The sequence below is a fragment of the Noviherbaspirillum saxi genome (assembly GCF_003591035.1).
GTDB lineage: Bacteria > Pseudomonadota > Gammaproteobacteria > Burkholderiales > Burkholderiaceae_D > Noviherbaspirillum > Noviherbaspirillum saxi.
This window is the reverse complement of sequence record NZ_QYUO01000002.1, coordinates 748,661-1,671,406: the sequence shown is the minus strand read 5'-3', so window position 1 is coordinate 1,671,406 and position 922,746 is coordinate 748,661. Positions and strand designations below refer to the sequence as shown.

Below are 922,746 nucleotides of genomic sequence, written 5' to 3'. Positions count from 1 at the left end.
CCTTGGCGCGTTCGCCGACCTCGGTCAGCATGCTGTTGAATGCATCGACCAGGATGCCGATTTCGTCGTCGGTGGACTTCTTGACCCGCATTGAAAAGTCGCGCCGGCTGATCACCTGGTTCGCTGCCTCGGTAACGGCCAGAATCGGCTTGGTGATCGCGGCCTGCAGCCGGGTCGATACCAGCAAGGCAATGAACAGGCTGACCGCCATCACCAGCACGAGGACGGTGAGGTAGCGTTTAACCTGTTGAGCCAGCGGATAGTCGGCGCCGAGATAGACAGCGCCTACGATTTCACCGTTGCGGACAATGGTGGAAAATGCCGAAACCCGGCCGAGGTCTGTCGTGTATCCGCTCGCTGCCGGAAATTTGGGAAATTCAGCAGCACGCTGCGCATTTTTCGAATAGGAAGCGAATACCGAACCATCCGGCAAATAAATGGCCGCGGCAAATATCCGCGGTCGCGCTTTCATTTGTTCAAGATTTTCCCTGGCCACCTTCAGATCGTTGAACTCAAGCGCAGGCAGGCTGACCTTTGCCAGGATATCGGACTGCGCCATGAGATCGTTGGCCCAGGCGGTCTGATAATTGCGGACATCGAGGGTCAGCATTGCCAGCGCGGATACCAGTAGCGCAGCACAGGTGGTTGCCAGAACCGCGAGCATGTATTTGCGGGAGATGGATCTCCTGATGGCATTACGAATCATTTTTGGGAACCCTTGACGACGGAAATGGCAATCGCCAGCAACCTGGAACTTAGTTTTAGGCCTGCCTTTTCAGCTGCAACCAACGATGCTTCAAAACGAACACGGTCATCCGCAATGCGGAAATTGATCATGCTTCCCTGCGCAAGCGCGCCTTCGGTTTCCGTGACCAGCAGAATCGGCAGCATATTCGCCTGTGTGAGCACCTGTGCCTGTCTGCCACGGTCGTTAGCGCCAATAAATAATACATGGATGCCGGTCAACGACTCTCCAGGCTGCAGTTTTTTTATCGTGACGGCACGGTTGTTGATGCTGCGGCCGGCCGAAATTCGGCGCAGCTCTTCAAGGATTGCTTCCTCGCCGATCACCCCGATCACGTAAGGCGAGTCGGTTTGCGCAAAGGCGGCGGCGGGCCATTCCACATAATTGGGAAACTTGAACAGAAAGGCGGCCTTCACGCGCTCTTCGGTGGCGCTTGCAGTGCTGTTGCCGCTTGACGCCTGGCCTGCCGACGGCAGCGGCAGGGACCATAAAGCCAGTGCCAGCACGAGTGCCGGCCCGAGGACGAGCACACGCGCCAGCAGGCCGTAACGGCGCTCCCGTTTAGTAGTCGGGCGCGGCGGCGGCATAGCCCCGAAAAAATACTTCAGCATATTCATCTCAGCGCCATGTCGTCTCGTCCTCTTGCCTTATTGCTTCCACAAGATTTTGACGAAGACCGCGCGCTCGTATTCGCTTCGGCCGGGCGCTGCGCCGAACTCGGCATGGGTCCGGTCGAACAGGTTCTGGCCGACGACGGACAGCTCGAGGCCGCGCCGGATCTTCCAGCCGTAGCGCATATCGACAGCGGTGTAGGCCGGTACCGTAGGGCGGCTCAAGGCGCCGACATGCCGCAGCGTGACATCGAACTCCTGACCCTGTGCCATATCATATGAAGAACGCAGCATCCAGTAATGCGTGGGATCGCTGGTCGCCAATCCTGTCGTGCCGCTCGCATCGCGACTTCCCGGATTCAGCGTGGTGTTCACGCGTTGCGCTACCAGACCCGCGGCGAGGCGCCATTCAGGCATCGCTTGCCAGTTACCCCACATTTCTATACCGCGGGCATCGCCTTCGGCCATATTGCTGAAGACCGAGCCGAAACCGTTCGGATTGGGCTCCAGCGTGCGCAGCTTGTCATACTTGCTGTAAAACGCGGTTGCCGTGTAGGACAGCGTGGGAAGCGGCTGAATGCGATAGCCGATCTCGACGACGTTGGCGACTTCCGATTCGAAGCCCGGACCGCCCGCTATCGCGAAGCGTGGTAAGCCGTTGACGATGGGCGGACTTGTCGGACTGAAAAAATCCCGGTCGATGCGCGAGGGCGCGCGTATCGAGCGCGAAGCGGATCCCCAGATCAGCTCGTTGGCTGCGGGTTTCCACGACATGCGCAAGGTCGGCAGGAATTCAACCCCGGTGTAATTATTGTTTTCCAGCTTCGCGCCCAGCGTCAGGCGCACATCGTCATGCAGCGTGATTTCATCCTGCACGAACAGATTGCCCCAATACATGTTGAGCGAGCCCGGCAGGAAGGCGAATGCGCGATCGTTCTGCACACGGTCCAGCGCCAGGCGATACCCTGCGCCCCAGACTACATCATGTGTGTCGGCCAACTTGAGCGAGTGCTGCAGTTGAATGTCGAAGGTATGCAAGTGCTCGATGAAGGCATTGGGCTGATTTCGTTCGGTATAGTCCCAGTAGGCTTGCAAGCCGAGGCTGGAGCCATCATCCAGCCTGGTATTCATGCGTCCAACCAGGTTGGCGCCGCTGATACCGATGTCGCGCGTTCCCAACTGGTGCAGCGAGCCATCATAGGTATCGCCCTGCACGGTGAAGCTCTGGGCGGAATTGCCCCAGTCCGCACGGAATCCGGCCTGCTTGCGATGCCATCCTGTGAGCACAGGTGCGCCGTCGGCACGGCGCGTGTCGTCGTTGTCCGCGTATTTGGCATAGATGCGGTAGTGGCCGCCGTTATCCAGCGCGCCGCCATATCTGACCGCACCGTTTTTTTCATTCTTGCTGGCGCCTGCTTCTGCAAGCGCACCTTGGGTATCCGCCGCGCGCTTGGTGATGATGTTGATCACGCCGTTGACGGCGTTGGCGCCCCACAGTGTTGCACCTGGACCGCTGATGACTTCGATGCGTTCGACGTCTTCCAGCACGACATCCTGGGCATCCCAGAATACGCCGGAGAACAATGGTGAATACACCGTGCGTCCATCGATCAGCACCAGCAACTTGTTTTCAAAAGCACTGTTGAAGCCGCGCGCCGTGATCGCATAGTTTCTCGCATCGACACGGGCGACCTGCAGGTTGGGGGCCAGTCGCATCGCCTCGGTCAGCGTCGTCGCGCCGGAACGGTGGATATCGTTGGCGGTGATGACGTAGATCGAGGAGGGCGCATCGGCCAGTGACTCCGAGCGCTTCGATACCGAGGTTACCCGTATCGTTGCCAGCTCTTCCAGGCTCAATTCCGCCACGTCCCGTGCATCCATTATCGCAGCACTGACCGGAAGAGCCGCCGTCAGTATTGCACCGGCCAGCAATCCGATCGGCCAGGTATTTTTCGGATGAAAGGATCTTCGGTCTGCAAGCGGAGCCTGTAGGTCGAAGCGATTCAAATGGGCAGGGTTGAACATAACAATATCGTTGGCGTTCTTGTACGCAAGACAAGGATCGGTCGGGTTGCCCGCTTCGGACTGGCTGCGAAGAGAGAGGTGCCCGATGCTACCCGAATAATTGACCATGCGGCAAGGAAGCCGGCGCGCAAGCAGGCGATTTCTTGACGTGATAATCACGAAGACGACGCTATCGGCCTTCAAGGGAAGACAACGGCGTTGCATTTGCATTGCGTGACACTGATGTAGGGTGTCATTGCTCGAGGATCCTGTTCATGTCAACATGACTACCTTGCAACTTTTTGCAGTCCTTAGGTGACTATCATGCTGAAAAGCCTTATCCCCATCCTTCGCATCTTTGACGAGGCGAAAGCCAAAGCCTTCTACGTGGATTTCCTGGGCTTTGCAGTGGATTGGGAACACCGGTTCGAAGCGGATCTGCCTTTGTATTTGCAGATTTCAAAAGACAGCTGCCTGCTGCATTTGTCAGAACATCATGGCGATGGATGTCCGGGTGCGGCACTGCGGATAGAAACGGAACACCTTGCGGCGTATCAGCAGCAACTCATCGGCAAGCAATACCGCTATGCCCGTCCCGCGATACAGGATACGCCGTGGGGCAGCAAGGACATGACGATCTGCGACCCGTTCGGCAATCGCCTGATTTTTACCGAGCAAGACCAGTCCCAACCCATAACGTGACATAACATCGCGTCCTTTTCTGGGGGCGCCGAGCCGCCTGCCCGTGTTGCACTCGTCATTCCGTTCTGAACGGGCGATGATGAGGCGAATCCAGCCCAACCACCGCCGCTGCCGACTATATGCATCGCGAACACATGCGGATCGGTCGGCCCGCTAGATTACGCCTTGTGCCAACATGGCGTCGGCCACCTTGACGAATCCTGCAATGTTCGCCCCATCTACATAGCTCAGGCTGCCGTCCGCACGCTTGCCGTATTGCTGGCAAGCCGCGTGGATGCCCTTCATGATTTGCAGCAGACGAGCATCTACTTCCTCGCGCGGCCAGGACATGCGCTCGGCGTTCTGGCTCATCTCCAGACCTGACGTGGCGACACCACCGGCATTGCTGGCCTTGCCGGGAGCGTACAGCACGCCGGCCGCCTCGAATGCCTTCGCGGCTTCGATGGTGGAGGGCATGTTGGCACCTTCGGCCACGCACAATACGCCATTCTTGATCAAGGTAGTGGCGTCTTTGATATCCAGTTCGTTTTGTGTGGCACACGGCAAAGCCACTTCTACCGGAACGTGCCAGGGACGAACGCCGGCTTCAAAGCGGACACCGGTGCGCTTGGCGTAGTCGTTCACGCGGCCGTAGTGATGGTTTTTCACGTCCATCAAAATGGCGAGCTTCTCGGGCGTGAAGCCATCTTCGTCGATGATGGTGCCGCTGGAATCGGACACCGTAACGACCTTCGCACCCAGGCTCATCGCTTTTTCCACCGCATACTGCGCCACATTGCCAGAGCCGGAGACACTGACGCGCAGTCCATCGAACGAGCGTCCGCGAGTTTTGAGCATTTCGTCCGCAAAATATACCGTGCCATATCCGGTCGCTTCAGGACGAATCAGGGAGCCGCCGAAACTCAGACCCTTGCCGGTGAACACGCAATCGGCGCGATTGCTGAGCTTTTTCATCATGCCGGCCATGTAGCCGACTTCGCGGCCGCCGACGCCAATATCGCCGGCAGGGACGTCGGTGTCGGCGCCGACGTGGCGGAACAGTTCGCACACAAAGGCTTGGCAGAAGCGCATCACCTCGCCAGGGCTCCTGCCCTTGGGGTCGAAATCGGAACCTCCCTTGCCGCCGCCCATGGGCAGGGTAGTGAGCGCGTTCTTGAAAGTTTGCTCGAAGGCCAGAAACTTCAGCACCGACAAGTTAACCGAAGGGTGGAAGCGGATGCCTCCCTTGTAAGGGCCGATCGCCATGCTGTGCTGAATGCGGTAGCCACGATTAACCTGCACCTGACCATGGTCGTCGACCCACGAGACGCGGAACATGACCACGCGTTCAGGTTCGACCAAGCGGTCAAGCAAGCCCTGCTCGGCATACTTGGGGTGCTTTTCAATGTAAGGCCATAGGCTCTCCATCACTTCGGTGACAGCTTGTAGAAATTCCGGTTGGCCCAGATTGCGTTCGGCAACATGCTGCAGGAACTGATCGACGGAGGTGTATTTCATAATGAATCCTCAAAATAGTGCAAGCTTTTAACGAATCGTATTTTCGCATGATTCATGCACCAAAATGGGATGGCGTGGCGACGCGACTGCTGCGCCGCTGACGATGTCAACGGTAAATACCCGGTTGCCGCGAAAGCTCAGGCTGTAATTACATGGTTATAACGTAAGCGACATCGCATTGGAGCGATAAAGCGCGCAGGGGTGCTAAGCCACCTTCCGTTGCGCCAAACCCTGTTCGACCAGCGACAGCGTCTGCTTGACCAGATCGTGAAAGCGCGAAAGCTGTTCCGGACGGGCTTCGCGTCTGGCGAGAATTTCCTCTAGTTCGCTTGCATATTCGGCAAGCTCGATAGCGCCGACATTGGCAGCCATTCCGTGTACGGTATGCACTACCGATCTTGCTGCCGCGTGGTCTCCTGCTGCGGCCGCCGAGGAAAATTGGCCCAGACTGGCTGACAAACTGGGTATTAGCATTTCCAGCACGCGATGGTAAAGATCGACATCGTTCGATAGCCGGTGCAGGGTGTCGACTGTGTCGAAGCCGGGTATGTCGACAGGTATGTCGGGGTCCAATCCGGCAGCGGCGGACCGCACCGTGGCATCAAGCGGTTCGATCGCCGTTGCAACGCTGCTCGAGTCGGATGCGAGCACATCGGGCGGTGTTAGCCAATGCATGAGCGTCTGGTAGAAGTGGTCCGGGTTGATCGGCTTGGTGATGTGGTCTTGCATGCCGCTTCGCACGCATTCGGCGCGCTCTTCCGCCGTCGCATGGGCGGTCATTGCCAGCACCGGCAGGCCGGCGTAACGCGGATCCATGCGAATGCGGCGGGTAGCGGCATGTCCACCTATCTCCGGCATCTGAATATCCATCAGTACCAGGTCGTAGGCATGCGGTCCGCCGGCAAACAGCTTTTCAAGCGCGATACGGCCGTTATTCGCGACGTCGACCTGGAGGCCGGTCGCGGCCAGCATTTCGCGTGCGATCTGCTGGTTGACTTCGTTGTCCTCGACCAGCAGCACGCGTGATCCATCAAAGCGCGGCAGCGTACGGCGTACCGTTTGAGACGACTGCGCCGCGCCGTCCTGCGCAAGCGCCGTGACAAAGGTATCGTACAGCCGGGACTGGTCGATCGGTTTGAACAGTACCGCCGCCACCGGAACGTTCTCCGCCTGTCGGATCACATCGTCTCGGCCGAATGCGGTAACAAGAATGATTTTCGGCTGATGCGCAAGCTCGCTGTCTGCAATTGCCGAGGCAAGCTCCAGTCCGTTCATGCCGGGCATGCCGACATCCGCCAGCACGAGATCGTAGGGCTGGCTGCCGTCACTGCGGCGGATCGCGGTCAAGGCATGCGCCGCGCTTTCGACCGCGTCGACATGCAGATGAAATCCTTGCACTAGGTCGCTCAGGATTTCGCGCGCGGCCGGATTGTCGTCGACGACCAGCACGCGGCAGCCCAGCAGCCGCTCGGGCAAGCCGGGCAGGGTGGCGACCGTCAATGAGCCAAGGCCAAAGCGCAGACAAAAGCCAAAGGTGGATCCGGCTCCCGCTTCGCTGTGCAAGCTCATGCTGCCACCCATCATTTCGACCAGCCGGCGGCTGATCGCCAGCCCGAGGCCGGTGCCGCCATATTTGCGCGTCGTCGAATCGTCGGCCTGACTGAACGCATGGAACAAGCGCCCCTGCTGCTCGATGGTCATACCTATGCCGGTATCCTCGACTTCAAAGCGCAATTCCACCGCGTCGGCGCTGCTGCTCACCACGCGGCAGCGCAACTGCACCTGGCCTACGGGCGTGAATTTGATGGCGTTGCTCATCAGGTTGATCAACACCTGCCCCAGTCGCAACGGGTCGCCGTTCAAATGCACGGGCACGTCTTCCGCCACGTCGAACAGATAACGCAAGCCTTTTTCGCTGGCGCGCTGGCTGGTCACGGTAGTCACATTGCCGAGCACTTCATGCAGCGAGAAATCAGTGTTTTCTATCGTCAGCTTGCCGGCTTCGATCTTTGAAAAATCCAGGATGTCGTTAATGATGCCGAGCAGCGATACCGCCGCGCGATGAATCTTTTCCACATAGTCGCGCTGCTTGCCGTTCAGCTCGGTGCGCAAGGCAAGGTAGGCCATGCCGATCACTGCATTCATCGGCGTGCGGATTTCATGGCTCATGTTGGCAAGAAATGCCGATTTCATGCGCGAGGCTTCTTCGGCGCCTTCCTTGGCGATTTTCAGCGCGCGTTCATGCTCGCGCAGATCCTGATTGATGCGCGAGAGTTCGGCGGTGCGCTCCGTCACGCGTTGTTCCAGGATGCGCTCAGAACGTTTGAGACTGTCCACCAGCTGCTGCTGGGCACTTTCCTTTTCGCGCTTGACCTGGTTGAAGCGGTCGGCCAGCGCCAGCGACAACAGCAGCATTTCGAGTGCCGAGCCGATCTGCATGCCGTACACCGCCAGGAAATTCGGAATGCCCTTGACGCCATAACTGCGCAATGCGGTCAGCACCGCAGTAACGACCAGGCAGCTGAACGCCAGCAGGAAAAAACGCGCACTGCGCTGGCCGCGCAGCTTGCTGACCACGCCAACGATCAGGGCCAGCAACATGTTGGCTGCATCCAGCGTAATGCCGACGCCGATGATCTTGTGGTAAGGCAGCACCCAGAAACCGATCATCTGCAGGATATTCAGCACCAGGAATGCACGCATTACCCGGTCCAGCCAGGGCACGGTGTCGTAGGTGGACAGCAATCGGCGCTGGAATAGCAGCAAGGTGAACCCGGTCGAGGCAAACCCGATCATGGAAGAGATCATCGACCAACCGGGCGACTCCGGCCAGATGAACTGGAAGCCGATACCGCTGAACGCGACGATGGACAGTGCATTGGCCGCGACAAACAGCACGTAATACAGGTAAGTGCGGTCGCGCAGCGAGGTAAACAACAGGAAGTTGTACAAGCCGAGCGCGAGCAGCATGCCGAAATACAGCGATTGGCCTATGTATTCATGCAGGCTTTGTTGATTGAAGATCGGCGCTTCCCACAGTTTGGTCGGAATATCGAGCGACGTTTCCGACGCAACGCGCAGGTAATACGTTGACGAGGATCCGGACGGCAGATGCAGCGGAAACACAAAGTTGCGGTGATTGACCGGGCGCTGGGCAAACGGCAGCGAGTGTCCAGTTGCGATGCGGTCATACCCGCGTTCGGTGGGCACATACAGTTCGACCGAATGCAGATGGGTGAACGGTACTTCCAGCAGGCGCTCGATGTGGCCTTCGGAGCGATTGGAAAGCGTGATGCGCAGCCAGATCGCCGAGCGCCTCAGACCGAAACTGAGCGAGTCCGTCGATTGCCGGGATCGGCGGAAGCCTTGGCTCACTTCAGGTCCGATGACCTCGTTGATGGTCCACCGCCGTTCCACGTCTTCAAGCACGTCCCAGTGCGGCGTCAGGTTCAGCGGCTTGCCTATGCCTTTGTCATCGACCCGCAACTCGGACGCGTGCCCGAGCATGGCAAATACCGCAAGCAGCAGTAAAACGCTCCAATTCCGTAGCCGGCGAGACCCCAAATTCATCCCGATTCACCCGAGAGTTAAAAGTTACACAGTAGAAACAATTCAAGCTTAGCAGCATACCTAACAATCGTGACGGCTTGAACCCGCGCCAATCGGTATATGCAAAAAAATTACCATTTCTTATTGGAAATAAAATAACATTCAGAAACATTTGGAAACGTTTGGAAACAATTCAGTCCGATTCTGATGACTGTACCGGACGCTTCCCTGCGGCGTTGCGCGGGGTTTCTTCCTGGCAATAGCATGCATGGAAGACACGCGCGCCAGCCTTGACTGGCACGGTCAGGTCGGAGCGCAAAGCTTGAACATTTGGGGAGCGCAGTATGCACACCGAACTGCAACATGAAGCTGTGATCATCGGCAGCGGTTTTGGCGGTGCCGTCATGGCGGCGCGCCTGTCCAGGCGCTGGCCGGGCCAGGTCTTGCTGCTGGAACGCGGAAAAGAGTATCCGCTGGGCGCCTTTCCGCGCAGTCCGCATGACATGGCAGACAACCTCTGGTGTCCGGACGGCGATACGGTGCGCAGGCCGCGCGCGGTCAAGCGCCGCAAGGCACAGCGTGGCCATCTTGCCGGCATGTTCGACATCCGGCATTTCGACAAGATCGATACCGTGACGTCGGCGATCTATGGCGGCGGTTCACATATCTACGCCAACGTTTTTCTGCGTCCGCCCGAAGCAGTATTCGAACAAGGCTGGCCGGGCGGCCTGCGGCGGGAGCACCTGATGCCGTATTACGAGGTTGCCCAGCAGGTCCTGGGTGCGCGTCCGGTACCGCCGGCAAGCGGGCCCGACGACCGCCGCTACATCAAGCGCACCGAACAGTTCCAGGCTTTCGCCCACAGCGCCGGACTGCCGACCCGACTGGCCGACATCTGCGTTTATTTCGGCAACGACTATACCTACAAGCGCAGCGGCGAAGCGCTGCCGCTGGGAGTGCAGCAAGCCAACCGCTATGGCGCCCTCCAGACTTCCTGCACCTATTGCGGCGAATGCGATATCGGCTGCAATGTGCAGGCGAAAAATTCGGTCGATCACAATTATCTGCATGTGGCCCGGCATCGTTACGCCATGGGCGTGCGCACGCAATCGGTGGTGGAGCGCATCGTCCCGCTCGATGCGCTACAGTCCGACGACCCACAAGCCGACGGTCAGTTCGGGTTCCGCGTGTATTACCGCGATCTCGCGCGGGGGGAACTGCAGTCGGTGACCGCGCGGCGCGTGGTCATGTCGGCCGGCACATTGGGAACCACCGAGCTTTTGCTTCGCAATCGCGACATTCACCGCACGCTGCCGCGCTTGTCGTCGCGCCTCGGCCAGCGGTTTTCCGGCAATGGTGACTTCCTCGCGTTTGCGATAGACGGCAAGAAAGAAGTCAATTCCACTTATGGTCCGGTAATCACCCAGTACACCGATCACAAGCTGTTCGACAACCTCGATCGCAAGCAAGCGTTTCTGCTCGAAGATGCCAGCTATCCAAGCCAGGTCGGCTGGGCGGCCGCGGCGATTGGCCCGATGATGAATCCGATTCAGAAGCTGTGGCAAAGCTGCACGCAGCTGCTGGCGTATGCGTTCGATCGGTACTATCCGGGACGCAAGCACAGCAGCGTCGGTTTTTTGATCCAAAAACTGTTTTCCCATGACCTGTCCCAGTACAGCGCGGTGCTGTTGTGCATGGGCCTGGACAACGCAAAAGGCGTGCTCAGCCTGAACAAGGCAGGCTATCTCGATATCGACTGGCCGCAGGAGAGCAACCGTCCGCTGTACGACGCGATCCTGCGGCTGGGCGAGCGCTTCACGCGCTTCATCGGCGGCACGCATTTTCTTCCGATGCCGACCTGGTTGTGGCCGGTGAAGAATAACGTGACCGTGCATCCGCTGGGCGGCTGCGCGCTGGCCGATACGCCGGAACAAGGCGTGGTCAGCGCGGCGGCCGGCAGCCGGGGGCAGGTATTCGGTTACACCAACCTGTATGTGGCGGATGGTTCGCTGGTGCCGACCGCGCTCGGCGCCAACCCGGTAGCCACCATTACCGCCCTGTCCGAATGGATTGCCGAGGGAATCACCGGCCATGCGCCGGATGCCGGACTGTAAATCTGTCTGCAAAAACACACTAACCGGGGAGCGGATGTCGATGTCGAGCGAGTTGCAGGGTGTACAAATCCATTTTGCCGAAGTCATGAAAGGCTATGTCAGCGCCGAAGCCACCACGTTTGAAGACGGCTACAGCGACGGCCAAGCGGCCGGACATGCTCTGGCGCTGCATGTGTCGGTGGGTATCGGCGATCTCGGCGCATTCCTGGATAAACCGGAGCATGCGGGAACCCTGAGCGGGCATGTCGATTGTCCATTGTTCGGCGGCGTGTGCCCGGTGCAGTCTGGCACTTTCCGTCTGATGCCGGATACTGCCGACCGCGACCGCAAGGTCATGTATTACCAGGTGTATTGCACGACACCGCGGGGCGAAGCCATCACCTTCGTCGGCAACAAGCAGGTACAGCACGATGCGCCGCTCGATGCATGGAAAGACACCACGACACTGTTCGTTAATATCTATCGCGGTCATGTCGATCCCGCACAGCCTGCGCAGGGCAGCGTCTGGGCGACCGGCATCGTCAGCCTCGGCCTGCTGGATTTCATGCAGGTACTACGCGGATTGCGCGCCACCGATCGCGACGGCAGCACCAGTGCACACGGTTTGCTGGCGTTCGGCCGCTTCTTTGCCGGAAAGCTGTGGGATGTCTATGGCCCGCACCTTCCTCCTGCACCCCGCCAGCCATCACGGGTCTATGCAAAATTCACGACGGAAGGCGTCAGCGGAGCCGATATCAGCGTGCATCCATTTCTGACGGCGGATGGCTTGCGGCTGGAGTTGACCCGCTTTGCGCGCAAGCCTTGCGACGATGTGGTGCTGGTCGTGCACGGGCTGACCAGTTCGTCAGACATGTTCATCATGCCGGAGCATCGCAACCTGGTGCAGACGCTGCTCGATGAAGGTTACGGCGAGGTCTGGACGCTTGATTATCGTGGCAGCTGCCGCTTTCCCTACAATCTTGCGCGCAGCTCTTATACCTTCGATGACATTGCGCTGTTCGATCATCCGGCGGCGCTGCATGAGCTGCGTCGCCACATCGGCCCGCAGCGCCGCATCCATGTCATCGCGCATTGCGTCGGTGCGCTGACGATGGCGATGAGCCTGTTCGGCAAAACGATAGAGGGAATAACCAGCGTCATCCTCAACAGTGTGGCCTTGACGCTGTATGTGCCGAAATGGTCGCAATACAAGCTGGGCTTGGGGCCATGGGCTTCCGATTACCTGCTCGGCATTGAATACTACAATCCGGGCTGGCGCCGCGAACGCGGCCTGTCCATCGGCAAGCTGCTGGCGCTCGGCGCCGGCCTGGTGCACCAGGAATGCGATTCACCCGAATGCCATATGCTGAGCTTCATGTGGGGCAGCGGCCGGCCGGCGCTGTTCAACCATGCCAATCTGCTGCCGGTCACGCACGACCGGCTTGGCGATCTGTTCGGCGGCGTCAGCGTGCATTACTACCGGCATGTGCACAAGATGGTGACCAGTGGGCATCGGGCGGTGAAGTTCGATCCCGGCAATCCAAGGTATGCGGTGCTGCCCGATGATTACACCGCCAGCGCGGCAGAGATCGATACGCCGATTCTCTTCGTGCAGGGGCAGGATAACCGCGTATTCGCCGATTCCAATATCCATTGCCACGAAATGCTGGAAAAGATCGTACCCGGAAGGCACAGGCTGCATGTCGTGCCCGGCTATGGCCATCAGGATATTTTCATGGGCAAGGATGTCGCCACGGATGTGTTTCCGCATCTGCTGTCCTTCCTGCGGGAGCACAGCCATGACTGAGATGGACAAAGCCGGTCTGCCTCCTGGGCTGGTCCTGTGGCCGTCGACGTCGACTCGCACCAACCGCCTGTGCGTGCTGATCAGCGACATCCATTGCACCGATTGCACGGTGGGCAACCAGACCGCATCGGAAACCGACTGGCAACTGTTTTTCGAACAACTGGAATTCGCCGTCTGCAATCCCGGCGACAAGGCGCAGACGCCGTCTTCGCATCGTATCGAGGAGCTACTGCTGATTCTCAACGGCGATATCGTCGACCTGATCCGCAGCAGCAAATGGGCGCAGGCCAAGGTCTATCCTTGGCAGCGCGAGCATGAAGACTTTGCCGGCATCGTGATGGATATCATGGCCGATATCGTGCGCATCCATGCACGCAAGCGACCGGACGACAGCCGTCAGCCGTATTCCGGCTTTTTTTACTGGATGCGCCAGAGCGTGACGATGTTGCGCAAGAGCGGTGTCCGGGTCAGCATCATTCCTATCGTTGGCAACCATGACAAGGAATTGCAGGTGGTGTCGGATGCGCGCCAACTGTTTTACGAAGAATGCCTGGGATTGAATGGCATCGACATCCCTGACAGCTACCGCAGCTGGGTTGCCGCACAGATGGGTGGCAAGCCGGACGAGATGTATCCCTTGCTGCCTTTTTACGTCGCCGATACCGGCTTGCGGATGCTCGCCACGCACGGCCAATGGCGTGATGCCGACAACGCCCGGGCAACGCCCGGGTGGCGCCCCGACCGGGGCTGGACACCCGAAGCCTGGCGCCGTGAAAAATATCTCCCGTTCAGCGAGCCCTGTTTCGGCGATACGGTGGCTGCCGGTATGCTGTCGCACTTTATCTGGTGTACCGCTGAACGTATCGACAAATCCATGCCGGGCGCGGATCGTTTGTGCAAACTCCTGGACGAAATGGATTTATACCGGCCATCGGTCTCCGCCGTTGTTCGCCTGTTGAGCGAATCGCGCCGCCTGGCACGCCGCGATCCACGCGCCAAGGGCTTGCATGACCAGGTCTTGCAATGTTTTCGCGAAAGCCTGGTCGGCTGGCTCGCGCACGACGCGACCTGGGACAGCGCATGGAAATCGACGCGCCTTGGCCTGCATGTATTGTCCTTGCTGACCAAACCCAAATGGTATTGGCTGGATATTTCGCTGATGCGCCTGATGGCAAAAGTGCAAGAGCCGGAAAGGGATATCACGGACAAGCGTTTGCTGGAGTTGCCCGCGTTCGCCGAGGCCTATCGCAAGCTGGGCTTGCGGCTGCATGTGGAAGGGCATACGCATGTCGCGCTGGAGGCCGATGTGCAATTCCGTCAATTGCCTCAAGGCCGTAACAATTACACCTATGTCAACCTCGGGGCATGGCGCGATGCGATCGTCCGCAAACGCAATCAAGGGTTCCGCCGCCGCGGCATCGGACGCGCGCTGTTCATTTTCGACCTCGCGCGACTGGGCGACAATGAAGATGCCTATCGTTTCTATGCGCGCGACATGACCAGCTGGGGTGATCGGCTCGATAGCTGGTAAGGGGCAAGCAGGGCGTGACGCATCGCACCATTCAAGTTGCATGCTTTACGAGCCGTTAATCCTTTCAGGTGCGTCAGCAGTTGATGCCGGTCATGCAGGCTCATGGGAAAAAGGTGAAATGATGAGCATCAGTGTCACGTTCAGTAGTTCGCATCGGGTATTGCTCGCATCGGACTTCTTCATGGCCCGTCGTCCGATCGTGGATCGCCATAAGCAACTGGCAGCCTATGAACTGCTGTTTTGCCAAGCGCACGAACAAGCCGATGCGGCCGTGGCGCTCGACGGCGAGCAACCCGCAAACGCCTCGGTGCTGGAGGATGTCTGTCAGCATGGACTCGGACGCATACTCGGCGATACCATCGGCGTGCTGTACATCGATGCGCAGGCGCTGATGAGCGACATATTCCACTTTCTGCCGGCAAAGCAAATCATTCTCGAACTTGCCCCTGGTCCGAAAGTCACGCCGGCATTGATCGAACGAATAAGCGCGCTCCATCAGCAAGGTTTCCGGTTTGCCCTCGCGATTGATGCCGACGCCGACGCGGGCGAAAGCCCGCAGCTTCTTCCCTATATCGATGGCATTCGTATCGATGTCACTTTTCGCAAAAGGGAAGAATTGAGCCACTTTTCCAGCATGTTCAAGACGCATGGAAAAATGCTGCTCGCCGAACGGGTCGATACCATGGACCAGTATCAGGAGTGCCTGGAACTGGGATTCGACTATTTCCAGGGCTATCATTTTGCCGAGCCGCACATCCTCGAAGGAAAGAAGCTCTCGCCATCGCAACTGGCTGTTATCGATTTGATGGCGATGCTGGCATCGGACGCCGACGACTCGGTCATTGAGCACGCGATCAAGGGCGACGTTACGCTGGGGTTGAACCTGCTCAGGCTGGTCAATACACCTGCAATCAGTACGCACCGGATCGAATCCCTACGTCAGGCGCTGATCGCAATCGGCCGCAACCAGCTTCAACGCTGGCTCCACATCATGCTGTATGCGGAACGGGATGCATCGGGCAAAGCAGTCATTCCCTTGATGATGCAGGCCACGACACGCGGTCGCCTGATGGAACTTGTCGCGCAACGAATGCGACCCGGCAATCGTGGGCTTGCCGATACGGCTTTTACGGTGGGGATCATGTCGCTGATGGACAGCCTGTTTTCGATGCCGATGGCCGATATCGTTCAACAGATTCCCGTGATCGATGAAGTCGCTGATGCTTTGCTTCAGCGCGAAGGCTACTTCGGCAAACTATTACGCCTTGCTGAGCAGACCGAGTGGCATGAAGGCACTGGCAGCAAGCTGGCGCAATCTCTCGCTGAGCTGAATCTCTCATGCAAGGATCTGTATCTGTTGCAGTTGTCTGCCTTCGAGTGGAGCGACCAGGTCACACGTGGCATGCATTGATCCGCTGCCGTCGATGTAGAGCAGGCCGACAAAAAACTTAGCTTGGGTTGCGACCGCAATAGTCCCGGGCGAATTGCAATGCCACACGACCGCTTCGTGAGCCGCGCTGGAGTGCCCAGCCAAGCGATTCGTCTTCGATGCTTTTTGTGAACTCAAGATTCGGATTGAATCGCAATAGCCAGTGCTCGACGATTGCCAGATATTCATTCTGCTCAAATGGATAAAAATGCACCCAGATGCCGAAGCGCTCGGACAAGGAAATTTTCTCGTCGACGGAATCGCTTTGATGTATCTCGCCGTTTCGTACAGCCACTTCGGTATTTTCACGCATATATTCCGGCACCAGGTGGCGCCGGTTGGATGTCGCGTAAATGAGCACCTTTTCGGAAGGGGCGGTGATCGACCCATCCAGCATGACCTTAAGCGCCTTGTAGCCGGGTTCTTCGGCATCGAATGACAGATCGTCGCAAAAGATGATGAATCGTTCCGGCCGCGTGCGGATCGCGGCAACAATCGCGGGCAGATCCGTCAACAATTCCTTTTCCACTTCAATCAGGCGAAGGCCCTGATCGGCATATTTTTTAAGCAGTGCCTTAACGATGGACGATTTGCCCGTGCCACGGGCTCCGGTAAGCAATGCGTTATTGGCAGGCCGTCCAGAAACGAATTGTCGTGTGTTCTGTTCAATCCGTTCGAACTTGTCTTGATTGCCCTGCAGATCGTCAATATCAATCAGCTGCGGATGAAGCACCGGTTCCAGATGACCCGGACCGGCGCCTTGGCTACCGTGTCGTCGCCACACAAATCCAATGGTATTTTCCCAATCGATCTCCGGTGGCGGAGGCGGTAACAGCCGGCGTATTTCATTCATCAACGCGGTTGCATTGTTTAAAAACTGATTAAAACTATTCATCCCGGATTTCTGCTCTTAAAGGAATGGCGATTTTTTATTAAAGCTCCGCCCATGGCAGGATCCAAAAGGACTCTTGCCATTGTGCGTATGCGGATTGTTTTCTAGTTCGGTCTCAACCGGAAACTGTTAATTACTTTCGTTTAACCGCACGTTTAGGCGTGGCCTGATCGTCGGCCATCAACCCCGGAATGCGGGCAAGTAATTCCAGGAAATCTTTGCTGGAGCCGGAGATATGTTCATGCATATGGCGGTACGCCTCTTCGGCATTGCCGGCAAGAATGGCTTCCACGATTTTCCCATGGTCGCTATAAGACGTTTTGATTCGCCCTTGTTCCTGAAAGACGCTGCGACGATACACCTTGGTACGGCGACGGATCGACAAGATCTGTTCCGTCAAATAAGCGTTGAGAGAAGCGGCATAGATCATCCCGTGCCATTCGGCGTTATAGCGCTCATAGGCTGCCGAATCTTCGCTCACGGCGATTGCTTCCGCTTCGGCATGAAGTGCTTTCAGTTTCTGGCGATCCTCTGTGCGCATCCGGCGTGTTGCAAGTTTGGCACTCGCTGCTTCCATTTCAGCCAGGACTTCCAGCATCGACAACAGTTCCTGCGGTGACATGCGCGCCACATACGTTCCCGAGCGGGGAATGATGGCGATGAGTCCATGCGAGGCCAGCTGAAGAATGGCGGTCCGGACCGGCGTACGGGACACCTTGAAGCGTTCCATCAGTTCGGTTTCGTCCAGCGGCTCACCGGGGGGGCGTATCCCATTGTTGATCTCGTATTCGAGTTCACGTCGGACTCTTTCGACGGCGCTTTCCCTGGCCAACTGCATCGCTTTTTCCTCTCAGGTTCGTCGGTATTTTCAGTGCTGATTCTACCCGATCTTTGAAATAAAGAATTTGATTCATCCAATTAAGAATACAAAAATAGCTTATAAAAATATTTTATTTACAAACTGAAGTTTCAGAATATACTTTGAAAATAATTGGCCGCGTAATAGATTTGCGTAAGACTCGGCTGTCGATTGGAGCGATAAGGAGACTAACTTGGCCTTGCCACTAGCAGGAATCAGGGTTCTTGATCTGACCCGTGCGTTATCCGGCCCATTCTGTTCAATGATCCTTGCGGATCTCGGGGCGGATGTCATCAAGGTGGAGCCCATGGCTTCGGGCGACATGATTCGCACCTGGGGGCCATTCGACCGGGGTCAAAGCGCATACTATTTATCCACGAACCGCAATAAGCGCGGCATCGCGGTGAATTTTCGCGACGCCCATGGGCTTGAGCTGATTCGTCAAATAGCCCGTGGCGCGGATGTCGTGGTGGAAAATTTCAGGTCGGGCGTGATGGAGGACATGGGGCTGGGCTATGACCAATTGGCAGCGGTGAACCCCAAGCTCATTTTTGGCAGCATTACCGGATTCGGCCGTGACGGTCCGATGGGCAACTGGCCCGGATTCGACCAGATTGCTCAGGGTTATTCCGGACTCATGAGCCTGACGGGGCAAGCGGAAACGGGGCCGACCCGCGCAGGGATCGCGATCGGCGATCTGACCTCGGGAATGTGGACCGCGATGGGCATTCTCGCCGCACTGTTGAGCCGACAGCACTCCGGACGCGGTCAGCGTGTCGAAACTTCTCTGCTTGCGAGTCTTGTTAGCTTGCTCGGGGTTCAGGGACAGCGTTTTCTCAGTTTGAACGAGGTGCCTGAGCTGACTGGCAATGTTCATCCCGTCATCGCTCCCTATGGAGTCTTTCAGACGAAGGACGGCCCGCTAAATCTTGCTCCTGCGACGCCGGATATGTGGATCAAGCTTTGCAAGCTTCTGCAATTGGAAAAGCTGATCCGGGATCCTCGCTTTGTCGATAACGCCGCACGCATGCAGCATCGCGACGAACTACGTCTGATCATTGAAGCGCGACTGAAGCTGCGTACGAAAATGGACTGGACGAAAGAAATGATAGAGCTCGGCATTCCGGCGGGACCTATCAACAATTTGTCCGATGTCTTCAAGGACCCGCAGGTCCAGCACAGTCGTTTGGTCGAAGAAGTACAGCATCCGCTGCTAGGCGCGCTCAAGCAGGTCGCCAATCCGATCAAGCTTGCCGCCTTCGCCGAGGGTAGCGTGCGCATGCCGCCGCCGATGTTTGGCGAACATACTTTCGAAGTGCTGGCCGAACTCGGCTATTCCGACCATGAATTGCAACAACTCTCGCTTGACGGCGTCATCGCCCAGTACCAGGACGCTGCAGCAAGCGTCGGCGTTTCGGCGTAATGCCGTTTCCTGCAATCGTGATGCCGTTCATCGCGCGCGGTTCGCTTCGCGACGATCGCCGCATGGTTGCCAAACCTTCTAACGGGGCCTGCAAAAATGGCAGGCAGAAAAAATGAGACTGATAAACAACATGTCTGACGAGAGCCCGAGCCTGGAGTGTGTCGGCGCGACCGCGACGATACTGCTTCAGCGTCCACGGGAACACAATCGGATCGATCCCGATGATATCGCTGTAATCCGCTCGCATCTCGACAACATTCAACAGCGCAGCGACATCCGCGTGGTGGTCTTCAGTGGGCGTGGGGACAAGACCTTCAGCTCCGGATACACCATTCAGGCGCTCGTCGAAAAACTGGATCGCAATTTCGAAGAATTGCTCGACGCCGTGGAGAACTACCCACTGCCGACCATTTGCGCACTGAATGGCAGTGTGTATGGCGGTGCTACCGACCTGGCTCTGTGCTGCGATGTTCGGATTGGCGTACGGAATTCGCGCATGTTCATGCCGGCCGCGAAATTCGGCCTGCATTACTACCCGGGGGGACTACGGCGCTATGTTGCCCAATTGGGGCCGAGCGAAACAAAGCGGCTTTTTCTGACCGCCGCGGCGATCGATGACGAAGAGATGCTGCGCATCGGCTTTTTGAACGAACTGGTCGAGCGCGAGCAGTTGCCGGCCAAGGTTCGCGAATATGCAGACGCTATCGCAGCCTGTGAACCGCATACGGTTATCTCGTTGAAACGACAGATCAATGCGATTGCCGCAGCCGAGCCGAGCGCTGCCACCTTCCGCGATGACTATGAGCGTTCGCTGCGCTCAGAAGCATTCAGGCTTCGTGTCAACGCCGTTGCCAAGCGCGAGTAATTCAGTTTATCGACTGTTGGACTGCAGGAATTTGGATGCTTGCGTCGCAAGCAGCGGTATCGCTTTGCCTTGCAGTTTGCAGCACGAGTGACGCGATCGCAAAGCGCAGGAACATGAACGAGCGTTCAGAAAATAGCATCGCGCGCGAGACATCATTGTCTCCCCCTACGCGGTGATCGTTAAAACACAAGCTTTACAAGCCAGTTATTTATAACAAAGGAGATGGTATGTCTGCAATAAAGCGTAGGTCCTTTCTCGGTGCGATCGCACTCACGCCGCTGATGTCCTTTCAGTCGGTATGGGCACAGGGTACGACCTTGAAAATATCCCACCAATTCCCCGGTGGCACGATAAAGGAAGGCGACTTCCGGGATCGGCTGTGCCATATGTTTGCGGCGGAAGTCGACAGGCGCACTAAAGGGGGGCTCAAGTTCAAGATCTATCCCGGTTCATCATTGATGAAAACGAACGCGCAGTTTTCCGCGATGCGAAAGGGCGCCCTGGACATGTCATTGCTGGCGCTGTCTTATGCGGGGGGCGAGGTGCCCGAGGCGAACATCGGCTTGATGCCCGGCCTGGTGACCTCCTATGAGCAAGGCTACAGCTGGAAGAATGCGGAGGTCGGCAAGGAGCTCTCAAGAATTTTGCTGGACAAGGGCATCGTGGTGGTCAGCTGGATTTGGCAGGCAGGAGGCGTTGCGTCCAGAACCAAGGCGATCATTGATCCCGCCGATGCAAAGGGCATGAAGATCCGCGGAGGTTCGCGCGAGATGGATCTGATCCTGAAGGAAGCCGGCGCAGCGGTGGTGACCCTGCCATCAAACGAAATTTACGCGGCCATGCAAACGGGTGCAGTGGACGCAGCATTGACATCGTCCACCTCCCTGATTTCATTCCGCCTCGAAGAAGTCTCGAAGAGTGTAACGACAGGCCGCAGCAAGGCTTATTGGTTCATGTTCGAGCCACTGCTGATATCCAGGGCCATCTTCGACAATCTCAGCAAGGAGCATCAGGCGGCAATCATGGCGGCCGGCGCCGATCTGGAGCAGTTTGCCCGCCAGGCGGCACAACAGGATGACGTGGCGGTGGCGGAAATCTACAAGAAGGCCGGAGCCAACGTGGTCGACCTGGATGATGCCTCGGTCAAGAAGTGGCAGACCATCGCACGCGCAACGGCATGGAAGGATTACGCCGCTAAAAATGCCAATTGCGCCAACCTGTTGAAACTGGCGGAGAAACTGCTATGAGCCACGGCTTTGAAATGAAACCGCAGGCCGCGATCGCGGTACCGGGCAATTCGATGCTGGCGGCCTTCGCTGCAGCGCTCAATCAATTCAATAAGGCAGCACTGTTCCTGTCGATGGCGGCGCTGATTCTCACTTCAGCGATTCTGACCTATTCGGTGGTGGCGCGTTATTTCTTCCACGTCCCGACCGATTGGCAAGATGAAGCTTCGGTGTTCGTGCTGGTGGGGGTGATTTTTCTGTGCGCGGCGTATGTGCAATCGCTTCGTGGCCATATCGGAATCGAAGCGCTGGCCTCGATCCTGCCGGCCCGTGTCAACAAGATCCGTCTGTTCGTGGTGGATCTGGTGTCGCTGTTGTTCTGCACCTTCTTTTCCTGGAAGTCCTGGACCCTGCTTCATGAGGCCTGGGTCGAAGGACAAACCACTTCGTCGACGTTCGCCCCGCCGCTGTGGATTCCCTATTCGATGCTGGCGCTTGGCATGACCATGCTGACGCTGCAATTGCTGGTGCAAGTGCTGACCCATATTAACGGTAACAAGGAGGCCGTATGAGCCCACTCGTATTAGGTACCCTCTATGGCGTCGTGACGCTGGTTGTGATGTGTTCCGGCATGCCGATCGCGTTTGCGCTCGGCGTCGTGGCGACCAGTTTCATGTATTTTTTCATGCCTGCCTCTTCGCTCGATACCGTGACGCAAAACGTGTACGAAGAAATCGCGTCGATTACCCTGTTGTCGATTCCGCTGTTCATATTGAAGGGGGCTGCAATCGGAAAGTCACCGGCCGGCAAGGACTTGTATTCCGCAATCCACGCCTGGCTCAACCGCGTACCCGGCGGCCTGGGCATTGCCAATGTATTCGCCTGTGCGCTGTTTGCGGCCATGGCGGGTTCCTCGCCGGCGACCTGTTCGGCGATCGGTTCGGCCGGCATCCCGGAGATGCGCCGACGCGGATATTCGCCGGGCTTTGCGGCCGGGATCATCGCAGCCGGCGGCACGCTCGGGATTTTGCTGCCGCCGTCGATCACGATGATCCTGTATGCAGTCGCCGCCGAGCAGTCGCTAGGCCGTCTGTTCCTGGCCGGCATCGGGCCAGGCGTGTTGCTGGTGACCCTGTTCGCCGGCTATGCGGTGTACCGTGCCCGCAAGGAATACCGCATCGCCTACGACATCTATCAAAACGGCGGCGCCAAATCGTCGTACCTGGACGACGAACGTTTTAGCTTTGCGCAGAAGGTCGAGATGCTGCCGCGCGTGCTGCCTTTCCTTGTGTTGCTGATCGGCGTGATGATCGCGCTGTACGGCGGCCTGGCAACGCCGTCCGAAACCGCGGGTCTGGGCGCCTTGCTTGCGATCGTACTGATCGCCATCGTCTACGGAATCTGGAAACCGAAGGATCTGGTGCCGTTCCTGAGTTCGACCGTCAAGGAGTCGGGCATGCTGCTGCTCATCATCGGCATGTCGCTGCTGTATTCGTATGTGATGAGCTATCTGCACATCAGTCAGTCCGCGGCGCAATGGGTGGTCGACCTGCACCTGTCGAAATGGCTGTTGCTGGCGGTGATACTGATGCTGGTGATGGCGCTGGGATTTTTTCTGCCGCCAGTGTCGATCATTCTGATGACCGCGCCCATCATCCTGCCGCCATTGCGCGAAGCCGGCTTTGACCTGATCTGGTTCGGGGTGGTAATGACAGTGGTGATGGAAATGGGTCTGATTCACCCCCCGGTCGGCCTGAATATCTTTGTCATCAAGAATATTGCGCCGGATATCCCGCTGGGAGATGTGGTCAAGGGCACCCTGCCATTCCTTGCGTTGATGTTTGTCGCGATCCTGTTGCTATGCGTGTTCCCTGGAATTGCAACGGCGCTGCCAGACATGTTAATGGGAGCTAAATGAATGCGTACCTGCGGACATCACTGGAATGCGCCGCGCAGACGGCACCCCACGACATAGAAAGAGCAGTCAAGCCATGCAAAACATACTTCCTTCCTCCACCGATCCGGTCGCCTGGATCGATCGCGCGGTCAAGCTTCATCCTGACCGCGCATTCATCCTGACCGCTGCTGGCCGGACCTATACCTATGAAGACATGCACGTCCTGTCCGGCCGTTTCGCGACTGCGCTGGCCGAACGTGGCGTCGAAGCCGGCGACCGCGTCGCGGCCCAGGTCGACAAGTCGCCCGAAGCATTGATGCTGTATCTCGGTTGTCTGCGCCTGGGTGCGGTTTTCCTGCCGTTGAACACAGCCTACACGGTGGCCGAGCTGAAGTATTTCATCGGCGACGCAGAACCGCAGGTGGTGGTCATGCGTCCCGATGACCGCGCGGCGATCCGGGCAATCGCGAAACAGTTGCTGGTTCCGCATATGGAGACGTTGGGTACCGATGGCGACGGCTCGCTGATGGCACTAGCCAAAAGCTGCAATCCCTCCGGATTCGTCCGTTTTGACGGCGATACCGATGCGCTCGCCGCACTGCTGTATACCTCGGGGACCACCGGGCGCTCGAAGGGCGCGATGCTGACGCGCGCGAACCTGGCATCGAATGCCGCAGCGCTGGTGGATGCATGGCGCTTTACCTCGTCGGACGTGTTGCTGCACGCATTGCCGATCTTCCATGCGCACGGGCTTTTCATCGCCGCCAACACCATGCTTGCATGCGGCGGATCGATGCTGTTCCTGGAGAAATTCGATGCCGACGAAGTCATGCGCCTATTGCCTCTAGCGACCGCGATGATGGGCATTCCCACCTTTTACACACGACTGCTCAAGCACACGGGGCTAACGCGCGAGGCTACCGCTCACATGCGCCTGTTCGTGTCGGGTTCGGCACCGCTGCTGGCGGACACGTACCGGGAGTTCGAAGCCCGTACCGGTCATGCGATCCTGGAACGCTATGCAACGACAGAAACTCTGGTCAACACCTCGAATCCATACGACGGTCCGCGTTTGCCCGGTGCGGTCGGCACGGCTCTGCCCGGAACCGAGATACGCATCACCGCCACCGAAAATCCTGCATTGCTGAACGGGCCCGACAGTGTCGGCATGATCGAGGTCCGTGGTCCGAATGTGTTCAAGGGATACTGGAAGATGCTGGAAAAAACCAGGGAAGAGTTCCGCGAAGACAACTTCTTTATCACCGGAGATCTTGGCAAGATCGACCAGCGCGGCTATGTACACATCGTCGGCCGGGACAAAGACTTGATCATTACCGGCGGCTACAACGTGTATCCGAAGGAAGTTGAAGGCGAGCTCGATGCTTTGCAGGGCGTGGTCGAGAGCGCGGTGTTCGGCCTGCCGCACAAGGACTTCGGCGAAGGCGTAACGGCGGTCGTGGTGATGGCCGAGAATGCGCCGGTCGACGAAGTCGGCATGCTCAAGGCGATGGAGGGACGGCTGGCCAAGTACAAATTACCCAAGCGCGTGCTGATCGTGCCCGAGCTGCCGCGCAATACGATGGGCAAGGTGCAGAAAAATGTGTTGCGCGACCTCTACGCCGATCTGTACAACTAGGATTCGTTCATGACTTCTACTCCGCTTCAATCGTATCCCGACTACCGTTCCGCCTCGCTGGAAGAATGGAAAAATGCCGCCGCCCGCTCCGCCGCCGGCGGTACGCTGGACAATCTGGTGTGGCGCACGCCGGAAGGCATCGAGGTCAAGCCGCTATACACGGCGGCCGATGTCGCGGATCTGCAGTTCGCCGACACGCTGCCCGGCTTCGAACCCTATCTGCGCGGGCCGCAGGCCACGATGTACGCCGTGCGGCCGTGGACCATCCGGCAGTACGCCGGTTTTTCTACTGCCGAAGAATCCAATGCCTTCTATCGGAAGGCGCTCGCGGCGGGCGGGCAGGGTGTGTCGGTGGCGTTCGACCTTGCCACGCATCGCGGTTACGATTCCGATCATCCACGCGTGGCCGGTGATGTCGGCAAGGCCGGCGTCGCGATCGATTCGGTGGAAGACATGAAAATCCTGTTCAACGATATTCCGCTCGACAAGGTATCGGTGTCGATGACGATGAACGGCGCGGTGTTGCCGGTGCTGGCCGGTTACATCGTTGCGGCCGAGGAGCAGGGTGTGGCGCAGGAGAAGCTGGCGGGCACCATACAGAACGACATCCTCAAGGAGTTCATGGTCCGCAACACCTACATCTATCCACCGGAACCGTCGATGCGCATCATTGCCGACATCATCGGCTACACGGCGCAACACATGCCGAAGTTCAACTCGATTTCGATTTCCGGCTACCACTTGCAGGAAGCTGGGGCGAATCAGGCGCTGGAACTCGCGTTCACGCTCGCTGACGGCAAGGAATACGTGAAGACGACGCTGGCGAGCGGACTCGACGTGGATGTGTTTGCCGGACGCCTCAGCTTTTTCTTCGCCATCGGCATGAACTTTTACCTGGAAGTGGCGAAGCTGCGTGCGGCGCGCCTGCTGTGGTGGCGCATCATGAAGGAGTTCTCGCCGAAGAGCGCGAAATCGCTGATGCTGCGTACGCATTGCCAGACCTCCGGCTGGTCGCTGACCGAGCAGGACCCGTATAACAATGCGGTCCGCACCACCATCGAGGCGATGGCGGCGGTGTTCGGCGGCACGCAATCGCTGCATACCAATTCCTTCGACGAGGCGATTGCGCTGCCTACCGATTTTTCGGCACGCATCGCGCGCAACACGCAGTTGATCATCCAGGAAGAGACGCATATCACCAAGGTCGTCGATCCCTGGGCTGGTTCCTACATGATGGAAAAGCTGACGCAGGACATGGCCGACAAGGCCTGGGCGCTGATCGACGAAGTGGACCGGATGGGTGGCATGACCAAGGCGGTGGAATCCGGCTGGGCCAAGCTCAAGATCGAGGCATCTGCCGCCGTAAAACAAGCGCGCATCGATGCCGGCCGCGACGTGATCGTCGGCGTCAACAAGTACCGGCTGGATAAGGAAGACCCGGTCGAGATCCGCGAAATCGACAATGTGGCGGTGCGCGAATCGCAGGTGGCGCGACTCAAGAAATTGAAGGCGACACGCAATGCCAGCGAAGTCGAATTCGCGCTGGCGGCCCTGACCGAAGCCGCGCGCAGCGGTGACGGTAATCTGCTTGACCTGAGCGTCAAGGCGATCCGCGCACGAGCCACTGTGGGAGAAGTCTCGGATGCGCTGGAAAAGGTATTCGGCCGCTACCGCGCGACGATACAGAGCGTTTCGGGCGTGTACGGTGCGCAGTTCGACACCGACGAGGGCTGGGCAGCGATGAAGAAGGACATCAACGTCTTCGCGGCCGCGGAAGGGCGGCGGCCGCGCATCATGATCGCCAAGCTCGGCCAGGACGGTCATGACCGTGGCGCCAAGGTGGTGGCGACTGCGTTCGCCGACCTCGGCTTCGACGTCGACCTCGGCCCGCTGTTCCAGACGCCGGAAGAAGCGGCGCGGCAGGCGATCGAGAACGACGTGCATGCGCTCGGCATTTCGACGCTGGCCGCTGGGCACAAGACGCTGGTGCCGGCCATCGTCCGCGCGCTGAAGGAGCAGGGTGCGGACGATATCGTGGTGTTCGTCGGCGGCGTCATCCCGGCGCAGGATTACGACTTCCTGTATAGCGCTGGCGTACAAGGTATCTACGGCCCGGGCACGCCGATTCCGGCTTGCGCCGGCGACGTGCTGGCGAAAATCCGCGCCGCGCTGCGCGTGACGGCATAAGACCGCGTTTCCTGTCCGGACGCATTTAAACATGTCGAGCCGCGCTTTTCTATCCGCTACCGAGGATGCATCGGTCGCCGCGCTGGTTGCCGGCGTGCGTGCAAGCGAGCCGCGCGCACTGGCGAAGACGATCACTCTGGCAGAGTCGACGCGCGCCGATCATCGGGCGCGCGCTCAGCGGGTGCTGGGCGACCTGCTGCCACACACCGGTCGTTCGATTCGAGTCGGCATTACCGGCGTCCCCGGCGTGGGCAAATCCACGTTCATCGAAGCATTAGGACTTCATTTACTGGAGCAGGGCACGGGAGCGGCGAGCTGGATAGGAAACGCCGGAGTCAGGCGCTGGACTGGATGTGGGAGTTGATCGATGCCGGTATGCATGCGCGCTTCGAGAGCAATCCGACAGTACGTGCCGCCTTGCCGCGACAGATTGGCGCGGTGCTCGCCGGCACAGTCACACCGACGGCGGCGGCATCGGCATTACTCAATGGCGCGATATGAGCTAATTGCGTCCGTGCTTCACGGGAAGCAGCAAAGCTCACCGGGTTTCATGATGAATTGCTCCACCCTAGCCACCGTATCGCGTCGAAAAATTTGCGGTTATCCGGTTCGACCTACTTACGCGATACGTATGAATTTCCTTCAATATAAAAGCGCAGGTCCGCTGCCGCCCATTCGCCCGCGTAGGCAACACCGATGCGTGGCCGGGCCACGATATTGAACCGTGCTTGGGATGACGGTTCTGCGATATACAGGGTATCGCCCAACATGTCCATGCCGTTGATGCTTTTGTCTATACCCATCGCACGACAAAGCAGGCCCGGGCCTTTCGTGCTGCCTTCAAGCGGGCCGACAGGCTCCAGCGCGCGCAGCAAAACGGCTGCACCATGTCCCTCGGTTTCCGTTACTACATTCATGCAGTGATGCATTCCATAGATCAGATAGACATAGGCATGCCCCGGCGGGCCGTACATGATGCTGGTGCGCGGAGTGATGCCTTTCGAAGAATGGGAAGCCAGATCATGCGCGCCGATATAGGCTTCGGTCTCGACGATGCGCCCGCAACGTTCCACGCCATCGCAGACGTGGACCAGATGCTTGCCAAGCAGGTCGCGCGCCACTTCGATGGTATCGCGGGCATAGAATGCGCGCGGTAGTTTTTCGTTGCGTTTCATGAAGGCGCTTCGATACGGAATGTCCTTACCATGTGTCGACAAAGGGACGCTTCTTGCCTTCGCGCGGTACAGGGCGTGGCGCGGAACGCAGCCCGCGCATCACCCAGCGCCTGCTTTCGGCAGGATCGATGACATCGTCGATTTCCAGGAACGACGCCATGTTGATCGCTTTCCCGCTCTCGTAGGATGCGGCAACCATTTTGTCAAACAAGGCCTTGCGCTCGACCGGGTCGGACACGGCTTCCAGTTCCTTGCGATAGCCCAGTCGCACTGCACCTTCCAGACCCATTGCGCCGAACTCGCCGCTTGGCCAGGCGACGGTAAAGAACGGCGCATGAAAACTGCCGCCGGCCATCGCCTGGGCACCGAGTCCGTATCCCTTGCGCAGCACAATCGTAAAAAATGGCACATCGATGCTGCCAGCGGTGACGAACATGCGCGACACATGACGGACCATCGCCGTCTTTTCCGCCTCGGGGCCGACCATGAAGCCGGGTGTGTCGCAAAGCGATACGATAGGCAGGTCGAAGGCGTCGCATAACTGCATGAAGCGCGCGGCCTTGTCCGCGGCATCGGCATCTATCGCACCACCGAGATGAGCAGGATTGTTGGCAATCAGTCCGAACGGGCGGCCTTCGATGCGCACCAGCGCGGTGACGATGCCGGTGCCGAACTGATGTCGCAGTTCCAGCACGGAACCGGTGTCGGCCAGCGTGTCGATCACCGTGCGGATGTCGTAGACGCGCAAGCGGTTCTCCGGAATCAGCTGACGCAGACGGCGCTGGTCTGCGCAATCCCAATTGGCGACCGTGCCCTGGAAGTAAGACAGGTATTGCTTTGTTACTTGCACCGCCTGCTCTTCATCATCGACCACGATATCGATCACGCCATTCGGTGCCTGCATGGTCACCGGTCCGACTTGTTCCGGCTGATAGACGCCGAGACCACCGCCTTCGATCATGGCGGGTCCGCCCATGCCTATCGTGGCGTTGCGCGTCGCAATGATGACGTCGCAGCAGCCGAGGAACGCGGCATTGCCCGCAAAGCAGCGGCCCGATACGATGCCCACGCGCGGCACCAGTCCGCTCAGCCGTGCGAAGTTAATGAAGGACATTACATCAAGTCCTGCAACCAGCATCGCATCGGTATCGCCCGGTCGTCCGCCGCCACCTTCCGCAAACAGCACGACCGGCAGCTTCCATTCTTGTGCCAGCTGGAACATGCGGTCGGTCTTCTTATGATTCATCATGCCTTGCGTGCCCGCGAATACCGTGTAGTCGTACGACATCACCATGCAACGCGACTTCTGCTCATCGAACATCGCACCGTTGACGCTGCCAATGCCGGCGACCAGGCCGTCGGCGGGACTGATGGCGATCAATTCTTCCAGCGAACGCCGCCGCCGCTGGGCGGCGATCGCTAATGCGCCATATTCGATGAAGCTGTCTTCATCGCACAGGTCCGCAATATTCTCGCGGGCAGTACGCTGACCGGTCTTGCGTCGTCGCGCGACGGCGTCGGGTCGGCGTGCGTCCAGGCCTATTGCATGCCTTTCCTTTGCCTCGGCAAGATCGGCGCGCAGATGATCGAGATCCATGTCGACATCGTCCGCCGCCTGCGCATTATCGATGTCTGCCGGCTCGATATAGAGCATGGGTTGCTTGTGGAACAGGACGTCGCCTTTTTTCACAGCAATCTTTCGGACGAATCCGCTGATATCCGCCGTTGCGATGTGTTCCATCTTCATTGCTTCCAGTACGGCGATCTGCTGGCCTGCGTGGACGGTGTCCCCTTCGGCGACGTCGACCGCGACGACGGAGCCCTGCATTGGTGCGGCGACTGCCACCGTGCCGCTCGGCGCATTCACATTTGCAAGCCTATCCTGTTCAGCATGAACCTCGCTGTTCGCGCTATCGAAGTAAAGCTTTCGGTGATCCGTCGGATCGATAGCCAGCAATGCCGCCATCTGCTCTTCGACAAAGCGGGTGTATACCCGGTTGGCTTTCACGTCGGGATGGCTCAACAGATTTTGCAGGAAAGCGATGTTGGTGGTTACGCCGTCTATCCTGAACTCCGACAGGGCGTGATAGGCTTTGTTTAATGCATCTTCAAAGCGTGTCGTGCCGCTGCTGGTGATCTGTTTCGCCAGCAGTGAATCGAAATTCGGGCTCGTCACATAGCCGGTATAGCCAAACGTATCGATACGTATTCCCGGCCCCGATGGTGGCTCGAACGCGGTAATCCGGCCGCCGGACGGTATCGCATTGCCTTGTACATCCATGCTCTCCATGTTGATGCGCAACTGGATCGCGATGCCGCGCGGTGGAGGCACGTCTTTCTGGTTCAATCCCAGCATTGCCAGCGACTCGCCGCCGGCAATGCGCAGCTGGGTCTTGACCAGATCGATGCCGGTGACTTCTTCGGTGACGGTATGCTCGACCTGCAGGCGCGGGTTGGCTTCCATGAAAGTGAAACGCGCATCGTCGCCATCTTCCTGTGCATCCACCAGGAATTCAAACGTGCCAATGCCGCGATAGGCCACTGCACTTGCCAATCTGACGGCAGCATCGAGTATTCGTTGTCGCACGCCAGCCGATAGCGACGGGCTCGGCGCCATTTCGACCAGTTTCTGATGCCGCCTTTGCAGCGTGCATTCCCGTTCCCAGAGATGGCTGACCTGTCCGCTGCCGTCGCCGATGATCTGGACCTCTATGTGACGGGCTTTGCCAACCAGCTCTTCCGCATACAGTTTGCCATTGCCGAATGCAGCCAGCGCTTCGGACCGGCAACGCTCATACGCAGCTGCAAGATCGTCAGGATCGTAGACCGCACGCATGCCGCGTCCACCGCCGCCGGCAAGCGCCTTGATCATGATTGCGCCGCTGCTGCCGAGCGAAGCCATGAATGTCCGTATCTCGTCAAGCGAAGCCGCACCCTGCGTGCCGGCGACCACAGGTACCGATTCGCGCCGCGCCAGTTCACGCGCCTTGGCCTTATCGCCAAACAATTCCAGCACTTCGACGGAAGGGCCGACAAACAGCACGCCATGCTCGGCGCAGCGCCGCGCGAGTTCTGCGTTCTCGCTCAGGAAACCATACCCGGGATGGATGGCGTCGCAGTCATTGGCGCGTGCGGCCTCCACGATTTGCACAATATCGAGATAGACGCTTGCACCTTTTCCGCGCAAAGGATGGATCGCATCCGTCTTGCGCAAGTGAAGGGAATGCGCGTCGTCTTCGGAATAGACGGCGACGGTGCGAATGCCTGATTCGGCGGCGGCGCGTGCGATGCGAATGGCGATTTCGCCTCGGTTGGCGATAAGCAGGGAACGTATGGTCATCGGAAATTCACTTGAAAATTCAGGCGCCGGCCGGACGGCGCATCTTGCATTCGGTCGGCAGCGCGAGGTCTTTGCCATCCAGCACGGCCTCGGTCCGGAAACCATAGTTGGTTCCTTCGACCCCGAACTTGACTGTCTTGCCGTCTGCCGGAACTACCGTGGACACCGTTTGCGGCAAGAGCAGTTGATGGTCATCCTTGCGCATGGTGACGTCGCCGATGATCGAGGGATAAGTCATGCCTTCCAGTGCCAACGCGATCTTGAGCGGCGAAGTGGAGTTCGCCTTGTTGATCGCCGCGGCGACGATGCGCGGCGTCAGGTCCATGCGCGGCGCGAGAAAGGGCTTGTTGAAACGTTGCTTGTATGCCGCCGCGATAGGCGCGACCTTGGGACTGTCGACATTCTGATGCCATTCGCCAACCCAGGTCAGCTGCCCCAGTTTTGCCTGCGACACGGCGAACACCGAACCGGGCAGCGCGCCCGCACTGTGATTGACATACCGCAGGTTCATTCCGGCATCGGCAGCCGCCTTGATGAACAGATTGAGGTCGCCGCCCCAGTTTCCGGTAATGATCGTATCGGCGCCAGTGGCCTTGATCTTGGCGACATACGGCGAAAAATCCTTGACCTTGCCGATAGGATGAAAATCCTCGCCGACAAACTGCACGTCGGAGCGCGCGCCGGCCAACATTTCCTTGCCGAGTTTTGCCCAGACCCGGCCATGCGCATAATCCTGATTGAGCAGATAGACCTTCTTGATGTCCTGCTTTTCTTTCATGAAGCTGGTGAGCGCCTTCATCTTCATGGCGGTACTGGCTTCCGTCGTGAAATGCCAGAAGCTGCAGTTCTTCCCTGTCAGGTCGGGATCGATGGACGAATGGTTGACGATCAGGATCGCCTTATCGGGATTGCGGTCGTTATGCTTGTTCGCTGCCTCGACCATGGCGCCGACTGCCGATGATCCCGATCCGCCGGTGAACACCACGCGTGCACCGGCATCGATCGCGGCCTGCAACGCCGTCAGACTTTCCTGTGCTGATAGTTTGTTATCCAGCGTCATCAGGTCGAGCTTGACGCCATTCAGCACGCCGCCCTTGGCGTTGATGTCCTCCACCGCGAAGCGTATGTGCGACAGCATGAGTTCGCCGACATCGGCAAAGGGACCGCTTAGCGGATCGATGAACGCGACCTTGAGGGTTTCCTGCGCCGATGCGATCGGGCTGGTCAACGCACTGAATGCACCCAGTACGGCGATTGATATTCCCGCGATTGCCTTTCTCATGCCTGTCTCCTTGTCATTGTCATATGGATGGATTGCGGATGGCTCGGCCCGCATTGCGGCCACGACCGATCTTGCTTGCGGCGGATGCCGGCTGAGAATACGCGCCGGCGATTTTCATCAGAATGCGTGTGAGTTCTTTCACCATGTCTTCGGGACCGATGCGTCCGCCCGGCTTGTACCAGGTGTACATGAATCCCGCGATACTGCCTATGGAAAGGGCAGTCAGCTTGGCATCGTCGAAATCAAGCTCGCCGTCGTTGCGCGCCTGCTCCAGCAGCGCGCATAGCTCCTTGTAGAAACGGCGCGCCATGGTGCGCAGTTTTTTCATGAATGCCGGATCGAGTGCGCCGCCTTCGCGATAGGCAAATGTTCCGGATTTGAAATAGCTCACATTGGCGGCGGCAAACCGGTGCAAGCCTTCGCGAAGTTTATCGATAGCCGCGCGTTCGTCATCCGGTTTGAAATGCATCGCAGTCAGGCAGGCATGCGAAGCGCGCCAGCACAGGGTTTCGAAAATATCGCTCTTGCTCGAAAAATAGTAGTAAAGAAACGGCTTGGTCACGCCGAGTTCGCGGACAATGTCGGCTATCGTCGTGCCCGCATAGCCATTGCGGTAAAACAAATCTTCGGCTACCGCGAGGATATGCTCGCGCTTCTGGTCGTGCACGCTGATGGACCCTGATGACTCCGCACCTCTCGTCCGTATGCTTTCCGTCTTCATGATGATCTTGGATTACGCTCTATTTTTTGGTGTCGCCTGCAAGAATATACCAGCCGGTATAAAGTTTATACCGGCTGGTATATTATTTTTCGAGACGCAACTTCGGTTTGCGCGAAGTCAAAGTGCGCGGATAGCACCGGTTTCATGCTGATGCTCTGCAAAAGCACCACCCGAGGAGACAAGGAAGTGAATAGCATCCCCTACCTGCAAGAAGAAAAACCTTTGCATGAGTACCTGCGCCAGCATGCGCGCACCCAGCCGGACAAGCCCGCTTACATCTGGTACGGAAATACCTTGAGCTATGCGGAACTGGACCGGCTGAGCGACCGCTTCGCTGCCAGACTGCACGGACTCGGCGTGAAGCAGGGCGACCGCGTGGTGCTGTTCCTGCAGAACTGTCCGCAATATGCGATCGCACATTTCGGCATTCAAAAGCTCGGCGCCATCGTCAGCCCCTGCAGTCCGCTGTTCAAGAAACACGAGCTTGAATACCAGGTGGGCGACCTCGGCGCGGAAGTGATTGTCGCAGCCGACAATCTTTATCCCGTCGTGCAGGAAGTTCTGGATCGTACGCAGTTGCGGCATGTGTTTCTCACCAGTTATGGCGACTTTCTTCCGACCGAACCGACTATCGACGTGCCGTCCGAGATCAGGATTCCGAAGCAGCGTGTCGATGGCACGCTGGACCTGCTCGACGCCTTGCGGGAAGCAGTCGGAGAAGCGCCGAGCCCGGTGCTGGCAATGGACGATGTCGTGCTGATGACCTATACGTCGGGTACAACCGGCATGCCGAAGGGCGCGATGCTTACTTACCGCAACGCCTTGTTCAAGACCGCCGGCGCGACATATGCAGCCGGCGTCGACAGCAGCACGGTCACACTCGCGATTGCCCCGCTATATCACATTGCCGGGATGCTGATGGGCCTGAATGTGACGATCTATACCGGTGCTACTGCGGTGCTCATGTACCGTTTCGATCCCGCACCGGTGCTGCAGGCCATCGACCGCTATCAGATCAGCCACTGGTATAGCATCGCGCCGATGAATGTGGCGGTCATGCAGGTACCAGGCGCGGACAAATACAATCTGCGCTCGCTCAAGGTCAATCCCTGCACCAGTTTCGGCATTACATTGACTCAGGTGCTGGCCGACCAGTGGCGCGACTTTACTGGTGGCTGCCAGACATTTGAGGCCGCCTACGGATTGTCCGAAACCCATACCTGCGATACCTGCACGCCGCGTGACGCGATCAAATGGGGCACGCAGGGCAAACTGCTGCCGGGCGTCGAATGCCGTATCGTCGACCAGCAGAGCGGTGCGGCGCTGCCGTTCGGAGAGATGGGAGAAATTACGCTGCGCAGCGCGGGTAACTTCAAAGGCTACTGGAACAAGCCCGACGCAACCGCGGCAAGCTTGCGCGACGGCTGGGTGTACACCGGCGATATGGGGACGCTCGATGCCGATGGTTACCTGACATTCAGCGGCCGCTTCAAGGAAATGATCAAGGTCTCGGGCTACAGCGTGTTTCCCGAAGAAGTCGAGACTATTTTGATCAAGCATCCGGCTGTCAGACAGGCAGCGGTGATCGGCATTCCCGATCCGAACAAGGGAGAGGTGATCAAGGCTGTCATTGTGCGCAAGCCGGAAGCGTCAGCGACAACGGTGGAAGACATCATTGCCTGGAGCCGTGAACAGATGTCGGCATACAAAGTGCCGAAAACTGTCGAGTTTCGCGAAGAGTTGCCTGCGACAGGGACGGGTAAGGTGCTGCGCAGGTTGTTGAAGGATGGATAAGAGGCCATCGGGATAATTAGTGATTCACTTGGCCTCGCCGGCGTCGAGGGTGGATGGATCCTCGACTACTTCTGTCCGGGACGGCTGGTATCGTTGATGCAGTGGCGCGGTCATCAGGATTGGAGTACATAGGTCCCCGGCGCGTCGCACAGCGCCTTACCCATGCGGGGCGGCATGACCAGGTCCCCCGATCGCGCGGCCATCCAGTTTTCCCATTCCGGCCACCACGAATCCTCGTTGGACGGCGTGTTCGCATGCCAGATCTCCGGGTCGATATATGGCGCGTGATGCGCGCTGGTGCCGACCTGATAGCGGCGGTTGGGGTGTCCGGGCGGCGATACCACGCCGGCATTGTGCCCGCCGCTGGTCAGCAGGAAAGTGACGTCGGTATCGGTCAGCAGATGGATCTTGTACGCCGATCGCCAGGGTGCGACGTGATCGGTCAGCGTACCGACCGAAAAGATCGGCACTCGGATGTCGGTCAGTGCGATCGGCTGTCCGCTGACTTCATAACGGCCTTCAGCCAGCTTGTTTTCCAGGAAAAGATCGCGCAGATACTCGGTATGCATGCGATAGGGCATGCGTGTGGTATCGGTATTCCATGCCATCAGGTCGTTCACCGTTTCGGTCCGGCCGAGCAGGTACTGGTTCAGGCGTCGCGACCAGATCAGGTCATTGGACCGAAGAATGTGGAAGGCACCCGCCATCTGCTTACTGTCGAGGTAGCCTTTCTCCCACATGATCGATTCCAGCAGCGCGACCTGGCTTTCGTCGATGAACAGCGAAAGCTCGCCCGGCTCCTTGAAATCGACCTGCGAGGCAAACAGCGTCATGTTTGCGAGCCGCTGATCGCCATCGCGGGCCATCGTGGCCGCAGCAATCGACAGCAGCGTACCGCCAAGGCAGTAGCCGACCGCGCTGACGCGGGGCGCACCGGTGATGCTGCAGATCGCATTGACGGCGGCCATGACGCCGAGTTCGCGGTAGTCGTTCATGGAAAAGTCCCGGTCGTTCGCATGCGGGTTCTTCCATGAAATCATGAATACGGTGTAACCCTTGCCAACCAGATAGCGCACCAGCGAGTTATGCGGCGACAGGTCGAGGATGTAGTACTTCATGATCCATGCCGGTATGAACAGCACGGGAACCGCATGTACGGTCGGCGTGGTCGGCGTGTACTGGATCAGTTCAATGAGCCGGTTGCGGAACACCACGTTGCCCGGCGTAACCGCGAGCGTTTCTCCGACCTTGTATGGCTGCTCGGATGGTTTTCCGGTGATCTCTTCCTTCCAGTCGTTGATGGCATTGACGGCGCCGCGCCAGAAATTGAGGCCGCCGCTGCGTATGGTTTCATGCAGCACCACGGGATTGGTGATGGGAAAGTTGGATGGCGACAGCATGTCTAGCAGTTGCCGTGCGCCAAATGTAACTACATCTTCATGGTGACGCGACACGCCGCTGATATCCGTCGTGGCACGGTGCCACCATTGCTGCGTCATCAGAAACCCCTGATACGCAACATTGAACGGCCATTGTTGCCAAGTCGGATCGATAAAACGCTTGTCCTGAGGCAGCGGCCTGACGCCGGTGTCGTGCGCTTGACCGGCATGGCGCGCCAGATCCCAGCCGTATTCATTCCAGCGTCCGAGCTTGTTCCAGGCATCCAGCAGCAATTCTTCCTGCTTGGCAGGAGACAGATGCAAATGAATGATCCAGTCGACATAGGCCATCCAGATTGCGGCCGGCGAAATGCCGCCGGTGAATCGGCCTATCCCCGCCTGCAATACGCGGTCAAGATTCTTTCCGGCGTCCTCATGCCGTGGATGCGGGGAAGCTGGGATGCCGAGCCATCCACTGGCAAGTCTTTCCGGCGCCATCGACGCCGACTGTGTGGGATTGTCCATTGCATGCTTTTCGGAAGGAGAATGAACAAAGAATAGGCATGGGCTTGCCGGAAAAAACTGATCTGGATCAAGTGTGCCCGGAACTATCGAAATTAAGCGGTCGCTTTGACTGCCTTAATGAAAAGGAAGATGCATGCAGGCACCGCAAAAGTGGCTAGCCGCTATCGAGGATGTCGGCGTGGGGGGGGATTCTTCAGTGCGACATCAGCACCGGGACCGTCATCGACTTGAGCATGGTGCGCGTCGTCCCGCCCAGCAAAATTTCGCTGAAGCGGGAATGACCATAACCGCCCATTACAATCATGTCGACATCGACATCGGCCGCGAGCGATAGTAAGGCATTGCCGATATCGTCCTTCGTCGTTTCACGGGTGACCTCGACCTTGACGTCATGCCGCGCGAGAAAGAGCGCGATGTCATCGCCGGGCTGATCGCCATGCGTTTCGTCGTCGGGCTCTTGATCGAAAACCGCAATGTACACAATGTCGGCCTGCTGCAGTAGCGGAAGCGCATCGTTGACCGCGCGGGTGGCCGCCACGCTGCCGTCCCAGGCAATCATTATCTTGCGTCCCACGGTATTGAACTGTCCGGCAAAGGGAACAATCAGAACCGGCCTGCCGGAATTCATGACGACATACTCGGGAAAGTTCGGCAGTATCAGGGACGACCTGCCGTCCGGATCGAACTGACCGATCACCGTAAGGTCGCTGTAGCGTGCGCGCAGACTGATACCCATGTTGGGGGCATCATCGATCAGCGGCGATTCGTACGAGCGTACCTGAGCGTTGCGGGCGATGCGTTCAAAATTCTGCAAGCCCTCGCGAGCCCGTTCGCGCAGCAGATCCAGATGCACCATCAGATGGTCTGTAAGGTGAGGGTCTGCTTGGGTAAGGGCTCCGGATTGGTAAGCATACCGAGATATCCCAGTCATTGCGGCGCCAATCAGGTGGGCATTCTGCCGGGCCGCAATGCTTGCCGCGAGTTCCATGCGCTGCTCGGCCCGGCGTGATTTGTCGACATGCACGAGAATGGTTTTGTAAGCCATTTGAATGTCCTTTCAAGGATAAGCCGGCGTGCCGGTGGCGCGAAATCGGGCAGGGCACCGGTGCCATACAGGGGCCGTGGCAGCTGCGGTCTCCCGGTCTTGTTGTTGTGGTTCCTTGCAAGTTACCCATGCGGAAAAGGAAGGCATGAAATGCCTTCCCCAAGTACTCATCAGGCCAGTTGCGCCGCGTACTGTTCGAGATGCTGGTCCGTGCTGCCGAACTGCAGTTCGATGGCCATCAACCGCTTGAAGTAATGGCTGACATCGAGTTCATCGGTGACACCCATGCCGCCATGCAGTTGCACCGCCTGCTGGCCGACGAACCGGCACGCCTGTCCGATCACGACCTTGGCCGCCGACATCGCGCGCGCACGTGTGGCTGCATCGGTGTCGGTGCAACGCACCGCCGCCAGGTAACTCATGGAGCGCGCCTGTTCGATATGCAGCACCATGTCAGCCATTCTGTGCTGCAGGGCCTGGAACTTGCCGATGGGCTGGCCGAACTGCTTGCGGTTGCGTGCGTATTCGACTGTCGCCGCCAGCAGCTTGTCGAGTGCGCCGACCGCTTCGGCGCAGACGGCCGCCAGGCCGAAGTCCAATACCTCGGCAATCTTTGCTTCGCTATCCGCACCGCCGTCAAGCAGGGCGGTGGCGGGAACGAATACCTGATTGAGCCGCACATCGCTGGCACGCACGCCGTCGACAGTGTTGTAGGTGGTCTTGTCGAGACCGGGCGCATCGACAGGGACGCAGAAGACCGCGAGCGGACCGGTTTCATCGGCCTTGCCGATGCGGGCCGTGATCAGCAGCATATCGGCCGAACCGGCATGCGTGACGACGCACTTGTGGCCGGTCAGCAGATAGCCGTTGCCTACCGGCCAGGAACGCGTATCGATGGCAAGGCGGTCGAAACGTGTTTTGGGTTCATCGTGGGCAAGTACCACGATTTTTTCGCCGGCCGCCAATGCCGGCAGCCATTCCGCACGCTGCGCATCGTTGCCCAGCAGTGCCAGGGTTTTGGTAGCGAGTACCGCACAGGCGAGATAGGGTTCCAGCAGCAAGCCTTCGCCCACCGCATTCATCGCCAGCATATTGTCGATCGCGCTGCCGCCAAGGCCGCCGTCGGCTTCAGGCACATTCAACGACAGCAGGCCGATATCGGCCAGGCCTTGCCAGATCTCGCGGCTGAAACCGTCCGCCGATTTTTCCTTGATCTGGCGGCGCGCTTCGAATCCATAATCCTTGGCCACGAAACGTCGCGTGGTGTCGAGCAGCATCTGCTGTTCTTCGGTGAAGGTAAAGTCCATTTCTGCTCCTACAGGCCAAGGATCATCTGCGAGATGATGTTCTTTTGAATTTCATTCGAGCCGCCGTAGATCGACAGCTTGCGCATGTTCAGGTAGTTGGCCGCCAGCGGCGTCGCATAGAAGGGTCCGACTGCATCGCCCTGGTAACCGGCCGCCATCGCTTCCCGGCGCAGCGGCAAGGCATAGGTGCCGACCGCTTGCACCAGCGCTTCGGTGATCGCTTGCTGGATTTCCGTGCCCTTGATCTTGAGAATCGACGCTTCCGGACCCGGTGCGCGGCGTTCGGCTTCGGCCGAGAGGACGCGCAGGTTCGTGATTTCGAGCGCGGTCAAGTCGATTTCGATTTGCGCGATGCGTGACGCGAACATCGGATCTTCGATCAGCGGCTTGCGGTTCTTGGTTTCGAGCGAAGCAATGCGCTTCAGGCGCGCGATCTCGCGCTTGGCGATGCCGATGCCTGCGATATTGGTGCGCTCATGGCCGAGAAGGAATTTCGCATAGGTCCATCCGGCGTTTTCTTCGCCGACGAGGTTCTCGACTGGAACCCGTACATCTTCAAACCATACTTCGTTGACTTCATGCGCGCCATCCATCGTGATGATCGGGCGCACGGTAATGCCGGGCGTCTTCATGTCGATCAGGATGAAAGAAATGCCGCGCTGCGACTTGGCTTCGGTATCGGTGCGCACCAGGCAGAAAATCCAGTCCGCGTATTGACCTTGCGTGGTCCAGGTCTTTTGACCATTGACGACATAGTGATCGCCTTCGCGTACCGCGCGTGTCTTGACGGATGCAAGGTCGGAGCCGGCACCCGGTTCGGAATAACCTTGGCACCACCATTCTTCCGCAGCCAGAATCTTCGGCAGAAAACGTTCCTGCTGTGCCGGCGAGCCATATTGCATGATGACCGGCGCCACCATCTTCAGGCCGAATGGAATGGTGCGCGGAGCGCCTGCGGCAGCGCATTCTTCTTCAAAAATATACTGTTGCGTCGCGCTCCATCCGGGACCGCCGAAGTCCTTACGCCAGGAAGCGCCGCCCCAGCCTTTGGCGTGCAGGATCTTTTGCCAGCGTATGTAATCGTCGCTTTGCAGGATCAGGCCGTTCAGCACCTTGTGCTGGATATCCGGCGGAAGAGAGCTGGCGACAAACTCGCGCACTTCCTGGCGGAAGGCTAATTCTTCCGGAGTGAAATTCAGGTCCATTTGTTCCTCTTGTTACGGTTGGTGCGCTTGAGGGTGTAGGGGCAAGGGGCTCGCCGATTAAGGATTGACAAGGATTGACGTTTTTTGGCTTCTTGTTAAAACGCCGCAATGCCAGTCTGTTCGCGGCCCAGGATCAACGCATGAATGTCATGCGTACCTTCATAGGTGTTCACCACTTCCAGGTTCACCATGTGACGGATCACACCGAACTCGTCCGAGATCCCGTTCCCGCCCAGCATGTCGCGCGCCATCCGCGCCACGTCCAAGGCCTTGCCGCAGGAATTGCGCTTCATCATCGACGTGATCGCGACTGCCGCCGTGCCTTCATCCTTCATCCGCCCCAGCCGCAGACAACCCTGCAAACCCATCGTGATTTCGGTTTGCATGTCGGCCAGCTTTTTCTGGATCAGCTGGTTGGCTGCCAGCGGCTTGCCGAACTGCTTGCGGTCCAGCACGTACTGGCGTGCGGTATGCCAGCAGGCTTCGGCTGCACCCAAGGCACCCCAGGCAATGCCGTAACGGGCAGAATTGAGGCAGGTGAACGGTCCCTTTAGTCCACGCACTTCCGGAAACGCGTTTTCTTCCGGACAGAACACGTCATCCATCACGATTTCGCCAGTGATCGACGCACGCAAGCCAAACTTGCCTTCGATCTTGGGCGCCGACAATCCCTTCCAGCCTTTTTCCAATACGAAGCCGCGAATCGCACCTTCATCATCCTTGGCCCAGACCACGAACACATCGGCGATCGGGGAATTGGAAATCCACATCTTGCTGCCGGACAGGCTGTAACCGCCATTGACCTTCTTCGCCCGCGTGACCATGGAACCCGGATCGGAGCCATGATCGGGTTCGGTCAGGCCGAAGCAGCCTATCCATTCGCCGGTCGCCAGCTTGGGCAGGTATTTCTCCTTGGTCTGCTCATTGCCGAATTCAAAGATCGGCACCATCACCAGCGAGCTTTGCACGCTCATCATCGAGCGGTAGCCGGAATCGACGCGTTCGACTTCGCGCGCGATCAAGCCGTAGGACACATAGTTCAGGCCGGGACCGCCGTATTGCTCGGGAATGGTGGGGCCAAGCAAGCCGAGTTCGCCCATTTCGCGAAAGATCGCCGGATCGGTTTTTTCATGGCGGAAGGCTTCGAGCACGCGCGGCTGCAGCTTGTCCTGGCAGTAGGCTGCGGCGGCATCGCGCACCATGCGCTCGTCATTGTTCAACTGCTGGTCCAGCAGCAACGGATCGTCCCAATGGAATTGCACTTTGCTAGTCATGTCTGTCTCCGGATTTAAACTTTTTCAATGACGACGGCCAGGCCTTGACCAACGCCGATACACAGGCTGACCACGGCGTAGCGGCCATTGCGGCGCGCCAGTTCGCGGCTGGCGCTCAAGGCCAGACGCGCGCCCGATGCGCCTAGCGGGTGGCCGATCGCGATCGCGCCGCCGTTCGGATTGACGCGGCTATCGTTGAAGTCGATGTCCAGCATCTTCAGGCAACCGAGCACCTGGCTGGCGAAGGCTTCGTTGATTTCGATGATGTCCATGTCGGCCAGCGTCAGCTTGGCGCGCTCCAGCGCCTTGCGAATCGCGAACACGGGACCGATGCCCATTACGCGTGGCTCCACTCCAGCGACAGCGGCCGACAGGATGCGCACCATCGGCGCCTTGCCGGCCTTTTCTCCGATTGCGCGGCTGCCGATCAGCAATGCGGCCGCGCCGTCATTGATGCCCGATGCATTACCCGCGGTGACCACGCCGCCTTCGAACAGCGGTTTGAGCTTTTCGAGCGTGGCGCCAGTGGTTTCGGGACGCGGATGCTCATCCTTGTCGACTATTACCGGCGGGGTCTTGCGGCCGGTCGGTACGCTGATCGGATGAATTTCGCCGGCATAGAAACCGTCTTGCAATGCGGCGTGATATTTCATCTGCGAGGCGAGGGCGAAAGCATCGGCCTGTTCACGCGTGATGCCGCAATCGCGGGCGACGTTGTCGCCGGTTTCCGGCATCGTGTGTCCACCATACTCCTTGGTGACTTTCGGATTGGGAAAGCGAGCGCCTATCGTGGTGTCGAATACCTTGAAGTCGCGGCTGAAGGCAGACTCGGATTTGGCGACGACGAAAGGCGCGCGGCTCATGCTTTCAACGCCGCCGGCCAGATAGAGTTCGCCTTCGCCGCAGGTGACCGCGCGTGCTGCGTCCATGATCGCGGCCAGGCCGCTGGCGCACAGGCGGTTCACGGTCTGGCCGCCTATCGTTACCGGCAGGCCCGCTGCCAGCAATGCATTGCGCGCCACATTGCGCGAGTCTTCGCCGGCCTGATTGGTATCGCCGAGGATTACATCTTCGATCTGTTCCGGCTGCCAAGGATTGCGTGCGACGACTGCGCGCATGATTTCGGCAACCAGGTCGTCCGGGCGGACAGCGGCCAGTGCGCCGCCGTGGCGGCCGATGGGCGAACGCAGCCCGTCATAGATATACGCGTCGAGCATGGATCAGATCTCCTTGTGATGTAGTGAAAGGCCGAGCAGCGCGCGACGCTGCAGCCAGGGGCTGGGCCGATAACGGCTGTCGCCGGTCTGCTGTTCAAGATTTTTCAGGATGGTGAGTACGGTTTTCGGGCCGATCTGGTCGCCCCAGGCCAGCGGCCCCAATGGATAACCGAGCCCCAGCGTGACGGCCCGGTCGATGTCTTGCGGATCGGCGATGCCGTGCTGCGCGATTTCGCAGGCAATGTTGACGATATGTGCGACTACGCGCTGCGTCACCAGGCCGGCGCTGTCGCGGATCACGCTGACCGGCGTGCCGGTTGCGCCAAACAGGCCGCAAGCCTTTGCCAGCGCGTCGGCACTGGTTGCCGGTGTCGTCATTACCACGCGGCGGCGGCTCAGATCGAGCAGGCTTTCGACGCCGACGGTGCGGCTGGCGTCGAGGTTTTCGCGGATGCAGCAGATGGTCGCGTCTTCGCCTAGTGGAGTGACGATGCATAGCGCCGTATCGCCGGGGCGTGCACCCGATTCCATCGGCACGCCGGCGGCTGCAACCAGGACTGCGATGCGTTCGGCGAGTTCGGGACGTTCCTGGCTCAGCCATACGCTCGATGGCATCGCAGTCGGCTGCACTGCTTCGGCGATTGCTTCCTTCTTGCCATCGACGCCATAACGATAGAAGCCATGGCCGACTTTCTTGCCGAGTGCGCCGGCGGTCAGCATCTGGCGCGTATGCACCTGGGGGCGGAAACGCGGCTCTTCGTAGTACTGGTGGTAAATCGACTCCATCACCGGGTGTGACACGTCCAGCCCGGTCAGGTCAAGCAATTCGCAGGGCCCGAGACGGAAGCCGGCGGTGTCGCGCAGGATATTGTCGAGCGTCGGGACCGAAGCCACCCCCTCGGCCAGCAAGCGCAGGCCTTCGGTGCTGTAACCGCGGCCGGCATGGTTCACGATGAAACCCGGCGTATCCTTGGCGCGTACGGCGGCATGGCCCCAGCGCTTGCCAAGTGCGAGCAGGTAATCGACAACCACCGCGTCGGTCAGAAAACCGCCGATCACTTCGACGATCTTCATCAGCGGTACAGGATTAAAGAAATGAAACCCGGCCACGCGTTCAGGCCGCTTCAGCCCCGCTGCGATGGCTGTGACCGGCAACGAAGAGGTGTTTGTCGCAAGGATCGCATCGTCGGCAACGATGCCTTCCAAGATGCCGAACAGCGATTTCTTTGCGGTCAGATCTTCAACGATAGCCTCGACCACGACATGACAGCCAGCCAGGCCTTCGAGCGAGGTGCAAGCCTGGAGGCGGTCTGCGGCCGCCGCTGCCGCATCGGCGGCAAGCTTTCCTTTTTCGACCAGCTTGTTGAAGGTGCCGATCAGTTCGTCGCGCGCAACGCTTGACGCACCTTCGCGGCTATCGGTAAGGCGCACCTGGGCGCCGGATAGCACGGCGATTTGTGCGATACCGCGTCCCATTACACCGCATCCGACCAGACCGATTATCAGATCAGAGGAAGTCGGTTCGGGGCGCATTCCAGTTTGCATGCCAGGCTCCTGATGATGGTGCTGCAATGATTTTTGATCAAGGTTCTGCAGTGCAGAAGAATAATACTTAAAATGGAACTGTATTGCTTTGCTTTTACCATGTCAAGACGTCGATCTTTGAATTGGTAGGCATCATTCTCTTTAACAAAGTACGTACTTCTTTTGTATTAGCCTTATTTATGCGACGATAGATACTATATAAACTGCATAGCGGAATATTATTCTGCATAATGGGCGCCAGAATCGATGGCGGATCATCGAGACAATGAACACTTAAGTAAGGAGACTTCATGGATCACCTGCTGAATCTGGCACAGGGAAGTTGCCGTATTCATAAGGTCTTCGAAACTTGGACAGCGAAACATGGCAGTAAGCTCGCGCTGGTCGATGACAAGTTCTCGATTAAATACGGAGACCTGGGCGCGTCCGTCGAAGCGGTTGCACATGAGCTGGAGCAGTCGGGCGTGCGCGCCGGCGACCGCGTATTACTGGTCAGCGAGAACTGCGTCGTGCTCGCGGTAAGCATATTGGCGGTTAGCCTGCTGGACGCATGGTCTGCCACCGTCAATGCCCGTCTTTCCCCGCGCGAGATCGAGAATTTCCTTACGCATTCCGGTGCGCGCCGGGCGCTTTACTTCAGCGATGTATCGCCGCAGGCGAAAGCACACGGCATACAGCAGGGCGCTGTAAACGTCGACTGGCCGGGCGTAGGCGAACTGATGATCGGTCCGCTGAATGAAGCGGCCGTGCCGGAGCCGGTGGAAACCGACGGCAGCAGGCAGGTGGCGGCGATGGTCTATACATCCGGTACCACCGGTGCACCGAAAGCGGTGATGTTGACTCACGCCAATCTCCTCTTTATAGGGGCCAATGGCTGTCGCATGAGAAAAATCGCGCCCGAGGATGTGGTGTACGGCGTGCTGCCGCTTTCCCATGTGTATGGCTTGTCGTCCTTGCTGATGGCCTCGCTGCTGGGGGGAGCGGCATTGCATCTGGTGCCGCGCTACCAGCCGGATGTATTGGCGCATGCCCTTGAAAACGACGGGATCACAATCCTGCATGGCGCTCCCGCCATGTACGCCAAGCTGCTGGAATGGAGCGAGCGCGAGGGCAAGTTGCTGAGAGCACCTGCGCTTCGGGTTGCACAATCCGGCGGGGCGCCGCTGACCTTGCCGCTCAAGCAGGTATTTGAATCTACATTCGGCTTGAGCTTGCAGAATGGATATGGCATGACGGAAGCGTCTCCTTCAATTTGCCAGACCAGACTGGACTTGCCCCGCAAGGATTGTTCGGTCGGACCGCCGATTCCAGGAATTGAAATCCGGGTGCAGGGCGCAGAAGATAGTGCAGAAGGCGTCGGCGAGCTGTGGGTACGCGGTCCGAACGTGATGAAGGGTTATTACCGCGCGCCGGAACTGACGGCGGAAGCAATCACCAGTGATGGCTGGCTGCGTACCGGCGATCTGGCCCGGCTCGAACCGGACGGCACGGTCTCCATCGTCGGCCGCAGCAAGGAATTGATCATACGGTCGGGCTTCAATGTGTACCCGATTGAAGTCGAGCAGGTATTGAATGCCTTTCCGGAAGTCGTGCAATCGGCGGTGGTTGGCCGGCAGGTCGAAGGCAACGAGGAAGTGGTTGCCTTCATTGAATGTACAAAGGGAATGGGGATTGACCTGCAGGCTTTGCGCGTGCATCTTCAGGCCAACCTTTCACCCTACAAGATGCCTTCCGAGATCGTGGTGCTGGACCAGTTGCCGGCTGCAGCCACCGGCAAGATCCTAAAAAAGGAGTTGCAGGACCGCGCAGCACGCAAAGTGATTTGAAGAGATGGAAAAGTGGGAGCGAATTTTGCGTTCGCTGCAAAAGTTGTCGGATAATGCCGGCATACAACGACGACGGTGGCCCTAGCCCGTTGGAGCGGCAGGCCCGGATCTCGGCGCTGCCCGCAGCAACGGCATTCAGCCACTGTCCTGCCTGTCGCCGGCCGGCGCAGGTGTGCTTAAACGGAAATGCAGCTCATGACGGATGACATCGGCGAAAACGACGCCCCGGCAACCAAACAATCCAAACAATCGAATGCCAAGGAGGACAGGCATTTCGTGACCGCCCTGGCGCGCGGCCTTGAACTTCTTTCCTGCTTCCGCTCGGGCGAAAAAATGCTCGGCAACCAGGAACTCGCGGATCGTGCGCGGCTGCCGAAGTCGACCGTATCTCGCCTTACCTATACGCTGACCAAGCTCGGCTACCTGCAGTACGACGACGAAGTCGGCAAATACCGCCTTGGCACGGCCAGTCTTGCGCTCGGCAGCGCAATGCTGTCGAAGCTCGATATCAGGCAGCATGCGCGGCCGTACATGCAGGAACTGGCCGAATTTTCCCATGCGACCGTATCGCTGGGAATGCGTGATCGCCTCAGTATGATTTACATCGAGAACTGCCGTAGCCAGGCGGCACTGACCTTGCGGCTGGACGTCGGAGCACGCATTCCCATCGCGCTGACTGCGATGGGACGCGCGTATCTTGCGGAAACGTCCAATACCGAGCGTAACGATATCCTGGAGCGTGTGCGTGAACTGGATGAAACGAAGTGGCCGACGATCCACGACGGCGTCATGAAGTCGGTCGAGGAATATCACCGTCTCGGCTGTTGCACCTCGTTCGGCGACTGGCAGCGCGATGTCAACGCGATTGCGGTCGCGTTTCAGCCCACTAATGGTTCCTCCATTCTTAGTATCAATTGCGGCGGACCGGCATTCACGCTGTCTCCTGAATTTTTGCTCAATGAGGTCAAGCCGCGCCTGCTTGACATGGTCGAACGTTTACGTCGTCTGTAAAACGACCTATCGACATGTCGAGCAGCAAGTTCCATGTCTCTGTGCGAGGCGGCTCTTAATCTACAGATACGCTTGCAGTGAATCTTTTCATTCACGGCCTTTCCTCGCCTCACACCTGAATTTTATTTGTCCTAAGTTGTTTCTTTCCCGGCTTTCTCTGGCGTAACCGTTGCTATAGTGAAATTTCGAATGTGCGCTTGTGCGGATTCGACATCAATGCGACTGTCTGGTCGGAGAAAAAAGCATGAACTTGCATACCCTGCGCACGCTGCGCATAGGCACACGACTCGCTGCCGGTTTCGGTATCATCCTCACCATGTTGATGGCGGTATTGATTGCGGATACCGCCATCAGCGGTAACAACCGTGCCGCCATGATTGCCAGTCTTGAAATCAGCAATCAGAAGAGCACACTGGCCAATACTGTGAAGAGCAACTTGCTGGAGGGCGGCATCGCCATGCGCAACATCGGCTTGCAAACCGAACTGGCGGCAATGAAAAAAGAAGAAGAAAAGGTCAGGGCGCTACGTCGGCAATTCATCGAAGCGCGCGACCTGCTGGCCCAGCTCGGGCTCACGGAAGCCGAGAAAAAAATTCTTGGCGATATCACTGCACTGGAGCAGCAGACCGATGCACCCTTCAAGGAAGCGATCCGTCTGATCGCGGCGTTCAACAGCGAAGACGCAATCAAGCTGATTGCTACCCAGATCGACCCGCTCAATCAAAAAGCCTTGGTTGAAATCAACAAGCTGGTCGCAATTCAGCAGGTGGAAACCGGCCACGTGCTGCAGTCCGCTGTCGATGCCGGCCGTCAATTGACATTTATCCTGTTCATCATCGGCGCGATTGCCGTCGCTGTCGGTAGCCTGCTTGCATGGACGCTGACCAGAAGCATTACCCATCCATTGCGCGAAGCGGTAGGAGTGGCCAGGCGGGTTGCTGCGGGCGAACTCGCCTCGCGGGTGACGGTAAGCGGCAAGGATGAGGTCGGGGAACTGCTCGAAGCACTGCGCGATATGAACGATGGCTTGCAGCGTATTGTTGGCGAGGTGCGTCTGGGGACGGATTCGATCACGGTGGCATCGCAGGAAATCGCAGTCGGAAACAGCGACTTGTCCTCACGCACCGAGATTCAGGCCGGCGCCCTGCAGGAGACGGCAGGCTCGATGGAGCAGCTGACCTCGGCCGTTAAGCAGAATGCCGAACATGCTCAGGAAGCCAACCGCCTGGTTACATCGGCATCGGAAGTCGCCGTCAAGGGCGGCGGCATCGTCAGCGGCGTAGTCGACACCATGGGTTCGATCAAGGAGAGTTCGCGCCGGATCGTCGACATTATCGGCGTAATCGACGGTATCGCTTTTCAGACCAATATCCTGGCGCTCAATGCTGCCGTGGAAGCGGCGCGCGCCGGCGAGCAGGGACGAGGCTTTGCGGTGGTTGCCGCCGAAGTGCGCAGCCTGGCACAGCGATCCGCTGACGCGGCGAAGGAAATCAAATCCCTGATCGGCGATTCGGTGGAAAAAGTGGATGCCGGCGGGAAGCTGGTTGATCAGGCTGGGCGTACCATGGAGGAGATTGTCGCCGCCGTCATGCATGTCGCCAACATCATGCAGCAAATCACTTCCGCAAGTACCGAACAGAGCCGGGACATCGAAGAAGTCAACCGCGCAATCAGCCAGATGGATGAAATGACCCAGCAAAATGCAGCGCTGGTCGAGGAAGCCGCAGCAGCTGCGCAAAGTATGCAGGACCAGGCGTCCAGCCTTGCGCGCGCCGTGTCGGTTTTCAAGACGAAGGGCATGGATGAACCTGATATCGCTGCACTTGACACCGACATCCATACCGCTTTGCCGGGCGCAGCAACAGCCACCTCGATGTTTCAAATTGGTGCATGAACCAATTCGGCGCATGATTCGCATGCCTCATTAACGTAATTCCAGCTACAGCCCATGCCATCGGCATGGGCTGTATTTTTTTGGCAAGGACGGCCCGAAAATTGCTATATTGGAAAACTTCATGACAAGGTGTTTGTTGACGTTCGGAAACTTGCGGTGTTGCCGAAGACGGAATTCACTTGAGCCAGATCAATCAACATGATGTATCTCAAGGATAAGATGACATCGTGAATCTTTTAGCAATTCGCATGCCGTGCCACGTCATGAAATCAGGCCGGGCATTTTTTAGAAACGTTAGTCTATTGAGGAGTTGCAATGAGTGAGGTCGTCATCGTCGCTGCGGGGCGCACAGCCGTAGGTAAATTCGGTGGATCGCTGGCAAAAGTCGCCGCAGCCGATCTGGGTGCGCATGTCATCAAGAATCTGCTCGCCAAAAGCGGCATCGCCCCCGAGATGATTAGTGAAGTGATCATGGGCCAGGTACTGACCGCCGGTGTCGGCCAGAATCCAGCGCGCCAGGCGGTTATCAAGGCCGGTTTGCCAGACATGGTGCCGGGCATGACGATCAACAAGGTATGCGGCAGCGGCCTGAAGGCTACCCATCTGGCGGCGCAAGCCATCATGTGCGGCGACTCGGAAATCGTAATCGCCGGCGGCCAGGAAAACATGAGCGCTTCGCCTCACGTGCTGAACAATTCCCGTGACGGCTTCCGCATGGGCGACGCCAAGCTGATCGATACCATGATCGTCGACGGTCTGTGGGATGTCTATAACCAGTACCACATGGGTATTACCGCGGAAAACGTCGCCAAGAAATATGGCGTGTCGCGTCAGGAGCAGGACGAGTTTGCGGTCGCTTCGCAAAACAAGGCGGAAGCGGCGCAAAAGGCCGGCAAATTCAAAGATGAAATCATTCCGCTGGAAATCCCGTCGAAAAAGGGCGCCGTCGTTTTCGATACGGACGAATTCATCAAGGCTGGCGTCACGCTGGATGCATTGGGCAGCCTGCGTCCTGCTTTTGCCAAGGATGGCACCGTCACCGCCGGCAATGCTTCGGGCCTCAATGACGGCGCTGCGGCCGTGATCATGATGTCGGCGCAGAAAGCCGATCAGCTTGGGCTCAAGCCTCTTGCGCGCATCAAGGCATATGCTTCCGCCGGCGTCGATCCGACCATCATGGGCATGGGCCCGGTACCGGCTTCGCAGCTCTGCCTCCGGAAGGCCGGCTGGACACATGAAGACCTGGACCTGATGGAAATCAACGAAGCTTTTGCCGCGCAAGCCATTGGCGTCAACAAGGAAATGGGCTGGGATACCAGCAAGATCAACGTCAACGGCGGCGCCATCGCAATCGGCCATCCGATCGGTGCATCCGGCTGCCGCATTCTGGTCAGCCTTATTCATGAAATGATTCGACGCGATGCGCGGCGCGGTCTGGCCAGTCTGTGTATCGGCGGCGGCATGGGTGTGGCCTTGGCCATAGAGCGTTAAAGCGTTCGGTCTGGCCGCTTAGTCGAAGCCGAGTTTGATTGCGGCGCTCGACAAAAGGAGCTGCAACGCGGTGCCGGAGTTAAGGCGGCCGGCATCGCCGAAGCATATGTAGGTAGGTAAAACAGGCATTGCTGTTGGGTAGTACTTCACTGACATACAACGAAGAGAGAGAACACATGGCACGAGTTGCATTGGTTACAGGTGGTATGGGCGGACTGGGAGAGGCAATCTGCATTAAGATGGCCGCGCTCGGTTACCAGGTTGTCACAACTTATTCTCCAGGCAATACGAAGGCTGCCGACTGGCTGGCCTCGATGGAATCGCATGGCTACAAGTTCCGCGCCTATCCTTGCGATGTATCGGACTATGATTCGGCAGTTACCTGCATAGCAACGATCACCGAAGAAATCGGTCCAGTCGATGTGCTGGTGAACAATGCCGGCATCACGCGCGACATGACGTTCAAGAAAATGGATAAGGTCAATTGGGATGCGGTGATGAAGACCAACCTTGATTCCGTCTTCAACATGACCAAGCCGGTGTGCGATGGCATGCTCGATCGCGGCTGGGGCCGGGTCATCAATATTTCATCGGTCAACGGACAAAAAGGCGCGTTCGGACAGACCAACTATTCCGCTGCCAAGGCCGGCATGCACGGTTTCACCAAGGCACTGGCGCTTGAAGTGGCCCGTAAAGGTGTCACCGTCAATACGATTTCCCCCGGCTATATCGGGACCAAGATGGTAATGGCAATTCCGTCGGAAGTGCTTGAAAGCAAAATCATCCCGCAGATTCCGATGGGCCGCCTTGGCAAACCGGAAGAAGTGGCCGGATTGGTCGCTTATCTGGCTTCCGATGAGGCAGCTTTCCTGACAGGCGCCAATATCGCCATCAACGGCGGGCAACATATGTCCTGATTGTTCAAGCCTGTCGACGTACCGGGCAGTACGCGTCGACAGGTTTTCAGGTCTTGAAGAACGGATCGTCTCTTGCGAGCGATCCGTTTTTTTATGACTCTTCGGGAATAGCTTCCTTGTCAACCAGTGCCTGCAGCAATTCGATCAAGGTCGGCATGGCGACATAGCCAGCGGTTACCATGTCCAGCTTTCCGTCGCGTTCCAGCACCAGGGTGGGAAAGCCTGTGATACCCCAGCGCTTGGTTTGCTCAAAGTCCTGATAGGTCGCCATCACCGCCGCTTCCGATTTCAAGGTCACGAGAAACGACGCTTCGTTGGTCGGCACGCCCGCTTGAGTGAGCACCGCTGAAGCGACCGATGCCAGCACTGCATCCTGGGTGACATCCTTGCCTTCGGCATAAAACGCATGCTGGATCGCATGAAACACTGCAAGGGCGGCTTGCGGGGCAAGCATGCGTGCCGCCACGACCGCCCGGCATGCCGGCTCGGTGTTGTAGACAAAGCTTTTTTCATCCAGCGCGGCAGTATCGGCAAAGGGAAGGCCGGTACGTTCGCCGATCTGTTTCCAGTGTCCGCGCACGCTGGTCCTGAGCGCGTCATCCATCGTTTCGGTGGTATAGGCCCGCAAACCGCCAACCACGATATTGACTGGCAGGCCGGGCAAGCCCTCCAGCAACGCGGTCAGTTCAGGTCCGAATCCATAGCACCAGGAGCACATCGGATCCGCGATATAAAGGAGGCTTGGCATGGAAGGCTTTCTTGATCTGAGTCAGTCGGTTTTATGGGGATGGTCCGATACTAGCCGATGCCTGTCGCGCTGCTTACCGCGAGCATCGCCGGATTTCCCGGCCTTTTCTGGAAATAAATGCCGACAATTCTCACGGCCTGAACTTACGCGACGGATAAGGCTCTATCGACGAGGATAGTTTGTAAAGCGTCAAGGCCTGCAGGCCGGTTGCCTGGCATTCCCTGTTTATTTGCATATTCGGTTCTAAACTGGGTTATTCAGAGGTACTTTCTCGGAGAGGTTTATGCGTAGCGATTACATCCGGCGGTTCGATCCTGAAATTGATGAGGGGCATGAAAAATTGCGCAGGGACATCATGCGAACAATTGAAGCTCACGGCGCCAAGACGATTTCGGATTTGCCGGACATGACGGAAGGTGAACGCGCAAAATGGGTCTTCTGGAACCTGCATGAGAACCTTGATGAATTTCGCAAGCTCGAACCGACGCTGATCGGACAGGTGATGTGCACCCAGCTTACTGTCACCGATGGCCTGTCGATGGCAAGCGAAAAAATGAGCATGGAAAAAAGGATTGCACTGACCTGTCGCTGGCATGTGCGGCTGGCCTATACCTCGTATCAGAACGAAGAAGCCTATCAGATCGGCGAAGGTTCCGTCGACCTGACGGTTGCCAACACCATACCGACCGATCCGCCGCTGCAGAAGAATCAGAAGGCCTACATGGATTCGGATAATTCGCTTTACCCGAATCAGCTTTACCTTTATGGCTGGGTCACGGAACCGATCTGGAACGAGATCAAGAACCACCTGTATTCTCCAACGCCTAACTGCCATACCGACCTGATCTTGCGCGATAACTGCCTGTTCCCGGTGAAGGCCGGCTTCGGCTTCGTGGCCGGACCGCCCGGATCGATCGGCATCACGAATCTTGAATTTTGCGTATCGTCGCATTCGGCGGAACGCCGCTCCAATCGGCGCACCGAAACCCTTCAGCGTTAAGGCGCCAAGCGACCTTTCACCAGCAGCGCCAACGTGCGTACGGCCAGCCAGACTATGACTGCCGTTGCGAAGGCCAGGGAAAGCGCCCCGATCCATTGGGGCAGGGCGCTGCGCTGCACCACTTCGAGCACCGTACTTGCCAGCGCGGCAAGCGGAAATGAAAACGACCAGAATCCGATTGAAAAGGGCGCGCCGCTCCACCAGCGAAAGCGCGCCATCACAGTCGCGAACGGCATCACGGCAACGCCCAGGCCAACGATAAGCACATCGCCCGGTAGCGAAGGCCATACCATCGATGCCGCCAGCGTCGCGATGACCGGCGGTGCAAGCTCGATACCGATTGTGGGCCGCACCGCTTCCGGCATGCGTCCCTCGAACAGCTGGGTCAAAACCCGCGCTTCAAGCACGCTCCAGCCGGACAAGCCTATCCCGAACAGTATGACTGCCCAGCCATGCAGACGCAGGCTTGCCAAAGCCATGCTGCCGACCAGTGCGCCGCCGACGATCGGTAGATACAGTGCCGGAGTAATGGCGTTGCGCGGCAGCTGCCCGGTAGCCAGAACCGAAATCACACGCCATCCGATCAACGCGTCGAGCGCCAGTGCGGCGAGCACGAGCACGAGCCAGACGCCTTGATCCGGGCGACTGAACAGAACGACAGCAAGCAGTATGGAAATTGGAATCAGGGCCTGCAGAGAACCTTGCACGGGATGTCTTGCTTCCTGCAGAACTGCCTGCGGATAGCGCTTGCATTTGCAGGCATAGAGCAGCAGCGAAAGTATCCATGTCGCGGCCGCAACCCAGAGCAGCAGTTCACTTGCTTTGGCCGCGATTTCCCAACCCGATGCCGCCGCTCTCTGCCAGGCTCCCGTAAGGCCGAACAGTCCGACCGAAATTCCAAACAGGCCGGCTGGCAGCCGTTCAAGCCATGATCTGCTCTGCGGTTGCTGCCCGGTGCCAAACAGGTAGTACAGTCGTGCGCGCGGTGGGTCTTTGTCCATGGTGTGTTGAAATGACAGGCATCATTGTTGCTGTATCTGCGCACGCGACAAGTCATCGCCTTACCTCTTAACTGCGGCGCGGTCTACTTCATATTAGCGGATTTGGGCTCGATATGACTGAGCGCTGCTGCCATCATTAATGGGCAAAGGACGACAGCATGGCGACTTCATAGTTCCTTGTTCAGTCGTTAAATTTCACGAAAATGCTTGTATTTACCGGCTTTCCTGCGTTGCACAAAAACATGCTTGTACTTCGTCCCAAGCACCTCTAGAATAGCCCGTGTTGCTGCGCAACATAGCGTGGGCACCCGCCTACTTTGCTGCTTCTGCAGCCCACTCAATGGAGTTGCCATGTTTCCGATGCAAGACACCTTTGCCCAAGCCGCCAAGACCGCTCTCGAAAATAATATGAATCTGTATCTGACGCTGACCGGCAAAACGCTGGAAAGCGTTGAAAAGCTCGTCACGCTGAACATGACCGCGGTCAAGGCATCGATGGAAGAATCGTCGGCTGCTGCACGTCAGGTCCTGACGGCCCAAAACCCGCAAGAATTCATGGCGCTGGTCGGCGCTCAGGCCAAACCAACCCTTGCCAAGGCAATGGCGTATAACGGCCACCTCGCAAACATCGCCAGTAGCACCCAGGCGGAATTTGCCAAGGCTACGGAAGAGCAGTTCGCACAGGCAAGCCGTCGCATGACAGAACTGGTCGACGAAGCCGCAAAGAATGCGCCTCCGGGATCGGAGAATGTCGTCGCTTTGGTCAAGACCGCATTCGGCAATGCCAGCGCGGGCTATGAACAGATCAACAAGACGGCCAAGCAGGCGGTACAGGCATTCGAGACCAATCTTACAAGCGTTACCAATCAGTTCAACCCCGCCGGCACGCAGGCTGCGGGCTAAACGCGCGGATTTGCAAGTTGCATTTGCGGACGTGAGTCCGATGAAAAGCCAGCGAAGCGCCATGCGCCGCGCTGGCTTTTTTTACTTCGGCAGACCGTGGAAGCGCGGCGCATAATTTTCCGGCTCTATGCGAAGCGCATTCGTCAGGAACGAGATCGTATGGTAATAACCAGTCAGGCAGATCAGCTCGAGCAATTGTTCCGTCGTGTAGCTGTCTTCCAGCGCTTGCCATAATTCATCCGGTACATTTGCAGCATCGTGCAGGGCATCGACCAGACGTATCAACAACTCCTCGTTCGTCGACCATCCCGCTGTCCTGATATCGCCTTCCACCCGCGTGGCGGCAATTTCCTGTTCGGTCAGGCCGACCGCGCTCGCAAAGAATGCGACATGCACACCCCATTCATATTCCGACTGACAACGCGCGCAACTGCGCAGGATCACCAATTCGCGCTGGCGCAGTGTGAGGGAACCGGCATCGAGCAGGCTGCCTGCAAACATCCGTTGCAGGATGCGGGGAGAGCGCGCCATGGTGCGAAACAGATTTAACGGTTGCTTGCCGGGCGGAGTAATGCGAGCGAAGGCTTCGGAAACGGCTTGCTCGTAAGGCGCCACTGCCGGCGCAACGCGCTGGGTTGCTGCAATTGATTCCATCAGGTTCTCCATTAGTAGTAGATGCGATGCATTCCACTCGACGGAATGCTACGTTTACTGTAGCATATTGCTACGTAAAGTGTAGTGAGGGGAGAATGTCGTTGCCAGTATCAGGAAAGCCGGTTCGCGGCTCACGGACGGGAAGGCCGGTCATGGCCTTGCTCGATATGCTAGGTCGTCGTTGGGTGCTGCGGATACTGTGGGAACTCAGGGAAGACTCGCTGACTTTCCGCGAGTTGCGGGAACATTGCGACGCAATGTCGCCAACCGTGCTTAATCAGCGTTTGCGCGAGTTGCGCGATGCGGGAATCGTTGTGCTCAATGAGCCAGCGGGTTATGCCTTGGCTTCGTCCGGCAGGCAATTGCTGGAAGCCCTTATGCCATTGCAGCGTTGGGCAGAGCAATGGCAGGGAACGATTGCCGCACAGGAACAGACCAAAGTTCTGGTGGAGGAAAACGATGCGTCAACCGCAGTCAAAACACCGGGCAAGGCAAAGCCCGGTGCCAAAGCTAAGCGGCGACTACCTTGATCCTTACGTTGCCCAGCGTGACGACTTGACCGGGGCGTATCTTGCAGGTCTTGCGGGATTCGACTTTGCCGTCGACCGACACTTCGCCGCTGGCAACGAGCGCTTTGCCGGCGCCGCCGCTATCGACGATGCCGACCAGTTTCAGCAATTGATTAAGTTCGACGTATTCGCCATCGACCGCAAACTCAAGCGACTGAACCCGGCTCATTGCTGCACCGCCAGAGTCTGTGCCGCCTTATCGAGCCACACTGACAGATTCGCCTGCAAATCTTCCTGACTGAAAGAACAGCTTTCTTCAGTAAACAAGCTACCGGCTTCCAGGCGGCCGAGCAGATCCTCCATCACTTGTCCATACCGCGTCGGCAAGGCGGCAAGCAGGTCGGGCTGCGCACGCCAGGCTTGGCAAAACTGAGTCGTCGTAATGCGCTTGTGCTGCAAATCGTCAAGCGCGTTTCGTAAGGCGGCTAAAGTTGCGTCGTAGGACATGACAAGGTTTTCTTCAACAAAAGCGGCATTGTATAGGAGCCGGACCGCGCGGATGCTCACAACTGCTTTGCCTCGAAGGTATTGCATGTTGTCAGCTGGCCATTCTCGATGCCGCGACGGAACCAGCGTATGCGCTGGGCCGAGGTGCCGTGCGTAAACGAGTCCGGGACGACATGGCCTTGTGCCTGGCGCTGCAATGCATCGTCGCCGATCGCGCTGGCTGCATTCAGTGCGGCTTCCACATCGCCTGTTTCAAGGATGCTGCGCGCGCGGTCGGCGTGATGGGCCCAGACTCCGGCAAAGCAATCGGCCTGCAGTTCGAGCCGTACCGACAGTGCATTCGCCTGTGCCTCCGAGGTGCGGCGACGCGCATTATCGACCTTGTCCGAGATACCCATCAAATGTTGCACATGATGCCCGACCTCATGGGCAATCACATAGGCCTGTGCAAACTCGCCGGACACATTGAAGCGCTGCTGCATCAGGCGATAAAAGCTCAAGTCGATGTAGATTTTCTGATCCCCCGGGCAATAGAAGGGGCCGGCTGCGGACTGACCGGTTCCGCAGGCGGTCGGCGTGCTACCGGAAAACAGCACCAGTCGTGGCTTCTCGTAGTTTTCGCCTTGGGCACGAAAAATTTCGGTCCAGGTATCTTCAGTGTCGGCGAGAACAGTCGACACGAACTTAGTCATCTGGTCCGATGCCGGGGGGCTTGCAGCCGGCCCTTGCTGTACTTGAACGGCACTGGGAGCGCCTCCCGTTAATACGTTCAACACCGTCATCGGACTGACACCCAGGAAGTAGGATGCGACGAGCGCAACGACTATTGTTCCCAGGCCTATGGAACGCCCGCCGAAACCAAAGCCCCCACCGCCACCGTCGCCACGTCGGTCTTCCACATTTTCGCTCTCGCGATTGCCGTCCCATCTCATTTGCGTTCTCCAATAAAACCATCCCGGATGGTTCAATGACAACATGATAAGCAAGAACCGCGCAGGCAGGCGCATTACTCTGCAACTGCTTGTAAGCGCCAATGGATGGGAAAAAATTTGGCCAACTTGTAAAAAATACTCGCACGTTTCGTGATTTTGCTTTGACTCCTTTTTTGAACGGTATGTGATGTTTTAAAGACGAATCCCGCCTGAATTCAATGTGCATACTGCTCCACTCCGAGCATCATGGATACGAACTAACGGCGAAGAAAAGTTCATTTTGAGGAATACATGCTTTCTCCGAACGATGAAAGCTGTTTCGCAACCACTCAGTCTATAGAGGAGGGGAAGGTAGCTCTGGGAGGATGAGTAAATCTTTGTGGGATTACGTCACGGTGCGTGCATTGCGAAAACCGGCCATGAGTCACTGCTGCGGATCGCGTAGTTTCAATCCCAGCCGTCAGGCGGAATTCGTTCCGGCGCGCCGTCAGATAACACGTTCTCCAAAATAGCCAAGCTGCAGACTGGTTGCGATGCGATCCGCGATTTCCATCGCGGCATCCGCGTCGTGGATTCCAAAGACTTCCACTGCGGCCGTCCTGAAAAGCGCAAGCCATCGAATGAAATGCTCGCGTTCTATGCCTTCAAGTGCCATGTGCTTGCTAAATACATTGCCCTGAAACTCGCCCGTGCCGAGCAACACCTTGGTCCAGAACGCATACATGCGCGGCATATGCGTATGCCATTTACCAGTCAACATGCGTTCGAAAACAGGCGAAAGAACGGCGTCCTCTCGTACCCTTGCATAAAAGCTGTCGACCAGTTCCCGGATGGACGCCTCTGTGATCGCGTTGTAAAGCATCTGCTGTCCCCATGCAGTAAAAGAGAAAAGATAAAGATGCGCCACTCTCGACAAGTGGCGCGATGCCCTCATCAGCTCAAATAGTTCAACAACTCAGGGCCGAATACCTCACGGTGCAGACGGACGGCCGGCACGCCGGCGTCGAGAAGCGCTCGCCATTGCGCCTGCATGAATTCAACCGGACCGCAGAGATAGACGTCGGCATCAGTGTAAGACCATGCTGGAAGCTTGGCCACATTCATTCGTCCTGCAAAGGTGTTGGGTAAGCTGCAATCGTCTGCGTTCGCTTGTTCATAAAAGGCGACGGTTTGCAGATTGGGCATGATCTTCATTGCTGAAGCGACATCCGCACGATGCGCATGCCATGCAAGCCCCTGAGCGGCATGCGCGAATATGACTTCGCGCGACGGATTTGTCTGCGCGATCAGGTTAAGGATCGATATCATCGGCGTGATGCCGACACCTGCCGATAGAAGGACGTTAGGGTTCGCCGAAGCGATATCCGGCGTGAAGTCTCCGAACGGATGTGTCACCTTGAGAACGCTGCCGATGCGGACGTGATTATGCAGCCAGTTCGATACGCGTCCGGCGGGGCCGGCCTGATCCTCGCGTTCGCGTTTGACTGAAATCCGCAAGCGCCGGGATTCGGGCGCGTCCGACAAGCTGTACTGGCGAAGTTGTGTCGTACCATCCTCGAAATTTACGGAAACACTCAGGTATTGCCCCGGCTTGAACGCGGGTGCTGCAAGGCCGTCGGCGGGTTCAAGCACGAATGCCTTGATATCTTCGCTTTCATTACGAATATCGACCACACGCATCTCGCGCAACTGACCCGGCTCCGTTCTGGCTTGTGCATACAAGGCTTTTTCGGCGTCGATCAAAGCGGCGGCAAGTTCGGAATAAGCTTCATCCCAGGCGGAGATGAGTGCTGGCGTGGCGGCCTCGCCTAGTACTTCCTGAATCGCGCCCAGCAGATGCCGCCCGACGATGGGATAGTGCTCGGACTTGATGCCGACCGATGCATGCTTGTGCACGATACGGCTGACCACCGGGCCGAGCGCCGAGGCATTGTCGATATTGGCCGCATAGGCAAATACCGCCGACGCAAGCGATTGCTGCTGAACGCCATTTGCCTGATTTCCCATGTTGAACAAATTGGTCAGTTCAGGATGCGCTGCAAACATGTTCTTGTAAAAAGTGCGCGTGATGGCAAGTCCGTGCTCGCGCAATACCGGAACGCTGGCGTCGATATACGGACGTGCTGCTGCTGAAATCATTCTTTCCCCCTTAAATATGCATTAAAAATGCATAATAAAAATCAAAAAAATGCTCACACAAAGTGAGCGTGGATTTAATTACTCTTAACTACTCTTGCTATTTTGTTCCTGCGGACGCAAAAAATTCCGGTGCATGACGATGATTTGCTCACCAACCGATCCACCTATCAGATCGGCAAGGGTATAGCGGTCCATCGCGTCGTAAAAGGCTCGCAGACCTGCTGCCAGTGCGCCGCGCAAAATGCAGTTCTGGCTCAGACAGCATTGCTGCCCTTCGCAGTCGACAAGTTCCGCATCACCTTCGAGTTCGCGCAGAACGGCACCGATACGAAGCGCCGCCGCATCTGCATTCAAGCGCAAGCCGCCATGTCGTCCACGCAAGGCTTGTATCCATCCGACGCGCGCGAGTTGTCCAACGACTTTGACCAGATGATTTACCGGCACATCGAATTGCTTGGCGATTTCACCAACGGTAGCGGGAGAGCGCTGCTGATCGGCTCCGGCAAGATAAATCAGCACACGCAATCCGATGTCGGAAAAGCGGGTAATGCGCATTGTTCAACACGATTTTTTCTTCAACGACACTATTCTACCAAAACAAGTATTTGGGATGCATATTATTTGAGGCGAATTTTCGAAGTGAATCTCGGCACGTTGAATTTGAAAGCAAACAGCGGAGTGCGCCGTCGGCCACAGCTCGAAGCACTCTGTGCCATTTCCGGCAATATGGACAAGGAGCGGGCAATGAAGCACTCGCAAGCATGGACTAGATTCTGAAGACCTGCTCAATCGGCTCGACGGCGTGCTGCTGTCCGAGCCCGGACGTGACTTTTCCATGATGCCGCTTGATGATTCAGGGAGCGATCAGAAAATGTAAGGATGCTCTGGCACATCCAATGAAAAAAAAGCCCGCTACGAGAGCGGGCTTAAATCCAATTCAAGAAGAGTTGGAGGAGACAGTTCCCATCATAGTGCAGTGCATCATAAATGTCTGCTTTAGTATTGTGATAGCAGATATTCAGAGATCGAATATGTTGGAAAAAGAAAACCCGCGCGGCACCGCCTTGCGGGTTTCTGTCTCTCTCGTCGTCCTGGCTTGGATTTTTTGGTACAGCGGGCAGATACTACACCGAAAATTCCAAAAAGCTGAAAAAGATTCTTTGGTGAATTGAAAAATCACATGGTTTTCAACCAGCCGAAACGACTTTTTCCATACATCATTCAATTAATCGCCATGCGCTGCATGCGATGTACGTTTTAGTTGCAAGAGCGTAAAAAAGTCTATACACAAGCAAGTGCCAAAAAACCACATATTTGCAATAACAATCGTTGCGCCAAGGCATGGTCTTTTATAAAGTGCAAGCTATCTTCTCCAAGCTGTATTGCGTGACCTGCCATCCTGAATGATTAAATTCATGTACGTACGATTGTCTTTTCTTACCGTCACGGTATCTGCAACCCTGCTTAGCTTTTCCGGGATGGCACATGCCGGAAAAGTCATCGGCATTGTCGATGGAAATACGCTCACCATGCTTGTGGACAAGGTGCCTACTAATGTGCGGCTTGCCTATATAGATGCCCCGGAAAAGGGCCAGGCATTTGCACAGGCTGCCAAACAGTCATTGTCTGAACTCTGTATGGGTAAGGACGCTACTTACAAGGAAGCTGGGGAGTCTTCCCCTGCGGGTGATGTAATGGCAATAGTTACTTGCGGCCGAACTGAAGCAAATAAGGCGCAGGTCGAACGCGGTATGGCATGGGCGGCCAAAAATCATGGCAGTGATAAGCAGGACCGGCAATCACCGCTTGCAAACGCTGAAGCAGCTGCTCGTGGCGAGCGAAAAGGTCTTTGGGCAGATGAAAAGCCGGTTCCTCCGTGGGAATATCGACGCCCGCTGCGGCGCACGAAGGCATCAATGGCAAGCAGATCGGATGATGCAATTTGCTTCGTTGATCGGCGCGGCGAATATCGGGTTATCGATGGCAGCAGGCGCTATGGTTGCTAAGTCGTTATGACAATATGCCTGAACATAGGATGGCTGTGATTGCCAACAACTCCTGAGGATTGCAATCTGCCGTCTAGGACAGACGGCTAACGATTTGTTCTGTCCTTCTATTGGCGGGTAAGCGCGCTTGTAAAACCTCGCTTACTTATGCACAGCTTGCAGACTCTTAATGCTTAAGCGACGCCCTATATGGGACAAAATAAAAATTTTTCATTAGGCAGTGAAGATTTCCTAAGGCCTTGATTTTAAAAAGAACTGTTGCCGCCAATAAATTCAGCAATATGTCGCCAAGGCGCACCGTTATTGGCGTTGATAATTGTCAAGTCCCCTTTTTCCACAAAGATATCCACAGCTTCTGTGGAAAGCTTAGAAAATCCGTTTATGGACAGGGGGTTAGGCAATAAACTGAAAAATTATATTAACTTTCAAGTTTTATCGAAAATGCTGCCAGTCGATCAATGCATTCCAGGGTAGTTATGTTGCCCGAAACATAAGAGGAGTCGAACTTATGGCTTTGGAATGCGCAAGGTCTTGCTAATCATCATGCTGCCGGATAACACAAACAGCAATACCAATGGATGAAAAGTCCAGGGGCCGATTTCCCAAGCGCCGCCATAAAGGCGGTCATCAAGACGATCCTGCCATGCGGCAAAGGCCAGAATGGCCGTCAGAACAACGCTGGTAGGAATCGGCGTACCTTCGAAATAGGCAACCTTCGTGCTCCCCTGCGACAAATCTTCAGCCGTCACATTGAAGCGTGCCAAGCGGCTTACACCACAGCAGACGAAAAAGACCAACGCGATCCAGTCCCAACCACCGCGTATGCCGGCGGCGAATGCAAGGGTTGCCGGAGCCATGCCGAAAGAAATGACGTCAGCCAGAGAATCGAGCTCGCGGCCTAGCGGTGAATGTTCATGTCGCCAGCGTGCGATCATGCCGTCCAGCACGTCGAAAAAGAATGCAGCGGGTGCCATGGCAGCCGCTGCAAAAAAATATTCTTTCTCCCGCGTGCCTATAAACAGCATTGCAAAAAACACGGCAGCCACTCCGCATGCGGCATTTGCAAGCGTGAAAAAGTCCGCGAGATGGAATCCACGGATCATTGAAAAATGCCGTGCAGGTTTGATGCCTTGATTCATGAGCAAGTCCGGAGAAATGCCGCCAACATGGCGGAGTCATCCTTCTGATTGTAAATCCGGCAAGAAGGTTTCTGCGCTTGCTATGTAATAAGCCGTCGCTGGATTGATGCGAACGCGATAGTGGCATTGAAGATGATGGACTAATGCATGTTTCTTATCGGTGGCTTGGCTAATATTTCGGCAATGACTCGCAGTACTTCGGGGTGATGCACCATCCCGAAATGACTGACGCCTAGCACTTCTATACTTTGGTGCAGTGAGGTATCCGGACCGATGCAACGAACCCAGTCCACGACACCGTCCGTCTGGGAATAAATCGATGCACTCGGTACGGGCGGAACTTCACCAAGGCGTCGCAAGAGCTCAGCGTCCGGTAACGGTATTGAAGCGTTGGCAGTATCGGAATTCATGGCCTCGTTCGGCATTCCTATAGAGCTGCCAAATGGTGTACCTAGCGTAATCACTTGCCGTACGTGTTCGGGGTGAAGTTTCGCCAATTCACGGGCATAGATGCCGCCCAGACTCCAGCCGACGATCGATACCTGTTTGCGATGCGCAGCGTGAATCTTTCGCAGGTGTTCTGCAAGTTGAGTCAACCAGGGATCCAGACCCATGAGCGGCCAGACGCCCACACCCATTTCCCAGTCGTACACCTGATATCCGAGCCGCAGCAGTCGCACTCGCAGATCGGTCGTCGCTGCACCGCTAACACCAAGACCGGGATAGACCAGTACCGGATGCCCATCGCCTCTCGGCAAGGGCGTTGCGCGCCATGCGTGACCAGCAAAAAAATCCAGCATCGCGTGGTAGGGCTCAAGTGCCAGCATCAGGGGTGGGTAGGTCGGGGTTTCAAATGCATTCATTGTCGTTGCCGCAGTGAGAAGAAGCAAAGCACGGTAGTGCTGCGCAACGCTTGTGAAGGTTCGGAACTGTCATGCGGTTGCCCTGTATGCCTGGGCAACCGCATGCCATAAGCGGTTAGTGGACGTTGGCGCCAACTCCCTTGCCGCCTTCCGGTTTGCCGATCGGTGTAGCGAGCTTATCCAACGTGGCTTTTTGGCGCTGGGTCGCTTTTTGGGTTTCTTCGTTGGCGCGGCGTGCGACTTCATCGGCAAGTGCGGATGCGGTGCGCGCCGTCGCCGGTACGTGGGTCTCCGCAGTCTTGGCCAGATCAACCTGCGTGCGCGCGGCAATGTCAGTCAATTGCTGCTGATAGGCACGCAGTTTCTCCGCTGCAGGCGGCACTTGGCTTGCGGCGATCGAGAGCGCTTCATACGGATTCTGTGCACTGAAAACTTCACGTGTGCTCGACAGGGTTTCATTCATCACCGTTTGCGCAACTTGGATGTTGAGCTCGTTGATCTTTTGGGCGGTATTGAACAACTGCTTGGATAGTTCGGAAATGAACGTGAACTGCGCTTCCAGATGCGCTTTCGCAGACGGTGGTAGTGGCTGAGAAAAAATGAACATATTAACTCCATGAATTTTAAAGATTGATTGCTAGGCAGGCCGCCCCTCGATACGGTTCGATGCAAAGAGCAAATGGCAGCGAGCGGCCAAAACCCGCAAGAAAAAGCTGCGGGCTCAGGGGAGCGTGGGCTTAGGCGCTGGGACGTGGTGCCTGCCCCTTGACATCGTCGGGACGCTCAATCGGTGAGGTGAACTTTTCCATCGCAGCCTTCTGACGCGATGTTGCCTTCTCGGTTTCTTCCGTTGCCTTGCGAGCGACTTCATCGGCGACAGCTGCAGCCGTACGGCTCGTGTTCGGAAAATGCGACTCCGCAGTTTTTGCCAGGTCGACCTGGGTGCGGGCCGCGATGTTGTTCAGGTTTTGCTGATATTCGCGAATACGTTCCGCCTGCGGTTGTGCATTGGCTGCGGCAATTGATAGGGCTTCGTAAGGATCGCGTGCAACGATGACCTGCTGCGCGCTGGAAAAGGATTCCTCCAGCGCTGACTTGATGACTTGCATGTTAAGGTCATTGATTCTTTGCGCGGTCTCAAACACCTTTTGCGACATGTCTGCTATCAGCGAATACTGAGCATCGAGATGAGCCTTGATGGCAGGTGTGATCGGTTGGGAAAATGACAGCATGCGTTAACTCCTTAAAGGAAATTCATCAAAATTATTGCTCGCGCACTGGTGAGCACACTCTCGTGTGCGCTCACCAAGGCCTCAGTAGAGCATGATTCAAATGCCAAGTTCCTATGCTTTGCAAATTAATATTCTGCGTTGCACAAGCTAATTTTTCATAGAAGGAATTAGATTTTTCTGTCTATTTATGCTGCAGTTGCTTTTTGCGTGATGAGCCAATGCTTGGCTTGAGCAAATCGACGGCATTTGCCGAAACGAGAGTAACAATGGGTGACTCCATGCTTGCACTGGCTCAGCACGTAAGCCCGTTGCTAACGCTCAATGCATGAAAGCAGCAAACCGCTATCGTTGTGCCATCGACTTTTTCTTTCACGGACATGTGGCATATCATCGCTGGACGTTGCGGAACCTGCGGCGCAAAAAAAGAATGGGATGAATCGGAATGCCATGGCTGTCATACACCCCGGAATCGTTATGGCCGCTACCTGCTGGGCTTTGGCTTGACGCTCGGCGTGCTCGGTGTGCTTATTCTTGGTCTGCAGGCATGATCCAGCTGCTCGGAGTCCGAGGTAAAGCGCGTCGACGATGACAGCTCCAGCGGATGGCAGGACCAGATAGCAAGGCAAAATCCTCCGGCCTTGTCACGCCGGACAGATCGAAACTGCTCTAGTGTCCTGAGTTAGAAGTTCGTTGAATTATTCTGCGTATCAGTTGTCCGACGCCTATTGGTTTTCATGGCGAGGACGGCATGGCAGGCAGACCGAAAGCGGAACTGGTGTTGAGCGCGGCGGAAAAAGAGCAATTGCATGCCTGGGCGAGACGGCGTAAGACGGCGCAAGCACTGGCTTTGCGTTCGCGCATCGTCCTGGAATGTGCCGGCGGAGCGGAAAACAAGGCGGTGGCGGTCAAGCTGGCGGTGACGCGCCAAACGGTATCGAAATGGCGCGCCCGCTTTGTTCACATGCGCCTGGATGGTTTGCTCGATGCCCCGCGCTCGGGAGCGCCGCGCACGATTGATGATGCGCGTGTTGATGTTGTGATTGCCAAGACGCTGGAGGAACAACCGTCGAATGCCACACACTGGAGCACGCGGGCTATGGCGCGCGAAGCGAAGCTGTCGCAAACGGCGGTCAGCCGCATCTGGCGCGCCTTCGGTTTGCAACCGCATCGTCAGGAAACGTTCAAGCTGTCCACCGACCCGCTGTTTGTCGAGAAGACCCGCGACATCGTCGGGCTTTATCTCGATCCGCCGCTCAAGGCCATGGTGCTGTGCGTTGACGAGAAGAGCCAGATTCAGGCGCTGGACCGGACCCAGCCTATCTTGCCGCTGGCACCCGGTGTTCCCGAACGGCGCACGCATGACTACCAGCGCCATGGCACGACGACCTTGTTTGCTGCACTCGACATTGCCACCGGTGAAGTCATTGGGCAACTGCATCGACGTCATCGCAGCAGCGAGTTTCTGAAATTCTTGCGTACGATCGAGGCGTCGGTGCCGAATGACCTGGACATTCATCTGGTGATGGATAACTATGGCACGCACAAGACCCCCACCATCCGCAATTGGTTCGCCCGCCACCCGCGTTTCCACGTGCATTTCACACCAACTTCGGCTTCGTGGCTCAACCAGGTCGAGCGCTGGTTCGCCACGCTGACTGAAAAACAAATTCGCCGTGGAACCCATCGTTCGACCCGTCAATTGGAGGACGCCATTCGGCATTACCTGAAACTCAATAACGCCGATCCCAAACCGTTTGTCTGGACCAAATCGGCCGACGACATCTTGGCCAGCATCGAACGCTTTTGTCTGCGAATTTCTAACTCAGGACACTAGCGTGACAACACTCGTCGGATAGTCGACGCAAGATCTTCGGCAGCGAACTTGGCGACGTAGGCATCAGCGCCTGCCGCTGTCACAAGGTCTTCGTTCGCCGAACCGGATAGAGAGGAATGAATGACGACGGGCATGGAACTTAGTCGTGAGGAATTTTTAATATTGCGCGTCAAGGTGAACCCATCCATTTCGGGCATTTCCAGGTCGCTCAACACCATTGCAACCTTGTCGCGGATCTGAAGCCCTTCAGCTTCCGCTTGAGTTGCTATCGCATTCAGCTGATCCCAGGCTTCCTTGCCCGTCTTGGTCATGATGTAGGGTGCGCCAATTGCAGCGAGACCTTGTTCTATAAGCTTTCTGGCGACCACCGAGTCGTCGGCTGCAAGAATTACCGTTCCCGGTTTCATCGCCAGATTGGGGCCGACCGTTGCGGGGTCGACGTCCGGCTTGTCCGAGGGCGTCATCTGACGAACGATACTCTCCACATCAAGAACTTGTGCCAGACGCGTATCCGGCACATTGCCGTCAAGGCGAGCGATACTCGTGACCGCCGTGCCGGCGGCATGGCCTTCTGCCGATAGCACTTCGTTCCATTCCAAACGCACAATATCGTCAACGGCCTCTACTGCAAACGCTTGCGTGGTACGCGCGAATTCGGTAACCAGAATGATGTTCAAGCCTGTCGTCGGCGTGCATCCCACGACGCCCGGCAAATCGATCACCGGAATAATTTCGCCGCGCAAATTGACGACGCCGAGCATATGCGGTACTGCTCCGGCAATTGCCGTAATCGGCGGCATTGCCACGATCTCCCGGATCTTGAAAACGTTAATGCCATACAGTTCCGAGCGGTCAGCGCCCATACACTGTCCAAGGCGGAACAACAGCAGTTCGAATTTGTTCGAGCCTGTCAGATTGCTTCTTTCGTCAATATCTTTTTGAACACTTTCCATTTAAGCAATTCTCCATTCGCCGAATGTGCAAATTACATACTACCCAGCAAATTGATGCATGCGGGAAATTCAAAAAAATATAGTTGAAGTATTTTGGCTTCTTGTAAATCCAGTGCCTTTAAATCCAGTGCCTTAAATGCACCAAATCTCGTTGTTACAGCCCAACTTATCCCACCAAGGCGGTACGGGCATAGTGCAAACTTCCCGTGCGGCGCGTCCCTATGCTAGGCATGCCTGATGGCATGTTGATGAACGCCTGCAGCAGCGATCAAAAGGCTTGAAGTCATTTTTCGACTGGTTTCAGGATCAACAAACTTGAAATTGCACCCCCGGATAAATAGGAAGGTGGTGCGATTCACCCGCTAGCTGGATGCGCGTAACGGCTCGTTTGCCGGTGTGGTGTCGATCATTGTCGAGCCGCGTTATCTCGCGTCGTTTACCGGTCTGGAAAGTTTGCATCAAAAAGATTTCATTTCGATTTATCGAAACGATGGCGAAATACTTGCATCCAAAAGAGGCAAGGGAGGTGCCGTTTCGGAGCTCATGCCGGGTGCGCTTCCTAAGTTTGACCAGCCGACAGGGACGATGGTCTTGTCAGGCACATGGTTTCCCGATAACAAACCGAGCGTTATCGCCTGGTACGCGGTAGGCGGATATCCGTTGCTATCCATCGTAGGACTATCAAAACGTGCGTTCTTGGCGCCATTCGATGCCATGGCAAGAATTACCTTCGTTTTGCAGTAACCGCGACGGACTTCCTATGTTTTGCCGCAATATTGGGGATGGTCTTTTCAGTCGGACTGGCATGGCGAAAGAAGCAAGCCGAAGAACTTAGAAAAGCGTATCACCTCGCCATCGACGGCGCGCGTGAGGGCTTCTACATGGTGCGAGCCATTTACGACGGACGGGGAAGCCCGATCGATTTCGTTCTTGTCGATTGCAATGAAAGAGGCGCAAGCCTGATCGGCTCGACGAAAGAACACCTGATCGATATGCGGTTCTCGGCAAAGCTGCTCAACAGGATGCGGAACGAACAGGCGCTGCAGCGGGCAATCAAGGACGCTCAATTCGAGCTTTATTACCAGCCGCGCGTTGACACTTTCAGCGGCGAGCTGCGCAGCATGGAAGCGCTGGTGCGCTGGCGGCATCCGGAGCGCGGCATGGTGCCTCCCGTCGAATTCATACCGCTGGCGGAGGAAACCGGTCTGATTGTCGGACTCGGAGAGCTGGTTGCACGCAACGTCTGCAGACAGCTTGCAGCATGGCGAAACGCAGGTTTAAGCGTAGTTCCCGTTTCGATTAATGTATCGCCACGCCAGTTCAGTCAGGGCGGTTTGAGCACATTGTTCACTTCCTGCCTTGTGGAGTACGGTCTCGATTCTTCGCTGGTGGACGACTTCGGCACCGGCTAGACATGGATGTCCTCAAGATCGACAAGGCCTTCACTGCGCAACTCGATGACGGCAAGGAGGGCGAAGCACTTGTCATGGCCGTCATCTCCATGGCGCATGTGCTTGGCATGAGCGTGGTGGCCGAAGGCGTAGACACCTGGCAGCAGCTGCAGGTGTTGCGGGCACTGTCGTGCAACGAAGTGCAAGGCTAACTTATTGCGCGCCCGCTACCGGCGGTCGATGTCCCGGGGGTCCTGCGCCAGCGCTTTCTTTTGTCCGAAACCGGACTCTCCAACGACGAAACCGTCACAAGCTGAGTTCCCGCGATCCGCTGCAAAGTCTCGACGGATGCACGCTTCGCCTTCCCATTGGACGTAGTACGGCATGGCAGAAACATCGCTATCATTGTGGCGCGCACCGATGTCGCAGTGAAGACAATGACTAATCAGCCTGAATCAAAGAACCCGAACGCCAACGGCACAGTGTCCGGCGTGGAAAAAAAATCAACTCCTATGCGTCCAGAACGCGACTGGCGAACCATGGCTGGCATTACCGCGGTGGTGGCGCTGATCATCAGCACGCTTGCCAGGGCATTCGGTGGACCCGGATGGCTCTATCTCCCGACGGCCGGTGCCGCAGCACTGCTTATCGTCGCCGGCTACCCGCGCATCAATCAAAAGCTGCGTACCAGCTCGACCATACTGCTTGCGGCCGGCATTTTCCTTGTGCCGTTTGCCCGTGACCCGGTCGCGGCAGTGCAGCGCGGCGTATTCGTGGCGGGCCTGCTGTTGTCGCTGACATCCTGCGTCATGCTGATCGCGCGCTGTGCCGTGCAAAGCACCAGGATCCAGCAGATCGGTGCCGGCTTGCGGGAAAGGCAGGGCAGTAGTCGCTATCTGTCCTTTGCGCTCACCAGTCAATTCTTTTCGGGCATTCTCGGCCTTGCCGGCGCAAACCTGACGTTTGTCATGGCCGCACCGGCTGCCGAGCAGCCTAACGCCGAACGTACCGATACGATAGTGGCAGTATCACGCGGCTTTACTGCGGCAAGTTGCTGGAGTCCGGTATTCGGAAACATGGCTGTGCTGCTGGCGCTCTATCCGACGCTGCACTGGATCGAGGTCTTTCCGGTCGGGTTGGGAGTCGGCCAATTAACACTGATCGTTGGCGCCGTGCTGTTTCATATGGCGAACAAGCCAGCGGCTGCGCATGCGCGCCCGCCGACCTCGGTGTCCGAATTGTTTGTGACCGCTTTTCCATTATTGGTATCGCTGATCGGTTTTCTTGTATTGATTATGACCATGAGCAAATCGCTGCACATCGTCGTGTCTGCTGCAATCATCCTGCTCGCGCCGCTGGTGTCGCTGATGTTCAATGCCGCCATGGGTCGTCCGGGGCAGAGATGGGGGGACGGGATACGCGGGCTGGGCCAGGGCATGCTTCTGTTTCCCGCCATGGCCAGCGAAGCCGCGCTGTTTCTTTCAGCCGGATGTGCGGGCAGCATCATGGCGGACGCATTCCCCGTGAGCTGGGCGGTTGCAACCGGTGAAGTGTTAAGCATCCATCCCGTATTGGGCATCAGCTTTCTGCTCCTTGCAATCATGGTGATCGCGCTTGTCGGAATTCATCCGATTCTGACCTCGGTTTTTCTTGCATCAACCATGACGCCGCAGGTGCTGGGACTGCCGCCTATTGCGCACATGGCAGCTATTCTCGCTGGCTGGGGCTTGTCGGCGAGCGTGACGCCGTTTTCGGTATTGTCATTAACTGCAAGCCGGTATTCCGGCGAGGGCTTGTATCAGATCAGCCTTGGCAAGAATGCGGTGTTTGCGTTGACGACGTCCGGCGTGGTCTGTGTTTTGCTGACTGCTTATGTACTGCTCTAGCGCCCTGTTTCCTCAATTCGTTAAATAAACGCGACGACAATTGCGCCGACACCGTGTCAAAAATGCGCGCAGGGCCTCGGCCTTGCGCGCATTTTTCCTTGTCTCAGATCCGTCCTGAAATAGGTTGACAACATTATCCGGGCCTACATCAACTATGAATTGGAAGCCCGTTGCCGATCGCGTAAAAATTAACGTAGAACAGTGCCCGAGCGTTTTTAGTGGTCGATTGAAAATTTTTGCGGCTTGTTGAACCAAAGGTGGACAGATATAGGGCATGGCTATGGCGTCGATGCAGACTATTAATTTTACGCCATCATTGATTGCGGCTATCATTCCTCCGTCGCGAACTTTTTCAACCAAGGAGGATAATTCATGTCTTTAATTAATACACAAGTCAAGCCCTTTAACGCCACCGCTTATCACAACGGCAAGTTCGTCCAGGTTTCCGACGCAGACCTGAAAGGCAAATGGTCTGTCGTGGTTTTCTATCCTGCCGATTTCACTTTTGTTTGCCCGACCGAACTGGGCGACCTGGCCGATAACTACGATACCTTCAAGTCCATCGGCGTCGAAGTCTACGGCATCTCGACCGATACGCATTTCACCCACAAGGCCTGGCACGACACATCGGAAACCATCGCCAAGATCCGCTATCCGCTGATCGGCGACCCGACCGGTGCAATCACACGCAATTTCGACGTGATGATCGAAGAAGAAGGTCTCGCACTGCGCGGTACTTTCGTCATCAATCCGGAAGGCCAGATCAAGCTGTGCGAAATCCACGACAACGGTATCGGCCGTGACGCCAAGGAACTGCTGCGCAAGGTGCAGGCTGCTCAGTACGTAGCATCGCATCCGGGCGAAGTATGCCCAGCCAAGTGGACTCCGGGTGCAGAAACGCTGGCACCGTCGCTGGACCTCGTCGGCAAGATTTAATTTTTCATCGGCTGCGTCAGTGCTGACGCAGCTTCTTCCGGGGCGCAAGGCATCGCGTCCCGTAGCAGTACCACTCCCCGATCAGCCTGAATGATCCGGCAGCTTCTGGCTGACCCGGCGGTGGCACTGCACCCTGAAAAACGTACGCATTCACGAATTTTAAAAAAGCGAGCCTATCATGTTAGACATCAATCTCAAGAATCAATTGAAAGCCTACCTCGAGAAGGTCACGCAACCTATCGAGATTACCGCTTCTCTGGACGACAGCGACAAGTCCCGCGAATTGCTCGAACTGCTCAAGGAAATTAAAGAGCTGTCCAACCGTATTTCGTTGACTGAACGTCGCGGCGACGGCGAGCGCGCACCGTCGTTCGCACTCAACCGTGCCGGCAGCAATATGGGGATCCGTTTCGCCGGTATCCCGATGGGACATGAATTCACTTCGCTGGTGCTGGCATTGCTGCAGGTCGGCGGCCATCCGCCCAAGGCCGAGGCCGATGTGCTTGAGCAGGTTCGCAATCTCGATGGCGAATACCTGTTCGAGACCTATATCTCTCTGTCTTGCCAGAACTGCCCGGAAGTAGTGCAAGCCTTGAATCTGATGGCAGTACTTAACCCGAACATCCGTCACGTAATGATCGATGGCGCGCTGTTCCAGGATGAGGTCAACTCTCGCCAGATCATGGCGGTGCCGACCGTCTTCCTGAACGGGCAAACCTTCGGCCAGGGCCGCATGGGACTGGAAGAAATCCTCGCGAAGCTCGATACCGGTGCGGCCGATCGCGAAGCCGCGAAGATCGCAACGAAAGACGTCTTCGACTTGCTGGTGGTGGGCGGTGGTCCAGCCGGTGCATCGGCTGCCATTTATTCGGCTCGCAAGGGTATTCGTACCGGCGTGGTCGCCGAGCGTTTCGGCGGACAGGTGCTCGATACGATGGGCATCGAAAACTTTATATCTGTAAAGGAAACCGAGGGACCTAAACTCGCGGCAGCGCTTGAACAGCATGTAAAAACTTATGAGGTCGATGTGATGAACCTGCAGCGTGCAGCCGCACTCGTGCCGGGCGACATTATCGAAATCAAGCTTGCGAGCGGCGCGAGCCTGAAGGCAAAAAGCGTCGTCCTGGCAACCGGTGCGCGCTGGCGCGAAATGAATGTGCCTGGCGAAAAGGAGTATCGCAATCGCGGCGTGGCCTATTGCCCGCACTGCGACGGCCCGCTGTTCAAGGGTAAGCGCGTGGCAGTCATCGGCGGCGGCAATTCCGGCGTGGAAGCAGCGATTGATCTCGCCGGTATTGTGGCGCATGTCACGCTTCTGGAGTTCGACACTCAATTGCGTGCCGATGCAGTGTTGCAGCGCAAGCTGCACAGTCTGCCAAATGTTACTGTCATCACCCAGGCGCAGACTACGGAAGTGACCGGCGACGGCACCAAGGTCAATGGCTTGCGCTACACCGATCGCAAGAGCGGCGAATCGCGGCATGTCGAACTGGAAGGCATCTTCGTGCAGATCGGCCTCTTGCCGAACACCGACTGGCTCAAGGGCACGGTGGCGCTGAGCAACCGTGGCGAGATTGAAGTCGATGCGCGTGGCCAGACATCGGTGCCGGGCGTCTTTGCGGCAGGTGACGTGACCACGGTGCCCTACAAGCAAATCGTGATTGCGATGGGCGAAGGTTCAAAGGCAGCGTTAAGCGCGTTCGATCATCTGATCCGTACGTCTGCACCGGAGGAAACTCAGGAAGCCGTTGCCGCCTGAGGAGGCATTTCCTTTCTCACTGTATAGGCATTTCAAGGCGATTCCGGATTCCCGGAGTCGCCTTTTTCGTCTTTCAGGCCTTGCCCATCGACTTCTGGCGCCAACGCAAATATGATGGCGCTTGCCAAGGTCAATATTCCAGCTTAGTCGACTTCCTGATATCCAAGATGCTACGTTCTTCCAGTCTGATCGCTCCTGTTATGCTCATGACGGCGCTGTGTGGCTGTGCAAACATGAAACCTGCGGCATTGCAGTCCGAGCAATTCTTGTCGTCCGGATCGCACGTGCAAAGTTTTCCCGGTACACCGGAACGTACTTGCGAGGCTGCGCGCCGCGCACTTCTCAGCCAAGGCTATGTCATTGGGGATTCGACTGAATCCCTCGTCAAGGGCCGCAAATATTTTCAACCCGAGACCGATACCCATACCCAGATCGAATTCCATGTGGTCTGCGCGCCGAATAGCGAAGGCAGCAATAGCACCACGGTATTCGCCAATGCAGTACGTGACCGGTATTCGCTACGCAAAAGCAGCAATTCGGCCAGCCTGGGTGTGGGCGCAATCGGCTCGATCTCCCTGCCGTTCGGATCCAGTGACGATGCATTGGTCAAGGTCGGAACCGAGACGATTCCAAGTAAGCAGTTTTACAGCCAATTTTTTGAATTGGTCGAGCGCTATCTGGACCCTGTTACATCAATCCCCGCTCAATCTTGATAATCCGATTCTGATATTCGTTTGCCGGATTCTTCCGACGCAGGAAACCTTTGGCCGATGATACTCAACCGGCCGGCTTGGTAGTCCTATTCGATCCAGCTGAACCCTTCCCTTGCCAGCAGGGCAGCCGATGCATCCGGTCCCCAGCTGCCAGCGGAATAATGCAATGGGCGCTCGCCCAGTTCCTGCCATCCCTCAAGAATCGGATCTGCCCAGGACCAGGCTGCCTCCAGTTCGTCACGCCGCATGAAATGCGTAAGTCTGCCGCGGACGACATCGATCAACAAGCGCTCATAAGCTTCCGCGCGCCGCTGTGCAAATGCCGATTGCAAGTCGAGATTGAGGCTGACCGGAAGCATATGCATGCCGCTGCCGGGCTGCTTGGCCATCAACTGCAATTGTATCGACTCTTCGGGTTGCAGACGAATGAGCAGGCGATTTGCCGAACTGCGAGGCGCATCGGGAAAGATGGAAAAGGGCGGATCCGCGAATTCGATCACGATCTGTGACAGGCGTTTCTGCATACGTTTGCCCGTACGCAGGAAAAACGGCACATTCGCCCAGCGCCAGGTATCGACATACGTACGCAATGCGACAAAAGTTTCGGTACGGCTGTCCGCCGGCACACCGGTTTCGTCACGATAAGCCTTGACGGCTTCGCCATTGACCGCACCCGCAAGATATTGACCGCGTATCGTATCGCGCGCGATATCGCCAAGCCGCATCCTACGCAGCGATCGCAATACCTTAAGCTTTTCATCACGTACTGCATCGGGATCCAGCGATACCGGCGGCTCCATCGCAATGATGCACAACAATTGCAACAGGTGGTTCTGGACCATGTCACGCAACGCACCGGTACCGTCGTAAAAACCGGCGCGGCTGCCGACGCCGACGGTTTCCGCTACGGTAATCTGAACGCTGCGGATATTGGGTGCACGCCATAACGGTTCCAGGATGCCATTGCCGAAGCGAAGCACCATCAGGTTCTGTACCGTCTCTTTACCGAGATAATGGTCGATGCGGTAAATCTGTGATTCGCTGAAATGACGACCCACATCAACATTGATTTCACGGGCTGATGCGAGATCCTGTCCGAGCGGCTTCTCAAGCACTACCCGGCTGTTGCTGTCGACCAGTCCGCAGGCAGCAAGATTGTCGCAAATGGCTGTGAACAGGGTAGGGGCGGTGGCAAGATAAAAAGCGCGTTCGACGCCTGGCCGCGATTTCTTGGCCAGTTGGGCGTAGCCTGACGCGTCGGTGACATCCAGCGCGATATAGTCGAGCAGGCCAAGGAAGGCTTGCCATGCCGCCGGTTCAAGATTTTTTGCTTCAATGAAAGGCTGCGATTGTTCCTGCACAAACTCGATGTAGCCGCTACGATCATAGGCATGGCGACCAATCGCGATGATGCGTGTCGATGCCGGCAGATTTCCATGCAAATGCGCCATATACAGTGCAGGCAATAATTTGCGTATGGACAGGTCGCCGGCGCCGCCGAAGATGATCATGTCCAGCGGAAGCGAAGAGTCGGACGCGGAAGTTGATGTAGGCATGGTAAGAGCAGGAAACGTTGTTTGTACCGCAATGGTTGATCGACAAGCCATCATTCTAAAGGCAAGCGATATGAAAAATGCGATTGGCTGCGTTTGGTTGGTGTAAATTTTAGTCTGGTGTAAATAAAACTCTTGCATGCAAATCTTCTACCGACGCCATGCATGCTGGAACTGTAGCGCGGAAGCGATCACTCTAATGGCACCCGACAAGCCCGCATGCCTGAAAAATCATGTGCTTTCGCATTCGCTCCGTCTTCGCATGGCTCTTTCCCCTTCTGTGCCTGGGATCCATAAATACAGTCGCCACAGCTACGGACACCGTGGAGCCTGTTACTCAGGAGACCGTCGAACAAGTCAACACGTTCCTGCAGAGGTTCATTGATCCGGCAAAGACACCGACAGAGCAGGCCGAGTTTTTCGCGCCGGGTGTGGATTACTATGATCACGGTATCGTCGACAAGGCGCACATCGTCAAGGATGTCGAACGATATGTCCGTCGCTGGCCGACACGCACATATCGACTGGCAATCGTGGAATACATCAATCCCGATCCGCAGTCGAATCGGGTATTTGTCAGCTATGTCATTGACTACGAAGTGGCCAACGATAGCAACGCCGTGCATGGTCAAGCGAACTATGGCGCCGTGATTGCTGATATCGCCACGAGTCCGAAGATAGAATGGATCAGGGAACGGGTCACACAACGAAGATCGCCGTTCAAGGATCAGGAATAGAGAAAGAGAAACAAATCAGGCTCAGATAGAGTGAAGTAGATACGCTCCCAATTCTTCAAGCGTTCATGACAGATTCAGAGATGCATTCAATGTCTACCGCGTGCAACAGACCCATTAGCACGCTGTCATCGCTTGGCTGAAATCAGCCTGCCGTATGCTAAGTTACGCTCAGGGAAATCACCGGATCCGGTTCAGCCGACTTCTGGTGATCAGACAGATATACAAGAATGATATTCAGGCCATGCTTCCATCTTCTGAACTGTACAGCGATCCGAACGGGGTAATCGAAGTCCTTATCAATGAAATGGGATTCGATGATGATGAAAAGTTTGCCAGTGCGCTTGGACTTCCCGTCACGACAGTCGGTCAATTGCGTCGCAAGGCAATCAAACTGGAACCGCGCTTGTTGCTACAGATGCTGGAGATTTCAGACTTCAGCACATGGGAACTAAGAAACCTCGTTGTCGCAAGACGTATCCGTCTTCACTAAAAACAACGATGGCTTACTTTAGCGAACAAATTTGGACGCGTTTTAGATTGTCTGGATGTAAATATTGCGGACAATCAATATGCCTCCTGGCGGGCGGTAAAGTCACGATAGTGCGGTAGTAAAAATACCGGTTCACATACCGGTTCACCGAAAATCCCATCTCTATGGGATTTTTTTTCTGTGTCCTCGCAGTAGTATTGGGTGCATCGTTGATGCATAGAAAACTGCCATGTCCCGATCAACCCGCCGTTGCCCCAATCAACTCTGCGGCAGGCCATTTCAAGTGAATTGCTTTAGTGCAGATCTCGACACTCTTGCGGAACGAGGGCGCGTTACGTGTCCGCATTGCGGCCTGGTCGCCATTGGTGACGGCAATTCCATTTTTCTGACTCACGCGTTGTCCGATGAAGAAGAGCTCCGCTTTCACGCACAAATTGCACGCGAAGGCATGCGCTACTGATCACATTGCTTGATCGGTCGTGGGCCTTCATTGCCCGTCCGTATATCGGGTTTAAACACCTGTTCATCGCTCCTGCACGGCGCCTTAGTCCTCCTCCATCCACAATTCCAATGGATCGCCTTGATCCGGTCGTCGTTTCGTCGATACTTCTGCTTTGCTCGTGGGATGCATTGACGCTGCTCAACGCCAACGGTTTCAACAATCGTAGAGTCGTAGATCATGGATTTGCCTTCACGGCAGAATCGGCTTCGTGTCCATGGTAGACATGGTGGAGGAAGGCTGTATGGCGCGTTAACCTGTTGCGCAATATACAGCCTGACGAATCAACTGGAGAAAGCTTATGGAGCGCCGTGTCCGAACACTACTGAAGTCCACAGGTATCGCCATGTTATCCGTCTGGCTTGCGGCTTGTGCCTCCGGGCCTTCCGGGGCAAGATTCAGCAACGACCGCGGCGGCGCAGGAAGCATGGCACATGCTGCAACATCCAGCGGGCGGGACGAGATAGATACCGAACTCAAGACCATTACACCGCAATTAGTGAAGGCCGAACTTGAACGGCGCGAACAGCAAAGATCGCAGGATATCTCCCGTCTCCTTGGCAAACCCTCTGCCTACACGATCGATAGCGGAGACGTACTCTCGATCGTGGTATGGGATCATCCCGAACTGTCAAATGCTGCAACGACATCCTATGGAGGCGCAACGGGTAGCGGAGCCGATGCAGCCACATTGGCAACAGCGATGCCCCCGCCCGGATTCATTGTCGATCATGAAGGCCTGGTCCAGTTTCCCTATGCAGGACCGCTTAAGGTCGCCGGCCTGACACAGGACCAGGCTACCAGCCTGCTGGTCACCAAGCTATCGAAATATCTTCGGCATCCGAAGGTGACGCTGCGAGTTTTGTCTTTCCGCAGCAAGCGGGTCTATATTGACGGTGCGGTACGCAATCCCGGTCTGCAGTCGATCAACGACATACCGATGACACTGATTGAAGCGATTAATCGAGCCGGTGGGGTCATGAGCGACGGAGATCAAAGTCAGGTACTGGTCAATCGCGGCGGCATCATCTATCAGATCAATCTTCCCGAACTTGTACAACGCGGGGTCAACCCGAACAGCATCCTGCTTGCCGATGGTGACGTGGTGCGCATACGCTCACGCGAGGAAAGCAAGGTGTTTGTTGCCGGCGAGGTCGTGCGCCCCCGTGCGCTCGCCATGTATAACGGTCGACTGACACTGAATGAAGCATTGGGAGAGGCGGGTGGAGTCAATCCTCTGAGTGGCGATGGAAGTCAGATATACGTGATCAGAAAGGACGCTACGGGACAAATCGTCTATCAACTGGATGGACGTAGTCCTGGTGCGATGGCAATGGCCGAGGGATTCGAATTGTCACCGAAAGATGTCGTGTACGTGGCCGCAACGCCGCTCGCCAACTGGAATCGCACGATATCGTTGATTCTGCCGAGTGCCTTGTCGTCTGCAGTCGGCGTACTTAATCCGCTCAAGTAAATCCTAGTCATCCCGGTGAAACCAGTCCTATGCGCCAGGATTGCAGGCGTGTTTCGCTGAATCGTATCGAAGGACCGCGATGCCCTTCGATACCAAGGCTCAAGGCTTATTGCAGGTAATTGACGAGCACGAACAGTTCGTCATGAAGTTGTACAAGGGCCTTTCTCGTGTCCTTGTGTTGCAGGCGCTCTGAAGTGCGCATAAGGAACTCGCCGGTGGTGCGCAAGTGATCAATATGATCCCGTACGACTGCATCATGTCTTTCATCGCCGAGACTGTATTTCAATTCCGTGGAATCATGATTAAGCGCTGTCAGCGAGGCATATACCTGTTTTTGCGTATTGCGTTCGCACATTTCCCGGGCTGCCTCTATAGATTGCTCAACGCGCGCAAGCTGTTCCCTGATTCGACTGATTTCCATCATTTCTCCATTTATTATTCCGAAGGCATGGACTATGGGACCAACTGTATATTTTCAAATCGACAATCAATTTGTTTGGTCTACGTTGGGTGCCGGTAAGTCCTTTGTCCCGTCTTGTCAAAACGAACGGTCTTTGGAAATCGTTGACCAATCGAGTGTTACATGATGTAACGGCGCATTAGTCACAGACTATTCTTTTGTTTACTTCAGCAACACAAAAATAATGATAAAAAGACAATGTGCAGTTTTGAATCTTAAATTCGACCGAAGTAAAATTGTCGTTTATGCATTAATTGTTGCTAATGCATCTGCGGCAACTTCAAGCAATACCTGAACTTTTTGATTGGGTGTTTATCAACAAGCTATGTAGTGGATTACGCTGCGAGGTACGTTTTCGTAGGTAGTAAAACCCATATGTATGGGCACCATAGCTTTCAATCTTAAGCGCTCACCCAAAGGAGATTCCTATGTTAAACAGAATAGTAACGGTCGCCGCGCTTGCAGTAGGTGGCGTGCTGTTATCAAAACAGATGAAGAAGTCGCGCGGATCCGGACTGACATCGTCGACCACGGTCTCAATTGACGTCAATGTCCCGGTCAGCACTGCTTATAATCAGTGGACCCAATTCGAGCAATTCCCACGGTTCATGGACAGCGTGCGTGAAGTCCGGCAACTCGATGACACGCATGTGCATTGGCGTGCCGATGTCGCAGGCAAGGAAGAGGAATGGGACGCCGAAATCACTGAACAGATTCCGGACAAACGCATTGCATGGCGTAGTATCAGCGGGGCCAGAAATGCAGGTGTGGTGACCTTCCACAAGATTTCCGACTCGACCACACGCATCATGCTGCAGATGGATTATGAGCCTCAGGGCATGGATGAACAGATCGGCGATACCTTGGGAATGGTGAAGTTGCAGGCGCAAGGTAATTTGAAGCGTTTCAAACAGCTCCTGGAAAGTCAAGGTACGGAAACCGGTGCCTGGCGCGGCTCTGTAGCTCCACATTGAGACAAAAGACATGTGATGCTGGAATCAACAAGGGGTTACAAGCCCCTTGTTTCTTTTAATGCAAGGCATTTTGGCGGTGAGAAGAAATGTCCCATGCGCATGGTATGGTAAATTTTCTCCGCATGGCAGACAATGGATGCAGAGTCCAGTTCGGCCTCGGCTGACGCGTTCAGGCCGAATTGGCTCTAACTGCGGTTATTGCGCCACAGGTATTCGACTGCAAAAAACAGGAGTTGAGAGAGTGACCATGCATACCAAACCGTTTGTTAAACCTTCTCAAGGTAATGATTCGCCCGCGACCCTGAAGGAAATCATGACCGAACCTCCCATGGATGCTCAACAGCATCAGCACTTGATGTATGCCAGGGTATTACGCCGTCGGGTAATTGAGGACCGTGCGGCGGAAAGAAAACTGGCCGAATCCGATCTCTGGTGACAAGCAATATCGAGTATCGGCAACATGGACGACGCTCGTTCATGTGCCGCGCACATAGTCGTATCGACGCTCAATCCTGCAAAGTGCTTCTGGCATAAAAAGCACGCAGAGTCATATCGCAACTGGCAAACTTTTCGTATACCAATATCATGGATCGGGGCAAAATTTCCGCCATCGCTTGCATGCAGGACACAAGCGCTTGCTCATCATTTCCGGCGGTTTATACCTTATGACAATGCGCCTTCTTCGCGCAACCAGCGAACCAGCTGTTCAAGGCCGTGTGGATTGATCGCGATTGAACTTGAGGTCGGAGTGCCGCCATTGGTGTCCTGCCGGATTTGAATCTGAATAGCCGCCTTATTTTCCGGATGCAGGGTAACCACCAATTGTTCGGTTCCCAAATCGGTGGCGTTCTGTATGACTGCTTTTCCAAGCTCCACTTCGTGAAAAGTCGTTTTCATGGTTCGCTCCGCGCCTGACACATCCCTTATTTATAGCGCATTAGCCAAGGAAAGGAAGGTAGGCGCAGCATGTTCCACATGCATGCTTGGTTACATTTTTTCTCCTATCTGGCATATGTGGAAGCAAGCGGTTGCGGCATGGCATACTTCCGATCTTTATCCAGTTCAGGTTTTTGTTATGAAATGCGCGATTGTTCCCGTCACCCCCTACCAGCAAAACTGTAGCATTCTGGTTTGTGAAAGTACGGGTCGTGCCGCAATTGTCGATCCTGGCGGTGAAGTCCCTCGACTCTGCGCGGCTCTCAAAGAACTCGGGGTTGTCCTCGAAAAGGTATTGCTGACTCATGCGCATCTGGACCACTGCGCCGGTGCTGGTCTTGTCCGGCAAGAGTTCGGTGTACCTATAGAGGGCCCGCACAAGGAAGATAAATTCTGGCTCGACCAGCTTGACGAGGCTACGCGACGAATGGGTTTCCCGCCGGCGGAAGTCTTCGAGCCTGATCGCTGGCTGGTGGATGGCGATACGATACAGTTTGGCGATCAGACACTGGAGGTATTGCATTGCCCAGGTCACACGCCTGGTCACGTGGTCTATTTCCATCGCGGTGTACGCCTTGCGCTGGTCGGCGACGTGCTGTTTCAAGGCTCAATCGGGCGTACCGACTTTCCGCGTGGCGATCACCAAACCCTGATCGATTCGATACGCAACAAGCTTTGGCCACTTGGCGATGATGTTGTTTTCATACCAGGCCATGGACCCACGTCTTCGTTCGGGCATGAGCGGTTGAACAATCCCTTCGTGGCCGACATGCGATTTGGATAATTCCATGACGCTACTGTCGAGACCTGATGCGTATCATCCGAGCGATATTGCTGCATGAACAAGTACTATTGCTAAACCTCAATTGATTCCTAAGCCTGGCTTAAGAATCACATGCGACACTTCCACTGCGCAATGCATGTGAACTGCGACGTTCGCAACTCGGGCATGCGTCGTTTTGACTGGGAATTACATTGGGGGGGCGTATGGCACAAAACTTTTTCGTACAGAACATTGTTGAGAAGTCTGCACAAGTAAGCGGCAAAACGGGAATGACTGGAATCGAGGTCAAGTGTGTTCCTGTTGTTACAAGTCCGCGGGTACAACGTATCGAATTGGAGCGCCGTGATCGCTTTGGACGATTCGGGCGCAGATAATTTTTCTGAAATTTCTGTGTGTGACGTGAGCCTCCAGGCCGCATCATGCATGTGTAATCCTCCTTCAAATTGCCAGCTCCGGCTGAGCGTCGCGTAGACTTCTTTGTCTGTTCAAATACGTCTATGGTTAGCCATAGACGTATTCCTACATCGCAGTATTCGAGCGTTCCAAGAAGGCCGTTCCGTGTAGAACGGCAATACTCCGCTTGCCGCGCGCCTGCGACCGCCACTACAATCTGCCGGGTTGTTGCTACAGACGCGACGAGGCTGAATTGATGGCATTATGAAAATCCTGCTGGTGGAAGACGATGTAATGATCGGTGAAAACATCCAGATTGCACTGGATGGAGAGGGTATTGCCATTGATTGGGTAAGGGACGGAAATGCAGCCGACGCTGCGCTTGCCACACAAACCTACGATGCAGTTCTGCTCGACCTTGGATTGCCTGGAAAAGATGGCATCGAGCTGTTACGCGCGATGCGGACCCGGTCCGACAGCACTCCGGTCATGGCAGTAACTGCGCGCGACACGGTACCCGAGCGGGTGCTTGGCCTCAAGGCTGGTGCCGATGATTACCTGATCAAACCGTTCGATCTCGAAGAACTGATTGCGCGTCTGCATGCGCTGGTGCGGCGCGCGCGAGGCAATACGGATTCGGTGTATCGCAATGGTGAAGTGCTGGTTAATGCAGCAACGCGTCAAGTGATGATTGCAGATCGCCAGGTCATGCTTTCCTCGCGCGAATGGGCGATTCTCGATGCGCTGGTCGCAAGGCCAGGCGCCATTCTTTCACGCACTCAGTTGGAAGAGCGCTTATACGGTTGGGCCGGAGACGTAGAGAGTAATGCCATTGAAGTGTACATACATGGCTTGCGAAAAAAGCTGGGGCAACAGTTCGTCATCAATGTCCGCGGCCTGGGCTACATGGTAGAGAAAAACTGATGCGGTCTTTGCGTATAAGGCTCATCCTGCTGCTGGGCGTGGCGATTATGGGGTCCGCCGCGCTCCAGTTTGCCGTCTCTCTGCGCGAAGCGATGCAGGAGGCGAACAAGCTGTTCGACTACCACATGAAGCAGATGGCGTTCGCACTCAAGGACACCGGTCTTGACGATACCGAGTGGTATACCTCGTCCAAGCCCAGTACCAATTTCGATTTCGTGATTCAGATATGGAGCGATGACGGTGTCAGGGTTTTTCAGCGACGCCCGTATCTGTTCCTTCCGCAGCAGGCCGAAGTCGGTTTTTCGACCGTATCGCTGAATAACGGTGACTGGCGCGTCTATGCGATCGAACATCAGGCCAGACGGATTCAGGTCGCACAAAAAATGGAGACACGGCGCGATCGTGCCATCTCGCTGGCCGTACATTCCTTGTGGCCCATCATTCCGGTATCGCTGTTGCTGTTTGCCGTAGCATGGTGGGTTGTTACATCCGCGCTGAGCCCGCTTAACCGCATCGGCCACGATCTCGCGCATCGCAATGCCGACTCGCTTGCGCCTGTCTCCGATGAAGGCGTGCCGCGCGAAGTCTCGCTGCTGGTTGCCGAACTCAATTCCTTGCTCGGGCGCATGGCCAATGCCCTGCGTTCGCAGCAGCATTTCGTGGCCGATGCCGCCCATGAACTCCGCTCCCCGCTTACCGCCCTGAAGTTGCAGCTACAGACGCTGACGCGGGCAAAGGACGAAGCTGCGCGCACACAGGCCGTGGCGCGCCTGCAAGGCGGGGTCGAGCGTGCATCAAGACTGGTGGAGCAATTGCTTGCGCTTGCACGGCAAGACCCGCTTTCGGATTCTCCGCCACAGGCACCGGTTCGACTTTCGGCTTGCATGGAAAATGCCATCTCGGATGTCGGTCCGCTTGCGTCGTCTCGCAATGTGGAAATTCGACTTGGCGATGTGGCCGACATCAGCGTTTCAGGCAATGCTGAAGCATTGCGCATCATGATTCGCAATTTGATCGACAACGCGGTCCGATATGCACCGCATGATGGAACAGTTGCGATCGCAATCTCGTTCGAAAACGCAAGGGTCATGCTGACAGTGGAGGATTCCGGGCCCGGTATTTCGGAAGAGAATCGATTGCGCGTATTCGACCGATTCTATCGCGTGCCCGGGACTAGCGCAGGAGGCAGTGGTTTAGGTCTTGCAATTGTGAAGGCAATCGCAGACCGTCATGACGCAACGGTACACTTAGGACATTCAAGGCTTGGTGGGTTAAAGGTGGACATCATGATGTCAGCCGCTATGGCAGAAACAAGCGAATCCGCACCTGCTTGAGCAGGGTGCGGCTGTCCGAAGATATATAGAATGTATTTCTTTGGGGCAGAAATAGTTCCATAAAAAAATCGGATTTACAAAGGGAAAGCCCGCGTCTTTCGGACACGGGCTTTCTGTTGTCTCCCACTCTCTTCGGATATGGATTTTTAACTGCAAACGGATTTTGCACCATTTTTTTGCATTTGAAAATACCTGTGCCGCACTTTGAGCCTTACATAAAATACATATTTCCTCGGTTTAAGTCTCGCCTAAGTTTCTTGATGCAAGATGGCAAATATCAACAGAGGACATGCGTTTACCGGTCGCATTGCCTTTTCAGGTGAGGCTATGTTGCTGTCAAGTCGATTTTATTCGCTGTTCATGCATGACAGGTTCGTGTATTGGCAGCCGGAATAAATTACCGACAGATATATAGTCTGGAATCCTTTCAGTCCGCTCCGGCCAGTCCGGACGGACTGTTTTTTCAGTCGTTTTGGGAAACTTCTCAAGCAGATTCTTCGATTGCAAGCAGTGCCAACTCGCTGAACCGCCGGCGATGATCTCACTAATAGCACGAACCTGAACCTTGGCGACAGTCGACATACTTTTCACGCTGATAAAAGTTTGATGGTTTCGTGCCGCGGATTTGTATTCCCATGCTAGACCGATCTTCTATAGGCGATTAGCTACAATTTGCGCAAAGACAAGTATGAGAGGCCAAGGTATGGTGCAGAAGTAAGGAAATGTTTTATGCAGCAAAATTACATCCCGGATGAAGTAAAACAGTTCATCCTGGGAACGATTCCCTCTGTTCCATTTCTTGAGGCAATGCTATTGATCAGGGCCAAAGCCGAGCATCCATGGGACGGCAGCAGGCTGGCGAAGCGTCTGTACATGACCGAGCGCGCAGCGACGGACGTTCTAAACCAACTTCATCAAGCTGGTCTGACAAAGGAGATCGAGGGATTACCCGGTTTCCATTGCTATGCGCCATCGAAGCCGGGAGTAGCAGTCATTATCGACCAGCTTGCAAGTACATATGCGCAGCATCTGGTTGAGATCAGCAATCTGATTCATTCCGCGAACATGCATGGTCCTGTGACGTCCACTGCATCAGCGGCGACAGGCAAGATTGGGAAATAGGACAGAACGCTTTTGCCTGCACAGGCTTGGACATTGCATCCATTCGACGGAACAATTCCCGTACCTGGAATATGCACGAGCCGTTCTATGTTGCCGCATGGGCGATCTTGCGCTATCAGAAAATCTACATAAATTCCGACCGCCTTTCGGAGGAAAACGGTAGCGTGTTATAGAGAGAGCAGGGGATGTTTACTGATGGTCTGCTGACGGTCTGGGAATGGGGATGAATATTGCATAAGGGCATTAGAGTTTATGGCTCGTTTTTGATCTTAATCCTAATAAATGCGAATTTGCGACGCGGCGTGAGCAGTAGTGCTCGATCCACACGCATGGAGGATGCATGACCGAATTTTTTCCACTTAGCGTGGATTTTGTCTGGCCGCTGGCAGTGGCAGTCGCATGGATACTGGGTGAACTCGTCCATAGGGGCACCAACCTGCCACGAATCAGTATCTACAGTCTGACAGGCATGTTCCTGTCTTATGCACAGACAGGATTGCTGCCGCGGCCCAGCGACAGTTCAATCATGTTGATTGCCAACATGGCCTTCGGACTTATCCTGTTCGAGTTTGCATATCGAATCAATCTGCGTTGGCTTCGGACCAACTGGTGGATCGCCGCGAGCGGTGTGGTGGAATCAGTCATTACGTTCGTACTCGTATATGTCGTGGTTTCTTCGTTAGGAATGCAAGGATTACCCGGACTATTGGTGTCCGCACTGGCGGTCTCCACGTCACCTGCCGAAGTTTTGCGTGTAGTCAATGAACAGCGTAGTTCAGGCCAAGTCACCGAGCGTGTGCTGCACATGGCTGCACTCAACTGTTTTTTTGCTGTGTTCGTCTTTAATCTGATTGTCGGTCTTTGGTCGTTTCAAAGCTCCGGTAGCATTTGGGGCGCGGTCTCCAATAGCCTGCTTGTGTTAGGCGCGTCCTGTGCCATCGGGGTAGCTTTCGGTTACGCAGTACCCGCATTGTTGCGCAAATTGGGCACCCTGGGGCAGGATGCGACTATAGCATTTGCCATCGCAGTAATCCTGTTGGCTGCACTGGCGCAGACATTCAAGGTCTCCGCTATCGTCGCGACGCTGAGTTTTGGATTTGTTGTCCGTCATCGGCGTGTGACGCTTGGTCAGGCCCAGCGAAATTTCGGTGTGCTGGGCGATCTGCTTACCGTACTTCTTTTCGTATTTATCGGTGCGACGCTGGCCTGGCCAAGAATTGTTACCGGTGTTCATATTGCGCTCGCACTGTTGGCCGCGCGCTTTATGTCGAAATTGTTTGGAGCCATGCTGTTTGCTCGCCTGAGCGGAACAACATGGCGCAAGGGAGCATTGACCGGTATCGCAATGTCACCGATGTCGGTATTGGTTATCGGCCTGTTGGTGCAGACCAGGTCCATGGGGGTCGACCTGATGGACCAGCTTGCGCCGCTGGCCGCAGCGACGCTGCTGCTTGCCGTTTTCGGACCAGTTCTTACGCTGCTGGCGTTGCGGTTTGCGGGCGAGACATCGGAAAGGGAGGAGTAGCAGCATGCCGCTTGAGCCATTCAGCACGTCAAAACCCTTGACGCTCGGCGTCGAGCTTGAACTCCAGCTTGTGAGTTTGAGCGATTTCGATCTTGTCGACGCAAGCCCGGACATGCTTGCCCTGCTTGCTCGAAAACGCTTTCCAGGAAACGTCGTACCTGAGATCACCGAAAGCATGATCGAGGTATCGACCGACATACACACTGGCTACTACGGATTACTGTCGCAATTGCGCGAAATCCGCGATGCACTGGTTCATGCTGGCGACATGCTCAATGTAGGTGTCTGTGGGGGTGGCACGCACCCATTCCAGAAATGGTCGGAGCGCAAGATATTTTCCAAACCGCGCTTCAAGGAAGTGTCCACGCTATACGGCTATCTCGCCAAGCAGTTCACCATATTCGGCCAGCACGTCCATGTGGGATGCGGATCCGGCGACGAGGCGCTGAACCTTTTGCATTGTCTCAACAGGTTCGTTCCGCATTTCATCGCACTGTCGGCATCGTCGCCATACTTTCAGGGCCGTGATACTTTGTTCAATTCTTCACGTCTGAATTCTGTCTTCGCGTTTCCTCTCAGCGGTCGAGCGCCGTTTCTGCTTTCCTGGGACGCCTTTCGCACCGAGTTCTTCTCCAAGATGGAAAGCACCGGAATCGTAAAGAGCATGAAGGACTTTTACTGGGATATCCGACCCAAGCCGGAGTACGGCACGATTGAACTGCGTGTCTGCGACACGCCTTTGACGGTCGAACGGGCCGCGGCGCTGGCCTGCTATCTGCAAGCGCTATGCAGTTATCTCCGTGAGGGGACCGAGCCTGCGCCGCGTGAAGAGGATTATCTCGTCTATAACTACAATCGTTTTCAGGCATGCCGTTTTGGGCTCGATGGAACGATCGTGCATCCACAGACGCACGAAAGCTTGTCGGTGCGCGAAGATATTCTGACGACCTTGCGCAAGATCGAGCCCTTTGCAGCGCAACTGGATTGCCTGCCGGCGCTGGAACATATCTACAAGACGTCGCATGAAGGCAGCGATGCTACCTTTCTGCGGCAGCAGCGGGCGAGCAGCGGAAGCACCGAAGGAGTCGTCAATGCTTCGGTTCGCCGCTTTCGTCAAGATACGCCTTAAGTGCCTACAGGCAGAAGCCGGGCAGACGCTTCGATACATGCTTTGCGTCCATACCGATGTCATAGATGCGCCTGCTATGATGATCGCCCGACTTGGACTTGTATATAAGTTGTGATGACGGACAAACGTGGCCGGAGGAATCAATGACGAGTGAGCGATTCGATTTTATTGGTGGCTCGGCGCAAACACTTGCTGCACGGCTGGACTTACCGGATGGTCGGCCCAGTGCGTTTGCACTGTTTGCGCATTGCTTCACCTGCGGAAAAGACATCTTTGCGGCAAGCCGTATTGCACAGGCATTGACCGGCCATGGCATTGCGGTATTACGTTTTGACTTTACTGGACTCGGTGCCAGCGAGGGAGAGTTCGCCAATACGAACTTTTCATCGAATCTGGAGGATTTGCTCGCCGCCGCAAACCACTTGAGGACCAAGCATCGCGCGCCAACACTGCTGATAGGGCATAGTCTTGGCGGCGCAGCGGTATTGGCCGCGGCATCGCTAGTTCCGGAGGTACGCGGTGTCGTCACGATAGGGGCGCCAAGCGATCCTTCTCATGTCGTCGCACAATTTGGAACCCAGGTCAGGGACATAGAACGTGATGGGGAAGCGGAAGTAAAACTTGCCGGACGGCCGTTCCGGATCAAACGCCAGTTTCTGGACGATCTCGCGGGGCAGCGCTTGCTGTCAAAGGTCAACTCGCTAAGTGCAGCACTGATGGTAATGCATTCACCTAAAGACGCTACGGTCAAGTTGAACAATGCAACCCGTATCTTTGCTGCCGCTCCGCATCCGAAAAGCTTTATTTCGCTTGACGACGCTGATCACCTGCTCACACGACGCAGCGACGCGCTCTACGTGGCCGACATCATCGCTGCATGGAGCAGGCGTTATATTGCCGACCCGGCACAGGAATAAGGCCGGCGTCGACAATCGACAAGATTGATTACTTGACCTTGACCTTTGCAACCAAATCCTTCAGTGCCGGAGCGGCTTTGAAGCGCACGTTCTTGGATGCCTTGATTTTGATGGACTCGCCAGTTGCCGGATTGCGTCCAGTGCGGGCCGCGCGCTGTGCAACCGTAAAGGTGCCCAGGTCAGGAAAGGAAAAGCGGCCTTCCTTCTTCAAATCTGTACCGATAAAGCCGAAAACTTGCTCGACAATCTGTTTTGCCTTGACCTTGGTAATTTCATGGTCAGCTGCAATCTTGTCGATGATTTCGCTCTTGTTCATTAAAGCTCCTGTTGAAAAAACATGTCAAAAGTAGTGCAGGCGGAAATATATCTCATAAGCGACATTCTGTCGCTATCCGCTGCTGAAGGGAAACGTTGAATGATTGTATCCTCAGATATAAGCAACTTGTTTCCGGTTTTCCCGAATAAGCTTCGTTCCAAGACGCAATTACTGTTGGATCTCAAACCGCCGTTGCAATGGACATGGAAAATATCGTCCACAGATCGTTGTTGCGCGTTTGCACCATATTGATGCAACCCTATACTGTGGGTCACATGACATTGTCGGCATGTCCCCATTTTCAAATGCCTTTAAATCTTGAAGACACTAAGTTGTGACTTGAAGAGCGACGAACATAGTAATACCTCGAAAATGCAGAGCGTATGAAGGCAAGTATTGACCGTCTCGCGGGATCGGCAGAGAGAGGTCTGATACGCTGCCGTAATATTTCACAGGCTTGGATCACTGGCCAAGCCGCCAATATATGGGAAGGTATGCAGCAACTGCACAGCTTGTACTACCGAGAAAACCTGCTTCTGGCCGGCGCACTGTCGGATGGATTCGCGACGTCTGTCGACCTTGTGGACCATCGTATGTTTGTGAGCAGAGTAGAACCTGCAAAGCGTGGCCGGAATGCAGCTATTGCTTATTTCAACGAATATATATTTGGTTGCGGTCCCCGTTTAAGCCTTGTGCCCGGAAAAGGAACGTCGAGCGAGGCACGCCGTGAATAATCCTGTTCCTGTCAATATTCTGCTGGTAGATGATCAGCCGGCGAACCTGCTTGCGTTAGAAACCGTGCTCGAAAAGCTTGACGAGACATTGATTTCCGTCACGTCAGGCGAAGAAGCGCTACGCAAGGTACTCGGAACAGATTTCGCCGCTATCTTGCTTGACGTGCGCATGCCGACCATGAGCGGTTTTGAAACGGCGCGATTGATAAGAACCCACCCGCGATCCAGCCGGACGCCGATCATTTTTCTCACTGCGGCGCCTGATGATCCGAATTTTCCCGTTGACGAAGCGTATGCTCTTGGCGCCGTTGATTACCTGACCAAGCCTATTGTGCCGGCCGTACTGCAAGCCAAAGTCTCTTTTTTTGTGGATCTGTATCGCAAGACAGCGGATTTGGCACGTATTGAACGCGAGCGCCATATGGCTGCGCTCAATGAAAAAGATGCTCGCATCCGCCTTCTTTTGGGCAACATCAAGGATTATGCGTTCGTCGTGACCGATGTCGACGGACGAATCAGCGAATGGGAAGGCGGCGCGGAGGAAATTACCGGCTGGCGCGCCGTGGACGCAATCGGTCAATCGGCCGCTATTCTTTATCTGCCAGAGGATTGTCTGTCGGGCAGACCCGAGATCGAAATGGCGGAAGCAAAAGACAATGGCCGTTCAGAAGACAAACGCTGGCATGCACGCAAGGATGGAAGTCGCTTTTATGCGGATGGCGTGACGATTGCGTTGAATGATGCACAAGGCCAATTGCGTGGATTCACCAAGATATTTCGCGATGCAACCGCAGCGAAGCAGGCCGCTGACGATTTGAGAATGAGCGAAGAGCGGCTGCGTCAGAGTCGCGAACGAGTCAAGCTTGCTACTGAAGCCGCAGGATTGGGCGTATGGCTATGGGACGCACCCACCGGATTGATTACCTGGGAAAACGACCGATTGAATCAGGCCTTGGGCATACCGCCCTTGGAAGCATCGACAATTGCTGCGGAATTCGCACGGCGTTTTCTTCATTCGGAAGACGCGCCTGCATTCCTGCAAGCGCTTGAAGACATGACATACAGCGGCGCCGTTTTTCATTTGCAGGCGCGCGTTTCGGGCCCGGCGAAAGAGCCGCGCTGGCTGGAGTTTTCCGGATTGCGCCAGCGAACCTCCGCCGGGGACATGCAAGTCCTCGGAATGGCAGCTGACATTACCGCACGCAAGCAGGTCGAGCAACGTGAGCGTGAGGCTGCTGCCGAGGCGTTCGCCGCCGCGGAGGCCAACGCCAAGTTTCGGACCTTCTTCGATCAAGGCTCATACTTCGCGGGCGTCATGGCTCTCGACGGGACAATTATCGAAGCCAACCGTCTGTGTCTCGAAGCCTGTGGGTTCACGCGCGAGGAAGTCGTCGGTAAAAAATTCTGGGATTGCGGGTGGTGGAACCGCTCGCCGGAGCTCATGGACATGGTGCGCTCGGGATACATGGAAGCGGTTGCCGGCAATACCTTTAAACGCGAAACTGTTTACTTCGTGGCCGATGGCAGCCAACGGTTTATTGAGCTGATCCTGGCGCCTGTTACCGACAGCATGGGACGTGTGCTTTACGTAGCACCGACCGGTACGGATGTAACCGACAGAAAACGTGCGGCAGACGATTTACGTCGTCTGGCGGCCGATCTGGCCGAGGCCGACCGGCGCAAGACCGAGTTTCTCGCAACACTTGCCCATGAGCTGCGCAACCCGCTGGCACCACTGCAAAACGGCCTTGAGATCATGCGTCTTGCAGCTGACAATCCGGAAGTCGTCGGCAGAACGCGAGACATGATGGAGCGACAGCTTGCGCACATGGTTCATCTGGTGGACGATCTGCTCGATGTCGCACGTATCACACGCGGCAAGGTACATCTTAAAAAAGAAAAGGTTGAACTGAAAAATGTGGTGGCGAGCGCCATCGAAACCAGCATGCCGCAGATTCAAGCCTGCGGGCATCAACTGGTTACCCAACTGGAAGAAGCATCTCTGCTGCTGGATGCCGACCCCACCAGACTTTCTCAAATCATCAGCAATCTGCTGAACAATGCAGCCAAATACACTTCACGTGGCGGCCGCATCATTTTGTCGGCATGCCGGGAAAACAACGAGATAGCGATAACGGTGACTGACAATGGCGTTGGCATTCCACCCGAAATGCTGCCGACGGTATTCGAAATGTTTACGCAGGTATCGCAGAATCTGAATCAGGCCCAAGGTGGTCTTGGTATCGGACTTACGCTTGTTCGCCGTTTAACAGAACTGCATGGCGGAACAATTACGGCGGCCAGCGCCGGTAGCGGAAAGGGCAGCAGCTTCACAGTACGCTTGCCGTTCGCACAAGCACGGGAAGAGCGGCCCGCGCCGACTAATAAGCCAGTTGTTCCGATTGGAAACTCTGGAAGGCGCGTACTTGTTGTCGACGACAACAGCGATGTCGCCGAAAGTCTCTCAGCGCTGCTGCAGGTCGGAGGCTATACAACCCGGGTTGCGAATGACGCCATGCAAACCTTCGAAATGGCCCGCGAGTTCATGCCGGAAGTCGTCTTTCTGGATATTGGAATGCCTGGAATGAATGGATATGAAGTGGCACGCGCATTACGCAAAACTCCGGGCATGGAGCACGTTGTTTTGGTGGCGTTATCCGGCTGGGGAAATGAAAACGATAGAAGCCGTTCAAGAGCCGCCGGGTTTGACGAACATCTCACTAAGCCCGCCGGGCTGGCGGCCGTCAATCGTCTGCTTTCAAAATTGTCGTGGTCACATGATTCGGCATCTACCGGGTGACTGGAGCGTGCAGACTAAGGGCGTGCACTAGATGCTTTGTTCGCGAATGAAGGTGGAAAGGCTCGCCAGAGTGCAAGATGCCTGCCTTCCGTAACGATTGCTTTCTGCCTGCGGATCTGGTTGGTATGCCGCCCCGTTCTGAATCGGATCTGACGGCACACCTAGCTGCCGTCATGCATATCAGTTGCATGTACAGCAGATGACGTGATCATATCCTTCGCTTGTGACAAGGGCATGACGAATCGCAACAAGATTATATTGCTACAACATCAACCATATCATTCAGCGCTGGGGGAATTCGCTCGTGCGCAATGCATGAACGATATCGAAAGCCCGGCATATATCACTGATCACTGCTTGCCATACTCATGGCTTCGTTTATTCTGAAGCTGTGAGGTAAATTTCGAGTAGAGCCATGATATTTGCTGCGAACAAGAATACCAATAGTCAGAAGGCAGAACTGGACTTCTCGCGTCGTCGGGCACTTTTCCTTTTGGGTGCCTCATTGATTAGTGCATCAGCCAAGGGGGCCTCTACAGCCGATACGCGTGGGATGCCCGGTCTGCCAAGCTGCATCGTCACGCCACAGCAAACGGAAGGCCCATTCTTTATAGACGAACGCCTGCAGAGATCTGACATACGCACCGATCCCTACGATGGCTCCGTCAGCGTAGGGACGGCACTCGCGCTCACACTTCGCGTTTATGCGGTCGGCGCCAACAGATGTGCTCCCATTGCCGGTGCGATGGTGGATATCTGGCACTGTGATGCAAATGGCCATTACTCCGGCGTTATCGACGGTACCAGTATTGAAAAGGAAAAAAAATTCCTGCGCGGGTTCCAGATTACCGGACGCGACGGAGCGGTAAATTTCGTGACAGTTTACCCCGGTTGGTATCCGGGACGTGCCGTGCACATTCATTTCAAGGTCCGCAACAATCTGAACACCCGGCGTGCGAATGAATTCACGTCGCAACTGTACTTTGACGAATCTGTGACCGACCAGGTGCATTCATCGGAGGTTTATGCAAGGCGTGGACGTCGTATGGTTTTAAACAGCAGAGATGGACTATTTCAACGCGACCAGGGCTCTCATCTTTTGTTAAGACCGGAGAAGACGACGACAGCTTATGTTGCTGCATTCGACATCGGGCTTCGTATGTAAAACCTGTTGCGTCCTTGCATCCAGTGGCCGCGTGCATTGACACCGAGGTTAGCTCCATAGGTGCGCGAAGATGCACCTTGAAAGCATCTCGATGTTTCGCCGTGGCGGTACGTCGCAACTTATATGAAAATAAATTCCGTTTTAACGGGCGACTAATGGCGCGGTGTATTTTTGATAACATTGTTCCGCTCGCACTGACCATGAAATCCAGATGAAGCTCGCGCGCTTTTTTTGTTGTAAAACGCATGGCAGGAAAAAAGATTTGCATGTCGCCCATGTGTTTGCTATAGTTCGGCTCCCGTCGCGACACGCAGCAAACAAAGCGCGGAAGCGAAGGGTGCAAGGGATGCAAAATGGTCCTTGAAGCGCAGCAGACGGTCCCTGCATTGCAGGGGACGGCGACAGACACAACGCTCTGTCGGAGCAAGCGGATCTTTAACAACTAACAGCCGATAAGTGTGGGCGCTTGGTGTGGTGGAGTTGATGGTTTCGGCCATTGGCATTACACAAGTATCAAGTGCTCACAAAGAAATATAGGTAAGCATCGCAAGATGTTACTTGTCAGTATTTTGAGTGGGCGACACCTCGAACGAGGTTGCCAGCAATGGCACAAACAGAGATTGAACTGAAGAGTTTGATCCTGGCTCAGATTGAACGCTGGCGGCATGCCTTACACATGCAAGTCGAACGGCAGCGCGGGAGCAATCCTGGCGGCGAGTGGCGAACGGGTGAGTAATGTATCGGAACGTGCCCTAGAGTGGGGGATAACTAGTCGAAAGATTAGCTAATACCGCATACGATCTAAGGATGAAAGTGGGGGACCGCAAGGCCTCATGCTCGTGGAGCGGCCGATATCTGATTAGCTAGTTGGTAGGGTAAAAGCCTACCAAGGCGACGATCAGTAGCTGGTCTGAGAGGACGACCAGCCACACTGGGACTGAGACACGGCCCAGACTCCTACGGGAGGCAGCAGTGGGGAATTTTGGACAATGGGGGCAACCCTGATCCAGCAATGCCGCGTGAGTGAAGAAGGCCTTCGGGTTGTAAAGCTCTTTTGTCAGGGAAGAAACGGTCTGGGTGAATATCCTGGGCTAATGACGGTACCTGAAGAATAAGCACCGGCTAACTACGTGCCAGCAGCCGCGGTAATACGTAGGGTGCGAGCGTTAATCGGAATTACTGGGCGTAAAGCGTGCGCAGGCGGTTGTGCAAGACAGATGTGAAATCCCCGGGCTTAACCTGGGAATGGCATTTGTGACTGCACGGCTAGAGTGTGTCAGAGGGGGGTAGAATTCCACGTGTAGCAGTGAAATGCGTAGATATGTGGAGGAATACCGATGGCGAAGGCAGCCCCCTGGGATAACACTGACGCTCATGCACGAAAGCGTGGGGAGCAAACAGGATTAGATACCCTGGTAGTCCACGCCCTAAACGATGTCAACTAGTTGTCGGGGATTAATTTCCTTGGTAACGCAGCTAACGCGTGAAGTTGACCGCCTGGGGAGTACGGTCGCAAGATTAAAACTCAAAGGAATTGACGGGGACCCGCACAAGCGGTGGATGATGTGGATTAATTCGATGCAACGCGAAAAACCTTACCTACCCTTGACATGGTCGGAATCCTGGAGAGATCTGGGAGTGCTCGAAAGAGAACCGGCGCACAGGTGCTGCATGGCTGTCGTCAGCTCGTGTCGTGAGATGTTGGGTTAAGTCCCGCAACGAGCGCAACCCTTGTCATTAGTTGCTACGAAAGGGCACTCTAATGAGACTGCCGGTGACAAACCGGAGGAAGGTGGGGATGACGTCAAGTCCTCATGGCCCTTATGGGTAGGGCTTCACACGTCATACAATGGTACATACAGAGGGCTGCCAACCCGCGAGGGGGAGCTAATCCCAGAAAGTGTATCGTAGTCCGGATTGTAGTCTGCAACTCGACTGCATGAAGTTGGAATCGCTAGTAATCGCGGATCAGCATGTCGCGGTGAATACGTTCCCGGGTCTTGTACACACCGCCCGTCACACCATGGGAGCGGGTTTTACCAGAAGTAGGTAGCCTAACCGCAAGGAGGGCGCTTACCACGGTAGGATTCGTGACTGGGGTGAAGTCGTAACAAGGTAGCCGTATCGGAAGGTGCGGCTGGATCACCTCCTTTCTAGAGTAAAGCCATCGCGTCAAGCGTTCACACTTATCGGTATGTTGGTAGAGACAGCAAGAACAGTGTAAGTCGGCAGTCGGCACGCAATACAGTCTGCCGGGGGTTTGGCTAGGTACTGATCCGAACGGGTCTGTAGCTCAGTTGGTTAGAGCACCGTGTTGATAACGCGGGGGTCGTTGGTTCGAGCCCAACCAGACCCACCATCAAAGTTTCGGGGGTTTAGCTCAGCTGGGAGAGCACCTGCTTTGCAAGCAGGGGGTCGTCGGTTCGATCCCGTCAACCTCCACCACTTCTTTGAGACATCAAACCTAAGTCGGGGCGCCGTGGGGCGCGGGCGATTTAGGTTTGATCTTTTGAGATCATTGGCTGTTTTTGTTCTTTAACAATCTGGAAGAAGTAGTAAAGAATTTATCAGTATGGACTGATGCGTTTGTGATGAGCGCGTTGGGAGATACTGGTGGGTTGTGATTGTATCAATCATAGGTAGGAAAGAGTTCTCGTGGTGACACGCGAGTAGTCTGGACTACGGCATATTCAAACTCATACTTTATAACGGGATTCTGGCGACAGAAGCCAACGTTATAGGGACAAGCGAATAAGTGCACATGGTGGATGCCTTGGCGATATCAGGCGATGAAGGACGTAGTAGCTTGCGATAAGCTGCGGGGAGCGAGCAAACACGCATTGATCCGCAGATTTCCGAATGGGGAAACCCGGCCCTTTGGGTCATCACTCACTGAATACATAGGTGTGTGAAGCGAACGCGGCGAACTGAAACATCTAAGTAGCTGCAGGAAAAGAAATCAACCGAGATTCCCAAAGTAGTGGCGAGCGAAATGGGAACAGCCTGCAAGATTTAGCAGTAGCGATAGCAAAACGGATTGGAAACTCCGGCCACAGAGGGTGATAGCCCCGTATGCGAAATCGGTATTGTGGAACTAGGCTTGCGACAAGTAGGGCGGGGCACGTGAAACCTTGTCTGAACATGGGGGGACCATCCTCCAAGGCTAAATACTCGATATCGACCGATAGTGAACCAGTACCGTGAGGGAAAGGCGAAAAGAACCCCGGAAGGGGAGTGAAATAGATCCTGAAACCGTGTGCATACAAACAGTAGGAGCCTCGCAAGGGGTGACTGCGTACCTTTTGTATAATGGGTCAGCGACTTACATTCAGTGGCAAGCTTAACCGAATAGGGAAGGCGTAGCGAAAGCGAGTCCGAACAGGGCGATTTCAGTCGCTGGGTGTAGACCCGAAACCAAGTGATCTACTCATGGCCAGGATGAAGGTGCCGTAACAGGTACTGGAGGTCCGAACCCACTAACGTTGAAAAGTTAGGGGATGAGCTGTGGGTAGGGGTGAAAGGCTAAACAAACTTGGAAATAGCTGGTTCTCTCCGAAAACTATTTAGGTAGTGCCTCAAGTATCACCACCGGGGGTAGAGCACTGTTATGGCTAGGGGGTCATCGCGACTTACCAAACCATTGCAAACTCCGAATACCGGTGAGTGCGAGCTTGGGAGACAGACGTCGGGTGCTAACGTCCGGCGTCAAGAGGGAAACAACCCAGACCGCCAGCTAAGGTCCCCAAGATTGGCTAAGTGGAAAACGAAGTGGGAAGGCTAAAACAGTCAGGAGGTTGGCTTAGAAGCAGCCATCCTTTAAAGAAAGCGTAATAGCTCACTGATCGAGTCGTCCTGCGCGGAAGATGTAACGGGGCTAAGCCAGTCACCGAAGCTGCGGATCTGCAGTAATGCAGATGGTAGGAGAGCGTTCTGTAAGCCTGCGAAGGTGTCTTGTAAAGGATGCTGGAGGTATCAGAAGTGCGAATGCTGACATGAGTAGCGATAATGCGGGTGAAAGGCCCGCACGCCGTAAGCCCAAGGTTTCCTGTTCAACGTTCATCGGAGCAGGGTGAGTCGGCCCCTAAGGCGAGGCAGAGATGCGTAGCTGATGGGAAGCAGGTTAATATTCCTGCACCGTCGTTAGATGCGATGGGGGGACGGATCGCGGAAGGTTGTCCGGGTGTTGGATGTCCCGGTTTGTGCATCGAAGAAGGCGCCTAGGCAAATCCGGGCGCGCAATTCAAGGGTGTGCGACGAGTGGCCTTGTGCCGCGAAGCAATCGGAAGTGGTTCCAAGAAAAGCCTCTAAGCTTCAGTCTAACGAGACCGTACCGCAAACCGACACAGGTGGGCGAGATGAGTATTCTAAGGCGCTTGAGAGAACTCGGGAGAAGGAACTCGGCAAATTGGTACCGTAACTTCGGGATAAGGTACGCCCTGGTAGTTTGAAGGCCCTGCGGCCTGAGGATGAAGGGGTTGCAATAAACTGGTGGCTGCGACTGTTTAATAAAAACACAGCACTCTGCAAACACGAAAGTGGACGTATAGGGTGTGACGCCTGCCCGGTGCTGGAAGATTAAATGATGGGGTGCAAGCTCTTGATTGAAGTCCCAGTAAACGGCGGCCGTAACTATAACGGTCCTAAGGTAGCGAAATTCCTTGTCGGGTAAGTTCCGACCTGCACGAATGGCGTAACGATGGCCACACTGTCTCCTCCCGAGACTCAGCGAAGTTGAAATGTTTGTGATGATGCAATCTACCCGCGGCTAGACGGAAAGACCCCATGAACCTTTACTGTAGCTTTGCATTGGACTTTGAACCAATCTGTGTAGGATAGGTGGGAGGCTATGAAGCGGTGACGCCAGTTGCCGTGGAGCCAACCTTGAAATACCACCCTGGTTTGTTTGAGGTTCTAACCTTGGTCCGTTATCCGGATCGGGGACAGTGCATGGTAGGCAGTTTGACTGGGGCGGTCTCCTCCCAAAGTGTAACGGAGGAGTTCGAAGGTACGCTAGGTACGGTCGGACATCGTGCTAATAGTGCAATGGCATAAGCGTGCTTAACTGCGAGACTGACAAGTCGAGCAGGTACGAAAGTAGGACATAGTGATCCGGTGGTTCTGTATGGAAGGGCCATCGCTCAACGGATAAAAGGTACTCTGGGGATAACAGGCTGATTCCTCCCAAGAGTTCATATCGACGGGGGAGTTTGGCACCTCGATGTCGGCTCATCACATCCTGGGGCTGTAGCCGGTCCCAAGGGTATGGCTGTTCGCCATTTAAAGTGGTACGTGAGCTGGGTTTAAAACGTCGTGAGACAGTTTGGTCCCTATCTGCCGTGGGCGTTGGAAGTTTGAGGGGGGCTGCTCCTAGTACGAGAGGACCGGAGTGGACGAACCTCTGGTGTACCGGTTGTCACGCCAGTGGCATTGCCGGGTAGCTAAGTTCGGAAGAGATAACCGCTGAAAGCATCTAAGCGGGAAACTTGCCTCAAGATGAGACTTCCCCAGGCCTTGAGCCTGCTAAAGGGTCGTTCGAGACCAGGACGTTGATAGGCTGGGTGTGGAAGCGCAGTAATGCGTTAAGCTAACCAGTACTAATTGCCCGTGCGGCTTGTCCCTATAACCTTGGTAGTTATACACAAGTATGAAGCGTATGCCCGATTGGACATCACGCCCGCCAAAATAAGCGCAGAACCCCTGCGCACTACTTCTTCCCAGATTGCGTTGTTTGACGGATTAGCAATAACGATCCTGCAAGCAACACTACCAGTTATGCCTGATGACCATAGCGAGTCGGTCCCACCCCTTCCCATCCCGAACAGGACCGTGAAACGACTTCGCGCCGATGATAGTGCTGCAACCAGTGTGAAAGTAGGTCATCGTCAGGCTCGTACCCCCCAAAACGCCTCCAGCTTAACCGCCGGGGGCGTTTTACTTTGTGCACTCCACGCACCAAGCACCACCGCGCTCCCCCTGCCTCGCTTCCAACCCGCCACCGCTTCCCGATTCCGGCAGCAGCGCACGTCCCGTACGTCGCCGTCATGCTGCTCGCCTCGTCAAGGCTATGCGGTGAATTGGATCGCGCCCGATGCAAAATACCAAGCAAGGGCGCAACACGAAAAACACGACTATCAATACAGTTGCAAATAGGTATTGCCCGTAAGAGCATGCAATCCCTCACTAACGCGCTCGGCTGTACAACTCATTTGCCTTTTCCCCAAGTTCAGCGTCGGTAACATAGGCATCGCTATTGCGGCTTTCGCAACGTGCTCAATCCGCCGCTACTCTAGTCTTTCTCAGATTGGCATTGAACATTGAAATGAATCAGCCAGCCAGTTCGATGTCTTAATATTGTCGACAGTCCTGACAGCGAAAAGCCGGCCTATGGAAAAGCACGAAATTTCGATCGAAGACCTGGAGCGACTTGCGGCAAACATGGCACAACGGATTCCGGATCTGGAATGTCCCGAATGTTGCGACGATGGCTGGGTTCACCAATATGTCGAGCTCAGTGCGCAACTGTATCAAGATGAATGGGAATGGTCTTGCCTCGCTCTCGCATTTACCCAATACCGATTAACAAAAAACAATGGAAACTCAGGTATTAAATAGCGTGCAGGTCGATGCAAGGCCGTTCAGAACAGTCTATCGCAGATAGTTTTCGTGCAGAGCGAAAACGTTTCCAGATTGAATCTACAAAGACTGATTCTTGGTATCTTCTAAAAATTGAAGCGATCTTAGTCTGAGTGACATCGACAAAGAAGCCAAACTGAATCCATTCCGATGCCAGCCGGGTAATGAAGCGATATGTAATCCGTGGGCGCCTTGCCTATGACCTTCCGCCGATCCGATCGGACAAACCTTATAACAAGCGCTCGCTAGTCGCTACGTTGCCACATGACGATCTGGATCTTTTGTATCAATGGTTTGTTGAACGGCAATACGGACAGGCATTGCGTCTGAATCGACCGATATTCGGCACTCATGTGACCATAGTCCGGCATGGTGAAGATATTCCGAATATGGAGTACTGGGGCAAATATGAAGGCCTTGAGGTGGATATTGAATATGATGTCGGCGTCCGCAATCACTTCGACTTCTGGTCGCTACCTGTATATAGCGACTGGTTTCAGCAAGTTCGGCGGGAGCTTGGGCTAGCGCGTGAACCGGATTTCCATATCACCATCGGACGCCAGTTCGATTGGCAACCGATTCCGGCAAGTGCACGTCGCTATGGACACGAACAAAGAGCCGAGCGACACCCGCGGGAGGGCGCTGACCACCATTCATCGTAGCAACTTTCGGACGAATGTCCGAGTAATTACACACCCACGGCCGCGAAAACCTTTTCGCGTTGAATTTTGCCAGCACAACTTGCCTTACCAACGAGCCTGTGCCAGTTCCAATGTCATCTCATACGATGGCGCGTTCCTGCTCGGCAGGTATGCAAGCCCGGAGACTGGCAATTGGTAGAGACGCCACGCTTATTGGACTTAACATGTGGTTTAAGTCCTCAAGCCCAAGGCAACTTGCATATTGTCATTCATTCGGATGCGGTTGATATGATGCATTGCAAGGAAGTGAACATCCCCGGTCAAGGGAATGCCCAATGCATACATCTGCATAAAACGATGGAGACTGAATTTTGAAGGTGTCGCAGGCCATCGCTTCCATCGCCGAGGCGCTTTATCGTCGGATTCGACGATATACCGTAATCGCACTCAATCCGGCGGAGCGCACGCTGATACGCTTTAAAGCCGCGATGCAGGGAGTGCTCTTTCTGGCGTCGATCGGTTTGCTGCTATTGATCCTCTATGCGGTTGTCCTTATCCCCTTGACGCCAAGTACTGCGGATCTGCGCAAGGCAAAATCGGAAAAGCCAAGTGTGCTGATTTCTTCCGATGGCAAGCAGCTGGCGGTGTTCAATCGCTTGAATCGGGAATGGACTCCAATAAACCGAGTTGCTCCGCATGTTGTTAATGCGCTGATCGCAACCGAGGACCATCGCTTCTACCAGCATCGTGGCGTTGAGCCAATGCGCATGGCGGTTGGTGCAGTGCGTGCACTGATCGGCGATCCGGAAGGTGGCTCCACGTTGACGCAGCAACTGGCGCGCAATATGTTCCCGGACGAAATCGGACGCCAGCGCACCGTCACACGCAAGATCAAGGAAATCATTACCGCGTTGAAGATTGAGCAGGCATATACCAAGCGCGAGATTCTTGAAAGCTATCTGAACACGGTGCCGTTTCTCTATAACGCGTTCGGCATTGAAATGGCAGCTCGTACCTATTTCGACAAGCCCGCCAGCAAGCTCAGCCTGCTTGAAAGCGCCACACTGGTGGGGATGTTGAAGGGAACCAGCTACTACAACCCGGTGCTCAATCCCGAACGTGCGGTAAAGCGTCGTAATGTAGTGCTATCGCAGATGGTCAAGCACAAACTGCTGAGCCAGGAAAGCTTCGATGCAATCAAGGCCAGGCCTGTGGTGCTCGACTTCGAACGGCAACAGGAAGCGCTTGGACCGGCGCCGCACTTCACCCAGCAATTGCGGAAATGGTTGATCGAATGGGCAGACCGCAATGACTACAACATTTATCAGGATGGATTGATCGTCTACACGACGATCGATACGCGCATGCAGGCGCTCGCAAACCGGGCGGTCAATCGACAGATGGAAGCCTTGCAGGCGGTGGCGGATGTGGAGTGGGCAAGCAGTGCCGAGCGACTCCTGTCGACCAGCACGTCGGCGTATGTCGAGCGGCGCGCGCGCGTTCAGAAGTTCTCCCATTTCTGGAACAGCCGTACCGACCTGATGAATGCGTTTATCCGAGAGTCACCTTCCTACCGGCGTGCCATAAACGAGGGTGTAGAACCAGAACAGATATTGACGCAATTACGAAACGATCCTGACTTCATCCTACGGCTGAAAGACCAAAAAACGCGTCTGGAAGCTGGGTTCATTGCAATCGATCCGGTCAATGCCCATGTCAAGGCGTGGGTGGGTAGCCGCGATTTCGGCACCGATCAATATGACCATGTCGGCCAGGCGAGGCGGCAGCCGGGTTCGACATTCAAACCCTTTGTGTACGGAGCGGCTCTGGAAAAAGGCATGTCGCCCAGCAAGCAATTCCTGGATGCGCCGGTCGACATCCCCTTATCCAACGGATCAGTCTGGCGGCCTGCCGATATCGTTGCGCCCAGTGGTCGCATGATGTCGGCGCGCGATGGTCTCGTGTACTCCAAAAACACTATTACCGCGCGTGTGATGCTTGAAACCGGGCCGGGACAAATTGCGTCTCTTGCACAAAAGATGGGCGTCAATCAAAGTCGCCTAGACCCGGTCCCGTCGCTGTCGCTCGGTACCAGCCCGGTCACCTTGTTCGAAATGACCACTGCGTATCTGACAATCGCATCGCGCGGCGAGTACCGCAAGCCGGTTCTGGTCACACGTATTACCGACAAGGCCGGCAATACGCTTGCTACGTTCGATAGCAAGCGTCAGGCGGTGATTTCGGGCGAAACGGCGGATCAGTTGATCGATATGATGCGTGGTGCGGTCAATCAGGGCACCGGGCAATGGCTGCGGTCACGCTTCGGGATTCGCGCTGACGTCGCCGGGAAGACGGGCACCACGCAAGACAACACCGATGGCTGGTTCATCCTGATGCACCCGCGTTTGGTTGCAGGCTCTTGGGTCGGTTTCAATGATGCGCGCGTCAGCATGCGCAGCACGCATTGGGGGCAGGGCGCTCATAACGCACTGCTGCTGGTCGGCGACTTTTGCCAGCAGGCGTTCAATGCGCGGCTGGTGGATCCCGCACTGCAATTTTCCAAGCCGAGTGAGTCTATATTCGACGATATTCTTCATGTGTTCCGGCGCATTTTCGAGCCTGACCACAATCCACCTGCTCAACCTGCACCCCCGCCCAAGGAAACCGATGGCTCGGTCCTGGATACGCTGGATCGCCTGCTCAAGCAAATGCGCGAAGTGGAAAAGACTTACCATGAGTGGCGGCAGCGTGTGGAAGACATCGCGGCTAGCATTCGAAAATTCATCGACTGGATCAATCCGCTTTAGCCTCTTTCTTGCGGCCTGCCTCCATTCACGGCTCGATCGCTATGCCTACCACCGGTTCGCCCGAGTCGATTTTTCCGATCATGCTGGCCTTGCCGCTATCGAGATCGATTTCATACCATGACGAGGACTTTTCCCCTGACCTGGTGATAGCGGTGAAGGCAGCACCGGAAATATCGGCAATGTCGAAAGACGCACGTTCGAATGCACCGATACCCAGCGGGCCGACGCTCAGCAGTTGTCCGGTGTTGGGAGAAATCGCCGGGCCCTTGCCTTCACGCGTGCCCTGAGTGACGAGCATGCCTTGCGCCGCGTCGATTGCGAAGTTGGTCGTGATTTTCTCGTCCTGCTTGTTATAGGTATAGGCTGCGGCGACAGCTGCCGGCTTTTTGCCCGCATTCGGATCGGTGCCGGAATATGCCAGGTTGCCATCCAGCTGAACACCTGGCGTATTCGGATCTCCATCGACGACAGCGCCGGTGTCGGGATGTACGCGCAGGTTCTGACCGCTGTTGCTGACGATGCGTATGCGATCGACGGTAGGATTGAAGTCAACTCCGAATTCCGTACCCGTCAGGCTTACCGCAATCGGTCCGGAACCGATCATCTGGACGGCACCGCTGGAAGGAGTGATGCGGTACAGGCGGACGCTGCTGCCCAATGCATACAGCCAGCCTTTGACAACCCGGTAATCGATGCCGGTGATGGTTTCGCCGTTTTGAAGGCCGTTCAGCGGTTTGCGCGACAGCAGCTTTTGCGGTTGTCCGGCATTAAAGCTGATCAACTGGTTCGACGAAGTCACCGCATAAACGGTTTCCTTGCGCATCGCGCCAACCGGTTCTTCAATCGTTGCACATGCCGTCAGCGCGGCGGCGGCGGCAAAGAGGATAAGGTGCGACGCTGCGGACCGCTGCCGGTTGTACGAAGATGGGGAATGTTGCATTGGCATCTACTTGGATGACGGACTAAGGATAAGGCATGGTACACGATGTGTACCATGCCTTGCCGACGCTATTTGTACAGCAGTTCAGGCAACCACAATCCGATTGCCGGGAACATGTACAGCAGTACCAATGCGATGACCTGAATTCCCATGAAAGGCAACATGCCCATGAAAATCTGGTTCAAGGTGACATGCGGGGGCGACACCCCTTTCAGATAAAAGGCCGACATGGCGACCGGCGGCGACAGGAAGGCGGTTTGCAGATTCATCGCGACCAGCAGGCCGAAGAACAGCGGATCGATATTGAAGTGCGGAAGCAAGGGAATAAAGATCGGCATGAAGATCACGATGATCTCGGTCCATTCGAGCGGCCAGCCGAGCAGGAAGATCACCACTTGTGCAAGGATCATGAACTGCAGCGGCGTGAGATCCATCGACAAGACCCAATTGTTGATGATTTCCTGACCGCCCAGCAGCGCGAACGCTGCAGAGAAAATACTCGATCCGACGAATAGCCAGCACACCATCGCACTGGTCTTGGCAGCTAGGAATACCGATTCCTTCAATACATCGCGATTAAGCCTTCGGTATGCCGCTGCCAACACCAAGCCTCCCATGGAACCCATGGCAGCGGCTTCGGTAGGCGTTGCAAGACCAAAGACAATCGCCCCAAGTACGGCAAGGATCAATATTGCCAGCGGGAAGAAAGAAGCCAGCAGCATCTTGAATATTTCAAAGCGTGCATAGCTCAGGAGTACATAAAATGCCAGTACCGCCGCCAGGAAGAGGCCAAAGGTGATCCAGTAACCCTGTGGAGCGGGTTTCGATTGCGCCGCGGTATCAGGCTGTTCAACTGTCGCCGGTGGTTTTGCCTGCGTATCGGATGCATTTGGTTGTGCAGCCTGCGCAGCAGGGGGCGCTTCCCTCGGCGGTTCGGTCAAGCCCCCTTCGCTCGGCGGTTCCGCGAGTCCGCCCTCGACAGGTGGCTCAGCCAGGCCGCCTTCATTCGACGATGAGGAATCGGACCCCATGCCGATGCCCATTTCGATCACCTCGTCCTGGGATTCGGGCGCTGCCTTTGTCACGGCCTGGTAAGTGAAACCCATGATCAGTGCGAATGCCAGCGCAGGAAGCAAGGCAATGCCGAGTTGTGACAGCAGCGTCGCCGCAGGCACGCCTGCGTTGCGTTTACCCTTCAGTGCCGCGACGAATCCGCCGATTGCATGGTTGCCGCCGCCAGTCATGAGTGCGCGGGAATATGCGGGCAATGCAACTTCCCGGTCTGCGGGAGCGAGAGGCGGCGCCCAATCGGGCTTGAGTTTCGCCACGATAATGACATAGGCGACGTACAACAACGCAAGCATGATGCCGGGGAAGAAAGCGCCCGCATACAGCTTCACCACGGACACGCCAGCAGTAGCTCCATACACGATGAGCAAGACCGAAGGCGGGATAAGGATGCCAAGACAGCCGCCGGCGGTAATCGAGCCCGCAGCCAGTTTCACGCTATATCCGGCCTTCAGCATCGCGGGCATTGCAAGCAGACCCATCAGCGTCACGACAGCGCCGACAATGCCGGTTGCAGTCGCAAAAATCGCGCAAGTGACGATGGTCGCGACCGCAAGCGAACCCGGCACGCGCGCCATTGCCAGATGCAGACTGCGAAACAGCTTGTCGATCAGATTGGCGCGCTCGACCAGATATCCCATGAAGACAAACAGCGGCACTGATATGAGCACATCATTGGCCATGACCGAATAGGCACGCTGCACCATCAGGTCCAGCGTCTGTTGCACTGCTATATCCGGATTGACATCGCGATAAGCGAACCAGGTAAACATCACGCCCATACCCATGAGCGTGAATGCGGTGGGAAAGCCGAGCATGATGGCGATCACGATGAGCCCCAGCATCAGCAAGCCGAGATGACCGTTGGTCATGTCCGAAGGCGCCGGCATCAGCACGAACAGGCCGATCACGACCATGGCCATGATGGAGATTCCGAACCATACTTCCTTCCTCATTTGTTCCCCCTGTTGTGGTCCATGGCAGACAGGTCTGCCTGGGCCGATGCCGGTTCTTTTACATTGACCATTTCTTTCAACTTGTCGACATCGACTTCCTCAACGTCCTCTTCGCGCGACGGCCATGCGCCTTCCTTGATGCACACGATGCAACGGACAATTTCCACCAGGCCTTGCGCCATGAGGAAAATTCCTGCGATCGGGATAATCATCTTGAACGGATAGAGTGGCGGACCGTTCGCCGTGATGTTCGAGTGCTCGTTGATTGCCCAGGATTCCTGGGCATATGTGTATCCCGCCCAGATCAGTGCGGCGACACCCGGAATAAAGAACAGGAAATACAGGATCAGATCCAGCGTTGCCTGTAGCCGTGGCGGAAAGAATCCGTACAATACGTCGCCGCGCACATGGCCGTTCTTTGCCAGCGTATAGGCGCCAGCCATCATGAATGCGGCGCCATACCCCATGATCATCAAATCAAACGCCCACGCATTAGGCGTGTTTAAAACATACCGCGAAAAAACTTCCCAAGAAATTTGCAAGGTGAGCACCAGGATCAGCCACGCAAAGGCGTGGCCGATCCAGGTGCTCACCCTGTCGACGGAGAGCAAGAGCTTTTGCATGTCTTGAATCCTAGAGGTGAAGACCAAATCGATTGAAGGTACTCAGCGGTGGCTCATTGTTGAGGCCGCATCGATATCCTGTGCAGAAGGCACTATCCGCAAGTGCGGATAGTGCCTTCTGCTATGGAAGGTGCACGAAATAATTTCCCGATTTGGTTCACGTCTGACGGGCGCGCTGCAGCGTTGCTCGGCGTCGCCATAGCTCGCTATGACTCCTTCTCGCGCCCCTCGGCGGGCCCCTTGCAACACATCCCGTCCGACGCGTTCAAATCGGTAACTTATTCCGTACACATTCCTAAGCCATTGTGTGACTACGTCCTATGAATACTCAGCTCTTGGTGCCGCCAGGCTTCTTACTGAAATAATGATTGAACGCCATGCGACGCGGATTGTTGGTATCCATATCCCATTTTACGGCGCGTTCGGCAAAGGTGCGCATGGATTTTTCCACTTCCTGGAACAGCGGATTGCCTTCGCGTTTCTTGGCGATGACTTCGTCCCATACCTTGAGCTGCTCTTGCAGAAACGAATCGGGTGTCTTGTAAAACTTGACGTTGTCCTTGGTCTGCAGCGCGATATAGTCCTGCGAATAGCGGTCTACGGCTTTCCACGACATATCGGACGATGAGGCTTCTACCGCGTTTTCGATGATCGCCTTGATCTTGGGCGGCAATGCGTTGTACTTGGTCTTGTTAAAGGTGATCTCAAACTGCTCCGAGCTTTGGTGAAAGCTTTGCAGCATGCATACCTTGGACACATCCGGAAAGCCCAGGATGCGATCGGAAGAGGCATTATTAAATTCGGCGCCATCCAGCAGGCCACGGTCCAGCGCAGGGACGATTTCACCTCCGGGCAATGCATTGACCGCAGCACCCATGGAAGTGAACAAATCGATCGCCAGCCCATTGGTCCGATACTTCAAGCCCTTGAAATCATCGCGTTTGGTAACCGGCTTCTTGAACCAGCCCAAGGGTTGTGTCGGCATCGGCCCGGTCAGGAAGGACACCACGTTGGCGCCGATCGAATCATACAGTTTGGCCAGCAATTCCTTGCCGCCGCCATACTTGTGCCAAGCCAAAACCATGTTCGCATCCATGCCGTAGGCCGGACCGGATGTCCACAGCGCAATCGCACTCTGTTTGCCGTAGTTATAGCCCATGACGCCATGGCCGCCGTCGAGTGTGCCCTTGGACACTGCGTCGAGCAGACCGAATGCCGGCACGACCGCACCTGCCGGCAAGATCTCGATCTTGAGTTCGCCGCCGGTCATGTCGTTCACTTTCTTGGCGAAGTCGTTTGCATATTCATGGAAGATGTCCTTGCTTGGCCACGTACTCTGGAATCGGAATTGTGTAGCCGTCTGCGCGGTGGCGACCATCGGGAAGGCAAGCGCCGTCGTGCTGGCGGCCGCGGTTCCGAGGAAGCGGCGACGAGAAGGGGCTTGTCCAGCTTTCTTAACGTGTTTCATGCTTCGTCTCCTGATATTGGCGTTAGGGTTATATGTCGTCTCCCGTCGCATAAAAAACAATTTACGGCGCGTGACGAACCCCTCAAGATTGCGCTAGCGCTTTCTTTAGTCAAGCCGCATCGCAACATTGAAATACCGATAAAATAATGGCCTTCTTTTTAAGGTAGGTCGGGCATTTCTGGTATGAAACCCGGCCCTGCATTCCTGTTGGCCGTTCGGGACTTGAACAAGCGTGATGGTGGTGCGATAGGTCAATACATGATGTCTATCGGCTCAAGAATGGCGCGTTCGAGTTCGAACGTGCTGAACATGATCTTGTACATCATTGTCTAATTCGAATCTCCGGGACTGGTCTTGATCCGCGTCGATACTGCGGATACGATGCTGCACAAGGTCCGCAGCTCGATGAATTGAAGCGGAGCCGGATGGGCCGGCAAATCAATGCTGCCAATCGCTGTGGAGCGGCCATGAAACCAAGCATGTACATCGTGTTGCTCATCTCCATGACTCTGGCGGGCTGCGCCGTGGAACGGCCGTTCGAAGCCGACCCGGCGCCACCCGAAACGCGCGCCGTGATCCGCCAGGACGGTCCGGTGAGCGTCGCGGCGGCGGCTCTCGGGGCACAGGAAAGCCGGGATGCGCTCGGGGTATCGCTGCACGATGTCGGTATCCAGCCGATCTGGTTGCGCATCCGGAACGACGATACGGCCTCCTACTGGCTGTTTCCAATCGCCATCGACCACGACTACTTCATTCCCTCCGAAGTGCTGCGGCGCGTCGCTGGTCGGCATCCCCCGCAGGAACTGGTCACGCGCGTCGAAAACAACGCCTTGCCCGTACTCATCCCGCCGAAGAGCGTGACCTCCGGCATGATCTTCGTGCGCGTCGAAGAGGGACTCAAGGCTGTTACGGTGCAGCTCATGACGCCGGGGCATCGCCGCGATTTTCCGTTCGTGCTGGAAGTTCCCGGTTTGCACAGGCCGCCGGTCCCTTCGCAACGGCGGATTTATCCGGGCCAGACCTTGCCGGATCTGGATGACGCCGGCTTGATCGATTACGTGGCCACATTGCCGTGCTGCACCATCGGCCCCGAGGGGCAGGAGGCCGACCCGATCAATTTCGTTCTCGTCGGTTCGCTTGAACTGGTTAGGCTTGCGCTCGCCTCGCGCGGCTGGACCCTGGCGGAAGTCATGTCCAGCTCGGCCTCACTGAAGATGGTGTTCGCCTTCCTGTCCGGCAGCCGCCTGCCGTATGGCGCCGTGTCCGACCTGCGCTTCCTCGGGCGCACGCAAGACGTCGCCTATCAAAAGATCCGCGAACTCGTCGCGGAGCGCAACCATCTCCGGCTGTGGCTGGCGCCCGTGACGTGGCACGGGCAGGCGGTCTGGGCCGGACAGATCAGTCGCGACGTCGGCGTGAAACTGTCGGGCCGGTTGTGGCCGCCCACCACGCACGAAATCGATCCTTCGGTCGATGAGGCCCGGTTTTATCTGCTGCAAGACCTCATGACCTCGCAACTGGCGCAGCGGCTCTCCTATACTAAAGGCGTGGGCGCCGCCGCCAAGACGGCCCCGCGCCGCAATGCGGAGAATGACCCGTACTACACGGATGGGCTGCGGGCGATCGTGATGTTGAAAGAAAAGCGAGCCGATACATCCACCATCGAACTGTTCGGGGAGCACTATCCGGTGTCGGCGCGGCAGCTTCGGAACGAATAATCCTGACACTGCTTTCGCCGCTTGGCGCTCGACTACGAGCGGTTGACTGACACCCTGGCTGGGCTGCATTTTGTCGCCTTCGTCTGCCTCATGTTCAATAAGGCCGCCACGATGTTGGGACAAGATCCTTAACAGGTTCTAGCCAGGCTGATGACGCGGCCGACCGCGGGCGGCGTAGTTGTGTCTGTTGGAGCGTACGTCGAAATGACGTTCGAAATTCGATCCGCAAGCGCATCGAAAGTTATCTCAGCCCGTTAAAGACAGTCATCATTCGCTTAGGCGGCACATTCTTCAACAAGTGCACTTAGTCGATCTGTACGTTGAATTCCTTTACTTCGCAGTCTCGTTGATGACTACACATCTGACCCTTCCTCAATAGATTGTTTCAATAAGCGAAACAATATGTGTCGACATCGATACACATTGCGATTGCCAACGCCCCAAAGTCTGCAATGTTTCCGTAAATCTGTTCATGGTCGTTTCCTTTCGTTATGCTATGGAGACAACGGCGGAAAATATCTCTCGGGGAGGCACTCTCACGGGAAAATTGGGTTAGGCGGTAAGTATGTCGTCAGGATGTGGTCGTATCGTCGCCAATAAAATAATCAAGCAAGGGCTTGGGCAGCGCATTAAATCCGCAGGGCGACGGAATGACGCCATCAACATCATCTCGAATTAGTTTTCGATCGAAAGCACCCTACCGTTTTCTTTACACTCGATTCTTGGGATAAAGGCCATGATTGCACAATACCAAATGGACGCTTGCATCTGTACAAGTGCAGGTTCGTCGCTCTACCGCGCGCTGCGTGTGCAAGATGGCGCATCGGTCGGGTTGAAACTGCTTGATGTGGTCAGGCTGCAGCCGGCGCAGAAGGCACGTTTCAGGCGCGAGTACGAACTACTGCAATCATTGAATATCCCCGGGGTAGTGAAACCAGCCACACTGGTGGAAGAAGCAGGGCGGCCGGCAATGGTCATTGGGGACGTGGCTGGCGAATCGCTCGAATCCTTCCTGGCTCAACATCAGCTTGAGGTGTCAGTCTGCCTACGCTTGGCGTGTCAACTGGCGCGCATATTGGCCGGCCTGCATGCGGCGGGCGTCACCCATCAGGACATACGCGCCACCAATTTTTTGTTGCTGCCACAGCAATCGGGCATCCTGCTGCTCGACCTGGATCTGGCAACCGTGGGTTGGCAGCATGCCGTGGCGGATCAAGCGATCGGCGGCGATTGGGCCAGTTTGTCCCCCGAGCAAACCGGGCGCATGAATCGTCCGGTTGATTATCGGACCGACTTCTATTCGCTGGGGGTCTTGCTTTACCGGATGCTGACCGGACGGCTCCCGTTCCAAGGCGGTGATCCGCTTGAATGGGTACATTGCCACGTCGCGCGCATGCCGCCTTCACCATGCGAAGTGGCGCCCGACATTCCGCCGATCGTATCGGATATCGTGATGCGTCTGTTGGCCAAATTGCCGGAAGATCGTTATCAAAGCGCGTATGGATTACAAGCCGATCTCGAGCGCTGCCTGGCACAGTGGCAGTCGGCAGGGCGGATCGAGACATTTCCTTTGGGTACGCAAGATGTCAGCGACCGGTTTCTGATATCGCAAAAGCTGTACGGGCGAGAACGCGAAGTAGCTCAATTGCTGGCGGCATTCGAACACACGGCGGCGAACGGGCAGGCGACGCTGGCCACGGTGGCCGGCTATTCCGGCATCGGCAAGTCGTCATTGGTGCATGAACTGCTGCGGCCGATCGCGCGCGAGTGCGGTTATTTCATCTCCGGAAAGTTCGACCAGTATGCGCACGATATCCCTTACGCCACCTTGATCCAGGCCTTGCGGGAACTGGTGCAGCAGTTGCTTGCCGAAAGCAATGATCGCGTCGCCGAATGGCGCCGGCAAATACTGCAGGCAGTCGGCAACAACGGTCAGATCATCGTCGATCTTTTACCGCAGATCGAATGCATCATCGGTAAACAGCCGCCGGTGCAGGACTTTCGGCAGGCTGCGGCACAGAGCCGGTTCAATATGGTATTGCGCCAGTTCATTGGCGTATTCGCCCGCGAAACACATCCGCTCGTGTTATTCCTGGATGACTTGCAATGGATTGATGCCGCCAGCCTGACGCTGATCGAGCATCTGCTGACCCATCCGGATACCCGTTATCTGATGTTAATCGGTGCCTACCGCGACAACGAGGTGGGCGAGGCCCATCCGTTGCGTGCCTGTCTCAAGACTGTCCACGACAGCGGTGCGGCGGCCATAACGGAAATCGCGCTTTCGTCCTTGGCACCTGCACACTTGAACCAATTGGTGGCCGACACGCTGCATGCGGAGGTGTCCTCCTGCGCGCCATTGGCACAACTGATGTTTGAAAGAACCGAAGGCAACCCGTTCTTCTTCATCCAGTTCTTCCGCGCATTGCACCAGGAAGGGTTGCTGCGATGGAATGACGACAAGCGGTGCTGGCAGTGGGAACTGGCGCAGATCGAAGCCAAGGATTTCGCCGACAACGTGGTCGATTTGATGGTGGCAAAGCTGCGCCAACTGCCTGTGCCGACCCAGCAGGCATTGCACTGTGCGGCATGCCTGGGCAACCAGTTTGACCTGCGTCATCTCGCGTTGGCCGGTGGGCATGCGCAGGCTGAGGTCGAGCAACACCTGTCGCCCGCCATGCACGAAAACCTGATCGTGTGCAGCCAGGGCGGCGGCAAGTTTTTGCATGACCGTATCCAGCAGGCGGCCTACGCCCTCATTCCCGACGCGGACCCGGCACAGGTGCACCTGGAGATCGGCCGCAGGCTGGTGGCGCATCTGGCGCCGGACGAAATGACTACCCATCTGCTCGATGTCATCAACCAACTCAACCGGGGCGTGGCATGCATTTCCGACCCGGACGAGAGGGTCCAGGTTGCGGAACTCAACCTGCGCGCGGGCCGCAAGACCAAGGCATCGGCGGCCTATGCATCGGCATGCATGTATGTGGCGACCGGCATGGCACTGCTCGATCCGCCGGACTGGAACCAACACTATGCGCTGACATATGGCTTATGGATGGAACGCGCGCAGTGTGAATTCCTGTGCGGCAATCTGAACGAAACCGAACGTCTTATTGCGGAGCTGCTGCACAGGAGTGCATCCGCCACCGATCAGGCGGCCGTCTACAGTTTGAAGGTGGAACTGCATGGCGTGCTGTCGCAGAACAAGGAGGCGGTCGAAAGCTCGCTCGCCTGGCTGAATCTGCTCGGCATCGATCTACCGGCGCATCCGACAATGGAACAGTACCTTGCCGAATACGAACTGGTCTGGCGCAACCTCGAAGGGCGCACGATCGAGAGCCTGATCGATTTGCCTCTGATGACCGATCCGGAAAAAAAAGCCGCCATGCGGGTGTTTGCCGTGCTGTTTTGTCCGGCCTATTTCATCGATGAAAAATTGGCAAGCTTGATTTTGTGTCGCATGATGAACCTGAGTTTGCAATACGGAATCACTGGCGGGAGCGTGCATGGCACGGCCTGGTTCGGCGTGTTCCTCGGCTCGGTCTTCCACCGTTACCAAGAAGGATATCGTTTCGCTCAGGTAGCCTGCGCCATCGCCGACAAGCAGAACTTTCTTGACTACCGCGGGAAGGTTTATTTACCGATGGGCGGGATTAGCCCATGGACGCAGCCGATCGCGACAGCGATCGATTTCATCCAGACCACATTTCATGCCTCAGTCAAGACCGGTGATCTGATTATTGCCTGCCTTTCCGGCTCCTATCTCGTCGAAGACATGCTGTTGCGCGGCGATGCGCTCGACGCTGTGTCAATTGAGGTAGAAAAAGGCCTGGCTTTCACCCGGAAAGCCAAGTTCCGCGATATGGAAGATTTGATTGTGGGCCAGCAGCGCTTCATCGCGGCGATGCAAGGCCGGACTGCGTCCTTGTCCAGCTTCAGCGATGCGCAGTTTGACGAAGCGACGTTCGAGTCGCAGTTGACGGACGAGCGGCAGACCATGTTGATCTGCTGGTACAACATACTCAAACTACAGGCTCGCTATCTGGCGGGTGACTACGCCATGGCGATCGTAGCGGCCGATAAGGCGAAGGAGTTTCTTTGGGCCTCGGTCGGCCAGATTCAGTTGCTGGACTACCATTACTATGCCGCGCTGTCGGTGGCGGCGATATACGAGAGGACGACTGCGGACGAGCGGCCTGCATTGCGTGAACGCCTGATAGCGCACGAGGCGCAGCTGCGCGAATGGGCCGTGAATTACCCACCCACTTTCCGTGACAAACAGGTGCTGGTATCGGCCGAGATCGCCCGCATCGAAGGGCGGGACCTCGACGCCATGCACCTGTACCGGCAGGCGATTCAAGCGGCCCATGACAACGGCTTCATCCAGAATGAGGGTGTCGCTTATGAATGCGCATCCGCCTTCTACCGCACACGCGGGTTCGACGAGTTTGCCGATACATATATACGGGAAGCACGCCGCTGCTATGGACGCTGGGGTGCCGACGGCAAGGTGGCGCAGCTCGACGAGCGCCATCCGCAGTTGCGCGTGCGCATTGCGCGTAAGGACACTGCGCCGCTGGCGGGCATCGCGCAACTGGATCTGCAGTCGGTTGCCAAGGCATCGCAGGCGATATCAGGACGAATCGTGCTGGACGAGCTGATCGATACGCTCATGCGCATCATGCTTGAAAATGCGGGAGCGCAGACCGGTTGCCTATTACTGGTGCGCGGCGAAGACCTGGCACCCGTCGCCGACGCTCAGGTAATGCAGCAGGCCGTACAGGTGCAGCTGCATTTGGGCAAGACGGCTCCCACTTTGGCATTGCCCTCTGCCATCTTGAATTACGTGCGTCGCAGCGGCGAGCAGGTTCTGCTGGACGACGCCGGACAGTCCAATCCGTTTGCCACCGACCCCTATTTCGACCAGCATCGCCCCCAGTCGGTATTGTGTCTGCCCATCCTGAGGCAGGCCCGACTGGTCGGCGTACTCTACCTGGAACATGGCCTGGCCACCCATGTGTTCACGGCGCAGCGGCTGACGGTATTGCAACTGCTGGCCGGCCAAGCCGCCATTTCGCTGGAAAACGCGTTGCTGTATGCCGATCTGTTACGGGAAAACATGGAACGCAAGCGGGCCGAAGAGACCTTGCGCGAGCGCGACGCACGCATCCGCCGGCTGGTCGAATCGAACATCATCGGCATCGTGTTCTGGGATTTCCATGGGGGCATCAGCGAAGCCAACGACGCGTTTTTGCGCATGGTCGGTTACAGCAGCGCCGACCTGCGCTCGGGCATGGACCGCTGGACCGATATGACGCCGCCGGATTGCCGCGCCGCCGATGTACGGGCGCTGGAAGAAATCCGCAACACCGGAACCTGCACACCTTACGAGAAAGCTTTCCTGCGTAAAGACGGCAGTCGTGCGCCGGTACTGGTCGGCGCTGCCTTGTTCGAAGGCTCGCGGGAACAAGGCGTGGCATTCGTGCTCGATCTGACCCAACATAAGCAGGCTGAAGCGGAACGGCAGGCGCGCCAAGCCGCCGAAGCGGCCAACCAAGCAAAAAGCACGTTCCTGGCCAATATGAGCCACGAACTGCGCTCGCCGTTGAATACGATCCTCGGTTTCGCGCGCCTGCTGGCTCGTCAGCCAGCACTGCCGCGCGAAGCGATGGAAGACATCGGCATCATTCGGCGCAGCAGCGAACACTTGCAGACTCTGATCAACCAGGTACTCGACCTGTCCAAGATCGAGGCTGGTCGTGCAACGCTCAACGAGTGCGATTTCGATCTGGTATGCATGCTCGATGAATTGCAGGACATGTTCGCCTTGCGGGCCGACGACAAGGGCCTGCAACTGCTTTTCGAGCGCAGCGCCGATTTGCCGCGCTATGTACGCACCGACCAGGTGAAGCTGCGCCAAGTGTTGATCAACCTTGTCTCCAATGCGCTCAAATTCACGCAGCGAGGCAGCGTCACACTTCGCGCCGATGCGACCGTTGCCGTGTCCGGTGCCTGCCGGTTAGGGTTCGTGATTGCCGATACCGGTCCCGGTATCGAGGCGGAGGAGCTGGGCAATTTGTTCAGCGCGTTCATGCAAGCCCATGCCGGCCGGCAGGCGCAGGAAGGCAGTGGCTTGGGACTGACCATCAGTCGCAGTTTCGTGCGCCTGATGGGGGGTGAAATCCATATTGACAGCCGCGTCGGCGTCGGCACTATGGCCCGCTTCGACATTCCGGCCATGATCACCGGCGTTAACGTCGTGGCGCCGATGGAAGATACGACACGGCAGGTGACGGCGATGGTGCCCGGCCAACCGTGCTACCGCATCCTGGTGGTTGACGATCGCCCGGATTCCCGGCAGCTGGTCTCGCGGTTGTTGACGCCTATCGGTTTCGAGGTGCGCGAGGCCGGAGATGGGCAGCAGGCATTGGATATCTGGCAGGCGTGGCATCCGCATCTGATCTGGATGGATATGAAAATGCCGGTGCTCGATGGCCGCGAAGCCACACGCCGCCTGCGTGCGATGGAAAAGGACCATGCGACGGTGGTCATAGCACTGACTGCCAGCAGTTTCGAGGAAGAGCGAGCCGATATCCTGGCCGCTGGATGCGATGACTTCCTGCGCAAGCCTTTTGCCGAAGCTGATCTTTTTGGAATGCTGCAAAAGCATTTAGGTGTGCGCTTTCTTTACCGCGAGGATGTGCAGCCGGCATCCCTTCAGCTCAGTGCTTCAGGGCTGGCGCGTTTGCGGCCCCACCTGACGAGCGCGCTGCGGCATGCGCTAAGCCAGCTTGATACGAATGCGATCGATGGCATTATTGCCGCTATCCGGCACGAAGACGCCGAGCTGGCCGACGCGCTCACCGCACGAGCCAATGAATTTCAATATGAAGAGTTGTTGCAATGGGTTCGGCATGTGGACGAAACGTCCTGACGCCGGACGGGAATTGCTCTAAAGAGAAATCGTTCCGATGACTCGCACTTGTGTCATCGGAAAAAGGAAGGCTTGTTCAGCGCGCCTTTAACGAATCTTGCACCGCTTTCCAATCGATACTCAGCGGTATGTAATCGCGTGCCGGAAGTGCAGCGATCTGCGTGCGCAAGGTGGCGACTCTTTCTGCCGAAGCAGGATGGGTTGCCAGCAATGCCGGCACCGCCTTTTTTTCGTCTTGCGCCAGCCTGACAAAGAAATTTGCCATGTGAGCAGGGTTAATGCCCGCTATAAGCATTCTTTTCAATCCCTCGTTGTCTGCATCGATTTCCGCGTTGCGCGAAAATTTGAGCTCGGTCAGCTTGGCAATACCTGCTGCAAGGGTCGAGCCGGACAGGTCGCCCATCGCGAGCGAGAGCAGGGCCATGAAGCCGGTATTTTTCACAAGACTTGTCAGTCCATGCCGTTGTTCAACATGTGCGACCTCATGTGCAATCACACCGGCAAGTTCTTCCGCACTTGCTGCCTGTCGGATCAGCCCGGCATACACAACGACGACGCCGCCCGGCGCGGCAAATGCATTGACTTCGTTTTCCTTGGCGAGGAACCAGCGATAGGAATAGCGTGAACCGGCCGTCAGCTTTGTTCCGATAGTCTTGACAGCATCATATGCCGCGCCGCTTTCAACGAGAGTGGAACGCATTCTTGTTTGTGCAAGCACCATGCTGCCGATTTTTTCTTCGTACCGCACTGGCACCTTGTCTGCCACCCATCCTGCAAGCCTGTCGGTGTTGAGCAGGAAGGCGACGAGTATCAGGATCGGCAATAGCACGACCATGCCGTAGAAAAACACCGCCAGGCCAAAGCGGGAACTTAAATGACGCTGTGATTTTCGTGCAGCACGCAGGGAAGTGCCGATGCTCGCTGGGGCGTGCGAAAGAAAGTACTCCTTGTCGGCAGGCTGTTCAATGAAGCAAGCTGATTCACCTTCGGCATCGTTCCATGAAAGCCTCAACTGCGCCAGATTGAAACCTGCGGCTTCTACCCGCAGCGCCTTTGCCGAAATGTGTGACCAGGATCCTCGGACATCAAGGACCAAAGTCTCGCCGCTCCAGCGGCCAGTGACGGCTACGCCGGCGCCATGGGCGCCGGCGCTGAAGAGCCGGCCATGAAAATGGTGAGCCGCTGCCTCCATCAATCGTCGTCACCGCCCATCAAGCCGCCGAGGCCGCCCAGTGCACCCGCGCCAAGGAGGGAACTGCTGCTGGACCCGCCTGATGCAGGCGCGGCCATCATCAGGCGATTTGCCAGTCGCGACAGCGGCAGGGATTGCAGCCATACCTTTCCGGGACCGCGCAGCGTTGCAAAGAACAGGCCCTCGCCGCCAAATACGGCGGATTTGATCTTGCCGACATATTTGATATCGAAGTCGACCTGGGGCTGGAATGCCACCACGCAGCCTGTGTCGACCCGCAGCACCTCACCCGGCGCCAAGGTTTTTTCCACCAGTGTGCCGCCGGCATGCACGAAAGCCCAGCCGTTGCCTTCGAGCTTTTGCATGATGAAGCCTTCGCCCCCAAACAGGCCGGCGCCCAGTTTGCGCTGCAGCGCAATGCCGAGAGACACGCCTTTGGCTGCGCAAAGGAAGGAATCCTTCTGGCAAATCAGTGTGCCGCCGATTTCGGACAGATGGACGGGAACGATTTTTCCTGGATAGGAAGCGGCGAATGCCACCCGCGCCTTGCGCGATCCTTCGTTATGGAACACCGTGGTGAACAATGATTCGCCGGTCAGCAGGCGTTTGCCGGCACCCAATAGCTTGCCGAAAAGGCCGCCTTGCTGCGAACCATCACCAAAGACGGTATCCATCTCTATTCCATCCTGCATGAACATCATCATGCCAGCTTCGCCGACCGCCGCTTCGCCCGGATCCAGTTCAACCTCGACATATTGCATGTCGCTGCCGAAGATTTCATAGTCGATTTCATCCATTGCCATGTATTGCTCGCTTTCTCAGGGTTAATCGGATCCCGACCACGCTGGATCTTCAGCGTATCGGGCTGGACGATCGCGCGAAACTGCTGTCGTCAATTGCGGGTCTATTGTAATGTAAGGGCCCGCGCAGGAATAAGTTGGGCAATTTTGCTGGCCGTAGCGGGCGCACTGCGGCGTTGCCCGCCGCTTGTCAGGGGCCCGCCGAGGGTGCTCGCACTGCGGCGCATCAGGCGCACCTCGGCGGCCCCCTTGCATTGCATCCCGCTACGACCGCCAAATCACCCAGCTTATTCCTGCGCGGGCCCTAAGGCATGCAATGCCAATCCCGCCGTATTGACCGAAGACTGAATTATTCGAGAGGATAGACAATGGAGATGGGCCCTGATTTCGCATTACTAAAGGACGCTTACGCCATCATTGATGGCATCCCCGAGACCGCGATCTCGCTGGACAAGCTGCGATCGGCGAAAGGCGATTCGCTTGAGCACGGTACGGTCTGTTCTCCCGTCGGTTGGCTGGCCCAGCATCCGGATTTCATGCGGTTCGGCCTATCGCTGAACGAGGATGGAAGCGAGTTGCTGCTGCATGGAAAGCCCACGATGGAGGACTCTCCCGCCTATATCATGGCCCGCATCTTCGGCCTGTCTCCGGTGGATGCCAACCAGCTGTTCGGCGACCGGGATACATACACGCTAGGTGACGATTCCGGCTTGAGCGACAAACGCCTGTGGCAGCGTGAACTGCGGGATTATCTGAAGGCGCATGGCCAGCTGGATCCGGAATTTGAAGAGCGCCTGGAGACCAGGGGGCCGTTTGCAGATCCGGCCAATCCATCCGAACTGCGGACGCTATAACAGGCTGTTCAAGCCGCGTGGCGCGTAGAGATAGTCATGCGGCAAGCCCAGCCTTTGGCATGCTAGTGTCGCCGGACTGGATGCAAGCGGAATGCGTTCGGCGATTCTTCCCAGGCGCCTTACGACCGCCGCTTGCCATGGATGCAAATTCCAGTGGACCGGCAGGCATAAACGCTCGCGTATGGCAGCCGGCAAAATGGCGATCGAGGCCTTGAGGAGCAAGCCTTGTGCATGGTCTAGTGGCGCCGGCAGCAAGGGCGAATGCGCAACGATATTCAAAAAATCGAGGACGATGGAAGAGGGCTCAAGACAGGGGAGCGTCGTTTCAAACAATGTCAGGCACTGCTGTTCCGATATGGGCGCATCGTCGGCACCATACAGACGGGAAGACATTTTTCCTTCCGCAAAAAAAGCTTCGCGCTGTGCGGCGTCCAGCATGCCGACATAAGCGTGAAAGGCTTCCATGAATCCGAACGCTGCCGTCGCATGGACCCATGACAACAGCGCCGGATCGTCGGCACGATACGGCATGCCGGAAGGTGTGACGCCGCCTATCTGACCATGACGCTGACGAACCGCGGCGATCATTGCTTCGGTCCGGCTGCGCGGGCCATATACCGTCATCATCGCCGCGTAACCGGTACGCTGAATGCGTTGACGCGGGTTGCTGCGAAAGCTCGTATGTTCCCAGACGCCCGAGCGCACGGCTGGATGTGCAAGTTCCAGCAAGACCGCTGTAATGCCGCCGATAAACAAGGCTACCGGGTTTTTGAATACGCGCCACGAGACCGAGTCTGGTGCAACCAATGCGGGCTCGCCTGCCGGCAATAAAAAATCGTCTGCTGAAGATGCATGCGGATACAGCAGACTGCTTGCCTGGGTTTCCAGATATCGCTGTAGTGAATGCGGAAGGCGTATCACGGCGGCTGCCTGCACGTTTGGAGAACCAATCGGCCTAGGCGCGGGCGTCCGGCGCAACTGGTGGCGCATTTTCTTCCACGGTATCGACCTCCTGCGTTTCAATGGCAATAGCGATTTCCTGCACCAGGTCGGTCATCAGCTCGTCAGCAATGACTTGCATCAGTTTCAATTCCCGTGGACTCAGGGTGCGCGGCCTCAGGTCCATGACACAAAGCGTGCCGATCACCTGTTTCGATTTCGCGCGCAGCGGTACGCCCGCATAAAACCGCAGGCCATGCTTGCGCAGGAAAGAATTGCGAGCAAATCGGGAGTCGCGTGCGGTATCTTCGATCACCAGCGGCGCGTTGCTGGCAACCACATGAGTGCAAATCGATGTGTCGCGCGAACCCTGCCGCGTTTTCTGCAATTCTTCCGGCAAGCCGAACGCGCCTTTCCATAACTGCAGGGTATCATCGATCAGCGATACCAGAGCGATCGGCGTATCCACTGCTTCGGCGACGCTGCGCGCGATCCGGTCGAGCAGGGCGGACTTGTCCGCTGCAAGCACGCCGCTGGACTGAAGCGCCTGCAAGCGTTCCATTTCCTCGGCGGGCAGGGGCGCGGGCGGCGGCATTTCGGGATCCACTGTCTGTCGGACAATATCCTCGATCAGGTGGGACGCCAGGTCCAGACTGGTGACCGCCGCATCCGCACCGGCTTCGGCGGCGAGCTTTTCCGCCACGGCACTTCCGCTACTCATGTTCCACAAGCCGAGAACGATCTTGCCGCGTCGGATGCGCGGCTTCAACCGGCGGCAGACAAAGCGCGCATAGGCTTTGGGCATGGGGTTCAGATAAGAAAGACAGATAACATCGACACCGGCCAGATCGAGATTGCCAATCGCATCCGCAGCAATCATCGATGCGGGTACAACCCTGGCGCCTATGCCGCGTGTCTCCAGCATATGGGTCAGCAATAGCGCGGCAGCCGCATCGAGTTCTCCTCGACCTGCTACGCAGAGAACCGGGGTGCCGAGCCATTGTTGTACGCCCGGGCCGTTGTCTTCATCCGGCGTCCTTGCAATCACGTCCTGCAAATCCTCGACGATGGTTCGTAACCCCTCGGCCACGCTCTGCCGATCTTCCTTGCTGCCGCCGCGCTCGCGTGAATTCTCGGCAAGGCGCAAGGTTTGCAAGGCCACCTGGTCGTAAAACTCCAGCAGGGAATGTTCGCTCACTTCGGTTTCGGCAATGTCGATCGCCTCTTCGACATTACCGGCGATCAGGCGCTGGTATAGCCTTTCTTCTGGCGACAGGACCGGGTCGCTGCCCAGCAGCACATCGATGAATGCCAGCTGAGGTACATAACGCCCCATCACCACCAGGCAAACCGTCAGCGGCGTTGCGAGGAACAAACCGACCGGCCCCCATAGCAGCGTCCAGAAGATTGCGGAAAGAATCACGGCCATCGGTGTCATGCCGGTACTCGATCCATATAGCCAGGGCTCGATCATATTGTTGCTGACCAGCTCCAGCACGATCACCAGCGTTGCCGTCCATAGCAGCATGTTCCATCCCGGATCGACCGCAAACGCCATGGTCACCGGAAAGATCGCGGCGATGACCGGGCCCAGATAAGGAATGAAGCGCAACAGGGTAGCGAGGAGCGCCCACAGAAACGCGCCCGGTACGCCTATCATGTAAAGCCCGAAACCAAGGGGAACGCCGTAGCTCGCATTCACCACCAGCTGCATTAAAAGATAACGGCTCACCCTGCTTGCGGCTTCGTTCAATGCCTCGGTGGTGCGATGCAGGTCGCTGCCCGCAAGGCGGATAAAGCGGTCCCGCAAATCACTGGGTGCAAGCAGCACGAAAAATATGAAAACGATCACCAGACCGGCGGTGCCGACCGGCCCAAGTACCGAGCCGGCAATGTTTTGCACGATTTCAAGCGGCTGCGGCTGGGAAGGCTCTATCCGTACCGGAAGCGGCTCTTTCTGCCGTGCGGCAGAGGGATCCTGCTTTTTGCCATCGGTGCCGGCAGCTTCCGACAACTCTCGGCCGAGCGCCTGAAACACCGCTGCGGATCGGTCGATCGCACCTCCGCCGGGCGCGGCATCCCGTATCGAGCGTATCTTTTCCTGCATCGTCTTCTGGTAGGTCGGCAGATTGTTGGCCAGGATGACCACCTGGCTTCCGACCAGAAACGAGATGCCGGCAATGATGGCAACTGCCGACGAAACGGCAAGCAATACCGCAGCGCTACGCGGCAGACGGGTACGCCGCAGCCAGTTCACCGGCGGCGCCAGCATGAAACTCAGCAGCACGGCCAATGCAAAAGGAACGAAGATATCCCGTCCAAAGTAAAGCGCAACGATCGTCAATACGACGATGGCCGCAGTATTCACATTCAAGCCGTGGTTGGTTGAGGTATCGGGCACAAATCTAATGCAGCGTTGGGTTAAAAATTTGAGGTCTGGCGCGTATGGTTTTCGACTCGCCTTTTACCGTAGACAGGTGGCGCCTTGTAACTTAGGCAAGGCATGGACAATTGCGTTCCCGGCTTGCAACCTCCGGGATTGTGAAAGCGCAATCCGTTCAGAACAAGCGGCGTATAAAGAAAAGGGCCCGCACACCGTGCAGGCCCTTTGTGCCTCCTACTGATTGCCGTCAGAAAAGAGTCACCAGGGAATCGTACTTAACATTAGCGCGAATCGATTGCGATCGGTCAAGCTCGTGTAACTTAAACCACTCTTGACCCGTTACGTGACAGATGAAATCGCAGGAGCTTCCCATCTGCTGCCTACATTACATTGTGGGTCATGCTGAACGACTTGAGCATGCGTCGAGGCAGACCCAGATCAGGGCCTAGGCTTCCTGCGGCGCAGTACTTTTTTCCACCACATGATCCACCGAATTTTATAAGTCGGTCGTGGTACGAAATGGAACCGCGGCAGAGTATTTCCTTTCAGCGTGTTTTATTGAATAATACAAAGTGTCGTTATACAATACGAATGTACTTTTAGTAATTAGAAGGTATATACCGTTGTTTAATTGGCATGTGGGTCCAAGTGGGAGCTTTTTACTGGATCGTATCGACATTGCATATGACCTCCGACTATTTTTTTAGCATTCTTAGGCGGACAACTTAAGGCTGCTTGTATCGATGATCTGGTCACTAAGCTAGTAAAACAAAATGCACAATATCGACATTAAATCCAGGCTTGCTGTTCGCAGAAACGATGCGACACTCGGTGCTGTTATTAAAGGAATCGACCTTTCAAAATCATTACATGAGACCGAGATTCTTGATGTGCTGGTGGCGCTCGGCCGCTATGGCGTACTACGTTTTCCAGCGCAAAGACTAACGGCAGCACAGCTTAAAGCTGTGGCAGAAAAATTTGGCACGGTGCAAATGCCTGAAAGAGGAAGCACTCATCGAGCGGACAATGTACCCGAGGTTTCGATACTCTCTAATACCATACAGGACGGCGTGAACACAGGAATGGCAAATGGGCGGGGAATATGGCATACGGACGTGAGCCACCGCGAAGTAAGAGGTTTTGCAAACCTGTCCTATGCGCTCAAGGTCCCGCGGCGTAATGGCCATGCTCTCGGCGCGACGAACTTCGCCAACATGTATAAGGCCTATGAGGACTTGTCGGAAGAAATCAAGTCTCGTATCGAAGGTGCTACGGCCGTACACTCGCCTGAGCAGTATTATTTGCGCCGTCAGGGATATAAAGAGGTACGCGCGTCGTTAAGTGAAGTACACCGGAAAACAAGCCAAAATATCTCCCAGCCATTAGTATTAGTCCATCCGGTGTCACGGAGGAAAGTGCTGTACGCAAATCCGGGGTTTACAACCCGTATCAATGGTTGGAGTGAAGAAGAGAGTACCGCCATGCTGTCTTTTCTTTTTCAGCATCAGACCAGGCAAGAGTACCAGTACACCCATCAGTGGGAAGAAAACGACCTGCTGATCTGGGACAACCTGAGTACGATACATCGGACGAATACCGACTATCAACCGCACGAACAGCAAGTGATGTATCGGTGCCGGGTTCTTGCGGATCGATTTTATTCTGAACGGCTGCTATCGACGTACTCGGTTTAAACTCGGCCCTATTTAGGCCGACGCGTTACGGCGATGTTTCTGTAAGGGTGCGTTGCAAGTGGCCGCGACCTGGAATGGGTCCGTTCAGATCAATTCCGTTGTTAAGAGTGCATACCAAAATGACGACCGCATGGTGGCCGACGAAGCCAGACAGGCATATGGTGGCAACGCGTTTCGCCGCACGTTGATACGTCTTTAAAACAGGCTTAGCTGCTTTTCTAAAGCGGCTGGTACAAACAGGTCGGTACGCAGGGGCGGGCGTTCCAGGTTGAGAGCAAGCTTTTTGCATATCAGATGGAAACGATTGGCCAGCAGGTCGGCAAATACGCCCGTGCCTGTCATCCTCGTTTCAAATGCCGGGTCATACAGCTTACCGCCTCGCATGTGAGAGAGGAGTTTTTCGACCTTGGACTTACGCAGCGGGTAATGCGCTGTCAACCATTCCGCAAAGAGAGCGGCGACTTCGCGCGGCAGCCGCAACAAAATGTATGCAGCCGCACTGGCGCCCGCTCCCGACGCTGCCGACAGGATAGATTCCAGTTCTTCGTCGGTAATGGCCGGAATGACGGGGGCGACGAGTACGCCCACCGGTATCCCCGCGCCGGCTAATAGCTTGATGGCCGCAAGCCGCTTCGCCGGAGCGCTTGCTCGCGGCTCCAATGTTCGGGAGACTTCATTTCGCAAGCTCGTCACCGATACATACACGCGTGCCAGTCCTTTGGATGCCATGCGTTCCAGAATGTCGATATCGCGTGTCACCAATGCCGATTTGGTCGTGATCGATACCGGATGATTGTAGCGTTCAAGGACCTCAAGCAATGCGCGCGTGATATTCAGTTTGCGCTCGATGGGTTGGTAGGGATCCGTGTTCCCGCCGATGACGATGTTCTGGGGAACGTAATTCCGTGCGAGAAGTTCCGCTTCCAATATCTCAGCGGCATTTTCCTTTGCAAACAATCTGGTCTCGAAATCCAGGCCGGGAGATAAACCAAGGTAGGCATGACTTGGTCGGGCATAGCAATAGATGCAGCCATGCTCGCAACCCTGATAGGGATTGATCGATGCCGCAAAGGGGATGTCCGGCGATTGGTTGATGGAGATGATGCGTCGAGCCGTTTGCAGTTGTACGGTGGTCTTTGGCGATGATTCGTCATCGTCAGTCACGCCGTTGTACGGTTCAGGTTCGACAGCTTCCCGTTTCAGGGAGTCGAATCGATTTTGCGGATTCGAGCATGCGCCGCGACCCTTGGTCGCGATGCCGGATTGCTTGAGTTTTTCGGAATTGGCCATGCATGGATTTTACTGTATTTATATACAGTTGTTTTGCAATGGGTTTGTCCATGCACTGTTTCCATCACCATAGCGGCTGGCATTCATGACCGAGCGGAGGAAGGCTGCGACGTTGTTGCGGCCGCCTTCCGCGAGTTCATTTCCGGCTGCTATTTCGGCAGAAATTCCGCCAGGTCGCTATCGCGCAGCACGGCAATGTTTTTTTTGTTTGCAAACGAACGGGCATTGTCGGTCAGTTCGCCAAGCGTGATGTAAATCGCGCGCGCCGACGCGGTATCTGCCGCTGCCGCCAGTTCTTTCAGCGGCTCGACGCCAGTGCTGGCAGCCTTCCAGCGTTTGCCGCTGACGAGCGATTTACCGTTCGGCCCAAGAATTTCGAGGTCGGCGCCCTTGCCGGCGTAATGAGTAACGGTAAATCCCTTGCGCATATAAGCCTGTTCAAGCACGCCGGAAAAATCGCGCCAGGCCATGTCGGAAAATACCTGTCTGGCACGAGCGATGCGCGTCGCGCTCGGGGCCTGCCATTGCTTCCAGGCCGCGATCACACCGATCACGAAGAAAGGAAACCCGGCAGACGGGCCGAGCGCAGCGTACTGCCGCGGAAGTAACACGCTCGCGATCAGTCCAAGCACAATGGCGATTGCAAAACTGATCCACCACGGCGAGCGGAGCAGGATGGCAAACAGGGATCTTTCTGCCATTTTGAGTTTCATGCTGCGCTCCGGGGAGAGTCGATCGTTGGTGCTGCTATTCCTGCTTGTAAATTGTTACGCATTTCTTGCCCCGGCATTGAGTATCGTCCGGCATTTTACTAGGGCGTGTCATCAATTGGTATGTGAGATGCGTTCATGCCGCATTCCGGTTGCGACTTTGGGTGCGATGGAGATTTATGTCATGACAGCGTAAGATGCATGGTTTGCAATGATGCATAGGCATCAAGGGCACCGCAAGCGCGCCGCAGTTTGCGCCTGCAAACCCGGCGCTGCGGATGCCGCTCCGATCGAACTACCTGGAAAGCGACTTTATGGCAGCATCCCAAGACTATGTCAGCATGGCCCTGTTTTGCGACTTTGAAAACGTCGCACTCGGCGTACGCGATGCAAAATACGAAAAATTCGATATCAAGCCCGTGCTCGAACGCCTGCTGCTCAAGGGCAGCATCGTCGTCAAGAAAGCCTATTGCGACTGGGACCGTTACAAGGGCTTCAAGGCCACCATGCATGAGGCGAATTTCGAGTTGATCGAAATTCCGCATGTGCGTCAATCGGGCAAGAACTCGGCCGACATACGGCTGGTCGTCGATGCACTCGATCTCTGCTACACCAAGTCCCACGTCAATACCTTTGTGATCATCAGCGGCGACTCTGACTTTTCACCGCTGGTATCGAAGCTGCGCGAAAACGCAAAACATGTAATCGGAGTAGGCATCAAGCAGTCGACCTCGGACTTGCTGATCGCGAATTGCGACGAGTTCATTTTCTATGACGATCTGGTGCGCGAAAGCCGGCGTGCAGCTGCCAAGCGCGATTCGCGTACGGTGCAGCCTGCGGCCAGGCGTTCACCGGACGAAGAGCAGCGTCGCAAGGAAGAACTCGAGCAGCGCAAAACCAAGGCCATCGACATGGCGGTGGAAACTTTCGACGCCCTGGTGTCGGAGCGAGGCGACAGCGGCAAGATCTGGGCATCGGTATTGAAGGAAGCAATCAAACGCCGCAAGCCCGATTTCAGCGAGTCTTATTACGGTTTCCGGACGTTCGGTAACTTGCTCGAAGAAGCGCAGAGTCGTGGTCTGCTCGAGTTTGGCCGCGATGAAAAATCAGGCGCCTATGTCTATCGCGGCAACGGCGGCGTGCTGAATGCAGAACCAGCCGTTGAAGCCTTGCCTGCACCGACTGTGCTGGAGACTGCCGCCGGGGACAGCATGGCTGAAGTCGCCGAAATCTCCAATACGCCCACTGTATCTGTTGATGCACCAACTACGGTTGGCGGCAAGCCTGAATCGCGGCGGCGGGGACGGGGAGGACGCAAGCCTGCGGAGAAAAAAGCCGAGGTCGTGTCGGAGCAGGCACGGGAGACCGCGCCGACGGTTGCTGAGGCTGCTGTCATGCCGCCAGCGGCGGAAGATGTTACGCCTCCACCGGAACCCTCGGATGCTCCACGCAAAACTGCACGAAAGTCAACGCCACGCGGACGGCGTCCTCGCAAGGCGGATACAAGCGCTGGCGGCGAGTAGGATTACTGACAATAATGCGTTGCCAAGTGACCCACTAGCGGTTGCGCAGGCGGGCAGTGTATGGAAATCAAACATTGACTTGCCGGACACGGCTTGGGATCTCAATACATCGACTCCAAGCCGTAACGCTTGCTGGCCTGATGTATCAGGCCGCTCCGTAAATCGGGACGATGGCGCCGCTTGCAAGCTGGTTGGCACCGGATGCCAGGAACACGATGCCTGAGGCAATTTCAGCAGGTTTGGGCCACTGCGTGTAATCGGCATCCGGCATCGCAGTCCGGTTGGCGGGCGTATCGATGATGGATGGCGCCACCGCGCTGACCAGAATGCGCGGTGCGACTTCGGCCGCCAGGGCTTGAGTAAGCGCGGCGACTGCAGCCTTGCTGGCGGTGTAGGCGGTCATGTACTTGCCGGCCCTCGGTTCCAGCGCCTGGCGCGACGCGACATTGACGATTCGCCCTTGCCGCTCGCCGAATGCACGCACCGCTTCGCGGCAACAGAGATAGGTACTGACCAGATTCATGTTCACCATCCGCATCAGCACTTCCTTGTCCGACTCGGCAATCGGCGCAAAGGCAAAGCCGCCGGCGATATGAATCGACGCCGACAAATCGGTAATGCCCGAATACAGCGCTGCGACCTGGGCTTCGTCGGACAGATCGCAGCGGACCAGTTGCAAGCGTTCATGTTGCGCGAGCGCTTTTGCTTCGGCGTCGTTAATGTACGGGACGACGCAACGCGCCCCTGCGTCCAGCAGGGTATTGACGACAGCAATGCCGAGTGCGCCGGTACCGCCGGTCACCACAACTGTCTGATTGGAAAAGTCCATATAAGCTCCATTGATATGTTCTAGGATCCGTGCTTACTGTCTGGTGACGATACCAGCCGTTGCAGACAAGCGGATACAGGTGCGATTATTGCCGAATTCGCATGGCCGCGCCGCCGGGGGAACGATTATCCTTATATTGCAAGCGATGCTGGAGAAAAGGTGTTTTTATCCCGGCCGTGGCCGGCGACGATGAAGTTGCGTAATTGCAACTATCGAGGATTTATGCTGTGCCGCGCCTGTTTTTTACACTAGGATAAAACCACGCCTGCTGCGAATTGGGCGGTGTCCAATGCGAAGGCAAGGGGAAAGACCATGCGCAAACTCTTCTGTTGGTTCTTCGGCCATGCAAAGCCTGCCGAATCCGTGGACACGATGATCGAACTGGCCCTGACGAGCAGTTTTCAATGCGACCGTTGCAAGGGATTGATTCACACCCGCGGTTGACGGAGTCGGTTGCCCAGAATAATAGCAAGGCCGCAGCACCAGGCCAGCGAGGCCGTCCACCCGGCAAGTATGTCAGACGGATAATGCACGCCGAGGTAGACGCGCGAGGTGCCGACGAGCACCACGAATATGCCGCCGGCAAGCAGCAAAAGCGAACGCCGGCGTTCATGCCACGCCAGCACGGTCAAGGCCGCGATGAATGCCATCGACTGCATCGCGTGACCGCTCGGGAAACTGTACGAAGTCTCAGGGGCAATAGAAATCCAGAGATCGGGCCGTGTACGCGTAAAGATCAGTTTCGCCGTGATATTGATCAGCACTGCACCGCCGAAGCCGAGCACCCAGTACACGAGTCGGGCCCACAGCTTATGCACGAACTGGAAGACTGCGATCGCCAGCGCACATGGGCCGAGGATACGAATCGAGCCTGCCTCTGAAAAAAACACCATCAGCGCATCCAGCAGGGGCGTCGAATGGCTATTCATCAGTAGCAGGAGCGGCTGGTCAAAAGAAAATGCCTCCTTCTCGAGAACATCTTCGGCCAACTCGCCGAACAGGAACAAGGGGAACAGGACACCGGCAAACAGAATGGCCAGATCGGCCCAGCGGCCGCGCAGCAGGCGCAGGGTGTATTCGAGCAGTTTATTTATCAATGTTTTCATGGCCATAGTGCAATCCATCGGCGACACCGGTAGCGGCGTTCGCAGGTTTAAGCAAAAGTAGCGGTTCGGATGCGACCTTGAACCGCAGAGGGCTTCGCAGCCAGAAGATTTCGCCATCCAGCGCGACCTTGCTCCAGGCCGACAGGGCAAACCTCGGCTTGATGGTCATGTCGGTGGCAGCAAAGCTGTCGACGCTGTCTGCCGCATCCAGTGTTCCCGCCGCGCCGCGCAACAGCAGACCGAACAGGGAAAACTTGCCGACCGGGCGCAGGGTGACCACCGCGAGACGGCCGTCGCCGGGCTGCGCAGCCGGAGGAATTCCCACCTGTTCCAGCTGCAGACGATTATTGCCCACAAAGACAGTCTGCGTAAGAAGATCGCGGGTCTCGCCATCCTGGTCGATCCTGATGCGCAGATTACGGTGCTGGCGCCATATCGTCACGATGGCCGACCATAAGGCGACGAGCCGGCTGCGTCCGAGCTGACGTTTGTAGACTTCGCGGTCTTCCAGAAGTTTTGGATACAGGCCAAGGCTGGCATTGACCAGGAAAATCCGGTTGTTGACCATGCCGACTTGCACCGGGCATACGGATGCCATCAGCATGGCCCTTACCGCCTGCTCCAGGTCTTCCGGGATACCGTGCGTCCGGCCAAAGTAATTGAACGTTCCTTGCGGCAGGACCGCAAACGTGCATCCGCTGCCCAGTACCGCCTGGGCGACCATATTGATGCTGCCATCGCCGCCGGCAATTACCACGACGCCGCCGTCTCGCCGTGCTTCGTCCACGGTTTTTTTTGCGATTGCACGCAAGGCTTTTGCATCGTGCACCACATGCAGGATGTAATCGCGGCCGCACTCATCCAGAATCTTGCGTATGGTTGCGCACTTGCTTTGCGCGTCCATTCGGCCCGAGCGGGCATTGACGATGATATGGAATCGGAGGGCTTGCCGAGGATGTGATGCCATGCCAATAGGGGAAAACAGGGAATGCGCCTGCTGGAAAGTTATATGAACGGCGGACTTCCGTTGCCGGACTGATCGATTACATACTGGGTATGGGTCATGGCGACAGCGACAGAAATGAATTCATTCGTATTTGGCACGTAGTACGGCATTCGTATCTTGCGGCCGGTCAATGGAGCTGCGCTCGTCCCTGTGGGGGCATAGATGAAAAGGCACCAATTAAAACGATATAAATTCCGCAAGCTATTGCATTTATTGTTTCCATATGGCAATTTGATGCCACTGTCGAAGTTTTGCGCCTGCTGACGACGCTTGCGCTGTGCAGGCCGATCCGTGTGCTTCATTCCTGTGTGTTTTCGCTGACTTGAAGCCCCGCCAGCAGACCTGGGTTCGACACTCATAAAACAATGACCCGTTGCAGTCCGGTGAATATCCGGCGGCCTCCGGCAGAGAATAACGGGCGGAGACAGACACATGGATAGCTTGGTTGCGCTCACTGCGGACTGGTATTGGGAATGCGACAGCCAATGCCGCTTTACCCGTGTCGACCGCCTGGCGGCAGATCCGGCTCGACCCGACGACATGCTGGCAGCTGCTGTCGGCAATCCGCCCTGGGATCTTCCGGGAGCCCTGCATCCGGATCCCGAATGGGAAAATTTTCGACGCAGACGAGCGGAACAGGCTGCATTCCGGGATGCCGAATGGTCCTGGTGGCTCGGCCAGGACGACGCGATCGCCGTGCTCGCAAGCGGCGAGCCGATTCGGGACGGCGATGGCCGCTTCGCCGGTTACCGGGGTGTCATGCGCAACATCACGGTGCGCCGGCACGAGTCCAATGCCTTGCGGCGCTTCCGCGCGGCAGTGGATATCTCGGGCGATCCGATTTTCATTATTGACCGTGCAAGCATGCGCATCATCGATGCCAATGAAACCGCATGCCGGGCTATCGGCTGCTCTCGCGAAGAGTTGAACTCTTACGGCCCGCAAGACTTCCTGTTGTCCGATCGTCAGACGCTGGAAAAGGATTTCGATGAACTGATTGCCACCGGTATCGGTACGGCTACCGAAAAAACGGTACGCGACAGAGACGGCAACACTTGTCTGTTTGAATTGCAGCGGCGCGCCATTATGCTCGACGACAGGTGGCTGATCGTGACGAGTGCGCGCGACATCACCCAGCGGCGCATGGCGGAAGGCGCCGCGGTGCGTCTGGGCCAGATGTATGCTGCCATCAGCGGCACCAATGATGCAATCCTGCACGCCACCACACCGGAAGACCTTTATCAGCAGGTGTGCGAAGTCGCAGTCAGGAGCGGCCAGATCGTCAGCGCGTCGGTGCTGCTGCCGGACCCTTCCTCGGAATGGGCGCGATTCGCGGCGCTGGCCGGAATCGGTCACGATAGCCTGCGCCCCCTGCAGATTTCATTCGACGAAGACAAGGTGGAAGGCCGTGGGCTGGTAGGCACTGCCTATCGTAGCGGCGAGAGCTGTGTCATCAATGATTTTCCCAATGATCCTCGCGTCAAGGTCAAGCCCTGGCGCATGGCGGCAGGCAAGGAAGGCGCGGCGGCCGGCGCCGCCATTCCGCTGCGGCGCGATGGCGAATCGATCGGCGTGCTTCTTCTGTACTCGCGCGAGAAAGATGCCTTCGACGATGATATCGTCAATCTCCTCGAGCGCATGGCGCAAAACATCGTCTTTACTCTGGAAAACTTCGACCGTGATCTGAAGCGCCGGAAAGCGGTCGATGCCTTGCGCCAGAGCGAGGAGCGCTACCGCAGCATCCTCGAAAACATGAATGACGGTTACTTCGAAGTCGACCTGAAGGGCAATTACACCGTCGTCAACGATGCGCTGTGCCGCCAGCACAATTGCACCAGGGACGAAGCCTTGCGGCTCAATTACCGCAATTTCATGAACGTTGCCACGGCGGAATACGTCTACGGCCTATACCACCGGATCTATCGCACCAGGCAGCCGGCGGAATTGACCGAGCATGCGATACAAAGGGAAGACGGCAATATCTGCATCGTCCAGACTTCGATGCAGCTGATCATCGGTACTGACGGCAGACCGGCCGGATTCCGCGGTATTTCGCGCGACGTAACCGCGCGGCGCCTGGCTGAGGAAGCGGTACGCGCCAGCGAAGAAAAATACCGGTCCATCCTCGAAAGCATAGAAGAGGCGTATTACGAGGTCGATCTCACCGGTGCGCTCATGCTGTGCAACGATGCGTTCTGCCGCATGTTTGGTTATTCGATGAGCGAAATCGCCGGCGTGAACTACCGGCGGTATCACTCGCCGCAGGATGCCGCGCATGTGTTCGCCAATTTCAACGAGGTTTTCAAGAGCGGGATCCCCAAAAAAGGGATCGACTGGCGCCTGCTGCACAGGAACGGGAAAGAGGTCATGTGCGAAGGATCGATCCACCTGATCCGCGACGCCAGCGGAGAACCGGCCGGCTTTCGCGGCATGTTGCGCGACGTGACGGACCGGCGCAGCATCGAGTCGGCGCTGCGGGCCAGCGAAGAGCGTTTCCGCGATCTGACGAAGCTGTCGTCGGATTGGTACTGGGAGCAGGACAGTCGTTACCGGTTTACGCAGATTAATGGTGATGTGTTTGGCAAGACGGGCATGGTTGCGGATGACTATCTTGGCAAAACCTTGTGGGAACTGCCCTTCGATAATGTCTCGCTCGATCAATGGATAGAGCATCAAAGCCTGCTGGCCGAAGGCATGCCTTTTCATGAACTGGTATTGTGCATACTCGGGACCGACGGCGCGAAACGTTATCTGAGCATCAGCGGCCTGCCTGTCAGGGACAAGGATGGACATGCGGCGGGATATCGCGGCACCGGCAAGGACATTACCGAAAGAAAGACAGCGGAAGAGCGTATTCGCCACCTTGCCAGCCACGATATCCTGACCGGCCTGCCGAACCGCATGATGTTCCATCAAGTCCTCGGCTATCAGATACAGCTTGCCCGGCGCTATCAGCGAAAGTTTGCACTGATGTTTATCGACCTCGATCATTTCAAGGCGATCAACGATGTGCATGGACACGATGCCGGAGATGTGGTGTTGAAGGTGACGGCCACGCGTCTGGTCGATTGCGTGCGCGACAGCGACTTTGTCGCGCGACTGGCCGGCGACGAATTCGTGGTGATCATCCAGGAACACAGGGACATGCAGCATCTGCGCGCGCTAGCGGAAAAAATGGTCGCCGCATTGCGGGCTTCGATTGTGCTAGGCGATGTGTCGTACACCGTCACCGCGAGCATAGGCGTTTCCGTGTTTCCGGATCATGGCGAGGATGAGGATGCACTCCTGAAGCGTGCCGATGTCGCCATGTATGCGGTCAAGCGCGGCAGTAAAGACAGTTTTCAGGTGAGTGCCTGAGTCAATCAGGCAGATCTCTTGCATCTTTAAAGGTGGTATTAAGGACGGCGAGGTGTTCGCGTTTGCATGGAGGTGCACTACATTCGATGAAACGCACTGTATTGGCATATATTCTGCTGTAACGTTTCTCTGTCAAGGCAAGCAACGCGTGTTCGCCTGTCAACTGAAATGGAGGGCGTCGCATGGGATACCGAACCAGCATCGGTTGTACAAGCTACGATTTTCCCGACCTTGCCACGCTGCTGGCAAAGGCGAGTCCGGCGCGATCCGGCGATTATCTCGCAGGCATCGCCGCACTGACGTACGAAGAGCGTGTCGCTGCGCGCATGGCGCTGGCCGAGGTGCCGCTAAGCAGTTTTCTCGAACAGCCTCTGATCCCCTACGAGAGCGACGAAATCACCCGGCTGATCATCGATACCCATGACCAACAAGCGTTCGCGCCGATCGCGCATCTGACGGTCGGGGATTTCCGCGACTGGCTGCTGCTCGACAGCACCGACAGCGCGGCGCTGTCTGCCTGCGCGCCCGGCATCACGCCGGAAATGGCGGCCGCCGTGAGCAAGCTGATGCGCAATCAGGACCTGATCCTGGCCGCGAAAAAATGCCATGTCGTCACACGCTTTCGCAATACCATCGGTTTGCCGGGACATCTGGCTGTGCGCCTGCAGCCGAATCATCCCACCGATGACATGCGCGGCATCGGCGCCAGCATCCTGGACGGTTTGTTCTATGGCGCGGGCGACGCGGTGGTCGGCATCAATCCCGCAAGCGATTCCTTGCATACCATGATCGGGCTCTGGCGCATGATGGACGAGTTGCGTCAGCGTTTCGATATCCCCATGCAGAGCTGCGTGCTGACGCATGTGACAACGCAGATCAAGGGGATCGAGCAGGGCGCACCGGTCGACCTGGTATTCCAGTCGATCGCCGGCACCGAGAAAGCCAACACCGGTTTCGGCATATCGCTGTCCCTGCTGAAAGAAGCCAACGATGCCGCCCGCTCGCTGCAGCGCGGCACGCTTGGCGATAACGTGATGTATCTGGAGACCGGGCAGGGCAGCGCCTTGTCCGCCGACGCGCATCACGGTATCGACCAGCAGACCTGCGAGGCGCGCGCCTATGCGGTCGCGCGCGAATTGCGACCGCTGTTGACGAATACGGTGGTCGGCTTCATCGGTCCTGAATACCTGTTCGACGGCAAGCAGATCATACGCGCCGGGCTTGAAGACCATTTTTGCGGCAAGCTGCTCGGCGTGCCGATGGGTTGCGACATCTGCCATACCAATCATGCCGAAGCCGATCAGGACGACATGGATAATCTGCTGACGCTTCTGGGCGCGGCAGGCGTCAATTTCATTATGGGCGTACCGGGAGCCGATGACATCATGCTGAATTACCAGAGCACTTCATTTCATGATGCCCTGTACCTGCGCAGCCTGCTCGGCCTGAAGCGGGCGCCGGAATTCGAACAGTGGCTTGAACGCATGCAACTCGTGGACGCCAGAGGAAGACTGTCGCCGCCTGCCGAATCAAATCCCTTGCTGCAGCTGGCCCGTACCTGAACGGAGGATGCAATGAAAAAGCAGACCGGATTGCTGGTGCAGCAAGATCCTTGGCAACAGTTGCGCTCCCTTACCAATGCCCGCATTGCGCTGGGACGAGCCGGTGCGAGCACGCCGTGCGCCGAACTGCTGCGCTTCAGCCTTGCCCATGCTCAGGCACGCGATGCCGTTCATTGCCTGCTGGATTGCGATGCCTTGCAGCAGGAATTGGCGCTTGCGAATTTTCGAAGTCTGAGAGTACACAGCAAGGCCGACAACCGCCATACCTATCTACTGCGTCCGGATCTCGGCCGCCGGCTGGATGAAGACAGCGCAAGCCGTCTGGCGCAGGCGCCGCGTGCGACGGAGTTGGCCATTGTGATCGCGGACGGTTTGTCAGCGACGGCGGTGCAGAGACATGCTGTCCCGCTGCTGAAAATGCTTAGAACGAAAACTTCATTCGAGTGGAATACGACGCCGGTAGTGCTTGCACAGCAGGGCAGGGTGGCGCTCGGAGATGAAATAGGCGAGATGCTGGGCGCAAAGATTGTCGCCGTCCTGATCGGCGAGCGTCCGGGACTGAGCTCGCCGGACAGCCTGGGAATCTACCTCACCTATGAGCCGCGTGTCGGACGCATGGATAGCGAACGCAATTGTATTTCGAACGTAAGACCGGAAGGCTTGTCGTATGAAGCCGCGGCGTACAAGCTTGCTTTTCTGATAAAGCACGCGCTGCAGTTGCAGTTGTCCGGTGTCCTGCTCAAGGAGGGCAGCGCGATGCATGAAGCGATGCTGCCACCGGCTGATTCTTTCTAACCAAGTCCATTATTCATTGCCTCATTTCTTGCCGCTTTGGCATGCAAGGGAACGCTTGCCAGGCGTGTCGCTCATTATCTTCAATCGTCTCTACAATCGACCGCCAAGCTTTAAACCGGGGCAACTTTGTCGATGGTCCACACTTCGATACAAATCCGCCCGGCATGGACAACACGCCGATACATTCCAATGGCAACATTGCCAGCACATCAATTGTCTGTAATCTTGTTGACTTGCTGCGCCTTACTTTCGTCTAGTGTTTCAACAATTGCAATTTATTTCATCAATCCCTATTAACCGACGCGCAGGGTCATACTTGATGAGTTACAAGGAATTCTGAATGGATCAAAGAGCCGAACCCTCCGTCTATCACACGGCCGTCAAGCCCAGCCGGCGGAAATCGATCATCGGCAGCATCATCGCCCTGGTGTGTCTTGCGCTTCTCGGCTGGCTCGCATGGCATCTGACCCATCCGGCCGATTCCAATGGCGCGACTGGCGCTGGCGGCCCCGGCGGACGGCGCGGTCCGCCGGCGACCACTGTTGGCGTAGCAACGGTAGAGCGGGCCGATATCCCCGTTGTGGTGGAGGCATTGGGTACGGTGACCGCATCGGCGGTCGCTACCGTGCGCCCGCAAGTGTCAGGCGTGCTCAAGGAAGTATTGTTTACCGAGGGTCAAACGGTGCGCGCCGGTCAGCATCTGGCCACTATCGATCCGCGGCAGTTTGAAATGGCTTTATTACAGGCGAGCGGCCAGCGCCAGCGCGACGAAGCGCAGTTGCAGAACGCAAAGCTGCTGCTTGAACGCTACAAGACCTTGCTGGAGCAGGACTCGATCGCACGCCAGGAAGTCGACACGCAGGCCGCGCTGGTCAAGCAGCTCGAAGGCACCATCGCCGTCGATCGTGCAGTCGAAGGCGTCGCCAAGCTCAATCTCGGCTATACCAAAATCATCGCACCGATCGGCGGCCGGGTTGGCCTGCGGGCGGTCGATGTCGGAAATCTGGTCAGCGCCAATGATACGAACGGCATAGCCGACATTACCCAGGTCTCGCCGATCGATGTGGAATTCTCTCTGCCTCAGGATCTGGTGCCGGAGCTTCGTTCCCGCCTCGGCGACCCGGGCGGGTTGACGGTCACGGTGCTGGACCGCAATCGCCAGACCGTGCTCGATACAGGAAAATTTCTTGCGCTTGATAATCAGGTCGATACGCAAACCGGAACAATACGGGCCAAGGGCCGTTTCGAGAATGCCAAGTCGATGCTGTTTCCGAGTCAGTTCGTCAATGCGCGGCTCTTGCTGCGCACGATACAGGGCGCGGCGGTCGTGCCTGTATCGGCGGTACGCCATGGAAGCAATGGCGATTTTGTCTATGTGCTCAATGCCAAGGAACGCACGGTGTCGCTACGTACCGTCAAGCGCGGACAAGCCATGGCCGACAAGATGGAAATCGTGTCCGGCCTGCAGCCCGGCGAGCAGGTGATCACCGAAGGCGCGGACCGGCTCAAGGATGGCGCCAAGGTAACGCTGCCGACCGACCGGCCGCGCGGTGCTGGCGGCAATCGTGGCCCGGGTGAGCGTAGCGGCAACGGCGAAGGCGCGGCACCGGCGGTCCAGAGTCCAGCCAGCCCGGGCAGCACGCAGGCCGCTGCAACGGAAGGCGGCCAGGCGCGCCAGCCCGGCGAGCGCCGCCGCCGCAATGCCGAGGCGCCCGCCCAATGACGGGCAACATGCGCCCGGCTCAACCACCGACAATGGAAATCATGCAATGAGTCCTTCCCGGCCATTTATCCAGCGGCCGGTCGCGACGTCGCTGTTCATGCTCGCGATCGTCCTCGCCGGCATCATCGGCTTCCGCTTCCTGCCGCTGTCCGCCTTGCCCCAGGTCGATTTTCCGACCATTCAGGTGCAGACCCTATATCCGGGTGCAAGCCCGGAAGTCATGAGCCAGACCGTCACCGCGCCACTGGAACGCCAGTTCGGGCAGATGTCTGGCTTGCAGCGCATGAGCTCGACCAGTGCGGCTGGCGTCTCCATCATCACGCTGCAATTCGGGCTTGGCTTGACGCTGGATGTGGCCGAGCAGGAAGTGCAGGCCGCCATCAATGCCGGCGGCTCGTTGATGCCGGCCGACCTGCCCGCACCGCCGGTCTATGTCAAGATCAACCCGGCCGACGCGCCGGTGCTGACGCTCGCCATCACCTCCGACACGCTGCCGCTGACCGAGGTGCAAAACATCGTCAATACACGGTTGGCGCTCAAGATCAGCCAGGTCTCCGGGGTCGGCCTCGTGACCTTGAACGGCGGCCAGCGCCCGGCTGTACGCATCCAGGCGGATACGCAGGCGCTTGCGTCCTACGGACTGGGGCTGGACAACCTGCGCACCGCAATCGCGGCTGCCAATGCCAATGGCGCGAAAGGCAGCTTCGACGGACCCACGCGCAGCTACACCATCAATGCCAACGACCAGTTGCTGACCGCTGCCGAATATCAGAACCTGATCATTGCCTACCGCAACGGCGCGCCGGTACGCTTGTCGAATGTCGCTCAGGTCGTCGAAAGCGCGGAAAACGTGCGGCTTGGCGCATGGGCAGGCTTGAAGCCCGCCATCATCCTGAATGTGCAGCGCCAGCCCGGCGCGAACGTGATCGCGACCGTCGATGCGATCAAGGCCCGCTTGCCGGAATTGCAGGCGGGCTTGCCCGAATCGCTGCGGGTCGATGTGCTGAGCGATCGCACCACCGGTATTCGCGCCTCGGTCAAGCATGTCGAAATAGAATTGGCGCTGGCGGTCATCCTCGTCGTGCTGGTGATTTTTGCCTTCCTGCACAACGTGCGCGCCACCGTGATCGCAAGCCTGGCAGTGCCTATTTCGTTGATCGGTACTTGCGGCGCGATGTACCTGCTCGGCTACAGCCTGAACAATCTGAGTCTGATGGCGCTGACGATCGCTACCGGCTTCGTGGTGGACGATGCGATCGTGATGATCGAGAACATCGCGCGCTACATAGAAGCGGGAGAAACCCCGATGGCGGCCGCCCTCAAGGGGGCGAAGCAGATCGGTTTCACCATCATTTCGCTGACCGTATCGCTGATTGCGGTGTTGATTCCCTTGCTGTTCATGGGCGATGTGGTCGGCCGCCTGTTCCGCGAATTCGCGGTCACCTTGTCGATCACCATCCTGATCTCCGCCGTAGTGTCGCTGACGCTGGTGCCGATGATGTCCGCGCGCTGGCTGCACGGCGCGGACCATGCGCATCGGCAAAGCCGGCTGCAGCGCATGTTCGACGGTGTCATCGTGCGCTACGACCATGCGCTGCACTGGGTACTGGCGCGTCAGGGCCTGACGCTGATCGTTGCCTTGCTGACCTTGGCCTTGACGGTATTGCTGTATATGGCGATACCGAAAGGCTTGTTCCCGGTGCAGGATACCGGCCAGCTGCGGGCAAGGCTGGAAGCGACGCAATCGGTGTCTTACCAGCGCATGGCCGAATTACAGCAGGAAGCCGCGAAGGCCATCCTGGATGATCCGGACGTCGCGACGCTCAGTTCGGTGGTGGGCGTCGATGCCGCCAACAACACGATGCTGCATACCGGCAGCATGCTCATCAATCTCAAATCCGATCGCAGCGGTTCGCAGCAGGAAGCGATGGACAGGCTGCGCGAGCGCGTCGGCCAGATCGCCGGTCTGACACTGTATCTCCAGCCGACCCAGGACCTGACCATCGATGCCGAGAACGGACCGACCCCATTCCGTGTGTCGCTGGAGGGCGCGGACAATGCCACCGTCGTGCAATGGGCCGACAAGCTCGCGCAGCGCATGGCGATGTCCGACAAACTGCGCAGCGTGGTGTCGGATGCGGGCGCGACAGGCGTGGCCGCATTCGTCAAGATCGATCGCGATACCGCGTCCCGCCTGTCGGTCACCGCAGCATCGATCGACGAGGCGCTGTACAACGCGTTCGGCCAACGCATCGTCTCCACCATCTTTACTGAAACCAATCAGTATCGCGTGATCCTGGAAGCGCGTCCGGGACTGCTGACCACGCCCGAATCGCTGGGCTTGCTGCCGCTGCGTACCGGCTCCGGCAAACCGACGCCGCTGGCCGCAGTCGCGACCGTGACCGAGCGTCCGGCGCCGCTGCAGATTACGCATGTCGCGCAGTTTCCAGCAACGACGCTGGGCTTTGATACCGCACCCGGTGTGTCGCTTGGCAAGGCGGTCGATGCGATCCGGCAGGCCGCCCGGGATATTGGCATGCCTTCCGCCGTGACCTTGAGCTTTCTTGGTGCCGCCGGCGCCTATGAAGCTTCGCTGAGCAATCAGCTCTGGTTGATCCTCGCGGCGCTGGTGTGCGTCTATATCGTGCTCGGCGTGTTGTATGAAAGTTATGTGCACCCGCTGACGATCCTGTCGACCTTACCTTCGGCCGGCGTCGGCGCCTTGCTGGCCTTGATGCTGACCGGGCAGGACCTGGGCGTGATCGGCATCATCGGCATCATCTTGCTGATCGGCATCGTCAAGAAAAACGCGATCATGATGATCGATTTTGCCATCGATGCCGAGCGCAACCAGGGTAAAACGCCGCGCGAAGCGATTCATCAAGCCGCGCTGCTGCGCTTCCGCCCCATCCTGATGACCACGCTCGCTGCATTGTTCGCCGCCGTGCCGTTGATGCTCGGCTGGGGGGAGGGTGCTGAACTGCGGCGGCCGCTGGGTCTGTCGATCTTTGGCGGGCTGATCGTCAGCCAGATCCTGACCCTGTTCACCACGCCGGTCATCTATCTGGCCTTCGACCGCCTTGGCCGGCGCTGGATCGGCCGCGGATCCAACGAGGTTGCAGCGTGAATCTGTCCGAGCCATTCGTCCGCCGCCCGGTCGCCACGGTCCTGTTGACCATCGGTATTGCGCTGGCCGGTATTGCCGGCTTCTTCGTGCTGCCGGTGTCGCCGCTGCCGCAGGTCGATTACCCGTCGATCACGGTCAGCGCATCCTTGCCCGGCGCCAGCCCCGATACCATGGCCACCAGCGTGGCGACGCCGCTGGAACGGCGGCTCGGTGTCATTGCCGGGGTCAATGAAATGACCTCGAACAGCAGCAACGGCTCGACGCGCATCAGCCTGCAATTTGATCTGAACCGCAAGATCGATGCCGCCGCCCGCGAAGTGCAGGCCGCCATCAATGCCTCGCGTGTCGATCTGCCGGCCACGCTGAAGAGCAATCCGACCTATCGCAAGGTCAGTCCATCGGCATCGCCCGTGATCATCCTTGCGCTGACTTCGCGCACCCGTTCGCCCGGGCAGATCTATGAAGAAGTCTCGAACCTGGTGCAGCAAAAACTGGCGCAGGTGCCGGGCGTGGGCGACGTGGAAATCGGCGGCGGTTCGCTGCCGGCGGTGCGCATCGAATTGCTCCCCTTTGCGCTCAACCGCTACGGCATCGGCATGGAAGATGTGCGCGCCGCCGTGCAGGCGAGTACCGCCAACCGGCCGAAAGGTGCGATAGAGGGTAACGGCCGTCGGCTGCAAATCTATTCCGGCGTGGCTTCCGATACCGGCGGCAAGACCGCGGCCGACTATCGCAATCTGATCGTGGCCTGGCGCAACGATGCGGCGGTGCGGCTGCAGGATGTGGCCGAAGTCGTGGACGGGGTCGAAGACCGCCGTACTGTCGGCCTTTTCAATGGCCAGCCGGCCGTGATCGTACTGGTGACCCAGCAGCCGGGCGCCAATGTGATCAAGACCGTCGACGGCGTGCGCGCGCTCCTGCCCGAGCTGCAGGAGCAATTACCGGAAGATGTGCGATTGCAGGTGGCGTCCGATCGCACCAGTTCCATCCGGTCGTCGCTGCATGAAATCGAATTCACGCTGCTGATTTCCGTAGTGTTGGTGGTGCTGGTCGTAAGCGCCTTTCTGCGCAGTTTCCGCGCCACCATCGTGCCGGCGGTGGCAACGGTCGTATCGCTGCTGGGAACCTTCGGCGTCATGTATCTGCTCGGTTTCAGTCTGAACAACCTGAGCCTGATGGCATTGACGGTCGCGACCGGTTTTGTCGTCGACGATGCCATCGTGGTGCTGGAAAACACCAGCCGGCATATCGAGCAAGGCATGGACCGCTTCAAGGCGGCGCTGCTGGGTGCGCGCGAAGTCGGCTTTACCGTGCTGTCGATCAGCGTGTCGCTGGTTGCGGTCTTCATCCCGCTCCTGTTCATGGGTGGTCAGATCGGGCGTCTGTTCCGCGAATTCGCGGTGACGCTGTCGGTGGCCGTGATGATTTCGATGGTGATCTCGCTGACGACCACGCCGATGATGTGCGCGTGGCTGCTGAAACGTGAAAGCGGCAAGGACGAGGGGGCGCGCAAGCAAGGCCGCATTTCGCGCTTCTTCGAGCGCAGCTTCGGCTGGGTGCATCGCGGTTATGAACACAGCCTGGATTGGGCATTGCATCATCAAGCGCTGATCATGTTCATCCTGGTCGCCGTGATCGGGCTGAACGTGTACCTGTTCGCCGCAGCGCCCAAGGGTTTCTTTCCGCAGCAGGACACCGGGCAGATCAGCGGTGGCATGCGCGCCGACCGCAGTATTTCCTTTCAGGCGATGCAGGGCAAGCTGCAGCAGCTGGTCGATATCATTCGCGCCGATCCCGCGGTCGATACTGTCGTGGGCTTCACCGGCGGACGGCGCGCCGGTGGCGGTTTCATGTTTATCAACCTGAAACCGTTGTCCGAACGCAAGGAGGGTGGACAGGCGGTGATTGCACGCCTGCGGCCGCAGCTTGCCAAGGTCACCGGCATCACCCTGTTCCTGAACACGGTGCAGGATTTGCGCATGGGCGGTCGGCAGAGCAATTCCACCTATCAGTACAGCCTCAAGAGCGATAGCAGCGCCGACCTGAAAACTTGGGCGGTCAAACTGGCGGAGGCGATGAAGCAGCAGCCGGCACTGATCGATGTCGATACCGACCAGCAGGAAAACGCGGTGGAAACCTTTGTCGATGTCGATCGCGATACGGCGGCGCGCCTGGGCATCAATGCGCGCGATGTCGACAATGCGCTGTATAACGCCTTCGGCCAGCGACAAGTGGCGACCATCTACGATGAGCTGAACCAATATCATGTCGTGATGGAAGTGTCGCCGAAGTATGCGCGCAGTCCGGAAGCGCTGAAGGATATCTATGTACCGGTGAAGGCCAGTGCAACCACCACGGCGACGACCGGCACTTCCTCGGCAAGCACAACAACTGCTAGCAGCAATGTCATCAACCCCGCATTGCGCGATCCATCGAGCGGCCAAGCCTTGAGCACCGCACCGACCACCATGGTGCCGCTGTCCGGTATCGCACGTTTTTCGGAACGGCCGGCGCCGGCGTCGATCAGTCACGAAGATGCCGAACTGGAAACCACCATTTCCTTTAATCTCGCCGACGGCAGTACGCTGAGCGCGGCACAGGATGCGGTCAAGGCAGCGGAGGCGGCAATCGGCATGCCGACCAATGTGCGCGGCAATTTTGCCGGTGCGGCGCGCAGCTTTCAGGAGTCGCAGAACCAGCAGCCCATGCTGATCGCGGCGGCGCTGATCGTCATCTATATCGTGCTCGGCATCCTCTACGAGAGCCTGGTGCACCCCGTGACCGTGCTGACCACGCTGCCATCGGCGGGCGTGGGCGCGGTACTGGCGTTGCTATTGTTCAAGATGGAGTTTTCCATCATCGCGCTGATCGGGGTGTTTCTGCTGATCGGTATCGTCAAGAAAAATGCGATCCTGATCATCGACTTTGCACTGGAGGCCGAGCGTTCGCGCGGATTGAACGCGGTCGAAGCGGTACGCGAGGCTTGCCTGCTACGTTTCCGGCCTATTCTGATGACCACGCTCGCCGCCGCACTTGGCGCGCTGCCGCTAGCGATCGGCTTCGGCGAAGGTTCCGAATTGCGCCGCCCGCTGGGAGTGGCGATCATCGGCGGCCTGATTGCCAGCCAGGTCCTGACGCTGCTCACGACCCCGGTCGTCTATATCCTGCTCGACAAATTGCGTCGCCGCAGCCCGGCAGAAGCCGGTTTGTGCCGGATCGACGCGGCTTCACCCACTTCGACATGAACACTTTTATGCGCCTACCCCGTCGCCTCACCATTGCTATTGCGATCGCCAGCGTGCTTGGCGGCTGCGCTGTCGGACCTGTGTATGAACGTCCGGCAGTGCCTGTCCCGGCCCAATTCAAGGAAGCGCCGGGCTGGGTGCCGGCCAGTCCGGCGGACGGCAGCGAGCGCGGAGAATGGTGGGCGGTATTCGATGATCCGGTACTGAATGAACTGCAAACCGCGGTAAATGTATCGAACCAGAATATCGCGTTAGCGGCGGCTGCCTACGACCAGGCACGCGCCATCGTGCGCGAGCAGCGCTCCGCGCTATTTCCGAGCGTGGTGCTCGACGGCGGTGCCGCGCGTTCGGCCCGCAGCGCTACCGGCACAACAGTCGCTGCCGGCGTACGCACGTCCAACAACTATCAGGTCAGTATCGGTGGCAGCTGGGAGCCCGACGTCTGGGGCCGTCTGCGTACAGCCGTCAATAATGCCAGTGCAAGCGCGCAGGCTAGCGCCGCTGATCTGGCCTCGGCCCGCCTTGCCGCGCAGGGAGAACTGGCCGCCAATTATTTTGCCTTGCGTTTGACGGACTTGCAGGCCGGCTTGCTGCGCGACTCGATCGCCGGCTATCAGCGGGTGCTGCAAATCACGCGCAATCGCTATGAAGCCGGCATTGCGCCCAAGACCGATGTCTTGCAAGCGGAAACCCAGCTTGCCAATGCGCAGGCCGATGAAGCGGGGCTGGCGCGCCAGCGCGCGCAACTCGAGCATGCGATCGCCGTCCTGATGGGTAAGCTTCCGGCCGAATTCGCCCTTGCGCCCACGCCGTGGAAAAACTTCGTGCCCGAGGTGCCTGCAATCGTGCCCTCGACCTTGTTGCAGCGCCGTCCCGATATCGCTGCGGCGGAACGGCGGGTTGCCGCCGCCAACGAAGACATCGGCATCGCGCGTTCCGGATATTTTCCCAGCCTTGGCTTGAACGCTTCCTACGGTTCGGCTGCCGGCACGGTTGCCAATCTATTCAACGCCTCGTCAACTCTTTGGTCGCTGGGGTTGTCGGCGGCGCAAGCCATTTTCGATGCGGGAGCAACGGGGGCGCGCGTAGACTCGGCCCGTGCTGCGCATGTGCAAGCTACGGCGCGCTATCGCCAGACGGTATTGACCGCGTTTCAGGATGTCGAAGACCAGCTGTCGGCTTCGCAAGTGCTGGCGCGGCAGGTGGCATTGCGCCAGCAGGCGTCGCGTGCCGCCGACGAGGCCGAAGCGCAAATGCTCAATCGCTACCGAGCCGGCCAGGTTGGTTATACCGAAGTGGTGAATGCTCAGGTGACCGCCCTCAATGCGCGGCGTGCGCTGGCCCAGGCGCAAGCCGACAGACAGACCGCTGCGGTGGCGCTGATCCAGGCGCTGGGCGGCGGGTGGGGCGCGGCGCAGCTGTAATGGCGCTTATTGAGGACAGGGTTTCGTCTGTTTTTACGAAATCAATGAAAAGATCAGCCGATTTTCCATTTTTACATCAATATCGCGCACCGTTCGCCTGCGTCAATCGGTGCGCTACGGCGGCGGTGGTGAAGCGCAAATCATCAAGACGACGAATGGGACCAGCCTAAGCCACAAGCACCGGCAACTCATTACGGTTTATGCGCCCGTTGGCCCGGAAGCCGCAAGGCGACTTCAAGTCCACCTTCTTGCAGATTCTGAAGATGGATAGTTCCACCGTGTTGCTCGGCAATATTTCTGGCGATGGTCAATCCTATGCCGGTGCCGCCTGTTTCGCGCGACCTTGAATCTTCAAGTCGGTAAAATGGCTCGAATACCTTTTCCATCTCCGTCGCCGGTATCCCCGGGCCCTTGTCCTGTATCTGAATCAGTGCATTACCGCTCGTAGCGTCGTAACTCACGTTCACCGTTACCTGATGTCCGTACTTCACGGCATTGTCGATCAGGTTGGTCAGGCATCGACGCAATGCCAGTGGACGGGCCATCAGCGATACGCCGGTGGTTCCGGTAAAAGATACTGCTTGTCCAGCATCGATCGCATCGGCGCAGACGCTGTCCACCAGAGAGTCGAGATCCAGTCGCCGCATCGCCTCGGCGGAATGCATGCTGCGGGCCAGATCAAGTCCCTCGCGGACCATTGCCTGCATCGCCGACAGATCGCTGATCAGTTTTTCCCGCAACTCCGTGTCATCCACTTTTTCAAGCCTTAGGCGTAGCCGCGTCAATGGCGTCTGCAAGTCATGCGTGATCGCGGCAAGGATATGCGCATGCTGCCGGATATGCGCGCGGATGCGCGCCTGCATTGCATTGAATGCCACCGCAGCCTGCCGCAATTCGCTGGCGCCGCGCTCGGGCAAGGGATCGCGTTCGATATCATTTCCCAGGTCGGTAGCGGCTTGCGCCAGTCGTTTGAGCGGCCGCATCGCCATGCGCGCGACAACGATGGCGACCAGTCCGATACTGAGCAAAAACAGTGCGCCGTAGGTCACGACATCGATACGGGGCCGCATCGACGGCGGGCGCGGCGGCAGTACCGATAGCCGCAATCGCGTGCCGTCGTGCAGGCTGACCAGCAAGGCTTCGCAGCGCCCGCGCGCCTCGCCGGAACCTCTGCGAGCGCTGTGCGCGGGCGGCGCGCAATCGGTGGGCCGCGCCATGGTGGATGCAATCTGATAATGCTCGGGAAGACGCTTGTCGAGCAGGCTGGCGAACTCCGACCGTTGCGGCGCAACGACTTCGCCCGGCGCTGCCAATTCGGCGCGCATGCCGATTCCCGCCGTCGCCGAAAAGAAAGGTTCACGCAAATGTGCGGGTACCGTTTCAAGCGACAGCACGAATTGCGCTACACGCTCGACGGCATGAAAGTCGCGGAACTGGCCGATCAGCCGCTGCCGTTCACCAAATGCGAGGCCCAGCGAAAGAACGGTGCTTAGCACGGCGCCGGCAAACAGCATCAGGAAAACCCGCGTCGTCATCGACTGCAGCACTTGTTTCATTCCTTGGCCACCAGCGTCGCAAGCACATAACCTTCATTGCGTACGGTCTTGATGATCTGGGGTGAGCGTGCATCGTCGCCCAGTTTTTGTCGCAGACGGCTGATCTGCAGGTCGATCGAACGATCGAAAGGATCGGCGTCGCGTCCCTGTGTCAGGTTCAGCAACTGGTCCCGGCTCAAGACGCGGTTGGCATGATCGAGAAAGATTTTCAGCAATCGGTATTCGGCTCCGGAGAGCGCCACGACCACACCCTCGGGATTGATCAGATGACGCGCGGTGAAATCCATTGTCCAGCCGGCAAAACGCATCTGTTGTGGGGCATCGGCTTGCAAATTAGGTGGAAGCGCCTGGGTTCGGCGCAACACGCTGCGTATGCGGGCAAACAATTCACGCGGTTCGAATGGCTTGGCCAGATAGTCGTCGGCACCCATTTCCAGTCCCAGAATCCGGTCGACCGGTTCGCCCCGCGCAGTCAGCATGATGACGGGAATGCTGGAGTGCGACCTCAGATTGCGGCACAAGGTCAGTCCATCTTCGCCGGGCAGGTTGAGATCGAGCACGATCAGGTCGATGCGTTGCGTTTCCAGAGCCTTGGACATGGCCTTGCCTTCGCCGGCAGTCGACGCCTTGTACCCGTTCTTTTCCAGGTATTCGGCGAGCAGGGTGCTGATTTCGTGGTCGTCGTCGACGATCAATATGTGGGCGGGATTTTCCATGGACTCGATTATGGCAATTTCGGCGGGGGGAATGTAGTCGAATTGTATCGTGCTGTTTCATGCATCGATCGAGCACGCTTCCTGCCTGGCGTGGGATACACGAAGATACAAACGTCTGATCATCGCTTACTTGCCGCTACAACAAAGCTGCAAATCGACAATGGCGCGATACATCCAGAGGCCAAGATGGAAATCGTGCACAGTGCACGAACAACCACATCGGAAGGAAAGACCATGACCACATTTCGCAAACGTCTGCTTGCTGCACTGTTGACGGTGGGCCTGACGGCAGGTTCATTCGCTGTCTATGCGGAAAAGCCGGGACAGGAAGCTTCTGGCGCAGGACCAGCAGGAACGAGCGCCACAGGCGAGCAACGCCATTCGCCCGAACGCATGCGCGAACGTATGGAAAAGCGTGCGGCAGCCTTGCATGACAAACTGAAACTGAATGCAAGCCAGGAAGCCGCATGGCAAACCTATATCGCCCGGATGAAACCTGCCGATCGCCCGCAGCGGCCGGACCGGGCGGAATTCGACAAGCTGACGGCCCCCGAGCGCATGGAAAAAATGCTCGGCATGATGAAGCAGGCTGAGCAGCGCATGACTGAGCGGCTCGCGGCGACCAAGGAATTCTATGCGGTGCTGACGCCGGAACAGCAAAAAATATTCGATGAAGAGACCAAACACCGTCATGGCCGCCATCATGGCCGTCATCACGGTGGCCATCACGGCGAGCCGCGCTAGAGCAGTTTCACCCTGACTTGCCAGTCGAGGCCGAGGCGATTTGCTCGTGGAACAAGGCGCGACGACGCGACATGGCGAGCCATGGCAAGGAGGCCTCGGCGGCCCCTCGACAACGCCGTGCCGCGGGCAAAGCGTCCGGCATCGGCGGTACAGTCAGGGTGAAACTGCTCTAAACTTTGTAACAGCTGCAGGGCTTCCGGCAGGCCGGCCAGCTGTTTTCATTTTTCTCCCTCCAGTGCTGCAAGCACCGGGCATGACGCACGCCTGGCCGCCTGGTTTGCGGGGCCTTCGTGCCCCGCGTTTTTCATGCCTTTAGCCTCCGGCTCAATGCAGCTTGATGCGCGGATTGCGTATCCAGTTGATCGCGTCGGTCCAGGTCGATAGCCAGGTGCGGAACCATCCATTGACCACAATCTGGTGATGCTTGTGCAGCCACCAGTACATCCATTTCGCGATAGTGCCCTCTATGAAAACCGAGCCGCGTGCGAGTGCACCCATCAGGCTGCCTACGGTGCTGTAATTGCCAAGCGAGACCAACGAGCCGTGGTCGCGGTAGCGGAATTCAAGCAATGACTTTCCTTCAAGCATGCGTGCGAGCGACTTGCTTAATGTATTGGCCTCCTGATGCGCCGATTGCGCTCGCGGCGGTACCGTGGTTTTGCCTTCGTCCAGCGGACAGGCCGCGCAATCGCCCATCGCAAACACCGACGGGTCGCGCGTGGTTTGCAGCGTGCGATGGACCACCAGTTGATTGATCCGGTTGGTTTCGAGCCCATCCAGTTCCTTGACAAAGTCGGCCACCTTGATTCCCGCCGCCCATACCACGATGCCGCTTGGAATGAATTTCCCGCTGCCCATGCGTACGCCTTCTTTCGTCACCTCGACCACCTGCTCATTGGTATGAACGTCGATGTCGAGCTGGCGCAGCTCGTTGCCGACCGCGATAGAAAGCCGTTCCGGCAAGGCTTGCAACAGGCGTGGCGCAGCATCGACGATGGCAATCTTCAAATCCTTTTCGGGATCGAAATTGGCCAGGCCATAGCTGGAAACGATCTTTGCGGTCATGTGCAGTTCGGCCGACAATTCCACACCGGTAGCGCCGCCGCCGATGATGGTGACCGTGAATCGGCCTTCTCCAGGGGCGCGAGCCTTGTTTTGCGCGCGCAGGCAGGCATTCACCAGACGCTGATGGAATCGTTCGGCGGCACCGGGCGAGTCCAGCATGATGGTATGTTCCTGCGCGCCGGGGGTACCAAAGTCATTGGTCTGACTGCCAAGCGCAAGGACCAGGGTGTCATAGGGTATAGATTGCCGCGGCAGGATTTCTTCGCCGTTTTCATCGAAGGTAGGCGCGACGAAGATTTCCTTGCGCGAGCGGTCAAGGCCGTCCATGCGGCCCAGACGGAAAGTAAAGTGGTGATCGCGCGCGAGCGCAAGGTATTCGAGTTCGTCTTCATGGCTGTCTAGTGTGCCTGCCGCAACCTGATGCAGCAGCGGCTTCCATAGATGAGTGCGTTCGGCATCGACCAGCGTAATCACAGCTTTCTTGTGCTTGCCCAATTTCTTCCCTAGCCGAACCGCGAGTTCAAGCCCGCCTGCGCCGCCGCCAACGATGGTAATGCGATGGGCCGCCCTGCCTGCAGTCTGCGTCAATCTGTTCTCCTTAATAAAAAACTCCCATGTGGTGTAGTAGAACAATATTCCATAACTGTCCGGAAATGCATGCTGGCAAGCGCAATGCGATTCCTTTATTAAGAAAGTGACATTAATAGTTTAAAACGGTTCGGTACTGCTTTGCCCTGCACAGGTTGCGATATAGATGACCCCTTTTTACTTCTTCTACGGCGTATTGACTTCAGCCCGGTAAAAATTGACTGAGATCAAACAAATTAAATTTCCCCTTTGCTACATTCGCTCGTCGCTTAACCAGGGGAAGACCATTGTGCTGAACACCAACCTGAAACCGTTCTCAATCAAGCGCAAAACCTTGCTGCCTGTCGTGCAAGGTGGCATGGGCGTCGGCATCTCCGCGCACAAACTCGCGGGCACTGTTGCCAGTCTGGGTGCGATGGGTACGATTTCGAGCGTCGACTTGAGACGGCATCATCCGGATCTGATGGCGCAGACCGGCAAGTCGCGTGACAAGGCATTGATCGACAGTGTGAATCTCATCGCCCTCGACCGTGAAATACAAGCGGCGAATCGCATTGCCGCAGGCGGCGGCATGGTGGCCGTCAACATCATGCGCGCGGTCGCCGAATATGCAGCCTATGTGCGGCAAGCTTGCGAAAGCGGCGCCGAAGCCGTGGTCGTCGGCGCCGGCTTGCCGCTGGACCTGCCCGAACTGACCGCCGACCATCCCGATGTAGCCCTGATACCGATCTTGTCGGATGCGCGCGGCATTGCCCTGGTCCTGAAGAAATGGATGCGCAAGAATCGCTTGCCAGACGCTATCGTTATCGAAAATCCGCGTCACGCCGCGGGCCATCTTGGCGCGGCTCGCCTGGAGGATGTGGACCAGCCGCAGTTTGCATTCCCCGTGGTGCTGGAAGCGACACTCGCGCTATTTCGTGAACTGGGCATCGAGAGAGAGCGCATTCCGCTGATCGCCGCCGGAGGAATCCATACTCATGGACAGCTAAGCGAGCTGCTGGCAATGGGCGCGAGTGCGGTGCAACTCGGCACCGCGTTTGCCGTTTCCGAAGAAGGCGATGCGCATATCAACTTCAAGAAAGTCCTGGCCGGGGCACGACCGGAAGACATTGTCACCTTCATGAGCGTCGCAGGTTTGCCGGCACGCGGGGTACGAACGCCATGGCTGGCCAACTATCTGGAAAAGGAAGAGAAACTGCAGCGCAAGGCAGGGCCGAAGGAGTGCACCGTGGGTTTCGACTGTCTGCACCAATGCGGTTTGCGCGATGGCATGGCAAAGGCTGGACAGTTCTGCATAGATACCAGGCTGGCGTTTGCATTGGAAGGCGATGTCAGGCGCGGCCTGTTTTTCCGGGGCGCGGAGCCGCTGCCGTTCGGCAGTCAGATTCGTCCGGTAAAAGATCTGATTGAATTTTTGCTCACTGGCCGCCAGCCGGGTGATGACCCTGCCTTTCAAGCGACTGTTCATGCAGCGGCGTGATTCCAATCTGGAGCATTTTGACCTGGATCAAGGTTGCAGAGCGGCCTCGGCTCGTACACTGCGCAACAGTTAAGAGCGTCCCATTGGTTGGATGCCCGATCCGGAGTTCAACATGGCAGTTGCCGCAACAGCATTATCCCTTGTCCCCTCGGTGCAATTCGATGCCGCACTGATTCGCAAGATGAGCCGCCAGGGGCCGCGTTATACGTCCTATCCGACTGCGGACCGCTTCACCGATGAGTTCGCAATGGGCGATTATCTGCAGGCGGTTAATACTGTGCGCGCCATGGGCTCGCGCAATTCCTTGTCGATTTATATTCATGTGCCGTTCTGCGACAAGCTTTGCTACTACTGCGCGTGCAACAAGATCATTACCAAAAACCGTAGCAAGGCCGAGGTATATCTTACCTACCTCAAGCGCGAAATCGATATGCAGGGCAAGCTGGCCGGCGATCTCAACACTGTCACGCAACTGCATTTCGGCGGCGGTACGCCGACCTATCTTTCCGATGAACAGATGGGCGATCTGCTCGCGCACCTGCGGCGCTGGTTCCGGTTCGCTACCGATGATGCCGGCGAATATTCGATCGAAATCGATCCGCGCACCGTCACGCCGGAGCGTATCCGCACACTGCGCACACAAGGTTTCAATCGCATCAGCTTTGGCGTACAGGATTTCGACGCGGAAGTGCAAAAGGCAGTCAACCGTATCCAGCCGGAGGAGACCACTCTCGCCGTGATGCAGGCGGCGCGCGAGGCGGGATTTCGCTCGATCAGCATCGACCTGATCTATGGCTTGCCGAAGCAGAACGTGATCACCATGGATCAGACGCTGGCCAAAGTGATCGCAGCAAACCCGGATCGCATTTCCATCTATAACTACGCGCATATGCCGGCCTTGTTCAAGTCGCAACGCCAGATCGCGGAAGACGAACTGCCGAATGCGGAAACCAAGCTCGACATGCTATCGCTATGCATCAAGCGCCTGAGCGCAGCGGGATACGTCTATATCGGCATGGATCATTTCGCCAAGCCCAATGACGATCTTGCGGTCGCGCAGCGCCAGGGCAGGCTGCACCGTAATTTTCAAGGCTATTCAACGCATGCCGATGCGGAAATGATTTCCTGCGGCGTGTCTGCAATCAGTGCCGTCGGGTCGACATACAGCCAGAATGAAAAAACGCTGGATGCCTATTACGAACGCATAGAGCAGGGTGAACTGCCGATTGCGCGCGGGATAAAGCTAAGCGTCGACGATCTGCTGCGCCGGATCATCATCCAGATGTTGATGTGTAATTTCGAATTATCAATCCGCTCACTTGAAGTGGCGTACCCGATCACCTTTGCCAATTATTTCGCCACTGAACTTGAACAGTTGCGCGCGCTGGAAACCGACGGTCTGCTGAGCTTGGATGAAGATTGGCTGACGGTCAGCCCGAAAGGGCGACTCCTGATCCGCAATATCTGCATGGTGTTCGACCGTTATCTCGGTGCAAAGCCGGAGGCGAAGCTCGAACGACTGCGGTATTCCAAAACCATTTGAACGGCGTGCAGTGAGCGACTTATCCTTTGTATCTTTTTTTCTGGTCGGTCTGCTGGGCAGCGTGCATTGCATAGGCATGTGCGGCGGCATCGTCAGCGCATTGTCCGTTGCTCCCGGTCCTGAGCGTCGCCGCGTGGTGCCGGTCATCGCATTGCAGCGGACGGCGATGACGCGTGCCGGCGACATCCGCGATGCCGCACGCGTCGTCGCCTACAATGCCGGCCGTCTTGCCAGTTATGCACTTGCCGGTGCCATCGTCGGCGCGATTGCCGGCGGCGTGCAGGCCTTGTCGTTCATGTCATCGCTACAGATCATCCTGTATTGGCTTGCGAACCTGATGCTGGTTGCACTCGGCCTGTACCTGATGGATGCATGGCATGGACTGACCCGCGTCGAAGCGCTGGGTCGCCATGTCTGGCGTCGGATACAGCCTTTCACCAAAAGCCTGCTGCCGATGGATAGCCTGGGCAAGGCGTTTGCGCTCGGCACCTTATGGGGATGGGTTCCATGCGGCATGGTCTACAGCATGCTGGCAGGCGCCATGCTCGCCGGATCGGCGCTGGACGGCGCGAAACTGATGCTGGCTTTCGGCATCGGTACGCTGCCGGCACTGCTGACAATCGGCGTATTCGGATCTCGCCTGCGCAGACTGGTGCAGGATAGGCGCGTACGCATTGCCGGCGGCGTCGTGGTGCTGCTGTTTGGATTGCTGGGTATGTATCGTTCGGCGAATGGTGTGCCTGCGGCGTGGACCGATGTGTTTTGCATGACGCCCTCAGCCGGCCATGGCGTGAACACAGGACAATGATGGACGCGCTTTCCGCTTCATTCGCTGCACAGGACTTGCCATGCTTTCATTGCGGCTTGCCCGTTCCGCCAGGATCGACATGGTCGGTACGGGTCGCCGACAGCACGAGGGCCATGTGCTGTCCCGGCTGCGAAGCGATCGCCAGGACCATCGTCGACAATGGATTGGCCGACTATTACCTGAGTCGCGATGGATACTCTGCGAACGGCGCGAAAACTGTGCTGGTCCCGGAGGAACTGCAACTGTATGACGCACCGGAAGTCATCCGGAAATACACCACCGGCTGCGATGCGCCTGCCTCCGAATCCGCTAGCCGGGACGCGCTGTTCTGCGTCGACGGCATACGCTGCGGCGCCTGCGTATGGCTGATCGAACGCCGGCTTGCGACTGTCGCCGGAATTGAGACCTTTAACCTCAATGTCGCGACCGGAAAACTGCATGTTCGCTGGAATGGCGACAGCTGCAAACCCAGCGATATTCTGCTCGCGCTGCGCGAGGTCGGTTATCTCGCTTATCCGTTCGATGCCGCCATCCATGACGTGCATTTGCAGCGCGCCGGCAAGGCGCTTTTTCGTCAGCTTTTCATTGCCGGTCTGTCCATGATGCAGGTGATGATGTATGCGGTCCCGGTTTATCTGGCAACCGACGGCACGCTGGAAGCGGACATGGAAACGCTGATGCGCTGGGCCAGCCTGCTGTTGACGATTCCCGCCGTGCTGTATTCAGCACAGCCGTTTTTCGCCGGCGCATGGCGCGACCTGAGGCATCGGATACTGGGCATGGATGTACCGGTTGCGCTTGGCATCGGCGCAGCGTTTGGCGGCAGCGTGATCGCAACCTTGTCCGGTTCGGGCGATGTGTACTTCGACTCGGTCACGATGTTCATCTTTCTTTTGCTGTGCAGCCGTTATCTGGAATTCCTTGCGCGCAAAAATGCATCATCCGCACTGGATAAATTGCAAAGCGCCTTGCCGGCTGCGGCAACGCGCCTGCCGATGTATCCGGCCAACCGCGATCCGGAAACGGTTCCCGCAACGCGCCTGCTCGAAGGCGATGTGCTGCTGGTGAAACCCGGCGAAGCCATTCCGGCGGACAGTGTCGTTCTGGAAGGGCGCACCGAGATTGATCTTTCCTTATTGACCGGTGAAAGCAAGCCGCAGGCGCGGCAGCCCGGAGATATGCTGGAAGGCGGCGCCATCAACGCCAGCCAGCCGGTGGTGGTGCGCGTGACCAGGGCCGCCGTTGACAGCACATTATCCAGACTGGTCAAGTTGATCGAACGCGCGGGACAACAAAAGCCTGCGCTATCGATGTGGGCCGACAAAGTGGCCGCATGGTTCGTCGCGGCGTTGCTGCTGCTTGCGCTGCTCGTGTTTTGCGCATGGCAGTGGATCGACCTCGCTCGCGCCTGGCCGATCGCGATTGCGGTGCTCGTGGTGTCTTGTCCCTGCGCGCTGTCGCTGGCGACGCCAAGCGCGCTTGCGGCGGCGACCGATCGCCTGCTGCGGCAAGGCGTGCTCCTGCTACAGCCGCATGTGCTTGAGACGCTGCACCGGACTACGCATATGGTTTTTGACAAGACTGGAACGCTGACCGGCGGAAAACCGGCGTTGCGTGACGTTGCAATCCTCGGCACTGCGGATCGCACTGTCTGTTTGCAGATTGCCAATGCGCTCGAAGCAAGCAGTGCGCATCCGCTGGCCCATGCATTGATTGAGGCTGCGTGCCAGGAATCCGCTCATGCATCGACGATGTTTGCCGACAAAGTCAAGAGCATGGCCGGCAAGGGTATTGAAGGAAGGATAGACGCAGCGCGATACCGCATAGGCTCGGCTGCATATGTAGAAGAAATAACGGGCATTCCCTTGCACGATACACCGGCCGATGATGCGACTTCGGTCTATCTGGGCAGCGAGCAAGGATGGCTGGCGCGATTTGATATCGCAGACCAGGTGCGTGACGATGCCTTGGAAGTGATTCGACATGTTCAGAGGCTTGGCAAGCAAGTGATTCTGTTAAGCGGAGACGGGCAGGGCATCACCACTTCGATTGCGCGGGAACTCGGCATAGCTTCGGCATATGGCGAATGTCTGCCCGAAGACAAGTTGCGTTTCGTGCAGGAGCTGCAGGGCAAGGGTGCGATCGTGGCAATGGTGGGCGATGGAATCAATGACGCGGCCGTGCTGCGCGCGGCGGATGTGTCATTTGCCATGGGCAGCGGCGCGGCGCTGGCGCAGACGCATGCGGATGCTGTACTGCTGGCAGGCCGGCTGAGCGCGGTGGTCGATGCGACGCGGGCGGCTTCGCAGACGATGGCGGTGATTCGGCAGAATCTTGCCTGGGCAAGTTTGTATAACGCGATTGCCATTCCGGCAGCTGCGGTGGGTTGGTTGAATCCATGGCTATCGGGAATAGGCATGTCGCTCAGTTCGGCTGTGGTTGTGGTGAATGCATTGCGGTTGCGCAGAATAAGGCAGCCAGGTGTGGTCGTTACAAGCGCCAGCGATGCAGATGCTCTGCCGCATTCTGTCCGTGCTTCCGTAAGTGCAAGGATAGGTGCATGAGTTCCGATAGGCGCTCGCATGCGAGACCGTGCGGTCGTCTCTTTCCCGCCTCTTATCCCGTCATCCTCGCGAAAGCGGGGATCCATAACCCGTTTCCGCATGGACGTTCTTTCGCTAGCATTATGGAAGTGCGACCTCACAATGGATCCCCGCTTGCGCGAGGATGACGGGGAAAAGTAGGGAGATGATAGGACCGTAGACAGCCGCGGGTGAATCGCACAGTCAAATTGCAAACAATCTAATCAACATGGAAGCACTGTATCTTCTCGTTCCCATGAGCGTCATTGTCGTGTTCTTCACGATATGGCTGTTCTTCCGCGCGTCGGACAGCGGGCAGTTCGACGATCTTGTCGGTCCGGCCATGCGCGTACTGCAGGATGACGACAGCGTGCAACAGCACGCCGCAGCGCCCGTGTCGTCGAAAAAAACAAAACGCAGTTCTTGATGTCGTTGTGCGTTCGCGTCACGCATGCCACTCTGTTCTACCTACGTGATACCACTTGGACCAATTTGACTCAGGTCAAGGTTTTTAAAGGTTCGAACTCGTACTCTCCCTTCATCGTGTTAGCAACCCTGGAGATCGTACGTGGATACATCACTGAACTACAACTACAAGGTCGTGAAGCAGTTCGCGATTGCGACTGTAGTGTGGGGAGTGGTCGGCATGCTGGTGGGCGTTTTCATCGCCGCACAGCTCGCCTGGCCTGCTCTCAATTTTGACACCGCCTGGCTGAGCTACGGCCGCCTGCGCCCGCTGCATACCAATGCGGTGATCTTCGCTTTCGGCGGTTGCGCATTGTTTGCAACTTCCTATTACGTTGTACAGCGCACCGCGCAAGTCCGACTGTTTTCTGATGCGCTGGCAGCCTTCACTTTCTGGGGTTGGCAAGCGGTCATCGTGGCAGCGGCAATCACGCTGCCGATGGGTATGACCTCGGGCAAGGAGTATGCAGAACTCGAATGGCCGATCGACATTTTGATCACGCTGGTATGGGTGTCTTATGCGATCGTGTTCTTCGGCACGCTGGTCAAGCGCAAGGTGCCGCATATCTATGTCGCCAACTGGTTCTTCGGTGGTTTCATCCTGGCGGTCGCGCTGCTGCATCTGGTCAACAGTGCGGCGATTCCGGTCTCGCTTGGCAAATCCTATTCCGCCTATGCCGGCGTGCAGGATGCGATGATCCAGTGGTGGTATGGCCATAACGCAGTGGGCTTCTTTCTGACCGCCGGCTTCCTGGGCATGATGTACTATTTCATTCCCAAGCAGGCCGACAAGCCGGTGTATTCCTACCGCCTGTCCATCGTCCACTTCTGGGCGCTGATTTTCACGTATATGTGGGCGGGTCCGCACCATCTGCACTACACCGCGTTGCCAGACTGGACGCAATCGCTGGGCATGGTGTTTTCACTGATCCTGCTGGCGCCTTCCTGGGGCGGCATGATCAACGGTGTGATGACGCTGTCCGGTGCATGGGACAAGCTGCGTTCCGATCCCATCCTCAAGTTCCTGATCGTGTCGCTGTCGTTCTACGGCATGTCGACCTTCGAAGGTCCGATGATGTCGATCAAGACCGTCAACGCGCTGTCGCACTACACCGACTGGACCGTCGGTCACGTACATGCCGGCGCGCTCGGATGGGTCGGTTTCATCACCATGGGCTCGATCTATTACCTGTTGCCGCGTTTGTCTGGCAAGACCGAGATGTGGAGCACGCCCCTGATCGAAATGCATTTCTGGATGGCGACCATCGGCATCGTGCTGTACATCGCCGCGATGTGGATTGCCGGCGTGATGCAGGGCTTGATGTGGCGCGCGGTCAACGCCGACGGCACGTTGACCTACACCTTCGTCGAATCGGTCAAGGCTACCTATCCCTATTACGTGATCCGCTTCGGCGGCGGTCTGCTCTACCTCGGCGGCATGATCCTCATGACGGTCAACACCTTCATGACGGTGCGCGATGGTGAAGCGGTTACCGCACGTATTCCTTCACTTGCGCCGGCGCATGCCTGAATCAGGAGCAGTAATGAAAAAGTTTTCACATGAATGGATCGAGAAAAACCCGTGGTTGCTGATCGCGCTGGTGGTGCTGGTTGTCAGTGTCGGCGGTCTGGTCGAAATCGTTCCGCTGTTTTTTCAGAAATCGACCACCGAGCCGATCGCGGGCCTGAAACCTTACTCGGCATTGCGCCTGGCTGGCCGCGACGTCTATGTGCGTGAGGGCTGCTACAACTGCCACTCGCAAATGATTCGCCCGTTCCGCGCCGAGACTGAACGCTATGGCCATTACTCGGTGGCGTCGGAATTCATTTACGACCATCCATTCCAGTGGGGATCCAAGCGCACCGGTCCGGATCTGGCCCGCGTCGGCGGCCGTTACAGCGATGAGTGGCATCGCACTCACCTGAACAATCCGCGCGACGTGGTGCCGGAATCGAACATGCCCGCCTATCCATGGCTGGCGACTACAAAGATCGATCCGAATTCTGTCGTGCCGAAGATGCAGGCCTTGCGCAAGCTGGGCCATCCCTATACCGATGAAGAGATCGCGGGTGCGGCGAAGGAAGTCGAAGGCAAAACCGAACAGGATGCGCTGGTCGCCTATCTGCAAGGCATGGGCATTCTGATCAAGGCAAAGAGGTAATCATGACAATCGAGCAATTTCTATTTGATGCACGCAGCCTGGTGACGGTGCTGAGCTTTCTGAGCTTCGTCGGCATCGTCTGGTGGGCATACAGCGCACGTCGCGGCGATGATTTCGCCGTGGCAGCCAATCTGCCTTTCGCCGACGAGACTGGGGGCAAGACGAGCGAAAGATCAGCGGAGGACAAGCATGTCTGACTTTACAAGCGGATTCTGGAGCGCATACGTCGCCATCCTGACCCTGCTCGGCATTGCCGGTTGCGCGGTTCTGTTGTGGGCGCAGGCCAAGGTAAAGATTGTCATCCCCGAGGGTGAAGAGGCAAAGCCCACTGGCCACAGCTGGGATGACGGCTTGACCGAACTGAACAATCCGATGCCGCGCTGGTGGATGTGGCTGTTCTATATCACCATCGTATTCAGCATTGCGTATCTGGTGCTGTATCCAGGCCTTGGTTCATTCAAGGGAAAACTCGGTTGGGAGTCCACCGGCGAGTATCAGGCCGAGCTGAAAAAGGCTGATCAGGAATACGGACCTATCTTCGACAAGTACCAGAGCCAGGATCTGAAAACCGTCGCCGCCGATCCGCACGCGCGTGCGATCGGCGAGCGGCTGTTCATGACTTACTGCGCCCAGTGCCATGGCTCGGATGCGCGCGGCAACAAGGGCTATCCCAACCTGACCGACAAGGACTGGCTGTATGGCGGTGAGCCGGCGGTGATCAAGGCCACCATCATGAAGGGTCGTAATGGCGTGATGCCGCCGATGGGCGCTGCCCTGGGATCGGACAAGGATGTCGAGAACGTCGCGCATTACGTGTTGAACCTGTCCGGCGCGACCTCCGACCCGATCAAGGTTGCGTTCGGAAAGGAAAAGTTCACATCCTGCGTGGCATGTCATGGCCCGGGCGGGCAGGGTAATCCGGCGCTTGGCGCTCCCAATCTGAGCGACAAAATCTGGCTCTACGGCGGCAGCGCGGACACGGTGGTGGAAACCATACGCAAGGGCCGCAACAACACCATGCCGGCCTTCGACGAATTCCTTGGCGAAGGCAAGGTGCATCTGCTGGCGGCCTATGTCTGGGGCCTGTCGAATGAAAAGGCACTGATCCCCGAGAGGTAAGCAAAAACCGGATGTGCATGGCCGGGAAATGATTCCCGGCCGAACCAAACAAGAGTGAAAGCAATGAGCGAACCTGCAGTCAAGGTTTCTGTCGTCACGATGTACCAGGCGCGCCAGGAAATCTATCCGCGCGATGTCAAGGGATGGTATGCAAACTGGCGCTGGGCATGCGTATGGCTGACGCAAATCGTGTTCTACGGCTTGCCGTGGATGTCATGGAACGATCGCCAGGCAGTGCTGTTCGATCTGGCCGCGCGCAAGTTCTATCTGTTCGGCATCGTGCTGTGGCCGCAGGATTTCATCTATCTGGCGCTGCTGCTGATCATTTGCGCGTATGCGTTGTTTCTGTTCACCGCAGTCGCGGGGCGGCTCTGGTGCGGCTACGCCTGTCCGCAAACCGTGTACACCGAAATTTTCATGTGGATAGAGCGCAAGATCGAAGGCAGCCGCAGCGCGCGCATGCGCCTCGACAAGCAGTCGTGGAGCGTCGACAAGCTGTTGCGCAAGTCATCCAAGCATCTGGCATGGGGAGCTGTTGCGTTGTGGACCGGCTTTACCTTCGTCGGTTACTTCACGCCGACGCATACGCTGCTGCGCGAAGTCGCGACCGTCACGTTCGGTCCATGGGAATGGTTCTGGATTCTTTTCTACGCATTTGCCACCTATGGCAACGCCGGCTGGATGCGCGAGCAGGTGTGCAAGTACATGTGCCCGTATGCACGCTTTCAAAGCTCGATGTTCGACCGCGATACGCTGACCGTCACCTACGACGCGCAACGCGGCGAACCGCGCGGAGCACGCACCCGGAAGGCTGCAGGCGCTGCGTTCGGTTCCTGCATCGACTGCTCGATGTGCGTGCAGGTCTGCCCGACCGGGATCGATATTCGCGACGGCCTGCAAGCCGACTGCATCGGTTGCGCCGCCTGCATCGACGCCTGCGACATGGTGATGGACAAGATCGGCACGCCGCGCGGCCTGATCCGGTATGCGACGGAGAATGCGATGGTTCAGGGATTGGGCGCGGCTGAAATCCGGCGGCGCGCATTTCGGCCGCGCATCCTGATTTACAGTGGAATCCTGTTCGTGATCGTCGCGCTGTGCGCCGGCTCGCTATTCATGCGCACGCCGCTGAAAATGGATGTGATTCGCGACCGTGGCGCAATGGGCCGCGAAGTGGAAGAAGGCATGATCGAAAACGTGTACCGGCTGCAGATCATGAATACCGACGAACGGCAGCATCGCTTTCGTATTTCGGTGAGCGGAATCGATTCGATCGCATTGGCGAGTCCGGACCAGGTGGAACTCGCGGCAACCGATTCACGCGGCGTTCCGGTGCGCGTGCGCATCGGACATGGAAAAGGCGAGAAGGGGGCGAACAAGATCGCGTTCGAGATCGTGGCAATCGACGACGAAAATCTGCGGGTGAAGGAAGAAGCGGTATTTATCGTACCGCGTTGAACGAGGAGCATCGAAATGCAAATGAATACGACACGCGCAACATCCGCCGCGAAAGCGCGCCCCTGGTACACCCATCGCTGGCCGTGGCTATTGATGCTGGGACCGGCGCTGGTCGTGATCGCGGGAATCCATACCACCTGGATCGCCTTTACCCGGCAGGATGCGCTGGTGGTCGATGACTATTACAAGGAAGGCAAGGCCATCAACCAGGATCTGCGGCGCGACCGCATTGCCTCCGACATGGGCTTGCACGCCTCCCTGCGCTATGACGCGGCGGCCGGCAAACTGTCGGGCTCCGTGCTCGGGCTGGGCGAGTCCGCATCCGGCCGGCTATCGATCAAGCTGGTGCATTCGACCCAGCCGGAAAAAGACATCAGCCTGCTGGTGCAGCCGGACGGGGGCGGAACATTCGAAGCGAGTCTGGCGATGCTGGACATGGCGCGCTGGCAAGTGTTGATCGAAAGCGAACAGCGCGACTGGCGGCTGCATCAGACATGGAACTGGCCGCAGCAGCGTTCGATACAGATTGCCGCGGAGACGTCCAGATGAGGTTGTCGTCATTCCCGGTTTTACGAATGGATTCCCGTTTTCGGGAAGCCCGCATCTTTTTTGCTAAAGCCGGAATGGAAATCGACAGTGCCGATTTAACAGCAGGACAGCGGGCAAGACGGAGGATGCCGGAATGACAAGATTGATCATGGTGGTGTTATGGCCGTCGTTTCTGGTGGCCATTATTGCGGAAGGCTTTTTCTTTTCCTTGTTCGATCCGCATGATCTTGCATTGGTCGGGACGCATATCGACGTGCCGCCGCTTGCGGTTTACACAATAGGCTTTTTCTGCTTCTGGGCGTTTTGCTCGCTGGCGAGCATGCTGACTTGTTATCTGCATGCGGTGCCGAACGACAGAAAATTGCCGTTCTGACCGCCGCATCCGCAGGATGTTTAGGCACAGGTCTGCGTTCCTGCGGCGACCGCCTTCAGCATGCCTGGCTCCAATAGTTCAAGGTCGCGATTGCTGACTTTGATCCATCCGCGCTTCTTGAACTTCGACAGCAGCCGACTGATGCTTTCAATCGTCAAACCCAGGTAGTTGCCGATTTCCTCGCGCGTCATCCGCAACTGGAAGCTGGTCGACGAGTAACCGCGTACGGAGTAACGCGACGACAAATTGGTTAGGAAAGCGGCAAAGCGCTGCTCCGCACGCATGTTGCCGAGCAGGAGCATGACGCTTTGTTCACGCGTGATTTCCTGGCTCATCATCCTGTGAAAGTGATGCAGCAGCGGCGGCATTTCGCCAAACAGGCCTTCCAGCCGCGAAAACGGAATCTCGCAGACTTCGCTGTCTTCCAGCGCAATCGCGTCGCAATGGTGGCGCTCGGTACTGATCGCATCCATGCCGAGCAATTCGCCGGCCATCTGGAAGCCGGTCACCTGCTGGTCGCCGTTCGGGTTGACCTGATGTGTCTTGAAGTGACCGAGGCGAATCGCATACAGCTTGGTGAATGGGTCGCCGACGCGGTACAGATGGGTGTCGCGCGGCACCTTGCGGCGGCGGCCGATGATCTGGTCCAGCCTGTCCATGTCCGCTTCCTTGAGTCCCGTCGGCAGGCAGATCTGATGCATGCTGCAGGCCGAGCAGCGGGTGCTCATTTCCTGGCGGTGCGATGTGGGGGCGGGCGATTGGGCGAGTATGGGAATCATGTCGGCGGACCTGTCAGAGTTTGCTTGGAGCGGTGAAGTCCTGCTGGCCGCAGGGCGTCGCCGCCGTTTGCAGTGGTAATGCAATCGCTGTGCCATCTGCGATATGGATCGCGACGATTCCCTGCAAATCCGCATGCCGTCTGGTTCCCGACCTCCCGGCACCGCATCGCATCTACAAACTTGTCTTATCCGCCGATTCTCAAAAACTGGAAGCTGAAAGGACGATTCAGCGCGTCTTCAGATTCAGGAAAATATTGACTGCAAAAACGACAATGCCAAGCGCGGCGACGATTTCCGACATCGCCAGCACCGGTATCAGGCCGCGACTGCCGGTGACGACAAAAGACAGTGAAACCGCCATGACCGGAAGCGAGATATTGGCCAGCCAAAAGTGAACGCGTGCCAGCTTGCTTTCACCCGCATCCGGAAACACGCTGTAAATCAGGCCAGCCAGCGCCATCGTCGCCCAGCCGAGCAAATTGACGTGGGCGTGGACCGGTCGCAGCGCGAAGTTTTTGCTTGCGCCCATCATGATGCCCATTGCGACGCCGATGATCAGGTAGACCACGGCGAGCTTGAGCCAGATGACTCCTACACGGGAAAAGGCGGGCAGGGCGGGGGTAGTGGTTTGCATGGCATCCTCTTGTGTAATGACGGTAAAGATGAAGTGATCAGGCATTGACGGCTTCACGAGCGTGGCCGCGCAGCGCAATCGGGCCCATCAGCTTTGCGACGCTGACGACGACCGCATCCGGCTGCGGCATGAAAGCCTGCTCCAGCATATAACTCGACGGCGCGGGCGCATCCGGACCGGTCAGACGGATGATGGGCGCTTTCAAGGCATCGAAGGCATGCTCGGTAATGATCGCGCTGACTTCGGCACCCACGCCGCACATGCGGCTCGCTTCATGCACGATCAGGACCCGCCCGGTCTTGCGTGCCGAACGCAGGATCGCTTCTTCATCCAGCGGCTTGAGCGAGCGCAGATCGATCACTTCGGCCGAGATGCCTTGCTCCGCAAGCTGTTCGGCTGCCTCCAGACAGGTATTGACCATTTTCGCGTAGGAGATGATGGTGACATCCTTGCCTTCGCGTGCGATCGCCGCCCGCCCCAGCGGGACCAACTGTTCGTCATCCTGCACCTCGCCGGGGACATGGCCGAGCGCCATGTCGACGAAGAACAGCACCGGATTGTCATCGCGGATCGCCGACTTCAGCAGGCCTTTGAAATCGGCTGCATTCGAAGGCATGACGACTTTCAGGCCGGGACTGTGGACGAACCAGGCCTCGAGATTGTGGTTGTGCTGCGCGCCCACGGTCCATCCGCTGCCGGTCATCGCGATGACGACCATCGGAAATGCGAACTGCCCGCCCGAGATGTAACGCAGCTTGCCTGCGCTGTTGACGATCTCATCCATGGCAAAGCACAGAAAGGGCGCAAACAGCAGATCGACCACGGGACGCAGTCCGGTTGCGGCAGCGCCTGCTGCGGTGCCGGCGATGATGCCTTCGGCCAGCGGCGTGTTGCGCACGCGTTGGCCGCCGAATTCGGCAAGCAGGTCCTGGCGTTTGGTGGCGACGCCTTCGCCGAACATCAGTACGCGCGGATCGCGCCGCATTTCTTCGGCCAGCGCCTGGGTAATCGCTTCGTTGACGGTGATCTGGGACATGGCGCGGCTCCTTAAGCGTAAACGTCGGTCGTCAATTCTGACGCGGCCGGGAAGGGTGAGTTGAGTGCAAACTCGGCGGCTTGCGCGATGGTTTTGGCGACCCGGGCTTCCATTTGCGCGATGTCGCTGGGGCTGATTTCGCCGCGCGCGATCAGCTTTTGCTGCATTTGCGCGATCGGGTCGCGCTCGCGCCATTGCGCAAGTTCGTCGGCAGCGACATACGCCTGATCGTCCGGTTCGAAATGGCCGCGCAGGCGGTAGGTATAGGTTTCCAGCAGATAGGGTTTGCCGGTTTCATGAATGCGTGCAATGGCTTCGCGGGTTGCGGCATGCACTGCTTCGACATCGTTGCCGTCGACCGTGCGGCTTTCCATCCCATAGTTTTTCGCCCATGCGCTCACATGGTCGCCGATCATGGTTTCTTTGCGATGAACATAGGCTTGCCACTGGTTGTTTTCGCACACGTAAAGGATGGGCAGCTTCCATACCGAGGCCAGATTGAGCGATTCGTGGAAAATGCCTTCGCAGGCTGCGCCATCGCCAAAAAAGCAGGCCACGATACCCGGTTGCTTGAGCATGGACATCGACAGCGCGACCCCGGTCGCCAGCGACAGTTCGCCGCCGACGATGGTCGAAGTCAGCAATACGCCCAGCTCCTTGGCCGAGATATGCAGCGAACCGCTCTTGCCCTTGCAATAGCCGGTGCTGCGGCCCATGACTTCGGCAAACAGGCGCCCTGGGTCCGCGCCGCGCGCCAGCAGATGGCCGGCGCTGCGGTGGTTGGTGAGAATGCGGTCGTCTGTGCTGAGCGCGCGCACCACGCCGACGGCCGATGCTTCCTGACCGACCGATGTGCAGGTTCCCGCGCCCCCGGCGGCGGCTTGCAATGCAGTGATCTTTTCTTCATAAGCCCGTATCAGCATCATGCATTCCAGCATCGATACCGCACGGCTATCCTGGATTATCTGGCTCATGGTCGTCCTTCCATGTGAATCGTTATTCGCGATGGGGACGAAGTCTACTGCGCCGCAGCGTGCAGAAACCACTCGGGCGGCAGCTTAAGAAATTTTTAGGATTTATTGAGTGAAGTTTTAAGAAAGACTGAATGAAGACTGAATGCCTCGTTCCTGCAGGCATTACTCGGCACGCAGATGGACCGGCCGATCGACTCGCAGACGAAAGCGGCCGCGTCCGGTTTTTTCGATACGGATCGCGGCTTCATGTTCAACCAGGCGCTTGCCCAGCAGCAGCAAGCGTGCTTCCAGATTGTCGCTGACATCCGGTAAGCGTATGCGGCCATCAAGACGAAGCTCACGATTGGTGAATTCCGTGCGTCCCTTGTCGGTATAGTCACGCAGCAAGGTCCAGAAAATCGAGCCCGCGACACCCTTGATCAGATAATCGTCGCCAAGGAAGATCGAGTCGTTGCCGGCGAAGTGGCGGACGGCCAGGGGCAGGCCATGTGGCCGCGTCGCGGCCTGCACCGGATGCGACGTTTCTTCGGAGGCATCCGCCGCCATCTGCAGCAGATGGATCGTCATTCCGAGTTGCCGTGCCAGGCTGACCAGCGCATCTTCATCGTCATACGTGAACCGCAGGTCTTGCGGGCTTTCCACATACAGGATGCCCAGCAGCCGCGCACCGCCGACGATGGGAACCGCGAGCTGGCTGCGCGGCGCGCGCAGGCCGGGTAATGGAATTTCCGTCTCAAGGGCCGAGGCCCAGTCGCTCCCCGCCGTGCTTTCGCGCACCGCTCGACTGTAGCCGTACTCGGCATTCATGTGGCTGATCCGGATCGGCGTGCACTCGCGCGCGGCGACACCGATCACGCCTTCGCCCAAGGGAATTTCGGAACCGACCCCCGACGCGTCATAACCGTGGCTGGCAACCGTGTAAAGGCGGCGGGTTGCCTGGTCCAGCATCAGGATCATCGTGTGCTCGATGCCGAACTGTTGCTTCAGGCAAGCCAGAGTTTCGGCAAGCAGCTTTTCCAGGTCGGCACAGGCGGCCAGGCGTTCGCTGCAATTGCGCAGCGCCGACAACAGGTTTCGATGCGGCGGAGGCGCAGGCAAAGTCTGTCCCGGCACCGGCTGGATCGAATGAACCCGGAATACGTCGGCTCCGAGCAGGCGGAACACGCCGCTCATCCCGGTATGGGAAGCGATTCCGGCCAGTTTGGCCTTCATGCTTTCGAACAGCGGCCCGGAAGTCTCGGTACGCAGATATTCCAGTGACAGGCGGTATTGCATGACCGTGACCGGATTGGTTACGATGAGCGCGGCCCGAGGATTGGCCATGATGTTTTGCCGCGTCTTGTTGAAAAACTGATAGGACAGCGCGACATGGTCGCTGTCGACGAATTGGACCTGGGATAGATAGGCGACGTTGGGTGTGCCGTCCGGCGAGGCGGTCGCCATCGTTCCCGGAATCACGCCTTCCAGGCATTCGCGGATGGCGTCGACTTTGAGCGTCATGTATCCGCCTTCAGCGGTTCGCCGGCTTTTGGCCCGGGTGTCTGTGAATACGCTTCGCAAGGCGTAAATGTCAGGCCGACCAGATCGGCTGGCGGACACGCCAGCAGGGTCTGGATCAGCACTTCGCCGAAGCCCAGCGGCTCAAGCTCGCGTGCGAATGCGTCGCGGTAGCGGCCGATGATGTCGGCATCGCCCGGCTGCAGACCCGCCACGGCGGTATCGCGGCCTTTGAGCTGCACCGTCTTGTGGGTGGAGGGCTGGCTGAACACCACCGATATCACGCCGTTGTCGCGCACCGCCCGCAGCACCAGCGCGCCCTGGGTGGCGGACAGAAAAACCGTAACGGTGCGCCGGTCCGGCGCCACGCGGCAACCGGTGCCGCGTGCCAGCGTCGGTGTCAGGTCGCGGTCGCAGGCGCCTATGCAGATCGAGATCCCGCACTGCAGGAAATCCGCATGGCCCGCGTCGACAAGAGGTTCGTGCGCAATTGGCATGGAAACTGGCTGGTGAAGCCCGTAAAAGATTAGCCATGATAATAACCGTTGTACAGGGCCGTAGTCACGTAGGCAACGTCGAATGCGGGCGCTTCTGGTAGAGTTCCGCCATGAGCAAAATGAGCCTAGACCGTATCCTGCAATCGCAGGGCTTCGGCACCCGCAAATGGTGCCGAGAATTGATCGCTGATGGTGAAGTGGCCGTGGGCGGCGAAGTCATCACCGATTACCGCGCCGGTTTCGAGACCGCCGGCCTGTCCTTCACGATTTTCGATGAAACCTGGGACTATCGGGAGCATGTCTATATCGCCCTCAACAAGCCGGCGAATTTCGAATGCTCGCGCAAACCCAGCCACCATCCCGGCGTACTGACATTGTTGCCCGAACAATTTACCTGGCGCGACGTTCAGCCGGTTGGACGGCTCGATCACGATACGACCGGCCTGCTCCTGATGTCGGACGATGGCGCCTTCATCCACGCCCAGTCGTCTCCCCGCCGGCACGTGCCGAAGCTGTACACGGCGACCACCCACGCGCCGGTCACCGATGCGCTGGTGCAGCAGTTGCTGGGCGGCGTTCAATTGCATGACGAGCCGGCGCCGCTGGCCGCCGTGTCCTGCAAAAAGCTTGATGAACATCGTATCGAAATCGTGCTGGAGCAGGGCAAATACCATCAGGTCAAGAGAATGCTGGCCGCGGCGGGCAACCATTGCGAGGCGCTACAGAGAACCATGATAGGCCGCCTCAGCCTGGATGGCCTTGGGCTGGAAGAAGGCGAATGGACCTTCCTGGAAGCCGATCAGCTGGCGTTGCTCGTTCCCGACTAAAAATGTCAACTGAGGACGATTGTCAACAGCAAGGGTTGTTCTACCAAAACAGGCTGCTATTCGGGAAGAATTGCGAATAATATAGAGGCATTGCATTCCTGGAAGCATCGGTATGGCAGAAACCGAATACAAGCGTCTTCTTCAGTCCGCACAGGACCGTGCACAGATAGGCTTTCTCGCCGCGGCTCAGCGGGCAATGCAGGACGCCGACAAGAATATTGTTGAAACTCTGGCAAAGGCCAGGTCCGGCCTGGACCACTCCGCCCTGACCGGCGTACGCCATTTCATCCGGCAGGACGGCAACGTTTTTCTGCGTTGCATAGATACGCGATTCAGAGCCAGCCTGGAGCGGGCGATGCAGACCATGTTCGTTGATTTGCGGCCGGGCATGCGCAAGCTTACCGCCGACGAGCTATCGCTCATCGACGACGAAGCGGTGAACCATCAAATTGAAGTCGGACGCCTGGCCGAGCGCATGCGCGATGCCAACGAGGAAAGCATAGGCCGGCTTAATGTGATCATTGCCCAGATCCATGGGCACCACGAAGCGAAAGAGCGCGAGAATCCGTTTCGCCCCTATCTGCTGGCACGCGCCTTGTACGAAGCCATCAAGGAAACCGCGGCCGACGAAGCTAATTCGCGGATGCTGTTCGATCACATCGCCAACGCGCTGGTGCCGCATCTTCCGGGTTATTACCAATCCATCCGCGACGTGTTCGAAGCCTCGGGCCTGCGCGGCAAGTTCACCATGCAGCGATCGCGCCATGCGCATACCCAGCGCTATTTCGGCGCGCCCGGCGCTGGCAATGACGCTGCAGCGCAATTCAGTGCGAAACTCATGCCGGGCCTGCAACGCATACTGGAAGCCATGCAGAACATACCGGCCGGCATGAATGCATACGCAGGAGCAGCACCCGGTGCAGTGTCTGGCGAAAATCCGGCGACGGTGCAGGACTTTCTACGCAAGATGTTTGTTCCCTCCCGATCCTTTTTTCCGCCTGGAAGCGAGCCGCCAAGAGCCCGAAGCGAGCCGGTCGCGCCAGTCAATTCTTTGGTGCGCCAGCTAAGCGATTACCAGAGCGCCGCCGCGCGGGAAGAAGCGCCCACCCCGCAAGCGAACGCGACGCCGCCCCGGCTGGCGCAGGTATGCGAACGCATGGACCTGCAAAAAGCGTCGGTGATGGAGCGGATGACGGTCGATGTGGTGGCAATGCTGTTCGATATCATCCTTGACGACGAACAGATTCCTGCTGAACTGCGGCGGCACATCGGGCGTCTGCAGATTCCCATTCTCAAGGCAGCGGTGATCGAACCGGAACTCATGCACGACGAAACCCATCCGGCCCGGCTCCTGCTGAACCGGATGAGTTCGGCGGCGGTATCGGTCGATCCGGCTTCGCCGGACGGCGCCCGCCTGGCTGCGGAATTCGATCGTATCGTCAGCCGCATCCTGGCCGAATTCGACGCCGATGTGTCGATCTTTGCCGACACCCTGCAGCAGTTCGAAAGCTTCCTGGTCGATTTCGTGCGCCACGACGACAGCCGGGCAACGCAAGCAATCGAGGCGGTCGAGGCGGCGGAAAAATTCAGCATCCTGCTCAGCAATACGATGGATGCCCTGTGCGAAGTGCTGCTGCCGCTTAACGCGGACAAACGGATTTCGGATTTCGTCATCCGCGTATGGCCGCATGTGCTGGTGCATGCGGCGTGGAAGGATGTGGAAAGCAGAACCTCTGCCGATGGGCCCGAAAGCTTGGCTCAGCAGTATCGCAACGTCTTGCCCGAGTTGTTGTGGAGCATACAAGAGAAGCAGAATCCGGCGGACCGCGCTGCCTTGATGCGAATGTTGCCAGGGCTGGTCAAACGCTTTCGCGATGCGCTCAATCTGATTCAGTTGCCGGATGATGAAGCCAAGGAAATGCTCGATACCCTGATCGAACTGCACACTCAGGTATTGCGCGGTGTCGCAAAGACGAAGGATGCGGAAACGGTTTCACTCGACGAACTCCGCCAGCCGTTTGCGCGGCTTGTCGTGTCGTGGGAGAGGGTTACCTGGAGCCTTGCCGATCCACCGCAACCACGGGCGTCGGTCATCGAAGACGTATTCGGCAAGCGCGGTGTCGTGGCCCGGCAGCATCTGGATGCGGGTATCGGCGGCACATCTGCAGCCGATCGGGATTTTCTCGCGCAAACCTATCTGCTTGGCACGCGTGTCCAGTTCATGCACGACGGCGCCGGCACGCCGGGTCAGCTGGTCTGGATCAGCACCCATCGTTCGCTCTATCTGTTCAGGCAGGAGAACGACGCCGGTCTTGTCCTGTTCAGTTTCGCTTCGCTGCTCGACGCACTGCGCGAGGAAATGGTGCTGCCGCTGGAGTATGCGCCGGTGTTCGAACGCGCGGTTGAGTCGCTGTTGTTCGGGGCGGGAAAGCTGCAGGACATGTCGGTATAAGCCAGCGTCCAGCGGCCGCGCGGACGATTGAATCCGCTGCTGAATAATTTTATTGACACGGCTTAGCGGCATTTGCATGCGGATATGGCAATACATCGCGCCGCTTGCCTCTTCCCGTCATGCCCGCGAAAGCGGGTACCCATGCCGACGTCGCACTGCGAGTATCGGGATTTCTGTCGCTGCGTTAAGCAAGCGGCTCATGGATCCCCACTTTCGTGAGGACGACGGGCATGGATATTAGAGCAGTTTCAGCCTGACTGTACCGTCGATGCCGGACGCTTTGCCCGCGGCACCGCGTTGCTTCTCCTTGCCATGGCTCGCCATGTCGCGTCGTCGCGCCTTGTTCCGCAGGCAAATCGCCTCGGCCTCGCCTGGCAAGTCAGACTGAAACTGCTCTAGCGAATACCAATCTCACCCCATAACGTGACCACCGCGGTTATTTGACGATCCGATAGCAAGGGTTGTACTGCTTGCCCGGCAGCTTCATCCGGTGTTGCGTGACAAACGATGCCAGCAAGGCATCCATGGGTTCCATGATGCTGGTATCGCCATGGATTTCGAACACGCCATATTCCTCGATCGCACGGATTCCCTGATCCTTCACATTGCCTGCCACCACACCGGAAAACGCGCGCCGCAGATTGGCCGCCAGCAGGTGTGTTTCCTGGTTCTTGTGCAAGTGCAGATTGCGCATGTTGGCATGCGTGGGCATGAAGGGTTTCTGGAATTCCGGGTCGATTCGGAGCGACCAGTTGAAATAATAGGCATCGCTGCGCGATTTGCGGAATTCGCGCACCAGCTTGATGCCGTTCTGCATTTCCTGCGCAACCAGGACCGGATCGTCGATAATGATCTTGTAGCGTCGCTGGGCGTCGGGTCCAAGTGTCAATCCGATGAACTGGTCGATCTGGGCGAAATACTCGCGCGCGCTTTCCGGGCCGGTAAAGATGAGCGGGAACGGCTGCACTTCGTTTTCCGGATGCAGCAGGATGCCGAGGATGTACAAAATTTCTTCAGCGGTGCCGGCACCACCCGGGAAAACCACAATTCCGTGACCGGTACGCACGAATGCTTCCAGCCGCTTCTCGATGTCCGGCAGGATGACCAGGTCGTTGACGATGGGATTGGGCGACTCGGCTGCAATGATGCCGGGTTCGGTCAAGCCGAGATAACGTCCATTGCCGATGCGCTGCTTCGAATGCGCGATGGCCGCGCCTTTCATCGGCCCCTTCATTGCGCCCGGTCCGCAGCCGGTGCAGATATCGAGCGAACGCAGGCCCAGTTCATAGCCGACCTTCTTCGTGTAATCGTATTCTTCGCGGGAAATCGAATGGCCGCCCCAGCAGACAACCATGTTGGGAGTAGTCATGGGTCGAAGGACCTCGGCATTGCGGAGAATATGGAATACCGCGTCCGTGATGCCCTCGGTCGACAACAGGTCGAACGTGGGGTTATCCATGATTTCGTCATTGACGAAAATGACGTCGCGCAGTACCGCAAACAAATGTTCATGGATGCCTTTGATCATCTTGCCGTCGACGAAAGCGTTCGACGGCGCACCCTTGATATCGAGCTTGATTCCACGTTCGCGCTGAATAATGCTGATATCAAAAGACTTGTAGCGTTCGAGCAGTTCCTTTCCGTCGTCCATGGCGTTTCCGCAATTCAGGACGGCGAGCGAACAGTTGCGGAATACGGTGTACAGACCGCCCTGACTGTTGTCGAGCAGACGCGCGACTTCGGCTTTGGACAGGATTTCGAGACGACCTTCAGGAGAAATTAGGGTATCGACGACGTAATGATCCATAGTTGATAAGTTCTTTTCTTGATTAAATGACTGCGCATGTCCTGTCGTGTGCGCATGGGTGTAGCTTACACGCATACGTGACTACTTGAGTATACAAATGGTACCGCAAGGCATCATGCGTAACGGCATGGCAATCACACATCCGTTGACCGGTCGCAAGCAGGCAACTTCATGGTGCATGCCTTGCATGAATCCCATGCCTATCATGGACTGAAAGCCCGGTGTTGGATCACAGCTCGCCCCGATGGGGTGAACAATCCAGATATGGGTGTATCGAATCAGGTTGGTCGCTGCGGCAGCGCCTTGCCATGTGGCGCACACCTGTTCACCGGTATCCAGGAGTATTCATGAACCTGATCGGCAATACGGATGAAAAGCTGCGTCTGAAATCGCTTAGCGAATGCCATATTCTCGATACCGAACCGGAATCACGGTTCGACGAAATTACGCGATTTGCCGCAAGTATCTGCGATACGCCGATGGCGCTGATGACGCTGATCGACGATAAGCGGCAGTGGTTCAAGTCGCGCTTCGGCATCGAAATGCGGGAAACGCCAAAAGAAATCGCGTTCTGCAACGTCGCTGTCGTAGAGCGGCGCATGCTGATCGTGCCCGATGCATGTGCCGATCCGCGTTTCATGAACAACCCGCTCGTCACCGGCGAACCGCATATCCGCTTTTACGCCGGTACGCCGCTGACGATGCGCGACGGGCAGATCGTGGGTACCTTTGCGGTTCTCGATCACCGTGAACGGAAGCTGACCTCGGTGCAATATGCCGCCCTCGGTATCCTGGGGAGGCAAGTCGTGGCACAACTCGAGTTGCGCAAGAACATGAAGGCAGTCGAACAGGCGCTTGCTCACCTCGGTCGTTCGGAAGAGCATTTGCGTCGGCTGAACACTGAACTGGAAGAGCGCGTCGCAGAGCGTACCGCAGCCCTGCATCGAACCAATCTGTCGCTGCAGGCGCAGATCGAATCGCGTACCGCGGAGGCGCGGGACTTGCAGTCGGTCATCGACAGCTTGCCGGGCGTGTTCTATGTGTTCGACCAGGCAGGACGTTACTTGCGATGGAACCGCAATCTTGAAACGGTCAGCGGCTACAGCGAGGAAGAAATCAGGAACATCAATCCATCGGATTTTTTTGGTGCAGAAGCGGAAAAGGCGGCGGTAGCCGCACGCATTCACGATGTTTTTGAAGACGGATGGGCGACCATCGAAGCAGAGTTGACTACCAAGAGCGGAAAGCGCATTCCCTACCTGTTCAGCGGCGTGCGCATCGATCTGGAAGGGAAGATATGCGTGTCCGGACTGGGCGTCGATATTACCGAACGGCGACATGCCGAAGAGACCTTGCGACTAAGGGATCGTGCGATCCAGGCGAGCGTCAATGCGATCGTCATCACTGGGCTGGATGGCCAGGTTGAGTTCGCGAATCCGGCGTTCGAGCGCATTACCGGTTACGCCGTCGCCGAACTCATCGGCCGCAATTGCCGCTTTTTGCAGGCCGGCGATACCGAGCAGGCGGGCATCGCAGTGCTGCGCAATGCCATAGCGCAAAGGCAGGAAGTGTCGGCGCTCCTGCGTAACTATCGCAAGGACGGTACGCTGTTCTGGAATGAAATGCATATTGCGCCGGTGCGTGATCCATATGGCGTGGTGACGCATTTCGTTGGCGTGCTCAACGACATCAGCGCGATCAAGCATTACGAACATGAGCTCGAACGGCAAGCGAGTTTCGATCCGCTGACCGAACTGGTGAACCGCAATGTATTGATGGACCGCATCAGGCATGGCATCGCAACGGCGGAGCGTAACGCTGACTGCATGACCATAGGCTTTCTGGATCTCGACAACTTCAAATTCATCAACGACAGCCTCGGTCACACCATCGGCGACGAATTGCTCAAGTCCGTTGCCCACCGCCTGGTGGACTGTCTGCGGGAAACTGACACTATTGCCCGTTACGGCGGCGACGAATTTGCGTTCGTATTGTTTGGCCGCAAGGATGAAAGTGCGATCAACGTCCTGATGAACCGCATACTCAAATCGATAGACAAGCCGTTTGAAATTCAGGGACATAAATTCTTTGTCAGCTGCAGCATAGGGCTTAGCTTTTACCCCAAGGACGGCACAGACGTCGATACCCTGCTCAAGAACGCGGACGCCGCCATGTACCGCGCAAAGGAACAAGGAAAGAACAATTTCCAGATGTACAAGCCTTCGATGAATGTGCGTGTCAAACAAAGATTGTCGCTTGAATCGAAATTGCGCCAGGCGCTCTCCGCGGACCAGTTTATCCTCCACTATCAACCCAAGGTCAGTCTCAAGAGCGGACAGGTGGTCGGCGTCGAGGCGCTGCTGCGCTGGAAGTCCGAACAGGGAAAGCTCGTCGAGCCATCAACCTTCATTCCGCTCGCGGAAGAGACCGGCCTGATCGTACCTATCGGCGAATGGGTACTTCACACTGCCTGTGTGCATTCGCGCGAATTGCTGCTCGCCGGACTGCCTTCCCTGCGCGTTGCGGTCAACATATCGGCGCGGCAGTTTCGGCCCAAGACGCTGATGCATCTGATCGGCAAAGCCTTGTCGGCTTCCGGACTGGATCCGGGTTCGCTGGAACTCGAATTGACCGAAAGCCTCGTCATGCAGAACCCGGAAGACGCGATCCGCGTCCTGAGGGAATTGAAGGCGATGGGCTTGCGTCTCGCGATAGATGATTTTGGCACCGGGTATTCCAGTCTCAGCTATCTCCAACGTTTTCCGGTCGATCACCTGAAAATCGATCAATCTTTTGTACGCGACATCGGGGCCGATCCGAATGACGCCATCATTGCCCGCGCGGTGATTTCGCTGGGGCATAGCCTGGGGATGAGTGTTATCGCCGAAGGGGTATCCAACTCCCAGCAGCTTTCCTTCCTGCGCGAAAACGGTTGCGATGAGATGCAAGGCTACTTGTTCAGTCACCCGGTTCCGATTGAAGAATTGAGAACACTGCTGGCAGATCGACGTTCACTGGCCTTGCATTGACGATCGCCATCAAGCGTCCTGCGAGGTCTCATGCAGGCAGACAGTCAGTGAATGTGCTTGCTGCGTCTGTTTGCGTGTTGATGCGAGACAAGTATCAATATGTGCAGTTCTTGAGCGCAATCATCGACTGTGCAGCACGATTGGAGTGAAATGTTTAACGTGTCGCTGTGATCACGGCAGCGTTGTAGAAAATGGTCGCGTGCGCATGTGCAATACCTATCTGGCGGCAACTTGAAACATGCGTAACGAACCGCAATACGAAGGAGATTCTACCCGTCAATACTGGAGAAACAGAATGCAGACCCTGAGCTATACCGTAGGACATTGGCATGCAGAAGCACAACTGGAAGAAGTGGAACCCGGCAAACTGATGGCCGTAATTTCCGTCACTGATGACAAAGGTATTGCAAGGCACGAGTCGAAACATACAGTTGTGTTCGAGCATGAACAGGGACAGGACAAAACCAAGGAAACCGAGATGCTGGTAAGACGATTGATACGCCAGCGCTACGGAAGCTGAGATCAAGCTTTATCAACCGTTGCAATGGCCGTTGCCGGTGACGCGGCGGCCATTTCACCTGACTGCTGTCAGGATGGGTACTTCTTAGCCCAGGCTGGCGTCTGCGTGATCTGCGTGATGCAGCCAGTCTTTGAAGCGCGGTTGCATGAAACGCTGGAGCCAGGCCGGATAACCACCGCTTTATCTGCTGTCTCGACACATCAAGAGTTTACCCGCGCGCAAAAGCAGGAACTATTACATTTCCGCATGATCTTTTACATGTGTTGTCTGCCTTGCGCGGACCAAAGCCTGTCCATCTCCTGCCATATCGATGATATTCCTGTCTAACGCTGTCGGTTTCTTCCCTGCCTGTCCTACACTTCAGGCAAGGAATGGAATGCCTTGTCACGGGTATCAGGATCGCCGAATCACTTGTTGATGAAAGCGCTGCGGGATAGTGAATAAACGGCCGCTGCCTTACGGCAGTATGATTCTTGGAAGAGACTATGCCATCTAGACTATTCCAGCTTGCACTTCGTTTTGTCCTTCCTCTTGCCATGGTGCTCGGCCTGATTGCCTATGCCGTTGTGCCACTCGTCGATAACCTGACCTTGCGCTGGTTCGTACGGGATCTGGATGCAAGATCGCAGTCGCTTGCCAATGCCTTGCAGGAACCGCTGTTTGAATATATCCCACAGAAATCCGAGAAACGTATCAACCAGTTGTTCGACCGCGCTTTGCGTGATGAACGCTTATATGCAATCGCATTCTGCGATCCGGCGGGCAATCTGCTTTACAAGACCAATACCTATCCCGCCTCACTGGGATGCCGGTCCGAGCTGCCCAAGAACGGACGCAAGGAATCGCTGGTATCTCTGCCTCCAGGTTCGCTGCATGTGTCCGACAGTCTGCTGGAATCAGAAGGCCAGGCCTTGGGCAAGCTGATCCTGGTGCACGACATGAGCTTCATCGAGCGCCGCAGCGCCGATACCAAGAAGTATGTGATCGGCTTGTTTACATTGCTGGCAATCGTGATATCCATGATCACGGTCTTCGTCGCCCATCTGAGCTGGCGCGACTGGATCGCATCGGTCAAGGGAATTTTACGCGGCCAGCTCGGACCGCATTCGCAGCAACAGCATTCGACGGCGCCGGAAATCCGCTCGCTGGAAGGTGACTTGCGCGCGATGCTGCATGAATTCAACATCGAACGTCGAACCCAGGATGATCCCACTCACTTGTGGACACCGGAAAAATTGCGCGTACTGCTGCATGAAGAACTGGCAGGCGATGAGGTATTGGTCGTATCCAACCGGGAACCGTATCTGCACGCGCGCACCCGCAAGGGTATCGAGGTGCAGCGTCCCGCGAGCGGACTGGTGACGGCGGTCGAGCCCGTCATGCGTGCCTGCTCCGGCACCTGGATTGCGCACGGCAGCGGGTCCGCCGACAAGGAAACCGTGGACCGCAACGACCGCGTCGCAGTGCCGCCTTCCAATCCCAGCTATACGCTGCGCCGGGTATGGCTGACGAAAGAAGAAGAAAAAGGCTATTACTACGGCTTCGCGAACGAAGGCCTGTGGCCACTCTGTCATATCGCCCATGTGCGCCCGGTCTTCCGCTCATCGGACTGGGAACAGTACGAAGCGGTAAACCAGCACTTTGCCGATGCAGTCGTCAAGGAAGCCCGCACCGACGATCCTGTCGTACTGGTACAGGATTACCACTTCGCGCTGTTGCCGCGCATGGTGAAGGAACAGTTGCCGAAAGCAACGATCATCACGTTCTGGCATATTCCTTGGCCCAATCCCGAATCCTTCGGCATTTGCCCATGGCGTGAAGAAATTCTTGAAGGTTTGCTGGGCAGTACCATACTCGGCTTTCATACCCAGCTGCATTGCAAGAATTTCCTCGAAACGGTGGACCGTTATCTGGAAACACGCATCGAACACGAAGCGTCAACGATTTCGTATGGTGGCAAGCTGACGCAGGTGAAACATTATCCGATTTCGATTGCCTGGCCCGAGCCCAACAGTGAACAACCCTCGGTGGCGGAATGCCGCAAGACCATACGCGAGGAACATGGCTTGCCTGCTAATCATCTGTTGGCCGTCGGGGTCGACCGTCTCGATTACACCAAGGGCATCATCGAACGTTTTCAGGCGATCGAAAGAATGCTGGAACTGCATCCCGACCTGGTCGGCAAATTCACCATGATCCAGATCGCCGCGCCGACACGTTCCTCGCTGGACGAATACCAGAACTTCGAGACACGGGTACGCACCCTGGTCCAGCGGATCAATAACCGCTTCGCCAGCGGCAACTATCAGCCGCTCATCCTGAAAGCCGAACACCACGATTCGGAACAGGTGACCCGTTACTATCGGGCCTCGGAAACCTGCCTGGTCACCAGCCTGCATGACGGCATGAATCTGGTTGCCAAGGAATTCATCGCGGCGCGCGACGACGATCGCGGCGTCCTGGTGCTGAGCCAGTTCACCGGGGCAGCGCGCGAGTTGCATGAAGCGCTGATGGTGAATCCTTACCATATCGAGCAAAGTGCGGACGCGCTGTACCGCGCGCTCACCATGCCGGAGGCGGAACAGTCCGAGCGGATGCGCAGCATGCGTTCGCTGGTCAAGGATTTCAATATTTACCGCTGGGCGGGCCGCATGCTGCTCGATGCCGCGCGATTGCGCCAGCGCGAAAGGATCATGAGCAAGATCCGCTCGCACAGCCGCAAATCCTTGCGTCGCGTGGTGTAGACATGGGACCTCTTTTTTCAGACGCAGGCGTCAAACGCCTCGACAAGCTTGTGAACGGCCACATGTTGTGCGCATTCGATTTCGATGGCACCCTGGCGCCTATCGTGGCGATTCCGGATGAAGCCCGCTTGCCGGACAGTATTCGCGAAAGGCTGCTGGTACTGGCAAAGCTTGCGCCGGTTGCCATCATCACCGGGCGCTCGGTGCTCGATATCAGTGCACGCCTGGGTTTCAAGCCTGACTTTGTCGTCGGCAATCATGGCCTGGAAGGCGTACCCGGCTGGGAAGGGCTCGCCGCCGAGCACGAGGCGACCTGCAGCACCTGGCGCGTGCAACTGGATCTTGCATTGGCAAAGCCTGAGTTCGATCGCGGCATCCAGCTCGAAGACAAGCGCTATTCATTGTCCGTGCACTACCGCCAGGTGGAGGATGTGGATCAAAGCGCAAGACAGCTGGAGAATTTGTTTGCCGGCCTGTCGCCTGCGCCGCGTGTGGTTGCCGGGAAATGCGTATTCAATCTGCTGGCGCAGGATGCTTGCCACAAGGGGAGTGCCTTGCTGCGCCTGATGGAACTCGGTGATGCGGCCGGTGCGCTCTATGTCGGCGACGATGTCACGGATGAAGACGTTTTCCGTATGCGTAGACCCGAGGTGTTATCGGTGCGTATCGAACACTCTGCGGAAAGCGCGGCAGATTTTTTCCTGCCTTATCCGCGCGACATTCTGCGTTTGCTGGATGAATTGATTGTCCGGCTTGCAGGCCGGCCCGCAGCGGAGCGCGCATGACGACGCTTGACCTCGGCTTGATCGGCAATTCGCGCACTAGCGCATTGGTCGACAAGCGCGGGTCTATCGTCTGGTGGTGTTATCCCTATTTCGATAGCGATCCCATATGCTGCTCGTTGCTGCGGTCCGAACAGCGGGAAGCCGCCATTGGCGAAATTGGTGTCACGCTCGACGATGTGGTGGCGATCGATCAGTACTATGAGCGCAATTCCGCCATTCTGGTAACGCGCATGCGCGATAGCGGCGGCAATGGCATAGAATTGGTGGATTTCGCCCCGCGCTTCTATCTGCATGGTCGGATGTTTGCGCCGGCAATGGTGGTGCGCATCGTGCGGCGCACTGCCGGGCGCCCGCGTATCACGCTGCATGTCGCTCCGGCGGTCGGCTACGGCGACGGCCGCGCCGAAACGCGCTCCGGTGCGCATCATGTGTCGTACATCGGCTTGTCGCAATCGATGCGCCTGACCACCGATGCATCGCTGACCTCGGTGCTCGACAAGCGTCCCTTCTTTCTGCATGAAAGCGTGACGCTGTTGATGGGACCGGATGAAACGGTGGACGGCGCGGCGCACGATGTAGGCCGTTCCTTCTATGAAAAGACGCGCGCCTACTGGCATCGCTGGGTGCGCAATCTTGCCATCCCTTTCGAGTGGCAGGAAGTCGTGATCCGCGCGGCAATTACCCTGAAGCTCAATGCCTTCGACGACACCGGCGCCATCGTCGCTGCGGTGACGACTTCCATTCCCGAGGCGCCCGGCAGCGGCCGCAACTGGGATTATCGCTATTGCTGGCTGCGCGACGCCTACTTTGTGGTCAATGCTCTCAACAGTCTTGGCGCGACCGGGACCATGGAACATTACCTCGACTATATTCTCAACATCATCGCCGACAGTCGCGATGCGCCGCTGCAACCGGTCTATGGCATACGGCGCGAGGCCGTGCTTGAAGAGCGCATTGCCCCCGGCCTGGATGGTTATCGCGGGATGGGGCCGGTAAGGATCGGCAACCTCGCCTACGGTCAGGTACAGAACGATGTATTCGGCGCAGCGGTGCTGGCCAGTACGCAGGCGTTTTTCGATACCCGGCTTGAACGTCCGGCCGGGCGGCACATGTTTCTCGACCTGGAACGTCTCGGTGAACAAGCGGTGCGCTGTTACCGGCAGCCCGATTCCGGCATCTGGGAATTGCGCGGTTCGCGGCGGGTACATACCTTTTCCAGCATCATGTGCTGGGCTGCCTGCCATCGGCTTGCGGTGATCGCCGGCCATCTTGGATTACCCGAACGGCAGACGCAATGGGCCATGCATGCGAAGGACATTCATCAGGATATCTGCGAGGCTGCATGGAATCCCGTGATCGGCAGTTTTGTGTCCACCTTTCAGGGCGACCGGGTCGACGCCAGCCTCTTGCTGATGGCCGAGTTCCAGTTTCTCGCACCTAATGATCCGCGCTTTGTCGCCACCGTCAATACGGTGGAAAAGCATTTGCGTCGCGGTGACTTTCTGTTGCGATATGACGAGGAAGACGATTTCGGCCGGCCCGAGTCGGCTTTTCTTGTATGCACCTTATGGTGGATACTTGCGCTCGCCAAAATGGGCGAAACCGAGCGGGCACGCAAGCTGTTCGAAAATGTGCTCGGGAAATGCAATCACCTGGGATTGCTGGCGGAAGATGTATCGCTTGAAAGCGGAGAATTGTGGGGAAATTTTCCGCAGACCTACAGCATGGTAGGGTTGATCCAGTGCGCATCGAGGCTTAGCATTGCCTGGGATAAGGCGTATTGAGACGCATTGAAACGCATTGAAACGGAGCAATTATGCAGGATCACTACATTGGCGCGCTGGATATCGGCGGCACGAAGATCGCCGCCATTGTGGCGGGACCGGAAGGGCCGCTCGCACGGATCACGGCGCCGACCCCGAAGTCGGGTACCCGGCGCGCACTGCCTGAAAAGGCCATCGAACTTCTGCAAACAGCCTGTCGTCAAGCCGGTATCCCCGACGACCGGATCGACAGCATCGGCGTGGCCTCATGCGGCCCGTTCGTATTGGAGGATGGGTTGCTCGCCTTGTCGACGCCGAATATCTGCGGCGCGGGCGCCAAGGCTAACGATCTTCCGAACGATTGGAAAACCGTGCCGCTGGAACAAGTGTTACGGGAAAAATATTCGCGCGTGGTCATCGAAAATGATTGCGTCGCCGCGCTCGCGGGAGAGCGCGCTTTCGGCGCAGTGCAGGACGAACCCAATTGCGTGTATGTCACCTGGAGCACCGGGATCGGGTTCGGCCTGTGCGTGGACGGCCGCCTGTTGCGCGGCAAGCATGGCAATGCCGGGCATGCCGGCCACATGCTGATGAATGAACAGGAAGATGCGGTCTGCGGATGCGGCAACCGGGGCGATATCGAAAGTCTGATATCCGGTCGCAATCTTGCGAACCGGTTAAACATGACGGCTGCGAACCTGTTCAATGCGGCGCGTGACGGTAGAACGGATGCGCGACAGGTTGCGGCCGAGGCGGCCAAATGGTTCGGGCGGACGCTGTATAACCTGACCGCGACGCTCGACACAAGACGCTTTGTGATCGGCGGCAGCGTGTGGGTGCATCACGGCGAATGGCTTGCGCCGCTGGTAAAGGCGGAAGTCGAAAGCCGTTTCCCTGCACTGACGGACGGCGTGACGATCACGCCATCGGGGTTGGGCACCATGGTCACCGATATCGGCGCGTTATCCCTGGTGCTGCCTGATACATGGGCAACACACTGGAGAATAAACACACCGTGGCAAAAACTGATGCCTTAATACCAAGTTCTTAATCGTAGGAAAAGTCTTAAATTCATGTTTTTTCGCTGACCTTTCAATTCATCCTTTTCCCGATATACAACTTGCAAGCGTAGTAAGGATAATTGATGCTCATGAGGAACCATTAAGGGAGTCTTGCGTCACAGAAATACCCGTAAGGCAGCGCCAGCGAAGGCGGCAAGCAATCTTGCAGATCTGTCATGCGCGGTAATGTTTAACGCGAGAGATACTTAGCATGATGATGATGAATTCCGCACTTGTTGCTTTGCCAAAGGAATGGCAGGCATGGATCAATGCAAACCTGGCGCGCTCCTGCCATCCGGACGAAATGGCCGCGATCATGGTCCGCGATGGCCATTTCGACGGGCAGCTTGCACGGGCAGCGATCGACGAAGCGCTGCATCGCAGCGGCGACGGACAGGCGCAAGCTCCCGCCATTCAACCGATGCCTCGCCTGGATGGCGCATCCAATACCATCCAGGCGCTTGATCGTCAGGTGCAGGTACTGCTTTCGCTCCAAGCGCCGCGCGTGGTTTTGTTCGGCAATGTGCTGAGCGATGAAGAATGCGATGCGATGATCGCTTATACCGAAAGCCGGCTTGAGCGTTCGCCTGTCGTGTCGGACCGCGACGGCAGTACTCAAGTGCATGCCCATCGCAGCAGTCGCGGCGCCATGCTGCAGCGCGGCGAATGCGAACTGGTGTCGCGCATCGAAAACCGCCTCGCGGCGCTGATCGACTGGCCGGTGGAAAACGGCGAAGGCTTGCAAGTGCTTCGTTACGAGAAAGATAACGAATACCGCCCACACTACGACTGGTTCGATGCGGCGTCACCCGGGCCGCGCAAGCATCTCGAGCGCGGCGGGCAGCGGGTCGCGACCATCATCATGTACCTCAGCGAGGTGGAGGAGGGCGGCGGCACATCCTTCCCGAATATCGGATTGCAGGTGCAGCCCAAGAAGGGCTCCGCTGTCTGCTTTCTTAATACCGACCATTACGGCAATCCCGACCAGAAGACGCTGCACGCCGGCGAGCCGGTCGCACGCGGCGTCAAGGTGATCGCCACCAAGTGGCTGAGGCAGCGCGAATACCGTTAGAGCCATTTCGGCATCATCAACTTCTCCTCGAAGGCTGTTTTAACCCCGACGCAGGCATGCGCCGGGGTTTTTTTATGGCCGTCCAAACAACGCGGCGCGGGCCACCGCGACCGCCTTATGCCGGTTCGGGTGGCACTTCCTTCCGCACCCGGTTAATATTGCTTTATATCAATATATATCCGGCGGCGCGGGAGGTGCTGCCGTATGCAGCTCTTCTCGACTTCACCATTCCGGCACCGGGCGCTGTCCCGGCATTCTGTTCTTGCGCTTGCCCTGATCGGGCTGATGGCGCTGGAGATGTTCGCCGTTCATACGCTGGCGACCACCGAGCTGCGGCTGTCGGATGTATTCATGCGCCGTCACGCCGCAGACTATGCCGCCGATCCGGGCATCGTCATTGTCGATATCGACGATGCCAGCCTCGAGGCCATGCAAGACATTGCCGGCCTGTGGTCATGGCCGCGTGAAATCCATGCCGACCTGCTGGAAGGGCTGGCAGAATTTGCACCGCGCGCCGTTGTCTTCGACATCGCGTTTGCAGAAAGGGACTTGAAGCGGCCAAAGAGCGACGCCCGTCTCTCCGAGGCGATTCGCGCCACTCCACATGTTTTCTTGTCCGCGGTGCGGGCGCATCCATCGCTCGATGCATCAGGCAATTCCCTGCATGGCCTCGCACCCGCCTTCGGCATCGCGAGCGGCAATCCCGATGCGCGTGCAGCCCTTATGTTGCCGGCCGCAATCGAGCAATCCGCATGGCGGCTGGGCCTGGTCAACAGTATCGAAGACGAAGACGGCGTATTACGCCGCTATCGCTTGCATACGGAGGTTGGCGGCTATCGCCTTCCATCGCTCCCGGCGCGGGTGGCGAGCGAATTCGGTAGGCGGATTCCGGCACAGGCGGAATTCATGATGCGCTGGCCGAAAGCAGGTCACAAGCGCTTGCGCTACAGCGAGCTGTACCGCTTGCTGACCGAACAGCGGCCGACCCTGACTACCGATGAAATGCGTGCGCTCGATCAACTGTTTCGCAACAGGATCGTCGTGATCGGCTCATCGGCCGCCGGATCCTTCGATCATCATCTGACGCCGCTCGATACGGGTTATCCGGGTGTCGACATCCTCGCCGTGGCGATCGATAACCTTGTCACTGACCGCAGCCTGACGCCGGCCCCGAAAATTGCATCGTTCGTATTGGGAGCGGTCCTGATCGCATTGGCCGCCGTAGCTTTCTCCCGCCGCCTGCATCCGATGCTGACGGGGGCATTGCTGGTCACGCTTTCCCTTGCTGCGGTAATGACCGCCGATGCGGCGCTTGCGGGCGGCTGGCTGCTGCCGGTCGTCACACCGCTCGTGTTTGCGTGGATTTGTTTTCTGTGCGCGGCCCTTGCCGGCTATCTGCGTGAACGACGTGCGCGCGAACAGGCAGTCTCGCTGTTCGGCCGCTTCTTGAACCCGAATGTGGTGCGACAGATCATCGACCAGGGCGAAACCGTCGAAAGCCTGTCCGGCCGTACCCGCGATATCACCGTGCTCTTTTCCGATATTCGCGGCTTCACGACGCTGTCGGAGAGTCGCCCGCCGCAGGAAGTGGTCAAGCTGCTCAACCGTTATTTCGAACGGCAGGTGGAAGTGGTGTTCCGTCATGGCGGAACCCTCGACAAGTTTATCGGCGACTGCATCATGGCATTCTGGGGCGCACCACTGGAAGACCCGCTGCATGCGCGGCGCGCGGTGGCAGCGGCGCTGGAAATGCAGCAGGTGCTGATTGAATTCAAACAGGAACTGGCCGCCGAAGGTTCCGACACCGGCGATTTCGATGTGGGCATCGGCGTGCATACGGGCCCTGCGGTGGTCGGGTTCATCGGCGCGCAACGCAAACTGGATTACACCGCGATTGGCGACACCGTCAATCTTGCCAGCCGCGTCGAAGGATTGACCAAGGGCGTGGCGCGCGTGCTCGTGACCGAGGACACGATGCGCGCGGCGGGCGTACAGGATGAGACGGATTTTTGCCATCATGGCGCGTTTGCGGTGAAAGGGCGCCTGGCAGCCGTCGAGCTATTTGAACCAAGGAGAAAAACCGCATGAAATATCTGCCTCTGGCATTGGCTGCCATGCTGGCGTCCGGCATGGCGTACGCCGAATCCGCGCTGACCAGCCGCGCGACCGACCTGCAGTCGCACGCTCAGTCCGATGCAAGCAGCGTGGCAAGCCTGCCCGAAAACACCAGGGTCGAGGTCATTGCACGCAAAGGCGCATGGACCCAGGTCAAGACCGCGGCTGGCCAAAGTGGCTGGGTACGCATGCTCGCGTTGAAGCAGGAAAATTCGGCCGCCGCTCCCAGCGCCGCACCGGTCAGCGGCAATCCGCTCGGTGCGCTCAACAGCTTGCTATCGTCCGGACGCACGTCGAACACCGCGACCGTTACCACCGGTGTGCGCGGCCTGTCCGAAGAAGATCTGCAGCATGCGCAAGCCAATCCCGCCGAACTGAACAAGGCCCAGCGCTTTAGCACGGATCGCAATGCCGCCCAGGCGTTTGCCGATCGCAGCAAGCTGTCGCCGCTCAAGGTCGATTACTTGCCGGAGCCGCAAACGGCCGCCACACGCAACATGGAGGGAAGCTGAGATGCGCCACATTGTCAAAGCTATCGTCGGCCTCACATTTGCCGCAACGGCGGTGACCGCCAGTGCGCAACTGCCGTTTTCGCTCCCGGGACTGGGCAAGATCGGCGACAAGCTGGGGGGAATCAACATCGGCAACACCGTCAGCAATCTGACCAAGGCATCGCGCGAGCCGGATGAATCCGAAGAAGTGCACATCGGCCAGGAATTCGCTGCCACCCTGCTCGGAGCCAAGCCCCTGGTTGCCGATCCCGCACTGCAACGCTACGTCAATACACTGGGCCGGTGGCTTGCGCTGCAGACTGAACGGCCAGACCTGCCATGGACTTTCGGCGTGTTGGACGACGCCGGCTTCAATGCTTTCGCTACACCAGGCGGCTATATTTTCGTTACCCGTGGACTGCTTGCACGCATGCGCAGCGAAGCTGAACTGGCTGGCGTACTCGCGCATGAAATCGGGCACGTGCTAAAAAAGCATCATTTGCGGGCAGTGCAAAAGAATGCCGGCATGGCCTTGCTCGGGGACTTTGTCATCGCAGCCAACAAGGGCGGCAACACGGAAGCACGCAATGCATTGATGAATGTCGGACGCAAACTGTATGCAAGCGGCCTCGACAAGGAGGACGAGTTCGAAGCGGATCGCCTCGGCGTCGTGATCGCCGCGCGTGCCGGCTACGATGCGTTCGGCCTGCCTTCCGTACTGCAAACCCTGCAGGCGCAGAACCCGGGCGATGGAGAATTTTCACTGCTCTTCAAGACGCACCCCGCGCCGTCCGCACGCATAGACATGCTGGACCGCTTGATGCAGGATCGTTTTGACAGCCTGCCGGCGAGCCAGGGACAGCCTCTCACTGTACGACTGGGCGAATTCCGGAAGTAGACGGTTTTGTAACTTTCAGCCCTGCGGTGTCGATGACGAAGCCTGCTTGAGTTCGACCATCTTCATCAGCGCATACAGGCTTTCCAGGGCCGGGATTGCCACCTTTTCCCGGCGTCCCGCCCGTACCGCATTGCCGAGTATGACTTCGGTTTCCATCGGGCGGCCGTTTTCATAGTCCAGCGCCATGCTGGTTTTGTAAGGCGGCGCCTTGCGCGTGCCTTCTATGAATTGATCGATGAGGGCCGGCGGCAAAGGATGCCCCGTAGCAGCCGCGATCGCGCAGACTTCCTGCATCGCGCGCCGCACGAATGCTTCTCCTTCCGCGCCGGACAGGATATGGCCGGTGTCGAGCACGCCGCCCAGCACCGAAATCGGATTGAAGACCGCATTCCACAGGCACTTCTGCCAGCGGCCGGTCACGACATCTTCAGTCAGTGTGCTTTTTATCCCGGCGCTATCGAGCATGGCGCCGAGCTGCCGGCTGCGTTCGCTCAGGCCGGACGGGTAATTGCCGAAGGTCAGGTCGCCGTAGGCAAAGTGCTTGACCTTGCCCGGCCCGACCCGGCTGACCTGGACAAAGGCGAGGGCGCTGATCAACTCGTTGTCCGGAAAGCTGGCAGCGATCTCTTCTTCGATTTCCACGCCGTTTTCGATCAGCACGATCGCGGTTTGCGGCCCCACCGCATCGCGGATCAGCGCGGCGCGGTCGGTTCCTTCCACCACCTTGACACTGAGGATCAGGAAATCCGGCGGCCCACCCTGGTAGTCCGCGACGCTGCCCAGCGTCTGCGCCGGCCGGAATACACGGTCGCTCAGGCGTTTGCTTTCGATATGAAAGCCGTCCCGGGACACGGCTTCGCGTTCTGACCGGCATACGACCGATACCTCCGCGCCCTGCGTCTGCAACAGAGAACCATAAAAACTGCCGATCGCGCCGGCGCCGACGACCAGCACCCTGCACGGTGGAAAAGCGGAAGACGTCACGGTAATCCTCAGGAATGGAAAGGGGGAATGCGCTCGATTGTATCGGGAAGCCGCTGCTTCCGTCGGCCAGGCCGGGCGAGCGCTGTGGATCGAGGTTGAAAAGTGGTCAAGACGCATTCGCAACGTTTAAAAATATTTATTCAATTCAATGCTTTTTAGCAAACCTTGCCATTCATTAAGCAGCTATGATTAGTGCCGTAGTACAACCTTTTTTACTGTGGCCTACATGATCAAAAAAACCCTGATGACGCTGCTGCTGAGCACGGCAGCGTCGGCATTTGCGGTTCCGTTGAGTTCCCAGCATGCGCTGGTGTTCGAAGAAGACTCCGGTACCGTCCTGCTCGAGAAGAATGCACACGATGTGGTGCCGATCGCTTCGCTGACCAAATTGATGACCGCCATGGTGGTGCTCGACGCCCGGCTGGACATGAATGAACTGATCAGCATCGACGAGAGCGATGTCGATACGCTCAAGCATAGTTCTTCGCGTGTTCCTGTTGGCGTCGTGCTGTCGCGGAAGGCTTTGCTTGAACTGTCGCTGATGTCTTCCGATAACCGTGCGGCTGCCGCTCTGGCGCGCACCTTTCCGGGCGGTCATCTTGGATTTGTCGCCGCAGTAAAGGATAAGCTGGTTGCTCTCAACATGCACCAGACCGCGATCGAAGAACCGACCGGACTGTCGCCGTATAACCGCTCGACTGCCGTGGACCTCGTCAAAATGGCTGCGGCGGCCTCCGCTTATCCGGAAATCAGCCAGATGAGTACCGAAACCGGTGACTTGATGGACATGAATGGGCGCATGGTGCAGTACAACAATACCAACCGCCTGGTCGGCCGCGACGGCTGGAACATCCTGCTATCGAAGACCGGCTTCACTCGCGAAGCAGGCCGCTGCCTGGTGATGCGTTTCCAGGCAGCCGGCAAGCGCGTCATTGTGGTGCTGCTCAATGCCAAGGAAAGTGCGGCGCGCATGGTCGACGCCGAAAACGTGCAGCGCTTGCTGACTGGCGAACCGATGATTGCTGCCAAACCGGCGCCACGCGTTGCCCAGCGCAAGTCGCGCGGCAATCAGGCGTCGGTCGTGCTGGTCAAGGCGAAAGGTGGCGCGGTGAGCAATACCAAGGCACGCAAGAAGCGTCCGAGCATGTAAAAGTCGCGTTCAAATAAAAAATGGCCCGGATTCGGGCCATTTTTTTTGGTGTGCGCCCGGCAGGGCGCACTCACTTGGAGGTGAAAGTCCTTTGCTCACCCGACAAGGGGAAGAGCTAGCTGAACGGCAAGGGTGTCGCGGGCGACTGTGAATCTGAAGGAAGCCGAAGGCAAAGCGCTGGCCTGACGAACAGGAAGCGGATAGGAGGCAACGCAGCCGGGTAAGACGTCATCTACCGTCGAAGCCCGAAACTTGTCCGGAAGGCTGCGGGGTAGATCCGACAGGCATAAGCGTGAAGGTGGGTGCGCAATACCCGGGGAGATCTGCATACGTGCCATTGTGCTACCGGCATCGCGAGATGACGGGATGCTTATGCAGAAGTCAGCAGAGGGCATAGTAGGCGAGGACGGGGACGGTGAGTCCAGAAATCCTGCCGAAGGCCTGAACATGAACAACGCGAGTAGGACATTCGACCTCGATGCAAGCCGACGACGCAACAAAGCAGGCAACTGCGCCAGACACGGAAGGAAGCGATCGGAAATTGCGGTGGATCGTGCCGGGTGCCGAGGCAAGCACGGCGGCGGATGGGCAAACGAAAGCGGAAGGGCCGTGGCAGATGGAGGCCGTGGTCGAACGTAATAACCTCTGGCAAGCGTATGAGCGGGTCATGCGGAACAAGGGAGCTGCGGGTGGCGATGGACTGACCGTGGCCGACTTCAAGTCATGGCTGCAACAACACTGGCCAGCGGTCAGGGCAGCACTGCTGGCAGGCGAATACCTGCCCCGCGCGGTACGCAAAGTGGAAATACCGAAGCCGAACGGCGGAATACGAACACTGGGCATCCCGACGGTGCTGGATCGACTGATCCAGCAAGCGCTGCTGCAAGTTCTACAGCCAGAATGTGAATCCGGATTCTCCGAACACAGCTACGGGTTTCGCCCGGGCCGCAATGCATGGCAAGCGGTACAGCAAGCCCAAGGCTATATCCGGGAAGGCCGCCGCTGGGTGGTCGACCTCGATCTGGAGAAGTTCTTCGACCGTGTGAACCACGACATCCTGATGGCGCGGGTAGCACGCAAGGTCAAGGACGAACGGATTTTGAAACTGATCCGGCGCTACCTCGAAGCGGGCATGATGGCCGATGGGATCGTCAGCGCGAGGACGGAGGGTACACCGCAAGGTGGGCCCCTGTCACCACTGCTGTCGAACATCCTGCTGACCGATCTTGACCGTGAACTGGAGCGCCGGGGACACCGGTTCTGCCGCTACGCCGACGACTGCAATATCTATGTTGGAAGCGAAAAGGCAGGACAGCGCGCAATGGCAGAAATCACCGATTACCTGGAGTGCAAACTGAAGCTTCGGGTCAATCGGGAGAAAAGCGCCGTGGCGCGGCCTTGGCACAGGAAGTTTCTTGGCTACAGCTTTACGAGACACAAGCAGGTACGTCTGCAGATCGCCGACAGCAGCATCAAGCGGCTGAAAGACAAGGTGCGGGAAATCGTCGTCGGAAATGCCTCGCGCAACCTCGTCGCCACGATCACCGCACTCAACCCAGTGTTGCGTGGCTGGATGTCGTACTTCCGGCTGACCGAGGTAAAAGGTGTGCTGCAAGAGCTGGACGGGTGGATACGTCGCAAGCTGCGGTGCCTGTTATGGCGTCAATGGAAACATCCGGCGACACGTAACCGGCGCCTGCAGCAAAGGGGCCTCACCGCACATCGGGCATGGAAATCGGCAAGCAATGAACGTGGCCCATGGTGGAACGCCGGCGCCAGCCACATGAACGATGCGTTTCCAAAACGCTTCTTTGACACACTAGGTTTGGTTTCGCTGCCGGGCACCCGGCAGCGCTTCCAGTTTGATTAATGAACCGCCGTATGCGGAACCGCACGTACGGTGGTGTGAGAGGGCGGTGAGGGCGATCTCACCCCCTACTCGATCCTGCATTCGGTGCGACGTTCGGCAGCGGCCACGATAGGCAATCGCATTTATCCTCAATAAATGGTCGACCAATGTGTCGATCCATTCACAAATATCTTCAGGCTTATCCCATAGATGCAGTATTGCTCACATTGTTTGAGCATGGCAGCATACAAGTCTGCTTTCCACATCCCTTCATTAAAACCATAGAGTAGACACCAAGCGCGTTTACCCGCCATATATGCAAACACTTCCTGTAAAACCATTCGTCTTGATCCTGTCGCTGATCGTCATGTATGGTCCGAGCGGTTCAGTTTTCGCGCAATCCCTATTCAAGTGCGGCAATGCCTATCAGGACCGTCCTTGCGAAAACGGAAAACTGGAAACGATAAAAGGAATTTCGACGAGTTCGAGAGAAGCGGAATCCGGCGCTGCCGATGCAGCGTGTTCTCGACGCGGTAACGATGCTCAAAAGATCGTATGGCAACGTGAAGGAGGTTTGACGCTGGAGCAGGCCTTGAGCCAGGCATCGAATTCGGCGCGGCGGAATTTGATAGAAGAGGTCTATGGTGAACGAGGAACCGCAGCGCAGGTACGTTCAAGAATAGAAAACGAATGCATTGCAGAGAAGGAGCGTCAGGCGCGCTATGCAGCCCTCATCGAGGCATCCAAACCGCTTAAAGGCACAGCTGATAGCCAGCCTGTCGACAATCGCATTCAGCCAAAGGCAGTACCGACCAATGTGTCTGCTTCGGGAGCAGATATCAGGCAAAGAACAGGCGGAAAAAATCCCGCATGCGCTGACCTGTCAATGAAGATCGAGGAAATCAAATCCCTTCAACGAACCGGCGGGGATGCAAGAACAATGGAAGGCTACAGTCGGAAACTGAAGGAGACGCAACAGCTGATGCAACAAATCGGTTGTGCATAAGATTATTGAAAATGTGGCTGATTGAGGGATTACCGGGTGCGGGCAAAAGCACCATGGCAGAGTATCTTTGCGTACTTGCGAGACAATCCGGGTACGGTGCGACATGGTTTCTGGAGGAGGCTGTGGACCACCCCGTGCATCCCGCGTCGCTAAAAATACACAGGAACGGATGCGAAAATTTCATCGAGGAGTGTCTGCGCTCCTGGTCCCGGTTTGTCGATCGTTGTGTTAGTGACGATACCATTCATATCCTTGAGGGAAGCGCGTTTCAGTCCACTGTACGTTTCATGATGGAGATCGGGCTGCCGGCTATCGGGGACTACTTTAGTCGTTTCGAGGAGATCGTGGCGCCCTTGAATCCCCGAATGGTGTACCTGCGTCCGCAAGATGCCCGTCAGCATTCGCAATACGTATCGCAGCTACGCGGAGAGGGTTGGACCAATCAAGTCTCCGGATATCTGGAGAACACCTGGTACTCGAAATGTGAAGGGCTCAAGGGAATAGGCGGAATGCATGGATTCTGGGCGGACTACGCCGAGCTTTGCGATGCACTGGTCTTGCGAATGAAAATGCCCGTACTAACGATTGAATTTATCCCTGGGGACTGGGAGAGGCATAGGTCGGTAACTGCCCGGTTCCTTGGATTGAAAGAGCATGATGACGGCCTGGTGTAGCCAATAGAGACTACTTGGCAGTGAATCGATTAAAATAAAAAACGATCGTTTGATTTTCCAGAGGCGCGGCAGCCGTGCGCTGAAAGTCGTGCGGATTGGTATAACAACTGGATGGCAAGCCAATGAACCACCGCATTGTACATGAAGGTTTTTCCGCGTCCGCCCTGGACGCACTGACCCGACGCATACAGACCGACATCGACGCAGGGCACATTCCCGGCGCTGTCATGCTGATCGCGCGCGACGGCAAGGTCGCTTATGAAGAAGCGCTGGGCGTGCAGGATCCCGCTACCGGCGCGCCCATGCGGCTCGATACGATCTTCCGCATCTATTCGATGACCAAGCCTATCGTTTCAGTCGGCGTCATGATGCTGATCGAGCAGGGAAATATTCTGCTCAGCGATCCGGTATCGACCTATCTGCCGGAACTGGGCAATATGCAGGTCGGCCGTGAACGTGTCGATGTCGATGGCGTCCGGACGCTGGAGCTTGAGCCGGCGCATCGGCCGATCACCATTCAGGACTTGTTGCGGCATACCTCGGGACTGACGTATGGCATTTTTGGCGATTCGCTGGTCAAGGCCGAATACCTCAAGGCCGGAGTCGGACATCCGCGCCTGAGCAACGACGAGTTCATCCAGGCGCTCGGCCAACTACCCTTGCAATTTCAGCCCGGAACAGTATGGGAATACAGCAATTCGACCGATGTGCTCGGCGTGCTGCTTGAACGCGTATCCGGCATGACGCTGGACCGGTTTCTCGCCGAACGCATCCTGCGTCCCCTGGGCATGCGCGATACCGGCTTCTGGGTCGAGGAGGAGCATCATCATCGTATCGCCGAAGCCTTTGCGAAAGATCCCGTCACCGGTGCCGAAGTTCGTCTGAACCAGCCGCGCCGTCGTCCGAATTTCCTTGGCGGGGGCGGGGGTATGATGTCCACCGTCCATGACTATCTGCGCTTTGCACAGATGCTTGCCAACGAAGGAGAACTCGACGGTATGCGCATCCTGTCACGGCACTCGGTGCGCCTGATGGCAAGCGATCATCTGGACGAACTGCCGGCGGTGAAGCAGGGCTTGAACTACTTGCCAGGCCCCGGCTATGGATTCGGACTGGGTTTCGCGGTACGTACTGCGCCTGGCATGGCGGCCATGCCAGGCTCGGTCGGCGATTACACATGGAGCGGCCTGGCAGGTACCTATTTCTGGATCGACCCTCAGGAAAAACTGCTTGCGATCCTGCTGATGCAGGCGCCGGAGCGGCGCGATCATTATCGTCAGCTCTTTCGCAACCTGGTCTACGCGGCGTTGCTCTAGGAGTCTGCGCGTTGTTATCTTTTTAATGAAATCCACCGCCGATGACGCGGTGGCGCAACATTCCTCTTTATGTCGGGATTTTGGGCATTACATGCTTGCTGTATAAAAAACAGGCAATGAATAGCAGTGATTGGCCGCTGCTCCGTGGATTAAGCATCTATCCGCTCCCACCGACTCGTAAACCCGTCTTGTGGCGGGATTTTTTGCGTTCAGGCCGAACGGCTATCCGTTCAATATCCATACAGCATTTTCCAACGTAAATCAGCCGAAGAAATTGCTGCTTGGAAAATATGTGTGTTGTGGACTACACTGACCGTGCTGGGTTTTTACGCACGCTTGCAGGCGACTGTGAGGCAGCGGTGAATCGGGCCAATGCGACGGTCCGATTCCCGACCCAGGGAACGGCGCTCAAACTAAATCGACCAGGTTTAAGCCTGGCAGGCGCGACCGTCGCAGCAGGCAAGAGGATTGGGAGACAAAGATGAATCTACGTACGGTGAAAATTGGTACGCGGCTGGGTATTGGCTTCGGCATTATTCTTGTGTTGCTCGTTTGCGTGCTGGGTGCCGACATCGTCATCAGCGCGAAAGCACGCCAAGTCCAGAGCGATGGAATGAAATACGCCAACGCCAAGGCGGTACTGGCGAATGCCATGCGCGGTGCGGTGCTCGAAGGCGGAATCGCCATGCGCAACGTCGGCTTGCAATACACGACGCCGGACATGCAACGCGAAGAAGGCAAGGCGCAGGCTCAGCGCAAGCGCTTCCAGGAAGCCCAGGAAAAGCTGCTGGCCCTGGGACTGACCGCTGAAGAAAAAGCGATCGTCGCAACCATCGCCGATCTCAACAAGCAATCCGAGGCGCCATTCCAGGAAGCGATTCAAAAGGTCAAGGAATATGCGAACGAAGCCGCCGGCAAAGTAATTTCATCGGCCATCGATCCGCTTAACCAAAAGGCTATTGTCGAGATCGACAAGCTGGTCGGCATGCAACAGCAGGCGGTTGACAGACTGATCCAGGAAACCGACGCATCCGGCCGGCGCATGACGACCGTTTTGCTTGTCACGGCTATCCTGACCGTGATTATCGGCGGCATACTTTCCGTCTTCACCACGCGCAGCATCACGCTGCCCTTGCGCGACGCGGTCGGCGTGGCCAAGCGTGTTGCGGCAGGCAAGCTGGGTGCGCAAATTCAGGTGCAGGGCAAGGACGAAACCAGCGAATTGCTGCAGGCACTCAAGGAAATGGATGAAAGCTTGTCCGGCATCGTGAGCCAGGTTCGGGCGGGTACCGAAGAAATCAGCGTGGCGTCGAATGAAATTTCGGCAGGCAATGCGGACTTGTCGACGCGTACCGAATCCCAGGCCAGCGCCTTGGAAGAAACCGCGTCGTCGATGGAAGAACTGACCTCGACCGTCAAGAACAATGCCGAAAACGCACAGCAAGCCAATCAGCTGGTGCAGTCCGCGTCGGAATCCGCGGTCAAGGGCGGTGAAGTGGTCGGCCGCGTAGTCGATACCATGAGTTCCATCAAGGATAGTTCGCGCAAGATCGTCGATATCATCGGCGTGATCGACGGCATCGCGTTCCAGACCAATATCCTGGCGTTGAATGCCGCCGTCGAAGCGGCCAGGGCAGGCGAACAGGGACGCGGCTTCGCGGTGGTCGCATCCGAGGTACGCACGCTGGCGCAACGCTCGGCGCAAGCCGCAAAAGAAATCAAGGATCTGATCGGCGACTCGGTGAAAAAGGTCGAGAGCGGCAATGCACTGGTCGATGATGCAGGCAGGCAGATGGAAGAAATCGTCGCAGCGGTCAAGCATGTGGCCGACATCATGAACGAGATCACCGAAGCGAGCCAGGAGCAGAGCGTCGGCATCGAAGAGATCAATCGCGCGATTGCGACAATGGATGAAATGACACAGCACAATGCCGCCCTGGTGGAAGAAGCCGCGGCAGCGGCATCGGCGATGCAGCACCGTGCCGCCGCTCTCGGGCAGACGGTCGCCGCGTTCGATCTCAGCACGACCTCAGCGTCGTCACGCACTGCGCTCTCACAATCCATCGACATCACACCGGGCAGACAGAAGCTGCAGAGGCCCGCAGCGGTCGCGCTTGCCGCTGCAAAGCATCAGGCGATCGGCATGCGCAGCTGAAACACGTCATTATTGGATGGATAAGGCAGAGCGCATCGCCCTCTGCCTTTTTTCATGCTCAGCCCGGCATCCACACCCGCATCAGCGACAGCAGCTGCGCCGCATCGACGGGTTTTGTGATGTAGTCCGAAGCACCGGCCGCAATGCATTTGTCGCGATCGCCTTTCATGGCTTTGGCCGTGAGCGTGATGATGGGCAATGACTTGAAGTGCGGAATGCGCCGGATCGCGCGCATCGTGTCGTAGCCATCCATCTCCGGCATCATGATATCCATCAGCACAATTTCTATCGATGGATCGGAGTGCAGCACTTCGATGCCATCGCGCCCGTTTTCCGCATACAGCACCTTCATATGCTGGCGCTCGAGCACCGAACTCAGCGCAAAGATATTGCGCAAGTCGTCATCGACAATCAATACCTTTCTGCCCGCAAGCGTGGTGTCGGATGCATGCGCATCGTCGAGCATCCTGCGCTGTTGCTCGGGCAGGCTTGCGTGGGGACGATGCAGGAACAGCGCGGTCTCGGCGACCAGCTTTTCCGGCGAGCGGGCATCTTTCAGCACGACCGTCTTCGCGAGCCGTTGCAGATCCTCCACTGCCTCGGGCGACAGTTCCGACGCCGTGTACACCACGACAGGCAGGTCTTTCAGCGCAGGATCGCTGCTGATCTGCTCCAGCAATGCAAAGCCGTCAATATCCGGCAGCCGCAAGTCCAGCACCATGCAATCGAAAGGCGTGCGTTGCAGTTGATGCAACGCCTGCTGCCCGGTACCGACCGCCTCGATATGCACATCGTTTCCTTCGATCAGTTTGACAATCGACTCGCGCTGGAGCGTATCGTCTTCCACCACCAGCAGGTGCCGCTTGTCGCTGGTGACGTAATCCTGGATGCGTGACAGTTGCTGCTGCAAGTCTTCCATGCTGCACGGCTTTTTCAGATAAGAGAATGCACCATTGCGCAATGCATGCTCCCGCACATCGCTGACCGACAATACATGCACGGGTACGTGGCGCGTACCCGGATCGCGCTTGAGCCGGTTGAGCACGGTGAAACCGTCGGCTTCCGCGTGGTCCAGGTCGAGCAGAATGGCGGTCGGCAGATAATCGCGGGTCAAGGCGAGTGCAGAATCCGCCTGGCGCGTCACAATGCCTTTGAAGTTATGCTCGCGTGCATGATCGAGCAGGGCGCGCGCGACTTCTTCATCGTCTTCAACGATCAGCACCGCCGGGTCGCCCGGCGATACCAGTGCCCGATCGTCCAACGGCAGCTCGCTGTCATCGTCGCTGTCCAGGACCGCTGGCTGCACTTCGGCCTTTTCCGGCTCATGGTCGATGAGGTGTGTATCGTCATCGACCGGCGCCGGCAATGCGAGCGGACGTCGATCCTTGTCTTCGGTAAGGCTGTCGCAGCAATACGGCAGATACAGCGTGAACGTGCTGCCGCTGCCGACCTCACTTTCGACGCGGATTTCGCCGGACAGCAGGCGGGCCAGCTCGCGGCTGATGGAAAGGCCGAGGCCGGTACCGCCATATTTGCGGGCAGTGCTGCCGTCGGCTTGCTGGAAGGCCTCGAAGATGAGCTGCAGCTTGTCCGTCGGAATCCCGACTCCGGTATCGGTCACCGAAAACGCCAGCACGGCTTCGGCTTGCGAGAGGATCGGATGATCACTGGTCCAACCGCCTGCCGCAACGCCGATATGCAGCGAGACGCGGCCATGCGACGTGAACTTGAACGCATTGGACAGCAGATTTTTCAGGATCTGTTGCAGACGTGTCGTGTCGGTGCGCATCGCGGTCGGCAGATTGTCGTCCAGTTCGACCGAGAACTGGATTTTCTTCGCCTCGGCCATATGGCTGAAGGTACGCTCGACATACAAGCGCATGGTTTCGAAGCGGTAGTCGCTCATTTCCAGCGTCACCGTACCCGACTCGATCTTCGACAGGTCGAGAATGTCATTGATGAGCGTCAGCAAGTCGCTACCCGAACCATAAATCGTCTTTGCGAATTCAACTTGAATCTCGGACAGGTTATGTTCCGGGTTGTCGGACAGCTGTTGCGCAAGAATGAGCAGGCTGTTGAGTGGCGTACGCAATTCATGCGACATGTTGGCAAGGAATTCCGACTTGTACTTGGACGACAAGGCAAGCTGGGTTGCCTTTTCCTCCAGTGCCAGCTTGGCTTGTCCGACCTCGCTATTCTTGCGTTCGACCTCGATGTTTTGCTCGGACAGCAGGCGCGCCTTTTCCGCCAGTTCCAGATTGGTCTGTTGCAGTTCCTGCGCCAGCGATTGCGACTGGGTAAGCAGGCTTTCGGTGCGGCTGTTTGCTTCAATCGTGTTAAGCACCACGCCAATCGTTTCCATCAACTGGTCGAGGAAGTTCAGGTGGGTTTCAGTGAACCGTTCCAGCGAAGCGATCTCGATCACCGCCTTCACCTGCTGTTCGAACAGAATGGGCAATACCACGATATTGGTCGGCGGCGCGGCGCCGAGGCCGGATGAAATGACGACATAGTCGCGCGGCACATTGGTCAGCCACACGCGCTGCTTTTCCAGTGCGCATTGTCCGACCAGGCCTTCGCCAGGGCGGAACGAGCGCGGCATGTTGTTGGTGGAGCGGAAACCATAGCTCGCGATCAGATGCAGATGCGCATCTTCCTGCGCCGAGTCCATCATGTAAAACACGCCGTGATGGGCAAAGACCAGGGGCGCGAGCTCGGAAAGAATCAGGGCCGACACGGTTTGCAGATCGCGCTGGCCTTGCAGCAGCCGGGTAAATCGCGCAAGATTGGTTTTCAGCCAGTCCTGCTGCGCATTCTTTTGCGTGGTTTCCTTCAGGTTGCGGATCATCTCGTTGATGTTGTCCTTGAGGTAGGACACCTCGCCGCGCGCTTCGACCTGAATCGAGCGCGACAAGTCGCCGCGCGTCACCGCGGTCGCCACTTCCGCGATCGCACGCACCTGGTTGGTCAGGTTCGCTGCGAGCTGATTGACGTTCTCGGTCAGATCCTTCCAGGTACCCGATGCGCCCGGCACGCTTGCTTGTCCGCCGAGCTTGCCTTCCACACCGACTTCGCGCGCCACCGTGGTGGCCTGATCCGCAAACACCGCCAGCGTATCGGTCATTTCGTTGATCGTGTTGGCCAGCGTCGCCATCTCACCGCGCGCAGCCACAGTCAGCTTCTTCTTGAGATCGCCTTTCGCTACCGCACTCACCACACCGGCGATACCACGCACCTGCGCGGTCAGGTTCGCCGCCATGAAGTTCACGTTGTCCGTCAAGTCCTTCCAGGTACCGGCCGCGCCTTCGACCTGTGCCTGCCCGCCCAGTTTTCCTTCAGTACCCACTTCACGCGCCACGCGCGTCACTTCCGATGCGAACGACGATAGCTGGTCCACCATCACGTTGATGGTGTCCTTCAATTCAAGAATTTCACCCTTCACGTCCACGGTGATTTTTTTCGACAGATCGCCGCGCGCCACCGCCGTCGTCACGGCCGCAATGTTACGCACCTGACCGGTCAGGTTCGACGCCATGGAGTTCACATTGTCGGTCAGGTCGCGCCAGGTCCCGGACGCACCAGGAACGTTTGCCTGACCGCCGAGACGGCCTTCGGTACCCACTTCACGCGCCACGCGTGTCACCTCGGAGGCAAACGAGCGCAACTGGTCCACCATCACGTTGATCGTGTTTTTCAGTTCAAGGATTTCTCCCTTCACGTCGACGGTGATCTTGCGCGACAGGTCGCCGTTCGCCACCGCCGTGGTCACGTCGGCAATGTTACGCACCTGGCCAGTCAGATTGCCCGCCATGGAATTGACCGAGTCGGTCAAGTCCTTCCAGGTGCCGGCCACACCGGACACATTCGCCTGTCCGCCCAGCTTGCCTTCGGTGCCGACCTCGCGCGCAACACGCGTTACCTCCGATGCGAACGACGACAGCTGGTCCACCATGACGTTGATGGTGTTTTTCAGTTCGAGAATTTCACCCTTCACGTCGACGGTGATTTTTTTCGACAGATCACCGCGCGCCACCGCTGTCGTCACTTCCGCGATGTTACGCACCTGACCGGTCAGGTTGGATGCCATGAAGTTGACGTTGTCGGTCAGATCTTTCCAGGTGCCGCCTACGCCCTTAACCTGTGCTTGTCCACCGAGCTTGCCTTCGGTACCCACCTCTCGTGCCACCCGCGTCACTTCGGAGGCGAAGGAGTTCAACTGGTCCACCATCACGTTGATGGTATTTTTCAATTCATAAATTTCACCGCGTACGTCCACCGTGATCTTGCGCGACAGGTCGCCACTCGCGACAGCGGTAGTCACGTCCGCGATGTTGCGCACCTGTGCCGTGAGGTTACCCGCCATCGAGTTCACGGAGTCTGTCAAGTCTTTCCAGGTGCCTGCGACGCCGGGCACATTCGCTTGTCCGCCCAGCTTGCCTTCGGTACCGACTTCACGCGCGACGCGCGTCACCTCGGAGGCGAACGAAGACAACTGGTCCACCATGACATTGATGGTGTCTTTCAGTTCAAGAATTTCGCCTTTCACGTCGACGGTGATCTTGCGCGACAGGTCGCCGCGCGCCACCGCCGTGGTCACGTCCGCGATGTTACGCACCTGGCCTGTGAGATTGGATGCCATGAAATTCACGTTATCGGTCAGGTCTTTCCATGTACCACCGACACCGGGTACATAAGCCTGGCCACCCAATTTTCCTTCGGTACCCACTTCACGCGCCACGCGCGTGACTTCCGATGCAAACGACGACAACTGATCCACCATCGTATTGATGGTGTTTTTCAGTTCAAGGATTTCTCCCTTCACGTCGACCGTGATCTTTTTCGACAGATCGCCGTTCGCCACCGCCGTGGTCACGTCGGCGATGTTACGCACCTGCCCGGTCAGATTGCCCGCCATCGAGTTCACCGAGTCGGTCAAGTCCTTCCAGGTACCTGCAACACCGGGTACGTTGGCTTGGCCGCCCAGGCGGCCTTCGGTACCGACTTCACGCGCCACCCGGGTCACTTCGGATGCGAATGAGTTCAGCTGGTCCACCATCACGTTGATGGTGTTTTTCAGTTCGAGAATTTCGCCCTTCACGTCCACCGTAATCTTTTTCGACAGATCGCCGTTCGCCACCGCGGTCGTCACATCCGCAATGTTACGCACCTGCCCAGTCAGATTGCCCGCCATCGAGTTCACCGAGTCGGTGAGATCCTTCCATGTGCCGGCAACGCCTTTCACATGTGCCTGTCCGCCGAGCTTGCCTTCGGTACCCACTTCACGCGCCACTCGCGTTACTTCGGATGCAAACGAAGACAACTGGTCCACCATCACGTTGATGGTGTCCTTCAGTTGCAGGATTTCGCCTTTCACGTCCACTGTGATCTTCTTGGACAAGTCACCGTTTGCCACCGCGGTCGTCACTTCCGCGATGTTACGCACCTGACCAGTCAGGTTCGACGCCATGAAGTTCACGTTGTCGGTCAAGTCCTTCCAGGTGCCGCCAACGCCCGGCACATAGGCCTGACCGCCTAGCCGTCCTTCGGTGCCCACCTCACGCGCGACACGCGTCACTTCGGAAGCGAAGGAACGCAACTGATCCACCATGGTGTTGATCGTGTCCTTGAGCTGCAGGATTTCGCCGCGCACGTCCACCGTAATCTTTTTCGACAAGTCGCCGTTCGCCACCGCGGTCGTCACATCCGCGATGTTACGCACCTGCGAAGTCAGGTTACCCGCCATCGAGTTCACCGAGTCGGTCAAGTCTTTCCAGGTACCGGCCACGCCCGGCACGTTGGCCTGGCCGCCCAGCTTGCCCTCGGTACCCACTTCACGCGCCACCCGCGTCACTTCGGATGCAAACGAGCCAAGCTGGTCGACCATGGTATTGGCCGTGGTGGCCGATTGCAGGAACTGTCCCTTGAGGGGACGTCCATCGACATCGAGCGACATGGTTTGCGACAGATCGCCCTTGGCGACCGCACCGATCACGCGCGCCATCTCATTAGTCGGCCGCACCAGGTCATCGATCAGCGAATTGACCGATTTCACCATCGTGGCCCAGCCGCCGGAAAGATTGGGCATCGATGCGCGATGGGTCAGGCGGCCTTCGCGGCCCACGACCCGGCTTACGTTGGTGATGCCCTCGGCCATGCTCTGGTTCGTCTCGATGATCTCGTTGAGCGTGTCAGCGACCTTGCCGGCGAGACCGGTCCAGTCCGCGGGCATGCGCGCCGAGAAGTCGCCCTTTTTCAGGGCTCTTAAGGTGGCAAGCAATACCTTGACGTCCAACTCGTCATGCGTTTCGGTTCTCATATCCATGGGGCGTTTCTTAAGTGGGGCGAATCAGGGGGATCAGGCGGCATTGATGTGCAGCATCTGCGCGGTGAAATCTTGCGCCGGGAGCGGGCGGCTGTAGTAATAGCCCTGGTGTTCGTCGCAGCCGAGTTCGCGCAGGATGGTCAGTTGTTCATGGGTTTCGACGCCTTCAGCGACGACACGCAGGGCAAGAGCGCGCGCCATGTTGACGATGGCTTCCACGATCGCATGGTCGCCGAGGTCCTTGCCCAGATCGCGAACAAAGGATTGATCGATCTTGAGGATATCGATCGGCAAGGCTTTCAGTACCGACAGCGACGAATAGCCGGTACCGAAGTCGTCGATGGCAATCGTGATACCGCTCTCGCTGATTTCCTTCAGTACGGAGGTCGCTTTTTCCACATCGCGGATCACCAGCGATTCGGTGATTTCCAACTGCAGGCTGGACGGCGGAACGCCATGCTTGCGCAACTGGCGTTCGATGACTTCCGGCAGGTCGGCATAGATTTGAGGTATCGCGACATTGACCGCAATCGGCAGCGTCGGAAAATCCATCCCCGAATCGCGCCACAAACGCGACTGCGCACAGGCGGCGCCAATCACCCATTCGCCTATCGTCACCAATTGTCCGGTATCGGCCGCCGCGCTGATGAACTCTCCGCCGCTGAGCAATCCGAGGCGTGGATGATGCCAGCGCAACAAGGCTTCCACGCCGGCGATGCGGCCGGTGCGCGCTTCCACCTTGGGCTGATAATAAAGTTCGAATTCGTCGTTTTCGAGTGCATGCTGCAGTTCATGTTCCAGCCGCGAACGTTCGAGCATGCGTACATTCAGTTCTTCATGAAAGAACTGAATGCTGCCGCGCTGTTCCTGCTTTGCATGGTACATCGCAAGATCGGCGCTGCGCATCAGCGAATGCATGGTATTGCCATCCTGCGGATAAAGTGCAATGCCGACGCTTGCCGAGGTCTTGATATTTTGCGTGCCGATATGGAAGGAATGTTCGATCGAGTTAACGATTTTTCTGCCGACTTCGGCGGCCGATGCATAGGAAGGCAGCGCTTCCATCAGCACGACAAATTCGTCACCGCCCAGGCGCGCGACGATATCCGATTCGCGCACCGAGTCCGAAATGCGGTCCGCAACCTGCAGCAACAGATCGTCTCCCGCGTCATGGCCGAGCGCATCATTGATGCTCTTGAATTTGTCGAGATCGAGAAACAGCAAGGCCAGGCGTTGACCATGACGCGCCGAGACGGCAATTGCATGTTCAAGACGATCGGTCAGCGAACGCCGGTTCATCAAGCCGGTCAGCGGATCGCGTGTGGCGAGTTCATGTGCACGCTCTTCGGCCTGCCGGCGTTCGATGATCTCGGATTCCAGGGCGGCATTGATCTTCTTGAGGTCCTGCATTTGTTGCACCTGAAGGTCGCGGTTCATCATTGCCAGTTCTTCCTTTTGCGCTTCGAGTTCAAGATTTTTGCGCGACAATTCGATGAAGACCGATATCTTGCTTTGCAGAATCTGCGGAATGACCGGACTGATCAGATAGTCAGCGGCGCCATGCAGGTAACCTTTGAGGCGATTCATTTCATCCGCATAGTGCGCGGTAATGAAGATGATGGGCACGGATGACGAACGCGGATGCGAATGAATGGTCTCTGCAGTTTCAAAGCCATCCATCCCCGGCATGCTGACGTCGAGCAAAATGACGGCGAATTCATGATCCAATACCGCACGCAGCGCTTCCGCGCCGGACGTGGCAGTGATCAAGTCATATTCGTCCCCCTGAGGCGAATTGACGAGAAGAGTTTTGAGGGCGAGCAGGCTGGCAGGGTGATCGTTTACTAGCAGTATTTTTGGTTTGCGCACTTTTTATCTCGCTGGGAGCCGCGGCATTTGGGCGGTCTCTGTTGAAAATCGTTCGTCCAGGCCGTCGATGTTGAGGACGGCCAGCGATAACGCTGCAATATCCGTCCGGAGTGACTTCGGCATCAGGCGGTGAAACAGCGTAAGTGCTTCCAGCGTGAAGTGGATCGGGTATCGGCGCTACCAGATTTTCTCGCGCGGAAATTTCACTGAATAAACGTTTCCGTGCGACTGGACAGCAGGTATCTTTAGAAGAAGGAAGATGTGCAATGTTCCCGATTTCATCTAGAAAAATCGTTAAATACGGCAAGTATTTGAACCAGGGAAAATATTGCCGCCCAATTTAATTCATACGAGAAACTTTAGTTTTTACATTTGCAATAAAGTTTCTCTTATGAATCATCGCAGGCGTGCGGGACTGAGTTGCGTCGCGTCAACACCGAAGGCTGCGAGCTGGTTCGGCACGTCAATTCCACGAAGCAATGCTGCATACAACTGGCCCGCTGCGGCAGAAGATTGAATCCCGTAGCCGCCTTGCCCGGCAGCCCAAAAGAATCCCGGTTTGCCGATATCAAAGCCCCCAGCGAAACTTCCATCGCTGACAAATGAGCGCAGGCCGGCCCATACATGCTGGGGACGCCGTATGACAAGAGTCGAAATGCTCTGGATCCGATCGATCGCCATGGCGATATCGAGTTCTTCTGCCTGTACGTCATGTGGATGCACAGGATCGGCATTGGCCGGCGAGCCGAGCAACATGCCCGCATCAGGTTTGACATAGTAGGACTCGTCCACACCGATAAACATGGGCCAGCGCGATGCATCCACTCCAGGCGGGGGTGCAAAAGTAAACGCCGAGCGCCGCATCGGCACCAGCCCGATCGGCGCCACGCCGGCAAGGGCGGCGATCACATCGCACCAGGCGCCTGCCGCATTGACGACAACGGGTGCTTCGACCTGCCATGCGCCCGCGTCAACGCGCCACATACCAAGCGTGTGTTCCATCGCAGTGACACCGGCATCGCACAGCAGACGGGCACCGGCCGCACGTGCGCCGCGCAGGTAGCCCTGATGGAGCGCATGCACATCGATATCCGAAGCATCCGGTTCGTGCACGGCCCCCAGTATTTGCTCGCGCCGTAATACCGGCACCAGCGCGCAGGCCTGATCCGCCTGCAAGCGTTGCGCGTGAGCGGACACTGAACGCACGATCGCGTCATGTTCATCAAGCAGGTCTGCCTGGCCATGGGTGGCGACCATCATCGCCCCGCGCGGCGACAGGATGCGATGCTCGGTAAATCCGGGCGGCGGGGATTCGAGGAAGGCGCGGCTCGCGCAGGTGAGTGCCCGGACCTGCGGCGGCCCATAGCTTTCCATGAAGAGTGCGGCCGAGCGGCCGGTGCTGTGATAACCCGGCTGGGATTCCTGCTCGAGTAGCAGAACGGTCGCATGCGGTGCGAGCCAGTAGGCGATGGACGCACCCGCGATGCCTGCTCCGATGATGATGTAATCTGCTTTTATCCGTGACGCTGCGCTCATGCTCGGCTCCTTGTTGCGTGTCGTTTCTGCTTTCCTCGCGATTATCCTCCGCATGGCAAACGACTGCAGCGGCGGAGCACGATGCGGGCAGGCGGGTAGATATTCATTCCAGGTCGTGAATGTGCATGCACTCCGTCTCGACGCCGGTGCGGATGATTTCCGCCAGCCGGCGCGTACCCGGACCGGCGCTGTCGGCATCGGCCAGCACCAGGTATAGGTCGGTAAAGCGTTCGCCACCGTCGCCCATCGGCAGAGGCTTGAGACTGCCGTCGCGCAGTTCGTTCAAGATCTTTTCTTCCGAAAACCAGGCAAAGCCGTAGCCTGCCCTGACCGCTTCAATCGACGTCGCGATATGACTGACAGTCCAGCGTTGCGAGACTTCGAGCGAGGAAATGCGCGTGTCGCGCCGGCTGCCGGACTCGCGCACCACCATATGCCGGTGTGCATGCAAATCATCCATCGTGACCTTGCGTCCCAGCTGATGCAAAGGATGACCGGGACTCGTCACTGGTATGAAGCGCAGCCTCATTAGATGCACGCCGAGAAATCCCGGCGGTACCCGCCCGACGATGGCCAGATCGACCTGGCCGTTCAGCAGCGCTTCGGTGGTCCCGCCGAGCACCGACTCGATGAGTTCGATGCGTGTATGCGGGCTTTCCATCCCCAGCTTGTCGAGACAGCCGAGCAGCAACCAGGTTGGAAAGATCACTTCGGCAGCAATCCGGATCTCCGCCTCCCATCCGGCCGACAAGCGTTTCGCCGCCCGCTCCAGAGCGCTTGAATCTTCCAGCAAGGCCCTGGCGCGACGATAAAGGAATTGACCGGTCGGCGTCAGAATCGCCTTGCGACCCTGGATTTCAAATGCCTTGACACCTAGCAGCGATTCGATTTTTTGCACCGCATAGGTCACGGACGACTGGCTTTTATGCAGAACATCGGCAGCCTGCGCATAGCCGCCGGTGTCGACCACGGTAATCAACGTGCGCCATTGCTCTAGGGTGATGTATTGGTTTTCCATAAATAATCGGATGATTAGATAGATTGACGCTAATTATTCTACTTTTTTATCGGCTGAATAAATAGTTTAATGAACTCATCCACCCACCACTGAGGAGAAACGACATGACAACCTTACTGCAAATTAACTCCAGCCTTTTTGCCGGTCACGGCCAATCCAGCCAGCTTTCCGACAAATTTGTCGCCGCCTGGAAGGAAGCCAATCCGCAGGTGGAAGTAAAGACCCGCGACCTGTCCGCCGATCCGGTGCCGCACCTTACCGCGGAACGCTTCGGGGCATTTCTCGCCAAGGCCGAGGATCGTACCGCCGAGCAGCAAGCGGTCGTCGGTTTTTCGGATGGCCTGATCGATGAACTGCGTAGTGCTGACGTCATCGTGCTCGGAATGCCGATGTACAACTTTGGCATCCCTTCGACTCTGAAAGCCTATTTTGACCATGTGGCGCGCGCCGGTGTCACTTTCCGTTACACCGAAACCGGTCCGGTCGGCTTGCTGACCAATAAAAAGGTATATGTCCTTGCAGCGCGCGGCGGCATGTATGCTGGCACTACCCGCGACAGCCAGACCACTTATGTGCGCGATTTCCTGGCTTTCATCGGCCTGACCGATGTCGAGTTTGTCTATGCTGAAGGTTTGGCAATGGGAGACGCGGGCAAGCAGCAGGCGCTGTCGAATGCCGCAACCGAAATCCGCCAACTGGCTGCTCCGCTGCGGGCCGCCGCCTGAAGTTTGCGGGCGGAGGCAGGCCTGCCTCCGCCGATGTCAACAACGTATTCGCCCAGCTGCCGCAGCAGTCGTAGCCGGCAGGCGGACAATCAAGAAAGAAACTGCCATGACTACCACTGTCTCCTCCCGAACCCTGCAACGCGTGATCGAAGGTCTTGCCACTTCCGACGGCGCCGGCGTCAAATTGCGCCGCACGCTCGGGCAGGGGCAGGCGACGCGCCTCGACCCTTTCCTGATGCTCGACGAATTCTCCTCCGAAAATCCGGGCGATTACCTTGCCGGCTTCCCCGCGCATCCGCATCGCGGCTTTGAAACCGTCACCTATATGCTGGACGGTCATATGCGGCATGAAGACCATCTCGGCAATGTCGGCGAACTGATGAGCGGCAGCGTGCAGTGGATGACTGCGGGACGCGGCATCGTTCACTCGGAAATGCCGCAGCAGGAAGAAGGCCGCATGCGCGGCTTCCAGCTGTGGATCAATTTGCCGGCAAAGGAAAAGATGAAGCCGGCCGGCTACCGCGACATCCCCGCTGCCGAGATTCCGGTGGCGGCATTGCCGGGTGGCGGACGGGTCAAGGTCATTGCCGGAACGCTGGAAATCGATGGCGCGACCGTCGACGGCCCGATCCAGGGCTTGACCACCGCGCCCTTGTATTTCGACGTCGAATTGCCGGCGGGCGCGGTCTTTTCCCATCCGGTCGACGGCGGGCATAACGCCTTTCTGTACGTGTTCGAAGGCAGCGTCAAGGTCGGGTCGGACGATGCACCGCGTCCGTTGAAGTCGCAGAGCGCAGGATTCCTGTCGCCGGGCGAACAGGTGGAAGTGCACGCCGATGCCGGCGGCGCGCGATTTCTTTTGCTGGCCGGACGGCCGCTACGTGAGCCTGTCGTGCAGTACGGACCTTTCGTGATGAATACGGTCGAGGAAGTCGAACAGGCGATCACCGACTTCCAGAGCGGCAAATTTACGCAGACGGCGTAATCCGGACAACTCGCCGGACCGGCCCTCGATTTTGCCGTTGGCCGGCGCGGGAACGCAAACTGCCTCGCAACTTGAGCACCGTCATCCTGCGCCCCGGTGAATTGTCCGGGTTAAGCGGATAATGGCCGGGATACCACCACAGCGAGGAATGTCTGCCCATGAACACGCCTTTTACCCTGGTTAAACCGCATCTCAAGGACCTGGGCGACGGATTCAAGGTTCGTCGCCTGTTGCCCAGCCATCCGCACAAGATGGTCGGGCCATTCATTTTTTTCGACCACATGGGACCGGCGGCATTCGCGCCGGGCACCGGGCTCGATGTCCGGCCGCATCCGCATATCGGCCTGGCGACAGTGACTTACCTGTTTGAAGGCGCGATCCTGCACCGTGATTCGCTAGGGACGATCCAGGAAATCCGCCCCGGCGATGTCAACTGGATGACGGCCGGCAGCGGCATTGCGCATTCCGAGCGTTCGCCCGATCCGCTGCGTGAGAGCGGCGGTACCCTGCAAGGCATCCAGATCTGGGTCGCATTGCCAAAATCACATGAAAATACGGCCCCCGCGTTCGAACACCATCCGGCAGCATCCTTGCCCCAGGTCGAATTCCCCGGCGTCAGCTTGCGTCTTGTCGCCGGCCGCGCATTCGGCCACACCGCGCCGGCCACGACCTTTTCGGACATGTTTTATGCCGCAGTCGAGATGAAAGCCGGCGCCCGCCTGAGCCTGCCGGCGGAATACCCGCAACGCGCGGTCTATCTGGTCGACGGCAGCATCCGCATCAACGGCGCCGAGCTTGCCGAAAAGCACATGGCCGTGCTTACCGACGCACAAGAAACTACAATAGAGGCTGACACGCAGACGCGTCTCATGCTGCTGGGCGGGCAACCGATGGATGGCGACCGCTTTATCTGGTGGAATTTCGTCTCCAGCAGCAAGGAAGCGATACAGCAAGCCAAGGAAAGGTGGCGTGCGCAGGAATTCGGCCAGGTCCCGGACGAGACCGAGTGGATTCCCTTGCCGGACGAACCCAAACCGCCGGAGGCTTTCAGTTAAACTGCGGGGCGGATTGATGCAGCCTGCGGTAGACGCCGGCTGCCTGTCCGATTATTACGACTAGGACATTACAGTATGAATAACAACGGAGAGCAAGCAACGGCGACGGCCGGCTCCGACAAGATTTTCGACCATGTCGCATCCTCGCTTTTACCGACCAAGCATGGGGAATTCCGCATCCATGTGTACCAGCCGATCGGTGAAACCGTCGAACATGTGGCAATGGTCAAGGGAGAACTCAAGGATCAGGAAGGCGTGCTGGTGCGCGTGCATTCGGAATGCCTGACCGGCGACATTTTCGGTTCGATGCGTTGCGATTGCGGCGAACAGCTCGATGCTGCGCTGGCGCGCATTGCGGAAGCAGGGCAGGGCGTGGTGGTCTATCTGCGCGGCCATGAGGGACGGGGAATTGGTTTGGCCAACAAGATCAAGGCCTATCAACTGCAGGACCAGGGGCGCGACACCGTCGAGGCCAATCTCGACCTCGGCCTGCCGGTCGATATTCGCGATTACGAGGTGGCCGCGCATATTCTCGGCGATCTCGGCGTGCGTTCGATACGCCTGATGACCAACAATCCGCGCAAGATGAAAAAGCTGGCCGACTATGGCGTCAAGGTTGCCGAGCGAATTCCGGTTCTGACCGTACATACGCAGCACAATATCGGCTACCTGCGTACCAAGCAGGAAAAGCTCGGGCATATGCTGGACTTTGAATAATCTCGTCCGGGCCTGCCGCTTTTTTCTTTTTTGCATGATCGTCACCGGCTATCGTTCCGGTCACCGGTGACGATCTTGCGGCTTCCGACAATGCGCGCTTCTGCGCGATGTTGACGGGCCTGCTTCAACAGACATTTCATTCATGTTCCAAACTTCCCGCATTTCTTCTTGCGTGCTGGCTGCCTTGCTCGGCATCGCCGGTGCCGCGCAAGCCGCCGAACCGATCCGCATCGGCATGATCGATGGTCTATCCGGTCCTTTCGCCAATGCCGGCCAGGCAGTGGTTCGCAACCTGCAATATGCGATTGACCGCATCAATGCGAAGGGGGGCGTCCGCCTGCCCGAGGGTGCTCGTCCGCTCGCGTTGGCCACCTTCGACAACAAGCAGGCGGTTGAAGAATCGTTGATCGCGCTGCGGCAAGTGACCGATCAGCGCATCGGCTTTGTGGTGCAGGGCAATAGCTCAGCCGTCGCTGCGGCCCTGATCGATGGCATTGAAAAACATAACCAACGCACACCGCAACAGCGGCTGCTGTTTCTGAACTATTCCGCGGTCGATCCCACGCTCACCAACGATAAATGCAGTTTCTGGCATTTTCGATTCGATGCGCATGCCGACATGCGCATGCATGCCTTGACCGAAGTCATCAAGGACGATGCAAGTTCGCATCGCGTCTATCTGATCGGACAAGACTACAGCTTTGGCCAGCAGCTTGCCCGCTCTGCGCGTGCCCAACTGGGCAGCAAGCGCCCGGATATCGCCATCGTCGGCGATGAATTGCACCCGATAGGCAAGATCAAGGATTTCACACCGTACATTGCGAAGATCCGCGCCAGCGGTGCCGATACCGTTATCACCGGCAACTGGGGCAATGATCTTACCTTGCTGGTCAAGGCGGCAAAGGAGGGCGGACTCAATGTGAAGTTCTACACGTTTTACGGTAACGGGCTGGGCGCGCCAGCCGCAATCGGCGAAGCGGGCGTTGGACGTGTGCGCGCGGTGGCCGAATGGCATCCAAATACTGGCCAGGGCGTGAGCAATTCTCCCAGCGATGCGTATTACCAGGCATTCCGGCAACGCTATCCGCAACCCGAAGACGATTACGTGCATCTGCGCATGCACCTGATGATAGAGATGCTGGCATCGGCAATTGAAAAGGCCGGCAGCACGGAAGCGGCAGCCGTGGCGCGCGCACTGGAAGGCGCCCGCTTCAGGAATGCCTTCCATGAAGCGACCATGCGTGCCGACGATCACCAGCTGCTGCAGCCGCTCTATGTATCGGTGATGCGCAAGACTGCGGATGGATCGGTACGGTTTGACAATGAAGGCAGCGGATACGGATTCAAAACCGAACGCTATCTGCCGCTGTCGCAGACTGCGCTTGCCACCAGCTGCAAGATGAAGCGGCCTTCGTAAACACCTCGCATTTGCTCACGCATGCAGTTATGCACGCGTGAGCGACTTATGGCATCAACTTGAGCTTTAATATATCGACCTTCGACACCGGACCTTCGATCGCAAGCGCGGCGACATAATCTTTGCCTACCGGCAGGTCAACGGTGGTCCAATCATTGCGCGAAGTCTTCGGGGGAGCCACCCGCAGCCAGGACGAAGGGCGCACTTCGCAGTCCACTGCATATGCACGCAATGGCAGCGATACGCCAAGCCCGGTTGCCTTGGACACCGCTTCCTTGCGACTCCAGCAACGCATCGTTGCATTGCGCGAATCCTGCATCTTGCGCAGGGCCGCCACTTCATCAGGATGAAAGCCGGCTGCGAGATCCCGTATCTCCTGAGGTGCGATCGCGGATTCGATATCGATGCCGACATGTGCATGCCTGGATACCGCAACCCAGACCTGGTTGCCGGTGTGGCTGATATTGCAACCGGTACTGCAGCCTTCCAGTTCCGGTTTGCCCCAGGTGTTGCTGCGGATGATTTGGGCCGGGTCCATGCCGCCATAGTGCGATGCGACCTTGCGCAACAGTGCGCGTCCGATCAGATTGCGCAGGCCGTCTTCCGGCCGTGCGAATCGTTCTGCGCGAGCGTGTTCGTCGGCCAGGGTATGGCGCAGCGCAAATGCGCGCAGCATGTCGTGGTGACGCGGTTCCATCGTCAGGCCGATGCAGATCGCATGATGATCGGTCAGGGCCGGAAAATCCAGACGGAACGGGTCGTCCGCGCGCACCTGCACATCGCGGGGATCGAGCAGCACAGAAATAGCAGCCGGCATTGCCAAATATATCCAGGAAAACAGGAAAGACAATCATACGGCAGATCGGGGCTTTCGGGCACTGCTTTGCGCATGCGCAATTGACCTTGGAGCAGGCAGGCATGAGTGCTGCTGTGTATTGATGCTGGAACTCGGACCCTGCCCAATACGCGTCCGGCAATTTCACTCTAGAATGAAGCATTCAACGCAGGCTCTCCCGCTGCCGAGGTCGTCCGTGCGCGTGCCGATGCGCGGTAGCGTGCCGGACGCGTTTATCTGATCCGAATTCCATTCATGAAGCAGCCCAGCGAGACTACATCCCTTGCAAAACCCGCGATTCCCCGTGCCGCCGTGCCCCTATTGTCGCTGGCCGCGTTCGGCAGCGGAATTTCGCTGCGGGTGACCGACCCGATGCTGCCGCAACTCGGGCAGGAATTCGGTGTATCGCTGGGCGATGCATCGCTCGTCATTACGGTGTTTTCGATTTCTTATGGCGTGTCGCAGTTGCTGTTCGGACCGCTCGGAGACCGCTATGGAAAATATTTCATCGTTGCCTGTGCTTCTCTGGCGTGCGCGTTGACGGCCGCGTTGTGTGGATTGGCCCCAGGTTTTGTATCGCTGCTGACGGCGCGCCTGCTGGCTGGTGCAACCGCGGCGGCGATCATTCCCCTGTCGATGGCATGGATAGGCGATGTGATTCCTTATCAGGACCGGCAACCGGTCCTTGCACGCTTTTTGATAGGACAGATATTGGGACTTGCCGCCGGCGTACTCGCGGGCGGTGTGGCGGCCGATGCGCAGAACTGGCGGCTGCCTTTCTTCCTTGTCGTCGGCATATTTCTCGTCGTCGGTGTGGCCTTGCTCTACCTGAACGGTAGCCTGCCTGAACATGCGCGCCAGCTGCATCGCGCGCAGGGTGCGGCGATATCGCGCATGGTGAATGAATTTCGCGAGATAGGGAAAAAGCCGTGGGCACGCCGCATATTGCTGACCGTATTTCTGGAAGGTGCTTTTCTGTACGGTGCCTTTGCATTTATCGCGTCGCATGTCCACCACACCTTTGGATTATCGCTGACCGCATCCGGCTCGCTGGTGATGCTGTTCGGCCTTGGCGGCTTTGTGTTTGCAGTGCTGTCCCGGTTGCTGGTGCAGCGGATGGGAGAAGCAGGTCTGTCGCGCTGGGGCGGGATTCTGATTGTTGTCGCCTTGACCGGCATCGGGCTGGCGCCGGTCTGGTGGTGGGCGATCATTGGATGTTTTATCGCCGGGCTGGGCTTTTACATGCTGCACAATACCTTGCAGATCAATGCCACCCAGATGGCACCCGAGCGGCGTGGTGCGGCAGTGTCGGCGTTTGCCGCCTCCTTTTTCATTGGACAGTCGATCGGCGTCGGCATCGCCGGTGCACTGGTCGAGCGCATCGGCACGCGCAATATCATGATCGCCGGCGCGCTCGGCGTGCTGGCCGTCGCGATAAGTTTCAGCAGCAAGCTCAAGAATAAACCGGCAAGTTAGCGGACAACCGACAATCACGGAGACGATAAATTGGCAGACAACAATCCTTTACCATTGTGGACTCCCACTCCCGAACGTATCGCAGAGAGCCGCATGCACGACTATATGCAGTGGCTGCGACAGACCAGGCAGCTGAGCTTCGATGGGTATCAGGAGTTGTGGCAGTGGTCGGTCGGGCATATCGAAGCGTTCTGGGAGTCGTTGTGGCAATACTTCGACATGCGTCATTCGACGCCTTATACAAGCGTCCTCGATAGTTACAAGATGCCAGGCGCAAAATGGTTCGACGGTGCGAGGCTGAACATTACCGAGCAGTTGTTCCGTTTCCATGCCGACGATGGGGATCAAGCCGCGATCATCGGCAAATCCGAGGCGCGCGAGACGGTCAGCATTTCCTGGAACGAGATGCGCCGGCAAATCGGGTCGGTAGCCAATGCATTGCGTGCGATGGGAGTGCAGCCGGGCGACCGGGTGGTTTCCTATATGCCGAACGTGCCGGAAACGGTAATCGCTTTTTATGCATGCGCCAGCATAGGCGCGGTATGGTCAAGCTGCTCGCCCGACATGGGAACGCCCAGCGTACTGGACCGTTTCGGCCAGATCGCGCCCAAGGTGCTGTTCGCCGTGGATGGCTATCGCTACGGCGGTAAGGATTTCGACCGGCGCGATGTGGTTGCAGGCCTGGTACAAGCGCTGCCGACGCTGGAACATGTCGTGCTGCTGCCTTACCTGCGTTCCGATGCAAGCGTTGCCGGCGCCCGCAATTGGAGTGAACTGCTGGCCGCCGACAGCACACCGCATTTCGAACAGCTGCCGTTCGATCATCCCTTATGGGTCGTGTATTCGTCGGGAACGACAGGCATGCCTAAGCCCATCGTGCATGGTCAGGGCGGGACACTGATCGAAGCCTTGAAGGGCCATGCACTGCAAAGCGATATCGGTGAAGACGATCGCTTCATGTGGTTTTCGACGACCGGATGGATCATGTGGAATTCGCAGGTGACCGGCCTGCTGGTCGGCGCAACCATTGCGGTCTACGACGGCAATCCCGGTTACCCCGATCTCGGCACGCTCTGGAAGTTTGCCGAAGAAGCGCAGCTGACCGTGTTCGGCGCCGGTGCCGCCTACTATGCCAATTGCATGAAAGCCGGCATCGCCCCGGGCAAGCTCGCCGACCTGCATCGGCTTCACACCGTAGGCTCGACCGGATCGCCTTTATCGGCCGATGCGTTCAACTGGATCTACGAGCAACTGGGTTCCGACATCCTGCTCGCATCGATCAGCGGGGGCACCGACGTTGCTGCATCCTTCGTCGGCGGCTGTCCGATCCTGCCGCTGTATGCGGGTGAAATGCAGTGCCGCTGCCTTGGCATTGCGGTATATGCAATGGACGAACAGGGCAAGCCGCTGGTAGATGAAGTGGGAGAACTGGTCGTCACCAAGCCCATGCCTTCGATGCCGCTGTATTTCTGGAACGACCCGGAAGGCAGACGCTATCACGACAGTTATTTCGATACCTATCCGGGTTGGTGGCGGCACGGCGACTGGCTGCGCATTACGCCGCGCGGCGGCGCCATCATCTACGGCCGCTCCGATACGACGATCAATCGCCATGGCGTACGCATGGGTACTAGCGAAATCTATCGCGTAGTGGAGGGTATGCCCGAGATCATCGATAGCCTCGTGGTCGACCTCGAATATCTCGGACGCGAATCCTATATGCCGCTATTCGTGGTGCTGCGTCCGGGCGTAACGCTGGATGCATCGCTGGTGCGTGCGATCGGCGACAACGTACGCACCGCGCTCTCGGCGCGGCATGTGCCGAACGAAGTATTCGCCGTGACCGAGATTCCGCGCACGCTGACCGGCAAAAAGATGGAACTGCCGGTCAAGAAGCTATTGCTCGGGATGGCTGTGGATGAAGTGGCGAACCCGGATGCCATGAGCAATCCGGGCAGCCTTGCTTACTTCGTCGAGTTTGCGCGTACTCGTGCTGCGGAGAAGGCTTAGCATTGGGGCGACGCGTGAGATTTCTCAATTGCCGGTGAACGTGCCGGCGCTACGATCGTTATCATATTCAGACCGGCACGACTACCATGGCACAACAGCAGGATTGGCATACCGAGGAGTATCGCGGCATCGAGGTGCATGTATCGCCTTTGCCGCGCAACAAGAACAAGACGTCCTGGGACTATAGCGTTCGTGTCGCCGAGCGTGGAGACGATTCGGGTTCGGCGAGCGAAGTGAGCGCGCAATCCGGTGACGAAGGAGTCGAGGCCGGCTATCCTTCCGCCGAAGCGGCGGTGGAAGCGGGATTCAAGAAGGGATATGCGATGGTGGACGCCATGCTGGCTTAAGTTCGTATCTCTACACACCTCATCAGCTAAGCTAAAGCTAAGCTAAATTATTTCAAGAGGCTGTGCCGACCGAGGTGGCGGAAACGCCTGATCCAGCGCATCGAGATCTTCCCGGTCGAGCACGAGATCGAGCGCGGCGCGGTTCTCCTTCACATGCTTTTCCAAGCCTGCCTTGGGAATGGCAATCATTCCCGGACATCGCAGCACCCACGCAAGCGCTACCTGAGCCGGTGTGGCACGATGGCGATCCGCTATCCGCTGGACCGGCGGCGATGCAAGCAGCATTCCCTGCTCCACAGGCGAATAGGCCATGACCGGAATGCCGCGCTGCTTGCACCATGGCACGAGATCGTGTTCGATACCGCGTCGCGTAAGGTTGTACAGAACCTGATTGACAGCAGGTTGCCGATCTCCTGCGACGCCCGCCAACTCTTCCATGTCGGCGACATCGAAATTGCTGACTCCCCAATGACGAATCTTTCCATCCCTGGCAAGTTGATCGAATCCTTCCAGCGTGTCTGCCAGCGGGACCTGTCCGCGCCAGTGCAACAGATACAGGTCGAGGCAATCGATCTTCAGCCGCCTGAGGCTGGCTTCACAGGCAGCAACGGTGCCGCGGCGTGTTGCATGATGCGGCAGCACCTTGCTGATCAAAAAAATGTCGGCACGTCGGCCGGCAATCGCATCACCGATCAGTTCTTCGGTGATGCCGTCGCCATACATTTCTGCGGTATCGATCAAAGTCATGCCGATATCGATCCCCGCCTGCAAGGCAGCGATTTCATCGCTGCGCCGGCGTTTGCTTTCTCCCATTTTCCAGGTTCCCTGCCCGAGAATGGGGACCGGCTCGCCCATCGGCAGCGTCGTGGTTCTCATGGCTTTTTGTGCTCCGGCTCAGTGGCTTCGCTCAATGATTGTCCATCCGGTGTTTCCGCCTGCGGCGCATGTTGTTCGATCACTGCATTGACTTCAGCTCCAAACAGCAGGGCAGAGGCAGAGATGAAGAAGAAAAGCAGCAAGACGATGATGGTCCCGATGCTGCCGTAGGTGGCACTGTAATTGGCAAAGTTGCTCACGTAGAAATTGAAGCCGAGGGATGTGGCGATCCAGAACAGGATGGCGAGCACCGCGCCCGGGGTGATGAAATGGAAGCGTTGCCTGACATTGGGCGCTACGTGATAGATCACGGCGACCGACAGCGTCAGCAGCAGCAGGGCAATTGGCCAGCGCAGGACCGCCCATAGCGTCACGAACAATTGCTCTATCCGGAACTGGACCGCGATCCACTGCATCGCTTGCGGACCGATCGTCATTAGGGCGGCCGCTGCAATCAGCAGGGCGGCAAATCCCACGGTATAGATCAGTGACAGTGGATACAACTTCCATGCGGGGCGCGTTTCGCGGACATCGTAGGCGACATTCAATGCATTGATGGTTGCGCGCACAGCGGCCGATGCGGACCATAGTGCGACAACGACACCGAGCGAGAGAACGCCGGATTTCTGCTGCTGCAACTCCTCGATTACCTGGTTGACCGGTCCCATCGCTTCCTGCGGCAGGAACAGTTGCGCATTCCCCCGCAGCCAGTCGAAAAAGCTCGACAGATGGAGAAACCCAAGCAAGGCGATCAGGAAAATAATGAAAGGAAAAATCGAGAACAAGACCTGATAGGAAAGGGCGGACGCATACGTGGTCATGTCGTCGTCAAGAAATTCTTTGCCTGCCTTCTTGATAACAAGCACAGGACTGACACCGCGAAAGCCGTGCAGCCGCCGGTTCTTTCGTTTGATCATGCCCGGACGGGCGCCTGATTGCGGACGTCCGGGTAGCACACGACTATTGTTCGGGGCAATCGCCATCGTGCACGCGTGTCAGTGATGACGATGGTCCATCGCCCGCTTTGCGAAATAGGTCCCGGCCAGTACGGCACCGGCGGCGACCAGCATGGAACTGGTCGGCAGCGAACGTGCGGTATTGGACGCGATTTCGCCGACGCGCGGCGCCATCAATTGCATGCGCCGTTTGGTCATCTGCATGCCGAGTTCGCCCAGCCGGTCGGTCAGCAGACGTTCGGCATCCGGCAGCAGCGTGGTTTCTTCATCGGCGACATGGTGCAGTACATTGCGCATCAATTCCATGAAGGTCTGATCATAGGTCGGGTCGGCCGGCTGCATTGTATGCAGCTGTCCGATCAGGCGCCGTATTTCGTTATGCTCGGGAAGGCTTTTTCCGACGAGCGATGTGTCGTCGGCAAGATCGCGCATGGCCGGATAAAAGATTTCTTCTTCCAGTTGCGCATGAATTTCCAAAGCGAGGCAGACGGTGCTGACCAGGGCTTTCTTCAATTGCGGGCTGCTGCTGATTTCGTACTGATGGAAAGTTTCCAGTACCGAGGTATGGTCCATGCGGATCATGTTGGTAATGCTTGGCGACATCCTGTCGGTGAACGATTTCATCATGATGATCTCCTTCATTGTTGCTCGTTGTTGATATGGGCATGCAGAGAACTGCACACCCTTGCAAACAACATACCTGCGCGCCGCATTCTGCAACTTCGCTACAATTCGGCAATGACTTGCGCGCGTTGACGCTGATCGGGCAGCCTTCCCAAGCCCGCCCGCATATTGTCGACCACGTGCATGGAATCAATCAGGTCAAAACCAGCCATCGGCCTGGTCCGATTGCGGCCGGCGCAGGCGTACGATTTCCTTGCCTTCTTCGTCACCCGCGGCAGATGGCTCGGCAGGCACGTCCTCAGTCGGTGCCAAATCCTTCAGTGCCACCATGCCGACCAGCCGCATGTCACGGTCAAGTACGGGAATGCGAGACAGCTGCAGCTCTTTCATTCGCTGCAGGACCTCGGCGGTGTCCTGGTCTTCAAAACACCATTCCACTTCATCGGTCATGACATCGGCGACCCGGATTTCTTCAGCAGTCCTGCCGGCGGCTGTCTGCAGTGCAATGTCGCGTTCGGTAATCATGCCGATCAGGCGTTGCCCGTCGCATACCGGCAGCACGCCGACATCCCAGTCGCTCATGATCAATGCGGCGCGCTGCACGTTGTCGTGCGGCCCCACGATACTGACGTCATGCGTCATGGCCTGCGCTAGGGTTTTCATCACGTTCTCCATGGCGGCGACACCAACGAGTTCGCGACTGGCGGCCGCGGCCAGCAGGGCCGTCACTTCGTCATCGCCGGTTTGTGCAAAGTCGTCGTAATACTGACTGACCGCCCGAAAGCCTGGCGGCACGACCAGGCAGATGCCCTCATCGGCTTCAGCCTGCAGGCTGGATAGGGTATCGGAGGGGGCGACCGGCAAGGCAAATACCAGTTTGCCTGTGCGCATGCCCGCCAATGCGCGCAACGCCGCCTTCATCGTGCCCCCGGTCGCGGCGCCATCGTCGACCAGTATCACATTGCGGCCAATTACCGATATCGGCGCTCGTTCGCCGCAATAAGCCAGCCGTCGCCTGGCAATTTCCGCCAGCTGACGCTGCACTTCGGCCTCCAGATATTCCGTCGAGGGTTGGAGACGTTCCACCGCAGCGCGATTCAGAACACGGATCGGCGGATCGCCGTCAACTACAGCCCCGATGCCGAACTCTGAAAAACCCGGCGCAGGAATCTTGCGTGCCAGCAGCAAGTCCAGCGGTGCGTCGAGCGCTATGGCCACTTCATAGGCAACCGGTACGCCGCCACGTGGCAAGGCGAGTACGACCGGCCGGCTGGATCTGAGAAAGGCGAGAGCGGCGGCAAGTTGACGTCCGGCATCACGGCGGTCACGAAAAGGATGGGGTTTCACGGCATGCACCTTAACTGCGAAAACATCTGAAATGACGTGCAAGATGCCTGCCATCGCCCTCCAGGTGCAATCTTGCCGGCAAGGCGGCAACCGGTATTCATCTTTACCGAAAAAATGTACAAAGTACAAACACTGACGTTGTGCCGGCTTGCATTTTTCTCTTTATAGAAATTTACCGATATCCGGAACTAACAAAAGGGACAAGTACCAAACGGCATCCATCGTTGCATTCAAAGGAGATGCTATGCAAGCAACACAGCTCAAAGAGCGCTTTTCTCAAGTGGAACAATGTATCGACAACGCGGCACAGATGTGTGAAATGAGCAGTGATGTGCCGGACCGTCTGCGTACCTGCCTGAGTGAGCTCGAGCGGGAGTCCGATCATGCAAGTCAGGTTGCCGAGCAGGGCCAGGGTCCGGACCAGTTGCGGCAATGCGTATCCAAACTGGAAAAAATCGGTGATCGCGCGATGCAGGCATGCAGCCAGACCGAATATGTGGACGTGCAACTGCAAAATGCGGTACGCCAAGCCCGCAAGGCCATTTCCACTCTGAAACAACATCTTCATTAATCGCTAATCCTTATCTGCTCTGAAACGCAGCCTTCCCGGCTGCAGACAGGTGCGCGCCGCATCGCGCACCTGTCGTAACAACGCGTTACATCCCCGGGTTCAATGCCTGTTAAAGTGGCGTTGCCTGAGAAATTCAAAAAGGGGATAACGTTGGCCAGAAAGTCGCGCACTTCATCTTCATCGCGCAAATCGTCGAGCATGCCGCTGTCCGGCCGGTTGCTGCAGGTCGGCGCAGTCCTGTTTGCGGCCTTCATCCTGGTCTGCCTGCTTGTTTTCGGTTACGTGACGCTGTTCGTTACGCCCAACCTTCCGTCGCTTGACGCGTTGATCGATTACCGTCCCAAGATTCCGCTGCGTGTTTATACCGCCGATGAAGTGCTGATCGGAGAATTTGGCGAGGAAAGGCGTGATTTCATTCCGATCGCCCAAATGCCGGACGTGATGAAAAAGGCATTGCTGTCGATCGAGGACGACCGTTTTTATGAACATGGCGGTGTCGACTATATCGGCGTCATTCGCGCGGGCCTGGCCAATCTTCGTTCAAGCCGGGCACAAGGCGCCTCGACCATCACGATGCAGGTAGCACGGACGTTTTTCTTGTCGCGCCAGAAAACCTACGGCCGCAAGATCCATGAAATCGTGCTCGCCTACGAAATCGAGCGGCATCTGACGAAAGACCAGATCCTCGAGCTCTACATGAACCAGATTTATTTGGGTGAGCGGGCTTATGGTTTCGGCAGCGCTGCGCGCGTGTATTTCGGCAAGGCAGTCAAGGACCTGACGATTGCCGAAGCCGCAATGCTGGCCGGCCTGCCGAAGGCGCCCGCCGGCGCCAATCCCATCGTCAATCCGACCCGTGCCGGCCAACGCCAGCAATACATCCTCAAGCGCATGCGTGAACTCGGCTATATCACGCCCGAGCAATATGCGCGCGCATCGCAGGAGAAACTGGTGGTGCGCAGCGACCGCCGCCGCTACAGCACCCATGCCGAACATGCCGCCGAAGCCGTGCGCCAGTACATGTATGCGCAATACAAGGACGACATCTATACGCATGGCTACAGCGTCTACACCACGCTGAACAGCGCGGACCAGAATGCGGCCTACAATGCCGTGCGCCGGGGCGTGATGGATTACGAGCGTCGGCATGGCTATCGCGGCCCGGAAGCTTTCATCGATCTGCCGGCGGATGAAGACGAGCGGCAGCAAGCCGTGTCGGAAGCATTGCTCAAGTACCCGGACAGCGACGAACTGCAATCCGCGGTGGTGACCTCGGCATCGGCCAAGCTCGTGCGTGCGGATCTGCTGTCCGGCGACGATATCGAAATCTCCGGCGAAGGCCTGCGCTTTGCCTCCTCCGCGCTGACCAGCAAGGGACAGAACCGGATTCGCCGGGGCGCCGTGATCAGGGTAATCCGCGACGCCAAAAAGAAATGGGCAATTACGCAAATGCCGGAGGTGTCGGCCGCATTCGTCTCGCTCGACGCCCAGGATGGCTCGCTGCGCGCGATGGTGGGCGGCTTCGACTTCGCCTTCAACCAGTTCGACCATGTCAATCAGGCCTGGCGGCAGCCCGGTTCCACCATCAAGCCTTTCATCTATTCGGCCGCGCTGGAAAAAGGCTTCTCGCCGGGTACGCTGGTCAACGATGTCCCGCTCATCATCAATGCTTCCGAAACCGGTGGACAGTCGTGGGAGCCGCAGAACGACAACGGCCAGTACGATGGGCCGGTCACCATGCGTACCGGGCTGAAGCGATCCAAGAACCTGGTGTCGATCCGCATCCTGCAATCGATCACGCCGGGCTTTGCACAGCAATACCTGACCCGTTTCGGCTTCGATCAGGACAAGCATCCGGCCAATCTCACCATGACGCTTGGCACCGGGTCCGTCACACCCATGCAAATGGCAAGGGGGTATGCGGTATTTGCCAATGGCGGTTATCAAGTGACGCCTTTCCTGATCCAGAAGATCGTCGATAACCGCGGCAATGTGCTGACCGAATCCAACCCGGTCAAGGCCGGCGACGAGGCAAACCGCGTACTCGATGGCCGCAATGCCTTCATCATGGATACGATGATGCGCGATGTGATCAATGGCGGCACCGCCTTTGCAGCCAGCCAGAAAATCGGTCGGCGCGACCTTGCGGGCAAGACCGGTACGACCAACGACGCCATGGACGGCTGGTTCGCCGGATATGGCGGCAACACGGTCGGCGTCGCATGGATGGGTTACGACAAGCCGCGCTCGCTCGGCGGCAGGGAGTTCGGCGGCACGGTGGCATTGCCGATCTGGATCGACTACATGCGCACTGCATTGAAAGGCAAGGCGCCATTCGAACGAGGCCTGCCGGATGGTATTGCGCAGGTGGAGGGCGACTGGATGTACAAGGAGTACGTCAACGGCAATGGCGTCTCGGCAGTGGGTGTCGAAGACACCCGCGGTTTCTGGGAGCGCCTGTTTGGCAACCGGCCCGCAGGGCCGGCGCCGTCGCCATCGACCGCACCGGTGCAAAAGCCGAGCACCCCGCTGGATGACAATATGTACAGAGGAGGAAACTAGTTTTTACTGAGATACTTCACACGACTATCCACTACGCGCTATCAACATGATTGGTCTTTTTCTGTCGGCTTTCCTGCTGGGGCTTGTCTTTAACGCCGCACCCGGCGCGGTGTTTGCAGAAACGGTGCGTCAAGGCGTGCGGGGAGGTTTCCGGCCAGCGTTTGAGGTTCAGGTCGGATCGCTGGTAGGAGACGCTACCTGGGCTGTGCTGGGACTGGTCGGCGTTGGCATGCTGCTTCAGCTTGAGGCGTTGCGCTTGCCGATCGGTCTGGCCGGTGCAATCTATTTACTCTGGCTGGCAAGAGATGCCTGGATCGCGGCGAGCCGGGAATTTTCAATTGTGCCATCGCCGAGGGCCTCTTCACGTCCCGCGCTGCGCTCTGGGGCTACTCTATCCCTGACCAATCCGCAAAACCTCGCATTCTGGGCTGCCATCGGCAGCGCAATGGGTGCTGTCGGCATTCAACAGCCAGGCTATGTGGACTACACAGTATTCTTTTCCGGATTCATGATGGCGTCAGTGCTGTGGGCATTTTTTTGCGCTGCGGTCATTGCGCGCCTGTTTCGGAATGCATCCCGCACATGGGTCAAGCTCACCTACAAGCTGTGCGCGGTCGCTTTTCTTGCGCTTGCCCTTGCTTCGTTACGCGATTTGACTTCGCAGACACACAACGACAAGGCGCTTGAAAAGCCTGCCGCCGTTCGATCTTCTTGAGCATCCAGCCGGCGCTTCACGGTTGCGCGTGGCGTTCATCGGTCCGTCAATCCAAGGGCAATTGCAGCCTGATTATTTCTTTCCGGAACTAGTTAATTACAGCAGCCACTTACTACAGGTAAAGTGACTTATCGAAATTACTGTTTATTTATACAGTACTTGTGCTACAGTAACTGCTCATTCACGCTTTCGGAAAAAGGAGAATCATCATGGCTCACCTGAATCATTCTTTCAGCCCGCGTTTTGGTCTCGAATACGCTCCCACTTCGTTCCTGGTACGCTTCGGCAAGCGTGAACTGTTTGTCTGCCACGATTTCCGTAAACGTTATTACAAAGTGAATCCAGTCCTCGATTGCAGCACAGGCGTGGAAGCCGGCCACCTGGAATTGCTGGTACTGCGCCGCTGGCTGGTGATTCTTTCCCGTGCACGTTGAAGATAACCGATTCCCGGCGCATTCATCCAAAGAACCAGTAGCACACGCCGATCGACGCCATGACGCCCGCGACGTCCGCCAACAGTGCGCAAGTAACCGCATGACGGGCTCGCTGGATGCCAACTGCGCCGAAATACACGGCGAGCACGTAAAAAGTCGTTTCGGTACTGCCTTGCACCGTGGCTGCAACCAGAGCGGGAAAGCTGTCCACGCCGCTGGTCTTCATCAATTCGATCAGCATCGCGCGTGCGGCACTACCTGAAAACGGCTTGACCAGGGCGGTCGGCAGCGCGTCGACAAAGCGCGTATCCCAGCCGGCAACCTGGATCAGGTAGCGTAATCCCTCCAGTAACATATCCAGCGCGCCTGAGGCACGCAGCACGCCGACTGCGCATAACATCGCGACCAGATAGGGCAGCAGGTTACGGGCCACGTCGAAGCCTTCCTTGGCACCTTCGACGAAGCTTTCATATACCGGCACCTTGCGCAGCGCGCCGAACACCACAAAGACCACAATTAGGCTGAACAAGACCAGATTGCCAAGGAGCGAAGACAGGGCGGCCAAGGCAACTGCTGACATTCCTGCAAGCGTGGCTATTGCGGCCGACAGCGCCAGTCCGGCACCGCACAGCCAGGCAAGCACAACCGGGTCATGCAATTTGATACGCTGCACGAAGGCTACCGAAAGGAATCCGGCAAGCGTGGACGCCGTAGTTGCCAGCAAAATGGGAAGAAAGACCAAGGTTGGATCGCTGGCACCCTGTTGTGCCCGGTACATGAAGATTGACACCGGAAGCAGGGTCAATGAAGACGCATTCAACACTAGGAACAGTACCTGGGCATTGCTTGCCGTGCCGGAATTCGGGTTCAGCTCTTGCAAAGCTCGCATCGCTTTCAAACCCATCGGCGTTGCGGCATTGTCGAGTCCCAGGGCATTGGCGGTAAAGTTGAGCGTGATCAAGCCAAGAGCCGGATGACGGTCTGGGACTTCCGGCATCAGACGTCGGAACAGTGGCGAGAGCAAACGCGCCAGTATATCGACCAGTCCTGCCTTTTCTGCAATTCGAAGAAATCCCATCCATAGCGTCAGCGTCCCGAACAGCAGAATCATTACCTCGACCGACAATTTGGCCATGGCAAACAGGCTTTCTACCATTGCCGCAAAAACAGCCGATTCTCCACCCAGCAACCAGCGCGCCGATGCGCTGAATGCCGCGATGACAAAAAAGCCCAGCCACAACCCGTTGAGCATGCATATTCCTTCGAAACTTTCGTGTGTCACACCTGCTTCGGCACGACTGCCGCAGGGCCAGAGCATGACCACCGGTAATGATGATCTGCTGCCCCTCCATCGACACGCCGGAAATAATATGACGTGCAATGGTGTAATCATGCCTTCAGGCATGAGGGGGCGCTCAGGATACGATAAAGCGGACTACTTGACGAGATACGTGAGCAATGAATGCACGTATTCTTTATCAAAGGAGTTTGCGCAATGCCCAAGCCACATTCGTTGTTGGGCAATAAGCTTTACGATTTATGATTAATCCAATAGAACAATGAATCCAACATCACTGTTTATTGATGAGCACTTCCGGAAACATCGGTTTTGGCTGGCCATTTTTCTTTATATGGCCGTTCTGGTCTTTGGATCGATCCCGGGCGCGCGGGGGGAAGTAGGGGAGTACGCAACTGGGTTGGTACTCCACTTTGTCACTTATGCAGCGATTGCTTTTTTGTTATTCACCGGATTTCAAGGAGAGAGCGCGTTCAAGGGAACGCGAACCGTGATTCTGATTGCGATGATGGGCGCGCTTGATGAATATGTGCAGAGCTTCTTGCCATACCGGCGCGCAGCGATCGGAGACTGGTCTGTGGACGCAAGCGCCGGCATTGTCATGTCGGCGCTGCTATCGGCAATATTGCCGGTGATTCGCCGCAGGGTTGCGGCGCCTTAGCAGGTGGTATGCCAATCCTGCCCCCTAACGGGACATGAAACTGCGTCTTTTTCCGGGGGGCGCCGAGCCGCCTGCCTGCGTCGCACTCTTCGCTAATAGGCACCGTTATTGGCTCTTCCTGCGCCTTGCAATCGAAAAAATCCATTGATTTCTTCGTCATGTTAAGGAGCGGGATCGGTAGTGGACCGTCAGGGGGCGAAGCATGTCGCCGTCCAGCGTATCCCCTCCCGGTAGTCCGGTCAGGTATGGCCGGTTATATCGCTTTCAATTAATCAAAGCGTTTAAGGCGATCGGGACTTCTACCGATACATGTACGCGGCGGCATGCATAGATCTGCGGTACTGGTGTCATCATCACTTAGGCGGTACATCTTGGCCCAGATATTGATGCATCGCGATACATCTTCACGCGTCAGTTTTTCGGGGCGATCCGAGCGATCAGACTCGAACAAGGCTGGAGCGCTTGGCGGAATATCGCCGACAGGGAGAACCTTGGTTGGCGACGAACGGGAAAACGACTTTTGCATGTTGACCTCGCTACAGTGCAGTGCAGTGCACAAAACTGAGTATATGCCTGCGCAGGTCCGGTGTAAAACGCGATTGACGTTTTTTCAACGACTTTGGAAGAGTCGTTGGCCGTGCGCGACATAGACATCAAATTCAATCCGCACCACAAGGAAAATCAGCGCAGATTGCTCCAGATTTCACTCTGGGGAAATAAGTCTTCGACCGGAACGCTCGCGCCGAATTCCCGATGTCCGTAACGACATATCGCAGCGCCTATTTCAATGAAGCGCTCCATCTCGCTAGAACTTAATTTTGGGGAAATTTCTGCCAGGCGCTCGGCGAGTAATGCAGAAATGCAATAGAGATCGGTGTCCACTGCCTCATTCTCGTTATGCATCATGCGCTCAAGAATCCGGTACTTGTCCACGTCTACCTCCGCGAGTTCAGTCAATCGAGTATAGGTCCAACGGCAGAGGGAACAAGTCGCGGTGCAATATGTAAGCAGAGAAATTCACTGTGCATGCGGAGTGAAATCGCTGTATATCCGATGACTGTCGGGTCGGTGTTCATCATCTTCTATGCGAACTGAAGAACCGAGCGCTGCTCGTATTGACTGAATGTTTGCAAAGAAAATTTTGTGGGCATGTGCGTGCATGCAATAAAAAAGGCAGGACCATGCCTGCCTTTTTTATTCCTGCAATTGTGTCAACAACGCATTTACTTGGATTGCGCGTCCGCCTTCTTTTCGGCAGCATCTACACTCGCTTCGGCCTTGTCTTTCTTCGCCTTGGCATCTGCCTTTGCGATCTTCTTCTGTGCCTTTGCATCGGCCTTGGCCGCCTTCTCGTCAGCCTTGGCGTCTGCCTTCTCTGCTTTGGCGTCCGCCTTGATATCAGCCTTCGATGCCGGTGTTTCGAGCGTGGTCGATGCACCCGAGCTCATGCCGGTGGTGGGAGCCGTCGTAGTTGTTGTGTTGGTCGCCTGAGCGAACACGGAAGTTGCAAACAAGCCTGTCAAGAGAGTAGCGATCAATTTATTCATGCGTATGCTTTCAGAGTAGATAAAGATGACATCGTCGTGTCATTGAATCAGACAGCTCTCCTCCGAAAGATTCATTGTCGTCGTGTTAAGAAATGTAACGTTTGCAACGTAACGCGATCGTGTTTGATGATGCGCTAAGCCCCTTCAATACAGACGATGCTTTTGCCGCCGGCAACGCGGCGCACTATGATCTTGGTCGCTATTCTTTCCGTCATTTCCTGCACATGTGAAATGACGCCCACCTTGCGCCCCATGGACTGCAAACCATCAAGCGCCTGCATTGCAACCGACAGCGTATCTGCATCGAGGCTGCCGAATCCTTCGTCGATGAACAGGGACTCGACCCGTACGCGATTCGACGATAAAGACGCCAGACCCAGCGCGAGTGCAAGCGATACCAGAAAAGATTCTCCACCCGATAGCGAATGCACTGAACGCACTTCCTCGCCCATGTCCTGATCCACCACCATCAGCGCCAACGTATTGGCGATACGCTCTAGCCGATAGCGGCGCGCCAGTTCGGCGAGATGTCGATTGGCATAGCCGAGCAAGACATCGAGCGTGAATTGCTGTGCATAGTTGCGGAATTTTTTTCCATCGGCCGAACCAATCAGTTCGCCCAGCTGGCTCCATAATCGCGTGCTTGCCTGCTGGCGCTCGAGCTCATCGCGCATTGCCGCCGATCGGAGCCGGCGTGCATCATCATCGGCAATCGCGAGCTTCAGTTCTGCCATGCGTGCGGCTGAGCCATCGAGTTCGGTGCGCAATGTGGCCATCGCATCCTGCAGACCTTCGATCGATTCCGTGGATGGGCGCGCCTGTTCGTGTGCGGCACGGCGTTCCTGTCGTTCCTGGAGGACGGCCTTGGCGGAATGCAGTCCGGCATCGGCTTCGTGCAGATGCCGTCGTTCCGAGGCAATCCATTCATCGTCGTGCATGAGCAGACTTTCCAGTTGCACGCTATCCAGTGGTCCGGCCTGTTGATCTGCACGCTGGTTGTAGGCGTCGATCCACGCATCGAGACGGTCCTGGCTTGATTTCGTTTCCCGCTCCAGCGCGGCAAGACGTTGCCGTGCCTGATCACGCGATTCGCCCACGCGTGCAGCCTTGAGCCCACATTGCTGCACATTTTGCGAATGCTGCTCGCATTGCGTCCTGGCCTGTTCCAGTGCGAAGGACAATGTCGCTTCGACCTCCTTTGCAGCGCGGCCATCAAACAGGTTTTCGCGTGCAGCACGTTTTTCCCCCAAAAGCGTCGTGATAGCGGCAAGTTGTGCATTGATCTGTTGCAGATCGTCTGCGCATCTGGCGAGGCTGTCCGCAAGCGCAATGCCGGCATGGTCGAGTTCTGCCATGCGTGCGGCCTGATCTTCACTAGTGGTGCGGCTGGAAAGCCAGCGCTGAACCTGTTCGGCGCATGCAACCCGAAAAGCGGCAGGCGAGGAGTGCCAGTCTTTGCGCCATTCACCGTCGTTAAAGGCATCGTCAAGCTGAAGCAGATTGGCATCGAGCCGCTGAGCCAGATCGGCGCGCTTGTCTGCCAGTCTTGACGATTCTGCGACAGCGGAATCCGCTTCGGCATTTGCGCGAACGGCTGCGTCGTTCAATGCGGCCTGCATCCGTAACGCTTCATCGAGCACTTGTTGCGCGTGGTCGCGCGCCTGCGCTGCCTGGTCTGCCGCAAGCTCTGTTTGGGAAATGGCGTCCAGCTTGAGCTTGCAGGCCTGACGTAATCCCCTTATCCATTCGGCGCATGCGGCAGGCGCTATGCCGGCGGCCTCAGCGGCAACCGGATGTACTGACCAGTGCGCGAGCCCTTGCGACAAGGATGTTGCGACGCTCTCCTTCTGTTGCAGCAAGGCCGCGTATTGCCGCCGCGATTCCGCGACGATGGCGTCTGCTTTTGCATGCTGCTCCAGCAGCTGTTCGACATTAGTCCGGTTGCGTGCGACTTCTCCTTCGATGCCTGCCAATACCGCCTGCAGCCGATGATCGCTCCCGGCATAGGGATGATCGGCGGAGCCACAAACAGGGCAGGGCTGTCCATCTTGAAGAGATGCGCGCAGTGCTTCCACATTTTCATTGCATTCGGCCTGGGCGATGCGCAACAATCGCTCAGCCTGTTCGAGGCTCGCCTTGGCGGGTGGAATACGCTGGCTAAGCGCCGCACTTTCGGCCTCGACTTCTTGCACGGTGCTGGCCAGCGTCTGTACTTTAGCAACATGTCCGTCATAGGCCGCCTGATTTATAAATACGGCTTGCCACAAACGCTCGGCCTGCTCAAGCAAATCACGCCGCGCTTCCATCGCACGGCGTTCATCACGCACTCCGATAATGTCGACACGCACCAGATTCCGTGACGTGTCGTCCCGATGGCGGGTTGCAAGCACCACCGCATCGACAGCCGATGCGAGCCGCGCACGCGCTTCATCGCTCGATGACTTTTTTCTGTCCAGTTCGGCATGCAACTGTGAAAACTTTCCGCGAAGTTCATCGTGCTCCTGGCTGGTGTCTGCCGCTTGTGCCAGTAGCGTGTCCCAGCGCGACCAGTTCACGGCCAGTGCCTGCATGCTTGCGTGTTGCGTCAGCCAGGCCTCGGCCTTCTGTCTTTCAACGTCGGCGAGTTGCCTGCGGCGGCGATTGTCCGCCAACCTTGCATCGGCTTCGTCTTTGGCCCGCTGGGCCTTGCTGACTGCTTCGACAGTGCGTTCATGCTCAGGCTGTAGCGCTTCGATCTGCGCGTCGAGTGATCTTGCCTTGTCAAGGTCTGGGTTGGCAGCCGCACGGGCCGCATCGGCTGCGCGTAGCGCATGTTCGGCATCGTGCAGCGCCCGGGCAGCCTCCGTTTGCTGCTGCAATGCGTGTTCCAGCTGCTGCTCGGTGGCCTGTATGTCAGTTCCGGCAGCGGCAATTGCCGCTTGAGCGCGTTCGAGGTCATGCAGTAGCGGACGTGCTGTTTGTATGCTTTCCACTCTGGACAGATGACGGCGTCGCGGTGCGAGGGCGAGCTGTTCGCCGACCAGTCTTTCGACTTCATCGCGCGCCTGCTGTTCGCCAACGCGCAGCGTTTCCCATGCCTGATGCCAGCGCAGTTCATGATCGAGCGCCGCCTTGCGCTGCTCCAGCAAGCCGAGCGCTGCACTTGCCTGCACGGCTTCCTGTTCCAGATTTTCCCGTGCGGCTTGTTCCAGCGGCGCATGGTCGGCCAGGCGCAGACCGAGCTGCTGCAATGCCTGCTGCTCTACCTTGGCGCGCTCATAGGCGCGCTTGGACATCGTGCTGTAGATCGCGGTGCCCGACAGGGTTTCGAGCAACTCGCCGCGTTCGCCGTCGTCGGCGCGCAGAAAGGCTGAGAACTCGTTCTGGGCCAGCAGCACGGCGCGCGTGAATTGCTCGAAGCTCAGTCCGATGCGCAGCTCGATTTCAGCCTTGACCTCGCGATTGGTCCCGCCAATCTGCTGCAGCTCCGGCATGCGCCACAGGGACATACCGACATTCTGCAATGCGCCGTCGCCTTTCGAACGTGCGCGCCGCACGCTCCAGCGCGCGCGATAAGTCTGATTGTCGTTGCCGAGAAATTCGACTTCCGCATAAGCGTCGGCACTACCCCTGCGCAGCAAGGTCCGCGTGTCCTGCGGTGTGAGCGTTTCCTCGCGCACATCCGGCAAGCCTATGCCCTTGCTGCCCGCACGCGCCAGACGCGGTGTCGCATCGTAGAGCGCCAGGCATAGCGCATCGAGCAGGGTGCTCTTGCCGGCGCCAGTCGGACCGCAGATTGCGAACAGGCCGGTGGAGCGCAGCGGCTCGGCCTGAAAATCGAGTGCGAATTCGCCTCCCAGCGAAGCCAGGTTCTTGCCGCAAACCTTGAGTATTTTCATGACGTGTCAGGATGGCTGGCGGTCAGCCGCAAGCAGAAGTTCGGTAAAGGCGGCGAGCTGATCAGGGCTTACCTCGCTGCCGTAACGCGCCTGATAAAGGCGCTTGAAGATTTCATCCGGCTGAAGCGTGTCGAGGTCGTCGACCGGTATCGGTTCGGCGTGCTCGGCAACGCGACGCGCGGTGCTGGTATCGATCTTTGCCAGACGCACCGGCTTTCCTTCCAGTGCCGCTTCCACCTTCGCGCGCAAGCCGGGTTCCGGCCCATCCAGTCGAACCCGCACTTCCAGATAGGCGTGACGGTGAATTTCCGGTAACGGCGGAATGTCGAGGGCATGCAATGCCGCAAGCGCCTCATCGATCGTACCGGGGTGGCGCGGTATGCGCAGCAGTTCGACCGACCTCGGTACCCGGATTTCGCGTATCGCGGCAACCGAATCGCCGTTCAGATCGATGCACAGTACCTGATGCGCGTAATCGACTTCCGCGAAGGACATCGGGATCGGGCTGCCGCAATAACGCACATGCTCGCAGCCGGCGACACGCTGGGCCTTGTGCAGATGGCCGAGCGCGGCATAGGCGACCGGCGCATCGAACATTCTGGCAGAGAGCGCTTCTGCACCGCCGACGACAATGCGGCGTTCCGAGTCGGCGGAGACTTCGCCGCCGGTCATATGGCAATGGCCGAGCGCAATGATGGCTTGCCCGTCTTCGCGCCGCCCCAGCGCGCCATCGAGCACCTGCCGATAGAGCAGCGCCACGCCATCCATATAAGGATCGCCGTCGGATTCCACCCGCGGCACGTCGCCCGGCCGCAGGAAAGGCACGGCGAGACACCATGCACCGACCGAGCCGTCCGGCCGCACCAGCGGCACCAGCAGTTGCGTGTGGTCGATCGTACCGTCGGGCAGGCGCGACACATGGCCGACTATCGTGATCTTCATTCCTTCAAGCAAAGGTCGGGGCGCTTCCAGCCGGCCCGGCGAATCGTGGTTGCCGGCAATGATGACGATGTTGAGCTGAGGTGCGCGCTGTTTCGCCTGTTGCAGAAAGCGATAGAACTGACGCTGAGATGCGGCCGACGGATTGGCGTTATCGAAAATATCTCCTGCAACGAGCAAGGCATCGACCGCCTGCTCTTCGATGGTATCGAGCAGCCACTCCAGAAACCGCTCGTGTTCATGTGCACGGTCGTAATTATGCAAGGCCTGGCCGAGATGCCAATCCGAAGTATGCAGCAGGCGCATCAGAATCCTTTCGCAACGATGCCGGACAGGATACCGCCGGCGTGGGCGCGAATATAGCATTTCCGCCGCGCATGGCGGCAGAGGTGAAATGATCGATTAAATTTTCTCGGCCAACGCGAGCCGCGCCATGGTCAGCGCGCCTTCGAACGAGCCGGCGGATGCAATAAACAGGTTGTTATGGCAAAAGCCGGCATCGGCAACGCCTGTGACTTCGGCCAGTTCCGCGCCTTGCAGGCCGGCCCAGCGCGCCGGTAAATCCTTGCGCGCTTCAAACGTATCGACGGTCGCCGGAACGGTATGCAGCATATAGCGCTGTTCACTCAAGTTGTGGCTGATCACGAACAGGACCTTGGGCATTTCATTGCGAACAATGGCGGCCCAGGGCAGGGCGCTGTTGGCGAGAAATAGCAGGGCGCCGTCTTCGAGCGGCTCGGAGCGGCGGACCTGTTCCACCGCGAGCATCCCGCCGACCCGGTATTTCACCGCATTCACGAGAATGTCGGCGATGAACTCCATCGCGCGGCGGAACTGAGAGAGTCGCAATCCATCCGCGGCTGCTGCGTCGGCCGCCTGCTGTTCATCGATCCAGGTAGGGTTGAAGCCGGAAATCACCGCTGACAAGCCGTAGCCGCCAGGCGCATTCTTTGCCGCCCCGGTATCGGACATGTCCAGATACTGGACCAGATCGCCATCGATGGCATGGGCAATCTGTTGCGCCTGTTCATCCGACAATTCGGTTTGCAGTGAGGAACGCGCCAGCGCAACCACGCAAGGCGCGCCATGGGTTTTCCAGACCAGGCCTGCGCTGGCATAGACGACACCCGATTCGCGTGCGCCGGCGAAACCTTTTTGATGATGGTCGAAACGTCCGGCTTGCGGATCCCAAATGCCGCCCACATCGACTGCAAAATCGGCCGCCCGGATTTTTTCGGGATCGCGGGTGCGTATCAGTTCGCTGCCGGGGAAGAGAATATTGAGCACAGTGGCCGCCCAGACATCGTCTGCGTGAAATTTACCTGAATGTGTTGCAATGATCATGGAAGAAGTCGAATGGAGTCAGAGCCGAAATACGGCATGCCTCCATTCTACGGGGGAATGGACGGCGCTGTGCAGCGGCACCGGGATTATTGTCAATCAACAGCGTCCTGCATGCAATGACGCGATGTCGCCTTCAGGCAGGGTAGAGGATGTTACTGTCGAACAACCGCAGGCGTCGCTACCAATCGACGAAAATCGCCGGACACAAGTCATACTTTCCGGTGATTAAGCACATTGCAGAATTGCCGCAGAAGACCTTGAGCAAACACAGCTTTGATCATCCGCACTTACTTACTATTGTGTTTAATGCGGTAGATAATGTGTCAGTGGTTTTTTCCAGAAGCATGTTCAATGCAGTAATGCTGCACGCGTGCGGCACGACTTCAGATTCCGGCAGCCTTGCTGCATCGGCGCTGGGTCTTCCCCATGAGGAGCAGATGCGATGACGGATATAGTGCGAATCGATGACGAAGTCATCAATGTCGATGACTTCGTCAGGATACTGAAGCTCGGCGGCCAGTTCGAGAGTCTGGTCGAACAGATCGTGCGCGACAAGCTGACGGTGAATGCGGCGAAGAAGGGCGGGATTCCGGTGTCGGCCGAGGAAATACAGGAACGAGCGGACCAGTTCCGCCGGGTCCAGGGCTTGCACCGCGCGGCCGACATGAACCAGTACCTGGACGCGCTCGGTGTCAGCCTGGATGAGTTCGAGGAATTTATCACCGATGCGCTGTACCAGGAAAAAATGATCGCAAAGGTCTGCAACGAGCGTGCGATCGAAGAATACTTCAAGCTGAATTCACCGAAATTCGACAGCATCGAAGTCAGCCATATCGTGCTCGATGCAGAAGGCAAAGCCAAGGAAATGATGTCGGTGCTGCGCGACGATCCCGACAGCTTTGCCGAGATGGCGCGCGAACATTCGATCGCCGACACCCGGGAGCGGGGCGGCGTGATCGGCAAGGTTTTGCGCGGTTCGCTCAAGACCGATATCGAAGCGCGGGTCTTCAATGCGAAGGTCGGCGACCTGCTGGGCCCGTTTGCTTCGCATGACAAGTCGCAATTCGAAATCTTTACCGTCACGGCAAAGCATCCGGCCACGCTTGATGAGGAAGCCGCGGCAGAAATCCGGCGGCAATTGCGCGAGGACTGGCTGCTAGGCCGGGCGCAGGAACATATCATCGAAGCACGGTAGGGGCGGGAATGGCTCACACATGGATGCACCATCACAACTCCAGCCGGTTACGGAATTCCTTTCATCCGTAGAGATCTTGTCGCCGTTTACGCGCGACGAGCTTGAAAGGCTTGCCGCGCAGGCGGAGTCGCGCTTCTATGCCTTTGGCGACACCGTATGCAATGCAGGCGATCCGGCGCATGGCTTGTTTGTGATCAAGACCGGTTCGGTGCGCATCTTTACCGAAGAGCAAGGAAAAGAAATCAGCATGGGCGTACGCAAGGTCGGCGAGGTATTCGCCGACGTCGCCATGCTGCGTGACTACCGGCACGAGTCGTCGGTGCGCGCGTCGGTGAAGACCGAATTGCTGTTCATTCCCCGTCAGGCGATCGAGCCGGTGATTCTGCAGAATCCCGCCGCTTATGCATTTGTCACCAGCTATGTGGCGATCAGTTCTGCCGGCGGCTTTGTCGCCCGCCTGTTCGATCTGAAAGGCAAGGTTAACAAAAAAGAGCTGGAAGAATTCATCCGCAGCGTCGGCGTCAAGCGCGTGAGTGCGGGCAAGGAAATCCTGAAGCAGGATACGCGCGATGACCGGCGGCTCTATGTGGTGCGTCATGGCGAAGTGAGGATCGTACGCAGCGAAGCAGGCGAAGAGTATCCGCTGGCGACCTTGCGCGATGGCGAAATCTTTGGCGAAAAAGCCTGCGTCATGCGCCAGGAGCAGATGGCGACAGTGACGGCCAATGCCGATACCACGCTATTGGTGATTCCCGAAAAGACGATCCACCAAATCGTCGAGCGCAATCCGAAACTGCGCGAGGCGTTGGAAGAGCGCATCCAGTTCATAGAAAGAGAGTTGCACAGGCAAAAGAAACTGGCGGACCGGCGCAAGCGTCCAGTCACGCTCGACCTGCGTACCCAGCCAGAGCATGGCGAACGCGTCATCAAGCGCTTCCCGCTGATAGAGCAAGCCGAAGAAATGGATTGCGGCGCTGCATGCCTGGCAATGCTATGCAAGCATTACGGGATCTCCATGACGCTGGGCAAGCTGCGCGAGTTGGCCAATGTCACGACGCAGGGTGCCACGCTGGACAGCCTGGCTCGTGTCGGCGATTCGCTGGGTTTTACGACACGCGGCGTGCAATGCACCTATGAAGCGCTGCTGGGCTTCGAGCTGCCTTTTATCATTCACTGGGAAGGCTATCACTACGTCGTGGTCTATGGCGTCTCGAAGCGCAACATTTGGGTGGCCGATCCGGCACTCGGTTTCAGGAAGATGACGGTCGAGGAATTCGAGCGCGGATGGAGCGGCACCTGCCTGTTGTTTACACCCGGCACCGAAATGGCCGAGCTGGCCGCGACGCGCTCGCCATGGCTGCGCTTCATTGCCTACCTGAAGCCTTACAAGACAATTCTCTTTCATCTGTTCGTCGCGACCTTCGTGATTCAAATGCTCGGTCTCGTGCCGCCGCTGATCATTCAGAACATCCTGGACGGCGTGATCGTGCATCAGAATGTCGGCCTGCTGCATCTCTTGATTGCCGGCCTCATCATCTCCAACGTGTTCACGCAACTGATGACCACCATCAGGGCCTATCTGGCGAACTTCATGGTCCGCAACATGGACTTTGCCATGATGTCGCATTTCTTCCGTCATACGATGTCGCTGCCGTATTCATTCTTTGCCAAACGCAAGACCGGCGACATCCTTGCACGCTTCCAGGAAAACCAGACGATACGCGCGTTCCTGACCGAGTCGACGGTGACCACCATACTGAACCTGTTGATGGTGTTCATCTATTTCTCGATCATGTTCTTATACAACGCCAGGATGACACTGGTACTGATCGCCTTCATCATTCCCATCATGGTATTGACCGTGGTTGTCACGCCGAGAATCAAGAACTATGCGCGTGAAGCGTTCACCACTTCCACCGAAGCACAAGCCTTCCTGATGGAAACGCTGGGCGGCGTGGAAACCATCAAGGGCATGGGAATAGAGCGCGCCGTGCGCCTGAAATGGGAAAAGAAATATGCGAAGTCGCTGGACGTGCAATATCGCGCCCAAGCCTTCAACATCCTTGTATCACTCGGCAGCCAGGTTCTGAATGCAGCCACCACGATTGCCATTCTGTGGGTAGGCGCAAACCTCGTGCTTGCGCGCGAACTCAGCGTCGGACAACTGATCGCATTCAATGCGCTGATGGGCAGCGTGCTGGCTCCGCTGATGGGCCTGGTCGGCTTGTGGAGCAGGCTCAATGATGCCGCGGTCGCGATGGAACGATTGGGTGATGTGCTGGATATGGAACCGGAACAGAAACCTGCCGATCTGCCTTCGCGTATCGTGATTCCCGACCTGCAGGGCGCGATCCAATTCGACAATGTGTATTTTCGGTATGGCGGTAACGAAACATCCTATGTGCTGGAAAACATCAGCTTCGAAATGAGGCCGGGTGAACTGGTTGCCGTGGTCGGACGTAGCGGCTCAGGCAAGACCACGCTGGCCAAGCTGCTGGTCGGGTTCTATGCACCCACCGATGGCAAGATCGTCATCGACGGTTATGACATGAACATGATCGACAAGGATTATTACCGGGCGCAAGTCGGTTATGTCATGCAAAGCAATCTTGTCTTTTCCGGCACGATCGCGGAAAACATCGCCAGCGGCGACAGCAGTCCGGATCGGCGGCGTATCGAGGAAGTGGCGAAGATGGCCGACGCACACGGCTTCATCGCCAAGATGCCCCTCGGCTACGAACAGACGGTCGGCGAGCGCGGTACCGGCCTGTCGGGTGGACAGATACAGCGCCTGTGCATCGCGCGTTCGCTGTATCACGATCCACGCCTGCTGGTTTTCGACGAAGCCACATCGGCGCTCGACACCCAGTCGGAAAGCAATATCATCACCAACATGCACGAGATCCTGAAGGGCCGCACCGCAGTCATCATTGCGCACAGGCTCAGCACCATCATGCGTGCGGACAAGATCCTGGTGTTGTATGAAGGCGCGATCGTGGAACAAGGGCAGCATGACGAACTGGTCGACCGGCGCGGCATGTATTACCAACTGGTGCAAAAGCAGTTGAGCGCGGCATGAAACTCTTTCAACCTGGCACACCTGGCAGTTCAGCGATGTCGTATGCGGGCTTGATCGAAAAGATCGAGATCCTGCGTACCACCCTGCGCTGGGCGTCGCGGCTGGAACGGCCGGAAATCGAAAAGCTGCTGCGTCAGTCGAACACCTTGCGCGATGAAATCCTGCAACTCTCTCACAAGGAGCGGTTCGTCAAGGCTGCAGCCGCGGAAGTCGAACCGACCGAAAAATTGCCGGGACAACGCCGTCAAGCCTTGCTGGAACGCAGCTTCGTGTTCGAAGGGACGTTTGGCGATAACCCCGAATTGCTTGATGCGCTGGAAGTCGCGGAAAAAGCGGCGCCGACCGATCTGCCGGTGCTGATCGATGGTGAAAGCGGTACCGGCAAGGAGTTGATGGCGAAAGTGATCCATGCGAATGGCTCGCGCGCCGACAAACCGTATATCTCCGTCAACTGCGGCGCGATTCCGGACAACCTGCTGGAGTCTGAACTGTTCGGACACAAGAAGGGCGCATTCACCGGCGCGGCGAACGATCGCAAGGGAAAATTTGAAAGCGCGCATAAGGGCACAATATTCCTCGACGAAATCGGCGAACTGCCGCTGCCCGGTCAGGTCAAGCTGCTGCGAGTGCTGGAGTCGCACGAAATCCAGCGGGTGGGTTCGGATGAACCGATCGTCGTCGACGCCCGCATCGTCGCCGCTACCAACAAGAACCTGCGGCGTCTCAGCGAAGAGGGAACATTCCGCGAAGATCTGTTCTATCGCCTGAGCGTGATCCATGTCAGCCTGCCGCCGCTGCGCGAGCGCAAGGATGAGATTCCGCTGCTGTTCTCTTATTTCTGCGACGAGGCGGCGGAAATGCTCAAGCGGCGCCCAGTGAAAATGTCGCCGGCGCTGCGCGCCTTCCTGCTGTCTTATTCCTATCCCGGCAACATACGCGAACTGCGCAATCTCATTTATCGCCTTTCCTGTCTTGCCGGAGAAACCGCCGATACAGTGCACTTGCCGGTCGACATACGTCCGAAAAACCAGACTGCGGCGACCACGGTAAACGAAAGCACCGCGATCCCGGACGCCACGCCCGCTTCATTGAGCGACGCAAGGAGAATTGCCAGCGATGAGGCGGAAAAGGCCTTTCTGGAAAAAGGTTTGAAGGAAGTGGGTGGTACGGTGGCGGAACTGGCCAGACGTTGCGACATGAACCGTTCGCATTTGCAGATGCTGCTGAAAAAGCATGGCATTCATTCGAAGGACTTTCGCCGTCAGGCTGTGCAGCCTGACGGAAATGGCGACACGCCCATCCAGCGCCGGTAGCGCCGAATATGTACAGGCTAATTGCGGCGTATTGTCACAGCGCCGGATTCAGCGCCGTCATGTCACCTCTGCGATCATCGTCCACGCGCACGACAACCGCGGAAATATTGTCTCGTCCGCCGCCGTTGAGCGCCATGTTGATCAAGGTTTCGGATGCCTGCCCACAATCGCCAACCGAAAGCGCGTTGCGCATTTCCTGCTCGCTGACTGCATTGCTCAAACCGTCGCTGCATAACAGGAACATGTCGCCGTCGTCGACCTGCACCACGTTTTCATCGATTTCCAGCATGTCGGCTGCGCCCACTGCGCGGGTAATCATGTTGCGTGTCGCATGTTGCTGTGCTTCTTCGTCGCTGAGTCCGGCGCGGGCCTTGAGTTCCTCGACTTGGCTATGATCGCGCGTCAGCAGTTGCAGTTCGCCCTGCCGGTACCGGTAGATGCGGCTGTCTCCTGCCCACAGATAGCCGCACTCACTTTCCCATGCCAGAAGAACGACGGCGGTGCTGCCGATGATATAGACGTCGCGCACGATCGCTTCCTGGCGCAGGTCGTGGTTGGCCGATTGCAGCCGGTTCTTCGCTTCGATCAAAAAATTTTTCAGATCGCCAGGATAGGGAATGTCGTCCAGTCGGGCGACCACCATGCGGCTCGCATAATCCCCCAAAGAGTGTCCGCCCATGCCGTCGGCGACTGCCCACATGCCGCGCTCGGGCCGATCGAGAAACGAATCCTCGTTGATTTCACGGATCAAGCCCACGTGGGAGCGCGACGAGGATGTCCATCGAAAGTGTGTTGCATCAGTCATCACAGTCTCCACGAATCATGCCGTCATCGCGACGCCATGCGGGGCAACGTTCCGCCGCGCGTCGTATAAACATCGTACATCCAAAATCCTCGGCCTTGCGTGCTTAATGCTTCAGGTTTGTGCTGCGTTCATCAAGGATGACGTTAATGTTTGAATTCGATGCCGAGTTGTTAATGTCAACCACCTGGATTTGGTTGATCATCTGATCGGCGATATAGGTATTGTTGATCTGGAAAAAGTTCACAGCCGGTCCGAAAGCAGGGGTGGAACCAACATATGGCCTGATCCATCCGAAGACCCATGGTGCGCCGGCGCCCCGAATGACCGACATTGCCTTGGAATCAAGGGCGCGGTTCAGCGGAAGGTCTTTGATAGAAAGTGTGGTCATGATGGTCTCCAAGGTGGCTGTTGGTTATATTGCGTCAGAAATGCTCCTGCTTCTTCATACAGCAATTGGCGTGCCAATGGCGCATAGTAGGTGTCCGCATCCTTAGTTGTCCCTCAGCCAGTGCCGTTTTTACACGGTCGCGCTGATATTGCCCCACTGCGAAGGATTGACAGTGATATGGGGCGGTACGAAACCTGCACCGATGACGCCGACATTGTTGAGAGTGTTGACTTCGACGTTTTGGAACTGGTTCAGGTTTTGGGTGACGCCGACATTGATGTTGGCAATCGGACCCAGGCCGGCGAGCCAGCTGTTGGTGCCGCCGCGTACACGCGACATGGCGCGCTGGTCGAGTTCGGTGCTGTTGGCGAGATCGTGAATGGCGATGGTGGACATGGTGTAACTCCTGGAATGTATGGTGAGGTGGGATGCGGATCCGGTAGGTGGAGGACTGGCCTCCACCGTCGGGGTTCGCTCACAGGGATTAGCCGAAGTTGATGGTGTTGGTGCCATGCTGATGCGGTTTCACGGTGGAAGTGATGCCGGAAACGAAAGCGGCGTTGTTGCCGTTGTTGACCAGGGTGTTCTGGCTCTGGCCAAGCGATTGTTCGGCATCGAACTGGAAGTCGTTCTTGGACATGCTAACCAGCGGGCCGAAGTAGAAGGGCATGCCTTTGTAAGTGCCGCCGCGCACAGCTGCCATGGCGCTGGCGTCGAGTTCTTCGGTCACGGACAGGTCGTTGATGATCAGGGCTTTCATGAAATTCTCCTAAAGGAATAAGTGGTTTGCGTAAATGAATGAACAGGATGTTGCGATTAAGCGAAGTTGATGGTGTTGGCGCCATGCTGATGCGGTTTCACGGTGGAAGTGATACCGGACGCGAAGGCGACGTTGTTGCCGTTGTTGACCATAGTGTTCTGGCTTTGACCGAGTGCCTGGTCGGCTTCGAACTGGAAGTCGTTTTTGGAGACGCTCACGAGCGGGCTCCAGAAGGGGTAGACGCCTTTGTACATGCCGCCGCGAACGGCAGTCATGGCACGGGCATCGAGTTGTTCGGTGACGGACAGGTCGGTGATGATCAAGGTAGTCATGGCAATTCTCCTGAAAGGAAGTGGTTAAGTAAGTCAAGTAAGTCAAGTAAGGTGAAGCGGGTGAATCGTTTGGGGTTGGGTGCCGGTCATTGTGTCGCACTCGATAGGGATATTGCAGGGAGTGTGCCAGGGCGTGTGGAGTGAGGCGGAGGAGGCTCTAAGTGCTTGAATATGCAGGGGAAAATATGCGGTATGCGGGGAGGTGGCGCAGTGGGGCGAGGATTGCGCCAGCTAGCTGCTGATGGGCCATATCCAACACATTAAAGATCAACTGTTGGATTAATGAAGACTAATGCAAAGCTGAGGCAAGCCTAATGGATTACTGGCTAATCTTGCATTTTTTTAACGAGCATCAAGTACGCCTTCACACAGGAAACAAGACACTGTTGATAGGGAGCGATGTACACCGCCCGACACTTGCTATACATATGCCGGGTTAAACCAGACATCAGGGCTATCGCATATCGATTCCAGCCCGTCGAACATGGTGAGCAATAGCGACAATATCGAACTGTCGTTCAGCGCGAACGACGTCAGGAGAATGCCGAGTCCTTGCTTATTGCGAATCTGTCAGCGCTCTCTGTGTATGCAGAATATGTTGCCGTAGTAGTGAAATAGCGTGATTTGTCTTGCCGTCGCGGAGGGCATTCAGCATTTCATGGTGTTCTCTCTGCGGTTGTTCCCGGCCAACCGTATGGGAGATAAGGATGCGGGTATAGCGCTGGGTACTTAGGAACAATTCTTCAATCATCTTCAGAAGACGCGGTTTGCCTGCTGCCTTGTACAGGACCAAATGGAATTGCAGGTTCAGATCGGTCCATTGAGCAGGTTTGCTGGTCGCATCATACTGACGGAGAATTTCCCCTGCGGCATCCAGGTCCGCTGGAGTTAATCGTGGTGCTGCCAGTTCGAGTGCGCGCGTTTCCAGGCCGAGCCGGATATCGAGCATTTCAATGACGTCCTCAACGCTATGAGCAAGGACGACGGCACCTTTGTTTGGCTGGTGGCGGATCAGTCCTTCCACCTCCAGTCGCTTGAGCGCTTCCCTCACAGGGATGCGGCTGACGCCGAACTCGTCTGCCAGTTCTTCCTGCTTGAGCGATACCCCTCCAGCAAGAGCGCCGGCATGGATGCGCTTTCTTAACTCAAGCGCAATGTGGTCTGATGTCAATTTTTCCATGGATGGCGAACGTTAACAATGGCGTGATCCCAGCGCCAGAAACTGTATATTAATTTGGATCCAAAATAGGATAATATACCTTTTTCGGAATGATCTGAGGAGAAACGCATGCATAGCCTTCGTAACAAATATGACGTTCTTATTGCTGGCGGAGGCATTGTCGGTTGTTACGTTGCCTACTTTTTGAAACAGCAGAATCCGGCCATGGAGGTCGCCGTCATCGAACCTGACCCGACCTATGAATATGCATCGACAGTGCGTGCGTCCGGCGGCGCCCGGCGGTTGTTCTCTTGTCCGGAAAACATTGAGATGTCCAACTTCAGCATTGAACGCATCAAGAACTTTTCGGCTGAGATGAGCGTGGACGGCGTTCCTGCGCCGATCGACTGGGTGGAACAAGGCTATTTATTCATCGTGCAAGGAAGCAGGGCGTTGCAGATGCTTGAGGAGAATGCGCAGGTGCAGCAGGCGCTGGGGGCAGACATAAGGATGCTCGACAGAGAAGGTTTGAAACAGCTTTTTCCTTCGATGCACGTTGATGACCTCGATGGCGCCGCCTATTCCCCCAAAGATGGCTGGTGCGACCCGAACAGCTTTCTGCAGGGTACGCGCAAAAAGACGAAGTCGCTCGGCGTGGAGTTCATCAGCGATCGGGTCAGTGGTTTCACCTGGTCTTCTGACACGATTGTCGGGGCAACACTATCCAGTGGTACGACGCTTGCCGCCGATTACTTTGTCAATGCCGCAGGTGCCTGGTCGGCACAGGTTAGTGCCATGGCAGGCATGGTCCTTCCGGTGTCGCCACTGCGCCGTTTTGAACATTACTTCACCGGGCATCGCCAGATCGAGCCCTTGCCCTATGTAAAGGATCTCAACCGATTGGCTTTTCGCTCCGAAGGCCAGGGCTTCTCCGGCGGCTTGGTCAATTCGCATGAACCCAGGGGATTCAATTTCGATGTTGATCATCACTACTTCGAGGAGGTCGTTTGGCCGGCACTTGCGCATCGCTTTCCGATTGCCTTTGAGGGCGTGAAGTGTCATCGCACGTGGTCGGGGCTGTATGAGCAAAGCGAGCTGGATGGCAATCCCATCATCGGCAGCTGGACTGGAAACCACGAGAATTTTTACGTCGTGAGCGGTTTTTCAGGCCATGGGATGATGCATGCCCCGGCTGCCGGGCGCGGCGTTGCGGAGCTGATCAATAAAGGGCGGTTTGAAACCATCGATCTCAGTCGGCTGGGCTATGAACGGGTGCTTAAGCATGAGCCTTATCCGGAACGCGGCATTTTGTGAGAGTGCGTAATGCGGGGGATTGGCTATCTGGTCGTTCTGGGCGTGGTTTTCACCGCGCTTGGATAAGGTCTCGTGGTCGCCAGCCTGCGCCATCAGCGTGTTCAGACGACCAGCATCATATTCGGCCTGGAGCCGGTTTGGTTGGAGGCCTGATGATGAGTACAGTTAAAAAGGAATAAATCCATCTTCGTTATCATTGCTTTATGTATCGCATACTATACAATATAAATAAATATTATTTAATGTGTAGTTTGTGATTCATTATGGACTTAATTCAAATAGGCTTGGAGATAAAAAAAGCAAGGCTGGAAAAAGGCGTGCAGCAGGAAGAACTGTGCGCTTTTGCCGAAATTTCCCGGGCAACACTCAGCCGTCTCGAAAACGGCAGGCTGGCCGAACTGGGCATTCGGAAAATCATGCGCGTCTGTGAGCGTCTTGCACTGGAATTGACATTGCAACCGGTTCGCAAGCGGCCGACGCTGCGTAGCCTGGCAATGGAGTCGGCGGAACAACTCCGTTCACGCCATGCGCTTTCTGCCATGGGACCACGCGGGCCGAAGAATGCCGCTTGGGCCGAGACGACATCGCCTCAGCCCGATGAAGCCATTACAAGCTTGCGCAAGCGCGTACGTCGTCCGAAGAAAGCGAAGGAGAGCGAAGAATGATGCTGGTCTGGGTAAATCGCCGCGAAGGAAGCGGCGACGATCACATCGTTGCCGGGGCGATCGACCGCGCCGCGGAAAAGCGCTTCGTCTTTACCTACGATCTCAAGTGCGAAAGCCATTGCGCGGTTTCACTGACCATGCCGGTAGAAACCGAAAGCTACATCTATGACGAGCTGCATCCGGTGTTTCAGATGAATTTGCCGGAAGGCGATCTGCGTCGCACGATCATGCTGCGCTTCAGCAAGGCCATTTCTGGTTTTGATGATCTCAATATGCTGGATCTGGTCGGTTCTTCTCAGATCGGACGCCTGCGCTACTCCAATGAGCAAGTAAAAGCCGATGTGCCGCCGCAAAGCATCAAGGAAATCCTGCACACCAAGGATACCGAAGGCCTTCTGCACTACCTGATGGAACGTTACTCGGCCGTTTCTGGCGTATCCGGCGTACAGCCTAAGGTGCTGGTGCGCGATGAAGACAAGCCCGCCATGCAAGGTCGCATCACGGCGAGCGATGCGACGCATATCGTCAAAACTTTTGACCCTAAGGAATTTCCGGAGCTTGCGACAAACGAGTTTTTTTGCATGCAGGTCGCCAAGCGTGCAGGCCTCAGAATCCCGAAGCTGCAACTCTCGGACAATGGACGATTCCTTGTGGTCGACCGCTTCGATCGCAAGGATGATGGTCGATATGTTGGTTTTGAAGATTTCTGTTCGCTCAACGGCGTTGGCACGGCCAGAAAATACGATTCCAGTTATGAACAGCTCGCCAGGCGCATCGGTGAGTACGTTGACACAGAACATAAGAAGCAGGCGATGGAGGAATTTTTCACTTCCTTCGTCGTGTCATGTGCTGTACAGAATGGAGATGCCCATCTGAAGAATTTCGGGGTCTTATATGACAATGCGGACGCTCCGGTCTCGTTCGCGCCCACGTATGACATCGTATCGACCACGCCGTACATCACGCACGATACATTGGCACTGACCTTGGGCGGTTCCAAACGCTTCCCGAATGCCAGAAAACTCCATGACTTCGGCCGTGTTCATTGCGGCCTGGCGAACGATCACATATCGCAGATCGTCGAGCGGGTGGCCGATGCCATGTCTGCGACGCGCGCGGACATCAGACAGTACATGGGAGATCGTCCAGAGTTCAGGAAGGCCGGGGAGCGCTTACTCGCATGCTGGGAGACAGGACTCAATACGACGTTGACCTCACCTCCGCCGAAGCCTGGAAAAGCTGTCAAGCCTGCAGGGCGGCAAGGCTGACTACCTCAGAAAATACATTGCGATACCGCCGGCGGAGGCTTTGCCCTCACCGGCGGTATCGAGCGCAGCTTATTAGCCGAAGTTGATGGTGTTGGCACCATGCTGATGTGGTTTCACGGTTGAAGTGATGCCGGATGCGAATGCAACGTTGTTGCCGTTGTTGACCAGGGTGTTCTGGCTTTGCTCGAGCGTCTGCGAAGCGTCGAACTGGAAGTCGTTCTTGGACATGCTAAACAGCGGGCCGAAGTAGAAAGGCATGCCTTTGTAGGTGCCGCCGCGCACCGCAGCCATGGCGCCGGCGTCGAGTTCTTCGGTTACGGACAGGTCTTTGATGATCAGTGCTTTCATGACATTCTCCTAAAGGAATAAGTGGTTTGCGTAAATGAATGAACAGGATGTTGCGATTAGCCGAAGTTGATGGTGTTGGTGCCATGCTGATGCGGTTTCACGGTCGAGGTGATGCCGGAAACGAAAGCGGCGTTGTTGCCGTTGTTGACCAGCGTATTCTGGCTCTGGCCAAGCGATTGTTCGGCATCGAACTGGAAGTCGTTCTTGGACATGCTAACCAGCGGGCCGAAGTAGAAGGGCATGCCTTTGTAGGTGCCGCCGCGCACAGCAGCCATGGCGCTGGCGTCGAGTTCTTCGGTCACGGACAGGTCGTTGATGATCAGGGCTTTCATGAGATTCTCCTAAAGGAATAAGTGGCTTGCGTAAATGAATGAACAGGATGTTGCGATTAAGCGAAGTTGATGGTGTTGGCGCCATGCTGATGCGGTTTCACGGTGGAAGTGATCCCGGACGCGAAGGCGACGTTGTTGCCGTTGTTGACCATAGTGTTCTGGCTTTGACCGAGTGCCTGGTCGGCTTCGAACTGGAAGTCGTTTTTGGAGACGCTCACGAGCGGGCTCCAGAAGGGGTAGACGCCTTTGTACATGCCGCCGCGGACGGCAGTCATGGCACGGGCATCGAGTTGTTCGGTGACGGACAGGTCGGTGATGATCAAGGTAGTCATGGCAATTCTCCTGAAAGGAAGTGGTTAAGTAAGTCAAGTAAGGTGAAGCGGGTGAATCGTTTGGGGTTGGGTGCCGGTCATTGTGTCGCACTCGATAGGGATATTGCAGGGAGTGTGCCAGGGCGTGTGGAGTGAGGCAGGTGATGTGCTAAGTGCTTGAATATGCAGGGGAAAATATGCGGTATGCGGGGAGGTGGCGCAGTGGGGCGAGGATCGCGCCAGCTAGCTGCTGATGGGCCATATCCAACACATTAAAGATCAGCTGTTGGATTAACGGCGACAGTCATGAAAAGTCACAGAGCACCGCATCTAAAGACGGACAAAGGCAACTCCCTGCCCGGGCTACTTAATGACGTTGTCCGTCTTGCCTATCTGCGAAGACGCCTGATTCATTCAGCCTTTTATAGATCAAAGCGGCGGCTCGTCCAACGGTGTTGTAAAGAAATCGCGCCGACGATGAGCTCCAACTTGACGGCCCGGATCTGGATCACTTTATGTATACAAATATTGTATATTTAAGTATCCTCATAGCAAATTCCGGCTGCCGCATTCCCGCGCACAAACGATACGGAGAATTCATGTTTCGCAATACCACTGTCGGCATGCGCCTTGTCTACCTGATCGCTTTCAATAGCGTGATGCTGATCGTAGCCGGGCTTGCTTCACTTGCGGCGCTGTATAAAAGTAATGAAGTGACGCGGCATATCTATGAGAATCAGCTGGCCGCCAGTATTCATTTAGCCGATGCGCGATCGAACCAGGTGCTTGTTCGGGTATTGCTGGATCAGGCTGCGTTTGCGCCCGAATCGCCAGAAGCCGCGAAACGTATCACTGCGGCGCAAGCTTTCATGCAGAAATCCCACGACGCATGGAATGCATATGGAAAACTGCCGCACACCGCCGAGGAAAACTTGCTTGCCGCAACAGTATCGCAGCGCCGCAACGCATTCTTCGATACCGGTGTGGCGGGGCTTGTTAAGGCAATACAGGAAGGCAACAAGGATGAGCTTGCAAGGCACGTGATGGAAATTGTGCCGGCGCTGGACCGCGAACTCAATGCGCGCGGCGGTGAACTCGCGAAACGGCAGCTCGATAGTGCACAGATGGAATACGCAGCATCGCAGGAAGAATTCACGCAGTTTACGCGCTATGCGATCGTACTCATCGTGCTCGGGGTGTTGCTTGGTGCAGGCGTGGCATGGCAAATCCGCAAGTCCATCGTCAAACCGCTCGGCGCCATAATGGTCCAGTTCGACCGCATTGCGAGCGGCAACCTGAGCGGCCGGATTGAACAGGGTGGTCGGAACGAGATCGGTCATTTGATGGCCGGGCTGCAGCGCATGCAAGCCAGTCTGTCGCGGATGGTGGGCGACCTGCGCTCAGGATCCGGCCTGATCGCAACGGCAACGCGTGAAATCGCGTCCGGCAATGCCGACCTGTCGCAACGCACCGAAGAGCAGGCCGCATCGCTGCAGGAAACGGCAAGCAGCATGGAAAACCTGGCGACGACCGTGCGTCAGAATGCCAACAATGCACGACAGGCAAGCGCATTGTCACTGGAAGCGTCCTCGATCGCGAAGGAGGGAGGCGAAGTTGTCAGCCTGGTAGTGGAAACCATGGACGGCATCAACAGCGCATCGGGTCGTATCGTCGACATTATCAGCGTGATCGAAGGCATTGCATTCCAGACCAATATACTTGCACTCAATGCAGCCGTCGAAGCAGCGCGCGCTGGTGAGCAGGGCAAGGGCTTTGCTGTGGTGGCGAGCGAAGTCCGCAGTCTTGCACACCGCTCCGCTGCCGCCGCCAAGGAAATCAAGGAATTGATCGATAACTCGGTCAGGCAGGTCAGCGAAGGGACAGTGATGGTCGATCGTGCTGGTCAAACGATGGAAAGAATCGTGAACGCTGTCGCCAAGGTCGAAAGCATCATGTCTGAAATCAGCCAGGCTTCGGTCGAGCAAAGCACGGGTATCGACCAGGTCAGCCTTGCGGTATCGCAAATGGATTCGGTGACGCAGCAGAATGCGGCACTGGTAGAACAGGCTGCCGCCGCCGCGGGATCGCTGGAGGAACAGGCCGAAAAGCTGAACCAGGCCGTTGCCGAGTTCAGGTTATAAGCTCCTGTCAAACAGCCGGCGCCTGCCGGCTATTCGTTCTTGCTGTCACGGTATCAATTACGCCGACGATAATTTCGATCGTCGAGCACTAACAGTCCTCTTCCGGCAAATCGAAGAAGACAGGATCACGAATAAAAAATCAATTCGGCGATGCAATACTGTGTATGCCAGGACGGTATCGTTCGTCCCGAGATTTCAGTCTTACCGTGAAGACTGATTTTTCACCGAAGGAAAACTGCGATGTACGCCGGTCGGGTAGTCGACGATGCGCGTGCCACGTTGTGCCGCAGGCTGATGAAATGCCTGGTGTCTTCCACTGCGTGCGCCACCGGTGATGGCGACCATTGCTTCGTGGTCAAGATCGATGCTTTCCGGCAGATCCTTGATTGTGATGCTGGCCATGATGGTTTCCTTGAACGCTGTTAATAAATACAGATAGCACTGCGACAGATAGCACTGCGTCAGTGTCGCAAACGGTTATCACCAGTATAGGTGAACAGACGCGACAATGCGGCCGATCCCTTTGTCCAGTGGACATCGGGACGGCCGTCTTATATCGATCCCGATCCGTGGTGATGGGCCGGGATTGGTAAGCGGTAGCAACGCTGTCAGACGGTTGCACTGATATTGCCCCACTGCGAAGGATTGACGGTGATATGGGGCGGTACGAAACCTGCACCGATGACGCCGACATTGTTGAGGGTGTTGACTTCGACGTTTTGCAACTGGTTCAGGTTTTGGGTGACGCCGACATTGATGTTGGCAATCGGACCCAGGCCGGCGAGCCAGCTGTTGGTGCCGCCGCGCACACGCGACATGGCGCGCTGGTCGAGTTCGGTGCTGTTGGCGAGATCGTGAATGGCGATGGTGGACATGGTGTAACTCCTTGTATGAATGGTATGCGGTGGATGCGATTCCGGCGGATGGAGGCATTGCCTCCACCGGCGGACAGCGATCACAGGATTAGCCGAAGTTGATGGTGTTGGTGCCATGCTGATGCGGTTTCACGGTGGAAGTGATGCCGGAAACGAAAGCGGCGTTGTTGCCGTTGTTGACCAGGGTGTTCTGGCTTTGGCCAAGCATTTGGGAAGCGTCGAACTGGAAGTCGTTCTTGGACGCACTGAATAGCGGGCCGAGATAGAAAGGCGCACCTTTGTACATGCCGCCGCGAACTGCAGCCATCGCGCGGGAGTCGAGTTGTTCGGTAACAGACAGGTCGGTGATGATCAAGGTAGTCATGGAAATTCTCCTGAGAGGTAGTGGTTAAGTAAGTCAAGTAAGGTGAAGCGGGTAATTCGTTTGGGGTTGGGTGCCGATCATTGTGTCGCACTCGATAAGGAGATAGCAGGGAGTGTGCCAGCGCGTGTGGAGTGGGCCGGTGGAAGCGCTAAGTGCTTGAATATATGGTGGAAAGTGTGTGGAAAGCGGGAAGGCGGTGCAGTGGAGCGTGGAGCAGACTAGCCGACTGTTGATGGGCTGCATCCAACACATCAGACATGCATGTTGGACCACTTCAGACACGTCGGCAGCACGGATGGTTGAACGTTTCGCAACGAATCATGCAAAGCGCTCGAAGCGAAGAAAGCGATGTAGTATCTTGATTAAAGTTTAGGCAAGCACCGCGCATGCGGTTTCATTCTGCGCAGTATGGAATACCATTCATTAGTGCCCTGTGACAGCGCCGGACCGGCTAAAGGAAGCCGACATTCTGTTGAAGCTCAACAGAACAATGCCGCTCTAGCGCATGATGTTTGCTTGTAGACGATGGCTACTGTGGATGACTGCTGTCCGGAACGGTTACTAAGGCAACTCTGATGTAAAACCTATGGCTACTCTCGCGCAGGCAATTCGTACTTTCCAAAGCGGCGGCCTTTCGCATAGGGAGTTTCTCGCGCAGGTCGACCATGTGCTCGCGTCCGATCGGGCCAGTTCGGCACGGCTGGCCGACTTGTTGAGCGAGGAAAACACCAGGATAGAATTGCCGCCCGATGTCTATGTCGAACTGCGCAGGCGGGTCGAACATCTGATGGAATCGGGCCAGCGCACCAACTCCGAAGCCACCCATATTCAGACACGTCCTACCGATTTGCCTGCGCGCTCCAAAGTACCGGCAAGCATGCCGCCGCAGGACAATGGCGGCAAGGATCCCGACCGGATGAAGGGAACCGGCGATACGTTGAACGGACGTTTCGTTCTGGAAGAATGCATCGGTTTTGGCGGCATGGGCACTGTTTATCGTGCATTGGACCTGCGCAAGCTCGAAGCATCGGACCGCAAGCCGTATATTGCGATCAAGGTGCTGAACGTCCAGTTTAGAGGGCATCCAAAATCGCTGATCACCCTGCAACGCGAGGCAAAAAAAGCGCAGGCGCTCGCGCATCCCAATATCGTTACCGTTTATGACTTCGATCGTGACGGCTCGACGGTTTACCTCACGATGGAGCTGCTTTCAGGCAAATCGCTCAGCAGAATATTGCGCGCGCCTGACTTCAAGGGCTTGCCCTACGCGGAAGTCTGGCACATTACCAATGGCATGGGCAAGGCCTTGGCATATGCGCATGAACGCGGATTCGTGCATTGCGACCTGAAGCCGGCCAACGTGTTCCTGACCGAGCGCGGAGAAGTCAAGGTGATCGACTTCGGCATCGCCCGCGTCTTTCATAAACCGGAAGACGATGCGGATGTGACCGTCTTCGATCCAGGCAGTCTTGGCGGCCTGACACCAGCGTATGCCAGCGCGGAAATGCTGGACAGGCTGGAGCCCGACCCAAGGGACGATATCTATGCGTTGGCGTGCATCACCTATGAACTGCTAACCGGCAAGCACCCATTCAATCGGGCTTCGGCCACGCAGGCGCGCGGCGCCGGCATGAAGGCGGTCAGGCCCAAGGATCTCGGACAGCGGCAATGGCGGGCATTGCGTGCGGCGTTATCGTTTCAGCGCGATGCGCGTACGGCAACGGTCGAGAATTTTCTTCGCGCAATGAATGCTGAGCATTCGAAGGTTGCTTACATCGCGATGGTTTCTGCAGTTGTCTTGATCGCAACCCTGGCGGCGGCAGGTGTCGGCTACTACTGGCGCCTTCAGCGCAGCGGCGGCGCCGAACGTCCCGTTCCGACGCCGCCACCGGTCAGCGCACCACGACCAGAAACGCCCGCGGCGCCTCCCTCTCCGCCGGTGGCGACGCCTTCCTCTCCGTCCGTGGTAACGCCTCCTTCTCCGCCGGTGGCGGCGCCATCGCCACCGCCGCGCAAGGCAGAAGAACCGAAAGCGGTACCCGTACCTCCGTTGAAGCTGGCGGCGGTGACGCCGGTGCTGGCACGCATACCGTGTTCGGCCATGTTGGCATCCGCACGCGGCAATACGCTCGATGTGCAGGGATACGTTTCGGACGACATGCCCATGAGCCGGCTCAGGGACACGCTGACAGCGGTGCCCGGCGTGACCAGGCTTGACCTGTCGGTGCAGGCGGTCAGTGCCGAGAAGTGTGCGGTGGTCAACACATTCTCGCCTTACTGGACACGCAATCATGAGCGCGGCACCGAAGCCTCGGTGCAAACCAGGGCACCCAATGCGGAACTGACGGAAGGCGATTTGCTCGTCGTCGATATCAAGACACCGAGCTACAATTCTTATGTGTATGTCGACTATTACGCGCTCGATGGCAGCGTCGCGCATTTATTGCCCAGCCGCCGTTCGAAAGCCAACCAGGCGCCGCCTAACTACCGCGCATCGATAGGCGGCCTGGAAAACTGGGTGATTTCAAAACCGTTCGGAAAAGAATTCATCGTGCTGCTCGTCACGCCGGTTCCTTTGTTCGAGGGGCGCACGCCGGACTATAAATCGCGTACTGAGTATCTGGCCGCAGTGGAAAAGCAGCTCGGCCTGATTGCGGCCAAACATGGGAAGGACCGTATCATGGTCGATTTTGTGCAAATAACGACCAAGGCGAAAAAGCCTTGAAGGCACGAGCCTTACCGTATGCTGTTACGGCCGCATTTACGGCCGCATTTACGGCATATCCCGCGCCACGCGGAAACCATTCTGCGAATGGCGGACGCTGGCGTCATACTTGAACCGGGTGGAAGACGGCATGTAACTCGCGCCTTCACGCCATGATCCACCTCGGATGACTCTTACCCGGCAATTCGGTTCATCCCAGGCACGCGCATCGGTCGGCGCACCCTTGTAGGAATTGTGCCAGCAGTCGCTGACCCATTCCCATACGCTGCCGTTCATGTCGTGAAGTCCATAGGGATTGGCCGCATAGGAACCGGCATTGACCGGCGCGTCGCGTTGCCACGGCTCGCCGCAATCCTTGCAGTTCGCATTTCCGGGCCGCATCTGGTCTCCCCACCAATAGCGCGTCGACGTACCGCCCCGGATCGCGAATTCCCATTCCGCTTCGGACGGAAGCCGGTATGGCTTGCCGCTTACCTTGGTCAGCCATTTGACATAGGCTTGTGCATCATCCCAGCTTACATCGCGTACCGGCGATTCCTTCGGCCGAGGATCGGGAGCGGTAATGCGCTGGCAGGCTCCCGCTTCGACACAGGCATCCCATTGCGCAACGGTGACCTCATACTTGCCGATGGCAAAGGGTGTATTGATGGTTACCCGGTGCGGCGGTCGTTCCGACAAATCATCGGCTGCGCTGCCCATCGTGAAAGCACCGGTGCGGATGGAGACAAGCACGGGACAGGTCGGACAATCCCTGACGTCGCCTGCGGAGGTGGTAGGCGCCGGAGCCGGCGGTTTGTCAGATGCCTGGGTGTCGGCAGGCTTGGGCGCAGGCGGCGGGGCCGGCGCCGGCCGTGCCACTTCCGGCTGCGGCTGTGGTTTGGGCGCGGGAGGAGCACGTGGCCGTTCCGGGGCCGCTTTGGCAGCGGGAGGTTTGTCCGGTACCGCGTCGGGCTTGGGTGCGGCAGCGCGGATTCTTTCTATGCGCGCGCGCGCGAGGGCGGCAAAGCGGCCATTCGGATAAGCCTGCAGGTAAGCTTCGTAATCGCTGGCATGCGTACTGTCCTTGATCGACTCCCAGAACGTGAGTTCATACTGCTCGGCGCTATCCTTGGGCAACACGCCGCGGGTGCGCGACGACATGGATTCCGGCGCGCTTTTCTGCGCCAGCAGCGGACGGCCGGACGGGGCGTTTCCGACAAGGCTGATGGGTCGCGTCAGCGTTGACGTTGTATGCGGCTGCTGGCGGCCGCCGGTTGCGGCGCTGACCTGTGTTTGGATGTGCTGAAACAAGGCCTGAATATCGGTGTCGGCGAATGCCATCGCATCCAGGATGCGGGAAGTGAACATGCCGTTACGTTCGCCATCAATGGCGGGCGATCCGGGGATGGTGGCATAGGCAACCAGTGTCTGATCGATCGATACGGCCGGGTCGGATAGGCGTTTCGACACGCGCCGCATGTCAACAGGATCATCGAAAGGATTATTCAGGCAGCTGTCCAGCACGACGATATTCAGTTTGCGCGCACGCGCCGGGGCCATGCCTTCGAGGATCTCGTACAAGCCGATGGCGCTGGAGCGCAGCGGTTCGGGAGCATGCACTTTGGCATCGAGCGGCAGTAGATAGGCATGTCCGTTCAACTGCACGCCGTGCCCGGAATAATAAAACAGGCCGGTGCCGCCCTCCGTCAGGTGTCGATGAAACCGGGACACCGCCGCACGCATCTGCGACGAAGAAAGATTTTCATAGTGCATGACATCGAAGCCCAATGCACTTAGTTTCCCTGCCATCGCACGGGCATCGTCCTGTGCATTCTCGAGTGGCTCATTTCGATAGCGGCCATTGCCGATAACGAGCGCGGTGCCTATGGTGGTGACATCACGATGGACACTGGTGGTGATGCGACTTAGGGCGATGTCGTCATCTGCTGCTTCAACTTCAGCCAGCAAGGCGCCGTATGAGAACGCCGCGAACACGCCAACGATTAATATTTTTCGCCACACGATGGTTCCCACGGCAAAAGAATTGTCCAATGCCCGGACCCTGTCAGCAAAAAGCAGCGATGGGCACTGATCGAAGCTTAGAACAGGAAAACGTACAATCAAGGCAAGCCATTGCACACACGTTATCCTGGCGCAGTAGTCGCCTGTGAAAATCCATCTTTGAGCCGTCTCGCCAAGTGAATTCTGTTTAATATCAACATTACGCAGTTTTTCGTGCTGAACGCACAATATTCTGTTCTACCCTATACATGGTATCTATCAAAGCGCCGATGAAATATACGGGCGCTTAGTTTTCTCCGGATGCAGGTCACGAAAAAACTGCGCTCATGTCTTTCAGGCAGCATGAGTGAGTGTGCATGCGTGTGCGTGCGTATACAAAGAATGCAAAGCGAAACATTCGGGAAGAGGCCCAATATGACAAGATATATCCTGTTCTCTGCCTTGACCATCTTGGCGGGCATGCATGCACCCGTGTTTGCAGCGGAGCAGAATCCCGCGCCGGAAAACGCGCTTGTGTATTTCATCTGGCCGGCGGACGGCGCTGTGATCACTGGCGGCAAGTTCTGGGTAAGAATGGGATTGCGCAACATGGGCGTTGCGCCCAAGGGTGTCGATATGAAGAATGTCGGACACCATCATCTGGTGGTCGATGCGGACCTGCCTCCATCCACCGAGCCGATTCCCTCGGATCGCAATCATCTGCATTTCGGCGCGGGAGAAACCGAAGCGCGTATCGAGCTTCCGCCAGGCAAGCACACCTTGCAACTCCTGCTTGGCGACAAGGAACACGTTCCGCATAACCCGCCGGTGCATTCCAAAAAAATAACCATCACCGTGAAATGAATAGACCGGTGCATGCCGATTCGAACAAGCGTGTGATTGTCAGTAGAACGAGGAGTGCAGGCCATGATTAAAATACTTGGTATCGTCGTCCTGGCATTCAGCCTGTTGCCAGCCCCGGCTGTCGGCCAAACGCCGGCCAAACCTTATCTGTATATCGGCTGGCCCAACGACGGTGAAGTGCTTGCCGCCGGCAAACCTTTCCGGGTCTGGTTCGGCTTGCGCAACATGGGCGTTGCGCCGAAAGGCATCGTGTTCCCGAATACCGGACACCACCATTTGCTGATCAACACGGAACTCACGCCCGCAGGACAAGAGATCCCGTCGGACCGCAACCATCTGCACTTCGGCGCCGGCGAAACGGAAACAATGGTAGAACTTCCTCCGGGCCGGCATACGCTGCAGCTATTGATGGGCGATGACAAGCATGTGCCGCACAAGCCTCCGATCTTCTCGCGAAAAATAACGATTACCGTCAAGTAAATACCGATACCATCAGGTGATTGCCGTGTTCGTCGCAGACATCGACATGCTGGCATTTTTTCCTGCGATGACCATACTGTAATCACCACGGCTCACGTTCACGTCGTCGAGTCGGGCGAAGGGTATTGCGATGGAACAGGAAACCAGAATGGCGAGGTCCGACGGGACGGTGATGGCCTATCTCGAAGTGACCGGCGCCGGCACTTCAGAACCGGTCATATTTCCACTTCACGATGAGGTCGTGATCGGCCGGGAGCCGCAGGATTCGCTTGGCACCGAGAAATTTCTCTGCATTCCCGAACACACCATCAGCCGCCGGCATGCGCGCATCCGCCGTCGCGGCCATAGTTATTTCGTTGAAGACCTGCACTCGTTCAACGGCACCTTCGTACTGGGCACCAGGCTGACGCCGGGTTCCTGGCATCCGTTGCGTGATGGCGACGAGTTGGTCGTGTCGTCCGCACAGATCGTGTTCCATTCGCTGATAGATGCGCCCGATGACAGCCAGCCCACGATCATAACCAGAGCAGTCGACGCGACCGTGTATACCGGCAGCCTGGAATCGGGCGCCGCCATGCTGGAAGGCGACCTGGAACAGACGGTGCGCAAGCTGCATGCGATGGCGCAGGTCGGTATTGCCTTGGGAGCGGTCACCGATCGGGCGACACTGATCGAAAAGATAATGAATTTCATTTTCGAATTGTTTCCGCTGGCCGACCGCGCATTCATCTTGCTGAAAAAGAATCCGAACGAGGCACTAACGCCGGTGGCCGCCCGCCGCCGCGATGGCACGGTGGAAGATCTTACGCGGGTACGGATGTCGCAAACCATCATCGACGAAGTGGTACATAACAAGCGCTCGATCCTTTCGGTGGACACACTGGCCGACAGACATTTCGGTGTGCAGGAATCGATTGTCGACCAGGCGATCCGCAGTGTGATGTGCGTACCCTTGCTGCTGGAAGGCGAATGCCTGGGATTGATTCAGGTCGATGCATCTTCCAATCCGTATGCATTCAAGGAGCCGGACCTGGAAATGCTGACCGGCGTATGCGCGGAGACCGCGGTGGCGCTGAAAAACTTCCAGTTGTATTCCGACATCGAACAGTTGCTTGACGGCTTTGTACGCGCGTCGGTTCAGGCAATCGAAGAACGCGATCCGGCAACGGCGGGTCATTCGTTCCGGGTTGCCGCCTATTCGGAAGGACTTGCCAAAGCGGTGGACCGGGCAGACACTCCCGAGCTGCGCCGCATAGAATTTTCCAGAGACCAGTTGCGGGAAATCCGCTACGCAGCGCTGTTGCACGACTTCGGCAAGGTCGGCGTACGCGAGCATGTCTTGCGCAAGGAAAAGAAACTGCACCATGCGGACATGCGTCTGCTTGAACAGCGCTTCAAGTATGCGCAGGCCTGTCTGGAGCGCCAGGCATATCGCAGTCTTGCGGAAAGACATGCACAGCGCGAACTGAGCATCCATGCGTTCAGGGACGAGAAGCGCAGGATCGAAGAAAACCTGGAAGAAGAATGCGCACGCCTTCGGCAGTTTATGGAGGCCATCCGCGCCGCCAACGAACCGGCTATCTCGCATACCGCCAGTGCAGGCGGATTGCGCGATGTGATGGAATATCTGTATCACGACACCGACGGTTGCGCCATGCCATTGCTGGAAGAAGCGGAATTCTCCGCGCTCAGCGTATCTAGGGGATGCCTGACCGAGGATGAGCGTCGGCAGATCGAGTCGCACGTCGTGGATTCATATTCCTTTCTGATCCTGATTCCCTGGACACGGGATCTCTCGGGTGTACCGTCGATCGCGCACGGCCATCATGAAAAGCTCGACGGTTCCGGCTATCCGATGCGATTGCGTGGAAACGAGATCGGTATTCAGACGCGGATACTGACGATATGCGATATCTACGACGCGCTGACCGCAGGTGACCGGCCCTATAAAAAAGCGCTGTCGCCGGCCCAGGCGCTCGACCTGATCGACAAGGAATGCCGGGACGGACATCTGGACCCACGCCTGTTCAACGTATTTGTGGATGCAAAGGTATGGCTTGCGAATTGACTGCATGGATCAAGGTATGGACTGCGGAATCGTTGCGCAGTCTGCTTTCAGCGAATGGTTTGAAAATGAATGCTCATCATCGAATTCCGGAAACCCGGGCCGTGACAGCGCAAGAGTTGCATCGAAAACGCGGTCCGGGCACATCGCTGTTCGCACGGCCGGCATTGAGTGCCGGCTTGTGCGCTGTCGTGCTTTGCGGCTGTGCCGATGTCAAGCTGACCGAATACAAACAGCCGGACGCACCGATGAAAACCGCATGGTCGGAAAACCAGGCGGCCGTATCGCCGGCGGAGACGATACGCCCCGACTGGTGGCGGGAGTTTCGCGATCCCTACCTTGACGGACTGGTGGACCGCGCGATCGGAGGCAATATCGATATCAAGATCCTCGCTGCGCGTACCCGGGTTGCCAACGCTGCCATCGGCGAAGCGCGCGCCGGAGCATTGCCCAGCCTGGATGCGGGTGCAGGCGCAAGCTTCGAGAAGAGCACCGGGCAGAAGTTGTCCAAACAATTCAATCTCGGTACCCAGGTCAACTGGGATATCGATGTGTGGGGCAAGGTTGAAAAGGGCGTGCAGGCCCAAACCGCCGAACTGCGCGCAACCGAAGCCGACTGGCGCGCCGGTTATCTGACGCTGGTATCCGGCGTGTCGACATCGTATTTCCAGATATTGCAGTTCGACGAGCAGATCGCGCGGCAGCGTCAGGCGCTGGACAAGAATCGCCAGATCCTTACCATCTATGACGCGATGTACAAGAATGGCTTGTTGCCGAATACCCGAGTCCTGCAACAGCGTGCCGAAATCAATCGCATGAGCAACGATCTGCTCGATCTGCAGCGTGTGCGCGGCGTGGCCGGCAATGCATTGGCGACCCTGTTGGGCATTCCCGCTGGCGATTTCACGGTACCGCCGGGTGAATTGCAGCAACGTGTCGCCTTGCCGGCAGTGCCCAACGGCTTGCCGTCAGATTTGCTCAAGCGCAGACCGGACATCGTCGCCGCCGAATTCCGGGTGCTGCAAGCGCATAACCTGATCGGACAAGCCAAGCTGGCGCAATTGCCATCGATCAGCCTGACCGGCCGCGGCGGCTCGTCAAGTTTCGCGCTCACCGACCTGCTCAAGGCGTTCACGTTCAGCTTCCTGCCAAGCATCAATATTCCCCTGCTCGACCCGAGTGTCAAGGCGCGCGTAAAAACCAGCGAGGCGGAAATCAAGGTGGCCGAAGAACAGTACAGAAAGACCGTGATCAGCGCCTTTGAAGAAGTCGAAAATGCGCTGGTGAATCTGGATGTGCACAAGAAGCAGCATGTCGAATTGCAGCAGCAAGCCGACAACCTCTCTGTTGTTGCCACCCAGATCGAAGGACAGCTGCGCGAAGGCGTGGTATCCCAGCTTGAAGTGTTCGAGACGCAACGTTCTTTGCTCGGCGCACAGCTCGCCCTGCTGGCCAATCATCAGCAAATCCTGTCGGACACCGTGACCCTGTACAAGGCGCTTGGCGGCGGCTGGCCCACTGTCGAAATCCGGAATGCGAGCCAGTAAATGTTGACGCAACAGACCGTCCGTGATGAACAGGCCGGCCCCGCAATGCGATCCGCCGGCGGCAATGAAGTGGACATCAGGCTCAAACCGGTTTCCCATTCGGAACTGGAAGAAATACGTATCGGCGACGCGCTGTTCCCGGTCGGACGGACCGAACCGCCGTTCGACACTTACGCGCCCGAGCTGGTGGTCGACCTGTCGCGCCGGCATGCACGTATCTTTTGCGAGTACGGGGCAGTGTATATCGCGGATCTGGGCAGCAAGAACGGCACGACCGTGAACGGAGAAGATATCCGGCAAAAAACCCGCAAGCTGCATGATGGCGACGTGATCTGTTTCGGCGGTACGCTGTGCTTCAGCATAGAACTGCGCGCCGTCCTGCCGGCCGCACGCCCCGCAGGACGGCTGACCAGTGTGACGCTCACGCCCTCCGATACGGAATCCGGATTGCAGCCGATCGTGGTCACCCGCTTTCCCTTCCTGATCAGCAAGGCGGATGAGGCATTTGCGCGTTATAAGGAACAGCATCCGCAGCAGCTGAATTATCTGTCGCGCCGCCATGCCCATATTTTTCAGAAGGGCGGGGCGCCGTATATCGAAGATCTCGGCAGCACCAATGGCACTTTTCTCACCGGCAGGCGGCTGGATGAGCATGCGGCCCGCCTGCAACAGGGTGACATGCTGGCCTTTGGCGGGCATCATTTTGTCTATCGTGTCAGTTACGAAGAAGAACAGCCCGAAGCCGATCCCACGCTCACCAAGTTTGCACGGCCGCAGGCGGCCGTCGCGCAGACCGGTGACGCGGACAAGACGACTTTTATCGCATCGGCTGATTCATTTCTCGACATTTTTTGCGTCGATGCGGCACCCGCCGAGGAAGCTGGGCAGGAGACGCCGGCAGCAACAGCCGATGCATCTCCCGGCGCCGACAAGCCCCCCGCATCGGGCAAGCATTCGACCCTGCGGCTGGCGCTTCGCGAAGTGTTTCCATCCGGTGAGCGCCGTGGCTTGAAACGCTCGCTGTTATTGGGTACCGGCGCGCTTGCGGTGGTATCGGTCGTTGCGACGGGCGTGTACCTGAGCGGGGCGCCGGAGCGCGAGCTTGGCGAACTGCTTGCCAATGGCGAATATGCAAAGGCCGCCGCCGCCGCAGACCAGTACCTGGCGCGGCAACCGGAAAGCGCTGCGCTCAAGGCCTTTGGTACCGAAGCCGTGCTGCGTGCAGGATTGCCCGAATGGCTGAGGCGGCTGCAGAAAAAAGATTTCGACGGCGCAGACAAGGCGCTTGCCGCCACCAAGGAAAGCGGTCGCCGGAATGACGATGTGCAAGGCTTGATCGATGAACTGCAATGGGTAGGCACGCTGGAACGCTTCGTGATCGGCAGAGGCGGACTCGAAGCGCCGATCCGCATGTATGTCGATGATCAACAGATCAAGGCACTGCTCAAGTGGTGGGATGAAGACCCGTCTGGGCATCAACGCGCGCTGGGGCGTGTGTCGGTGCTGGTACCCGAATTCAAGGAACCCTATGCGGTCGCGCTAAGTCATCTGCGCAAGCTGCAAAGCGACAAGGCCGTTTATCTTGCGGCTATCGACAGACTGCACGCCACGATTGCCGACGAATTGAATCAGGACCGGCCGGAAGCGCTCGAAGCGGTGTTCAAGGAATACACCGAAAAGTATCCGCGACTGGCCGGCATGGAGGCGTTGCAGGGAGACTTGCGCGAATACATCGCGCTTCGCGACCTGGCCAGCGCCCGACGCCTGAGCCCGCTGGTCGCACAGTTATCCGACGTCCGGTTCGCGACTCCGCCATTCGAGGCGCGCATGCAAGCCCTGAGGGCCAATGGAAGCCTACCGTCCGCACCATTCACGCGCCAGTATCAGGAAGCGTCCCAAGCCTGGAATGAAGGAAACACCGGCAAGGCAATTGCGACGCTTGAACAGATGCCGTCCGGGCCGTGGTCCGATGTTGCGGCGAAGCGGCTGGACCATAAGCGCGAAATCACCTCGCAATTCGATGCGGTGCAGAAGGCGCGCGGCACCAAGGCTTATGACGAACGCCTGCTGGCCTTCTATGCAATGCTGGAGGCGGACGAGGATGGCTATTTCATTCGCGCGATCGATGCCGATGTGCGAGTGCTGCGCGACAAGGCAATCAAGCAGGCCGATGATATTTTGGCGCGCGCCCAGGTATCGTGGCGGCGCTACCGGGAAAACGGTGCGATCGCCGGCGCACAGCGGCTGGAATCCGGTGTATCGAATGAATTCCGCGCACAGGCGCGGTTGCTTTCCGGCGCATCCGAAGACGCGAACAAGGGCGCGCGCATCTATCAGGATCTCAAGGTCACCTATCCGTCTCAATGGGCCAAGCTGCAGTCCGAAATTCAGGCCGAAGCCGAATTGCAGCGGCGTTCCATGATGGAGCTGCAGCGCGTGATCGAACCGGGCGTGTTGAAAGCCAAGCTTGCCCTGTTAGGAGGCGTAGAGCGATGAAGAACGACCTGCAGCTCAAGCCGTTGTCCGAAGCGCTGGAAGACCATAGCGCGGAAGGCATCGCCATCCTGACTTCCGAGCCGTCACGGCTGGCCCGCGCAGCGGTGATCACCATGCTCGCGCTGGTTGCGGCAGGATTGGCCTGGGCGATCATTGGGCACGCCGATGTGATCGTAACGGCACAGGGTGCGCTGGTACCCGACTCTGAGGTGCGACGCATCTATGCGCCGGTTGATGGAGAGCTGGCCAATCTGTATATCGCCGAAGGCCAGCCGGTATCGAAAGGCGATGTGCTGGCGAGGCTCAATGCGCGTGGTGCAATAGAAGCGGCCACCAATGCATTGGAGGCGCAGCTGAAGCTGGAAGATGCCGAACGCGAATGGAAGCAATTCCCTGAGCGCAAAGCTTTGATGGAGCGCCGTGCGGCAACCCTGAAGCAGCAGATCGAAGTGGAAGAACGCCTGCATGAAAAGCGGCTGGCCGAAGGCACCACCAAGCTGGCCGAAGGACAGCGTGCGCAGTTGCAGGAAGCGCGCAGCAATCTCGACAATGCACGGCGCGCGCGCGACACGGCCAAGGAAGAATCAGACAAGTTTGCGCGTCTGTTTGCCATGCCCGGCGGCGGCGGGGTATCGCAGCTCCAGGTCGAGGCAAAGAAGAGTACCTTGCTGGCGGCCGAAAATGCGCTGCGCGTGGCGCAGTCGAAAATAGGCGAACTCAACTTCAGACTAAGTCAGGAATTCGGCGAAGCTAGCGCGCAACTCGAAGGCAGCGGTCCCCAGCTCGACCGGTTGCGGCTGCAATACGATGGCGCGATGCGCGAGATTGCCAGCGCCGAAGACAAGTCGCGGCTGCAGGTGCAGACCGCCCGTCTCGTGGCCGATGCGGCCGCGCGCATACGCTTTGAAAACATCGACAAGGACAACTTTCTGCTGGTGGTGTCTCCGGTCGACGGCGTCATCACCGACGTGACATCCACCCAGGCCGGCGACAAGGTGCAAGCCAATGCACCTCTGGGCGGCATTGCGCCGAAAAATGCGCGTCCCGTGCTCAAGGTCGATATTGCCGAGCATGACCGCGCCTTCCTGCGCGAAGGTCTGGCGGTGAAACTGAAGTTCAATGCCTTTCCGTATCAGCGTTACGGCCTGATCAACGGCACGATGGAATACATTTCGCCGGCGACCAAACCTTCCGCGCAAAACAAGCAGCCGGTGTACGAGGGCAGGGTAAGGCTGGTGCAGGATCACTATCTGATCGGAGAAACACAATATCCCTTGCGTTACGGCATGACGGCAAGCGCGGAGGTCGTGGTGCGCGAGCGGCGCGTGATCGACCTTGCACTCGATCCATTCCGCGACATTGGCGGGTGAGACTTGTCGACGTAACTCAATCGTTTAGTCGTCCTCAAACTCGACACGTGACAGAAACCCATAGCGACATCCCCGCCCGTCTGGACCGGCTGCCCTGGTCGCGCTGGCATTGGCGAGTGGTGATCGCCTTGGGAATCGCATGGATTCTGGATGGCCTGGAAGTCACGCTGGTGGGTTCGATAGGCAGCGTGCTGGAGCGGCCCGATACACTGGGGCTCGGCGCCACCCAGATCGGATGGGCCGGTTCCCTGTACGTCGGCGGCGCCGTCATCGGAGCGCTTGCCTTTGGCCGGCTTACCGATCAATGGGGGCGAAAAAAGCTCTTTCTCGTCACGCTGTTTGTCTACATGGCGGCGACAATTGCCACGGCGTTTTCACCGAATTTCCTGTTTTTTGCGATATGCCGCTTCGTTACCGGCCTGGGCATAGGTGGCGAGTATGCGGCGATCAATTCGGCGATTGACGAACTGATCCCCGCGCGCGTGCGAGGCCGCGTCAATCTGGCGATCAACGGCAGTTTCTGGATAGGCGCAGCCCTTGGTGCCGGTCTCAGCCTGGTGTTGCTGGATCCACGCGTGCTCGGGCCACAGCTGGGCTGGCGCGCCGGTTTCGTGGTCGGCGGACTGCTGGCAGTGGCGATTCTGCTGGTACGCAGGAACGTGCCGGAAAGCCCGCGCTGGCTGGTCGCCCATGGGCATGCGGATGAAGCGCGCCGCATCATCGCGCGCATCGAAGCCGAGATCGAGGCTGAACATGGAAAGCTGCCACCCGTGTCGGGCAGCGTGTCGTCGGGACCGCGTGCGATTCCCACGCTCGTCCAGGTGGCGCGTACGCTGCTGCAGCGCTATCGCCGGCGTAGCGTTGTTGCCTTTGCGCTGATGGTGTCGCAAGCGTTTTTCTACAATGCGATTTTTTTCACCTATGCCCTGGTGCTGACCCGTTTTTACGGCGTGTCCGAAAGTCGGGTCGCGCTCTATATCTTCCCTTTCGCGCTGGGCAATGTGCTCGGCCCCTTGCTGCTTGGTCCTCTATTCGACAAGGTGGGTCGGCGCAGGATGATCGGTTTGACCTACGTACTGTCAGGTATTGGATTGGGCTTGACCGGATGGGCCTTCATGCTGGGTTGGCTGGATGCCCGGAGTCAGGCGCTTGCCTGGTCGCTCGTGTTTTTCATGGGTTCTGCCGCGGCCAGTTCCGCCTATCTCACCGTCAGCGAAGTCTTTCCACTGGAAATGCGTGCAATGGCGATCGCGGTGTTTTATGCAGTCGGTACCGGGGCCGGCGGCTTTATCGCTCCCGTGCTGTTCGGTGTACTGATAGAAAGCGGCAGCCGCGATGCGGTCGCCGTCGGCTATGCAATCGGCGCGGTGCTGGTCATTGTGGCCGGTTTACTCGCCCTGCGCTTCGCCGTCGATGCCGAACGCAAGCCGCTCGAAGAAGTGGCGCCATCGCATGACACGATGGATGGCAGGTCGCAACAAGAAAACGCTAGAGCGAGAAGGATTTTTTGACGGCCGCGCGACATAAAGTGCACAGAAGAAACAAGTATGCTGTCCTGTATGTTAAGCTTCGAACCGTAGATTTCCTGTATTGGCTTGAATGAACGTTACCACTCCACCCGAAAACTCTGCGCCTTCGCCGCGTCAGCTCCTCAAAACCCTGCAGGAACAGTACGCTGTTTTCCGGGAATGCCGTGCGCTTTCCATCGGGATCGATAAGCAGATCATCGCTGCCCAGCCCGACGTTCCGCGAAAGGTACTGCGCATTGCGCTTGGTATCCATACCAATTCCACTCCCTACCTGAAGGCGATGGAGCGTGCAACTTCCCGCTTCGATCTGCAGGGCAATGCAGCGGGTGAAGTTGTCGAGGAACATCGCGAACGCGCAAAGACCATGCTGCGCGAACGGTACAAAAAGGTCGCCGAACAGCGCAAGGCCCAGCGCGAAGCCGAAGAAGCCGAGCGACGCCACGCCGAGAAGCTGGAACAGCTTACCGCCAAGTTTTCGAAGAAGTGATCCTGCAGGTGCGGCGCATGCATCGAAATGCGCGCCGCCTTGGTTCCGGTCTTGGCGGACTGGGTGGCCGGACCGGCGGGTGGCGTATATCTGGTGCATTCTTCGTCATGTCTGCTGCTAGAGTGCTTTCACCCTGACCGGCTCATTGAGGCTTCGCTGCACAGCAGGTATGACACGTCAATCAAGAGCCGGAACGAAACACATGTCGCTGGCCTCGCTTTTTAGTACAGGCTTTTCAAGGCGCTCTGCACATCGGGATACAGAAACCCGAACTTTGCGTTCTGCAAGCCATCGGGCACGACGCGCTGGCCTTCCAAAAGGAGGTCAGCCTGTTCACCCAATATCAAGCGCATCGGCCATGCTGGCGTTGGGATAAGGCTGGGACGCCGCAAAATCCGCGCCGCCGTCTTGCTGAACTCGCGCTGTGTGACGGCTCCCGGCGCGGCGAAGTTGTAGGCTGCGGTCAGGGCGTCGCTTGTGTTCCACAGATGGGCAATTCCTCTTATCAGGTCATCGACATGAATCCATGACAGCCATTGCCTTCCTCCACCCAAAGGGCCTCCCAACCCCAGCCTGATCGGTAGCATCATCATCGGCAGGGCGCCTCCCTTGCCAAGCACAAGGCCGAAGCGCATGCGGAGCACCGTCACGCCGTAATCGCTCGCGCGCTGAGCCTCGGTTTCCCACGCCTGGCAAAGTTGCGACATGAAGATGGGCTGGGGCGGGCTGTCTTCGGTCAGTCCCGTATCATCGCCTTGTTTCTGGATGCCGTAATAGCCGATTGCCGATGCGGAAAACATGAGCCTCGGCTTCTTTTCAGCCCTTGCGATCCAGTCCACCAGTTTTCGCGTCACACCGAGCCGGCTGTCAAGCAGCACCTTGCGTCGCGCGGCGCTCCAGCGCCATCCAAGAATACGGGCGCCGGCGAGATTGACAATCACATCGACCTTGAAGTCGGCAGGCAATTCGGCCATGCCGCCTATGCACTTGACTCGCCCTTCGAACAAGCGTCCGGCGCGGCGCGGATCGCGGCTCAAGACAGTGACCTGCTGACCGTCCGCAAGTAGCGCTCTTACCAGGGTCTGGCCTATGAATCCGGTGGCGCCGGTCACCAAAACGCTTTCTCGGCGATCGTTGAAATGGATGGGCGGCATTCTTGCTTCCTTCCAGGTGTCGACTTGATTGTCTTGATTCCGATGAACCGTTGTATGAGTTATAGAGTACACGATGCGCAGATGGTGCATACCAATCCCGACCTGTAACGCGACATCATGTCATCTTGGCGCACTTGCCGTCATGACGCAGTTGATCTGCAACCCGTCCCGTCCACCCCATGCAATCTCGCTTGCGGATATCTACGTGCGATCTCCGACGTTTGAACCGCGATGGAATCTGAAGTTTTTCTGAGGCGCATCTGCTTTTTTCAAATAGAAAAGCGGGAAAAAATTGAATATTTTTGCAAACTTCAGGACATGCGATCTGTCACATCACTGCATACCGCCATGCCGTCAATATGATGTGCATGTATCGACAGGTATGTTTATTTGACTAAGGATATTGCATGCTATCAACAGAGCTGAGCGTACCGCTCGACGACCTGGAGGACCTTATCCAACGCTGGGAATCCAGCATTCATGTGGAAGACATCGCGGGAGAGGACGAGCGCGAGTCAGTGCGCGCATTCACCATGCAGAAGTGCATCGAAGAACTAAGGGAAACGCTCGAAAAGCACCATGCCTGACCAGGTGCGATAAGAATGACCGAGCACGCCTTTTGAGAAGGCGTGCCGTTCCTCTTTGTCCTCAGTCAACCATCACATTGGCAACCGTGAAGCTGCTTGTTCAAAGTGGCCTGACCCTGATAAATGACTCGCCCATCCGGTATTTCTGTCTGCGATCACCCATCAAATCGCGCAATTCGCGAATACTCAGGTCGGTGACGTCATGCATGCGTATCAATAGCGAAGCGCGAACAGGTACGCGCCGATGACGTATCTTGCTGATTTCCGGTGGAGCAACCTGCAATGCGCGCGACAGGGCGGCATCGTTTTTCAGCTTCAGTTTACGGATAAGGGAATCCAAAAGGCGGTTCGGATCATAAATCGGTTCGGGTGTGGATGTTTCTTGTGATTTCTGTTCGGCCATTGATTCTCCGCTTCAAATTCAGCTTCGTTTTTTAGAATCTGATGCACTGACATCCTGAAACGACAAAACGTTCAGGACGTCTAGGGATTTTTAGCGACGGTAGAGCCGATCGGTGGCTGCCGATGTTTGCCGTGCATAACGAGAATTTATGCAGATATATTGCAAGCGTCGATAGGCGGCATGGAACTGTTGTTGCCATGCCGCCGTTGGTGATTCAGCGAAACCTTCTATCGCCCGCCGAACAATTTTCTCTCATGTGCTAAGGACAAAGTCGCGCCTGCGGTGCTCTGCGTACCTCCCAGTACGTATACCCTCCACGGCGACCTTGCTTCCTTTACATAGAGAGTAAACCGCTCTATTTGTTCGGACTGTCGGTGCGAGCCTTGGGTGTAGCGCTGGTGGTTTCGTTTTCACCGGAGGGGCTCATTTTTCCGGCACGATTGGAACTGGTCTTGCCGGCTGCATCTTTTGTCATCGCTTCGCCGCCGCCGCTGGAACCGGCGCTAGCGCTGCCAGAGCCGGAGGTGGCCTTATTGTCGGAGCGCGATTTGCTCGACATCGACTTGCTGCTGGAAGAACCGCTGGTCATCGGTTTCTCCGTTGCACTTGTCGTTTCATTTTCACCGGTCGGACTCATCTTGCCTGCACGGTTGGCATCGGTTTTGCCGGTTGCACTCTTGGTAGTGGCGTCTGCGGCACCGCTGCTGCCCGACGTGGACTTGCTGCCGGAAGAACCGCTGGTCATCGGTTTCTTCGTTGAACTTGTCGTTTCGTTTTCACCGGTCGGACTCATCTTGCCTGCACGGTTGGCATCGGTTTTGCCGCTTGCGTCCTTGGTAGTGGCGTCTGCGGCACCGCTGCTGCCCGACGTGGACTTGCTGCCGGAAGAACCGCTGGTCATCGGTTTCTTCGTTGAACTTGTCGTTTCGTTTTCACCGGTCGGGCTCATCTGGCCGGTCCGGTTGGCATCGGTTTTGCCGCTCGCATCCTTGGTAGTAGTGTCTGCGGCACCGCTGCTGCTCGAAGTCTGGGCATGCACCGAGGCCGTGCCCAGCGTCATTAAAAATGCTGCTATACAAAGAGGAAGGAATCGTTGGGGCATGTTATGTCTCCTGAGAAGGTAGAAAGCAGTTGTCCATTGAATTAAATGGCTGCGCTCGACATCGCTGCAAGTTTTGCGCCTGCATTTTTCAGGGTTATCGCTTCAACATTTGTAAAAGTTGCATTGTCGATGGGGCATACCGGTAAATTTGCGTCATTTGACCCGGTGAATGCAAGCTTTTAAGCGCAGAGAGTAAGGTTGAAACCATGTCAATGGTCCGGGATAAATACCGGAACTGCCTGACTCCGCTCAGGAAAAAGCCGACGATTCGAAACGCTTGGCCATGGCCAGCAGTTTTGGTCTTACCTCCTCCAGCAAAAATTCGCGCGACAGGCTGGAAGACGGGCCGCCGCAATTCATTACCATGGTGGGGATGGTCCCCGTCGTGCGAAACGCAACCGCAATGCCATTCACATCTTTCTGCCACTCGCCGAACGACGTGGTGCAGCCATATTCTTGCAGATCGATTTTTCCCCGGGCAATACCTTCGCGTATCGATTCGGCTGCCGAGTCGTCCAGTTCATGCGCCAGACGCATGATGGCATTGCGTTCGGGTTCGGACGCGCTTGCGAGGTAAGCACGTCCGATTGCCGAGGTAGCCAGCGGGATGCGCGAGCCGACCTGAAGGGTGAGGGCGAGCGTGGCGGTGCTGCGTACCACTTCGGTATAAATGATGGACAAGCGGTCGCGTACCCCCAGCGCGAGCGTGGCGCCCGCCTGGTCGGCCAGTTCCTGCATCAGCGGACGCGCGTACTGGCGGATATCCATTCGCGCCAACATCGAACTTCCCAAGGCAAGGGTCGCCGTTCCCAGCCCATACCGGCCGCCCGGTTCCACCGGCATCAGATAACCGCGCCGCGACAGCGTGTACACGATGCGGGTGACGGTCGATTTCGGTAGGCCGCAGCGTTCCGATATCTCCTGATTGCTGAGTGATATGTCGCCGGAGCGGAAGCAGGCAAGCACATCGAGTCCGCGCGACAGCGCGGTAATGAAATAGCGGTTTTCACCGTGGCGGCTTGCCGTTGCCGAAGGCGCTATCTCGGTATCGCTGTCTCTGTCGCTGTCGGAAGGAGTCATCTCGGTCTCATCGAAAAAACGGCGGGTCCTTGGAGCAGCAGATCCTATTCTGCCTTCGCGCCTGAATCCTTGACCACCTTGCTCCACTTGGCGATTTCACTGCGCTGGTAGGCGGCCAGTTCTTCCGCAGTGGAGCCCACGGGTTCAAGGCCGATATCGAGCAGTCGCTTGGATGCCTCGGGCGATTTCAAAATCTTGGCGACTTCTGCCTGCAGCTTGTCGATCACAGGTTTGGGCACCCCAGCCGATGTGAACAGCGCGAACCAGGACACCGCCTCGAAGCCGGGCAGGCCCGATTCCGCAATGGTAGGAATATCGGGTGCGGCCGGGGAGCGCTTTGCGCTCGTCACGCCGAGTGCGCGCAGCTTGCCTTCGCGTACCAGCGGCAGGCTCGACGGCATGTTATCGAACATCATGGTGACCCGGCCACCCAGCAAGTCGGGTATCGCACTGGCCCGGCCTTTGTAGGGGACATGCTGCATGTCGATCCCGGTCTGCGTCTTGAACAGTTCGCCCGATACATGGATCGATGTGCCCGAGCCGGACGAGGCGAAGGTCATCTTGCCGTCCTTCTTGCCGAGTTCGATGAGCTCCTTCAGGTTTTTCGCCGGTACATTGTTATGCACGACCAGCATATTGGGCGTGGTGGCCAGCAGACTGATCGGGCTGAAGTCCTTCACCATGTCGTATGGCATCTTTGGATACAGCGCGCCATTGATCGCATGCGTACCGACCGTGCCGACCACCAGTGTATAGCCGTCGGCAGGCGCTTTCGCAACCACGTCTGCACCGATATTACCTCCTGCGCCTGGCTTGTTTTCCACGACGACCGGCTGCCCCCAGGCAGCCGACATGCGGTCTGCAAGCAGCCGCCCGATAATGTCGGGCGCACCGCCGGGGGTAAAGGTCACGATGATGTGGATAGGTTTGGACGGATAGGATTGCGCGCTGGCGATGTTTGTCGTCGTAATCGCGATGAGGGTTGCTGCGGCCATCGCAGCCGGTGCAAATCGTGACATAAAGCGGGTGATCATGTTGTCTCCTTAAAAGCTTGTTTTAAATGGGTTTACAACGTGGTACTGCCGTCCTTAAGACTTTCTGCTTCTCATCTTTAGTTTTTCAGAGCAAAACTAAATTCTGAAATTGGAAACCATCATAGCCGAATTTATAAAAAACTTAGCAATAGATGTCGCCTGAGCCACCTGAAATTGCAAACTAGAAATGGAATAAGCTGATTTAGTTTTGCATAGCAAAACAATATTCTGAAATTACTTACTTGTAAATTTCATTTGATTGTCTTCTGTAGAACGAATGCGGCGAAGATCGCAACAAAGGATTGCTGCACGACACGGGAATTAATGAAAAAAGCAGAGCAAGTTTGGATTTGCTATTTCAACAGGTCCCTAACGGACTGACCCTCGGCGGCATCGATCCCAACCGCGTTGCGATGCTGACGTTTGCGATCTCCGGCGTGCTGGCGGCATGGGCAGCATGCCCGGCGCGATTGTCGGCGGATTACAAGGACATCATCGCCTTCGTCTTGCTGGTCGCGATTCTCTCGGTACGCCCGGAAGGCCTGTTCATTAATCCCTTCGCTTGTGCGCGATTACAACGCTATGGACGGCGACTGTCACATCAGATGCACACAATTCCGCGCGCTTGAGGTGCATCAAACGTGCGCGAGCGGCGCTACACAAAACTGAATCCCTGTTCGCATTCCATCGGATTACGAAATACCTGGAGAGTGATATTCAGGGAGTCTGTCATCAGCCGTACGCACCTTGCCGTTTATAGAACTCGACTCTCCTCAAGGACGCGTTGGTCATACCAATTGGAGAAGAAAATCATGTTTGGAAAGATGAAGTTGGTATCCGCGTGCAGCCTGGCCTTGCTGCTGGCCGCATGCGGCGGCGGAGACGTGAATGAGGTGAGTGCTTCGGGCGCTGGTACGACGACGCAGTTGCGTCCGACCGTGTGGACTTCGGAAGGAAGGGCGCTCAACAGCTGTAGCTTCAGCCCCGAATGTTCAGGTAATCCGTATGCGCCTTTCTTTGCGTCGGCACCGGCGGCACCGGCCAATGGCGCCAGTGTCAGCGGAGTGGTCCGAATAGAAGTCAGCGGCAACGAGATGGCCAATGTCGAATTATTGCCAGGCAGCGGTTATATGCCGCGTTATGGCGTGTTTAACATCACAGGGGACAAGACGCGCGCCTGGCTGGACCTGGACACCACCAGGCTGCCCAATGGCCCGTTCAGCGTCAGGGCAAGCGCTTTCAACACGCCGGCCGGGGAGGCGGGTGCGCTGGAAATCGTCGCCATGTCGGCGCGTACCTGGAACATCAACAACGCAGCTCCACCGTCAGGAAGCTTTAGCGCCAGCCTGACGTCGGCGCCTGCTCCCGGAGCCGTAGTGAGCGGTGTGATGCGGCTGGAGATTTACGGTTCCAATATCGCCAATGCGGAACTGCTGCCGGCCAGCGGCTACGCGCCGATCTATGGCACTTTCAATGTCTCTTCCGACCGGCGCATGGCTTGGCTCGATTTCGATACCAGGTCATTGCCTGATGGCGCGAATAGCTTGAGGATCAGCGCTTATAACGTCACGCCCGGTCAGCCCGGAGCCAGCGAAATCGTGGCGATGCCGGCGCGACAGTGGAATGTCCAAAATGGAACGCCGGCAGGTTTCATCGCATCGGTGACCATGGCGCCACTGCATGGAGAGATCGTGAACGGACGAGTGACTCTGGAAGTACGCGGTAGCGGTTTGAAGAACGTCGAACTGCTGCCGGCCAACGGATATATGCCGCGCTTGGGCGTATTCTCGATTTCGGACGACAAGTTTGCAACACTGAACTTCGATACCACTTCATTGCCGAACGGCGTACTGAATGTGCGCATCAGTGCATTCAATGTGAGGGCTGGGGAGCCGAACGCGACAGAAATCATCGCGATGCCGGCGCGGGAGTGGATCATCCGACATTGATCCGTGATAGTCGATGATCGCGCCGGCTTGTTATCTTGCCGGCACTGCATTTTCGATTAACGGTAGTCGAAAGAGAAGTTGAAGCTCACTGCGGATCGCTGGATAGCTTTTCAAGCAAAAGCGTCAGCTTTCCGCTTACCGTATCCAGGGTCTCGGCGAGCAGCGCGAGCTGGGTTTCCAGGCGCTGCACCCGGTGCTCGAGGTCGACCACGGATGCGGCCGACGGAGCGTCCGTCAAGCCGGCGTCCGGCGTTTCGGCGGTCTGTCCGGTCGACTCCTGCTGACGCTGCTGAAGGATGCGTTCCAGGATCTTGAGAGCTGTTTCATAATCGCCCTTGGTCTGGTTCAGCAGATAGCTGCAGTGCGCCAGCGGTTCGCCGGTAATCTGATGAAGTCTGAGCGCCATTTGTGCATTGGCTTCTTGCATGATAACCCCGGAAAAATGCTGTCGGTGTCACTATACTCCGTAGTCTGTCAACGCCCTATGGCAGCATGCATCAGTTCAGTGCGGCTTTGGCTGCTTCTTCCGGAGTCAAACCATCATAGAACTGGTCGGTGAACCACTCCACTTCCTCTTCGATATGCTCTTGCGCCTGGGCGAGCGTTGCGCCGCCGGCCACAAGATATTTTTCGACCTCGGTACACCATTGAATCAATGCGAGGGTTTCGGGATCGAGTGTTTCTTTTTTAGCCATGGCCATGTCCTTGATGTTATTGCAAGCAATCTCAAGTAGATTGCGGGTCAGATAAGAAAGGATAATGGGACCAGGATACAGGTCAGCGCGAGAATAATCAGCGGCAGGGCAACGAAACGGGCCGGACCCCGGCTGGCGGCAGCGGCGCGCTGTGCCGGCGCACCTGAAAACAGATCCGCGTAATAGCGGTTGTGCAGCACACGATAGCGGTAGTGCGAATAACCGGCACCGAAGAGAGCGGCTGTCGCGAACGCCGTCCAGACTATGATCAACAACATGCTATACGCCTTGGGGAAAAGGCGCGCATTCTAACATTTCCTGCGCCATGCAGCCGAGCCGGTGGATCAAATTGTTCCGGTTGCAAAAGCAACAACTGTCGCAACCACAAAAATCACCAGCAGGACATTGGCAAGAAAATCCGGGCCGTTCATTTACATCCCCTTGGTTCGCCTGATACCAATGTAAACACAGGCGGAGCCGTGCGTTTGTCGCACGTCAGAGTTCGACCACGCTTGAGCCCGGAACTTGATCCAGGTCGCAGGATGTGTTGGAAACGGGGGATTCATACCCTCGGATATGGAGCGAAACGAAACTATCGATGCGTGGCATGCCGATGCTGGTCGACTCGCTGCAGCAAATGCCTGCTATAGGCATCCATATCGACAAAGGTGATGCCGATGCGATGCAGCTGTGTATCGAAAAGACTGTCGTAGACGACAGAGCCCCAGGCATTGATGCGCCGCATGCCTTCCGGCATGGACAGTTCGAAGGCAACCGCACATGGCGTGCCGGGAAGTATCGGATGCAAAGCGACGACCCCAATACCGCCGACGGACACGTCGACCGTCTCGACCTCGAACGGATGGTCGCGCGATACCAGTACCTTTGCAGGATGGTGCAAAGGCGTTCTGGAGATCAGTCTTCGCTCAATATCGACAAGCATGCTGGCTGGTACGGCGCTGTTGGACGCGCAGTCGCAGCAATGCCTACGTCGCGCGCTTGAATAAAAAGTAAATGCGGTATGGGTGGTCGGTACTTATGATTCGTACAGCACCGTGTCGGGGAGCAATTATAGGCGTTATTGCAATATCTGCGAAACGAAGCATTTCACGCATAGATGCTCAATTGACAACATCATCGATACATGCCGAAGAAAGCCGGATGCGGTTCCTTTGGCGATGGCGTCTTCGTTACAAGAAGGGCGCCCGAATGCGAGCGCCCTTGAAGGAAGTGTGTCCTGCGCCCGCCCTATTTGCAGGTCATGCAGACGATCAACTGGTTGTCGACCGCCACAACCCCGGCGACGGCTTTCGCAATGGTTGGCGCCTTGCGAAATGCGGCGACGGACTGGACTTCGCCTTTCAGCGTGACCTTGCCTTGCGCGGTGTCGACATTGACTTTTTGTCCTGCGGTATCGGGATCCCCTTGGAGGCCGTCCTTTACCTTTTGGCTGATGGTCGCGTCGCTGTTTGCCGCTTGTGGTGCAGGCGCCGATGCCTTGCCTTGCGAGTCGGTCATGCCGGCACATCCCGCGAGCAGGAGGGAGGACAGCAGCAATCCGGTCAGTGCAATAGTTTTCATATGGGTCTCCTAGTAAGCGGATGAATGATAAATGCGGTAACGCTCCCGGCTAGTAATTTACCGCAGACCATCTTTGTCTGCTTAACACCATGCAATCGGATTTCCGGCATGCCTGCCGGAGAGAAGCGAATGGCAGGCAATGCAGGGAGGGAAGTGATCAATCGACCTTGGCGCCGGAGTCCTTGACCACCTTTGCCCATTTGCGGGTCTCTGCCTGGATATGTGCTGCGAACTGTTCCGGTGTATTACCGACTGGCTCTGCGCCTTGCGCCTGCAGCTTCTCTTTGACGGACGGCGCTGACAGTGCCTTGCTGATTTCCTGCTGCAGCTTGCCGACGATTTCCTTCGGTGTGCCGGCTGGGGCGAGGATGCCGAACCAGGAGCTGGCCTCGTAGCCGGCGAGGTCTCCGCCGGTCTGCGCGATGGCGGGCACCTGCGGCAATGCGGCCGAGGGTTTGCTGCTGGTCACGCCGAGGGCGAGCAGACGACCGGATTTGATATGGCCAATCGCGGAAGGCAAATTGTCGAACATCAGGTCAGCTTGTCCTCCGATCAGATCGGCAATGGCAGGCGACGAGCCGCGATAAGGAATATGCACCATGAAGGTTTTGGTCTGCGTCTTGAACAATTCTCCGGCAAGATGAATGGAGGTACCGTTGCCCGCCGAAGCCATATTCAGGCGTCCCGGATTGGCTTTGACATGCGCCAGGAAGCTCTTTATATCGGTGATCTTGTTTTTCTCGGCAAATGCCGTGTTCACCACAAGTACGTTCGGCACCGATGCGACCAGCGTGACCGGCGCAAAGTCCTTGATCGGATCATATGGAAGTTTCGGATACAGCGACTGGTTGATGCCATGTGTGCCTACCGTTCCCATCAGCAGCGTATAGCCGTCCGCTGCGGCACGAGATACGAGTTGCGTGCCGATATTGCCGCCCGCGCCGGGCCGGTTGTCAATGATGAATTGCTGCCCCAGCGCCTTGCCCAGTTCGGCGCCGACTGCGCGTGCAAGGATGTCGGTGGTGCCACCCGGCGCGAAAGGCACGACGATGGTCACTGGTTTGGTCGGATAACTTTGTGCGGAAACCGAAGAGGCTGCGAAGGACAGCGCCGCGCATGCCGCTGTAAGCAAGCTGCGAATGGTGATATGTATGTTCATGGTTGAATCTTTCGTTGAAGAGAATGCAGTGTCTTATTGTCGATCGCCGTCGTGCCGGATGGCTTGATCCAGCTTGATCTATACGGTAGCGATGGGCGTAACAGGCGATCCCACCGCGCCCGGCAGGCGCAACGGCGGCGCGGTCAGCATGAAACGGTTGCGGCCATTGTCATGCAGCCAGGAGGCAAGTTCGGGTAAATACCAGAGTTCGCCAAGCGGAATGCCCAGCTTGAACAGGCAATGGTGATGCAAAGGAAGAATCGATTTCCTGCCATGGGCTTCCGCGGCGGGATAGGCTTCCACCGCGTAGTTATCGGCGCAGATCGCGGCAATCCCCGAATCACTTATCCACTCCAGCAGACGCGCGTCGCGACCGTTCAGCACACTGCAGGAATGGTGCAGCACCTCGGGATCGGGATCGCCGGCCATTCTGGTCACGACTTCGGCAAAGCCGGTCCTCAGTACCAGAAAATCGCCCGCTTCGATTTCGACACCGTCGGCATGCATGACTTCCTGCAACTCGTCAAAACCGATCAGCTTGCGTTGCTCGCCGAAATGACGCGCCAGGTCGACCAGTACACCACGCCCCTGCATGCCATGGACCGCCATGTTTTCGATGCCCAGCGCGCCCGCAAACGAGAGGTTGCGACCATCGCAGCCGCATGCGGTTTCTTCGCCATGCTCGCCGTATTGCATCGGACCTTTGACGTCATGGTCGGCACGATAACCGTTGTAATACACCAGTTCTTCGTGCCCATCGCCATCCGCATCGAAGCGCGCGCCGACATGCGCAAGCGAATCCCATTGCGTCGAGTACTGGAGCGAAATCAGCACTTGGTCATCCGACACCACGTCGATACTGTCCTTGTCGATGCGAGCCATCGGAAAGTTGAGCACCGGCTTGCCGTCGCGGTAAGTGGGTTCCAGACGCGGCGGATGACGGCGCGGATTGAGCAGATTGCCGCCGGGTAGATCCAGCGGCAGCGAAAGGCAGAAACTGCGTCCTGCGCGTATTTCGGCTGCGCCCTTCAGCACCTGTTCCGCCTGGATCAGGTTGACTCGCCCAAGTTGATCGTCCAGGCCGAAGTCGCCCCAGTTGGAGCCGGGAGGCCGGTTTTTCCAGCGCATGTGTTGTCTCCTCGTTTCGCGTTGTTTTTATTGCCTGCAAGCTTGCCGCCACCGCCGATTGCACCGAAGGATTTCATTCGCTTTCCCGGAAGGGAAGAGCGGATCCTGTTGCCTACGCAAACGACCTGTTCGCACCCCTAAACTACTGCGGCAATCCACGCTAGTTGAAGCTTGCGCAATAGTCAACACTTTTAAAACCATGTTTTGCTCTGCGAAAATGACAAGCCACCGTCATCCTTGCTTGAGCACATGCAATCCGGTTTTAAAAAAGAAAAAGGCGCATGCCGGAATGCATGCGCCTTGCGAAGGATACTGGTAATAAAAAGTGAAATCCTAGAACTCTTCCCAGTCATTGCCGGCGGCGGGTGTCACGGCCCGACGCGCCGCCGGCAGCGACACGGGCTTGCGGGCCACCGCGACGGAATTGGAAGCGCTGCGCTTCGGAGACGAGGGTGCAGCGGAATAATGCTCGCTGCTGGCATTGATCTTGAAGACACCGACGACCTGTCCCAGTTTTTGCGATTGATCCTGCATCGCCTCTGCCGCTGCGGCTGCCTCTTCGACCAGCGCGGCATTCTGCTGCGTTACCTGATCCATCTGCGAAATCGCCTGGTTGATCTGTTCGATGCCTGCGGTCTGTTCCTGGCTTGCCGCGGTAATTTCAGCCATGATATCGGTCACCCGTTTCACGCTGTCGACGATTTCATGCATGGTTTCGCCCGCATGATCCACCAGCTTTGCACCGGACTCCACTTTCTCGACGGAACTGTCGATCAGGAACTTGATCTCCTTTGCCGCCGCCGCCGAACGTTGCGCCAGATTTCTCACTTCACTAGCCACTACGGCAAAGCCACGGCCCTGTTCGCCCGCACGTGCGGCTTCGACGGCTGCGTTCAACGCGAGAATATTGGTTTGAAATGCGATGCCATCGATGACACTGATGATGTCGACGATCTTGCGTGACGACTCATTGATCGAACCCATGGTATCGACCACCTGAGCAACCACATTACCACCCCGGTTGGCGATCTCGGAAGCGGTTGCCGCCAATGCATTGGCCTGACGCGCATTGTCGGCATTCTGTTTCACTGTCGAAGTCAGTTCCTCCATCGATGAGGCGGTTTCTTCCAGCGAACTGGCCTGTTGTTCGGTACGGGATGACAGATCGGTATTGCCAGCGGCGATCTGGGCCGAAGCCGTGGCGATCGTATCAGTGCCGGCACGGACTTCGCCAACGATGTTCACCAGGCTGTCGCGCATTGCACGCATTGCATATAGCAGGCTGGACTGATCGCCATTGTGCAATTCGACATCGACCGTCAGATCGCCGGCTGCGATTTTTTCGGCAATCGATGCCGCGTAGCCCGGTTCGCCGCCTAGTTGCTTCAACAAACTGCGTGCAATAAGAACGGCAGCGGCCACGGCGATGGCAATGGCTATGCCGCACATGATCAGCATCGTGGCGAAAGCGTTTTCATACGATGCCTGTGCTTCGGCGGCGTCCTTTTTATTGCCTGTCTCCTGCAGGTGGATATTTTCATCCAGCGCGTCCTGCCAGCGTTTCGACGCAGGGCTGGCTTCCTTTAGCAGGAGTTCGGTCGCTTCGTCATCCTTGTTTTCCTTGGCAAGGTCCATCACTTTCTGATTGAGCGCGCGCGCGATACCAAGTGCTTCCCGTGTCTTGGCACGTATTGCTGCGCCTGCTTCGCTGGCTGGCAGTTTTTCAAGAGCGGCGGCCGCATCGTCATAAGCCTTGCGCGCGTCCAGGATCTTTTTGAATTCGTCATCTATCGCGGCCTGGTCGTCCAGCAACACTATCGAGCGGATGACGCGCGAGACGATGTGCACGGATTCCGACATGGTCTGGTTAAGGTTCAACCGATAGACATTGTCGTTGACGATCTTTTCCAGTTTTGCTTCGACTTGCGAGAGGCGCCAGAGACCCACTGCGCTCATCGTCAGCAACAGGGCGATAACAAGACCAAAACCTGCGACAAGACGGGTGCTGACTTTCATATTTGACAGATTCATCTTAACTCCTGTGGAACAACATAAGCGCGGACGTTTGCGCCTCGAGTGTGTTGGGATTGAGATTTTGGTTACGATAAATTTTTGACCAAATTATCTGTTCGAATAGGTTGTGTATGGGTTATTCACCTAAACGAAAAATCGACAATATTGTGTCCGGGAAATTATTTGAAACAGGCAAATACTAACTTATTTAACTTTTAGTTGCAGAGCGGTAACTGACTATGCATGTCTAGCATGTGTTAGCGACTGGCGAGCAGCATGCTATATTGCCCGCGGTTTTTGAATTCGGAATCAAGACATGAGCGAGCTTCTAGCCTGGCTGAAAAGCTTCATCCCGGCTCCCATCCTGGCTGCGCGCCGCGAGAAAGCGATCGCGTGCCTGGGCGCATGCGTAGGAATCGGATTTGCCGAATGGTTCAGCCGCATTACGTTCGGCGAAGCCAATCCGTGGTTCATCGCACCGATAGGCGCGTCCGCCGTACTGTTATTTGCCGTGCCTGCCAGCCCGCTGGCCCAGCCATGGTCCATCATCGGCGGCAATGTGATATCGGCACTCATCGGCGTGACCTGCGCCAAATGGATCCCTGACCCGGCGGTCGCGGCCGCGGTCGCAGGCGCCATGGCGATCGCCGCCATGTTCAGCTTGCGCTGTCTGCATCCGCCGGGCGGTGCGGTCGCCCTGACGGCAGTCCTTGGCGGACCGGCAGTAACTACACTTGGTTATGGATTCGTCATATTTCCCGTCGCGATCAACTCCGGCTTTCTCCTACTCATGGCGCTGGTATTCAATAATCTGTTGCGGCGTCGCTATCCGCACCAACCGCATCAGGGAAATCGTCACGGCACGTCGGATCCGCCGCCCGTCGAACGTCTGGGATTCACGCGTGCCGATCTTGATGCCGCGATCAAGGAATATGACGAACTGCTGGATGTCAATGAAGACGACCTGCAGGAAATCTTCCTGCAAGCCGAATTGCGGGCCTTCAGCCGACGCTCGGGCGATATTCGCTGCGCCGACATCATGTCCAGGGATATCGTCTTCGCGCGTCCGGATATGACGGTCGCGCAGGCATGGGCCGTGTTGAGCCAGCATGATTTGTCCAGCCTTCCGGTGGTGAACTCGACCAAGCGACTCATCGGTATCGTGACGCTCCGGGATCTGGTTGCGGCAGCGGATGGCGGTCCGCCACGGCTGCGTAATGCCGTGTGCATGCGCGACATCATGACGACGAAAGTGCAGGTGGCCCATGCGACGCAGACCATTATGGAATTGGTGCCTCTTTTTTCCGACCGGGGATTTCATCACTTGCCGGTGGTCGACGAGTCCCGCTCGATCGTAGGAATCATTACGCAGTCGGACCTGGTGGCTGCTTTGTACCGCAGGGGCCTGGAGGCGTCGAGGGTGCCTGTGATGCAGGCTGTGGGAAATTAGTATCCTCGATCGGTCGATCAGATCAGCGAGCCCTCGTTGCCGGTTTCCAAAAGGTGAACCACAAATACGGGAGCGCTCAAATACGGTGCATCCAGTACCTCAAAAGATATGCTTTCCGTCAAAACGGAATCGCAATCGTAGGCGACGTTCAGGTCGCCGAATTGGGCAATCAGGTTGGATAATTCGGAAACTAATTCCGACGCTTTCATGATCACCCCTGTGATGTGTCATGGGAGTGTAAATTCGTACCGTCAAGATAAAAAGTGAATTTTTTCGATGGATGTCGGCGCGATTTTCATTCGCCGGCATCCATTTGAGGAACTCTCTCGGTCGAGCCGTTTAATGCGCGGACATCGTGGTTGCCACAGGGATTTCCGTTGCCGGCGGCGTGTTGCGGCTACGCCCGCAGCGCACGATGCCATCGATAACCACCATGCCGACGCCGGGTATATCGCCGAGTTGTATGCTATCGAGCAGGTCGCGGCCGGCCGAATGCTGGGCCTTGTCCATGAATACGAAATCGGCTGCCCGGCCCGGTTCGATCAAGCCGCAATTCAGCTTGCGTATGCGGGCGGTATTGCCGGTGGCGAAACAGAACACCAGTTCGGCCGGAATGCGTCCTATGCTCGACAACAGCGAAATCATGCGCAGTATGCCCAGCGGCTGTACGCCCGATCCCGCCGGTCCGTCGGTGCCGAGGATGACGCGATGCGGACACTTGAGCTGCATCGCCATCTGAGCGGCCGCAATCGCCACGCGCTCGTTGCCGTTGTGGACGATTTCAATGGCGCGGCTGGATTTTTCGCACAGCTCGCAGACATGGGCTTCGGGCAGTGCAGTATGTCCGCCGTTGATGTGGCCGATTACATCGGCATCGGCTTCGAGCACCACATCCTTGTCGATCAGGCCCGATCCGGGAATCGATGGGCCACCCGTATGGATGGTGCTTTGAATGCCGTACTTGCGGGCCCATGCCACCATTCTTTGCGCTTCTTCGCCGGCCTTGACCGATCCCAGGCCGACCTCACCGAGCAGGCTTACGCCGGCTTCGGCCAGTTCCTTGAAATCGTGTTCGGTCATGCCTTTTTCAATGACCGGCGCACCGGCAAGCACCTTGACGCCGCCCGGCCTGAAATTGTCGAATGCACGCTGCGCGGTGATCGCCAATGCCTTGAGGCCGACGATATCCTTGGGCCTGCCAGGAAGATGCACTTCGCCCGCGGAGATCATGGTGGTGACGCCGCCGTTCATCGTGGAATCGATCCAGCCGAGCTGGTTCTGGCGCGGTGTCCAGTCGCCGAAGACGGGATGGACATGACTGTCGATCAGGCCGGGCGCCACGCATGTCTTGCGGGCGTCAATCACGACATCAGCGCGTTCGATATCACAGTCGGTAGCTTTGCCTACTGCGGTAATAATTCCGTCGTTCACCACGATTGTGTCAGCCGAGAGGATAGGCTGATCTATATCGCCGGACAACAAAAGCCCGATGTTTTTGATGACGACTTTTCCGGATTTCTGAACGCTTGCTGCATCTGCCATGGCCCGCCTCCTGTTTCAGCAACCCCGCTCCGGCAAGGTCCGGAACGTGGATTCAATCGAAAAAAGTTATAGAACGTTTCAAATTCAAGCCGCCGCAGTTTCGCTTGTTTCGACCTTGGCCGAAACCTGCCTGATCACCGCTGCGGTAATGAAGGCTTCCCATTGCGCCAGGGCTTCGGGTTCGTCCAGGTTTTCGCCAAGAAATGCGGACAGGGTGAAACGATTGGACAAATAAAAATAGGCGAGTGCGGCACTCATCAGATAGATGTCGCGAGCACGCAGATCCGCGCGGAAAACGCCGGACGCCGCGCCTTTGGCGAGCACGCCATCAAGCAGGGAAATCGCGGCCGACGAATATTCGCGCGCGCGCAGGGATTTAGAGATGTGCTTGCCCCGGTGCAGATTTTCGCTGTTGAGTAGCGTGATGAATTCGGGATGCTGCTGGTAGTAGTTCCACATGAAGCGAACGATGGTCTTCATGTCCTCGACCGGATCTTCGAGGCTCAAGACGACTTTCGATTCGGCTTCATTGAAGCGCCGATAGGCATCTTCGATGACCGCGATGAACAACTCTTCCTTGCTGCCGAAGTAGTAGTAAATCATGCGGTCATGCGAATTCGCCGCTTTCGATATCTGTTCGATACGACCGCCTGCGAAGCCGTGCTTGGCAAACACCTTGGTGGCGGCGCGCAGGATGCTTTCCTGCGTCGATTGCGCGGCGAGCTCCCTCTGGCGCGGACGCTTGGCCGAAGCCGTACTTGCAGTGCCGCGCCGGGAGGAAGTGGTCGCCATATTGGATGCTATTCGAAAGTCGCCAGGGCTGTCGTCGAGCCCGTTGCGGGAATCGTTATCGCGCTCACTGTTCTGCGAACGCGCGCTCGATCACAAAGTCGCCCGGTGTGGAAGTATTCCCCTCGGTGAATTTGCGCGCTTCCAGCATGCGCTTGAGATCGCGCAGCATGGCTGGACTGCCGCAGATCATGACGCGATCGGTTTCGCGATCAAGATCAGGCACACCGAGGTCAGAGAACAGCTTGCCGTTCTCGATCAGGTCCGTGATGCGTCCCATGTTCCTGTACTGTTCGCGGGTCACGGTCGGGTAATAGCGCAGCTTGCTGGTCACCAGGTCGCCCAGGAATTCATGGTTCGGCAGGTGTTCGACCAGCAGATCGTGGTAGGCCAGTTCGTCGGCGGTACGCACGCCGTGGACCAGGATCACCTGTTCGAACTTTTCATAGGTTTCCGGATCACGGATGATGCTCATGAAAGGAGCAAGGCCGGTGCCGGTCGATAGCAGATAAAGCCGCTTGCCGGGCAACAGATAATCAATGACCAGGGTACCGGTCGGCTTGCGGCCAACGATCACAGTGTCGCCAACCTGGATATTCTGCAGGCGCGAGGTCAGCGGACCCTCCGGCACCTTGATGCTCAGGAATTCCAGGTGTTCTTCGTAGTTGGCGCTGACGATACTGTACGCCCGCAGCAGCGGTTTACCGTTGACTCGCAGGCCGATCATCGTGAAATGGCCGTTGCTGAACCGCAGCGTCGAATCACGTGTCGTGGTGAACGTGAACAGGCTGCCGTTCCAGTGATGGACGGTCAGGACACGTTCTTCGTTAAAGGCACTCATGCTTTCTCCGTAACAGGCAATAAAAAAATCCGTGTGCGCGTTCCGCGCACCAAATATGCAAGTTTACCTGTTTGTTGCCTTCAGGTCTCTGCATTGGCAGTCGGATTTTTCGACTTTGGTCTCCTGGGCAACTCCATCACCAGGTCAGCGCTGGGGTCGGCGCAATATTTCCTTTTTTGCAACGGCCCGTCTTGCGAGCCAATCCTACGTTTCGCGGCAGCATGAGTCCCGTAGCTGCGGCCCATTCGGTTTGCGGTCAAGACAAATGACGCTACCTATATCTTCGATGCAGTCTCCACGCCTTTCCGAAATTCCTTTCAGGCCTGCAAATACGCGGGTTTCCGGTCATTTCGGACACTTTGAATTCGATTTCAATGTAGTGAATTCTACATGAATATGTAGTGTACACTAAACGAAAATGTAGTGTACACTACATTTACACGCTTGCAAGTTGTACCAGCCTGACCGGGAGATTCAACATGACGGAGCATACGAAGACCGACGGATTGCCAGGATTCGAGCCTCAGGTGCTTGAACGGGCCAAACCGCGCAGCGAACGCATGGCGGGCGACAAAATCGAATGCAATGCCTGTCCGGTACTGTGTCAGATCACCGAAGGGCGATCCGGCGCGTGCGACCGCTACGCCAACATCGGCGGCACGCTGGTACGGGTCGATCCGGTGATTCTGTTGAAAAAGGCGGTCGCGGCCGGCGACAACCCGGTGGTACCGTTCGTCGGGCGACAGCAGGCAGCGGAGCATTCACCCACAGCGCAGGAAGCTGCCGGCGCCGCTGCCCCGTCCGGTTCCTGGAGCGGCGATCTGCTCCAGGCCGACGAGGTATTCGTGACCGGCGTAGGCTCATCGACCACCTATCCCGATTACAAGCCGGCCCCCTTCATCGTTTCATCGAAGGCAGCCGATGTCGACATGGTGACTGTGGTTACCGAAGGCATCTTCAGTTACTGCAGCTTCAAGATCAAGATCGATACCGACCGCTACCTTGGTCCCGAACAAGCCAATATCCGCTACAAGGGCGAAGTCGTCGGCCACGTCACCACCGCCGAATACGGTTCGCAGATGCTGTCGCTCGGCGGCGTACATCATCTGACCGGCGGCAGCAAGAAAGAAGGGCGCCTGACTGCGGAAATCATGCAATTACTCGGTAATAAGCAGGCCGCCGAAATCACCATAGACGGCGGATCGCAAATCGTCGTCCAGGCCGGTCGCGCGCCCATTGTCAACGGCGTCGAAGAGCAGCGCATGCGGGTCGGGTGCGGCTCCGCCACCATCGGCATCTTTGCGAAACAGGTATTCGGCAAGGCAGACGAAGTGATTGTGGTCGACGACCACATCACGGGCGTCTTGACCGAACATCAGGCCGGGCGCTGTCTCGACATACCGCCTTCCGGCGTCAAGATACGCGGACGCAAATCCACGCCGGGCCGCTATTTTCAGGTGGCCAATCCGGGCACAGGCTGGGGCGGGACCGACATCGCAGATCCGCTCAGTATTATCGAAGGCTGGGACGCCAAGGTGGCGTGGCCCGGTCTGCAACTATTGATGACGTCCACGACCGGCGAACACGCCGCATGGTTTGTGCTCGATGAGAATCTTGTGCCGGTGCAGATGCCGATGCCGGTCGAAGTGCAGGCCGTAGTCGACCGCATCGGCGAAAACTGCGAACCCTCGCTGACAACGGTGCTGTTTCTGGGCGGCGCAGGCGGGAGTCTGCGCGCCGGCGTGACCGAAAATCCCGTCCTGCTGACGCGTTCGATCAAGCACGCCCTGGTCAACGTCACCTGTGGCGGCGCGCCGGCCTATGTATGGCCGGGCGGTGGCATTACCGTCATGACAGATGTGAGCCGGATGCCTGACAATAGCTTCGGCACGGTGCCGACGCCCGCGATCGTCGCGCCCATTGAATTCACCATGCGACTGTCCGACTACGAAGCGTTGGGAGGGCATATGGAGTATGTGCGTTCGCTGTCATCGGTACTGGAACACGGCGCGTGGCACAACGACGGTGCGCCGGCGCAGCGCAAGTGGATGCAGCAACCCGACATCAATGCATGGCCGGCGGCAGTCGGCCCCATGCTTGGCTGAGCGAGGTCCATGATGATGCCGCGCTGCGTTGCGCTTACCGATGGCCGTCTGCATTTCTCGCATGGGCCGATTGATTTAATCATCCAGGCGGACGGAGCCATGGATGCAGTCAATGCTTGTCATGAACAGGCATGGCAACGCTTCGAAACTATCTTGTCCGAGTTGGTCAGCGAATTGCCCGCATTGCGCCAACCGGTTGGCGACATCTGCATGCTCAACGGCGCGATTGCGCGACGCATGTGGGACGCATGCCATCCTTTCCGTGCGCGCTACATTACGCCGATGGCTGCTGTCGCGGGCGCCGTCGCGCAGGAAATCATTCGCTGTTATGAAAAGCCGTTCGTCACACGTGCGGCAATCAACAATGGTGGAGACATTGCGCTCCACCTTAGTGCGGGCACTAGCTATTGCGTCGGTGTGTGCACCGATATCGACGCTGCGACTATACAAGCCGTCTACGGAGCCGATCTCGATACGGGTATGCGGCTCACGATTGAAGCCTCAATGCCAGTGCGCGGAATCGCCACCAGCGGATGGCGTGGCCGCAGTTTTTCCTTGGGTATCGCCGACAGCGTGACCGTGCTTGCCGCAAGCGCCGCGCAAGCCGATGCGGCGGCAACCATGATTGCGAACACGGTCAATGTCGACGACGCACGCATCAAACGTCAGCCGGCCTGCACTCTGAAAGACGACACCGATCTCGGTGCGATACCTGTCACAGTGGATGTGCCGCCGCTGGATGCAGAAGTGGTCCATGAAGCATTGCACTACGGATTGGAACGGGCACGGCAATTGCAAGCATCCGGATTGATCTGGAGTGCTATTCTTGTGTGTCAAGAACAGGTCGTCGTAGCTGGCAGGATGGCCGATGGTGTTGCAGAGAAGGGCATTGCTGCCGCAATGCCGACCGAACAGCGATTGAACGCCATGCCGGCTTCGCGCAAGGTACGATTTCCGGCAATGCTATAGAGTACGATTGTTCAATTGTTGCGCATAGGCGGTGGCCGTCACAGCCATCATCAACCGAAACCTGTAGGGGGTAAGCCCGTGATTGAAATACGTCGAGTCTTCTGGCACGTCGAAGACATCTTTCATGAATCCGGACCGGTGGCCGCCGTGCCATTGCGCCGAGGCTATATCGCCGGCGTCCTGACCAATCTATATGCAGGTCACTACGAGCCCGACATTCTGCCCATGATGGAACAGCTTAACCCGGTTGGCGTGCGTCTTGCGCATGAACTGCTCGCACACCTTGATGTGCCGGCGGAGCGTATCGAAGGATATGGCAAGGGTGCATTGATCGGCTCTGCGGGCGAGCTTGAGCATGGTGCGTTGTGGCATGTGCCCGGTGGCTATGCAATGCGTGAATTGCTGGGCTGGAAAGGCAATGCGGCCGATTATGCGGCCGGCAAGGGCAGTACCAAGGGGCAACCCGGCAATGGCCTCGCTATCGTGCCCTCAACCAAGAAAGTGGCTGCGCCGGGCGCCACGCTCGACGTCCCGATGACCCACATTAACGCCGCTTATGTACGCAGCCATTTCGATGCGATCGAAGTCCGTGTGCCGGGATCGCCGCGCGCCGATGAACTTGTCGTGATTCTTGCCATGAGCACAGGGCCGCGCGTCCATGCGCGCGTAGGCGGACTGAAGGCTGAGGAAATCGCCCGCTGGGACGGCTTGCGCTGATCCGGTAGCGACATTCACACATTACCTCTGGAGGGACATGCAATGCCGGCAAAGATAAGAAAACTGATCGTGCAGCTTGAAGAGATACACGTCGAAATGGACAGGCCGGTCGCACCTGCGACACGCAAGGCGCTGGCGATGGCGGTGATCGAAAATCCGTATTCGGGCCGCTATGTGGAGTCGCTCGACGAACTGATTGCCATCGGAGAGGAACTGGGCGGTCTGCTTGGACGCAAATGTGTCCAAGCGCTCGGCATCGCCCCGGAGCAGGCGCAGAGTTACGGCAAGGCGGCCATTGTCGGCGAAGCAGGCGAGCTCGAACATGCGGCTGCGATCCTGCATCCGAAACTCGGCGCCCCTTTGCGCGAGGCGGTCAGCAAGGGCGCAGCCCTTGTGCCTTCCAGCAAAAAGCGCGGTGGCCTCGGCACAGCGATCGATGTGCCGCTCGGCCATAAGGATGCCGCCTTCGTTCGCAGTCATTTCGATGCGATGGAAGCGCGTGTGGCGGATGCGCCGCGTGCCAACGAGATCGTCGTCGCCGTTGTCGTCACCGATAGCGGCCGGCCGTTGCCCCGCGTGGGAGGGCTCCAGTCCCACGAAATCAAAGGCGAGGATGGCTTGCGCTAAGCCATGGCGCGAAAGATCGTATCGATTGGTCACCAAATCAGTCCACCACCAAGGAGTACACCATGAATAAAACTACCAACTGGCTGACCGCGGCCGCTGTCCTTTGGGCTACTGCCAGTTCCGTCGGCGCCTATGCACAGGGCGTCATTAAGATCGGCGAAATCAACAGCTACAAGGCGCAGCCGGCATTCCTTGAGCCATACCGCAAGGGCCTGGAACTGGCCGTGGAAGAAATCAATTCTTCCGGCGGCGTGAACGGCAAAAAACTGGAACTGATCACCCGCGACGATAACGCCAATCCGGGCGATGCGGTACGCGTGGCCGAAGACCTGATCTCGCGTGAAAAGGTCGACGTGCTGACCGGCACCTTCCTGTCGCATATCGGGCTGGCATTGACCGATTTTGCCAAGCAGCGCAAATTCTTTTTCCTCGCTGCCGAACCGCTGACCGACAAGATCGTCTGGGAAAACGGCAACCGCTACACCTATCGTCTGCGTCCATCGACTTATATGCAGGTGGCGATGCTGGTGCCCGAAGCGGCTGCGCTCAAGAAAAAGCGCTGGGCGCTGGTGTACCCGAATTATGAATACGGCCAGTCGGCGGTCGCGACCTTCAAGGAATTGCTGAAGGCGGCGCAGCCGGATGTGGAATTCGTGACCGAGCAGGCAACCCCGCTGGGCAAGGTCGATGCGGGCAGCGTGGTGCAGGCGCTGGCCGATTCGAAACCGGACGCGGTCTTCAATGTCCTGTTCGGCGCCGATCTCTCGAAGTTTGTACGGGAAGGCAATACGCGTGGACTCTTCAAGGGCCGCGATGTGGTCAGCCTGCTGACCGGCGAACCGGAATACATGGACCCGCTGAAGGATGAAAGCCCGAATGGATGGATCGTGACCGGATATCCATGGTATGGCATCCAGACGCCGGAACATGCGGCCTTCCGCAAAGCCTATGAAGCCAAGTTCAAGGACTATCCGCGCCTTGGCTCGGTGGTCGGCTATAGCGCGATCATGTCGCTCGCTACCGGGATGAAAAAGGCGCAGTCGACCGAAACCGAAAAACTGGTGAAGGCCTTCGAGGGCTTGTCGGTCAAGACGCCATTCGGACCTATTATTTACCGCGCCGAGGATCATCAGTCGACCATGGGCGCCTATGTCGGACGTACCAAGAACGAGGGCGGCAAAGGCGTGATGGTCGACTATCGCTATCTGGATGGCGCGAAATATCTGCCATCCGCCGAGCAAGTGGCGAAACGCCGTCCTGCCGATTAATGCCGGAAATGCCGGGCGCGACGCCCGGCATGATCTGCCGCCGGTCCAACTGCCGGCAAAACGCAGTCTCGTTACGGATCAATCCGTTGAAAGAAAGAACGTGTGATGAGTTTTTCTGGCTTCGCGGTGCAATTACTGAACGGTCTGGCGGGGGCGTCGTCCCTGTTCCTGGTGGCGGCCGGACTTTCCCTGATTTTCGGCGTGACGCGAATCGTGAACTTCGCGCACGGATCGTTTTACATGCTCGGTACTTACCTGGCCTATACGCTGGTCGACCGCCTTGGCGCTAGCCTCGGGTTCTGGCCCGCGATACTGCTGGCTGCGGTCACCGTCGGTGTGCTCGGCGCACTGGTCGAATTCGTACTGCTCCGGAGGATTTATCGCGCTCCAGAACTGTTCCAGCTGCTGGCTACATTCGCACTGGTGCTGGTCATCAAGGATGCCGCGTTGTGGATCTGGGGGCCAGATGAACTCCTGGGGCCGCGCGCGCCGGGTCTGTCAGGCTCGGTTGAAATCTTCGGCCGTCAGTTTCCCACCTATGACCTGTTCCTGATCGTCGTCGGCCCAGTGGTGCTGGGCTTGCTCTGGCTGCTGCTGACCCGCACGCGCTGGGGCACGCTGGTACGCGCCGCGACCCAGGATCGCGAAATGGTCGGCGCGCTCGGCGTCAATGAAGCATGGTTGTTCACCAGCGTTTTCGCGCTCGGCGCCTTGCTTGCAGGTCTGGGCGGAGCGCTGCAGTTGCCGCGAGAACCCGCCAATTTGGAAATGGACCTAGTCACAATCGGTGCTGCATTCGTTGTCGTAGTTGTCGGCGGCATGGGGTCGATCACCGGCGCCTATATTGCCGCGCTCCTGATCGCCGAACTGAAGGCCGTATGCATCTGGCTGGGCCTGGTCGATGTCATCGGCATCAGCGTCTCGTTTTCAAAACTCACACTGGTGGTGGAATTCCTGGTCATGGCAGTGGTGCTGGTCCTGCGTCCGAGCGGCTTGCTGGGAAGGCCACAGGCGCCGACGCGCAATGCGGGCGCGGTGGAAGCGCCGCTGCGCGCATCCGGCTCCGCTTACAAGTTTGCGGTAATTGCGGTGATCGCCGCATTGATTGGCTTGCCTCTGTTGATGGGCAATTCACCGTATGTCACCGTGCTTGCCATCGATCTGATGGTGGCGGCCTTGTTTGCGGTCGCCCTGCATTTCATCATGGGGCCGGCCGGCATGCATTCCTTCGGCCACGCCGCCTATTTCGGCCTTGGCGCGTACGGCGCAGCCTTGCTGGTGCGCAGCGCCGGCCTGCCGATGGAAGCGGCGTTGATCCTCGCGCCCCTGGTGGCTGCTGCAGGCGCTTTGGTGTACGGCTGGTTCTGCGTGCGCCTGTCCGGTGTGTACCTGGCAATGCTCACGCTCGCTTTCGCGCAAATTACCTGGGCGATCTGTTATCAATGGGATAGCGTGACCGGTGGCAGCAACGGCTTGACCGGCGTGTGGCCGGCGCCGTGGCTGTCGGACAAGACATCCTATTATTACGTCACGCTTGCCATCGTGGCCGGCGGCGTGCTGCTGTTGCGGCGCATACTGTTTTCGCCCTTCGGCTACGCGATGCGGGCCAGCCGCGATTCCGCGCTCAGGGCCGATGCTATCGGCATGGACGTCAAGCGCGTGCAATGGGTGGCCTTTGTGCTGGCCGGCGCGGCGGCGGGAGCGGCAGGGGCGCTGTATGCGTTTTCCAAAGGGAGCATTTCGCCGGAAACCCTGTATGTCGGCAAATCGGTCGATGGCATCGTGATGGTGATGCTGGGCGGTATACAAACGCTGATCGGCCCGGTGGTCGGTGCGGTCACCTTCAACTGGCTGCACGATACGGTCGCACGTAACACCGATTACTGGCGCGCGATGCTAGGCGGGATCATTTTGCTGCTCGTGCTGCTGTTCCCGCAGGGTATCGCAGGTTTTGCACGCCAGCTGTTCGACAGCAGGCGCGAAGCGAAGGAGGCGATCTGATGAGCCTGATGCAAGTAAGCAATCTCGGCAAATCCTTCGGTGGTGTCAAGGCGGTAGACGGCATCAGCTTCGAGCTGCGCGCGGGTGAGTTGCTGGCCTTGATCGGGCCCAACGGTGCAGGAAAATCGACCACCTTCAACATGGTGAATGGACAGCTGAAGGCCGATGCCGGCTCCATCCTGTTCGATGGAAAAGAACTGGTCGGCCTCAAGCCGCGCGAAATCTGGCGCCTCAGCGTCAGCCGCACATTCCAGATTGCAGAGACCTTCGCCTCGCTGACGGTGGTGGAGAATGTGCAGATGGCATTGCTGTCGGCCGATCACAGACTGTTCTCGATGTGGCGCAAGGCGGCAGCCTACAAGCGCGACGAGGCGCTTGGCTTGCTGGAGCAGGTCGGGATGGCAGCGCAGGCGGATCGGCCTTGCAGCGTGCTGGCCTATGGTGACGTGAAGCGTGTCGAACTCGCGATTGCCATGGCGAACAAACCCAAGCTGTTGCTGATGGATGAACCGACCGCCGGCATGGCGCCTCGGGAACGCAATGATTTGATGGCGCTGACCAAGAAGCTGGTCACCGAACGCAACATGGCGGTCCTGTTCACCGAACACAGCATGGACGTAGTCTTTGCCTATGCCGACCGGATGATCGTGCTGGCGCGCGGCCGCCTGATTGCGGAAGGCAAGCCACACGAGATCCGTGACGATCCCAAGGTGCAGGAAGTCTATTTCGGCAGCGGCAAAACCTTTGAAAAATTGAAAAAATCCAGGGAGGTCGCTTGATGCAGATAGCGACGGCGAGCATGGCACAGGTGTTGTCCAGTAATCCGGCAAGCAGCGCGCTGTTGAGCGTGCAGTCGCTTAATGCCTGGTACGGCGCGGCACAGATTCTTTTTAACGTCGACCTCAATGTCCATCGCGGCGAGGTGGTCGCTCTCATGGGACGCAACGGCGCCGGCAAGTCGACCACGCTCAAGGCGATCATGGGGCTGATACCCAAGCGGCGCGGACAGCTTGCCTTCATGGGGCATGACATTTCCACGGCTGAGCCGCACGAAATCGCGGTGCGCGGCCTCGGTTTCGTACCGGAAGACCGGCGCGTATTCGCCGACCTCAGCGTGATGGAAAACCTGGATGTGGGCCGTCAGCCTGCACGCACATGGCCAGATGGCACGGCTGCGCCGCTATGGACGCCTGAACGATTGTTCAAGCTGTTTCCCAATCTGGGTGAAATGCCGAACCGCCCTGGCGGACGCATGAGCGGCGGCGAGCAGCAGATGCTGACCGTGGCGCGCACGCTGATGGGCAATCCCTATCTGGTGCTGCTGGATGAACCTTCCGAAGGGGTCGCGCCGGTGATCGTCGAGCAGATGGCGCAAATGATCCTGGAATTGAAAGCGCAAGGCGTGAGCATCCTGCTGTCGGAGCAAAATATGCATTTCGCGGAACTGGTGTCCGATCGAGCCTATGTGCTTGAAAAAGGCCAGATCCGTTTCGACGGCTCGATGGAAGCGTTGGCCGCCAATGAAGCAGTGCGGCAGGCATACCTGAGCGTATGACCAGGTGAGGGCAATGAACACTTCGCCAGAGGCTGTCTCGCTGATCGTCAATGGCGAGCAGCATTGCCTCGACGTGCCTGGCAGCGCGCCCTTGCTGTATGTCCTGCGCAACGACCTCGGCCTCAACAGTCCGAAGTATGGTTGCGGTCTCGGACAATGCGGCGCCTGTACCGTGCTGGTCGACGGCAAGTGCGCGCGCTCCTGCCTGATTCCTGTAGATGGTATCGCAGGCCGTCGCATCACTACGCTGGAAGGCTTGGGCGGCCCCGATGCGCTGCATGTGGTGCAGCAGGCATTCATCGAAGAGCAGGCGGCGCAATGCGGTTATTGTCTTAACGGAATGATCATGACCACCGTCGCGCTGCTGCAATCCAACCGTAACCCCACTGATATCCAGATTCGGGACGCGCTGTCGCACAACCTGTGCCGGTGCGGAACGCATATCGAGATCATGCAGGCGGTAAAGCGTGCAGCGCAGATGCTGGCCGCATCGCAGGGAGAATCCGCATGAACCGACGTGCCGACATGCCGCAGACCAGGCGCGACTTTCATCAAGCCTCAGGTGTATTGTTGGTTACGCGCGATCCGCCCCCGCCATTGCCTCCGGTAAAAGGTCAGCCGGCCGCAGTGCCGGGTAACTCGGCCGAAGGCGTGGAAATTCTGGTGGCGGTCTGGGACGATGGCAGCGTTACCGCCCTCAATGGGCATGTCGACCTTGGAACCGGCATTCGCACCGCGCTTGCGCAAATCGTAGCGGAAGAACTCGATGTCCGCATGGCCTGTGTCAGCATGGTTCTTGGCGATACGACACGCGCGCCGAACCAGGGCGCCACCATCGCAAGCGCTTCCTTGCAGATCCACGCCGTGCCTCTGCGCGCCGCCGCCGCGCAGGCGCGTCGATGGCTGTTGCAGCAAGCGGCCCAGGAATTCGGCGTATCGCCCGAGGCATTGGCGATTGACGCTGGCGCGGTATTCGTTCGCGCCGAACCGGACCGATCGCTCGCCTATGCCGATCTGGTGCGCGACCGGCATGTCGAGTTGCCACTTGATGTCGATGTACCGTTGAAGCGGCCGGAAGATTATCGACTGGTGGGACAAAGTACGCCGCGTGTCGATATTCCGGCCAAGGCCGCAGGCGAACTGACCTTTGTGCATGACATGCGCGTGCCCGGCATGTTGCATGGCCGCGTAATAAGGCCGCCATATGCCGGTGCCGATCATGGCGACTTTATCGGCAATACGCTTGAAGCGGTCGATGAAAATTCGATTTCGCATATCCCCGGTATTGCCGGCGTGGTCGTGATCGGCGATTTTGTCGGCGTCGTGGCCGCGCGCGAAGAACATGCGGAACAAGCCATGCGGGAGTTGCGCGTTACATGGAGAGACTGGCCGGCGATGCCTGCGCTGGGCGATGTCGAAGCTGCGATTCGCGCCAATCCATCCACGCAACGCGTGGTCGCCAACCAGGGCGATGTTGACGCGGCATTGGCAGGTGCGGCTGTGCGCATGGACAGAACGTATGTCTGGCCCTACCAATTGCACGGCTCGATCGGGCCGTCGTGCGCGGTCGCTGACTGGCATGCCGACCGTCTGACAGTATGGGCGGGTTCGCAGAATCCGCATGTGCTGCGCGCCGACCTTGCGAAACTTATGGACATGTCCGATTTGGCGGTCGACATCGTCCGCATGGAGGCCGCCGGCTGCTATGGCCGCAATTGCGCCGACGATGTCGCAGCCGACGCTGCCTTGCTATCGCGCGCGGTCGGACAACCGGTGCGGGTCCAACTAACGCGTGCACAGGAGCACCAGTGGGAACCGAAAGGTGCGGCCCAGTTGATGGATATACGCGGTGGCTTGAACGCCGACGGCAGCGTCGCGGGATATGACTTCCAGACGTCCTATCCCTCCAATGGCGCGGTGACCCTGGCCTTGCTGCTGACCGGGAAGGTCGTGCCGACGCCGACTGCCTATGAAATGGGCGACCGCACCTCGGTGCCGCCTTACGACTACAAGCATCTGCGCGTCACGATCAACGACATGGCACCGATTCTGCGCGCATCCTGGCTGCGCGGCGTCTCCGCATTGCCGAACTCGTTCGCGCACGAAAGTTATATCGATGAACTGGCTAACGAGGCGGGGGTCGACCCGGTCGAGTTCCGGCTGCGCCACCTGAAAGACGACAGGGCGGCGGAACTGGTGCGCGCGACAGCCCAGCGTGCCGGCTGGGTTAAGCACACGAAGCCGCAGCAGCAAGCAGCCGACGGCGAGTTCCTGAAGGGGCAGGGCTTTGCCTACGCGCGTTATGTGCATAGCCGCTTTCCGGGTTTTGGCGCGGCGTGGGCTGCCTGGGTGGCGGACGTTGAAGTCAACCGCAATACCGGCGAAGTGCATGTGCGCCGCGTCGTGGTGGGACACGATGCCGGCTTGATGGTCAATCCGGCCGGCGTGAAGCATCAGATCCATGGCAACGTGGTGCAAACCACCAGCCGCGCGCTGAAGGAAAAAGTTCAGGTCGATCCGCAAACCAATGCGGTGCTCAATCGCGAATGGGGCAGTTATCCGATCCTGAATTTCCGCGAGGTCCCGGTCATCGATGTCATGATGATGCCGCATCCCGATCAGCCTCCACTGGGCGCCGGCGAGTCTTCATCGGTCCCCGGGACCGCAGCGATCGCCAATGCCATTTTCGACGCGACCGGCGTTCGCTTCCGGCAGCCGCCGTTCACGCCGGAAGTGGTGAAGGCGGCGCTCGAACCGCCGCCGCTTGTTGCCGCGACGCCGCCGCGCGGCCGGCGGGCATGGTGGGCAATTCCCGGCGCCTTGCTGGCGGGAGCCGCCGGCCTGGTTGCCGCTGCCGCCGGATGGAAATCATCCATTCCCGAAGTGGCACGCATCGATCCGTCTATATACTCCGAGCGTGTCATTGAACGTGGCCGTCTGCTGGCCGCGGCCGGCGACTGCGCGGTATGTCATACCGCGCCCGGCGGAATCCGCAACGCCGGAGGCCGTGCGCTGGATACGCCATTCGGAAAAATCTTCACAACCAATCTGACTCCCGATCCCGACACAGGGATCGGCAAATGGTCTTTCACGGCTTTTCAGCGCGCGATGCGCGAAGGCATATCGCGCGACGGCCGCCATCTGTATCCGGCATTTCCGTACACATCGTTCACCAAAATGAGCGATGACGACCTGATGGCGATGTATGCGTATCTGATGTCGCAAGCGCCGGTACGCGCCGAAGTGCCGGAAACGAAACTGGCTTTTCCCTTCGGCGTCCGACCGCTGATGAGTGTGTGGAACGCGCTTTACCTGAAGCCGGGTCCGGACACGGCCGATCCGGACAGATCGGCGCAGTGGAATCGCGGCGCCTATCTGGTGAACGGGGTAGGGCATTGCGCCGCCTGCCACAGTCCGCGTAATGCTGCGGGTGCTGAAAAATTCGGTGCGAGTTATTTATCGGGTGCAGTCGTCGAGGGCTGGGAAGCGCCAGCCCTGACTTCTCTTAGCCATGCACCCGTGCCGTGGAGCGAGCAGGAATTGTTCCGCTACCTGAGGTTCGGGCATACCGAACAGCATGGCGTCGCAGCCGGGCCGATGGCGCCGGTGGTGCAAGAACTTGCGGCACTGCCCGATGAAGATCTGCGCGCAATGGCGCACTATCTGGCGACATTCAATACGCCCGCTCCGATACAGCAGGCCAAGGTCGCGGCGCAAGAACTGGTGACGGCAGCCAACGCCCGCGCCGGGCAGTTCAGGGAGGCGGACAGCCGTCTGTTCAGCGCCGCTTGCGGTAGCTGTCACCACGATGGCAACGGACCGGCGGTGCTCGGCCTGAACAAGTCGCTTGCACTCAACAGCAACCTGTACAGCGCCACGCCGGACAATCTGGTACAGATCATCCTGCATGGCATACAGCAGCCGGCAAGCCGCGAAATGGGGTTCATGCCGGCGTTCAAGGATAATCTCGGCGACGAACAGATTGCACAGCTTGCGCGTTACATGCGACAGGTTTATGCGCCAGATAAACCGGCATGGAACGACATCGAACAAACGGTCGCGAGGTTGCGCAACGCCAGCCCGCAATAATGCATTTCAAGAACGAGTCGAATTGACGAAGGAGCGGTAATGAGTACATCAAAGACAAAAGCAAGTTTCCACTGGGACGATCCGTTGCTGCTGGACCAGCAGTTGAACAATGACGAGCGCATGGTGCGCGATGCCGCCGCAGCCTACTGCCAGGACAAGCTGCAGCCGCGCGTGCTCGAAGCCTTTCGCCATGAAAAAACCGATCCAGCGATCTTTCGCGAAATGGGGGAACTCGGCTTGCTCGGCCCCACCATTCCGGAACAGTATGGCGGTCCCGGCCTGAACTATGTGTCTTACGGCTTGATCGCGCGCGAAGTCGAACGCGTCGATTCCGGCTACCGCTCGATGATGAGCGTGCAAAGCTCGCTGGTGATGGTGCCGATCTTTGAATTCGGCAACGAACAGACCAAGGAGAAATACCTGCCCAAGCTGGCCACCGGCGAATGGATCGGTTGCTTCGGCCTGACCGAACCGGATCATGGTTCCGATCCGGGATCGATGGTCACGCGGGCCAAGAAGGTCCATGGCGGCTACAGCCTTTCCGGCAGCAAGATGTGGATTTCCAATTCCCCGATTGCCGATGTATTCGTGGTCTGGGCCAAGGATGACGAAGGCGCGATCCGCGGCTTCGTGCTGGAAAAAGGCTGGAAGGGATTGTCGGCGCCCAAGATCGAAGGCAAGTTCGGCTTGCGCGCCTCGATCACTGGCGAAATCGTGATGGATGAAGTGTTCTGCCCGGAAGAAAACGCGTTTCCGGAAGTGCGTGGACTAAAGGGACCGTTCACCTGCCTCAATTCTGCCCGTTACGGCATTGCCTGGGGTGCCTTGGGTGCAGCCGAAGCCTGCTGGCATACCGCACGGCAGTACGTGCTGGACCGCAAGCAGTTCGGCAAGCCGCTGGCGGCCAACCAGTTGATCCAGAAAAAGCTGGCCGACATGCAAACCGAAATCACGATGGGTTTGCAGGGTTGCCTGCGCTTGGGGCGGATGAAGGATGAAGGCACGGCGGCAGTCGCGATCACCTCGATGATGAAGCGTAATTCCTGCGGCAAGGCCTTGGACGTGGCGCGGATGGCGCGCGACATGCTGGGCGGGAACGGGATCTCGGACGAGTTCGGTGTGATCCGTCATATGGTGAATCTGGAAGTGGTGAACACCTATGAAGGCACGCATGACATTCATGCACTGATCCTGGGCCGAGAACAGACAGGCATCGCGGCGTTTTAAGGCGCCACGCCATTCCGGCGAGGCGGTCTTCCGCCTTCGCCGGGTTTCTTATTCCTGTATCAGGATCTCTGGCCGGCGTCCGGATCGGCGCGCGAGTCAAGCGTCAACTGCAGGAACGCGAGATCGAGCCATCTTCCGAACTTGGTACCGACTTCCTTCATCAGCCCGACCTGCTCGAATCCCAGCTTGCGGTGCAATTGAATCGATGCATCGTTGCCTGCTTCTATGCCTGCGACCATCACATGCTTGCCAAGCTCCCTCGCACGCTCGATCAGCGCAATCATCAATGCTTTTCCAGTCCCTGCGCCACGGCTATCCTTGCTGACATACACGGAGTGCTCCACTGTATGCCGGTAACCGTCGAAAGCACGCCAGTCGCCGAATGAAGCATACCCGAGCACCATTCCGGCGTCGTCAACGGCAACGAGGACCGGGTACCCCACGCGTTGCCTATCTGCCAGCCAAGCCGCACGGTTGGCCGCATCGACAGCAATTTCATTCCAGATTGCTGTCGTATTGAGAACCGCATCGTTATAAATTTCAGCGATGCGATCGATGTCGTTAATGTTTGCATCCCGTATCTGCATGTTTTCCTCTGTTTGCGTAGCCATCATGATAAAACGATGTCCGCTAAATTAGATAGCCTCGATAAGCGTATCGGCGCCCGAGTCCGCAATGGCGTCCGATCCGAATAAGGTAAAATTCCGCATCCCGCCGCCAGCGCTCCCGATTCAATGCCTGTCTTGCAACAATGGCTGCGCTGCCTTTACCCATTTCTTACCATGCACAACATTCCCGAAATCAAGCCCGGGCAGTCGATTGAACTGCTCAAGGAACTGCATATTCTGACGCGCGACGGCAAGCTGAACCAGGACAGCCGACGCAAGCTCAAGCAGGTCTATCACCTGTATCAATTCATCGAACCGCTGCTGCAACAGATCGTGCAGGACAAGCAGGAATTGACGCTGGTCGACCACGGCGCCGGCAAGTCCTATCTTGGCTTCATCCTGTACGACCTGTTCTTCAAAACGCTGGAGACGGGAGGGCATATCTACGGTATCGAAACACGCGACGAGCTGGTGGCGAAATCGGAAGCGCTCGCGAAGAAACTCGATTTTCCCGGCATGTCGTTCCTCAACCTTTCGGTTGCCGATTCGATCACTTCTCCATTGTTGCCCGCGACGGTCGACGTGGTCACGGCGCTGCATGCCTGCAATACCGCGACCGATGATGCGATCCGCTTCGCGCTGGAAAAGAAGGCGAAGTTCATTGTCCTCGTACCCTGCTGTCAGGCGGAGGTTGCAAGTGTACTCAAGCGCAACAAGGGCAAGGCGCTCGGCAAGAGCGTACTGACCGAGATCTGGCGTCATCCCTTGCATACCCGCGAATTCGGAAGTCAGGTGACGAATGTACTGCGCTGCCTGCAGTTGGAAGCCCACGGCTATCAGGTCAACGTCACTGAACTGGTAGGGTGGGAACACTCGATGAAGAATGAACTGATCATCGCAAGCTATAAAAACTTGCCGCGCAGTCGTCCCAGCCAGAAGCTGCAGGAAATGATGGAAACCCTGGGTCTTGAAGAAATGGGCGAACGCTTTTTTGCACCGGCGCAACATTGAATTGCCGATGGATATCGATCGCGGATATCCATTTCGATGCCGGAAAGAACATGAAACCTTATTAGGAAACGATGTGACTAATCATTTTCTGTTCACAACGACCTATTAAAGGAAATCCTATGGCTAAGACCGCAAACAACAAGTATCCAGCTGACAAGACCGGGACCAAGTACAGCGAATTCAGGAATACCAAGAGAGTGCCACCCGGAAAGCCGCGCGTGGAGCGAAATACCAAGCAAGCTGATACCGGCGCAGATCAAGCTGCGGACAAAAAGTCGAAATAACGCGCAGGAAATAACCCGCAGTGAAAGCCAGCCGCCCGATTTCGCGAAGGGCTTTTTAGTGGGTTCGTGCTCCATCACCTATTTGAACCGAGAGGCATCATGGCGCTGAACCCTCAACACTCCTATGTGCACCTCGCTGCGGACGGTATGGCAACCGAACTGCCGGGAGGCGAGCAGTTCTGGAGTTTGCCGGAGACCGAAATCGAACGCTACGGCAGCGGCTGGCTGATCTCCGAATACGAATTCACCGCAGACTGGCCGAACTGGGAAATGCATCCCGAAGCAGATGAATTTGTCTATCTTCTGTCTGGTTCCATCAGGCTTCTGCTCGAGAAATCCGATGGCGTGCAGGAGTTGGTTTTGAAAGATAGCGGAGCCGTCGTTGTTCCTCGCGGCGTATGGCATACCGCGAAAGTGCACCTGCCAAGCCGCGTTCTTCACGTCACCCGCGGGGCGGGAACCCGGCATCGTGCAGTCTGAATGGGCGGCTACCAATAATGCGATTGCGAAAACGTTGATCCCCGCTCGGTGTTGTCACAAGCTTTGTCAGATCCTGCATTCTTAACGATGCTAGCGGTGGCCATGAGCATGGAGATGATTTGTAGTGAACCGGTCTTGACCTGCTGGGGGCTGTCAGATTTGGTCAGGCCTTAAAACTTCGTGAACGATTACTCTCGGCACAAGCAGACGGTCGAGGATCCAGTCTATTTGGTATAGATTTGACAACTTCTGCGTGGCAGCATGCCGTCCATAAGACCTTTAATTATCGCTATCGTATTTGGACTGCGCACTGGTCCGAGATCGTTTTTATTCCACTCCACTACTGGCAAAGCCGATTATCGCAAGTCCGTCGGGCGCTACATAAAGGCTGCGCCCTTCGCTGATTGATTTGTGTTGTGTTTACAAGTTCGAAGCAGAAAAGATTCTGAGCTTCCGCCTCTGTCGGTACCTCTCCAGTCAACGTAATTGACTACTACCATTTTTCCCTAGAAACCCCATGTTTATGGGATGCGCGTTTTGTGCGGCTAGTCTCTAATGAAGCGTATTTTCTTTAGAGAAACATAAAGAATACTAAAACCATTCGGCAGGGACCTTTATTTCATAGCAGCCGCAGCAGGGGCAATCCTATCCAACTACTCTCCGATTTAGTCTTAACCGCGCCGCCCGAAGCGCACTTGGCTCGTCGGTCCTTGCATATGTTCCTTATAGTAGGAAGGGAACATGTCGCCGCTAATTTCGCCGTCGCTTCTGCATGCCACGAGCGTTCATCGAGCACGAGATTCGACGATCCATCCTTATTCAAGAACAACAATGACCAAGAAAAAACAGCGGTTAGTGCTCAGTAAGATCTCTCTTGCAGTTGCATTATGTTTTCTCGCAAACGGCTGCGCTGTCGACCCAAAAACTGGCCAGCCTTCCTTCAAGCAGACCTTCAATAACGACGATCCTTGTTCCAACAACGCACGTAATATAGGCATCGCCGTTGGTGCCATCGCCGGCGCCGTCATCGCACATCAGTTAGACAAGCACAGTGGCAAATTTGTCGGCGCGGGTGCCGGTGCGTTGATCGGAGGCCTGATCGGCGCAGATATGGACATGCGGCGTTGCGAGTTGTCCAAGGTGGCGAAACAGTACAACCTGGATATTGCGTTCGCTACGGTCGACAGTCGCGGTGTGACGATTGAAGACGCTGCGCTTAAAGACAATCGGCAAGCGGAAGAAATCAAAAAAAATGCCATTGGCAGTGTCGTCGCGATTCGCGACCATACCCCGGAGGGCGGGCACTTCGAGTCCGGTTCGGACCGACTCACACCGCGTGCGCAGGATTACTTCACCGCGATTGCGCAAAGCTACAATGCACGCATCATGGCCGACAAAATCAAGAATCAGCAGGAAAAGGAGAACTACCTGCGACATATGGCCAAACGCAAGCTGCTCCTGGTCGGCCATACCGACGATACCGGATCGTCAAGACTCAATGCTGACCTATCCGAACGGCGCGCGCGAGCGGTCGCAAAATTCCTGAGCCAGCAAGGTATCCCCCTCGATTCCCTGTACTTCCAGGGGGCGGGCGAGAGCTATCCGATCGCCGACAATAGCACCGACGCAGGACATGCTCAAAACCGGCGCGTCGAGTTCGTTGAACTGGCAGACGATGCAACGCTCCGCAAGTACTTGGAAGCGCGCAGGCCGAAGTACGAATACTATCGCTCCGTAGAGCGTACTGCATCCTCTGACGCTGGAGTATCGCCGGCGCCGGCAAAGTCCAAAGACAAGAAAGCAAGTCCAGCGCCGGACAGCAGCAAAGTCGCAGTCACTCCGCCGGCAAAATCGGCGCAAGCTAAACCCAAGAATGTGAAAGTTGCATCTACCGCAAAAGAAGCAACGAGTGTGCGTCAAGCGCCTACAGTAGGGACCACGGCCGATGCCGCCAATCCAAGCGCCATCGATTTTGGTGGTACGCGTCTCACTGACACGCTCGCCGTGCCTGAACTCGGAAAACTAGAGCAGAAAAAGTCGTGGTTTTCGATGATCAGCCCGGCGTACGCCAACGAGCCGGCTGTGCTCCGCGACTGTTCCCAGGACAGGCCCCGCATATCGGGCGCGGTAAAGGCACTCCGGGATGGCAAGCAATACGACACCAGCGAACATTTGCCAGGGCTGTACGGAAAGAGCTGGACAGAAAAAATCAATGGCCACCAGGTAATCATTAACAAGGTCGCCGTGCTGCGCAACGACGCGGCCGTCTCTCTGCTTCCGGAATTCAAGGTATATGCCAACTACCGGCCAGAGATAAACAGGAACCCGACGCCAGACGTCACTGCCACACCGGACGTCAATACCTACCTCGGCAGCAATGGCCTTCTCTACCGCATGTTCATGAACGGGAAGGGCGGTATCCAGTGCGTGGACGTGTTGTTCAGCGGTGAAGGCGGCGCGACTGCCAAAGCCGGAAAGCTCATCTACTCCCATGACAGCCGGACGTACGTCGCTGATTTCAAACCAAGCAAAATTTAATAAGAACGAGGAACGACTATATGAACGAGTTTTTTGCCGCTTATCCTGCACTGGCATGGAGCATCGTTAGCGTCATGCTGGCGATTGTCGTGATGGCGACACTGTGGGACAAAATCCGTTGGTGGTGGCATAACACCTGGTACAGTTTTCCGTTCATCGGCGGCATTGCGCGTCTGTCCCGGGACGGCAATATGGATTCCTTCAACTCGGGCTGGTCGAAAGCCGAACGAACGCTGTGCCGCGACTACAAGAAATTCATTCGCATCCAGGACGAGCACGACTTTAATGAAAAAATCTCCTACCTCACAAAAGCCGGCGACATCGGCCGTCGTGAGACGCCGGGATGGATCTGGCTGCTCACCGTGGCCATGGTCTTTGTGGAAGCGATGGGTTTCAGTTATGTCTTGGCCGGCTATACCCTACCAGGCGCAAGCGAAAACCTGCAGCAAACCGGCGCCTATGGTATTGCCTTCCTGATCTCGGTCATTCTCGTCGCATTCACCCACTTTGCGGGCCACGAACTCTCCAAATCGAACCAGATCAAGAATGCGCGTCGTGAATGGGTGGAGGATAATCGCCAGCATAAGCTTACGACCGGGACCGTACCGCTTGCCAAGCCGCAATTGGTTGATGACGATCAGCCGACCTACACGCAACTGGCAAACCGCGTCGGCACCCATCCGAGCTACGTTATTCTGACGGCAACCTGTGTCTTTGTTGTCATCATTGCCGCCTTCGCCACCTACGTCCGTGGCCAAGTGCTCGAAAAGCAGCTACAACAGCAGGTGACCGGACAAATTAGCCAGGCGGATGTACCTAAGGACATGAACGACGGGTTGAACGTGCTTTCGAAGGCCAACAAAGCCCTTCCCACCGCCGACTTACAAGCGAACCGGGCAGCGGACGTGAAGGCAATCAACGACGAAGCGAATCTTGACCGCCACGGAGGATGGGGAACATTTATCGTTCTGGCGTTTGTATTTGTCTTCCTCCAGATCCTCGGCGTGATCTTTGGCTATCGTTGGGGATTTGCTGGAAAGAACAGCGCTGAAGCTTTCCGCTCTATTGGCAAAGGACGATATGCAACCTATGCGGACGTGCGCGAGCACTACCTGGAGATCGCCGGCGGCGCCCAAAGCAAACTCGAAATCCTTCAGCAAAAGATGATGGAATTGAACGCACACGTCGGCATTGGTGGGCGCCATCTGTCCAAGACGTTCCTGGACTTTATGCAGGAGTCGCGCGAGGAAGAGGCTAAGGACAGAGACAACGAGCACCGACACACCGAAGCCAAGGCAGCTCGCAGTGCAGCTTCGATAAAGGCACCTGCGCCAGCCGCGCCGGCCGTTGTTGAGCAGGCTAAGACACCGATTGTGCAACAGGTGCTCGAACAGCTAGACCGGATGCAGGACAAGGAAGAAAAGAAGTCGTACTTAGGTACTCTTCCAGAGACACTGAACCAGGAAGTGCGCGCAGCGCTGAAAGCACGAAAGGAAGAGGATGAACGCAAGAAAAAGGAGAGTGATGCCGAGCTGGAGGAACTTCTGTGAAGTATGCAGCGTTTTTGTTAGGAATGGCGGTTATGGCCTCGGCCATCGCCGGCCAGTCCGATGCGGTGCCATCCTGTTACGACAGCAAATTGCCCACTAAGAGCGTCCCCCTGGACACGGAACTGTTTGTTGCTATCGATCAATCGACACTGCTAGACAATGCACTTATGCAGTCTGTCGCGGATAATATTCGACCGCTCCTGGCACAGAACAACGGCTTTTCCATTATTACATTCAGCGCGTACACACAAGGGCGTTATATGGAAGTCAAGGTTTCTGGCAAATTGGATCCAGCGATGGATACGTCTCAACGCAATGACATATCGAAGCCGCTTCTCGCCAAATTCGACCAATGTATGGCGAAACAGGCACAGTACGCAGGTCAGTTGATTGGCACTGCATTACGCAATGCATTTGACGGCACAAGCAGTGAAATTGCCAAGTCCGACGTGCTAGGTAGCTTGAAGGCGATTTCTCTTAAGGTTCGGGAATCGACTGCACGTAACAAAGTAGTCCTGCTTGTCTCTGACATGCTAGAAAACTCCTCTATCTCCAGCTTCTATGACAAAGGCCAATCGGTTCGCAAGATTGATCCGGCTAAGGAGATGAAGCTGGCTGAGGAAAGCCAAATGATCGGCGACTTTAGTGGTGCCAGGATCTATGTTATTGGTGCTGGATTATTGTCTGATGATGCGAATAAGTCGAAGCGTTACCGCGATCCGAAGACCATGCAAGCCTTGTCTGCGTTCTGGCAAACATATTTTGAGAAGTCAAAAGGCCAACTTGTCGAATTTGGGCAGCCGGCGCTACTTAACCCAATTCGGCGAAACTGATCATATTGCACCCGCGCTAGGACATTAGACGTATGCGACAACGGCAATTCGATGCAATTTGCCGTCGCGGCCTGTAGTGGCAAAAAAATTCAGTAAGCCTGGCTGCCAAGACCAACTGTCAATCGATCTGACCTCTAACGCATCGTTCGATATCGACGCCTAAGGGACGGCTTGTCGCGATATCGAACGGCAGTTTTTGCGAAGCTTGACAGGCCGCTTTGGAAAACACGCTATGACGGCTTAGCCCGGATATTTCATGAGGCAGGTCGGCGATTCCGTGCCGAAGCGCCTCATGAAATATCCGGGCTGATATGTATTGACCTGTCAAGTGCTTCGATAAGAGCTCCTGTTTTTGTACAGCGTGTTGGTAGCAGAACGGACGGCAATCCGACGGTTGATCAGTCTGATATGCGCGGGTGGCTAGAGGGTGTCCGCGATTTTGTGTAATCGGGAAATTGTTTAATGCTGCGGCATACGCTCATCGAACATGATGATGAAGCGATTCAAGGCTGCTTTCCAGTTCTGAATCGGCATCGTCCATTTCTTGCTGATGTTGCGCAGTGCCAGATGAATCCAGCCAGTTCGCGGGCCACGGCGGTACAAGCCTGCACCTTCAGCTTGCCTTTGGCCTCCATCAGCTTGTAGCGGGCGCACAGACGCTTCTGGGCCTTCCAGGCGATCTCCTGCACCTCATCGGACGTGCACTCGGCGCGCCGTTGCAGGTAAACCGTCTTCCTGGCCGGATGTCGATAAGTCCAAGCCGCCTCCACCAGCACGCGTCGTACGTGGCCATTGCCGGTCTTGGTGATGCTTCCGCGCGACTTGGTGGCTCCGCTCGAATGCTCGCTCGGCACGACACCCAGGTAGGCCATCAGCTGCGGCGCGCTGGCGAAACGCTGCAAGTCACCGATCTCGGCCACCACGGTCGTCGCCGTCAGCAGATGGATGCCGCGCAGTGCCATCAAGCCTTCGATCACCGGCCAGAACACAGACTCGCTGGCGGCGCTTTCGAGCTGCTGGTCGAGCGCGCCGATCCGTTTGCTCAGCATCTTGACCGTGTCAACGTACTCCTGAAACACGATCTGCTGGATCGGTTGAGTGAACGTCATCTCTTCCAGCCAGCGCAAGTGCGCCTGGGTCCAGTGACTCTTGCCGCCGTAACACTTTCCATGACGCAGCAGGAAGGCTGCCAGCCGCTGCTTGGCCTTGAGCTGCAAGCTCTTCATGTCCTCGCGCGCCCGCGTCAGATCGCGCAGCCCCTCCTGTGCATCGTCCGGCACCCACACTGCCGTCAGTTCGCCTGCCCGGTGCAGGCGCGCCAGCATCAGGCTATCGCGCCGGTCCGTCTTGACCCGCTCACCCGCCTTCCTCGGAATCAGCGATGGCGCCGCCACCTGGCAATCCCAACCAAGCTCGGTCAGTTGCCGATGAATCCCATATCCGCACGGCCCAGCCTCGTAACAGAACGATAGTTGCGCTTCGCCTTTCCTCAACTGCTTGACCAGCTTTGCGATGGCCTCGGGTGTGTTGGCGATCTCCCCCAGATAACGAATTTCGCCACCGTTTGCTTCGGCCACCGACACAGCGATCGTCGCTTTGTGCACATCCATGCCAACGTATTTGCTAAACTCTTTCATGGCCTACCCCCTCAATTTTGGCTCTGCGCCTGGCTGAATAAACCACAAGCGTAATCCACGTCGCTTGAGGTGTGGTAGGTCAATACATTATGTCTAGATCCTCTACAGAAGACTGACGTAGCTCCGGTGCGATTAGTCGCTGCAACTACAAAATTGATTTTCCTTCCCGAATCGCCTTTTCTTTTTCCTCCATGAACTCACGGCCAGCGATATCCATGAGTTGGACAAAACGTTCTTATTCCAAAATGTTGCCACCAAGCTGCGCAAAAAACACGCGCCCAAGCGCGTTGCTCTCGGATGCACGCGTCGCAAGCCAATCAACAAAGGTGTCACGCTGGTCTTTTGTGAGCACGTTGTCGAAAAGATAGGTCATGGCTGGCATCGCTCCGTGAAATAGGTAGATGCGCTTATCTTGTAACTATATCTACAATATGTAGAATATGTTACATGAATAAAAAACACTCTCGCTGGCTGTTGCTTATTGCCTCCTTGCCAACTTCTGGTGCCACTGCACGGATGCGTCTTTGGCGAGGCATCAAGGCCCTTGGCTGCGTCGCGTTGCGGGACGGGGCTTACCTCCTTGTTGAACGGCAGCAGCACGCAGACGCCTTGGCTGACTTGGCTGCCCAGACAAATAGTGAAGGTGGACAGGCATGGGTAGTGGACGTCGTGCCGCGGTCCGCAACCGACAATGAAGCGTTCCAGGCGCTTTTCGACCGGTTTTCTGAATACGCAGAAATGAATGCCGGCCTGACCCAAGCAAGAAAAGCACTGCCTTCACAAACACCGGCCGAAATCACGAAAACCCTCAAGCGCCTACGCAAGGAACGGGACGCTCTTTTGCGCATCGATTTCTTTCCGAACCAGGCTTCGCTGGACGCAGAGGCGGCCTGGGCAGATTTTGAAGAGGCTGTAAATGCACTGGTGTCGCCGGGTGAACCTCAGGCGCAGGAACGGCTAATTCCGCACCTCTCGCGCGCAGATTACCAAGGCCGTACTTGGGCCACACGCCGCAACCTGTGGGTCGATCGGGTTGCAAGTGCCTGGTTGATTCAACGTTTCATTGATGCCGACGCCAGATTTCTCTGGCTGGACAGTCCAGCACAATGTCCTCAGGACGCATTAGGTTTCGACTTTGACGAAGCAGCATTTACGCACGTGGGCGACAAAGTCACGTTTGAGGTTCTGCTTGCAAGTTTCAACCTGGCAGTGACACCTGGCCTCGCAAAGCTTGCTGCCCTTGTGCATGCCCTTGATGTTGGAGGCGTTATCCCTCCGGAAGCCTCCGGCTTTGAGGCCATTTTGACTGGTGCGCGTGCACGCCTCAACAACGATGATGCCCTGCTGGCTGAAATCGGCACGGTACTCGATTCTCTTTACATCCATTACAACAAAGAACAAAAATGAGTAGTTCAGAAGACAAACCGATCTATACCCTTTGGCAGCTGGTGTTGTACATGCTTCGGCTTGGGACATTCGGGTTCGGCGGCCCAGTCGCACTTGTCGGTTATATGCACCGCGACTTGGTCGAGGACCGGAAATGGATTACTGAAGCAGATTACAGGGAGGGACTAGCCCTCTCCCAGTTGGCCCCAGGGCCTCTGGCGGCGCAGTTAGGTATCTATCTAGGCTATGTCCATTACCGTATTCTCGGTGCGACATTGGCCGGCATCGCATTCGTCATCCCATCATTCCTGATGGTGGTCGCTTTGGGCTGGGCCTATGTCCGCTTCGGAGGCATATCCTGGATGCAGGCTGTGTTCTATGGCGTCGGTGCCGCAGTCATTGGCATCATCGCCATGAGCGCCAAAAAGCTCACCGAAAAAAGCGTCGGTAAGGACAAGCTGCTGTGGGCGATATACCTGCTGCTTGCAGTTGTCACAGTCCTCACTGAATCCGAAATTGCTTGGCTTTTCATCGCTGCAGGTGTGTTGGTCTGGCTGCTGCGCGCGCCGCCGAAGTGGCTCAGCAAAGGTAATCTGCATGCTGCTGCCATGACGCAAGCCCCGATTGCTGGAAGCCTGTTCGGCTCGATGGATGTGTCGCTCCTGACCCAAATTGGACTGTTCTTTGCCAAAGCAGGTGCATTTGTGTTTGGCTCGGGACTTGCCATCGTGCCGTTCCTCTATGGCGGAACAGTGACCGAACATCAGTGGCTCACCGAAAAGCAATTCGTTGATGCTGTCGCGGTCGCGATGATTACTCCAGGTCCCGTTGTCATTACGGTCGGTTTTATCGGTTACCTCATCGCGGGCTTTTCAGGAGCCACCGTTGCGGCGCTCGCCACCTTCATTCCGTGCTACCTGTTCACCATCATTCCGGCGCCTTACTTCAAGAAGTACGGGAAATTGCCGGGCGTGCTTGCATTCGTTGACGGTATCACTGCGGCAGCGATTGGCGCTATTGCCGGCTCCGTCATCGTAATTGCGAAGCGCTCCATCGTTGACATCCCAACCGCGCTCATCGCCCTGACAACGATTGCATTGCTATGGAAGTTCAAGAAGCTCCAGGAGCCGGTAATTATTGCCGCCGCCGCCGGCGTTGGATTGGTTCTGTACCCGATTATGCATGCGTAAAGGAAAAATAATGGCAACGCCAATAACTACGGTTGAGCTGGCAGGTCGGACCAGCAGTGGAATTGCCACCCAAATCGTCGATGTCAGGCGTAAGGTCGTGTTCGATGCAGCAGCCGAAGTGATCCGAGATTCTTGCAGGAGAGATCCAGACGAAGTCTTCGCGTGGAAGCATGATCTTAACCGCACCATCCCGATCGCTGTCTACTGTGTATATGGCCACCAAGTCAGCCAGGACATTGCTGACGCCTTGACTATATCGGGCTTCAACGTCCGCTATCTTGAAGGAGGCATTGCGAAGTGGGCATCGGAAGGTAGGCCACAGGAGGCAAAGTCGCCAGAGAGTTCATCATGCAATGGGTAACTAGGGAACGCCCGAAAATCGACCGGATACGCCACAATAATCCTGTTCAGAGAACACTTGGTTCGATACGGGTTATAGACGCCTCTGAGCCCTTCATCCGGAGATGATGGATAAATCCCTGCTCACGAGACTGCTTTGGGCGCGGGGATTGCGCGCCTTCGCTGACGGCTATGTAAGTTTGCTCCTACCGGTTTATCTCATGTCGCTGGGGATGGGACCGTTCGAGGTCGGGGCTATCGCCACTGCGACCTTGCTGGGTTCCGGCGCCCTCACTCTCGTGGTCGGACTGCATGCGTGGCGCTTTCACTATCGCACCTTGCTGCTGGCCGCATCCGTATTAATGGCCGCAACTGGCATCGGGTTTGCGGCAATTCAGGATTTTTGGCCCTTACTGGTCGTTGCGATCGTTGGCACACTTAACCCCTCCAGCGGAGACGTCAGTGTTTTTCTTCCACTGGAGCACGCATTATTGTCGAGATCAGTACAAGACGCTGACCGTACAGCAGCCTTTGCACGGTATAGCTTGACCGGTTCACTACTGGCAGCGTTAGGCTCCCTTGCGGCTGCGCTACCGGACCATGCCTCGTCATGGCTGCATACGGACAAGCAGTTCGCCATGCAGATGATGTTTGTCCTCTATGGCGCAATTGGCATGGTTTGCGGGCTCATTTACCGGACGGCGCCGCTCCGGCTGGAATCCCAACTGCAAACCAAACCTGCGCCTCTGCACAAATCGAAGCGGATCGTCTATACCTTGGCTGCGCTATTCAGCCTGGACTCTTTCGGCGGCGGATTTGTCGTCCAATCACTCATTGCTTTGTGGCTTTACCAGCGATTTGATCTGTCAATGACGGTAGCCGGCACTATCTTTTTTTGGACCGGCTTGTTCTCTGCATTTTCCTACCTGGTTGCGGTACGCTTTGCCAAGCGCTTTGGCTTGGTCAATACGATGGTGTTCACCCATCTGCCAGCCAACATCTTTTTGGTACTGGTGCCGTTCATGCCAACCTTGGGTTGGGCGATTGCGCTGCTGTGCGCCAGAAGCGCACTAAGTCAGATGGATGTTCCCACCCGTAGTTCCTACGTGATGGCCATCGTATCTCCTGACGAGCGCGCTGCTGCAGCCAGTGTAACGGCGGTCCCCAGAAGCTTGGCCTCGGCTGTTAGCCCCCTGTTTGCTGGCTACATGCTGGCAATCTCAGCTTTTGGCTGGCCTTTGGTCATCGCGGGCACAATAAAAGTAATTTATGACCTGCTCCTGCTCGGCATGTGCCGTAAGGTTCCACCACCGGAAGAACAAGAGTCCTGATCGGACTATCGTGGGCCATTCCGCTTGGTCAATTTTGAACTGGAAGACAAAAACATGATTTTTGATCCTTTATTGACCGTTTCGCTATCATTGGCAGATATCCGATAAATATGGTTTGTAGTTCATGGCGAACTGACTCTACCGTGCACTATGGTTCTCGAGCGAGAGAACCTCAGCGCGCCTTGAAGCAGGTTCGCCAGAACAAGGGAGCGCCTGGCATCGACGGTATGACGGTCAAGGAATTGCCGGGCTACCTGAAAGAGCACTGGAGGGTGATACGCGAACAGCTGGAGACGGGGCGGTACCGCCCGAAGCTGTCAACAGCGATTTAAAACTGATACACCCCGTCATGACACGCGCCGGTAGTGGCGGATCAGGCAATCTTCAAGCTCAAGGACAAGGTGCGCGTGCTCACCCGCCGTACAAGAGGCCACCGTTTGGCTGATATCATCGCAGAGCTGAGAGAAACCCTGCTTGGCTGGAAAGCGTATTTCGGCATTGCCTAGGTGCTGAGTCCTCTGCGGGATGTCGACAAATGAATACGATGGCGGCTACGCAGCTGTCAATGGAAACAATGGGGACGGGCGGGCTACCGTGAACTGAGAAAGCGAGGAGTTAGCGTGCGAGAAGCATGGAACTGCAGCAAATCGGCGCATGGCCCGTGGCGAAGCAGCATGGCTCCGGCCCTGCTGCTAGCAATGCCAAACCGCATGTTCCGCCAAATGGGTCTGCCTTCATTGGCAGTATGAGATCAACCGCATTTATTGAACCGCCGTGTACGTGATCCGTACGCACGGTGGTGTGGGAGGAGGGAGCTGCGAGGTTTCTCCCTATCCCGATTAGAGGCCAGCGTGTTCGTTCGCAAGCTTTCCCAATTGAACTTGCCTTGACAGCTTACCAGCCCCGCAGCCGACTATTTTCGCCAGGAGGAGCCTCACGATGACCATCACCATTACCGCCTTTGAACAGTCACCCGATGGAGGCCAGGGACTGGCGCGTGATACGCGCGTTCGCTGGGCGCTTGAAGAAGTAGGCCAACCTTACGAGGTTCGCCTTGTTTCGTTCCGTGCGATGAAGGAACCCGCGCATCTGACGCTTCATCCTTTCGGGCAGATTCCAACCTATGAGGAAGGCGATCTCGCCCTGTTCGAGACAGGGTCGATCGTCTTCCATATCGGCGAGCGTCATGCGGGTCTGCTGCCGGACGATGCCAATGCGCGGGCGCGCGCGATCACATGGATGTTTGCTGCGCTCAACACGGTGGAGCCGACGATCCTTGAACTCGCAACCGCCAGACTGCTGGAAGGCGACAAGCCCTGGTATGAAGAGCGTCTGCCTCTTGTCGAGGATCGTGTGCGCAGCCGACTGAACCAACTTTCCGCTCGTCTGGGTGGTGCCGATTGGCTCGACGGTGCGTTCAGCGCGGGTGACCTGATGATGGTGTCGGTGCTGCTCAGGCTGAAATCGTCGGGCATTCTAAATGAATTTCCAAACTTGGCCGGCTATGTCGTCCGCGGTGAAGCGCGGGCCGCCTACAAGCGGGCTTTCGCCGCACAATTGGCGATCAACACCGCCAAGCGACCGACCGGTTGATTGAGGTCCGCCCTGGGCTCGAAGCCATCATCCGGGGGTTTTCGTTCAGTTTATGGGGCCTCACCCTAGCCGCCCAAGGGGCCGCCGATCAACTTCGACGTTGGGCGTCCGCTTTTCGGAAAGCTCAGAGACCGCTTAGAGTGTGCGCCGAAATACGACACCCACAATCTGACACATCCTGTCAGATGAAGGCCAAACTTACACAGATGATCGCATTTCCCATTGTGACTGCTTATGCAATTTCTATCGCACGTGTAGTGTAACGAGGAGACGGCCTAATAGAGTTATGCGGTCCGACACCTTGTGTCAGACCGCGCATTGATTTGCGCAGGTTAATTGCAAAAGACCCTACGCCACCTTCTTCGCCAGGCCGAGATAGGTATCCATCACCTTGGGATCATGCGCCAGTTGCTCGGCCGGTCCTTCGAGCGCCACATCGCCGGTTTCCAGCACGTACGCGTAATCAGCCGTCTGCAATGCGGCACGTGCATTCTGTTCGACCAGCAAAATCGCGACACCAGTCTGCTTCAGCCGCATGATGATGTTGAAGATTTCCTTGACGATCAGTGGGGCGAGTCCGAGGCTGGGCTCGTCCAGCATCAGCAACTGCGGCTTTGCCATCAATGCACGGCCGAGCGCAAGCATCTGGCGCTCGCCGCCCGACAAGGTGCCTGCATCCTGCCTGCGCCTTTCCCTTAGCCGTGGAAACAGGTCGAACACCACATCGAGCTGATCGCCATAGTTTTTCTCGCCCGCCTTGTAACGCCGGTAGCTGCCCAGCCGCAAGTTGTCTTCCACGCTCATCGATGAAAACAGCTCGCGCTTTTCCGGCACCAGGCTCATGCCTTGCGCGACCCGGGTCTCGACCGCGACGCCATGCATATCGTTTCCAGCCAAACTGACGGTGCCGCGTATTGCGCCGCTTGCCGGCAAGGCGTCCGCGATTGCATTGAGCATCGTCGATTTGCCGGCACCATTGGGACCAATGACGGTCACGATCTGTCCGGCTCCTACCTTGAGGTTGACGCCATGCAGTGCTTCCACCTTGCCATAGGAAACATGCAGGTCCGTGACTTCCAGCACTGGCGCAGCCAGCGTGTTGTTCGTCGTCGTAGTCATTCGACACCTCCCAGATAAGCTTCGAGTACCGCTTCGTTCTGCTGCACTTCCTGCGGCAGGCCTTCGGCAATCTTGGTGCCGAACTCCATCACGACCAGCCGGTCGGTCAGGTTCATCACGAAATCCATATCGTGTTCCACCAGCAGGATGCTCATGCCTTCACCCCTGAGTTTGCGCAGCAGATCGGCGAGCGCTTCCTTTTCCTTGTAGCGCAAGCCGGCCGCCGGTTCATCCAGCAAGAGCAGCGTGGGGTCGCAGCAGAGCGCGCGGGCGATTTCGAGAATGCGCTGCTGGCCCAATGCCAGACTGCCGGCTTCTTCGTACAGCATATGTCCAAGACCGACGCGCTCCAGTTGTTTTCTTGCTTCGAACAGCAGGGCGCCTTCCTCCGCGCGATTCAGCCGCGCGATGCTGGTTGCAATACCGGTGAAGTCATTGTGCATGCCGCGCAGATGCGCGCCGATTGCGACGTTTTCCAGCACACTCATCGTGGGCATCAGGCGCACATGCTGGAAGGTGCGGGCAATCCCGTGTTTGACGATCTCCCGTGAACTGAGCGTGTCGATGCGTTGCAGCTGACCGCCGATGCGGAAACGGATTTCTCCCTTGGTCACTGGAAGAAGTGACGTGACGAGGTTGAACATGGTCGATTTGCCCGCGCCGTTCGGGCCGATCAGCCCCATGATTTCGCCGGCCTTCACATCGAAAGTCATGTCATTGACAGCGACCAGACCGCCGAATTGCTTGCGTGCCTTGTCGACCTGCAGCACGGTTTCGCCATGGGCATGCTTGGGCCGCGTTGGCAGCGCGTTCGCGGTATCGGGGGCAACCGCCAGCGGTTTTTGCGGAAACCATTTACGCACGAACGACCACAATCCCTCGCGTGCATTCTGGAGAATGAGCACCAGCATGAGACCGAACACGATGATCTCGAAGTTGCCGTTGGCACCCAGCAGCTTGGGCAAAATGAATTGCAGCTGGTCCTTGAGCAGCGTGACCAGCGTCGCGCCGAAAATCGCGCCCCAGACATAACCGGCGCCGCCGACGACTGCCATGAACAGATATTCGATGCCGGCATTGAGGCCGAATGGCGTTGGGTTGACGGTGCGCTGCAGATGCGCGTACAGCCAGCCGGACACGCAGGCAAGCAGTGCCGCCATTACGAAGATCACGACCTTCATCCACGCGGTGTTGACGCCCATCGCCTCGGCCATGACGCCGCCGCCTTTCAATGCACGGATCGCGCGGCCCGGCCTGGAGTTCAGCAGGTTTTGTATGGCGACCACCGCCAGAATGACCACCAGCCAGATCAGGAAATACATTTCCCGCCCGGTGTTCAACACCAGACCGAACAGGCTGATCGAAGGAATTCCGGTCAAACCGTCATAGCGGCCAAGGAACTCAAGATTGCCGAACAGGTAGTACAGCGAGAGGCCCCAGGCGATGGTGCCGAGCGGGAGGTAATGCCCGGACAAACGCATGGTCAGCACACCGATCAGCAAGGCAACGCAGGCGGTGATCACGAGGCCGGTCAACAACCCCAGCCAGGGCGACAAACCGAGTTGCGCACTCAGGTAAGCGGTCGAGTATGCGCCAAGGCCGACGAACGCCGCCTGCCCGAACGACGTCAGGCCGCCGACACCGGTCAGCAGGACCAAACCAAGTGCAACGATGGCATACAGGCCAATATAGTTGGCCAGCGTGATCCAGAACTCCGGCGTAGGCAGCAGCGGGATCAGGACGATGACCGCCAGAAAGGCAATAAACGCCGCAAGGGATACGAGTGACTTGCGCATTATTCATCTCCCTCATCGACATGTTTCGAGGTCAGCGAGCGCCACAACAAGACCGGGATGATGAGCGTGAAGACGATGACTTCCTTGAGCGCGCTGGCCCAGAACGAGGAAAACGATTCGAGCAGGCCAACCAGCACAGCGCCGGCTGCGGCAACCGGATAGCTTGCAAGGCCGCCGATGATGGCGCCGACAAAACCCTTCAGCCCGATCAGGAAACCGCTGTCGTAGTAGACAGTGGTCAATGGTGCAATCAGTACGCCACACAAGGCGCCCATGGCCGCCGCCAGCGTGAACGCAAGACGTCCGGCCTGAGTAGTACCGATACCGACCAGGCGCGCGCCTAGCCGATTGACCGCGGTCGCACGCAAGGCCTTGCCGGTCAGCGTGCGGTCGAAATACAGATAGAGTGCCGCGATCAGCGCAACCGACACGCCTACGATCACAATGCTTTGGCCGGAAATCGTCATCGTACCGATTTCAATGCGGGCGTCCGAGAACGCGGTCGTGCGCGATCCTTCCGCGCCGAACATGACCAGGCCCAAACCCATCATCGCGAAGTGGACGCCGACGGAAACGATCAGCAATACCAGGGTAGTGGCTTCCGCCAGCGGCTGGAATGCCAGGCGATAAATCATCGGTCCCATCGGCACGACGATCAGCAAGGTCAGCAACACTTGCAGTATCAGCGGCAGAGTAGGCGAAGCAATGGCGCGCGTCAGGAAAAAGATTGCCAGCGGTAGCAACAGAAATTTCATAAAACTGATTGCGATAATGCGTGGGGCCGTTGCATGGCCTTGCGTGTGGCGCAAAACGGAAATGGCTTCCTGCGCAAATGCCAGGATGCCCAAGCCGACCAGAAGGGTAGCCGAATGCGGAAACTTGTCGGACTGCATCGCGGCGAGCGTGAGTGCACCAAAGGCAACGAACTCGCCTTGAGGAATGAAGATGACGCGCGTGACGGAAAACACCAGCACAAGGGCCAATGCCAGCAACGCGTAGATTGCGCCGCTGGTGATGCCATCCTGCGAAAGGATGGCGGCAATCGATAAATCCATGTTGGTCCCGGCAATGAATTTGTACGAGAAGGCGCGGCAGTAGCCGCGCCTTGGTTTGATACCGGAAAGACTTAGTTAGCTGCGCCGACCAGTTTCCATTTGCCGTTGGCAATCTGCACCATCACGCGCGAACGCTGGTCCAGACCAAGGTGGTCGGTCGGGCCCATGTTGAAGATGCCATGCGATGCCGCCACGTTCTTGGTGTTTTCCAGCGCATCGCGCAAGGCCACACGGAATTCCTTGGTGCCGGGCTGAGCTTTCTTCAAGGCTTCTGGGATGGCCGCGGACAGCAGCACGCCGGTGTCCCAGGCATGACCGCCGAAAGTCGAGACGCTGCCTGCGCCATAGGCTTTTTCATAAGCGGTCTTGTAGGTCAGTGCAGACTTTTTCACCGGGTTGGAATCCGGCAGCTGCTCGGCCACCAGCAATGGGCCGGCGGGCAGCAGCGTGCCTTCGCAATCCTTGCCGCAGACGCGCAGGAAGTCATTGTTCGCGACGCCGTGCGTTTGGTAGATCACGCCCTTGTAGCCGCGTTCCTTCAATGTCTTTTGCGGCAATGCGGCCGGCGTGCCGGAACCGGCGATCAGGATGGCATCCGGATTGGAGCCCATGATTTTCAGGATCTGGCCTGTGACTGACGTATCGGTACGGGCAAAGCGCTCGTTCGCGACCACATTGATCTTGCGCAGTTCCGCCAGCTTGGAAAACTCACGGAACCAGCCTTCGCCATAGGCGTCGGAAAAGCCGATGAAAGCCACGGTCTTTACACCCGCGTCAGCCATGTGGCCGGTGATCGCGGTCGACATGTGGGAGTCGTTTTGCGGTGTCTTGAAGACCCAGCGGCGGCGGTTGTCGACTGGCGACACGATGGCTGCGGATGCCGCCATGGAAATCATCGGGGTTTCGGATTCGGCGGCGACATCGATCATGGCCAGCGAGTTCGGCGTCACGGTCGAACCGACCACCAGGTCAACCTTGTCTTCGGTAATCAGCTTGCGGGTATTCTTGACTGCGGTGGTGGTGTCCGAAGCGTCATCCAGCACGATGTATTCGATGGTCTTGCCGGCAATCTGCTTGGGCAGCAGAGGGAAGGTGTTCTTTTCAGGAATGCCGAGCGAAGCGGCCGGGCCGGTTGCCGACACGGTAACGCCTACCTTGATCTGGGCAAAAGCAGTGGTCGCAAAAGTCGCGGAAATCAGGGCAGGCAACAGCACGCGCAAATACTTGGTTTTCATGGTCTTCTCCAATCTCGATTGTGGACATCTACAACAGTTGTGGACTATTCGAGTTACTCGTCATTCTTCGATCCCGATCAGCAAACCGGGCCTGTCATGGTGCCTGGATATCGCCGGACACAAGATGCTTCTGGGAGCATTTGCAATGCCAGGTTGCGGAAATTCTATATGATTCACGCTGGAAGGTTGTTAAATTTTTTTTGTATCATGTTGGCGACTATTCAAACTTCACGTTAAGCCGAATATCCGAGGCGCTCCGATACCCGCCACGCGGATTGCTTGAGCGCCTTCGCCACGTCGCCGTTCCAGCCGGGGTCCATGGTTCCCATCGGGCCGATCGCCGTCATTGCGAGCACGATGTTGCCGGCGTGGTCGAACACGGGTGCGCTCATCGCGTTGATGCCGGCGATCGGCTCGCCGACTGCGCGTGCAATGCCATGCCGACGTACTTCGGCAAGCAGCGATTCCAGTTCTTTCTTGGCGAGCTTTTTGCCGGTATAGCCTGCGATTCCATCTCCGTCCGTTTCGCTTGCGGTAAGCTTTTCCACCAGTTTAGGCGGTAGATAGGCGGAAAACACCCGTCCGGTTGCCGTGCTTCCTATCGACACCACGGTGCCGGTGCGCATCCGGACATGGATTGCCTGGCGGGACTCATTCAAATGGACAATGGTCGGACCTCGGGATCCGAGGACGGCAAGCGCCACCGTATGGCCGATGCGGTCGCTCAATTCGGCGGCTTCGGGGATCGCAATCTTTACCGGATCGAGCAATTGCAGGCTGATCAAGCCCATCTGCAACGCAAAGCGCCCCAGTTCATAGCGGCCGGAAACCGGATCCTGCTGAATCAGGCCGATATTGCCGAAGCTCACCAGATAAGGATGGGCCTTGGCCGACGTCATGCCGGCTTTTTGCGCAAGGTCGCGGAGCAGCATCGGGGCACCCTCGTCTACTAACGCGATGAGCAGTTGCCCACCGACTTCGACTGATTGAATTCCACGTCTTTCTTTTTCCATTGCATCCCTATTGCATTTCTTTTTAAGCCGTGAAGGACGTGCACCATATTGCCTTGGCTCCCTTATTTGCATTGCAGCACGAGCGGCAAGACAGGTGACACGGCTAAATTTGCTGTTTTCAGCAATTCTAACAGTGTGACAAAAAATATCTAACAATTTGTTATTGACAGAAGCTTTCGACTAAAACAAACTCATGCTCATTACCAGTAAGCTGGGAATTTTGCCCATCCGCTGCCCCCTCGATACCATTGCAAGGATTCAACATGTCTGAAAAGAAATTTGCGTCGCACGCCGATCTTGAAGAGAAAAAAGTCAGCTTCGACAAACTGTCCGAAAACGCCTATGCCTATACCGCCGAGGGTGATCCGAATACCGGTATCGTGATCGGCGACGATGCCGTGATGGTGATCGATACGCAGGCCACGCCGATCATGGCGCAGGACGTGATCCGGCGCATCCGCGAAGTGACCGACAAGCCGATCAAATATGTCGTCATGAGCCACTATCATGCAGTCAGGGTACTGGGCGCATCTGCCTACAAGCCGGAACACATCATTGCCAGCCACGATACCTACGACCTGATCTGCGAGCGCGGCGAAGCAGACATGAAGAGCGAGATCGAGCGTTTTCCACGCCTGTTTCGCACAGTCGAATCGGTGCCCGGCCTGACTTGGCCGACGATGACATTCAAGGGTGAAATGACCTTGTGGCTGGGCAAGCTTGAAGTAAAGATCATGCAGGTTGGACGCGGTCATACCAAGGGCGACACGATTGTGTGGCTGCCGCAGCAAAAGATATTGTTTTCCGGCGACCTGGTCGAATTCGGCGCCACGCCGTATGCCGGCGACGCCTATTTCAAGGATTGGCCGCAGACGCTGGATGCGCTCACCGCCCTCAAGCCTGAAAAACTGGTGCCGGGCCGCGGCGCTTCGCTGACTTCGCCGGAGATGGTCAAGGAAGGCATAGAAGGCACCCGTGCTTTTGTCAGTGAACTCTATCAGGCGGTGCAGGATGGCGTCGCGACCGGTAAGGATTTGAACAGCGTCTACAAGCAGGCAATGGATCGTCTGCGTCCCAAGTACGGCCAGTGGGTCATCTTCGACCATTGCATGCCGTTCGATGTCACGCGTGCCTACGATGAAGCCACGCAACATGTCGACCCCAGGATCTGGACCGCGCAGCGCGACAAGGAAATGTGGCACGCGCTTGAGGGCTAAACACGTTTGCCGGGGAACGCAATGGAAAAGGATTATCAGCACCTGCGGTTCGATTATCTGAAATCGCCGGATGAAGTGGTCGTCACGCCGGTACGCCGGCCTGTCGTTGTGGTCGGAGCGGGCCCGGTGGGCCTGTCGATGGCGATCGACCTGGCGCAGCAAGGTGTGCCGGTGGTGGTGCTCGATGACGATTGTAGTCTGTCCACCGGATCGCGCGCGATCTGCTTTGCCAAGCGGACCTTGGAAATCTTTGACCGTCTGGGGTGCGGCGATCGCATTGCGGAGAAGGGCGTTTCCTGGAACGTCGGCAAGGTGTTTTACCGCGACGAGATGGTGTACGCCTTCGATCTGCTACCGGAAGCCGGGCATCGCCGTCCGGCCTTTGTCAATCTGCAGCAGTATTACGTCGAAGGATACTTGCTCGACCGTGCATCCAGCCTGCCGAACCTGGATATCCGGTGGAAGAACAAGGTAGTCGGCGTGACGCAGCCCGGCCAGCATGTGGAGTTGCATATAGAAACGCCGGCCGGGTCATACGTACTGCATTCCGATTATGTGGTCGCAGCCGACGGCTCGCGCAGCGCCATGCGCAAGCTGTGCGGGCTTGAAAGCAAAGGCCAGACTTTCCATGACCGTTTCCTGATCGCGGATGTGCGCATGAAGGCGGATTTTCCGCCTGAACGCTGGTTCTGGTTCGACCCGCCGTTTCATCGCAATCAATCGGTATTGCTGCATCGCCAGCCGGACAATGTCTGGCGCATTGATTTTCAGCTCGGCTGGGACGCCGATCCGGTGGCCGAGAAAGAGCCGGAAAAAGTCCTGGCGCGCGTACGGGCCTTGCTGGGACAGGACGCGGAATTCGAACTGGAATGGGTCAGCGTGTATACCTTTTCCTGCCTGCGCATGGATAGCTTCCGGAAGGGGCGGGTTTTCTTCGCCGGCGATGCAGCACACGGCGTTTCGCCGTTCGGCGCGCGCGGCGCCAATAGCGGCGTACAGGATGCAGACAACCTGGCGTGGAAACTGCGGCTGGTGATTGAAGCCAAGGCGCCGGAAACGCTACTCGATTCCTATTGTCAGGAACGCGAGTATGCGGCCGACGAGAATATCCTTAACTCAACGCGTTCCACCGATTTCATTACGCCAAAAACGCCGGTCAGCCGCACTTTCCGTGACACGGTGCTACGCCTGTCCAGGCATTACGAATTTGCGCGTCGGTTAGTCAATAGCGGGCGCCTGTCGCGTCCCTCCGTGCTGGGGCATAGTGCCTTGAATACGCCGGACCGGGACGTGTTCCGCGGTGCCATGGTGCCGGGTGCCCCCGCCGATGATGCGCCGGTAACGGTAGGCGGAAATCGGCAATGGTTCAGCGCGCGTTTGGGGAATGAATTTGCCGGTGTGTATTTCTGCGACGGTTCGGATGCCGCGTTGGGTGCGCTGACGGAGTTGACTGCGCTTGCCTCGGCCAGCATCCCGGTGCGTTGTCTGATCGTTCTGCCGGCCGATGCCGCCGGTCTTTCGTTCCGAGGAATCGAATCCGTGGTTGATATCGAAGGCATGCTGGCGAATCGATTTGATGCCACGCCCGGAACTTTTTATCTGCTCCGCCCGGATCAGCATATATGTGCCCGCTGGCGGCGTTTCGACACAAGCCTGGTGGCTGATGCTATGGTTCGGGCGACCGGCATGTTTTCCGATCAAGCTTGCAATACAGGACAGCCATGTCTGGCATAAAGCTGAATACCGCGCCAAACATGGCGCAGCCCGACGAGTTTTACGAGCGCCTGATCGGCATGCACCGCGATCTGACGCCGGCGCAAAGCGAAGCGGCCAATGCGGCCCTCATCCTCTTGTTGGCGAATCACATCGGCGATCTTGATGTACTGGAGCAAGCCATGAAGATTGCGCATGAGGATGCGCGGCAAGTGAGTTAGTTTATGCCATGCCGTACGGCATGGCGTGCGTCCGTCAGATCTGCTTTGCCTGTCTTCGATAAATGGTAATTCCCGATTAGCGTCGCGCTACAGTCGGCAGCGCGTTGCATCCTGTCAACGATCTTCAGCTTGCGTGGCTCCGTCGCTGTCAGAGGCAGCACTTCGAGCCTGCTGCCGTTAACCGATAGCAGCATATTCAATAAAGCCTTGGGCGATATCTCCGGTCAACTGGTCGATGGTCTCCGTTTTTTGTGACTAAACCAACGCTGCGCTAGTACCTGCTTTCTTTTTATGCCATCTCAGCCGCTCTGGCAGGCCGCCGCATCCAGGTCATAAAAAATTTTATTGCAACCAGTTGCATATAAATGCGTGACCTGCATATAATTGTGCAACCAGTTGCATAAAGGAGCGCTTGATGAGCTTTTACCCCCACCTTCTATCGCCGTTAGACCTTGGCTTTACCACTCTTCGAAATCGTGTGCTCATGGGATCCATGCACGTTGGCCTGGAGGAAGTTCCGAATGGATTTGAGCGAATGGCCGCGTTCTATGCCGAGCGCGCCCGTGGTGGCGTCGGCTTGATTGTCACCGGAGGCATTTCGCCGAACGAGCGTGGGCGCCCCATGCAAGGCGGCGCCAAGATGACGACCGAGGTTGAGGCGGAACACCATCGCTGCGTGACCGATGCGGTACACAGAGAGGGCGGAAAAATTGCAATGCAGATCCTGCACTTCGGTCGCTATTCGTATCAACCGGATCTGGTGGCGCCAAGCGCAATACAAGCGCCGATCAATCCTTATGTTCCTCATGCGCTGACAACGAATGAAGTCGAAGAAACAATCCATGACTTTGTGCGCTGTGCAGCGCTCGCCCAGTACACCGGGTACGACGGTGTCGAAATCATGGGTTCGGAAGGCTACCTTATCAATGAATTCATCGCAGCGCGAACCAATCATCGGGATGACGAATGGGGCGGTAGTTATGAGAACCGCATGCGCTTTCCGGTGGAAATTGTCCGTCGTACCCGTGAGCAGGTAGGAAAGGAATTCATCATCATTTACCGCCTGTCGATGCTGGACCTGGTCGAAGGTGGATCTTCGCTTGAAGAAGTCATTCAACTGGCAAAGGCAATCGAAGCGGCCGGCGCAACGATTATCAACACTGGGATCGGCTGGCACGAAGCGCGTATCCCCACAATTGCCACCAAGGTTCCGCGTGCCGCCTATGCGTGGGTCACGCAGCGCCTGAAGGGCCAGGTTTCGGTACCATTGGTCGCGACCAACCGGATCAACACGCCGGAAGTCGCCGAGCAACTCCTGGCAGATGGGTTCTGCGACATGGTGTCGATGGCCCGACCTTTGCTAGCCGACCCATTCTTTGTAAGCAAGGCCGAGCAAGGCCGTTCCAACGAGATTAACACCTGTATCGGCTGCAATCAGGCGTGTCTGGATCATACGTTCGCGGGAAAAATCACCTCCTGCCTCGTGAATCCCCGTGCATGCAATGAGACCGAGCTGATTTTTCACCCAGTTGTGAAGCGCAAGCATATTGCAGTCGTCGGGGCCGGGCCTGCGGGGCTGAGCTTTGCCATTACCGCTGCGCAGCGAGGACACGACGTTGTGCTGTTCGATTCCAACTCGGAAATCGGCGGACAGCTCAACATTGCGAAGAAGGTGCCAGGCAAGGAAGAGTTTTACGAAATGCTGCGCTACTTTGAAAAGCAGGTTGCCTCGCACGGAGTGAGGGTGATTCTCAATATGCGCGTCAAGGCGGACCAGTTATGGCATGGCGGATTCGACGACATCGTGCTGGCGACTGGCGTGATACCGCGCACGCCGGCGATCGAAGGAATGGACCACCCTACGGTGATGAGTTACCTGGATGTGCTTCGGGACGACAAGCCGGTCGGGAAGACAGTCGCCATCATCGGCGCAGGCGGAATCGGCTTTGATGTCGCCGAATTTCTCACGCACGCAGGGGAAAGCGCGAGCCTGAATCCGGATAAATTTTATGCTGAATGGGGCGTGGACGTGAGCTACCGCGATCCGGGCGGGCTGCGCCAACCGCACGTCGATGCGCCGACGCGCCGGGTTCACCTGTTCCAGCGCAAGGACGCCAAGGTCGGCGACAAGCTCGGCAAGACAACCGGATGGATTCACCGGGCAGGGTTGAAAGCAAAACGCGTCGGTATGGAGTCGGGAGTCAGTTACCGCAAGATTGACGATCAAGGATTGCATATCACAACCCGCGGAGAAGAACGTGTCATATCGGTCGATAACGTGATCCTATGCGCTGGACAAGAACCTCTGCGTGAACTTTATGATGAACTCAAGGCTGCAGGATGCTTGGTACATCTGGTGGGTGGCGCGGACGTTGCGGCCGAACTCGATGCCAAGCGCGCCATCGATCAGGGTACGCGTCTCGCCGCCGGTATTTAAGAAATCCAACACCGTAAGAAATCACTTTATTTTCTCGCGCGCTTTAACATGCCAGCGACATCATTCTTAGTCTCTGGCACATCACATCACATCAAGGAGAATGCAATGACCCAACAACCTGCCAGCCTGCACCCCGCCGTCGCCAAGTCGCTCGCGTCATGGCATCAGATGATTGAAAAAAACGATTTGAGTGAACTAAGGACGATTGTCCATCCCGACGCAACGTTTCGGTCTCCGATGGCCATCAACTCCTACAAGTCAGCTGATGCAGTCATTCTTGCGCTGACCACTGTCATTACCGTCTTTGAGAACTTTGCCTATCATCGTCAATTTGTGACCGATGATGGCTTGAACGTTGTACTCGAATTCAGCGCGAATGTTGGCGAAAAGTTGCTGAAGGGTGCAGATTTCGTCCGCTTCGACGAGGATGGAAAGATCATCGAATTTGAAGTGATGATCCGTCCGCTTAGCGGCCTGCAGGCTCTGGGGCAGGAAATGGGAAAACGCCTTGGTCACGTACTGCCGGAATATAAGGTTAAGCCATAAGCCTGTCGATTCAGGTTTTGCAATGTGCGTGCTTTCCAGCATGGCGGCGTATTAGTGAGAAATTTAATCCCGCACTTTGATTGCCGTCCAAGTACTACCGTGCTGCTGTCCATCGCGCCCCGTCGTTGAGCGAACGATCCAATCTTGAAAATGAAGCGCCGACATCTTTGCGTTGTCGGCCGTGGAGACTAATCGATGAATACCGACCACTACTGGCAGAAAAGTTATCCCGAGCGACTGCAGAACTACAGCTTGAATTGCGATGAACTACCGTCCGCCACCGACAGCATCGCTGCGGAAGCGGCGAGGCACTATGATGCCCGTGCTGCGCTGACCTTGGTATTGCCCGCTGGCGTGCACGTCAGTTTGTCGTTCGCGGAAGTGGACTCGTTGTCCGATGCGTTTGCAGCGTTTCTGGTTCACCGATTGGGAGCGGTGCAGGGTGATGTTGTCGCGATCCAGTTGCCTAATTCGATCCATTATCCCATTGCTGTTTTCGGCGCGTGGAAGGCCGGACTGGTCGTCACCAACGTCAATCCTTTGTACACCGAGCGGGAACTGGACGCGCAGCTTGCAGATTGCGGGGCCAAATTATTGATTGCAAGCGACCTCTTTGTACAACGTGCCGAACGCGTTGTTACGGCGAGAGGAGTGAAGCTGGTGGTCGCCAGCTTATGGGATTTCTTTTCTGATGCAGCGGCAACGCTGATAAAGCTGAGCATGCAGGCAGAATCGACCGGGGGTCTGACGTCGACCGTTGAGTATGTCCGCTTTTCCGATGCCATCGCTGTCGGAAAGACGCTCGGAAACTCCGCGTTCCCGCGCCACCCTGTAGCGCTATATCAGTACACCGGAGGTACCACCGGGCGGAGCAAAGGTGCGGTCCTGACACACAAAAATCTGCTTGCGGTATTGCAGATGACTGATGACTTCCTCCATGCTTACGACGCGCGATTTACATCGGCGGACACGATCTTAACGGTTTTGCCGATGTACCATATCTTTGCCTTCGTCATTAATTTCCTGTCCTTTTTCAGGGCAGGGGCACGTAATGTGCTTGTCCCGAACCCGCGCCCACTGACCAATCTCCGGCCCGCATTCGAGCAGTTCGCCGTTACCTGGATGACAGGAGTCGACACGCTCTATGCCGGATTGCTTTCCGAACCCTGGTTTCGGTCAAATCCACCCAAGCTTAAATACGCGATCTCCGGTGGCACGGCGTTGCGTCCGACAACAGGACAGCAATGGCGCGAACTGGTATGCCCGATGTTGGAGGGGTACGGCTTGACCGAGTCCAGCTGCATCGTTGCTTTTAACCCGCCTGGCGCGTCATACCGTCCGGGCTCCGTCGGCTTGCCGATGCCGGGCTCCGAGGTGCGTGTGATTGACGGCAATGGCCGCTTGCTCGGACCCGGTGGGCGCGGGGAATTGCTTGTCCGCGGGCCACATATGCTGGCTGCTTATCTCAACCGTCCGGATGAAACGGCAACAGCGGTGGTGGACGGCTGGTTTTATACCGGTGATATCGTGGTGATGGAACCGGATGGTTACATCACCATCGTTGACCGGAAAAAAGATATGGTTCTTGTCTCTGGATTCAACGTATATCCCAATGAAGTAGAAGCGGTCATCACCGAACATCCCGATGTAGTGGAAGCGGCCGTCATCGGCGTTCCGGACGAAGGAACCGGCGAGGCGGTTCAGGCCATTGTCGTCGCCCGACGCGCGGATTTGACTGCGGAGGAGATCATTCGGCATTGTCGGGCGCGGTTGACCGGGTACAAGGTCCCCAAGCAAGTGCTTTTCCGCGATCAGTTGCCTAAATCGCCTGTTGGAAAAATACTTCGAGCCGCGTTGCGTTGACCTGATGGATTTGACTTTTGCTGCACGCGCGCGTGCTCGCCAATGTGGAACGGCATGGGATAATATTCCTTCGGATACATTGAGAAAGTCGCGCACTTCATGTCTTTGCCGCATGCACTTATTACGTCACTACTGGAGCAACCATGTTCTGGATTGGAACTGGCCCAACGCTTTGACCGTTCGATCGGCTTTTTCTGGCATGCGACGCATCAACAAATCTATCGGGAGCTTGGTCGTCTGGAGGAAGCCGGCTGGGTGGCGTCCTTGCCGGCTGAATCCGGAAGAGGGAGAAAGAAAGTTTACCGGGTCCTTCCTGCTGGGCGCAAAGAACTGAAACGCTGGACTGCGGAAGCTCAGGATCCAAGACCATTGCGCGATGAATTGATGCTGCGGCTCCGGGCTGAAGCGCTGATTGGACCGACCGCGGTCAAGGACGATATCGAACGTCGCCTTGCGATGCACCGCGACAGACTTGCACTCTACCGGACACTGGAGAGCCGTGATTTCGCTGAGAGTGATATCTCGCGCGAAAAGCGGGTGCAGCACCTGGTGCTTTCTGCCGGCATCATGTTTGAAACGTTCTGGGTGGAGTGGTCTGAGAAGGCTCTCGAACTGCTTGCTCAAGGGGACAGTTGAGCAAAAGGACCAAAGCCGGCCTTGAATTCGTTCGAGAACCATAGACTCACGGTAAATCGGCTCACTGGCGCTTCGTCGCTATCAAAGGTTCGAACGCGGGGGCCTGCACGCGCGGTCGATCCTGTTCGATAGCCGTGAGCGGAACGACCTCCTGCATGCCTGCAAGGCAACGTTGCGTCAGATTGTGATAAGTCTGCGTCCCCTCCAGCTTCCACTGGATTTCTTCCGCACTCAGGTCGCGTATTACTTTCGCAGGTACGCCGGCGACCAGTGAACGCGGTGGAATTTTCATTCCCGCACGGATGAATGCGCTGGCCGCAACGATGGATTGCTGGCCGATCTCGGCTTCATCCATCACGACCGCATTCATGCCGACCAGCGCATCGCGCCGCACGACACAGCTGTGCAAGACGGCGCCATGTCCGACGTGTCCGTTTTCTTCGATCACCGTATCGGCAGACGGAAAGCCGTGCACGACGCAGGTGTCCTGCACGTTGGCGCCGCGGTGCAAGACGATGCGCCCGAAATCGCCGCGCAGCGAGGCGCAAGGCCCTATATAACAATCGGGACCGACGATGACATCGCCTATCAGTACCGCGGTCGGATGGACGTAGGCGCTCGGGTCGATCACCGGAATGACGCCTTCAATGGAATAGCATGGCATACCAGGTTCCTTGGAATGGGTTCGAACAAGCTGGCGCAATAGCCTGCTTGCTATTTGAACGGGTTTCAATATAATTTAGCCCGACCGGTCGGTCAATAATACTGTAAAGATAGCCCGGTGCAGGTACGGCGCATTCATAAGGATACGTAATGCCGAAGCTGAGATAAAGGACATACGGATGGCGAGAGGACGCGCGCCTGGATACGATATCCAGCGTGAAACCATACTTTCCAGAGCTGCGCAATTGTTTGCGTCGCGCGGTTACACCGGTACGTCGATGAATGAAGTGGCCGAAGCCTGCGGCTTGTCCAAGCCGGCGCTGTATCACTATTTTCGCGACAAACATGCCTTGCTGGTGGATATCGCCGAAGGGCATGTGTTGCGTCTCGAATCGGTCGTGGGCGAAGTGACGGAAAAAGCATTGGCACCGAAGGATCACCTGGAGCAATTGATACGTCGCTTTGTCGAAGAATATGCGGACGCCCAGGATGCTCACCGTGTGCTGACCGAAGATATCCGGTTTCTGAACGATAACGACAGGGAGCGCATTCTGGAGCGCGAACGGCGCGTGGTTGCCGCATTTGCCGGCGTGATCCGTCAGATCCGGCCGGAAATCGACGAAGCGCGTCTTGCCACGCCACTGACCATGCTGCTGTTCGGAATGATCAACTGGATGTTCACCTGGCTCAAGCCGGACGGCACGCTGACGTATGAATCGATGGCGACGATTGTCGCCGACTTGTTCTTCGGTGGCCTCCCAGCGGTAAGGCTGCCCGATAAAACCTAGTGTAGTGCTTCGCAACTGATGAAACCATATAAGCGAGTCTTTGCGCGCCATACGTCGTTGCAAATCCTCGCAATAGGCTGGCTATTGCTGTGGTTTGCGCCTAGTCTGTCGCACAAATCCTGTGCTTTTATGGTTCCACCAATTACGAAGCACTACACTCGCCGGCGCGTAGCCATTCGCGCCCATTCTCAATTTCAACAGGAGATTTCCGCATGAGTGCCGTACCTACCCTACAAAGCTTTATCGGCGGACGCTGGCTTGGCACGCAGGCCGGCCAGAGCCTGGCCAGCGCAATCGATGGTCATGCGGTTGCCTATGCGCATGCGGACACGATCGATTTCGGCGAAGCCGTATCGTATGCGCGGCGCGCAACGAAGGCATTGGTCGCAATGGATTTTCAGGAACGTGCGGCGCGCCTGAAGGCACTCGCCAACTATCTTGCCGAGCGCAAGGAGCAGCTGTATGCAATTTCGCATCATACCGGCGCCACGCGTGCCGACGGCTGGATCGATATCGAAGGCGGCACCGGCACACTGTATGCGTACGCCAGTATGGGATCGAATGAGCTGCCATCGGGGAATGTCATTCACGAAGGCCCTCCTGTGCAACTCGGCAAGCAGGGAAAATTCTTCGGCTCGCATATCCTGGTGCCGCGCGGCGGTATTGCGGTGCATATCAATGCATTCAACTTCCCGATCTGGGGTTTGCTGGAAAAATTTGCCCCCACTTTCCTTGCCGGCATGCCCTGCATCGCCAAACCGGCGACTGCGACCAGCTACCTGACCGAGGCCATGGTGCGCCTGGTGCACGAATCCGGCATTCTGCCCGAGGGCGCGCTGCAGCTTGTCATCGGCGGAACCGGCGACCTGCTCGACCGGCTCGATGGACAAGATATTGTGACCTTTACCGGCTCGGCCGACACCGCGGCGAAACTGCGTGCGCATTCCAACCTGTTGCGTCAGGGCATACCGTTCAATGCGGAAGCCGATTCGCTCAATTGCGCAATTCTTGCTCCCGATGTCACACCTGACGATGAAGAATTCGACCTGTTCATCAAGGAAGTGGTGCGCGAAATGACCATCAAGGCCGGGCAGAAGTGCACGGCAATCCGTCGCGCCATCGTTCCGCAGCAGCATCTTGATACAGTCGCGCAGCGCCTGCGCGAGCGCCTTGGCAAGATCGTGACAGGAGATCCTTCACGCGAGGGCGTCAGGATGGGCGCGCTTGCTTCCCATGCGCAGCAAGCCGATGTGGCAGAACGTGTGGCCATGCTGGCCCAAGGCAATGAAATCGTGTTCGGCGAGCGCGACGGTTTCTCTCCGGTGGGCGAGGGCGTCGAACGCGGCGCATTCTTTGCGCCGACGCTGCTGTTGTGCCGCAACGGCATGCGGGATGAGCGTGTGCATGATATCGAGGCATTTGGGCCGGTCAGCACACTGATGTCCTACACCGATCTGGATGAAGCGCTGGAACTTGCCGCCAAAGGCAAGGGCAGCCTGGTCGGCACGCTGGTCACACGCGATCCGAAGATTGCCGCCAAAGCAATTCCGATTGCAGCCATGCACCACGGCCGCATGCTGGTCCTGGACCGTGAAGCCGCGGTCGAATCGACCGGTCACGGATCGCCGCTGCCGATGCTCAAGCATGGCGGGCCGGGACGCGCGGGCGGCGGCGAGGAGCTTGGCGGAATACGCGCGGTGAAGCATTACCTGCAGCGCGCGGCGGTGCAGGGGTCGCCCACCATGGTCGCCGCGGTGACCGGAGAATATCTGCGCGGCGCGGCGGTGAATGAATCGGAGGTGCATCCTTTCCGTCGTTACTTTGAAGACTTGCAGATCGGCGATTCGCTGCTCACGCATCGCCGTACCGTGACCGAAGCCGATATCGTCAATTTCGGCGGCATGTCCGGCGATTATTTCTACATGCACTTCGACGAGATCGCCGCGAAGGAAACGCAGTTCGGCAAGCGTATTGCACACGGTTACTTCGTGCTCTCGGCCGCTGCGGGTCTCTTCGTTTCTCCCGCGCCTGGACCGGTCCTGGCGAACTATGGTCTTGACACGCTACGCTTCGTGAAGCCGGTCGGCATCGGCGACACGATTCAGGCGCGACTCACGGCCAAGCGCAAGATCGACAGACGCAAGAAAGATCCCAAGGGCGTAGGGCAGGGCGTGGTGGCATGGGATGTGGCCGTCACGAATCAGGATGGCGATCTGGTCGCCAGTTACGACATTCTGACGCTGGTGGCCAAGCGCTCCTGATTCGTCCGAATGCCGCAGCTATTGCGCCAAATCGCCCAGGCCGCCAAATCGCTGGTAGAAATAGGGCGCCGCTTCCGGCGCTTCTTCATCTTCCCTGCGCAGGGTCTCGGTGATGAATTGTTCGGCCTGCGCATGGGTGACTTCGTAGATGCGATGGCACAGCTCATGCGCAGTCTTTCCCGGCCAGTTCTCTGGCAGTAATTCCAAGGGCAGTTGCGGATCGTGCAATTGCACGCGGCGAAATTCGTGGATGAGCAGAGTGCGTACGACAAAGGCGTGTTCGGGCTTCAGTACGTGCCCGGACCCCAGCAATTCAGGCACGCTATCAAAGCAGTCGATGAAATGTTCATAACTGGCAACGATGCTCTCCAGTCCCCAGCACTCGCCGACGAGGTCGCTGAGCGGACGGGCAGCCGGCATGTCTGCCTCCACCGCATGGCAGACAACGACATTGCCGTCGGCGCCAACGCGATCCAGAATTTCTTTCACTGTCTCGGCATCGGCGGACGGATGCCCGAATACCGAGGGTGACAGCGTACCGAATCCTTCCCATAGCAATTCCTTGCGCAACGCCGCTCTTTGATCCGCCGTGATGGCGCCCGACGTCGCGAACAGCAACGTCCACTTGCCATCCCATGCGCGATAGGTCGGCGTATAGACGCGCTGGTACGCGCGTTCAAAGCGCCGCGCCGCCGATGCCTTGAGCGCGTACTGGCTGCGCCGGCCTGCTCGCTTTGCTTCCAGCCATCCTTCCTCTGCCAGCCGGAACACGCTGGTGCGCACCAGCCGGTCGCTGATGCCGAACGGGGTCAGCAATTCTATGAGACTGCCCAGCCAGACTTGCCCGCCATGCGGCGTGATGACGTCGCCAAACAGGGTCATGACCATGGACTTCGCACGCGGCGGATTGTCTAACATGTATTGAGCAATCCATTGGACGAGTGGCGTGTTTTTTGTTTTGGGCATGAGCGTTCAGATGTTGATTATCTGCATGGAATGCAGGCATTCCATGATCGTTCTGGCAATGTTACCTCAAGATGCGATACAGGATTTTCATATGATACGGTTTCGTGTATTTACATTCTAAATTCTGTATCGTATTATGACTTTACTTTGGCGAACCACTGACTGATCTCTGGCGAGCCACTACACTGATTCGAGAGGTGCTTATCATGTATGCACAGTTGGTCGAAACCGGCAGCAAGAAGCTGCGCTCGCTGGAAGAAATGGACGAGCAGGAGCGTGTTTTCCAGCAACGTATCGATGAAGGCATCAAGATCGAAGCGAAGGACTGGATGCCGGAGGCTTACCGGAAGACGCTTATCCGGCAGATTTCTCAGCATGCGCATTCGGAAATCGTCGGTCAGTTACCGGAAGGGAATTGGGTCACGCGCGCGCCGACGCTCAAGCGTAAATCGATCCTGCTTGCAAAGATTCAGGACGAAGCCGGACACGGCCTCTATCTATACAGCGCGGCGGAGACCCTGGGCGTATCGCGCGACCAGTTGCTTGCCGATCTGCATTCGGGCAAGGCGAAATACTCAAGCATCTTCAATTATCCGACGCTGACCTGGGCCGACATGGGTGCGATCGGCTGGCTGGTCGACGGCTCGGCGATCATCAATCAGATTCCCCTGTGCCGCTGCTCTTACGGTCCTTATGCGCGCGCGATGATCCGCGTGTGCAAGGAAGAGTCCTTCCACGCGCGCCAGGGTTACGACATCATGCTGTCCTTGTGTCGTGGCACGCCTGAACAGAAGCAGATGGCGCAGGATGCGCTCAACCGCTGGTGGTGGCCGTCATTGATGATGTTCGGACCTTCCGATGCGCTATCGGTCAACAGCGCTCAATCCTCCGCATGGCGCATCAAGCTGTTTTCCAACGACGAGCTGCGGCAGAAGATGGTCGATCAGACCGTTCCTCAGGCTGAGTACCTGGGGCTGACTGTTCCCGACCCGGACTTGAAGTGGAATGAGCAGACGCAGCATTACGATTTCGGCGAAATCGATTGGGAAGAATTCAACAATGTGTTGAAAGGCAACGGCCCCTGCAACCGCGAACGTCTGCGTGCGCGCGTGAAGGCGTATGAAGACGGCGCCTGGTTCCGCGATGGACTGGTAGCCCATGCCGAAAAGCAGGAGCGCCGCAAGGCGCAAGCCGCTGCCTGAACGACTGGAGAACGAGATGAACAAGGAATGGCCTTTGTGGGAAATCTTCATACGCAGCCAGCATGGCCTCGCCCACAAACATGTGGGCAGCCTGCATGCGCCCGATGCGGAAATGGCGATCAACAATGCGCGCGACGTTTATACGCGGCGCAATGAAGGCGTGAGTATCTGGGCGGTGAAGGCAAGCGATATCACGGCCAGCAGCCCGGGCGACAAGGAAGCCTTGTTCGAGCCTGCGAATAGCAAAGTCTATCGCCACCCGACCTTTTTTCCGATGCCGGAAGAAGTCAAGAACCTGTAGCACGCCTGATGGCGCAGCCGACGGAGAGCATCGATGCCAGATCAAAAATTCAGTTACCTCTTGCGCCTTGCCGACAATGCGACGGTGCTCAGTCAACGTCTGTCGGAATGGTGCGGCAAGGGACCGGCATTGGAAGAAGACATGGCCCTCAGCAATGTCGCGCTCGACCTGCTGGGTCAGGCGCGCTTCTGGTATTCCTACGCCGGAGAGATCGAAGGCGCGGGCCGCGATGAAGATGCGATGGCTTTTCTGCGCGATGCGCATGACTTTCGCAACCTGCTGCTGGTCGAGCAACCAAATGGTACTTACGCCGATACGCTGGCGCGCCAGTTCTACTTCGATGTCTGGCATTTTCTGCTGCTGCAGAAATTGACGGCATCCACCGACCCGCGCATCGCTGCGGTTGCCGAAAAATCCCTGAAGGAAGTCAGTTATCACGCGCGGCGCAGCGGCGACCTGGTGGTCAGATTAGGCGACGGAAGCGAGCAAAGCCATGCAATGATGCAGGCCGCGCTCGACGAACTATGGATGTACACCGGCGAAATGTTCCAGCCCGACGCGACCGATGAAGCGATGGCCGCTCAAGGTATCGCCCCCGACCTGGCAAGCCTGCGTGCGCCCTGGCTCAAACATGTCGGCGAAGTATTCAGCGAAGCGACACTGGTTCTGCCGCCGGAAAATGCATGGATGCAGAAAGGCGGGAAGCAGGGCGTGCACACGGAACATCTCGGTTACCTGCTTGCAGAGATGCAGTTCCTTCAACGCGCTTATCCCGGAGCAACATGGTGAGCGCCGTGCTTGCAACGACCGATGAAGTATGGACCTGGCTCGCCGAGGTCGCCGATCCTGAGATCCCGGTCATTTCCGTGGTCGATCTCGGTATCGTGCGCGACGTGATCTGGAGCGACGGGCAGGAATGCGTGGTGACCGTTACACCGACCTATAGCGGCTGTCCGGCGACGCAGGTCATCTCCGATTCGATTTCCGACGCACTTGCCAGCCGCGGCATTACGCAGCACCGTATCGAGATCCAGCTGTCGCCGGCATGGACCACGGACTGGTTGAGTGAGAGCGGCCGGCAGAAACTGAAAGCCTATGGCATCGCGCCGCCATCGCATCAACGGGTTGGACAGCAGGTCATCGACATCAGCCGGCTCAGCCGCAAAGCCGATGATGCGTTGCAGGTCCCCTGTCCGAATTGCGGCTCGGTTCATACCAGGATGACCAGCCAGTTCGGCTCCACGCCTTGCAAGGCTCTGTACCGCTGCGACGACTGTCTAGAGCCATTTGATTACTTCAAAAGCCATTAGCCGCAGTGCATGAACATCATGCCGCATCGACGTTGACATCAGGGAGCAGGTCTTCATGAGCAAGTTTCACCCATTGACTGTTGCAAGCGTACGCAAGGAAGCGCGCGACACGATCGTCGTTACGTTTGCCGTACCCGAGGAATTGCGACAGGAGTACCGCTATACGCAAGGCCAGCACCTGACACTGCGCACCGACATCAACGGTGAAGATGTGCGGCGTTCGTATTCGATCTGTTCCGCGGTTCAGGATGAACGCCTGCGGGTTGCGATCAAGCGGACAACCGGCGGACAGTTTTCGACCTGGGCGAATGAAGCGCTGCAACCCGGCATGGTGCTCGACGTGATGCCGCCGATGGGCCACTTTCATGCGCCGCTTGTCGTGGAAAACAGAAAACATTATCTGGCCTTCGCCGCAGGTAGCGGCATCACGCCGATACTTTCCATCATCAAGACGACGCTGCTTGCCGAGCCGCATAGCCGGTTCACGCTATTGTATGGCAACCGCGCATCGTCCACCGTCATATTCCGCGATGAACTGTCCGACTTGAAGGACCGGTTTCTGGATCGCTTCAAGCTGGTGTATGTGATGAGTCGCGAACAGCAGGACATCGACCTGTTCAATGGCCGCATCAACAAGGAAAAGTGCAGCCGCCTGTTCAAGAGCTGGATCGATCTGAGCGATGTGGACATGGCTTTTATCTGCGGTCCGGAACAAATGATGCATGAAGTCTCGGATAGCTTGCAGGAACATGGGCTGCCTAAGGAAAAGATACGCATCGAGCTGTTTGCCGCCAGCGTTCCCAAGCGCCAGCATGTGCCGCACGCGCATCCGATCCCGGGCCGCCACGATTGCGAAGTCACACTGGTCATCGACGGCAACCAGGTCAGCTTCTCGATGGAAAAGGATACGGAATCGATACTCGACGCCGCGCTGAAGCAGGGTATCGACATGCGTTATTCCTGCAAGGCCGGTGTATGCTCTACCTGCCGCTGCAAGCTGGTCGATGGGAAGGTCGACATGGATGCCAACTATGCGCTGGAAGATTACGAGGTCGCGCGTGGTTTTGTGCTGTCGTGCCAGAGTTTCCCGGTGACCGACAAGGTCGTGATGGATTTCGACCAGGACCACTGATTATCCGATGATGCAATTTTTGAGAGGAAGCGATGGCATATCAACATATTCTGTTCGAGATCAGTGACGGTGTTGCGCGACTGACGCTGAATCGGCCCGACAAGCTGAACAGCTTTACCGCAGCAATGCATCTTGAAGTGCGTGAAGCGCTGGAAGCAGTGAAGGCCGATACATCGGTGCGGGTATTCATCCTGACCGGAGCCGGACGGGGATTTTGCGCGGGCCAGGACCTGGCGGATCGCGCCGTCGCTCCGGGAGCCGAGTCGGTGGATCTCGGCGAGTCGGTTGAAAAATATTACGGCCCGCTGGTCCTTGCGCTGCGCAATTTGCCTGTGCCGGTGATCTGCGCTGTCAATGGCGTTGCGGCGGGTGCCGGCGCCAATATCGCGCTGGCAGCGGATATCGTGATCGCGGCGAAATCCGCATCCTTCGTCGAAGCATTCTGCCGCCTCGGCCTGATACCGGATACCGGCGGTACCTACTTCTTGCCGCGACTGATTGGCACCGCGCGCGCAATGGGCCTGGCCATGCTCGGCGAAAAACTGACCGCCGAGCGCGCGGAAGAATGGGGATTGATCTGGAAATGCGTGGACGACGATCAACTGTCCGCCGAAGTCGACAAGCTGGCGCGGCATTTCGCCTCCGCGCCTACACTGGGTCTTGCACGCACCAAGCAGGCGATCCATGCCAGCCCATCCAACACCTTGCCGCAGCAACTCGACCTGGAGCGAGATTTCATGCGCGAACTTGGGCGCAGCCATGACTACCGCGAAGGCGTCGCTGCCTTCGTTGAAAAGCGCACGCCGCAGTTCAAGGGTAAGTGACACAAGAGAAATACGAGGGAGCGCAATACATGCACGAAGTCAATCACGAACATGATGCGCAGGCGCTGGCGGCTGCGGCATCGGCAGCCATGTACGAGCGCGACGAAGCGACCAAGTCGCTCGGCATGCGTATTGTCGGGATCGCACCGGGCAGTGCGCAGCTGACGATGCGTGTGCGTTCGGACATGCTGAACGGCCACCAGACCTGCCATGGCGGATTCATTTTTGCGCTGGCCGACAGCGCATTTGCCTTTGCCTGCAATAGCTACAATCTCAATACCGTTGCAGCCGGATGTTCGATCGAATATCTGGCGCCCGGCCGCGAAGGTGATGTGCTGTTAGCTGAGGCGGTCGAGCAGGCGCGTAGCGGCAAGACCGGCGTATACGATGTCACGGTCACCAACCAGCACGGCGACCGTATCGCGCTTTTTCGCGGGAAGTCGCATCAGATCAAGGGCGAAGTGCTGGCCAGCATGGCCACTCGCACAGATTAAGGTTTTTTTGCCGACTCGATCGAGACGCAGATTACAAATCATAAGGAGACAGCCATGCCGCAACGCAATCCTAACCCGGGCGAGCTCGACCCCATTGAACGCGCGAGCAAAGACGAACTGCAGGCGCTGCAACTGGAGCGCATGAAGTGGACGGTCAGGCATGCGTATGACAACGTGCCGCACTACCGTACGGCATTCGACAAGGCAGGCGTTCATCCGGATGATCTGAAGAGCCTGGCCGACCTAGCCAAGTTTCCCTTCACTACCAAGAAGGATCTGCGCGACAACTACCCATTCAAGATGTTTGCGGTTCCGCGCGAAAAGGTCGTGCGCGTCCATGCATCCAGCGGCACGACAGGCAAGCCGACCGTCGTCGGTTATACCCAAAAGGATATCGATACCTGGGCCGATGTGGTGGCGCGTTCCATCCGTGCGGCTGGCGGCCGCGCCGGCGATATTGTCCACATCGCCTACGGGTATGGATTGTTCACCGGAGGCTTGGGCGCGCATTACGGCGCGGAGCGGCTGGGATGCACGGTCATTCCTATGTCCGGCGGCCAGACCGAAAAACAGGTCCAGCTGATTGAGGATTTCAAGCCCGACATCATCATGGTCACACCTTCGTACATGCTCAATATCGTCGAAGAGTACCAGCGCCAGGGACTCGATGCGGCGGCCAGTTCGCTAAAGGTCGGTATCTTCGGTGCAGAGCCATGGACCGACGCGATGCGCGCGGAAATCGAACAACGCGCCGGCATCGATGCGGTCGACATTTATGGCTTGTCCGAAGTGATCGGCCCTGGTGTGGCAAGCGAATGCATAGAAAGCAAGGATGGCCCGGTCATCTGGGAAGACCATTTCTATCCCGAGATCATCAACCCGGATACGGGCGAAGTGGTGGCAGACGGGGAAGAGGGCGAACTGGTGTTCACTTCGCTGACCAAGGAGGCTTTGCCCATCATTCGTTATCGCACACGCGACCTGACGCGACTGCTGCCGCCGACATCGCGCTCCATGCGGCGCATCGCCAAGATCACGGGACGGTCCGACGACATGCTGATCATCCGTGGCGTCAATGTTTTTCCCTCGCAAATAGAAGAACTGGTGCTGAAACAGTCTAGGCTCGCGCCGCAATACCAGCTGGTGCTGGGTCGTGACGGACATCTGGACAAGCTCGACGTGATCGTGGAATTGCGGCCCGAGATTTCAGGGAAATTGTCTGCGGTTGAAACCGATGCGGTGGCGCGCGAGCTGCAGCACCAGATCAAGGTCTATGTCGGTGTGACCACCGAGGTGCAAGTGCTGGCATCCGAAGGTGTCGAGCGCACCGCCACCGGCAAGGCCAGGCGCGTTGTCGACAAACGTCCGCGATAGACGTTCCGGGTGAAGCTGCATGGGCCGCCTGCGTATCCATGTCCATGCAGCCATCTGAGCATTTCATCCGTTTGCGCTATGATTCCCGGTTCTATTGAACGAAGAGGGAATACTTCATGGCGCAAACGTCTTCACGCACTAAGTTTAAACAGTTGCTTGCCTCCATCGTTGCCGGCACTGCGGTATCGATTGCAGCGGTCCCCGTCATTGCGACGGCGGCTCCGCCCGCTAAACAAGCCACTCAAGTCCCTGGTTACTACCGCATGCAGCTCGGCGACATTGAAGTCACGGCCCTCTACGATGGTTATGTCGCGCTCGATCAAAAGCTTTTGAAGGGGGCCAGCGCCAAGGATATCCAGCAGCTTCTGGCACGCATGTTTATCGCATCGTCAAAGGGCGTACAGACGGCGGTCAATGCCTATCTCGTCAATACCGGCAACAACCTGATTCTGGTCGATGCAGGGGCCGCCAAATGCTTCGGCCCGACGCTGGGCGTCATCGGCGACAACATTCGCGCGGCCGGGTATGAACCGGCGCAAATCGATACGGTGTTGATCACGCATTTGCATGGCGACCATGTATGCGGTATTTCAACCGCCGACGGCAAGCCGGCGTTTCCGAATGCGACCGTATTTGTGGCGAAGGAAGAGGCGGCATTCTGGCTGGACAAGAACGTAGCGGCTAAGGCGCCCAAGGAAATGCAACCCTTCTTCAAGATGGCGGAAGATGCGGTTGCACCGTATGTGCGCGACAACAAGCTGAAACAGTTCGGCGCGGGCGACACGCTGGTGCCAGGCGTCGTTTCGGTGCCAGCGCATGGGCATACGCCCGGGCATGCCGGCTACCAGTTCTCATCCGCGGATCAAAAGCTGTTGATATGGGGTGATATCGTGCACAGTCACGCCGTGCAATTCGCGCGGCCGGAAGTGGCGATTGAATTCGATGTCGACAACAAACAGGCGATTGCCACCCGCAAGAAAATCTTTGCCGACGCGGCCAGGAACAAACTGTGGATCGCGGGCGCGCATCTTCCTTTCCCCGGCATCGGACATGTCCGCGCGGAAAAGAAGGGGTATGCATGGGTGCCGCTTGAATACTCTCCGCTGCTTCCTAAGTGATGGATTGGCTTTCGCGTAGTAAGCACGCGAAAGCCTCATGACTGTCATGCCGGCAGCGACGATGGCTTGTCACTGCCTCTATTGCATTGGTCGATAACTTATGCCGCCTGCTTCAGCGTAGGGTAATCGGTGTAACCACGCCCGCTGCCACCGTAGTACGTGCTTTGATCAGGCTTGTTCAATCCCGCGCCGTGACGGAAACGTTCGACCAGGTCCGGGTTGGCAAGGAAGGGACGGCCGAATGCGACTGCGTCGCCGATCTTGTTGGCAATCAGGGCGTCGGCTTCGGCTGCCGTATAGCCACCGCAGAAAATCAGCAGGCCATTGAAGTTCGCACGGATCTGGCGGCGGAATTCATCGCTCAGTTCGGGGCCGCCGACCCAGTCGGGCTCGGCAATGTGCAGGTAAGCGATGCCGCGACGGGTAAATTCCTTTGCCAGGTACAGGGTGCTGGCGTCGGCTTCTTCGTCAGCTATGTCATGCGCGATGAAGTGCGGTGACAGCCTGACGCCGACGCGATCCGCACCCATTTCGGCGATGGCCGCATCCACTACTTCAAGCACGAAGCGCGCACGGTTTTCGATTGAGCCACCGTACTCGTCGGTACGCAGATTGGAATTGGTCGACAGGAACTGATGCGGTAGATAGCCGTTCGCGGAATGGATTTCAATGAAATCGAAACCGGCGCGATCGGCGCGCGCCGCCGCCTGACGATATTGCTCGACAATATCCTTGATTTCAGGCGTGGTCAGCGCACGCGGCTTGCCGGTCGGAACATTCGCGGTGGTGCCGTCAGGCTGGACGACGAAGCATTTCGCGTTGCGTGCAATCACGGCGGAGGGAGCCACGGGATCTGCGCCATCGGCTTGCAGTAGCGGATGCGATATGCGACCGACGTGCCATAACTGGGCGGCGATGCGGCCGCCTTTCGCGTGCACTGCTTCGGTGACTTTTTTCCAGCCGGCTTCCTGCTCATCGGTATAGATGCCTGGCGTCCACGCATACCCTTGGCCTTGTCTGGATACTTGAGTGCCTTCCGACACGATCAGGCCGGCACCGGCGCGTTGCGCGTAGTATTCAGTATTCAATTCGGTCGGAACATCACCCGGTTGCCCGGCGCGCGAACGTGTCAGCGGAGCCATGACGGTACGGTTGGATAAGGTGATAGATCCGGCGTTTACCGGCGACAGCAGGTTGTCGTACATAAAAGCTCCTTTTATTAGACCGGTCGGCTAGTGGCGACCGAATAAAAATGGGCATAGCCCAGAAAGAAATAATTAGACCGGTCGTCTAATTTTCGATTCAAAAAAATGCCGAATGACCGGCACGTTATTACTTTGTTCCGTCAAGCATTTGTCGGGTTTGCGCATAAGCGCGCTCCAGTGAAGCATTGGAACCATTCGCCCGTGCCAGCACGCTCGCTCCTACCCACATTGCATATAGCGACTCGGCCAGTTGCTCCGGTTCGATATCTTCATGGATGGATCCATCTGTTTTGCCGAGCCGAAGCGCACTCGTAAAGTGTCCGACAATGCGGTTCATCCCGGCAGACAGTTCTTCGCGCATCGCTTCGGACAGGTCGCATACTTCCGCCGCGAGCTTCACCGCGAGACAGGAATGATGCGCGCCGCAGGCAGTCTGGTTATCCAGCCAAACCTTGAAGTAACCCAATACCAGATCGCGTCCCGTGCAAGTTCTTGCTGCATTGCGGGTCGCAAAACGCGATTCATAGTCTTGAAAATACCGCTCCAGCAGCGCTACGCCGAAACCTTCCTTCGATTTGAAGTAATGATAAAACGAGCCTTTCGGCACTTCGGCCTTGCCCAGGATTTCACTCAAGCCGACAGCGGAAAACCCGCGCGCAAGAATAAGCGCTTCTCCCGCCGAGAGAATGCGTTCACGAGTGTCCTGATAATTTGCGTTGCGATCCATGGGATGGATACTACTAGACCGGTCGTCTAGAAGCAAGCACATTGCATGATTATTTGAGATCCCGTTGAAATCCTTCTCTTGTTATCTCTTGTTTATTTACTTCAGAGAAAGGTTTTCCGCCAACACCTCGGTAATTACCTCATGCAAGCGGGAGATCGCTGGTGTTGTCGGCTTATCGGCCTGCGATATACAAAGACCGATTCGAGGCAATGCGGGCAATGCACGCGCGGGTCCGATGTTTGCCAAACCATGCGGGATCGACACCGCCGACCGTACCGTCAGCCCAAGTCCGGCTTCTGCCGCCGCCCATAGGCCGCCCAGGCTGAGACTGGTCACGGCGATACGCCATTTGATCCCCGCGTCGTCCAGTGCCTTGATGGCTGCCTGCCGAAATATGCAGGGACTCTCCAGCAATAGCAGCGGCAGGGGTTCCTCGGATGGCCAATTCGTGTCCGGCTTGCCTATCCAGGTCATGTCCAGTTCCGCGACACGCTTGATGTCGGCGCGCCTGTCGTTGGAAAAGATCAGCGCGATATCGATTTCATTGCGCTCGATTTGCGCCGCCAGCACCGAATTGCGGTCCATGCGTATTTCGATTGCGACATGCGGATGAGAGCGGGCGAAACGTGCCAGCGTCGCCGGCAGCCAAGTGTTTTCGAAGTCGACGGACATGCCGAAGCGCACGCTGCCCATGATCGCCGATCCGCGCACGGCGGCCACGGTTTCCGCGTTGAGTTCCAGCATGCGCAGCGCGTAATCGTGCAGGGTTTTGCCAGCCGGGGTCAGCGCCAGCGCGCGTCCCTGCTTCTCGAAGATCTCGACATCAAGCTGTTCTTCCAACTTTTTCATTTGCAGGCTGACGGCCGATTGGGATCGACCAATCCGGTCGGCGGCCCGCGCAAAGCTGCCTGTGGTAATGCCGATCACCAGCGTCCGCAGCAAATCCATATCCAACAGGAGCTTGCTCATATATGAGAAATATAAAAGTATTTAATTAAAACTTTGAATTTTACAAATATATCTTAACGCTCTACAGTGCTTCTGTCAGCAGCAGTTTTAATCAGCCTCAAACCTGTCATCGACCTATTCACAAGGAGCCACCATGCCTTTTGTATCCATCTTCCTGCCCAAAGGCAGTTCCGCCGAAGCCAAGCGGCACGTATCCGACGCTGTCCATCAGGCGTTGACGGAAACTTTCAACGTACCCGCGGACGACCGCTTCCAGGTCATCAGCGAACGCGGACCCGATGAATTGATTTGTACGCCTTCCTACCTCGGCATCAGCCATACGAGCAATGTCGTATTCGTACAAGTGGCCTGTCGCGAAGGCCGCACAGTCGACATGAAGAAAGCGTTGTTTCGTCGCATGGCGGAACTGGTCTCTGAATCCGGCGTATTTTTAGCCGCAGACGTATTCATCAACCTGGTCGAGGTAAAGAAGGAAAACTGGTCGTTCGGCAACGGCCTTGCACAATACGCCTGAATCGATACTCAATCGGCTTTGCGATGCCGCCCGTGGCGCCACGGGCGAACGGCGATGGCGTTGTACAATGAAGCGAGCAGGTGTCCGCTGCATGGACGCGGTGCAGGCATCCATATTGCATCCGGACTCACATGATGACGACCACATTCGAACCCATTATTCGCAATCTTCTCGATACCGACCTGTACAAGTTCACGATGTGGCAATCGCTGCTGCATGCGTTTCCTGCAAATCAGGCCGAGTACCGGTTCGTATGCCGTAATACGCCGGCATTTCCGCTGGCCGATCTCAAGCAGGATGTCGAGCGCGAATTGGATGCATTGTGCGCAATGCGTTTTACCGATGCGGACCTCGACTACTTGCGCACGCGACCTTTCCTGAAGTCGGATTTCATTGATTTTCTGCGCATCTTCCAGTTCCAGCGGCGCTATCTCACCATCGAAACCGAGGGTGCCAATCTCAGCATTGTGGCGAAGGGCCCACAGATTCATGTGATGGGCATGGAAGTCTATGTGCTGGCGATCGTCAACGAACTCTATTGCCGTCGTTTTGATCGATCGGCGGCAATCGAAGAGGGAAGCAGGCGGCTACAGGCAAAAATCGACCTGCTGCGCCAGCAAGGTGCATCAACCAAAGAGCGTCGCCACCCATTCGAGTTTTTTGACTTCGGTACCCGCCGCCGATTTTCGGCAAGCTGGCATGAGCATGTGGTTGCCACCTTGCATAAGGAAGTGCCGGAGTATTTCAAGGCCACGTCCAATGTGCACCTTGCGCGCAAGTATGGCCTTGTTCCGATCGGCACGATGGCGCATGAATACTTGCAGACTTTCCAGGCCGTTGGTGTCCAGCTCAAGCAATTCCAAAAGGCATCGCTGGAAGCCTGGGTGCAGGAATATCGTGGCGACCTGGGCATTGCACTGACCGACGTGGTCGGTATGGATGCCTTCCTCAATGATTTCGATCTGTATTTTGCCAAGCTGTTCGACGGACTGCGCCATGATTCGGGCGACCCTTCGGAATGGGCGCGCAAGGCATTGGCGCACTATGCAAAACTGCGGATCGATGCGCATACCAAGCGCCTGGTTTTCTCGGATGGCCTTAACCTTCCCAAAGCCTTGTCGTTGCATGCCGAGTTTGCCGATCGCGTACAAATGGGATTCGGCATCGGCACCAATCTGTCGAACGATATGGGGACGGAAACGCTCAATATCGTAATGAAGCTGCTCAAGTGCAATGGCCAGCCGGTTGCCAAGCTGTCGGATTCGGAAGGCAAGGCCTTGTATGTGGACGCGACTTTCCTGGCCTATCTGCGCCAGCAATTCCATCGCGAGTAGCGACCGGTCAGAAACAAAAAATCCCTGCAAGCGTAGCGCTGCAGGGATTTTTATTGAACAGAAGAACACTCTGCCTTAAAGGCAGGGTGTTCGGTGGGTACTGAAAGATCTTAGCGGCCCGGCGCTTCGGCCTTGACCTTCAGGCGCCATGCATGCAGCAGCGGTTCGGTATAGCCGCTTGGCTGCTCAAGACCCTTCATCACCAGATCACGCGCTGCACGATACGCATACGACGATTCGAAGTTGGGCGCCATCGGCTTGTAGAACGGATCGTTGTCGTTTTGCGCATCCACGACCTTGGCCATGCGCTGCAGGGTTTCGTCGACTTGCGCCTGCGTCACCACACCGTGCAGCAGCCAGTTGGCGATGTGCTGGCTGGAGATGCGCAGGGTCGCGCGGTCTTCCATCAGGCCGACATTGTGAATATCGGGCACTTTGGAGCAGCCCACACCCTGGTCGACCCAGCGAACGACGTAACCGAGAATGCCTTGCGCATTGTTGTCGAGTTCCTGCTGGATTTCGGCAGCCGACCATTTGGCCTCGGCCACGACGGGTACTTTCAGCAAGTCGCCGAGCAGGCGCTCGATCTCGGCGGGCGCGTCGATCTTCTCGAGTTCTTTCTGGATCTCGGACACGTTCACCTGATGGTAGTGCAACGCATGCAGGGTAGCCGCCGTGGGAGAGGGCACCCAGGCGGTGTTTGCGCCGGCTTTCGGATGCACGATCTTCTGTTCCAGCATCGCGGCCATCAAGTCCGGCATCGCCCACATGCCCTTGCCGATCTGCGCACGTCCGCGCAGACCGGAGGACAAGCCGACCAACACGTTGCTGCGCTCGTAGGCTGTCAGCCATGCACTGGTTTTCATGTCGCCCTTGCGCATCATCGGCCCGGCCTGCATGGCGGTGTGCATTTCATCGCCGGTACGGTCGAGGAAGCCGGTATTAATGAAGGCGACGCGCGAGCGCGCCTCCGCGATGCAAGCCCTGAGGTTGACGCTGGTGCGGCGCTCTTCGTCCATGATGCCGAGCTTGACGGTATTTACCGGCAGGCCGAGCAGTTGCTCGACGCGGCCGAACAGTTCGCCGGCAAACGCGATTTCCGCCGGGCCATGCATCTTCGGCTTGACGATGTACACCGAACCGGTGCGCGAATTGCCGATTTCCTGCCCTTGCTTGCGCTTGAGGTCATGCAAGGCGATAGCGACGGTCACGACCGCATCCATGATGCCTTCCGGGATTTCCTGGCCGTTTTCGAGCAGGATCGCCGGATTGGTCATCAGGTGACCGACATTACGCAGGAACAGCAGCGAGCGGCCATGCAGCGTGACGACGTCATCCTTCGCATCGGTCGCGCCGACACCGGCGGTGTATTTGCGATCCGCATTCAGGCTGCGGGTAAAAGTCTTTTCGCCCTTGGTGACGCTTTCCGTCAGCGTAGCCTGCAGAATGCCGAGCCAGTTGTTGTAGGCCAGCACCTTGTCGTCGGCATCGACCGCTGCAACGGAGTCTTCCAGGTCCAGAATCGTGGAGAGAGCCGACTCGATGACGAGATCCGCGACACCGGCCGGGTCATCCTTGCCGATCGGCGTGGCGCGGTCGATCTGGATATCGATATGCAGGCCATTGTTTTTCAGCAGGATGGAGGATGGCTGCTCGGCTTGCCCCTGGTATCCGACGAACTTCGCTTCATCTGCCAGACCGGTGACGCTGCCATCGGTCAGCTTGACCGCGAGCTTGCCGCCGGCTACCTGATAGGTGACGGCGTCGCGATGCGAACCCTTCGCCAGCGGCGCTGCCTGGTCGAGGAAGTTGCGCGCGAAGGCGACGACCTTGGCGCCGCGGATCGGATTGTAGCCTTGACCGGCGGGGCCTTTTCTGGTCGCACCGTCGGTTTCGGGAAGCGCATCGGTGCCGTACAGCGCGTCGTACAACGAACCCCAGCGTGCGTTCGCCGCGTTCAGCGCATAGCGGGCATTCAGAATGGGTACAACCAGTTGAGGGCCAGCCTGCAAGGCAAGTTCGGCGTCCACGTTGGTTGTCGTTGCTTTCGCGTCCTGCGGCTGCGGTACCAGATAACCGATCGATTGCAGGAAGGAGCGATAAGCGTGCATGTCGCCGATCGGACCCGGATTGGACTTGTGCCATTGGTCGAGCTCGGTCTGCAAACGGTCGCGCTCGGCCAGCAGGGCGGCATTCTTGGGCGCGAGATCGTGCGCAATGGCGTCAAAGCCTTTCCAGAAGCTGGCGCTGTCGATGCCGGTGCCGGGAAGCACCTTTTCTTCGATAAATCGGTGGAGCACGGTTGCAACTTGAAGTCGCTGGCAGGAAGTGCGAGTAGTCATTGTGTGAGACCTCTTATGTTGTTGTGATAAACGAAATAAAAAACGATCGGGAGCGCATGATTTCAGTCGCTGGACCCTAAAGCTGTTTATCGCTGTGCCAGGTCGGTTTTGTCGTTTGGATATTAACGATTCAACAGCTATCGTACCAACTCCAGGCACATAAAATGTCTAGAAGTATATGTAATTCAAAATTGAGTAATTAATCAAATTTATCAATTCATTTGTGCGTTTTAGTGATAGCTGATTATTGACGAGCAGGCTGTTGAGATGGTGATTTCGCACTGCGCGTTCATTCTATTTATAGGTGCATTTGTGCTGAACACATCACGTCCCACTTAGATCAACTCCAAAACTTCTTTATGGGATAGCCAAAACGGCAACAATTCGCAAGTTGATGCTCAAAACTGCTTGAAACTAAAATAGTTTAAGCTTAAAGTAATTTGCAACAGGGACCTCAGCGATACTCGGGGCTTACTCCCCCTTTTTTTCGTAATCAGATTGAGCGTAGGGACTGGACATGAACGAGACTGCATATACAGACAGCTTTGCCCGCGACCATCTGCCGCCGCGCGAGCAATGGCCCGAACTGCTGTTCGATTTGCCGGAGCTTCAATATCCGCAGCGGCTCAATTGTGCGATCGAGCTGCTCGACAAAATGGTGACGTCGGGATCCGCCGGCAAGCCGGCTCTGATCCATCGCTCCATGTCATGGACCTATGCCGAATTGCTTGACAAGGTGAACCGCATCGCCGCCGTGTTGCGCGAAGACATGCATCTCGTTCCCGGCAATCGCGTGTTATTGCGCGGCGCCAACCATCCGATGCTGGCCGCCGCCATCCTGGCCGTATGGAAGGCAGGCTGCATCGCCGTTCCCACCATGCCCCTGCTGCGCGCGCCTGAACTGTCGGTCATCATCGACAAGGCGCAGATCAATGCCGCTCTTTGCGCCGCCTGCCTGAAGGATGAACTGGAACTGGCGCGAGAGCAGTCGCCGGTGCTGGGACAGGTCGTTTACTATCAAGACGCCGGACACGATTCGCTGGAACAGTTGATGCAGTCGAAGTCGGGCAGCTTCGAAGCGACCGATACCTGCGCCGAAGACGTTTGCCTGATCGCGTTTACTTCGGGAACGACGGGCAAGCCCAAGGGCGCGATGCATTTTCATCGCGACATTCTTGCCGTGTGCGATACCTTCCCGCGCTCGATTCTGCAATCGCGCCCGGAAGATGTCTTTATCGGCACGCCGCCCCTGGCCTTTACCTTTGGACTTGGCGGCCTGCTGCTGTTTCCCTTGCGTGTGGGGGCAAGCACCGTATTGCTGGAAAAGCTGACGCCCGAGACGCTGATGCAGGCCATCGAGGAATTCCGCCCGACCGTGTGCTTTACCGCGCCGACTTTCTATCGTCAGATGGCGCCGCTCGCTTCCCGCCATGACATCTCCAGCCTGAAGAAAACCGTGTCGGCCGGGGAGGCCTTGCCGGTGGCAACGCGGGAGAGCTGGCAGCGCGCCACGGATATCGCGATGGTCGATGGAATCGGGTCGACCGAAATGCTGCACATCTTCATCTCGGCCTCGGGCAATACCATTCGCCCTGGTGCAACCGGAAAACCCGTGCCGGGCTATCGCGCCTGCGTCCTCGATGAAGACGGCAATCCCGCCGGACCAGGAGTCGTCGGCAGGCTGGCGGTCAAAGGTCCTACCGGCTGCCGCTATCTGTCCGATCCGCGTCAGGCGGACTATGTGTACGACGGCTGGAACCTCACTGGCGACGCGTATGAAATAGATGCGGACGGCTATTTCTGGTACCGCGCGCGTACCGACGACATGATCATTTCGGCCGGTTACAACATCGCTGGGCCTGAGGTGGAAGATGCGCTGCTGAAGCATCCCGCAGTGGCCGAGTGCGCCGTGATCGGCGTTCCCGACGAAGAACGGGGACAAATCGTTAAGGCTTTCGTCGTGCTCAAGCAGGGAATTGCTTCAGATGACGAGATGACGAAGCAATTGCAAGCCTTCGTCAAGCAAAGCATCGCGCCGTACAAGTATCCGCGCGCTGTCGAATATCGCACTTCCTTGCCAAGAACGGAAACCGGCAAGCTGCAGCGATTCAAACTGCGGCAAGGCATTGTATGAGCCTGATTGAACAGCCTTATCAGCAAAAAGCGAGAAAGCCCATGAAGATCGTATGCATCGGCGGCGGGCCTGCCGGCCTGTATTTCGGCCTGCTGATGAAAAAGCAGAATCCCGAACACCAGATCACCATCATCGAGCGTAACCGCCCATATGACACCTTCGGCTGGGGCGTGGTGTTTTCCGATCAGACCTTGGGCAACCTGGTCGCCGCCGACGAAGATACAGCGCGCACGATCCTTCAGTCATTCAACCACTGGGACGACATCGATGTGCACTTCAAGGGAAAGACCGTCACATCCGGCGGTCACGGCTTTTGCGGGATAGGACGCAAGCGTCTGCTGAACATCCTGCAAGCCCGCTGCGAGGAACTTGGCGTCAAGCTGGTGTTCGAGACCGATGTAGTTGACGACCAACTGGTCGCGGCGGAATACGGCGCCGATATGGTCATTGCCTGCGACGGCTTGAACAGCCGCATTCGCACGCGTTACGCGGACGTCTTCAAGCCGGATATCGATGCCCGTAAATGCCGCTTTGTCTGGCTCGGTACGAAAAAGATGTTCGATGCGTTCACCTTCGCCTTCGAGGAAACGGAACACGGCTGGTTTCAGGCCCACATCTATCAATTTGATGGCGACACCTCGACCTTTATTGTCGAAGCGCTGGAAGATACGTGGATCCGTGCCGGCATCGACAGGATGAGCCAGGAAGAGGGCATTGCCTTTTGCGAAAAGCTCTTCGCACGCTGTCTGGACGGCTATCCCCTGTTAAGCAACGCGAAGCATTTGCGTGGATCGGCGATCTGGATCAGGTTTCCAAGGGTGATCTGCGATACGTGGGTGCGCTGGAGCGATATCCACGGCAAACCCGTACCGGTGGTCCTGATGGGAGACGCGGCGCACACCGCGCATTTTTCCATCGGATCCGGCACCAAGCTCGCGCTTGAGGATGCGATTGAACTTGCACGCTGTTTCGAGAAGCATGGCGAGCAGGGACTGGAAGAGGTCTTGAATGCCTATCAGATCCTGCGTTCGATCGAAGTGCTCAAGATCCAGAGCGCGGCCCGCAACTCGATGGAGTGGTTTGAAAACGTGCAACGTTATGCGCACATGGAGCCGGAACAGTTTGCCTATTCCATGCTTACGCGCAGCCAGCGGATTTCGCATGAAAACCTGCGTCTGCGCGACGCGGCCTATGTGCAGCGCTATGAAAGCTGGATTGCCGAGCGTGCATTCGAGCAGGCAGCCTGCCCGCCGCCGCAAGCGGCATCCGACCACAGCATTCCTCCGATGTTCACGCCGTTCCGCATGCGCGGCACCGTGCTCAAGAACCGCATCGTCGTGTCGCCGATGGCGCAGTACTCGGCGGTCGACGGTCTGGTCGGCGATTATCATCTCGTGCACCTCGGCAGCCGTGCGACGGGCGGCGCCGGTATGGTCTTCGCCGAAATGACCTGCGTTTCCGCCGACGCGCGCATCACGCCGGGCTGCCCTGGCATGTACACGCCGGAACACACGCAGGCATGGAAACGTATCGTCGATTTCGTCCACGCGAATACCGATGCAAAGATTGCCATGCAACTGGGTCACGCCGGGCCAAAGGGATCGACCCGTGTGGCATGGGAAGGCATCGATCTGCCGCTTGCCTCGGAAAACTGGCCGCTGGTCGCGGCATCTCCGCAGCAATACATCGAAAACGTGTCACAGTTCGCGCGGGCCGCGACGCGCGCGGATATGGAGCGCATCGAGGCAGATTTCGTGCGTGCGGCGCAGGCCGCCGCACAAGCAGGATTCGACTGGCTTGAACTGCATTGCGCGCACGGCTATCTCTTGTCAAGTTTTATTTCTCCGCTGACCAATCTGCGCGACGACGAGTACGGCGGTACGCTGGCGAACCGCTGCCGCTTCCCGCTGCAGGTGTTCACCGCAATTCGCGCGGTGTGGCCGCAGGACAAGCCGATCAGCGTACGCATCTCGGCGCACGACTGGGTGGAAGGCGGCATCACGCCTAATGAAGCGGTGCAGATTGCAAAGCTGTTCAAGCAAGCCGGCGCGGACATGATTGATTGCTCATCCGGGCAAGTCAGCAAGAAGGAACAGCCGGTATTTGGCCGCATGTACCAGACGCCGTTCGCCGATCGCATCCGCAACGAGGCGTGTATTCCCACCATTGCCGTCGGCGCCATTTATGAAGCCGATCATGCCAACAGCATCATCGCCGCCGGCAGGGCGGATCTGTGCGCGCTTGCGCGGCCGCATCTTGCCAATCCGGCATGGACGCTTAATGAGGCCGCCAAAATCGGCTTCACCGAGTTGGAATGGCCTAAGCAGTATCTCTCTGGCAAAGCCCAGCTGGAACGCAACCTCGAACGCGAAAGGCAGATGGCTGCAGCCAACAGTGGTCTGACGCCGCAGCAAATCGCGGCCCGCCTGATGGAGGGCGCATGAGCAATGCTGCACTACCTCTGAGCGGCAAGCATGCAGTCGTGACCGGCGGCGGTCGCGGCATCGGTGCTGCCATTGCCGCAAGCCTGCTCCGGCAAGGCGCGCGACTGACGCTGCTGGGCCGGAGCGAAACCACGCTGGCCGAGACAGCCAGCCGTCTAGAGGCACTGGGACGTATCGACTACGTCTGTGCCGATGTGGCCGATGCGGATGCCGTGACACATGCGTTTTCGAAAGCGGAGTCACTGGGCGGAACAATCGACATCCTCATCAACAACGCCGGCCAGGCCGTCTCCGCTCCCTTCGTCAAGACCGATGCGCAACTCTGGAACCGCATGCTGGCGGTCAACCTGAACGGCTGCTTTCACTGCACGCAGGCAGTCTTGCCCGGGATGCTGCGCAGTGGATGGGGGCGCATCGTCAATGTCGCCAGTACTGCCGGCCTGACCGGCTACGGTTATGTGTCCGCCTATTGCGCAGCAAAGCATGGCGTGATCGGGCTGACCCGCGCACTGGCGCTCGAACTGGCAACAAAAGGCATCACCGTCAACGCGGTATGCCCCGGCTATACCGACACCGACATGACGCAGGAAACGATTGCCAATATCGTCAGCAAGACTGCACGCAGTGCGGCCGAGGCGCAGGCCGAACTCAGTATGAAAAATCCGCAGAAACGTCTTGTCGCGCCGGAAGAAGTGGCCAATGCCGTCGCCTGGTTATGCCTGCCGCAATCCGCTGCAATGAACGGCCAGTCGATCACGGTGGCCGGCGGCGAAGTCATGTAAGGAAAGACCATGTCACGCAAGTCTTCCATCGCAGCCACCGAGGGCATAGTCGATCATGCATCGGCACACGTGTTCGATCTGGAAAGTCGACTGGACGCAGACCATCATCAATCGATACGTTTGTGGCTGCGCATGCTGTCCTGTACCGTGCTGATGGAAGACCGGATCCGGTCACGGCTTCGGAACGAGTTCGGGATCACGCTTCCGCGCTTCGACCTCATGGCGCAACTGGAACGTCATCCGGAGGGTCTGCGCATGGGGGAGCTTTCCAAACGGATGATGGTCACCGGAGGCAATATCACCGGCATCACCGATCAGCTTGAACGCGAGAAGCTGGTGATGCGCGTGCCCGATGCAGACGATCGCCGCGCTTACAGCGTCAAGTTGACCGAGGCGGGACGGAAGGCATTCGAACGCATGGCATCGGTGCACGAAGCCTGGGTCGAAGACATGCTGGGCGGTTTGTCGGTGACCGAGAAAAACAAACTGATTGAACTACTCTCAAAACTAAAACATCACCTGAACGGTCCTGCGACCGGCGACGAGGAATGACAATGCACTATTTACGCGGAGAACCGCAGCAGCTGCCCGGCAATCGCAAGCCGCTTGCCGCTTACGAGGCGAAAAACTTTCTGTTTGAGGTGAAAGAAGGCGTGGCCACGCTGACTTTGAACCGGCCCGAGCGCAAGAATCCCTTGACCTTTGAATCTTATGCGGAGTTGCGCGATCTGTTTCGCACGCTCTCCCATGCGGACGATGTGCATGCGGTTGTCATGACAGGAGCGGGAGATAATTTCTGCTCTGGCGGCGATGTTCATGAAATCATCGGTCCGCTCACTAAACTGGATATGCCCGGCCTGCTTGCCTTTACACGCATGACGGGTGATGTGGTGAAAGCGATGCGGGCATGTCCCCAGCCGGTGATTGCCGCGGTCGATGGCATCTGCGCCGGTGCAGGGGCGATTCTCGCCATGGCGTCCGACATACGCTTTGGGACGGCGCGAAGCAAGACCGCGTTTCTGTTTACGCGGGTAGGATTGGCCGGTTGCGATATGGGTGCCTGCGCGATCCTGCCACGCATCATCGGACACGGGCGTGCATCGGAACTTCTCTATTCCGGGCGCAGTATGGGCGGCGAGGAAGCCGAACGTTGGGGGTTTTTCAACCGACTGATCGCTCCGGAAACCTTGCTCGGCGAGGCACAGGACTTTGCGACGGAACTGGTGCGCGGTCCCACCTTTGCGCATGGCATGACCAAGAAAATGCTGCATCAGGAATGGAACATGGGAATAGACGAAGCGATCGATGCCGAAGCCCAGGCCCAGGCCGTTTGCATGGCAACCAACGATTTTCACCGCGCCTACCATGCGTTTGTCGGGAAGCGGAAACCGGGGTTTGAAGGCGATTAGGATATGACAATGAAAATTCTGCAACCACCGGACTGGATGCGTCCAAAGGGCTACACGAACGGTATTGCCGCGCGAGGGACCATGGTGTTCGTGAGCGGCATGGTGGGATGGGACAAGGAATGCCGGTTCCGCAGCACCGATATTGTGGAGCAGGTGCGATACGCATTGCAGAACGTGGTCGACGTCCTGCGTGAAGCGGATGCGCGTCCGGAACATATCGTGCGCATGACCTGGTATGTCGTCGACAAGACGGAATACGTCAATGCGTACAAAGGGATAGGCGACGTTTACCGAGAGATTATCGGAAGGCATTACCCGACCATGACGGCGGTGCAGGTGGAAGCACTGGTCGAAGATCAGGCCAGGGTTGAAATCGAAGTGACCGCCGTGGTGCCGGATGATGCGCATCGCGAAGGCGTCATGCAGCGGTCATAAGCTTTTCTCTCGATTGAAAGCCGGTGCTTGCTATTCCTTGTAATAGACGACCTGATGGGTGGCCGCCAGCAATGCACCGTCGGCGCTCCACACTTCTGCACTTTGGTCGAAGAAGCCTTTTCCGAAATGCAGTCCGCGTGCTATGCCCAATAGCGATGAACTACCCTGTGCGCTCAATTGCGCGGCGTCGGCATGGAAGTAGGTGGTGAGTGCCACCGTACCGATGGGCACCCACGTGCGGCGGCGCACGAAGATGCGCGGAAAGAAGGCGTCGGAGATCGCGGACAAGGACAGGAAGTCCAGTGGGCGGGGCGGCTCGTCGCGTATCCACAGGCGACTTTGCGATGGATAGCCGTCGGTATCGGGCGTGTCCAGCCCGCCGTCGATAAAGCGCATGTCATAGCAGGAAGTCCAGGCTGCGCGTGGGATGGCCGGTGCCGGCTTTATGCCATCGGCAGGCGGCACTTCCGGAAAGTTGGCGTCGGTAGCGCTCCAGGTATCGCGCCGGACCGCGGTAACGGCGGTCCCGAATGCGGCGACTTCGTCGGCCTGAATCAGTTCGATGAACCAGTGCTGGGTGCTGCGATTGGTCCGCACGGCCTTTGCATGAACGGTGAAGTCTCCATCAGCGATAGGCGCTGCGTAATGTACGGTAAGCGAAAGCGGATCGCCAAGAAGGGCGGGGTGGCTCATCACGGCGTTGAGCAGGGTCGCGCCGATCACGCCGCCAAAAGGCCCGACCATGTTCCCGTATGCGGGACTGGTGTGGCCGGTGTAGGTATCGTCGTCGCGTTTTGCGAGCGCAATGGCGGCGTCAAATACATGCTTTGACGGTTTTGGCATATCCATATCGGTCCTTGGCAGATAGAATGAAAAAAATTTCTGGATCCCATTCTAATGGTGAAGACAGATGCATGCAGGAGGGCATGCTCGGCCATGCTGGGAGCGGCGCAGAAGTGAATTGGAACTGCCAAAGTGAGAGGACGGTTTGCAACGCATTGCTAAGAGGCTACTCCTCAGTCCTATAATGAGCGGCAATTAATTTTGTGGCGGGAGATCCGATTGCGGACAGTCGTTCTAGGCGGGTATGGAAATTTTGGCGCACGCATTTGTCGGGCGCTCGGTCGTTGCGCCGATATCGACCTTGTCATTGCCGGGCGCGACAAGGAACGGGCGGAAATGTTTGCCGCGGAGTTGGGTGCGCGAACGCGCGGCGCTCGAATAGACATAAGCTGCCCCGATCTGGCGCAACAACTGCGTTCATTGGGTGCGGAGTTAGTGATACACACCGCCGGGCCATTTCAGCAGCAAGGATACGAGGTACCGCTTGCCGTCGCTGCCGCTGGCGCACACTATATCGATCTTGCCGATGGTCGGCGCTTCGTATGTGATTTCCCTCGCAAACTGGATACCGCATTTCGCCGACAAGATAAAACGGCGATCACCGGAGCCAGCACCGTACCTGCTTTGTCCACCGCCGTGGTTGATGAGTTGACCAAAGGATGGCAGGGAATTCAAACGATAAACTTTTGTATTGCACCGGCGCAGTCGGCACCACGTGGAGTAACGACGCTCGCCGCCATACTGAATTACTGTGGTGCTCCGATTGAAGTATGGGAAAACGGCAGATGGCAGACGCGCTACGGTTGGGCCGCACCCGCGCGGGTTGAGTTTTTGCGCTTGCGTCCGCGCCTTGGATCGCTCTGTGACATTCCCGATCTGGAGCTCTTGCCTGAGCGTTACCCAGGCGTGCAGAATGTGATGTTTCGCGCGGCTCTGGAAATAGGCTTGACCCAGCGTGCGCTTGCATTCGTCGCGGGATTTCGGCGCGCCCGACTTGTGCGACGGCCGGAACGCTATGCGAAACTATTCCATCGCGTAGCCAACGGATTGAACGGTTTTGGTTCGTCCTTGGGCGGCATGGCCGTTAGCGTTTCCGGACGCGGCGCTAACGGTGAGTCGACACGCTGCGAATGGCATATCGCCGCTGATGACGACCACGGTCCCGAGATTCCCTGCATGGCCGCCATTCTTCTGGCCGAACGCCTCGCATGCGGCGAACTGAACTTACCCGGCGCCCATACCAGTATGGGAACGCTGGCATTAGCCGATTTCGAACCTGAATTCGCGCGCTGGAATATGATTACGGATATTGTGCCGGGAGTTAATGCGCATGGTGCATGATCGTTTTGAATTCGATATACCTGCTTCATCGGACGTAGTATTCGACGCGTTTCATTATCACTGCTGGCGCTTCCGATGGGACTCGCTGGTACAGGACGTTAGAGTGATAGATGGCGCGCCTTGTCCCTATGTCGGCGCTGAAACAGAAAATGCCGGCGGCGGCTGGGTTCGCGGTTTATCAATGCGTACCAGGTTTGTGTCCTTTGATCGCCCGCGGGTCGCCGCAGCCACCATGATCGGACATTCGTTTCCCTTTACGAGTTGGGCTGCGTCAATGAAACATCGACCTGTCGGGATCAATCGCTCGATCATGATTTACACCTATACCTTTCGGGCCGGCCCCCGTTACTTATCTTGGCTGCTGGAGCCAATCGTCAAGCGAATATTCGACTGGCAAACACGCCGGCGTTTTCTACGGATGCAGCGATTTCTCGCGAAACACTCAGGCGAAGTAGTGCAGTGGCAGAAATTTTCGGTCTAACAAATACGAGACCAAAGATACTAAGGCACGGCAAATAAAGTATCGAGAAACAGAGTTATTTCATTCCGGTAGCCGCTTTGCGGCGATGACTGAAGTCAATCGCGCCCGCGAATTTCTGTCTTGAGAACCCCGGCTGAGCGGCCCTGGATTCCATCGTCTTGAGCAAGAAATTATGCCGCGCTGATCTCGATCGCCACCTTTCCAAACTGCCTGCCCGATTCAAGATGGTCCAGCGCCGCATGAATCTCATCCAGTTCATAGCGCGATGACACAACAGGGCGCAACGATGTGTGCTTCACAAAGCTCAGCAGATCGGCAAACTCGCTGAAATTTCCGAGTGTCGAACCGAGTATCTCAAGCTGCCGGATGAATACCCGGCGCAGATCCGCAGGCGGCTGGTCGCCGCTCGTTGCTCCGCATGTGACCAGGCGTCCTCCGCGAACCAGGGATTTCAGCGCACTGGACCACACTGCCTGACCGACGTTTTCGATAACCACATCCACGCCGCGCCCCGATGTCAGTTCCATCACTGTCTTGGATACATCCTGCGACGCGCTGTTGATTGCATGATCGGCACCCACCGACAACGCGCGTTTAAGCTTTTCATCATCACGCGACGTGACGATGGTTCTGGCGCCGGTCATCTTGGTTAACTGTAAAGCGGCAAGCGATACGCCGCCGCCGATGCCGAAGATGAGCACCGTTTCCCAAGGCTTGACGCGGGCCTTGCTGAACAACATCCGCCATGCGGTCAGATAGGTGACGCCCAGTGTTGCAGCCTCGGAGAAATCCAGCGCGTCAGGCATGGGAAATACATTAGATGCGGGTAAGGCGACATATTCTGCAAGCGTGCCGTCGCAGTGCTCGCCAAGGTAGCGTACCGACCGGCAAAGAACGATGTCTCCGCGTTGGCAAAATTCGCATCTGCCGCAACAGGTGGCCGGATGAATCACGACGCGCTGGCCGGGATGCAGATTGCGTTCCCCGGCATCGGTTTCCTCGACCATGCCCGCGCCGTCGAGTCCCATGATTTGAGGCAGGCTATGCGTAATGCCGGCGCCGCTGTCCCGCATGTACAAGTCCACCCGGTTAAGCGTCGCTGTATGCATACGCACCAGTACCTCGCCCGGACGGCGGATGGGATCAGGGCGCTCGCCAATCTCCACTACTTCGTTGCCACCGTGACCGGTAATATATGCAGCTTTCATGGAAGGCCTCTTTCAGTAAGAGCAAGAGTGGATGCCGACCGCTCTTCAAGCATATACATGGCGGGGTGTGTATTACACGCCCAGATATCTCGCCAGCTCTTGCGGTGTGCCGAGCAAGGCGTTCGATTCGCCTTGCAGCACAACGCGGCCTTTCTCAAGCAGCACCGCCGAATCGGTGTGTTCCAGCACCGCGCGATAATTGCGGTCGACGATCAACGCGCTGATACCGGTTGCGCGTATCGTTGCGATCACGCGCCAGATTTCCTGCACGATCAACGGCGCAAGACCTTCGGTGGCCTCGTCGAGAATCAGGAGGTCGGGGTTGGTCATCAATGCGCGTCCTATCGACAGCATTTGCTGTTCGCCGCCGGACAACTGCTGCCCGCCATGATCCAGTCTTTCCTTCAGGCGCGGAAAAATGTCGAGTACCCTGTCGTAGGTCCAGTCATGCCGGCCCGTTGGTCCCGGGCGGGCGCTCATGAGCAGATTTTCGCGTACCGAGAGATTGGGGAAGATGCCTCGTCCTTCGGGGACATAACCTATTCCCAGCCTTGCCATTTTTTCCGGTGGCTGACCGGTAACAGCCTTGCCTAGCCATGAGACCGAACCGGAGGCGGCGGGAACATATCCCATCAGCGAGCGGATCAAGGTGGTTTTGCCCATGCCGTTTCTGCCGAGCAGACCAACCGTCTTGCCGCGCGGGATATCCAGATCCACGCCATGCAGGATATGGCTGTCGCCGTAGTAGGTGTTGAGTGTTTTTATCTGTAGCACTACAGCCTCGGAATCAATGCTCGCCCAAATAGGCGACCTGCACATCGGGATTGCTGCGGATGGCGGAAGGCACATCGCTGGCGATGACTTCGCCGTTGACCATGACGGTAATGCGATCGGCAACACGAAACACCGCGTCCATGTCATGCTCGACCAGCAGGATGGCATGGGAGCGCTTGAGGTTCTGCAGCAATGCAAGCATGCGCTCGGTTTCTTCCGCACCCATGCCGGCCAGCGGCTCGTCGAGCAGCAGCACCTGCGGCGCGGTGGCCAGACACATGGCGATCTCCAGCTGCCGCTTCTTGCCGTGGCTCATGCTGCCCGCCGGCAGATGGCCGGCATCTCCCAGACCGGCGTCATCGAGCGCGCGGCGCGCAACGGCGGTGCTCTGCTCGCAGCGTCCGGCCGATTCCCATATGGCCCAGGATCGCTGATAGGCTGCCTGCGCGGCCAGGCGGCAATTCTCCAGCACGGTAAAGGTTGGAAAGATTGTGGTGCGTTGATAGCTGCGGCCTATGCCCCAGCGTGCGCGTTTGGGCTGGGATAGATGCGTAATGTCGGTCCCCTTGAGAAGTATCGTCCCGCTCGATACGGCAATTTCTCCGGACAACATGTTGATCAGCGTCGATTTCCCCGCGCCATTGGTCCCGATGACCGCATGCACTTCGCCAGCATGCAGATCCACCGACACGTTATTGACTGCCTTCAGGCCGCCGAAACGTCGGGTGAGGCCGCTCGCCTGAAGCAGTGCTCCGCCTGTCGCGTCGATAGTCATTTATCCGCTCCCTCAGCTTGCTCTTCGGTCGCGGGCCTGCCTGCCGATGCACGTCCGAAGCGCTTACCGAGCGATGACAGGCCGATCAATCCCTTGGGCAAAAGCGCAACGAAGAAAATCATGGTCAGACCCAGCGTCAACTGCCAGCGTGCGGCAAAGTCACCGAATATGGCTTCCGATGAATAAAACTCCTTCAACAGCACGAATGCCATTGCGCCGATCACCGCACCGCGCAGCGAACCGAGGCCGCCGAGAATGATCATCAGCAGCACGGCGCCCGATTCATGCCATGACAGCATTTCTGGATTGACCACGCCGTTCTTTGCCGCCATCAGAAATCCGGCGAGAGCTGCAAGCATGCCGGCAAGCACAAAGGCGGCGAGCTTATACCAGTAAGTCTGGAAGCCGGCCGCCCGCATGCGCTGTTCATTGACGCGAATGCCGGCCAGCGCATGGCCGAAGCGAGAGCGCTGCACCAGCGCGAGCAGGCCGAAGGTGAAGACCAGTGCACCCAGCGCCATGAAATAGAGATGGCGCGCATTGTCCAGGTCGATCAGTGTGGTGGTTCCGAGCGCCAATGCCGGCCGCAGCGTGAGATACATGCCATCACTGCCGCCGCCGATCGGGGTGTCATGAAATACGTAGTAGGCCATCTGCGCAAAGGCCAGCGTGACCATGATGAAATAGACACCCTTGGTGCGCAGGCTGAGCGCTCCGACCACCAGCGCATAGGCGCCTGCGATCAGAATGGCCAACGGAAGCAGCACAAGTATCGAACCGGCTTCCGCTTCGGGCGACGCAAGGCCGGTGACATAGGCCGCGATGCCGAAGAAGGCGGCGTGGCCGAGACTGACAAGACCGGTGGTGCCGACCAGCAATTCCAGGCTGAGTGCGAAGACTGCATAGATGATGATCTTGACCGCCAGGTCCTGAGAATACGATGACAGAAACATCGGCAGGACAGCCAGGATGACGAGGACCGCCAGCGGAGCAAGCCATCCGAAGCGGGGCGTGGCACCCGGCATCACGGCATTGGTTGCGGCAATGGAAGTGCCCATGACTTAGTATCCTTTGCTGCGCAGGCCTTCCGGACGCCAGATCAAAATAATCGCCATCAGCACATAAATGCCGATGCCGCTCAACTGGGCGAAAAAGACTTTGCCGAAGGTATCGACAAAGCCCACCAGCAGCGAAGCGATGAGCGCACCGGATATGGAGCCGATGCCGCCGATCACGACCACGACAAAACATACGATCAGTACATGCCCGCCCATCCCCGGGTATACCGAGGCCATCGGCGCGGCGATCATGCCCGCCAGCGCGGCCAGCGCGACGCCTGCTGCAAACACGATGCGGTACAGCAGGCGAATGTTGATGCCCAGCCCGCGCACCATGTCGCGATTGCTTGCGCCGGCCCGGATCATCATGCCCAGGCGCGTGCGGTTGACGACAAGGTACAGGCCGATCGCAACGACGATGCAGGCGGCGGAGGCAAACAGGTTATAGATTGGATAAGTCATGATGCCGCCCAGCGACACGCCGCCGGACAACCAGTCAGGCGCCTTGACGCCGTGCACGTCGTTGCCGACGAGGATGCTGCGCAACTCTTCGAATACCAGGATTAGCGCATAGGTCATCAGTACCTGCTGCAAGTGATCACGCTGGTACAGGTAACTGAAGAAGATCCACTCAAGGAAGAAGCCGAACAGGGCCGACAAGGCGACGCCGGCCAGCAGCATGGCGATGAAATGATTGCCGAAAAACGGCGCGATGGAAAACGCCAGGTAGGCGCCGATCATGTAAAAGCTGCCGTGCGCCAGATTGATCACGCCCATGATGCCGAAGATCAGCGTCAATCCGCTGGCGACCAGAAAAAGCAGCAAGCCATACTGGATTGAATTCAGGCACTGGACCAGGAACGTCGAAATGTCCATCACACACTTTGCTCGGTGAAAGGGAAGGGAGCGGCTTGCAATACCTTGCGATCCATTGCAAGCCGCGCCAGTACGGTGAGGGTGGGCTTAAAGCTGTTTGCAGCCGCGGGCCGGGTCGGCCAGCGCCTTCATTGCCACGCCTTTGACTTCGTTGTTATTGCCCTTGACCTCGCGCAGGTAGATGTCCTGGATCGGATTGTGCGCCGGCGACAGCGTGAACTTGCCGCGCGGGCTGTCGACTGTTGTGCTACGCATGGCTTGCACCAACTGGTCGCGCTTGCCGATGTCGCCATTGACTGCCTTCAAGCCGCTGGCGAGCAGCTGCGCAGCGTCGTAGCCTTGCACCGCATAGACGTCGGCATTGGTCTTGTAGGCCTTGGCGAAATTAAGGCGGAAGGTATTGTCGCGCGGCGTATTCAGATTGTCCGCATAGTGCAGGGTGGTGATCATGCCTTGTGCGGCCGCGCCTTGCGCTTCAAGAGTGCCGTCGGTGAGGAAGCCCGGACCGTACAGCGGAATCGTCTTGTTCAGTCCGGCCGCGACGTAATCCTTGACGAACTTGACCGCACCGCCGCCGGCAAAGAATGCATACACCGCATCCGGCTTCTGCGAGGCGATTTCTGTCAGCAATGCCTGGTATTCAACGTTCGGGAACGGCAATGTCAGGCTTTGCGTGACCTTGCCGCCGCCCTTTTCAAAGGCTTCCGCGAAGCCCTTGACCGATTCCGTGCCAGCCGCGTAGTTCCAGGTAATCGTCATGGCTTTCTTGTGGCCGCGCTCCGCCGCGACCTTGCCCATCGCGTACGCCGGCTGCCAGTTGGAAAACGAGGTGCGGAAGATGTTCTTGGCGCACATCGCCCCCGTAATGACATCCGCGCCGGCATTCGGGACGATCAGCAGCGTATTGGTTTCACGTGCGACCTTGGCCATGGCAAGCGCGACGCCGGAATGGACGGTGCCGACCAGCACATCAACCTGATCGCGTTTGATCAGTTTGTTGACGTTATCGGTGGCCTTGGCCGGATCGGATTCGTCATCAACCTTGAAGTACTGAATTTCACGTCCACCCAGCTTTCCGCCCTGTTCATTGACGTACAGCTTGAATCCGTTTTCTATCATGTTGCCAAGACTGGCAAAGGTACCGGTGGCGGGCAGCATGAATCCGACCTTGATCGGCGCCTGGGACTGCGCGACGGCAAGCGGTGTGGTCGATAGCGTGGCAACTGCAACAGCGATACTAAGTGTGATGGCTGGCTTGCTGAAATACTTCACGGCTGTCTCCTTATGATGAATGCGGTCAGGTCGAACTGACGATGAATCGAGCGACTTCTTTGATGATCGCTTCGGGCTGGTCCCGGTGCGGAGAGTGTCCGCATTGAGGCACTACCAGCAGGCGAGTCTGCGGCACTTTACGCTGGATGCCGCGAACCTGCTCTAGCGTACCATACTCATCATCTTCGCCTTGCATGGCAAGTACGGGGCAGGAAATCTGCGGCAAATCGTCTTCTATGTTCCAGGCGCGGAAGGCCGGATCGAGCCAGATATTGTTCCAGCCCCAGAACGCGGAATCGGGATCGGCGTGATAGCGCCCCAGCTTCGCCCGCAGGTCGGTGGACAGATAAGTTTCCCGCGCCTGCTCGATGCTGGTGATAGTCAACTCCTCGACAAAGATGTGCGGCGCAGCGACCGCAATTCCGCTCACTGCGTCGGGAAAACGCGCCGCGTAGAGCAGCGCGATCGAGCCGCCGTCGCTATGGCCGAACAGCCACGGCTTGTGTATGTCCAGCGCTGCAAACAGCGCCGGCAGAACTTCATGCGCCTGCGCATGCATGAAACCGACCGGCCAGCGTTCTTCATGCGGGCGCGGCGTGGAATTGCCGTACCCGTAGCGAGAAAAAACCAGCCCGGTCAATCCAGCCGCTTCGCACAGGCGCTGCGGAAAATCTTTCCACAGTGCGATGGAGCCAAGCCCTTCATGCAGGAATACCACAACCGGATAGGCGGATTCCCTGACCCCGACCCACTGATACTCCATATGCAGCGGCTTTTCGCGCCAGACAATTTCAACAAATTCGGTGTGCGGCTGGTGCAATTCGGTCGTCATGCATATCATCCCTGTAAGGCGCGCAGCTTGAAGCGCTGGATCTTGCCGGTCGCGGTCTTCGGCAATTCGGGAACGAATTCTATGTCGCGAGGATACTTGTGCGGCGCGAGTTTCCCTTTGACGAAAGCCTTGAGGTCATCCACCAGTTGCGGCGATCCCGATTGACCTTTGACGAGCACCACATAGGCGGCGGTTTTGATCAAGCCTTCGGCATCGGTTTTGCCGACGACCGCACATTCAAGCACTGATGGATGTTCGATCAGGACGTTTTCGATTTCAATGGGAGAAACATACTGCCCGCTGACTTTGAGCATGTCGTCGCTGCGGCCCGAATAAACATAATAGCCATCGGCGTCCATGGTGTACTTGTCGCCGCTCTTGAGCCATTCGCCGATGAAAGTGGAGCGGGTTTTCTCGCGGTTGCACCAGTACATCAAGGCTGCGCTCGGGCCGCGTATGTACAGGTCGCCGATTTCACCCGGCGCTACCGGCTGGCCTCTGTCGTCGCGCAGTTCAATGTCATAACCAGGTACGGGTTGTCCCGAGCTGCCGTAGCGCACGCTGCCCGCCCTGTTGGAAATGAAAATATGCAGCATTTCGGTCGAACCCAGGCCATCGAGAATGTCGCAGCCGAAATGTTTACGGAAGCGTTCGCCGACTTCGCGCGGCAGCGCTTCCCCAGCCGATGTGCAGATGCGCAGCGCGACATCTTCTTTCCTTGGCAACTCCTCCGATGCAAGCATGGCTACATACAGCGTCGGCACACCGTAGAAAATCGTCGGTTTATATTCCACAAGCCGTTTGAACACGGCTTGCGGTGTGGGCCGTTCGGCCATGAGAATGACCGTCGCCCCAACGCTGAGCGGGAAAGTAAGGTTGTTACCGAGACCATACGCAAAGAAAAGCTTGGCGGCGGAAAACACCGTGTCGTCGCTCCCGATGCCCAGCACCGGCTTGGCATACAGTTCGGCGGTCCAGAACAGGTTTCCGTGCGAATGCACGGTGCCTTTCGGACGGCCGGTAGAGCCGGAGGAATACAGCCAGAAGGCAAAATCGTCGGCATGCGTATTGGCACATGCCGTCATTGCCAGGGGTTCCGCGGCCAGCAGATCGGCCATGTCGAACAAGCCTTGCTCGCCCAAGGTGCTGCCCGACACGACCAGTTCCGGCCGTGCATCGGTTTTTCTAAGCGCTTCCTTGATGCATGACAGCAGTGGTTGAGACAGGAACACGGCCTTTGCGCCGCTATGCTCGATCATGTAGGCATAATCCTCGGCATGCAGCAGGGTATTGACCAGCACCGGAACCGCACCGGCAAAGAGCGCGCCAAGGAATACCACCGGCAGGTCGTTGGTGTCATGCATGACGACAAGAATGCGTTCTTCGCGACGTATGCCGCTGGCAAGCAGCCCAGCGGCGAAGCGGCGTACCCGCTGTTCGAGTTCGCCATAGCTCATCCGCCCGTGGTCGTCGATGTATGCTGTCTTGGCGGCACGTTCCGTATTGAGTTCGAGAAGGTGACGCGCGAAATTGAAGCGTTGTGGTAGCACTGCGGCAGGCTGGCTCATGTTCTCTCTCCATGTGCCGCGATGCAGTCGGCTCGCGGCTTTAATTGCTTGATCGTGATCCTCTATAGCTATCGCAAGTTCATGCTGCGGCGATAAATTGGATCGCGCCTTGCGGCACGTTAACATGGCGCTTCAGCGACGAATCGAGTGGAATGGAAGCGATTTCTACGGTGATTTGGCTAACCAGCCCTTGAAAGCGAGCAACGCCCATTTGGCACCTTTAGTGATTGGTATAAGTGCATGGTAGTAAAGTTTTGCTATCGAATGCTTCTGCGGCGAGTGTAGGTGTATTATCTTGCATGTGTCAAGTCGTATTGCCGACTATATTTCATTTAAGGCATAGCCGCATGCAATGGTTTTTTTGCGATAATGCCGAGAGCTGATAATGGTTTGGATCAACTTACGGAGAAACGGATACGCATGACTGCGTCGAATGTATTGGAGGAGAGCCTGGACGAGGAAAAAGATCCATTCCTTGTGGCATTGGGCGAGCGCCTGCGCGCATTGCGTTCCCGTCGAGGCTTCACCCGCAAGGCCTTGGCCAAGCTTGCCAACGTGTCGGAACGCCATCTGGCTAACGTCGAATCCGGTGTCGGCAACGCGACCATACAATTTTTGCGGCAGCTGACCACCGTGCTCAATTGCACGCTGGCGGAAATGATCGGCGACGAAACGGCGACGTCGCCGGAATGGCTGATGATCCGTGAAATCCTGCGCGGGCGATCCGACGATGAACTTGCCAAGGCACGGTCCACGCTGGCCGGCGTATTCGATGCGCCCACCAGCGAGACGGCGCGGCGGCAGAGAGTCGCACTGATAGGATTGCGCGGCGCGGGCAAGTCCAGCCTGGGAAGAATGCTGGCCGATCACTGGATGGTGCCTTTCGTCGAACTCAGCCGCCATACCGAGACGCTCGCCGGCTGCAGTATTGCTGAAATTCATGCGCTGTACGGTCCAAGTGCCTATCGCCGCTATGAATACCGAGCGCTGGAAGACATCATCCAGCGCTTTCCCCGTGCAGTCATTGCCACGCCGGGCGGCATCGTTTCGGATCCTGCGACCTTCAATCTTTTGCTTTCGCATTGCTATACCGTGTGGCTGAAGGCATCGCCAAAAGACCATATGGAAAGGGTGCTAGCCCAGGGCGATACGCGCCCGATGTCCGGCAACCGCGAGGCGATGGAAGACCTCAAAAGCATCCTGGAAAGTCGCGCCGCGTTTTACTCCAAGGCGGACCAGACATTCAGTACCAGCGAGATGACGCAGGAGACCGCGTTCTTCGGCCTGATGGATCAGTTGCGGGAAGCGGTTCAGCTTCAGTATTGAGTCGCGATGGGCCGGGCGACTGCCCGGTTCCATTCAGGTTTATGCTTGACACCCTCATATTGCTGCAATATAGTGCTTTTGACTATAGAGGCATGCAGCATACTTCACCGAGGAGCGTATGAGCACCGCACCGCAAATCAATTACGAAACATCCCCCGAGCGTTACAAGCACTGGACCTTGGCTGTCGACGGTCAGATCGCGACGCTTACCATGAACGTGGATGAAGACGGCGGCTTGAAGGAAGGCTATAAGCTCAAGCTGAATTCCTACGATCTCGGTGTCGATATTGAATTGCACGACGCCGTGCAGCGCATCCGCTTCGAGCATCCGACCGTGCGTACGGTGGTGATTACCGGCGGTCGCGATCGCGTCTTTTGCTCCGGCGCTAACATCTTCATGCTCGGTAAGTCGTCGCATGCCTGGAAAGTCAATTTCTGCAAATTCACCAACGAAACGCGCAACGGCCTGGAGGATTCAAGCCGGCATGGCGGGCTCAAGTTTGTTGCTGCCGTCAATGGCGCTTGCGCCGGCGGCGGCTACGAACTGGCTGCGGCATGCGATGAAATCATTCTGGTCGATGACCGCTCATCGTCGGTCAGCCTGCCGGAAGTGCCGTTGCTGGGCGTGCTCCCGGGGACCGGCGGGCTGACACGCCTGACCGACAAGCGCAAGGTGCGCCACGATCATGCGGATATCTTTTGTACGACGTCCGAAGGCGTGCGCGGTCAGCGCGCCAAGGACTGGAAGCTGGTCGACGAGATCGCCAAGCCCGCGCAATTCGCCGACACGGTGCGCAAACATGCGCTCGCGCTTGCGGGTAAAAGCGCGCGTCCTGCACAGGCTAACGGCGTCAAGCTCACTCCCCTGAAGCGAACACAGTCGGAGAATGCAGTCGACTATGAATTCGTCAGCATCGCCATTGATCGCGCCAACCGTACTGCCACCCTTACTGTGAAGTCGCCCACCGTCGCGCAGCCGAAGGATGCCGCCGGGATCGAAGCTGCAGGTGTCAGGTGGTGGCCGCTGCAATTCGCGCGCGAATTGGATGACGCCATTCTTCATCTTCGCACCAACGAACCGGACATCGGCACCTGGGTATTGAAATCCTCCGGCAATGCGCAGGCTGTACTTGACGTCGATGCAACCATCGCTGCCAACAGGGAAAACTGGCTGGTACGCGAAACTGTCGGCTTCCTGCGCCGTACGCTAGCGCGGCTCGATGTCACGTCGCGCTCTCTGTTTGCCTTTATCGAATCCGGTTCCTGCTTTGCCGGCACGCTGCTTGAAGTCGCGCTTGCAGCCGACCGCAGTTACATGCTGGCGCTTCCCGATGATCCGCAACAGGCTCCCCGGATAGCGTTGTCGGAACTGAACTTCGGCGTTTATCCGATGGTGACCGCAGAATCCCGTCTGGCGCGTCGCTTTTACGGCGACGAATCGACCATTGAACGCGTGCGCGAAGCCAAAGGTGAGCCGCTCGACGCCGCCAGGGCGATGGAACTCGGCCTGATCACTGCGGATCCCGACGATCTGGATTGGGCGGATGAAACCCGCCTGGCGCTGGAAGAACGCGCGAGCATGTCGCCCGATGCATTGACCGGCATGGAAGCCAATCTTCGGTTCAACGGCAAGGAAACCATGGAAACGCGTATTTTCGGTCGCCTCACCGCCTGGCAGAACTGGATCTTCATTCGTCCCAATGCTGTCGGCGAGCTGGGAGCGCTCAAGGTGTATGGCTCCGGTACCAAGGCACAGTTTGATTTGAACCGCGTTTAAACGACTTCATCAAGGACCGCACCGTGAGCAAAATCGATTACAGCGAAAAAATTCCGAACAACGTCAACCTGGCCGAAGACAAAACCCTGCAGCGCGCGCTGGAACACTGGCAGCCCAATTATCTGCAATGGTGGCAGGACATGGGCCCTGACGGCTCGACCAATTTCGACGTTTACCTGCGTACCGCGATCAGTGTCACGCCTGATGGCTGGGCGCATTTCGGTCATGTGAAGATGCCGGACTACCGCTGGGGCATTTTTCTCGCCCAGCAGGAAGAAGACCGCAAGGTCAACTTCGGTGAAAACAAGGGCATGGCGGCGTGGCAGGATGTGCCAGGGGAACACCGCGCCAACTTGCGTCGCATCATCGTCACGCAGGGCGACACCGAGCCCGCCTCGGTGGAACAGCAGCGCCATCTGGGCCTGACCGCGCCGTCCCAGTATGACATGCGCAATCTGTTCCAGATTAACGTGGAGGAGGGACGTCACCTGTGGGCGATGGTTTACCTGCTGCACAAATACTTTGGGCGCGATGGCCGCGAGGAAGCCGAAGCCCTATTGCAGCGCAATTCCGGCAACCAGGATAATCCGCGCATTCTAGAAGCCTTCAATGAAGAAACGCCCGACTGGCTAGCTTTCTATATGTTTACTTACTTCACGGATCGCGACGGCAAGTTCCAGTTGAATGCCTTGGCAGAATCGGGTTTCGATCCGCTGTCGCGCACCTGCCGCTTCATGCTGACCGAAGAAGCGCATCATATGTTCGTCGGTGAATCCGGCATTGCGCGCGTGATCCAGCGTACCGTGGACATCATGAAGCAGCATCGCATTGAAGATCCGAACGAAGTGCGCAAGCATGGCGTGATCGATCTGCAAACGATACAGCGCTATTTGAATTTTCATTTCAGCGTGACCGTCGACCTGTTCGGCGCGGACCAGTCGTCCAACGCCGCGACGTTTTACAGCGCAGGCCTGAAGGGGCGCTATGAGGAAACCAAGCGCGACGACGATCATGTGCTGAAGAGCCATCAGTACAAAATCCTGGAAATTTCCAATGGCTCCATCGTGGAAAAGGAAGTACCGATGCTGAACTCGCTCAATGAAGTGCTGCGCGACGATTACATCCGTGATTCGATCGCGGGCGTTGGCCGCTGGAACCGTATCATCGAAAAAGCTGGACTGAATTTCCGTCTGCAAACCCCGCACAAGGCGTTCAACCGTCATATCGGCAGCTTCGCCGGCCATCGGGTATCGCCGGACGGGCGTCTGGTGTCGGAAGCGGAATGGGCGTCCAATGTACGTGACTGGTTGCCGACCGAAGAAGACCGTGCCTATGTCGCGTCGCTCATGGGAAGGGTGATCGAGCCAGGAAAGATGGCGAACTGGATTGCGCCGCCGCCGGTCGGCATCAATCGCCAGCCGATCGATTTCGAATATGTACGCTTCAATTGACAACGCCGCACCGTCCGGCGCGCGCATAGAATGAACCGACGCCTTGCGCGCGCCAACACCCAAGCACCATTGACCGATTGACCGCCATGAATGCTCCCGAACCGATCGCCTTCATCCGTCAACATTTGATCGATCCCGAAGTCTGTATTCGCTGCAATACCTGTGAAGAGACTTGCCCGGTCGACGCAATCACGCATGACAGTCGCAACTATGTGGTGAAAGCCGATGTCTGCAATGCCTGCGGTGCCTGTATCTCGCCCTGTCCGACCGGCTCGATCGACCACTGGCATATCGTGCCCAAGGCATCGGCATATTCCATCGACGAGCAACTGACTTGGGACGAGTTACCGCCCAAGCAGGACGTCGATGCCAGCGTGCTGGATCAGGCGGCATCCGACAATTCGGCCGACGCCGAAGAGGAGGGCATCCAACTCAATGCTGCCACTTCACTGACGTCGGCTGTACCACCCTGGTCCGCAGCGCATCCCTACGTCAATCTGTACACCCTCAAGGCGCCGATCACTGCGACCATCGCAGGCAATTACCGATTGACCGATCCCAACGCAACCAGCGATATCCACCATATCGTGCTCGATTTTGGCACGCAGGTTTTTCCGATTCTGGAAGGCCAGTCCATCGGCATCATCCCGCCAGGCGCCGATGCCGGCGGAAAGCCGCATTACATGCGCATGTATTCGGTGGCCAGTCCCCGTACCGGAGAACGCGAGGGATACAACAATTTGTCGCTGACGGTCAAGCGTGTGGTCGAAGACCATGAAGGCAATTCCACGCTCGGCGTCGCATCGAACTATCTGTGTGATCTTGCCAAGGGTGCGACGGTGCAGGTGGCCGGCCCCTTCGGAACGAACTACCTGATGCCCAATCATGCCGGCTCAAATATCCTGATGATCTGTACCGGTACCGGCTCCGCGCCGATGCGCGCAATGACCGAACAGCGACGCAGGCTGGAAGCGGCGGGGAAAAAGGTCGATGGAAAACTGATGCTGTTCTTCGGCGCACGCAACCCTGAAGAACTGCCTTACTTCGGACCGCTGCTGAAGCTCCCTGCACATTTCATCGACAAGCATTTCGCCTTTTCGCGTCTTCCTGGAGAACCCAAGACTTACGTGCAGGACAAGCTGCGCCAAGCCGGCAAGGAGGTCGCCGAACTGCTCAAGGGCGATACCTATCTTTACATTTGCGGTCTGAAAGGAATGGAAACCGGTGTCATGGATGCCCTGCGCGAGGTGTGCATGGCAGACGGGCTGGAATGGACTGCGTTGTCGGCACGGATGGTCAACGAAGGCCGACTGCACGTCGAGACTTACTAAGGCGCCGCGCAGGAATAACTTGCACAATTTTGCTGGCCGTAGCGGGCGCGCTACGGCGTTGCTCGTCGTCGCCATAGCTCGCTATGGCTCCTCCTCCCGCCTTGCAGCGCCTCCCGCGACGTCCGCCAAATTGCACAAGTTATTCCTGCGCGGCGCCTAAGCCGACAATTTATTGCCGATGGGCAATGTTCACTACTGCCGCCATTCAAGACCACGAAATAGTTCTTGCAATATTGAAAGCAGGAACTATTCTGGAACTCCGTCGCATTGCTTTGCATTGTTGACTTCAGGAGGCGCTTGTGTTCAGACGTTGCTCACGACAGGATTGCGGTCGACCGTTTCAGGTCAACAGATTCAACGCTGCACTATCCGCGTTAGCCGAAGCCGGGTGCATTACATGTCCCCATTGTGGCGCAAACGTCCCCGCCGATGCCGGCTCCATCTTTCTGACTCACGCCTTGTCCGCAGAGGAAGAGCGCATTTTTTATAGCCAAAGCGAACGGCTTGTATCGGATCGATAGGGTCAACTCTTACGAAACTCAGTGCAGGCCCGCGACATTGGGCGAGGTATGCGCCCGGTACCAGGCGAGGAATGCATTCCCTTGCATGGGTTTGCAGACATGATAGCCCTGCGCCTGATGACATCCATGCGTGCGAAGATACTGCAGCACGGATTCCGACTCGATGCCTTCGGCGACGATTTCAAGATTGAGCGTACGGCCCAGGGCAATGATGGCTTCCGTGATCGCCCGGCTTGCCGTATCATTTTCCAGGCGGTGAACGAAAGACTTGTCGACCTTGATCTTGTCGAGCGGCAGACGGCTCAGATAATTCAAACTGGAATATCCGGTGCCGAAATCGTCAAGCGAAATCTTGATGCCCTTTTTCCGGAAATGATTCAGGATCGTGATCGCGTGGTCGATGTCTTCCATGACTGCGGTCTCGGTCAGTTCTATCTGTATGGCGGCCGGGTTGATGTGGTGCCGATTCATGACATGTTCCAGATCCGCGGAAAAATCCTTTTTTCTGAACTGCATCGGCGACACGTTGACAGCGATCGGTATCGCAGGCAATCCTTCATTTTTCCATGTCGTGTGCTGGTGACAAGCCTCCGACAGCACCCATTCTCCAAGACTGCCGATCAGCCCCGTCGCTTCCGCCACCTGGACAAATCGGTCCGGAGTCATGCCGTTCTTTGGCCAGCGTAACAGGGCTTCGACACTCACCACCTGGCTGGTTTCCATATCAACCAGCGGCTGGTAATAAAGACAGAATTCATGGCGTGTCAACGCCGACTTGATGCCTTGTTCGATCAGGGATTGCGCCTGCACCCGCTCAGCCAGCGCCGCGGTATAGAACTGGAAGTTGTTGCGTCCCATCTGCTTGGCGAGATACATCGCTGCATCGGCATGACTGACCAGCGCGTCAACTTCAGTACCGTCACGCGGGTATATGCTGATCCCGATCGAGCACGTTAACGACAAGTCAAGCGAGCCGACCTGATAAGACCTATTGATCGCATCCATCAAATGACGGGCGACCTTGTCGCCGGCATTCGCGTCGTTTGCATGCGGCACCAATGCAAGAAATTCATCGCCGCCAAGCCGGAATACGATGTCTTCGCCACGTATGGTCTGGCGCAAGCGCTTGGCGATCTGACGGAGTACGGCATCGCCTACCTCGTGACCGTGGATATCGTTGATCGGCTTGAAGCGGTCAAGGTCAATGAAGATGACGGAAACCTGTTGGTCGTGCCGGTTGGCGGCGGCAAAAATGTGGCGCGCGTATTCAAACATCAGCGCACGGTTCGGCAAGCCGGTCAGCGGGTCATGCAATGCAGCCTGGCGAACTTGTTCTTCCGCCTGGCGCCGTTCGGTGTAGTCGTGGCAAATCGCCAGAATTTCGCGCACCACGCCGCTTGACTCCGTGATCGGTACGCAGGTAACGGCCAGATTGCGCAATCCACTACTGGAAGGGTAGTCAAAGTCGTCGCTCTGTATCGCGACGGATTCCAATGCGGCATGCAGAAGCGGTCGCCACAGCAGAATCACGGACTGCGGAGCAATATCGACATCACGACGCCCGATCAACTCTGCGGCGCTCTTGCCCATGCTTTCCATTGCCGCCAGATTTGCGTACTGAATGCGCAGTTCCATGTCGTAGATCACGACCATGTCGGGAATGTTGTCGAAGGCAAGGCGGAGTCGTTCCTCGCTGACGCGTAACGCGGTTTCGGCCATACGTCGCTTGGTAATGTCTTGTACCGTGAGCACCGCAAGCGGAGCCGTCTGCCGGCTGTTGTTGACGACACTTCCGGAAAAACAGGCGATCCACGTCTTGTTCATGTCGCGCCGGTGAACCGTCAATTCGATGCCGGATACCGATTCCCCGCGAAGCAGCCGAGAAACTGGCCAGTGCCTTAATGGCACCTTTCTGCCTTCGAACGTGCGAACGTCGAACAATTCATCGAGCTCGGGCGCCCTCGAGTGGATTTCATCCAATTTTTTATAGCCGAATAGTTGGAGGGCGGCCCGATTTGCCTCAAGCAGCTTGCCGTCATCGGAAAAAACGACGACCCCTTCGCTCAAGCTGTCCAGGACCGCTTTCAGCCGCGCCCGGCTTTGCTCGACTTCGGCATTCGCACGCACTCGGCGATCAATATTCTTCACGACGGAGATGAAGAACTTGGGGTGCCCGGCCTCATCGCGTACGAGAGAGACGCTGAGATGAGCCCAGATGACGCCTCCGCTCTTGCTGATATAGCGCTTTTCCATCGAATAGGATGCGATCTTTCCGCTCAGCACATCTTTATGGCACTTCAGATCCGCATCCAAATCATCCGGATGAGTAATCTCCTGAAACGTCTTGGCTTGTAATTCCTCCGGACTATAACCAAGCATCTCGCAAAAAAACTGATTGATACGCAACCACCGTCCTCCAAGCGTGACGTGGGCGATACCCACTGCGGCATTGTCAAAAGTGGTGCGATATATGATCGCCGTTTCCGCCAGTTCCGCGGCGGTGCGCTGCTGCTGCGCTGAGTTTTCCACCAGCATGCGTTCGGCATTCTCCAGGGCAGAGGTTTTTTCTTGAAGTCTTGTTTCAAGCGCTTCAATTTTTTGCCTTAGCTGCTGGAGATCGAGGTTCATCGGTCGGCATGCGGCAGTGTCCGCATCGAAAAGATGTCATGGACCATGATGCGCAGGAAGAACATATTCTGATTGTGCGGTTCTTCATTGCGAACGTAAAAACCGCCTGGGAATATTTCGGCGGTTCTCGACAGGTTAGCACTATTGGACAGCAATGCGCGATGACTTTTTCTGAAACTACATTTCTAATTGCCGTTTAGAATTAAATATCCTTTGGGAAGATATTCGTGAGGATTAGCAACTCCGGAATTCGCGCTGTCAGCCTCGAGATTCATGCATTGGGTAAAGAGCTAAAATGATTTCCAGGTGCATTCCCGTCGATCACGACGCAGCTCGGCAAACCGTACCCGTCCCAAGGTATCACCGCCCGGCGCTAAACACTGCTCACTTCCCGGCAGAGGGCGCGACCCGCCACACGACATTCCCGACGTCGTCGGCGACCAGTAATGCGCCGAGCTTGTCGACGGCAACTCCTACCGGGCGGCCGAATGCCTCACCGTCGCGGCTTAGAAAGCCGGTCAGAACATCGATCGGCATGCCAGAAGGACGGCCGTCGGCAAAGGGGACGAATATTACCTTGTACCCGCTGTGCGGCTTGCGGTTCCAGGAACCATGCTGGCCGATGAATGCGCCGCCTTTATACTGATCGGGAAACAATTTTCCCTCATAGAATGCAAGCCCGAGAGGAGCGGTATGTGATCCCAGGGCATAGTCGGGGACGATGGCCCTGGCGACCAGATCGGGCCGTTTTTCTTTTACCCGTTCATCGACATGCTGACCAAAATAGCTGTAAGGCCAGCCATAAAAGCCGCCGTCCTTGACCACAGTCATGTAGTCCGGGACGAGATCATTGCCGAGTTCATCCCGCTCGTTGACCGCGGTCCAGAGCTGCCCGCTTTGCGGCTGCCAGCCCATGCCATTGGGATTGCGCAGGCCGGAAGCGAATACCCGTGACTTGCCGGTTGCCAGATCGATTTCAAGAATGCCGGCGCGATCCTTTTCATTATCGAGACCGTTCTCCCCGATATTGCTGTTGGAACCAACCGTTGCGTACAGATGCTTTCCGTCACGGCTGGCGATGATGTTCTTGGTCCAGTGATGATTGAGCGGTCCCGCCGGGAGATCGGCGATCCTGGTGCCGTTTCCGTTTATTTCGGTCTGCCCTTGTCTGTAGGGAAACCGGACTACCGCATCGGTATTGGCCACATACAAGTCGTTGCCTATCAACGCCATGCCAAACGGCGAATTCAAGTCCTTGAGAAAAACGGTTCTGACGTCGGCCACTCCATCACCATTGGTATCGCGCAGCAGGGTAATACGGTTTGCGCTTTTGCGTGTGCCGGAACCCGCTTTCTTCATGACTTCCTTCATGACCAGACCCTTGATGCCCTTGTTATCTTCCGGCTTGGGCGGCGCATCGCTTTCCGCGACCAGGACATCGCCGTTCGGCAAGACGTATAGCCAGCGCGGATGATCCAGATCCCTTGTCAGTGCCGTCACGCTAAATCCCGCAGCCGGCGTCGGTTCGGCGCCGGCTGGCCATCCCTTGGCCGGAGCGATATGGACAGTGGGGACCAGATCGCGGTCGGGAGCGGGTAATGTGGGATTTGGCCCCATGCCAGCCTCCACCGGGAGCGCCTGTGGATCGGTCAGGGCACAGGATGCAAGCAGGACGGGTGCAATCATCGCGGTAAGAAGAGCATGTTGCATCTTGTTCTCCTGAGTGACGGTATGACGGAACACACTACACGCTGCTTTCGGCGCAGGATTTTATTTAGTGAGTGACCTGATGACACAGATTCCGCTGTCCAGGAAAAACCGATGTCTTGTTTGATGAGCGTCAATCCGGGCCTGATCATGAAGCGAGGAGCATGGCTGCTCATGCGGTCTTGTCCGGGAAAACCTCGGCGAACCAGGCAGCGGCGAGGCGAAGGACTTCGTCCAGCGTACCGGCTTCTTCGAAGAGATGACTGGCGCCCGGCACGATGGCCAGATCCTTTCTGACCGGCAGTTGCAGCAATGCCTGCCGGTTCAGCGCGATAACCGGCGCATCCAGGCTACCGACGATCAGCAGCGTCGGACACCTTACGTGTGTGAGCGCATCGCCGGCCAGATCGGGACGGCCGCCGCGGGAGACGACGGCGGCAATATCGATATCCGCGTTTGCTGCAGCTACAAGTGCCGCTCCCGCGCCCGTGCTCGCGCCGAAGAACGCGACCGGAAGATGTTTCGTTTCCGGTTGCCGCTGCGCCCATTGCATCACTTCCAGCAAGCGCGACGCCAGCATGGGAATATCGAATACCTTGGAGCGGATTTCTTCTTCACCCGGCTGCAGCAAGTCAGGCAGAAGAGTGGCAAATCCCTCTCGGCGCAAACCGGCGGCCACATAATTGTTGCGCGGGCTGAAGCGACCGCTTCCACTGCCGTGAGCAAATACGATCAAGCCTCTGGGCATGTGGCACATGCCCAGAAGACCTTCAATTCCGTTCGGTTCGATATGGACCGGCCGAACATCGTCGGGTAAGGCTTGCATCGCAGCAGTGAAAAGGGAAATTTTCTATGTCATCGGCGACAGGCGATGCGGCCCTTAATGCGGACGCTGAACTCCGCTGATATGTTGTGAAGCCGGCTCCGAGATGGCGGAGAGAGCCTCGGCAGTTGGTGCGATGTCGGCGTTGTTGCTGACGTCGCCAAGCGAAACGATGCCGACCAGCCGCTTGTCCTTGTTGACGACAGGCAGACGACGTATCTGCAAATCGCCCATATTCCGCGCGATCTCGTCGATATCATCATCTTCAAAACAATACTTGACCTCCGCGCTCATCACGTCCTTGATCATCGTGTTGCCAGTCTTTCCCTGCGCCACGGCGCGGACCACGATGTCACGGTCCGTAATCATTCCCACCAACCGGTCATTCTCGCTCACCGGCAGCACACCGAAATCGCTATCGGCCATCATCTTTGCTGCGTCGATGATGCTGTCGTTTGGGCTTGCCAGCTGCACATTACGTGTCATTGCATCGGCGACTCGCATGATAAACCTCCTATCAATGATTGATTGAAATCGTCCATGAGGACGCGATTCCCGTCGAGGTTGAGGCGGAATGCCGCGTCTATCCTCTGGAGCAAAGTTCGAGATCGCAGGAGGAGCGAAGTTCCTGCATCAAGGGCTGGTTTCATGCCGCGCCGGGCTGCCTTGCATCTGGAAATGACTGTCTATTCACACTTAGGGACCAGGAATAGCGGCAAGGTTTCCCAAGCGATAGCGAGTATGGAAATCAAGCCGAGTATGGCGGCGCTCCAGCGGATGAAATCTTTTTCGCTAGTCTGCATGCCGGTACGCCAGGTATGCAGGTGCATGAACGCGATGGTCGCGACGGCCACGATGGACGCGCCACCGATTCCCCATGCAATCACGCCCAAGCCTAGCCACTCCAGGTGCGCGGTCCGGCGCGCGCACGCAATGCCGGTGAATCCGTATATCACGATGAAATGCACGGCCCAGACGATGGGGCCTGCGAATATGCGCAACATGCTGCGGGTAAACGATGGTTCGGACATCGTTTACCCTGTCAGTCTGGGAAATGCATGGACAAGAAGCATGCCGGTCAGTCCCTGCGCCACTGTGTAGTACCACATCAACATCGTGTTATCGAAGGTATTGCGGCGGCGTCCATCAAGCAAGCCGCACCGGTTGCGCGCGTATGTATAGATGCCCATCGCCAGTACCACGGCAACAAAGAAACCTTGCAGCGAGATGATAGTAAATACTGCTGCGCCATACGCGCTGTGCTGTGGCCGCAGGCCGCTCTGCCAATGAGCGTAACCGTCGGCGGCTGCGGATGCGGCTAACAAGGCCATGGCCAGCGGCATGACCATGGATATCCTGCGTCCGGCTTGGTCATGCTTCAGGCTGTGGCTGAGCCAGGCGATGCCTGCACCGCTCGCCAACAGCAATGTCGACGCGGCAGCCGGCCACATGCCGGAAGGCATCGCATCCGATTGTGGCCAGACTTCCGGCGACACGGTCCACAGAAACAAATATGAAAACAGCATGGACGCGAATATCGATCCCGACACCAGGATCAATACCACCATCGCCCACCAGGAATGGGAGGAAGGTCCGGCCATATAGACCGGCAGCCTGATGCCGCCGCCAATGTCCACCGGAGGCAACGCTGGTGTCGGGTCTGTGCTCCACAGCCATTTGATGACCATGACGATTGCCACTACGCCGAACAGCAGCGCGGGAATGATCAATTTCACCGTCAGGAGCAGAAAGAAACCGGCCGTGCCGACTGCGGCCAAGAGGGGCGGCCAGCTTGGCCCCGGCATGCGCAGCAGGTATTGCGGCTGTGCATCGATCGCGCTGGTGACGATGGTTTCCCGACCACCGGTCGCTGTGTTGGGCAAATAAAAACGACCTGCTTCCACATCATCCGCCAGTCCGGGTTGGTCCCACAGCGGCTCGCGGCTATCGATGATGGGAATGCTGCGCACGCCATAGGTGTCGTTCGGCAGCCATTCAAGCGTGCCGGCATTCCATACGTTTCCGGCATTCTTGCCCGTGGTCGGGCGAAAGTGCAGGACCAGATCGATCAGAAACAGGAGTACACCAGCCGCGATTACATAGGCGCCGATGGTGGATGCCATGTTGAGCGGCCCCCATCCCAGTTCTTCGGAATAGGTATAGACACGACGCGGCATGCCGGCCAGACCGGTTATGTGCATGGGAAAGAACGCGACATTAAAGCCGCTAAACATCAGCCAGAACGCCCATTTGCCGAGACGTTCGGACAGCGGCCTGGCGCTGATGAACGGCGTCCAGTAATAGAACGCCGCAAACAGAGGGAACACCATACCGCCTACCAGCACATAGTGCAGGTGCGCAACGATGAAGTAAGTGTCATGCGCTTGCCAGTCGAAAGGCACGACTGCCACCATGACGCCGGTCAGGCCGCCCAGTACGAAGATGAAAAGGAAACCAAGGATGAACAGCAGCGGCACCTGGATTCGAAAGCGGCCGGCCGCTGCAATGGTGGCGATCCAGGCGAACACCTGGATACCGCTCGGAATCGAAACCGCCATGCTGGCGGCAGAAAAAAAGCTTAGCGACAGTTGCGGTATGCCGGTGGCAAACATGTGATGCACCCATAGGCCGAAGCTGAGAAAGCCGGTCGCGATTAACGCCAGTACGATCAATTGATGGCCGATGAGCGGTTTCTGTACCATTGCCGGGACCATCATCGATACCATGCCGACCGCCGGCAGGAAAATGATGTACACCTCGGGGTGGCCGAAGAACCAGAACAGATGCTGCCACAGCAAGGGATCGCCGCCCTTGTCCGCGACGAAAAAAGGCCAGTAAAAACTGCGCTCCAGTTCCAGCAGGATGGTGGCAAGTATGACAGCCGGAAACGCAAAGATGATCATCCCGGCAAACACCAGCATCGCCCAGGCAAAGATGGGCAGCTTGTCGAGTGTCATGCCGGGCGCGCGCGTGCGCAGCACACCGACCACGATCTCGATCGCGCCGGCAATGGCCGAGATCTCGATGAAGCCTATGCCGAGCAGCCAGAGATCGGCATTGATGCCCGGAGAATATTCATAACTCGTCAGCGGCGGATACATGAACCAGCCGCCTTGCGGCGCGAGGCCGAAGAACAAGCTGCAGAAAAACACCAGGCCACCCACAGCATAAGCCCAGTAGGCATAGGCGGACAGACGAGGAAAGGGAAGGTCGCGCGCCGCCAGCATGTTCGGCAACAGCAGCACACCCATCGCTTCCACCGCCGGCACGGCAAACAGAAACATCATGACGGTGCCGTGCATCGTGAACAGCTGGTTGTAGGTCTGGTATCCGATCAGGTCGTTGTCGGGCACGGCAAGCTGGGTGCGCATCATCAGCGCCAGGACTCCGGCCAGCAGAAAGAACAGCAGGGCAGTGCCGACGTAGAGCAGGCCGATATAGGTATTGTTGACGACGGTAAGAAAACGCAGGCCGGACGGCCGCTGCCATGCCTGGCGCAGCCTGTCGAGCTCATCGGGAGGACGCGGCAAAGCGTTCGGATAGCGCTTCACCGCAGGCTTTCAAGATAGGCGGTCAGTGCGCTCAAGTCGTCACTGCTGAATTGCCTGAAGGATGGCATTCGGCTTCCCGGCTTGAGCGACTGAGCGCCGGTAATCCAGGCGGCCAGTGTGCCAGGATTGTTCGGTACGATGCCTGCCGCAAGCGAGATGCGGCTGCCGAGGTGGGTGAGATCCGGGCCGAGTGTGCCGTCGGCCGGCGTGCCGCGTATTGCATGGCACTGCCCGCAGCGGTTGTCGAGGAAGAGCTGTCGGCCTTTCAGAAGCAAGGGTTCGGCAGGCTCCGGCGCAGACTGCTTCTGGATCTCCAGCCATGCGGCAAAGCTGTCCGGCGTTTCGGCCAGCACGTGGAACGCCATCTTTGCGTGCTGCGCGCCGCAATATTCCGCGCACTGGCCACGAAACACGCCGGGCGCATCCGCGAACAAGCGCAGCCGGTTGACATGGCCGGGCAGCATGTCGAGCTTGCCGGCGAGGTTAGGGACCCAGAAACTATGAATCACGTCCCGGCTCGTCAGCAGCAAATCCACCGGATTGCCGGCCGGAATACGTATCTCGTTGGCGGTTTCGGCGAGTGCATTGCCTGCCTGATCGAGATAGCGCACGCGCCACCACCAGAGTTCGCCGGTCACTTCTATGCGCACCGTCGCTTCCCGCGCGTCCTTGCCGACGGCTCTGGATGAAAAGGTATAGACGAGCAGGGCGGACAACGCCACGACCGGAAAGACCACACCGCCGCCGATGATCAGTTCGCGGCGGCCGAGGGCGGAACGCCATGTTGGCACGCCGAACAGGGCGATGCCCAAAAACAGTAGAACGATTGCAAAAATCACGCCGCCACCGGTAAATAATACCCAGGCGATTTCTGCGATCGCTTGTGCGTTTTCTCCTTGCGGATCCAATGCCGACTGGCTATTCCCGTGCACGAGCGATGGCGCGGCGGTAAACATTAGCGATAGCAGCAGGATCCTGTACGGCATCGACAGTGCGTGGCAATGGAAGTGGAAGTGAAAAAATATTCGAGTCTTTGCAGCCTCGTATCGATGATCTTTCGCGTACCAAGCACATTGCATACCATTCAGGCCGGCTGCTGGCAGACTTATTGCTGAAACATGAGTCCTTGCTTCAACTGAACAGCACGCCAGGACAATGAGAGCCAGTCTTCCATTTCCGCATGCATTTCTCTTTACCGCCGCCGCCATGCTGATGCCGGAAGCCGCCGCCCATACCGCCAGCACATCGGCCGACACGCTGGCATTCGCTGCGTGGCGGGTCGAAGCGTGGATCGCGGCCAGCGCCGCCCTATCATGCTGGATATGCGCAGCGCATGTTGCGCTACGCGCCGCGCCGTTGGCAGCCATGGCGCTCAAGCTGCTTGCCGCGGTCACTGTGCTTGCGCTCTGCCTTGTATGGCGCATCGATGCGTACATCGCCGTCGGGTTGTTTCTTGCGTCATGGCTGTATGCGCTGGGCGTGTTCCGGCTATGGCGGGAAGCCCGCAGCGGCGCAGGCATTTCCTATCAGCGGGCCGCCTGTTATTTCTCCGGTCTGGCGGTGCTGATCATTGCGCTGCTGTCGCCGGTGGATGTCGTGGCGGATGATCTGTTTTCCATGCACATGGTGCAGCATGAATTGCTGATGCTTGCGGCGGCGCCGTTGCTGGTGGCCGGAAAGCCGCTGGCTGCATTCATATGGGCATTCCCTCCCGCAATGCGCGGCGCCATCGCCGTCACGCTGCAGGCCGGACCGGTAGGCCGGATCTGGCGGGTGCTGCATCAGCCTCTGTTTGCATGGTCACAACATGTGCTGGTGCTGTGGAGTTGGCATAGCCCCAGCCTGTTCCAGGCGGGTGTCGAGAGCGCCGCCATGCATACGGCGCAGCACGTGAGCTTCCTGCTTTCCTCGCTGCTGTTCTGGTCTTCATTGAGCGGCTCCGCATCGCAACTGCATCGTGGCGGCGCAGTGCTGTATGTGCTGACCACCGCGATCCATACGGGCATGCTGGGCGCCTTGCTGACCTTTTCCCCGCGTTCCTGGTATCCGGTGTACGCAGGGAGATCGACCGAGTGGGGATTGACGCTGCTGGAAGATCAGCAACTGGGCGGTCTCATCATGTGGGTGCCGGCGGGCTTTGCATTCGTGATAGCTGGACTGGCCTATGCTGTGCAGCTGATTGCGCCGCACAGGCCAGTCCGGGCGGAAAGCTGACGCGGTGGCCACGGCACGTCAGCTGCTGTACGGGTTGCTGCTTATCCTGAGCGTAGCCGGGTGCGGCCAGGACGAAGCCGTATCTGCCGCGCTCGGCGATGCGGAGCGCGGTAAAGAAGCCGTCGCCCGCTATGGATGTATTGCATGCCATGCGATCCCGGGCGCCTTGAATCAGGGCAGCAACGTGGGCCCGCCGCTGCACAAGATCGCGCAGCGCGCCTATCTTGGCGGCGTGATTCCCAATACCCCCGAACAGATGGTGCGCTGGTTGCGTAACCCGGCAGCGATCGATCCACGCAGCGCCATGCCCAACCTTGGACTATCCGAAGCCGAGGCGAAGGATATCGCGGCTTATCTGTACACCCTGAAATAGACTGACTCGGGACATGAAGATCAACATCGGGGCGATTGCAGATCGGTCTCCGAACAACTTTTTTGCGGCCTGCTAAGCTTGGTCTAAGCAAACCTTTGTACCATGTTGCCGTGACGCATAAACTGTACAGCCCAAGGAAAGAAATGGCATGAATCGATCTTTAAAAAGGCAGGCACGCTTGCCGCTGGTTTTATTGCTGGTGTTGATCTCGGCAGGTTGTGCGACGCGGGTAAGACTGGACACGCCCGCAACGCCGGCAAGCCGTATGCCCGTGCCTCAAGTACCGGTCGCGCCTCCCGTCGCCGAGCCGAGCAGCGCGACTGAAGTCTATTCCGTGGACCTGGGCTCAACCCAGGTCAAGGACATGGTGGAGCTGGTTCCGCCCCAGGAACTTGAGTTTCTTCGTTCCTGGGTATCCGCCTACAGCCGTTTGTACGAGGTCGCCGGCAATCTCATGATCCGCAATGTACAGTCGTGTCCGAACAATGCACGCCGGATACTCGGATTTACTGCCAAGAACAGGTATTCCTACACCCAGCGCTACAGCGACGCGGCCAGTGCAGCATTAGGGCTGGGCGAACGCCTGCAGGTGTTTGAAGTGATTTCCCAGGGCGGCGCGCATAGCGCCGGGATCAGGAAGGGCGACATCCTTCTCGAAATCAATGGCCAACCATTGCCGGCAGGAGCCGAGGCCGAGCGGGAAGCGGCGATCCTTGTTGGTGCGGAAACCCGCGGCAAGGAACAGGTCGACGTCACGCTTTCCCGCCAGGACCAAGAGATGTCACTGACTGTTCCCCTGACTGAAGCCTGCGCCTTCGGTATCGAGCTGGGGAATTCGAATGCCATCGCCAGCTATTCCGATGGCTATCGGGTCATGGTGACGCGAGGCATGCTGGATTTCGTACAGTCCGACGAGGAACTGGCGTTTGTGATAGCCGGCGAGTTCGCCCGTAACCTGAGCACGAAGCAGGATACCCGGGCGATGGCGGCAATCATCGACCGGCTGCGGTCCATCGGGAGCGTGACCGACATGGATGCAGCCGTCATGGCGCTGAAACCTTATTCCGCCGAAGAAGATATCAAGGCCGATCAACTCGCGTTACAGATGCTGGCCAGAAGCCGCTATAAGGTCCTGGCATACCGCGATTTCCTGAAGCGTTTGTCGGAACAGGATGCGGCAAACCAGCCGGGCGGCTATAACTGGCTTCATCCCCAGCTTGCACGCCGCCTGGCGGCTATCGAAAAGTCGGCGATATCCACGGGGCGGCGTTAATAGACGCTTAATAGACGCTCAAACAAACTCCAGAATCTCTTCGTTCGGCCTGCGCGGCTTCCGCGGCCAGTTTCCTGGTGCGGCATAACCGACGGTCACCAGCATCACCGGCACCTCGTTCGCCGCCAGCTGAAATTCGCTTGCCAGGCCGATGGGATCAAATCCGCCCATCGGGCCGGTCGATAATCCCATTCCTTCCGCAGCCAGCATCAGCGTCATGGCTGCCAGGGAAGCGGATCGGACAGCTTCGTCACGCTGCAGTTGTGGATCATCCGTATGGGTTCTTTTCGCCTTCCTTACCCAGCTGTCGAATACCGTTGTGTCAATCACCCCGTGCTCGACCGACGGTTGCAGGATGCGAGGCAATGCTTCATGCGCTTTCAGCGTGCCGCAAATGATGAAAGTGAGCGGCGCATCCAGCACTTTTTGCTGGCCGTACGACAATGCTGCCAGTCGCTGCTTCGCGTCCCGTGTGCGCACGGCGATGAATTTCCAGTTCTGGAAGTTATAGGCCGAAGGCGCAAGACTGGCGAGGCGAACCAGTGATCTGATTTTGTCCTCTGATACGTCCTTGTCCGTATCGTAATAATTCGTCGATACGCGCGATTCGATAAGTGTCTGAATAGTTTTGTCCATTCGATGTCCCGTTGATTAAGTGTGTAGAAAAAACAGCTGGCGACCGCATGCAGCGGTATGGCGGATCAAGCCTGCGGCCGTGCAGACCATTGCACGGCCAGAATGCTGCCAAGTACCACGAGCAGTGCGAGTAGCGACAGGCCATTCATGCTTTGACCCAGCAGAGCCCATCCGAGGGCAACCGCGGTCAATGGACTCAGCAGTCCAAGCGATGACACGGCGACCGGCGATAGCCGCGCTATGCCGCGAAACCATAATGCGTAAGCCAGCAAGGCGCCGACAATGGATAGATAGGCGTAAGCCAGGACCTGCATCGCACCGAGCGTCGGCAGCGGCGGATCGATCAGCAGTGCAAGCGGAGCCAGCATCAGGCCGCCTGCCAGCAGTTGCCAGCCGGTGAAGGCAAGTACCGGCATGTCGGACCGCCAGCGTCTCGAGAGATAAGTGCCTGTGGCCATGCAGGCGGCACCGGCAAGTGCGGACATCGCGCCGACCGGCTCCCAGATGGCATCGGGCGAGAGCAGCAGGGCGGCCATTCCCAGCACGCCGAACACGCTCGCCCAGACAGCCATCCATGCGGGCTGGCGCCGGTCGACGAGCCATGCCAATGCCATGACCAGCAGCGGCTGGATCGCTCCGAGGACGGCCGCCAGCCCACCCGGCAAACGATAGGCAGCTATAAACAGCAAGGCTTGAAAGGCACCGATGTTCAAGGCAGCAAGCACGAGTAACCGCGTCCATCCAAGCGTTTTTGGCAGGCGCCTGCAGATCAACGTCAGCATGATGCCGGCTGGCAGGGTACGAATCAGCGCGGCGGTAAACGGCTGGTCCGGCGGCAGCATTTCGGTGGCGACGATATAGGTGGAACCCCAGATTGCCGGCGCCAATGCGGTCAGCAAGGTGTCCGGCCACGTCGCTTTCATGGTGTTCATAGTTTTCCTAGACATTGTTTTGTCTTGAATTGAAGATAAATCAGTGTAGCATAAATCTCGATATCAAGATAAATAGTGTCTTTATATCGAGATAATTAATTGGAACAGACGCGTACCATATAATCTTGGTTTCGAGGTAAACAGGGAGTGACCGATGAGTGCTGAACGACCGGCCGATGCAGTAGATGCCATTCTTGAGCAGTGGCGCAGGGAGCGTCCTGACCTTGATGTCAGTCCTATGGGAACCATAGGCAGGGTGAAGCGCTGCGCGGCGTTATTGCAGCGCAAGCTGGACGAGACTTTCGCTGCATTTGGACTCAGCGGTTGGGAATTCGATGTGCTTGCCACGCTGCGGCGTTCCGGCACGCCGTATTGCCTGGCTCCAACCGTATTGTTTTCAGCCTTGATGGTAACTTCCGGGACGATGACTCATCGCCTGCAACGGCTCGAAGGAAGTGGATTGGTTCGGCGCGTTCCGAATCCGGAAGATGCCCGCAGCATGCTGGTGCAACTAACGCCTGCCGGACTGGAGCTGATCGATCGCGCGGTTGAAGCGCATGTGGAAAACGAGCACCGGATACTGGCCGCCCTTAAACCGTCCGAGCGCGCAGCGCTTGACGCGCGCCTGATCAAACTGCTCGGTGCGCTCGAATCGAGCGGTGAGTAATGGACCCCAGTCCGTGGCTTCAGGACGGTTCCTTGAAACGGAATCGGCAAACGTTTCCGTTTTTCGCCATGCATTCCTGATGCTCTACCTCGCATCCCGAAAAGGTCGATAACAACGCCAGATCAAATCGACACACATTCGGATTCTTCATCGCGAGGTTATGGAAGACGCAATTGTCCGCTTCGATGACCGCTGCGCCCTGTTCATCTGCCTGCGTGTGTGCGTTGTAGCCCAGGTCTTTCATTGCCGCCGACAGCGCCTCTATCTTGTCTGCCGGCGTGGACAGCTCATGATGCTGGCGAAGCAATTGCCTTCCAACGCGCTCGCCGATGAGGTCGAGACGCTCCGCAAATCCTTCCTTGCCGACTTCTTCTTCAATCGATTCGACCAGCAACTGCGCGAACCACGAATAATGACGCGGGAAACATTCCTGTCCTTTTTCGGTGAGGACATATAGCTGTTCCGGACGGCCACCCGATGCGCGCGTCAGTCCCTTCTTTACCAAGCCGTCATTTTCCAGCGTCGCCAGATGCTGACGCACTGCATTGCGCGTAATGGCAAGCCCTTCGGATAAACCATCCGCAGTCATGCCAACCTTATTTTTCTGCAACAGTTCGAGCAGTTCCCGCTGCCTTCCACCAAGTATCTCAAGCATAAAAGCTCCAATCATTTCGCTTGTATGACAAGGACAGTTTAGCGCATTTTACGTATAAATACTTTTGACATATTTAACTGTACAAAGTTATCTATGTAATCTATTCTGTAATTTCTTAATGCGCATAAAGATGGGACAGCGCCAGTCAGCTGTCATTAATTGGCCGTTTGCTTGTGCCTAACGGGAAGCATCGGCGCTATATGGGAGCAGTACATCATGCAACAACAGCTTACGAAAGAAATTAATCGGCGTGCCTTTTTATGTAATACCTCCGCTGGCGCTTTGTCCGTTGGAGCGGTATTACTGTTAGCAGGAAAGGATGTGCGAGCGGCAGGCGCAAAAGACGATTCGGCAAACGATGTCGGAATATTGAATGTGGCGCTCGGCCTGGAGCATCAGGGAATCGCGGCATACACACTGGGTGCAAAAAGCGGACTGCTGCAAAAACCTGTCCTAGATGTGGCCGTCAAGTTCCAGGATGATCACAAGATTCATCGCGACCTGCTCATTGCAACGATCAACAAGCTCGGAGGCAAGGCGGTAGACGAGAAGCCGCTCGACATCTATGCGAAGGCATTGAATGCCGGTACGCTCAAGACGCAGGAAGATATTCTGCGCCTTGCACTGTCTCTGGAACTTGGCGCAACGAATGCCTACCTCGCCGTTATCCCTTCCTTTAACAGCACGGCGTTGGCAAAAGTGGCGGGGCGGCTTGCCGCCGATGAAGTATCGCACTGGGCCATTCTTAACAATGCCCTTGGACAGCCTCTTCCAAACGCAATGATGTTCGGCGCATAAACGCTGGTAGCGCTGGTGGCCGGGCATGGCCCCGGCCATACCGATGACGAATGGAGGGCCCATGAGACCCATTCTTATTTTGATCGCGCTGGCGCAGGCAGCGTCAGCATTTGCTGCCGGCGATGCCGGCACTGGAAAACTTCTCTATGCGGCTAACTGCATGGCATGCCATGCGGTCGATGCCAGCATAGCCGGCCCGTCGCATCGAGGTGTGTTCGGCAGAAAGGCCGGCACCGTTCCGGGCTTTGATTACAGCCCAGCCTTGAAAAGCGCCAACATCGTATGGAACGAGAAGACACTCGACATGTGGTTGGCCAATCCTGAGAAAACCGTACCTGGCCAGCGGATGGGAGTGGCGGTTTCCGATGAAAAATCACGGCAAGACCTTATCGCCTACCTGAAAACATTGAAGTAAACCATTGACCATACAAAGGACATGCCAATGAATGCACCGGAGAGACTCGCTTTACCTGATATACAGTCGCAGATAGATGGTCGGAATATTGCCATTGATGCTGTCGGAGTCAACGGAGTACGTTACCCGATCACTATCGCATCCGAAGGAAAACCGACATCAACCTTGGGCACCTATTCGATGACGGTCGGTTTGTCGGCAAGCGCAAAGGGCACGCACATGTCGCGCTTTATCGAATTGCTGGAAGCTGCAAAAAATCCCATCGGGCAGACCGAATTTATTACCCTCGGATTGGACATGCTGAGCAGGCTCGACGCGACCTATGGCACAATCGAAGTGAAGTTTCCCTACTTTATTCGCAAAACGGCTCCTGTGTCACAAGTACAGAGTCTGCTCGACGTCGATGTGGGCTGGAAAGCGGTCGTCTCGACAAGGCACTCCCCCATTTTTTCGATGCGCGTGGTCGTTGCCGCAACCAGCCTGTGCCCATGCTCCAAAGAGATATCCGCTTATGGTGCCCATAATCAGAGATCGCACATCGTCATTGATGCGGAGATCAACGGCGATATGTCGATCGAGGAGTTGATCTCCGTTGCCGAACAAGGCGCTTCTTGCGAAGTGTACGGATTGCTGAAGCGAGTCGACGAGAAGTATGTGACTGAGCGGGCCTACGACAATCCTAAATTCGTTGAAGACCTGGCAAGGGATATCGCCGTTGCACTAAACGCCGAACATCGGGTGGACCGCTACTGCGTGGAAGTCGAAAACTTCGAATCTATCCATAATCACTCGGCTGTTGCACGTATTAATAACGGCGCGCAGCGCGGAAACTCCGCTTTACGCCACGGTTGTATGTGAATTAACGAAAGTACAAGATTCGCAAGGCCAGGGTGTAATCCGCTTCCGTCGCCATCAGAACGATCAGCACCAACAGGCAAAGCGGCGGCACCAGGATGGCATACACCAGCGATAGGCGTTCCCAAGCCATATGCATGAACACCGCCACGATCAGGCCTGCCTTCATCAGCATGAAGATGATGATCAGCGTCCATCGCAGGTAGCTTTCGACATGAAAATAATCGACAAGATAGGACAAGGTGCTAAGAACAAACAGCAATCCCCAGATCTTCAGGTACAGACCGATCGGATGCTGTTGATCGCTGTGTGTACTCATGGCAGGCCTTACCAGAGATAAAACAATGCAAAGATGAACACCCAGACCAGATCGACGAAGTGCCAGTACAAACCGGCAATCTCGACGATCTGGTAGTTTCCGCTATGTTCATAACGGCCGCGCAAAACACGCAATGCGACGATCAGCAGATAGATGACGCCGCCGGAAACGTGCAAACCGTGAAAGCCGGTGATCATGAAGAACGTCGAACCGAATTGCGCGGCACCCATCGGATTGCCCCATGGGCGCACGCCTTCTTCCACAATCAGCTTGGTCCATTCGAAGGCTTGCATGCCGACAAACATGGCGCCGAAGGCCGCCGTGACGAACATCAGCGACGCCGTACGCAATCGGTCGCGGCGGTAGGCAAAATTGACCGCCATCGCCATGGTGCCGCTGCTGGTGATCAGCACGAAGGTCATGATGGCGATGAGAACCAGCGGCACATCCGCGCCGCCTATATGCAATGCGAACACTTCACTCGGGTTGGGCCATTGTACGGGCGTCCCCATCCTGACCGTCATATAGCCAGTCAGAAAGCAGCTGAATACGAAGGTGTCCGAAAGCAGGAAGATCCACATCATCGCCTTGCCCCAGGACACTTGAAATGCCTGACGGTCGGACGACCAGTCGGAAATCAGGCCGCGCCAGCCACTGGCTGGCGATTGCGGTGTCGACTGCGATGGCGATAATTGCGCGCTCATGATCCTCTCTCTGTTTCAACCGGTGCCGCAAATAAGGCGAACCGTCTCGGGGGTGAGCCAGCCGAGTGCACCGAACAGCACCACCCACACGGCCAGCAGAAAGTGCCAGTAGCGCGCGCATAACCTGACGCGCCACGCGGCTTGAAGGCCAGGTGCACCGAGACGCACGCTGCGCATCGACGCCATCCAGGCAATCAGGCCGCCTGCGACGTGGAGGCCGTGCATTGCAGTCAGCAAATAGAAGAAGCTGGCGGCTGGATTGCCGGCCATGGGTACGCGCTCCGCCAGCAACTGCTGCCACCCCCAAAGCTGCACGCCGATGAAAGCAGCTGCACACACACCCCCTGCAATAAACAAGGCATATGCCCGTTGGAATCTCGCGTTGCCGGCGTTTGCGCCTGCCAGTTGCAGCAGCACGCTGCCGGCAATCAGGAGCGCCGTGCTTAGCCATAGCTGCGGCGGCATCGCGATCGGATTCCAGTCGGACGAGTCCATCCGCATCACATAGGCTGCGATAAACAGGGAAAACAACGCGGTGACAACGCCCATGAATACCCAGAGCGCGGTGCTGGCGGGCGAACCGCGATCGCCCCGATACCGGCCGGGGTTGTCGCGCGAGTATTCATCATTGCCATTGCCGGTCGCGGCTTTCAACAGGATTGCCGTATTCATGTCAGGGCCTCTTTGCCGCCGTATGGCAACGGTTCGGGTTCTCCGGGGCCGGGTGGCGCATTCTGTGCGATGAAGTCCTGCGGCGCTCCCGGTACGCTATAGGCATAGGCCCAGCGATGCGCGACCGGCAAGTTTGGTCCCCAGTTCCCATGGCCGGGTGGCGTCGTCGGTGTCTGCCACTCCAGCGAAGCCGCTCGCCAAGGATTGCCATCAGCCTGCCGGCCGCGGAACACGGACCAGACCAGGTTGAAAACGAACACCAGCTGCGCCGTCGCCACCACCAATGCCACCACGCTGATGAAGGCGTTCAGAGTGTGTGCCGATTGCGGGATAAAGTCGTAGTGCTCGAATGCGTAATAGCGGCGCGGCATGCCCAACACGCCGAGATAGTGCATGGGAAAGAAGATCGCATAAGTGCCGAGAAAGGTCACCCAGAAATGCAGCCTGCCGAGGCGATCGTCGAGCATGCGCCCGCTCACTTTCGGGTACCAGTGATAGATGCCGCCGAAGACCACCAGAATGGGCGCCACACCCATCACCATATGAAAATGCGCCACTACAAAGTACGTGTTCGACAGCGGAATGTCGACGCTTACGTTGCCGAGAAATAATCCGGTGAGTCCACCGATCACGAAGGTACTGATAAAGGCGAGCGCGAACAGCATCGGCACTGAAAGATGGATGTCGCCGCGCCATAAGGTCAGCAGCCAGTTGTACACCTTGATCGCGGTCGGCACGGCAATGATCAGCGTGGTGGTCGCAAAGAAAAACCCGAAATAGGGATTCATGCCGCTGACGAACATGTGGTGCGCCCACACCACCACCGACAGTACGCCGATGGCCAGGATGGCCCACACCATGTTGCGATAGCCGAAAATGCTTTTACGCGAATGCACGCTGATCAGGTCGGACACGATGCCAAACGCCGGGAGCGCGACGATGTAGACTTCGGGATGCCCGAAGAACCAGAACAGGTGCTGGAACAAGAGGGGGCTGCCGCCCTTGTAATCGGTCAGCTGTCCCATCGACACCAATGAAGGCATGAAGAAACTGGTGCCGAGCGTTTTATCGAGCAGCATCATGACGCCACTCACGAGCAGTGCCGGGAATGCCAGCAGCGCCAGGATAGTGGCAACAAAGATGCCCCATACCGTCAGCGGCATGCGCATCAAGGTCATTCCTTCGGTGCGCGCCTGCAGTACGGTGGTCACATAGTTCAAGCCGCCCATCGTGGCGGCGACGATGAAGATGACCAGCGACACCAGCATCAGGATGATTCCCCATTCATGGCCGGGCGTTCCGGGCAGGATGGCCTGGGGCGGATAGAGCGTCCAGCCGGCGCCGGTCGGCCCGCCCGGCACGAAGAAGCTGGCCATCAAGACCAGCACCGATAGCAGGTAGACCCAGAAGCTCAGCATGTTCAGGTAGGGAAACACCATGTCGCGCGCACCCACCATCAACGGGATCAGATAATTGCCGAAGCCGCCGAGGAACAGGGCGGTGAGCAGGTAGATCACCATGATCATGCCATGCATGGTGAGGAACTGGTAATAGCTCTGGGCGTCGATGAAAGCAAAGCGGCCCGGAAAGCCGAGCTGCAATCGCATCAGATTGGACAGCGCGACGCCGACCAGGCCGACTGCAATGGCGACACATGAATACTGAATGGCAATGACCTTGTGGTCCTGACTCCAGACATATTTTGTCCAGAAGCTTTGTGGTCCTTGATGCGCATCGTGATCGGCGTAGCTCATGGCATTCTCCCTGCTATTTCTGTGTCTTCGTCGCAGGCGGCGCGCTGCCCAGCGACTGGATATACGCGACTAGTGCCGCCAGTTCATCGTCATTGAACGGAACTTTCGGCATGATGGGCGGAAACCCTTTCACCACGCGGGTCTGCGGGTTGAGAATGTCATCCTTGAGATAGGCTTCATCCACCAGCACCGCGGAGCCGTCCGTCATGGTTTCCGTTTTGCCATATAGACCTTTCCATGTGGGTCCGACGCCGGGTGCGCCGTCGATGGTATGGCAGGCGATGCAACCCTTGGACTGCGCCAGTGACTTGCCTTGCGCAACGCGCGCTTCGGGTCCGCTGCCAGTGGTCGGGGCGATACCGCCGCCCGGCTTTGCCATCAGGCTTGCAAAGGTGGGTTGCGCACCCAGCCACTTTTGAAAGGCCGCCTCGTCTTCGACCACCACATAGCCGCGCATGTTGTAGTGGCCGACACCGCACAACTGCGCGCACAGAATTTCGTAGCGGCCTGCAAGAGTAGGCGTGAACCAGAACGAGGTGACCATGCCTGGCACGATGTTCATGCGCGCGCGGAAATGCGGCACATAAAAGTCGTGCAGCACATCATTCGAGCGCAACAAGACTTTCACCGGTTTGTTCAAAGGCAGATGCAGATCGCCGCTGACAACTATATTGTCATGGCCGGCCGGATTGTCCGGATCCAGACCGAAGGGATTGTCGGCCTTCACATGGCGGGTATCGGTGAGCCCAAGCTTTCCATCGCGGCCGGGATACCGATAGTGCCATTGCCATTGCTGGCCCAGCGCTTCGACGACCAATGCATCGTCCGGCGGCCGCACATATTCCGCATACACGAACAGGCCTGGCGCCAGCAGCGCCATGATCGCCACCGAGGTGCCTGCAAACAGCCAACGTTCCAGTTTGTGGTTATCCGGCTCGTAGGCGGCGCGCGAACCGTCACGGTGGCGGTAGCGCCATAGCGCATACGCGACAAAGAGATTGATGCCGACAAAGAAGATTCCGGTGACCACCAGCGTAATCGCGAGTGTGTCATCCATCTGCTTCCAGTTGGATGCGAGTGGTGTAATCCACCAGGGACTTACAACGTGGAATAGCAAACTCGCCACGACGATAACAATGAGCGAGATTGCCATTACCATGTATATCCCCTTTTGCAGCGGTTGCACCGCCGAACCGAATCACGACAAGCAATGCTCTATAGCCACGACCGCGCTTTGCATCATGGAAACGCCGGAATGTTTGGCTCCTCTCCACGGAAATTCAATTCCGGATGGCGTTCCGCAAGTCGTGCCTCAATTGCCTTGACCCGATGTGCCGGTATGTCGGCAATCATCAGCACCCTGCCTTTTTCAATCTCCGGGAAGAATGCTGTCAGCCTCGTACTGGGGATGGCCGCGGCCACCATGCTCGCCGCCCAGCCTCCAAACAAAAGACCGACCAGGGTCGCCGTCGTGGCCACGAGCGCTTGCGACGCGAGGTCGAAATAATAGATCACCAAGAACCCCAGGCACATACCGAGAATTGCGCCGACGATCATGCCGTTCTGCGCCCCATGCACCACATCCGTCTTGTGCAGGAAATTTGCTTCAGGCAAATCTTCCGGCAACGGCCCTCTTGATAGAAAGTGAACATGCCGGACTTCAATGCGTTGCAACAGCAAGTCATCAAGCGCGCGCCGGGCACTATCGATGTCGGGGAGCAAATAGTAGAGTCTATGTCGCATGGCCACCTCCTTGGCTACCTATCGCAGAACAGATTCAGTATATGCATCCTTATCAAACATTCAATTCATGGATTAATGGCGTGAACTTTTTATTTAATGATAGCGGGCAGGGTAGTCCCGCTATCGCTGTACTTTGCGTGCGGCTGACGAGGCCTAGCCTGGCGCAAAATCCATCGCTTTTATTTTTGTCATTTCTTGAATCTGTTGTTCAGATATCCACGTATTCTTGCCAAACCTGCTCGATGACATCTCTGAATTTGATGGAAAATAATGCCAAAGAAGAAACTAAAAACTCATAAAAATCTACCAACTATCTACTTCATTCCACTATTCATTGGGTTGTCTTTATTTTCCGTAGGCAATTTGGTGTTGGCGCAAGAAAAAACACTTCCCGCGGTCAATGTGGAAGCGTCCCGTACCAGTCAACTAGGAATTGCTGAATCAGCCAATGCCGGTGTGGTCATCCAGCGGCAACTGGAGGCGCGTACCGTTTATCGAGCCGGTGAACTGCTCGAGGCCACGCCCGGCTTGATCGTCAGCCAACACAGCGGTGAAGGCAAAGCGAACCAGTTTTACCTGCGCGGCTTTAACCTTGATCACGGGACGGACTTGCGCACGACCGTCGATGGCATGCTGGTCAATCAGCGCAGCCATGGACATGGACAGGTTTGGACCGACCTCAACTTCCTGACTCCCGAATTGACGACCCGACTGGAATACCGAAAGGGTCCCTACTACGCGGCGGAGGGAGACTTGCATCGGCCGCTACGGCAAGTGTGATGTATGCGGATAAGCTTGTACAAGGGTTACTGAGCGTCGGCATAGGACAGAACGGGTATCGCCATACCCTGCTCGAGTCACACCTGGCCCATGGCGATGTTTGGAAAAGAATCCGAAAATACGATTGGCCTGCAGCTGCAGAATGACAGTATCCAGAACGGCTTATTTAGCACGGCCACCCGGCAGCGACTGTCGACTACGCGGTCGGACCATATCGCAGAGCGAAGCGCCGGTATTTATTTTGAGAACAACACCCGCTGGACCGATACTATTAGAACGGTCGCCGGCTTGAGGGAGGACTTTTACCGGTTCAATGTCGGTAGCGACAATCCCGCCAACTCTGGCAAAGCCAGCGATAGCATTGCCAGCCCAAAGTTAAGCCTTATTTTTGGCCCTTGGGCAAAGACCGAATATTACTTCAATGTCGGCGCCGGTTTCCACAGTAATGACGCTCGCGGAACCACGATTGCTGTGGACCCGGTGTCCGGTGCAGCGGTGGATCGCGTTCCTCCGCTGGTTCGCTCGAAAGGTGCGGAACTGGGGATGCGCATCGAGATCATTCCTGGACTGCAAAGTTCGCTGGCGTTGTACCAACTCGATTTTGATTCCGAGCTCGTCTTTGTCGGTGACGTGGGTACAACGGAAGCAGGTCGACCCAGCCGCCGGGTGGGGTTCGAATTCAACAATTATTACAAGGCGACCAACTGGCTGACCATCGATGCCGATCTCGCCTTTGCCAGGGCACGCTTTCGTGACGTCGATCCTGCAGGTCGGCGCATCCCGGGCGCCGTCGAAGGGGTGGCATCGATCGCCTTGGCTGTAGACAAGATCGGTCCCTATTTCGGCGCATTGCAGCTGCGCTATTTCGGACCGCGTCCCCTAATTGAAGATAACAGTGTCCGGTCCAAAGGACCGCAACGCTCAACGGCCGCATTGGCTATAAGATCAACAAGAAGACACGGGTTGAACTGGAAGGTTTTAATCTCACGAACCGCAAGGATTCGGCAATCGACTACCATTATGCTTCCCGTCTCGCCAATGAACCGCCCGGCGAGTTGACTGACGACATCCATTTTCACCCGATCGAATCGCGCTCATTTCGGGTCACGCTCAACATGAGCTTTTAACGTTTAACATTTGGCGCTGACTGTCCTTTCTGATCTTCGGCAACGTCGCACACCCGTAGCGGCGACCATTGTCCTTCTCATCCACCAAAGAACTGGAATCAGCGTCGAAGAATTGCGTCTCTTAATGGGGGATCGACGCGCAAAGTTTCGGCTGACGCATGCACTTTGTCAGTCTTTTACAAGGGTGTAGCACATTGTTGAACCCCATTGCTTTCCATCTCTTGCCTTATTGCACAATCGGTGATGCTATGGAAATAGTCGACGCGATGGTGCAAGCCGCGTTGAAAACGGCGACGGAGGCAGGGCTTTTCCCAAGATTTTGCACGCTAAGATGGTTAATTGATAACCATCAAACCATTAGTCTTTAACTATGACATTTCTATAGTTTGCCAGTCCTATCTTCCTGGTTACTTTTTTACATTCACCACGGAGACGGAAATGGACGGTTTAAAAAAAAGAAATGCAATTGGCATGACCTTCATGGCAGCTGCCGTCGCTGGGATTTTCATGGCGCCTGCGATGGCATCCAGTCACCGCGAAGCGCCTTTCTTGACTAATTCGCCAAAGAACGACGGCACCGATTTATATATGTTCCGTAGTTACGAGCAGGGACGGCAGGACTATGTCACGGTGATGGCGAACTATATCCCGTTCCAGGATCCGCAAGGCGGCCCAAACTTTTATCAGCTCGATCAAAACGGCCTTTACGAGATCCACTTTGATAACAATGGCGATGCCAAAGAAGACATCACCTTCCAGTTCCGCTTCAAGAATGCGTCAAAGGCGACTGCCCTGCCTGTCGGCGGCAAACAAGTAAAAATCCCGCTCATTAATTCCGGTCCGATTGACGGCATTAATCCGGCGACATTGAATGTCCGTGAAACGTTCACGATTGATGTCGTGCGCGGCGACCGGCGCACCGGCACCAAGTCTGCTGTGACCATGGGAGCAGGAAATCGGGATTTCGACAAGCCGGTCGATAACATCGGTGAAAAAACCTTTGGCGGCGCAGACGGCTACGAAAAGTATGCGAATCAGCATATTTACGATGTTTCCATTCCAAACTGCGGCAATGGGCGTGTCTTTGTCGGTCAGCGTAAGGAGCCGTTCTATATTGCGGTAGGCAAAATTTTCGACCTCGTCAACCTGAATCCGCTTGGGCCAGAAGTCGACGGCAACAAGAACGATCTCGAGATGAAGAACGTCAGTACGATTGCGATGGAACTCCCGATCTCGTGCCTGACAACGGCTGGCGATCCAGTCATCGGCGCCTATACCACCGCCAGCATTCGTCAGGGCCGCATCATCAATCCATTCCCCGAATCCGGCATCAATAACGCGTCCAAGGAAGGTGGCGCCTGGTCGCAAGTGTCGCGAGTGGGCATGCCACTGGTGAACGAAGTGGTGATTGGCATGGAAGACAAGGATCGCTTTAATAGTTCCAAGCCAAAAGACGATGCGCAGTTTATCGACTACGTGACCAACCCGACACTTCCAGCCGTCATCCAGATACTGTTCCCGTCCGCCAAGGCTCCGACCAACTTCCCGCGCACTGACCTCGTCACGGTATTCCTGAAAGGCATTGAAGGCGTCAACCAGCCCAAAAATGTGGTTCCGTCTGAAATGCTGCGCCTGAACACATCGATTGCTCCCACTGCTCCCCAGACACAGAGTCCGCTGGGCGTGGCTGGCGGCGACAATGCGGGTTTCCCGAACGGGCGCCGTCCGGCCGATGATGTCGTCGATCTTTCAACGCGGGTCGCAATGGGAGCCCTTTGTGCTCTCACCGGCGACGCCGACATGCTGAAAGTCGGTTGCAAACCGTCTGATGCGCCGGCCGGGGCACTGCCATTGACCGATGGCGTACGCAAGACGGCAGCCGACTTCAAGGCGACCTTCCCGTATTTTAATACGCCGATTCCTGGCAACAAGTAAGGAGCCATCATGGAACATAAACATCCTTACTTAGTAGCGTCATTGTCCATGGCGCTGATCATCGGACTGACGGGATGTGGCGGTGGCGGGGGTGACTCGTCGAGTGCGGCAAACAACGTGACGACCGGTGCCGGTGCGCCGGCGGCGACTGCGGGTCCATCAACGGCAGACAACTCGTTCTTGAGTCGCGTGATGGCACTCATATCCGGCACCTCGGATACCGTAGAACCGCAAGTAATTGGCGCAGAACCGGTTTCCACCTCTGATGACACTGAACCTGGGAAATTGAGCAGCTAATCAAAGGACATCCTCTGTGGTGCATCGGGCCGGCAAGTGTCGGCCCGATGCATGTTGTTAGTAGTAGGAGGAGATACCATGACGCACCCCAGAAAAGGCCAGTTAGCGCCTGGTAATTCGGTCGTGGAATGCAAGTAGTAGGCGAAGGTGTCAAAACCGAGCAACAACTGACGATACTTAAATCTTTGGCTATTCTAGGTTACGAGGCCGAGGAAGCGATTGGCAAATCCTACGCAGAGTTCATCCATCCGGATGATCGTGGAGCGACCAGGGACGCACTAATCGATTCTACGGCCAAGCCAAACGTTCATATTGAGAATCGCTGGCGCCATAAGGAAGGGGCATATCGTTGGATCGACTGGGCAAGCTCCAACGATGAAGGTACATTGTTTGCGACCGGGCGCGATGTTACGGACGACTAACAACAAGCTGAAGCGTTGCAGCTGGCCGAAGATTCGTTGCGGCAGGCGCAGAAGATGGAGGCGGTCGGCAACTGACCGGTGGTCTGGCGCACGATTTCAATAACATGTTGGTCGGCATCATGGGTAACCTGGAAATGCTCAAAGTCCGGCTGGATCAAGGTCTGATCGACGGCAACATCAAGTACGTAGACGGTCCGCTGACTTCGGTCAATTGTGCGGCTGCATTGACCCATCGGCTGTTGGCATTTTCCCGTTGCCAGACCCTCGATCCAAAACCGACTGACGTCAACCACCTCGTGCTTTCCATGGAAGACCTGATTCGCCGCACACTAGGTCCCAACATATATCTGGAGACGGTACTCACGAATGGGTTGTGGACGGCGCTGTGCGACCCGAACCAGTTAGAAACCGCATTGCTTAATCTAGCGATCAACAGTCGCGATGCGATGCCCGACGGCGGCCGTTTAACTATTGAAACGGTCAATGCGCCGCTGGATCGCGAAGGCCTGGCCGGTGCCGGCGAGGTTGAAACTGGCGACTATATCCGCCCCTGCGTCAGCGACACTGGAGTTGGTATGACTACGGATATCGCCAAGCGCGCCGTCGATCCTTTTTTTACAACTAAACCGATTGGCCAGGGGACCGCGCTGGGTCTGTCAATGATTTATGGTTTTGTGAAAAAATCGAAAGGTCATATGCGGATTCTGTCCCGTCCCGGCGAAGGCACGACAGTGCAGCTGCTGCTTCCACGGCGTGTCGGGCCAGCCGAAACGCAAACGCCTCATACGTTGTTGCCTGCGACTTGTATTGACCAAAAAGCCATAGTACTTTTGGTGGAGGATGAGGATGCGGTTCGCAAAATACTACCGAGATGCTTGGAAATATCGGGTATGTCGTAGTCGAAGCTTCAAACGGTATTGATGGCCTGCGCCAGCTCAGGACGATGCCTCGCATTGATCTCCTCATTACCGATGTGGGTCTGCCCAAAGGCATGAATGGCCGCCAACTCGCCCACGCCGGCAGGGAAATCCTCGCTGACATGAAGGTATTGTTTATTACCGGATTTGCCGAGACCGCAGCGAGCGGAATGGGACTGACCGCACCGGGGATGCAGGTGCTCATTAAACCATTCTCGCTCACGACATTTGCGACCAAGGTACATGGAATGATTGAAAGCTGATGGCACTTGGCTTTTCACGAAGCCGTTGCAGTGAAGTTCGATACGGTTGTACGTTGCGCTATTTGTATTATTGGTTTTGGTTTGACCTGTCATGCCACCGCTATCCCAGTATTGAGTAGTTACTAAATCGTGCGTTTGTAAGCGAGGAGATGAAAAAGCTTGTCACGGACGATAAAAAGAATCTCGCGCCTCTGATCCAACGAGATGGCCAGAATATCTTTGTTCCCGTGACGCTAGGCTAGCGCGGAAAAGGAGCCGGATACATGCGATACATCGACGCGGTGGATCGCGTCCGGCAAGCAATGCAGAATTCAATAGCGCGCTGCCCAATCCATCGATCCATCCATGGTACAAACGATCACACTGCAAAGACTAATGTTTCACCATCGGCCGGAATATGCAATCGGTCTGCCACGCCTGCATTCTTCGCTGCGAGGTATAGCTCACGTCGCCCTACAGGACAATGCGCGACTGCTTCCAGATGGTTGGCGACCACGGCGCCCTTTGCCAGGCGGGCGAACTCGATCGCGTCGTCGATTCCCATAATGATTTCAGACCCGAAGTCAAATCTTGCGCCTCCGGCCGGAATCAGCGACACCTGTGGCTGGTACTGAACGACAAATTCTTTTACTTTTGACGTGAGCACTGTATCGCCGGCCAGATAGACAGTAGGCTCGCCTGGCCACTCGATAAAATAGCCGACGCCGTGTTCCATCATCATTCCAACCAAGCCGACACCATGGGTACACTTTACTGTTCGTATGGTCCCGCTTAGAAAGGGCTGGCATTCCCAATGCCAGTCTGCCAATGAACGGACGTTGAGGCCTCGTTGACGGAGATATTCCGCATCATGCGGAGTACAAATGACGGGAATCTGACTCTGGCGCAACCACTGTTTTCCCGATCGATCCAAGTGGTCGAAATGGCCTTTCTGGCAATGGGTGATTAAACAGTGCGTCACGGTAGACAGTATCGAGTCGGTCACCGCAGGAAGTTCAACAGTGGGATTGCGTTGGCTATCCTGAAGAAATTTCAACGGCGGGAATTCACCTTTGGCACCGAGCATGGGATCGACCAGGATCCGATATTCGCCTATTTCGAGGACTGCTGTCGCATTGCGGAGTTGAGTTATTTTCATTTTCGTGGCCGGCTATTCAGGAGCGTCATTGTGCAATGTTCTGGATCTGCTTAATATGGCGAAAACTGACATAAACCAATCATTTTCAGACATGGCGCGTATTTCCCCTTTTCGTATTGGCCTTCTTCTGTACAGAAACTGCATGCCAGCCGGCCTGTTTGCGTTCTCGGATCTCGTCCATGCAGCAAATCGCCGCGCTGGCCGTCACATTTTTGAACCGATATTCGTTGCCGCGCGGGCCGAGGAGATCAAGTGTGCGCACAACCAGGTGTTGAAGCCGGCGGATACGGTCTTCGATGCCGCGCTTGACGCCATCTTGATCCCGGGTTGCTGGGCTGAGTCCATTGCGCAGATAGAGGAAGTTTTAGTAGAAAATGCCGAGGTGATAAATGCACTGCGCACGCTCAACAAAAGCGTCATGATGTGGAGCTACTGTACGGGCGTTTGCTTGATGGCCGCAACAGGGCGTTTAAATGGTCAGAAGGCCACCGTGACATGGTGGCTGTCGGACATGATGCGCAAACAGTACCCCGCAGCGTCGTGGCTCAGCGAGCGGACCAGCATCTTCAATTTGCGGACAGCGACTGCGTCCGGCGTCAATGGCTATCAACTCCTTGCTCAGGAACTTATAGAGAAGCAGGTTAGCAAGGAGGCCTATCGGGATCTCACGAAATTGATGGTGCTGCCGCGACCCGAAAGAACTCATCATGCATTCCAGGCAATGAATCTTATTGAGCAACCAGACGCATTTCTTCGCAAGCTATATCTCCTTACCGAAGGCATGCCCGCATCAGAAGTGACGGTGCGCAGACTAGCCGATCAACTGGGAACGACAGAGCGTACACTTGCAAGAAAGGTTGGCGCCGCAGTGGGTTTGCCGGTTGCGGCCTATCTGCGTCGCATCAAACTAAATCAGGTAAGCGAACGCCTTATCCTGACGTCCACACCGGCCAACACCATCAGCATTGCGCTTGGATTTAGCAGCGACTCCAGTATGCGCCGCATGTTTAAAGACCTGACTGGACTAACCCCTGCAGAATACCGTCAAGCTTACGGACGTCCATAGGTTTGTATGCATGCAATACCGTCATGCTGACAGACATTCAGCCGATGCGGGTTATTTGAGGGAAGCGACAAACGAAGTCACCGAATGACCGTACTGCTGTCTATATTGGGAAGTCGTCATTCCAGTCGCCTTTTTGAAGGCACGCATCAGGCTTGCCTCATCGGTAAAACCCAACTCGGCACATATCGTCTTTACCGAAGATGCCGACGATAACAGCGCGTTTGCGACTTGACGCAACTTGACTAGTCGCAGCCATTCGCCGGCACTGACTTGCGTATGCTGGTCGATTTTTCTGCTTAAGGTTCTTGACGATACGGAAAGGTATCTTGCTGCCTCACTAAGGTTTAAGCCGGATGCCGGCACTTTTTGGGCATAAGCAATCAGTCGCTGCAGTTGCGGCTCTGACTGAGCGATCATTTCGACAGATCTGAACACCGGATGACCTGTGTTGGAGCGGGGAACCAGCATCGCCTGCTCCACGTCCCGAATGACTTCCGCAGGCATCCGGGAGATCAGCAGTTTACTTAGCACGGCCCAGTAGCCATTTGCGCCAGCCGCAGTCATGATCTTGCGATCCTCGATGACAGGTTGCTGAAAATCCCATGCGACTGCAGTAAATCGCTTGCGCAGAGATTGCTCAAGCCACCATGTCGCCGTGGCTTCATGGCGATCGATCTTTCCGGCGGCAGCCACTAATGCGACGCCCATGCAATAGGTCCACAATGCAGTCCGCTCCGGAAGTTGACCGAGCCAGTCGATGAAGAGCGATTGCCGGTCCAGCATAAGGTCGATGTCGGTCGCGGTTTCGGCCCAGAAACCTGGCAGCAGATAGGCGTCGCATGGTTCATGCAATGCATAATCCATCTCGAGCGTCGCGCCATTATTCACATTTACCCTGCCGTTGCCGGCACCGATCCATATCGGTTCGAAAACGGACTTCCCGATACGTCGGTTGATCGCCTGAAAAAGATCGGACGCGGCAAAGAGCCCAGCCGGCATGCATCCTGGATAGACTAAAAGTCCTATCCTCATCGCGGGCTGCGGTCGATGGCTAGAAAGGGAGCTTGGCATAAATTGACATTCGCGACATTCGTATTGGATTGCATGCTTGGCTTAATTTGCATTGATTGTGACACAAATTACCATTCCCGGTTGCGCAAGACTCGGCCACACTATGACTACGCGTGCATTTCGCTGCACGATTTACTTAAAGGTGCCGACTATGTTTGTAAATGTGCAGGGAGCCAAGATCCATTTTTCAGACTCAGGAAAGGGAGCGCCAACACTTTTTCTGCATGGCATACCCGACTCCGGCGCGGTCTGGAAAGATGTGACTCGCGTAGTGAGTGCCTCATACCGATGTGTCGTACCAGACCTTCCCGGCTTCGGACAGTCGGCGGCCCCTGCCGGCTTTCACATCAGCCTTGACGAAATGGCGAAATTTGTCGACGCCTTTCTCGTGGCGCTGGGCATCAGCGAGCCGGTAAACCTGGTCGTGCATGACATCGGTGGTCCGTATGGCCTGGCGTGGGCCGTGCGGCATCCGGAAAAGATGAGAAGCATTGCCATCATGAATACCGTTTTTCAGTCCGAATACCGTTGGCACCGCTATGGACGTATTTGTCGCACGCCCATTCTCGGAGAATTGCTCCAGATCCTCACGTCGCAGTCTGGGCTGGCGCGCGCCATGCGCGTCAACTCGGGAGCGACCAAGCCAAGCCGCGAACATATCACCGCCACTTACCGCAGCTTTACGGCTTCAGTACGTAAGATGGTGCTTCGTGTCTACCGAGGGCTAGACCCACAGGTTTTTCAGGGTTGGGATACCCAGTTGCGTGCACTTAGCGCAGTCGTGCCTTCCCTTGTCATGTGGGGCGATCGCGATACTTATATTGACGCTTCCTTCGCAAGCCGTTTTGGCGCTCAAAAGGTCAAGCACTTCCCTCAGTGCGGACATTGGCCGATGGTAGAGATTCCGGAGATCGTGTCCAGAAACTTGCTGGAGCATCTTTCGAGAGTGGTGCCCGCGGATGCTCCATTGGGACGGGCGTCTACAGCCCTGGCGCCGGTACTTCCGGAATAGGATTGCGCAGGCTCAGGTTAAGCATGTTCCAACTCTTGATCGCAGCCACTGCATAACCCAGCTCGACGACCTCGGTTTCGGAAAAATACTCGCGCACCCAAGCGAACTCCTCGTCGCTGGCATCGCTATGCGGCTGGCTGTTGACAATCTCCACCCAGCGCAGCGCTGCGCGCTCATGGTCGCTGAAGAACGGCGCCTCGCGCCATACGGCCACAGCATTGAGATGACGCGGATCCATGCCTTGGCGGATCAGGTCACGCCAGTGCAGATCAACGCAGAAACCGCAGCCGTTGATCTGCGAGATCCGCAAGTTGACGAGTTCAACCAGCCGCTCGCCGAGCGAGCTTTGCTTGACTGTGGCGGACAAGTTCATGAGGGCCTTGAGATTGGCGGGAGCAAGCTTGAACAGAGAAATCCGCGCAGGGTGAGACATAGCAATCCTTTCTGTTAATCAGGTACGGGACACAGTGCGCCGTCCTTAATCACTAGACGTACGACTGGGGGTAATTGTGACAGACTGAAACAATCGTGCGGCGCAAAAATGACATGCTTCCCTGGCAGTATGCAGGTAGGTAGTTTTTGGCTCGTTTTCATTTGTCACCGGATAAACGAGAAGCGACTCCTTCTCGACTCCTCCTCCATGCGGCTGTGGCGATGTGCGCTGCCATCGGCGGCCGTAGTGTCATTCGCTGCAGTCCGTTCGCAGGAACGGTAAAATAACTGTCTTGTCCCGAATTCGCTTGAGCTTTTGCGCGTCCCCTCCGAAGCACGATATCAGAAATGCATCACTATGCCGCTGCTATCAGGTAACTGAATATCTGCTATCACCAATCGGAAGCAGACTTGAGCGCCACAGCGGGGTACTATGCATCTGTCTCCTCCAACTCTTCTTGAATTGGATTCGCCCGCAACCGAAAGGTCTGCGGGCTTTTTTCTATGTTGAAGATTTCGCTCCGTTGACGGGGAGGCGAGCGGCATACGCGAAGACACTGCGCCAACGTGTTCACGATAGGTGCAGACAGGTGCAGATAGGTGCAACTTGTAGTCCGGAATACCGCTCCAATGTACTTTTGTGACAGGGTGACAAGTGACAAGCAACGTATGTGACAAGGTAGATGTTTCCCGCGTTCTGATCCAGCGTACAAAAGGCCTGCACTCGAAAGCGCGCGTTTCATCGATACAGGCAGCCGACATAGTGCTGAAGAACTGGGCGGACGGCGTGCCGGCTGCCGAGGACGATCAGTGCGATGTCCAGGTTATTTTCGAGGATGGATTTCGCTATCGCGGCAAGTTCGGTCTCAAGCATACCGAAAAACGGATTTCGCTGGCACGACATATTCGTCGGCAATTGACGGCCTTGGCCGCAGCCAAGCGCTGCAGCAATGCCGCAGCGGCGAACGATGAGCCCGTGATCAGCCTGATCGGCACCGATATCGCCGACTCCGCGCGGATTGCGTTGGACCAGTACGATATTTAAGGCTACGCTGAATAAGTCCCGCGATGGCGCAGGCCTGATTTCGGGATGAGGCGCAAGGCGCAAACCACAGACATGGCGGGGCCATGGCGAGGATTTGCAACGCCGCGGATCGCCCGAAATCAGGATGTGCGACACGCGAGGACTTGTTCAGCGTAGCCTTAAGCATTGAACAAGTTTTAAGCCGCAAGCCAAGTACTACACTGAATCGCGTTCTGCGCTCAGTTCCGGCTTATGACCGGCTTGCTGTATGCGATACGCGGAATGTTTCTCACCGGGGTCCGTGCCGGCGGTGGTCCCTATTGCAGATCAACAGGATGCGACAGTGCGACTGCATATGCAGTTTGCGCGCAGTTTAATTCTCTGAATTCCGGCGACGCAGTCGGATGAAATATGCGATGGTTCCGAACAGGAGCAAGGTAGCCAGCACGGTCGCCTGCGTAATGCCCGAAGCTTCTCCGAAAAACTCCAGACCGTGTCCGGTCCCATATCCCATCAGTGCAAACGCAAGCGCCCAGACAAAGGCGCTGATCAGATTGATCACCTGAAAGGGCAGGGTGCCGAGTTTGCTCATGCCAATGGCAATCAGCCCGACCATACGCAACCCGTACAGGAAGCGCAACGACGGAACCAACAGCATGTGATGTCGTTCGATCAATTGATCGATACGGGTCTTGCGTGAATGCAATGAGGGAAAGCGCTGCAGGATCGTAGTGCCGTATTTCCGGCCTGCATAGAAATACGGTTGATCGCCGAGAAAGCTTGCAACGGCCGCGATAGCGATAACGTAGGGCAATGCAAGATGCTGGTGATAAGCTGCCAAACCGGCCGCAAGCACCACCGCCTCGCCCTCCAGGAAACTGCCGAGAGCAAGAGCAAGGTACCCATACTGTTGAATAAAGCCGATCACACTCATGCTAGCCGTTGTTAATTGTCCTGGTTACATAGAGCCTGTTGCGCTGTATAAGTTGCATGCAGCGCGGCCCGGTACATTCGCGTCAAAAAACGTATTACCGGCTGAAGCCGTTTATCGCGTTTATTACAAGAAATTTGTTGCGAAAGATTTTTGCGGAAGATCTGCTTATTTTATATTCAAATGGTGAGAAAGCTGTGCTGCGCACAGCTCCACGGCGACGTTTGCTTCGTCTATCACTCTGCCCATCGTAATGAATCCGTGAATTTGCCGTTCGAAGCAGATATGCGTCGCCCGGTTGCCGGCTTCGCTCAGGCGCTGCGAGTACATCAAGCCTTCATCCCGCAGCGGATCATAGCCTGCGGTTAGCAGAAACGTCGGAGGAAGTCCGCTCAGGTCAGGATGCAGCAAAGGCGAGGCACGCCAGTCGAGGTCGTGCGCGGCATCGTCAATATAGTGATCATGGAAATACCCTATCGTATCGCTGGTCAGCAGATAGCCCTGACCATTTGTCGTATGGGAGGGCGCGGTGCGCCGCATATCGGTTGCCGGATAGATCAGCAACTGGAATGCAATCGGCAAGTCGCCCGCATCGCGCGCTGCAATCGCAACGACAGCGGCCAGATTGCCGCCTGCGCTATCGCCGCCGACCGCAAGCCGCGAGCCATCGAGGCCCAGGCGATTCGCTTCCTTGCGCACCCAGTAGGTGGCGGCGATGCTGTCGTCGACCGCTGCCGGAAAGCGGTGATCGGGCCCAAGTCTGTAGTCGACCGATACCACGGCGCAGCCCGAGGCATTCGCCATATGCCGGCACAAGCTGTCATGCGTGTCACGGTCGCCGATCACCCATCCGCCGCCGTGAAAAAAAACAAGAACGGGCGGGAGCTTGGATGCGCCAGCTTTATCGTCGGACCGGTCGAGCGGTTTGTACAGGCGTAAAGGTATGGCGCCATGCGGTCCCTCTGCAATGTGTTCGCTGACCTCGGCGACTTCAGCCGGTTCCGGCTGGGTAAAGAAACGTCGTTCGCGATAAAACCTCCTGGCATCTTCCACGCTCAATGTATGCGTCGGAGGAACGCCGTGTTGTTCAATGAAATCGAGCAGTGCTTTTGCCTGAGGATGCAGCATGGAAGTCTCCTTGTAGGGTGCGCAACGCTGACGGCGCGTTTGCGTTGCCAGTATAGTTTTTTCCGCCTGGGCGCGCTGACGGAGGGATGGTTACGCAGCGGTATCTGCACGGCAGCACAGGAAAGCGAGCAAGAAGCGGGCGCCGCATTGACTTCGCAAGCCACGCAGCCGTGACATGCGTGCGACACAGGCTCGCAGTTTGGCACAGATCAAAGAAGACCCGGCTGCGCTGCTTACAATGTGATTCACGTCGCCGGCTTAGCTCAACGGGTAGAGCGGTTCAAGTGTAATGAACAGGTTGGGGGTTCGAGACCTTCAGCTGGCATCAATCTGATTGCAGGGATTGCGAGCAATGACTCGCAATCCCTTTTTGTTTTATACAGACTCGGCAGACTCACATCCCTCGGGGCATCAATCCCTGCCATGTCCCGCTGAATCAAAGCATTTTCTTAAAACTCTTCCCAGTCGTCACCAGCCGTTGCCGTGGCAGCCTGACGCTGGCGATGTGAAACAGGTTTCGCCAATGCCGTGCTTGAGGCCATGGTGCGCGGCTTGTGCGCAAACGCAGGGGAGGAGGCGGTACGCGCCATGCGTGCCGGTTGCTGAGCAGATGCAATACTTCCGTCGGCATCGTTACTGTCGAGCCTGAACACCGATACCAGCTGTGCCAGATGGCCGGCCTGATTCTGCAGTGATTCCGCCGCAGCGGCGGCCCCCTCCACCAATGCCGCATTCTGCTGGGTAACCTGGTCCATCTCGCCGACTGCCTGATTGACCTGTTCGATACCATCGCTTTGCTCCTGCGTGGCAGCCATGATTTCCGTCATGATGTCGTTGACACGTTTGACACTGGAGACAATTTCATCCATGGTCGAGCCTGCGTCGAGCACCAGCTTGCTGCCGGTGTCGACCTTTTCCACCGAGTCGTCGATCAGGGTCTTGATCTCTTTGGCAGCGGATGCCGAGCGCTGTGCCAGGTTACGCACTTCCGCCGCGACCACCGCAAAGCCGCGGCCTTGCTCACCCGCGCGGGCCGCTTCAACCGCTGCATTGAGCGCGAGGATATTGGTTTGAAAGGCAATACCGTCAATCACACTGATGATGTCGACGATCTTTCTCGATGAGTCGTTGATCGAGCCCATGGTCGCAACGACCTGCGATACCACGTCGCCACCCTTGATCGCGACGCTGGAGGCCGACACCGATAGCTGATTGGCTTGTCGCGCATTGTCGGCGTTTTGTCTCACGGTGGAAGTCAGCTCCTGCATCGAAGACGCTGTCTCTTCGAGCGAAGATGCCTGCTGTTCGGTGCGCGATGACAGTTCAAGATTGCCGGAAGCGATCTCCGATGAAGCGGCCGCAATCGTATCCGTTCCTCTGCGCACCTGACTGATAATGCCGGCAAGACTGTCGCGCATCGCTTTCATGGCAAACAGCAGACTGGATGTATCGTTGGCCTGGAGATCGATGGCAACCGCGAGATCGCCTGCTGCGATTTTCGTTACCACATCCTGTGCATAGGATGGTTCGCCGCCCAACTGGCTGTTTATCCGTCGGTACACGAAGAATAGCGCCACGACTGCGGCGAAGAGAGCGATAACCAGGATACTGATGGCAATCAGGTTGGCCCTGTTGCTGGCGTTTTCCGCATTGGCAACGGCGGTGCCGGTGCGCTTGTCGAGCAGCTGGAAAAATTCGTCGACCGGCGCCATGATTTGCGCCTTGAACTTGTGATAATCGGCGCTATGCATCAAGATGCGCGCCATTTCTGGATCGGGGTCGCCCTTCTTGATGAAGCGGCCGGTGCCATCGTCGAACAGGCCTTTCACCGCATTCATGGCAATGACTTCGGTTTTTACCAGTGCATCGGAGTTAGCCTGTGCTTCTTTCAGTTTTGCGAATTCGTCTGCGGAGAAACCGGCATCGGCCATCAACTTTTCAAGCGAAATGGTGGGGCCATCCTCGCGGGGTTTCTTTGTGCCCGCAGCGACGAAGTCCCAATAAATCCGTTCGTAATGCAAGGGGCGCGGCTTGTTGCCGTTGCGGATATCCAGGATGTCGTTGTACTGCTGTTCATATCTGGCGTCGCCAGTGACGACGTAGGTGCGCGCGAGCCGGGTCAGGTCATCGGAACTCTGTCGCAGTTCGTCTGCGAGAAGATAAGAGTTGTAGCGGGCATAGTGCACGCCACTCAACTTGGACTGCATGTGCGAAGCGTGCAGTACCGCTGCAAGCAATGACACTGCGAGCACCGCCCCGCTTGCAAATAGCAGAACAAACAATTTCTTCAAGGTCAATGTACTTTTCAAAGTATTCCCCATTTCATTAGTCTTTTGGCATATAAATCAGTGGCTCATAGCACTCTGTCTCCCTTTTTGACCGTTATGGACGGTTTCTTTAGCGAAACAAAGATACTGACTGCACCGAAATTGCGCATGCCATAAATATGGGGGTAGGCTTCTAACTCAGACTGTTAAAAAGACGTGCAGCAAGCTTCCTATCGGAATATCAACCATCCTGAATTGAGGAATTGCTGAAATGGCAATCACTTGTCTGAAAAACGGGGAAGACGAGAGTGAATGCTTCTGTCCTGTCGGGAGCGATTTCTATTGACCACGGAAATAACTGCTGCTTTACTCAAAAGCATATGAAAATTGCACAGGCAGTTCAGAAAAGAAGACATAGACAGGAATCGCACCGTGAAACTCTTTTTTAATATAGTTGGCGCCCTGGCGCTTCTGTTGGCCATCATCGGCATTTTTTTGCCACTGCTTCCGACGACGCCTTTTCTGCTTCTTGCGTCGGCCTGTTTTCTGCGAGGATCGAAAACCATGCATGCATGGCTTCGCCAGACGCCCCTGTTCGGCAAGATCCTGACGGAATTTGAAGAGCACCGGACGATCCCGGTGCGCGCCAAAATCATCGCTCTCCTGATGATATGGCCGTCTATGCTGTTCTCGATGTACATGGTGCAAAGACTACCGCTGGTCATCATGCTGTTTGCGATTGCCGTCGGCGTGAGCTTCTACCTTTTGCGCTTTCCCTCATCGATACGCTGATCGTTTCGCGGATCCATATCACCAGCGCGGATCGTTGCTGAACAACTCCGCCACCAGATTCCTGAGCCAGATATTGCGCGGATCCTGATGATATTTGCGATGCCAGTGCTGACGCAAATCGAACGACGGAATCGCAATCGGCGGCTTCATCAGCTTGATATTGGCAAAGCTGGCAAATGAGGTTCCCACTGCCAGAGGCACGGTGACCACCAGGTCGGTCGTTGCGACGATGAAGGGAATGGTCATGAAATGCGGTGTCGACAGGACTATCCGCCGCCGCAGGTTTTTGGCTTCAAGAAAGCGTTCGAATACTTCCTGGCTCCTGCCTTCGGCCTTGATGACCGCATGGCCGAGTTCCAGAAACTGCGGCATGGTGAGCCGGTTGCCGCGTATCTTGTGATCGGCGCGCAGCAGGCAGGTGAACGAATGCGAGAACAGGCGCTGCTGAAAAAAATTGTTCGATTGAATATCCGGAAAGTAACCGACCGCGAGGTCGACCCTTCCGCTTTCCAGCGCATGCGCGACTTCATGCGCAGGCAAAGTGACCGACGATACCGACGCTAAAGGCGCGTCGCGCTGAATGCGCTCCAGAAGCTTGGGCAAGAACACCATTTCGCCGATATCCGATAGCGCCAGGGTAAAGGTATCGCTTGCTTTCGACGGTTCGAAACTTTCCTTTTGCAAGACTTCTTCTTCGACCCGCGTCAGGATCTCGCGCGCCGGTTCGATCAGGGTGAGCGCGCGCGGTGTCGGCTCCATGCCATGCGCGGTACGGATGAATAACTCATCATTAAAGACTTGACGCAAGCGGTTTAATGCCGCGCTGACCGCTGGCTGGCTCATCCCAAGCGCCTCGGCGGCGCGGCTCACGCTCTTTTCTTTGGCGATGGCAACCGCAATGGGCAGCAGGTTCAGGTCGAACTTGGGCATGCATTATCCAAAATTCAAATAAAGCTTATAAACGGAATTACGTTGAATTATATATTCGTTTCTTTACCATACAAGCACAACAACATCACTACATCGGAGACGAACAATGCGTAAAACATATTGGATCCATGCTGCAAGCGCCCTCATCCTCGCCACATCCGCCGGCCGTGTTACAGCGCAGAAGGTCATCAAAATCGGCGTGGTCGCCCCGATGAGCGGCGTATTCGCCAGCTATGGAAAGCAGATTGAAAACGGCATCAGCGTCTTCATCCACGAACACGGAGACAAGGTCGCAGGCCGCAAGGTGACGGTGATCTACAAGGACAATGCGGGCCCTAACCCCGAAGCCGCCAAGCGGCTTGCACAGGAGCTGGTCGTCAATGACAAGGTCGATGTCCTGGCAGGCTTCGCCTTCACACCGGACGCGATGGCCGCAGCGCCGGTCGCCACGCAATCCAAAAAGCCGATGTACGTGATGCTCGCGGCGACCTCCTCGGTGTCCACCAAATCGCCGTACATCGTTCGCACTTCCTACACCATTCCGCAGACAGCGGAACCGATGGGAAAGTGGGCGGCTAAGAACGGTATCAAGCGTGCGTTCGTCATGGTGTCGGATTACGGCCCGGGACTGGATGCGGAAACCTGGTTCAAGAAAGGTTTTACCGAGAACGGGGGGCAGATAGTCGGTGAAGTTCGCGTACCTCTTGCCACGCGCGACTTTTCGCCCTTCTTGCGACGGATAAAGGATGCCGCGCCTGATGCCGTATTTACCTTTCTTCCCGCGGGCGAGCCTATCGTGTCTTTCATGAAAGGCTTCAAGGACGGTGATCTCGGCAAGGCCGGCATCAAGGTTCTCGCTACCGAAGGATGGGCCGATGACGACACCTTGGCCGCCGTCGGCGATGCCGCGATAGGTGCAATCTCGACCGGCTACTATTCAACGGCCCATCCCAGCGCGCAGAACAGGCAGTTCGTCGCCAATTTTGCCAATGTGGGTAACGGCAAGCTTGCCCCCAATTTCATTGCCGTCGCGGCATATGATGCTATGCGTGTCATTTACCAGGGCATCAAGGGCCAGAACGGCAAGCCGAGTTCAGAAGACATGATCGCGGCCGCAAAAGGCTTCCAGTTCGAGAGCCCGCGCGGTCCCGCGCTGATCGACAAGGACACCAGGGACATCGTGCAAAACGTCTATGTCCGCAGGGTCGAACGCGTGGATGGAAAACTCGTCAACCGCGAGTTCGATCACTTCAGCATGGTGAAAGATCCCGGCAAGTAAGCTCCGGCAGGCCCACTCTCTTTTTTGCATGAAACCGCGACGCAACTCCATATGGATGCGTCGACGGCCCAGGCTTATCTGCGCCTGCGGGCGTATTGTATCGACAGGCAATTCCATGAATCAGCTACAAGTCAAAGTCGTAAAGAAAATCACGGAAGCCGAGGGTATCGCCAGCTTCGAACTTATGCCGGTTGCGGGCGAACTGCCTTCGTTCAGTGCCGGTGCACATATCGATGTCCATACTGGAAATGGACACATCCGCCAATATTCGCTCTGCAACGATCCGGCCGAGCGGCACCGCTATCTGATCGCTGTACTGCATGAGCCGGAATCGCGCGGAGGCTCCAGGACAATGCATGAACGTATCAACCAAGGCGACACCCTGACGATAAGCGAACCACGCAATCATTTTGCATTGGCCCAGGCAAACCGTACCCTGCTCTTTGCTGGCGGTATCGGCATTACGCCGATTCTTTGCATGGCAGAACAACTTCAGCATGGTAATGCCCACTTTGAATTGCATTACTGCACGCGTTCGCCTGAGCGCACTGCCTTTATTGACAGGATCGTAGCTTGCGCCTTTGCCGACAAGGTTCATTTTCATTTCGATTCCGGTTCCCCTGATCAAAAGCTCGACTATCAGGCTGTACTGGGAAGACCTGATAAAGATACGCATCTCTATATCTGCGGTCCTGCCGGGTTTATTACCCATGTTACTGCCACTGCCAAATCCTTCGGATGGAGCGACAGACAACTCCATGTCGAATATTTTGGCGTGGCAGCGCCTGTGGTTAAACAATCCGATGAAATCTTCGAGGTCAGGCTGGCGAGCAGCGGGGCGGTGTACCTGATTCCTCCTGACGAAACCGTGATCTCGGCCCTTGCAAAACACGGAATCGATATCCCGTCGTCATGCGAGCAAGGCATTTGCGGAACCTGCATCACCCGCGTGATCGATGGTGTTCCCGATCATCGCGATCTCTTTCTTACCGAAGAAGAGCGGGCCGGCAACGATCAATTTACTCCGTGCTGCTCAAGAGCGAAAACGCGCACCCTGGTACTGGACCTTTAACAGACCTTTAGTGCCATTCACATCAATCCGTAGATAGAACCAAGGAGACCAACATGAATACTATTTCCGACGCCATGAAAATGTCGGCGTCCGTTGCCAACCAATCGTCCTTTCCTCTCAACCAATGGTATGTCGCCGCATTTTCCGGCGAATTGACGGACAAGCCTATCGCCAGAAAACTGTTGAATCAGCCCGTGGTGCTCCTTCGTACTGGTGGCGGGCAGGTGGCTGCGCTAGAGGACAGATGCTGCCATCGATCGCTGCCGCTTTCTTGCGGGACTGTGGAATCTGGCGGAGTACGATGCGGTTACCACGGTTTACTGTATGCACCAAACGGAAGCTGTATTGAGATCCCCGGCCAGGAACGCATCCCGGCCAAAGCAAAAGTGACGTCCTACGTTGTCACGGAAAAAAATCACATTGTCTGGATCTGGTTCGGTTCGGAAGAGGGTAGTGCGCCCACACATGATGCGCCGGACTATCCTCATCATGACGATCCAAAATACAAATTCGGTTGGGGCGTCTATCACTACGACGCGCCATATCAGTTGATTCACGATAATCTGCTCGATCTGAGCCATCTTGGCTATGTCCATCTGAAAACGATAGGCGGCAATGCAAGACAGCACATGAATGCTGAAATGAAGGTCACAAGCGAAGGAAACATGGTCAGGGTAATCCGCCTCATGCCCGGCACCCCACCGCCGCCCACATACAAGGCGGCCTATCCTTTCGGCGACAAATGCGATCGCTGGCAGGAAATCGAGTTCGATGTCAGTCATCTCAGGATCTGGACCGGCGCGGTCGAACCCGGCAAGGATGTGATCGACGATCCCGATCGTGGCGGGTTTCATATGCGCGGCTTTCATGGCATCACGCCGGAAACGGAAACCACCGCGCATTACTTCTGGAGCATGGCAAGCAACAAGCATCCCGACATGCCGGAAACCATAGACACAGTGATCGAGCAGACGAAATACACTTTCGACGAAGACCGGGTCGTGATCGAGGCGCAGTACAAGAATATGAGGCAGTTCGGCGAACAGGCCGCCTGGACCGATATTCACGTCGATGTCGGCGCGGTCCGGGCGAGAAGGATTATTGCGAAGCTGCTTGAAAGCAGCCGGTGATACTGCCGTGAAGTGCGCGAGGACGACAGTCAGGTGCGGCCGTCAAACAAGTCGGTCTGGCACGATCCAGGCGTGCGCAAATGAACGTTTCGGAACCAAGGTCATAGCATATGAGTGCAGTACTGACGTTGAAAGAGTAAGTCAGTCTGGCATGGCCCATCATCCTGAAATATTGAAGATCGTCGCAAGACTTCTTAAAAGCCCAGTGAGCAACGATTAGAATTACGGTTACGCTGAACCAGCCGTCGATTTTCGAATCTCCCGTCACCATGATCGACTCGAATCGGGAATCGGGGGCGTTCTGTCGGTTATATCATGCCCTTGCGGGCCGTTCACCGGGCGCTTCCATCCACCTTTTGCTCATTGTGGGCATACCTGTACCATTAATCGACCGCGCGCCAGGTAAATATTGGCCAACGTCAGCGGCACTTCCGACCATGCAATCTCCGAGTTCTTCGGTCCCGCGCACGCCGCATGGGAAAGGCGAGCTAATCTCGGCGATACGCCACTTAACGGGGGAGCATTCGGCAGAGTTGCCATTTGCTTAACCAGCCTGTCTCGCAAATTGAAAGCAAGATGAAAGGTATTAGAAAGCAGGTTGACAGAAAACCGCCGTTTTTGATCTTTCCCGATTCGCAATTAAAAAATGCATGCACTAGACTTTAACCAGAGCGCAAGACTGCTCGGAGCAATGAAGCTCGATATCCATTGGAGGAGACCATCCATGATCGCAAAAAGCCTTACCAAGACCCTTTCCCTGATTGCACTGGCCGCACCGGCTTTTGCATTCGCCCAGGACAATTGTCCTCATCGCGGCGACCTCGACGCGCAGTACTGCGATGCCAACAAGGATCTTGTTGCCGATGTCCCGGCGGATACGAAGAAGCAGAAGGTGCCGAACACAATCGTCTTCACGTTCACGCCGGTGGAAGATCCCGCCGTCTACGAGAAGATGTTCAATCCGTTCACCAGCCACCTCTCCCAGTGCACCGGCAAACGCGTTGTCTTCTTCCAGGTGCAATCGAATGCGGCCGAAATCGAAGCGATGCGCTCCGGCCGCCTGCATGTCGGAGGCTTTTCCACCGGTCCGACGGCATTTGCCGTCAACATCGCCGGCGCCGTCCCGTTTGCTGTTATCGGCAATGAAAAAGAGTATCAGGGTTACTCGCTGATCGTCATTGTCAAGAAGGACAGCCCGATTCAAAAAATGACGGATCTCAAGGGGCGCAAGGTTGCGCATACCTCGCCGTCGTCCAATTCCGGCCATATGGCGCCGGTGGCCTTGTTCCCGAAGACAGGTGTCGTGCCGGACAAGGATTACAAAATCGTTTTCTCCGGCAAGCATGATCAGTCCATCCTGGGTGTCAATTCCGGTGACTATGAAGCGGCTGCCGTCGCCTCCGACGTGTTCGATCGTCTCGTCGAGCGCGGCGCGGTCAAGGCGGACGATTTCCGCGTTATCTATCGCAGCGAACGCTTCCCGACCCAGTCCTTCGCCTATGCCCATGATCTGGAGCCGGCATTCCGCGACAAGATGCTCAAGTGCTTCTATGACTACCGGTTCACGGATGACTTGAAGAAGGCATTTGCCGGCTCCGACCGCTTCTTCCCCATCGAATACAAGAAGGATTTCTCTCTGGTGCGCCATGTCGCGCAATCCGCGGGTGAATCCTTCAACCGCACGGCCTACGACAAACAGTCGTCGAAGGCCAAGTAAGCCACCGCTTGTCTCTTTGATCCCCTGTTGCGTAGTACAGACCGCTCTTGCGGTCCGGGGGACCTTTTTTCTCAAAATTTGTTCGAAAGCGATTCCTCCAATGTCCTACGCTCTTGAAATTGACGGCCTGATGAAGGAGTACAAACCCGGCCATCCTATTCTCAAAGGAATCAATCTCAGTATCGACGGTACCGGACTGACTGCCATCATCGGCCCGTCCGGTACCGGCAAGTCGACTTTGATCCGTTGCATCAACCGCCTCGTCGATCCCAGCCAGGGGGCGATCTGGCTCAACGCGGGCGGCAAGCGCGTCGACCTGGCGTCGCTGCGCGGCGGCGCTCTGCGTGCCACCCGCCGCCGGATCGGCATGGTCTTTCAGGAATACAACCTGGTCGAACGCCTGACCGTGATGGAAAACGTGTTGTGCGGGCGACTCGGCTATATGAATGCCTTTGCCGCCTGGCGACGCAAGTTCGCCCAGAAGGACATCGACTACGCATTCCAGCTTCTGGACACGGTAGGTCTGGGTTCCTTCGCCAATCAGCGCGCGGATGCGCTTTCCGGCGGTCAGCGCCAGCGCGTCGGTATTGCCCGCGCACTGATGCAGCAGCCCGAAGTGCTGTTGGCGGACGAGCCTACCTCATCACTGGATCCGAAAACTTCATTTGAAATCATCTCGCTGCTGCGCGAACAGGGCAGGGCGCACAAGATCCCGGTCATCGTCAACATCCATGACGTCGAACTAGCCAAGCGCTACGCGGACCGCATCATCGGTATGTCCGGCGGCCATGTGGTGTACGACGGCGCGCCGCAGGGCTTGAGCGACGACTTCCTCAAGCAGATCTACGGCGGCGAGGACTGGCTATGAACATCGCTACCGGAACGGCCATCGTGCCTCGTCAATCGAGCGCCTTCAGCGCCAGCCTGACCTCGCGTCTCGTGGCGCTGGCGATCATCGCCTATGCGCTGTACGCATCGACCCAGCTGGGTTTTTCCTGGCCGCGCTTTGTTGCCGGCCTCGAACACGGCGCGCGCTTTTTATCACGCATGTTCCCGCCGGACTTGAGCAAGGGCGACATCCTGTGGGGCGGCATCATGGAAACCCTGCAGATCGCCGTGCTGGCCTCGCTGGCCGGGATCCTGCTCAGCCTGCCGATCGGCCTGCTCGGCGCGCGCAACCTGATGCCGGGATGGGTCTCGTGGACGGCCCGTGGTTTCGTATCGGCGTGCCGCGCGTTGCATCCGGTGATTGTGGCGATCCTGTTCGTCAAGGCCGTGGGATTTGGCGCACTCGCCGGCATTCTTGCGCTGGTTGTCGCGTCCATTGGTTTCATCGGCAAGCTGTTCTCCGAGGCGATCGAGGAGATCTCGCCCAAGCAGGTCGAAGCCATCCGCGCCACCGGTGCCTCGTTCATGAACGTGGTCATCTTCGGCGTGCTGCCGCAGGTCATGTCACGCTTTGTCGGCTTCAGTACCTATCAGCTCGATTCGAACCTGCGCAACTCCACCATGGTCGGCATCGTCGGCGCGGGCGGCGTCGGCGGCGTGCTGTTCTCCGCGTTCCAGCGCTTCGACTACGGTTTCGTGTTCACGATCCTGTTCACGATCATTTCGATCATCATCGCAAGCGAATTGCTGGTCAATTTTGTCAAGAAGGTGTTCCATGTCTAACGCTCAAATCGTTTCTCATGTTCCGAGCGCAGCGGTGCCTCTGGCGAACCGTGTTTGGCAACGCCATACGCCGATACAAAAGCTCCTGCGCTTCATTGTGTGGTTCACCATCGTGCTGGCCGTCGTGCAGTCGGTGCGCCATATCGAAATCATTCCGGAGTTCCTGTACGACGCACCGGAGCAGATGCAGGACATGCTGGGCCGCATGTGGCCGGTCGACTGGGAGCATTACCAGAGTGACGTGCACGCTGCGTTGGTGGAAACCCTGCATATCGCGACACTGGGCACGCTCCTGTCGATTTTCCTGGCCATTCCGTTCGGGCTGCTAGTGGCAAGCAATTTAACGCGTAACAAGGGGCTGAACCTGTTTGCCCGTGTGGTGTTGGTCGCCAGCCGCTCCATCAACTCCCTGGTCTGGGCATTGCTCTTCCTCGCCGTGTTCGGTCCAGGGGCAATCGCGGGAACGCTGGCAATCGCGTTCCGCTCGATCGGCTTCGTGGGCAAGATGGTGGGCGAGACCATCGAGCAAATGCCGCGCGGCCCGATCGAGGCTTTGCAGGCGGCGGGCGCGAGCAAGTTTTCCGAGATCTGGTACGGCTACTGGCCGCAGCTCAAGCCGGCGTTCCTGTCGATCCTGCTCTTGCGCTGGGATATCAATGTGCGCGAATCGGCTGTGCTTGGCCTGGTCGGCGCCGGCGGCGTCGGCATGGCGCTCGACACGGCGCTGAACCTGTTCCAGTGGCCGCGCGTGGCGACCGTACTGGTATCGATCTTCGCGATCGTCGTCATCACCGAGATCGTGGTGACCCAAATTCGCAAACGTGTTCTGTAACCGGTTTTCGGCGTATCTCAACCACCACCCTGCATTGAGCAAAACAGGAAAAACAATGAATGCTATCGTAGACATCGTCGGCCGTGAGGTGATCGACTCGCGCGGCAATTCTCCCGTCGAATGCGACGTCCTGGTGGTCGGCGGTGGCATCAACGGTGCAGGCATTGCGCGTGACCTCGCCGGGCGGGGCATGTCGGTCGTGCTGTGCGAGCAGGATGACCTTGCGGCGCATACATCGTCGTCCTCCAGCAAGCTCATTCACGGCGGACTGCGATACCTGGAGCATTATGAGTTCAATCTTGTGCGCAAGGCCTTGATCGAGCGCGAGGTCTTGCTCCGCTCTGCGCCGCATATCATGCGTCCCCTTCAGTTCGTCATGCCGCACGACAAAGGGCAGCGTCCAGCCTGGCTTTTGCGCGCCGGCCTATTCCTGTACGACCATCTGGCGCGCCGCGAACTGCTTCCCGGATCGTTCGGCATCAAGCTGCGCGAGCACGCTGCCGGCGTCCCCCTCAAGAAGGAATTCGCAAAGGCCTTCGTCTATTCCGACGGCTGGGTGGATGACGCGCGGCTGGTTGTACTCAATGCGGTCGGCGCCGCAGACAAAGGCGCGCGGATTTTGACGCGCACGGTGTGCGAATGGGCGACGCGTCATTCCCACTGCTGGGTTGCCACACTTCGTGGCTCGGACGGTCGGGAGACCATGGTCAAGGCGCGCAGCCTCGTCAACGCCGCCGGACCATGGGCAACCCGATTTCTCAAGGAAGTGGTGCAACAGCCGTCGAAAAAATCGGTTCGTCTGATCAAGGGCAGCCATATCGTTGTGCCGAAGCTGTTTGAACACCTGTATGCGTACATCTTCCAGCATCCGGATGGCCGCATTGTTTTTGCGATTCCCTATGAGGAAAACTACACACTGATCGGCACTACCGACGTGGAACACGACGGGAGCCCGGGTTCCGTGCAGATCAGCCGCGAAGAAATTGAATACCTCTGCACGTTGTGCGCGCGCTATTTCGAAAAATCGATCTCGCCCGTGGATGTCGTGTGGTCATACTCCGGTGTGCGTCCTCTCCTTGAAGATGCCGCCGCGAATGCGGCGGCCGTCACGCGTGATTATCAGCTCGAGCTGGATACCGCTGGCGCGCCGCTTTTGTCAGTCTTTGGCGGAAAGATAACCACCTACCGCAAGTTGGCGGAAGAAGCTGCCGGAAAACTTGCGGAGGTGCTCGGCAATTCGCACGGGCACTGGACCGAAAACGCCTGTCTGCCCGGCGGCGATGTGCATGGTCCGCAACCATCGAACCGGTCGGTGCTCGAGTTCGAGGCATTCACTCGTTACATGATGACAACGTACCCGTGGATGCCGCCGGCTGTGCTGCGTCGCTACGTCCGGTCCTATGGTACGCGGACCCCAATGCTCCTTGCCGGGTGCCATTCGCTTGCTGGTCTGGGAGACGAAATTGCCGAGGGACTGTATGCGGCGGAGGTCGAATACTGGATGCAGCATGAATGGGCAAGCACGGCGGCCGATATGTTGTGGCGCCGTTCGAAGCTGGGCCTGCATTTGCCACGAGGCACCGAACAGGTGCTTGACGCGTGGATCGCCGACCGCACCCGCCCCGTAGCACGGCATGCGATGGATGCCACGTCCGGAGAGGCAGTTTTCTGATTGTTGAAACAGACAGGCAAGTAGAGGTATAACGTAAGCTTAATGACTACTCTCATTTGCCGAAGCCATGAACCTACTGCTTGTCGAAGACGATCCGGATATGTCGAATGCGTTGATGCGCGCGCTGGATCGGCGCGGCTTTTCCGTCACCACCTGTGTGGATGGCGGGACGGCGCTGCGGACGATCAAGGAGGGCAACCATGACCTGGTTGTACTTGACCTGAATATCCCCGTGATCGACGGTCTGCATTTGCTGCAGCGCGTCCGGTCCCAGGGCATCGATGTGCCGGTCATTGCGCTGACGGCGCGCAGCGCCGTGGGCGACCGGGTCGCGGGATTGAACGCCGGAGCCGATGACTATCTGGCCAAGCCCTTCGACCTGGACGAACTGGAAGCACGGATCCGCGCTTTGCTGCGGCGCCGGAACGGAGCCGAAGACAATACGCAGCGATGCGGCGAACTCCGCTTCGACAAGACATCCGAAGCGTTCTATCACGGCGATACCCCGCTCGAATTCACGCCGCGCGAACATACCTTGCTCAAGGCACTGATTGCAAAACCGCGTCACGCAGTAACGAAAGAACGATTGTTCCGTCTGGTGTTTTCTGGAGAGGAGAATGTGCAGATCGAAGCGATCGAGGTCATCGTTCATCGCCTGCGCAAGAAAATCGCCGTGACAAAGACTGAAGTCATGACCCTGCGCGGCCTGGGCTATCTGTTGCGCGAACTGTCAGCGAATCTTCCCGAATGAGAATCGGCAAGACGACGCTTTCGGCACGCACCTACCTGCTTGCCTGGATTATTACACCGATCGCGATCTTCATCCTTGCCGACACGCTGACGCTGTATCGTAACGCGCTGTCGTCCGTCAATACGGCCTATGACCGGATGTTGATCGCATCCGCGCATTCGATCGGCGATTTGCTGCGCATTGAAAACGGTGCCCTCAAGGTGGTGGTACCCTACACCGCGCTCGAAATCTACGAAGCCGACGTGTCCAGCCGCATGGTGTATCGCGTCAGCGACGCCAGCGGCAAATTCCTCTCCGGAGACGACGATCTGCCTCGCTACACCGGCAAGCCGGCGCGCAGAGCATCGTATCCCGACCTGGTACATATCTACGAAGACCAGTACCGTGGCGAGACGGTACGCGTGGCAGCGCTTTTTCAGCCGGTATCGGTGAACGACCCGGCCGGACATGCGCTGGTGCAGGTGGCGGAAACCGTCGAACACCGCAAGGCATTGGCGCAGAAGATCCTGTGGGAGACGCTGATGCATCAGCTGATCCTGCTTGCCGTCGTCACGCTGCTTACCCTTTTCGTTGTCTCGCGTGCAACACGTCCTCTGGACGCCCTGCGCGCAGAACTCGGCGAGCGTAACGCCGAGGATCTGTCCGAACTTCCGCTGCCGCGCAGGCCGAAGGAGCTGCGCACGGTGGTCGATGCGCTGAACGAGTTGATGTCCCGTCTGCGGCGCTTGCTCGATCATCAGCAGCGCTTTGTCGCTGACGCTTCACACCAGTTGCGCACGCCCCTGGCAGTGCTGAAGACGCAGTTGCAGTCAGGGTTACGGGGCGACGCACCGGCAGAGGTGATTCTCAAGGAAATGTCGGGGACGGTGGAGCGCGCGATCGGACTGGCGAACCAGCTGCTGTCGCTCGCCAAGGTGGAGCAGTTGCGCGGGCGCGGTGCCAAGGAAACCTGCGATCTGGCGATGCTGGCACGCGAAGTGGCCGTCGATCTGTCATCCCTGATCAGCGAAAAGAACCTGGATTTCGAGCTGGATGCCGAGAAGGTATCGATCCAGAGCCACCCATGGATGGTCTCGGAACTGATCAGCAATCTGCTTCACAATGCGATCCGGCACACGCCAGCCGGATCGCGGATGGGCATACGGATTAAGCATGATGCGCAAGGCATCGTGATCTGCGTCTGGGATAGCGGTCCCGGGCTGGAGGAGGAACAGCGTCTCCATCTGTTCGAACCGTTTTCGGGCAGCGGCCGGTCCGGCGGTAGCGGTTTGGGACTCGCTATCTGCCGCGAGATTGTCGATGCCATGGAGGGCGTAATCAAGCTTGACAATCGGATTGAAGACGGTGTGGTTACAGGGATGGATGCCAAGGTCATACTACCGGAATGATGTTTCAGTAGACCGCGTAGTTTTATAACAGACATCGGTTGTACGCCAGAACTTCTGGCCGGTGCTTTCCAACGTGGTGTAAACGCCGCATCGGCTTCAGGCGACGGAGATAAAAACGGCAAGTTTCAAAATTCACACAGCATTTTTGCTGGCACGGGAAATTCAACTCCTGTATCGCACTTTCAATACGGATACAGGTGGCCCGCAAGCTGCCCGCAGCCCCTCATACAGACGTTCGCCATGCAGAATGTGGAAGAAGCGAAGCGCACCATCGACAAGCTGCAACAGGCCGGCTTCGAGCTCGCGATCGATGATTTCGGTACTGGATACTCCAGGCTCAGCTACCTGCAGCAATTCGGCGTGCAGCAGATGAAGGTGGACCGTTCTTTCATCAACAATCTGACCGACACCGCCAAAGGCCGTTCCATCGTCGCTGCCATCATTCGACTGGCGCACGCACTCGAGATGGAAGTCGTCGCAGAAGGAGTCGCGACGTCGGCGCAGCTCGACATGCTGAAAGAGCTCAACTGCGATCAGACCCAAGGTTACCTCTTGGCGCGACCGATGGACGCGATTTCGTCAAACTGTTGAATGAGGAGCGGCCCCGAGCGACGGAAATTCGGCCCGCCGTTTCCTCCGCTTGATTGAGAAGGCCTGACAGACTCTGGCCACCGTTGCGGCCAATAGGGGCGCTTATCTGGTCGACAGATATGTTCAGTTGACTGATCATTTTTTCATGTAAAAAAACCCCAGACCCTGATGGCGCTGGGGTTCCCTGATTATATGGCGCAGATTAGTTGAAAGAGCGCTTCGGCGCCGTCTTCACATGGGACACGATCCTGTAATGCGTGATGTTCTTTCCGGATGGGGTCATACTCCGACCCAGACGGTACGGTTTTCGATGCGCACCGGATAGGCGTTGACCGATTTCTCCGGGGCTTCAAGGCATTCGCCGCTTTGCAGATCGAAATGATGCTTGTAGATGGGGGACGCGACCACGATGCGCTCGCCCAGATTGCCGACCAGTCCGCGCGACAGCACGCTGGCCTGTGCATTCGGATCGTAGTTGTCGATGGCGAACAGACGCTCACCACCGTCATTGACATGGAATACGGCGACATGGCGGTCTTTCACCAACGCACAGATTCCGGTGTTGGGAACGATGTCGTCGACTGAACACACGGCGTTCCAGCTTGTTGTTTCGATTTCGTTGCTCATGGTGTTCAATCCTTATGCTGCTTGGGAAATGATGGGAATATAAACTTTGCGTTCCTGCGGGGTAGCGGGGCGAATCTGGCCGCGTTCCTCCACAAAGACCACGTTCTGGTCAGGCTGATCGCTATTGACGAACTGGCGGAAACGCTTGCGTGTTTCGACGTCGGTCACCGCGTTCTTCCATTCGCACTCGTAGGTGTCGACTACATGCTGCATGTCGGTTTCGAGTTCGGCGGCAAGGCCGAGCTTGTCCTGGATGACGACTTCCTTCAGGTAATCAAGGCCGCCTTCCAGGTTGTCGCGCCAGACGCTGGTGCGCTGCAGACGGTCGGCGGTACGGATATAGAACATCAGGAAGCGATCGATGTATTTGATCAGGTCTTGCTTCGACAAGTCCGACGCCAGCAGCTCAGCATGACGCGGCTTCATGCCGCCATTGCCGCATACGTACAGGTTCCATCCTTTTTCGGTGGCGATCACGCCGACATCCTTGCCTTGCGCTTCCGCGCATTCGCGTGTGCAGCCGGAGACGCCGAACTTGATCTTGTGCGGTGCGCGCAAGCCCTTGTAGCGGTTCTCGAGTTCGATCGCGAGGCCGACGCTGTCGTCGACACCGTAGCGGCACCAGGTCGAGCCCACGCAGGATTTGACGGTACGCAGCGATTTGCCATACGCATGTCCCGACTCGAACCCGGCATCGATCAGCTCTTCCCAGATTGCTGGCAATTGATCGACGCGCGCGCCGAACAGGTCGACCCGCTGGCCGCCGGTGATCTTGGTGTACAGGCCGTATTTCTTGGCGACCTGGCCGACTGCGATCAGGCCATCGGGCGTCACTTCGCCGCCCGGCATCCGGGGCACGACCGAATAGGTGCCGTCTTTCTGGATATTACCGAGGAAGTAATCGTTGGAATCCTGCAGGCTGGCGTGGTCCTTGTTGAGGACGAAGTCGTTCCAGCAGGATGCAAAAATGCTTGCAGCAACCGGTTTGCAGATGTCGCAGCCGAGGCCCTTGCCATGGGTTGCCAGCAATGCTTCGAACGTCTTGATCTTGCCGACGCGGATCAGATGAAAAAGCTCCTGGCGTGAATAGGCAAAGTGTTCGCACAGGTGATTGTTCACCGCGAGCCCCTGCTTTTTCATTTCGGCCTTCATCACCTGCGTCACCAGCGGCACGCAGCCGCCGCAAGCCGTTCCGGCCTTGGTGCAAGCCTTGAGGTCGCCGATCGTGGTGCAGCCGCCTGCGACCGCGTCGCATAGCTGGCCTTTGGATACATTGTTGCAGGAACAGATCTGTGCGGATGCCGGCAGGGCGTCTACGCCAAGTCCCGGTTTCGCCTTGCCATCGCTTTGCGGCAGGATCAGGAATTCCGGGTCCGCCGGCAACTCGATCTTGTTGAGCATCATCTGCAGCAGCGTGCCGTATTCGGCGGCATCGCCGACCAGCACGGCACCTAGCAATTCCTTGCCGCACTCGGACACCACGATCTTCTTGTAGATCTGTTTGCGCTCGTCGGTGAACTGGTAGGCGCGGCTGCCCGCCACATTGCCGAGCGCGTCGCCGATGCTGGCGACATCGACACCCATCAGTTTGAGCTTGGTGCTCATGTCGGCGCCGGCGAACTCGACTGCCTCACCTGCCAGATGCCTCGCGGTGATACGCGCCATTTCATAACCCGGCGCGACCAGGCCAAAAATCTGGCCGTTCCAGAGCGCGCACTCGCCGATTGCATAGATGTCCGGGTCCGTCGTCAGGCAATTGTTATCAATGACGACGCCGCCGCGCGGACCGACTTCGAGTCCGCTCTGGCGCGCGATTTCATCGCGCGGCCGGATTCCGGCGGAGAATACGATCATGTCGGTTTCGAGATGTGTGCCGTCGGCGAACACCATGCGATGGCGAGCCTGTTCGCCATCGACGATTTCGACCGTGTTCTTCTGGGTATGGACGCTGACGCCGAGATCTTCGATCTTCTTGCGCAGCATGCGCCCGCCCGCATCGTCAACTTGCACAGCCATCAGGCGCGGCGAGAATTCGACGACATGGGTTTGCAGGTTCATGTCGCGCAGCGCCTTCGCGCACTCGAGACCGAGCAGACCGCCGCCGATAACCACGCCGCTCTTCGAGCGGCTGCCGCATTCCAGCATACCTTCCAGGTCTTCGATGGTACGGTAGACGAAGCAATCCTTGCGGTCCTTGCCGGGCACCGGTGGGACGAAAGGATAGGAACCGGTGGCAATGACCAGTTTGTCGTAGGAGAGGACGTCGCCGCTGCTGACGGTGACGGTCTTGTTGTCGCGATCGATCGCAGTAGCTCGTGTATTCAGGTTGAGCAGCAGGTTGTCCCGATCGAAGAAGCCTGGCGATACCAGCGACAGATCGGCCGCCGATTTTCCGGAAAAGAATTCCGACAGATGCACGCGGTCGTAAGCAGCACGCGGCTCTTCGCACAGCACCGTGACTTCCGCATCGCGGATACCGGTGTCGTCGAGGCTTTCGAGGAATTTATGTCCCACCATGCCGTGGCCGATAACGAGGATTTTCATAGGCTTTCCTTATGCGGTAATGTTGGGTGAGCTCAGCAGAGCTGCATGTTGTCCAGGGTTTTGGTAGCCGGATGTGCAGCGGAGGCACGCAGGGCGATGCCGGCGGATTGCATCAAGGCGCTTGTCGCCAATGCACCGCGGCGGAGCGGCAGAATGAGATGGCTCAATAGCGTGAGGACGGCAGCATTGCTGTTCCTGGTCCGATTCTTCGTATGGAAGAAGTCGATGTCTGTCGTTTTCGTTGACATATGTAAACCTAAACCCTATACGCGCACTGGGGTTGCAGCCAGTTGGCTGCCACTTCAGCACCCGGGACACCATTGCCCGAAGAGCCCGACGTTGGGCTGCTAATCTTGTAAAGCGCTATTGCTTCAATCCAACTTTAGCAATCGGCATGCCAAGTGAATTACACAAGTTTTAACGGAATTCAGGCGCGATGCGCATCAAAGTGGGATGCCATGCATTACGGCAGAGCGCCGCGTCGCGGGAACCGCACTGAAAAAGTGCAGGGAGGAAGTGTTGGCAAAACGATGTGATGCCGATGTCGCAGGCGGTTGGGTCGTCGATGGCGTTGGCGCGGTCATTCGGCGATTAACCGGACTGCTGGCCGGGTGCGCGGGGGCAGGGCGGTAATTGGTCTCGTCATGTCTTCAGGCTACCTTACGCCCGGTTCGGCGCTCGGCAATGGACGTCGCCTTTGGCCGTCATCGAAAGGCCGCAGCGACGGTAAAAATTCCAGAATCAGGAACTTTACATATGCCCGGTTTCTGCCGGCGCATTCCACCAGTTGTCATGACGTCCGTCCATGTATTGCACCGGCGCAGCGGCAAGTTCCGCCGGTGTGGCATTGTCAAGGCATGCAAGATTGATCGAGACATAGGCGCCGCCGATTTCCGGAATGTCGCCGCGGCTGAAGGAATGCACGCCGCAGTGGTGGCAGAACAGATGCTCCGCCTGTTTGGAGTTGAAACGGTAAGTGCTCAGCTCAGACTCGCCGGACAATAATCGGAATGCGTCCGGTTTTACCAGCGCTCCCCAGCGCCTGAGTTTCGAGCAGATGCTGCAGTTGCAGCGGCTGGTGCCGGCATCCAGGTCGATATCCGCTTCGTAACGAACTGCGCCGCAGTGGCAGCTTCCATGATAGGTTTTTTTCATTTCGTTTCTCATCAAGTTGATTCAGGAACAATTCTAGACGCAGGCTCCTGACAGCATATTGTCAGGAGTGGGTGGTCTTCAGGGTATGCAGAGCAACAGGGTCTTGCAATCAAACAGACAATGATTGCAAGATCTGATCGGCGCAGGGATTGAACGGATTGGTATCAATATCTCCGCAGGTCGTGCAGATAGCGGCAGAAGTTTTCTACGGATGATGCCTATTCTCAAGATGACAAAAGTTAATTCAATTGCGCAGGCAGGATTCGCTTTGCATGATCTTCGGCAAAGATGCGAGCGGCGCGTCCGCTAGGATAGATGGGTGCCACTTAATGACTGGCGTTAGCGTGAGGCACAAAGGGTCTGCATCTCTATGGGTGCCAGGCCCTTTTTCGTCATTGGTGGCTGCACGGTGTTTGATCGATTGGATTCGCCATAATATCGCGACCCTGGAACGATTCATGATTTGCAACATTTTCGATGGAGTGGTCACCTTGTAGAGCCCTAAAAAGTGTCGTGCCCAAATTAATTCTGTTTCGCATTCAAGGAAAATCATGACGCGTGCGCCGAACCGCAGTATGTCCTTAACCGCACATCGACTCCTCAAACCTTCGGTGATCTTAGAGGGGCAACCTTTCCCGCTCGGTGCTACATGGGATGGATTGGGCGTGAACTTCGCACTGTTTTCCGCGCATGCGATCAAGGTGGAGCTTTGCCTGTTCGACATCGACGGTACAAGGGAACTGGAACGGATCGAATTGCCCGAATATACCGATGAAGTCTGGCACGGCTATCTGCCGGCGGCACGGCCGGGAACGGTCTACGGCTATCGCGTCTATGGCCCCTACGAGCCGGAAGCCGGACATCGCTTCAATCCGAACAAGCTGTTGATTGACCCCTACGCCAAACAGTTGGTGGGCAAGCTTATCTGGGGCCCCGAACTGTTTGCATACCAGCTTGATTCTCCGGACAAGGATCTGTCGTATGACGAACGCGACAGTGCGGCTTTCGTCCCCAAATGCCGCGTGATCGATCCGGCCTTTACCTGGGGCGCCGCGCACCGGCCGCAAGTCTCCTGGGAAAGCACCATCTTCTATGAAATGCACGTAAAAGGGTTCACCGCGCTGAACGATCGCATTCCGAAGGAAGAGCGGGGCACGTTCGCAGGTCTGGCCCATGCCGAAGTGGCGAGGTATTTACGCGCTCTTGGCGTGACGACCGCCGAGCTGCTGCCTATTCATGCCTTTATCCACGATAGCTATCTGGCTGAAAAACAGTTGAAGAACTATTGGGGATACAACTCCATCGCATTCTTCGCGCCGCATTCGGAGTACCTGCATTCGGCATTCGCCAACGAGTTCAAGGAAATGGTGAATCAATTCCACGCGGCGGATATTGAAGTCGTTCTCGATGTGGTCTACAACCACACCGCCGAAGGTAATGAGCTTGGCCCCACGCTATCGCTCAAGGGTATCGATAACGCCAGCTATTACCGCCTGATGCCGGACAACAGGCGCTTTTACATCAACGATACGGGCACGGGAAATACGGTCAATCTTTCTCATCAGCGCGTTTAGCAAATGGTCACGGATTCGCTGCGTTACTGGGTGCAGGAAATGCATGTGGACGGATTCCGCTTCGATCTTGCCACCATTCTTGCGCGCGAGCCTTACGGGTTTGATGAAGGCGGCGGTTTCCTGGATGCCTGCCGGCAGGACCCGGTGCTGTCGAGCGTGAAGCTGATCGCGGAACCATGGGATATTGGGCCGGGCGGCTATCAGGTCGGGCGGTTTCCTCCAGGCTGGGCGGAGTGGAACGACAAATTCCGCGATACGGTCCGCGCGTTCTGGAAAGGCGATACCGGCAAGCTTGCCGACTTCGCCTCGCGTATCTCAGGTTCCGGCGATTTGTCAGGTTCCGGCGATTTGTTCAACAAGCGGGGACGACGGTCTTGGGCGAGCGTCAATTTCATTTGCGCGCATGATGGATTTACCCTGAATGATCTGGTTTCTTACGACGAAAAGCAAAACGAAGCCAATGGTGAGGAAAACCGGGACGGCCACTCCAATAATCATTCCTGGAACCACGGTATGGAAGGACCAACCGACGATCCGGACATCAACGCATTGCGCGAACGGCAGAAGCGCAACATGATGGCAACCCTGGTGCTTTCGCGCGGCACACCGATGATCCTGGCAGGAGATGAATTCGGCAATACCCAGCGCGGCAACAACAATGCCTATGCTCAGGACAATGAAATCGCCTGGCTGGAGTGGGACAAGATATCGGCGAATGATCGACGCATGCTTGGATTTACCAAGAAATTACTGGAAATCCGAAAGAGCTTTCCCATCCTGCATCGCGGCCGATTCCTGACCGGTAACTACAACGAAGAGCTAGAAGTAAAGGACGTGACGTGGCTGGCGTCCGATGCGAGCGAAATGACTAAAGGGCACTGGGCGGACACCAACGCCAAATGCTTCGGCATGCTTCTCGATGGACGGGCTCAGCCTACCGGAATCAAGAAAATTGGTTCCGACGCCACGTTACTTCTCGTCTTTAACGCTCATCATGATGTGGTCAACTTCACGCTTCCGACCGTGCCGGACGACGGACACTGGGTGGCCCTGGTCGATACCAACGACCCGGATCGCACCGATCGGCTTACCTTTGATTATGGCCACGTCTACACGGTTACAGGCCGGTCGTTGCTTCTATTTGCGCTAGCCAGCGATGACAGGCAGGCGTGGCAATTGCGCGACCCGGCTGGTTCGCTCAAGCACATTGACGCATTGGTCACGCGCGAGGCCTGATGAACAGGAGAAATGACACGAAACAGTGAATCCATTGCGGCTGATATGTCGTATATACCTTGGCAGTTCCAAACATAAATTACTTAATCGAGGTATTCCATGCGCACATTTTCTTCCGCCGTCATCATTGCGGCCGCTCTGGCAACAGCCAACATTGCAACCGCACAGAACGTCATGGTTGGCGGCCAAAGCATGCTGCCGTCCAAAGACATCATAGACAACGCAGTCAATTCCGCCGATCACACCACGTTGGTCACAGCCGTCAAGGCGGCCGGCCTGGTCGATACCCTCAAGGGCAAAGGCCCCTTTACGGTGTTTGCCCCGACCAATGCCGCATTCGGCAAGCTGCCCGCCGGGACCGTCGAAACCCTGGTAAAGCCAGAAAGTAAGGCAACATTGACCAAAGTCTTGACCTATCATGTGGTCCCCGGCAAATATGACTTCGACGCGCTCCAGGGTGAAATCAAAAAACAAAATGGAAAAGCGCAACTGCCTACTGCCAGCGGCGGCAAGCTGAGCTTCGCAATGAACGGAATGAACAACATTCAGGTCATGGACGAGGCTGGAAATACTGCCAATATCAGTACCTACGACGTCTATCAATCAAACGGCGTTATCAACGTTATTGATACAGTCTTGATGCCGAAATAAGGACTAAGTACTGCGATCGCGTCAAGCACCCGGACAGTATTTGTCCGGGGAAGCGATTATCAGTATGTCCGGTCCTGCACTCCTGACTGATGACAGCAACGACGCTTCCGCCATTTGCATCGAGATGTCCTAGTGCTTGGCCTCGTAACCGCCTGCAATACGCGATATGCGGCGCGTGACTACTCCGGTGTGCCGGAGTCCGAGGCCATTGTGACCGAAACTCCGATGAGCACTGCAACCCGTTACTGGGGCGCTGCCGCGGGCGCCTGCGTTGCTGGTGCCGAAAAAGCCGCCAGCCTTAATTCGGTGAGGACTGTCATGGTTTCTCCGGCACGCACCGTGACGCGTTGAAGCGAGGATTGTGGATTGAATCCTCTAAAGGTAATAAACCGATTGATCGTGAGCGGCCCAAAAGGTGGCTCTGCGATCGAACCTTTCTCGGAGAACAGTGCGCTTGCTCCCATCATGGTTTGAAACTTCGGATACTCTAAATCCGTAACCGGAGGACCGACATACTCACTGTCGTCCGGCTTTGATCCCATACCGATCACATCAAGCGGGATATCACGGGAGGATTTGTTGATAATCTGTATCTTCTCCGAGATACGTGCCAGGCCGCTATCCGGCGTGTCACCTTCTACCGTGTAGATAATCCCTGCCAACACCTGCCCTGCAGGGACGCCGGAGATTCCGGGAACATCCAGATTGCCTTGAACATGTATCTGATTAGGGCCGACATGAGCGCCTGGGTGTAAATGGTCTGTGTGCAGATTGAAGGTGAAATTTCCACCAGCCGGAAAAATCAGGATGTCTCCGCGCCTCTCGACCGTCCATTGGAGCACCAGAGGGCGATTGTTGGCAGTTTTGTGGTATGTCAGGCTCGCGTTGCCAGAGACTGCGGATGCAGATTGCGCCAAAGCCCAATAAGGGCTAAGCAGCAAGGCCATCAACAGAAATAGCGGTTGTCTCGTTCTCATGGTAGATCTCCAATAAAAGTCTAAAAGTGCTCCGTAGGATTGCAGCGTGCATGATCCTTGTACCGCTCCTTTCCCTCTCTGGATATAGCAAACAAATTCTGCTTTTCCATGAATGGCATCGCAGCCAGCTTTTACTTCAATGGGCGTGTTATTGCGCTTGCTGCAAATACTTGCAGCAAGCGTGCCAATTTCGGGCAGGCGCAAGAGACAAGCCGTTAAGCACTTGAAAATCCAAGACTTTTCTCCGATGGGCTTGCGTGGCAGATGGACCAAGGCGTGCATGCCTGAGTTAAGTATTGGATGTTCCCGAACATATTTCGGCGGCCGTTGGAGGACATCCAACACTCGGCTCGGAGCATATGTTGGGGAACATTCCGGATCAGATCCGCAGAGCCCTGGTATTGCGTAAGCAGCATCTATGCGCCGCTGAAGGCACATTAATTCTTGACGCCATCATGCATTCGTTCTGCTACGAGACGGCGAAACAGGGCCATTGCAGGCGCCTCGGTAAACCCTGCCAAAGTAATATAGGCAAATCGCGCCGACGCCTGCAATCTTGGTTTCATCTTCAATTCGATTAAGCGCCCCGCCTTGAAACCCTCGCTTGCCGCTGCCGCAATTCCCAGGAAAATCGCTTGCGACTGCTCAACTACTTCGATCAGGCTGGTGACGTCCTCACATTGGAGCGTGGTCATTTGTGCGGGATTGGCCTGAGGTCCATACTGGTCCACCATCAAACGGGCAACTTCGTCTGACAAGGGCGTAGACGCGATCGGATAGGCGAGTAGCTGCGCCAAGGTCACGGATTTGAACCTGGCAAGAGGATGATCAGCCCGGCACGCAAAACAGGCGCGCAACTCCGCGATGGACTCAATCTGCAGATCCGGGGCCGGCACGACACGCCGCGCGTCGACCACCAGTGCATCCAGTTGACGCGCGCGTAGCTGCAGCAATTGCAGTTCGGTCGGGCCACGCGTAATGCTGACACGGACCGCAGGCTGATGCACTGCCATGTAGCGCAGCAATGGGGTCATTAGCAGGGCGCCTGGCCCCGACCCGAGTCCAACTCGGATGGCGCCGCCCCCGCCTTGTTGAAACAGTTCTGCAAGGCGGCGCAGTTCCGAGGCGTCATGCACGATTTGACGCGCGCGTTTCACCACATCTTGCCCTAAAGGCGTGAGTTCATTGCGCTTGCCGATGCGATCCAGCAGCCGTCCGTCCAGTTCTTCTTCCAGCGTCTGAATACTGCGGCTCAATGCAGATTGCGTAATGAACAGCCGCTCCGCCGCTCTACTGAATGACCCGGTTTCTGCGAGGGTGAGCAGGTGCTCAAGATGTTTGATATTCATCTGGCTATTCCAAAATCTCATTAGAACCAGAAAAATAATACATTGGACACATTGAAAACAGAAGCCGTAGGATGCAGACGTTGTCATTTAACCCTACCGATAGGACAGAACATGCACAGAACGAAGCGCACCACCCTCCGCAGCATCGGAATTTTGGTTGCCGGATTGGCATTGAGCATCACTGCCTTTGCGCAGCAGTTCCCCGTCAAGCCGGTAACGCTATTGGTGCCTTATCCCGCCGGCGGCCTGTCCGATTTCATCGCGCGCACGGTGAACACTTCCCTGTCCAAAAATCTTGGTCAACCGGTGATCGTCGAGAACGTCGGCGGCGGTAGCGGATCCATTGCGGCGCAGAGATTGCTCAACTCCCCGTCGGACGGGCACTTGATCTTCCAGGGGTCGCCGAATGAACTCATTCTTGCACCGTTGGCAAACGCGGCCATCAAGTTCAAGAGCGAGGATTTCCGCCTGGTGCAGATGATCTCGACGGCACACATCGCATTCCTGGTTCGTAAGGACCTGCCCGTCAATGATGTGGATGGATTTATCGCCTATGCGCGCAAGATGGCGAAAGAAGGCAAATCGGTGACGTATGCCAGCGTTGGGCCCGGTTCGTTCTATCATCTCCTGGGCGAACATATGTCCAAGGTCACGGACACGCCGATGGTCCATGTTCCCTACAGAGGGGCGGCTCCCGCCGAGCAGGATCTGATCAGTGGCAATGTGGACATGTTTCTGGCGCCATACGGCAAGAAATACGACAGCCTGCATAAGCAGGGCAAGCTCAAGGTGCTGGCGATGCTCAATCATGAGCGGATTGAAAGCGTAAAAGAGTATCCGGCTATCAGCGAAAGCAAGGTACTCAAGGACTTCACTTTCAATATCTGGACCGGATATTTTGTGAAGACCGACACGCCGGAGCACGTAGTGCGTGCTCTGCACAAGGCGATCACCGAAACGCTGAACGACCCGGTCGTGCGCAGTAGCATGGAAAGCAATAGCCAATTGATGCCTCAGTCGCTGCCGCTGAGCGCCGTAGGAAAAGCCTACGCGGAAGGCACTGCCCAGTTCCGTGCCATCGCAAAATCCATCAACCTCCAGCCCCAGTGAGCTCAATGAAAGACATTCTGAAAGAGATGCATGCGCAAAGTTCGGAATTCATTGAACTGCGTAGAGACATTCATCGCCATCCGGAACTGGGTTTTCAAGAGCTGCGCACCAGTGAACTGGTGGCCCAGCGCCTTCGAAACTGGGGGTATGAAGTCACTACCGGGATGGGTGCAACAGGCGTAGTGGGTCAGCTCAGGCGCGGGAACGGAAGCCGGCGTTTGGGTCTGCGCGCCGACATGGACGGACTCCCCGTCCAGGAAGCCACCGGCCTGCCTTATGCCAGCTGCCGCGCCGGCGTGATGCATGCATGCGGACATGACGGTCATACCGCGACGCTGCTGGCAGCGGCAAAGTATCTGGCAAGCCGCGGCGACTTCAATGGAACACTGAACCTGATCTTTCAGCCAGCCGAGGAGGGCTTGGGGGGCGCCAAGAGGATGATGGAAGACGGGCTATTTGACAGGTTTCCGTGTGATGCCATCTTCGCCCTGCATAACATGCCGGGCTTTCCGGTGGGCCAGTTCCTATTCAGAGCTGGTCCGGCAATGGCGTCGAGCGAGAACATTACCATCGGGCTGGAAGGCACGGGCGGGCATGGAGCGATGCCGCATGTGGCTGTCGACCCCGTCGTAGCAGGGGCGTCGATCGTGATGGGGCTGCAAACAATCGTCTCGCGTAATGTACCTCCGCTGGAAATGGCCGTCATTACCGTTGGCTCGTTTCAAGCGGGCCAGACCAATAATGTCATCCCGCAGAGCGCCACGCTACGGCTGAGCGTCCGGGCGCTCGACCGGAAGGTGCATGAGTTACTCAAGCAGCGTATCCGAGAGCTGGTCGAATTGCAGGCCGCGAGTTATGGCGTACGCGCACAGGTCGGGTTCGAGGGCGGATATCCAGTCCTGGTCAACACGGAGGCTGAAACGGAGCTTGCCCGCGACGTGGCGCTGGAACTGGTGGGCGCGGATCGAGTGGTACCTCAGACCGCAGCACTCAGCGGTAGCGAGGACTTTGCTTTCATGCTGGAAAAAGTGCCAGGAAGTTATTTTTTTATCGGTAACGGTGACGAAGCAACGGGAGGGGCCGCCGCATGCATGGTGCATAACCCGGGTTACGACTTCAATGACCAGATTCTTGCAGCGGGAGCGGCTTACTGGGTATCACTGGCCGAACGTTATCTACAGTAGGACGCATTGTCTCATTCGGTGGCCGGGCACGATGTCACCGTGCTCTTCAACCGCAAGATATCATCGCGGCAAACGCCGCGCTAGAAGCCCGGCCTTTTCCAAACTCAAGAATGCGCTCATAAAAACGCTGTCCGCGCTTCTTCGAGTCGTTCAGCTTCAAAGCTCTTCCGCTCATTTTCATCGCTGCCTCTTGGCATCAAGCTCGTAGTTTTCCATCTGAATTGATTCTTGTATCAAACCAACACGAGATCGAGCTGTCTTAAGCCGCAGGTAAGTTCTCTTTACAGCTCCCAGGAATACTTTCCCGAGTTCCTGATTCCTGTCGGCCACGGTCTCTATAAAAGCAGGCGATACGACATCACAGATGCGGTTCAGATGAAAAAGCTTCTTGCCAAGCAATTGGAATATATGCGTCTTTTAGGCAACAACTGGCGGTTGTTGCTTATGTGGCCTGCTTGCGCTTTGATTCTGGGAATAATGGGATGGACGACGTTGTTAAATCAGCTCAACGTGGACCGGCAAGTGGCCGAAAATGCCGCTTTAAGAGAAGCAGGTGCGCTGGCACGAGGCTACGCTGACCATCTGGCTCGCACAATCGAGACCATTGACCAAATACTGCTTCATGTTCGATACGAATGGAAGTTAACAAGAGGAAATCTTCAGCTCGAGTCAGTCAATGAGCATGGACTGTTTCCGTCTACCTCTGATTTCAATGTCGGCATTACTGACCGTACTGGATTACTTCTGACCAATACCATAGGAGGAAGGGCCAACGTACCACCTGCCACAGACCGGGCCTACTTTTACGTACAACGAGGAACCGATGACGACGTTCTTTACGCTGGCGAAGCTGCCATGGGAAGAGCTTCAAAAAGAAGCGTCATTCATTTTTCACGCAAAATCGTCGCGGACGATGGTGGTTTCGACGGCGTGGTCAGAGCTTCCATCTCACCAGAGTACCTGACAGCCAACCACGACCCTATCATTCTTGGAGAGAACGGTTTGATAGGAATTATTGGCCTGGATGGACTTGTTCGGGCAGTACGTACGGGTAACAAGGTCTACCAATGGAATGAACAGTCGATGACCTCTGTGCCACGGCTGTCTCTGAAGAGCGGAGCAAGCTTATTGAGCGGCAATGAATGGTTTTCCGACAAGCGTAGCCGGTTCATCGGTTGGGACAGGATGGATAAACATCCCCTGATTGCCGTCGTTGGCCTGGATGAAGAAGGAGCGCTTGCTGCCTACCGGAATAGCCGTGCGCTTGCAATTAGGCGCGCCATACAAAACACTACGGCATTAGCCGTATTCGCTCTGATTGCGATGGGACTGACATTTCGGCTCGCATGGAGAAAGCATCAAGTGCAACAAATTGAAGCCACTTATCGGATGGCGACTGAAGGAGGAAATGAAGGTTTCTATATCGCTCGTCCCATCCGTGATGAGAACGGAACGATTGCCGACTACGTGGTTATTGACTGCAACCGGCGCGGTGCGGAGTTTTTGCAATTACGGAGAGAAGAACTCGTCGGAAGGAGATTCTCCATTTTTTATCCGGCCAGCACATTGGAACACCGAATGGAGATATTTGAGCAGGCAATGGAAAAAGGGATATATGAGGGTGATCTGGAGGAACCTTCTGACGGCCCGCTCATTGCACGCTGGGTTCATCTTAAGGTTATGCGGTCAGGCGACGACCTGGCGGTAACACTACGCGACATTAGTGATACCAAACGGCATATAGAGGAGCTGGAACGGCGTAGCAACGAAGATGCGCTGACGGGGCTTCCCAATCGTCAATGGGTTCAGAACCGGCTTCCGATAGTCATCGAACGTGCCGCAGAGAAGAGCTTGATGCTGGCGCTCCTGTTTATTGACCTGGATGGGTTCAAGGCGGTGAACGATACGGTCGGACACGAGGCAGGCGACGAAGTATTGCGCAATGCCGCTCGCCGTCTGAAAGTCGCTGTGCGGCCACACGACCGTGTGGCAAGGCTTGGCGGTGATGAGTTTGTCGTTATCATTGAACACATCACGCGGAAAGCGGATGCTGCTCATGTTGCCGAACGAATTCTTCATGCGTTCGCTGACGGGTTCAGGCTTTTTGGCGGAACACATTCTGTCGGGACATCCATTGGCATCAGCGTGTTCCCAAATGATGGGGGCGATGCAGAGAGCCTCCTCCGCCATGCCGATATTGCGATGTATTCGGTAAAGTTGAGTGGAAAGAGGAATTATCGCTTTTACGATGCGAAGTACAGCGATGTATTGCGCGCCCGTACCCAGAAGGAGGAAGAACTTCGCTATGCAATAGAGCACAACCAATTTGTCGTGCACTATCAACCGCGGGTGGATATTTTTACCGGTATTACTTCAAGCATGGAAGCCTTAGTTCGCTGGGCGCATCCGACGAAAGGCTTGATTGGTCCAAACGATTTTATTTCCCTGGCCGAAGAAACGGGCCTGATCCTGCGTTTGGGGGAGTTGGTTATTGACCTAGTGTGCGCTCAGCTGGCCCACTGGTCGAATCGAGGCCAGGAGTTGGTTCCTGTATCTGTCAACGTATCGTCTCGCCAGTTTAACGAGACCGACGTTGCCAACATTATTTCGTCATCCTTGGCTCGACACAACATTGACCCGAAGCATGTCGAGATTGAACTGACGGAATCGTCAATGATGGGGGAAGCGGCCGCCGATGCGCTTGCCTCAATACAGAAAATCGGTATCAAAATACTTGTTGACGATTTTGGAACCGGTTATTCATCGTTGTCGCAACTTCAAAAAATGGATTTTGATGTACTTAAAGTTGACCAAGCCTTCACCTCTCAATTGGAAGCGAGTGAAGAAGGGACTGTGTTCTTTAAGACCATCATTACGATGGCACATACCTTGGGGATGAAGGTAGTGGCTGAGGGTGTCGAAAATATAGAACAGGTGAAGATACTCAAGGATCTCAAATGCGACGAGATACAGGGGTTTTATATCTCAAAGCCATTACCTCCTTCAGAGAAACAACCTATTTTGCCCAGATTCTTTCTTCCGTCGACGGCCTGACCGTTGTGGTGATACATTGATACAGAAAATCTACCAAAAACCGTGGGCGAAATAAATCCCGCAGTGTTGTCCCACTATTGTCGAATTAGCGAATAGGTTTTGCCCTCTACGCGTCGTCGCTCGAAAATAGAAAAGGCTCTCGCAATGAGAGCCTTTCTCTAATGGCAGTGCCAGGCGGCGTCAGGTGCGCGGCAGCTTGAACACGCTCGCCGCTTCAGCCAACTCGCCGGCCTGCGACTGCATCGATGCCGATGCCGCGGCAGCTTCTTCCACAAGCGCAGCGTTCTGCTGAGTCACCTGATCCATCTGGGTGATGGCCAGGTTCACCTGCTCGATGCCGGTGGTCTGTTCGGCGCTGGCGGCCGCGATTTCACTGATGATATCGGTAACCCGGCGCACGCTGGTCACGACTTCCTTCATCGTGGCGCCGGCCTGGTCGACGAGCGTGGTCCCGGTATGAACCTTGTCCACGGAGTCGCCTATCAGGCCCTTGATCTCCTTGGCGGCGGCGGCCGAGCGCTGTGCCAAAGTGCGTACCTCGGCAGCTACTACTGCAAAGCCGCGGCCTTGCTCGCCGGCGCGTGCGGCTTCAACCGCAGCATTGAGCGCCAGGATGTTCGTCTGGAAGGCGATGCCGTCGATGACACCGATGATGTCGGCGATCTTGTTGGCCGAGTCATTGATAGCTGTCATTGTGTCAACCACTTCGGCTACGACGTCTCCACCTTTGCCTGCGACAGCTGATGCGACCATGGCAAGCTGATTCGCCTGGCGGGCGTTGTCCGCGTTCTGCTTGACGGTTGAGGTCAACTCTTCCATGGAGGAGGCCGTCTCCTCGAGCGAGGCCGCCTGCTGCTCAGTGCGCGAGGATAAGTCCATGTTTCCCGCAGCAATCTGACTGGATGCTGTGGAGATGGCGTCGGTGCCGGCGCGAACACGGGAGACGATGCTAAGCAGGTTGTCCTGCATTTGCTTCATGGCGAAGAGCAAGCTCGACTTGTCGTTCTGCTTGACGTTGACAGTCTGAGTGAGGTCGCCAGAGGCAATGCGATGTGCAACTCCAGTGGCTTGGTCAGGATCGCCGCCAATGGTGCGCTCGACGCTGCGGATCACAAGGAAGAGGGCGCCGTTCAGGAAGATGCCGATGAAGGAGAGCACAACGAAGTCCTTCCAGAAGTCAGAAACGACTTCATCGCTAAGATCGTCCAGGTAGATGCCGGTCACGAAGCTCCAGTCCCAAGGCTTATAAGTCAGCACGTAGGAACCCTTGGGGAAGGTGGCGGACTGGTCGGGATGGCCGGGCTTTGCCCACACATACTCCACCCAGCCTTGTCCCGGGCCCCGGGCAATCTTTGCCATGTCTCGGAAGAGGTAATTGCCGGCCGGATCCTTGTAATCGCCCATCTCCTTGCCATTCATCTCCGGCTTCATCGGATGCATGATCATTGCGGGCTTGGATGAGACGATGGTGATGTAGCCGTCGACACCGAAGCGCATGTGCTTGATGCGCTCCATGGCTTGAGCCTGCGCATCCTGCAGAGTCATCTTGCCAGCGCCAACCAGCGCTGCGTATTCCTTGACTGTCGATAGGGCGATCTCGGTGGCGTACCTCATGGTGTCTTGCCTGTCTTCGAACCGGGCCACCTTTTTGTCATAAATGCCTATTCCCGTGATCGCCCATAGGCTGATCCAGCAGACGACGAGGGGCACAAAGAGCTTCATGCGAAACGACAGCTTCATATTGATATCTTGGTAAGGATGGGAGGTAGATAAAAAAACATCCCTTCATAAACTGAAGGGATGCGAAATTGGATCTTATGCAAGCTACCCATGCGCGATGGGGAGGCTGCACTTGTGGGCCTGAATGATGGTACACGGCAAATATATGCCCCTAGGCAGGGGATCGGCCACCAGAACAACGATAAGCAGAACCTGCAGGTTCTTTACGTTGTCAGAACCCAACAATTCGCCGATATCCTTGAACATTTTGTCAATGCCGCCGATGGGATGATAAATGTTAGACAACCAGGCGCAGATGCTCCAGGCAGCCGCTGAAGGCGACTGCCTGTCTGGCAAAGGACCGGGAGCGTTGCCGGCCTTTTGTCTTCCCGACCGAGCACTGAGTTCATTTGAGATTATCGAGTGTGATTGAGTCGAATTGAGTCGACGTTTTCCGCCATTCGCCACTGCACCGATGTTAGGCGCAGAAGCCGGGACGCGCAGCAGTTACAAATACCACCTCGCGTCCCAATGCATCGAGTTCGATATCGACGAAGTTTGCCGTTGATTCTTCAACCAATACGGTAATACAGGTTCCTGCTGTGGAAAGCGCATTAACGACACGCATGGACAACCTGCCGTATCGAACATTGCCTTGTCGGGAGCTTAAGCAAAAATCGGGGTTTTCTCGGCCCGTTCGAAAGTTATGCAGACAACCGCTATCTGAATAGAATGCGAAAGCATCATTGTTTACATCTACTACCTGATCGCCGCTACTGTTGCCAGTCCATGATAGGAACGTTGGTACAAATCTGTCTGAACCGCCGCTAATGCCAAGTGATATTTCGCCTCCGCCACAGCCGACGAGTAAAGCTAAAGCGAGTGGGGAGACCCAATTCTTCGCTTCCATAACGCCTCCCGTAGCTGTCGATGCAATAATTATAAGACCGTAGCCGCATATCAATAGTTCGCTTCAACCAGACTATCGGCCTATTGACGGATGTTCGGCCTCGGAATGTCTCGCCAAGCATAACGCGCATAAGCGTTACGAATTCGGCGCCGATGTCAGCATCGCCACCACGCATCATGATGATTTCATCAATGACATGCGTGCGTTGCCGGGCAATCCCTATGATGGACATCCGCTGTGCGCAAGTTTCATGGATTTTACATAAGCCTAATTAGGTCTGTCTTTCGTGTGTAGGTCCCAAGTACAAATGTCGTGTTCCACCCAAGTACAAATGTCGTGTTCCACCCAAATAGAAATGTCGCTTTTTCTATTTGGAAACGCAGACAACTCCAGGGAGTAAGCTGAAGCTATGGACTGGTTTTCACAGGAGACGGCCATGGCGACTTACGGGACCATTACCATGAGCATGCGTGAGGTAGATCGGCTAAAGACAGCACAGGCCGTCGTCGACGGGACTCTGCGAGCGGCCCCACGGCACCAACTCTTCAATCGTCTTGGTGACGCAAATACGGCGGCAATATCGGCGATATGAACTTGACCTCTTTGGCCTGGTCCCGCACCCGTGCTGCCTTGACTTCCATATCGCCCGCCCGGTCTGAATCGTTCGCCGTGCAGGTAGGCCATTGCGCACCACGCGCTGTCGTCCCTGAGCGTCGCGCAGCGCCTGGTGCCAGGCAAGAAATTCCTGCACCTGCGCTTCAACTGCCGCTGGATGATGATTCCGGAAAAACCACCAAGAATACGCCGCCTCATTCCCTCATGTCATACACAACTTCCGAGCATAACTCTATGTCACCGTCTCGCGTGTTGTTCAGAATTAAGCTTCGGAAATGATTAATCGGATTGAGCCCGGCGAAAGGGTTCAATCCGCCAGATAAATGACCTCATAAACCGGCCGTTACAACAGTCCGGTTGTCATCAATAAATATGCGAGCACCTGAAAAAAAATTAGACATGCTGTTTAGATATAAATTTGATAAGGATTAAGGAAGGGTTCAACTGTATCGAAAAGTTACATCATTCAATTGAATTGATTACCAATCTATTTTAACTTGCACATACTCGACAACCACGAATTATGGAGCACTTATGGACACGCAAATAATGCCTCGATGATTGAAGCACCGCGGCGCTTTGATTTCCGCCGCGATATCCGATTCGTTATACGTCTTGACGCCAAGAGCCGATCACCGGGAGACTCAGCATGCACTCGTTGCAAACGCCCCGCTTGGGAAAGATAAAAGGGCGTGCCGGTGTTAAACCAAAGGGTTCGTCAGTGAAGCCAGACGAAGATACGTCGTCCCCAATTACCTTTAGACATTGGAAAGTATTTCACGCCGTTCATGACTGCGGCAGCTTTTCCGATGCCGCCGCCTTTCTCCATCTCAGTCAGCCGACCATTTGTTACACAATCGCCCGGCTCGAAGAGCATCTTGGGATTTCGCTCTATTATGTCGATGGGCGTAAGGTTGTCATCACGGACGCCGGGAAAGCCTTGCTTGATCGGTCCCGCAATCTATTAAAGGGCGCGATTGCGCTCGAGGATTACGCACGCGATCTGAACGACCACACGACCGTGCGCTTATTGTGTTTTGTCGAAAACCTGTTTCCGGTCTCGGCGATAGAACCGATGATTAAGCAATTTTCCGCTGCGGAAGTAATTGTCGATGCGATCGGATCCAAATCACTGCAGCGTGCGCTCAATAGCAAGTTTCCCTGTTTCGCGGTGAGTAGCCGTGTTCTGGAGGGCTGCGTCGGGGAACCGTTGGTCGAGCTTGAATACGTGCCTGTCGTTTGTGCCACGCATCGATTGGCAAATGCAACCGACTTAACAAGCGATATATTGAAGGACCTGCCGGAAGTGATGCTTAGTGATCAAGCACAGTCAGGATGGGCGAGACCGGACATGCGTGGACTGAGACGGAGTAATCCCTTCGTGGTGTCCAACATCGACACTGCGCTGGAGGTGCTGTCCGCAAGCACTGCGTACGCGTGGCTGCCACAGCGTTTATTGCCTGTCGTTGCCCATCAGGCCGGCACCCTCTATCGGGCTTTGCACGGCGTAGGGATGTTCAAGCGTCAATTCTATGTAATTCGGAAAATCGATCTGTCACAGCGAGAGTTGTTCGTACAATTCGCGACGATGCTAAAGGCAAGCATTGCAGCCATTGGCTAATAAGTTGTACCACCGCTAGATAGAGAGGTGGCCCCGGAGATTCAGACAGTAGGATAAGTGGAGGCTTTGCTTCACAATCTTGGCCGGAAGGCCGAATACAGGAGCAACAGCATGACCAAGAGAACAAGGCGGAACCACTCAGGCAGTTTCAAGGCGAAAGTGGCATTGGCGGCGTTACGTGGCGATAAAACGTTGACCGAGATCGCACAGCACTACGAGGTTCATCCGAATCAGGTGACCGAATGGAAGCGGCAATTGCTCCCTGCCGGGTCCGCACATACGTAATTTCCGATGTCCACGCCTGGTTCGGCGCCGCCACATCGAACTGACGATTCAGCAGGTTCGCAGCCACTGGCAAGTCATGCCTGCTGTCAGTGGTATGGATGAACTTACGCTTTCAAACCGGGCGCAACGCGGCTTCTCGCATCAAGCGCCGCACTTGGTGAAGTTCATGAAGTCCGTTTTGTGGATCCAGATTGATTGGTCCACACTGAATGGTTGGGCGTCGGAACGCCCGGCGGAAGATTCTTTTTGAAGCCATTTTTCAGTGTTGTACGAACCTGGTTTCCTAATGTACAAACGTTTCCTGCCATAAGGCGGGCCATACGACCTCGCCACCCGTAATCAAATAAGATGTACGGCCAGAAAACCGGGCGAAACAAAGGGTGGTAGAAAGTATCGGCTTTGCCGGATGTGAGAAGCCGCACTTCTGACGACCGGTATGAGCTTTTCAGATTTTCAGATAAAAAATTTAGCCCGCACCATACAGATGCCGACAAGCTTACCCAATACCTTGGGTTCGCCTCAAACAAGTACACCTTTCCACTTCCTTCTTCAAGTCGCGCATCAACGTTCATCACACCATCATATCCGCTCGATCCACAGAGGATACGCGCAGCTATTTCCAGATAGCTATTGGGAATAAAGCTAATTTTTGCTTCTTCATTCTGAGGGTATGCACGATACTGGATTGCCAGTGCCTGCACTTTTCCTAGTATTGAGAGGATATTTAAGCCAATGTCAACGCCTCGAATGAAGCGCTGTGCGAGCAACGGCTTAAAATCATAACGGTCATCTCCAAGAATAGTTTCAGAATAGTGTTTTTCACTCAAAATGAGCCGCACCCCTTCAGCACCGTGCTGATCCAGCGGTTTTAGAATGAATGGAAGCCCAATCTCACGCACCACTGCTAGAAAGTTCAGCTCGTTCTTAGAGGGGACTAACTGAGTTGAAGGAACGTTCAAATTGTTCTGTTTGCAGAAATCATAAAATCGCCATTTGTTATCAAATAATTCGAGCATTGCATTATCCGGTGCGCGTGCTGTCGTTACTCTTAACTGACGACGGACTTTGTTAACAATTCTCGTGCTCTCACAGTCGACGGAAATCAAAATAGGGCTAGGCACCATTTGAGCACACTGGTTAACCGCCTCCGTAAAGGCGTTTTCATTGTCTTCGTTTAATTCAATAAAAAGAATCTTTGAACACATGTTGGATAAGTGGAGGTACCGGATGTGGCCGGGACAAATCACGACACAATTCGCTCGGGTGAAAGAGTGAATTGCCAGCAGTACTTGCATGATAAATGTTCTGTGCACTCCCACGACAATGAAATTTGATGCTGTAGCCATTTCGTTCTCGCTTTCGCATAATGGATGTGCCACCGTAGTGAGCGCATCAACCGAAATAATCCATCTTAAGGATATAAAGACAACGCCTGCAGTGCAGCAGCAGGGAGTAGGATTAAAAAGTACAGCTTTTAAGCAGGGTAACTCCGCCAGCACAGATGATTTCTCCCTTGTCTATTTTCTAGCCGGTCCCGGAAGTCTCGAGCGATCCGCTACGCCACCACTTCCTCGTATTGCAAAGGGCGGCAAGGTGTTTGGATATTTTTCTCGAGGTGAAATCCGCTCCAACCATAAACCTCATCACTGGCCCGAACGAGGTGGCGGAAATAGGGCCGACAAAGTATAGCCCCGGTACGGAAGATTCAAAATGACACGACAACCTCGGCGCTTTCCCTACCAACCTAAGTTTCTCAACAATTGAAGAATTTAAAAAGGGAATATGCTTGACATCAACAATATATCCCGTTGCCGAGATAACGTGATTTCCGGATAGCTGGTTTGTGGACCCATCATGCTTTATCAAGTCCAATCGCACGCGGCCTTCGCTGACAGTGGAGCTTGCTACCGTGAATCCCAAGAAGACATCAAGACCCCGTGCCCGCTCTTTCATGAACCATCCTCCTGAGGGGCCCAGAAAGGTTTTCGCTGTCATTATCCGGAAATCGTCAGAGAAAAAGCGATAGAGCCATGGAGCGTCACTCCAAATCTTTCCTCTCATTCCCGGACCAATCCCTGAGATTGGATTGCGTAGCCGATGTAGAAAAGGCTGTGCGGAATTGTCCCAAGGTGCCCCAAAATTCATACTCCTTTGCCGAGCAACCAAGTGAACCTTTGTCTGGTTTTCATGCAATAAAACAGCTATATCAGTCCCGGCGGCGCCGCTTCCGATAACTACTACTTCTTTTCCCTTAAATTTAACAAGGTCATGATGGTCAGCACTATGGCTGAGGAATTCCTTTGGCAAGGAAGCAAGTTCTTTCGGTATATGACGAAAATAATCCAGACCAACCGCAACAATAATCTTCTGTGTTCTGAATACCTTGCCATAATTTAGCCTGACGTCAAATCCGCCATCTACCTGTGTCAGCGCAGCAACGTCCTCATCTTCCAAATTGGGTACGAAGCGCTCCTGGAACGCCTTTCCATAGGAACAAAATGCCTCAAGCGGGATGGGGAAGTCTATGTCGCCGTATGGAACATGATGCTCCTCACAATATCGGCGCAGCGGAAAAGCACGATCAGGATCATAAAGATTAGAGGCAAATCCTGCCGATTTTAAGAGCATGTCTTTAGGCATATTGACCAACCAACTATGCATGGGTCTTCCTAAAATTCGAAAATCGACATTGAGCTTCCGAAGGTGCGCTGCAATTGATAATCCGTATGGACCAGCGCCGATAATAGTCACATCAACTTTGCCGTTCATCGTTTTTTTCCTTTAATCGCTTTTCGTGACTTATGCCGCCTGACGGCATTCACCATGCCACCAGATGACTGGAGTGCTAAGCAGGTTCGAAAAAATATTCTGGCAATATTGAATACGCGATTCTTGCATTACTGTCATTCCGGCGAAGGCGGGAACGAGGCTGAGGAAATTGAAAGAACAAGGCAGAAAAAGAGTCGGGCCGCGATGAATAACCCATTTCGCCTGTTTGCCGAAACCACTTTCGTATTCCTACTTAGTCATGATCAGTCAAATATCAGCGAACGGCATGTCATTGATCAAACTATGGATACAGAGGTGGCCCCGGAGATTCGGACAGTAGGATAAGTGGAGGCTTTGCTTCACAATCTTGGCCGGAAGGCCGAATACAGGAGCAACAGCATGACCAAGAGAACAAGGCGGAACCACTCAGGCAGTTTCAAGGCGAAAGTGGCATTGGCGACGTACAGTCATACGAATCCGTCATCAAAAATTCCTTGGGTTCCCAATGCCACGTGGGTTCTATATAGTCAAATTACAATCATGGTAGTTCGCCGTTCCAATTCAGAATTGAGCTACCAATTCTTATACAAAACACCAGGAACATATCGACTTTTTATACTCGCTTTTACTACGAGAACACAATAGATTGGTAATGTCGCCAATCCTCTGGAGCGCGGCTGTCAGCAAAAGCGGCGCAGCCAACTACAGGACCATGACGAGTCTACCTGACATCGCCGATCAATTTCTCTCCGCGCGCACGACCAAATTCGTGCGCGCCGTGAAACGGTCGGTCTATAGCTTTCTCTACCCTTTATACCAAAAGTCCGTTGGATGGCATTTCGACAGAAAATGGGGCACCGAAACCACACAAATCGTAGAACACCAAAAGGATAACGGCGATCCATTGCGCTTGACCGCAGTGCAGTATGAACCCACCTCCCCCAAGTTGTTCCATAAGATGATGCATTCGCTAAACTGCATGCCAGAAGAGCTTTCCTTCTTTGATGTCGGCTGCGGGAAGGGTCGCTGTTTGCTCATGGCGACGACATACTCGTTCAGGCGCATTGTCGGCATTGAATTTGCACCGGAGCTCGTAGCAGTTGCCGAAAATAACGTGACGCGCTTTCAGGCCAGACATCCGAGCGAAATCAAAATTGAAATCGTTAGCATGGATGCTGCACAATACAACTTTCCGGATGAGGACGCCGTGATCTTTTTTTTTAATCCATTTACTGAAGAGATCATGGTCAAGGTACTTGATAACATCAGGCGTTCTTCCAGAACAACCAAGCAACGCTACATCGTCTACAACAATGCTGTGTTGGCTCACTTGTTAGGGAATCCAAAGGAATTTTCGCTGGTCGTAGACGCCCGCAGCTTTTCAATTTTCAAAATGATTTTATGATCCTGTCCACTGCACCTACGACATCAATGTGCCAAAGTGAACCGCCCCGGCTTTTGCGGAGTCCAGTTGGTGTGAGTCAGGCTGTTTGAACCCGACTGGGGTGCTGCCTGTAGTAGAGTGCCTCAGATTCTGCCGGCGGTATATATAGCCAAGCGGCTCCAGCAGCCCGTGCTGGTTGAACGCCTGTTCCAATGCATCCCGTACGAAATCTGTCTGCATGGAACTGCTCACCCGCCAGCCAACGATGCGCCGAGCGAGCACGTCGATGACAAGGGCAACGTACACAAAGCCTTGCCATGTCGATACATAGGTGAAGTCGCTGACCCACAGTTGGTTCGGCCGCTGCGCCTTGACCTGCCGGCGGACTCGCTCCAGTGGGCGTGGCGCCGCCTTATCTCCGGTCGTCGTGCGTATCGACTTCCCGCGCAATACCCCGCGCAGCCAACAGTTGCACATGAGTCGTTCATCGGTACAGCGTGCGACCTCAATGCCTTCCCGTCATGTTGGCGGCCCCAGCGTCGCAACGTCTCCGCCGTACAACCAATCTTGCCAGCAATGGACTAAATTTCCGCCCACTGCGAGTCGTATTGCCCCCCTGCTCTCGAATACCATGCGCACTGCGCGTTCGATGAACACCGGTGAATATTTGATTGCTTTCTTCATGGCTCCAATGCCTCAAATGTTGGAGCCTTCGCGAATTCCGGGGCTAGTCACGGACCATAGCTCTCTAATTGATCGAAATTTTAAATTGCACAAGTTATGAAACGCTGCACAATGCTTTGAAGGCCAATACCTTATGTGATAATGTAAATTAATCGGTAGAACACACGATTTACCAGTGGCAATTTACAGTAGTCTTCGCTATGGAACATTGGGTTTTCTAAAGCCGTGGAGATTGGCCGATGTACCAACATATGTATAGCAATTTCATAATGGTGACACGATGTACTGTTCTGGATACGCACTTCATTAATGCCATACGAACTAACGAAGTATGGTCTGTGAAGCAGTGGAGATTGTAAGTAAGAGGAAGTCGCTGTCACCTGCGCTATCTGTCTTCATAGATAGGTAGATATATAGCAAATTTGGAGGAAGAAAAATGACCAAATTTTCAGCGTCGCAATCGAGTAAGCTAAAGCGGACGCAGAAGCTCCCGGTATCCCGCCGTTGCCGTCCTCATGATAACCATAACATCTATGTAAGCTTACGCCACTGGAGGATTCTGCATGCTGTGATTGATTGTGGAGGTTTTGCAGAAGCTGGGGCCTATCTGCATCTCAGTCAGTCTGCGGTAAGTCATACGGTTGCCAAGCTTCAGGACCAGGTAGGCATACGCTTGTTAAAAATTGAAGGACGTAAAGCATATCTGACTGAAGCGGGAAAGAAGTTACTAGATCGTTCGCGCCATGTTTTAAAAGAAGCGATAGAACTGCAAATTTTGGCAAAAGAGTTAGGCAAAGAGACACAACCCGAAATTGTACTCGCGATAGATCATCATTTTCCATCCGAGTATTTAATACGCGCGTTGCATACTTTTGCGCAGTCGAGTAAAGGCGCGCAGGTAAATGTGATTGAATTGCCCGGGCATCGGGACTTGGATCGCCTAACGAAGGTCTCGGCCGATCTTGCTATTAGCTCCTGTGTACCAGCCGGGTTTGTGAAAGAGCCGCTGCTTGAAATTGAGTACATTGCGGTTGCCCACCCAGACCATCCTCTGCTTAAATCAAAAAGACTGATTTCCCCTGCCGATTTAGCGGGCCATTTACAGGTTGGGCACTCGCCGCAGGCCGTGCAACGCAACCATGACGCCACGTCTAGTGGCGTTCGGAGTTGGAACATCGACGATGTCAATTTAATCCTTGAAGCAGTCTGCGATGGCATTGGTTATGCTTGGGTTCCAACCTATCGAGCTAGAAAGATGCTGGGCCAAGGATTGCTGGCTGCCCTTCCAATTGCTGGTGAGAGCTCTTATAGAAAAATTCTCTATCTCGTTCATTGTCGGCCTGCATCGGCGGATTCGGACGCGAGGAAGCTCGCTAGCGTTATACGCAGTTCTTTTTCCAGCATCTCTTCAACTGACAGACGTAACCCCGCCTTGTATGCTCTTCTTAAAAATAACCCAGACCGACATCATGTGGCGGTCGGCGAGGAAAGTACATTAATGGACCGCCCCGTTTCTTGCCCGGTCGTGCAGTCAATAGACCCCGAACTGATCTCCGAGGATAAGATAGCAACAGCGTTTGAGCTTCCCCTGAAATTTCGTATGCCACAGGTGACGTAAGATTCACGTTACTTTGGAACGACTGGAAATGAAGAAGATACCGAAGGAGGCCTACACGACCGGGTTCAACGAACTGGTTGTTAAGCGCGTAACGGACGGCGAGTCAATCACGGCGGCGGCGAAGGAACTGGGTCTGGGCAACCGACGCTGCGCAACTGGATCAACGCTGCAAAAGGAGGCCAGCTCAAAGGTGCCGGTACCAAAGTGGTGACGCCGGAACAAACGGAACTGTCCAGACTGCGTGCCGAGAATACTCGCCTGAAGCGGGAGAACGACATCCTAAAAAACCGCCCCACACCGCTCGCCGCAGCCCTTATGAATAGAAACACTAGCGGGGTATACTGGATGCACGCACGGACCGTGGCGGTAAGCTTCTTGGAGGCATGAACCCCGTCAAAAAACCTGAACCAGGGGAACCCGCCTGAATTCGACGCTTGGCGAGCGTTCATCAATCCAGTATCGCGATCACTGGATACACGAACAAAATCACGAAAAACAAGCTGCACGACATTCGCCTGATGGGGAACTAAATACCGAGGGAAGCCCTGAATCAAATCGAGCCGCTACGGTCTTCCGCAAGAACATCAGCGTAGAGTGCAGTAAGCTTTGCCTCCTCGTTGTCCCACCGGTATTTTTGTTCGATCGCGCGACGACCATTATTGCCCATCAATCTCACTTGATCGGGATGTTCGTGTAAATACCGAATCGCTGCGGCAATTGCGTCAGGGTCGTTGTGATCAACGCAAATTCCACACGCGTTTTCTGTGATAATTTTTCTCCATAAGGGAAAGTCGGATGAAACTACAGGGACCCCGGCGGACATGTACTCGAACATTTTGATCGGCTGGCTATTGAGGGTATTAGGCACGGGATGCAACGTCACGAGGCCGGCAAAACTCCTTGCCAAAATGTCCGAGACCGCTTTTCGGTCAACAAAACCATATTCCTTTACGCGGTTCCAACCCGTGTATTGCATCACTTCATTACGCAGAGCATTGCTGGAAAAAAAACCAGCCAGGAGAAGCTGTGCCTGCGTCTTGCCAATGGCTTGAATCGTTTCCTTAATCCCCCGGATTGCGTCAATTCCACCTATGTAACAGACACTATCACGTGGTTGTCGATCTGGACCTTGATCAGACACCAGTTCACCAATCAATGGGTAATTATTAATAACGGCAACCCGTCTGGCTACCCCGTCAAATAACGATCCAATATAGGGTGTCGCAGCCACCACTGCCGATAAGCGCACGGCACCATACTGTTGGGTCTGCCGGGCAACGCCAGCCACCAGCGAGCGTACCGGTGTCGGAATCCAGTCCTTTGCATAAATTTCAGCAGGTAGATCCTCGTGGGCATCAAAAATTACCCTTTTACCCGAGCGCGCCAGCATGAGGCCATACGGCATGAGCTCGGGATCATGAAAATGGTAAAGATCCGCATCAAGTTGGCGGGCAACGGTATAGCAACGCCACGCTTGAACCAGCAGCCGAGACAAGCGTCCGGCGTGGGGTTTAGTGGGCAACGGGTGCACTGTGACCCGTTGATTACGGGCCAGGTTGATCTCGTCCTTGGTAGCGTTGATGATTAGATGGGTATCATACCCTGCCGTTGCCAACGATACGCATTGCTTATGATAGATGCGAGTATCCAAGCCGCGGTGGGACGACGACATGTGGCAGACGCGTTGACGTTTCATCCAAACCTCGTACCAGCAGGCGTAGTGGCATAATCACGGATCGGCTTGGCCAGCCACGCTAACATTAGCGCTTCGTTTAATAGCGTACTGTCGGTAGCGAGCGCTTGGTCGGAAAGAAGCTTGTCCAGATTGCCACCACGCCGCAAATGTCCAGACAACACGCAACGGTGATCAAATATCATGCTACGCAAACGCTCGCCGATGCCTTCCTTGATCCACGCTTGGGTTACATCAAATCCCCTTTTTTTCCGGTTCATCCTTACGAAATCCGGCACCGAACCTGCCACCAGCTTGCGAAGCGCCCACTTGCCATAGCCATCACGAATCTTTAAACGGGTAGGCAATGCAAGCGCCAACTCCATTAAACGATAATCCATGAACGGTAAGCGACTCTCGACGCCATAGCCCATTGAATTTCGATCTTCATAGCGTAACAAAGTCGGTAAGCTCCATGTCTGTACGTCCTCGATCTGCCGATTCGATAACGTCATTTCCTGAGTTCCCCAAAGGTTTTCAGTGATCGGCTCCCAGTCCAGCAGGCGGAAGTCTTTAGCCACATTTTTTCGATAGCGGTCAACGTTCTGCCAGTACATGCGTGCTTGTCCAGCTTCGTGAATCAGCATCATTCCAAACGATACCAATAGGCTGACCATGCTCCATGCGTTGCGCTGATTTACGGCTTCACGCATCGCAACGACGAAGAATTTGCGGTAACCGGCGAACAGTTCGTCGCCGCCCTGCCCGCCGAGCAAGACCTTAAAATTCGCTTCGCGCACAGCGCGATAAACTTCATTCTGTGCAACGACGCTGAGACTAGCAAACGGTGCCTCTTGAAATGCCAGCGTCCTTTCGAGCGCGTCGCTCAGCGACTTTTTATCGAAGTCCGGCCAAACATATGTCACTCGGACACCGGTTGCGTCAGAAAACTTCCGTACCTCAGGCCCTTCGGAGCATGGTGCACCTGGTGAACCATAGGTAAACCCATGCAGCTGCTCGACCCCTCGGCGAGCTAGGGAAGCGACCGTCGACGAATCAAGGCCTCCGCTTAGCGAAACCGCTACCGGCACATCACTGCGCAAGCGCAAGCTCACTGCACTTTCAAGTAAAGTGCGGCATTGTTGAAGCATCTCATCGTCGCTATAGCGCATCAGGGATTGGGAAACCGCCGCCACTGATGCATTGAGGTCATACCATTGACCTTGACAACTCTCCAGATCCGACCTGGATAATGTGAATCTTACCCAATTCCCTGCCGGCACGGTCCGGACATCATTGAACGGTGCCCCGGCGCCGGCCGTTTCATACACTTTATAACGAACTCCGCGTGCACAATACTGGGTATCGATCTCGCTGCCAATGTCGCGTGCGACGCTGGCGACTGATGACGAGAATACGATTCCTCCCTGCGGCAACCGTCCCCATGCTAGCGGTTTGACCCCGAAGCGGTCACGTACCAGCCACAATTCGCCGCGATCGGGATGGAACGCGGCAAAGGCAAACATACCGTTCAATCGGTCTAGCGCTTTGACTCCCCACTGCGCCCAAGCTTTCAACAATACCTCGGTGTCGCCATTCGATTTAAACGACCACCCTTGGGCTTGCAGCTCGGCTCGCACCTCTAGATAATTATAGATTTCCCCGTTGTAGACCAGCCACCAACCTGACACCGGGTCATGCATTGGTTGTTGTGATCGGTCGGACAAATCGATCACAGACAAGCGGCTATGAACTAGATGCACGCGCCGCCCATAACAGTCAATCACCTGGGAGCCATCACTGTCAGGACCGCGCTGCCGGATAGCGCGCAACTGCGCCGCCGACGTCGCGGCTGGTTCGGGTTCGATAGCAGGATTGATAATCTTTCCGGCGATTCCACACATAGCGGCCAATCTCTATACAACAGCATTGCTCTCATAATCACCGTCGTCCTGGAGTGCCGCAGCGACGCGCGGTATGCACCCATAAAACGTCGGATGTTCTGGTACCACGGTCGTGTTATGCAGTCGTCACAGGCACGGCGCCCAGGTGGATGGTGTTGTGGCCAACGGCGGTGCGCACAGCATTGCAAACCTGCCGGACGTCGTCGTGACCCATATAGGGTCCCATTGGCAGGCTGATCACTCGCTTCGACATTGCCAGCGACACCGGAAGCTCGTCTTCACGACAATACTGTAAGTAGGCCGGCTGTAGCGGAATCGGCAGCGGGTAATGAACTGCGGTGGGAATTCCCATCTCCAGAAGCTTTGCCTGAAGTGTCGCCCGATTATCTACCGCAATGGTGTACTGGGCATAAACGCTGGTGCGGTCGGAACGACATGACGTAGGTTCGACATACCCGTCGAGAAGGTCCCGGTAAAGGCTGGCTAGTTCTTGCCGCTGTTGTACTTCCCAGCCAAAGCGCTCCAGTTTGGCTAAAACAATGGCGCACTGCAACGTGTCCATTCGGCCACCGACGCCAAGACGCGAATGCACATAGCGTTTGCTCTGGCCATGGACGCGGATCTCCCGCATGCTTTGCGCCAGTGCCTCATTTGAGGTAAACAGCGCACCGCCGTCGCCATAACAACCCAGCGGCTTGCTTGGGAAGAAACTGGTACAGGCGATCGTGGACAAATTGCAGCTTTTGCGCCCCTTATAAGTCGCACCGAAGCTTTGTGCGGCATCCTCGATCACAGTAAGGCCAAACCGTTCTGCAATTGCGTTGATTTCATCCATGTCCGCCGGTTGTCCATACAGAGACACGGGAATAATTGCGCGCGTATGTGGCGTAATTTTCTCCTCAATGCACGCGGGATTGATGTTGCAGGTATCTGGTTCAATATCGACAAATACCGGTGTCGCACCGAGCAGGGCGATCACTTCAGCAGTGGCAACAAAGGAAAAGGCGGTGGTGATCACTTCATCGCCTGGCTTGATACCGATGGCCATCAGTGCAATCAGCAATGCCTCGGTCCCCGACGCAACCGTAACGCAGTGCCGTGCCCCGGTGTACTCCGTAAGCCTTTGCTCAAGCTCGATCACTTCCGGACCCAAAATATATTGACCATGATCGAGCACCGTCTGAATTCGTGCGTTGATTTGCGCACGCAATGCATCATACTGGGATTTCAAATCGATGAATTCCATGTTGATCGCTTCCTCTATTTAGCGTAGGTTGAGTTCGTGGTTGCCGTTGGCAGTTGACAGTTGACAGACATCATCAGATAACGTGTACAGATCGCCGGTATGTGGGCACGCCGCCTGTCCGCTTCCACTTAATGGTAAGTCCAGACGTTCACCGTGACGGCTGATCCAACCCAGTTGGCGTGCTGGAACGCCTGCCACCAGCGCAAAATTGGGTACGTCGCGGTTAACGACGGCGCCGGCAGCGATAAACGCGTACTGACCGATCGTCACACCACAGACGATAGTCGAATTAGCGCCGAGGGTTGCGCCGCGTTGCACCAACGTCTTGCGGTACGCATTTTTTCGATTAACGGATGAGCGGGGGTTATAGACATTGGTAAACACCATGCTTGGTCCGCAAAAGACATCGTTTTCAAGCGTGACCGCATCGTAGACCGACACATTATTTTGGATTTTGACATTGTCGCCTATGGCAACGTCGTCACCCACATACACGTTTTGACCAATAGAACATCCTTTCCCTATCCGTGCGCCACTACAGATATGTGAGAAATGCCAAACGCGCGTGCCTCCACCGATCGTTGCCCCCGGATCGACAATCGCTGTAAAGTGAACAGAAGTGTCCATTTCAAAACTCCAATGGCAACGCAATACGTTTTCCATCACGCGCCGAAAGATACGTCGCAATCAGCAGTTCCAGCGTTTTCAAGCCCTCCCGTCCATCGGTCTCAGGCTCGCCCTCCCCTCGCAACACTTTGATGACATTGTCGTAGTAGGCGGTATGGCCCGTGCCATCGTTGACTGCAGTCTGCTCGCCTATCTCCGAGATTTTTTTGTCGTCGGCATTTTTCTCGCTAAACTCCCAGTGCTGCACTTCATTTAACGCAGCGCCGCCGATCCGCACCGTACCCTTTTCTCCAAGAACGGTAATACTGCCTTCCAGGTTCTTTGGGTAAGTCAACATCGTCACGTTGACTGAACCGAGCGCACCGTTACGCCAGCGTAAGGACAAACTGCCGGTGTCTTCAACTTCAATATTCCGTCCCAGTGTTGCCGTATAGGCATGCAAACTTTCGACCGGTCCCACCAGCCACTCGAGCAAATCGACATAATGGCTTGCCTGATTCATGAACGCGCCGCCATCGTACTGCCAGGTGCCGCGCCACTTTGCACTATCGTAGTATTCCTGCGGACGCGTCCAGAAGACGTTCATGGCGACCATATGCAGACGGCCGAAACGATGTTCGTTCAGTGCTTTCTTTAATAGCTGCAGGATCACGCTATGTCGATTTTGCTTCACCACAAATAAGCGAACCCCTGCCTCGTCACAGGCAGCGACCATCCGTTTACCGTCATTCCACCGTGTAGCCATTGGCTTTTCGGTTATGACATGCTTTCCCGCCGCCGCCGCCGCAATAGTTTGCCGTGGATGAAGACCCGACGGCGTGGTCAGAATCACCGCATCTGCATCACTGTGCGATAACAGCGCGTCCAGGCTTGGATAGCTTTGCGCGCCGGTGTTGAGCGCCATCGTCTCGCATGCCTGCCGGTCATTATCGCAAACTGCGGTAAGCTCGCAATACTGTGCATGAGCCTGCAACGCAGCGATATGATTGCGGGAGATACGTCCACAGCCTACCAGTGCGAATCGGATTTTACGATTGAAGCGGCTAATCGGTTCATCTTTAGTCATGATGCCTGAATTCACGTGCATGAAGTTACCTTTCCAAACGGCTGGGATTGATCACGACTTAATAACGTTGGGGAGCGTTCGCTGGTATACGCCCCGTGTGTCGACAATGACCTTTGCATGCTTTTGGATAAAATCATAATCAAAGGCACTGTGATTTGTCGCCAGGAGCAATAAATCATAGGAAGCAATCGACTGCTCGGTCAACTCGGCACTTTTTAAATCAAAATGATGGTTGCGCATCCTTGGAAAGCTTGGTACGTGCGGATCCGAATAGGCGATTTCTGCGCCCTTGGCGTGCAGTATCTCCATAAGTTTGACCGATGGAGACTCTCGCATGTCGTCGACATTCTTTTTATAGGCAATGCCGAGTACCAGAATCTTGCTGCCCTTGACTGACCGCCCTAGTTCGTTGAGCGTACTGGCCACCTTATTGACAACCCAGTTTGGCATTTCATTGTTGATTTCCCCTGCCAATTCGATGAACCGTGTGTGCAGGCCAAATTGGCGCGCTTTCCAGGTCAGGTAGAACGGATCAATGGGAATGCAGTGTCCGCCCAACCCGGGCCCTGGATAGTAGGGGGTAAAGCCAAATGGCTTGGTCGCGGCGGCATTGATAACCTCATAGATATCAATATCCATGCGATCGGCAATAATTTTCATTTCATTGATAAGGCCGATATTGACGGCGCGGTGAATGTTTTCCAGCAGCTTGGTCAACTCTGCAGCGCGCGTCGAACTGACCGCTACCACCTCGTCGATCGCCGAGGCATACAATGCGACACCGGCCGTACGGCAAGCCGGGGTCACACCGCCGCACACTTTCGGAATCGATCGTGTCTTGAAAAACGGATTTCCCGGATCTTCACGTTCTGGAGAGAACACTAGGAACACATCCTCGCCAACTCTGAGGCCGCGTGACTCGATCCGGGGCCATAACTCCTCATCGGTCGTTCCTGGATAGGTGGTGCTTTCGAGCGAAATTATCTGGCCGGCACGCAGATGCGGAACCAGTGAATTCACGGTGCTGAGAATGAAGCTTAAATCAGGTTCGCGATATGCGTTCAGCGGGGTCGGGACGCAAATGATGACTGCATCCGCTTCGACGACGCGCGAGAAGTCAGTGGTTGCCTCGAACCCTTTACTGCATGCATAGGCAATCGAAGCTTCAGGGACATGTTCGATATAACTTTGACCCTCATTGAGCTTGTCGACCTTCTCCTTCGCGATATCAAAGCCAAGCACCTTGAACCCTGCATAGGCATAGCGCAACAACAGTGGCAGACCCACGTAACCCATGCCAACGATGCTAATGACCGCTGTTCGGTTTTCTATCTTTGATAAAAGCTGGTCCAACATGGATAGTTTAGCTTGACTGACTAAGTGCACGCCCAGAAGGCCGCTCGACTCGCCTAGATACTGCATAGAAAGTTCCTCGCTTCCTGTCATATCAATTGTCACGCGACCCATGCCACAATGGCCAGGTTCATTACGTAAAGGGTCGTGAGCATGTCCATTTAACGGATTTCCAATCGCCGCCCTACGATCAGGTCGCTGCAAGAAGGAGAGACCCGATGCAGCTTCGGCAAGATCACTGTAACGAAATGGCGAAAGGAATATAAGTATTGAATTTCGATGAATCTATGCAAAGCACGTCGTGTTGATTATCTTTTTCGATCGTTCATCTGCAAAAGCAGCGCGACGATAGGCATACACGCTACAAATCACTCCCTGACATCGCCTGTGGCTTTCCCTGCCTGTCGACCTGGCCAGCACTCATTGGATCATCTTCCGGCAACGTCTCGTGACTCTTAAGAAACACCTCCTAACCGATTGATTTCCGATGAGTTTTTCAAGCGGCCTGTTCCAATGCGATGAGTTTCATGCCCATTTTTTCGGCACGCCGGGACATGTGCCGCAGCACCCGTTCGCGGTAACGTTCTTCGTAGTACTCCTGCCCCTGGTCGGTGTACTCCTCGCCCTTGGTCAGCATCGTGTAGATCAAGCGCGCCAGTTTATGCGCCGCCGCAGTCACTGCCTTGGGCTTGTCCATGCGCGCGCACATTCTGCGGAAGTACGCCCCCAGCGCCGACTGGCTGCTGCGCAGCGCCGCTGCGGCCAATCGCAACGCTTGCGCGGCGCGATTGGCGACGCGCTTGGTCTTGCCACTCATGACCTTGCCGCCCGTAATCTTGGTACCGGGGCACAAGCCCAGCCAACTCGTGAAGTGCCCCACCGAAGGGAAGCGCGACATGTCCGCGCCGGTTTCTGAGATCACCGCCAAGGCGGTCGTGACATCGATGCCGTCGATGCGCGTGAGGTCCACGCCGCAGACCTTGAACAACTGTGTGCGCAAGTCGAACTTCGGCGCGTTGCGGGCACGGCTGCGCTTCTTGCCACGGGCGGGCTCGCCGTCATGAGCCTGCAGGCTTTGCAGTTGCTGTTCGATTTCACGATCGCACTCGGCCAGTTGCATGCCGATGAAATCGAACATGTCCAGCGCCTGCTTAAGCGCAAACAAATGCTCGGGGCGCCAAGAGCCTTGCAGGCTCTTGGCGATTTCGGCAGTGCTGGCGCGAATGCGCACGTTCTTCATCGCCGCCAGCGCGTACGGATCGCGTTCGCCCTCAATGATGGCGCGCAGGATCTTCTGGCCGGTCTCGCCAGCCACGTCGGAGATGACGTTGGTCAACTGGATGTTCATCTGCGTGAGGGCCTTTTGCATGTGCTGCACCTGCCGCCCCTGGCCGCGCAAGAGCATACCGCGCTGGCGCCACAGCGAACGCAACACGCACACCGCGTCGGCGGGGCGAAATGCGCCGTGGAGCAAGCCGTAGGTCATGAGCTGCTGCAACCACTGGCAATCCAGCACATCGGACTTGCGGCCCGAGACGTTCTTGACATGCCGCGCGTTGACCAGCAGCACGGTGAAACCGCGCGACTCCAGCAGTTCAAACAAGGCAATCCAGTACACGCCGGTCGATTCCAGGGCCACCGTATCGACACCGCATGCCGTGAGCCAATCGGCCAAGGCGTGCAGGTCGGCAGTAAAGCTGGGAAACTCGCGCACCGGCTCGTCGTCCCGATCGGGCGGCACGGCCACATAGTGGCTCGCGCTGCCGATATCGATGCCGGCGGCATTGGGGTGGGTAATGGTCAGTGCGGCTCGGGACTTGCTCGGTTTGAGCGGGAGGGGGCGATTGCGTTTTACCATGGCTTGCTCCATCATCCAGTTTGGAATGTGGCGCCGCATCGGGTACGTCGTCTTGCTCACTCTCTTAAACGGGATATTGGCTTAGCGGCTGCGAACCGCCCATCCAATTCACCAATGTCGATGACGTCACCCAGGACCACGCTAACCCGCGGGCAATATGCACCATTGCTACATCGGTCTTCCGCTGCGCCGCATTCCACCTTGCCACAACGCAGCCGACTTGTGTTTCTTCGGCGCGATTTGCGGCATAAAGCCGATTACTTCGCTAACCCCTCTGCCCTGCCGAACGGCGCAATGATGAAGCGCTCGCCACCGGATATACACTTTTAATAAAAAGAAATATCGTGACGCGGAAGCATTAAGGGAACTGATAAACCGCGTGTAATGGGCCATATCGCAGAAATGCATGATTGAATTGGATCATATGCGTGCGATGGACCACTTAACGATCTATTTTTCGTATTTATTTTTATAAAAATTCACGCTTATTATTGAAAGGATGAGTTCCATTGTTGCGCTGCGGTTGAGGAGATAACACCATGCAACAAAAGATATGCGTCTTGGAAGTGAACGAGGTACCGATACGGGTATGGAAAACCTACAGTGAACAGGTTCCAACCTCGGCAGTCCGCCGCCTGTTTTCTGAAGGAAAGCTATACAAGACATCTGCCGATGACGTCACCGCCGACTTCCTCTATCCGTCGCAGACTTGGGCCTCTTTAAATACGGGTTTGTCTTATGACGCACACCAGATTCATTGGTACAACGACCCTAAGCCACAGCCTGATCAATTCTGGTGGCATCAGGCAGCATTAAGTGGCAGACGCGTTGGATTAGTTAACGTGTTACACACTTCGCCACTTGATCATTACCTCACGCAAGCGCCTTATAGTTTCTTGGTGCCTGACTGCTTTGCGCCCAATACGCAGACTTTTCCTGCACGCTATTGCCCATTTCAGTCTATGAATCTCCAGTTGGCTAAGACTAATGGACGGATTGCAAGTTCGCGTGTATCAGAACTTTTCACGTTAGCCAAAAAGTCGCTGGCCGATCCTGCCGGCTTTGGCGTGACCCCGTTTACGATATTGGAGGGCATGTACACCTTGCCCAAGCTGATAAAGTCACGAGAGCGCCTGCGGAATCTGCAATTTCCGCCGCTCGGGTCGATATTTTTCTCGCTCCTGCAACAGAACGACCCGGACATTGCGGTCCTGTTTACAAACCACATTGCAGCAGCTCAGCACCGGTACTGGTATGCATTGTTCCCAAATGACTATGCTGAGGCAATCTATAGCGATGCCTGGGTCCATAAGTACCGGAATGATATCCTTGATGCTGTTGGCATATTTGACCGTTTCTTGAAAAAGGTATCCGCCTTCTGTAAGGCGACGGACCGCATTTTGCTTATTGTGTCGTCAATGGGGCAGCAGGCGAATCGCAAATTGTCGTCCAGTGCAGTCGCTGGCCGCCGTCGCGAATTCAGCCTCTCTGATCCCTTAGCCTTTCTAAGAGCGGCAATTGGACCAACCAGCGCGCGGCTCGAAGGCGCGATGGTTCCGCAATACACCATTTCGTTTGACACAAGCTCACAAGCCGAATATGCGGCTAGACAGATGGCAGACTTCCTTCGCAATAATCCTTCGTTGTCCGAGTCATCAGTCTATGTCGCTAACAATAAACTGACCATGAGCCTGTTGTTCAGCAGCGATGCGCCCATCAGCATTTATGATGGAAAGAAGGTAGGGCTAACTACGGTTGGCGTGCGTGGATTTGATATCGACGATCATCACTCCGGATGCCACCATGCCGATGGCACGCTCTTGATATGGAACGACACTAACGATGCTCTCTTTTCCCCGCAGGTCACACCGAGTTCGTTTTCTTATCTCCGCTACGCAGCGGAATTACGGCGGTATCTGCACTTGAACGAAGCACCGGTCCCTACGATCCACCTCAAGGACCAGCACCGGCGGGTCCACTTCGATCCTTACATTTCTTAAAAATTGACGACTTCAGGGGAACATTGCATAAAGCGCCGCAACGCATCCATGGCGTGACCGTGCAATCGCAATGACCAAGGAAGCAAGGGTGAGCAGCAGATGAAGACTGTTTGGATACTCAATCACTATGCGATCGAACCCGGCACGGCAGGGATCACTCGTCATTTTGATCTGGCAGTCAATCTACGACACCACGGATGGCAAGCAATCATCATTGCTTCCAGTGTCGAACACATTACCGGTACGCAAAGACTAAGCGCACATGAGCTGCATCGGCAAGAGACCTACGCCGATGTGCCCTTTCTATGGATTCGTACTCCAGAATACCAGGGCAATGGCATGCGGCGCATTTTGAACATGTTAACCTATACGGGGCGGGTGCTGATGCCGATGTACACCAAGAAGTTGCCCAAACCGGATGTCATCATTGGTTCAAGCGCACATCCGTTAACCGGGCTAGCCGGGTCGTTGCTGGCGCAGCGCCATCGCGTTCCGTTCATTTTTGAAGTACGCGATCTATGGCCGCAAACACTAATCGAATTTGGCCGATTACGCAAAGGCAGCCTAATGGCGCGTATGCTCGGCAAACTTGAGCGTTGGCTATATCAGTGTGCGACACGCATCATTGTCGTCTTGCCCTACGCTGGTGACTATATCGCTTCCCTCGGGATCGCCAGGGAAAAAGCAGTATGGATACCCAACGGAGTCAATCTGTCGCCCTCCGCTTGCGTTGTACCGCCTCCGGCAGCCGCATCGGACTACCCAAGTCCGACATTGCCTTTTGTGCTTATGTATTTCGGTGCACATGGCCAGGCGAACGGCCTTGTCCCTCTGGTACATGCGATGAAACTGGTTGCTGATCGGGTGGGGACGACCGCACTGACGCTACGCATGATCGGTAACGGGCCGTTAAAACCTGAGCTGATGGAACTGGCCCAGTCTCTTGGCATCACGAATATTTCATTCGAACCGCCAGTGCCCAAGCATACCGTCCCTGCGCTTGCCGCCCAGGCTGACGCATTTGTCATCACGATCCTAGGTCTGCCCGGCCTGTATCGTTACGGCATTAGCATGAACAAAATATTTGATTATCTTGCAGCAGCACGTCCAGTCGTGATTGCGTCGAATGCCGCCAATAATCCGGTGCATGACGCTGGTGCTGGACTGACTGTCCCACCTGCCGACCCCGAACGGCTCGCGGATGCGATTCTGCAGCTGTTCCATACCCCGCAGCCAGAGCGACTTCGGATGGGCGAGGCTGGCCGGCGGTATGTTGAGGAACACCATGGCTCGGATCGCCTGGCCGCCCGCCTCGCCGCAACATTAGAAGACTGTCTTATAGAAGCTGCCCAGACGACACGACAGAAGAACACGCGTTCGGTCCGTATCGACTAAGACCAGAACGCCGACGATGGCCGCAATGGCAATGCTCATACGCCGGTAACGTGCGAGAGCGATTGACCATAGAAGAGCCACGCATTGCAGGTTTACATGAAAGCAGTTTATAGAAAATCTTTTAAAAAGAATGGTGATGTCATGACAGCTCCCTATAGCGTCGATTTACGCCGTAAAATTGTGCGCGCCTGTGAGCGTCGCACGCAATCACAACGTCAAATCGCTGAATTGTTTGGGGTTAGTCGTTCCTTTGTCGAAGGTTTGCTGCGCCGGATCCGTCGTAGCGGTGAGCTGGTACCAATACGTCAGCGTTACGGACGTCATTGCAAAATTGACGCCGCTGCTCGCGAAAAACTAACGCAGTGGTTGCAGGAACAGCCGGACTTGAAGCTGGCCGTCCTTTCTCAGCGTTTGCAATCGGAGTGCGGAGTGACTGTGAGCCTGCCTACTTTATGCCGCACGCTGCAACGGCTGGGCTTACGTCCCAAAAAAAACTGGGCCGTGGGCTCAAGGCGCTATTCTAAACGTGCCGGCAATACCGACACATAGGCGTGCAGTACGGTATTCGTACCTAGCCCATTTCACTAATGTGCTGAAACCCACACTGAGTGACCGCTCACGGCAGGAAGGCGGTGCTGAGTAGGATTTGAAGGAGGGTTTGCGCTTCATGCTCGATGACTGCTGCCCGATGCATTTTCGATACGACGCCGCCAGTATCGGACGTAGCGCCCTTCATCTCACTGACGCCGTCGCGATGCTGCTGTCGATGACAATTCCGAAGAGATAGATCCAGAAGGGGCGTTAAACGCAAAAGGCCTGCACGTTCTAATGTGCAGGCCTTTCCATTTACAGCGAGTTCATGCAGAGTTGCTGTAGTAGCCCTACCATACTCGGCGCGGTGTCAGCCTAGTTTCACTTGCTGCACCGCTACCCGCCTGTGGCACAAGGATGTGCAGTCTCTTCCCTCTTTATTGCTAATGCAGAGTTGTGGCGGAATTGACTGCGCCCTTGCTTTCCCAGTGGGAGTGTCGGCATGCCGACACCTTGGCGGTTTTAAAGTGCCTTGTACTCATACGAGCCGATATCCACTGCGGCACCTTGAGGGCGCGCAGTACGTTGAATATCAACGGCCGGCGCATTGGTAGCGACGCCCTTATCAATCAGTTGCGAATTTGACAGCAGGCGGTAGTCTCCACTGCCGTCAATCTTATAGTTCACGAACCCAGGCACGCCACCGGACATATTGTTCGAGACGGTGCCTTTTCCGGACGGTACGTAAATTTCAAGGTCGCGGTTCAGCAGTGTGTAATTGTTGGAGATAACATTGTTACTGACCACGGTACCGACAATGCCAATGCCGCCTACGTTACCCGCGCCGGACGATCCAGTGGGGTAGTTGTCGTAGACAATATTGTTCTGAATGATGAAGGGTCCTGCCACCGACACATTACGGAAATCATTGCCTTCGCATAGAATTCCCAAGCGACCGTTACGGAACACGGTATTGTTGACGATGTACCCGCGTCCTGAATCGTGATTCGAATGGATCCCGGTTCCAGTGTTTTGATAGGACATATTATTTTTGATGGTGAAGTCAAAGCTCGCCGTGTAAATACCATGGTAGTACGTGCAGCCAGCCCGCCCGATGTTATGAACCACATTGCTTTCGGCCTCGTGAACGCTGCCACCAAAATACCCATCCATGCCAATGCCCGCACCACCATTGCTGTCGCATGCTGACTGGTTGCCAATATGATGGACACGATTGTTTCGAACGGTAATATTGCTTCCCGTTGCATATATGCCGTTGCGCCATCCTAGTGACGATTGCCCGTCGATGTCAAACCCGTCGATGACAATATGATTGCCACTCGCACGCCACGCCATCGAATCTGAGGTGGATGACGCAGGTATGATTTTCGCGCCCCATTTGACATCAGACAGATACACAATTTTCGCGTTGGCCGTCCCACTGTTACTGGTAGTGAAAGTTCCAGTATAAGTGCCTGGGGCAACATGTACGACGGTATCTGGCCGCGCCGCAGTCGCCGCTCGCCCAATCGTGCGGAATGGAGCAGATTGCGTGCCTGGATTGGAATCAGAACCGGTTGTCGAAACGTACAAATGGTAAGCCGCTGTATAGGCTGGTGCTGGTGCTGGTGCCGGTGTTGGCGCTGGCGCTGGCGCTGGTGCTGGTGCTGGTGCTGGTGCTGGTGCTGGTGCTGGTGCTGGTGCTGGTGCTGGTGCTGGCGCTGGTGCCGGTGCCGGTGCTGGTGCTGGTGCTGGTGCTGGCGCTGGTGCTGGTGCTGGTGCTGGTGCTGGCGCTGGTGTCGGTGCTGGCGCTGGTGCCGGTGCTGGCGCTGGTGTCGGTGCTGGCGCTGGTGTCGGCCTCCACTTGTATTTCCTCCATCCAGCGGTCAATGAGGTATCAGTGCTTTCCGCATCATTGAACTCCGTACCACTGCTCGCCGTATTGGATACCTCCGCTGCGGCGAGGGTCTCGTCGGAATCACTGCTGCTACCACCACCACATGCAGTTAAAAGGACAGCCGCGCAGGCGCAAGACAGAACGCCCGTCGAGATTGATTGAAGTGAGTGTTTGTAAGCCAAAAGAGCTCTCCCTGATGAAATGGCATCGAACCGTGCCGTTGTAGTGACGTTTCATCAGAGTAATGAATATGGGAAACAGTTCCATTAGGAATCCTTGTGAAATGTAAATTTTCTTGAGGAAATGTAAGTGGCCGCTTACATATGCCGCTGACTAGCCGCATGCGGCGGGATGACCGGATCGGCCCGTGTGATGAATAAGCTAACCCGGCTTAACTTACCGAGGTCGCACTTGGCCACGCTGATCTTGACAAAGCCCCAACGTGCGGAAAACAACTTAACCACGGTGCGCATCCGGTGCTTGTCAAAGCGCAATTAACGAAACGCCAACAACTTTGCACGTCCAACTAACAATGCATTCGCTACCCTTCAGTTAAATCGGTATGCGACGAATGACATCGACCGATCAGAAACTAGTAACGTATTTTTTTATAAGGGGTTGCGGACACGAAGAGATTCAACGCCGTGCGGCCTGTTTGGTTTATAAAGCGGGCCGAAATGCCTATCCGTCATAAACGGTGCCTGCAGTATGGATCCTGCGGCGCTGGCTTCGCACGTAGCGCACGACGTGCAGGGCACTGCTGTAGCAACTGCCAAGCGCATTCAAAGCCGAAAAATATCCACAACTACGGCGCGAGAATCTATTGGCGGAATCGGTCCTTGACGCCGACCTGTTGAACATCGCGGCCGGCCGCAGGTAAAGCAGTGACAGCGATGTTTAAGGCAGCGAAACTCTGTGGGCGCGCGCTTGCCGACTTGTGCGGTTGTTGCGCAAAGGACCGGGCGTGTTCGATCAGCGGCCTCGGAAGGGGAGACTGATGGCAAGAACGGTAGATGTTGGCCTCTGTCAGGCCGGATCGAGCCGAAGCCACGTGCACCCTTAACTTGTCTGCCTGAACGTCTGAGTCATAATTATCGGGTGGGTTATTGGAAGCAGACAGTGGAAAATCCGAGAGCTCGAAAGCCGGTTGCGGTGCGGCTGCCATGCGTTGCATCGAGAAGATATGTCTGCAGTGTCGTGGCGACGACGCGCGCGACGTGTTCATTCCCTACGCCGCATGGCGCTTCTTCACGTGGCACGTCAACGAGTCGGTCCAGACCATGTTCGTCAAAACGACGGCGCTACCTGCTCACGGTCGAACTTCTGATATGCCGTTGCTCGGCAATAGATGGAACAGTACAAGTCATCATAATAGCGGCCCACAAGACCTGTCCTCTTCTGCCGAGCTTCGTGCAAATCTCTAATGCATACCAGGACTACAGCGGAAATGCGAGGCGCGGCTGTTTTGATTGCGCAAACGGAATTAGGGTTTGCATTCATCTCCAGCTCTGTCAATGACACAAATGTTTGACGTCATGACACTCGGAACGTGATGACGGTTCAGCGACAACCGTGGCGCGCGATCGGATCGTGTTTCTTGCGTGACCATTGCTGTTTGCATAGGCTGTGATGTTCAATTGAGAACTTTGAAAATGTAGCGGTTCAATGCAAAACATTTACCTCCCGCCGCCGTCGCGGTTTCAGGAACCGCATGGTGCCAGACAAGATGCAGTTCCGATTAGTGTGATTTCGTTCGGCGCTCTGGCAACAGCCCAAATCCTACTGCAGGGTTGAAACACCAGTGGCCGCGTACCAGCCGGACATAAAACGCCAGATAGGCAAATAGCTGAATCGCCAGAATGCCCATGGCCCTCAGAATCGTATCTCCATAATATACTGCGATAAAGGTTAGAGGCGCAGTCCAGGAGACAACCGCACACGTTACCATCGCATTGCGCACCCATGAGCGTCTGCCGTCACCGGGCAACAGTTGGCAAATAAAGCGTCGGTACACCAGCATATGAAAATGCAGCCGGTCTGGAACACCCGGATTCATCTTCCGGATTACCTTCTTACGATAGATGCTATAGATAACTTCAATCACCGGGTAAGCACAGACGGCAAGAATTTGCCACGCATTGATTGATGGGTTGCGAGCAATCGTCAGCACCGCAACTTCCGCGATCCAGAAACCCAATAGATAGGCCCCTCCATCACCCAGAAATATGCGCCCAGTCGGGTAATTAACAAGCAGGAACCCTATGGTTACGCCGATTCCTACGATCGCCAACTTCGCGACAAATACATCGCCGGCCTGGCCGGCGATAAAACCGAGGCCGGTCAAAATGATAACGCCTGTAATACCAGCAAGGCCATTAAAGCCGTCGATGATATTGATCGAATTCGATACCCCAGCGACCGCAAACGCGGTCGCCAGCACGGCGACTGGCGTCAACCCAAACAACAGATCGATCCCCCAGATATCGAGACGTGGAAGTGAAGCACCAACTAGCCAACAGGCAATTAGTCCACTGGCAAACGTGCCAAGCAATCGACACCGCACAGAGATTCCTTTAGTTAGGTCCTCGAGCAGCCCGGAAATAAACGCTGGCATCGCAGCGAGCACGAGCAACAAATATACCTTCCACTCGCCGCTGACATGGCCGTTGCTCGGACGCCATTCGGCATACGCGATCACCACTAATATCCCGGCCAATAAAGCCAGCCCACCAATGCGTGGCACTGGTTTTTTATGAAATTTCTGTGCGCCGGACATCTCTTGGTCAAGTGACAGGGCTTGATGCCATCTCTCCGTGCACACAATCAACATGCTGGCAATAAAGCTCGCGATTAATGCGACCATCGCCATTGCTGCCATGTCCGAGCTGGCGGCAATAAGATCGCGGTGAGAGAAGAACATAATGACTCCTGAGCTTGATCAAACAAAGGTGGTCTGACTGTAGGCTTCTGTCGTTACATGTCACCACGCACTAAAAAAATCTCTTCGCCCTCTGGTACTGACTTCCGTAATGCCGGCGAAACTCAGAGGATGTCCAGTATGACTAAACAGGCTCGCCCTGGTCTCCTTGTAGAGTATCGGGGTCGGAAAATCAGAAAGCGGCAATACGCGTCGCGATTCGGCCAAGCGTTTTACTACTTTAACGGTTAAACGCTCAAATATAAGTGTCATATATTGATCGGTTTCCGCCGGATGGGCGCAAATGATCCACTATATTGATCGATCGTCGCCAGACCCGTCAGCGTAGCGTTGACGGCCACCGACCGTACCCACGCAACAATGGCCTGTTCAATCCATTCTCGTCCTAGTTCCACGCCCAGCGCACTCGCAATGCAGTCGCTTGTTCAGTCTGAAGTGAGTACGCTGGTGATATGCACTGTCATTCGACGAACACCTGGGTATTGCCTTCACATGTTCACTGCCTGTCTTACGTGCAGCAGGCGGTGTACAACCGCACCTGTAGGTAAGCATAGACCTCTGCCTATTCCGCCCGCGCGTCGGCAACCCCGTCTGCAGCGTCAACTCGTTACGTCGGACACGTGTCCCTGCGCGTTTTTATTCACGAACGCCGTGCTCGTATCAGGTAGGCCGTTGACGCTACGCCTGCCAGCTGACATAGAGTCATCGGGTGTGTCCCGCTGCAAAACGTTACCGGGGTTGCATTTTCAGGTAGCGGAGAACGGTCGAGCCGAAGGCTGCGAAGCGCGGCTGCATCGGCCTCACCTGGTGGTCACAGAGAACGTCGCGAGCCATTCGCCGAAATTGATCACACGCCACGGCAAAAAACTAAAGGGTTTTTTTCCACTTATCATGTCTTCCAACATGGTCAAGCATTGCGAGCTGAGCACTCCGTCACTGATCTCAACCGCGCGTTGCATTTTTTTTCGAAACTGCGACGGCGCCCCTTCGCGCAGCCAGGCTTCTTCGGACGTCGCAAATCCGATTTTATCCATACGGTCACGTATCCGGGTTGGTATGATGCCGTCCATGCCAGCGCGCATCACACGCTTGGTGACGCCGCCGGAAAGCTTGAAGTCATCAGGTAAACCAAGCACAAATTCTACAAGTCGATGATCTAAAAATGGGACACGCGATTCCACCGAGTGCGCCATCGAGCTGCGGTCTTCCCAATGTAACAGCATCTGTAAGTTCGTCGCCGTCAGTTGAGCATGCGACATGCTTTGTATGCTTTCTTTGTCGCTGCTCGAACGCGTTCGTGGATTACGTGGCTCTACCCCCAACAATGCAATGTTGAGCCATGATGGCGTGCAATAACTACGTCCGGTATAGGCTCGTAACGGCTGCTTGATCCGTTCCGGCAGCATGGTATCGGCCATATACATCATCGCATGCAGTTCCGAGTAACCGTGGGCTCGCTTCGTTTGCTGGATTTCTTTCCATAACAGTAGCAGCTGTCCAGTTCGTAGCAACCCCGCAAACCGCATGCCGAAATATGGGTGATAACCGGCAAGCTGTTCATCGGCTCCCTGTCCGTCCAACATTACTTTCACGCCGTTTTCAGCGGCGAGCCGGAACACGCTCCATTGCGCGTAAGTACTGGTCGATCCGAATGGCTCGTCTTGATGCCAGGTGATCGCCGGTGAATGTCCAAACAACTTGTCGAGCGCAGGATACACGAAATGCGCATGCACGCCGGTGGCCTGCACCACTTCCTCAATCCATTCGCGTTCATCAACCCGCTTGTCATTGGAACACGCCGAAAAGCTCATTTGCAGTTGGGACGCGCTTTGCTCCCGCAACAATTGGTTCATGACGCATACAATCGATGAAGAATCGAGCCCGCCGGATAAACAGGAACCAACTGGCACGTCAGCGCGCAAATGCAGACGCACTGCATCCGTGAATTTCTCACGAAACATCTGGGCGGCGTCTTCAAACGTGCCCTTGACGTGTTCAGCGCGAAGCTCATACCATTGACTTGAAGCGACCTGACCGTCGGCATCGGAGACGATTTCCTGTGCGTCTAAATACATGTAGTGGCCAGGACTTAGCTGATATACGCGCGAAAACATCGTTTGGGCGGTATGATCAATGATTCCCCAAACGAGAAAATCGTAGGCCGGTTTTGCATTCAATGATGCCGCCCATCCTGGGAAAGCAGTGAATTGCTTGATTTCAGATGCGAAACAAAAAATTCCCCCGGGCGCAACCCAGTAGTACAGTGGTTTGACACCAAAACGGTCTCTGGCCAGAAATAGGGTCTTCCGATGAGAATCATAGATCGCAAATGCCCACATGCCGTTGAAGCGATGTAGGCACTGCGGGCCCCACTGCACATAAGCCGCAAGCACCACTTCGGTGTCACAATGCGACTGGAACTGGTGGCCGCAGCGTTCCAGTTCGCGGCGAAGCTCAATATGGTTATAGACCTCGCCGTTGTAGACAATCCAGTAGCGGCGGTCCGGGGTGCACATAGGCTGGTGGCCGCTCGGAGTCAGATCAACGATCGCCAGACGACGGTGACTAAGGGCTGCCTGAATGGACATGTCCTTACACTCTGCCAATGGCGTTTTCGGCGCATACGGTAAGCCAGCGGTAAAACAGTTGCTAGGCGTGTCTGCCCCGCCACACACCAGGGGTGCCTCGTGCAGCGAAGGAAACAGCAAAAAGCCTTCGTCATCTGGACCGCGATGGCGGATCAATTCGTTCATTTTTCCGATCGACTCGGCCTGAATCGCATTGGCCGAGAAAAATCCGCTTATCCCGCACATTTATTGTTTTCCCTTTCCATTCGGCGCCCTGCAATATCCGCCATCCAAAGGTAGATGCCATACAGGATCAGTTCATTAAACACGATGATTCCCAATAATTGGTCAAGTGGATACTGCTTAGAGGCATAGCGCAAGACGCTCCATGTCGATATGGTGTACGTCACTTGCCACAGCGCGGCTAGCTTGAGTTGTCTCGTAACGGCAAAGACCGAGGTGATCGGCGACACACTCATGCGTATGACTGCGGGAAGCAAGACCAGCATGAGGTAGCCGGAGTCGGTACGCCAGCCAGCACCGAGAAACAACGCGAGCAGGGGTTCGCCTAATGTAGCGACCGCTAGTACTAGCGCAGCACCGACGAGTGCGAGCCCACGCACCGTGTTCCACATCAAGGGCCGTACAGATCGTCCAGCCCGGAAAGCATCAGCGGCATGCTTGTAAAAGACTTGGGATATCGCCATCGCACACAGGATTAATGGTGCCGCGGTCAATCTTTGCACTTGAGAATAATTACCACCTGCCGCATCGCCATAGTTCTGCACTATAAATAACACCGGCATCGCGAGCGCCAGTGTGTCGAGTATTGCTACCGGCAAGGAAATGATTGGGTGCTCCCAGTATCGACGGGCCACCCGTCTGACGCAGACGCTGGCGGGTCGAAGTAGCTGTCGCCACGAAAATGCGAACCCACATAGCGCTGCCGCAAACAATCCGCATCCAAATGCAATGGGCAGGCTGCCGGGCACCATCATGGTCGCCGCAGCAACAAAGCATGCCGGTTGAATGATCCGTAGCAGCGTGGTCTGTGCGAACTGGCCTCGCCAAGTCAGTACCGCGCTGCAAACGGAAATAAACGCTTGCAACGTACCAGTGATCACGCATAGCAACGCTAATATCGGTGCAGAGAGCGAGATCGGCCATGGCAAATAGTGATGCAGGCCGGCAGTGACAGCAACAACACCAAACAAAAGACTGATCGCACATGCCAGTAGACCAAGTCGATACATTGACGGCATTTCGCCCGCTTGTGTCGACGGTAGCGCTGAGTCGAACCGCAGCGCGGCGCCACAGCTGAAGATTCCGCATACGGCGACCAGACTTGCATAGACACCAAACTCAGCAGCCGTGTATTTTCTCGCCATGATCGGCATCGTCAGCAAGTAAATGAGCTGACCAACCACGATACCGCTGGCATTGACGAGCGTATGATTGAGAAACGTATTGCGTGTCTTTACGATATCAGCCATGAAGCGGTCTCTGGCCAATTGTCGCAACAGCGGGAATCAGTTTACCAAGCAGCACGTACTGTCTGCAGAACCGGATGTTTTCCCCAATGATCGAGAGTCGTCTTCGCATTCTTTCTACACAGGTGATTGTAACGTGCCACTGCATCGAGACTAGACATCGCTTTTCCCACTAGATAGTAAGTTAGCTGTGGATCCGTAAAAAAGAAAGTATCAAATTTAGATCAATCGCTTGCAAAAGGACCATATCGGATGTCGCTTTTCGATCGGTTCTTTTAGGTATCATCATCCGGCACGCTGCCATTGCGGCGACATCTTGTGCTAAGCAATATCCCTCCAGTACCTTACAGACGACGAAAGGACCTGATCCACTGTTTGCAGGTAAGGCTACGATGTCAAGGTTTCCGCAATCTTAACTGCTCGGCCAGCGGTCTTTAACATTGCAATGGGCAAGCCATGGCCAGCAGACGATACTGACTTCGATAGGGCTTACTCAATACCAACACCAACCATCGTCGAAAAAAAGGCAAACCGGTTAAGCGCCCGTATGGTGGCCTCTGTATCCTCGCTGAGGCGAGAATAATATCGGCTGACGACCACTGACGATGTATGTTTATCGTTGACGACCATGCCATACAGTTGCTTGCCAAGTGCACCAATTTCATGGCGGTACCTCGCCCAGGTGATATACCCGCCCGTGGCAAAGGATTCACTCATACTGTAAGGAGGAGAGCCTTCCTCGCACTCACCAGTGCCATTATCGTATGCAACGCGGTACCAGCCGTTGGCACCACTCCAGTAGTTCGAGAAAAGAGGTGTAGCCATGTCGCCATTCCATACATTGGCAATCAAATTGTTCGAGAACGCCTGTAGCAACGCTTTTGGTTCCTCATGCGTCCGAGGCAGTTTAAAAACTGTTTGGACCGCTTCCCAGTTACGTGAGAGGGCATCCAACGCGTGAACCAGTCGACGTGCGTGACTGAAGTCCCAGCCAGTGTCGGGCCGAGGCGCCACAGACCTTGCCGGAATCAACATTCTTGGTATTGCATTCGATGTACTGTTGATCGCCTGCACGCAAACGACTGGCTTCTCGACACCTTCATAACCTGCATAGCGGTTATCCGGATACAGTCGCCAGAAGCCTCGGTCGAGATCGGCCACCATGACGCGTGTGCCTTGGTTATTGACGAGAGTTCTCGTTGTCACACGATGCTTAAATAGCTGCAACAACGTAATCAAGTAGTCGCTCGACCGGGTTACCTGCCGGGTGATTGCTGCTACCTGCCCTTGCTTTCGCGACTGCGCTATGCCCGATAACTCTGCATAGATTGCGATATGCCACAATGATTTATCGGAGAACAACAGCGAGAAATTTCCATCGGTCACGTTCTCGGGCGACGCTTTAGCAGCTTGCCGTAGATTTTCAATGGTCTTTTGATTGCCCCATCGATGCAGATGTTCGGTAGCAATTTTGACGGTCGCCACAATGAACGCTTCCCCAGCCGGAGGTAAAGGCCGGTCGGCCAAACTGAGCGCATTGGCCACCGACGCGGCAATGCCGAGAAACTGGCTGCTACAAAGCAGTACCTCCCGATTGAGTAACTGGTTCTTTTCATTGCAAATCTCACCGCCGGTACAGATCCATCGCCGGCCTGCAGAAAGCAGGCTCCCTGGACGAAGTACGTCATATGCTTTATTGATTAGGTCAGCGATTTCAAGTAGACGGGGTATACGTTCACACCGCCTCGCCATTGCAACAGCATTATGCGCGTACGTCTGGAAATCATATAGTGCATACACATCACCTTTTTCGATCAGACGTTTGTCCAGCAGGTTGTGTAACAGATACTTTTTTACCTCTGTGTCCCAAAGGGACCAGACCTGCATTTCGACGTCACCACCGCAGCGGAAGTGATGTGTGCTTTCGCTTGCCCGCGGTGTGGCCATAGCCGCGCCATGAATGGTGCAAGCTAAAGACAAGATAAAGAGCCTGACGAAACGAAGCATGATTGAGGTCCTTATCCTCCCGGTAGACCCAGGACATCACCTCGATATCGCACACACGATTAAGAGAAACTTTGTGTGGGTCTGCAGGTTGTGTACCCGGTTGGAGAAATACATGTAGCTTGGCGAACACGCTGCTGGTATTGCGTATATGCCCCTAAAGCTGCGCCTATCAGCATATAGGTGAACTCCTTAGTTGTGCAAAGGAGGAAAATGGTTACAACAATCAGGCTAAGCGGCAATAATGGCTCAGCAGAGCGCGCTGTTGGACCTGAGGAAAGCAGTCTTTTCGCCAAAGCGCATAGCGGCACCGTAAGAAGCAAGACCAACCATGCAAATCCAATAAATCCGAGGTCTACCCATGCAGACAGAATATTGTGCGCATATTCGCCCTCCCCGCCAATATCGAAATGACTGCCATAGCCACCTAGCCAAGGAGACTTTACAATCGTTTCGATCGCATGAGCAAATGCAACGTTCCTTCCTTCCCAAGAACTCGCCGCTGAAAAATCTAGCAATTCAAGGGTCCTGTTTTCTGGAAAAATCCCAAGCGTGTCGGCAGCCTGCATGTTAAAAAAAGCGATGCAGGATGCTGCGAGGACCACCACAAACAACTTGTGCTTAGCATTAAGTAGCTCCAGTACGGCGATTGCAAGGATGGCGCCTGCAAAGTCGCTACGGGAGCCATTGACAAATAATGCGGCTACCGCAATCAGGTAGACCGACAGGCGAGCCGGTATCGATTTAATAAATGGAATCAATACCAGAAACATCACGAGATAAGACCGTCCGAATCCTTGGTATGTTGCCACGTATTCGTGGTCAATTCCGGGATCTTGCTCACGCAGATAAAAGAAGCCGTCGTTGGCCAAGTTGAATATGAGCGCTGTCATCGTTAACCAGCACAGCAAGACCGTTGCACGCATTGTTCCCGTATCAAAACGTGCAAACTTAAAAACGATAAATACAACAATAAAATGCAATATTGCGACTAAGTGTGATGTCACGACCCTCTCGTCGGCATCGAAAAACACTGAATTTACTGCAATAATGAATACGAAATACAATAGAAAGCCAAAGAAGGCCTGATCGACCCCGGTATGGGCGTTTTTTTCCCGGTAGAGGCCAATCGCATATACGGCACACAAAATGGGCGCCATCGCAATGCAGACTGGCGAAAAAAATCCACCTAAGAGTGGCGGAATTACCCGTAATCCTAGCGCCGTATGGTAGAAAAAAAAGCCTGGAAACAGCATTAGAAAAGCCCAGTTAGCGATCTTTGATGCGGGTGTATTAAGATGTCTCATCGCGGGCGCTTTCATCTCGAATTTAACCTCACTCGCTGAGCTCATGTATACGGCGGCAGCCATTTTGATCAACTGGCACGGCGTCGTGCCGGCTTTACTTAATTATTTCACAGTACAAGTCACGCGCTCGTTCGCCTTCGAGCGACGAGTTATGCCACAATAACGTGAAATTTCCATGAAATTTTTTTGTCGCGCTTTTCAGTGTTCCAATTTCGGACAATGTCTTCTCAGTCAAGCCGTAACCCATGTACACAATAATCGAACAATCCATGCAAATCAGTGGACGCTGCTTGATACGAAGGGGCTGACGCCTATGCAGGTCATACATGGAATATTCGCGGCACGTGCCACATCTGAAACCTATATGATCAGCATAGGATAAGGTGCTATCGTAGCGGAGTCCCGTGGCGTCCCATACGGCCGGTGTTTTTGTCGACCACCTTAAGAAGTGATTGCGCCCGCCTGTGATGGACTGTTCGACTCCGGCACAGCGTAATACCTCTTGAAGCTTATTGAGCCCATGCAGCGTTTTCTCGATGCTCTGGTAGGTGTGATAGCCTGGGTGAAGGCCGATTTCATGGCGTCGTGCATGAATTCGCTTTAACATCGCGATAACCGCCGGATCCGTGATCGCGCACGTATCGTCAAATGCAGGATCAGTAACTTCCGGCAAAAAGTTGAAGGTGACGACGTTGCCTGCGTCTTCATTCCTGTCCATCATCCAGTCGACTGTGAAGTAATACGGATCATGCTGGAAGTCGCCGCGGCGGCTATTCAAATAATTTCGCGCCGGCTTGAACATTTCTGTCAAGGGCCTGTTCCGAACGGCACTGCCCAACGTTGCCCGCGCCATGCGACGAAATGATTTCGCCGCTGGGTGATACGGTTGATCCACATCGCAGCTGACAATGGTTTGATAGCGATGCACACGACGTGTAATCTGGGGCCATAGTAACTTTATTGCGGCCCACAGAATCTCGACATATTCATCAATGATAGGACGCCGAAGCAGGTGTTCCCGGAAAGCCAGGCTGGCATGGGCGGGAAAGCGGTCATGCTGGTCGCGTTGCATGTTGACCGCTTCTTCGTATCTGGACAGCATGAAAAACGCCGAGCCGAAAACATCGAGCCCCAGCGAGGCGTTCGTTCTATCGAAGTGGAATCCGGCAGAGCCGAAGATAATCGGAACAGTATTGTCAATCAGGTCGGGATCAAGGCCGCTTTCGGATACGGTCCATTGTTGCAGTGGTACGGTCGGTTGCGTGTCTGGTTCCATCCACCTGCGATGCGCCATCTTGAAAAACACGTCAGCAAGTTTTAGCGACTTTCCTTCACATTGGATTCGTACCGAGTCTTCTTGATCGTACCGAATTTGATACTCGATACCTAGAAATTCATGAAGCACTACCGAACTTATCCACTGCCGCTCTTCACAACAATTATCAGGAAAACATACGATGAATTGCATTATTGGCTTCTCACGGTATGCATAACGTCGCGCATAAACGACATCCAGGCCGGCGCTTTGCTGATATTAAAATAAGGAATTTGCGTAGCGCCAAAACAGCGTACGAAACGTTCTACCGGTTCCAGTACAGAGCCCTCGAAGTCGAAGCGCTGGGTTACCTGTGCCGCGTCTTGAATGGCATGCCAAAAGCAAAGACTGAGCGCGCCGCTGTGACGCAATGTTGGGTCAGATCCATTGATCAAACCATACGCGCTGTTTTCATCCCAGACGATGTAACAGCCAGCATGGTGGCGGCCTTCCGGATCGATCGCGATGTAATACTTACGGCAGCTTCGTTCTGCACAAGCTGCATCTAGTCTGCGAAGATAGTCGTCCGAATAGGGGACCGACAAGCCCTGACGCTGGAAAGTCATGCGGTTTAACGAAATGAAGTCTTCGATCGGTAGATCGTCACGAATCACAATATGGTAGCGTTGAGTGGCCGTATTACAATTACGACGTACGTTTCCCTGAAAGGCTGACCATAGTTTATGCGGATGGCGCAGGTCGGTAATGACATAGGTATAACGTGTCGTCTGTTTGAAGCCACGCCAAAAAAACGGCAACCAATTTGTATGGTGGTAATGCCAGTTTTGGCTGAAATAGTCAAACTTAGGAAGCTGGTCGATTAACTTTTGCATCAACTCCTTTTCTCGAGCCAGCCTTCTTGCCTCACTGGTATTTGGATCGCCAGGGCGCAGCCATGGACCTAGCGCCTGTGTCAATGCCGGCTGACTCAGCACCGTCATCCCAAAACGACGACGTACCATATAAGGCATCGCTGCGTGAATCTCGCTTCCATATTGGACTAACGCAACATCCCAGCCATCGCTGCCAGCGGTCGCATCGAGCCACCAGCTTCGTGAAAAAATTGGTATCGATGTTTCTGTGGCCGTCAGCTGCCGGTATAACTCCTTCGCGCTCATCTGTCATCCCCATTTCAGCTATTTTCGCTATAGCGCTCATCAACAGTAAGGGTCGACTCGTCACTGTCCTGATGGGACGCATGTCATAGACTTATCTCTGGCTTCTTCGGCAATGCGACCGATCACTGCACAGATCTCGATGGACACCGCTATTGCGCTATCTTGTATAGTCGTGGCACTTGATTCGTGCTCCTCCACACGTTTTTAGTTCCTACGCATACCCATAGCCGTACGCTGACTTTCCTTTCATATCGTTGAATATGGTTCCGGTCACGTCACCGCCCGCTTGCCTTAACCGCCGTACTGCATCTTCGATTTCATTCACGGTGCTTATGCCATCACGCACGACGTTGTAGATTGCACCTGCATGCTTAGCGACGACCATGGCGTCGGAAAAAGCGAGTACCGGTGCGGTATCAATGATGATAAAGTCATACCTAGATACGATGGATTGCAACAATATTCCGAAATTTTTATGGGCGAGTAGTTCCGCCGGCTTTGCCGGAAATACGCCGGTCGATATGAAGTCGACGTTTTCGACCACATTTTTGTGTATAGCGTCGTCGGCGACGGTTTGAGCGGTAATCAATTCCGACAATCCATTTTCCCGCTCCAACCCAAAATAGCGGTGCAGGTAGCCATTGCGCATGTCTGCGTCGATCAGTAAGACCTTCCTGTCTATCGATGCAAGCACGTTCGCCATATTCGCCGACACAAATGATTTCCCGACCGCTGCGGTTGGCCCCGTGATCAGAATAATATTGTTCCGCGACCTGACCATGCCGGACTGCAGCACAGTACGAAATCCGCGTAAGCCTTCGACCGCTTGATCTTCTGGCGCAATAGACGGCAAAACGGACAATTTCTTGGTCCTGCTTTTCATTTGCGCATAAAGGGCCTTCTGCCGCGGGCTGTGCGGAATCGTGGCAGTGACCGGCATGCCAAGTAAGCTTTCCAACATAAAAGGATCAGGCACCTTACCTTTTAATTTCTGCTTGAGTGTGGCGATCAGCGCGCCGAGTATCAGACCGAACAGCGCTGCAAATGAAATAACTGCTAGACGGTCAGGACCGACTGGCACTTTGGGTATAGCCGCAGTATCCAGCAAGCGTGTGCTGCTCAATTGACTCGCGCTCACTTGACGCAACTGCTGCGCGGTGCTGAGCAAGTTAGTGTATAGATCAGTACTGACCTTGAGGTCTCGCGTCGCGCGTAGCACATCCTGCTCGACGGCTGGCATCTTTTTAACTTTACTGTTGACTAGGGCCAGCTGTCGGTTGATATCGTTGATTTGCCCATTGACTGATTCGATCGCCGGATGCCCGTCCACGAAGCGACTTTGCAACTCCTGCCTCTTTTGCCGAAGCTCGACTATTTTTGTCTGAAGTGATGCCGTCTGTTGTACCACTGACTTAGACTCTTCATTTAAGTCAATAGTTGAGTTCGCGTTGCGTATTGCGTTATACCTGACTTCAGCATTCTCCAATTCTTGCTTCAGAACAGGTAATTGCTTATTCAAAAAAATAAGCGATTTTTCAGCTTCTTCTGCACGGTGGTCGACGGTCTGGCGAATATATTCTTTACCTACCTCATTAACAATAGTGCTCACCACTTTTGGCTCTGTTCCAATAAGTCGCACACTAATAATCCCGGTTTGCTTTCCCTTCTCCATGATCTTCAGCGATTTCTGCAAATGTTCGACCGCTTCGATTTTTGAGATACGCGTAACCAAAAACTGCGCACCCGGATTTGCGTGAACACTTTCAACCCGTATTTCAATAGTGCCTTGACTAGTCGGTGCGGTTACCGTTTCATTAAATTTTCCAGTGAATTCGATATCCTGATCAAGCTGCTGCATTCGGTAATGCTGCGGGTCGACTGCAGTCAGGATAAATTTCTTCCCTTCTAGCCCCTCTGGTAAGTTAAAAAGGGAAATGGACGCCTGTTCGGCCCCCCATACATAGCCATTGAACAGTCCATAGCCTGCCAATCCAGGCACCGAAAGATTTTTATTATGGCTGGCGAGCCATGGTCCAATTACAGGGAAGCGCTTTGGCTGCACGGTAATGTAGGACATCGTATTGTCTACCACGCGCGACAATACATTACGTGAGCGCAAAACCTCCGTTTCTGTCGCCGCGCCATTCCTGTTGTCGGCGACAGCGGTTAAGTCGGTCAGAATATTTCTAGGTTGTGGATTGTTTGCATCGATTTGTACCAGAATATTCGCTTCATACCTAGGTGTCGCCATAAATGCATAGGCAGTACCAAGGGCGGCGATAACTACTGCAATGCTGATGATTAGCGACCGTTGCTGCCATAAGCTAGTTATGTATTTCTTCAGTTCGATCGTATTATCACTTTTTTCATCTCTCGTCTGGGAGCGCTGATAGGGGAATCTTGGACGATAATATTCATTCATAAGACGCATCTTTAATAGAATATTGGGCATTGAATAGCAGCCATACACCTTTGCAATCAAGAATAAGACACGGTGCTACGACGGTACTGATATGCAACTCCCGGCCAGAACGCCGTTGCTGTTATGACTCTTTTAATGTAGCGCAGCCAGATGAAAAAATAAGTCTCAAATTTCGATCATCTCTTCACGAAACTAATGAACATATGTGCTGTTTCGATGGATTGCTTAGTTTCTGCTAACTTAAAATTGCAAGAAAGAATTGCGTCTTGGATTTCCATTGAACGCGGTACAGGTGGTCGGGATAATAGTGCTTTCCTGCAACATTCTTTGTGCTCTTCTTTATATCTACAGGGATCGATTTGCTGCGTTCTTGGGCAGGCGAGCGCTCAGGTAACTTCGAAAAATCGAAAGATGTTCCATCAAGAATACATGCTTATCGGTGCAGCGCGATCTGCATACATCCGGCGCTCCTGCATTTTCCCTCTTAAATGTATTGCGGTTGTCAAAGACTCTGTATTGGTAAACTTTTGAGGTCGTCTTCTTTCGGAGCCTCGTTCCATCCCAGCCGGCACTAGGATCCGTCAGAAAACAACGTGGTGACCGGTTAGAAATAGGGGCGCAATAGATTGTATGGCGTCGCTGATGAGGAGGCAGCCATGGCAAATTCATCGATTCATCAGTGCACCTGTCCAATCTGTCGATCAGGTCAGCGGCAACCAGACCGGGCCTACCACCATCACATTAACTTCCTCATGAGCCGGTTAAGCGAGCCGCAGCGGCGCTGGCTCGTGGCGCTTGAAGCTATGCGGATCGGTCATGGCGGTAAGCAACTGATGGCACAGATCACCGGCATGAGTCCAATGACGATTCTACGCGGATGCGTCGAGCTGGCGTCTGATCTAACGCATTGTCCGTGTGCGCATCTGCGCGTCAGGCGGCGGACGTCCAACCGTTGAAGATAAGGATCCTGAAATTAAATTACCTCCGGCAAAGCCGGAGGTTTATGGTTGTAGCACCTCAAAGGCGCAGGAAAACCATGAGCCCTCCTGGGACGGCTACAGCCCTAATTTCAATTGGTCGTAGCGTTCATCTTCCTGCTCCTGATTCCAAATGTAAGCACCGACCATTTCATCATCTAGGCCAACCGTCGATACGAAATAGCCTCGCGCCCAGAAAACTTCGCGGGTGAAGTGGCGTTGCCGTCCGCCGAAGTGCCGTGCGTTCGCAATCGCGTTTTTCCTTTTCCCCCGCCAAAGCGGGGGACTCACCTCAATGAGTTAAAAATTAAACGCACATAGGATCATTAGCTTGAAGGCCTCATAGGTCAGGCGTTCATCACCGCCACAGCGCGCACATTCAGATAAGCCTCCACCGCTTCCGGTCCGCCCTCGGAACCGTAACCGGAATCCTTGATGCCGCCGAAGGGCATTTCCGCCGATGGCAGTGCGGGCATGTTTACCCACAGCATGCCGACCTCGACTTTACGCGCCAGCAGATCGGCATTCTTCAGCGAACGCGTGAAGGCATAGCCGGCCAAGCCATAAGGCAGGCGATTGGATTCGGCGATCGCTTCTTCCAGCGTGTTGAAGCTGCGAATCGCTGCCATCGGGCCGAACGGTTCATCGTTGAAGACCTTGGCGTCCAGCGGCACGTCGGCCAGGATGGTCGGTTGCCAGAAGTTGCCGTCGGCGCCGATACGCTCGCCGCCGGCCAGCACCTTGGCGCCGCGCTCGACCGCATCCTGGGTGAACTCGGCCATGGCGGTCAGGCGGCGCGGATTGGCCAGCGGTCCCATCTGGGTGCCTTCGGCCAGGCCGTCGCCGATCTTCAACCCTTGCGCATGCTTGACCAGTGCTTGTTCGAAGTCGTTGCGGATGCTTTCATGCACCAGGAAGCGGGTCGGCGCAATGCAAACCTGTCCGGCGTTGCGGAACTTGGCGGCACCGGCCGACTTCACGGCGAGCGCAATGTCGGCATCGTCGGCAACGATCACCGGGGCATGACCGCCCAGCTCCATCGTCACGCGCTTCATGTGCTGGCCGGCCAGTGCGGCAAGCTGCTTGCCGACGGGGGTGGAACCGGTGAACGTGATCTTGCGGATGACGGGATGGGCAATCAGGTAGCTGGAAATTTCTGCCGGATTGCCATAGACCAATCCCAGCACGCCCGCCGGGATGCCCGCATCGGCGAAGGCTTGGATCAGCGCGGCTGGGCCCGCCGGCGTTTCTTCCGGCGCCTTGACCAGCATCGAGCAGCCGGCTGCCAGCGCCGCGCCGACTTTCCGCACCACCTGGTTGATCGGGAAGTTCCAGGGGGTAAAGGCGGCGACCGGGCCGACCGGATCCTTCAATACCATCTGGCGGATGGCCAGATTGTTACGCGACGGCACGATGCGGCCATACACGCGAAAGCCTTCTTCGGCGAACCATTCGATGATGTCGGCGGCGGCCAAGGCTTCGCCCTTGGCTTCGGCCAGCGGCTTGCCCTGCTCCTGGGTCAGGACGCGGCCGATGGCCTCGGCGCGCTCGCGCATCAGGCCGGCGGCCCGGCGCATGATCTTGCTGCGTTCGGCCGGCGTCATGTCGCGCCAGGTGTCGAAACCTTTCTGGGCGGCTTCCAGTGCCTGGTCCAGCTCGGTCCGGCTGGCGTGCGCGACGTGTCCGATTTCCTTGCCGGTGGCCGGGTTATGAACTGCAAGCGTGCGGCCATCGGCGGCGTCTTGCCACTGGCCATTGATAAATAACTGAGTGTTCGGATAAGTCATGGTGTGCTCACTTTGCCCAACGCAGGACGAGTGGATCAAGCCGCCGCGCGGCATCCAGTAAGCCGGCGCGCACGGCCGGATGCATCGGTGCGAACGGATGACGAGGCGCATCGCTTGCAATGATGCCGCCGGCCTTCATCAATGCTTTCGCCGTCAAAATACCGCCTTGGCGGTTTTCGTAGTTGATGAGCGGAAGCCATTTGGCATAGGCAGCCACTGCATCCTCTCGCCGGCCATCAAGATAGGCGTCGACGATCGTTCGAATGCCATCAGGATAAGCACCGCCAGTCATCGCTCCGGTGGCGCCCGCATCCAAGTCCGCAAGAAGGGTAATCGCTTCCTCACCGTCCCATGGGCCTTCGATTGCCTCGCCACCCAACGCAATCAGCTCGCGCAGCTTGCTGGCGGCGCCCTGTGTCTCGATCTTGAAATAGGCGACATTCTCAATCTCCATCGCCATCCGGGCCAGAAACGCCGTGGATAGCGGCGTGCCCGCCACCGGCGCATCCTGAATCATGATCGGAATGGAAATCGCATCAGACAAGCTGGCGAAAAACTCATAGATCAATGGTTCGGATACGCGAATGGTCGCGCCGTGATACGGCGGCATCACCATCACCATGGAGGCGCCCATGTCTTGCGCACGCCGGCTGCGCGCCGCACAGACGGAGGTGCCAAAGTGCGTCGTGGTCACAATGACCGGTACGCGTCCAGCGACATGCTCCAGGATGGTCTGTGTCAGTATCTCGCGTTCATCATCGGCAAGCAGGAACTGCTCGGAAAAATTCGCGAGTATGCACAAGCCGGTGGACCCGGCGTCGATCATAAAGTCGACGCAGCGCTTCTGGCTTGCGAGATCCAGCGTGCCATCTTCAGCGAATGTAGTCGGGACGACGGGAAATACGCCTCGATAGCGTGGACGTGATTGTGAGTTGACCTGGCTCATTCGGTGATCTCGAAGTTGTGGAGATGATCGGTACGCAGCGACAAGCCTAATCCGGGTGTCTTGTCGTCGAGTTGCAGGAATCCGTTGACTGCATCCGGTTCGCCCTTGAAGATGTAATAGAACAGTTCGTTACCTACTTCGACGTCATGTACGGGGAAGTATTCGCTCATCGGACAATTCAAGCTGCTCATCGTCAGATGGTAGTTGTGCATCTGGCCAGCATGCGGAATCACCGGCACCGAATAGGCTTCACACAGTGCATTGATCTTGTGCGCCATGGTGATGCCGCCGACGCGGTTCGTGTCGTACTGCACGACAGAAACCGCACGCTTGTCGAGCAGCTGCTTGAAGCCCAGTAGCGAAAATTCATGTTCGCCTCCGGAAATGGGGATGCTCGTCAGGCGGTTCAGTTCCGCGTAACCGTCGATGTCATCGGCGATGACCGGCTCTTCCAGCCAGCGCGGCTGGTACTTTTCCAGCTTGGGCAGAATGCGTTTCGCATACTCGAGGTTCCAGCCCATATAGCATTCGAGCATCAGGTCGTTGTCGTAACCAATGACTTCGCGCACCGCTTCTACCGATTTCAGATTTTCCACGACGCCTTGCTGGCCATGGGCGGGTCCATAGCCGAAGCGCATCTTGAACGCACGGAATCCCTGCTTCATGAACTTCTCGGCCTCTTCCTGCATGGCCTTCAGATCCGTGCGGTACAGTTTGCTGTAATAGCAAGGGATCTTTTCCTTGGTTCGTCCGCCCAGGAGCTTGAATACCGGCAGGTTCGTGGCCTTGCCGAGGATATCCCAGATCGCAATGTCGACTGCCGAGATTGCCGCCATGCCCACACCCTTGCGGCCCCATGCCTGGGTAGCCCGGTACATGCGCTGATTGATGTACTCGTAATCCCATGGATCCTGGCCCAACACCAGTGGCGCCAGGTACTGATCGATGATGGCCTTGGCGATACGTGGCGCAAGTGCCACGTTGCCCAGGCCAACGAGGCCGTTATCTGTTTCCACTTCCACCACCGTCCATCCATGGAAACGGAACGTGTTCATCGTGTCGTTGCCACACTCGTGCCGGTTGGCTTGGTTGTCGTAGACCAGGTCCATGGCGTTGGAACAGAAGTTGCCTTGTGGCGGTACGGTGGGGCCCTTCCATTCAAATACGCGGGCACGAATTGCTTTGATTTTCATTATTTGGTTTCCTTCGATGAATAAAATAAATGTCTGGTTCGATAGGCTGCGCCCATCCGGGCCGCGATCGCAAAGGCGTTGGCAGTGGCATTGACGTCCGCCTTGCCTTTTCCGGCGATGTCATAAGCAGTGCCGTGCGCCGGGGTCGTAATGGGGACCGGCAAACCTCCCTGCACTGTCACCCCGCGCGAAAATCCCATCAGCTTCAAGGCAATCTGGCCTTGATCGTGATACATCGTTACGATTCCATCGACCTGGCCATCACGCGCCTGCAGAAAGATCGTGTCTGCGGGGAATGGCCCGGTGACGCTAAATCCCTGCGCTTGCAGTTCAGCCACTGCCGGCGCGATGACATCGATTTCCTCACGCCCGCAGGTACCGCCCTCGCCATTGTGCGGATTCAAACCTGCGACAGCTACGCGGGGCTGTGCAACACCGCTGGCTTGCAGTGAGGAGTACAACAGTGCAGCAGCATCTACCACACGTTTTCGTTCGATGTACTTCGGCACGTCTTTCAATGGCACATGCGATGAGATACGCGAGGTCCAGATACCCTCGAGCGTATTGAATTCACAGAAGTAGCTATCGACGCCGAGATATTCGGCAAAATGGTGCAGCTCGTCCTCGTGCCGCAAGCCGCCCTGCTTCATCGCATGCTTGTTCAGCGGCGCAAAGCAGATAGCGTCGATTTCTCCGGCACGGGCAGCATCCATGCAACGGTTCAATACTTGCAGAACCGACCGTCCTCCGGGCGCTGCGGCGACAGCAATCTGTACCTCGGCGGGGTCGACAGTGTGCATCGCGAGGAAAGCCGGCATGTGCGTGTCGCTGCGCTCACGCACTTCCGCGAAGCTCCCAACTTCCTGTGTCGCCACGGTCATACCGGCCTGCTCCTGCCCATGCGCCCACAGCCATGGATCGCCGACGAGCACCACATTCGCAGTCTGCATGGTGCCTGAACGCGCGAGCAGACGTGCAATCAGTTCCGGACCGATACCGCCTGGGTCGCCCAGCGTCACGGCGACGACCGGTTTTTGAGTGATAGTTTGATTCATGATTAGTCTTAGTCCGCCTTGATACCGCGCCGCTTGATCAGCTCGGAATAACGGGCATTCTCCTTGTCGTGGAAGGCAATAAATTCAGTCTGGCTCATGGGGGTGACTTCCGTACCGATTGACTCCAGCCGCTTGCGCGCCTCGGGCTGCGCAAGCAGCTTGGTCACTTCGTCATGTACGCGCTGCTGCACCGCCTTTGGGGTCGCGGCCGGCATATACAGGCCGTACCACGCGCTCATTTCGGCCCCCTTGACACCCGCTTCAGCCATCGTCGGTACATTCGGCAGCTTAGGACTGCGTTGCGCACTCGCCACTGCCAAGGGCCGTACCTTGCCTGTCTGGATATGCGGCAGCACTGAAGCCAGTGTGTCGAAGCTCATTTGCACGGTTCCACCCATGACGTCGATCAGCGCCGGCGCGCTGCCCTTGTATGGTATGTGGACAATCGCGGTCCCGGTCACTTCCTTGAATATTTCGCCGGCGATGTGCTGAGTGCTACCCGAACCGCTAGATGCATTGTTCAAATCATTTGGCTTGCTCTTTGCCAATGCAATCAGATCGCGCACGTCCTTTACTTTCAGATCGTTGTTCACAACAAGCACGTTCGGCACGGAACCGACGAAGGCAACAGGCACCAAGTCTTTTTTGTTGTCGTATGGAAGTCTAAGGATATAAGGCGCAATTGCATGGGCGGTAGATACGCCCATGACCATCGTATGTTCGTCCGTGGACTTGGCGGTAGCATCGACGGCAAGCGTATTCGACGCGCCCGGCTTGTTTTCCACCATTACCGGCACCTTCCATGCGGCGCCAAGCCGCTCGGCGACGATGCGGGCAATCGCGTCAGTGCCGCCGCCCGGACTCGATCCGACGAGGATGCGTACCGGCTTGCTCGGCCACTGCGAGGACTGAGCCCAGGCCAATCCAGGCGCGAGAAGGGCACACGCAATGAAAGCCAATCGATGTCGTTTATTCATTAATGTCTCCATGGTGGTTTAATGATCAGGTCCGGAAAGCAGACCAGTTAGGTCAAATAAAAGGCGGCACCTTGCCGCCAGCAACGAACAAGTTCAGCGCTTCATCTCTTGCACTGTGCTCTTATGCACATGTTGCAGATGGTGGGTCAATGCCTCTTCTGCTAGCTGGGGATTACCTGTCGCAAGCGCTTCCACAATGCGCTCGTGGTCTTGTACGCTTTGTGCGATCGCGCCTTTTCGCTTCAGCGCCTGCCTACGGTAATCAAGCGCATAGTCATACATGTCCGAAACAAAATCGCGCAACAAACTGTTACCGCAGGCTGCATAGATAATCGTATGCAACTCCCGATCCGAAATCTGAAACGTGACCGGATCATTAATCATGAGCTTTTGTTGAGCAACCAGCACGCGCAGACGTTCCAGATCGCTTTTGCTTATTCGTGTCGCCGCAAGCTTCACGACCTGGACCTCGACTTGGATCCGCGCCTCCGCGACCTCATCCACTCCTTTATCCTTCAGCTTTGCGAGCGCCCGAACCGATGACACCAAGGTTTCCTTACCGGGGCCAATGACACGGGTACGCGCTCCTTGCGACACTTCCAGCATGCCGCGCGCATGAAGTTCACCAATCGCACCGCGAACCGTCTCGCGCGAAACTTCCAATGTGCTTGCCAACGCGCGTTCGGAGGGGAGCTCGTCGCCAGGCTGCAGCAAACCGCTCAGAATCATATACGCGAGCTTGTCCGCGAGCTGATGCTTGACAGTGCGTTTGACGATGTCAGTTTCCCCGCCGGGCAAACGAGTCAGAAGTTCCATTTGATTTCCAATCTTCCACTGGTACGGATAGTGTACCAGTGGAAGGCGACCTGTACAAGCTTACTTTGTCCCAATTACTGCACGGCTCGGCATCAGAGCTACATAGTTTTTAGAAACGATGCCGAATACCAGCATTGATTACTTTGTCGGTCGCACCCGGACGCGCGGCCAGGTAACTGACTACACTATCATTGGACGTACGCGAATACGAGGTGTACAGATTTGTTCTCTTTGACAGTGCATAGGTATAAGCAAGATTGATCTGGTCTGCGTCGGCGTCTGCGCGAGCCTTGTCTTCCTTGTGAATATAAGAAACCATGAATGAGTGCGCACCGAATGGCACCGATGCACCGATCATCGCATCACGTGTATCGAGGGTGCCCAGGCCACGATTCACCGCATAGGCAGCATGCAGGCGCGCAACAGTAAAGTTATACACTCCGCCAAGCAGCGTGGTTCTTGCCGAGTCGGTTCCTGTGGGATTTTCGGCTTCATGGAAGGCAAACTGCGCAACCACTGGGCCATTCGTGTAATTCAGCGCCAAGCCGATTTGGCGGCTCGCGGAGCTGTCGCCCGCAACCTCACCCAGACCATAAGCCAGTTCCCCGCTGATTCCCGCCAATTTCGGCAATGTGTAATTCACCGTATTATTCATGCGAACACCGTATGAATTAATAATGCGAGAAATGTCACCGGCGAGGCCGGTTGCCATTGGGTCGATCACGCCGAGGGCATTGTGAATAGGTGTAATTTGACGACCGAATTTCACGGTGCCCACTGCGCTGCCAAGTCCGACCCACGCCTGCCGGCCGAAGAGCAAGCCGCCCTGCGCCGCTGTTCCGGCATCGAGGTTGTGGCCGTTTTCAAGGACGAACAGAGCCGACAGTCCTCCGCCGAGATCTTCTACCCCCCTGAATCCGATTCGGCTTCCGGAATGCATACCGCTGTCCAGACGCCATACAGCGCCCGCCGGCCCACCGTTATCCTGGCGAACGATACCCATGTCGGCAACGCCGTAGATGCTTACCGAGGTTTGCGCGGCTGCCATGCAGGATGTCAACGCGACCGCGGTTGCGATTAATACTTGTTTCTTCTTCAACGCTATCTCCCTTTGAGTTTATTGAAATTACTACGGTGTCGTCGTTTGCCTTTCGGCCTCCGAAAATTGTTGTCCCAAGATGCGACGTCAGGGTCGCAACCCTGGCCTTGCCGATACGGAAAATTATGAGAACTGCTCTGATGACGATGTCGTCGAACCCCGTCGTGCACGATTCAGCATCTTCACCAAAACTGGCCAGAAGGCTGCGAGAAGCGCAGTGGTCGTCAGGGTTCCGACTAATGGATTCGACCAAAAGACCAAGAGGCTTCCTTCGGAAAACAGCATCGACTGTCGGAATGCAGACTCTGCCTTGTCGCCGAGCACCGCAGCCAGCACCAATGGGGCAATTGGATAGTTGAGCTTTTTGAACGCATAGCCAATCGCGCCGAAGCACAACATCAATCCGACATCGAACATGGAACCGTGCACCGAGTAGGCACCTATGCTGCATACCATGACTATCACTGGCGCTATGATTGAAAACGGGATTCTCATGATCGACGCAAATAGCGGCACCGTGGATAGCACGATAAGTAAACTCACGACGTTGCCCACATACATACTCGCGATGAGACTCCAGACAAATTCTTTCTGCTCGACGAATAACATCGGACCAGGTTGCAATCCCCAAATCATCAAACCGCCCAGCATCACTGCAGCTGTCGCTGAGCCGGGGATGCCGAGCGTTAGCATCGGCAATAACGCGCTCGTGCCTGCCGCATGGTCAGCCGTCTCCGGTGCAATGACGCCGTCGACACTGCCTTTGCCAAAACTTTCCTTGTCCTTTGACAGGCGCTTGGCAATGCTATAACTCATGAACGAGGCAGCGGTAGGCCCCCCCGGTGTCACACCCATCCAGCATCCAATAGCGGCGCTGCGCAGTAAGGTTGCCCAGTATCGTGGCAGCGACATCCACGTCCTGAGCACCACACCGAAACTGATTTTTACACGCTCGCCACGAAACACCAGTCCGTCCTCAATAGTGCACAGGATTTCACCGATACCGAATAGCCCGATGACGGCAATCTCAAAGCTGATTCCTTTGAGCAGGTCGGGGAGTCCAAAGGTAAGGCGCAGGCTTCCCGACACCGTATCCATGCCCACCGCCGCCATCGCGAGGCCTAGCATCAGCGCGACCACCGTCTTTAGCGGTGGATTCTTGCTCATGCCAATGAAGCTGCAGAATGCAAGCAGATACACGGCAAAAAACTCGGGCGAACTAAACTTGAGGGCAAATTTGGCGATGTAACTCGACAGGAAAGTAATCAGCAAGACACCAACCAGCGCGCCGAATAACGCGGACGTAAAGGCGGCGGTCAATGCTTCAGCCGCCCTACCCTGCTTCGCTAGTGGATAACCGTCGAACGTCGTCGCTACAGACGACGGTTCGCCAGGAATGTTGAAGATAATTGAAGTGATTGAGCCTCCGAACAACGCACCCCAATACATACAGGTGAGAAGGATGATGGCTGACGTCGGGTTCATGGTGAACGTCAATGGCAACAATAGCGTAACGCCGTTGGGTGCACCGAGCCCTGGAAGGACGCCCACCAGAACACCAAGCAGCACTCCGGCAACCATGATCAACAAGTGGTAAGGCGTCGAAACGACAGCCATACCATGTAGCAGTGCATCGAATTCTTGCATTTATTTTTTCCGGATTGTTCAGATTAATGCGGCTTGGTTAACCGGAAATGCCCATCATGCCAAGTAACAATCCTCTGTTGAGCGGCAGGCCAAACCAGCGTTCGAACAGCAGATAGACGGCGACAGAGACACCGATAGAAATGGCGGCAATGGTGATGGGCGCATAACGCTTGCCATCACGCTCGCGCCACATGAACCATGCAATGAAAATGGAAGACGCGATATAGGTGCCAATCAAATGAATGGCGACGCCATACACACACATCGGGATAAACACCGCAGCCACATGATGAAACTGTCTCTTGTCCAACAGCGTCGCATCAAGCGTCTTCCAACGGGCCAGGGTATGCAGAATTGTGCCGGCACTGGCGAGAACCAAGATAACGCCGATATAGAAAGGAAAATATCCTGCATCGGGGCCGCTTTCCGTCCATCCGATGCCCTGCTCCTGCGCACCGACGATCACGATGCCGCCGATTAACGCAGTAAATAATGCGGTACCCAGTTCGGCCCCACGCATGGTCACGGCCGTTATCCGGTCCTCGCCACTTTCTGAAGTGGTATGTACGTTTGACATCATGTCTCCTCGGGACGCAAATACTGCGCCCCTTACGCTTTATTTAACCAACCAACCCGCGTCGCCAAAGATCTTTAACGCACGTTGTTCATCTGCGGCGATGTAGTTTTTCAGTGCGGTGCTGTCGAGGAAACCCGCTGCAAGTGCGTTGCGTTCTACGTACTCATTGAACTCTGGCGTCTGCGTGATCCGACGCATCAGGTCGGTATAGAATTGAATTTGCGGCTGTGTAACGCCGCCCGGCATGAATACTGTTCGCGGAAAGCGGTATTCGTCGATTGCGACACCTTGTTCTTTGCAGGTTGGAATATCGGACCACGCCATATCGCCAGCAACCTTCGTCGTCAGCGCCATGCGCGACTTACTGAAGACACACAATGGCTTTACCTGTCCCGCCTTCCACTGCGACAGGTTCTCGCTCGGGTTATTCACATTGAAACTGATATGTTTGCCAGCCAGCTGCGTCGCAGCCTCGCTGCCGCTTTTGAACGGGATATAGACAAACTTTGTCCCGTGTACTTTATTGATCAGTAATGTCAGGGTCTGATCGACATCCTTGGACTGGCTGCCACCCATTCTATATTTCGATGGGTCGCTCTTGGCAGTGTCCAGATATTCCTTCGCGGTTTTATAAGGTGCCTCTGCATAAGTCCACAAGATAAAGTCGTCCTGGGCCACTGCGGCCACCGGCGTAAGTTCAGTCCAGTTGTAGCCAAGCTTGGAGACCAACGGAAGCAGGTACGCATTGTTGGTACCGACAATGAGTTTGTGCGCTTCGCCTTTTGCCAACTTGATGTCTAGAAAGCCTTCAGCGCCATTGCCGCCGCCCTTGTTGACGACTACAACCGGAACCGTGGTCATCTTGTACTTTGTGATCACGGCCTGCATCAGGCGCGCCAACTGGTCGGTTCCTCCACCGGGGCCAGCGGCGACAGTGATTTCAAGCGTTTTGGTCGGTTGCCAGGCGTCCTGAGCGATTGCAGCACTATTAATAAGCGCCATACCTGCAATGGCGGTGGCAACAATAGACTTCAAATGGGATGCAAGCATGGAGGTCTCCTGTGGTTTTAATAGGGACAGATTCTGAAGTTGACGGTAATAACTGTCTACTCAATAAATCCGATCACGTGATAACCTATGGTTATTGAATAGGACGACGCCATGATTCCCACTACAAAGAACATTGAAAATCGTTTAAGGGTTAAACAACTCGCGTTGATTGCGTCTCTTGCGCAATTAAAGACCTTGCATAAAGTGGCGGAGGCGATGCACCTGTCCCAGCCAGCCGTGACAAAAATGCTGCATGAGATGGAAGTGACTCTTGGCGTCCCGCTATTTGAGAGAAGTCCGCGCGGGATGGTGCCAACCACTTATGGCGAGTCGGTTATTGAATATGCAATTTCAACGCTCACCAATCTCGACAATTTGCGCAAGCGTCTGATTACGCAGTCAAGCGGAGGGGAAGGCGAAATCTCCGTCGGATCGATTATGGCGCCGTCGGCGGGACTTCTGGCTCACACGGTCGTGGATGTAAAAGCCCGATACCCGCGCCTGAAGATTCGCGTGCAGATTGAGACCAGCGATATCCTTGTAAGCTTGCTTCGGGAAGGGAAAATCGACATCGTCCTTGGACGTCTGGCCGGATCCGAGAGCGACGAGTTCAACTTTGAAGTGCTTGAAGATGAACCCTTGTCCGTCATCTGTAGCACGAACCACCCCTTGCTCGCTTCCCGGCGTTTGACCTTGCGTCATCTTGCAGATTTGCCATGGATCCTGCAGCCGCCCAGTTCTCCTATGCGCCAGGTCCTGGAGCGCGCCTTTCGCGATGAGGGGCTCATGACTCCGCAAAACCTTATTGAAACGGCGTCGATATTAACCACGACCACACTTCTTCAAGAGACCGATATGGTGGCAGTTACGCCAACCACTATTGCAAAGCAATATGCGTCTGCTGGCCTCATCGGTATCTTACCGGTTCGGATCAAGTTTCAACTGGAGCCGTACGGGATCATCACCCGAAAAGATGATTTCCCGACGCCTGCGATCAGCATTTTTCAAACGTCTCTAAGGCAACGGGCGCTGGCGTGAGCAAGTCGTGCGTGACGCGCGTGCGTTCGCGCCACCGGTTGCTGGGAGAAACGACGATGTGGAAGACGCTGGCCCGGCCGGACGTAGCGTAGGCACGCCAAGTCTGGATCGCTTTCTTGACCATATCTCTTGGATTGGCCGTTGGTGAGATGCTCATGGTTGCTTCCTCATTGCCGCTTCCTCAGTGCCATTTCATTAAGCAGCAGCTGATATTTCGCAAAGAAAATGTTGCGAGTGGCACACAAGTGCATTTGCGACATTTACGTCGGGAAATTGCAGTGCTATCTTGATGTCTGCAACCTCACTTTTCTTTCATCGCCATGCTACTTCGAGACCTCGCCGACATCATGTTTCGTGCCACTGCTGCTGCGGTTGCCGTGTCCACTCTTGCCCTGCTGTTTGCAAAGTACGCAGCAACCTGAAGCAAAATGACTTCTCCATGACAGCGCATCGTATTTGCTCGGGCGCTGTCGGACAGCCAAGCGACCCACGAGGCCCTTCTCTCCGGCTGGGGTTTGCAGGCGGCTCTGAGACTGCTGCTGCAGGCAAGGTTTGCACGAAGCCTGCGCCCCCCTGCCTGCCACGACGCAGGCGAGACCCGGTTTGGCACTTTCCTGCCATGCTTCATTCATCCTGCAAGTTTTCTGTTGCTTGTTCATAGCAGCCTCCCCCGCCACATGCGTTTCTGTTTTCGCTATAACTCAATAATCTGACGCCCCGGAGAGTTGTGTAATATCCGATATTCAAACAATAACGAATTGGGAAATGCCATGACTTATCTGCTGCTTATTCTCGAACCGAACGGCCAGCGGGCCAGCCGTACCGAAACCGAGGGCCGCGCGGTGTACGACCGCATGTTGGGCTTTGCGAACGACCTGCAGGCCAAAGGTCTGCTCCTTGGGGCGCAATCCCTGAGTTCACATGCCAACGCATCCCGGGTCCAAGTCCGGGCCGGCCGTTCGTCGGTGCTCGACGGCCCGTTTGCGGAGGCGAAGGAAATGGTGGGCGGGTTTTTCCTCGTCGACTGCAAGACACGGGAAGAAGCCGTGGCACTGGCCGCTCAATGCCCGGCGGCGGAATGGTGCACGGTGGAAGTGCGCAGTCTAGCTCCTTGTTACGAGACTTAAAAATTTTTTAAATTTTTTTCGTCCGCTTGTCGATTTCGGATCGGTTTGTTCGTCGTGTGTATGAAAACCCGGAAAGGCAAGGCATGTCGCCTTGCAAGCGCGGTTTTCACTCTACTCGCAAGGAGAACGAACATGCGTTTCATGATTATCGTCAAGGCATCGAAACAGTCCGAAGCCGGCGAAATGCCGGAAGAAAAAATGCTGGCCGCGATGGCCGACTATCACGAGCAACTGGCGAAGGCAGGCGTGCTGCTGGATGGATCCGGATTGCAACCGAGCTCCAAAGGCTGGCGCATCCGTTATTCGGCAGGCCGGCGCACCGTGATCGACGGCCCATTTGCAGAAACCAAGGAGTTGATCGCCGGTTATACGATTATCCAGGTGCGCTCACGCGACGAAGCGCTGGAATGGACGCGTCGTTTCCCCGCACCGCATGGCGGCGATGTCGATGCCGAAATCGAGGTCAGGCAGATGTTCGAGCTGGAAGACTTTACGCAAGGCGAAGCCATCGAGCAGTTCCGCGCCATTGGCATCGGCGAACAGCCTGGCCGGTAATGCAGCCGCATATCAGGAGAAAACCATGATCAAACTCATTGCCCTAAGTGCCATCGCAGTCGTTGCCGGTGTGACGGTCGTGCTGATCGCCGCCGCGACCCGTCCCGATATCTTCCGCGTCGAACGTTCTACCAGTATCCACGCTCCCGCCGAACGCATTCTTCCCTTGCTGACCGACCTGCGCCGGTTCAACAGCTGGAGCCCATACGCCAAGAAAGATCCGTCCATGAAAGGTGAATATCGTGGACCGGCCAGCGGCGCGGGCGCGGCTTACCATTTCGAAGGTAACAAGGACGTCGGCAAGGGCAGCATAGAAATCGTCGACGCGTCCGCCGCGGACAAGCTGACCATGAAGCTCGACATGATAGAGCCGTTCGAAGGCCACAATATCGTGGAATTCCGCCTGGCGCCGCAGGAAGATGGAACAAGGGTGACGTGGTCCATGCATGGCCCCAGCCCGCTGATCGCCCGAGTGGTCGGTCTGTTCATGAACATGGACAGCATGATAGGACGCGATTTCGAGACCGGTCTTGGCAATCTCAAAGCCATGGCCGAACGCACCTGAACCGGCCGCAGCGGCAATCGTGCAGCATACGACTGAAATCAATCAGACAATTCATCAGATAACACCACGAGGAAAATCATGAACAAGCAAATCTATGTCAATCTGCCCGTCAAGAACCTGGAGCGTTCCAGGGAGTTCTTTTCCAGCCTGGGCTATAGCTTCAACGCCCAGTTCAGCAATGAACAAGGTGCATGCATGGTCGTATCCGACCATATCTACGTCATGCTGCTGGTCGAAAGTTATTTTCAGACCTTTACCAAGAAGCCGGTCGCGGACTCTACGAAAGTGACCGAAGTCCTGACCTGTCTGTCATGCGACAGCCGCGCCGAGGTCGACGAACTGGTGGCCAAGGCATTGGCGGCTGGCGGCAAGGCACCGAACGCGCCACAGGATCACGGCTTCATGTACGCACATGGCTTTGAAGACCTGGATGGCCATATATGGGAACTGGTCTATATGACTGAAGCCGCCGCCGGAAACAGCTGATGCACTCGGCCACCCACCAGGCGATCTCGGCCGTATGGCGCATCGAGTCGGCCAAGATCGTGGCCGGCGTCGCACGCATGGTGCGTGATATCGGCCTGGCCGAGGAACTTGCGCAGGATGCCTTGGTGTCCGCGCTGGAACACTGGCCGCTCGACGGTGTTCCGGACAACCCGGGAGCATGGCTGATGGCAACCGCGAAGAATCGGGCGCTTGACCGCCTCCGACGCGACAAGCTGTTGCAGGAAAAACTGGAACAGATAGGACTGGATCTGGAAGCGCAGGAAGCCCTGATCGTGCCGGATTTTGTCGATGCGCTCGATGCCGCCCGGGAGGACAAGATAGGCGACGATCTGCTGCGGCTGATCTTCACCGCTTGCCATCCGGTCCTTTCGGCCGAGGCGCGGGTGGCCTTGACCCTGAAACTGCTGGCTGGCCTGACCACGCATGAAATTGCCCGGGCTTTTCTTTCGAGCGAGCCGACGATTGCCCAGCGTATCGTGCGCGCCAAGCGGACGCTGAACGAAGCACGGGTTCCGTTCGAAGTGCCGCACGGCGAATTGCTGACTGAGCGCCTGTCGGCAGTGCTTGAGGTGGTGTACCTGATTTTCAATGAGGGCTACACGGCGACGGCCGGCGATGACTGGATGCGGCCGTCATTGATCGATGAAGCGCTGCGTCTGGGCCGCATGCTGGCCGAGTTGGCACCGAAGGAGTCCGAGGTGCACGGCCTGGTCGGCTTGATGGAGTTGCAGGCATCGCGCGCCAAGGCAAGGCTGGATGCTGCAGGCCGCCCGGTGCTGCTGCTGGACCAGGACCGTTCCCGCTGGGACCACCTGCTGATCCGGCGTGGACTGCTTGCATTGCAGCGTGCTGAAGCACTCGACGGTGCCTTCGGTCCTTATGCGTTGCAGGCGGCGATCGCAGCCTGCCATGCTCGCGCCCAGGCCGCCGGCGAAACGGATTGGGCCCGTATTGCCGCGTTGTATGCCACGCTTGGGCAAGTGTCGCCCTCGCCCGTCATCGAATTGAACCGTGCGGTTGCCGTGAGCATGGCCATGGGACCTGCCGCCGGACTGGAAATTGTCGACGCGCTGGCCAAGGACCGCGCCTTGCGGGATTATCAGTGGTTGCCCAGCGTGCGCGGTGACCTGCTTGCCAAACTGGGACGTAATGCCGAAGCGCGCCAGGAATTTGAACGAGCTGCCGGTCTGGCGAAGAATACGCAGGAGCGCGACCTTTTGCTGGAACGTGCGGCCAGGTTATACCAATCCTGATCCATAACGTAACAAATGAAATCGATGGATTTTTTCGTCTGGCAAGGCGCAGGAGGAGTCAATAGCGGTGCTATTGACGACGAATGCAACGCAGGCAAGCGGCTCGGCGCCCCCGGAAAAAGACGCGATGTCATGTCACGTTAGGGGTTAGGATTGGTGTTACACACCGGGACGAAATAACCCAAGTCTCAAAGTGCGAAGTTCGCAACAACTGCCAAAGACATGGGCATTTGCGTATAGGGAGCGTTATTTGCGCAGTTCAGCTGCCTCGAGCAGCACACGCTGCATTTTCAATAACGCGTCCTGCGATGCACGTTTCCCGCTCAGGGAAAAGTCGGATTTGAATTCACTGAATTCGGCGTTACCTTCACCAGAAACACTCTTGGTAAGCACCGGATTGCCGAGAGCATCAGTGATCTGACATGTAAGGTCGACATTAAATTTCGTGGGTGGCCAGGTAAATGGGCTCGGCGATGACGAGTTCGTCACAATTTCCGGCGTAATGATATAGCTTACGTTGTTGCGGCTAATTGCCTCGGCATCTTTGGCCGTCTTTAATTTGGTGACACTGCCAAATACATTGGTCAGCATTTTGTAGAAAGCCGTTTCCATATCGCGGTACGGTTGATAACTTACCTTATCACCGCCGCCACCAGGAGTCGTCACTTCCTTGGTGCGAACGTCTTCACTAATGTAATAAGCGACGTTCTTGACGACAGGTGCCTTTGCGCCATCGCGCTCGATTTTTGCGATGTCCGGGCCAATAGCGATTGGATGGGCGCACCCGGTAATGGCGATTGCGGTCAATACGGAGACAATATACTTCGTAATTTGCATGGTCGATCCTGAATAGTGAAAAAATGAGAGGCGTTACTTGATTGAGTTGATGAAAGCCCGGTCCGAGTAAAGCAGGCCGAGCAATTTTTGTACTGCGATAGGGTATTCCTGCGCTGCCCGAGGAATTGCGACCGCTCCGGCAAATGCGGACGGGAATTCATGGCGGACCGACTTGATCTGTTCGTACCGCAGCACACCGCCTGTCTTGACGATAAAGCGTGCTTCGATAGAGGCAGTGCCCATTCCCGCGGCGGGAATGTTGATGTCGTTTTTCAGTACGGCCCCGGAAATCTCGACACCGGAATTTGGTGACAACTTTTCGGCCAACGAGAGCTCCTGCTTGATCGCTTCAGCCACGTAGTTCCCGTATGAATTCTGATAGGGCGATGCAAGCGACGAGCCCCTGAGAGAAATCGGGTTGGCGTTATCTTTATCCGCGTTTGATTCAAACACACCTACTTTTGCCGCATACGCGCCCGCATCCCTCAAATTCTGTACGTTATCGAGCGACGCCGTATATTGAGGCGCCATCATGGAACAGCCCGCCGAAAAAATGGATACCGCAAATAGCAGCATGATGGTCTGTAACCGATGTATCAAGAGTCTCTCCTATGATGTCGATGCAATCTGAAAACCGAAGCGGTTCGGGGGGAAATACTGCAAGTCAATTGTGGCCCCAGAACCTACCATGAAGTTCTTTTCTTGACTTCCCATATATTAGGTAGACCTTACTCGGGAAGCATCGATCTCTATCCCAGCCAGCATTTGATCGAAAGCCGGATTCGACGACGTGAACGAGCCTTCGAGATACAAATCAGTGAGGCCATGCCGACGTACGGGCGGGCTTCCGCGAAAGTTCTGAAATTGCCGAAAAGCGTCAACAATAAAGCGACTATAAGGCGCATCTCTGCTTCATCACGGCAGGATCGAATAGGCTTCGTAGCCGCAGGAGATTCGGTCATGGCATGCGGGGCAAAATTTACGGAATCGCATGCTGAGCGCGCGTGGTTCCATCGCTGAGGTGGCGACCCGCTTTAGGGTAAGCAACTCGTACGTGGCAAGGGCACGCTCGCGGCGCCGCCGCCTCGGGAATGATACGCCGGATGTCCAGCACAACCATGTGCCGTTGAAACTGAATGGGCTGGAAGAAGTGCTGGCGCGTACGTACAAGCCATCGACGATCAAACGCTGGAACAATTGTGCCAATGGCTGCAAGCCGAGCATGGCGTTCAGGTGAGCATGGCTACCTTGTGGAAGACTCTGGCCCGGCTCGGGCTGAGCCTTTAAAAAACGCTTCATGCCACCGAACAGGAGCGCCCGGACGTAGCGCAGGCGCGTGGTGCATGGGCGGCTGAGCAGGGCCGTTTTGACGGGCGCCAGCTGGTATTTCGGGATGAGACCTGGGCCAGCACCAACATGCCCCCGACATGGGGACGCTCTCTAAAAGGAACTCGCTGCCTCGGACTCGCGCCTCATGGCCACTGGCATACGACGACCTATGTGTGCGCCCTGCGTACCTGCGGCCTGGCGGCGCCTTGCGTGTTCGATGGCCCGATCAATAGCAATGCCTTTTGCACGTGCGTACAACAGGTACTGGTCCTTGTGCTGCGACCGGGCGATATCGTGGTGATGGACAATCTCGGCTCGCACAAGGTTGCCGGCATAGCTGCTGCTATTGAGGCCGCGGGTGAACAAGTGCGTTATCTGCCGCCTTGCAGCCCCGATTACAATCCCATCGAACAAGTCACACTGCTCAGAAAAAGCGCTGCTCGACGATGGATGCCCTTTGGTCTGTCTTCGGCTATCTGCTCGATCAATTCAATGCCGCCAAATGTGAACGATACATTTGTCATTCTGGCTATGGCAAGTCAGGCTCAAAGCGCCCTAGATCCGACGCGTCCGCGGTTTCGGAATTAGACAAACGCGACGGATAAGAAGCACGGCATATTTTCGGATCTCGCAGCGTTTCGCCGATGGGCATGCAGGTTCATGCGGGTCCGGCGATGAATGCGGTTACACAGAGCGAAGCGGGGAAGCCTACCAGTCTCGCGCGACCACAGCACCGAGGGGACATGCGTCCTCCTTCCCCCATAGGCCGGAACACATGCGCAGGCGGCAAAGCTGGCCCTCGAAGAAACCGATCGCGTCGCATTTTTTCAGCAAGGAGTCGGTTGACTCGCCGGAAGTCCGCAATACGATATCGCGGTTGAATTCCACCGATGGACTTTTCACCATGGCATGTGTGGCTGCGCGCATCCGGCCTTGCGCCTCTCCTCTGTAACCCACGTCGCGGCCAGCCGCGTTCTCGCGTCCAACATGAGAGAGCAGCGCCGCGATCAAGTCGACATCCCTGTCCGCAGACTTTCCACTAGGGCGTGCCGCCGGCTGCCGTATCGACTTTGCCGGAACTGTGACCCTGGCGGTCTTGGCCTGTGCGGCAGGCTTGAGCGTCTTACTGGATTTAACGGATGCATCATGCTGACTGGGCTTGATGGATGGGTGCTGCTCATGCCCAGCCATGGCGGACCCGAGTGCGCTTTCGATAATTTTGGCCGTCCCGTCGTTTTCCGCTTCACTTGATATCGGATATTCGGTATCCGAGGGCGATATTGGTACCGACGCCTCGTTGGCCCCAGCGGCTGTTCTTTCCTGCGCATGATCCTGTGGCATCGCATCAGGAGGACCCTCTTGCTGTCTGACAGGCGAGTCTTTGGTAGTACCGGCGATCTGCTGGATAAACGCAAGTAAGCGATTTCTTTCGGTAGACGAAAAGCCGGGCTGCTTGCTCACGAACAGGAATAGCGTTATTCCAAGCAGCACCACTATGCACAGAATGGCGAGCCAACTTGCGAGACGTGTCCTTTTTGACGGTGCTTCAAGCGCATCAAGAATGCTGATGACCTCGGACGTATGGCTAAGCACGCTGGGATCGTATAGCGACGGCCGTCTGGAATGGTCCGCCGTCATGGAAGTGCTGCCGCCGAGAGTCGTCATGATTTTCCTTCTTGCAAAAGTACGGCTTTTCTCAAGTCCATGCAATTAACATACGAAATTAACAATATAATAATACTTATGTTGTCTTTATTGCATTTATTTTGTGAACTCTTTCTGGCTGTTTGTCTTATTGGCGCTAATTTATTTACCGATCGTCTGCATTGCCGGATGGTATGTCCTGCCGCTGGAACCACGGATGCGCGCACGTAGACGCGTACGGCAGGCGTCCGCTGCAACGATAGAAGAACTGAGCACCTTAGCTACGCCATGTAGCAGGATATTCGCCATCTTTATCCTTAATGCGCGAGCAAGTCTGAAGGCCGTTTCAGCAAAGAGAAAAAGCTTCGCCCTCATTGCACTACTCATTGTCCTACCCGTCCTTTTGATAAGCTTGGTATCGAGCGGACCTACACTCGACGGCTACGACGACTTGCCGGCAGCAGCTGATCCGGTCATCCTTTCCTTACTGAATGGAGAGCAGCTTGTACCACCACCGGCGCTGCCGCCGGAAGTCTTTATGACCCGTGAAGTTGCGGCAGAACGAATCGAACTGGCCTCGGCCAGTCGTGAATGGGCTCTACTGGACGCCGATTTCCGGCAACGTTTGCTTGCCGTCTATCGCATGATGGAGCGGCATGGCTATCAGATGGCCCTGGTCGAAGGATATCGAAGTCCGATGCGTCAGGAAGCGCTTGCAAGCATCGGCCAACACGTAACAAATGCCAGGGCATTCCAGAGCTATCACCAATTCGGCCTGGCGGCAGACAATGGTTTTTATCGGGACGGTCGCCTTGTGATTTCTGAAAAAGATAGCTGGGCGATGGCAGGCTACCGGTTGTACGGACAATACGCAGAGTCTGTCGGGCTGACATGGGGCGGTCGCTGGCAAATGCGTGATTTCGGCCATGTCGAACTGCGTCGCCAGATAAGCACGTCTGCGCAACGCAAATAAGTTATACCGAATAAGTTATATCGAATGCCGCCGGCCGCAACGAAGTTGCCGCCTCGCCGCATGACTTCCTGATTGTTCTTTACCCATCTCTACTATAACCATGGAAAAGTTGCCATATCGACACGCATTGTTATATTATTAACTACATTGCCTTTTTAATAATTTTTATACCTGCTTCGGTCGCGCTTACCCCAATCTTCATCCGCACCGCAGCCTGTCGACTCCACCACTATTTCGTTAAATTGGTGCGACCTGTATCGCATCGTAGGCAGCGCTCTGTTCCGCCTGCTGCCGCATATCCGACTGTTTTCATGACCAGAATTTTTAGATTTCTGAAAGACCCGCGCACCGTATCCGTATGCGGTCTACTGCTGCTTGTCGCCGCGACCTGGCTTGCCGGCGAAGTATTTGAGATACGTGAAATCTGGATTGCAGCAGCGAGCGCCGGCTGGATAGTGCTATGGCTCGTGTACCGGCTGGTGCGCTGGACCATGTCGCGCAACGCATCCATCGCGATGGATACGGTGTTCCATGAGCAGGCGGCCGAGGCGGTCCGGCATGCGCCTACTCACCAAAAGGGCGACGTCGAACTGCTGCGTCAACGCATGCTTGACGCGGTCCATACCATCAAGACATCCAAGCTCGGCCAGACTACGGGGCGCGCCGCACTGTATGAAATGCCGTGGTATATCGTGATCGGCAATCCGGCTGCCGGAAAAAGTACAGCCATCGTCAATTCAGGGTTGAACTTTCCGTTTTCCGAAAAAACCGGGCATGCGATACAAGGCATCGGCGGCACGCGCAATTGCGACTGGTTCTTTACCACGGAAGGTATTCTGCTCGATACCGCCGGACGCTATGCGATACAGGAAGAAGACCGCAGCGAATGGTTCGGGTTCCTAGGCCTACTCAAGAAGTACCGTCCCAAGGCCCCGATCAATGGCATCCTCATTGTCGCCAGTATCGCGGAGCTTGCTGCCAATCGTCCTGACGCAACCATTACGCTTGCCAAACAACTGCGGCAGAGGGTGCAGGAATTGACCGAACAGCTTGAACTGTTTGCCCCGGTGTACGTGGTATTTACAAAAGTGGATCTGGTCGCCGGCTTCGCCGATTTCTTTGAAGATTCAGACGAGGAAGAACGCAGCCGAGTCTGGGGCGCCACGCTTCCCTATGACACTGCCGGCTTGTCCAACGCGACAGTCTTGTTCGACCAGCACTTCGATCAGCTGGCCGAAGGCCTCGGCGAACTGGCGAAGGCGAAAATGGCCTTGCATCACGGGCAGCCGCCCAGTCCGGGGACGCTCACCTTCCCGCTGGAATTTCAAGGCGTTCGCCAGCACTTGAAAACCTTTGTCGCAACACTCTTCGAAGACAATCCCTTCCAGTTCAAACCGGTGTTCCGTGGCTTCTACTTCACCAGCGCTATTCAAGAAGGAGTAGGAACGCCTACCGCCAGCCAACGTTTAAGCCGGCAATTCGGTTTGTCAGTCGGGCGGCGACTCGCGGCGAATATCAGTTCCGGTGCCGGGTTCTTTTTAAAAAACCTGTTTTCCTCGGTGATTTTTGCTGACAGAAACCTGGTCCGCCAATACGCGAGTCGGCGCAAGATACTGCTACGTCAAGCGGCATCGTTTGGTGGCGCGCTCGCGCTAGGCCTGCTGATCGCTGCATGGGGCTGGTCGTTCACCGCGAACCGGCAATTTTTGTCCAACATCCAGGCCGATCTAGACAAGGCGGCAAAAATCCAGGAAACCAAAATCGACCTTGCGTCACGACTGGAAGCGCTGGAATTGCTGCAAGACCGACTGGAACAGTTGGAGCGCTATCGCAGCCGCCGACCGATCTCGCTGAGCTTCGGTCTCTATCAGGGCGAACGCTTCGAACACAAGCTGCGGTCAGAATATTTCAGGGGTTTGCAGCAGGTTATGCTTGCACCGGTCACCGCCGGCCTGGAATCCTTTCTGTCCGAAGTCGTCGCGGGCAGTATTGGGTCCAACACCGGTGCCATGCCCGCCGTTGCCAATCCCGCCGCAGGACACGCCGTCAGCGCAGCGTCCATCGAGGCTGGGAGCGGTAAAGGTTTCTCTCCGTACAAGGACGTATCGCCATCGAATCCGGAGGATGCCTATAACGCATTAAAGGCTTACCTGATGCTAGCCAATCGTGACCGGATCGAAAGCGCTCATCTCGGTGACCAGATCACGCGATTCTGGCGTAACTGGCTTGACGCGAACCGCGGCAATGTGTCACGCGATCAAATCATCCGCAGTGCAGAAAAACTGCTCAGCTTCTATTTGTCCCAGGCTGCCGCACCCGATTTTCCGCTAATCGACAACAAGCTTGCGCTGGTCGACCAAAGCCGCGATATGCTGCGCTCACTCGTCAAGGGAACGCCGGCGCGTATGCGCGTCTACGGCGAAATCAAGATGCGTGCGGCGACACGTTTTTCCGCCGTGACCATGGCAGCGATTGTCGGCGACGATCACAAAGATCTGCTGACGGGCAGCCACGCGATCTCTGGCGCATTCACCCGCGATGCCTGGGAACAGTATGTCAGGGAAGCCATCAGAGACGCGTCGACGAAGGAACTGCGCAGCGAGGACTGGGTATTGAAAACAGCCGCAAGGGATGATCTCTCACTGGAAGGAAGCCCAGAGCAAATCCAGCGCGAACTGACACGCATGTACAAGGCAGAATACGTCGTCGAATGGAATAAATTCATTCAAACGGTGGCGATCTCCGACTTCACTTCATTTGAACGTGCGGTACAACACATGAACCGCCTCGGCGACCCCGTGGTATCGCCATTGAACACCTTGCTGCAGACTCTGCACAAGCAGACTTCATGGGATAACCCTTCTATTGTCAATCAGGGCTTGCAGACCGCAAAGCACGGCATCGGAGTATGGTTTCGCACGACTATCCTGCGGCAGGCGCCGACCCAGATCAATATCAAGCCGGATCCTGCTGTGGCAAAAAACCCCGAGCCGCAATCCGGCGCAATCGGAAAGGAATTTGCCGCTATTGCCCGGCTTATGAGTGTGCGCAACGATAACGGCGACGCGTCCCTGATGAGTGGATATCTGGCGCAACTTTCCAGGCTCCGGACCCGTTTTAATCAAATCCGGAATTCCGGCGATGTCGGTCCGGCAAGCAAACAGTTCATGCAGGCAACACTGGAGGGCGGCGGATCCGAACTTGCGGACGCGTTGAAGTATGTCGACGAAAGCATGTTGACCGGCATGACAGACGCTGAACGCAGGATTATCCGGCCAATGCTGGTACGTCCGCTGATGCAGGCGTTCGCAGTTATCGTCGCTCCGACAGAACTCGAATTGAATCACACGTGGACTGCTCAGGTTTACGGTCCGTTCAATCGATCGCTAGGAACAAAGTATCCCTTTTCGCCCGATTCGCGCCTAGAAGCCACAGCCGGCGAAATTGCCCAGACCTTTGGCCCGGACGGTTCGATCGCGAAGTTTGTACAAGCCGCCATGGGGCCGTTGGTTGTGCGTCGAGGCGATACGATTACCGCCCGCACCTGGGCCAATATGGGCATTCGGTTCAATCCCGCCTTCACCGTTAACGTGGCACGATACATCGCCGGACCAGGCATCAATCCGGCAGGCGAAAGCACCGGCGCCGGCAGCGCGACCACATATTTCCAGCTTCAGCCGATACCCGCTCCGGCATACACCGAATTCACGGTAGAAATCGATGGTCAGGCGATGCGCTATCGCAATGGCCCGCAAGAATGGTTCAATTTCGCTTGGCCTTCGCCGCTGGGACAGCCAGGCGCTCGCATCACCGCAGTGACTGGAGATGGCCGGTCCGTGGATATTGCAAATTTCCCCGGTCAGTTCGGTTTGGAAAAATTGATTAACGCCGCAGAACGCCGCAAACTCGACAATGGCGCATTCGCAATGACTTGGGCTTCCGGCAGCCATGCCGTGAGCCTCAATTTCAAACTAATCAGCGATACCCGGACTACGCAGGCCGGCAACAACGCGCAGTCAGGCAACGGCCTGCATGGGCTGAAGCTTCCGGCCACGGTCGCTGGCGGCGATACCCAGCCCAATGCGTCGCCGCTGTAAAGGGAGCCGATCATGAAGATTTGTCATCGGTCCTATCTGCACAATATCAGTCGATTTTACTTTGGCAAAATCAAATCCCGTGGCGACTTCGTCAAGAGTACTGCGGGCAGCCAAGTCATCGCGTTGATTGACCGTTGGGTTGCGCAAGGAATGGAGGCATTGATCGAATCGCCGTGCTGGAAAATCAGTTATGACCAGGCTGGTCCTACCGACTTCCTTTTCATGGGAGCAGACAGAAAACATGCGATTCATGGGACTATCGTTCCGGGTTGCGATGCTTCCGCGCGTCGTTTTCCATTTGTCGCAGCAACCACTTTTGCGATCAATGAACCTCTTTCGCTGCTGAAATTTGGGCCGGTATACTTCTACCGGCATGCGACCCGGCGCAAAATGCAGGCAGCGTGTGCAGTGACTTCCGCCGATGCGCATGACGCACTTGCGTGCCTGACCGAGAACGATCCGGCTCTCAAGCTTGATGCGGATGAGGCTAAAGAAAGGTGTCGGAAATTTATTGCGGCGACCACCATCGGCGGACTCGCGGCACTGCTCGGCCTGCAAGACGCCGACGCAAGCGTACGACAAATGGTGCTGGCACTGCGTTACCTGTTGCGCCCCTTGCCTATTGCATCAGCACTAAGGCCACATAAAGCGATCGCTTTCCCGTTGCCCAAAGACCACGCCAACCTTCCCTTTGTCGAGTCTTTCTGGCTAAGCTTGATTTCGGTGTATGTATCCAATACAAAGCTGGAAATAAGCGTCTTCTCGACTGCATTTCAAGGCAAGCCGAAACTCATCGTCGGATTTAACGGTGTCACTTCTTTGTCATTTCGAGCCCTTTTCGAGGAACAGGCGGCCCGTGATTTTTTGATCGATCTTGGCAACTCGCACTGGGTGGAACAGGATGGTCATCACGACAGCGCCAGCATGAAACTAAGCAATTATTTGACACACGGTACGCTTTCGCTCCAACAACTGCTGATTACATTCGGCGAAGTCGCCCGAACCTAAGACCACTTCGGCGCGTCGCATCATCTCTTACTTCCTATGAACCATCCGATACATATCGTTTTCAGGCTGGCTGCCAGTTTGCTATTCACTACCGCAGCCGCGCCGGTTGCCGGGCAATCGAATTCCGGCGCATCCATGTTTGCCCCCGACCAGTCCATCACGAAAGTTGTGGTGTCTGGCGCAGTACCCGATGAAGCAAGCAAATCAGCGATCCTGACGAAATTGCATCAGGTGTATGGCACCACGAACGTCATCGACCAGATCGACGTTGGCGGAGTCGTTGCACCGCCGAACTGGTCCGCCAATGTGTCCGGTGTGCTTACACCGCAAATCCGCTCGATTCGCAAGGGACAGCTTGCTATCAATGGCACAAATATTGCGCTCGCCGGCGAAGTATCGGATGAACGAACACGTCAATCCATCGCCACAAATTTTGCAAGCATTCTGCCGAATACCTATATCGTAAAGGATGGCTTGCGCGTGTCTGTAGCGAGCCAGACCTTAATCGATAAGGTGCTTGCGAATCGCGTGATCGAGTTCGAACATGCAAGCGCCTTGCTTGCCAACTCAGGAAAGGAGATTCTTGACGAACTCGCGGAAGCGCTGAAAACCGTCGCGGCCAAACGGATAGATGTCATCGGACACACCGACAGCATCGGCTTGCCTGCCCGCAATCTCGCCCTATCGCGTGCACGGGCTGACTCGGTAAAAATCTACCTGGTCGCAAAAGGATTGCCGGCGGCATCCATCCATGTCAGTGGATTGGGAGCGGACCAACCGCTGATGTCAAACGCGACGGAGGAAGGACGACGACGGAATCGGCGCATCGAGTTTCGTATAGGTCAGTAGGCAGGATGGATTCAGCCTGAGCGGCTCGCCGACGCCATCCAGATCGAAACTGCTCCGAACCGGCGACCTCTGCCCTGTTCTCGTACCCTACAGCAAGACATTTTTTTAAACTCATATCGAAATGACGATGGCGAGGCACCCCGGCGAAGACAGTCCAGACGTACCGCAAGGACGCCTAAGCGGCCTCGCGCAACGCAGCAAGCGGCATTTTGATATGCGCTCTTTAAAGTGGGTTTGGGTCGCAATACTGCCTTGTTTCCGCATGAAGAGATGCGGAACATAAGGCATCCAGCGTGCAAGGAAGTCAGATATGCATGGCGTTTCAAAAACGTAGACGTTTGGTCGCCTTATCTTGTCGGTTTTCTATTGCCGTTTGTCGTCGGCCGACCATCCCAACATTTCTTCCAGCTGACCGAGCGTTCCCTGATCCTTGACGACGCTTTGTAACCAGACATGAAGCGGCATCTCGCCCCACTGCACAGCCTTGTCCGCCAGATAGGCGACCGGGCTATGAGGCTCGGTACGTCGAAAGAATGCAGCGACCTGCTTCAAAGTGCCCAATGCCTGAGCCCGTGTCTTCATCTCGCCTTCAATCGCAATCTCTGCAATCACCGAATAATCAACTGCAGGTGCGGACTTCGACGCTTCGACCGGATCGGCGCAAGCACGAAGACCGCGATCCTCGGCAATAACCAACAACTGATGATGGACCGCATTAACAGTTGATGAAAGCGGAGCGAACGAAGGGCAACCACCTCCAAATTCGGATTCAAGCTCCTCAGCCAGTTTTGCAAGCAACGCTTCCGCCCGCTCGGCATGTATAAGCGATTGCAGATAAAAATTCTTGTCAGTTTCTGCAATCAAGGCAGCGATCTTGTCGATCGTAAGCTTGGCGCCGATCGCTGCGTCACGTTCCGGGTCTTTTTGAAGTTGTGCCTGCAGGCTTCGAGCAGCTTCGAAATCAGGCAGGGTGAAATTTCCACTTGACGATTTCGATAAAGGTACGAATCGCACCACTTGCGACAGGCGTTGCACGAACCAGGCAAGCGTGCCCAGCCGCTGTTCATCGTCGCCGTCCTCGGTATGCGGATAAAGCCGATTGCCAAAAGTGCGGACCAAGCCGGAGAATACCTCGATTCCATGGACCAGCCCTGCCAGTCCATCGAGCTTGACAAGTGCTTCAGTCAGCCAGGCTGCCAGACGCAAATCCTTGCTGCGAGTAGCAAGCAGTTCGGCGCAAGACTTCTCAACTACATTCCAGTCCGCCTGCTTCAGGGCAGCCGTCCACTCGCCGTAGTCGGCGGTCTGATCATCCTCGCGTCGCGCTTCCTGAATACGATCGAACTCGGGAGAGAACGACAAGTCTTCACCACATGGATGTTCGTTACTGATGGGATGATAAATCGCATCCTTACGTGCTTCAATTTCACGCATGGCATTATCCTGCCTTGTAACTGAATTTGCCCGATTTCGACATGCTGACGCGAATCGACCTGGCGCTTTTACCTTCTGCAATTCGTGACAATACAATCTCGGCCAATTCCGGCAGCACGGTCCCATTCAATACATGGTCGATATTGCGGGCTCCCGAATCGGCTTCGACACAACGATCCAGAATGGCATTGACCGCGTCCTCGGCGTAGGTAAACGATATACGATGGTTGTGCGCAAGACGCTCTGCGATCTGATCGAGCTTCATGCGAATGATTTGAACGAGCACGGAATCCGGCAGCGGATAATAGGGAATGATCTTCGTGCGTCCCAGGAAAGCAGGCTTGAATACCTTATACAGCGATGGCTGCACCAACTGCTCAAGCATGGCCGGAGCGGGACGTTCATCATCATTCTTGTTAAGACAGGCTTGCATGATCGCCTGCGTCGCCACATTGGACGTCAGGATAATGACCGTGTTGCGGAAATCGACTTCACGTCCTTCGGCGTCATCCAGCACGCCTTTGTCGAAGACCTGGAAGAACAGCTCAAGAACATCGGGATGCGCTTTCTCGATTTCATCGAGCAACACGACGCAATACGGCTTGCGACGCACGGCTTCGGTCAGCACGCCGCCTTCCCCATACCCGACATAGCCGGGCGGCGATCCCTTGAGACCGGAAACGCTGTGGGCTTCCTGATACTCGGACATGTTGATGGTCAACAGGTTGCGCTGGCCGCCATACAAGGCTTCGGCAAGTGCGAACGCCGTTTCGGTTTTCCCGACACCCGACGGCCCGACAAAGAGAAACACACCCTTGGGTTTGTTGGGATCTTCAATATTGGCGCGCGCCGTGCGCATGCGTTGTGAGACCTGTTGCAAAGCATGTGATTGGCCGATCACCCGCTGTTCGAGCAAGGCTTGCAGCTTGAGTACTGCCTCTATCTCGTTGCGGAACATTCTCCCAAGGGGAATACCGGTCCATGACGAAATGACGCTGGCCACTGCCTGCCCATCGACACAGGCGGGAATCAAAGGATCATTCCCTTGCAGCAGCGCGAGTTCCTTTTGCGTTCTGAGAAATTCCTTGAGCGCGGCGTCATTCTCGTTTATGCCATCCCTTCGGGCGACGCGGCCACCGCATGGAGCGGCCTGTATTTCCGCAGTGACGGAGAGTACCCTCTCCTGCGGCTCAGCTTGTTCCAGCACGCTGCGCAATGCATTCGCCTTTTCCACCAGTTTTCGTTCGATCTCCCATCGGGTCTCCAGAGAGACGAGTTTGCCACGATTTGTTTCGTACTGCGCCTGCAGCTCGGCCAGGCGCGCTTCATGAGCGGCCCCGGTCGTCAGCTCCCGTTCCAGCCCGACGATTTCCTGCGTCAAGGCAAGACCAGTATTACGCGCGTCCTCAATGGCCGCCGGCGTGGCGGCTTGAGCCAAGGCGAGCTTGGCGCAAGCGGTATCAAGCACGCTGATCGCTTTGTCCGGCAACTGACGTTCCGAGATGTAGCGGGATGACAAGCGAACCGCGTCAGCGATGGCTTCGTCGAGCACCCGCACATTAAAATGCTTTTCCATTTTTACGGCCAATCCACGCAGCATCATGCAAGCGATTTGCTCGGAAGGCTCTTCCACCTTGACGACCTGGAAACGGCGGGCAAGCGCAGCATCTTTTTCAAAGTATTTCTTGTATTCGCTCCAGGTTGTCGCCGCAATGGTGCGCAGCTCCCCCCGTGCCAGCGCTGGCTTGAGCAAGTTCGCCGCATCGTTTTGACCAGCCTGACCGCCGGCACCGACTATCGTATGCGCTTCGTCAATGAACAAGATGATGGGATGCGGACTTTGCTTCACCTCCTGAATGACAGTCCGCAACCGGTTCTCGAATTCTCCCTTCACGCTGGCCCCCGCCTGCAACAGGCCTATATCGAGCATATGGAGTTCGACGCCTTTGAGCGGCTCCGGTACATCGCCATCGGCAAGCCGCTGTGCGAATCCTTCGACTACCGCTGTTTTTCCCACGCCGGCTTCCCCGGTAAGAATCGGATTGTTTTGCCGACGCCGCATCAGGATGTCGACAACGAGGCGGATCTGCGCATCGCGTCCGATCACCGGATCGATCTTCCCTTCCCGCGCGCGCCTCGTCAGGTTATCGGTAAACTGGTCCAGTGCGGGTGTAGAAGTAGCGACGATGGCATTCTCGCCATGCGACCTGGACGTAGCCGCGGGTCGCATGGTGTCGATTGCGGTCTGCGGCGCGGCTTGGATTGATTCCGGATAAGCAGCACAGATATCATCGAACTTGTGCTTCAGATCATCAATTCGATAATCTTGAAACAGCGGCGACATGCGTGGCGCAAGCTGAGCCAATGTGGGTTCGGTCAACAGGGCAATCAGCAAATGGCCGCTGCGAATGCTGCCGGCATTGCTTTCAAGCGAGGCAAGCAGCCAGGCATGTTCAAGCAAGAGCGGCAATTGCGCCGAAAACACTGGAGTACGCGTATTGCCGGTCTTTAAGCGCGCCACTTCACTCAGAAGACCGCGTTCAAGTAATTCCGGATCGACACCGTCATGCAAGGACAGCAAAAACAAATCGCTTTGACGATCGCCCAGCAAAGCCAGGAATAGATGTTCGAGCTCCACTTCATAGTGGCCGCGAGACACGCAAAGACTGATCGCCTGTTCAGCGGCCTTCTTGCAGTGGCCATTCAGTTTTCCAATAAGGACTTTCAAATTTGTGGGCATGGGATAAAAGCAGCAATAACTGATTGGATTGATTGAAAATGGAGTTCACGTGCCAGAAGCGATACGGTAGGCGGCATCGTTTGCATGTGCGGCTTGGGCATGAGTCCGCACCCAACTGTCCCAGCCGAGACGGCCGAAAAGACTTTCGCTCAAGCGCATGGGGATGACATCGTCTGTATGCAGCACCAGTCGTACTTCACAGTCGTATGTCATACCGAGCGTCAGACGTAACATCTGGCGAAGCCTTTGACTGCCTGCTGTTCCAGGAAGCAGATCGTCAAACCGGCTGCGACGCATTGGTCCAAGTACGATGCGTACTGTCGCATCACGGACCCACGTCCGGGAGCCGCAAAAAGTCGTTTCGCCGAGACAGGTATTGGCGACGCCGAGGCACGATCGTTCACGTAGGGGAAGCGTCAGCCATTGACCGACGAACTGCTCTATCCGGGCTTGGACGCCAAAGTAATCGGAGATTATCCTGACGCAGCGTTGAGGAGAACGCGGTTGTTCCCTGAGCGCTGCGGCGTAGTAGGCAAAGATCTCTTCCGATAGATCCGCACGGTCCGGCGACTTGCTATATCCGGTTTGACGAATTCCCGCCAGATTCAGTACGAGCGGCAGGAAATGGTTCTTCCTGTCTGTTTCATACCGCAAATGAAGCCGATACTTCAGCCAAGCCTGATAAAACAATGCCACCGCGCGACTGTTGAAAATATCAAGAAACGACCGCGTAGCGGTATCTCGGTGATACAGCTCGCGTTCGGCCAGATGTTGCGTATAGTGCCTCGGCAATACACCCTGCGGCCCTGTCAACCCCATGATTGCCGGAGTTATCGTTACTTGCCGGAAGCTGGATGCGGCATGGTTCGTATCGCTCCCGATGGCTGACAAGGCCGCAGCCTGCCCTTCATCGATATTCCATTCGCATTCGAGCGCCTCGATTTCGCTCGGAGGAAAGGCAAGCGATATCGAATTGCGAAACCGAATGACCTGCCCGAGCACGTCGCTACCTGTCGCAGCATGGTATTTGACGTGATAAGCAAGCAGCAAGCGCACCGCCTGAAAAAACTCGAACCGGTAGGGTTCGGCAATCAGTTGATCAATCAGGCGAGGATGGAGGCGCCGTTTCGTGGCAGACATTGCACGAGTTCCTTTCCTGTTTGTCTGGATATCACGGTAAGCCGGGTAAAGCTGTTGGTATGTACATACAGCGCGAAAAACTGCTCAAGTACCCGAGAAAAGCTGAACAATCCAATCCCTGCGTAATGGGTTTCATCCACCGTCAGCCGGATGTCGACGCCTTTAACGAATACCGGGAATGGCTTGCCTGGCATGCGTGCCACGCCGCTTTGGTGTTCGACGCGGTGGATACCCTGTATTTGTCTGGCTCCGGCAGGAGCGCCTGCGATGTCATATAAGGACAAAATTTCCTTCAGCACGTCGGCACCGCTTCCGGCGAGAGAGAAATGGTTGAGCGCAAGATGCGAAACCAGGCGCCATTGCGCACCGCGGCCTCGGGGGAAACGATGAGTGGACGTAGGTTTCCTCAGCATGTGAACAAGATATGCCGAAGAACCGCCTTCTACGAACAAGTCGCCATCACGTAATCCGAATGGAAGTTGCGAGGGAAGATCCCGATTTGTGCAAACGAGATTCAGGCTGATGGTGTTCGTTTCGGCACGGTCCGGCGCGAGCATGGAATCGACGAGGGATAAGGAAACGTTGAAATCCGCATCCATATCACTGTACTCGGCATGCCAGTAGCGCACCGGACGCTCGTCCGGATCGACATGACGCGTGGAATAGAAAGGACGATACTCATCGATCTCTTCTCCGTTCGTATCCTGACGAACCTTGAAAACGCGGTCAATGGCATATACTTCATACGCCCTTGGCTGCCGGTTATCAACGACGATAGGGTACACACTTACCGTCTCCGTCATCCGAATCGGTTCCGCATGGCGCCGGAACAGATTGACAACCGGCGTGCAATGGAGCACAAAGTTTTCTTTGCTGACACGCTCCAAAAGATGGTGGTCATTGGTCCCACCAACCTGTACCGGCAGTCCAAAACGCAGGTCGATCCGGGATGCCATCGCTGGTATTAGATCCCACACGCCGCTCAGATCAAGATCGAAGAAATTGAACTTCTCAGGGAAGGCAAAGTATTCGAGCAGCAGTTGGTGCGCCGGATGGCAGCGTGCGTCGTCGTCAAGCAAGCTGTCATCTTCATCAAAGCCTACAGCGGTGATTGCTTCAGCAAACATTTCCACCTTGGTGGTGGAAACGTCATTGGAAATCCAGATTCCTGATACGCGACTCAGTATGGCTTCCCGTAACGCGGCCGCTATGCTGGGTTCGCCATTCAGAAAAAAGCGTAGCTTTGTTGGCCGGGAAGATCCTGTTCCCGCGTCGGCTTGCGGCATGGTCAGGCATATGCGGATTGTGGTAGCAGCACTCGCGATCAATGCGGAGCTGAGACCGCTTGTATCAAACGCATTTTCAAAACTTGCAGATTGAACGCGAAGCGCGCTGACTTCTACTTCATATGCGGTACGAAAATGGCACGGCACGCCGCGAACCGGCCGCGTATTCAAGCTGGTGTGTCGAGGAACCGAGAAATTTCCTACCGATTCCGCTGCTGCCGGCAATGGTTCGAAACAGGCGATTGATACCGATGGAAACGGGCGCAGATATTGCGGATAGATTACCTGCAGCAGGGAGTTGGTGAATTCTGGATAGTCATCATCCAGCTTCTTGTGAATGCGGCCGGCCAGGAAGGCAAAGGATTCGATGAGCCTTTCAATATTCGGGTCATCGCACGTTTCCCCTGAAAGCAGCAGGCGACCGGCAACCTTCGGGTAGCGTTTGGCAAAGTCGTGCGACAAGCGACGCAAATGCGTCAATTCTCGCTCGTAATAGGGAAGCAGACTTTCCATATGCATTCTCAGGTATTGCTATATCGTGCCCTGCCAACCGAATAGCGCAGAGTCGACGGCTGTAACATTGCATCGAAATACACCGGCTCGCTGGTGGGGCGCACCAGCAGCAGAGCATGAATGGCAAATTTGAGTTTATTGACTTCATGCGCGTCCAGCTCAAGCACGACTGAAACTTGCTTTAGCCGAGGTTCATGAATGGCTATCGTGTTTTCCAGAGAATGACAAATATGATTGCGATCACCGGGGTTGGCCAGACTTAAGCCGACAAAGTCGCTCATCCCGTAGCTGCACATTGAACGCAGGGTTTCCGGATAACGTCTAAACTTGTCTCGTGCGAGTGCGGAGCGACAGTTGAGCAATGCTTCAAGATCTCTTGCCACACTCTCTTTCAGTTCTTCGGCGCTGATCAAGCTCAATGGATCGCGGTCAATCGCATCGCGTGGTGCATGATCGGCAAGCCGATCAAATAGCGTCGGCGAATATTTTGCTTTGGCAGATGATTCCAGAGGCATATGAAATGCTGATTCGGCTTTCGTACAATTAAAGAGAAACTCGTTCCGCATGGAGGTAAGTACATGGAATTCCGTGCACTTTATCGTCGCTTATATGCGATAACTCATTTTTGAGGTTCTTTGCGGAACGCAGCTGTGTCCCGCAAAGAACCGCAGTCAAGCTGGCTTAAATCGCTTCCGTTGCCTTGTTCTTGGCGAGACTCCACATCTGCGGATTGCTGCCCCCTTTTTTGCCGTCAATTCCTTGTACGGTATAAGTCCACTTCACTGACGCATACTTCAGCGCCACGCTTTCCATCGGCAAACCTTCCTCATGCACCGATGGAGTAACAGAGGAGACAATGACCTGATTCAGAACGATCTCGAGATACTTGACCTTTTCCTTGCCGTTTGCACGCATGAACTCAATTGTTACCTTGCTGAACGTGTCACCCTGGCTGCAGGCAAGCCATAACGATGGGCTGGTCGAGTCAATGTCTTTAACAAAAACCATGTCGCCATGTTCGCATCGCTCAGCAGTATGGCCACCCGAGGTACTTGCGGTGGCTGATTTTGGCTGACGAATTAAATGGGTCCAGGAATGCGCTTCCAACCATTTCGGATGGCCTTCGTCGCGTGACTCGCCTTCGATTTTGGTGTCACCGCCCTCAAATTTCAGGTAAATATCTTTCATTCTTTAAAACTCCTAAAAAATACGCACGCACGCGTGCTATCAAGACTTACAACCGCCGCAGATATTGCTAAGCTTTCGCCGACTGCGGCAACTCGGCTACCAGACGCAAAGAGACGCTGAGCTCGTCGAGCTGAAAATGCGGCCTCAGGAACGTGACCGCGCGATATACGCCGGGCCGTCCGGGCACTTCGTCGACAGTCACGGAGGCTTCACGCAATGGATACTGGGCTTTCACTTCCTGAGATGCGGAATCGTCCATCACCACATACTGGGCCAGCCAGTTATTCAGGAATTGCTCGACGCTGGATGCGGCAGCGAAACTGCCTATCTTGTCGCGCATCATCGACTTCAGGTAATGCGCAATACGGCAAGATGCGAAAATGTACTGGAGCTGCGCCGACAGGACTGCATTGGCATTTGCGGCATCCGTGTTGTACTTTTTCGGCTTCTGTGCGGACTGTGCGCCAAAGAACGCGGCGTAATCGGTGTTCTTGCAATGAACCAGCGGGATGAATCCAAGATCACTCAGTTCTTTTTCGCGACGGTCGGTAATTGCAATTTCGGTCGGACACTTCAGCGCAACTTCACCGTCATCGGTTTTGAACGTATGTGTCGGCAAGTCTTCGACCAGACCACCGCCTTCCACTCCGCGAATTGCTGCACACCAGCCGAAGTGTTCGAACGCATTGGTCAGTCGAGCCGCAAAGGAATAGGCAGTATTGATCCATAAATATTTGCTGTGATCTGTACCATCGACATCTTCAATGAAGTTGAAACCTTCAACCACCGTGCCTTCCCTTGGGTGATATGGCATGCGTCCAAGAAAACGGGGAATAGTCAGGCCTACATAACGCGAGTCCTCCGACTCCCGGAACGACTTCCATTTGACGTATTCGAGCGTATCGAAGGCTTTCGCCATATCGCGCGGTTTGCCGAGGTCAGCAAAGGACTCCAGCCCGAGAAGCTCGGGTGCGGCGGCCGAGATGAAAGGCGCGTGTGCTGCCGCTGCGACGTGTGACATCTGCTCGACGAAATACATGTCTTCCGGCTGACGCGTAACGTCATAGTCGCCAATCAGGGCACCGAATGGAGCGCCGCCGAAAGTCCCGAATTCTTCTTCGTATACCTTTTTGAACAGCGTGCTCTGGTCGAAGTCGATCGCATTGCTAAAGTCGCGAATCAGGTCACGTTTCGTTGCATTCAGCAATTTGATCTTCATCATTTCGCTGGTGGACGTATGCTTGCAAAGATAATGCAAGCCGCGCCAGGTGCTTTCCATTTGCTGAAATTCAGGGGCGTGCAAAATTTGACTGAGTTGTTCGGAGATCAGCGCATCAATTTCAGCAACACGCGCATCCAGTGTTGCGGACAGATTGCTGGACATGACAACGGTTCCATCGAGCACCTGATTGACCAGTTCTCCAATCAAGTCCTTTGCACGGCTGCGTTCGCTGTCAGACCGGGCAACCCGGCTCTGGCTGACCACCTGCTCCAGCAGACTAGCGCCCTCGGAAACGGCGTATTCGGCCGATGAGCCTGCATATGTTTCAGCGTGTGTTTGCATTTCAGTCCCCTTTTTTCGTTTCTTGACCTAGGCGTCGCAGGCTTTCGGTGTTGGCAAGGACTTCGCTTAATATGTCTTCCAATTTGTCATTTCCGGCCATCTTGTTTCTCAAGTCAGAGAGCTTGCTGCGGGCTTCAACCAGTTTGCGAAGTGGTTCCACCTGCTGCGCTACGGTTTCAGGGCGAAAATCGTCAATGGACTGAAACTTCAGGTCCACGGCAAATTCGCCACCGCTTACGTTCAATGTGTTTTTTACGCGGAAAGCGGAGCGTGGTTCCATGGCTTTCATCACGTCGTCAAAGTTGACCATGTCCACATTGACAAACTTGCGCTCTTTCAGCTTCGGCAATGTGTTTTCCGATTTCCCCGAGAAATCTCCCATCACGCCGACCACAAAAGGGATCTCCTTTTTTTCGATCGCATCGCCGATTTCAACGTCATAAGTAAGCTGCACTCGCGGGGGGCGCACGCGTTGCAGTTTTTTTTGAATGCTCTCTTTTTTCGACATCTTGGTTTCCTTGGTTTGCTGGCACGGGCTCTCACCAGAGCTCAATGGGACGTGCTGTATGGCGGCTTATTTCAATGCTTTGAACGGATCGGCGGCAGGTGAGCGCATGGCTGCACCGGCACTGACCGGATTTGATGGAGCACGCACGGCAATCCGCGGCTTGTTACGAAGCACGGGGGTAGCGGGCTTGATTTCTGCCGTTTGAGCGGGAACCAAGACTTTTTCTCCAAGCACACCTCGCAAGGAATTGGTAAGGCTTTCAGCATCGGCCCGCACACCGGTACTAATCGTACTTGTCGGCCGCAGGCCTGAGACGGCGTTGGCGGCGACACGCAAGCCCGCCACCACGAGGAGGCTTTTCGCGTCCTGATTCGCGGGATCACGCTGCAGCACCTCATTCGCGGCAAGGATGGACGAAGGATAGTTACCTGCTTCGAACCAGACCGTGGCAATTTTCAGCCACGGCACAATGCTGGTTGGATGACTCTGTGCCGCGTCATTCAACAAGGCAAGTGCCTGTTCGCGACGACCCTTGGCCAATTCCGATTCGACGTCTGAAAAAAGAGTATCCAGGTTGGCCGCTTTATTCGTCCCTGCGGACGGCGGAACTGCACAGCCTCCGAGCACTGCAGCGCCAAGCACGAAGCTTGCGAGATAAACGTTGCGACGTTTGAAAAATGTGAAGACAGAGAAGACTTGCATGAAACGATTTCCAATAGGTGGTTCCGTATTTACGGACAGTGTTTTCATCTTTAAGTAGTTAATAAAAACCATCCAAAACATCTGGAATTTAATTAACATATTGATAACAGTTCATATATACTAGCGCAAACATTGAAATAAAGACAATTGTTTTTTTGATATTTATTTAATCGCTTTCAGGTGTGCCGTGTTAGCTAAAAGGTGTTTCATGTGGTGGATCGAACGGCAGCAGCCGCAGCAGCAAGAAAAACTCTTCAACCTTTGTCCGCGCGCGAAATTCATCAAACGCTGCCTGCCGTGGACCAGTTGCTTGCTTCTGCTGGCTTGCGGCACAACGCAACAATCAGCGGGCAGTGCCACCGATAACGTGCTTTCAATTATTGGGTTAAAGCGGTTTGGAACAGACGCACCGCCGAGTTCGAGGAAGGTAAGGCTACGTATTGAAGGAGCGCATGGGATGAATTCGGGTGGCGCGGGACAGGGTGTGCCGACGGTATTGCGCCTTTACAAGTTGCGTACCCAGACCAGCTTCTTATCCGCTCCACAGCAAACCTTCGGCCATCCGGAAAAAGAAAGAATTGCCCTTGGACCCGATCTTGCAGAAGTGCGTGAATTCATACTCATCCCCGGGCAGTCCCTGCACGTGAACGAGGCATTACCGGACGATGCGCATCATGTCGGCGTGGTAGCCCTGTTCCGCCGTCCTTCCGGTCAACGCTGGCGTATGGCGTTTACCGCGCGGGACATAGAAGAGTCCGGCCTCATTCTGGGCGTACATGCATGCGCATTGACTTCAACCGGAGCGATCCCGATCGGGATGGTTCGCGGTGACGCGCTACTGCTTTCCGCTGCTCCATGCATTCAATAATTTCCAACAAGCGCTAATCCCACGAGTCCATACAATGAGTCGTATTTCCAAAATACTTTGGGGCGAAGGTTTGTTTCTTCGTCCACAGCACTTCCAGCGGCAAGACCTGTATCATGAGGCGCGTCTTGTACGCTTGGGACGCGTCGCACACCCCTATCTTTGGGGAATTCGCGAACTCCGATTCGACCGCGATGCCCTTGTGGCGGGCGTTCTGCGCGTAATCTCGATCAGCGGGATTCTGCCGGACGGTGATTTCATCAATGCCCCTGAAGACGATCCTTTGCCGCCGCCGGTCAATCTCTCGACACTCGAAGACATCGGCGACGGACTGACGTTTTACCTTGGCCTGCCCTATCTGCGCGACTATGGGCCAAACTTTACCGAGCAGAACGATGGTGGCGGAGGACAGGTGCTGCGTTATTTTCAGGCAGATGAGCCAGCCCCAGACCTCTACACGCACGCGATCGAAGCTGGTCTGACCACGCTGAAGAAATCGCTGCGTCTGCTTTCCGAGCACGATAATCGCGAACAGTACGTCACAATGCCGATCGTCAAAGTCCGCATGAATAGCAGCGGCGGTGTTGAAACGGATGATGCGTTTGTTCCGCCCGCCCTTACCGTTGCGTCCTCTCCGCTGCTATACAGGACGCTGCGGCACCTGTTGGAAATTTTCCAAGCCAAGGCACAGGCGCTCTATGGTTATCACCGGGAGCCATCGCAAAATGTTGTCGAGTTCCGTTCTGGCGATATTGCATCGTTCTGGATGCTTCATACGATCAATTCAGGAAGCGCATCCCTGCAACATTTTCTCCAGCATGCCGAACTTCATCCGGAGAGACTGTTTCAGGAGATGCTGCGCATTGCAGGTCAGTTACTGACATTTTCGAAAGTCCATAATCTGGTCGGGCTGCCAATGTATCAGCATGCCGATCCGGGTCCATGCTTTCAGCGCTTGGAGCAAATCATTCGCGAGCTGCTGGAGACCGTCATATCCTCGCGCTACTTTTTGGTGCCTCTCACTGAAGTCAAGCCGACGTTTTACCTGGGTCGGGTCGATTCCGCAAAGCTTACCAGCAAGGCTGCATACTATCTTTCGGTATCCGCGGACATGCCACCTGCCGAGCTGGTCGACGCAATCCCGCAACGCGTGAAGATCGGCGCCGCGGACGACGTGGAAAAGATGGTTTCATCGGCGATGCCCGGGGTTCGGCTCATGGCCGCGCCGCAGGTGCCGGCATCAATCCCGGTGCGACCCGGCTGCTACTACTTTTCAATCGAGCCTCATGGACCGCTGTACGACCGCATGATTGCATCGAGTGCAATCATGATCTACGCCCCTGCGGTCTTCGGGAGCCTCAAACTCGAACTTTTTGCCGTTATCCAATGACACTAGACACCCTTCCCCATGCAACGCCTTTTCCAGTGCCGCCACCGGGATATACCTATCCCCTGGCATCGCGTACCGAAGCATCGCAAGGCACACTCACCTTGCCGGATCTTTTGCATGACGGGTTTTATCTGATCCTGCTATTGAAGAACAAGTATGTCCCAACGGATGCCCTGCATTTCGCCACGCAAGTCCAACAGTTGCTCGATGCATTTGAACGCAATGCACGTCGCCTCGACATTTCTGCGGACGATGTGTACGCGGCAAAGTACGCATTTTGTGCAGCAGTCGATGAAGCCGTTCTTGCCTCGGATATGTCCATACGCGACACCTGGGAACGCGCTCCGTTGCAATTGACCCTGTTCGGTGACCAGTTGGCCGGCGAACACTTCTTCAATGAGCTGGAAGAAGTTCGCCGGCGCGGCACTGCAAGTGTGCAAACGCTGGAAGTGTTTCATATGTGCCTGCTGACCGGATTTCAGGGCAAGTACATGTTGGAAAGCAAGGAAAAACTGAACTACCTGATTGCGACACTGGATAAGGAAATCGCGCACCTGAAAGGCCGGCGCGCTCCATTTGCACCACACTGGAAGGCTCCCGACAACATTGTTCATATGGTCAAGGCAGAACTGCCGATGTGGGTGATCGCGGCAGCATTCACCTTTCTTGGCATCGCGGTATACGCAGCATTGAGCTGGAACCTGTCGGCGCAGGTCAACGACACGCTCAACATCTATTTCGACGTGATCAAGTTAACGCCCAAGGTAGCCAATATTACGATCAGTTTGCCTTGACGGACAATGCAAACCAGTTCATGACCGCAAACGGTGCGTGGTGTCTCCGCAGGCGATGAAGACCATCCTGCAACGCCAGCACCGGCTGCACGTGATATCAAGGTATTTGCCGCAGCAAGCCAAGCGCAACAGTCCGGTAGTGCGATTCGGTAAAAGACGAACCACCTTGCCGTGCCTTACCGTCGCCTGACAGCCTGCTAAAGCTTTCCGGCCTTCTTCAACCGGTAGGTCAAGCCTTCGGCAATATCTTTGAACTCGTTTTTTTCCGCGAAATCGATCGCCGTCATGCCGGCGTCATTTTTCAAGCTTGCGTCGGCACCTTCATCGAGAAGAAGTTTGACGGTCATGATATGACCGCCGCGGGCAGCCATCATGATCGGTGTAGTCTTGTTCGGCGAGTCGGCATCGATGTAGGCAGATTTTTCAAGCAATAGCTGAACGATATCGTTGTTGCCGATCGATGCGGCGTAATGCAGCGGCGTCCAGCCTGGTTTGTTGACTTCCGCGCCTTTGGCAATCAAGGCCTTCACCGCTTGCAGATTGCCCTGGTAGCTGGCGAACATGAGGGCGGTGTTGCCGTTGAAGGCCTGTACTTCCAGATCGATGGCCGGCGCATTCAGCAACAGTTCAAACACACCCATGGACTTCTCGCGCAGAGCGAGCATCAGGCCGGTCTCGCCGCGCTCCGCCTCGATCAGATTGGGGTCCAGGCCACGCGCCAGCAGCGACTTGACGACTGCCACATGATCTATCTTGACTGCGCGAAAAAAATCATCATAGGCACCCGCAGACGCGTGTCGACCGGAGAGTGCCATCAAGGGAAATGCCACCAGCGCGCCAAGGCACTTCCTGCGAGAGGTATTCAATTTCGGTATTGACATGGCTATTCTTTATCGATCAGGTTCAGGTTCCCGGACATTCAGCGCGCGATCTCGAACAGCTTGAAGAAATTGTCGGTCGTTTGCCATGCGACCTGATCGAGCGGAACATCCTTCAGCTTTGCGAGAAATTCGGCCACATGGCATACAAACCCGGGTTCGTTCATCTTGCCGCGATGCGGAACCGGCGCAAGGTAAGGCGAATCCGTTTCGATCAGCATGCGTTCCAGCGGAACTGCGCGCGCAACTGCCTGCAAATCTCTTGCACTCTTGAACGTGACGATGCCCGAGAACGAAATGTAAAACCCCATTTCGATAGCAGCCTCTGCCACTTCCAGCGATTCGGTAAAACAGTGCATGACGCCGGCTGCGCCTCCAGCATCAGTGCCCGCGCCTTCTTCGCGCATGATGCGTATCGTGTCTTCGGAGGCGGCGCGCGTGTGGATGATGAGCGGCTTGCCGGTCGCACGCGATGCGCGGATATGTGTCCTGAACCGCTCGCGTTGCCATTCCAGATCACCTTCGAGACGGTAATAATCCAGGCCCGTCTCTCCGATCGCGACAATCTTGGGATGATCGGACAAACGGACCAGATCGTCGACGGAGGGCTCCGGTGTTTCTTCGTAATCCGGATGCACGCCGACGGAAGCATAGACATGGGAATGTTGTTCAGCCAGTGCAAGCACTTGCGGAAAATCAGGCAAATCCACCGACACGCACAAGGCATGCGTTACGCGATTTTCGGACATTTTGCCGAAAATTTCGGGTAGCCTCGAGGCAAGCTCGGGGAAGTTGATATGGCAATGGGAATCGATATACATGATGACGCGTATTTTACGCTGTCATGCATGACACGATGCAGAACGCGAATGGCTTAGCGGCGATACCTATAGGAGGCTTTGGCGGCTGCGGCGAATATCGGGATGTGGATACTGTTGTTACAAGGTATGGGTCGCGCGGGATGAGCGCAGCGCGGCGCCGAGCAACTCTTCAATCCGTTGCTTGACCCGCTGGCCGCTCTCATCGGGGGAAAAATGTACGCCGATACCCTGCGCCTTGTTATTGTTGGCGCCGGCCGGCGTCACCCATGCCACCTTGCCGGCGATCGGATATTTTGTCGGATCGTCAAGCAGGGTAAGAATCAGATAGATATCGTCGCCGAGTTTGTAAGGCTTGTTGGTCGGAACGAAAATGCCGCCGTTTTGCAGGAAAGGCATATATGCCGCATACAGCGCCGCCTTTTCCTTGATCGGCAGGGAGAGAACTGAAGGACGCGCCACGCCCGCACCATTGGCACCAGACGCTTGCGGGGTCACAGGGTTGTCGGCCATGTTTGTCTATAGAGTCGGCAAAAATCAGGAAGAAAAAAGCGACGCGTAATCAAGCAGCATGTCTTCGATGAACAACCTGGCCGACAGCGGATGCTCAGCCACCGCGCGACGCTCCTTAAGCGCTTTCAGCCCGCGCAACAACTCGCTCACATCCGCCTGCTGCGCCAGTGCCGCAAGCTCCTTCCGGTAACGCGGATAATACCGGATTCTGCCTGAAAGCTTGAAGGAAAACACGTCGTACAGCCAGCGCTGCAACCATGCAACAAGGTCGACAACTGGTGTTTTTTGCAACTTTTCAGCGGTCTTGAGTGCTGCCTCGCTGCCCGGACGGGCCAATGCACGAAGAAATTCGTCCATCAGCTCGCGCGTGTCGGTCTGGGCAAGCGCCTGCGCAGCCAATGGTGCCCCGCCCTGCTCGGCCAGCCAGGCGTCGGCATCCTTTACGCCCTGCTGCTGCAACCATGCCAGCGCTTCATCACCATTCGGCATCGTCATTGCAAACTTGCGGCAACGCGACAGAATCGTCGGCAGCAGCCGCTCTATGTTGTTGGATACCAGCAAAAACATCGTTGCCGGCGGCGGTTCTTCCAGAGTTTTCAACAGCGCATTGGCGGCCGCGGTATTCAAGGCTTCGGCCGGATACAGCACGACGATGCGCATTCCCTGTCGATGGGTCGACACATTCATGAAATCCGACAAAGCGCGGATCTGGTCAATCTTGATTTCCTTGGACGGCGCCTTGGTCGACTTGGATTTCTTGCCCTCGCTCGCCTCGGATTCATCGCCTTCGGCAGTGCCGTCCTCCTCCAATACCTCGGGTCGAACGCGACGGTAGTCAGGGTGGTTGTACTGGGAGAACCAGCCGCAGGAATCGCATTGTCCGCACGGATGTCCATGCGCTTGCGGCATCTGGCACAGCAGCGACTGCGCAAAATGTTCGGCAAACACGGTCTTGCCTATGCCTTGCGCGCCGTGGAACAAGATCGCGTGAGGCAGGCGTTCGCGCAACTGCTGCAACTGCTGCCAGGCGGCTTCTTGCCAGGGAAACAAGGGCGATGTCATTGCACAGGCCTTTCCACTTCAAGCGCTGAAAACGATATCGCGCAATTCCTGCCGGGTCATGTCGATCGGCCGGCTGGAATCGATAACGCGAAATCTCTCTGGAAACTGCGCGGCGCGGCGCAGATAGGCGTCGCGCGTGGCGGCAAAGAACTCCGCTTTTTCCTGCTCGAACTTGTCCAGTTCGCGGGTCGCGTCAAGCCGCGCACGCGCCACGTCGAGTGGTACGTCGAACAGGAAAGTCAGGTCAGGCTGCAGGGTCGGATGGACCCACTGTTCCAGCGCTTCCAGCTTGGCGAACGGGAGCTTGCGCCCGCCGCCCTGATAAGCGAAGGTGGCATCGGTGAAACGATCCGAAATCACCCAGTCGCCGCGCGCAAGCGCCGGTTCGATTATCTGGGCAAGATGTTCGCGGCGTGCGGCAAACATCAGCAGCGCCTCGGTTTCCAGATGCATCTTTTCGTGCAGCAACATCTCGCGCAGCTTTTCGCCAAGCGGAGTTCCGCCCGGCTCGCGCGTCATCACGACAGACTTGCCGCGTTCTCTCAACAAGTCTGCGACAAAGGCCAGATGCGTCGACTTGCCGGCGCCATCGATTCCTTCAAAAGTAATAAATTTGCCAAGTGTCATGAAGCAATATAGGAGTGATTGTTGCACCCGGCATTATCGCTGGTATTTGTTGACTGCGCGGTTATGGTCGGCAAGGTTATTGGAAAATTCGCTGGTGCCATTGCCACGCGCAACGAAATATAGCGCATCCGAACTGGCGGGATTCAGCGCCGCTTCTATCGATTCTGCTCCAGGCAGGGCGATTGGCGTTGGCGGCAAGCCGGCCCGGGTATAGGTGTTGTAAGGCGTGTCGGTTTCCAGGTCGCGCTTGCGGATGTTGCCCTGAAACTTGTCACCCATGCCATAGATGACGGTCGGGTCGGTCTGCAGCAGCATGCCCTTCCTGAGCCGGTTGACGAAGACCGCGGCAATCATGTTGCGCTCGGACCGCTGGCCGGTTTCCTTTTCGACGATCGACGCCATCACCAGCGCTTCGTAAGGCGATTTGTACGGCAAGGACGGATTGCGGCGCGCCCAGGCTTCGTTCAGGCGCTTCTGCATCAGCGTATGTGCTTGTTTGTAAATCAACAGGTCGCTTGATCCCTTCGCAAACCGATAGGTATCCGGGAAAAACAGGCCTTCGGGATGGGCGTAAGGCAGGGACAGCTTTTCCAGCAATTCCCTGTCTGACATGCCGGTTGTATCGTGCTTCACCGCCGGATGCGCGGCAATCGCTTGCCGCATCTGGCGAAACGACCATCCCTCGATGACGGCCAGACCTTCCTGAGCAAATTCGCCGCGTACCAACTGGTCGATCAAACCGAGCGGCGTCGTGCCGGGTTTGAGTTCATAATTGCCGGCCTTGAGCCGCGCCGCCTTTCCCGATGCGCGCGCAAGAAACTCCACCACCCAGGGATTGACCGGAACCCCGGCCTCCGCGATCTGGCGGGTACTGCTGCGGACGCTGCTGCCCGCCTTGACCGCAAATTCGATCGGCTTGGCGTCTTTGCCTGTGATCGGCTGGTTGGCGAGAAAGGTGATGCCGGCACCGCCCATGGCGCACAGCAGGACGATGCTGAAAATTAATTTTTTAATCAAAACGTAACCTTGAATCGATTGCTGGAATCTGGCTGACACCGTGTGGCTGGATCAGGAAGCCTCGATCGCATCAGACGCGATTATCGAGACCTCACTATAATCAAGCCAAGATGATAATTGAATAATTCTTAGCGTATGACAATGATGACTACTCCATGGTTGCAATTCCTTGCCGATAGCGGCGTGCGCATTGATGCGGACGGCATAACGGATTTCGACGGCCCCGCTCCCGCGGGACTGCTACCGCGCGGCTATGTGGCGCCGCTGACCGACCTTGGCCTGATCGCCCTCACCGGTGAAGACGGCCCTGGTTTCCTGCATAGCCAGCTGACCAACGATGTGGAACACCTTACCCCATCTGAGGCAAGACTTGCCGGCTACTGCACGCCGAAAGGCCGTCTGCTGGCTTCGCTCCTGATGTGGAAAACGGAGCAGACCATCTTCCTGCAATTGCCGCGCCCGTTGCAGGCAAGCGTGCAAAAGCGGCTGCAAATGTTCATATTGCGTTCAAAGGCCAAGCTGAATGATGTGAGCGACCAGCATGCGATGCTTGGACTGGGCGGCGAAAGCGCTGCCGAGGTATTGCGTCAGTGGTTCCCCACCCTGCCGGCGCAGGCATTCGCCAAACAAGACACTTCCTTCGGTAGCCTGATCCGGCTCCCCGATGCCTTCGGGTCGCCACGCTATCAATGGATCGCCAGTGCCGAGCTTGCGCAGCAAATCTGGCCTGAGTTGAGCCGGACGCTGACACCGATCGGCACGCGCGTCTGGCGGCTAACCGATATTCATGCGGGTATCCCGCAGATCACCCAGCCGACGCAGGAGCAGTTTGTGCCGCAGATGATCAACTTCGAACTGATCGGCGGCGTCAATTTCAAGAAAGGCTGTTATCCCGGCCAGGAAATCGTTGCGCGCAGCCAGTACCTGGGCAAGCTCAAGCGCCGCATGCTGCTGGCAACCGTCGAAGGTGCGGAAGTCCTGCCCGCGATGGAAATCTTTTCCAGTGCCGACCCCGGTCAGCCATGTGGAATGATCGTCAATGCCGAGCGCAACCTGCAGAACGGCGTCGACTGCCTGGTCGAACTGAAAATCGCCGCCGCCGAGGAAGGAACAGTACATCTGGGATCAGCGCAGGGACCGGTACTGAGCTTCGGCAAGCTCCCTTACGCGTTGCCCGCCTGACGCGGTGCACGGTCACACAGAGCACGACACAATGGACTTGTACATCTACTATCGGATACGTTCCGAGCACGCCGAGGAGCTGCGGTCGCGCGTCTCGGCGCTGCAGCAATGCGTTTTGCGCGAATATGGTATCGTGACCCGGATCAAACGTCGTCCGGAGGAAAAGGACGGATTACAGACATGGATGGAAGTCTATCTGTCCGTACCGACCGGTTTCGAGGCGACGCTTGACCGGTTGGTCGCCGAAGCGCAGCTCGATGCGCTCATCGACGGTCCGCGACATACCGAACATTTTGTGGATATCGCTCCATGTGCCTGATTGTTTTTGCCTGGCAGGTTGTGCCCGCAATGCCTCTGATTGCGGCCGGCAACCGCGATGAATTCTTCGAACGCCCGGCTGCGGCAGCCGACTGGTGGGACGATCATTCGCAGGTATATGCAGGACGCGATCTGCGCGGCGGCGGGACCTGGATGGGCGTTACGCGCGATGGCCGCTTTGCTGCGATTACCAATGTCCGCGATCCATCGTCGAAACGGGACGATGCGCCATCACGTGGAGAACTGGTTGCCGATTACCTGATCGGCAACCGGGGGCCGCAGGAATACATCGACTCCCTGAGTCACGGCGCCGAGAGATACAACGGATTCAATCTGCTTGTCGGCGACGGTGACACCTTGATCTGGTTCTCCAATGCCGGAAACGACGATGATCGCAATGGCAAGCCGCTGGCGCCCGGCATCTACGGACTGTCGAATGGCTTGCTCGACTCACCCTGGCCCAAGGTCGTGCGCACCAAGGCCCAGTTTTCCAGCCTGCTATGCCAGGGCGCTCCGGAAGACGCTTATTTCGAAATGCTGACCGACACGACGCGTGCGCCCGATTGCCGCCTGCCGAAAACCGGCGTCGGCCTGGAATGGGAACGTATGCTGTCGGCCGTCTGCATACAGTCGCCCGAATACGGCACCCGCACATCAACGGTCGCGCGTATCTTTGCAAATCAGACTGCGGCGCTGCAGGAAAGGCTGATCCGTTAGATCGGATCAGCCTGCAAGCTCAGGCAAATACATGCCGCATTTGCACATGCGGTATGCCCGCCTCCATGAATTCTTCCCCTTCGCGCGTAAAGCCGTGTCGCTGGTAAAACGGCTCAGCCTGCGTCTGTGCGCTGAGCACCACAGACCGGTCGCCACGCTTGCGCGCTTCTTCCATCAACGCCTGCAAAACCAGCCCGCCGATACCGTCGCCACGCATGGATTTCACCACGGCCATGCGGCCGATATGCCCATCTGGCAGCAAGCGCCCGGTGGCGATGGGTTCGCCGTCGTCGCCATGGACGACCGCATGCAGGCATTGGGCGTCCATCTCGTCCCACTCCATGTCGAGCGGCACCTTTTGCTCGATCACGAATACCCTGTGGCGCACCGGCTTGGCACCGGCCTGCTGCAAAGCCCAGTCACCAAGGCTCAAACGGATCGTCATGCGGTCTCCGGCACAAGCTTTTCAAAATCGGTAATCGTGTCGCGCCATTCCTGCGGCCAAGGCACGCCCTTGCGCAGGCTGGTATCCGCGTACACATACACCAGTTCGCCCGAAATCAGGTGCTGGTCGCCCAGATGGATTTCCAGAACGAACCTGACCGACGTCCGGCCGAAACCGGCGCAGCGCACGCCAATGTCGAGTACATCGTCGAAGCGTGCCGGCGCGTGGTATTCGACAGTCGCCTTGCGGGCGAACATTTCGCGTCCATCCGCCGCCTGTTGCAGAACGGTCGGAAGTCCTGTCGCGCGCCAGTACTCGGTAAAGGCGACATCGAAATACGTCAGGTAATGTCCGTTGAAGACGATGCCCTGCATGTCGACCTCGGCCCAGCGCACGCGCAGCGAATGAAAGAATGAAAAGTCTTCTCTAGCCATGTCTGTGGAAAATGTTGTTGGTCCAGCGATTATGAAGGATTTGCCTTGCCACGTCCGATAGCTTGCTAAAGGAAGGAGCGGATCAGCCGGTTCACGCGCTCCGGTTGTTCGTGCACGATCCAATGGGTACCTTCCGGGATGCGCTCGATCTTGACATCGTCGATCAATGCTTCCAACCCGTTCAGCAAACTTTTGGGAAGCGCAATATCCTGTTCTCCCCAGATCACCCGGGTCTGCACCTTAACCCGGAAATCTTCCGGATTGAGTTGCAGCTTGAGCGGCCCCGCATGATCGCCGGTGGGCGGATGCAGAGGCGACGCGCGGTAATAGTTGACGCCGCCGGTCAGCCCACGCGACCAGCATGCGTGGTAACGCGCCCGCACTTCGGGCGTGAACCACGGCGTCGGCGAGCGGCCCATGCCATTGAGCAGTCCCTCCAGCAGCGCGAAATTGTCCTTTGCCAGCGCGGTCTCCGATCCTTCGGCGCGCAGCCAGTTCATGTATTCGCTCGCCGCCTTTTGCTCCGGGTCTTCGGCCAGGGCCTTGGTGAACAGATACGGGTGCGGCGAATTGATGATCACCAGCTTGTGCAACAGCTGCGGGAGCGCGATCGCGAAATTCCAGGCGACCGCACCGCCCCAGTCATGCGCGACCATGATGAACTTGTCATAGCCGAGATGCGCCGCCAATAAGCGCAAGTCCTCGACGATATGCCTGGCCTTGTATGCCGCCAGATCGGTCGGCATGCCGGACAGGTTGAAGCCGCGCAGGTCCGGCGCGACCGCGTAGTGATCCGTGCCGAATTCCTGCAACTGCGCTTCCCACTCATACCAGAACTCGGGGAACCCATGAACGAACAGGATCAGGGGCTTGCCTGGTTCGCCGGCACTGGCATAGTGCAATCGCATGCCATTCGTCAGTTCGGCATACTGGTCGGTACGGATCGCTGCAGTCATGCGTATCTCCTATCACACCCGGATTAATTGACGTTCATCTTGGCTTGCAACATTTCGCGGATCTGCGGCGCAGCGGCGAAGGGGTCGCTGGGATTACGCTGCAGCATGATGTCTTCCATGCGCGTCTGTACATTGCCCAGCGCATGCGGATGCGAAAAAACATAGAAGGTGTCGCTGCCGATGGCATTGAAAGTGCGTTCCGCTACATCGGCCGCGCTGACCTTGCCGGACGACACTGCTTTTTCGGACACCGCCTGCGCCAGTTGCTGGCTGGTCGTGGGGCCACCTTCTTCCTTTACGTCGTCCGGGCGATTGCGATGCGACTGGCTGATGCCGGTCGGGACGAAATACGGGCACAGCACCGACGCGCCGATCGGCGCCTTGATCAGTTGCAGGTCTTGATACAAGGTCTCCGTCAGCGACACGACCGCGTGCTTGGACACGTTGTAGATTCCCATGTTGGGCGCATTGAGCATGCCCGCCATCGATGCGGTGTTGACGATATGTCCCTGATAGCTGGGGTCCTTCTTCGCGCATTCGAGCATCAGCGGCGTGAAGGTACGCACGCCGTGCACGACACCCCAGAGATTGACGCCCAACACCCATTCCCAGTCGGCGATCGAGTTTTCCCATACCAGGCCGCCGGAGCCTACGCCGGCATTGTTGAAGACCAGATGCACCGCATTGAAACGCGCCATCGTTGCATCGGCCAGCGCCTGTACCTGTTCCGCCTTGCGTACATCGCACAACATGGAAAGAACCTGCGCACCCTGCGCTTCGAGTTCGGCCGTTGCCTTGTCGAGCGCATCCTTTTGCACGTCAGCCAGCACCAGTTTCATGCCCAGGCGCGCGCCGATATTGGCGAATTCGCGACCGAAGCCGCTGGCGCCACCGGTGATCACGGCGACTTTGTCCTTGAAGTCTTTCATGTTGTCTCCTGTCTGGTAATAATGCGCTTAAGCCTGCTCAAGCTTTTTGAGTTGAAAACCGATGCGGGGAAAATGCACAACCACGCTACCTGCCTGCGGATCTTCGCGGCGCACCGCGAATTCCCTGGCAGTCGCTGCCACCAATTGGCCTTCGACCGGATCAAGCGCGTAGTCGGTCGGCGTGATGCTTACGTGTTCTCCGAGCGCGATGCCATGCGTATCGACAAATTGCACCGGTGGGGCGGCAGGTGTGCTGCTGCGGGATACTTCCAGCGCCTGTTGCGCATTCATTTTTTCAAATTCATGGTGCCCAAACGCGGCGATGCGCGCGGCCCATTCCTTCACTGCCGGGACCGCATCGAGAATTCCGGCGACCGGCTTCGCGCGCTGGATAAACCAGATGCAGTGGTACACCGAGAAGTCGGCGATGGTCGGCTGCTGCCCGAGCAGGTAAGGCTGATCGCCCGCCAGCATGTTGTCGAGCCGCTGCAGGTATTCTGCCAGCGCACCGGTTGCTTCTCCCACCGACATGCGCGGCGCATTGCCGCGCATCGCTGCACGGTCCACCGAAAACGCCTTCATTTGTTCCGGCGTCACCGCACCCAGCAAATGCGGGATTGCAACCGGCTGGAACACATACGCAATCACAGTCCAGAACAGCGTGGAATCGGCCCATTGCGCCAGCGTACGTGCAAGGCCGGCGCTTTCGGCCGGATATAACGATGGTGATGGTGCAATCGTTTCCAGAATATCGCAGATCAGGGCGGTATCGCAGTAAATGTCTGCGCCGATCTGCATGACCGGTGTGCGCCGATAGCCGCCTGTCAGGGCGGTCAGATCCGGCTTGGGCATGATCGATGGAATGATCACCGATTTCCATGCCAGCTTCTTGTAACCAAAAATCAGACGGACCTTTTCGGAAAAGGGCGAGTTCGGGTAGTGATGAAAAATGATGTCGGACAAGACAGGTCTCCGTATTGTTATGGTGGCCGCGCAGTAACGACCGGCGTTGGATGTCTAATGAACGATCAAATCAGCTTGACCAACTGCTTTCCGAAATTTTTACCCTTGAGGAGTCCAATGAACGCGTCGGGCGCCGACGCCAATCCGTCGGAAACCGACTCGCGGAATTTGAGCTTACCGGTTGCCACCAGGGTGCCGAGTTCCTTCAAACCTTGCGGCCACAAATCCATATGTTCGGACACGATGAAACCGCGCATCGTCAGGCGCATCGTCAGGAAGACGCGCGCGTTATTGATCGGCATCGGTTCGCCGTCATAGCCGGCGATCATGCCGCACAAGGCGATCCGGCCGAATGGATTCATGCGTGCCAGTGAAGCATCGAACACCTTGCCGCCGACGTTTTCGAATACCGCGTCGATACCTTTGGGTGTTGCCTTTTCAAGATCGCCCACCAGATTGCCTGCCTTGTAGTCCACGCAGGCATCGAATCCGAGTTCGTTCACCACGTAATCGCATTTATCCTTGCCGCCGGCGATGCCGACTGCACGACAGCCGCGCTGCTTCGCCAGTTGTCCGACCACGCTGCCGACCGCGCCACTGGCGGCCGACACGACGATGGTTTCGCCTTCCTTCGGCTGCATGATCTGCGTCAGTCCGTACCATGCTGTCATGCCCGGCATGCCGACCGATCCGAGATAGGCCGACAGCGGAATATGCGTGGTATCGAGCTTGCGCAGCAGGGTACCGTCCGACACGCCCATTTCGGCCCAGCCCATCATGCCTTGCACCTTGTCGCCGATCGCAAATTTCGGATTCTTCGACTCGACGATTTCACCGACGGTGCCGCCGATCATGGTCTCGCCCAGCGCCTGCGGCGCGGCATAGCTTTTTACGTCTTCCATGCGCATGCGCATGTAAGGGTCGAGCGACAGGTAATGATTACGGATCAGGACCTCACCCTCGTTCAGGGCTGGAACCGCTACTTCTTCCAGACGAAAATTCTCTGGCACTACTTCGCCCTGGGGACGGGAGGCCAGGACCAGACGCTTATAGGTAGTCATCGTTTGCTCGCAATGTTTGAATTGATGGGGCCGATGCCGGCGGTGCTTGCTTGGTCGTCTTGCTTAGTCGTGTTCCATTTTGTGCGCTACGTCGAGGCGCTTCAGAAATTTGAAAGTCCCCGTCGCCTTGGCGACCAGCTTGTCGCCGTTCCAGAGTTCGCCTTCGCAAAAACACATGCTGGTCGAACGATGAAGAGCCTTGCCCTTGGCGACAATGCGTCCGCCGGCATGACCGCCCGGCTGCAAAAAACTGGTTTTCATTTCGATAGTGACGCCGCCCCGCGCAGTCGGGTCGAGCGAACGACCCGCCATCGACATGACGACGTCAAGCAGCGTCATGACCACGCCGCCATGCGTGACCATCCAGCTATTCAAATGGCGGTGTTCGAGATTCAGCGCAACTTGTGCCTCGCCGTTTCCCATGCCCAGAAATTCCACTCCCAGGTCCTGCAGGAAGGGAATCTCGGTAGGGAATGGCTGCGGTTTGAAATCGCCGTCCATCAATGCACGGCAGAGACGCCGCCGTCGACAGCCAGAATCTGGCCGGTAATATGCTTGGCCGCATCCGAAGCGAACAGCAGGGCTGCGCCTTTCAAGTCTTCATCATCACCGATGCGCTGCAGCGGTGCGCGCTTGGCCAGGTTGTCCTCGCCAAAATTTTCAAGTATTCCCTTGGTCATCTTCGACGGGAAGAAGCCCGGAGCCAGCGCATTGACGGTGATACCGTACTTGCCCCACTCGCCCGCCAGCGTTCGGGTGAAGTTGACGACCGCACCCTTGGACGTGTTGTACGAAATCGTCTGCATCGAATCCGGGCCATTGCCCGACAGGCCGGCAATCGACGCGACATTGATGATGCGGCCATACTTGCGTGGAATCATGGACTGCTTGCCGACCGCCTGCGACAGCAGGAAGATGCTGCGGATATTCAGGTTCATCACCTTGTCCCAGGCTTCGACCGGATGATCCTCGGCCGGCGAGCCCCAGGTAGCGCCGGCGTTGTTGACCAGGATGTCGATATGGCCGAGGCGCTTGATCGCTTCCGCCACCAGCGGGGCCACTGCCGACTCCTGCGACAGGTCGGCAGCAATCGCGCTGGCTTCGATACCGCGTTCTTTCAGATGCGCGACTGCTTCGTCGAGATCGGCCTGCTTGCGCGCGGACAGCACGATTTTTGCGCCCTGTTCACCGAGGGCTTCCGCAATCTGCAAGCCCAGTCCGCGCGAACCGCCGGTTATCAGCGCGGTCTTGCCGGTCAAATCAAAAAGTTGTTGTGTGGTACGCATGTCGTCTCCTTATGTCTTTAATGTAGTCGTCGCTTGATGATGCAGGTTTCAGAACCATGCATCTTGCATGTCAAGCGTCGTCGTGTCGATACTTTCCAGCAGGTCAAGCTGCGGCTGTACCTTGGGCAATTCCCATTTGAAGAAATAGGCGCAGGCCTGCAGCTTGCCTTTGTAGAAATCGGCGTCATGCCCGGACTTGCCGACGGACAGCAATGCCTGTTGCAACCAGATCCATGCAACTACAGTATGTCCGAAAGCTTCCAGGTAGACCGATGCGTTGGCCAGCGTCTTGTTCATGTCGCCCGCTGCATACAAAGCTTGCGTGACCTTGTAGATACGCTGCAATACCGCACCCAGCGATTTGGCATAGCCGCTCAGTTCCGGCACTTCCATTGCCTTGGCAATGGTTTTCTGCACTTCCGCGCCCAACAGCTTGAAGGCCGCGCCGTTCTGCATCGATACCTTGCGCCCCAACAAGTCCAGGCCCTGGATGCCATGCGTGCCTTCGTGAATGGGATTGAGCCGGTTGTCGCGATAAAACTGTTCGACGTTGTACTCGCGGGTATAACCATAGCCGCCATGGATCTGGATCGCCAGACTGTTGGCTTCCAGACACCATTGCGAGGGCCAGGATTTGGCGATGGGCGTGAGGATATCGAGCAGCAGCGTCGATTGCTTGCGCACTTCCTCCGATTCCGCAGTGCGCTCTTCATCGACCAGGCGTGCACAATACAGGTTGAGTGCCAGGCCGCCTTCGACATAGGCCTTTTGCGCCAGCAGCATGCGCTTGACGTCGGTATGTTGAATGATAGGGAGCTGCGGCTGCGCGGGATCCTTGGCCATCGGATGCCGTCCTTGCGGACGCTCGCGCGCATATTCCAGCGCATGCAGATAGCCGGTATAACCCAGCATGACCGCGCCGAGGCCAACACCGATACGCGCTTCATTCATCATATGAAACATGTTGGCGAGGCCTTTGTGCTTTTCGCCGACCAGATAACCGATCGCACCCGCCTTGCCGTCCGGCTTGAACTTGCCTTCGCCGAAATTGAGCAGGCAATTGGTGGCGCCGCGATAACCCATCTTGTGATTCAGGCCGGCCAGTACCACGTCGTTGCGCTCGCCGATCGAACCGTCCTTGTTGACCAGCTTCTTCGGAACGATGAAGAGCGAAATACCCTTCACACCGGGGATGAGCTTGCCGTTTTCATCCGGCACCTTGGCCAGCACCAGATGCACGATGTTTTCCGACAGCTCATGCTCGCCGGCGGAAATCCACATCTTGTTGCCCTTGAGCCGGTAGCTGCCGTCTTCCTGCGGCTCGGCGCGCGTCACGATATCCGATAGCGAGGACCCGGCCTGCGGTTCGGACAGGCACATGGTGCCGAAGAAACGGCCTTCCATCATGGGCTTGACGAAGGTCTCGATCTGTTCCGGCGTGCCGCATTTGAGCAGCGTGTTGGCATTGCCGATGGTAAGGAAAGGATAGGACGAGGTGCCGACATTGGCGCCCTTGAAGTAGCCGAAACCGGCCTTCTCGATCACGCATGGCAGCTGCATGCCGCCAAAGTCGTAATCCTGTCCCGCCGCCATCAGGCCGGCATCGCAGAAGGCTTTCAATGCCGTCTTCACTTCAGGAATGATGTGCACTTTCTCGCCATCGAAATGCGGCTCTTCCTGGTCGTTTTTCTTGTTATGCGGCGCGAACAGGTCGGTGGCGATCTGTTCGCAGGTATCCATGGCAGCATTGAAGGTTTCGCGCGAATGGTCCGAGTAGCGCGCGCGCTTGGTCAGCGCTTCCGCATCCAGCCATTCATACAGCAGGAATTCGAGATCGCGCCGGGAAATGATTTTCGATTGCATGATAGGCCCCGCATGCCAGTGGTATTAACCGCGGCACATAACGATAAGCATGTTGAAAGAGTCGGACATGGCAATGTCCAGATGCGCTCGTGGGCGCCGCAGCGCCCACGATATTGATACGGCTTAGACCACTTCGAAGAGGCCGGCAGCGCCTTGCCCGCCGCCGATGCACATGGTCACGACCACATACTTCGCACCACGGCGCTTGCCTTCAATCAGCGCATGGCCGGTAAGGCGCGCGCCGGAAACACCGTAGGGATGACCAACGGCGATCGCACCGCCGTTGACATTCAGGCGGTCGGCCGGGATGCCGAGTTTGTCGCGGCAGTACAGGACCTGCACCGCGAACGCTTCATTGAGTTCCCACAGGCCGATGTCTTCCACTTTCAGGCCAGCCTTTTTCAGTAGCTTGGGAATGGCAAAGACCGGACCGATACCCATTTCATCCGGTTCGCAACCCGCGATCGCAAAGCCGCGATAGATGCCTAGCGGTTGCAAGCCCTTCTGTTCGGCGAGCTTGCTGTTCATCACGATGGCTACCGATGCGCCATCGGAAAACTGGCTGGCATTGCCGGCAGTGATCACGCCACCCGGGATTGCGGTGCGGATCTTGGACACGCCTTCGATCGTCGTGTCGCCACGAATGCCTTCATCGGCGGAAATCGTTACTTCACGCGTGACCAGCATGCCGGTTTCCTTGTCGGCGACACCCATGATGGTTGTCATCGGCACGATCTCGTCATTGAATTTGCCGGCCGCCAGGGCCGCCGCAGCGCGCTGCTGGCTTTGCACGCCGTATTCATCCTGGCGTTCCTTGCTGATGTTGTAGCGCTTGGCAACCGTTTCCGCGGTCTGCAGCATCGGCCAGTAGATTTCCGGCTTGTTCTGCTTGAGCCAGACTTCGGCCATCATGTGCGTATTCGCTTCGTTCTGTACGCAGGAAATCGACTCGACGCCGCCTGCTGCATAGATATCGCCTTCCCCGGCGATCACGCGCTGGGCAGCAGTGGCGATAGTTTGCAAGCCCGAGGAGCAGAAACGGTTGATGGTCATGCCGGCGGTCGTCACCGGGCAGCCGCCGCGCAGGGCGATCTGGCGCGCAATATTGCTGCCGGTTGCGCCTTCCGGCGTCGCGCAGCCCATGATGACATCTTCGACTTCGCCGGCTTCGATCTTGGCGCGTTCGATGGCTGCCTTGAGCACATGGCCACCCAGCGTGGCGCCGTGCGTCATGTTGAATGCGCCTTTCCAGGATTTGGCCAGGCCAGTACGGGCTGTGGATACGATGACGGCGTCAGTCATTTGAGGCTCCTTGAATTGTAGGTATGAATGTTCGAATCAGTGCTCGAGCTTATTGCTTCTTGGGGAAACCGCTGCGCGGCCGGCCGCTGGCCACCCCCGCAATCGGGCAAAGCCGCTCAGGTCTCATTGAGATGCTGAACAAGCAAAAAATTCACTGAAATTTGAGAATAGCATAGTTTTAGCACGATCGTTCGTAAAACTTTTTGACTTTTTGGAATCCACGCAGATCGCCCTCCGCGGGCCAAACTGCCGGTTCAAAAAAAGTATTGCTTGTAAGTTTCTGTAAGTTTGAAGCAAGCATCCCGTAAGGTTGGAGTCGCACACTCCAGACGTGCAATATGGGCAAGAAGCTTTGCACATGGGATATTAATTATTTGAGGAGATAAGCATGGCGACAGTACAAACGACTGCACGCGGCATGACAGCGGAAGAGCGGAAAGTCATTTTCGCATCATCGCTGGGGACGGTATTCGAGTGGTACGACTTCTATCTTTACGGCTCACTGGCCGCGATCATTGCGAAACAGTTCTTTGCCGGTACCGACCCGAATACGGCGTTCATTTTCGCGCTGCTGGCATTTGCGGCGGGCTTTATCGTTCGTCCTTTCGGCGCGCTGGTGTTCGGCCGCCTCGGCGACATGATCGGACGTAAATACACCTTCCTGGTGACGATCCTGATCATGGGTATTTCGACCTTCATTGTCGGCCTGTTGCCCAACTATGCTTCGATCGGCATTGCTGCGCCGATCATCCTGATCACGCTGCGTATTCTCCAGGGCCTCGCGCTCGGCGGCGAGTACGGCGGCGCGGCAACCTATGTTGCCGAGCACGCACCGCACGGCAAGCGCGGCGCCTTCACCGCCTGGATCCAGACCACTGCAACACTGGGCCTGTTCCTGTCGCTAATGGTGATTCTGGGCACACGTACCGCGATCGGCGAAGCGGCATTCGCTGACTGGGGCTGGCGTATCCCGTTCCTGCTCTCGGTATTCCTGCTGGCAATTTCGGTATGGATCCGCCTGGCCATGAACGAATCCCCGGCATTCGCCAAGATGAAAGCCGAAGGCAAGACTTCCAAGGCTCCGCTGTCCGAATCCTTCGGCGAGTGGAAGAACCTGAAGATCGTCATCCTGGCGCTGGTCGGTCTGACAGCAGGTCAAGCGGTGGTCTGGTACACCGGTCAGTTCTACGCACTGTTCTTCCTGACGCAAACGCTCAAGGTTGACGGCGCAACGGCCAACCTGCTGATCGCGGCGTCGCTGGTGATCGGTACACCGTTCTTCATCGTGTTCGGCTCGCTATCCGACAGGATCGGCCGCAAACCGATCATTCTCGGTGGCTGCCTGATCGCTGCATTGACCTACTTCCCGATCTTCAGTGCGCTGACCCACTATGCCAACCCGGCTCTGGAAAACGCGATCAAGACCTCCCCGGTGGTCGTGACAGCGGATCCGGCAAAGTGCCAATTCCTGTTTAACCCGACAGGCACGAAGAAATTTACTTCCTCCTGCGATATCGCTCGTACCCTGTTGGCCAGCTCGTCGGTCAGCTACACGACGGTTGACGGCGCTCCTGGCTCCATCGCTTCGGTAAAGATCGGCGACAAGGTCATTCAAGGCTATGACGCGACAAGCCTGTCGAAAGAGGAAGCCGCCGCAAAAGACAAGGAGTTCAAGAAGGAAATGGGCGATGCCATCAAGGCTGCCGGTTATCCAAGCAAGGCAGATCCGGCCCAGATGAACAAGGGCATGATCTTGTTGCTGCTGGTTATCCTCGTGATCTACGTCACCATGGTGTACGGCCCGATCGCAGCGATGCTGGTTGAGATGTTCCCAACCCGTATCCGCTATACATCGATGTCCCTGCCGTACCACATCGGTAACGGCTGGTTTGGCGGCTTGCTGCCAACCACAGCCTTCGCGCTGGTGGCCTTCAAAGGCGATATTTACTACGGCCTCTGGTATCCGATCATCATCGCCCTGCTCACCTTCGTGATCGGCATGCTGTTTGTCCGTGAAACCAAGGACAGGGATATCTACGCTAACGACTGATCGTTGCAATGTTTCGGGCAACGTGTGTGCCCGACGTGAAAACCGCCTGCTTGCAGGCGGTTTTTTTTCATCCCTGCCGTGCGAGCCGTCCACGTCCAATTCTGGTATCGTCGCCGGACTGTCACAGCAATCCGCATTTATTCCCATTCTTACTTTCCTGCTGCCATGAAAACACCCGCACGCCTCGGTACCCCTCTCTCGCCTTCCGCTTTCAAAGTCATGCTGCTCGGCTCCGGCGAACTCGGCAAGGAAGTCATCATCGCCCTGCAACGACTAGGGGTTGAAGTGATTGCGGTAGACCGCTATGCGAATGCGCCGGGCCATCAGGTAGCGCATCGCGCCCATGTGATCGACATGACCGATGGCGCAGCATTGACCGCACTGATCGAACAGGAAAAGCCCGATCTGGTCGTGCCGGAAATCGAAGCCATTGCAACGCCCGCGCTGGTCGAACTGGAGCGGCAAGGACGCACCACTGTCATCCCAACCGCACGCGCGGCCTGGCTGACCATGAACCGCGAAGGCATACGCCGGCTCGCGGCCGAACTATTGGGGCTGCCGACATCGCCCTACCGCTTCGCGGACAGTCTTGATGAACTGAAGGTCGCCTGCGACGCGGTCGATTTTCCCTGCGTCGTCAAGCCGGTCATGTCGTCTTCCGGAAAAGGACAATCACGCGTGGACAGCGCGGCTGACGTTGAGCAGGCGTGGAAATACGCAGCGGCAGGAGGCCGAGTCGATGCCGGTCGCGTGATTGTCGAAGGCTTTATCGATTTCGACTATGAAATCACGCAACTGACTGTCCGTGCATTGAATGCGCAACAGGAAGTCGTCACCCACTTTTGCGAACCGATCGGCCACGTGCAGGAAAAAGGCGATTACATCGAATCCTGGCAACCGCATGCCATGCCCTCGGCCGCGCTGGATCGGGCGCGCGACATCGCACGCAAGGTGACGGATGAACTCGGTGGCCTGGGCATCTTCGGCGTCGAGTTGTTCGTGAAGGGCGACATGGTATGGTTTTCCGAAGTCAGTCCACGCCCGCACGATACCGGCATGGTGACCATGGCAAGCCAGCGGCAAAATGAATTCGAGCTGCATGCGAAGGCCATCCTTGGCTTGCCGGTCGACGTGACGCTGCTGGCGCCAGCAGCGTCCGCAGTCATTTATGGCCGGCATGAAGCGAAAGCAATCGCCTTCGAGGGAGTCGCCGATGCGCTCGCAAGTCCCGGCATCGACATCAGACTGTTCGGCAAGCCGGAATCGTTTGCACGGCGGCGCATGGGCGTAGCGCTGGCGACCGCCAGCGATGTCGAGACCGCGCGCATCCGCGCCAAGGAAGCGGCCGCGAAAGTGCGGCCGGTAACCTCCTCACATTAAAGAACTACGGCGCTGCCGTTGCCGGTGCCAGTGTCAGCGTGCCGAGTCCGCTCTTCTGCACGTCTTCACGGCGCGTCTTCATCGGCAGGTAAGCGGCCTCTGTCCAGCGCTGGCTGAGATTACGGTACAAGGGCGACAGAACGTTGCCCGACTGCCCGGTGGAATGGATGAACCGCGAGTTTTCCAGATTGGACAAGTCGTACAGCGCACGCAGGCTCGCTGCATGGCGGTTGGCAAAGGGTTCCTTGTCATCGCGCAGGTTATGGCGGCCTGCGTTGACGGTAAAGGTATCGCCGGGCGACGGTACCCGGATATCAAAGAAGCGTGCAAGGGCATCGACCTTGCCGAACGGCTTATGTTCGGAGCGCGCCACATGCGCATCGCCCCAGCGCCATTTTTCCATGTCGTTGCCATAGCGCTGCGCGAGATCGGCCAGTGTGGCTTCCAGTGAGGACGAGATGACATCGGCGCATTGCTTTGCCGTATCCTGTGCGACCGGTGCCGTAGCTTTTTTGATGTCCGCACACCATCTGGCCTGGCCCTCCTTGTTGCTTAGGACGTTGACCGTGGATAGATGCACGTTGCGCTGCTCCCAATAGTCTTTCATTAGGGCCTCGCCCAGCTCGTCCTCGAAAATCTGGCGCGACACGGTGCGCATCCAGGCGTTGTAGATCAGCGGTTCCGGCCGGTCGACTTTCATTTCTCCATTCCACTTGCTCAGCATCGCGAGCGCCGCATGTGCCCGATCGGATTGCGGAACCGCCTTGCGCAACACCGGCAGGATTTCCTGGGCGGCCAGCGATACCGCATCTTTCTGGATGGCTGCAAAGCTGTCCAGGTCATGCTTCGTCTGCGCGTCGAGCAGCATGTCGATGCGCTTGGCCCGATAGGGCAGCGCCCATTCACTGGTCAGGAAATGGGGATAGTCGGAAGCGACGATCTTGTGATTGGCTGTCATCACCTTGTGCGTAGACGGATTGAAATCGCGCGGCAGCGCTTCAAACGGGATAAAGCCGGCCCAGTCATAGCGCGCATCCCATCCCGGCGCCGGCGCAAGGCCTTTCAAATCATTGCCCGGCTTGCGGACAGGCACCCGGCCCGGCGCGATGAAACCGATGTTGCCATCGACATCCGCATACACCATGCTTTGCTGCGGCGAATTAAAGTCTTTCGCACCGTCCAGGAACTGTTCCCAGTTTTGCGCGCGGTTGAATTTCATGCCGGCCTGCAGCGTCATGTCGTCGTCCCGCAACGCCGTCCAGGCAAAAGCAACGACATACTTGCCGGTATCGAGCGCAGCCTTGTTAATGATCGGCAGTGCGCCGCTGATGACCGGACCATGGCGCGTCTCTTTCACGTCCAGTGCAACATCGGGCTGTCCCTTGACCTTGATGATTTCGGTACGGGTCTGAAAGTCGGCCCAGCCCTCGGGCGTCTGATATTGCTTGCCGTTGTCTGGACTTACGCGTTCGATGTACAAGTCCTGCACATCGGGCGCGGTATTGGTGAAGCCCCAGGCGATCTTGTCATTGCGGCCCAGCACCACGCTCGGGATGCCCGGCAGGGTCGCACCGATCACATTGAATCCCGGCGCGGACAAATGCGCGAAATACCAGAGCGCGGGCGCGGTCAAGCCCAGATGCGGGTCGTTGGCAAGCAAGGGTTTGCCGGTCTCGGAACGAGGCCCGCTAACGACCCAGTTATTCGAACCCATCCCATCGACATACGATGGCGGCGCAGCCGACGCGATGCGTACGAGCTGGTCGGCGGTTCCTGTCAATTCTCCATATAGCCCCGTGTAATCCTGAGTCGGCAATACCGGATCGCCGGGATAGGGAGGGAGGAATTCGTTGATGCGGGCCAGCGACATCCGCTGCGCCAGACGCATGCGCAGCAGTTCCTGCGTCCAGTTCGCGCCCAGGTCCCATGCCATCATGGTTTGCCAGCCTATCGAATCGGCCGGCTCCCAGGGCGCGGGAGCCGGCGCGCCGGTGAGGATGAATTCCGGCGGAAGCGGGCCGCTGCGATTGGCCAGCCAGGCATTGACGCCGCGCGCATAGGCTTCCAGTGCGGAGCGCGTCTGCGGCGACAGTTTGGCAAGGATACGTTCGGCATTGCGCCTGACGCCAAGCGTGCGCAGGAAGCGATCGGTATCGACGGCATTCGGACCGAGCACCTCGGCCATACGACCGGCAGCGATGCGCCGGTTCATTTCAAGCTGCCACAAGCGATCCTGCGCATGGGCATAGCCGAGCCCGAAGTAAGCGTCATTTTCGGATTGCGCGTAAATGTGCGGAATGCCTTCCGCGTCGCGCACGATCTCGACCGCGGCATTCAACCCCGAAAGGGGCACCTTGCCGTCCACCATGGGCTGGCTCGCTTGGCGATACCAGAGCGCGGCACCGATCAGCCCGATGGCAGTAACGCCGACCAGTATGGCGCCGGCAAGGGCAACTTTTCTGAATATTCTTGTCATACTTTCATTCTTATCGTGATTCACAATCGAATAGCGTAGCACAGGAAAAACCGCTATCGGAACCGGCAGCTTTGCCAAATGGTAAGATGTGGAGTAGACCTTGAAATCGCAGCATACCAATTCTTATCTTATGAAATTTGACGTCGCCATCGTCGGAAGCGGGCTTGCCGGCCTGTCTGTCGCCTTGCATCTTGCCAAAACCCGCAAGGTCGCAGTGATTTCCAAACGCAGCCTGCTGGATGGAGCCAGCAACTGGGCCCAGGGCGGCATTGCCGCCGTGCTCGATTCCGGCGACAGCCACGACAAGCATATAAGCGATACGCTGGTTGCGGGCGCGGGACTGTGCGATGAAACGGCGACACGCGAGATCGTCGAAAACAGCCGCGCCGCGATCGAATGGCTGATTGAACAGGGCGTACCATTCACCCGTGATCCGACCGCGGAGCTCGGTTATCACCTCACCCGCGAAGGCGGCCACAGCGAGCGCCGCATCATTCACGCGGCCGACGCCACTGGCCACGCCGTGCAACTGACGCTTGAACAGAAAGCGCGCGCGCATCCAAACATCACCGTCCTGGAAAACCATTTCGCAATCGATGTCATCAAGTCCGACAAGGTGCCGGGCACGACCGGTGTCCCGTATTGCATGGGCCTGTACGTGCAGGATGTAGCCACCGGCAAGGTCAGCACGCTGGCCGCCGACCAGACCGTGCTGGCAACCGGCGGTGCGGGAAAAGTCTATCTGTACACCACCAACCCGGATACCGCGACCGGCGACGGAATCGCAATGGCGTGGCGTGCCGGCTGCCGGGTCGCGAACATGGAATTCATCCAGTTCCATCCGACCTGCCTGTACCATCCCTACGCCAAATCCTTCCTGATCAGCGAAGCGGTGCGCGGCGAGGGTGGTCTGCTCAAGCTGCCCGCCGCCGCAGGCGTAGCGGCAGGCCAGCGCTTCATGGAATGGCATGACGAGCGGGCGGAACTGGCACCGCGCGATGTGGTGGCCAGGGCCATCGACTTTGAAATCAAGAAACGCGGCCTCGATCATGTCGACCTCGATATCAGCCACCAGCCTCCTGAATTTTTGAAAGAACACTTCCCGACCATCTATGCGCGCTGCCTGGAACTGGGCATCGATATCACCCGCCAGCCGATTCCGGTCGTGCCGGCTGCGCATTACACGTGCGGCGGCGTCGTGACCGACATGTGCGGCCGTACCGACCTGCCCGGCTTGTATGCAGTCGGCGAAACCGCCTACACCGGCCTGCATGGCGCAAACCGCCTCGCCAGCAATTCCCTGCTCGAATGCCTGGTCCTCGGACGTGCAGCCGCACAGCATATCGAGCAATTACCCAAGCCGCGCTCGCTGCCCCTGCCTGCCTGGGATGAAAGCCGCGTCACCGATGCCGATGAAGAAGTGGTGATCGCGCATAACTGGGACGAGCTGCGCCGCTTCATGTGGAATTATGTCGGCATCGTGCGCACCACCAAGCGCCTGGAACGCGCGCAGCATCGCATCCGTCTGCTGCGCGAAGAAATCTACGAGTACTACTCGCATTTCCGGATCACGCGCGATCTGCTGGAACTGCGCAACCTGGTTGACGTGGCTTCGCTCATCGTTGAAAGCGCATTGTCGCGCCGCGAAAGCCGCGGCCTGCATTTCAGCCAGGATTATCCGGAGACGTTGCCAAAGGCTTTGCCGACGGTGTTGTCGCCCGACCGAAGGTAACAACGGCAAAACTGCTTATCCAATCACCCGCAACGAATAATCGGTAGCCTTCACATCCTTGGTCAGGCTGCCGATCGAAATACGATCGACGCCGGTTTCTGCAATCGCACGCACGCTCGACAGATTGACCCCGCCCGACGCCTCAAGCAACGCCCTGCCCTCGGTAAGGCTGACTGCGTCGCGCATCATATTGAGTGAAAAATTATCGAGCAGTATAGACACGGCGCCAGCCGCCAGCGCTTCCTGCAGTTCGGCGAGGTTTTCCACTTCAATCTGTATCGATACGCCAGCGTGTAGCGCCTGCGCCGCACGCATGGCGGGTGCAATGCCGCCGGCTGCCGCAATATGGTTTTCCTTGATCAGGATGCCATCGTATAGCGCGAGGCGCTGGTTCTTGCCGCCGCCGACGCGGACTGCATACTTTTGCGCGAGCCGCAGACCCGGCAATGTCTTGCGCGTATCGAGTATCGATGCGCGAGTGCCTTGCACCACGTCGGCATACTCGCGCGTCGCAGTCGCCACCCCCGACAACAGCTGCAGAAAATTCAGCGCGGTACGTTCCGCAGTCAGCAGCGCACGCGCCGGAGCCTCGATCGCGCACACCTCGGAATCCGCGGCCATGTGCGCGCCTTCGGCATAGCGCCACTCGATGCGAATGCGCGCATCCAGTTGCTTCATCACGGCTTCGAACCAGGGAGCGCCGCACAGCACCGCGGCTTCGCGCACGATGACATGCGCCTTTACCGATTCATGCTCGGGCACCAGCTTGCCGGTAAGGTCGCCGCTGCCGACGTCTTCCGCCAGCGCGGCTCGAATGTTGGCCTCGAAAGCGGCCGTCAACGCGGCATCAAAAGGGGCGAAGGGATTTTTCAATGTACTCATGCCGGACCGATTCCTGCAAACAGTGTTTGTTCTTTTGCCAGATCGCTGGCCGGGCGCACGTTCGCTTTTTGCGCAGCGGCGAAAGCGAGCATGCGGTCGATGCAGACATAAGCCTTGCGGCCGGTTTCCGGATCGACGTGGATTTCGTTGCGCCCCGATTCCAGCACATCGGCCAGATTCTGCAAACCGTTCATCGCCATCCACGGGCAATGCGCGCAGCTCTTGCAGGTGGCGCTGTTGCCGGCGGTCGGCGCATCGATGAAGATCTTGCCGGGCGCCGCCATGCGCATCTTGTGCAGGATGCCGTTATCGGTCGCGACGATGAATTCGCGCGCATCGAGCGATTGGGCTGCGGCGATCAACTGGGATGTCGACCCTACGACATCGGCTTGCGCCACGACCGCTTCCGGCGATTCCGGATGGACCAGGATTTTTGCGCCAGGATGCTCCTTTTTGAGCAGTTCCAGCTCGATTCCCTTGAATTCGTCATGTACCAGGCAGGAGCCCTGCCACAGCAGCATGTCGGCGCCGGTCTTTTTCTGAATATAGCTGCCCAGATGCTTGTCGGGAGCCCAGAGGATTTTTTTGCCTTGTGCATGCAGATGCGCGACGATTTGCAAACCGATCGACGACGTGACCATCCAGTCCGCACGCGCCTTTACCGCCGCGCTGGTGTTGGCGTAGACCACGACCGTGCGGTCAGGATGGGCATCGCAGAAGGCGGCGAATTCATCCGTCGGACAACCCAGGTCCAGCGAACACGTCGCGTCCAGGTCGGGCATGAGCACGGTTTTTTCAGGGCTGAGGATCTTGGCGGTTTCGCCCATGAACTTGACGCCGGCAACCACCAGGGTCTTGGCCGGATGATCGCGGCCGAAACGGGCCATTTCCAGGGAATCGGATACGCAACCGCCGGTTTCTTCCGCCAGATCCTGCAGGTCGGCGTCGACATAGTAGTGCGCCACCAGAACAGCTTGTTTTTCTTGCAACAGACGGCGTATACGGGCTTTCAGGGCCAGCTTCTCGGATGGGGATGGCTCTGCGGGTACGCGTGCCCAGGCGTTTGCGGTGCAACTCGTGCCCATATCCATCTGTGGGCGTTCAAATTCTATCGTTTTAATGGGTTGGATCTGCATGATGTCGATTTCCAGGCGGCGTCGATGCCAGTAAACAGAAACGGGAGTATGCCTGATACCACGTCATTGAGCATAAACAAAAAACATCTTGGAACAGGTATTCTGGCAGTGCGGAGACCGCAAAATATTGATCGCTGGAAACAACAATGCATCCGGTTGGATCTTTATTGTATTTACCGGCGATCTAATCGATAGCATACTAGGACTGACAAATATCAAACTCTGTTTGCCTGACTTCGTTATAAATAAAGATTCGGCAATATTGCCTGCAAGACAGAATTCCAGGAAACTGATAGACAACCCTTGGCATTTTTTTGCCATGCCGGAAAATAACTGGGGATGTGCAGCAGGATGTTGCGCCGCACAAGGAAGCAAAACTTATGAGCACAGTGTTCGATAAAACCGACAAGGGCCGTGAAGAGATCGCTACGCGGAAATACCATGTGGCATCACGGCTTCGTACCTTACTCGTCATGGTTGACGGAAAGCACAGCGCCGAAGATTTATTGCACAAGGTAGCCGGAATCGGGCTGACAGCGGATAACCTGAACGAACTTCTGGAACAAGGCTTTATTCAGAAAGCGGCGGAACCAGTTGTTGCCGACACTGCAATTCCAGTTCCAGCCGCAGTGCCGGCAGCAATGACAACTGCTACGGAAGCGCCGGCCACAACGCCAGCAGCAAATTCGGCGGGCGGCACACCGAGCAGTGTGCTTGCGGAAGGCCAGTCGCAGTTTGAAGCGATCTACCGCTTTTATACCGAAACCATCAAAAGCACGATTGGATTGCGCGGCTACGGCTTGCAGCTGAAAGTCGAAAAAGCCTCATCGATAGACGAATTCCGGCAGATACGTCAAGCCTATCTGGAAGGCGTACTGAAGGCGCAGGGGCCGGAAATGGCGCGTAGCCTGCGCGAGCGGCTCGATCAGCTTCTGTATCTGAATGAAACGGCACCGCCGATGACAACGATCATCGGCATCAGCGGCATCAACGGCTGACCTTACCGCCGGTTAAGCTGCTGCGTTGTTGCAATCGCCGGCGCATGCCGGCTGAATTGCTGCCGGCATGCTGCCCGCGTAACCAAGCACCTTATTCGATGCCCTGGCTCGTCAGATAGTCTTCGTAGTTGCCCTGGAAATCGATAATCTCGCCTTCCTTCACCTCAAGGATGCGGGTCGCGAGCGAAGACACGAATTCGCGGTCGTGCGATACGAAAATCAATGTGCCCGCATACTTGTCGAGCGCGATATTGAGCGACTCGATGGATTCCATATCCATGTGATTGGTCGGCTCGTCCATCAACAGCACATTGTGCCGGCCAAGCATGAGCTTGCCATACATCATCCGGCCTTTTTCACCGCCCGACAGCACCTTGACCGACTTCTTGACATCGTCCCCGCCGAACAGCAGGCGTCCGAGAATCGAGCGTACCGCCTGATCGTCATCGCCTTCCTTGGTCCATTGACCCATCCAGTCGGTCAGGTTCTTGTCGACCGCGAACTCTTCGGTCGGATCCTGCGGCATATAGCCGACGTTGGCGTTTTCCGCCCACTTGGTGATGCCGCTGTCGGCTTGCAGCCCGCAGATATCCATGCTGCCGATCGAGCGCAGCAGCGTAGTCTTACCGGCCCCGTTGGCGCCGATGATCGCGATCTTTTCGCCGGCTTCGACCATCAGGTTGAGATTCCTGAAAAGCTGCCTGTCGTAAGCCTTCGACAAGCTTTGCACTTCGACTGCGAGGCGGTGCAGTTTCTTTTCACCCTCGAAGCGTACGAACGGATCCTGCCGGCTCGACGGCTTGATGTCGTCCACCTTGATCTTGTCGATCTGCTTGGCGCGCGATGTGGCCTGGCGCGCCTTGGATTTGTTGGCCGAGAAGCGGCGGACGAATTCCTGCAGCTCTGCGACACGTTCCTTGGCTTTCGCATTGACCGCCAACTGCTGCGCACGCGCCTGCGACGACGCGAGCATGTAGTCATCGTAATTGCCCGGATAGACCTTCAGCGTGCCGTAATCCATGTCCGCCATGTGCGTGCATACCTGGTTCAGGAAGTGACGATCGTGGGAAATGATGATCATGGTGGAATTGCGCTCGTTGAGCACGTCTTCCAGCCAGCGGATGGTATTAATGTCGAGATTGTTGGTCGGTTCGTCCAGCAGCAGGATATCGGGATTGGAAAACAGCGCCTGCGCCAGCAGGACCCGCAGTTTCCAGCCCGGTGCGACATTGCTCATCGGACCCTGGTGCTGTTCGGTCGGCACGCCGACCCCCAGCAGCAATTCGCCGGCGCGCGCCTCGGCGGTATAGCCGTCGTATTCGGCGAACTTGGCCTCCAGATCGGCCGCCTTCATGTAATCGTCATCGGTGGCGTCCGCGTTGGCGTAGATCGCATCGCGCTCGCTCATCGCCGCCCACATTTCGGTGTGCCCCATCATTACGACGTCGAGCACGCGCATTTCCTCGTAAGCGAACTGGTCCTGGCGCAGCTTGCCCAGTCGCTCGTTAACGTCGAGCATGACGTTACCCGCGCTTGGTTCCAGGTCGCCGCCGAGGATTTTCATGAAAGTTGACTTGCCGCAGCCGTTGGCGCCGATCAGGCCATAACGATTGCCGTCGCCGAACTTGACAGAGATGTTTTCAAACAGCGGCTTGGGGCCGAACTGCATCGTGATATTTGCGGTGGAAAGCATTGAGAACTGGTTCTTTTCTGAATCAAATCATTGAGTTAAAGCGGAATCCGACATTATACGACACTCACCATGAATCACTGTATGGAACCTTGAATATCAATGACTTACAACTGGATTTCAAACGAATTCGACGAAGGTGTTAGCCAATGAATAAGGGACGGTAGATTGATTGAAACGACTACGATAGTAAGAGGCAGGCGTAAAATAACAGCTTCTGCATTTGCGAATGGAGGAGGTATGTCTCTCGATTACGTTAATGAAAAACTCAGTGCTGCGGTACACGCTCTGGCCGTTGGGGAGGGAGACGTGCGATCACGTCTGATTACCGCTTACATGTGTTTCAGTACTTTACGCACCGCAGATTTCCCCTCTGAGCTACAGTCGGACTATGAGTGGATTATGGGTGAGCTAACCAAGGAAGACCCAGTCGTTGATTACAATGGCGATAACTACAAAGGCTCCGTAGAAGCAACCTTGGGGAAAATGCAGAATCGGACCGCCGCGCACATCGCCGCACGAGTTTACAGTCTCCAGTTAGCAGCAAGAGAGAAGTTGTACGCTCAAGGGAAAGATTCCTGATCCTCCAATCACCACCTATACCTTCCCAGGATGCCCGGCATGCAGATGCGCATTACTGCGCGCTCTGATTCTTCAAGATCAGCTCATCGATGAACCTTTTCGCGTCTGCGTCGGCAGCAAGCCTCGCCTTAGATTCACTTGCGAACTCTCCGGGCGCCTGTATGTAGGGAGAATCCTTAACGGAAGATCCATCGGAGGATTTCTTGAAAGTAATGAATTCTCCGACCCAAGCGCCATTGCCATCGATAGTCGCTCCAATCTCGTATCCAACCCCTCGATATTCATATCGTTTGGACATTTTTACCTCCATCGCCTTGTAAGGATCCTAGCATGAAAGAATGCCCTATCCTTTTCAGCGCGCCGATGGTGCGCGCCATCCTGGACGGATTCAAGTCACAAACACGCCGCATCATCAACTGGAAGCTCACGCCGTTTCAGTCAATCGAAGAGCGCGAGGACGCCACGTTATGGCCTTGGCGATATGGCCAGCCCAGGCGGCCACCGCCAAACTGGAAATAGCATGGATGTTTTGACAATGCGGAGGCAAGCGCAATCGCTGGCGCGTCCGGTCACGCCCCCTGCAGCAGTTTTTCCCGCGCCGCCATGAAGGCGTCGGCGGAGCGTTTCAATGTCGCTTCCTCTACCTTCGGCTGGTACAACTGGCCGCCTATGCCGAATCCGGTCGCGCCGGCCGCGATATAGGCGGCCATGTTCTGGGTATGGATGCCGCCGACCGGCAGCAGCGGCGTATCGGCGGGAAGAATGGAGCGCATGGCCTTGACTGCGGGCGGTGGAATCATCTCGGCGGGAAACAGCTTCAGGCCGCGCGCGCCGGCGTCCAGCGCGCGATAGGCTTCGGTCGGCGTGGCGACGCCGGGCAGCGCAATCATGCCGTTGCGCGCTGCATGCGAAATGACGTCTTCCGCGCAATGGGGCGAAACGATCAGCGTGCCGCCGGCGTCCTTGACAGCCTCCACGTCTGCGACCGTAAGCACGGTGCCTGCTCCGATCACGGCATCGTCCGGCGCCATCTCGATCAATATGCGCATGGCCTCGATTGCGCCCGGCCGGTTCAGCGGCACCTCAAGCATGCGGAATCCGGCTCCAAACAGCACGCGCCCGACCATGGGCGCTTCGTCAGGCGTCAGGCCGCGCAGGATCGCCACCAACGGACAGGGGAAAGGATGAAATGCATCATTAGCCATGGTAGAACCTTTAAGGTGAAAACAATGCGCGCAGCGCGGCAAGATAAACCGCGTCGGGTTGCCATGCGCGCGCTTCTATTCCGAGCAGTTCCAGCGCGCTCAGATAGCGTGCCGACAGTGCCGGACTGCCGACCACCTGCACCGCCGACTGCTGCGGCGCGTCTGTCCTTTTCAGGATGTCGTATACCTCGGTGCCGATCAGCAGACCGGACAGATATGACGCCGTGTGATCGGGTGGCATCATGTCGGTCACCACCAGCGCGCGGCAGCAGAATGCGGTGTGGGTAAATGAACCATGCCGCGCCGCTTGCACCCCTGCGGCAAAGGCTTCCGGCACCGATTGCTGCTCGGTCATCACCTTGGAGAGCGTACCGTGCTGTGACATTAATGAAAAAAGTTCGCCGGTCATGAATGTCAGGAATTCGATCATGCCGCCGTTTTCAACCCGCACCCATTTGCTGTGCGTGCCAGGCAGCAGGAACCATCCATTCGCCGCACTAAGCGACAAGGCTCCCAGCACCTGCGTCTCTTCGCCGCGCATGACATCGGGAATGCCATTGGCATCGATGTATTTATAGCCGGGCGCAATGCGGCAACGGACCTCGGGGAGCGATGTGCGCACTTCCATCAGGTTGTCATGCAGCGCAGTCAGCGGCTGCTCCATCGACAGATAAGGCACTTCATGCCATCCGTTACGGCTGCCTACCATGCCGGACATGACGATATCTGCGCGCTGCAGCCCGAGGGTCTGCAGCAGTTGCCGCAGCGAGCCTTCAAAATCGCCGTTGACATGCAGGATGCCTGCTTCGTCGCTATGCTGGCGCATAAGGCCGCCTTGCGCATCCAGCAGATAGGCACGGCGGTTGCTCGTGCCCCAGTCAATGCCAAGCCGGCTTGTATCTGGATCAGTCATCGTTTTTTCGCTTTCCGTCAGGCCCAGCCGCCATCGACAATGAATTCCTGTGCGCTGCACATTGCGCCATCATCGGACGCAAGGAACAGCACCATACGCGCCACATGCCAGGGTTGCACCCTGCCCTTCAGACACTGGCTGCGGTCGATCAGCTTTTCACCTTCCTCGTCCACCCATAATTGCAACTGGCGCTCGGTCATGACCCAGCCGGGCGTGACCGTGTTGACGCGAATATTATAGGGACCGAGGTCGCGTGCCAGTCCGCGCGTCAGACCGCTGACCGATGCCTTGGTCGTGGTATACACAGGATAGCCGCCATTGGCGATATGCCAACTGGTCGAGCCGAGATTGATGATGGAGCCGCCGCCTTTTTTCTTCATGCCTTCGATCACGGCCTGGCAGGTGAAAAACATCGGCCGCTGGTTGATCGCAATCCGGTCGTTCCAGAACTCGAGCGTAACCTCTTCGGGCGTATGGCGCTGATCATTGCCCGCGTTATTGACCAGCACGTCGAAGTCGCCGATATCTGCGGCAATCGAACGCATCACATCTTGCAGCGCCGGAATATCGCGAATATCACATTCGCGAAACACGGGTTTTTCATATCCGGCCAGCGCGATTTTCTCGCAGAGCGAGAGACTGGCATCGACGGCGATATCGATGAACGCCACCTTGGCCCCCTGCTCGGCGAATGCCTCGACGATGCTCTCTCCGATGCCTGAGCCGCCGCCGGTGACGAATACCCGTTTGCCCTGAAGACTTCCGAACCGTGCCAACTGGCTCTGTGCCGCCATGATTTTCTCCTGAACTTTCGAAACGATGACTACTCAATATTGATGCTAAGTCGAAACCCCTCCTTCACAGTTCAATAGCTCCACGAGAAACTTATGACCACCGAAAAGCCCAAACGTCGCAGCCGCGCGTGGTTCGAAAAACAGGATCGCGACGGCTTCGTGCATCGGAGCTGGACCCAGAAAGCCGGCCATCCGCCGGATGAGTTCGACGGCCGCCCCGTGATCGGCATCTGCAACACCTGGTCCGAATTAACACCTTGCAACAGTCATTTCCGCGAACTGGCCGAGTTCGTCAAACGGGGTGTACTTGAGGCAGGCGGATTCCCTCTTGAGTTCCCCGTCATGTCTCCCGGCGAAACCCAGATCCGCCCAACGGCGATGCTGTTTCGAAATCTGGCCAGCATGGATGTCGAAGAATCGATACGCGGCAATCCTATCGATGGCGTGGTCTTGCTGATGGGATGCGACAAGACAACACCGGCATTAATGATGGGCGCGGCGAGTTGCGGTTTGCCGACAATAGGTGTCTCCGGCGGGCCAATGCTGAACGGCAAATTCCGTGGCAAGGATATCGGCTCGGGCACAGGGGTGTGGATGATGTCGGAAATGGTGCGCGGCGGGCAGATGACGCAGGAAGAATTCACCGAAGCCGAAGGATGCATGAACCGTTCCACCGGCACCTGCATGACCATGGGAACGGCATCGACGATGGCGAGCATGGTCGAAGCACTCGGCATGTCCTTGCCGGGCAATGCGGCCATACCCGCGCCGGATACGCGACGCAACCGGCTCGCGCAAATCAGCGGTCGACGTATCGTAAAAATGGTCGAGGAAGACCTGACGATGGACAAAATCATGACGCGCCATGCCTTTGAAAATGCAATACGCGTCAATGCCGCGATCGGCGGGTCCACCAATGCGGTGATTCACATGCTGGCAATCGCAGCTCGCATCGGCGTTAAACTGACACTGGATGACTGGGATCGGATCGGTGCCGAAATGCCCTGTCTGGTCAACCTGCAACCGTCCGGCCATTATCTGATGGAAGACTTTTACTATGCGGGCGGCGTGCCGGCTGTGATGCGTGACATTCAGCATCTGCTGCACTGCGATGCATTGACCGTCAATGGCAATACGATAGGACAGAACATCGCGGAAGCGCCCTGCTACAACCGCGACGTCATCAAGCCTCTCGATCAACCCTTGATGGAGAAGGCCGGCATCGCGGTCTTGCGCGGCAATCTTGCCCCGGATGGTGCGGTGATCAAACCGTCGGCCGCATCGAAGCATCTGCTCAAACATCGCGGCCGTGCGGTGGTATTCGAATCGATCGAGGACTTGCGCGAACGGCTCGACGATCCTGCCCTGGACATCGATGAAAACTGCGTGATGGTCCTGAAAAACTGTGGCCCGCGCGGCTATCCCGGCATGGCCGAGGTCGGCAATATGCCATTGCCAAGCAAGGTGCTGCAAAAGGGTTTCAGCGACATGGTGCGCATCTCGGATGCCCGCATGAGCGGCACTGCCTACGGCACCGTGGTACTGCACACTTCGCCCGAAGCCGCGATAGGCGGGCCGCTGGCGCTGGTGCGCACCGGCGACATGATTCAGCTCGATGTGCGCGAACGCAGCCTGCACATGGAAGTCAGCGATGAAGAACTGGCGCGCCGCAAATCGGAATGGGTGCCGCCCGAAGTGCCTACGCGCGGCTATGTGAAGCTGTATGTCGAACACGTGCAGCAGGCGCATCTGGGTGCGGACCTTGACTTCCTGGTCGGCAGCAGCGGCGCGCCGGTGCCGCGTGAATCGCACTAAGAACGAAAAGACAAACATAAAGGTGGCCGAATGAACACTCCTGAATGTATCTGGAATGCCCATGCGGCGCTGGGCGAAGGACCGTTATGGTCGGTCAGGGAAAAGGCCTTGTACTGGGTCGATATTCTTGGTCATCGCTTGCACCGGTATTCCGCTGCGGAAGGGCAGCGGACCTGGCAATTCGATCAAGAAGTATCGGCGCTCGCGGAGCGCGCGGATGCGCCCGGACTAGTCATGACGCGCCGCCATGGATTTGCCGGCTTCAATCCCGCCACCGAAGAAATGCAGCCGCTGACACAAGCAGAGACCGGCATGCCCGACAATCGCTTCAATGATGGCAAGTGCGACCGCCTTGGCCGCTTCTGGGCCGGCACGATGGACTTTGGCTGTACCAAACCCACGGGCTCGCTCTATCGCCTCGACCCCGATCTCACCTGCACACGCATGGATTCCGGGTATGCGGTGACCAACGGCCCTGCCTGGTCGGCTGACTACAAAACGCTGTATCACAACGATAGTGTCAATGGACGGGTCTATGCGTTCGACTTTGACCTGGAGCGTGGCGAGATCTCGAACAAGCGGACCTTTCTGCAATTCAGCAAGGAAGACGGTTCGCCGGACGGCATGACAACCGATGCCGAAGGCGGTCTCTGGATCGCGCATTGGGGCGCAAGCAAAGTGACGCGGCATGATCCGGAAGGCAAGATTACGCGGACCGTCATGCTGCCCTGCAGCCAGGTGACCAGTTGCGCGTTTGGCGGGCCGGGGCTAACCACGATGTTCATCACTACCGCTGCGGACGGACTGTCACCACAGCAACTGGAACGCGAACCGCTCGCCGGCGGTCTATTTGCGCTAGACCTCGATATTGCCGGGGTTCCCGCCAACCAGTTCCGTGGGTGACATGCCGCCATGAAAACCGACATCATTACGCTCGAATCCGATACACAACGTTTACGCATTGCACCCGAACTCGGCGGCAGTGTTGTCGGCTGGGACTGGAAGCTCGGCAAGGAATGGTCTGCGCTATTTCGGCCATGGGACAGCGTCTCCGGCAACCGTTACAGCCTGGCCTGCTTTCCCCTGGTGCCATGGTCCAACCGGATTACCGGAGGCGGCTTCGAGCATGAGGGCGTTTTCCATCCGATTCGTCCCAATCGTGAAGGCGAAACCTATCCCATCCATGGCGATGGCTGGCTACAGGCGTGGCAGCTTGCAGAACGCAATGACAGCCGGATCAAGTTATCACTTGAATCCGACCGTTTCGACGGTAATCCCTATCATTACCGCAGCAGCCAAACCTTTCTGCTACTGCCCGATGGTTTGCAGATCGATTTGACGGTAACGCATCTCGGCCAGAAAACCCTGCCCTACGGTCTGGGACTGCATCCGTATTTCATGCGCAATGCGCATACGCGCCTGATGGCAAAGGCGGAGGGCGTATGGCTGTCGGGTGACGATCCTATCCCGGTCGAGCATGTCACGGCATTTCCGGAAACCTGGGATTACAACACGCCGTCGCCGCTGGAAGGGCCGATGATCGACAATTGCTTCAGCGGCTGGAATGGGAAGGCAATCATTTCCTATCCTGACCGGGCACTGACGCTGACCATGGTGATGCCTGACTGTAATGGGTATAGCCTGATGTACAGGCCGCCGGGGCTGGACTATTTCTGCTTCGAGCCTATCACCCATCCTATCAATGCATTCCACATGAAGAATCAGCCGGGGCTGGCCGTGCTTGGGCACGGCGACAGCCTGGCTTTGCGTGCGAAGTTTCTCGTGAGCGCCGCGTCGAATACGGCTTATACCAATCCCAACCCATAATGTGACAAATGAAATCGATGGATTTTTTCGACTGGCAAGGCGCAGGAGGAGTCAATAGCCATGCTATTGACGACGAGTGCAACGCGGCCAGGCGGAAAAAGACGCGATTTCATGTCATGTTATGAGTTGGGATTGGTATTAGATTCAAACCCTTGCTGCAAGCGTCGGATAGCCGCTCATCGTCAGCATCGCATTACTGCCATTGCAATGCAATCTGGCCTGGCTGCCGACCGCCAGCGTCGCCTTGTCGCGGATGTGTCCGAAGGGAAGACCGGTCAGGATGGGAATGCCAAGCCTTGCGCGCAGATAGCCGACCATGGCGTCGAAATCATAGCCATTGTCGTACTCGTTCAGACGATATGCGGAAAAATCGCCAAGGACGATCGCCTGCTGTCGCAACAAGCCGGCATGCGCAAGCTGCAGCAGCATGCGCTCGACCCGGTAAGGATGTTCGTTGACGTCTTCAATGAACAGAATGCCACCCTCGATACGCGGCAGATAAGGCGTGCCTACCAGATGCGTGAGCATGGTCAGGTTGCCGCCCCAGAGAATGCCCGACACGTCGACAGAAGGATTGTCGCGCGCTTCAAAGGCAATCGTATGCTCGCTCCGCGTCATGCAATTCCAAAAGCTGTCTAGCGTGTAGGCACTGGGCTCGTCGCGCGAAAAATCGTCGCAAATCATCGGCCCGGCAAAACTGATGGTGCCGCCCTGCGCCAGCATGGCCATGTGCAACGCGGTAAAGTCGCTGTGGCCGACAAGCAGCTTGCCGCTGGCGGCCAGGCGTTCGCACTCCAGCATCGGCAGCAGGCGCGACAAGCCATAGCCGCCGCGCAACGCGATGACGATATCGACCTGCGGATCGACGATTGCATCATTGAGCTGTTGCAGCCGGACCGCATCGGTGCCGCCAAAACGCTGGTGGCGGGCACCGGCGTCATAAAAATTCTTTACCCGACAGCCTCGGTCTTCGAGACGAGCAGTCGCACGGCCGACCGCATGTGGATCCGCGGCATAGCCGCTGGCCGCCACAATGGCGACGGTCAAACCGGACAAATCTGGATGGTGTGACATGGTTACTTAATTAATACACTGTATTGGCAATTCGACAGGTCACATCAGGCGTGACGCGCCTCGGGGGCTAATACCAATCCCAACCCATAACGTGCCATGAAATCGCGTCTTTTTCCGCCTGCCTGCGTTGCACTCGTCGTCAATAGCCCGCTATTGACTCCTCCTGCGCCTTGCCAGTCGAAAAAATCCATCGATTTCATTTGTCACGTTATGGGTTGGGATTGGTATAACTCGTGACGGGCATGCGCGGCAATCAGATTGGCGATCGGTTCTTCCAGCGCGGGCGGAATGTCATGTCCCATGCCTTCGATTTCGTGCATGATCGCGCCGGGAATCCAGCGTGCGGTATCGCGTCCGCAGGCAACCGGCACCAATGGATCGTCGCTGCCGTGGATCACCAGCGCCGGCAGGCGAATCGTACGAAGTTGCGCCACCAGATCGCCGGACGAGGCTACCGCCATCATCTGGCGCGAAGTGCCATTGATGGTCGAGTTGCGGCGTACGCTTTCCATCACGCGCTCGCGCAGCAGCGGCTCCGGCGTCGGATACGCGGGACTGCCGATGACGCGGAACAGATGAACGAAATGCTCGACGACCGCATTGATATCGCGCGGATTGCGGGGCATGGAAAACACTGCGTTGTTTGCAGCAAAGCTTGGCCCCGGCAAACCGGGGCGACCGCTGGTCGACATGATCGATGTGAGGGTATGCGTGCGGTCCGGATAGCGCGCGGCAATGATTTGCGCAATCATGCCGCCCATCGATGCGCCGACAATATGCGCCTTGCGGATTTCCAGCGCATCGAGCAAGCCTATCGTATCCTTCGCCATGTCATACAGGGTGTAGCCGCTAAACAGCGGCATGCGAAACAGCGACTGGAAAAACGCCTGATGCAGGTGAGGCTTGCCGAGATGGCTCAGCTTGGTCGACATGCCGCAATCGCGATTATCGAAACGGATGACTCGAAAGCCTTGGTCTACCAATGTCTTGCAAAAGTTGTCGGGCCAGGAAATCAACTGGAGTCCGAGGCCGGCGATCAACAGCAGCGGCTCCCCATTCGGGTCGCCCTGGTCGTCGCAGGCCAGCTGTAGACCGTTGGCTTCAATAATACGCAATCAAACCTCCCAATTTTCAATCCATTGCCAAGCACCGGAGATATCGCTTGAAGATACGGCGTGAATCATTTGTTCATTGACCTGAAACTTCGACAAGCCGGAACTCCAGCAAGGGGCGTGCCATAAGTTGACGGCTGAACGTTGATCACTGCGATCATCCGGGCGATGTCAGTCCAGAATGCGTTCCGCGCTGTGGCCGGTAATATTTATACCAAGGCGGAAAAATCTGCCGACGCGTGAGCGGTTGACCTGTTGACTGTACACGACCGGCAATCTTTCTGCCCGTCACGTCAAAAAGAGAGAATTAAACTTGCGCGTTGGCAATATCTTGCAAGGCGCGGCGCCGCTCCGCAAAAAACTGCTTCAGCAATCCCGCGCATTCCTCGGCCAGCACACCGCCAACCAGCTCGGTGTGATGGTTGAGCTTTTCCTGGGCGAACAGATTGACCACGGAACCGCAGGCGCCAGTCTTGGGATCGGATGCGCCGAACACCACGCGCGACAGGCGGGCATGCATCATCGCGCCTGAACACATTGCGCAGGGCTCCAGCGTCACGTACAGCTCGCATCCCGGCAAACGGTAGTTGCCCAGTACGGCGGCGGCCGCCCGTAAGGCCACCACTTCGGCGTGCGCGGTCGGATCATGATTGCCGATAGGCTGGTTAAAACCGGTCGCAATGACTTGTCCATCTTTCACCACCACCGCACCCACCGGCACTTCGCCAAGCGCCCACGCGTTATGGGCTTGCGAAAGCGCCTGCTGCATGAAGATCGTATCTTGTGCCATTGGCTGCGCCATTGCTTGCGTCGTCACTTGCGTCATCCCGCTCAGTCCTGCGTGATTTCCGCCCAGCAGTTGGGCGTCTCATGCAGCACCAGCTTGTGCAGCCGGAGACCGGTTCCGTAACGGTCGCTAAATACCGCATGCAGGATGTCGAAGGCGGTGCGCGCCAGGTTCTCGACGGTAGGGATGCGATCGATGATGACGGTCTTGTGCCCCGGCAGGCTGGCCAGGAATTCCAGCACCGCCGTGTCCTTTTCATAAGCGAGAAAAGCATGGTCCCAGACATCGACCAGATGCTGTTTTGCCAGCGCCTTCACATCGGAGAAGTCCATGATCATGCCATTGTCCGAACTTCCCTCGACCTCGATCACTTCGCCGATCAGGGTGATTTCCAGCGTATAGCGATGGCCGTGCAGGTTACGGCACTGGCTCTTGTGGTCGGGGATGCGATGTCCGGCATCGAATTCGAGTTTTCTGGTAATCGTAAGCATCAGGGTATGTGCAGTAGCTTGTGGGTTTGCAGGCTGAGTTTCCAGCGCGGCTTTTGTTTGCAGAGTTCTATCGCCAGACGGGTATTGTTTTCCGCTTCCGGGCCATCCATCGGCTGCAGGTAAAAATGCTCGAAGTCGAGCTGCGCGTACTCGTCGAGCGGCTGGCCCGGCTGCGGAATCACCACCTTCAGTTCATTGCCTTTGACAACCTTGAGCGGCGCGCCATGCTTGGGACTGACGCAGATCCAGTCGATTCCCTCGGGCACCGGCAGGGTGCCGTTGGTTTCGATGGCAATGGTGAAACCTTGGGCGTGCATTGCATCGATCAGGGCGCGATCAAGCTGCAGCAAGGGTTCGCCGCCGGTAAATACGACAAACTTTGTATCCGCATACCCGGCTGGCCAGAAGGAATCGATGATGCCGGCAAGCTGTGCCGCATCGTACTTGCCGCCGCGTTCGCCGTCGGTGCCGACGAAATCGGTATCGCAAAACCTGCAGACGGCGGATGCACGGTCGGATTCGCGCCCCGACCAGAGATTGCAGCCCGAAAAGCGGCAAAACACCGCAGGCCGACCCGCATGCGTTCCTTCGCCTTGCAAGGTATAAAAAATTTCTTTCACACTGTAGGTCAAGATCGTTTCCCGGAGTAATCCGACGTGCTTACGTCATTCTGGCAATTGGTGTGCGGCGTCCGACGCCGTACTGATGGAAAAATGCCAATGGCATGAGTGCCGAAATGCAGAGCGACAGCATCTGGCAGGACGGTCCCGCGCAAGAGACGGGTGCGGTGCCGCACCGTTTCAACTTGTCGCGATATTGTTTTTCTGTCCTGATTTGCACTTGTCGCATCAGTTCAAGCCGGTATTTTCGCATTTATCGGGAAAGATGCCCAGCATGGGGGATTGATACCGGTTATACCGGCCGGCCCCTGACGCTTCGACGGATTGATACATGGGTACATTTCGCTACATACATCCTGTAACCGCCCTTACCGATTCCTGATAGGCGAAATGCCTGCGCTCGCTTGTAATACAGCTACGTCGAATGCGCAGCCGGCGCCCGGCAGCAGCCGCTTCGGCGAGCGCGACCAGCCCGACTCACAGAGGAGAAATAATGAAGAAACTGGTGTTGTCCATCGCCGCGGCCTGCGGCCTTTTATCCGGTTGCATCGCGGTCCCCGTCAGCGATGCCGGCGTGCACGTATCCGGCACAGTCCGGTCCGGAAGCGCCGGCCATTCCTATCGCCGCGACCGCGACGGGGACGGCGTGCCGAACCGGTACGACCGCCGCCCGAACAATCCCTATCGTTACTGATGCATTAGAGCAGTTTCGGCAGTCCGATTCATATTTCAGGAAAATCCATCATGCAGATCAAATCATTCGCCGTCTCCCTTGTTGCTTCCGCCGTACTGGTCGGCGTCTCCATGGCGTCCGCATTTGCGCGCGATACGCATACGCCGGGCATCGACGCCACGCAGCAGGAAATCCATGCGCGCATCCAGCAAGGTGTTTCATCCGGACAGATCACCCAGGCAGAGGCCCAGGCGTTGTATCGGCGCGAGCGGGAAATACACATGCATGAAATGAGGATCAAGAGCGATGGCATGGCCACACCGCAGGAACGCGAGCAACTGCGTCACGACCTGGAACAGATGCGCGCGCAAGTCGAAGAAAGCATCTTCAATCGCCGCACCGCCGGCTCTCATACCGATGGTGGAAACCGCATCGATCATGCGCAATACCTGATCCGCTCAAGGATAGAACAGGGCATGCGCAGCGGCGACATTACCCGGCGCGAGGCCGACATACTGTTCGCCAAGGAACAGCGCCTGCAGCGTCACGAGGCGGCGTTTCAAGCCGACGGTTATGTCACCCGTAGCGAACGTCAGCAGTTGCGCGATGAAGTCGCCATGTTGAACGAAGACGTTGAAAGAATGATGTCGAATGGAAGGCGTTATCGATGATGCCGACGCCCCGTCGGCTGAATGCTCCTCTGCTGCCCGGTCGGCAGAGGAAGTCTCTATTTTTGATGCATTTTCCCGGCACGGAGTTGCACGACGGCCGGCGTTAGAACAAGACTTGCTGGCGGCTGGTCAGTGTTGCAAAATCATCGCCCAGGAAAGGCAGTATGGCGTCAGCCACCGGTTGCAGCTGACGTGTCACATAGTGTTCGTAATCGATAGCTGAGCGTCGGGTCTCCAACGGTTCGGGACCGGCTACCGTCATGACATAACGAATCCACCCGCCATTCTGATATTGCACAGGACGGCCATGACGCTGGTTGTATTCGTCGGCGATGCGCGCGGCACGCACATGCGGCGGCACGTTGCGCTGATACTCGTCCAGCGGCCGGCGCAAGCGCTTGCGGTATACCAGCAGCGCATCGAACTCGCCGCTGACCGTGCGCTGGACATAGTCGCGTACATAGTCCCGATACGCTTCGGCCTTGAAAATGCGCAGGTACAGCGCCTGCTGGAATTGCTGCGCCAGCGGCGTCCAGTCGGTACGCACCGTTTCCATTCCCTTGAACACCATTTCCTCGCTACCGTCGGGCTTGACGATCAAACCCGCGTAGCGCTTTTTGCTGCCCTGCTCCGAACCGCGAATGGTCGGCATCAAAAAACGGCGGTAATGCGTGTCGAACTCAAGTTCGAGTGCGTTGTCGAGCCCGAATTCCAGCCGCAAGTGCCGATCCCACCATTGATTGACATGATCGACCAGCACGCGGCCGATCTCGACCGCCTGCTCTTCCGTATGCGCGCTTGTTAGCCAGACAAAGGTGGAGTCGGTATCGCCGTAGATGACTTTAAAACCCTGGCCTTCGATCAGTTCACGCGTGCGGTGCATGATCTCGTGACCGCGCAATGTGATCGAGGATGCAAGGCGAGGATCGAAAAAACGGCAGCCGCTCGATCCCAGCACGCCATACAACGCGTTCATGATGATTTTCAGTGCCTGCGACAGCGGATTGTTGCGCTCGCGCTTGGCCGCTTCACGCCCCTGCCAGATTTGCCTGACGATAGCAGGAAGACAATGCTTGTCGCGAGAAAAGCGCGCCCCGCGAAAACCCGGCACCGTTGCATTGGGGTCGATGTTGTGCGCGCCTTCCACCAGGCCGACCGGGTCAATCAGAAACGTGCGGATAATCGACGGATAAAGGCTTTTGTAATCGAGAACCAGCACCGAATCGTACAATCCGGATCGAGAATCCATCACAAAGCCGCCGGGGCTGTTTTCTCCTGCTACGTCGCCGAGGTTGGGCGCCACGTAACCCTGGCGATGCATCATCGGCATGTACAGATGCTCGAAGGCGGCTACCGAACCACCGCTGCGATCAATGGCCAGACCTGTGACGCTGGCACGTTCCAGCAGGAAGGTCAACAGTTCGGTCTTGGCAAAGATGCGCGTGACCAGTTCACAGTCTTTCAGGTTATAGCGCGCAAGGGCAGGCTTGTCTTCGGCAAATCGACGGTCGATTTCCGCCATCCGCGCGTAAGGATTGTCGATGGACTTGCCTTCGCCCAGCAATGTTTGCGCGACATGTTCCAGGCTAAATGAGGGAAAACTCCAGGTCGCCGATTTGAGTGCTTCGATACCGTCGATGACCAGGCGTCCGGCGATGGCTGCAAAGTAGTGCTGTTGCTTGCCGCCGTGTTCGCGCCATTCCATTACGCTGCGGTCGCGCCCAAAGCGCAACGGAATATGATAGAGCTCCGCGTGTCGTTGCAGCACACGCAGGTCGAACTGCACCAGATTCCAGCCGATGATGGCGTCGGGATCGTGCCGTTCCACCCATCGATTCAGTTGCTCCAGCATCTGCGAACGGTTGTCGCAGTATTCCAGATCGAAGTCCGGCCGATCATCGCCGCCGTTCGGGGGACCCAGCATGTACACCTGGCGCTGGCCGCAACCCTCCAGTGCGATTGAGTACAGTTCGCCGTGGATGCTGGTTTCGATATCCAGCGATACCACTTTCAGTTGGGGGCGGTAACCAGGCGCTGCTTTCATCCTGCTGTCAAGCAGCAGACCATTGCCACCTGGATCAGGCTGGCCGTCGAACCATACCGGCCCTGTGATGAAACGTTCCATCAGATAGCGTTCCGGCGGCCGTACATCGGCTTCGTAGACATCGATGCCGTTTTCGCGCAAACGCTTTTCCAGTTTGAGCAAGTGGCGATACTGCCGGCAATACAGGCCCAGCACCGCGCGTTGCCGGAAATCGTTCAGAGCGAGGGGACGCAGTTCGAACGAACGTTCACCGGATAGCAGCGACTCTGCCTGCTCGCGCTGTTCGGCGGGAATGAAGGCTACCGATCGCTGAGGTCCAAGCCGGATATGGCGCGGCCCCTCATCGGTCGCCAGCCAAAAGTCGACTTCCGTACCACTGGCCGTATCACGCCAGTGTCGAGTCAATAAGAACCCCTGCTTTAGTTGAACCAAGGTGCTGCCTTTAACGCGGCTGTCAGAATGAACGCGCTCAAACATTTTATCAGGCGGCTACAGCGGACACCCGTACAAGGTCATTCGGGTGCCGCGTGAACGCCGAACACCGCGCCGCAGTACCGGCTCGCGATAGAAGCTTAGGCGCCGCGCAGGAATAACTTGTGCAATTTGGCGGGCGTCGCGGGAGGCGATGCAAGGCGAGAGGAGGAGTCATAGCGAGCTATGGCGATGACGAACAACGCCGCAGCGCGCCCGCTACGGCCAACAAAATTGTGCAAGTTATTCCTGCGCGACGCCTTACTGCGCAGGCCCGTGTTCGACCGGATAGCTGGCGGCCCGCCACGCCTTCATGCCGCCATCCAAGGCAACAGCGCGCTGATAACCCATGGTTCGCAGCGTCGAAGCCGCGAGTGTGGAAATGAGACCCAACTCGCAACACGTCAAAATGTGGCGCGTAGGATCGGGCAACTCCTGATTGACGCGCAGCTCGAGCTGGCCGCGTGGCAGCAAACGGGCGCCCGGAATATGCGCGGTGAGATAAGCCTCACGCTCGCGAATGTCCAGGATGATCAACTCGTCGTCTCCGGCGTCGACCCGCGACTTCAGTTCGCCCAACGACATGAAAGGAACCCTCTCGGCAGCCTCGGAAAGCAAATCGGCGACGGTCTTGCCGCCGCTCATATTGGTGCGCAAGGCCTCGGTAATATGCGTCGGCATGGTCAGGTTAAGACTGCGCATCATTTCGACGAACTCGGCGCGATCACGCTTCTGCAGCCGAGGATTGTCAGTGATTTCCTGACCAATCGTGGAATGGCTGCGGCCTTTGTACTCGTGGGCCGGATATACCTTGAGGGCCGGGTCCAGATGCAGGATATGATTGAACAGGCTGTCGTACAGCGCTTCCGGATCGCCGCTGGGCAGGTCGCTCCGCCCGGTGGCGCCAATGAGCAGGGTATCGCCGCTGAATATCCGGTCTTCCGCAATCAGGCACATGGAATCCATCGTGTGGCCGGGCGTGTGCAGCGCCTGCAGGCGCAGCCTGCCGACCGCCAGCATTTCGCCGTCGTCCAGGCGCATGTCCACGAAGGGCGCCGGGCTTGCGCGATGCATCACCAGGGGCGCGTCCAGCTGCCGAGCCAGTTGCCGGCTCGCGGAAAAATGGTCGGCATGCGTATGTGTGTCAAGCAGGTAACGGATACGCAATCCGTGGCGCATCGCAAGGGCTAGATAACGGTCGATCTGACTCTTTTCCGGATCGATGACCACCGCCGCACAGGTGTCAGCGCATCCGACCAGATAGGACTGGCAACCGCCTGTAGTGATCTGTTCGAAAATCATGACCTACCTCCATTGGGGCCGGCATTCGTGCTACACAAGAACATTGCATCTGATCAATCGAATTGACGGCAAGCGCAATGAGTTGATTGTAGATGCGCATAGGGGTCTTTCAAACTAATTATGCTTGCCAGGTTTTGAGAAAGCAGGATGACGATTGCTGGATATCAAGTGATCAAGTGATGGCTTGAGATTGGCATAAAATCCGTTCCTGGCCTCAACCGGCTGCGATTCACCCTTTTCGGCGCCGATTCTTTCCGAGAAATTGGAAGACCTTATCACGCGGTTGCAACCATCTTTTCCTGTCTGTGCAATCATATTTGCCTTAACATCTTGGCCTTAACCCGTGCCAGACAGCAAGGAGCGACACGTCGCTACAATTCCTGCTTAACAAACATAGTTTAACGACCAAGCCATGAAGAAGACAAAATATCCGTCCGCCACGAAAGCCAGTTCAGCGGTAGAGGAACCGGACGAAGAGCTAGCGGACCGACTGCTTGCATTGGCAAACAGTCTACGGGAATCCGACGCTTACGCGGTACTCGGCGAAGCTGAGCGCAAAACGCAGGCCGATCTGCGCAAAGTAGTCAGGAAATGCCTGCTGCAACAGCGCGAACAAGTGCTTGCGGATGCACTTGACTATAGCTACGAGGAAGATGCCAAGGCCCATCATGTATTACGCGAAAACATAGAAGACCTGGCCGGCACTGCACTGCTCCACCGCGATGACAAGGCCGCACTGGAAGTGAATGCCTTCGTGATTCCTCTCTTCATCCATACGACGGGTGGCCTGAACAGCGAACAGTGCTTTCAGGACGAAGACGCATTCAACCGGCTCCGGGAAAGTATTATCGACAGTGGCCTGGAAAGCCGTAAAGCTAGTGTGATGCTGGTGAGCCATGCCTATCATCCTGACGAAATCAGGCATATCGCCTATTGCCAGTTAAATGCGATGGTCCATGAAGCGACCGGCGCGATGACACGCAAGAAGCTTGTTGCCGCCGATGCGATCGTTGGCAGCATGCGCGGATGGCCGCCGTCTCACTTCGCGCCGGACGATCATGCGCTGGAACTGCGTTTCCTGTTGGGCTTTGCGCTGAAAGCCATGGACGATGCGTTCTACCATGTGCCGGAAAAAGAAGCGGCGGCCGACCGCTACTTCGACGAGCGTGCCGAGCGCTTTCGACAATGGTCGAAGCAGGCGACGCCATTGCTGCGACGCTGTCTCGTCACCGACGGGCGTGACATGCAGATCGACTTCCTGTATCAGGACTTGTTCTTTGGCGGGAAGGACGCGGCATTGGCGGAAATGGAAGTACTCCGTCTGCTATCGGAAGTTCAAGGTACGCTGGAATTGCACGAGACGGGTCCGGATGAAGCCAGGGCGATTATCGGGCCCATGGTATTGAATGATGAATCGGTGTTACGGATAAGCTTGCATGCGAGGTCTACGGGCACCTTGATCGGCAACGTCGATGGACCGGCAAACCAAGCGGAGACCATGGAAAGCGCCATCGCTGATCGCGCAGACGGCTTGATTGCGATTGGCGTTCGCGAGGTTCAGATTGCCAGGGCGTTCGACTCGGAAGGCTTGCCAACCGGAGTTCGCGCATACTCGCCGCGATAGGATATGGTGGTCTGCTGATCTCGGCACAGAGACGGCAAGCAAACCAGTTCACTGTGATCGCACCTTATCCCTATTTTGGGCAATGGCAAACCTGTTACCATTGCTCATCCTTTGCAGCAATACGGCCAGGCGCTGTTAATAAAGCTGACTTCTTTGCGAAGGCCTGAACTGTTTTTGGCATTACATGAAATATTGTGGTTAACTGCATCAGCTATTCACTTCCATGCCAATCGAGCCACTTCCCGAACCTGTTTTGTCAAGTCAGCCTCCCCGTTCAGGACCAGAGTCGCTTTCGCCATTTTTGCCGCTCAAGCGTCCGGTCTTCCGCATGTTATGGAGCGTATGGCTGACCGCCAATATCGCTATGTGGATGAACGACGTCGCGTCCGCGTGGATGATGACGTCAATGACTGCATCGCCGATATGGGTGGCACTGGTCCAAACGGCCTCCACTCTGCCCGTGTTCCTGCTTGGGCTGCCAAGCGGCGCGTTTGCGGACATTCTCGACCGACGCCGCTATTTCATCCTGACACAGTTCTGGGTCGCCGCAGTTGCCATCATTCTGTCCGTCGCGGTCCTGGCCGACTTGATGACCCCGTGGCTATTGCTGGCATTGACGTTTGCCAATGGTATCGGCCTTGCGATGCGCTGGCCTGTTTTTGCCGCCATCGTTCCTGATCTGGTACCGCGCCCGGAACTGCCTGCCGCCCTCGCTCTCAACGGCATAGCGATGAACGCATCCCGTATTGTCGGACCGCTGATTGCGGGCGCAATCATTGCCAGTGCCGGCAGCGCGTATGTGTTTATTCTGAATGCCCTCATGTCCCTGATCTGCGGATTTGTGATCATGCGGTGGCGCTACGAGCGCGTTCCCAGTACGCTGGAGCGGGAGCGATTGATCAGTGCAATGCGGGTCGGAATACAGTTTGTAAGGCAGTCGTCCAGGCTGAAAGCGGTATTGTTAAGGATCTTCCTTTTCTTTTTTCATTCGACCGCGTTACTCGCACTATTACCCCTCGTCGCGCGCGGACTGCAAGGCGGCGACGCCGGTACGTTCACCGTCCTCCTCGCATCCATGGGATCCGGTGCGATCGTTGCAGCCATGTTTCTGCCGCGCTTGCGCCGGCTGATGTCTCGGGATGCGCTCGTGGTCCGTGGCGCCACACTGCAATCGGCGTCGACGTTGGTCGTTGCCTTTGCCCCGAATGTCTATGTCGCTGTAGCCGCCATGTTCTTTGCAGGTATGGCCTGGATCACCACGGCCAATTCACTGAGCGTTTCAGCCCAGCTAGGTCTACCGGATTGGGTACGTGCACGCGGCATGTCCATGTATCAAATGGCAATCATGGGGGCAAGCGCCACCGGCGCTGCCGTTTGGGGACAGGTGGCGACGCTGCAGACCGTACAGATCAGTTTGGCCATCGCCGCGGTAACAGGGACGGTGGCCATGCTTGCCGCCGAACGGTTCGCGGTGGACCGGGATATCGAAGAGGATTTGACCCCATCCCGTCAACTGAAAGCGCCAGTCCTGGATCTGCCGATTCAAAAAAGCAATGTCGTGGTCACGATCGAATATGTCATCGATCCCAGGCATGCGACCGAATTTCAACAACTTATGCAAGAGAGCCGCCGCAGTCGCCTGCGACAAGGTGCGTTGAAATGGGACTTGCTTCACGACATCGCGCAGCCCGGTCGCTATATCGAACAGATAGTGGACGAATCATGGACGGAACATTTGCGCCGTTTCGATCGGGTGACGGCGTCGGACGTTGCGCTGCGAGAACGAAAGCTTGCGTTTCATATAGGCGATGCCGCACCGTTGGTGACTCGCTATATGATTGAAAACGGATGACAGGCTGCCTGGACTGATAGCCCTTGCCGATTTGGGATGCGGGAAACAGCAGGAACGCCCGCCATTGTCATTCAAATTTCAATTTCGACTCGGCGGCAATCTTTCGGTAGGTCGCAATATCGCTGCGAATCTGTTGGCTGAACTGTTCCGGGGTACTGCTTTGCGGCGTCAGTCCCATGCTCTGCATGCGCGTGCGCAATGCGACATCTCTCAGAGCAAGATTGGCGGCCTTGCCAATCCGTTCGACTACTGAAGGCGATGTCGCGGGCGGCGCGAGAAATCCCAGCCAGGATACCTGGACAAAGTTCGGCAGCCCGCTTTCCACTGCAGTCGGTACATTCGGGAAGCGCGGATCGCGCTCTGAACCGGTTACCGCCAGCAGTTTGACCTTGCCCGCGTCAACATAAGGCTTCACCGAGGCATCAAATGCAAGCTCCAGTACGCCAGCCGCCACATCGGCGAGCGCCTGCGAAGTCGAGCGATAGGGAACATGTACGAGATCGGTCCCGCTGAGCGACTTGAAAAATTCTCCCGCAAAATGTGCACCGCTACCGGGGCCGGCGCTGCCGTAGTTCAGTTTTCCGGGATGCTTCCTGGCGTACTGAATGAATTCGGGGAGCGACTTGGCAGGTACGTTATTGTTGGTCACTATCCCCAAGCCATAGACTGCTGCCGTCGTCACCGGTGTGAGGCCGGTCATCGGGTCGAATGGAACGTTCGGCTCGATCACAGGCAGGATGCTGTAACTGATATTGGTGAACAGCAGCGTCATACCATCGGGAGCGGCCTTGGCAACTGCCTCAATGCCTATCCGGCTGCCGCCGCCCGGCCTGTTTTCGATGATGATGGCTTGACCTAACTGCGACGCCATCTTGTCGGCGAGCATGCGTGCCGTCTGGTCCGTTATGCCGCCCGCGCTGAACGGCACGACGATCTTCAGATACGTTCGTTCCGTGGCCGATGCCAGGCCCGAAGCGGTAGCCAGAATGGTAACCAGTAAGGCGCGACGGCCTGCCGATGAAATCATGATTGTCAATCTTCAATGTAGTTGTTGAGTGAACTATGCCGAGCCGGGACGCTCTCCTTCGATGCATAACAGGGACGCCTTCAGTATAGAAACGAACTGATGAATAGTAAATTTGGGGTCACCGGGCAGAACGTGGCTCCATCGGCAGGCGCGTTTGCACCATCGACAATACTCATCATCCAGGTAACCGCAATGTCCGGGGCATTTCGATGCCGGGTACAGGCATCCCGGCCGTGACGGCTTCCGGCGCCGCCACCTTGAAAACCGAAACCAGCTCCGCAAGTTGCTGCGATTGCTGCTGCAGGCTGTTTGCCGAGTCGGCCGTTTCCTTCACCAGCCGGGCATTTTGGCGGGTAACCCCTTCGATTTCTCCTGCCGCCTGATTGATCAGGTCGATGCCGCTGCTTTGTTCAGCCGTGGCGGCACTGATCTCGCTCATCAGGTCCGTCACGCGCCGCACGCGTTCCATGATCTCTTGCATGGTGCGCCCGGCATCGCCGACCAATTCGCTACCGGCGCGTACTTCACTGACCGAGTCCGTGATCAGCGACTTGATTTCCTTTGCCGCACTGGCCGAACGTTGCGCGAGACCGCGCACTTCGCTGGCCACCACGCCAAAACCCCTGCCCTGTTCGCCGGCGCAGTGCGGAATCGGAGATCACCAGAATTTCATAAGGCTACAAGCCGCTCGACGATGGAGCGAGCCGGGCCGCTTCGAGGATCCGGTCAAGCTTCTCCTGCGGGACTGCTCTCCCGGGAACCATTTTTTTGGTGGCGTAACGCCAATTGCACAGCTGAATGACATCCATCTGTTGATCTCTCGTTGTATTGCGGTTGATTGAACTGTCTAGGGATGTTGAAAAATGCGTTGAGCGTGGCGGGACAAAGGCGCGCAAGCGCAGGAACAATATGCCGAGCACCGCCCTTCGGAACCGCGAAGCGCCGCTGCTATTCAGCGGTCTGTTCGCGCGCAAGCCGTTTCAGCACCACCGGGATGCCTCCATGCGTCTTCTTGGTCATCCATTGCGCCAGCGCCGAATCGAGGTGATCCGCATGCCCGGGGAACCACTCCGTCAATGCCTTGATCATGCCGAGCAAAAAATCCGTCCTTCCCATCACGACCATGCCCCGTGCTTCATACAGGGTACGCAGCACTGCCTGGTGCTCGGCCATATGACAGTCGCGCGGCGGAAAGGCATGCTTCACCATCCAGTCGTTCTCTTGGTGGAAATGTTCTTCCGTCGCCTCGATGAACTTGTCCAGCATCGTCAACACGTCGTCCTGCGCGGCCGTGGCCAGCGCATTCAAGGTGTCGACAAACTCGCGATGGTGTGCGTCCATCGGCGAGAAGCCGAGCAGATATTGATCGGTCCATGGGAAATCAATTTCCGCTACCGTCGCTGCATTCATACCTATCCTCCCTTGCCTCCCTTGCCTCCCTTGCTTTGCCTGGCCCAATCCGCAACCGGACGCAGGCGGCGAAATCCCGGATAGTTTCCATTCCATCCGGGAGTTGGCTTAGGCACCGCGCCTTACGACGTAATGCTGACCACCTCGCCGCTCTTCAAGCGCATCAGGCGTTCGACCAGCTCGCCGTCCACGTAATACAGTTCCGTGTAGCAGCCGATCGTCTCGCGTGTATCGAAATAAGACCAGCGGCAATTCCCGAACGGTCCCTGGAAGAAACCCGCCATGGACTTTTCGATGCCGCAATCCAGGTAGTGGTGCTCGGCCTGTGCGTATTCTTCCGCGTTCGCCAGGCGGAAGCCGACATGGTGCGGTCCCTTTCCATTGGTATCGAGCCAGTCCTTGTACACGCTGCTGCCGCCATCATGGCGGGCGAGTTCGATCAGCGTGTCGCCGGCGAAGCCATAGGCGCAGCTGAACTGGAAATCGCCCGGCTTGCCGCGGTATTCCTTTTCCGTTTGTTCCTTCGCCAGGTTCTCAGCGATGTTCCAGGCATCGATACCGTTGGTCTTGCGCCAGAATTCGACGGCCTCGTCGAGGTCTTCCACGACAAAGCAGATCTGGTCGAAGCTTCGAGCCAGGAAATTCAGGGGGTTGTTGCTCATTGATGTACTCCGTGCCTTCAGGTTTGTATGCAGTTGCGCAGCGGCGTCCCGCGCCATCCGCGGGACGCCGATCTTTACAGGAACACGCCGAGGTTTGGCGTGTTAAGCACTACTTCGGTGACGAGCGCGTTGCGCTTGAGCAGCCGCGCGCCGTTGTCTGTCAGGCGAAGCTGGTCCTGGCGACGGACCGGGATAATGTCGCCCCGTTCATCGTGACCGCGCTGACGATAGATGATCAGCGCGCTTTCGACGGCCAGGACGTCGGCCTGTTCGGTCTGCTGCACCAGCAGACTTCCGACCACGCGCAAAGTACGCGAGGGAGGTGTTTCGGCCCAGGCCGCACCGGAATCCAGGCGCTTGATGCGGACCTTGATCAAGTCCTTGCTGTCAAAGATGCGGAAGGCGCCCGCCGGTGTCTCGTCCGCGTAGTTGGCCTTGGCGACGCGGAGCGGCACGAGGTATTCGATGCTGTCATCGATCAGGTCGAACCATTCCCAGTAACGTCGTTCATCCAGCAGCTTGGCTTCCCACGAAAGGAATTGCTGGGCGATGGCGAATTGCTCCGGCGTCGCCGGTTTGTAGGCGGTGCTGTTCACTTGACTCATTGCTTGCTCCCTTCCCTGGCAGCATCGCCTTCCCTCATCTCCCTCAGCCAGCGGCGCCAGAAACCTTGCTGCAGATATTCTCCGTAAATCGACTTGTGGAATTGGCCTGGCCCCTTCCATTCCGGATCGGGACCGCCACGCTTCTGCTGGTAGTTCAGCATCGCACCGGCGCGGCGACTCCACGGGCTGGCCGCCATCTTGGCGATACCTTCCCAGACCGCCGTGTCGTCCATTTCAAAAATACCGCCGGAGCCAAAGCCGAACTGGCCGGCGAGATAGGCTTCTTTTCTGTCTTCGTCGGACAGGAAGGCATATTCGAATTCCCAGGTCCACATTTCCATGACGCCTGGCGAAACAGGCTGCCACATCCGGATATTGGTGAACGGCACCGGCTTCCCGCCGGGCGTGGCCGGCTGCGGGAAGCGCAGGTAGCTGAAGTTCGGAAAAATGGTCCCGATCGTCGGCGGCGTATTCTTGATCATGTCCACCTGAACGGGATCGAACCCGGATAGATCGAATTGCGCGCGTGTCTCCGGCGGATAGGCCCACATTTCAAATGTTGGCCCCCACTGGGTCAGTTCATGTCCGATGAAACTGTTGCCGTTGCCGAAGTCATAACCGCGGGCTATCGTGCTGACCTCGCGAATGCCGGGAATGAACTCGGACAATTCAGCCGCGATGTGGGCAGTGCTGACGTGATAGGCGTCGCCGCAGAAGTTTTCCGCGCCGCTCTTCCAGTCGGCCTTGACGATGAAGCGCTCGGGCGGTGCCATCACTTTCATTCCTTGCGGATGCAGGCCGAAGATCGCATCCAGCGCCCAGGTTGCCTCGCCCAGGTATTCCTTCAGGCTGACCGCGTTCTCGTCCAGGCAGGCGAAGATAAAGCCGTGATAGCTTTCCACTTTCGGTGCGCGGCGCAGGCCCCATTTTTTCGCATCGAGGGAGCCAGCGTAGGCATCGTTGAAGTGGGGCGCGCCGGCAAAGTCGCCGTTGATCTTGTAGACCCAGCCGTGGTACGGGCACTTGAAGTGCTTGGCGTTCCCCTGGTCCTCGTGACACACCTCGCTCCCGCGGTGGCTGCAATGGTTCAGCAGCACGTTGACCTTCCCCGTTTCGTCGCGGATCACGATGACCTGGTCCAGCCCGATCCGGCGCTGGACGAAATCACCCTTGGTCGGAATTTCCGAGTCGTGCGCGACGAATACCCAGTTGCGCGTGAAAATCCGGTCCATCTCGGCGCGGAACACCTTGTCGTCGCAAAACACCTCGACCGGCAACAGGCCTTGCTCGAGCGCCCCTTCCACCCGCCCGAACAGCTTGTTCAGGCCCTCATTTTCTCCGCCCGAAGCGACAGAATCGAATTTATACATCTCCTGCTCCTCTTCTCATTGCATCCTGCTCTCGCGGACACTTTCAACATCGCGCCATATCGGCACGACCGATCAAATTGGAAAGACATCGAACAACCGGAGTCCGGCTTCATGCGGCGCCGTTCCAATGTCAGATTTCATCCAGCATGCGTGCGAACGACGCTTCCATCAGGCCCACATGGGCGGAACCGCCCTCGCCCTCGATTTCGATCTGGCTCAGCCGGCGCGCATTCTCGACGACCGTCCGGCAGCGTTCCCAGCGCCGTTGTTCGAACTGCTGAAGGGCCTCGGGAACGGATGCCGCGCTGTTCAGCACCTCTGCCAGGACGACCGCATCCTCGACACCAAGGCAAGTGCCGGCGGCCAGATGCGGCGTCGACGCGTGGACAGCGTCGCCGATCAGGACCACCCGGCCTTGATGCCAGGACAGGGGTACGAGCAGACTTTCCATCGGACGAAACACCAGGCAGGACCGCGCATTGATCTGTTCGCCGATCATCTGCAAGGTCTTGTTGGGCATCTCCGCCAACAGCCTCTTGGCCATCGGCAGGAGTTTTGCATCTGACACGTGGGCGGCTGAATGACGATGCTCGTTGATGAACAGGTACATCTCGGTATCCGAGACCGGGCATACACCGGCCTTTACCTTACCTCCGACCCACAAAGTGGTCCGCTCGATTTCCGGCGCTCTCGGAAGCAGTGCCCGCCAACACCCCTGGCCGCAGTATTCAGGTTGGTAGACCTCGGGCAGCACTGCCTCCCGCACCTTGGAGCGGATGCCGTCCGCACCGATCACCAGGTCGTAGCGACGGCAATGGCCGTCCGCGAATTCCACCTCGACGGACCGGCCATCCTGGCGCAACGCGCGGAAGGTGCTTCCGAGGCGGACATTCGCACCCAGGTTGAGCGCCTCGTCGCCAAGAATCCTGGCGAGGTTCCGCCGCTTGATCGCTCCTCCCCCGGGTACTTCAGGACCGGCGACCCGGGGTGTCGACAACTGCGCCAGCAAGCTTCCGTCAGGCGTCAACAGGTCGATTCCATCGCTGGCATGCCCGTGCGCGAGAAAGGCATCCAGGATGCCCAGGCTTCGAAACACCCGTAACGCGGCGCCGACCAGGCTGATGCCTATCCCGTCAGTCAGCCAGTCCGGCTCCAGTTCGACAACCTCGACGGCAATGCCGTGCTTGCACAGCGCAATTGCAGTCGTCAATCCGGAAACCCCGCCTCCGACAATCAATACGTTCTGGACGAGTCTGGTCATACGTTCTTGCACCTCATATCAGAGCCTGGACCGGGACACGGTGCAGCAGGCATTGGCGGGACGGCCATCATTACCACTTCGCCATCAGGATGGATAACGAGTTGCACCGGATCGAGCCGTTCACCCAGGCAAGGCCCGAGAATGCACATTCCCGATGCAATCTCGAACTGGGCGCCATGGGCAAAACACACGATCCGGGTCCGCTTTTTATTCAGGTAGCCGTGGCGACGCCACGGCAATGGCGTATCCCCTTCGTGAGGGCAGCGGTCATACCAGCCATGCAGCCCTTGGCCTTGTCGGACGATGAACAGCGTGTCCCTGCCCACCCCGGCCGGATCAAAGCCGCGAGCCTCCCCATCGGGGATATCCTCTAGCCGGCAAAGCGTCGCTGTGCTGTTCATCGAATATGTCTCGCCGCAATCTGGACTAGTGACCATCCTTACCGGGCGGCGGGCCGCCGACAGGTGCCCACTTCTCACGATGCTGGAACAGATAGACCTGGGTCGCATCCGCCGATGCCTGGACTTCCCGGGGTACCCAGTTCTTGTCGTGAAGGTCCATATCCGCGTCATACTCGAAGCGGCAACCCAGCGGACTGTTGAAGTACCAGAACCAGTTGGACCCGAAAGTATGGCGGCCCGGGCCCCAGAAGCTCTGATAGCCAAGCTTCAGGAAGCGGGTCCCGGCCACCATCACGTCATTGGGTCCGCCGAGGTGGAATGCGATGTGCTCGATCCCCTGCATGTGCGGCGGCGTGTTGATCAGAAACAGTGCGTGATGCTCCAGGGTGCCGGCCGGTTGCAGGAACATGCCCGCGCCCAGCAAGCGGTCGGTCACGCGGAAGCCGAGGCGGTTCACGTAAAAAGCTTCGTCCTTGGCCGCATCCGGCGTAAAGGCGGCGAAATGCGACAGGGACCTCGGCTTGGGCGAGGCTTGCACATCCACACCGAGTTGGTTGGGACCGCGCTGCGGCTTGGCGCCGGGCGCATTGATCGGTTCGGCCGGCAGATCCAGAGGACGGCGGATGGTGACCTGAAAGCCGATGGTGAAGCCGTTGTCGTCCTTCGCTTCGATCGCGCCATCGGCCAAGCGACGCACCTCGCGGTCCTTGCCCAGTTCGGCGGCGATGGCCTCCACGGTCTCGGCAGTGTCGACCCCGTAGACCATCTTCCGGACCGAACTGCCCGAGGGCAGCGGCGGCGGCAGGGACGGATCATCCATCGCGGCAATGACGATCGCCGTGCCATCCTGCGTTTCGAACCGGCCGCCGCCAGCGCCTGCATTGACCGCCGTCAGGCCATAGTCGGTTAAATACTTCGTCGTGCCTTCGATATCGTCGACGGCAAAAATCAGCGCATCGGGTCCTATGATGTTCATCGCTTGTTTCTCCTTCCTGGGTTTATTCGTGACATTGCGTTCAGTCAGCCGGTTTTATGCGTGGTTAAATTTGGTCGTTGCCTCGCCGAACGCTTCCGCTTCCGGGGCCGGCGCTGCTTTGGTTTTAAGGAGGAAATGGGCCAGCGCGGGCAGCAGGATTAAGGCTCCGAGCATATTCCAGAGGAACATGAAGGCGAGGAGCAAGCCCATGTCGGCCTGAAACTTGATCGGGCTGGCCACCCAGGTGATGACGCCGATGGCTAAGGTGATACCAGTCAGCATCACCACCTTGCCGGTGAATAGCAGCGCGTGGTAGTACCCCTCGGACAGGCTCTTTCCCTCGCGCATCTGCGCCAGCGTCACCGAGAGGATGTACAGCGCATAGTCCACGCCGATACCGACGCCCAGCGCGATGACCGGCAGCGTCGCCACCTTTACCCCGATGCCAAGGGCGACCATCAGCGCCTCGGACAGAATCGAGGTGAGCACCAGGGGAAGGATCGCCACCATTACAGCGCGCCAGCTCCGGAATGTGACAAAGCACAACACCACTACGGCGCCGTAGACCAGGAACAACATCTGGCGCCACGCGTCACGCACCACGATATTGGTCGCGGCATCGATGCCAGCCGAGCCGGCGGCCAGCAAGAATTTGACATCCTTAGTGTCGTTGACGCTTGCAAATTGATCGACCAGTTCCACCACCCGATTGAGCGTCACTGCTTTGTGGTCGCGCAGGTAGACGTAGATCGTGAGCAGGGAGCAGCTGTCGTTATACAGTCCGCGCGGCGCTCCGGCCGTCACCATGTTCAGCATGTCCTGATTGGGCAGGAACTCGTACCACTTCGGATTGCCTTCGTTCACCCCTGTCAGCACGCGCCGATTCAATAGGGCCAGAGTGCTGGTACTCTCGACGCCGTCCAGCTGGCGCAACTGCCACTCCAGCGCATCCACCTTGTTCAGCGTCGCATACTGGGAACACTGTCCCTCAGGGGTTTTCACCATCACCGCCAGCACATCGCTGGAAGCGCCATAAGCCTCGTTGAGGAAGGCGACGTCCTGGTTGTAGCGGCTGTCCGCACGCAGCTCGGGGGCACCGGGATCGAGGTCGCCGATCTTGAGGTGGGTCGAGGCGATAAAGCCCGCCGCCGCCAGGTTGACGGCGATGAAGACCGCGATCGCCGCCCAGCGCCGCTGCGTAAACTCATCCAGCCAGGCCCAGAGCTTTTGCTTTTCGCCACTCGCCGTATCCGCGACTTCATCGCGCAGGCTGCGACTTGCGGCCGCTGCACTGACCCCGGTATAGCTGAGCAAAATCGGCAACAAGATGAGGTTGGTGAAAATCAGCATCGCCACGCCGACCGAAGCGGCAATCGCCAATTCACGGATCGCCTGAATGTCGATCACCAGCAGCACGGCGAAACCGACCGCGTCCGCTACCAGAGCCGTCAGGCCGGCCAGGAACAGGCGTCGGAAGGTGAAGCGGGCAGCTACCAGCTTGTGCATGCCGCGCCCAACGTCCTGCATGATGCCGTTCATTTTCTGGGCGCCATGGCTCATCCCGATCGCAAACACAAGGAAGGGCACCAGGATTGAGTAAGGATCAAGCGCATAGCCCAGGGTCGGCAGCATCCCCAGTTGCCAGATGACCGCAACCAGCGAGACCGCGACCACCAGGCCGGTCGAGCGGGCGCAGCGCGTGTACCAGAACACGAACGCGGTCGCGATCACAACAGCCAGGCCGAAAAACAACAGGACCGCACGTACCCCTTCGATCAGGTCACCGACGATCTTGGCAAAACCCGTGATATGGATCTGCACGCCCTCCTGCTCGTATTTCGTCCGCAAGGTTTCCAGACGTTGCGCGAACTCGGCGTAGTTCAGCGCCTGTCCGTCCGCATCCTTGGCAAGCAGCGGCACATAAATCACGCTGGAACGCCGATCCAATGCCACCAGCTGGCCGATCTCGCCGGAGCGGGCGATATTGGCTTCCATCTGCTGCAGGCTGCGTGCCGAGCCGTCGTAGCCGTCAGGGACCACGGGACCGCCTTCGAGCCCGTCTTCCGTCACACCGACCCAGCGGGTGGACGGTGTCCACAAGGATTTCATCTGGACCCGGTTGACGCCCGGCGCAAGAAAGATCTCTTCGCTCAGCCGGCGCAGCGACTCCAGATAGGCTGCGTCGTAAATCGTGCCCTTTGGATTGGCCACCGCGATCCGCACCGCATTGCCCAGTCCTACCAGGTCCGCCTGATGCGCAACATAATTCTTGATATACGGATGATGCTGCGGGATGGTCTTTTCGAAGCTCGCGTTGAGTTCGACACGGCTGGCCTGGAAGGCCATGAAGGCCGTCATCAACACGCACAGAATCACGACGACGATACGGTTGTTGAACAACAGGCGCTCAACCAGCGAGCCGGATTGCGAATCGAAATCCGCGCCGCCGGTGACCTGCCCATCGGAAGTGGTCTTTGATACGTTCAATTTGACGCCTGCTTTACAGTAATGGAATCCATAATGACTGCCCCTTGGGCGCTGAGCGCGAGCATGCTGTGGTCATCGAGCACAAGCAGACCGTTCAAGGACGGTAGCGGCGCGGCTTTGATCGCCTGGAGCCGGTCGCCGTCCGGCGCAAGCAGCATGCCGGCCTGATTGCACAGGACCAGTTTGCCGCCGGGCAGCAGCGCCGACGCAGTGATCGATGCGGCCACCGGGGCGGGCAGCTTCACCCAATTCTGCCCGCCGTCGCGACTGCGCCAGACATTGCCGCGCAGGCCGGCCACGAACAGTTCCTGCCCGTTCAGCAGTTCCGCGGTGAAGAAGCTGCCCTTGTACGGCGTCTCGATCCGCCTGAATGAGCGCCCTGCGTCAGTGGACAGCTGCACCATCCCCTGCTCGCCGGCGATAAGGAAGGTATCGCCATGCCGGCGCATTGCGTAGTAGTGCAAGCCCTTCGGATTGTCGAGACGGTTCATCCAGGCACGCCAGGTCTCGCCGCCATCACGCGATTCCAGCGCAAGGCCGTAGGCGCCCACCGCCATCAAGTGCTTGGTATCAAGCATCAGGACGTCGAAGAAGGGTTTGTCCGGTCCATCCGCAACCAGCCTTTCGGCGTCCTCGATGGCCGACTCTTGACGCGAGGCGCGTGCTGCATCGAGCACGAGCGCGGCCGCCTTGCGTCCATCAAGGCGTGGCGTCCAACGCTGTCCGCCGTCGCTCGATGTCAGAACGACGCCGCCATGGCCGACCGCCACGCCGTGGGCCGCATCATGGAAGCGGACCGCAGTCAGCGTCACGCTGACCGGGGTCGGCGCCTGACGCCAGGATTTGCCCTGGTCATCGGACAACAGAACCAGTCCCCGTTCGCCTACCGCTACCAGCCGGGTGCCGGCTTTTGCAGCACCCAGCAGAACGGCTTGATCAGGCCGGCGTGCATTCAGTGCCGGGCGGACAAGCGCTTCGCCCACCGCGCCCAGTGCGCTGGCGTCCAGCGCACCGCACATCATGACCAGGCCCAGCAGGGCCCGGCGCTTTGCTTGAAATGACTTGATGGCCATGCTCAACTCAACGAAGGCTTTCGCCGGCCAGTGCATCCGGCGTGAAATGGCTGTCCGGACGACGCGTCTGGACCGCAACGTGGCTCGACTTGCTGTTCATGATCACGCCTGCAAAGCCTGTACCTGCCAGCAGGTCGTTAAAGCCGAACGAGCCGAGCAGCAGTCCCGGCAGGTCGGGGGCGACAATGACCTGCGTCCACAAGGTCTTCCAGAGCTGGCCATTGGCATCCCAGCGGTCCGCCAGCACGCAGATCCAGGTATCTTCATCGCAGTAGTAGCGGCTCTTCGGAGCCTGATGGCGCTGGCCTGCTTTCAGGTTGGCTTCCACCACCCAGACGCGGTGCAATTCCCAGCGCATGTGATCCGGATTGTAGTGATGCTTGGAGAGCACTTCCTCGTCGGTCTTCGGCTGCAGGAAACGGTTGCCGTTATACGGAATGATCATTTCCTTCTTGCCGATCACCTTCCAGTCGAAGCGGTCCAGGCGGCCGGTCCAGGTATCGATCTCGTCGAAAGTCATCACGCCTGACGCCGCCGGTGTCGGCGCATCGCAGCAGGCATTGGGCAGCTTGCGCACACGGCGCTGGCCGGTCATGTAGACCCAGGTCGACAGCTTGTTCGGCTCTACGTTCTCGTGGGCCAGGAGCGCTTCACCCTTGCGGATCGCCGGGCCGATGCTGGTGATGCGCACCAGCCAGTAATTGCCGTCACCCTTCTCGAACTGCTCCTGCGTGCCATCCTTGTAGTAGTACGGGAACTGCTGATCGTTGACCGTATCGGAGACCAGGATCGAACGGCCATCCGACGACAGCACGTACCAGTTGCCCAGATACTTCACGGACTCGCCGCCCCAGCGCAGGATGTGATTCCACATCACTTCCTCGCCGTTCTTCGGAACCGGGAACGGAATGCCGCCGTAGGTGCCGCGCGGAACGCCGTCGACGATCTTGGCGCGGGTGGCGTTCTTGAAGGTGTTGTCATACACCCACTGCGGCGCCGCCGCGGTGCGGTGGGTCTTGTACACGTCGACGCGGTAGCTGTCCGGGTACTTCTTCAACATGGCCTTGACGCCGTCGGTCAGCTTGTCCGCATACTGGTCCGCATTCTTGGACGTGATGCTGAACAGCGGCTTCTCATCCTTGAACGGATCGCCGCGGCGACCGCCGGGACGATCGCCCGCGATCGGGGTGGTGAAGCCGCCATTCCATGCGGGTATGGTGCCGTCCTTGTTGCCGGCCTTTTCGGCGCCGAACGGGGTCAGTTCGCTTTTCAGCTTGGCCGCTTCGGCCGGGCTGGTCTCGGCCAGCGCATGCATCGAGGTCAGCAGCGCGCCCACTACGAGCAGGCCAGGTATCAGTTTGCTTCGCTTCATTTTCATTGTCTCCAGAATTTGATGTCAGAAGGTCCGCCGCAGCGTCAGGGTCAGGAAGTTGCGATCCCTCAGGCTCTGGCCGTAGGTAAAGGGCGGCGCCGTGGCTCTGGTCGGATCGGAACTCAGGAGGGTGTCGGCCTTTCCGTAAAAATGGGTGTAGGCCGCATCGAAATACCAGGTCGCGTCGTACACCACGCTCATTCCAAGCGTGAAGTCGCCACCATTGTTAGGAGGCAGCACGCCCGGGCCGAGCGCCAGCGAACGTGAACCCTTCGGGGCATAGCTCAAGCCGACCGGAATGGACAGATCCATGCCAGGCAATACCTGGCGGTAGGTCGGGGTAAACACCATACGCATGCCGATGGCATCGCGCTTGCCGTTCGGATCCAGCGCCGCAGGTACGCCCGGTGCGCCGGGTACGCAGTGTTTCTTGCAGCTCAGCATGCGATTCCAGGCGATTTCGCCAACCAGGGTTGATTCGCGGAACAGCCCATTCGGCGGCAGCGACCAGATGGTCGACAGGTTCACATGCGCCGTATTACCGACGGCATACGCAGGGTTGTCCGCGTTGTCCACGGTCGGAATCGGTACCGGGAACGGCAATGCCCGCAACAGCGGTGTCACATCGACCGTGCCGCCGGACGAAGCCAGCGCCTGATTGCGGCGGACCGACGCTTCGAGCGCAACGTTGGCATCGCCAAAGGTACGGCTCGCACTTGCACCCAACAGCTTGGTGTTTTCGTGATAGGCGTGATAGAAGCCGGTGGGACCTCTTGGCCCGACCTGAGTAACGATCTGCGGTGTCTTGTCGTGGAACTGCATCAGGTACACGCCGTAGTCGGTTTCGTCGGCGCGCCAGCGCAACTGAACCCCGCCCTGCCCCGAGTTCTTGGCCTTCATGTCGGCCAGGCGGGGCGCTGAAGAAAACGGCCCGGTCCACATGTTTTCGGCACCCGGGCCAAACAGGTCGCCAACGGAGAAATAGCTGCCCACTGCCGGGAAGCGATTCGGCTCCCATCTCGGCTGGTAATAAGCGCCAATGGTCACTTCCGGCGTGACCTGAACCTGTCCGGAAAGCTGGGGCACCGGCAATACGAATTCCTTTGCCTGCGCCGTCGGGTCTGCCTGGAGACGCGCAATGTCAAAGCGGTTTTGCGCCCCGGCGATGCCGTTGCCCGCGAAGAATAAGGATTCACCCCAGACCAGCGCATGCTGACCAAGACGCAGCGTGACCGGCCTGCCGTCCACGTCCGAATTGAAGAACGCGAAGGCATCGCGCAGCTGAAGATCACGGCCATGGAGACGGCGCGTGGTGGGGTTGAATTCATTCGGCGCCACCGATGTATTGTTCGGTACCGCGCCGCCGGCAAAGCCGGGATTGTCGTTGCTGCTGTTGTAGACCGAGTCGTACCAGCCCTGTGCGCTGACGCGTGCACCGAAGCCACGGTTGGACTTGACGTCGAACTCGGTAAGCAATTCCACGCGATTGGAAATCAGGCCCTTGTCGAAATTGCGGTCGCCGTCGTCGGCATTCGGATTGGCGGTCAGGGCGGGCGATTGGCCCTTGACGCGAAAGGCCATTCCGTAACGGATGGTGTTGTTCCACGTCACAGAAACATCATCATCCGGCCCGGACAACTCCACCGCGTGTGTTACGGGCAGGGTTGTCATCAGCGCCGCCATTGCAATGGCGCGCGGAACCGTACGGATACCCGTGCGATTAACGCATTTGGTCATGCTTGGTCTCCTCTAATTGATTGAACCGCGACATCCGACAGGTGTTGCTCACATTGTTTTTTTCTGTCGAGTGTCGCGGGGCCGGCGAACGTTTCTGCCCCGGTCCGTGTGTCTCTCTTCTTGCTTCCTTACTTCAATAAAACGGCAGCCATCGGCTCAGAGCGCTCCTGCCGGACGCAACCCGTCCCAGCACATGTACTTAATTTCGAGGAATTCATCGATGCCGTAATGGGATCCTTCCCGGCCCAGGCCGCTCTGCTTGACGCCGCCGAACGGCGCCACTTCCGTCGAGATCAGCCCGGTGTTAATGCCGACCATGCCAGACTCCAGCGCCTCGGCAGTGCGCCAGATACGCGACGCGTTCTCGCTGTACAGGTAGGATGCGAGGCCGAACTCGGTGTCGTTGGCCATCTCGATCGCTTCGGCATCGGTCTTGAAGCGGATCAGCGGCATGACCGGGCCGAAAGTTTCCTCGCGTGCGATCGTCATGTCGCGGGACACGCCAGCCACCACCGTCGGCTCGAAGAAGGCTCCTCCCAAGGCGTGCCGACGACCACCGGCGAGGATTTTGGCGCCGCCTGCTATTGCGTTTGCCAGGTGTTCCTCCACTTTGGCCACCGCTGCCTCATCGATCATCGGGCCAATCTGCACGCCCTCTTCCAACCCATTGCCCACCTTGAAGGCACGGGTACGTTCGGCCAGGCGCTCCGCCAGGGCATCGTAGATATTGTCTTGCACCAGCACGCGGTTGGCGGCGATGCAGGACTGACCTGTGTTGCGGTACTTGGCCGCCAACACACCTTCGACGGCGAGGTCGAGGTTGGCATCGTCGAACACGATGCACGGCGCATTTCCACCCAACTCCATCGAGCATTTTTTGATGGTTTCAGCCGATTGGCGCAGCAGCACACGACCCACTTCGGTGGAGCCGGTGAAAGTGACTTTGCGTACCAATTGATGCGAGGTCAACAAGCCTCCGATGATCCGCGTGTCATTACCGCTGAGGACGTTGAACACGCCGGCCGGAATACCGGCGCGAATCGCCAACTCGCCCAGGGCAAAAGCGGTCATGGGTGTCTGGCTTGCAGGCTTGACCACGATGGAGCAACCCGCGGCCAGCGCGGGGGCCGCCTTGCGCGTGATCATGGCCGCGGGGAAATTCCAGGGCGTGATGGCCGCGCACACGCCCACGGGCTGCTTGAGCGCCACGATGTGTTGTGTGACCTTGGGTGCCGGGATAACGTCTCCGCGCACACGCTTGGCTTCTTCGGCAAACCATTGCACGAAGGAAGAGGCGTAGTCCATCTCACCACGTGCTTCGGACAGCGGCTTGCCCTCTTCCAGCGTGATAATCTTCGCAAGGTCTTCCTTGTGCTGCACCATGAGTTGGTACCAGCGGTTGATGATCTCGGCACGTTGCTTTGCCGTGGTGTGGCGCCACTTGCGGAAGGCGGCATCAGCGCTCTCGATCGCCCTGACGGTTTCTTCTTTCTGGCAACGCGGCAGCCTGGCCAGCAGTTCACCGTTGGCTGGATTGCGCACATCATAGGTGCCGTGCGCAGTCTCGGTCACCCATTCGCCGTTGATCAGCGCACCTTCACGCCAAAGCCCTTGGTCTTGCAGCAAATGCTTACTCATGGGTCACCTCAGCAAGGGAATCGACCGACCAGGAATTCGCTATCGGCGTCCGACGTGACTTCCAGCTTCGAGGCTACGAGGCCCTGGCGCAGTGTCTTCATCCAGCGATCGGGGATACGCTGAGAGGGCGCGCGCAGCGGGCCGCCGTTGAAGCCGGCGAGCCAGTCCATGTATTTCCAGTGCGTGCGGTTGATGAAATTGGCGCCAGGCATATAGGATCCGGTGGCGACTCCAACTGCTTGACGTGCGGGTTGAACCTGCCAGTACAGCTTCATTGCTTCTTCCCACTTGCCGTTGCGGGCCAGATCGAAAGCCTTCGGGAAATAGTCACCCATCCACTGGGTGTAGCTGGTGCCGGAGAACTGCACCTTCATCAGGCTCATCAGCGGAATGATGTCGCTCTCGATGGGGCAGCTGATGATCACTTCTTCACGGAACAGATGGTAGGACTCGATCAGGCCGCCGATATGGGGGAAACCTTGCTCGGCCTTGATCGCGACAATGTTCGGGCAGTCGTCGAGCAGGCGGCGGACCAGTTCGTTGGACATGCCGGCCGGGTGGACACGCTCGAAACCCCACAGAGGTATCGGGAACAGCATCACGGCCAGCTCGGTGGCGTCACAGAACGCCTTGGTGTAGTCGTAGATTTCCTGCTCGGTGGTCGGCCAGAAGTTCGACGGGTAGGACAGCAACACGACGTCGGCACCCGCCTTTTCGGCCAGCTTCACGGCTTCGATGTTTTCCTGCAGCGTGCCGAAGCCGGCGTGGAAGAACAAGCCCATGCGCTCACCCGCAGTGTCGCGGGCCAAGGCCGTGAACCGAGCGTTTTCTTCCGGAGTGATCGCCACTTCGGTGCACAGTAGCGTGTACTTGAACCCGAGGTCGACGACGCGCTGGACATCGTGGCGGATGCCGCGCTCGTTGAGCCGTTTCAGGTCGGCGCTATAGCTGGGAATGGTCACCGACGAGCAACCGACCAGGTAGTCCTTTGCCCAGGAACGGGCATCCTTGCGTTGATATTTGGCCATGAATCCTCTATTGCTTGATAGGGTTGAAATCACTTGTCGATCGTCAGAACAGTTGCCGGCATGGCCGTCGTCAGGCGTTCCTGACTAGCCCGCTTGAGCAACATCTCCGCGATCACCACGTCCTGCAGGGCAGAGCCGACGGATTTGTAAATCACGATCTCCGAGTCGAACGTGCGTCCCTGTACACGACCGCTTGCGACATCGGCGAGCGAGACCATCTTGCCCTCCACATCGATGCCGGCGGCCTTGGCTGCCAGCGCATCGCCCGTGTCATGCGCAACTTCCTCGGGCATGTCGGCGACGATCCGGTGCGCGCGGCCGAGAGTCGTCTCGTCGACTTCACGCTGTTCCGGCAGCGTGGAGCCAATCGACACCACCGTCGCGCCCTGGCTCAGCCATTCGCCGCGCATCACCGGGGTTTCATCCCGGCTGCGTGCCGCGCATAACACTACGTCGGCATTGCGAACTGCCTGTTCCGCCGAATCGGCTGCCGTGATGTTGAGCCCGGCCTGTTGCCGGAAACTATCGGCGAACCGGGTCCGGCTGGCCGGGGTCGGGCTAAAGACCCGAGCCTCCGCCACCTCGCGGATCGACAGGACGGCTTCCAGCAAGCCTTTGGCTTCAAAGCCAGAACCGATGATCGCGATCCGCAGGGGACGCTGGGGCGCCAGCAAGTCAACTGCCACGGCCGATGTGGCAGCGGTACGGATTCCAGTGACACGGTTTCCGTCCACCAGAGCAGCCAGATCCATGGTCCGCTGGTCGAACAGGGAAATCAGGTAACTTGCGCGATGAATCTTGGGCGACGCGGCAATCAGCTTGCAGCCCATGTACTCGCCGGATGGCGAGATTGCACAGAGGCCGCGCAGCCAAAAGCCCTGTCCCCGGGCCATCGTGCGTGGAGGCACCATCTCGGGCGCCATCGGTCTGGAATATGCGTCACGGAGCACGGCGACGGCCGCACGCCAGTCGGCCACAGCCGTCACCGCGTCATCCGTGACGAATACGGGGGAGATTTGCTTTGTTGATGTCTCTGGGTTGTCACTCATTCTTGTGCTCCATCGTTAGTGGTGCTCACGATACAAGGCACCACGGCGGGGAGCCAGACCAAGGCGGTGAAAGCAGATATCCATTAAATGGATATCTTTCATTTGTGAAGACCGGCGTTGGCGCGGAGCGGAACTGATATCCGAAAACTGGAAAACTGATTTCCAGCTTCATGGCTGGCGTGGTCGAGGCACGGCTTTTACACTGACTGAACAATGGGGCACATGCTTGCACTGCCTTGCAGATATATATCAGTCAATAAATAGAATGGAGGAGAAGTTTGGACACACTAATTCGCAACGCACTGATCGTAGGCGGTGGTTTTTCTGGCATGTCGGCGGCAATCGAACTGCGCAAGCGCGGCGTTGCCGTCGATCTTGTCGAGATCTCGGAGGATTGGGGCAGTTACGGCGCCGGCATCAGTATCGGGGGCGCCACGTTGCGCGCCTTTCGCACGCTTGGCATTCTCGATCGCTTCCTGGGCGAGGGATATGCCTGTGACGGCGTCGACATATTTTCGACTGAAGGCAGGCTCTTGACTCACCTACCGACACCGCGCATCGCCGGCGACGACGTGCCCGGTAACGGCGCGGTCATGCGGCCGGTACTGGCGAAGATTCTTGCTGATGCAAGCTGCGCGGCCGGCACCCTCATTCGTCTCGGCTGTACGGTGGCGGCATTGAGACAAGACTCCGAAGGCGTCGATGTGGATTTCACCGATGGCAGTTCCAGCCGCTACGATCTGGTGATTGGTGCTGATGGACTGTATTCGGCCATGCGCGAGAAGCTCATGCCGGATGCGCCGAAGCCGCACTACAGTGGGCAGGGTGTATGGCGGGCCGTTTTGCCCCGTCGTGAGAACGTCGTGCGTACGATGCTTTGGGTTGGCGAGAGGGTGAAAGTTGGCCTGAATCCGGTATCGGAGCGTGAGATGTACTTGTTCGTCAACGAGGATCGCCCGGTGAACGAATTTGTGCCGCCGGAGCGCTTCCTGCCTCTGCTACGGCAGTTGCTCGCGCCCTTCTCCGCGCCGACCGTTCGAACGGCGAGTGAACAGCTGAATGAGCAATCACTGGTCGTCTTCCGGCCGCTGGAAGGCTTACTTGTGCCGCAGCCCTGGTACCGTGGACGTGTCGTGCTGATCGGTGACACCGTGCATGCAACCACGCCGCATCTCGCTTCCGGAGCCTGCATTGGCATCGAGGACGCGATCGTATTAGCCGACGAGCTGTCACGCGCATCTGAGCTGGACGCTGCGCTGCAGCGCTTTCAACATCGACGATGGGAACGGTGCAGGATGGTTGTGCAAAACTCCGCACGACTGGGGGAAATCGAAATCAGCGGAGGCGACAAGGCAGAACACACACGCATCATGCGCGAGTCGTTTCTGGCGCTCGCCCAGCCTGTTTAATTCCCAACCCACTATTTGGAGAAGTTCATGCAATTACTGAATGGCGATGTTGTTCTCGTGACCGGCGGCGGTTCGGGACTGGGGCTGGGTGTTGCAAGGCACTGCCGGGCTGAAGGCGCCGAAATTGTCATTCTCGATGTTTCCACGGAAAAGGTACGGCAACTTAAAGAAGAACTCGGTCCCGAAGTGCTCGTCATGCAGGGCGATGTGACCAAGGTGGACGATTTGCAGGCATGTCGCGCGGCCATTCTCGAGCGCCACGGCAAGCTCAATGCGTTGATTGGCGCACAGGGCATTTTCGATGGGAATGTCCCTCTCTTGCAGACACCCGTGGACCGCATGGACGGACTGTTCGATGAGATTTTCCATGTCAACGTCAAGGGCTATTTACTGTCCGCACGTATCTTCTTCGACCTGCTTCAAGCGAACAACGGCGCGATGGTGCTGACGACCTCGACGGCTGCCTATGCGGCCGACGGAGGCGGAGTCGTCTATACCGCAACGAAAGGCGCGGTGCGCAGTCTGGTGAACCAGCTGGCCTTCGAGTTCGCCCCCGACGTGCGCGTGAACGGTGTGGCTCCGGCCGGTATCGCCAACAGCCAGCTCAGGGGCCCACGCTCCCTTGGTCTCGATGAGCAGAAGCAGTCCGACATCCCGAAGGATGCCTTCCTGTCGATGTTCAGGTCGCTGAGTCTGCTGCAGGACTTGCCTACGCCCGAAGACCATGGACCGATCTACGCGTTCCTCGCGTCGCGCTACAACAAGATCATGACCGGTCAGACCGTCGTGGCCGATCAGGGACTCCTGAATCGGCCTGTCTTGCATAGCCGGGGCTGAATAATCTTCCTGCAATCCAAGGTTTCAAGCGAGGGATGCGCCGGGCCGGAGACTATACCCGAACGCTCTCGAGCGAATCGAGCCGTTCGATCAGGTCGGTTCCCGTGGCATTTTCATGTTGCGAGAATCCATCAAACGGCACCAACCCGCTGAAGTCTATCTTTGTTGCCTTCATCACCTGATTGATACTGATCTGGAAGGTCTTGTACGCCGAGTAGACGAATTCGAGCTCTTCCAGTTCCTTTACCTGATCGACTTTGTATGCGGTCGCCGACGGTCTGCCATCCTCGGTGACGATCGCGACGACTTTCCAGAATGCCTTGGGGACCAGGGCACTGCGATACGCCAGGTCATTCTTTCCAAAGAAGGGGCCGGTAAATACAGACACCCTCATCCGGTCGACCCTGGCATGCTGCAACACATAATCTTCGAGGCCGAGCCAGACCTTTTGATTGACGCCGGCCATCTGGGGGCAGCTATTCGTGAAGTGGAACGTATCCGCATTGGCGGTATTTGCTTCTGCGCGGCTGCCCCATATCGGGTCTTCACGCCTGACCATGTGGCCGCGATCGAGAGCGTTACCGTCGTAGAGCGCGTCGCCCCACTGGTCTTCCTTGTCAAGGCGGCCATCGAAGCTCCAGGTGCTGATGCGTGGCACGCGCCGCGACTGCGAGCCGTCAATGTTCGCCGCAGTGATGATCGGCAGGCGACGCGATGCAGACATGATCACAGAAAAGTTCTGGTACTTAAGCTCGATGCCGGGTCCGCCACGACGCAGCTCACGTACGTCATCCGATGGCTGCGGCAGCAGTATCTGCCAGCCGCTCAGGAACTCGGGTTCATAACCGGATCGGCCATGGAATTCGTCGGCGGAAGTCGTCGGTTCCCTGCCAGCCCTCTCCAGGTCTTCGAATGGATCCGGACCGATCCGGATCATGTCTTTGAGCGTCGCCTGGCGGGTCAGATCAGCGGTCATTTCTATTCTCCTGATGGTGAAATTGACGTAGTTACCATTTGCCTAATAGGCGGTGGACGGCTGTCCTCCAACGTTCATGCTGCCGGCGCGATGGGTAGCATGGCGCTTCCAGGTCAGCCGCCAAGACTGTCCACCAGCACAACGTCGCGCGACTTCAACACCTCACGCAAGGTCTGCGGTGATTTTCCGTCGGTCTGATCAAGCGTCAACCCGAGCACATGTCCCCAGTTTTCTCGCGGATCGGCTCGCCTGCCGCCATAGTGAAGACCGGCCGCAATTGTCTCGCGGCCCGCCACCAAAACCACCGAGCCAGAGTTGCCGCCCAGGGTCGTTGCATCATGCGCAAACGTCCAGGGCTGTACCGAAGCTTGCGATGCCATGGTGAGTCCCGGTGCCACACGCTTGAACCCGAATGTCGATTTAAAGAGTTGCTCCAGCAGCGTGGGCGTGAAGGCATCGAAACCGGGATTTCCCGCGTAACCTACAACGAATGTCGTCAGCATCGGTTGCGCCCAGTCGCGCGCGATATCGACCGACAGAACGGTCCGCGGCCGGTCGGCGGTGGCGGCAGGTGCAAGTTCGATCAGGACCAGATCGAGCTTGGCGTGGTCGATCGGCGCAGCGCTCGCAATCGCCTCAGGCCGGGCGAAGACAACCGACTTGAGCGCACGCGGTGTCACACTTTCGTTACCGCGGAACTCATGGCCGAAGTCGATCCTTACCTGGGGACTGATTTGCCAGACCCCATGGGCATCACGCGCTGCAATCATTTGCAAGACATGGCGGTTGGTAACAATGAGATTCTCTGCAACCAGAAAGCCTGTTCCTTGAAATCCTTGTTCCGCAGCCGGATCGTCGATCCGGCCGACGCAGGAAAATGCGTCCGTGAGCAGACTCTCGCTGGCGTCCAGCGTGTTTCCCCAGCTGCCGAGCGGACTCGACTTGCGATCTACCTCACCCTTTCGGACGAGAAACGAAGGGCGAGAGCCGTCGACACGAACGATGGTTTCCAGGCTCGCCAAGATACGTCGATCTCGTCGTAGTGCTTGATCGTCTCCGTCACGCAGCATCCGAAGCGCGGTGTCGCCCGTCTTCAGGATCTCATCGGCAACACGATAGAGCTCGGGCCGGTCGTTCAGATAATCCTTGATAATGCGCCCCAGTTCCGCCTCCGTTTCACCGAGCCGATTCTTGATAGCGGAGTCGGATAAGTCGACCTCGCCGGTATCGCTCACTATTTCAAGGCCGGCTGCCTTACGCGGACCGCTTCTCAGCGTAGTCAGGAAGTGGGCGGTGAGATCCACACGATCATCGATCTCGTCATCGCTGTCCATAAAGCTCTCCTTGCGGTTGTGAAGAATGCGAGTTTCCCGGGATTTGGTTAAGAGACGGCGGACAGCCATCCTCCAACGTTCGTGCGCGCTGGCGACTTCTGCAAGCTGCTTCGATTGTGGTTTGGCACGGCAGGCAAGCTGCATCACTTGGCACAGCGTACCGCTGCGGTCGGCAAGCTCGACGAAAGCTTCAAGACCATGTTCGGGGTCTGTCGAGACCGTACTCTGAAAGATATCGGTCTGGACATCGGCCACTGGCAGCGGAAAAGACGTTGCGAAAATCTTGCTCAGTACCGCATAGTCGGCTGATCCCGAGAATGCATTCAAGAGCGCAAAGCGGCATGGGTTTCTGAATTCAGGGTCCGGCCCCTGCAACAGTTCGAGAACATCGGGCGCGTCCAGCCCCGTAAGCGGAAACCAGACTTCGGCAAGTTGTTTTTCCGCTGTGGCAAGTGCGGAAACGGCGCCCAGCATCGCGCGGGCTGAGACATTTTCAGAGGAAGCTAGAACCGAATGCACACGTGCAATGAACGCTTCCATATCGTTACGCGCAGTGGAATCGGCCAAACGCTTTGTGATTTCGGAGGCGCGCCGAAGCCATCGCGGATCGAGCTTCACATGGAATGGTGTAAGGGCCACCATGCGCTCCCGGTTCGTCGAGCCGCAAATCAAGTCCAGGAGAAAGAATCGTCGTTGTGTCGACGGCGAAGCAGGAAAGTTCTTTTCGTCCTGATCGATGGCGCTCATCAGTTTGCTTAGCGCATCATGTTCGTGACGCCTCAAAGCTCTATAGTCATTGGCAAGCACCACACCAAGAGCGAAGCGTTCCAACAGCGTCTGCCGCTCGGACGTCAACAGATTGAACCGGGATGGTCGGGGCGTCTCGACAAGCATCCTCTCCCGCATGACCGGATCCAGCACTTCCGGTGCGACGATCGCAGCCGGATAGAACGCGTAGGCCAGCCTGCGAAAGCCGCCCGGTTCAAGTTTCGGTGGCCACTTGCACAGTTCGTCCCACGATCCGGTTGCGAACAAAGTCTCACGTTCCCATGGCAAGAGCTGCGCTTGGGAGTCGCGAGCTGTACGGATCAGTCTCAGCGCAAGCCCGAATTCACGATCGCCGGTGTTCCGGCTTCCCAGGCTACTGTATGCCTCGTACCGGTATTTCTGCGGCAGCAGCGGCACATCATCCATCCGCACCTCCATGCCAGCCGCAAAGCGCAGGAGCGCTTGCGCGGCAGGTGGCAGATCGACAATGTCTCCCCCTATGTGCTCATTCGCTCTAGCCAGTTCTCCGTGCTCAAGATTCTCGAGCGTGTCCGCTGAATCCGCCAGCATCAAGCGGTGGTATATCGCCTCCGAGCGTGATCGGCCGTCGGATTCTTCGCTGAAGTGGATGACCGCTTGCCGGTTGATTTTTCTTGCCCGTTCACGTTCTTTCGCAACCATTGCTTTCAGCATCGAGCGCCGGAGGTCCTTGCGGTGCCAGACTTCATCCCCTTGGCGATACGCGAGCCATTCGTATCCGGCGAGAGCATCCAGCGCCTTGCCCGCACTTTCCTCGTCGATGGGAGTCAGATCCAATGCCGGCACAAGAACATTCTGAATCAGTTCCTTCGTCAGGTATCGCAACACCAGTCCCGGAAAGGCAAGCGAGCGAGCCTCTTCGCTGACGCGAAGCAGCACGCGGCGATACACCAGTCCTGCGAAGAGCTCGCTTGCCGCCGGCCCGCCATTGCGAATTTCTTCTTCGAGCGTGTCGATGGACTCATCACCGCTCGATTTAATGAGGCGTGCGAGCAACTTGAGCTCTAGCGGCCGGCGCGGCAGCACCTCGGAATAGGCTAGACGCCGAGCCCAGGTATCCGGCACATCGAGCTGCTTCAGCAGTTGCTCGGCAAGTATGGGATCCAGTGCATCAACGTTCAAAGACTCCCCCGTACCGTGATCCTTGAGCCTCGCAAGCGCTCTGTCGAACAGCCGTCCTGAAAAAATTACTTTCAGTGGAATGGGAAAAAATCGGTCTGCAATCTCGCGTAACCAATTGATCATTCTGTCGATCAGATCACGTTGCGCAACTTCTTCAAAGGTATCGAGAATCAGCAAGATGGGACGGTGATGCCCTGAGACGGATCGTAATGCATCACGAACGCCATCGATGACGCTGCGAAAACCGCGCTCTAACGACGCGTACTCGGGAGTAAAGGATGCTGTGCCTTTTTCCGTATCGCCCTTGAAGTGACGAATAGTTTCGCGAACATGGCGCAAGCTCTCATCCAGATCGGGATACTGGCAGCCTACCTGGCGGGCAATTTCCATTTCCAGCCAATAGGTGTCGCCGGCATCGATGGCCGGGCGATCGAAGTCGAGAACCACCAGGGTGGCAGTGCCAAAACTAGTGATCTCGCGCGCGAACTTTGCGAGCAGCGTCGACTTTCCCGCGCCGCCGAGGCCGGTCAGGATCATGCTGTTCAGGCGAGACGGGTTTGTGTTGTCAGTAGCCCCACCAAGAAAGTCGCGCAACGAATTCAACTGCTCTTCGCGTCCAAGGAAGCCATCCTCCAGGAGCGCATCGTAATCAGCCAAAAACTCTGCCTGCGTGATCAAGCGCCGGAGTTTGCTTTCGTCCAGTGTCACGAGGTTCAGGCTGGACAGGATCTCCCAGGCAGAGGCCGTCGCGAGCAGATCGGAACGCGACAATCTGTCGAGATCCGACACCGAACCTGTCTTGAGCATTTCCCGAAGAATCTCACCGAAGCGGTCGGTCTCGGGTAGCGGCTCTGCGAGCCGCGTCTGCAACTGGCGATGCGCGGCGAGCTGCTGCAACACTCTGGTTCGTTCCTTTGCCTGCATGAGCCACCGCGTGGCGGATTGGTCAGTGCGCACCACGCATAAAGGGGCAAGGCGACTCAGGACCGCAATCCGTTCGCCTTTCGTCAAATCAGGGCCAAGGATACTGCCGGGTTCGAAATGACCCGACAAGGCAGCACGCGCTTCGACCTCGCAAAACAACACCGCACTAACCGGTGTACGTATCGAGTCATCGCTGGAAACGGTAACCGGTTCGGTTTCGCCCCGTCTGGCACGCAGAGCTCGCTCCACGCTTGCCGCGAAATCAACGGCATTCTGATTGCGCATCGTCATTATGAGTAGCCTCCGGCAGCGGCATCTTTGAGGTAAATCCGGACGATGAAACTCACGCGCTCGGCAAGAAGACTCAGAGCACTTGACGGATCTCCGATGCGCCACTTGCGGTAGTCCGTCATCGTCATCTCGGCGAGCACGCTGACCAGAAATTCGTTCGGCACTTGAAGTTCCATTCCCACAATTGCCCGCCTCACATAGACTTTTATGTCGTCCACGTCGAGCGGCATAACGTCATCGCGATCGGATAGCGGGTGAATGGCGGCGGGCAAATCGCCCTTCATGCCGTCGAGCACGATGCGTAACCATTCGGAGGAGCGAGTCTGTCCATAGATCGAAAGCAGCAATGCCGAAGCATTCTCACCCTGGATGTCGGTCTTGTTGAGCTCGGCGATAGTCAGCCACACAAGGCGGCCGGCCCGCGCGGCATCAAGGGCTGCCATCAGCTTAGGCAGCACTTCGCCGCGCAGCCAAGCCGCGGGAGTCGAAGCAAATTCTGTGACCGGCGCAAAAATGGGATGATCCGCTACCCCCGCAGCCTTACAGATTTCCTGCGCCAACTCTACTGCGTTCAATTTGGAAATTGTCGTTGCGTCAAGCTCGATTTTCAGATGGCTGCCATCTGAAAGCATGGCGGAAAGCACAGCGAGACGAAACGTCTTCCCCGTGAAGGCTTCACCCTGAATGGAAATCACTCGCGGCATGCCGGCGATCGCGGATCGCCAGACCATAGTCTGGAAAACATCGCAGCCGATCACCGGCGCGCTTAAATCTGCTACACGCCAGATTGGACTGTCGGACGGATCGGGAACGGGAAGATCTTTTATCTTCTCCTTGTAGTCTTCGATCACACGCTGAATAGGCACGCCACGGTTGATCGTGCGGTTGGCAGTTGACTGCGTCCATACCCCCTGATGCAAACCGAACAGCATGAACGTCTTATCAAAGCAAGGACCGCCCGACGATCCGCCAGTCGCATTCGCTGCATGAAGAAAACGCAAACGCGGAATGGCAGCGGCCGTAGCCGCCTCCGCTACCACAATATCGGCTTGATCGGTTTTGAGTGGCTGTGTGGCGGGATGTTGAAACACGATGATTCTTGAATTGGCTCTGGGAACTACAGCTCGCGCATCGAGCGATGCCCAACGTCGCTCGATACCCGGGCATTCCGCAAGACGAATCACCGCGTAATCCCACAGCCCGTCGAGCTCGTTCAGGTCGTCTGGAAGTGTGTCATTTAACTCAGCCGCATGACAGTGGCTGAAGATGACACACCATTCCTTGTGCGCCGGCACTGTTAAGGTTGAGCGCGGCGCGAATGCTCCAGAACTAACCAAGGCAAGAAAATCGTCGAACTCGACCCGGAGTTTCGACCCAGCGGTCGCGACCGGCTCATAACCGCCACTAACACCATGCGAGAAAAGTGCACTCACGACATGCCATGCAGTCAGAACCAGATGCGGACCGATAAGAATGCCGGTGCCTTTCACCTCTCCATTCACGATCACTTTCACCGTCCAGCGCATGCCGCTCGCGATGCCGCGATAGATGAGCGCGGGATTGTCGAATCCTCGCGCGAGATTGGTCATGGCTTGCAATTTGGCACGTCTCTCGCCCGAAGCACTAGCGCTCTCGACGAGAGATCCTGCAATCTCGCCATCCTCCAGATTCTCCTCGACCAACGCATGCACCAGCGGTTCCAGCCATCCGTTCGCCTGTGCATATTCCAGCGCGGATTTGTATGCCTCTCTATCCACTCCGGACAGTCCGACCGCCTCGAAGGCAGTGCGAAGCGCAGGATCGGCGACATGATCCACCTGCACCTGCAGGAACAGCCGGCCGAACGACGAGCGCGACGCGAAAATCGAAGCGGCTATGTTTTCGATGGGCAGCATGGTGCTTCCAGATCAGCCGCAAAGGCTGTCAACCAGCACGACACCGCGGGATTTCAACACCTCGCGCAAGATCTGCGGCGATTTGCCGTCGGTCTCAAAGTGGGCGGTGAGATCAAGACGATCATCGATATCGTCATTGCTGTCCATAAAGCACTCCTTTCAGTTGCGGAGAAGGCATGTTCGCTAATCGATATTCACCGCCGGCAGATCGCCCGGCCAGCTCAGATCGGCCGCCTCAAAAGCGGATCTCGCGAGCGTTCTCTTGGCGCTCACGTTTTGGCTCTTCACAGTCAGATTACTTTGCCAGGCAAGCAAGTCCGCGCTGTACTTTTCCTTCGCGGCTTGATCTGCCGCGGCATCGAGCTTCTTCGGTTTCTGTCCGCGGTAAGTTATCGCATCGTCCCATGCCGTCTTGTAGCCGGTATATGCCGTGGCGGCGGCATCGTTCAATTTCATTTGTTCAGTCGCCGCGAAGTTGGAATCAAGCGATTGACGCAATGCACCTTTTGCGGCATTCGCAATATCGGTCCTCTTTTCCTTGGCGATATCCTGAACCCACCGCGCGAACTGATTCGGTCGCGTGGTCTCGATGATGGTGATGCGGACATTCAACGGGCCGTACCTGCCTGGAGGCGTGCTGGAGGGAAGCGTCGGTTTCGATGGAGACGCGAACCACGGCAAACGCTGATTGGTGAGAAAGGCGTTTTCCACAGCTTTCTGGTCGACTCCCTGAAATACATGTTCAACGAACACGGCCCTCGTTCCGAGTCCTGCTGAACTAGGAGTCAGGAATTCGATCTTGAGGACGACATCGCGTAGCCTGGAATTCTGAAAGAAATGCGACGGGTTCGGGTTCAGGAACCGGTTGAAGCGCCACTGAAAGACGTTGAAGCGGAAGGCCGATCCGTCGAATGAAGGAACCAGCGCAAGAGACATCAACAGACTCGCATCGCTCGCGTCGGCGTTATTCCCGTTGTGGAACAATAAACACCCGCCAGTAACTGCGACCGAACCCTTCTCGGTAAAGAAGCCCTCGATCGGCAGGGTGACATCGAGAGTCGTCGCCTCGGCCTGCGTTCGGGCCGCCACGGCGTCGACAAGGCTTTCCGCCGCCTTGCCAATCAGGCTCACGGCAATATCGGTGACGATGCCTGCAACAGCAACCGGCATCTCGACTTCCGGTCGTGGAGGACATTTGTCCGCGAGACCTGTCGGGATTTCCTCTGTTGCGTAAAAGAAGAACGCCTTTAGCGTTCCGGATTCGGATTCGGCACGCGCCGGACCCATAGGCAGAAACGAGAAGCTCATAAAAATCCCCATTAACACAGCTGGGTTAATTCGCACATGTTCTCCCTCACCACGCTACTTCGTTGCCCTTACCTTTCTCTTTTGATCGTTTCCTTGACCTTCCTCTTTCTTCAGCATGAGCAATGACTGAAACAAACCGCCGAGCTGAAACCGGTGCAGCTCGGCGGAACGTACTAACCATGTCATTGATGCTTAGGCACAAACTTTGTGCTGCTGCCATCAGCCTAATCTTGCGGGCATTGAACCATTCCAGCGCCTACATCGGTCGGATCGAATTCATCTATAAATTTATTGGTCGATCCGGATCCTATCAAGCTTGCCGCTAATTGAACGGCTGTGAAGTTGCCTGCTTTCTTCAGCTTGTCAGCCCAGAGTGCTGCCGCTCCAGCAATATGCGGCGTCGCCATGCTGGTTCCGGACAATGATTTCGTATCGCCATTCTTCCAGGCTGAGAATACGTCGACGCCGGGGCCTGATATATTTGGCCCGGTATTAGAGAACGGTGCCACCGCAAATCCATTTGCAGCTACCCCCAATGCGCCGACCGACACAATCCCGTCTGCGACCGCCGGCGGCGACACCGAAATCTCCCAAGGCTTGGGCGGTCTGCGGCCACTTTCATTGCCAGCTGCGGCAACAATCAACGCGGTCTGCGAAAACGCACCATTGGCCTTTATAAATGACGCCAGCCTTTCGAAAAGCATTACGTTCTTACGGTAGTCTTCCAAGGCCATCGATACTGCAACATTTTCAGGAATTCCCCCCGCTTTTAACTGCGCAACCCAACCAGGGAAGTCCATACCCAGGGACATGGATATGACGTTGGCACCGTTCTGGATCGCCCATTGAATTGCCTCACAAATTCCTTCAGTGGATCCCCCGCCTCTCTCTCCCAAGACCTTGCCGATCAATGCCTTTTTAACTCCTCTTGCAACACCGATACGCTTGCCGTTTATGTCACGGCCAAAAATGGTTCCGGCGCAATGGGTTCCATGGCCGTTCTGGTCACCGTTCCCTTCACCAGTGAAGTCCTTCTCGATAATTTGTACGCCGGCAAATGCGGGATGTCCGGCATCGATGCCGGTATCGAGCACTGCGACAACAATATCCTCTCCTGTAAAAGGTGAAGTGTCCGCGCCAATGGCCTCTATGCCCCACGCAACATTGGGCGACGCCGCTTGCACACGTTCTTCGTTGGTCGTGGCATGCGGTTCTATCAGCTTCATGCGCATTACCGGAGCAATGATTTCCACATCGGCCTCGCGGTTTTTTGCAACTAAGTCCTTTTTCCTTAGATCACTAACCTCGATTGAAAAGCCGCTAGGGACAGCTGTCCCTGCAGGCGTTGCCTCGGCCATTCCAAATGCCCGCGCAAACGGATCGCTTGTCAGTAAGCGGTTGTTTCTTAACACGACGTACTTCGCATTCATGGCTTCCTCACGTAAAGGAGAGTTTTAACTTCTGGTTACGCGCGCGGTGTTCACAATTTATGCTCCTGTGGCTTGTCGCGTTTGAGATTAAACAAAGCCGGCCCCTGTCAAAATTCGCAGGGTTTAAGCAAGGTATTTTTTTTACTCGCGAAGGAAATGCAATTGATGTCGTGATGTGTTAAGTGCTTGTAACGAAGATCGGCCACCATGGAACGAGGCCTGTCGCTTTAATGAATCCGCACACATGACGACCGAGCCAGCATGCGCGTGAAATCTTCCGCCGGCAATGGACCTGAGAATAAATATCCCTGGCCGTAGTCACAGCCGGCCGCCATGAGACATTGCAGTTGGTCCTTCGTCTCGATTCCCTCGGCGACGACTCGCTTGCCGAGTTTATGCGCCATGACGATGATGGTTTCCGCGATAGTCCGGCTACTGGGATCGACCGTCATATTCTGCACAAAGGACTGATCGATCTTTACCAGGTCAATTTGAAACTTCTGCAAATAGGACAATGAAGCATAGCCAGTGCCGAAATCATCCAGCGCCATCTGGATGCCAGCTTTACGATATGCATGCAACATGTCCGTGACCGTGGATGCTGCCTGCAGCAAGACGCCTTCAGTGATCTCGATTGCAATCAGGTTTGCCGGAATGCCATGCACTGTCAAATAGGCAAGCCAATCACCGTCACCTTCTGCCGACATGAATTGAACCGGGGATTTGTTGATACTTATCTGAAATGGCATGTGTAGCTGATCGCAGCATCGTTGACCGTACTGCGCTGCCTCCCTGAACACCCAGTTCCCAATGGGCTGGATCAACCCCGATTCCTCTGCAATAGGAACAAAACTGGCTGGCTCAATACTGCCAAGGGTGGGATGGAACCAGCGCAGTAGTGCTTCAGCCTTCACAATCCGGCCATCGCTAAGATCGACAACCGGCTGGTAATAAATGCTCAGTTGCCGATTACGCATTGCATAGCGCAAGTCATTGCTAATCTGCAGGCGCAGATGGGCACGCTGATCCATCTCTTGGGTAAAGTATCGAAATTGATTTTTCCCGGCACGCTTGGCTGCATACATGGCCTGGTCTGCCTTACGAATCAATTCCTCTGCTCCAAGGGCATCAAGCGGGGACATGCTAATGCCAATGCTGCCTGTGACGTAGCCGATCTCATGACTTAATTGAAAGGGCTCTGCAAGGCTCGCCAATATATGCTGGCAGACGATTTCCAGATGATCCGAGTCATGCAGCTCAGTCAGCATGACAGCAAATTCATCGCCACCTAATCGGGCAACCAGGTCGGTATTCCGCGTACCTCCTTTTAACCGACGCCCCGCCTCCATAAGGAGCAGATCACCTGCATCATGTCCGAACATGTCGTTGACTTGCTTGAAGCCATCCAGATCGATGAACAATAACGCCAGGCGATTAGCGGTGCGCCTGTTCTTTTGCAATTCGAGATCAAGACGTTCGAGGAACAGGCGGCGATTCGGGAGTGTGGTGAGTGCATCGAGATTGGCGTGGCGCCACACCATTTCATCCGAATCCTTGCGCACCGAAATGTCGGTCAAGGTGCCGGTCGCCATCAGAGCTTTGCCATCCGGATCGCGGTCGACAACCACGCCTCTCACCCAGACCCATTTCCAGTTGCCATCATGCATGCGCAGACGATACTCGCATCCAAACATGGGCGAACTTCCGCTCAGTGTTGACTTGAATTCCTTGGATACCCGCACCCGATCGTCGGGATGGATCAGACTTGTCCAGTCGCTGCCTTTGCCTTGCAGGACCGCGTCTTTGCTGAGTACATGTGAAATGCCCCCTGATAAGGTGTACTCGTTACGTCCTATGTCCCAGTCCCATATCCCCTCGCCGGTTCCCTCGATTGCCAGTTGCAGGCGCTCGCTCAGGCGTCGCAACTTTTTCTCTGCTTGCCGTATTTCGGAAATATCCCTCAACATGAGCTGAACGGCAGGTTCGCCCTCCCACACAGACTTGACACAGGTCACCTGAACCGGAATCAGCATGCCGTCAAGACGTCGCATCTGTATTTCGTGCAAGGGAGTTTTTTGACCGAGTTCGACGAGCTGCGACCGAACCTCCATGACGGCATCAAGAGATTCCGGTGTGATGAAATCAACGGTTTTTCGGCCGACCAGCGTCTTTGGACTGTCAGCGCCAAGTAAACCGGCCGCTGCCGGATTGGCATAGACGAGGCAGCCGTCACGTGCTACCAGCATCCCGTCGGGACTGGCCTCGCTAAGCAGGCGAAATCGCTCTTCGCTGATTACCAATCGCTTATTGACTTGTTGGACCGAGCGAAGCAGGCGAGTAACAATCCCATGCAAAAGCACCGTTGTCAGCGCTACGAATATCCAACCCTTGTAATGTTGCAGCGTCGTCAAGCGCTGGACATCGGTGACAAGCAGTAAGGCCGCTCGATCGCTGAGCAAAATCCAGAGGATTCCGACGATAAAGTAGATTCCAGCTGTTATGCCGGCAATTCGCTGCGAGCTGAATTGATATCCTTTCCTTCCCATCGTGCCGACTCCAATGGCAATAGGAGGAATTAGACTCATGAAGGGCTAATACAATTCTTACCCCATTGTCTATAAATATATTTTCTTCAAGGAAAGGAAGTCAATTCAACGTCGTAGAGAGCGGTGAGAGCGATATTTCGGCAATTGCGCGCTCGGCTTCTGCAATTTGTTCCAGAGCACGCCGGCATTCCTGCCAATACAGTTTCCCGCTCAGAGATCCAGCACCAATTCTTCGCACTTGCTGCCCGAGCAGCAGATCATGATGGTCTTGCCACTCTTCATTTCGCCGGGCGACAGATAAGAATCGCGATGATCCGGTGTGCCCTTCAGTACCGTGGTCTGGCACGCGCCGCAAATCCCTTCCTTGCAGGCATGAGGCACATCGACACCCGATTCGAGCAGGACGTCAAGGATGGACTTGCCTTGCGCGACCTCAAGCGTGCGGTTGCGGCGCGCCAGCGTCACCTTGTAGCCGCCGCCGACTGCCGCGGCATGCTTGGCGGCGAAGTACTCCACGTGCGCGGTGCCGGCCGGCCGCGATGCGGTTGCCTGCTCAAAGGCCTCCAGCATCGGTGTCGGACCGCAGCAATACAGATGGGCATCGGCCGGTACTTCCAGGATCAGCGCATTCAGGTCCATTGGCTGACCGCCGTGCTCGTCATTGAAATGAAACCGGATACGCCCGGGAAGCCGTTCGCCCAATGCGCCAATCTCGTCCATGTAGGCGCAATGCTTTCTGCTGCGCGCACCGTACACCAGCATCCATGGGCGTCCCAGGCTTTCCAGACGCTGGATCATGCACCATAGCGGGGTGACGCCGATACCGCCTGCAAAAAACACGACCATCGGCGCATCTTCGACCAGGGGGAAATTGTTCCTCGGCTCGCCGACCTGCAGCAACATGCCGGGCCGCAAGACCTCGTGCACGTAGCGCGAGCCGCCCTTGCTGGCCGGATCCTTGTTGACGGCGACGACGTAACGCTCGACGTCGTGCGGTGAGTTGACCAGGGAATAGCATCGGGTAATGCCGTTATCGAGATGAAGATCGATATGGGCGCCGGCGGTAAAAGCCGGCAGCGGCGTGCCCTCGGGCGACCGCAATTCCAGTTCGACGATGCCTTCCGCCCGCGGCGTCACGGATTGAACGATTAGTTTCATTACTGTCTCTGTGCTTCTGTGTTGGCTTCTGTGTTGTTAACTCGACCGCCCCGCCGGAGCGATCAGGCCGGCTCGCTCAGCGCGAGCAAGGCGCGTTCGACCACCGCCGTCTGCTTTTCGACGGGCGCGCGCGCCTGTTCCAGGCGGCCGATTTCCAGCGAGCTCTCGGTGACCAGCCGGCAGCGCTCGAAACGCCGACGCATGAACATGAACAACGCTTCGTACACGTTGGTAGCATTGGACAATTCTTCGGCCAGCACCAGGCCGTCTTCAACAGCCATCCCGGCGCCGGACGCCAGTTGCGGTGTGGTCGGGTGGGCAGCGTCGCCTACCAGCAGCACGCGGCCGCGATACCACGGAGCCGGCAGGTAGAAGGCTTCGAGTGGACGGTACACGATTTCCGAATCCGGATTGAGTCCATCGCGCACCTTGCCGACCTCGCCGCCGTAGTCCTTCAGCATGATTGCGAGTTCCGTGTGCAGGGTTTCGGGCGGGCGATACATCTGAGGCGACTTGTCCAGCACGAACATGTACATCTTGGTCGCTGACACGGGAGTGAAGCCGGCCTTGTACGGACCGCCAAGGTAGTAGGTGCGCCGTTCGATCGAGGCCGGGCGGTCGACCGTCACGCGCCAGGAGTTCTGACCGGTGAATTCTGGCTTGGGGGCATCCGGCATGATGAGTTCGCGCACGCGGGAGAACAGGCCATCCGCGCCGATCACCAGATCGTATTTGCCGACATTGCCATCGCTGAACTTGACGCGCACGCCATCGGCCTCCTCAGTCAGGCCATCGACAGTGATGCCCAGGCGAATCTTTACGTCAGCGGCCTTGATGCGGCGCGCCAGAATCCCGTGCAGGGTCGGGCGGGTCACTCCACCGCTGCCCGGCACACCGACGCCCGGAGGCATCGGTGTGGCCAGTTCGCGCAAGACGTTGCCGTTCACGTCACACACCCGAATGCCTTCGCCGACATACGCCTCGGCGGCGACATCGTCATAGACGCCAAGGTCACGCAGCGCGCGCAGGGTTGGTCCAGTGATCGTGATCCCGGCACCCGAGGCGCCCCATTTGGTATTGATGTCGATCAGTTCGACATCCACTCCGAGCCGGCGGAGGGCCAGCGCGCAGGATTGTCCTCCCGTGCCGCCGCCAACGATCAGCACCTTCATGGATGCCGTATCCAGCTTTGCAGTCATGTGTCATTCCTCCTTGTTATCTCTATTTCACCGTGCGAAAGTTCACGCGGCTGCACTTGCAACGGAACTGCCGTGCACGCGCTCTTGCTCGCGCGTCTTCAGGAGGTCGAGGGCCACGTCCACGATCATGTCTTCCTGCCCGCCGACCATGCGACGGCGGCCCAGTTCGACCAGTATGTCCACGGCTTTCAATCCGTATTTCCCAGCCGCTGCTTCGGCGTGACGCAGGAAGCTGCTGTACACCCCGGCGTAGCCCAGCGCGAGCGTTTCGCGATCGACGCGAACCGGACGGTCCTGCAGCGGACGCACGATGTCATCGGCCGCATCCATCAACTTGTACAGATCGCATCCATGATTCCAGCCCATGCGCGCGGCGGCGGCGATGAACACTTCCAGCGGCGCGTTGCCCGCGCCCGCACCCATGCCGGCCAGGCTGGCGTCGATGCGGTCACACCCTTCCTCGACCGCAACGATGCTGTTGGCCACGCCAAGACTGAGATTGTGGTGCGCATGCATCCCGGTTTGGGTCTCGGGTTTCAACACGTCCTTGAAGGCCTTGAAGCGATCCCGCACATCGTTCATGTTCAGCGCGCCGCCGGAATCGACCACATAGCAGCAGGTCGCCCCGTAACTCTCCATCAGCTTGGCCTGCTGGGCCAGACCCTGCGGCGTCTGCATGTGGCTCATCATCAGGAAGCCGACAGCTTCCATGCCGAGGTGGCGTGCGTATTCGATGTGCTGCTTCGAGATATCGGCTTCGGTGCAGTGCGTGGCCACGCGGACGACGCGCGCGCCGGCCTCATAGGCAGCCTTCAGATCGTGTACTGTGCCGATGCCCGGCAACAGCAGCGTGGCAATCTTGGCATGCTTGACGACGCTGGCCACGGCCTCGATCCATTCGAGATCGGTGTGCGCGCCAAAGCCGTAGTTGAAGCTGCCTCCTTGCAGTCCATCGCCGTGGGCGACTTCGATCGAATCGACCTTGGCCTCGTCAAGCGCTTTGGCAATGACCATGGCCTGTTCGACGCTGTACTGATGGCGTACCGCATGGCTGCCATCGCGCAGCGTCACGTCGGAAATGTAGAGCTTTTTGTTCATCTGAAATCCTTATGCCGCTTCCGCGAGAAGCAGACGCTCGGCCATGCGCTCGGCCGTTTGCAGCGCCGCGCTGGTCATGATGTCGAGATTGCCCGCGTACGCAGGCAGGTAATGGGCAGCGCCTTCGACCTCGAGAAAGATCGATGTCTTCAAGCCGGCCAGGCGGTCGCCCACCCCGGGAATGCGAATCGGACGGTCCTGCTCGATACGGTCGAACTGCACGCGCTGCTTGAGCCGGTAACCGGGCACATACGCCTGGACCGCTGCCGCCATCTTCTCCACCGATTCGGCGATCGCCGCTTCGTCGGCGAATTCGCTAAGGGTGTAGACCGTGTCGCGCATGATCAGCGGCGGCTCGGCGGGATTCATGATGATGATGGCCTTGCCGCGTTCCGCGCCTCCGATCACCTCGATTGCCTTCGATGTGGTTTCCGTGAACTCGTCGATGTTGGCGCGCGTTCCCAGCCCCGCGCTGCGGCTGGAAATGCTGGCGACGATCTCGCCATATTTGACCTTGGCGACCCGCGACACGGCCGCGACCATCGGAATCGTGGCCTGTCCGCCGCAGGTGACCATGTTGACGTTCATTGCGTCGAGATGTGCATCGCCGTTCACCACCGGAATGCAGTACGGGCCGATGGCCGCCGGCGTCAGATCGACCATGCGGATTTCCGGCTTCAGTCCGCGCAGGAATGCATCGTTCCGGACATGGGCCGATGCACTGGTCGCGTCGAACACGATGCCAATGTCCTTGAACTCCGGCATCCTGGCCAGGCCCTCGACGCCTTCCGGCGTAATCGCCACATTCATGCGCGCGGCACGAGCAAGGCCGTCCGAGGCCGGATCGATACCGACCATGGCCGCTATGTCGATATTGCGGCCATGGCGGAGAATCTTGATCATCAGATCCGTGCCGATGTTGCCGCTGCCGATGATTGCTGCTTTGATTTTTTTAACCATCACAAAGATTTCCTTAACTGGTCAACGCGCTTCCGGCACGGTGTCGAACAAGGCCGACACGGACCCGAGGCCCTGGATTTCCGCGACAAAGGCATCGCCGAGGCGTACCTCCAGCATGGGCCCCAGCGCTCCCGACAACACCAGCTCGCCGGCCTTCAAGGGTGCGCCCATGCGCGCCATGGTCCGCGCCAGCCACACCACCGCATTCAAGGGATTACCCATACAGGCGCTGCCGTTACCGGAAGAGGCGATCTCACCGTTGCGCTGCAGCGCCATCGTGCAGTTGCGAAGGTCGAGTTGCGCGAGGGTGCGGGGCGAACTGCCCAGCACGTAGCCTGATGAGGATGCATTGTCTGCCACCGTGTCAACCAGACGGATCTTCCAGTCGAGAATCCGGCTGCCGACGATTTCCAGTGCAGGCAAGGCGAACTCGATCGCACGCATCACATCCACCAGTCCCGGTTCTTCCATGTCCAGGTCACGGCCAAGCACGAATGCAACTTCGGCTTCGATCTTGGGCTGATGCAGTTTGGAGAAGGGAATCGGCAAGCCTTCGTCAAAGCCCATGTCATCGAACAGGATGCCGAAATCTGGCTGGTCCACCCCGAGCTGCCGTTGCACCGCGGGGGAAGTCAGGCCGATCTTGCAGCCAACCCGTCTGCGACCTGCGGCAAGACAATATTCGGTATTGATCCGTTGAATGGCATAGGCATCCTCAAGAGCTAAATCCGGATACTGTTCCGTCAAGGGTTTGATGTACTGGCCGGATTCCGCGGCGGCGCGCAGAGCTTCCGCCGCATTGGCGTGGCGATTAACACTCATGATGGTTCCTCGATATGCGCCGTTCAGCGCTGCTCATGAAAAAAATCCGAGACCAGGCGCGAGAATGCAGCTTCGTGCTCGATCTGGGTCCAGTGGCCGCACTTGCCGAATACGTGCAGCTGGCTGTTGAGAATCCACTGATGCAGCGTGAGCGAATTGGACAGAGGGATCACCTTGTCCTCGCGCCCATGGACGATCAGCGTCTCGTGCGCAAGCGCGCGAATGCTTGCTTCGGAATGGGACATCGCCTCGACCCAGCGCTGACGCGGGGCCGGGAACATGCTGGCATACGCGTCCTGGATTCCTGGACGCATGGAGGCCTCATAACGCATGCGCACGAGGGCATCGCCGATCAGGTTCTGGTCGTAGGCAAAGATCTTCATGATCGCCTGCATGTTTTCCACGGATGGCGTGTAGCCCCAGACCGCATCAAGACCCGGCGTCAGCTCGAATGGCACGCCGACGCTGCCCATCAACACCATCTTGTTCACACGGTCCGGGTGGGCGATCGCCAGCGCGAGCGCCATTGAACCGCCGAAGGAATTGCCGATCACATGGGCACGTTCGATCTTCATCGCGTCGAGGAAGCGCACCATCTGATCGAGCCAGTTTTGCCGGGTGAGCGGCATGTCGGACGGCGTCTGCGTATAGCCGAAGCCCGCGAGGTCCGGCGCCAGCAAACGGAAATCGCTTTGCAGGCGTTGCAGCACCAGGCGCCAGTTGGCCCAGGCGCTGACGCCGGGGCCCGAGCCGTGCAACATCAGGACTGCGTCGCCCTCGCCCAGATCGTGGTAGTTCGTCGTCACGTCCCCGCACTGTATTGTCTTGCCGATTTCCGGATTGCTCATGCTGCGTTACCTTTCTCATTCGATTCATGACGGCGCCAGACAAGACGGGAGACCCGTGCCTCGGGCGTACCCTGCTCCAGACGGGCAAGCAGCGCGAGGGTGCCGTCGGGCTGGAACTGGAACTCGCGCTTTTGCTCGCCGCCCTTCCAGTTCGGGAACAGGCTGATATCCACCATGTGGACAATGGTCTGGCCATCCACACGGTAGCGGCCGGCATAAAACAGCATGGAGTCGTAAGCGCGCGCCTTTTCCTCATCAGGAGCATTCCATTGACCACCCTTTTCGAAACGGGCGCGATCCTTGCGGCTGATCATGCAAGTCATGTTGCCGTCGCTGGTGTAGTCAATGAAGCCTTCCAGTTGATCGCCCATCGGCCGCTCCACCCTACCGTCCGCATATTGCTGTTCCCATGAGACGACGAGCCATCGTCCCCATAATTCGTTTGTGGTCGACATCGTTATTCCTATGAAATGAGCTAGGCAGAAGCGGCCTGGAGAAACTCCGCCACCACCCGGTTATGTTCCGGCGCACTTTCGAATTGCGCCCAATGGCCCGTATTCGCCGCGCAATGGAAGCAACCCTGCTGTACCTGCTGCGACAGCCGCATTCCCAATGACGGCGGCGTGCGGTTCTTGTCGCCCCAGTAGACCAGCGTGGGCTGGGAAATCGTCCGGGCCATTGCGTCGGTGATGATGTGCTTGCGGATGATGTCGCCGGCCAGGTACTCCGAAATGAACTGCTGCTGAACCGCAGCAAGCGCCGGCTGCCGGTACAGCGCCTGACGCACGCCGATTGCCTCGTCGGTTAGTTGGGATGGATCGGCCAAAATCCGCGCCATGCGCGTCTGCACGTTCTCATAGGTCGGATTGCGCAGTACCTCAAGGGAACTTTGCAAGTTGGATGCCCAGTCCGGCTCTTCATAACCCGGGATGGCGCCGGTATCGGGCGCGTAGCCCTGCGTCGTTGTCAGCACCAACCGCTTGACCCGGCCGGGATGCCGCAACGCCAATTGCATCGCCACCCAGCCACCGAGCGACTGGCCTTCCACATGAGCTTGGTCCAGATTCAAGACTTCCATTACATCGACCACCTGGTCGACCAGGAGCGGAATGATCTCCGGATCGTAGCCTTCAGTCTGCGACCGTCCGTGCCAGAGGAAATCCAGCGCAATGACGTGGAAGTGTCTGGCCAGCGGAATGATGTTCCGGGCGTAGTTCTCGACGTGGCCGCCAGTGCCGTGCAGCAGTATAAGCGCAGGCCCTGCGCCGGCCTCGACGATCCGGGTACGAAAACGCCCGTGAACTACGCGGACCTGGGCCTGCAGCAATTCAATCCAGTAACTGGGCGGCTTGGATGACATCGAATTCGACATGGATTAGGTTTCCGTGGATTTTGCGTAAGGTGTAGGCGGTGCCTTATACCAATCCCAACCTGTAACGTGACAAATGAAATCGATGGATTTTTTCGACTGGCAAGGCGCAGGAGGAGTCAATAGCGGGCTATTGACGACGAGTGCAACGCAGGCAGGCGGCTCGGCGCCCCCGGAAAAAGACGCGGTTTCATGTCACGTTATGGGTTGGGATTGGTATTAGCTCTTGGTTTTCTCGATCGGCGCATCCTTGCTATGGGCAATCGGCCCACGCAGGCGTCCATCGGATTTTTCCAGGCCGAATGTCCACTCCGAAAAAATGTCGGCGGTCGCCGCGAAATCCTTGGTCTCCCAGGTCTCGGTGACGATGTCCTCATCCGCTGCGTATTCCCAGGCACAACCGAGAGGAGTGTTGAAATACCAGAAGCATGCGGACGAGACCGTGTGCCGACCCGGACCGGCGAAAGTCTTCCATCCCAATCCATCCAGACGCTGGCCGCCGCCGATGACTTCATGAATGTCGCGCACCTTGAAGGCCAAGTGATTGAATCGCGTGCCGGGAGCCTTGCCGTTCATGAAGAACAGGTGGTGATGGTTGCCCCGTGGTGCGCAGCGCAAGAACATGCCGCGATTGGCATAATGATCGGAGACGATGAAGCCCAGGCGCTCGATATAGAAGCGCGATGCATCGCCTGCGTTGTCAACGCCGATCGCCATGTGGCTGATCTCGGTGGGCTGTGCAGCCTCGTAGCGCGGCGCGCGGGAATTGATCCTGTCGGGCCTTCCTGGGCTGTTGAAGCGAGTTGGCTCCAGGACCACGGTGTGGCGCCGAGTCATGCGGAATGCAATGGGAATCCCCAGGTCATCCACCGTATGCAACCCGCCTGCCGCATCGACCGACACCTCGCGGTCCTTGCTCAGCATGTCGCCAAGCCTCGCCAAGCCATCCGGGTCGGTCACGCCCCAGGTAATCTCGCAGAGGCCGCTGGCGTTGATGATGGGACGACGGCCCGAGACGGACAGGTCGGTCTCGACGATTTCGACTTCGGAGCCGTCGGCCGTGCGGAACAGCTTGCTCGATGCATCGCCTGAGTCTATCCGGGTCAAGCCCCAGTCGGTGGCGAATCGGCATGCATCGTCAAGTTTTTCGACCGCGAATTTAATGCGATCGACACCATCGATCGTAAACCGGTTTGCAGATGTCATAGTGTGTCTGTGATGAATGGTTAAGGGAGCAACTGGTCGGTTCGTCGCTTAGATGGATTGTGCTTGCTGGCATCACAGCGCAATGCGCCTGCTCACATCATCTCCGCGCTTTGCGCATGCTGGCGCATCGCATTCCTGAAGTGAGACCATTATTATTTTTCGATGTCTGGCATGTCAACGAACTGGCTCTGCCTATCAGGGATATCAGCTTTCCGATATTCAGATATCTAATGGCGGCACTATCGCCCAACTAGAAAATCGAGCGACACTATGGCTATTGGCCATTCGCTTCCAGAATGATTTTCACAGGCGGCTATTTCCCGCAGCAGTATGACGAGAATCCCTTTCCATTTTTTATCTTATGCAAGCTCTTCCATCCTTGAACTACACGCTCATCGATCAACCCGATCGGCCTTGGGTGACCTTCATCCCCGGCATCGGCAACGATGCAACGTTCTGGCAATCCCAGGCCGATGCCCTGGCACATGACTTTCGCATTCTGATGTTCGATCCCTGGGGTCACGGCAGCAGTCCGCCGCCACCGCCGGAGTGCGGTTTCGATGACATCTGGCATGGTGTGGTACAGCTCTGGGATCAGCTTGGCATTGAACGCTCAAGCGTGGTCGGATTGGGATTCGGCGGTTCCCTCGGACTGCGGTTTGCCATCGACCTTCCGTCGCGTGTGGATCGCGTCATTGCGTGCTGTTGCCGCCCGCGGCAACCGGATGAACGCAGGGGCTTCTGGCGCGCACGACAGGCGGCAGCCTCGGCACAGGGAATGGAAGTCCTGGCGGATGCCACCGTGGACCGCTGGCTGAGTACTGAATTTCGGAAGCAGCATCCGGAGGTGGACAAGCAACTGAGGGATATGATGAAACGCACGACGCTCGAGGGTTACCTCGCCGCCGTGGGCGCGTTCATCGAAATGGACTTCACATCACGGCTGCCGGAGTTGACGGCACCGACCTTGTTGCTCGCTGCGGAGCACGACCACGGCGGCGGGCCGGTGCCGGCAATGCGCGAGATGGCCGAGCAGATTCCGCATGCAACACTCAATGTCATTCCGGGCAGCGGTCACATCTGTAATCACGAGGCGCCGGACATTGTGAATACCCTGATCCACGACTTTCTTTCCAAGCCTTAGGGCCTGTTAACAATTGATTTGGGAGTGCGAACGGGTCGTATGCGTTGCAGGGCTAGGCGCGGCGACGCGTCGTAGCGGGCTCGGCGCCCCCGTGCTACGGCAAGGAGCCGCAACAACGGCATGCGACGCATACGACCCGCTCCCTTCGGGTTCAAGCCACAACGTGCGCTACCGGCGTTGCATGGCTAGCAAAGGGCCCGCCCTTTGCGTCGCCACGCGCCACCGCCAGCACACGTTGTGGCTTGAACGCATCTCCCAAATCAATTATTAACAGGCCCTAGTGCCTCGTCTGAAGCAGTTCCGGCACCACCTGCACGATCAGGCGAAGCACCTCGCGGGTGGCGAGGGTATGTGGGCGGCGCGGGCTGGTGCTCAGGACAACGCTGCGCAACAACTCGGGCTTGACGATGCGGGCGCTGGCCAGCCGGCTATCGCTATCCATCTCGAACAAGCCTGATGTAATGGCATAGCCTCCTCCGGCCGCGACAATTTCGTGCTGCAGCCTGATCGAGTCCGCCTCGGCTGCGATGTTCAGGTTGATCCCGCGCGCCTCGGCGAGGGTGTCCAAACGAGCCCGAAGAGGATGCGGGTGGCTTGGTACCACCAAAGGACGCCCTTGCAGGGCGCTCAAATCCACTGTCGGCTCCTGAAGCAGCGGATCATTGCGCGGCCCGATCAAGCGTAAGGAAATCTGGGCCAGGACCGATTCGCCACTATCCGAAACCGGCCCTTCCCGCAGCAGCAGCGCCATGTCCATTCGCCCCTCGCGCAGCCATTCCTCCAACTGCGTGCTTGGGCCATCGCTCAGGTGAAGTCTGACCCGCGGGAACTTTTCCTTCACCAGGCTGTACAGCTTGCTGGCCAGCATAGGCACGGATGAGGGCAACATTCCTACCCTGACCTCTCCGGCAGCCACGCCGCCAGAACTCCGGATGTCGTCGGCCAGGCGATCGGCTTGCTGCATGAGTGCCTGGAGACGCGGATAGAGCTGCTCGCCGAATTCCGTCAATACAACGCCGCGTCCCGTGCGGCGGAACAGGCGTGCGCCGCATTGCCGCTCCAGCACACTGACATTCCGGCTGATCATTGACTGCGGTACATCGAAGACCGTGGCCGCCTTCGTCAAACTTCCGAGCTCGGCCACCTTCATGAAAACCAGCCATTTCGAATCAAGAATAGATTGCATGGTGATCTCATCCACGGCCAGCTCCCTTCGTTCGAGCTTGTTTGCTCGCGTCGTCCAACACGCCGTAAGCCGCCATAAAGACCGAGATGGCGCGATCGACTGATTCGGTGATCTCCTTGGCCGTCAACGCTCCAAGCATCTGGAATATGAAACGGTCGAGCCACTCCGCTTCCAGCAGCCCCTTCAGGTGCAGGGAGGCGACGTGCGGATTGGCCCGCCGCAACTGCCCTTTCTCCATCGCCTGGTGCAGGAATTCGGCGACTGCCGCCTGGCTGCGAACGGGGCCAAGTTCAAAGCACTTCTTCCCCAAGTCCGATCGACCTGCCTCGGATACCACCAGACGGCGCACCGCCTGGACTTGGGGCGAATACAGCAAGGTCAGCAGACGTATTCCGAAATTGTTCAATGCCTGTTTGATATCTTGCGTCGTCGGGTCAAGCGCCGCATGGTTGGCCTGGAATTCCGCCTCGGTGGCTTCCATCACCACTTCGAGAAACAACTCTTCCTTTGAAGGAAAGTAGCTGTACAAGGTAGCCTTCGAGTATCCCACATGCTTGCAGATGGTCTCCATCGAGGTACGTTCGAAGCCGGTTTCCCGGAATATTTCGGAAGCGGCTTTGAGAATCGCCTGTCGTCTTGTCTCGCTTTTTGTTCGCATGTCAATCCTTTTATTTGAACCGGCTAGTTTAGTTTAGCGTCCTTTCGGCGAAATTGAAATAGCCTATTCAAAGAGGTTTCGATGCCTTATCGCAATGCGCCCCCCATTGTTCAAGGTGTATAGAAGGGAAACGATGGGTTGATGGATTAAAATTGCATGTCAGCTCCGTGCTTTGGACTGTTCTATCTGGCTCACCTACCAATGAAAAGAAATGCTCCAACACTCCACGACGTTGCCAAGGCTGCAGGCGTTTCGACCGCAACGGTTTCCAAATTCCTGAATGGCGCTCAGCGCTTCTCACCTGCCGTCGAAGCCACAATCAATTCTGTCGTAGCGCAAATCGGCTATCGCTCCAATGAACTGGCACGTTCAATGATCACCGGTGAGACGAAGACCATCGGCGTTGCCATCCTGGACATCAATAATCCGCACTTCACCGCTGTTGTAAAAGGCGCCAACCGGGTTGCCATTGATGCTGGCTATACCTTGCTGTTCGTCGATACTGAAGAAAACCAGAAGAGAGAACTGCAATTGCTGGATACCTTAAGCCGCCGGGTTGATGGATTGATAATCAGCTCACGCATGTCGGAAACGGACATCAAGACGGTAATTGATTTCGGAAAACCACTCGTCTTCTTCGGGCAACTGGAAACAGCAAAGCTGGTCAGCATTTGCAGCGCCGGACAACAGGGCGGCTATATGCTAGCCCAGCACCTCGTTAACCAAGGGTGCAAAAACATCGTTTATCTCGGATTCTCGAAATCGCGCTGGGACCGCGACCGCATTGCAGGAGTCGGCGAATGCCTGGAGAGCCATGGTTTGTCGCTAAAAGCTTACGACGCGCAGGCGCCCTTTGCCTCCGAAGGGGAGCGCCTCTGCTCGCTGATCATGTTGGGCAAGGACCATCCGGACGCAGTGATCTGCTATAACGATTTGCTCGCAATCGGATTCATGAAGGAAGCGCAGTCGCTTGGATTCAAAATTCCACATGATGTCGCGGTAGCGGGATTCGATAACGTTCCTTATGCCGAATACGTCTCGCCGTCTCTTACCTCGGTCAATCTGCAAAGCGAAGGCATGGGCGAGCTGGCAATGAAGAAGATGCTGGACCTCCTTGCCGGAAGACCGACGGAAGAGTACACGGTTCTTGATCCGCAGCTTGTGCTGCGCGAGTCCACCAGCGGCAGAAAGCGCCATGCCTGACAGCGCCCGATGTTGCGGCGCTGAAGCAGGCGAGCCCTAACAGGCACCCCTTTACAGGTGCGAATTCTGTCAAGACAACGTTCTTTCTTCGCGTGCATCTCCGGCAACTTCGGACCGCTCCCTCCCCCTTGCAGGGGCACCTGGCGTAGGGGCGCCCGGCGTAGGGGAAGGGGCAGTCCGCTATTGCACTCGAGGACGTCAAGTGAATGAAAATTTGCGATAAATCTTCATCACTCTAACGCCAGACCACCAATGACTTTGCCTGCATTGAAATTCCAATGCAGGCAAAGAGTGGCAGAAGATCGGTTAGTAGCCCAGTCCGAATCCGAACGGATACAGCGTATCTTTTGCTGGATATCCGGGGACGTCCGGCTGGTTGTCGATCACTGCTTGCAAGTTGTTTGCCAATGCAAATGGCAGCTTGCCTTGTGGCTTGGACTTGCCGCTCAGGACATCAAGAAGAGCGGTATTGCTTACGCCAAAACCAGCCACAATTGCACCCGCATTCTTTAAGCCGCTTGCGTCATCCAGAACGTAAGGCTGTCGGAAATAAATGCTCAGCACGGTTTTGCTTGCACCCACTTCACCCATTACCGCCTTGATTTCGGCAAGCGAGGGAGAAATTCTCCAGGACTGGGACTCCGCCATCTTGGTGAACGACAGGTTGTTCCCTTCCCATGGGAAGGAACCGCCGAACGTCAGTCCATTGTCCGTGCACGCCTGCCCTGGGTTCGTTACGCAACGGTCTTGCGCACCATAGGTCTTGCCGGTCTCCGGATCGATGAAGGCTGGATTTGCACCGGTCGTTGCTCCGTTACTGGTGTATGTGCCGGTCACTGCTGTCGGATTCGACACCTCGACACGAATCACCGCATAATCGTGGCCTGCCGCACTCGGCCGCACGCCATTCGGCCGTGCCTCCCCATCCGTGACGACATAACCATATTTATCGGCATCCGACTTGGCAATCCCCAATGTGTACACTTTCGCACCCGCTCTCAACGGCAGCGTCTTTGTTGCAATGGTCTGTTCCTGGTTCTTCAGCAGCACGATCGATTTGCGCTGAATATCCAGTCCCTTTTCGCGATTCGTCTGCTTGCCGACGGTACCGTTGGCTAGTTTCGCATCGACATAGGGGTTTTCGAACAGCCCCATCTGGAACTGCGCTTTCAGAAGACGCTTCGCAGCTTCGTTCACCCGCTCTTCAGTCACCAGTTTCGCTTGAACGAGATCAGTGATGGTCTTGTTGACGTTAAAGCCGGATAAGGTATCTGTCCCGCCATTGATCGCAGCCGCCACGCGCTCCGGCACGGTTTTGCTTTCGAGGCCCCAGGCACGATCGTTAATGATGCCGGTATCCGAATTGACATACCCGTTGAAGCCGAGCTTGCCGCGCAGAAGATCGGTCACGATCTGCTTCGAAAACGCCATACCGATCTGGTCGTAAGTCACGCCTTCATAGGTGACCTTGATCGGCACGCCGTAGTAAGGCATGACGGAAGACACACCGGCATTGATCGCCGCCATGAACGGCTTCAAATGATAGCCAAAGTTGTTGCCCGGGTAGACCTGATCCTTGCCGAACGCATAGTGCGGGTCGAAGCCCTGCTCCTGCGGGCCGCCGCCGGGAAAGTGCTTCATCGTCAATGCTACCGCGGAATCCTTGTTGAGCGGGCCGCCTTGCAGATTCTCGACCAGCGTTTTCATGATGTTCGCGGCGAGGTCGGCATCCTCCGTGAAAGTTTCATGCACGCGATACCAGCGCGGCTCAGTGGCAAGATCAGCCATGTAACCGTACATGCCGCGCAATCCAATGGATTTCCATTCTTCGCCCATGACCTGCGAAAATTCCTTGATCAGGGACATGTCGCCTGTGCCAAGCGCCGCTGCGGCAATCCCGCCTTCCTTGGGGAATTCCGTAAACGCGCCGGCCGCTTCATTGATGCCGACGCGGGCATCCTTTTCATAGTGATTGCGTGCGTTCGACTTGAACAGGGCCGGGATGCCAAGACGGGTAGCTTCGCGCAAGGCTTGCACGGAGTTCATGAAATTCGCGGCTTCTTCAGGCGTCACAGGCTGGCCGCCGCGCCCTGCGGGCGCCGTCGTACATGCAGGGCTACCGGTGACGACATTGCGGAAAATGAAACGCGCCATCCTCTGTGTGTTAACAAAGTCGACACCTGTCTGCGGAACTGCGCCTTTACAATCGGCATTGAGGGTGTCAATCAGCATCAACCCGGCTTTTTCCTCCAGAGTCATCTGACCCACAAGGTCGTTGACGCGCTCGTCAACCGGCCGGCGCCAGTCTTCATAGGGGTCAAGCCTCTGATTGCTGTTCAAGTCCTTGAACTGCAGATTATCAACGGACAGGACTACTTTTGACCTTACCTCGAGCTTCGGCTGCACCGCTGCCTGGCTTGCACTTTGACTGTCGCTGGAACCGCCCCCGCAGGCGGTCAGGGACAATATCGCGCCGCCAAGCACTGTCCCCATACCCAACCTGCTAGATTTGGCAACCGGAAAATCCTTTTGCCGGTTGGACTGTTTCCGCTCGAATGCCTGGGAAATAAAAAAATCAAGCCGTCGCTTTGAGCGTAGGCGCATTGTTTTCGTCATCCTCTTTCTCCATGAAAATTCCTTGCTCGAATCTCGGTTCGGACAAGGCGTTATTAACGCAATTTAGGTAAGCGTTTAACTTAGTATGCCAGCGTGATGGATGATTCAGCAAGAAAATTTTTCACGTGATGCCAAAGGGACAGGGAAATTGCCTTTTCTGCCTGACTTCCCTCGCAACTGCCTTTTTATAGCGCCTGGTTAATAGTGCTTAGATATTAGAAAAGCTGCTATGAAACGATCTTTAAACTTTCTATTGCATTTCAAACGAGCGCTTATCATAATAATTTTAGTCAAACGTTTGCCTTAATGCACTCACGTTTCTTAAATGACAAAAGACAATGACTTGGCCACGGCTTTTGCCGCTGGCATCGCTTCAACAGATTTCTATAGGAAAGGCAATAATGAATACAGCAAACAAATTACAAGTTGCGCCTGGCGCCCCCGTTGTCACTCAGATGCGCGTCATCCCAGTCGCCGGACGCGATTCCATGCTGCTGAACCTGAGCGGCGCCCACGGCCCTTTCTTCACGCGCAATATCGTGATCCTCACCGACAGCGCCGGCCATACCGGCGTGGGTGAAGTGCCGGGCGGTGAACGCATTCGCCAGACGCTCGAAGATGCGCGCGACCTGGTGGTCGGCAAATCGATCGGCGCGTATCACGGCGTACTCAACAGCGTGCGCCAGAGTTTTGCCGACCGCGATGCCGCGGGGCGCGGCTTGCAAACCTTCGACCTGCGCATCACGATCCATGCAGTCACCGCGCTGGAAGCGGCCATGCTCGACTTGCTCGGACAATTCCTTGAGGTCCCGGTGGCGGCATTGCTCGGCGAAGGACAGCAACGCGACAAGGTCGAAATGCTTGGTTACCTGTTTTATATCGGCGATCGCACACTGACCGATCTGCCCTATCCGAGCGAAGCGGAGGCCGACAACGACTGGTTCCGCCTGCGCCATGAAAAAGCCATGACGCCTGACGCCATCGTGCGTCTTGCCGAAGCGGCCTACCAGCGTTACGGTTTCAACGACTTCAAGCTCAAGGGCGGGGTGCTGCGCGGTGAAGACGAAATGGACGCCGTCACCGCCTTGTCCGAGCGCTTTCCGCAGGCGCGCATCACGCTGGATCCGAATGGCGGCTGGCTGCTCAAGGACGCGATTCGCCTGTGTCGCGACAAGCATGAGGTACTGGCGTATGCGGAAGATCCCTGCGGTGCGGAGAACGGCTTTTCGGGACGCGAAGTCATGGCCGAATTCCGTCGTGCCACCGGCTTGCCCACCGCCACCAACATGATTGCGACCGACTGGCGCGAAATGGGCCATGCGATCCAGTTGCAATCGGTGGATATCCCGTTGGCCGATCCGCATTTCTGGACCATGCAGGGTTCGGTGCGGGTGGCGCAGATGTGCAATGAATGGGGCCTGACCTGGGGCTCGCATTCCAACAATCACTTCGACATTTCGCTGGCGATGTTCACGCATGTTGCCGCTGCAGCGCCGGGCAAGATCACCGCGATCGACACCCACTGGATCTGGCAGGATGGCCAGCGTCTGACCCGCGAGCCGCTGCAGATTGCGGGCGGCATGGTGGCCGTGCCGCAGAAGCCGGGGCTCGGCATCGAACTCGATATGGGGCAGGTCGAGCTTGCCCACCAGCGTTACCGTGAAATGGGACTGGGGGCGCGCGATGATGCGGTGGCCATGCAATACCTGATTCCCGGCTGGAAGTTCGATAACAAGAAACCTTGCATGGTGCGTTAAGCAGATAAGCTTAGAGCAGTTTCACCCTGACTGTACCGTCGATGCCGGGCGATTTGCCCGCGGCACTGCGTTGCGGCTCCTTGCCATGGCTCGCCATGTCGCGTCGCCGCGCCTTGTTCCACAGGCAAATCGTCTCGGCCTCGACTGGCAAGTCAGGGTGAAACTGCTCTAGAGCGGATTGCGGGTCAGCGTAGGGGTCGCGTTCGGACCAGAAGGGATGCAGTGCAAGACGCGGCTTGATGTAAAAGCGACGATGAATAAGCCCGTCCGGTTTCCTGTGCCGGACCGGCTTGTTTTGGCCGATGCCGGCACGATCTGGGAGCGTTCGTCGCACTTAGGCACACAATGTGCCCTTATCTTTTGAAAATCGGCTCTCGCTTCTCAAGAAATGCCTGTAGGCCCTCCTGGAAGGAAGGCAAATCAAGCAATTCGCGCTGCCGTTCCTTTTCGTAATCGAGTTGCGCGGCAAGGCTTTGTTCGGCAGCGGTATCGAGCGCGCGACGGGATTCGAGTGCGCTGTGTGCGGGTGCCTTTGCCAGCCGGTGCGCAATGCTTCTCGCTTCATGCATCAGCGCCTCGTCGTCAACGCAAGACCAGATCAATCCCCAATCAACGGCTTTTTCCGCAGGAAGACGATCGCCCAGCAACATCAAGCCCATTGCGCGTGCGCGTCCGACATGCTGCGGCAAGTACCAGGTCGCGCCCATATCGGGTACGAGGCCCAAGCGCGGCAGGAAAGGTGCAAGTAAGTAGGCGGACCGTGCGGCAAGCACGATATCGGCAGCCAAGGCAAGGCTGATACCGGCCCCAGCCGCTGCGCCGTTGAGTGCAGCGACGATGGGGAACGGGAATCGTTGCAGAGCAAGGACGACGGCGTTGTACCGTTCCTCCATCATCTGTGCGCCGCGCTGACCGAAGGATGCATCGCTCCCGGCCAGCTTGGCTGGATCGCCCAGCTTGGCGCCGGCGCAAAAGGACTTGCCTGCCCCCGTCAGAATCAAAGCGCGAACGTCATCGCGCAAGATCAACTGATCAAGCGCTGTCATGATTTCAAGGCAGACGTGCTCGTCCAGGCCATTGTGTATTGCCGGCTGGTTCAGCGTCAGCACCGCCAGCCCGTCCGTCACTTCAACCAGGATCAATTCGAAATCCATGTTTACACTCATTCTAATGATTAGCCGACTTGCCTTTTCTGGTCCTTCCAGTACTTCTCACGCACTTGCCGGCGCAGTACCTTGCCAACGACACTGAGTGGCAATGCTTCAACGAAGCTGATTGTCTTGGGCGCCTTGAACCGGCCAATGCTGCCCTTCACGTGATCAATCAAATCCTCCACAAGTGCCGATGCACCCGCCTTCAGCACGATTTCGGCATGCACGGCTTCGCCCCATTCCTCATGCGGCACGCCCACCACCGCCGACATGGCGACCGCCGGATGGGAATTGAGCGCTGCCTCCACCTCGACCGCATAGACGTTGAAGCCGCCGCTGATGATCATGTCCTTCTTGCGATCGACGATATAGAGAAAGCCTTGTTCATCGAGATAGCCAAGGTCGCCCGACTTCCAGAAGCCGTTGCAAAATTCGGCCGCCGTTCCTTCGTGATTATTGAAGTACCCTGAGATAGTGGCGCGAGAGCGAATCCAGACTTCTCCCGTCGCCCCTGCCGGAACCGAATTGCCGGCTTCGTCCATGACGCGCAGTTCGACGGTGGGGGATACCCTTCCAGCCGATGCGAGAAGCTTGGGATCGGCGCCAAGGTGGTCGGCCTTGCACAGCGTGGCCGCCGGCTGCAGGCATTCGGTCGAACCGTAGATCTGCAGGAAGATGTTGCCGAAACGATCCTGCAGTTGCCTGAGTTTGCTCGGGCTCATCGGCGCGGCACCATAGTAGACGGTACGCAGCGCCGAGAGGTCATGACTGCTTGCCTCCGGCAAATCGAGGAGCCAGTACAACAGCGTTGGCACGAGCCCTGAAATCGTGACTTTCTCCGCCTCCAAATTGCGGCACCATTGCTTCAGGTCCGCCACGTTCTGCGTTACCGTACAGCCTCCCTTGAACAAGGTCGGCAGCATGCCGAAGCCCGAACCGTGGCTGATGGGGGCCATGTGCAAGTAGCGCGAATCGGCATCGAATACCGTTTCGTTCTCCGCATAGTAGGCATCCCGACAGGCCAGCCAATTGTCCATCGTGTACTGCGCGCACTTGCTTTTGCCGGTGGTACCGCCGGTGAAGCGGTAGATCAGGATGTCGCGGGTAGAGTCGCTTTCAACGCCGGGATCGGCATCGGGGACGCCTTCGAGCAAATCATAAAAGTAGTGCAATCCGTCGCGTGCGATCGTTGGCGGATCCATACAGACTACCGTCACGCCGCGCTCGTGCAGCATGTCGAAATAGCGATCCAGCAGTGCATTCTCCAGGAACACCACTTTAGGTTTGATGAACCCCACCTGCCAGCGGTGTTCATCGATAGAGTCGCGGAAATTGGTCCAGACTGCACCCGCTTCGCCCTTGAGCACAGTCCAGGTGTGCAGCAGGGAGAGGTTGTCGTTCTCGAGGATGCACAGGTACGTGTCGCCGCGGCGCAACTGCAGGCGCTCGCGCATCATGTTCACGACGCGATTCGTAAATAGATGCAACTCGCGATACGTAAAGCGGCGCTTGCGCTCGATGTTGACTAGCGCCTCTTTGTCAGCATGGCGCATCGCAACTTGGCTCATTACCTGTGTGAAGTTTATTTTCATCGCTTGTCTCCGTTATATTTCTTGGTGTTGAAGGCAGAGTGCGCTGCGCGCACCTTTGCAGTAGCAAGGACTCCGGTGCGCACAGGCGCAGCGTATTAGCACTACTGCGTCACAAGCTACCGCTGAACGACTCCTTCCCCCTTGCAGGGGGAAGGTTGGGATGGGGGTAGTGAGGTTGAGCAATCTATGTCGATGACTCGAGCGCACTACCCCCACCCTAACCCTCCCCCTGCATGGGGAGGGAACCGTTCAGCGTCGATTCATGACGCAGTAGTATTAGTCCGCTTCGACGATCACGGTCTGGCCGAGATCCGACCAGCCCTGCGCCTTGGGCAGATAGCATTCTTCGATGACACTGCGCTTGATCTTCATGGTGGGGGTCAGGAAGCCGTTGTCGGTTGTCCAGAAGTCTTTCACCACGACCACGAAGGCCAGCTTTTCATGGTCTTCCGACAGGGCGTTCACGCGTTCAAGCATGCCCTGTAATTCCGTGTGCAGCTTTTCGCGGGTCTTGGGATCTTGCAGCTCCTTGCGTGCATCAAGGCCCAGCATCAACAAAGCAAATGGCTGCGGCAATGCCGGCCCGGTCACGCATACCGCCTCGACTTTCGGATGGCCGAGCTTGTTTTCGATAGGCGCGGGCGCGACATACTTGCCCTTGCTGGTCTTGAAGATTTCCTTGACCCGACCGGTGATCTTCAAGCGGCCGATCTCGTCCAGTTCTCCCCGGTCGCCGGTCTTGAAGAAGCCGTCTTCCGTCATGCTTTCCACCGTCAGTTCGGCCTGCTTGTAATAGCCCAGCATCATCGTGGGAGCCTTGATCAGAATCTCGCCATTGTCCGCGATGCGGCATTCCACCCCCGGCATCGCCTGTCCGGAATAGCCCAGCCGGACCTGGCCCGGGCGGCTGTAATGGGAATACGAGAAGTTCTCCGTCATGCCATACACGTCCAACAGCTCAAGGCCCAGGGTGCGATACCAGTTGGTAATTTCCTGCGGCAGCGGCGCCGATCCGGTAAAGGCAATCCTGGTTGCGTCCAGTCCCAACATGGTCAGAATTTGCTTCTTCATGGCGTCGGCTTGCGGCGACTGGGTGAAGAGCAGTTCCTGCTGTGCGGGCGGCAGTTTGGCGCAGACGCCCTGGTAAAACTTGGTCCACAAGCGCGGCATCGAGATGAAGACCGTGGGACGTGCGCGCTGCAAGTCCTGCGGGAAGGTCGCCAGGCTGTCGTTGAAGTAGACACGAAAGCCGTGGCACAAGGAATTCGATTCGACGAAGGAACGTTCAGCCGTGTGCGCCAGCGGCAGATAGGACAGCACGCGATCGCTCGGGGTGAATCCGCAAAACTCCCCTGACCTCGTCGCGTAGGCCAATATCGTGCGGAAGCTGTGCATGACACCCTTGGGCCGGCCGGTGCTGCCCGAGGTGTAGATGATGGTGGCAAGTTGATCCGGTGCCGGCAAATGCACCGCTTGCAGCGGCTGTACCTCGGCAGCGAGGGCCTCCCATTGCCGTACATTCGGCAAGGAGGGAGATAGCGGCAGGCCGATCATCGGCACGTTCGGCGGCACCACCTTCTGGATTTCGTTCCAGCCGTCCGTCTTGCCATCGAGCTTGCCGATAATCACCAGGCGCGTATTGGCGTGCTCGAAAACGTATTGCGCGGTGTCGGCATTTACGGTCGGATACAGCGGCACCGAGATATGCCCGGCCATCCAGATCGCGATATCGGCAATCATCCAGTGCGCGCTGTTCTTGCCGACGATCGAGATGGCGCTTTGCGGCGGCAGATCGAGAGATTGCAGATAGGCCGCCATGCGTCGCGCCTGGTCGCCGACTTCCTTCCAGGTATAGTCCACGACCCGCCCGTCAGGCATGGGTTCGGTGAGATAAATTGCATCAGGCTGGGTCCGCTCCCAGTGCAGGAAGCAGTGAACCAAAGTGCCCAACTTATTGTCGTTCATATTGTCGTTCATGATCGTCTCCTCTTATGATTCTTCGGCATCGAGCAATTCAGCTGCGCGGCTTCATTGTACTTGCCGCCTCGTCGAAGAATTCACTACGTAAAACCAGTATTCATTAGCGGTCGTTCTTCAGCAAGTCCGGCAACGCGTCCAGGTGAAAGCCGTCAAACGGCACGCTTTTGTCGTGCACCTGCAGTTTCCAGGAGCTTCGCGCGTTCGGCCCGCCGCCATCGACACGGATGCAACTACCGGTGATGAACGCCGCCGCCGGTGACAGCAAGAACACGATGGCCGCCGATACCTCGGCCACGGTGCCGTAGCGTTGTACCGGCACTGCCTTGGGAAAATCGAGAATCTTTGAAACGGCTTCGCCGGTATAGTTATCGAAGCCGCTGGAAGCGATCATTCCTGGTGCCACGCTGTTCACGCGCACACCAGAGGCTGCCCACTCGCAGGCTGCGCTTTCAGTCAGCGAAGTCATGCCGGCCCGGGCCGAGCCCGAGTGGGCAACGCCGGGCAAGCCGTTCCACATGTCGGCAGTGATGTTCACGATCGACCCGCCATGCTGTTCCATCCAACGCGTGTAGACCTCCCGCATGAAGATGAAACCGCCGACAAGATTGTTGCGCACTACCGCTTCGAATCCCTTGGTCGAGATGTCCTTAAGTGGCGAAAAAAACTGCCCTCCGGCATTGTTGACCAGGCCATCGATGCGACCTTGTGCTGCCAGTACCGCTTCGACAACGGTGCCCACCGCAACCTCGTCGCGAATATCGCATGCATGAGAGGAAACGAGACGACCTTCGGCCTCGATCTCTGCTTTCACCTTTGCCAACTTGTCGGGATTGCGGCCAACGATAACAACGTGCGCTCCCAGCCATGCGAGCTCATGTGCAGCGCAACGGCCGATGCCGCTGCCGCCCCCCGTCACGATGACGACCTTCCCGTCAAACAACTCGGGCTTGAAAATTGATTGGTAATGCAAGCGACTCTCCGATGCCGTCATCAGCGGTCTTTCAACCAAGCGTTCAGCACTGCATCGGCGTCCTGGCCGCGCTGCGGGATGGGGCGAGGCTGCGACAACGGCGTACCGGAGAAACGAGGTGCCGGATTCGCCTGCAATACGCCATCAATGGTGCTGTAGACATTGCGGGCAACCATGTGCGGATGCAATGCCGCCTCGTCCGGATTCAATACCGGTGCAAAGCAGGCGTCGGTACCTTCCAGCAACGCGCACCACTCGTCACGGGTCCGCGTTGAGAATAGTACGGAGAAGCGCTCATGCAGCCGCGGCCAGGCATTCACCTCATTTTGTTTTGCATAGTTGGTGTCTTCAGTCAGACCGAGCTTGTCCAGCAGGATGCGATAGAAGCGTGGTTCGAGCGAGCCGACGGTGATGAAATTTCCGTCCGCGCAGCGATAGCTGCGATACCAGTGCGGACCGTCGAGAATGCCGCGCCCGCGCTCGTTCGGCAACTGGCCGGCCGACTTCAGGCCCAGCATCAGGTTCATCATATGGGCGCTACCGTCCACGATGGCCGCGTCGACAACCTGGCCCTTGCCTGTCGCACGCGCGCTCATCACCCCAGCCAGCACACCTACCGCAAGATACATTGCGCCACCGCCGACGTCGCCAACCAGGCTGGGCGGTGCCATCGGCGCTTCGCCGGGTTGGCCGGACCACCACAATGCGCCCGACAAGCCGATGTAGTTGAGATCGTGACCGGCGGCATGCGACAAAGGCCCCGTTTGGCCCCAGCCGGTCATGCGGCCAAAGACCAGTTTGGGATTGCGCGCCAAGCATACGTCGGGTCCCAGACCCAAACGTTCCATCACGCCGGGGCGCATGCCTTCGAGCAGCGCGTCGCAGCTTTCCACCAGCGCCAGGACAGTCTCGACGCCCTCTTTCTTTTTTAGATCCACCGCAATCGAACGCTTGCCGCGGTTCTGGATCGCATGCTTGCCAATATCAAGATCTTCCGCGCCGGCCTGCAGACGGTCAACCACCACCACGTCGGCGCCCAGATCCGCGAGCAACATGCCGCAGAACGGTCCCGGGCCGATTCCGGCGATTTCCAGAATGCGCAAGCCTGCCAAGGGCCCGCTTTGAGTTCGAGTCATTTTTATCTTATCCCCATGATAAAAGTCGGTTCAACGACAAGACAATACGCAGTCGCGATTGGTAATTCCCCACTCTTTCATAGGGGGTGAGGCAGATGCTATGCAAAAACCGGTAGCGGCGGAGTCGGAGAAGGAGCGGAGACAAGGGTGCGTGGAGGTCTTTCAACGCGACGGCGCGCATGAGGCGCTGGGTGCGGAAACCGGAGGCGCCGGACGGTCATGGGGTGTGTCGTCCGGATTTGTAACTTGATGCCCATGTTATGTCGTGTGCACGATGCGTTCATGGAGCCTGGCTCCATGAACGCATCCAAACCGATTCTTGCGAGAATCGGATAGTGGCTCACTATTGGCTTAAGCCTGCATGCTCTTGATGGCTTTTTCAATCAGAGCTTGCACCTGCGCGTTAGAGTCGGCGTAGGGACGTGCGGTGTTCCAGTTGGCGATCTTCGCAAAGTTCGCTTCCAGGGCTTCCGGCGACAATTCCTTGTCGGAGAAGTACACCGGTGCGGTGTCCACGAGTTGTGTCGCCGTGAACACGCCGCCGCCAGCAGACAGGATGGTCTTGGTCGGTGCGTTTTCGCTGACCAGGAACAAGGCGGCCGGTGTCACTTGTTCCGGCCTGATGCGCTCGAGCATGGCTTCCGGGAGCACGTCGTTCGTCATACGGGTCGCGGCGATCGGCGCGATGGTGTTGACGCGGATGTCGTTCTTCTTGCCTTCGATGGAGAGCGCGTTCATGAAGCCAACCACCGCCATTTTGGCAGCAGCATAGTTGGACTGGCCGAAGTTGCCGAACAGGCCGGACGCCGAACTCGTCATCAGGATACGGCCGTAATTCTGCTCGCGCATGATTTCCCACACCGCCTTGGTGCAGTACACCGCCCCCATCAGGTGTACATCAACCACGGCCTGGAAGTCGGCCATTTCGACCTTGGACAAGGTCTTGTCGCGCAGGATGCCGGCGTTGTTGATCAGCACGTCGACGCGGCCAAACTCGGCTTTGGCTTGTTCGACCATCGCCTTGACCTGTTCGAAGTCGGTGACGTTGGCGCCGTTGGCGATTGCGGTACCGCCGGCAGCGCGGATCTCTTCGACCACCTTCAGTGCCGCTTCGGAAGAGCCGCCCTTGCCATCACGGGCGCCGCCGAAATCGTTAATCACCACCTTGGCGCCGCGGGCGGCCAGGCCCAAAGCGTGCACACGGCCCAAGCCATTACCCGCACCAGTCACAATGGCCACACGGCCGTCAAAACGAATTGTCATGTTTTCTCTCCAGAATAAAAATTAAGCAAATTGGCGCAGGATCGATTCGGCGACGCAGACGGGTTTGCTTGCCCCTTCCATCTCGACCGACATCTCGAAAATCGTTTGTGCTCCGTTATTTTCAATCGGCTCCCACGACTGCAACTTGAAATGGGCGCGCAGGCGGCTGTTGACCGGCACCGGTTTCAGGAAGCGTACTTTGTTCAGGCCGTAGTTCACGCCCATCTTGATGTTGCGGATCTCGAAGGCTGTCGAGAAAAAGGCCGGCAACAGGGAGAGGGTCAGGAAGCCGTGTGCGATTGGCGTGCCGAACGGACCGGATTTCGCGCGCTCTGCATCGACGTGAATCCACTGGTGGTCGCCGGTGGCGTCGGCAAAGGTGTTGATGCGTGTCTGGTCGATCGTGAGCCAGTCGCTGGAGCCGATCTGTTCGCCTACCAAGTGTTGCAGCTCATTGAGGGTGTCGTAACTCTTCATTGGTGATTCATAAAAAGGTTTGAAAAATAGAATTGCGAATTGCTTACGAGCGCATCTCGTCTTGCAGCGCTGCCGCGCAAACTGCATCGTGCCGGTCACTGCTGCCCAATAGCAGGTCAGCGACAATCGCATGCTTGTAGTAATGACCGACCGCGTACTCTTCAGTCATACCGATACCGCCATGCAACTGGATACCCTGGCCGCACACGAATTTCGCTGCGCGACACACCAGCGCCTTTGCCGCCGACAGTGTTTTTTGCCTGGTTGCCGCATCATCGTTCGCAACCGATGCCAGCGCTGCATGCAACATCGAGCGCGCCAACTCCATCTCCGCCGCCATGTCGGCCATGCGGTGCTGCAGCGCCTGGAAGTTGCCGATGGCTACGCCGAACTGTTGGCGTGTCTTCAGGTATTCGGCAGTGAGCTCGATGGTCTTTTCCATCGCACCGACCAAGTCTGCACACAGCGTGACGATGCCGTGAGCGAGACCGGCACGCAGCGCGGCAAGGCCGCCTTCCATCACATTATCTGCGCCGACTTGCACGCCGTCGAACGTAAGCTCTTCGGCCCAGGTGCCGTCATGCAGCGGCAATGCCTGGCGCTTCAGGCCCGCACTGTTGGCATCGACCAGCAGCAGCTTGATCTCTTTCACTCCCGAGACCTGCGCGGAGACGATGAAATGCTGCGCATCCCTGGCGCCGAGCACCAGCGACTTGCGTCCCTGCAGCACATAGCCGTCGCCGCTCTTTTCCGCGCGCAGCGACACCGGTTCCGGCATGCCGCGAGATTCCGGCTCGCTGTAAGCAAGGGCAATGCGCAACGAGCCGTCGGCGAGCTGCGGCAAAAGGCGTTCCTTCTGTGCAGTCGTGCCACCGGCTACCAAGGTTTGTGCAGCGAGCACGGCGCAACCGAGATAGGGTTCCAGCACCAGGCCACGTCCCAATTCCTGCGCGATGATCGCGGTGTCGATCAAGGAACCACCCAGACCGCCATACTCTTCCGGCAAGTCGGCCATCAGCCAGCCGTTCTCGGCAAATGTTTGCCAGTTGCCGGCACTACCGCCCTGCTTTGCATTGACCAGCGCAGTGCGCGTCTCGAAGCCGTACGCCTTGTCGACGTAGCGGCGCACGCTGTCCTGCAATAGCTGTTGTTCCGAATTCAGAGTGAAATCCATACTTGTGTCCTGCTTTAAAGGTGGAACAGCATCTTGGCGATAATGCTGCGCTGCACTTCGCTGGTGCCGCCGTAGATGGTCGATGCACGATGGAAGAACATATTGTTGGCCATACTGCGTGCGACTTCCTGCAAGGGCAACAAGGGCTGTGCCGGATCAAGATCCTCATGCGGATCGGGATACGCGACGGCACCATAGTCGCCCAGCGCTTCGACCATCGCCTCGCTGATCTTCTGCTGCAATTCGGTCCCGCGAATCTTCAACATCGAGCCCAGCACATGCGATGCAGGATTGTGTTCCTGTTCCATCTTGGCCACGCGCTGCACGAACATGCCAAGCGCCTGCAGTTCAGCATCCAGACGCGCCAGCTTCAATGCAAACTCCGGACGTTCGATCAAGCGGTCGCCGCCCATGCGCTGCGTCGTCGCCAGTTGTCGCAACTGCTGCATATAGCGCTTCTGCACCGGCAGGTCGGCGGTCGTCGCATGCTCGTTATTGAGCAAGAACTTGGTGATGTTCCAGCCCTGTCCTTCGGCGCCAACCAGGTTTTTTACCGGCACGCGTACATCGTCGAAGAAGACTTCGTTCAGGTGATGCGCATCGTCGATTGAGCGGATCGGGCGCACGGTAATGCCGGGCGTTTTCATATCGACCAGCAGGAAACTGATGCCGGCCTGCTTCTTCACCTCGGGATTGGTGCGCACCAAGAGGAAGATCCAGTCAGACTCGTGCGCATAGCTGGTCCAGATCTTCTGGCCGTTGACCACGTAGTGATCGCCATCGACGCTCTTGACCAATTCCGCACGGGTTTTCAGCGACGCCAGATCGGACCCGGAACCCGGCTCCGAGAAGCCCTGGCACCACAGGCGCTGGCCGTTGAAGATGGCTGGCATGTGCTCGGCCTTCTGCTCCGGGGAGGCGAACGCATTCATTACCGGACCTAGCAGTTTTTGCGCGAAGGGATCCTGCGACGGTGTGCCAGCGGCGCCGCATTCCTCGTCGAACACCAGGATCTGCGGCACCGACCACCCTGTACCGCCATGTTCCTTGGCCCAGTATGGGGCACCCCAGCTTTGCGCATTGAGAACCTTTTGCCAACGCATGACTTCTTCGCACCGCGAGCGCGTGCTGCGCGGCAACCCTTTCAGGTCGGCCGGCACCTTGGTTTGCAGGAATTGCCGGACTTCCTGGCGGAAAGCTTCAAGTCCGGAATCGGGTTGAAAATCCATGAAACAAGTCCTTTTTGTTAAATGCGATACATGGTGACCACCGCAGCGCCACCGATGCCGACGTTGTGCTGCAGCGCGACGCGTGCGCCTTCCACTTGACGCTGGTCGACCTTTCCACGAAGTTGCTGCACGAGTTCCGTACATTGCGCCAGACCGGTAGCGCCGATCGGATGGCCCTTCGACAGCAGGCCACCGGACGGGTTGACCACATATTTGCCGCCGTAGGTGTTGTCGCCATCATCAACGAACTTCTGTGCGCCGCCTTCCGGGCACAGGCCGAGCGCTTCATAGGTGAGCAGCTCGTTGTGCGCGAAGCAATCATGCAGTTCAACCACATCGACGTCTTCGGCGCCGATGCCGGCGATCTCGTAGACCTTGTTGGCCGCCGCACGCGACATGCTGAAACCGGCCATGTTGCGCATGTCGCCAGCGTTGAAGGTTTCCGGGCCGTCGGTGGTCAGTGCTTGCCCCGCGATCCAGACACGCGAATCGAGGCCATGCTTTTTGGCGTACGCTTCGCTGCACAAGACGACTGCCGCTGCGCCGCAGGTCGGGGGGCACGCCATCAGGCGCGTCATCACGCCGGGCCATACGACCTGGTCGGCCAGCACTTCTTCGGTCGTCACAACCTTGCGGAACACCGACATCGGATTGTTGGCCGCATGACGGCTGGCTTTCGCGCGGATCTTGGCAAAGGTTTCCAGCGGTGTGTCGAAGCGCTTCATGTGCTCCAGGCCGGCACCGCCGAAGAGACGCAGCGCCGGCGGAATGTCCTGCTTGCCCAGCAAGATGTCGCACTGCTGCATGAACAACTCAGTCGGGTTCGGTTTGTCAGCAAAGTTCGAGCCCAGCGCGCCCGGATTCATTTGTTCGAAGCCCACTGCCAACACGATGTCCACTTCGCCGCTGGCAATCGCCTGACGTGCCAGATAGATGGCAGTGGAGCCGCTGGAACAATTGTTGTTGACGTTGATAATGGGAATGCCGGTCATGCCGACGTCGTACAGTACACGCTGGCCGCAGATCGAATCGCCGTAGATATAGCTCGCAAACGCCTGCTGGATCGATTCATACCCCACGCCGGCATCGGCCAATGCCGCGCGCACCGCCTGTGCGCCCATCACCGGGTACGTTTCGCTCTGGCCGGGCTTCTTGAATGGAATCATGCCGACACCGGCAACGACAACCTTCTGCGTCATATCTTCTCCTTTGGTTTCGATCTCCTCACTGGCAAGTATGCCAACGACATCCGTCGGGCCAAAAAGAAACGTGTCCCCGGCCAAGTGAGGTCAGTGTATGAACGATAGGCATGCGGACGGCATACCGCCCCCTATTTCGAAGGGGGGGGAATGCACGAGCGCCGTGTTGCGATGGCATCCCCCTCCGAAACGCGGGGCGCAGCAAACATGAGTCCATGTTACGTTTTCTGCATCAGAATCGCACGTGATTTGGTCATATGGCAACGGCGTGGTAGTGTCCTGAGTTAGAAGTTCGTTGAATTATTCTGCGTATCAGTTGTCCGACGCCTATTGGTTTTCATGGCGAGGACGGCATGGCAGGCAGACCGAAAGCGGAACTGGTGTTGAGCGCGGCGGAAAAAGAGCAATTGCATGCCTGGGCGAGACGGCGTAAGACGGCGCAAGCACTGGCTTTGCGTTCGCGCATCGTCCTGGAATGTGCCGGCGGAGCGGAAAACAAGGCGGTGGCGGTCAAGCTGGCGGTGACGCGCCAAACGGTATCGAAATGGCGCGCCCGCTTTGTTCACATGCGCCTGGATGGTTTGCTCGATGCCCCGCGCTCGGGAGCGCCGCGCACGATTGATGATGCGCGTGTTGATGTTGTGATCGCCAAGACGCTGGAGGAACAACCGTCGAATGCCACACACTGGAGCACGCGGGCTATGGCGCGCGAAGCGAAGCTGTCGCAAACGGCGGTCAGCCGCATCTGGCGCGCCTTCGGTTTGCAACCGCATCGTCAGGAAACGTTCAAGCTGTCCACCGACCCGCTGTTTGTCGAGAAGACCCGCGACATCGTCGGGCTTTATCTCGATCCGCCGCTCAAGGCCATGGTGCTGTGCGTTGACGAGAAGAGCCAGATTCAGGCGCTGGACCGGACCCAGCCTATCTTGCCGCTGGCACCCGGTGTTCCCGAACGGCGCACGCATGACTACCAGCGCCATGGCACGACGACCTTGTTTGCTGCACTCGACATTGCCACCGGTGAAGTCATTGGGCAACTGCATCGACGTCATCGCAGCAGCGAGTTTCTGAAATTCTTGCGTACGATCGAGGCGTCGGTGCCGAATGACCTGGACATTCATCTGGTGATGGATAACTATGGCACGCACAAGACCCCCACCATCCGCAATTGGTTCGCCCGCCACCCGCGTTTCCACGTGCATTTCACACCAACTTCGGCTTCGTGGCTCAACCAGGTCGAGCGCTGGTTCGCCACGCTGACTGAAAAACAAATTCACCGTGGAACCCATCGTTCGACCCGTCAATTGGAGGACGCCATTCGGCATTACCTGAAACTCAATAACGCCGATCCCAAACCGTTTGTCTGGACCAAATCGGCCGACGACATCTTGGCCAGCATCGAACGCTTTTGTCTGCGAATTTCTAACTCAGGACAGTAGCGTTAACCCGACTTTCGCTATTCGCATCCCGAAAGCGCTATTTTTCCGAATTTGTTGAGGTGGCCGGTGCTGTAACCTCTTGATTTTCCGCTGGAATGCACGATGGAAATCGCAGCAACCGCTTGTAGTGAAGACCTTGGTCCTTGGCAGCGCGACAGCGTGTTCTTACACTGGAGGCATGTTCCTCAAATGCAGCCGGCGCATCAAGGATGGCAAGACTCACCATTACTGGAGCGTGGTGGAGAATCGGCGTCTGTTGAATGGCAAGGTGGCACAGCGCCAGGTGCTGTACCTGGGCGAAATCAACGACAGCCAGCAAGCGGCCTGGCGCAAGACGATCGAGGTCTTCGACGAAGGCGCCAGGCGGCAGGTCGCGCTGTTTCCGGAGCACGCGCTGCCCACCGATGACGCCGCCGTGGTGGGCGTGCGCTTGAGCGAACTGCAACTGAAGCGGCCGCGGCAGTGGGGCGCGTGCTGGCTGGCTTGCGTGCTCTGGCAGCAGTTGGACCTGGACGCATTTTGGTTGGCGTGCCTGCCTGCTTCGCGCAAGGGCACGCACTGGATGCAGGTACTGCAAGTGCTGGTGACGTATCGGCTGATCGACCCAGGCTCGGAGTGGCGCCTGCACCGGGACTGGTTCACGTCAAGCGCAATGGCCGATTTGCTGGAAGCCGATTTTGCGCTGGCTGGGAAGGATACGCTGTATCGCTGCCTGGACAAGCTGTTGCCGCACAAGGATGCATTGATGCTGTTCTTGAAACAGCGTTGGGGTGAACTGTTCGACGCCTCGTTCGATGTGCTGCTGTACGATCTGACCAGCACCTATTTCGAGACCGATACCGTGCGGGACGCGCCGGACAAGCGCCAGTACGGCTACAGCCGTGACAAGCGCGGCGATTGCCGGCAAGTCGTGATCGGCTTGATCGTTACCCCGGAAGGCTTCCCGTTGAGTTATGAAGTCCTGGCGGGCAGTACCGCCGACGGCACGACGCTGTCGGACCTGCTCAAGCGGATCGAAACCCGGTACGGCAAGGCCAATCGGATTTGGGTGATGGACCGCGGCATACCGACCGAAGATACGCTGGCGCAAATGCGCCAGATGGGCGCCTCCTACCTGGTGGGCACCCCCAAGGGACGCTTGAGCAAACTGGAGCAGGGCTTTCTGTCGGCCTCCTGGGAGCGGGTGCGCGAAGGGTTGCAAGTCAAGCGTTTGCCCCTGGAAAGCGACACTTACGTACTGGCCATGAGCGAGCAGCGCATCGGCAAGGAGCGTGGCATGCGGCAGCGCCGGCTCAAGCGCTATGTGGAACGGCTCAAGCAGTTGCAACAGCAAAGCCTTACGCGCGACCAGTTGCTGATGAAAGTGGGCGCGGCCAAACAAGACGCGGGACGCGCCGCCCACCTGATCAAGCTGACCCTGCCATCCAGCCGTGACGCCGCTGCGCCGGCTCCCTTCCGGTTTGAACTGGACCGCGACAAATTGCGCCAGGTGCGGCGCCGCGAAGGGCGTTATCTGTTGCGCACCAACCTCTCCGGCCACGATCCGGCCCAGCTTTGGACCTTCTACATCCAGCTCACCGAAGTCGAGCAAGCCTTCAAGGAACTCAAGCATGATTTGTCGATTCGGCCGATCTTCCACTCCAGGGAAGATCGCATCGAGGCCCACATCTTCGTCGCGTTCCTGGCCTATTGTCTGCAGGTCACGCTCAAGCACCAGCTCAAGCGCGCCGCTGCGGGCCTGACGCCCCGCTCGGCACTGGACAAGTTCAAGACGATGCAGATGGTCGATGTTCATCTGCCCACCACTGACGGCCGTCATCTGGTCCTGTCGCGCTATACCCAGCCGGAACCGGAGCACCGCCTGCTACTCGACCAGTGGCACCTCAAGCTGCCGGCGCAGCCACCGCCGAAAATCACCACCCAGCCCGCGTCGATGGCCGTCATGTGACGCAGTGCCCTGTAGTGGAGACCTTTGCGGAGCGTATCGTTAAAAATCAATCACTTAGCCTGCACCGAAGTCGCGAATAGCGAAAGTTGGGTTAAACCCACCACCATGAGAGGAACTGGAACCCATGAACGACGATGCGCCTGCCCCCAAGAAAGGGGCTCTCACGTATCCCTGCGGCGGACCGCCCGCCACTGGACAAACACAGGAAGTGGCGTCGGGTGTGCAATGGATCCGCATGCCGCTTCCCGGTTCGCTGACACACATCAACCTTTGGGCTATCGAGGATGACGACGGCTGGGTGATCGTCGACACCGGTATCCGCAGCGACGAAACCACCGCAGCCTGGTGCGATTTGTTTGCCGGACCGCTCGGCAATCGTCCGGCAACGCGCGTGCTGGTCACCCACATGCATCCCGACCATATCGGCATGGCCGGCTGGCTCACGCGTAAGTTCGAATGCAGGTTATGGACCACGCGCCTGGAATACCTGACCTGCCGCATGCTGGCAGCCGACACCGGCCGCGAAGCGCCTGCCGACGGCGTGTCCTTCTTTCACCGCGCCGGCTGGAGCACGGAAGCGATCGAACGTTATCGTGCGCGCTTTGGCAATTTCGGCAAGATGATCTACACCTTGCCCGACAGCTATCGCCGCATACGCGATGGCGAAATCATCACCATTGGGCGCAATGAATGGCAAGTGATCGTTGGCAGCGGCCACACGCCCGAGCATGCGTGCCTGTATAGCCCGGCACTGAAGTTGCTGATTTCCGGCGACCAGGTGCTGCCGCGCATTTCCTCGAATGTCTCGGTGCATCCGACCGAACCAGACGCCGATCCGATGGGGGAGTGGCTGGCTTCGATCGACAAACTCAAGAACAGCGTGCCTAACGATGTGCTGGTGCTGCCGGCGCACAACGAACCATTCCTTGGTTTGCATGAACGGCTGGACAATCTTGCAACTAATCAGTTGCGCTCACTGGACCGGCTGCGCGAGGCGCTGCAAGAACCCCAACGTGTCGTCGATGTCTTCGGCACGCTGTTTGCGCGCCCTATCCTATCCGGCGATGCCACCTTGCTCAGCCTGGCCACGGGCGAGACGATCGCCCACTTGAACTATCTACTGCACCGGGGTGAGGCAATGGAACAGATGAACAACGACGGCGTTGCCTGGTACCAGATAGCGTAATCACGCGCATTCGCTTTCCCTCCTGAATCCCCTCCCAAAAGGGGGGCGCCCTGCTACTGGCGTCCGCCTGATACATCTGGCAGCGAAAAAGGAAACTGACGTCTCCGTCTGCGGGCTGGACCGGCTTTACCGCTGCAGAAGTGCTGTACCACGACGATGGCTCGGTCAAAGGTGTGGCCACCGGCAATATGGGCATCGGCAAGGATGAGCAGCCGACCGATGCCTTCCAGCTCGGCATGGAACTGCATGCGAAATACACCTTCTTCGCCGAAGGCGCGCGCGGCCATCTGGGCAAGCAATTGATGGCCAAGTTCAACTTGAATGAAGGCAAGGATCCGCAGACTTACGGCATCGGCATCAAGGAATTGTGGGAAAACGATCCCAAACTGCATCAGCCAGGGCTGGTGATTCACACCGCCGGCTGGCCGCTCGATAGCCATACCTATGGCGGCTCGTTCCTGTATCACCTGGACAATAACCAGGTGGCGGTTGGCTACGTGGTGGGATTGGCGTACGAGAATCCCTACCTGTCGCCGTTCGAGGAATTCCAGCGCTACAAGACCCATCCGGACATCCGCACATCCTTCGACGGTGGCAAGCGCCTGTCGTATGGCGCCCGGGTGATCACGGCGGGCGGCTTGCAATCCTTGCCGAAACTAACGTTCCCCGGTGACGCATTGATCGGTTGCGGTGCCAGTGAAGGTCAATCTCGACATGTATGCTTGCCCGGAAGCACGCTTCTGTCCGGCCGGGGTGTACGAGTTTGTGCAAACGGATACGGGCGAAGACAAATTGCAGATCAATGCGCAGAACTGTGTGCACTGCAAGACGTGCGACATCAAGGACCGGACGCAGAACATCGTGCGGATCACACTCGAAGGCGGCGGCGGACCGAACTATCCGAACATGTAAGCCAGGGTGATGCCATGTTGAAGAGCGCCGAAAGCAGGTCGCATGAAGTGGCGCCTACGGGTCAAGCACGCAAGGGAACATTGACTCGCAAGGCGATCATCGAAGAGGCGTTGCAGGTCGCCTACCGCGATGGTCTGAAAGCACTCAGCTTCGGGACGCTGGCCGAACGCCTGCACATGAGCAAGGCTGGCGTGTTTGTGCATTTCGGTTCCATCCAGGCCTTGCAAACCGAAACGCTCAAGCAGTATTGCCTGCGCTTTGTGGAAAACGTCGTACTCCCCAGCCTGGCTGTCCCGCGCGGACTGCCGCGCCTGGAAGCGATGTTTTCCCGCTGGGTCTGTCATGTGACGGAACATCGTGGCAATGGCTGCCGGTATATCAGCCATGCGGCCGAATACGACATACGCTCCGGTTCCATACTTCACGCGTTGCGTAACGAGGCAATCCTATTGCGCAAAACGGTGGAAGGTGCCATTCAGCGCGCGGTCGAGGAAGGACATCTGCGCAAAGACACCGATGTGAAACAGTTTGCATTTGAAGTGTCAGCACTGATATTCGGGCTTCACCATGACACCTGGTTCATGCGCGACTGCCAGAGCAGAAAACGGGCTGAGCGTGCATTCATCAAACTGCTGGATGGATATCGCCCACCACCGGATTTGTCTAGACCTCAACTGTAATAGCTCAGATTTCATCATCCAGTGAATGTCAGGTTTAATCGCACCTCAAACCTGGTCGAAAGACAGGATTCGTTCAGAGCGGGCCGTGAGGTCGATACCCGAATGCCTGCTTTAGGCTGTTGCGTGTCATTCGGCATCGTATCGTGATAGGCAGGACCCGACCCCTATGTATAGTTCTCAACTATGCGTAGTTTCGCGTCATCCGGGAAGCGGATGGCTGGTCTGAACTCAACATAGTTTCGCGATATGGTCGAGTCATTATGATTCCATAGGGAGGAGACCGCAATAAACTTGTCAATTGGGACTCCGATACGCCGCGCATGACAATGCGACGCTTCTGGCCAGCTTACGAACGAATGAGAGTTTTGCTTGGGCGGTAACTATGTAAAGCGAATTTTTGCCCCAATTACCGCAACGGCAAGGCCCGAGTATGTGCTCCACCGAAAACTATACATAGTTACGAACTATACATATGGGTCGTTATGCAAAGCTTTGCATAACGACCCAAATCGGTCGAATCATCTTTGCGGAAGCAGACGTTGATGTCCACCAACCTCGGTTTCCCACAGTAGATAGAACTTGAGCGAAATCGAATGCCGTTCGTCCAAATGGAGTGAAGCGTCGCAAACGTGTGGAAGATGCACGGCTATTCGCAATTCGAGGATGAGTTATGGCACTTGACTTCGCTCAATCTCGGTAACTTTCAAGCGCCTACTATTAGTATCTTCATGCGAGATGAATCGGCCTTTGGCCGACTTCTCCTTTTTGGGCGCGGTCTGAAAGGGGTATCCGATGAAGTCGACGCTAAGAGTCGTGGCAATCAGCTTCCTATTCGTGCTGATGGATTCCGGATGCACCTCCAATGACCCTCTGCGCAACAAGCTTGTCCGGGCTGATAGTGTCGAATGCCCGCCGCTTACCGCTCACCAGCAATCCGAATGTGCCAGCATTACTCCCGAGGTTGCGCATGATCTCTACGAATTGCACTTCGTCGAACTCGATTCCCAAGGGTGGCTGCATTCCAAGCCTTTTGACAATACGGATCTGTCTGGCAAGAATCCGCCGAACAACCAGATCGATCATCTGATGCGGCGCATCACGGACCTATTGGCAAATCAGGAAGACCTCAATATCGTCCTCTATGTGCATGGGTGGAAGCATGGCGCGGAGACCGACGACAAGAACGTCATGCTGTTTCGCCAGTTGCTTGCGTCGATGAGCAGGATCGAGCGGGGATACTCAAGTAGTCCGCGTAGGACAGTCGGCATTTATGTGGGATGGCGTGGAAAATCCGTGCACCTTCCTGAACCGCTCATCAGCCTGACGTTCTGGTCGCGCAAGAGTGCGGCGCACAGAATATCGAACGGCTCGACGCGTGAACTGCTTGCGCGGCTGACCGGGGTTCAGCGCTATTACAACAGCAAGACGAACAGCAAGGACTGCACCGTCGTGGAGTCTTCGGATGTGCCTAATGAGCGATGCAGGGTGCGGATGCTGATGATCGGCCACAGCTTTGGTGCATGGATTCTGTATTCGGCGGTTCACAATCCGCTCATCGAAAGCTTGAGCGGTCACATTGATCTTTCCGGCGACAGGCCCGAGGCCGGCGACCGCGCCGAACGTGCGGCCGATATGATCGTCCTGGTGAACCCGGCGTTCGAGGCATCGACCTATGAGTCCTTGCACCGGGTGGCGCACCTGCACAAGGCTTCGGCCCTGGAAACCCCACTTCTCGTATCGGTCACTTCAACCTCGGATCGGGCAACGCGAAACGCGTTTCCCTTCGGGCATTTCTTCAACGCGCTATTCGAACAGCCGGTTTCTTCAGACGAGCAGGCAGAAGCAATGCTGCATACGCATGGACACATCGAACGCTATGTGACGCATCGTCTTATTGCAGGTGACACCAAGCATTGTCCCGACTGGGTAGCACCGGAAGCAGGGAAGCCCAGACCACTTCCGGTTCTGCAAAACAACAAGAAGCTGGAAATTGAAAACAATCGTCAGTTTCTGAAGACGTATACCCAGAACGGCTTGTTGACTCCGGAGTGGAAGCGCGAATTCTGCGGAAAGATGGTGCTTACTCAGCTTAAAGGCAAGGGCCATGGTATATCCAACCCAAACTCCCTTGTCTGGAATATCGGGACGGACAATTCAGTGATCAAAGGGCATAGCGACATCATGAATGTCGAATTCCTGGATTTCATACGCCAGCTTTACAGCGACAACGCGATGTTTGGGCACAAAGGGCAAAGTCCAACTAGCGTGATGCTCGGTAATGAGTTTGCAAAGTCGCGCGGTATTCTACAGCAGTTTGATTCGGCCGTTACGGTTCAATTGATTTTGAGGATTGTCAACGCAGCGCAGGAGCGCTGCGCAATGCTTGAAGTTGATCTCTTAACGCATGCGCGAACAGATAAGAAGATAGGGACAGAAAAAATAATATGAGCCAGTTACGACGGGGTGCATGCCGGATTTTCAAATCATCCGCCTACGTCGGCATGTTGATGTCATTCGCCGGTTGCGCACACATGTACATAGACGATGCTGGCGTCCGTCATATCATCGGCGTACTTCATGTCGCGCTGCCTCCCGCAGATACGTCGGGAGCAGAATCAATTCGAGCGTCGACAATCGGGCTTGCGTTTTCGCGTTCTACGTTCGGCAGTTCGCTTGCATTTGGCTATAGCGATGTCACAAGTACGGCTATGCGCAATAACAGTTGCGTACGGCTAATGGCTGAATCAACACCATATTTGCCACGGGAGGGGTATGAACCTGTTCCATCGCCTCGCTAATGCTTTCTTGATCCTTTTGATTGCCGGTTGTGCGACAAAGCCCAACCACGTCATCTTTGTTACCAAAACCTCGCTTGGACTCGACGTGGACACCACGCCACCGGTTGCCAGCTTGGCATATGACCGTGTGGAGGGCTATATCGGTCCCCGCTATGAAAATGGACTGGTGCCGCCGGTAGCCGCAAGCTTTTCGACCAATGGGGAAATCTTCGGGCGTCAAATCAAGCAAGTTTATGCGACAGGGAATGCGGCAAGGATCGCAACCGATTCGGGAAAACTTCTTTCTCCAGTTGTCGATGATTACAACAGCAAGCATGAGGTCATGCACTTCGGTACCGGAACCGTGCTCGGTATTAAATTTGGCTTCAGCCCCACTGGTGTGGAATCGTTCACCATTGGCTATAAACGGAAGGAATATTCCGTCATTCCCATGACACCAGCCGGGCTTCCATCCGTACTCGCAAATCTGGATTCCAACGCACAGGCAAAGGCACTCGACAAGACTGAGCTCGGTATCGAACAGTATTTCGCGACCGGCCGTGCCGCCGACCAGCTAGCCCACGATCCGCGGATACGAGCCAAATTCATAGACCAAGCGGTCGACGCACTGGCGCAGTACCGCTCGGACGAGATACAGCAAAGCCGGTATTCCCTGGGCACGCTCAACTGCCTGGCGCGCGTCGATGACAGTGCTTTGGTTAAAGTGTGGAGCCATGCGGAAACCGTTTCACTCTTTGATGACCCTGCAATACCTGGACGCTTGCGCGCTGGATCGGCAAAGGAGTCACGCGCGCTTTATACGAGGGAAATAGGGATACTGACACCGAAGTCACCGGTGCATACCGCAAACCTTCGTAGTCATCGTGCATTTGTGTGTGACCTCGTAAAAACATAAGGAGACGGATATGGCTGTTAAACGTGCGCGTACCATTCCATGTACCGATTGTGAAGATTGGCAGGAAGACTTGAGCATAAGAGGCTTTCGCGTACTTGGCTGCATACAGGATCCTGCATCGCCCGGATTTTGCACCATCGTATTCGAGGAAGAAACTGCACAATTAGACGGCGCTGCAAGCAATGAGATTGCAGCCGCTGTGCTGGAGAGGCCGTCGGCCCGAATGGCTGCGCCGCAGGTCGAGCAACCGATACCCGAGACAATCGTTGCTGCGTTACCAATGCTGACAGCGACGCAAGGAAAGGCCGCGCAGGCAATCGTCAATATTTTTGAAACAAGCCGGGTACTGGGCGACTATGGCCAGGTGACAGTGATCTCTGGGGACTCTGGACACCTTACCTATGGACGCACGCAAACGACGTTGGGGTCCGGTAACCTGACCACATTAATCAAGCAATACTGCGTCAATCCAGGGGCACGCTTTGGCGCAAAGCTTGCATCGTATATTCCGCGGCTGGACAGGAAGGATTTTTCGCTCGATGCCGATCAGATATTGCACAACATTTTGCGGGCAAGTGCCGACGACCCTGTCATGCGCGAGACCCAGGATGCATTTTTTGACCAGGTGTATTGGAAGCCCGCGTTACGCGCGGCGTCCGGATTGGGCATACGGACTCCTTTAGGCGTCGCAGTTGTGTACGACAGCATCATTCATGGGTCATGGGAGCGCATGCGTGATCGTACGAATGGAAATTCCGGGGCCATCGGCACGATCGGGGAGCAGAAGTGGATTGCGGGATATGTCGCAACGCGCAAACAATGGATGGAGACGCATACGCGGCCCGATATTCGGGCAACAGTTTACCGGATGGATGCATTCCAGCGTTTGATCGATCAGGGATTCTGGGGTCTTGATCTGCCGCTCGTTGTCCGCGGGTTGGAGATTTCCGCGGATACGCTCAGCGCCATTCCGCATGGCTGCTATGACGGTCCGCCGGCCGGTAGCCGGGCACTTGCGCTCGAATCACCATTGGCACGCGGGATGGATGTCCGGCTGGTACAAGTGGGTTTGTCCGAGCGTGGTGTCGACATCAAGGCCGATGGCGTCTTTGGGCAAACCACCGCGAAGTGCATTAAACAGTTCCAGACGTCGCACAATCTTCCCGGGACAGGAATTGCGGACATTTCATTGATTGCGCATTTGACTCAATAAGCTGGTGAGCCACTTGGCAACGGTTTAGGTATTTTTTGTATGGCGGAAGGCGCTGGCTCAGCGCCCCAAGCTTTTCCGCCGAACGCAATGCTGGTGGGCCGACACGGAGCGATTATGCCGCCAAAACGCATGCGATTTATTGCCAAACTACTAGCGCTCGCACCAGCGGTGTTCCTCATTGGCCAAAGCAGCGCGCAACAGATCCATACCTACACGGGTCTGTGTGATGCCTCTGCCGCAAGCGCATTAGGAAAAGACCATTTTGTTGTCGCGGACGACGAGCGAAACACCCTCGTCATATACAAGCTCAATCAGCCAGAACCGGCTCATTCCATTGACCTCTCAGCTTTCCTCGGCACGAAAGAAGACAAGGAGTCCGACATTGAAGGCGCTGCCGCCATTGGCAAGCGCATTTATTGGATTTCTTCGCATGGCCGCAATAGTTCTGGCGAGGTGCAAAAACGCCGGTACCGGTTCTTCGCGACCGACAAGGATGAACAAACCCCGACTACGCTGGCGCCAGTTGGCAAGCCATATACGACACTTCTCGATGATCTCATTGCCGCGCCTGAGTTGAAAAAGTATCGGATTGCCGATGCAGCAAGCCGTGCACCGGAGGCCGAGGGCGGCCTCAATATTGAAGGGCTTACAGCAATGCCATACGGAGGCTTGTTGATAGGATTTAGAAATCCGATACCAGGAAATCTTGCCTTGATTGTGCCCATCAAGAATCCAGCGGAGATGATAAAAGGAACTAAGCCCCAATTTGGCAAGCCAATAGAACTTGCGCTCGGTGGCCGCGGTATTCGTAGCATCGAACGGGTGGGTAAGGAATTCATGATCGTCGCCGGGCCACCAGCCGACGATGGAAGCTTCATGTTGTACCGATGGTCGGGAAAGGCCGATGACAAAGCGCAGGCGATTCCAGGCATCGAAGTCAGTGGACTATTTCCAGAGGCCTTGATCGCTGTTCCGAACAGCACGCAAACACTTTTGTTGAGCGACGATGGCGGTGTTAAATCACGTGGTGTCGCATGTAAAAACAAGGAGAAGTCGAAGCAGTCTTTTCGTGCCCGTATCGTCGAGCAAAAATAACAACTCGTAAATTGCGCGAAACGGCGGGATTTAATCGCTTACGCGATATTGCCGGCTAGGCAGTGAACGGGTGCAGGCGACTCTAACCTGCCGCTGCTGTTTCCCGAAAGCGGACATCGTAACGTTCAGTTAATCGGCATGGAACATCCGCCTTGAAGCGCACGCTATAGGTCGGCCGTGACTCACTCCAGTCGAGCGTCCTTTACAGGTTCTTAATAAAATTGCCTGCGATTCCAGAGGCATCTGAAACATTCACTTCAATGGCCTAGCTACAGCAAAGATGAACAAGGGAATAGCTAAGGCAACAAAGTAACCACCTAGGTAACTTCCGGGCATCCTCGCAAAAAATACTTCTGCCGACGGATGCTTCGTTCCTCTCTTACTGCATATCCTTGCAGGACAATGGATACTGTTTCATAAGGACCTGATCATTTATAACAATTCTCGCGGATGAAACTCTCGCTCGTTCTTCCATGCTAGGGTGGATGATCGCATTATCAGGAATCTTCCGATCTATGCATTCGCTGCGAAAGTTTGCCGGGAAGTCTCCCATTGACCAGTGGCTAATACCTAGCACTACGCCTTCAGGAGGATAGGACGTTGCTCTTATCGGATATATAGTTTTTAGTCTGTCAAGCATCCAGCGCAGCGAGATAGGTGCCAAGTCGTTATAGTCTTCGTACCCGCCGCCGACATCAGCATGAGCACCGGGAAACCACACTTCCACGATGGTGTTGTTCCCGGATTTAACTCGTGGACAGACTAACAGAGGAGAAAACATCGACCTCTTCTCGTCAAGAGATACCGCATGGGCGATGTGCTTGATCGGCGGGTAGGAGTCGGTTTTATACCGCTCACCTTCCTGACTATTTTCAGTTTCCTTGCATCCGGAATACGTTTTGAAAGAAGAGCCTGGTACTGTGTCCCAGATTCCCAGGAACTCTATCTCAACGTACATTGTTTGCAGTCCGAGTTTCGATTCAATTTCGGATGTCAACGGTGGCAAACGTTGATGTGCCAAGTGGTTCCACTGATCCTCAAGGTCTTTATCTGATTTTGTTTTGGTGATTTCCAGAATGCGATTGCCGACTTTCAGCAAGTCCTTGTCTTGCAATGACTCGCGTGAGGGGATGCCACTGTAGGAAAGTAGTCCAGCCAAGGCTCGTGCTTGATGTGCTCCGCGACTGAAGCCGAATATATATATTCGGTCACCAGCTTTATAGCGTTCGATAAGAAAACGATACGCTCGTAGTATTCTGCTTTCCATCCCGAACCCAAGAGTCATTCCCGAGATCGGATTCTCTGCACTGCCAACCCCTTCTATATAGATGGTTTCTGTAGGCATCGTGGAACCAGCTTCTTTGCTAATAATCTCCCTCAGGTGCCAGACGTTTGTTGCGGTGTTTTGGTTATTACGTGTCCCGTCGAGGAATACAAAGAGATTTTTAGGCTGCTGGTTGTTAATTCCGTCTGAAGAAGTAATCAACTCTTCTGATGGAGCCGTTATACATGCACATAGCGTTAAGCTTAGAGCGAGACAGAGGGCGCTTGAAATGCAGATCTTCATCATAGAACCCATTTCCACAGTAACGGCGAAATTAGATCAACATAACAACGAACGTATAACGCGGTAAAGCGTTCACCAGCAATGCTTGATTCCGCTATCTAATCTTCAGTATCGTGTCGTTGTAAACCTGACGGATGAATTCAAGAAGCCCCGGAGTCGCCAAATCGGAATGCCCATCTATCAAAGATTTATCTGTCCGAATATTCCATACCGGTGAGTTTGGGTTCTTATTGTCATGGGAGTTTTCCTGATAATGAGTTAGCACAGTATCGCCACAAAATTCACGACTCCAGCCAGGATTCAAACCACCTGTTTCGGAACGCTTATTTTCATAGAACTTCATCGCATTTTCTATCTCGAAATCCGCGTTGTTTTTAATGCATTTCTGCAAATCTTCTTGTTTGCATATGTCGGGATGTTCAATTTGAGTAACTAGTGACGGCAGGTAAAGCCAACCCGGACAAGTGCCGCGCATGGCGGTGAGGCTGTGTGTAAAGTGGCGAGGATGATGTCCATGTGCACGCGTCATTGCTTTGCTTTGATGATCCGAATTCGCGCCTTCAAAGAACGTATTGATGAATCTGCCAACGGGGAATAGGGTTCGCGTCATCATGTCGGCAGTGGATGTGATGGTAATCAGCATAGGAGTTTGGATTTCCTCGCTGTCATAAGCCATCGCTGCAAGGTGTAGGGGCTCATATCGTACTGCCTCGAAGGCGGGATTGATAAGGACGACCAGATCTGCAGGCCTCTTTAGATAGCGTTTCTTCTCGTCCTCCTTGAGATTCAAATTTCTGCCGGTATGCAGCGTTTCAATCATCGTCCCCGACAAAGCCGAATACAAAATCCAGGCTCCGAAACTATGCCCCACCATTAAGCTCCGAATCCTGCAATTTTCTTTTGATGAATTGGATGAATCCATCGGTTTTGCCTGGGCTCGACAATCCGGGCTTTCTGTGGGTCCGTTATAGTAATCCTGGATTGTTTGCAGGCGGGAAAATAGTTCAAGCACCGACCCCCTAGACACCCGCAATGCAGCTGCCTTTCTGCTCCAGAAGGTTGGAACCAAGGCATAAGGTGAAATATCCAGCTGCTTGCCTTCCCAGCCGACAAATATGCCAATTACTTTTCGGGGATACTGCCGCTTTTTTTCGTCAACCAGATTTTGTTCCATACGACTTTGTAGTTGAAGAACCTGACGGAACAGCATGACGTCTTCATCATCACTTTTCGCAAGATGATTCCACCCATGCACATACAGAATGATGTTTAGTTCTGGCTTCTGCCCATTTGCTTCCTGTGAGTTGAGGAGCTGTGTCAAGCGATCGATAAGATGATCGATCTGACTGTAGCCGTATGGCGGAATTTCTTTAGATGAGTCGCTATTACGTTTGCTAATCCTGTTGTAACCGTATGGTGGAACTTGGCCTTCTCTGTCATCAGTGGCAGCACGTATCCGATAATCCCATCCCTGGTCATCGAACTCGACGAAATGAAGCTCATAATTTCCATGGGAAATCTCAGGCGTTATATTTTCACACTCTGGTTTCTCGTGTGCGGTAAGCGTCGGACAGTCTATAGCGGTTAACGGATCTTCCAATGTGGAGCGAAAAGGCGGTGTGACGCATCCAGAAATCAGGACAAGGAGACTTAAAAATCCAGCGGTGGCGGATGTTCTCATACCGGCTCCTTAAGGATGGACTGCTGGTTTCTGAGTATGAGATCGTTTTGGTTGCTCTGTTTGCGGAAACTCAAAGTGGAGATGGGCCAACACATTCAATTTTTCGAAAACTTCAGCAACATTGGTGGAGTGTACAAGGATGTTGGCATTGCCTTGTTGGGATCGTGTGCTTCTAATTTAATCGATAATCAAGCCTCTCGATGTCTCTTCCTCGCTTGTTGTAGCTCATCTTGACGTCTGGGGGAAGCCCTTGTAGCCACCGGGTGACCGGAGGCAGTCGCCCGCCCCCGGTTCCCACAGAACGTAGCGTGCGGATTTCCCGCACTACGCTCTTCAGCAGTCGATTCACAGCACCGCAATAGCTTGTAGCGCCCCATAGGGCAGAGACAGCTTTGGTCGCATCAATGGAAACCGCGCCTTGATCTGCTGGAATGCTTCCCAGGTAACTCCGCCTGACCGGCTCCGACTACTCAGCATTTTGCGCCAGTACCGCTCCACCGCTCTATGTACTTTCTGCAATGCCCGGAAATTCCCGGCAATGCCATAGTAGGCGTAATGGCCGCGCAATACCCGATTGAGCTTTTCCGCCTGCTCCCGAATCGATGAATGCCGCACTTGACGCATCAGGTCTTGCAAGTTAGCCAGACTGCGCCGGAGTCGAGACTTTTCCGTGCGCATCCCTATCTTGAAATTGCCCTTCAGGTTGCGTGTGCAATACAGGGTGAGGCCCAGAAAGTAAATCGTCTCTGGACGCCGCTTCCCCTGATGGCTCGCATATCGTTGAGCAAAGCGACCAAATGCAACAAGTTTGGTCTTGCTCGGTTCGAGCGCCAAACCAAATTTCCCCAATCGCTTGCGCAAGGCTTCCTGAACACGAAGTGCATCGGACTGATTCTGGAAACACATCACAAAATCGTCAATGTAGCGTACCAGATAAGCTTCGCCCTGCAGTCGGCACTTGACCACGCGTTCAAACCACAGGTCAAGCACATAGTGCAAATACACGTTACTTAACAGCACACTGATCGAACCGCCTTGCGGGGTTCCCTCTTCGTTTTGATACACTTCTCCATCTTCCAGAATGCCTGCTTTGAGCCAGCGCCGGATCAGACTGATCATGCGTGGATCTCCTACCCGGTGCTCGACGAAACGGAGCAACCAATCGTGATTCAGGCTCCCGAAGAAGTTCTTCAAATCCGCCTCCAATATCCAACTCACTTTGCCACCGGCAATCACTTCATTGACGGTGGCCAGTGCCTTGTGGGCACTCAGCGCAGGCCGTCCGCCAAAGGAACAGGACAGGAAGTCCTGCTCATATATGGCCGACAGAACTTCGGCAACACTGCGTTGGAGTGCCCGGTCGGCAACAGTTGGCACACCCAGCGGGCGCATCTCCTGTTTGCCGGGCTTCGGGATATACACACGCCGAATGTTTGGCGCTTGATATCCACGACGGTGAACGGATTGAAGCATCGGCTCAATCCATCCATCAAAGCTCTCCTTCGCCTCCGCTACCCTCTGACCATCTACTCCTGCAGCCGAGCGGCTCGGAATCTTCCACAGATTCGTCCACACCCGGTCTTGCGTGATGTAATGGGCCAGCGAGGTAAATCGAAGGGCTGGTTCACACCGAGCTTTCGCTGCTATTCGTTCAAGTCCCGTTTCCATAGTGGGTGATTCTTCTCTTTGCATAGAAGGCCTTGTCTTCCTTTGTATGAAGCCTATGTTTCCCAAGAACGATTCAACTTCTGCTGGCCGCTTCCCCATGTAGTCGGCTCTCCCGACCTCGGAGTACTATCAGCCAGTCTGACTTCCGTCAGATCATCAGGCCGTTCTGCCTTCTCGGCTCCGCATACGGCGGTTCATTAATCAAACTGGAAGCGCTGCCGGGTGCCCGGCAGCGAAACCAAACCTAGTGTGTCAAAGAAGCGTTTTGGAAACGCATCGTTCATGTGGCTGGCGCCGGCGTTCCACCATGGGCCACGTCCATTGCTTGCCGATTTCCATGCCCGATGTGCGGTGAGGCCCCTTTGCTGCAGGCGCCGGTTACGTGTCGCCGGATGTTTCCATTGACGCCATAACAGGCACCGCAGCTTGCGACGTATCCACCCGTCCAGCTCTTGCAGCACACCTTTTACCTCGGTCAGCCGGAAGTACGACGTCCAGCCACGCAACACTGGGTTGAGTGCGGTGATCGTGGCGACGAGGTTGCGCGAGGCATTTCCGACGACGATTTCCCGCACCTTGTCTTTCAGCCGCTTGATGCTGCTGTCGGCGATCTGCAGACGTACCTGCTTGTGCCTCGTAAAGCTGTAGCCAAGAAACTTCCTGTGCCAAGGCCGCGCCACGGCGCTTTTCTCCCGATTGACCCGAAGCTTCAGTTTGCACTCCAGGTAATCGGTGATTTCTGCCATTGCGCGCTGTCCTGCCTTTTCGCTTCCAACATAGATATTGCAGTCGTCGGCGTAGCGGCAGAACCGGTGTCCCCGGCGCTCCAGTTCACGGTCAAGATCGGTCAGCAGGATGACCCGCTCATACGCTTGCCAGAGGTTATTACGTTCGACCACGGCCTCCATCTGCCCCGGCCCTTCCGCTTTCGTTTGCCCATCCGCCGCCGTGCTTGCCTCGGCACCCGGCACGATCCACCGCAATTTCCGATCGCTTCCTTCCGTGTCTGGCGCAGTTGCCTGCTTTGTTGCGTCGTCGGCTTGCATCGAGGTCGAATGTCCTACTCGCGTTGTTAATGTTCAGGCCTTCGGCAGGATTTCTGGACTCACCGTCCCCGTCCTCACCTACTATGCCCTCTGCTGACTTCTGCATAAGCATCCCGTCATCTCGCGATGCCGGTCGCACAATGGCACGTATGCAGATCTCCCCGGGTATTGCGCACCCACCTTCACGCTTATGCCTGTCGGATCTACCCCGCAGCCTTCCGGACAAGTTTCGGGCTTCGACGGTAGATGACGTCTTACCCGGCTGCGTTGCCTCCTATCCGCTTCCTGTTCGTCAGGCCAGCGCTTTGCCTTCGGCTTCCTTCAGATTCACAGTCGCCCGCGACACCCTTGCCGTTCAGCTAGCTCTTCCCCTTGTCGGGTGAGCAGAGAACTTTCACCTCCAAGTGAGTGCGCCCTGCCGGGCGCACATAAAAAAACCCGCGCCTCTTACGAGGTGCGGGTTAAGCCAATCCCTTGAGAATTGGAGAGACAATTCTTTTCCAATGCACCGCGACCCCTCGCCGCGAAGCATAAAGCGCTTAGATGAACGCCGCGATTCCAGTAAGTGCGCGGGAAATCATCAGCTTCTGGATTTCGGTCGTGCCATCCGGGATCGGAATGACGATTGCCTCGCGTGCCAGGCGCTCGACGTCAAACTCCTTGGTCAAGCCGTTACCGCCATGCAGTTGCACTGCATCGCGGCAGACCTTCACCGCCGATTCGGTCGCGAACCATTTCGCCATCGAGGATTGCACGTCACAGCGAATTCCGTCGTCCATCATCGAAAATGCGCGGTAGCACATTAGACGCGCGGCATCCAAGGTGGTCGCCATCTCGGCGATCTTGGCAGCGATCAACTGGTGCGCCGCGATCGGCTTGCCGAACTGCTTGCGCTCCTTCGCATACGCGATCGATGCTTCCAGCGATGCGCGCATCAGACCGACCGACAGCATGCCGACGTTGGCACGTGCCTTTTCAAACAGCTTCATCGTGTTCTTCAATCCGGAGCCCTCTTCCCACACGATGTTCTTGGCGGGCACACGGGCGTCCGATAAGAACACCTGCGCGGTGGACTGGCCGTTCAGGGCGATCTTGTCGATATTTCTGGACTCGTAGCCATGCTCTTCGCGGTCCACCAGGATGTGCGACAACTCCTTCGGGCCGGTGCGCACCGTGACGATCAGGAAATCCGAATGGTGGCCGTTCGAGATCCAGGTCTTTTCACCGTTGACGATGAAGTAATCGCCGTCGCGCTTGCCGGTTGCCTTGATGTCGGCGACATTGGAGCCGACATCCGGTTCGCTGATGCAGAAGCCGCCGAACGTGCGGCCAGCGAGGATGTCCGGAAGATAGCGGTCACGCAGGTGTGCTTGCGATGCCGGCAATTCGGCCAGTGTGGTCGCCATGCCCTTGTTGATCATCACGCACAGACCGATGTCGACGGACACTGCGCACAGTTCCTCGAACAACATCGCTTCGGTGACAATGGACAGGCCCATGCCGCCGAATTCTTCGGAAACATTGGCGCCAGGCAGTCCGAATTCGGCGATGCGCTGCGTGATTTCGCGCATCTTGTCCTTCGGAATATGCTGATCGCGGAATTGCTTGGCGAAGGGACGGACTTCCGCTTCCAGGAACTTGCGGAAGCTATCGACCGCCAAACGCTGGTCTTCGGTAGGTTGTTGAACGTACATGAATATTTTTTCCTATAACTAGGGTGTGTTGATCAGGCGAGGCCGAAAATACCGACGTGCTCGGTCGCTTCCTCGACGCGCCACAAACCGCCGCCGTTGCCCTGGATCGCAAAACGTGGGCCTTCGACCTGGCGCTTGCCGCAGTTGCCGCGCAACTGCTCGACCAGCTCGAAGATCTGACCGATGCCGGTGGCGCCAATCGGATGGCCCTTCGATTCCAGGCCGCCCGACGGATTGACCGGCAACTTGCCGCCCAGCGTGGTGTCGCCGCGCTCGGCCATCACACCAGACTGACCTGGCTCGCACAGACCCAGCGCTTCAATCGACAGCAATTCGCCGATCGCCGTTGCATCGTGCACCTCAGCGACATGGATGTCCTTCGGGCTGATGCCAGCCTGTTCGAACGCTGCCTTTCCGGCCTGATAGGTGCAACCCTTGTCGAAATCGTCGGCCGCACGCGCCGATGCGGAGCGCACCACGGAGGCCAGCACCTTGATCGCGCGCTTCTTGTCGAAGCCGTACTTCTTCAGTGCCGACTCGGTACACACGACCGCGGCGGACGCACCGTCGGAGATCGGCGAGCACATCGGCAGCGTGATCGGATAGGTGATCGGCGGCGCAGCAAGAATCTCTTCGATACTCATCGCCATGCGGTATTGCGAACGCTCGTTGTGTACCGAATGGCCGTGGTTCTTCGAGGACACCGCAGCGAGCTGGCGCTGGGTGATGCCGAAGCGCTCCATCAGGCCGCCGCGGCCCAAGGCCGCATACACGTCCATGAACGGGCTGTACGGCTTTTTCGACTGTGAGCCGGGCGGCGGCACGATGCTCTTGCCCATGGCACCCAGGTAGTTCTTGTTCTCTTCGAAGGTTTCGATGTCCCAAGCCGACTCGAATGCAGAGAACATCTTGGCCTTGTCGCTGTAGAACATCTTTTCCGCGCCAACTGCGATCGCCACGTCAGCAGCACCGCCACGCAATTGCGTGACAGCCAGATTGAATGCGTGGCTGGAGGATGCGCAGGCGCCTTCGAGCGTGAAGATCGGAATGCTGTCGAAGCCGACCGGCAACAAGGCGACCGGACCGCGGATCATGTGCTGGCCGTCGAAATGGCCTTGCGTGCAGTTGCCGAAGAATGCCGCCTGCACCCACTTGCGGTCACAGCCTGCATCTTTCAGGGCGTCTTCCACCGCCCATGCGGTCAACTGCTTGACGGTCTTGTCCGTGTGGCGGCCGAATGGGGTCATGCCGACGCCAACGATGTAAATGTTTTCCATGGTGTCCTCGAAAAGAAATTAGTTCGCACTTTCCTCGCCAAGTCCGCTGTCGCTCCTTCCCCTTCAAGGGGAAGGTTGGGACGGGGATGGGTTTCGTTGATGATCGATGCTGCTTTTGAAACCCATCCCCACCCTCACCCTCCCCTTGAAGGGGAGGGAACTTCAAGGTCTTGCCGACTTGTAGGTAATCCTCACTCCGCCCGCGGGAGAAGGGAGTAAAACGATCAATATCCTTTGAACTGCGGCTTGCGCTTTTCGGCAAATGCAGCCAAGCCTTCCTTGATGTCGTACGAGCGCTGGTGACTGCGCAGCTCCAGCTCTTCATCGCGCAGCGCGTCGCCTGCGGTCTTATCGGCTGCTGCGTTGGCCACGCGCTTCATGCGGATCAGCACGACCGGGCTCTTCTGCGCCAGCTTCTCGCCGAACGCCTGCACGCGGGCGATCAGTTCGCCATCGGCCACCACTTCATTGACCAGGCCATAGGTCTTCATCTCTTCGGCCGGCAGCGCATCGCCGGTGAACAGCAGGTACTTGGCGACATTGGCCGGAATCTTGCGCGGCAAGATGGCAGCGCCGCCGCCGCCCGGGAACACGCCGAAGTTGGAATGTGCATCGCCGAACTTGGCGCTTTGTCCCGCGATCACGATGTCGCAGCACAAGACCGTTTCCAGGCCGCCAGCCAGGGCCAGGCCATTGACCGCTGCAATGACTGGTTTCGGGTAGGACCGCAGCAAGTTGAAGAACACGATGATGTTGTCCAGGAAATCCAGTTCGCCTGGGCCGACCGGCGCGCCGGCCTGTTTCAGATCAGCGCCGGCGCAGAACGCGGGACCATTGCCGGTCATCGCCACCACGCGGATTGCCGGGTCGGTGCGCCATGCTTCGAGCTGGGAAGTCATGTTTTGCAACATCTCAACGCTCAAGGCGTTCATCGCCTTCGGGCGATCGAAAGTGATCCAGCCGACGGGTCCGTTCACTGCGAGGGAAACGCTCATCCCCAATCTCCTTAATCAAAAGAAAGTGCTTTTTGGTTATGTGCGAAGTTACGCGATGCCGTCCGGCGCCTCCCCCCGTTTTTGGAGGGGGCATAGTCACGCCGATGAATTCATGGCTGGATTGCAATATATCGATGCCCCAGGCTCGCGCACATCAAGCAACAAAGGCCGTGCTACGATAAAAAAGGGCCCGCCATATCTTCATGACAAATGGAAAGCTCGAAAGCCGGAACGCCGGACCTCCGGAACGCGCTGAATGCGTTGCCTGTCGAACATATGAACGCGTTCAACGCGCGTCGCTTGCGCATCCATCCTTGCAGGAAACTTGTAAATGAATTTCGATAGACTGCTTGTCGCAACCAAATTTGCGCCGCCGCGTATCGGCGCCCGCCACATTCCTCGCAAGCACTTGCTCATCCATCTGCGCAACACGCAGCATTGCACCATGTCCCTGGTGAGCGGCAGTGCGGGCTTCGGAAAGACCGTGCTCCTTGTGCAGTGGCGCCAGGAACTGATGAAGTCCGGCGCGCAGGTTGCATGGCTTTCGCTGACACAGGACGACAAGAGGTTTTCCAGCTTTTGCGCCTATTTGATCGGCGCCTTCCAGCGCCTGGGAATCCAGATCGGGGAAGACGTTCTTCTGGAAGGTGGCAACAACAAATCGATGGACGGCGTGGTTGCGGTCGTTGCCAGTACGGCCGGCGATATCGCCAAGGAGCTGTATCTCTTCATCGACGACTATCATCATGTGGAAGACCCGTGGGCGCACAAGCTGATGCAGAAATTGCTGGATCATTGCCCGGCCAACCTGCATATCGTCATTGCGTCCCGTGCCGCTCCCCCACTCTCGCTCTCCCGTTTGCGCGTGCTGGGGCAAGTCGCGGAAATCGGATTCGCGGAACTGCCGTTCGACCTGGACGAAACGCGGTTTTTCTTCGAACAAAATCTGACCACCGTCAAATTGACCGCGGATGAACTGCGCCTGATTCACGACTTGACCAGCGGCTGGCCGGCCAGTCTGCAACTGATTGCCATCATGTTGAGGAATCGCCCGGCAGCGCGCAGCAAGCTGCACTCATTCCTCTGGCGCTCAACTGACCTGCAAGCCTATCTCGCCGAAGACGTGATGGCACACCTGCCGCCGGAATTGACCGATTTCCTGGAATCGGTATCGGTCTGCCGCCGCTTCAATGCGGACCTTGCCGCCTTCGTCAGCGACAATCCTCACGCGGCCAATTTGATCAAGCGTGCGGAAGATGAAAACCTGATGATTTATCGGGTAGAGTCGGATGACCGCTCGCCATGGTTCCGCTTCCATCCACTGTTCGGCGAATTTCTCGCAAGTCGTCTCTCCCGGCGCGGACAAAAAGCTGTCGAAGCGCAGCATCGGCGCGCCAGCCAATGGTTTGCCGATCACGATTTTCTGGTCGAGGCAGTCCGCCACGCCAATCTCGGCAATGACGTGGACTTCGCAGTCAATACGATCGAACAAGCGGCTCCCGCCACCTGGAGTCTGGGCTATATCAGCCCCATGCTGCAGCTACTCGACCGCTTGCCGCAGGAAACGCTGTTTGCGCATCCCAAACTTTTCTTTCTCGGCTGCCTTACCTATGCGCTCACCGCGCGGCCGGCAAAAGCGGAGCGATGGCTGGAAGACATCCGGCGCAGCGACGCCGCGAAAAATCCGGCGATTTCTTCCAAGTTCGCGTTGGCGGATGCGACCGTGGCGATGCAACGCGACAATACGAAGCGGGTCATCGCTCTGCTCGAGCCCATGCGTGTTGTATTCCCTGATAACAGTTTTCTCCGCTATGTCCATTTGGCAGCACTTGCAGCGGCCTATACGACGGCTGGACGGTACGGCGATGCACGCAAGCTGCTCGATGACAATCCGATCGGTCCGGAAGACCGCGATAACGACCTGGCGCTCGTCGTCGAAAGTCAGCGCGTATTGATCCCCCTGATCGAGGGTAATGTCAAGGAGGCCGCACGTATCGGTTCGACCGTACTCGCCCGTGCGGAAACAGTCTATGGACGTGGTTCGGTATCCGCGAACCTTTGTGCAGCGAGTCTCGCGGACGCCTACTATGAACTTGACCGGATCGACGATGCGCGAGAGGTGCTCGCGAACCGTGGCGGCATCCTCCGCTCTTCGATGCCGGAGACCATGGTGCGTGCGACGCTTTGCCATGCACGTCTCGACTTTTTACAGGAAACGCCGGATGCGGCATTCGCATTCCTGGACTCGCAAGCAGTGCATTTCCACAGTCTCGGACTGGATCGCCCTTTCGCCTATACACTCGCCGAACAGGTAAAAATTTTTCTTGTGCAGGGCGACCATGTGCGCGCTGCCGAGCTCGTGGCGAAATTGAAGGAGCTGGATGCGGCCCATAGGGGCACTGAAGGCGGCAGCGCCGAGATTCCGATCATCGCCGGCGTGGCGCGTGCACGGCTTGCGCTCATCGACTGTGCGCCCGAGGACGCGCTTGGTGCGCTGTCCGATGTGCGCCGCTTTGCCGAGAAACTCGGACGATCCCCGACGCTCGTTATGGCGAACCTGCTTGCAGCAATTGCGCATAACAACCTTAAACAGGACGAGGAAGCGAAAAAATGTCTGATCCAGGCTTTGGAGTCGGGCGCCAGGCTCGGACTTGTGCGAAGCTTTCTCGACGAGGGGCAGCGCATCGGCGAACTGCTGGCCACACTGCGCGACGACGTTGCCCTGGATGAGGCAACGGCACAGCATCTTGTCAATCTGTTGGCCCGCTTTGGCCACACCGTCCCGACTACGACGGGAAAAAGGGCATCGGGCCAACGCGATGCCGTAGCGCAGCGCGCCAGCCTGACGCCGCGCGAACTTGAAATCCTGAGCCTGGTTTCGCAGGCGATGTCGAACAAGCGCATTGCGCTGACGCTGAACATCACGCTCGAAACCGTGAAGTGGAATGTCAGGAATATCCTCGCGAAGCTGGGGGTATCGAGCCGGTATGATGCGATGACCTGGGCGCGCCAGCAGGGGCTTATCGACTAGAGGGTGTTATGAACTTGGAAAGGGGGCGCTATTTCCACGACTATCGACGCTCCCCCGATCGCATCAAGGTCTGTAGTTCATAACGCCCTCTAAGAACGGGCCTCCCCCTTCAAAAGGGGAGGGAGGCTTATGCGTCCCCTCGTCACAATTACTGATTCATACGTAATGAGGGGGCAAATCTTGTTCTTATTTTCACGGCGATTCGCCAGCATTCTGACTTCTGTCCTTTTCAGCAGCGCACTGATGCCAACGATCTCAGGCGCCCAATCCCCTTCCCTGTCGGTGGCGGAGGCGCGCGCCATCGCGAAGGATGCCTACATCTATGGCTTCCCCTTGGTGGACCATTACCGCGTCCAGTACACCTATTTCCAGGATCGCAGCCACCCGGAATTCAAGGCGCCCTGGAATACGATCAATAACACTGCACGAATCTACACGCCCGACGACAAGGCTTTTCCGACTCCCAATGCGGATACGCCGTATTCGCAGCTCGGCGCTGACCTGCGTAGCGAGCCACTGGTGCTGACCATGCCTGCCGTAGAAAAGGGCCGCTATTACTCGGCGCAATTCGTCGACGCCTACACCCACAATTTCGCTTATGTCGGCAGTCGCACCACGGGCAACGATGGCGGGAAGTTCCTCCTCGTCGGTCCTCACTGGAAAGGCAAAACGCCGCCGGGCATCAAAGACGTGTTCCGCTCTGAAACCGAATTTGCCTTCGTCTTCTACCGCACTCAGCTCCTCGGACCGGCCGACATCGAGAATGTCAAAAAAGTGCAGGCCGGCTATAAGGTGCAAACGCTGTCCGCGTTTCTCGGCAAACCCGCACCTGCTGCGGCACCTAAAGTCGAGTTCCTCAAACCGCTCTCCGCTGCGCAGGAGCGCACCTCTCCGGAATTCTTCAATCAGTTGAATTTCGTTCTTCGCTTTTGCCCGACTCATCCGTCCGAGCAAGTGCTGATGGAGCGTTTCGCCAAACTTGGCATCGGTGCGGCCAAACAGTTCGATGCACAGATGCTTTCCCCGGAGATGCGAGAGGCGATTACGGCGGGAATGGCTGACGCATGGCACGAGTTTGATGACTTGAGTAAGCGGGTCGCCAAAGGCGAAATCTCCACGATGAACTTCCTCGGTAGCCGCGAATTCTTGAAGAGCAATTACCTCTACCGGATGCGAGGAACCGTGAGCGGGATCTACGGCAATGACAAGGAAGAGACGATCTACCCGCCGTTCTATCTCGACTCCACCGGGCAGAAGGTGGACGGCAACAATCGATACACGCTGCGCTTTGCACCGGACCAACTACCGCCGGTCAATGCGTTTTGGTCGCTCACCCTGTACGACTTGTCGACGCGCCTCTTGGTTGCCAACCCGCTCAACCGTTACCTGATCAATTCGCCGATGCTGCCGGACCTCAAGCGCGACGCCGATGGCGGCATCACGCTCTACGTTCAGCACGATTCGCCGGGCAAGGACAAGGAAGCTAACTGGCTGCCGGCGCCCAAGGGACCGTTCTACGTCGCCGGGCGCTTGTACTGGCCCAAGCCCGAGGCATTGAATGGCACTTGGAAGGCGCCCAAGCTGCAGCGGGTCGAGTAAACGGCGTAGTCCTCGCCCGCCCTACGCCAGATGATATTTCCAACGAGGATCAAACCAGGATCACATGCAAAGCCATCGGTGGCATCGAAAGTGGGCATGGCTTGATCTCGTCCTCACGGTGCTTAAGGATCCGGGTGTAGAAACGGCCAGCCCGGCATGAGAACGCACACTCGCCCTGGCCCTACTCTACTTGCTTGTTCATGGTGAATTTCGCCGAGCGCCATGACGATGCCGGGATGGCATCCCAGCCTACCAACTGCAGAAACGCAAGACCAGGAGACATGCATGCCGAATACCAACGATATCTCATCCCTTACTGTCATCTTGACGGTCGCGGACCGGCAGAGAATCACGAAAGACGTCAAACGTCTTCCAGGCGGGAACTGGTGGTGTGTAATCCGGCCGCGGCGCATACGCCGAGTACTCGACAAGTTGCATCTTGTGGATGTAGCGAGGGCAATTCGGAAAGATTCGCGTGGCCGTAACGCGAACAATGAACACTGAACCGGGGTACTCGGCACGCAAAGGATCGTCCTCACTAATCTGCGCGGTGCCATTCACCCGAATTCGCTTTGGATTCTCGAAGTCCAGGAATAGCAGCCCTATGTGCGGGTTGGACAGAACGTTTCCCCATGATCGGTACATTCCGTTACCGTCGTAATCAGGGAAAGCAAGAGTGTGATCGTCAAGGACGCGCACGAATCCCGGCAAGCCCCCCTTATACGAGCAGTCTGGAACGCCATGGGCGTCAGCGGTTGCCACGAAAAACATGGGGCAACGCTCGATAAATTCGCGGTCTTCCGCAGTGAACGCCGTGCGAACGGTCACTTGCTCCAGGCGGTCGGCCAAAGGCCTGGTTTGACGCACGTCTTGAAGCTGACGCATCCCGTCGTGATACATCGGTTCATTTGGCATCATTCCTCCTGTAGGGCAGTGCCCGAGTCCTGGAGCATTAGACTACTGCGTGCACGGTTTTGGTTCCGGCATTTGTCTTTATTTATCGCAGGCCACGCTGTCGAAATCCTATCCACAGCGGTCGATACGCATGGAAGTGGAACATGGAATTCGCTATCGTCTACCTCGCTCATCGCACGCTGTCTCCAACAGCCGAAAAGGCGATTGAAGTAATCATCGAATGCGATCGGCTGTTGCATGCTTGAAGGTTAAATTCAAGTTTACGAACCATCTTCCCTGTGCGGACGTGCTTAGGGCCCGCGCACGCCCCCCTTCTTTTGAGGGGGGCGCGGCTGCATGTTACCCATCTAGTGTTTGCATTGATAAGTTTGAACTTGTCGCCTCCGTTGCTTGGCTGAATCGCAACAGCACAACATATAAAAAGTTGTAACTACGGCATGGGAAGTCGGAATAGAAACAAGTTGCGCAGTTCCCAGGGCTTGCCCCGGCAAGCTCCATGCGCTACATAAAATCCAAAACAAGGAGAAGAGATGAACCGCATTATCACGTCTTGCAAAACCCTCGCTGTTGCCGCCATGCTGGGCTTGAGCGCATCTGCCTCAGCCCAGACCCCTCCGCCACTGAACATTCCGGTCGCCACCCTCGATGCCGCCTTTACATGCACCGGTCCGAGCCTGACCGGCGCAACCAAGACGCCGATCCTGCTGGTGCATGGTACAGCGACGACGCCCGAGCATAATTGGGGTCCGAACTATCTGAAGGTGTTGCCTACCAAAGGCCATCCGGTATGCACCGTCACACTGCCTGATAAATCGCTAGCCGACATGCAGGTAAACGTCGAGTATGTGGTGCATGCGGTGCGTAAGATGTATACCACGTCAGGGCGCAAGATCTCGATGATCGGCCACAGCCAGGGCGGCGTCCATATCGCTTGGGCATTGAAGTTCTGGTCGGACCTCCCTGCCAAGGTCGATGACGTTATCGGCATTGCCGCACCTTTCCAAGGTTCGACCGTGTTGATGACCTGTGTGTCCAACCTGAATTGCTCGCCGGCGGCCTGGCAACTCAGGGCCAACGCCAATTACGTGGCTGCCCTTAACCGCACCCCCATGCCTGCCGGTCCTTCATACACCTCGATCTTCACGTATAACGATGAGCTCATCGTTCCTGAGCCGCACGGCAGTACGATCAATGACGGCGTCACCATGGCCGTGCAGTCGAAATGCCCTGGCCGCGTCGTGGGCCACATCGGCATGGCCATGGATGCGATGGGCTATTACCTCGCGATGGACGCGTTGAACAACCCAGGCCCGGCTAACATGAGCCGGGTCTCGGCGCTCAAATGCGTGGACGTCTACTTGCCTGGCAGCGATCTCGTGGCGTGGAACTCGATGCTGGCGAACGGCTTGATCGGCTTGTGGTCCACGACACCTTCCCTGAATCCGGCCGCGGGCGAGCCGCCGCTGCGTTCCTACGCACAGTAAGGATGGATAGCAGGCCGATCACAGACATGAGCCTCGCATGAAGGGCAAGACGGCTTTCGCCGCAATGGGGGCGGCTTCCTTGGTTGCCGCCCTCATTTTCTCTTGGATGTTGCCCCCGCAAGAGAGCGAGGAGCCGGCCATGACGGTTGGTGAAGACACGCTGTTTTCCTTCATCCGGCCATTGGATGACGTACAACTCCCCCCCTCCCCTGCCGACCCGAAACCTGCAAAGACCAGGGCGGCCAAGGATGATGCGCTGGTGATCGATACCAGTCTGCGACGGCTATTTGACCACTTCCTGGCGACGAAAGACGAAACAGGCATTGGCGATGTCAGGTCCGCTGTCGAACAGGAAATCGACCTGCGCTTGCGACCCGGCCCGGCCGCCGAAGCCAAGCGCTTACTGGCGCGCTACCTGGGCTACCGTCTAGAGCTGGCAGAAATGGAAAAGAATGCGCATATGTCGGAAGGCTCGATGGAAGCATTAGGCGTGCAAGTGGATGCGATATCGCAGACCAGGGCCAGGTACTTTAGCGTCAAGGAAGCGCAAGGCTTGTTCGACGCGAATGACGTTTATGGTCCGCATGCATGGGCACGCCTGGAAATCTATCAGGATCCATTCCTGAGCGATCTGCAGAAGGGAGAAAGGATTGCGGCGCTGGACGCGCGCCTGCACCAAGCGCAACACGAGCAGTCCGATGCGAGCGGCCAGGACGAGATTGGGAACAAGGTGCGGTGGCAAGAGGAGATGGCGCCCTGAAAATGATGGCGATGATAAAGTAGCTTCGATATCTTCATCACTCGGCTCTACCAGTTTCACAACTTAACGTGACAATGCCTTCGCTTCTTGCCTAGAGCAGATTGCGTATCGGTGTGCGGGTAGCGAAGCGGTCTGCCGCGTTGCCTGGAGGCGAGTGAAAGGCGCCAAGCGCAGGCAGGGCGGCCCGCGACAGGGTGGTTCCCTGTCGAGCATTGGCAACGTCGCAATCGCCCCAGACAACGCGGCAGAACCCATACACCGATACGCAATCTGCTCTATTCATGTTTCCTCGACGCCCAAGCCTTCTGCTCCACGTAGCGGCCGGGTGCCGGTTCGATGGGCTTGTACCTACCGCTGCCTTGGGTTTTCGGGGCGGGAATCTTCTCGCCGGCGTGCCTGTGCAACCAGTTGCCCCAGTCCGTCCACCAGCTGCCCGGGTGTTCTGTCGCCTGCTCGATCCACTGCTGCGGATCCTCCGGAAGCGCATTGCCGAGCCAATAGCTGCGCTTGTTCTCACGTGGAGGATTGATGACCCCGGCGATGTGGCCGGACGCGCCGAGTACGAAGCGTCTCTCACCCTTGAGCAAGGCCACGGAGCGATAGGCCGAAGTCCACGGCACCAGGTGATCCTTCTGCGAGCCGTAGATGTAGACCGGAGCATCGATAGTGCGCAGATCGATTTTCTCGCCGCACACCGTGAGCACATCGGGCAGCTTGAGCTTGTCCTCGAGATAAGTGTTGCGCATGCACCAGCAGGCCAATGGGCCAGGCAGGTTGGTGCTGTCGCCGTTCCAGTACAACAGGTCGAAAGGTCGTGGGGTTTCACCTTTCAGGTAATTGCCGACAACATAGTTCCATACCAGCTCGTCCGGACGCAGGAAGCTGAAGGTGTTCGCGAGCTCACTGCCCGTGAGCAGGCCCGGCCCGCCGGGCGCGCGCTCGCCGATCGTCATCTCGCGCAGCTGCACCGACGGCTCGTCGACGAAAAGGGCCAGCACGCCAGGGTCGGAAAAGTCGAGCAGCGTTGTGAGCAGCGTGAAGCTGGAAACAGGACTCGCGCCCTTGCGCGCCAGCACAGCAAGCGCCGTGGTGAGCAGCATGCCTCCGATGCAAAAGCCGAGCGCGTTGAGCTTGTCGCTTCCGGTGATGTCGAGGACCACGCGCATCGCCTCGATTGGCCCATGCTCGATGTAGTCATCCACAGTCTTCCCCGCACCCGTGTGATCGGGGTTGCGCCAGCTCATCACGAAGAGACGGTGACCCTGCTCAACGACCCACCGGATCATCGAGTTGTCGGGCCGCAGGTCGAGGATGTAGTACTTGTTGATGCATGGGGACACGAACAGCATCGGCCGCGCGTGGACCTTGGCCGTCAGAGGCTTGTACTCGATCAGCTGGAAAAGCTCGTTCTCGTACACCACTGAGCCCTCGGTGGTCGCCACATTACGTCCCACCTCGAATGCGCCGTGATCGGTTTGGGACACATGCCCCCGCTGAAGGTCTGTGAGCAGGTGCGCGATACCCTGCGCAATGCTGTTGCCGCCTGTCTCCATGGCCTTGCGCTGTGCCTCTGGATTGAGCGCCAAGAAGTTGCTTGGGTTGGCCGCGGCAATCCACTGCTCCACGGCAAAGCGGATGCGCTGGCGCATCTTCTCCTCGCACTCAATGGCCTCGGCCATTCGCAGCAGCGTGCGAGCGTTGAGCAAGTACAGCTGCGCTGTCAACGCAGCGGCAGGGTACTGTGCCCAGTCGTTGGCGGCGAAGCGCCGGTCCGACAGCGCGATCTTGACGGATCCATCCACCTGAATCCGGGTGGCGATGTCGTTCCAGATCTGACCGGCTTCTTTGATGTAGTCAGCCTGCAGTTGCGCCAGCACATGCGCCGGGATGTTGATGCCCGACACCGACTTCAAGCCTTCACCCGCTGCGGTGCCGAAAACAGGGTCATCCACCCGATCGGGCCCTTCACTTCAAACGAAACGTTCATCTAAAGCTCCTCCCTCAAAATCAGCTTGCGGCTTGATTGATGCTCATCAGCATACGTGAAGTCCTTGCGCGATTCCCCCCCTATTTTTGGAGGGGGAGGAGCACCGCCGCATCCATCAGGCAGATCTTCCAGCGCCTGCTGGCACAATATCCGAATGGCCCTCGCAAGATCATCACCGGCCAGTTACGCAGCTATCCGGCGGCGAAAGCCAACATTCCTGATTTCCTCTATCCGGCCGCAGACAATCAAGATTGCTGCAACGTCCTTTCTCTTGTTGTGTTCTGGGATCGCGAAGGCACTAAGCGGTTGCCGCCGGCTTCGGATGCAGCATGGCATCGAAGTCGTCCATCGATGGGAACGACATCGGCTGGAGCGCATCGATGTCGCGCAGGCGCTGGCGATACTGCTCCATGATTGCCGTACGCTGCTCGGGCTGGATGTAAGGCACGTGCCAGGCAACGAAGGGCGGCAGCACCGACATGCCGGCATAGCCCAGCGTGCCGCGCAGGATCGGCCGCAGCATGTCTTCCAGCGGGCCATGGACCCCGCCTTCGGTGAGCATGTGCGGCTGGCCGCCGATGGTCACGGCCAGCATGGCTTTCTTGCCGCGCAGGCCGCCGCGATCATAGAAGCGCATGCCGCCGTAGCACAGGCCCGAGATCAGCACGCGGTCGACCCAGCCCTTCAGGATCGCCGGCATCGAGAACCAGTAGATCGGGAAGTTGAAGATCACCAGGTCGGCCCACTGCAGTTTTTCCAGCTCGGCCATGATGTCCGGCGCCAACGTCTTGGCCTGATAGGCGCTGCGCTGCTCCAGCGCATAGACCAGATGGTCGGGATTGGCGCGACTGCCGAAATCGCTGGCGTCGGCAACCGCCTTCCACTGCATGGCGTAAAGGTCGGAGACTTGCACCTCGTGGCCCTGTGCCTGGAATTGCTCCACCGCCACATTCTTCATCGAGGCGTTGAACGATTGCGGTTCGTGATGGGCGTGAACGATAAATACTTTCATTGTCTTGTTTCTTCCTGGTTAATCCTGAATCACTTCTTGCGCGCAGCGGCAAGCTGAGCCTGCAGCGCGTCGATGCGCTGATGGTTGTCTTCCGAACCGATGTAGGTGCGGAACAACCATTCCTGCACGCGCATCGCACCGTCGAGATCCTGGTTCAGCACCTGGTTCGACAGGCGCTTGGTTTCGGCCAGGCACATGCGGTCATAGGCAGCCATGTCGCGGGCGATGGCAGCGACCGAGGTCAACAGTTCGCCTTCCGGGAACACCTTGCTGACGTAACCCATGCGTTCGGCTTCCTCGGCACCGTAAATGCGGCCGGTGAGCGCGACTTCCTTGGCGCGGCCGAGTCCGATGATGCGCCATAGCGGGTCCATGATGGGCGTGAGCGACAGCACGATTTCGCGCTGGCCAAACTTGGCGCGCGTCGAGGCATAGCGGATGTCGCACATCATCGTCAGATCAAAACCGCCGGCAATCGCGGCGCCGCCGACAGCGGCGATCACCGGCTGCGGGCAGAACAGGATGGTGCGGAAGGCACGGTGGAACAGTGCCGTGTAGGCTTCGTTCGACACCTTTTCCAGCTTGCGGATTTCGTTGAGATCGAAGCCGGCGGAAAAATACTTCTCGCCGCCGGTGAAGACGATCACGTTGACGTCCTGGCGTTCGCCAAGGGCGGTAAACATGGCCGTGACTTCTTCCAGCACGTCGGGCGCCAGCGCGTTGCCTTTGTCGGGGCGGTGGATGGTGACGGTCGCGACCTTGTCGGCCACCTCGAGCAGCAGATAGCGGTATTCCATATCAGACTCCGGATAGAAAAATTCAGAACCAGGCATCCTGCATCGTCAGCGGCGTGTCTTCGACGTCCGCGAGCAGGTCGAACTGCGGCAAGGTGGCCGGCAGCTCCCAGTGGCAGTAATAGCGCGCGGCATGCAGCTTGCCGTGGTAGAAGGCGCGCTCGGCCTCATTCGCCTTCGCCAGGCCGCGCTGCGCGGCAAGCGCCTGCTTGAGCCAGATCCAGGCGGCGAAGAGGCGGCCGAACGCATCCAGATAGATCGTCGCATTGGCAAGCGCGCGGTCGGGATCGCTGGCCTGCAGCTGCACCAGTTGCGCGGTGACCTTGTCGAGCCGTGCCAGCGGTATGGCAAAGCCATCGGTCAGCGGTGCAAGCTCGACTACTGCGCGCCCCTGTTCCAGCGTTGCCTCGAGCGCGGCGCGGAACAACTGGTACGCCGCGCCGGATTGCATCACCACCTTGCGCCCGAGCAAGTCGATGCCGTGGATCGCTTCCGCGCCTTCGTGAATGGGATTGAGGCGCTGGTCGCGATACAGCTGCTCCTGCGGATATTCGCGGATGTAGCCGGAGCCGCCCAGAATCTGGATCGCCAGGTCGTTGGAGGCGCAGCCGTATTTCGATGCCCACGACTTGACCACCGGGGTGACCAGATCGAGCAGCAGGCCGGCGTTGCGCCGCACCGTGTCGTCCGGATGGGTATGCTGATCCTCGAAGAGCGAGGACGCGTACAGGCACATCGCCAACGCCCCTTCGGCATAGGCTTTCTGGGCGAGCAGCATGCGGCGCACATCGGCATGCCGGATCAACTTGACTTGCGGTGACAGCGGGTCCTTGCAGGAAGGCAATCGACCTTGCGGGCGCTCGCGCGCATACTCCAGCGTCATCCAATAGGCACGGTAGGCAATGGCCGCCGCGCACATGCCGATGCCGATGCGCGCCTCGTTCATCATCTGGAACATGTGCGCCAGACCCTTGCCCGCGTCGCCGACCAGGGTGCCAACCGCGCCGCCGCGCTCGCCAAAGGACAGCACGGTCGAGGTGGCATTGCGCCATCCCATCTTGTGCAACAGGCCGGCCAGCGTGACGTCGTTGCGTTCACCCATGCTGCCATCCTCATTGACCAGATATTTCGGCACCAGGAATAAGGAGATGCCCTTGACCCCGGCCGGTGCGCCCTTGATGCGCGCGAGTACCATGTGCACGATGTTGTCCGTGAGGTTGTGGTCACCGCCGGAAATGAACATCTTTTGCCCGAACAGACGATACGTGCCGTCCGGCTGCAGCTCGGCGCGCGTGGTGATGTCGCCCAGTGCCGAGCCCTGTCCCGGTTCGGTCAAGGCCATGGTGCCGGAGAAGCGGCCATCGCCCATCGGTGCCAAAAAGCGTGCCTTCTGTTCCGGTGTGCCGAAACTGCGCAACAGGTTGGCCGAGCCGATGCTGAGGAAAGAATACGTGCTGGTCGCGACATTGGCGGCCTTGAAGTAGGCGATGGCGCTGCGCAACACCACTTCCGGCATTTGCAGCCCGCCTTCGTCCTCGTCCCAATGGGCGGAAAGAAAGCCCGCTTGCGCAAAGGCATCCCAGGCCGCCTTGGTTTCCGGCACCAGGTGCACGCGCTCGCCGTCGAACTGCGGCTCGTTGGCGTCGCCCTTGGCATTGTGCGGCGCAAACAGTTCCTCGGCGATCTGGCGTGCGGTGTCCAGCGTCGCATCAAAGGTTTCGCGCGAATGGTCCGCGTAGCGCGGACGTTTCAGCAGCGCCTCGGTATCGAGGAATTCGTACAGCAGGAATTGCAGGTCGCGGTCGTTAAGCAAATTGGCCATGGCAAGAAGATGTGGATTTGTTAAGGCAGGCGCATCACAAGTCTGCGCGGTAAATCGATACCAAGATCGGTACAATTGCATTCGGGCCTGTTGCATGCGCCATGCGACAAACAGCGAGTGCATTTTTTCGTGAAGTCAAAATGTACCCGTGTATGCACAAGGCGTCATTAACAAGGCCTGCCAGCTTGTCGGTTAGTTTTGGCGCATTTCGCCATGCATTTCTGCAAGCAACTCAGGCCACGAATAAATCCATGTCCCTAAACACACTGACCTTCTCTTGCAACTTTGTGAACGCCATCCTCACTGCATCTGAAGTGACGAAGGGCGATGCCGAAGTGTTGCTGAAGGAAGCAGGCATTCCACCTGAAGTTCTGCAGGACGCTGCGGGACGCGTCAGCGCAGAACAGTTCGCCACGCTGTATCGTTCGTTGGCTGTCAAATTCGATGACGAATTGCCCAATTTCCTCTCGCAGCCCTTGGGAGGCGGCGCGATGAAGTTCGGCGGCCTTAGCGCCATCAGCGCACCGGCACTGGACGTGGCGCTATATCGCTATTCGCGGCTCCTGCGCTTGTTGATCCACGACTTCGAAGTGCAACTCCTACGCGAACCGGAGACTGGCATTGTGCGATTCGTGGAGCCCGAGTCGGGGCGCCGTTGCAAGACCATTGGCATCGAAATTATGCTGAAAGTGGTACACGGCTTTGCGTCGTGGATGACGGCACGCGAGTTGCCACTGGTTCGGGTCGATTTTGCATTCGCCAGACCTTCATATGCGGCGGATTTGCAGGCGCTTTTTCCCGGCCCGGTGTTCTTTGAACAGGCCCACAGCCAGATCGTGTTTGAAATCGGCTACCTGGACCTGCGCATACAGCGCAACGCAGAGGACGTCGCGACGTATGTGGCACGTCTGCCGCGCGACTGGATGTTTTCTCCGCTCAAGGAACGTCTCGCGTCGCACCAGGTGCGCGACTATCTGTTACGGAACGAAGGTGGACGAATCAGCGTAGAACAGGTGGCGAAAGCACTGCATATCTCGGTGCGCACTTTATGCAGACGGCTTGAATCGGAAAACACTTCTTTCAGGCAGGTCAAGGATGAGGTGCGGCGCGCTCTGGCCATGGACCGCCTGAGCAATTCGCAAGTGCCGCTTGCCGCGATTGCACATGAGCTTGGTTTTGGCGATGTGTCCTCTTTCCATCGCGCGTTTCGTGCATGGACCGGCATCACGCCGAATGCCTATCGTCAGAAAGCCGAGGACTCTAATCCTGAATCGCCTTCTTGATGGCCTGCAGCGCCGATCCGTCGCTGCGCCATGTGTGGCATTGATTCTCGATGAGTGGCACATACGGCGCCAATGCCGTTATGCCTGCTTCCCCGCGCTTACCAAAGTCCGTTTGAATGGCGACCGTCGCGGCGACGGGCAGCAGCTCGTTCATGTGCGTGCAGCCCAGCGCTCCGCCAAAGCGTTCCTGTACCTTTCGGTTGAAGCCTGGACCGAGCGTTAAACCGACCAGCGCGGCGTAGCTGGTATCGACATGGTGGCATTCATGCGAAGGGCCGCTGAACAGGCGCGTTTGCGCTTCGTGGATTTTCAGGTTCTTGTCGAACACCAGCGTTAACTGGATGTGATGCAACGCCTCGCCCGGCATCACCGTTCCTTTCGCTGCATGGAAGGGAGCGCCTTTGAAATCGTAGAGCGTCGCTTCCAGTTGCCACATGCCGTCTTCGCGCTCGACGGTCTGGCAGTCGATGGTGCGCCGGTGTGCATACGCCGGTGCCATAGCTTGATTGTCCATCATGTTCTCCAATCCTTCTGGCAGAAAAAAACGCGCCCGATCGAGTACTCGGGCGCGTCCTTGAGTAATACCAACAGCGCTTACAGACCGCGCGCAATGATCAGCTTCTGGATATGGCTGGTGCCTTCGTAGATCTTGGTCACACGCACATCGCGGTAATAACGTTCGACCGGGAAGTCATTGACGTAACCGTAGCCGCCGTGGACTTGCAAGGCATCCGAGCACACTTCTTCCGCCATTTCGCTGGCAAACAGTTTCGCCATCGAGGCTTCCTTGCCGCAGGGAATGCCAGCCTCGCACAGACGCGCCGCATGGAGCATGAATTGCCGTGCCACTTCGACCTTGGTCGCCATGCCGGCGAGATCGAAAGCCACGCCTTGCAACTTGATGATCGGCGCGCCGTAGGCTTCGCGTTCTTTCGCGTATTGCACCGCGGCTTCCAGCGCCGCACGCGCGGTGCCGATGGCCACGGCCGCAATCGCCACACGGCCCTCGGACAAACCGCTCATGATTTTCTTGTAGCCGCTGCCTTCTTCGCCGACCAGGTTCTCCACCGGCACGCGGAAGTCTTCCAACTGGATCGCGGCGACATGCGCCGAACGCTGGCCCATCTTGTGTTCCACACGCGTCACGTTGTAGCCCGGCTCGCTCGGATCGATGATGAACATGCTGGCACCGTTCTTGCCGGCGGCCTTGTCGGTGACCGACAGCACGATGCCCACGCCGGCGTGGTTGCCGTTGGAAATGAATTGCTTGCTGCCATTCAAAACATAGTGCGCGCCGTCGCGCCGTGCCGTGGTGCGGAAGGCGGCAGTATCCGAACCGGCATGCGGCTCGGTCAGCAGGAAGGCGCCGATCTTTTCACCGGAAGCCAGTGCCGGCAGGTACTTACGCTTCTGCTCCTCGGTGCCGTCCTTGACGATGGCAAAGCCGGCGGAATTGTGCACGTGGATGAGCGTGGCAAAGCCGGTATCGGCAGCGGCGAATTCCTCGATGGCCAAGCAATATTCGACGAAGCTCGCACCGGCGCCGCCATACTCTTCCGGAATCAACATGCCGAGGAAGCCGAGTTCGGCCACGGCGTTCAATTCGTTGCGCGGCCATTCGCCGGTGCGGTCGCGTTCGGCGGCGGTCGGCGCCACCACTTCCATCGCCACTTTGCGGGCGGAATCACGAATCATCACTTCCTGTTCGCTCAGGAATGCTGCTGTTGTATCACTCATTCTTTCCTCGTAAATTGTGTCGCGCTTTCCGATGCATTGCGGTGCGGTGGAATCGTAAGAATGACGATCACCGCGCGGGACTGCGCCCCTCTCTTCGAGGGGGGAATCGCGACTGGTCAGCGACGAATCTCGCCGTCCCTGGAAAGAACCATCAGTTCCACGTAGCGGGTGCCGGAATGATCGGTCTTGCTGTAGTTGATGCTGTAGCCATCGAAATCGACTTTGCCCATCGTTTCCAACGAGTGCATGTACCGCTCGCGACTCAGATCGCGGCCAGCGCGGCGCAGACCTTCCACCAGAAATTTCGCGTAAAGAAAACCGCCCATCGATTCAAAGGAATATTTCAATCCGCGTTGCGTCATGATTTTCTGGTACTCCATGACGATATTGTTGGTCGCGGAATATGGGAATGGCGTGGCCTGCGTCGTGACCATGCCCGCCCCATCTTTGCCCAGTGCCTTCCCGATGATGTGCAATCCCATCGAACTGGTGCCGAAGTACTGTGCGCCGGGGGCCTGCCTGTTATATGCCTTGACGAAATCGATAGTCTGCTTGCCGATGGTCAGCAGGAAAACCGCTTGCGGTGCGCTTTTTGCGATATACGCGCTTACTTCCTCGGTATCGGCGCTATTTGATTCCAAACCATTTTTTGTCACGATGGCGATCTTGTGGGCGGCAAAAGCACGTTCAGTTAGCGCCATGCCTTCTTGTCCGAATGCATTGTTCACATAGACCACGCCCACTTTGTTGATGCCGCGAATGGCGAGATGCTCGGCGATCTTGTCGATCTCGTCGGCGATACCGCACATGACGTGAAAAACATAGCGGTTGAACGGCTTGCGCAGCGCCTCGGAAGCAGTCAGCGGCGCAATACTGGGTATCCCCGCTTCTGCCAGCAGCGGCATGATGGCCATATTGGTCGGCGCCCCGGTCACGCCGAACAGCGCGAACACTTTATCCTTCTCAATGAGGCGTTTGACGTTGGCGACCGCTCGCGCCGGATCGTAACCGTCGTCCAGCGCGATCAGCCGGATCTTGCGGCCATGGACGCCGCCCTGCGCATTGACATGGTCAAGATAGGCGCCGGCGCCAGTGAAAACTTCATGCGTAATTGAAGCCATAGGGCCGGACATGGCACGCGTGGTGCCGAACAGTACATCGTCGGCAGTCACGCCCTGGGCGAATGCCCCCAGATGAAAGGCACTACCCAAAACTAGCAAAGCTGTGTTACGCAAAAAGCCGGTAATCCTCATGCATTCCTCCGAAATTCTGTGGTGCGTTTTACGCGCGAGCGCTTTGCAACGACATCGGTGTGTGTAGCGCCCGCAGGTGCACACAAGCGTGGGGCATGCGCTACGATGCCCCAGCTACCGCCTCCACTAGCTTAATTGCCGTACCGACTTTCTCGCATCCGCATTCTGCAGGGCTGCAGCAGCAGGCGTGACGTCTATCTCGGTATGTCCGCGATTGACGGAATCCAATCGGAAGACACTCACCGCACGCGCGAGCATGGCCGCTTCCTCGCGCATGCGTTCTGCGGCGGCTGCTGCTTCCTCGACCAATGCGGCGTTCTGGTTGGTCGTTTCGTCGATCTGTGTGAAAGCCTGGTTGATCTGCGCGATGTCGTCGCTTTGCTCTGCGCTGGCTGCCGAAATCTCTGCGATGATGTTGGTCACGCGCTTGACGCTTTCCACCACCTCGTCCATCGTCGTGCCCGCCTGCCCGACCAACTTGCTGCCGACATTCACCCGATCCGTGGAATCCCCGATGAGTTGCTTGATTTCCTTGGCCGCGCCGGCGCTGCGCTGTGCAAGGCTACGTACCTCGCTTGCCACCACTGCAAAGCCACGTCCCTGTTCACCGGCGCGTGCCGCTTCCACCGCTGCATTGAGCGCGAGGATATTGGTCTGGAACGCAATGCCGTCGATCACGCTGATGATGTCGACAATCTTCTTCGCCGATTCGTTGATCGATTCCATGGTCGCGACCACTTGCCCAACGACTTCACCGCCCTTCATCGCCACTTGCGACGCCGTAGCAGCAAGCTGGTTTGCCTGGCGCGCGTTGTCGGCATTCTGCTTGACCGTCGAGGTCAGGCCATCCATCGAGGCGACGGTGCGTTCTACCGAACCGGCCTGCTGCTCGGTGCGCGACGCGAGGTCCATGTTGCCGCTGGCAATCTCCGCCGACGCGGTGCTGATCGTCTCGATGCCGGTGCGCACGTCAGATACGATACGGGCCAGGCTTGCGTTCATCTCTTTCAAGGATTGCACCAGCATGCCGGTTTCATCCTGGCTCTTCACTTCGATGGTGGCGGTCAAGTCGCCCGCCGCCACGCGCTTGGCCAAATCGACCGCCTGACCCAGTGGTTTGGTGATGCTGCGCGTGACAAACACGCCGATCAATACCGCCAGCACGCAGGCGCCACTGCCCAGGCCGAGCATCACTACGACCGAGCGCTTGGCGTCGCTAATCGCGGCGTGGCTGCTGTTGACCATTGCATCGGCATGAAACGTAATTTCCTGGTTCAAGGCCTGAAAATAGGCGAGCTGTGCCGTCTGCACCGTGGTGTACAGGATATCCTTGGCCTGGTCGCGGTCGCCGGCCTTCACGAGTTGCTTGAAGCGATCAAGTTCCGACTTGAATCGGTCTTGGGCGTCCTTCAGACCTTTCTTCATTTCGTCTTCGTCGGCAGACGCGGACGGTTTGCCATTAAGTTCGCCGGTGCTCTTTTCGACGAACTCCATCGACTGTTCGATACCGGCGAGGTAATTGTTGATTTCGTCCTGGTCGGTGGCGAACAGGATGTCACGCATGGTTTGCACAACGTCGAACAGGTCGGATTTGATGCTGTTGGCCAGGGCCGTTTGCGGATAGCGATCGTTGACCATCACCTCGACGTTTTGATTGAGACTGATCAGTTTGGCCGCGCCAAACAGGATCACAATGATCATCACCGCGATCGCCATGCCGAAACCGAGAGTCAGTCGTTGTCCGATCTTCAGCTTTGCCAATTTCATTCGTTTCTCCCCGTCTTGACCGTTTTTTGCTTTTTGCTTCTTGTTACGGCGCCACCGCCGGCAATGCCGGCGGTGATTGGAATGTGCAGCGTGATGTGTATTCAGGCGCGCTTGGCCTCCTTTGCAAATTGCTCTACGCCTACCGGCTCTTCCTTCGTGCTGGCGTGGCCGACGCGACCCAACAGGAAGTGCGACAAGGCCGGAATCAGCACCAGCGCGCCCACCATGTTCCAGATGAACATGAAGGTCAGCAAAATGCCCATGTCAGCCTGGAACTTGATCGGCGACCAGGCCCAGGTGATCACGCCCGCAGCCAGCGTCACGCCGACCAGCGCCACCACCTTGCCGGTAAAGCGCAATGCATGGCGATATGCATCAGCCAGCGTTGCGCCCGCGCGCTGCTGCTGCAACTGGATCGAGAGCAGGTACAGGGCATAGTCGACGCCGATACCGACACCCAGCGCGATTACCGGCAAGGTCGCGACCTTCACGCCCATGCCCAGCGCCACCATCAAGGCTTCGCACAGGATCGAGGTAATCACCAGCGGCACCACCGCCACCACCACCGCGCGCCAGCTACGGAAGGTGATGAAGCACAGCAGGATCACCGCCGCATACACGTACAGCAGCATCGTGACATTGGCCTGCTTGACCACGATGTTCGTGGCTGCTTCGATGCCGGCGCTGCCTGCGGCCAGCAGGAACTGGCGCTCCGGCGTACTGTGTTCTTTGGCGAACTGGTCCGCTGCCTTCACCACGCGGTCCAGCGTCTCCGCCTTGTGGTCGGCGAGATAGGCGACCACCGGCATGACCGAGCACTCGTTGTTGAACAGGTCCGGGTTGCTGGTGGATGCGGTACGCGCCGCGTAGTTCAGCACATCCTGGTTCGGCGAAATGGCCAGCCACTTGCTGCTGCCCTCGAAAGTGCCGGCAGTGATCTTGCGCACCGCATCGGGCAAGGACACCGTGGTTTGCACACCAGGAACTTGCTGCAGCATCCAGCCCAAACGGTCGGTTTCCATCAGCGTGGCGTATTCCAGGCAGCCTTCCGGTTTCGTCTTGACGATCACCGCGAACTGGTCGTTGGACAAGGAATACTTGCCGGTGATGTAGGCATTGTCGAGGTTGTAGCGCGAGTTCGGGCGCAGTTCCGATGCGCCAGGATCGAGGTCGCCGATCTTCAGGTTCAGGCTGACGACAAAGCCGGCCACCCCAATCAAGAGCGAGACGGCGATGGCACCTATGGCCCAGCGCCGCTCGGTAAAGCGTTCCAGCCATTTCCAGATGCCGCCTTCTTCGCGTTGTTCAGCCTGCAAGGCACGCTCGGCCGCCTTCTTGCTCACGCCGGTATACGACAGCAATACCGGCAGCAGCACGAGATTGGTGAACACGAGCAAGGCCACCCCCAGGCTGGCAGTAATTGCCAGATCCTGAATCACTGGAATATCGATCAACATCAATACGGCAAACCCGACCGCATCGGCCGCCAGGGCAGTCAAACCAGCGAGGAACAAGCGGCGGAACGTGTAACGTGCGGCGACCAGCTTATGCGTGCCGCGGCCGACATCCTGCATGATACCGTTCATCTTTTGCGCGCCGTGCGACACACCAATCGCAAACACCAGGAACGGTACCAGGATCGAGTACGGATCGAGCTCGTAACCGAGTGTCGTCACCAAGCCCAATTGCCACAACACCGCCACCAGCGAACAAAGCAAGACGAGGGTCGTACTGCGCGTGCAGCGCGTCCACCAGAAGATGATGGCAGCGGCGATCACAGCAGCCACACCGAAATAAATCATCATCTGCTGCAAGCCGGCCAAGAGGTCACCCACCACCTTGGCAAAGCCGACGATACGGATCTCGATCTCGGCCCCTTCGGCTTGCGCATACTTGGCGCGGATGTCTTCCAGTCGCTTGGACAGTTCTTGGTAATCGAGCGCAGCACCCGTACGCACGTCCTTGTCCATCAGCGGCACGAAAATCATGCTGGACTTGTAATCGGTACCGACCAGGCTGCCGTAGATCTGCGCGCGGGCGATGTTCTGGCGCAATTGCTCGGTGTGCTTGGGCGAACCGTCGTAGTTGTCCGGCATCACGGGGCCGCCGCTGAAACCCTCTTCGGTTACCTCGTTCCAGCGTACCACTGGCATCCACAGCGATTTGACGTTGGCGCGGTCGACACCCGGCGTCAGGAACAGTTCATCGTTGATCTGCTTCAACGCCTGCAGATACGCAGGGTCGAAAATGTCACCGTTCTTATTCTCGACTACGATGCGCAGCGCATTGCCCAAACCCTTCAGCTCATTGCGGTTCTCGAGGAAGTTCTTGATGTACGGCTGGTTGTGCGGGATCGTCTTTTCGAAGGCCGCATTCAGCGTCAGCTTGGTGGCCTGGAAGCCCAGCACCACTGTGGTCAGCACACAGGCGAGAATCACCAGCAGGCGGTTGTTGAAAATCAGCCGCTCGAAACGGCTGCCGGAGTTGCGGTCGAAATCCTTCAACTCGCGGATGGGCGGCATGTCGTCGATGTTGTTCGTTAGCATTGCATTCTTTCTTTGTTTTACTTCAGCGCTTCGACACGCACGCCGCCGATACCGGCCAACGCGATGGCGCCGTTGCCGGTATCGGCCATTGCAAATGCCGGCGCAGCCGTAATTACCTTGGCCCGGTTGAAGTTGGTACCGTTATCGCTGCTCACCAGCACCTGCCCGGCCTGGCTGGCCAGTACCACCGAGCCGTCGGCACGTACCATGCCGCTGGTGATGCCGGCATTCACCCCGGTATCAACCTTGATCCAGGAAGCACCACCGTCGGTGCTGCGGTAGGCATTGCCGCGCAGTCCATACACCAGCGCCATGTTTTCCGTACCGGTGACACCGAACAGCGTGCCTTGGTATGGCAGTTCCACTGAGGTGAAACGGCGCTGGGCACGGTCGTATTTCAATACCAGCCCTTGTTCGCCGGCGATGAACAGCGTGCCGCCGGCCGGGCGGATTGCATACAGGTGCAAGGCTTTCGGGTTGTCGACACGGTCCAGCCAGGGCGTCCAGCTCTGGCCGCCGTCTTCGGTGCGCACAATCAGGTTGAACGCGCCAATGGCAAAACCGCGCTTGTCGTCTTCGAACCAGACATCGAGAAAGGGTTTATCGGCGCCTTGTGCGGCGAACATCTCGGCATCCTGTTGCAGGCGTTGCGCCTTGGGGTCACCGGCATTGGAAGGCTTGTCATAGTGTTTCACGAGCAGGTCGGCGGCGGCTTTGCCATCGAGCTGCTTGCGCCAGGTGGCGCCGCCATCGGCGGTATGCAGGATCACGCCTTCATGGCCGACCGCCCAGCCTTGCTGCGCACTCGGGAAATACAGAGCTGTCAGGTCGGAACTGACCGGCACCTCGGCCTGTGTCCAGTTCTTGCCGTCATCGGAATACAGAATATGGCCGCGCTGACCTGCTGTAACCAGGCGCTTGCCGGCCAATGCCAATGCCTTGAGCGGCGCGCGCAGCGCCAGAGAACTCTTGGCTGCCGGCAGCGCCAGCGGCGATTGAAAGATGGGTTCCGCTGCAGTTGCACCGGAAATCATTGCAGCCCCAAGCACAAGGGGGGCCCAAAAAGCTTTGTACCGCACGTCTCGCTCCATCCAAATTTACTCGATGCGGGCGATGCATTAGTGGCCAAGGTGAATTCATCATCTCGGCCACCCACCCTCAGGAGCATTTTTTAAATATGTGCGGGTCCGTTTTTCACCAGACACCGCACAAGTGATTGCCAAAGTTTTCAGCGCACGCCCGATCCTGCCATGCTGTCAGGCGTCCAAGCGGAGTCCGGCATGCGTGTGTCCGAAATCTTCACGCCGCCAACACCCGGCCACATGTTGATGTAATAAGTGCCCGCGATCAGATCGTAATGACCGTTGGCGCTCGAAATGGGCGCCGATACTTCATAAGCCGGGGCAATGTAGCCAAATCCCGGACGCCAGAGTTGACCACGTCCGTCATACTGATCGCTGGCAAGGATGTTCCAGCTATCCTCATCGATGTAGAACGTGCGCTTCGAATAAATGTGACGCTTTCCTTCCTTCAGCTTCGCCTCGACTACCCAAACACGGTGCAGTTCCCAGCGAACTATCGACGGGTTGATGAACTTAGCCTGGAATACGTCTTCCGCCTTGTCGTGGTAAGTGAATTTGTACGTGTTGTACGGCACATACATTTCCTTCTTGCCGATCAGCTTGAAGTCATAGCGGTCCATCTTGCCGTTGTACATGCTGACATCGTCATAAGTCGACATGCCGGAGGTACTGGAGTTTGGCGTATCGTAGGCAAGGTCGGGGGCGAGGCGCACGCGACGCTGGCCCGGCAGGTACTGCCACGCACGGCGGCCTTTGTCACCGTAAGCGAACATTTCCTGTGTCATGATCTGTTCGCCCGCACGGCGCGCCGGCCCACTGTAATTGGCGCGAACCCGGGCGAGCAAGGTGGGATCCTCTGTTTTCGAATCGTCGTAGTAGAGGCTTTCATTGATATAGGTGCCTTGCGTCGACAACACCAGCTTGCCCGAGCTGTCGACATTGAAGGCGCTGTACTTCGGGATCGTGAACGAGTTGCCATTAAACCGCGCCATGAAGTTCACCATCACCTCTTGGCCAGACTTTGGAATCGGGAACGGGATGCCAGCACGTGCGCCGCGCGGATCTCCATTCTCGTCCAGTGTCGCCTTGGTCGCGTTCTTTACCGTATTGTCAAGCACGAACTTCGGGTAGGCCGCAGTGCGGTGCGTCTTGTAGACATCGATGCGGTAATCGGCATGCGCCTTCATCAAGGCCTTTGTGCCTTCGGTCAGATTATCCGCATACTGGGCGATGTTTTTCGCATCGATCGAGAACAAAGGCTTTTCATTCGCGAACGGGTCGGGACGCACGTTGCTGCCCTTGACGAAACCAGCCGGCGGCGTAGTCAGGCCGCCGGTGTATTCGGGAATGGTGCCTTCCTTGTTGCCGGCCTTTTCCGCGCCGACCAGTGTCAGCGTGGTACCGAGTTTTTTCGCTTCTTCCGCGGTGACCGCGGCGTGGGCGATGCCGATGGCCGCGGACAACAGGCCCGCGCCGATCAATGCTGTTACGAGTTTTTTCATGTGTGTCTCCTTTTAGAATGCGGTCTTGAATGTCAGATATACCGTGCCGCGATCTTGCAGCCATGTACCGCTGCCGTTCACAGCTGTCATTTGGCCGGTCGCCGGGTTCACTTGGGAACGACCGAAGTAGTCGACATACTTCAGATCAAAGCGGTATTTGCTGTACAGGTCCAGGCCAAGGCCGACCGCGAACGTACCAGCAGCCTTGTTGCCGCCAAATTGCACCGCTGCGGCGTTACCCCACATACCGCGCGAGTAGCTCATCGGCATCGACAAGTCCGCACCCGGGAACACCTGGTACCAGACCGGTGTGAAGTTCAATGCCAGGCCGACGAAGTCCTTGCTGACGCGGTCGATGCCGGTGTAGCCGTTACGGCCCTTGAAAAATGCATGTCCCTGGTTCACCGACAGCCAGCGGTTCCAGGTCATCTCGGCGGCCCAGGAACCGCCTTCCCACAAGGGCGAAGCGGGAAGCGAGCCGAGGGCATTGAGCACGCCATGCATCGTGTCGCCGCGTGCGCCAGGGACATTACCGGGCGTTGGCAAGGCTGCCAGCGAAGTAATGGTGACCGCATCGCTGTTGAGCGGCATGTTCTTGCGGTAGTTCAGATCTGCGCCAAAACTGATGCCGGCGATCTGCTTGGTCAGACTGATGCCGTACATGTCGACGTTGTCGGCGTAGCTCATGAAATACTGGCGCGGCGCGGCGGCCATGACGGAGAGCTGCGGCAGTCTGTCGGAGAACTGGCGCACATAGAAGCCCATCGTGCCGTCCAGCCATTCGGGGCTCCAGCGAGCGGCCAGACCCCAGTCACCGCGGTTCTTCGGCTTGATGTCGTTGCCGCGAGCCGCACGCACGCCAGGTGCGAGATACAGCGATTCGCCGCCGAATTGCAGCGCATCGTTGAAGCCCAGATAAGAGCCACCTTCAGGAATGCGGGTGGCATCCCATTCAAAGAAGTATTGACCGGCAAGCGACAATTCCCGTGTTGCCTGAATCGTGCTGGAGATCTGTGTCTGGGGCAGGAACAATTCTTTGGCTTCGACGCCCGGATTGGCAAAGCCCTTGGCCTGATCCAGCGGTGCCTGTGCATACGTAACGCCGTGGATAGCGCCGCTGCCCAGCAACGCTTCGCCCCAATTCACGGTATGGCGGCCGGCGCGCACCGTAACCGCCGTGTTGCCAACGTCGAAACCGCCAAACACAAAGGCGTCGAGGAATTCACCGGACAAGCCGTTGTAATAGCGATTTGCATACGGAGACAATCCAAAGGCCGGCGTACCGTTGACCAAATGGTTGGAGGTGGCGAGGCTGGTGTTGTCGAAGCCGCCCGAATACGCCTGGTCATACCAGGATGCTGCGGACACGCGGGCGCCGAATTTCTTTTGATAGACAACGTCGAATTCAGTCAGCAAGTCGATACGGTTGGTTACCGTGCTGCCCTTCTTGAAATTACGGTTACCGTCGTCGGCGTTCAGGTTTAGCAGGATGCTGGGATTTTGCTTTTCGACGCGATGGCCGAAGTTGTAACGGATGGTGTTATCGAAGCGCATCTGCACGTCGTCATTGCCGGTATCGATTTCGAATGCGTTCGCGCTGGCGCAGAAGCCCGCGCACAAGGCCGCCGCCGCCGCGGCAAATGCGGTGCGCCGAAAGCCGATGAATCGCGCTTGTTTGGTATTGTTCATCTTGATTCTCCAAAGTCTTAATTTTTCTAATGCTTTTTTGTACCCTGCTGCTCATTTGCATCAGGGCCTCCCAGAGCGCGCTTCAAATCCGCATGTTGCTTTCCTCCATCTTCACTGCCCCTCGTATTGGATTGTTGTTCTTGCTTACTTACTAATCAGCCTCCGCATATCAGTCCTCTATCGCCGAACCGGGTATATCGCCCATCTCGCACAAATCCTTGCCTCTATGGCAAGGAAGGCAAGCGGTTCGTTTTGCTAATGATCGAGCGCAATAACTGATTGATTTCGATAAACTTAAGCTTGCGCAGTGCGTATCCGACTTACCCTTTCCCTTCAACGCGAGGTTAAACGAGGCGAATTTCCGCTCGCCCCCCTCCAAAAAAGGGGGGGGTAAAGATAGGCCGTCAAGAAAAAGCAACGTGTCGAGATTTCATTGACACGCCAGGCCAAGAATGCCTTTAGCGAACTAGGGCCTGTCATCAATTAGTTTGGGAGTGCGAACTCAAACTAGTTAATGACAGGTCGCTAGCGGTAGTTTGTTGAAAGTGGTTGATTGAGGGGCTAGGATGGGAACAGAAGGCACCGCCATGACTGCCCGGCGTCCGTGTACACCGGCACCCGGTCCATTGGAAGACTATGCGGCGTAATTCGACGCCCTGTTTCATTCGCTGGCGCAACGCCACTGCTTGTGCACCTATCCTGCCGATCTGCTAGAGCAAGTTCATCCTGACTTGCCAGGCAAGGCCGAGGCGATTTGTCCGTGGAGCAAGGCGCGGCGACGCGACATGGCAAGGAGGCCTCGGCGGCCCCAAGACAACGCAGTGCCGCGGGCAAAGCGTCCGGCATCGACGGCACAGTCAGGATGAAACTGCTCTAGCCCCGCACGACCGACTCAAGACACTCACCGCGTTAGCGGGGGCGGAGTCGTTGGTGCAGGCGCAGACTGCGCCTGCGTAACAAGTGCAATTCTTTCTCTCTGAATCGACGTGGGATGCTAATGCCATCGTTATGCGGACGTTGCAGTTGCTGGGTGAAGATCCGCTGACGCTCCCAATGCCGGCGTTGTTCGAGTGCCGTGAAATCCAGTTTGGTCCGTTTCGTTCCCATGACTCAACCTCCATGCCCGGACCTAAGCAATCACGATCTTCGACTTCCTGCTATTCATTGCAAACAAGGCAGGTGGACCACTCCTGAAAGCTAGTCCATTAACGCTACGACCGTGTTACGCGAATGTGGCATAGGTTCATAGCGTTTAATGCCTATCGCTTGAGATTTGGGTATGACAGAGGTATGGCGATGTGTAACTGATTTCGGGTTCAGTGCTTCCAATAATCGTTTGCTTGTACGTGCATTTAGATAGTGGAAGTCCTTGTATTGCGTATTTTCGTGCCCCAGGTTCGTTTGGGATCGCATATCACGACGAAGCGCTTCTAAGAGCGCATTCAGCTCGTAACTGCACAGTATATAAACATCATTGGATATCGTTTTGATCATAATATCGACTCTCTAGATAAGGTTGCCCTAATGATTAATGGCACCCACTTAAGCGTTCCGCTGGTTCGTCTGTTGATCCGGACTTCTAACGCGTAGCAGGTGCGGTAATGTCTCCCCACCTTTCTTTTATTCGTCGGTTTGATTATGAAATTCGTTGCTCGATTGTCCAGCCCTGGTCTTACGATCTCGCTTGTGGATAGATCTCGACCCTATATGACGATAGTGAAGGACTGGACATTCATGAATATCCGATGCGCTAACCATGATTAGCATCGGGACAAAAGGAACTTCGCTTCGTGCCTCGAAATCTGGCGGGGAGCCCCAATGCAATCGTGCCAAGCATGCGTTGCTCGCGGCATTTCGCCTCTTTAGAAGTTGGTCGCTCGGATAGGTCGACGTGAGAGTGGGTTGACGGCTCCCCAGAGGTATTGGGCTAACCACATTCGGTTGCATGTCGCCTACGTATGATTCCTTAGTACGCTGCCAATAGACTGGCTGGGAACCGCCAGATCTCTAAAAACGGTACTACTTATACACTCCACATGCGATGAGTAGATTGTCGACTTTTTCTACGTAAGTATGTTTTTTCTCCATTGTTTTAGTGTGCGGGTTAGTGAAGACATATTCGTCACTCCACCCATGGCTGCTGTTTTTCACAGCTTTGTAGAAGCCTTTTGTAATGAACACACCATTACTGTCTTTCATTTCGCTTATGTTTGCGCCAATCATCTTTGGTAACGCTGAATGAGCTAGCACTTGCCCTCCGTCGTCTAAGACCACGAGAAATAGTTCCCGATCTCTGAACTGACCTTTGTCATCGCTAAAAGCCGTCAGTGCCTTGTCTCTACCGTTCTTCTTGTAATATGCGACTGCCTTTTTCACCATCGCGACTGCTTCTTCTTTCGATGCACGCTCGGCTGCACCTGTGCTTGTCAGAAAAAGCGCTGTAGTAAGCAAAATGAGCGATCGAATAATCATTGATTTCATGCTTTTCCTTAACTAATTAATCGTAAAGATGCTGAATTGCTGTTCTTATTAATGGGTATCTTCAGGTGGTTACTACCGTCTTTAGCTGTTGAAGGATGGCTGGGTTTTCCAGCGTGGAGATATCTTGCGTGATCTGCTCGCCCTTGGCCAGTACGCGCAGCAAGCGGCGCATGATCTTGCCGGAACGGGTCTTGGGCAGGTTGTCGCCAAATCGGATTTCCTTGGGCTTGGCGATCGGACCAATTTCCCTGGCCACCCAGTCGCGCAATTCCTTGGCAATCTGCCTGGCTTCCTCGCCGCTCGGCCGTGCCCGCTTCAGCACCACGAAGGCGCAAATCGATTCGCCCGTGGTCTCGTCCGGCTTGCCCACCACCGCCGCTTCCGCCACCAGCGGATTGGCCACCAGCGCCGATTCGATTTCCATCGTGCCCATGCGGTGACCCGACACATTCAAGACATCGTCGATGCGACCGGTGATCGTGAAGTAACCGGTCTTGTCATTGCGCACCGCCCCGTCGCCAGCCAGGTAAATCTTGCCGCCCAGCTCTTCCGGGAAATAACTCTTCTTGAACCGCTCCGGATCGCCCCAGATGGTGCGGATCATCGATGGCCAGGGCCGCTTGACCACCAGGATGCCGCCCTGTCCATTCGGCAAGTCGTTGCCGGTTTCATCGACCACCGCGGCCATGATGCCCGGCAGCGGCATCGTGCATGAACCCGGCACCATCGGTGTGGCACCCGGCAGCGGCGTGATCATGTGGCCGCCGGTCTCGGTTTGCCAGAAGGTATCGACGATCGGGCAGTGTTCATTGCCCACATTGCGGTAGTACCACATCCAGGCTTCCGGATTGATCGGCTCGCCGACCGAGCCCAGCAGGCGCAGGCTGGACAGATCGTATTTCTTTGGATGCACTTCGGCATCGGCGTCGGCGGCCTTGATCAGCGAGCGGATCGCCGTCGGCGCGGTATAGAAAATGGTGGCCTTGTGTTTGGCAATCATGTCCCAGAAACGGCCGGCATTGGGATAGGTCGGCACGCCTTCGAACACGATCTGGGTTGCGCCTACGGCCAGCGGGCCATAGGCGATATAGGTGTGGCCGGTGACCCAGCCGATGTCGGCGGTGCACCAGAAGATGTCAGTGGGCTTGATGTCGAAAGTCCACTTCATGGTCAGCATCGCCCACAGCAGGTAGCCAGCCGAGGAATGCTGGACGCCCTTGGGTTTGCCGGTCGAGCCGGAGGTATAGAGGATGAACAGCGGATGCTCGGCATCGACCCATTCCGGCTCGCAGTCGGCGGGCTGGTCTGCGATGACCTCATGCAGCCAAAGATCGCGATCAGCAATCATTTCGACGTCACCGCCGGTTCGCCGATACACGATCACATTCCGCACGAAATCACAGACGTCTCCATTGATCGCTTCGTCGACAATCGTCTTAAGCGGTAGCCGCTTCCCGCCGCGTACTTGTTCATCGGCGGTGATGACAGCGACCGCACCTGCATCGATTATGCGTTCCTGCAAGGACTTTGCGGAAAAGCCTCCAAAGACGACAGAGTGGGTGGCACCAATACGGGCACAAGCCTGCATCGCGACGATGCCTTCGACCGACATCGGCATGTAGATCACGACGCGATCGCCCTTCTTGATGCCGAGCGACTTGAGCCCATTCGCAAACTGGCAAACGCGCTCGTGCATATCCGAATAGGTGATATTGGTTATCTCACCGTCATCGGCCTCAAAAATCACCGCCGTCTTGTCAGCATTACCATGCTGCAAATTTCGATCCAGGCAATTGTAAGAGACATTCAGACGTCCGTCGTCAAACCATCTATAGAAGGGAGCATCTGACTCGTTTAACGTCTTTGTGAAGGGTTTGTGCCAATGGAGATTTTCATTAGCAAGTTTTGCCCAGAAGCCCTCGTAGTCTTCATCCGCTGCGGTGCACATTGCCGTATATGCTTCCATGCTCGACACTGTTGCTCTCTCTGCCAATGCAACAGGCGGTAAAAATACCCTCATCTCGGACTCATGAATTGTCATAGTTTGATATGTAGTAAATTAAAACAGCAGTAGGTTCGATTCTTCAAACGCTACCTAGTTATGCAAGCTTTGTCGAAGGCCACCTTACGCATAAGAATGCGACAAGGACTGCGACGCGCGACTTCACGGACTCTTGATCGGATTCATTTTTTTAGTCGTTGGAAGAAGGAGACACCGTAGGGTAACTAAGCCATCTCTGGTTTGGTGCTTTTGTACCGTCATTCCTAGGCGCGGAATCAGCTGCGCATTAGTTGAGCTCACATCCCGAATCGAAGAGCCAGCGCGGGCTATGGTAACGCGATGGCTGCTCCTACAGTCCCCCGCTCGCTGGCGAATAGGAATTCGCCGAAACAAGGACAAGGAAACATGGGGCTGCGGCTAATGGACCTCGCCCCATTCACGTTCGTGATTAACGACTAACGTCAAAGTCCTTTGTCTCAGGAAGCCAGAAAAGACCGACGATTAAAGACAATACAGCGATCACAATCGGATAATACAACCCTGCATAAATATCTCCAGTACTCGTAGTGATCAAGGTGGCGAAGTACAGCATGAACCCACCAAAATAACCGGTACCAATGTGATACGGCATAGAGATGCTCGAATAGCGGATACGTGTCGGGAAGAGCTCCACTAACAAGGCAGCAAGCGGGCCGTACCCCATACACACGTACATCACGAGAATGAACAGTAACAGTACAACCATCGGCTTGTTAATCTCGCTATCCAATGCCTTTTCCGGATACTGGGCGGATTTGATAGCTGCTTTGAGACCTGCGACATCAAGACCTTCAACGACTTTATTACCAATTTTTGTCGTTACTCCAGGGCCGCTCTTTGCGACTAGAGTATGCGGCACGGAAGCAGTATTAAGAAACTCCTTGACCTTCTCGCAGTCGGTCTGCGGTCCTGAGAATGCGCGAATGGAGCATTCATTCGATGCAACCGTAACTGGTGAAGTTGCAATTGCTCTTTCCAAAGCCGGATTCCCATAATGGGTAAGTCCTTGGAAAATCGGCACATATGTCACGGCCGCGAGCAGAAAGACAAACATCATAATCTTCTTACGTCCGATTACGTCCGACAGCCAGCCAAAAATCACGAAGAATGGAGTAGCCATGGCCAACGCAATCGAGACCAAGATGTATGCAGTCCCGAATTCCATTTTAAGCGACTTCTGCAGGAAAATGAGGGCATAGAACTGGCCGGTGTACCAGATGATGCCGGAGCCCGCTACCGCACCGAACAATGCGAGCAGGACAACTTTCATATTTTCCCAGTTTCCGAAACTATCTTTGATCGGCGACTTTGTAAGATGGCCGGCAGCTTTCATCTTCATAAAGACGGGCGACTCGTTGAGCTGCGACCGGATATACATGGAGACGCCGAACAATCCCACGGAAATAAGGAACGGAATCCGCCAGCCCCAGGCTTTAAACTGTTCTGGGCCGAGCGCAGTCTGGCACGACAGCACGATAACCAGCGAGAGGAAAAAGCCTACGGTAGCGCAGATCTGAATCCAACCTGTAGCATATCCGCGGCGTCCTGGAGCAGCATGTTCTGCAACATACGTAGCCGCGCCACCATATTCACCACCCAGCGCCAGGCCCTGTAAACATCTCAGGATGACAAGCAAGATCGGAGCGATGATCCCTGCCTGCTCGTAGGTAGGTAACAGGCCCACTCCGGCGGTCGAAACACCCATAAGGGCCATCGTGATCATGAAAGTTGTCTTCCGACCAGCAATGTCACCCATTTTCCCGAACAAGAGTGAGCCGAATGGTCGCAAGACCAAACCAGCTCCATAGGTCGCTAGGCCCGCGAGAAAGGCGCCTGTCTCGCCGAGTTCCTTTGAAAAAAATAGCGGGCCGAGTATTGCCGCGAGCGTGCCAAATACAAAGAAGTCATACCATTCGAATGCAGTACCGAGGGATGATCCGAAGATCACCTTTCGCATCTCCTTAGCTTCATTGTCGATACTGCCGCTTGGTCGGGCGGCCGCGTCAAGATATTCCATTTCTGTCTCCTGTAATCACCTAGAACGAACAATCGTTGCAAGCACATTACAAGATTTCGTGACGCTTAAATACGAGCAATTCTGCAGACCATTGTGCGAAAAAAGAGCATCTGTCGTTGTGCTTTGCGAAAATGCACGCTCACATTGGCTAAGTGGACAGGAATTCCATATCTTTCCTAACGATAGCCATAAGATATTGCACAACCGCCTTGACACGCGGAATATAACGCAAGTCTTGATGGGCACTTAACCAGATTTTACGCTCGACCTTTACGTCTTGTACCGGTAAACGTTCAAGACCGAGTCTTTCCGGTACAGCGAAAGTTGGTAAAAGAACTATCCCAAGTCCGCTACTCGCGGCATGCATCTGGGAAATCATGCTGGTGGAATGAAAAACGAGATTCGGGTTGACGATAACTTCGTCGAGCCACCGGACGGTATCTACCTGGATCAGATCATGTACATATCCGACGAAGTCATGGTCCCTAAGATCCGCCCTCGAAGTAGGAACTCCACGTTTATCGAGGTAACTTCTCGTAGCATAAAGATTGAGGTTAAATTTACCAATCATCTCAGCGTCTAATCCTCTGCCCTCAGGCCGGAAGAAGCTCAAAAAGATGTCAGCTTCGCGGCGGGTGACGTGTAGTTGCTGAGACGAAGTGACTAGTTCGATGCGCAACGCCCCGTACCGCTCTCGAAGTCCCAAGAACCGCTCGGCCAAATATAGCGACGCAATACCTTCCATCGTCCCAACGCGCACTGTCCCGCTCAGCTCGAGTTCCTTTGCACCTACAGCCTCGCCAATGGCTAGGACATTGCTTTCAATACCTTCAACGTAGACAAGCAGGCGCTGACCTAGAGCATTAAGTACGAGCCCGCTTCGATTGCGCTCGAACAGGCTGGACCCGAGCGAGAACTCTAATTGCGTTATACGTCTGCTGGCCGTTGAATGATCAATGTTTAGCCGCTTTGCAGACTTAGATATGTTGCCCGCGCGTGCCACCTCGAGGAAAACGCGGAGATCATCCCAATTTAGATGCTGAAACTGCATAACTCCTCCTGAATACTAGGCGCCTTCGTCCATAGCCCTATGCATTTTTGCACAAATAGGTGCGTTATTTCCGTTTCGCTATTTAGCGCCGAGCTGATAGTGTTAACTGGCCGTTCGCCTCCAAACGTTTGCGGAACCCTCCTGAGTTCTGCAAGAGCAGTTCAACTTCAACCCATTATCGCAAAGAGTTTATGGCTATAAACCTTTTAAATGAGAAATTATCTTGGCGATCTCAGCAGGCCAATCGTATTTCGAGGATGCAACGTGCACAGGAAACGTTGGGTTTAGCGTTGAGTGGAAAAATCCTGCCTGCATTGGAAATTGTTCCCCTTCTTCATTCGGTTCTAGAGCCAGGCGATCGAGTATGCCTTGAAGGCAACAATCAGAAACAGGCTGATTTTCTAGCTGAATCCCTTCGGTCGGTGGACCCGCAGCGAATAAATGGCCTCCACATGATCCAGTCAGTAATCGCACTTCCAGCGCATCTGGACGTATTCGAAAAGGGAATCGCATCAAAGCTCGACTTTTCTTTCTCTGGGCCCCAGGCGAACCGATTAGCAAAGCTAGTATCGTCAGGGAAGCTCAATATAGGTGCTATCCATACCTACCTCGAACTATTTGCGCGTTATTTCGTTGACCTTACGCCACGTGTTGCCCTGGTCGCCGCTCAGTACGCCGATCGCCAGGGCAATCTCTATACAGGGCCAAATACCGAGGACACTCCCGCAATTCTCGAGGCGACTGCGTTCAAAGGCGGGATCGTAATCGTTCAGGTTAACCAGATTGTTGATCAACTTCCGCGGATCGATGTGCCTGCCGACTGGGTTGACTTTGTAGTCGAAGCGCCCCGACCGCATTATATTGAGCCACTCTTCACTCGTGATCCTGCCCAAATTTCGGAGATTCAGATTCTTATGGCCATGATGGCTATTAAAGGAATCTATAAGGAGTATGAAGTCAACCGTCTTAACCACGGTATTGGTTTTGATACGGCGGCAATTGAACTGATCTTACCGACTTATGGCGAGGCGCTAGGACTCCGCGGAAAGATCGCACGTCATTGGGCACTCAATCCGCACCCGACCCTGATCCCGGCGATTGAAGCAGGTTTCGTCGAATCGGTCTACTCGTTCGGATCTGAACTGGGTATGGAAAACTACATTCGTGCCCGCCCGGATATTTTCTTCGTCGGTCCTGATGGATCAATGCGCAGTAACCGTGCTCTATGCCAAGTAGCAGGTCACTATGCGTGCGATATGTTTATCGGGTCAACACTTCAGATCGACCTGATGGGTAATTCATCAACGGCGACGCTTGGAAGAATTTCTGGTTTTGGGGGCGCACCGAACATGGGATCGGATTCCCGTGGACGCAGACATGCCAGTGCCGCTTGGTTGAAAGCAGGGAAACAAGGAAGGCAAGCCTCGGGACAGATTCCCCGCGGCCAGAAATTAGTAGTGCAGATGGTCGAAACGTTCCGCGAGCATATGCATAGCGCCTTTGTTGAAAAACTCGACGCATGGCAACTTGCGGAGCAGGCATCCATGCCCCTTCCGCCGGTAATGATCTACGGTGAGGATGTCACGCACATTCTTACCGAAGAAGGCATCGCCAATCTTCTTCTCTGCCGCAATGTTGAAGAACGTGAACAGGCTATTAGAGGCGTCGCCGGATATACGCCGGTCGGTATGGGGCGTGACAGACGCGTCGTAGAGAATCTACGGGATCGGGGAATCATTCAACGTCCGGCAGATCTCGGTATCGATAAATCGCTAGCCACGAGAGACCTACTTGCCGCCAAAACAATGAAAGATTTAGTGCGTCTTTCCGGTGGGCTCTACGATCCACCTCGTCAATTCCGAAATTGGTAACGTGAGGACCTGAAATGCAAAGGCTTGTTTTTAAACACCTTGATGGAAAGTACTCCAGTGTGCAAAAGCCCGTCATAGCCGGTGTTGTAGCGTCCGGAAACCTGGAGATACTAATTGAACCAAGCCCACACAGTGGTGCGTGTACTTTTGAAGTCAACACGTCTGTGACCGGATTCGATGCAACCTGGAAGGCAGTGGTCGCGGATTTTCATCAGGCATGGCTCTTTACGGATACAAAGGTCTCAATCAATGACATGGGAGCGACCCCTGCAGTTGTCCGCCTTCGGTTAGATCAAGCGGCAGAGCTAGTCGCCACCAGCAAATCTTCCAAACTAGGGGGCTAGCGCTGGCCCATCGTGCCGTGCCAGCTCATCCCAAGACATAGGTCAAAAATGAATAGCTTTTTAGAAGCCTCAGCTCGACAACGTATAGAACACATCCTTGATCCGGGTAGCTTCCGGGAGCTTCTACGCCCTGAACTGCGCATGACGAGTCCCCACCTCGCCCAATTGTATTTGCCGGTGGCATTTGATGATGGCGTGATAACTGGAGAAGGTCTCCTTGGAGGAAGTAAAGTATTGATAGCCTCTCAGGAAGGTAGATTTATGGGAGGTGCTGTCGGCGAAGTACACGGGGCTAAACTCGTGGGTCTATCGAAACGTGCCGTGCGGCAGAATTGCACCGCCCTTCTATTGCTACTTGATACCGGCGGTGTGAGATTACACGAAGCCAATGCCGGCCTTATTGCGGTATCTGAAGTGATGCGTGCGATTCTGGCGGTAAGAGCCGCGGGAATCCCTGTTATAACTTTGATCGGCGGTTCGAATGGATGCTTTGGTGGCATGGGCATAGTAGCCAAATGCACAAACTTCATTGTAATGTCTGAAGAGGCCCGCTTAGGGATGTCTGGTCCGGAAGTCATCGAGACGGCCAATGGTGTTGAAGAATTCGACTCCCGCGACCGGGCACTAGTGTGGCGAACGACCGGCGGGAAGCACCGCTACATCATGAACGACGCAGACGGGATCGTACCTGATAGCACGGATGCATTCCGCCATGCAGCTATCGGAGCAATAAATGCCTACCGTAGTGAAAAAATGGCTGCCGAACTAACGCTCGAAGCACTTGGCGATGAGCATGCCTTGCTTCAGGCGCGAATTGATAAATACGGAGGGATGGCAGACTCCACCTCTATATGGACGGCCGTAGGAATCGATGATGCATCCACTCTTCCTCTATGCGATATCGATCGATTCTTAGAACGCGTCAATACGGTGCGTATAAGTATCAGAAACCGGTCGCTCCACATGTTGACCTTTAATTAACAGGCGTTTTAGCTTTTGTTTCTCCGAAAAACAGGACAGCATTTTTACACGATAGTGTGCATTTCTTCGGAATACCGGTTTTAAGCCTTCGGTGCTATCGTGACTTCAGAACAATCTTATGTGGAACCGTTATGATCTATCCAAAATTTAAGGCTGCAACCGTGCATGCCGCTCCGGTTTTTCTGAACCGTGAAGCAACGACATTGAAGGTGTGCGATCTCATCAGGGAGGCTGCGCACAACGGAGCCGAGCTGGTTGTATTTCCCGAGTCGTTCATCCCGGCATTTCCCGTTTGGGCGGCATTGTGGGCGCCGATATATAACCACGCTTTCTTCAAACGCATGGTGGCAAACTCCGTAGCCGTTGATGGTCCGCAAGTGCAACGTATTTGCCAAGAGGCGAAGAAAAACAATATCTTCGTCTCAATTGGAATCAGTGAGACGAACCCCGTAAGTGTTGGTGGTATATGGAACAGTAATCTCTTGATTTCTGACGAAGGTGAAATCCTGAACCACCACCGCAAACTTGTCCCTACTTTCTATGAGAAGATGGTCTGGGCGCCGGGTGACGGAGCTGGCCTGCAAGTAAGCAATACGCGTCTTGGAAAAATTGGGGCTTTAATCTGCGGTGAGAACACCAATCCTCTTGCACGCTTTTCGCTAATGGCACAAGGCGAGCAGATTCATATCTCAGCGTGGCCGCCGATCTGGCCGACGGAGAAACCAAGTAGTACGAACACTGCCGCCAATTACGATATAGCAGCTGCCGTCCGCATTCGGGCTGGCGCACATTCCTTCGAAGCGAAGGCATTTGGCATTGTCAGTTCTGGCTTTATGGACAAGGCAATGCGCGACTACTTGGTGAGCCACGACAATTCCGTAGCAGAAATACTCGATCAAACTCCCCGTTCTGTCTCTATGTTTATTGGGCCTTCAAGCAAACAAATCGGTGATAGTTTGCAAAATGACGAGGGAATTCTGTATGCCGAGATTGACGTGGAAGACTGCGTTGAGCCTAAGCAATTCCACGACGTAGTGGGCTACTACAATCGCTTTGATATTTTCAACCTAAACGTTAATCGAACGCGTCTTGAACCGATCAGCTTTAATGACACGCCAATGCGGAACAAGGATCAGTCCGCCGCGCTCGACCTACAACAAGACATCGCACAGTCAATGTAACCTGGTTCCAAACCTTTTCGGCTATTTGAAATGAACGAAAATGAACGCAAGGCCTTCGCAGGGTATGTTTTCGAAGGCTTTCATCTCAAGCCATCGCCCCCACCTCATGAACTCACTGAGTTCCTGACCAGTGACGCGAATTTGTTTGAAACGATTCATATGGGTGCACCTAAGGTAGATGAGAGTGCATGGATACTGGCGATAGATGGATTGGTACGTAAGCCCCTGCGTTTATCTCTCGCTGATCTTAAAACACTACCGTACAAAGAGGTTACGTCGTTTCATGAATGCTATGGAAGCCCATTAAAACCCGCTACATCGCCCGTTCATCGTGTGGGTAATGTGACCTGGACGGGCGTACCGCTTGACGTGCTTCTTAATTTGGCTGGCCTTGAAAAAGACGCACAGTTCATATGGTCAGAAGGTCTGGATCGCGGCAGCTACGGTGGCCAAGCGATTGACAGGTATCAAAAGGACATCCCTTTAGAAAAAGCACTTTCTACAGAGGTGCTGGTTGCCTATGCGATGAATGGTATGCCGCTATCCATCAATCGAGGGGGCCCAGCCCGCTTGGTCGTGCCCGGTTACTTTGGAACGAATTCGACAAAGTGGCTGTGCAAGATTTCTGCGCAGCGTGATCGGCCTCAAAGCCCATTCACTACCGTTTGGTATAACGAAACCGTAGGAGAAAGCGGCTCGACAGTTACTCGGCCAGTATGGGAAGCTACACCTCATTCGATCATTACATCGCCCGGAGATCAAAGCACCGTTCAGTCAGGTCCCGTAAATCTGAATGGTTGGGCATGGGCTGGTCAGCCGGTTTCGAAGGTAGAAGTATCGGTCGATGACGGTGCATCGTGGATTGAAGCCGATGTGAAGCCACGGCACCAATTTGAATGGCAGCGCTTCCAAGTGCTGGTCAACCTTCCAAACGGCAGTCACCGCATTGCATGTCGTGCGACGGACATTAATGGACTTACACAGCCTTTAAGTGGCTCAAGAAATGAAGTAAATCGGATTCAGGTAATTGCGAAGTAGCCTACACAGCAAGCGCATCGACATCCGGCTGCCTTGGCCTGGCGTTGTAAACTATTCCTCACCCGCCTGTGAGTTATGGGCGTCGCACGCTTATGAATGGAGGAAAGTGCCTTTGCATAGGATTTCTCCGGAAAGGATGCATTGCTATGGAGCGCCATATTAGTGATACGCAGGGCGCGAACGCGCGTGCTAATCAGTGCTTTCCAACGATCCACTAACTCACCTTAAGAGGGCAAAAATGGAATGGCGTACTTTGACCGAGCTTCTCTTTCCAGAGGGGCATAGCATTTCCGAGGAAGGGTCATTTCTATCCGGCGAAGCGACAGTGAACGGTTCCGCAGTACGGGTTATAGGCACGACCGATCATGTAGCTATCGGGGTTGAGATAGCAATGGCGCAAGCGCATGCTATCCTCGAAACGATCCAGAACGCCCCAGGGCAGCCCATAGTGATCCTGATTGATACACAGGGCCAACGTCTCCGCCATCGCGATGAAATGCTGGGAATTAATGGCTATATGGCGCATCTTGGGAAATGCATTGACCTGGCGCGCCGCAGCGGTCACCAAGTTATTGGACTTGTTTACGATCAAGCTCTCTCAGGAGGCTTCATCACAAGTGGCCTGATGGCTGATTCTTGCTACGCTTTACCTGACGCGACCATACGGGTAATGGGGTTACCGGCCATGGCACGGATTACAAAAGTCGCAGAAGAGCGCCTTACCTCGCTTGCGAAAGACAATCCCGTTTTTGCGCCGGGCGTCGAGAATTATTACCGCATGGGCGGCGTTCATGAAATCTGGAGCGAAAATTTAGCCGCGGCACTTAAGGGTGCGCTTAACTCACCAACAAAGGAAGATAACCGGCATCAAATTGGCGATCGCCGCGGCGGCCGCAAATTGGCTGCCTCGGTAATCGAATACTACGCGAATGACGATAATGCTCAATAGGCACTTCCTAGTGTGGTTGTCGTCAGAAGGCTGGGACTCAGTAATGAACCAGGTCCATCCCGGAAACGTCACCCTGATAGAGGAGTGGTGTACCAAAGATTGGCCTGCAATCGCAAGGCGGCACGAAGTAGGAATAGCTGAAGATCAGATTTGTGTCGGGATTGCTGGCCCGCCGCGCGACGACGGTACACGGCCTCGAGTTCCACTTGCAATCCCACGAGATGCGGTCTCTAGAACAACAGCCCCGATTTCTTTAGATCGTGTGATAAGTGTCTTGCCGACTCGTTGGCACGATGGAATCACTACTTTGCTACAGGAAGCTGCTAACCTCAACATTACGCTTCGCGTATATGGGTCTGCTTCCTGGCAGTTCATCACCGGCCAACCCTATGTTCGTAACAACTCAGATATAGACATCTTGTGCTATCCCCGCACACAAGAAGAACTGAAAAGGATAGTCGATTTGTTGGACCACACCGCTGATCAGTTGCCCTTGGACGGTGAAGTTGTTTTCCCGAGCATGGAAGCAGTGGCGTGGAAAGAATGGCAGGCAGCGCGTCACTCCAACGACGGACGCCGAGTGTTGGTGAAGGGGTGCCACAAAGCCTATCTCGCCAAAATGGATACACTTCTACATACATTTGAAACGACGCAATGAACGGTTCACCTCTCCTTGACCCTAGGGACACTGGTTTCCAGTTGCAACATCATAGAACATCATCAGTGAGCACCAATTACGTGACGGGTCTTACAAGCCGCATTACTGTACCGCGCTCTCACTTAGCGGTCGCTCGGCTGGCGATCCAGAGTCTCTACCATGAAATCGCACTCTATCCAAAGCCTGGTTTAGTTTCATTTGTCGACAATGGCAGCCATAAGGATATGACGGCGAAGACGTTTTTGCGCAGCCTTTTCGCCTTACGAACATACTTCGGCGTGATCACTGCAGCAGGGGGAGACGGCGCCTCATTTGACGTTCTGAAACAGTTGGGCTTGGCAGCTGAATACAGGATGTTGAAGGCAACGAACGGCATCAATACACATCGAGGTGCAATCTTCAGTCTTGGATTGCTGTGCGCTTCAGTCGGCCAGTGTTATGCAATCAACATTGTGCCAACCGCGACGAAGGTGCGGCGAGTATTTTTAGACGTTTGGGGAGAGGATGTCTGCCGCCATATGAACAGAGGCGCGGGCCTGTCACACGGTCAACTAGTTGCAAACGCCCACCTTGTCGGTGGCGCACGTGAAGAGGCTGCCAGGGGGTTTCCGTCGGTGTTTAACGTTGGGCTTCCGGTCCTGCGAAAGACTCTCCAGGCAGGAGGAGATTTGGAATGGGCGCTCGTGGACGTGCTCTTCACATTGATGGCCGAGATGGATGATACGAATATCTATTACCGAGGTGGAGCCTCTGCCAACCGGTTCGTCAGGCAACGCGCATCAGCGTTTCTAAAAGAAGGGGGTACGGCTAATCCGGACTGGCGCACAGTTGCCGTGAAGTGCCACCACGACTTCGTACGCAATAATATCTCTCCAGGCGGTGCCGCCGATCTCCTCGCTGCAACATATTTTATGCACAAAGTGGAGGAATCAACCGAACCGGTCGGATCGTCTGCTTTGAAATATCAGCCTTTTATCGGGTAACGGCATACGGTCCGTTTTGCAACCGAATCGACACACCATCGTCGGCATTACATCAATGAGAATTGGCTATGGAATTGGCGCTCTTATGTCTTGGAAAATGCACCCAGTCGCCTCTATGTTCGCGCATTCCTTACCGGTCGCTGATACGAGGCGACTCTAGGTAATTTCCATGACAAGAAGACCAGCTTGCAACTTCGCGTGCGACCCATGCGGCATCCTGCAGCGGCAAATCGTGCCCCGCGTCGGTATGGATACGTAGCGGTGTTCGCCATGCGACGGCGAGGCGCGTTGAGCAACTGGGATGCACCAGTCTGTCTGCAGCGCCGGCGATACAAGATCTTTATCGAGGCCGGAGGACTCTCGTCCCTGATGAATGCGGAACGTCTCGACCAGGATGAGTTTGACCGGTATTGCGATCATTTGATTGTGCGTGACTCCGGTACATTGCAGGTCGTCGGCACGTATCGCTTGCTCAAACCTGCAGCCGCACGTGAAACCGGTCGGCTGTATTGCGAAAGCGAATTCGACCTGTTGCGCTTCGAGCATTTACGCGGTCGCATGGTCGAAGCAGGTCGGGCCTGCATTCATCCGGATTACCGCAGCGGTGCTGTCATCATGCTGCTGTGGGCGGGACTTGCCGGCTATCTTCGCCGCCATCATTGCGATTACCTGATCGGCTGTGCAAGCATCAGTCTCGCCGATGGCGGAGCAAACGCGTCGGTGGTCTATCAACAATTGGCGACGAGCCAGCACATTGCGCCAGCCGAATATCGGGCCACCCCGCATCTGCGTTTGCCCTTGCAGCAATGCGACGCCGATGCGCCTCGTGCCATTCCACCACTGCTCAAAGCTTATTTGCGCAGCGGCGCATGGATTTGCGGCGAACCGGCATGGGATCCCGAATTTCATTGTGCGGACCTGCTCGTCCTTTTGCCTTTGGCCAATCTGGATAGCCGCTACGCCAGACGTTACCTGACGGAAAAGACGGCTTGAACAATTGATGTGCGCGTTGTGCCGGGCATGCCAAAGCGGCGGCGTCGATGGCTGCCGGCAATGTGTCCGCACATCCTTCAATGAGAAATCGAATTAAAAATTGAACGTGAAGATTGCACACGTTGCCTTACTTTCGGATGCGCCAGCCTTTCATCCCAGCCTACCCGGAAAGGTTCTTTCATGCACGGCCCCTCTCTCCTGCCTTGCGGTGAAGCCGCGATCCGCGCCACTCCTTGCGCAGCACCCTGCGTCGCACGCATGCGTCCTTGGGTGCTGGCCACGACTATCCTCGCGTCCAGCATGGTCTTCGTCGACGGTACCGTTGCCAATGTCGCGCTGCCCGCGCTGCAAGAGACGCTGGGCGCCAGCGCGCGCCAGGCGCAATGGGTGATCGAAGCCTATGCCCTGATGCTGGCCGCGCTGCTGCTCGCCGGCGGCGCGGCCGGCGACCGCTTCGGCCGGCGCAAGGTGTTTGCGCTCGGCACGCTGGTGTTCACGCTGGCCTCCCTCGCATGCGGCCTGGCAGGCTCGATCAATCAGCTCATTGCCGCACGTGCGGTGCAGGGTGTGGGCGGCGCCTTGCTGGTGCCAGGCAGCCTCGCCATCATCAGTGCATCCTTCGATGAAGAAGGAAGGGGCAAGGCCATCGGCACCTGGTCGGCCTATACCTCGCTCACCGCCGCCATCGGGCCGGTGCTGGGCGGCTTCCTGATCGATCACCTGTCCTGGCGCGCCGCCTTCCTGATCAACATTCCGCTGGGCATTGCCGTGCTTCTTCTCACGTGGCGCTGTATTCCCGAAAGCCACGCGCCTGGCCGCGACAGCCGCTTTGACTGGGCCGGCGCCCTTCTCGCCAGCCTGGCGCTGGGCAGCCTGGTGTTTTTCCTCACCGACGGGCCGGAGCGCGGCTGGCGCAGCGCTCCGGTGCTGGCCGCCGTGACGTTGGCCGTGGTCGCGGGCAGCCTGTTCGCCGTGGTGGAGCGCGGTCATCCGGCGCCGCTGCTGCGTTTTTCCCTGTTCCGCTCGCGCGATTTCAGCGGCGCCAACCTGCTTACCTTGTTGTTGTATGCGGGGCTGGGCGGCGGCCTGTACTTCCTGCCGCTTAACCTGATCCAGGCGCAGCGCTACACACCTACGGAAGCCGGCGCCACGCTGCTGCCCTTCGTCGCGATCATGTTCCTGCTGTCACGCTGGAGCGGCGGTGTGGCGGACCGTTACGGCGCCCGGTTGCCGTTGGTTATCGGCCCGCTGGTCGCCGCGGCCGGCTTCGCCCTGTTCGCATTGCCCGGGCTGGGCGGCAGCTATTGGTCTACCTATTTCCCCGCAGTCATCGTACTCGGTCTTGGCATGGCCATCACCGTCGCGCCGCTGACCACTACGGTAATGAATGCCCACGGCGAACGGCTGGCCGGTATGGCTTCGGGCATCAACAATGCTGTGTCGCGCGTCGGTGCCGTTCTCGCGATCGCGGTGCTTGGGCTGGTAATGGGCGCAGGCTTTGGCCGCGCCCTCGATGCGCGCATCGAGGGCCTTGAGCTTGCCGCACCGCTCGAGCAGGCGGTGCTGGCCCAGCGCGACAGAATGGGGGCCATCGTGGCGCCGACAGATGCGCCGCCCGCAGTACGTAATGCGGTGGAGCAGGCGGTCGCCGCTTCGATGGTGTCGGGTTTCAGGCAGGTGATGCTGGTGTCGGCCGGTATGGCCGTAGCTGGCGCACTGTTCGCCTGGATCATGATCGCACCGCGGCGTATGAGCGGCAAACTAAACCGCGCAAGTAGGCCCCATGAGCTGACAGAGAAAGTTTCGACAAACTCACAGGGATAACCTGCGATGTCCGCTTGAACGGTAAAATCCACGAGTGAAATCCCAACGATGGAGGCCAACCGGCCTGTCGCGGACAATCATAAACATGGATGGAGTTAATCATGGAGATGAAAAGGATCAATGCCGGAAAACTACGTGCGATTGGTTACGACCCGCGCGAACGTATCCTGCGCGTCGAATTCGAGGATGGTAGTGCGATAGATTATTCGGGTGTAGGGGCCGAGGTCTGGCGCACATTATCAACCTCCGGATCGGCCTGGAGCTACTACCGCGACAACATAGAGGAAGAATTTTCGGGTCGTCGAGGCACCGTCCGACCGCAGGGAACATCCCGGCAACTTGATGATCTTTTCAAGGCGCCCAAGGATGATGCTTAGGCTTGCGCCTGCGCGAACTCTGCTCTTCTGGCGACAACAGACATCGGGGAAACCAAGGCGGAATTGGTAAAATCGCTTGTCTCTTTTCCAATGTCGCCATGAAAATCTCAACATCCCTTCCCCTTTGGTCCATCGCCGCCCCCGTTGTTGCCTGGCTCCTGCTCGCAGGTGCCGGGCTTGGCGCCAGTGAAATTCTCGGTGGTGTCTACATCTTCCTCCTCGCAATTGGGCTGTTCGCGGGAGTGCTGGCTGCGGTGTTCCATGCGGAAGTGGTTGCACACCGGATTGGTGAGCCGTATGGCACGCTGGTACTGGCCGTGGCGGTCACGGCGATCGAAGTCGCGTTGATCGTATCGCTCATGATCGCCGGCGGCGAAGCCACCACCGGACTGGCGCGCGATACGGTGTTTGCCGCAGTGATGATCATCCTGAACGGAATGGTCGGACTATGCCTGCTAGCGGGTGGTACGCGCCATCGTGAGCAGACTTTCGGGCTGCATGGCGTGTCGGCTGCGCTTGCGACGCTCGCAGCGATTTCCGTGTTGACGTTGGTACTGCCGAACTACACGACTACCACTCCAGGTCCCGTTTACAGCGAAAGCCAACTGGCTTTCATTGCCATCGTTTCTATCGTGCTTTACGGGACTTTCGTGCTGATACAGGCCGTGCGGCACCGTGATTACTTCCTGCCGGAAGTTGCCATGGGCGACGAGGAGATTCACGCGGCGCCCCCCTCGGCCAAACTAGCCTGGATCAGCGGCGCACTCCTGCTGGCCTGCCTGGGCAGCGTAGTCCTGCTAGCCAAATCACTTGCACCAACGCTGGAGGCGGCAGTGGTTGCTGCGGGCGCACCGAAGGCGCTCGTGGGCATCATTATCGCGACCGTCGTGCTCCTGCCAGAAGGGATTGCCGCGTTTCAAGCGGCGCGTGCCAATCGCCTGCAAACCAGTCTCAACCTGGCTCTGGGATCAGCCTTGGCCAGCATCGGTCTGACCATTCCTGCTGTAGTCATCGTCTCATTGGCCACGGGCTGGACCTTGTCGCTCGGGATCGACGTCAAGTCCACGGTACTCCTGGTGCTATCCCTTATCGTGGCGACGCTGTCGTTAGGTACCGGTCGCACGACAGTCATGCAGGGAACTGTGCACTTGGTGATCTTTGCAGTCTATTTATTTACCACAATCGTTCCTTGAACACGGGACGGATCTGTTAAGGGTTGTAGTACTGGATGAATTCCATTTCCGAAGTTTACTGATTAGCGCTAGTAGTTTTCAGGCAATCTATCCTCGAGTGTTGGGGTCTGTTGCCAGCCTCAACCGGTTTGACGAGGATCAATTGGATTGCTAATGAGATGCTTTGCTGGCACAGGTATTACAAGCGGAATATAGACTGGAATACGTGTGCAAATGTATGGCAGTCCTGTGAGCCACTATCACTCATTTCACGATCCCGTTCCTTTGTTTCTCTATGGATGAAGAAATCTACGTTCAAAGCAGGCCGAGGGCATTACGGGGGGAGCATAAAAGAGGACTTGCCTAAGCGCCTGACCGATTTGCAACATCTACAGGTCTGTGATTTCAGATTTTCCAAAATTTGATTGTTGCATAACCGGATGGAGGCTCGTATGTCGATCAGTACGGCAATAACGGAACTACTCCGTATATCCCATCCGATTCTGCTGGCACCCATGGATATGGTGTCCGATGCACGTTTGACAGCAGCGGTCATCGCTGCCGGCGGCCTTGGAATTCTTGGAGGCGGATACGGCGATGAACAGTGGCTCGTCCGTGAACTCGGCCTGCTTGAACAAGCCAAGTCACGTTATGGCGTCGGCTTCATCACTTGGAGCATGGCAAAGAACCCCAGGCTTCTTGACATCGCTCTGGAGCATAAACCGGCAGCAGTCATGCTTTCTTTCGGGAATCCAAAGCCATTCGCCGATCGAATCAAACGCACCGGCGCGATTTTGGTCTGTCAGGTCCAGTCCCTCGCCCTTGCAAAAGAAGCCGCAGAGAGCGGTGCCGATATCCTCGTCGCGCAGGGGGCGGAGGCCGGCGGTCATGGCATGTCTCGTGGGCTGTTTACCTTGGTGCCGGAAATTGTGGATGCGCTTGGAAGCACGCTGCCGATCGTCGCTGCAGGCGGAATTGCCGACGGTCGCGGGTTGGCCGCAGCGTTCATGCTTGGCGCTTCAGGAGCACTCATGGGAACACGGTTTTACGCCACACAGGAATCGGCCGCGCTGCAAGCGGCAAAGGAGCGTGTCCTTGCCGCCACGGGTGACGACACGTTGCGCAGCATCGTGTTCGATATCTCCCGACGCAATATATGGCCCGCTCCTTTTACCGGACGCTGTCTGCGCAATATACATTTGGACCGCTGGTTCGGTCGCGAGATCGAGTTGTTGCGGCATCAAGAAGAGGCTTCAAAATACGCAGAGGCACGCCGGGAAGGCAACTTCGACATTGCAGCAGTGATCGCAGGCGAGGCCATTGGCTTAGTTCAAGACCTTCCTTCCGCAGGCGACGTCGTCCAAAAAGTCATGCGCGATGCATCAGCGCTTCTTTCTAATGGAGCGCTTCAAGTAGATTCCCGGTCGTCACTCTGATACGACGACGCCATAGTGAGACAAACGATGACTTCTGCATTGACAGGAACGCCACCATGAGCATCACCGTCAGCAGGAAGATAGAAACGATCGAAGCCATTCCATTGCGTATTCCATTTACCGCCGGAGGCAGGTCGGATACCGGCGCATGGGGCGGGAAGGATTTGAAAACCGTCGATTCGCTGATCGTAAAAGTAACCACAGATCAAGGGCTTGTCGGTTGGGGCGAAAGTTTTGGGTTTACCGTGATCCCGGCTGTGAAAGTGGCAATTGAGAAAATCATTGCACCGCTTTGCATTGGTCGCGATCCATCACTCATTGGCAAGCTCATGCACGAGCTTCAAGTAACCTTGCATATCTTCGGACGCAGCGGAGCCATCATGTATGGTTTGTCGGCGCTGGATATAGCGTTGTGGGATATCGCTGGCAAAGAGGCCGGCCAACCGGTTCATCAACTGCTGGGAGGCAGCGACGTCGACCGACTGCCCTGTTATGCTAGCCTTATCCGGTACACGGATCCCGAACTGGTCACAGCAAATGTCACGCGTGCACTGAGCGACGGCTACCGGCATATCAAGTTGCATGAAGTGAAGATCGACTGTGTGCGGTCTGCGCGCGAAGCAGCCGGGGACGATGTGGAGATGACACTCGACGTGAATTGTCCATGGACGGTGCGCGAAGCGCTGGATAGGACCAATGAACTGCATCCCTATAACTTGCGCTGGCTGGAAGAACCGGTGTGGCCACCTGAAAATTATGACGGCCTCGCAAGGGTGCGCCGCGAAGGCGGGATTCCGATCGCTGCCGGCGAGAATGCATCGACCTTGATGGATTTCCAGCACTTGCTGCAAGCGCAAGCTGTCGATTTCGTGCAGCCGAGCCCGGCGAAGATGGGTGGCATCACCGAATTACGCAAAGTATTCGCGCTGGCTAGTGCCCATAATACGACCGTCATGGTGCATGCATTTTATGACGGTCCCGGATTGCTTGCGAGTGTACACAGCAGTGCTGCATTAGGCGGTCCGAGTGCGCTGGTGGAATGGCGCTACTTCGATCTGGAAGCGCAGTTGTACGGCGATGCAATCATCCCCAAGCGCGGCGCTATCGCGGTGCCGCAAGGTCCAGGGCTTGGCATTGAGCCGGATGCGGACGTCATTCGGGATTACCGAATGAACTAATGACACTGCGCATAAAAGTCTTCTAGGAATCTGCGCGGCAGAAGGATTGAGGATCGATTTCTGGCAATTTCAGGGGTCTTTTACCCTCTTCACACAGCCGAAAAAATCGCTTGTAGCGCGTTCTATAAGGCTGAAAATTTTTAAGTAAATTTCCTTTTCTTCTGCCGCGCAGACTCCTGGTGCGAAAGCATCATATCGCGTTGCTCAACAACACCCTGCACACCCAACCTGCAGATGGGGCGACTCACTGAAGGGTGTGCTCGATGGCGGGTGAAACCGCATCTCCAGTACCAGCATGCGCCGCTACTAAATGATGGAAAGCTAAGTCTAGCTTCGTCGATCGGCTAATCGCATCTGTAAACCAACAGGAACCAGAGTAAAGCTCAATCGTTCCTCGACCGTGTCTCCATCAGTGGTCTGGACACTGTCAATATCGAAGTTATGAAGCAGCATTGAGATCAGCATCTTCATTTCTTCCAACGCTAGATAGCGTCCTGGACAGGTACGCGGGCCAGCGCCGAAAGGAATGGAAATCTTCCTATGCGTTGCCGGTGTAGCCCCTCCTAACCAGCGTTCAGGTAGAAATGCTTGCGGGGCATCGAAGTGCTCCTCATTCAGACAGCCCATTCGAGTAAGTAACATGACTAAGCTGCCTTTTGGAAGGGAGATGCCGGCCAGCACTGTGTCTTGGTTGGCTTCAGTGGCCATGATTGGGCCAACCGGTTTGAGCCGCATCGCTTCCTGAATACAAGCATCGACATAGTCGAGTTGACTCAATTGCTCATGCCGAGTTGCAATTGGTTCTGCGCCGAGCACGCTATTAACCTCCTGGCGTACACGCTCCAGCACTTGAGGACTGCAGTAGAGAAAGTGAATCAGCCAGGCAAGCGTATGGGCGGTGGTGTCTTCCCCGGCTAGCAGCATGGTCAGCATATTCCCAGCCAGTTCGCTTTCGGAAAGCTTACTGTCGTTCCCATCACGCGCCGCTATCATTGCCTCGAGCAGGTTGCTTGGCTGTTCATACAAACTTGGATTATTTTGCATGCGCTGACGAGCGGCGGCAATGAACCCAGTTATTGCGACGCCTACAGATTGCAGATCCTGGTCGAGCTTGCGATCCTCTGCTAAACGTATCCAGCGCCAGTATGGGATTGGAGCAAACAGCCTCTTCTGCAACATCCGAAAGATGTCTTGCAAATGTTCCTGGATGATTTCTTCCTTACTTTCAATAGTGTTTATGTCCGTTCCAAAGGCAAGGCCAGCAGTGATATCCACGGTATACCGCATCAGGTCAGGTTCGAGCTCGAATGCGGCACCGGACTCAGAAAAATTTTTCCAGCGCTGCTGCAACCGGCGTGTCGCTGTGTGAATTGCCGAGAAATAGGCCTTGACATGTCCTGGATTAAAGGCTGACATTATGAGCGGTCGCTGACGCTTCCACTGTTCTCCATTCGCGGAGAATAGACCACCCATGCCGAATCCCTTACTTATCATTTCCAGCCTGCTGGTGCGGCGGAATCCATCAGGGCGATCCTTCATCACTTGGCTTATGTCGTTTTGATTTGATGTCACTAGAAATGTTCTCGGTCCTAGTGATATGCGATAACGCTCGCCGTAAACTCGGCTCCACGCCTCAAGTTGTAAATGAATTCTGGAAGTTTTGATTTGCAGCGCATTCCCAAGAAATGGAACGCCTCTAGGACCGGGCAAATCTCTGATTGATCGATGAGGTGGTGCGAGCGATGATGGCTCAAGCATCGGGTTAGAAGCCATAAGGATCTCCTTTCTGGCAACGGCGAGCGGTCATGAACGTACCGACTATAGACATGGCCCAATCGTTGCTGTACCGACCTGTCGCGCCAACGTAGATAAAATGCGCATGGTGTTTCCTTTCGTGCCATTGATATCCAGGCCGTGGCATTTCCGTGGCCACGGAAAGTCAGTCTAGGAAAAATACCAGCGATTTTCATCGTTTCACGTACCGGCTTAAACAAGCACTTCTGACATAGCGCAACGGCCCCATGCTTAATGTTGAACCCGGCAAAAATACTTCGCGCTAGGCGAAAATTTTTACGGCCCACGACTGCTGTACCAAGCAGTGCGCGCGGCGGCTGGCGACTATGTCATGCCGGACAGGATGCGAATTGGTGGCGCAAGTGGATGGTTGCGGGCGGCTGGCATCGCAAGTGCCGCTGGCATTCCGATGTCGACACATTTGTATCCAGAAATAGCAGCGCATCTCATGCGGGTCACTGATACGGCTCATTGGCTGGAATGGCAGGACTGGGCCGATCCTGTGCTACAGGATCCATTTATCCTTGAGAACGGGTATATCAATATTCCGGACCGGCCTGGTCAAGGTATTGCATGGAACGAGAAGGCAGTCGCAAAGTTCGCACATTAACTTTGCGCACTTCTGTATGAGCACGGGCTTTCAGTCAAGAGCCATCCTACAACCCTTAACAGAACCGGTCGGTCAGCCATCCCCTCAAATCCGAACAGGAGAGAACGTGCGCGACACGCTCCATTCACTTGAGGATAGGTTTCAGCCCAGCCGTGCCGCCTCTATCGCGGCGATGTCGATCTTTTTCATGGTCATCATCGCGTCGAATGCGCGCTTGGCCGCTGCAGGATCGGGATCGGATATCGCCGCGATAAGGGCGCGCGGGGTGATTTGCCATGACAATCCCCACCGGTCCTTGCACCAGCCGCATTCGCTTTCTTGGCCGCCATTGCCGACGATGGCGTTCCACAAGCGGTCGGTTTCGGCCTGGTCGTCGGTCGCGATTTGAAAAGAGAAGGCCTCGTTGTGCTTGAAATGCGGGCCGCCGTTCAGCCCGACGCAGGGGATGCCGACGACGGTGAACTCGACCGTGAGGACATCGCCCTGCTTGCCGTCGGGATAGTCGCCCGGTGCGCGGAGGACGGCGCCGACAGCGCTGTCGGGAAATGTTTCGGCATAGAAGTTGGCGGCCTCAACGGCGCCGCCGTCGTACCACAGACAGATCGTGTTCTTGCTGGTCATTTCGTGTCTCCTGAGCCGATTAACGAATCAATACGACTGCAATTGTGCTATTGCGGTCCATGGGATTAAGTCTCAACTTTATGGTCTTCGGCCTTGGCTTGTTGCATAGCCTGTGGCTCGAGGTTTTCAGCAGCAATATTCAGATTGACGAACAAGCCCCATGCTGCAAGCAGTATGGCAGCTGCGATACCAATTGAAGCGGCTTGCGGCAGCAATTCAGGCGATTTGTGTATGAGCTGAAATACCGCGACCAGGCATTCGATAGACAACGACACAATGACTACTATCAAGAATCGTGACATGAAACGCCGTACGCGTGTGGGTGCACTCATACTGGCCGAACGCTGTACTTCCTCTTCAAGAATCGTCTGGCCAAGTTCGAATGCTGCCACTGCAATAGTAAGCAGTCCAATGCATTCAAGGATTTGAACAAAACGAGAGCGCATGGGGAGTTGAGCTAATGGATTGACCGCAAACCATAGTTCGATAGCGGCGAACACAATAAGTGAAACGCCACACAAAAAGAAAAAAAGGGTCGTCAGGATGTATGCGACAGCAAATATTTTTTGTGTACATTTCATTCTCGTACGTCCTGTTTGACACAAGCCGTGGCTCCTCTGTTAGTACGGCATGTCATCGAGATGTATGCACGGCGGATGGCTTATTTATCGAACTAAGATTAGCGCGAATACACAGTGGGGAATTGACAATTTGCAATAGTACTGCGCCATGTTGCTTATATTCGGCTGGCAAACTGGCGACAAGTACATCGCAGACATGAAGGAGCTTTCTCCTTAGAAGCTGGACAAGTTTTTATCGGCTGTGCGGCACCACATACGCCTTTCCATGGTTTTATCGGAAACGACGTTTTGGTCCTTTAGAAGCTGCTTTCAGGCAGCCTATATGTGAAGCGAGCCATAACCTGACGTCAGGTGGCTCTACCGGACCCTGCCTAGATTATCTGCGTCTGTCCGTCCTGGTAGGTTGCTTGCATCCACGTTGACCGTCGGTTTTCGGCTTGCCTGTAAGACCAGTTTGGAGTCGGCACCCGTGCTTGGCCAATTATGTATGGATGACCGTTTCATGACGATTACCGGCCGTTGAACGATATCATGTGTAGGCCTATAGCCGGCCATTCCCTGCCATTCATGCAGAATCTTGAAATTAGACAATTTCTGTAGGTCCGTTTACCTCAGCGATAGATTGAACACCCCCCTGTCGCCTGTTACATTGCTTAGTTTGCTGGCACCGCTGATCGTGTATATTTATATAAGAAACAACGCATAGCCAATTCACTAAGGCTACGGGCCTGTTTACCGTTGCCGTTAAATACCGGATTCCAAGTTAATCAGGCGTTCTGCAATTTATAACAAGTTGAGCATCTTAGAGACGCAAGCCATAGAACGCAGATGAGCGAACTGATTAAATTTCTGTCAACGGGATCAATAATCGCAATCGTCATCAGTGCTGCTATCGTCATTCTGACTGTCATCGTCACGGTGATTTACGTTGTGGCTTTTGCACAGGGCCGGAGCATCTCGTTTTGGCCTCCTTCTATCGGTGAACGTCCAAAGGCACTAGTAAACCCGCTAAACGGGGGCGAAGACATGGTGTCATCGGACGCTTCGACCACTGAAGCATTTCCCAGCCCAGTCGTCGGTCGGGGCACAATTCTCGACGGCGCTGCCGGTAAAAAATACCGCGTTTCGTCGGCTTTTTTCGGAGGCACAAGAGCCACTCTCTACAAGGCCGAGGATCCGGGCGGCCACACGGTCCTGGCAAAGGTGTACTGGCGTGGACTTACGCCAAACTCACCACCATGGGAACTCTTCCAACAAGAACAACGCAGCGCGGAAATTTTGACACATCGGAATATCGTGCAAACTCTGGACCGAGGTCTACGCATAGGATATCCCTTCACGATCCTTGAATATCTTCAGGGCGGTTCCCTACAAGATTGGCTGAGAACCCATAACAGGTTGCCTGGACGCGACATCCTTTCTATAGCCTCACAGATTGCCGAGGCGCTCGACTATGCGCATTCGCGTGGTGTGATTCACCTCGATGTGAAACCTGGCAATGTACTCTTCGAGTCGAATCCAGAAGGCCGCGTCGCATTGAGCGACTTCGGAATCGCAAAGATTCTAGGCGCAGTAGAACGTGTCATTACCGTTATTCCTAGGGAGTTCGCGGGAACCCCGGGTTACCTTGCGCCGGAACTAATAGTGGGAATGCCGCCAACACCTCAGGCAGATATATACAGTTTCGGCATTGTCCTGTTCGAGATGATTTCAAAGGTAATACCGTTTGATGACACTCGAGAGATCCTGGCGGTTCTTGAAGCTAAGGTAAATAAGGACGCGCCCGACATTCGCAGTTTTAGACCTGACGTGCCCAACGAGATTGCGGAACGACTCGCACAGGTGCTCGCGCGGGACCTATCGCTGCGTCCGGCCACGGCTCATGCTGTAATATCTGGCATTGAGGAGCGAATTCGAGAGCTATAGGTCTGCACACGAACGTTGAACGTCCGCTTCGGAGCAAAGCGACAGGCAGTTGTGGGTCGAACACGGGCATATCACTAACGTTTGACAACGGCCGCAACGTAGCCAAGAGCGGTCAATTACGCTAACCCCGGCTTCTAGCCCCAACCGTATCCATAAGCGGTCAACATTCCTAAAGGAATGGACTTTTCAAGTTTCAATTGTCCATTTCAAATTCGGAAAAGGAATATTGATGACCGTTACACCTTCTTTCGGTAATTGTCGGATTTGCGTCACCTATAGAAATCAACGGTCTAGAGCGCGAGACTTTTCACGTTTCAATTGTCGAAAGCACTATTGGTTCCGACAATTGAAAGTCGAAAATGGACAATTAATGTTGAAAATTTTTGGTGACAAATATCGCTTTTGACGCCATGCCATTGACAGCTTCGATCGATTCGGTAAGTCACCCATTGAAGCCGATGGCCACCGGTCAATCTGCTGCTGAGTTCGGCCAAAAGCAGACTTCGATGGCCACTTGCTTCAAGGCGGCGGCGGGCGCTAGAGCGTAAAGCTGGAGAAGTCAAGGACGTCAACACCATGTCTGGCAATTTGACCAAATCCATCGCCGGCGCTTACTATATGTTCAAGTTTGTCGAATGTGCGTACCACTTCTTCGCTTAGATCTCGCTCGAAAATTCTTGGCCGCGCTGTCGTCGACGAGCCTTGCAGGCCGTCACGCTCGTTTCCTGGCCCATGAGGCCGGTTGCCACCAAGGGGCAGATGGATGGACCCGCCATATGTATTCACGCTGATCCATGGCACTTTCAGGCCGAAGGCCGCGTGGACTCAACCCGGCTCAAAGCTTCGAGACTTTCTGGAGGCCCGCTACCCAGGCTGTGTCATCACGGCTCCGGAATGGTCGGGCATCAACACACACATCGGGCGGCTGAAAGAATCGGAGAATATCGGCAATTGCTTGCTTGATCAGCATCAGCGGCATCCCGCTGCAAAGCACTTCGTCATCGCGCACAGCCATGGTGGAACGATTGTCCTTCATGCATGTGAAGACGAATCAGTCCGACAGTCGTTAAGCGGCGTCATCACACTCGGCACCCCCTTCATTCACTCCCGGCGCCGAGACTTACGAGGACCGATTCGGTTGTTCAAGGAAATCGTCAAGCTAGGTCGAAACCTATACCTAATGTGGCTGTGGGCAATCACTCTTCTTTTTTTGGGAGTAGTTGCCTTCATTTATGAGATTGCGAATGTGAATGGGCGTTTTTCTTCTAGCGTAGGGACAGCAGTTACGGTTGTATGTCTCGTCGTGTTCATTGGAATACTGTTCATCTCCATTAAACTACGCCTCAAGAAGAGCATTTTGCATGCGGTGATAGCCGTAGCCTTTAAAAAGGTTCGGGCCAAGCAGCGACGACTTTACGTCTCCATGCGCGAGCCCTATCGCTTTGTGCGGGACACCAGGCTACTAGCCGTTTCCGTTGATCTTGACGAAGCACGCATGCTTTTGCGAATTCTGCGCGGTTTTGGGGGACTCGCCCATTTCATCCATGACGTCTTGTCCTACGCCATTCGGCCAGCCGTCTATATTTCCTTCTTGCTCGGCTTCGCTGTGCTTCTAAAACGCATGTATTTATTCTATGCGAAAACCCCGAATGTAGTGGAATTCTTGATGCGTTCAAGCTTCGGGATCGCCAAATTCCAATTGTGGGGATTTTTTTGGATAGCCATTTTGTCTTTATTGCTTCATGGGTTGATGATTGTCTGGCCCATAGTCAGGCTTCATCGCTACGGCTATGGTGAAGAGTCCTTTTGGCCTAATTGGTTGTTGGATATTCATGTCAGGAAGTCACCCGGGCTTGGGCCAAAGTGGTCGCTAAAGAAAGTACCAAGTCAGGTCAAGTTCGGACGTCACAGCTTTCTCTACAACGATCCCGTCGTTATGAAGGCAGTTGCCGAGTGGATCGAATCGCCGGAACTGTTTGCTACAGTTAGCAGCCCCGAGCAAACATTGGGCAAGCGGCCGTCTGGGTCGATGGTAGTCCGCGTGGTATCTTGGATTTTGCTCGCCGCCCTCGCAGTTTGGCTGTGGCTTGATCCGATTCAAATTTATCACATACACTCCTGATAGGACTGGCAGTCTCCTTGTTTACCCTCGCGCTGCAAAAACTTCCAGAGCTAATTCTTCTGCGGAACGAAGCCGAAAAGCTGCGTCAGCTTGCCACTCCGAGTGCTCAGACTACCGCTTTGGGTCGATCACGGGCACATGCCTAAAGTAGGACAACGGCCGAAACATGACCGAGAGCAGCCATTTGTGCTGACACCGGACTTCTAGCCCCAACGGTATTGTAGGAAGGTCAACATTCCGAAAAGAATGAAATTTTCAAGTTTCAATTGTCCTTTTCAAATGCGGACAAGCATTACTGGTGACCGTTACAGCTTTTTGCGGTAAATGTCGGATTTGGGTCACCTATATAAATCAATGGTCTAGTGCGCGAGAATTTTCGAGTTTCAATTGTCGAAAACAGTCGTGTGGTTCCGACAATTGAAACTCGAAAGTTTCGGGAAAACGGACAATTGCAGGGAGCGGTCTACATCCAAACGGCACTCATCGCCGGTGCAACCATTGGCGTCGCCCTGGTGTGGTGGCGAGTCGATCTGAACAGGCTCGATGGTTCAGTGGCCGGATTCGTTCGTAAAGCCGCCACTTCCAGCGGCCAATCTACAGGCCTATAACGAATAGAGTTTATCTGTCGCTCCAGCAGCGTCAGTCAAGGGCTGCGGCGCGGCAGCGGCAGATAAACGCTGTTGGACTGAACCGCCAACTTCGGCGGTGGTTAGGGGGATTGTAAGCCGGGCGGGTGTTGGTTTGGCAAGGGAATCCGGTGCCGGCCGACCATTTCTCTTGTTTGATACATCTGCCGACAAGCAGGCAGATGTCGATGGCCTCCGGCCGTGTGTTGATCGTGCCTTGATTTTGCCGGACCGGACGAGCCCCGCCCTGGCAACGTCGCTTGCCATCCCAAGGGGTGATGGAATTCTTGGGCAGCATTCATGGCGGTCCTGTCGAGCAAGCATGCCACCGGCTGGGCGCGACCACTTCCATCAATCGCATTGCGGGCTGTCCGCAATGCGGGCAGCAAGCCAGCGCCTGTCCGGTTACCCTGCGCAAGAACGCATCGACTGTTTCAATGATGGCGGCGTCTGGTTCGGGCGCTGCCAGTGCCTGCCGGCATCGCGCCAGCTGCCTGTGCTTGTGAACGCTGGCGAGAATGCCGTAGTGCCGGATGCGCTTGAATCCCAACGGCAGTACATGCAGCAGGAAGCGGCCGATGAACTGTTGTGCCGGCAGGCGCTCTATGCGCTTCTTGCCCGGATTGGCGTTGTCGCGCACCCGGAAGGCGACGGTGCCATTGGCCATGCTGACCAGCCGCTCGTGGGAGATGGCAACCCGATGCGTGTAGCGCGCCAAGTACTCCAGTACTTGAGCCGGACCGCCCAGCGGCTGCTTGGCGTACACCACCCAGTCGTGCCGGCGTAACTCGCGCAGCAACTGCCGCCATGCCGCGTCGCTGGTGTTGGCATCCTGGTTCAAGCGCCCTTGCTCGCGCGCCTGGGTAAGCGCATCAATGAACTTCCCGCGAAACACCTTCGACAGCGCCTTGACCGGGAACAGGAAGCCGCGACGGCTGCTCACCCACTGCCCGTCCGGCGTCAATGCACCACTTGCAACCAGTGCATGCACATGCAGGTGCCGCATCAGGCTCTGCGACCAGGTATGCAGCACCAGCGAGAACGCGAGCTTGCCGCCCAGCCAGCGCGGGTTGCCGCCGAAGGCGGTCAACGTGGCGGCTGCCGACGCGAACAGGATGTCGGTGATTGCCCGGAAGTGATGGCTGGCCACGCCATTGAGCGCATGCGGGATGGTAAAGACCAGATGGGTGTAAGGCACCGGCAGGAGTTCGCGATGCCGGTTCGCGATCCATTGTTCCTTGGCGCGTGTCTGGCAGCGCGGACAGTGGCGGTTGCGGCAGGAATGATAGACGTGCCTGGTCGTGCCGCAGGCGGCGCATTGGTCGACATGCCCGCCCAGGGCCGGGGTACGGCAGGAGACGATCGCACGCCATGCCTTGGCTTGCGATCGGGCGAGCGCATGCGTGGCAAGGTAGCCTTGCCCGTGCAGGCGGAAAATATCGGCCAGTTCGGTGCGGCCGCAGCCGGCCACGTTCTACTGCTTGTTCTTCAGCGCCGACAGCAGGTCCAAGGGGGAGTTGGTCTTTGCCTGCTGCTGCCGCAGATGCAGATAGCGTGCCGTGGTCGTGATCTTGTCATGACCCATCAGGCGCCCGATGGTGTGGATGTCGACGCCGGCTTCCAGCAGGTGGGTGGCGAACGCGTGCCGCAGGCTGTGAATGCCGCCCACCTTGTGGATGCCGGCGCGTCGTTTGGCGCGGTAAAACACCTTCTGCGCCTGCGAGACATCGATGGGGCCGCTGCCATTGCGTTTGGCAAACAGCCAGTGCCGTGGCCGCTCTGCCCGCCAGTATTGGCGGAGCGTTTCCAGCAACGCGGGTGACAAGAGCGAATAGCGGTCGCGGCCTCCCTTGCCGCCTTCGATACGCAGCATCATGCGTTCGCTGTCGATGTCGTCTACCTTCAGCGCACAAGTCTCTGAAACCCGTAGCCCTGCCGCGTACGTCGTCATCAGCAGGGCACGGTGTTTGAGCAGCAGGCAGGCGTCCAGCAGGCGAGCGACTTCATTGGGCGACAGGATCTCCGGGAGCTGGGCGGCGCTCTTGCGGGCCGGGATGCAGCAGTACGTATCAGGCTGGTGCAGCGTGGTGCGGTACAGGAAGCGCAAGGCGCAGGCAGCCTGGTTGGTGCTGCTCCAGGCCAGCTTGCGGTCCTCGATCAGGTGCAGCAGGTAGCACTGGATCTGGTTCTGGGTCAGGTGCGCGGGCGACTGATGGTAGTAGTCGGCAAGTTGCTCGACCACCGCCAGATAGGTCTTCTGGGTGCGTTGGGCCAGACCGCGCAATTGCATGTCGGCGATCATTTGCTGACGAAGCGGGCTCATGATGCTCTCCTCGAATGAACCGGGAACATTCCCAAGTCCAGCGTAGGAGACTTGCTCATCGAGCACGATCCTTCGTTGCGCGTCTTGCCACCGCGCAGCGGTTTAGTTCAACATGCTATTTGATGCCCACGCTCCGCGTGGATCAACCTGAACGTTAAACATCAACAAGCGATGGCTATAGAAGCAACAAATGAGGTTGACGCCGTAGGAGTCGACAAAGCATCAGACGAAACGGTCTTGACGATTATCGATTCCCTGGATTGGGATAACGTGAGCGACCATCTTTATCTGCTCCAAGAGAAATTGAACGCCTACCTTGGCTTCATCGAGTCTGGCGAGCTGGCGTCGGCCTATCCTGGCTCGGCTGGTCGCAAGTGTAGGATCGATTTGATTCTGCGGTTCACCCTACCTCCTGCGGCCGTCGCATCATTTGAAAAGATTGGGACGATTACGAAAGACTACGGCGCGCCATTTCGCTGGGAGGTTGCAAATGTTTAACATGACAATGAACTTCGACGGCTGCGCCGCCTGTTGTCCAGAACGTTAGGCAAACATGGACACATTAAAAGTCATCGATGTTCGACCATACACACCCGGCGACGAGTGTGCGGACGTTCTATTGCGAAGCGCGAAAGATGAAGCCACGGCATTTTGCCATCTGTGCAATGTAAAACCTGGCGACATCATTTCTAATCGTCTTTCGACACTTGATGGCGATGTACGGTCGGCATTTCTGTCTGACTGGCCGAGCGAGATGAAGGAAGCGCATTCATCTGAGTACCTTGAAAAGACGGGTAACTACTCCTATCGTGGGCGGGGCCAAGTTATTGATCACGCCGAAGGGTTGGTAAGAGTACAGGGTTTCGTCATTGACTTCGGTAGCGTGCCTTGCGACGGGATCGTTGATTTTGAGATTACAAGACTCGACCTACGCGATGCCTAACATGTGCATGAACCGGGGCGCATCTCGCGCCCGTTATCCGAAACGTTAGGTAGCTTAGCTATGAACAACATACGACTCCTTCAAACTCCCGAGCGTCTGGAACTGCAAATTTCTGATGACTCAGCCTGGGGGCTGTTTGATGAAATCGCCAGCGTCCTCCAACGGGAATTTAGCGGCTCATGGGGTGAGCAGGTTGATGGCATTGACCAACGCTACTGGGATCTAAAGATCGAAAAGGTGACGCTTACACTTCATCTTGAGCATTATTCAGGGATCACGTTATTTCCGTCCTCTGCTGAATTAGACAAAGTCGCTTCAGGCATTCTTCTTGAGAAAGCACACAGGTTTCTTACGTCTTATGACCCCGCTGTCTAACTCCCCATTCGATACCCACGCTTCGCGTGGATCAACCTAATCGTTAGGCATCCTCACATGAAGCTATTACGAGAAATTGTTGGCAGGAGCTTCACCATAATAGCTATCGCCATGATGGTCATTGCTGCTTTGTGCATACCTTTATACGTAGGATTCATGGTTATATGGCTTCATGCACCCTTCCTACAAGTGCTATTGGTTGGAAGTGGAGGGGCAATCGTGATACTTGGAGTTGCTTGGATCCTGAATAAAATTGGAGCGGTTGTACGAAGGTCTAATTGTGAGACCTAACGTGGTATTCGACGCCGACGCACCGCGCCAGTCAACCTAGAACGTTAGCCGCCGGCAGTGTGCGGGAGGCCTACTACCGGGTGCGGTCAGAAGCGGACAGTCCCTTTGGGGACGGGTCGAGTCGCTATAAGCACATCTTGCCGAAATAAAGTACGCGCAGTGAGTCATTCATAATGTCTTGCCCTTGTGCTCACCTAGTTTGCCTCGACATTCCCGACGCTTGCCCTGCAAAGTGTTGGGTTACCCACTGCTCACACACGGTCCATAGCAGCGGTGCACCTCTTTTAATGACGGGACCATACCGGGAGAAAACCTGTTCAAGTGAAACACTGTTCTCTGTCCAGGTTCCTCCACCGGTGAATACATTTATAAGGAGAGGTTGAAAGCGATCAAGCGCCTTCGCAAACTTCGCGTCCTCTGTCTCTCCACGCTCAAATTCCTGCCATAAAGCCAGAAGTTCGTTGCCTTGTTGCTGTGGCAATAAGCCAAACAATCGCGCCGCTGCTCTAGATTCTTGTTCAGCCTGCAATTCGCTTGAAGACCCACTATGGATTGGAAAATCGCCGACGTCTATCTCGACGACGTCATGCAGTAAGAGCATCTGTATAACGCGATGTGTATTGACAGTTCCGCAGGCATACTCATTCAGTAGTAAGGCATACATCGCTAAGTGCCAAGAATGCTCGGCAGAATTTTCTTTCCGACTTTTGTCGAGCAGCGGTGACTGCCGTACAACGGTTTTCAGTCTATCGATTTCTCTTAGAAAATCTAACTGCTTTTCCAATGCTGTTAATTGCATAATTTTTTGCATCCGAATGTGACTTGATAGTATATACAACGGCGGTGGCGACAGCCTTCTTCAGATTGACAGTCCCATTGCCTTCGTAGCTCGATAAAGCCCGCAAGGTGGGCTATAGCCGTCGGTGAGCGCAGCATTGCTAATACCGGATGCGGCCAAGAGCTGACCTTCGGCACGTCGACGAAGTGATCAGTCGAAGGTCAGTTAAGAAATCACCCGGCATCTGTTCCACGTAAAGTGCATGATTAGCGTAGGGTTAAGTGCGCGAACAGCGCCCACGCGTCGTTTTCGGCTTCTGTTTGAGCAATGATCGTCAGCTCTATATGGATAGATGTCCGATCAATTTGAAACTGCAAGAAGCTACAGCACTGCAAACGCTCCTTGAAGTCAATGGCTGACAAGGTGCAGGCTATTGGCGCAGATTTCATGGTGTTCATTAGAGGTCCTTTCGCGTTCATGGTCAGGTCTTGGGGCTACCACCACATCCGCAGCTGCCATCAACCTGACATGCCTGCGTACGATTCATTGCTTTGCGACGGCGAAGTAGCAAGAACCCGCCAAGTACCAAGGCGGATCCAACTGCGAGCTCCACATACCAGCCAGTCGCTGCCATCCCAAGGCTGGACACCCCGAACCATGCCAACAATGGCGCAATCAAGGGGGCACAGCATGCAGCACAAGCCGCCAATGCGACGCCTGCCGCACCCGCGGTTCCTACCTTTGCAGCCGTTGGCCCACGCTTCATTTGTGATTTGTTCATGAATGCTCCTTTTGAAGGCACACGAATGTTGTGCTTGCATCCAAGGTACAACCTCAAGTAACTTTAGGAGCAAGGATTTCTTAAAGGACCGCACAATGTCGCACTCCAGCCTGACCATCGGTGCCCTAGCTACGCATACCAACACCAATGTGCCCACCATCCGTTACTATGAGGAAATAGGTTTGTTGCCGCAGGCTCAGCGTTCGGAGAATGGGCGTCGCTACTACCGAGATGCCGATCTAAAGCGACTAACCTTCGTCAAGCGCTGCCGGGACTTTGGCTTCCCGATTGAGCAGGTAAGGGAACTGGTCAAGCTGTTCGAAGACGGGGACCGTTCGTGCATTGAAGTCAGGGATCTCGCTCAACTGCACCTCGATGCCGTGCGCGCAAAGCTTGAAGAAATGCTGCAGCTCGAAGCAAGTCTGGTGTCGTTCGTCGAGAGCTGCGACGAGGCCTGTTGTCAGGGGTCTACACGGGACTGCACCATCATTGAGGACTTGGCCGCTGTCGGACCTGACATGTCAGCCGCCCGTCAAGGAGGATGCTGTGCCACGCTGCCACCGCAAAAGAAAAAGCGTACGCCTGTAGAGTCCACCGCATTCAAACAGATCAGGCGGACATAGGCATGAAATGGGCAGGAGTGACACGCACCTTGGATTGTTCTTCGCTGCGGCGGTTGCTGAGTTGGTTGGGTGTTATCTCCCGTTACTTTGGCTATCGAGTAAGGGAGCTACCTGGTTGCTGCTTCCTGCCGCACTCAGCCTGGTGATCTTTGTCTGGCTGCTGACATTGCATCCGGCGGCCAGCGCTCGGGTCTATGCCACATACGGTGCCATTTACATTGCGACAGCTCTTGGGTGGCTCTGAGATGAGAATGCGGGCTTCTATATTGAACCCGGACAGATGATGTCGACAAGCTCGACTCGAAGTAAGTTCTTCAGCCAGTTTCCTGCAATGCCCGCAACACCAATCGATCCGCATCGCCGTCATGGCGGAAGCCAAGAGCCTCGACTTCCGGCAGTCGCAACGGCGGCTGGCACCCGAACAAGTTCTCAATCGCCTCGTTAGGCACATGCTCGATGGAGACAATGTTGCCATTACCGAAACGGCGGCCGAGCGCGTCGATGACCTGCCGCAGCGTCAGCCACAAGACCGGCAACGCATAAGCGCGGTCGGCTGATAGGCTGCTGGTGTCGATTTGCGCGGCATGGAGCAGATTGTCAACGCAGCATGGCAATGACATCCACCACGATGTCGCATCGGCCGATACCGGACAGGAATAGGGGCTGCCTGCTGCGGCAGCGTGCATGATGTCGCTCATGAAGGCCGAGCCATGGCCCGCCGACGCACCGGGGCGCGCCACGATACCGGGCAGACGCAGGGACAGGCCATCAACCATGCCACGGCGCGACAGATCGGCCAGCACAATCTCGCCCACGAGCTTGTGTGCCCCATAGCTCAGCGCAGGATGTGCTCTGGTATCGCGGTCAATCACGGCGGGCAATGCGCTGCCATAGACCGCGATGCTGCTGGCAAATACCACGCGCGGCGCACAATCGCCCCTCTGTTTCGCGATATGTTCGAATAGCGCGAGCGTTCCTATGAGATTGACTTCGTAGCCAAGCCGAAAATCGCGTTCGGCCTGTGCGCCCGGCACGCTTGCCAGATGAAACACCACGTCTACGGGCGTTTCACTCATCGCGTCCAGCAAACCCTGTTGTCCGAAATCCCCGGACAGAAGACGTACACGACTGTCGTCCGCTTGCGACGAGAAATTCCGGTCAATCAATGTCAGCCGCGAGATGGGGGTATCGGCAAGCATACCCACCGAGAGCAGGCGCTTGCCGAGGGCAGAGCCGACGAAGCCGCCGGCGCCGGTAATCACGATATGCATGCGCGTACTTTCACAGTTCAGAAATAGAAATGTTCTTCATGAGCAGCCGACGGTCCGTATACCGCCGTCGATGACCACGCGTCTCTGCTTAGCCATCAATGCGAAGAAGGCAATTTCAGCGAAGTCGCCGGGCGCAGGAAAACCGCCGTGCACACCGCCAGCATGGCCGCCACCGCAAGCAACCATCCCAGGCCGCCGAGCGCCGGTCCAAGTCCACCCAGCAGTTTGCCCAAGCCGAGCACCACCAGCGGACAAATGAACTGCCCGGAAAAGAAGTTTGCGGTAAACGCACCTGAACCCCGGCCTCGTTCCTCGAAACGCAGCTGGCGCATCAGCCAGGTCAGCAGCGTCGGCAGGGCCAGTCCGGCACCGAAACCATGGATTACCGCGCCGACGACGACCGCCGCAAGCGATGCCGCGGTGCCGACCACGATGAATCCGGCGCCGAGCGTTCCGAAGGCGATGGCGAGGCAGCCCGCGACACCCAGCATCGCGAGACGACGGGACGATACCGCGCCAATGACGGTCGCCACGCTGCCGGCGGCAGTCGCCATGCCGATCATTGCCGGCGATGTGACATCGATCGCATGCAGAACAAAGCCCAGATGCACCGGCAAGGTATAGAAGGCCAGCGCGCTGCCGAAGGTAATCACGCAAATGCCCAATACCGCCTTCAGCGGAAAGCGACGACGCGCTTCTGTCGAGACCCCCTGCTTTACCGAGTGGTCCACCTTCGGTTCCCACAGCATTGCGGCCATTACCGGCACCAGCAGCAGAGCGGCGAGATACATCCAGAACGGCATCCGCCAGCCGCCTTCGCCAAGCGCGCCGCCGATGCCGAAGAACAGTGTGGCCGATACCGAGGCCCACATGGTCTGCTGCGCGAGATAACGCTCGCGCAGAGGCCCGGAAAAATAGTCGGCAATGAGCGAGGTGCAAGCCGTCATGATGATGGCTTCGGTCAATCCGACCGCCGCACGGCTGACGATGATGGCCGCAAGCGAATCGAGATAGAGCGGCGCGGTACCGAACACCGAATACAGCACCATGCCTGCGAGCAAAAGCTTCTTGCGCCCGGCACGATCGATGACGATGCCGACGATCGGCGCACAAATTCCGATGATGAGGGCCGGCACGGTGAGTGCCAGCGGCACCAGCGCATCCGCATTCGGCGTGGCGGAAAAATGCCGCATGATCTGCGGCAATATGGGGGCGATCAGCACCGTCGCCATCACCGGCAAACAGCTTCCTAGCAGCAGAATCACCGCATGCCGGAAGGATGCCATCGACTTGTTCGTCTCGTTCATGGTCGCTTTCCTGTCCTGATTGCTCATAGTCCGGCGCGTACCACGCGCTGATCCACCACGCCGAAAGGTGCGATTCCTTCCGCATTTCTGGCTTCCATCCGCACCCTGTCGCCGAAGCGCATGAAGGCGGTTTTTATATCGCCCTGATCCAGCATCTCGATCACCCGACGTTCGGCGATGCAGGCGGAACCGGCTGCTCTATTTGCATTCGATACGGTCCCCGATCCGATGATGGTGCCCGCGCCCAGCCGTCGTGTGCGTGCGGCATGCGCGATCAGTTCGCCGAAATCGAAATTCATCTCGCCGCCATTGGGCTGTCCGAACCAAGCGTCATTCCATTGCACATGCAAGTCCAGCCGCACGCGCCCGCCGCGCCAGTCGGCGCCCAGTTCATCAGGTGTGATCGCGACAGGCGCAAAGCTGGTCGATGGCTTGGCCTGCAGGAAGCCGAAGCCGGATTTCATCTCTCGCGGCCCAAGCGCGCGCAGGCTCCAGTCATTGATCTGTACCAGCAGCAGCACTCTCTCCAGTGCGGCAAGCGGAGATGCGCCCATCTCGACGTGGTCGACCACGACGCCGAACTCGCCTTCGAAATCGATGCCCAGGCTTTCATCGGGCAACGGGACATCGTCATGCGGACCGAGAAAATCGTCCGACGCACCCTGGTACATCACCGGTATCGTGTCGAAGTCGGGAATCGGCTCGGTCTTGAATGCGCGTTCCATCAGCCTGCCGTGATTGAGAAACGCCGACGCGTCGCACCACTGAAAGCAGCGCGGCAAGGGCGCAGCGCAGGCGGTGGTGTCGAAGTCGAAGGCGCCGGAAGCATCCCCCGTATTGAGTCGGTCAGATAGCGCCTGCAATGCGGGAGCCACGAGATCCCATTGCTCAATTGCCTGCCGCAGAGACGGAGCGATGGCGGCGGCATCGACCGCCTTGCGCAAATCGCGGGAAACAACAATCAGGCGGCCGTCGGGACTGGTGGAACGAAGAGTGGCGAGTTTCATGTTGGTTCTCCTTGATCAGGCGCGCGGCAGCGCCAGCAGCGCATCGTCAACAATCGCCACCGCGCGGGTCCAGCCGGCCGATCCCGCTCTCACCTTGTGCGGAAAGCAACTGATGTAAAAACCGTGACCGGGCAAGGATTCGAGCTTATGCAGCTTTTCAAGATGGCAATAACCGATGTCGCGACCCGCCTTGTGGCCTTCCCAGATCAGGGCTTTGTTGCCGGTCTCGCTGATTTTTTTCGCAGTGTACGAAAACGGCGCATCCCAGCTCCAGGCGTCGGTACCGGTCAGGCGCACGCCGCGTTCCAGCAAATACATGGTCGCTTCATATCCCATGCCGCAGCCGGCGGAAATGTAGTCATTGTGTCCATAGCGGCTGCCTGCACGCGTGTTGACCAACACGATGTCGAACGGCTGCAGGACGTGGCCGATGCGTTGCAGCTCGGCTTCCACATCGGCGGCGGTGGCCACATAGCCATCGGGAAAATGCCGGAAGTCGAGTTTCACGCCCGGTTGAAAACACCACTCCAGCGGTACCTGATCGATGGTGATCGACGGCTTCTTTTCGCCACTCTTCGCATCCATCGTCGAATGGAAGTGGTAAGGCGCATCGAGATGCGTGCCGCTATGGGTTGTCATCGTCACCCATTCGGCGGCAGCGGCTTCGCCATCCGGATAATCTTCCGGCGTGGTGCCGGGAATCATCGCCATGAACTCCGGCAGTGTTTCCGAATGCTTTTGATAAGTGATCTTCGGCACCAGCGGCGGCGGATCAGACAGCACTTCGTTCTCAAGAAAAATGGACAGATCGATAAAGCTTCGTGCCATGCTCTGGTCTCCTCTCGCCGCATGCGAAGCGCGAACTCGCATACAGTGGTAGTGGTTATTGTTCGGGTGTTCGTTGCGCTATGTTGCGTTATCGTGACGCCAGCGCGTCGCGGATCGCCGGGTCATATTCGCCGTCGATGAGAATGAACAGCATCCGGCACATCCTTCCCGAGCGATTTGCCCACGCGTGATTGGTGCCACGCTGCACGACCACATCGCCCTGATGCAGCAGCACTTCGCTGTCGTCGAGCACCAGCGTCATTTCGCCCTCAAGGACGACGCCGTAATCGACCGACTCGGTCCGGTGCATCAGCGGATGGGGCGAATCCGTTCTGACCGTAGACGCGGCGGCATCGCCGATCTGCGCAAACGCCTCTTTCATGCGCGCCGCGCCGTGGGTCAGGTATTCTTCGCTATCCGGCGGAATATCGACCACGCGGATGCGGGAGCCATGCTTAGGCGGCGGCAGCATCAGTGGCCCGAGCGTCGGGTCCGGTCCATTGTGCACGGCTGCAGGCGTGCCTTCGGTCGACCAGATTTCATGGAACATCGTGCCGGGAATCTTTTCGATCGGCACCACGGTCGGCAGCGGACCGTCCTCGATGACGATGGCCTTGCCTTGCGCATCGTGACCGGTGACGATGCGGCGTATCGGCTTGATTGTCATGTCTGGCTCCTCAAATCGGCGCAGCCAATGCGATCAGCGTTTCGCGCATGATGCGCGCATGCTCTTCTTTGTCGCCGCCGGCGATTTCAATATCTCCGAGGCGGCCAGAGTTCTCGACAACCATGCGGCAGCGTTCCCAGCGTCGCGCCTGAAAGCCTTCCAGCGCCGACGGCACTGTGTCCGCCCTTGCTAATTCTTCCGCCAGCACGATCGCATCTTCAATGCCGATGCAGGCGCCGGACGCCATGTGCGGCGTCGTTGCGTGGACGGTGTCGCCAATCAGCACGATGCGGCCTCTGTACCATGGACGCGGCATCAGCAAGCCTTCCAGCGGTCGATAGTTGATCTGCGATTGCTCGCCGAGCTGTTCACGGATTTCCTGCATCAGCGGCGCAGCGAATGGCGCAAGCAAGTCCTTGAGCATCGGTACAAAATTGGCCGGGTCGATGTGAACCCGTTCCGCCCGGTCTTCGGTGACGAACAAATACATTTCGTTTGCGGACACGGGATTGACGCCGGCTTTAATCTTAGGTCCGAGCCACATCATCGCCCTTTCCACTTCAGGTGGGCGTGCCAACACTGCGCGCCAGACGCCCTGGCCGCTGTACTTCGGCTGTGGCGCGTCCGGAAATACCGTCTCGCGCAGCGTCGAATACAAGCCATCGGCACCGATCACAAGGTCATAGCGCTTGCTGCTGCCATCGGTGAAGCCGACATCGACGCCATCTGCGTCCTGGCTGATCGAATGAAACGTACAGCCGAGACGCACAACGGCACCGGATGCGCGCGTCGCTTCTGCAAGAATTCTCGCCAGAACCGGACGCAGGATGGCCCCGCCTCCAGGCACGTCCGGGCCTGCAAGGCGAGGTGTCGGCAGGCTACCGAGCGGCATGCCGGATGAGGTGAAGATGTCCAGGCCATCGGAGGCCGCGCCGCGCTGCATGAATGCATCGAGGATGCCGAGCGTGCGGAAGGCGCGCAGCGTGGCGCCGCCGAGGCTGATGCCGGCGCCATACGAACGCCAGCCGGGATCGATCTCGACAAGGTCGACATCGATCCCTTGCTTGCGTAATTCGATGGCGGCCGACATGCCGGAAAAGCCGCCGCCGATGATCAGGATACTGCGTGCGGGAGAAGTCATGTTGTGTCTCCTATATGCCGTTTGGCACGATGTAGATGTCTTGGTCTTGTGTAATAGTGACGGCCACCGGTTGCAGCGACTGCCCCAGGCAGGGGCCAAGCGTGCACAGCCCGGTGGCGATATCGAACTGGGCGCCATGAGCGCTGCAGACGATGCGGTCACGGTCGCCGTTCAGGTAGGCGTCCTTGCGCCACGCCATCGGCGTGCCGCCGTGGTGCGGGCAGGCATCGAGGTAGGCATGCACGCGCGCACCTTGCCTGACGACGAGTACCGCATCCCGCCCCTGGCGCAAGGGATCGAAGCCGCGCGAGTCGCCGTCCGGAAGTTCATCCAGACGGCAGAGGTAGTGACCGGCGCTCATCGTCCCCGCCTTTAATGTTGCGCGGCCTTGCCGCCGGCACCGGGCGGCGGGCCACCGGGGGCCCACTTCTCGCGCGCTTCAAACAGGAATACCTGCGATGCATCGGCGCTCATCGGTGCTTCGCGCGCCACCCAGGTGGCATCGTGCAAATCCATGTCCGCGTCATACTCGACATGGCAGCCGAGCGGACTGTTGAAATACCAGAACCAGTTCGAGCCGAACTTGTGGCGGCCCGGACCCCAGAAGGACTGATAGCCTTTGTTCACCATGCGCGTGCCGGCCTGCATCACTTCGGTCGGTCCCCCCATGTGGAAAGTGAAATGCTCGCAGCCCTTCATGAACGGCGGCGTCTGGATCAAAAACAGCGTGTGGTGATCGAGCGTTCCAGCCGGGCGCAGGAACGGACCCGCCCCGAGCAGACGATCGGTGCAGCAGAAACCGAGCCGCTCAACGTAGAACGCTTCTGCTTTCGGCTGATCGGGCACGAAATAGACGACGTGCGACAACGATCTTGGGCGAACCACCGCGTGCTCGTCGGATGCCGTCTTGTTCACCGCGCGCTGTGCCGTCGCTCCGGGCGCATTGACCGTCTCGGCCGGCAGTGCGATTGCGCGACGCACGCTAACCTGGAAGCCGAGCATGAAACCCATATCGTCTTCGGCTTCGATGCTGCCATCGGGCAGGTGTCGCACCTCGCGATCCTTGCCGAGTTCGAGCGCAATCGCTTCCAGGGTCTGCCCGTCCGCCACTCCATAAACGGTCTTGCGCAGCATGCTGCTGGTGCCCATGGCGGGAGGCAAAGCAGGATCATCCTTGTGTGCAATCACGACGGCGGTGCCGTCCAGCGCCTCGAAACGTCCGCCGGAAGCGGTGACGCCGACCGGATCCAATCCATAGTCGGTCAGATATCGGGTGCATGCGGCGACGTCGTCCACGCCGAAGACCAGTGCGTCAGGTCCAATAATATTCATGATGCTTGCTTGCCTTTCAGGTTCAGGAATTTTCAGAGCGAAGTGCGGCCGCCAAGAGCTTCGGCAACCCAGTCGGCGATATACGCGCCGGCATTTGCGGAATTGTCGAAACTGGAGTGCTGCACCCCGCCTTCGCGGCCGGTAAAAATCTTCAATTCGCGCCTGGGACTGTTGACCAGTTGCTCATAGGTGCGCTGCGCCCAATGCAGGGGAATTTGGGAATCCTTCTCGCCATGCGTGACCAGAAAGGGCACCTTGATGCGGTCGAGTACGCCATCCAGATGCACGCTCTCGGCAATCCGCATGAAGTCATCCTGATCCTTCGCGCCCCATATCCAACGCACATGTTCCCAATAATGCGGTACCGGAAAGCTGCCCTCGCGCTGCAGACGCTTCTGCTGCACGTCTCGCCAATCATGGTTGGCGCCCCACACCACGCCGCAGGCGAAGCGCGGCTCGAAAGCAACGGCACGCGGACAGTAATAACCGCCAAGGGAAACGCCTTCCAGGCCTATGCGCTTGGGGTCAATGTCGTTGCGCGTCTCCAGCCAGTCGACCACCTTGCTGGCCCACACCTCGCTGTTGTAGACCGCATGCATGCCATGCAGACGCAGCGCCTCGCCAGTGCCGGGCTGGTCGATGACCAGTGAGGAAACACCACGCTGTGCAAGCCAGCGCGGCAATCCGACGCGGTACTTCATCTCCTTGGTGGAATCGAGGCCGTTCACTTGCACCAGGATCGGCGCCCTGCCGGATGCACCTTCTGCCCTGACATAGAGGCCGGACAGATGGGCGTCGCCATAGGGAATCTCGACGCGTTCGCAATTCTCTCCGGCGAGTTTGATGCTCTTGACGAACACGTCGAGGAAGCGTCGGTACAGCGCCTCGCGTCCTTCCGCGCCGTGCGCCTGCAGGCGTTCCGCCGTCAGGTAATAGGTCGAGGCGCGGCCGTACTTGTCACCGGCAGAAATCATGCGGCCGCGCGATTCGTCCTCGGCGGCGAGCTCGCACAGTTTGTCTGCCATGCGAGACCAGGTTTCACGAAAGGCTTTGGTGCCGGCGGCGTCAGACTGCTTCGCGGCATCCTGCAGCGGCGCACACATCTCTTCAATCTCGCCGATTCTTGCGCCCATTTCGATGGCGAGGTCAACCGACAGATTCCATACATAATTGCTGGGAAAATATTTGAACATTGCTAGGCTTTCTCGGGTTGAGTAATGACGGGCACGAAGACGGCATAGTGCGATTCATGGGCTCTTTAAGCCTTCTTCCCTCTGTCTGTTGTTCAATATAAAGAGCGGCCGACGATTGGTAAAATGGATTATTCCCATGCTTGCTATCGTTGGCACCGATAGGTCTGTGAACCATCGCGGCACTTCGATACGGTTAGGTCGCTGCGTGAACAGCGTCGCCCTCCTCCTCTGAATCGCTCCCGCTCGCAGCCGCCGACTTGAGTTGCTCGCGCAGCCAGTGGTGTGCAAGATCGCCGTCGAGAAAGCGATGCCATCGCATCATCATTTCCATCGGTGGGATCGCCATCGGCGCTTGCAGGATGCGTATCGGAAAATATCTTGCGGACAATGCGGCGAGCCGACTCTGCAACGTGGCCACGCGGTTGGTCCCGATCAGCAACTGCGGCAAGATGCTGAAATGGGTACTGGTAGTGGCAATGCGTCGTTCGATGCCGGCACCATGCAATGTCCATTCTTCGAATGACGATGCACGGTCACCGAAGCGTGCTGCAACATGATCCATCGCCAGGTACTGCTGCATTGTGATTGCGTAATCCACCAAGGTGTTGCCTTCCCAGACGATGCAGCAATAAACGTCGCGCAGGAGCAGTTCGCCGGAATGCGCTTCCATCCCGGTAAAGGCGCGCGGCATCAACACGATATCGATCTCGCCGCGTTCGGCTTGCTCCACCGTGTCATCGCGCGGCGATATGATTTCCAGCGAAATGCCGGGTGCATCGTCGCCCAACCGACGTACCAATCTGGACAGGATCACGCAGGTCGAATAGTCGGATGCGGCGATGCGGAAATGCCGTGTCGACCGTGCCGGATCAAAGCCCGGCTTGGTCTCGATAGTCGATTGAATCTGCAGCAGCACGTCGCGTACCGGATTGGACAATTGCTCGGCCAGCACGGTCCGCACCATGATGCGTCCGACCTGGATCAACAAATCATCCTTGAAATACTCGCGCAAGCGGGCCAGCACACCGCTGGTGGCAGACTGGCTCAGATTGAGTTTGCGCGCTGCCCTGGTGATGCTTTGCTCGCTCAGCAGAACGTCAAGCGCGACCAGCAGATTGAGATCAAGTTTATTGAAGCGCATGACGAATCTCTTGCATCCCCATCGAATGACGGTCAGGTTTCTGCACAAGACACGTCGCCGGCAGCCCGTGTCATATCGCTTAACGTACGCCTTCACCCGCGAGCGCATCGCCGGTAAAGCTCGATTCAGGCATCCGGTTCATGATCCGATACTGAGTATTCTTCTCGTTGACGACACCGCTCATGTACCAGGCACCGGACAACAGGTCATTGAAGCCGAATTGTTGCTGGGGCGTGGTCGCAGGCAGGTCGGGCATGACGACCGGGTGCGACCATACCGTCTTCCATAACTGACCGTTGGCATCCCAGCGGTCGGCAAGGACGGCTACCCAGGTATCTTCGTCAATGTAGTAACGCGATTTGGGCGCCTGATGACGCTTGCCCTGCTGGACTGTTGCCTCGACCACCCACACGCGATGCAGTTCCCAGCGCACATGGTCGGGATTGAGATGATTGGCACCCAGCACGTCGGCGTCGCTCTTCGGCGTGTAGAGACCGTTAACGTTATACGGGATATACATTTCCTTTTTGCCGACGATCTTCCAGTCGAAGCGGTCACCCCGGCCATTCCAGACATCGATCTCGTCGAAACTCATGACGCCGGCCGATGCGGGCGTGGGGGTGTCACAACAGGCATTGGGCAACTTGCGCACGCGGCGCTGTCCGGTGAGATACACCCAGGCCTGGGACTTGTCGGGATCGATGTTTTCCAGTCCCGAAATCGCCTCGCCGGCACGGATGGCCGGCGCCGATGTGGTCAGACGGATCATCCAGTAGTCACCCTTGAACTTATCCGCGGCATCCTTGAAGTAATACGGCATCTGATACATGCCATTGCCTTCGCTTGCCAGCACACGCTTGCCGTCGGAGGTCATCAGGTACTGGCGAAATTCCTGCTGCCACCCTTCGCCGCGCCAGTGCAGCAGGTGATTGGCCATGATCTCGCGACCGCTTTTCGGAATCGGAAACGGAATACCGCCATAAGCACCGGTCACGACTTCGCCATTCATCTTCGCAGTGGTCGCATTCTTGAAGGTGTTGTCATACACCCATTGCGGGGCGGCTGCCGTGCGATGCGTCTGGAAGACATCGAGGCGATAGCTGTTGGGATATTTTTTGAGCAAGGCCTTGGTGCCGTCGGTCAACTTGTCCGCATACTGGTCCGCATTCTTGGCCGAAATGCTGAACAGCGGTTTTTCGTTGGCAAACGGATCACCCCTGCGCCCGCCATTCTTGAAACCCTGTACCGCTGTCGTATAACCGCCGCTCCAGGCCGGAATGGTGCCTTCCTTGTTGCCTGCCTTTTCTGCGCCGAACGGGGTCAGTGTCGACTTCAGTTGTGCCGCTTCTTCAGATGTGACGCCCGCCAGAGCCTGGCCAAAGCCCGCGCAGCTCAGTGAGGCCGCGCACAACAGGCTTGGCAAAGTGAATTTCTTCAGTGTCATGATCGTCTCCTGCTTTATTAAAAGGTGTTGCGGATGGACAGCGAGATGTAGTCGCGATCCTTGAGCGCCTGCTTGTACTGCGCGTTGTTGGCGGCATCCAGCGTGGTGCCCTCCGGCCCGTAGAAGTGGGCATAGTTGATAGCAAAGATCCATCCATTGAGATAGGTTGCCGTCACGCCGATATTGATGTCGCCGCCGCGATTCACGCCGAACCCGGCACCGACGGCCGATGATCGTCCCCGGGTATAACTGAAGCCGACCGGGACACTGACGTCCAGCCCTGGCCGGATCTGACGATATGTGGGTGAATAGACGACGCGCATGGCGGTCGCCGACTTGTCGGCGTTCGGGTTGAGCATCGCTGCATTGCGCGTCACGCTGGTACGCGTATTCCAGGCAATCTCACCCAGAAGCGCCGCTTCATTCGACATGAACGACGGCCCGAGGGAAGCCAGCCAGGACAATTGCGCATGGGCAGTATTGCCGACGGCATAACCGGGATTGGAGGTATTGTTCAAACCAACATTGACGCCGATGCCCGGAATAATCGACTGTCCCGAACTTGCGAGTGGCGCGTCGCGGCGTATCGATACTTCGCCGGCGAGTGCAAATTCCCCAACGGTTTTTGCGAAGCTCGCGCCGAAAGCCTTGATGCCTTCCGCATATGCCCACTGAGTAGTGCTCGGAACTACAGCAGGAGGACGTCCCGACAAAGTGTTGTAGATGTTGCTCGGCGTGGTCGCGTTATAACGGATCGCGTAGAAACCGAAGTCGGTATCGAGTTCTGTATTGCGCAGGCGCAGTTGCAAGCCGTGCTGCCCCGAGTCGCGCGGACGCATGTCCGGCTGGGCGATAAAGGCTGGGGGATTGGGTGCTGCCGGATTTCCTGCGATGATGCGTTGCGCGCCCTCGCCCAGCGAGTCGGAAGTCGATAGATAGGCCCCTACCGGCATCAGTCGCGTCTTGCGCCAGTCGTATTGGTAATACGCTCCAATGGACGCGTCCGGCGTCACCTGGATCTGGCCCGAGAGCTTCCCGGTTGGCATCGCGGTTTCCTTGAACTGGGCATTCGGCACGCTCAGCAGCTTGACCAGGTCTACCGGCGCCTGACCGCCGGCGATACCGTTACTGCCGAAGAACAGACTCTCGCCCCATAGCAGCGTATGCCGGCCAAGGCGAAAGGAAGCCGGCATGTCGCCGATCTCGCCTTTGCCGAACACGAAGGCATCGAGCAGTTCCGCCTTGCGTCCCATCAGTTCGCGCGTGGCGTCCGGAAAAGCGTTGCGTGGAATGCTGTTCGATGTGAAGGTGTTGTTGTCGTTAGCGGTGTTGTACTTGGCGTCGTACCAGGCCGCGCCGCTCACGCGCAATCCGAAGTTCTGTGCTATCACGTCGAACTCGCTCAGGAGATCGACGCGGTTCGAAACCATGCCCTTGTTGAAGTTATTGTTGCCGTCGTTCTGGTTAAGGCAAGTTGCGCAGCTGCTTAGCGCCGGCGACTGATCCTTCAGGCGAAACGCCGTGCTGTACTTGACCGTATTGTCGAAGCGAACCTTTACATCCGGATTGCCCACGTCAATTTCCACCGCAAGCGCGGCCGGCGCAATAGCGCCTGCGAACAGCAATGCCACGACATTGGCCATCGGCTTGCGGATAAACAGGTGCTGCGCCTGGGTTGCCCTCGGGTTCTTCATGTACTCTCCTCTTCGTTGAACTGGTTTTTCCGCTTCTTTAATATTTTTTGTCGCTGCATCGCAGGCATACCCCTGCGATGAGACGAGCGCTTCCTACGGCGCCAGCGAAGCGCCGCAGCAATCGGTCGGATTGGTATAAGGCCGGATTAGATCGGCATGATGCAATGAGAATGTCTTCGCATTACGGTTGCGAGCGGATAGGGATGCTGTCTCATTGCATTTCTCCTGAAGTGGGATACACGTCCACGCATCTGTTATGCGGTGCGCTCTTCTTATTGCGCCCGGGTTCGCCGCTAGAGCAGTTTCACCCTGACTTTACCAGGCGAGGCCGAGGCGATTTGCCTGTGGAACAAGGCGCGGCGACGCGACATGGCGAGCCATGGCAAGGAGTCGCAACGCCGTGCCGCGGGCAAAGCGTCCGGGATCGACGGTACAGTAAGGGTGAAACTGCTCTAGTGCCGTTGCGTCCCGGACTGTTGTGCATTGATCTTAAGTTTGCCGCCGGTATTAGTAAAATCCATTGTTGCGATCTTTCGTATCGGCGCACGCGATACATCCTGGCCTCATGCCACGTTCAATGGTTGCACCAGCTTGTCGTCCGCGACAGCGGCCTCCTCCGCGTGCCGCTTGCCGGGCAACAGGAAGTGTGCGAGCGCGGGCAACAGGACGAGCGCGCCAACCATATTCCACAGAAACATGAATGCGAGAAGCAGCCCCATGTCTGCCTGGAACTTGATCGGGGAAAGCACCCAGGTAAAGACGCCGACCGCGAGCGTGACACCGGTCAGCAAGACCACCTTGCCCGTAAAAAGCAGCGCCTGGTAATACGCCACGGACAGGCTGTCGCCGGCACGCATGCGGGCCAGCATGATACTCATCACATACAGCGCATAGTCGATACCGATGCCGACGCCCAGTGCAATGACAGGCAGCGTGGCAACCTTGACACCAATGTTCAGCCATACCATCAGCGCCTCGCACAGGATGGAAGTCAGGATCAGCGGCACCACGGCGCAGATCACCGCGCGCCAGGAACGGAAGGTGATCAGGCACAACAAAATCACCGCGCCGTAGACCCAATACAACATCTCGCGACTGGCATCCTTGACCACAATGTTCGTTGCCGCCTCGATGCCCGCATTGCCGGCCGCCAGCTGGAAGCTCACTTCCTTTGTATTGTTTTCCTTGGCGAATTGTTCGATCGCATCGACCACACGGGTCAGCGTGTCTGCCTTGTGATCCTGCAGATACACATACATGGTCAGTAGGTTGCATGCATCGTTATACAGGCCGCGCGGTGCACCAGCGGTCACCATGTTCAGCGAACTCTGGTTGTGCAGCAGGTCGTACCACTTCATGTTGCCTTCGTTGAGGCCGGTAATGACGCGGCGATTGAGCAGTGCCAGCGTATTGGTCGTTTCCACGCCGGGCAGCTGCGCCAGTTGCCATTCAAGTGCATCGACGCGCATCAGCGTGTGGTAATCGGAACAGCGGTTGTCGGGCGTCTTCACCATGATCGCAAACACGTCGCTGCTCGCCGCGTAATTCTTGACCACATATGCATTGTCGCGGTTGTAGCGGGAGTCCGCCCGCAGCTCCGGCGCGCCGGGATCAAGATCGCCGATCTTGAGTTGCAGGCTGACGAGATAGCCTCCGATGCCCAGCACGGCCGCGACGACGATGGCCCCGGTGGCCCAGTGCTTTTGCGTGAACAGGTTAAGCATATGCCAGACCGAGAGGCCGGTTTTGCTTCCTGCATTGGCGTCAGCCATATCTGCCTGGAGGCTGCGTCTGGCGGCGAGAGAGCTGACGCCGATATACGACAGCAGGATCGGCAGCAGGATAAGATTGGTGAAAATCAATGCGGCGACGCCGATGCTGGCAATCGCGGCGAGATCCTGAATGACCTTGATATCGATGACCGCAAGCACCGCGAATCCGACGGCGTCGCACAGAAGCGCGGTCAAGCCGGCAAGAAACAGTCGGCGAAATGTAAATCGGGCGGCGACCGCCTTGTGTGCGCCGCGGCCGATATCCTGCATGATGCCGTTCATCTTTTGCGCCCCGTGGCTCATGCCAATCGCAAACACCAGAAACGGAACCAGCACGGAATAAGGATCGAGGCTGTAACCGAGCATCGGCAGAAGACCGAGCTGCCACACGACAGCCACGCAGGAGCAGGCCACGACCAGCGTGGTGCTGCGCACGCAGCGCGTGTACCAGTAGAGCATGCCGGCGGCAATCAGGATCGCGGCGCCGAAAAACAGCAGGATCAACCTGAGCCCGTCGATCAGGTCACCGATCACTTTCGCGAAACCGACGATATAGATGTTGACGTTGTCGTTCTGGTATTTGGCGCGAATGTTTTCCAGGCGCGTGGAGAACGCGGCGTAGTCGAGCGGCTGGCCGGTCTGGCTGTCCGTGGCGAGCAGCGATACATAGATGATGCTCGACTTTCCATCGCGTGCCACCAGCTGTCCGATCTGACCCGAACGCTGCACGTTCAATTTGACCTGTGCGACGCTTTGCGCCGATCCGTCGTAGTCGTTCGGTATCACCGGGCCGCCGTCCATGCCGTCTTCGGTCACGCCTACCCAGCGCGTGGAAGGCGTCCACAAGGACTTCATTGCAGCCCGGTCGACGCCCGGCAACAGGAAGATTTCATCACTGATCTTTTGCAGCGCAGCCAGATAAGCCGGATCGTAGATATTTCCGCCCTTTGCTTCGACCGCGACCCTCACTGCATTGCCCAGACCTGCCAGATCCTTCTTGTTTTGCAGGTAATTCGCAATGTAAGGATGGCCCTTGGGGATCATGTCCTCGAAGCTGGCGTTGAGCTGCAGCTTCGTCGCCTGCCAGCCAAGAATCACCGTAAGCAACAAGCAAAGCGCCACCACGATTGCGCGGTTGTTAAATAAAAGGCGCTCCGCCAGCGAGCCGGATTGTGTGTCGAAGTTTTTGAGATCGACGGCATTGAAGTCGGTAGCATCGTGATGCATGTTCATTTCCTGTTTCCACTGTGATCGACTTGGTTTGCAGACATCGCGATTCTTGCGAGACCGTTCACGCCGCCGGCTACCAGGCTGCGATCGCTTGCTTCGAGCAGCGCGGTCAACGGGCCGGATGACGGTACGGCGATGGGAGTGACGCTCTTGCCGGCATCGAACGACAGCATGATTTGCCCGGCCTGGTTGGCGAAAGCCAGTCCGCCGCTGCGCAACGCCGTGGCGGCACTGAATGACACCGGCGGCGCTCCTTCGACCTTGTGGAAATCGGATGCATCGCCAGCGACATGGAAGGCATTACCTTTCAGGCCGGCGACCACCATGCCGGAGGCGGTCGGCAGCATCGTGAAGTAGCTGCCGCGATAAGGCGTCTCGATGCGCGCGAAGGTTTTGCCCTGGTCACGTGACAAGGCAAGAAAGCCTTGCTCTCCTGCGACCCAGACGGCGTGGCCAATCATGCGCACCGCATACAAGTGCAGACCGCGCGGATTGGGCAGGGCATGCATCAGCGATTGCCATGACTTGCCGCCATCGGCAGTTGCAAAGATCAATCCATAAGCGCCGGTCACGATGCCATGGCGCGCATCGCTGAACTGCAGGTCGAGAAAAGGCTTGTCCGGGCCGTCCGCCACCAACTGCGCTGCCACTTTCGCCAGTGCGCCGCCGGTGTCGCCGCGTTCCCTGACTGAATTGTCGATAATGCGCGCGGCGCGCACGCCATCGAGCTGCATGGCCCAAGTCAGACCGCCGTCAATGGTATGCAGCACCACGCCGGAATGTCCGATTGCCCATCCGGTATGCGCGTCGGCGAAGGCGACTCCGGTCAGGGTAACGCTGACCGGACAATTCGCCTGGCGCCAGCTTTTCCCGTCATCGTCGGATAATGCGATGAGGCCGCGCTCCCCTACCGCGACGATGCGGTTCCCGGCCGGAGCAAGTGCAAGGTAGGTCCGGGTATGCAGCCGCTCGATGCGCGGAGCGGGTCGTTCCAGTACACCGGTGACCGGCGTCGCTGCCGCCGTGGAGGGCAACCAGGCATGCGCCGCGAGCACTGCAAGCATTGTGGCCTGGCAGACGTGATGAATAAAGGTGTGCATCGAGCAATCCTCAATGAGCTGAAGGTCTGGAACACAGACGCAAAATGCCTCGCGCGCATCACGCCAGGCGGGTGATGCAGCGATCGAACGTAGGTATGAAAAAAGCCGGTCGAGCGGCGGGAGAACGTCAGGTTGCGCGTTTCATGGGGCGATGTCTCCTATGCAGGCAGCGCCGGAGTATGGCTGCCAAATGTCGTATGCTGCCCTGCCCTAGTGCGGCTTGTTCTGCAGCTTGTTTTGCAAGGATGGTATCGCGCGTGCAGCTATTGGAGAAATGGAATGTTCCGATGTCTTCTATCGACGTTTCCGATACCTCAAAGCACGGAAAGCGCAGCGGACTTCATGCGCCGGGACGTGCCGGCTGTTTCTGCATGACGGACCGAAACGCCTGCCGCAGCCATTGATGTCCCGGATCGTTGTCGAGATAGCGATGCCATTTCATCATCATTTCCACCTCGGGGATCGCCATCGGCGGAGGCAGAACGCGGATCGGATAGTAATTGGCGGAAATCAGGGCCATGCGCGTGTGCATGGTGGCAATGCGTCGGGTACCCAGCACCAGCTGCGGCAGGGTATTGAACTGGCTGGCGGTCAGTTCGATCCTCCGATGCAATCCCGCCCGATCGAAAAACCAGTCCTCGAACATCGAAGTATGGTCGCCGAAGCGGGTGGCGACATGGGCCATGCCAAGATAGTCTTCCAGTGTCAGGCGTTCGCCGACCAGGGGATTATTGGCGCATATGACGCAGCTGTATGTGTCGGTGAACAGCAGTTCGGATGCCGCTTCCTCCATGCCCGGTGTGTTCCGCGGAATAAGCACCAGATCGATGCCACCGCGCTCGGCACGCTCGAGCGTTGCCTGGCTTGGCATGATGATATCCAGCGTGATGCCCGGTGCATCGATGCTCAGCTGACGCACCAGATGCGCGACCGCCACACAGGTCGCATAGTCGGAAGCGACGATACGGAAATGACGCTGCGATTCGGCGGGATTAAAGGTGGCGCGCGTTTCGATAGTGGCTTCGATCTGCAGCAGGATATTGCTGACCGGCTCGATCAGGCTTTCCGCGAGCGCGGTTGGCACCATATTGCGTCCAACCTGGACCAGCAAGTCGTCGTCGAAATACTCGCGCAGTCGGGCCAGCACGCCGCTGGTCGCGGATTGGCTCAGATTGAGGCGACGCGCCGCTTTCGTGATGCTACGTTCAGCCAGCAGCGCATCAAGCGCCACCAGCAGATTGAGATCCAATTTGTTGAATCGCACAATACCCTCGACGGAAACGTCTTTGTCTCAGTTAATCGCAGTTAATTATTGGCGTTGATTCTACAGGCATTTCTCCCCCCGGCAACCGGGGAATGCCCCGACAGAACGGATTGGCGGCGAGTCAGTCAACCTGCAGTGCGCGGTGTCTGACAATTTACGCGGGAGAAACGGAAGCTCCAAGCCTCCTGTCTCCGGTGCAGCAACAGGGATCGAAATTGCTGCTTTCCGGTCTGTCATTTATCCCAGGCGCATTATGAAGACAGGAAGAGAGATGCAATGAACGACCCAGCCCGCTGTGTTGTCATCACAGGCGCTTCTGCCGGCATTGGCCGCGCCAGCGCCATTGCCTTCGCCAGACGCGGGTGGCGTGTCGGCCTGATTGCGCGCGGCGCGGATGGACTGGAAGGCGCGCGCAAGGATGTCGAGGCGGCGGGTGGCGTCGCGCTTGCACTATGCGCCGACATTGCCGATCACGCCCAGGTGGAGGCTGCAGCGGCCCGTATTGAAGAAGAGTTCGGGACGATCGATGTCTGGGTCAACAATGCGATGGCAACCATCTTCTGTCCATTCGAGCGGATTGCGCCGGAAGATTTTGAAAGGGCGACGCGGGTTACCTATCTTGGCGCTGTCTGGGGAACGCTTGCGGCGCTCAAGCGCATGAAACCGCGTGATCATGGCACGATCGTGCAAGTGGGCTCTGCCCTCGCCTACCGCTCCATTCCGCTGCAAGCCCCGTATTGCGGCGCCAAAAGCGCCTTGCGCGGCTTTACCGATTCGTTGCGCTCAGAGCTTATCCACGACAAGAGCCGGGTACATCTCACCATGGTGCATCTGTCGGCCTTCAACACCCCTCAATTCGACTGGGGCAAAACCTGCATGGACAAGCAACCGCAACCGCTACCACCGATCTTCCAGCCCGAACTTGCCGCGGAGGCGATCTTCTGGGCATCGCAGCATAGAAGGCGGGAGCTTTGGGTGGGGTTTCCTGCGGCAAAGGCAATTCTCGGCACCCGTATTTTCCCCGGTCTTCTCGACCGTATGCTGGCGCGGCTTGCCTATTCAGGCCAGCAAACCGACCGTCCGGTTTCCGCCGACCGGCAGGACAATCTGTATTCCGCGGTACCAGACGACCATGGCGCGCATGGACGGTTCGACCAAGACGCCAAGGCATACAGCTGGCAATTCTGGCTTATGACCCATCGCTGGGTAGGCGTTGGCGCGGCGCTTGCTCTGCTGTTGCTAAGTGCTTTGCTGCTGGCGTACTTAACATGATCCTTCCATCGCGGCCAAGGCCAGTCGCGCAGTGATCTGCGACACATGCGTCAACCCTTGTGGAAAGTTTCCCAGCATGAGCCGGTGATCGACGTCGAACTCCTCGGAGAACAACCCGACATCGTTGGCACACCCAAGCGCACGTTCGTAATACTGCCACGCGCGTTCTCGCTGATGCTGGCATGCGAGGCAGGCAACCAGCCAGAAAGTACACGGCAGGAAGACGCCTTCGGTCCCGGGGAGATTGTCCGGCGAGTTGTATCGCACCAGCAGGCCTTTGCGATCCAGTTCACTGCAAATCGCATCGGTAGTGCGCAACATGCGCGGATCGTCGTAGGCGATGAAGCCGACACGCGGCATGAGCAACAGCGCCGCATCCAGATAACGGTTATCAAAGGTCTGGACGAAGACGCCGCGCTCCGGGTCGTAGCCGCTGGTCTCCACAGCCTGGCGCAGCAGGTCGCGGCTCCTGGTCCAGTGCTCGACGGGCGCCTCGAAACTGTTGTCCTGGGCCAGCTGTATGCCGTGATTCAAGGCGGCCCAGCACATGACTTTCGAATGCACATAATGTGCCGGTGCGGCACGCACTTCCCATATCCCATGGTCGCGCTCTTGCCAGCGCTCGCATACGGCGTCGATCACGTCCACCAGGAAAGTCCAATAGTCCGGTTCGGTCGGATGGCCGCTGGCATGCCATTGCCAAGCCATTTCCACCAGCTCGCCAAAGATGTCCATCTGCAGCTGCTTGGCCGCCCCGTTGCCGATGCGTACCGGGCGCGACTGGCGGTAGCCTTCCAGCCAGTCGAGTTCAATCTCGGTCAGGCGGCGCTTGCCGTCGACGCCATACATGATCTGCAGCTCATCGGCGCTGCCGGCCGAACTGCGCTCGATGAATTGATGAAAGCGGTCTGCCTCGCGCACATAGCCGAGATCGTGCAGCACCCGTACCGTAAAGACGGAATCGCGGATCCAGCTGAAGCGGTAATCCCAGTTTCGTTGCCCTCCTATCGATTCCGGCAGCGAGGTCGTGGCCGCGGCTGCAATCGCGCCGGTACGCTCGAAGGTCAAGGATTTCAATGTGATCGCCGAGCGAAGCGTCTGCTCGTCCACTTCAAACGGCGCTCGGATGCGGCCCGCCCAGTCAGTCCACCAGGCTTGGGTGTGCTCGAACGCCCGGTCTATGCGCGCCGCGTCCGGCAGGCCGCCCGCGATCGCCGCCTCGATCAGTTCGGGAAGCTGAAATTCCAGCATCAACCGGATACGCTGCCCTTTCGAGACCCGCATTGTGGTGCTGAGATCGCGGTGCTCGACCACGTCAAGCGGGACATTGCAGCAAATGATCAATCCCTTGTTGCTGCCGATCGCCGTATAGGCGCCGCTGTCGTGACTGCGCATGCGCGGAATGATTTCTCCATAGTCGAAACGGGGGCAAATGTCCACGTTCAGTTCCACTTCGCCGGTAATGCCGTCGACGATGCGCACGTGATCGAAACGCGGATGTTCAAGCGCATCGTCTTCCATGGCAAAAAAATCGTAGAGCATGACTTCGCCCTGCGACGTGCGGAAGCAGGTTTCCAGCATCATCGTGCCAGGCAGATAGCGACGTGTGGACGTGTAACCGGGATCGACCGGCGTGATCGCGCAGAAGCCGCCCTTGTTCCAGTCAAGCAGCCGGCCAAACAGACTGTCGTCGTCGATGCGCGGCATGCAGCACCAGTCGATCGATCCGGCGCGCGATACCAGCGCCACACAATGGCAGTCGCCGATCATGGCATAGTCGGCAATCGGCGGATACGGACTATGGATATCGTCAGTGCTCAATCAAGATCCTCCAGGGTAGACAGGAAAGCGGCGATATCGCGTGCATCCTTGTTCGTCACGCCCAGATCGGGCATGGCAGACAAGGGAGCGAACTGCTTGGGATTCTGCAGCCAGCGCACCATGTTTTCCGGGGTGTTGAGCACTACGCCGCCAATATACCGGCGGCCTGCGATGCCGTTCAAGGGCGGCCCGACATGGCGGTTGGCGCCGGCGACGCCTGGTATCTGGTGGCAAGTCACGCAAAGGTACTGTTGCAGCGCGCGTTCTCCGGCCTTCGCGTCACCGGCGCCGAGGGCGACGTTGTCCGCTTCGGATAGCCTGGCCGGGGCCGGAGACGCCTGTGCGGGAACCTGTTTGCCCCACTGCTCGTACTCTTGCGGCGACAATGTGGGCAATCGCTCGACGAAAGCGACTATGTCCCATATTTCCTGCTCGCTCAGCCGGTATTCCCATGCCGGCATGCCGCTCATCTTGATCCCGTGTCGAATTACCCAGAACAACTCGGCCGGTTCCCATTCGCGCGCGGCAGCGACCAGGTTGGCCGGCGCCGGCATCATTCCGTAGCTGAACGGTTCGGGGGCCACGCCGGGCGCGCCATGGCATTGAACGCAGTGCGCACGGAAATGCGTGGTGCCGGACCGCAGGCGCTGCTCATTGGACAAATCGGGAACCCGGCTCGAATCCGCGCGCAGCAATACCGATTTGCGCATTGCATACTCGAGGAGCTTGTACACCGGTGCCGTATGCTGCTCGGTGGCAGCGACGTTATAGATACCGAAATAAATAAGGCCGGCCGCAGTCGTCATGCCAAGCACCAGCAGGATCACGATCGTTCGTATTTTGATTTTCATGTCCGGCACTCGTCAAATAACCAGCAACCAGCGCGGTCGCACTTGCGCTGAGGCAAGCGGGACGCCGTCCTTAGGCATTTCCGCTATCGCACGTGACAAACTGCAACTGTTGCATGCCGCGATCAAAGCGGCGCCGACATGCCATTTTCCAATCAGGAATCCGGAACTCCTGACCGAATACATTTAAACAAACAGTGCAATATCTTTGCCAGCGCCATGGCGCTTTCAACGCTGCGGATGCCATGACGGCATGCGGTTAGCAGACCTGACATGCAGGCTGCTGTCGATCCGATCGTCAATATGTTCGACCGCAATCGGTGAAATCATTACCCGCCGGCCTCCCGGTACGTTCAACAAGATGCTGTCCTGAAGTGCTCGGCGTTATCACGCAGATATTTCACGCCGACGGAAATTCTTACCGGCGGCACTCGTCTCTATGCGCGTTCCAGCCGGCCTTGATGTATTCCAGGCCAAATGGCACACCGCTTGCACCTTGGAGCCTTGCACAAACCAAGATGAGGAGCTGCCATGGCCGCGACAGTGTCGGATTTCCTGCTGCAAAGGCTTTCTTCGTGGGGAGTGCGCCGCGTCTATGGATATCCCGGCGATGGCATCAACGGTATCATGGGCGCCTTCGGACGCACCGATCATCTGGAGTTCGTACAGACACGCCATGAAGAGCTCGCCGCATTCATGGCGTGCGCCCATGCAAAATTCACCGGAGAAGTCGGCGTATGCGTCGCCACATCCGGACCCGGTGCCATTCATTTGCTGACCGGATTGTATGACGCCAAGCTTGACCACCAGCCGGTGGTGGCCATTGTCGGACAGGCCAAGCGGGCAGCGATCGGCGGCGACTACCAACAGGAAGTCGACCTGATGTCGCTGTTCAAGGACGTCGCGCATGAATTCGTGCATATGGCAACCACAGCGGAACAGGTAAGGCATCTGGTGGATCGCGCAGTGCAGATCGCACGCGAGCAGAGGACGGTAACTTGCATCATCTTTCCGCATGACGTACAAGACTTGCCGGCGGTGGAGAAGCCACCGCGCGAACACGGCACGGTGCATACGGGAATCGGGTACACCGCGCGCGCCATGGTCGCCGCCGATGCCGACCTCGCGCGTGCCGCCGAGGTGCTGAATGCGGGCAGCAAAGTGGCGATGCTGGTTGGCGCCGGCGCCCTGCATGCCACGGATGAAATCATCGAAGTCGCCGACCTGCTCGGCGCCGGCGTGGCCAAGGCCCTGCTCGGCAAGGCAGCCGTGCCGGACGACCTGCCTTTTGTCACCGGCGCGATCGGCCTACTTGGAACCAGGCCCAGCTGGGACTTGATGAATGATTGCGACACCTTGCTGATGGTGGGCTCTTCCTTCCCTTATTCCGAATTTCTGCCCAAGGAAGGCCAGGCGCGCGGGGTCCAGATTGATATCGATCCGCGCAAGCTGAACCTGCGCTATCCCATGGAAATCGGCCTGGTCGGCGACGCAAAGGCGACGCTGCGCGCGCTCATCCCGCATCTGCGACCCAGGCAGGACCACGCCTGGCGCAATACCATCGAGCAAAACGTCGATCGCTGGTGGCGGGTGCTGGAAGAGCGCGCAATGAACGAAGCCCATCCGATCAATCCCCAACGGGTGTTCTGGGAACTGTCGTCGCGCTTGCCCGACGATGTCATCCTTACCTGCGACTCAGGCTCGGCGGCCAACTGGTATGCGCGTGACATCAAGATACGCCGCGGCATGATGGCATCACTGTCGGGCGGCTTGGCCACCATGGGGCCGGCGGTTCCATATGCGATCGCGGCCAAGTATGCGCACCCGGATCGTCCGGTTATCGCCCTGGTGGGCGACGGCGCGATGCAGATGAATGGCATCAACGGCCTGATCACGATTGCAAAGCTGTGGCGCACGTGGCGCGATCCGCGCCTGGTGGTCATGGTGCTCAACAATGGCGACCTGAACCAGGTCACCTGGGAACAACGTGCTATGGAGGGCGATCCCAAGTTTGAGGCGTCGCAGAACCTGCCGGATTTTCGATATGCGGCGTACGCCGATTTGCTTGGCCTGCATGGAATACGGGTTGACCGCCCCGAACAGGTCGGGCCGGCCTGGGAAGCCGCGCTATCGTCGCGTTGCCCGACCGTTCTCGAAATGGTGACCGATCCGGATGTCCCGCCGCTGCCGCCGCATATCTCTGCCAAGCAGGCGAAGGCTTACATGACGGCCATGCTCCATCGCGACCCGGATGCACTGGGCACCGTGATTGCTTCAGCCAGGGAATGGTGGGACAGCATGTTTCCAGGAAAAAGAAAATAAGATTGGCGAAATGGCCGCTTCGTAACGGGACGATGCAACGGTGGCCCATGAATTACGATAACGGTTTCCAGTGCGGAAGAGCTGTTTTCGTATCACCGAAACAGGCGAAAAAGTTTGAACAAACGTCAAGCGCTGAAGTCACTCCTTATCTTCATGCCGCAGCGGCAGACGGAAAGCCATCGACCGATGTCCGCGTACTTGAAGGGCGTGCTTTTGGAGTATTCATGGGAGCAATATCATGCGGGTAGCAGAAGCAATGACACGCGATGTACAAATCGCGAATCCCGATCAAAGCATTGTCGATGCAGCCAGAATGATGGCCGATTGCGACTGCGGCATCCTGCCAGTCGGCGAAAACGATCGCCTGGTAGGGATGATCACGGATCGGGACATCGTCGTTCGTGCACTTGCGCAGGGTAAAACCGACACCGCGACGATCCGTGACGTCATGACACAGGACGTGAAATACTGCTTTGAAGATGACGATGTCGAAGAAGTGACCCGTAACATGGGAGACTTGCAGATTCGGCGGCTGCCGGTTCTGAATCAGGATAAGCGCCTGGTTGGCATCGTATCGCTCGGGGACGTCAGTGATGCCAGTGAACCGAACTCCGCCGCCGAAGCGCTTTCTTCGATTTCACAACCTGCATCGCAAACCGCGGGCGGCGGGCAGCGCCCGCATTGAACCGGACTTTCATCATGACCTTCAGGCTTACTTCGTCTGCCTTCGAGAACGGCGCCGACATTCCCCCTGTTCACACCTGCGATGGCAGTGAAATATCTCCGCCGCTGTCCTGGTCCGGAGTGCCGGACGGAACGAAAAGTCTTGCCCTGATTATCGAGGATCCCGACGCACCGGACCCTGCGGCGCCGCAGCGCGTCTTTACCCACTGGGTCCTCTATAACATCCCTGCCCACGTGATAGAAATCGGCGCCGGCGCGTCACCGCAGCACCTTCCTGCCGGAACGCTGGAAGGGCTGAACGACTGGAAACGTCCAGGCTTCGGCGGTCCTTGTCCGCCGATCGGCAAGCATCGCTATTTCCATCGGCTCTATGCACTGGATGCCATCCTGCCCGATCTCGGCAATCCGGCCAAAAGCGAATTGCAGCAAGCGATGCAAGCTCACGTTGTCGCGACGGCAGAGTTGATTGGCACGTATCAACGCAAGCAATGACAAGGTCGCAAAGGCACTTAGAGCGCTTTCACCCTGACCAGCTCGTCGAGCTGCGCGCCACCACCGATCAAGTAGCCGAGTTCGGCGCAAGACCGACTTTAACGCGGCGATTGCTGCTTGCAAAGATCGGCGGGCCCTCGGCAATCGTCCTCCTTCGATTCCTCACGTGTGACCGCTGTCGCTTCATTGCGATTCTGCGTTTTCCCTGGCTGGCGGCCGCCCGCTCCGTCCATTTTCCTGCCCTTCACCGCGGCTCGCGGTTCGGCGCCCGTAGGTGGTTTTTCCGTTAATCCTGGACTGCCCCTGTTCGGCGGTCGGTCAATTGCCTTGGGGTCCGCGTTTTCAGGCGGCCTTGTCACGGCGCCAGGATCGGTCTTCGGCGGCATAATGATAGCGCCGGCATCAACCGGTGCCCGCTCGCCGGGCGCCGCTTGCGCGAGGGACGATGCCGGGCACGCCATCAGCAGGGCGATGATCGGGATGCAGATGGGAGCCGCATGGTGCATCATTACGCGCCTTGCCCTTGAAACAGCATGAGTGCGCCATCCACGAAGATCGTAGCGCCATGGATATAACGCGCCTGTTCGGAAGCCAGGAATACGGCGACATGGGCTATTTCCTCGGGCTTCGCCGCACGCTTCATCGGAATCGATTGCACCTGCCGCTTGAGCACTTCCGGGTCCTCAACCGCAGACTGGTTCATGGGTGTTAACACCATGCCTGGAGCAATGTTGTTGACGTTGATGTTTTTTTCCGCCAGTTCCAGCGCGAGCGTCGTCGTCAGGTTGCGCAAGCCGCCCTTGGAGGCGTCATAGCCGGATGCGCCGGCGCGCGGAATTTCCTGGTGCACGCTGGTGATATTGATGATGGTGCCGTGCCGGCCGGTACCATCGATTCCGCGAATGAATTCTCGGCAGCAATAGAAGGGGCCGGAAAGGTTGGTCCGGATCACATCGTCCCAGTCCGCGTCCGTCATGTCCTTGACCGGCTTGCCCAAGGCATCGATTCCCGCGTTATTCACGAGGACGGTCGGCACTCCCATTGTTGACTTTACTTCCTGGAAAAACCGCTGCACGTTTTTTGAATCCCGCTGATCAAGCTGAAACGCCGCCGCCTTCCGGCCGGCACCCTCGATCTCTCCTGCCGTGCGTTCCGCGCCCTTTCTGTCATGCAGATAGGTCACGATCACGTCCGCTCCTTCCCTTGCAAATGCTATTGCAGTCGCCTGTCCGATACCGGAATCGGAACCAGTAACGATCGCCAGCTCGCCGCTTAATCGTTGTTCTGCCATAGCGCTCTCCAGTTCCGCCCTCCAGTTCATACACGGCGGCGGAGCGTCGCCGTATATGAACAATGTGATCCATGCAGGCAGCTGCGGTTCCATACATCGACCACGTCAGGTAGGTAAGTCTGTTGGCGCCGTCAGACAGCATCGACCGTACACGAAACTCCTGTCTCAACTAGCGGCTCAGGTTTTCAAGGCGGCAAGCTGGTTGCTTTCATCGACAAAGACAATCTTCGGCACGTAGGTTTCGGACTCCGCGTCGCTCATCGGCGCAAACGTGGCAATGATGAGCAGATCTCCCAAATGGGCTTTGCGCGATGCGGCGCCGTTGAGCGAAATTTCTCCGCTGCCTCTCTTGCCCTTGATCGCATAAGTGGAGAAACGCTCGCCATTGTTGATGTTCCAGATGTCGATCTTCTCGAATTCACGGATGTCGGCGGCGTCAAGCAGGTTTTCATCGATGCCGCAGGAACCTTCATAGTGCAAGTCGCATTGCGTAACGGCGACTCGATGGATCTTGGAGCGCAGCATGATTCTTTGCATGGGTTAGTCCTGTAGGTTGAAAGTTGCGTCACTGCACTGTCTATCTAGCAATCTGAATCTCACATAACGGAACAAATCATTCCAAATTAAAGAAAAGGTTTGCTTTAAAAGCCGTTGGGCGAGTATATTATAAAAAACGAGATATTTTGTGCCGTTTTTTAATATTTAAGGTTATTGGTTCATGAAATCCCCATCCTTGGCTACTTCACGCCCGCCCTACATGAACATTCCCTATCTCTCTTCCGCCATCGCAATCTGGCGGCCGCGCTCAGTGCGGCGCAACTGGCCGGGGATCGCGGTGGCAACCGCGATTGCTTTGTCGGCGACTTTCATTTCGACGAGCTATGGCGGTCCGCAACTGCTCTACGCCTTGTTCTTCGGCCTTGCCTTCCATTTCCTGGCAAACGATGCGAATGCCCAGCCCGGAATCGAGTTTTGTTCCAAGGTCCTGCTGCGCACCGGCGTCGCGCTATTGGGCGCGCGTATCACCTTTGCGCAGATCGCTTCGGTCGGTATCGCGCCGCTGGTCATCGTGATCGGCGCCCTCATCCTGACGATCTGCTTCGGTTATCTGCTGTCGCGCTGGCTCAAGCGTCCGGCGACCGAAGGATTGCTGTCGGGCGGCTCGGTCGCCATCTGCGGCGCGTCGGCGGCGCTCGCGATCTCGGCGGTCCTGCCGCAAACCAAGGAAAACGAAAAGTTCACCCTGCTCACGGTGGTTGGCGTGACCACACTGTCGACGCTTGCGATGATCATCTATCCGTTGCTGGTCAAACTGCTCGGACTCGATATGACCGAAGCGGGCGTCTTCATCGGCGGCACCATTCATGACGTGGCGCAGGTTGTCGGTGCCGGTTATCTGGTCTCCAACCACACCGGCGATGTCGCCACCTTCGTCAAATTGACTCGCGTGGCCTGCCTTGTACCCGTGGTGCTGACACTCGCTATCCTCTTCAAAAGCAAGGATGGCAAGACCGAAATCGATGCACCTCCGCTGGTGCCGTTCTTTCTGATCGGCTTCGTCTGGCTGGTGCTCACCAACAGCATGGGCTTTATCCCGCAACAGGTCAGCGGCTGGATCAACGATGCCTCCCGCGCCTGCCTGGTCACGGCAATTGCCGCCCTCGGCGTGAAGACCTCTTTCCAGTCGCTCGCGTCGCTCGGCTGGCGTCCCGTGTTTATGCTGATGATGGAAACGGTCTGGATCGCACTACTGGTGGCAGGCGCCCTGCTGCTGGGCCGATGATTGCCATTCACTGCGCAGGGAGAATTCCATGAAAGTCATCGTTCTCGGTTCCGGCATCGTCGGTACGGCGTCAGCGTGGTTCTTGCGCAAGGCCGGGCACCAGGTGACGGTACTGGAACGCCAGCCGGGTGCCGCGATGGAAACCAGCTTTGCAAACGGCGGCCAGATTTCAGTGTCGCATGCAGAGCCCTGGGCCAATCCGGGAACATTGCTCAAGATCGTCAAATGGCTGGGACGGGAAGATGCCCCGCTCTTGCTGCGCTTGCGCTGGGACCGACAGCAATGGGCCTGGTGCCTGCGCTTTCTGCGGGAATGCACAGCTGGGCGCGTGGCCGACAATATTCGACAGATCGTGGCGATTGCCGAGTACAGCCGCCAGACGCTGCACGCGGTACGTGCCGAGACCGGGATAAGCTATGACGCACTTCAGCGCGGGATCCTGCATTTCTATACGGATGAACGGGAGTTCCGCAAGTCGCTGCACGCCGCCGCACTGATGCGCGAGCTGGGTTGTCCGCGCAACTCGCTGGACGCCGACGGCGTGGTGAGCGTAGAACCGGCCCTAAGGCATCTGCGCCACAAGATCGTCGGCGGCGACTTCACTGCGACAGACGAATCGGGCGATGTCCATCAATTCAGCACGGCGCTGGCAGCCAGGGCGGCGGCGGCCGGCGTGGATTTTCGGTTCAACACGACGGTGACCCGCCTGCTGGCCGAGGGCGGCGGCACGTGTGCAAGGATCAAGGGCGTGGAAATCATTGACGCGCAAGGGCGGCATGAACTGCTTTGCGCGGACGCTTATGTGGTCGCAGCCGGCAGCTTTTCCGCGCCCTTGCTCAAGCCGCTCGGTATCGCCTTGCCCATCTATCCCGGCAAGGGCTATTCGGCGACCTACCGGATTGTCGATGGAAATGCCGCGCCGACCGTGTCGTTGACCGACGATGGATGCAAGCTGGTATTTTCGCGGCTCGGGAACAGGCTTCGCGTGGCCGGCACCTGCGAGCTCAATGGCTACACCCGGGAACTGAACGACACCCGATGCGACGCGATCACGCGGCGCGTACGCGAACTCTTTCCAGATGCCTGCGATTACGACAACCCGGTGTACTGGTCCGGTCTGCGCCCGCTGACGCCATCGAATGTGCCGTATATCGGCAAGACGAAGTTCGGAAACCTCTTCCTCAATACCGGACACGGCACGCTGGGGTGGACCATGGGCTGCGGCTCGGGGCGTGCGATTGCGGACATCGTCAGCGGTCGTCGGCCCGAAGTCGATTTTGTTTTTACGGGCATGCCGCGCGTATCGCCCGCACGGCGGATACAAACGAGCATGGCTCGAACCAGTTAAGCAAGTTCGCAGAAATTTTTTGACAAAACCCGCTGCATTTGTATTTCGCTCCTTCTCCCGCTTGCGGGAGAAGGGAGTACTGAACACGACGTGTCAAAAAATTTCTGCGGACCTGCTTAGTTGTAGCAACACCCGCCGGCTCATGCCGGCAAAGCTAGGGGTCCTGGCAAGTCTGGAAACAGGCTACCGCCGGGTGAGAAATACCCTTGAACCTGATCTGGATAATGCCAGCGAAGGGAAGCAACCGGAAATACGCCCCACTCTTCCGCCGCTCCTTCGCTTTATCGTTTTAGCAAAGGAGCAACATGAACGCCCATCCGCCATTCCTCGCCGCGACCGCCACGGTCGACGAAGCCGCCATCCAGCCGCTGCCCAATTCCCGCAAGATTTATGTCCAGGGCTCGCGCCCCGATATTCGCGTGCCCATGCGCGAAATCAGCCAGGCCGATACGCCGGCATCGTTCGGCGCGGAAAAGAACCCGCCGATCACCGTCTATGACACCTCCGGTCCCTACAGCGACCCGGCGGTCAAGATCGACATCCGCTCCGGGCTGGCCGCAGTGCGTGCCGGCTGGATCGCCGAACGCCACGATACCGAAGAATTGCCCGGCCCGACCTCGCACTACGGCGTCGAGCGCCTGAACGACCCCAAGTTGGCCGAGCTGCGCTTCAATTTGCACCGCAAGCCGCGCCGCGCGCTGGCCGGCAAGAATGTGACCCAGATGCACTATGCGCGCCAGGGCATCATCACGCCGGAAATGGAATACATCGCGATCCGCGAAAACCTGCGCCGGCGCGAGTATCTGGACGGCCTCAAGGCCTCCGGTCCGATGGGACAAAAACTGGCCGACCTGATGGGGCGCCAGCATCCCGGCCACAGCTTCGGCGCGGCGATTCCTGCCGAGATCACGCCGGAATTCGTGCGCTCCGAAATCGCCTGCGGCCGCGCCATCATTCCCGCCAACATCAATCACCCGGAAATCGAACCGATGATCATCGGCCGCAATTTCCTGGTCAAGATCAATGCCAATATCGGCAACTCCGCCGTCACCTCGTCGATCGGCGAAGAAGTCGAAAAAATGACCTGGGCCATCCGCTGGGGCGGCGATACCGTGATGGACCTGTCGACCGGCAAGCACATCCACGAAACGCGCGAATGGATCATCCGCAATGCACCGGTGCCGATCGGGACCGTGCCGATTTACCAGGCGCTGGAAAAGGTCAATGGCAAGGCCGAAGACCTGACCTGGGAAATCTTCCGCGACACGCTGATCGAGCAGGCCGAGCAAGGCGTCGACTACTTCACGATCCATGCCGGCGTGCGGCTGCAATATGTGCCGCTGACGGCCAAGCGCATGACCGGTATCGTGTCGCGCGGCGGCTCGATCATGGCGAAATGGTGTCTCGCGCATCACAAGGAATCCTTCCTGTACGAACATTTCGAAGATATCTGCGCCATCATGAAAGCCTATGACGTGTCGTTCTCGCTGGGCGACGGCTTGCGCCCGGGCTCGATTTACGATGCCAACGACGAAGCGCAGCTGGGCGAACTGAAGACGCTGGGCGAACTCACGCAGATCGCCTGGAAGCATGATGTGCAAGTGATGATCGAAGGGCCCGGCCATGTGCCGATGCACCTGATCAAGGAAAACATGGACTTGCAGCTGGAGCAGTGCCATGAAGCGCCGTTCTATACGCTCGGGCCGCTGACCACCGACATCGCACCGGGCTACGACCACATCACCTCCGGCATCGGTGCGGCCATGATCGGCTGGTACGGTACCGCGATGCTGTGCTACGTCACACCGAAGGAACACCTGGGCTTGCCCAACAAGGACGATGTCAAGGAAGGCATCATCACCTACAAGCTGGCGGCGCATGCGGCTGATCTTGCGAAGGGGCATCCGGGCGCGCAGATCCGCGACAACGCGTTGTCGAAAGCGCGTTTCGAATTCCGCTGGGAAGACCAGTTCAACATCGGTCTCGATCCGGACAAGGCGCGCGAATTCCATGACGAGACCTTGCCCAAGGATTCGGCGAAAGTCGCGCACTTCTGTTCGATGTGCGGCCCGCATTTCTGCTCGATGAAGATCACCCAGGATGTGCGCGACTATGCGGCCAGCCAGGGCATTTCGGATGAGCAGGCGCTGAAGAAAGGCATGGAAGTCAAGGCGGTCGAATTCGTCAAGAGCGGCGCCGAACTCTATCGCAAGCAGTAAACGGAAAGGCCACGACATGGAAATCAACTTGAATGGAAAAGCGCATCCGGTCACGGCTCCGTGCAGCGTGCAGGACCTGGTCACCTCTATCGGCTTGCAGGGAAAAGGACTTGCCGTCGCCATCAATCGCCATATCGTTCCGCGCTACCAGTGGCAACAGCACCTGCTGCAGCCGCGCGACCGCGTCGAGATTGTGCACGCCATCGGTGGCGGTTAGGGCGTCGCACATAACGATATGCACCGAAAACCATCCTATCTCAAACGGAGACACGCATGACACCTGATCAAGACATTCCAGGCCGCCCGGCCCACGATGGACTAACCATCGCCGGCAAGACCTACCGCTCCCGCCTGCTGGTTGGCACCGGCAGGTATCGCGACCTGGAAGAAACGCGAACCGCCATCGAAGCGAGCGGCACCGAGATCGTCACGGTCACGATCCGGCGTGTCAACATCGGCCAGGCGGCCGATGAACCCAACCTGCTGGATTACGTACCGCCGTCGCGCTACACGATCCTTCCCAATACCGGAGGCTGCTACAACGCCAAAGACGCGGTCTACACCTTGCAACTCGCGCGCGAGCTATTGGGCGGCCACAAGCTCGTCAAGCTCGAAGTGCTGGGCGACGAAAAGACGCTGTTCCCGAACATGCCGGAAACGCTGAAGGCAGCGGAAATTCTCGTCAAGGATGGTTTCGATGTAATGGCTTATTGCAGCGACGATCCGATCCAGGCCAGGCTCCTCGAAAGCCTGGGCTGCGTCGCGGTGATGCCGCTGGCCTCGCTGATCGGCTCCGGCATGGGCATCCTCAATCCGTGGAACCTGTCGCTGATCATCGAACAGTCGAAGATCCCCGTATTGGTCGACGCAGGCATCGGCACCGCATCGGATGCAACCATTGCGATGGAGCTGGGTTGCGACGCCGTATTGATGAACACCGCAATTGCCGGCGCGAAGGATCCGATCCGCATGGCGCGTGCTATGAAGCTCGCTGTCGAAGCCGGGCGCGATGCCTATCTGGCCGGACGCATTCCCAAGCGCTTTGCGGCATCGCCATCATCACCGATGGAAGGACGCACGACATGAGAGGCTTGTATCTTGTGACGCCGGACTGGCACGATACGGCGAAGCTGCTCGACATCACCGAACAGGCGCTGGCCGGCGGCGCCTCTCTCGTGCAATACCGCAACAAGACGGCCGACACGGCACTGCGCTACGAACAGGCCTCGCAGTTGCAAGCGCTTTGCCGCCGTTATGCACGACCATTCATCGTCAACGACTTCGTCAAACTCTGCATTGAACTCGATACCGATGGCATACATGTCGGCGCCAACGATACGCCGATTGCCGCCATCCGCTCGGCCATCGGCAGTGACAAGATCGTCGGTGCGACCTGCTATGGCGACCTTGACATCGCTTGCCGAGCCCGGCAAGCGGGCGCGAGCTATGTGGCGTTTGGCGGCTTTTATCCCTCGCTTGTGAAGAAATATCCCAGCACCACTTCTCCCGGCATCGTCAGCCGGGCGAAGGCGCAGATCGGGCTTCCGCTTGTGGTCATTGGCGGCATGACGACGGGAAATGCACAACCGCTGCTTGTGGCCGGTGCGGATATGGTCGCGGCCATCAGCAGCATTTATCTGGCCAAGAATCCGCTTGCCGCCGCACGCGACTTTGTCGCGCTGTTCGATACTGCGGCGTCAACGGAAAGTATCGGCTACGAATAAGCACAGCGATCATGCTGCCACGGCAAAAACGGATGGGGTTGGAAGCGCAAGCATCGCGCCCCAACCCCATCCGTTTTTTATGCAGCCTATCGGAGCCTCAGATTCCGAGCTGCGATTGATCGACCGCAGCCGGACAGGCGACAAAGGCCTTGGGATCGATCTTGCGCATCTTTTGCGTCAGTGCATAGAGCGCCATCAATACACCGACGCTGCCCAAGCCGAACCAGAACGACAGGCGTTGTTCGGCATCGGGCGACACACTCATCGCGCCGAGGATGAGCAACATCGCGGCGATGGCGAAGTAAGTGAGATATGGGTACAGCCACATGCGGACCTTGATGCGCTCCGGGCTTTCTCTTTCTAGGCGGGCACGAATGCGCAATTGCGAAACGGCGATCAACAGGTAGACGAACAGGATCAGCGTGCCGTAGGAATTGACGATGAACGGGAACACGACGTCGGCCGACACATAGGAGACGCCGATCGCGGCATACGCAAACAAGGTGCTGAACAGGATCGCGCGTACCGGCACGCCATTTCTGCTGAGCTTGACGAGGCTGGTCGGTGCGTCGCCGCGGCGTGTCAGCGCAAAGATCATGCGCGACGAAGCGTACAGGCTGGAGTTGAGTGCCGACAATACCGCCGTCAGGATGATCGCATTCATGATGTGCGACGCATACGGGATGTTCATTGTCTCCAGCGCACTGACAAAGGGCGTGGTGATCGCGTCGGAATTCCAGGGCACGATGCAGACGATGACGAACAGCGACGCCACATAGAAAAACAGCACGCGGTAGATTACCGAATTGGTTGCCCGTGCAACCGCCTTTGCCGGATCGGCGGTTTCGGCGGCGGCAATGGTGACGATTTCCGCACCGGAATAGAAGGCCGTCGCGGCAACCGCGCCGCTGAGTACAGGCGCCCAGCCATTGGGCAGGAAGCCGCCGGCGGTGAGGAAATGGCCCAGGCCCGGTACGCTGTTGGGCAGCATGCCGGTCAGGAATAACGCAGCCAGCCCGAGGAAAACGATGATGGCCACGACCTTGATCGATGCGAACCAGAATTCGAATTCACCGAACGACTTCACCGAAAACATGTTGAGGAAGGTCATCATCACCAACAGGCCGAGGCTGATGGTCCAGGGCGCCAGGTCAGGCAGCCAGAAATTGATCAGCTTTGCGCCGGCAATGGCTTCCAGGGCGACCACCACCACCCAGAAGTACCAGTACATCCAGCCGCTCATGAAGCCGAGGAATTGCGATACCTTGGGCCGGTCTTCAAATGCCACTCTGGCGTATTCATAAAACGAGCCGATGACCGGCATCGAGGACGCCAGCTCGCCCAGCATGCGCATGATCAGCACCACCAGGCCGCCCGTCAGCAAAAAGGACAAGATGACCGCGGGTCCCGCCGCCTTGGCAACCACGCCGCTGCCGACGAACAGGCCGGCGCCGATGACGCCTCCTATCGCAATCATTGTCATATGGCGTTGCTTGAGGCCGTGCTGCAAGCCGCCGGATTGATCTTTCTCGGTAATCATGCTGTGCTGTCTCCTGTACTGCGATGGCATATCGATCATTGCGACGCGTGTCGATACGTTGCCGATACGCCAGTCATTCATTTTCTATTTCTCTATATTTGATACATAAAGTTCCAAAAATAGAGACATTGCCTCAATCTACGCCACCGAACGGGTAGCGTCAATACATTTTCAAAAAATTTAGAACATGTATTTCTCCGATTCAAACCGGTACATGCCGCCATCGCGGGAACCGTCCATCCATCACTTGATATACGCCTCGACCGCCGTGTTGATAGCATCGCCCTTCTTCACTTCATTCAAGGCCGCATTCATCTTTTCAATGAAATCGGTCTTGTAGGCGGCTTTGAAGTTGACGCTGTAACCGATGTGGGCGGACTCGCCGGAAAGCATCGCCGCCTCGATCAGCTTGAAGTTGCCGAACTGCGGATCGGCGCGCAGCTTCTTTGCGCTATAAAGGATGGAACCCTTGTCATTGGCATAGCAATCGACACGCTTGCTGGCCAGTTTCTTGAGATTGCTTTCATTGCCCTTGGCCTCGCTGAGATTGACCTTGCCACTCTTTGCGGCGGCGCCCAGCGTATCGGTCAAGGCAAACCCTGCATTGATGCCGATGGTGATACCGGAAAAGTCTTCCGGAAACTTCTTGCGCACGGACTTCATGGCATCTTCGTGGCAGAAGAGCGCCACTTCCTCGCGCAGCAGCGGCACCGAATAGGACTGTATGTAAGTGCGCTCCTTCTTCATATAGGGCGGGAACAGCGCAAAGCCGGCGCCGCTTTCAAGCAGATCGAGGCCTCGCTTCCAGGGAATCGGACGCAGTTCCACCTGATAGCCCGCAGGCAGCTTCTGGATCGCATTTTTGAGCACGTCAACATAGATGCCCTTGAACTGGCCATTCTCGACATAGGAGTAAGGCGCATAGTCGTCGTCGCCATAGATGATCACTTTTTCCGCGCCATGGACCAGCGTGGTGAACGTGCTTGCAATGATGCAGCACAAGAGCGTTTTTTTCATTTGCTTTCCCCTTTTCATAAAACATGAAGCATCGCCTGCCTTATGGCGGCGTATCGTTGTTGTGTAGTTTGAAAACACCGACCACCTCGGCAAGCGCATTGCTCTGCTTTTGCATGGCCGCCGCCGCCGCCGCCGCTTGTTCCACCAGCGCGGCATTTTGCTGTGTTGTATCGTCCATCTGCGTGACGGCCTGCTTGACCTGCTCGATACCGCAAGTCTGTTCCTGGCTGGCACGCATGATCTCGCCCATGATGGTCGTCACGCGATCGACACTGGTCATGATTTCGTCCATCGTGATGCCCGCTTGATCGACCAGTTTCATGCCGGCATCCACCTTCTCGACGGAGTTGTCGATGAGGGACTTGATTTCCTTGGCAGCCGCGGCAGATCGCTGCGCCAGGCTGCGCACTTCCAACGCCACCACAGCAAATCCGCGGCCCTGTTCGCCGGCGCGCGCGGCTTCGACCGCGGCATTCAAGGCCAGTATGTTGGTTTGAAAAGCGATGCCATCGATGACACCGATGATATCGACGATCTTCTTAGACGACTGATTGATCGAGCCCATGGTGTCGACCACCTGCGCCACCACGGAACCGCCTTTGGCGGCCACGGCGGAAGCGCTCAGCGCCAGGTCGTTGGCCTGTTCGGCGTGATGCGCGTTCTGCTTGACCGTGCCGGTCAATTGCTGCATCGATGCGGCGGTTTGTTCCAGCGAGCCGGCTTGCTGTTCGGTGCGTTCGGACAGGTCCATGTTGCCTTGGGCGATTTCCCGGGAGGCAAGCGTAATTGCGAAGGTGCTGCCGCTGACTTGCCGCAGGATCGTCTGCAGCCGCTCGACGAAGGTATTGAAATTGTCGGCGACCTCATTGAATTCGCTGCTCTTGCCGCGCGGCAGGCGCTTGGTCATGTCGGCCTCGCCGCGCGCGATGTTGTGCAAGGCATCGCGCACACGGCCCAGCGGCGAGAGCACGATACGGTTGAGAATCCAGGACAGCGTCAGGACGATGACGACATCCAGGATCACGATCTGGAATACGCTCCAAAGCAGGTCGGCCCGCAAGGCATTGCCGATCTCGTCATTCGAGATATAGACCGTGACTTCGCCAACCGTGTTGGATTTGCCGTTATCCACATAGACCAGTTCGGCGCGATGGCGGGCATCGGCCGCCGGCGGCGCGGAGGCAGCCACGATTTTTCCGTCGCTGCCACGTATCGCGCCGCCAACCGGTTTGTTGTCATTGGAAATGAGGATACCGACGATGAAGGGCGCCGACATTTCCGATGCAAGGCTTTGATCGATCTGCGCCTTGTCGAAATTCCATACCGCATTCGGCAGCGCAGCCGACAGGCGGTTGAGCGCAGCTTCGGTCTGCAGTTGCATCGAGGCCTCGCGTTCGGCCTTGATCTTGATGTAGTTGATGGCGCCGAACACCAGCAGCAGGCAGGATACGATCAGGACGAACAGCACGTTCAGCCGGAAACGTATGCTCAAAGTATTCATGACGGTGGTCCGGAAGTTGGCGATGAAATGGATGCGCAAGCGTGCCGCTGCAAGCGCCTTGCATGGAGCGGTCGTTGAAGTGGAATCTTGGAGCGCCGGTCAAAATGACTCTGGCGTCGTTGAGGAGCAGGCGTCCAGCCTGCTCCTCAACCATAACAGGTGAGAGGCTATCCCCGACGCTTGTGGCACGGGAACGGCCTCTCGTCGAGCCTCACACCTTGCCCTTCCATGGCACCAGGGTGTGCTCGAGGTAACGCATGAGCAGGTCGAATACGAAAGCAAAGAAGCCGATCACGATGATGCCCATGATGACGACGTCGCTGGCAAGGAATTCCGATGCGCTCAGCACCATGTAACCCAGCCCGCGGGTCGAAGCCACCATCTCGCCGGCAACCAGCGTGGTCCAGCCGACGCCAATGCCGATACGCATGCCGGTGAAGATTTCCGGAATCGCCGCCTTAAGAATGACATGACGGATCACCTGCATGCGCGTGGCACCCATCGAATAGGCGGCATGGATCTGTTCTATCGATACCGAGCGCACACCCGCGCGAGCGGAAATCGCCATCGGCGCAAAGATCGCGAGGAAGATCAGATAGACCTTCGAAAACTCGCCGATGCCAAACCAGATGATCACCAGCGGCAGATAAGCCAGCGGCGGCAATGGCCGGTAAAACTCGATCAGCGGATCGAAGATGCCGCGTGCGACGCGGCTCACCCCCATCAGGATGCCAATCGGTATCGCGAAGACGCAGGCCAGTGCGAAAGCGCCGAAGACCCGCGCCAGACTGGTCAACGTGTGTGCCAGCAAGGTGGACCCGCCGAAGCCGTCGTTGACAGCAAGAATGAACTTGTCGAATACCGCTTTCGGTGACGGGAGGAACAAGGGTTTCACCATCCCGGTCGCCGTGACCATGAACCACAAGGCCAGTACTACCACGACCGTTACGGTGGCGATGGTGCTGGCGCTGCCCTGCCCCGGCGCGCCAAACGCTTCGCCGGGCTGCGCGCTGCGCTTGGCAAACAGGCGCGAGAACATACCGGGTGCCGCGTTTGCCTGTTTTTGCAGTCCGGTCTGGACATTGACTTGGCTATGCATATGCCGCTCCTTTTTCATGCGAAACCGCACGTTCGTCGCCATAGATGATGTTCAGTACCGTTTCTCTCATTTGGATGAATTCCGGACTCGACTTGACGGCGCGCGCGTCGCGGCATTCCAGGAAGCGCTTGTTGAAATCGAGTTCGTAGGTATGGGTAATGCGGCCTGGCCGCGGCGACATGACGATCAGGCGGTTAGCCAGGAACAGGGCTTCATCGACGCTGTGCGTGATGAAGAAGAACATCGTCTTCGACTTTTTCCAGATGTCCAGCAGCAGCTCCTGGATGGTCTCGCGCGTGAGCGCATCGAGCGCGGCCATCGGTTCGTCCATCAGCAGCATGGACGGGCCGCAGGTCAGCGCACGGGCGATACCCACACGCTGCTGCATGCCGCCGGACAGCTGGTAGATCATGTGTTCGTGAAAATCCTTGAGGCCGACGAGCGCCAGGTTCCTAGCGGCCACTTCCCGCCGCTGCGGTTTAGCCACGCCTTGCAGTTTGAGGCCGAATTCGACATTCTCGATCACGTTCAGCCAAGGAAGCAGCGCATGCTTCTGGAACACCACGCCTCGGTCCGCTCCGGGGCCTTCGACCTTGCGGTTGCCCAGCATGATCTCGCCCTTGCTGGGACTGATGAAACCGGCCATCAGGCTCAGCAAGGTGGTCTTGCCGCAACCGGAGGCGCCGAGGGCAACGACGAAATCGCCGCTGTTGATGGTCAGATTGATGTTGTTCAGCGCATGAACCCGTTCGCCCGGAGTCTTGCCGGGATAGATCACGCTGACGTCTTTTACGTAGAGATTTTCCATGGTGTCCTCATTTCCTCGACAGCATCGTGAGACCGCATGGCATTACCTGCCGTGCGGCCTCCGTGCAATAGCGATTACTTCAGTTTCATTGCCGCTTCCACGTAACGGGAAGTGACGAAGCGTCCGTAATCCTTGGCGACGGAATCGATCTTGCCTTCGCCTTTGAGGAACTGCGCGGTCGCCTGCAATGCCTTGGCGACACCGCCATTGGCGCCGCCGCCGAGCCAGGCCGGAGAAGCTTGGTCTGCCAGCGAGGGATAGGCGTACAACGCTACCGAAGCGGCGACATCCTTGGCCTCCGCGCCGGAAAGCTTCACATTCGCCTTGACCTGCGGGGAATCGATGGTCCATCCCTTGGGATTGTTGCGGTAATCGGCATCTGCGGCGGCCAGCACCTTGACGAATTTCGCCATGAAGTCGGCGTTGGCTTCACCCCATTTGCGTTCGACCGCCATGCCGTCGAACGTGGCACGGCCTTTCTTGCTCAGTTCGCCGGACGTGACCATGACCTTGCCGTTCTGCTTGATCTTGCTCAGGGCCGGATCCCAGACGAAGGCAGCATCGATGTCGCCACGTTCCCAGGCAGCGGCGATCTGGTTCGGCTGCATGTTGAGCAGGCTTACCTCGGTCGGCTTTACACCCCAAAGCTCGAGCGCGTACATAGTGTGGAAATGGGTGGTGGACACGAAGGGCACCCCGATCTTCTTGCCTTTCAGGTCGGCCGGCTTGGCGATGCCGGAGCCGTTGCGTACGACCATGGCCTCGGCTTCGTTGATGTCGTCGACGATCCAGAACAGCTGGAGGTCCACATCGCGACTGAGCGCAGCGGTCAAGGGGCTGGAACCGATCACGCCGATCTGCACATCACCGGAAGCCATGCCGGTGGCGACCTTGGCGCCGGAATCGAACTTGCGCCAATTGATCTTGTAGCCGGTGGTTTTTTCGATTTCACCGCTGGCGATTGCAACGAGGAAGGGGCCGTTGATCTCCTGATAGGCGATCGTGACTTCCTTTTGCTGGGCCCAGGAGGTGCTGGCTGCGGCCGCCACCAGCAATGCTGCGGCGGGACGGAGGGTACGGCGGAAGATACTGAGGATACTGATCATGTCTCTACTCCAAGGTCGTTGTTATACAAAAAGGCTCTTCATTCCAGGACCGCTCCGGGAAGGAGTCGGGCACCGCTTCCAGCACGCCCTACTTTTGAAAATCGACTTCATGCATTGACAGCAACGCATATCCTTGCGCTTTGGCTGCCGGCCGGTCTGCGCCGGCCTTCTTCGGATGCCTCCGTCACCGGCGCCTATCCGTCATTTATTTTTTGTGATCTGTTTCATGTGATGGCACGGCACGGGCCGGCAACAGGCGAACGCCTCCCGGCCGCCCCGCAGCCATCCGGCACAAGCTCGCGCCGGCGTTTAAAACACCTCGTCTTTCAAGTGATACCAGCGGTACAGGAAACGTTGCCCGAGGCGACGGAATGGAGCGAATAGCGGCGATTCGACCATCTCCATCATGTTCGGGAAAGGCAGCCGCGAATCGAAGATCGGCAATTCCGGACCAGTCCGCTTGCCGGCGATGCGGTCCGCCATGCGGCGTCCGGCCTGCGCTGAATACATCACGCCGTTGCCGCCATAACCCAGTGCGTAATAAATCGTCTGCGCCGGATCGGGCTGGACGATGCGCGGCATCATGTCGTGGCTGACGTCGACCCATCCCCACCAGGAATAATCGATCTGGATGCCTTCGAGCGCCGGGAACTTGCGGTGCAAGTCACGGATGAGAAAACTTTCGTATTTCTTCTCCGGCGCATCGGTACCGGTGATGGCACTGCGGCTGCCGATCTGCACGCGCCCGTCCGGCATCAGCCGGTAGTAGTGGCGCAGGATGCGGGTATCGGTGAGGACTTGCGTGGTGCGAAAGTTGCACGCCGCGATCTCGGCCGGGGTCAGCGGCCGCGTCACGATCGAATTCGACAGAATCGGCATCAGGCGGTTTTTCAGCTGCGGATGCAGGCCTTGCGAGGTATAGCCCCCGGTGGCGACCGCGACCGAGCGTGCGCGCACGACGCCACCCGGTGTGCGCAGGTAATGGATGCCGTTGCGCGTTTCCCACCCCTGTACCGGACTGGATGGATGCACCTTGACACCGAGCGCGCGCGCCTTTTTCAGGTAGCCGAACGCCAGCTTGCCCGCATGGATGCCGATACCTTCCGGCTCATGCATCGCGCCGGCAGCTTCCTTGTCGTCCACGTATTCGCGCTTGACCGTTTCAGCGTCGAAGATGCGCGCGTTGTACTTGAACACCTCGCGCAGAATCTTCGCTTCCTTTTCGAGCACCGGCATGACTTCCGGACGGTGAGCGATATACAGGTGTCCGCCGGGTTGCGGATCGCAGGCGATGTCTCTGGTGATTTCCTTGAAGGTTTCCATGCCTTCGCAGACTTCGGCATGCAATTTGAGGGCAACATCCAGGCCGTAGCGGGTGATCCACTGCGAACGCTTGAGGCGGCCCGAGGCGCATTGCGCCTGTCCGCCGTTGCGCGTGCTGCAGCCCCAGCTGACGCGATTGGCTTCCAGCACGGTGGCCTTGATGCCATGTTCCTGCGCAAGGAAGATGGCGCAGGTCAAACCGGTGAATCCCGAGCCGATGATCGCGACATCGACATCGATGTCATGCACGATGGGGCCGTCGTCCGCAGGCGGCTCGCCGGCGGTGCCGATCCAGTAGGTCGGCGCATAATCCCTGCCTTGGCCCGGCGTATCCGACACCAGGGGATCGTAGGCCGGATCGTAGGGCTTCGACGGCGCGGTGGTGCGGTCTTCAGTCGCCAGCAGCTTGGCGGCGGTGGTAGTCATGTTGGTCTCCTATGGCAGTCGCGCTATGAATGCCGCTCAGTTGCTGCCTGTTGCGACCGGCGGACGATCCTTGCGGAACGCATTCTTTACCGCGATCTTGCCGTCGCGGAAAGTGAATACATCGACCATACGCGCTTCGATGCGGGTGCCGTCGGCCTTGGTGCCGCTGAAGGTGGATTCGGACACGCCGTTGTCGCCGCTGATGAAATGCCGGGGATCGCGCCACGCTGCATCGGCAAAGGTTTGCCACGCCAGCTGGAATCCGGCGCGCACCTGGTCGCGGCCGATGTAGCTCTTGCCGAGTACATCAGGACCAGCGACGGCGTGGAATTCGCAGTCGTCCGCCATGAAAGTCATGAGCGCGTCGATGTCATGGCGATTCCAAGCGTCGCTGAAGGCTTGAAGAAATTCCACGCTTACGGCGTTGGTTATAGTGGCTGGCTGAGTCATTGTCTTAATCTCCAAAACTACTTTTGATACAAATCGTTCCGATTTTTGATATTTAATGAACATTAAGCCGACCCTGCATCGATGTCAATACGTTTTTTCATAAATCGGTACTTCATGTACTTTTTTCCGATATGCAGCGTAATGAGCACGGTGGCGGCTTTATTAATGGCGCTGGCGCGGCAGCCCGCTTCTTTAATTGAATCGAGGCTGCCGGCGTTTTTACGTTGTGGTATCAGACGTAATCCTTGTACTTGTCGAGCAGGCGCACCGGCTTGGACAAGGCATCGCGCCGGAACGGATCGCCCAGTTCGCGCGTGCACATGATTTCCACGATGGTCGTCTTGCCATGGTTCATCTGCAAGTCGATCGCCTTCTGCAGCGCCGGCCCCACCTCTTCCAGCCGCTCCACCCGGATTCCCTCCGCCCCCATCGCCCGCCCGATTTCCGCAAAGCTCTGGTTGTCCAGCTCGCCCGCCACGAAGCGCCGGTTGTAGAAATCCACCTGGTTCTTCTTTTCCGCCCCCCATTGCCGGTTGTGGAACACCACCGCCGTCACCGGGATGTTGTGCCGCACGCAGGTCATCGTCTCCATCAGGCTCATGCCCCAGGCGCCATCGCCCGCATAGGCAATCGCCGGCCGGTGCGGCGCCGCCACCTTGGCGCCAATGATGGTCGGGAAGGCATAGCCGCAATTGCCAAAGCTCATCGCCGCAAAGAAGCTGCGCGGCTTGTCAAAGCGCAGGTAACTGTTGGCCACCGAATTGATGTTGCCGATATCGGTCGAGACCATCACATCGGCCGGCATCGCCTTTTCCAGTTCCCGCAACACCTGGCGCGGATGCAGGTAATTGCCCGGCTCTTGCTCTTGTTCGGCGATCATGTCCAGGCTGAACGCATCGGTTTCATGGGTCCAGTTATCCAGTTCCTGTTCCCAGGCCTGCTTTTCTGCGGCAATCTCGGCTGCCCGCGCAGCGCGGTTGCCGTCGCACACCAACGTCTTGCCCGCCAGCCGCTGCGTCAGCGCCAGCGCCGCCGCCTTCGCATCGCCGCAAATCCCCACCGAAATCTTTTTCACCAGGCCCAGCATCTTGTGGTCGGCATCGATCTGGATGATCTTCGCCGTCTTCGGCCAGTAATCCATCCCGTGCTGCGGCAAGGTGCCGAACGGGCCCAGGCGCGAGCCCAGCGCCAGCACCACGTCGGCGCGCGCAATCAGTTTCATCGCCGCCTTCGAACCCTGGTAACCGAGCGGACCGCACCACAGCGGATGGCTGGCCGGGAACGAGTCATTGTGCAAATAACTGTTGACCACCGGCGCGCCCAGCCGCTCGGCCAACGCCTTGCACTCTTCCACCGCATCAGCCATCACCACCCCGCCGCCGGAAATGATCACCGGGAACTTGGCCTGCGCCAGCAACTCGGCGGCTTCATGGAGACTGTGCTCGCCGCCGGGGCCGCGGTCGAGCCGGCTCGGCTGCGGAATCTCGGCCTTGATCTCGCCATAGAAATAGTCGCGCGGGATGTTGAGCTGGGTCGGTCCCATTTCCGACATCGCCCGGTCAAAGCAGCGCCCGGTGTATTCCGCCATGCGCGCCGGATGCGTCACATGGCCCTGGTACTTGGTGAATTCCTCGAACATGGGCAATTGATTGGCTTCCTGGAAACCGCCCAGGCCCATGGTCATGGTGCCGGTTTCGGGGGTGACGATCACCACCGGGCTGTGCGCCCAGTACGCCGCGGCAATGGCGGTCACGCAATTGCTGATGCCCGGGCCGTTCTGGCCGATCACCACGCCGTGCCGGCCCGACACGCGCGAATAGCCGTCGGCCATGTGGCCGGCGCCCTGTTCATGCACCACCGGGATCAGGCGGATGCCGGCCGGGGCAAAGATATCCATCGCATCCATGAAGGCCGAGCCCATGATGCCGAAAATGTCGGTGACGCCGTTGGCGGCCATGGTTTCGACGAAGGCTTCGGACGGGGTCATCGGTTGCGGGCCGGTGGGGGTGGTAGTGGCCGCAGCCAGCGGGAGGGAAGAAGGGGCTTGGTCGGGCATGGCAGTCTCCTGTGCGTTAAATTCATGAAATCGGTACATAACGTTCCGATAAACGATACGCAACAGAATTTACGGCCGCAAAAAAGAAATGTCAAACTATTTCTCGAAAAACGGTACAATTTTCACTTGAAAATGAAATTCACCCCTAAAGAGGTCACCATGGACATGATTTCTGTACCCAAATCCGAACCTGAGAAGATTGAAGGCGACACGCCGACGATGCGCCTGTTTTCCTTACTGGAAGTAATCGCCGAGAGAGATCAGCCCTTTACCCTGCAGCAACTGGTGGAAGAAACCGGATTGCCGAAACCGACGCTGCACCGCATGCTGCAGCAATTGGAAAATGTCGGTGTGCTCCAGCGCGAGAGCGACGGCCGTCACTACAGTACTGGTGTACGCCTGCGCCAGCTGGCGTCGAACATTCTGATCAATAACACTTTCCACGGCGCACGCCGCATCATCCTGCGCCAGTTGGTGGAAGAAGTCGGCGAAAGCTGCAACCTGACCGCATTTACCGGCAGCGAAGTGGTGTACCTGGACCGTGTCGAAACCGCCGCGCCGCTGCGCTTCTACCTGCATCCCGGCTCGCGCGTGCCGGCGCACTGCTCTTCCAGCGGCAAGCTGTTTCTGGCGCAGATGACGCCGTCGCAGCGTCGCCGCCTGCTCGCACACATGCCACTGACCCGCTACACCAATAAAACCGAAACCGATCCGGCCAAGCTGGAAAAGGAACTGGAAACCGTGCGCCGCAACGGCTATGCGCTGGACGACGAGGAATTCCTGCCTGGCCTGCTGTGCGTGGCGGTGCTGGTGCCCAACCCGGCGGGGCGCTCCAATCTTGCGGTCGCCATCCAGGCGCCGATCATGCGGCTTACGCACGACAAGGCATTGCATTTCCTGCCGGCCTTGCAGCGCGCCGCACAAGCGCTTGCCGCGGTCGAAGCCGAGACGACGCTCAATATGCATCACCATGCCGATACCGGCACCTGATCCAGTCACTTGAGGCGCGAGGCGCCAGGAGACCCGACGTGACAGAAATACTCCCTACTCCACCGACGCGCATGTTGTCGGTCCGCCAGCAGTTCGGCATCGATACCGACATGATGGTGCCGGCCTTCGAGGAACGCGACGAGCATGTGCCGGAAATCGACAGTGCATACCGCTTCAATCCGGATGTCACGCTGGCCATTCTGGCCGGTTTCACGCGCAATCGCCGCGTGATGGTGCAAGGTTTGCACGGCACCGGCAAGTCGACGCATATCGAACAGGTCGCTGCCCGTCTCAACTGGCCTTGCATGCGCGTCAATCTCGACGGTCATATCAGCCGCCTCGACCTGGTCGGCAAGGACACCATCGTCTTGCGCGATGAAAAGCAGGTGACCGAATTCCAGGAAGGCATCGTGCCCTGGGCGCTGCAACGCCCTGTCGCGCTGATTTTCGACGAATACGATGCCGGGCGACCCGACGTCATGTTCGTGATCCAGCGCATACTCGAGCGCGACGGCAAGTTCACCCTGCTCGACCAGAACCGCGTGATCCACCCGCATCCCTTCTTCCGCCTGTTCACGACCTCAAACACGATCGGGCTGGGTAATCTCAACGGGATGTACCACGGCACGCAGCTGCTCAACCATGCGCAGATCGACCGCTGGAATATCGTGGCAACGCTGAACTACCTGCCGGCCGACGAGGAGATTGCCATCGTGCAGGCGCGCGTGCCCGCGCTGGCCGGTGACGAGGGTCGCAAGCTGGTGGCATCGATGGTCGCCCTGGCCGACCTCACGCGCAAAGGATTTGCCGCCGGCGACCTGTCCTGCCTGATGTCGCCGCGCACGGTCATCACCTGGGCTGAAAACTGCGAGATTTTCGGTGACACCGCGCTGGCGTTCCGCTTGTCCTTCCTGAACAAATGCGATGAAAGCGAACGCAGCATCGTCGCGGAATACTATCAACGCTGCTTCGGTGCGGAACTGCTGGAATCCTTTCTCTGTGAATCGCGGGCGATGCCATGAGTCAGGCGCCGCGCTACACCCGCAGGCAGCAAAAGGCCGATGAGCTGTGCGCGGGCGTAGTCCGCGCCTTGAGCGGCGAGAAGGATGTGCAATATCGCGGCCGGCGCCTGCATCGCGGACAGCGTCCGCTGCCGGTGCACGCGCCGCATCTGCACCCCGATCCGGAAAATGACGACTTCCCCTCGTTTCGCGGCACGGCCGACAGCATCGCGCTGCGCCTGCAATACAGCGATGCACGACTGCATGCGCAATCCCGTCCTTCCGAGCCGGTCGAACGCCTGATCGTGGAAATGCTGGAGCAACTGCGCGTGGAATCGCTCGCACCCGACAGCATGCCCGGCATCGGCGACAACCTGCGCCACCGCTTCATCGCATGGTCGCAAGCCTTTCATCTGTCGGGCGTCGCCGAGAGCGAGATCGGCATCCTGCTCTATACGGTATTTCAGATCTGCTGGTCGCGCCTGCATGCCCGGCCGGTGCCGGAACATGCGGAAGACTTCATCGAGGCGACCCGTGCGGCCATCGTGCCGGTGCTCGGCGACCATCTCGCCGGCCTGCGCCGGTATCGCACCGACCAGGCGACATACCTGCGCCATGCCTGCGCCATCGCCTCCATCGTGGGCAGCATGATCCGCGCAAGCGGATCGCTGGAGGGCGAGGCGCGCGAGGATGAGCCGGACAAGAGCCGCACGGCGATCTTCCGTCTGCTCTTGAACTTCGACAGCGAGGATGCCGGCACGACCGCATCAGCGCCGCTCGGACAAAGCAAGGTGTTCCTGGATTCGGAACATGGTTACACCGTGTTCAGCAGGCAGTACGACCGGCAAGAGTTTGCACGCTCGCTGGTGCGCCGCGAACTGCTGGAGGAATACCGCGACCGGCTCGACCGCAAAATCGCCGAACATGGCATCAACCGCGCGCGCCTGGTGCGCGAGCTGAAGACGCTGCTGGCAACACCGCAGCGCGATGGCTGGGCATTCGGCGAAGAAGAAGGCTACCTCGATGGAAGGCGACTGACACAGCTGGTCAGTTCGCCGGCCGAACGTCGGCTGTTCCGCAAGGAACCGCACAAGCCGCATACCGACTGCCTGGTGAGCTTCCTGGTCGATTGCTCCGGCTCGATGAAGGCGCACGCGGAGCCCGTCACGATCATGATCGACGTGCTGGTGCGTGCGCTGGAACAGGCGGGTGTGACCACCGAAGTGCTCGGCTTCACCACCGGCGCCTGGAACGGCGGACGGGCGCAGCGCGACTGGGCGCGCGCCAGGTCCCCGAAAAACCCCGGGCGGCTCAACGAACTGTTCCATATGGTCTTCAAGGACGCCGACCATCCATGGCGCCGCGCCCGGCCGGACATTGCGGCCTTGCTGAAAGCGGACCTGTATCGCGAAGGTGTTGACGGCGAGGCGGTCGAGTGGGCATGCAGGCGCATGCAGAACCGGTCCGAAAAAAGGCGTATCTTGGTCGTCATTTCCGACGGCTGTCCGATGGATACCGCGACTACGCTTGCCAATGACGAGTTCTATCTGGCCAACCACCTGAAGGAAGTGGTGGCGCGGCATGAACTGCGCGGCGACGTGGAAATCTGCGGCCTGGGTGTCGGCCTCGATCTCAGCACGTACTACAGCCGCAGCCTGGCCACCGAACTGCCGCAGTCGCTCAATAACGAACTGTTTTCCAACATCGCGCAATTGATTGGCGGACGCCGCCGGCATTGATACTGGTGCGCGTCATTCCACAAGGAAGAACGCATTCCCCCTTGCGCCCGGCACAGGGATAGCGCGCTCGCGGCATCTTGGCAATGCCTCGAGATGAAAGCACTCCAGCCTTCCCGGTCATCCCCGCGTAGGCGCTAACCTATGCCCACATCTTTGCAAGTTTCCAGCCCTGCACGATGCTGTCGAAGCGCTGTAATCCGTGCAACATAGTGACAGGGCCGGGTTTGGCTTCGCTGGCATATCCCATCCAGCCACCCAGGCGTGCAATTGTCCAGGCCGCCCAGGCCATACCATGACGTGGATACGGGTTCTTCTGCTTGTCCGTCTTGCCTTCAAGCTTGCCTTGCAACTGCTCCAGCACCGTGATCTCGTCGCCGTCAAACGCATCGCTGGCGCGTTGCTGTGACTGGCCGTCCCGTGCGTTGACCAACTGCAGTGTGCGAGCGGCTACCAGCACGGCCATGCTGGCCAGCTTGAGCAGGGCGCCGGCATCTTCCAGCTGGCTGGCCTCCAGGCCAAGCCCCTGCCGCTTCAACGTGCGAAACAGCTGTTCGATTTGCCAGCGCTGCCGGTACCAGTCCACCAACCGCAGTGCGTCTTGTACGTCGGCGACCGCATGCGTACTCAGCAACCGCCAGTGCACCGGCTGCTCGCCTGGCACCACCGTATGCGTCAATTCCAGCACGTCCACTACCGACAGCTCGATGCTTGGCTGCCGGGCCCGACAGTGCTGGGGCCGGGTAATGCGTACCTGCCCAAAGCGCACTTCCATGTGGGCACAATGGGCCGTGCGTGCAGCAGAACGCGCGCCATCGGTGCTTTTGTATGGACGGCCGGCTGCGCGCGCGGGCACCTCCAATGCGAAACAGGCCACTGCCGACTGGGCAGCGAGCCATCTGCACAAGCTCCCACCCTCGGCCAGCTTGCGGTCAAAGTGCGACCGGGTGAGCAGGTGGGTGTGGCCATTCGGGATGCGGTCCCATTGCTCATAGAGGTCGCTCTCACGGTCGGCAATCACGGTCACCTCGGCGGCCTGCTCCAGACATTGCTTGGCAGCTTGTGCCGCCTGCAGCCAGCGGTACGATTCCTTCTCTTCGATGGGCAGAAGGTCATAATTGCGGGCCGCTGTCTTGGTGCGTACCCATGCCTGTTGGTGCGCGATGCCCAGACAGTCCCGACGGTCGGCATCGATTGCCAGCACCGGATGGATGAACAGCCCCGCTCCCTTGCTGTTGCTGATCTTACCCAAGCCTTCGGTACGCCGCCCGTGGCCTGTGTAATCGAGTTCGCTGGTGTCCTGAATGGCCAGCACATGCCGGCCGGCTGCGGCAGCAGCAGTCCTGCTGCTGCCATGGCGGATGATTTCCTGAGGTGTCACGTCGGGATGCTCCAGCAAGCGGTCGAATCGCTTCTGCGTGGCACGGTCGTCGGCCAAATGGCGAATGCAGACCGTGCCCCGTTCCAGCATTCGACCGTAAAGCAGCTTGCCGGTTTTGCAAAGACGCTTGTCGCCGAATTCCCCGATGCAATACTCATCGCCCAGCATCTGTGTTTCATCCATGGTTGCCTCCTGCGCTCGGTCGATTCACCATCGACTTCAGAATAGCCGTTGGAAAAGTTGCAAAGATATGGGCACAGGTTAGCGCCTGCGCGAGGACGACGCGTGAGGTTAATGAAGTTCTAATGCATCGACCCGCATGCAATCACCTCACTCCGATAACCAAAGCACGACGAACCACTAGCGCGATTGCGGCAAGGGCGCGCGACGCAGTTGTGCGACATTATCCGCATCTCCCCGGCCGATCAGGAGTGCAGCGATCGCCGATACCACGCCCGCAAATATCACATAGCCAACGATATGCCATGGCTCGCCGCCGCCGGTCTTCAGCAGGTAGGTCGCGATGATCGGCGTCAGGCCGCTGGCGAAGATCCCCGAAAACTGATAAACGAACGAAATGCCGGTGTAACGCACTTTGGCATCGAACAGATCGCAAAACAGCGCCGCCTCCGGGCCGTAGACCGACGAATACAGGATGCCGAACGGAATCACGATCGAGAGCCACAGCACCAGCACGTTATCGGCATTGTTCAACATCAGCCAGAATGCCGGCAGCGATGAAAAACCGGTAATCAGCGCACCCCAGAAAAATACCTTGGTACGTCCGACCTGGTCGGACAGGCGTCCGAAGATAGGGATGAAGAAGCACATGACGATCGCCGCCGCCATCACGCCGATCAATGCCTGTGTCCGGTCGATCTTGATCGTGGTCGTCAGATAGGTAATCGAAAACACGCCGAAGATGTTGAAGAACACGCCGTCGATATACCGTGCGGCCATCCCCTTCAACACGTTGCCCGGATAACGCTTGATCATGTCGAAAAACGGGATCTGCGTTTCTGCGTTGTGCTCTTTCACGGCACGGAACTCCGGTGTTTCCATCACGTTCAGGCGAATCCACATGCCGATGAAGACCAGGGCTGCCGACATGATGAAAGCAATACGCCAGCCCCACGACAGGAATTGCGCATCGGTCAGGCTGTAAGACAGCAGCGCCACCACGCCGGATGCCAGGCACAAGCCGATCGCGAGGCCGATCTGCGGTAGGCTGGCGTAAAACCCGCGGTCCTTTTGCGGCGCGTATTCATAGGCCATCAACACCGCGCCGCCCCATTCTCCGCCAAGGCCGATACCCTGAAATACACGCATCACCAACAACAGGATCGGCGCCCAGATGCCAATCTGTTCATAGGTCGGCAACAGTCCAATCAGGAACGTGGACACCCCCATGATCATCAAGGTCATGACGAGCATGCTCTTGCGGCCTATCTTGTCGCCGAAATGGCCGAAGATGACGCCGCCGAGCGGGCGCGACAGGAAGCCGACGGCAAAGGTGCCATAGGCCAGCATGGTCGACACCACCGGATCGCCACCCGGAAAATACAACTTGTTGAAGACGATACCGGCAACGACGCCATACAGGAAGAAGTCGTACCATTCGATGGTCGCGCCGATGACGCTTGCCATCACGACGCGCCGTAGTTCTCTTACCTTGTTAGGCTGATTGGACATGTTGTCTCCTATCTGTTTTATTTAAATATATAAAAAACGCATCCTCACCGGTGCACCTAATACCAATCCGGCTCCGGCGCGGCACAGCCAAATCACTTGCTTGTGAACTCCTGTTTCTTCGAACGCCTATCGTTACGCAGTAGCGCCTTGATCGGCGCTCTTACTCCATATTCTTTGTGCTAATGCCGGCGCTCCTGTTGGTGATTCGCCGATATATTTTTTCAATGCATTTGAATATTTTGGAACCGTATGTTTCAATTAATAAGATGCCCGTGATCGCGATTCAATGAATATCTCGCCCAGCCCCGGAAAATGAAACAGAAAATGGATGAACCGTTTCAAAATCAAGAACCGTCCGACGCGCGGGCGGAAGATGCGCGCGGCTTGCGCGTGCTGCGTCTGATCGAGCATCTGGCCAGTGCCAGCCAGCCAATGACGCTGTCGCAACTGGCGTTCCGTATGCAGATTCCGAAGGCGACGATGATGCGCACGCTGGACAACCTGGAACGGCACGGCTACGTCCTGCGCACCCCGGTTGACCGCGGCTATATCCCCGGCGCCGCGGCAACCAGCCTGGCGGTGACGGCCTTGCGCAACAATGCGTTCATCCGCGCCTGCCGTGCGACGCTCGGCAAGCTGGTCGGTTTGACGGGAGAAACCTGCAACGTGACCATGCAGGAAGGCAATGTGGTGGTGTATGTCGATCGCGTCGAGACCGACGAACCGCTGCGTCTGCATTTATTGCCGGGAACGAGGGCGCCAATCCATTGCACCGCCAGCGGCAAGCTGTTTCTCTCACGCTTGACGCTGCTGGAACAGCGCAGACTGTTGTCGATGATGCCGCTAAAACGGCTGACGCCGAAAACCATCACGGATCCGGCGCTATTGGAGGCGGAACTGCACCGCATTGCAAAACGCGGCATCGGGATCGACGATCAGGAATTCGTACTCGGCATGGTCGCTATCGCCGTCCCCATTTGTGCCGCCGACGGCCGCATCCTGGCAGCGGTCGCCTGTCATGCGCCGGTCGCGCGCAAATCGGTGGACCAGTTGATGGATTACATACCCAAGCTCGAAGAAGCAGGACTGAAGCTGCGGCCAGTCCTGGCAACGTGAAGCGGAAACGGTGGGCGTCCGTCGGTTATGGCGGAGAAGCGAACCGGCGCTTCCCCTGCCGGCATCAGAAGCTCACTTCGACGCCCCGGTGGCCGTTGCCACATACTTCGCCAACGTGCCGATCTGCTCTTCACTTAATCCCTTGAACGCCGGCATCTGTCCGATCCCATTGCGCAAGGCTTTTTCCACGCGTGATGCATCGGGTCTGAGCTCATCCAGGTTGGGGCCGATAGCGCCCTGCGCCCCGGCATGGTCCAGCGCGTGACAGACTGCGCAAGCCGGGACCGCAGTCTGGTTAAACAGCTTCCTGCCCATGTCCATATTAGGCTCGGCTTGGATACTTGCTGCGGCGAGTGAAGCAAACACGGCAAGCACTGCACCTGCCTTGTTTCTGAAGTTATGCGGCATGGCTGTTCCTTTAAACGACATGAATGGTCAGCGCATGGTCGCGCCAGCTGGTGTTGTTGTAACCGGCTGCGTTTTCCATGCGTTCCTCCGGCTGACGATTGCCCTTGGCGTCGGTCGCGCGGCACGCCAGCGTGTGTGTCCCGGCGGACAGCTTCACCGGCAGCACGAACTGCCGCCATGCGTAACGGCCAAGGTCGGGCCCGACGAATTTCGCCGTCTGCCAGGTTTTGCCTCCGTCGATCGACACTTCCACGCCTTGCACCGCATGGATGCCGCCGAAGGCGACACCCTTGATCTGCACCAGGCCCCCCGGTACCGGACCGCTTTCCGGAGCGGGACTGTTGATCCAGGATTTGACGCTCATCTCCCATACCGACGGCTGGCTGGGGTCGCCCTTTTGTCCGGGCGGCGAGATGCGGTAGCCGGTGCGCTGTATCGCGGCGTCGGTCTGCTCGGCGGTAAAGGCAAGACGCCTGATGTACTTGATATTGTTCACGCCGGAATAGCCCGGCACGATCAGGCGCAACGGGCCGCCATGGGCCAGCGGAATGGGAACGCCGTTCATCTCCCAGGCCAGCAACGCGTCCGCCATGGCGCTCCTGGGTACCGAGCGCTCGACCATCACGCTCTTGGGATCGATGCCATCCGGCAGTTTCTCGCCGCCGGTGCTGGTCATGTAGACCGCGCCGTCAACCATGCCACCGAGTGCTTCCATCACCACGCGCACCGGCACGCCGCTCCATACCACGCAGCCGGCGGCACCGACCTGCCACGCCGTGCCGCTGGGCTTGCTGGGGAAATAGCCACGGCCATTGCCGGAACACTGGAGCACCGTTGCCATCGTCTCCAGTCCCAAGGTCTTGAGTTCCTTCACGGTCAGCGTGCGCGGGTGCTTTACGCCTTCCACGGAAATTTCCCATCCGTCACGGTCGGCAACGATGCTCGCGTCAGGCGCGGGCAGATTGTTGCGGATATAGAGTTGTTCGGACGGCGTGATGATGCTGGTGCCGAATGCGCTGCGCCGGGTTTCCAGCGTGCTGCCGGTGTGGACAATCATGGCATTCGGATCCTTCCACGCGACGTAGGGCGGCAAGGGCTTGCCCGGCGCGGCTGGCGTGGCTGGCGCATTGCCGGTCCCGGCGGCCTTGGCCAATCCAGTCATGCTGGCCGCGATCACCGTCGCGCCTCCGGCCATCAGGCGGCGGCGTGCGGGATTGATGACGGAGCCCGAAGGAATCGATGCGGTTTTTTCTGACATTCTTGTCTCCTTGTAGCGAGTGGTATGCGGCCTGCCGATTCGTTGTACGGACAGCAACCTGCAGGCATGAAAGGCCGGCGGCCTGATTGACATGCAATGGGCGGCCCCTAAGCCGCCCGTGCAAGAAATTGCTATGCGATAGAAGTCTGCGCCTGAACGGCCGTGACCGCGATGACATAAAACACATCGTCGGCGCTGCAGCCGCGCGAAAGGTCGTTGGCCGGTTTCTTCAATCCCTGCAGCAGCGGTCCGATGGCGACTGCGCCACCCACGCGTTCGGCCAGCTTGTAGCCGATATTGCCCGCATCCAGATTGGGGAAGACCAGCACGTTGGCCCGGCCCTTGACTGCGGAGTCCTTGACTTTCCGGTCGGCGATTTCGGCCACGATGGCGGCGTCAAGCTGGACGTCGCCATCGATGGCCAGTTCGGGCCGCAACTGCTTCACGCGCCGCGCCGCTTCGCTTACCTTGTCGACCAGCGCATGGTGCGCGCTGCCGCTGGTGGAAAAGGACAGCATGGCGACGCGCGGCTCTTCCATCAGCAAACTGCGCGCACTGTCGGCGGCGGCCATGGCGATCTCGGACAGTTCTTCCGCATTAGGGTCAACCACCAGACCGCAGTCGGAAAAGATCAAGCCGCCCTTGAGCGTGTGGAATGGCTCGCACAACATCATCAGGAAGAAACTGGACACCAGCTTGAACGACGGCTTTACACCGAGGATCTGGATCGCATTGCGCACCACGTCCGCCGTGGTATGCACCGCGCCGGCCACCGAACCGTCCGCATGGCCGCAATGTACCATCAGGTTCGCATAGCACAGCGGATCGCGCACTTTGTCACGGGCCTGCTCCAGCGTCATGCCCTTGGCCTGGCGCAGCCGGAAGAGTTCTTGCGCGTACTCTTCCGCATGTGGCGAGTCGGCCGGATCGATCAGCGCCATACCGGCCAGGTCGATTCCTTTTTCTTTCGCGGTTGCCTCGGCCAGCGTGCGGGCGCCAACGACTGCGATATGCGCACAGCCTTCGCGGCTGGCGCGTGCGGCAGCTTGCAGCACACGTTCATCGCCGCCCTCGCACAGCACGATGCGCTTCGGGTTCGTGCGTGCGGTATCAATGATTCTATGAAGCGCCTTCATTCATCCCTCACTCTTGATCTGCGCTGAATATGGCTTGGCTGTTAAAAAAGATTGCCGAAGCTAATCGAAACATCAGTAACTTTCACTTCGGCAATCAAACCCCTAAACAGTAGGGGGCAGGAAGCTCTTGCAATACGGCGTTTTTTCCGTCGCGTTTTTACGTTGTGATATCAGACGTAATCCTTGTACTTGTCGAGCAGGCGCACCGGCTTGGACAAGGCATCGCGCCGGAACGGATCGCCCAGTTCGCGCGTGCACATGATTTCCACGATGGTCGTCTTGCCATGGTTCATCTGCAAGTCGATCGCCTTCTTCAGCGCCGGCCCCACCTCTTCCAGCCGCTCCACCCGGATCCCTTCGGCCCCCATCGCCCGCCCGATTTCCGCAAAGCTCTGGTTGTCCAGTTCCCCCGCCACGAAGCGCCGGTTGTAGAAATCCACCTGGTTCTTCTTTTCCGCCCCCCATTGCCGGTTGTGGAACACCACCGCCGTCACCGGGATGTTGTGCCGCACGCAGGTCATCGTCTCCATCAGGCTCATGCCCCAGGCGCCATCGCCCGCATAGGCAATCGCCGGCCGGTGCGGCGCCGCCACCTTGGCGCCAATGATGGTCGGGAAGGCATAGCCGCAATTGCCAAAGCTCATCGCCGCAAAGAAGCTGCGCGGCTTGTCAAAGCGCAGGTAACTGTTGGCCACCGAATTGATGTTGCCGATATCGGTCGACACCATCACATCGGCCGGCATCGCCTTTTCCAGTTCCCGCAATACCTGGCGCGGATGCAGGTAATTGCCTGGCTCTTGCTCTTGTTCGGCGATCATGTCCAGGCTGAACGCATCGGTTTCATGGGTCCAGTTATCCAGTTCCTGTTCCCAGGCCTGCTTTTCGTCGGCAATCTCGGCTGCCCGCGCACCACGGTTGCCGTCGCACACCAGCGTCTTGCCCGCCAGCCGCTGCGTCAGCGCCAGCGCCGCCGCCTTCGCATCGCCGCAAATCCCCACCGAAATCTTTTTCACCAGGCCCAGCATCTTGTGGTCGGCATCGATCTGGATGATCTTTGCCGTCTTCGGCCAGTAATCCATCCCATGCTGCGGCAAGGTGCCAAACGGCCCCAGGCGCGAGCCCAGCGCCAGCACCACGTCGGCGCGCGCAATCAGTTTCATCGCCGCCTTCGAACCCTGATAACCGAGCGGACCGCACCACAGCGGATGGCTGGCCGGGAACGAGTCATTGTGCAAATAACTGCTGACCACCGGCGCGCCCAGCCGCTCGGCCAGCGCCTTGCATTCTTCCACCGCGTCGGCCATCACCACCCCGCCGCCGGAAATGATCACCGGGAACTTGGCCTGCGCCAGCAATTCGGCGGCTTCATGGAGACTGTGCTCGCCGCCGGGGCCGCGGTCGAGCCGGCTCGGCTGCGGAATCTCGGCCTTGATCTCGCCATAGAAATAGTCGCGCGGGATGTTGAGCTGGGTCGGGCCCATTTCCGACATCGCCCGGTCAAAGCAGCGCCCGGTGTATTCCGCCATGCGCGCCGGATGCGTCACATGGCCCTGGTACTTGGTGAATTCCTCGAACATGGGCAATTGATTGGCTTCCTGGAAACCGCCCAGGCCCATGGTCATGGTGCCGGTTTCGGGGGTGACGATCACCACCGGGCTGTGCGCCCAGTACGCCGCGGCAATGGCGGTCACGCAATTGCTGATGCCCGGGCCGTTCTGGCCGATCACCACGCCGTGCCGGCCCGACACGCGCGAATAGCCGTCGGCCATGTGGCCGGCGCCCTGTTCATGCACCACCGGGATCAGGCGGATGCCGGCCGGGGCAAAGATATCCATCGCATCCATGAAGGCCGAGCCCATGATGCCGAAAATGTCGGTGACGCCGTTGGCGGCCATGGTTTCGACGAAGGCTTCGGACGGGGTCATCGGTTGCGGGCCGGTGCTGGCGGGCGTGGCCGCAGCCAGCGGGAGGGAAGATGGGGCTTGGTCGGGCATGGCAGTCTCCTGTGCGTTAAATTCATGAAATCGGTACAGTACGTTCCGATAAACGATACGCAACAGAATTTACGGCCGCAAAAAAGAAATGTCAAACTATTTCTCGAAAAACGGTATTAATCGAATCAAATAATGGAATTCTGTGCCACTTTGCTTTTGTGAGCCTGCTTTTCCTTCTGCACGACTACCTGAACACCTTCAAAATTGTTCCTACAAAGTTGATACGGAATTAAGCCAATTAAAGGGATGTACAGCTGAATGCTAGGGATATGGACCGCCGCAACTGGTCTTACGTTATGAACAGGGATAGGCGAAAACGGAGAGAACACGCTGCTCCATAGCACGTGTTGGCACGATCGGCGCGGCACCGGCTAACGGCGGATCGCGATGGTGGCCGGCGTTGGCAGCACCACGGTAACTGTATCGGCTTTAACGCAGTTCGCGCGGCGTCGGGATGAACGGTAAATCGGTGGACAGCATGTCGATATGATTTACATAACGGGGTGAAGGCTGGGACGCGACCCAATAAGCCGCTTCCGCAATGTCGGCCAGACTCAGGGCGCGCCCTGCCCCGCTTCGAGCCCCATTTTCATTGGACGATAATGCCGATGGGATGCCGCTCCTTTTACGCACCGACGCCATACTGTTCCAGTTCTTCTTCGTGCGTGCGGATCGGCTGACACGTGCCTGCCGCCAGCTGCATCGCGTCCTCGATGATCATGTCCGCCGCCTTTTCGGCAATCATGATCGTCGGCGCATTGGTGTTTCCCGAAACGATTTCCGGCATGATGGACGCATCCACCACGCGCAGGCCCGCAATACCGTGTACACGCAGGCGATGATCGACCACCGCCATCTCGTCACTACCCATCTTGCAGGTACCGCTGGGATGGTAGATCGACTGGCTAAAGCGCCGCGCGGCCTCCAGCAATTGTTCGTCGCTCTGGTATTCGGAGCCCGGAACGAACTCGGAGGTGATATGCGCCGCCAGCGACGGTGCGGCGGCAATGCGCCTGGCCACGCGTATCGCATCGATCGCCACCGCACAATCGCGCGGGTCCAACAGATAGTTGGGATGGATGGCAGGATACTGGCGCGCATCGGCCGACCGGATCGCAATACGTCCACGGCTGTAGGGACGCAGCTGGCATACGGACGCGGTGAACGCCGAGAACGGGTGGGCACCTTCGCCAGGCTTGTCGGCACTCAGTGGCTGCATGTGGAATTGAATGTCCGGCCTGTCCACTGCGGAGTTGGATCGGGTGAAGACCGTCACCTGGCTTGCCGCCAGTGTCAACGGGCCGGAACGGCAGAACGCGTACTGCATGCCGATCCAGAGTTTGCCAAACAGGCTGTTTACCTCGTCGTTAAGCGTCTTCAGACGCGTCTTGAACACCAGACGGATCTGCAAGTGATCCTGCAGGTTTTGCCCCACACCCGGCAGATCATGAACAAGCGGCACACCCACTTCCTGTAGCAACGTGCGCGGCCCTACGCCCGAACATTGAAGGATCTGCGGCGAGCCGATCGCGCCAGCAGACAAGATGACTTCCTTGTTCGCCATCGCGCGCTGCGTCACGCCGGCCACGCAGTATTCCACACCGATCGCTCGCTTGCCTTCAAACAGGACGCGCATCGTCAACGCTTTGGTAACCGTGCGCAGATTCCTGCGCTTGCGCGCGGGACGCAGAAAGGCTTTCGCAGTGCTGCAGCGCAGGCCCTTGCTCGCGGTTTGCTGAAAATAAGCGACGCCTTCCTGCGCCGCGCCGTTGTAATCCTCGTTGTAGGGAATGCCGATTTCCTTCGCGGCTTGTATGAAGCAATCTGCGATGCGGCGACGCAGGCGCAAATCGGAAACCTTGAGCGGGCCGCCAACACCGTGATACTTGCTCTCGCCGCGCTCCTGGTCCTCGGACTTCTTAAAGTAGGGCAGCACGTCCTTGTAACTCCATCCAGGATTGCCAAGTGCGGCCCAACGATCGTAGTCTTCTCGTTGACCGCGTACATACAGCAAACCGTTCAGAGAACTCGAACCGCCGAGCACCTTGCCTCTTGGCCATTGCAGGGTACGTCCGGCAATGCCCTCGTCGGGCTCGGTGCGATAGCACCAATCGACCATAGGATTGTGCATGGTCTTGAAGTAGCCGACCGGAATATGAATCCAGGGGTTGGAATCCTTCCCTCCCGCCTCGAGCAGCAGCACGGTGGTAGCGGGGTTTTCCGAGAGACGATTTGCAAGCACGCAACCTGCCGAGCCTGCGCCGACCACGATGTAATCGAAATTGAGTGACATATTGTTCGGGTTCCTTATAGGGGACATAGAGCGGATTGCATATCGGTGTGAGGGTAGCGAAGCGGTCTGCCGCGTTTCCTGGGGATGAGTGCAAGGCGCCAAGCGGAGGCAGGGCGGCCCGCGTAAGGGTGATTCCCTGTCGAGCATTGGCAACGCCGCAATCGCCCCAGGCAACGCGGCAGAACCCATACACTGATACGCAATCCGCTCTAACGCTTCGATACCACCCGCGTACAGCAGGACGGACGGTGTGATCGCGTACGTAATTCGTACGTAATTAATAGGCCAGCCCGCGTCGTCCATCAATTAGAATTTCGGCATCGGCCGGAAAGTGGAACAGAATATGTCGAAAGCGTTTCAGAATGGCGTCGCGACCGACGCCGCATCGATGAACCAAGGCGATGACGCGCGCGCACTGCGCGTACTCCGCTTGATCGAGCATCTTGCGAATGCCACGCAGCCACTGACACTTTCGCAGCTCTCGACGCGATTGGATGTGCCCAAGGCAACCATGATGCGTATGCTCGATCACCTGCAGCGGCACGGCTATGTCTTGCGCACGCCTTTCGAGGGCGGCGGTTATGTCCCCGGGACAGCGGCGACCCGGCTTGCGCTCTCGGCATTGCGCAACAATGCGCTGATCCGGGTTTCTCGGGCCACGCTCGGCAAGCTGGTCGCCGCGACGGGCGAGACCTGCAATCTGGTCGTGCCGGAGGGAAACAATGTCATTTATGTAGACCGTGTGGAAACCGAAGAGCCACTGCGCCTGCAACTGCCGCCAGGCACGCGTGCCCCCATGCATTGCACAGCCAGCGGCAAACTATTCCTCTCGCGCCTGTCGCTGTTCGAGCAACGCAGCCTATTGACTGCAATGCCGCTCAAGAAACTCACACCCAGGACCATCACGGATCCGGCATCGCTCGAGGCCGAACTAGCGCGTATCGCAAAGTGCGGCATTGGCTTCGACCATGAAGAATTCGTGCTCGGTATGGTTGCTGTCGCGGTGCCTATCCAGGCGTCCGATGGCAAGGTGGTAGCAGCGGTCGCCTGCCACGCTCCCGTGGCGCGCAAATCGATAGACGACCTGCTCGCCTATGTCGGCCTGCTCACCGACGCCGCGTCGGTGCTGCAGCCCCTTCTGGCAGGAGGCCAGATTGCCGAAGAAACGCCTCCCATTTCATCCGGCTGATTGCCGCAACAAGGGCCAGATCAGAGTCAGCCCGATGATTACCAGCGCCGCCGACGCAAGACGGCGCATCGCGGCATGATTCAACCGCGGCGGATAGCGTTTCGCGATGAAAGTCGCCACGGCGCCCACGGGCAGCGCTATCAGTGTCAGCAGCACGATCTCGGTGCTCAGTTGACCATGGCCGGCAACGAGCACGGTCCGGAGACTGGCACTGGTGGCAAACAGGAAAATCAGGCTGTAGCGGATTGCGGGCAAACCGAGCGGCTGACGGTAGAACTGGTATACCAGCGGCGGCCCCGCCATACCGAAGAGCCCAGCGAGCGCACCGCTGAAAACACCGGTGACAATGAAGGTCGCGCGCCCGGCTTCGCGGGCGGCATGCACAGGCTGGATGGCGACACTGATGCCGCCATAAATAATGGTCAGGCCAAGCAGGAACTTCAAGACCAGTGCCGACGCATTGTGCAGATAATCCAGCAGTAGCACGCCCACAACCAAGCCCGGCACCATTCCGCACAACACCATGCCGACGATGCGCCAGGCGACGGTACGCAATGCGCCCGGCAAGGCGACCGCACTATTGACCAGCGAGAGTAAGCTGTTGATGGTGGCAATCGTTGCAATCGGCATCAAACCCAGACCGCTCATCGCCCCTGTCATGATCATACCGAGGCCGAAACCGGTCACGGTCTGGAAGTAAGCCGAAAAGGCGACGATGGCCAGGAACTGCAACAATAGGTCGAGAGTCATTTATTCCATCCGCCAGGACCGGTACACCTGGCATATCGGCACACTTTCCGGTAAGCGAATGCCGCATTTAACCCAAGAGACGGCAACGCCACACATGCGCGCATTGCCTCCACCCTTCCCGTCTCGTTAAAGACAGTTATCCGTCAACGAAGCACGGCCCAAAACGGGATTCGTCCAATTCCACAATGTTCATTTGGAAACCAATGTAAGAAGTGTGGACATGGTATCCAGTTAGGATGATTATATATTTTTCGGTACATTATGTACCGTTTTTAATAATTTTATGATTTGCGCAAAAAGTTAGTGATGTCGAAATTTATGTAAACGAAACGGGGGCAAAGATTCGGTAAATTGCCGGGCATGACATCGAAACGCCCGGCACGACTGGATTACTGTCAATACCTGCTGGTGAGCCAGATCAATTACACCCTCACGAACTACGCGCCTTGCTGCTCGGCTACGCTGCAACCCACCTTTCGTTACTTTGAGCAAACGTGTGCAACCGCCGATCACTTTGATAAACATCAAATACCTGTGATGCTTCTTTCTCGCATAGTCAGCGACAACGGCAAGATCCTGCCATTTGCGCCGTGTAAGTGAGTTATGGTTAACCCGTATGGTCTGACATAGACCGCCGGGGCTGGAGGCCACGTCTGCATCCTGCTTTTCCAATCCATCGTGCTGAAATGTCGTTTTAATGCTGCCATGGAACATGACGATGACAAGACAGAACTACGCAGCACGGCGGTTCCATCTAAGAACCCTCCCGGCAATGAGCTGCCGGTGGGGACGCGGGTGGGTGAGTTTGAAATTGCCGGCCTCGTCGGAAAAGGCGGCTTCGGTATTGTCTACCTCGCCTACGACTGCTCGCTCGGGCGCCACGTGGCGCTGAAGGAGTATATGCCGTCCGGCATTGCTTCCCGAAGTGCGGGGCAGAATGTGACCGTCACATCACCGCGCTTTACCGACGTCTTCAACGCTGGCATGAAAAGCTTCATCAATGAAGCCCGACTGCTGGCGCGATTCGATTCGGCCGCACTGGTGAAAGTGCACCGCTTCTGGGAAGCCAACGGCACTGCGTACATGGCGATGCCATTTTACGAAGGCATCACGCTCAAGCAGGCTTACCAAGAGCGCAAGCTTGTGCCGGACGAGCAATGGATCAGGACCTTGCTGGCCGATCTGCTGGACGCGGTCGAAACGATTCACGGGGCGCATTGCCTGCATCGCGATATCGCGCCCGACAATATCCTGCTCCGCACGGGCGGCCGTCCCCTGTTGCTCGACTTCGGCGCTGCGCGGCACGTCATTGGCGACATGACGCATGATCTAACAGCAATCGTGAAACCTGGCTTCGCGCCGATAGAACAGTACGCAGATATTCCAGGCCTCAAGCAAGGACCTTGGACTGATATCTATGCGCTGGGCGCCGTGATCTATTATCTGATTATCGGCAAGGCGCCGCCTGCGGCGGTAGCCCGTTCCGTCAATGATGAGATGCTGCCCGCCCGCAAAGTCGGCAAAGGCAGGTACAGCGAATCGTTTCTGATGATTGTTGATCGTGCGCTCACTGTGCGGCCAGAGCAGCGTATCCAGTCGGTTCAGGCGTGGCGACAGGCGCTTGCCGGTGAAGACGAAACGCGCCTGCTGTCCCCTCAGATGTCGGCGCAGCGCGCTGCGCAGCCTGTGGAAGTAATACCCGAGGCAGTCCCTTCAATCCGCAATTCGACGCCCCTCCCCGACGCGGCAGATGTGTCTTCGGACGCCACTGTAGGTCTAATACATCCCACACCGCCGCAATCGGAAGCCTCACGCCCCACGGCGGGAACCAGGCGCCGCCGCTGGCAATATGCACTGGCTGCACTGGCGTTAATCGCTGGTATCGCGGCTGCCCCAGTGCTGTGGTATTGGGGCTCCAGTCAGTGGGAGCGCTCAAGGCCGCACACGGAATTGACGGAATCGGTAACGTCCGGTGACTTGGACAAGCTCAAGAGGGTGATTGCGGCTGGGGCAGACGTGAATGCGCGTGGCCGTGCCGGCCTGACCGCCTTGCAGTGGGCCGCACGGAATGGTCGCCCTGATGCCGTCAACGAACTGATCGCCGCCGGGGCAAATGTGCATGTGGAGGCACGCGGCGATCCCTTCTACGGTAAGACTGCCTTGGGTTTCGCAGCGTTTTATAGTGGAAATGTCGAAGTTATCAAGGCGTTAATCGCTGCAGGAGCGGTCGTTGACCATCGAGACGAAGGCGGCAATACCCCCTTAATGAGCGCGGCGGTCCAGGGGTATATTCTTGCGGTGGAGGCATTAATCGCTGCAGGGGCGGACGTCAATCGTAGGAGCAATGCTGGTTTAACTCCCCTACGCTATGCGACCGGATATTCTGACAATCCTCGGCATCCTGACGTAGTCTCGATCCTCAAGACTGCGGGAGCACAGGATTGATTCTTCCACCGAAATGCGATGCGCGATCGCCAAGCTTGAAGATTCTGTTCCAGTCGACCACCTGCTGCAGTCCATCCGTCTGCTCGCTCACGCTTGACAGGGGCTGGCTAAGTGGCGTCTGCTTTTGGGAAAGTCTAAGGCCGCTAAGGGTCGTTATGCAAAGCTTTGCAGTAGCTACCTCTGTGAAAACCACTTCGACAAGCCGGACCAATGACACGACAGGCGCAGGCGACCCTGACGGACTTGACGTTTTTCTCAAATTGCATGCGGCTGCGAATTATGATTTTGAGACCCTGTTCCGTGATTATGCCGATTCGTTCCGTTGAAATGCATCGATTCCGGTAAATGATGGCAAGATCTTTCCCCGCTCTCGCCGTGCTAGCTGAATTGATCGGCTGGGGTTCTGGAAAGATCCAGTCTGGTAGGGTGGGCACAAAGTGCCCACGCGGACATCGCTCAAGTCCTATCTACCCTTCTCAACATGAACTGCGTGGGCACGGGGTGCCCACCCTACGGGGCTTGTTATTTGAGCCACGCCTCCCGGGTTCCATCCTCGTATAATCGCGCTGCACACGCACGACTCGCCATCGCCATCAGGCCGGTCGGCGCTTATCGACACAGGAATCTATTTTGGATGCAGACATCAAGCCGCATGAGCGCATCAACCGTTCATGCAGGCGCTTATACGCGCGTACCGCGGGCTATTTCAAAGCGGCTCTCAACCCAGTCCTCCCCTGGCGCACCAGAGTTGCATCTTCGATAAAAGCAATGGCAGCCACCGGCGCGGCCGGCTTCGCTCTGCTGCTTGCCTATGCGATCATCCTCATCCCCTTCACGCCCAGCATTTCCGACATCCGCAAGGCCAAGGCGGAGACGCCGAGCATACTGATGTCCGCCGATGGCAAGCAGCTCGCGGTATTCAAGCGCGTGAACCGCCAGTGGGTCGAGCTGGACCAGATCTCGCCGCACGTGATTGATGCATTGATTGCAACGGAAGACCACCGCTTCTATGAACATCACGGCGTTGATCTTCGACGCACCGCCGCCGGCATCCTGCGCACCTTGCAGGGCGATCCCGAAGGCGGCTCCACGTTGACCCAGCAGCTTGCACGCAACCTGTACCCGGAAGAGATCGGACGCAAGCGCAACATCACGCGCAAGCTCAAGGAGTTGATCACCGCGTTGAAGATCGAATACGCGTACTCGAAAAAAGAAATCCTGCTTACGTATCTGAATACGATGCCTTTCCTGTACAACGCGTTCGGCATCGAAATGGGCGCGCGTACCTACTTCGACAAATCGGCAGAAAAGTTGACGGTACTGGAAAGCGCCACCCTTATCGGCATGTTGAAGGGCACCAGCTATTACAACCCGGTGCTTAGTCCCGAGCGCGCGGCAAAGCGCCGTAACGTCGTGCTGTCGCAGATGGTCAAGCGCGGCGCGTTGAGCAAGGCGAGTTTCGAGTCGTACAAGAACCGTCCGCTGCGCCTCGAATTCGAGCGCCAGCCAGAACCGGTCGGCTCCGCACCGCATCTTGCCGAACACATCCGCAAATGGCTGGTCGATTGGGCCGACCGCAACGACTACAACCTGTATTCCGATGGACTGGTGATTTACAGCACGATAGATTCACGCATGCAGGCCTACGCGGACCAATCTGTGGCGCGTCGCATGGATGCGTTGCAGGCAGTGTCCGATGCCGAATGGGGCGTCGCTTCCCAGCGCCTGAATTCCAGCAATCCGTTTGCGTATATCGGTATGCGGCGACAGGGGCAGCCCTTCGGCCATTTCTGGAAGGCGCGCAGCGGCGCGGTCGACGCATTCGTGCGCGAATCGACGGCCTACCGCAAGGCGGTTGAATCCGGAACCGCGCCCGAGACCGCGTTGGCGGAACTCAAACGCAATGCAGCCTTCATGATTAGGCTGCGCGCGGAAAAGATGCGGCTGGAAAGCGGCTTCGTCGCGATGGACCCCGCGAACGGTCATGTCAAGGCTTGGGTCGGTAGCCGCGACTTCGCGATCGACCAGTTCGACCATGTTACGCAAGCCCGGCGCCAGCCGGGTTCCACCTTCAAGCCCTTCGTCTATGGTGCCGCGCTGGAACAGGGAATGCCGCCCGACCGGCGTTTCACCGACGCGGCGGTCGAGATCCCGATGAGCGACGGCACCGTGTGGCGTCCGACCGATGCCTCCGCGCCTAGCGGCCGGCCGATGACCGCGCGCGATGGCCTGATCTATTCGAAAAACACGATTACCGCACAGGTGATGCAGGAAGTCGGCCCGAAAAAAACGGCCGGCTTTGCGCGCAAGCTCGGCGTCAATCAAAGCAAGCTCGATCCGGTTCCCGCACTCGCGCTTGGCACCAGCCCGGTGACGCTGTTGGAAATGGTGTCGGCGTACAGCACCATCGCCAGCGGCGGCGCATACCGCAAGCCTATCTTGGTCAGTCGCATCGACGACAAGGACGGCACGGTGCTGGAATCGTTTTCCGGCGACAGCACGCGCGCGCTGTCAGACAAAATCGCGCATGACTTGACTGACATGATGCGCGGCGTCGTCAACCAGGGCACCGGGCGCGCGATCAGATCGCAGTTCGGAATACACGCGGATGTGGCCGGCAAAACCGGCACCACGCAGAACAACACCGATGGCTGGTTCATCCTGATGCATCCGCGGCTGGTCGCCGGTTCGTGGGTCGGCTTCAACGATGCACGCGTCACGATGCGCAGCGATTATTGGGGACAAGGCGCGCGCACCGCCTTGCCGGTCGTCGGCGACTTTTACCGGAAAACGCTGCATGCGCGTCTCATCGAATCCGGCGCGCGTTTCCCGAAACCGAAGGATTCGTTCTTTGAATCCATGCTGGACAAGGTAGTTGAGCTACTGGGCTGGGAAAAAGACGAGCCTCCGGCGCCGCCCGCTCGTCCGCGATCTGTGGCGCCAGCGCAGCCGCAAACGCCGGACGACGTACCGGATGAGCCATTCAATGAGATGGAGCGGATACTGAATCAGGCGCGTGAAGCTGCACAGAGCGACGAAGACGCGCGCAGACTTGTGGAAACCGTGCTGGAAAATCAGTTAAGGGCGATGGAGGAAGGCCGCGAGGAATTTGAAGGAAATACCGGCGAAAATTAAGTATTCACCCAGGGGGAGGCAGGGAAATGTTTATTTAATAAATATGCCACTCAACTCATGCCGCCCCATGACAGCTCGCCGACCAAGTCCCGGTGAGTTAGGTACAGCCGCAAATCCAATTCGAACTGGTGATAATTCGGTTCCATGTGTTCACATAATTTATAAAATGCCCTGTCGTGCTCCTTTTCTTTTAGATGCGCCAGTTCATGCACAACGATCATTTTCAAGAACTCGGCAGGCACATTTTTAAACAAGGACGAGATCCGGATTTCGTGCTTTGCCTTGAGCTTGTTCCCTTGCACCCTGGAGATGTAAGTATGCGTGCCTAAAGCCTGCTTGATTACATGGATTTTATTGTCAAACATAACCTTGTTGATCGGCTCGGCATTGCCCAGAAAATTTTTCTTCAGATTCAGGACATATTGATAGAGTGCCTTGTCGGTCCTGATATCGTGCACCGACGCGTACTTCTTGAGAAGCACATCCGCTAGTTTGGCGTTATCGACAAGGACCTGTACCTGTTTCTTGATTTCCGCTGGATAGCCCGACAGATATTTCATTTCTTGCATTGATTGCATCCTTATCCACTTATCCATTACCGCGCCCCCCAATCTGAGGGGACCTTCATACCTGTACCAAAGTACAGGATACAAGCAACAAGTAGATACCGTCTTGCCCGGCAAATGGAAATTCGTCGACGCGGCAGAATACGGCCCGGCGATCGACCTTTGAATTCTTCCGGGCGCGGGGCCACTGCGCCAATATCGGCGCATTAGCGGCATGCGATTCACTCGCTTTCCCGCACCCGCAAGAAGCTGGCAAACCTTGGCAAGCCTGTCGAGGTGAGATCGCGGTAGCGGTATGTGACCGTACTGCCTATCGCGGGAGGATTGCGGCGTAGCGCGTCGCTAAAACCGGTGCCGAGGCGAAAGCGCTGACCTTCGGGCGTCACGACGACAATCGCACCGAGCATGCCTGAATATTTTCCCTGCCCCGCCTCGTGAGCCACGACCAGCGCTTCGGCATCCTGTTGCGGTTTCAATTTCAGCAAAACATCTGAACGCCCGGTTTGCCAGGCTGCATCGACACGATGCAGCATCAAGCCTTCGCCGCCATCGCGCACGACTTGCGCCAGTTTCAGTGTTAACGCCACCTTGTCCGTCACCGGCACTTGCGGCAAGACTTGCAACCATGGCAGCACCGCTTGCGCGACACTCGCTTGCAGTGTGGCGATGCGCTCGCTGAAACTACCTGCGCCGTTGGGCAATTCATAAAGTTGATAAGTGATGTTCTTCCACTCGGCGTCCAACGGTGTTTGCCGGCGCACAGCGGCCGATAACTGATCGAAGCGACGCCGCCCCATCCACAATTCGCCATCGAGCGCATGCGCGGGCAATTGCGTTGTGAACCAGGCCGGCGCGTGAATCGGTTTGCCGCTGCGGAACCGCAGGGTTTTGCCATCCCAAAAAGCGCGTACGCCATCCAGCTTTTCACTCACCAGATAATTGCCGAGGTCGTATTTTTCTGAATAGTTTTGCGCCAGTAGCAGCGGCGGCGCAGTGGGGCCGGCATTGGCAATCGCATGTTCTGCAGAGAGCGCCGGTGCGTAGGGTTGCAGGGCGCCGCTCAACAGTAACAGGGTCAGCAGGCGGCGCAATGGGGGGAGTTGGATAGGTCTCATGCTGGATTTGACGGATCGTAATTTTGACTTTTTGGTTCGGGCATTATATTGCAAATTTGGCAACAAAAATCAGAAGAATCCAGGACAGACCACCTTTTCGTCGAAGACGGAAAAGGTGGTCTGTCCCGGATATATGTTTCCGAATTCCTGGCATTTTGCGCGCCGGACTCTTGGCCCAGATTAAGGCAATGTACGCCGCGTGGCTTTATCGACAGCGAGGGTTAGAAAAGGGAGTAAAGTGAATAAGGCCGTCCTCCTCAGACGGCGCAAAACAGAAGTGGCATAAAAGCCTTGGACGTCTGCCAATGAATACATTAGACAATACGGAAAATCCGGAAAACGGCAAACCCTACAGTGAAGCCGAACTGCGGCAGACCTTGCTGGAATACCAGGCCATTCTGGATAACGCATCGGTCGGCATCGTATTCACGCGTGACCGGAAAATCCTGCGTTGCAACGACCGTTTCAGCGAGTTGTTTGGATGGCCTAAAGACCATCTGGTCGGCATGCCGACTATCATCGTCTATCCGTCAGCCGAAGCATTCGACGAAATGGGGCGCATCGCCATTCCGGTTCTTTCCAGAGGGGAAAGGCTCGATACCGAAGTCTTGCTGAAAAGGCGCGATGGCTCGACCTTCTGGGGCCGCCTGCGGGGCAAGGCGATCGATCCGGCCGACGTCCACAATGGCACCATCTTCATCCTTGAAGACATTACCGAACACAGAATGGCGCAGGAGCGCCTTCTTTACATGGCGCATTACGACGCGTTGACTGGCCTGCCCAACCGCACGCTGCTGCAAGACCGCATCAAGCAGGCCCTGTCGCATGCGCAACGCGACCAGAGCCAGGTCGTCGTGATGTTCATCGACCTCGATTATTTCAAGCACGTCAACGATTCACTCGGCCATCAGGTCGGCGACCGCTTGCTGCAAACGGTCGCCATCCGCTTGCAAAAATGCTTGCGCGAAGGCGATAGCCTGGCGCGGCTGGGCGGCGACGAGTTCGTGTTGAGCCTGCCGGTACAGAATGGCAGTGACGATGCCGCACTGGTTGCAAAGAAAGTGCTGGATACCCTCGATCAAGCTTTCATCGCTGACGGACACGAGTTGCACATGAGCGCCAGCATCGGCATCAGCCTTTACCCGAACGATGGGACCGATGCAGAAAGCTTGATGCGCGCCGCCGATACGGCGATGTACGACGCCAAGGAAAAAGGCCGCAACAATTATCAGTTTTTCACACCCGCGCTCAACACAACTGCGCAACGGCACCTTACCGTCGCCAACCGCTTGCGGCAGGCGTTAGCCCACGATGAATTCGCGCTGTATTACCAACCGCAGGTAGATATGGAAAGCGGCACGATCCTGTCGGCCGAGGCGCTGCTGCGCTGCCTGCAACCAGGGGACAAAGCACCAATTTCCTTTGGTGCCTTTATCACGATCGCTGAAAAAACCGGCCTCATCCTGCCGATCGGCGATTGGGTATTGCGCCAGGCTTGCCTGCAGCTTAAGCAATGGCGAGACCTGGGTTATGCGGATTTACGGATCGCCGTCAATCTGTCGCCACGCCAATTCCACCAACCCCATCTGCTGGCCACCATCGAGCAAATCCTGGGTGAAACCGGATTGCCTGCGAACGCGCTCGACTTGGAAATAACCGAAAGTGTGCTGTTGCAGCGTAGTGAAGATAACCTGGACACGCTCCAACAACTCAATGACATGGGGCTACAACTGTCGATCGACGATTTCGGCACCGGCTATTCCAGCCTCGCTTATCTGCAGCGCTTTCCGGTGCACGCGCTCAAGATCGATCAGACTTTTGTGCGAGGAATCAACCAAAATCTGAACGATACCGCATTGGTCACGGCGATTATCGCGATGGCACAAAGCCTGCATCTTGAGGTGTTGGCGGAAGGCGTCGAAACCGAGCAGCAAGCCAGCTTCCTCATGTCCCACGGCTGCCGCGCCGCGCAAGGTTTTTATTACGGTGAAGCAGTGCCTGCAAAAACCTTTACCAGACTGTTGCGCAGACAGACTGCGCACATGCCAGGCGTCCAAGACAGTAACGTCAGGCGGAAGTAAAAAAATCGATGGGAAAATCCGCACCACCGATGCACGGATCAAACTGAAATACCTCTACCCGAAGAAACTTTACTGCGTACTGCGAGTGGTAAGGAGCATTTAGCCCTTGCTCCTTCCGGAAAGATCAAAGATATAGTCGATGCGATTGCTGCGTTGCAGTGAATTTCAATCGACCTTTGCACCCGACTTTTCCATGAGCTCTTTTGCGCGCTTGCCATCTTCGGCTGCCCAGACAGCAAATTCTTCCGGAGACTTCGTCGGGAATGTCTCATTACCAGTCTGTGCCAGACGCGCCTTCACATCCGCATCACTCAGGACCTTGGCGCTGGCCGCGGCAAGCTTGTTGGTAACATCCTTGGGGAGCCCTGCGGGGCCATAGAGGCCGAACCAGAACGTGTAGTCAAATCCCTTGACGCCTGCTTCGGCGACTGTCGGCAAATTGGGAAACAGCGGCGAACGCTCTGGCGTGGTTACTGCGATAGGAATGATCTTTCCGGTCGGAGCCAGCGTCATGATCGACGGCGGCGTTCCGAACGTAATATCAACGTCACCTGCGGCAACGGACTGGACAGCCGGGGCCCCGCCTTTGAACGGAATATGCATCATTTGTGTGCCGGTCTGCATCTCAAACAGGCGTGCGGCCAAATGGGGCGCCACTCCACTTCCAGAAGACGCATAGGTAACCTTTTCCGGTGCGATCTTCGCACGCGCAATCAGATCCTGCGTTGATTTGATACCACTCTTGGAACTGACGGCGAGCAGTAGTGGGGCTCTCGTCCAGCGCGCGATCGGTGTGAAGTGCTTGCCTTCATACTTGACGGCTTTGTACAACACGCGGTCAGCGCCGTAAAGATTGGAACTGGCCATGTACAGTGTGTAGCCGTCTGGTAGCGTTCGACTGACATAGGTAGAGGCAATGGTGGTACCCGCACCAGGCCGATAGTCCATCACAACCTGTTGGCCGAGTTCCTTGCTCAATCGGTCAGCGATGAGGCGTGCGACGCCATCTGCGCCACCGCCCGGCGGAAAGCCGACGACGAGCATGATGGGCTTGGAGGGATAATTGTCTGCCAGTACCGTGGCGGCGGCGGACATAAGGCTAAGGGCGAGAAAAATTGTTTTGGTCTGCATGAATGTCTCCTGTTGATTTTTACTGCTGTTAGATGCCAAGCTCCTTCAGCAAAGCTTCACGATGCTGATCGAGGGCGGGAGCTGGGGTGGCTGGCGGCATGCTTTCGCCGGCAAATTGCACCGCGCAACCTGCGGTGATGATGGGCCGGCCATTCGGAAGCAACTGGCTCATCAGCATGCCGCGCGCTTTTACCTGGTGGTCCTGCATCACGCCGGCAATGTCATTGACCGGGCCGCACGGGATGCCAAGCGCCGTCAAATGCTTCAGCCATTCATTTGCAGTACGCCCGGCAAGGGCCTGTTCGATGCGAACCTTAAGTGCAGCATGGTGCTCGCACCGCAGGAGATTGGTCATAAAGCGTGCGTCATTTGCGACTTCCGGGATGGAGATAGCTTCACACAGGCGCGGGAAAATACGGTCATTGCCAGCGGCAACCACCATGTACGTATCCTTAGCCTTAAACACGCCAAACGGCGTAATTGACGGATGACGCGAACCGATTGGCCCAGGCACGACACCCTCGGCCTGGTAGCGCACCAATGCGTTCTCAAGCAGTGCCACCTGTGAGTCAAGCATTGAAATATCAACATGCTTGCCGAGTCCTGTGCGTATGCGTTCGATGATCGCCGCCTGGATCCCAATGGTTCCAAACATGCCTGCGCAAATGTCGCCGATCGACACGCCGACCCGGGTTGGAGGGCCGCCTTCCTCGCCGGTCAGGCTCAGAACTCCCCCCATCGCCTGAACGACCATGTCGTATGCTGGCAGCTCGCGATAAGGACCGGTTTGTCCAAATCCGGAAATGGACGCCAGAATCAACGACGGGTGGCGGGCGTGCACGGTATCCCAGTCATAGCCGAGCCTTGCCATCGTCCCGGGGGTGAAGTTTTCAACGAGAATGTCAGCGGAGGCGAGCAGCTTGTCAAAGATCACCTTGTCTGCTTCCAGCTTCAAGTTCAGTGCAATCGATTCCTTGTTTCGATTGATTGAAAAAAAGTAGCCGGAGATCGTACCGCCCTGCCCGTCTTCGATCATCGGGCCGACGTGGCGTGCATCATCGCCCAATACCGGCATCTCGACCTTGATCACCCGTGCGCCAAGGTCGGCAAGCATCAGGGTGCAGTAAGGACCGGCAAGGACTCGGGTCAGATCGATAACGACAAGGCCGCTCAGGGGACCATGGGTCTTGGGAGAAAGCATTTTTATTTTCTCCTCAATTGCCACGCCGGGCCTGTGCGGCCATGATGCGCTGTGCGATTTTTGGACCGTCAAATGCAGCCAGCAAGGCAGCCCGTTGAGCGGGTGCCGTTCCATTCCCGAATACCGCAGCGTTGAGGGTTTGTTTCATGGCGGCCAGCGGTACGGCAGGCATGGCCGCAATCTCGATTGCAATGGCCATGGCCCGGGCCTCAAGCGCGTCAGGTGAAACCAATTCCTGTAGAAAACCGATGGAAACCATCTCGGTCGCCTCGACCTTTTGGGCCATGAAGACTAGGCGCTTTGCATGGTTCAAGCCAAGCCGGCTGACGTAGCGCTGCAGGGCACCCGCATAGAGAGGCAAGCCGAAGCGTGCGGCCGGCATCAACATGTACGCATCCGTTAAACCGATGCGAATGTCACAAGCCAACGCGAAGTCGGTGGCGCCGCCGATCACCGGCCCGTTCAGGGCAGCCACGGTGGCAAGTCGGGTGCGCTCAATCCGGTCGGCCACATGCTCGAATGCGCTTTCATTCCCAGCGTCGGTATGGTGCCCCGCAGCGCCTTGCGTAGCGAGTGCACGCAGGTCGTAACCAGCACTGAAATATTTGCCACGTGCGGTCAGGAGCAGGACATGAAGTTGATCGTCGGCCTCGCAAGCATCAAGCATTTCAGTAAGCGCTTCGAGATCTTCGGGTTGGATGCGGTTCGCGTTGTCCGGGCGATTAAATTCAATTTTTGCAACATGGGGTGCCGGCTTTGTCAGTACCGGCAGAGATTCTGCACTCATATTTCTCCTATTGGCATGCCAGTGTGTTTAACTGGTATACCAATAGAGTAGGGTAAAATGCCATCATGAGCAAGCAAAACATGACACCCAGCCTTTCGGATACCGTCCGCAGGGCGATTGAGCGCAGCCTGCTGGATGGAGCGATTCTTCCAGGACAGATTTTTGATGAGCGGTCGTTAGCCGAAAAATTCGGCGTGTCGCGTACGCCGGTCCGGGAGGCGATCCTGCGCCTGGTGGCGTTGGGCTTGCTCCAGGTGATGCCACGGGCTGGCGTGGTCGTGCCTAAGCTCAGCATCAAGGAACTGCTGTCGCTACTTGAAATGCTGGCGGAGCTTGAAGGCGTTTGTGCCAAATTTGCCGCCAAGCGCATCAATGGCGAGCAGCGCAAGGCACTACGGGAGGCGCTAATGGCATGTGAAGCAGCGGCGACGGCGAAACATGCTGAAGATTACAAGGATGCCAATACACGCTTTCACGAGATTATCTACGAAGCGAGCAAGAACGATTGGGCGACAAGTCAGGTGCGTGCGCTGCGACTGCGATGCGCAAGTTACCAGCGCTCGAGGTTTGATCTTCCTGGGCGATTGGACCGTTCGTTGCGTGAGCACGCAGTAGTGGTGGAACGCATTGAAGCCGGGGATGAAGAAGGTGCACGACTTGCCATGGTTGAACATATCTCTGTCGGGGGGCGGGACTTTGCGGAGTTCGTGAGCTCAGTACCCACGGATTTTTTGAGTGGAGAATAGAGACTGCAGTTGTCAGCCTTACGGCGTTCGACCAGTCGTGCGCACATCCTGTGGACGATGCTGGCATGGAATGACGCCTATGACACGTTGGCGTGGCAGCGGCACCCAACGTCTATCCTTGCCTTGGAGACGAACCACTGAGTCCTACGGCGCGAGCGGTTTAGTCCGTTGTAAGGGTTGTAGATGGCTGCCCACACTCAAGCGCGTGTGGGCAGCCATCTACAACCCTTAACAGAACCGGTCGGTCTGCCATCCCCTCAAATCCGAACAGGAGAGAACGTGCGCAACACGCTCCATTCACTTGAGGACAGGTTTCAGCCCAGCCGTGCCGCCTCTATCGCGGCGATGTCGATCTTTTTCATGGTCATCATCGCGTCGAATGCGCGCTTGGCCGCTGCAGGATCGGGATCGGATATCGCCGCGATAAGGGCGCGCGGGGTGATTTGCCATGACAATCCCCACCGGTCCTTGCACCAGCCGCATTCGCTTTCTTGGCCGCCATTGCCGACGACGGCGTTCCACAAGCGGTCGGTTTCGGCCTGGTCGTCGGTCGCGATTTGAAAAGAGAAGGCCTCGTTGTGCTTGAAATGCGGGCCGCCGTTCAGCCCGACGCAGGGGATGCCGACGACGGTGAACTCGACCGTGAGGACATCGCCCTGCTTGCCGTCGGGATAGTCGCCCGGTGCGCGGAGGACGGCGCCGACAGCGCTGTCGGGAAATGTTTCGGCATAAAAGTTGGCGGCCTCAACGGCGCCGCCGTCGTACCACAGACAGATTGTGTTCTTGCTGGTCATTTCGTGTCTCCTGAAAAGTTGAACACCGGCGTCCGTCACCGTCAAAACAACTCCAGTCGTCCACATTGCGGGACCTTGGTGTGTCGGATGAGACTAATGTCTTTGTCGGGATCCGTCAATGTCGTCAATTCTCGCGGCGGGCGCGGGCCGCTCAAAGGGTGGACCGCTTGCAGCGTTTGCACAGGATCATGAGGTCGTCAGCATAGGTGACGATGCGACTGCCAAGACTCCGCTCGTTTCTAACGCGATAATATTCACCAGCCGCTGGCCCGGACTGCAATAGCATTCAAGACGCCAGTATCTCTCATGTGAAAACATGGACTCCGAGCTGCCCCAATGATTGGGGCAGCTTGAGCACCCGCGTGCTCAGGACAGACGTCACAAAGAGAATCGATATGAATGCGCAACGCCAATTCTGGATCCTGGTGATCTCGTCCGCGGCTGGAGCTACTCTGTAGGGTCACTGGTAGCATGCGTAGCAACATCCACTTTTTCAGAACTGAGTACGATTATGTCCGGATACTTGCAGAATGACGAGAATACTGCCCTTAGAAAGGCCGTCACGGTACCGTATCTTCTGGCTATGCGCAGTGCGGGCGAGAAGATTGCAATGCTTACCTGCTACGACGCCAGCTTTGCGGCGCTGATGGATCGCTGCGATGTCGATTTGCTCTTGGTCGGAGACTCGCTGGCCAACGTCGTGCAGGGACACGGCACCCCACTGCCGGTCACAGTAGCGGACATTGCGTACCACACCGGATGCGTTGCTCGCGGAAACCAGACTGCGCTGCTAGTTGCAGACATGCCGTTTGGTGCCTACGCCACGCCGCAGTCTGCCTTCGACAACGCCGTGAAGTTGATGCAGGCTGGTGCCCAGATGGTCAAGCTTGAGGGGGGCGCGTGGCTTGTCGAAACGGTGAAATTCCTGAGCGACCGCGGCGTGCCGGTATTTGCTCACCTTGGACTGACGCCGCAATCCGTCCACCAACTTGGTGGCTTTAAGGTACAGGGGAAAACAGCAGAAGGCGCAGAGCGACTCAAATCGGATGCGCTGGCACTTCAGGCTGCGGGTGCCTCACTCCTCCTTCTTGAAGCCATTCCCGCTACACTGGGGAAAGAAGTGACGGACATGCTGGCAATTCCCACGATCGGCATTGGCGCTGGGCCGGACTGCTCCGGACAGGTGCTCGTCATGCACGACATGTTGGGTGTATATCCTGGCAAGAAGGCGCGCTTCGTGCGTAACTTCATGGACGGTCAGACGAGCATCAAGGGCGCGGTACGCGCCTATATCAGGGCGGTTAAGGACCAGTCGTTTCCCGCGCCGGAACACTGCTATTGAGCGGTTCTGAGAGTAGAAGTCTCGAACGTTGAATACCGGCGGGCACGGCGTTACACTGTTGTAAAAATTGAACATTACGCCCAATGAACATGCAGACAACGGAACAAGTGCCGGCCACCAGCTTGCCCGAATTCCTGGAGAGGTGGGAGTGGTACCGTGCACTACCGGCGGAGCTGCGTTCGCTGACCCTAGAGACGGCAGTCGAGCGGAAAGCCGCCGCTGGAGAATACATTGCTCGAGCGGGTGAGCCCAGTACCCACTGGTATGGTCTCATGCACGGTATCCTGCAGATGTATGTCGTCGGGGCTGATGGAGCCGAGACCACCTTGTATTGCTTGCGAGAGGGCGAATGGGGCGGCGAAGGATCGTTGCTGAAGAAGGAAATGCGACAGTACCATCTCCGCTCGCTCACCTCAGCTCACATCTGCCTTGTTCCTGCGAAGACGTTTGAAAAGCTGCGCCAGTCATCCATTGAGTTCAACCATTTCTTGTGTGACATCATGAATGCTCGCATGGGGATCTTCGTCGGTATGCTGGAAGCATCTCGTCTGCGCGGGCCTGAAACGCGCGTCGCAAGGGCGCTCCTGATGCTGACAGATAGCCAGGGTGACGACACACAGGAGATCTTGATCTCGCAGCACGAGCTGGCGTTGATATCGGGTCTCTCCCGGCAGCGGGTGAATGTAGCTCTCAGCCTGTTCAACCGCCTTGGACTCGTCCACACCGAAGCTCGCAAGGGATGTTTGGTCGTTTATTTGTCGCGTCTCCGAAATTTCGCCAAGGAAGAAACCCAAGGCCTTTGCGACGGCCGGCGGTCGGTGTCGCGGTAGAGCAGAAGGTCAAGGAGCTCGTACATTGGCATCATTTCCGGGTAGCCCCGATCTCGGGCCTGGTCGCTGCTTGATACTCGGTCCGTTGCCGGGTTCTTTCATTCTGATGTCGACGAAGCTGAGATAGTGGCGGCCAGCAGGTCCAGCCTGTCCCCACCCCAAAACAGCTCGCCACGGTAGACAAAGGTTGGCGCACCAAAGACACCAAGTAGCTCGGCGCGCTCCGAGGCTGCGGCAAAGTCACTCTCGGCGTCTTCCGCCCGGTATTGGTGCCACTCATTGACATCCAGGCCCGCGTTGGCAAGCGCCTCGTCGAGTTGTTCCTTTGATTCGAGATCGAATTCCCGCCGCCAAAACTCCGCCAAAAGCGGGTCGCAGAACTCCCAGAGGCGGTTCCTGGATTTGGCAAACAGGAGTGCCTGGCTGGCCAGGGTGGAATCCCAAAGCTTTGTCGTGCTTCGGATCGTCAGCCCCTGAAGTTTCGCCAGTCTTCGGCAATCCATATACAGATACTTCACCTTAGCAATGTCGCGGCTCGTGCGCTGTTCTACCTCTCCGCCATAAGCTGAGCGGAAGTCCGTAATATACGGCCACCAGTTGAAAGTGACGCCGGTGCGTTGAGCCAACAATCGGGCTGGCTTCAGGGCGAGGTAGGAATAGGGGCTGCGCAGATCGATGAACGCATCCACAATTTGGTCGTTCTGTTCGGTCATCATGTTCGGCTATGTTGTGCGAAAGAGATTTTGCTTTGCCTGGTCCGAGGTAGTCACGTCCACCCAGCGCTCCCGAAGAAGATCCAGTCCGCGACCTACAGCGGCGCGGTTGCGCACACGCCCGTACCATTCCTGTACGCGAGGGAACTCGTCCAAAGCGACGCCAGTGAGCTTGTGGATGCGAACCCAGGGAAAACAGGCCATGTCTGCGATCGAATACGCTCCGCAGACGTACTCCCTGCCTTTCAACCGGTCATCCAACACCTTCAGCAGACGCCTAGTTTCGTTCTGGTATCTCGCAATTGCGTATGGCACGGGTTCCGAAGCGTAGCGAAAGAAGTGCTGCGCCTGCCCCATCATCGGACCCAACCCGCCCACTTGCCAGAACAGCCACTGGAGGACTTCATTGCGTTGCCGCGGCTCTCCGGGAAGAAAGCGGTTTTCCTTTTCCGCCAAGTACAGCATGATGGCACCCGTCTCAAATACCGTGATGGGTTCGCCGCCGTCCAGCGGGGCGTGGTCCACGATTGCTGGAATTTTTCCATTGGGGTTGATTGCCCGGTAGCTTGCCTCGTGTTGAGCGCCGCTGGTGATGTCAATGGGGAAGAGGCGATAGGGGATTCCCAATTCCTCCACCAGGATCTGCACCTTGTGCCCGTTTGGAGCCGGCCAACTGTAGAGGTCGATCATGAGCTTCCTCCTACCTCTTGTGCATGATTTCTTGCCTGCGGCGATCCTGCGCGCGCCGGTTCCCCTCATCGCTCATGCCCGCGGGCAGGCATTCATCGAGGACACCTGTTCGCTCTTCGATCTGTCTCAACACGCTATCCTGCAGAGCCTTCTTGGACATTGCATACGCGGTGTTGCAGTCAGGTGTGATGCATCGCGCATAACTGATTGCGGTCGTGAGCAGCTTGTCCGGCTCGACGACTTCATGGAAGAAGCCTAGACGTGCTGCCTCATCGAGTTCGTACAGCTTGCCGCGCAGAGTTGTCAGCGCTGCGACCTGGTCACCGAGAGCGTACTTGATGATCTCAACATATGCCGCCGGCATCGGAATGCCAATCGGCACCTCGTTGAGTCCGAACCTTACCGGTTTCCTTGCCGCAATCCGAAAATCGCAGTCAAGTGCTGTAATGAGTCCACCGGCCATGGCATGGCCGTTCATGGCCGCCACGGTCGGCCTCGGGTACTGAAAGATGCGGAGGTTGGTCTCGCGGTATGCCCGATACCAGCTACGAATATTGTCCTCGCTGCCACTGCCGAAGATGTCAAAGCTGTACTGAAAGTCGATGCCGGCAGAGAACACATCACCCTGACCGGTCAGCACAACCGGCAAGGCATTGAACTCGCACTCGAGCCGGTCAAAGGCTGCATGAAGATCGGCGAAAAAACGATCGTTCTGCACGTTCACTTTGTTGGTGTTCATCCGCACAATGGCGCATTCATTCACCACTTCGATATCCCATGCCATGTTGTCTCCTTGAAGGTTGGGCAACCCAAACGGTTGCAAACCCAGATTAGCAGGCGCATGACCGGTTTAATGTCATTGCAACGACAAGCCTGCGTTAGAACGGTTTGTACAATCGCTCGCCGTGAGGCACTGGGAGCGAACTTTGCGCGGTCTCGGTGAAAACCATTTCGGTAGGGGGAACCATGAAGACTCGGATCACAGAACTGTTGGGCATCCAGCATCCCATCATCCAGGGCGGCATGCACTATGTCGGCTATGCGGAACTCGCCGCCGCGGTATCAAACGCCGGCGGGCTGGGCATTATCACGGGACTGACCCAGCGTACTCCTTCCGCACTGGCCGGCGAAATCCGCCGCTGCAGGGAGATGACGGACAGGCCATTTGGCGTGAATCTGACCTTTCTGCCCGCAGTCACCCAGCCTGACTATCCGGGCTACATCAAAGCCATTATCGAGGGCGGCGTGAAAGTGGTCGAGACAGCAGGCAATAATCCGCAGAAGTGGCTGGCTCCGCTCAAGGAGGCCGGCATCAAAGTGATCCATAAGTGCACCTCCGTACGCCACGCGCTGAAGGCCGAGACCATAGGATGCGACGCCGTGAGCGTCGATGGCTTCGAATGCGGTGGCCACCCTGGCGAAGATGATGTGCCGAATTTCATCCTGCTGCCGCGAGCGGCCGAAGAGCTACGCATTCCATTTGTTGCCTCGGGCGGAATGGCTGATGGCCGTTCACTGGTGGCCGCGCTGGCGCTGGGTGCGGAAGGCATGAACATGGGCACGCGTTTTATCGCTACCAAGGAAGCGCCTGTGCACGAAAACGTCAAGCATGCTCTGATAGCGGCGAGCGAACTTGATACCCGTCTCGTTATGCGGCCGCTTCGCAACACGGAACGGGTGCTCACCAATACCGCAGTGGAACGCCTGCTGGGAAAGGAGCGCAGCCTGGGCGCCTTGTTAAAGTTCGAGGACATCGCACCCGAGGTGGCCGGTGTCTACCCACGTATCATGAAGGAAGGCGAGATGAATGCGGGAGCCTGGTCTTGCGGGATGGTGGCCGGCCTCATCCGCGATGTGCCCACGGTCAAGGAACTCATCGACCGGATCATGGCAGAAGCGGAGAGTCTAATCCGCCGGCGCCTCGAGGGCATGTTGGGCGCCTGACATCTTCACGCCTGCTCCACAGGATGGGGCGCCCTGGTTCCGACGGCCGCATCGGCCCCGCATGGCCGAGCTGCCTCAGGCAGGGACGCAGCTCCCGCACCACGGCCACCAACGGCCATCTGGTGAAAATGCAAGCGTATGATTCTCCCGCTCTTCCCTTACACATCCTTGCCGGTAGCCCGGGCCTGCAGCGTTTCCAATATTCTCATGCTCATTCGAGCATTCATACGATGATAGTCGGCCCATTCGTGGTCCTTGATCGCTAGAGCGAGCTCTGCTTTCATGTCTCTTTGAAGGGCCTCAATTAGGGCTTTTAATTCATGAGGGAATAGCGGTGAAAGAATTGAGCGCAAATCGACTCCTGCGTCCTTGAACATGTCACCGGCGACGAGTTGCAGTGAATGGTTAGTCTCGTTGACGTAGTAATGCCACCCGGTTGGAAACGCTCCGGGTGGCATGGATAAGGACAATAAGCCGGGACTCAGCGAGTTGAATCCAATGCCTCCTTATTCGTCACCACGTCCTGCGCCTTGGCGTAGCTCTCAATTAGCAACTGGTAGGCCGGGAAGATTTTGGTATAGACCTGCGCCCACTCTCGGGCATCGTCGCGGTTCCAGGTCTTTTGCAGCTCGGACGCGACGGCAGCCGTATCCATCGGCACAACACCGGCCTGGACGACTCGGGCGAGCGTGATCTCCTGCGCCATCTTGCTGTAGGTGCCGGAGGCGTCGACCACTGCGAACACCTTGTAGCCCTCAGCGACCGCGCTAATGGCCGGAAAGGCCATGCAAACACTGGTGATAGTACCGGCAATGATGAGCGTCTTGCGACCGGTCTCCTTGACGGCCGCCACGAAATCCGGATTATCCCAGGCGTTGATTTCGCCCTTGCGCGCCACGTACTTGGCATGCGGTGCGTTTTCATGGATCTCCGGGATCAGCGGACCATTGGGGCCTTGCGGTACGGATGCTGTCGTGATGACCGGTAACTTAGACAGCGTGGCCATCTTGGCGAGTGCGGCGGCGCGTGCGCGCAGCTCCGTCATGGGCATGTCGCCGATAGTCTGGAACAGACCGCTTTGATGGTCGATCAGCAGCATGACCGAATCGTTCGCGTCGATGACAGGGCGTTGACCGTTGAAGTTGGCTGGAATAGTCATGATTAAATTCCTTTAAGTGAAACACTGGGATCGATATCAGAGCAATTTCACCCTGACTGTGCCGTCGATGCCGGACGCTTTGCCCGCGGCACGGCGTTGCGACTCCTTGCCATGGCTCGCCATGTCGCGTCGCCGCGCCTTGTTCCACAGGCAAATCGCCTCGGCCTCGCCTGGCAAGTCAGGATGAAACTGCTCTAGCGATTCGTCCCAGCATCGTGGTACGAGCTTATTTTTTGTCTGCCAGGGTGCTGTAGCTGGTGATCAGGTTGCGGTAGTCCGGGATGTGATTGGAGAACAGTGCCGCCAGACCTTCAACGTCGTTTCTCCAGTCGCGGTGCAGCTCGCAGGCGACTCCGAACCATGTCATCAATTGCGCACCCGCCTGCGACATGCGATCCCACGCAGCCTGGCGCGTCACTTCGTTGAAGGTGCCCGACGCGTCGGAGACGACGAATACGTCATAGCCCGCTTCCAGTGCGGACAATGCAGGGAACGCCACACACACCTCGGTGACCACCCCGGCGATCAGGAGTTGTTTCTTCCCGGTCGCCTTCACGGCTTTGACGAAATCTTCGTTATCCCAGGCGTTGATGTTGCCTGGACGGGCGATGTAGGGCGCTTCGGGAAATTGCTCCTTCAGTTCAGGTACCAATGGCCCATTGGGACCGGTTTCAAAGCTGGTGGTGAGGATGGTGGGCAACTTGAAGTACTTGGCCAAATCAGCCAGGGCCAGCACGTTGTTCTTGAACTTGTCGGGCTCAATATCGCGCACCAACGACAACAGGCCTGCCTGGTGATCGACCAGAAGAACCGCGACGTTGTTTTTATCGAGACGAACGTAAGACTTGCTCATGGTTTTCTCCTTGATGATTGGATGGTGCAAGGCACCGGAATGTCTGGCCGCCCAAAGGGGGTGCCAGACGGGAGCTAGTGCGGCATCAGGCCGAACTGGCCACTGTTGAAGTCGGTCACCGCTTGCAGGATCTCTTGCTGGCTGTTCATGACGAAGGGCCCATGACCCACTATCGGTTCGTCAATCGGTTCGCCACTGAGCAGCAGGACGACCGCGTCGCTGTTGGCTTCGATGGAGAGTTCCTGGCCAGAACGATCCAGCACCACCATCTGCGCTTCTCGGACGATTGCGCTGCCGTTTACCTGCACGGTGCCGCGAAGAACAACGAGGGCAGCTGTCCACCACTCGGGTAACTTCAGGGCGCTGAAGCTGCCCTGTGTCAACCGCAGGTCCCAGACATTCATCGGCGTGAGGGTATGCGCCGGGCCGGAGTGTCCGTCAAACTCGCCCGCGATAACCCGCACGGTGCCGGCGCCATTGGGCAGAGGAACGGCAGGGATGTTGCCGTCGAGGATGGCCTGATAGCCAGGTGGGCTCATCTTGTCCTTGGCAGGCAGGTTCACCCAAAGCTGCACCATTTCAAGCGCGCCACCCGATTGGTTGAATGCCGGGGAGTGAAATTCTTCGTGAAGAATGCCGGCACCGGCCGTCATCCATTGCACGTCGCCGGGACCGATAACGCCGCCTTGGCCAGTCGAGTCGCGGTGTGCGACCTCGCCTTTGTAGACGATGGTCACGGTCTCAAAACCGCGATGCGGGTGTTGGCCCACGCCACGCGGCGTGTTCGTGGGCAAGAAGTCAGCCGGGCCGGCGTAGTCGAGCAGCAAGAAGGGACTGAGCTGCTGCCCATGGCTGTTGTAAGAGAACAAGGAGCGCACCGGAAAGCCATCGCCGACCCAATGGGGACGGGGCGCGCTGTAGACACCAAGAATTTTTTTCATACTGCTCTCCTGAGAGATCGGTTGATCGCGTCGATGGAGGAAGCATAGTTTCTAAACTAATCGCGGTGTAGACTGCAAAATTGAGTATAAGAGTCCCATTTTTTGAACGATGGAGCGGCAATGCAGGACCTGAACGACTTGTTCTACTTTGTCCAAGCCGTGGATCACGGAGGCTTTGCCCCAGCTGGCAGGGCGTTGGGCATGCCGAAATCGAAACTCAGCCGCCGTATCGCGATGCTGGAAGAGCGGCTGGGCATTCGCCTGATCCAGAGATCGACGCGCCGTTTTGCCGTGACGGAAATAGGACGGTCCTACTATGACCACTGTAAGGCGATGCTGGTGGAAGCCGAGGCCGCGCAAGACGTCATCGATGCTTCACGGGCTGAACCACGTGGCGTTATCCGCGTGACCTGCCCGGTCGCGCTGCTACACGTGCATGTCGGATCGATGTTGGCTGACTTCATGACACGTTATCCGCAAATCACCGTTCATCTGGAGGCTACCAACCGGAGTGTCGATGTCGTGAGTGAAGCGGTGGATATCGCCATCCGCGTACGTCCGCCGCCGTTGCAAGACAGTGATCTGGTGATGCGCGTCCTGGCGGATCGCGGCCATTGCCTGATCGCCAGCCCTATGCTCATTCAGCAGCGAGGTTTTCCAGTTTCGCCTGCTGAACTGAATGGCTGGCCGAGTCTCGGTCTTGGGATAGCACAGCAGAGCCACAATTGGACGCTGTACGGGCCGAACGATGCGCAGGCCACGGTGCACCACGTGCCTCGTTTTGTGACGACGGACATGATCGCGTTACGGACCTCGGCCCTGGCAGGCGTCGGCATTGTGCAACTTCCGTTTCTCATGGTGTGTGACCAACTAGCCGATGGGTCGCTAGTGCGGGTCGTTCCGGGGTGGGCGCCACGCCGGGAAATCATTCATGCAGTATTCCCAACGAGGCGCGGCTTACTTCCTTCGGTCCGTACGCTGGTTGATTATCTTGTAGAACGATTCGGGGTAATAGACGAAGAGTAAACCGCAGACGCAGCTGCGAGCGACACGGCATCGGATTAGTGGGAAGCGCTCGCCTCGTTTCCGATCTTGAACATGCTTGTCGCCTCCAGGTCAAGCACCTCCAGGCCTGACTGATTGAGCATGCGCCATTGCCAACGCACGATTCCCAGCCATGGCCTGGACGCCGAGATCCGCGCTTCGTGAACCACGATTTCGAGCGTCAGCGTATCTCCCGGCCGCACCGGTTTCGGCCAACATACATAGGTCAGTCCGGGCGATGCATACGATTCGGAACCATTAAGGATGCCGCGCGAAACAAGCCGCATCGCCAGTGCGCAGGTATGCCATCCGCTTGCGATCAGACCACGGAACGGTCCATCTTCAGCGCGCTGCGGATCGGTATGGAACCACTGGTCGTCATATTGCTCGGCGAATGCGATCACCTCTTCTTCTGCGACGGTAATTGGCCCGAGCGTGAACCGGCGGCCTGTCGTGATTTCGGCAAACTTCATACAGAAGCCCTGTTGAAATCGGGTGCGCGCTTTTCCTTGATCGCTGCGACGCCTTCCCTTGCATCCGCCTGGCTGAAGTCCATCATTTCGGCAGCGAGAGAGGCTTCAAACGCCGGCCAGGCGGCGTGCAGCCAATGGTTCAGCGAGCGCTTGGTCCCTTCAAGCGCCGACCGGCTCCCGACCGCCAGCCGCCGTGCGATTTGCAATGCGTCGGCCTGCAGTTGCTCTGCATCGACGACCCGGCTTACCAGACCGATGCGCTCGGCTTCTTCACCAGTGACGGTTTCGCACAGCATGAGGTAGTACTTGGCTTTGGCCATCCCGCAAAGCAGGGGCCAGATGATTACCGCATGGTCGCCGGCGGCAACGCCCAGTTTGGTGTGTCCGTCGATGAGCTTGGCATTCCGTGCCGCAACCGAAATATCGGCAAGCAAGGCTACCGCAAGACCCGCGCCGACCGCCGCGCCATTGATCGCCGAAACGATAGGCTTGGAGCAATTGATCATGCCGCGCACGATGTCGCGCGCTTCCCGCATCACACGCTGGCGCGCTGCTTCGGATACCAGCATTTCATCGACCATGGCCAACTCGCCGCCGGCGCAGAATGCCTTGCCTTCGCTGCGTACCAGGATCGCTTTCACTTGAGGATGGGCAGACAGTGTTGACCAGATGTCCGCAAGCGCGGCATGGCCGCGTGCATCGGTGACGGGCATTCCGCCAACTGGCAGAAACACAAGGTGGGCAATTCCCTGTTCATCGATGTCGACGCGAAAATTAGTAGTCTCAACAGGCACAGAGAGCGTCATGCTGGAATCCTTTCTGTCCAATAGGAATGTTGAAGCAGAGGGCTGACTCGATAGCGTTCGCTGCGGTAAGCATTGAAAAGATTATTGAGTATTGCCAGCGTATAGTCGATGCCAAGCTGATCCAGCCATTCGAAAGGACCGGCCGGGTAATTGGTGCCAAGCTTCATGGCGACGTCGGCGCCCTGTTCATCGCAGACGCCCTGATACACCGCATCGGCGCCCTCGTTGATCAGCATCGCGATGGTGCGGGCAACCACCAGGCCCGGTACGTCCCGCAGTTCGACCGGCTGCAATCCGCTGTTGCCGAGCGCGGCTTTTACCAGGTCACGGTGCTCGTTCTGCACGCTGCTGGCAAATGCGATCGCAATTGCACGATCATTTCCATTGGACAGTGGCAGATCGATCACACCGATATTGCGGCATGCGCGGCTTGCCGCCAGCTCGTTTGCGGTGCGGCCATCCGATACATGCAGCGCGACTTCCCCTACCTGCAAGCCGGTCCATTCCATGCCCATGTCACGAGAAAAATCTGCCTGAGCGCTCTCGAGTAAATCAGCAAGTCGCTGCGCAAGCAAGCCTACTCCGGCAACCTTTATCGGCGTGTCCGCCCGCCCCTTCATCGCCGCAGCGGGTTGTACGGGTGTGCCGTCATAAAATCCCTTGCCGACCTTGCGTCCGAGCCGCCCTCCATCGACCAGTGCCTTCTGCACGAGTGAGGGCACATACCGGCGATCGCCATAATTGGCATCGAACACCGACAGGGTGACCGAATAGTTGATATCGTGGCCGATCAGGTCCATCAATTCGCACGGACCCATGCGGAAGCCGGCAGAACGCATGACACGATCGATTTCTGCCGGAGCGCAAGCCTGTTCTTGCAGCAACGCCAGCGCTTCGGCATAGAAAGGGCGCGCAATTCGGTTGACGATGAAACCCGGCGTTGACTTTGCATGTACCGGCGTCTTTCCCCAGCGCTTGGCCAGGTCGTAAATAATGGCCGCTACTTCGGTGGACGTTTCCGCACCCGACACCACCTCAACCAGCTTCATCAGAGGGACGGGATTGAAGAAATGCATGCCGACCAGACGGTCCGGATGGGCCATGCCGTTGGCCAGCGCGGTGATCGAGATCGACGACGTATTCGATGCAATGATTGCGTCGCGGCTGACATGCGTTTCCACTTCGTTCAGCAGCTTTTGCTTGATCTGAAGGTTTTCGACAATAACCTCGACGACCAGCGAGGCATCCCGCAAGTCCGAAAGAGTGTCGATCGGAACGATTCGCTCGAGAAGCGTTTCCCTCTCCCCTGCTCCCATCCGCCCCTTGTCTACCAGGGATTGCAGCACTCCACCAATCTTTTGATGCGCTTCCCCGGCGGCGCCGGACCGGGCATCCATCAGCCTTACCGGATGTCCGGCGGCGGCAGCCACCTGCGCAATGCCAGCGCCCATGGTGCCGGCGCCAATCACCGCGACGATCTGCTGGCTTACTGGTTTGGTATTCATCAGCCAGGAATTTGGCTGTTCCATATTAGCGCTCATTGTGTCATCCATGCCGGTGGTCGTTTCGCAAGAAAAGCGGCAAAACCTTCACGCGCCTCGTCGGTGGCCCGTACCCGGGCGATGGTCTGGGCGGTAAGTTCGCGTACATCGTCGCTAATCGCAGCGACGGCGAGATTGCCAAACAGATGCTTGATTTCGCCAAGCGCCCCCGGCCCGTTGGAGAGCAACTGTGTCACCGCTTTCTCAATTGCGTCGTCGAGCTGTTCGATGGCGACGACTTCGTGGACCAAACCCATCTGCATGGCGCGCGTGGCATCGATCTGCTCGGCGGTCAGCGCCAGCCGAAGTGCATTTCTTTTTCCGACCGCGTTGTGCAGGTAGGGACCGATCACTGAAGGAAGAATGCCGAATTTAGCCTCACTGACCGCAAATTTCGCCTCGGGCACCGAGAACACGAGATCACATGCACAGCACAAGCCTACCCCTCCGCCGAACGCCGCACCTTGCACCCTGGCGATAACCGGCTTCGGACACTCGTAGATGGCCTGCATCATGCGGGCAAAACTCCGTGCGTCGTCCAGATTGGCCGCATGGGTGTTTTTACTTGCCCGTTCCATCCACCGAAGATCAGCCCCGGCGCTGAACGCGCGCCCGGACGCTTCCAGCACGACCACGCGGGTGTGCGGTGATTGCGCCATCGCGGTAAATGCCGCAGTAAGCTCTGTGATCATTACTTCGTCGAACGCATTGAGCGTCTTTTCCCGCGCCAGTGTAATGCGTGTGACGCCACGCGCGTCCGTCCCTAGTTTCAATGTTTGATAGTCTGTCGTCGACATAGCGGATGCCTGCAAGGGCATAAGAACGTGAAAAGAAACAGGACATAAGCGTCCTGTTGAAGTTATCTGGAATTAATACGTTTCAACGTGAAAGCGGCCTTCCTTAACCATTCTGGACAATAGCTCACTCCAGTCCACACCCTCGTCCGCACACACCTGCTGCAGCGCATCCATCACGCCGGTTTCCATTCCCTTCAGCCCGCATAGATAGATGTAAGTGTCGCCCCTCAGCAATTCAGCGACCTGCTTACCGGCCGCGCGCAGCTTGTCCTGCACATAGGTCTTTGGCTGACCCTCAACACGCGAGAATGCAAAATGCTTATCGATGAAGTCGTCGGACAATTTCAGCAAGGGGCCGAAATACGGCAGTTCCTGGGAATGTCGGGCGCCGAAGAAGAGCATCAGTTTGCCCAGCTTTTTGGAATTTGATTCCAGTCTCCGCCGATGTTCCGTCATCGCGCGCATCGGTGCCGACCCAGTTCCCGTGCAGATCATTAGTATGTTAGATCCGGCATGATTGGGCATCAGGTAATTCGTGCCAAATGGTCCGGTGACCTGTACCGTCGCGCCTTTTTGCAAGTCGCATAGATAATTCGAAGCGATTCCCTTCGTCGGATTGCCGTTATGGTCCTGCACTACGCGCTTTACGGTCAACGAAAGATTGTTATAGCCTTCGCGCTCTCCACTGCGCGGACTGGCGACGGAATACATGCGCATGTAATGCGGCCTGCCATTCGCATCGACGCCCGGAGGAATAATGCCGATGGATTGGCCTTCCAGGATCGGGAATACCTGTATGCCGAAATCGAGCACGATATGATGGATATCGCTTTCCACGCTCGGATCCGTAAGGCGGTAATTGCCCGCAATAGTGGCAGCGATCGGCGACTTGAGCGTGTACAGGTTGACATACGGGTGGGCAGCGGACCAGGGGGGAACGGCGGACGTGGTCGACACGGCTGCATTTACCTGCATCTCTTCTTTCGCTACCTGGGCAGCGTTCAGGCTTCCGGCCTGGTCCAGCACGCTCGCATCGATGTCTTGCTTCGGCGGCAATTCGTCCCAGCCAAGCTGCTCTTCGACTGAATAAGGGGCTGCCTTCGGAACGATATGCCAATGATCAATAGAACCTGTGGGACATGGAGAGATGCACGCGCCACAGCCATTGCAGACATCGGCTTTGACCACATAGTTACGACTATCATGGGTAATCGCGTCAATCGGACAGGTCTCTTCACAGGTATTGCACCGGATACAAACCTCCGGATCAATAAGATGCTGACGAATGAAAGCGATCGGTTCGGGAGCGTTCATGGCGGTCAATCAATAGGTAAGTTGAATCTGCGCAGGCATCCGTATCCTGCGTGGCGCAGACACACAGGCATGTGCCTGCGCCAGGAAGACGTGCAGGGGATGCACGTCAATTTGCTGCTGCAATATCAGTTGAAGCGTACGTATTCAAACTCGATAGGCTGGCGGTTGATACCGACTGGAGGCGGTGCAATCCAGTTGGCCATCTTGCCGGGTTCAATCACGCGACCCATTAACGATGCAACATAGGCGCGGTCTTCTTCGGTCGGCAGCCAGTTGCGCACATTCGCTGCCCATTCGACTTCGGAAATGACGCGGCCATCCGGCGATACCCGATGCCCTGCGAACGTGCCGATATGACGGTTGAACGCCTTGTGCGGGGTTTGCAGACGGAAATTCAGGCCAGCCTTTTCGATGATGCGGTTCCAGCGGCCGACGCCAGCGATCGAATCGCGGATGTAATCGTCACGCAGCACTTCATTGAGCGAGTTCAGCATCGGTACTTCCTTTTCCACGATGGAGCCATTGGAAATTTCCAGGATTTTGTACTGGTGACTCTTCAGCACATGGTCGTCGTCGCGCTTGGTTTCTTCGTAGCGTCCCTTCAGGCCTGCGCTGTAAAACGTCGCGGCGTTGGACGACTGGTCGGCGCCAAACAGGTCGACGGTCACGCTGAAATGAAAATTCAAATAGCGCTGTATCGTTTGCAGGTCGATCACGCCATGTTTGCGCACTTCATTCGGATCCTCAATCTTGTGCTGCTTCATGATGTCGACGGTACGCTGGATCACGCGCGAGATGCCTGATTCACCGACGAACATATGATGCGCTTCTTCGGTCAGCATGAAGCGACAAGTGCGTGACAGCGGATCGAAACCGGATTCGGCCAGCGCATTCAACTGGAACTTGCCGTCGCGGTCGGTGAAGTAGGTGAACATGTAGAACGCCAGCCAGTCCGGTGTTTCTTCATTGAAGGCTTCCAGGATACGTGGATTGTCCTGGTTGCCGGAATTGCGCTGCAGCAGCGCTTCGGCTTCCTCGCGTCCATCGCGGCCAAAGTATTTGTGCAGCAGATACACCATCGCCCACAGGTGACGTCCCTCCTCCACGTTGATCTGGAACAGGTTGCGCATGTCATACTGGGACGGTGCGGTCAGGCCCAGATGGCGCTGCTGTTCCACCGATGCCGGCTCGGTGTCGCCCTGCGTGACGATGATGCGACGCAAGTTGGCGCGGTGTTCCCCTGGCACATCCTGCCACGCCGCCATGCCCTTGTTTTCACCGAAGTTGACCTTGCGCCCCTCTTCCTGCTGGGCGAGAAAAATGCCCCAGCGATAATCCGGCATCTTCACATGGCCGAAATGCGCCCAGCCTTCGGGAGTGACATTGATCGCGGTACGCAGATAAACGTCGAAATTGGTCGAGCCGTCTGGTCCCATGTCCTGCCACCATTGCAGATAATTGGGCTGCCAGTGTTCCAGCGCGCGCTGCAGGGTTTTGTCTTCGGACAGATTGACGTTATTCGGAATCTTCTCGTTGTAATTAATTGTGCTCACGGTGAAATCCTTATTGAAGTCGTTTATACGCGGTTCAAATCAAACTGTGCTTTATTGCCCGAGCCATACACCTTGAGCGCGCCCAGTTCGCCGACAGCGTTGGGACGAATGAAGATCCAGTTCTGCCAGGCGGTGAGGCGGCCGAAGATACGCGTTTCCATGGTTTCCTTGCCGTTGAAGCGCAGATTGGCTTCCATCCCGGTCAATGCGTCGGGCGACATGCTCGCGCGTTCTTCCAGCGCGAGGCGGGTTTCATCCGCCCAATCCAGATCGTCCGGATCGGCGGTGATCAAGCCCAGTTGCATGGCTTGCGCCGCATCGAGCGGCTTGCCTTTCATTTCCCGCACGGCGGCAATCTCCGCTTCATCGCCGTAAAAACGGCGGGCAATGCGCGATTCGCCGGTCACCATCGGATACAGGCCGAAGTTAAGCTCGGATGCCGCGATCTTCGGTGCCTTCGCGGTATCGTTCGGCAGCGCCAGCATGTAGCTGCGGTCCGCAGCCAGCGCAACTTCCAAAAGCGTGCCGGCAAAGCAGGAGCCCTCATCAATAAACGCAAACAGCGAACGTGAAGTCACATCCAGGCGTGCCAGGGTGCGGCGCAGAAAACCGACGGTTTCGCGTACCAGCCAATTATCTTTGTTGGCGGCCAGCGTCGCGTCGACATCGAGCACCGCCTGAGGATTGCCAACCGATTTCAAGACCCATGTGCCGATATCCAGCTCATTAGTGCGCAAGTGCAGAATGGCGTCATCCAGCTCACGCGCAAACTGCAGCGGCCACCAATTGATTCCCGCAGCTTCAATGCCGGCAGCATCCTTGGGCTGGTCGACTGACGGCGATTTGACAGTCAGCGTTGCAGCGCGGTTGGCACGATCGATGGCAACGCTGACGAATTCGTAGTCCAGCGCATTGTCGGATTGCTTGCGACTCAACGGCGTGAGCTTGACGCCCGTGGCTTCGGCCGGACGCAGGCTTTTCTCGGCAAGCGCCAGCGCATGGCTACGAACCGTTTCGGCGAACTGTGCCGGCTTGGCGACCTCGTCGACCAGCTTCCAGTCTTTTGCGCGCTGACCACGAACACCTTCGGAAGTGGTGCAGAAAATGTCGGCGTGGTCATGCCGCACCTTGCGCTTGTCGGTCAGGCGCGTCAGGCCACCAGTGCCCGGCAGCACACCCAGCAATGGAACTTCCGGCAGGCTCACCGACGATGAACGATCATCCACCAGAATGATTTCGTCGCAAGCAGCAGCCAGTTCATAACCACCGCCGGCACAGGCGCCATTGACCGCTGCGACGAATTTCAGACCACCGTTTCGGCTGGAATCTTCCAGGCCGTTGCGTGTCTCGTTGGTGAATTTGCAGAAGTTGACCTTCCAGGCATGCGAAGACTTGCCCAGCATGAAGATATTGGCGCCGGAGCAGAAAATCCGGTCACGGCTGCTGGTGATGACAACGGTACGAACCGTTGGGTGCTCGAAGCGGATGCGCTGCACCGCGTCGTGCAGTTCGATATCCACACCGAGATCGTAAGAGTTCAGCTTGAGCTTGTAGCCTTCTTTCAAGCCACCTTCTTCGTTGACGTTCATAGTGAGCGTGGCGATTTGACCATCGACAGCCAGGGTCCAATGCTTATAACGCTCAGGGGAAGTTTCGTAGTTAATGTGGGGTGCTGTGCTCATCATGATCCTCAGTGAAATATGCTGCATCTGTCGTCCTTTGAAAGCACTATATTGCATCATAAATTACGTGTCAAGCAAATCAATGCACTTTCCGATTAAAGCCTTTACCGGCCAGAAGTAGTACAGACCTGTTTAGGCACGGAAATAAGCAGCTTCCCACGTCATGTTGCTGGCATCAAACGTCGAATTTCGCCAATGTCGCCCGCGTTAGACCGCAGCGCGTGCGAAGCGCGCGTACATGCCCTTGAAGTGTGATCAGATATGGATCCCTTTCTTCATCGGACGCGGCGACGGTCATCTCTGCCCGAACGGTCATTGCCGCCTTTCAAGCGTATGAATTACCAATAGGCAAATAATTTCCCCTGCTTGCTTTAATGACCGCGAAAACCAGTCCAATGGATCGCCGCAAGCATGAAATAAAACACAGCCATTAATCCTTGACATATGCAACATACTACACTTAAACTGCAATCAAACGCACTATAGCCCTTTCAACTACACGCACTTCAGTGCATTTTTTCGGAGCTGTTCATGGACGTTCCTGCTTTTCAAGCCCTCATTAGCCGAATTACTGACGAAATTGCACTCATTCCACTGGATTCAGCCCTCGAATCCTATTTGAATGCGCAGCACGGTCCAGGAAGCCATCTTTACGAACTGATCTTCGAGGCATGCAAGGCCGGCGTACGCGATGGCTGGCTATGCAATCGCGAGAGCGACGGCATTCGATTTGGACGCGTATTGAAAGCCACTGACGCGACACATGGTTTTAGTGTCGATGTCGTCGAAATGGAAGATATCGCGGGTCCACACCATGTCCATCCAAACGGTGAAATTGATTTGATCATGCCGCTTACTCCCGGAGCATGTTTCGATTCGCGGCCGGCCGGCTGGTGTGTCTATGAAGCCGGCAGTGCGCATCGTCCGACGGTGACGCAAGGACGCGCGCTGGTGCTTTATCTTCTGCCACAGGGTGCGATCACCTTTACGCAGCTCGCAGCCTAAATTTTGATTCTGTTGATCGAGTGTTCATGAACAATTACCTCCGCAATTATTTGTCTGGAACCTGGCAGCAAAACGCCGCCGTGGCTCATACCCTTACAGATCCTGTTACCGGTGAAACGATCGCAGTCACCGGGGGACGTGCCGAGGGGCTTGATGAGGGTTTCGAGTTTGCCCGCACCCGTGGATCGGCAGCCTTGCAAGCCCTGACCTATGGACAACGCGCCGCGATGCTGTCGGACGTCGTCAAAGTATTGCAGGCCAATCGCGATGCCTATTACGAAATTGCCCTTGCCAATTCGGGCACAACGCAATCCGACTCTGCCGTCGACATCGAAGGTGCCGCCTTTACGTTGAACTACTATGCCAAAACCGGTGCGGCGCTGGGCGATGTACGGGTGTTACTGGATGGGTCCGCGAGCATACTGTCGAAAGACCAGCTGTTCCAGTCGCAGCATGTGCTCACGCCGGTGCATGGCCTGGCATTGTTCATCAACGCGTTTAATTTTCCAGCGTGGGGATTATGGGAAAAAGCGGCGCCGGCATTGTTGTCCGGGGTGCCGGTCGTCGTCAAACCTGCGACCGTGACCGCATGGCTGACTCACCGGATGGTCGCCGATGTCGTTGCAGCCGGCGTGTTGCCGGTCGGCGCCCTTTCCATCGTATGCGGAAGTTCCGCTGGTCTGCTGGACGCGCTCAAGCCATTCGATGTTCTGTCATTTACCGGTTCCGCCGACACGGCGGTGCAGATCCGATCGCACGCTGCAGTAGCGCGCCATTCAGTACGCGCGAATATCGAGGCAGACAGTCTCAACTCGGCGATTCTTGGCGAAGATGCGGCGCCAGGAACCGAAGCGTTCGATCTCTACGTGAAGGAAGTCGTGCGCGAGATGACGACCAAGAGCGGCCAGCGCTGCACCGCGATTCGACGCGCATTGGTACCGACTCAATACTTTGATGCCGTCGCAGAGGCGATCTCTTCCCGCCTTGACGCGGTCACGGTCGGCAATCCGCGCAATGCCGACGTGCGCATGGGCTCTTTGGTCAGTCGCGAGCAGTACAACAACGTACTCGGAGGCATCAATATCCTTGCCGGCGAGGCTACACTTCTCCGTGATGGACGCAGCCAGGCACTCGTGGACGTCGCACCTGATATTGCAGCCTGTACCGCACCCACCTTACTCGGCTTACGCGACGCAGACCATGCAGCCGTGGTCCATGACCATGAAGTGTTTGGCCCGGTTGCCACCCTGCTCGGCTATCGCAATCCGGATCATGCGGTCGCCTTGGCGCATCGCGGACTCGGCTCACTCGTGACCTCTGTCTTCAGTGCCGATGAAAGCTGGCTGTCGAAAACGGCGCTTGCATTGGCCGGGTCGCATGGACGCGTGCATACCGTGACGCCCGAGGTCGGGAAGGTGCAAACCGGGCATGGCAATGTCATGCCGGCATCGATCCACGGCGGCCCTGGCCGCGCCGGCGGCGGAGAGGAACTTGGCGGACTGCGGGGGCTTGGCTTCTATCACCGTCGGTCCGCGCTGCAGGGATCGGTGGCGACCTTGCAGCACCTTGCCGTCGACTCGCATAGCTTTCGCAATTGATCAGACGGTAAAAACAGAACGGCGCTCAAGCCGTCACTACCGCTATTTGGTTTTCGCAGCGGTCCGCCTCCGGACGCGACCGCCGCACTTGGAGAGAGAACATGGATCACCCCACCCCGGCCCTGCCCCAGCGATTCAATTTCGCTCGGCACATTCTGGAAATCAATGCCGAACGTTCGTCCAAAGTGGCCTATATCGACGACCACGGCACCGTGACCTACGGAGAGCTGGAGCAGCGCATACGTCGCTTCGCCGCGGGAATTCGGGCTTCCGGCATTCATCGCGAAGAGCGTATCCTCCTCATCATGCAGGATTCCGCGAACCTGCCGGTCGCGTTTCTTGGCGCCTTGTTCGCCGGTGCGATTCCCGTTCCGGTGAATACCCTGCTGCCGGCCGATGACTATGCGTACATGATCGAGCACAGCGGAGCCCGGATGGTGATCGCATCCAGCCCTTTGTTACCCTGCGTGCAGGAGGCGTTCGGCAAAGTATCCGTCCGTCCCGAACTCATCGTCTCCGAAGGTTCCGCAAACGATTTGCGCTCGATGGATAACTTGCTGGCTGCGGAACCGCTTGCCGTGTCTCTGTGCGCCGATACCAGCTGCGATGATTTTGCTTTCTGGCTGTATTCGTCCGGCTCGACCGGGCGTCCCAAGGGAACGGTGCACTCGCACGGCAATCTCTTCTGGACTGCAGAGCTTTATGCCAAGCCGGTTCTCGGCATCAAAACCGACGACGTTGTGTTTTCGGCCGCGAAACTGTTCTTCGCGTATGGTTTGGGCAACGGCCTCACCTTTCCGCTCAGCGTCGGTGCGACCGCCATACTGATGGCAGAACGGCCGACGCCTCAAGCAGTATTTGCCCGCCTGACCGAACACAAGCCAACCATTTTCTACGGCGTTCCCACTCTCTATGTCGCGATGCTCGCATCGCCGTCACTCCCCGGGAAAGAAGACGTGGCCTTGCGTGTCTGCACTTCAGCAGGCGAAGCTCTGCCAAAAGAGGTAGGTGAAAAGTTTCATGATCACTTCGGCTGCGAGATCCTCGACGGCCTGGGTTCCACCGAAATGCTGCACATCTTCATTTCCAATCGCAATGGCGGCGTCCGCTACGGCACGTCGGGCCAGCCGGTGCCCGGTTACGACATCGAACTGCGGGATGAGAACGGACAGCCAGTCGCGCCTGGCGAGATAGGCGACCTTTATATCCGTGGCCCCAGCGCAGCCCTGCTCTACTGGGCGAATCGGGAAAAGAGCCGTGCCACATTCCTGGGAGACTGGCTGAAAAGCGGCGATAAATACTGCGCCGATACCGACGGCTATTACTCTTATGCAGGACGAAACGATGACATGCTGAAGGTAAGCGGACAGTATGTCTCGCCCATCGAAGTTGAAAGCGCGCTCATGGGCCATCCGGCGGTGCTGGAATGCGCAGTCATCGGCAAAACGGATTCTGAAGGTCTGGTGAAGACCACCGCATACGTCGTGCTGGCCGAGTCTCGCACTGCGGCCCGGGAACTCGAGGACGAGCTCAAGGCCTTTGTCAAAGGAAGACTGGCGCCGCACAAGTATCCGCGCGAAATCCTGTTCGTCAGTGACTTGCCGAAGACCGCTACCGGCAAGATCCAGCGCTTTAAGCTGCGCGCACTCCAGGACTAAAGCAAATCATCTGATCATGAAATATTGAAGTCGCGATCAACCTGAAGCGCTCACACAAGAAGCCGCCCGATTTATTACCAGTTCAACGTGAACCCATACGTCACCAAGGAGACCTCCGTGAAATACACATCAAGACCAGCTGTTACTGCCCTCGCCATCGCGGTCGCAGGCATCTTTACTTCGGGCGCAAGCATTGCGCAGTCCAAGGATCCGATCAAGGTTGGTTTTATGCTGCCGGCGACCGGCACCTTTGCCAGCCTGGGCAACATGATCGAGAACGGCTTCAAGCTCTATATCAATGAGCAGGGAGGAAAGCTTGCAGGTCGTGACATTCAGTATTTCAAGGTCGATGACGAATCCGATCCGGCAAAAGCGACGGACAACGTCAACAAACTGGTCAAGCGCGATCAGGTCGACGTCCTGGTAGGCACGGTGCATTCCGGTGTCGCGACGACGATGGCGAAAGTCGCGCGTGAGACGAACACGCTGCTCATCGTGCCCAATGCCGGCGCGGACCTGATTACCGGTGCGATGTGCGCCAAGAACATCTTCCGTACTTCATTCACGAACTGGCAGCCTGCGTTTGCCATGGGCAAGGTAGCTGCCGAACGCGGCCACAAGAAAGCCATCACCATCACATGGAACTATGCAGCAGGGCTGGAATCGGCGAAAGGGTTCGTGGAAGGCTTTGAAAAAGGCGGCGGCACCGTCGCGCAGAACCTGACACTGCCTTTCCCGAATGTGGAGTATCAGGCGCTGCTGACCGAGATTGCTTCGAAAAAGCCAGACGCCGTGTACGCGTTCTTCGCTGGCGGCGGCGCGGTCAAATTCGTCAAGGATTATGTCGCCGCAGGATTGCATAAAACCATTCCACTTTACGGGCCGGGATTCCTGACCGATGGAACATTGGAGGCGCAAGGAGAATCGGCTCAGGGATTGTTCACGACCTTGCACTATGCGGATAACCTGAATACACCGCGCGACAACACCTTCCGCCTCAACTTTGCGAAGGCCTACAAAACGAATGCGGACGTGTATGCCGTGCAGGGATACGATGCTGCACAACTGCTGGCTACCGGCGTGAAGGCGGTCGGCGGCGACATCGGCAAGCGCGACCAGATGCTGCTCGCGATGCGCAGCGCATCGATCGACAGCCCCCGGGGAAAATTCACGTTGTCCCCGGCACACAATCCGGTGCAGGATATTTATATCCGCCAGGTGAAAGGCAATCTGAACGAGGTCAAGGGCGTCGCAATCAAGGGTCTGGCTGATCCGGCGCGTGGGTGCAAGCTTTTCTGATGCATGATGGAATGCAAACCTTCAAGCGAACGAAGGTTTGCATATCTGGCGCACGGGCAAAGGCATTCGATGACAGTTCTCGTGCTGCCGCTTTTCCATCGCAATCGCCCACTGATAGGGGAAACCCATAACGTTCGGCCGGCAGGCTTAATCCGATCCTGCATCTTTACGCAGGTGCATTCCGACAGCGCACGCACCGCGCAATTTTTATCAAGCGACCCGCCATCATGGATCTATCCACCTTCCTCGTTCAATGCCTGAACGCTGTCCAGTATGGACTGCTCCTGTTTCTGGTTGCCAGTGGACTTACCCTGATCTTTGGGATCATGGGCGTCATCAATCTGGCGCACGGCAGCTTCTATATGATCGGCGCCTACATGGCGTTTTCGCTCGCTCCGATCTTCGGCGACTATTTCATCGCTCAGCTGTTGGCCGGCATCGCCCTCGCCGCGATTCTCGGTTATGTATTGGAATGGGCGTTCTTCAGCTATCTGTATCAGCGCGATCACTTGCAGCAGGTGCTGATGACTTACTCCCTGATACTGGTATTCGAGGAGCTGCGCAGCATCCTGATCGGCAACGATGTGCACGGCGTAAAAGTGCCCGAGTGGCTCACCGGCGGCATGGCGCTGGGCGAGGTGATGACTTACCCGGTTTATAACCTGTTCGCTTCGGCCGCCTGTATCGTGGTCGCCATCGCCTTGTACTGCGTGGTAAATCGTACACGGCTGGGCATGATGATTCGCGCAGGCGCGAGCAACAGAGACATGGTGCGCGGACTCGGCATCAATATCCGCTTGTTATACCGGATTGTCTTCGCCGCAGGCGTGGCGCTCGCAGCGCTGGCCGGCATGATCGCCTCGCCGATGACATCGGTCTACCCCGGCATGGGCGGCCATATTCTGATCGTGTGTTTCGTCGTGGTGGTGATCGGAGGAATCGGTTCGATTTCCGGTGCATTGATTGCATCGCTTCTGGTTGGATTTGTTGACACCTTCGGTAAAGTGTTTTTCGCACAGCTAAGCGGAATCGGCATTTATGTTCTCATGGCGCTCATCCTGATCTGGCGTCCCGAAGGTCTGAAGAGCAAAGGATATTAAGCATGTTGACCTCAATTCTCCCGGCAGGCGCCGCAATGCCTCAATCCCGGTCCACCGCGGGCTGGATCATGCCCCTCCTCGTCGCAGGTGCGCTCGCGATGTTACCCATGGTGCTGTCATCCTATCTGCAGGACCTGGCGCTGAAAATAATGATCTATGCCATTTTCGCGCTCAGCCTTCAGTTGCTGGTCGGGACCACCGGTCTGGTCAGTCTCGGTCATGCCGCGTTTTTTGGTATTGCTGCCTATGTCACCGCGCTCGCCTCGCCGGATGCGGAGGCAGGGTCGCTGCTATTCATCGTAACCCTCGCCCTTGCGGTGACCGGTGCCTATGCACTCGTTGTTGGCGCCCTGAGTCTGCGGACCAAGGGCGTGTACTTCATCATGGTCACTCTGGCGTTTGCGCAAATGGCGTATTACGTATTCCACGATACGCCGCTCGGACGGGGCAGCGACGGCATGTACCTGGCGCTACGTCCCGCGCTCAGCTTTGGCTCAGTGACGCTGGTCGATCTCGACAACGGGCGTCACATGTATTTCTTCGCCCTTGTCGCCCTCTTCTGTACCTATGGCATCCTAAGCCTGGTGCAGCGTTCGCGCTTCGGGCATGCGCTGGCCGGCATACGGGTCAACGAACAGCGCATGCGTGCAGCCGGCTTCGAGACTTACTGGTACAAGCTTGCCGCTTTTGTACTGGCCGGCATGCTGGCCGGCGTCGCAGGCATTTTGATGGCATCAAAAAACGGTGGCGTTACTCCGGAAATGCTGTCATGGCACGAATCGGGAGCGGTGCTGCTCATGATCATCCTCGGCGGAATCGGCTCATTGCGCGGTGCGGTGATCGGCGCCATTGCATTTGTGTTGCTGAAAGAATTCTATTCATCCGAAGCCTTGCTGGGCAGTCTTGCGGCACGCTGGCAACTGACACTTGGACTGACGATGATCTTTTTCGTCGCCCTGCTTCCTAACGGACTCGTCGGCTTAATGTCCCTGAAGCGCCATATCAAACATCTGGTTTCTGGTAATACGGCAGCCCTCTCAAGCGGCAAAGGAGCCGGCAAATGACAACCTCGACGTCCACTGCCTCCCCCCTTCTGGAAGCAGACGGACTTACGCGGCGATTTGGCGGACTCAAGGCCGTCAATAACGTGTCGGTCAATCTCTATGTCGGCGAAGTGCACGCGGTTATCGGGACCAACGGAGCCGGCAAGTCAACGCTCATTAACATGCTTTCTGGCGAGATCGCTCCCACCGATGGATCCATCAAGCTGAACGGCAAGGACGTGACCACCCTGTCACAGCCAAAGCGGGCGCGATCCGGTATCGGGCGCAGCTATCAGCGCACTACGATTTTTCCGGAATTTACGGTCCTGGAAAACTGCCGCATGGCGGCGCAGGCAGCATTGCCGCGCCCCTGGGCGGTATGGGAACCTGCATCGCGTTGCAATACCGCGCTACGGATCGCGCGCAGCGCGTTGGAAGCCGCAGGTTTGTCGGATCAGACCGAAGTCCATGCAGGAAGCATGAGCCATGGCAAGAAACGCCAGCTGGAAATCGCCATGTGTCTTGCAACGATGCCGAAGGTGCTATTGCTCGATGAGCCGCTGGCCGGCATGGGTGCCGAGGAAACCGAGCGTATGCTTTCCATGCTGGGAAACCTCAAGCGCACCCACGCGGTACTCCTGGTGGAACATGACATGGACGCGGTTTTTCGTATCGCGGACCGGATCACCGTGATGGTCAACGGCGAAGTCATTGCCAGCGACGTACCGCAGGCGATAAGAACCAATCCCGATGTGCAGGTTGCGTACCTGGGCGACCATTGATTTCCCTATCGAGGCTACCGTGCTAACAATCGAGTCACTGAATACCTACTATGGCGACAGCCATATCCTTCATGGTGTCGACATCCATATTCCCGCCGGCAAAGCCGTCGGCCTGTTAGGCCGCAATGGAATGGGCAAGACCACGCTGATCCGCTCATTAATGGGCTATGTCCCGGCAGCGTCGGGCAAGATCCGTTGGCGTGAGAATGCGGTATCCGGTTTTTCGCCAGAGAAGATGGCACGCCTTGGCATAGGCTATGTCCCTGAAGGGCGAGGCATCTTCCCCAACCTGTCGGTGCGCGAGAACCTTGTGATGAGCGCGCGCAGGGGACCAAGCGGCAGGAACGACTGGAACTTCGAACGCGTGATGGCGACGTTTCCGCGCTTGAAAGAACGCCTGAACCATGGTGGCCAGCAATTGTCAGGCGGTGAACAGCAAATGCTTTCCATCGGACGTGCGCTGATGACCAATCCCGACATGATGATCCTTGATGAAGCAACGGAAGGCCTGGCGCCGCTGATTGTCCAGGAGATCTGGCGAGTGATCAATCAGATCCGGGGCACCGGAATCAGTACCTTGATCGTCGACAGGAATTATCGCGCGGTGCTTGCACACACTGACCACGCCGTGGTGCTGGAAAAAGGCAAGGTGGTGCTACAGGGTGAATCGGAAGTACTTCTCGCTTCGCCTGAATCGCTTGGTGCCTATCTGGGCGTCTGATCTTGATGCGGGCGCAGCGGCGTGATTTAGGAAACTGGACCTAGTACTACTGCGTCATAAGCCCAGCGATGTCAGGCTCCCCCCTTGCAGGGGGAAGGCTGGGATGGGGGTAGGATGGTTAAATTTTCGTTAGATGATGACTTAACCTCACTACCCCCATCCTAACCTTCCCCCTGCAAGGGGGAAGGAACTTCAGGGCCTTGCTAACTTGTGGGCAATGATCAGCCCTGCAAGGGGGAGGCGATGTTACAGCGTACTTTTTGACGCAGTAGTACTAGATCTTGTGCGTAGAAAGCAGGATGCTGGTCTCGGTATTGGTAATTCCCTCGATGCTGCGGATACGACCCAAAACGCGGTCAAATAATTCCAGATTGTCCGCACGTAGCTCTGCCACGATGTCCCAACGGCCGTTTGTCGTATGGAGTGTGTGAACGCCCGGATCACCGCGCAAAGCCTGTATCACTTTGGGCGCGCAGTTTCCTTCCACTGCGATTCCCATCCATGCGCGGATCCGGTGCTCTTCGGCATCCGGCTTTAGCCTTACGGTGTAGCCCGCGATAACGCCGTCTTCCTCCAGCTTCCCAATACGGTTTTGCACCGTCGCGCGTGAAACGCGCAGCTTTTTTGCGAGATCGGTGACGGATTCCCTCGCGTTATCTCTTAACAAGGCCAGAAGTTGGCGATCTGTGTCGTTCATTTGCGCATTTTGGAAGTATGACCTGTCATTTCGCCAAATTCTAGGCCGAATTGAGCATTTTGAACACTGTTTCGTGACGCGGCTTCCTTGGATAATTTTGCCAACTCGCCGCTCCTGCGCTTCAACGTCATCACGGAGTGGCTGCTAACGCAGACCCACAGAAGGAATAAAAATGACCCGCTACATTGATATCAAGGACGTTCAAAAGCTCGTGAAGTCGATTGGTGCCGAAACATTCATCACCCAGCTTGCAGGCTATATCCGCGCAGATTATCTGCGCTGGCACGATTTTGTAAAATCGGCCCGCGTCGCGAACCATTCCGACATTGGCGTCATCGAATTGATGCCGGCGTCGGACGACGCACAGTACGCGTTCAAGTACGTTAACGGCCACCCAAAGAACACCCAGATCAACATGTTGACGGTGATGGCATTCGGTACGCTTGCAGACGTGCGAACCGGCTATCCGCGTCTTCTCAGCGAACTGACTATTACCACTGCCCTCCGCACCGCCGCAACCTCCGCCCTGGTCGGCCGCTCGCTCGCGCGCCACAACTCGAAATCGATGGCCATCATCGGCAACGGCGCACAGAGCGAATTTCAGGTGTTGGCATTCAAGGCTTTGCTTGGCATCCGCGAAGTGCGCGCATACGACATTGATCCCGCTGCGACGCAAAAACTGATTCGCAATCTGGCGGGCGTTCCTGACCTGCATATCATCGCTGCGAAGAGCGTACGTGAGGCGATCCAGGGCGCTGATATCGTCACCACAGTCACCGCTGACAAAACGAACGCAACAATCCTCACGCCGGACATGATTGAGCCGGGCATGCACATTAACGCCGTTGGCGGCGATTGTCCTGGTAAAACCGAGCTGCATGCAGACATCCTGCGAAACGCGCGTGTCATTGTCGAGTTCGAGCCTCAAAGCCGAATCGAAGGAGACATTCAGCAGATGCCTGCCGATTTCCCGGTGACGGAATTGTGGCAAGTATTGGCTGAAATGGAACCCGGCCGCCAAACCCATGACCAAGTCACGGTATTCGATTCAGTCGGTTTTGCGCTTGAAGATTTCTCGGCGCTACGGTACGTCAACGACTTGGCTGAAGCAAAGTCTATCGGATCGCATATCGACCTGGTGCCCATGCCGGATAACCCGAAAGATCTCTACCAGTATGTTGCACCATGGGTCGAGAGCGACGTCAACGATTCGTCGCGGGTCGTGATGACGGCCTAAGACCGAGTTGGAGGCCACGCACAGATTCGTCCCCCATAACGCCATGAAGATTCAAGGGTTCAAGAAAAAATATGCAGACTACCAACCACGTCCTGATGATTCGACCGGTCAAGTTCGTGTCCAATCCGCAAACCGCAACCAGCAACGCGTTTCAGAAAAGCGACCTTGTGGATGACGTCGCGCAGAGCCTTGCCCAACGAGAGTTTGACGATTATGTCCATGCATTGCGAAATGCCGGTGTCAAGGTAGTCGTCGTCGACGACACGCCGCGGCCACATACGCCGGACTCGATCTTTCCGAACAACTGGGTAAGCTTTCACTCCGACGGAAGAGTTTTCCTGTACCCGATGGAGGCGCCGAACCGTAGGATGGAACGTCGCGTCGCCGTGCTCGCCGAAATTGAAAAGCAGTTCGCTATCCGCGAGATTGTTGACCTTGGGCGGTTCGAGATGGAAGACAAGTACCTGGAGGGAACGGGGTCCATGGTGCTCGACCACGACCACAAGATCGCGTATGTTTGTCATTCATCGCGCAGTCATCCCGACGCCATGCGAGCGTTCGAGGAGCGAACCGGATTCCAGGCACTATGGTTTTCAGCAACTGACCGGCACGGCAAGGCCATCTATCACACGAACGTCATGATGTGCGTCGGCAAGTCCTTGGCCATCGTTTGCATGGATTCCATCCCTGACTCCGAAGAGCGACAGGCAGTCCGCGACAAGTTGCATGAAACCGGAAAGCAAATTATCGAGATTACGCATTCCCAGATGGAATCGTTCGCAGGCAACATGTTGGAACTGCGTTCCGACCAGGGACGCCCCGTATTTGCTATGTCGCGTAGCGCATGGCACTCACTGGACCTCGAACAACAGCACCGCATCGCCAGCTATGCAGAACGCGTGTTCGCCCCCGTCGAAACTATTGAGCGTTTGGGAGGCGGTAGTGCCCGCTGCATGATTGCGGAAATCTTTCTGCCCCGGCTAGGAATGGCAGCGAACAATTGCGCAACGACGTCCTTTCCTGAAGCAGCGCATAGATAAAGACACTGTACGCGTCCATACCTTGCGCGCATTTTTGATTACTCCAACACCTGCACATTGCGTGTTCGAAGTGTCTTTTCAATCCACGCATCGTCGTACCTGTTCAAGGCGATCGACTCGAAGATTGCCGCTTCGTCAGCGGCTTTTTGCCTGGACGCCGCGGCGACCGCCCTGGCGTCCACGGGTGAGACGAAAACAACTCCATCATCGTCACCAACGACAATGTCGCCGGGTTGAACGACTACGCCGCTGATCGACACTGGAGCGTTGATTTCCCCGGGACCTTCCTTGTAAGGACCACGATGGCAGACACCACGCGCGTAACACGGAAAGTCATCCTCGCGATAGGCGGCGACGTCCCGGATTGCCCCGTCCATGACGACGCCTGCGAATCCTCGTGCCTGAGCGACCCGCTTCATGATCTCTCCCATTAGCGCACGGTCGAGACTTCCGTCACCGTCAATCACCAGGACATCGCCAACACCGCCCATCTGCAGGGCCTTGTGAATCATCAGGTTATCACCGCTCCGTACTCGCACCGTCAATGCCTGGCCAAGCAGACGGGTACCGGGACGATGAAACGGATGCAGATTCCACGTCCCGTTAAGGCGAGACAGGTTGTCGCTGATGATTGATGCCGGAAGGTTTCCAAACAGCGCAATCAGGTTTTCGTCGGTCCTTGCGCGGTTATAAATGCGAAATCCAGGTTGTGTCACTGCACTCTCCTCTTGATGACAAGCCATGCACCGCTGTGCAGGCGCTAGTGTCCTGTTCCGCAAATTCGTTGAACAATAAATGCGGCGAAATTGTGTCGAGACAAGGAAAAAAGCACAGCAAGGCCGGGGCCTTGCGCGCATTTTTGACGCAGTATCGGCGCAATTGTCGTCGTCATTTATTCAACGAATTTAGGAAACAGGACACTATGTTAAAACGTCGTAATCTGACTCAATGGTGGTCGATGTTCTCAAGGAGCACCTCCACCGGGTGCCGTAACCGTCGTCCACGGAAGCGCGCCGCTTGGCTCCGGCACGAATACCCCGTCGCCAAGAGCTCTCCTTGTGATATTTCGGTGCCGCCGTCGAGGATTGGTCCCCAAGACTGTTCAAATATCGTTTTGGATGTTCTTACGTTGCGCGACTCGTGCCCGTAAGTTCCTGACATCCCGCAACATCCGCTGGCCTGAACGTCCAGTCGCAGCCCGGCACGGGCGAAGACCTGCTGCCACTGGCCGACACTGGCGGGAACATTGGTCCTCTCGGTGCAGTGGGCGAGCAACCGGAAGTTTGCACCGGCGGTCGGATCGGATTGAGGTAGAACGCGCAAGAGCCATTCTTGCGGCAGCAGAACGAGTGGACAGTCCTGCGCACCCGTCACCTTGAGATATTCCTGCCGGTACACCAAGGTCATCGCCGGATCGAGCCCTACCAGGGGAATGCCACTTGCGGAAAGCGCCTTTAGCAAAGCGGCATTACTGGCCGCCGCCCGTTCGAATGCGGGCAGGAAGCCCTGACCATGCAAGGGCTTGCCGTTCGGCCGGAATGGTGCGATGTAGACACGGTAGCCGGTACGGGCGGCCAGTTCGACGAACGCGGCCCATACCGGCGTTTCAAACCAGCGCGTGAATGCGTCTTGCACCAGCACCACGCTGCGCTCACGCTCTTCCGCCGTCAGCGCTGCCAGCAATTCAGCGCTTGCAACGCGAACCTGCAGGCGACGCAACAGCGGCGCCACGTCGAAGCGTGTGAGCAATGGACTGTCGACCATGCCTGCACATCGGTCGAGCATTGTGCGCATCCAGGATGACGACATGATTCCGTTATACAAACGCGGCGCGCGCGCGAGGTACGGGATCGTGTACTCCAACGAGCCGATGAGGTAGTCCTTCAGCGGCCGCAGATAACGGGCGTGATAGAGGGCCAGGAAGCGCGCGCGGAAATCGGGCACGCTGACCTTGACCGGACACTGCCCGGCGCACGACTTGCAGGCAAGGCACCCAGCCATCGCCTCGTAGACCTCGTGCGAAAAATCATTCTTGGCGGTTCCGGATCGGCTATTGCGCCAGCGTTGCGGCAATGTACGTGCAAAGGCGAGGACCGACGCACGCGGTTCGGCCAGCACGTCCGTTCCCACCAGATCCTGCAAGCGCAGCCACTCGCGCATTAGCGAGGCACGTCCTTTGGGGGAATGCCGGCGCTCCCGTGTTCCCTTCCAGGATGGGCACATCGCGTCGTCCGGGTCGAAGTTATAGCAGGCGCCGTTTCCATTGCAATGCATCGCGGCACCGTAGCTCCGCCAGACGCGCTCGTCGATCTGCCTGTCAGCTTCGCCACGTAGTGGCACGCCATCGATGCGGAGCAGCTTCGCCTCGCGGATGGTGGCTGGGGTCGCGATCTTTCCTGGATTTAACTGATTGTTTGGATCGAACGCTGCCTTCAATTGCTGCAACGCCGGGTAGAGTTCGCCAAAGAATTCCGGGGCATACTCTGAACGGACACCCTTGCCATGTTCGCCCCAAAGAAGACCTCCATACTTCTTTGTCAGGCCTGCCACACCGTCGGAAACCGTGCGTATCAGCTTCACCTGCTCGGGATCTTTCAGATCCAGCAAGGGGCGGACATGCAATACGCCGGCATCGACATGGCCAAACATGCCATAGCTGAGCCCAAGGCCGTCAAGCAGGCTGCGAAACTCGGCAATGTACTCCGGCAGCACCTCGGGCGGGACGGCGGTGTCTTCGACAAAGGGTTGTGGGCGCGCCTCGCCCTGTACGTTTCCGAGCAGGCCCACGGCACGCTTGCGCATTGTGTAGACCTTTTCCACAACCTCCGCGCCCGTGGCCAGCGTGTGCCCGAGCCGACGTACGCTCGCATCGGACTGCAAATGCGCAGTGAATGCGGACACACGCGTGTTTACTTCGTCCACATCATCGCCGCTGAATTCGACCAGATTGATGCCCAGGGTCTCCGGCTCGCCCTCCGTCCGCGGAAAGTAATCCGCCACGCTGGTCCACACAATGTCCTTCATGGCCAGCAGCAGCACCTTGGAGTCCACTGTTTCGATCGAGAGCGGCTGGTGCGACATTAACGCCCGGGCGTCGCGCAGAGCGTCCATGAAGCCCGCATAACGCACGTTCACGAGCACGGAATACTTTGGGATTGGCAGAACATTAAGCTCTGCTTCCACCACGAAACCAAGCGACCCTTCCGCGCCGCACAGCACGCTATTCAGATTGAACCTGCCGTCCGGCTCCTTCAGGTGGGCCAGGTCGTAACCGGTGAGGCAGCGATTGAGCTTCGGGAAACGTTCGTCGATCAACGCAGCCTGAGATTCAACGATCCGCACCGCCGCGCGGTACGCGTCCCCTACCCGCCCGGGTCGCCGCAACAGGTCGCCGAGCGCGGCGCGCTCGAGCGGCCGGCTCTCGAAGCGGTCACCGCCAAGCAGGACGCAATCGAGCATCAACACATGGTCGCGCGTCTTGCCATAGGTACAGCTTCCCTGTCCGCTGGCATCGGTATTGATCATGCCTCCCAGCGTCGCCCGATTGCTGGTCGACAGTTCCGGCGCGAAAAACAGGCCGTACGGCGCCAGCGCCGCATTCAGTTGATCCTTGACTACTCCTGCCTGCACGCGTACACGGCGTGCCTGCGGATCGATCGCCAGGATCCGGGTCATGTGGCGCGACACATCGACCACAATGCCATCCGTTAGCGACTGTCCATTCGTACCAGTGCCGCCGCCGCGGGGGGTGAGCACTATCCGGCGGTAAGCGGGTTCAGCCGCCAGTCGGGCGAGCCGCTGCACGTCTTCCGCATCAAGAGGAAAAACGATTGCCTGCGGCAGCCGCTGGTAGATGGAATTGTCGGTGGAGAGGACCGTCCGGTCAGCATAGGCGGTGGAAATCTCTCCGCGAAAGCCGGCAGAGGCTAGCGCGCCGAGGAAATCACGGTAGCTCTGCATCAGGGTATCAGGAGGAACGACGTGTGCAATCATGGCAGCTGGTATTAAGGCGGGAACGATGGACGTTGCTTTACTTTCCACGCACCTTGCTTCGGTGTGGCCACTCAGGGTGGACCGGCGTGGCAACGATCCCCACTCCAGGGTGATTTTTTTCTGCACTACCGTTCAAGCCGCGGTATAGGCGGTCTTCACCGTGGTGAAGAATTCCTGTGCATAGCGTCCCTGCTCTCGCGGACCATAACTGCTGGCCTTGCGGCCGCCGAACGGCACATGGTAGTCCACGCCGGCAGTCGGCAGATTGACCATGACCATGCCCGACTGCACGTGCCGCTTGAAATGGGTCGCATGCTTCAGGCTTGTGGTCGCGATTCCAGCCGAGAGTCCGTATTCGGTATTGTTGGCGACGTCCAGTGCTTCTTCGTAGTCCTTTACCTTGATGACGGCCGCCAGCGGGCCAAAAACTTCCTCGCGGTTGATCCGCATGCCTGCGGCGGTATCCGTGAGCAGTGTCGGGGTGACGAAGAAGCCGGTATTGCCGCTCCCGGTGTGGCAACTTGCCGCTGTCCCGCCGGCTGCCAGGGTCGCGCCTTCTCCAAGGGCCACGTCTACGTACATCAAGTCTTGCTCCATCTGCGCCTGGCTTGCGGCCGGCCCGATATCCGTACCGGCTGCGAGCGCGTCACCCACTCGGAGCGTCGCCATGCGCTCCTTCATGGCCGCAATGAAGCGGTCGTAGATGCCTTCGGTGACGATAAGACGACTGGATGCAGTGCAGCGTTGACCAGTGGAGAAGAAAGCGCTCTGCACGGAAAGCTCCACCGCCTGCGCCAAATCGGCATCGTCGAGGACAACCTGCGGATTCTTGCCTCCCATTTCCAGCTGCACCTTTTTACCATGCTCGGCGCATTGCATAGCGATGCGGTGGCCGACGCTGGTGGAACCGGTAAAGCTCACCGCTACGATGCCAGGATGGGTTACCAGAGGGTCGCCGATTACGCTGCCGCGTCCCATGACCAGGTTGAAGACGCCAGCCGGAAGACCTGAGCGGTGAATGATTTCGGCAAGCGCCCAGGCCGAAGCCGGGACGAGGTCGGCGGGCTTGAAGACGACGCAATTGCCAAAAGCCAGAGCCGGGGCGATCTTCCAGGCGGGAATGGCAATCGGAAAATTCCACGGTGTAATCAGGCCAACGACGCCGATGGGCTCGCGTGTGATGTCAACACCTACCCCGGGACGCACCGAGGGCAAAGTTTCGCCGGAAAGACGCAAGCATTCTCCGGCAAAGAACTTGAAAATGTGACCGGCGCGGGTAACTTCACCGATGGCTTCGGGCCGGGTTTTCCCTTCCTCGCGAGCGAGCAGTGTTCCAAGTTCTTCGCGTCGTGCCAGTATTTCGGACCCGATCTTGTCGAGCGTGTCGCTGCGTGCCTGCACGCTGCCTGTGGACCAGCGCGGAAAGGCTGCTTGGGCGGCAGACACGGCTGCATCGAGCTGCGTCACGTCGGCCTGAGCATATTCGCCGATCGTGTCAGCGGTGTCGGAGGGGTTGAGGTTGTGCCCGTAGCGTGCGCCTGCTACCCATTCGCCGCCGATAAGATTGTTGAAAGGCATGGTTGATTGCTCCCGCGCTGATGCGCATAGAAAGAGATGGACGACCGTAACCAGCTGCGTCGCTCGTCGCGGAGCGCACAGTTGTTCTCCCGGTTCAGTCGCCAACTCGTTTTAGTTCACTTGTGTCAGCAGCGGCTGGCCGCTGAAATGCGCCTCGGCGTTTTCCAGGAAACGCAGCACCGACGCATGGATTGCTTGCGGTGAGATGCCGCCGATATGCGGCGTGAGCACCGCATTCTCGAACTCCAGCAAGGGTGCCGGCGGCATGGGCTCGTTCTCGTACACATCGAGTGCCGCTGCCCAAATGCGCTTGTCGCGCAAGGCATCGGCCACTGCATTGGTATCGACGAGTGTGCCGCGTGCAATATTAACCACCACCCCCTGCGGTCCCAGCGCATCGAGCACTTCCGCATTGACGATGTGGTACGTCTCCTTGCCGCCTGGTGCAGCGATCACCAGGAAATCACACCAGGCCGCCAGCGCCTTGATATCGTCGAACCATTGAAAGCCGGTCTCGTCACGTCGTGTCCGACTGTGGTAGCCGATCTCCATATCGAAGCCCTGCGCGCGCTTGGCAATCTTCTTGCCGATCGCACCCAGGCCGAAGATCCCCATCCTGCGTCCGGAGACGTGCGGCGGACGCGGAATATCGTCGCGCCATAAACCATGGCGCACGCCGTTGTTAAGGAAAGGCAGGCGGCGAATAGCGGCCAGCAGAATCGTCATCGCATGATCGGCGACCGCGTCGTCATTGGTGCCGGCCGCATTGCATACCGGGATGCCACGGGCGCGAGCCGCGTCCCGCGCCACATTCTCAAAGCCGACTCCGACAGTGCAAATCAGCTCCAGCCGGGGCAACTGCGCAATTTCCTCGGCCAGCAGACCGTTGGTGCCGTTGGTCAGCACGACCCGGATGTCTGTACCGCGCGCGGCGATCTGCGCCTGGCCATTGGATCGGTCTGCGCCGAGCCCGGCATTGGGTGCGTAAATCATTTCGAAGCGCTCGGATACCAGAGCGCGGTGTTCTTCGGAAAGGTATACCAAGACGAGCAGCACGGGCTTCATATTGGAATCATTCATCTTCATGATCAGATAGATTGCGTAGCGTTATAGATAATAATTAATCCGGCCTAGCGCCACGGCCGCAACGTCGATGGTGCAGCAGTCGAACTGCAGGCGCTCTCCGGTATCGGCCAGTGTATTGCCGTCGGCGCGGTAGAGCCGCACCTGACGGTTCATGGCATCCTGGACCAGAACCCCATGGCCGTCCGGCGTGAAGGCATGCCCTTGCAGCCATTGACCGCCCGCCAACTTCGCGGCAGGCAGCAGACGTCCGCCATCGATACGGTACTGCACATAGGCGGCCGTTCCGAAAAAGGGCGAAGCTTTGGGCTTGTTGCTGCCATTGATTACGGTCACACCGAGCTTGCTGCCGTCCGGCGAGAAAACCACTCCTTCGGGTGTCTGCCCTACGGTAATTGTGTCGACGGTGCGCGGCGGCTCCGCCCGAAGATCGATCAAACTGATCGTGTCGGCATCGCCGCTGCCGGCGCCCAGATTCGTCACCGCGGCCCAATGTCCATCAGACGAGATATCTAGCCCATAGGGACGCAGGCCGGCAAAGATTGCGCGTTGATCGAGCTTGACCGTGCGGCCATCAATAGCCAGCATGCTGATACGGTTGTCGCCGTCGCGCGTCACCAGCGCGCGGCGGCCATCTGGTGTAAAGGCGACATGTGCTGGCCCCGATTTCTCGCCGAGCATGACCTTGTCCACAGCCGCCACCTTATCCTGATCGATTGCCAGCACCGAGACCGATCCCTCGACGCGGTTTGCGACAAGCGCCAGCGTGCCGGCGCGATTGATTGAAATGCCCGATGCGCCTGCCCCCGCATTCACCGTTGCGATGACGCGTGGTGCGGCTGCACCGCTCGGGTCGAGCGCAACCACCGATACGAGATCGTAGGGCACGACCTTTTCCGCGTTCACCGGGTCGCGTCGGGTAGCCGCACTGATCAGGGCCATGCGTCCGCCTGGCGCAATGGCGATTGAGCTCGGCGGTCCCACCAGGGAAACCGGCATGGCGATCTGGTGGACGACACGCAGGCGCGAGCCGCTGACCTCGATCACGGCCAGCGTGTCATCCGCCTTGCCAACAGCGGGCGCACCATCGGCAAGGGCAGCACGGCCGTCCTGGGTTGAAAGGAAATAGACGGTGTTGGTACTGGCGCTGTGCGGCGTGGTGCATCCGGCCGCTGTGCACACGACAGCTGCAGCCAGAATGGCGCGTATGGCTTTGGAAGGAATGGGCATGTGAAGTCCGGGTCTTGGAGTCAACTGAAGAGAATTGGCCGGTTGGCGCGTCCGCCGTATTGGCAGGATAGTCTTGCCCAACCGGTCACTCCTTACCTTAATCAATGCGAGCACCGGACAGCTTGATCAGCTTGCCCCACTTGTCGATCTCGGTCGTCAGGAATTGCTTGAACTCCTCGGGCGAGTTACCTACCGGCGTTGAGCCTTGATCCGCAAGCGTCTTGCGCACGGCCGGATCCTGCAGCGCCTCGCGGATCGCAGCACTCAGCTTGGTGATGATAGGCTGCGGCGTGCCGGCAGGCGCAAATACACCGTTCCACAGCACGACTTCGTAACCGGGCAGGACTTCCGCTACCGCCGGCACGCTGGGAAGACGCGACGAACGGGTCTTGGTGGTTACGCCCAGCGGCCGCAGCTTGCCGCTGTCGATGTATGACAGAACTTCGACCAGCGGCGAGAACACGGCCTGAATCTGGCCCGCCAAGAGGTCGGTATTGGCCGGCGCACCACCCTTATAGGGTACATGGACCATGTCGCCGCCCACCATGTTGTTGAACAAGGCGCCGGACAAATGCTGGGAAGCACCGTTGCCGGCGGATCCGTAGGTGATGTGCACTTTTTTCTGTTTGACCAGATCGACAAACTCTTTGAGGTCCTTGGCCGGGACGTCATTGTTGACCACCAGTACATTCGGAATCAGGCTGACCTGCGAGACCGTAATCAGATCCTTCTGCAGGTTGAATCCCATGTTCTTGTATAGCGTGACATTGGAGGCAACGGTGCTCGTGTGCATCAATAAGGTATAGCCGTCCGGCTTTGCCCTGGCCGCATACGCAGCGCCGATGTTGCCGCCGGCGCCAGGCTTGTTTTCCACAATCACCTGCTGGCCGAGCGTGCTGCTGAGCTTCTGCGCCAGCAAACGGGCCGTATAGTCGGTGCTGCCGCCGGGCGCGAATGGAAGGACCAGCGTTACCGGGCGCTCCGGCCAGTCGGCCGCGTGCGAAGAGGATGCGAAGAAGGTCGTCGCAACGACGACGGATGCAAATGCTCGCAGGAAGGTAGATCGTTTCACTATTGTCTCCTTTATTGAAATCTAGCGGCGTGGCACCACCACGCCGTACTTGCTTGTCAGCGCTGACCGTCGCCCACCTTGATCTCGTCGGCCCGCAATCCACCGAGACGCTCATGCACCCGTGTTCCCGTTGCCATCACCAGCGCATAGAGAAGCTCGTTCGGACGCGGGCCGTCTATCGTGCCCACCTCCATGGTGCTGAAGTGGCTGCGCACATAGGCAGCCTCGATGTGGTGCAAGGGGATCTGCAGCCTTGTACCCGCGCTTGCCACCACCTTTGCAGCCGGCACGATGGACTTAGCCTTTGGCAGATGCTGGCGCATCGGATAGCCGCCGCCGATATGCCAGATGGCGCCATGCTCGAGTTCGCCATTCAGACCGACGATTGCTCCCTTGCCATAGGCCTGGATCTTGTCGGCGCCTCCGAGAGCCTCGATGAGCTCCGGCACGATCTCCATGGCCATCTTGGTCGAGTCCTCAACCAGCTGAGTCAACTCTTCGACGTAGCGACCTGCATACGGATTCTCGATCACAACCGCGATGCTGCCCATCTTGATCGGTTCGCTGCGAGCAGGACCACCCTCGTGATAGACCGACTCGATGTTGAGCAGCTTCTTGCGGATTTTGATTAACGACATGGAAAACTCCTAAGCAAAAAATTATGAACGTGGGAGCGAGCAGCCGGCATCTACTACATTCGGTGCAGTCCATGGCAGACTTCACCGGCCTTTCGCTCCGATGACTGACATCAGTAGATGGCACAACACGCATACGCGCCTAAGCGTCCGGGAAAAACTAGTGACGCATTACTCGTCGGTCGACGCTTTACCAAACTGCGCGCCAGCCCATTGCTCGAAATGGCGAATGGGATATACGTTATCCTGCTGCCCATCGCCCTGAGTGATCGCGAAGGCAAGGAACTGGCGCGCCGCCGGGCTTACCAGCATCGGAGCGCCGATTTTCTCGGCCTCATCGATACACATCTTGATGTCCTTGTGCAGCAGTTCCGTCGTGAAGCGGATCGGGAAGCTGCGGTCCAGTGCGCATTGCGGAATGCGCTCCAGCGTGGCGAAGGAGCGACCGCTCGAAACGTTGATGACATCGAGCATGGTTTTCGAATCCAGGCCTGCCTTCACCCCATACACCAGGGCTTCACAGCTGGCGACCATGCTAGTCGCGTAAAGCGTGTTGTTGATGATCTTCATCGTCTGCCCCAGGCTCGGATCCGTGCCCAAATAGAAGATGTTTTTCCCTATGACGCGTAGCAGCGGCTCCACTTCCTTATAGGTATCCTCGGGGCCAGCAGGCATCACCGCCAGTGTTCCCTTCTCGGCTGCTACGGTGCCGCCCGAAACCGGCGCGCCGATCATCGCGATGCCACGCGCGTTGAGTAGTGCCTCCACTTCCTTGGTGACCGAGGGACCAGTGGTGGAAAGATCGACCACGATACGTACAGCACTGCCTTGCGCAACCTCCGCGGCAACCTCAGCCACAATGCGCGGCATCGGCAGGCACAGCAAAACGATTTCTGCTCTCGAAGCAAGCTCCTGCGCGCTGCCGACGCCGTGAGCGCCCTTTTCCACCAGGCGCCGTTGCATGGCTTCATTGCGGTCGTGAACAATGAGTTCATACCCAGCCGCTAATAAGCGCGTCCCAAAATGCACGCCAATGTTTCCCAAGCCAATAAGTCCGACTTTCATAAAGAATCTCTTCCCAAGTGAGTTGCGATACTGCCAACCATGCTCTGTGGTGCTTTCGCGGCATGGCAATGTCACAAATGGTAGGCTTGGCTGGATACCCGGGCAAATTCCGTTTATGGGGCGGGGTATAACTTTATGTTAAGGCTTGGCGAGGCACCAACCCGGCGCAGAAATGGGAAAGGTATCGATCGTTCACGGCCATGAGCTGCCGCCATTGGGTACGGATGCAGACTTACATTTCCTGATACCAAGCAAATTAAGTGGGAGCAAGACATCCGATGCGGAAGCAGCAGAAAGTGAGACTAAACTGCGTGTAAAACGCGCGTCGTCTCAATTCATTTTTTGTTGACAGCGCGTGGAGAACGCTTGGACACTTCAGCTTGCGTACTCTCAGAGTTTGCGCATTTTTCGTACGGCGCCGTCCGGAGGGCCTGGACGGTGGGCGAATCCTGTCGCTGGTGCGGGCGCTGCGGAGAATACGAGTGCATCGCACGAAGTATCTCGGCAAACTTGTCTGCATGCGTTTTGCGGGTATCAAAAACGGACCGTACGATGCTCGGCGTAAGACGGATTTCGTCCTCCAGCGGCAATACCTGCAGATCATTCCAGTCGATTCCCTCTACGGTAAACTGGTCAACCATTGCAATCCCCGCCCCCGAGCGCACCAGTGAACATGCGACGTCGGTCTGGTGAATATCGATGCGCGAAGAAAGCGTCAGGTTCGCCTTGCGAAACGCAGCCGACACCAGTTGGCCGAATGGAATGGCCGGATGGTGGGCGATGAGCGGATATCGCGCCAGGTCAGCGATGGAGACGCTGGCTTGCTGAGTGAGTTCATGACCAAGTGGAACCAGACAGACCATACGACCTTCCGTAAATGGCTGCACAGTCAGGTTAGGATGTTCCAGCGGAAGAACGGAAACGGCTATGTCAACTTTGTTACTTAGCACTTCCTGCGCCATGCTATTGAGCAGGGTCGTGTGATAATTCACGCGAATATTCGGATAGCGCTGCACAAACTCGGCGATCGCCTTCGGGATGAAACTGCGTGAAAGGCAGGGGCTAGAGGCGATGTTGAGCGTCCCGGATGGCCCTTGAGCAAGCCCCCGGGCAAAGTCTTCGACACGAAGCGCCTGCTGGAAAAATTCATCGACCTCGCGGAAGAGCGCCTCTGCCTCCGGCGTAGGTACCAGCTTTCCTTTGACGCGACTAAACAGCGATAAGCGCAAGGTCTGTTCAGTGTGCGAAATGATTCGGCTGACTGCCGGCTGCGACGTGAAGAGTAGCTTGGCCGCGCCGTTAATGGAACCGGTAAGCATTACCGCCCGGAAAACTTCCATTTGGCGTAGGCTAAATTTCATATCATGCTCACTCTCGGAAAAACTCGTTGCCGAACAATGGGTTACGGCAATGGCTCTTCGATTCTAGCATGCTGCCTGAGCTGCGAGAGAAGAGAGGTGGACCTTGCGTTAATCAATACCAACTATGCACCGGAAGCCAAGCTCAACCCGGTCAAGGATTCGCTCATCATCGAAAACGGCGATTCTCCCTATGCCCACCTACTGGTCGCAAGCGAAGACAATAAGGACAGCGCAGCAGTCAAGAAACTGGCCGCTGCCCTGAACCATACTTATCGTTGCTTTTCAGATATTTCATTCAAAGAATAAAGCAATCACTCCTTTCCTTGAAAAACCGAGCCGTGCGCACGCCTATAGAATTTAACCTCCGAAGTAGATATCGCCCGGCATATTGGGTTGACGCAATTGGTGAGGATGCGAAACATTTCCTCGACCGTCCTCTAGATTTTGCGTGGAATAGCGTGCACCTCCTACGCCATACGCGCCACTCGCCGGCTCATCGTTGCGACTACTACCGCTGCTCATTGGCGCGGCAGGCGCCCGCGATCCGCTTAATTCGGAGCGGACCTCCGCGCGTGATTTGAAGGACTGAAAGTCTTTGAATGAGTCAGCTCCATCCATGATGCCAACCTCAGCAACAGCCTGGCCTGCTGCTGTCAATGCAAAAACGGTGGAAAGAGCGGTAATCCACTGATTCGTTCTCATATTAAAGCTCCTCGATACGAAGATTATCCATGCCTTATTGTTGGCGAAATACGCTCCACTACGCATAGGCAAAAGGCGTAACGATGCCGCAATGGAAACCTTGCGTGGCATCGCAGGATATGTACTACATGCGCTATCTAAAATTTGCTAAGCGTGATTCCCGTTATGGCCGATAGTCGTAAGCGGCGAAATATGAAGGGCCGGGTCACACATTTGTGGTGCGGATCCATCGTTATGCGGTTGGCATGCGGATCGCCCCCATTTCGGAACCGTTGAGGTGAATGCCTACGGTAGGTGAGGACCACTATATGTCGCAGTCGCACTCACTTCAAGTGATAGATTTTTTGCTTCGGGGCGACTTAATGTCGTGTTGGTCCTGCAGGACCTTCATTGGACTGAAGCTTTCCTGAGGAAGACAGTGGCACTTGGGCTTCTGCTCTCGCATACGCATGGTCGACCGGACTTTTGAAACGGAACAGATGGATAGCCTCGGAAACAAAATACCGGTGTGCCACTGGAGTAGCTCCGTACCAGTGTACAAGATGGTCATAGAAACTGGAATTGCCCTTTGGGCCATTAACGTTAAGATAAGCGATGGCACGCCAGTCGGAATTTTTTTCCAAAAATGGCAGCAAGATATTTGCTACCAATTCATTCTTTTCACGCAAATATGGCTTGGAAATCAGTGACGGCCCATTATCACGAAACCATTGATCAAACGTGACATTCGTCGGGAGCTGTCTGTGGGGATCCGACAGCGCTCTTCGTGTGAAGGCCTGCATTTCCGATGCATAGGAGCGCCATCCCGGTAGCGGCGGGGCTTGTAACCAGGTTAACGAAAATCGCTTGAGCATATACAAAGAAGCGGTTTCACACAGCGTTTCCTCAAACCATTGGTGTCGTGCATGATGAGGTGGTGCATGGTATTCATACTGCGCAAGAATATGAAATAACTCATGCGAGAACTCATAAATATACTCAGCCCAGTGTTGATCTTTTGCGGCCAATAAAATCTGATATTCATTGCGCGGACCTTTTTGGTAGAGCACGACCGGCGCATGTGACGACGGGGACACAATAATCGGGTCGAGCTTCTTCCCTGGGAAATGCGTGAGGATCTCACTCGCCACTGCACTGAGTAGCAATTCAATTTGTTTCGACTCCACATTGCCCCAGCCACCCGCTGAAACAACGATTGTCGGCCTGGTCTGACCTTGTATTTGAGAGTGATTCTTTTTATCGTGCTGACGCAGCTTTCCATCAGAAACAGAAGCCTCCACGCCGTGGAAATGCAATAAAGAGAAAACCGCTGAGGTTAGAACGGTAACGCGTTTCACTTGCTCACCTCTGAAAACTTGAATGAACTTTCACACTGCGCTTTCCTGTTACGTTTTTCGGTGATCCTGGAAGGCAGGAGAATTTGGACTGAAAAAGGGAGCTTTTTGTAAGATCCTTTCTCCCGAATAGTTAATTTCCGACTATTCGCTACCTATGTTGACCACTGAATGAGAGAAATGTTTTAAGGATATTTGACCCACTCTCTAAAATTAGTACAGTAGTAGAAAGGATTCTTCTTAGGAAACAGGATGGGGCGGTGTTTTTCTGAAGAGCAAAGAGACCTGGTTTGCCGATCTGACCGTACGCGAAACTGAAATGGGCCCGATGTCATGCTATCGTTCTTCAGCATTAAACTTCGATCGGCCTTACTTTAGCGTGAAGCGAACGCTTTGCGGCTTACTGCCCGTGGCGACAGATGCGACTACTTTGGTACCCTTGTCAACCTTGAACGTTCCTTTCGCTTGCAACTTGTTCTCATCTGCCGGGACAAGCTTCACTTCGGATTTGTCGGAAGCAGACAGCAGCGTCAGGGTCGCCGACGCGTCCTTAGTATTGACCGACTTGCCATGGTCTGTGATGTAAAGAGTTATCGTGTCGGGCTTTACAACCAGCTCGTAGTTGACGTCCTTGACGACAGACACGATACCCCCGTACATCGGCTTGGCATCATGAGCGTGTTCACCGCCCTTTTTATCCTCATGGTTGTGGCCTTTATGGTCATCTGCAGTCATGCCGATATTGGCAAAAGACATGGCAAGTACCGCGAGAGTAGCCGAAGCAAATTGATGAAATTTCATATTTTCTCCTGATAGTAGTAAAACGCCTTGGTGTAGCAGTCAAGCGGGCCCCCATTGAAGGTCAACGGGGGCAGCCTGCTTAAGTGGGTAGTTGCTGGGGAACTGCCTGTATCGGAGCGGCTTGCTCCTCAAGCTCCTCGTCCTTGCGGTAAGCCAGGCGATAGAGAAGCGGAAGAACCAGAAGCGTCAATGCTGTCGACGAGAGGATGCCGCCGATGACCACCGTTGCCAGCGGACGTTGGACTTCAGCTCCAGTGCCTGTTGCGATAGCCATTGGCACAAAACCGAGCGACGCGACCAATGCGGTCATCAGCACCGGCCGCAGACGTGTCAGCGCGCCTTCACGGACTGCCTCATCCAGGGAGCGACCTTCTTCACGCAACGTGCGGATGAAGGAAATCATCACCAAGCCATTCAGCACCGCAACGCCGGACAGCGCAATGAAACCGACCGCAGCCGAAATGGACATTGGAATTCCTCGCATCCAGAGTGCGACAACACCCCCAGTCAGTGCGAATGGAATGCCGCTAAAGACGAGCAAGCCGTCCTTAAGATTGCCGAACATGGCAAACAGCAACGTGAATACCAACAGCAACGCCAATGGCACGACAATTTGCAATCGTTGAGCGGCAGACTGTAGCTGCTCGAACTGGCCGCCCCAGGTAGTCCAGTAACCGGCGGGTATTTTGACTTGCTCACGAATCGCACTTTCCGCTTCAGAAACGAAAGAGCCGATATCACGACCGCGTACGTTTGCGCTAATCACGATACGCCGCTTGCCATCCTCCCGGCTGATTTGGTTGGGACCGGGCGCGAGCTCCAGGCTGGCTACCTCGCCAAGGGGAATGAACGTTGGTCGTCCATTGCCGTTTTCGGCCCGGGGCAGCGAAATCGGCAGCCGTTTCATCGCTTCAAGGTCGTTACGGACGTTTTCCGGAAGGCGGACAATGATGTCAAAGCGACGGTCGCCTTGAAACAGGGTGCCGGCTTCCTTGCCACCAATGGCGGTTGCCACCATGTCCTGCACGTCGCCGACATTCAAGCCATACCGTGACGCTTTCTCCCGGTCGATATTAATAGTCAACATGGGCAGGCCAGTGGTCTGCTCGACCTTTACCTCGGCCGCTCCCGACACGCGACTCAAGGTGGCCGAAATCCTGGCTGCCGTATCATTGAGCACGTCCATGTCGTCACCGAACAGCTTGACCGCCACGTCGCTTCGCACGCCAGAAATCAGCTCATTGAAACGAAGCTGAATGGGCTGTGAAAACTCGTAGTTGCTACCCGGTATCTTTGAAATGGTTTGCTGTACCGCTGCCAACAGCTCGTCGCGTGTCTTCCTCGGTTTGGGCCACTGGTCTTGGGGCTTCAGCATGATGTACCCATCCGAGATGTTGGGCGGCATCGGGTCGGAGGCAATTTCAGCAGTCCCTGTACGAGCGAAGATACGGTCGATTTCCGGATGCTTCTGCTTCAGCATCCGTTCAAGTTGCTGCTGCATCGACACTGACTGCGACAAGCTGGTGCCTGGGATTCGCAACGCCTGAATGGCAAAGTCGCCCTCGTTCAGGCTGGGCACGAATTCAGTTCCCATACGAGTTGCCAGCAACCCCGACAGGATAACCATGACTGCCGCAAACGTGAGCACGACCGGCTTGTTTGCCATCACGAAGTCCAGCACCGGAGCGTACAGACGTTTTGCCCCTTGCATCACGACGTTTTCCTTCTCGGCGACCTTGTTGCCAATGAAAAGCGCAACGGCTGCCGGGATGAACGTGATTGACAGAATCATCGCGCCAAGCAGAGCAATCACCACCGTCAGGGCCATCGGATGGAACATCCGACCTTCCACACCGGTCAGTGCAAAAATCGGCAGGTACACAACCATGATGATGAGCTGGCCGTACAGCAGCGGGCGGCGAGCTTCCCGCGAAGCGGCAAACACTTCATGGAATCGTTCCGCTCTGGTTAGCGGTCGTCCATGGTGCGCCTGCGCATGCGCAAGCCGGCGGACGCAGTTCTCCACAATCACGACAGCGCCGTCAATGATGATGCCAAAGTCCAGCGCACCGAGACTCAGGAGGTTCGCACTGACTTTGTTCGACACCATGCCACTGAAGGTGAAGAGCATTGACAGTGGAATAACCATCGCGGTGATGATGGCCGCACGGATATTCCCAAGGAAGAGGAACAGAATCGCAATAACCAGTACCGCGCCCTCAATAAGGTTCTTCTTTACCGTATTGATGGCTTTATCGACCAGAACAGTGCGGTCGTAGACGGTAACTGCGACCACACCTTCTGGAAGCGTGCGGTTGATTTCCTCCATTTTCTTGTCGACGGCCTGCGAAACGGTGCGGCTGTTCTGCCCAATCAGCATGAACACTGTACCGAGCACGACTTCTCGTCCGTTTTCGGTGGCAGCGCCGGTGCGCAGCTCACGGCCAATCTCGACCGCGCCGATATCACGCATCCGAATAGGCACACCCCGGACGTTGCCCAAAATGATGTTGCTGATATCCTCGATGGACTGCACCTGGCCCGGGGCACGAATCAGGAGCTGTTCGCCACGCTTTTCGATATAGCCGGCACCGGCATTGCCGTTGTTACGATCAAGCGCGTTGACGACATCCTGGAGCGTCAGACCATAGGATGCCAGTCGTTCTGGAACCGGTGCGACCTGATATTCCTTTTCAAAGCCACCGATGGAGTTGATTTCGGTGACGCCCGGGACGTTGCGGAGCTGCGGCTTGATAATCCAGTCCTGGATTTCGCGCAGGTCCATCGGTGTGTAGGGTGTGCCGCCTGGCTTTTTCGCACCTTCCCTGGTCTCGACCGTCCACAAGTAAATTTCCCCCAGTCCTGTGGAAATCGGTCCCATGGCAGGCGTCACACCTGCCGGCAGCCGCTCCTTGGCTTCCTGCAGTCGTTCATTGACCAGTTGTCGGGCAAAGTAGATGTCGGTACCGTCCTTGAAGATGACTGTAATTTGCGACAGGCCATACCGCGACAACGACCGGGTTTGTTCCAGATTGGGCAAACCAGACATTACCGTTTCTAGAGGAAAGGTAATCCGCTGCTCCGTCTCCAGAGGCGAATATCCTGGTGCAGACGTATTGATTTGGACCTGGACGTTGGTGATATCAGGAACCGCATCGATTGGCAGCTTCTGGTAACTGAAGATACCGATGGCTGCCATCCCAAATACGGCTAGCATAACCAGCCATCGCTGCTCGATGGCAAAACGTATGATGCGTTCAAACATAGGAGTATCCTTTTCGCATCAATGGGTATGTTCGGCGCTGGCTTTACCCTGCTCCGACTTGACGATGAAACTGCCGGCACCTGCGTATTTGCTGCCGGTCTTCAGTCCCTTGACCACTTCGACAAGCTTGCCGTCGGACCGACCGAGTGTGACCTGCTGTGGAAGGAAACCGCCGGGAACGCGAACAAAGATAGTCGGCTTGTCATTGACGGTTTGAATGGCGTCAGTGGTTACTGCGACTGGAACTTCGGCCTGATTCGACACGATTGCGACATTTACAAACAGCCCCGGGCGCCAGGACATGTCCGGATTAGGTAGTGAAACCCGGGCTTTGGCAGTACGGGTTTGCTCGCCGAGCAAAGAGCCAACAAAGGAGATTGTCCCGGGTGCCTTCGCATCGAATGCGGTCGCCTTGACGGTGACTTTTTCGCCAACGCGAACCGCATTCAAGTCTTTCGCTGGCACAGCAACTTCAGCCCACACCGTCGACAAATCCGAGATGGTAAAAATGTCTGCGTCTTCCTTGATGGCCTCGCCTAGCGAGATGTGCTTTTCCATGATCATGCCGTCGAATGGCGCACGGATTTCATAGGCATTCAGTGCGCCGCGGCTGGATGCGCTGGCACCCAGTGCGTTCAGCTTCTGCTGCACATTGCGAACAGCGATTTCGGCTTCGTGCATCGCTTGCTCTGCCTGAAGGTAGTCCTGTTCTGCCGAGATTTTTTCCTGCCACAGCTTCTTTTCCCGTTCGTAAGTCGTTTTGGCCAATGCCAGGCGCTTTTGTGCGGCCAACAGCTCGCTGCGCTGCTCCGAAAGTCCAGAACTGGCGAGAACGGCCAAGACCTCGCCTTTTTTTACCTTTTGCCCAAGATTGACCTTGACGCTCTCAACAACACCAGCCATCCGGGGCACGACATGCGCTGTACGGTCCTCGTTGTAGCGGATTTCCCCTGGCAATGTGAGCGAGCTGTTAATCCTTGCCGGACCCGCGGTATTGACGGTAACGCCTGCAGCCTTGGACTGCTCGTCGTTTATTGCGACGGTCCCCTCCATCTCCTCGAACGTGAAGAGGTATGGCTCGTTGGCTGTTTGCGCTGCAACCGTGGCTTCGAATACGTGAGGCTCTGCAACCGGCGCGCTGCTCTTCAGGTAATCCTTTTCAGGCACGAACGCGAGTTCCTGTTTTTCGCCGTCCGGGCGCGTCAGGGTGATGGAAACCTTTGCCGAGTTTGGCGGAAGCGGCTTTTCTTTCTCGTACATGTAGACGTGGAAGCGTGGCTCGCCGCCTTCTTCGGCCATCAAGATCTCAAGGCCGAAGTCGCCTTCGGTGAACAATTTACCGCCGTGAGGACCTTTTGCCTGACCTTCTTCGTGGCCATGTTCATCATCATGCCCATGCCCACCTTTCTCTTCGGTGTGGTCAGCATGTCCGCCATGCCCACCGTGGCCATGTTCATCACCTGCCGGCTTGGGCTTGTTCATCGTCATGATGAGAACGCCCAGCAAGACACCAATCATGACGATGGCGAGAATTGAAAATAGCTGTTTCTTCGTAAGATTTTTCATGGTCTGCTCTTATTGCTTGGTCGCGGGCGTAGCTTCCCCGAGAATGCGGTCGATATCCGCGGCAGCGCGATGCGCCTCTGACAGCGCTCGCAGGTATTGGGACTTCGCTTGCAGCAGCGTGCGTTGTGCATCAAGCACATCCAGGAAGCCGAATTTCCCGAACTCGAATCCCTTCGAGGCAGCGTCATAGGCGCTTTGCGCGCCCGGAACGATCTCTTTCTGCAGTGATTCAGCCTCCTGGCGCGAGACACTCAACTTTTCATAAGCCTGTGCGAGCTCGCCATCCACGCGAATCTCGGTTGCGGACAGTTCGTCACGTGCCTTGTCAACACGGCGTAACGATTCCAGGACGTTTCCACGGTTGCTGTCAAATAAAGGTAGCGGAATAGATAGTCCGACCACTGCTTGATTACGGCCGGGCTCTTCCGAGCGCTTGACACCCAGCGTAACCGCCATATCAGGGATGCGGCGGCTGCGCTCCACCTGTGCCAATGCCTGTCGACGGTCGACTTCATGTCGTGCCCGGGTCAACGTAGGTGAAGTCGTCAATCGTTGTGAGATGCCGTCCATCCCGGGTAACTCGGGTAAAACGTTGAGCTGACCTTCAGCTTTCTCGAACCGGGGCAAGAGGTTGCCCCATGTCGCGCTGAGCCGTTTGCGTGCTGAATTTAGCTCGCTTCTGGCTTGAGCAAGTTCTAGGCGAACGCTAGATTCAGCAACACGTGCTTTCGTTTCTTCTACGGGAGACACTTTGCCAGCTGCCACGCGTTTGTTGGCAACGTTCGTCGCCCGCTGAGCAAGCTCGCCAGCCTCTTCGGCAAGGCGTACCCGTTCTTGTGCGGCGAGAGCATCAAAGAATGCTGTAATGACAGTGGCACGGACCTCCGCCTTCTTGGCGTTTAAATCGGCCACCGCGGCCGAAAGGCTGCTTTCTGCAGCACGCACACGTGCAAAGCGTTTCCCGCCCAGTTCAATGGACTGGCTGACCTGCAGCGTCGACTCGCGGGTTTCGCGGCGCCTGTCCTCGATACCGATTTCAAGCGACGGATTTGGAAGCACATTGGCTTGCAATAAGGTGGCCTCAACTGCCTGCAGCTCATATTGCACGGCAGATAGGTCCGGATTGGATTGCATAGCCAAGGTAATGGCGGCCTGAAGCGTGAGCGGTGCAGCCGGTTCTGCTACGCGGGCGGCATTAGCCTGCGTGGCAATGTAGGTGTGACTGACTCCGACAGGCGGGATTTGCGCACTCCCTGGCAAACTGAATGCCGCAAGACTTAGCGGCAAGAGATACCGATACATCAAATTCTCCTGACAAATGGGAAAGAATTTGACGAGACGTCACCTCGGTTTTACGTTTTGATAGGCGCGGTAGTTCGTCTCGTCGCGTTAGGCGACAAGACGCCAGTCTGGCTTTTGAGGGCCATCTGGAATGTGGGATGAGTAGTAATCAGGTAGTCGCACACTATGCACGACATCATTGGGCGGAACAGCCGCAGGGAATGTGGTCAGAAATGAAGCCTGACCAGAAAATTGGCAAACACCGCAGTCGCTATGGACTTGTTTGCTTTTGCTCGGGTCACTCGACTCATCATTTTCAGCTTGATGCTGATGAGTATGATGACCGAAGTGTGAGGTTTGCTGCTCTTGTTCATGCTCGCAATACGCAGCTGCCGCTGCCCAGGAATACTGGAGCGGCAGAACAGTTAGCAGGAGAATAAGAATCAGTTTTTTCACGGGCCCGATATTAGCACTGATTTCTTTCTTTTTGGAGGTCAAGAAATCAATAGCAACAGTCATTAGGATGAGTAATCAGTCAACTAAATTGCGAATCGCAGGGTCAATCGGCAGCTGTTTGCAGGCGTGGTCGAACTGCCCTTTTTCGTACCGATGCCGAGCCGCTGCCATTTCAGAATCAAATGCTGCGCTCAGGTCAGGCCTCATATTTCAACGACGTTTGAGTTCGATGGTGGCAGTTCGTGGCTGAGCACCCACAGGGGCCGCCGCCGTTTTCATTTCTTTACGCGCTTGTTTAATGACTGTACGTGCGGCGCTCAAACCGAGAAGTCCCATGATGCAGGCTACGACAATATCCGGCCAGCCGGAACCAGTACCGAGGACACCAACTGCTGCCAACATCACTGCAACGTTTCCGATGGCGTCATTTCGGGTACATAGCCAAACTGAGCGCATATTGGAATCGCCATTGCGGTAGGCGAACAAGAGCGCCGCGACCAACAAATTTGCCAATAGCGCAAGAACGCCGATCTTACCCATGGTGACATGCTCAGGCACTGTTCCAGAAGCCAAATTCCAGCCTGCCGCACCGAGAATGAAAAGCCCATAGCCGCCCATTGTCAGGCCTTTAATAAGCGCTGTCCGGGACCGCCAAATCGGCGCCAGCCCCAAAACGAATAGGGACACGGCGTAGTTTGCAGCATCGCCAAAAAAGTCGACTGCATCAGCTAACAGAGATACCGAACCGGCAGCCCAGCCGCTGAACAGTTCGATGCCGAACATACCCGCGTTGACGACCAGCGCTATCCAAAGAATGCGCCGGTACGTCTTGTCCACGGGTGGTTTGGTAGAGGAACAGCCTCCAGAACAACAAGCAGCCATGTCAAACTCCTTTATGTATAGCGCAATTAAAAACCCCGTAGTCGCTACAGGGTCAAGCACTTTTTTGGAGATGGCGATGCACGTCGGCGAACTTGCAAAGAAGACAGGTTGTGATATTGAAACGATCAGGTCATTCGAAAAATCTGGCGTGCTTGCAGAGCCGGACAGAAATAGCAGTGGGTATCGGGACTACCAAGCCGAGCATCTAGAGCGACTGCAATTCATTCGTCACTGCCGGTCGCTGCAACCGGGGCATCCTGAGATTCGCAATATCAAAGTCCGCACTCGGTTTTCGCGGCGACCTGTTGGAGGCTACTAGAAAATGCGGCGGTGCTATTTCACCTGTTGTCGATCAAGCGCCAGTGCGTGGTATGTTCTACAACACTCGATTCAAAGACGATGGCCAATAGCCTGCCTCCGAAAGCGACCCTTCCTGACTGAACCTTCCCGGATGCCACTTCTCTTATCTCTTGTGCATGTAGTCTTCCGGTTTCGACATTGCGAACCGGCTGGCTTCGATGATCTCGAAAAAGTCGGACATGCCACCGCCGCGGAGTATGGGGCGTCCCTTGACCGTGTCATAAATCCCGTCGACCACTAAGTCCTTGCGAATGTGGACGTACACGACCTCGCCATAGACGAACCAAGTGTCCACCTCCTTGCCTTGCGAATCCTTGAGCTGGATGATTTGCGAAAGTCGGCATTCAAGGCTGACGGGGGAATCCGCAACCCGTGGCGCATCAATTACTCGGCTGGGGGCTTTAGTCAACCCGACCAATTTAAACTCATCCACCTCCGGAGGCACGGAAACACTGGATTGGTTCATCTTTGCCGCAATGTCACGCGAAACCAGGTTCCAGGTGAACTCACCGGTTTGCTCGATATTCCTGATGGTGTCTTTGTAACCAATACTTGCAAAACCAAGTAAAGCAGGTTGGTGGTTCAGGGCGTTAAAATAACTGTACGGGGAAAGATTCGCAATACCATCTTTCGACTTCGTACCCATCCAACCAATTGGTCGCGGGCCAATAATTGCCGCGTAGGGATCGAACGGCAAAGTGTCCAAGACGGACCTTTGCTCGTACGAGATGAAATTGTCAACGTTCGTGATATCGGTGTTCATGCCTTCCTCTTGCTCATCGGTTAGTTATTTCTCATTCACTGCTTCGTACGAAAGTACATGCTGTCGAATATGTCAAAAGCTTCGCGCCGCGAGGCGAATCCTGGCTTCGTTGTCGTGCCGAACACCATTAGGTGATGTTCATGCGATGAATCGAATTGATCCCACTTCGGCAGACCATTGCCATTGGGGTCGCCGGTAGCAACAAATCTTCCCCAAGTATCCGCGAGGTTTTTCGCCATGACATGATCGGAATCGCTCCACGCCCACGGCCGGACTCCGAGGTTGTCCCAGGCATACGGCAGCTCCGCAGTATGGAACGTCCCGTATCCCGCCCCGCCATCCGGCGGGGGCGGAAGCTCGTCAGGCAAGGGAGGCAGATGTTCGAATTTGTAAACCCAAGTCGGGCAACCTGTGGTTTCGGCATGCGTACGTGCCCACCGCCAGACCGGATAGACAAAGCGCCGATCCCCGACCAGCGCACGTCGATCTCCGTGTCCGTCCTTGTCGTAAGCGTAGGGATAGACTTGCTTCAACATGCTTTGTGCCTGCTCGGAATGCAATTCCAGCTTCAGATCGTCCACGGCACTGGGGGAAGCATACAAGCTACCTTCATCCGCATTCCAACCCACAAGCAGCGGAATTCTGGCCTGGCGTCCTGCGATGAAAACATCGGTGGTGTCTTCGCTCAACAAGCGCCCGTCAACAATGATGCCTTGTGATGCAATGGGCACGAATGCCGTCGCAGGCAAGTCACGAAGCTGCTCGATCGAACGACCCAGTGAAGACACCGCAGTGCGGCCACGCTCGGCGGCTTCCGCCTGAGTCGCCATCCGAAGCTCTGGGCGGAATATTCCCGACAAACTCTGGCCGAGCGCCGCCCTGAACAGACCACGCGCTGCAGGGGCGGCCATCAGATGGGTCACGGTTGCGGCCCCCACCGAGTTGCCGGCAATGGTCACACGCGTAACATCACCACCGAACGAAGCGATGTTATCTTGCACCCAGTCCAGTGCCGCAACCACGTCCTGCGCGCCATAGTTTCCGGATGCGCCCTTCGAATCTTCCGCGGCCAGTTCGGGTAACGCAAGAAAACCGAGCGCGCCAAGGCGCATGTTGACTGTCACCACGACAATGCCGCGCGCGGCAAGGCGGCTGCCATCGAATAAATCCTGACCTCCATGGCCAGTTTTATTCGCGCCGCCATGTATCCATACCAGCACAGGCAAGTTGGTTCCCGGCGATGGTTCCGGACTCCATACGTTGAGGTACAGACAATCCTCGCTCATCACCAACGCACGGCTATCGTCGTTGTTTAGTCGGTACAACAATGATGATCGCGGAGGCAACTCTTGGATCGGTGCAGGCCCTAGGTCGAGGGCCGGACGTACACCCTGCCACCGCGGAGCGCGCTGAGGCGGTCGCCACCGCAGCGCACCGACCGGCGGCTTTGCATAGGGAATGCCCTTAAACGCAATGACAGCACCACGCCTTCTACCAACAAGACTGCCGCTGGCAGTCGAGATGTGGATAAAGGCGCCCACATCGAAGTCACTTCCCACTGTATTCATACAGAAGGCGGGATCGTGGCGCGATCAATGCCGCGATGGCATGCCAGTTTGTACAGATTGCCATCCTTCATGATCATCGATAGCCGTTCCGGATTTTGCAGAATCGTGATGTCAGTCGTCGGATCGCCGTCGACGAGCAGCAAATCAGCCAAATAACCTTCCCGCACCAAGCCAAGCTCGTCGCCCATGCCCATCAACTGTCCACCGTATTCGGTAGCGCAGCGCAGCGATTCAGACGGCGTCATGCCGAACCATTCGACAAACAGTTCGAGATCTTTCGCATTCAGTCCAATAGGATTGAAGCCGAAACCGTAATCGCTGCCTGGCACAACGCGGATGCCCGCCTTGACCAGCTTCGGAACCACTTCACGAATGCTCGCAGTTGCCGCATCGACTTCCATGCCCGGCGTCGCCGGCTTGTCCATATTACCCATCATCCACAGGCTTCCCGGCGATGGCGCTATAAAGATTGGATCCTTCGCGTTTGCAGCCATTGCGATGGAATCGTCATCCATGTAGGTCGCGTGGTAAATTGCGCGAAAGCCGTGGCGAATTGCCATCTGAATGCCTTCCGGCGAATGAGCATGCGCAGTGAGCCACAGGCCTCGCTCGCGCGCCGCTTCACCAGCCGCCGCCACCTCTTCTTCCTTGAACTCAAGAATGCACGACGTGTACTCGATGAGCGCGCTTTCACCGGTGATCGGCATCTTGACGATATCCACACCGACATCGGCCATGTCGTGTACAAACTTGCGCACCTGATCGGTAATCGGCGCGCGTTCATTCGCACCAATGTGGCCTTCAATGGACTTCGGCTTGAGTGTGGCAGACGGCGACTTCATCGTATCTGCACTGACTTCCCACGATGCCGCGCGTAGACGTGGGCCAGGCATCCAGCCTTCGCGGGTCGCCTTGCGCAATGCGACTTCCACGCGCGGACGCCGATTGCCACCGGAATAAATACTGGTATAGCCGTGATCAAGCATAACCCGCGCGTTGTGGCTGATGATGAGTGCCTGTTCTTCCTCGGGTTCGGTGCGTGATGATCGGTGCTCGATTGTCGATCCAAGGCCGAGGTGGGTGTGTCCATCCACCAAACCCGGCATCAGCGTGGCGCCACCAGCGTCAATGATATGGACATTGCTTCCCTCGGGTCGCGCGATGTGGTCGGCAATGTGCACGATGCGATTACCCTCGATGAGCACATCAGCGTTGCGTCGCGGACTACCGCTACCGTCGAAAACATTTGCGTTTGCAATTAGCGTTATCATTGCTGCATTCCTTAAAGCGGCGGGGCCACGAACAAACCCTCGTCTGGCGTGTTGAAGTGACTGCGCATGACGTGCTCTCCCCACGCGTTGGAGGTTCCCCATACATCGAGTACGGCTGGGTCAGACAGGTCACCTTCCGTCGCCTTCCATGCATCATCAAGCTGACTCATACCGGCGGTGTATTCCACCGTATTGCCTGCTGCATCCTGAAAATAGCCATACGCGTTATCGCCAGTCTGGTGACGACCCGGACCCCAAATCAGTTCGTTACCATCACGCTGCAACCGTCCCACACCGCGGAGGAATTCATCGATGCCGCGCATATCGAACGACACGTGGTGCATCGCAACGTGCGGTCCATTACCCACGGCGAATACATGGTGCTGCGGATGGCTGCAGCGCATGAACCACATCAGTGTCCTGCCATGGATGTGCAAGGTTTCAACTACACGGAAACCTAGATATTTTTCGTACCAATCAACCGTCGCCTGGGGATTCGGCGAATTGACCACGCAATGGGAAAGCCGTGCAGGAATTGACTCGCCAGACGCAAGTTCGCGGTGCTCGCGCGGCGCGACCTCAGCCGAGACTTCGACGACGCGACCATCGAGATCGAAAAAGCGCACGCCATAGCCGCCGCCAGGTGTGGAGAGTTCGCACGGTTCATGGATAACCTTGACGCCATCCAGCTTTAACAGCTCCGCTAACAGGTTAACGTTTGAACGGCTCGCGGTGCCGAAACTTATCACGTCCGCGCGCTTTTTATCGTCCTTGCGCAAACGGAGGACATACGGCTCTGGCGAACCTTCCGCTGCGAAGTAATACACACCATCTTTCTCTGTGACTTCGGTAAGGCCCCATTCCTTACTGTAAAAAGCACGCTGTTCTTCTAACTGCGGCATTGCAAAACCTACGAAGCGCAGATGAGTAATCAAACTCGTATTGCTCATGATGTGTCCTTTATCGGTGTAATCAATCTGTTGTAGACCAACCTAGAATGCTTGCCATGGTCTGCGATAACACCTTTGTCGGATTGACCGGCAATTGTGGACAGCGCCAGCCGACGACCAGATCGGGACGCACTAGTACGCAACCATCGTCTTCGGTACCGCGAACCCTCGACCAGTCCAGGTATGGGTCTTCGAAGTCCAGGCCAGTGCCCACCAAGGTGACGCCGATGTCGACATTGAATTTTTCCGACACATTCTTCGCCGCTTGCTTCCATGCCTCGCCCCCGTGCGAAGAGAAAATATGGAACTTGCCTTTACCTGCCAGATCCAGCGTCGATACGAGCGGGCTAGGCTTTCGAGGCACAAGCCATCCATGCGGCAATGCGGAGCCTGGTCGTGTCGAAGGCTGGTAGTAAAGTTCCGGATCTTGTGGAGGTATGGGTTCCGGCGTGCCATCTTCGACGACGGCATCCGAACGATAATTGCGTGACAACTCGACGCCATGCGCTTCACCGTTGTAGCGCGTGTCGAGAAGTTGCTGCCGCAGAGTCTCCTGGCCTTCGCGCGTTGCCAGTTTTCCGTTCACGTCGGCCTCCGTCTGTGTGCTGAAAAGACAGGCACCCAGGTAGTCCGCCAGACCGTTCGCCTGCCACATGCTCAAGTTGGCCCGTGCCACGATCTGTTTGGCGACTGGTTGGCGCTCCGCGTTAAAGCTGTCGAGCAAGCGCGGATGCGCCTTGCCCTTCAACACCAGAGCGAGCTTCCACGCAAGGTTGAAACCGTCCTGCACACAAGTGTTGGAACCAAGCGCTGCCGCCGGCGGGTGGCGATGGACGGCGTCACCCATACAATGCACACGTCCATCCGAAATTTTTTCAGCATGGATGTCGTTGATCGACCACTTCGAGGTGTTTAACACCTTGATGGGCAAATCTGCCGCCGCCGGGTCGGCGATGGCTTGACGAATACGCGATACGATCTGTTCCTGGGTCGCATCAGGGCCGCTGTATGTTGGCGGGATGTAGATCGAAACAAGCCACTTGTTCCAGGCATGGACCATGCGGAATACGACGACGCCGGCCCACTCCGCTACGCCGGCCTGCAGTATCAGATAAAGCGATCCCTTACGGTGCGCGGTATAGGCCGATAAATCCATTTCGCACAGAACGTTATAGGCCGAGCCCAGCCCTTCCTTGCCGGCCAGTGGCAAGCCGAGTTGTTTGACGACACGACTGTTCGCGCCGTCGGCACCAATCAAGTATTTGGCGCGCACGAAATACTCCTGTTGACTGACGCGATCCACTAGTTTGGCCGTTACTCCATCATCGCCATGCTCAAACGACAACAGCTCCGTGTCGTAACGCACGTTGACGCCTAAGCGCGTGGCCTCAGCTACGAGGATTGGTTCCATCTTGGTCTGCGGAAAATCAACGAAGGAGCAAGGACTTGCCGTGAGTACATCGCCCATGCGCGCGGGGTTGTTGCCCCACGCCCACTGGCGAGCCATTTCCTCACCGGCCAAGCCGCGGAGAAAAAACGTGTTGGCAATATGTTCGGCCGGGGATGCGACGGCAAGGCAGTCGGCCTCCAGTCCGGCGTCGCGTAACACTTCCATAGAGCGCTGATTGACTATGTGCGCGCGTGGCGTGTCTGCCGTACCGCGATTGCGGGAAATCATCAGCGTGCGGATTCCCTGCTTCCCGAGAAATACTGCGGTAGAAGCTCCGGCCGGACCCGCACCCGCCACCAGCACGTCTACGTGTACTAATTCCGTCATAACTTGTCTCCTGCTCCATAAATAACTGCTAATTTTTCAATGGGACCCCGGGCGATACGAAAAAACAAAAACGCGTCACTTGTTCGCGTCATTTCCATCTTCCGGGATAGGACCACCACGCACTCACGGCGCGATATGGTCCGGTTGATTCGTTGGTGCTGCCTGGATGAAAGCCGGGTCCGCCATTGCATGCAGATAGATGGCATTTGCCAACGAATATCTGGACAAATCGCATCCGAAACGCTTTGCATTGGCCATTTGTGGAATGAGGCAGCAATCGGCCAAGGTGGGTACTTTGCCGAAACACCAAGGCCCACCGGATTGCTTTTCCGCCCGCTGTAACAGTCGCTCTACGGCGTCCATGCCTTCGGCGATCCAGTGCTGGTACCAAGCTTCTTTCTGCGTTGGGGTCACCTTTAACTCGTCTTGCAGGTATTTCAGTATGCGCATGTTGTTAACGGGGTGGATGTCGCAGGCGATGAGGCAGCTCAGTTCCAATACGCGTGCCCGTGCGTCTCCATTGATAGGAATCAGGCGAGGCTCGGGATAGTGTGCGTCCAGCCAGTCAATTATGGCGAGTGATTGACTAAGGCTAAATTCGCCATCTCTCATGGCAGGAACGCTCGCAGACGGACTGGAACCTTTTACATACACCTCCTTATGATGTTCACCCGTTCGGATATTGATCGGGTGGTACTCGAAAGGAATGTCCTTGAGCGCAAGTGCAATACGCACACGATACGAAGCCGAACTATTGAAAAAACTAAAGAGCTCCATGGCAGGCTTCCGCTACACAATGCGTACAGTGAGTTCGCCCAGGCGATCGACCCCGACCCTGATCGTGTCACCCGTTGTGACCGGACCGACGCCTTCCGGGGTGCCGGTGTAGATCAGATCGCCTGGCTCAAGGCGGAAGAACTTCGACAGGTACGCAACTGTCTCGGCCACTGACCAGATCAGGTGGGTAACATTGCTCTTCTGTTTGGTGTCACCATTAACGGTAAGCCATAGGTCGGCCATTGCGATGTGACCGACACTTGTGGCGGGATGAATCGGGCCGATTGGCGCCGAGCGGTCGAATGCCTTGCCGATCTCCCATGGACGGCCCATTTCCCGCATCTTCATCTGGAGATCGCGGCGGGTCATATCGAGGCCGACCGCATAGCCCCACACGTATTCGAGCGCTTGTTCAAGCGGCACATTGGAACCACTTTTGCCAATCACAGCCACAAGTTCCGCTTCGTAGTGATAGTTCTGCGTCTCGGACGGGTAGTCGAGTTCAAGTACTTGATCGTAAGCCACTGGGACCACGGCATTGTCTGGCTTGAGAAAAAAGAACGGCGGCTCGCGATCCGGGTCGAAGCCCATCTCGCGCGCGTGCGCCGCATAATTTCGGCCGACGCAATAGATTCGACGCACTGCGATCGAATCGCTCGTTCCCACGACCGGCACAACGACCGGATCCTCTGGTGGAAAAATAAAAGCCATGCAGTTTCTCTCTATATTGACTAAGGTCTCGCGCTGAGCGGATTAGACCGCGCGATCGATTTGATGAGGGTGATTACGCGCGCTCTTCGCGCAGCAGGTGAAGTGCGGCGAGTACGGGGCGGTTCGAGTAGCTAAACAGCACAGCGTCCTCTTCAGTTACGAAACGCACTTGCTGCCATGAAGGCGCGACAAACACGTCGCGCGGCGCGAAGGTAAAGGCATGTTCGCCGATCATCACGGTGCCGCAGCCCTCGACCACGCTGAACACAGCCGACTCTGTGCTGCGATAAGCCTTTCCATTAAAGCCTTTTGGCAACAGTTGCATGAAGGTCGCCATCGTCGGCATCGGATAGCCGCCAGTTGCGGGGTTTACGTAGCGCAGCTTCACGCCATCAAACGCATCAATTGCGCCGGTGCGCTGTAAGGTATCGAGAGCTTCGCGGCTGCGTGCATAAGGGTAGTTAAAGATTGGCGAGTTTCCGCTCTTCACTTCGTGGTGCACCGGCAGCATGTTGTAACCGTAGCGCGCAAAGCTGTCGCCTTCCAGACGGCTGATCGGCTGGGTGTCGCTGGGGAAGTTCTCGGCGAAGCCCGCGTCGAGTTGCTGGAGCAGCGGGATGTCGAGACCGTCGAGCCACACGACCGGTTCGCCGCCGGCCTCGATTTCCGGATTGCCGTGGTCATGCCATGTCCATGACGGCGTGATGATGAAATCCCCTGGATGCATCGTTGTGCGCTCGCCGTCGACAGCGGTCCACGCACCATTGCCTTCGACGATGAAGCGCAGCGCTGACTGCGTATGACGGTGGCTCGGAGCGATTTCTCCCGGCAAAATCAGCTGGAAGCCGGCATACAAATTCGACGTGATGCTTGCCTTGCCCGGCAAGCCAGGGTTTTCAAGGATCAGCACACGACGGACGGCTTCGGCCGCACTGATGACCCGGCCTGACTCCAATAACAGGTCGCGCAGGTGTGCGTATTTCCAGATTGCGGGAATGGCCTGCGGACGAGGTTCCTTCGGCACGAGCGCGTGCAGCGATTCCCACAGAGGTGACAAATTGTGCTTCGCAATCTCGCCATAATAGGCTTGGCGCGACGAGGAAAGGGTGTTCGACATGCGTATCTCCTGATGCGGCTTTCTAATTCTGCATTGATGTCTACTGCTTACTTTTTCTGGAAAAGAAGCTTTGGGAAAGCAACACGGACTATACGCATCGCTGCATCACACATCTTGCAGATTTTTGCTTTCACTTGGCCTTTGCTGCTATTAGTTACGTAGCCAGTAGTCGCACTGTTGATTCTTTGCGGTCGAACGGAGGCGGCTTCGGCATTGACGCTCTTGTTTCTCGCAATATGGCCTTTGCACGGATTTTCGCGCCTTGCATTTTCGGTACGGTTCTGCCTTGCACTCGACAATTGCCTGCATCAGAACCGGCGGGTTGCACCGTTGCCGAGCCTCGACACCGATGCAACCCCTAACGATGTTGGCAGCAGGCCTGCTTTACAGGCCATTAGATCAACAGCATCTCACATGCCTACGCCATAGGTCATGCTGCTGCATTTGCGATCGGGTTGCGTAGCGTCCCGACCTGCCCCACCTCTACCTCAACAATGTCACCCGCCTTCATCCAGAGTGGCGGGACACGTTTTCCTCCGACGCCACCAGGCGTGCCTGTTACGATGACATCACCGGGCTCCAATTCGGTAAAGCTTGAGCAATAGGCGATTATTTTTGGGATCGAAAAGATCATGAGCGAAGCCGACGACCGCTGCACTTCTTGACCGTTCAGGCGGGTGATGAGGCTCAGATCGGCTCCATCTTCAATCTCGTCGCGCGTGACCATCCAGGGACCGAAACTACCCGTTGCAGGGAAATTTTTACCAGGGATCCACTGGTGAGTGTGACGCTGCCAGTCGCGAATCGTACCGTCGCAATACGGGGCGTAACCAGCCACATACTCCCAGGCCTCTGCTTCGGAGACGCGGCGTCCGCGGCGTCCGATAATGACCGCGATCTCTCCTTCGAAATCCAGTTGGTCCGATTCGACGGGGCAAAGAATGGGCTGCTGGTGACCTACCTGCGAGTTGGCGAAGCGAGCGAAGATCACCGGATAGTCCGGCACTTCCCGCCCCGTCTCGATACGATGGTCATGGTAGTTTGTACCAACGCAAAAAATCTTTGCCGGATCCGGAACAACCGGAAGCAAGGTAACAGACTCCATCGTGTGCGTAGGCTTTGCATCCGCCATCAGATCAGCGATCTCTGCCAACGCACCGGCCTCGATGGCGCTTCTCAGGGTCGGATGCCCCGTAAGAACAGCAAGATCAACAATGCTCCCATCCACGACAGCCCCCCAAGAGGCCTGCTTCCCCGATTTGAAACTTATTAACTTCATCGATTGTCTCCATAAGATTTGAGAAATGATTCAATTGCCGACTCCGCAATCTGCGCGTCAAGGTGAGGCGGCGCCCCGGCAATGCCAATCGCGCCAACGCACTCGCCGGAAACAAACACCGGCACTCCGCCCTCGATCGGCGTGTGCGGAAGCTTGAGCATCGAGTAACGGCCCGCGTTCAGTGGCTTTTCGAAAAAGCTTGTTGGATGACCGCCTTCAGCCGCAGTACGGGCTTTGTCAAACGCCCCTTGTGCACTCATCAGTGGTGCGCCGTCCATGCGAACGACGACCTGCGCATAAGTGGTTGAATCTACGATTACAATAGAAACTTGCACTCCCAAGGTTCCAGCCGCTTGTTCGGCCGCTGCTGACAGCGCCTTTGCCTCTTGCAATGCCAGTGAGTGACGGGTCAGCATGGCTTCCCTCCTTCGCCGGTCTGCGAAAAGTGGCCGTGGACGGAAATGAATTGCTCCACGACCCGGTTGAAGTGGTCCGGTTCCTCAAAGTAGGAGGAATGACCTGAGTTGGTAAAGGTGTAGTCCTGAGCACCAGGGATGCACCGTGCAGCGGCGAGGTGTGTTTCGCCCCCGATCAGGCGGTTTTGCAAGCCACCAACGACCAGTGTGGGCACGCGGTAGCCGACGAAGTGTTCCGGTAACAGTCGCAGTTCCGGATCCGAGATTTTCGACAAGTCGAGTTTCTGGTTCATCCTCGCGAGCATCTGGTAGAGGGTCAGTACGTCCGGACGTTCCTGGACGAACTTGTCCGTGAAGCCCAAGTCCTGGGGAGCGACCTTCTTGCCTGCGGCGACATTGCCGAAACGGTCGGATACCTGCTGGAGGACGGTGTGGTGCGGGCCATAGGCGGGCGTGGGCGAACTGGACAGGACCAGGGCGGCGAACCGTTCGGGCTCACGCACTGCAAGCGGAAGGCCGGACCACGCTCCCATTGACTGGCAAACAACTGCGGCTGGGCCCCGCGCTTCTGCATCGAGCACGCGCGCCAGGTCGTCACTGAACTGACGTGGATGAAACCGCTCGGGATCGCAGTGTGACCCTCTGAAACCACGCATGTCCAGACAGAGGACGCGATAGCTCCGGTTGAAATGGGCGACCTGCTGGAAGAAGACAGTGGCATTGGCGCCGGCGCCATGAACGAACACGAGCAGCCGGCCATCGCCACTGACGTCGTAGCGCAGGCGTGCGCCGGGAACGTCGAGATATGGCATAAGAAATCCCAAGAAAAAATCAGGCCCAGGGGCCGAGGAATGCAGGGTCGTACCATGCAGGGCCACCGTGTACGATGGTCTCCGGCCAATCGCTGGCGGACAACGGAAGCGTCGTTGGCTGAGGTGCGATGCCGTCGCGACCGATCCGGTCCATGCCGTAATAGATGTGCACAGCCACCGGGTCCGGGCCTTGCACCCAGAACCCGTAACGGACACCGGGAGACAGTTCCGCGGGTACGTTCAGGATACGCAGCCCCTGCTCCTGCAGGAAACGGCGCGCCGCCTTGAGCTGCTCATAGGTAGCCACCGCCATGCCATAACTGGCCGAAAAACCGAGGATGTCTCGCAAGGCATTCGGATACAGTGCCAGCGTGTGGTGCTCGTTATCAGCGCGCAGATACGCGCACTCATGTCCCCTGACCTTCAGTCGCTCGGTGACTTTTAATCCCATTACATTGCAGTAAAAATCGAGAGACGTTGGCAAGTCGGAAACGAACAAGGTGATTCGACCAAGATGCGTCAGTTTGAACGGTTGCGGCATGAGAATTCCTGCGACCGGATAGCTTGCAGGGCGAGATTCTCTCCAACGGAAACCGTTTAAATGCTCGTTACGCGTATGGGAATCGTCGACTTCTAAATACTCCGGTTGACGGGGAAGTTCCGGACACGTTTTCAGCGCCTGGTGATACATCGTGTCGGGTTTGCTGCAGCCATCCCATCCGATCTGCTCCATGCCGTAATAAACTTCGTTGACGTATCCGTCCGGATCATAGGCATAGGCGTGGTAGTTGGATCCAGGCGCGTCCCGCCCCACCCTGCGCAACTTGGCGTTCTTGTCCAGATATTCGATAGCGTCAACGACTTCCTGCAGGCTTCCAATTTGCCAGGACAATTGATTCACTATTTCACCGGTACGCGCCGGTTCCATCGTTGCCAGCAACTTGTGACTGGCTACGACCAGGCAATGATGATCCGAAGCGCAACGGAAGAACCACCCGGTAGCATCGGTCTTTCCCAATTCCGGAAAGCGACGATGAAAATCGTGCTGGTCACTTGGTAACAGTCCGAGCTTGGACGCCGTGAAATCGACTGTGGCGCTAATGTCATGTGTGTGGTGGCCAAAATGGCCGATGCGGCGAATCCGGAAAGGCCGATCAAGGAGAATTCCCTCTACGTTGTACGCCATCATCAGCCTCCTGCTGCGGAACGCGGGCTCGTCTTGCTATAGAGGCGTTCCGCAAGTTGCCGCACCATTTCGTTGGCATCGCGCTCATTCACACCACCGAATGCGTAGAAATCCGGACGGAGCAGCATCACATCGACGCGATGGTGATCCATAAACTCTCGATAAACCCCCTCAACGTCAACTACGGCGTCACGCGATGTCGCGTCCTCGAAAACGGCAATTGTGCATCCAAGCTGTTTGAGCCATACCAGTTCTCCGACTCCCATGAATTGCCCCGGATCGCGCCGGGTCCAGAGTTGGAACCGGTCTCCCAGGATGTCGTCTCCCATGGCTACTGCTCCGTTGCGACGCAATGTTCCCTGCGGGGTAAAGTGGCCGGCCGGCGCCGGTGTGCCGCCATCTGCGGAACGAAATAATGCCCCACTGGTCAAGTTTGGCAGTTGCGGTGGCTTCGCGACGCCTTCTTCGCGCATTCCATTGTTGCGCGCCGCCGCCTTCACTGGGTCCGTGACATTGACGACGTTGGAAAGTGCACTGGAGGCATTCTGAATTGTCGTTATGTGAGGCTCGCGCTCCACCTGGTATTCGTTCAGCAATGCCTGGTCGCTACGGCCCGACAGCACCTCAACAAGTTTCCAGGCGAGATTGCGGCCGTCACGAATGGCCGCAGCCGCACCTTGTCCCATATAGGGTGGCATGGTATGTGCGGCGTCACCAACCAAAAATACTCGCCCGTGACTCCACTTGCTAGCCAGGCGGGTACGGTAGTGATAGACGACCCGGCGCATAATGCGAACATCCGCCGCGGTTAGCCCGTACTTCTTCAACATGAACTCGTCCGTGACCGCCGGCGTCGTGGCCCATTCGTCTGTTTCCCCCTCCATTACGCGGAATTCCATGCGAAGCCCGCGCTTACCGATCGGCATGTACATGTGAGGACGTTCCGGGTCCATGAAGATGCGGAGTGTCATGAACTTTTCAGGTAGCGGGCGGACCAGTTCCGCATCGAAGTTGAGCCAGCGCTCATGCAGGCCATAATCGTCCATCGGAATGCATGCCATTTGCCGGACTGAGCTCCGGGTACCATCCGCGCCGACCAAGTACTTCGCTCGCACCGTGCGTGGCCCCGAAGTACTTCCCTCTGCACGTCCGGACGGTGAAACGATTAGGTGGACCTCATCAGATTCCTGCCACATTTCCGTCGCTTCCCATCCACGGAGCAAGGTCACGTTTGGCATTGCTTCCACCTTCTCGGCAATTGCCTTCTCGATATCGGGCTGGAACATCGAGACGCGACTTGGCCAGCCCCCCAGCTTGCCGGAGTAAGGCACGGTCAACACCGGTTCACCGTCGGCATCTACAAAATTGCAGGAGTCAGACACCAGAGTATGACTAAAGGCGGCCTCGACATTCTTGCCTGTGGCCTGGATCACCCTGCAGCACTCGCCGCACAAGGTGGTTAGCCGTGGCAATGGGTACGGTTGCGGCCACCGTTCCACAACCAGCACCCTGACACCTGCCGCGCCGAGCGTGGAAACCGCTACCTCTCCGCCGGGCCCATAGCCAACGACAATCACATCGTAAAGTTCACTTATCACACCTTCTCCTTCATTGGATCTTATGGAATAGAAACATAGTAGGTGGCCTCTCGTCATTTAACAATTTACTTAACTGTATAATTGTCATCACCTTAAATGATTACGGAGACGAGCATGGTGACCAGGCAGGACAAGCGCGACCAGTCGCCCTCATTACCACCCCACGCACGAGGAAATGTTGATCTAAACCTGCTGAACGTGTTCGATGTGGTCATGACCGAACGGCACGTGACACGCGCAGCGGAACGCCTGGAAATGACGCAGTCAGCTGTGAGCAATGCATTGAACCGCCTGCGCCTCCAGTTCCAGGATCAGCTGTTTGTAAAAGCCGCGCGCGGGGTCAATCCCACGCCTCGCGCAATTGCGATATGGCCCTCCGTTCATCGTGCTCTCCAGGAACTGCGCAGTTCAGTGCAGCCCCAGTTTTTTGATGCCGCGAACGCCGTTCAAACGTTCAGAATCGCGATGGCTGACATTACGGTGGCGCTCCTGGCTCCTACCTTGTACAGCAGCGTGCAAGCGGCCGCACCACATATCAAACTCTTCTTTGTTCCGCATGACCCCGTACTCGCGGCCCCGCGCTTGATGCGGGGCGAAGTAGACTTTGCGATCAGTATCGAACCACCGCGCACCACGGTGGTCCAGACCATGCCGCTTTGGTCTGATTCGTTTGTCATTGCTGCGAGACAAGGACATCCTCTGCTTCAATCGACGATTTCATTGGAAACATTCTGCCGTGCGCCGCAAATTGCGATCAATGAGTCCGGAGACGAGGAGGTACCGAACATCATCGACGAGACACTGGCGAATCTTGGCCAACAGCGCAACATCTCCCTTTCGGTCAACCAGTTCTCGGTGGTGACAAAGATACTCAGCGATACTGACCTGATTGCGGCACTTCCAGCGCGCTTTGCCACTGCACCTGCCAGCAGGGGATCGATCGGCACACAACCGCTGCCCATCGCAATCCCGGAGGTCGTCGTCTATATGAGCTGGCATCGCCGCAGCAATACACTGCCTACGCATCAGTGGCTCAAGGAGCGCATTATTCAGGCAAGTGCACGCTTTAATACTGAAACCGCGCCGCGAGTGCAGCGTGGTTAAGCCTTGAGAAACAGCCGGCAGCCGGTCGATCCCGACCGGGGACCATATGCAATGGGAAGATGCGTATCTCATAAGAAAGCAACTTCATCCTTGTCTCCCGAGCTTTGTTTGGACTTCTGATGTGATACAAGCTGTCCGTCGCGCTGTCAGCGGCTAGAAAAATGGATAGGCTGGTGCGCCTCGACAGGCTATTCCGGAACGATACGGATCAAGATCGCGCGATGCGCCTGGCGTTTTCGGACCGTGCCGGCGCCTTTTGTGAATGCTTGCCTCGCGGTTGGATAGCGAGATAGTGCACCTGCTTTACCGCTCCAACATTTTCGAAGTCTGCCTCTGCAGCGAAACCGGACTGGACCGGATTCACGGCGTCCTTTTCATGGCCGGTTCTAAACACACTGACCGAATGCGCAAGCCCGACCGCCTTTTCCTTCAGGCTTTCTGCTGCGCCCGCTGCTTGTTCCACCAGCGCAGCGTTTTGCTGCGTCATGTGTTCCATCTTCGAAACGGCATCGCTGACATGGGCGATGTCACTGCTTTGCGCCTTGCTTGCTGCGCTAATGTCAGTCATAAGGTCAGCGGCCCGCCTGACTCCCACAACGACTTGCTCCATGGTTGCCCCAGCTTGGTCGGCGAGCTGCGCGCCGAGACCCATTTTCCACACCGAGTCGCCAATCAACTCCTTGATTTCCCGCGCTGCGCTGGCCGAGCGTTGAGCCAGTGCGCGCACTTCGGAAGCCACGACGGCAAATCCCCGACCCTGCTCTCCAGCGCGCGCGGCCTCCACAGCAGCGTTCAATGCCAAAATGTTTGTCTGAAACGCGATACCGTCGATAACCCCGACAATGTCGCTGATTCTTTTTGCGGCTTCGTTGATGGCGGCCATGGTCGTCACCACTTCCGCAACCACTTGCCCGCCCTGTATTGCGGACCTGGCAGCAGCACTGACCATCTGGTTGGCAAGGCCAGCATTCTCCGCGTTATGTGCGACCGCGCGGGTCAGATCATGCATCAAGGATGATGTCTCCTGCAGCGCGCGAGCCTGATCTTCGGTTCGAGCGGAAAGATCAATGTTGCCCGCAGCGATTTCACCCGATTCGATCAGAATGGTGTTAGCGTTCTGACGCACATTACTGATAATCTGAACAAGACTGTCGCGCATCGCTTTCATCGCGGCTAAAAGGCTCGAGCGGTCGTTGGACGCTGTATTGACCTCAATTGACAGGTCCCCAGCTGCGATTCTTTCCGCGATTGACATTGCATAGCTCAGCTCGCCGCCGAGTTGCCGTACCATGCTCCGGGATAACACAACAGACACGACCACCGCGACCAGAATCGACGCGACGCCCATGAGCACCATGAATATCCGGGCGCTCTCATACGCAGCTTTGGCGTCCGATGTTGCCTGGTCACTCAATCGATCTTCGAGCAGGACGAGGTCGCCCAGCGTTGCCATCCATTGGGTCTGCACGGGAAGTAGATCCGTCATGAGCAAGGAATAGAACTGGTCGGCCTGCGACGCCATGGCGAGTTCTGCGGCTTTCGTGATCAATGGCAGCGCTTGCGCTTCCACCGCTTGAATTCTCTTGAGCATGGCGCTTTCCTGAGTATCGGTCCCGTTCCGATTCCGCAGAGCCTCCGAAAGGCGCTGTTGTGCTGCTCGATAAATTTCCTCTTGCGCTTTGATCCGTTCCATTTCTGGCTGCATTTCGGCCATCGAGCTGACCAGCGCAATATTTCTTAATGAAACCATTCGTTCGTATACGGAATCGCGCATGTCGATTGCCAGCTTTGACTTGGCACCGTTAACCTGCGTGATTTCCTCCATTCGCTTCTGATTTTCGGCCATCCGCGCTATGCCAAGGAGCGATACCAGAACGAGCATCAAAACCATGACAGCAAGGCCTAGCCGCAGGCGCGTGGCAATTCTCAGCCGGTCAAATGTAGCAATCACGTCTCCTCCTTTTTACCGGGACTTAATCGTCCATGTCGTAGCTGGCGTCGGTCTCAAAAAATGGTTCCGACGTTGCCGTAACATGTATGAGTTACATCAGATTGGCAGTTGGCATGCTCTGTGCCCTGTCGCTTTCCTCGACCCGCACCACGTCAGGTGCGATGCGCGAATTATCCTTTTTCCCGTCCAGCAGAAAGTATGCGAGTGCAGGCAGCAAGACCAGCGCTCCGACCATATTCCAAAGGAACATAAAGGCGAGGAGGATCCCCATGTCTGCCTGAAACTTGATCGGCGAGAGTGACCAGGTCGCCACGCCAACTGCCAGCGTGATACCGGTCAGAAGCACTACCTTTCCTGTGAAGCGCAGCGCCACACGGTAGGCGTCAGACAGCGAATCTCCGGCGCGCATCCTTGCCAGGAGAATGCTCATCACGTAAAGCGCATAGTCGATCCCGATGCCCACGCCGAGAGCGATAACGGGCAAGGTCGCCACTTTCACGCCGATTCCCAGCGCTACCATCAATGCTTCGCAGAGTATCGACGTCACAACAAGGGGAATGACAGCACAGACCGTCGCGCGCCACGACCGGAATGTTAAAAGACACAGCAAGATCACTGCACCGTAGACCCAGTAAAGCATGTCTCTATTCGCCTTTTTAACGACGATATTCGTTGCGGCCTCGATACCGCCATTGCCTGCTGCCAGAAGGAACTTCACCTCCTTGGTGTCGTATACGGCGGCATATTTTTCCACCGCTTCCACCACACGCGCCAACGTGTCCGCCTTGTGGTCGCTCAAGTATGCATACACTGTAAGCAGACTGCAGGTCTCGTTGTAAAGGCCGCGAGGGGCTCCGGCAGTAATCGTGTTCGCCATGTTTTGGCTGTTGATCAGGTCATACCATTTCGGATTTCCTTCATTGAGACCGATGCTTACCGCTCGATTCAGGCGAGCAAGGGTATTAGTCGCCTCCACTCCCGGAATCTGTCCGAGCTCCCATTCGAGTTGATCGACACGCATCAGGGTATCGACGTTGGAACATCCTTGATCGGGGGTTTTCACCATCACTGCCAGTACGTCGCTACTGGCGCCATAGTGTTCGGTGAGGTAAGCCGCATCCCGGTTATAACGGCTGTTGGGCTGCAATTCCGGTGCGCCAGGATCAAGGTCACCGATTTTCAGATGCAGGCTGATTGCAAATCCTGCTACTGCAAGGACGGCACTCACCAGCACGGCAACAGTTGCCCAGCGACGCTGCGTAAAGAGGTTCAACACGTGCCACAGCAAGGGTTGCTGCAGGCCTGCATCTTCATCCCGCTCTTCTCGCAAGCTTCGGACCGCGGCAACCTTGCTCACACCGAGGTAGCTCAGCAGGATCGGCAAGAGAATCAGGTTGGTAAAAATCAATACGGCGACACCGATGCTGGCAATCAGCGCGAGATCCTGAATTACTTTGATGCTGATGATGGTTAGTACGGCGAAGCCAACGGCGTCGCAGATCAGGGCCATGAGGCCGGCAAGGAACAAGCGGCGGAATGTAAAACGCGCAGCGACGACGCGATGCATGCCGCGGCCGATGTCCTGCATGATGCCATTCATCTTCTGGGCTCCATGACTCATTCCAATAGCGAAAATGAGAAACGGCACAAGCACAGAGTACGGGTCGAGTTCGTATCCCAATAGCGGCAGCAGCCCAAGTTGCCACACAACAGCGACCAGCGAACAAAGCACCACAAGAACCGTGCTTCTTACACACCGTGTATATCCATACAACATCGCGGTGGTGATTACCAATGCAACGCCAAAGAATGCGAGGATCTGCTGCAGACCGTCGATGAGGTCGCCAACCATCTTTGCAAATCCCGTAATATGAATATCAGTGACGTCGTCGCTGTACTTGGTGCGCAGGAGTTCCAGTTCCGCCGACAAAGCGGAGTAGTCCAGTGGTTTTCCGTCAGAAGTGGTACTAAGCAAAGGGATATAGATGATGCTTGACTTCTGGTCCCGTGCCACGAGCTGGCCGATCTCATTCGAGCGCTCGACGTTGCGCTGCAGACGCTCGATGGTCCCCCGAGAACCGTCATAGTCTTCGGGAATGACCGGCCCGCCTTCCAATCCGTCTTCTGTCACCCCTACCCATCGCGTGGATGGCGTCCACAATGACTTCATGAACGCGCGGTCTACGCCGGGAAGCAGGAATACGTCATCGTTGAGCCTCTGTAGTCTGTCGAGGTACTTTGCGTCGTAAATGGAACCGCTCTTCGATACCACTGCCAGCCGCACGGCATTGCCAAGACCGCTGAGTTCACTTCGGTACGTCAAGTAATTCGCGATGTAGGGATGCGCAGTTGGAATCATCTTCTCAAAGCTGGCGTTGAGCTTGAGCCGAGTCGCGTGCCATCCGAAGAACGCGGTGAGTACTGCACAGATCAGAAGGACCACCAACCGGTGATTAAAGAGCGCGCGTTCCAGCAGGGACCCGGAGTGTCGATCGAAATCGTCGAGGGCACCGGCGTGATTGGCTGTGGAGCGATCAGGAGAATGCATAGTTTTTTAACGACCAGAGGCGACGCCCGTGGCGTCGGAGTGAACCAGGCTTTTCAAGCCTGTGAATGTTGCGGCGAGCAAGCTTCCGTTCTTTGCTTGCACCATGGCGGTAATTGGCTGCCCTATTGGCGAGGGAATTGACGCCAGGCGAAGACCGTTGCCAGAGATTTGCATCAGCATCCCCGCGAGGTTGCCAATCAGGATCTTTCCATCTTTCGTTAATACGGCACTGGTTAAGGTGACGGGAGCGGAGGCCTGCAGCGCCTCCCATGTGGCGCCACCATCCGGGCTCCGGAAGGCGTTTCCTCGCAATCCACCTACCAGCAGATAGCCATCATGGCCGGCGAGGACGAACCAGCTTCCCTTGTATGGGGAGGAAATCTGCCTGAACGTCTTGGCACCGTCGCTGGAGCGCAGGATAATTCCCTGCTCGCCGGCCAGATATACTTCCGAGCGGGTCGCATAGAGGGCGTTCAAATGCAAGCCGCGCGGATTGTCGACGCGATCGATCCAGGACTGCCAGCTCGCCCCGCCGTCCTCGGTACCAACGATCAATCCGTAAGCTCCTATCGCAAATCCGCGGCGCTCGTCCCAAAAATGGACTCCCAATAGAGGCTTGTCCGGCCCGTGGCCAACCAACTGTTGCGCCATTTTTATCCGGTTTTCATCACCCTTTCTACGTGCGGAGTCCAGTTCAATTTGTGCGAGCGCACGGCCGTCAAGCTGTCGCTCCCAGCTGCGGCCACCATTTTTAGTGTGCAGTACGACGCCGCCGTGTCCAACGGCCCAACCGTGCTCGGCCGTGGGAAATGACAATGCAGTCAGGGTGACCGATACCGGAACGACGGCTTGCGTCCAGCTTGCGCCGTTATCGGCGGACCAGAGAATAATTCCCCTTTCGCCTGCCGCGACAAGGTGATCGCCGGCATGAACCGCAGCGAGCATCACCGCTCGTTGCGCCTGCGCCGAAATCTGCGCTGGGCGTTGCAGCGGATCGATCAAAGGTGTCACCCCATTGTCTGCCGCTGTGGCAATGCGTCCCCACGTACTAAGCAGCGTCACAAGGAACACCACCATGTTTATTTTCATCATATTCATCGTCTTGAAAATTCCATGCCGCAGCACTTGCTGTCGCTGCGGCGCGTCGGGCGGCGGCTTATCTGACCCCTTCGCTGATCAAGCCATCAGGCGTAAATACCGAATCGGAATAACGCGGCATGACCTTGAACTGAACGGGTTTTTCATTCGCGAGCACGTTGGTATACGACGTGCCGGAAATGAGGTCATAGAAGCCGAACGTAGTCGAAGCGGTGGCGGGCAGATCCGGCATCACGGTAGAGGCCATCCACATGGTTTTCCAGAGCTGTCCCTTGGCGTCCCATCTGTCGGCCAAGACGATGTTCCAAGTGTCCTCGTCGACGTAGTACCTGCTCTTTGGCGCCTGATGTCGCTTTCCTGCCTTGAGATCGGCCTCGATCACCCAGATGCGGTGCAGTTCCCAGCGCATTACATCGGGATTGACATGATGGGAGCCGATCACATCACCAGTTTTTTCCGGAGCCATCAGTTTGTTGCTGTTATAGGGGACGATCATCTCCTTTTTGCCTATAAGCTTCCAGTCGAACCGTCCGTTTGGCCCGGCGAACATCTCAATGTCATCCACGCTCATAACACCGGCTGTTGCCGGTGTAGGGGTATCGCAGCATGCATTGGGCAATTTCCGCACGCGGCGTTGGCCCGTGAGGTAAACCCACGTCTGTTCGTCGCCATTCAGGTTGAAGCGCGCGACTATACCCTCGCCTGCACGCACCGGCGGGCCGTTATTGATCAAACGCAGGGTCCAATAGTCGCCGTTGAATTTCTCCGGCGAGCCATCTTTGAAGTAGTAAGGCATTTGCTGGTCGGCACGTCCGTCCACCGTCACAACTTTTTTCCCGTCTGCCGTGCCCAGGACTCCGAGCATGTCGTAATACATGGCTTCGCCACGCCACCTCAGCAAATGGTTCCACAACACTTCCACGCCGGTCTTTGGAATCGGGAACGGAATCCCGCCGTAGGCACCTTCAGGAATCGCGCCGGAAGGACCGTCTACGATCTTGGCGCGCATCGCGTTCTTGAATGTGTTGTCATACACCCATTGCGGTGCAGCAGCTGAACGCCGCGTGGGGTACACATCGATACGGAACGTATCGGGGTACTTTTTGAACAGAGCCTTGGTTCCATCGGTCAGCTTGTCCGCATATTGGTCCAGATTCTTTGCGCTGATACTGTACAAGGGCTTGTCCGAGGCAAACGGGTCGCCGCGTTTGCCACCCGCCTTGTAGCCAGGGACAGATGTCGTATGGCCACCGCTCCATGCAGGAATGGTGCCGTCTTTGTTGCCTGCCTTTTCGCCGCCAAGCGGTGTCAACGTGGTCTTTAGTTGCTCTGCTTCGCTTGCAGGCACTGCCGCCAATGCGCCGCAGGCGGAAGCAAGACCAGCTGCCGCAAGAGCTGCCTTCCAGTAGGTGTTCCTATGAATCATGATATCTCCAAAGAATTAGACATTTAGAATGTACGGCGAAGGGAGAGCGCCACAAAATCCCTGTCTCTCAGGCTTTGCCCATAACTGAACGAATTATTGGTATCGAGGAAAGGTCTGGCAGAGCCGAAATACCTGGTGTACGCCAGGCTGAACTGCCAGTCATCCAGATAGTTGCCATTAATACCCACGCTGATATCTCCACTACCGTCGGCCGGCAAGGCACCGGACCCGAGGGCCATGGAGCGTGATCCCTTGGGCGCATATCCCAAACCAATCGGAACGCTGATATCGAGACCGGGGAGCGCTTGCCGGTATTTCGGCTCGAACAGGACGCGCAGAGCAACGGCATCACGCGTCGCATTGTTATCAATCGCGCCCTGGCGGGTCACGACGTCGAACACCGTGCAATTCTTCTGGCAGCTCAAAGCACGATTCCATGCAAGTTCCGCCGCCACGATTGCCTCGCTGAAGAACGCGGTCGGATCCAGGCTCCAGAGAAGCGACACGTTCACGTGGGCTGTTCTCCCCACTGCGTAGCCGGGACGGTCGCTCAGGTTCGTCGCCGGCGCACCAAACGCCGCGCTGACGTCAGTGGCATGGCCTGCGCTGGCCAGATCCTGGTTGCGTCTGACCGAAGCCTCCACGGCAACGTTGGCCGGACCAAAGGTACGACTCGCACTGGCACCCAAAGCGGTGATTCCTTGCTGATACCCGATGTAGTAGCTGCCTGGCAGTAATGTCGGTGCTCGTCCCGGCGTGATATTTATCAGGTTCGTGATCAACTGGTGCGACTTGTTATGGAACCGGATCGCGTACAGTCCATAATCAGTCTCTGCATGGCGAAAGCGCAGTTGCAGGCCACCCTGACCAGAATCCTTCGGTTCCATATCGAATTGTCGGGGAGCCACGCCTGCGGGCCCGAGCAAGATGTTTTCGCCACCGACGACGTTAGTGTCGATCTGGGAGTAGTAGCTGCCCACCGCTGGCAACCGGTTCGGTTCAAAACGGAACTGATAGAAAGCCCCTAACGTCACATCCGGCGTCAGTTGCACTTGTCCTGACACTTGGGGTACCGGGCGAATCGCTTCCTTGAACTGCGTGCCTGGCACAGAAACCAGTTTAGTGACATCGACCGGCGCCATACCACCGGCAATTGCGTTGCTGCCGAAAAACAAGCTTTCTCCCCAGACCATCGCATGCTGGCCAAGACGGACAAGTGCGCGTGACTCGCCAAGATCGAACTTACTGAACACAAAGGCATCTAGCAGCTCCGCCTTTCGTCCATGCAGGTCCCGCGTCGCCTGAGTAAACTCATTGAAGGTTCGCGAGCGATGGTTTGGAAATGCTCCTCCGGCAAAGCCAGGATTGTCATTGGTACGGTTATAGACATCGTCGTACCATGCAGCCCCACTGAGCCGTGCACCAAAGTTGTTGTACTGGAGGTCGAGCTCACTGAAGAGGTCGACCCGATTGCTGATCAAGCCCTTACCGAAATTTCGGTCTCCATCATCCGCATTGGGGTTGCTCAGAAGCGCAGGATCTTGGGACTTAACTCGAAATGCAGTGCTGTATTTCACAGTACTATCCCAAGTCACTTTCAAACTCGGCGTGTCGGTCTCAATGACCATGGCGCAGGTTGGAGCGGTTAGGCTCGCCATCAGGAAGGCAACGGCTATTGCAACCGGCTTTTTTGGTGCCCCTCGCATGGTTTGAGGAATGGCTCTTGGATTCGGCACTTCTGTCTCCTTCTCGTTGTTGAATTGGATTTCGGTTGGCGATTGCGGCCTCTACGTCGGAAAGCAACCGAAAGTTTTTCTCGCTCACAGCGTCCCAGCGGATTCCTGTTCTTTATCTACACCGCACGCCGCGTAAAATCGCATGAGACGATTGCTCCCATGATGTGCACGCGGACTGAAGCGCTCACGTTTCAGTGATGCGTTCCTTTCGACCGCGGATTTCTAGTTGCCCTTTTTTCGGCACATCATAGGCAGGGACAAATCATTGAACAACGTGCTGGCCCGTATAATTGTCATCACCTGCAGTGATGATCTATATCGCGGCGCAGGAATAGGCGGAGATGGGGATATGTCATCCTAGCTCGGCGGCTGGATACATGGGCCACTATACGAGTAGTGTTCATTGTGTCTCTGTATATCATTATGGTTAAGTGGCCTACGGCAGGAACTATGGGAAGGTCGTATCTGCTACCTTCCAGACTTGCTACATCTACTACTCTGGCATCAAACCCAACTCGGAAAGCCATCCGTCGATTCGTGCGAACACTTTCTTCAAACATGCAGGAAGATAATGCTTGTGACACAGCGGCTTTTCCGAAGAGTTTTTCTCCGACCTGAAATGCTGTGATGTCTTATCGCTTTGCGTGATGACTCGGAAATGCACCTTATCGAAGTCGGATCTATCGCGTCCCGACTCTGTGCAGGCGCCTACCGTTATCGGTGGTCTCGCTGCTCCCGTCGTTGGAGAAACACGCGAGTGCGAAGAAAGTACTCGGGCTTGAAATGTGTTTCATGTTCGCGCTAATGGCGGTAAGTGTCAGATAGAATTTCCAAGAAACTCGCTTCCAACTGCAGCGCTTCGCCCCTGCAGGCAATTTTCGTCTCCATATTTTCCTTGTAGTACGCCGTATGGCTTAACGGATAGAGTACATATTGACCCGACTTATCTCTTGCAGATTGCTGCTAATGCTTGTTTTATCGTGCTAAAAAATGCGTATCAGCGTCACGCTCCGGCGAATCTTTATGCTGTGAAGTTCTCACACCGGCGATATGTCTTTGACCACAACAGCACGAGGAGTCAATAGCGGGCTATTGACGACGAGTGCAACGCAGCCAGGCGGCTCGGCGCCTCCAGAAAAAGACGCGATGTCATGTCACGTTAAGGGTTGGGATTGGTATTAGGCCGTACCACAGAAAACCCGGGGTGGGGACCTCGGAAAATCACCGACGGCGATTGGAGAAGCCTTCTCAAAGATCAAAAAGGCCGCAGGAGCATTACTTTCTTCATGCTACTATTCTCGTATTACGTTTAACGAGCTCTGTTTTCGTCTCACGCGCTAGTCGATGTCGCAATCCAATCCTGTTCAAACGCGAGTGCTGGTAAGCAACACACCGTCTGGTGTACTGCGCCCTTTTATCGGTAGTGTTGATATTAAAGTATCGAGCCACGATGCGCCGTGGGACGACGCGTTGTCTGCCGAACTTGACCGTGTCGCTCCGGCCGAAATGACAGACTGCTATATCGGGCGCACAACAATCGTACAACCTCTTGTAGATCACCAGGTCACAGTTCAACGGCTCGGTGCACAAAGTCGCTATGAGACAGGCTTAGTAGAGGACGTGATCCACATTGATCCTCTTGGCTCGTTGACGGGAGCTAGTTGGACTGAGCCGTTGAATGTGCTATTTCTAATGCCCTCGGAATTGACATTCCAGCGAGTGCTTGGAGAACTGCGCGGTCTTCCATCAAGATTCGAGTTGATACGTTCCAGCTACGTGCAGGATGCACAGATCCGACAAATTGGACTTGCCATCCTTGCGGAATGCCGGAGTGGATTCCCGTCTGGGCGGCTATACGGGGAATCCTTGGCCATCGCGCTAGCAGCAAGACTGATCACCTGCTATTCATCTCACCCACTTAAGATGCCGAGTGGCAAAGAAGGCCTACCCGCATGGCGACTTCGCCGCGTGATAGAGTTTATAGAGAAAAACATCGACGAAGAGCTTGGTCTCAAGGATCTGGCCGCCGTCGCTGGCTTCAGCGAGTACCACTTCAGCAGGATGTTTAAGCTCAGCACCGGATTGACGCCACATCGCTTCGTTATGGATCGTCGTGTTGCACGCGCAAAGAAATTGCTCGCGCACAGCCAGATGTCTATCAAGGAAATCAGCGCCTGTTTAGGATTCGGTGACCAAGCTCATCTTACGACGGTCTTCAAGAGTTTCACCGGAACAACCCCAAAAATTTTTCGCGAACAGGCCATATAACTGAAATAGCCCGGATGTTCCATGGTCGTATTAGACCGTGGACGTACACAACGCCGTGAGCTGAGAAATGAATCAACAGAAAATTTGGCTCGGACCAGTAAGCAAGGTGATTGCAGCGCGCTTGATCAGGGTCTGAACCAGTTCGCGCCGTTGGGAAAAGTCGATTTGATCCAGGCCTGGTCTGACCTTCTCCGCGAAATCCACAACGCGTCAAATAGGCAACCATATTCTTGAGTCAGCCGCTGCGGATCATTAAGTAGCGCGCATCTGCTGCTACTTCATTGAAAGCGCATCAAGCGTATCGCATTCCTGCCTCCGTATCTGTCCAACTTCAGGCGTTAACTCCACTCCAAATGTGGTGCAATAGTCCCGTAATCTTTTGCTATTTATTATTGTCTAACGGCTTTTCCAACAAGTAAGCGCAGCCACGCCCACAGGAGTTGTATTAACCAGTTTAAATTCATTTCTTCATTTCAAAATGCGTTTCACCAATATCTCTTTCTTAGCTATTACTTTGTGCCTGGGAATTGCAATGACCGCAATACTCATGTGGCTAGTGTAGTGCTTCGTTTTTCTTTGAACCAAGGCGGCGGTTGGCGCGAATGACTTTTTGCAGGATGTCATTGGACTTGGCAGTCCAGACGAAGGGTTTGGGATTTTCATTATGCACAGCGATGTACTCGTCAATGGCGGCAATCAGTTCGGGCACGCTCCTGAACACGCCGCGCTCCAGACGATCGGTCGACAGGCTGCGGAAGAAGCGTTCGACCATGTTGAGCCAGGAGGCGGAGGTGGGAGTGAAGTGCAGATGGAAGCGCGGATGCTTCTCCAGCCACGCCCGCACGGTGGGATGCTTGTGGGTGGCATAGTTGTCGCAGATCAGATGCAGTTCCTTTTCCTTCGGCGTTTCCCGATCGATTTGACGCAGGAAGTCCAGCCACTCGCCATGGCGATGCCGTTGCGCGCAGCGCGAGATGACGGCGCCGTCGAGCGTGCACATTGCCGCAAACAACGTGGTCGTGCCATGCCGCTTGTAATCGTGGGTCATCGTCGCGGCTTTGCCTTTTTTCAACGGCAGTCCCGGCTGCGTGCGATCGAGCGCCTGCACCTGGCTTTTTTCGTCGCAGCACAACACCAGCGCATGCTCCGGCGGACTGAGGTACAACCCGACGATGTCTTCCAGCTTCTCCGCGAATCTCGGGTCGCGGGAAACCTTGAACGTGGCGACCAGATGCGGCTTGAGGCCATGGGCTTTCCATGCCTTGTGGACCGTCGTGTCGGATATGCCCATCTCCGCCGCGAGGGTGCGCGTGCTCCAGTGCGTCGCGCCTTTCGGCGCCGTCTGCGTGGTCAGGCGCACGATCTCGGCGGCGTCAATCCGCCGTTTGCGCCCGCTGCGCGGCAGGTCGCCGTCAATGGCGGCGACGCCGCCTTGCGCGAACCGGCGACGCCACGCGATGACTTGGCCCCGACTGATTTCCATGCGCCGGGCGATTTCATGATTGCCCACGCCGTCAGCCGCCAGCAAAACGATTCGTGCGCGCCGGGCAGCCCGCGCATCGATCGTCTGCGACCTCACGCGGCGCTCCAGTTCACTGCGCTGTTCACCGCTCAACTTGATCGTCGTGGCCTCGTTCATCATTCGCTCCGCTCAAAGAATGATGTTATGGCAACGCGCAGGGAACATAGTTCAATGATTTCGAAAGCACTACACTAGCTCACGAAATTGCACAAGATCAAATTCTGGCTTCAGAAATTGAATACGCAAGTTCACTTGCTGGTGAGGTTATACGACATGCTGAAGTAGCAGGTGATGAAATGGACCGAGCGGTCACGGCGCTTCAATCCAATACGAATTCCGGTCCATGCGCGGATGCCAAAATTCGGCTGATGCGGGAACTGGCCCTGAGTTCCCGCTACCTCCAGGGAATAGGTTATGTCTCGAATGACTACTTATTATGTTCATCGTATGGATTCCATGGCAAGGAAATCTCCCTTGGCCGGCCTGACCACATTGGTAAAAACGGCGATGCTGTCCGGGCGTCGGTGAATCTACCGATGGCAAAAAACAAAACCTTTTTATTGGTAGAAAGGAAGGGTTATGTCGTAATCATTCATCGTGACTTAGCAATCGATGTTTTTCTCAACGACCCCGATATCGCGATAGGCATATTTAGTACCATCAGCCACAACCTTAACGCGCGGCGCGGTAGCTTCGATCCAGCCTGGATTACCCGTCTGAGCGCATCCAGGAATAGGCCATTCTTCGATGGACAGTTCATTGTCGCCGCACGCCCTTCCGCCAAGCTAGGCATCACCGCATACGCTGCCATCCCTGGAAATCGTCTAGCGCCCCGCGTCCGGCAATTGACGTGGCTTCTGGGATCTCTCGGAGCAGCATCCGGGCTAGTGGTAATGGGTGCGCTATGGTACGTCGCCAAACAGAGACTATCTGTCCGATCCTTGTTAAAGAGCGCATTGAAGACCAGTGAGATTTACATGGTATATCAGCCAGTGGTGAATCTAAGTACGCGGGAGTGGATTGGCGCAGAGGCCTTGGTCCGTTGGCGCCGCCCTGACGGGTCGGATATCCGGCCGGACATATTCATTCCGATTGCGGAGGAAACCGGATTGATTCAACAGATGACACTGCGCATTATGGAAACAGTCGCCCACGATAGTGTAGGAATTCTCAAAAAGAATCCCCGATTTCACATTGGGATGAACTTATCCGGCATCGACCTTGAGTCCAACACCATTATCGAGACATTGCAGCGTCTACTCGAGCACGGACACCTCCGAGCAAACAACCTTCTGTTAGAAGCAACCGAGCGCACGCTACTAAAAGCGCATCTGGCAAATCAAGTACTAAGCGACATCAGGTCCATGGGGATTGCAGTCGCCATTGACGACTTTGGAACGGGATACTCAAGCCTCTCCTACCTCACGGAGCTGAAATTCGACTATCTCAAAATCGACAAATCATTCGTCGACACGATCGGAACGAACAGCGCCACGAGCCATGTCATTTTCCATATCATCAAAATGGCACAGTCTCTCAAGTTATCCATTATCGCTGAAGGCGTGGAAAGCGAACACCAGGCCCGCTTCTTAGAACAGCACGGGGTTCAGTTTGCACAAGGGTGGCTCTTCGCCAAGCCGATGCTAGTCGCCGATCTAGTTGATCACATTCATCGTTAATATGAACGTGCTTGGGGCTATATCATTTAATCATCCGACATAGCAGAAAGGAACTTGCGGAAAAACTATGCTTTGCCAACAGCCAGAGGCGACCTGTCGTTTGCTCGCGGCGCCCGATAATGATTTTCATAATTTCCCGAGCTTTGACTTTTGATGTGGCGGACATAGTCCGCACCTTCTCTAATGATTTCTAAGGTCTGACAAAAATTTTCGTGCGCGGTCGCTTTGTGGACTGACGAAAAATTGTTCTGGCGTGCCTGTTTCTATTAATGCACCCTTGTCCATGAACCAAACGCGATCAGCCACTTCGCGAGCGAAGCCCATTTCATGCGTTACACAGATCATGGTCATTCCGTCCCGTGCTAGCTGTTTCATCACTTGTAGAACCTCACCTACCATTTCGGGATCAAGGGCACTGGTGGGTTCATCGAAAAGCATGGCAGGCGGGTCCATCGCCAAAGCGCGTGCAATAGCGACACGCTGTTGCTGCCCTCCAGACAGTTGACCTGGGTAAGCGTCTGCTTTAGTCGCCAGGCCGACACGCTCCAGCAGTTCCAGGGCGCGCTTTCGGGCGTCTGAACGCTTTGTCTTGAGAACGTTGATAGGCGCCATCGCAATGTTGTCAGCAACCGATAAATGGGGAAACAGGTTAAAACTCTGAAATACAAATCCTACGCGTGAACGGAAGTGATTCATATCAATTTTAGGCGCGTAGATATTTTGTCCATCAAAAACGATGGTGCCTTCCTGAATCTCTTCGAGGCGATTTACGGTACGGATCAAGGTCGATTTACCTGAGCCCGACGGACCACACACAACCACGACTTCGCCCTTCGCAACATGTGCTGAGACATTGTCGAGAGCATGATAGGAGCCGTACCACTTATTTACTTTGTCGAATGTGATCATCATATTTTGAGCGAGGCCTTGGCCAGATGAGTTAGTTTCCACGAGCGTCTAATCACGAATATTTCCGTCCGGCTCATGCAGCCTCAGCAGTCAATGAAGGGCTTGGACTGCGAACCTGTACTTGACTGGCACCTGCGCGCTTCGCTGCAATGCGCTTTTCCAGCGCGCGTGCAAACCGCGTGAGGGTGAAGCACAGCACAAAGTAAATCAGCGCAAGTATGAAGAAGACGGGAAACGGCTTAGTAAGTAACGTGGTATTAATCTGGTTCGCGGCAAATGTGAGCTCGTTCACGCTGATCACATAGCCAAGAGAGGTTTCCTTTATCGTCGAAACGAACTGGCTAACCATGGCCGGTAACATGTTGTATAGCGCCTGGGGCAACACAATCTTCGCCATCGTTTGCATGTAACTCATGCCTAATGCGCGGGACGCCTCAAACTGGCCTTTTGGCAGCCCTTCAATACCGGCCCGAATCACTTCGGCCAGATACGCTGCCTGGTAGATGACAAGGGTCACCAGCATGGTGGTAAAGCCGCTGACGGTTCTGCCTATCAACAGGGGAACGAAAAAATACACCCAGAAGATGAACATAATTAAGGGAACGCCCCTGATGACGTAGACGATCACAGTTGCCGGAATCCGAAGTATCCAAATCGGACTTACACGTGCAACTGCCAGCAAGACACTTACCGGAAAAGCAAGCGCGAGACCGACGGCTGAGAGAATCAGGGTGATGGCCAAACCACCGAGGGGGCCGTTTGGATACTGTCCGATCAACAGTAGCGTCCAGTTATCACGAAGAATACTGAGTATGTCGTTCATCGCTTACCTACCCTTGATGCGAAATTTCGTTTCGAGGACTGCGCCGCATGCCATGATGAGTAGCGAAATGCCAAGGTAGACGGTTGTGGCAAGTAGATAAGCTTCCACAGTGCGGAAAGACTGGCTTTCTATTTCGCGCGTGGCGTACGTCAGTTCCGCGACGCCTATTGCCATGGCCAAACTCGTATTTTTGAAAAGTAAGACGGTATGGTTAACAAGCGGTGGAATGGCAATGCGGAGGGCTTGCGGGATAATGACGATCCTGCAAGCCTTCAAATAACTCAGCCCCAGAGCGCGTGCTGCCTCCATCTGGGCTCTTGGAATGGCCCGAATGCCGCTGCGAAGATCTTCGGAGACATACGCAGCCATACACAGACCCACGGCAATCGCCGCAAACAGAAAATCGCTACGTTGGGCGTTGAACCACTGCTGGACCGGTTCAGGAAACAGCGTCGGCACGGCGAAGTACCAAATGAAGATTTGCACTAGCATGGGTACGTTCTGGTGGTACTCGACATATCCCGCCACTGCATACTCTGCCCACCGATTATTTGACATCCGGATCACTGCCAGCACGATTCCGATAGCCATTGCCAGTAGCCAGGAGTAGGCCGTGAGCTGCAGCATCGTGACAACGCCGTCAATAATCCACTTGGGATAATCGTCGCGAAGCAGAACAGAGAAATCGATCTTGAGATTCATTTAGATAGCCATCGTGGCACACAGTTTTTCAACGCCCGGCAATGCCGGGACGTTATGGTTAATGTCGACGTACCAAGTACTTTAGAGCAGTTTCAGCCTGACTGTACCGTCGATGCCGGACGCTTTGCCCGCGGCACGGCGTTGCGACTCCTTGCCATGGCTCGCCATGTCGCGTCGCCGCGCCTTGTTCCACAGGCAAATCGCCTCGGCCTCGCCTGGCAAGTCAGACTGAAACTGCTCTAGCCTTTGATCGGTTCAATTCTGAAGGAGCGCTTCAGCTTGTACGATGTGTTCTCCCCTAACCATTTGTCAAAGATCTGTTTGGCTTCGCCGGATTTTTCCATTCCTTCCAATACTGAATTGACATGCTTCATCAGGCCGGCTTCTTCTTTCCGCATTCCGATGCCCCATGCTTCACTCATGAGGGATGGCTCAAGAATGTCGATCGGCGCAGTTGCTTCCGTTTGCTGCTGGAATTTCAGCAACATGAGTTCTGAAACGGCAAAGGCGTCAACTTTACCTTGTTGCATGGCGAGAAACGCTGCAGGGGGATCTTGGAACGTCGTTGTCGATGCGTTCGGTATTGATTTACGTACCGCAAGTTCGGAGGTCGATCCCTTGGGCGCACTGATACGCTTGCCAGCCAAGTCGCTCACGGATTTCAGTCCCGACGACCGCTTTGCCGCAACTTTTTGCTGACTGACATAATAGCTATTGCTATAGGTGATTTGCTCCGCGCGTTCCGGCGTCCAGCCGAGGTTCGCCGCGATGACATCCACGCGCCCTTGCTGAAGTTCCGGGATGCGGGCAGCCACGGAAATCAGTTTCAGTTCGAGCTTTACGCCGAGGCTTTTCGCTATCGCGTTACAAAAATCGACGTCATAACCCTGCACTTCACGGGTTGCGGGGTTGGAAAAGCTGAACGGTTCGGCGGTCCCTAGTGTCCTGAGTTAGAAATTCGCAGACAAAAGCGTTCGATGCTGGCCAAGATGTCGTCGGCCGATTTGGTCCAGACAAACGGTTTGGGATCGGCGTTATTGAGTTTCAGGTAATGCCGAATGGCGTCCTCCAATTGACGGGTCGAACGATGGGTTCCACGGCGAATTTGTTTTTCAGTCAGCGTGGCGAACCAGCGCTCGACCTGGTTGAGCCACGAAGCCGAAGTTGGTGTGAAATGCACGTGGAAACGCGGGTGGCGGGCGAACCAATTGCGGATGGTGGGGGTCTTGTGCGTGCCATAGTTATCCATCACCAGATGAATGTCCAGGTCATTCGGCACCGACGCCTCGATCGTACGCAAGAATTTCAGAAACTCGCTGCTGCGATGACGTCGATGCAGTTGCCCAATGACTTCACCGGTGGCAATGTCGAGTGCAGCAAACAAGGTCGTCGTGCCATGGCGCTGGTAGTCATGCGTGCGCCGTTCGGGAACACCGGGTGCCAGCGGCAAGATAGGCTGGGTCCGGTCCAGCGCCTGAATCTGGCTCTTCTCGTCAACGCACAGCACCATGGCCTTGAGCGGCGGATCGAGATAAAGCCCGACGATGTCGCGGGTCTTCTCGACAAACAGCGGGTCGGTGGACAGCTTGAACGTTTCCTGACGATGCGGTTGCAAACCGAAGGCGCGCCAGATGCGGCTGACCGCCGTTTGCGACAGCTTCGCTTCGCGCGCCATAGCCCGCGTGCTCCAGTGTGTGGCATTCGACGGTTGTTCCTCCAGCGTCTTGGCAATCACAACATCAACACGCGCATCATCAATCGTGCGCGGCGCTCCCGAGCGCGGGGCATCGAGCAAACCATCCAGGCGCATGTGAACAAAGCGGGCGCGCCATTTCGATACCGTTTGGCGCGTCACCGCCAGCTTGACCGCCACCGCCTTGTTTTCCGCTCCGCCGGCACATTCCAGGACGATGCGCGAACGCAAAGCCAGTGCTTGCGCCGTCTTACGCCGTCTCGCCCAGGCATGCAATTGCTCTTTTTCCGCCGCGCTCAACACCAGTTCCGCTTTCGGTCTGCCTGCCATGCCGTCCTCGCCATGAAAACCAATAGGCGTCGGACAACTGATACGCAGAATAATTCAACGAACTTCTAACTCAGGACACTAGCGTACCGCAAACCAATGTACCTTTTTGCTTGATGTCCGCCAACTGGTCGGCTGCTGCAGACAAGCTGATTGTCGATAAGGCCGCAACCAGGACTACATTTTGAATATTCAACATAACAGGCCTCTCTCTTGAATTGAAGGGATACTACAATTATCTGAGTTGGGCAAATGCCGTCGCAATCTGTGCACAGCCTTGCTCAATTTGTTCAAACGAAGTGGCAAACGACATCCGCAAATAGCCCGGTTGCCCATACGAACTACCGTCGATCGTTGCAACCCCGGCCATTTCCAACAAATACATCATTACATCGATGTCGGATCCCAAGCGGGTTCCCGATGGTGTCGTTTTCCCGATGGCGCCAGAGACGTTTGGAAACACGTAAAAGGCACCGTCGGGTAGCGTGCAGTCGATGCCCGGAATTTCATTCAGGAGCCGTACCATTGAATCGCGGCGATCCTTGAATAAAGCAGTGGCCTCCCTTACGCATTGTTGAGGACCATTCAAGGCCTCCGTTGCTGCGGCCTGGCTAATAGCGCTCGGGCAGGTCGTGCTCTGCGATAACAGCAACGAGATTGCTTTCATCAAGACTCCCGGACCGGCTCCATAACCGATACGCCATCCTGTCATCGCATAGGCTTTCGAAACCCCGTTCACGATTAGCGTGCGTCCAATCAGCCGTGGGTCGATTTGTAGCGGCGATACGTGCGTCGCTTCTCCATAAACAAAGTGTTCGTAAATTTCATCCGTCATCAGCCAAACGTCAGGATGACCGTTAAGCACTTCGCAGAGTGATGCCAGTTCCTCGGCGGTATAAACTGCGCCCGTCGGATTATTAGGCGTGTTAAGAACCAGCCACTTGGTACGCGGCGTAATTGCCTTTTCCAAGGCTGCTGCTGTCAGTTTGAAGCCGGTCGACGCGTCACATTTTACGATGACGGGCATACCTCCATTAATCGCGACCATATCGGGGTACGATACCCAAAATGGTGTTGGGATGATCACCTCGTCACCTTCGTTCAAGGTGGCGGAAAAGGCGTTATAGATAATATGTTTTGCGCCATTGCCGACCACAATATCGCTGGGGTCGTACGGAAGGCCATTCTCACGGGCCAGTTTTTTTGCGATTGCACTGCGCAGGGACGGCGTCCCGGTGGATCCTGTATATCGGGTTTGCCCGCTTTGCAACGCCGCGATCCCGGAAGCGATGATGTGTAAAGGGGTAGGGAAATCTGGTTCCCCAATAGTGAGGTCGACAATTTCTTTGCCCGAGGCGCGCAATGCATCCACCCGTGCCTTTGCCGCCATGCTTGGAGAAGGCTTCACCGTATCGAGACGCGACGCAAGATAAGAGCTACTCATTTTGTTGCCTTTGAATATCAAGGTTGGTTATAGACCGTATGGTTGCAATACACGGGTAAGCCACGCTTGTTCTATCTTCCCGTTCGCTATCTCTTCTTTGATCGCTTCTTCGATCCCCGCAGTTTTTCTGGCCGCCTCGATGAGGAACTTTGCTTCCGAGGGCGGGAAACTGATCAACCCGTCTTCGTCACCGACGATGACGTCTCCTGGATTAATGACTTGTCCGCCAATCGTTACCGGGACATTTATCTGGCCCGGGCCATTCTTGTATGGCCCACGGTGGCTGATCGCACGGGCATAGCACGGGAAGTCGGCATCATGGAAAGCAGCGGAATCACGGATCGCTGCATCAAGCACGAATCCTGCGCAACCGCGTTGCATTGCGTACAACATGATAAGTTCGCCGACAAGTGCATTGGTCGTTTCTGCCCCGCCATCAACAACAAGGACGTGGCCTGGCGACATCATCATCAAAGCTTTATAAATCAGTAAATTGTCGCCAGGTCGGGTCTTGACTGTGAACGCCGTTCCAACGAGCTTTTTGCTGCGGTGATACCGCTGCAGTCCATGTACTCCGGAGAGGCGGCTTAGGTTGTCGCTCAGATGCGAGACGACAATATTGCGGAGCGGATCGAGTTCTTCACGACTGACGACGGGCGGAACGGACTTAACTAAAAACGGCGGTGCAGACATCTGCGACTCCTATCAGTTGGCGCTATGGCCATGCGGGGTGATTTAGGAACTGATCATAGGAGCTAGGACAAACAAAAAAAAGCGATATTTTTTTCTATAAAATTATCGCTTTAAGGAATAATAGAAGCTATCTCTGCACCAAAGGTGGAATATGTTTTCATTTAAGCAATTGGAGGCACTCTATTGGATTGCTGCCCTGGGTGGATTTGTACCGGCGGCCCGAAAGCTGAACACGACGCAATCTGCGATTTCAAAACGAATAAAGGAGCTTGAAAGTACGTTTGGCACAGAACTTTTCGACCGCGAACATCGTCAAGCGCGCCTTACTGAAAAAGGAGAAGAGCTGTTATCGATTGCCAAACGGCTCTTGAAGGAACGCGACGCTGCCGTCGAACAATTCAGTAAGGCAGAGATTGTCGAGCGTCGGCTTCGCATCGGCGTCACGGAACTGACTGCAATGACATGGTTGCCCAAACTCGTGCGATTGGTTCGCCAGCATTATCCTCGGGTCCGGATCGAACCTGACGTGGACTTGAGCGTCAACCTGCGGGACAAATTGCTTGCCGATGAAGTAGACGCAATTATCGTCCCAGATGCATTTGTCGAAGACCGATTTTCAGCGATACCCTTAGCTCAGGTTGAAAGTACATGGATGGCCAAACCCGGTCTTCTTTCAGACGCGCGAGGCTTACGGATCCATGAACTTGCGGCTTATACGATTTTGACCCAAGGGGACAAATCTGGAACAGGGATCATCTACGATCGTTGGTTCAAATCACAGGGTATCGAGCCAGCAAACGCTATTAGTAGTAACAGTCTGATCGCGCTCATCGGCCTTACCGTTTCTGGTCTTGGTGTCAGCTATTTACCGAAGGACTGTCTCAAATCGCTGATTGATCGAGGTGCCCTGGAAGTGATTGAAACAAATCCTGTGCTGCCACTGATTACTTACGTCGCGCTTTATCGTAGCGAGCGAAAAAGTAACTTCATATCATCTATTCTTATGCTGGCACAGGAGTGTTGCAATTTTTCAAACCTGTTCCAAGTCGAGGTCAGCACAGCCGGAGATCATGGAAATGGCTCTACTAAAGGAGTGGATCTGTTCTGAACGATATGGGATCCAAGATCCGATGTCGCCATCGTCCAAGTCCTCTTTACTCATGTATTGTTGTGTGTATGACTTCCTGCAAATGCGCATATGAAGTCCACTGAAAATGGTGGCCTGCTCAACGCCATCGGAAGCAGTCCATTTTTCCCTCGAGCGCTTTCACCTGACCAGAATGCCAGGGGCAACTCAGGGACGCGCAGGAAAACTTAGATCTGAACACGCGTCCCTCTCTATTCGCTCCACCTATGGATTTGCAATGAAAATGGTAGATGAGACCGAACGAATCGATCAATCCGCCTTGATATTGCGGGCCCGGACGATCTCTGACCATTTTGCCGTTTCCGAATTCAGGTATTTGGCGAGTTCTGCGGGCGTAGAGCCGACTGCTTCTGCACCAATTTGCGTGAATCGTGCTTTTACATCAGCTTGCTTCAGTGCCTTCACTAGTTCGTCGTTGAGCCTGTTGACGACGGGCTGAGGCGTCTTCGCAGGCACGAACACCGCATACCAGCCACTGAGTTCGTAGCCTTTGATGCCTGCCTCCGCAACGGTCGGCACATTCGGCAAGACACTGGAACGCTTGCTGGTTGTCACTGCTAGTGGCTTCAGGCGACCGGCGTCGATATACGGCTTGGCGGACGAAACCGAATCAAACATCATATCGACCTGATGCCCCATGAGATCCGTGACTGCCGGCGCGCTCCCTTTGTAGGGTACGTGGAGGATGTCGATATTCGCCATGGAAGCAAATAGTTCACCGGCCAGATGGATCGTGGTTCCGCTGCCTGCCGAAGCAAATGTCAGCTTGCCCGGTTGCTGTTTCGCCAATGAGACCAAGTCGGACACATTGGCCGCCTTTACGGCAGGATTGACCACGAGCACGTTCGGTACGATACCTACTAGGCTGACCGGCTCGAAGTCCTTGATGGGATCATAGGAAAGCTTCTTATACAGGCTAGGATTTACCGCATGCCCGATAGACACAATCATCATGGTGTAGCCATCCGGCTCGGACTTGGCGACCATGGTCGATCCGACCACACCACCGGCACCGGGACGATTTTCGATGATGATCGGCTGCTTCATGCTTTGCGACATTTTTTCGCCTAGCGTGCGCGCCATGGTGTCCATGGCGCCGCCCGGGGTGAACGGCACCACCCATTTTATGGGTTTGCTCGGATAGACATCGGCGGCCGCGACGGAGAATGCGGTGCTCAGTACCACGCCGCCGATAATGGCTTTAATAATGGAATGCTTCATTTTTATTCCTGCAATTCTGGTGGTTCGGTTAAACGATGGATGATGGATGCTTTGCCAGCGGCGTTACCATGATCTTCATATACGGAAACAGCGGAAGCGACGACAGCAAGCCATGAAGTTCGTCATTAGACTCAACATCGAAGATGCTGTAGTTGGCATATTCGCCGACGACGCGGTACAAGTGAACCCACTTGCCGCTGCGTTGCAGGTCTTGCGCGTAAGCCTTTTCGCGCGCCTTGATGTCGTCAGCAACGGACGAAGGCATATCGAGCGGTAATAAGACATCCATCCTGACTAGAAACAGCATGAATCTTTCCTTTCTGTCATTGATTGTGCGGGCGTGCGTGGTGGCCTGTCCTCATGCGACCGTGGTGCGTGTCTTGTCACGCCTGTAAAAGGCAAGCTTGTCTTCGTCGATAGCGACGCCAAGACCCGGCGCGTCGGGCACGGCGAGTTCAAACTCAGCGACCGATGCGCGCTCGACGACGATATCGTCTTTCAACAGCAAGGGCCCGAACAATTCTGTCCCCCATTCCAACCTGCGGCAGGCAGCAAATGCATGGGCAGATGCGATGCTGCCAATAGTGCCTTCCAGTAGCGTGCCTCCATAGCAGCCTATTCCCGCCGCGTCGGCAACTGCCGCCACACGAATCACGCCCAATGGGCCACCTGACTTTGCGATTTTTAGGGCAACGATGTCCGCCGCACCGTCGCTCGCATAGTCGAACATGTCGGCAGGGGTGCTGATCGCTTCGTCCGCCATGATAGGAATGTTGAACATCCGCGCGATCCGCGCCATGCCACGGCGGTTGTCACGCGCAATGGGCTGCTCGACCAGCATCACACCGGCTGCCTGCAGGTCCGGAATATGCCGCGCAGCCGTTGCCTCGCTCCAGGCCTGATTGATATCGACAGTAATCTCGGCTCTGTCGCCGAGAGCATTCTTAATGGCTGCAACGTGCTCGATATCCTGGCGCGGACTGCGCTTGCCGATCTTGAGCTTGAATACCTTGTGACGGCGGATATCGAGTAATTGCTTCGCTTCTTCGATGTCGCGGGCGCTGTCGCCACTGGCCAGCGTCCAGAGAACGGGGAGAGAATTGCGCACAGCCCCGCCAAGCAGGGCATGCACCGGCGCCCCAAGGCGCTTGCCCTGAGCATCCAGCAAGGCTGTTTCCAGCGCCGATTTTGCGAGTGAATTACCTTGCACGGACTGATCGACCTTAGCCAGCACGGCATTCACGCTCGTGGCGTCCATGCCGATGACCAGCGGATTGACGTAGTGATCGAGCGTGAGCTTGATCGATTCGGGGCTTTGATCACCGTAGCTGAGGCCGCCGATGGTGGTCGCCTCACCGATGCCTTCAATGCCATCGTCGCAGCTTAAACGTACAATCACCAGCGTCTGGCGGCTCATCGTCGTCATCGCCAGGCGGTGTTCGCGAATGGTGGGAAGGTCGACGATAATTGCCTCAAGTGCCGTGATGCAAGGGCGATTCGATTTAATATGCATTTTTGGATTCATGGCTGTATTGACGAGCCAATGGTAAGTTTTCTGGCATCCTCCGTCTAATATCATTTGGCTACCGTGCTATACCCTGGAGGTATCGTGGAACTGCGACATTTGCGTTATTTCGAAGCAGTAGGAAAAACCCTGAACTTCAGCCGTGCGGCAGAGCTGCTGCATATGGCGCAGCCTCCGCTGTCACGCCAGATACGCCAGCTGGAGGATGAACTGGGCACGCAGCTCATCGACCGCAATGCAAGGCCGCTCGCCTTGACCAAGGCGGGAGCGTTTTTTCTTCAGCAATGCATGCAAGTACTTGCCAGGATCGATGAAATACAGCGGGCGACGCGCCGCATTGGCCAAGGGCAGCATCGGTGGTTCGGCATTGGATTTGTGCCTTCAGTGCTGTACGGATTCTTGCCAGAACTGATTCGCAGTTACCGAAAGGCAAGCAATGAGGTGGAAGTCATACTGTCGGAAATGACGACTATTGAACAAGGCGAAGCGTTGAAGGCCGGGAGGATCGACGTCGGCATCGGGCGGCTCATTCTCGATGACCCGGAACTGGTATGTGATGTCATAGAAGACGAGGCACTTGTCGCCGCCTTGCCATTGCGCCATCCATTACTCAAGCATGCGCGTCTGGGTTTAAAGCAGCTGGCGACTGAGCCTTTCATCCTCTATCCCGTCAGGCCGCGTCCGAGTTATGCGGATCATGTATTGCAGCATTTCCGGTCACATGGTCTCAATCTCGGCACAATCATCGAAGCCAATGAAATGCAGACCGCCATCGGCCTCGTTGCCGCGGGTATCGGTGTAACCTTGGTTCCAAGCTCCGTTCAGCGCTTGCGGCGGGATGATGTCGTTTACCGCCTTGTTGCAGATGCCGGCGTCACATCGCCGATTATCATGAATTTTCGCGCCGGCGATGCATCACAGGATCTGTCCCGATTTTTTCAGTTTATCGACGCACATAGAGTACCCCGTTGAGTGTGTGTAGTTCCAAACTGTAGATCCGCCGCAAATCAGACCTACCCAGAAAAAAATGCCTGGATTAACCCGAGTAATGGCAAGCTACGTCTACAAACGTTGACCAAGCCTGGTGACGGCGATCTCGTCGTCACCAAAAGCGTTTTTTAGAGAAAACTGCATGCATGGCGTAGCGACGCTAGAGGAAAGTAAGCTGGCTCCAACTTAGAAAGCTTTGCCAGTCACGGTCAGTTCTTATTGCAGAGGCACCAATAAGAATAAGCCTTATATGTTTAACGTTTGGTAAATTTCATATGCAGAATTTTAATACATTGATTCAAGTGGTCGAGGCACTGGGCATCCTGGCCTTTGCATTCTCAGGCTTCATTGAAGCACGCCAAAAGGACATGGACTTGGTGGGCGTTTTTACAGTTGCATTCATTACCGCCTTTGGTGGCGGGACCTTACGTGATCTGCTACTCGATCGCCGCCCGTTGTTTTGGGTCGAGCATCAGGAGTACACCTTGTTGATCTTTATCTTGGCATTGGTGATTACTCCTTTCATGCGTCATCTTCGTTCTGCCTTCTCGGAAAAACTTCTCGTGACAGCCGACGCCTTCGGCCTAGGCTTGTTCAGCGTTCTCGGCGCGTCCTTGGCGGTCCATGCGGGCATGCCCCCTTTTGTCTGCGTCATGATGGGTGTCATTACTGGCATCTTCGGTGGTGTGCTGCGCGATATAATCTGCAATGAAATCCCCATGGTTTTTCGGCGTGGCCAGCTTTATGCGACCTGTTCCTTTCTTGGCTGCTGGGTCTATCTGTTGCTGGAATGGCTATCGGTTACGGAAACTCTCAGTTTATCGACGGGCATTCTCATAACCGTTGCTACTCGAATGGCGGCAGTAAGATTCGACTTAAAGTTGCCCGGATGACGGCACCTTTTCAGATCACATTATGGCGGCCAATCGTGTCCATTCACGTAGTCAGTTAGATCTCGGAATTAGACACGCCAAGGGCGAAGCCGAGACCAATGGTCAGGGCGTGTGATACAAGAAGCAGAAGCTTTTTCATTCTGCATCTCGAACAGAAATATATTCCCTATGAGTTTGGTCACTCAAACCCGGTCCTGGATAATCCCTTTTTTCCCATCGCCCGTCATTTCTTTCAACAGCTCCATTGGCAGCGGGAAAACAATAGTCGTCGACTTGTCTCCAGCGATGCTGGCCAAGGTCTGCATGTAGCGCAATTGCATGGCGCCCGGCTGTAGTGCAAGCACCCGCGCAGCCTGCATCAGCTTCTCCGATGCCTGCAGTTCGCCCTCAGCGTGGATCACCTTTGCTCGCCGCTCCCGCTCTGCTTCGGCCTGACGGGCGATGGCGCGTATCATGGACTCGTCGAGATCTACGTGCTTGATTTCCACATTCGCGACCTTGATACCCCACGCATCGGTCTGGACGTCGAGCACCTGCTGGATGTCGATGTTGAGACGCTCACGCTCGGCAAGCATTTCATCGAGTTCGTGCTTGCCTAATACTGAACGCAAGGTGGTCTGCGCCAGCTGGCTGGTCGCCTCGAAAAAATTGGCTACCTGGATGATGGCTTTTTCCGCGTCGACTACGCGGAAGTACAGCACCGCATTGACCTTGACCGAAACGTTATCTCGCGAAATCACATCTTGGGTTGGCACATCCAGCACGATCGTTCGCAGGTCGACCCGGACCATTTGCTGCAGTACCGGAATAAGGATGACGAGTCCCGGTCCCTTGACTGCCCAGAACCGACCCAGCTGGAATACCACACCGCGCTCGTACTCACGCAGGATGCGAATGGATGCAGCAACTAGGACCAGCACGACGAAAGCAAGCGCACCAAATCCTATGCCGAGATCAGCAAGCATAGTTATTCTCCTTGTTCATTATTACTGACAGGAACCACTTCCAGCACAAGGCCTTTGCGCCCGATCACGCGGACTCTCTGCCTATCCTGCAGCGATACTTTGCTCACGACCTGCCACGTTTCGCCGCGTACATGGGCCCAGGCCTCATTTGGGACGTCTCCAGTCCTTTCAATTTCAGCCACGCTCCCGACCATATTGTCGAGGCCGGTGACGTTTTTGCGCCGCCGGGTTTTTAACGCCACGCTTGCGGTTGCTGCAAACAACAACGCGCTTGCTACCGCGATCGCGCCAACCAATCCGATGGGAATACCGTAGCCAGGCAACTCGGTATCGATCAGCATCAGCGCTCCTGCTACGAAGGCTGCAATCCCGCCTAGTCCAAGCACACCGAAACTAGGCAGGAAAGCTTCAGCCGCCATTAAGGCCAGGGCCAGAATAATGAGGGCAAGACCGGCATAGTTGACAGGCAGCAATTGCAAACCATACATGGCTAATAAAAGACAGATGGCACCAATCACGCCCGGAGCAACAGCCCCTGGACTCATAAACTCGAATAGCAATCCATAGATGCCTACGGTCATCAGAAGCAGCGCAATGGTCGGGCTGGTGATGACGGCCAAAAGCCGGGTACGCCAGTCGGGATTGACATTAACGACAGCTGCGCCGCGAGTGTGTAGCAATTTGTCATTCCCCAGTACCGACACAGTTTTCCCCTCAAGTCGCGAAGCTAAAGCCAGGCTGTCGTCGGCAATGTAATTAATCACTCCCAGTTTGAGCGCTTCTTCCGCCGATAAACTTACCGCTTCCCGGACGGCACGCTCTGCCCAGTCCGCATTACGCCCACGCATCTGCGCCAATCCGCGGATATAAGCTGCAGCGTCATTGACCTGCTTTCGCGTCATCGCTGAGTCAGGCTCTTTGTCGCTGTTCTCGCCGGGCGGCTGCTTGCTTCCCGGGCGCTGCGCCTTGTCGCGCCCGGATTCCATGCCGGGGCCGCCGATCTGAACCGGAGTGGCAGCGCCAATGGTGGTGCCAGGAGCCATTGCGGCGATGTGGCTGGCATACAAGATATAGGTGCCTGCACTGGCCGCACGTGCGCCGCCCGGACTGACATGACTTGCCACCGGCACCGGCGAGCTCAGAATAGCTTTAATGATGGCACGCATCGCGGTATCGAGCCCGCCCGGCGTGTCCATCTGCAGAATGACGAGCTGGCTGCCGTCAGTAGCGGCGCGGGCGATGCCGCGAACGACGTAATCCGCATTGGCAGGGCCGATTGCACCATCTATCGTTAACAACGTAATCTGGGCGGGGGTCGCAACAGCGGAAGACACGATGAACAGAAAGCCGGCAGCCAGGTATGCCGCCACACCGGCCAGCACTCGGCATGTCCGGATGAGCAGGTCCATGACAAGTGCACGGCTACGCATGGATTCATACCTTGTGAACACTCTTCGATGGCCAGGACGCCGGGGCCATACCCATTCTTCAACACTCTATAACAATGATGTTGTGTCACATCAAAAACATGCTGCTCATCGAAAAAGCAGGGAAATCTACAATGTGAAGGTCGCTTGCCAGGCGGCCCTGATCCTTTCATTCTGTACGGTCGCCGTCGGAAATCAATTGTAGATAGACAAAATAGTGTTGCAGCCCGGCACGCCAGATCGTTCCACGCCTTTCACCGATACCGAAAGCACTATCCCCGGCCTGGTCCATCGACCCGGTCAACCTGCCGTTCCGGCCACAGGATGACCGACCAGCGCCACGCTGCAACGGCTTGCACGATGTGCTGCGAGATGCCTGCCCTGATGCCTGGGGCCAGGGGCCGCTCCGACGTGAGCACAATCTGCCCGAAGGTACGCCTCTGGCACGCTATCTGATTCTGGGAGGCAACGCTGACCGATAGGGTGCGCTCGCCATAGGCACAAGGCCCGCCCCCTCGGTGGCCGCCGGAGTGACCCGGAACTAATACACAGAATGATGACAAGGGACCAAAATACGGACCCTGACACGGCAAAATCGTTACCGTCGCTGTCGGCCGGTTTTATGGCACGTTATGGCTCAGGATTGGTATTAGTACTACTGCGTCACAAAACATCACTGTCCGGTTCCCTCCCCCTTTCAGGGGGAGGGCTAGGGTGGGGGTGGAGTGGTTGCGCTAACGATTGCGCGGATTCGACCTCTCTACCCCTGCGCGGGCCGCCCCATCCCAACCTTCCCACCTCGCCGCTGGTAAGTGGCTTGGATTCGTGCGGCGCAAAGCATGCTTTGCGAAACCCCGCACTTATCCCCCTGCAAGGGGGAGCACGTTCGTGACGCAGTAGGATTAGGTAGCAGCGGAAAAAAGGTGAATTCAACAGGCAGGCGGGTTTTGAATCTGGTGTCTCAATAATGAAAGCATTGCCTCCGCCGCAGGGGACAGCGAGCCTTCCCTGCGTCTCACCAGGCCGATCGATCTGCGAATAACAGGGTTGACCAGCGGGCGCCGCACTATTCCCTCGCCACTAATGACATCGGCGGCCATGGCCGGGAGCGCTGCCACGCCTAATTCCTCACTTACCATTGCGCCGATGGTGGCCAGGTGATCCACTTCATAGGCAGGATGAAAACCAATTCCGTTTTGCAGTGCAGCGGCATCGATATACTGGCGCACGCTGGTATGGCGCGACATCGAAATGTGCGGCGATGCCAAGGAGTCGGTGAATTCTACATTCCCGCTTTCACGTCCTAGCGGATGGCCGCGCGCGACCAACAACACGAAACTGTCCGTTGTGAGCGGGATGTAATCCAGATCCGCGTAGGCAGGGTTAGCTGCGGTGAGCGCGAAGTCGACGCGCCCTTCCCGTACCAGTTCGAACGCAGGCTCGGACAAGGTGTCGATGAGGGACAACTGAATGTCAGGATACTTCTCGCTAAAGCTTCGGAACAACGGAGGGATGACACGCGCTGCCAGGGATGGCAGGGCCGCGAGCGCGACGCGACCCCGCCGTAACGCAGTGACATCCCGTACTGCAGTCACCGTGCGCTCTAAATCAGATAACAACTGGTCGGCATGCGACGCAAGTACTTCCCCGGCCGCCGTCAATGCGACCGAACGTGTCGTACGGTCGAACAAGCGCGTGCCAAACGCGTCTTCCAGTCGGCTGATCAGGGTCGACAGCGCGGACTGCGAGAGGTGCATTTGCTGTGCCGCCTGGCTAAAGCTTAAGGAATTGGCGACAGCGAGAAAGGCGCGGAGGTCGCGACCCGATAGATTTATCTCCATAATTGATAAGTTTATAGAAAATATGCGATTTACAGATAAAAAGTCGCGTTGCACACTGAATTTTTCTTCGTTTAGATCGTCACGCATGAATACCCAGAACGAATCGTCCCCATCGCTCGCAAATCCGCCAACCGGTCTGCCAAAGCCAGCGCACGCGTGCGCCCTTATCGTAGGCGGCGGGACCATGGGAGCTGACGTCGCCCTGGTGCTGGCGCGCGGCGGTTGCCGTACCATCGTGCTGGAGCCGGGTGAAGCGCGCCGGCAAGCACTGGATGCCTATTTCACCAACGGATTACGCAGCCTCGAAGCAGAACACAAGCGCAGTCGCGTATCCGCATGCGCATCGCTCGACGAAGTCAACTGGCAGTCGATTGACCTGGTGATTGAATGCATCCCCGAAAAACTGGAGCCCAAACAGGCACTGTTTGCAGAGCTGGTGCGGCGTGCACGGCCAGATACCCTGTTATGCAGCAACAGTTCGAGCTTCCCCATCTCGGCGATCGGCAAGGGTCTGGAAACCGCGCAACGGATGCTTGGCCTGCATTTTTTCATGCCGGCGCACCTGGTTCCTCTGGTGGAAGTTGTACTCGGAGAACGATCGTCCGGCCCGCTCGCTGAATCCTTGTCGGCTTTTATGCATGCCTGCGGCATGGTGCCGGTCCTGGTACGCAAGGATTTGCCGGGATTTCTCGCCAACCGGCTTCAGCACGCGCTGGCGCGCGAAGCATTTGCGATGATCGATGCCGGCGTGGCGACGCCCGAGGATGTCGATGCAGCGGTGCGTTTCGGCTTTGGTTTTCGTTTTCTTGCGGCGGGGCCCGTGCTCCAGCGTGATCATGCCGGGATCGACATACATTGCCCGGCCGCAGCCACGATGTATCCGTCGCTCGCCGTTAATGCCGTACCTTCCAGTGCACTGAGCGAGCGCCTGGCAAGCGGAAAATTCGGCATGAAAACCGGAGAAGGTTTTTACAAATGGACGCCAGAGAGCATTGCGGCCGAACGCAAGCGCTATGACGATCTGCTGATGGCGGGACTGCGTCTGCTGGCGCCCGAACTGCCGAAAATTGAAGATAAGTAGACTTCAATATCGCAACGAGGGACTGAGCGTTTGACTGTCATTTTCGATTAAAGAAGACCCATGCCACGCATTGCACTTATCCATGCACTCAGCCATTCCGTTGAGCCGATCAACGAGGCCATGGTACGCGAATGGCCAGAAGCGACCCGGATGAACTTGCTGGATGATTCCCTGTCTGCCGATCTGGCGATTTCCAGCCGCGGTCTCGATGAGGTCATGAACCGGCGCTTCCAGGACCTGGCTGACTATGCTGTCGGTACAGGCGCCCAAGCAATCCTATTCACGTGCTCGGCCTTTGGGCCCTGCATTGAGGCTGTGGCACGGCGCTATGCGAATCTGCCGGTTCTTAAACCAAATGAAGCGATGATCGCCGATGCCGAGAGTGCCGGCGGCACCATAGGACTTATCGCGACATTTCCGCCCACGCTGGAGTCCATGCCAGCTGAGTTTCCTCCTTCTGTTGATATCCGGTGTGCACTTGCGGATGGCGCACTTGATGCACTCAATCGCGGAGACGTGCAGAAACATGACGCGCTGATCGCTGAACAGGCGAAGCAGTTATCCGCCGCAGGCTGCAGCACAATTTCCCTTGCACAGTTCAGCATGGCTCGCTCGCGGCACGCGTGTGCGCAGGCGACTGGCAAGCCCGTGCTCACCACGGTCCATAGCGCGGTAATGGAATTAAAGCGGCGCCTGTCGAGCCAGATGCGATAAGAATCAATTTGTGAGGAGCTGTTTCAGTAGTCAGGTGTATAAAAAACGAGGAGATAAAACATGCTTAAAAAGGCGATACTTGCATCGATGCTCATTGCACAGGCGTTCACTGCTGCAGCCAATGACGTTTACCCGTCAAAGCCGATTAAATTTGTTGTGCCCTATCCGCCGGGTGGCCCGACGGACGCAATGGCACGGCTAATCCAGGGGCCTTTGCAAACAAAACTCAATACACCGGTCATTATTGATAACCGGGGAGGCGCCGGCGGTAACATCGGGTCGGATTTTGTCGCCAAATCGCCTGCCGACGGATATACGATTCTTTTGGCGGCGAGCGGCCCGATGGCTGTGAACAAGACTCTGTACAAATCGGTTCCGTTCGACCCTGAAAAGGATTTCGCGCCGATTATCCAGATTTCGGCTTTTCCACTGGTGCTGGAAGTCCACCCTTCGGTACCTGTTTCCAGCTTGAAGCAATTCCTTGCGCTGGCCAAAGAACGACCGGGCGAGCTTAGCTTTGCATCCGCAGGAAACGGCACACCACAACACTTGGCCGGTGAATTGTTCAACAGCGCCACCGGCATGAAATTACAGCACATACCTTACAAAGGAGCTGGCCCAGCGCTCAACGACGTGGTGGGCGGTCACGTAAAAGTCATGTTCGACATTTTGGGCAGTTCGGTTCAGTACATTAAAACCGGAAAGCTGCGTCCGCTTGCAGTTACTACGGCAACACGCAGCCCCACCCTGCCTGATGTGCCGACCCTGGCCGAAGCTGGCCTGCCGGGATACAGCATTTCAGGTTGGCATGGGATCGTCGCGCCGGCTGCCACTCCAAAGCCGGTCATCAGCAAGCTGAATCAGGCCATCAATGAAATCTTTGCTGATCCTGGTTTCAAGAAGCGATGGGAAGAGCTTGGTACACCTATAGTCGGCGGCACACCGGAAACATTTGGCGCACTAATGCGCTCCGAGTCTTCCAAGTTGGGCAAATTGGTGAAGGATGCCGGGGTTACTGTCGACTAATTGCAAGGCGGCACGCGGGTGCTTCATCAGTATGGTGCCAGGCGGCGACGGAACCACGGATCTGACGTTACGGAGAGTTCGAGGGTATCCGCGATTTTGTGTAATCGGGAAATTTTTTAATGTTGCGGGTTTTATGTTGTGGCATACGCGCATCGAATCTGCCCTGCTCAATGCAATCGCCGGCATCCTGCATAAAACATGGAGTGCGACGAATCTTAAACGCATGTATATGCCTCTCCTAACGCTAGCGGTGAGCGGCGGGCCGCACCCCACTGATACCCGCACCTAGAAAAAGCCTGTCGTGTGGACGGTCCACTCCACTGCCTTGTTAAACTCCGTCTGCCACTCATAGGCACGGCGATGCCGGTCTCGTCACCGTGGTTTGCGGAGCATTGGAAAGATGGGCGGCGACGTCCCCACCTGAATGGTGCCCAATAACTCAAACCCGTGCCGTTCATAGAGCGGAACGTTCTTTGGGTTGCTGGAGTCAAGATAGGCCAGCGTGCGGTCGCGATCGCACGGGATGAGGGCGTGTTTCATTAACGCCGCGCCGTACCCTTTGCCCTGTTGGGATGGGTCGATCCCAATGAACGGCAAATACCAATGCGGCTCCCGCGGATGATAGCGCCCCATCTGTTCAAAGACCGCAAAGAGGTCCTTTTGCACCAGCGCAGACCCGGTGCGTTGCAGCAGTGTGATCAGCGCGTCTTCGTCAGGGCGGACCTCTGGCGGCAGCCACAGGGCCGCCCCGGCATAACCGTCCACGTAGTAGGCGCTCCCGTGTGCAAACGCGTTGCCCCCCAATGCCTTGACGAAGTCGGGGAAATGCATGAGGTACTGCTGCGGATCAGGCCACGTCCAACGCGCAGCAGGGTCCGCGCTAAACGCCAGTACCACGACAGCAATGGCTGGAGCTTCATCGGATGTCGTAGCAGTCCTGATTATCGGTGTTGTCATGGTTTGCCTCCGAAGGGAAATCTCCAGGATTTTGGGAAGTCTAACGCCCACGTTAACCGGCCCGCCGCCACCGACGCCCGACGAGAAAGAACTGCGCCGATCGGCGGGTCCGGTTGAACGCGGGGTTAGGCCGCTCTCGAAGTATCGGCCCTTCTCCTCATTGCCGCAATACTGACGCACGCACCCACACGTCACCCCAGTTCTTCTCGTCAAGGATTCTTATCGCAGCAACGTCGAATCGGTACTGACGAGCCAAGTCATCATCCTTGAGGGTGGCTTTCCAGTTTTCGTAACCCTCGAATCGCATGCGGTACGATCGCTCTGCCTCCCCTGCAGCAGATTCCGAAGTCGCTTCGCAGGTTCCGAATAGCTGCACACCCTGACCCGGAGAGCCCCACGGCTGCTGCGTGGAAAAGACCGTCACGGCCATGGATGCGTTGTTCGAGAGGCTGCGGCAGTGAAGTGACTGGGGATGCGACCAGAAGTAAAGCTCAAGCTTTTCGGAGTAGCTGAAGTACGCGGTGTTGATGTGAGCGCGGCCCTGAGCAGTCACGGTGGCGATCGAGCAGAGGGGACTGCTGTCGAGAATTCGGAGAGCGCTTTGCCGGACTTGTTCCTCGGAGAACTCGTTGCCGTCAAGATTCGCGCCCGTTGCGTCGACAGCATGAATATCAATGAACCTGAAGGGATCCATGACAACCTCCTGCGCTCGGACTACACTTTGAGCGGCATAACGATTAGGTTGACGGGCGCAATGCGTCCGGGTCGAACCGCAAGTTAAATTGATCTGGTACGCGGGTATCACGCAGTGTACGGGGCATTAATGCGGCGGCTAAGCCGCCTCCAAGAGCGCCAAACACTCCGAACAAGAATGCAGTGAAAACGGCGGTATCGAGCTCGATTCGAACTGAATAGATATGGGGAATGCTTGGATACCAGTATTGAAGCGCTATAGATGCGCAAAAGAAGAAATAAGAGTGACCGTTGAGCCTACTTGAACGCCAGACCATAATCGCTTCAGCCACTTTTCTGGTACAGCGTTCCGTCTATATCTTAAAGCAAATATTAATCCGGCAAGAAAAGCTGGAACACGGCCGACTAAATAAGACCAAGGAAGCAAGAAAACGATCGGAAAGGCAAATGCAGGCCCTATTGCGAGGAACCAGATTGCGGTGAGCGCAAAAAATCGAAGTGGCCTTTTCATGGAACGAGGTGTTCTTATAGATTTAACTGATCAGTTAAATGGACAGGTTCGACCGGTAAGCACGGCCTGAGGCTGATAAGCACGTTGGCTTAATCCTCCGCAAGCCGCACCGGTGCTGGCTTCTGCATCACACTGCACATATATACAGTGATAATTTATCGTGAAGCAAGGCTCATCCGACACCATACCCGACCGTCCTCCAAAATTGCTTGATCAACTACGCAGCCGCATCCGCGAAAAACATTACAGCCTGCGATCCGAGCGCGCCTATGTGTTCCGGCTCGATGGTACATCCGCTTCCATGGACTCCGCCATCCCAAGGAGATGGGAGGACCGGAAATACAGGCGTTCATGTCGTTTCTGGTGAACGAACACAATATTTCCGGTCCTCCCATACCCAGGCCCTGTGTGCATTGTTGTTCCTTGACAAATCGGCGCTGGAGATCGACCTGCCTTGAATTGAAGGTATTCATCGTCCAAAACGTCCACCCAAGCGTCAAGTCGTTCTGACCCCGCAGGAAGTCAATCTGGTCTTCGCGCACATGGAATGCGTTGTTTCGGATTGCGGAATCGGCATCCACCGATCCCGCAATCGCTTGTCTCCTTTTAAAAGAGGTGGTTAATACCTACTGAAACGCCAGTCTGGGTTACACCAAGTGTTGCGGTCGGCAGAAAGAAGATGCCACGGCTCCATTTGTTTCTGTCGACTTCTGCGTAAAGGCTGGTGCGTTTGGATAATGCGTATTTCGCTTCGATCATATAGAAGTCCGACTTTTCCTTGCCGGTCGGACGCGTTGCGCTGGTAGCGCTTGACACCTTGGTTTGATAGTACGCACCTGTAAGCGTAAAGGCAGGTGTTACCTGATAATTCAAGCCTCCCCATACGCTCTTGATCTTCGTATTCACTGCCGTCGTTTCGGTCGGGTCGGGTCCTTGGGCGTGACCAGCGGCTGATGGCCGCTGGTTTTAAGAAAAAACGATGGCCCGAATCTGTCATCGTGTCACTGCCGATGCGAGACGGTCGCAACGCCGGTCGCATCCGACTTGCAATCGCTTACAGGCTTGACGCCGCGTATGCGCGCACTTTCGACTTCAGCCTTCGCCGCCGCCAGTTGCGCCTGAAACATCGGGTCGGCATGCAGCCGCGCTACTGCCGCAGCACCGACCACGCGACCGGCATCCACATCGCTTTGCCAATGGACGCCACAAATCACCCGGCTTTGTCCAAAGTCATGGCCGCGTGCCAGCAGCGCATTAACCCGCTCCGGAGCGATTTCGGCGAGAATCAGCGCCCATGCCCAGCCCAGCGCGGCGTGGCCGGAAGGATAGGAGCCATCCTTGGACAAATGCGCTTCCTCCTTCGGGGTGCAGCTTTCCTCTTTATGCACGATGAACGGGCGAGTGCGCTGGTATTTGTCCTTGGCCGCATAAGTGGCCAGTCCAGCATCTGCCAGACTGCGCCGCATGAGCATGTTGAGATGTGGCGTCGCCTCCTGTGATATCGGCATGCCTAGCGTGCAGGAAAAGGCTTCGGCCGCTTTGGGGAAGCTTAGGATCGCATCCTGGGCCGCAAGTTGCCAGCGCAGCGTCCCGCGCGCGGAGCGCGTCGTACGGTATGCCTCTTCGTCGGCGGCTGAAACGGCCGAGCCGGCCGCCGGTGGCGACGGCAAGAGCGTCAGGCTATCAGGCAAGTCCTTGCGTGCGAGGTAGCCAGCCAGATATCCCGGCCGGACTTCCTTCACCTCTGCCGGTGACGTGGGGGGAACCGGAATGCTGCTGCAGCCTACGGCCAGCATGCAAGTCAGTCCCGCGAGTAGTGTGCGTCCCACCACGCCTTCATTCTTCGCGCGAGTTGCGATATGTGTCATATTCATTTCTCCTTCTGTTATTTTTTGTTTGAAGCCTCGTTCTTCGGCAGATAGTCCAGCGCAAGCAGCGCCGAGACCGGCGTGCCTACACAGCGCGCTGAACAGTCCGAATTGGAGAACGGAAAGGCAACGCTTCGGTAAAATCCGACCACTCATGAAGCCTCCTCTTTAACTCTTTAATTATTAATTGACAAAATAGAACGATCGGCCTTTTTTTAAAGATAACTTCAAAGAGATGGAAAGTCGCGGGCTGAAACTGCCATAATGGGGGTTGTTTTCGCCATCTCTGATAAGTCACCGGCCAACTTGTGGATGCCCGTATCGACATACTTTTCAGCCGCAACTGCCTCCCAAGCGCGGCATTCGGCACGATTGACGTATTGCGTATCGCGAATTTTCTATGGCGGCAGCGTCATCGAAAATCATCTGCCTTCCCATTGCATTGGCGTCTCATTGATGCGCGAGGCAGGACGGTCAAGCTGCCGTCCTTGATCTGCGACGCCTTGTCACCATCGCCGGACAGCCGGTTCAAAGCACCGCCTGCGCGCACGGCATTGGTCTTGTGTGGTTTAAACATCGAAAGCCCGGCGCATCTGGACGAAACACTTGCCGCCTCAACGCTTGAGGTGCAATTGATCAAGGCGCGCCACGCCGCAGGCGGCATTGTCGCGGCGTATTACAGCAGCGTTGCGCTACCCGCTGCGGCTGGCGTGCTGGATGGAAGAGAGGCCACTATTACGTGGATGCTCGGAGGCTGGTTTTCGCATACTTTTCCGAAGGTGAAGCTAGACATGGAACGCGCCATCACCTTCGATGGAAACGTATTATGCGCCGGCTCGCTCGACGGCTATATTCCGATGGCGCTTGAACTCGTCCGACATTTTCTCGGCGACGAACTTGCACAGACCTGCGCCAACGTGATCCTGCACGATTCATCGCGATATAAACAGTCCAGCCTGATGCTTTCCACGCTGGCAAAGCGAACGCGCGACGGCGTGGTATTCAAGGCAAAGAAGTGGCTCGAAGAACATATCGACAAAGCCTACGATCTGGAGGCGGTCGCGCTGGCTTCCTCGGTCAGCACCCGCACCTTGCTGCGCCATTTCCAGGAAGTGGTCGGCGATTCACCACTCGGCCACCTCCAGACACTGCGCATAGAAAGGGCCAGGCAGCTATTGGAAATCACCGTATTGGATTTGTCGACCGTGGCCGAAAAATGCGGATACCGTGACACACGCGCCTTCCGCAGGCTTTTCAAATCCCAGACGGGAATATCGCCTGCAGAGTATAGACAGCGTTATGCCGTAAGCGCGGAGCACAGGTTGTAGGCGTATAGGGGATTCAGCAAAGAGCAACGATCATTGGCGCGCGCAGCTAGCCATCCCGCACTTCCCGACGTCCGCAGCTAATGCAGCACCGCCGCGGGAGTGCCGATGGCTACCGGTCGTCAACACACTTCGGATGCCGGTTGATGGATGCCCTGCCTCTGGCACGAGTGGGTCTACGGTCCACGGTCCACGGATTTCCAGACAAGCATGAACGCTGTCAAAAAACCTTTTCCGATCCACTTGGCTTCAAACCAGAGCTATTAGCGCGCAATTCAACAAGGGCTTCACGGTCAGTTGAGAATATGCACTCGGGGCCAATAGCTTTGATCAGGCCGGCACTCTCCAGCACATCCCAAACTTGTTTCTTGACCGCACTCAGATACAGCTTTGCACCCCGCCCCTCAAGAGTTGTGCGTAACGCATCGAGTGCCTCGACTCCTGTCGCATCAATGTCATTAACGCCGCTGGCACACAGCAGCACGCGCTTAATGTCCGAGTCAAATGTGCATCGTGACGATACGAATCGCTCCAGCAGATTTCCCGTCAAAAAGTTCAATGCCGAATCCATCCGCACCGCCAGCAGATCCTCGGCCAGCGGCGACAAACCAAAGCGCTGCCGGTCACGCAGCGTGCCGTCCTGATGCAGGCCAACTTCAATGATGCGCGGATGAGACCGCCGGTACAGGAAGGAAGCCATCGCCAAGCCGATGCCGGCAAACACACCCCAATACAGATAGGGCATCGAAAGCAGCGTCACAGCGAACGTCATGATCGCGACAATCGCATCATCGCGCGAGATTGCGAAGAGCCGCTTGAACACGTTAAGGTCCAGTAAGGAAAAGGTTGGCACGATGATCATTGCTGCCAACACGGACCGCGGCAAAAAATAAATCACATCGAGTAGAAACAGCAGCGACACTAGCACACAGGCGGTTGAAAACAGGGTTGACCAGGCACTGGCCGCACCCGCATACAGGTTCAACGCCGATCGGGAGAACGATCCGCTGACAGGGAATGCACCGCTCAACCCGCTTGCTATCTTTGCCAAGCCCTGACCAATAAGTTCTTGATTTTCATCCCATGGTGTCTGCTGCCTTCGCGCCAGCGTTCGGCAACTGGACATGGCTTCGGTAAAGCTGATAAGGGCCAGGATGAACGCGGCTGGCCACAGTGCCTGGTGTTGTTCAAGCGTGATTGCAGGCGGCAGGGCAAGTGCCGGCAACCCGGATGGCAGATAGCCGACGACTTTTCCTCCGACGTGTTCATAGCCGATCCACCAGCTTGCGAAGATGGCCAGCCCGGAAATGAACAAGATACCTGGAAACCGTGGCAGCAGACGCCTGAACAGCACCAGCAGGAATGCAGCGGCGATGCCGAAACCGGCCGATGCCAATATACCTGCAGGGAATTCTCCCTTCCCAATCGCCGCCATGACAATTTCGCTGGACGACATGCCCCGCACGCCGAACAGGTCGGGCAATTGGGAGAAAATAATGATCAACGCGGCTGCGTTGATGAATCCGTGCACCACTGGCTGGGAGACGAGGTCGGCTACCCGGCCAAGACGGCACGCGCCCAGCAATAGCTGGAACAAGCCTGAGTAGAGCGCCAGCCAGACCGCAAGCGCAACCCATTGCGGACTTGCAGGCGTTGCCATTGACGACAGCGAACCGAATACGAGCAAGCTGGTCAGTGCAACCGGCCCGACTGCGAGCAACTGGCTCGAGCCCCATAGCGCGCCGACAATGGCCGGCAGCAAAGCGGCATACAGACCGGTTTGCGGCGGCATGCCAGCCAGGGTCGCATAGGCGATCGCCTGAGGAATAAGGACAAGGCCAACGCTTAGTCCAGCCCATGCATCACGCATGAGCATGTCCATTGATGGTCGCGGCCAGTACGCGAAAGGCAACCAGCGTGATAGAAAGCCGGTTCGCATTTCAGTCAATCTGTCCCATCTACACTAGGGTCGCAATTCTTCGCGGAAAACGCGACGGGCAATGGTCGCGCGGTGCAACTCGCTTGCGCCATCGTAGATGCGGAAAGGTCGCAGTTCACGCAGTATCATCGAGACCGGCGTGTCGTCCGAAATGCCAAGCGCTCCCATCATCTGCACTGCCCGGTCAGCGACCCGATATACGGCTTCTGAAACAAAAATCTTGGTCATCGCGGATTCATGCTTGACCGATTGTTCCGCATCCATCCGGGCTGCGCAGTGCAGGCTCATCAAGCGGCTGGCATGAAGATCGATGTGGGAGTCGGCCACCATTGCCTGTATCTGCTGCAGATCCGACAGCCGTTGACCAAAGGAAGTGCGATGCGCGGCATAGTGTTGTGCAATTTCCATCGCCCGCGAAGCACGGCCGATGAAACGCATGCAATGCGACAGCCGTGCCGGCTCAAGGCGCTCCTGCGCATAATCGAAGCCCTTGCCGACTTCTCCCAGCACCGCATCGTCGCCGACTTCACAATCAACAAGCCGGATTTCTCCATGGCCGCCGATCTGGTAGCCATCCATACTCCCGATATTGCGCACGACGTCATAGCCGGGTGTGTCAGCGTCGACGATGAACAAGGTTGCGCCCTCGTCTGTCTGTGCCAAGACAATGGCAAACGCAGCGCCGACGGCGCCGCTGATGAACCACTTATGGCCGTTAATGCGCCAATGCCCTCCCTGTCTGACCGCCCTGGTCGCCAGCATGCCCGGATCCGAGCCGGCGCCGGGTGCCGGTTCCGTCATTGCAAAACAGGAACGCACCGTACCCTCGATCAGCGGCATCAGGTAACGCTGCTGCTGTGCCGGCGTGCCGTTACGCAAAAGGTTGATCATGTTCGGCTGGTCAGGCGGCGCGCAGTTGAGCGCACCAGGACCGAGGAAACTGCGCCCGGCTTCTTCCAGGAGTGGCGCCCGCTCTTGCCAGTTCAAGCCGAGGCCGCCCAGCTCTTTCGGCAACTGTGGCGCATACAGCCCTGCAGCGCGTGCCTTTTGCCGCAGATCACGGGTCACCGCATCGAGCCGGTCAACGTCATGTGCCAGGACCGGATTTTCGCGGGGAATGGCTTCGGTTTCGATGAAATGCCTCAGCCGTTCCCGGAGGAGTGCGAGGTCGGACTGGCTCGTGTGGTGATGGCTTAACATAATTGGCGGTCGCGATGCGTTGGCATAAGGTTCGGTCAGTTTCCCGGCTCATTCAAGCTTGGTGCCGGTGGATTTCACCAGAGCCGCCCACCATGCGGTTTCATTTTTGATGATGCTGCCGAACTGCTCCGGCGTATTAGCGACGGGTTCCGCTCCCATTTCTATCATGCGCTTTTTGATTTCCGGCTTGGCCATGACCTTGGCAATGCTTGTCTGCAGCTTACTGACCACGTCGCGCGGCGTGCCGGCAGGTACCATCACACCTTTCCATGCCGTGATCACAAAGTCCTTCATTCCAGCCTCGGCAAAGGTGGGCACGTCCGGCATCGCGGTGGCGCGCTTTTCGCTGGGGATGGCAATTGCACGCAGCTTGCCGCTCTGCACATGCGGCAGCAGTGCCGGCATGTTGTCGATCATCATCCCGATATGGCCGGCCACCAAGTCGACGACCGCAGGGCCGCTACCTTTATAGCCCACGTGCGTCATTTTCAAGCCGGCCATCTGGTTCAGCAGCTCGCCGGCAAGCTGGGCCGGGCTACCATTGCCAGGCGATCCGAAGTTGATCTCGTTTGGCTTGGACTTGGCATAGGCAATGAATTCCTGCAGTGTCTTTGCGGGAATCGAAGGATTGATTGCCATCAGATTATGTTCGCGCACGAGCATGGTCACCGGTGCGAGGTCCTTGACCGGATCGTAGGACATCTTGCTGTACAGACTGGGATTGATCACGGTGGGACCGGCCGCCGCCATCAGGATGGTATAGCCGTCGGGCGCCGACTTGGCCGCGGCATCGCCGATGTTGCCCCCCGCACCAGGCTTGTTTTCGACGATAATCGGCTGCCCGAGCTCATTCTTGAGTTCAGCGCTCAGAATGCGCGCTACCACATCGGTCGAACCACCCGGTGCGAATGGCACGATCATCCTGATCGGCTTGGCGGGATAGCCTGGTTCGGCCATTGCCGGCTGGGCGATGGCGACTGCGGCAACCACAGTAGTGAGTAATGTCTTCAGCATGATGTCTCCTTATCCTTGATGGCTTGCTTCTCATTTCCGCATTGCTTTGATGCGGCCTGACTGGTGAAATGTTTTCATTTTCCTTCCCGGTATCCGTGCGTTGCCAGCGTACGTTTGGCGATGTTGAGCTGATGGATCTGGCTGGTGCCCTCGTACAAACGGAACAGCCGCACGTCGCGGTAAAAGTGTTCAATGCCATAGTCCGCGATGTAGCCGTAGCCGCCAAACATCTGTACGCAGCGGTCCGCCACGCGACCGCACATTTCCGAAGCGAAGTATTTGCATATCGAAGCCGACAGCGACACGTCTTCTCCCCGGTCGCGCTGCCGGGCGGTTTCCAGGATCAGCGCACGGGCGGCATGGATTTCAGTCTGGCAATCGGCGATCATCGCCTGGATGAGCTGGAAATCGGCCAGTTGCTGGCCGAACTGACGGCGTTCCATGACGAAGCGGATCGCTTCGTCCAGCATCCGGATTGCCGGCCCCGTACAGAGCGCCGCAAGATGAATGCGTTGCTTGTTCAGGACTTTCATCGCAGTACGGAATCCTACGCCTTCCTCGCCACCGATCAGATTGGCGGCGGGGACACGGCAATCGTTGAAATGCACTTCCGATACAGGCGAGCCCTCCTGGCCCATCTTGCGATACGGCGCACCGGTCGAGAGACCAGGCGTATCCCTTTCGACGATAAAGGCGGAAATACCAGCCGCGCCGGGTTCCGCGGGGTTCGTACGCGCCATCACGGTGAACACGCCGGCGATCGGCGCATTGGTAATGAAACATTTAGTGCCGTTAAGAATGTAGACATCGCCTTCGCGGCGTGCCGTCGACTTGAGTGCGGTGGCTTCCGATCCGGCATCGGGTTCGGTCAGGGCGAAGCAACCGGTAATTTCACCACTGGCAAGGCCAGGCAGGTACTTTTTCTTTTGCTCTTGGGTACCATCTGCCACAAGGGCTTCGGAACCGATCCCGGTATTGGTGCCAACGCGTGCACGGAAGGCGACCGAACACTGCGACAGCTCCATTGCGGCGAGCACGAGTTCCTCGGTGGTCATGCCGGCACCGCCATATTGCTCGGGGATCGAATAGCCGAACATGCCCTGCGCCGCCATGTCGCGGACGATCTCGGTTGGCACCTCATCCCTTTCCATGACGGTCTTTTCATGCGGGACCAAGCGTTCCTTCACGAAACGGCGCAAGTCGCCAAGAAAAATATTGAAACCTTCTGGGTCCCGGATCATGTATGTCGCTCCATTGTTTGGGATGTATTGTGTTGCTGCCTGAATGTACCGATCTCTGTCAGAAGCCAGACTAGCCAGAACATCGTCAATGCGAAACCAATGTTTCGATATCTTGAACATCAGCCCGTATTTTGTTCGACGATGACGGGTAAGATTGATGTCATGATCCTGTCTAACATTGCGCCACTCATGCGTACCACCGCTCATCATCCCGATCCGAGTTTCGCGACCACCCTGGCCCATGGCCTTGGCTTGCTCCAGTGTTTTCGTGTTGGTTCACCCATGCTCAGCAACAAGGAACTGGCTGAGCGCACCGGTCTGTCAAAGGCCACGATATCCCGCTTGACCTACACGCTGCTCGCACGCGGCTTGCTGACTTACGATGCACACCTTCGCCGCTATCAACTGGGCCCGACCGCCCTGTCGTTGGGATATCCTTTATTGGCCAGTCTTCGGGTGAGGCAAATCGCAAGGCCGTTAATGAAAGAACTGGCGGATTATGCAAATGGCTCGGTGTCACTCGGTATCCGGGACAGGATCAACATGGTGTACATCGAAACCAGCCGCGGACACGAGGCGGCGGCGTTCCGTCCGGACATCGGCGCGTCGTTGCCGATCATGGATAGCGCGATAGGACGAGCCTGGCTGGCACAGGCAGTCGCGATCGACTGCGAAAGAGTGCTGGCAGAGATCCGGGCGCAGCGTCCTGCGGAACACACACGCAATGTGCAGATCGTCGAGCGTGCACGCAAGGATCTCGCGGAGAAAGGATACTGCGTATCGCACGGCGAATGGCAGCAAGACGTCCATGCGATCGCGGTGCCGATGCATACCCCGGTGGATGGGGAGATCCTGGTATTCAATTGCGGCGTCCTGACCAGTCGCCTTAAAAGCAAGACAATCGAAGACAAGCTGGGGAAGCGCTTGATTGACATGGTGAAGCAAGTGGATGCGGCCGTGTTTCCGCGCCACCTTTGATGTTAGAGCGGATCGCGTATCAGTGTATGGGTTCTGCCGTGTTGCCTGTGGCGATTGCGGCGTTGCCAATGCTCGACAGGGAACCACCCTTACGCGGGCCGCCCTGCCTCCGCTTGGCGCCTTGCACTCATCCCCAGGCAACGCGGCAGACCGCTTCGCTACCCTCACACCGATATGCAATCCGCTCTAGGTAAAACCGAGCATCACCTCGATACTGCGCACGAGTGACACCAGTTTGGGCGCTACCTCGCGTTCGATCGCTGCATAGGGGCCATTGACCGCAGGTATGCCACAGTTGAATACGAACAAATTGGAGTCGAGCCGCCGTGACAGCGGTACTGCGAAGCCATACACATCGCTGCTCCATTCCCCGCGGTTGGCGCAGTAGTGGCGCTGTTCATATGAACGCATTGCCTGCATCGCGCCCTGATAAAAGCGTTGATAATGCTCCGGGTCCTTGACGCGGATTTGGTTGAGCACGGATTCCCGTTCATCAGCGGGTGCCCTGCACAGCCAGGCACGGCCCATGGCCGTGGTGAGGATGGGTATCGGCGCTCCTATATCCGGCGTCATTACCAGCCTGTCGGTCGAACGCGAGGTTTCGACGTAGATCATATGGGTGCGGTCGCGAATGCCGAGCGATACTGCCCCGCCGGTCTGTACCGACATCTCCCGCATCAGTGGCCGGGCTATCTGCCGGATCTGCATGTTTGCCAAAAGTGGATAGCCCATGGAGAGGACCGCAGGACCGAGCCGGTATTTTTCCAGTTTGGCATCGTGGCGCAAATAGCCGAGACAAGTAAGCGTATGGGTTAGCCGTGCCACGGTGGTCTTTGACAGTCCGGTGCGCTGCACGAATTCCCGATTGCCGAGGAGCGATTCTCCTACGCGATAGCTCAGCAGGATATCGATGCCGCGCGCCAGAGTCGTCGCGAATTGCGGGTCCTTTTCTTCTGCTTCGCTGTCGGGCTTATTATCGGGCTTGTTATCGTTCATTGCGACCATCCTGCGACCGGTGTTCCAGCATGACTGCAATCGCCCTATCAGCCAGACCGCCGATCAGATTACACCTGCGCTGCGCAGGCGATCAATTTCATTTCCCGGCACTCCCAGCGATGACAGGATTTCCTCATTATGCTCCCCGAGGGCAGGGCCGGTGCGCGGCGGTGCGGGTTCGAAGCCTGTCATGCGTGGCACGATACATGGCGCCGGCAACGATCCGTGCTCGGGGTCAGGTAGGCGGATCAACGCTTGCCGCGACTGGTAATGCGGATCGGCGACAACATCGGCAATCGAATAGATCTTGCTGAAAGGCACACCATGCTCCTCCAATGCATTGGCAATCGCCGCATAGCTATGGGCGAGACACCACTGCGCGATGATTCCGTCAAGCTCGTCAACATGCTTCATGCGCGCCGGGTTGGAACAGAAGCGCTCGTCGTCGGCGAGTTCTGGTCTTTGCATTGCATTGCACAGCCGCCTGAAGATGATGGCCGTTGAACCGACCACCGTGATGTAAGCGCCATCGCCTGTACGGTACATGTTCGATGGCGCGGTATAGGTTGCACGGTTGCCGGCGCGCTGACGGGACACACCCTCGCTTTCATATTCTGCCGCGAGCGGGTCCAGCAGACGCAGCATCGCTTCGGTCGCCGACAAGTCGATTTCCACGCCGTGCTGTTGCGGATGCAGTGCCCGTTGCGCAATCGCGCTGGCGATCGAAAAGGCCCCGAACAATCCGGAGACGACATCGCCCAGTGGATAATTCATGTGCTGCGGTCCACTCTGCATATCGCCCGTCAAGTTGGCAAAACCACTCATCGCTTCAAAGATACGCGCAAATCCGGGACGCGCTGCATAGGGTCCGGTCTGACCAAAGCCGGTGAGCCGCAAGACGATCAGCTTCGGGTTGGCGGCATGGAGCGTGGCAATGTCGAGCCCCCACTTATCCAGGGTGCCGGTACGAAAGTTTTCAACAAGCACGTCGACGGTAGCAACCAGCTTTAAAAACAGCGCTTTTCCTTCCGGCTTGCGCACGTCGAGGGTAATACCTTTTTTACCGCGATTGGTCACCTTCCAGAACAGATCGACCGGCGCGAGAGTGCGCAAAGAGTCACTGCCATCCGGCAGTTCAAGCTTGATCACCTCCGCTCCCATGTCGCCACACAGGGTCGCACTGAATGGAGCAGCAAGAACGGTGGCCATATCGAGAATCCGAATACCGGACAAAGGACCTGATGCAGCGGGTGTGTACGGCTGGGAGTGTGTCATGCCTGCTCCGTGTTAAATGAATGCAATGTGAACGGAAGCAGTCTCCTTGAACGAAATACGTGCCACAAGCAGTGTTTCGATATCTTGAACGGCATTCAATTAAAGAGCCGGCTATCGCTGTGCCAGTGTTTTGGCTTTAACGATTCATTGACATGAACTTTATGTCGCAAAGAACCGAGATATATGACGCGGTATGTTCCCGTTTGCAATAAAGATTTCCCTATAGCCATAAGGGCAAGGACTGTCTCTATTCCCAATATGTGGGAATCAATCTCATTTATTGACAATCTCTTCCTCCGTCAACCAGACTACATCCAACTGACGGGGATCCTATGAACAAGCCAGTCGAACTTTATATTGCTGAACGCCGCGAAGTAGACCCATCCTTCGGCGGCTTGCTCGCAAAAGGGTTTGCGCTACTTCGCTGCTTCGTGAATGAACCGAGGCCAATGGGAAACAGCGAACTGGTTGAAAGGCTGCAGTTACCGCGCGCAACGGTATCGCGCCTGTGTCGCACCCTCTACCAGCTGGGCTATCTGGACTGGGATCCCAACCTTGACAAGTATTTTGTTGGAGCACAGGTTTTGGCGCTGGGCTATCCGTATCTCCTTGGCTTGCAGGTTCGCCATATTGCGCATCCTATGATGCAGAAGGTGGCGGATACGATCGAAGGCGCCGTGTCGATGGGTGTGGCCCATCACCTCGAAGTCACTTATCTTGAATCCTGCGTGCACAAGGAAGGAACACCGGCCAAGCCGGGTGCCGGCGCGACGCGCTCCGTGCTGACAACCGCAATGGGCCGAGCCTATCTGGCCACTCTCTCGAAGAGCAATCTGGCGCGGATTCTCGCCGATGCCGAGCAGGACCGTCCTGACGAATATCACGCCCATATCGATGCGGTGCGCGCCAACATCGCGAACTACCCCAAACGCGGCTTTGCGGTCAATGAAGGCGATGCAGGCCTGGGCGTCCATGGCGTGGGCGTGTACTCGAAGATCGTTCACCTGAACCGCCCGCTACTCTTCAATTGCGCCATGCCAGGCAGCCAGGTCAAGCGAGGCATGCTGGAGAAGCGCGTTGCTCCGCTGTTGATGGAGATGACACGCTCCATCGAACGCGCGGTTGGTTTGTCAGATTAGAGGAAGTAGAAAAACCCGCAGTCAGGGCAATACCCTGGGCGCGAGACGATCGCAAGACGGGTACGACGCCGCCAGAAGCGTTGGCCCTTGGTAAAGACTTTTGCATAACTCAGGAGACAAGCATGAACCATCCCGCCACGCCGGTGTACGACACACCGGTGTACACCTCGGCACTGGAAGCCTATGTCGCGTCCGCCGCCATTCCACTCGTCATTTACGGCTATCCGTTAACCGAATCGATCAGGACCTGCCGGCTGCAGACATCAGTCGCCGAAGTCACCGGATATGGACGCGCACCGATCAATGCCTTGTCGGCCAGCCAGCGGCAATGGACGCACGAGGATCGTGACATCGTCACGCCGGCCAATGATTTGCTGTATTTCTGCGGCTGGATCAATCTTGCCGATGGTCCGGTAACGCTTGCCATTCCTGCCCGGCCAGATCCCGACCGCTACTTCGTGGTGGAACTGCTGGACGCCTTCACGGACAACTTCATTAATCTCGGCATTCGCAACGTGCCGGCAACGGGCGGCACGTATCGTCTGCTCGGACCGGAATATTCCACCGGCAGCGATGACGCTAACGACGTGCGCTGCCCGACCACACTGGTCTGGCTGCTGGGGCGGGTACTGGTCAACGGACAGCATGACCTGGATGCCGCGCGCTCCTTTCAGTCGGGATTTGCCATTACCGACCATCCGGGCAGCCGCCGGCCAGCCTGTGTCGATCAATGGGTGGGCGGTGACGACGCTGCAATCGACTTCTTCCAGAATCTGTTTGCCGCACTAAAGGAATTTCCGCCGGCGCCGCATGAACTTGGCCTGCCGGCGCTGCTGCGCCGTGTCGGCATCCGTATCGAAGAAGGTGTCGACGTGGCGGGATTGAAGCCCGTGGTTGTGCAGGGACTTATCAACGCCTATCGGCAGGGGATGAAGCTCGTCGAGGCCAACACCCGTAGTCAGTTCAAGAAAAGCTGGGGCTATAGCCTGAAGCTGGGCAAATGGGGGGACGATTATCTCCTGCGCGCCACTACCGCAATGAAAGGATTGGGCGCACTGTCCGCAGATGAAGCGGTATATGCGCTGGGCGACTACGACGGCGACGGCAAGCTGCTCGATGGCGCCCACCGATATGAGCTGCGCTTTGCTCCCGGCATGTTGCCGCCGGCAGAGGCCTTCTGGTCGGTATCCCTGTACGGCAAGGATTTCTATTTCATTGCCAATCCAATTGGCCGCTATGCGATCGGCAACCGCACGCCCGGCTTGCGACTGGAGAATGACGGCGGCCTGGTCATCACGATCAGTCATGAGGCACCAGCCGACACCGCGAACTGGCTTCCCGCGCCCAGTGGCCCTTTCTACCTGATCTTGCGCCTGTATCACCCGAGTGCCGGCTTCATCGCCGGGCAATACGTGATTCCGGCCGTAAGCCGCATTGATTAAGGAGACACCATGCATACGGACACCCACGCCGCCAACGCCGCACTGCTGCGCGATGCGATCCTCTATACCTTGCCGCTATACGAAATGGCACGCATGCGCGCGATGACCTGCCCGCGTCGCGATGCAGCAGGCGCGTTTGCCGGCGATTCTCCGGATTCGGCATTACGCTGGGTCAACCATTTCATTCATACCCGACAGCTTCTGGGACCACAGCATCGTCAGGTCGTCACTCCGAACAATGACACCTTGTACACCAACGCCTGGCTAGATCTGTCCGAGGCTCCGGTGCTGATCCACGTGCCTGACAGCGGCGATCGTTACTATGTGCTGGGCCTGCTCGATTTCTATTCCAATCCGTTTGCTTATATTGGCACCCGCACGACAGGCAACGCCGCAGGCAGGTATGTCCTGCACGGACCCAGCTGGACCGGCGAGCTGCCCGAGGGTGCAACCCCTATCGCCTGCCCCACCAATGCCGTCTGGATCATCGGACGCATCATGACCGCCGGACCTGAGGATTTACAGGCCGCACATGCATTCCAGGACACATTCCATTTGACGGCACTGGATGGATCCGCAGCCCATCGGCGGTTCGACGTCGGGATGCAGCCCAAGGAACAGCCTGCTGACGCGGCACGCTTTGTTGATGTGGTCGCACACGCCTTGCGTACCAACCCACCGCCGGTACAAGAAACGGCCTTGGTTGCCCGCTTTGCGCAGCTAGGCATCGGTCCACAGGCATCGTCATCGAAGCTCTACGCAAGCCAACTTGCGGCGCTGGAGGGAGGGATCCGCGCGGTACTCGACGAGATCGGCGCACCACAGCCGTCGGCACTTGGCGGCGGCTGGTTCCTGCCGGTAGAGGTGCATCAGTCGTATGGAGACAATTATTTCGCACGCGCGCAGGTAGCCCGCAATTACATCGGCGCACTTGGCATTGAAGAGGCGATGTACATCATGGCCGACTGCGATGGCAACGGCGCGCCGCTCGATGGCCGACATGCGTACGAGTTGCACTTTCCGCCTGGTCAACTGCCGCAGGTCGGCGCCTTCTGGTCCGTCACGCTGTACGACAAAGCGGACTGCATGCTGGTAGACAACCCCTTGAACCGCTACTCGCTGGGTGACCGCTCTCCGACTCTGCGCGCTGCTTCGGACGGCGGACTGAGCCTGTATTTTGGCGCCCAGCCACCGGCCGACGCTGATCTGCATGGTAACTGGGTTCCGGCACCTGCTGCGCCGTTCTACCTGACACTACGCCTGTACGTCCCGCATGCCGCGCATCTGAACAAGACCTTTGTGTATCCCTCGATAACACACCTCGCTTGAGGAGAATGAATATGGACTACAAAAAATCGTTCCCGGTATACGCCGCCCATCTCGCCGCGTTTACATTGGCCGCCCTCACCAGCGTCGCCCACGCGCAGGCATGGCCAACGAAAACCGTCACCATCATTTCGCCGTATGGTCCGGGCGGGTCCAATGATATATCGGTGCGAATCATTGCCAAGGAACTGGAAGCCAAATATGGCCAGCCATTCGTCGTCGAAAACAAGTCCGGCGCCGGTACGCGCATCGCCAACGACTATGTGGCGCGCGCCCGTCCCGACGGCTATACCCTGTTATGGGCGGCCGCGCCCTTTGCGATTACGGCGTCCGCCGGTATCAAGACCTCGTATGACATCCATAAAAACTTTGTGCCGGTCGGCCCGCGCGTCACCGGCCCGGTCTTCCTGACCGTCCCTGCCGATTCGCCAGTGCGCTCGGTGGCTGATTTTGTGAAGATGGCACGCGAAAAGCCCGGCGGCGTGACATTCGCCTCTCCGGGCATCGGCTCCGGTCCGCACCTTGCGGCCGAACTGTTCGGGATCAAGGGGAAGTTCAAGGTCACCAATGTGCATTACCGGGGTGACGCCGCCGCGTATACCGACCTCGTCGGCGGCCGGGTCGATGCCGCGCTGACGGCGATCACAAGTGCCTTGTCCCACGTCAAGACCGGCAAGCTACGCGTGCTCGGCGTTGCGTCGGAAGCACGCACACCGGTCTACCCGGACGCTCCTACCTTCACCGAAGGTGGCGGGCCGGAAGTGGTGGGTTACGGCTGGTTCGCATTCGTCGCGCCGGCCGGTACCCCGGCAGCCATTGTGCAGCAACTCAATCGCGATGCGAACGCGGTACTCAACAAGCCGGAAATCACGCAAAAACTCATCGGACTGGGATTGCAGCCGACGCCATCGACCAATAGCGAACTGGGCACCTTTATTGATGCGGAAGTACAGAAGTGGGCGTCCGTCATCAAGCAAGCCGGCGTGGTGTTGGAATAGCTGCTGTCACTGATTCATCGACCCGCGCAATATCCCGAAAAGTTGGAGGAGAACATATGACGTCCGAAATGGATGAAGGCATTCCGCTTGTCACCGGCACAGGCATTGAACCGATCGCTGCCGGCGTATGGCTGCTCAGGGGCCAGGGGCAATCGTTTGTGGCAGAAATCGATGAAGGCCTGGTTGTGGTCGACGCTGGCCCCGGCGGACGGGTCACCCGCGGCATGATCGAGCACCTGCGTTCGGTCAGCACCCGGCCGGTTGTAGCGATCTGCTATAGCCATGGTCACGTCGGCTATAACGTCGGTGTGCCATTGTGGCGTGACGATGCCGTCCTGCGTGGCCACGCGATGCCAACGGTCATCGCGCATGAACGCGTGCGCACGCG

At 57.0% G+C, this 922,746-nt stretch carries 776 protein-coding genes, 3 tRNA genes, 3 rRNA genes, 20 pseudogenes and 1 riboswitch (2 of these 803 only partly in view); of the genes and pseudogenes, 365 read left to right on the top strand and 437 right to left on the bottom strand.

Annotated elements, in window-relative coordinates:
- The 3 genes in view from D3871_RS23200 to D3871_RS23190 are tightly spaced (at most 36 nt apart) and all read right to left on the bottom strand, a layout consistent with a single transcriptional unit that may run on beyond the window.
- Positions 1-706, bottom strand: the start of a protein-coding gene (locus D3871_RS23200) for a sensor histidine kinase, YfiR-like protein-associated (protein WP_119771372.1). It extends 1,715 nt beyond the left edge of the window; 706 of the gene's 2,421 nt are visible here — the first part of the coding sequence; its start codon is at positions 704-706; the stop codon falls past the left edge of the window.
- Positions 703-1,356, bottom strand: coding sequence for a TOL_0243 family YfiR-like periplasmic protein (locus D3871_RS23195; protein ID WP_158598027.1), 654 nt, complete (start codon positions 1,354-1,356; stop codon positions 703-705). Before D3871_RS23195 ends, D3871_RS23200 begins: the two co-directional genes overlap by 4 nt.
- A gap of 36 nt (positions 1,357-1,392) precedes the next feature.
- Positions 1,393-3,585: a TOL_0244 family TonB-dependent receptor gene (locus D3871_RS23190; protein WP_233575774.1), complete on the bottom strand. Its 2,193-nt coding sequence runs from the start codon at positions 3,583-3,585 to the stop codon at positions 1,393-1,395.
- A 96-nt stretch (positions 3,586-3,681) separates the two neighbouring features.
- On the opposite strand from D3871_RS23190, the gene D3871_RS23185 reads away from it, so the two are divergent.
- Positions 3,682-4,062 (top strand): glyoxalase superfamily protein, encoded by a 381-nt coding sequence (locus D3871_RS23185; protein ID WP_199724897.1) that lies wholly within the window; start codon positions 3,682-3,684, stop codon positions 4,060-4,062.
- Between the two features lie 153 nt (positions 4,063-4,215).
- On the opposite strand, the gene gdhA is transcribed toward D3871_RS23185, so the two are convergent.
- Complete coding sequence (gene gdhA / locus D3871_RS23180) at positions 4,216-5,559, bottom strand: NADP-specific glutamate dehydrogenase (protein WP_119771369.1); 1,344 nt, start codon at positions 5,557-5,559, stop codon at positions 4,216-4,218.
- 204 nt (positions 5,560-5,763) lie between these two features.
- Positions 5,764-9,129 carry a 7TM diverse intracellular signaling domain-containing protein gene (locus D3871_RS23175; protein WP_119771368.1) on the bottom strand — a complete coding sequence of 1,122 codons (3,366 nt, stop codon included), beginning with the start codon at positions 9,127-9,129 and terminating at the stop codon, positions 5,764-5,766.
- A 323-nt stretch (positions 9,130-9,452) separates the two neighbouring features.
- Here D3871_RS23175 and D3871_RS23170 point away from each other — a divergent pair, with 323 nt between their 5' ends.
- The 4 genes from D3871_RS23170 (at position 9,453) to D3871_RS23155 (ending at position 15,950) form a co-directional block, all read left to right on the top strand.
- Positions 9,453-11,222 (top strand): GMC oxidoreductase, encoded by a 1,770-nt coding sequence (locus tag D3871_RS23170; protein ID WP_119771367.1) that lies wholly within the window; start codon positions 9,453-9,455, stop codon positions 11,220-11,222.
- A gap of 40 nt (positions 11,223-11,262) precedes the next feature.
- Complete coding sequence (locus D3871_RS23165; protein WP_119771519.1) at positions 11,263-13,008, top strand: alpha/beta fold hydrolase; 1,746 nt, start codon at positions 11,263-11,265, stop codon at positions 13,006-13,008.
- The gene (locus D3871_RS23160) at positions 13,001-14,539 is read left to right on the top strand and encodes a hypothetical protein (RefSeq protein WP_147376880.1); all 1,539 of its coding nucleotides are present in this window, start codon (positions 13,001-13,003) and stop codon (positions 14,537-14,539) included. The genes D3871_RS23165 and D3871_RS23160 overlap by 8 nt, the downstream gene beginning before the upstream one ends.
- A gap of 118 nt (positions 14,540-14,657) precedes the next feature.
- Positions 14,658-15,950 carry an EAL and HDOD domain-containing protein gene (locus D3871_RS23155; protein ID WP_119771365.1) on the top strand — a complete coding sequence of 431 codons (1,293 nt, stop codon included), beginning with the start codon at positions 14,658-14,660 and terminating at the stop codon, positions 15,948-15,950.
- A 37-nt stretch (positions 15,951-15,987) separates the two neighbouring features.
- Here the strand turns inward: D3871_RS23155 and D3871_RS23150 are convergent, their stop codons facing one another.
- Complete coding sequence (locus D3871_RS23150) at positions 15,988-16,863, bottom strand: ATP-binding protein (RefSeq protein ID WP_119771364.1); 876 nt, start codon at positions 16,861-16,863, stop codon at positions 15,988-15,990.
- A 130-nt stretch (positions 16,864-16,993) separates the two neighbouring features.
- Positions 16,994-17,698 (bottom strand): GntR family transcriptional regulator, encoded by a 705-nt coding sequence (locus D3871_RS23145; protein ID WP_119771363.1) that lies wholly within the window; start codon positions 17,696-17,698, stop codon positions 16,994-16,996.
- Between the two features lie 214 nt (positions 17,699-17,912).
- Between D3871_RS23145 and D3871_RS23140 the strand changes: the two genes are divergently transcribed.
- The 9 genes and pseudogenes from D3871_RS23140 (at position 17,913) to D3871_RS30365 (ending at position 27,454) form a co-directional block, all read left to right on the top strand.
- A complete protein-coding gene (locus D3871_RS23140) occupies positions 17,913-19,142 on the top strand; it encodes a CaiB/BaiF CoA transferase family protein (RefSeq protein WP_119771362.1) in 1,230 nt (409 codons plus the stop codon).
- Positions 19,143-19,272: 130 nt separating this feature from the next.
- Positions 19,273-20,007, top strand: coding sequence for an enoyl-CoA hydratase/isomerase family protein (locus D3871_RS23135; RefSeq protein ID WP_158598026.1), 735 nt, complete (start codon positions 19,273-19,275; stop codon positions 20,005-20,007).
- Between the two features lie 227 nt (positions 20,008-20,234).
- A complete protein-coding gene (locus D3871_RS23130; RefSeq protein WP_119771360.1) occupies positions 20,235-21,254 on the top strand; it encodes a TRAP transporter substrate-binding protein in 1,020 nt (339 codons plus the stop codon).
- Complete coding sequence (locus tag D3871_RS23125) at positions 21,251-21,805, top strand: TRAP transporter small permease (protein ID WP_119771359.1); 555 nt, start codon at positions 21,251-21,253, stop codon at positions 21,803-21,805. The genes D3871_RS23130 and D3871_RS23125 overlap by 4 nt, the downstream gene beginning before the upstream one ends.
- The gene (locus D3871_RS23120) at positions 21,802-23,151 is read left to right on the top strand and encodes a TRAP transporter large permease (RefSeq protein WP_119771358.1); all 1,350 of its coding nucleotides are present in this window, start codon (positions 21,802-21,804) and stop codon (positions 23,149-23,151) included. Before D3871_RS23125 ends, D3871_RS23120 begins: the two co-directional genes overlap by 4 nt.
- 73 nt (positions 23,152-23,224) lie before the next feature.
- Positions 23,225-24,766, top strand: coding sequence for a malonate--CoA ligase (locus tag D3871_RS23115; protein ID WP_119771357.1), 1,542 nt, complete (start codon positions 23,225-23,227; stop codon positions 24,764-24,766).
- Between the two features lie 9 nt (positions 24,767-24,775).
- Complete coding sequence (gene scpA / locus D3871_RS23110; RefSeq protein WP_119771356.1) at positions 24,776-26,953, top strand: methylmalonyl-CoA mutase; 2,178 nt, start codon at positions 24,776-24,778, stop codon at positions 26,951-26,953.
- Between the two features lie 31 nt (positions 26,954-26,984).
- Positions 26,985-27,254: pseudogene (locus D3871_RS23105) on the top strand (methylmalonyl Co-A mutase-associated GTPase MeaB); the annotation flags it as partial.
- A gap of 50 nt (positions 27,255-27,304) precedes the next feature.
- A complete protein-coding gene (locus D3871_RS30365) occupies positions 27,305-27,454 on the top strand; it encodes a hypothetical protein (RefSeq protein WP_158598025.1) in 150 nt (49 codons plus the stop codon).
- Between the two features lie 113 nt (positions 27,455-27,567).
- Here the strand turns inward: D3871_RS30365 and D3871_RS23100 are convergent, their stop codons facing one another.
- Genes D3871_RS23100 through D3871_RS23085 form a run of 4 tightly spaced genes read right to left on the bottom strand, consistent with a single transcriptional unit; the run spans position 27,568 to position 33,471 of the window.
- Positions 27,568-28,128, bottom strand: coding sequence for a DNA-3-methyladenine glycosylase (locus D3871_RS23100; protein ID WP_119771354.1), 561 nt, complete (start codon positions 28,126-28,128; stop codon positions 27,568-27,570).
- Between the two features lie 25 nt (positions 28,129-28,153).
- Positions 28,154-31,468, bottom strand: coding sequence for a carboxyl transferase domain-containing protein (locus tag D3871_RS23095; RefSeq protein ID WP_119771518.1), 3,315 nt, complete (start codon positions 31,466-31,468; stop codon positions 28,154-28,156).
- A 19-nt stretch (positions 31,469-31,487) separates the two neighbouring features.
- Positions 31,488-32,750, bottom strand: coding sequence for a branched-chain amino acid ABC transporter substrate-binding protein (locus tag D3871_RS23090; protein ID WP_119771353.1), 1,263 nt, complete (start codon positions 32,748-32,750; stop codon positions 31,488-31,490).
- Positions 32,751-32,769: 19 nt separating this feature from the next.
- Positions 32,770-33,471, bottom strand: a complete 702-nt coding sequence (locus D3871_RS23085) for a TetR/AcrR family transcriptional regulator (RefSeq protein WP_119771352.1) — start codon at positions 33,469-33,471, stop codon at positions 32,770-32,772.
- A gap of 186 nt (positions 33,472-33,657) precedes the next feature.
- Here D3871_RS23085 and D3871_RS23080 point away from each other — a divergent pair, with 186 nt between their 5' ends.
- Positions 33,658-35,265: an AMP-binding protein gene (locus D3871_RS23080; RefSeq protein ID WP_233575773.1), complete on the top strand. Its 1,608-nt coding sequence runs from the start codon at positions 33,658-33,660 to the stop codon at positions 35,263-35,265.
- A gap of 113 nt (positions 35,266-35,378) precedes the next feature.
- Here the strand turns inward: D3871_RS23080 and D3871_RS23075 are convergent, their stop codons facing one another.
- From D3871_RS23075 to D3871_RS23045, 7 genes are all read right to left on the bottom strand, one after another.
- Positions 35,379-37,169 (bottom strand): PHA/PHB synthase family protein, encoded by a 1,791-nt coding sequence (locus tag D3871_RS23075; RefSeq protein ID WP_199724864.1) that lies wholly within the window; start codon positions 37,167-37,169, stop codon positions 35,379-35,381.
- 193 nt (positions 37,170-37,362) lie between these two features.
- Entirely contained in the window at positions 37,363-38,214 is an 852-nt protein-coding gene (locus D3871_RS23070) for a universal stress protein (RefSeq protein ID WP_119771351.1), read from the bottom strand.
- 170 nt (positions 38,215-38,384) lie between these two features.
- A complete protein-coding gene (locus tag D3871_RS23065) occupies positions 38,385-39,521 on the bottom strand; it encodes an acyl-CoA dehydrogenase family protein (protein ID WP_119771350.1) in 1,137 nt (378 codons plus the stop codon).
- Positions 39,522-39,529: 8 nt separating this feature from the next.
- A complete protein-coding gene (locus D3871_RS23060; RefSeq protein ID WP_119771349.1) occupies positions 39,530-40,726 on the bottom strand; it encodes an acyl-CoA dehydrogenase family protein in 1,197 nt (398 codons plus the stop codon).
- A 95-nt stretch (positions 40,727-40,821) separates the two neighbouring features.
- On the bottom strand, positions 40,822-42,000 hold the full coding sequence (locus D3871_RS23055; protein WP_119771348.1) for an acyl-CoA dehydrogenase: 1,179 nt from the start codon (positions 41,998-42,000) through the stop codon (positions 40,822-40,824).
- Between the two features lie 14 nt (positions 42,001-42,014).
- On the bottom strand, positions 42,015-43,217 hold the full coding sequence (locus D3871_RS23050) for a 3-oxoadipyl-CoA thiolase (RefSeq protein ID WP_119771347.1): 1,203 nt from the start codon (positions 43,215-43,217) through the stop codon (positions 42,015-42,017).
- A gap of 3 nt (positions 43,218-43,220) precedes the next feature.
- The gene (locus D3871_RS23045; protein WP_119771346.1) at positions 43,221-44,762 is read right to left on the bottom strand and encodes a 3-hydroxyacyl-CoA dehydrogenase; all 1,542 of its coding nucleotides are present in this window, start codon (positions 44,760-44,762) and stop codon (positions 43,221-43,223) included.
- Positions 44,763-45,052: 290 nt separating this feature from the next.
- On the opposite strand from D3871_RS23045, the gene D3871_RS23040 reads away from it, so the two are divergent.
- The 5 genes from D3871_RS23040 to phbB all read left to right on the top strand — a co-directional run bounded on the left by D3871_RS23040 (position 45,053) and on the right by phbB (position 51,901).
- The gene (locus D3871_RS23040; protein ID WP_119771345.1) at positions 45,053-46,588 is read left to right on the top strand and encodes a class I adenylate-forming enzyme family protein; all 1,536 of its coding nucleotides are present in this window, start codon (positions 45,053-45,055) and stop codon (positions 46,586-46,588) included.
- A gap of 195 nt (positions 46,589-46,783) precedes the next feature.
- Entirely contained in the window at positions 46,784-47,599 is an 816-nt protein-coding gene (locus D3871_RS23035; RefSeq protein ID WP_119771344.1) for an IclR family transcriptional regulator, read from the top strand.
- Positions 47,600-47,843: 244 nt separating this feature from the next.
- The gene (locus D3871_RS23030) at positions 47,844-49,493 is read left to right on the top strand and encodes a methyl-accepting chemotaxis protein (protein WP_119771343.1); all 1,650 of its coding nucleotides are present in this window, start codon (positions 47,844-47,846) and stop codon (positions 49,491-49,493) included.
- A gap of 315 nt (positions 49,494-49,808) precedes the next feature.
- Positions 49,809-50,984 (top strand): acetyl-CoA C-acetyltransferase, encoded by a 1,176-nt coding sequence (locus D3871_RS23025; RefSeq protein WP_119771342.1) that lies wholly within the window; start codon positions 49,809-49,811, stop codon positions 50,982-50,984.
- 176 nt (positions 50,985-51,160) lie between these two features.
- Entirely contained in the window at positions 51,161-51,901 is a 741-nt protein-coding gene (gene phbB / locus D3871_RS23020; protein ID WP_119771341.1) for an acetoacetyl-CoA reductase, read from the top strand.
- A 91-nt stretch (positions 51,902-51,992) separates the two neighbouring features.
- Here the strand turns inward: phbB and D3871_RS23015 are convergent, their stop codons facing one another.
- Entirely contained in the window at positions 51,993-52,649 is a 657-nt protein-coding gene (locus D3871_RS23015) for a DsbA family protein (protein WP_119771340.1), read from the bottom strand.
- Positions 52,650-52,932: 283 nt separating this feature from the next.
- On the opposite strand from D3871_RS23015, the gene D3871_RS23010 reads away from it, so the two are divergent.
- Positions 52,933-53,649: a hypothetical protein gene (locus D3871_RS23010; RefSeq protein WP_119771339.1), complete on the top strand. Its 717-nt coding sequence runs from the start codon at positions 52,933-52,935 to the stop codon at positions 53,647-53,649.
- Here the strand turns inward: D3871_RS23010 and D3871_RS23005 are convergent.
- The gene (locus D3871_RS23005) at positions 53,646-54,650 is read right to left on the bottom strand and encodes an SLAC1 family transporter (RefSeq protein WP_119771338.1); all 1,005 of its coding nucleotides are present in this window, start codon (positions 54,648-54,650) and stop codon (positions 53,646-53,648) included. The genes D3871_RS23010 and D3871_RS23005 overlap by 4 nt on opposite strands.
- A gap of 351 nt (positions 54,651-55,001) precedes the next feature.
- Here D3871_RS23005 and phaP point away from each other — a divergent pair, with 351 nt between their 5' ends.
- Positions 55,002-55,553 (top strand): TIGR01841 family phasin, encoded by a 552-nt coding sequence (gene phaP / locus D3871_RS23000; RefSeq protein WP_119771337.1) that lies wholly within the window; start codon positions 55,002-55,004, stop codon positions 55,551-55,553.
- An 81-nt stretch (positions 55,554-55,634) separates the two neighbouring features.
- On the opposite strand, the gene D3871_RS22995 is transcribed toward phaP, so the two are convergent.
- Positions 55,635-56,207 (bottom strand): carboxymuconolactone decarboxylase family protein, encoded by a 573-nt coding sequence (locus D3871_RS22995; protein ID WP_119771336.1) that lies wholly within the window; start codon positions 56,205-56,207, stop codon positions 55,635-55,637.
- 152 nt (positions 56,208-56,359) lie between these two features.
- On the opposite strand from D3871_RS22995, the gene D3871_RS22990 reads away from it, so the two are divergent.
- Positions 56,360-56,737, top strand: coding sequence for a winged helix-turn-helix transcriptional regulator (locus D3871_RS22990; RefSeq protein ID WP_338016862.1), 378 nt, complete (start codon positions 56,360-56,362; stop codon positions 56,735-56,737).
- On the opposite strand, the gene D3871_RS22985 is transcribed toward D3871_RS22990, so the two are convergent.
- The 6 genes from D3871_RS22985 to D3871_RS22960 all read right to left on the bottom strand — a co-directional run bounded on the left by D3871_RS22985 (position 56,718) and on the right by D3871_RS22960 (position 60,849).
- A complete protein-coding gene (locus D3871_RS22985) occupies positions 56,718-56,945 on the bottom strand; it encodes an RNA-binding S4 domain-containing protein (protein ID WP_119771334.1) in 228 nt (75 codons plus the stop codon). The genes D3871_RS22990 and D3871_RS22985 overlap by 20 nt on opposite strands.
- A complete protein-coding gene (locus tag D3871_RS22980) occupies positions 56,942-57,223 on the bottom strand; it encodes a hypothetical protein (RefSeq protein WP_119771515.1) in 282 nt (93 codons plus the stop codon). The genes D3871_RS22985 and D3871_RS22980 overlap by 4 nt, the downstream gene beginning before the upstream one ends.
- A 56-nt stretch (positions 57,224-57,279) precedes the next feature.
- A complete protein-coding gene (ypfJ, locus tag D3871_RS22975; protein WP_119771333.1) occupies positions 57,280-58,155 on the bottom strand; it encodes a KPN_02809 family neutral zinc metallopeptidase in 876 nt (291 codons plus the stop codon).
- A 487-nt stretch (positions 58,156-58,642) separates the two neighbouring features.
- On the bottom strand, positions 58,643-59,017 hold the full coding sequence (locus D3871_RS22970; protein ID WP_119771514.1) for a group III truncated hemoglobin: 375 nt from the start codon (positions 59,015-59,017) through the stop codon (positions 58,643-58,645).
- 71 nt (positions 59,018-59,088) lie between these two features.
- Positions 59,089-60,294 (bottom strand): NO-inducible flavohemoprotein, encoded by a 1,206-nt coding sequence (gene hmpA, locus D3871_RS22965; protein WP_119771332.1) that lies wholly within the window; start codon positions 60,292-60,294, stop codon positions 59,089-59,091.
- 84 nt (positions 60,295-60,378) lie between these two features.
- Complete coding sequence (locus tag D3871_RS22960) at positions 60,379-60,849, bottom strand: RrF2 family transcriptional regulator (RefSeq protein WP_119771331.1); 471 nt, start codon at positions 60,847-60,849, stop codon at positions 60,379-60,381.
- Positions 60,850-61,190: 341 nt separating this feature from the next.
- Between D3871_RS22960 and D3871_RS22955 the strand changes: the two genes are divergently transcribed.
- Positions 61,191-61,466, top strand: a complete 276-nt coding sequence (locus D3871_RS22955) for a hypothetical protein (RefSeq protein ID WP_119771330.1) — start codon at positions 61,191-61,193, stop codon at positions 61,464-61,466.
- Positions 61,467-61,697: 231 nt separating this feature from the next.
- Positions 61,698-62,300 carry a thermonuclease family protein gene (locus tag D3871_RS22950; protein WP_233575772.1) on the top strand — a complete coding sequence of 201 codons (603 nt, stop codon included), beginning with the start codon at positions 61,698-61,700 and terminating at the stop codon, positions 62,298-62,300.
- 506 nt (positions 62,301-62,806) lie between these two features.
- On the opposite strand, the gene D3871_RS22945 is transcribed toward D3871_RS22950, so the two are convergent.
- From D3871_RS22945 to D3871_RS22930, 4 genes are all read right to left on the bottom strand, one after another.
- On the bottom strand, positions 62,807-63,439 hold the full coding sequence (locus D3871_RS22945) for a CDP-alcohol phosphatidyltransferase family protein (RefSeq protein WP_233575771.1): 633 nt from the start codon (positions 63,437-63,439) through the stop codon (positions 62,807-62,809).
- A 140-nt stretch (positions 63,440-63,579) separates the two neighbouring features.
- Complete coding sequence (locus D3871_RS22940) at positions 63,580-64,302, bottom strand: esterase/lipase family protein (RefSeq protein WP_119771328.1); 723 nt, start codon at positions 64,300-64,302, stop codon at positions 63,580-63,582.
- Between the two features lie 115 nt (positions 64,303-64,417).
- Positions 64,418-64,909 carry a phasin family protein gene (locus tag D3871_RS22935; RefSeq protein ID WP_119771327.1) on the bottom strand — a complete coding sequence of 164 codons (492 nt, stop codon included), beginning with the start codon at positions 64,907-64,909 and terminating at the stop codon, positions 64,418-64,420.
- A gap of 130 nt (positions 64,910-65,039) precedes the next feature.
- Complete coding sequence (locus D3871_RS22930; protein WP_233575770.1) at positions 65,040-65,534, bottom strand: phasin family protein; 495 nt, start codon at positions 65,532-65,534, stop codon at positions 65,040-65,042.
- Between the two features lie 748 nt (positions 65,535-66,282).
- Here D3871_RS22930 and D3871_RS22920 point away from each other — a divergent pair.
- Positions 66,283-67,368, top strand: a complete 1,086-nt coding sequence (locus D3871_RS22920) for an IS630 family transposase (protein ID WP_119770711.1) — start codon at positions 66,283-66,285, stop codon at positions 67,366-67,368.
- Here D3871_RS22920 and D3871_RS22915 read toward each other — a convergent pair.
- The gene (locus D3871_RS22915) at positions 67,365-68,321 is read right to left on the bottom strand and encodes a chemotaxis protein (protein WP_119771325.1); all 957 of its coding nucleotides are present in this window, start codon (positions 68,319-68,321) and stop codon (positions 67,365-67,367) included. The genes D3871_RS22920 and D3871_RS22915 overlap by 4 nt on opposite strands.
- Before the next feature lie 399 nt (positions 68,322-68,720).
- Between D3871_RS22915 and D3871_RS22910 the strand changes: the two genes are divergently transcribed.
- From D3871_RS22910 to D3871_RS22880, 7 genes are all read left to right on the top strand, one after another.
- A complete protein-coding gene (locus tag D3871_RS22910) occupies positions 68,721-69,065 on the top strand; it encodes a PDC sensor domain-containing protein (RefSeq protein ID WP_147376879.1) in 345 nt (114 codons plus the stop codon).
- Positions 69,066-69,103: 38 nt separating this feature from the next.
- On the top strand, positions 69,104-69,733 hold the full coding sequence (locus D3871_RS22905; protein ID WP_119771323.1) for an EAL domain-containing protein: 630 nt from the start codon (positions 69,104-69,106) through the stop codon (positions 69,731-69,733).
- 2 nt (positions 69,734-69,735) lie between these two features.
- Positions 69,736-69,924 (top strand): EAL domain-containing protein, encoded by a 189-nt coding sequence (locus tag D3871_RS22900; RefSeq protein WP_119771322.1) that lies wholly within the window; start codon positions 69,736-69,738, stop codon positions 69,922-69,924.
- A 225-nt stretch (positions 69,925-70,149) separates the two neighbouring features.
- On the top strand, positions 70,150-71,598 hold the full coding sequence (locus D3871_RS22895; RefSeq protein ID WP_147376878.1) for a hypothetical protein: 1,449 nt from the start codon (positions 70,150-70,152) through the stop codon (positions 71,596-71,598).
- Positions 71,599-71,970: 372 nt separating this feature from the next.
- A complete protein-coding gene (gene ahpC / locus D3871_RS22890) occupies positions 71,971-72,534 on the top strand; it encodes an alkyl hydroperoxide reductase subunit C (protein WP_119771320.1) in 564 nt (187 codons plus the stop codon).
- Positions 72,535-72,712: 178 nt separating this feature from the next.
- Entirely contained in the window at positions 72,713-74,293 is a 1,581-nt protein-coding gene (ahpF, locus tag D3871_RS22885) for an alkyl hydroperoxide reductase subunit F (RefSeq protein WP_119771319.1), read from the top strand.
- 80 nt (positions 74,294-74,373) lie between these two features.
- Positions 74,374-75,006, top strand: coding sequence for a DUF2242 domain-containing protein (locus D3871_RS22880; protein WP_119771318.1), 633 nt, complete (start codon positions 74,374-74,376; stop codon positions 75,004-75,006).
- An 86-nt stretch (positions 75,007-75,092) separates the two neighbouring features.
- Here the strand turns inward: D3871_RS22880 and zwf are convergent, their stop codons facing one another.
- Positions 75,093-76,562, bottom strand: coding sequence for a glucose-6-phosphate dehydrogenase (gene zwf / locus D3871_RS22875; protein WP_119771317.1), 1,470 nt, complete (start codon positions 76,560-76,562; stop codon positions 75,093-75,095).
- A gap of 320 nt (positions 76,563-76,882) precedes the next feature.
- Between zwf and D3871_RS22870 the strand changes: the two genes are divergently transcribed.
- The 3 genes from D3871_RS22870 to D3871_RS22850 all read left to right on the top strand — a co-directional run bounded on the left by D3871_RS22870 (position 76,883) and on the right by D3871_RS22850 (position 79,759).
- Entirely contained in the window at positions 76,883-77,296 is a 414-nt protein-coding gene (locus D3871_RS22870; RefSeq protein WP_147376877.1) for a hypothetical protein, read from the top strand.
- A gap of 205 nt (positions 77,297-77,501) precedes the next feature.
- On the top strand, positions 77,502-77,786 hold the full coding sequence (locus D3871_RS22865) for a hypothetical protein (protein WP_119771315.1): 285 nt from the start codon (positions 77,502-77,504) through the stop codon (positions 77,784-77,786).
- A gap of 926 nt (positions 77,787-78,712) precedes the next feature.
- Positions 78,713-79,759: a polysaccharide biosynthesis/export family protein gene (locus tag D3871_RS22850; RefSeq protein ID WP_119771511.1), complete on the top strand. Its 1,047-nt coding sequence runs from the start codon at positions 78,713-78,715 to the stop codon at positions 79,757-79,759.
- A gap of 106 nt (positions 79,760-79,865) precedes the next feature.
- Here the strand turns inward: D3871_RS22850 and D3871_RS22845 are convergent, their stop codons facing one another.
- Positions 79,866-80,183, bottom strand: a complete 318-nt coding sequence (locus D3871_RS22845) for a hypothetical protein (protein ID WP_147376876.1) — start codon at positions 80,181-80,183, stop codon at positions 79,866-79,868.
- Between the two features lie 464 nt (positions 80,184-80,647).
- Here D3871_RS22845 and D3871_RS22840 point away from each other — a divergent pair, with 464 nt between their 5' ends.
- On the top strand, positions 80,648-81,193 hold the full coding sequence (locus D3871_RS22840; protein ID WP_119771311.1) for an SRPBCC family protein: 546 nt from the start codon (positions 80,648-80,650) through the stop codon (positions 81,191-81,193).
- Positions 81,194-81,440: 247 nt separating this feature from the next.
- The gene (locus D3871_RS22835) at positions 81,441-81,629 is read left to right on the top strand and encodes a hypothetical protein (protein ID WP_119771310.1); all 189 of its coding nucleotides are present in this window, start codon (positions 81,441-81,443) and stop codon (positions 81,627-81,629) included.
- 227 nt (positions 81,630-81,856) lie between these two features.
- On the opposite strand, the gene D3871_RS22830 is transcribed toward D3871_RS22835, so the two are convergent.
- The gene (locus tag D3871_RS22830) at positions 81,857-82,090 is read right to left on the bottom strand and encodes a hypothetical protein (RefSeq protein ID WP_119771309.1); all 234 of its coding nucleotides are present in this window, start codon (positions 82,088-82,090) and stop codon (positions 81,857-81,859) included.
- Positions 82,091-82,268: 178 nt separating this feature from the next.
- Between D3871_RS22830 and D3871_RS22825 the strand changes: the two genes are divergently transcribed.
- The 7 genes from D3871_RS22825 to D3871_RS22795 all read left to right on the top strand — a co-directional run bounded on the left by D3871_RS22825 (position 82,269) and on the right by D3871_RS22795 (position 90,257).
- Positions 82,269-82,913: an MBL fold metallo-hydrolase gene (locus D3871_RS22825; protein WP_119771510.1), complete on the top strand. Its 645-nt coding sequence runs from the start codon at positions 82,269-82,271 to the stop codon at positions 82,911-82,913.
- 657 nt (positions 82,914-83,570) lie between these two features.
- Entirely contained in the window at positions 83,571-84,230 is a 660-nt protein-coding gene (locus D3871_RS22820) for a response regulator (RefSeq protein WP_119771308.1), read from the top strand.
- A complete protein-coding gene (locus D3871_RS22815) occupies positions 84,230-85,564 on the top strand; it encodes an ATP-binding protein (protein ID WP_119771307.1) in 1,335 nt (444 codons plus the stop codon). Before D3871_RS22820 ends, D3871_RS22815 begins: the two co-directional genes overlap by 1 nt.
- 729 nt (positions 85,565-86,293) lie before the next feature.
- Positions 86,294-86,686 (top strand): hypothetical protein, encoded by a 393-nt coding sequence (locus D3871_RS22810; RefSeq protein WP_119771306.1) that lies wholly within the window; start codon positions 86,294-86,296, stop codon positions 86,684-86,686.
- A gap of 340 nt (positions 86,687-87,026) precedes the next feature.
- A complete protein-coding gene (locus D3871_RS22805; protein ID WP_119771305.1) occupies positions 87,027-88,211 on the top strand; it encodes a cation:proton antiporter in 1,185 nt (394 codons plus the stop codon).
- Positions 88,212-88,215: 4 nt separating this feature from the next.
- On the top strand, positions 88,216-89,340 hold the full coding sequence (locus D3871_RS22800) for a YbdK family carboxylate-amine ligase (protein ID WP_119771304.1): 1,125 nt from the start codon (positions 88,216-88,218) through the stop codon (positions 89,338-89,340).
- A gap of 143 nt (positions 89,341-89,483) precedes the next feature.
- Positions 89,484-90,257 carry an alpha/beta hydrolase family protein gene (locus D3871_RS22795; RefSeq protein ID WP_119771303.1) on the top strand — a complete coding sequence of 258 codons (774 nt, stop codon included), beginning with the start codon at positions 89,484-89,486 and terminating at the stop codon, positions 90,255-90,257.
- Positions 90,258-90,285: 28 nt separating this feature from the next.
- On the opposite strand, the gene D3871_RS22790 is transcribed toward D3871_RS22795, so the two are convergent.
- Complete coding sequence (locus D3871_RS22790; RefSeq protein ID WP_119771302.1) at positions 90,286-90,573, bottom strand: HU family DNA-binding protein; 288 nt, start codon at positions 90,571-90,573, stop codon at positions 90,286-90,288.
- 383 nt (positions 90,574-90,956) lie between these two features.
- On the opposite strand from D3871_RS22790, the gene D3871_RS30360 reads away from it, so the two are divergent.
- From D3871_RS30360 to D3871_RS22745, 11 genes are all read left to right on the top strand, one after another.
- Positions 90,957-91,307, top strand: coding sequence for a hypothetical protein (locus D3871_RS30360; protein ID WP_158598024.1), 351 nt, complete (start codon positions 90,957-90,959; stop codon positions 91,305-91,307).
- The gene (locus D3871_RS22785; protein ID WP_158598023.1) at positions 91,300-94,107 is read left to right on the top strand and encodes a response regulator; all 2,808 of its coding nucleotides are present in this window, start codon (positions 91,300-91,302) and stop codon (positions 94,105-94,107) included. Before D3871_RS30360 ends, D3871_RS22785 begins: the two co-directional genes overlap by 8 nt.
- 415 nt (positions 94,108-94,522) lie before the next feature.
- Complete coding sequence (locus D3871_RS22780) at positions 94,523-95,272, top strand: intradiol ring-cleavage dioxygenase (protein WP_119771300.1); 750 nt, start codon at positions 94,523-94,525, stop codon at positions 95,270-95,272.
- Between the two features lie 622 nt (positions 95,273-95,894).
- Positions 95,895-97,425: ribosomal RNA gene (locus D3871_RS22775) — 16S ribosomal RNA — on the top strand.
- Positions 97,426-97,554: 129 nt separating this feature from the next.
- Positions 97,555-97,631 (top strand) — tRNA-Ile (locus D3871_RS22770).
- A 10-nt stretch (positions 97,632-97,641) separates the two neighbouring features.
- A tRNA-Ala gene (locus D3871_RS22765) sits at positions 97,642-97,717 on the top strand.
- A 296-nt stretch (positions 97,718-98,013) separates the two neighbouring features.
- Positions 98,014-100,891: ribosomal RNA gene (locus tag D3871_RS22760) — 23S ribosomal RNA — on the top strand.
- A gap of 156 nt (positions 100,892-101,047) precedes the next feature.
- Positions 101,048-101,160 (top strand): 5S ribosomal RNA (gene rrf / locus D3871_RS22755).
- The 16S, 23S and 5S rRNA genes sit together here with 2 tRNA genes alongside, the layout of an rRNA operon.
- Before the next feature lie 496 nt (positions 101,161-101,656).
- Positions 101,657-101,884 (top strand): hypothetical protein, encoded by a 228-nt coding sequence (locus D3871_RS30015; RefSeq protein ID WP_147376875.1) that lies wholly within the window; start codon positions 101,657-101,659, stop codon positions 101,882-101,884.
- 185 nt (positions 101,885-102,069) lie between these two features.
- The gene (locus tag D3871_RS22750) at positions 102,070-102,567 is read left to right on the top strand and encodes a hypothetical protein (protein ID WP_119771299.1); all 498 of its coding nucleotides are present in this window, start codon (positions 102,070-102,072) and stop codon (positions 102,565-102,567) included.
- 356 nt (positions 102,568-102,923) lie between these two features.
- Positions 102,924-105,353: a penicillin-binding protein 1A gene (locus tag D3871_RS22745; protein WP_420799678.1), complete on the top strand. Its 2,430-nt coding sequence runs from the start codon at positions 102,924-102,926 to the stop codon at positions 105,351-105,353.
- Positions 105,354-105,378: 25 nt separating this feature from the next.
- On the opposite strand, the gene D3871_RS22740 is transcribed toward D3871_RS22745, so the two are convergent.
- The 4 genes from D3871_RS22740 to D3871_RS22725 all read right to left on the bottom strand — a co-directional run bounded on the left by D3871_RS22740 (position 105,379) and on the right by D3871_RS22725 (position 110,408).
- Positions 105,379-106,293: a DUF4394 domain-containing protein gene (locus D3871_RS22740; protein ID WP_199724863.1), complete on the bottom strand. Its 915-nt coding sequence runs from the start codon at positions 106,291-106,293 to the stop codon at positions 105,379-105,381.
- Between the two features lie 68 nt (positions 106,294-106,361).
- Entirely contained in the window at positions 106,362-108,317 is a 1,956-nt protein-coding gene (locus D3871_RS22735; protein WP_119771297.1) for a TRAP transporter large permease, read from the bottom strand.
- Positions 108,314-108,940: a TRAP transporter small permease subunit gene (locus tag D3871_RS22730; RefSeq protein WP_119771296.1), complete on the bottom strand. Its 627-nt coding sequence runs from the start codon at positions 108,938-108,940 to the stop codon at positions 108,314-108,316. Before D3871_RS22730 ends, D3871_RS22735 begins: the two co-directional genes overlap by 4 nt.
- Positions 108,941-109,268: 328 nt before the next feature.
- Complete coding sequence (locus tag D3871_RS22725; RefSeq protein WP_119771295.1) at positions 109,269-110,408, bottom strand: TRAP transporter substrate-binding protein; 1,140 nt, start codon at positions 110,406-110,408, stop codon at positions 109,269-109,271.
- Between the two features lie 467 nt (positions 110,409-110,875).
- On the opposite strand from D3871_RS22725, the gene D3871_RS22720 reads away from it, so the two are divergent.
- From D3871_RS22720 to D3871_RS22710, 3 genes and pseudogenes are all read left to right on the top strand, one after another.
- Positions 110,876-112,126 carry an LssY C-terminal domain-containing protein gene (locus D3871_RS22720; RefSeq protein WP_158598022.1) on the top strand — a complete coding sequence of 417 codons (1,251 nt, stop codon included), beginning with the start codon at positions 110,876-110,878 and terminating at the stop codon, positions 112,124-112,126.
- Positions 112,127-112,138: 12 nt separating this feature from the next.
- A pseudogene (locus D3871_RS31055) lies at positions 112,139-112,258 on the top strand (IS5/IS1182 family transposase); the annotation flags it as partial.
- A gap of 604 nt (positions 112,259-112,862) precedes the next feature.
- Positions 112,863-119,063 (top strand): AAA family ATPase, encoded by a 6,201-nt coding sequence (locus D3871_RS22710; RefSeq protein WP_119771293.1) that lies wholly within the window; start codon positions 112,863-112,865, stop codon positions 119,061-119,063.
- A gap of 76 nt (positions 119,064-119,139) precedes the next feature.
- On the opposite strand, the gene D3871_RS22705 is transcribed toward D3871_RS22710, so the two are convergent.
- Both D3871_RS22705 and D3871_RS22700 read right to left on the bottom strand, forming a co-directional pair.
- Positions 119,140-120,255 carry a M48 family metallopeptidase gene (locus tag D3871_RS22705; protein WP_119771292.1) on the bottom strand — a complete coding sequence of 372 codons (1,116 nt, stop codon included), beginning with the start codon at positions 120,253-120,255 and terminating at the stop codon, positions 119,140-119,142.
- A complete protein-coding gene (locus D3871_RS22700; RefSeq protein WP_119771291.1) occupies positions 120,255-121,058 on the bottom strand; it encodes a TIGR00266 family protein in 804 nt (267 codons plus the stop codon). The genes D3871_RS22705 and D3871_RS22700 overlap by 1 nt, the downstream gene beginning before the upstream one ends.
- A gap of 365 nt (positions 121,059-121,423) precedes the next feature.
- On the opposite strand from D3871_RS22700, the gene D3871_RS22695 reads away from it, so the two are divergent.
- On the top strand, positions 121,424-121,909 hold the full coding sequence (locus D3871_RS22695; protein WP_119771290.1) for a hypothetical protein: 486 nt from the start codon (positions 121,424-121,426) through the stop codon (positions 121,907-121,909).
- On the opposite strand, the gene D3871_RS22690 is transcribed toward D3871_RS22695, so the two are convergent.
- Both D3871_RS22690 and D3871_RS22685 read right to left on the bottom strand, forming a co-directional pair.
- On the bottom strand, positions 121,904-122,830 hold the full coding sequence (locus D3871_RS22690; protein WP_233575769.1) for an oxygenase MpaB family protein: 927 nt from the start codon (positions 122,828-122,830) through the stop codon (positions 121,904-121,906). The genes D3871_RS22695 and D3871_RS22690 overlap by 6 nt on opposite strands.
- A gap of 34 nt (positions 122,831-122,864) precedes the next feature.
- Complete coding sequence (locus tag D3871_RS22685; protein WP_233575768.1) at positions 122,865-125,249, bottom strand: AI-2E family transporter; 2,385 nt, start codon at positions 125,247-125,249, stop codon at positions 122,865-122,867.
- 755 nt (positions 125,250-126,004) lie between these two features.
- Here D3871_RS22685 and D3871_RS22680 point away from each other — a divergent pair.
- Positions 126,005-126,925: a TauD/TfdA dioxygenase family protein gene (locus D3871_RS22680; protein WP_119771287.1), complete on the top strand. Its 921-nt coding sequence runs from the start codon at positions 126,005-126,007 to the stop codon at positions 126,923-126,925.
- Between the two features lie 195 nt (positions 126,926-127,120).
- Here the strand turns inward: D3871_RS22680 and D3871_RS22675 are convergent, their stop codons facing one another.
- Together D3871_RS22675 and D3871_RS22670 are read right to left on the bottom strand one after the other, a co-directional pair.
- Positions 127,121-128,215 (bottom strand): PA0069 family radical SAM protein, encoded by a 1,095-nt coding sequence (locus tag D3871_RS22675; RefSeq protein WP_119771286.1) that lies wholly within the window; start codon positions 128,213-128,215, stop codon positions 127,121-127,123.
- Positions 128,216-128,364: 149 nt separating this feature from the next.
- Positions 128,365-128,928: a restriction endonuclease gene (locus D3871_RS22670; protein ID WP_119771285.1), complete on the bottom strand. Its 564-nt coding sequence runs from the start codon at positions 128,926-128,928 to the stop codon at positions 128,365-128,367.
- A gap of 311 nt (positions 128,929-129,239) precedes the next feature.
- Here D3871_RS22670 and D3871_RS22665 point away from each other — a divergent pair, with 311 nt between their 5' ends.
- Positions 129,240-130,448, top strand: a complete 1,209-nt coding sequence (locus tag D3871_RS22665; RefSeq protein ID WP_119771284.1) for an NYN domain-containing protein — start codon at positions 129,240-129,242, stop codon at positions 130,446-130,448.
- A gap of 145 nt (positions 130,449-130,593) precedes the next feature.
- Here the strand turns inward: D3871_RS22665 and D3871_RS22660 are convergent, their stop codons facing one another.
- The 3 genes from D3871_RS22660 to D3871_RS22650 all read right to left on the bottom strand — a co-directional run bounded on the left by D3871_RS22660 (position 130,594) and on the right by D3871_RS22650 (position 133,350).
- Complete coding sequence (locus D3871_RS22660) at positions 130,594-131,277, bottom strand: SDR family oxidoreductase (protein WP_119771283.1); 684 nt, start codon at positions 131,275-131,277, stop codon at positions 130,594-130,596.
- Between the two features lie 428 nt (positions 131,278-131,705).
- Positions 131,706-132,383 (bottom strand): phosphatase PAP2 family protein, encoded by a 678-nt coding sequence (locus D3871_RS22655; protein ID WP_158598021.1) that lies wholly within the window; start codon positions 132,381-132,383, stop codon positions 131,706-131,708.
- Complete coding sequence (locus D3871_RS22650; protein WP_119771281.1) at positions 132,364-133,350, bottom strand: diacylglycerol/lipid kinase family protein; 987 nt, start codon at positions 133,348-133,350, stop codon at positions 132,364-132,366. The genes D3871_RS22655 and D3871_RS22650 overlap by 20 nt, the downstream gene beginning before the upstream one ends.
- A 471-nt stretch (positions 133,351-133,821) precedes the next feature.
- Between D3871_RS22650 and D3871_RS22640 the strand changes: the two genes are divergently transcribed.
- The 7 genes from D3871_RS22640 to D3871_RS22610 all read left to right on the top strand — a co-directional run bounded on the left by D3871_RS22640 (position 133,822) and on the right by D3871_RS22610 (position 148,622).
- Positions 133,822-136,746, top strand: coding sequence for a PAS domain S-box protein (locus D3871_RS22640; protein ID WP_119771279.1), 2,925 nt, complete (start codon positions 133,822-133,824; stop codon positions 136,744-136,746).
- 182 nt (positions 136,747-136,928) lie between these two features.
- On the top strand, positions 136,929-138,308 hold the full coding sequence (locus tag D3871_RS22635; RefSeq protein WP_119771278.1) for an ethanolamine ammonia-lyase subunit EutB: 1,380 nt from the start codon (positions 136,929-136,931) through the stop codon (positions 138,306-138,308).
- A gap of 12 nt (positions 138,309-138,320) precedes the next feature.
- Positions 138,321-139,103 carry an ethanolamine ammonia-lyase subunit EutC gene (gene eutC, locus D3871_RS22630; RefSeq protein WP_119771277.1) on the top strand — a complete coding sequence of 261 codons (783 nt, stop codon included), beginning with the start codon at positions 138,321-138,323 and terminating at the stop codon, positions 139,101-139,103.
- Between the two features lie 340 nt (positions 139,104-139,443).
- Positions 139,444-140,826 (top strand): efflux RND transporter periplasmic adaptor subunit, encoded by a 1,383-nt coding sequence (locus D3871_RS22625; protein ID WP_119771276.1) that lies wholly within the window; start codon positions 139,444-139,446, stop codon positions 140,824-140,826.
- Between the two features lie 46 nt (positions 140,827-140,872).
- Entirely contained in the window at positions 140,873-143,953 is a 3,081-nt protein-coding gene (locus tag D3871_RS22620) for an efflux RND transporter permease subunit (RefSeq protein WP_119771275.1), read from the top strand.
- Positions 143,950-147,198 carry an efflux RND transporter permease subunit gene (locus D3871_RS22615; RefSeq protein ID WP_119771274.1) on the top strand — a complete coding sequence of 1,083 codons (3,249 nt, stop codon included), beginning with the start codon at positions 143,950-143,952 and terminating at the stop codon, positions 147,196-147,198. The genes D3871_RS22620 and D3871_RS22615 overlap by 4 nt, the downstream gene beginning before the upstream one ends.
- 8 nt (positions 147,199-147,206) lie before the next feature.
- Positions 147,207-148,622 (top strand): efflux transporter outer membrane subunit, encoded by a 1,416-nt coding sequence (locus D3871_RS22610; RefSeq protein ID WP_233575767.1) that lies wholly within the window; start codon positions 147,207-147,209, stop codon positions 148,620-148,622.
- A gap of 191 nt (positions 148,623-148,813) precedes the next feature.
- On the opposite strand, the gene D3871_RS22605 is transcribed toward D3871_RS22610, so the two are convergent.
- Both D3871_RS22605 and D3871_RS22600 read right to left on the bottom strand, forming a co-directional pair.
- Positions 148,814-150,178, bottom strand: coding sequence for an ATP-binding protein (locus D3871_RS22605; RefSeq protein ID WP_199724862.1), 1,365 nt, complete (start codon positions 150,176-150,178; stop codon positions 148,814-148,816).
- Positions 150,175-150,894, bottom strand: a complete 720-nt coding sequence (locus tag D3871_RS22600) for a response regulator (RefSeq protein ID WP_199724861.1) — start codon at positions 150,892-150,894, stop codon at positions 150,175-150,177. Before D3871_RS22600 ends, D3871_RS22605 begins: the two co-directional genes overlap by 4 nt.
- Positions 150,895-151,128: 234 nt before the next feature.
- Here D3871_RS22600 and D3871_RS22595 point away from each other — a divergent pair, with 234 nt between their 5' ends.
- Positions 151,129-151,638, top strand: coding sequence for a Spy/CpxP family protein refolding chaperone (locus D3871_RS22595; RefSeq protein WP_158598020.1), 510 nt, complete (start codon positions 151,129-151,131; stop codon positions 151,636-151,638).
- Positions 151,639-151,962: 324 nt separating this feature from the next.
- On the opposite strand, the gene D3871_RS22590 is transcribed toward D3871_RS22595, so the two are convergent.
- Complete coding sequence (locus D3871_RS22590; protein WP_119771270.1) at positions 151,963-153,291, bottom strand: NAD(P)/FAD-dependent oxidoreductase; 1,329 nt, start codon at positions 153,289-153,291, stop codon at positions 151,963-151,965.
- A 289-nt stretch (positions 153,292-153,580) separates the two neighbouring features.
- On the opposite strand from D3871_RS22590, the gene D3871_RS22585 reads away from it, so the two are divergent.
- The 12 genes from D3871_RS22585 to D3871_RS22530 all read left to right on the top strand — a co-directional run bounded on the left by D3871_RS22585 (position 153,581) and on the right by D3871_RS22530 (position 165,830).
- Positions 153,581-154,771 carry an NAD(P)H-dependent flavin oxidoreductase gene (locus D3871_RS22585; RefSeq protein ID WP_274381772.1) on the top strand — a complete coding sequence of 397 codons (1,191 nt, stop codon included), beginning with the start codon at positions 153,581-153,583 and terminating at the stop codon, positions 154,769-154,771.
- Between the two features lie 112 nt (positions 154,772-154,883).
- Positions 154,884-156,314: an oxygen-independent coproporphyrinogen III oxidase gene (gene hemN, locus D3871_RS22580; protein ID WP_119771269.1), complete on the top strand. Its 1,431-nt coding sequence runs from the start codon at positions 154,884-154,886 to the stop codon at positions 156,312-156,314.
- A 10-nt stretch (positions 156,315-156,324) separates the two neighbouring features.
- Positions 156,325-157,122, top strand: coding sequence for a sulfite exporter TauE/SafE family protein (locus tag D3871_RS22575; RefSeq protein WP_119771268.1), 798 nt, complete (start codon positions 156,325-156,327; stop codon positions 157,120-157,122).
- Positions 157,119-159,686 (top strand): heavy metal translocating P-type ATPase, encoded by a 2,568-nt coding sequence (locus tag D3871_RS22570; RefSeq protein ID WP_119771267.1) that lies wholly within the window; start codon positions 157,119-157,121, stop codon positions 159,684-159,686. The genes D3871_RS22575 and D3871_RS22570 overlap by 4 nt, the downstream gene beginning before the upstream one ends.
- 247 nt (positions 159,687-159,933) lie before the next feature.
- Positions 159,934-160,131 carry a cbb3-type cytochrome oxidase assembly protein CcoS gene (gene ccoS, locus D3871_RS22565; RefSeq protein ID WP_119771266.1) on the top strand — a complete coding sequence of 66 codons (198 nt, stop codon included), beginning with the start codon at positions 159,934-159,936 and terminating at the stop codon, positions 160,129-160,131.
- Between the two features lie 141 nt (positions 160,132-160,272).
- The gene (gene ccoN, locus D3871_RS22560; RefSeq protein ID WP_119771265.1) at positions 160,273-161,700 is read left to right on the top strand and encodes a cytochrome-c oxidase, cbb3-type subunit I; all 1,428 of its coding nucleotides are present in this window, start codon (positions 160,273-160,275) and stop codon (positions 161,698-161,700) included.
- Between the two features lie 13 nt (positions 161,701-161,713).
- Complete coding sequence (gene ccoO / locus D3871_RS22555) at positions 161,714-162,331, top strand: cytochrome-c oxidase, cbb3-type subunit II (RefSeq protein ID WP_119771264.1); 618 nt, start codon at positions 161,714-161,716, stop codon at positions 162,329-162,331.
- Positions 162,332-162,333: 2 nt separating this feature from the next.
- On the top strand, positions 162,334-162,528 hold the full coding sequence (locus tag D3871_RS22550) for a cbb3-type cytochrome oxidase subunit 3 (protein ID WP_119771263.1): 195 nt from the start codon (positions 162,334-162,336) through the stop codon (positions 162,526-162,528).
- Entirely contained in the window at positions 162,521-163,450 is a 930-nt protein-coding gene (gene ccoP / locus D3871_RS22545) for a cytochrome-c oxidase, cbb3-type subunit III (protein WP_119771262.1), read from the top strand. Before D3871_RS22550 ends, ccoP begins: the two co-directional genes overlap by 8 nt.
- Positions 163,451-163,513: 63 nt before the next feature.
- Positions 163,514-164,908, top strand: coding sequence for a cytochrome c oxidase accessory protein CcoG (ccoG, locus tag D3871_RS22540; protein ID WP_119771261.1), 1,395 nt, complete (start codon positions 163,514-163,516; stop codon positions 164,906-164,908).
- Between the two features lie 21 nt (positions 164,909-164,929).
- A complete protein-coding gene (locus tag D3871_RS22535) occupies positions 164,930-165,457 on the top strand; it encodes a FixH family protein (protein WP_233575766.1) in 528 nt (175 codons plus the stop codon).
- Positions 165,458-165,590: 133 nt separating this feature from the next.
- Positions 165,591-165,830 carry a hypothetical protein gene (locus tag D3871_RS22530; protein WP_119771259.1) on the top strand — a complete coding sequence of 80 codons (240 nt, stop codon included), beginning with the start codon at positions 165,591-165,593 and terminating at the stop codon, positions 165,828-165,830.
- Positions 165,831-165,850: 20 nt separating this feature from the next.
- Here D3871_RS22530 and fnr read toward each other — a convergent pair whose 3' ends face one another.
- From fnr to D3871_RS22500, 6 genes are all read right to left on the bottom strand, one after another.
- Positions 165,851-166,558 carry a fumarate/nitrate reduction transcriptional regulator Fnr gene (fnr, locus tag D3871_RS22525; RefSeq protein WP_199724894.1) on the bottom strand — a complete coding sequence of 236 codons (708 nt, stop codon included), beginning with the start codon at positions 166,556-166,558 and terminating at the stop codon, positions 165,851-165,853.
- Positions 166,559-166,835: 277 nt separating this feature from the next.
- Entirely contained in the window at positions 166,836-167,243 is a 408-nt protein-coding gene (locus tag D3871_RS22520; RefSeq protein WP_119771506.1) for a heme-copper oxidase family protein, read from the bottom strand.
- Positions 167,244-167,280: 37 nt separating this feature from the next.
- Complete coding sequence (locus D3871_RS22515; RefSeq protein WP_119771257.1) at positions 167,281-168,279, bottom strand: alpha-ketoacid dehydrogenase subunit beta; 999 nt, start codon at positions 168,277-168,279, stop codon at positions 167,281-167,283.
- 11 nt (positions 168,280-168,290) lie between these two features.
- Positions 168,291-169,253 (bottom strand): thiamine pyrophosphate-dependent dehydrogenase E1 component subunit alpha, encoded by a 963-nt coding sequence (locus D3871_RS22510; RefSeq protein WP_119771256.1) that lies wholly within the window; start codon positions 169,251-169,253, stop codon positions 168,291-168,293.
- 162 nt (positions 169,254-169,415) lie between these two features.
- The gene (locus D3871_RS22505; RefSeq protein WP_119771255.1) at positions 169,416-170,753 is read right to left on the bottom strand and encodes a GAF domain-containing protein; all 1,338 of its coding nucleotides are present in this window, start codon (positions 170,751-170,753) and stop codon (positions 169,416-169,418) included.
- On the bottom strand, positions 170,750-171,247 hold the full coding sequence (locus D3871_RS22500; protein WP_119771254.1) for a hypothetical protein: 498 nt from the start codon (positions 171,245-171,247) through the stop codon (positions 170,750-170,752). Before D3871_RS22500 ends, D3871_RS22505 begins: the two co-directional genes overlap by 4 nt.
- A gap of 110 nt (positions 171,248-171,357) precedes the next feature.
- Between D3871_RS22500 and D3871_RS22495 the strand changes: the two genes are divergently transcribed.
- Positions 171,358-172,074: a pseudouridine synthase gene (locus D3871_RS22495; RefSeq protein ID WP_119771253.1), complete on the top strand. Its 717-nt coding sequence runs from the start codon at positions 171,358-171,360 to the stop codon at positions 172,072-172,074.
- Positions 172,075-172,186: 112 nt separating this feature from the next.
- Positions 172,187-174,526, top strand: a complete 2,340-nt coding sequence (locus D3871_RS22490) for a DUF1631 family protein (RefSeq protein ID WP_119771252.1) — start codon at positions 172,187-172,189, stop codon at positions 174,524-174,526.
- Between the two features lie 436 nt (positions 174,527-174,962).
- Here D3871_RS22490 and ppnN read toward each other — a convergent pair whose 3' ends face one another.
- Entirely contained in the window at positions 174,963-176,333 is a 1,371-nt protein-coding gene (gene ppnN, locus D3871_RS22485; protein ID WP_119771251.1) for a nucleotide 5'-monophosphate nucleosidase PpnN, read from the bottom strand.
- Between the two features lie 347 nt (positions 176,334-176,680).
- On the opposite strand from ppnN, the gene D3871_RS22480 reads away from it, so the two are divergent.
- From D3871_RS22480 to D3871_RS22430, 11 genes are all read left to right on the top strand, one after another.
- Positions 176,681-179,362, top strand: a complete 2,682-nt coding sequence (locus D3871_RS22480) for a bifunctional diguanylate cyclase/phosphodiesterase (protein WP_158598019.1) — start codon at positions 176,681-176,683, stop codon at positions 179,360-179,362.
- Between the two features lie 295 nt (positions 179,363-179,657).
- Positions 179,658-179,882 (top strand): hypothetical protein, encoded by a 225-nt coding sequence (locus D3871_RS22475; protein WP_119771249.1) that lies wholly within the window; start codon positions 179,658-179,660, stop codon positions 179,880-179,882.
- 24 nt (positions 179,883-179,906) lie between these two features.
- The gene (locus D3871_RS22470) at positions 179,907-180,209 is read left to right on the top strand and encodes a hypothetical protein (RefSeq protein WP_119771248.1); all 303 of its coding nucleotides are present in this window, start codon (positions 179,907-179,909) and stop codon (positions 180,207-180,209) included.
- A gap of 158 nt (positions 180,210-180,367) precedes the next feature.
- Entirely contained in the window at positions 180,368-182,626 is a 2,259-nt protein-coding gene (locus tag D3871_RS22465; protein ID WP_119771247.1) for an alpha,alpha-trehalose-phosphate synthase (UDP-forming), read from the top strand.
- 2 nt (positions 182,627-182,628) lie between these two features.
- Positions 182,629-183,411, top strand: coding sequence for a trehalose-phosphatase (gene otsB, locus D3871_RS22460; protein ID WP_119771246.1), 783 nt, complete (start codon positions 182,629-182,631; stop codon positions 183,409-183,411).
- Positions 183,408-185,195 carry a glycoside hydrolase family 15 protein gene (locus tag D3871_RS22455; RefSeq protein WP_119771245.1) on the top strand — a complete coding sequence of 596 codons (1,788 nt, stop codon included), beginning with the start codon at positions 183,408-183,410 and terminating at the stop codon, positions 185,193-185,195. Before otsB ends, D3871_RS22455 begins: the two co-directional genes overlap by 4 nt.
- A gap of 32 nt (positions 185,196-185,227) precedes the next feature.
- The gene (locus D3871_RS22450; protein ID WP_119771244.1) at positions 185,228-186,211 is read left to right on the top strand and encodes an ROK family protein; all 984 of its coding nucleotides are present in this window, start codon (positions 185,228-185,230) and stop codon (positions 186,209-186,211) included.
- Between the two features lie 235 nt (positions 186,212-186,446).
- Positions 186,447-187,307, top strand: a complete 861-nt coding sequence (locus D3871_RS22445) for a 2OG-Fe(II) oxygenase (RefSeq protein WP_233575765.1) — start codon at positions 186,447-186,449, stop codon at positions 187,305-187,307.
- Between the two features lie 204 nt (positions 187,308-187,511).
- On the top strand, positions 187,512-189,395 hold the full coding sequence (locus D3871_RS22440; protein WP_119771243.1) for a CHASE2 domain-containing protein: 1,884 nt from the start codon (positions 187,512-187,514) through the stop codon (positions 189,393-189,395).
- Positions 189,392-189,934, top strand: coding sequence for an SH3 domain-containing protein (locus D3871_RS22435; protein ID WP_119771242.1), 543 nt, complete (start codon positions 189,392-189,394; stop codon positions 189,932-189,934). Before D3871_RS22440 ends, D3871_RS22435 begins: the two co-directional genes overlap by 4 nt.
- Before the next feature lies 1 nt (position 189,935).
- Positions 189,936-190,811, top strand: a complete 876-nt coding sequence (locus tag D3871_RS22430) for a M48 family metallopeptidase (protein ID WP_158598018.1) — start codon at positions 189,936-189,938, stop codon at positions 190,809-190,811.
- Between the two features lie 15 nt (positions 190,812-190,826).
- On the opposite strand, the gene D3871_RS22425 is transcribed toward D3871_RS22430, so the two are convergent.
- Positions 190,827-191,795 (bottom strand): ketopantoate reductase family protein, encoded by a 969-nt coding sequence (locus tag D3871_RS22425; protein WP_233575764.1) that lies wholly within the window; start codon positions 191,793-191,795, stop codon positions 190,827-190,829.
- A 226-nt stretch (positions 191,796-192,021) separates the two neighbouring features.
- Between D3871_RS22425 and D3871_RS22420 the strand changes: the two genes are divergently transcribed.
- The 6 genes from D3871_RS22420 to D3871_RS31425 all read left to right on the top strand — a co-directional run bounded on the left by D3871_RS22420 (position 192,022) and on the right by D3871_RS31425 (position 199,945).
- Positions 192,022-192,945, top strand: coding sequence for a serine hydrolase (locus D3871_RS22420; protein ID WP_119771504.1), 924 nt, complete (start codon positions 192,022-192,024; stop codon positions 192,943-192,945).
- A 478-nt stretch (positions 192,946-193,423) separates the two neighbouring features.
- Entirely contained in the window at positions 193,424-194,815 is a 1,392-nt protein-coding gene (gene ltrA / locus D3871_RS22415) for a group II intron reverse transcriptase/maturase (RefSeq protein ID WP_119771239.1), read from the top strand.
- A gap of 325 nt (positions 194,816-195,140) precedes the next feature.
- Positions 195,141-195,800 (top strand): hypothetical protein, encoded by a 660-nt coding sequence (locus D3871_RS22410; RefSeq protein WP_119771238.1) that lies wholly within the window; start codon positions 195,141-195,143, stop codon positions 195,798-195,800.
- Between the two features lie 11 nt (positions 195,801-195,811).
- Entirely contained in the window at positions 195,812-196,474 is a 663-nt protein-coding gene (locus tag D3871_RS22405; protein WP_119771237.1) for a P-loop NTPase family protein, read from the top strand.
- Positions 196,475-196,596: 122 nt separating this feature from the next.
- Positions 196,597-197,790 carry a serine hydrolase domain-containing protein gene (locus D3871_RS22400; protein ID WP_119771236.1) on the top strand — a complete coding sequence of 398 codons (1,194 nt, stop codon included), beginning with the start codon at positions 196,597-196,599 and terminating at the stop codon, positions 197,788-197,790.
- Positions 197,791-198,271: 481 nt separating this feature from the next.
- Entirely contained in the window at positions 198,272-199,945 is a 1,674-nt protein-coding gene (locus tag D3871_RS31425) for a methyl-accepting chemotaxis protein (protein WP_119771235.1), read from the top strand.
- 58 nt (positions 199,946-200,003) lie between these two features.
- Here the strand turns inward: D3871_RS31425 and D3871_RS22390 are convergent, their stop codons facing one another.
- From D3871_RS22390 to D3871_RS22375, 4 genes are all read right to left on the bottom strand, one after another.
- Positions 200,004-206,267 (bottom strand): HAMP domain-containing protein, encoded by a 6,264-nt coding sequence (locus tag D3871_RS22390; protein ID WP_119771234.1) that lies wholly within the window; start codon positions 206,265-206,267, stop codon positions 200,004-200,006.
- 33 nt (positions 206,268-206,300) lie between these two features.
- The gene (locus tag D3871_RS22385; protein WP_119771233.1) at positions 206,301-208,136 is read right to left on the bottom strand and encodes a putative bifunctional diguanylate cyclase/phosphodiesterase; all 1,836 of its coding nucleotides are present in this window, start codon (positions 208,134-208,136) and stop codon (positions 206,301-206,303) included.
- Between the two features lie 396 nt (positions 208,137-208,532).
- Complete coding sequence (locus tag D3871_RS22380; RefSeq protein WP_119771232.1) at positions 208,533-209,672, bottom strand: NAD(P)/FAD-dependent oxidoreductase; 1,140 nt, start codon at positions 209,670-209,672, stop codon at positions 208,533-208,535.
- Positions 209,673-209,775: 103 nt separating this feature from the next.
- Positions 209,776-210,690, bottom strand: a complete 915-nt coding sequence (locus tag D3871_RS22375; RefSeq protein WP_119771231.1) for a LysR family transcriptional regulator — start codon at positions 210,688-210,690, stop codon at positions 209,776-209,778.
- A 104-nt stretch (positions 210,691-210,794) separates the two neighbouring features.
- On the opposite strand from D3871_RS22375, the gene D3871_RS22370 reads away from it, so the two are divergent.
- From D3871_RS22370 to D3871_RS22350, 5 genes are all read left to right on the top strand, one after another.
- Complete coding sequence (locus D3871_RS22370; protein ID WP_119771230.1) at positions 210,795-211,415, top strand: FMN-dependent NADH-azoreductase; 621 nt, start codon at positions 210,795-210,797, stop codon at positions 211,413-211,415.
- 106 nt (positions 211,416-211,521) lie between these two features.
- Positions 211,522-212,400 (top strand): pirin family protein, encoded by an 879-nt coding sequence (locus tag D3871_RS22365; protein WP_119771229.1) that lies wholly within the window; start codon positions 211,522-211,524, stop codon positions 212,398-212,400.
- Between the two features lie 158 nt (positions 212,401-212,558).
- Positions 212,559-213,455 (top strand): pirin family protein, encoded by an 897-nt coding sequence (locus tag D3871_RS22360; protein WP_119771228.1) that lies wholly within the window; start codon positions 212,559-212,561, stop codon positions 213,453-213,455.
- A gap of 75 nt (positions 213,456-213,530) precedes the next feature.
- The gene (ribA, locus tag D3871_RS22355; protein ID WP_119771227.1) at positions 213,531-214,172 is read left to right on the top strand and encodes a GTP cyclohydrolase II; all 642 of its coding nucleotides are present in this window, start codon (positions 213,531-213,533) and stop codon (positions 214,170-214,172) included.
- Positions 214,173-214,314: 142 nt separating this feature from the next.
- The gene (locus tag D3871_RS22350; protein WP_119771226.1) at positions 214,315-215,589 is read left to right on the top strand and encodes a branched-chain amino acid ABC transporter substrate-binding protein; all 1,275 of its coding nucleotides are present in this window, start codon (positions 214,315-214,317) and stop codon (positions 215,587-215,589) included.
- A 46-nt stretch (positions 215,590-215,635) separates the two neighbouring features.
- On the opposite strand, the gene D3871_RS22345 is transcribed toward D3871_RS22350, so the two are convergent.
- Positions 215,636-216,406 carry a 4'-phosphopantetheinyl transferase family protein gene (locus D3871_RS22345; RefSeq protein WP_119771225.1) on the bottom strand — a complete coding sequence of 257 codons (771 nt, stop codon included), beginning with the start codon at positions 216,404-216,406 and terminating at the stop codon, positions 215,636-215,638.
- 273 nt (positions 216,407-216,679) lie between these two features.
- Between D3871_RS22345 and D3871_RS22340 the strand changes: the two genes are divergently transcribed.
- The 3 genes from D3871_RS22340 (at position 216,680) to D3871_RS22330 (ending at position 220,257) form a co-directional block, all read left to right on the top strand.
- Complete coding sequence (locus D3871_RS22340; RefSeq protein ID WP_119771224.1) at positions 216,680-217,900, top strand: MFS transporter; 1,221 nt, start codon at positions 216,680-216,682, stop codon at positions 217,898-217,900.
- A 54-nt stretch (positions 217,901-217,954) separates the two neighbouring features.
- A complete protein-coding gene (locus tag D3871_RS22335) occupies positions 217,955-219,910 on the top strand; it encodes an acetoacetate--CoA ligase (protein WP_199724892.1) in 1,956 nt (651 codons plus the stop codon).
- Positions 219,911-219,996: 86 nt separating this feature from the next.
- On the top strand, positions 219,997-220,257 hold the full coding sequence (locus D3871_RS22330) for a hypothetical protein (protein ID WP_119771222.1): 261 nt from the start codon (positions 219,997-219,999) through the stop codon (positions 220,255-220,257).
- Positions 220,258-220,299: 42 nt separating this feature from the next.
- Here D3871_RS22330 and D3871_RS22325 read toward each other — a convergent pair whose 3' ends face one another.
- From D3871_RS22325 to D3871_RS31565, 4 genes are all read right to left on the bottom strand, one after another.
- Positions 220,300-221,133, bottom strand: a complete 834-nt coding sequence (locus D3871_RS22325) for an aldo/keto reductase (RefSeq protein WP_119771221.1) — start codon at positions 221,131-221,133, stop codon at positions 220,300-220,302.
- A complete protein-coding gene (locus tag D3871_RS22320) occupies positions 221,130-222,050 on the bottom strand; it encodes a YihY/virulence factor BrkB family protein (protein WP_119771220.1) in 921 nt (306 codons plus the stop codon). The genes D3871_RS22325 and D3871_RS22320 overlap by 4 nt, the downstream gene beginning before the upstream one ends.
- 78 nt (positions 222,051-222,128) lie before the next feature.
- Complete coding sequence (locus D3871_RS22315; protein ID WP_338016861.1) at positions 222,129-222,716, bottom strand: hemerythrin domain-containing protein; 588 nt, start codon at positions 222,714-222,716, stop codon at positions 222,129-222,131.
- 195 nt (positions 222,717-222,911) lie between these two features.
- Positions 222,912-224,060 carry a CBS domain-containing protein gene (locus tag D3871_RS31565; protein ID WP_338016860.1) on the bottom strand — a complete coding sequence of 383 codons (1,149 nt, stop codon included), beginning with the start codon at positions 224,058-224,060 and terminating at the stop codon, positions 222,912-222,914.
- 244 nt (positions 224,061-224,304) lie between these two features.
- On the opposite strand from D3871_RS31565, the gene D3871_RS22305 reads away from it, so the two are divergent.
- Positions 224,305-224,631, top strand: a complete 327-nt coding sequence (locus D3871_RS22305) for a hypothetical protein (protein WP_119771218.1) — start codon at positions 224,305-224,307, stop codon at positions 224,629-224,631.
- On the opposite strand, the gene D3871_RS22300 is transcribed toward D3871_RS22305, so the two are convergent.
- Positions 224,628-224,831: a hypothetical protein gene (locus D3871_RS22300; protein WP_119771217.1), complete on the bottom strand. Its 204-nt coding sequence runs from the start codon at positions 224,829-224,831 to the stop codon at positions 224,628-224,630. The genes D3871_RS22305 and D3871_RS22300 overlap by 4 nt on opposite strands.
- On the opposite strand from D3871_RS22300, the gene D3871_RS22295 reads away from it, so the two are divergent.
- From D3871_RS22295 to D3871_RS22285, 3 genes are all read left to right on the top strand, one after another.
- A complete protein-coding gene (locus tag D3871_RS22295; RefSeq protein WP_119771216.1) occupies positions 224,830-227,193 on the top strand; it encodes a penicillin-binding protein 1A in 2,364 nt (787 codons plus the stop codon). The genes D3871_RS22300 and D3871_RS22295 overlap by 2 nt on opposite strands.
- Positions 227,194-227,239: 46 nt before the next feature.
- Positions 227,240-227,908, top strand: a complete 669-nt coding sequence (locus D3871_RS22290; protein ID WP_119771215.1) for a LysE family transporter — start codon at positions 227,240-227,242, stop codon at positions 227,906-227,908.
- Between the two features lie 209 nt (positions 227,909-228,117).
- The gene (locus D3871_RS22285; protein WP_119771214.1) at positions 228,118-228,342 is read left to right on the top strand and encodes a hypothetical protein; all 225 of its coding nucleotides are present in this window, start codon (positions 228,118-228,120) and stop codon (positions 228,340-228,342) included.
- A gap of 22 nt (positions 228,343-228,364) precedes the next feature.
- Here D3871_RS22285 and D3871_RS22280 read toward each other — a convergent pair whose 3' ends face one another.
- The gene (locus tag D3871_RS22280) at positions 228,365-229,594 is read right to left on the bottom strand and encodes a nucleoside recognition domain-containing protein (RefSeq protein ID WP_119771502.1); all 1,230 of its coding nucleotides are present in this window, start codon (positions 229,592-229,594) and stop codon (positions 228,365-228,367) included.
- Positions 229,595-229,901: 307 nt separating this feature from the next.
- Here D3871_RS22280 and D3871_RS22275 point away from each other — a divergent pair, with 307 nt between their 5' ends.
- Positions 229,902-230,300: a VanZ family protein gene (locus D3871_RS22275; RefSeq protein WP_119771213.1), complete on the top strand. Its 399-nt coding sequence runs from the start codon at positions 229,902-229,904 to the stop codon at positions 230,298-230,300.
- Between the two features lie 681 nt (positions 230,301-230,981).
- Here D3871_RS22275 and D3871_RS22270 read toward each other — a convergent pair.
- The 5 genes from D3871_RS22270 to D3871_RS22250 form a co-directional block, all read right to left on the bottom strand.
- Positions 230,982-231,257 carry a hypothetical protein gene (locus tag D3871_RS22270; RefSeq protein ID WP_147376871.1) on the bottom strand — a complete coding sequence of 92 codons (276 nt, stop codon included), beginning with the start codon at positions 231,255-231,257 and terminating at the stop codon, positions 230,982-230,984.
- Positions 231,258-231,523: 266 nt separating this feature from the next.
- Complete coding sequence (locus tag D3871_RS22265; RefSeq protein ID WP_119771211.1) at positions 231,524-231,847, bottom strand: hypothetical protein; 324 nt, start codon at positions 231,845-231,847, stop codon at positions 231,524-231,526.
- A gap of 134 nt (positions 231,848-231,981) precedes the next feature.
- Positions 231,982-235,725 carry an AAA family ATPase gene (locus D3871_RS22260; RefSeq protein ID WP_119771210.1) on the bottom strand — a complete coding sequence of 1,248 codons (3,744 nt, stop codon included), beginning with the start codon at positions 235,723-235,725 and terminating at the stop codon, positions 231,982-231,984.
- A 6-nt stretch (positions 235,726-235,731) separates the two neighbouring features.
- A complete protein-coding gene (locus D3871_RS22255) occupies positions 235,732-236,970 on the bottom strand; it encodes an exonuclease SbcCD subunit D C-terminal domain-containing protein (protein ID WP_119771209.1) in 1,239 nt (412 codons plus the stop codon).
- Between the two features lie 96 nt (positions 236,971-237,066).
- The gene (locus D3871_RS22250) at positions 237,067-238,008 is read right to left on the bottom strand and encodes an MYG1 family protein (RefSeq protein ID WP_119771208.1); all 942 of its coding nucleotides are present in this window, start codon (positions 238,006-238,008) and stop codon (positions 237,067-237,069) included.
- Positions 238,009-238,157: 149 nt separating this feature from the next.
- Between D3871_RS22250 and D3871_RS22245 the strand changes: the two genes are divergently transcribed.
- Genes D3871_RS22245 through D3871_RS22230 form a run of 4 tightly spaced genes read left to right on the top strand, consistent with a single transcriptional unit; the run spans position 238,158 to position 243,595 of the window.
- Complete coding sequence (locus D3871_RS22245) at positions 238,158-238,454, top strand: hypothetical protein (protein ID WP_119771207.1); 297 nt, start codon at positions 238,158-238,160, stop codon at positions 238,452-238,454.
- Positions 238,451-239,203 (top strand): peptidylprolyl isomerase, encoded by a 753-nt coding sequence (locus D3871_RS22240; RefSeq protein WP_119771206.1) that lies wholly within the window; start codon positions 238,451-238,453, stop codon positions 239,201-239,203. The genes D3871_RS22245 and D3871_RS22240 overlap by 4 nt, the downstream gene beginning before the upstream one ends.
- Positions 239,204-239,222: 19 nt before the next feature.
- The gene (locus D3871_RS22235; RefSeq protein WP_119771205.1) at positions 239,223-242,282 is read left to right on the top strand and encodes a peptidase domain-containing ABC transporter; all 3,060 of its coding nucleotides are present in this window, start codon (positions 239,223-239,225) and stop codon (positions 242,280-242,282) included.
- Positions 242,279-243,595: a sigma-54 interaction domain-containing protein gene (locus D3871_RS22230; RefSeq protein WP_119771204.1), complete on the top strand. Its 1,317-nt coding sequence runs from the start codon at positions 242,279-242,281 to the stop codon at positions 243,593-243,595. Before D3871_RS22235 ends, D3871_RS22230 begins: the two co-directional genes overlap by 4 nt.
- Before the next feature lie 34 nt (positions 243,596-243,629).
- On the opposite strand, the gene D3871_RS22225 is transcribed toward D3871_RS22230, so the two are convergent.
- The 6 genes from D3871_RS22225 to D3871_RS22200 form a co-directional block, all read right to left on the bottom strand.
- Positions 243,630-244,400, bottom strand: coding sequence for a PP2C family protein-serine/threonine phosphatase (locus D3871_RS22225; protein ID WP_119771203.1), 771 nt, complete (start codon positions 244,398-244,400; stop codon positions 243,630-243,632).
- 103 nt (positions 244,401-244,503) lie between these two features.
- Positions 244,504-244,788 carry a hypothetical protein gene (locus D3871_RS22220; protein ID WP_119771202.1) on the bottom strand — a complete coding sequence of 95 codons (285 nt, stop codon included), beginning with the start codon at positions 244,786-244,788 and terminating at the stop codon, positions 244,504-244,506.
- A 129-nt stretch (positions 244,789-244,917) separates the two neighbouring features.
- On the bottom strand, positions 244,918-245,184 hold the full coding sequence (locus tag D3871_RS22215) for a hypothetical protein (RefSeq protein ID WP_119771201.1): 267 nt from the start codon (positions 245,182-245,184) through the stop codon (positions 244,918-244,920).
- A gap of 88 nt (positions 245,185-245,272) precedes the next feature.
- Entirely contained in the window at positions 245,273-245,548 is a 276-nt protein-coding gene (locus D3871_RS22210; protein WP_119771195.1) for a hypothetical protein, read from the bottom strand.
- A 56-nt stretch (positions 245,549-245,604) separates the two neighbouring features.
- On the bottom strand, positions 245,605-245,880 hold the full coding sequence (locus tag D3871_RS22205; protein ID WP_119771194.1) for a hypothetical protein: 276 nt from the start codon (positions 245,878-245,880) through the stop codon (positions 245,605-245,607).
- A gap of 556 nt (positions 245,881-246,436) precedes the next feature.
- On the bottom strand, positions 246,437-247,060 hold the full coding sequence (locus D3871_RS22200; RefSeq protein ID WP_119771200.1) for a GntR family transcriptional regulator: 624 nt from the start codon (positions 247,058-247,060) through the stop codon (positions 246,437-246,439).
- 108 nt (positions 247,061-247,168) lie between these two features.
- Here D3871_RS22200 and D3871_RS22195 point away from each other — a divergent pair, with 108 nt between their 5' ends.
- The 3 genes from D3871_RS22195 (at position 247,169) to D3871_RS22185 (ending at position 250,286) form a co-directional block, all read left to right on the top strand.
- A complete protein-coding gene (locus D3871_RS22195) occupies positions 247,169-248,353 on the top strand; it encodes an NAD(P)/FAD-dependent oxidoreductase (RefSeq protein WP_119771199.1) in 1,185 nt (394 codons plus the stop codon).
- Positions 248,354-248,616: 263 nt separating this feature from the next.
- Complete coding sequence (locus D3871_RS22190; RefSeq protein ID WP_119771198.1) at positions 248,617-249,018, top strand: helix-turn-helix domain-containing protein; 402 nt, start codon at positions 248,617-248,619, stop codon at positions 249,016-249,018.
- Positions 249,015-250,286: a type II toxin-antitoxin system HipA family toxin gene (locus tag D3871_RS22185; RefSeq protein WP_119771197.1), complete on the top strand. Its 1,272-nt coding sequence runs from the start codon at positions 249,015-249,017 to the stop codon at positions 250,284-250,286. The genes D3871_RS22190 and D3871_RS22185 overlap by 4 nt, the downstream gene beginning before the upstream one ends.
- A gap of 72 nt (positions 250,287-250,358) precedes the next feature.
- Here the strand turns inward: D3871_RS22185 and D3871_RS22180 are convergent, their stop codons facing one another.
- Genes D3871_RS22180 through D3871_RS22170 form a run of 3 tightly spaced genes read right to left on the bottom strand, consistent with a single transcriptional unit; the run spans position 250,359 to position 251,298 of the window.
- Entirely contained in the window at positions 250,359-250,634 is a 276-nt protein-coding gene (locus tag D3871_RS22180) for a hypothetical protein (protein WP_119771196.1), read from the bottom strand.
- 56 nt (positions 250,635-250,690) lie between these two features.
- Positions 250,691-250,966 (bottom strand): hypothetical protein, encoded by a 276-nt coding sequence (locus D3871_RS22175; protein WP_119771195.1) that lies wholly within the window; start codon positions 250,964-250,966, stop codon positions 250,691-250,693.
- A 56-nt stretch (positions 250,967-251,022) separates the two neighbouring features.
- A complete protein-coding gene (locus tag D3871_RS22170) occupies positions 251,023-251,298 on the bottom strand; it encodes a hypothetical protein (RefSeq protein WP_119771194.1) in 276 nt (91 codons plus the stop codon).
- Between the two features lie 578 nt (positions 251,299-251,876).
- Here D3871_RS22170 and D3871_RS22165 point away from each other — a divergent pair.
- Positions 251,877-253,418, top strand: coding sequence for a methyl-accepting chemotaxis protein (locus D3871_RS22165; RefSeq protein ID WP_119771193.1), 1,542 nt, complete (start codon positions 251,877-251,879; stop codon positions 253,416-253,418).
- 201 nt (positions 253,419-253,619) lie between these two features.
- Here D3871_RS22165 and D3871_RS22160 read toward each other — a convergent pair whose 3' ends face one another.
- The 3 genes from D3871_RS22160 to D3871_RS22150 all read right to left on the bottom strand — a co-directional run bounded on the left by D3871_RS22160 (position 253,620) and on the right by D3871_RS22150 (position 254,657).
- Positions 253,620-253,820, bottom strand: coding sequence for a hypothetical protein (locus D3871_RS22160; protein WP_119771192.1), 201 nt, complete (start codon positions 253,818-253,820; stop codon positions 253,620-253,622).
- A 206-nt stretch (positions 253,821-254,026) separates the two neighbouring features.
- Positions 254,027-254,293: a hypothetical protein gene (locus tag D3871_RS22155; protein ID WP_119771191.1), complete on the bottom strand. Its 267-nt coding sequence runs from the start codon at positions 254,291-254,293 to the stop codon at positions 254,027-254,029.
- A gap of 88 nt (positions 254,294-254,381) precedes the next feature.
- Entirely contained in the window at positions 254,382-254,657 is a 276-nt protein-coding gene (locus D3871_RS22150) for a hypothetical protein (protein ID WP_119771190.1), read from the bottom strand.
- A 586-nt stretch (positions 254,658-255,243) separates the two neighbouring features.
- On the opposite strand from D3871_RS22150, the gene D3871_RS22145 reads away from it, so the two are divergent.
- Positions 255,244-257,382, top strand: a complete 2,139-nt coding sequence (locus tag D3871_RS22145; RefSeq protein WP_119771189.1) for a serine/threonine protein kinase — start codon at positions 255,244-255,246, stop codon at positions 257,380-257,382.
- 48 nt (positions 257,383-257,430) lie between these two features.
- On the opposite strand, the pseudogene D3871_RS31770 reads toward D3871_RS22145, so the two are convergent.
- Both D3871_RS31770 and D3871_RS31765 read right to left on the bottom strand, forming a co-directional pair.
- Positions 257,431-258,108: pseudogene (locus tag D3871_RS31770) on the bottom strand (formylglycine-generating enzyme family protein); the annotation flags it as partial.
- Between the two features lie 492 nt (positions 258,109-258,600).
- Positions 258,601-259,356: pseudogene (locus D3871_RS31765) on the bottom strand (caspase family protein); the annotation flags it as partial.
- A gap of 441 nt (positions 259,357-259,797) precedes the next feature.
- Here D3871_RS31765 and D3871_RS22135 point away from each other — a divergent pair.
- From D3871_RS22135 to D3871_RS22100, 8 genes are all read left to right on the top strand, one after another.
- The gene (locus D3871_RS22135; protein WP_420799673.1) at positions 259,798-260,226 is read left to right on the top strand and encodes a DUF4399 domain-containing protein; all 429 of its coding nucleotides are present in this window, start codon (positions 259,798-259,800) and stop codon (positions 260,224-260,226) included.
- Between the two features lie 63 nt (positions 260,227-260,289).
- Entirely contained in the window at positions 260,290-260,706 is a 417-nt protein-coding gene (locus D3871_RS22130; RefSeq protein ID WP_119771188.1) for a DUF4399 domain-containing protein, read from the top strand.
- Positions 260,707-260,854: 148 nt separating this feature from the next.
- Positions 260,855-262,774 carry an HD domain-containing phosphohydrolase gene (locus D3871_RS22125; protein ID WP_233575762.1) on the top strand — a complete coding sequence of 640 codons (1,920 nt, stop codon included), beginning with the start codon at positions 260,855-260,857 and terminating at the stop codon, positions 262,772-262,774.
- Positions 262,775-262,839: 65 nt separating this feature from the next.
- Entirely contained in the window at positions 262,840-264,318 is a 1,479-nt protein-coding gene (locus D3871_RS22120; protein WP_119771499.1) for an efflux transporter outer membrane subunit, read from the top strand.
- A complete protein-coding gene (locus tag D3871_RS22115) occupies positions 264,319-266,814 on the top strand; it encodes an FHA domain-containing protein (protein ID WP_233575761.1) in 2,496 nt (831 codons plus the stop codon).
- Complete coding sequence (locus tag D3871_RS22110; protein WP_119771186.1) at positions 266,811-268,184, top strand: beta-barrel domain-containing protein; 1,374 nt, start codon at positions 266,811-266,813, stop codon at positions 268,182-268,184. Before D3871_RS22115 ends, D3871_RS22110 begins: the two co-directional genes overlap by 4 nt.
- A gap of 47 nt (positions 268,185-268,231) precedes the next feature.
- Positions 268,232-269,695, top strand: coding sequence for an MFS transporter (locus D3871_RS22105; protein ID WP_119771185.1), 1,464 nt, complete (start codon positions 268,232-268,234; stop codon positions 269,693-269,695).
- An 88-nt stretch (positions 269,696-269,783) separates the two neighbouring features.
- Positions 269,784-270,200 (top strand): ProQ/FINO family protein, encoded by a 417-nt coding sequence (locus tag D3871_RS22100; protein ID WP_119771184.1) that lies wholly within the window; start codon positions 269,784-269,786, stop codon positions 270,198-270,200.
- A gap of 221 nt (positions 270,201-270,421) precedes the next feature.
- Here D3871_RS22100 and D3871_RS22095 read toward each other — a convergent pair whose 3' ends face one another.
- On the bottom strand, positions 270,422-271,354 hold the full coding sequence (locus D3871_RS22095; RefSeq protein ID WP_233575760.1) for a TIGR01777 family oxidoreductase: 933 nt from the start codon (positions 271,352-271,354) through the stop codon (positions 270,422-270,424).
- A gap of 407 nt (positions 271,355-271,761) precedes the next feature.
- On the opposite strand from D3871_RS22095, the gene D3871_RS22090 reads away from it, so the two are divergent.
- Positions 271,762-271,941, top strand: a complete 180-nt coding sequence (locus tag D3871_RS22090; protein WP_119771182.1) for a hypothetical protein — start codon at positions 271,762-271,764, stop codon at positions 271,939-271,941.
- A 100-nt stretch (positions 271,942-272,041) separates the two neighbouring features.
- On the opposite strand, the gene D3871_RS22085 is transcribed toward D3871_RS22090, so the two are convergent.
- Together D3871_RS22085 and D3871_RS22080 are read right to left on the bottom strand one after the other, a co-directional pair.
- The gene (locus tag D3871_RS22085; RefSeq protein WP_119771181.1) at positions 272,042-272,344 is read right to left on the bottom strand and encodes a hypothetical protein; all 303 of its coding nucleotides are present in this window, start codon (positions 272,342-272,344) and stop codon (positions 272,042-272,044) included.
- Positions 272,345-272,699: 355 nt separating this feature from the next.
- Positions 272,700-273,446, bottom strand: coding sequence for a hypothetical protein (locus tag D3871_RS22080; RefSeq protein ID WP_147376870.1), 747 nt, complete (start codon positions 273,444-273,446; stop codon positions 272,700-272,702).
- Between the two features lie 45 nt (positions 273,447-273,491).
- Between D3871_RS22080 and D3871_RS30355 the strand changes: the two genes are divergently transcribed.
- Positions 273,492-273,629, top strand: coding sequence for a hypothetical protein (locus tag D3871_RS30355; RefSeq protein WP_158598017.1), 138 nt, complete (start codon positions 273,492-273,494; stop codon positions 273,627-273,629).
- Between the two features lie 66 nt (positions 273,630-273,695).
- Here D3871_RS30355 and D3871_RS22075 read toward each other — a convergent pair whose 3' ends face one another.
- Positions 273,696-274,526 carry an IclR family transcriptional regulator gene (locus tag D3871_RS22075; protein WP_119771179.1) on the bottom strand — a complete coding sequence of 277 codons (831 nt, stop codon included), beginning with the start codon at positions 274,524-274,526 and terminating at the stop codon, positions 273,696-273,698.
- A gap of 44 nt (positions 274,527-274,570) precedes the next feature.
- On the bottom strand, positions 274,571-275,560 hold the full coding sequence (locus D3871_RS22070) for a Bug family tripartite tricarboxylate transporter substrate binding protein (protein WP_119771178.1): 990 nt from the start codon (positions 275,558-275,560) through the stop codon (positions 274,571-274,573).
- A gap of 344 nt (positions 275,561-275,904) precedes the next feature.
- Between D3871_RS22070 and D3871_RS31760 the strand changes: the two genes are divergently transcribed.
- Positions 275,905-276,189, top strand: coding sequence for a hypothetical protein (locus tag D3871_RS31760; RefSeq protein WP_420799679.1), 285 nt, complete (start codon positions 275,905-275,907; stop codon positions 276,187-276,189).
- Positions 276,190-276,384: 195 nt separating this feature from the next.
- Complete coding sequence (locus tag D3871_RS22060) at positions 276,385-277,509, top strand: hypothetical protein (RefSeq protein ID WP_158598016.1); 1,125 nt, start codon at positions 276,385-276,387, stop codon at positions 277,507-277,509.
- Between the two features lie 85 nt (positions 277,510-277,594).
- On the opposite strand, the gene D3871_RS22055 is transcribed toward D3871_RS22060, so the two are convergent.
- From D3871_RS22055 to D3871_RS31420, 8 genes are all read right to left on the bottom strand, one after another.
- Positions 277,595-277,936 carry a hypothetical protein gene (locus D3871_RS22055; RefSeq protein WP_119771176.1) on the bottom strand — a complete coding sequence of 114 codons (342 nt, stop codon included), beginning with the start codon at positions 277,934-277,936 and terminating at the stop codon, positions 277,595-277,597.
- A gap of 70 nt (positions 277,937-278,006) precedes the next feature.
- On the bottom strand, positions 278,007-278,204 hold the full coding sequence (locus tag D3871_RS22050) for a hypothetical protein (protein WP_119771497.1): 198 nt from the start codon (positions 278,202-278,204) through the stop codon (positions 278,007-278,009).
- 47 nt (positions 278,205-278,251) lie between these two features.
- The gene (locus D3871_RS22045) at positions 278,252-278,482 is read right to left on the bottom strand and encodes a hypothetical protein (protein ID WP_119771175.1); all 231 of its coding nucleotides are present in this window, start codon (positions 278,480-278,482) and stop codon (positions 278,252-278,254) included.
- 314 nt (positions 278,483-278,796) lie between these two features.
- Positions 278,797-279,147, bottom strand: a complete 351-nt coding sequence (locus D3871_RS22040; protein WP_119771174.1) for a PilZ domain-containing protein — start codon at positions 279,145-279,147, stop codon at positions 278,797-278,799.
- A 305-nt stretch (positions 279,148-279,452) separates the two neighbouring features.
- Positions 279,453-279,785 (bottom strand): BON domain-containing protein, encoded by a 333-nt coding sequence (locus tag D3871_RS22035; RefSeq protein WP_119771173.1) that lies wholly within the window; start codon positions 279,783-279,785, stop codon positions 279,453-279,455.
- A 157-nt stretch (positions 279,786-279,942) separates the two neighbouring features.
- Positions 279,943-280,944, bottom strand: coding sequence for a tripartite tricarboxylate transporter substrate binding protein (locus D3871_RS22030; protein WP_119771172.1), 1,002 nt, complete (start codon positions 280,942-280,944; stop codon positions 279,943-279,945).
- A gap of 78 nt (positions 280,945-281,022) precedes the next feature.
- Positions 281,023-282,072, bottom strand: a complete 1,050-nt coding sequence (locus tag D3871_RS22025) for a cyclase family protein (protein WP_119771171.1) — start codon at positions 282,070-282,072, stop codon at positions 281,023-281,025.
- A gap of 333 nt (positions 282,073-282,405) precedes the next feature.
- Positions 282,406-284,103, bottom strand: a complete 1,698-nt coding sequence (locus tag D3871_RS31420) for a methyl-accepting chemotaxis protein (protein WP_119771170.1) — start codon at positions 284,101-284,103, stop codon at positions 282,406-282,408.
- 298 nt (positions 284,104-284,401) lie between these two features.
- On the opposite strand from D3871_RS31420, the gene D3871_RS22015 reads away from it, so the two are divergent.
- A complete protein-coding gene (locus D3871_RS22015; protein ID WP_119771169.1) occupies positions 284,402-285,535 on the top strand; it encodes an HPP family protein in 1,134 nt (377 codons plus the stop codon).
- A gap of 17 nt (positions 285,536-285,552) precedes the next feature.
- Here D3871_RS22015 and D3871_RS22010 read toward each other — a convergent pair whose 3' ends face one another.
- The 4 genes from D3871_RS22010 to D3871_RS21995 form a co-directional block, all read right to left on the bottom strand.
- Positions 285,553-285,744: a hypothetical protein gene (locus D3871_RS22010; RefSeq protein ID WP_119771168.1), complete on the bottom strand. Its 192-nt coding sequence runs from the start codon at positions 285,742-285,744 to the stop codon at positions 285,553-285,555.
- A 130-nt stretch (positions 285,745-285,874) separates the two neighbouring features.
- Positions 285,875-287,077 carry an amidohydrolase family protein gene (locus D3871_RS22005; protein ID WP_119771167.1) on the bottom strand — a complete coding sequence of 401 codons (1,203 nt, stop codon included), beginning with the start codon at positions 287,075-287,077 and terminating at the stop codon, positions 285,875-285,877.
- An 84-nt stretch (positions 287,078-287,161) separates the two neighbouring features.
- Positions 287,162-287,869, bottom strand: coding sequence for a TetR/AcrR family transcriptional regulator (locus D3871_RS22000; protein ID WP_119771166.1), 708 nt, complete (start codon positions 287,867-287,869; stop codon positions 287,162-287,164).
- 64 nt (positions 287,870-287,933) lie between these two features.
- Positions 287,934-288,707 carry a ferredoxin--NADP reductase gene (locus D3871_RS21995; RefSeq protein WP_119771165.1) on the bottom strand — a complete coding sequence of 258 codons (774 nt, stop codon included), beginning with the start codon at positions 288,705-288,707 and terminating at the stop codon, positions 287,934-287,936.
- Between the two features lie 479 nt (positions 288,708-289,186).
- Between D3871_RS21995 and D3871_RS21990 the strand changes: the two genes are divergently transcribed.
- The 11 genes from D3871_RS21990 (at position 289,187) to D3871_RS21940 (ending at position 303,265) form a co-directional block, all read left to right on the top strand.
- Positions 289,187-290,812: a 6-hydroxynicotinate reductase gene (locus D3871_RS21990; RefSeq protein ID WP_119771164.1), complete on the top strand. Its 1,626-nt coding sequence runs from the start codon at positions 289,187-289,189 to the stop codon at positions 290,810-290,812.
- A 12-nt stretch (positions 290,813-290,824) separates the two neighbouring features.
- Complete coding sequence (locus tag D3871_RS21985; protein WP_420799677.1) at positions 290,825-291,781, top strand: UPF0280 family protein; 957 nt, start codon at positions 290,825-290,827, stop codon at positions 291,779-291,781.
- Positions 291,782-291,859: 78 nt separating this feature from the next.
- Entirely contained in the window at positions 291,860-292,498 is a 639-nt protein-coding gene (locus D3871_RS21980; RefSeq protein ID WP_119771163.1) for an amino acid synthesis family protein, read from the top strand.
- Between the two features lie 42 nt (positions 292,499-292,540).
- Positions 292,541-293,125 carry an amino acid synthesis family protein gene (locus tag D3871_RS21975; protein ID WP_119771162.1) on the top strand — a complete coding sequence of 195 codons (585 nt, stop codon included), beginning with the start codon at positions 292,541-292,543 and terminating at the stop codon, positions 293,123-293,125.
- Positions 293,126-293,187: 62 nt separating this feature from the next.
- Positions 293,188-294,393, top strand: coding sequence for an ABC transporter substrate-binding protein (locus D3871_RS21970; protein ID WP_119771161.1), 1,206 nt, complete (start codon positions 293,188-293,190; stop codon positions 294,391-294,393).
- 105 nt (positions 294,394-294,498) lie between these two features.
- Entirely contained in the window at positions 294,499-296,394 is a 1,896-nt protein-coding gene (locus tag D3871_RS21965; protein WP_119771160.1) for an ABC transporter permease, read from the top strand.
- Complete coding sequence (locus D3871_RS21960; protein ID WP_119771159.1) at positions 296,394-297,173, top strand: ABC transporter ATP-binding protein; 780 nt, start codon at positions 296,394-296,396, stop codon at positions 297,171-297,173. The genes D3871_RS21965 and D3871_RS21960 overlap by 1 nt, the downstream gene beginning before the upstream one ends.
- Positions 297,174-297,193: 20 nt before the next feature.
- Positions 297,194-297,949, top strand: coding sequence for an ABC transporter ATP-binding protein (locus tag D3871_RS21955; protein WP_119771495.1), 756 nt, complete (start codon positions 297,194-297,196; stop codon positions 297,947-297,949).
- Between the two features lie 13 nt (positions 297,950-297,962).
- Positions 297,963-298,460 carry a (2Fe-2S)-binding protein gene (locus D3871_RS21950; RefSeq protein WP_119771158.1) on the top strand — a complete coding sequence of 166 codons (498 nt, stop codon included), beginning with the start codon at positions 297,963-297,965 and terminating at the stop codon, positions 298,458-298,460.
- A complete protein-coding gene (locus D3871_RS21945; RefSeq protein ID WP_119771157.1) occupies positions 298,457-302,038 on the top strand; it encodes a molybdopterin cofactor-binding domain-containing protein in 3,582 nt (1,193 codons plus the stop codon). Before D3871_RS21950 ends, D3871_RS21945 begins: the two co-directional genes overlap by 4 nt.
- A 39-nt stretch (positions 302,039-302,077) precedes the next feature.
- Positions 302,078-303,265: an acyl-CoA dehydrogenase gene (locus tag D3871_RS21940; protein ID WP_119771156.1), complete on the top strand. Its 1,188-nt coding sequence runs from the start codon at positions 302,078-302,080 to the stop codon at positions 303,263-303,265.
- 59 nt (positions 303,266-303,324) lie between these two features.
- Here D3871_RS21940 and D3871_RS21935 read toward each other — a convergent pair whose 3' ends face one another.
- A complete protein-coding gene (locus D3871_RS21935) occupies positions 303,325-303,852 on the bottom strand; it encodes a GNAT family N-acetyltransferase (protein ID WP_119771155.1) in 528 nt (175 codons plus the stop codon).
- Between the two features lie 195 nt (positions 303,853-304,047).
- Here D3871_RS21935 and D3871_RS21930 point away from each other — a divergent pair, with 195 nt between their 5' ends.
- From D3871_RS21930 to D3871_RS21910, 6 genes are all read left to right on the top strand, one after another.
- A complete protein-coding gene (locus D3871_RS21930) occupies positions 304,048-304,884 on the top strand; it encodes a class I SAM-dependent methyltransferase (RefSeq protein WP_119771154.1) in 837 nt (278 codons plus the stop codon).
- Positions 304,885-305,003: 119 nt separating this feature from the next.
- Positions 305,004-305,168: a hypothetical protein gene (locus tag D3871_RS30350; RefSeq protein ID WP_158598015.1), complete on the top strand. Its 165-nt coding sequence runs from the start codon at positions 305,004-305,006 to the stop codon at positions 305,166-305,168.
- A 99-nt stretch (positions 305,169-305,267) separates the two neighbouring features.
- Entirely contained in the window at positions 305,268-305,648 is a 381-nt protein-coding gene (locus D3871_RS21925) for a cupin domain-containing protein (protein ID WP_119771153.1), read from the top strand.
- Between the two features lie 831 nt (positions 305,649-306,479).
- Entirely contained in the window at positions 306,480-308,186 is a 1,707-nt protein-coding gene (locus tag D3871_RS21920; protein WP_158598014.1) for an OmpA family protein, read from the top strand.
- Between the two features lie 20 nt (positions 308,187-308,206).
- Entirely contained in the window at positions 308,207-309,736 is a 1,530-nt protein-coding gene (locus tag D3871_RS21915; protein WP_119771151.1) for a hypothetical protein, read from the top strand.
- Entirely contained in the window at positions 309,733-310,569 is an 837-nt protein-coding gene (locus D3871_RS21910) for a hypothetical protein (protein WP_119771150.1), read from the top strand. The genes D3871_RS21915 and D3871_RS21910 overlap by 4 nt, the downstream gene beginning before the upstream one ends.
- Positions 310,570-311,111: 542 nt before the next feature.
- Here D3871_RS21910 and D3871_RS21905 read toward each other — a convergent pair.
- Both D3871_RS21905 and D3871_RS30345 read right to left on the bottom strand, forming a co-directional pair.
- Positions 311,112-312,206, bottom strand: a pseudogene (locus D3871_RS21905) (IS110 family RNA-guided transposase); the annotation flags it as partial.
- A 235-nt stretch (positions 312,207-312,441) separates the two neighbouring features.
- The gene (locus D3871_RS30345; protein ID WP_158598013.1) at positions 312,442-312,579 is read right to left on the bottom strand and encodes a hypothetical protein; all 138 of its coding nucleotides are present in this window, start codon (positions 312,577-312,579) and stop codon (positions 312,442-312,444) included.
- Between the two features lie 74 nt (positions 312,580-312,653).
- Here D3871_RS30345 and D3871_RS21900 point away from each other — a divergent pair, with 74 nt between their 5' ends.
- The 7 genes from D3871_RS21900 to D3871_RS21870 all read left to right on the top strand — a co-directional run bounded on the left by D3871_RS21900 (position 312,654) and on the right by D3871_RS21870 (position 318,045).
- Positions 312,654-313,613, top strand: a complete 960-nt coding sequence (locus D3871_RS21900) for a chromate resistance protein ChrB domain-containing protein (protein ID WP_119771148.1) — start codon at positions 312,654-312,656, stop codon at positions 313,611-313,613.
- Complete coding sequence (locus D3871_RS21895) at positions 313,610-314,782, top strand: chromate transporter (RefSeq protein WP_119771147.1); 1,173 nt, start codon at positions 313,610-313,612, stop codon at positions 314,780-314,782. Before D3871_RS21900 ends, D3871_RS21895 begins: the two co-directional genes overlap by 4 nt.
- Complete coding sequence (locus D3871_RS31755; protein ID WP_119771146.1) at positions 314,775-315,143, top strand: rhodanese-like domain-containing protein; 369 nt, start codon at positions 314,775-314,777, stop codon at positions 315,141-315,143. The genes D3871_RS21895 and D3871_RS31755 overlap by 8 nt, the downstream gene beginning before the upstream one ends.
- A 106-nt stretch (positions 315,144-315,249) precedes the next feature.
- A complete protein-coding gene (locus D3871_RS21885; protein WP_199724860.1) occupies positions 315,250-316,452 on the top strand; it encodes an MFS transporter in 1,203 nt (400 codons plus the stop codon).
- Between the two features lie 182 nt (positions 316,453-316,634).
- Positions 316,635-316,784: a hypothetical protein gene (locus D3871_RS30340; protein ID WP_158598011.1), complete on the top strand. Its 150-nt coding sequence runs from the start codon at positions 316,635-316,637 to the stop codon at positions 316,782-316,784.
- A gap of 33 nt (positions 316,785-316,817) precedes the next feature.
- Positions 316,818-316,958 (top strand): group II intron maturase-specific domain-containing protein, encoded by a 141-nt coding sequence (locus tag D3871_RS30560; RefSeq protein WP_199724859.1) that lies wholly within the window; start codon positions 316,818-316,820, stop codon positions 316,956-316,958.
- A 433-nt stretch (positions 316,959-317,391) separates the two neighbouring features.
- Positions 317,392-318,045, top strand: a complete 654-nt coding sequence (locus D3871_RS21870) for a glutathione S-transferase family protein (protein ID WP_119771143.1) — start codon at positions 317,392-317,394, stop codon at positions 318,043-318,045.
- A gap of 348 nt (positions 318,046-318,393) precedes the next feature.
- Here D3871_RS21870 and D3871_RS21865 read toward each other — a convergent pair whose 3' ends face one another.
- From D3871_RS21865 to D3871_RS21845, 5 genes are all read right to left on the bottom strand, one after another.
- On the bottom strand, positions 318,394-319,164 hold the full coding sequence (locus D3871_RS21865) for an ABC transporter ATP-binding protein (RefSeq protein WP_119771142.1): 771 nt from the start codon (positions 319,162-319,164) through the stop codon (positions 318,394-318,396).
- Positions 319,161-320,960 carry a branched-chain amino acid ABC transporter ATP-binding protein/permease gene (locus D3871_RS21860; protein WP_119771141.1) on the bottom strand — a complete coding sequence of 600 codons (1,800 nt, stop codon included), beginning with the start codon at positions 320,958-320,960 and terminating at the stop codon, positions 319,161-319,163. The genes D3871_RS21865 and D3871_RS21860 overlap by 4 nt, the downstream gene beginning before the upstream one ends.
- Positions 320,960-322,015 carry a branched-chain amino acid ABC transporter permease gene (locus D3871_RS21855; protein ID WP_119771140.1) on the bottom strand — a complete coding sequence of 352 codons (1,056 nt, stop codon included), beginning with the start codon at positions 322,013-322,015 and terminating at the stop codon, positions 320,960-320,962. Before D3871_RS21855 ends, D3871_RS21860 begins: the two co-directional genes overlap by 1 nt.
- A gap of 71 nt (positions 322,016-322,086) precedes the next feature.
- A complete protein-coding gene (locus tag D3871_RS21850; protein WP_119771139.1) occupies positions 322,087-323,250 on the bottom strand; it encodes an ABC transporter substrate-binding protein in 1,164 nt (387 codons plus the stop codon).
- Positions 323,251-323,483: 233 nt separating this feature from the next.
- The gene (locus D3871_RS21845; protein ID WP_119771138.1) at positions 323,484-324,263 is read right to left on the bottom strand and encodes an IclR family transcriptional regulator; all 780 of its coding nucleotides are present in this window, start codon (positions 324,261-324,263) and stop codon (positions 323,484-323,486) included.
- A 263-nt stretch (positions 324,264-324,526) separates the two neighbouring features.
- Here D3871_RS21845 and D3871_RS21840 point away from each other — a divergent pair, with 263 nt between their 5' ends.
- The 7 genes from D3871_RS21840 to D3871_RS21805 all read left to right on the top strand — a co-directional run bounded on the left by D3871_RS21840 (position 324,527) and on the right by D3871_RS21805 (position 332,896).
- Complete coding sequence (locus tag D3871_RS21840; protein WP_119771137.1) at positions 324,527-325,480, top strand: MBL fold metallo-hydrolase; 954 nt, start codon at positions 324,527-324,529, stop codon at positions 325,478-325,480.
- 21 nt (positions 325,481-325,501) lie between these two features.
- Positions 325,502-327,214: an FAD-dependent oxidoreductase gene (locus D3871_RS21835; RefSeq protein ID WP_119771136.1), complete on the top strand. Its 1,713-nt coding sequence runs from the start codon at positions 325,502-325,504 to the stop codon at positions 327,212-327,214.
- Positions 327,211-327,414 (top strand): DUF2783 domain-containing protein, encoded by a 204-nt coding sequence (locus D3871_RS21830; RefSeq protein WP_119771494.1) that lies wholly within the window; start codon positions 327,211-327,213, stop codon positions 327,412-327,414. The genes D3871_RS21835 and D3871_RS21830 overlap by 4 nt, the downstream gene beginning before the upstream one ends.
- A gap of 415 nt (positions 327,415-327,829) precedes the next feature.
- Positions 327,830-329,851 carry an NADPH-dependent 2,4-dienoyl-CoA reductase gene (locus D3871_RS21820; protein WP_119771134.1) on the top strand — a complete coding sequence of 674 codons (2,022 nt, stop codon included), beginning with the start codon at positions 327,830-327,832 and terminating at the stop codon, positions 329,849-329,851.
- Between the two features lie 105 nt (positions 329,852-329,956).
- Positions 329,957-330,397: a nuclear transport factor 2 family protein gene (locus tag D3871_RS21815; protein WP_119771133.1), complete on the top strand. Its 441-nt coding sequence runs from the start codon at positions 329,957-329,959 to the stop codon at positions 330,395-330,397.
- A gap of 195 nt (positions 330,398-330,592) precedes the next feature.
- Complete coding sequence (locus D3871_RS21810) at positions 330,593-332,260, top strand: AMP-binding protein (protein WP_119771132.1); 1,668 nt, start codon at positions 330,593-330,595, stop codon at positions 332,258-332,260.
- A 99-nt stretch (positions 332,261-332,359) separates the two neighbouring features.
- Complete coding sequence (locus D3871_RS21805) at positions 332,360-332,896, top strand: PadR family transcriptional regulator (protein WP_119771131.1); 537 nt, start codon at positions 332,360-332,362, stop codon at positions 332,894-332,896.
- 61 nt (positions 332,897-332,957) lie between these two features.
- Here D3871_RS21805 and D3871_RS21800 read toward each other — a convergent pair whose 3' ends face one another.
- On the bottom strand, positions 332,958-333,560 hold the full coding sequence (locus tag D3871_RS21800) for a phenylacetic acid degradation protein PaaY (RefSeq protein WP_119771130.1): 603 nt from the start codon (positions 333,558-333,560) through the stop codon (positions 332,958-332,960).
- 178 nt (positions 333,561-333,738) lie between these two features.
- Here D3871_RS21800 and D3871_RS21795 point away from each other — a divergent pair, with 178 nt between their 5' ends.
- On the top strand, positions 333,739-334,347 hold the full coding sequence (locus D3871_RS21795; protein ID WP_119771129.1) for a TetR/AcrR family transcriptional regulator: 609 nt from the start codon (positions 333,739-333,741) through the stop codon (positions 334,345-334,347).
- A 212-nt stretch (positions 334,348-334,559) separates the two neighbouring features.
- Positions 334,560-336,608, top strand: coding sequence for a phenylacetic acid degradation bifunctional protein PaaZ (paaZ, locus tag D3871_RS21790; RefSeq protein ID WP_119771128.1), 2,049 nt, complete (start codon positions 334,560-334,562; stop codon positions 336,606-336,608).
- 18 nt (positions 336,609-336,626) lie between these two features.
- On the opposite strand, the gene paaX is transcribed toward paaZ, so the two are convergent.
- The gene (gene paaX / locus D3871_RS21785; protein ID WP_119771493.1) at positions 336,627-337,526 is read right to left on the bottom strand and encodes a phenylacetic acid degradation operon negative regulatory protein PaaX; all 900 of its coding nucleotides are present in this window, start codon (positions 337,524-337,526) and stop codon (positions 336,627-336,629) included.
- Positions 337,527-337,780: 254 nt separating this feature from the next.
- Between paaX and paaA the strand changes: the two genes are divergently transcribed.
- The 9 genes from paaA to D3871_RS21740 all read left to right on the top strand — a co-directional run bounded on the left by paaA (position 337,781) and on the right by D3871_RS21740 (position 345,329).
- Positions 337,781-338,776, top strand: a complete 996-nt coding sequence (paaA, locus tag D3871_RS21780) for a 1,2-phenylacetyl-CoA epoxidase subunit PaaA (RefSeq protein WP_119771127.1) — start codon at positions 337,781-337,783, stop codon at positions 338,774-338,776.
- Positions 338,777-338,792: 16 nt separating this feature from the next.
- Positions 338,793-339,077 carry a 1,2-phenylacetyl-CoA epoxidase subunit PaaB gene (paaB, locus tag D3871_RS21775; RefSeq protein WP_119771126.1) on the top strand — a complete coding sequence of 95 codons (285 nt, stop codon included), beginning with the start codon at positions 338,793-338,795 and terminating at the stop codon, positions 339,075-339,077.
- 33 nt (positions 339,078-339,110) lie between these two features.
- Positions 339,111-339,866, top strand: coding sequence for a 1,2-phenylacetyl-CoA epoxidase subunit PaaC (gene paaC / locus D3871_RS21770; protein WP_119771125.1), 756 nt, complete (start codon positions 339,111-339,113; stop codon positions 339,864-339,866).
- Positions 339,860-340,387 carry a 1,2-phenylacetyl-CoA epoxidase subunit PaaD gene (gene paaD / locus D3871_RS21765; protein ID WP_119771124.1) on the top strand — a complete coding sequence of 176 codons (528 nt, stop codon included), beginning with the start codon at positions 339,860-339,862 and terminating at the stop codon, positions 340,385-340,387. The genes paaC and paaD overlap by 7 nt, the downstream gene beginning before the upstream one ends.
- A 55-nt stretch (positions 340,388-340,442) precedes the next feature.
- Positions 340,443-341,519, top strand: a complete 1,077-nt coding sequence (gene paaE / locus D3871_RS21760) for a 1,2-phenylacetyl-CoA epoxidase subunit PaaE (RefSeq protein ID WP_119771123.1) — start codon at positions 340,443-340,445, stop codon at positions 341,517-341,519.
- Between the two features lie 32 nt (positions 341,520-341,551).
- A complete protein-coding gene (paaG, locus tag D3871_RS21755; protein WP_119771122.1) occupies positions 341,552-342,343 on the top strand; it encodes a 2-(1,2-epoxy-1,2-dihydrophenyl)acetyl-CoA isomerase PaaG in 792 nt (263 codons plus the stop codon).
- Between the two features lie 29 nt (positions 342,344-342,372).
- On the top strand, positions 342,373-342,837 hold the full coding sequence (paaI, locus tag D3871_RS21750; RefSeq protein ID WP_119771121.1) for a hydroxyphenylacetyl-CoA thioesterase PaaI: 465 nt from the start codon (positions 342,373-342,375) through the stop codon (positions 342,835-342,837).
- 54 nt (positions 342,838-342,891) lie between these two features.
- Positions 342,892-344,211, top strand: a complete 1,320-nt coding sequence (gene paaK / locus D3871_RS21745) for a phenylacetate--CoA ligase PaaK (protein WP_119771120.1) — start codon at positions 342,892-342,894, stop codon at positions 344,209-344,211.
- A 116-nt stretch (positions 344,212-344,327) separates the two neighbouring features.
- Positions 344,328-345,329, top strand: coding sequence for an MBL fold metallo-hydrolase (locus D3871_RS21740; RefSeq protein WP_119771119.1), 1,002 nt, complete (start codon positions 344,328-344,330; stop codon positions 345,327-345,329).
- A 98-nt stretch (positions 345,330-345,427) separates the two neighbouring features.
- Here D3871_RS21740 and D3871_RS21735 read toward each other — a convergent pair whose 3' ends face one another.
- The 3 genes from D3871_RS21735 to D3871_RS21725 form a co-directional block, all read right to left on the bottom strand.
- Positions 345,428-346,534: an alkene reductase gene (locus D3871_RS21735; protein WP_119771118.1), complete on the bottom strand. Its 1,107-nt coding sequence runs from the start codon at positions 346,532-346,534 to the stop codon at positions 345,428-345,430.
- Between the two features lie 127 nt (positions 346,535-346,661).
- Positions 346,662-347,261 (bottom strand): TetR/AcrR family transcriptional regulator, encoded by a 600-nt coding sequence (locus D3871_RS21730; RefSeq protein ID WP_119771117.1) that lies wholly within the window; start codon positions 347,259-347,261, stop codon positions 346,662-346,664.
- A gap of 96 nt (positions 347,262-347,357) precedes the next feature.
- Positions 347,358-348,209 (bottom strand): LysR substrate-binding domain-containing protein, encoded by an 852-nt coding sequence (locus D3871_RS21725; RefSeq protein WP_233575791.1) that lies wholly within the window; start codon positions 348,207-348,209, stop codon positions 347,358-347,360.
- Between the two features lie 154 nt (positions 348,210-348,363).
- Between D3871_RS21725 and D3871_RS21720 the strand changes: the two genes are divergently transcribed.
- Both D3871_RS21720 and pncB read left to right on the top strand, forming a co-directional pair.
- Positions 348,364-348,744 (top strand): tautomerase family protein, encoded by a 381-nt coding sequence (locus D3871_RS21720; protein ID WP_119771115.1) that lies wholly within the window; start codon positions 348,364-348,366, stop codon positions 348,742-348,744.
- Positions 348,745-348,875: 131 nt separating this feature from the next.
- Complete coding sequence (gene pncB, locus D3871_RS21715; RefSeq protein WP_233575759.1) at positions 348,876-350,078, top strand: nicotinate phosphoribosyltransferase; 1,203 nt, start codon at positions 348,876-348,878, stop codon at positions 350,076-350,078.
- Between the two features lie 110 nt (positions 350,079-350,188).
- Here pncB and D3871_RS21710 read toward each other — a convergent pair whose 3' ends face one another.
- Positions 350,189-352,420, bottom strand: a complete 2,232-nt coding sequence (locus tag D3871_RS21710) for a malate synthase G (RefSeq protein ID WP_119771114.1) — start codon at positions 352,418-352,420, stop codon at positions 350,189-350,191.
- 517 nt (positions 352,421-352,937) lie between these two features.
- Between D3871_RS21710 and D3871_RS21705 the strand changes: the two genes are divergently transcribed.
- The 6 genes from D3871_RS21705 to D3871_RS21685 are packed head-to-tail and all read left to right on the top strand — an operon-like array spanning position 352,938 to position 359,624.
- Complete coding sequence (locus D3871_RS21705; protein WP_119771113.1) at positions 352,938-354,554, top strand: benzoate-CoA ligase family protein; 1,617 nt, start codon at positions 352,938-352,940, stop codon at positions 354,552-354,554.
- 41 nt (positions 354,555-354,595) lie between these two features.
- Positions 354,596-356,998, top strand: a complete 2,403-nt coding sequence (locus tag D3871_RS21700; protein WP_119771491.1) for a bifunctional salicylyl-CoA 5-hydroxylase/oxidoreductase — start codon at positions 354,596-354,598, stop codon at positions 356,996-356,998.
- The gene (locus D3871_RS30555) at positions 356,995-357,780 is read left to right on the top strand and encodes an SDR family NAD(P)-dependent oxidoreductase (RefSeq protein ID WP_199724857.1); all 786 of its coding nucleotides are present in this window, start codon (positions 356,995-356,997) and stop codon (positions 357,778-357,780) included. Before D3871_RS21700 ends, D3871_RS30555 begins: the two co-directional genes overlap by 4 nt.
- A 9-nt stretch (positions 357,781-357,789) precedes the next feature.
- Positions 357,790-358,332 carry a MarR family winged helix-turn-helix transcriptional regulator gene (locus D3871_RS30550; RefSeq protein ID WP_199724856.1) on the top strand — a complete coding sequence of 181 codons (543 nt, stop codon included), beginning with the start codon at positions 357,790-357,792 and terminating at the stop codon, positions 358,330-358,332.
- A gap of 2 nt (positions 358,333-358,334) precedes the next feature.
- Positions 358,335-359,189, top strand: a complete 855-nt coding sequence (locus D3871_RS21690; RefSeq protein ID WP_119771112.1) for an enoyl-CoA hydratase family protein — start codon at positions 358,335-358,337, stop codon at positions 359,187-359,189.
- A 9-nt stretch (positions 359,190-359,198) separates the two neighbouring features.
- On the top strand, positions 359,199-359,624 hold the full coding sequence (locus D3871_RS21685; RefSeq protein ID WP_119771490.1) for a RidA family protein: 426 nt from the start codon (positions 359,199-359,201) through the stop codon (positions 359,622-359,624).
- A 30-nt stretch (positions 359,625-359,654) separates the two neighbouring features.
- Here D3871_RS21685 and D3871_RS21680 read toward each other — a convergent pair whose 3' ends face one another.
- Positions 359,655-360,467 (bottom strand): acyl-CoA thioesterase, encoded by an 813-nt coding sequence (locus D3871_RS21680; protein WP_338016858.1) that lies wholly within the window; start codon positions 360,465-360,467, stop codon positions 359,655-359,657.
- A gap of 219 nt (positions 360,468-360,686) precedes the next feature.
- Here D3871_RS21680 and D3871_RS21675 point away from each other — a divergent pair, with 219 nt between their 5' ends.
- Both D3871_RS21675 and D3871_RS21670 read left to right on the top strand, forming a co-directional pair.
- Positions 360,687-361,808, top strand: coding sequence for a saccharopine dehydrogenase family protein (locus tag D3871_RS21675; protein WP_119771110.1), 1,122 nt, complete (start codon positions 360,687-360,689; stop codon positions 361,806-361,808).
- On the top strand, positions 361,798-362,289 hold the full coding sequence (locus D3871_RS21670) for an SRPBCC family protein (RefSeq protein WP_119771489.1): 492 nt from the start codon (positions 361,798-361,800) through the stop codon (positions 362,287-362,289). Before D3871_RS21675 ends, D3871_RS21670 begins: the two co-directional genes overlap by 11 nt.
- 170 nt (positions 362,290-362,459) lie before the next feature.
- Here the strand turns inward: D3871_RS21670 and D3871_RS21665 are convergent, their stop codons facing one another.
- From D3871_RS21665 to D3871_RS21630, 8 genes are all read right to left on the bottom strand, one after another.
- Entirely contained in the window at positions 362,460-363,497 is a 1,038-nt protein-coding gene (locus tag D3871_RS21665; protein WP_119771109.1) for a zinc-binding dehydrogenase, read from the bottom strand.
- A 72-nt stretch (positions 363,498-363,569) separates the two neighbouring features.
- On the bottom strand, positions 363,570-364,271 hold the full coding sequence (locus D3871_RS21660) for an ABC transporter ATP-binding protein (RefSeq protein ID WP_119771108.1): 702 nt from the start codon (positions 364,269-364,271) through the stop codon (positions 363,570-363,572).
- A gap of 13 nt (positions 364,272-364,284) precedes the next feature.
- Positions 364,285-365,046, bottom strand: coding sequence for an ABC transporter ATP-binding protein (locus D3871_RS21655; protein WP_119771107.1), 762 nt, complete (start codon positions 365,044-365,046; stop codon positions 364,285-364,287).
- Entirely contained in the window at positions 365,043-366,104 is a 1,062-nt protein-coding gene (locus D3871_RS21650) for a branched-chain amino acid ABC transporter permease (RefSeq protein WP_119771106.1), read from the bottom strand. Before D3871_RS21650 ends, D3871_RS21655 begins: the two co-directional genes overlap by 4 nt.
- 3 nt (positions 366,105-366,107) lie before the next feature.
- A complete protein-coding gene (locus D3871_RS21645) occupies positions 366,108-366,980 on the bottom strand; it encodes a branched-chain amino acid ABC transporter permease (RefSeq protein WP_119771105.1) in 873 nt (290 codons plus the stop codon).
- An 87-nt stretch (positions 366,981-367,067) separates the two neighbouring features.
- Entirely contained in the window at positions 367,068-368,252 is a 1,185-nt protein-coding gene (locus D3871_RS21640) for an ABC transporter substrate-binding protein (RefSeq protein WP_119771104.1), read from the bottom strand.
- Positions 368,253-368,277: 25 nt separating this feature from the next.
- Entirely contained in the window at positions 368,278-369,084 is an 807-nt protein-coding gene (locus D3871_RS21635; RefSeq protein ID WP_119771488.1) for an alpha/beta fold hydrolase, read from the bottom strand.
- Positions 369,085-369,089: 5 nt separating this feature from the next.
- Positions 369,090-370,652, bottom strand: a complete 1,563-nt coding sequence (locus D3871_RS21630) for a benzoate-CoA ligase family protein (RefSeq protein WP_119771103.1) — start codon at positions 370,650-370,652, stop codon at positions 369,090-369,092.
- 420 nt (positions 370,653-371,072) lie between these two features.
- Between D3871_RS21630 and D3871_RS21625 the strand changes: the two genes are divergently transcribed.
- The 4 genes from D3871_RS21625 (at position 371,073) to boxA (D3871_RS21610) (ending at position 376,537) form a co-directional block, all read left to right on the top strand.
- Positions 371,073-371,978 carry a helix-turn-helix transcriptional regulator gene (locus D3871_RS21625; protein WP_119771102.1) on the top strand — a complete coding sequence of 302 codons (906 nt, stop codon included), beginning with the start codon at positions 371,073-371,075 and terminating at the stop codon, positions 371,976-371,978.
- 118 nt (positions 371,979-372,096) lie between these two features.
- Positions 372,097-373,755, top strand: a complete 1,659-nt coding sequence (gene boxC, locus D3871_RS21620) for a 2,3-epoxybenzoyl-CoA dihydrolase (protein WP_119771101.1) — start codon at positions 372,097-372,099, stop codon at positions 373,753-373,755.
- A 23-nt stretch (positions 373,756-373,778) separates the two neighbouring features.
- A complete protein-coding gene (gene boxB, locus D3871_RS21615) occupies positions 373,779-375,206 on the top strand; it encodes a benzoyl-CoA 2,3-epoxidase subunit BoxB (RefSeq protein WP_119771100.1) in 1,428 nt (475 codons plus the stop codon).
- An 86-nt stretch (positions 375,207-375,292) separates the two neighbouring features.
- On the top strand, positions 375,293-376,537 hold the full coding sequence (gene boxA / locus D3871_RS21610; RefSeq protein WP_119771099.1) for a benzoyl-CoA 2,3-epoxidase subunit BoxA: 1,245 nt from the start codon (positions 375,293-375,295) through the stop codon (positions 376,535-376,537).
- A gap of 539 nt (positions 376,538-377,076) precedes the next feature.
- Here the strand turns inward: boxA (D3871_RS21610) and D3871_RS21605 are convergent.
- The 7 genes from D3871_RS21605 to D3871_RS21575 form a co-directional block, all read right to left on the bottom strand.
- Positions 377,077-379,686, bottom strand: coding sequence for a sensor domain-containing protein (locus tag D3871_RS21605; protein WP_119771098.1), 2,610 nt, complete (start codon positions 379,684-379,686; stop codon positions 377,077-377,079).
- A gap of 384 nt (positions 379,687-380,070) precedes the next feature.
- On the bottom strand, positions 380,071-381,372 hold the full coding sequence (locus D3871_RS21600) for a PQQ-dependent sugar dehydrogenase (protein ID WP_119771487.1): 1,302 nt from the start codon (positions 381,370-381,372) through the stop codon (positions 380,071-380,073).
- A 193-nt stretch (positions 381,373-381,565) separates the two neighbouring features.
- Positions 381,566-382,219, bottom strand: coding sequence for a dienelactone hydrolase family protein (locus tag D3871_RS21595; RefSeq protein WP_119771097.1), 654 nt, complete (start codon positions 382,217-382,219; stop codon positions 381,566-381,568).
- A gap of 54 nt (positions 382,220-382,273) precedes the next feature.
- Complete coding sequence (locus D3871_RS21590; RefSeq protein WP_119771096.1) at positions 382,274-382,720, bottom strand: CBS domain-containing protein; 447 nt, start codon at positions 382,718-382,720, stop codon at positions 382,274-382,276.
- A 182-nt stretch (positions 382,721-382,902) separates the two neighbouring features.
- Positions 382,903-383,247, bottom strand: coding sequence for a hypothetical protein (locus D3871_RS21585; RefSeq protein WP_119771095.1), 345 nt, complete (start codon positions 383,245-383,247; stop codon positions 382,903-382,905).
- A 3-nt stretch (positions 383,248-383,250) separates the two neighbouring features.
- Positions 383,251-385,767, bottom strand: a complete 2,517-nt coding sequence (ctaD, locus tag D3871_RS21580; protein WP_119771094.1) for a cytochrome c oxidase subunit I — start codon at positions 385,765-385,767, stop codon at positions 383,251-383,253.
- Positions 385,764-386,753 carry a cytochrome c oxidase subunit II gene (locus D3871_RS21575; RefSeq protein WP_233575757.1) on the bottom strand — a complete coding sequence of 330 codons (990 nt, stop codon included), beginning with the start codon at positions 386,751-386,753 and terminating at the stop codon, positions 385,764-385,766. Before D3871_RS21575 ends, ctaD (D3871_RS21580) begins: the two co-directional genes overlap by 4 nt.
- A gap of 169 nt (positions 386,754-386,922) precedes the next feature.
- Here D3871_RS21575 and D3871_RS21570 point away from each other — a divergent pair, with 169 nt between their 5' ends.
- The 3 genes from D3871_RS21570 to D3871_RS21560 all read left to right on the top strand — a co-directional run bounded on the left by D3871_RS21570 (position 386,923) and on the right by D3871_RS21560 (position 389,627).
- The gene (locus D3871_RS21570; protein ID WP_119771092.1) at positions 386,923-387,981 is read left to right on the top strand and encodes a cytochrome c oxidase assembly protein; all 1,059 of its coding nucleotides are present in this window, start codon (positions 386,923-386,925) and stop codon (positions 387,979-387,981) included.
- 4 nt (positions 387,982-387,985) lie between these two features.
- A complete protein-coding gene (locus D3871_RS21565; RefSeq protein ID WP_233575756.1) occupies positions 387,986-388,354 on the top strand; it encodes a c-type cytochrome in 369 nt (122 codons plus the stop codon).
- A 148-nt stretch (positions 388,355-388,502) separates the two neighbouring features.
- On the top strand, positions 388,503-389,627 hold the full coding sequence (locus D3871_RS21560; protein ID WP_119771091.1) for a M48 family metallopeptidase: 1,125 nt from the start codon (positions 388,503-388,505) through the stop codon (positions 389,625-389,627).
- Positions 389,628-389,645: 18 nt separating this feature from the next.
- On the opposite strand, the gene D3871_RS21555 is transcribed toward D3871_RS21560, so the two are convergent.
- Both D3871_RS21555 and D3871_RS21550 read right to left on the bottom strand, forming a co-directional pair.
- Positions 389,646-390,263 (bottom strand): nitroreductase family protein, encoded by a 618-nt coding sequence (locus tag D3871_RS21555; protein ID WP_119771090.1) that lies wholly within the window; start codon positions 390,261-390,263, stop codon positions 389,646-389,648.
- A 65-nt stretch (positions 390,264-390,328) separates the two neighbouring features.
- On the bottom strand, positions 390,329-391,195 hold the full coding sequence (locus D3871_RS21550; protein WP_233575755.1) for an EamA family transporter: 867 nt from the start codon (positions 391,193-391,195) through the stop codon (positions 390,329-390,331).
- Between the two features lie 154 nt (positions 391,196-391,349).
- Here D3871_RS21550 and D3871_RS21545 point away from each other — a divergent pair, with 154 nt between their 5' ends.
- On the top strand, positions 391,350-391,862 hold the full coding sequence (locus D3871_RS21545) for a MarR family winged helix-turn-helix transcriptional regulator (RefSeq protein ID WP_119771088.1): 513 nt from the start codon (positions 391,350-391,352) through the stop codon (positions 391,860-391,862).
- Positions 391,863-391,881: 19 nt separating this feature from the next.
- Here D3871_RS21545 and D3871_RS21540 read toward each other — a convergent pair whose 3' ends face one another.
- Entirely contained in the window at positions 391,882-392,484 is a 603-nt protein-coding gene (locus tag D3871_RS21540) for a helix-turn-helix transcriptional regulator (protein WP_420799676.1), read from the bottom strand.
- Between the two features lie 354 nt (positions 392,485-392,838).
- On the opposite strand from D3871_RS21540, the gene D3871_RS21535 reads away from it, so the two are divergent.
- The 3 genes from D3871_RS21535 (at position 392,839) to folE2 (ending at position 394,588) form a co-directional block, all read left to right on the top strand.
- Positions 392,839-393,315 carry a ferritin-like domain-containing protein gene (locus D3871_RS21535; RefSeq protein ID WP_338016857.1) on the top strand — a complete coding sequence of 159 codons (477 nt, stop codon included), beginning with the start codon at positions 392,839-392,841 and terminating at the stop codon, positions 393,313-393,315.
- A 61-nt stretch (positions 393,316-393,376) separates the two neighbouring features.
- On the top strand, positions 393,377-393,730 hold the full coding sequence (locus D3871_RS21530) for a c-type cytochrome (RefSeq protein ID WP_119771085.1): 354 nt from the start codon (positions 393,377-393,379) through the stop codon (positions 393,728-393,730).
- 21 nt (positions 393,731-393,751) lie between these two features.
- A complete protein-coding gene (folE2, locus tag D3871_RS21525; RefSeq protein WP_199724853.1) occupies positions 393,752-394,588 on the top strand; it encodes a GTP cyclohydrolase FolE2 in 837 nt (278 codons plus the stop codon).
- 1 nt (position 394,589) lies between these two features.
- Here folE2 and D3871_RS21520 read toward each other — a convergent pair whose 3' ends face one another.
- The 6 genes from D3871_RS21520 to D3871_RS21495 form a co-directional block, all read right to left on the bottom strand.
- The gene (locus D3871_RS21520; RefSeq protein WP_119771083.1) at positions 394,590-394,904 is read right to left on the bottom strand and encodes a cytochrome C oxidase subunit IV family protein; all 315 of its coding nucleotides are present in this window, start codon (positions 394,902-394,904) and stop codon (positions 394,590-394,592) included.
- An 8-nt stretch (positions 394,905-394,912) separates the two neighbouring features.
- Complete coding sequence (locus D3871_RS21515; protein WP_119771082.1) at positions 394,913-395,608, bottom strand: heme-copper oxidase subunit III family protein; 696 nt, start codon at positions 395,606-395,608, stop codon at positions 394,913-394,915.
- Between the two features lie 15 nt (positions 395,609-395,623).
- The gene (locus D3871_RS21510; protein WP_119771081.1) at positions 395,624-396,280 is read right to left on the bottom strand and encodes a cytochrome c oxidase subunit 3 family protein; all 657 of its coding nucleotides are present in this window, start codon (positions 396,278-396,280) and stop codon (positions 395,624-395,626) included.
- Positions 396,277-398,034, bottom strand: a complete 1,758-nt coding sequence (gene ctaD / locus D3871_RS21505) for a cytochrome c oxidase subunit I (RefSeq protein ID WP_119771080.1) — start codon at positions 398,032-398,034, stop codon at positions 396,277-396,279. Before ctaD (D3871_RS21505) ends, D3871_RS21510 begins: the two co-directional genes overlap by 4 nt.
- 13 nt (positions 398,035-398,047) lie before the next feature.
- Positions 398,048-399,193: a cytochrome c oxidase subunit II gene (locus D3871_RS21500; RefSeq protein WP_119771079.1), complete on the bottom strand. Its 1,146-nt coding sequence runs from the start codon at positions 399,191-399,193 to the stop codon at positions 398,048-398,050.
- 80 nt (positions 399,194-399,273) lie between these two features.
- Complete coding sequence (locus tag D3871_RS21495) at positions 399,274-399,777, bottom strand: DUF1269 domain-containing protein (RefSeq protein WP_119771078.1); 504 nt, start codon at positions 399,775-399,777, stop codon at positions 399,274-399,276.
- A gap of 270 nt (positions 399,778-400,047) precedes the next feature.
- Between D3871_RS21495 and D3871_RS31560 the strand changes: the two genes are divergently transcribed.
- The 3 genes from D3871_RS31560 to D3871_RS21485 all read left to right on the top strand — a co-directional run bounded on the left by D3871_RS31560 (position 400,048) and on the right by D3871_RS21485 (position 403,619).
- On the top strand, positions 400,048-400,557 hold the full coding sequence (locus D3871_RS31560; protein ID WP_338016856.1) for a TonB-dependent receptor plug domain-containing protein: 510 nt from the start codon (positions 400,048-400,050) through the stop codon (positions 400,555-400,557).
- A gap of 90 nt (positions 400,558-400,647) precedes the next feature.
- On the top strand, positions 400,648-401,616 hold the full coding sequence (locus D3871_RS31555; protein ID WP_338016855.1) for a TonB-dependent receptor domain-containing protein: 969 nt from the start codon (positions 400,648-400,650) through the stop codon (positions 401,614-401,616).
- A gap of 506 nt (positions 401,617-402,122) precedes the next feature.
- Positions 402,123-403,619: a DUF4331 domain-containing protein gene (locus D3871_RS21485; RefSeq protein ID WP_119771077.1), complete on the top strand. Its 1,497-nt coding sequence runs from the start codon at positions 402,123-402,125 to the stop codon at positions 403,617-403,619.
- Between the two features lie 26 nt (positions 403,620-403,645).
- Here the strand turns inward: D3871_RS21485 and D3871_RS30335 are convergent, their stop codons facing one another.
- Complete coding sequence (locus D3871_RS30335) at positions 403,646-403,822, bottom strand: hypothetical protein (RefSeq protein ID WP_158598009.1); 177 nt, start codon at positions 403,820-403,822, stop codon at positions 403,646-403,648.
- 222 nt (positions 403,823-404,044) lie between these two features.
- On the opposite strand from D3871_RS30335, the gene D3871_RS21475 reads away from it, so the two are divergent.
- The 3 genes from D3871_RS21475 to D3871_RS21465 all read left to right on the top strand — a co-directional run bounded on the left by D3871_RS21475 (position 404,045) and on the right by D3871_RS21465 (position 405,518).
- Entirely contained in the window at positions 404,045-404,338 is a 294-nt protein-coding gene (locus D3871_RS21475; protein WP_119771075.1) for a PAS domain-containing protein, read from the top strand.
- A 104-nt stretch (positions 404,339-404,442) separates the two neighbouring features.
- A complete protein-coding gene (locus D3871_RS21470) occupies positions 404,443-405,237 on the top strand; it encodes an ATP-binding protein (RefSeq protein ID WP_119771074.1) in 795 nt (264 codons plus the stop codon).
- Positions 405,210-405,518: a response regulator gene (locus D3871_RS21465; RefSeq protein ID WP_119771073.1), complete on the top strand. Its 309-nt coding sequence runs from the start codon at positions 405,210-405,212 to the stop codon at positions 405,516-405,518. Before D3871_RS21470 ends, D3871_RS21465 begins: the two co-directional genes overlap by 28 nt.
- A 358-nt stretch (positions 405,519-405,876) precedes the next feature.
- Here D3871_RS21465 and D3871_RS21460 read toward each other — a convergent pair whose 3' ends face one another.
- Positions 405,877-406,656, bottom strand: coding sequence for an MBL fold metallo-hydrolase (locus D3871_RS21460; protein WP_119771072.1), 780 nt, complete (start codon positions 406,654-406,656; stop codon positions 405,877-405,879).
- A gap of 28 nt (positions 406,657-406,684) precedes the next feature.
- On the opposite strand from D3871_RS21460, the gene D3871_RS21455 reads away from it, so the two are divergent.
- The gene (locus D3871_RS21455; RefSeq protein WP_233575754.1) at positions 406,685-407,722 is read left to right on the top strand and encodes a GlxA family transcriptional regulator; all 1,038 of its coding nucleotides are present in this window, start codon (positions 406,685-406,687) and stop codon (positions 407,720-407,722) included.
- A 51-nt stretch (positions 407,723-407,773) separates the two neighbouring features.
- Here D3871_RS21455 and D3871_RS30330 read toward each other — a convergent pair whose 3' ends face one another.
- Complete coding sequence (locus D3871_RS30330) at positions 407,774-408,430, bottom strand: helix-turn-helix domain-containing protein (protein WP_158598008.1); 657 nt, start codon at positions 408,428-408,430, stop codon at positions 407,774-407,776.
- Positions 408,431-408,490: 60 nt separating this feature from the next.
- On the opposite strand from D3871_RS30330, the gene D3871_RS30325 reads away from it, so the two are divergent.
- Both D3871_RS30325 and D3871_RS21445 read left to right on the top strand, forming a co-directional pair.
- Positions 408,491-408,739 (top strand): hypothetical protein, encoded by a 249-nt coding sequence (locus tag D3871_RS30325; protein ID WP_158598007.1) that lies wholly within the window; start codon positions 408,491-408,493, stop codon positions 408,737-408,739.
- Between the two features lie 205 nt (positions 408,740-408,944).
- Entirely contained in the window at positions 408,945-409,805 is an 861-nt protein-coding gene (locus D3871_RS21445; protein ID WP_158598006.1) for an alpha/beta fold hydrolase, read from the top strand.
- On the opposite strand, the gene D3871_RS21440 is transcribed toward D3871_RS21445, so the two are convergent.
- A complete protein-coding gene (locus tag D3871_RS21440) occupies positions 409,774-410,238 on the bottom strand; it encodes a carboxymuconolactone decarboxylase family protein (RefSeq protein WP_119771069.1) in 465 nt (154 codons plus the stop codon). The genes D3871_RS21445 and D3871_RS21440 overlap by 32 nt on opposite strands.
- Positions 410,239-410,892: 654 nt before the next feature.
- Here D3871_RS21440 and D3871_RS21435 point away from each other — a divergent pair.
- The gene (locus D3871_RS21435; protein ID WP_119771068.1) at positions 410,893-411,282 is read left to right on the top strand and encodes a hypothetical protein; all 390 of its coding nucleotides are present in this window, start codon (positions 410,893-410,895) and stop codon (positions 411,280-411,282) included.
- A gap of 352 nt (positions 411,283-411,634) precedes the next feature.
- Here D3871_RS21435 and D3871_RS21430 read toward each other — a convergent pair whose 3' ends face one another.
- The gene (locus D3871_RS21430; protein ID WP_119771067.1) at positions 411,635-412,195 is read right to left on the bottom strand and encodes a DedA family protein; all 561 of its coding nucleotides are present in this window, start codon (positions 412,193-412,195) and stop codon (positions 411,635-411,637) included.
- 165 nt (positions 412,196-412,360) lie between these two features.
- The gene (locus D3871_RS21425; protein ID WP_119771066.1) at positions 412,361-413,320 is read right to left on the bottom strand and encodes an alpha/beta hydrolase; all 960 of its coding nucleotides are present in this window, start codon (positions 413,318-413,320) and stop codon (positions 412,361-412,363) included.
- Between the two features lie 252 nt (positions 413,321-413,572).
- Between D3871_RS21425 and D3871_RS21420 the strand changes: the two genes are divergently transcribed.
- A tRNA-Thr gene (locus tag D3871_RS21420) sits at positions 413,573-413,645 on the top strand.
- Between the two features lie 124 nt (positions 413,646-413,769).
- Here the strand turns inward: D3871_RS21420 and D3871_RS21415 are convergent.
- Both D3871_RS21415 and D3871_RS31020 read right to left on the bottom strand, forming a co-directional pair.
- Positions 413,770-415,641, bottom strand: coding sequence for a methyl-accepting chemotaxis protein (locus D3871_RS21415; protein WP_119771065.1), 1,872 nt, complete (start codon positions 415,639-415,641; stop codon positions 413,770-413,772).
- A gap of 312 nt (positions 415,642-415,953) precedes the next feature.
- Positions 415,954-416,157 carry a hypothetical protein gene (locus D3871_RS31020; protein WP_233575795.1) on the bottom strand — a complete coding sequence of 68 codons (204 nt, stop codon included), beginning with the start codon at positions 416,155-416,157 and terminating at the stop codon, positions 415,954-415,956.
- On the opposite strand from D3871_RS31020, the gene D3871_RS21410 reads away from it, so the two are divergent.
- On the top strand, positions 416,062-416,379 hold the full coding sequence (locus D3871_RS21410) for a YbaN family protein (protein ID WP_233575788.1): 318 nt from the start codon (positions 416,062-416,064) through the stop codon (positions 416,377-416,379). The genes D3871_RS31020 and D3871_RS21410 overlap by 96 nt on opposite strands.
- A gap of 18 nt (positions 416,380-416,397) precedes the next feature.
- Here the strand turns inward: D3871_RS21410 and D3871_RS21405 are convergent, their stop codons facing one another.
- Positions 416,398-417,309, bottom strand: coding sequence for a LysR family transcriptional regulator (locus tag D3871_RS21405; protein ID WP_119771063.1), 912 nt, complete (start codon positions 417,307-417,309; stop codon positions 416,398-416,400).
- 106 nt (positions 417,310-417,415) lie between these two features.
- Here D3871_RS21405 and D3871_RS21400 point away from each other — a divergent pair, with 106 nt between their 5' ends.
- The 11 genes from D3871_RS21400 (at position 417,416) to D3871_RS21350 (ending at position 429,412) form a co-directional block, all read left to right on the top strand.
- Positions 417,416-418,588 (top strand): ABC transporter substrate-binding protein, encoded by a 1,173-nt coding sequence (locus D3871_RS21400; protein WP_119771062.1) that lies wholly within the window; start codon positions 417,416-417,418, stop codon positions 418,586-418,588.
- 115 nt (positions 418,589-418,703) lie between these two features.
- Positions 418,704-419,660: a PDR/VanB family oxidoreductase gene (locus tag D3871_RS21395; RefSeq protein ID WP_119771061.1), complete on the top strand. Its 957-nt coding sequence runs from the start codon at positions 418,704-418,706 to the stop codon at positions 419,658-419,660.
- A gap of 53 nt (positions 419,661-419,713) precedes the next feature.
- Positions 419,714-420,790, top strand: a complete 1,077-nt coding sequence (locus tag D3871_RS21390) for an aromatic ring-hydroxylating oxygenase subunit alpha (protein WP_119771060.1) — start codon at positions 419,714-419,716, stop codon at positions 420,788-420,790.
- A gap of 724 nt (positions 420,791-421,514) precedes the next feature.
- Complete coding sequence (phnD, locus tag D3871_RS21385) at positions 421,515-422,507, top strand: phosphate/phosphite/phosphonate ABC transporter substrate-binding protein (protein ID WP_119771059.1); 993 nt, start codon at positions 421,515-421,517, stop codon at positions 422,505-422,507.
- Positions 422,508-422,607: 100 nt separating this feature from the next.
- Positions 422,608-423,375 carry a phosphonate ABC transporter ATP-binding protein gene (phnC, locus tag D3871_RS21380; RefSeq protein ID WP_119771058.1) on the top strand — a complete coding sequence of 256 codons (768 nt, stop codon included), beginning with the start codon at positions 422,608-422,610 and terminating at the stop codon, positions 423,373-423,375.
- A complete protein-coding gene (gene phnE, locus D3871_RS21375; RefSeq protein WP_119771057.1) occupies positions 423,372-424,178 on the top strand; it encodes a phosphonate ABC transporter, permease protein PhnE in 807 nt (268 codons plus the stop codon). The genes phnC and phnE (D3871_RS21375) overlap by 4 nt, the downstream gene beginning before the upstream one ends.
- The gene (phnE, locus tag D3871_RS21370; protein WP_119771056.1) at positions 424,171-425,010 is read left to right on the top strand and encodes a phosphonate ABC transporter, permease protein PhnE; all 840 of its coding nucleotides are present in this window, start codon (positions 424,171-424,173) and stop codon (positions 425,008-425,010) included. Before phnE (D3871_RS21375) ends, phnE (D3871_RS21370) begins: the two co-directional genes overlap by 8 nt.
- Before the next feature lie 55 nt (positions 425,011-425,065).
- Positions 425,066-426,682 (top strand): glycerol-3-phosphate dehydrogenase, encoded by a 1,617-nt coding sequence (glpD, locus tag D3871_RS21365; RefSeq protein ID WP_119771055.1) that lies wholly within the window; start codon positions 425,066-425,068, stop codon positions 426,680-426,682.
- 67 nt (positions 426,683-426,749) lie between these two features.
- On the top strand, positions 426,750-427,433 hold the full coding sequence (locus tag D3871_RS21360; protein WP_119771054.1) for a response regulator: 684 nt from the start codon (positions 426,750-426,752) through the stop codon (positions 427,431-427,433).
- Positions 427,430-428,821, top strand: coding sequence for a sensor histidine kinase (locus D3871_RS21355; protein ID WP_119771053.1), 1,392 nt, complete (start codon positions 427,430-427,432; stop codon positions 428,819-428,821). The genes D3871_RS21360 and D3871_RS21355 overlap by 4 nt, the downstream gene beginning before the upstream one ends.
- A gap of 240 nt (positions 428,822-429,061) precedes the next feature.
- Entirely contained in the window at positions 429,062-429,412 is a 351-nt protein-coding gene (locus D3871_RS21350; RefSeq protein ID WP_119771052.1) for an EAL domain-containing protein, read from the top strand.
- 279 nt (positions 429,413-429,691) lie between these two features.
- Here the strand turns inward: D3871_RS21350 and nirD are convergent, their stop codons facing one another.
- The 4 genes from nirD to D3871_RS21330 form a co-directional block, all read right to left on the bottom strand.
- Entirely contained in the window at positions 429,692-430,039 is a 348-nt protein-coding gene (gene nirD, locus D3871_RS21345; RefSeq protein ID WP_119771051.1) for a nitrite reductase small subunit NirD, read from the bottom strand.
- A gap of 12 nt (positions 430,040-430,051) precedes the next feature.
- The gene (gene nirB / locus D3871_RS21340) at positions 430,052-432,583 is read right to left on the bottom strand and encodes a nitrite reductase large subunit NirB (RefSeq protein WP_119771050.1); all 2,532 of its coding nucleotides are present in this window, start codon (positions 432,581-432,583) and stop codon (positions 430,052-430,054) included.
- Positions 432,584-432,615: 32 nt separating this feature from the next.
- Positions 432,616-432,831 (bottom strand): hypothetical protein, encoded by a 216-nt coding sequence (locus D3871_RS21335; RefSeq protein WP_119771049.1) that lies wholly within the window; start codon positions 432,829-432,831, stop codon positions 432,616-432,618.
- A gap of 502 nt (positions 432,832-433,333) precedes the next feature.
- A complete protein-coding gene (locus D3871_RS21330) occupies positions 433,334-433,738 on the bottom strand; it encodes a GFA family protein (protein ID WP_119771048.1) in 405 nt (134 codons plus the stop codon).
- A 575-nt stretch (positions 433,739-434,313) separates the two neighbouring features.
- Between D3871_RS21330 and glgX the strand changes: the two are divergent.
- Together glgX and D3871_RS21320 are read left to right on the top strand one after the other, a co-directional pair.
- Positions 434,314-436,548: pseudogene (gene glgX, locus D3871_RS21325) on the top strand (glycogen debranching protein GlgX).
- A 99-nt stretch (positions 436,549-436,647) separates the two neighbouring features.
- On the top strand, positions 436,648-437,199 hold the full coding sequence (locus D3871_RS21320; protein WP_119771047.1) for a fasciclin domain-containing protein: 552 nt from the start codon (positions 436,648-436,650) through the stop codon (positions 437,197-437,199).
- Between the two features lie 242 nt (positions 437,200-437,441).
- Here D3871_RS21320 and D3871_RS21315 read toward each other — a convergent pair whose 3' ends face one another.
- On the bottom strand, positions 437,442-438,380 hold the full coding sequence (locus tag D3871_RS21315; protein ID WP_147376869.1) for a hypothetical protein: 939 nt from the start codon (positions 438,378-438,380) through the stop codon (positions 437,442-437,444).
- A 233-nt stretch (positions 438,381-438,613) separates the two neighbouring features.
- A complete protein-coding gene (locus D3871_RS21310) occupies positions 438,614-439,525 on the bottom strand; it encodes a LysR family transcriptional regulator (RefSeq protein WP_119771045.1) in 912 nt (303 codons plus the stop codon).
- A gap of 111 nt (positions 439,526-439,636) precedes the next feature.
- Between D3871_RS21310 and D3871_RS21305 the strand changes: the two genes are divergently transcribed.
- From D3871_RS21305 to D3871_RS21295, 3 genes are all read left to right on the top strand, one after another.
- On the top strand, positions 439,637-440,635 hold the full coding sequence (locus D3871_RS21305; RefSeq protein WP_119771044.1) for a Bug family tripartite tricarboxylate transporter substrate binding protein: 999 nt from the start codon (positions 439,637-439,639) through the stop codon (positions 440,633-440,635).
- Positions 440,636-440,640: 5 nt separating this feature from the next.
- Positions 440,641-441,819 (top strand): M20 aminoacylase family protein, encoded by a 1,179-nt coding sequence (locus tag D3871_RS21300; RefSeq protein ID WP_119771043.1) that lies wholly within the window; start codon positions 440,641-440,643, stop codon positions 441,817-441,819.
- A gap of 375 nt (positions 441,820-442,194) precedes the next feature.
- Positions 442,195-444,873 (top strand): bifunctional diguanylate cyclase/phosphodiesterase, encoded by a 2,679-nt coding sequence (locus D3871_RS21295; protein ID WP_119771042.1) that lies wholly within the window; start codon positions 442,195-442,197, stop codon positions 444,871-444,873.
- Between the two features lie 180 nt (positions 444,874-445,053).
- On the opposite strand, the gene D3871_RS21290 is transcribed toward D3871_RS21295, so the two are convergent.
- Together D3871_RS21290 and D3871_RS30005 are read right to left on the bottom strand one after the other, a co-directional pair.
- Positions 445,054-446,613 carry a methyl-accepting chemotaxis protein gene (locus D3871_RS21290; protein WP_233575753.1) on the bottom strand — a complete coding sequence of 520 codons (1,560 nt, stop codon included), beginning with the start codon at positions 446,611-446,613 and terminating at the stop codon, positions 445,054-445,056.
- Between the two features lie 457 nt (positions 446,614-447,070).
- A complete protein-coding gene (locus tag D3871_RS30005) occupies positions 447,071-447,502 on the bottom strand; it encodes a hypothetical protein (protein WP_147376868.1) in 432 nt (143 codons plus the stop codon).
- A gap of 103 nt (positions 447,503-447,605) precedes the next feature.
- On the opposite strand from D3871_RS30005, the pseudogene D3871_RS31015 reads away from it, so the two are divergent.
- A pseudogene (locus tag D3871_RS31015) lies at positions 447,606-447,740 on the top strand (IS5/IS1182 family transposase); the annotation flags it as partial.
- Positions 447,741-448,031: 291 nt separating this feature from the next.
- Here D3871_RS31015 and D3871_RS31750 read toward each other — a convergent pair.
- Positions 448,032-448,271: pseudogene (locus D3871_RS31750) on the bottom strand (IS256 family transposase); the annotation flags it as partial.
- Positions 448,272-448,766: 495 nt separating this feature from the next.
- On the opposite strand from D3871_RS31750, the gene D3871_RS21270 reads away from it, so the two are divergent.
- The gene (locus tag D3871_RS21270) at positions 448,767-449,738 is read left to right on the top strand and encodes a LysR family transcriptional regulator (protein ID WP_119771038.1); all 972 of its coding nucleotides are present in this window, start codon (positions 448,767-448,769) and stop codon (positions 449,736-449,738) included.
- A gap of 111 nt (positions 449,739-449,849) precedes the next feature.
- Positions 449,850-449,999: pseudogene (locus D3871_RS21265) on the top strand (transposase); the annotation flags it as partial.
- Between the two features lie 188 nt (positions 450,000-450,187).
- On the opposite strand, the gene D3871_RS21260 reads toward D3871_RS21265, so the two are convergent.
- Entirely contained in the window at positions 450,188-451,318 is a 1,131-nt protein-coding gene (locus D3871_RS21260; RefSeq protein WP_158598005.1) for an ATP-grasp domain-containing protein, read from the bottom strand.
- 229 nt (positions 451,319-451,547) lie between these two features.
- Positions 451,548-452,792 (bottom strand): NAD(P)-binding domain-containing protein, encoded by a 1,245-nt coding sequence (locus tag D3871_RS21255; RefSeq protein ID WP_119771036.1) that lies wholly within the window; start codon positions 452,790-452,792, stop codon positions 451,548-451,550.
- Positions 452,793-452,846: 54 nt separating this feature from the next.
- Between D3871_RS21255 and D3871_RS21250 the strand changes: the two genes are divergently transcribed.
- On the top strand, positions 452,847-453,137 hold the full coding sequence (locus tag D3871_RS21250) for a hypothetical protein (protein WP_119771035.1): 291 nt from the start codon (positions 452,847-452,849) through the stop codon (positions 453,135-453,137).
- Between the two features lie 307 nt (positions 453,138-453,444).
- On the top strand, positions 453,445-454,197 hold the full coding sequence (locus D3871_RS21245) for a class I SAM-dependent methyltransferase (RefSeq protein WP_119771034.1): 753 nt from the start codon (positions 453,445-453,447) through the stop codon (positions 454,195-454,197).
- Between the two features lie 102 nt (positions 454,198-454,299).
- Here D3871_RS21245 and D3871_RS31005 read toward each other — a convergent pair.
- Positions 454,300-454,695, bottom strand: a pseudogene (locus tag D3871_RS31005) (DDE-type integrase/transposase/recombinase); the annotation flags it as partial.
- A gap of 601 nt (positions 454,696-455,296) precedes the next feature.
- Here D3871_RS31005 and D3871_RS21235 point away from each other — a divergent pair.
- Positions 455,297-456,478 (top strand): LysR family transcriptional regulator, encoded by a 1,182-nt coding sequence (locus D3871_RS21235; protein WP_119771033.1) that lies wholly within the window; start codon positions 455,297-455,299, stop codon positions 456,476-456,478.
- A gap of 28 nt (positions 456,479-456,506) precedes the next feature.
- Positions 456,507-456,689, top strand: a complete 183-nt coding sequence (locus D3871_RS31745; RefSeq protein WP_119771032.1) for a hypothetical protein — start codon at positions 456,507-456,509, stop codon at positions 456,687-456,689.
- Positions 456,690-457,028: 339 nt separating this feature from the next.
- Here D3871_RS31745 and D3871_RS21225 read toward each other — a convergent pair whose 3' ends face one another.
- The 7 genes from D3871_RS21225 to D3871_RS21195 all read right to left on the bottom strand — a co-directional run bounded on the left by D3871_RS21225 (position 457,029) and on the right by D3871_RS21195 (position 466,204).
- Positions 457,029-458,174 (bottom strand): glycosyltransferase, encoded by a 1,146-nt coding sequence (locus D3871_RS21225; RefSeq protein ID WP_119771031.1) that lies wholly within the window; start codon positions 458,172-458,174, stop codon positions 457,029-457,031.
- Positions 458,171-460,054: an asparagine synthase (glutamine-hydrolyzing) gene (asnB, locus tag D3871_RS21220; RefSeq protein ID WP_119771030.1), complete on the bottom strand. Its 1,884-nt coding sequence runs from the start codon at positions 460,052-460,054 to the stop codon at positions 458,171-458,173. Before asnB (D3871_RS21220) ends, D3871_RS21225 begins: the two co-directional genes overlap by 4 nt.
- 115 nt (positions 460,055-460,169) lie before the next feature.
- Positions 460,170-461,300, bottom strand: coding sequence for a DegT/DnrJ/EryC1/StrS family aminotransferase (locus D3871_RS21215; protein ID WP_119771029.1), 1,131 nt, complete (start codon positions 461,298-461,300; stop codon positions 460,170-460,172).
- Positions 461,301-461,318: 18 nt separating this feature from the next.
- On the bottom strand, positions 461,319-461,927 hold the full coding sequence (locus D3871_RS21210) for an acyltransferase (RefSeq protein ID WP_119771028.1): 609 nt from the start codon (positions 461,925-461,927) through the stop codon (positions 461,319-461,321).
- Position 461,928: 1 nt separating this feature from the next.
- On the bottom strand, positions 461,929-462,993 hold the full coding sequence (locus tag D3871_RS21205; protein WP_119771483.1) for a Gfo/Idh/MocA family protein: 1,065 nt from the start codon (positions 462,991-462,993) through the stop codon (positions 461,929-461,931).
- A gap of 51 nt (positions 462,994-463,044) precedes the next feature.
- Entirely contained in the window at positions 463,045-464,460 is a 1,416-nt protein-coding gene (locus D3871_RS21200; protein WP_274381771.1) for a nucleotide sugar dehydrogenase, read from the bottom strand.
- Positions 464,461-464,842: 382 nt separating this feature from the next.
- Complete coding sequence (locus tag D3871_RS21195) at positions 464,843-466,204, bottom strand: IS110 family RNA-guided transposase (protein WP_119771481.1); 1,362 nt, start codon at positions 466,202-466,204, stop codon at positions 464,843-464,845.
- Between the two features lie 539 nt (positions 466,205-466,743).
- Here D3871_RS21195 and D3871_RS21190 point away from each other — a divergent pair.
- From D3871_RS21190 to D3871_RS21180, 3 genes are all read left to right on the top strand, one after another.
- Complete coding sequence (locus D3871_RS21190) at positions 466,744-468,204, top strand: hypothetical protein (protein WP_119771027.1); 1,461 nt, start codon at positions 466,744-466,746, stop codon at positions 468,202-468,204.
- Positions 468,205-468,303: 99 nt separating this feature from the next.
- Positions 468,304-469,599: a glycosyltransferase family 4 protein gene (locus tag D3871_RS21185; protein WP_119771026.1), complete on the top strand. Its 1,296-nt coding sequence runs from the start codon at positions 468,304-468,306 to the stop codon at positions 469,597-469,599.
- 96 nt (positions 469,600-469,695) lie between these two features.
- Entirely contained in the window at positions 469,696-470,148 is a 453-nt protein-coding gene (locus D3871_RS21180; protein WP_119771025.1) for a helix-turn-helix domain-containing protein, read from the top strand.
- A 504-nt stretch (positions 470,149-470,652) separates the two neighbouring features.
- Here D3871_RS21180 and D3871_RS30000 read toward each other — a convergent pair.
- Complete coding sequence (locus D3871_RS30000) at positions 470,653-471,549, bottom strand: choice-of-anchor Q domain-containing protein (RefSeq protein ID WP_338016854.1); 897 nt, start codon at positions 471,547-471,549, stop codon at positions 470,653-470,655.
- A gap of 99 nt (positions 471,550-471,648) precedes the next feature.
- Positions 471,649-471,723 (bottom strand): annotated as a pseudogene (locus D3871_RS31740) (DUF1565 domain-containing protein); the annotation flags it as partial.
- Here D3871_RS31740 and D3871_RS30545 point away from each other — a divergent pair.
- Positions 471,708-472,049, top strand: coding sequence for a hypothetical protein (locus D3871_RS30545; RefSeq protein WP_199724852.1), 342 nt, complete (start codon positions 471,708-471,710; stop codon positions 472,047-472,049). The pseudogene D3871_RS31740 and the gene D3871_RS30545 sit on opposite strands and share 16 nt — an antisense overlap.
- Positions 472,050-473,765: 1,716 nt before the next feature.
- Here D3871_RS30545 and D3871_RS21160 read toward each other — a convergent pair.
- From D3871_RS21160 to D3871_RS21070, 19 genes and pseudogenes are all read right to left on the bottom strand, one after another.
- A complete protein-coding gene (locus D3871_RS21160; RefSeq protein WP_119771023.1) occupies positions 473,766-474,947 on the bottom strand; it encodes an MraY family glycosyltransferase in 1,182 nt (393 codons plus the stop codon).
- Between the two features lie 818 nt (positions 474,948-475,765).
- Complete coding sequence (gene asnB / locus D3871_RS21155; protein ID WP_233575752.1) at positions 475,766-477,718, bottom strand: asparagine synthase (glutamine-hydrolyzing); 1,953 nt, start codon at positions 477,716-477,718, stop codon at positions 475,766-475,768.
- Positions 477,719-477,765: 47 nt separating this feature from the next.
- Entirely contained in the window at positions 477,766-479,025 is a 1,260-nt protein-coding gene (locus D3871_RS21150) for a lipopolysaccharide biosynthesis protein (protein WP_119771021.1), read from the bottom strand.
- A 486-nt stretch (positions 479,026-479,511) separates the two neighbouring features.
- Positions 479,512-481,029, bottom strand: a complete 1,518-nt coding sequence (locus D3871_RS21145; protein WP_119771020.1) for a hypothetical protein — start codon at positions 481,027-481,029, stop codon at positions 479,512-479,514.
- 59 nt (positions 481,030-481,088) lie between these two features.
- Positions 481,089-482,348, bottom strand: coding sequence for an O-antigen ligase family protein (locus D3871_RS21140; RefSeq protein WP_147376866.1), 1,260 nt, complete (start codon positions 482,346-482,348; stop codon positions 481,089-481,091).
- Between the two features lie 79 nt (positions 482,349-482,427).
- The gene (locus tag D3871_RS21135) at positions 482,428-483,801 is read right to left on the bottom strand and encodes a polysaccharide deacetylase family protein (RefSeq protein WP_147376865.1); all 1,374 of its coding nucleotides are present in this window, start codon (positions 483,799-483,801) and stop codon (positions 482,428-482,430) included.
- Positions 483,801-484,766 carry a GNAT family N-acetyltransferase gene (locus D3871_RS21130; RefSeq protein ID WP_119771017.1) on the bottom strand — a complete coding sequence of 322 codons (966 nt, stop codon included), beginning with the start codon at positions 484,764-484,766 and terminating at the stop codon, positions 483,801-483,803. The genes D3871_RS21135 and D3871_RS21130 overlap by 1 nt, the downstream gene beginning before the upstream one ends.
- A gap of 211 nt (positions 484,767-484,977) precedes the next feature.
- Complete coding sequence (locus tag D3871_RS21125; RefSeq protein WP_158598004.1) at positions 484,978-487,188, bottom strand: polysaccharide biosynthesis tyrosine autokinase; 2,211 nt, start codon at positions 487,186-487,188, stop codon at positions 484,978-484,980.
- A 1,055-nt stretch (positions 487,189-488,243) separates the two neighbouring features.
- Positions 488,244-488,432 (bottom strand): annotated as a pseudogene (locus D3871_RS21120) (transposase); the annotation flags it as partial.
- Between the two features lie 80 nt (positions 488,433-488,512).
- Complete coding sequence (locus D3871_RS21115; RefSeq protein WP_119771015.1) at positions 488,513-489,952, bottom strand: NAD-dependent succinate-semialdehyde dehydrogenase; 1,440 nt, start codon at positions 489,950-489,952, stop codon at positions 488,513-488,515.
- A 7-nt stretch (positions 489,953-489,959) separates the two neighbouring features.
- Complete coding sequence (locus tag D3871_RS21110; protein WP_119771014.1) at positions 489,960-490,898, bottom strand: dihydrodipicolinate synthase family protein; 939 nt, start codon at positions 490,896-490,898, stop codon at positions 489,960-489,962.
- Positions 490,895-492,091, bottom strand: a complete 1,197-nt coding sequence (locus D3871_RS21105; RefSeq protein ID WP_119771013.1) for an L-rhamnonate dehydratase — start codon at positions 492,089-492,091, stop codon at positions 490,895-490,897. The genes D3871_RS21110 and D3871_RS21105 overlap by 4 nt, the downstream gene beginning before the upstream one ends.
- Entirely contained in the window at positions 492,091-493,146 is a 1,056-nt protein-coding gene (locus D3871_RS21100) for a 4-hydroxythreonine-4-phosphate dehydrogenase PdxA (RefSeq protein WP_119771012.1), read from the bottom strand. The genes D3871_RS21105 and D3871_RS21100 overlap by 1 nt, the downstream gene beginning before the upstream one ends.
- Positions 493,147-493,154: 8 nt before the next feature.
- Positions 493,155-494,123 carry a Bug family tripartite tricarboxylate transporter substrate binding protein gene (locus tag D3871_RS21095; RefSeq protein ID WP_119771011.1) on the bottom strand — a complete coding sequence of 323 codons (969 nt, stop codon included), beginning with the start codon at positions 494,121-494,123 and terminating at the stop codon, positions 493,155-493,157.
- A gap of 93 nt (positions 494,124-494,216) precedes the next feature.
- Positions 494,217-494,939: a FadR/GntR family transcriptional regulator gene (locus D3871_RS21090; protein ID WP_119771010.1), complete on the bottom strand. Its 723-nt coding sequence runs from the start codon at positions 494,937-494,939 to the stop codon at positions 494,217-494,219.
- Positions 494,940-495,048: 109 nt separating this feature from the next.
- A complete protein-coding gene (locus D3871_RS21085; protein WP_233575751.1) occupies positions 495,049-496,038 on the bottom strand; it encodes a porin in 990 nt (329 codons plus the stop codon).
- A gap of 123 nt (positions 496,039-496,161) precedes the next feature.
- On the bottom strand, positions 496,162-497,685 hold the full coding sequence (locus tag D3871_RS21080) for a tripartite tricarboxylate transporter permease (protein WP_119771009.1): 1,524 nt from the start codon (positions 497,683-497,685) through the stop codon (positions 496,162-496,164).
- Positions 497,686-497,722: 37 nt separating this feature from the next.
- Positions 497,723-498,265, bottom strand: a complete 543-nt coding sequence (locus tag D3871_RS21075; protein WP_119771008.1) for a tripartite tricarboxylate transporter TctB family protein — start codon at positions 498,263-498,265, stop codon at positions 497,723-497,725.
- Positions 498,266-498,301: 36 nt separating this feature from the next.
- On the bottom strand, positions 498,302-499,312 hold the full coding sequence (locus D3871_RS21070; RefSeq protein ID WP_119771007.1) for a Bug family tripartite tricarboxylate transporter substrate binding protein: 1,011 nt from the start codon (positions 499,310-499,312) through the stop codon (positions 498,302-498,304).
- Positions 499,313-499,423: 111 nt separating this feature from the next.
- On the opposite strand from D3871_RS21070, the gene D3871_RS21065 reads away from it, so the two are divergent.
- The 6 genes from D3871_RS21065 (at position 499,424) to D3871_RS21040 (ending at position 504,357) form a co-directional block, all read left to right on the top strand.
- The gene (locus D3871_RS21065) at positions 499,424-500,350 is read left to right on the top strand and encodes a LysR family transcriptional regulator (protein WP_119771006.1); all 927 of its coding nucleotides are present in this window, start codon (positions 499,424-499,426) and stop codon (positions 500,348-500,350) included.
- 770 nt (positions 500,351-501,120) lie between these two features.
- Positions 501,121-501,477 (top strand): YciI family protein, encoded by a 357-nt coding sequence (locus tag D3871_RS21060; protein WP_119771005.1) that lies wholly within the window; start codon positions 501,121-501,123, stop codon positions 501,475-501,477.
- A 132-nt stretch (positions 501,478-501,609) separates the two neighbouring features.
- Entirely contained in the window at positions 501,610-502,032 is a 423-nt protein-coding gene (locus D3871_RS21055) for a YciI family protein (protein ID WP_119771004.1), read from the top strand.
- A gap of 25 nt (positions 502,033-502,057) precedes the next feature.
- Positions 502,058-502,597 (top strand): SRPBCC family protein, encoded by a 540-nt coding sequence (locus D3871_RS21050; protein WP_119771003.1) that lies wholly within the window; start codon positions 502,058-502,060, stop codon positions 502,595-502,597.
- Positions 502,598-502,675: 78 nt separating this feature from the next.
- The gene (locus D3871_RS21045; protein ID WP_119771002.1) at positions 502,676-503,083 is read left to right on the top strand and encodes a VOC family protein; all 408 of its coding nucleotides are present in this window, start codon (positions 502,676-502,678) and stop codon (positions 503,081-503,083) included.
- On the top strand, positions 503,083-504,357 hold the full coding sequence (locus D3871_RS21040; protein WP_119771001.1) for an RNA polymerase sigma factor: 1,275 nt from the start codon (positions 503,083-503,085) through the stop codon (positions 504,355-504,357). Before D3871_RS21045 ends, D3871_RS21040 begins: the two co-directional genes overlap by 1 nt.
- A 246-nt stretch (positions 504,358-504,603) precedes the next feature.
- Here the strand turns inward: D3871_RS21040 and D3871_RS21035 are convergent, their stop codons facing one another.
- From D3871_RS21035 to D3871_RS31885, 3 genes are all read right to left on the bottom strand, one after another.
- Positions 504,604-505,194, bottom strand: a complete 591-nt coding sequence (locus D3871_RS21035) for a hypothetical protein (protein WP_199724850.1) — start codon at positions 505,192-505,194, stop codon at positions 504,604-504,606.
- Positions 505,195-505,227: 33 nt separating this feature from the next.
- On the bottom strand, positions 505,228-505,770 hold the full coding sequence (locus tag D3871_RS21030) for a hypothetical protein (protein ID WP_119771000.1): 543 nt from the start codon (positions 505,768-505,770) through the stop codon (positions 505,228-505,230).
- Positions 505,771-506,109: 339 nt separating this feature from the next.
- Entirely contained in the window at positions 506,110-506,493 is a 384-nt protein-coding gene (locus D3871_RS31885) for a hypothetical protein (RefSeq protein WP_233575750.1), read from the bottom strand.
- 81 nt (positions 506,494-506,574) lie between these two features.
- Here D3871_RS31885 and D3871_RS21020 point away from each other — a divergent pair, with 81 nt between their 5' ends.
- Complete coding sequence (locus D3871_RS21020; protein ID WP_274381779.1) at positions 506,575-507,111, top strand: transposase; 537 nt, start codon at positions 506,575-506,577, stop codon at positions 507,109-507,111.
- 120 nt (positions 507,112-507,231) lie between these two features.
- On the opposite strand, the gene D3871_RS21015 is transcribed toward D3871_RS21020, so the two are convergent.
- Positions 507,232-508,188: a hypothetical protein gene (locus tag D3871_RS21015; RefSeq protein WP_119770997.1), complete on the bottom strand. Its 957-nt coding sequence runs from the start codon at positions 508,186-508,188 to the stop codon at positions 507,232-507,234.
- 103 nt (positions 508,189-508,291) lie between these two features.
- Here D3871_RS21015 and D3871_RS21010 point away from each other — a divergent pair, with 103 nt between their 5' ends.
- From D3871_RS21010 to D3871_RS20995, 4 genes are all read left to right on the top strand, one after another.
- Positions 508,292-509,140, top strand: a complete 849-nt coding sequence (locus D3871_RS21010; RefSeq protein WP_233575749.1) for a M15 family metallopeptidase — start codon at positions 508,292-508,294, stop codon at positions 509,138-509,140.
- A 311-nt stretch (positions 509,141-509,451) separates the two neighbouring features.
- On the top strand, positions 509,452-513,237 hold the full coding sequence (tssM, locus tag D3871_RS21005; protein WP_119770995.1) for a type VI secretion system membrane subunit TssM: 3,786 nt from the start codon (positions 509,452-509,454) through the stop codon (positions 513,235-513,237).
- A gap of 12 nt (positions 513,238-513,249) precedes the next feature.
- Positions 513,250-514,245, top strand: a complete 996-nt coding sequence (gene tagF / locus D3871_RS21000) for a type VI secretion system-associated protein TagF (RefSeq protein ID WP_119770994.1) — start codon at positions 513,250-513,252, stop codon at positions 514,243-514,245.
- Between the two features lie 36 nt (positions 514,246-514,281).
- The gene (locus D3871_RS20995) at positions 514,282-515,094 is read left to right on the top strand and encodes an OmpA family protein (RefSeq protein ID WP_119770993.1); all 813 of its coding nucleotides are present in this window, start codon (positions 514,282-514,284) and stop codon (positions 515,092-515,094) included.
- A gap of 363 nt (positions 515,095-515,457) precedes the next feature.
- On the opposite strand, the gene tssA is transcribed toward D3871_RS20995, so the two are convergent.
- From tssA to D3871_RS20950, 9 genes are all read right to left on the bottom strand, one after another.
- Positions 515,458-516,528 (bottom strand): type VI secretion system protein TssA, encoded by a 1,071-nt coding sequence (gene tssA / locus D3871_RS20990; protein WP_158598002.1) that lies wholly within the window; start codon positions 516,526-516,528, stop codon positions 515,458-515,460.
- 4 nt (positions 516,529-516,532) lie between these two features.
- The gene (gene tssH, locus D3871_RS20985) at positions 516,533-519,268 is read right to left on the bottom strand and encodes a type VI secretion system ATPase TssH (protein WP_119770992.1); all 2,736 of its coding nucleotides are present in this window, start codon (positions 519,266-519,268) and stop codon (positions 516,533-516,535) included.
- A 45-nt stretch (positions 519,269-519,313) separates the two neighbouring features.
- A complete protein-coding gene (gene tssG / locus D3871_RS20980) occupies positions 519,314-520,408 on the bottom strand; it encodes a type VI secretion system baseplate subunit TssG (RefSeq protein ID WP_119770991.1) in 1,095 nt (364 codons plus the stop codon).
- On the bottom strand, positions 520,372-522,207 hold the full coding sequence (gene tssF / locus D3871_RS20975; RefSeq protein ID WP_158598001.1) for a type VI secretion system baseplate subunit TssF: 1,836 nt from the start codon (positions 522,205-522,207) through the stop codon (positions 520,372-520,374). The genes tssG and tssF overlap by 37 nt, the downstream gene beginning before the upstream one ends.
- 8 nt (positions 522,208-522,215) lie before the next feature.
- Entirely contained in the window at positions 522,216-522,722 is a 507-nt protein-coding gene (tssE, locus tag D3871_RS20970; protein WP_119770989.1) for a type VI secretion system baseplate subunit TssE, read from the bottom strand.
- Positions 522,723-522,888: 166 nt separating this feature from the next.
- On the bottom strand, positions 522,889-523,395 hold the full coding sequence (locus tag D3871_RS20965) for an Hcp family type VI secretion system effector (RefSeq protein WP_119770988.1): 507 nt from the start codon (positions 523,393-523,395) through the stop codon (positions 522,889-522,891).
- Between the two features lie 67 nt (positions 523,396-523,462).
- Positions 523,463-524,959, bottom strand: a complete 1,497-nt coding sequence (tssC, locus tag D3871_RS20960) for a type VI secretion system contractile sheath large subunit (RefSeq protein ID WP_119770987.1) — start codon at positions 524,957-524,959, stop codon at positions 523,463-523,465.
- Between the two features lies 1 nt (position 524,960).
- A complete protein-coding gene (tssB, locus tag D3871_RS20955; protein ID WP_119770986.1) occupies positions 524,961-525,467 on the bottom strand; it encodes a type VI secretion system contractile sheath small subunit in 507 nt (168 codons plus the stop codon).
- Between the two features lie 66 nt (positions 525,468-525,533).
- Positions 525,534-526,268 (bottom strand): tetratricopeptide repeat protein, encoded by a 735-nt coding sequence (locus tag D3871_RS20950; protein WP_147376864.1) that lies wholly within the window; start codon positions 526,266-526,268, stop codon positions 525,534-525,536.
- 109 nt (positions 526,269-526,377) lie between these two features.
- On the opposite strand from D3871_RS20950, the gene tssJ reads away from it, so the two are divergent.
- Genes tssJ through icmH form a run of 3 tightly spaced genes read left to right on the top strand, consistent with a single transcriptional unit; the run spans position 526,378 to position 529,218 of the window.
- A complete protein-coding gene (gene tssJ / locus D3871_RS20945; RefSeq protein ID WP_119770984.1) occupies positions 526,378-527,037 on the top strand; it encodes a type VI secretion system lipoprotein TssJ in 660 nt (219 codons plus the stop codon).
- Between the two features lie 34 nt (positions 527,038-527,071).
- Positions 527,072-528,424: a type VI secretion system baseplate subunit TssK gene (gene tssK, locus D3871_RS20940; RefSeq protein WP_119770983.1), complete on the top strand. Its 1,353-nt coding sequence runs from the start codon at positions 527,072-527,074 to the stop codon at positions 528,422-528,424.
- Positions 528,421-529,218, top strand: coding sequence for a type IVB secretion system protein IcmH/DotU (gene icmH / locus D3871_RS20935; RefSeq protein ID WP_119770982.1), 798 nt, complete (start codon positions 528,421-528,423; stop codon positions 529,216-529,218). The genes tssK and icmH overlap by 4 nt, the downstream gene beginning before the upstream one ends.
- Before the next feature lie 197 nt (positions 529,219-529,415).
- On the opposite strand, the gene D3871_RS20930 is transcribed toward icmH, so the two are convergent.
- The 6 genes from D3871_RS20930 to mltG all read right to left on the bottom strand — a co-directional run bounded on the left by D3871_RS20930 (position 529,416) and on the right by mltG (position 534,130).
- On the bottom strand, positions 529,416-530,099 hold the full coding sequence (locus tag D3871_RS20930; protein ID WP_119770981.1) for an ankyrin repeat domain-containing protein: 684 nt from the start codon (positions 530,097-530,099) through the stop codon (positions 529,416-529,418).
- A gap of 38 nt (positions 530,100-530,137) precedes the next feature.
- Complete coding sequence (locus D3871_RS20925) at positions 530,138-530,917, bottom strand: TatD family hydrolase (RefSeq protein ID WP_119770980.1); 780 nt, start codon at positions 530,915-530,917, stop codon at positions 530,138-530,140.
- A gap of 117 nt (positions 530,918-531,034) precedes the next feature.
- Complete coding sequence (locus D3871_RS20920) at positions 531,035-531,427, bottom strand: PilZ domain-containing protein (protein WP_119770979.1); 393 nt, start codon at positions 531,425-531,427, stop codon at positions 531,035-531,037.
- Between the two features lie 24 nt (positions 531,428-531,451).
- The gene (locus D3871_RS20915) at positions 531,452-532,489 is read right to left on the bottom strand and encodes a DNA polymerase III subunit delta' (RefSeq protein WP_119770978.1); all 1,038 of its coding nucleotides are present in this window, start codon (positions 532,487-532,489) and stop codon (positions 531,452-531,454) included.
- 18 nt (positions 532,490-532,507) lie between these two features.
- Positions 532,508-533,116: a dTMP kinase gene (tmk, locus tag D3871_RS20910; protein WP_119770977.1), complete on the bottom strand. Its 609-nt coding sequence runs from the start codon at positions 533,114-533,116 to the stop codon at positions 532,508-532,510.
- 33 nt (positions 533,117-533,149) lie between these two features.
- Positions 533,150-534,130 (bottom strand): endolytic transglycosylase MltG, encoded by a 981-nt coding sequence (gene mltG, locus D3871_RS20905; protein WP_119771477.1) that lies wholly within the window; start codon positions 534,128-534,130, stop codon positions 533,150-533,152.
- A gap of 138 nt (positions 534,131-534,268) precedes the next feature.
- On the opposite strand from mltG, the gene ygfZ reads away from it, so the two are divergent.
- Genes ygfZ through D3871_RS20890 form a run of 3 tightly spaced genes read left to right on the top strand, consistent with a single transcriptional unit; the run spans position 534,269 to position 536,350 of the window.
- Positions 534,269-535,315 carry a CAF17-like 4Fe-4S cluster assembly/insertion protein YgfZ gene (ygfZ, locus tag D3871_RS20900; RefSeq protein WP_420799672.1) on the top strand — a complete coding sequence of 349 codons (1,047 nt, stop codon included), beginning with the start codon at positions 534,269-534,271 and terminating at the stop codon, positions 535,313-535,315.
- Positions 535,316-535,346: 31 nt separating this feature from the next.
- A complete protein-coding gene (locus tag D3871_RS20895; RefSeq protein WP_119770976.1) occupies positions 535,347-535,634 on the top strand; it encodes a DUF4936 family protein in 288 nt (95 codons plus the stop codon).
- Complete coding sequence (locus D3871_RS20890; RefSeq protein WP_119770975.1) at positions 535,625-536,350, top strand: NRDE family protein; 726 nt, start codon at positions 535,625-535,627, stop codon at positions 536,348-536,350. The genes D3871_RS20895 and D3871_RS20890 overlap by 10 nt, the downstream gene beginning before the upstream one ends.
- A 19-nt stretch (positions 536,351-536,369) precedes the next feature.
- Here D3871_RS20890 and D3871_RS20885 read toward each other — a convergent pair whose 3' ends face one another.
- The 10 genes from D3871_RS20885 to D3871_RS20840 form a co-directional block, all read right to left on the bottom strand.
- Entirely contained in the window at positions 536,370-536,795 is a 426-nt protein-coding gene (locus D3871_RS20885) for a GNAT family N-acetyltransferase (RefSeq protein ID WP_199724849.1), read from the bottom strand.
- Positions 536,792-537,229 carry an acyl-CoA thioesterase gene (locus D3871_RS20880; protein ID WP_119770974.1) on the bottom strand — a complete coding sequence of 146 codons (438 nt, stop codon included), beginning with the start codon at positions 537,227-537,229 and terminating at the stop codon, positions 536,792-536,794. The genes D3871_RS20885 and D3871_RS20880 overlap by 4 nt, the downstream gene beginning before the upstream one ends.
- Before the next feature lie 65 nt (positions 537,230-537,294).
- The gene (locus D3871_RS20875; protein ID WP_119770973.1) at positions 537,295-538,185 is read right to left on the bottom strand and encodes an alpha/beta fold hydrolase; all 891 of its coding nucleotides are present in this window, start codon (positions 538,183-538,185) and stop codon (positions 537,295-537,297) included.
- A 23-nt stretch (positions 538,186-538,208) separates the two neighbouring features.
- Positions 538,209-539,114: an SDR family oxidoreductase gene (locus tag D3871_RS20870; RefSeq protein WP_119770972.1), complete on the bottom strand. Its 906-nt coding sequence runs from the start codon at positions 539,112-539,114 to the stop codon at positions 538,209-538,211.
- A gap of 27 nt (positions 539,115-539,141) precedes the next feature.
- Positions 539,142-540,077 carry a glutathione S-transferase family protein gene (locus D3871_RS20865; RefSeq protein WP_119770971.1) on the bottom strand — a complete coding sequence of 312 codons (936 nt, stop codon included), beginning with the start codon at positions 540,075-540,077 and terminating at the stop codon, positions 539,142-539,144.
- A 65-nt stretch (positions 540,078-540,142) separates the two neighbouring features.
- Positions 540,143-541,138: an NADP-dependent oxidoreductase gene (locus D3871_RS20860; protein WP_119770970.1), complete on the bottom strand. Its 996-nt coding sequence runs from the start codon at positions 541,136-541,138 to the stop codon at positions 540,143-540,145.
- Between the two features lie 63 nt (positions 541,139-541,201).
- Positions 541,202-541,639, bottom strand: a complete 438-nt coding sequence (locus tag D3871_RS20855; RefSeq protein ID WP_119770969.1) for a PaaI family thioesterase — start codon at positions 541,637-541,639, stop codon at positions 541,202-541,204.
- Positions 541,639-542,424: an SDR family oxidoreductase gene (locus D3871_RS20850; RefSeq protein ID WP_119770968.1), complete on the bottom strand. Its 786-nt coding sequence runs from the start codon at positions 542,422-542,424 to the stop codon at positions 541,639-541,641. The genes D3871_RS20855 and D3871_RS20850 overlap by 1 nt, the downstream gene beginning before the upstream one ends.
- A 48-nt stretch (positions 542,425-542,472) precedes the next feature.
- Positions 542,473-544,287: an acyl-CoA dehydrogenase gene (locus tag D3871_RS20845; protein WP_119770967.1), complete on the bottom strand. Its 1,815-nt coding sequence runs from the start codon at positions 544,285-544,287 to the stop codon at positions 542,473-542,475.
- 123 nt (positions 544,288-544,410) lie between these two features.
- Positions 544,411-545,589, bottom strand: a complete 1,179-nt coding sequence (locus tag D3871_RS20840; protein ID WP_119770966.1) for an acetyl-CoA C-acyltransferase — start codon at positions 545,587-545,589, stop codon at positions 544,411-544,413.
- Between the two features lie 388 nt (positions 545,590-545,977).
- Here D3871_RS20840 and D3871_RS20835 point away from each other — a divergent pair, with 388 nt between their 5' ends.
- Both D3871_RS20835 and purT read left to right on the top strand, forming a co-directional pair.
- On the top strand, positions 545,978-547,639 hold the full coding sequence (locus tag D3871_RS20835; RefSeq protein WP_199724848.1) for an MFS transporter: 1,662 nt from the start codon (positions 545,978-545,980) through the stop codon (positions 547,637-547,639).
- A 165-nt stretch (positions 547,640-547,804) separates the two neighbouring features.
- Positions 547,805-549,019, top strand: a complete 1,215-nt coding sequence (gene purT / locus D3871_RS20830; RefSeq protein WP_119770964.1) for a formate-dependent phosphoribosylglycinamide formyltransferase — start codon at positions 547,805-547,807, stop codon at positions 549,017-549,019.
- Between the two features lie 4 nt (positions 549,020-549,023).
- Here the strand turns inward: purT and D3871_RS20825 are convergent, their stop codons facing one another.
- Entirely contained in the window at positions 549,024-551,495 is a 2,472-nt protein-coding gene (locus tag D3871_RS20825) for a penicillin acylase family protein (protein WP_119771474.1), read from the bottom strand.
- Between the two features lie 130 nt (positions 551,496-551,625).
- Between D3871_RS20825 and nadB the strand changes: the two genes are divergently transcribed.
- A complete protein-coding gene (gene nadB, locus D3871_RS20820) occupies positions 551,626-553,227 on the top strand; it encodes an L-aspartate oxidase (protein WP_119770963.1) in 1,602 nt (533 codons plus the stop codon).
- 15 nt (positions 553,228-553,242) lie between these two features.
- Here nadB and nadC read toward each other — a convergent pair whose 3' ends face one another.
- Together nadC and nadA are read right to left on the bottom strand one after the other, a co-directional pair.
- The gene (nadC, locus tag D3871_RS20815) at positions 553,243-554,109 is read right to left on the bottom strand and encodes a carboxylating nicotinate-nucleotide diphosphorylase (protein WP_119770962.1); all 867 of its coding nucleotides are present in this window, start codon (positions 554,107-554,109) and stop codon (positions 553,243-553,245) included.
- Entirely contained in the window at positions 554,106-555,245 is a 1,140-nt protein-coding gene (gene nadA / locus D3871_RS20810) for a quinolinate synthase NadA (RefSeq protein WP_199724847.1), read from the bottom strand. Before nadA ends, nadC begins: the two co-directional genes overlap by 4 nt.
- Positions 555,246-555,333: 88 nt before the next feature.
- On the opposite strand from nadA, the gene D3871_RS29995 reads away from it, so the two are divergent.
- Both D3871_RS29995 and D3871_RS20805 read left to right on the top strand, forming a co-directional pair.
- A complete protein-coding gene (locus D3871_RS29995) occupies positions 555,334-555,645 on the top strand; it encodes a hypothetical protein (protein ID WP_147376863.1) in 312 nt (103 codons plus the stop codon).
- On the top strand, positions 555,626-556,243 hold the full coding sequence (locus D3871_RS20805) for a hypothetical protein (protein WP_119771472.1): 618 nt from the start codon (positions 555,626-555,628) through the stop codon (positions 556,241-556,243). The genes D3871_RS29995 and D3871_RS20805 overlap by 20 nt, the downstream gene beginning before the upstream one ends.
- A gap of 91 nt (positions 556,244-556,334) precedes the next feature.
- Here the strand turns inward: D3871_RS20805 and D3871_RS20800 are convergent, their stop codons facing one another.
- The gene (locus D3871_RS20800; protein WP_119770961.1) at positions 556,335-557,936 is read right to left on the bottom strand and encodes an ABC-F family ATPase; all 1,602 of its coding nucleotides are present in this window, start codon (positions 557,934-557,936) and stop codon (positions 556,335-556,337) included.
- Positions 557,937-558,173: 237 nt separating this feature from the next.
- Between D3871_RS20800 and D3871_RS20795 the strand changes: the two genes are divergently transcribed.
- Positions 558,174-558,515 carry a hypothetical protein gene (locus D3871_RS20795; RefSeq protein WP_119770960.1) on the top strand — a complete coding sequence of 114 codons (342 nt, stop codon included), beginning with the start codon at positions 558,174-558,176 and terminating at the stop codon, positions 558,513-558,515.
- Positions 558,516-558,567: 52 nt separating this feature from the next.
- Here the strand turns inward: D3871_RS20795 and D3871_RS20790 are convergent, their stop codons facing one another.
- Positions 558,568-558,813 (bottom strand): hypothetical protein, encoded by a 246-nt coding sequence (locus D3871_RS20790; protein ID WP_119770959.1) that lies wholly within the window; start codon positions 558,811-558,813, stop codon positions 558,568-558,570.
- A 32-nt stretch (positions 558,814-558,845) separates the two neighbouring features.
- Between D3871_RS20790 and D3871_RS29990 the strand changes: the two genes are divergently transcribed.
- A complete protein-coding gene (locus D3871_RS29990) occupies positions 558,846-559,034 on the top strand; it encodes a hypothetical protein (protein ID WP_147376862.1) in 189 nt (62 codons plus the stop codon).
- A 50-nt stretch (positions 559,035-559,084) separates the two neighbouring features.
- On the opposite strand, the gene D3871_RS20785 is transcribed toward D3871_RS29990, so the two are convergent.
- Genes D3871_RS20785 through D3871_RS20775 form a run of 3 tightly spaced genes read right to left on the bottom strand, consistent with a single transcriptional unit; the run spans position 559,085 to position 561,427 of the window.
- The gene (locus D3871_RS20785) at positions 559,085-559,720 is read right to left on the bottom strand and encodes a 2-dehydro-3-deoxy-6-phosphogalactonate aldolase (RefSeq protein ID WP_119770958.1); all 636 of its coding nucleotides are present in this window, start codon (positions 559,718-559,720) and stop codon (positions 559,085-559,087) included.
- 10 nt (positions 559,721-559,730) lie between these two features.
- Positions 559,731-560,633 carry a 2-dehydro-3-deoxygalactonokinase gene (locus tag D3871_RS20780; protein ID WP_119770957.1) on the bottom strand — a complete coding sequence of 301 codons (903 nt, stop codon included), beginning with the start codon at positions 560,631-560,633 and terminating at the stop codon, positions 559,731-559,733.
- A 17-nt stretch (positions 560,634-560,650) separates the two neighbouring features.
- On the bottom strand, positions 560,651-561,427 hold the full coding sequence (locus D3871_RS20775) for an SDR family NAD(P)-dependent oxidoreductase (protein WP_119770956.1): 777 nt from the start codon (positions 561,425-561,427) through the stop codon (positions 560,651-560,653).
- A gap of 93 nt (positions 561,428-561,520) precedes the next feature.
- Between D3871_RS20775 and araD the strand changes: the two genes are divergently transcribed.
- From araD to D3871_RS20760, 3 genes are read left to right on the top strand one after another with little or no spacing between them, the layout of a single operon-like run.
- Positions 561,521-563,242, top strand: a complete 1,722-nt coding sequence (gene araD / locus D3871_RS20770; protein ID WP_119770955.1) for an L-arabinonate dehydratase — start codon at positions 561,521-561,523, stop codon at positions 563,240-563,242.
- 30 nt (positions 563,243-563,272) lie between these two features.
- A complete protein-coding gene (locus D3871_RS20765) occupies positions 563,273-564,145 on the top strand; it encodes an SMP-30/gluconolactonase/LRE family protein (protein WP_119770954.1) in 873 nt (290 codons plus the stop codon).
- Positions 564,146-564,154: 9 nt separating this feature from the next.
- Positions 564,155-565,069, top strand: a complete 915-nt coding sequence (locus D3871_RS20760; RefSeq protein ID WP_119770953.1) for an aldose 1-epimerase — start codon at positions 564,155-564,157, stop codon at positions 565,067-565,069.
- A 144-nt stretch (positions 565,070-565,213) separates the two neighbouring features.
- On the opposite strand, the gene ldcA is transcribed toward D3871_RS20760, so the two are convergent.
- From ldcA to queE, 5 genes are all read right to left on the bottom strand, one after another.
- The gene (ldcA, locus tag D3871_RS20755) at positions 565,214-566,143 is read right to left on the bottom strand and encodes a muramoyltetrapeptide carboxypeptidase (RefSeq protein ID WP_119770952.1); all 930 of its coding nucleotides are present in this window, start codon (positions 566,141-566,143) and stop codon (positions 565,214-565,216) included.
- 203 nt (positions 566,144-566,346) lie between these two features.
- Positions 566,347-567,258 (bottom strand): alpha/beta fold hydrolase, encoded by a 912-nt coding sequence (locus D3871_RS20750; protein ID WP_119770951.1) that lies wholly within the window; start codon positions 567,256-567,258, stop codon positions 566,347-566,349.
- Positions 567,259-567,562: 304 nt separating this feature from the next.
- Positions 567,563-568,045 (bottom strand): tRNA adenosine(34) deaminase TadA, encoded by a 483-nt coding sequence (gene tadA / locus D3871_RS20745; protein WP_233575748.1) that lies wholly within the window; start codon positions 568,043-568,045, stop codon positions 567,563-567,565.
- 41 nt (positions 568,046-568,086) lie between these two features.
- Entirely contained in the window at positions 568,087-568,533 is a 447-nt protein-coding gene (queD, locus tag D3871_RS20740; RefSeq protein ID WP_119770950.1) for a 6-carboxytetrahydropterin synthase QueD, read from the bottom strand.
- Positions 568,533-569,165 carry a 7-carboxy-7-deazaguanine synthase gene (gene queE / locus D3871_RS20735; protein ID WP_119770949.1) on the bottom strand — a complete coding sequence of 211 codons (633 nt, stop codon included), beginning with the start codon at positions 569,163-569,165 and terminating at the stop codon, positions 568,533-568,535. Before queE ends, queD begins: the two co-directional genes overlap by 1 nt.
- A gap of 481 nt (positions 569,166-569,646) precedes the next feature.
- On the opposite strand from queE, the gene D3871_RS20730 reads away from it, so the two are divergent.
- Together D3871_RS20730 and D3871_RS20725 are read left to right on the top strand one after the other, a co-directional pair.
- Positions 569,647-569,847, top strand: a complete 201-nt coding sequence (locus tag D3871_RS20730; RefSeq protein ID WP_119770948.1) for a hypothetical protein — start codon at positions 569,647-569,649, stop codon at positions 569,845-569,847.
- A gap of 50 nt (positions 569,848-569,897) precedes the next feature.
- Entirely contained in the window at positions 569,898-570,497 is a 600-nt protein-coding gene (locus D3871_RS20725) for a hypothetical protein (protein WP_119770947.1), read from the top strand.
- A 103-nt stretch (positions 570,498-570,600) separates the two neighbouring features.
- Here D3871_RS20725 and D3871_RS20720 read toward each other — a convergent pair whose 3' ends face one another.
- A complete protein-coding gene (locus D3871_RS20720) occupies positions 570,601-573,018 on the bottom strand; it encodes a DNA polymerase II (RefSeq protein WP_119770946.1) in 2,418 nt (805 codons plus the stop codon).
- A gap of 255 nt (positions 573,019-573,273) precedes the next feature.
- Positions 573,274-574,314, bottom strand: a complete 1,041-nt coding sequence (locus D3871_RS20715) for an MBL fold metallo-hydrolase (protein ID WP_119770945.1) — start codon at positions 574,312-574,314, stop codon at positions 573,274-573,276.
- A gap of 412 nt (positions 574,315-574,726) precedes the next feature.
- On the opposite strand from D3871_RS20715, the gene D3871_RS20705 reads away from it, so the two are divergent.
- Entirely contained in the window at positions 574,727-575,938 is a 1,212-nt protein-coding gene (locus D3871_RS20705; RefSeq protein WP_119770943.1) for a DUF2863 family protein, read from the top strand.
- Positions 575,939-576,161: 223 nt separating this feature from the next.
- Positions 576,162-577,790 (top strand): MFS transporter, encoded by a 1,629-nt coding sequence (locus D3871_RS20700; RefSeq protein WP_119770942.1) that lies wholly within the window; start codon positions 576,162-576,164, stop codon positions 577,788-577,790.
- 67 nt (positions 577,791-577,857) lie between these two features.
- Here the strand turns inward: D3871_RS20700 and D3871_RS20695 are convergent, their stop codons facing one another.
- The 16 genes and pseudogenes from D3871_RS20695 to D3871_RS20615 form a co-directional block, all read right to left on the bottom strand.
- Complete coding sequence (locus D3871_RS20695; RefSeq protein ID WP_119770941.1) at positions 577,858-578,817, bottom strand: Bug family tripartite tricarboxylate transporter substrate binding protein; 960 nt, start codon at positions 578,815-578,817, stop codon at positions 577,858-577,860.
- Positions 578,818-578,992: 175 nt separating this feature from the next.
- Positions 578,993-579,457: pseudogene (locus tag D3871_RS20690) on the bottom strand (methyl-accepting chemotaxis protein); the annotation flags it as partial.
- Between the two features lie 308 nt (positions 579,458-579,765).
- On the bottom strand, positions 579,766-580,227 hold the full coding sequence (locus D3871_RS20680) for a bacteriohemerythrin (RefSeq protein WP_158598000.1): 462 nt from the start codon (positions 580,225-580,227) through the stop codon (positions 579,766-579,768).
- A 122-nt stretch (positions 580,228-580,349) separates the two neighbouring features.
- On the bottom strand, positions 580,350-580,889 hold the full coding sequence (locus D3871_RS20675; protein ID WP_119770938.1) for a VOC family protein: 540 nt from the start codon (positions 580,887-580,889) through the stop codon (positions 580,350-580,352).
- A 74-nt stretch (positions 580,890-580,963) separates the two neighbouring features.
- On the bottom strand, positions 580,964-581,494 hold the full coding sequence (locus D3871_RS20670; protein ID WP_119770937.1) for an aromatic-ring-hydroxylating dioxygenase subunit beta: 531 nt from the start codon (positions 581,492-581,494) through the stop codon (positions 580,964-580,966).
- The gene (locus D3871_RS20665) at positions 581,491-582,864 is read right to left on the bottom strand and encodes an aromatic ring-hydroxylating oxygenase subunit alpha (protein ID WP_119770936.1); all 1,374 of its coding nucleotides are present in this window, start codon (positions 582,862-582,864) and stop codon (positions 581,491-581,493) included. The genes D3871_RS20670 and D3871_RS20665 overlap by 4 nt, the downstream gene beginning before the upstream one ends.
- Before the next feature lie 130 nt (positions 582,865-582,994).
- Complete coding sequence (locus D3871_RS20660; protein WP_119770935.1) at positions 582,995-584,125, bottom strand: FAD-dependent oxidoreductase; 1,131 nt, start codon at positions 584,123-584,125, stop codon at positions 582,995-582,997.
- Positions 584,122-584,526 carry a Rieske (2Fe-2S) protein gene (locus tag D3871_RS20655; RefSeq protein WP_119770934.1) on the bottom strand — a complete coding sequence of 135 codons (405 nt, stop codon included), beginning with the start codon at positions 584,524-584,526 and terminating at the stop codon, positions 584,122-584,124. The genes D3871_RS20660 and D3871_RS20655 overlap by 4 nt, the downstream gene beginning before the upstream one ends.
- A gap of 25 nt (positions 584,527-584,551) precedes the next feature.
- Positions 584,552-585,502, bottom strand: a complete 951-nt coding sequence (locus D3871_RS20650) for a VOC family protein (protein ID WP_119770933.1) — start codon at positions 585,500-585,502, stop codon at positions 584,552-584,554.
- A 54-nt stretch (positions 585,503-585,556) separates the two neighbouring features.
- Positions 585,557-587,989 carry an efflux RND transporter permease subunit gene (locus D3871_RS20645; RefSeq protein ID WP_233575746.1) on the bottom strand — a complete coding sequence of 811 codons (2,433 nt, stop codon included), beginning with the start codon at positions 587,987-587,989 and terminating at the stop codon, positions 585,557-585,559.
- Complete coding sequence (locus tag D3871_RS20640) at positions 587,986-589,062, bottom strand: WD40/YVTN/BNR-like repeat-containing protein (protein WP_158597999.1); 1,077 nt, start codon at positions 589,060-589,062, stop codon at positions 587,986-587,988. Before D3871_RS20640 ends, D3871_RS20645 begins: the two co-directional genes overlap by 4 nt.
- A gap of 7 nt (positions 589,063-589,069) precedes the next feature.
- Positions 589,070-590,434 carry a DUF1329 domain-containing protein gene (locus D3871_RS20635; RefSeq protein WP_119771469.1) on the bottom strand — a complete coding sequence of 455 codons (1,365 nt, stop codon included), beginning with the start codon at positions 590,432-590,434 and terminating at the stop codon, positions 589,070-589,072.
- 24 nt (positions 590,435-590,458) lie between these two features.
- A complete protein-coding gene (locus D3871_RS20630) occupies positions 590,459-592,171 on the bottom strand; it encodes a DUF1302 domain-containing protein (protein WP_119770931.1) in 1,713 nt (570 codons plus the stop codon).
- A gap of 156 nt (positions 592,172-592,327) precedes the next feature.
- Entirely contained in the window at positions 592,328-593,809 is a 1,482-nt protein-coding gene (locus tag D3871_RS20625; RefSeq protein ID WP_119770930.1) for an NAD-dependent succinate-semialdehyde dehydrogenase, read from the bottom strand.
- A gap of 8 nt (positions 593,810-593,817) precedes the next feature.
- Positions 593,818-594,837 carry a dihydrodipicolinate synthase family protein gene (locus D3871_RS20620; protein ID WP_119770929.1) on the bottom strand — a complete coding sequence of 340 codons (1,020 nt, stop codon included), beginning with the start codon at positions 594,835-594,837 and terminating at the stop codon, positions 593,818-593,820.
- 29 nt (positions 594,838-594,866) lie between these two features.
- Positions 594,867-595,886 carry an ornithine cyclodeaminase family protein gene (locus D3871_RS20615; RefSeq protein ID WP_119770928.1) on the bottom strand — a complete coding sequence of 340 codons (1,020 nt, stop codon included), beginning with the start codon at positions 595,884-595,886 and terminating at the stop codon, positions 594,867-594,869.
- Between the two features lie 278 nt (positions 595,887-596,164).
- On the opposite strand from D3871_RS20615, the gene D3871_RS20610 reads away from it, so the two are divergent.
- Together D3871_RS20610 and D3871_RS20605 are read left to right on the top strand one after the other, a co-directional pair.
- On the top strand, positions 596,165-597,295 hold the full coding sequence (locus tag D3871_RS20610) for an FAD-dependent oxidoreductase (RefSeq protein ID WP_119770927.1): 1,131 nt from the start codon (positions 596,165-596,167) through the stop codon (positions 597,293-597,295).
- A 27-nt stretch (positions 597,296-597,322) separates the two neighbouring features.
- Positions 597,323-598,132, top strand: a complete 810-nt coding sequence (locus tag D3871_RS20605) for an SDR family oxidoreductase (RefSeq protein ID WP_119770926.1) — start codon at positions 597,323-597,325, stop codon at positions 598,130-598,132.
- Between the two features lie 52 nt (positions 598,133-598,184).
- Here the strand turns inward: D3871_RS20605 and D3871_RS20600 are convergent, their stop codons facing one another.
- The 16 genes from D3871_RS20600 to D3871_RS20530 form a co-directional block, all read right to left on the bottom strand.
- Positions 598,185-599,108: a DNA/RNA non-specific endonuclease gene (locus tag D3871_RS20600; RefSeq protein ID WP_119770925.1), complete on the bottom strand. Its 924-nt coding sequence runs from the start codon at positions 599,106-599,108 to the stop codon at positions 598,185-598,187.
- 113 nt (positions 599,109-599,221) lie between these two features.
- Positions 599,222-603,295 (bottom strand): AAA family ATPase, encoded by a 4,074-nt coding sequence (locus tag D3871_RS20595; protein ID WP_158597998.1) that lies wholly within the window; start codon positions 603,293-603,295, stop codon positions 599,222-599,224.
- A gap of 290 nt (positions 603,296-603,585) precedes the next feature.
- Positions 603,586-605,481, bottom strand: coding sequence for a trypsin-like serine peptidase (locus D3871_RS20590; protein WP_119770923.1), 1,896 nt, complete (start codon positions 605,479-605,481; stop codon positions 603,586-603,588).
- A gap of 12 nt (positions 605,482-605,493) precedes the next feature.
- Positions 605,494-605,628: a hypothetical protein gene (locus D3871_RS31415; RefSeq protein WP_274381770.1), complete on the bottom strand. Its 135-nt coding sequence runs from the start codon at positions 605,626-605,628 to the stop codon at positions 605,494-605,496.
- Between the two features lie 36 nt (positions 605,629-605,664).
- The gene (locus D3871_RS20585; protein WP_147376861.1) at positions 605,665-606,789 is read right to left on the bottom strand and encodes a hypothetical protein; all 1,125 of its coding nucleotides are present in this window, start codon (positions 606,787-606,789) and stop codon (positions 605,665-605,667) included.
- Positions 606,790-607,013: 224 nt separating this feature from the next.
- Positions 607,014-608,219, bottom strand: coding sequence for a S8 family peptidase (locus tag D3871_RS20580; RefSeq protein WP_119770921.1), 1,206 nt, complete (start codon positions 608,217-608,219; stop codon positions 607,014-607,016).
- A gap of 227 nt (positions 608,220-608,446) precedes the next feature.
- Positions 608,447-610,804: a putative bifunctional diguanylate cyclase/phosphodiesterase gene (locus D3871_RS20575; protein WP_119770920.1), complete on the bottom strand. Its 2,358-nt coding sequence runs from the start codon at positions 610,802-610,804 to the stop codon at positions 608,447-608,449.
- Between the two features lie 171 nt (positions 610,805-610,975).
- Positions 610,976-611,923 carry a PDR/VanB family oxidoreductase gene (locus tag D3871_RS20570; RefSeq protein WP_119770919.1) on the bottom strand — a complete coding sequence of 316 codons (948 nt, stop codon included), beginning with the start codon at positions 611,921-611,923 and terminating at the stop codon, positions 610,976-610,978.
- A gap of 62 nt (positions 611,924-611,985) precedes the next feature.
- Complete coding sequence (locus D3871_RS20565; protein WP_119770918.1) at positions 611,986-613,122, bottom strand: FAD-dependent monooxygenase; 1,137 nt, start codon at positions 613,120-613,122, stop codon at positions 611,986-611,988.
- A gap of 42 nt (positions 613,123-613,164) precedes the next feature.
- The gene (dmpG, locus tag D3871_RS20560) at positions 613,165-614,220 is read right to left on the bottom strand and encodes a 4-hydroxy-2-oxovalerate aldolase (RefSeq protein ID WP_119770917.1); all 1,056 of its coding nucleotides are present in this window, start codon (positions 614,218-614,220) and stop codon (positions 613,165-613,167) included.
- 9 nt (positions 614,221-614,229) lie between these two features.
- Positions 614,230-615,180 carry an acetaldehyde dehydrogenase (acetylating) gene (locus tag D3871_RS20555; protein ID WP_119770916.1) on the bottom strand — a complete coding sequence of 317 codons (951 nt, stop codon included), beginning with the start codon at positions 615,178-615,180 and terminating at the stop codon, positions 614,230-614,232.
- Positions 615,181-615,201: 21 nt separating this feature from the next.
- Positions 615,202-616,002 (bottom strand): 2-keto-4-pentenoate hydratase, encoded by an 801-nt coding sequence (locus D3871_RS20550; protein ID WP_119770915.1) that lies wholly within the window; start codon positions 616,000-616,002, stop codon positions 615,202-615,204.
- 23 nt (positions 616,003-616,025) lie between these two features.
- Entirely contained in the window at positions 616,026-616,850 is an 825-nt protein-coding gene (locus D3871_RS20545; RefSeq protein WP_119770914.1) for an alpha/beta fold hydrolase, read from the bottom strand.
- Positions 616,847-617,305 (bottom strand): lipocalin-like domain-containing protein, encoded by a 459-nt coding sequence (locus D3871_RS20540; protein WP_119770913.1) that lies wholly within the window; start codon positions 617,303-617,305, stop codon positions 616,847-616,849. Before D3871_RS20540 ends, D3871_RS20545 begins: the two co-directional genes overlap by 4 nt.
- 20 nt (positions 617,306-617,325) lie before the next feature.
- Positions 617,326-618,222, bottom strand: coding sequence for an alpha/beta fold hydrolase (locus tag D3871_RS20535; protein ID WP_119770912.1), 897 nt, complete (start codon positions 618,220-618,222; stop codon positions 617,326-617,328).
- A 216-nt stretch (positions 618,223-618,438) separates the two neighbouring features.
- Entirely contained in the window at positions 618,439-619,425 is a 987-nt protein-coding gene (locus D3871_RS20530) for a VOC family protein (protein ID WP_119770911.1), read from the bottom strand.
- 379 nt (positions 619,426-619,804) lie between these two features.
- Here D3871_RS20530 and D3871_RS20525 point away from each other — a divergent pair, with 379 nt between their 5' ends.
- Complete coding sequence (locus D3871_RS20525) at positions 619,805-620,569, top strand: alpha/beta fold hydrolase (RefSeq protein ID WP_233575745.1); 765 nt, start codon at positions 619,805-619,807, stop codon at positions 620,567-620,569.
- Positions 620,570-620,846: 277 nt separating this feature from the next.
- On the opposite strand, the gene D3871_RS20520 is transcribed toward D3871_RS20525, so the two are convergent.
- Positions 620,847-621,755, bottom strand: coding sequence for a LysR family transcriptional regulator (locus tag D3871_RS20520; RefSeq protein ID WP_119770909.1), 909 nt, complete (start codon positions 621,753-621,755; stop codon positions 620,847-620,849).
- A 7-nt stretch (positions 621,756-621,762) separates the two neighbouring features.
- Positions 621,763-622,413 carry a TetR/AcrR family transcriptional regulator gene (locus tag D3871_RS20515; protein WP_119770908.1) on the bottom strand — a complete coding sequence of 217 codons (651 nt, stop codon included), beginning with the start codon at positions 622,411-622,413 and terminating at the stop codon, positions 621,763-621,765.
- A gap of 156 nt (positions 622,414-622,569) precedes the next feature.
- On the opposite strand from D3871_RS20515, the gene D3871_RS20510 reads away from it, so the two are divergent.
- Positions 622,570-623,616, top strand: coding sequence for a LacI family DNA-binding transcriptional regulator (locus D3871_RS20510; protein ID WP_338016853.1), 1,047 nt, complete (start codon positions 622,570-622,572; stop codon positions 623,614-623,616).
- Between the two features lie 306 nt (positions 623,617-623,922).
- Here D3871_RS20510 and D3871_RS20505 read toward each other — a convergent pair whose 3' ends face one another.
- Positions 623,923-626,109, bottom strand: a complete 2,187-nt coding sequence (locus D3871_RS20505; protein WP_119771468.1) for a glycoside hydrolase family 3 protein — start codon at positions 626,107-626,109, stop codon at positions 623,923-623,925.
- Positions 626,110-626,633: 524 nt separating this feature from the next.
- On the opposite strand from D3871_RS20505, the gene gudD reads away from it, so the two are divergent.
- The gene (gene gudD, locus D3871_RS20500; protein ID WP_119770906.1) at positions 626,634-627,989 is read left to right on the top strand and encodes a glucarate dehydratase; all 1,356 of its coding nucleotides are present in this window, start codon (positions 626,634-626,636) and stop codon (positions 627,987-627,989) included.
- A 10-nt stretch (positions 627,990-627,999) separates the two neighbouring features.
- On the opposite strand, the gene D3871_RS29985 is transcribed toward gudD, so the two are convergent.
- The 11 genes from D3871_RS29985 to D3871_RS20450 all read right to left on the bottom strand — a co-directional run bounded on the left by D3871_RS29985 (position 628,000) and on the right by D3871_RS20450 (position 640,160).
- Positions 628,000-628,323, bottom strand: coding sequence for a hypothetical protein (locus D3871_RS29985; protein WP_147376860.1), 324 nt, complete (start codon positions 628,321-628,323; stop codon positions 628,000-628,002).
- A gap of 19 nt (positions 628,324-628,342) precedes the next feature.
- Positions 628,343-629,143: an enoyl-CoA hydratase-related protein gene (locus D3871_RS20495; protein WP_119770905.1), complete on the bottom strand. Its 801-nt coding sequence runs from the start codon at positions 629,141-629,143 to the stop codon at positions 628,343-628,345.
- 20 nt (positions 629,144-629,163) lie between these two features.
- A complete protein-coding gene (locus tag D3871_RS20490) occupies positions 629,164-630,732 on the bottom strand; it encodes an AMP-binding protein (protein WP_119770904.1) in 1,569 nt (522 codons plus the stop codon).
- A 276-nt stretch (positions 630,733-631,008) separates the two neighbouring features.
- Positions 631,009-632,709, bottom strand: a complete 1,701-nt coding sequence (locus D3871_RS20485) for an AMP-binding protein (protein ID WP_233575744.1) — start codon at positions 632,707-632,709, stop codon at positions 631,009-631,011.
- A 103-nt stretch (positions 632,710-632,812) separates the two neighbouring features.
- A complete protein-coding gene (locus D3871_RS20480; protein WP_233575743.1) occupies positions 632,813-633,682 on the bottom strand; it encodes an SDR family oxidoreductase in 870 nt (289 codons plus the stop codon).
- Positions 633,683-633,702: 20 nt separating this feature from the next.
- Complete coding sequence (locus D3871_RS20475) at positions 633,703-634,818, bottom strand: CaiB/BaiF CoA transferase family protein (RefSeq protein ID WP_119770902.1); 1,116 nt, start codon at positions 634,816-634,818, stop codon at positions 633,703-633,705.
- A gap of 351 nt (positions 634,819-635,169) precedes the next feature.
- Positions 635,170-636,081: an SDR family NAD(P)-dependent oxidoreductase gene (locus tag D3871_RS20470; protein WP_119770901.1), complete on the bottom strand. Its 912-nt coding sequence runs from the start codon at positions 636,079-636,081 to the stop codon at positions 635,170-635,172.
- A 21-nt stretch (positions 636,082-636,102) separates the two neighbouring features.
- Positions 636,103-636,558, bottom strand: a complete 456-nt coding sequence (locus D3871_RS20465; protein WP_119770900.1) for a MaoC family dehydratase — start codon at positions 636,556-636,558, stop codon at positions 636,103-636,105.
- A gap of 43 nt (positions 636,559-636,601) precedes the next feature.
- A complete protein-coding gene (locus D3871_RS20460) occupies positions 636,602-637,732 on the bottom strand; it encodes an acyl-CoA dehydrogenase family protein (RefSeq protein WP_119770899.1) in 1,131 nt (376 codons plus the stop codon).
- A 14-nt stretch (positions 637,733-637,746) separates the two neighbouring features.
- Entirely contained in the window at positions 637,747-638,961 is a 1,215-nt protein-coding gene (locus D3871_RS20455; RefSeq protein WP_119770898.1) for an acyl-CoA dehydrogenase family protein, read from the bottom strand.
- Positions 638,962-638,978: 17 nt separating this feature from the next.
- Positions 638,979-640,160, bottom strand: coding sequence for a lipid-transfer protein (locus tag D3871_RS20450; protein WP_119770897.1), 1,182 nt, complete (start codon positions 640,158-640,160; stop codon positions 638,979-638,981).
- Between the two features lie 353 nt (positions 640,161-640,513).
- Between D3871_RS20450 and D3871_RS20445 the strand changes: the two genes are divergently transcribed.
- From D3871_RS20445 to D3871_RS20425, 5 genes and pseudogenes are all read left to right on the top strand, one after another.
- Positions 640,514-641,599, top strand: coding sequence for an IS630 family transposase (locus tag D3871_RS20445; RefSeq protein WP_119770896.1), 1,086 nt, complete (start codon positions 640,514-640,516; stop codon positions 641,597-641,599).
- A gap of 178 nt (positions 641,600-641,777) precedes the next feature.
- Entirely contained in the window at positions 641,778-643,547 is a 1,770-nt protein-coding gene (locus D3871_RS20440) for an IS1634 family transposase (RefSeq protein ID WP_119770895.1), read from the top strand.
- 124 nt (positions 643,548-643,671) lie between these two features.
- Complete coding sequence (locus D3871_RS20435) at positions 643,672-644,733, top strand: MBL fold metallo-hydrolase (RefSeq protein WP_119770894.1); 1,062 nt, start codon at positions 643,672-643,674, stop codon at positions 644,731-644,733.
- 122 nt (positions 644,734-644,855) lie between these two features.
- Positions 644,856-645,645: pseudogene (locus tag D3871_RS20430) on the top strand (electron transfer flavoprotein-ubiquinone oxidoreductase); the annotation flags it as partial.
- A gap of 14 nt (positions 645,646-645,659) precedes the next feature.
- Positions 645,660-646,325 (top strand): TetR/AcrR family transcriptional regulator, encoded by a 666-nt coding sequence (locus D3871_RS20425; protein ID WP_119770893.1) that lies wholly within the window; start codon positions 645,660-645,662, stop codon positions 646,323-646,325.
- An 828-nt stretch (positions 646,326-647,153) separates the two neighbouring features.
- On the opposite strand, the gene D3871_RS29980 is transcribed toward D3871_RS20425, so the two are convergent.
- Positions 647,154-647,408, bottom strand: a complete 255-nt coding sequence (locus tag D3871_RS29980; RefSeq protein ID WP_147376859.1) for a hypothetical protein — start codon at positions 647,406-647,408, stop codon at positions 647,154-647,156.
- A 3-nt stretch (positions 647,409-647,411) separates the two neighbouring features.
- Here D3871_RS29980 and D3871_RS20420 point away from each other — a divergent pair, with 3 nt between their 5' ends.
- The 4 genes from D3871_RS20420 to D3871_RS20405 all read left to right on the top strand — a co-directional run bounded on the left by D3871_RS20420 (position 647,412) and on the right by D3871_RS20405 (position 652,326).
- A complete protein-coding gene (locus D3871_RS20420) occupies positions 647,412-648,773 on the top strand; it encodes a hypothetical protein (protein WP_147376858.1) in 1,362 nt (453 codons plus the stop codon).
- A gap of 324 nt (positions 648,774-649,097) precedes the next feature.
- Positions 649,098-650,018, top strand: a complete 921-nt coding sequence (locus D3871_RS20415) for a hypothetical protein (RefSeq protein ID WP_119770891.1) — start codon at positions 649,098-649,100, stop codon at positions 650,016-650,018.
- Positions 650,019-650,028: 10 nt separating this feature from the next.
- Positions 650,029-651,231: a chitosanase gene (locus D3871_RS20410; protein ID WP_119770890.1), complete on the top strand. Its 1,203-nt coding sequence runs from the start codon at positions 650,029-650,031 to the stop codon at positions 651,229-651,231.
- 114 nt (positions 651,232-651,345) lie between these two features.
- Complete coding sequence (locus D3871_RS20405) at positions 651,346-652,326, top strand: DUF3616 domain-containing protein (protein WP_158597997.1); 981 nt, start codon at positions 651,346-651,348, stop codon at positions 652,324-652,326.
- A 379-nt stretch (positions 652,327-652,705) separates the two neighbouring features.
- Here D3871_RS20405 and D3871_RS20400 read toward each other — a convergent pair whose 3' ends face one another.
- The 7 genes from D3871_RS20400 to D3871_RS20370 all read right to left on the bottom strand — a co-directional run bounded on the left by D3871_RS20400 (position 652,706) and on the right by D3871_RS20370 (position 662,254).
- Positions 652,706-653,896 (bottom strand): phospholipase effector Tle1 domain-containing protein, encoded by a 1,191-nt coding sequence (locus D3871_RS20400; protein ID WP_158597996.1) that lies wholly within the window; start codon positions 653,894-653,896, stop codon positions 652,706-652,708.
- A gap of 91 nt (positions 653,897-653,987) precedes the next feature.
- The gene (locus D3871_RS20395; protein WP_119770887.1) at positions 653,988-655,574 is read right to left on the bottom strand and encodes a hypothetical protein; all 1,587 of its coding nucleotides are present in this window, start codon (positions 655,572-655,574) and stop codon (positions 653,988-653,990) included.
- Between the two features lie 345 nt (positions 655,575-655,919).
- A complete protein-coding gene (ltrA, locus tag D3871_RS20390; RefSeq protein WP_199724845.1) occupies positions 655,920-657,242 on the bottom strand; it encodes a group II intron reverse transcriptase/maturase in 1,323 nt (440 codons plus the stop codon).
- 197 nt (positions 657,243-657,439) lie between these two features.
- On the bottom strand, positions 657,440-658,288 hold the full coding sequence (locus D3871_RS20385; RefSeq protein WP_119770885.1) for a group II intron maturase-specific domain-containing protein: 849 nt from the start codon (positions 658,286-658,288) through the stop codon (positions 657,440-657,442).
- 539 nt (positions 658,289-658,827) lie between these two features.
- On the bottom strand, positions 658,828-659,982 hold the full coding sequence (locus D3871_RS20380) for an acyl-CoA dehydrogenase family protein (RefSeq protein WP_119770884.1): 1,155 nt from the start codon (positions 659,980-659,982) through the stop codon (positions 658,828-658,830).
- A 32-nt stretch (positions 659,983-660,014) separates the two neighbouring features.
- Positions 660,015-661,259, bottom strand: coding sequence for a thiolase family protein (locus D3871_RS20375; protein ID WP_119770883.1), 1,245 nt, complete (start codon positions 661,257-661,259; stop codon positions 660,015-660,017).
- A gap of 224 nt (positions 661,260-661,483) precedes the next feature.
- Positions 661,484-662,254 carry an enoyl-CoA hydratase/isomerase family protein gene (locus D3871_RS20370; protein WP_119770882.1) on the bottom strand — a complete coding sequence of 257 codons (771 nt, stop codon included), beginning with the start codon at positions 662,252-662,254 and terminating at the stop codon, positions 661,484-661,486.
- A gap of 331 nt (positions 662,255-662,585) precedes the next feature.
- Between D3871_RS20370 and D3871_RS20365 the strand changes: the two genes are divergently transcribed.
- Both D3871_RS20365 and D3871_RS20360 read left to right on the top strand, forming a co-directional pair.
- Entirely contained in the window at positions 662,586-665,285 is a 2,700-nt protein-coding gene (locus tag D3871_RS20365; protein WP_119770881.1) for a winged helix-turn-helix domain-containing protein, read from the top strand.
- A gap of 129 nt (positions 665,286-665,414) precedes the next feature.
- A complete protein-coding gene (locus tag D3871_RS20360) occupies positions 665,415-666,884 on the top strand; it encodes a DUF1254 domain-containing protein (RefSeq protein WP_233575742.1) in 1,470 nt (489 codons plus the stop codon).
- 306 nt (positions 666,885-667,190) lie between these two features.
- Here the strand turns inward: D3871_RS20360 and D3871_RS20355 are convergent, their stop codons facing one another.
- Complete coding sequence (locus tag D3871_RS20355; RefSeq protein ID WP_233575741.1) at positions 667,191-667,802, bottom strand: pyridoxamine 5'-phosphate oxidase family protein; 612 nt, start codon at positions 667,800-667,802, stop codon at positions 667,191-667,193.
- A 527-nt stretch (positions 667,803-668,329) separates the two neighbouring features.
- Here D3871_RS20355 and D3871_RS20350 point away from each other — a divergent pair.
- Both D3871_RS20350 and D3871_RS20345 read left to right on the top strand, forming a co-directional pair.
- The gene (locus D3871_RS20350; protein ID WP_119770878.1) at positions 668,330-669,283 is read left to right on the top strand and encodes an esterase/lipase family protein; all 954 of its coding nucleotides are present in this window, start codon (positions 668,330-668,332) and stop codon (positions 669,281-669,283) included.
- A 139-nt stretch (positions 669,284-669,422) separates the two neighbouring features.
- Complete coding sequence (locus D3871_RS20345) at positions 669,423-670,043, top strand: lipase secretion chaperone (protein ID WP_158597995.1); 621 nt, start codon at positions 669,423-669,425, stop codon at positions 670,041-670,043.
- Positions 670,044-670,134: 91 nt separating this feature from the next.
- On the opposite strand, the gene D3871_RS29975 is transcribed toward D3871_RS20345, so the two are convergent.
- Together D3871_RS29975 and phaC are read right to left on the bottom strand one after the other, a co-directional pair.
- Positions 670,135-670,326: a hypothetical protein gene (locus D3871_RS29975; protein ID WP_147376856.1), complete on the bottom strand. Its 192-nt coding sequence runs from the start codon at positions 670,324-670,326 to the stop codon at positions 670,135-670,137.
- Complete coding sequence (gene phaC / locus D3871_RS20340) at positions 670,319-671,995, bottom strand: class I poly(R)-hydroxyalkanoic acid synthase (protein ID WP_119770876.1); 1,677 nt, start codon at positions 671,993-671,995, stop codon at positions 670,319-670,321. Before phaC ends, D3871_RS29975 begins: the two co-directional genes overlap by 8 nt.
- Before the next feature lie 158 nt (positions 671,996-672,153).
- Between phaC and D3871_RS31550 the strand changes: the two are divergent.
- Positions 672,154-672,252: pseudogene (locus D3871_RS31550) on the top strand (IS6 family transposase); the annotation flags it as partial.
- A gap of 76 nt (positions 672,253-672,328) precedes the next feature.
- Here the strand turns inward: D3871_RS31550 and D3871_RS20335 are convergent.
- The 3 genes from D3871_RS20335 to D3871_RS20325 are packed head-to-tail and all read right to left on the bottom strand — an operon-like array spanning position 672,329 to position 675,658.
- Positions 672,329-673,042 (bottom strand): NAD(P)H-dependent oxidoreductase, encoded by a 714-nt coding sequence (locus D3871_RS20335; RefSeq protein ID WP_119770875.1) that lies wholly within the window; start codon positions 673,040-673,042, stop codon positions 672,329-672,331.
- 29 nt (positions 673,043-673,071) lie between these two features.
- Complete coding sequence (locus D3871_RS20330) at positions 673,072-673,839, bottom strand: enoyl-CoA hydratase/isomerase family protein (protein WP_119770874.1); 768 nt, start codon at positions 673,837-673,839, stop codon at positions 673,072-673,074.
- A 22-nt stretch (positions 673,840-673,861) separates the two neighbouring features.
- A complete protein-coding gene (locus tag D3871_RS20325; RefSeq protein ID WP_119770873.1) occupies positions 673,862-675,658 on the bottom strand; it encodes an acyl-CoA dehydrogenase in 1,797 nt (598 codons plus the stop codon).
- Positions 675,659-675,909: 251 nt separating this feature from the next.
- Between D3871_RS20325 and D3871_RS20320 the strand changes: the two genes are divergently transcribed.
- Positions 675,910-676,941 carry an AraC family transcriptional regulator gene (locus D3871_RS20320; protein WP_158597994.1) on the top strand — a complete coding sequence of 344 codons (1,032 nt, stop codon included), beginning with the start codon at positions 675,910-675,912 and terminating at the stop codon, positions 676,939-676,941.
- Here D3871_RS20320 and D3871_RS20315 read toward each other — a convergent pair.
- The 8 genes from D3871_RS20315 to D3871_RS20280 all read right to left on the bottom strand — a co-directional run bounded on the left by D3871_RS20315 (position 676,919) and on the right by D3871_RS20280 (position 688,517).
- Positions 676,919-677,458: a DUF2889 domain-containing protein gene (locus D3871_RS20315; protein WP_119770871.1), complete on the bottom strand. Its 540-nt coding sequence runs from the start codon at positions 677,456-677,458 to the stop codon at positions 676,919-676,921. The two genes, D3871_RS20320 and D3871_RS20315, sit on opposite strands and share 23 nt — an antisense overlap.
- A gap of 77 nt (positions 677,459-677,535) precedes the next feature.
- Positions 677,536-678,678: an acyl-CoA dehydrogenase family protein gene (locus D3871_RS20310; RefSeq protein WP_119770870.1), complete on the bottom strand. Its 1,143-nt coding sequence runs from the start codon at positions 678,676-678,678 to the stop codon at positions 677,536-677,538.
- A 116-nt stretch (positions 678,679-678,794) separates the two neighbouring features.
- Entirely contained in the window at positions 678,795-679,931 is a 1,137-nt protein-coding gene (locus tag D3871_RS20305) for an ABC transporter substrate-binding protein (protein WP_119770869.1), read from the bottom strand.
- A 126-nt stretch (positions 679,932-680,057) separates the two neighbouring features.
- Positions 680,058-681,698, bottom strand: a complete 1,641-nt coding sequence (locus tag D3871_RS31410; RefSeq protein ID WP_119770868.1) for a methyl-accepting chemotaxis protein — start codon at positions 681,696-681,698, stop codon at positions 680,058-680,060.
- 101 nt (positions 681,699-681,799) lie between these two features.
- Positions 681,800-684,244, bottom strand: coding sequence for an efflux RND transporter permease subunit (locus D3871_RS20295; RefSeq protein WP_119770867.1), 2,445 nt, complete (start codon positions 684,242-684,244; stop codon positions 681,800-681,802).
- A gap of 17 nt (positions 684,245-684,261) precedes the next feature.
- Entirely contained in the window at positions 684,262-685,278 is a 1,017-nt protein-coding gene (locus tag D3871_RS20290; protein WP_199724843.1) for a WD40/YVTN/BNR-like repeat-containing protein, read from the bottom strand.
- A gap of 194 nt (positions 685,279-685,472) precedes the next feature.
- Entirely contained in the window at positions 685,473-686,828 is a 1,356-nt protein-coding gene (locus D3871_RS20285; RefSeq protein ID WP_119770865.1) for a DUF1329 domain-containing protein, read from the bottom strand.
- 12 nt (positions 686,829-686,840) lie between these two features.
- Entirely contained in the window at positions 686,841-688,517 is a 1,677-nt protein-coding gene (locus D3871_RS20280; protein ID WP_119770864.1) for a DUF1302 domain-containing protein, read from the bottom strand.
- A 587-nt stretch (positions 688,518-689,104) separates the two neighbouring features.
- Here D3871_RS20280 and D3871_RS31730 point away from each other — a divergent pair.
- Together D3871_RS31730 and D3871_RS31725 are read left to right on the top strand one after the other, a co-directional pair.
- Positions 689,105-689,230: pseudogene (locus D3871_RS31730) on the top strand (IS701 family transposase); the annotation flags it as partial.
- A gap of 160 nt (positions 689,231-689,390) precedes the next feature.
- Positions 689,391-689,570, top strand: a pseudogene (locus D3871_RS31725) (IS701 family transposase); the annotation flags it as partial.
- Between the two features lie 966 nt (positions 689,571-690,536).
- Here D3871_RS31725 and D3871_RS20275 read toward each other — a convergent pair.
- The 4 genes from D3871_RS20275 to D3871_RS20260 all read right to left on the bottom strand — a co-directional run bounded on the left by D3871_RS20275 (position 690,537) and on the right by D3871_RS20260 (position 696,107).
- Entirely contained in the window at positions 690,537-690,998 is a 462-nt protein-coding gene (locus tag D3871_RS20275; protein ID WP_119770863.1) for a cache domain-containing protein, read from the bottom strand.
- A gap of 61 nt (positions 690,999-691,059) precedes the next feature.
- Positions 691,060-693,039 carry an acetate--CoA ligase gene (gene acs / locus D3871_RS20270; RefSeq protein ID WP_119770862.1) on the bottom strand — a complete coding sequence of 660 codons (1,980 nt, stop codon included), beginning with the start codon at positions 693,037-693,039 and terminating at the stop codon, positions 691,060-691,062.
- 409 nt (positions 693,040-693,448) lie between these two features.
- Positions 693,449-695,056: an MFS transporter gene (locus D3871_RS20265; RefSeq protein WP_119770861.1), complete on the bottom strand. Its 1,608-nt coding sequence runs from the start codon at positions 695,054-695,056 to the stop codon at positions 693,449-693,451.
- A gap of 148 nt (positions 695,057-695,204) precedes the next feature.
- Entirely contained in the window at positions 695,205-696,107 is a 903-nt protein-coding gene (locus tag D3871_RS20260; protein WP_119770860.1) for a LysR family transcriptional regulator, read from the bottom strand.
- A gap of 191 nt (positions 696,108-696,298) precedes the next feature.
- Between D3871_RS20260 and mdcA the strand changes: the two genes are divergently transcribed.
- The 14 genes from mdcA to D3871_RS20190 all read left to right on the top strand — a co-directional run bounded on the left by mdcA (position 696,299) and on the right by D3871_RS20190 (position 711,092).
- The gene (gene mdcA / locus D3871_RS20255) at positions 696,299-697,978 is read left to right on the top strand and encodes a malonate decarboxylase subunit alpha (protein WP_119770859.1); all 1,680 of its coding nucleotides are present in this window, start codon (positions 696,299-696,301) and stop codon (positions 697,976-697,978) included.
- A gap of 14 nt (positions 697,979-697,992) precedes the next feature.
- Positions 697,993-698,322 (top strand): malonate decarboxylase acyl carrier protein, encoded by a 330-nt coding sequence (gene mdcC / locus D3871_RS20250; RefSeq protein ID WP_119770858.1) that lies wholly within the window; start codon positions 697,993-697,995, stop codon positions 698,320-698,322.
- 48 nt (positions 698,323-698,370) lie between these two features.
- On the top strand, positions 698,371-699,303 hold the full coding sequence (locus tag D3871_RS20245; RefSeq protein WP_119770857.1) for a biotin-independent malonate decarboxylase subunit beta: 933 nt from the start codon (positions 698,371-698,373) through the stop codon (positions 699,301-699,303).
- Between the two features lie 131 nt (positions 699,304-699,434).
- Positions 699,435-700,484: a carbon-nitrogen hydrolase family protein gene (locus D3871_RS20240; RefSeq protein ID WP_119770856.1), complete on the top strand. Its 1,050-nt coding sequence runs from the start codon at positions 699,435-699,437 to the stop codon at positions 700,482-700,484.
- A gap of 30 nt (positions 700,485-700,514) precedes the next feature.
- On the top strand, positions 700,515-701,522 hold the full coding sequence (locus D3871_RS20235) for a molybdopterin-dependent oxidoreductase (RefSeq protein WP_119770855.1): 1,008 nt from the start codon (positions 700,515-700,517) through the stop codon (positions 701,520-701,522).
- A 238-nt stretch (positions 701,523-701,760) separates the two neighbouring features.
- The gene (gene mdcE, locus D3871_RS20230) at positions 701,761-702,471 is read left to right on the top strand and encodes a biotin-independent malonate decarboxylase subunit gamma (RefSeq protein WP_119770854.1); all 711 of its coding nucleotides are present in this window, start codon (positions 701,761-701,763) and stop codon (positions 702,469-702,471) included.
- Entirely contained in the window at positions 702,452-703,129 is a 678-nt protein-coding gene (gene mdcG / locus D3871_RS20225; protein WP_119770853.1) for a malonate decarboxylase holo-[acyl-carrier-protein] synthase, read from the top strand. Before mdcE ends, mdcG begins: the two co-directional genes overlap by 20 nt.
- A 65-nt stretch (positions 703,130-703,194) precedes the next feature.
- A complete protein-coding gene (mdcB, locus tag D3871_RS20220; RefSeq protein WP_158597993.1) occupies positions 703,195-704,112 on the top strand; it encodes a triphosphoribosyl-dephospho-CoA synthase MdcB in 918 nt (305 codons plus the stop codon).
- Between the two features lie 270 nt (positions 704,113-704,382).
- Entirely contained in the window at positions 704,383-705,105 is a 723-nt protein-coding gene (locus D3871_RS20215; protein ID WP_119771466.1) for a GNAT family N-acetyltransferase, read from the top strand.
- 180 nt (positions 705,106-705,285) lie between these two features.
- Positions 705,286-706,929 (top strand): MFS transporter, encoded by a 1,644-nt coding sequence (locus D3871_RS20210; RefSeq protein ID WP_119770851.1) that lies wholly within the window; start codon positions 705,286-705,288, stop codon positions 706,927-706,929.
- Between the two features lie 101 nt (positions 706,930-707,030).
- Positions 707,031-707,306 (top strand): KTSC domain-containing protein, encoded by a 276-nt coding sequence (locus D3871_RS20205; RefSeq protein WP_119770850.1) that lies wholly within the window; start codon positions 707,031-707,033, stop codon positions 707,304-707,306.
- 98 nt (positions 707,307-707,404) lie between these two features.
- On the top strand, positions 707,405-708,499 hold the full coding sequence (locus tag D3871_RS20200) for a calcium:cation antiporter (RefSeq protein ID WP_119770849.1): 1,095 nt from the start codon (positions 707,405-707,407) through the stop codon (positions 708,497-708,499).
- 431 nt (positions 708,500-708,930) lie between these two features.
- Positions 708,931-709,914: an NAD(P)H-dependent flavin oxidoreductase gene (locus D3871_RS20195; RefSeq protein ID WP_119770848.1), complete on the top strand. Its 984-nt coding sequence runs from the start codon at positions 708,931-708,933 to the stop codon at positions 709,912-709,914.
- A gap of 56 nt (positions 709,915-709,970) precedes the next feature.
- Entirely contained in the window at positions 709,971-711,092 is a 1,122-nt protein-coding gene (locus tag D3871_RS20190; protein WP_119770847.1) for a mandelate racemase/muconate lactonizing enzyme family protein, read from the top strand.
- A gap of 327 nt (positions 711,093-711,419) precedes the next feature.
- On the opposite strand, the gene D3871_RS20185 is transcribed toward D3871_RS20190, so the two are convergent.
- Positions 711,420-712,865: a cytochrome P450 gene (locus D3871_RS20185; RefSeq protein WP_119770846.1), complete on the bottom strand. Its 1,446-nt coding sequence runs from the start codon at positions 712,863-712,865 to the stop codon at positions 711,420-711,422.
- 292 nt (positions 712,866-713,157) lie between these two features.
- Here D3871_RS20185 and D3871_RS20180 point away from each other — a divergent pair.
- Positions 713,158-713,496: pseudogene (locus D3871_RS20180) on the top strand (enolase C-terminal domain-like protein); the annotation flags it as partial.
- A 141-nt stretch (positions 713,497-713,637) separates the two neighbouring features.
- Here the strand turns inward: D3871_RS20180 and D3871_RS20175 are convergent.
- On the bottom strand, positions 713,638-714,117 hold the full coding sequence (locus D3871_RS20175) for a VOC family protein (RefSeq protein ID WP_119770844.1): 480 nt from the start codon (positions 714,115-714,117) through the stop codon (positions 713,638-713,640).
- A gap of 65 nt (positions 714,118-714,182) precedes the next feature.
- Positions 714,183-714,698: a hypothetical protein gene (locus tag D3871_RS20170; protein WP_119770843.1), complete on the bottom strand. Its 516-nt coding sequence runs from the start codon at positions 714,696-714,698 to the stop codon at positions 714,183-714,185.
- 828 nt (positions 714,699-715,526) lie between these two features.
- On the opposite strand from D3871_RS20170, the gene D3871_RS20165 reads away from it, so the two are divergent.
- Positions 715,527-716,624, top strand: a complete 1,098-nt coding sequence (locus D3871_RS20165) for a serine/threonine-protein kinase (protein WP_119770842.1) — start codon at positions 715,527-715,529, stop codon at positions 716,622-716,624.
- 763 nt (positions 716,625-717,387) lie between these two features.
- Positions 717,388-718,746 carry an esterase/lipase family protein gene (locus D3871_RS20160; RefSeq protein WP_119770841.1) on the top strand — a complete coding sequence of 453 codons (1,359 nt, stop codon included), beginning with the start codon at positions 717,388-717,390 and terminating at the stop codon, positions 718,744-718,746.
- A gap of 924 nt (positions 718,747-719,670) precedes the next feature.
- On the opposite strand, the gene D3871_RS20155 is transcribed toward D3871_RS20160, so the two are convergent.
- On the bottom strand, positions 719,671-720,843 hold the full coding sequence (locus D3871_RS20155) for an IS91 family transposase (protein ID WP_119770415.1): 1,173 nt from the start codon (positions 720,841-720,843) through the stop codon (positions 719,671-719,673).
- A 3-nt stretch (positions 720,844-720,846) separates the two neighbouring features.
- Positions 720,847-721,695: a site-specific integrase gene (locus D3871_RS20150; RefSeq protein ID WP_119770416.1), complete on the bottom strand. Its 849-nt coding sequence runs from the start codon at positions 721,693-721,695 to the stop codon at positions 720,847-720,849.
- 171 nt (positions 721,696-721,866) lie between these two features.
- On the opposite strand from D3871_RS20150, the gene D3871_RS20145 reads away from it, so the two are divergent.
- The 3 genes from D3871_RS20145 to D3871_RS20135 are packed head-to-tail and all read left to right on the top strand — an operon-like array spanning position 721,867 to position 723,013.
- Positions 721,867-722,193 carry a DUF6572 domain-containing protein gene (locus D3871_RS20145; protein ID WP_119770840.1) on the top strand — a complete coding sequence of 109 codons (327 nt, stop codon included), beginning with the start codon at positions 721,867-721,869 and terminating at the stop codon, positions 722,191-722,193.
- A gap of 55 nt (positions 722,194-722,248) precedes the next feature.
- Positions 722,249-722,638 carry a hypothetical protein gene (locus tag D3871_RS20140; protein ID WP_119770839.1) on the top strand — a complete coding sequence of 130 codons (390 nt, stop codon included), beginning with the start codon at positions 722,249-722,251 and terminating at the stop codon, positions 722,636-722,638.
- A gap of 60 nt (positions 722,639-722,698) precedes the next feature.
- On the top strand, positions 722,699-723,013 hold the full coding sequence (locus D3871_RS20135) for a DUF3630 family protein (RefSeq protein ID WP_119770838.1): 315 nt from the start codon (positions 722,699-722,701) through the stop codon (positions 723,011-723,013).
- Positions 723,014-723,494: 481 nt separating this feature from the next.
- Here the strand turns inward: D3871_RS20135 and D3871_RS20125 are convergent, their stop codons facing one another.
- The gene (locus D3871_RS20125) at positions 723,495-724,103 is read right to left on the bottom strand and encodes an HD domain-containing protein (RefSeq protein WP_119770836.1); all 609 of its coding nucleotides are present in this window, start codon (positions 724,101-724,103) and stop codon (positions 723,495-723,497) included.
- Positions 724,104-724,348: 245 nt separating this feature from the next.
- Positions 724,349-724,540: a hypothetical protein gene (locus D3871_RS20120; RefSeq protein ID WP_119770835.1), complete on the bottom strand. Its 192-nt coding sequence runs from the start codon at positions 724,538-724,540 to the stop codon at positions 724,349-724,351.
- A gap of 418 nt (positions 724,541-724,958) precedes the next feature.
- Here D3871_RS20120 and D3871_RS20115 point away from each other — a divergent pair, with 418 nt between their 5' ends.
- Positions 724,959-725,486, top strand: a complete 528-nt coding sequence (locus tag D3871_RS20115; protein WP_119770834.1) for a MerR family transcriptional regulator — start codon at positions 724,959-724,961, stop codon at positions 725,484-725,486.
- A gap of 7 nt (positions 725,487-725,493) precedes the next feature.
- A pseudogene (locus D3871_RS20110) lies at positions 725,494-725,727 on the top strand (YnfA family protein); the annotation flags it as partial.
- Positions 725,728-725,800: 73 nt separating this feature from the next.
- Here D3871_RS20110 and D3871_RS20105 read toward each other — a convergent pair.
- The 15 genes from D3871_RS20105 to D3871_RS20035 all read right to left on the bottom strand — a co-directional run bounded on the left by D3871_RS20105 (position 725,801) and on the right by D3871_RS20035 (position 743,877).
- On the bottom strand, positions 725,801-726,757 hold the full coding sequence (locus tag D3871_RS20105; RefSeq protein ID WP_119770832.1) for an NAD-dependent epimerase/dehydratase family protein: 957 nt from the start codon (positions 726,755-726,757) through the stop codon (positions 725,801-725,803).
- Between the two features lie 95 nt (positions 726,758-726,852).
- Positions 726,853-728,064: an MFS transporter gene (locus D3871_RS20100; RefSeq protein ID WP_119770831.1), complete on the bottom strand. Its 1,212-nt coding sequence runs from the start codon at positions 728,062-728,064 to the stop codon at positions 726,853-726,855.
- A 23-nt stretch (positions 728,065-728,087) separates the two neighbouring features.
- Positions 728,088-729,071 (bottom strand): fumarylacetoacetate hydrolase family protein, encoded by a 984-nt coding sequence (locus D3871_RS20095; protein ID WP_119770830.1) that lies wholly within the window; start codon positions 729,069-729,071, stop codon positions 728,088-728,090.
- Between the two features lie 15 nt (positions 729,072-729,086).
- A complete protein-coding gene (locus D3871_RS20090; RefSeq protein ID WP_119770829.1) occupies positions 729,087-729,899 on the bottom strand; it encodes a cyclase family protein in 813 nt (270 codons plus the stop codon).
- 88 nt (positions 729,900-729,987) lie between these two features.
- Entirely contained in the window at positions 729,988-730,566 is a 579-nt protein-coding gene (locus D3871_RS20085) for a cupin domain-containing protein (protein ID WP_119770828.1), read from the bottom strand.
- 10 nt (positions 730,567-730,576) lie between these two features.
- Entirely contained in the window at positions 730,577-731,707 is a 1,131-nt protein-coding gene (locus tag D3871_RS20080; protein WP_119770827.1) for an FAD-dependent oxidoreductase, read from the bottom strand.
- A gap of 10 nt (positions 731,708-731,717) precedes the next feature.
- Positions 731,718-732,068, bottom strand: coding sequence for a Rieske (2Fe-2S) protein (locus D3871_RS20075; RefSeq protein ID WP_119770826.1), 351 nt, complete (start codon positions 732,066-732,068; stop codon positions 731,718-731,720).
- An 11-nt stretch (positions 732,069-732,079) separates the two neighbouring features.
- Positions 732,080-733,039 carry a VOC family protein gene (locus D3871_RS20070; protein WP_119770825.1) on the bottom strand — a complete coding sequence of 320 codons (960 nt, stop codon included), beginning with the start codon at positions 733,037-733,039 and terminating at the stop codon, positions 732,080-732,082.
- Between the two features lie 32 nt (positions 733,040-733,071).
- Entirely contained in the window at positions 733,072-734,232 is a 1,161-nt protein-coding gene (locus D3871_RS20065) for an alpha/beta hydrolase family protein (RefSeq protein WP_119770824.1), read from the bottom strand.
- 193 nt (positions 734,233-734,425) lie between these two features.
- Entirely contained in the window at positions 734,426-735,373 is a 948-nt protein-coding gene (locus D3871_RS20060) for a LysR family transcriptional regulator (RefSeq protein WP_119770823.1), read from the bottom strand.
- Between the two features lie 79 nt (positions 735,374-735,452).
- Positions 735,453-736,817: a DUF1329 domain-containing protein gene (locus D3871_RS20055; RefSeq protein ID WP_119770822.1), complete on the bottom strand. Its 1,365-nt coding sequence runs from the start codon at positions 736,815-736,817 to the stop codon at positions 735,453-735,455.
- 17 nt (positions 736,818-736,834) lie between these two features.
- Positions 736,835-738,511 (bottom strand): DUF1302 domain-containing protein, encoded by a 1,677-nt coding sequence (locus D3871_RS20050; RefSeq protein WP_233575738.1) that lies wholly within the window; start codon positions 738,509-738,511, stop codon positions 736,835-736,837.
- Between the two features lie 563 nt (positions 738,512-739,074).
- On the bottom strand, positions 739,075-741,510 hold the full coding sequence (locus D3871_RS20045) for an efflux RND transporter permease subunit (RefSeq protein ID WP_119771464.1): 2,436 nt from the start codon (positions 741,508-741,510) through the stop codon (positions 739,075-739,077).
- Between the two features lie 2 nt (positions 741,511-741,512).
- Complete coding sequence (locus D3871_RS20040) at positions 741,513-742,613, bottom strand: WD40/YVTN/BNR-like repeat-containing protein (protein ID WP_119770821.1); 1,101 nt, start codon at positions 742,611-742,613, stop codon at positions 741,513-741,515.
- A 340-nt stretch (positions 742,614-742,953) separates the two neighbouring features.
- Positions 742,954-743,877, bottom strand: a complete 924-nt coding sequence (locus D3871_RS20035; RefSeq protein ID WP_119770820.1) for a LysR family transcriptional regulator — start codon at positions 743,875-743,877, stop codon at positions 742,954-742,956.
- 276 nt (positions 743,878-744,153) lie between these two features.
- Between D3871_RS20035 and D3871_RS20030 the strand changes: the two genes are divergently transcribed.
- Positions 744,154-745,149: an SDR family oxidoreductase gene (locus D3871_RS20030; protein WP_119770819.1), complete on the top strand. Its 996-nt coding sequence runs from the start codon at positions 744,154-744,156 to the stop codon at positions 745,147-745,149.
- On the opposite strand, the gene D3871_RS20025 is transcribed toward D3871_RS20030, so the two are convergent.
- Both D3871_RS20025 and D3871_RS20020 read right to left on the bottom strand, forming a co-directional pair.
- The gene (locus tag D3871_RS20025) at positions 745,141-746,970 is read right to left on the bottom strand and encodes a glycoside hydrolase family 15 protein (protein WP_233575737.1); all 1,830 of its coding nucleotides are present in this window, start codon (positions 746,968-746,970) and stop codon (positions 745,141-745,143) included. The genes D3871_RS20030 and D3871_RS20025 overlap by 9 nt on opposite strands.
- Positions 746,967-747,821 (bottom strand): c-type cytochrome, encoded by an 855-nt coding sequence (locus D3871_RS20020; RefSeq protein WP_119770818.1) that lies wholly within the window; start codon positions 747,819-747,821, stop codon positions 746,967-746,969. The genes D3871_RS20025 and D3871_RS20020 overlap by 4 nt, the downstream gene beginning before the upstream one ends.
- A gap of 528 nt (positions 747,822-748,349) precedes the next feature.
- Between D3871_RS20020 and D3871_RS20010 the strand changes: the two genes are divergently transcribed.
- From D3871_RS20010 to D3871_RS20000, 3 genes are all read left to right on the top strand, one after another.
- Positions 748,350-750,140 carry a thiamine pyrophosphate-requiring protein gene (locus D3871_RS20010; RefSeq protein ID WP_119770816.1) on the top strand — a complete coding sequence of 597 codons (1,791 nt, stop codon included), beginning with the start codon at positions 748,350-748,352 and terminating at the stop codon, positions 750,138-750,140.
- Positions 750,141-750,396: 256 nt separating this feature from the next.
- A complete protein-coding gene (locus D3871_RS20005) occupies positions 750,397-750,825 on the top strand; it encodes a CBS domain-containing protein (protein WP_233575736.1) in 429 nt (142 codons plus the stop codon).
- A 14-nt stretch (positions 750,826-750,839) separates the two neighbouring features.
- On the top strand, positions 750,840-751,316 hold the full coding sequence (locus D3871_RS20000; RefSeq protein ID WP_119770814.1) for a YbhB/YbcL family Raf kinase inhibitor-like protein: 477 nt from the start codon (positions 750,840-750,842) through the stop codon (positions 751,314-751,316).
- A 98-nt stretch (positions 751,317-751,414) separates the two neighbouring features.
- Here the strand turns inward: D3871_RS20000 and D3871_RS19995 are convergent, their stop codons facing one another.
- From D3871_RS19995 to panD, 3 genes are all read right to left on the bottom strand, one after another.
- Entirely contained in the window at positions 751,415-751,825 is a 411-nt protein-coding gene (locus D3871_RS19995; protein ID WP_119770813.1) for a hypothetical protein, read from the bottom strand.
- Complete coding sequence (locus D3871_RS19990; protein ID WP_119770812.1) at positions 751,825-752,607, bottom strand: SDR family NAD(P)-dependent oxidoreductase; 783 nt, start codon at positions 752,605-752,607, stop codon at positions 751,825-751,827. The genes D3871_RS19995 and D3871_RS19990 overlap by 1 nt, the downstream gene beginning before the upstream one ends.
- A gap of 177 nt (positions 752,608-752,784) precedes the next feature.
- Positions 752,785-753,144: an aspartate 1-decarboxylase gene (gene panD, locus D3871_RS19985; RefSeq protein ID WP_119770811.1), complete on the bottom strand. Its 360-nt coding sequence runs from the start codon at positions 753,142-753,144 to the stop codon at positions 752,785-752,787.
- A gap of 181 nt (positions 753,145-753,325) precedes the next feature.
- Between panD and D3871_RS19980 the strand changes: the two genes are divergently transcribed.
- From D3871_RS19980 to thiE, 6 genes are all read left to right on the top strand, one after another.
- Positions 753,326-754,390: a YeiH family protein gene (locus D3871_RS19980; RefSeq protein ID WP_233575735.1), complete on the top strand. Its 1,065-nt coding sequence runs from the start codon at positions 753,326-753,328 to the stop codon at positions 754,388-754,390.
- A gap of 28 nt (positions 754,391-754,418) precedes the next feature.
- Complete coding sequence (locus D3871_RS19975; protein WP_119770809.1) at positions 754,419-755,738, top strand: D-amino acid dehydrogenase; 1,320 nt, start codon at positions 754,419-754,421, stop codon at positions 755,736-755,738.
- 146 nt (positions 755,739-755,884) lie between these two features.
- Positions 755,885-755,994, top strand: a riboswitch (TPP riboswitch).
- A 49-nt stretch (positions 755,995-756,043) separates the two neighbouring features.
- Complete coding sequence (gene thiC, locus D3871_RS19970; protein ID WP_119770808.1) at positions 756,044-757,957, top strand: phosphomethylpyrimidine synthase ThiC; 1,914 nt, start codon at positions 756,044-756,046, stop codon at positions 757,955-757,957.
- 16 nt (positions 757,958-757,973) lie between these two features.
- Entirely contained in the window at positions 757,974-758,174 is a 201-nt protein-coding gene (thiS, locus tag D3871_RS19965) for a sulfur carrier protein ThiS (protein ID WP_119770807.1), read from the top strand.
- Between the two features lie 56 nt (positions 758,175-758,230).
- Positions 758,231-759,043 (top strand): thiazole synthase, encoded by an 813-nt coding sequence (locus tag D3871_RS19960; protein ID WP_119770806.1) that lies wholly within the window; start codon positions 758,231-758,233, stop codon positions 759,041-759,043.
- The gene (gene thiE, locus D3871_RS19955; RefSeq protein ID WP_119770805.1) at positions 759,040-759,681 is read left to right on the top strand and encodes a thiamine phosphate synthase; all 642 of its coding nucleotides are present in this window, start codon (positions 759,040-759,042) and stop codon (positions 759,679-759,681) included. Before D3871_RS19960 ends, thiE begins: the two co-directional genes overlap by 4 nt.
- 97 nt (positions 759,682-759,778) lie before the next feature.
- Here the strand turns inward: thiE and D3871_RS19950 are convergent, their stop codons facing one another.
- The 3 genes from D3871_RS19950 to D3871_RS31405 form a co-directional block, all read right to left on the bottom strand.
- Positions 759,779-761,221 (bottom strand): amino acid permease, encoded by a 1,443-nt coding sequence (locus tag D3871_RS19950; protein WP_199724879.1) that lies wholly within the window; start codon positions 761,219-761,221, stop codon positions 759,779-759,781.
- 243 nt (positions 761,222-761,464) lie between these two features.
- A complete protein-coding gene (locus tag D3871_RS19945; protein WP_158597992.1) occupies positions 761,465-762,238 on the bottom strand; it encodes a substrate-binding periplasmic protein in 774 nt (257 codons plus the stop codon).
- Positions 762,239-762,278: 40 nt separating this feature from the next.
- Positions 762,279-763,514: a methyl-accepting chemotaxis protein gene (locus D3871_RS31405; RefSeq protein WP_476638927.1), complete on the bottom strand. Its 1,236-nt coding sequence runs from the start codon at positions 763,512-763,514 to the stop codon at positions 762,279-762,281.
- 208 nt (positions 763,515-763,722) lie between these two features.
- On the opposite strand from D3871_RS31405, the gene D3871_RS29970 reads away from it, so the two are divergent.
- On the top strand, positions 763,723-763,902 hold the full coding sequence (locus D3871_RS29970; RefSeq protein ID WP_147376854.1) for a hypothetical protein: 180 nt from the start codon (positions 763,723-763,725) through the stop codon (positions 763,900-763,902).
- 48 nt (positions 763,903-763,950) lie between these two features.
- Here the strand turns inward: D3871_RS29970 and D3871_RS19935 are convergent, their stop codons facing one another.
- The 6 genes from D3871_RS19935 to xsc (D3871_RS19910) form a co-directional block, all read right to left on the bottom strand.
- Positions 763,951-764,838 (bottom strand): ABC transporter permease subunit, encoded by an 888-nt coding sequence (locus tag D3871_RS19935; RefSeq protein WP_476638926.1) that lies wholly within the window; start codon positions 764,836-764,838, stop codon positions 763,951-763,953.
- Complete coding sequence (locus D3871_RS19930; RefSeq protein ID WP_119770802.1) at positions 764,831-765,646, bottom strand: taurine ABC transporter ATP-binding protein; 816 nt, start codon at positions 765,644-765,646, stop codon at positions 764,831-764,833. Before D3871_RS19930 ends, D3871_RS19935 begins: the two co-directional genes overlap by 8 nt.
- 74 nt (positions 765,647-765,720) lie before the next feature.
- Positions 765,721-766,752 (bottom strand): taurine ABC transporter substrate-binding protein, encoded by a 1,032-nt coding sequence (gene tauA / locus D3871_RS19925; protein WP_119770801.1) that lies wholly within the window; start codon positions 766,750-766,752, stop codon positions 765,721-765,723.
- 309 nt (positions 766,753-767,061) lie between these two features.
- The gene (locus D3871_RS19920) at positions 767,062-768,501 is read right to left on the bottom strand and encodes an NAD(P)/FAD-dependent oxidoreductase (protein WP_119770800.1); all 1,440 of its coding nucleotides are present in this window, start codon (positions 768,499-768,501) and stop codon (positions 767,062-767,064) included.
- 36 nt (positions 768,502-768,537) lie between these two features.
- Positions 768,538-768,951, bottom strand: coding sequence for a nuclear transport factor 2 family protein (locus D3871_RS19915; protein ID WP_119770799.1), 414 nt, complete (start codon positions 768,949-768,951; stop codon positions 768,538-768,540).
- 232 nt (positions 768,952-769,183) lie between these two features.
- Positions 769,184-771,007 (bottom strand): sulfoacetaldehyde acetyltransferase, encoded by a 1,824-nt coding sequence (xsc, locus tag D3871_RS19910; RefSeq protein ID WP_420799671.1) that lies wholly within the window; start codon positions 771,005-771,007, stop codon positions 769,184-769,186.
- 159 nt (positions 771,008-771,166) lie between these two features.
- Here xsc (D3871_RS19910) and D3871_RS19905 point away from each other — a divergent pair, with 159 nt between their 5' ends.
- From D3871_RS19905 to D3871_RS19895, 3 genes are all read left to right on the top strand, one after another.
- Positions 771,167-771,997 (top strand): IclR family transcriptional regulator, encoded by an 831-nt coding sequence (locus D3871_RS19905; protein ID WP_119770798.1) that lies wholly within the window; start codon positions 771,167-771,169, stop codon positions 771,995-771,997.
- A 71-nt stretch (positions 771,998-772,068) separates the two neighbouring features.
- Positions 772,069-773,019, top strand: a complete 951-nt coding sequence (locus D3871_RS19900; RefSeq protein WP_199724877.1) for an AAA family ATPase — start codon at positions 772,069-772,071, stop codon at positions 773,017-773,019.
- Positions 773,016-774,737, top strand: coding sequence for a cobaltochelatase CobT-related protein (locus D3871_RS19895; RefSeq protein WP_119770796.1), 1,722 nt, complete (start codon positions 773,016-773,018; stop codon positions 774,735-774,737). Before D3871_RS19900 ends, D3871_RS19895 begins: the two co-directional genes overlap by 4 nt.
- 139 nt (positions 774,738-774,876) lie before the next feature.
- Here the strand turns inward: D3871_RS19895 and D3871_RS19890 are convergent, their stop codons facing one another.
- Positions 774,877-776,298, bottom strand: a complete 1,422-nt coding sequence (locus D3871_RS19890; RefSeq protein WP_119770795.1) for an IS4 family transposase — start codon at positions 776,296-776,298, stop codon at positions 774,877-774,879.
- A 177-nt stretch (positions 776,299-776,475) separates the two neighbouring features.
- Positions 776,476-777,807, bottom strand: coding sequence for an MFS transporter (locus D3871_RS19885; RefSeq protein ID WP_119770794.1), 1,332 nt, complete (start codon positions 777,805-777,807; stop codon positions 776,476-776,478).
- Between the two features lie 324 nt (positions 777,808-778,131).
- Between D3871_RS19885 and D3871_RS19880 the strand changes: the two genes are divergently transcribed.
- Complete coding sequence (locus D3871_RS19880; protein ID WP_233575734.1) at positions 778,132-778,923, top strand: IclR family transcriptional regulator; 792 nt, start codon at positions 778,132-778,134, stop codon at positions 778,921-778,923.
- Between the two features lie 72 nt (positions 778,924-778,995).
- On the opposite strand, the gene sorU is transcribed toward D3871_RS19880, so the two are convergent.
- The 5 genes from sorU to D3871_RS19850 all read right to left on the bottom strand — a co-directional run bounded on the left by sorU (position 778,996) and on the right by D3871_RS19850 (position 786,012).
- On the bottom strand, positions 778,996-779,331 hold the full coding sequence (sorU, locus tag D3871_RS19875) for a SorU family sulfite dehydrogenase c-type cytochrome subunit (RefSeq protein WP_199724841.1): 336 nt from the start codon (positions 779,329-779,331) through the stop codon (positions 778,996-778,998).
- Between the two features lie 10 nt (positions 779,332-779,341).
- Entirely contained in the window at positions 779,342-780,589 is a 1,248-nt protein-coding gene (gene sorT / locus D3871_RS19870; RefSeq protein WP_119770791.1) for a SorT family sulfite dehydrogenase catalytic subunit, read from the bottom strand.
- Between the two features lie 131 nt (positions 780,590-780,720).
- Entirely contained in the window at positions 780,721-781,725 is a 1,005-nt protein-coding gene (gene pta, locus D3871_RS19865) for a phosphate acetyltransferase (protein ID WP_119770790.1), read from the bottom strand.
- 170 nt (positions 781,726-781,895) lie between these two features.
- Entirely contained in the window at positions 781,896-783,719 is a 1,824-nt protein-coding gene (xsc, locus tag D3871_RS19860; RefSeq protein WP_119770789.1) for a sulfoacetaldehyde acetyltransferase, read from the bottom strand.
- A gap of 625 nt (positions 783,720-784,344) precedes the next feature.
- Positions 784,345-786,012, bottom strand: coding sequence for a GMC family oxidoreductase (locus tag D3871_RS19850; protein WP_119770787.1), 1,668 nt, complete (start codon positions 786,010-786,012; stop codon positions 784,345-784,347).
- Between the two features lie 343 nt (positions 786,013-786,355).
- Between D3871_RS19850 and D3871_RS19845 the strand changes: the two genes are divergently transcribed.
- Positions 786,356-787,201 (top strand): IclR family transcriptional regulator, encoded by an 846-nt coding sequence (locus D3871_RS19845; RefSeq protein WP_233575733.1) that lies wholly within the window; start codon positions 786,356-786,358, stop codon positions 787,199-787,201.
- On the opposite strand, the gene D3871_RS19840 is transcribed toward D3871_RS19845, so the two are convergent.
- Positions 787,190-787,951, bottom strand: a complete 762-nt coding sequence (locus tag D3871_RS19840; RefSeq protein ID WP_119770785.1) for a sulfite exporter TauE/SafE family protein — start codon at positions 787,949-787,951, stop codon at positions 787,190-787,192. The genes D3871_RS19845 and D3871_RS19840 overlap by 12 nt on opposite strands.
- Positions 787,952-788,656: 705 nt before the next feature.
- On the opposite strand from D3871_RS19840, the gene D3871_RS19835 reads away from it, so the two are divergent.
- Positions 788,657-790,396 (top strand): protein kinase domain-containing protein, encoded by a 1,740-nt coding sequence (locus D3871_RS19835; RefSeq protein ID WP_119770784.1) that lies wholly within the window; start codon positions 788,657-788,659, stop codon positions 790,394-790,396.
- Positions 790,397-791,164: 768 nt separating this feature from the next.
- Positions 791,165-793,531, top strand: coding sequence for a penicillin-binding protein 1A (locus tag D3871_RS19830; protein ID WP_119771459.1), 2,367 nt, complete (start codon positions 791,165-791,167; stop codon positions 793,529-793,531).
- Between the two features lie 50 nt (positions 793,532-793,581).
- Here D3871_RS19830 and D3871_RS19825 read toward each other — a convergent pair whose 3' ends face one another.
- Together D3871_RS19825 and D3871_RS19820 are read right to left on the bottom strand one after the other, a co-directional pair.
- Entirely contained in the window at positions 793,582-794,100 is a 519-nt protein-coding gene (locus D3871_RS19825; RefSeq protein WP_119770783.1) for a YgjP-like metallopeptidase domain-containing protein, read from the bottom strand.
- Positions 794,101-794,318: 218 nt separating this feature from the next.
- Complete coding sequence (locus tag D3871_RS19820) at positions 794,319-795,212, bottom strand: DNA ligase (protein WP_119770782.1); 894 nt, start codon at positions 795,210-795,212, stop codon at positions 794,319-794,321.
- 305 nt (positions 795,213-795,517) lie between these two features.
- Here D3871_RS19820 and D3871_RS19810 point away from each other — a divergent pair, with 305 nt between their 5' ends.
- Complete coding sequence (locus tag D3871_RS19810) at positions 795,518-797,293, top strand: putative bifunctional diguanylate cyclase/phosphodiesterase (protein WP_119770780.1); 1,776 nt, start codon at positions 795,518-795,520, stop codon at positions 797,291-797,293.
- A 165-nt stretch (positions 797,294-797,458) separates the two neighbouring features.
- Here the strand turns inward: D3871_RS19810 and D3871_RS19805 are convergent, their stop codons facing one another.
- From D3871_RS19805 to D3871_RS19795, 3 genes are read right to left on the bottom strand one after another with little or no spacing between them, the layout of a single operon-like run.
- Complete coding sequence (locus D3871_RS19805) at positions 797,459-798,424, bottom strand: Bug family tripartite tricarboxylate transporter substrate binding protein (RefSeq protein ID WP_119770779.1); 966 nt, start codon at positions 798,422-798,424, stop codon at positions 797,459-797,461.
- A 28-nt stretch (positions 798,425-798,452) separates the two neighbouring features.
- Positions 798,453-799,625: a CaiB/BaiF CoA transferase family protein gene (locus D3871_RS19800; protein ID WP_119770778.1), complete on the bottom strand. Its 1,173-nt coding sequence runs from the start codon at positions 799,623-799,625 to the stop codon at positions 798,453-798,455.
- Between the two features lie 13 nt (positions 799,626-799,638).
- Positions 799,639-800,412: an enoyl-CoA hydratase/isomerase family protein gene (locus D3871_RS19795; RefSeq protein ID WP_119770777.1), complete on the bottom strand. Its 774-nt coding sequence runs from the start codon at positions 800,410-800,412 to the stop codon at positions 799,639-799,641.
- 65 nt (positions 800,413-800,477) lie between these two features.
- Between D3871_RS19795 and D3871_RS19790 the strand changes: the two genes are divergently transcribed.
- Positions 800,478-801,158: a GntR family transcriptional regulator gene (locus D3871_RS19790; protein WP_119770776.1), complete on the top strand. Its 681-nt coding sequence runs from the start codon at positions 800,478-800,480 to the stop codon at positions 801,156-801,158.
- Positions 801,159-801,472: 314 nt separating this feature from the next.
- On the opposite strand, the gene D3871_RS19785 is transcribed toward D3871_RS19790, so the two are convergent.
- On the bottom strand, positions 801,473-801,952 hold the full coding sequence (locus D3871_RS19785; RefSeq protein WP_119770775.1) for a VOC family protein: 480 nt from the start codon (positions 801,950-801,952) through the stop codon (positions 801,473-801,475).
- A gap of 511 nt (positions 801,953-802,463) precedes the next feature.
- Here D3871_RS19785 and panB point away from each other — a divergent pair.
- Both panB and D3871_RS19775 read left to right on the top strand, forming a co-directional pair.
- Complete coding sequence (panB, locus tag D3871_RS19780; protein ID WP_119770774.1) at positions 802,464-803,294, top strand: 3-methyl-2-oxobutanoate hydroxymethyltransferase; 831 nt, start codon at positions 802,464-802,466, stop codon at positions 803,292-803,294.
- Positions 803,295-803,377: 83 nt separating this feature from the next.
- Complete coding sequence (locus D3871_RS19775) at positions 803,378-804,124, top strand: Crp/Fnr family transcriptional regulator (RefSeq protein ID WP_119770773.1); 747 nt, start codon at positions 803,378-803,380, stop codon at positions 804,122-804,124.
- A gap of 98 nt (positions 804,125-804,222) precedes the next feature.
- On the opposite strand, the gene D3871_RS19770 is transcribed toward D3871_RS19775, so the two are convergent.
- From D3871_RS19770 to D3871_RS19760, 3 genes are read right to left on the bottom strand one after another with little or no spacing between them, the layout of a single operon-like run.
- On the bottom strand, positions 804,223-804,840 hold the full coding sequence (locus D3871_RS19770) for a DsbA family protein (protein ID WP_233575732.1): 618 nt from the start codon (positions 804,838-804,840) through the stop codon (positions 804,223-804,225).
- A 6-nt stretch (positions 804,841-804,846) separates the two neighbouring features.
- Positions 804,847-805,527, bottom strand: a complete 681-nt coding sequence (locus D3871_RS19765) for a glutathione S-transferase N-terminal domain-containing protein (protein ID WP_119770772.1) — start codon at positions 805,525-805,527, stop codon at positions 804,847-804,849.
- A 10-nt stretch (positions 805,528-805,537) separates the two neighbouring features.
- A complete protein-coding gene (locus D3871_RS19760; protein WP_119770771.1) occupies positions 805,538-806,311 on the bottom strand; it encodes an enoyl-CoA hydratase/isomerase family protein in 774 nt (257 codons plus the stop codon).
- 182 nt (positions 806,312-806,493) lie between these two features.
- On the opposite strand from D3871_RS19760, the gene D3871_RS19755 reads away from it, so the two are divergent.
- The gene (locus tag D3871_RS19755; RefSeq protein ID WP_119770770.1) at positions 806,494-807,471 is read left to right on the top strand and encodes an NAD(P)H-dependent flavin oxidoreductase; all 978 of its coding nucleotides are present in this window, start codon (positions 806,494-806,496) and stop codon (positions 807,469-807,471) included.
- 158 nt (positions 807,472-807,629) lie between these two features.
- Here D3871_RS19755 and D3871_RS19750 read toward each other — a convergent pair whose 3' ends face one another.
- The 5 genes from D3871_RS19750 to D3871_RS19735 all read right to left on the bottom strand — a co-directional run bounded on the left by D3871_RS19750 (position 807,630) and on the right by D3871_RS19735 (position 810,424).
- Positions 807,630-807,848, bottom strand: coding sequence for a hypothetical protein (locus D3871_RS19750; RefSeq protein ID WP_147376853.1), 219 nt, complete (start codon positions 807,846-807,848; stop codon positions 807,630-807,632).
- A gap of 104 nt (positions 807,849-807,952) precedes the next feature.
- On the bottom strand, positions 807,953-808,630 hold the full coding sequence (locus tag D3871_RS19745) for an isochorismatase family protein (protein ID WP_119770768.1): 678 nt from the start codon (positions 808,628-808,630) through the stop codon (positions 807,953-807,955).
- Positions 808,631-808,666: 36 nt separating this feature from the next.
- Positions 808,667-808,807, bottom strand: a complete 141-nt coding sequence (locus D3871_RS30320) for a hypothetical protein (RefSeq protein ID WP_158597991.1) — start codon at positions 808,805-808,807, stop codon at positions 808,667-808,669.
- A gap of 49 nt (positions 808,808-808,856) precedes the next feature.
- Complete coding sequence (ycaC, locus tag D3871_RS19740; protein ID WP_119770767.1) at positions 808,857-809,483, bottom strand: isochorismate family cysteine hydrolase YcaC; 627 nt, start codon at positions 809,481-809,483, stop codon at positions 808,857-808,859.
- A 74-nt stretch (positions 809,484-809,557) separates the two neighbouring features.
- Positions 809,558-810,424: a pirin family protein gene (locus D3871_RS19735; RefSeq protein ID WP_119770766.1), complete on the bottom strand. Its 867-nt coding sequence runs from the start codon at positions 810,422-810,424 to the stop codon at positions 809,558-809,560.
- Between the two features lie 120 nt (positions 810,425-810,544).
- Between D3871_RS19735 and D3871_RS19730 the strand changes: the two genes are divergently transcribed.
- Positions 810,545-811,450 carry a LysR family transcriptional regulator gene (locus D3871_RS19730; RefSeq protein WP_119770765.1) on the top strand — a complete coding sequence of 302 codons (906 nt, stop codon included), beginning with the start codon at positions 810,545-810,547 and terminating at the stop codon, positions 811,448-811,450.
- Positions 811,451-811,485: 35 nt separating this feature from the next.
- Here D3871_RS19730 and D3871_RS19725 read toward each other — a convergent pair whose 3' ends face one another.
- The 7 genes from D3871_RS19725 to boxC (D3871_RS19695) form a co-directional block, all read right to left on the bottom strand.
- The gene (locus D3871_RS19725) at positions 811,486-811,941 is read right to left on the bottom strand and encodes a MaoC family dehydratase (RefSeq protein ID WP_119770764.1); all 456 of its coding nucleotides are present in this window, start codon (positions 811,939-811,941) and stop codon (positions 811,486-811,488) included.
- Entirely contained in the window at positions 811,938-812,747 is an 810-nt protein-coding gene (locus D3871_RS19720; RefSeq protein WP_119770763.1) for an enoyl-CoA hydratase/isomerase family protein, read from the bottom strand. The genes D3871_RS19725 and D3871_RS19720 overlap by 4 nt, the downstream gene beginning before the upstream one ends.
- The gene (locus tag D3871_RS19715) at positions 812,744-814,288 is read right to left on the bottom strand and encodes a 3-hydroxyacyl-CoA dehydrogenase (RefSeq protein WP_233575731.1); all 1,545 of its coding nucleotides are present in this window, start codon (positions 814,286-814,288) and stop codon (positions 812,744-812,746) included. The genes D3871_RS19720 and D3871_RS19715 overlap by 4 nt, the downstream gene beginning before the upstream one ends.
- Positions 814,285-815,085, bottom strand: coding sequence for an enoyl-CoA hydratase-related protein (locus tag D3871_RS19710; RefSeq protein WP_119770762.1), 801 nt, complete (start codon positions 815,083-815,085; stop codon positions 814,285-814,287). The genes D3871_RS19715 and D3871_RS19710 overlap by 4 nt, the downstream gene beginning before the upstream one ends.
- Before the next feature lie 72 nt (positions 815,086-815,157).
- Complete coding sequence (gene boxA / locus D3871_RS19705; RefSeq protein ID WP_119770761.1) at positions 815,158-816,399, bottom strand: benzoyl-CoA 2,3-epoxidase subunit BoxA; 1,242 nt, start codon at positions 816,397-816,399, stop codon at positions 815,158-815,160.
- A gap of 125 nt (positions 816,400-816,524) precedes the next feature.
- Positions 816,525-817,952 carry a benzoyl-CoA 2,3-epoxidase subunit BoxB gene (gene boxB / locus D3871_RS19700; protein WP_119770760.1) on the bottom strand — a complete coding sequence of 476 codons (1,428 nt, stop codon included), beginning with the start codon at positions 817,950-817,952 and terminating at the stop codon, positions 816,525-816,527.
- Positions 817,953-817,975: 23 nt separating this feature from the next.
- Positions 817,976-819,634, bottom strand: a complete 1,659-nt coding sequence (boxC, locus tag D3871_RS19695; protein ID WP_119771456.1) for a 2,3-epoxybenzoyl-CoA dihydrolase — start codon at positions 819,632-819,634, stop codon at positions 817,976-817,978.
- Between the two features lie 531 nt (positions 819,635-820,165).
- On the opposite strand from boxC (D3871_RS19695), the gene D3871_RS19690 reads away from it, so the two are divergent.
- From D3871_RS19690 to D3871_RS19655, 8 genes are all read left to right on the top strand, one after another.
- Positions 820,166-820,639 (top strand): DUF4863 family protein, encoded by a 474-nt coding sequence (locus tag D3871_RS19690; RefSeq protein WP_119770759.1) that lies wholly within the window; start codon positions 820,166-820,168, stop codon positions 820,637-820,639.
- 26 nt (positions 820,640-820,665) lie between these two features.
- Positions 820,666-822,237 carry a 3,4-dehydroadipyl-CoA semialdehyde dehydrogenase gene (locus tag D3871_RS19685; protein ID WP_119770758.1) on the top strand — a complete coding sequence of 524 codons (1,572 nt, stop codon included), beginning with the start codon at positions 820,666-820,668 and terminating at the stop codon, positions 822,235-822,237.
- A 101-nt stretch (positions 822,238-822,338) separates the two neighbouring features.
- The gene (locus D3871_RS19680) at positions 822,339-823,895 is read left to right on the top strand and encodes a benzoate-CoA ligase family protein (protein WP_119770757.1); all 1,557 of its coding nucleotides are present in this window, start codon (positions 822,339-822,341) and stop codon (positions 823,893-823,895) included.
- Between the two features lie 117 nt (positions 823,896-824,012).
- Positions 824,013-825,194 carry an ABC transporter substrate-binding protein gene (locus D3871_RS19675; protein WP_119770756.1) on the top strand — a complete coding sequence of 394 codons (1,182 nt, stop codon included), beginning with the start codon at positions 824,013-824,015 and terminating at the stop codon, positions 825,192-825,194.
- A 227-nt stretch (positions 825,195-825,421) separates the two neighbouring features.
- Positions 825,422-826,294 (top strand): branched-chain amino acid ABC transporter permease, encoded by an 873-nt coding sequence (locus tag D3871_RS19670; RefSeq protein WP_119770755.1) that lies wholly within the window; start codon positions 825,422-825,424, stop codon positions 826,292-826,294.
- A 2-nt stretch (positions 826,295-826,296) separates the two neighbouring features.
- A complete protein-coding gene (locus tag D3871_RS19665; RefSeq protein WP_233575730.1) occupies positions 826,297-827,358 on the top strand; it encodes a branched-chain amino acid ABC transporter permease in 1,062 nt (353 codons plus the stop codon).
- On the top strand, positions 827,355-828,119 hold the full coding sequence (locus D3871_RS19660) for an ABC transporter ATP-binding protein (protein WP_119770754.1): 765 nt from the start codon (positions 827,355-827,357) through the stop codon (positions 828,117-828,119). The genes D3871_RS19665 and D3871_RS19660 overlap by 4 nt, the downstream gene beginning before the upstream one ends.
- A 19-nt stretch (positions 828,120-828,138) precedes the next feature.
- Positions 828,139-828,840, top strand: coding sequence for an ABC transporter ATP-binding protein (locus tag D3871_RS19655; RefSeq protein ID WP_119771454.1), 702 nt, complete (start codon positions 828,139-828,141; stop codon positions 828,838-828,840).
- Positions 828,841-829,114: 274 nt separating this feature from the next.
- Here D3871_RS19655 and D3871_RS19650 read toward each other — a convergent pair whose 3' ends face one another.
- Positions 829,115-829,537: an Lrp/AsnC family transcriptional regulator gene (locus tag D3871_RS19650; RefSeq protein WP_119770753.1), complete on the bottom strand. Its 423-nt coding sequence runs from the start codon at positions 829,535-829,537 to the stop codon at positions 829,115-829,117.
- Between the two features lie 172 nt (positions 829,538-829,709).
- Between D3871_RS19650 and D3871_RS19645 the strand changes: the two genes are divergently transcribed.
- Together D3871_RS19645 and ctlX are read left to right on the top strand one after the other, a co-directional pair.
- Positions 829,710-830,774: an ornithine cyclodeaminase gene (locus D3871_RS19645; RefSeq protein WP_119770752.1), complete on the top strand. Its 1,065-nt coding sequence runs from the start codon at positions 829,710-829,712 to the stop codon at positions 830,772-830,774.
- Between the two features lie 71 nt (positions 830,775-830,845).
- Entirely contained in the window at positions 830,846-831,814 is a 969-nt protein-coding gene (ctlX, locus tag D3871_RS19640) for a citrulline utilization hydrolase CtlX (RefSeq protein WP_119770751.1), read from the top strand.
- Between the two features lie 38 nt (positions 831,815-831,852).
- Here the strand turns inward: ctlX and D3871_RS19635 are convergent, their stop codons facing one another.
- The 9 genes from D3871_RS19635 to D3871_RS19595 all read right to left on the bottom strand — a co-directional run bounded on the left by D3871_RS19635 (position 831,853) and on the right by D3871_RS19595 (position 843,831).
- A complete protein-coding gene (locus D3871_RS19635) occupies positions 831,853-832,530 on the bottom strand; it encodes an RraA family protein (protein WP_233575729.1) in 678 nt (225 codons plus the stop codon).
- 229 nt (positions 832,531-832,759) lie between these two features.
- Positions 832,760-835,807 (bottom strand): D-2-hydroxyglutarate dehydrogenase YdiJ, encoded by a 3,048-nt coding sequence (ydiJ, locus tag D3871_RS19630; protein WP_119770749.1) that lies wholly within the window; start codon positions 835,805-835,807, stop codon positions 832,760-832,762.
- A gap of 132 nt (positions 835,808-835,939) precedes the next feature.
- Positions 835,940-837,385, bottom strand: coding sequence for an aldehyde dehydrogenase family protein (locus D3871_RS19625; protein WP_119770748.1), 1,446 nt, complete (start codon positions 837,383-837,385; stop codon positions 835,940-835,942).
- Positions 837,386-837,496: 111 nt separating this feature from the next.
- Complete coding sequence (locus D3871_RS19620) at positions 837,497-838,450, bottom strand: 2-hydroxyacid dehydrogenase (RefSeq protein WP_119771453.1); 954 nt, start codon at positions 838,448-838,450, stop codon at positions 837,497-837,499.
- 42 nt (positions 838,451-838,492) lie between these two features.
- Positions 838,493-839,698, bottom strand: coding sequence for a YncE family protein (locus D3871_RS19615; RefSeq protein ID WP_119770747.1), 1,206 nt, complete (start codon positions 839,696-839,698; stop codon positions 838,493-838,495).
- A 97-nt stretch (positions 839,699-839,795) separates the two neighbouring features.
- A complete protein-coding gene (locus tag D3871_RS19610) occupies positions 839,796-840,770 on the bottom strand; it encodes a Bug family tripartite tricarboxylate transporter substrate binding protein (RefSeq protein ID WP_119770746.1) in 975 nt (324 codons plus the stop codon).
- 56 nt (positions 840,771-840,826) lie between these two features.
- Complete coding sequence (locus D3871_RS19605) at positions 840,827-841,408, bottom strand: amino acid synthesis family protein (RefSeq protein ID WP_119770745.1); 582 nt, start codon at positions 841,406-841,408, stop codon at positions 840,827-840,829.
- A 168-nt stretch (positions 841,409-841,576) separates the two neighbouring features.
- Entirely contained in the window at positions 841,577-842,545 is a 969-nt protein-coding gene (locus D3871_RS19600) for an NAD(P)-dependent oxidoreductase (protein WP_274381767.1), read from the bottom strand.
- Positions 842,546-842,805: 260 nt separating this feature from the next.
- Positions 842,806-843,831 carry a LysR family transcriptional regulator gene (locus D3871_RS19595; protein WP_119770743.1) on the bottom strand — a complete coding sequence of 342 codons (1,026 nt, stop codon included), beginning with the start codon at positions 843,829-843,831 and terminating at the stop codon, positions 842,806-842,808.
- 93 nt (positions 843,832-843,924) lie between these two features.
- Between D3871_RS19595 and D3871_RS19590 the strand changes: the two are divergent.
- A pseudogene (locus D3871_RS19590) lies at positions 843,925-844,137 on the top strand (MetQ/NlpA family ABC transporter substrate-binding protein); the annotation flags it as partial.
- Positions 844,138-844,188: 51 nt separating this feature from the next.
- Here the strand turns inward: D3871_RS19590 and D3871_RS19585 are convergent.
- The 8 genes from D3871_RS19585 to D3871_RS19550 form a co-directional block, all read right to left on the bottom strand.
- Positions 844,189-844,533 (bottom strand): hypothetical protein, encoded by a 345-nt coding sequence (locus tag D3871_RS19585; protein WP_147376852.1) that lies wholly within the window; start codon positions 844,531-844,533, stop codon positions 844,189-844,191.
- A gap of 359 nt (positions 844,534-844,892) precedes the next feature.
- A complete protein-coding gene (locus D3871_RS29965) occupies positions 844,893-845,870 on the bottom strand; it encodes a hypothetical protein (protein WP_147376851.1) in 978 nt (325 codons plus the stop codon).
- A gap of 366 nt (positions 845,871-846,236) precedes the next feature.
- Positions 846,237-846,668, bottom strand: coding sequence for a hypothetical protein (locus D3871_RS19575; protein WP_119770740.1), 432 nt, complete (start codon positions 846,666-846,668; stop codon positions 846,237-846,239).
- Positions 846,669-846,747: 79 nt separating this feature from the next.
- A complete protein-coding gene (locus tag D3871_RS19570) occupies positions 846,748-849,933 on the bottom strand; it encodes a CusA/CzcA family heavy metal efflux RND transporter (protein WP_119770739.1) in 3,186 nt (1,061 codons plus the stop codon).
- Between the two features lie 18 nt (positions 849,934-849,951).
- Positions 849,952-851,499, bottom strand: a complete 1,548-nt coding sequence (locus D3871_RS19565; RefSeq protein WP_119770738.1) for an efflux RND transporter periplasmic adaptor subunit — start codon at positions 851,497-851,499, stop codon at positions 849,952-849,954.
- 9 nt (positions 851,500-851,508) lie between these two features.
- Entirely contained in the window at positions 851,509-852,801 is a 1,293-nt protein-coding gene (locus D3871_RS19560; protein ID WP_119770737.1) for a TolC family protein, read from the bottom strand.
- 87 nt (positions 852,802-852,888) lie between these two features.
- On the bottom strand, positions 852,889-853,299 hold the full coding sequence (gene czcI, locus D3871_RS19555) for a cation efflux protein, CzcI family (protein WP_338016852.1): 411 nt from the start codon (positions 853,297-853,299) through the stop codon (positions 852,889-852,891).
- Positions 853,300-853,446: 147 nt separating this feature from the next.
- On the bottom strand, positions 853,447-854,118 hold the full coding sequence (locus tag D3871_RS19550) for a cation efflux transmembrane domain-containing protein (protein ID WP_119770736.1): 672 nt from the start codon (positions 854,116-854,118) through the stop codon (positions 853,447-853,449).
- On the opposite strand from D3871_RS19550, the gene D3871_RS31545 reads away from it, so the two are divergent.
- Complete coding sequence (locus D3871_RS31545) at positions 854,009-854,437, top strand: MerR family transcriptional regulator (RefSeq protein WP_338016851.1); 429 nt, start codon at positions 854,009-854,011, stop codon at positions 854,435-854,437. The genes D3871_RS19550 and D3871_RS31545 overlap by 110 nt on opposite strands.
- Before the next feature lie 144 nt (positions 854,438-854,581).
- Here D3871_RS31545 and D3871_RS19540 read toward each other — a convergent pair whose 3' ends face one another.
- From D3871_RS19540 to D3871_RS19480, 13 genes are all read right to left on the bottom strand, one after another.
- A complete protein-coding gene (locus tag D3871_RS19540) occupies positions 854,582-855,241 on the bottom strand; it encodes a flavin reductase family protein (RefSeq protein WP_119770735.1) in 660 nt (219 codons plus the stop codon).
- Between the two features lie 35 nt (positions 855,242-855,276).
- Positions 855,277-856,809, bottom strand: coding sequence for a carboxylesterase/lipase family protein (locus D3871_RS19535; protein ID WP_119770734.1), 1,533 nt, complete (start codon positions 856,807-856,809; stop codon positions 855,277-855,279).
- Entirely contained in the window at positions 856,806-858,080 is a 1,275-nt protein-coding gene (locus D3871_RS19530) for an amidohydrolase family protein (protein WP_158597990.1), read from the bottom strand. The genes D3871_RS19535 and D3871_RS19530 overlap by 4 nt, the downstream gene beginning before the upstream one ends.
- 11 nt (positions 858,081-858,091) lie before the next feature.
- Entirely contained in the window at positions 858,092-859,030 is a 939-nt protein-coding gene (locus D3871_RS19525) for a VOC family protein (protein ID WP_119770732.1), read from the bottom strand.
- A gap of 22 nt (positions 859,031-859,052) precedes the next feature.
- Positions 859,053-860,807 (bottom strand): FAD-dependent monooxygenase, encoded by a 1,755-nt coding sequence (locus D3871_RS19520; protein ID WP_119770731.1) that lies wholly within the window; start codon positions 860,805-860,807, stop codon positions 859,053-859,055.
- A 123-nt stretch (positions 860,808-860,930) separates the two neighbouring features.
- Entirely contained in the window at positions 860,931-861,584 is a 654-nt protein-coding gene (gene maiA / locus D3871_RS19515; protein ID WP_119770730.1) for a maleylacetoacetate isomerase, read from the bottom strand.
- Between the two features lie 12 nt (positions 861,585-861,596).
- Positions 861,597-862,295: a fumarylacetoacetate hydrolase family protein gene (locus tag D3871_RS19510; protein ID WP_119770729.1), complete on the bottom strand. Its 699-nt coding sequence runs from the start codon at positions 862,293-862,295 to the stop codon at positions 861,597-861,599.
- 73 nt (positions 862,296-862,368) lie between these two features.
- Positions 862,369-863,412: a gentisate 1,2-dioxygenase gene (gene gtdA / locus D3871_RS19505; RefSeq protein ID WP_119770728.1), complete on the bottom strand. Its 1,044-nt coding sequence runs from the start codon at positions 863,410-863,412 to the stop codon at positions 862,369-862,371.
- Between the two features lie 430 nt (positions 863,413-863,842).
- Entirely contained in the window at positions 863,843-864,691 is an 849-nt protein-coding gene (locus D3871_RS19500) for a fumarylacetoacetate hydrolase family protein (protein WP_119770727.1), read from the bottom strand.
- Positions 864,688-865,107, bottom strand: coding sequence for a GlcG/HbpS family heme-binding protein (locus D3871_RS19495; protein WP_119770726.1), 420 nt, complete (start codon positions 865,105-865,107; stop codon positions 864,688-864,690). The genes D3871_RS19500 and D3871_RS19495 overlap by 4 nt, the downstream gene beginning before the upstream one ends.
- On the bottom strand, positions 865,101-865,919 hold the full coding sequence (locus D3871_RS19490) for an alpha/beta fold hydrolase (RefSeq protein ID WP_119770725.1): 819 nt from the start codon (positions 865,917-865,919) through the stop codon (positions 865,101-865,103). Before D3871_RS19490 ends, D3871_RS19495 begins: the two co-directional genes overlap by 7 nt.
- Before the next feature lie 19 nt (positions 865,920-865,938).
- Entirely contained in the window at positions 865,939-867,108 is a 1,170-nt protein-coding gene (locus D3871_RS19485) for a VOC family protein (RefSeq protein ID WP_119770724.1), read from the bottom strand.
- Positions 867,108-868,703 (bottom strand): bifunctional 3-(3-hydroxy-phenyl)propionate/3-hydroxycinnamic acid hydroxylase, encoded by a 1,596-nt coding sequence (locus D3871_RS19480; RefSeq protein WP_158597989.1) that lies wholly within the window; start codon positions 868,701-868,703, stop codon positions 867,108-867,110. The genes D3871_RS19485 and D3871_RS19480 overlap by 1 nt, the downstream gene beginning before the upstream one ends.
- 117 nt (positions 868,704-868,820) lie before the next feature.
- Here D3871_RS19480 and D3871_RS19475 point away from each other — a divergent pair, with 117 nt between their 5' ends.
- Entirely contained in the window at positions 868,821-869,807 is a 987-nt protein-coding gene (locus tag D3871_RS19475) for a LysR family transcriptional regulator (protein ID WP_158597988.1), read from the top strand.
- Positions 869,808-870,015: 208 nt separating this feature from the next.
- Here D3871_RS19475 and D3871_RS31400 read toward each other — a convergent pair whose 3' ends face one another.
- From D3871_RS31400 to D3871_RS19450, 5 genes are all read right to left on the bottom strand, one after another.
- Entirely contained in the window at positions 870,016-871,758 is a 1,743-nt protein-coding gene (locus D3871_RS31400; RefSeq protein WP_119770721.1) for a methyl-accepting chemotaxis protein, read from the bottom strand.
- 91 nt (positions 871,759-871,849) lie between these two features.
- Entirely contained in the window at positions 871,850-874,306 is a 2,457-nt protein-coding gene (locus D3871_RS19465) for an efflux RND transporter permease subunit (RefSeq protein ID WP_119770720.1), read from the bottom strand.
- Between the two features lie 6 nt (positions 874,307-874,312).
- Entirely contained in the window at positions 874,313-875,398 is a 1,086-nt protein-coding gene (locus D3871_RS19460; RefSeq protein ID WP_158597987.1) for a WD40/YVTN/BNR-like repeat-containing protein, read from the bottom strand.
- Between the two features lie 64 nt (positions 875,399-875,462).
- Positions 875,463-876,830: a DUF1329 domain-containing protein gene (locus D3871_RS19455; protein ID WP_119770718.1), complete on the bottom strand. Its 1,368-nt coding sequence runs from the start codon at positions 876,828-876,830 to the stop codon at positions 875,463-875,465.
- Between the two features lie 23 nt (positions 876,831-876,853).
- Positions 876,854-878,566: a DUF1302 domain-containing protein gene (locus D3871_RS19450; RefSeq protein ID WP_233575727.1), complete on the bottom strand. Its 1,713-nt coding sequence runs from the start codon at positions 878,564-878,566 to the stop codon at positions 876,854-876,856.
- A 1,344-nt stretch (positions 878,567-879,910) separates the two neighbouring features.
- Here D3871_RS19450 and D3871_RS19445 point away from each other — a divergent pair.
- Positions 879,911-880,834 (top strand): helix-turn-helix domain-containing protein, encoded by a 924-nt coding sequence (locus D3871_RS19445; protein ID WP_119770716.1) that lies wholly within the window; start codon positions 879,911-879,913, stop codon positions 880,832-880,834.
- Positions 880,835-881,387: 553 nt separating this feature from the next.
- Here D3871_RS19445 and D3871_RS19440 read toward each other — a convergent pair.
- A complete protein-coding gene (locus D3871_RS19440; protein WP_119771405.1) occupies positions 881,388-882,473 on the bottom strand; it encodes an IS630 family transposase in 1,086 nt (361 codons plus the stop codon).
- A gap of 86 nt (positions 882,474-882,559) precedes the next feature.
- Here D3871_RS19440 and D3871_RS19435 point away from each other — a divergent pair, with 86 nt between their 5' ends.
- Complete coding sequence (locus tag D3871_RS19435) at positions 882,560-884,035, top strand: EAL domain-containing protein (protein WP_338016865.1); 1,476 nt, start codon at positions 882,560-882,562, stop codon at positions 884,033-884,035.
- Positions 884,036-884,215: 180 nt separating this feature from the next.
- On the opposite strand, the gene D3871_RS19430 is transcribed toward D3871_RS19435, so the two are convergent.
- From D3871_RS19430 to D3871_RS19400, 8 genes are all read right to left on the bottom strand, one after another.
- Positions 884,216-884,944: an amino acid ABC transporter ATP-binding protein gene (locus D3871_RS19430; RefSeq protein WP_119771450.1), complete on the bottom strand. Its 729-nt coding sequence runs from the start codon at positions 884,942-884,944 to the stop codon at positions 884,216-884,218.
- A 73-nt stretch (positions 884,945-885,017) separates the two neighbouring features.
- Positions 885,018-885,767: an amino acid ABC transporter permease gene (locus D3871_RS19425; RefSeq protein WP_119770714.1), complete on the bottom strand. Its 750-nt coding sequence runs from the start codon at positions 885,765-885,767 to the stop codon at positions 885,018-885,020.
- A gap of 3 nt (positions 885,768-885,770) precedes the next feature.
- Complete coding sequence (locus tag D3871_RS19420; protein WP_119770713.1) at positions 885,771-886,469, bottom strand: amino acid ABC transporter permease; 699 nt, start codon at positions 886,467-886,469, stop codon at positions 885,771-885,773.
- An 81-nt stretch (positions 886,470-886,550) separates the two neighbouring features.
- Positions 886,551-886,691 (bottom strand): hypothetical protein, encoded by a 141-nt coding sequence (locus tag D3871_RS30315; protein WP_158597986.1) that lies wholly within the window; start codon positions 886,689-886,691, stop codon positions 886,551-886,553.
- Positions 886,692-886,708: 17 nt separating this feature from the next.
- Positions 886,709-887,362 (bottom strand): transporter substrate-binding domain-containing protein, encoded by a 654-nt coding sequence (locus tag D3871_RS19415; protein ID WP_119770712.1) that lies wholly within the window; start codon positions 887,360-887,362, stop codon positions 886,709-886,711.
- A 44-nt stretch (positions 887,363-887,406) separates the two neighbouring features.
- On the bottom strand, positions 887,407-888,492 hold the full coding sequence (locus D3871_RS19410) for an IS630 family transposase (RefSeq protein WP_119770711.1): 1,086 nt from the start codon (positions 888,490-888,492) through the stop codon (positions 887,407-887,409).
- 232 nt (positions 888,493-888,724) lie between these two features.
- Complete coding sequence (locus D3871_RS19405; RefSeq protein ID WP_119770710.1) at positions 888,725-889,933, bottom strand: pyridoxal phosphate-dependent aminotransferase; 1,209 nt, start codon at positions 889,931-889,933, stop codon at positions 888,725-888,727.
- Between the two features lie 27 nt (positions 889,934-889,960).
- Positions 889,961-890,626 carry an RraA family protein gene (locus tag D3871_RS19400; protein WP_119770709.1) on the bottom strand — a complete coding sequence of 222 codons (666 nt, stop codon included), beginning with the start codon at positions 890,624-890,626 and terminating at the stop codon, positions 889,961-889,963.
- A 151-nt stretch (positions 890,627-890,777) separates the two neighbouring features.
- On the opposite strand from D3871_RS19400, the gene D3871_RS19395 reads away from it, so the two are divergent.
- Positions 890,778-891,734, top strand: a complete 957-nt coding sequence (locus tag D3871_RS19395) for a LysR family transcriptional regulator (RefSeq protein WP_119770708.1) — start codon at positions 890,778-890,780, stop codon at positions 891,732-891,734.
- 288 nt (positions 891,735-892,022) lie between these two features.
- On the opposite strand, the gene D3871_RS19390 is transcribed toward D3871_RS19395, so the two are convergent.
- The 3 genes from D3871_RS19390 to D3871_RS19380 are packed head-to-tail and all read right to left on the bottom strand — an operon-like array spanning position 892,023 to position 894,507.
- Positions 892,023-892,994, bottom strand: coding sequence for a Bug family tripartite tricarboxylate transporter substrate binding protein (locus D3871_RS19390; RefSeq protein WP_119770707.1), 972 nt, complete (start codon positions 892,992-892,994; stop codon positions 892,023-892,025).
- Between the two features lie 28 nt (positions 892,995-893,022).
- Positions 893,023-893,301 carry a muconolactone Delta-isomerase gene (catC, locus tag D3871_RS19385; protein WP_119770706.1) on the bottom strand — a complete coding sequence of 93 codons (279 nt, stop codon included), beginning with the start codon at positions 893,299-893,301 and terminating at the stop codon, positions 893,023-893,025.
- Between the two features lie 51 nt (positions 893,302-893,352).
- On the bottom strand, positions 893,353-894,507 hold the full coding sequence (locus D3871_RS19380; protein ID WP_119770705.1) for a muconate/chloromuconate family cycloisomerase: 1,155 nt from the start codon (positions 894,505-894,507) through the stop codon (positions 893,353-893,355).
- 96 nt (positions 894,508-894,603) lie between these two features.
- Between D3871_RS19380 and D3871_RS19375 the strand changes: the two genes are divergently transcribed.
- Together D3871_RS19375 and D3871_RS19370 are read left to right on the top strand one after the other, a co-directional pair.
- A complete protein-coding gene (locus D3871_RS19375) occupies positions 894,604-895,491 on the top strand; it encodes a LysR family transcriptional regulator (RefSeq protein WP_119770704.1) in 888 nt (295 codons plus the stop codon).
- Between the two features lie 293 nt (positions 895,492-895,784).
- Positions 895,785-896,402: a trimeric intracellular cation channel family protein gene (locus D3871_RS19370; protein WP_119770703.1), complete on the top strand. Its 618-nt coding sequence runs from the start codon at positions 895,785-895,787 to the stop codon at positions 896,400-896,402.
- A 182-nt stretch (positions 896,403-896,584) separates the two neighbouring features.
- On the opposite strand, the gene D3871_RS19365 is transcribed toward D3871_RS19370, so the two are convergent.
- The 3 genes from D3871_RS19365 to D3871_RS19355 all read right to left on the bottom strand — a co-directional run bounded on the left by D3871_RS19365 (position 896,585) and on the right by D3871_RS19355 (position 900,722).
- Complete coding sequence (locus D3871_RS19365) at positions 896,585-897,367, bottom strand: slipin family protein (protein ID WP_119770702.1); 783 nt, start codon at positions 897,365-897,367, stop codon at positions 896,585-896,587.
- Between the two features lie 2 nt (positions 897,368-897,369).
- Positions 897,370-898,776, bottom strand: a complete 1,407-nt coding sequence (locus tag D3871_RS19360; RefSeq protein WP_119770701.1) for an NfeD family protein — start codon at positions 898,774-898,776, stop codon at positions 897,370-897,372.
- 947 nt (positions 898,777-899,723) lie between these two features.
- A complete protein-coding gene (locus D3871_RS19355) occupies positions 899,724-900,722 on the bottom strand; it encodes a LysR family transcriptional regulator (protein ID WP_338016850.1) in 999 nt (332 codons plus the stop codon).
- A gap of 97 nt (positions 900,723-900,819) precedes the next feature.
- On the opposite strand from D3871_RS19355, the gene D3871_RS19350 reads away from it, so the two are divergent.
- The 3 genes from D3871_RS19350 to D3871_RS19340 are packed head-to-tail and all read left to right on the top strand — an operon-like array spanning position 900,820 to position 903,456.
- A complete protein-coding gene (locus D3871_RS19350) occupies positions 900,820-901,716 on the top strand; it encodes a 3-hydroxyacyl-CoA dehydrogenase family protein (protein WP_420799670.1) in 897 nt (298 codons plus the stop codon).
- 60 nt (positions 901,717-901,776) lie between these two features.
- Positions 901,777-902,430 (top strand): aspartate/glutamate racemase family protein, encoded by a 654-nt coding sequence (locus tag D3871_RS19345; RefSeq protein ID WP_119770698.1) that lies wholly within the window; start codon positions 901,777-901,779, stop codon positions 902,428-902,430.
- Between the two features lie 60 nt (positions 902,431-902,490).
- Positions 902,491-903,456: a Bug family tripartite tricarboxylate transporter substrate binding protein gene (locus D3871_RS19340; RefSeq protein ID WP_119770697.1), complete on the top strand. Its 966-nt coding sequence runs from the start codon at positions 902,491-902,493 to the stop codon at positions 903,454-903,456.
- Between the two features lie 372 nt (positions 903,457-903,828).
- Here D3871_RS19340 and D3871_RS19335 read toward each other — a convergent pair whose 3' ends face one another.
- From D3871_RS19335 to D3871_RS19315, 4 genes are all read right to left on the bottom strand, one after another.
- Positions 903,829-904,413, bottom strand: a complete 585-nt coding sequence (locus tag D3871_RS19335) for a GNAT family N-acetyltransferase (RefSeq protein WP_119770696.1) — start codon at positions 904,411-904,413, stop codon at positions 903,829-903,831.
- Between the two features lie 157 nt (positions 904,414-904,570).
- A complete protein-coding gene (locus tag D3871_RS19330) occupies positions 904,571-905,107 on the bottom strand; it encodes a pyridoxamine 5'-phosphate oxidase family protein (RefSeq protein ID WP_119770695.1) in 537 nt (178 codons plus the stop codon).
- Between the two features lie 1,116 nt (positions 905,108-906,223).
- Positions 906,224-906,523, bottom strand: a complete 300-nt coding sequence (locus tag D3871_RS19320; protein ID WP_119770694.1) for a porin — start codon at positions 906,521-906,523, stop codon at positions 906,224-906,226.
- Between the two features lie 95 nt (positions 906,524-906,618).
- Positions 906,619-907,485: an acid phosphatase gene (locus D3871_RS19315; RefSeq protein WP_233575726.1), complete on the bottom strand. Its 867-nt coding sequence runs from the start codon at positions 907,483-907,485 to the stop codon at positions 906,619-906,621.
- Positions 907,486-908,045: 560 nt separating this feature from the next.
- Between D3871_RS19315 and D3871_RS19310 the strand changes: the two genes are divergently transcribed.
- Positions 908,046-908,813 carry a GlxA family transcriptional regulator gene (locus tag D3871_RS19310; protein ID WP_147376850.1) on the top strand — a complete coding sequence of 256 codons (768 nt, stop codon included), beginning with the start codon at positions 908,046-908,048 and terminating at the stop codon, positions 908,811-908,813.
- A gap of 217 nt (positions 908,814-909,030) precedes the next feature.
- On the opposite strand, the gene D3871_RS19305 is transcribed toward D3871_RS19310, so the two are convergent.
- The 4 genes from D3871_RS19305 to D3871_RS19290 all read right to left on the bottom strand — a co-directional run bounded on the left by D3871_RS19305 (position 909,031) and on the right by D3871_RS19290 (position 914,204).
- Positions 909,031-910,680: a SulP family inorganic anion transporter gene (locus D3871_RS19305; RefSeq protein WP_233575725.1), complete on the bottom strand. Its 1,650-nt coding sequence runs from the start codon at positions 910,678-910,680 to the stop codon at positions 909,031-909,033.
- A 93-nt stretch (positions 910,681-910,773) separates the two neighbouring features.
- Complete coding sequence (locus tag D3871_RS19300) at positions 910,774-911,949, bottom strand: acyl-CoA dehydrogenase family protein (RefSeq protein WP_119770691.1); 1,176 nt, start codon at positions 911,947-911,949, stop codon at positions 910,774-910,776.
- 48 nt (positions 911,950-911,997) lie between these two features.
- The gene (locus tag D3871_RS19295; protein WP_119770690.1) at positions 911,998-912,963 is read right to left on the bottom strand and encodes a Bug family tripartite tricarboxylate transporter substrate binding protein; all 966 of its coding nucleotides are present in this window, start codon (positions 912,961-912,963) and stop codon (positions 911,998-912,000) included.
- Between the two features lie 74 nt (positions 912,964-913,037).
- On the bottom strand, positions 913,038-914,204 hold the full coding sequence (locus D3871_RS19290) for an acyl-CoA dehydrogenase family protein (RefSeq protein WP_119770689.1): 1,167 nt from the start codon (positions 914,202-914,204) through the stop codon (positions 913,038-913,040).
- Positions 914,205-914,393: 189 nt separating this feature from the next.
- Between D3871_RS19290 and D3871_RS19285 the strand changes: the two genes are divergently transcribed.
- Entirely contained in the window at positions 914,394-915,182 is a 789-nt protein-coding gene (locus tag D3871_RS19285) for an IclR family transcriptional regulator (protein WP_119771448.1), read from the top strand.
- A gap of 186 nt (positions 915,183-915,368) precedes the next feature.
- Here D3871_RS19285 and D3871_RS19280 read toward each other — a convergent pair whose 3' ends face one another.
- Entirely contained in the window at positions 915,369-916,178 is an 810-nt protein-coding gene (locus tag D3871_RS19280; protein WP_119771447.1) for an IclR family transcriptional regulator, read from the bottom strand.
- Positions 916,179-916,241: 63 nt separating this feature from the next.
- A complete protein-coding gene (locus D3871_RS19275; protein ID WP_119770688.1) occupies positions 916,242-917,453 on the bottom strand; it encodes a CaiB/BaiF CoA transferase family protein in 1,212 nt (403 codons plus the stop codon).
- A gap of 332 nt (positions 917,454-917,785) precedes the next feature.
- Here D3871_RS19275 and D3871_RS19270 point away from each other — a divergent pair, with 332 nt between their 5' ends.
- The 5 genes from D3871_RS19270 to D3871_RS19250 form a co-directional block, all read left to right on the top strand.
- Positions 917,786-918,592 carry an IclR family transcriptional regulator gene (locus D3871_RS19270; RefSeq protein ID WP_119770687.1) on the top strand — a complete coding sequence of 269 codons (807 nt, stop codon included), beginning with the start codon at positions 917,786-917,788 and terminating at the stop codon, positions 918,590-918,592.
- A gap of 122 nt (positions 918,593-918,714) precedes the next feature.
- On the top strand, positions 918,715-920,034 hold the full coding sequence (locus D3871_RS19265; RefSeq protein ID WP_119770686.1) for a DUF1254 domain-containing protein: 1,320 nt from the start codon (positions 918,715-918,717) through the stop codon (positions 920,032-920,034).
- Positions 920,035-920,043: 9 nt separating this feature from the next.
- Positions 920,044-921,363 (top strand): DUF1254 domain-containing protein, encoded by a 1,320-nt coding sequence (locus D3871_RS19260; protein ID WP_119770685.1) that lies wholly within the window; start codon positions 920,044-920,046, stop codon positions 921,361-921,363.
- A gap of 11 nt (positions 921,364-921,374) precedes the next feature.
- Positions 921,375-922,358: a Bug family tripartite tricarboxylate transporter substrate binding protein gene (locus D3871_RS19255; protein ID WP_119770684.1), complete on the top strand. Its 984-nt coding sequence runs from the start codon at positions 921,375-921,377 to the stop codon at positions 922,356-922,358.
- Between the two features lie 56 nt (positions 922,359-922,414).
- Positions 922,415-922,746, top strand: the 5' end (the start) of a protein-coding gene (locus D3871_RS19250; RefSeq protein WP_119770683.1) for an alkyl sulfatase dimerization domain-containing protein. It continues 922 nt past the right edge of the window; the window shows 332 of its 1,254 coding nt (coding positions 1-332); the start codon lies at positions 922,415-922,417; its stop codon lies off the right edge, out of view.

Excerpts from the sequence above, each read along its gene's own strand:
- D3871_RS23195 (WP_158598027.1), bottom strand. The coding sequence starts at position 1,356 with ATGCTGAAGTATTTTTTCGGGGCTATGCCGCCGCCGCGCCCGACTACT.
- D3871_RS23190 (WP_233575774.1), bottom strand. The coding sequence starts at position 3,585 with ATGCAACGCCGTTGTCTTCCCTTGAAGGCCGATAGCGTCGTCTTCGTG.
- gdhA (WP_119771369.1), bottom strand. The coding sequence starts at position 5,559 with ATGAAATACACCTCCGTCGATCAGTTCCTGCAGCATGTTGCCGAACGC.
- D3871_RS23175 (WP_119771368.1), bottom strand. The coding sequence starts at position 9,129 with ATGAATTTGGGGTCTCGCCGGCTACGGAATTGGAGCGTTTTACTGCTG.
- D3871_RS23170 (WP_119771367.1), top strand. The coding sequence starts at position 9,453 with ATGCACACCGAACTGCAACATGAAGCTGTGATCATCGGCAGCGGTTTT.
- D3871_RS23165 (WP_119771519.1), top strand. The coding sequence starts at position 11,263 with ATGTCGAGCGAGTTGCAGGGTGTACAAATCCATTTTGCCGAAGTCATG.
- D3871_RS23160 (WP_147376880.1), top strand. The coding sequence starts at position 13,001 with ATGACTGAGATGGACAAAGCCGGTCTGCCTCCTGGGCTGGTCCTGTGG.
- D3871_RS23155 (WP_119771365.1), top strand. The coding sequence starts at position 14,658 with ATGATGAGCATCAGTGTCACGTTCAGTAGTTCGCATCGGGTATTGCTC.
- D3871_RS23150 (WP_119771364.1), bottom strand. The coding sequence starts at position 16,863 with ATGAATAGTTTTAATCAGTTTTTAAACAATGCAACCGCGTTGATGAAT.
- D3871_RS23145 (WP_119771363.1), bottom strand. The coding sequence starts at position 17,698 with ATGCAGTTGGCCAGGGAAAGCGCCGTCGAAAGAGTCCGACGTGAACTC.
- D3871_RS23135 (WP_158598026.1), top strand. The coding sequence starts at position 19,273 with ATGTCTGACGAGAGCCCGAGCCTGGAGTGTGTCGGCGCGACCGCGACG.
- D3871_RS23130 (WP_119771360.1), top strand. The coding sequence starts at position 20,235 with ATGTCTGCAATAAAGCGTAGGTCCTTTCTCGGTGCGATCGCACTCACG.
- D3871_RS23125 (WP_119771359.1), top strand. The coding sequence starts at position 21,251 with ATGAGCCACGGCTTTGAAATGAAACCGCAGGCCGCGATCGCGGTACCG.
- D3871_RS23120 (WP_119771358.1), top strand. The coding sequence starts at position 21,802 with ATGAGCCCACTCGTATTAGGTACCCTCTATGGCGTCGTGACGCTGGTT.
- D3871_RS23115 (WP_119771357.1), top strand. The coding sequence starts at position 23,225 with ATGCAAAACATACTTCCTTCCTCCACCGATCCGGTCGCCTGGATCGAT.
- scpA (WP_119771356.1), top strand. The coding sequence starts at position 24,776 with ATGACTTCTACTCCGCTTCAATCGTATCCCGACTACCGTTCCGCCTCG.
- D3871_RS30365 (WP_158598025.1), top strand. The coding sequence starts at position 27,305 with ATGTGGGAGTTGATCGATGCCGGTATGCATGCGCGCTTCGAGAGCAAT.
- D3871_RS23100 (WP_119771354.1), bottom strand. The coding sequence starts at position 28,128 with ATGAAACGCAACGAAAAACTACCGCGCGCATTCTATGCCCGCGATACC.
- D3871_RS23095 (WP_119771518.1), bottom strand. The coding sequence starts at position 31,468 with ATGACCATACGTTCCCTGCTTATCGCCAACCGAGGCGAAATCGCCATT.
- D3871_RS23090 (WP_119771353.1), bottom strand. The coding sequence starts at position 32,750 with ATGAGAAAGGCAATCGCGGGAATATCAATCGCCGTACTGGGTGCATTC.
- D3871_RS23085 (WP_119771352.1), bottom strand. The coding sequence starts at position 33,471 with ATGAAGACGGAAAGCATACGGACGAGAGGTGCGGAGTCATCAGGGTCC.
- D3871_RS23075 (WP_199724864.1), bottom strand. The coding sequence starts at position 37,169 with ATGGACAATCCCACACAGTCGGCGTCGATGGCGCCGGAAAGACTTGCC.
- D3871_RS23070 (WP_119771351.1), bottom strand. The coding sequence starts at position 38,214 with ATGGCTTACAAAACCATTCTCGTGCATGTCGACAAATCACGCCGGGCC.
- D3871_RS23065 (WP_119771350.1), bottom strand. The coding sequence starts at position 39,521 with ATGGACTTTACCTTCACCGAAGAACAGCAGATGCTGCTCGACACCACG.
- D3871_RS23060 (WP_119771349.1), bottom strand. The coding sequence starts at position 40,726 with ATGGACCTGAATTTCACTCCGGAAGAATTAGCCTTCCGCCAGGAAGTG.
- D3871_RS23055 (WP_119771348.1), bottom strand. The coding sequence starts at position 42,000 with ATGACTAGCAAAGTGCAATTCCATTGGGACGATCCGTTGCTGCTGGAC.
- D3871_RS23050 (WP_119771347.1), bottom strand. The coding sequence starts at position 43,217 with ATGCTCGACGCGTATATCTATGACGGGCTGCGTTCGCCCATCGGCCGC.
- D3871_RS23045 (WP_119771346.1), bottom strand. The coding sequence starts at position 44,762 with ATGCAAACTGGAATGCGCCCCGAACCGACTTCCTCTGATCTGATAATC.
- D3871_RS23040 (WP_119771345.1), top strand. The coding sequence starts at position 45,053 with ATGGATCACCTGCTGAATCTGGCACAGGGAAGTTGCCGTATTCATAAG.
- D3871_RS23035 (WP_119771344.1), top strand. The coding sequence starts at position 46,784 with ATGACGGATGACATCGGCGAAAACGACGCCCCGGCAACCAAACAATCC.
- D3871_RS23030 (WP_119771343.1), top strand. The coding sequence starts at position 47,844 with ATGAACTTGCATACCCTGCGCACGCTGCGCATAGGCACACGACTCGCT.
- D3871_RS23025 (WP_119771342.1), top strand. The coding sequence starts at position 49,809 with ATGAGTGAGGTCGTCATCGTCGCTGCGGGGCGCACAGCCGTAGGTAAA.
- phbB (WP_119771341.1), top strand. The coding sequence starts at position 51,161 with ATGGCACGAGTTGCATTGGTTACAGGTGGTATGGGCGGACTGGGAGAG.
- D3871_RS23015 (WP_119771340.1), bottom strand. The coding sequence starts at position 52,649 with ATGCCAAGCCTCCTTTATATCGCGGATCCGATGTGCTCCTGGTGCTAT.
- D3871_RS23010 (WP_119771339.1), top strand. The coding sequence starts at position 52,933 with ATGCGTAGCGATTACATCCGGCGGTTCGATCCTGAAATTGATGAGGGG.
- D3871_RS23005 (WP_119771338.1), bottom strand. The coding sequence starts at position 54,650 with ATGGACAAAGACCCACCGCGCGCACGACTGTACTACCTGTTTGGCACC.
- phaP (WP_119771337.1), top strand. The coding sequence starts at position 55,002 with ATGTTTCCGATGCAAGACACCTTTGCCCAAGCCGCCAAGACCGCTCTC.
- D3871_RS22995 (WP_119771336.1), bottom strand. The coding sequence starts at position 56,207 with ATGGAATCAATTGCAGCAACCCAGCGCGTTGCGCCGGCAGTGGCGCCT.
- D3871_RS22990 (WP_338016862.1), top strand. The coding sequence starts at position 56,360 with ATGGCCTTGCTCGATATGCTAGGTCGTCGTTGGGTGCTGCGGATACTG.
- D3871_RS22985 (WP_119771334.1), bottom strand. The coding sequence starts at position 56,945 with ATGAGCCGGGTTCAGTCGCTTGAGTTTGCGGTCGATGGCGAATACGTC.
- D3871_RS22980 (WP_119771515.1), bottom strand. The coding sequence starts at position 57,223 with ATGTCCTACGACGCAACTTTAGCCGCCTTACGAAACGCGCTTGACGAT.
- ypfJ (WP_119771333.1), bottom strand. The coding sequence starts at position 58,155 with ATGAGATGGGACGGCAATCGCGAGAGCGAAAATGTGGAAGACCGACGT.
- D3871_RS22970 (WP_119771514.1), bottom strand. The coding sequence starts at position 59,017 with ATGCTTTACAACGCGATCACAGAGGCGTCCATCCGGGAACTGGTCGAC.
- hmpA (WP_119771332.1), bottom strand. The coding sequence starts at position 60,294 with ATGATTTCAGCAGCAGCACGTCCGTATATCGACGCCAGCGTTCCGGTA.
- D3871_RS22960 (WP_119771331.1), bottom strand. The coding sequence starts at position 60,849 with ATGCGCATTACCCGCTTTTCCGACATCGGATTGCGTGTGCTGATTTAT.
- D3871_RS22955 (WP_119771330.1), top strand. The coding sequence starts at position 61,191 with ATGAAAAAAAAGCCCGCTACGAGAGCGGGCTTAAATCCAATTCAAGAA.
- D3871_RS22950 (WP_233575772.1), top strand. The coding sequence starts at position 61,698 with ATGATTAAATTCATGTACGTACGATTGTCTTTTCTTACCGTCACGGTA.
- D3871_RS22945 (WP_233575771.1), bottom strand. The coding sequence starts at position 63,439 with ATGAATCAAGGCATCAAACCTGCACGGCATTTTTCAATGATCCGTGGA.
- D3871_RS22940 (WP_119771328.1), bottom strand. The coding sequence starts at position 64,302 with ATGAATGCATTTGAAACCCCGACCTACCCACCCCTGATGCTGGCACTT.
- D3871_RS22935 (WP_119771327.1), bottom strand. The coding sequence starts at position 64,909 with ATGTTCATTTTTTCTCAGCCACTACCACCGTCTGCGAAAGCGCATCTG.
- D3871_RS22930 (WP_233575770.1), bottom strand. The coding sequence starts at position 65,534 with ATGCTGTCATTTTCCCAACCGATCACACCTGCCATCAAGGCTCATCTC.
- D3871_RS22920 (WP_119770711.1), top strand. The coding sequence starts at position 66,283 with ATGGCAGGCAGACCGAAAGCGGAACTGGTGTTGAGCGCGGCGGAAAAA.
- D3871_RS22915 (WP_119771325.1), bottom strand. The coding sequence starts at position 68,321 with ATGGAAAGTGTTCAAAAAGATATTGACGAAAGAAGCAATCTGACAGGC.
- D3871_RS22905 (WP_119771323.1), top strand. The coding sequence starts at position 69,104 with ATGGTCTTTTCAGTCGGACTGGCATGGCGAAAGAAGCAAGCCGAAGAA.
- D3871_RS22900 (WP_119771322.1), top strand. The coding sequence starts at position 69,736 with ATGGATGTCCTCAAGATCGACAAGGCCTTCACTGCGCAACTCGATGAC.
- D3871_RS22895 (WP_147376878.1), top strand. The coding sequence starts at position 70,150 with ATGACTAATCAGCCTGAATCAAAGAACCCGAACGCCAACGGCACAGTG.
- ahpC (WP_119771320.1), top strand. The coding sequence starts at position 71,971 with ATGTCTTTAATTAATACACAAGTCAAGCCCTTTAACGCCACCGCTTAT.
- ahpF (WP_119771319.1), top strand. The coding sequence starts at position 72,713 with ATGTTAGACATCAATCTCAAGAATCAATTGAAAGCCTACCTCGAGAAG.
- zwf (WP_119771317.1), bottom strand. The coding sequence starts at position 76,562 with ATGCCTACATCAACTTCCGCGTCCGACTCTTCGCTTCCGCTGGACATG.
- D3871_RS22850 (WP_119771511.1), top strand. The coding sequence starts at position 78,713 with ATGGCACATGCTGCAACATCCAGCGGGCGGGACGAGATAGATACCGAA.
- D3871_RS22845 (WP_147376876.1), bottom strand. The coding sequence starts at position 80,183 with ATGATGGAAATCAGTCGAATCAGGGAACAGCTTGCGCGCGTTGAGCAA.
- D3871_RS22840 (WP_119771311.1), top strand. The coding sequence starts at position 80,648 with ATGTTAAACAGAATAGTAACGGTCGCCGCGCTTGCAGTAGGTGGCGTG.
- D3871_RS22835 (WP_119771310.1), top strand. The coding sequence starts at position 81,441 with ATGCATACCAAACCGTTTGTTAAACCTTCTCAAGGTAATGATTCGCCC.
- D3871_RS22830 (WP_119771309.1), bottom strand. The coding sequence starts at position 82,090 with ATGAAAACGACTTTTCACGAAGTGGAGCTTGGAAAAGCAGTCATACAG.
- D3871_RS22825 (WP_119771510.1), top strand. The coding sequence starts at position 82,269 with ATGAAATGCGCGATTGTTCCCGTCACCCCCTACCAGCAAAACTGTAGC.
- D3871_RS22820 (WP_119771308.1), top strand. The coding sequence starts at position 83,571 with ATGAAAATCCTGCTGGTGGAAGACGATGTAATGATCGGTGAAAACATC.
- D3871_RS22815 (WP_119771307.1), top strand. The coding sequence starts at position 84,230 with ATGCGGTCTTTGCGTATAAGGCTCATCCTGCTGCTGGGCGTGGCGATT.
- D3871_RS22810 (WP_119771306.1), top strand. The coding sequence starts at position 86,294 with ATGCAGCAAAATTACATCCCGGATGAAGTAAAACAGTTCATCCTGGGA.
- D3871_RS22805 (WP_119771305.1), top strand. The coding sequence starts at position 87,027 with ATGACCGAATTTTTTCCACTTAGCGTGGATTTTGTCTGGCCGCTGGCA.
- D3871_RS22800 (WP_119771304.1), top strand. The coding sequence starts at position 88,216 with ATGCCGCTTGAGCCATTCAGCACGTCAAAACCCTTGACGCTCGGCGTC.
- D3871_RS22795 (WP_119771303.1), top strand. The coding sequence starts at position 89,484 with ATGACGAGTGAGCGATTCGATTTTATTGGTGGCTCGGCGCAAACACTT.
- D3871_RS22790 (WP_119771302.1), bottom strand. The coding sequence starts at position 90,573 with ATGAACAAGAGCGAAATCATCGACAAGATTGCAGCTGACCATGAAATT.
- D3871_RS30360 (WP_158598024.1), top strand. The coding sequence starts at position 90,957 with ATGAAGGCAAGTATTGACCGTCTCGCGGGATCGGCAGAGAGAGGTCTG.
- D3871_RS22780 (WP_119771300.1), top strand. The coding sequence starts at position 94,523 with ATGATATTTGCTGCGAACAAGAATACCAATAGTCAGAAGGCAGAACTG.
- D3871_RS30015 (WP_147376875.1), top strand. The coding sequence starts at position 101,657 with ATGGAAAAGCACGAAATTTCGATCGAAGACCTGGAGCGACTTGCGGCA.
- D3871_RS22750 (WP_119771299.1), top strand. The coding sequence starts at position 102,070 with ATGAAGCGATATGTAATCCGTGGGCGCCTTGCCTATGACCTTCCGCCG.
- D3871_RS22740 (WP_199724863.1), bottom strand. The coding sequence starts at position 106,293 with ATGCAACATTCCCCATCTTCGTACAACCGGCAGCGGTCCGCAGCGTCG.
- D3871_RS22735 (WP_119771297.1), bottom strand. The coding sequence starts at position 108,317 with ATGAGGAAGGAAGTATGGTTCGGAATCTCCATCATGGCCATGGTCGTG.
- D3871_RS22730 (WP_119771296.1), bottom strand. The coding sequence starts at position 108,940 with ATGCAAAAGCTCTTGCTCTCCGTCGACAGGGTGAGCACCTGGATCGGC.
- D3871_RS22725 (WP_119771295.1), bottom strand. The coding sequence starts at position 110,408 with ATGAAACACGTTAAGAAAGCTGGACAAGCCCCTTCTCGTCGCCGCTTC.
- D3871_RS22720 (WP_158598022.1), top strand. The coding sequence starts at position 110,876 with ATGAAACCAAGCATGTACATCGTGTTGCTCATCTCCATGACTCTGGCG.
- D3871_RS22710 (WP_119771293.1), top strand. The coding sequence starts at position 112,863 with ATGATTGCACAATACCAAATGGACGCTTGCATCTGTACAAGTGCAGGT.
- D3871_RS22705 (WP_119771292.1), bottom strand. The coding sequence starts at position 120,255 with ATGGAGGCAGCGGCTCACCATTTTCATGGCCGGCTCTTCAGCGCCGGC.
- D3871_RS22700 (WP_119771291.1), bottom strand. The coding sequence starts at position 121,058 with ATGGCAATGGATGAAATCGACTATGAAATCTTCGGCAGCGACATGCAA.
- D3871_RS22695 (WP_119771290.1), top strand. The coding sequence starts at position 121,424 with ATGGAGATGGGCCCTGATTTCGCATTACTAAAGGACGCTTACGCCATC.
- D3871_RS22680 (WP_119771287.1), top strand. The coding sequence starts at position 126,005 with ATGCACAATATCGACATTAAATCCAGGCTTGCTGTTCGCAGAAACGAT.
- D3871_RS22675 (WP_119771286.1), bottom strand. The coding sequence starts at position 128,215 with ATGGCCAATTCCGAAAAACTCAAGCAATCCGGCATCGCGACCAAGGGT.
- D3871_RS22670 (WP_119771285.1), bottom strand. The coding sequence starts at position 128,928 with ATGAAACTCAAAATGGCAGAAAGATCCCTGTTTGCCATCCTGCTCCGC.
- D3871_RS22665 (WP_119771284.1), top strand. The coding sequence starts at position 129,240 with ATGGCAGCATCCCAAGACTATGTCAGCATGGCCCTGTTTTGCGACTTT.
- D3871_RS22660 (WP_119771283.1), bottom strand. The coding sequence starts at position 131,277 with ATGGACTTTTCCAATCAGACAGTTGTGGTGACCGGCGGTACCGGCGCA.
- D3871_RS22655 (WP_158598021.1), bottom strand. The coding sequence starts at position 132,383 with ATGAAAACATTGATAAATAAACTGCTCGAATACACCCTGCGCCTGCTG.
- D3871_RS22650 (WP_119771281.1), bottom strand. The coding sequence starts at position 133,350 with ATGGCATCACATCCTCGGCAAGCCCTCCGATTCCATATCATCGTCAAT.
- D3871_RS22640 (WP_119771279.1), top strand. The coding sequence starts at position 133,822 with ATGGATAGCTTGGTTGCGCTCACTGCGGACTGGTATTGGGAATGCGAC.
- D3871_RS22635 (WP_119771278.1), top strand. The coding sequence starts at position 136,929 with ATGGGATACCGAACCAGCATCGGTTGTACAAGCTACGATTTTCCCGAC.
- eutC (WP_119771277.1), top strand. The coding sequence starts at position 138,321 with ATGAAAAAGCAGACCGGATTGCTGGTGCAGCAAGATCCTTGGCAACAG.
- D3871_RS22625 (WP_119771276.1), top strand. The coding sequence starts at position 139,444 with ATGGATCAAAGAGCCGAACCCTCCGTCTATCACACGGCCGTCAAGCCC.
- D3871_RS22620 (WP_119771275.1), top strand. The coding sequence starts at position 140,873 with ATGAGTCCTTCCCGGCCATTTATCCAGCGGCCGGTCGCGACGTCGCTG.
- D3871_RS22610 (WP_233575767.1), top strand. The coding sequence starts at position 147,207 with ATGCGCCTACCCCGTCGCCTCACCATTGCTATTGCGATCGCCAGCGTG.
- D3871_RS22605 (WP_199724862.1), bottom strand. The coding sequence starts at position 150,178 with ATGAAACAAGTGCTGCAGTCGATGACGACGCGGGTTTTCCTGATGCTG.
- D3871_RS22600 (WP_199724861.1), bottom strand. The coding sequence starts at position 150,894 with ATGGAAAATCCCGCCCACATATTGATCGTCGACGACGACCACGAAATC.
- D3871_RS22595 (WP_158598020.1), top strand. The coding sequence starts at position 151,129 with ATGACCACATTTCGCAAACGTCTGCTTGCTGCACTGTTGACGGTGGGC.
- hemN (WP_119771269.1), top strand. The coding sequence starts at position 154,884 with ATGGCAGTTGCCGCAACAGCATTATCCCTTGTCCCCTCGGTGCAATTC.
- D3871_RS22570 (WP_119771267.1), top strand. The coding sequence starts at position 157,119 with ATGATGGACGCGCTTTCCGCTTCATTCGCTGCACAGGACTTGCCATGC.
- ccoS (WP_119771266.1), top strand. The coding sequence starts at position 159,934 with ATGGAAGCACTGTATCTTCTCGTTCCCATGAGCGTCATTGTCGTGTTC.
- ccoO (WP_119771264.1), top strand. The coding sequence starts at position 161,714 with ATGAAAAAGTTTTCACATGAATGGATCGAGAAAAACCCGTGGTTGCTG.
- D3871_RS22550 (WP_119771263.1), top strand. The coding sequence starts at position 162,334 with ATGACAATCGAGCAATTTCTATTTGATGCACGCAGCCTGGTGACGGTG.
- ccoP (WP_119771262.1), top strand. The coding sequence starts at position 162,521 with ATGTCTGACTTTACAAGCGGATTCTGGAGCGCATACGTCGCCATCCTG.
- ccoG (WP_119771261.1), top strand. The coding sequence starts at position 163,514 with ATGAGCGAACCTGCAGTCAAGGTTTCTGTCGTCACGATGTACCAGGCG.
- D3871_RS22535 (WP_233575766.1), top strand. The coding sequence starts at position 164,930 with ATGAATACGACACGCGCAACATCCGCCGCGAAAGCGCGCCCCTGGTAC.
- D3871_RS22530 (WP_119771259.1), top strand. The coding sequence starts at position 165,591 with ATGACAAGATTGATCATGGTGGTGTTATGGCCGTCGTTTCTGGTGGCC.
- fnr (WP_199724894.1), bottom strand. The coding sequence starts at position 166,558 with ATGAGCACCCGCTGCTCGGCCTGCAGCATGCATCAGATCTGCCTGCCG.
- D3871_RS22520 (WP_119771506.1), bottom strand. The coding sequence starts at position 167,243 with ATGCAAACCACTACCCCCGCCCTGCCCGCCTTTTCCCGTGTAGGAGTC.
- D3871_RS22515 (WP_119771257.1), bottom strand. The coding sequence starts at position 168,279 with ATGTCCCAGATCACCGTCAACGAAGCGATTACCCAGGCGCTGGCCGAA.
- D3871_RS22510 (WP_119771256.1), bottom strand. The coding sequence starts at position 169,253 with ATGAGCCAGATAATCCAGGATAGCCGTGCGGTATCGATGCTGGAATGC.
- D3871_RS22505 (WP_119771255.1), bottom strand. The coding sequence starts at position 170,753 with ATGACGCTCAAAGTCGACGCCATCCGCGAATGCCTGGAAGGCGTGATT.
- D3871_RS22500 (WP_119771254.1), bottom strand. The coding sequence starts at position 171,247 with ATGCCAATTGCGCACGAACCTCTTGTCGACGCGGGCCATGCGGATTTC.
- D3871_RS22495 (WP_119771253.1), top strand. The coding sequence starts at position 171,358 with ATGAGCAAAATGAGCCTAGACCGTATCCTGCAATCGCAGGGCTTCGGC.
- D3871_RS22490 (WP_119771252.1), top strand. The coding sequence starts at position 172,187 with ATGGCAGAAACCGAATACAAGCGTCTTCTTCAGTCCGCACAGGACCGT.
- ppnN (WP_119771251.1), bottom strand. The coding sequence starts at position 176,333 with ATGGATCATTACGTCGTCGATACCCTAATTTCTCCTGAAGGTCGTCTC.
- D3871_RS22480 (WP_158598019.1), top strand. The coding sequence starts at position 176,681 with ATGAACCTGATCGGCAATACGGATGAAAAGCTGCGTCTGAAATCGCTT.
- D3871_RS22475 (WP_119771249.1), top strand. The coding sequence starts at position 179,658 with ATGCAGACCCTGAGCTATACCGTAGGACATTGGCATGCAGAAGCACAA.
- D3871_RS22470 (WP_119771248.1), top strand. The coding sequence starts at position 179,907 with ATGGCCGTTGCCGGTGACGCGGCGGCCATTTCACCTGACTGCTGTCAG.
- D3871_RS22465 (WP_119771247.1), top strand. The coding sequence starts at position 180,368 with ATGCCATCTAGACTATTCCAGCTTGCACTTCGTTTTGTCCTTCCTCTT.
- otsB (WP_119771246.1), top strand. The coding sequence starts at position 182,629 with ATGGGACCTCTTTTTTCAGACGCAGGCGTCAAACGCCTCGACAAGCTT.
- D3871_RS22455 (WP_119771245.1), top strand. The coding sequence starts at position 183,408 with ATGACGACGCTTGACCTCGGCTTGATCGGCAATTCGCGCACTAGCGCA.
- D3871_RS22450 (WP_119771244.1), top strand. The coding sequence starts at position 185,228 with ATGCAGGATCACTACATTGGCGCGCTGGATATCGGCGGCACGAAGATC.
- D3871_RS22445 (WP_233575765.1), top strand. The coding sequence starts at position 186,447 with ATGATGATGATGAATTCCGCACTTGTTGCTTTGCCAAAGGAATGGCAG.
- D3871_RS22440 (WP_119771243.1), top strand. The coding sequence starts at position 187,512 with ATGCAGCTCTTCTCGACTTCACCATTCCGGCACCGGGCGCTGTCCCGG.
- D3871_RS22435 (WP_119771242.1), top strand. The coding sequence starts at position 189,392 with ATGAAATATCTGCCTCTGGCATTGGCTGCCATGCTGGCGTCCGGCATG.
- D3871_RS22430 (WP_158598018.1), top strand. The coding sequence starts at position 189,936 with ATGCGCCACATTGTCAAAGCTATCGTCGGCCTCACATTTGCCGCAACG.
- D3871_RS22420 (WP_119771504.1), top strand. The coding sequence starts at position 192,022 with ATGATCAAAAAAACCCTGATGACGCTGCTGCTGAGCACGGCAGCGTCG.
- ltrA (WP_119771239.1), top strand. The coding sequence starts at position 193,424 with ATGCAAGCCGACGACGCAACAAAGCAGGCAACTGCGCCAGACACGGAA.
- D3871_RS22405 (WP_119771237.1), top strand. The coding sequence starts at position 195,812 with ATGTGGCTGATTGAGGGATTACCGGGTGCGGGCAAAAGCACCATGGCA.
- D3871_RS22400 (WP_119771236.1), top strand. The coding sequence starts at position 196,597 with ATGAACCACCGCATTGTACATGAAGGTTTTTCCGCGTCCGCCCTGGAC.
- D3871_RS31425 (WP_119771235.1), top strand. The coding sequence starts at position 198,272 with ATGAATCTACGTACGGTGAAAATTGGTACGCGGCTGGGTATTGGCTTC.
- D3871_RS22390 (WP_119771234.1), bottom strand. The coding sequence starts at position 206,267 with ATGGATATGAGAACCGAAACGCATGACGAGTTGGACGTCAAGGTATTG.
- D3871_RS22380 (WP_119771232.1), bottom strand. The coding sequence starts at position 209,672 with ATGAGCGCAGCGTCACGGATAAAAGCAGATTACATCATCATCGGAGCA.
- D3871_RS22375 (WP_119771231.1), bottom strand. The coding sequence starts at position 210,690 with ATGGAAAACCAATACATCACCCTAGAGCAATGGCGCACGTTGATTACC.
- D3871_RS22370 (WP_119771230.1), top strand. The coding sequence starts at position 210,795 with ATGACAACCTTACTGCAAATTAACTCCAGCCTTTTTGCCGGTCACGGC.
- D3871_RS22365 (WP_119771229.1), top strand. The coding sequence starts at position 211,522 with ATGACTACCACTGTCTCCTCCCGAACCCTGCAACGCGTGATCGAAGGT.
- D3871_RS22360 (WP_119771228.1), top strand. The coding sequence starts at position 212,559 with ATGAACACGCCTTTTACCCTGGTTAAACCGCATCTCAAGGACCTGGGC.
- ribA (WP_119771227.1), top strand. The coding sequence starts at position 213,531 with ATGAATAACAACGGAGAGCAAGCAACGGCGACGGCCGGCTCCGACAAG.
- D3871_RS22350 (WP_119771226.1), top strand. The coding sequence starts at position 214,315 with ATGTTCCAAACTTCCCGCATTTCTTCTTGCGTGCTGGCTGCCTTGCTC.
- D3871_RS22345 (WP_119771225.1), bottom strand. The coding sequence starts at position 216,406 with ATGCCGGCTGCTATTTCTGTGCTGCTCGATCCCCGCGATGTGCAGGTG.
- D3871_RS22340 (WP_119771224.1), top strand. The coding sequence starts at position 216,680 with ATGAAGCAGCCCAGCGAGACTACATCCCTTGCAAAACCCGCGATTCCC.
- D3871_RS22330 (WP_119771222.1), top strand. The coding sequence starts at position 219,997 with ATGGCACAACAGCAGGATTGGCATACCGAGGAGTATCGCGGCATCGAG.
- D3871_RS22325 (WP_119771221.1), bottom strand. The coding sequence starts at position 221,133 with ATGAGAACCACGACGCTGCCGATGGGCGAGCCGGTCCCCATTCTCGGG.
- D3871_RS22320 (WP_119771220.1), bottom strand. The coding sequence starts at position 222,050 with ATGATCAAACGAAAGAACCGGCGGCTGCACGGCTTTCGCGGTGTCAGT.
- D3871_RS22315 (WP_338016861.1), bottom strand. The coding sequence starts at position 222,716 with ATGATGAAATCGTTCACCGACAGGATGTCGCCAAGCATTACCAACATG.
- D3871_RS22305 (WP_119771218.1), top strand. The coding sequence starts at position 224,305 with ATGCAAGCAACACAGCTCAAAGAGCGCTTTTCTCAAGTGGAACAATGT.
- D3871_RS22295 (WP_119771216.1), top strand. The coding sequence starts at position 224,830 with ATGCCGCTGTCCGGCCGGTTGCTGCAGGTCGGCGCAGTCCTGTTTGCG.
- D3871_RS22300 (WP_119771217.1), bottom strand. The coding sequence starts at position 224,831 with ATGCTCGACGATTTGCGCGATGAAGATGAAGTGCGCGACTTTCTGGCC.
- D3871_RS22290 (WP_119771215.1), top strand. The coding sequence starts at position 227,240 with ATGATTGGTCTTTTTCTGTCGGCTTTCCTGCTGGGGCTTGTCTTTAAC.
- D3871_RS22285 (WP_119771214.1), top strand. The coding sequence starts at position 228,118 with ATGGCTCACCTGAATCATTCTTTCAGCCCGCGTTTTGGTCTCGAATAC.
- D3871_RS22280 (WP_119771502.1), bottom strand. The coding sequence starts at position 229,594 with ATGCTCAACGGGTTGTGGCTGGGCTTTTTTGTCATCGCGGCATTCAGC.
- D3871_RS22275 (WP_119771213.1), top strand. The coding sequence starts at position 229,902 with ATGAATCCAACATCACTGTTTATTGATGAGCACTTCCGGAAACATCGG.
- D3871_RS22265 (WP_119771211.1), bottom strand. The coding sequence starts at position 231,847 with ATGAATAAATTGATCGCTACTCTCTTGACAGGCTTGTTTGCAACTTCC.
- D3871_RS22260 (WP_119771210.1), bottom strand. The coding sequence starts at position 235,725 with ATGAAAATACTCAAGGTTTGCGGCAAGAACCTGGCTTCGCTGGGAGGC.
- D3871_RS22255 (WP_119771209.1), bottom strand. The coding sequence starts at position 236,970 with ATGCGCCTGCTGCATACTTCGGATTGGCATCTCGGCCAGGCCTTGCAT.
- D3871_RS22250 (WP_119771208.1), bottom strand. The coding sequence starts at position 238,008 with ATGATCATTGCAACACATTCAGGTAAATTTCACGCAGACGATGTCTGG.
- D3871_RS22245 (WP_119771207.1), top strand. The coding sequence starts at position 238,158 with ATGTTACTGTCGAACAACCGCAGGCGTCGCTACCAATCGACGAAAATC.
- D3871_RS22240 (WP_119771206.1), top strand. The coding sequence starts at position 238,451 with ATGACGGATATAGTGCGAATCGATGACGAAGTCATCAATGTCGATGAC.
- D3871_RS22235 (WP_119771205.1), top strand. The coding sequence starts at position 239,223 with ATGGATGCACCATCACAACTCCAGCCGGTTACGGAATTCCTTTCATCC.
- D3871_RS22230 (WP_119771204.1), top strand. The coding sequence starts at position 242,279 with ATGAAACTCTTTCAACCTGGCACACCTGGCAGTTCAGCGATGTCGTAT.
- D3871_RS22225 (WP_119771203.1), bottom strand. The coding sequence starts at position 244,400 with ATGACTGATGCAACACACTTTCGATGGACATCCTCGTCGCGCTCCCAC.
- D3871_RS22220 (WP_119771202.1), bottom strand. The coding sequence starts at position 244,788 with ATGACCACACTTTCTATCAAAGACCTTCCGCTGAACCGCGCCCTTGAT.
- D3871_RS22215 (WP_119771201.1), bottom strand. The coding sequence starts at position 245,184 with ATGTCCACCATCGCCATTCACGATCTCGCCAACAGCACCGAACTCGAC.
- D3871_RS22210 (WP_119771195.1), bottom strand. The coding sequence starts at position 245,548 with ATGAAAGCCCTGATCATCAACGACCTGTCCGTGACCGAAGAACTCGAC.
- D3871_RS22205 (WP_119771194.1), bottom strand. The coding sequence starts at position 245,880 with ATGACTACCTTGATCATCACCGACCTGTCCGTCACCGAACAACTCGAT.
- D3871_RS22200 (WP_119771200.1), bottom strand. The coding sequence starts at position 247,060 with ATGGAAAAATTGACATCAGACCACATTGCGCTTGAGTTAAGAAAGCGC.
- D3871_RS22195 (WP_119771199.1), top strand. The coding sequence starts at position 247,169 with ATGCATAGCCTTCGTAACAAATATGACGTTCTTATTGCTGGCGGAGGC.
- D3871_RS22190 (WP_119771198.1), top strand. The coding sequence starts at position 248,617 with ATGGACTTAATTCAAATAGGCTTGGAGATAAAAAAAGCAAGGCTGGAA.
- D3871_RS22185 (WP_119771197.1), top strand. The coding sequence starts at position 249,015 with ATGATGCTGGTCTGGGTAAATCGCCGCGAAGGAAGCGGCGACGATCAC.
- D3871_RS22180 (WP_119771196.1), bottom strand. The coding sequence starts at position 250,634 with ATGAAAGCACTGATCATCAAAGACCTGTCCGTAACCGAAGAACTCGAC.
- D3871_RS22175 (WP_119771195.1), bottom strand. The coding sequence starts at position 250,966 with ATGAAAGCCCTGATCATCAACGACCTGTCCGTGACCGAAGAACTCGAC.
- D3871_RS22170 (WP_119771194.1), bottom strand. The coding sequence starts at position 251,298 with ATGACTACCTTGATCATCACCGACCTGTCCGTCACCGAACAACTCGAT.
- D3871_RS22165 (WP_119771193.1), top strand. The coding sequence starts at position 251,877 with ATGTTTCGCAATACCACTGTCGGCATGCGCCTTGTCTACCTGATCGCT.
- D3871_RS22160 (WP_119771192.1), bottom strand. The coding sequence starts at position 253,820 with ATGGCCAGCATCACAATCAAGGATCTGCCGGAAAGCATCGATCTTGAC.
- D3871_RS22155 (WP_119771191.1), bottom strand. The coding sequence starts at position 254,293 with ATGTCCACCATCGCCATTCACGATCTCGCCAACAGCACCGAACTCGAC.
- D3871_RS22150 (WP_119771190.1), bottom strand. The coding sequence starts at position 254,657 with ATGACTACCTTGATCATCACCGACCTGTCTGTTACCGAACAACTCGAC.
- D3871_RS22145 (WP_119771189.1), top strand. The coding sequence starts at position 255,244 with ATGGCTACTCTCGCGCAGGCAATTCGTACTTTCCAAAGCGGCGGCCTT.
- D3871_RS22135 (WP_420799673.1), top strand. The coding sequence starts at position 259,798 with ATGACAAGATATATCCTGTTCTCTGCCTTGACCATCTTGGCGGGCATG.
- D3871_RS22130 (WP_119771188.1), top strand. The coding sequence starts at position 260,290 with ATGATTAAAATACTTGGTATCGTCGTCCTGGCATTCAGCCTGTTGCCA.
- D3871_RS22125 (WP_233575762.1), top strand. The coding sequence starts at position 260,855 with ATGGCGAGGTCCGACGGGACGGTGATGGCCTATCTCGAAGTGACCGGC.
- D3871_RS22120 (WP_119771499.1), top strand. The coding sequence starts at position 262,840 with ATGAATGCTCATCATCGAATTCCGGAAACCCGGGCCGTGACAGCGCAA.
- D3871_RS22115 (WP_233575761.1), top strand. The coding sequence starts at position 264,319 with ATGTTGACGCAACAGACCGTCCGTGATGAACAGGCCGGCCCCGCAATG.
- D3871_RS22110 (WP_119771186.1), top strand. The coding sequence starts at position 266,811 with ATGAAGAACGACCTGCAGCTCAAGCCGTTGTCCGAAGCGCTGGAAGAC.
- D3871_RS22100 (WP_119771184.1), top strand. The coding sequence starts at position 269,784 with ATGAACGTTACCACTCCACCCGAAAACTCTGCGCCTTCGCCGCGTCAG.
- D3871_RS22095 (WP_233575760.1), bottom strand. The coding sequence starts at position 271,354 with ATGCCGCCCATCCATTTCAACGATCGCCGAGAAAGCGTTTTGGTGACC.
- D3871_RS22090 (WP_119771182.1), top strand. The coding sequence starts at position 271,762 with ATGCTATCAACAGAGCTGAGCGTACCGCTCGACGACCTGGAGGACCTT.
- D3871_RS22085 (WP_119771181.1), bottom strand. The coding sequence starts at position 272,344 with ATGGCCGAACAGAAATCACAAGAAACATCCACACCCGAACCGATTTAT.
- D3871_RS22080 (WP_147376870.1), bottom strand. The coding sequence starts at position 273,446 with ATGCCCCAACGATTCCTTCCTCTTTGTATAGCAGCATTTTTAATGACG.
- D3871_RS30355 (WP_158598017.1), top strand. The coding sequence starts at position 273,492 with ATGGCTGCGCTCGACATCGCTGCAAGTTTTGCGCCTGCATTTTTCAGG.
- D3871_RS22075 (WP_119771179.1), bottom strand. The coding sequence starts at position 274,526 with ATGACTCCTTCCGACAGCGACAGAGACAGCGATACCGAGATAGCGCCT.
- D3871_RS22070 (WP_119771178.1), bottom strand. The coding sequence starts at position 275,560 with ATGATCACCCGCTTTATGTCACGATTTGCACCGGCTGCGATGGCCGCA.
- D3871_RS22060 (WP_158598016.1), top strand. The coding sequence starts at position 276,385 with ATGAAGTTGGTATCCGCGTGCAGCCTGGCCTTGCTGCTGGCCGCATGC.
- D3871_RS22055 (WP_119771176.1), bottom strand. The coding sequence starts at position 277,936 with ATGCAAGAAGCCAATGCACAAATGGCGCTCAGACTTCATCAGATTACC.
- D3871_RS22050 (WP_119771497.1), bottom strand. The coding sequence starts at position 278,204 with ATGGCTAAAAAAGAAACACTCGATCCCGAAACCCTCGCATTGATTCAA.
- D3871_RS22045 (WP_119771175.1), bottom strand. The coding sequence starts at position 278,482 with ATGTTGTTGATCATAGTCTGGACGGCGTTCGCGACAGCCGCTCTCTTC.
- D3871_RS22040 (WP_119771174.1), bottom strand. The coding sequence starts at position 279,147 with ATGCTTGTCGATATTGAGCGAAGACTGATCTCCAGAACGCCTTTGCAC.
- D3871_RS22035 (WP_119771173.1), bottom strand. The coding sequence starts at position 279,785 with ATGAAAACTATTGCACTGACCGGATTGCTGCTGTCCTCCCTCCTGCTC.
- D3871_RS22030 (WP_119771172.1), bottom strand. The coding sequence starts at position 280,944 with ATGAACATACATATCACCATTCGCAGCTTGCTTACAGCGGCATGCGCG.
- D3871_RS22025 (WP_119771171.1), bottom strand. The coding sequence starts at position 282,072 with ATGCGCTGGAAAAACCGGCCTCCCGGCTCCAACTGGGGCGACTTCGGC.
- D3871_RS31420 (WP_119771170.1), bottom strand. The coding sequence starts at position 284,103 with ATGAATCTGTCAAATATGAAAGTCAGCACCCGTCTTGTCGCAGGTTTT.
- D3871_RS22015 (WP_119771169.1), top strand. The coding sequence starts at position 284,402 with ATGAGCGAGCTTCTAGCCTGGCTGAAAAGCTTCATCCCGGCTCCCATC.
- D3871_RS22010 (WP_119771168.1), bottom strand. The coding sequence starts at position 285,744 with ATGAAAGCGTCGGAATTAGTTTCCGAATTATCCAACCTGATTGCCCAA.
- D3871_RS22005 (WP_119771167.1), bottom strand. The coding sequence starts at position 287,077 with ATGGCAGATGCAGCAAGCGTTCAGAAATCCGGAAAAGTCGTCATCAAA.
- D3871_RS22000 (WP_119771166.1), bottom strand. The coding sequence starts at position 287,869 with ATGGCGACCACTTCCTCCCGGCGCGGCACTGCAAGTACGGCTTCGGCC.
- D3871_RS21995 (WP_119771165.1), bottom strand. The coding sequence starts at position 288,707 with ATGAGTGCCTTTAACGAAGAACGTGTCCTGACCGTCCATCACTGGAAC.
- D3871_RS21990 (WP_119771164.1), top strand. The coding sequence starts at position 289,187 with ATGACGGAGCATACGAAGACCGACGGATTGCCAGGATTCGAGCCTCAG.
- D3871_RS21985 (WP_420799677.1), top strand. The coding sequence starts at position 290,825 with ATGATGCCGCGCTGCGTTGCGCTTACCGATGGCCGTCTGCATTTCTCG.
- D3871_RS21975 (WP_119771162.1), top strand. The coding sequence starts at position 292,541 with ATGCCGGCAAAGATAAGAAAACTGATCGTGCAGCTTGAAGAGATACAC.
- D3871_RS21970 (WP_119771161.1), top strand. The coding sequence starts at position 293,188 with ATGAATAAAACTACCAACTGGCTGACCGCGGCCGCTGTCCTTTGGGCT.
- D3871_RS21965 (WP_119771160.1), top strand. The coding sequence starts at position 294,499 with ATGAGTTTTTCTGGCTTCGCGGTGCAATTACTGAACGGTCTGGCGGGG.
- D3871_RS21960 (WP_119771159.1), top strand. The coding sequence starts at position 296,394 with ATGAGCCTGATGCAAGTAAGCAATCTCGGCAAATCCTTCGGTGGTGTC.
- D3871_RS21955 (WP_119771495.1), top strand. The coding sequence starts at position 297,194 with ATGGCACAGGTGTTGTCCAGTAATCCGGCAAGCAGCGCGCTGTTGAGC.
- D3871_RS21950 (WP_119771158.1), top strand. The coding sequence starts at position 297,963 with ATGAACACTTCGCCAGAGGCTGTCTCGCTGATCGTCAATGGCGAGCAG.
- D3871_RS21945 (WP_119771157.1), top strand. The coding sequence starts at position 298,457 with ATGAACCGACGTGCCGACATGCCGCAGACCAGGCGCGACTTTCATCAA.
- D3871_RS21940 (WP_119771156.1), top strand. The coding sequence starts at position 302,078 with ATGAGTACATCAAAGACAAAAGCAAGTTTCCACTGGGACGATCCGTTG.
- D3871_RS21935 (WP_119771155.1), bottom strand. The coding sequence starts at position 303,852 with ATGCAGATACGGGATGCAAACATTAACGACATCGATCGCATCGCTGAA.
- D3871_RS21930 (WP_119771154.1), top strand. The coding sequence starts at position 304,048 with ATGCACAACATTCCCGAAATCAAGCCCGGGCAGTCGATTGAACTGCTC.
- D3871_RS30350 (WP_158598015.1), top strand. The coding sequence starts at position 305,004 with ATGGCTAAGACCGCAAACAACAAGTATCCAGCTGACAAGACCGGGACC.
- D3871_RS21925 (WP_119771153.1), top strand. The coding sequence starts at position 305,268 with ATGGCGCTGAACCCTCAACACTCCTATGTGCACCTCGCTGCGGACGGT.
- D3871_RS21920 (WP_158598014.1), top strand. The coding sequence starts at position 306,480 with ATGACCAAGAAAAAACAGCGGTTAGTGCTCAGTAAGATCTCTCTTGCA.
- D3871_RS21915 (WP_119771151.1), top strand. The coding sequence starts at position 308,207 with ATGAACGAGTTTTTTGCCGCTTATCCTGCACTGGCATGGAGCATCGTT.
- D3871_RS30345 (WP_158598013.1), bottom strand. The coding sequence starts at position 312,579 with ATGACCTATCTTTTCGACAACGTGCTCACAAAAGACCAGCGTGACACC.
- D3871_RS21900 (WP_119771148.1), top strand. The coding sequence starts at position 312,654 with ATGAATAAAAAACACTCTCGCTGGCTGTTGCTTATTGCCTCCTTGCCA.
- D3871_RS21895 (WP_119771147.1), top strand. The coding sequence starts at position 313,610 with ATGAGTAGTTCAGAAGACAAACCGATCTATACCCTTTGGCAGCTGGTG.
- D3871_RS31755 (WP_119771146.1), top strand. The coding sequence starts at position 314,775 with ATGCGTAAAGGAAAAATAATGGCAACGCCAATAACTACGGTTGAGCTG.
- D3871_RS21885 (WP_199724860.1), top strand. The coding sequence starts at position 315,250 with ATGGATAAATCCCTGCTCACGAGACTGCTTTGGGCGCGGGGATTGCGC.
- D3871_RS21870 (WP_119771143.1), top strand. The coding sequence starts at position 317,392 with ATGACCATCACCATTACCGCCTTTGAACAGTCACCCGATGGAGGCCAG.
- D3871_RS21865 (WP_119771142.1), bottom strand. The coding sequence starts at position 319,164 with ATGACTACGACGACGAACAACACGCTGGCTGCGCCAGTGCTGGAAGTC.
- D3871_RS21860 (WP_119771141.1), bottom strand. The coding sequence starts at position 320,960 with ATGCGCAAGTCACTCGTATCCCTTGCGGCGTTTATTGCCTTTCTGGCG.
- D3871_RS21855 (WP_119771140.1), bottom strand. The coding sequence starts at position 322,015 with ATGGATTTATCGATTGCCGCCATCCTTTCGCAGGATGGCATCACCAGC.
- D3871_RS21850 (WP_119771139.1), bottom strand. The coding sequence starts at position 323,250 with ATGAAAACCAAGTATTTGCGCGTGCTGTTGCCTGCCCTGATTTCCGCG.
- D3871_RS21845 (WP_119771138.1), bottom strand. The coding sequence starts at position 324,263 with ATGGAAAAAGAAAGACGTGGAATTCAATCAGTCGAAGTCGGTGGGCAA.
- D3871_RS21840 (WP_119771137.1), top strand. The coding sequence starts at position 324,527 with ATGTCTGAAAAGAAATTTGCGTCGCACGCCGATCTTGAAGAGAAAAAA.
- D3871_RS21835 (WP_119771136.1), top strand. The coding sequence starts at position 325,502 with ATGGAAAAGGATTATCAGCACCTGCGGTTCGATTATCTGAAATCGCCG.
- D3871_RS21820 (WP_119771134.1), top strand. The coding sequence starts at position 327,830 with ATGAGCTTTTACCCCCACCTTCTATCGCCGTTAGACCTTGGCTTTACC.
- D3871_RS21815 (WP_119771133.1), top strand. The coding sequence starts at position 329,957 with ATGACCCAACAACCTGCCAGCCTGCACCCCGCCGTCGCCAAGTCGCTC.
- D3871_RS21810 (WP_119771132.1), top strand. The coding sequence starts at position 330,593 with ATGAATACCGACCACTACTGGCAGAAAAGTTATCCCGAGCGACTGCAG.
- D3871_RS21805 (WP_119771131.1), top strand. The coding sequence starts at position 332,360 with ATGTCTTTGCCGCATGCACTTATTACGTCACTACTGGAGCAACCATGT.
- D3871_RS21800 (WP_119771130.1), bottom strand. The coding sequence starts at position 333,560 with ATGCCATGCTATTCCATTGAAGGCGTCATTCCGGTGATCGACCCGAGC.
- D3871_RS21795 (WP_119771129.1), top strand. The coding sequence starts at position 333,739 with ATGGCGAGAGGACGCGCGCCTGGATACGATATCCAGCGTGAAACCATA.
- paaZ (WP_119771128.1), top strand. The coding sequence starts at position 334,560 with ATGAGTGCCGTACCTACCCTACAAAGCTTTATCGGCGGACGCTGGCTT.
- paaX (WP_119771493.1), bottom strand. The coding sequence starts at position 337,526 with ATGTTAGACAATCCGCCGCGTGCGAAGTCCATGGTCATGACCCTGTTT.
- paaA (WP_119771127.1), top strand. The coding sequence starts at position 337,781 with ATGTATGCACAGTTGGTCGAAACCGGCAGCAAGAAGCTGCGCTCGCTG.
- paaB (WP_119771126.1), top strand. The coding sequence starts at position 338,793 with ATGAACAAGGAATGGCCTTTGTGGGAAATCTTCATACGCAGCCAGCAT.
- paaC (WP_119771125.1), top strand. The coding sequence starts at position 339,111 with ATGCCAGATCAAAAATTCAGTTACCTCTTGCGCCTTGCCGACAATGCG.
- paaD (WP_119771124.1), top strand. The coding sequence starts at position 339,860 with ATGGTGAGCGCCGTGCTTGCAACGACCGATGAAGTATGGACCTGGCTC.
- paaE (WP_119771123.1), top strand. The coding sequence starts at position 340,443 with ATGAGCAAGTTTCACCCATTGACTGTTGCAAGCGTACGCAAGGAAGCG.
- paaG (WP_119771122.1), top strand. The coding sequence starts at position 341,552 with ATGGCATATCAACATATTCTGTTCGAGATCAGTGACGGTGTTGCGCGA.
- paaI (WP_119771121.1), top strand. The coding sequence starts at position 342,373 with ATGCACGAAGTCAATCACGAACATGATGCGCAGGCGCTGGCGGCTGCG.
- paaK (WP_119771120.1), top strand. The coding sequence starts at position 342,892 with ATGCCGCAACGCAATCCTAACCCGGGCGAGCTCGACCCCATTGAACGC.
- D3871_RS21740 (WP_119771119.1), top strand. The coding sequence starts at position 344,328 with ATGGCGCAAACGTCTTCACGCACTAAGTTTAAACAGTTGCTTGCCTCC.
- D3871_RS21735 (WP_119771118.1), bottom strand. The coding sequence starts at position 346,534 with ATGTACGACAACCTGCTGTCGCCGGTAAACGCCGGATCTATCACCTTA.
- D3871_RS21730 (WP_119771117.1), bottom strand. The coding sequence starts at position 347,261 with ATGGATCGCAACGCAAATTATCAGGACACTCGTGAACGCATTCTCTCG.
- D3871_RS21725 (WP_233575791.1), bottom strand. The coding sequence starts at position 348,209 with ATGGATTTGCTGCGGACGCTGGTGATCGGCATTACCACAGGCAGCTTT.
- D3871_RS21720 (WP_119771115.1), top strand. The coding sequence starts at position 348,364 with ATGCCTTTTGTATCCATCTTCCTGCCCAAAGGCAGTTCCGCCGAAGCC.
- pncB (WP_233575759.1), top strand. The coding sequence starts at position 348,876 with ATGATGACGACCACATTCGAACCCATTATTCGCAATCTTCTCGATACC.
- D3871_RS21710 (WP_119771114.1), bottom strand. The coding sequence starts at position 352,420 with ATGACTACTCGCACTTCCTGCCAGCGACTTCAAGTTGCAACCGTGCTC.
- D3871_RS21705 (WP_119771113.1), top strand. The coding sequence starts at position 352,938 with ATGAACGAGACTGCATATACAGACAGCTTTGCCCGCGACCATCTGCCG.
- D3871_RS21700 (WP_119771491.1), top strand. The coding sequence starts at position 354,596 with ATGAAGATCGTATGCATCGGCGGCGGGCCTGCCGGCCTGTATTTCGGC.
- D3871_RS30555 (WP_199724857.1), top strand. The coding sequence starts at position 356,995 with ATGAGCAATGCTGCACTACCTCTGAGCGGCAAGCATGCAGTCGTGACC.
- D3871_RS30550 (WP_199724856.1), top strand. The coding sequence starts at position 357,790 with ATGTCACGCAAGTCTTCCATCGCAGCCACCGAGGGCATAGTCGATCAT.
- D3871_RS21690 (WP_119771112.1), top strand. The coding sequence starts at position 358,335 with ATGCACTATTTACGCGGAGAACCGCAGCAGCTGCCCGGCAATCGCAAG.
- D3871_RS21685 (WP_119771490.1), top strand. The coding sequence starts at position 359,199 with ATGAAAATTCTGCAACCACCGGACTGGATGCGTCCAAAGGGCTACACG.
- D3871_RS21680 (WP_338016858.1), bottom strand. The coding sequence starts at position 360,467 with ATGCCAAAACCGTCAAAGCATGTATTTGACGCCGCCATTGCGCTCGCA.
- D3871_RS21670 (WP_119771489.1), top strand. The coding sequence starts at position 361,798 with ATGGTGCATGATCGTTTTGAATTCGATATACCTGCTTCATCGGACGTA.
- D3871_RS21665 (WP_119771109.1), bottom strand. The coding sequence starts at position 363,497 with ATGAAAGCTGCATATATTACCGGTCACGGTGGCAACGAAGTAGTGGAG.
- D3871_RS21655 (WP_119771107.1), bottom strand. The coding sequence starts at position 365,046 with ATGACTATCGACGCGACAGGCGGAGCACTGCTTCAGGCGAGCGGCCTC.
- D3871_RS21650 (WP_119771106.1), bottom strand. The coding sequence starts at position 366,104 with ATGGGCACTTCCATTGCCGCAACCAATGCCGTGATGCCGGGTGCCACG.
- D3871_RS21645 (WP_119771105.1), bottom strand. The coding sequence starts at position 366,980 with ATGGACATTTCGACGTTCCTGGTCCAGTGCCTGAATTCAATCCAGTAT.
- D3871_RS21635 (WP_119771488.1), bottom strand. The coding sequence starts at position 369,084 with ATGACGACCGAATTGCACCAGCCGCACACCGAATTTGTTGAAATTGTC.
- D3871_RS21630 (WP_119771103.1), bottom strand. The coding sequence starts at position 370,652 with ATGAGCCAGCCTGCCGCAGTGCTACCACAACGCTTCAATTTCGCGCGT.
- D3871_RS21625 (WP_119771102.1), top strand. The coding sequence starts at position 371,073 with ATGACTGCGTCGAATGTATTGGAGGAGAGCCTGGACGAGGAAAAAGAT.
- boxC (WP_119771101.1), top strand. The coding sequence starts at position 372,097 with ATGAGCACCGCACCGCAAATCAATTACGAAACATCCCCCGAGCGTTAC.
- boxA (WP_119771099.1), top strand. The coding sequence starts at position 375,293 with ATGAATGCTCCCGAACCGATCGCCTTCATCCGTCAACATTTGATCGAT.
- D3871_RS21605 (WP_119771098.1), bottom strand. The coding sequence starts at position 379,686 with ATGAACCTCGATCTCCAGCAGCTAAGGCAAAAAATTGAAGCGCTTGAA.
- D3871_RS21600 (WP_119771487.1), bottom strand. The coding sequence starts at position 381,372 with ATGATTGCACCCGTCCTGCTTGCATCCTGTGCCCTGACCGATCCACAG.
- D3871_RS21595 (WP_119771097.1), bottom strand. The coding sequence starts at position 382,219 with ATGCAAGCCTTACCCGACGATGTTCGGCCGGTCCATATCGAACCGAAC.
- D3871_RS21590 (WP_119771096.1), bottom strand. The coding sequence starts at position 382,720 with ATGCGAGTCGCCGATGCAATGACACGTAATGTGCAGCTGGCAAGCCCA.
- D3871_RS21585 (WP_119771095.1), bottom strand. The coding sequence starts at position 383,247 with ATGTCCGAACCATCGTTTACCCGCAGCATGTTGCGCATATTCGCAGGC.
- D3871_RS21575 (WP_233575757.1), bottom strand. The coding sequence starts at position 386,753 with ATGCCGTACAGGATCCTGCTGCTATCGCTAATGTTTACCGCCGCGCCA.
- D3871_RS21570 (WP_119771092.1), top strand. The coding sequence starts at position 386,923 with ATGAGAGCCAGTCTTCCATTTCCGCATGCATTTCTCTTTACCGCCGCC.
- D3871_RS21560 (WP_119771091.1), top strand. The coding sequence starts at position 388,503 with ATGAATCGATCTTTAAAAAGGCAGGCACGCTTGCCGCTGGTTTTATTG.
- D3871_RS21555 (WP_119771090.1), bottom strand. The coding sequence starts at position 390,263 with ATGGACAAAACTATTCAGACACTTATCGAATCGCGCGTATCGACGAAT.
- D3871_RS21550 (WP_233575755.1), bottom strand. The coding sequence starts at position 391,195 with ATGAACACCATGAAAGCGACGTGGCCGGACACCTTGCTGACCGCATTG.
- D3871_RS21545 (WP_119771088.1), top strand. The coding sequence starts at position 391,350 with ATGAGTGCTGAACGACCGGCCGATGCAGTAGATGCCATTCTTGAGCAG.
- D3871_RS21530 (WP_119771085.1), top strand. The coding sequence starts at position 393,377 with ATGAGACCCATTCTTATTTTGATCGCGCTGGCGCAGGCAGCGTCAGCA.
- folE2 (WP_199724853.1), top strand. The coding sequence starts at position 393,752 with ATGCCAATGAATGCACCGGAGAGACTCGCTTTACCTGATATACAGTCG.
- D3871_RS21520 (WP_119771083.1), bottom strand. The coding sequence starts at position 394,904 with ATGAGTACACACAGCGATCAACAGCATCCGATCGGTCTGTACCTGAAG.
- D3871_RS21515 (WP_119771082.1), bottom strand. The coding sequence starts at position 395,608 with ATGAGCGCGCAATTATCGCCATCGCAGTCGACACCGCAATCGCCAGCC.
- D3871_RS21510 (WP_119771081.1), bottom strand. The coding sequence starts at position 396,280 with ATGAATACGGCAATCCTGTTGAAAGCCGCGACCGGCAATGGCAATGAT.
- ctaD (WP_119771080.1), bottom strand. The coding sequence starts at position 398,034 with ATGAGCTACGCCGATCACGATGCGCATCAAGGACCACAAAGCTTCTGG.
- D3871_RS21500 (WP_119771079.1), bottom strand. The coding sequence starts at position 399,193 with ATGGTAATGGCAATCTCGCTCATTGTTATCGTCGTGGCGAGTTTGCTA.
- D3871_RS21495 (WP_119771078.1), bottom strand. The coding sequence starts at position 399,777 with ATGCGACATAGACTCTACTATTTGCTCCCCGACATCGATAGTGCCCGG.
- D3871_RS31560 (WP_338016856.1), top strand. The coding sequence starts at position 400,048 with ATGCCAAAGAAGAAACTAAAAACTCATAAAAATCTACCAACTATCTAC.
- D3871_RS31555 (WP_338016855.1), top strand. The coding sequence starts at position 400,648 with ATGGCGATGTTTGGAAAAGAATCCGAAAATACGATTGGCCTGCAGCTG.
- D3871_RS21485 (WP_119771077.1), top strand. The coding sequence starts at position 402,123 with ATGGACGGTTTAAAAAAAAGAAATGCAATTGGCATGACCTTCATGGCA.
- D3871_RS30335 (WP_158598009.1), bottom strand. The coding sequence starts at position 403,822 with ATGAGTGCCATCACGCGACTCAAGAACGAGTTGTCTGCCGTTGATGGA.
- D3871_RS21475 (WP_119771075.1), top strand. The coding sequence starts at position 404,045 with ATGCAAGTAGTAGGCGAAGGTGTCAAAACCGAGCAACAACTGACGATA.
- D3871_RS21470 (WP_119771074.1), top strand. The coding sequence starts at position 404,443 with ATGTTGGTCGGCATCATGGGTAACCTGGAAATGCTCAAAGTCCGGCTG.
- D3871_RS21465 (WP_119771073.1), top strand. The coding sequence starts at position 405,210 with ATGCTTGGAAATATCGGGTATGTCGTAGTCGAAGCTTCAAACGGTATT.
- D3871_RS21460 (WP_119771072.1), bottom strand. The coding sequence starts at position 406,656 with ATGAAAATAACTCAACTCCGCAATGCGACAGCAGTCCTCGAAATAGGC.
- D3871_RS30330 (WP_158598008.1), bottom strand. The coding sequence starts at position 408,430 with ATGGGCGTCGCATTAGTGGCTGCCGCCGGAAAGATCGATCGCCATGAA.
- D3871_RS21445 (WP_158598006.1), top strand. The coding sequence starts at position 408,945 with ATGTTTGTAAATGTGCAGGGAGCCAAGATCCATTTTTCAGACTCAGGA.
- D3871_RS21440 (WP_119771069.1), bottom strand. The coding sequence starts at position 410,238 with ATGTCTCACCCTGCGCGGATTTCTCTGTTCAAGCTTGCTCCCGCCAAT.
- D3871_RS21430 (WP_119771067.1), bottom strand. The coding sequence starts at position 412,195 with ATGAGTGTGATCGGCTTTATTCAACAGTATGGGTACCTTGCTCTTGCT.
- D3871_RS21425 (WP_119771066.1), bottom strand. The coding sequence starts at position 413,320 with ATGCTGCATCCTCAGGCAAAAGCACTGCTCGATTTCATTGAACAACAC.
- D3871_RS21415 (WP_119771065.1), bottom strand. The coding sequence starts at position 415,641 with ATGGGGAATACTTTGAAAAGTACATTGACCTTGAAGAAATTGTTTGTT.
- D3871_RS31020 (WP_233575795.1), bottom strand. The coding sequence starts at position 416,157 with ATGCATGGTTTTCGATCCTCGCAGAAAACAGGCCGACGCAAGAAGCAG.
- D3871_RS21405 (WP_119771063.1), bottom strand. The coding sequence starts at position 417,309 with ATGCCCAAGTTCGACCTGAACCTGCTGCCCATTGCGGTTGCCATCGCC.
- D3871_RS21400 (WP_119771062.1), top strand. The coding sequence starts at position 417,416 with ATGCGTAAAACATATTGGATCCATGCTGCAAGCGCCCTCATCCTCGCC.
- D3871_RS21395 (WP_119771061.1), top strand. The coding sequence starts at position 418,704 with ATGAATCAGCTACAAGTCAAAGTCGTAAAGAAAATCACGGAAGCCGAG.
- D3871_RS21390 (WP_119771060.1), top strand. The coding sequence starts at position 419,714 with ATGAATACTATTTCCGACGCCATGAAAATGTCGGCGTCCGTTGCCAAC.
- phnD (WP_119771059.1), top strand. The coding sequence starts at position 421,515 with ATGATCGCAAAAAGCCTTACCAAGACCCTTTCCCTGATTGCACTGGCC.
- phnC (WP_119771058.1), top strand. The coding sequence starts at position 422,608 with ATGTCCTACGCTCTTGAAATTGACGGCCTGATGAAGGAGTACAAACCC.
- phnE (WP_119771057.1), top strand. The coding sequence starts at position 423,372 with ATGAACATCGCTACCGGAACGGCCATCGTGCCTCGTCAATCGAGCGCC.
- phnE (WP_119771056.1), top strand. The coding sequence starts at position 424,171 with ATGTCTAACGCTCAAATCGTTTCTCATGTTCCGAGCGCAGCGGTGCCT.
- glpD (WP_119771055.1), top strand. The coding sequence starts at position 425,066 with ATGAATGCTATCGTAGACATCGTCGGCCGTGAGGTGATCGACTCGCGC.
- D3871_RS21360 (WP_119771054.1), top strand. The coding sequence starts at position 426,750 with ATGAACCTACTGCTTGTCGAAGACGATCCGGATATGTCGAATGCGTTG.
- D3871_RS21355 (WP_119771053.1), top strand. The coding sequence starts at position 427,430 with ATGAGAATCGGCAAGACGACGCTTTCGGCACGCACCTACCTGCTTGCC.
- D3871_RS21350 (WP_119771052.1), top strand. The coding sequence starts at position 429,062 with ATGCAGAATGTGGAAGAAGCGAAGCGCACCATCGACAAGCTGCAACAG.
- nirD (WP_119771051.1), bottom strand. The coding sequence starts at position 430,039 with ATGAGCAACGAAATCGAAACAACAAGCTGGAACGCCGTGTGTTCAGTC.
- nirB (WP_119771050.1), bottom strand. The coding sequence starts at position 432,583 with ATGAAAATCCTCGTTATCGGCCACGGCATGGTGGGACATAAATTCCTC.
- D3871_RS21335 (WP_119771049.1), bottom strand. The coding sequence starts at position 432,831 with ATGTCAACGAAAACGACAGACATCGACTTCTTCCATACGAAGAATCGG.
- D3871_RS21330 (WP_119771048.1), bottom strand. The coding sequence starts at position 433,738 with ATGAAAAAAACCTATCATGGAAGCTGCCACTGCGGCGCAGTTCGTTAC.
- D3871_RS21320 (WP_119771047.1), top strand. The coding sequence starts at position 436,648 with ATGCGCACATTTTCTTCCGCCGTCATCATTGCGGCCGCTCTGGCAACA.
- D3871_RS21310 (WP_119771045.1), bottom strand. The coding sequence starts at position 439,525 with ATGAATATCAAACATCTTGAGCACCTGCTCACCCTCGCAGAAACCGGG.
- D3871_RS21305 (WP_119771044.1), top strand. The coding sequence starts at position 439,637 with ATGCACAGAACGAAGCGCACCACCCTCCGCAGCATCGGAATTTTGGTT.
- D3871_RS21300 (WP_119771043.1), top strand. The coding sequence starts at position 440,641 with ATGAAAGACATTCTGAAAGAGATGCATGCGCAAAGTTCGGAATTCATT.
- D3871_RS21295 (WP_119771042.1), top strand. The coding sequence starts at position 442,195 with ATGAAAAAGCTTCTTGCCAAGCAATTGGAATATATGCGTCTTTTAGGC.
- D3871_RS21290 (WP_233575753.1), bottom strand. The coding sequence starts at position 446,613 with ATGAAGCTGTCGTTTCGCATGAAGCTCTTTGTGCCCCTCGTCGTCTGC.
- D3871_RS30005 (WP_147376868.1), bottom strand. The coding sequence starts at position 447,502 with ATGGAAGCGAAGAATTGGGTCTCCCCACTCGCTTTAGCTTTACTCGTC.
- D3871_RS21270 (WP_119771038.1), top strand. The coding sequence starts at position 448,767 with ATGCACTCGTTGCAAACGCCCCGCTTGGGAAAGATAAAAGGGCGTGCC.
- D3871_RS21260 (WP_158598005.1), bottom strand. The coding sequence starts at position 451,318 with ATGCAAGTACTGCTGGCAATTCACTCTTTCACCCGAGCGAATTGTGTC.
- D3871_RS21255 (WP_119771036.1), bottom strand. The coding sequence starts at position 452,792 with ATGAACGGCAAAGTTGATGTGACTATTATCGGCGCTGGTCCATACGGA.
- D3871_RS21250 (WP_119771035.1), top strand. The coding sequence starts at position 452,847 with ATGCCACCAGATGACTGGAGTGCTAAGCAGGTTCGAAAAAATATTCTG.
- D3871_RS21245 (WP_119771034.1), top strand. The coding sequence starts at position 453,445 with ATGTCGCCAATCCTCTGGAGCGCGGCTGTCAGCAAAAGCGGCGCAGCC.
- D3871_RS21235 (WP_119771033.1), top strand. The coding sequence starts at position 455,297 with ATGACCAAATTTTCAGCGTCGCAATCGAGTAAGCTAAAGCGGACGCAG.
- D3871_RS31745 (WP_119771032.1), top strand. The coding sequence starts at position 456,507 with ATGAAGAAGATACCGAAGGAGGCCTACACGACCGGGTTCAACGAACTG.
- D3871_RS21225 (WP_119771031.1), bottom strand. The coding sequence starts at position 458,174 with ATGAAACGTCAACGCGTCTGCCACATGTCGTCGTCCCACCGCGGCTTG.
- asnB (WP_119771030.1), bottom strand. The coding sequence starts at position 460,054 with ATGTGTGGAATCGCCGGAAAGATTATCAATCCTGCTATCGAACCCGAA.
- D3871_RS21215 (WP_119771029.1), bottom strand. The coding sequence starts at position 461,300 with ATGGAATTCATCGATTTGAAATCCCAGTATGATGCATTGCGTGCGCAA.
- D3871_RS21210 (WP_119771028.1), bottom strand. The coding sequence starts at position 461,927 with ATGGACACTTCTGTTCACTTTACAGCGATTGTCGATCCGGGGGCAACG.
- D3871_RS21205 (WP_119771483.1), bottom strand. The coding sequence starts at position 462,993 with ATGACTAAAGATGAACCGATTAGCCGCTTCAATCGTAAAATCCGATTC.
- D3871_RS21200 (WP_274381771.1), bottom strand. The coding sequence starts at position 464,460 with ATGGGTCGCGTGACAATTGATATGACAGGAAGCGAGGAACTTTCTATG.
- D3871_RS21195 (WP_119771481.1), bottom strand. The coding sequence starts at position 466,204 with ATGGTAAAACGCAATCGCCCCCTCCCGCTCAAACCGAGCAAGTCCCGA.
- D3871_RS21190 (WP_119771027.1), top strand. The coding sequence starts at position 466,744 with ATGCAACAAAAGATATGCGTCTTGGAAGTGAACGAGGTACCGATACGG.
- D3871_RS21185 (WP_119771026.1), top strand. The coding sequence starts at position 468,304 with ATGAAGACTGTTTGGATACTCAATCACTATGCGATCGAACCCGGCACG.
- D3871_RS21180 (WP_119771025.1), top strand. The coding sequence starts at position 469,696 with ATGAAAGCAGTTTATAGAAAATCTTTTAAAAAGAATGGTGATGTCATG.
- D3871_RS21160 (WP_119771023.1), bottom strand. The coding sequence starts at position 474,947 with ATGTTCTTCTCTCACCGCGATCTTATTGCCGCCAGCTCGGACATGGCA.
- asnB (WP_233575752.1), bottom strand. The coding sequence starts at position 477,718 with ATGAACGAATTGATCCGCCATCGCGGTCCAGATGACGAAGGCTTTTTG.
- D3871_RS21150 (WP_119771021.1), bottom strand. The coding sequence starts at position 479,025 with ATGGCTGATATCGTAAAGACACGCAATACGTTTCTCAATCATACGCTC.
- D3871_RS21145 (WP_119771020.1), bottom strand. The coding sequence starts at position 481,029 with ATGCTTCGTTTCGTCAGGCTCTTTATCTTGTCTTTAGCTTGCACCATT.
- D3871_RS21140 (WP_147376866.1), bottom strand. The coding sequence starts at position 482,348 with ATGAAAGCGCCCGCGATGAGACATCTTAATACACCCGCATCAAAGATC.
- D3871_RS21135 (WP_147376865.1), bottom strand. The coding sequence starts at position 483,801 with ATGCAATTCATCGTATGTTTTCCTGATAATTGTTGTGAAGAGCGGCAG.
- D3871_RS21130 (WP_119771017.1), bottom strand. The coding sequence starts at position 484,766 with ATGAGCGCGAAGGAGTTATACCGGCAGCTGACGGCCACAGAAACATCG.
- D3871_RS21125 (WP_158598004.1), bottom strand. The coding sequence starts at position 487,188 with ATGAATGAATATTATCGTCCAAGATTCCCCTATCAGCGCTCCCAGACG.
- D3871_RS21115 (WP_119771015.1), bottom strand. The coding sequence starts at position 489,952 with ATGACTTATCCGAACACTCAGTTATTTATCAATGGCCAGTGGCAAGAC.
- D3871_RS21110 (WP_119771014.1), bottom strand. The coding sequence starts at position 490,898 with ATGAGCCAGGTCAACTCACAATCACGTCCACGCTATCGAGGCGTATTT.
- D3871_RS21105 (WP_119771013.1), bottom strand. The coding sequence starts at position 492,091 with ATGAAAATCAAAGCAATTCGTGCCCGCGTATTTGAATGGAAGGGCCCC.
- D3871_RS21100 (WP_119771012.1), bottom strand. The coding sequence starts at position 493,146 with ATGAATCAAACTATCACTCAAAAACCGGTCGTCGCCGTGACGCTGGGC.
- D3871_RS21095 (WP_119771011.1), bottom strand. The coding sequence starts at position 494,123 with ATGAATAAACGACATCGATTGGCTTTCATTGCGTGTGCCCTTCTCGCG.
- D3871_RS21090 (WP_119771010.1), bottom strand. The coding sequence starts at position 494,939 with ATGGAACTTCTGACTCGTTTGCCCGGCGGGGAAACTGACATCGTCAAA.
- D3871_RS21080 (WP_119771009.1), bottom strand. The coding sequence starts at position 497,685 with ATGCAAGAATTCGATGCACTGCTACATGGTATGGCTGTCGTTTCGACG.
- D3871_RS21075 (WP_119771008.1), bottom strand. The coding sequence starts at position 498,265 with ATGATGTCAAACGTACATACCACTTCAGAAAGTGGCGAGGACCGGATA.
- D3871_RS21070 (WP_119771007.1), bottom strand. The coding sequence starts at position 499,312 with ATGCTTGCATCCCATTTGAAGTCTATTGTTGCCACCGCCATTGCAGGT.
- D3871_RS21065 (WP_119771006.1), top strand. The coding sequence starts at position 499,424 with ATGATTCCCACTACAAAGAACATTGAAAATCGTTTAAGGGTTAAACAA.
- D3871_RS21060 (WP_119771005.1), top strand. The coding sequence starts at position 501,121 with ATGACTTATCTGCTGCTTATTCTCGAACCGAACGGCCAGCGGGCCAGC.
- D3871_RS21055 (WP_119771004.1), top strand. The coding sequence starts at position 501,610 with ATGCGTTTCATGATTATCGTCAAGGCATCGAAACAGTCCGAAGCCGGC.
- D3871_RS21050 (WP_119771003.1), top strand. The coding sequence starts at position 502,058 with ATGATCAAACTCATTGCCCTAAGTGCCATCGCAGTCGTTGCCGGTGTG.
- D3871_RS21045 (WP_119771002.1), top strand. The coding sequence starts at position 502,676 with ATGAACAAGCAAATCTATGTCAATCTGCCCGTCAAGAACCTGGAGCGT.
- D3871_RS21040 (WP_119771001.1), top strand. The coding sequence starts at position 503,083 with ATGCACTCGGCCACCCACCAGGCGATCTCGGCCGTATGGCGCATCGAG.
- D3871_RS21035 (WP_199724850.1), bottom strand. The coding sequence starts at position 505,194 with ATGCAAATTACGAAGTATATTGTCTCCGTATTGACCGCAATCGCCATT.
- D3871_RS21030 (WP_119771000.1), bottom strand. The coding sequence starts at position 505,770 with ATGCTGCTATTTGCGGTATCCATTTTTTCGGCGGGCTGTTCCATGATG.
- D3871_RS31885 (WP_233575750.1), bottom strand. The coding sequence starts at position 506,493 with ATGAAGCGTTTTTTAAAGGCTCAGCCCGAGCCGGGCCAGAGTCTTCCA.
- D3871_RS21015 (WP_119770997.1), bottom strand. The coding sequence starts at position 508,188 with ATGACGACTCTCGGCGGCAGCACTTCCATGACGGCGGACCATTCCAGA.
- tssM (WP_119770995.1), top strand. The coding sequence starts at position 509,452 with ATGACCAGAATTTTTAGATTTCTGAAAGACCCGCGCACCGTATCCGTA.
- tagF (WP_119770994.1), top strand. The coding sequence starts at position 513,250 with ATGAAGATTTGTCATCGGTCCTATCTGCACAATATCAGTCGATTTTAC.
- D3871_RS20995 (WP_119770993.1), top strand. The coding sequence starts at position 514,282 with ATGAACCATCCGATACATATCGTTTTCAGGCTGGCTGCCAGTTTGCTA.
- tssA (WP_158598002.1), bottom strand. The coding sequence starts at position 516,528 with ATGCGTGAAATTGAAGCACGTAAGGATGCGATTTATCATCCCATCAGT.
- tssH (WP_119770992.1), bottom strand. The coding sequence starts at position 519,268 with ATGCCCACAAATTTGAAAGTCCTTATTGGAAAACTGAATGGCCACTGC.
- tssG (WP_119770991.1), bottom strand. The coding sequence starts at position 520,408 with ATGTCTGCCACGAAACGGCGCCTCCATCCTCGCCTGATTGATCAACTG.
- tssF (WP_158598001.1), bottom strand. The coding sequence starts at position 522,207 with ATGGAAAGTCTGCTTCCCTATTACGAGCGAGAATTGACGCATTTGCGT.
- tssE (WP_119770989.1), bottom strand. The coding sequence starts at position 522,722 with ATGCCTCTGGAATCATCTGCCAAAGCAAAATATTCGCCGACGCTATTT.
- D3871_RS20965 (WP_119770988.1), bottom strand. The coding sequence starts at position 523,395 with ATGAAAGATATTTACCTGAAATTTGAGGGCGGTGACACCAAAATCGAA.
- tssC (WP_119770987.1), bottom strand. The coding sequence starts at position 524,959 with ATGCAAACACACGCTGAAACATATGCAGGCTCATCGGCCGAATACGCC.
- tssB (WP_119770986.1), bottom strand. The coding sequence starts at position 525,467 with ATGTCGAAAAAAGAGAGCATTCAAAAAAAACTGCAACGCGTGCGCCCC.
- D3871_RS20950 (WP_147376864.1), bottom strand. The coding sequence starts at position 526,268 with ATGTTAATTAAATTCCAGATGTTTTGGATGGTTTTTATTAACTACTTA.
- tssJ (WP_119770984.1), top strand. The coding sequence starts at position 526,378 with ATGTGGTGGATCGAACGGCAGCAGCCGCAGCAGCAAGAAAAACTCTTC.
- tssK (WP_119770983.1), top strand. The coding sequence starts at position 527,072 with ATGAGTCGTATTTCCAAAATACTTTGGGGCGAAGGTTTGTTTCTTCGT.
- icmH (WP_119770982.1), top strand. The coding sequence starts at position 528,421 with ATGACACTAGACACCCTTCCCCATGCAACGCCTTTTCCAGTGCCGCCA.
- D3871_RS20930 (WP_119770981.1), bottom strand. The coding sequence starts at position 530,099 with ATGTCAATACCGAAATTGAATACCTCTCGCAGGAAGTGCCTTGGCGCG.
- D3871_RS20925 (WP_119770980.1), bottom strand. The coding sequence starts at position 530,917 with ATGTATATCGATTCCCATTGCCATATCAACTTCCCCGAGCTTGCCTCG.
- D3871_RS20920 (WP_119770979.1), bottom strand. The coding sequence starts at position 531,427 with ATGGCCGACAACCCTGTGACCCCGCAAGCGTCTGGTGCCAATGGTGCG.
- D3871_RS20915 (WP_119770978.1), bottom strand. The coding sequence starts at position 532,489 with ATGACATCGCCCTTGTTTCCCTGGCAAGAAGCCGCCTGGCAGCAGTTG.
- tmk (WP_119770977.1), bottom strand. The coding sequence starts at position 533,116 with ATGACACTTGGCAAATTTATTACTTTTGAAGGAATCGATGGCGCCGGC.
- ygfZ (WP_420799672.1), top strand. The coding sequence starts at position 534,269 with ATGACAATGATGACTACTCCATGGTTGCAATTCCTTGCCGATAGCGGC.
- D3871_RS20895 (WP_119770976.1), top strand. The coding sequence starts at position 535,347 with ATGGACTTGTACATCTACTATCGGATACGTTCCGAGCACGCCGAGGAG.
- D3871_RS20890 (WP_119770975.1), top strand. The coding sequence starts at position 535,625 with ATGTGCCTGATTGTTTTTGCCTGGCAGGTTGTGCCCGCAATGCCTCTG.
- D3871_RS20885 (WP_199724849.1), bottom strand. The coding sequence starts at position 536,795 with ATGACGATCCGTTTGAGCCTTGGTGACTGGGCTTTGCAGCAGGCCGGT.
- D3871_RS20880 (WP_119770974.1), bottom strand. The coding sequence starts at position 537,229 with ATGGCTAGAGAAGACTTTTCATTCTTTCATTCGCTGCGCGTGCGCTGG.
- D3871_RS20875 (WP_119770973.1), bottom strand. The coding sequence starts at position 538,185 with ATGACTGCAGCGATCCGTACCGACCAGTATGCCGAACTGACGAATGGC.
- D3871_RS20870 (WP_119770972.1), bottom strand. The coding sequence starts at position 539,114 with ATGAAAGACTTCAAGGACAAAGTCGCCGTGATCACCGGTGGCGCCAGC.
- D3871_RS20860 (WP_119770970.1), bottom strand. The coding sequence starts at position 541,138 with ATGACTACCTATAAGCGTCTGGTCCTGGCCTCCCGTCCCCAGGGCGAA.
- D3871_RS20855 (WP_119770969.1), bottom strand. The coding sequence starts at position 541,639 with ATGGACGGCGATTTCAAACCGCAGCCATTCCCTACCGAGATTCCCTTC.
- D3871_RS20850 (WP_119770968.1), bottom strand. The coding sequence starts at position 542,424 with ATGCGTACCACACAACAACTTTTTGATTTGACCGGCAAGACCGCGCTG.
- D3871_RS20845 (WP_119770967.1), bottom strand. The coding sequence starts at position 544,287 with ATGCAATCGAAAATCATTTCCCGGCGCGATCTCGAATTCCTGCTGTAT.
- D3871_RS20840 (WP_119770966.1), bottom strand. The coding sequence starts at position 545,589 with ATGACTGACGCCGTCATCGTATCCACAGCCCGTACTGGCCTGGCCAAA.
- D3871_RS20835 (WP_199724848.1), top strand. The coding sequence starts at position 545,978 with ATGGCGACAGTACAAACGACTGCACGCGGCATGACAGCGGAAGAGCGG.
- purT (WP_119770964.1), top strand. The coding sequence starts at position 547,805 with ATGAAAACACCCGCACGCCTCGGTACCCCTCTCTCGCCTTCCGCTTTC.
- D3871_RS20825 (WP_119771474.1), bottom strand. The coding sequence starts at position 551,495 with ATGACAAGAATATTCAGAAAAGTTGCCCTTGCCGGCGCCATACTGGTC.
- nadB (WP_119770963.1), top strand. The coding sequence starts at position 551,626 with ATGAAATTTGACGTCGCCATCGTCGGAAGCGGGCTTGCCGGCCTGTCT.
- nadC (WP_119770962.1), bottom strand. The coding sequence starts at position 554,109 with ATGAGTACATTGAAAAATCCCTTCGCCCCTTTTGATGCCGCGTTGACG.
- nadA (WP_199724847.1), bottom strand. The coding sequence starts at position 555,245 with ATGCAGATCCAACCCATTAAAACGATAGAATTTGAACGCCCACAGATG.
- D3871_RS20805 (WP_119771472.1), top strand. The coding sequence starts at position 555,626 with ATGAGCACAGTGTTCGATAAAACCGACAAGGGCCGTGAAGAGATCGCT.
- D3871_RS20800 (WP_119770961.1), bottom strand. The coding sequence starts at position 557,936 with ATGCTTTCCACCGCAAATATCACGATGCAGTTCGGCCCCAAGCCGCTG.
- D3871_RS20795 (WP_119770960.1), top strand. The coding sequence starts at position 558,174 with ATGTCTCTCGATTACGTTAATGAAAAACTCAGTGCTGCGGTACACGCT.
- D3871_RS20790 (WP_119770959.1), bottom strand. The coding sequence starts at position 558,813 with ATGTCCAAACGATATGAATATCGAGGGGTTGGATACGAGATTGGAGCG.
- D3871_RS29990 (WP_147376862.1), top strand. The coding sequence starts at position 558,846 with ATGAAAGAATGCCCTATCCTTTTCAGCGCGCCGATGGTGCGCGCCATC.
- D3871_RS20785 (WP_119770958.1), bottom strand. The coding sequence starts at position 559,720 with ATGGCTAATGATGCATTTCATCCTTTCCCCTGTCCGTTGGTGGCGATC.
- D3871_RS20780 (WP_119770957.1), bottom strand. The coding sequence starts at position 560,633 with ATGACTGATCCAGATACAAGCCGGCTTGGCATTGACTGGGGCACGAGC.
- D3871_RS20775 (WP_119770956.1), bottom strand. The coding sequence starts at position 561,427 with ATGGCGGCACAGAGCCAGTTGGCACGGTTCGGAAGTCTTCAGGGCAAA.
- araD (WP_119770955.1), top strand. The coding sequence starts at position 561,521 with ATGACCACCGAAAAGCCCAAACGTCGCAGCCGCGCGTGGTTCGAAAAA.
- D3871_RS20765 (WP_119770954.1), top strand. The coding sequence starts at position 563,273 with ATGAACACTCCTGAATGTATCTGGAATGCCCATGCGGCGCTGGGCGAA.
- D3871_RS20760 (WP_119770953.1), top strand. The coding sequence starts at position 564,155 with ATGAAAACCGACATCATTACGCTCGAATCCGATACACAACGTTTACGC.
- ldcA (WP_119770952.1), bottom strand. The coding sequence starts at position 566,143 with ATGTCACACCATCCAGATTTGTCCGGTTTGACCGTCGCCATTGTGGCG.
- tadA (WP_233575748.1), bottom strand. The coding sequence starts at position 568,045 with ATGGCACAAGATACGATCTTCATGCAGCAGGCGCTTTCGCAAGCCCAT.
- queD (WP_119770950.1), bottom strand. The coding sequence starts at position 568,533 with ATGCTTACGATTACCAGAAAACTCGAATTCGATGCCGGACATCGCATC.
- D3871_RS20730 (WP_119770948.1), top strand. The coding sequence starts at position 569,647 with ATGAAGAAACTGGTGTTGTCCATCGCCGCGGCCTGCGGCCTTTTATCC.
- D3871_RS20725 (WP_119770947.1), top strand. The coding sequence starts at position 569,898 with ATGCAGATCAAATCATTCGCCGTCTCCCTTGTTGCTTCCGCCGTACTG.
- D3871_RS20720 (WP_119770946.1), bottom strand. The coding sequence starts at position 573,018 with ATGTTTGAGCGCGTTCATTCTGACAGCCGCGTTAAAGGCAGCACCTTG.
- D3871_RS20715 (WP_119770945.1), bottom strand. The coding sequence starts at position 574,314 with ATGATTTTCGAACAGATCACTACAGGCGGTTGCCAGTCCTATCTGGTC.
- D3871_RS20705 (WP_119770943.1), top strand. The coding sequence starts at position 574,727 with ATGAAGAAGACAAAATATCCGTCCGCCACGAAAGCCAGTTCAGCGGTA.
- D3871_RS20700 (WP_119770942.1), top strand. The coding sequence starts at position 576,162 with ATGCCAATCGAGCCACTTCCCGAACCTGTTTTGTCAAGTCAGCCTCCC.
- D3871_RS20695 (WP_119770941.1), bottom strand. The coding sequence starts at position 578,817 with ATGATTTCATCGGCAGGCCGTCGCGCCTTACTGGTTACCATTCTGGCT.
- D3871_RS20680 (WP_158598000.1), bottom strand. The coding sequence starts at position 580,227 with ATGAATGCAGCGACGGTAGCGGAAATTGATTTCCCATGGACCGATCAA.
- D3871_RS20675 (WP_119770938.1), bottom strand. The coding sequence starts at position 580,889 with ATGAGCAACAACCCCCTGAATTTCCTGGCTCGAAGCTTCGACCAGATC.
- D3871_RS20670 (WP_119770937.1), bottom strand. The coding sequence starts at position 581,494 with ATGAGTCAAGTGAACAGCACCGCCTACAAACCGGCGACGCCGGAGCAA.
- D3871_RS20665 (WP_119770936.1), bottom strand. The coding sequence starts at position 582,864 with ATGTATAAATTCGATTCTGTCGCTTCGGGCGGAGAAAATGAGGGCCTG.
- D3871_RS20660 (WP_119770935.1), bottom strand. The coding sequence starts at position 584,125 with ATGACCAGACTCGTCCAGAACGTATTGATTGTCGGAGGCGGGGTTTCC.
- D3871_RS20655 (WP_119770934.1), bottom strand. The coding sequence starts at position 584,526 with ATGAACAGCACAGCGACGCTTTGCCGGCTAGAGGATATCCCCGATGGG.
- D3871_RS20650 (WP_119770933.1), bottom strand. The coding sequence starts at position 585,502 with ATGAACATCATAGGACCCGATGCGCTGATTTTTGCCGTCGACGATATC.
- D3871_RS20640 (WP_158597999.1), bottom strand. The coding sequence starts at position 589,062 with ATGGCCATCAAGTCATTTCAAGCAAAGCGCCGGGCCCTGCTGGGCCTG.
- D3871_RS20635 (WP_119771469.1), bottom strand. The coding sequence starts at position 590,434 with ATGAAGCGAAGCAAACTGATACCTGGCCTGCTCGTAGTGGGCGCGCTG.
- D3871_RS20630 (WP_119770931.1), bottom strand. The coding sequence starts at position 592,171 with ATGACCAAATGCGTTAATCGCACGGGTATCCGTACGGTTCCGCGCGCC.
- D3871_RS20625 (WP_119770930.1), bottom strand. The coding sequence starts at position 593,809 with ATGAGTAAGCATTTGCTGCAAGACCAAGGGCTTTGGCGTGAAGGTGCG.
- D3871_RS20620 (WP_119770929.1), bottom strand. The coding sequence starts at position 594,837 with ATGGCCAAATATCAACGCAAGGATGCCCGTTCCTGGGCAAAGGACTAC.
- D3871_RS20615 (WP_119770928.1), bottom strand. The coding sequence starts at position 595,886 with ATGAGTGACAACCCAGAGACATCAACAAAGCAAATCTCCCCCGTATTC.
- D3871_RS20605 (WP_119770926.1), top strand. The coding sequence starts at position 597,323 with ATGCAATTACTGAATGGCGATGTTGTTCTCGTGACCGGCGGCGGTTCG.
- D3871_RS20600 (WP_119770925.1), bottom strand. The coding sequence starts at position 599,108 with ATGACCGCTGATCTGACCCGCCAGGCGACGCTCAAAGACATGATCCGG.
- D3871_RS20595 (WP_158597998.1), bottom strand. The coding sequence starts at position 603,295 with ATGCAGGCAAAGGAACGAACCAGAGTGTTGCAGCAGCTCGCCGCGCAT.
- D3871_RS20590 (WP_119770923.1), bottom strand. The coding sequence starts at position 605,481 with ATGCTGCCCATCGAAAACATAGCCGCTTCGATTTTCGCGTCGCGCTCG.
- D3871_RS31415 (WP_274381770.1), bottom strand. The coding sequence starts at position 605,628 with ATGGACAGCAATGACGATATCGATGATCGTCTTGATCTCACCGCCCAC.
- D3871_RS20585 (WP_147376861.1), bottom strand. The coding sequence starts at position 606,789 with ATGAGCTTCTCGTTTCTGCCTATGGGTCCGGCGCGTGCCGAATCCGAA.
- D3871_RS20580 (WP_119770921.1), bottom strand. The coding sequence starts at position 608,219 with ATGAATGCGAAGTACGTCGTGTTAAGAAACAACCGCTTACTGACAAGC.
- D3871_RS20575 (WP_119770920.1), bottom strand. The coding sequence starts at position 610,804 with ATGAGTCTAATTCCTCCTATTGCCATTGGAGTCGGCACGATGGGAAGG.
- D3871_RS20570 (WP_119770919.1), bottom strand. The coding sequence starts at position 611,923 with ATGAAACTAATCGTTCAATCCGTGACGCCGCGGGCGGAAGGCATCGTC.
- D3871_RS20565 (WP_119770918.1), bottom strand. The coding sequence starts at position 613,122 with ATGACTGCAAAGCTGGATACGGCATCCATGAAGGTGCTGATCGTTGGC.
- dmpG (WP_119770917.1), bottom strand. The coding sequence starts at position 614,220 with ATGAACAAAAAGCTCTACATTTCCGACGTGACGCTGCGCGATGGCAGC.
- D3871_RS20555 (WP_119770916.1), bottom strand. The coding sequence starts at position 615,180 with ATGGTTAAAAAAATCAAAGCAGCAATCATCGGCAGCGGCAACATCGGC.
- D3871_RS20550 (WP_119770915.1), bottom strand. The coding sequence starts at position 616,002 with ATGAGTGTTAATCGCCACGCCAATGCGGCGGAAGCTCTGCGCGCCGCC.
- D3871_RS20545 (WP_119770914.1), bottom strand. The coding sequence starts at position 616,850 with ATGAGCAATCCGGAAATCGGCAAGACAATACAGTGCGGGGACGTGACG.
- D3871_RS20540 (WP_119770913.1), bottom strand. The coding sequence starts at position 617,305 with ATGTCGACCACAAACGAATTATGGGGACGATGGCTCGTCGTCTCATGG.
- D3871_RS20535 (WP_119770912.1), bottom strand. The coding sequence starts at position 618,222 with ATGTCGAATTCGATGTCATCCAAGCCGCCCAGTTACTGGATTGAATTG.
- D3871_RS20530 (WP_119770911.1), bottom strand. The coding sequence starts at position 619,425 with ATGACATCTGCAAACCGGTTTACGATCGATGGTGTCGATCGCATTAAA.
- D3871_RS20520 (WP_119770909.1), bottom strand. The coding sequence starts at position 621,755 with ATGCAATCTATTCTTGATTCGAAATGGCTGGTTTTCATGAAGGTGGCC.
- D3871_RS20515 (WP_119770908.1), bottom strand. The coding sequence starts at position 622,413 with ATGCGAACAAAAAGCGAGACAAGACGACAGGCGATTCTCAAAGCCGCT.
- D3871_RS20510 (WP_338016853.1), top strand. The coding sequence starts at position 622,570 with ATGTCAGCTCCGTGCTTTGGACTGTTCTATCTGGCTCACCTACCAATG.
- D3871_RS20505 (WP_119771468.1), bottom strand. The coding sequence starts at position 626,109 with ATGGGGACAGTGCTTGGCGGCGCGATATTGTCCCTGACCGCCTGCGGG.
- gudD (WP_119770906.1), top strand. The coding sequence starts at position 626,634 with ATGAATACAGCAAACAAATTACAAGTTGCGCCTGGCGCCCCCGTTGTC.
- D3871_RS20495 (WP_119770905.1), bottom strand. The coding sequence starts at position 629,143 with ATGGATTTCGAATTGATCCTGGTTGAAGTGACGGACGGGCTGGCGGTG.
- D3871_RS20490 (WP_119770904.1), bottom strand. The coding sequence starts at position 630,732 with ATGAAAATAAACTTCACACAGGTAATGAGCCAAGTTGCGATGCGCCAT.
- D3871_RS20485 (WP_233575744.1), bottom strand. The coding sequence starts at position 632,709 with ATGAACGACAATATGAACGACAATAAGTTGGGCACTTTGGTTCACTGC.
- D3871_RS20475 (WP_119770902.1), bottom strand. The coding sequence starts at position 634,818 with ATGACTCGAACTCAAAGCGGGCCCTTGGCAGGCTTGCGCATTCTGGAA.
- D3871_RS20470 (WP_119770901.1), bottom strand. The coding sequence starts at position 636,081 with ATGACAATTCGTTTTGACGGCCGTGTGGCCATTGTGACTGGTGCGGGT.
- D3871_RS20465 (WP_119770900.1), bottom strand. The coding sequence starts at position 636,558 with ATGAAGAGTTACGACACCCTCAATGAGCTGCAACACTTGGTAGGCGAA.
- D3871_RS20460 (WP_119770899.1), bottom strand. The coding sequence starts at position 637,732 with ATGGATTTCACTCTGAATTCGGAACAACAGCTATTGCAGGACAGCGTG.
- D3871_RS20455 (WP_119770898.1), bottom strand. The coding sequence starts at position 638,961 with ATGGATTTTCAACCCGATTCCGGACTTGAAGCTTTCCGCCAGGAAGTC.
- D3871_RS20450 (WP_119770897.1), bottom strand. The coding sequence starts at position 640,160 with ATGACGCAGAAGGTTGTCGTTGCCGGTGTCGGCATGATTCCATTCAAG.
- D3871_RS20445 (WP_119770896.1), top strand. The coding sequence starts at position 640,514 with ATGGCAGGCAGACCGAAAGCGGAACTGGTGTTGAGCGCGGCGGAAAAA.
- D3871_RS20440 (WP_119770895.1), top strand. The coding sequence starts at position 641,778 with ATGTTCCTCAAATGCAGCCGGCGCATCAAGGATGGCAAGACTCACCAT.
- D3871_RS20435 (WP_119770894.1), top strand. The coding sequence starts at position 643,672 with ATGAACGACGATGCGCCTGCCCCCAAGAAAGGGGCTCTCACGTATCCC.
- D3871_RS20425 (WP_119770893.1), top strand. The coding sequence starts at position 645,660 with ATGTTGAAGAGCGCCGAAAGCAGGTCGCATGAAGTGGCGCCTACGGGT.
- D3871_RS29980 (WP_147376859.1), bottom strand. The coding sequence starts at position 647,408 with ATGATCGATCTGGTTGTTCGGCGGATTCTTGCCAGACAGATCCGTATT.
- D3871_RS20420 (WP_147376858.1), top strand. The coding sequence starts at position 647,412 with ATGCGGCGCATCACGGACCTATTGGCAAATCAGGAAGACCTCAATATC.
- D3871_RS20415 (WP_119770891.1), top strand. The coding sequence starts at position 649,098 with ATGAACCTGTTCCATCGCCTCGCTAATGCTTTCTTGATCCTTTTGATT.
- D3871_RS20410 (WP_119770890.1), top strand. The coding sequence starts at position 650,029 with ATGGCTGTTAAACGTGCGCGTACCATTCCATGTACCGATTGTGAAGAT.
- D3871_RS20405 (WP_158597997.1), top strand. The coding sequence starts at position 651,346 with ATGCCGCCAAAACGCATGCGATTTATTGCCAAACTACTAGCGCTCGCA.
- D3871_RS20400 (WP_158597996.1), bottom strand. The coding sequence starts at position 653,896 with ATGATGAAGATCTGCATTTCAAGCGCCCTCTGTCTCGCTCTAAGCTTA.
- D3871_RS20395 (WP_119770887.1), bottom strand. The coding sequence starts at position 655,574 with ATGAGAACATCCGCCACCGCTGGATTTTTAAGTCTCCTTGTCCTGATT.
- ltrA (WP_199724845.1), bottom strand. The coding sequence starts at position 657,242 with ATGGAAACGGGACTTGAACGAATAGCAGCGAAAGCTCGGTGTGAACCA.
- D3871_RS20385 (WP_119770885.1), bottom strand. The coding sequence starts at position 658,288 with ATGCAAGCCGACGACGCAACAAAGCAGGCAACTGCGCCAGACACGGAA.
- D3871_RS20380 (WP_119770884.1), bottom strand. The coding sequence starts at position 659,982 with ATGTACGTTCAACAACCTACCGAAGACCAGCGTTTGGCGGTCGATAGC.
- D3871_RS20375 (WP_119770883.1), bottom strand. The coding sequence starts at position 661,259 with ATGGAAAACATTTACATCGTTGGCGTCGGCATGACCCCATTCGGCCGC.
- D3871_RS20370 (WP_119770882.1), bottom strand. The coding sequence starts at position 662,254 with ATGAGCGTTTCCCTCGCAGTGAACGGACCCGTCGGCTGGATCACTTTC.
- D3871_RS20365 (WP_119770881.1), top strand. The coding sequence starts at position 662,586 with ATGAATTTCGATAGACTGCTTGTCGCAACCAAATTTGCGCCGCCGCGT.
- D3871_RS20360 (WP_233575742.1), top strand. The coding sequence starts at position 665,415 with ATGCGTCCCCTCGTCACAATTACTGATTCATACGTAATGAGGGGGCAA.
- D3871_RS20355 (WP_233575741.1), bottom strand. The coding sequence starts at position 667,802 with ATGATGCCAAATGAACCGATGTATCACGACGGGATGCGTCAGCTTCAA.
- D3871_RS20350 (WP_119770878.1), top strand. The coding sequence starts at position 668,330 with ATGAACCGCATTATCACGTCTTGCAAAACCCTCGCTGTTGCCGCCATG.
- D3871_RS20345 (WP_158597995.1), top strand. The coding sequence starts at position 669,423 with ATGACGGTTGGTGAAGACACGCTGTTTTCCTTCATCCGGCCATTGGAT.
- D3871_RS29975 (WP_147376856.1), bottom strand. The coding sequence starts at position 670,326 with ATGAATAGAGCAGATTGCGTATCGGTGTATGGGTTCTGCCGCGTTGTC.
- D3871_RS20335 (WP_119770875.1), bottom strand. The coding sequence starts at position 673,042 with ATGAAAGTATTTATCGTTCACGCCCATCACGAACCGCAATCGTTCAAC.
- D3871_RS20330 (WP_119770874.1), bottom strand. The coding sequence starts at position 673,839 with ATGGAATACCGCTATCTGCTGCTCGAGGTGGCCGACAAGGTCGCGACC.
- D3871_RS20325 (WP_119770873.1), bottom strand. The coding sequence starts at position 675,658 with ATGGCCAATTTGCTTAACGACCGCGACCTGCAATTCCTGCTGTACGAA.
- D3871_RS20320 (WP_158597994.1), top strand. The coding sequence starts at position 675,910 with ATGTCCCTAAACACACTGACCTTCTCTTGCAACTTTGTGAACGCCATC.
- D3871_RS20315 (WP_119770871.1), bottom strand. The coding sequence starts at position 677,458 with ATGATGGACAATCAAGCTATGGCACCGGCGTATGCACACCGGCGCACC.
- D3871_RS20310 (WP_119770870.1), bottom strand. The coding sequence starts at position 678,678 with ATGAGTGATACAACAGCAGCATTCCTGAGCGAACAGGAAGTGATGATT.
- D3871_RS20305 (WP_119770869.1), bottom strand. The coding sequence starts at position 679,931 with ATGAGGATTACCGGCTTTTTGCGTAACACAGCTTTGCTAGTTTTGGGT.
- D3871_RS31410 (WP_119770868.1), bottom strand. The coding sequence starts at position 681,698 with ATGAAATTGGCAAAGCTGAAGATCGGACAACGACTGACTCTCGGTTTC.
- D3871_RS20295 (WP_119770867.1), bottom strand. The coding sequence starts at position 684,244 with ATGCTAACGAACAACATCGACGACATGCCGCCCATCCGCGAGTTGAAG.
- D3871_RS20290 (WP_199724843.1), bottom strand. The coding sequence starts at position 685,278 with ATGATTTCCGGTGCAACTGCAGCGGAACCCATCTTTCAATCGCCGCTG.
- D3871_RS20285 (WP_119770865.1), bottom strand. The coding sequence starts at position 686,828 with ATGAAAAAACTCGTAACAGCATTGATCGGCGCGGGCCTGTTGTCCGCG.
- D3871_RS20280 (WP_119770864.1), bottom strand. The coding sequence starts at position 688,517 with ATGAACAATACCAAACAAGCGCGATTCATCGGCTTTCGGCGCACCGCA.
- D3871_RS20275 (WP_119770863.1), bottom strand. The coding sequence starts at position 690,998 with ATGAAATCAATGATTATTCGATCGCTCATTTTGCTTACTACAGCGCTT.
- acs (WP_119770862.1), bottom strand. The coding sequence starts at position 693,039 with ATGACAATTCATGAGTCCGAGATGAGGGTATTTTTACCGCCTGTTGCA.
- D3871_RS20265 (WP_119770861.1), bottom strand. The coding sequence starts at position 695,056 with ATGGAATATCTTGACGCGGCCGCCCGACCAAGCGGCAGTATCGACAAT.
- D3871_RS20260 (WP_119770860.1), bottom strand. The coding sequence starts at position 696,107 with ATGCAGTTTCAGCATCTAAATTGGGATGATCTCCGCGTTTTCCTCGAG.
- mdcA (WP_119770859.1), top strand. The coding sequence starts at position 696,299 with ATGGCTATAAACCTTTTAAATGAGAAATTATCTTGGCGATCTCAGCAG.
- mdcC (WP_119770858.1), top strand. The coding sequence starts at position 697,993 with ATGCAAAGGCTTGTTTTTAAACACCTTGATGGAAAGTACTCCAGTGTG.
- D3871_RS20245 (WP_119770857.1), top strand. The coding sequence starts at position 698,371 with ATGAATAGCTTTTTAGAAGCCTCAGCTCGACAACGTATAGAACACATC.
- D3871_RS20240 (WP_119770856.1), top strand. The coding sequence starts at position 699,435 with ATGATCTATCCAAAATTTAAGGCTGCAACCGTGCATGCCGCTCCGGTT.
- D3871_RS20235 (WP_119770855.1), top strand. The coding sequence starts at position 700,515 with ATGAACGAAAATGAACGCAAGGCCTTCGCAGGGTATGTTTTCGAAGGC.
- mdcE (WP_119770854.1), top strand. The coding sequence starts at position 701,761 with ATGGAATGGCGTACTTTGACCGAGCTTCTCTTTCCAGAGGGGCATAGC.
- mdcG (WP_119770853.1), top strand. The coding sequence starts at position 702,452 with ATGACGATAATGCTCAATAGGCACTTCCTAGTGTGGTTGTCGTCAGAA.
- D3871_RS20215 (WP_119771466.1), top strand. The coding sequence starts at position 704,383 with ATGCGACGGCGAGGCGCGTTGAGCAACTGGGATGCACCAGTCTGTCTG.
- D3871_RS20210 (WP_119770851.1), top strand. The coding sequence starts at position 705,286 with ATGCACGGCCCCTCTCTCCTGCCTTGCGGTGAAGCCGCGATCCGCGCC.
- D3871_RS20205 (WP_119770850.1), top strand. The coding sequence starts at position 707,031 with ATGGAGATGAAAAGGATCAATGCCGGAAAACTACGTGCGATTGGTTAC.
- D3871_RS20200 (WP_119770849.1), top strand. The coding sequence starts at position 707,405 with ATGAAAATCTCAACATCCCTTCCCCTTTGGTCCATCGCCGCCCCCGTT.
- D3871_RS20195 (WP_119770848.1), top strand. The coding sequence starts at position 708,931 with ATGTCGATCAGTACGGCAATAACGGAACTACTCCGTATATCCCATCCG.
- D3871_RS20190 (WP_119770847.1), top strand. The coding sequence starts at position 709,971 with ATGAGCATCACCGTCAGCAGGAAGATAGAAACGATCGAAGCCATTCCA.
- D3871_RS20185 (WP_119770846.1), bottom strand. The coding sequence starts at position 712,865 with ATGGCTTCTAACCCGATGCTTGAGCCATCATCGCTCGCACCACCTCAT.
- D3871_RS20175 (WP_119770844.1), bottom strand. The coding sequence starts at position 714,117 with ATGACCAGCAAGAACACGATCTGTCTGTGGTACGACGGCGGCGCCGTT.
- D3871_RS20170 (WP_119770843.1), bottom strand. The coding sequence starts at position 714,698 with ATGAAATGTACACAAAAAATATTTGCTGTCGCATACATCCTGACGACC.
- D3871_RS20165 (WP_119770842.1), top strand. The coding sequence starts at position 715,527 with ATGAGCGAACTGATTAAATTTCTGTCAACGGGATCAATAATCGCAATC.
- D3871_RS20160 (WP_119770841.1), top strand. The coding sequence starts at position 717,388 with ATGGACCCGCCATATGTATTCACGCTGATCCATGGCACTTTCAGGCCG.
- D3871_RS20150 (WP_119770416.1), bottom strand. The coding sequence starts at position 721,695 with ATGAGCCCGCTTCGTCAGCAAATGATCGCCGACATGCAATTGCGCGGT.
- D3871_RS20145 (WP_119770840.1), top strand. The coding sequence starts at position 721,867 with ATGGCTATAGAAGCAACAAATGAGGTTGACGCCGTAGGAGTCGACAAA.
- D3871_RS20140 (WP_119770839.1), top strand. The coding sequence starts at position 722,249 with ATGGACACATTAAAAGTCATCGATGTTCGACCATACACACCCGGCGAC.
- D3871_RS20135 (WP_119770838.1), top strand. The coding sequence starts at position 722,699 with ATGAACAACATACGACTCCTTCAAACTCCCGAGCGTCTGGAACTGCAA.
- D3871_RS20125 (WP_119770836.1), bottom strand. The coding sequence starts at position 724,103 with ATGCAATTAACAGCATTGGAAAAGCAGTTAGATTTTCTAAGAGAAATC.
- D3871_RS20120 (WP_119770835.1), bottom strand. The coding sequence starts at position 724,540 with ATGAACACCATGAAATCTGCGCCAATAGCCTGCACCTTGTCAGCCATT.
- D3871_RS20115 (WP_119770834.1), top strand. The coding sequence starts at position 724,959 with ATGTCGCACTCCAGCCTGACCATCGGTGCCCTAGCTACGCATACCAAC.
- D3871_RS20105 (WP_119770832.1), bottom strand. The coding sequence starts at position 726,757 with ATGCATATCGTGATTACCGGCGCCGGCGGCTTCGTCGGCTCTGCCCTC.
- D3871_RS20100 (WP_119770831.1), bottom strand. The coding sequence starts at position 728,064 with ATGAACGAGACGAACAAGTCGATGGCATCCTTCCGGCATGCGGTGATT.
- D3871_RS20095 (WP_119770830.1), bottom strand. The coding sequence starts at position 729,071 with ATGAAACTCGCCACTCTTCGTTCCACCAGTCCCGACGGCCGCCTGATT.
- D3871_RS20090 (WP_119770829.1), bottom strand. The coding sequence starts at position 729,899 with ATGGCACGAAGCTTTATCGATCTGTCCATTTTTCTTGAGAACGAAGTG.
- D3871_RS20085 (WP_119770828.1), bottom strand. The coding sequence starts at position 730,566 with ATGACAATCAAGCCGATACGCCGCATCGTCACCGGTCACGATGCGCAA.
- D3871_RS20080 (WP_119770827.1), bottom strand. The coding sequence starts at position 731,707 with ATGACTTCTCCCGCACGCAGTATCCTGATCATCGGCGGCGGCTTTTCC.
- D3871_RS20075 (WP_119770826.1), bottom strand. The coding sequence starts at position 732,068 with ATGAGCGCCGGTCACTACCTCTGCCGTCTGGATGAACTTCCGGACGGC.
- D3871_RS20070 (WP_119770825.1), bottom strand. The coding sequence starts at position 733,039 with ATGAATATTATTGGACCTGACGCACTGGTCTTCGGCGTGGACGACGTC.
- D3871_RS20065 (WP_119770824.1), bottom strand. The coding sequence starts at position 734,232 with ATGTTCAAATATTTTCCCAGCAATTATGTATGGAATCTGTCGGTTGAC.
- D3871_RS20060 (WP_119770823.1), bottom strand. The coding sequence starts at position 735,373 with ATGCGCTTCAATAAACTTGATCTCAATCTGCTGGTCGCGCTTGACGTT.
- D3871_RS20055 (WP_119770822.1), bottom strand. The coding sequence starts at position 736,817 with ATGACACTGAAGAAATTCACTTTGCCAAGCCTGTTGTGCGCGGCCTCA.
- D3871_RS20050 (WP_233575738.1), bottom strand. The coding sequence starts at position 738,511 with ATGAAGAACCCGAGGGCAACCCAGGCGCAGCACCTGTTTATCCGCAAG.
- D3871_RS20045 (WP_119771464.1), bottom strand. The coding sequence starts at position 741,510 with ATGCATCACGATGCTACCGACTTCAATGCCGTCGATCTCAAAAACTTC.
- D3871_RS20040 (WP_119770821.1), bottom strand. The coding sequence starts at position 742,613 with ATGCACACCTTTATTCATCACGTCTGCCAGGCCACAATGCTTGCAGTG.
- D3871_RS20030 (WP_119770819.1), top strand. The coding sequence starts at position 744,154 with ATGAACGACCCAGCCCGCTGTGTTGTCATCACAGGCGCTTCTGCCGGC.
- D3871_RS20020 (WP_119770818.1), bottom strand. The coding sequence starts at position 747,821 with ATGAAAATCAAAATACGAACGATCGTGATCCTGCTGGTGCTTGGCATG.
- D3871_RS20010 (WP_119770816.1), top strand. The coding sequence starts at position 748,350 with ATGGCCGCGACAGTGTCGGATTTCCTGCTGCAAAGGCTTTCTTCGTGG.
- D3871_RS20005 (WP_233575736.1), top strand. The coding sequence starts at position 750,397 with ATGACACGCGATGTACAAATCGCGAATCCCGATCAAAGCATTGTCGAT.
- D3871_RS20000 (WP_119770814.1), top strand. The coding sequence starts at position 750,840 with ATGACCTTCAGGCTTACTTCGTCTGCCTTCGAGAACGGCGCCGACATT.
- D3871_RS19995 (WP_119770813.1), bottom strand. The coding sequence starts at position 751,825 with ATGATGCACCATGCGGCTCCCATCTGCATCCCGATCATCGCCCTGCTG.
- D3871_RS19990 (WP_119770812.1), bottom strand. The coding sequence starts at position 752,607 with ATGGCAGAACAACGATTAAGCGGCGAGCTGGCGATCGTTACTGGTTCC.
- panD (WP_119770811.1), bottom strand. The coding sequence starts at position 753,144 with ATGCAAAGAATCATGCTGCGCTCCAAGATCCATCGAGTCGCCGTTACG.
- D3871_RS19980 (WP_233575735.1), top strand. The coding sequence starts at position 753,326 with ATGAAATCCCCATCCTTGGCTACTTCACGCCCGCCCTACATGAACATT.
- D3871_RS19975 (WP_119770809.1), top strand. The coding sequence starts at position 754,419 with ATGAAAGTCATCGTTCTCGGTTCCGGCATCGTCGGTACGGCGTCAGCG.
- thiC (WP_119770808.1), top strand. The coding sequence starts at position 756,044 with ATGAACGCCCATCCGCCATTCCTCGCCGCGACCGCCACGGTCGACGAA.
- thiS (WP_119770807.1), top strand. The coding sequence starts at position 757,974 with ATGGAAATCAACTTGAATGGAAAAGCGCATCCGGTCACGGCTCCGTGC.
- D3871_RS19960 (WP_119770806.1), top strand. The coding sequence starts at position 758,231 with ATGACACCTGATCAAGACATTCCAGGCCGCCCGGCCCACGATGGACTA.
- thiE (WP_119770805.1), top strand. The coding sequence starts at position 759,040 with ATGAGAGGCTTGTATCTTGTGACGCCGGACTGGCACGATACGGCGAAG.
- D3871_RS19950 (WP_199724879.1), bottom strand. The coding sequence starts at position 761,221 with ATGATTACCGAGAAAGATCAATCCGGCGGCTTGCAGCACGGCCTCAAG.
- D3871_RS19945 (WP_158597992.1), bottom strand. The coding sequence starts at position 762,238 with ATGAAAAAAACGCTCTTGTGCTGCATCATTGCAAGCACGTTCACCACG.
- D3871_RS31405 (WP_476638927.1), bottom strand. The coding sequence starts at position 763,514 with ATGTCGGCGCCCTTCATCGTCGGTATCCTCATTTCCAATGACAACAAA.
- D3871_RS29970 (WP_147376854.1), top strand. The coding sequence starts at position 763,723 with ATGCTCAAAGTATTCATGACGGTGGTCCGGAAGTTGGCGATGAAATGG.
- D3871_RS19935 (WP_476638926.1), bottom strand. The coding sequence starts at position 764,838 with ATGCATAGCCAAGTCAATGTCCAGACCGGACTGCAAAAACAGGCAAAC.
- D3871_RS19930 (WP_119770802.1), bottom strand. The coding sequence starts at position 765,646 with ATGGAAAATCTCTACGTAAAAGACGTCAGCGTGATCTATCCCGGCAAG.
- tauA (WP_119770801.1), bottom strand. The coding sequence starts at position 766,752 with ATGATCAGTATCCTCAGTATCTTCCGCCGTACCCTCCGTCCCGCCGCA.
- D3871_RS19920 (WP_119770800.1), bottom strand. The coding sequence starts at position 768,501 with ATGACTACCACCGCCGCCAAGCTGCTGGCGACTGAAGACCGCACCACC.
- D3871_RS19915 (WP_119770799.1), bottom strand. The coding sequence starts at position 768,951 with ATGACTCAGCCAGCCACTATAACCAACGCCGTAAGCGTGGAATTTCTT.
- xsc (WP_420799671.1), bottom strand. The coding sequence starts at position 771,007 with ATGCCCGACCAAGCCCCTTCTTCCCTCCCGCTGGCTGCGGCCACTACC.
- D3871_RS19905 (WP_119770798.1), top strand. The coding sequence starts at position 771,167 with ATGGACATGATTTCTGTACCCAAATCCGAACCTGAGAAGATTGAAGGC.
- D3871_RS19900 (WP_199724877.1), top strand. The coding sequence starts at position 772,069 with ATGTTGTCGGTCCGCCAGCAGTTCGGCATCGATACCGACATGATGGTG.
- D3871_RS19895 (WP_119770796.1), top strand. The coding sequence starts at position 773,016 with ATGAGTCAGGCGCCGCGCTACACCCGCAGGCAGCAAAAGGCCGATGAG.
- D3871_RS19890 (WP_119770795.1), bottom strand. The coding sequence starts at position 776,298 with ATGGATGAAACACAGATGCTGGGCGATGAGTATTGCATCGGGGAATTC.
- D3871_RS19885 (WP_119770794.1), bottom strand. The coding sequence starts at position 777,807 with ATGTCCAATCAGCCTAACAAGGTAAGAGAACTACGGCGCGTCGTGATG.
- D3871_RS19880 (WP_233575734.1), top strand. The coding sequence starts at position 778,132 with ATGGATGAACCGTTTCAAAATCAAGAACCGTCCGACGCGCGGGCGGAA.
- sorU (WP_199724841.1), bottom strand. The coding sequence starts at position 779,331 with ATGCCGCATAACTTCAGAAACAAGGCAGGTGCAGTGCTTGCCGTGTTT.
- sorT (WP_119770791.1), bottom strand. The coding sequence starts at position 780,589 with ATGTCAGAAAAAACCGCATCGATTCCTTCGGGCTCCGTCATCAATCCC.
- pta (WP_119770790.1), bottom strand. The coding sequence starts at position 781,725 with ATGAAGGCGCTTCATAGAATCATTGATACCGCACGCACGAACCCGAAG.
- xsc (WP_119770789.1), bottom strand. The coding sequence starts at position 783,719 with ATGCCCGACCAAGCCCCATCTTCCCTCCCGCTGGCTGCGGCCACGCCC.
- D3871_RS19850 (WP_119770787.1), bottom strand. The coding sequence starts at position 786,012 with ATGTCACTCAATTTCGATTACATCGTGGTCGGCGCAGGCTCGGCAGGT.
- D3871_RS19845 (WP_233575733.1), top strand. The coding sequence starts at position 786,356 with ATGTCGAAAGCGTTTCAGAATGGCGTCGCGACCGACGCCGCATCGATG.
- D3871_RS19840 (WP_119770785.1), bottom strand. The coding sequence starts at position 787,951 with ATGACTCTCGACCTATTGTTGCAGTTCCTGGCCATCGTCGCCTTTTCG.
- D3871_RS19835 (WP_119770784.1), top strand. The coding sequence starts at position 788,657 with ATGGAACATGACGATGACAAGACAGAACTACGCAGCACGGCGGTTCCA.
- D3871_RS19830 (WP_119771459.1), top strand. The coding sequence starts at position 791,165 with ATGGCAGCCACCGGCGCGGCCGGCTTCGCTCTGCTGCTTGCCTATGCG.
- D3871_RS19825 (WP_119770783.1), bottom strand. The coding sequence starts at position 794,100 with ATGCAAGAAATGAAATATCTGTCGGGCTATCCAGCGGAAATCAAGAAA.
- D3871_RS19820 (WP_119770782.1), bottom strand. The coding sequence starts at position 795,212 with ATGAGACCTATCCAACTCCCCCCATTGCGCCGCCTGCTGACCCTGTTA.
- D3871_RS19810 (WP_119770780.1), top strand. The coding sequence starts at position 795,518 with ATGAATACATTAGACAATACGGAAAATCCGGAAAACGGCAAACCCTAC.
- D3871_RS19805 (WP_119770779.1), bottom strand. The coding sequence starts at position 798,424 with ATGCAGACCAAAACAATTTTTCTCGCCCTTAGCCTTATGTCCGCCGCC.
- D3871_RS19800 (WP_119770778.1), bottom strand. The coding sequence starts at position 799,625 with ATGCTTTCTCCCAAGACCCATGGTCCCCTGAGCGGCCTTGTCGTTATC.
- D3871_RS19795 (WP_119770777.1), bottom strand. The coding sequence starts at position 800,412 with ATGAGTGCAGAATCTCTGCCGGTACTGACAAAGCCGGCACCCCATGTT.
- D3871_RS19790 (WP_119770776.1), top strand. The coding sequence starts at position 800,478 with ATGAGCAAGCAAAACATGACACCCAGCCTTTCGGATACCGTCCGCAGG.
- D3871_RS19785 (WP_119770775.1), bottom strand. The coding sequence starts at position 801,952 with ATGACCAGCAAGAACACAATCTGTCTGTGGTACGACGGCGGCGCCGTT.
- panB (WP_119770774.1), top strand. The coding sequence starts at position 802,464 with ATGTCCGGATACTTGCAGAATGACGAGAATACTGCCCTTAGAAAGGCC.
- D3871_RS19775 (WP_119770773.1), top strand. The coding sequence starts at position 803,378 with ATGAACATGCAGACAACGGAACAAGTGCCGGCCACCAGCTTGCCCGAA.
- D3871_RS19770 (WP_233575732.1), bottom strand. The coding sequence starts at position 804,840 with ATGATGACCGAACAGAACGACCAAATTGTGGATGCGTTCATCGATCTG.
- D3871_RS19765 (WP_119770772.1), bottom strand. The coding sequence starts at position 805,527 with ATGATCGACCTCTACAGTTGGCCGGCTCCAAACGGGCACAAGGTGCAG.
- D3871_RS19760 (WP_119770771.1), bottom strand. The coding sequence starts at position 806,311 with ATGGCATGGGATATCGAAGTGGTGAATGAATGCGCCATTGTGCGGATG.
- D3871_RS19755 (WP_119770770.1), top strand. The coding sequence starts at position 806,494 with ATGAAGACTCGGATCACAGAACTGTTGGGCATCCAGCATCCCATCATC.
- D3871_RS19750 (WP_147376853.1), bottom strand. The coding sequence starts at position 807,848 with ATGTTCAAGGACGCAGGAGTCGATTTGCGCTCAATTCTTTCACCGCTA.
- D3871_RS19745 (WP_119770768.1), bottom strand. The coding sequence starts at position 808,630 with ATGACTATTCCAGCCAACTTCAACGGTCAACGCCCTGTCATCGACGCG.
- ycaC (WP_119770767.1), bottom strand. The coding sequence starts at position 809,483 with ATGAGCAAGTCTTACGTTCGTCTCGATAAAAACAACGTCGCGGTTCTT.
- D3871_RS19735 (WP_119770766.1), bottom strand. The coding sequence starts at position 810,424 with ATGAAAAAAATTCTTGGTGTCTACAGCGCGCCCCGTCCCCATTGGGTC.
- D3871_RS19730 (WP_119770765.1), top strand. The coding sequence starts at position 810,545 with ATGCAGGACCTGAACGACTTGTTCTACTTTGTCCAAGCCGTGGATCAC.
- D3871_RS19725 (WP_119770764.1), bottom strand. The coding sequence starts at position 811,941 with ATGAAGTTTGCCGAAATCACGACAGGCCGCCGGTTCACGCTCGGGCCA.
- D3871_RS19720 (WP_119770763.1), bottom strand. The coding sequence starts at position 812,747 with ATGACGCTCTCTGTGCCTGTTGAGACTACTAATTTTCGCGTCGACATC.
- D3871_RS19715 (WP_233575731.1), bottom strand. The coding sequence starts at position 814,288 with ATGAGCGCTAATATGGAACAGCCAAATTCCTGGCTGATGAATACCAAA.
- D3871_RS19710 (WP_119770762.1), bottom strand. The coding sequence starts at position 815,085 with ATGTCGACGACAGACTATCAAACATTGAAACTAGGGACGGACGCGCGT.
- boxA (WP_119770761.1), bottom strand. The coding sequence starts at position 816,399 with ATGAACGCTCCCGAACCGATCGCTTTCATTCGTCAGCATCTTATTGAT.
- boxC (WP_119771456.1), bottom strand. The coding sequence starts at position 819,634 with ATGAGCACAGCACCCCACATTAACTACGAAACTTCCCCTGAGCGTTAT.
- D3871_RS19690 (WP_119770759.1), top strand. The coding sequence starts at position 820,166 with ATGGACGTTCCTGCTTTTCAAGCCCTCATTAGCCGAATTACTGACGAA.
- D3871_RS19685 (WP_119770758.1), top strand. The coding sequence starts at position 820,666 with ATGAACAATTACCTCCGCAATTATTTGTCTGGAACCTGGCAGCAAAAC.
- D3871_RS19680 (WP_119770757.1), top strand. The coding sequence starts at position 822,339 with ATGGATCACCCCACCCCGGCCCTGCCCCAGCGATTCAATTTCGCTCGG.
- D3871_RS19670 (WP_119770755.1), top strand. The coding sequence starts at position 825,422 with ATGGATCTATCCACCTTCCTCGTTCAATGCCTGAACGCTGTCCAGTAT.
- D3871_RS19665 (WP_233575730.1), top strand. The coding sequence starts at position 826,297 with ATGTTGACCTCAATTCTCCCGGCAGGCGCCGCAATGCCTCAATCCCGG.
- D3871_RS19660 (WP_119770754.1), top strand. The coding sequence starts at position 827,355 with ATGACAACCTCGACGTCCACTGCCTCCCCCCTTCTGGAAGCAGACGGA.
- D3871_RS19650 (WP_119770753.1), bottom strand. The coding sequence starts at position 829,537 with ATGAACGACACAGATCGCCAACTTCTGGCCTTGTTAAGAGATAACGCG.
- D3871_RS19645 (WP_119770752.1), top strand. The coding sequence starts at position 829,710 with ATGACCCGCTACATTGATATCAAGGACGTTCAAAAGCTCGTGAAGTCG.
- ctlX (WP_119770751.1), top strand. The coding sequence starts at position 830,846 with ATGCAGACTACCAACCACGTCCTGATGATTCGACCGGTCAAGTTCGTG.
- ydiJ (WP_119770749.1), bottom strand. The coding sequence starts at position 835,807 with ATGATTGCACACGTCGTTCCTCCTGATACCCTGATGCAGAGCTACCGT.
- D3871_RS19625 (WP_119770748.1), bottom strand. The coding sequence starts at position 837,385 with ATGCCTTTCAACAATCTTATCGGCGGCGAATGGGTAGCAGGCGCACGC.
- D3871_RS19620 (WP_119771453.1), bottom strand. The coding sequence starts at position 838,450 with ATGAAGCCCGTGCTGCTCGTCTTGGTATACCTTTCCGAAGAACACCGC.
- D3871_RS19615 (WP_119770747.1), bottom strand. The coding sequence starts at position 839,698 with ATGCCCATTCCTTCCAAAGCCATACGCGCCATTCTGGCTGCAGCTGTC.
- D3871_RS19605 (WP_119770745.1), bottom strand. The coding sequence starts at position 841,408 with ATGTCGTTAATCAAAATCCGCAAGAAGCTGCTCAACATCGAGTCGGTC.
- D3871_RS19595 (WP_119770743.1), bottom strand. The coding sequence starts at position 843,831 with ATGAAATTTAGCCTACGCCAAATGGAAGTTTTCCGGGCGGTAATGCTT.
- D3871_RS19585 (WP_147376852.1), bottom strand. The coding sequence starts at position 844,533 with ATGAGAACGAATCAGTGGATTACCGCTCTTTCCACCGTTTTTGCATTG.
- D3871_RS19575 (WP_119770740.1), bottom strand. The coding sequence starts at position 846,668 with ATGAAATTTCATCAATTTGCTTCGGCTACTCTCGCGGTACTTGCCATG.
- D3871_RS19570 (WP_119770739.1), bottom strand. The coding sequence starts at position 849,933 with ATGTTTGAACGCATCATACGTTTTGCCATCGAGCAGCGATGGCTGGTT.
- D3871_RS19565 (WP_119770738.1), bottom strand. The coding sequence starts at position 851,499 with ATGAAAAATCTTACGAAGAAACAGCTATTTTCAATTCTCGCCATCGTC.
- D3871_RS19560 (WP_119770737.1), bottom strand. The coding sequence starts at position 852,801 with ATGTATCGGTATCTCTTGCCGCTAAGTCTTGCGGCATTCAGTTTGCCA.
- czcI (WP_338016852.1), bottom strand. The coding sequence starts at position 853,299 with ATGACTGTTGCTATTGATTTCTTGACCTCCAAAAAGAAAGAAATCAGT.
- D3871_RS31545 (WP_338016851.1), top strand. The coding sequence starts at position 854,009 with ATGCCGAACATACCCGCGTTGACGACCAGCGCTATCCAAAGAATGCGC.
- D3871_RS19550 (WP_119770736.1), bottom strand. The coding sequence starts at position 854,118 with ATGGCTGCTTGTTGTTCTGGAGGCTGTTCCTCTACCAAACCACCCGTG.
- D3871_RS19540 (WP_119770735.1), bottom strand. The coding sequence starts at position 855,241 with ATGAACACCGATATCACGAACGTTGACAATTTCATCTCGTACGAGCAA.
- D3871_RS19535 (WP_119770734.1), bottom strand. The coding sequence starts at position 856,809 with ATGAATACAGTGGGAAGTGACTTCGATGTGGGCGCCTTTATCCACATC.
- D3871_RS19530 (WP_158597990.1), bottom strand. The coding sequence starts at position 858,080 with ATGATAACGCTAATTGCAAACGCAAATGTTTTCGACGGTAGCGGTAGT.
- D3871_RS19525 (WP_119770732.1), bottom strand. The coding sequence starts at position 859,030 with ATGAGCAATACGAGTTTGATTACTCATCTGCGCTTCGTAGGTTTTGCA.
- D3871_RS19520 (WP_119770731.1), bottom strand. The coding sequence starts at position 860,807 with ATGACGGAATTAGTACACGTAGACGTGCTGGTGGCGGGTGCGGGTCCG.
- maiA (WP_119770730.1), bottom strand. The coding sequence starts at position 861,584 with ATGGAGCTCTTTAGTTTTTTCAATAGTTCGGCTTCGTATCGTGTGCGT.
- D3871_RS19510 (WP_119770729.1), bottom strand. The coding sequence starts at position 862,295 with ATGGCTTTTATTTTTCCACCAGAGGATCCGGTCGTTGTGCCGGTCGTG.
- gtdA (WP_119770728.1), bottom strand. The coding sequence starts at position 863,412 with ATGTCGAACACCCTTTCCTCGTCGCGCCAAGCCTATTATGGCGAGATT.
- D3871_RS19500 (WP_119770727.1), bottom strand. The coding sequence starts at position 864,691 with ATGAAGTTAATAAGTTTCAAATCGGGGAAGCAGGCCTCTTGGGGGGCT.
- D3871_RS19495 (WP_119770726.1), bottom strand. The coding sequence starts at position 865,107 with ATGCTGACCCGTCACTCACTGGCATTGCAAGAGGCAAAGGCGCTGTCA.
- D3871_RS19490 (WP_119770725.1), bottom strand. The coding sequence starts at position 865,919 with ATGCCATATCTCGACGTTCCCGGCGCACGCCTGCGCTACGACGTCAGT.
- D3871_RS19485 (WP_119770724.1), bottom strand. The coding sequence starts at position 867,108 with ATGATGGCGTACAACGTAGAGGGAATTCTCCTTGATCGGCCTTTCCGG.
- D3871_RS19465 (WP_119770720.1), bottom strand. The coding sequence starts at position 874,306 with ATGCATTCTCCTGATCGCTCCACAGCCAATCACGCCGGTGCCCTCGAC.
- D3871_RS19460 (WP_158597987.1), bottom strand. The coding sequence starts at position 875,398 with ATGATGAAAATAAACATGGTGGTGTTCCTTGTGACGCTGCTTAGTACG.
- D3871_RS19455 (WP_119770718.1), bottom strand. The coding sequence starts at position 876,830 with ATGATTCATAGGAACACCTACTGGAAGGCAGCTCTTGCGGCAGCTGGT.
- D3871_RS19445 (WP_119770716.1), top strand. The coding sequence starts at position 879,911 with ATGTCGCAATCCAATCCTGTTCAAACGCGAGTGCTGGTAAGCAACACA.
- D3871_RS19440 (WP_119771405.1), bottom strand. The coding sequence starts at position 882,473 with ATGAACGAGGCCACGACGATCAAGTTGAGCGGTGAACAGCGCAGTGAA.
- D3871_RS19430 (WP_119771450.1), bottom strand. The coding sequence starts at position 884,944 with ATGATCACATTCGACAAAGTAAATAAGTGGTACGGCTCCTATCATGCT.
- D3871_RS19425 (WP_119770714.1), bottom strand. The coding sequence starts at position 885,767 with ATGAACGACATACTCAGTATTCTTCGTGATAACTGGACGCTACTGTTG.
- D3871_RS19420 (WP_119770713.1), bottom strand. The coding sequence starts at position 886,469 with ATGAATCTCAAGATCGATTTCTCTGTTCTGCTTCGCGACGATTATCCC.
- D3871_RS19410 (WP_119770711.1), bottom strand. The coding sequence starts at position 888,492 with ATGGCAGGCAGACCGAAAGCGGAACTGGTGTTGAGCGCGGCGGAAAAA.
- D3871_RS19405 (WP_119770710.1), bottom strand. The coding sequence starts at position 889,933 with ATGAGTAGCTCTTATCTTGCGTCGCGTCTCGATACGGTGAAGCCTTCT.
- D3871_RS19400 (WP_119770709.1), bottom strand. The coding sequence starts at position 890,626 with ATGTCTGCACCGCCGTTTTTAGTTAAGTCCGTTCCGCCCGTCGTCAGT.
- D3871_RS19395 (WP_119770708.1), top strand. The coding sequence starts at position 890,778 with ATGTTTTCATTTAAGCAATTGGAGGCACTCTATTGGATTGCTGCCCTG.
- D3871_RS19390 (WP_119770707.1), bottom strand. The coding sequence starts at position 892,994 with ATGAAGCATTCCATTATTAAAGCCATTATCGGCGGCGTGGTACTGAGC.
- catC (WP_119770706.1), bottom strand. The coding sequence starts at position 893,301 with ATGCTGTTTCTAGTCAGGATGGATGTCTTATTACCGCTCGATATGCCT.
- D3871_RS19380 (WP_119770705.1), bottom strand. The coding sequence starts at position 894,507 with ATGCATATTAAATCGAATCGCCCTTGCATCACGGCACTTGAGGCAATT.
- D3871_RS19370 (WP_119770703.1), top strand. The coding sequence starts at position 895,785 with ATGCAGAATTTTAATACATTGATTCAAGTGGTCGAGGCACTGGGCATC.
- D3871_RS19365 (WP_119770702.1), bottom strand. The coding sequence starts at position 897,367 with ATGCTTGCTGATCTCGGCATAGGATTTGGTGCGCTTGCTTTCGTCGTG.
- D3871_RS19360 (WP_119770701.1), bottom strand. The coding sequence starts at position 898,776 with ATGGACCTGCTCATCCGGACATGCCGAGTGCTGGCCGGTGTGGCGGCA.
- D3871_RS19355 (WP_338016850.1), bottom strand. The coding sequence starts at position 900,722 with ATGCGTGACGATCTAAACGAAGAAAAATTCAGTGTGCAACGCGACTTT.
- D3871_RS19350 (WP_420799670.1), top strand. The coding sequence starts at position 900,820 with ATGGGAGCTGACGTCGCCCTGGTGCTGGCGCGCGGCGGTTGCCGTACC.
- D3871_RS19345 (WP_119770698.1), top strand. The coding sequence starts at position 901,777 with ATGCCACGCATTGCACTTATCCATGCACTCAGCCATTCCGTTGAGCCG.
- D3871_RS19340 (WP_119770697.1), top strand. The coding sequence starts at position 902,491 with ATGCTTAAAAAGGCGATACTTGCATCGATGCTCATTGCACAGGCGTTC.
- D3871_RS19335 (WP_119770696.1), bottom strand. The coding sequence starts at position 904,413 with ATGACAACACCGATAATCAGGACTGCTACGACATCCGATGAAGCTCCA.
- D3871_RS19330 (WP_119770695.1), bottom strand. The coding sequence starts at position 905,107 with ATGGATCCCTTCAGGTTCATTGATATTCATGCTGTCGACGCAACGGGC.
- D3871_RS19315 (WP_233575726.1), bottom strand. The coding sequence starts at position 907,485 with ATGACACATATCGCAACTCGCGCGAAGAATGAAGGCGTGGTGGGACGC.
- D3871_RS19305 (WP_233575725.1), bottom strand. The coding sequence starts at position 910,680 with ATGCGTGATGCATGGGCTGGACTAAGCGTTGGCCTTGTCCTTATTCCT.
- D3871_RS19300 (WP_119770691.1), bottom strand. The coding sequence starts at position 911,949 with ATGTTAAGCCATCACCACACGAGCCAGTCCGACCTCGCACTCCTCCGG.
- D3871_RS19295 (WP_119770690.1), bottom strand. The coding sequence starts at position 912,963 with ATGCTGAAGACATTACTCACTACTGTGGTTGCCGCAGTCGCCATCGCC.
- D3871_RS19290 (WP_119770689.1), bottom strand. The coding sequence starts at position 914,204 with ATGATCCGGGACCCAGAAGGTTTCAATATTTTTCTTGGCGACTTGCGC.
- D3871_RS19285 (WP_119771448.1), top strand. The coding sequence starts at position 914,394 with ATGCGTACCACCGCTCATCATCCCGATCCGAGTTTCGCGACCACCCTG.
- D3871_RS19280 (WP_119771447.1), bottom strand. The coding sequence starts at position 916,178 with ATGAACGATAACAAGCCCGATAATAAGCCCGACAGCGAAGCAGAAGAA.
- D3871_RS19275 (WP_119770688.1), bottom strand. The coding sequence starts at position 917,453 with ATGACACACTCCCAGCCGTACACACCCGCTGCATCAGGTCCTTTGTCC.
- D3871_RS19270 (WP_119770687.1), top strand. The coding sequence starts at position 917,786 with ATGAACAAGCCAGTCGAACTTTATATTGCTGAACGCCGCGAAGTAGAC.
- D3871_RS19265 (WP_119770686.1), top strand. The coding sequence starts at position 918,715 with ATGAACCATCCCGCCACGCCGGTGTACGACACACCGGTGTACACCTCG.
- D3871_RS19260 (WP_119770685.1), top strand. The coding sequence starts at position 920,044 with ATGCATACGGACACCCACGCCGCCAACGCCGCACTGCTGCGCGATGCG.
- D3871_RS19255 (WP_119770684.1), top strand. The coding sequence starts at position 921,375 with ATGGACTACAAAAAATCGTTCCCGGTATACGCCGCCCATCTCGCCGCG.